Annotated in this window: 668 protein-coding genes and 8 tRNA genes (1 of these 676 cut by a window edge); 368 read left to right on the forward strand and 308 right to left on the reverse strand. The window is 38.9% G+C overall.

Annotation, left to right across the window (positions count from 1 at the left end; genetic code table 11):
* Together L1S31_RS02590 and trmB are read right to left on the reverse strand one after the other, a co-directional pair.
* On the reverse strand, positions 1 to 186 hold the start of the coding sequence (locus L1S31_RS02590; protein ID WP_236461684.1) for a lysine transporter LysE. Its footprint begins 366 nt before the window's first position; only the first 186 of its 552 coding nucleotides appear in the window; it begins with the start codon at positions 184 to 186; its stop codon lies beyond the left edge, outside the window.
* A gap of 75 nt (positions 187 to 261) precedes the next feature.
* Positions 262 to 936 (reverse strand): tRNA (guanosine(46)-N7)-methyltransferase TrmB, encoded by a 675-nt coding sequence (gene trmB, locus L1S31_RS02595; protein ID WP_236461687.1) that lies wholly within the window; start codon positions 934 to 936, stop codon positions 262 to 264.
* Between the two features lie 86 nt (positions 937 to 1022).
* Between trmB and L1S31_RS02600 the strand changes: the two genes are divergently transcribed.
* Positions 1023 to 2087, forward strand: a complete 1065-nt coding sequence (locus L1S31_RS02600) for a glycosyltransferase (protein WP_236461690.1) — start codon at positions 1023 to 1025, stop codon at positions 2085 to 2087.
* Here the strand turns inward: L1S31_RS02600 and L1S31_RS02605 are convergent.
* Both L1S31_RS02605 and L1S31_RS02610 read right to left on the reverse strand, forming a co-directional pair.
* On the reverse strand, positions 2061 to 3104 hold the full coding sequence (locus L1S31_RS02605; protein WP_236461714.1) for a sensor histidine kinase: 1044 nt from the start codon (positions 3102 to 3104) through the stop codon (positions 2061 to 2063). The two genes, L1S31_RS02600 and L1S31_RS02605, sit on opposite strands and share 27 nt — an antisense overlap.
* Positions 3105 to 3788 (reverse strand): response regulator transcription factor, encoded by a 684-nt coding sequence (locus tag L1S31_RS02610; RefSeq protein WP_236461717.1) that lies wholly within the window; start codon positions 3786 to 3788, stop codon positions 3105 to 3107.
* Positions 3789 to 3982: 194 nt separating this feature from the next.
* Here L1S31_RS02610 and L1S31_RS02615 point away from each other — a divergent pair, with 194 nt between their 5' ends.
* The 6 genes from L1S31_RS02615 (at position 3983) to L1S31_RS02640 (ending at position 12238) form a co-directional block, all read left to right on the forward strand.
* Positions 3983 to 6829 carry a TonB-dependent receptor gene (locus L1S31_RS02615; RefSeq protein WP_236461719.1) on the forward strand — a complete coding sequence of 949 codons (2847 nt, stop codon included), beginning with the start codon at positions 3983 to 3985 and terminating at the stop codon, positions 6827 to 6829.
* Positions 6830 to 7017: 188 nt separating this feature from the next.
* Positions 7018 to 8202, forward strand: coding sequence for a beta-helix domain-containing protein (locus tag L1S31_RS02620; RefSeq protein WP_236461722.1), 1185 nt, complete (start codon positions 7018 to 7020; stop codon positions 8200 to 8202).
* A 110-nt stretch (positions 8203 to 8312) separates the two neighbouring features.
* On the forward strand, positions 8313 to 8624 hold the full coding sequence (locus tag L1S31_RS02625; RefSeq protein WP_236461725.1) for a T9SS type A sorting domain-containing protein: 312 nt from the start codon (positions 8313 to 8315) through the stop codon (positions 8622 to 8624).
* Between the two features lie 104 nt (positions 8625 to 8728).
* Entirely contained in the window at positions 8729 to 10465 is a 1737-nt protein-coding gene (locus L1S31_RS02630) for a T9SS type A sorting domain-containing protein (RefSeq protein WP_236461729.1), read from the forward strand.
* Positions 10466 to 10552: 87 nt separating this feature from the next.
* Positions 10553 to 11533 (forward strand): LuxE/PaaK family acyltransferase, encoded by a 981-nt coding sequence (locus tag L1S31_RS02635; RefSeq protein WP_236461731.1) that lies wholly within the window; start codon positions 10553 to 10555, stop codon positions 11531 to 11533.
* A gap of 39 nt (positions 11534 to 11572) precedes the next feature.
* On the forward strand, positions 11573 to 12238 hold the full coding sequence (locus L1S31_RS02640; RefSeq protein WP_236461734.1) for a hypothetical protein: 666 nt from the start codon (positions 11573 to 11575) through the stop codon (positions 12236 to 12238).
* A gap of 29 nt (positions 12239 to 12267) precedes the next feature.
* On the opposite strand, the gene tyrS is transcribed toward L1S31_RS02640, so the two are convergent.
* Positions 12268 to 13569 (reverse strand): tyrosine--tRNA ligase, encoded by a 1302-nt coding sequence (gene tyrS / locus L1S31_RS02645; RefSeq protein WP_236461737.1) that lies wholly within the window; start codon positions 13567 to 13569, stop codon positions 12268 to 12270.
* A 203-nt stretch (positions 13570 to 13772) separates the two neighbouring features.
* Between tyrS and L1S31_RS02650 the strand changes: the two genes are divergently transcribed.
* Positions 13773 to 14768, forward strand: coding sequence for an NAD-dependent epimerase/dehydratase family protein (locus L1S31_RS02650; RefSeq protein ID WP_236461739.1), 996 nt, complete (start codon positions 13773 to 13775; stop codon positions 14766 to 14768).
* Here L1S31_RS02650 and L1S31_RS02655 read toward each other — a convergent pair whose 3' ends face one another.
* From L1S31_RS02655 to L1S31_RS02665, 3 genes are read right to left on the reverse strand one after another with little or no spacing between them, the layout of a single operon-like run.
* The gene (locus L1S31_RS02655; RefSeq protein ID WP_236461742.1) at positions 14769 to 15182 is read right to left on the reverse strand and encodes a DUF4296 domain-containing protein; all 414 of its coding nucleotides are present in this window, start codon (positions 15180 to 15182) and stop codon (positions 14769 to 14771) included.
* 11 nt (positions 15183 to 15193) lie between these two features.
* Positions 15194 to 16534, reverse strand: coding sequence for a dihydroorotase (locus L1S31_RS02660; RefSeq protein WP_236461744.1), 1341 nt, complete (start codon positions 16532 to 16534; stop codon positions 15194 to 15196).
* 8 nt (positions 16535 to 16542) lie between these two features.
* The gene (locus L1S31_RS02665) at positions 16543 to 17268 is read right to left on the reverse strand and encodes a polyprenol monophosphomannose synthase (RefSeq protein ID WP_236463495.1); all 726 of its coding nucleotides are present in this window, start codon (positions 17266 to 17268) and stop codon (positions 16543 to 16545) included.
* A 102-nt stretch (positions 17269 to 17370) separates the two neighbouring features.
* Between L1S31_RS02665 and L1S31_RS02670 the strand changes: the two genes are divergently transcribed.
* The 3 genes from L1S31_RS02670 (at position 17371) to L1S31_RS02680 (ending at position 20878) form a co-directional block, all read left to right on the forward strand.
* The gene (locus L1S31_RS02670; RefSeq protein WP_255702199.1) at positions 17371 to 18048 is read left to right on the forward strand and encodes a DUF4271 domain-containing protein; all 678 of its coding nucleotides are present in this window, start codon (positions 17371 to 17373) and stop codon (positions 18046 to 18048) included.
* 10 nt (positions 18049 to 18058) lie between these two features.
* Positions 18059 to 18808, forward strand: a complete 750-nt coding sequence (locus tag L1S31_RS02675; RefSeq protein ID WP_236463499.1) for a uroporphyrinogen-III synthase — start codon at positions 18059 to 18061, stop codon at positions 18806 to 18808.
* 96 nt (positions 18809 to 18904) lie between these two features.
* Positions 18905 to 20878: an O-antigen ligase family protein gene (locus L1S31_RS02680; RefSeq protein ID WP_236461748.1), complete on the forward strand. Its 1974-nt coding sequence runs from the start codon at positions 18905 to 18907 to the stop codon at positions 20876 to 20878.
* 65 nt (positions 20879 to 20943) lie between these two features.
* Here L1S31_RS02680 and pckA read toward each other — a convergent pair whose 3' ends face one another.
* Both pckA and L1S31_RS02690 read right to left on the reverse strand, forming a co-directional pair.
* Positions 20944 to 22569 carry a phosphoenolpyruvate carboxykinase (ATP) gene (gene pckA / locus L1S31_RS02685; RefSeq protein WP_236461752.1) on the reverse strand — a complete coding sequence of 542 codons (1626 nt, stop codon included), beginning with the start codon at positions 22567 to 22569 and terminating at the stop codon, positions 20944 to 20946.
* Positions 22570 to 22650: 81 nt separating this feature from the next.
* On the reverse strand, positions 22651 to 23037 hold the full coding sequence (locus tag L1S31_RS02690) for a DUF423 domain-containing protein (protein ID WP_236461755.1): 387 nt from the start codon (positions 23035 to 23037) through the stop codon (positions 22651 to 22653).
* A 133-nt stretch (positions 23038 to 23170) separates the two neighbouring features.
* On the opposite strand from L1S31_RS02690, the gene L1S31_RS02695 reads away from it, so the two are divergent.
* The 5 genes from L1S31_RS02695 to L1S31_RS02715 all read left to right on the forward strand — a co-directional run bounded on the left by L1S31_RS02695 (position 23171) and on the right by L1S31_RS02715 (position 26368).
* Entirely contained in the window at positions 23171 to 23929 is a 759-nt protein-coding gene (locus L1S31_RS02695; protein ID WP_236461757.1) for a DUF3108 domain-containing protein, read from the forward strand.
* A gap of 2 nt (positions 23930 to 23931) precedes the next feature.
* Positions 23932 to 24258 (forward strand): hypothetical protein, encoded by a 327-nt coding sequence (locus L1S31_RS02700; protein WP_236461760.1) that lies wholly within the window; start codon positions 23932 to 23934, stop codon positions 24256 to 24258.
* A gap of 12 nt (positions 24259 to 24270) precedes the next feature.
* Positions 24271 to 25644, forward strand: a complete 1374-nt coding sequence (locus L1S31_RS02705; RefSeq protein WP_236461763.1) for a saccharopine dehydrogenase family protein — start codon at positions 24271 to 24273, stop codon at positions 25642 to 25644.
* A 9-nt stretch (positions 25645 to 25653) separates the two neighbouring features.
* On the forward strand, positions 25654 to 25818 hold the full coding sequence (locus L1S31_RS02710) for a hypothetical protein (protein WP_236461766.1): 165 nt from the start codon (positions 25654 to 25656) through the stop codon (positions 25816 to 25818).
* A gap of 79 nt (positions 25819 to 25897) precedes the next feature.
* Positions 25898 to 26368, forward strand: coding sequence for an Lrp/AsnC family transcriptional regulator (locus L1S31_RS02715; RefSeq protein WP_236461769.1), 471 nt, complete (start codon positions 25898 to 25900; stop codon positions 26366 to 26368).
* Here the strand turns inward: L1S31_RS02715 and L1S31_RS02720 are convergent, their stop codons facing one another.
* The 3 genes from L1S31_RS02720 to leuS form a co-directional block, all read right to left on the reverse strand.
* Positions 26369 to 26947 (reverse strand): NUMOD4 domain-containing protein, encoded by a 579-nt coding sequence (locus L1S31_RS02720; RefSeq protein ID WP_236461773.1) that lies wholly within the window; start codon positions 26945 to 26947, stop codon positions 26369 to 26371.
* A gap of 291 nt (positions 26948 to 27238) precedes the next feature.
* Positions 27239 to 27424 carry a hypothetical protein gene (locus L1S31_RS02725; protein WP_236461775.1) on the reverse strand — a complete coding sequence of 62 codons (186 nt, stop codon included), beginning with the start codon at positions 27422 to 27424 and terminating at the stop codon, positions 27239 to 27241.
* An 87-nt stretch (positions 27425 to 27511) separates the two neighbouring features.
* Positions 27512 to 30352, reverse strand: coding sequence for a leucine--tRNA ligase (leuS, locus tag L1S31_RS02730; protein ID WP_236461778.1), 2841 nt, complete (start codon positions 30350 to 30352; stop codon positions 27512 to 27514).
* Positions 30353 to 30514: 162 nt separating this feature from the next.
* Here leuS and L1S31_RS02735 point away from each other — a divergent pair, with 162 nt between their 5' ends.
* The 7 genes from L1S31_RS02735 to L1S31_RS02765 all read left to right on the forward strand — a co-directional run bounded on the left by L1S31_RS02735 (position 30515) and on the right by L1S31_RS02765 (position 37222).
* Positions 30515 to 31390 (forward strand): cell division protein FtsX, encoded by an 876-nt coding sequence (locus L1S31_RS02735; RefSeq protein WP_236461782.1) that lies wholly within the window; start codon positions 30515 to 30517, stop codon positions 31388 to 31390.
* 17 nt (positions 31391 to 31407) lie between these two features.
* The gene (locus tag L1S31_RS02740; protein ID WP_236461786.1) at positions 31408 to 31653 is read left to right on the forward strand and encodes a DUF3098 domain-containing protein; all 246 of its coding nucleotides are present in this window, start codon (positions 31408 to 31410) and stop codon (positions 31651 to 31653) included.
* A complete protein-coding gene (locus L1S31_RS02745) occupies positions 31653 to 32450 on the forward strand; it encodes an undecaprenyl-diphosphate phosphatase (RefSeq protein ID WP_236461789.1) in 798 nt (265 codons plus the stop codon). The genes L1S31_RS02740 and L1S31_RS02745 overlap by 1 nt, the downstream gene beginning before the upstream one ends.
* Positions 32450 to 33175: a tRNA pseudouridine(55) synthase TruB gene (gene truB, locus L1S31_RS02750; RefSeq protein ID WP_236461792.1), complete on the forward strand. Its 726-nt coding sequence runs from the start codon at positions 32450 to 32452 to the stop codon at positions 33173 to 33175. The genes L1S31_RS02745 and truB overlap by 1 nt, the downstream gene beginning before the upstream one ends.
* Before the next feature lie 139 nt (positions 33176 to 33314).
* Positions 33315 to 34022 (forward strand): UMP kinase, encoded by a 708-nt coding sequence (gene pyrH / locus L1S31_RS02755; RefSeq protein WP_236461795.1) that lies wholly within the window; start codon positions 33315 to 33317, stop codon positions 34020 to 34022.
* Between the two features lie 11 nt (positions 34023 to 34033).
* Complete coding sequence (frr, locus tag L1S31_RS02760; RefSeq protein WP_236461798.1) at positions 34034 to 34594, forward strand: ribosome recycling factor; 561 nt, start codon at positions 34034 to 34036, stop codon at positions 34592 to 34594.
* 144 nt (positions 34595 to 34738) lie between these two features.
* Positions 34739 to 37222 (forward strand): DUF5686 family protein, encoded by a 2484-nt coding sequence (locus L1S31_RS02765; protein WP_236461801.1) that lies wholly within the window; start codon positions 34739 to 34741, stop codon positions 37220 to 37222.
* Here the strand turns inward: L1S31_RS02765 and L1S31_RS02770 are convergent, their stop codons facing one another.
* Both L1S31_RS02770 and L1S31_RS02775 read right to left on the reverse strand, forming a co-directional pair.
* On the reverse strand, positions 37223 to 40297 hold the full coding sequence (locus tag L1S31_RS02770) for a DUF7619 domain-containing protein (protein WP_236461803.1): 3075 nt from the start codon (positions 40295 to 40297) through the stop codon (positions 37223 to 37225). It abuts the gene before it with no gap.
* A gap of 76 nt (positions 40298 to 40373) precedes the next feature.
* Positions 40374 to 42644: a cation:proton antiporter gene (locus L1S31_RS02775; protein WP_236461805.1), complete on the reverse strand. Its 2271-nt coding sequence runs from the start codon at positions 42642 to 42644 to the stop codon at positions 40374 to 40376.
* A gap of 183 nt (positions 42645 to 42827) precedes the next feature.
* Here L1S31_RS02775 and L1S31_RS02780 point away from each other — a divergent pair, with 183 nt between their 5' ends.
* The 4 genes from L1S31_RS02780 (at position 42828) to L1S31_RS02795 (ending at position 48936) form a co-directional block, all read left to right on the forward strand.
* Positions 42828 to 45266 (forward strand): efflux RND transporter permease subunit, encoded by a 2439-nt coding sequence (locus L1S31_RS02780; protein WP_236461808.1) that lies wholly within the window; start codon positions 42828 to 42830, stop codon positions 45264 to 45266.
* 27 nt (positions 45267 to 45293) lie between these two features.
* Positions 45294 to 46727, forward strand: coding sequence for an asparagine--tRNA ligase (asnS, locus tag L1S31_RS02785; protein ID WP_236461810.1), 1434 nt, complete (start codon positions 45294 to 45296; stop codon positions 46725 to 46727).
* A gap of 124 nt (positions 46728 to 46851) precedes the next feature.
* Complete coding sequence (gene rpoN, locus L1S31_RS02790) at positions 46852 to 48318, forward strand: RNA polymerase factor sigma-54 (protein WP_236461813.1); 1467 nt, start codon at positions 46852 to 46854, stop codon at positions 48316 to 48318.
* Between the two features lie 12 nt (positions 48319 to 48330).
* On the forward strand, positions 48331 to 48936 hold the full coding sequence (locus tag L1S31_RS02795; protein WP_236461815.1) for a hypothetical protein: 606 nt from the start codon (positions 48331 to 48333) through the stop codon (positions 48934 to 48936).
* Here the strand turns inward: L1S31_RS02795 and L1S31_RS02800 are convergent.
* Positions 48931 to 49638 carry a porin family protein gene (locus L1S31_RS02800; RefSeq protein WP_236461818.1) on the reverse strand — a complete coding sequence of 236 codons (708 nt, stop codon included), beginning with the start codon at positions 49636 to 49638 and terminating at the stop codon, positions 48931 to 48933. The genes L1S31_RS02795 and L1S31_RS02800 overlap by 6 nt on opposite strands.
* Before the next feature lie 126 nt (positions 49639 to 49764).
* On the opposite strand from L1S31_RS02800, the gene L1S31_RS02805 reads away from it, so the two are divergent.
* Positions 49765 to 49851: transfer RNA gene (locus L1S31_RS02805), tRNA-Ser, on the forward strand.
* Between the two features lie 54 nt (positions 49852 to 49905).
* Here the strand turns inward: L1S31_RS02805 and L1S31_RS02810 are convergent.
* The 3 genes from L1S31_RS02810 to L1S31_RS02820 form a co-directional block, all read right to left on the reverse strand.
* Positions 49906 to 50934, reverse strand: a complete 1029-nt coding sequence (locus L1S31_RS02810; RefSeq protein ID WP_236461820.1) for an asparaginase — start codon at positions 50932 to 50934, stop codon at positions 49906 to 49908.
* Complete coding sequence (locus tag L1S31_RS02815; protein ID WP_236461824.1) at positions 50924 to 52060, reverse strand: 1-acyl-sn-glycerol-3-phosphate acyltransferase; 1137 nt, start codon at positions 52058 to 52060, stop codon at positions 50924 to 50926. Before L1S31_RS02815 ends, L1S31_RS02810 begins: the two co-directional genes overlap by 11 nt.
* A 63-nt stretch (positions 52061 to 52123) precedes the next feature.
* A complete protein-coding gene (locus L1S31_RS02820; protein WP_236461827.1) occupies positions 52124 to 52894 on the reverse strand; it encodes a TatD family hydrolase in 771 nt (256 codons plus the stop codon).
* Between the two features lie 84 nt (positions 52895 to 52978).
* On the opposite strand from L1S31_RS02820, the gene L1S31_RS02825 reads away from it, so the two are divergent.
* The 3 genes from L1S31_RS02825 (at position 52979) to L1S31_RS02835 (ending at position 56913) form a co-directional block, all read left to right on the forward strand.
* Positions 52979 to 53416: a retropepsin-like aspartic protease gene (locus L1S31_RS02825; protein ID WP_236461830.1), complete on the forward strand. Its 438-nt coding sequence runs from the start codon at positions 52979 to 52981 to the stop codon at positions 53414 to 53416.
* Between the two features lie 71 nt (positions 53417 to 53487).
* Positions 53488 to 55854 carry a T9SS type A sorting domain-containing protein gene (locus L1S31_RS02830; protein ID WP_236461832.1) on the forward strand — a complete coding sequence of 789 codons (2367 nt, stop codon included), beginning with the start codon at positions 53488 to 53490 and terminating at the stop codon, positions 55852 to 55854.
* Positions 55855 to 55980: 126 nt separating this feature from the next.
* A complete protein-coding gene (locus tag L1S31_RS02835) occupies positions 55981 to 56913 on the forward strand; it encodes a hypothetical protein (RefSeq protein ID WP_236461835.1) in 933 nt (310 codons plus the stop codon).
* Positions 56914 to 56926: 13 nt separating this feature from the next.
* Here L1S31_RS02835 and L1S31_RS02840 read toward each other — a convergent pair whose 3' ends face one another.
* Positions 56927 to 58174 carry a TCR/Tet family MFS transporter gene (locus L1S31_RS02840; protein ID WP_236461839.1) on the reverse strand — a complete coding sequence of 416 codons (1248 nt, stop codon included), beginning with the start codon at positions 58172 to 58174 and terminating at the stop codon, positions 56927 to 56929.
* Positions 58175 to 58362: 188 nt separating this feature from the next.
* On the opposite strand from L1S31_RS02840, the gene L1S31_RS02845 reads away from it, so the two are divergent.
* Positions 58363 to 58791 (forward strand): hypothetical protein, encoded by a 429-nt coding sequence (locus L1S31_RS02845; RefSeq protein WP_236461842.1) that lies wholly within the window; start codon positions 58363 to 58365, stop codon positions 58789 to 58791.
* 70 nt (positions 58792 to 58861) lie between these two features.
* Here the strand turns inward: L1S31_RS02845 and odhB are convergent, their stop codons facing one another.
* Together odhB and L1S31_RS02855 are read right to left on the reverse strand one after the other, a co-directional pair.
* Positions 58862 to 60091, reverse strand: coding sequence for a 2-oxoglutarate dehydrogenase complex dihydrolipoyllysine-residue succinyltransferase (gene odhB, locus L1S31_RS02850; RefSeq protein ID WP_236461845.1), 1230 nt, complete (start codon positions 60089 to 60091; stop codon positions 58862 to 58864).
* A gap of 100 nt (positions 60092 to 60191) precedes the next feature.
* Positions 60192 to 62963 (reverse strand): 2-oxoglutarate dehydrogenase E1 component, encoded by a 2772-nt coding sequence (locus tag L1S31_RS02855; protein WP_236463501.1) that lies wholly within the window; start codon positions 62961 to 62963, stop codon positions 60192 to 60194.
* 114 nt (positions 62964 to 63077) lie between these two features.
* On the opposite strand from L1S31_RS02855, the gene L1S31_RS02860 reads away from it, so the two are divergent.
* From L1S31_RS02860 to L1S31_RS02870, 3 genes are all read left to right on the forward strand, one after another.
* Positions 63078 to 63641, forward strand: a complete 564-nt coding sequence (locus L1S31_RS02860) for a hypothetical protein (protein ID WP_236461848.1) — start codon at positions 63078 to 63080, stop codon at positions 63639 to 63641.
* A 114-nt stretch (positions 63642 to 63755) separates the two neighbouring features.
* The gene (locus tag L1S31_RS02865; protein ID WP_236461851.1) at positions 63756 to 64883 is read left to right on the forward strand and encodes a helix-turn-helix domain-containing protein; all 1128 of its coding nucleotides are present in this window, start codon (positions 63756 to 63758) and stop codon (positions 64881 to 64883) included.
* A gap of 173 nt (positions 64884 to 65056) precedes the next feature.
* Positions 65057 to 67480 (forward strand): T9SS type A sorting domain-containing protein, encoded by a 2424-nt coding sequence (locus L1S31_RS02870; RefSeq protein ID WP_236461854.1) that lies wholly within the window; start codon positions 65057 to 65059, stop codon positions 67478 to 67480.
* 49 nt (positions 67481 to 67529) lie between these two features.
* Here L1S31_RS02870 and L1S31_RS02875 read toward each other — a convergent pair whose 3' ends face one another.
* Both L1S31_RS02875 and L1S31_RS02880 read right to left on the reverse strand, forming a co-directional pair.
* Complete coding sequence (locus L1S31_RS02875; RefSeq protein WP_236461857.1) at positions 67530 to 67886, reverse strand: hypothetical protein; 357 nt, start codon at positions 67884 to 67886, stop codon at positions 67530 to 67532.
* Entirely contained in the window at positions 67879 to 68853 is a 975-nt protein-coding gene (locus L1S31_RS02880; RefSeq protein WP_236461860.1) for a polyprenyl synthetase family protein, read from the reverse strand. Before L1S31_RS02880 ends, L1S31_RS02875 begins: the two co-directional genes overlap by 8 nt.
* Positions 68854 to 69026: 173 nt before the next feature.
* Between L1S31_RS02880 and L1S31_RS02885 the strand changes: the two genes are divergently transcribed.
* Genes L1S31_RS02885 through L1S31_RS02900 form a run of 4 tightly spaced genes read left to right on the forward strand, consistent with a single transcriptional unit; the run spans position 69027 to position 75604 of the window.
* Positions 69027 to 69623, forward strand: coding sequence for a TetR/AcrR family transcriptional regulator (locus tag L1S31_RS02885; RefSeq protein ID WP_236461863.1), 597 nt, complete (start codon positions 69027 to 69029; stop codon positions 69621 to 69623).
* A gap of 10 nt (positions 69624 to 69633) precedes the next feature.
* On the forward strand, positions 69634 to 70956 hold the full coding sequence (locus tag L1S31_RS02890; protein ID WP_236461866.1) for a TolC family protein: 1323 nt from the start codon (positions 69634 to 69636) through the stop codon (positions 70954 to 70956).
* 10 nt (positions 70957 to 70966) lie between these two features.
* The gene (locus tag L1S31_RS02895) at positions 70967 to 72106 is read left to right on the forward strand and encodes an efflux RND transporter periplasmic adaptor subunit (RefSeq protein ID WP_236461868.1); all 1140 of its coding nucleotides are present in this window, start codon (positions 70967 to 70969) and stop codon (positions 72104 to 72106) included.
* A 21-nt stretch (positions 72107 to 72127) separates the two neighbouring features.
* Complete coding sequence (locus L1S31_RS02900; RefSeq protein ID WP_236461871.1) at positions 72128 to 75604, forward strand: efflux RND transporter permease subunit; 3477 nt, start codon at positions 72128 to 72130, stop codon at positions 75602 to 75604.
* 51 nt (positions 75605 to 75655) lie between these two features.
* Here L1S31_RS02900 and L1S31_RS02905 read toward each other — a convergent pair whose 3' ends face one another.
* The 8 genes from L1S31_RS02905 to L1S31_RS02940 form a co-directional block, all read right to left on the reverse strand.
* Positions 75656 to 76411 (reverse strand): phosphatase PAP2 family protein, encoded by a 756-nt coding sequence (locus L1S31_RS02905; RefSeq protein WP_236461874.1) that lies wholly within the window; start codon positions 76409 to 76411, stop codon positions 75656 to 75658.
* Between the two features lie 95 nt (positions 76412 to 76506).
* The gene (locus L1S31_RS02910) at positions 76507 to 78471 is read right to left on the reverse strand and encodes an LTA synthase family protein (RefSeq protein ID WP_236461877.1); all 1965 of its coding nucleotides are present in this window, start codon (positions 78469 to 78471) and stop codon (positions 76507 to 76509) included.
* Positions 78472 to 78554: 83 nt separating this feature from the next.
* On the reverse strand, positions 78555 to 79301 hold the full coding sequence (locus L1S31_RS02915) for a COG4705 family protein (RefSeq protein ID WP_236461881.1): 747 nt from the start codon (positions 79299 to 79301) through the stop codon (positions 78555 to 78557).
* 52 nt (positions 79302 to 79353) lie between these two features.
* Entirely contained in the window at positions 79354 to 80622 is a 1269-nt protein-coding gene (locus L1S31_RS02920) for a sensor histidine kinase (RefSeq protein WP_236461884.1), read from the reverse strand.
* Positions 80615 to 81292: a response regulator transcription factor gene (locus L1S31_RS02925; RefSeq protein WP_236461886.1), complete on the reverse strand. Its 678-nt coding sequence runs from the start codon at positions 81290 to 81292 to the stop codon at positions 80615 to 80617. Before L1S31_RS02925 ends, L1S31_RS02920 begins: the two co-directional genes overlap by 8 nt.
* 80 nt (positions 81293 to 81372) lie before the next feature.
* Positions 81373 to 82260 carry a winged helix-turn-helix domain-containing protein gene (locus L1S31_RS02930; RefSeq protein WP_236461888.1) on the reverse strand — a complete coding sequence of 296 codons (888 nt, stop codon included), beginning with the start codon at positions 82258 to 82260 and terminating at the stop codon, positions 81373 to 81375.
* A gap of 123 nt (positions 82261 to 82383) precedes the next feature.
* Positions 82384 to 82728 (reverse strand): toxin-antitoxin system YwqK family antitoxin, encoded by a 345-nt coding sequence (locus tag L1S31_RS02935; protein WP_236461891.1) that lies wholly within the window; start codon positions 82726 to 82728, stop codon positions 82384 to 82386.
* 164 nt (positions 82729 to 82892) lie between these two features.
* Positions 82893 to 83888, reverse strand: coding sequence for a TlpA family protein disulfide reductase (locus L1S31_RS02940; protein WP_236461895.1), 996 nt, complete (start codon positions 83886 to 83888; stop codon positions 82893 to 82895).
* Positions 83889 to 84023: 135 nt separating this feature from the next.
* Between L1S31_RS02940 and aspS the strand changes: the two genes are divergently transcribed.
* The 17 genes from aspS (at position 84024) to L1S31_RS03025 (ending at position 100241) form a co-directional block, all read left to right on the forward strand.
* Positions 84024 to 85775: an aspartate--tRNA ligase gene (aspS, locus tag L1S31_RS02945; RefSeq protein WP_236461898.1), complete on the forward strand. Its 1752-nt coding sequence runs from the start codon at positions 84024 to 84026 to the stop codon at positions 85773 to 85775.
* A gap of 220 nt (positions 85776 to 85995) precedes the next feature.
* Complete coding sequence (locus L1S31_RS02950; protein ID WP_236461899.1) at positions 85996 to 86196, forward strand: cold-shock protein; 201 nt, start codon at positions 85996 to 85998, stop codon at positions 86194 to 86196.
* 202 nt (positions 86197 to 86398) lie between these two features.
* Positions 86399 to 86764: an NADH-quinone oxidoreductase subunit A gene (locus tag L1S31_RS02955; RefSeq protein ID WP_236461902.1), complete on the forward strand. Its 366-nt coding sequence runs from the start codon at positions 86399 to 86401 to the stop codon at positions 86762 to 86764.
* 13 nt (positions 86765 to 86777) lie between these two features.
* Positions 86778 to 87323, forward strand: coding sequence for an NADH-quinone oxidoreductase subunit B (locus L1S31_RS02960; RefSeq protein ID WP_236461905.1), 546 nt, complete (start codon positions 86778 to 86780; stop codon positions 87321 to 87323).
* 2 nt (positions 87324 to 87325) lie between these two features.
* On the forward strand, positions 87326 to 87853 hold the full coding sequence (locus L1S31_RS02965) for an NADH-quinone oxidoreductase subunit C (RefSeq protein WP_236461907.1): 528 nt from the start codon (positions 87326 to 87328) through the stop codon (positions 87851 to 87853).
* 2 nt (positions 87854 to 87855) lie between these two features.
* Positions 87856 to 89091 carry an NADH-quinone oxidoreductase subunit D gene (locus tag L1S31_RS02970; protein WP_236461910.1) on the forward strand — a complete coding sequence of 412 codons (1236 nt, stop codon included), beginning with the start codon at positions 87856 to 87858 and terminating at the stop codon, positions 89089 to 89091.
* A 5-nt stretch (positions 89092 to 89096) separates the two neighbouring features.
* On the forward strand, positions 89097 to 89627 hold the full coding sequence (locus L1S31_RS02975; RefSeq protein ID WP_236461913.1) for a complex I 24 kDa subunit family protein: 531 nt from the start codon (positions 89097 to 89099) through the stop codon (positions 89625 to 89627).
* Positions 89628 to 89631: 4 nt separating this feature from the next.
* Positions 89632 to 90999, forward strand: coding sequence for an NADH-quinone oxidoreductase subunit NuoF (gene nuoF, locus L1S31_RS02980; RefSeq protein WP_236461916.1), 1368 nt, complete (start codon positions 89632 to 89634; stop codon positions 90997 to 90999).
* 9 nt (positions 91000 to 91008) lie between these two features.
* Positions 91009 to 92064 carry an NADH-quinone oxidoreductase subunit G gene (locus L1S31_RS02985; protein WP_236461919.1) on the forward strand — a complete coding sequence of 352 codons (1056 nt, stop codon included), beginning with the start codon at positions 91009 to 91011 and terminating at the stop codon, positions 92062 to 92064.
* Positions 92057 to 93088, forward strand: a complete 1032-nt coding sequence (gene nuoH, locus L1S31_RS02990) for an NADH-quinone oxidoreductase subunit NuoH (RefSeq protein WP_236461922.1) — start codon at positions 92057 to 92059, stop codon at positions 93086 to 93088. Before L1S31_RS02985 ends, nuoH begins: the two co-directional genes overlap by 8 nt.
* Before the next feature lie 11 nt (positions 93089 to 93099).
* Positions 93100 to 93651, forward strand: coding sequence for a NuoI/complex I 23 kDa subunit family protein (locus tag L1S31_RS02995; protein WP_236461925.1), 552 nt, complete (start codon positions 93100 to 93102; stop codon positions 93649 to 93651).
* Positions 93651 to 94172 (forward strand): NADH-quinone oxidoreductase subunit J family protein, encoded by a 522-nt coding sequence (locus tag L1S31_RS03000; RefSeq protein ID WP_236461928.1) that lies wholly within the window; start codon positions 93651 to 93653, stop codon positions 94170 to 94172. Before L1S31_RS02995 ends, L1S31_RS03000 begins: the two co-directional genes overlap by 1 nt.
* On the forward strand, positions 94165 to 94485 hold the full coding sequence (gene nuoK, locus L1S31_RS03005; RefSeq protein ID WP_236461931.1) for an NADH-quinone oxidoreductase subunit NuoK: 321 nt from the start codon (positions 94165 to 94167) through the stop codon (positions 94483 to 94485). The genes L1S31_RS03000 and nuoK overlap by 8 nt, the downstream gene beginning before the upstream one ends.
* Before the next feature lie 6 nt (positions 94486 to 94491).
* Positions 94492 to 96375 carry an NADH-quinone oxidoreductase subunit L gene (gene nuoL / locus L1S31_RS03010; protein WP_236461935.1) on the forward strand — a complete coding sequence of 628 codons (1884 nt, stop codon included), beginning with the start codon at positions 94492 to 94494 and terminating at the stop codon, positions 96373 to 96375.
* A gap of 10 nt (positions 96376 to 96385) precedes the next feature.
* On the forward strand, positions 96386 to 97822 hold the full coding sequence (locus tag L1S31_RS03015; RefSeq protein ID WP_236461937.1) for a complex I subunit 4 family protein: 1437 nt from the start codon (positions 96386 to 96388) through the stop codon (positions 97820 to 97822).
* Between the two features lie 7 nt (positions 97823 to 97829).
* Positions 97830 to 99200 carry an NADH-quinone oxidoreductase subunit N gene (locus L1S31_RS03020; protein ID WP_236461941.1) on the forward strand — a complete coding sequence of 457 codons (1371 nt, stop codon included), beginning with the start codon at positions 97830 to 97832 and terminating at the stop codon, positions 99198 to 99200.
* 6 nt (positions 99201 to 99206) lie between these two features.
* Positions 99207 to 100241, forward strand: coding sequence for an aldo/keto reductase (locus tag L1S31_RS03025; protein WP_236461945.1), 1035 nt, complete (start codon positions 99207 to 99209; stop codon positions 100239 to 100241).
* A gap of 1 nt (position 100242) precedes the next feature.
* Here the strand turns inward: L1S31_RS03025 and L1S31_RS03030 are convergent, their stop codons facing one another.
* From L1S31_RS03030 to L1S31_RS03070, 9 genes are all read right to left on the reverse strand, one after another.
* Positions 100243 to 101610 (reverse strand): PQQ-dependent sugar dehydrogenase, encoded by a 1368-nt coding sequence (locus tag L1S31_RS03030; RefSeq protein ID WP_236461948.1) that lies wholly within the window; start codon positions 101608 to 101610, stop codon positions 100243 to 100245.
* 80 nt (positions 101611 to 101690) lie between these two features.
* A complete protein-coding gene (locus L1S31_RS03035) occupies positions 101691 to 102206 on the reverse strand; it encodes a hypothetical protein (RefSeq protein WP_236461949.1) in 516 nt (171 codons plus the stop codon).
* The gene (locus L1S31_RS03040; RefSeq protein WP_236461952.1) at positions 102206 to 104155 is read right to left on the reverse strand and encodes a transglycosylase domain-containing protein; all 1950 of its coding nucleotides are present in this window, start codon (positions 104153 to 104155) and stop codon (positions 102206 to 102208) included. The genes L1S31_RS03035 and L1S31_RS03040 overlap by 1 nt, the downstream gene beginning before the upstream one ends.
* A 1-nt stretch (position 104156) precedes the next feature.
* The gene (locus L1S31_RS03045; protein WP_236461954.1) at positions 104157 to 104615 is read right to left on the reverse strand and encodes a gliding motility lipoprotein GldH family protein; all 459 of its coding nucleotides are present in this window, start codon (positions 104613 to 104615) and stop codon (positions 104157 to 104159) included.
* Between the two features lie 112 nt (positions 104616 to 104727).
* Positions 104728 to 106089, reverse strand: a complete 1362-nt coding sequence (gene radA / locus L1S31_RS03050; protein WP_236461957.1) for a DNA repair protein RadA — start codon at positions 106087 to 106089, stop codon at positions 104728 to 104730.
* A complete protein-coding gene (locus tag L1S31_RS03055; protein WP_236461959.1) occupies positions 106089 to 107378 on the reverse strand; it encodes an alpha/beta hydrolase-fold protein in 1290 nt (429 codons plus the stop codon). The genes radA and L1S31_RS03055 overlap by 1 nt, the downstream gene beginning before the upstream one ends.
* Positions 107379 to 107473: 95 nt before the next feature.
* A complete protein-coding gene (locus tag L1S31_RS03060; protein ID WP_236461962.1) occupies positions 107474 to 108082 on the reverse strand; it encodes an FAD-dependent oxidoreductase in 609 nt (202 codons plus the stop codon).
* A gap of 4 nt (positions 108083 to 108086) precedes the next feature.
* Entirely contained in the window at positions 108087 to 108284 is a 198-nt protein-coding gene (locus L1S31_RS03065) for a hypothetical protein (RefSeq protein WP_236461965.1), read from the reverse strand.
* A 38-nt stretch (positions 108285 to 108322) separates the two neighbouring features.
* A complete protein-coding gene (locus L1S31_RS03070; RefSeq protein ID WP_236461967.1) occupies positions 108323 to 108898 on the reverse strand; it encodes a MarC family protein in 576 nt (191 codons plus the stop codon).
* A gap of 142 nt (positions 108899 to 109040) precedes the next feature.
* Between L1S31_RS03070 and L1S31_RS03075 the strand changes: the two genes are divergently transcribed.
* A complete protein-coding gene (locus L1S31_RS03075; RefSeq protein WP_236461969.1) occupies positions 109041 to 109613 on the forward strand; it encodes a DUF3109 family protein in 573 nt (190 codons plus the stop codon).
* 32 nt (positions 109614 to 109645) lie between these two features.
* Here the strand turns inward: L1S31_RS03075 and L1S31_RS03080 are convergent.
* Positions 109646 to 109719 (reverse strand) — tRNA-Ala (locus L1S31_RS03080).
* A gap of 157 nt (positions 109720 to 109876) precedes the next feature.
* On the opposite strand from L1S31_RS03080, the gene L1S31_RS03085 reads away from it, so the two are divergent.
* Together L1S31_RS03085 and L1S31_RS03090 are read left to right on the forward strand one after the other, a co-directional pair.
* On the forward strand, positions 109877 to 111754 hold the full coding sequence (locus L1S31_RS03085) for a T9SS type A sorting domain-containing protein (RefSeq protein ID WP_236461971.1): 1878 nt from the start codon (positions 109877 to 109879) through the stop codon (positions 111752 to 111754).
* A 27-nt stretch (positions 111755 to 111781) separates the two neighbouring features.
* A complete protein-coding gene (locus L1S31_RS03090) occupies positions 111782 to 112525 on the forward strand; it encodes a T9SS type A sorting domain-containing protein (protein ID WP_236461973.1) in 744 nt (247 codons plus the stop codon).
* 151 nt (positions 112526 to 112676) lie between these two features.
* On the opposite strand, the gene L1S31_RS03095 is transcribed toward L1S31_RS03090, so the two are convergent.
* Positions 112677 to 114371 (reverse strand): DUF6029 family protein, encoded by a 1695-nt coding sequence (locus tag L1S31_RS03095; protein ID WP_236461975.1) that lies wholly within the window; start codon positions 114369 to 114371, stop codon positions 112677 to 112679.
* A gap of 3 nt (positions 114372 to 114374) precedes the next feature.
* Positions 114375 to 114854 (reverse strand): TlpA family protein disulfide reductase, encoded by a 480-nt coding sequence (locus L1S31_RS03100; RefSeq protein ID WP_236461980.1) that lies wholly within the window; start codon positions 114852 to 114854, stop codon positions 114375 to 114377.
* Between the two features lie 94 nt (positions 114855 to 114948).
* On the opposite strand from L1S31_RS03100, the gene L1S31_RS03105 reads away from it, so the two are divergent.
* The 4 genes from L1S31_RS03105 (at position 114949) to L1S31_RS03120 (ending at position 117866) form a co-directional block, all read left to right on the forward strand.
* On the forward strand, positions 114949 to 115779 hold the full coding sequence (locus L1S31_RS03105; RefSeq protein ID WP_236461982.1) for an Omp28-related outer membrane protein: 831 nt from the start codon (positions 114949 to 114951) through the stop codon (positions 115777 to 115779).
* An 81-nt stretch (positions 115780 to 115860) separates the two neighbouring features.
* Entirely contained in the window at positions 115861 to 116622 is a 762-nt protein-coding gene (locus L1S31_RS03110) for an enoyl-CoA hydratase/isomerase family protein (RefSeq protein ID WP_236461985.1), read from the forward strand.
* Positions 116623 to 116648: 26 nt separating this feature from the next.
* The gene (gene queD / locus L1S31_RS03115; RefSeq protein WP_236461988.1) at positions 116649 to 117101 is read left to right on the forward strand and encodes a 6-carboxytetrahydropterin synthase QueD; all 453 of its coding nucleotides are present in this window, start codon (positions 116649 to 116651) and stop codon (positions 117099 to 117101) included.
* 12 nt (positions 117102 to 117113) lie between these two features.
* Positions 117114 to 117866, forward strand: coding sequence for a UDP-2,3-diacylglucosamine diphosphatase (locus L1S31_RS03120; RefSeq protein ID WP_236461991.1), 753 nt, complete (start codon positions 117114 to 117116; stop codon positions 117864 to 117866).
* Here the strand turns inward: L1S31_RS03120 and recJ are convergent, their stop codons facing one another.
* The gene (gene recJ, locus L1S31_RS03125) at positions 117867 to 119555 is read right to left on the reverse strand and encodes a single-stranded-DNA-specific exonuclease RecJ (RefSeq protein WP_236461994.1); all 1689 of its coding nucleotides are present in this window, start codon (positions 119553 to 119555) and stop codon (positions 117867 to 117869) included.
* Between the two features lie 114 nt (positions 119556 to 119669).
* Here recJ and ade point away from each other — a divergent pair, with 114 nt between their 5' ends.
* The gene (gene ade, locus L1S31_RS03130) at positions 119670 to 121292 is read left to right on the forward strand and encodes an adenine deaminase (protein WP_236461995.1); all 1623 of its coding nucleotides are present in this window, start codon (positions 119670 to 119672) and stop codon (positions 121290 to 121292) included.
* Positions 121293 to 121346: 54 nt separating this feature from the next.
* Here ade and rsmI read toward each other — a convergent pair whose 3' ends face one another.
* Positions 121347 to 122057 (reverse strand): 16S rRNA (cytidine(1402)-2'-O)-methyltransferase, encoded by a 711-nt coding sequence (gene rsmI / locus L1S31_RS03135; RefSeq protein WP_236461999.1) that lies wholly within the window; start codon positions 122055 to 122057, stop codon positions 121347 to 121349.
* The gene (locus L1S31_RS03140) at positions 122058 to 123050 is read right to left on the reverse strand and encodes a DUF8457 domain-containing protein (RefSeq protein ID WP_236462002.1); all 993 of its coding nucleotides are present in this window, start codon (positions 123048 to 123050) and stop codon (positions 122058 to 122060) included.
* Between the two features lie 101 nt (positions 123051 to 123151).
* Here L1S31_RS03140 and L1S31_RS03145 point away from each other — a divergent pair, with 101 nt between their 5' ends.
* From L1S31_RS03145 to L1S31_RS03170, 6 genes are all read left to right on the forward strand, one after another.
* On the forward strand, positions 123152 to 123790 hold the full coding sequence (locus L1S31_RS03145) for a thymidine kinase (protein ID WP_236462004.1): 639 nt from the start codon (positions 123152 to 123154) through the stop codon (positions 123788 to 123790).
* A gap of 23 nt (positions 123791 to 123813) precedes the next feature.
* The gene (locus L1S31_RS03150; RefSeq protein WP_236462006.1) at positions 123814 to 126258 is read left to right on the forward strand and encodes a bifunctional UDP-N-acetylmuramoyl-tripeptide:D-alanyl-D-alanine ligase/alanine racemase; all 2445 of its coding nucleotides are present in this window, start codon (positions 123814 to 123816) and stop codon (positions 126256 to 126258) included.
* Positions 126259 to 126337: 79 nt separating this feature from the next.
* The gene (gene mscL / locus L1S31_RS03155) at positions 126338 to 126739 is read left to right on the forward strand and encodes a large conductance mechanosensitive channel protein MscL (RefSeq protein WP_370637868.1); all 402 of its coding nucleotides are present in this window, start codon (positions 126338 to 126340) and stop codon (positions 126737 to 126739) included.
* A gap of 283 nt (positions 126740 to 127022) precedes the next feature.
* A complete protein-coding gene (locus L1S31_RS03160; RefSeq protein ID WP_236462013.1) occupies positions 127023 to 128012 on the forward strand; it encodes an aspartate-semialdehyde dehydrogenase in 990 nt (329 codons plus the stop codon).
* Positions 128013 to 128120: 108 nt separating this feature from the next.
* Positions 128121 to 128474: a hypothetical protein gene (locus tag L1S31_RS03165; protein WP_236462017.1), complete on the forward strand. Its 354-nt coding sequence runs from the start codon at positions 128121 to 128123 to the stop codon at positions 128472 to 128474.
* 59 nt (positions 128475 to 128533) lie between these two features.
* Complete coding sequence (locus L1S31_RS03170; protein WP_236462020.1) at positions 128534 to 130741, forward strand: TonB-dependent receptor; 2208 nt, start codon at positions 128534 to 128536, stop codon at positions 130739 to 130741.
* Positions 130742 to 130769: 28 nt separating this feature from the next.
* Here the strand turns inward: L1S31_RS03170 and L1S31_RS03175 are convergent, their stop codons facing one another.
* The 4 genes from L1S31_RS03175 to L1S31_RS03190 form a co-directional block, all read right to left on the reverse strand.
* Complete coding sequence (locus L1S31_RS03175) at positions 130770 to 131570, reverse strand: TIGR00266 family protein (protein WP_236462022.1); 801 nt, start codon at positions 131568 to 131570, stop codon at positions 130770 to 130772.
* 163 nt (positions 131571 to 131733) lie between these two features.
* Positions 131734 to 132648, reverse strand: a complete 915-nt coding sequence (locus tag L1S31_RS03180; protein WP_236462025.1) for a lipid A deacylase LpxR family protein — start codon at positions 132646 to 132648, stop codon at positions 131734 to 131736.
* A complete protein-coding gene (gene mtgA / locus L1S31_RS03185) occupies positions 132648 to 133331 on the reverse strand; it encodes a monofunctional biosynthetic peptidoglycan transglycosylase (protein WP_236462028.1) in 684 nt (227 codons plus the stop codon). The genes L1S31_RS03180 and mtgA overlap by 1 nt, the downstream gene beginning before the upstream one ends.
* Before the next feature lies 1 nt (position 133332).
* Positions 133333 to 134448: an NAD(P)/FAD-dependent oxidoreductase gene (locus L1S31_RS03190; RefSeq protein ID WP_236462030.1), complete on the reverse strand. Its 1116-nt coding sequence runs from the start codon at positions 134446 to 134448 to the stop codon at positions 133333 to 133335.
* Positions 134449 to 134637: 189 nt separating this feature from the next.
* On the opposite strand from L1S31_RS03190, the gene L1S31_RS03195 reads away from it, so the two are divergent.
* The 3 genes from L1S31_RS03195 to L1S31_RS03205 all read left to right on the forward strand — a co-directional run bounded on the left by L1S31_RS03195 (position 134638) and on the right by L1S31_RS03205 (position 140974).
* Positions 134638 to 138108, forward strand: coding sequence for a reprolysin-like metallopeptidase (locus L1S31_RS03195; RefSeq protein ID WP_236462033.1), 3471 nt, complete (start codon positions 134638 to 134640; stop codon positions 138106 to 138108).
* A 97-nt stretch (positions 138109 to 138205) separates the two neighbouring features.
* Positions 138206 to 140116 carry a S9 family peptidase gene (locus L1S31_RS03200; RefSeq protein ID WP_236462035.1) on the forward strand — a complete coding sequence of 637 codons (1911 nt, stop codon included), beginning with the start codon at positions 138206 to 138208 and terminating at the stop codon, positions 140114 to 140116.
* A gap of 183 nt (positions 140117 to 140299) precedes the next feature.
* Positions 140300 to 140974, forward strand: a complete 675-nt coding sequence (locus L1S31_RS03205; RefSeq protein WP_236462038.1) for a C1q-like domain-containing protein — start codon at positions 140300 to 140302, stop codon at positions 140972 to 140974.
* 54 nt (positions 140975 to 141028) lie between these two features.
* Here L1S31_RS03205 and L1S31_RS03210 read toward each other — a convergent pair whose 3' ends face one another.
* The 7 genes from L1S31_RS03210 to pdxA form a co-directional block, all read right to left on the reverse strand.
* Positions 141029 to 143563 (reverse strand): DUF7619 domain-containing protein, encoded by a 2535-nt coding sequence (locus L1S31_RS03210; RefSeq protein WP_236462042.1) that lies wholly within the window; start codon positions 143561 to 143563, stop codon positions 141029 to 141031.
* An 85-nt stretch (positions 143564 to 143648) separates the two neighbouring features.
* Positions 143649 to 144995 (reverse strand): acetyl-CoA carboxylase biotin carboxylase subunit, encoded by a 1347-nt coding sequence (gene accC, locus L1S31_RS03215; protein ID WP_236462044.1) that lies wholly within the window; start codon positions 144993 to 144995, stop codon positions 143649 to 143651.
* Positions 144996 to 145088: 93 nt separating this feature from the next.
* Complete coding sequence (gene accB, locus L1S31_RS03220) at positions 145089 to 145568, reverse strand: acetyl-CoA carboxylase biotin carboxyl carrier protein (protein ID WP_236462047.1); 480 nt, start codon at positions 145566 to 145568, stop codon at positions 145089 to 145091.
* Positions 145569 to 145589: 21 nt separating this feature from the next.
* A complete protein-coding gene (locus L1S31_RS03225) occupies positions 145590 to 146588 on the reverse strand; it encodes a beta-ketoacyl-ACP synthase III (RefSeq protein ID WP_236462051.1) in 999 nt (332 codons plus the stop codon).
* Between the two features lie 159 nt (positions 146589 to 146747).
* Positions 146748 to 146942 (reverse strand): 50S ribosomal protein L32, encoded by a 195-nt coding sequence (rpmF, locus tag L1S31_RS03230; RefSeq protein WP_121312109.1) that lies wholly within the window; start codon positions 146940 to 146942, stop codon positions 146748 to 146750.
* 9 nt (positions 146943 to 146951) lie between these two features.
* On the reverse strand, positions 146952 to 147491 hold the full coding sequence (locus L1S31_RS03235) for a YceD family protein (protein ID WP_236462053.1): 540 nt from the start codon (positions 147489 to 147491) through the stop codon (positions 146952 to 146954).
* Between the two features lie 84 nt (positions 147492 to 147575).
* Entirely contained in the window at positions 147576 to 148625 is a 1050-nt protein-coding gene (pdxA, locus tag L1S31_RS03240) for a 4-hydroxythreonine-4-phosphate dehydrogenase PdxA (protein WP_236463504.1), read from the reverse strand.
* Positions 148626 to 148682: 57 nt separating this feature from the next.
* On the opposite strand from pdxA, the gene L1S31_RS03245 reads away from it, so the two are divergent.
* Complete coding sequence (locus tag L1S31_RS03245; RefSeq protein ID WP_236462056.1) at positions 148683 to 149273, forward strand: riboflavin synthase; 591 nt, start codon at positions 148683 to 148685, stop codon at positions 149271 to 149273.
* Between the two features lie 34 nt (positions 149274 to 149307).
* On the opposite strand, the gene L1S31_RS14925 is transcribed toward L1S31_RS03245, so the two are convergent.
* From L1S31_RS14925 to mce, 3 genes are all read right to left on the reverse strand, one after another.
* On the reverse strand, positions 149308 to 149517 hold the full coding sequence (locus L1S31_RS14925; RefSeq protein WP_370637847.1) for an Fjoh_0651 family PID-CTERM protein: 210 nt from the start codon (positions 149515 to 149517) through the stop codon (positions 149308 to 149310).
* A gap of 203 nt (positions 149518 to 149720) precedes the next feature.
* Positions 149721 to 149794 (reverse strand) — tRNA-Ile (locus L1S31_RS03250).
* A 107-nt stretch (positions 149795 to 149901) separates the two neighbouring features.
* Positions 149902 to 150303: a methylmalonyl-CoA epimerase gene (gene mce, locus L1S31_RS03255; protein WP_236462060.1), complete on the reverse strand. Its 402-nt coding sequence runs from the start codon at positions 150301 to 150303 to the stop codon at positions 149902 to 149904.
* A 246-nt stretch (positions 150304 to 150549) separates the two neighbouring features.
* On the opposite strand from mce, the gene rbfA reads away from it, so the two are divergent.
* Positions 150550 to 150942 carry a 30S ribosome-binding factor RbfA gene (gene rbfA / locus L1S31_RS03260; RefSeq protein WP_236462065.1) on the forward strand — a complete coding sequence of 131 codons (393 nt, stop codon included), beginning with the start codon at positions 150550 to 150552 and terminating at the stop codon, positions 150940 to 150942.
* A 6-nt stretch (positions 150943 to 150948) separates the two neighbouring features.
* Entirely contained in the window at positions 150949 to 152148 is a 1200-nt protein-coding gene (locus L1S31_RS03265; protein ID WP_236462068.1) for an ABC transporter permease, read from the forward strand.
* On the opposite strand, the gene L1S31_RS03270 is transcribed toward L1S31_RS03265, so the two are convergent.
* The 5 genes from L1S31_RS03270 to L1S31_RS03290 form a co-directional block, all read right to left on the reverse strand.
* The gene (locus L1S31_RS03270; RefSeq protein ID WP_236462070.1) at positions 152145 to 152513 is read right to left on the reverse strand and encodes a lysozyme inhibitor LprI family protein; all 369 of its coding nucleotides are present in this window, start codon (positions 152511 to 152513) and stop codon (positions 152145 to 152147) included. The genes L1S31_RS03265 and L1S31_RS03270 overlap by 4 nt on opposite strands.
* 28 nt (positions 152514 to 152541) lie before the next feature.
* Positions 152542 to 153534: a tRNA dihydrouridine synthase DusB gene (gene dusB, locus L1S31_RS03275; protein WP_236462073.1), complete on the reverse strand. Its 993-nt coding sequence runs from the start codon at positions 153532 to 153534 to the stop codon at positions 152542 to 152544.
* A gap of 42 nt (positions 153535 to 153576) precedes the next feature.
* A complete protein-coding gene (locus L1S31_RS03280) occupies positions 153577 to 154344 on the reverse strand; it encodes a TIGR03915 family putative DNA repair protein (protein WP_236462075.1) in 768 nt (255 codons plus the stop codon).
* Positions 154322 to 155602, reverse strand: a complete 1281-nt coding sequence (locus tag L1S31_RS03285) for a putative DNA modification/repair radical SAM protein (RefSeq protein WP_236462078.1) — start codon at positions 155600 to 155602, stop codon at positions 154322 to 154324. The genes L1S31_RS03280 and L1S31_RS03285 overlap by 23 nt, the downstream gene beginning before the upstream one ends.
* 164 nt (positions 155603 to 155766) lie before the next feature.
* On the reverse strand, positions 155767 to 156624 hold the full coding sequence (locus L1S31_RS03290; protein ID WP_236462081.1) for an SDR family oxidoreductase: 858 nt from the start codon (positions 156622 to 156624) through the stop codon (positions 155767 to 155769).
* Positions 156625 to 156792: 168 nt separating this feature from the next.
* Between L1S31_RS03290 and L1S31_RS03295 the strand changes: the two genes are divergently transcribed.
* The 4 genes from L1S31_RS03295 (at position 156793) to thiL (ending at position 162330) form a co-directional block, all read left to right on the forward strand.
* Positions 156793 to 157845, forward strand: coding sequence for a YihY/virulence factor BrkB family protein (locus L1S31_RS03295; RefSeq protein WP_236462085.1), 1053 nt, complete (start codon positions 156793 to 156795; stop codon positions 157843 to 157845).
* A gap of 167 nt (positions 157846 to 158012) precedes the next feature.
* On the forward strand, positions 158013 to 159809 hold the full coding sequence (lepA, locus tag L1S31_RS03300; protein ID WP_236462088.1) for a translation elongation factor 4: 1797 nt from the start codon (positions 158013 to 158015) through the stop codon (positions 159807 to 159809).
* A gap of 82 nt (positions 159810 to 159891) precedes the next feature.
* Positions 159892 to 161247 carry a pentapeptide repeat-containing protein gene (locus L1S31_RS03305; protein WP_236462091.1) on the forward strand — a complete coding sequence of 452 codons (1356 nt, stop codon included), beginning with the start codon at positions 159892 to 159894 and terminating at the stop codon, positions 161245 to 161247.
* Between the two features lie 36 nt (positions 161248 to 161283).
* Positions 161284 to 162330 carry a thiamine-phosphate kinase gene (gene thiL, locus L1S31_RS03310; protein WP_236462094.1) on the forward strand — a complete coding sequence of 349 codons (1047 nt, stop codon included), beginning with the start codon at positions 161284 to 161286 and terminating at the stop codon, positions 162328 to 162330.
* A gap of 163 nt (positions 162331 to 162493) precedes the next feature.
* Here thiL and L1S31_RS03315 read toward each other — a convergent pair whose 3' ends face one another.
* From L1S31_RS03315 to L1S31_RS03365, 11 genes are all read right to left on the reverse strand, one after another.
* A complete protein-coding gene (locus L1S31_RS03315; RefSeq protein ID WP_236462097.1) occupies positions 162494 to 163159 on the reverse strand; it encodes a response regulator in 666 nt (221 codons plus the stop codon).
* A complete protein-coding gene (locus tag L1S31_RS03320; protein ID WP_236462100.1) occupies positions 163156 to 165195 on the reverse strand; it encodes a tetratricopeptide repeat-containing sensor histidine kinase in 2040 nt (679 codons plus the stop codon). Before L1S31_RS03320 ends, L1S31_RS03315 begins: the two co-directional genes overlap by 4 nt.
* 94 nt (positions 165196 to 165289) lie before the next feature.
* Complete coding sequence (locus L1S31_RS03325) at positions 165290 to 165559, reverse strand: hypothetical protein (protein ID WP_236462105.1); 270 nt, start codon at positions 165557 to 165559, stop codon at positions 165290 to 165292.
* 360 nt (positions 165560 to 165919) lie between these two features.
* Complete coding sequence (locus L1S31_RS03330; protein WP_236462108.1) at positions 165920 to 167953, reverse strand: ATP-binding protein; 2034 nt, start codon at positions 167951 to 167953, stop codon at positions 165920 to 165922.
* 111 nt (positions 167954 to 168064) lie between these two features.
* On the reverse strand, positions 168065 to 168430 hold the full coding sequence (locus tag L1S31_RS03335) for a hypothetical protein (protein WP_236462111.1): 366 nt from the start codon (positions 168428 to 168430) through the stop codon (positions 168065 to 168067).
* Between the two features lie 121 nt (positions 168431 to 168551).
* Positions 168552 to 168950, reverse strand: a complete 399-nt coding sequence (locus L1S31_RS03340) for a hypothetical protein (RefSeq protein ID WP_236462114.1) — start codon at positions 168948 to 168950, stop codon at positions 168552 to 168554.
* A gap of 11 nt (positions 168951 to 168961) precedes the next feature.
* Entirely contained in the window at positions 168962 to 169696 is a 735-nt protein-coding gene (locus tag L1S31_RS03345; protein WP_236462117.1) for a hypothetical protein, read from the reverse strand.
* Positions 169697 to 169752: 56 nt separating this feature from the next.
* Positions 169753 to 170295 (reverse strand): hypothetical protein, encoded by a 543-nt coding sequence (locus L1S31_RS03350; RefSeq protein WP_236462120.1) that lies wholly within the window; start codon positions 170293 to 170295, stop codon positions 169753 to 169755.
* A 338-nt stretch (positions 170296 to 170633) separates the two neighbouring features.
* Positions 170634 to 171290, reverse strand: a complete 657-nt coding sequence (locus L1S31_RS03355) for a response regulator (RefSeq protein ID WP_236462123.1) — start codon at positions 171288 to 171290, stop codon at positions 170634 to 170636.
* A gap of 34 nt (positions 171291 to 171324) precedes the next feature.
* A complete protein-coding gene (locus L1S31_RS03360; protein ID WP_236462126.1) occupies positions 171325 to 172233 on the reverse strand; it encodes a LytR/AlgR family response regulator transcription factor in 909 nt (302 codons plus the stop codon).
* Between the two features lie 443 nt (positions 172234 to 172676).
* Positions 172677 to 174218, reverse strand: coding sequence for a glycine--tRNA ligase (locus L1S31_RS03365; RefSeq protein ID WP_236462129.1), 1542 nt, complete (start codon positions 174216 to 174218; stop codon positions 172677 to 172679).
* An 85-nt stretch (positions 174219 to 174303) separates the two neighbouring features.
* Here L1S31_RS03365 and L1S31_RS03370 point away from each other — a divergent pair, with 85 nt between their 5' ends.
* The 3 genes from L1S31_RS03370 (at position 174304) to L1S31_RS03380 (ending at position 177062) form a co-directional block, all read left to right on the forward strand.
* Positions 174304 to 174987 (forward strand): ComF family protein, encoded by a 684-nt coding sequence (locus L1S31_RS03370; RefSeq protein ID WP_236462133.1) that lies wholly within the window; start codon positions 174304 to 174306, stop codon positions 174985 to 174987.
* 69 nt (positions 174988 to 175056) lie between these two features.
* Positions 175057 to 175377 (forward strand): hypothetical protein, encoded by a 321-nt coding sequence (locus tag L1S31_RS03375; RefSeq protein WP_236462136.1) that lies wholly within the window; start codon positions 175057 to 175059, stop codon positions 175375 to 175377.
* A gap of 86 nt (positions 175378 to 175463) precedes the next feature.
* Positions 175464 to 177062: an Ig-like domain-containing domain gene (locus L1S31_RS03380; RefSeq protein ID WP_236462139.1), complete on the forward strand. Its 1599-nt coding sequence runs from the start codon at positions 175464 to 175466 to the stop codon at positions 177060 to 177062.
* On the opposite strand, the gene L1S31_RS03385 is transcribed toward L1S31_RS03380, so the two are convergent.
* The 6 genes from L1S31_RS03385 to L1S31_RS03410 all read right to left on the reverse strand — a co-directional run bounded on the left by L1S31_RS03385 (position 177055) and on the right by L1S31_RS03410 (position 185311).
* Complete coding sequence (locus tag L1S31_RS03385) at positions 177055 to 177819, reverse strand: amidohydrolase (RefSeq protein WP_236462141.1); 765 nt, start codon at positions 177817 to 177819, stop codon at positions 177055 to 177057. The two genes, L1S31_RS03380 and L1S31_RS03385, sit on opposite strands and share 8 nt — an antisense overlap.
* A gap of 2 nt (positions 177820 to 177821) precedes the next feature.
* Positions 177822 to 180659, reverse strand: coding sequence for a GH92 family glycosyl hydrolase (locus L1S31_RS03390; RefSeq protein WP_236462144.1), 2838 nt, complete (start codon positions 180657 to 180659; stop codon positions 177822 to 177824).
* A 159-nt stretch (positions 180660 to 180818) separates the two neighbouring features.
* Positions 180819 to 181580 carry a succinate dehydrogenase/fumarate reductase iron-sulfur subunit gene (locus tag L1S31_RS03395; RefSeq protein ID WP_236462148.1) on the reverse strand — a complete coding sequence of 254 codons (762 nt, stop codon included), beginning with the start codon at positions 181578 to 181580 and terminating at the stop codon, positions 180819 to 180821.
* An 8-nt stretch (positions 181581 to 181588) separates the two neighbouring features.
* Complete coding sequence (locus L1S31_RS03400) at positions 181589 to 183598, reverse strand: fumarate reductase/succinate dehydrogenase flavoprotein subunit (protein WP_236462150.1); 2010 nt, start codon at positions 183596 to 183598, stop codon at positions 181589 to 181591.
* A gap of 6 nt (positions 183599 to 183604) precedes the next feature.
* The gene (locus L1S31_RS03405) at positions 183605 to 184270 is read right to left on the reverse strand and encodes a succinate dehydrogenase cytochrome b subunit (protein ID WP_236462153.1); all 666 of its coding nucleotides are present in this window, start codon (positions 184268 to 184270) and stop codon (positions 183605 to 183607) included.
* 159 nt (positions 184271 to 184429) lie between these two features.
* Positions 184430 to 185311, reverse strand: a complete 882-nt coding sequence (locus tag L1S31_RS03410; protein WP_236462156.1) for a hypothetical protein — start codon at positions 185309 to 185311, stop codon at positions 184430 to 184432.
* A 106-nt stretch (positions 185312 to 185417) separates the two neighbouring features.
* Between L1S31_RS03410 and L1S31_RS03415 the strand changes: the two genes are divergently transcribed.
* Both L1S31_RS03415 and L1S31_RS03420 read left to right on the forward strand, forming a co-directional pair.
* Positions 185418 to 185978: a Crp/Fnr family transcriptional regulator gene (locus tag L1S31_RS03415; RefSeq protein ID WP_236462158.1), complete on the forward strand. Its 561-nt coding sequence runs from the start codon at positions 185418 to 185420 to the stop codon at positions 185976 to 185978.
* Between the two features lie 171 nt (positions 185979 to 186149).
* Positions 186150 to 187442, forward strand: coding sequence for an aminopeptidase P family protein (locus L1S31_RS03420; protein ID WP_236462161.1), 1293 nt, complete (start codon positions 186150 to 186152; stop codon positions 187440 to 187442).
* 41 nt (positions 187443 to 187483) lie between these two features.
* Here the strand turns inward: L1S31_RS03420 and L1S31_RS03425 are convergent, their stop codons facing one another.
* Complete coding sequence (locus L1S31_RS03425) at positions 187484 to 187873, reverse strand: DUF1398 domain-containing protein (protein ID WP_236462164.1); 390 nt, start codon at positions 187871 to 187873, stop codon at positions 187484 to 187486.
* A gap of 99 nt (positions 187874 to 187972) precedes the next feature.
* Here L1S31_RS03425 and L1S31_RS03430 point away from each other — a divergent pair, with 99 nt between their 5' ends.
* Complete coding sequence (locus L1S31_RS03430; RefSeq protein WP_236462166.1) at positions 187973 to 188755, forward strand: alpha/beta fold hydrolase; 783 nt, start codon at positions 187973 to 187975, stop codon at positions 188753 to 188755.
* Here the strand turns inward: L1S31_RS03430 and L1S31_RS03435 are convergent.
* The 5 genes from L1S31_RS03435 to L1S31_RS03455 form a co-directional block, all read right to left on the reverse strand.
* Positions 188752 to 191526 carry a PD-(D/E)XK nuclease family protein gene (locus L1S31_RS03435; RefSeq protein WP_236462170.1) on the reverse strand — a complete coding sequence of 925 codons (2775 nt, stop codon included), beginning with the start codon at positions 191524 to 191526 and terminating at the stop codon, positions 188752 to 188754. The genes L1S31_RS03430 and L1S31_RS03435 overlap by 4 nt on opposite strands.
* Positions 191527 to 191590: 64 nt before the next feature.
* Positions 191591 to 192985, reverse strand: a complete 1395-nt coding sequence (locus L1S31_RS03440) for an OmpA family protein (RefSeq protein WP_236462172.1) — start codon at positions 192983 to 192985, stop codon at positions 191591 to 191593.
* A gap of 123 nt (positions 192986 to 193108) precedes the next feature.
* On the reverse strand, positions 193109 to 194308 hold the full coding sequence (gene kbl / locus L1S31_RS03445) for a glycine C-acetyltransferase (RefSeq protein WP_236462174.1): 1200 nt from the start codon (positions 194306 to 194308) through the stop codon (positions 193109 to 193111).
* A gap of 40 nt (positions 194309 to 194348) precedes the next feature.
* Positions 194349 to 197501 carry a UvrD-helicase domain-containing protein gene (locus tag L1S31_RS03450; protein ID WP_236462177.1) on the reverse strand — a complete coding sequence of 1051 codons (3153 nt, stop codon included), beginning with the start codon at positions 197499 to 197501 and terminating at the stop codon, positions 194349 to 194351.
* Between the two features lie 69 nt (positions 197502 to 197570).
* Positions 197571 to 198089 carry a GNAT family N-acetyltransferase gene (locus tag L1S31_RS03455; RefSeq protein WP_236462180.1) on the reverse strand — a complete coding sequence of 173 codons (519 nt, stop codon included), beginning with the start codon at positions 198087 to 198089 and terminating at the stop codon, positions 197571 to 197573.
* Positions 198090 to 198191: 102 nt separating this feature from the next.
* Between L1S31_RS03455 and L1S31_RS03460 the strand changes: the two genes are divergently transcribed.
* Entirely contained in the window at positions 198192 to 198797 is a 606-nt protein-coding gene (locus L1S31_RS03460; RefSeq protein WP_236462184.1) for a superoxide dismutase, read from the forward strand.
* Positions 198798 to 199225: 428 nt separating this feature from the next.
* Here the strand turns inward: L1S31_RS03460 and L1S31_RS03465 are convergent, their stop codons facing one another.
* The 4 genes from L1S31_RS03465 to purN form a co-directional block, all read right to left on the reverse strand.
* The gene (locus tag L1S31_RS03465; protein WP_236462187.1) at positions 199226 to 201124 is read right to left on the reverse strand and encodes an amidophosphoribosyltransferase; all 1899 of its coding nucleotides are present in this window, start codon (positions 201122 to 201124) and stop codon (positions 199226 to 199228) included.
* 67 nt (positions 201125 to 201191) lie between these two features.
* The gene (locus tag L1S31_RS03470) at positions 201192 to 202118 is read right to left on the reverse strand and encodes a PfkB family carbohydrate kinase (protein WP_236462189.1); all 927 of its coding nucleotides are present in this window, start codon (positions 202116 to 202118) and stop codon (positions 201192 to 201194) included.
* Positions 202119 to 202193: 75 nt separating this feature from the next.
* Complete coding sequence (gene rnhA, locus L1S31_RS03475; protein WP_236462192.1) at positions 202194 to 202673, reverse strand: ribonuclease HI; 480 nt, start codon at positions 202671 to 202673, stop codon at positions 202194 to 202196.
* Positions 202674 to 202677: 4 nt separating this feature from the next.
* Positions 202678 to 203244 carry a phosphoribosylglycinamide formyltransferase gene (gene purN, locus L1S31_RS03480; RefSeq protein ID WP_236462197.1) on the reverse strand — a complete coding sequence of 189 codons (567 nt, stop codon included), beginning with the start codon at positions 203242 to 203244 and terminating at the stop codon, positions 202678 to 202680.
* 174 nt (positions 203245 to 203418) lie between these two features.
* On the opposite strand from purN, the gene L1S31_RS03485 reads away from it, so the two are divergent.
* The 6 genes from L1S31_RS03485 (at position 203419) to L1S31_RS03510 (ending at position 208656) form a co-directional block, all read left to right on the forward strand.
* Positions 203419 to 203655 (forward strand): acyl carrier protein, encoded by a 237-nt coding sequence (locus tag L1S31_RS03485; RefSeq protein ID WP_007137004.1) that lies wholly within the window; start codon positions 203419 to 203421, stop codon positions 203653 to 203655.
* Between the two features lie 177 nt (positions 203656 to 203832).
* A complete protein-coding gene (gene fabF, locus L1S31_RS03490; protein ID WP_236462200.1) occupies positions 203833 to 205086 on the forward strand; it encodes a beta-ketoacyl-ACP synthase II in 1254 nt (417 codons plus the stop codon).
* Between the two features lie 6 nt (positions 205087 to 205092).
* On the forward strand, positions 205093 to 205833 hold the full coding sequence (gene rnc / locus L1S31_RS03495) for a ribonuclease III (RefSeq protein ID WP_236462203.1): 741 nt from the start codon (positions 205093 to 205095) through the stop codon (positions 205831 to 205833).
* Between the two features lie 112 nt (positions 205834 to 205945).
* Entirely contained in the window at positions 205946 to 206434 is a 489-nt protein-coding gene (locus L1S31_RS03500; protein WP_236462205.1) for an IPExxxVDY family protein, read from the forward strand.
* Positions 206435 to 206439: 5 nt separating this feature from the next.
* A complete protein-coding gene (gene pyk / locus L1S31_RS03505; protein WP_236462208.1) occupies positions 206440 to 207870 on the forward strand; it encodes a pyruvate kinase in 1431 nt (476 codons plus the stop codon).
* 33 nt (positions 207871 to 207903) lie between these two features.
* The gene (locus L1S31_RS03510) at positions 207904 to 208656 is read left to right on the forward strand and encodes a Bax inhibitor-1/YccA family protein (protein ID WP_236462211.1); all 753 of its coding nucleotides are present in this window, start codon (positions 207904 to 207906) and stop codon (positions 208654 to 208656) included.
* Positions 208657 to 208711: 55 nt separating this feature from the next.
* Here the strand turns inward: L1S31_RS03510 and dinB are convergent, their stop codons facing one another.
* On the reverse strand, positions 208712 to 209794 hold the full coding sequence (gene dinB / locus L1S31_RS03515; RefSeq protein ID WP_236462214.1) for a DNA polymerase IV: 1083 nt from the start codon (positions 209792 to 209794) through the stop codon (positions 208712 to 208714).
* 41 nt (positions 209795 to 209835) lie between these two features.
* Here dinB and L1S31_RS03520 point away from each other — a divergent pair, with 41 nt between their 5' ends.
* Positions 209836 to 210303 (forward strand): CYTH domain-containing protein, encoded by a 468-nt coding sequence (locus L1S31_RS03520; protein ID WP_236462217.1) that lies wholly within the window; start codon positions 209836 to 209838, stop codon positions 210301 to 210303.
* Here the strand turns inward: L1S31_RS03520 and L1S31_RS03525 are convergent, their stop codons facing one another.
* The 9 genes from L1S31_RS03525 to L1S31_RS03565 form a co-directional block, all read right to left on the reverse strand.
* Positions 210304 to 210852, reverse strand: a complete 549-nt coding sequence (locus L1S31_RS03525) for a septal ring lytic transglycosylase RlpA family protein (RefSeq protein ID WP_255702161.1) — start codon at positions 210850 to 210852, stop codon at positions 210304 to 210306. It lies immediately after the preceding gene.
* A 76-nt stretch (positions 210853 to 210928) separates the two neighbouring features.
* The gene (locus tag L1S31_RS03530; RefSeq protein WP_236462220.1) at positions 210929 to 211351 is read right to left on the reverse strand and encodes a hypothetical protein; all 423 of its coding nucleotides are present in this window, start codon (positions 211349 to 211351) and stop codon (positions 210929 to 210931) included.
* A 76-nt stretch (positions 211352 to 211427) separates the two neighbouring features.
* A complete protein-coding gene (gene pgi, locus L1S31_RS03535; RefSeq protein ID WP_236462221.1) occupies positions 211428 to 213071 on the reverse strand; it encodes a glucose-6-phosphate isomerase in 1644 nt (547 codons plus the stop codon).
* A gap of 125 nt (positions 213072 to 213196) precedes the next feature.
* Complete coding sequence (locus tag L1S31_RS03540) at positions 213197 to 214441, reverse strand: M23 family metallopeptidase (RefSeq protein ID WP_236462225.1); 1245 nt, start codon at positions 214439 to 214441, stop codon at positions 213197 to 213199.
* A 7-nt stretch (positions 214442 to 214448) separates the two neighbouring features.
* Positions 214449 to 215381 (reverse strand): tryptophan 2,3-dioxygenase family protein, encoded by a 933-nt coding sequence (locus tag L1S31_RS03545; protein ID WP_236462228.1) that lies wholly within the window; start codon positions 215379 to 215381, stop codon positions 214449 to 214451.
* 3 nt (positions 215382 to 215384) lie between these two features.
* Positions 215385 to 216158 (reverse strand): DUF3108 domain-containing protein, encoded by a 774-nt coding sequence (locus L1S31_RS03550; protein WP_236462231.1) that lies wholly within the window; start codon positions 216156 to 216158, stop codon positions 215385 to 215387.
* Between the two features lie 418 nt (positions 216159 to 216576).
* Complete coding sequence (locus tag L1S31_RS03555; protein WP_236462236.1) at positions 216577 to 218442, reverse strand: OmpA family protein; 1866 nt, start codon at positions 218440 to 218442, stop codon at positions 216577 to 216579.
* 22 nt (positions 218443 to 218464) lie between these two features.
* Entirely contained in the window at positions 218465 to 219385 is a 921-nt protein-coding gene (locus L1S31_RS03560) for a PorP/SprF family type IX secretion system membrane protein (RefSeq protein ID WP_236462238.1), read from the reverse strand.
* 38 nt (positions 219386 to 219423) lie between these two features.
* Positions 219424 to 227604 (reverse strand): fibronectin type III domain-containing protein, encoded by an 8181-nt coding sequence (locus tag L1S31_RS03565; protein WP_236462240.1) that lies wholly within the window; start codon positions 227602 to 227604, stop codon positions 219424 to 219426.
* 189 nt (positions 227605 to 227793) lie between these two features.
* On the opposite strand from L1S31_RS03565, the gene hflX reads away from it, so the two are divergent.
* Positions 227794 to 229020: a GTPase HflX gene (gene hflX, locus L1S31_RS03570; protein WP_236462243.1), complete on the forward strand. Its 1227-nt coding sequence runs from the start codon at positions 227794 to 227796 to the stop codon at positions 229018 to 229020.
* 6 nt (positions 229021 to 229026) lie between these two features.
* Here hflX and L1S31_RS03575 read toward each other — a convergent pair whose 3' ends face one another.
* Positions 229027 to 229809 (reverse strand): THC0290_0291 family protein, encoded by a 783-nt coding sequence (locus tag L1S31_RS03575; RefSeq protein WP_236462245.1) that lies wholly within the window; start codon positions 229807 to 229809, stop codon positions 229027 to 229029.
* A gap of 264 nt (positions 229810 to 230073) precedes the next feature.
* Here L1S31_RS03575 and gdhA point away from each other — a divergent pair, with 264 nt between their 5' ends.
* The 7 genes from gdhA to L1S31_RS03610 all read left to right on the forward strand — a co-directional run bounded on the left by gdhA (position 230074) and on the right by L1S31_RS03610 (position 239788).
* Positions 230074 to 231417: an NADP-specific glutamate dehydrogenase gene (gdhA, locus tag L1S31_RS03580; RefSeq protein WP_236462249.1), complete on the forward strand. Its 1344-nt coding sequence runs from the start codon at positions 230074 to 230076 to the stop codon at positions 231415 to 231417.
* Positions 231418 to 231537: 120 nt separating this feature from the next.
* Complete coding sequence (gene porZ / locus L1S31_RS03585; RefSeq protein ID WP_236462251.1) at positions 231538 to 233826, forward strand: type IX secretion system anionic LPS delivery protein PorZ; 2289 nt, start codon at positions 231538 to 231540, stop codon at positions 233824 to 233826.
* Positions 233827 to 233851: 25 nt separating this feature from the next.
* Positions 233852 to 234340, forward strand: a complete 489-nt coding sequence (locus tag L1S31_RS03590; protein WP_236462254.1) for a hypothetical protein — start codon at positions 233852 to 233854, stop codon at positions 234338 to 234340.
* Positions 234341 to 234346: 6 nt separating this feature from the next.
* Positions 234347 to 235060, forward strand: a complete 714-nt coding sequence (recO, locus tag L1S31_RS03595; protein WP_236462257.1) for a DNA repair protein RecO — start codon at positions 234347 to 234349, stop codon at positions 235058 to 235060.
* Between the two features lie 195 nt (positions 235061 to 235255).
* Entirely contained in the window at positions 235256 to 238657 is a 3402-nt protein-coding gene (ileS, locus tag L1S31_RS03600; RefSeq protein ID WP_236462259.1) for an isoleucine--tRNA ligase, read from the forward strand.
* 7 nt (positions 238658 to 238664) lie between these two features.
* Positions 238665 to 239045, forward strand: a complete 381-nt coding sequence (locus L1S31_RS03605; RefSeq protein ID WP_236462261.1) for a TraR/DksA family transcriptional regulator — start codon at positions 238665 to 238667, stop codon at positions 239043 to 239045.
* Positions 239046 to 239167: 122 nt separating this feature from the next.
* On the forward strand, positions 239168 to 239788 hold the full coding sequence (locus tag L1S31_RS03610; protein WP_236462265.1) for a lipoprotein signal peptidase: 621 nt from the start codon (positions 239168 to 239170) through the stop codon (positions 239786 to 239788).
* Here the strand turns inward: L1S31_RS03610 and L1S31_RS03615 are convergent.
* Positions 239766 to 240332, reverse strand: a complete 567-nt coding sequence (locus L1S31_RS03615) for a 5-formyltetrahydrofolate cyclo-ligase (protein WP_236462268.1) — start codon at positions 240330 to 240332, stop codon at positions 239766 to 239768. The genes L1S31_RS03610 and L1S31_RS03615 overlap by 23 nt on opposite strands.
* Positions 240333 to 240391: 59 nt before the next feature.
* Here L1S31_RS03615 and uvrC point away from each other — a divergent pair, with 59 nt between their 5' ends.
* The 5 genes from uvrC to hppD all read left to right on the forward strand — a co-directional run bounded on the left by uvrC (position 240392) and on the right by hppD (position 248609).
* Positions 240392 to 242191: an excinuclease ABC subunit UvrC gene (uvrC, locus tag L1S31_RS03620; RefSeq protein ID WP_236462272.1), complete on the forward strand. Its 1800-nt coding sequence runs from the start codon at positions 240392 to 240394 to the stop codon at positions 242189 to 242191.
* An 8-nt stretch (positions 242192 to 242199) separates the two neighbouring features.
* On the forward strand, positions 242200 to 244413 hold the full coding sequence (locus L1S31_RS03625; protein ID WP_236462275.1) for a patatin-like phospholipase family protein: 2214 nt from the start codon (positions 242200 to 242202) through the stop codon (positions 244411 to 244413).
* A gap of 82 nt (positions 244414 to 244495) precedes the next feature.
* Positions 244496 to 245974 (forward strand): amino acid permease, encoded by a 1479-nt coding sequence (locus L1S31_RS03630; RefSeq protein WP_236462280.1) that lies wholly within the window; start codon positions 244496 to 244498, stop codon positions 245972 to 245974.
* A 217-nt stretch (positions 245975 to 246191) separates the two neighbouring features.
* A complete protein-coding gene (locus L1S31_RS03635; protein WP_236462283.1) occupies positions 246192 to 247349 on the forward strand; it encodes a homogentisate 1,2-dioxygenase in 1158 nt (385 codons plus the stop codon).
* Between the two features lie 96 nt (positions 247350 to 247445).
* The gene (gene hppD / locus L1S31_RS03640; protein WP_236462286.1) at positions 247446 to 248609 is read left to right on the forward strand and encodes a 4-hydroxyphenylpyruvate dioxygenase; all 1164 of its coding nucleotides are present in this window, start codon (positions 247446 to 247448) and stop codon (positions 248607 to 248609) included.
* An 80-nt stretch (positions 248610 to 248689) separates the two neighbouring features.
* On the opposite strand, the gene L1S31_RS03645 is transcribed toward hppD, so the two are convergent.
* Genes L1S31_RS03645 through L1S31_RS03655 form a run of 3 tightly spaced genes read right to left on the reverse strand, consistent with a single transcriptional unit; the run spans position 248690 to position 253543 of the window.
* Positions 248690 to 250069, reverse strand: coding sequence for a DUF5689 domain-containing protein (locus L1S31_RS03645; RefSeq protein ID WP_236462289.1), 1380 nt, complete (start codon positions 250067 to 250069; stop codon positions 248690 to 248692).
* Between the two features lie 8 nt (positions 250070 to 250077).
* On the reverse strand, positions 250078 to 250710 hold the full coding sequence (locus L1S31_RS03650; protein ID WP_236462291.1) for a choice-of-anchor J domain-containing protein: 633 nt from the start codon (positions 250708 to 250710) through the stop codon (positions 250078 to 250080).
* Positions 250711 to 250720: 10 nt separating this feature from the next.
* Positions 250721 to 253543, reverse strand: a complete 2823-nt coding sequence (locus L1S31_RS03655; protein ID WP_236462294.1) for a carboxypeptidase-like regulatory domain-containing protein — start codon at positions 253541 to 253543, stop codon at positions 250721 to 250723.
* Positions 253544 to 253683: 140 nt separating this feature from the next.
* On the opposite strand from L1S31_RS03655, the gene L1S31_RS03660 reads away from it, so the two are divergent.
* The 4 genes from L1S31_RS03660 to L1S31_RS03675 all read left to right on the forward strand — a co-directional run bounded on the left by L1S31_RS03660 (position 253684) and on the right by L1S31_RS03675 (position 257578).
* Complete coding sequence (locus L1S31_RS03660) at positions 253684 to 254793, forward strand: endonuclease/exonuclease/phosphatase family protein (protein ID WP_236462298.1); 1110 nt, start codon at positions 253684 to 253686, stop codon at positions 254791 to 254793.
* A gap of 62 nt (positions 254794 to 254855) precedes the next feature.
* Entirely contained in the window at positions 254856 to 255392 is a 537-nt protein-coding gene (locus tag L1S31_RS03665; RefSeq protein ID WP_236462300.1) for a 3-hydroxyanthranilate 3,4-dioxygenase, read from the forward strand.
* Positions 255393 to 255545: 153 nt separating this feature from the next.
* Positions 255546 to 257099 carry an L-piperidine-6-carboxylate dehydrogenase gene (amaB, locus tag L1S31_RS03670; RefSeq protein ID WP_236462303.1) on the forward strand — a complete coding sequence of 518 codons (1554 nt, stop codon included), beginning with the start codon at positions 255546 to 255548 and terminating at the stop codon, positions 257097 to 257099.
* Positions 257100 to 257206: 107 nt separating this feature from the next.
* Positions 257207 to 257578 (forward strand): carboxypeptidase-like regulatory domain-containing protein, encoded by a 372-nt coding sequence (locus tag L1S31_RS03675; protein WP_236462306.1) that lies wholly within the window; start codon positions 257207 to 257209, stop codon positions 257576 to 257578.
* Positions 257579 to 257612: 34 nt separating this feature from the next.
* Here the strand turns inward: L1S31_RS03675 and L1S31_RS03680 are convergent, their stop codons facing one another.
* The 3 genes from L1S31_RS03680 to L1S31_RS03690 are packed head-to-tail and all read right to left on the reverse strand — an operon-like array spanning position 257613 to position 259460.
* Positions 257613 to 258194, reverse strand: a complete 582-nt coding sequence (locus L1S31_RS03680; RefSeq protein ID WP_236462308.1) for a PhnA domain-containing protein — start codon at positions 258192 to 258194, stop codon at positions 257613 to 257615.
* Between the two features lie 2 nt (positions 258195 to 258196).
* Positions 258197 to 258691, reverse strand: coding sequence for a DUF6646 family protein (locus L1S31_RS03685; protein ID WP_236462313.1), 495 nt, complete (start codon positions 258689 to 258691; stop codon positions 258197 to 258199).
* A gap of 31 nt (positions 258692 to 258722) precedes the next feature.
* Complete coding sequence (locus L1S31_RS03690) at positions 258723 to 259460, reverse strand: metallophosphoesterase (protein WP_236462316.1); 738 nt, start codon at positions 259458 to 259460, stop codon at positions 258723 to 258725.
* An 89-nt stretch (positions 259461 to 259549) separates the two neighbouring features.
* Here L1S31_RS03690 and L1S31_RS03695 point away from each other — a divergent pair, with 89 nt between their 5' ends.
* Positions 259550 to 260725, forward strand: a complete 1176-nt coding sequence (locus tag L1S31_RS03695; RefSeq protein WP_236462318.1) for a carboxypeptidase-like regulatory domain-containing protein — start codon at positions 259550 to 259552, stop codon at positions 260723 to 260725.
* Between the two features lie 2 nt (positions 260726 to 260727).
* Here L1S31_RS03695 and L1S31_RS03700 read toward each other — a convergent pair whose 3' ends face one another.
* Complete coding sequence (locus L1S31_RS03700; RefSeq protein ID WP_236462322.1) at positions 260728 to 261879, reverse strand: ATP-binding protein; 1152 nt, start codon at positions 261877 to 261879, stop codon at positions 260728 to 260730.
* A gap of 19 nt (positions 261880 to 261898) precedes the next feature.
* Positions 261899 to 262765, reverse strand: a complete 867-nt coding sequence (locus L1S31_RS03705; RefSeq protein ID WP_236462325.1) for an aldo/keto reductase — start codon at positions 262763 to 262765, stop codon at positions 261899 to 261901.
* A 242-nt stretch (positions 262766 to 263007) separates the two neighbouring features.
* Here L1S31_RS03705 and L1S31_RS03710 point away from each other — a divergent pair, with 242 nt between their 5' ends.
* From L1S31_RS03710 to L1S31_RS03760, 11 genes are all read left to right on the forward strand, one after another.
* Complete coding sequence (locus L1S31_RS03710) at positions 263008 to 264012, forward strand: AAA family ATPase (protein ID WP_236462328.1); 1005 nt, start codon at positions 263008 to 263010, stop codon at positions 264010 to 264012.
* Positions 264013 to 264036: 24 nt separating this feature from the next.
* Positions 264037 to 264903 (forward strand): DUF58 domain-containing protein, encoded by an 867-nt coding sequence (locus tag L1S31_RS03715; RefSeq protein ID WP_236462331.1) that lies wholly within the window; start codon positions 264037 to 264039, stop codon positions 264901 to 264903.
* Between the two features lie 5 nt (positions 264904 to 264908).
* Positions 264909 to 266552, forward strand: coding sequence for a BatD family protein (locus tag L1S31_RS03720; RefSeq protein ID WP_236462333.1), 1644 nt, complete (start codon positions 264909 to 264911; stop codon positions 266550 to 266552).
* A complete protein-coding gene (locus L1S31_RS03725) occupies positions 266549 to 267550 on the forward strand; it encodes a vWA domain-containing protein (RefSeq protein ID WP_236462335.1) in 1002 nt (333 codons plus the stop codon). Before L1S31_RS03720 ends, L1S31_RS03725 begins: the two co-directional genes overlap by 4 nt.
* A 6-nt stretch (positions 267551 to 267556) precedes the next feature.
* Complete coding sequence (locus tag L1S31_RS03730; RefSeq protein WP_236462338.1) at positions 267557 to 268594, forward strand: VWA domain-containing protein; 1038 nt, start codon at positions 267557 to 267559, stop codon at positions 268592 to 268594.
* Positions 268595 to 269350, forward strand: a complete 756-nt coding sequence (locus tag L1S31_RS03735) for a tetratricopeptide repeat protein (protein ID WP_236462342.1) — start codon at positions 268595 to 268597, stop codon at positions 269348 to 269350. It begins immediately after the preceding gene.
* 11 nt (positions 269351 to 269361) lie between these two features.
* Positions 269362 to 271125, forward strand: a complete 1764-nt coding sequence (locus tag L1S31_RS03740) for a BatD family protein (RefSeq protein WP_236462345.1) — start codon at positions 269362 to 269364, stop codon at positions 271123 to 271125.
* Complete coding sequence (locus tag L1S31_RS03745; RefSeq protein ID WP_370637849.1) at positions 271122 to 271871, forward strand: tetratricopeptide repeat protein; 750 nt, start codon at positions 271122 to 271124, stop codon at positions 271869 to 271871. Before L1S31_RS03740 ends, L1S31_RS03745 begins: the two co-directional genes overlap by 4 nt.
* A 91-nt stretch (positions 271872 to 271962) precedes the next feature.
* Positions 271963 to 272319, forward strand: a complete 357-nt coding sequence (locus L1S31_RS03750; protein WP_236462347.1) for a hypothetical protein — start codon at positions 271963 to 271965, stop codon at positions 272317 to 272319.
* A 55-nt stretch (positions 272320 to 272374) separates the two neighbouring features.
* A complete protein-coding gene (locus tag L1S31_RS03755; RefSeq protein ID WP_236462350.1) occupies positions 272375 to 273394 on the forward strand; it encodes a phenylalanine--tRNA ligase subunit alpha in 1020 nt (339 codons plus the stop codon).
* 88 nt (positions 273395 to 273482) lie between these two features.
* Positions 273483 to 273890 (forward strand): hypothetical protein, encoded by a 408-nt coding sequence (locus tag L1S31_RS03760; RefSeq protein WP_236462352.1) that lies wholly within the window; start codon positions 273483 to 273485, stop codon positions 273888 to 273890.
* A 1-nt stretch (position 273891) separates the two neighbouring features.
* Here L1S31_RS03760 and L1S31_RS03765 read toward each other — a convergent pair whose 3' ends face one another.
* The 8 genes from L1S31_RS03765 to L1S31_RS03800 all read right to left on the reverse strand — a co-directional run bounded on the left by L1S31_RS03765 (position 273892) and on the right by L1S31_RS03800 (position 279361).
* Positions 273892 to 274125, reverse strand: a complete 234-nt coding sequence (locus L1S31_RS03765; RefSeq protein WP_236462355.1) for a hypothetical protein — start codon at positions 274123 to 274125, stop codon at positions 273892 to 273894.
* A gap of 3 nt (positions 274126 to 274128) precedes the next feature.
* Positions 274129 to 275124 carry an NAD(P)H-dependent glycerol-3-phosphate dehydrogenase gene (locus L1S31_RS03770; protein ID WP_236462358.1) on the reverse strand — a complete coding sequence of 332 codons (996 nt, stop codon included), beginning with the start codon at positions 275122 to 275124 and terminating at the stop codon, positions 274129 to 274131.
* Positions 275125 to 275192: 68 nt separating this feature from the next.
* Positions 275193 to 275774 (reverse strand): nicotinate (nicotinamide) nucleotide adenylyltransferase, encoded by a 582-nt coding sequence (nadD, locus tag L1S31_RS03775; protein WP_236462361.1) that lies wholly within the window; start codon positions 275772 to 275774, stop codon positions 275193 to 275195.
* Positions 275771 to 276340: a guanylate kinase gene (gene gmk / locus L1S31_RS03780; RefSeq protein WP_236462366.1), complete on the reverse strand. Its 570-nt coding sequence runs from the start codon at positions 276338 to 276340 to the stop codon at positions 275771 to 275773. The genes nadD and gmk overlap by 4 nt, the downstream gene beginning before the upstream one ends.
* A gap of 2 nt (positions 276341 to 276342) precedes the next feature.
* The gene (locus L1S31_RS03785; protein WP_236462369.1) at positions 276343 to 277224 is read right to left on the reverse strand and encodes a hypothetical protein; all 882 of its coding nucleotides are present in this window, start codon (positions 277222 to 277224) and stop codon (positions 276343 to 276345) included.
* 1 nt (position 277225) lies between these two features.
* On the reverse strand, positions 277226 to 278086 hold the full coding sequence (locus L1S31_RS03790) for a YicC/YloC family endoribonuclease (protein WP_236462371.1): 861 nt from the start codon (positions 278084 to 278086) through the stop codon (positions 277226 to 277228).
* 34 nt (positions 278087 to 278120) lie between these two features.
* Complete coding sequence (locus tag L1S31_RS03795) at positions 278121 to 279011, reverse strand: DMT family transporter (protein ID WP_236462375.1); 891 nt, start codon at positions 279009 to 279011, stop codon at positions 278121 to 278123.
* Positions 279008 to 279361: an arsenate reductase family protein gene (locus L1S31_RS03800; RefSeq protein ID WP_236462378.1), complete on the reverse strand. Its 354-nt coding sequence runs from the start codon at positions 279359 to 279361 to the stop codon at positions 279008 to 279010. Before L1S31_RS03800 ends, L1S31_RS03795 begins: the two co-directional genes overlap by 4 nt.
* Before the next feature lie 77 nt (positions 279362 to 279438).
* On the opposite strand from L1S31_RS03800, the gene L1S31_RS03805 reads away from it, so the two are divergent.
* The 3 genes from L1S31_RS03805 (at position 279439) to L1S31_RS03815 (ending at position 281532) form a co-directional block, all read left to right on the forward strand.
* Positions 279439 to 279894: a DinB family protein gene (locus L1S31_RS03805; RefSeq protein WP_236462381.1), complete on the forward strand. Its 456-nt coding sequence runs from the start codon at positions 279439 to 279441 to the stop codon at positions 279892 to 279894.
* Positions 279895 to 279972: 78 nt separating this feature from the next.
* Entirely contained in the window at positions 279973 to 281115 is a 1143-nt protein-coding gene (locus L1S31_RS03810; RefSeq protein ID WP_236462384.1) for a cystathionine gamma-synthase, read from the forward strand.
* Between the two features lie 183 nt (positions 281116 to 281298).
* Complete coding sequence (locus tag L1S31_RS03815; protein ID WP_236462387.1) at positions 281299 to 281532, forward strand: hypothetical protein; 234 nt, start codon at positions 281299 to 281301, stop codon at positions 281530 to 281532.
* 73 nt (positions 281533 to 281605) lie between these two features.
* On the opposite strand, the gene L1S31_RS03820 is transcribed toward L1S31_RS03815, so the two are convergent.
* The 6 genes from L1S31_RS03820 to L1S31_RS03845 all read right to left on the reverse strand — a co-directional run bounded on the left by L1S31_RS03820 (position 281606) and on the right by L1S31_RS03845 (position 285582).
* A complete protein-coding gene (locus tag L1S31_RS03820) occupies positions 281606 to 282499 on the reverse strand; it encodes a DUF3078 domain-containing protein (RefSeq protein WP_236462391.1) in 894 nt (297 codons plus the stop codon).
* 66 nt (positions 282500 to 282565) lie between these two features.
* A complete protein-coding gene (locus tag L1S31_RS03825) occupies positions 282566 to 283075 on the reverse strand; it encodes a DUF2480 family protein (protein ID WP_236462394.1) in 510 nt (169 codons plus the stop codon).
* Between the two features lie 2 nt (positions 283076 to 283077).
* A complete protein-coding gene (locus L1S31_RS03830; protein WP_236462396.1) occupies positions 283078 to 283401 on the reverse strand; it encodes an SUF system Fe-S cluster assembly protein in 324 nt (107 codons plus the stop codon).
* A gap of 5 nt (positions 283402 to 283406) precedes the next feature.
* On the reverse strand, positions 283407 to 283826 hold the full coding sequence (locus L1S31_RS03835) for a SufE family protein (protein ID WP_236462399.1): 420 nt from the start codon (positions 283824 to 283826) through the stop codon (positions 283407 to 283409).
* Positions 283823 to 284260 (reverse strand): hypothetical protein, encoded by a 438-nt coding sequence (locus L1S31_RS03840; protein WP_236462403.1) that lies wholly within the window; start codon positions 284258 to 284260, stop codon positions 283823 to 283825. The genes L1S31_RS03835 and L1S31_RS03840 overlap by 4 nt, the downstream gene beginning before the upstream one ends.
* Positions 284261 to 284361: 101 nt before the next feature.
* Positions 284362 to 285582 carry an aminotransferase class V-fold PLP-dependent enzyme gene (locus L1S31_RS03845; protein ID WP_236462406.1) on the reverse strand — a complete coding sequence of 407 codons (1221 nt, stop codon included), beginning with the start codon at positions 285580 to 285582 and terminating at the stop codon, positions 284362 to 284364.
* A gap of 113 nt (positions 285583 to 285695) precedes the next feature.
* On the opposite strand from L1S31_RS03845, the gene L1S31_RS03850 reads away from it, so the two are divergent.
* Positions 285696 to 287051 (forward strand): serine hydrolase domain-containing protein, encoded by a 1356-nt coding sequence (locus tag L1S31_RS03850; RefSeq protein ID WP_236462408.1) that lies wholly within the window; start codon positions 285696 to 285698, stop codon positions 287049 to 287051.
* On the opposite strand, the gene L1S31_RS03855 is transcribed toward L1S31_RS03850, so the two are convergent.
* Together L1S31_RS03855 and L1S31_RS03860 are read right to left on the reverse strand one after the other, a co-directional pair.
* The gene (locus L1S31_RS03855; RefSeq protein WP_236462411.1) at positions 287048 to 288208 is read right to left on the reverse strand and encodes a hypothetical protein; all 1161 of its coding nucleotides are present in this window, start codon (positions 288206 to 288208) and stop codon (positions 287048 to 287050) included. The two genes, L1S31_RS03850 and L1S31_RS03855, sit on opposite strands and share 4 nt — an antisense overlap.
* Positions 288205 to 289179, reverse strand: coding sequence for a DUF2157 domain-containing protein (locus L1S31_RS03860; protein ID WP_236462414.1), 975 nt, complete (start codon positions 289177 to 289179; stop codon positions 288205 to 288207). The genes L1S31_RS03855 and L1S31_RS03860 overlap by 4 nt, the downstream gene beginning before the upstream one ends.
* A gap of 111 nt (positions 289180 to 289290) precedes the next feature.
* Here L1S31_RS03860 and L1S31_RS03865 point away from each other — a divergent pair, with 111 nt between their 5' ends.
* Positions 289291 to 289986, forward strand: a complete 696-nt coding sequence (locus L1S31_RS03865; RefSeq protein WP_236462417.1) for a hypothetical protein — start codon at positions 289291 to 289293, stop codon at positions 289984 to 289986.
* A 41-nt stretch (positions 289987 to 290027) separates the two neighbouring features.
* Here L1S31_RS03865 and L1S31_RS03870 read toward each other — a convergent pair whose 3' ends face one another.
* From L1S31_RS03870 to L1S31_RS03890, 5 genes are read right to left on the reverse strand one after another with little or no spacing between them, the layout of a single operon-like run.
* Positions 290028 to 290555, reverse strand: a complete 528-nt coding sequence (locus tag L1S31_RS03870) for a hypothetical protein (protein WP_236462421.1) — start codon at positions 290553 to 290555, stop codon at positions 290028 to 290030.
* 11 nt (positions 290556 to 290566) lie between these two features.
* Positions 290567 to 291883 (reverse strand): Fe-S cluster assembly protein SufD, encoded by a 1317-nt coding sequence (gene sufD, locus L1S31_RS03875; RefSeq protein ID WP_236462424.1) that lies wholly within the window; start codon positions 291881 to 291883, stop codon positions 290567 to 290569.
* Positions 291883 to 292632 carry a Fe-S cluster assembly ATPase SufC gene (sufC, locus tag L1S31_RS03880; protein ID WP_236462427.1) on the reverse strand — a complete coding sequence of 250 codons (750 nt, stop codon included), beginning with the start codon at positions 292630 to 292632 and terminating at the stop codon, positions 291883 to 291885. The genes sufD and sufC overlap by 1 nt, the downstream gene beginning before the upstream one ends.
* Before the next feature lie 29 nt (positions 292633 to 292661).
* Complete coding sequence (gene sufB / locus L1S31_RS03885) at positions 292662 to 294110, reverse strand: Fe-S cluster assembly protein SufB (protein WP_236462430.1); 1449 nt, start codon at positions 294108 to 294110, stop codon at positions 292662 to 292664.
* A gap of 15 nt (positions 294111 to 294125) precedes the next feature.
* Entirely contained in the window at positions 294126 to 294455 is a 330-nt protein-coding gene (locus tag L1S31_RS03890; protein ID WP_236462433.1) for a HesB/IscA family protein, read from the reverse strand.
* Positions 294456 to 294598: 143 nt separating this feature from the next.
* Between L1S31_RS03890 and L1S31_RS03895 the strand changes: the two genes are divergently transcribed.
* The 3 genes from L1S31_RS03895 to L1S31_RS03905 all read left to right on the forward strand — a co-directional run bounded on the left by L1S31_RS03895 (position 294599) and on the right by L1S31_RS03905 (position 299036).
* A complete protein-coding gene (locus L1S31_RS03895; protein ID WP_236462436.1) occupies positions 294599 to 295459 on the forward strand; it encodes an MBL fold metallo-hydrolase in 861 nt (286 codons plus the stop codon).
* Positions 295460 to 295525: 66 nt separating this feature from the next.
* Positions 295526 to 297100, forward strand: coding sequence for a S8 family peptidase (locus L1S31_RS03900; protein WP_236462439.1), 1575 nt, complete (start codon positions 295526 to 295528; stop codon positions 297098 to 297100).
* Positions 297101 to 297146: 46 nt separating this feature from the next.
* The gene (locus tag L1S31_RS03905; RefSeq protein ID WP_236462441.1) at positions 297147 to 299036 is read left to right on the forward strand and encodes a M1 family metallopeptidase; all 1890 of its coding nucleotides are present in this window, start codon (positions 297147 to 297149) and stop codon (positions 299034 to 299036) included.
* Positions 299037 to 299071: 35 nt separating this feature from the next.
* On the opposite strand, the gene L1S31_RS03910 is transcribed toward L1S31_RS03905, so the two are convergent.
* Positions 299072 to 299539 carry a hypothetical protein gene (locus L1S31_RS03910; RefSeq protein ID WP_236462444.1) on the reverse strand — a complete coding sequence of 156 codons (468 nt, stop codon included), beginning with the start codon at positions 299537 to 299539 and terminating at the stop codon, positions 299072 to 299074.
* 137 nt (positions 299540 to 299676) lie between these two features.
* On the opposite strand from L1S31_RS03910, the gene L1S31_RS03915 reads away from it, so the two are divergent.
* The 5 genes from L1S31_RS03915 (at position 299677) to L1S31_RS03935 (ending at position 303887) form a co-directional block, all read left to right on the forward strand.
* The gene (locus L1S31_RS03915; protein WP_236462447.1) at positions 299677 to 300087 is read left to right on the forward strand and encodes a hypothetical protein; all 411 of its coding nucleotides are present in this window, start codon (positions 299677 to 299679) and stop codon (positions 300085 to 300087) included.
* A 2-nt stretch (positions 300088 to 300089) separates the two neighbouring features.
* Positions 300090 to 300470, forward strand: coding sequence for a ribonuclease P protein component (rnpA, locus tag L1S31_RS03920; protein WP_236462449.1), 381 nt, complete (start codon positions 300090 to 300092; stop codon positions 300468 to 300470).
* A 70-nt stretch (positions 300471 to 300540) separates the two neighbouring features.
* Positions 300541 to 301452: a DUF4349 domain-containing protein gene (locus tag L1S31_RS03925; protein ID WP_236462452.1), complete on the forward strand. Its 912-nt coding sequence runs from the start codon at positions 300541 to 300543 to the stop codon at positions 301450 to 301452.
* Positions 301427 to 303073 carry a S41 family peptidase gene (locus L1S31_RS03930; RefSeq protein WP_236462455.1) on the forward strand — a complete coding sequence of 549 codons (1647 nt, stop codon included), beginning with the start codon at positions 301427 to 301429 and terminating at the stop codon, positions 303071 to 303073. The genes L1S31_RS03925 and L1S31_RS03930 overlap by 26 nt, the downstream gene beginning before the upstream one ends.
* 1 nt (position 303074) lies before the next feature.
* Positions 303075 to 303887 carry an OmpA family protein gene (locus tag L1S31_RS03935; protein ID WP_236462458.1) on the forward strand — a complete coding sequence of 271 codons (813 nt, stop codon included), beginning with the start codon at positions 303075 to 303077 and terminating at the stop codon, positions 303885 to 303887.
* Here the strand turns inward: L1S31_RS03935 and L1S31_RS03940 are convergent.
* From L1S31_RS03940 to L1S31_RS03955, 4 genes are all read right to left on the reverse strand, one after another.
* A complete protein-coding gene (locus L1S31_RS03940; protein WP_236462461.1) occupies positions 303884 to 304330 on the reverse strand; it encodes a GNAT family N-acetyltransferase in 447 nt (148 codons plus the stop codon). The genes L1S31_RS03935 and L1S31_RS03940 overlap by 4 nt on opposite strands.
* A gap of 2 nt (positions 304331 to 304332) precedes the next feature.
* Positions 304333 to 305304, reverse strand: a complete 972-nt coding sequence (locus L1S31_RS03945) for a DUF4837 family protein (protein WP_236462464.1) — start codon at positions 305302 to 305304, stop codon at positions 304333 to 304335.
* Positions 305305 to 305342: 38 nt separating this feature from the next.
* Positions 305343 to 307604, reverse strand: a complete 2262-nt coding sequence (locus L1S31_RS03950; RefSeq protein ID WP_236462467.1) for a LysM peptidoglycan-binding domain-containing protein — start codon at positions 307602 to 307604, stop codon at positions 305343 to 305345.
* A 110-nt stretch (positions 307605 to 307714) separates the two neighbouring features.
* Positions 307715 to 308902 carry a phosphoglycerate kinase gene (locus L1S31_RS03955; RefSeq protein ID WP_236462470.1) on the reverse strand — a complete coding sequence of 396 codons (1188 nt, stop codon included), beginning with the start codon at positions 308900 to 308902 and terminating at the stop codon, positions 307715 to 307717.
* Positions 308903 to 309125: 223 nt separating this feature from the next.
* On the opposite strand from L1S31_RS03955, the gene L1S31_RS03960 reads away from it, so the two are divergent.
* Together L1S31_RS03960 and L1S31_RS03965 are read left to right on the forward strand one after the other, a co-directional pair.
* Complete coding sequence (locus tag L1S31_RS03960; RefSeq protein ID WP_236462473.1) at positions 309126 to 310274, forward strand: DNA polymerase III subunit; 1149 nt, start codon at positions 309126 to 309128, stop codon at positions 310272 to 310274.
* Positions 310275 to 310279: 5 nt separating this feature from the next.
* Positions 310280 to 310666, forward strand: coding sequence for a DoxX family protein (locus tag L1S31_RS03965; protein WP_236462475.1), 387 nt, complete (start codon positions 310280 to 310282; stop codon positions 310664 to 310666).
* Positions 310667 to 310730: 64 nt separating this feature from the next.
* Here L1S31_RS03965 and L1S31_RS03970 read toward each other — a convergent pair whose 3' ends face one another.
* From L1S31_RS03970 to L1S31_RS03990, 5 genes are all read right to left on the reverse strand, one after another.
* The gene (locus L1S31_RS03970) at positions 310731 to 311297 is read right to left on the reverse strand and encodes an OmpH/Skp family outer membrane protein (RefSeq protein ID WP_236462478.1); all 567 of its coding nucleotides are present in this window, start codon (positions 311295 to 311297) and stop codon (positions 310731 to 310733) included.
* 238 nt (positions 311298 to 311535) lie between these two features.
* On the reverse strand, positions 311536 to 312381 hold the full coding sequence (locus L1S31_RS03975) for a class I SAM-dependent methyltransferase (RefSeq protein WP_236462481.1): 846 nt from the start codon (positions 312379 to 312381) through the stop codon (positions 311536 to 311538).
* A gap of 53 nt (positions 312382 to 312434) precedes the next feature.
* Positions 312435 to 314306 carry a tRNA uridine-5-carboxymethylaminomethyl(34) synthesis enzyme MnmG gene (mnmG, locus tag L1S31_RS03980; RefSeq protein ID WP_236462484.1) on the reverse strand — a complete coding sequence of 624 codons (1872 nt, stop codon included), beginning with the start codon at positions 314304 to 314306 and terminating at the stop codon, positions 312435 to 312437.
* A 1-nt stretch (position 314307) separates the two neighbouring features.
* Positions 314308 to 314730: an rRNA maturation RNase YbeY gene (gene ybeY / locus L1S31_RS03985; RefSeq protein ID WP_236462487.1), complete on the reverse strand. Its 423-nt coding sequence runs from the start codon at positions 314728 to 314730 to the stop codon at positions 314308 to 314310.
* Positions 314723 to 318106: a DUF4175 family protein gene (locus L1S31_RS03990; RefSeq protein ID WP_236462490.1), complete on the reverse strand. Its 3384-nt coding sequence runs from the start codon at positions 318104 to 318106 to the stop codon at positions 314723 to 314725. The genes ybeY and L1S31_RS03990 overlap by 8 nt, the downstream gene beginning before the upstream one ends.
* A gap of 135 nt (positions 318107 to 318241) precedes the next feature.
* Here L1S31_RS03990 and gltX point away from each other — a divergent pair, with 135 nt between their 5' ends.
* On the forward strand, positions 318242 to 319747 hold the full coding sequence (gene gltX / locus L1S31_RS03995; protein WP_236462493.1) for a glutamate--tRNA ligase: 1506 nt from the start codon (positions 318242 to 318244) through the stop codon (positions 319745 to 319747).
* Between the two features lie 30 nt (positions 319748 to 319777).
* Here the strand turns inward: gltX and L1S31_RS04000 are convergent, their stop codons facing one another.
* On the reverse strand, positions 319778 to 320374 hold the full coding sequence (locus L1S31_RS04000) for a hypothetical protein (RefSeq protein WP_236462496.1): 597 nt from the start codon (positions 320372 to 320374) through the stop codon (positions 319778 to 319780).
* Positions 320375 to 320385: 11 nt separating this feature from the next.
* Positions 320386 to 321030: a PorT family protein gene (locus L1S31_RS04005; RefSeq protein ID WP_236462499.1), complete on the reverse strand. Its 645-nt coding sequence runs from the start codon at positions 321028 to 321030 to the stop codon at positions 320386 to 320388.
* Between the two features lie 76 nt (positions 321031 to 321106).
* Between L1S31_RS04005 and L1S31_RS04010 the strand changes: the two genes are divergently transcribed.
* The gene (locus L1S31_RS04010; protein WP_236462502.1) at positions 321107 to 322102 is read left to right on the forward strand and encodes an SPFH domain-containing protein; all 996 of its coding nucleotides are present in this window, start codon (positions 321107 to 321109) and stop codon (positions 322100 to 322102) included.
* 28 nt (positions 322103 to 322130) lie between these two features.
* Here the strand turns inward: L1S31_RS04010 and L1S31_RS04015 are convergent, their stop codons facing one another.
* The 4 genes from L1S31_RS04015 to L1S31_RS04030 form a co-directional block, all read right to left on the reverse strand.
* Positions 322131 to 322385 carry a DUF6327 family protein gene (locus tag L1S31_RS04015; RefSeq protein WP_236462505.1) on the reverse strand — a complete coding sequence of 85 codons (255 nt, stop codon included), beginning with the start codon at positions 322383 to 322385 and terminating at the stop codon, positions 322131 to 322133.
* Between the two features lie 2 nt (positions 322386 to 322387).
* Positions 322388 to 322741 carry a phage holin family protein gene (locus tag L1S31_RS04020; RefSeq protein ID WP_236462507.1) on the reverse strand — a complete coding sequence of 118 codons (354 nt, stop codon included), beginning with the start codon at positions 322739 to 322741 and terminating at the stop codon, positions 322388 to 322390.
* Entirely contained in the window at positions 322741 to 323070 is a 330-nt protein-coding gene (locus L1S31_RS04025; protein ID WP_236462510.1) for a YtxH domain-containing protein, read from the reverse strand. The genes L1S31_RS04020 and L1S31_RS04025 overlap by 1 nt, the downstream gene beginning before the upstream one ends.
* A gap of 281 nt (positions 323071 to 323351) precedes the next feature.
* On the reverse strand, positions 323352 to 325037 hold the full coding sequence (locus L1S31_RS04030) for a glutamine--tRNA ligase/YqeY domain fusion protein (protein WP_236462513.1): 1686 nt from the start codon (positions 325035 to 325037) through the stop codon (positions 323352 to 323354).
* Positions 325038 to 325160: 123 nt separating this feature from the next.
* Here L1S31_RS04030 and folB point away from each other — a divergent pair, with 123 nt between their 5' ends.
* Positions 325161 to 325520 carry a dihydroneopterin aldolase gene (gene folB / locus L1S31_RS04035; protein ID WP_236462516.1) on the forward strand — a complete coding sequence of 120 codons (360 nt, stop codon included), beginning with the start codon at positions 325161 to 325163 and terminating at the stop codon, positions 325518 to 325520.
* A gap of 44 nt (positions 325521 to 325564) precedes the next feature.
* On the opposite strand, the gene L1S31_RS04040 is transcribed toward folB, so the two are convergent.
* The 4 genes from L1S31_RS04040 to rnr form a co-directional block, all read right to left on the reverse strand.
* Positions 325565 to 325635, reverse strand: a tRNA-Cys gene (locus tag L1S31_RS04040).
* An 83-nt stretch (positions 325636 to 325718) separates the two neighbouring features.
* The gene (locus L1S31_RS04045) at positions 325719 to 326414 is read right to left on the reverse strand and encodes a LysE family translocator (RefSeq protein WP_236462519.1); all 696 of its coding nucleotides are present in this window, start codon (positions 326412 to 326414) and stop codon (positions 325719 to 325721) included.
* A 56-nt stretch (positions 326415 to 326470) separates the two neighbouring features.
* Complete coding sequence (locus L1S31_RS04050) at positions 326471 to 327136, reverse strand: head GIN domain-containing protein (RefSeq protein WP_236462521.1); 666 nt, start codon at positions 327134 to 327136, stop codon at positions 326471 to 326473.
* Positions 327137 to 327161: 25 nt separating this feature from the next.
* Entirely contained in the window at positions 327162 to 329342 is a 2181-nt protein-coding gene (gene rnr, locus L1S31_RS04055; RefSeq protein ID WP_236462523.1) for a ribonuclease R, read from the reverse strand.
* Between the two features lie 752 nt (positions 329343 to 330094).
* On the opposite strand from rnr, the gene rpiB reads away from it, so the two are divergent.
* The 4 genes from rpiB (at position 330095) to L1S31_RS04075 (ending at position 334537) form a co-directional block, all read left to right on the forward strand.
* A complete protein-coding gene (gene rpiB / locus L1S31_RS04060; RefSeq protein WP_236462527.1) occupies positions 330095 to 330526 on the forward strand; it encodes a ribose 5-phosphate isomerase B in 432 nt (143 codons plus the stop codon).
* The gene (locus tag L1S31_RS04065) at positions 330527 to 331447 is read left to right on the forward strand and encodes a cation diffusion facilitator family transporter (RefSeq protein ID WP_236462530.1); all 921 of its coding nucleotides are present in this window, start codon (positions 330527 to 330529) and stop codon (positions 331445 to 331447) included.
* Complete coding sequence (locus L1S31_RS04070) at positions 331447 to 332265, forward strand: NAD(P)H-hydrate dehydratase (RefSeq protein ID WP_236462535.1); 819 nt, start codon at positions 331447 to 331449, stop codon at positions 332263 to 332265. The genes L1S31_RS04065 and L1S31_RS04070 overlap by 1 nt, the downstream gene beginning before the upstream one ends.
* A gap of 148 nt (positions 332266 to 332413) precedes the next feature.
* Complete coding sequence (locus L1S31_RS04075) at positions 332414 to 334537, forward strand: Tex family protein (RefSeq protein WP_236462537.1); 2124 nt, start codon at positions 332414 to 332416, stop codon at positions 334535 to 334537.
* Here L1S31_RS04075 and L1S31_RS04080 read toward each other — a convergent pair.
* From L1S31_RS04080 to tatA, 3 genes are all read right to left on the reverse strand, one after another.
* Positions 334534 to 335541, reverse strand: a complete 1008-nt coding sequence (locus L1S31_RS04080) for a hypothetical protein (protein ID WP_236462541.1) — start codon at positions 335539 to 335541, stop codon at positions 334534 to 334536. The two genes, L1S31_RS04075 and L1S31_RS04080, sit on opposite strands and share 4 nt — an antisense overlap.
* A gap of 115 nt (positions 335542 to 335656) precedes the next feature.
* Complete coding sequence (locus L1S31_RS04085) at positions 335657 to 337036, reverse strand: alpha/beta hydrolase family protein (protein WP_236462543.1); 1380 nt, start codon at positions 337034 to 337036, stop codon at positions 335657 to 335659.
* Positions 337037 to 337127: 91 nt separating this feature from the next.
* Entirely contained in the window at positions 337128 to 337316 is a 189-nt protein-coding gene (gene tatA / locus L1S31_RS04090) for a twin-arginine translocase TatA/TatE family subunit (protein ID WP_236462546.1), read from the reverse strand.
* Positions 337317 to 337486: 170 nt separating this feature from the next.
* Here tatA and L1S31_RS04095 point away from each other — a divergent pair, with 170 nt between their 5' ends.
* The 25 genes from L1S31_RS04095 to L1S31_RS04215 all read left to right on the forward strand — a co-directional run bounded on the left by L1S31_RS04095 (position 337487) and on the right by L1S31_RS04215 (position 364921).
* Complete coding sequence (locus L1S31_RS04095; protein WP_236462549.1) at positions 337487 to 338356, forward strand: M23 family metallopeptidase; 870 nt, start codon at positions 337487 to 337489, stop codon at positions 338354 to 338356.
* A gap of 1 nt (position 338357) precedes the next feature.
* On the forward strand, positions 338358 to 339845 hold the full coding sequence (locus tag L1S31_RS04100) for a GH3 auxin-responsive promoter family protein (RefSeq protein ID WP_236462552.1): 1488 nt from the start codon (positions 338358 to 338360) through the stop codon (positions 339843 to 339845).
* A gap of 2 nt (positions 339846 to 339847) precedes the next feature.
* A complete protein-coding gene (locus tag L1S31_RS04105) occupies positions 339848 to 340717 on the forward strand; it encodes a carboxypeptidase-like regulatory domain-containing protein (RefSeq protein ID WP_236462555.1) in 870 nt (289 codons plus the stop codon).
* A complete protein-coding gene (locus tag L1S31_RS04110; RefSeq protein ID WP_236462558.1) occupies positions 340718 to 341590 on the forward strand; it encodes a carboxypeptidase-like regulatory domain-containing protein in 873 nt (290 codons plus the stop codon).
* A 40-nt stretch (positions 341591 to 341630) separates the two neighbouring features.
* The gene (locus L1S31_RS04115; protein WP_236462560.1) at positions 341631 to 343325 is read left to right on the forward strand and encodes a DUF6909 family protein; all 1695 of its coding nucleotides are present in this window, start codon (positions 341631 to 341633) and stop codon (positions 343323 to 343325) included.
* 9 nt (positions 343326 to 343334) lie between these two features.
* The gene (locus L1S31_RS04120; protein WP_236462563.1) at positions 343335 to 344300 is read left to right on the forward strand and encodes a hypothetical protein; all 966 of its coding nucleotides are present in this window, start codon (positions 343335 to 343337) and stop codon (positions 344298 to 344300) included.
* A gap of 2 nt (positions 344301 to 344302) precedes the next feature.
* Positions 344303 to 345160: a glucose-1-phosphate thymidylyltransferase RfbA gene (rfbA, locus tag L1S31_RS04125; protein ID WP_236462566.1), complete on the forward strand. Its 858-nt coding sequence runs from the start codon at positions 344303 to 344305 to the stop codon at positions 345158 to 345160.
* Positions 345161 to 345163: 3 nt separating this feature from the next.
* Entirely contained in the window at positions 345164 to 345715 is a 552-nt protein-coding gene (rfbC, locus tag L1S31_RS04130; RefSeq protein WP_236462568.1) for a dTDP-4-dehydrorhamnose 3,5-epimerase, read from the forward strand.
* Positions 345709 to 346551, forward strand: coding sequence for a dTDP-4-dehydrorhamnose reductase (gene rfbD, locus L1S31_RS04135; protein ID WP_236462571.1), 843 nt, complete (start codon positions 345709 to 345711; stop codon positions 346549 to 346551). The genes rfbC and rfbD overlap by 7 nt, the downstream gene beginning before the upstream one ends.
* A complete protein-coding gene (locus L1S31_RS04140; RefSeq protein WP_236462573.1) occupies positions 346548 to 347609 on the forward strand; it encodes an NAD-dependent epimerase/dehydratase family protein in 1062 nt (353 codons plus the stop codon). Before rfbD ends, L1S31_RS04140 begins: the two co-directional genes overlap by 4 nt.
* Positions 347609 to 349519: an LTA synthase family protein gene (locus L1S31_RS04145; RefSeq protein ID WP_236462576.1), complete on the forward strand. Its 1911-nt coding sequence runs from the start codon at positions 347609 to 347611 to the stop codon at positions 349517 to 349519. Before L1S31_RS04140 ends, L1S31_RS04145 begins: the two co-directional genes overlap by 1 nt.
* On the forward strand, positions 349519 to 350580 hold the full coding sequence (locus L1S31_RS04150; protein ID WP_236462579.1) for an NAD-dependent epimerase/dehydratase family protein: 1062 nt from the start codon (positions 349519 to 349521) through the stop codon (positions 350578 to 350580). Before L1S31_RS04145 ends, L1S31_RS04150 begins: the two co-directional genes overlap by 1 nt.
* On the forward strand, positions 350580 to 351320 hold the full coding sequence (locus L1S31_RS04155) for a glycosyltransferase family 2 protein (RefSeq protein ID WP_236462583.1): 741 nt from the start codon (positions 350580 to 350582) through the stop codon (positions 351318 to 351320). Before L1S31_RS04150 ends, L1S31_RS04155 begins: the two co-directional genes overlap by 1 nt.
* Positions 351321 to 351360: 40 nt before the next feature.
* The gene (locus L1S31_RS04160; protein ID WP_236462585.1) at positions 351361 to 351903 is read left to right on the forward strand and encodes a hypothetical protein; all 543 of its coding nucleotides are present in this window, start codon (positions 351361 to 351363) and stop codon (positions 351901 to 351903) included.
* 146 nt (positions 351904 to 352049) lie between these two features.
* Complete coding sequence (locus tag L1S31_RS04165; protein ID WP_236462587.1) at positions 352050 to 353006, forward strand: glycosyltransferase family 2 protein; 957 nt, start codon at positions 352050 to 352052, stop codon at positions 353004 to 353006.
* Between the two features lies 1 nt (position 353007).
* Positions 353008 to 353775: a class I SAM-dependent methyltransferase gene (locus L1S31_RS04170; protein ID WP_236462592.1), complete on the forward strand. Its 768-nt coding sequence runs from the start codon at positions 353008 to 353010 to the stop codon at positions 353773 to 353775.
* 1 nt (position 353776) lies between these two features.
* Complete coding sequence (locus L1S31_RS04175; protein ID WP_236462595.1) at positions 353777 to 355630, forward strand: glycosyltransferase family 39 protein; 1854 nt, start codon at positions 353777 to 353779, stop codon at positions 355628 to 355630.
* Positions 355631 to 355644: 14 nt separating this feature from the next.
* Positions 355645 to 356427: a class I SAM-dependent methyltransferase gene (locus L1S31_RS04180; RefSeq protein ID WP_236462597.1), complete on the forward strand. Its 783-nt coding sequence runs from the start codon at positions 355645 to 355647 to the stop codon at positions 356425 to 356427.
* 41 nt (positions 356428 to 356468) lie between these two features.
* A complete protein-coding gene (locus L1S31_RS04185) occupies positions 356469 to 357734 on the forward strand; it encodes an oligosaccharide flippase family protein (RefSeq protein ID WP_255702162.1) in 1266 nt (421 codons plus the stop codon).
* Positions 357727 to 358989 (forward strand): hypothetical protein, encoded by a 1263-nt coding sequence (locus tag L1S31_RS04190; RefSeq protein ID WP_236462604.1) that lies wholly within the window; start codon positions 357727 to 357729, stop codon positions 358987 to 358989. The genes L1S31_RS04185 and L1S31_RS04190 overlap by 8 nt, the downstream gene beginning before the upstream one ends.
* Positions 358986 to 360074, forward strand: a complete 1089-nt coding sequence (locus L1S31_RS04195) for a glycosyltransferase family 4 protein (protein ID WP_236462607.1) — start codon at positions 358986 to 358988, stop codon at positions 360072 to 360074. The genes L1S31_RS04190 and L1S31_RS04195 overlap by 4 nt, the downstream gene beginning before the upstream one ends.
* Positions 360075 to 360147: 73 nt before the next feature.
* Positions 360148 to 361260 (forward strand): DUF1972 domain-containing protein, encoded by a 1113-nt coding sequence (locus L1S31_RS04200; protein WP_236462610.1) that lies wholly within the window; start codon positions 360148 to 360150, stop codon positions 361258 to 361260.
* Entirely contained in the window at positions 361196 to 362554 is a 1359-nt protein-coding gene (locus L1S31_RS04205; protein ID WP_236462613.1) for an O-antigen ligase family protein, read from the forward strand. Before L1S31_RS04200 ends, L1S31_RS04205 begins: the two co-directional genes overlap by 65 nt.
* Positions 362555 to 362563: 9 nt before the next feature.
* Positions 362564 to 363547, forward strand: coding sequence for a UDP-glucuronic acid decarboxylase family protein (locus tag L1S31_RS04210; RefSeq protein ID WP_236462616.1), 984 nt, complete (start codon positions 362564 to 362566; stop codon positions 363545 to 363547).
* A 6-nt stretch (positions 363548 to 363553) separates the two neighbouring features.
* A complete protein-coding gene (locus L1S31_RS04215) occupies positions 363554 to 364921 on the forward strand; it encodes an undecaprenyl-phosphate glucose phosphotransferase (protein WP_236462619.1) in 1368 nt (455 codons plus the stop codon).
* On the opposite strand, the gene L1S31_RS14930 is transcribed toward L1S31_RS04215, so the two are convergent.
* From L1S31_RS14930 to L1S31_RS04235, 4 genes are read right to left on the reverse strand one after another with little or no spacing between them, the layout of a single operon-like run.
* Positions 364918 to 366102 carry a glycosyltransferase family 4 protein gene (locus L1S31_RS14930; RefSeq protein ID WP_236462621.1) on the reverse strand — a complete coding sequence of 395 codons (1185 nt, stop codon included), beginning with the start codon at positions 366100 to 366102 and terminating at the stop codon, positions 364918 to 364920. The genes L1S31_RS04215 and L1S31_RS14930 overlap by 4 nt on opposite strands.
* Complete coding sequence (wecB, locus tag L1S31_RS04225; protein WP_236462623.1) at positions 366102 to 367190, reverse strand: non-hydrolyzing UDP-N-acetylglucosamine 2-epimerase; 1089 nt, start codon at positions 367188 to 367190, stop codon at positions 366102 to 366104. The genes L1S31_RS14930 and wecB overlap by 1 nt, the downstream gene beginning before the upstream one ends.
* A 3-nt stretch (positions 367191 to 367193) precedes the next feature.
* Positions 367194 to 368507: a phenylacetate--CoA ligase family protein gene (locus L1S31_RS04230; RefSeq protein WP_236462625.1), complete on the reverse strand. Its 1314-nt coding sequence runs from the start codon at positions 368505 to 368507 to the stop codon at positions 367194 to 367196.
* Between the two features lie 59 nt (positions 368508 to 368566).
* Positions 368567 to 369874 (reverse strand): T9SS type A sorting domain-containing protein, encoded by a 1308-nt coding sequence (locus tag L1S31_RS04235; RefSeq protein ID WP_236462627.1) that lies wholly within the window; start codon positions 369872 to 369874, stop codon positions 368567 to 368569.
* A 203-nt stretch (positions 369875 to 370077) separates the two neighbouring features.
* On the opposite strand from L1S31_RS04235, the gene purD reads away from it, so the two are divergent.
* The gene (purD, locus tag L1S31_RS04240) at positions 370078 to 371352 is read left to right on the forward strand and encodes a phosphoribosylamine--glycine ligase (protein ID WP_236462630.1); all 1275 of its coding nucleotides are present in this window, start codon (positions 370078 to 370080) and stop codon (positions 371350 to 371352) included.
* Here the strand turns inward: purD and L1S31_RS04245 are convergent.
* Positions 371344 to 371574 carry a DUF6341 family protein gene (locus tag L1S31_RS04245; protein ID WP_236462633.1) on the reverse strand — a complete coding sequence of 77 codons (231 nt, stop codon included), beginning with the start codon at positions 371572 to 371574 and terminating at the stop codon, positions 371344 to 371346. The genes purD and L1S31_RS04245 overlap by 9 nt on opposite strands.
* A gap of 46 nt (positions 371575 to 371620) precedes the next feature.
* Here L1S31_RS04245 and L1S31_RS04250 point away from each other — a divergent pair, with 46 nt between their 5' ends.
* Positions 371621 to 372550 carry a DUF6427 family protein gene (locus tag L1S31_RS04250; RefSeq protein WP_236462636.1) on the forward strand — a complete coding sequence of 310 codons (930 nt, stop codon included), beginning with the start codon at positions 371621 to 371623 and terminating at the stop codon, positions 372548 to 372550.
* Here L1S31_RS04250 and upp read toward each other — a convergent pair.
* Positions 372545 to 373198: a uracil phosphoribosyltransferase gene (gene upp, locus L1S31_RS04255; RefSeq protein WP_236462639.1), complete on the reverse strand. Its 654-nt coding sequence runs from the start codon at positions 373196 to 373198 to the stop codon at positions 372545 to 372547. The genes L1S31_RS04250 and upp overlap by 6 nt on opposite strands.
* 65 nt (positions 373199 to 373263) lie before the next feature.
* Here upp and L1S31_RS04260 point away from each other — a divergent pair, with 65 nt between their 5' ends.
* Both L1S31_RS04260 and L1S31_RS04265 read left to right on the forward strand, forming a co-directional pair.
* Entirely contained in the window at positions 373264 to 373869 is a 606-nt protein-coding gene (locus tag L1S31_RS04260) for a DUF4254 domain-containing protein (protein ID WP_236462642.1), read from the forward strand.
* 54 nt (positions 373870 to 373923) lie between these two features.
* A complete protein-coding gene (locus L1S31_RS04265; RefSeq protein ID WP_236463510.1) occupies positions 373924 to 374916 on the forward strand; it encodes a glycosyltransferase family 9 protein in 993 nt (330 codons plus the stop codon).
* On the opposite strand, the gene L1S31_RS04270 is transcribed toward L1S31_RS04265, so the two are convergent.
* Genes L1S31_RS04270 through L1S31_RS04280 form a run of 3 tightly spaced genes read right to left on the reverse strand, consistent with a single transcriptional unit; the run spans position 374905 to position 376973 of the window.
* A complete protein-coding gene (locus L1S31_RS04270; protein ID WP_236462644.1) occupies positions 374905 to 375429 on the reverse strand; it encodes a DinB family protein in 525 nt (174 codons plus the stop codon). The two genes, L1S31_RS04265 and L1S31_RS04270, sit on opposite strands and share 12 nt — an antisense overlap.
* Before the next feature lie 19 nt (positions 375430 to 375448).
* Positions 375449 to 375934, reverse strand: coding sequence for a hypothetical protein (locus L1S31_RS04275; RefSeq protein WP_236462647.1), 486 nt, complete (start codon positions 375932 to 375934; stop codon positions 375449 to 375451).
* Positions 375921 to 376973 carry a ferredoxin--NADP reductase gene (locus L1S31_RS04280; protein WP_236462651.1) on the reverse strand — a complete coding sequence of 351 codons (1053 nt, stop codon included), beginning with the start codon at positions 376971 to 376973 and terminating at the stop codon, positions 375921 to 375923. Before L1S31_RS04280 ends, L1S31_RS04275 begins: the two co-directional genes overlap by 14 nt.
* Positions 376974 to 377091: 118 nt before the next feature.
* On the opposite strand from L1S31_RS04280, the gene L1S31_RS04285 reads away from it, so the two are divergent.
* The 26 genes from L1S31_RS04285 (at position 377092) to L1S31_RS04410 (ending at position 402787) form a co-directional block, all read left to right on the forward strand.
* Positions 377092 to 378549, forward strand: a complete 1458-nt coding sequence (locus L1S31_RS04285) for a DUF5687 family protein (RefSeq protein ID WP_236462654.1) — start codon at positions 377092 to 377094, stop codon at positions 378547 to 378549.
* A 22-nt stretch (positions 378550 to 378571) separates the two neighbouring features.
* Positions 378572 to 379270 (forward strand): ABC transporter ATP-binding protein, encoded by a 699-nt coding sequence (locus L1S31_RS04290; RefSeq protein ID WP_236462657.1) that lies wholly within the window; start codon positions 378572 to 378574, stop codon positions 379268 to 379270.
* A gap of 151 nt (positions 379271 to 379421) precedes the next feature.
* Entirely contained in the window at positions 379422 to 382295 is a 2874-nt protein-coding gene (gene porW / locus L1S31_RS04295; protein WP_236462660.1) for a type IX secretion system periplasmic lipoprotein PorW/SprE, read from the forward strand.
* 3 nt (positions 382296 to 382298) lie between these two features.
* Complete coding sequence (locus L1S31_RS04300) at positions 382299 to 382703, forward strand: bactofilin family protein (protein ID WP_236462663.1); 405 nt, start codon at positions 382299 to 382301, stop codon at positions 382701 to 382703.
* A complete protein-coding gene (locus L1S31_RS04305) occupies positions 382672 to 382908 on the forward strand; it encodes an AtpZ/AtpI family protein (protein ID WP_236462665.1) in 237 nt (78 codons plus the stop codon). The genes L1S31_RS04300 and L1S31_RS04305 overlap by 32 nt, the downstream gene beginning before the upstream one ends.
* Positions 382905 to 383303 (forward strand): hypothetical protein, encoded by a 399-nt coding sequence (locus tag L1S31_RS04310; RefSeq protein WP_236462668.1) that lies wholly within the window; start codon positions 382905 to 382907, stop codon positions 383301 to 383303. The genes L1S31_RS04305 and L1S31_RS04310 overlap by 4 nt, the downstream gene beginning before the upstream one ends.
* A gap of 115 nt (positions 383304 to 383418) precedes the next feature.
* Positions 383419 to 384537, forward strand: a complete 1119-nt coding sequence (gene atpB, locus L1S31_RS04315; RefSeq protein WP_502539608.1) for a F0F1 ATP synthase subunit A — start codon at positions 383419 to 383421, stop codon at positions 384535 to 384537.
* Positions 384538 to 384598: 61 nt separating this feature from the next.
* Positions 384599 to 384796: an ATP synthase F0 subunit C gene (gene atpE / locus L1S31_RS04320; RefSeq protein ID WP_236462675.1), complete on the forward strand. Its 198-nt coding sequence runs from the start codon at positions 384599 to 384601 to the stop codon at positions 384794 to 384796.
* Positions 384797 to 384904: 108 nt separating this feature from the next.
* A complete protein-coding gene (locus tag L1S31_RS04325; protein WP_236462678.1) occupies positions 384905 to 385405 on the forward strand; it encodes a F0F1 ATP synthase subunit B in 501 nt (166 codons plus the stop codon).
* Positions 385405 to 385938 carry an ATP synthase F1 subunit delta gene (gene atpH / locus L1S31_RS04330; protein ID WP_236463512.1) on the forward strand — a complete coding sequence of 178 codons (534 nt, stop codon included), beginning with the start codon at positions 385405 to 385407 and terminating at the stop codon, positions 385936 to 385938. Before L1S31_RS04325 ends, atpH begins: the two co-directional genes overlap by 1 nt.
* Positions 385939 to 385949: 11 nt before the next feature.
* Positions 385950 to 386396 (forward strand): hypothetical protein, encoded by a 447-nt coding sequence (locus tag L1S31_RS04335; protein WP_236462681.1) that lies wholly within the window; start codon positions 385950 to 385952, stop codon positions 386394 to 386396.
* An 18-nt stretch (positions 386397 to 386414) separates the two neighbouring features.
* On the forward strand, positions 386415 to 387989 hold the full coding sequence (atpA, locus tag L1S31_RS04340) for a F0F1 ATP synthase subunit alpha (RefSeq protein ID WP_236462683.1): 1575 nt from the start codon (positions 386415 to 386417) through the stop codon (positions 387987 to 387989).
* 85 nt (positions 387990 to 388074) lie between these two features.
* Entirely contained in the window at positions 388075 to 388935 is an 861-nt protein-coding gene (gene atpG, locus L1S31_RS04345) for an ATP synthase F1 subunit gamma (protein ID WP_236462687.1), read from the forward strand.
* 176 nt (positions 388936 to 389111) lie between these two features.
* Positions 389112 to 389774, forward strand: a complete 663-nt coding sequence (locus L1S31_RS04350; protein WP_236462690.1) for a hypothetical protein — start codon at positions 389112 to 389114, stop codon at positions 389772 to 389774.
* Between the two features lies 1 nt (position 389775).
* On the forward strand, positions 389776 to 390900 hold the full coding sequence (locus tag L1S31_RS04355; protein ID WP_236462693.1) for an MATE family efflux transporter: 1125 nt from the start codon (positions 389776 to 389778) through the stop codon (positions 390898 to 390900).
* A gap of 28 nt (positions 390901 to 390928) precedes the next feature.
* Entirely contained in the window at positions 390929 to 392743 is a 1815-nt protein-coding gene (locus tag L1S31_RS04360) for an OmpA family protein (RefSeq protein WP_236462695.1), read from the forward strand.
* A gap of 104 nt (positions 392744 to 392847) precedes the next feature.
* The gene (locus tag L1S31_RS04365) at positions 392848 to 393561 is read left to right on the forward strand and encodes an ABC transporter permease (protein WP_236462697.1); all 714 of its coding nucleotides are present in this window, start codon (positions 392848 to 392850) and stop codon (positions 393559 to 393561) included.
* A 3-nt stretch (positions 393562 to 393564) separates the two neighbouring features.
* Positions 393565 to 394395: an ATP-binding cassette domain-containing protein gene (locus L1S31_RS04370; RefSeq protein WP_236462701.1), complete on the forward strand. Its 831-nt coding sequence runs from the start codon at positions 393565 to 393567 to the stop codon at positions 394393 to 394395.
* Between the two features lie 11 nt (positions 394396 to 394406).
* Positions 394407 to 395918 carry an AAA family ATPase gene (locus tag L1S31_RS04375; RefSeq protein ID WP_236462704.1) on the forward strand — a complete coding sequence of 504 codons (1512 nt, stop codon included), beginning with the start codon at positions 394407 to 394409 and terminating at the stop codon, positions 395916 to 395918.
* Between the two features lie 12 nt (positions 395919 to 395930).
* Positions 395931 to 396368: a GNAT family N-acetyltransferase gene (locus tag L1S31_RS04380; protein ID WP_236462706.1), complete on the forward strand. Its 438-nt coding sequence runs from the start codon at positions 395931 to 395933 to the stop codon at positions 396366 to 396368.
* 50 nt (positions 396369 to 396418) lie between these two features.
* Positions 396419 to 397897 (forward strand): lipopolysaccharide biosynthesis protein, encoded by a 1479-nt coding sequence (locus tag L1S31_RS04385; protein WP_236462709.1) that lies wholly within the window; start codon positions 396419 to 396421, stop codon positions 397895 to 397897.
* Between the two features lies 1 nt (position 397898).
* Entirely contained in the window at positions 397899 to 398333 is a 435-nt protein-coding gene (gene dut, locus L1S31_RS04390) for a dUTP diphosphatase (protein WP_236462712.1), read from the forward strand.
* Positions 398334 to 398347: 14 nt separating this feature from the next.
* A complete protein-coding gene (locus tag L1S31_RS04395) occupies positions 398348 to 399358 on the forward strand; it encodes a sugar phosphate nucleotidyltransferase (RefSeq protein ID WP_236462715.1) in 1011 nt (336 codons plus the stop codon).
* Between the two features lie 5 nt (positions 399359 to 399363).
* Entirely contained in the window at positions 399364 to 400719 is a 1356-nt protein-coding gene (locus tag L1S31_RS04400) for a tetratricopeptide repeat protein (protein WP_236462718.1), read from the forward strand.
* Positions 400719 to 401522 (forward strand): lipoprotein insertase outer membrane protein LolB1, encoded by an 804-nt coding sequence (gene lolB1 / locus L1S31_RS04405; RefSeq protein ID WP_236462721.1) that lies wholly within the window; start codon positions 400719 to 400721, stop codon positions 401520 to 401522. Before L1S31_RS04400 ends, lolB1 begins: the two co-directional genes overlap by 1 nt.
* A 5-nt stretch (positions 401523 to 401527) precedes the next feature.
* Positions 401528 to 402787 carry a murein hydrolase activator EnvC family protein gene (locus L1S31_RS04410; protein ID WP_236462724.1) on the forward strand — a complete coding sequence of 420 codons (1260 nt, stop codon included), beginning with the start codon at positions 401528 to 401530 and terminating at the stop codon, positions 402785 to 402787.
* A gap of 51 nt (positions 402788 to 402838) precedes the next feature.
* Here L1S31_RS04410 and L1S31_RS04415 read toward each other — a convergent pair whose 3' ends face one another.
* The 4 genes from L1S31_RS04415 to L1S31_RS04430 are packed head-to-tail and all read right to left on the reverse strand — an operon-like array spanning position 402839 to position 408488.
* Positions 402839 to 404995, reverse strand: coding sequence for a DUF3858 domain-containing protein (locus L1S31_RS04415; protein ID WP_236462727.1), 2157 nt, complete (start codon positions 404993 to 404995; stop codon positions 402839 to 402841).
* 12 nt (positions 404996 to 405007) lie between these two features.
* Positions 405008 to 406921 carry a transglutaminase-like domain-containing protein gene (locus L1S31_RS04420; protein WP_236462730.1) on the reverse strand — a complete coding sequence of 638 codons (1914 nt, stop codon included), beginning with the start codon at positions 406919 to 406921 and terminating at the stop codon, positions 405008 to 405010.
* Between the two features lie 51 nt (positions 406922 to 406972).
* A complete protein-coding gene (locus tag L1S31_RS04425; protein WP_236462732.1) occupies positions 406973 to 407482 on the reverse strand; it encodes an acyl-CoA thioesterase in 510 nt (169 codons plus the stop codon).
* A 58-nt stretch (positions 407483 to 407540) separates the two neighbouring features.
* The gene (locus L1S31_RS04430) at positions 407541 to 408488 is read right to left on the reverse strand and encodes an HU domain-containing protein (protein ID WP_236462735.1); all 948 of its coding nucleotides are present in this window, start codon (positions 408486 to 408488) and stop codon (positions 407541 to 407543) included.
* A 101-nt stretch (positions 408489 to 408589) separates the two neighbouring features.
* Here L1S31_RS04430 and dprA point away from each other — a divergent pair, with 101 nt between their 5' ends.
* Entirely contained in the window at positions 408590 to 409693 is a 1104-nt protein-coding gene (dprA, locus tag L1S31_RS04435; RefSeq protein WP_236462738.1) for a DNA-processing protein DprA, read from the forward strand.
* On the opposite strand, the gene trpS is transcribed toward dprA, so the two are convergent.
* Positions 409694 to 410671, reverse strand: a complete 978-nt coding sequence (gene trpS, locus L1S31_RS04440) for a tryptophan--tRNA ligase (protein WP_236462740.1) — start codon at positions 410669 to 410671, stop codon at positions 409694 to 409696. It abuts the gene before it with no gap.
* 72 nt (positions 410672 to 410743) lie between these two features.
* Between trpS and L1S31_RS04445 the strand changes: the two genes are divergently transcribed.
* Positions 410744 to 411484, forward strand: coding sequence for a lysophospholipid acyltransferase family protein (locus tag L1S31_RS04445; protein WP_236462745.1), 741 nt, complete (start codon positions 410744 to 410746; stop codon positions 411482 to 411484).
* An 87-nt stretch (positions 411485 to 411571) separates the two neighbouring features.
* On the opposite strand, the gene L1S31_RS04450 is transcribed toward L1S31_RS04445, so the two are convergent.
* From L1S31_RS04450 to recA, 4 genes are all read right to left on the reverse strand, one after another.
* On the reverse strand, positions 411572 to 413236 hold the full coding sequence (locus L1S31_RS04450) for an outer membrane beta-barrel protein (protein ID WP_236462749.1): 1665 nt from the start codon (positions 413234 to 413236) through the stop codon (positions 411572 to 411574).
* On the reverse strand, positions 413233 to 413784 hold the full coding sequence (locus tag L1S31_RS04455; RefSeq protein WP_236462753.1) for an RNA polymerase sigma factor: 552 nt from the start codon (positions 413782 to 413784) through the stop codon (positions 413233 to 413235). Before L1S31_RS04455 ends, L1S31_RS04450 begins: the two co-directional genes overlap by 4 nt.
* A gap of 17 nt (positions 413785 to 413801) precedes the next feature.
* Positions 413802 to 414215, reverse strand: a complete 414-nt coding sequence (locus L1S31_RS04460) for a hypothetical protein (RefSeq protein ID WP_236462756.1) — start codon at positions 414213 to 414215, stop codon at positions 413802 to 413804.
* A 92-nt stretch (positions 414216 to 414307) separates the two neighbouring features.
* The gene (gene recA / locus L1S31_RS04465) at positions 414308 to 415312 is read right to left on the reverse strand and encodes a recombinase RecA (protein ID WP_236462759.1); all 1005 of its coding nucleotides are present in this window, start codon (positions 415310 to 415312) and stop codon (positions 414308 to 414310) included.
* A gap of 246 nt (positions 415313 to 415558) precedes the next feature.
* Here recA and L1S31_RS04470 point away from each other — a divergent pair, with 246 nt between their 5' ends.
* Genes L1S31_RS04470 through L1S31_RS04480 form a run of 3 tightly spaced genes read left to right on the forward strand, consistent with a single transcriptional unit; the run spans position 415559 to position 417989 of the window.
* The gene (locus L1S31_RS04470) at positions 415559 to 416293 is read left to right on the forward strand and encodes a lysophospholipid acyltransferase family protein (protein ID WP_236462762.1); all 735 of its coding nucleotides are present in this window, start codon (positions 415559 to 415561) and stop codon (positions 416291 to 416293) included.
* Between the two features lie 10 nt (positions 416294 to 416303).
* Positions 416304 to 417293, forward strand: a complete 990-nt coding sequence (locus L1S31_RS04475; protein ID WP_236462765.1) for an acyl-ACP desaturase — start codon at positions 416304 to 416306, stop codon at positions 417291 to 417293.
* Positions 417294 to 417344: 51 nt separating this feature from the next.
* A complete protein-coding gene (locus L1S31_RS04480) occupies positions 417345 to 417989 on the forward strand; it encodes an HD domain-containing protein (RefSeq protein WP_236462767.1) in 645 nt (214 codons plus the stop codon).
* Positions 417990 to 418019: 30 nt separating this feature from the next.
* Here L1S31_RS04480 and L1S31_RS04485 read toward each other — a convergent pair whose 3' ends face one another.
* The 6 genes from L1S31_RS04485 to L1S31_RS04510 form a co-directional block, all read right to left on the reverse strand.
* Entirely contained in the window at positions 418020 to 420449 is a 2430-nt protein-coding gene (locus L1S31_RS04485) for a T9SS type A sorting domain-containing protein (RefSeq protein ID WP_236462771.1), read from the reverse strand.
* 136 nt (positions 420450 to 420585) lie between these two features.
* The gene (locus L1S31_RS04490) at positions 420586 to 421368 is read right to left on the reverse strand and encodes an enoyl-CoA hydratase/isomerase family protein (RefSeq protein ID WP_236462774.1); all 783 of its coding nucleotides are present in this window, start codon (positions 421366 to 421368) and stop codon (positions 420586 to 420588) included.
* 11 nt (positions 421369 to 421379) lie between these two features.
* A complete protein-coding gene (locus L1S31_RS04495; protein WP_370637856.1) occupies positions 421380 to 422849 on the reverse strand; it encodes a sensor histidine kinase in 1470 nt (489 codons plus the stop codon).
* A gap of 1 nt (position 422850) precedes the next feature.
* On the reverse strand, positions 422851 to 423396 hold the full coding sequence (locus L1S31_RS04500; RefSeq protein WP_236462776.1) for a CopD family protein: 546 nt from the start codon (positions 423394 to 423396) through the stop codon (positions 422851 to 422853).
* 10 nt (positions 423397 to 423406) lie between these two features.
* Complete coding sequence (hemH, locus tag L1S31_RS04505; RefSeq protein WP_236462779.1) at positions 423407 to 424420, reverse strand: ferrochelatase; 1014 nt, start codon at positions 424418 to 424420, stop codon at positions 423407 to 423409.
* 13 nt (positions 424421 to 424433) lie between these two features.
* On the reverse strand, positions 424434 to 425306 hold the full coding sequence (locus tag L1S31_RS04510) for an AraC family transcriptional regulator (protein ID WP_236462781.1): 873 nt from the start codon (positions 425304 to 425306) through the stop codon (positions 424434 to 424436).
* Positions 425307 to 425535: 229 nt separating this feature from the next.
* Here L1S31_RS04510 and hemA point away from each other — a divergent pair, with 229 nt between their 5' ends.
* From hemA to L1S31_RS04565, 11 genes are all read left to right on the forward strand, one after another.
* Positions 425536 to 426798 carry a glutamyl-tRNA reductase gene (gene hemA / locus L1S31_RS04515; protein ID WP_236462783.1) on the forward strand — a complete coding sequence of 421 codons (1263 nt, stop codon included), beginning with the start codon at positions 425536 to 425538 and terminating at the stop codon, positions 426796 to 426798.
* Between the two features lie 26 nt (positions 426799 to 426824).
* Positions 426825 to 427751, forward strand: coding sequence for a hydroxymethylbilane synthase (gene hemC / locus L1S31_RS04520; RefSeq protein ID WP_236462785.1), 927 nt, complete (start codon positions 426825 to 426827; stop codon positions 427749 to 427751).
* The gene (locus L1S31_RS04525; protein ID WP_236462788.1) at positions 427751 to 428419 is read left to right on the forward strand and encodes a uroporphyrinogen-III synthase; all 669 of its coding nucleotides are present in this window, start codon (positions 427751 to 427753) and stop codon (positions 428417 to 428419) included. The genes hemC and L1S31_RS04525 overlap by 1 nt, the downstream gene beginning before the upstream one ends.
* A gap of 2 nt (positions 428420 to 428421) precedes the next feature.
* Positions 428422 to 429447, forward strand: a complete 1026-nt coding sequence (gene hemE / locus L1S31_RS04530; RefSeq protein WP_236462791.1) for a uroporphyrinogen decarboxylase — start codon at positions 428422 to 428424, stop codon at positions 429445 to 429447.
* A complete protein-coding gene (locus tag L1S31_RS04535; protein ID WP_236462793.1) occupies positions 429447 to 429992 on the forward strand; it encodes a GNAT family N-acetyltransferase in 546 nt (181 codons plus the stop codon). The genes hemE and L1S31_RS04535 overlap by 1 nt, the downstream gene beginning before the upstream one ends.
* Positions 429982 to 430884, forward strand: coding sequence for an oxygen-dependent coproporphyrinogen oxidase (gene hemF, locus L1S31_RS04540; protein ID WP_236462795.1), 903 nt, complete (start codon positions 429982 to 429984; stop codon positions 430882 to 430884). The genes L1S31_RS04535 and hemF overlap by 11 nt, the downstream gene beginning before the upstream one ends.
* Before the next feature lie 11 nt (positions 430885 to 430895).
* Positions 430896 to 431891 carry a porphobilinogen synthase gene (gene hemB, locus L1S31_RS04545; RefSeq protein WP_236462798.1) on the forward strand — a complete coding sequence of 332 codons (996 nt, stop codon included), beginning with the start codon at positions 430896 to 430898 and terminating at the stop codon, positions 431889 to 431891.
* A gap of 4 nt (positions 431892 to 431895) precedes the next feature.
* Positions 431896 to 432309, forward strand: coding sequence for a c-type cytochrome (locus L1S31_RS04550; protein WP_236462801.1), 414 nt, complete (start codon positions 431896 to 431898; stop codon positions 432307 to 432309).
* Position 432310: 1 nt separating this feature from the next.
* A complete protein-coding gene (locus tag L1S31_RS04555) occupies positions 432311 to 432679 on the forward strand; it encodes a c-type cytochrome (RefSeq protein ID WP_236462805.1) in 369 nt (122 codons plus the stop codon).
* A gap of 19 nt (positions 432680 to 432698) precedes the next feature.
* Entirely contained in the window at positions 432699 to 433169 is a 471-nt protein-coding gene (locus L1S31_RS04560) for a methylated-DNA--[protein]-cysteine S-methyltransferase (RefSeq protein ID WP_236462807.1), read from the forward strand.
* Positions 433170 to 433236: 67 nt separating this feature from the next.
* A complete protein-coding gene (locus L1S31_RS04565) occupies positions 433237 to 433950 on the forward strand; it encodes a 3'-5' exonuclease (protein ID WP_236462809.1) in 714 nt (237 codons plus the stop codon).
* Positions 433951 to 433983: 33 nt separating this feature from the next.
* Here the strand turns inward: L1S31_RS04565 and L1S31_RS04570 are convergent, their stop codons facing one another.
* Positions 433984 to 436926, reverse strand: a complete 2943-nt coding sequence (locus L1S31_RS04570) for a S8 family serine peptidase (RefSeq protein WP_236462812.1) — start codon at positions 436924 to 436926, stop codon at positions 433984 to 433986.
* A gap of 194 nt (positions 436927 to 437120) precedes the next feature.
* Here L1S31_RS04570 and L1S31_RS04575 point away from each other — a divergent pair, with 194 nt between their 5' ends.
* From L1S31_RS04575 to L1S31_RS04590, 4 genes are all read left to right on the forward strand, one after another.
* Positions 437121 to 438560, forward strand: coding sequence for a spore maturation protein (locus L1S31_RS04575; protein ID WP_236462815.1), 1440 nt, complete (start codon positions 437121 to 437123; stop codon positions 438558 to 438560).
* Positions 438561 to 438577: 17 nt separating this feature from the next.
* The gene (locus tag L1S31_RS04580) at positions 438578 to 438964 is read left to right on the forward strand and encodes a hypothetical protein (protein WP_236462818.1); all 387 of its coding nucleotides are present in this window, start codon (positions 438578 to 438580) and stop codon (positions 438962 to 438964) included.
* Between the two features lie 5 nt (positions 438965 to 438969).
* Positions 438970 to 439689 carry a hypothetical protein gene (locus L1S31_RS04585; protein ID WP_236462821.1) on the forward strand — a complete coding sequence of 240 codons (720 nt, stop codon included), beginning with the start codon at positions 438970 to 438972 and terminating at the stop codon, positions 439687 to 439689.
* 251 nt (positions 439690 to 439940) lie between these two features.
* Positions 439941 to 441248 carry an AIPR family protein gene (locus L1S31_RS04590; RefSeq protein WP_236462824.1) on the forward strand — a complete coding sequence of 436 codons (1308 nt, stop codon included), beginning with the start codon at positions 439941 to 439943 and terminating at the stop codon, positions 441246 to 441248.
* Positions 441249 to 441280: 32 nt separating this feature from the next.
* Here the strand turns inward: L1S31_RS04590 and L1S31_RS04595 are convergent, their stop codons facing one another.
* From L1S31_RS04595 to L1S31_RS04620, 6 genes are all read right to left on the reverse strand, one after another.
* Positions 441281 to 441937: a 3-oxoacid CoA-transferase subunit B gene (locus L1S31_RS04595; RefSeq protein ID WP_236462827.1), complete on the reverse strand. Its 657-nt coding sequence runs from the start codon at positions 441935 to 441937 to the stop codon at positions 441281 to 441283.
* Between the two features lie 15 nt (positions 441938 to 441952).
* Positions 441953 to 442615, reverse strand: a complete 663-nt coding sequence (locus L1S31_RS04600) for a hypothetical protein (protein ID WP_236462830.1) — start codon at positions 442613 to 442615, stop codon at positions 441953 to 441955.
* A 2-nt stretch (positions 442616 to 442617) separates the two neighbouring features.
* Positions 442618 to 443319: a CoA transferase subunit A gene (locus L1S31_RS04605; RefSeq protein WP_236462832.1), complete on the reverse strand. Its 702-nt coding sequence runs from the start codon at positions 443317 to 443319 to the stop codon at positions 442618 to 442620.
* A 103-nt stretch (positions 443320 to 443422) separates the two neighbouring features.
* Entirely contained in the window at positions 443423 to 445735 is a 2313-nt protein-coding gene (locus L1S31_RS04610; RefSeq protein ID WP_236462835.1) for a penicillin-binding protein 1A, read from the reverse strand.
* A 3-nt stretch (positions 445736 to 445738) separates the two neighbouring features.
* Positions 445739 to 446224, reverse strand: a complete 486-nt coding sequence (locus L1S31_RS04615; protein WP_236462838.1) for a gliding motility lipoprotein GldH — start codon at positions 446222 to 446224, stop codon at positions 445739 to 445741.
* Positions 446208 to 447548: a PSP1 domain-containing protein gene (locus L1S31_RS04620; protein ID WP_236462842.1), complete on the reverse strand. Its 1341-nt coding sequence runs from the start codon at positions 447546 to 447548 to the stop codon at positions 446208 to 446210. The genes L1S31_RS04615 and L1S31_RS04620 overlap by 17 nt, the downstream gene beginning before the upstream one ends.
* Positions 447549 to 447716: 168 nt before the next feature.
* Between L1S31_RS04620 and L1S31_RS04625 the strand changes: the two genes are divergently transcribed.
* A complete protein-coding gene (locus L1S31_RS04625) occupies positions 447717 to 448133 on the forward strand; it encodes a lipocalin-like domain-containing protein (protein ID WP_236462844.1) in 417 nt (138 codons plus the stop codon).
* Positions 448134 to 448161: 28 nt separating this feature from the next.
* Here L1S31_RS04625 and trhO read toward each other — a convergent pair whose 3' ends face one another.
* The 4 genes from trhO to L1S31_RS04645 all read right to left on the reverse strand — a co-directional run bounded on the left by trhO (position 448162) and on the right by L1S31_RS04645 (position 452053).
* Complete coding sequence (trhO, locus tag L1S31_RS04630; RefSeq protein WP_236462846.1) at positions 448162 to 449517, reverse strand: oxygen-dependent tRNA uridine(34) hydroxylase TrhO; 1356 nt, start codon at positions 449515 to 449517, stop codon at positions 448162 to 448164.
* Positions 449518 to 449645: 128 nt separating this feature from the next.
* Entirely contained in the window at positions 449646 to 450056 is a 411-nt protein-coding gene (locus L1S31_RS04635; RefSeq protein WP_236462849.1) for a BrxA/BrxB family bacilliredoxin, read from the reverse strand.
* A gap of 113 nt (positions 450057 to 450169) precedes the next feature.
* On the reverse strand, positions 450170 to 451312 hold the full coding sequence (locus L1S31_RS04640) for a lycopene cyclase family protein (protein WP_236462853.1): 1143 nt from the start codon (positions 451310 to 451312) through the stop codon (positions 450170 to 450172).
* Entirely contained in the window at positions 451313 to 452053 is a 741-nt protein-coding gene (locus L1S31_RS04645; RefSeq protein ID WP_236462856.1) for a transporter, read from the reverse strand.
* 83 nt (positions 452054 to 452136) lie between these two features.
* Here L1S31_RS04645 and L1S31_RS04650 point away from each other — a divergent pair, with 83 nt between their 5' ends.
* The 3 genes from L1S31_RS04650 to L1S31_RS04660 are packed head-to-tail and all read left to right on the forward strand — an operon-like array spanning position 452137 to position 455059.
* A complete protein-coding gene (locus L1S31_RS04650) occupies positions 452137 to 454008 on the forward strand; it encodes an Nramp family divalent metal transporter (RefSeq protein ID WP_236462859.1) in 1872 nt (623 codons plus the stop codon).
* 3 nt (positions 454009 to 454011) lie between these two features.
* Complete coding sequence (locus L1S31_RS04655; RefSeq protein ID WP_236462862.1) at positions 454012 to 454659, forward strand: metal-dependent transcriptional regulator; 648 nt, start codon at positions 454012 to 454014, stop codon at positions 454657 to 454659.
* A gap of 13 nt (positions 454660 to 454672) precedes the next feature.
* Positions 454673 to 455059, forward strand: coding sequence for a hypothetical protein (locus tag L1S31_RS04660; RefSeq protein WP_236462865.1), 387 nt, complete (start codon positions 454673 to 454675; stop codon positions 455057 to 455059).
* On the opposite strand, the gene L1S31_RS14935 is transcribed toward L1S31_RS04660, so the two are convergent.
* From L1S31_RS14935 to L1S31_RS04680, 4 genes are all read right to left on the reverse strand, one after another.
* A complete protein-coding gene (locus L1S31_RS14935; RefSeq protein WP_370637857.1) occupies positions 455056 to 455259 on the reverse strand; it encodes a FeoB-associated Cys-rich membrane protein in 204 nt (67 codons plus the stop codon). The genes L1S31_RS04660 and L1S31_RS14935 overlap by 4 nt on opposite strands.
* Positions 455181 to 457283, reverse strand: coding sequence for a ferrous iron transport protein B (gene feoB, locus L1S31_RS04670; RefSeq protein ID WP_236462870.1), 2103 nt, complete (start codon positions 457281 to 457283; stop codon positions 455181 to 455183). Before feoB ends, L1S31_RS14935 begins: the two co-directional genes overlap by 79 nt.
* A 5-nt stretch (positions 457284 to 457288) precedes the next feature.
* A complete protein-coding gene (locus L1S31_RS04675) occupies positions 457289 to 457525 on the reverse strand; it encodes a FeoA family protein (RefSeq protein WP_236462872.1) in 237 nt (78 codons plus the stop codon).
* Between the two features lie 64 nt (positions 457526 to 457589).
* Positions 457590 to 458264, reverse strand: coding sequence for an SCO family protein (locus tag L1S31_RS04680; RefSeq protein WP_236462875.1), 675 nt, complete (start codon positions 458262 to 458264; stop codon positions 457590 to 457592).
* A 172-nt stretch (positions 458265 to 458436) separates the two neighbouring features.
* Here L1S31_RS04680 and L1S31_RS04685 point away from each other — a divergent pair, with 172 nt between their 5' ends.
* Entirely contained in the window at positions 458437 to 460548 is a 2112-nt protein-coding gene (locus tag L1S31_RS04685) for a M13 family metallopeptidase (protein WP_236462878.1), read from the forward strand.
* A 29-nt stretch (positions 460549 to 460577) separates the two neighbouring features.
* On the opposite strand, the gene L1S31_RS04690 is transcribed toward L1S31_RS04685, so the two are convergent.
* From L1S31_RS04690 to L1S31_RS04705, 4 genes are read right to left on the reverse strand one after another with little or no spacing between them, the layout of a single operon-like run.
* The gene (locus L1S31_RS04690; protein WP_236462881.1) at positions 460578 to 460823 is read right to left on the reverse strand and encodes a CBU_0592 family membrane protein; all 246 of its coding nucleotides are present in this window, start codon (positions 460821 to 460823) and stop codon (positions 460578 to 460580) included.
* Positions 460820 to 461623, reverse strand: a complete 804-nt coding sequence (locus L1S31_RS04695; protein ID WP_236462884.1) for an SDR family oxidoreductase — start codon at positions 461621 to 461623, stop codon at positions 460820 to 460822. The genes L1S31_RS04690 and L1S31_RS04695 overlap by 4 nt, the downstream gene beginning before the upstream one ends.
* On the reverse strand, positions 461620 to 464007 hold the full coding sequence (locus L1S31_RS04700) for a M20/M25/M40 family metallo-hydrolase (protein WP_236462887.1): 2388 nt from the start codon (positions 464005 to 464007) through the stop codon (positions 461620 to 461622). The genes L1S31_RS04695 and L1S31_RS04700 overlap by 4 nt, the downstream gene beginning before the upstream one ends.
* Positions 464008 to 464358, reverse strand: a complete 351-nt coding sequence (locus tag L1S31_RS04705; protein ID WP_236462889.1) for a hypothetical protein — start codon at positions 464356 to 464358, stop codon at positions 464008 to 464010.
* 297 nt (positions 464359 to 464655) lie between these two features.
* Between L1S31_RS04705 and L1S31_RS04710 the strand changes: the two genes are divergently transcribed.
* Together L1S31_RS04710 and L1S31_RS04715 are read left to right on the forward strand one after the other, a co-directional pair.
* Complete coding sequence (locus tag L1S31_RS04710) at positions 464656 to 464988, forward strand: single-stranded DNA-binding protein (protein ID WP_236462892.1); 333 nt, start codon at positions 464656 to 464658, stop codon at positions 464986 to 464988.
* A 193-nt stretch (positions 464989 to 465181) separates the two neighbouring features.
* The gene (locus tag L1S31_RS04715) at positions 465182 to 465571 is read left to right on the forward strand and encodes a hypothetical protein (RefSeq protein WP_236462895.1); all 390 of its coding nucleotides are present in this window, start codon (positions 465182 to 465184) and stop codon (positions 465569 to 465571) included.
* An 86-nt stretch (positions 465572 to 465657) separates the two neighbouring features.
* Here L1S31_RS04715 and L1S31_RS04720 read toward each other — a convergent pair whose 3' ends face one another.
* The 4 genes from L1S31_RS04720 to metG all read right to left on the reverse strand — a co-directional run bounded on the left by L1S31_RS04720 (position 465658) and on the right by metG (position 469859).
* The gene (locus tag L1S31_RS04720; protein ID WP_236462897.1) at positions 465658 to 466281 is read right to left on the reverse strand and encodes a CatA-like O-acetyltransferase; all 624 of its coding nucleotides are present in this window, start codon (positions 466279 to 466281) and stop codon (positions 465658 to 465660) included.
* 1 nt (position 466282) lies between these two features.
* Positions 466283 to 466972 carry an HAD family hydrolase gene (locus tag L1S31_RS04725; protein WP_236462900.1) on the reverse strand — a complete coding sequence of 230 codons (690 nt, stop codon included), beginning with the start codon at positions 466970 to 466972 and terminating at the stop codon, positions 466283 to 466285.
* A 228-nt stretch (positions 466973 to 467200) separates the two neighbouring features.
* Positions 467201 to 467722: a ferritin gene (locus L1S31_RS04735; RefSeq protein WP_236462904.1), complete on the reverse strand. Its 522-nt coding sequence runs from the start codon at positions 467720 to 467722 to the stop codon at positions 467201 to 467203.
* A gap of 64 nt (positions 467723 to 467786) precedes the next feature.
* Positions 467787 to 469859, reverse strand: a complete 2073-nt coding sequence (gene metG / locus L1S31_RS04740) for a methionine--tRNA ligase (protein WP_236462907.1) — start codon at positions 469857 to 469859, stop codon at positions 467787 to 467789.
* A 128-nt stretch (positions 469860 to 469987) separates the two neighbouring features.
* On the opposite strand from metG, the gene L1S31_RS04745 reads away from it, so the two are divergent.
* From L1S31_RS04745 to L1S31_RS04765, 5 genes are all read left to right on the forward strand, one after another.
* Positions 469988 to 470623: a hypothetical protein gene (locus tag L1S31_RS04745; RefSeq protein ID WP_236462911.1), complete on the forward strand. Its 636-nt coding sequence runs from the start codon at positions 469988 to 469990 to the stop codon at positions 470621 to 470623.
* A gap of 82 nt (positions 470624 to 470705) precedes the next feature.
* Entirely contained in the window at positions 470706 to 471602 is an 897-nt protein-coding gene (locus tag L1S31_RS04750; protein ID WP_236463516.1) for a S66 peptidase family protein, read from the forward strand.
* Entirely contained in the window at positions 471603 to 471962 is a 360-nt protein-coding gene (locus L1S31_RS04755) for a YraN family protein (RefSeq protein WP_236462915.1), read from the forward strand.
* Between the two features lie 95 nt (positions 471963 to 472057).
* On the forward strand, positions 472058 to 474235 hold the full coding sequence (locus L1S31_RS04760) for a M12 family metallo-peptidase (RefSeq protein ID WP_236462919.1): 2178 nt from the start codon (positions 472058 to 472060) through the stop codon (positions 474233 to 474235).
* Between the two features lie 208 nt (positions 474236 to 474443).
* Positions 474444 to 476462: a M48 family metallopeptidase gene (locus tag L1S31_RS04765; RefSeq protein WP_236462922.1), complete on the forward strand. Its 2019-nt coding sequence runs from the start codon at positions 474444 to 474446 to the stop codon at positions 476460 to 476462.
* 5 nt (positions 476463 to 476467) lie between these two features.
* Here L1S31_RS04765 and mfd read toward each other — a convergent pair whose 3' ends face one another.
* From mfd to L1S31_RS04780, 3 genes are all read right to left on the reverse strand, one after another.
* A complete protein-coding gene (gene mfd, locus L1S31_RS04770) occupies positions 476468 to 479854 on the reverse strand; it encodes a transcription-repair coupling factor (RefSeq protein ID WP_236462925.1) in 3387 nt (1128 codons plus the stop codon).
* Between the two features lie 3 nt (positions 479855 to 479857).
* On the reverse strand, positions 479858 to 480439 hold the full coding sequence (locus L1S31_RS04775) for a hypothetical protein (RefSeq protein ID WP_236462928.1): 582 nt from the start codon (positions 480437 to 480439) through the stop codon (positions 479858 to 479860).
* Positions 480440 to 480577: 138 nt separating this feature from the next.
* Positions 480578 to 482692 (reverse strand): M3 family metallopeptidase, encoded by a 2115-nt coding sequence (locus tag L1S31_RS04780; protein WP_236462931.1) that lies wholly within the window; start codon positions 482690 to 482692, stop codon positions 480578 to 480580.
* 104 nt (positions 482693 to 482796) lie between these two features.
* Here L1S31_RS04780 and L1S31_RS04785 point away from each other — a divergent pair, with 104 nt between their 5' ends.
* Both L1S31_RS04785 and L1S31_RS04790 read left to right on the forward strand, forming a co-directional pair.
* The gene (locus L1S31_RS04785) at positions 482797 to 483447 is read left to right on the forward strand and encodes a queuosine precursor transporter (RefSeq protein WP_236462934.1); all 651 of its coding nucleotides are present in this window, start codon (positions 482797 to 482799) and stop codon (positions 483445 to 483447) included.
* Positions 483437 to 483997, forward strand: coding sequence for a DNA-3-methyladenine glycosylase I (locus L1S31_RS04790; RefSeq protein WP_236462936.1), 561 nt, complete (start codon positions 483437 to 483439; stop codon positions 483995 to 483997). Before L1S31_RS04785 ends, L1S31_RS04790 begins: the two co-directional genes overlap by 11 nt.
* Here L1S31_RS04790 and aat read toward each other — a convergent pair.
* From aat to L1S31_RS04805, 3 genes are all read right to left on the reverse strand, one after another.
* Complete coding sequence (aat, locus tag L1S31_RS04795) at positions 483960 to 484637, reverse strand: leucyl/phenylalanyl-tRNA--protein transferase (RefSeq protein WP_236462940.1); 678 nt, start codon at positions 484635 to 484637, stop codon at positions 483960 to 483962. The genes L1S31_RS04790 and aat overlap by 38 nt on opposite strands.
* A 79-nt stretch (positions 484638 to 484716) precedes the next feature.
* Complete coding sequence (locus L1S31_RS04800) at positions 484717 to 485091, reverse strand: DUF3127 domain-containing protein (RefSeq protein WP_236462942.1); 375 nt, start codon at positions 485089 to 485091, stop codon at positions 484717 to 484719.
* A gap of 2 nt (positions 485092 to 485093) precedes the next feature.
* Positions 485094 to 485969 carry a flavin reductase family protein gene (locus L1S31_RS04805; protein WP_236462945.1) on the reverse strand — a complete coding sequence of 292 codons (876 nt, stop codon included), beginning with the start codon at positions 485967 to 485969 and terminating at the stop codon, positions 485094 to 485096.
* A gap of 84 nt (positions 485970 to 486053) precedes the next feature.
* Between L1S31_RS04805 and L1S31_RS04810 the strand changes: the two genes are divergently transcribed.
* Positions 486054 to 487202 carry a sensor histidine kinase gene (locus tag L1S31_RS04810; protein ID WP_236462948.1) on the forward strand — a complete coding sequence of 383 codons (1149 nt, stop codon included), beginning with the start codon at positions 486054 to 486056 and terminating at the stop codon, positions 487200 to 487202.
* A gap of 32 nt (positions 487203 to 487234) precedes the next feature.
* Here L1S31_RS04810 and L1S31_RS04815 read toward each other — a convergent pair whose 3' ends face one another.
* Together L1S31_RS04815 and greA are read right to left on the reverse strand one after the other, a co-directional pair.
* Positions 487235 to 487624 (reverse strand): HIT family protein, encoded by a 390-nt coding sequence (locus L1S31_RS04815; RefSeq protein WP_236462951.1) that lies wholly within the window; start codon positions 487622 to 487624, stop codon positions 487235 to 487237.
* Entirely contained in the window at positions 487624 to 488100 is a 477-nt protein-coding gene (gene greA, locus L1S31_RS04820) for a transcription elongation factor GreA (RefSeq protein ID WP_236462954.1), read from the reverse strand. Before greA ends, L1S31_RS04815 begins: the two co-directional genes overlap by 1 nt.
* Before the next feature lie 162 nt (positions 488101 to 488262).
* Between greA and L1S31_RS04825 the strand changes: the two genes are divergently transcribed.
* Positions 488263 to 488694: a hypothetical protein gene (locus L1S31_RS04825; protein WP_236462957.1), complete on the forward strand. Its 432-nt coding sequence runs from the start codon at positions 488263 to 488265 to the stop codon at positions 488692 to 488694.
* A gap of 33 nt (positions 488695 to 488727) precedes the next feature.
* Here the strand turns inward: L1S31_RS04825 and L1S31_RS04830 are convergent, their stop codons facing one another.
* The 5 genes from L1S31_RS04830 to L1S31_RS04850 all read right to left on the reverse strand — a co-directional run bounded on the left by L1S31_RS04830 (position 488728) and on the right by L1S31_RS04850 (position 494373).
* The gene (locus L1S31_RS04830; protein WP_236462960.1) at positions 488728 to 490881 is read right to left on the reverse strand and encodes a TonB-dependent receptor; all 2154 of its coding nucleotides are present in this window, start codon (positions 490879 to 490881) and stop codon (positions 488728 to 488730) included.
* A 208-nt stretch (positions 490882 to 491089) separates the two neighbouring features.
* On the reverse strand, positions 491090 to 491491 hold the full coding sequence (arfB, locus tag L1S31_RS04835) for an alternative ribosome rescue aminoacyl-tRNA hydrolase ArfB (protein ID WP_236462963.1): 402 nt from the start codon (positions 491489 to 491491) through the stop codon (positions 491090 to 491092).
* A complete protein-coding gene (locus L1S31_RS04840) occupies positions 491481 to 493082 on the reverse strand; it encodes a DUF4301 family protein (RefSeq protein WP_236462966.1) in 1602 nt (533 codons plus the stop codon). The genes arfB and L1S31_RS04840 overlap by 11 nt, the downstream gene beginning before the upstream one ends.
* A complete protein-coding gene (gene pnuC, locus L1S31_RS04845; RefSeq protein WP_236462969.1) occupies positions 493049 to 493666 on the reverse strand; it encodes a nicotinamide riboside transporter PnuC in 618 nt (205 codons plus the stop codon). The genes L1S31_RS04840 and pnuC overlap by 34 nt, the downstream gene beginning before the upstream one ends.
* Complete coding sequence (locus L1S31_RS04850) at positions 493666 to 494373, reverse strand: phosphoglycerol geranylgeranyltransferase (protein ID WP_236462973.1); 708 nt, start codon at positions 494371 to 494373, stop codon at positions 493666 to 493668. Before L1S31_RS04850 ends, pnuC begins: the two co-directional genes overlap by 1 nt.
* Before the next feature lie 96 nt (positions 494374 to 494469).
* On the opposite strand from L1S31_RS04850, the gene L1S31_RS04855 reads away from it, so the two are divergent.
* Together L1S31_RS04855 and L1S31_RS04860 are read left to right on the forward strand one after the other, a co-directional pair.
* A complete protein-coding gene (locus L1S31_RS04855; RefSeq protein ID WP_236462976.1) occupies positions 494470 to 495066 on the forward strand; it encodes a Crp/Fnr family transcriptional regulator in 597 nt (198 codons plus the stop codon).
* 77 nt (positions 495067 to 495143) lie between these two features.
* Complete coding sequence (locus tag L1S31_RS04860; RefSeq protein ID WP_236462979.1) at positions 495144 to 495431, forward strand: hypothetical protein; 288 nt, start codon at positions 495144 to 495146, stop codon at positions 495429 to 495431.
* A 2-nt stretch (positions 495432 to 495433) separates the two neighbouring features.
* Here the strand turns inward: L1S31_RS04860 and L1S31_RS04865 are convergent, their stop codons facing one another.
* Both L1S31_RS04865 and L1S31_RS04870 read right to left on the reverse strand, forming a co-directional pair.
* Positions 495434 to 495907, reverse strand: coding sequence for a hypothetical protein (locus L1S31_RS04865; protein WP_236462982.1), 474 nt, complete (start codon positions 495905 to 495907; stop codon positions 495434 to 495436).
* Positions 495908 to 496555 (reverse strand): 4'-phosphopantetheinyl transferase family protein, encoded by a 648-nt coding sequence (locus tag L1S31_RS04870; RefSeq protein WP_236462985.1) that lies wholly within the window; start codon positions 496553 to 496555, stop codon positions 495908 to 495910.
* Between the two features lie 128 nt (positions 496556 to 496683).
* Between L1S31_RS04870 and ahcY the strand changes: the two genes are divergently transcribed.
* From ahcY to L1S31_RS04900, 6 genes are all read left to right on the forward strand, one after another.
* Entirely contained in the window at positions 496684 to 498000 is a 1317-nt protein-coding gene (gene ahcY, locus L1S31_RS04875; RefSeq protein WP_236462988.1) for an adenosylhomocysteinase, read from the forward strand.
* A 141-nt stretch (positions 498001 to 498141) separates the two neighbouring features.
* Positions 498142 to 499050 (forward strand): pentapeptide repeat-containing protein, encoded by a 909-nt coding sequence (locus L1S31_RS04880; protein ID WP_236462993.1) that lies wholly within the window; start codon positions 498142 to 498144, stop codon positions 499048 to 499050.
* Complete coding sequence (locus tag L1S31_RS04885) at positions 499047 to 499931, forward strand: hypothetical protein (protein ID WP_236462995.1); 885 nt, start codon at positions 499047 to 499049, stop codon at positions 499929 to 499931. The genes L1S31_RS04880 and L1S31_RS04885 overlap by 4 nt, the downstream gene beginning before the upstream one ends.
* 442 nt (positions 499932 to 500373) lie before the next feature.
* Positions 500374 to 500952 carry a hypothetical protein gene (locus L1S31_RS04890; protein ID WP_236462999.1) on the forward strand — a complete coding sequence of 193 codons (579 nt, stop codon included), beginning with the start codon at positions 500374 to 500376 and terminating at the stop codon, positions 500950 to 500952.
* Positions 500953 to 501087: 135 nt separating this feature from the next.
* The gene (locus L1S31_RS04895) at positions 501088 to 501615 is read left to right on the forward strand and encodes a hypothetical protein (RefSeq protein ID WP_236463002.1); all 528 of its coding nucleotides are present in this window, start codon (positions 501088 to 501090) and stop codon (positions 501613 to 501615) included.
* An 11-nt stretch (positions 501616 to 501626) separates the two neighbouring features.
* On the forward strand, positions 501627 to 502187 hold the full coding sequence (locus tag L1S31_RS04900; RefSeq protein WP_236463005.1) for a GNAT family N-acetyltransferase: 561 nt from the start codon (positions 501627 to 501629) through the stop codon (positions 502185 to 502187).
* 8 nt (positions 502188 to 502195) lie between these two features.
* Here the strand turns inward: L1S31_RS04900 and L1S31_RS04905 are convergent, their stop codons facing one another.
* The 8 genes from L1S31_RS04905 to L1S31_RS04940 form a co-directional block, all read right to left on the reverse strand.
* A complete protein-coding gene (locus tag L1S31_RS04905) occupies positions 502196 to 504586 on the reverse strand; it encodes a T9SS type B sorting domain-containing protein (RefSeq protein WP_236463008.1) in 2391 nt (796 codons plus the stop codon).
* Positions 504587 to 504668: 82 nt separating this feature from the next.
* Positions 504669 to 504965, reverse strand: coding sequence for a thioredoxin family protein (locus L1S31_RS04910; protein WP_236463011.1), 297 nt, complete (start codon positions 504963 to 504965; stop codon positions 504669 to 504671).
* 75 nt (positions 504966 to 505040) lie between these two features.
* Positions 505041 to 506273, reverse strand: a complete 1233-nt coding sequence (locus L1S31_RS04915; RefSeq protein ID WP_236463014.1) for a metallophosphoesterase — start codon at positions 506271 to 506273, stop codon at positions 505041 to 505043.
* Positions 506274 to 506419: 146 nt separating this feature from the next.
* Positions 506420 to 506602: a hypothetical protein gene (locus tag L1S31_RS04920; protein ID WP_236463016.1), complete on the reverse strand. Its 183-nt coding sequence runs from the start codon at positions 506600 to 506602 to the stop codon at positions 506420 to 506422.
* A 212-nt stretch (positions 506603 to 506814) separates the two neighbouring features.
* On the reverse strand, positions 506815 to 507117 hold the full coding sequence (locus L1S31_RS04925; protein WP_236463018.1) for a hypothetical protein: 303 nt from the start codon (positions 507115 to 507117) through the stop codon (positions 506815 to 506817).
* A 6-nt stretch (positions 507118 to 507123) separates the two neighbouring features.
* Positions 507124 to 508449, reverse strand: coding sequence for a sensor histidine kinase (locus tag L1S31_RS04930; RefSeq protein WP_236463022.1), 1326 nt, complete (start codon positions 508447 to 508449; stop codon positions 507124 to 507126).
* Complete coding sequence (locus L1S31_RS04935) at positions 508450 to 509124, reverse strand: response regulator transcription factor (RefSeq protein ID WP_236463025.1); 675 nt, start codon at positions 509122 to 509124, stop codon at positions 508450 to 508452.
* 97 nt (positions 509125 to 509221) lie between these two features.
* Complete coding sequence (locus L1S31_RS04940) at positions 509222 to 509689, reverse strand: hypothetical protein (RefSeq protein WP_236463028.1); 468 nt, start codon at positions 509687 to 509689, stop codon at positions 509222 to 509224.
* Between the two features lie 160 nt (positions 509690 to 509849).
* On the opposite strand from L1S31_RS04940, the gene polA reads away from it, so the two are divergent.
* The 14 genes from polA to L1S31_RS05010 all read left to right on the forward strand — a co-directional run bounded on the left by polA (position 509850) and on the right by L1S31_RS05010 (position 527169).
* On the forward strand, positions 509850 to 512708 hold the full coding sequence (gene polA / locus L1S31_RS04945; RefSeq protein WP_236463030.1) for a DNA polymerase I: 2859 nt from the start codon (positions 509850 to 509852) through the stop codon (positions 512706 to 512708).
* 95 nt (positions 512709 to 512803) lie between these two features.
* Complete coding sequence (locus L1S31_RS04950; RefSeq protein ID WP_236463033.1) at positions 512804 to 513706, forward strand: nucleotidyltransferase domain-containing protein; 903 nt, start codon at positions 512804 to 512806, stop codon at positions 513704 to 513706.
* A complete protein-coding gene (locus L1S31_RS04955; RefSeq protein WP_236463035.1) occupies positions 513699 to 515162 on the forward strand; it encodes a B12-binding domain-containing radical SAM protein in 1464 nt (487 codons plus the stop codon). The genes L1S31_RS04950 and L1S31_RS04955 overlap by 8 nt, the downstream gene beginning before the upstream one ends.
* Positions 515152 to 515928 (forward strand): class I SAM-dependent methyltransferase, encoded by a 777-nt coding sequence (locus tag L1S31_RS04960; protein WP_236463038.1) that lies wholly within the window; start codon positions 515152 to 515154, stop codon positions 515926 to 515928. Before L1S31_RS04955 ends, L1S31_RS04960 begins: the two co-directional genes overlap by 11 nt.
* Positions 515925 to 517295 carry a B12-binding domain-containing radical SAM protein gene (locus L1S31_RS04965; RefSeq protein WP_236463041.1) on the forward strand — a complete coding sequence of 457 codons (1371 nt, stop codon included), beginning with the start codon at positions 515925 to 515927 and terminating at the stop codon, positions 517293 to 517295. Before L1S31_RS04960 ends, L1S31_RS04965 begins: the two co-directional genes overlap by 4 nt.
* Positions 517296 to 517298: 3 nt before the next feature.
* Complete coding sequence (locus tag L1S31_RS04970) at positions 517299 to 518810, forward strand: glycosyltransferase family protein (RefSeq protein WP_236463043.1); 1512 nt, start codon at positions 517299 to 517301, stop codon at positions 518808 to 518810.
* Between the two features lies 1 nt (position 518811).
* Positions 518812 to 519933 carry a hypothetical protein gene (locus tag L1S31_RS04975; protein WP_236463046.1) on the forward strand — a complete coding sequence of 374 codons (1122 nt, stop codon included), beginning with the start codon at positions 518812 to 518814 and terminating at the stop codon, positions 519931 to 519933.
* A complete protein-coding gene (locus L1S31_RS04980) occupies positions 519926 to 520672 on the forward strand; it encodes a glycosyltransferase family 2 protein (protein ID WP_236463049.1) in 747 nt (248 codons plus the stop codon). Before L1S31_RS04975 ends, L1S31_RS04980 begins: the two co-directional genes overlap by 8 nt.
* A 5-nt stretch (positions 520673 to 520677) precedes the next feature.
* The gene (locus L1S31_RS04985; protein WP_236463053.1) at positions 520678 to 522222 is read left to right on the forward strand and encodes a glycosyltransferase family 87 protein; all 1545 of its coding nucleotides are present in this window, start codon (positions 520678 to 520680) and stop codon (positions 522220 to 522222) included.
* Positions 522219 to 523385 (forward strand): lipopolysaccharide biosynthesis protein, encoded by a 1167-nt coding sequence (locus L1S31_RS04990; protein WP_236463055.1) that lies wholly within the window; start codon positions 522219 to 522221, stop codon positions 523383 to 523385. The genes L1S31_RS04985 and L1S31_RS04990 overlap by 4 nt, the downstream gene beginning before the upstream one ends.
* A 2-nt stretch (positions 523386 to 523387) precedes the next feature.
* Complete coding sequence (locus L1S31_RS04995) at positions 523388 to 524062, forward strand: class I SAM-dependent methyltransferase (protein ID WP_236463058.1); 675 nt, start codon at positions 523388 to 523390, stop codon at positions 524060 to 524062.
* Positions 524059 to 524967 carry a flavin reductase family protein gene (locus tag L1S31_RS05000; protein ID WP_236463061.1) on the forward strand — a complete coding sequence of 303 codons (909 nt, stop codon included), beginning with the start codon at positions 524059 to 524061 and terminating at the stop codon, positions 524965 to 524967. The genes L1S31_RS04995 and L1S31_RS05000 overlap by 4 nt, the downstream gene beginning before the upstream one ends.
* A 9-nt stretch (positions 524968 to 524976) precedes the next feature.
* Positions 524977 to 526497 (forward strand): B12-binding domain-containing radical SAM protein, encoded by a 1521-nt coding sequence (locus tag L1S31_RS05005; protein WP_236463064.1) that lies wholly within the window; start codon positions 524977 to 524979, stop codon positions 526495 to 526497.
* Positions 526498 to 527169 (forward strand): methyltransferase, encoded by a 672-nt coding sequence (locus L1S31_RS05010; protein WP_236463066.1) that lies wholly within the window; start codon positions 526498 to 526500, stop codon positions 527167 to 527169. It abuts the gene before it with no gap.
* On the opposite strand, the gene L1S31_RS05015 is transcribed toward L1S31_RS05010, so the two are convergent.
* On the reverse strand, positions 527141 to 529771 hold the full coding sequence (locus L1S31_RS05015) for a DUF5916 domain-containing protein (protein ID WP_236463068.1): 2631 nt from the start codon (positions 529769 to 529771) through the stop codon (positions 527141 to 527143). The two genes, L1S31_RS05010 and L1S31_RS05015, sit on opposite strands and share 29 nt — an antisense overlap.
* Before the next feature lie 66 nt (positions 529772 to 529837).
* Entirely contained in the window at positions 529838 to 530863 is a 1026-nt protein-coding gene (locus L1S31_RS05020) for a LacI family DNA-binding transcriptional regulator (RefSeq protein ID WP_236463072.1), read from the reverse strand.
* Between the two features lie 273 nt (positions 530864 to 531136).
* Between L1S31_RS05020 and rplM the strand changes: the two genes are divergently transcribed.
* The 4 genes from rplM (at position 531137) to tsf (ending at position 533928) form a co-directional block, all read left to right on the forward strand.
* Positions 531137 to 531592: a 50S ribosomal protein L13 gene (rplM, locus tag L1S31_RS05025; protein WP_236463075.1), complete on the forward strand. Its 456-nt coding sequence runs from the start codon at positions 531137 to 531139 to the stop codon at positions 531590 to 531592.
* Positions 531592 to 531978: a 30S ribosomal protein S9 gene (gene rpsI / locus L1S31_RS05030; protein ID WP_121311954.1), complete on the forward strand. Its 387-nt coding sequence runs from the start codon at positions 531592 to 531594 to the stop codon at positions 531976 to 531978. The genes rplM and rpsI overlap by 1 nt, the downstream gene beginning before the upstream one ends.
* Before the next feature lie 183 nt (positions 531979 to 532161).
* A complete protein-coding gene (gene rpsB, locus L1S31_RS05035; protein WP_236463077.1) occupies positions 532162 to 532980 on the forward strand; it encodes a 30S ribosomal protein S2 in 819 nt (272 codons plus the stop codon).
* 117 nt (positions 532981 to 533097) lie between these two features.
* On the forward strand, positions 533098 to 533928 hold the full coding sequence (tsf, locus tag L1S31_RS05040) for a translation elongation factor Ts (RefSeq protein WP_236463080.1): 831 nt from the start codon (positions 533098 to 533100) through the stop codon (positions 533926 to 533928).
* Positions 533929 to 533979: 51 nt separating this feature from the next.
* Here the strand turns inward: tsf and L1S31_RS05045 are convergent, their stop codons facing one another.
* Positions 533980 to 535524 (reverse strand): hypothetical protein, encoded by a 1545-nt coding sequence (locus L1S31_RS05045; RefSeq protein WP_236463083.1) that lies wholly within the window; start codon positions 535522 to 535524, stop codon positions 533980 to 533982.
* A 131-nt stretch (positions 535525 to 535655) separates the two neighbouring features.
* Between L1S31_RS05045 and L1S31_RS05050 the strand changes: the two genes are divergently transcribed.
* Positions 535656 to 536594 (forward strand): L-threonine 3-dehydrogenase, encoded by a 939-nt coding sequence (locus L1S31_RS05050; RefSeq protein ID WP_236463086.1) that lies wholly within the window; start codon positions 535656 to 535658, stop codon positions 536592 to 536594.
* A gap of 65 nt (positions 536595 to 536659) precedes the next feature.
* Here L1S31_RS05050 and L1S31_RS05055 read toward each other — a convergent pair whose 3' ends face one another.
* The 3 genes from L1S31_RS05055 to L1S31_RS05065 form a co-directional block, all read right to left on the reverse strand.
* Entirely contained in the window at positions 536660 to 537241 is a 582-nt protein-coding gene (locus L1S31_RS05055; protein WP_236463089.1) for a globin family protein, read from the reverse strand.
* A 25-nt stretch (positions 537242 to 537266) separates the two neighbouring features.
* Positions 537267 to 537695, reverse strand: a complete 429-nt coding sequence (locus L1S31_RS05060) for a hypothetical protein (RefSeq protein WP_236463093.1) — start codon at positions 537693 to 537695, stop codon at positions 537267 to 537269.
* Between the two features lie 454 nt (positions 537696 to 538149).
* Positions 538150 to 538650 carry a nuclear transport factor 2 family protein gene (locus tag L1S31_RS05065; protein ID WP_236463095.1) on the reverse strand — a complete coding sequence of 167 codons (501 nt, stop codon included), beginning with the start codon at positions 538648 to 538650 and terminating at the stop codon, positions 538150 to 538152.
* A 107-nt stretch (positions 538651 to 538757) separates the two neighbouring features.
* Between L1S31_RS05065 and L1S31_RS05070 the strand changes: the two genes are divergently transcribed.
* Positions 538758 to 540332 carry a L,D-transpeptidase family protein gene (locus L1S31_RS05070; RefSeq protein WP_236463098.1) on the forward strand — a complete coding sequence of 525 codons (1575 nt, stop codon included), beginning with the start codon at positions 538758 to 538760 and terminating at the stop codon, positions 540330 to 540332.
* Positions 540333 to 540335: 3 nt separating this feature from the next.
* On the opposite strand, the gene L1S31_RS05075 is transcribed toward L1S31_RS05070, so the two are convergent.
* The gene (locus L1S31_RS05075) at positions 540336 to 541259 is read right to left on the reverse strand and encodes a hypothetical protein (RefSeq protein WP_236463100.1); all 924 of its coding nucleotides are present in this window, start codon (positions 541257 to 541259) and stop codon (positions 540336 to 540338) included.
* Positions 541260 to 541408: 149 nt separating this feature from the next.
* On the opposite strand from L1S31_RS05075, the gene L1S31_RS05080 reads away from it, so the two are divergent.
* Positions 541409 to 541603: a hypothetical protein gene (locus tag L1S31_RS05080; RefSeq protein ID WP_236463103.1), complete on the forward strand. Its 195-nt coding sequence runs from the start codon at positions 541409 to 541411 to the stop codon at positions 541601 to 541603.
* Between the two features lie 60 nt (positions 541604 to 541663).
* Here L1S31_RS05080 and L1S31_RS05085 read toward each other — a convergent pair whose 3' ends face one another.
* Positions 541664 to 543682 carry a M13 family metallopeptidase gene (locus L1S31_RS05085; RefSeq protein ID WP_236463108.1) on the reverse strand — a complete coding sequence of 673 codons (2019 nt, stop codon included), beginning with the start codon at positions 543680 to 543682 and terminating at the stop codon, positions 541664 to 541666.
* Positions 543683 to 543901: 219 nt separating this feature from the next.
* Between L1S31_RS05085 and deoC the strand changes: the two genes are divergently transcribed.
* The 19 genes from deoC to L1S31_RS05180 all read left to right on the forward strand — a co-directional run bounded on the left by deoC (position 543902) and on the right by L1S31_RS05180 (position 562644).
* Entirely contained in the window at positions 543902 to 544804 is a 903-nt protein-coding gene (gene deoC, locus L1S31_RS05090; protein WP_236463111.1) for a deoxyribose-phosphate aldolase, read from the forward strand.
* Positions 544805 to 544809: 5 nt separating this feature from the next.
* Positions 544810 to 546276, forward strand: a complete 1467-nt coding sequence (locus tag L1S31_RS05095; RefSeq protein ID WP_236463114.1) for an aldehyde dehydrogenase family protein — start codon at positions 544810 to 544812, stop codon at positions 546274 to 546276.
* Positions 546277 to 546287: 11 nt separating this feature from the next.
* Positions 546288 to 547169 carry an aldehyde dehydrogenase family protein gene (locus L1S31_RS05100; RefSeq protein WP_236463117.1) on the forward strand — a complete coding sequence of 294 codons (882 nt, stop codon included), beginning with the start codon at positions 546288 to 546290 and terminating at the stop codon, positions 547167 to 547169.
* Between the two features lie 246 nt (positions 547170 to 547415).
* Positions 547416 to 548873, forward strand: coding sequence for a CoA-acylating methylmalonate-semialdehyde dehydrogenase (locus L1S31_RS05105; protein ID WP_236463119.1), 1458 nt, complete (start codon positions 547416 to 547418; stop codon positions 548871 to 548873).
* A gap of 92 nt (positions 548874 to 548965) precedes the next feature.
* On the forward strand, positions 548966 to 550318 hold the full coding sequence (locus L1S31_RS05110; protein WP_236463122.1) for an aminotransferase class III-fold pyridoxal phosphate-dependent enzyme: 1353 nt from the start codon (positions 548966 to 548968) through the stop codon (positions 550316 to 550318).
* A gap of 22 nt (positions 550319 to 550340) precedes the next feature.
* Positions 550341 to 551783 (forward strand): NCS1 family nucleobase:cation symporter-1, encoded by a 1443-nt coding sequence (locus L1S31_RS05115; RefSeq protein ID WP_236463125.1) that lies wholly within the window; start codon positions 550341 to 550343, stop codon positions 551781 to 551783.
* 82 nt (positions 551784 to 551865) lie between these two features.
* On the forward strand, positions 551866 to 553248 hold the full coding sequence (hydA, locus tag L1S31_RS05120) for a dihydropyrimidinase (RefSeq protein ID WP_236463127.1): 1383 nt from the start codon (positions 551866 to 551868) through the stop codon (positions 553246 to 553248).
* Between the two features lie 102 nt (positions 553249 to 553350).
* Positions 553351 to 554214: a nitrilase-related carbon-nitrogen hydrolase gene (locus L1S31_RS05125; protein ID WP_236463130.1), complete on the forward strand. Its 864-nt coding sequence runs from the start codon at positions 553351 to 553353 to the stop codon at positions 554212 to 554214.
* 9 nt (positions 554215 to 554223) lie between these two features.
* The gene (locus L1S31_RS05130; protein ID WP_236463132.1) at positions 554224 to 555636 is read left to right on the forward strand and encodes an NAD(P)-dependent oxidoreductase; all 1413 of its coding nucleotides are present in this window, start codon (positions 554224 to 554226) and stop codon (positions 555634 to 555636) included.
* A 4-nt stretch (positions 555637 to 555640) separates the two neighbouring features.
* Positions 555641 to 556909: an NAD-dependent dihydropyrimidine dehydrogenase subunit PreA gene (preA, locus tag L1S31_RS05135; RefSeq protein WP_236463134.1), complete on the forward strand. Its 1269-nt coding sequence runs from the start codon at positions 555641 to 555643 to the stop codon at positions 556907 to 556909.
* A gap of 91 nt (positions 556910 to 557000) precedes the next feature.
* Entirely contained in the window at positions 557001 to 558236 is a 1236-nt protein-coding gene (locus tag L1S31_RS05140) for a M20 family metallo-hydrolase (protein WP_236463137.1), read from the forward strand.
* 113 nt (positions 558237 to 558349) lie between these two features.
* The gene (locus L1S31_RS05145) at positions 558350 to 559309 is read left to right on the forward strand and encodes a 2-hydroxyacid dehydrogenase (RefSeq protein ID WP_236463142.1); all 960 of its coding nucleotides are present in this window, start codon (positions 558350 to 558352) and stop codon (positions 559307 to 559309) included.
* Positions 559296 to 559697, forward strand: a complete 402-nt coding sequence (locus tag L1S31_RS05150) for a hypothetical protein (protein ID WP_236463145.1) — start codon at positions 559296 to 559298, stop codon at positions 559695 to 559697. Before L1S31_RS05145 ends, L1S31_RS05150 begins: the two co-directional genes overlap by 14 nt.
* Positions 559690 to 560088: a VOC family protein gene (locus L1S31_RS05155; RefSeq protein ID WP_236463147.1), complete on the forward strand. Its 399-nt coding sequence runs from the start codon at positions 559690 to 559692 to the stop codon at positions 560086 to 560088. Before L1S31_RS05150 ends, L1S31_RS05155 begins: the two co-directional genes overlap by 8 nt.
* 52 nt (positions 560089 to 560140) lie before the next feature.
* The gene (locus L1S31_RS05160; RefSeq protein ID WP_236463150.1) at positions 560141 to 560479 is read left to right on the forward strand and encodes a TM2 domain-containing protein; all 339 of its coding nucleotides are present in this window, start codon (positions 560141 to 560143) and stop codon (positions 560477 to 560479) included.
* Between the two features lie 3 nt (positions 560480 to 560482).
* Positions 560483 to 560887 (forward strand): DUF2752 domain-containing protein, encoded by a 405-nt coding sequence (locus L1S31_RS05165; RefSeq protein ID WP_236463153.1) that lies wholly within the window; start codon positions 560483 to 560485, stop codon positions 560885 to 560887.
* Positions 560884 to 561315: a magnetosome magnetite crystal formation protein family gene (locus L1S31_RS05170; RefSeq protein WP_236463157.1), complete on the forward strand. Its 432-nt coding sequence runs from the start codon at positions 560884 to 560886 to the stop codon at positions 561313 to 561315. The genes L1S31_RS05165 and L1S31_RS05170 overlap by 4 nt, the downstream gene beginning before the upstream one ends.
* Entirely contained in the window at positions 561315 to 562115 is an 801-nt protein-coding gene (locus L1S31_RS05175; protein WP_236463160.1) for a M48 family metallopeptidase, read from the forward strand. Before L1S31_RS05170 ends, L1S31_RS05175 begins: the two co-directional genes overlap by 1 nt.
* Positions 562116 to 562257: 142 nt before the next feature.
* Positions 562258 to 562644, forward strand: a complete 387-nt coding sequence (locus L1S31_RS05180; protein ID WP_236463162.1) for a DUF805 domain-containing protein — start codon at positions 562258 to 562260, stop codon at positions 562642 to 562644.
* 35 nt (positions 562645 to 562679) lie between these two features.
* Here the strand turns inward: L1S31_RS05180 and L1S31_RS05185 are convergent, their stop codons facing one another.
* On the reverse strand, positions 562680 to 564494 hold the full coding sequence (locus L1S31_RS05185; RefSeq protein WP_236463164.1) for a GNAT family N-acyltransferase: 1815 nt from the start codon (positions 564492 to 564494) through the stop codon (positions 562680 to 562682).
* Between the two features lie 153 nt (positions 564495 to 564647).
* On the opposite strand from L1S31_RS05185, the gene L1S31_RS05190 reads away from it, so the two are divergent.
* The gene (locus L1S31_RS05190) at positions 564648 to 565409 is read left to right on the forward strand and encodes an exodeoxyribonuclease III (protein ID WP_236463167.1); all 762 of its coding nucleotides are present in this window, start codon (positions 564648 to 564650) and stop codon (positions 565407 to 565409) included.
* Positions 565410 to 565427: 18 nt separating this feature from the next.
* On the forward strand, positions 565428 to 566393 hold the full coding sequence (locus tag L1S31_RS05195; RefSeq protein ID WP_236463171.1) for an OmpA family protein: 966 nt from the start codon (positions 565428 to 565430) through the stop codon (positions 566391 to 566393).
* A 49-nt stretch (positions 566394 to 566442) separates the two neighbouring features.
* Here L1S31_RS05195 and L1S31_RS05200 read toward each other — a convergent pair whose 3' ends face one another.
* A complete protein-coding gene (locus tag L1S31_RS05200; RefSeq protein WP_236463174.1) occupies positions 566443 to 566649 on the reverse strand; it encodes a hypothetical protein in 207 nt (68 codons plus the stop codon).
* A 200-nt stretch (positions 566650 to 566849) separates the two neighbouring features.
* On the opposite strand from L1S31_RS05200, the gene L1S31_RS05205 reads away from it, so the two are divergent.
* Together L1S31_RS05205 and L1S31_RS05210 are read left to right on the forward strand one after the other, a co-directional pair.
* The gene (locus L1S31_RS05205; protein WP_236463177.1) at positions 566850 to 568115 is read left to right on the forward strand and encodes a Y-family DNA polymerase; all 1266 of its coding nucleotides are present in this window, start codon (positions 566850 to 566852) and stop codon (positions 568113 to 568115) included.
* Positions 568109 to 568540 carry a LexA family protein gene (locus tag L1S31_RS05210; RefSeq protein WP_236463179.1) on the forward strand — a complete coding sequence of 144 codons (432 nt, stop codon included), beginning with the start codon at positions 568109 to 568111 and terminating at the stop codon, positions 568538 to 568540. Before L1S31_RS05205 ends, L1S31_RS05210 begins: the two co-directional genes overlap by 7 nt.
* Positions 568541 to 568576: 36 nt before the next feature.
* On the opposite strand, the gene L1S31_RS05215 is transcribed toward L1S31_RS05210, so the two are convergent.
* The 13 genes from L1S31_RS05215 to L1S31_RS05275 form a co-directional block, all read right to left on the reverse strand.
* Positions 568577 to 569053 (reverse strand): hypothetical protein, encoded by a 477-nt coding sequence (locus tag L1S31_RS05215; RefSeq protein ID WP_236463181.1) that lies wholly within the window; start codon positions 569051 to 569053, stop codon positions 568577 to 568579.
* Positions 569054 to 569135: 82 nt separating this feature from the next.
* On the reverse strand, positions 569136 to 569492 hold the full coding sequence (locus L1S31_RS05220; protein ID WP_236463184.1) for an SRPBCC family protein: 357 nt from the start codon (positions 569490 to 569492) through the stop codon (positions 569136 to 569138).
* A gap of 107 nt (positions 569493 to 569599) precedes the next feature.
* Entirely contained in the window at positions 569600 to 571033 is a 1434-nt protein-coding gene (locus L1S31_RS05225; protein ID WP_255702203.1) for a TolC family protein, read from the reverse strand.
* 4 nt (positions 571034 to 571037) lie between these two features.
* Entirely contained in the window at positions 571038 to 574193 is a 3156-nt protein-coding gene (locus L1S31_RS05230; protein ID WP_236463186.1) for an efflux RND transporter permease subunit, read from the reverse strand.
* 16 nt (positions 574194 to 574209) lie between these two features.
* Positions 574210 to 575292 (reverse strand): efflux RND transporter periplasmic adaptor subunit, encoded by a 1083-nt coding sequence (locus L1S31_RS05235; protein ID WP_236463188.1) that lies wholly within the window; start codon positions 575290 to 575292, stop codon positions 574210 to 574212.
* Between the two features lie 86 nt (positions 575293 to 575378).
* Positions 575379 to 575768, reverse strand: coding sequence for a hypothetical protein (locus tag L1S31_RS05240; RefSeq protein WP_236463189.1), 390 nt, complete (start codon positions 575766 to 575768; stop codon positions 575379 to 575381).
* 182 nt (positions 575769 to 575950) lie between these two features.
* Entirely contained in the window at positions 575951 to 576508 is a 558-nt protein-coding gene (locus tag L1S31_RS05245; protein ID WP_236463191.1) for a YciE/YciF ferroxidase family protein, read from the reverse strand.
* A 22-nt stretch (positions 576509 to 576530) separates the two neighbouring features.
* A complete protein-coding gene (locus L1S31_RS05250) occupies positions 576531 to 576866 on the reverse strand; it encodes a hypothetical protein (RefSeq protein ID WP_236463194.1) in 336 nt (111 codons plus the stop codon).
* Positions 576867 to 577070: 204 nt separating this feature from the next.
* The gene (locus L1S31_RS05255) at positions 577071 to 578336 is read right to left on the reverse strand and encodes a sensor histidine kinase (protein WP_236463196.1); all 1266 of its coding nucleotides are present in this window, start codon (positions 578334 to 578336) and stop codon (positions 577071 to 577073) included.
* Positions 578333 to 578650 (reverse strand): circadian clock KaiB family protein, encoded by a 318-nt coding sequence (locus tag L1S31_RS05260; RefSeq protein WP_236463198.1) that lies wholly within the window; start codon positions 578648 to 578650, stop codon positions 578333 to 578335. Before L1S31_RS05260 ends, L1S31_RS05255 begins: the two co-directional genes overlap by 4 nt.
* A gap of 12 nt (positions 578651 to 578662) precedes the next feature.
* On the reverse strand, positions 578663 to 578950 hold the full coding sequence (locus L1S31_RS05265) for a circadian clock KaiB family protein (protein ID WP_236463200.1): 288 nt from the start codon (positions 578948 to 578950) through the stop codon (positions 578663 to 578665).
* Positions 578951 to 578961: 11 nt separating this feature from the next.
* Entirely contained in the window at positions 578962 to 580380 is a 1419-nt protein-coding gene (gene kaiC, locus L1S31_RS05270) for a circadian clock protein KaiC (RefSeq protein ID WP_236463201.1), read from the reverse strand.
* 115 nt (positions 580381 to 580495) lie between these two features.
* Positions 580496 to 581617: an AI-2E family transporter gene (locus L1S31_RS05275; protein WP_236463203.1), complete on the reverse strand. Its 1122-nt coding sequence runs from the start codon at positions 581615 to 581617 to the stop codon at positions 580496 to 580498.
* A 198-nt stretch (positions 581618 to 581815) separates the two neighbouring features.
* On the opposite strand from L1S31_RS05275, the gene L1S31_RS05280 reads away from it, so the two are divergent.
* Entirely contained in the window at positions 581816 to 582163 is a 348-nt protein-coding gene (locus L1S31_RS05280) for a hypothetical protein (protein WP_236463204.1), read from the forward strand.
* Between the two features lie 66 nt (positions 582164 to 582229).
* On the opposite strand, the gene L1S31_RS05285 is transcribed toward L1S31_RS05280, so the two are convergent.
* Positions 582230 to 583531, reverse strand: a complete 1302-nt coding sequence (locus L1S31_RS05285) for a DUF2268 domain-containing putative Zn-dependent protease (RefSeq protein WP_236463206.1) — start codon at positions 583529 to 583531, stop codon at positions 582230 to 582232.
* A 138-nt stretch (positions 583532 to 583669) separates the two neighbouring features.
* Positions 583670 to 585154 (reverse strand): amidohydrolase family protein, encoded by a 1485-nt coding sequence (locus L1S31_RS05290; protein ID WP_236463208.1) that lies wholly within the window; start codon positions 585152 to 585154, stop codon positions 583670 to 583672.
* Between the two features lie 256 nt (positions 585155 to 585410).
* On the opposite strand from L1S31_RS05290, the gene L1S31_RS05295 reads away from it, so the two are divergent.
* From L1S31_RS05295 to L1S31_RS05305, 3 genes are all read left to right on the forward strand, one after another.
* Complete coding sequence (locus tag L1S31_RS05295) at positions 585411 to 587072, forward strand: tetratricopeptide repeat protein (RefSeq protein WP_236463210.1); 1662 nt, start codon at positions 585411 to 585413, stop codon at positions 587070 to 587072.
* A 96-nt stretch (positions 587073 to 587168) separates the two neighbouring features.
* Positions 587169 to 588122, forward strand: a complete 954-nt coding sequence (locus L1S31_RS05300; RefSeq protein ID WP_236463215.1) for a T9SS type A sorting domain-containing protein — start codon at positions 587169 to 587171, stop codon at positions 588120 to 588122.
* Between the two features lie 158 nt (positions 588123 to 588280).
* Positions 588281 to 588490 (forward strand): hypothetical protein, encoded by a 210-nt coding sequence (locus L1S31_RS05305; protein WP_236463216.1) that lies wholly within the window; start codon positions 588281 to 588283, stop codon positions 588488 to 588490.
* 202 nt (positions 588491 to 588692) lie between these two features.
* On the opposite strand, the gene L1S31_RS05310 is transcribed toward L1S31_RS05305, so the two are convergent.
* Positions 588693 to 590723 carry a PAS domain-containing sensor histidine kinase gene (locus tag L1S31_RS05310; RefSeq protein WP_236463219.1) on the reverse strand — a complete coding sequence of 677 codons (2031 nt, stop codon included), beginning with the start codon at positions 590721 to 590723 and terminating at the stop codon, positions 588693 to 588695.
* 47 nt (positions 590724 to 590770) lie between these two features.
* Positions 590771 to 593950 (reverse strand): CheR family methyltransferase, encoded by a 3180-nt coding sequence (locus tag L1S31_RS05315; protein ID WP_236463221.1) that lies wholly within the window; start codon positions 593948 to 593950, stop codon positions 590771 to 590773.
* Positions 593951 to 594420: 470 nt separating this feature from the next.
* On the opposite strand from L1S31_RS05315, the gene L1S31_RS05320 reads away from it, so the two are divergent.
* Positions 594421 to 594630: a hypothetical protein gene (locus L1S31_RS05320; protein WP_236463223.1), complete on the forward strand. Its 210-nt coding sequence runs from the start codon at positions 594421 to 594423 to the stop codon at positions 594628 to 594630.
* Positions 594631 to 594710: 80 nt separating this feature from the next.
* Here the strand turns inward: L1S31_RS05320 and L1S31_RS05325 are convergent, their stop codons facing one another.
* Together L1S31_RS05325 and L1S31_RS05330 are read right to left on the reverse strand one after the other, a co-directional pair.
* On the reverse strand, positions 594711 to 595502 hold the full coding sequence (locus tag L1S31_RS05325) for an alpha/beta hydrolase (protein WP_236463225.1): 792 nt from the start codon (positions 595500 to 595502) through the stop codon (positions 594711 to 594713).
* Positions 595503 to 595538: 36 nt separating this feature from the next.
* The gene (locus L1S31_RS05330; protein WP_236463227.1) at positions 595539 to 595955 is read right to left on the reverse strand and encodes an OsmC family protein; all 417 of its coding nucleotides are present in this window, start codon (positions 595953 to 595955) and stop codon (positions 595539 to 595541) included.
* A 138-nt stretch (positions 595956 to 596093) separates the two neighbouring features.
* Between L1S31_RS05330 and L1S31_RS05335 the strand changes: the two genes are divergently transcribed.
* A complete protein-coding gene (locus L1S31_RS05335) occupies positions 596094 to 597062 on the forward strand; it encodes a hydrogen peroxide-inducible genes activator (protein ID WP_236463229.1) in 969 nt (322 codons plus the stop codon).
* Positions 597063 to 597117: 55 nt separating this feature from the next.
* On the opposite strand, the gene L1S31_RS05340 is transcribed toward L1S31_RS05335, so the two are convergent.
* A complete protein-coding gene (locus tag L1S31_RS05340) occupies positions 597118 to 598830 on the reverse strand; it encodes a T9SS type A sorting domain-containing protein (RefSeq protein WP_236463231.1) in 1713 nt (570 codons plus the stop codon).
* Positions 598831 to 599087: 257 nt separating this feature from the next.
* On the opposite strand from L1S31_RS05340, the gene L1S31_RS05345 reads away from it, so the two are divergent.
* Positions 599088 to 599159: transfer RNA gene (locus tag L1S31_RS05345), tRNA-Arg, on the forward strand.
* Positions 599160 to 599282: 123 nt separating this feature from the next.
* Here the strand turns inward: L1S31_RS05345 and L1S31_RS05350 are convergent.
* From L1S31_RS05350 to L1S31_RS05375, 6 genes are all read right to left on the reverse strand, one after another.
* A complete protein-coding gene (locus L1S31_RS05350; RefSeq protein WP_236463233.1) occupies positions 599283 to 600302 on the reverse strand; it encodes a T9SS type A sorting domain-containing protein in 1020 nt (339 codons plus the stop codon).
* Positions 600303 to 600306: 4 nt separating this feature from the next.
* Positions 600307 to 601548 carry a hypothetical protein gene (locus L1S31_RS05355; RefSeq protein ID WP_236463236.1) on the reverse strand — a complete coding sequence of 414 codons (1242 nt, stop codon included), beginning with the start codon at positions 601546 to 601548 and terminating at the stop codon, positions 600307 to 600309.
* 157 nt (positions 601549 to 601705) lie between these two features.
* A complete protein-coding gene (locus L1S31_RS05360) occupies positions 601706 to 602455 on the reverse strand; it encodes a LytR/AlgR family response regulator transcription factor (protein WP_236463238.1) in 750 nt (249 codons plus the stop codon).
* Between the two features lie 8 nt (positions 602456 to 602463).
* Positions 602464 to 604422, reverse strand: a complete 1959-nt coding sequence (locus tag L1S31_RS05365; protein ID WP_236463239.1) for a tetratricopeptide repeat-containing sensor histidine kinase — start codon at positions 604420 to 604422, stop codon at positions 602464 to 602466.
* 160 nt (positions 604423 to 604582) lie between these two features.
* Positions 604583 to 605002, reverse strand: a complete 420-nt coding sequence (locus L1S31_RS05370) for a hypothetical protein (protein ID WP_236463241.1) — start codon at positions 605000 to 605002, stop codon at positions 604583 to 604585.
* A gap of 127 nt (positions 605003 to 605129) precedes the next feature.
* Complete coding sequence (locus L1S31_RS05375; RefSeq protein WP_236463244.1) at positions 605130 to 605678, reverse strand: hypothetical protein; 549 nt, start codon at positions 605676 to 605678, stop codon at positions 605130 to 605132.
* Between the two features lie 303 nt (positions 605679 to 605981).
* Here L1S31_RS05375 and L1S31_RS05380 point away from each other — a divergent pair, with 303 nt between their 5' ends.
* The 6 genes from L1S31_RS05380 (at position 605982) to L1S31_RS05405 (ending at position 613771) form a co-directional block, all read left to right on the forward strand.
* Positions 605982 to 608246, forward strand: coding sequence for a hypothetical protein (locus tag L1S31_RS05380; RefSeq protein ID WP_236463246.1), 2265 nt, complete (start codon positions 605982 to 605984; stop codon positions 608244 to 608246).
* Positions 608239 to 609402 (forward strand): AAA family ATPase, encoded by a 1164-nt coding sequence (locus tag L1S31_RS05385; protein WP_236463248.1) that lies wholly within the window; start codon positions 608239 to 608241, stop codon positions 609400 to 609402. Before L1S31_RS05380 ends, L1S31_RS05385 begins: the two co-directional genes overlap by 8 nt.
* 34 nt (positions 609403 to 609436) lie before the next feature.
* On the forward strand, positions 609437 to 611521 hold the full coding sequence (locus L1S31_RS05390) for an AAA family ATPase (protein WP_236463250.1): 2085 nt from the start codon (positions 609437 to 609439) through the stop codon (positions 611519 to 611521).
* Positions 611518 to 612480 carry a hypothetical protein gene (locus L1S31_RS05395; protein ID WP_236463252.1) on the forward strand — a complete coding sequence of 321 codons (963 nt, stop codon included), beginning with the start codon at positions 611518 to 611520 and terminating at the stop codon, positions 612478 to 612480. Before L1S31_RS05390 ends, L1S31_RS05395 begins: the two co-directional genes overlap by 4 nt.
* A gap of 242 nt (positions 612481 to 612722) precedes the next feature.
* On the forward strand, positions 612723 to 613397 hold the full coding sequence (locus tag L1S31_RS05400) for a YceI family protein (protein WP_236463254.1): 675 nt from the start codon (positions 612723 to 612725) through the stop codon (positions 613395 to 613397).
* Between the two features lie 125 nt (positions 613398 to 613522).
* Positions 613523 to 613771 carry a hypothetical protein gene (locus L1S31_RS05405; RefSeq protein WP_236463255.1) on the forward strand — a complete coding sequence of 83 codons (249 nt, stop codon included), beginning with the start codon at positions 613523 to 613525 and terminating at the stop codon, positions 613769 to 613771.
* Between the two features lie 119 nt (positions 613772 to 613890).
* Here the strand turns inward: L1S31_RS05405 and L1S31_RS05410 are convergent, their stop codons facing one another.
* The 4 genes from L1S31_RS05410 to L1S31_RS05425 all read right to left on the reverse strand — a co-directional run bounded on the left by L1S31_RS05410 (position 613891) and on the right by L1S31_RS05425 (position 618271).
* Positions 613891 to 614526, reverse strand: coding sequence for a hypothetical protein (locus tag L1S31_RS05410; protein WP_236463257.1), 636 nt, complete (start codon positions 614524 to 614526; stop codon positions 613891 to 613893).
* Positions 614527 to 614724: 198 nt separating this feature from the next.
* Positions 614725 to 614798 (reverse strand) — tRNA-Asn (locus L1S31_RS05415).
* An 83-nt stretch (positions 614799 to 614881) separates the two neighbouring features.
* A complete protein-coding gene (gene rseP / locus L1S31_RS05420) occupies positions 614882 to 616228 on the reverse strand; it encodes an RIP metalloprotease RseP (protein WP_236463259.1) in 1347 nt (448 codons plus the stop codon).
* Positions 616229 to 616330: 102 nt separating this feature from the next.
* On the reverse strand, positions 616331 to 618271 hold the full coding sequence (locus L1S31_RS05425) for a M1 family metallopeptidase (RefSeq protein WP_236463261.1): 1941 nt from the start codon (positions 618269 to 618271) through the stop codon (positions 616331 to 616333).
* 316 nt (positions 618272 to 618587) lie between these two features.
* On the opposite strand from L1S31_RS05425, the gene serS reads away from it, so the two are divergent.
* The 6 genes from serS to mgtE all read left to right on the forward strand — a co-directional run bounded on the left by serS (position 618588) and on the right by mgtE (position 624620).
* Positions 618588 to 619859 (forward strand): serine--tRNA ligase, encoded by a 1272-nt coding sequence (serS, locus tag L1S31_RS05430; protein ID WP_236463263.1) that lies wholly within the window; start codon positions 618588 to 618590, stop codon positions 619857 to 619859.
* Between the two features lie 81 nt (positions 619860 to 619940).
* Positions 619941 to 621719, forward strand: coding sequence for a tetratricopeptide repeat protein (locus L1S31_RS05435; protein ID WP_236463265.1), 1779 nt, complete (start codon positions 619941 to 619943; stop codon positions 621717 to 621719).
* A gap of 47 nt (positions 621720 to 621766) precedes the next feature.
* Positions 621767 to 622078: a DUF4286 family protein gene (locus tag L1S31_RS05440; protein ID WP_236463267.1), complete on the forward strand. Its 312-nt coding sequence runs from the start codon at positions 621767 to 621769 to the stop codon at positions 622076 to 622078.
* A gap of 42 nt (positions 622079 to 622120) precedes the next feature.
* Positions 622121 to 622423 carry a GIY-YIG nuclease family protein gene (locus tag L1S31_RS05445; RefSeq protein WP_236463269.1) on the forward strand — a complete coding sequence of 101 codons (303 nt, stop codon included), beginning with the start codon at positions 622121 to 622123 and terminating at the stop codon, positions 622421 to 622423.
* A gap of 78 nt (positions 622424 to 622501) precedes the next feature.
* A complete protein-coding gene (gene rsmA, locus L1S31_RS05450; protein WP_236463272.1) occupies positions 622502 to 623281 on the forward strand; it encodes a 16S rRNA (adenine(1518)-N(6)/adenine(1519)-N(6))-dimethyltransferase RsmA in 780 nt (259 codons plus the stop codon).
* On the forward strand, positions 623271 to 624620 hold the full coding sequence (mgtE, locus tag L1S31_RS05455; RefSeq protein ID WP_236463274.1) for a magnesium transporter: 1350 nt from the start codon (positions 623271 to 623273) through the stop codon (positions 624618 to 624620). Before rsmA ends, mgtE begins: the two co-directional genes overlap by 11 nt.
* Positions 624621 to 624886: 266 nt before the next feature.
* On the opposite strand, the gene L1S31_RS05460 is transcribed toward mgtE, so the two are convergent.
* Positions 624887 to 624966 (reverse strand) — tRNA-Leu (locus L1S31_RS05460).
* Between the two features lie 246 nt (positions 624967 to 625212).
* Here L1S31_RS05460 and L1S31_RS05465 point away from each other — a divergent pair.
* The 3 genes from L1S31_RS05465 (at position 625213) to pth (ending at position 627606) form a co-directional block, all read left to right on the forward strand.
* Positions 625213 to 626154 (forward strand): ribose-phosphate pyrophosphokinase, encoded by a 942-nt coding sequence (locus tag L1S31_RS05465; RefSeq protein WP_236463276.1) that lies wholly within the window; start codon positions 625213 to 625215, stop codon positions 626152 to 626154.
* Between the two features lie 136 nt (positions 626155 to 626290).
* Positions 626291 to 626899 carry a 50S ribosomal protein L25/general stress protein Ctc gene (locus L1S31_RS05470; protein WP_236463278.1) on the forward strand — a complete coding sequence of 203 codons (609 nt, stop codon included), beginning with the start codon at positions 626291 to 626293 and terminating at the stop codon, positions 626897 to 626899.
* A 140-nt stretch (positions 626900 to 627039) separates the two neighbouring features.
* Positions 627040 to 627606 carry an aminoacyl-tRNA hydrolase gene (gene pth, locus L1S31_RS05475; protein WP_236463280.1) on the forward strand — a complete coding sequence of 189 codons (567 nt, stop codon included), beginning with the start codon at positions 627040 to 627042 and terminating at the stop codon, positions 627604 to 627606.
* Positions 627607 to 627655: 49 nt separating this feature from the next.
* On the opposite strand, the gene L1S31_RS05480 is transcribed toward pth, so the two are convergent.
* On the reverse strand, positions 627656 to 628906 hold the full coding sequence (locus L1S31_RS05480) for a zinc-dependent metalloprotease (RefSeq protein ID WP_236463282.1): 1251 nt from the start codon (positions 628904 to 628906) through the stop codon (positions 627656 to 627658).
* Between the two features lie 132 nt (positions 628907 to 629038).
* A complete protein-coding gene (locus tag L1S31_RS05485; protein ID WP_236463284.1) occupies positions 629039 to 631747 on the reverse strand; it encodes a zinc-dependent metalloprotease in 2709 nt (902 codons plus the stop codon).
* A gap of 373 nt (positions 631748 to 632120) precedes the next feature.
* Here L1S31_RS05485 and L1S31_RS05490 point away from each other — a divergent pair, with 373 nt between their 5' ends.
* The 5 genes from L1S31_RS05490 (at position 632121) to L1S31_RS05510 (ending at position 636220) form a co-directional block, all read left to right on the forward strand.
* Positions 632121 to 632468: a hypothetical protein gene (locus L1S31_RS05490; RefSeq protein WP_236463286.1), complete on the forward strand. Its 348-nt coding sequence runs from the start codon at positions 632121 to 632123 to the stop codon at positions 632466 to 632468.
* Positions 632469 to 632552: 84 nt separating this feature from the next.
* The gene (locus L1S31_RS05495; RefSeq protein WP_236463288.1) at positions 632553 to 633482 is read left to right on the forward strand and encodes a bifunctional riboflavin kinase/FAD synthetase; all 930 of its coding nucleotides are present in this window, start codon (positions 632553 to 632555) and stop codon (positions 633480 to 633482) included.
* 116 nt (positions 633483 to 633598) lie between these two features.
* Positions 633599 to 634039 carry a hypothetical protein gene (locus L1S31_RS05500; RefSeq protein WP_236463290.1) on the forward strand — a complete coding sequence of 147 codons (441 nt, stop codon included), beginning with the start codon at positions 633599 to 633601 and terminating at the stop codon, positions 634037 to 634039.
* Between the two features lie 132 nt (positions 634040 to 634171).
* Positions 634172 to 635257, forward strand: a complete 1086-nt coding sequence (gene bioB / locus L1S31_RS05505; RefSeq protein ID WP_236463292.1) for a biotin synthase BioB — start codon at positions 634172 to 634174, stop codon at positions 635255 to 635257.
* Positions 635258 to 635362: 105 nt separating this feature from the next.
* Positions 635363 to 636220 carry a cupin-like domain-containing protein gene (locus L1S31_RS05510; protein WP_236463294.1) on the forward strand — a complete coding sequence of 286 codons (858 nt, stop codon included), beginning with the start codon at positions 635363 to 635365 and terminating at the stop codon, positions 636218 to 636220.
* A 60-nt stretch (positions 636221 to 636280) separates the two neighbouring features.
* On the opposite strand, the gene L1S31_RS05515 is transcribed toward L1S31_RS05510, so the two are convergent.
* Positions 636281 to 641071, reverse strand: a complete 4791-nt coding sequence (locus L1S31_RS05515; RefSeq protein ID WP_236463296.1) for a RemA C-terminal-like gliding motility protein — start codon at positions 641069 to 641071, stop codon at positions 636281 to 636283.
* Positions 641072 to 641402: 331 nt separating this feature from the next.
* Between L1S31_RS05515 and L1S31_RS05520 the strand changes: the two genes are divergently transcribed.
* Positions 641403 to 641876, forward strand: a complete 474-nt coding sequence (locus L1S31_RS05520; protein ID WP_236463298.1) for a regulatory protein RecX — start codon at positions 641403 to 641405, stop codon at positions 641874 to 641876.
* Here L1S31_RS05520 and L1S31_RS05525 read toward each other — a convergent pair.
* From L1S31_RS05525 to L1S31_RS05545, 5 genes are read right to left on the reverse strand one after another with little or no spacing between them, the layout of a single operon-like run.
* Positions 641869 to 643020, reverse strand: a complete 1152-nt coding sequence (locus L1S31_RS05525) for a beta-ketoacyl-[acyl-carrier-protein] synthase family protein (RefSeq protein ID WP_236463300.1) — start codon at positions 643018 to 643020, stop codon at positions 641869 to 641871. The genes L1S31_RS05520 and L1S31_RS05525 overlap by 8 nt on opposite strands.
* Before the next feature lie 32 nt (positions 643021 to 643052).
* Complete coding sequence (gene bioA, locus L1S31_RS05530) at positions 643053 to 644324, reverse strand: adenosylmethionine--8-amino-7-oxononanoate transaminase (RefSeq protein ID WP_236463302.1); 1272 nt, start codon at positions 644322 to 644324, stop codon at positions 643053 to 643055.
* A gap of 5 nt (positions 644325 to 644329) precedes the next feature.
* On the reverse strand, positions 644330 to 644947 hold the full coding sequence (gene bioD, locus L1S31_RS05535; RefSeq protein ID WP_236463304.1) for a dethiobiotin synthase: 618 nt from the start codon (positions 644945 to 644947) through the stop codon (positions 644330 to 644332).
* 6 nt (positions 644948 to 644953) lie between these two features.
* Positions 644954 to 645211: a DUF2007 domain-containing protein gene (locus tag L1S31_RS05540; protein WP_236463305.1), complete on the reverse strand. Its 258-nt coding sequence runs from the start codon at positions 645209 to 645211 to the stop codon at positions 644954 to 644956.
* 2 nt (positions 645212 to 645213) lie between these two features.
* A complete protein-coding gene (locus L1S31_RS05545) occupies positions 645214 to 646356 on the reverse strand; it encodes an aminotransferase class I/II-fold pyridoxal phosphate-dependent enzyme (protein ID WP_236463308.1) in 1143 nt (380 codons plus the stop codon).
* 106 nt (positions 646357 to 646462) lie between these two features.
* Between L1S31_RS05545 and L1S31_RS05550 the strand changes: the two genes are divergently transcribed.
* Positions 646463 to 646633, forward strand: coding sequence for a GldL-related protein (locus L1S31_RS05550; RefSeq protein ID WP_236463310.1), 171 nt, complete (start codon positions 646463 to 646465; stop codon positions 646631 to 646633).
* Between the two features lie 73 nt (positions 646634 to 646706).
* Here the strand turns inward: L1S31_RS05550 and L1S31_RS05555 are convergent, their stop codons facing one another.
* The 7 genes from L1S31_RS05555 to L1S31_RS05585 form a co-directional block, all read right to left on the reverse strand.
* Positions 646707 to 646988 carry a FoF1 ATP synthase subunit delta/epsilon gene (locus L1S31_RS05555; protein ID WP_236463312.1) on the reverse strand — a complete coding sequence of 94 codons (282 nt, stop codon included), beginning with the start codon at positions 646986 to 646988 and terminating at the stop codon, positions 646707 to 646709.
* Positions 646989 to 647065: 77 nt separating this feature from the next.
* Positions 647066 to 648577 carry a F0F1 ATP synthase subunit beta gene (gene atpD, locus L1S31_RS05560; RefSeq protein WP_236463314.1) on the reverse strand — a complete coding sequence of 504 codons (1512 nt, stop codon included), beginning with the start codon at positions 648575 to 648577 and terminating at the stop codon, positions 647066 to 647068.
* 190 nt (positions 648578 to 648767) lie between these two features.
* Entirely contained in the window at positions 648768 to 650291 is a 1524-nt protein-coding gene (locus L1S31_RS05565; RefSeq protein ID WP_236463316.1) for an SGNH/GDSL hydrolase family protein, read from the reverse strand.
* A 30-nt stretch (positions 650292 to 650321) separates the two neighbouring features.
* The gene (locus tag L1S31_RS05570; RefSeq protein WP_236463318.1) at positions 650322 to 653156 is read right to left on the reverse strand and encodes a TonB-dependent receptor; all 2835 of its coding nucleotides are present in this window, start codon (positions 653154 to 653156) and stop codon (positions 650322 to 650324) included.
* 277 nt (positions 653157 to 653433) lie between these two features.
* The gene (gene glmS / locus L1S31_RS05575) at positions 653434 to 655284 is read right to left on the reverse strand and encodes a glutamine--fructose-6-phosphate transaminase (isomerizing) (protein WP_236463320.1); all 1851 of its coding nucleotides are present in this window, start codon (positions 655282 to 655284) and stop codon (positions 653434 to 653436) included.
* Positions 655285 to 655299: 15 nt separating this feature from the next.
* A complete protein-coding gene (bamH, locus tag L1S31_RS05580; RefSeq protein ID WP_236463322.1) occupies positions 655300 to 657141 on the reverse strand; it encodes a BamH family beta-barrel-assembly machinery protein in 1842 nt (613 codons plus the stop codon).
* A 20-nt stretch (positions 657142 to 657161) separates the two neighbouring features.
* A complete protein-coding gene (locus L1S31_RS05585; protein WP_236463324.1) occupies positions 657162 to 657968 on the reverse strand; it encodes a glycogen/starch synthase in 807 nt (268 codons plus the stop codon).
* A 106-nt stretch (positions 657969 to 658074) separates the two neighbouring features.
* Here L1S31_RS05585 and panC point away from each other — a divergent pair, with 106 nt between their 5' ends.
* Genes panC through L1S31_RS05600 form a run of 3 tightly spaced genes read left to right on the forward strand, consistent with a single transcriptional unit; the run spans position 658075 to position 660257 of the window.
* Complete coding sequence (gene panC / locus L1S31_RS05590; RefSeq protein WP_236463326.1) at positions 658075 to 658923, forward strand: pantoate--beta-alanine ligase; 849 nt, start codon at positions 658075 to 658077, stop codon at positions 658921 to 658923.
* A gap of 14 nt (positions 658924 to 658937) precedes the next feature.
* The gene (gene panD / locus L1S31_RS05595; protein ID WP_236463328.1) at positions 658938 to 659288 is read left to right on the forward strand and encodes an aspartate 1-decarboxylase; all 351 of its coding nucleotides are present in this window, start codon (positions 658938 to 658940) and stop codon (positions 659286 to 659288) included.
* 3 nt (positions 659289 to 659291) lie between these two features.
* Positions 659292 to 660257, forward strand: coding sequence for a lysylphosphatidylglycerol synthase transmembrane domain-containing protein (locus L1S31_RS05600; protein ID WP_236463330.1), 966 nt, complete (start codon positions 659292 to 659294; stop codon positions 660255 to 660257).
* Here the strand turns inward: L1S31_RS05600 and L1S31_RS05605 are convergent, their stop codons facing one another.
* The 3 genes from L1S31_RS05605 to L1S31_RS05615 are packed head-to-tail and all read right to left on the reverse strand — an operon-like array spanning position 660258 to position 662902.
* The gene (locus tag L1S31_RS05605; protein ID WP_236463332.1) at positions 660258 to 661826 is read right to left on the reverse strand and encodes a S41 family peptidase; all 1569 of its coding nucleotides are present in this window, start codon (positions 661824 to 661826) and stop codon (positions 660258 to 660260) included.
* Positions 661826 to 662254 carry a deoxycytidylate deaminase gene (locus L1S31_RS05610; protein ID WP_236463334.1) on the reverse strand — a complete coding sequence of 143 codons (429 nt, stop codon included), beginning with the start codon at positions 662252 to 662254 and terminating at the stop codon, positions 661826 to 661828. The genes L1S31_RS05605 and L1S31_RS05610 overlap by 1 nt, the downstream gene beginning before the upstream one ends.
* 54 nt (positions 662255 to 662308) lie before the next feature.
* The gene (locus tag L1S31_RS05615; protein WP_236463336.1) at positions 662309 to 662902 is read right to left on the reverse strand and encodes a HupE/UreJ family protein; all 594 of its coding nucleotides are present in this window, start codon (positions 662900 to 662902) and stop codon (positions 662309 to 662311) included.
* A gap of 149 nt (positions 662903 to 663051) precedes the next feature.
* Between L1S31_RS05615 and L1S31_RS05620 the strand changes: the two genes are divergently transcribed.
* Positions 663052 to 663483 carry a tellurite resistance TerB family protein gene (locus L1S31_RS05620; RefSeq protein WP_236463337.1) on the forward strand — a complete coding sequence of 144 codons (432 nt, stop codon included), beginning with the start codon at positions 663052 to 663054 and terminating at the stop codon, positions 663481 to 663483.
* 122 nt (positions 663484 to 663605) lie between these two features.
* Here L1S31_RS05620 and fbp read toward each other — a convergent pair whose 3' ends face one another.
* On the reverse strand, positions 663606 to 664613 hold the full coding sequence (fbp, locus tag L1S31_RS05625) for a class 1 fructose-bisphosphatase (RefSeq protein WP_236463339.1): 1008 nt from the start codon (positions 664611 to 664613) through the stop codon (positions 663606 to 663608).
* A 141-nt stretch (positions 664614 to 664754) separates the two neighbouring features.
* Between fbp and L1S31_RS05630 the strand changes: the two genes are divergently transcribed.
* From L1S31_RS05630 to L1S31_RS05680, 11 genes are all read left to right on the forward strand, one after another.
* Positions 664755 to 665228 carry a GNAT family N-acetyltransferase gene (locus tag L1S31_RS05630; protein ID WP_236463341.1) on the forward strand — a complete coding sequence of 158 codons (474 nt, stop codon included), beginning with the start codon at positions 664755 to 664757 and terminating at the stop codon, positions 665226 to 665228.
* Positions 665228 to 666481: an aspartate kinase gene (locus L1S31_RS05635; RefSeq protein WP_236463343.1), complete on the forward strand. Its 1254-nt coding sequence runs from the start codon at positions 665228 to 665230 to the stop codon at positions 666479 to 666481. The genes L1S31_RS05630 and L1S31_RS05635 overlap by 1 nt, the downstream gene beginning before the upstream one ends.
* A 42-nt stretch (positions 666482 to 666523) precedes the next feature.
* Entirely contained in the window at positions 666524 to 669919 is a 3396-nt protein-coding gene (locus tag L1S31_RS05640; RefSeq protein ID WP_236463345.1) for a DUF8818 domain-containing protein, read from the forward strand.
* 65 nt (positions 669920 to 669984) lie between these two features.
* Entirely contained in the window at positions 669985 to 670491 is a 507-nt protein-coding gene (locus L1S31_RS05645; RefSeq protein ID WP_236463347.1) for a hypothetical protein, read from the forward strand.
* Between the two features lie 351 nt (positions 670492 to 670842).
* The gene (locus L1S31_RS05650; protein WP_236463349.1) at positions 670843 to 671820 is read left to right on the forward strand and encodes a ribonucleotide-diphosphate reductase subunit beta; all 978 of its coding nucleotides are present in this window, start codon (positions 670843 to 670845) and stop codon (positions 671818 to 671820) included.
* A gap of 202 nt (positions 671821 to 672022) precedes the next feature.
* Positions 672023 to 674443: a ribonucleoside-diphosphate reductase subunit alpha gene (locus L1S31_RS05655; protein ID WP_236463352.1), complete on the forward strand. Its 2421-nt coding sequence runs from the start codon at positions 672023 to 672025 to the stop codon at positions 674441 to 674443.
* Between the two features lie 192 nt (positions 674444 to 674635).
* Positions 674636 to 674860, forward strand: a complete 225-nt coding sequence (locus tag L1S31_RS05660) for a hypothetical protein (RefSeq protein WP_236463354.1) — start codon at positions 674636 to 674638, stop codon at positions 674858 to 674860.
* Between the two features lie 5 nt (positions 674861 to 674865).
* Complete coding sequence (locus L1S31_RS05665) at positions 674866 to 675354, forward strand: RDD family protein (RefSeq protein WP_236463356.1); 489 nt, start codon at positions 674866 to 674868, stop codon at positions 675352 to 675354.
* Positions 675355 to 675357: 3 nt separating this feature from the next.
* Positions 675358 to 675807, forward strand: coding sequence for a GNAT family N-acetyltransferase (locus L1S31_RS05670; protein WP_236463358.1), 450 nt, complete (start codon positions 675358 to 675360; stop codon positions 675805 to 675807).
* 37 nt (positions 675808 to 675844) lie between these two features.
* Complete coding sequence (locus L1S31_RS05675; RefSeq protein ID WP_236463360.1) at positions 675845 to 676261, forward strand: hypothetical protein; 417 nt, start codon at positions 675845 to 675847, stop codon at positions 676259 to 676261.
* A gap of 41 nt (positions 676262 to 676302) precedes the next feature.
* Entirely contained in the window at positions 676303 to 677637 is a 1335-nt protein-coding gene (locus tag L1S31_RS05680; RefSeq protein WP_236463362.1) for a deoxyguanosinetriphosphate triphosphohydrolase, read from the forward strand.
* A 4-nt stretch (positions 677638 to 677641) separates the two neighbouring features.
* Here L1S31_RS05680 and L1S31_RS05685 read toward each other — a convergent pair whose 3' ends face one another.
* The gene (locus L1S31_RS05685; RefSeq protein ID WP_236463363.1) at positions 677642 to 677998 is read right to left on the reverse strand and encodes a hypothetical protein; all 357 of its coding nucleotides are present in this window, start codon (positions 677996 to 677998) and stop codon (positions 677642 to 677644) included.
* A 259-nt stretch (positions 677999 to 678257) separates the two neighbouring features.
* Entirely contained in the window at positions 678258 to 680060 is a 1803-nt protein-coding gene (locus tag L1S31_RS05690) for a 1-deoxy-D-xylulose-5-phosphate synthase (RefSeq protein ID WP_236463364.1), read from the reverse strand.
* Positions 680061 to 680137: 77 nt separating this feature from the next.
* Between L1S31_RS05690 and L1S31_RS05695 the strand changes: the two genes are divergently transcribed.
* Together L1S31_RS05695 and L1S31_RS05700 are read left to right on the forward strand one after the other, a co-directional pair.
* Complete coding sequence (locus tag L1S31_RS05695; protein WP_236463366.1) at positions 680138 to 680581, forward strand: nucleoside deaminase; 444 nt, start codon at positions 680138 to 680140, stop codon at positions 680579 to 680581.
* 47 nt (positions 680582 to 680628) lie between these two features.
* The gene (locus tag L1S31_RS05700; RefSeq protein WP_236463368.1) at positions 680629 to 681381 is read left to right on the forward strand and encodes an SIMPL domain-containing protein; all 753 of its coding nucleotides are present in this window, start codon (positions 680629 to 680631) and stop codon (positions 681379 to 681381) included.
* Positions 681382 to 681666: 285 nt separating this feature from the next.
* On the opposite strand, the gene L1S31_RS05705 is transcribed toward L1S31_RS05700, so the two are convergent.
* Positions 681667 to 683211 (reverse strand): Rne/Rng family ribonuclease, encoded by a 1545-nt coding sequence (locus tag L1S31_RS05705; protein ID WP_236463370.1) that lies wholly within the window; start codon positions 683209 to 683211, stop codon positions 681667 to 681669.
* Between the two features lie 327 nt (positions 683212 to 683538).
* Positions 683539 to 683832 (reverse strand): HU family DNA-binding protein, encoded by a 294-nt coding sequence (locus L1S31_RS05710; RefSeq protein ID WP_236463372.1) that lies wholly within the window; start codon positions 683830 to 683832, stop codon positions 683539 to 683541.
* A 134-nt stretch (positions 683833 to 683966) separates the two neighbouring features.
* On the opposite strand from L1S31_RS05710, the gene mutY reads away from it, so the two are divergent.
* From mutY to gldD, 4 genes are all read left to right on the forward strand, one after another.
* Positions 683967 to 685007, forward strand: a complete 1041-nt coding sequence (gene mutY / locus L1S31_RS05715; RefSeq protein WP_236463374.1) for an A/G-specific adenine glycosylase — start codon at positions 683967 to 683969, stop codon at positions 685005 to 685007.
* An 85-nt stretch (positions 685008 to 685092) separates the two neighbouring features.
* Positions 685093 to 685530, forward strand: a complete 438-nt coding sequence (locus L1S31_RS05720; protein ID WP_236463376.1) for a single-stranded DNA-binding protein — start codon at positions 685093 to 685095, stop codon at positions 685528 to 685530.
* Between the two features lie 25 nt (positions 685531 to 685555).
* Positions 685556 to 686851, forward strand: a complete 1296-nt coding sequence (locus L1S31_RS05725) for a gliding motility-associated protein GldE (RefSeq protein WP_236463378.1) — start codon at positions 685556 to 685558, stop codon at positions 686849 to 686851.
* Between the two features lie 7 nt (positions 686852 to 686858).
* On the forward strand, positions 686859 to 687422 hold the full coding sequence (gldD, locus tag L1S31_RS05730) for a gliding motility lipoprotein GldD (RefSeq protein ID WP_236463380.1): 564 nt from the start codon (positions 686859 to 686861) through the stop codon (positions 687420 to 687422).
* A 50-nt stretch (positions 687423 to 687472) separates the two neighbouring features.
* Here the strand turns inward: gldD and L1S31_RS05735 are convergent, their stop codons facing one another.
* On the reverse strand, positions 687473 to 687853 hold the full coding sequence (locus L1S31_RS05735; protein ID WP_236463382.1) for a heavy-metal-associated domain-containing protein: 381 nt from the start codon (positions 687851 to 687853) through the stop codon (positions 687473 to 687475).
* 108 nt (positions 687854 to 687961) lie between these two features.
* Here L1S31_RS05735 and L1S31_RS05740 point away from each other — a divergent pair, with 108 nt between their 5' ends.
* The gene (locus L1S31_RS05740; RefSeq protein ID WP_236463384.1) at positions 687962 to 688828 is read left to right on the forward strand and encodes a DMT family transporter; all 867 of its coding nucleotides are present in this window, start codon (positions 687962 to 687964) and stop codon (positions 688826 to 688828) included.
* Positions 688829 to 688878: 50 nt separating this feature from the next.
* On the opposite strand, the gene L1S31_RS05745 is transcribed toward L1S31_RS05740, so the two are convergent.
* Positions 688879 to 690885 carry an insulinase family protein gene (locus L1S31_RS05745; RefSeq protein WP_236463386.1) on the reverse strand — a complete coding sequence of 669 codons (2007 nt, stop codon included), beginning with the start codon at positions 690883 to 690885 and terminating at the stop codon, positions 688879 to 688881.
* Between the two features lie 62 nt (positions 690886 to 690947).
* Positions 690948 to 692300, reverse strand: coding sequence for a M16 family metallopeptidase (locus tag L1S31_RS05750; protein ID WP_236463388.1), 1353 nt, complete (start codon positions 692298 to 692300; stop codon positions 690948 to 690950).
* Positions 692301 to 692527: 227 nt separating this feature from the next.
* Here L1S31_RS05750 and rplU point away from each other — a divergent pair, with 227 nt between their 5' ends.
* Together rplU and rpmA are read left to right on the forward strand one after the other, a co-directional pair.
* Entirely contained in the window at positions 692528 to 692989 is a 462-nt protein-coding gene (gene rplU, locus L1S31_RS05755) for a 50S ribosomal protein L21 (protein ID WP_236463391.1), read from the forward strand.
* Positions 692990 to 693008: 19 nt separating this feature from the next.
* Positions 693009 to 693269, forward strand: coding sequence for a 50S ribosomal protein L27 (rpmA, locus tag L1S31_RS05760; protein WP_236463393.1), 261 nt, complete (start codon positions 693009 to 693011; stop codon positions 693267 to 693269).
* A gap of 146 nt (positions 693270 to 693415) precedes the next feature.
* Here rpmA and L1S31_RS05765 read toward each other — a convergent pair whose 3' ends face one another.
* Both L1S31_RS05765 and L1S31_RS05770 read right to left on the reverse strand, forming a co-directional pair.
* Positions 693416 to 694057, reverse strand: a complete 642-nt coding sequence (locus L1S31_RS05765; RefSeq protein ID WP_236463395.1) for a polysaccharide deacetylase family protein — start codon at positions 694055 to 694057, stop codon at positions 693416 to 693418.
* A 94-nt stretch (positions 694058 to 694151) separates the two neighbouring features.
* On the reverse strand, positions 694152 to 697430 hold the full coding sequence (locus L1S31_RS05770; RefSeq protein ID WP_236463397.1) for a glycosyltransferase family 117 protein: 3279 nt from the start codon (positions 697428 to 697430) through the stop codon (positions 694152 to 694154).
* Positions 697431 to 697655: 225 nt separating this feature from the next.
* On the opposite strand from L1S31_RS05770, the gene L1S31_RS05775 reads away from it, so the two are divergent.
* Positions 697656 to 697726 (forward strand) — tRNA-Gln (locus L1S31_RS05775).
* Between the two features lie 55 nt (positions 697727 to 697781).
* Here L1S31_RS05775 and L1S31_RS05780 read toward each other — a convergent pair.
* Positions 697782 to 698606 carry a universal stress protein gene (locus tag L1S31_RS05780; protein WP_236463399.1) on the reverse strand — a complete coding sequence of 275 codons (825 nt, stop codon included), beginning with the start codon at positions 698604 to 698606 and terminating at the stop codon, positions 697782 to 697784.
* A 164-nt stretch (positions 698607 to 698770) separates the two neighbouring features.
* Here L1S31_RS05780 and rimP point away from each other — a divergent pair, with 164 nt between their 5' ends.
* Genes rimP through infB form a run of 3 tightly spaced genes read left to right on the forward strand, consistent with a single transcriptional unit; the run spans position 698771 to position 703279 of the window.
* Positions 698771 to 699238 (forward strand): ribosome assembly cofactor RimP, encoded by a 468-nt coding sequence (gene rimP, locus L1S31_RS05785; RefSeq protein WP_236463401.1) that lies wholly within the window; start codon positions 698771 to 698773, stop codon positions 699236 to 699238.
* 8 nt (positions 699239 to 699246) lie between these two features.
* The gene (nusA, locus tag L1S31_RS05790; protein WP_236463403.1) at positions 699247 to 700488 is read left to right on the forward strand and encodes a transcription termination factor NusA; all 1242 of its coding nucleotides are present in this window, start codon (positions 699247 to 699249) and stop codon (positions 700486 to 700488) included.
* 43 nt (positions 700489 to 700531) lie between these two features.
* Positions 700532 to 703279, forward strand: a complete 2748-nt coding sequence (gene infB, locus L1S31_RS05795; protein ID WP_236463405.1) for a translation initiation factor IF-2 — start codon at positions 700532 to 700534, stop codon at positions 703277 to 703279.
* A gap of 191 nt (positions 703280 to 703470) precedes the next feature.
* Here infB and L1S31_RS05800 read toward each other — a convergent pair whose 3' ends face one another.
* The gene (locus L1S31_RS05800; protein WP_236463408.1) at positions 703471 to 703860 is read right to left on the reverse strand and encodes an SPOR domain-containing protein; all 390 of its coding nucleotides are present in this window, start codon (positions 703858 to 703860) and stop codon (positions 703471 to 703473) included.
* Positions 703861 to 704078: 218 nt separating this feature from the next.
* On the opposite strand from L1S31_RS05800, the gene L1S31_RS05805 reads away from it, so the two are divergent.
* From L1S31_RS05805 to queG, 11 genes are all read left to right on the forward strand, one after another.
* The gene (locus L1S31_RS05805; protein ID WP_236463410.1) at positions 704079 to 705428 is read left to right on the forward strand and encodes a c-type cytochrome; all 1350 of its coding nucleotides are present in this window, start codon (positions 704079 to 704081) and stop codon (positions 705426 to 705428) included.
* Positions 705429 to 705459: 31 nt separating this feature from the next.
* Positions 705460 to 708504: a TAT-variant-translocated molybdopterin oxidoreductase gene (locus tag L1S31_RS05810; protein WP_236463412.1), complete on the forward strand. Its 3045-nt coding sequence runs from the start codon at positions 705460 to 705462 to the stop codon at positions 708502 to 708504.
* Between the two features lie 31 nt (positions 708505 to 708535).
* On the forward strand, positions 708536 to 709945 hold the full coding sequence (nrfD, locus tag L1S31_RS05815; protein ID WP_236463414.1) for an NrfD/PsrC family molybdoenzyme membrane anchor subunit: 1410 nt from the start codon (positions 708536 to 708538) through the stop codon (positions 709943 to 709945).
* A gap of 8 nt (positions 709946 to 709953) precedes the next feature.
* The gene (locus tag L1S31_RS05820) at positions 709954 to 710490 is read left to right on the forward strand and encodes a DUF3341 domain-containing protein (protein ID WP_236463416.1); all 537 of its coding nucleotides are present in this window, start codon (positions 709954 to 709956) and stop codon (positions 710488 to 710490) included.
* A 7-nt stretch (positions 710491 to 710497) separates the two neighbouring features.
* Positions 710498 to 711058, forward strand: a complete 561-nt coding sequence (locus L1S31_RS05825) for a c-type cytochrome (RefSeq protein WP_236463418.1) — start codon at positions 710498 to 710500, stop codon at positions 711056 to 711058.
* A 27-nt stretch (positions 711059 to 711085) separates the two neighbouring features.
* The gene (locus L1S31_RS05830) at positions 711086 to 712609 is read left to right on the forward strand and encodes a quinol:cytochrome C oxidoreductase (RefSeq protein ID WP_236463420.1); all 1524 of its coding nucleotides are present in this window, start codon (positions 711086 to 711088) and stop codon (positions 712607 to 712609) included.
* Between the two features lie 19 nt (positions 712610 to 712628).
* Entirely contained in the window at positions 712629 to 713810 is a 1182-nt protein-coding gene (locus L1S31_RS05835; RefSeq protein WP_236463422.1) for a cytochrome c oxidase subunit II, read from the forward strand.
* Between the two features lie 27 nt (positions 713811 to 713837).
* Positions 713838 to 715637, forward strand: a complete 1800-nt coding sequence (locus L1S31_RS05840; protein ID WP_236463424.1) for a cytochrome c oxidase subunit I — start codon at positions 713838 to 713840, stop codon at positions 715635 to 715637.
* A 79-nt stretch (positions 715638 to 715716) separates the two neighbouring features.
* A complete protein-coding gene (ruvB, locus tag L1S31_RS05845) occupies positions 715717 to 716739 on the forward strand; it encodes a Holliday junction branch migration DNA helicase RuvB (RefSeq protein ID WP_236463426.1) in 1023 nt (340 codons plus the stop codon).
* A gap of 8 nt (positions 716740 to 716747) precedes the next feature.
* Positions 716748 to 718091, forward strand: coding sequence for a cytochrome P450 (locus L1S31_RS05850; protein WP_236463428.1), 1344 nt, complete (start codon positions 716748 to 716750; stop codon positions 718089 to 718091).
* Positions 718088 to 719017: a tRNA epoxyqueuosine(34) reductase QueG gene (queG, locus tag L1S31_RS05855; RefSeq protein WP_236463430.1), complete on the forward strand. Its 930-nt coding sequence runs from the start codon at positions 718088 to 718090 to the stop codon at positions 719015 to 719017. The genes L1S31_RS05850 and queG overlap by 4 nt, the downstream gene beginning before the upstream one ends.
* Before the next feature lie 79 nt (positions 719018 to 719096).
* Here the strand turns inward: queG and L1S31_RS05860 are convergent, their stop codons facing one another.
* The gene (locus L1S31_RS05860; RefSeq protein WP_236463432.1) at positions 719097 to 719891 is read right to left on the reverse strand and encodes a DUF2797 domain-containing protein; all 795 of its coding nucleotides are present in this window, start codon (positions 719889 to 719891) and stop codon (positions 719097 to 719099) included.
* 66 nt (positions 719892 to 719957) lie between these two features.
* Here L1S31_RS05860 and L1S31_RS05865 point away from each other — a divergent pair, with 66 nt between their 5' ends.
* The 4 genes from L1S31_RS05865 (at position 719958) to L1S31_RS05880 (ending at position 724967) form a co-directional block, all read left to right on the forward strand.
* Complete coding sequence (locus tag L1S31_RS05865) at positions 719958 to 721484, forward strand: GH3 auxin-responsive promoter family protein (protein ID WP_236463434.1); 1527 nt, start codon at positions 719958 to 719960, stop codon at positions 721482 to 721484.
* Positions 721485 to 721574: 90 nt separating this feature from the next.
* Positions 721575 to 721724: a hypothetical protein gene (locus L1S31_RS05870; protein ID WP_236463436.1), complete on the forward strand. Its 150-nt coding sequence runs from the start codon at positions 721575 to 721577 to the stop codon at positions 721722 to 721724.
* Positions 721721 to 722602, forward strand: a complete 882-nt coding sequence (locus L1S31_RS05875; protein WP_236463438.1) for a DMT family transporter — start codon at positions 721721 to 721723, stop codon at positions 722600 to 722602. The genes L1S31_RS05870 and L1S31_RS05875 overlap by 4 nt, the downstream gene beginning before the upstream one ends.
* Before the next feature lie 154 nt (positions 722603 to 722756).
* On the forward strand, positions 722757 to 724967 hold the full coding sequence (locus tag L1S31_RS05880) for a TonB-dependent receptor domain-containing protein (RefSeq protein WP_236463440.1): 2211 nt from the start codon (positions 722757 to 722759) through the stop codon (positions 724965 to 724967).
* 46 nt (positions 724968 to 725013) lie between these two features.
* On the opposite strand, the gene clpX is transcribed toward L1S31_RS05880, so the two are convergent.
* The 6 genes from clpX to L1S31_RS05910 form a co-directional block, all read right to left on the reverse strand.
* Complete coding sequence (clpX, locus tag L1S31_RS05885; RefSeq protein ID WP_236463442.1) at positions 725014 to 726252, reverse strand: ATP-dependent Clp protease ATP-binding subunit ClpX; 1239 nt, start codon at positions 726250 to 726252, stop codon at positions 725014 to 725016.
* Positions 726253 to 726340: 88 nt separating this feature from the next.
* Positions 726341 to 726997 carry an ATP-dependent Clp endopeptidase proteolytic subunit ClpP gene (clpP, locus tag L1S31_RS05890; RefSeq protein ID WP_236463444.1) on the reverse strand — a complete coding sequence of 219 codons (657 nt, stop codon included), beginning with the start codon at positions 726995 to 726997 and terminating at the stop codon, positions 726341 to 726343.
* Positions 726998 to 727147: 150 nt separating this feature from the next.
* Complete coding sequence (tig, locus tag L1S31_RS05895; RefSeq protein ID WP_236463446.1) at positions 727148 to 728476, reverse strand: trigger factor; 1329 nt, start codon at positions 728474 to 728476, stop codon at positions 727148 to 727150.
* An 81-nt stretch (positions 728477 to 728557) separates the two neighbouring features.
* On the reverse strand, positions 728558 to 728902 hold the full coding sequence (locus tag L1S31_RS05900) for a phage holin family protein (RefSeq protein ID WP_236463449.1): 345 nt from the start codon (positions 728900 to 728902) through the stop codon (positions 728558 to 728560).
* Positions 728903 to 728928: 26 nt separating this feature from the next.
* Positions 728929 to 729693 (reverse strand): alpha/beta fold hydrolase, encoded by a 765-nt coding sequence (locus L1S31_RS05905; RefSeq protein ID WP_236463520.1) that lies wholly within the window; start codon positions 729691 to 729693, stop codon positions 728929 to 728931.
* 2 nt (positions 729694 to 729695) lie between these two features.
* The gene (locus tag L1S31_RS05910; RefSeq protein ID WP_236463451.1) at positions 729696 to 730409 is read right to left on the reverse strand and encodes a pyridoxine 5'-phosphate synthase; all 714 of its coding nucleotides are present in this window, start codon (positions 730407 to 730409) and stop codon (positions 729696 to 729698) included.
* A 93-nt stretch (positions 730410 to 730502) separates the two neighbouring features.
* Between L1S31_RS05910 and L1S31_RS05915 the strand changes: the two genes are divergently transcribed.
* The 8 genes from L1S31_RS05915 (at position 730503) to murI (ending at position 738728) form a co-directional block, all read left to right on the forward strand.
* Positions 730503 to 731162, forward strand: a complete 660-nt coding sequence (locus L1S31_RS05915) for a CBS domain-containing protein (RefSeq protein ID WP_236463453.1) — start codon at positions 730503 to 730505, stop codon at positions 731160 to 731162.
* Positions 731163 to 731167: 5 nt separating this feature from the next.
* A complete protein-coding gene (locus L1S31_RS05920) occupies positions 731168 to 732046 on the forward strand; it encodes an NAD kinase (RefSeq protein ID WP_236463454.1) in 879 nt (292 codons plus the stop codon).
* A gap of 167 nt (positions 732047 to 732213) precedes the next feature.
* Positions 732214 to 732900, forward strand: coding sequence for a type IX secretion system protein PorG (gene porG, locus L1S31_RS05925; RefSeq protein WP_236463456.1), 687 nt, complete (start codon positions 732214 to 732216; stop codon positions 732898 to 732900).
* Positions 732901 to 732903: 3 nt separating this feature from the next.
* Complete coding sequence (uppS, locus tag L1S31_RS05930) at positions 732904 to 733644, forward strand: undecaprenyl pyrophosphate synthase (RefSeq protein WP_236463458.1); 741 nt, start codon at positions 732904 to 732906, stop codon at positions 733642 to 733644.
* On the forward strand, positions 733577 to 736327 hold the full coding sequence (locus L1S31_RS05935; RefSeq protein WP_236463460.1) for a BamA/OMP85 family outer membrane protein: 2751 nt from the start codon (positions 733577 to 733579) through the stop codon (positions 736325 to 736327). Before uppS ends, L1S31_RS05935 begins: the two co-directional genes overlap by 68 nt.
* 36 nt (positions 736328 to 736363) lie before the next feature.
* Positions 736364 to 737350, forward strand: a complete 987-nt coding sequence (locus L1S31_RS05940) for an OmpH/Skp family outer membrane protein (protein WP_236463463.1) — start codon at positions 736364 to 736366, stop codon at positions 737348 to 737350.
* 31 nt (positions 737351 to 737381) lie between these two features.
* Positions 737382 to 737882 (forward strand): OmpH/Skp family outer membrane protein, encoded by a 501-nt coding sequence (locus L1S31_RS05945; protein ID WP_236463465.1) that lies wholly within the window; start codon positions 737382 to 737384, stop codon positions 737880 to 737882.
* Between the two features lie 66 nt (positions 737883 to 737948).
* The gene (gene murI, locus L1S31_RS05950; RefSeq protein ID WP_236463467.1) at positions 737949 to 738728 is read left to right on the forward strand and encodes a glutamate racemase; all 780 of its coding nucleotides are present in this window, start codon (positions 737949 to 737951) and stop codon (positions 738726 to 738728) included.
* A 110-nt stretch (positions 738729 to 738838) separates the two neighbouring features.
* Here murI and L1S31_RS05955 read toward each other — a convergent pair whose 3' ends face one another.
* The 3 genes from L1S31_RS05955 to L1S31_RS05965 form a co-directional block, all read right to left on the reverse strand.
* Positions 738839 to 739354 (reverse strand): gamma carbonic anhydrase family protein, encoded by a 516-nt coding sequence (locus tag L1S31_RS05955; RefSeq protein ID WP_236463469.1) that lies wholly within the window; start codon positions 739352 to 739354, stop codon positions 738839 to 738841.
* A 45-nt stretch (positions 739355 to 739399) separates the two neighbouring features.
* Positions 739400 to 740398 carry a PorP/SprF family type IX secretion system membrane protein gene (locus L1S31_RS05960; RefSeq protein WP_236463471.1) on the reverse strand — a complete coding sequence of 333 codons (999 nt, stop codon included), beginning with the start codon at positions 740396 to 740398 and terminating at the stop codon, positions 739400 to 739402.
* Positions 740399 to 740404: 6 nt separating this feature from the next.
* A partial coding sequence (locus L1S31_RS05965) for a T9SS type B sorting domain-containing protein (protein ID WP_236463473.1) occupies positions 740405 to 740609 on the reverse strand: 205 nt, incomplete at its 5' end.

Below are 740609 nucleotides of genomic sequence, written 5' to 3' on the forward strand. Positions count from 1 at the left end.
ACTCAATAATGAAAAAACGAAAATCCCAATTTCCTGGAGCGTTGCCACTATTTCCTGATGGTTATTGATAAACCTCGCGAAAAGTACCGCAGTGAACGTTTGGAAAAAAATGATTATTGAGGCTCCAATGGCAAAACTCAACGCTTCATTTTTGCCTTCCTGTGTACTGATTTTTGCTGCCGTCATATTGATTAAACCCGGGGGAATAACCGCCAAAAAAGCAATGCAAAAACCCAGTACAAGAGGCAAAAAATAAGTCATCTATTTGATTTTAAAACGAATATACGTAATTGCTTTGTTGATTTCCAAATATTGATTTTCGTAGAATGTCTGAATTGCCGTTACTACTTCAGGAGCACCTTCATTTTTGTAAACATTGTGGTTGGCATACAATACTTCATGCCCTTCACCATGCAATAATCCAAGCGTATAACCATGCATGAATTCGCTGTCGGTTTTTAAATTAACAACACCGTCCGGTTTTAATATTTTTTTATACAACTGCAGGAATTCCGAATTGGTCATTCGGTGTTTGGTGCGTTTGTATTTGATTTGCGGGTCTGGAAAGGTGATCCAGATTTCGTCTACTTCGTTTTCGGCAAAAATGTAATTGATCAATTCGATTTGCGTTCGGACAAAAGCCACATTATGCATTCCGTTATCCACGGCTGTCTTGGCTCCACGCCAGAAACGTGCGCCTTTAATATCAATTCCAACAAAATTCTTTTCCGGATAACGTCCTGCCAGACCGACTGAATATTCGCCTTTTCCACAACCTAATTCTACTACAATTGGATTATCATTTTTAAAAAAGTCCTTATTCCATTTTCCTCTCAATGGAAATTCACCGCCTACAACTTCTTCCCTTGTTGGCTGGAAAACGTTTTCAAAACTTTCATTTTCCTTAAACCGCTTTAATTTATTCTTACTTCCCACAAACTTAATTTTTTGGTAAAATTAAGGAAATATAAACTATCCGAAATCTTTTTTACTTTGTAATGTTAAAGCCGTAATTTCACAACTTGGAAAAAGCTACAAGAAATATTTTGGTTGCTCCTTTAAATTGGGGTTTGGGTCATGCTACGCGTTGTGTGCCGATTATTCGTGAGCTGGAAAAAAACGGCTTTACGCCAATAATCGCTTCCGATGGCGTTGCACTGCAAATATTGCAGAAGGAATTTCCGCATTTGCAGGCGTTGAATCTGCCTTCCTACGAAATTGAATATGCCAAAAACGGCGCTGATTTTAAGTGGAAGCTCATCAAAAACAGCCCAAAGATGATTGATGCCATCTTTACCGAAAAGAAAGTAGTCAAAAAATGGATTAGGGAATACAACCTCCACGGAATCATTTCGGATAACCGCCTTGGTGTTTACAGCAAAAAAATCCCGAGCGTTTTCATTACCCATCAGCTGAATGTCCTTTCGGGAAAAACAACCTGGATTTCGAGCAAACTGCATCAGCATTTCATCAAAAAATTTAACGAATGCTGGATTCCCGACATTGAAAAGCAGCCCAACCTGACCGGGAAATTAGGCCATTTGAAAAAAAATAAGCTGAACCTGCAATACCTTGGGCCTTTGAGTCGATTGGAGAAAAAAGACCTTCCAATAAAATACGATTTGATGGTTATCCTTTCGGGGCCTGAACCTCAGCGCACCTATCTCGAACAAAACCTCAAAAAAGAGGTTCGTCAATTTGACGGAAAAGTAATTTTTATTAGAGGAGTTATTGAACCGGAACAAAAAAAGGAGCAGGAAGGGCATGTGACTTTTTACAATTTCATGACATCTGAAGAAATTGAAACCACCTTTAACGAAAGTGAAATTGTGCTTTGCCGTTCGGGTTATACAACGGTTATGGATTTGGCCAAACTGCAGAAGAAAGCGTTTTTCATTCCAACGCCGGGGCAATTTGAGCAGGAATATTTGGCAAAAAGATTCAAAAGGAATGGCTTTGCGCCTTATGCCAAACAGGATGATTTTAAGATTGAGGATTTGGTGGATATCAAGTTATACCAAGGCCTGCCGCAACTGAAAAAGGAAATTCACTGGAAACAATTACTGATCCTTTTCGAGGGTGAATGAGAATTCGGAACCTTTGCCAAATTCGCTGTCGATGTAGATTTTCTCGCCGTGTGCCTCGATGATGTGTTTCACGATTGAAAGACCAAGCCCGGAGCCACCTTCGCTTCGTGCCCCACTTTTATCAACCCTGAAAAAGCGCTCAAACAAACGCGGAATATTGTGTTTTTCGATTCCTTCACCATTATCCCTGATCCGGACAATGATTTTGTCATCAACCAAATCTTCGACCGTTACTTCGGTGGTGCCATTTTCCTTCCCGTATTTTATCGAATTCATGATTAGGTTGGAAAGCACCTGCTGGATTTTTTCCTGATCGGCAAACACATTTACCGGACGATTGTATTTTCGGTCAAACATCAGGATAATGTTCTTTTTATCGGCAGTCATTTCGAGCAAATCAAAAACACTCTGCACCAATTCAACAATATTGAATTTAGACAATTCCAGGTTTACATCGCCCATTTCGAGTTTGGAAATCATGTCCAAATCTTCGACAATGTAAATCAGTCGTTCGACTCCTTTTTCGGCGCGTTCGATATATTTTTTACGTACTTTTTTGTCGTCAATCGCACCATCGAGCAAGGTTGAAAGATAACCCTGAACCGTAAACAAAGGTGTTTTGAGTTCGTGCGAGACATTCCCCAGGAATTCCCGACGGTATTCCTCACGGACTTTCAGGGTTTCGATTTCGAGTTTTTTATCGGTTGCGAATTTCTGAACCTGTTTGGTCAGCGTCTCCATGTCGGTGGTAATCGGTTGGTTTCGGAAGGAAGTCGATTCCAAAAGCGACACATCATCGTAGATTTTTTTCACCCTTCTATAGATGAATCTTTCAACACGATATTGGATGACAAAAAAGGAAAATGTATAAAGTGAAATTGCAAAAAGAGCGACAATAATCAAAGAGAATTCATGAAAAAACCACAGCAGCAACCCAAGAAAACCAGTAGAAAAAAGTGTAATATAAAGCGATGATTTTATCGCAAACGTATAGGTTTTCTTGAATTTTATTTTCATTTACACTTCTAATTTATAGCCAACTCCTTTGATGGTTTTGAATAAATCATCGCCAATTTTTTCGCGGAGTTTTCGAATATGGACATCAATGGTCCTTCCGCCAACGATGACTTCATTACCCCAAACCTTATCCAAAATTTCTTCGCGTTTGAACACTTTTCCTGGCTTGGAAGCCAAAAGGTAAAAAAGCTCAAATTCCTTTCGTGGCAATACAATTTCTTTGGTATCCTTGATGATTTTATATTCCTCTCGGTTGATTTCGATGCCACCAACATTCAATGTTTCGGAAGCGTGTTCGTCACTTTTCAAACGACGCAGCAAAGCTTTTACCTTGCTTACCAATAATTTTGGCTTGATTGGTTTTGTAATATAATCATCAGCGCCAGCGTCAAATCCGGCTACTTGTGAATAATCTTCGCTTCTGGCAGTCAAAAAAGTGATGATGACATTGCTTAACTCAGGTAACTTGCGAATGTTTTCGCAGGCTTCCATGCCATCCATTTCAGGCATCATCACATCCATAATGATAAGTTGTGGCAACTCTTTTTTAGCCTTGGTTATGGCTTCTTTCCCATTGTTTGCGGTTACAATCTGGTAACCTTCCTGAGAAAGATTATATCCTACAATTTCGAGGATATCCTGTTCGTCATCTACCAATAAAATCTTGATGTCTTTTTTTTTCATAGTTGTGGACACAATTGTTTTTGTGGATGTAAATGTAAAGATAATACAAAATGATTTGATATAGGAAACCCGAGTTAACAGTAATTTAATCTGTTAACAATTTGGTAATGCTAAACGAACAAAATGGTAATAATGGAGTAACACGGCCTTTACATTGTGATAGTTTCTTTGCACCAAAATTAAACGCAACTGAAATGAAATTTAAATTAATTGTTACCTTCTTATTGATAACTGTTCTGGGTTTTTCCCAAAACAAAGGAACCATTACAGGAACTTTAACCGACAAAGACGTAAATAACGAACCGCTTCCTTTTGCAAATGTTGTAATAAAAGGAACTACTATCGGGGTAACGACAGACGAAACCGGAAAATATACCGTTAGTGTAGAGGCCGGAACTTATATCATCCAATTTAGCTTTTTAGGATACGAAACCATAGAAGAGAAAATAGAAGTAAAAGCTGGTGAAACAGTAAACCTTAACAAAGCTCTTGGCTCTGGAAGCTATCAATTAAAAGATGTTGTCATTCAGAATACCGTGAGCCGTGAAAAGGAAACTGCTTTGTTGATGGAACAGAAAAAAGCAGTTGAAATCAAACAGAGTATCGGTGCTCAGGAAATGTCGAGAAAAGGCGTTAGCGACGTGGAAGAAGGTTTGACCAAAATTACCGGTATTACCAAAGTAGGTTCAAGAGGATTATTCGTTCGTGGACTGGAAGACCGTTACAATAATTTATTGATTAATGATTTGGCTGCACCGACAAACAATCCGTATAAAAAAATCATCCCGTTGGATTTATTCCCAACAGACATTGTCGGTGTGATTGACGTTTACAAAACCTTTAACCCTAATATTTATGGTGATTTTGCTGGTGGAACATTCAACATCGCAACTTCAAAAGGTTCTAAAAGCGTTACCAAAATCAGTGTCGGAACAAGTTATACAACCGATAATAACATGAAGGATTTCCTGATTTCTAAAGATGCCGATGGCAGCAGAGGTTTCTTTGGATTAACAGGAGACGGAAGAGCTATTCCGGGATTGTTGGGCGGAAAACCTGCGAGTTATACCTTTACTCCGGAACAATCATTGGAGTCTTTCAAAAACGGATTTGATGTTTCAGAATCCAAAAGCCCATTGAACATGAGTTTTGGTTTGTTGCATAGCGAGAAATTCAAGCTGAAAAATGATGCTAATTTTTCGTATCTGCTTTCGCTGAATTTTGACAACAATTACAGCATCAGGAGTGGTGTAGAAAGAAACTTCAGCAACAACACAAGCGGATTTGTATACCGAAACGATTTCATCAATACTGAATACCGTTATAAAACCTCAACGTCAGCATTGGTTGGTTTGAATTATTCATCAGAGAGACTAAAACTAACCTGGAATAATTTTTATTTGAGAACTACAGAAAACTTAATTAAAGATCAATTTGGATACGCCGATTTGACAGCGAGCAATAACAAAACCCTAATCAGGACCAATCAATTGGACCAGTCTGATTATTTCAATACACAATTGCTGGGTGAATATGCCTTGAATAAAGATAAAACCCAGAACGTAAAAGTTGGCGGTTCTTTTGCGCAAACTTCCTATCAGCAACCAGACAGAAAATTCTTTTCAGGAACAAGGGATGGTGAAAATATCATTGCAACAATCGGTGGAAATAATTTCATCCGACAGTATTTAGACATTCAAAGTGATATCTATTTATCAGGAATGGCAGAATACAGCCTTAAGTTTGGCGGAGCTGACAAGAAAAACAAATTGGCTGTGGGTTACAACGGAAGTGCATCGTTGATGCAGTCGTCTTATCGTTTTATAACTCCGGTTATCCCTACCAACGGAAGCGTTCTTCCTCACAACATTACCTTTCCTTTAAACGCTTTGGATGCACAATTAAACCAATTTCTGGCTGACAATGCTTTCGTTTTCAGGGAAAGTTCGAATGCAACTTACAAGGCAAAACTAATGGAGCTGGCAAATTGTGGTTATGCTAATGTATTATTCAAATTTGCAGATAAATGGGAAGTAAACGGTGGGCTAAGAGCTGAAAATACGGAAAGGGAAACCAAATACAGACAGCAGGGTTCTTTTGATCAGGCGTTTACAAAAATCAACCGAAACAAATTATATGTTTTGCCATCGGTTAATGCAAAATATGAGGTAACTGAAAATGCGAATATCCGTTTTGCAGCGAGTCAAACCTATACACGACCGGTAATTATGGAAGCCTATCCTATTGAATACATCAACGCCGATGGAACCTCAACAAAGGGCAATCCGTTTTTGGTAAACAGTGATAATTACAATGTTGATTTGAAATATGAATTGTTTCCAACTTCAAAAGAGATGTTTGCCGTTGGTGTTTTTGGCAAATCAATTAAAACACCTATCGAAAGAACATTTATTGCTAATGCAGCTAATGCTACCATTACGACTTATCTAAATTCAGATAACGCTGCAATTTTTGGTGCCGAATTAGAATTTATCTTGGATTTTGCAAGGCTGAATAAAAATTTAAAGGATTTTTCATTGGGATTCAATACTTCACTGATGCACACACATGTGAACGTTCCTGAAAAAACTCCATTGCTTTACCCTGACGGAACAGTGGTACACAATTCTGACGGAACTGTAAGCTATCAGCAGTCTATTGAAACACACAAATCAAGGGAACTTCAGGGTGCTTCAAAATGGCTGATCAATTCCGATTTGAAATACCAGTTTGATTTTAGTGAAAAATGGAGCAATACTATCTCATTGGTTTATTCGGTATTTGGAAAAAGGATTTATGCTGTTGGAACTGGTGGAATGGACCACATCTATGAATTGCCTGTGAGCCAGTTGGATTTTGTATGGAGCAGTAAATTATCTGAGCATTTTGATTTGAAATTCACAGCCGATAATTTATTGAATCCTGACCGTAAATTTGAATTAGGAAAAGATGGAACTTCTCCTATTGCAGAAGATTCGAACTTAATCAGCAACTACAAAAAAGGTGTTGGCTTTTCGGTAAACCTGAGCTATACTTTTTAAAATAAGAATTTGTTTGTTTATGCAGAAGCTGTCTTGTTAAAGGCAGCTTTTGTGTTACATAAACATCACGCGCTTAACAATAAATTTACTTTTTGATAGACGAAGCGTAACGCTATTATAATATTTAGATAACCTCTTTTTTGACTGCCGGATTTATTTTTGTAACAGAAAATTAAACAACAAAACTCATGAAAAAATTAATCTTAAGCTTAGCAATTTTAGCTTCAACCTTCACTGCATGCACAAGCAATGATGACGATTCAAGTGCACAACCGGTTACAGGAGAAATCACTGGTACAATAACTGCCGATAAAACCTATCCTTTAGGAACATATACCTTGAAAGGAATTGTAAAAATAAACTCTGGGGTAACTGTCACTTTTGATGCAGGTTCAACAATTACAGCTGACAAAGTAACAGGTGATAATGCCTTAGTTGTTTTAAATGGCGGTAAACTTATCGTTAATGGTACTGCTGCACAGCCAGTTGTATTTACTGAAAAATCAGGAGTTCCTGGTTCTTGGGGAGGAATCATCATGTATGGAGATGCCCCTATAAAAGCTATTGGTGGTGTAACTACTTCCACTTCAGAAGATGGAAATGCTCTGCCATACGGAGGTACAAATCCAACTCATAATGGAGGTTCATTAAATTACGTTCGTGTTGAATACGCAGGAGCAAAATTAGCTGACGGTACTAAAGAAAACAACGGGTTTACATTCTATTCTTGTGGTAGCGGAACTACTTTGGACCACTTAGTATCTTATAAAGGTGCTGACGATGGTTACGAATTTTTCGGAGGAACTGTGAGCATGACAAATGCCATTTCTTATGGAAACTATGATGATGCTTTTGACTGGCAGGATGGATGGCAAGGACAAAACAACTCTAACTGGTACGGATACCAGGTAACTAAAGGGAACTTTGGAATGGAAATAGAGTGTTCAAACAACAATAATGATTTCTTCCCAAAAGTAACGAACGTTACTCTTAAAAGAGCTCCAGGTACAACACCAGAAATTGCAGGAGCAATTGAAATGGATGCATTCCAATTCAAAAAAGAAGGAAACGGAGATTTCAGCAACGTAGTAATTGATGGTTATGGAGATTATACTGAAGCTTCGGTAACTTACCAAGGTGCTGCTGTAAAAATCCAGGATGCAACAACAAATACCAATCAGGTAAATGGTTCTAAAATCAAATTGACTGACGTTAAAATCACAAACACCACTCAAACAATCCCTGTGGGCGCAACAGGTTCTATCATTGTTACTTTTCCTAGCGGAAAATTTACAACAAACAATGCTGCAACCGGAGCTTCAATAACAACAGGTGCATGGTCAACTGTAGGTGGAGTAAATCTGGTACAATAAGACCTTCAAGCATTCAAAATAAAGTATCCCGAAATTAATTTTTCGGGATATTTTTTTTTGGTACAGTATTTGAAATCTTTTTGTATATTTGTAACAACCAAATTGTTGTCATGGCTAAAAACTACTTTTATATTATTTTATTCTTTCTTGCTTTTTCTTTTACTGGTTTTGCCCAGGATGGAAAACCGCAAGGCGAGAGTTTAGGGTTTTATCCGAACCCTGTTAGCAATGGTAAAATCTACATTACTTCAAAAACAAGCTTAGACAAAGAAGTTTTAATATTTGATGTTCTTGGCAAAAAAGTATTACAGACTACCATTTCGTCAAGAGAGCTAAATATTGCTTCGATTCCTCCTGGAGTTTACATTATCAAAATTACAGAAGCGGACACTACTGCCACCAGAAAACTAATTGTCAGATAGTTGGACCTTCTGAAAATTAATCTTTAATTAATCATTTTTTTACATTCTTATTTTCTACAAAGGAAATTTGTGTTTATATTTGTAGGCTAATTAAATTTAAAAAAATGAAAAAAATTTACTCTTTACTATTACTGGTAGTTAGTTATGCGTCTTTCGGACAAACCGTCTACACAGAAAACATGGGAACTCCTACTGCAACAACCTCAATTGCAACTAACGTTTTCCAAAACACTGCACCTATCGTTTATTCAGGTACTGCTGACGTAAGAAACACTTTAGTTTCTTCAGGTTATACTGGTGCTTCGGCAGGCGGTAATGTATTTATAAATGCTGTAGATGAATATTTCCAAATTGACGGAATCAACACTTCAGCTTTTAACACCTCAGGTTTACAGCTTTCTTTTGGAGTTAACACTCCAACTGCAGTAACAAATGTGTTATTGGTAGATGTAAGTACAGATGCTACTAACTGGACTCCTTTAACCTATACGCCAAGTGCTACAGGATGGACATTGGCAACAATCACATCAGGGATTCCTCAATCAGCAACACTTTCAATTCGTTTCAAATCGACTTCAACAGCTCAATACAGAGTAGATGATGTAAAAGTTTTCAATTTAAATGCTTCTTGTACGTTAGTTCTTGGAACTCCAACTACTGTATGTAACGATGTTACTCAAGGAATTGACACTTACACAACATCAATAACTTACACAGGTGGAGGATCTGGAAGTTATACTATTACTCCAACAGCTGGTACAGTTGGTGGTGACAATCCAGCAACAGTTGCTGCAGGAACAATCCTTATCAACGGTGTTTCAGAAGGTACAAACATCACTGTAAACATTGTTAGCGGACCATGTTCTTACCAGGCAAACGTAACAGCTCCACAATGTAAACCAGTAAACCCACTACCTTACTATGAGCCTTTTGCATACGCTGAAGCTAGTTCATTAGGCAATAGCCAACAATGGACTAATAACAACACAGGTGACAACATCATCGTTGCTGGTGGAGCCTTACTTCCTGCTTACCCAGGTTTAACACCTAGCACAACTGGTTATGCAAATTATGGTGGAGACGGAATTGATTGCTCTACTGCATTTACTCCGCAATCTACTGGTACAGTATACTACTCATTCCTATTGAACGTAAATTCTATGGCAGGTGTAACTGATGTTAATGGTGGATATATTGCTACTTTCGGTTCAAATGCTACAACTCTTGGAGGAACATTATGGACAAAAAGAGTAGATGACGGTGTTTACAATCTTGGAATAGAAGTTAGAACTGCAACTGGTGCTAACACAACCTGGACAACAGATTCTTATGTAAATTTCCAGACTGTATTTGTTGTTGTAGGTTATACTTTCGGCGCATCAGCTTCTGACGATACTGTAAGCCTATGGGTAAACCCAACCATCAACGCTGCGCAACCAGCTGCTACTATTACAGATACTCATACTGGTACTGATTTGGCTACTATTTCAACTTTCTTATTAAGACAAGATAGTACCACTGAAACACCAAGCCTTAATGTTGACGAACTTAGAATCGGAACTACTTGGGCTCAGGTTACTGGTGGAACTTTAGGAACCAGCCAAAACACTATTGCTGGTTTAAAAATGTATCCAAACCCAGTTTCTAACGGAACTTTGTTTATCGAAACTACTGCTAATGCTGAAAGAACAGTAACTGTTTTTGACGTTTTAGGAAAACAGGTTTTGAATACAAAAACTTCTGACAATGCTGTAAATGTTAGCTCTTTGCACACTGGTGTTTATATCGTGAACATTACTGAAGAAGGAAAAACTGCTACAAGAAAATTGGTTATCAAATAATCATTTCTTTAACATATTTAAAAGCCCTGGCGAAAGTTAGGGCTTTTTTATTTTCATTACTTTTGCATCGTTCTGAATCATTATAACTTGATAAACCCAGAAGACATATTTACCATTTCCTCCGCCAAGCAGTTTGAAAAATTGGCTTTAAAGGTTTTTCGTTTCCAACACGAAAACAACCTGGTTTATCGTGGGTTTTGTGATTTCCTGAATACAGATGTACAAAAGGTAAAATCATTGGAACAAATTCCGTTTCTGCCGATTCAATTTTTCAAAAGCCATGAAGTAGTTTCCAATGCTGATGCAGTTCAGGAAACATTTACCAGTAGCGGCACAACCGGAATGATTACCAGCAGGCATTTGGTTACCGATGTTTCGCTCTACGAGCAAAGTTATCGGTCTGCCTTTTCTGAATTCTACGGAAACATCGAAGACTATGTTGTCTTGGCCCTGCTTCCATCCTATCTGGAACGCAGCGGTTCTTCGCTGATTTATATGGTTAAGGATTTGATTGACCTTTCCAACAATGATCAGAGTGGTTTTTACCTGAATAATTACGATGAGTTAATCGCCAAACTTGCCGAATTGGACAATGCAGGTCAAAATGTATTATTGATTGGAGTTACTTACGCTTTATTGGATTTGGTTGAGAAACAAAATTTCAATCTGAAAAATACCATCATTATGGAAACTGGCGGTATGAAAGGCAAGCGCAAGGAAATGATTCGCGAGGAACTTCATGAAATCCTGTGCAATGGTTTTGGCGTACAAAGTATCCATTCTGAGTACGGGATGACCGAACTTTTATCTCAGGCCTATTCTCTTGGTGAAGGAGTTTTCGAATGCCCTGCCTGGATGCAAATCCTAATCCGTGATACCGAAGATGCACTGACTTATGTAGATTCTGGTAAAACCGGCGGTGTGAATGTGATTGATTTAGCCAACATCAATTCGTGCTCGTTCATTGCCACGCAGGATTTGGGCAAAAAATATCCCAACAATTCCTTCGAAGTATTGGGACGTTTTGATAACTCTGATATTCGGGGTTGCAACCTCATGGTAATGTAATAAAGTGGTTTTTTCTGCGTTATTATCTAAATCGAAGCCATGAAACATTTATATATCCTTCTTTTTTCTATTAGTCTTTTTTCCCAGGAAAAGCCTTTGTCCTTTGAAATTGACAAGCTGACATCGATTGATTCTACAACTAAAAGATGTTTTACCCTCCAATACCACATTCAAAATGTGTCTGACAAAACAGTTTCATTTGTGTTAAACGGCAATAGCCTAATTCCAATTAACGCAGGTTCTCAAAGTGAAAAAATGTATTACAAGCTTTTCGAAAATGACAAGGCAATCGAAATGAGCAATATCATTGATAATGGCTTTATTCAAAAAATAATCGAATCTCAAGTATATGAAAACAAGTCTCGGGAAGAAGTAGAAAAATTAGAACATGATGAAGCTTTAAGGTATTTTGAAGCACAACGAAAAAAAAGCATTCTGGAAAATATTATCACCTTAAAACCCAATGAAACCAAAACATATGAGGCTTATTTTTCATGGAATAAGGAACGTTACCGAAGACAGGGCGATTTCGAATATTATATTAGCGAAACCAGTCCACATTTTTTGCAACTTGATTTCAACCTAATGCTTGAGGTTTTCGAAGAAAAATTGACTCCTGAAGAATACAAAAACATCAGATCAAGCCCCAATATCATCAAAGGCTGGTACACTTCCAACAAAGTGCCAATTGATTTTAGCGAATAAAAAAAAGGAACCAAATTGGTTCCTTTTTTTTATTTAACTCTTATCACAAAGTAATTTTTCTTTCCGCGTTGGAGTAACACAAACTGGTTGTTGATTAAATCTTTTGAAGCCAACTGGAATTCTTCGGTAACTTTTTCCTTATTCACCGAAATCGAATTCTCAGCCAAAGCCCTTCTTGCTTCGCCATTCGATTTTAGGAAACCTGATTTTTCGTTCAGCACATCAACAATATTGATTCCTGCATCAATGTCAGCTCTTGAAATTTCTGCCTGAGGCACACCATCAAAAACCTCCAAAAATATTGCTTCATCCAAGTTTTTCAAATCATCGGCAGTAGCATTTCCAAACAGGATATTCGAAGCCTGAATCGCTTTATCCAATTCGGCTTGACCGTGAACTAAAATCGTAACTTCTTCCGCTAATTTTCTTTGCAGAACCCTTAAATGGGCAGCTTCCTTATGTTCCGCAATCAAAGCGTCAATGACATCTTTATCCAAAAAAGTAAAAATCTTAATATATTTCTCCGAATCCTCATCTGAAGTATTCAGCCAAAACTGGTAAAATTTATAAACCGAAGTCTTGTCGGCATCCAACCAAATATTTCCGCCTTCTGACTTTCCAAACTTCGATCCGTCAGCTTTGGTAATTAATGGTGTAGTCAATGCAAAAGCCTTTGCTTCAGTATTCGGATTCATCCTTCTAACCAATTCGGTTCCTGTGGTAATGTTACCCCATTGATCCGAACCTCCCATTTGCAGCACACAGTTATAGGCTTTGTGCAAATGATAAAAATCGTAACCCTGAATCAATTGGTACGTAAACTCAGTGAATGACATTCCGTCACCAGCTTCTCCCGACAAACGTTTCTTAACCGAATCCTTTGCCATCATGTAATTAACCGTAATACGCTTACCCACATCACGCGCAAAATTGATAAAGGAGAAATCCTTCATCCAGTCATAATTATTCACCATAATCGGCGCATTGGCACCCGTTGCATTAAAATCCAAAAATCGCGACAATACACTTTTGATTCCGGCCACATTCTTTGCCAACTGTTCTTCGTTAAGCAGATTACGCTCGTCCGATTTCCCCGAAGGATCACCAATCATACCTGTAGCACCACCAACCAAAGCAATTGGTTTGTGCCCAAAATTCCTCAAATGAAGCAATAAAACAATCTGCACCATGCTCCCAATATGCAACGAATCCGCTGTCGGATCAAAACCTATATATGCTGTAGTGGCTTCCTTAAGCAGTTGTTCTTCGGTTCCGGGCATGCTGTCGTGGTACAATCCACGCCATTTTAATTCTTCTACTAGATTCTTCATGATGCAATAACTTTGGCGCAAATATAGCAATTCATAAGAGTTTTTTGAAGCAGAAGTTTCTATAACTTAGGAAAATCTCTCCCGCTTTCCGCGTTACAAGGTAACTCGCTCCAATCGGGGCTAGAAGTCATACTTAGCTTTGTCAGGATGTAGTTTGTTTTTTCTCAAATCTAATTATCCAAAAATCTAATTATATTTACGACATGATATTAGTCACAGGCGGAACGGGTTTGGTTGGGGCACATTTGCTGTTGCATTTAACAGAAAATGAAGCCAATGTCCGCGCTATTTACCGGGATTGTGGCGCCATCGAAAAAACCAAGGCTCTTTTCAACCTGTATCAAAAAGGGCGTTTATTTTCCAATATCGATTGGGTATTGGCCGACATCAATGATGTGCCTTCTTTGGAAATCGCTTTCGATGATGTAGATTATGTTTACCATTGTGCCGGATTGATTTCGTATGATCCAAACGACGAAAATCTCCTCCGAAAAGTAAACATCGAAGGCACAGCCAACATTGTCAATTTCTGCATCGATTACAAAATCAAAAAGCTCTGCCATGTAAGCTCTATTGCGGCATTGGGGAATCTTGCCCCGCATGAAACCATTATCACCGAAGAAACCGAATGGAATCCCGAAGCACCACACAGCGATTATGCCATTTCAAAACACGGTGCCGAAATGGAAGTCTGGCGTGGGCAACAGGAAGGTTTGAATGTAATCATTGTTAATCCGGGAGTAATTTTTGGCGCAGGTTTCTGGAATCAGGGAAGCGGTGAATTCTTTTCAAAAATCAAGAAGGGATTTCCTTTTTACACCAAGGGTTCGACCGCTTACATTGGCGTTACCGATGTAGTGAAAACCATGATTCAATTAATGCATAGTGATATTGCAGGCGAGCGCTTTGTTGTCATTTCCGAAAACCTTCCATTCAAAAAGGTAATCCTTGAAATTGCCGAAAAACTACATGCAAAAAAACCTGCGATGGAAGCCAAACCTTGGCTTTTAAACATTGCCTGGCGCTTGGACTGGCTGTTTTCAACACTATTCAGGACCAAAAGGAAACTTTCACGATATAGTGCCAATTCGCTAACTTCTTCTGATTTGATTTCGAATCAAAAAATAAAAAATGCCTTGGAATTTGAATTCCAAAGCATTGATGATGTGATTCAGGAAGTGGCCTATTTAGGCCGGTAATTATTGTACTTGCGGCGTATCCGAATTGATGGTTGTAGTTGTTGCAGCACTCGGAGGTAATTGCCCTTCGGCTGGATTCGTATTCCCATTTATTTTTTTGGTTTCCTTGGTAAGCCTTTCCTTCACCTTATCAAACATTTTTTTATAATCATCAATGTTTGAAGCGTAGTATTTGTTGCTTTTGACAAATTGAACGCTGTCTATCTTATACTTTTTATAAATATACTCATTGGCAACTTTACTGCTTATTCCACCATTGAGGTTTTGGTTTTTCACGGCTTCCAGCAATGAAATGTCGTATAAAATATCAATCATTTTATCTTTACCTATTAAGTTGTCGGGCTTTTCAACCGAATTGCTATTACAGCCCACAGCTGAAAAAATGCAACAAATTAAGATGATAACTCTTCTCATAATTCCTGTTTTTATCTGTCAAAAAGCAAACGTTTTCCAACACGGATATCCTTTACCTTAAAATTCTGGTAAACCAATTCTCCATTTACAAAGGTATGTGTAATTCTTGATTTAAAAGTGTACCCTTCAAAAGGCGACCAGCCACATTTGGCCAGTATGTTTTCTTTCTTGACATTCCAAGGCAGTGATGGATTTACAATTGCCAAATCGGCATAAAAACCTTCTTTTATAAAACCTCTTTTTTCAATCTTAAAAATCTTCGCCGGATTGTGGCACATCTTTTCAACAATCTTCTCTACCGAAATTTTTCCCTGATGATGCACTTCAAACAAAGCAACAACAGCATGCTGAACCAAAGGTCCACCTGAAGGTGCCTTTAAATAAGGCTGGCTTTTTTCCTCTAAAGTATGCGGTGCATGATCGGTTGCAATGACGTCAATCCGGTCGTCAAGTAAGGCTTCCCATAAAGCGGCACGGTCTTCCGCAGTTTTTACTGCAGGATTCCATTTGATGAAATTGCCTTTGGTTTTGTAATCTTCATTGGTAAACCAAAGATGGTGCACACAGACTTCAGCTGTGATTTGTTTTTCTTCCAACGGAATTTTGTTGGTAAACAATTCCATTTCCTTTGCCGTTGAAAGATGGAAAATATGCAAACGTGCTCCTGTTCTTTTGGCAAGTTCAACCGCTTTTGAAGAAGAAATATAACAGGCTTCCGCACTTCGTATCAAATGGTGCATCTCAACCGGAATATCTTCCCCAAACTGTAATTTAAATCGCTCTGTATTGGCTTTGATGGTAGCTTCATCTTCACAATGCACCGCAATCAGCATTTTGGTAGATGAAAAAATCTTCTCTATGGTTTCAGGATTATCAACCAACATATTACCGGTTGAAGAGCCTAAAAACAATTTTATTCCGGCTACGTTTTTCGGATTAGTCTTTAAGACTTCCTCTAAATTATCATTGGTTCCACCCATCATAAACGAATAATTCGCATAGGACTTTTCGGCGGCAATCTTGTATTTGTCTTCGAGAAGCTCTTGTGTTACCGCATTCGGAACTGTGTTCGGCTGCTCAATAAAGGAAGTGATTCCACCAGCTATAGCTGCTGCACTTTCTGAAGCGATGTCGCCTTTGTGCGTCAGTCCGGGTTCACGAAAATGCACCTGGTCATCGATTGCTCCCGGAATAAGATAACTTCCTTCGGCATCAATGATTTTACAACTGGATGATTTGGGGCTGATGCTTTCGGCCACTTCGACTATGAACTCATTTTCAATCAAAACATCGCCTTCGAAAATCGTCCCTTCGTTTACAATCCTGGCATTTTTAATTAAAACGGTATTCATTTTTGTGCTTATAATTGGTTTAAAAACTTTCTGAATCTTAAGGTAATCACTCCAAAAATGGCCTCTTTTATAATCGAGCCACTCATTTTGGATTGCCCTTTGGTTCGGTCAGTGAAGATGACCGGAACTTCCTGTATGTTGAAATTTTTGGCGAAAGCCCTGTATTTCATTTCAATCTGAAAGGCATAGCCTATGAATTTTATTCTGTCGAGATTTATCTTTTCCAATACTTCCCTGTTGTAACAAATGAAACCTGCTGTGGCATCCATGATTTTCATTCCGGTAATCATTCGCACATACACCGAGGCAAAATAGGAAAGCAATACCCGGCTCAAAGGCCAGTTCACAACATTTACACCGGTAACATAACGCGAGCCGATGGCTAAATCTGCTCCATTGAAATGGCAGGCTTCATATAATTTTTCCAAATCATTTGGATTGTGAGAGAAATCGGCATCCATTTCAAAAATGTACTGATAATCATGTTTGAGAGCCCATTTAAATCCGTGGACATAAGCCGTTCCCAATCCTGATTTTTTCTTTCTGACGGACAAAAAAAGTTTTCCGGGAAATTCAGCCTGTAATTCATGCACTTTGTTTGCCGTATGATCGGGAGAATTATCATCAACAATAAGAATATGAAAGGTTTTATGCAATGAAAACACCGCTCTGATGATGCTTTCAATATTTTCAATTTCGTTATAGGTTGGAATAATTACAATACCGTCATTCATAGTAAGTGTCGTCAAACTTCGTTGCAAAAATAAACTTTTTATCAGAGCAGTATCTTAATAATTCTATAATAATTTAACAATTAAAAATGTATTTTTGTCGTGATGATAATTGAAAATATTTTACAGCCACGGATTTTAGAACCTAAGGATTGGGCGACATATCTTTTTATTCTGTCTTTTGTCCTGATAGCGATTACGCGAACCGCTTTTGAAGGAAGGTTTAGCGAATTCCTTAGGATTTTGGTTTCTGACAAATACATCAAGGTATACAAAGACACCTCGCATTTGATGAGTGGTTTCACGATTCTTTTGTTTATCGTACAGATAATTTCGTTCTCCTTTTTCATCCAGTTGCTGCTTCATTATCTGGGTTATGTTTCCAAAACCGATTGGGTTGTTTTCCTCAGGATTTTTACCTTCTTCGGAGTATTTGTGCTTTCGAAATTTTTGATTGAGAAGATTGTTGCAGCCATTTTTAACATTGAAGAATTTACCGAGCAATTCAATTTGCAGAAAGTAAGCTATCGAACATTTATCGGAATGATACTGTTGCCGATAAACATCTACCTGTTTTATAACAATTCTCTATCAAATGTTTGGATTTATTGCATTATTGGTGTGATTTTAGCAATAAACGTGTTTTCTTATTTAATTTCTTTGAAGATTTATCAAAACTTACTCATCGGCAAGTTGTTTTATTTTATTTTGTATCTTTGCGCACTTGAAATAGCGCCCTATTATTTCATATATTATTTGATTACAAAAAATTTAGCAACGTAGAATGTCCAACTTGAAAGTGAAAACAATTTTGGTGTCACAGCCAGAACCAAAAGTAGAGAATTCACCTTATTTTGAATTACAGCAAAAGCATAAGGTAAAGATTGATTTCCGACCATTCATTCACGTCGAAGGCGTTAGTGCAAAAGATGTTAGGGCTCAGAAAATAGACCTCAATAACTTCACGGCAATTATTTTAACCAGTAGAAATTCGGTAGACCATTTCTTTAGGGTTGCGGAGGAAATGCGTTATAAAGTTCCTGAAGATTTGAAATATTTCTGCCAGTCAGAAGCGATTGCTTTTTATCTTCAGAAATATGTGGTTTACAGAAAACGTAAAATTTATGTGGGTCAGAAAGATTTCGTCGATTTGTCTCCATTGATTAAGAAATACAAAGAGGAAAAATTCCTTTTGCCAGCTTCTGACCAGTTGAATTTTGACGTTCCACAAACGCTGAACAACCTGAAAGTGGATTGGACACAGGCGACTTTTTACAAGACTGTAATGAGTGATTTGTCTGATTTGGCAGATGTTTATTATGATGTTTTGGCTTTCTTTAGCCCAACCGGAATTAAGTCATTGTTCAAAAATTTCCCTGATTTCCAACAAAACAATACCCGTATTGCAGTTTTTGGAAGTACTACCCAAAAAGAAGCTTTGGAGCACGGATTAAGAATTGACATTTTGGCACCAACACCTGAAACTCCCTCAATGACAATGGCGCTTGAACGCTACATTGCCGACGCCAACAAAGGAAAATAAATTTCAAAATATAGCATAGAAGTCCTGTTAAGTTAATTAGCAGGACTTTTTTTATTGCCAATAATGTTTATTTTTGATATGCTAAAACAAAATTCTATGGGCAATAAATCGATTGAAGGGATATATTTTGGATTTTTATTGTTGTTACCCTTAGTGTTTTGCACAACTACTGTCGATGCGGTTTTGATTCCAAGGCAGATTTTATTGTCTGTTTTTATTTTAATTGTAGTAACTGTCCTAATGTTGCGGAAGGTTGAATTGAGGTTCAATTTTAAATCTCCCCTTTTGTATGCTTTAGCAGGTTTTACATTCCTGAATTTCATTTCCTTTTTTTACACCGAAATTCCTGGTGAAACCCATGCCGCCTTTTCCAAATTGATTTTATTGATTTCTTTCTTTTTGGTCACTACCGTTTTGCTGTATAACAATGTGATTCGCACAAGCCAATTGGTAACAGCTATCATTGTTTTTAGTTTGATTACGCTTTCCCTTCCCATTTTTGAGATAATTGAAAAAACAATCAAAGGACAACATTTACTCAGGCAGATAGCCATCATCAAAGGGAGTTCAGCCAATAAAAATTTACTGTCTTCCATTTTATTCCTTAGCCTTCCCTTCTATTTTATGGGATTGCAACGTGGCACAATCTTGCGGTTTATGTCTTTGTTTGGAATCCTTTTAAGTTTGTTCGTATTGATAACCATCCGGACCAGAGTCGTTTTAATTGCAACTTTTATATTCCTGATCCTTCTGGTTTGCTACAAAATCAAGCAACGGTTTTCCATCAAAAAACGATACCTATTTGGTTCAGGAGTTGCAATATTTTTGCTGTTGCTATTATCGTATTCCTTTTATTTCAAGGATAAATTTGAGGGTCTGCAGTCAACCGATGTATCACAGCATTATGTTAGCCGCATACTCAATTCGAAAACCTTGGAAAGCCGTGTCGAATTTTGGAAAAACTCTATGCAGATGTCCAAAGAACATATTTTATTGGGAGTTGGGCTTGGGAATTGGCAGATTCAGTTTCCTAAATATGGCCTGAATAACTTTTCAGAATATGGCATCGTGAACGGCGAAGTAACGTTGCAACGACCGCATAACGATTTTATCTGGATACTTTGTGAGACCGGGATATTTGGTTTTTTGGCCTATTTATTCTTGTTTGGCATTATTTTTTACCAATTGGTTGCGTTGATAAAGAACGCTTCTGACTCAAAGGAAAAATGGAAGTATTATTACATTCTTTGTGGCCTGGTAGGTTATATCATCATTTCCTTTTTTGATTTTCCATACGAAAGGATAGAACACCAGGTCGTTTTATTGTCACTTTTTGCAATAGCAGCTTCGGCTTATTTCAAAAAGGAAACGGGAACAACCAGAAATTACAGCTCTTGGCTTTTTATCTTGTTGCTTCCGGTTTGTTATTCTTTCATAGTAACGTTTTACCGATTTAATGGCGAACAGCATGTTGTTAAAATGTATGCAGCCAAATTCAATAAAGACTGGGCTGAAGTAATCTATCAATCCAAAAAAGCCAATAGTTATTTATATCCTTTGGATAATGCCTCGATGCCGTTAAGCTGGTATGAGGGCATTGCGCATTTTAATGAAAATCGTCCCGAAGAAAGCCAGGAATGCTTTGAAAAAGCCTATCAGCTGACTCCTTACAATGTTCAGGTTATTTCAAATCTGGCAAGCACTTATCAATTAAATGGACGAATGGATGAAGCGGAAACCTTATTCAATAATGCCTTGAAAATCTCAAGCGGTTTTGATGAGGCCAAACTCAATCTTGCCGCATTGTATTATAACAAAAAAGAGTATGACAAAGCCTATTCTACCATTAATGAGGTTAAGGTTACTTCGCAAAACCCAAAATACCAAACCTATTTGGTGACCATCTTAAATCAAAAAATAAATGCTTACATCAAAGCGTCCACTGATAAAACTGTGGTAGACCGATTGGTTAAAAACGTTACCACAAAAGAAGTTTTACTGCAATTGTTCTTTGATGCCAAAAAGAATGATATGGATTTTGAAACGTATCTGGCGAAAGCCAAATTCTAAAATAAAAAAGTCCCGTCTTGTTTTGATCTAGACGGGACTTTTTTTTGGTTAGGTTAGCTTTAATCTTATAGCTGTGGACCGGCTTTTACCAAGCTCTGGCCTTCGCTATTATCTGTGTATTGTTCGAAATTCTTAATGAAACGCGACGCCAAATCTGCAGCTTTTGAATTCCAATCTGAAACATTTTCATAAGTGTCCCTTGGATCGAGGATTGCAGCATTCACGTCGTGTAAAGATGTTGGAACTTCTAAATTGAAAACAGGAACTGTTTTAGTAGCTGCATTTTCAATGGAACCGTCAAGGATTGCATCAATGATGGCGCGTGTATCCTTTATCGAGATACGTTTTCCTGTTCCGTTCCAACCGGTGTTTACCATATAAGCTGTAGCTTGGTTTTGTTCCATTTTTTTAACCAATTCTTCTCCGTATTTTGTTGGATGAAGCGTTAAAAATGCTTTTCCGAAACAAGCCGAGAACGTTGGCTCTGGTTGTGTAACACCTCTTTCTGTTCCGGCTAATTTAGCGGTAAATCCTGAAAGGAAATAGTATTTAGTCTGCTCTGGAGTCAATTTAGAAACCGGAGGCATTACTCCAAACGCATCAGCAGTAAGGAAGATAACTTTATTGGCATGGCCGGCCTTTGAAACTGGCTTAACAATATTATGAATGTGGTAAATCGGATAAGAAACCCTGGTGTTTTGGGTAACCGAAGTATCGTGGAAATCGATTTTGCCGTTGGCATCAACCGTTACGTTTTCCAATAACGCATCTCTTTTGATGGCGCCATAAATATCCGGTTCGTTTTCTTTACTTAAATCGATGGTTTTTGCATAACATCCTCCTTCGAAATTGAAGACACCATCATTATCCCAACCGTGCTCATCGTCTCCGATTAATTCACGTTTTGGGTCAGTAGACAAAGTTGTTTTTCCTGTTCCTGAAAGACCAAAAAATACAGCAACATCTCCATTCGCTCCTTTATTTGCCGAGCAGTGCATTGATGCAATTCCCTGTAATGGCAGGTAATAATTCATCATGGCAAACATTCCTTTTTTCATCTCACCACCATACCAGGTACCGCCAATGATTTGGATTTTCTCGGTCAGGTTGAATGCGATGTATACTTCAGAATTCAGTCCGTGTGCAGCATAATCCTTGAAAGAGGTTTTAGAACCATTCATTACAATGAAATCTGGCTCCCCAAAATTTTCCAATTCAGCTTCCGTTGGACGGATGAACATATTGGTTACGAAGTGTGCCTGCCAGGCTACTTCCATGATAAAACGAACTTTAAGCCTTGTATTTTCATTAGCGCCACAAAAAGCATCAACTACATAAAGTTTTTTTCCTGATAATTGATTTGTGGTAGTATCTTTTAAGGCATTCCACGTGTCTTGTGAAATAGGTTTGTTATCGTTTGCAGCTTTATCGGAAGTCCACCAAATTGTATTTTCGGTGATGCTGTCCTTAACGATATATTTGTCTTTTGGAGAGCGACCGGTAAAATCTCCAGTCATCACATTTACAGCTCCCAACTCGCTTAATTGTCCTTTTTCAAATCCGGTTAAATTCGGATTTAACTCATCATTGTATAATTGTTCGTAAGATGGATTGTGAATTATTTCCTGAACATCATTAATCCCATATTTTTCTAACGAAATCGATTTCGTAATTTGAGCGTAGTTCTGCATAGAAATTAGTTTGTGTTGCATTATAAATTAGACGCCAAAGGTAAAAATTAAATTTTAGAAACTATTTTTTTTATCAAAATATTATCTTTTCGATTTCCAAATATTCCAAAATAAAACGCTCCAGCCCGCTATTAACAAAGCTCCGCCAATTGGCGTTATAAATCCAATAAATTTAAAATCAATTCCGGATAAGGGTTTAGTAGTCAGAAGATAAATCGAACCTGAGAAGAAAAATACTCCAAAAACCACCAATTGAAAGATGGTTTTTTTGGCTTTTTCATCAACCATCGAATTCATTCCCAAAAACAACAGGAAAAGTGCATGGTACATTTGGTATTTTACTCCGGTTTCAAAAGCGCTCAGTTGTTCAACCGACAAATATCTTTTTAAGGCATGTGCACCAAAAGCGCCTAAAATAATTGCTGTCAATCCCAAAAAGGCAGCAACACTGGTTATTTTTCTTTCCATTTTTATGTTTGATACTAAAACACAAATTTATTCGTTATCTAATTACAAATAAAGAAATATCACGTTTCTTTTGTCCTGAAATTTCGGGAGTACCATTTTAAAAATTTTATATTTGCACCGTTAATTTACAATTATGAACAAGATTCTCTTTATCCTTTGTGCAGTTGCTGCCTGTTGCTCATTTACAGCGAACAGCCAAACCATAAAAGCCGGCGAAAAATTGGTTTACGCTGGTTCCTATAATATGAGTGGTTTGATGACCCAATTGGCACAGGTTACCATGTCTACTGAAAATATTAACACTTCCAAAAATACGTATCTGCATTTGAATTGCGAATTGTCTACTTACAGCAAATGGGACTCGTTTTTCAAAATCAGGGATATTTATGAGTCGTATGTAAATCCGTCAAATCTAAAACCGAGTTTGTATAAAAGAAGCATTGATGAAGGTGGTTATAAAAAGAGGGAAAAATACGTTTTCAAAGGAAATACCATAACCAGCACCGTCAAAAAAAGAAATTATCCAGAATCGGGGAAAACTTTTGCTATTGGTGGTTCGACTGTAGATGTAGTTTCGCTTTTATACAAAGTAAGGACTATGGATTTGGCCAAAATGAAAGAAGGCCAAACGCAAAACCTGATGATTGTTTTTGATGAAAAGCAAATTCCTGTGACGCTGAAATATATGGGAAAAGAAACGATAAATGCTGGGAATTTGGGCAAAAAGGAATGTTATAAATTATCGATTGGTGCAAAAACCGATGCCCTGAAAGGAAAAGATAAAAACCTGATTTGGCTGACTGCCGACAGCAAAAAAGTTCCGGCTTTGCTTAAATTCAGCATTCCTGTTGGAACCGGACAATTGGCTTTAACTTCTGCAAGCGGATTATAATCATGAGAAAACTATTTTTATTTTTAGCCTGTTTCTTTAGTGCCTTAGCCCTTGTCTTTGCATTGATGCCAATGGATACGATTGCTTTTTTACCAATTGGGCTGGCGTTTGTTTTTTGTCTGCTATTGCTTAAAAAATCAACTGGAAACCAAAAAAGGCTTCCTCAAATCTTGCTTTTCATCTGCGCACTTTCTTCGGTATTTGTATTGGGGAAAACACTTTTAATCAAAGACGAAGTCGAGAAAGACGCTCAATTTGAACAACAGAAAATTGAAACCAAACAGGAAGCCAAACAAGAACTGGAAAATTTAGAAAAGGACTTGGAATAAAAAACTACCCGAATGAGAAACATTTTAATCATTGGTGCCGGACGTTCCGCATCTTCATTGATACAATACTTATTAAATAAATCCACTCAGGAAAACCTGCACCTTACCATTGGCGATTTGTCATTGGAACTGGCACAACGCAAAACCAACAATCACCCAAACGCAACGGCAATTGCACTTGACATCAACAATGTTGAGCAACGCCAGGCAGAAATACAAAAAGCGGATATCGTCATTTCGATGCTTCCTGCACACATGCACATTGATGTTGCCAAAGACTGCGTAACCTTCAAAAAGAACATGGTTACGGCTTCCTATGTTTCCGATGCTATGCAGGCTTTGGATGAAGCCGTAAAAGCAAACGGTTTGGTTTTCATGAATGAAATTGGGCTTGACCCGGGAATTGACCACATGAGTGCGATGAAAGTAATCCATGAAATTGAAGACAAAGGCGGGAAGATGATTTTGTTCGAATCGTTTTGTGGCGGATTGGTTGCTCCAGAATCGGATAACAATCTTTGGAACTACAAATTTACATGGGCACCAAGAAATGTGGTTTTGGCAGGACAAGGTGGCGCTGCAAAATTCATACAGGAAGGCAAATATAAATACATTCCGTATCACAAATTGTTTAGAAGAACCGAGTTTTTATATGTAGAAGGTTATGGGAAATTTGAAGGCTATGCCAATCGTGATTCGTTGAAATATAGAAGTGTTTATGGTTTGGATGATGCGCTGACGGTTTATCGCGGAACCATTCGCCGTGTTGGTTTTTCAAAAGCCTGGAATATGTTCGTACAACTTGGAATGACCGATGACACTTACGTACTTGATGATTCTGAAAACTTAAGTTATAGGGATTTCATCAACCTGTTTTTACCCTATTCGCCAACAGATTCTGTGGAAATCAAAACACGACTGCAGCTTGGGATTGAGCAGGATGACATTATGTGGGACAAACTTTTGGAATTGGATTTGTTCAATCCGAATAAGAAAGTCGGGCTTAAGAATGCAACTCCTGCACAAATCCTGGAACGCATCCTAAACGATAAATGGTCATTACAGCCAGATGATAAGGATATGATTGTGATGTACCACAAATTGGGTTACGAAATCAATGGCGAACGCAAACAGATTGACTCCAAAATGGTCTGCATTGGCGATGACCAAACCTATACCGCAATGGCAAAAACCGTTGGGCTTCCTGTAGCAATGGCAGCCATTCAAATCCTAAACGGGAAAATTAAAACTCCGGGTGTACAATTACCGATTCGAAGAGAAGTTTACGAACCAATTTTAAAAGAACTTGAAGATTTTGGCGTGGTTTTCAACGAAACCGAAATGCCATATATAGGTTATAATCCTGATAAATTAATGGGAAATTAAACTTGGATTATGGAGAAATTCAAAAACCTAAAACCGCTTTATATTTATCTCATTGGAAGTGCTTTGGCATGCATCGGAAGCTTTTTTGACAAAACACCGGTAATCAGCTATTCCTTTCTGATCCTTGCTTTTTTCTTTATCATATTTGGGATAGTAAAATATTTAAGGGAGTAAGAACTTTCATTTAAACAAGAGCTTATTTTTTGTTACTATTTGAAAGCAAATCTCTATTTTTACTTTCAAATAGTTTGTCATGAAAATAAATCAACTACAAATAGAAATCGATGGTATTGACAAGGAAATCCTGCGTAACCTTATGGAAGATGCCCGAAAACCAATACTCCAAATTGCCAACAAAATTGGGATTTCGGGTGCTGCAATTCACCAACGATTGCGTAAACTAGAAGACGCTGGCGTTATTTCGGGCTCTAAATTCATTATTGACAATAAGGTTTTAGGCTATAAAACCATGGCTTTTATTGGGATTTACCTCGACAAGGCTTCAAGCAATTCGGATACTGTTCGGGAACTGAAAAAGATCCCTGAGGTTTTGGAATGCCATTATACCACGGGAAACTGGAGCATTTTAATCAAGATTATCTGTCGCGATAACGAACATTTGATGCAACTGCTCAACAAAAAAATACAGCCAATTGATGGGGTTTCGAGAACGGAAACCTTTATTTCGCTGGAACAACAAATTGAAAGACAAATTCAGTTGTAGTTATACCTTTATGTGAGCCCAGTTTTCGCCACGCTTGATTCGGTTGACCTGCATTTCACTGATTCCGAATTGTTTTGCCAATATTTTAATGCGTGTATTTTGATTGGGTTTGTTGAGCAGCTTTTTCAAACGCATGACATTGGTCGAAGTAAGTTTCCTGCCATCAGCTTTGATGTTGTGCTCTATCAGTTTTTGCTTTGACTTGATTACATGAGGGCTCTTTTTGTAGTGTTCGAGTTTTTCATCATAGGTTGCCCATTTCAAATTCTTAACCAAATCATTATCGCGGACATAATCCAAATGCAGCACAAACTGTTGTTCTTCAGACGTTTTTGGAATAAAAAACTCAGCAACAAGTTTATAAACGAATAAGGTCTTGTAGGCGCTTTTCCCGTTAGGTGACTTCCCGTAGCGGAATGTTTTATAGCCATCTGACATCGATCCTTTTAATAGATTTCCATCATTAAAATTCTCTGTGAAACTGATGAGCCTTCCTTTGTTGGAAACAGCGTATCTGAATTTCAACGGAAAATCTGTTTCGATTTCCCGAAATTCCTCGTTTGCATAAATTCTAAACATTATTGTGGTATTAGAATCTCAAAGCTACAAAAAAATCCGCTATTTGCCGTAACGGATCCTGTTTTTAACGATTGTCTGTGACGTCCTGGTATACCAAGTACCCTATTCAATGTTCATGGTCCCGAAGTGAAACGGCATTGCACCCAAGTTGAATGCCTTGTGCACCCAAGTGAAACCTTAAGGTCCCGAAGTAAAATGGCATTGCACCCAAGTGAATGCCTTAAGTCCCGAGGTGAAACCTTCAGGTCCCGAAGTGAGGACAGCGGGTCCCGTGTTGACCACGACGAGTCCCTATCTGCAAATGGTGATGAAAGCTATCAGTTCTGCGCCTTCATAATAGGTAAAGGAAACGCTTACTATTTCGTAACCGGCGTTGCCTTTTTCGTTAAGGAACTGTTCAACCTTTTGGTTTAGTTTTTCCTTCATGCTGCTGAAGCCAGCCTTTTCTGAAATGGTGTGGATTTCGTATTTCTTCATACTGTTGGTTTTTGTTCTTATACGGGAAAATAAGAAAAGGTTACAAAAAAATAGCGCGGATATTAAATCCGCGCTATCAAAAATTTGTTATTTCAATCCTACCAGGTTGATTACCCTTCCCGGAACGATGATTACCTTATTCGGGATTTTTCCGTCCAATTGTTTTAAGGTTCTTTCATCAGCCATAACGATTTCCTCGATTTGTTTCGGAGTTAAGTCTAATGGCAATTTGATGGTGAAACGCATTTTCCCGTCAAAGGATACCGGATATTCCTTTTCAGATTCTATCAAATATTTTTCTTCATAAACTGGGAATGCAACAGTTGAAATCGAGCCTTCATGACCTAATTGTGCCCAAAGTTCTTCGGCAATATGTGGCGCATAAGGCGAAATTACGATTGCCAATGGCTCCAATATTTTTCGGTGGTTGCATTTCATCGAAGCCAGTTCGTTGACACATATCATAAACTGTGACACCGATGTGTTGAACGAGAAATTCTCGATATCTTCAGTAACTTTCTTGATGGTTTTGTGTAACGACTTATACATTTCAGACGTTGGTTCGTCATTGGTTACAATTAGACCATTATCATCAAAATACAATCTCCATAGTTTTTTCAGGAATCCTGAAACTCCTGTAATCCCTGCCGTATTCCAAGGCTTTGCCTGTTCTAACGGTCCAAGGAACATTTCGTAAAGACGAAGTGTATCAGCGCCATAATCGTTACAGATGTCATCGGGATTGACGACATTGTATTTTGATTTCGACATTTTTTCGACTTCGCGGCCAACAATGTATTTGCCATTTTCCAGGATGAATTCGGCATTTGCATAATCAGAATATAATGGGTGCTTTTTGAAAGCTTCAATATCCAATTCGTTTGTAATGTCATTGATTACAGCCAAATCCACATGGATTGGGTGTACTTTTTCTCCGGCAATCAAGCCTTTTGAGAATAGTTTTTTAGAATCTTCAGAACGATACACAAATGCACTCATACCTAAAATCATTCCCTGATTGATGAGTTTTTTGAAAGGTTCTTCAGTTGGTGCAAAGCCTTTATCCTTTAAGAATTTGTTCCAGAAACGCGAATACAACAAGTGGCCGGTTGCGTGCTCGCTTCCGCCTATGTATAAATCTACGTTTTCCCAGTATTTCAATGCTTCCTTGCTGGCAAATTCGGCGTCGTTATGCGCGTCCATGTAACGCATCCAATACCACGAACTTCCTGCCCAGCCTGGCATCGTATTCAATTCCAATGGAAAAACTGTTTCGTTATCAATTAAATCGTTGTTCACGACTTTATTATTTATCGTATCCCAAGCCCAATCAACAGCGTTTCCTAATGGCGGTTGTCCGTCTTCGGTTGGCAGGTATTTTTCTACTTCAGGCAGGATGATTGGCAAATGTTTAGCGTCAATCATCTGTGGCAGATCGTTCACATAATACACCGGGAATGGCTCTCCCCAATATCTTTGACGCGAAAACACCGCATCACGCAAACGGTAGTTGGTTTTGCCTTTTCCGTGGTGGATGGATTCCAACTGCTCAATGATTTTCTTTGTTGCCGATTTGTAATCCAATCCGTTTAGGAAATCGGAATTGATGAACTCAAAGCCTGTTTTCTCTGCAAAAGCAGCTTCTGAAATATCCTTGTTGAAAATGTTCTTAATCGGAATATTGAAATGTTTCGCAAATGCGTAATCCCTTTCATCGCCTGCAGGAACTGCCATTACGGCTCCGGTTCCATAACCCGCCAAAACGTAATCGCCAATCCAAACCGGAATTGGTTCCTTGGTAAACGGATGTTCAGCATAAGCTCCGGTAAATACTCCCGAAATGGTTTTTACATCAGCCATTCTTTCGCGTTCCGAACGTTTCGCTGTCGCTTCAATATAGCTTTCAACTGCAGCTTTTTGTTCAGCCGTTGTGATTTGGGCTACCAATTCGTGTTCAGGTGCAAGGGTCATAAAGGTCACGCCAAAAATGGTATCAGGACGTGTGGTGAAAACTTCTATCGTATGTCTTTGGTCATTGTCTTCCGATTGCAGCACCTTAAAAATCACCGAAGCACCAACCGATTTTCCAATCCAGTTTCTTTGTGATTCTTTTATCGATTCGCTCCAGTCGATGGTTTCCAATCCCTGCAACAATCTTTCGGCATAAGCCGAAATACGCATCGACCATTGGGTCATTTTTTTACGGATAACCGGATGGCCTCCACGTTCGGAAACACCGTTTACAATTTCGTCGTTTGCCAAAACCGTTCCCAATGCCGGGCACCAGTTTACTTCGGTTTCCGCCAAATAGGTCAATCGGTATTGCAGCAATATTTTTTGTTTTTCATCGTCTGAAAAAGCGTGCCATTCTGAAGGAAAAAATACAGCAACATTGTCATCGCACACGGCATTTACTGTGGCGTTGCCACTTCTTTCGAAGATTTCAACCAAAGTCGAAATGTCTTCAGCCTTGTCCGTTTCCTTGTTGTACCACGAATTGAAAAGCTGAATGAAAATCCATTGGGTATGTTGGTAATAATCGGGATTTGAGGTACGCACTTCACGGCTCCAATCGAATGAAAAGCCAATTTTGTCCAATTGTTCGCGGTAACGCGCAATATTTTCGCGGGTTGTTTTCTCAGGATGCTGACCGGTTTGGATGGCATATTGCTCGGCAGGAAGCCCAAAAGAATCGTAGCCCTGCGGATGCAAAACATTGAAACCTTTGTGGCGTTTGAAACGCGCTACGATATCCGAAGCGATATAACCCAGAGGATGCCCTACGTGCAAACCCGCACCAGAAGGATACGGAAACATGTCGAGCACATAATATTTGGGTTTATCGGAATTATTGGATGCAGCAAAAGTTTGGTTTTGAGCCCAATATTTCTGCCATTTTTCTTCGATTTTTTCGTGGAAATATTTCATTCGTCAGTTACAAAGTTGCAAAGTTGCAGAGTCGCAAAGTTGCTCGTGTTTATAAAATTTAAGCGGCAAATTTACGTTTATTATAATAAAGTTAAAAGTTTGTACGTTATAAAGAAGAAAAACAATTTTCTTTATTATTTTTACCACATCAAAATACAGTTTATGTCGTCGTCATTTGAAAAGTTTCAGAAGCGCAGGGTTATTACCTCTTATTTTTCGGTAGTCCTGAGTATCTTTTTAGTGTTGTTTTTATTGGGAATGCTGGGGCTTTTCGTCATCAATTCCAAAAGATTATCAGACAATTTCAAGGAAGAGATTGCGATGACCGTTTTCTTTAAGACTGAAGCAACCGACTCGGTGATCAACGCTTTTAACGAAGAATTGAAGACCGCAAAATTTGCCAAATCCTTTGAATATGTTTCGAAAGAAAAGGCCGCTGAAAAACATACCAAGGTAATTGGCGAGGATTTTATGCAGTTTTTGGGCGTGAATCCGCTGCAGAATTCGTTTGACATCCACTTAAAGGCCGATTATGTTACGAATGCCGGAATTGCCAAAATTGAAAACCGTCTGCGTAAAAATGAAATGATTGCCGATGTGGTTTATGACAAGCAATTGGTGACTTTGGTCAATGACAACATCAAGAATATCAGTATGTGGATTTTGATTATCAGTGGTGTTTTCGCCTTTGTTTCGGTATTGCTGATTAATAGTTCGCTTCGGTTATCAATTTTTGCCAACCGATTCATCATCAAAACGATGCAGATGGTTGGTGCAACCAAATCCTTTATCCGTAAACCTTTTATCCAGCGCAGTGTTTTCCTGGGATTGATTGGTTCGGCCTTGGCGATTTTTGCGTTGATTGGCGTTTTGGTTTACCTACAGGCGACCTTCCCAAGTCTTGGGATTATGGAAGACAAATTGGCCATAACCATTGTACTTGCGGGTGTTTTGGTTTTAGGGATTGTGATTTCCTGGATCAGTACGTACATCGCAACACAGCGCTTTTTGAATTTAAGAACTGACGATTTATATTAAGATTATAAAAAGACAACATGAAAAACAACAATGAACAGAAACCCGATTTTCTTTTTGAAAAGGCTAACTACAAATTCCTTTTGATTGGGATTGGAGTGATTGTTTTAGGATTTATTTTGATGAGTGGCGGTGGAAGCAATGACCCAAAGGTTTTTAGTGAAGATGTTTTCAGTTTCAGGAGGATTCGTTTGGCTCCAACCGTAGTTTTGATTGGATTTGGAATTACGATTTATTCTATTTTCAAAAAAACCAAAACTAAATAATGGATTATTTTCAGGCTATCGTTTTAGCTATCATTGAAGGAATAACCGAATTTCTTCCTATCTCCTCAACAGGCCACATGATTATTGCATCGTCGTTTTTTGGGATTGCCCACGACGATTTTACCAAATTATTTACCGTAGTAATCCAGCTTGGCGCGATACTTTCGGTGGTGGTTTTATATTTCAGGAGATTTTTCCAGACGCTTGATTTTTACTTTAAGTTGTTCGTAGCCTTTCTTCCGGCTGTGGTTTTTGGTTTGCTTTTTAGCAAAAGAATCGATGCCTTATTGGAAAACCCGGTAACCGTTGCGGTTTCGTTGGTTTTGGGCGGAATTATTTTGCTTAAGGTTGATGATTGGTTCACACCAAAAGAGGAGGCGCAGACAACTGATGAAATAACCTATCCGACAGCCTTAAAAATTGGTTTGTTCCAATGCCTTGCGATGATTCCCGGAGTTTCCCGAAGTGGCGCCAGTATCATTGGTGGAATGTCACAAAAATTATCCCGTACCACAGCTGCCGAATTTTCATTTTTCCTTGCGGTTCCAACCATGCTTGGTGCGACCGTTAAGAAATGTTACGATTATTATAAAGACGGTTATGTATTATCAGACCAACAAATCAACTTACTGATTATCGGAAACGTAGTTGGCTTCATCGTTGCCATGCTTGCGATAAAATCCTTCATTGGTTACTTATCAAAACACGGTTTTAAAATGTTTGGCTATTACCGAATCATCGCTGGTTTGGCAATACTCATCATTCACTTCTTTGTTTTAAAATTAACTACCATCTAATGACTGCCGAAGACTTTTTAGACGGTCAAATCCTTTTGATTGACAAGCCTCTTAAATGGTCGTCATTCCAGGCAGTGAATAAGCTGAAGTACATCTTAAAAAGAAAATATGACCTTCCGAAAAAGTTTAAGATTGGCCATGCCGGAACATTAGATCCTTTAGCAACAGGTTTACTGATCATCTGTACCGGAAAATTTACCAAACGTATTACCGAAATCCAGGGACAAGCCAAGGAATACACCGGAACATTTACCATTGGTGCCACCACGCCTTCGTATGATTTGGAAACCGAAGTGGATGCGACTTTCCCAACAGGACATGTCACTCCCGAATTGATTCAGGAAACGGTAAAACAATTTTTGGGTGAAATAGATCAAAAACCACCGGTTTTTTCGGCCATCAAAAAAGATGGAAAACGCCTATATGAGCACGCGCGTGCCGGAGAAGAAGTAGAAATCGCCTCGCGGAAAACTACAATAAACGAATTTGAAATCAGCAGGATTGAATTGCCCGAAATAGATTTCCGGGTAACCTGCAGCAAAGGAACTTATATCCGTTCCCTCGCTTTCGATTTTGGCAAAGCCTTAAATTCAGGAGCTTACTTATCGGTTTTACGCCGGACAAAGATTGGGGATTATTCGGTTGAAAATGGGGTTACTCCCGAAAATTTCGAAAAATTGGTATCCGAACCCGAGCCTGAAAGGCGAACTGACGAAGTAAACTAAAATTATACTTTCTGTTTTTGAATTTATATTAAAAACAGAATATGTTTATATTTGCATCCATTAACAATACAACTAAATTACGTAATGACTCAAGCGAAGCGACAGCATTACCCAACTAAAAAACAATATTTAAAGAGTAATGAAGTACAAAAGAATTCTTCTAAAACTGAGCGGTGAAGCCTTGATGGGTGACAGACAATATGGAATTGACCCAAAACGCCTTGCCGAATATGCTGATGAAATCAAAGAAATCCACAGCAAAGGCGTAGAAATCGCCATTGTGATTGGAGGAGGAAATATTTTTAGGGGAATTGCAGGAGCCAGCAACGGAATGGACCGTGTTCAGGGAGATTATATGGGAATGCTTGCCACCGTTATCAACGGAATGGCTTTACAGGGAGCATTGGAAGACAAAGGAATGTTGACCCGTTTGCAGACTGCCTTGAAAATTGAAGCGATTGCTGAGCCTTACATCAAAAGAAGAGCGGTGCGCCACCTTGAAAAAGGAAGGATTGTTATCTTTGGTGCAGGAACTGGAAATCCCTATTTTACAACCGATACTGCTGCGGTTCTTCGTGGCGTTGAAGTGCATGCCGACGTGATTTTGAAAGGAACACGTGTTGACGGGATTTATGATTCCGATCCTGAGAAAAATGCCAATGCAGTGAAATTCAACAGCATCACTTTTGACGATGTCATCAAAAAAGGATTGAATGTTATGGATTCAACGGCGTTTACCTTAAGCCAGGAAAACGAATTGCCAATCGTGGTTTTTGACATGAATAAAAAAGGAAATTTATTGAAAATTTGTAACGGTGAAGAAATTGGAACCGTTGTTAAAATATAATTATTCTTAAGATGGAAGAAATAGAATTTATTTTAGACAGTACAAAAGAATCCATGGCTGGTTCGATTGCGCATTTGGAAAAAGAATTTTTAAATATCCGCGCAGGAAAGGCTTCACCACAAATGCTGGGAAGTGTTTTTGTTGATTATTATGGTTCGCAGACACCACTTTCACAGGTTTCGAATGTGAATGTTCCCGATGCTAGAACCATCACCATTCAGCCTTACGAAAAAAGCATGCTTCAGGCGATAGAGAAAGCAATCATGATTGCAAACCTTGGTTTTAATCCGATGAATAATGGCGACAACATCATTATCAGTGTGCCGCCTTTGACAGAAGAAAGAAGGCGTGACCTGGTAAAACAAGCCAAGTCGGAAGCGGAAGATGCCAAAATCAGTATCCGAAATGCGCGTAAGGATGCCAATACCGAAATCAAAAAACTGGAAAAAGACGGAACTTCAGAGGATTTATGCAAAAATGCCGAAGACGATATCCAAAAGTTAACCGATAGTTTCATCCGAAAAGTGGATGAGCATCTTACTACAAAAGAAGCCGAAATCATGAAGGTGTAACTTTTGTTAATTGAATATTAAAATCCGTTTCGAAGTTTCGGGACGGATTTTTTTATTCCTATTTTTGTTAAAATTTGTGTTATTTCAAGCTAAAGCTTGTGTACCTGAAGCCCACAGGGCTTCCTCCTCTTAATGTCAAATCTAATGAAGCGATTATTCCTATTGTTGTTCTTTTTCACGCTGTCGCTTCAGGCACAATTCCAAATCAATGGAATCATAAAAGACTCCAAAACCAAAAAACCGCTTCCGTTTGCAACCATCACTACAGAAAAGATCTTTTCAACGATTTCAGATGTAGACGGGAAATTCAATTTACGGCTGAGCATGCAGCCTGAAACGCTTACTGTTTCTTATGTTGGCTATGAATCAAAAACGGTTTTGTTTTCAGAATACGATTCTTACCTGACCGTTTTTCTAGTGTCCAAAACGGATGTGCTGAAAGAAGTTACGATTTCAAATGTAAATCCGGCAAACGCCGTTATTGCTAAAGTAATCCGGCAAAGGGAAAGCAACAATCCACAAAAAAAGCTGCGCACTTTTCAATTCAAATCCTATAATAAATTATTGGTCACCGCCAATCCCGACTCGATTACTGGCAAAATTGACACGGTTTTTGTCGATGCCGCCGCCAAGGACAAAATCGCCAAAATAGATTCTTCGGGTTATAAATTCAAGAAAATCATTGACAAACAGCATTTGTTCCTGACCGAAAAAGTGTCGCAGTTCCAGTTTGAAAAACCCATTTTAAAGGAAACAATCCTTGGAACAAAAATGGCTGGATTTAAAGAACCGATTTATGAGTTTTTGGGTTTTGGGCTGCAGTCCTTTTCGGTTTATGATGACAAATATGAGTTGTTTGAAACCAAATATAAAAGTCCGATTTCGGATAATGCACTCAAGGAATACCGCTTTAAGATTTTGGACACAACTTCCATAGACCGGCGCGAAGTGCTGGTGTTGTATTTCAAAAACCGGAACAAGAAAGGGTTGGAAGGATTACTTTATATCGATAAGGAAAATTATGCTGTTGCCAAAGCGATAATGCGCATACGCGGAGTTTTGGACATCACCGGAGTCCATGAATTCAGCTATCTTCCCGAAGAAAAAGTTTGGTTTCCCATTCGTAAAAACTTTAAAATCGTCAAAGGGAAAAGCAAGGAACCTACTAAGGTTTTGGGCGGAAGAATCGAATTTAGCGCTGAAAATGACGACAGTAATTCGAAAAAAACAGCCTCTGATTTTACATATCTATCCTCAGAAATGCAGGTTTTTGATTTGGCGGTCAATACGAACCTGAAAATCAAGAAATCTTCAGTTGCGATTGAAGTAAAAAACGATGCCAATAAGAAAGACGAAACCTTTTGGAACCAAAACCGGATTGACAGCCTTGACGCCCGAAGCGAACGGACCTATGTGGTTTTGGACAGTGTCATCAACAAAAAAAATATAGAAAACAAAATCAAATACGGTCGGAAAATCATCAATGGATATGTTCCTTTCGGGCCTTTTGATTTTGATTTGCGCTATCTTTTGAGTTATAATAATTTTGAAGGTTTCCGTGTCGGGCTTGGCGGGATTACGAATGATACTTTTTCAAAGAGATTGCGTTTGGAAGGCTACACCGCTTATGGACTGAAGGATGAAACGATAAAATACAATTTGGGGACAGCGGTTCGGATTGGGAATTTCTCAAATACCTGGGTTGGTGCTTCGTATACCGATGACGTCCGTGAGATTGCCAGTACTTCATTTGCAACGGATAAAAGGGTCTTTAAGCTGTATGACCCAAGGCCAATTAACATCAGTACTTTTTACAACCACAAAACATGGCGGACGTATATTGAAACCAAAATTATTCCGAAAACAGAAACCATCTGGCAGCTTTCACACAGTGAAATAGCGCCTTTGTTTAATTATATTTTCAATTACGACAATCATTTGTATAGTGATTTTACAATGTCTACCGCTATGGTATCGATACAATGGAATCCGTTTAGTGATTATATGCAGACGCCAAACGGTAAGATTGAATACGAAAAAAGATTTCCGAAATTCGCCCTGCAGTTTACCAAGTCGCTGCCTAATTTCTTTGCCAATGATTTTGATTTTGGGAAGATTGACACCCGTATCGAATATGAAAAAAAATATTTGAACGGCATGAAATCAGCGGTTTTGCTCCAGGCTGGTTATGCTTTTGGCGCTTTGCCGCTGACCCATTTGTACAATACTTCTCCCAACAACCTCACCAAAGACAACATCCTTCAGCGAATAACAATCGCCGGAAAAAACAGTTTTGAGACGATGTATTTCAATGAGTTTTTCTCGAGTGAATTTGTGATGCTGCAATTGAAACACGGTTTCAAAAGAATAGAAATCTTCAAAAAAGTAAAACCCTCGTTAATCTTGGTTTCCCGAATGGCATGGGGAAATTTACAGCATGCGGAACGCCATATCGGAATTGAATACAAAACCCTGAACGAAGGTTTCTTCGAATCGGGAATTGAATTAAATCAGATTTACAAAGGGTTTGGGCTAACCGGTTTTTATCGGTATGGTCCAAATCAATTGCCTAGGTTTGAAGATAACTTAGCCGTGAAACTGAGTTTTGTTTTCGATTTCGGGTTTTAATTATTGTTTGATTACTTTCTGGACTTTCATACCTCTTTCGGTATAAACCTTCACAAGATAAACTCCTTTAGATTTGCCTGAAAAATCGAGCGTTGTGTTAACAGCCTCCGCTGTTTTGCCCTGCAATAATCTTCCCTGGATGTCAAACAACTCCACTTTGGTTATGGTTTCTTTGGCTTCAATGTGCAATATACTGACTACCGGAACCGGCGTCAATGCTACGGAATTGGCATCGAATTCGCTTGCACCCAAAAGCGCTACGGTTGTCGAAGTCGTATTGGTTACAATTGGAAAATTGAAGTCAAAATAAATATCAGCGGTGTTCTCTATGGTATTTCCAAGCACCAGATTATTTTTGGTTTTTACCTTGAAAGCTACATAACCGTGGCTTCCGGGTTCATCGTCAATTTCGGCCGGAAGGTTGATGTGTTCAAATATGAATTCTACCTTATTCCCGCTAATCCTTGTAGTATGCGGATGTGAACTGCTGGTTAACTGCAGCGAATTGATGTCAAATTTTGCCGGATCAAGAATATCCTTAACGACAATATTTTCAGCAGCAGCCGTTCCCGAATTCTGGAAGCGGATGACATAGTTTAGGTAACCTCCAACCATAGCAGGCGTAATGTGGTTTCCTTCGAGGCAGATTTTATCATTAGGATCAAAAGAACCAAAAACTTCTGTGCTCGTACTAAAGGTGTTGTCTTCAGGGGTTTCATCATTTGCCGTAGGCGAAACTGCTGCCGTAAAATTCAGAATATCGTGAATATTCACCGCTGGTGATTCTGTAGGCGAATTGACATTCAGCACAAAAGTAATCCTTCGGGTTTCAAACGGATTCAGGTTGGTAAAATCCCAGCTTAGGTTGTTCAGTGACTGGCTGGTCATCACTGGGGTTGCGCTGACAAAATCCAAAACCGCATCATCAAACTGGAAATTGACGTTTCCGGAAAGAATCTGGTTGCCCTTGTTTTTATAAATGACTTCGATTGTGAAATCAAATCCAGGCCTTGGGAAGCCGTGTGGAATTATTAATACATCTAAGTCATTGTGAACACCCAAAGCCGTGAGGCAAAAGTTTTGCGCCTGGCTATTGTTGTTGTCATCGGCAAAATTGACTGTAGCACTCGTTGGTGAAATGCTAAAATAAGGATTTGGGAAATAAGGTGTAATTACAAAATTCCCTTGTTGGGTGAAAAAAGTATAATCTCCTGTAGTATTCGTGAATGCAGCTCCAGTCTCAACTCCATCATTGATAAACAACTTGACATCACGCATAGCGATATCTCCTGCTCCACAACCATTTCCGGTAAGATCGTAATTGATGTTTCCGGTAATTTCATTATGAAGCCCTGTTGGCTCAAAAGAGCAATATGAATTCACCTGAACATTGGAAGAAAGCGTAGTATTAAAATCGTCATCAAACGACTGCAGCCTGGAAACAATAAATTGTATTTCATCTTCATTAGCACAGATGTAGCGCAGTTGTGGGCAGTTGTTTACATAAAAGAAAAAATAATTGGTTCGTCCATTTTTTAAATTCAGGTGAACCAAATTCGGATTGTAACTTAAATCAAAATTGTTTAGATTAAAAGTCTGAGGTGTTGTGGTTGCTGCATGGCTTAAATCTATTTCTGTAAAAAGGTTGGAACTCCCTCTAAAACTCTGCAGGTTAGTCAGGTTTTGTAAATCGATTTCCGTCAGATGATTGGATCCACATTCCAATGTAGTTAGGTTTACCAAATTCGAAACATCCAAAGTGCCTAAATTATTGTTGCTACAAAACAGGTCTGTTAAATTATTCAGTGCCGAAACATCCAGTGTCCCTAAAGGATTATTTGTAACGTTTAACCTGGTCAGATTGGTCAAAGGAGTTAGATTGATACTGGAAATGTGGTTAACGCTAAAATCGAGGTATGTTAAAGCCGTAAGCGGAGTTACATCCAACACTGCAAGCTCATTCCCATTACAGCTCAACATGGTGAGTTGGGTCAGATTGGAAATATCCAGCGAAGGAATGTCATTATACCCACAATTTAAAACCGTAAGGTTGATTAAATGGTTAACCGATAATGAAGTCAGTAAATTGGAACCACAATTAAGTGAAGTCAAATGGGTTAATCCGGTCAAATCAAGGCTTGCAATTCCGCTGCCTGAACTATTATTCTGGTTTGAACAATCCAAAGTTTCAAGATTTGCCATGTGGACAACTGAAAGGCTGCTTAAAAAATTCCCCGAACAGTTAAGGTTTTTGATATTGTTGGAACCTGTCGTATTTAAGGTCGTGATGTAATCATTGGAACAATTTACATTCTGAAGGCTGGGTAAATTGGAAATGTCCAGGCTCATGATGCTATGGCACATATGACAGTCCAGAGAAACCAAATTGTTAAGCCCCGAAAGGTTAAGATTTGCTATATCATAATTAAACGAACAATCGAGCGTTTGCAAATTGGTTAACCCTGCTAATGTTAACGTAGTTAAATTATAACAGTTCGCGCAATTTAGTGAGGTCAGATTGGCCAACCCAATTAGGTTAATCCCGGTCAAACTATATGAATTCGCAACAGTAATCGCCAAAAGATTGGTGTTTGCAGTAAGATCCAAATTTACGAAGGAACTGTTTTCACAAATAAAATTCAGAAGCCCTGTATTGGTAGCAGTATTTATAGTTGTAAGATTGTGGCATGAAGAAGCAATCAGGTTTTGAAGATTGGTCAGCCCAGAAACATTCAAAGTCTGCAAATGCGAATTCATTGAGCAATCAAGCATCGTAAGATGAGTTAAGCCTGTTACATCCAAAGCTGTTAATGTAGGGGAAGATGAAATCGTCAGGCTTTGCAGGTTTGTAAAAGAATTAATTCCCGTTGCATCGGAATAATCCCCATATTGGATCACTATGCTTGTAACTGCAGTTGCTTCACTAACCTGGATTTCACCATCAAAATTGGTATCAATGGATGGGCTTACATACAACAATGCCGCTTTAAAGCCCGGATCAGGAAATGAAACTATTTGGGCTTTTGAAAATTGTGCAAAAAAAAGGAAACCACAAAGGAGTAAAGTTTTTTTCATATCGTTTGGTTTAGTTTGACAGACTTAACTCAAAGATAAAAAAATTTACCAATTTAAAAGACTGGAAATAAATATTTTACGGTTTTATAATCAACACCGAAGGAATGTCTGTCAACCAGGAAACTTCATCGTCAACTAGCTTTTTCCAGGTCTCCAAACTGAAGATTACCAAATCCTGCTGAACCAAAAATGGCTTGCTAAGTTGGTCTGGATGCAAGACCTCGATATTGTTCTGATAGTTTTGTTCCAATGCTGATAAAGCATTTTCGACAATGAAATTATTTTTGGTATGCTCGTTATTATCCAAAATAGTAATGTGCGAATCATTATTGAAAATCAGCTTTCGGGCATAATCAATCAGAAACACATCGCCAACACTAAAAATCCCAACAAATACCTTGTCTACATTATGCAGATCCTTATCAATTAAAACTCCAAGTGGCGTTTTGGTTTTGGAAATAATCAAACGCGTCCGATCATCAAAAGGGGAATTTTCGAACAAGCCTTCCTTGCCTTTGAATTTATCCAATAATCGGTCCGGGTTAATGATTCGGGTTGTAAAGCCCAGCACTTTCCCCAAAATGGTTCCTTCAAAAATAGATTTCCCCAATCCTACCAGTACCAAATCGTATTTTCCTTCCTGCGCGATGTCGGCAATATCGGTTTCCATATCATTGGTAGCCTTAAAAATGGTCGTGATTTTTTGATCCAGTTTTTTGGACTCCTTTGCTATGGGTTCAAAAGTCAGGTTTTCATATTCCTGTAGATTATAGGAATGCATCTCGTCGCTCACCGTTAAATGCATCGCAGTAATATTGGCCTTGTCTTTTTCCTTTTTGATTAAACTATTGGCAAGGCGAAGCAGTGATTTGCCTTTTTCATTGTTCCCAAACGATATCAGGATATTGAAATCGGAGCTCCTTTTAACCTCCGAAGGAATGATGGCGTCTTTGGTTTTAAAGATAAAATTGATAATGTCCAAGGCCGGACCTGTCATAAAAGTGGTAATCAATGCCATGATTACCATCATCGTAAATACTTTTGGTGAAAGCACTCCCAACTCATATCCAATGTTCAGCACGACCAGTTCCATCAATCCACGTGTGTTCATCAAGGCTCCAATGGTTAAACTATCACGCCAGTTCTGACCAACAAATCTCGCCGCCAAAGCGCTTCCGAAAAATTTCCCGGCAACGGCAACCAGAATGATATATCCGGTCACTTTCCACAAATAAGGCTCGTTGATTAAGCCAATTTCTGTTCTCAATCCGGTAAAAACAAAGAACAACGGCAGCAACAAAATCACCGAAACGTCTTCAACCTTTTCGATAAAAATATTCCTGAATTTTGTGATGTCCGGCATTATTGCCCCCATCATAAAAGCGCCAAACAAGGCGTGGATGCCAATAATTTCGGTAAGGTAAGAGGAAACTATCAGGGTCAGCATAAAGATGGCCACCACTGATTTTTTGATATTGTCTTTTTTGGCGTACAAATCCCCAACGCGCTTTAAAAAAGGCTTTACAACAAACATCATAGCCATGACATACAAAATCGCAAGCCCAATAACGTAAAGCGAACTCACAAAACTTCCTGCCTTAACGATGGCAATTACAACCGCCAGTATACACCAGGCCGTAATGTCATCGGCAGCAGCACAGGTAATTACGATGGTACCCAATTTGGTTTTATGGATTCCCCGCTCCTGAACAATTCGCGCCAAAACCGGAAATGCCGTTATGCTCATCGCAATTCCCATAAACAAACTAAAGGACAGGAATTCTATGCCTGCAGGAGCAAACTGATGATAGATATAATAAGATAATCCAATACCTAAGGCAAATGGAATTACAATACTCGCATGGCTGATAACTACGGCTTCATTGGCTTTATTTTTCAGGACTTTCAAGTCTAGTTCCATGCCAATCACAAACATAAAAAGGATTAATCCAATCTGGCTCAGCAATTGAAGATTTCCAAGAGAACCATCGGGAAAAAGAGCATCTTTCATATCGGGAAAATACAATCCGAAGAGTGAGGGGCCAAGAACAATTCCGGCAATGATTTCACCAATAACTGAAGGCTGTCCAATCTTCCTGAAAACCCAGCCAAAGATTCGGGCAACCAAAACAATTGTGATGATTTGGAAAAGCAATAAGGCTAACGGATGCTGTAAATTATGGAATAATGAGGAAAGAAACTGAACCCACTGACTGTCTGTTGAAGCTGGAGAAACTATTTTTCTGCCTACTTCCAGTAATTTCCCCTGTTCAACAATCCAATACATCAGCCAGGTAAAGCCTCCAATAATGAACAGATAGAATAAAGTGTTTTTAAAATTTCTCATCCGGTGTTGTGTTGTTCTGCTTACAAATATGGTAAAAAGCTGCCTATTTTTTTAATTTTTTTTGAAGGAATAACAATTATTTAAATTTCCAGGTTTAAACGGTTAAAAATTAAACAAATCTTTTGCAAAACACTTCCCATTTATGGCTGTTTTAATTACCTTTGCAACCGTTTTTAAAATAAAATGAAGAAGAAAATAACAGCCGGTTTTTGGGAATTTCTCGCAGGAATTATTCTAAGGAATAGAATAGTCATCAGCGTGGGGATTGTACTATTGACCGTATTCCTGGCAATGCAGTGGAAAAATGTAGGCATGACCTACAACGAAGCCAATTTATTGCCAAAACACCACAAAGCAAATAAGGATTACACCCAGTTCCTGAATGTCTTTGGCGAAGAAGGAAATTTAGTCGTAATCGGCATCAAGGATAAGGCATTTTTTACTCCAAAAGCCTACAAGGCTTGGAATGAAATGATGACCAATTTAAAATCGCACAAAGAGATTGAATTGGTAGTTTCGCTGAACGATTTAAAGAAACTGCAAAAAAACGATACGCTCGAAAAGTTTGAGCTGGTACCACTTCTTGATCAAAAAAAGACCACTGACCCAGCCTATTTGGCAGAAATCAGAAGGCAGCTTTTTAACGATCTGCCTTTTTATGAAGGTTTGCTTTTCAATAAAAAATCGGGAAGCATTCGCTCTGCGATTTACATCAACAAAAAGGTCGTTAACTCTCCGGTTCGGAAGGAATTCATCCTGAATGTCCTGGTTCCCGAAGTAGAAAAATTTGAAAAAACAACCGGAATCGACCTGAAAGTTTCGGGCATGCCTTATATCCGAACCATCAACACCGAGAACATGAAAGGTGAAATTGGGCTGTTTATTGGCGCTGCCTTATTCATCACCTCTTTGATTTTCTTCCTGTTTTTCCGTTCGCACCGCGCCACATTTATTTCAATCTGTATTTTGATTGTTGGTGTAATGTGGTCGTTTGGAACCCTTGGATTATTCCATTACAAAATCACGATTTTGACGGCAATCATTCCGCCGTTGATTATCGTTATCGGAATTACGAATTGCATTTTCCTCATCAATAAATACCAACAGGAAATCAAGATACACCGCAACCAGGCGAAGGCTTTACAGCGGGTAATTTCCAAAATCGGGGTTTCAACACTGATGACAAACGTGACTACGGCGATTGGTTTTGCAACCTTTATGATTACGGGTAATGATTTGTTGTACGAATTCGGATTAGTGACTTCAATCAATGTGATTTCTGTTTACCTGCTAACGTTGATGGTGGTCCCGATTGTGTACAGTTTTATGCCATTGCCAAAGGAAAAACACCTGAACCATTTGAGCAAAACCTACCTTTCGTCTATATTGGATTGGGTTGAAAGACATGTTAAATTCAAACGAAAACTGATTTACAGCATCTACGGATTGCTGCTTGTTTTCAGTGTTATTGGAGTTTCCCAAATGAAGGTTTCGGGAAGTTTGATTGGCGAAATGCCCAAAAGTGCTTCGTTTTTCAAGGATATTATTTTCTTCGAAAAGGAATTCAATGGTGTAATGCCTTTGGAAATCATGATTGACACCAAACGCAAGAAAGGTGTGATGAAATCGTCTACTTTACGGAAAATGGATGAACTGCAAAAGACAATTGACAGCATTCCCGAACTTTCAAAACCGGTTTCGATTGTCAACCTGGTAAAGTATTCGAAGCAGGCTTTCTATAATGGAAATCCGGAATATTATGAATTGCCAAGTTCGCAGGAACAGGCTTTTATACTTTCGTATGCCAAAAATGCAACCAAAGGTTCCAAGGACAATATCATGAAAAGCTATGTCGATTCAACGGGACGCTATGCCCGAATCACAACTTTCATGAAAGACATCGGAACCGAGGAAATGGCAAAAATTGAAAAGGATTTACATGCAAAAATTGACAAGATTTTCCCAAAAGACGGCTACGAAGTTACCTTAACCGGAAAGGCATTGGTGTTCCAAAAAGGAACCACTTACTTGGTTGGAAACCTTGTAGAATCACTGATATTCGCCATTTTATTAATCGCTTTACTGATGGCCTACATGTTCCGTTCGTGGAAAATGATTTTTGCTTCGGTAGTGACGAATATTTTACCGCTTTGCATCACATCTGGACTGATGGGCTATTTCGGAATTCCATTAAAACCATCAACGATTTTGGTATTCAGCATTGCCTTCGGGATTTCGGTTGACAATGCCATTCAGTTTATGGCAAAATACCGTCATGACTTAATCCAGAATGGCGGAAAAATTGAAAAAGCGGTTGTAAGTGCCTTGCGCGAAACCGGAGTCAGCACATTTTACACTTCTGTTGTTTTAATATTTGGTTTTGCTATTTTTACGTTATCAAGTTTTGGAGGAACAATAGCTTTGGGAGGATTGATTTCGGTAACACTGACCTTTGCAATGTTTGCCAATTTAGTAGTGCTTCCTGCTTTGGTTTTGACAACTGAAGGCTGGAGTGGTAAAAAGAAACTGACTAAAAAAGAACTTAAGGAAGAAGAGATTGGCATCAACATTTATCGTGACAACAATGACGAGGATGCAGATGACCATTCAGAAGAAGAATAATTTATATTTGTAAAAATTAATTTTATAATGAAACATACAAAAGTTAAAAGCTTACTAAGCAGCGGAACAACAATTTCAGAGGTAAATGCAAAAGGTTGGGTAAGGACTTTTAGGAATAATCAATTTATAGCGTTGAACGATGGTTCAACAATTAACAATATCCAGTGTGTGGTTGATTTTGAAAACACGCCTGAGGAAACTTTAAAAAGAATTACAACCGGAGCTGCAGTTTCGGTAACCGGAGCTTTGGTTGAAAGCCAGGGCGCTGGTCAGAAATACGAAATCCAGGTTTCTAAATTAGAGATTTTGGGTGATTCTGATGCCGAAAAATTTCCAATGCAGCCAAAGAAACACTCGTTGGAATTTCTACGTGAAAATGCGCATTTAAGAGTTAGGACAAATGCTTTCGGAGCGATTATGCGGGTGCGTTCGGTTTTGGCTCATGCGGTTCATACTTATTTCCAGGAAAAAGGGTTTGTATATGTAAACACACCTGTAATTACGGGTGCCGATGCTGAAGGTGCAGGAGAGATGTTCCAGGTAACTGCGTTGCCATTGGATAATCTTCCAAAAAATGAAGAAGGAAAAATCGATTATAAAAAAGATTTTTTTGGGAAATCTACCAACCTTACCGTTTCAGGCCAGCTGGAAGGAGAAACCTATGCTATGGCATTGGGGCAGATTTATACTTTCGGACCGACTTTCCGAGCTGAAAATTCAAACACTTCGCGTCACTTAGCCGAGTTCTGGATGATTGAGCCCGAAGTGGCTTTCAATGATTTGGATGACAATATGGATCTGGCCGAAGACTTTATCCAGTTTGTGATTAAATATGCAATGGACAAATGCCAGGATGATTTGAAGTTTTTGGAAGGCCGTTTATTGGACGAGGAAAAATCAAAACCACAGGCAGAACGAAGCGAAATGGCATTATTGGAAAAACTGAACTTCGTTTTGGAAAACAATTTCAAACGTGTTTCGTATACGGAAGCCATTGATATTTTAAGGGATTCCACTCCGAATAAAAAGAAGAAATTCCAATACATCATCAACGAATGGGGCGCTGACTTACAATCGGAGCACGAGCGTTTCCTTGTGGAAAAACATTTCAAATCGCCGGTGATTGTTTACGATTACCCAGCGAATATCAAATCGTTTTACATGCGTATGAATGAGGACAATAAAACCGTTGCCGCAATGGACATCCTTTTCCCTGGAATCGGAGAAATTGTTGGTGGTTCACAAAGGGAAGAGCGTTATGATGTTTTGGTTGAAAAAATGAGAACCATTGGTATTGACGAAGAGGAACTTTGGTGGTATTTGGATACCCGAAGATTCGGTTCTGCAGTACACTCAGGTTTCGGATTAGGATTTGAACGATTGGTATTATTTGTAACGGGAATGACTAACATCCGTGACGTAATTCCTTTCCCAAGAACTCCACAAAACGCAGAATTTTAATTTTGAGTTACAAAGTAGCAGAGTTACAAAGTTTGTAGCTGGAGAAGTCAAAATTTATTAAATTTAATCCATAAACAAGAGGAACTTTGCCACTTTGCGGCTTTGCCACTCTGAAACTTAAAAAATGTTAAAGCAGTTCCTAAATCTAAAATTATCACAAAAACTATCACCTCAGCAAATCCAGTTGATGAAGTTGATACAATTGCCTACGCAGGCTTTTGAGCAACGGTTGAAAGAGGAAATGGTAGAAAATCCGGCGTTGGAAAGTGGTAAGGAAGAGGAAGAACTGTATGAGAAGGATGAGTTTGACAACAATGACGAATATGATGATTATGAAGGAAGTGAAAACATTGAGGCAGACGAAATCAACATCGACGAATACTTAAGCAACGACGAAACTCCCGATTATAAGCTTCAGGCCAATAATTATAGCGAAGACGATGAAGAACGCACGATGCCGTTTGCAGCACCTACGAGTTTCCATCAGGATTTAATCAATCAGCTGAATACATTTCTCTTAACAGATGAAGAACGCGAAATTGCCGAATTCCTGGTTGGAAGCATTGATGATGACGGTTATTTACGAAGGGACGTTCAGGACATCGTTGACGATATGGCTTTCACACAAGGCATTTACACCGATGAAAAAACGGTCGAGAAAATGCTGCACATCATCCACGATTTAGATCCGGCCGGAGTTGGCGCACGAAACCTGCACGAATGCCTGTTGTTGCAGCTTCGTCATAAAACCCCAACAGAATCGGTTGATTTGGCTATCAATATCATCGAAAATGAATTTGATGCCTTTACCAAAAAGCATTACGAAAAATTGATGGTGACTTATGAAGTTTCAAAAGAACAGCTTAAGAAAGCCATTGAGGAAATAGAAAAACTAAACCCAAAACCCGGAGGTTCCTTTGACAGTACCAGCCGTGTTGTGGAGCAAATCGTTCCCGATTTTGCCATCCGGATTGTTGATGGTGAACTGGAGCTGACCTTAAACGGAAGAAATGCTCCAACATTGCATGTTTCCAAGGATTATCAGGAAATGCTGCAGACTTATAAAGTATCGCGTGATAAATCAAACCAGCAGAAAGATGCGGTTCAGTTTATCAAACAAAAACTGGATTCTGCCAAATGGTTTATCGATGCCATCCGACAAAGACAGGAAACATTGTACGTTACGATGAATGCCATCATGCATTTTCAGCGCGAATATTTCCTTGACGGAGAGGAAACCAAACTAAAGCCAATGATTTTGAAAGATGTTGCTGATATGGTTGGGCTCGATATTTCGACCGTTTCCCGTGTTGCCAACAGCAAATATGTAGAAACGCCTTATGGTACCAAACTTATCAAGGAGTTTTTCTCAGAATCAATGAAGAATGATCAGGGTGAAGATGTCTCTACTTTGGAAATCAAAAAAATCCTGAAAACCATTATTGAGGAAGAAGACAAAAGCAAACCATTACCGGATGATCAATTGGCCGAAATCCTAAAGGAAAAAGGTTATCCAATTGCACGAAGGACTATTGCAAAATACCGTGATTTGCTTGATATTCCTGTGGCAAGGATGCGCAAGAAGATCTAAAATAAAAATCAGTTGAAAAAAATCCTTCCTTTTTTTTCGTACTTATTCCATCCTATTTTCATTCCGTTATTAGGAACAATCTTTTACGTGCTGCTTGAAGACCATTATCTGACTTTGCCACAATATTTGATTCTTTTCCTGCAAATCATCATCATTACCATTTTATTGCCGGTTGCTTTTTTCTACCTGCTCCGAACTTTTGGAAAGATAGATACCATAATGCTTTCGGATATTTCACAGCGCAAAATCCCGTTGCTTTTACAGATAATGCTGTTTGCGGTTTTAATACAGAAAAGCATCACTTTTGAACGATTCCCAAGTTTGTATTTCTTCTTTCTTTCAGGGGTTTTCAGTACAATTTTCGCTTTCTTTTTGTTGTATTTTAAGACCAAGGCAAGCATCCACATGATTGGAATCAGTTCGCTTACAGTTTTTATCATTGGCCTGAGCATCCACAATCAAATCAACACGGTGAATCCCGTTGCGTTTTTTGTGATTATGAATGGCATTGTCGCCTCATCGCGCTTGGTGATGCAGGCACATTCTAATAAGGAATTGTTGATTGGTTTTTTGTGTGGAGCAATTCCACAGGCTGTGCTGCTCTATTTTTGGTTATAGGATGTAGAACATCAGTCCAAAGTTGGTCGTATTCATATCAATAGCCTGATTGTCGATTTTGGCAGAGGATTTCAACAACGGATTGAGTCCGTAATAGGCGTAAAAATTCCAGGTGTTCCAACCTGCTGCAATATAAATCCCGTAATGGAACTGATTTAAATCCTTGTTGTTGGATTGTTTGAAATCTCCAATCGAAGCTTCCGATTTGTATTGGTCGTAGAAAAGATAACTCAATTTCACTCCGGTATAAACCCTCCAGAATATATGGCTTTGAGGCGTTGAATCACGCCATCTGAACTCTATCGGCAAATCAATAAAATGAAGCGATAATTTATTTTTGGAAAAAGAAGTAGTTTCATCAAAAACCTCGTAGGTGTTGATTCCGCCACTTTCCCTAATGCTTAAATTCTGATTGTAAAGTGCCAGCGAATACCCCAATCCTGCAGCAAAGGCGACAGTTCGTTTTTTGTTAATGGGCATATCCCTTAAAAACCCAAAGCCAATTCCGGGTGAAAGTTTGTTTTGGGTAATTCCGTCCGGGCGTTTTTGAAGTGCGTTATAGGTAATGTTCAGGTAAAACTGGTCTTCGCGGTATAAGGAATCTACAGCATCAAAATCGATTTCATCCTTTACAACTTCTTTTTCCTGGGCAAAAATACCAAGTGAAGTAAAAAATAGTAAGATGAAAAGATTGAATCGCATAGAAGAAATATATCTTAAGCGAAAGTACATCATTTCGATTGAATAAACAAAATGAAAGAACCTACTAATAAATTATTGCGAGGGCTTTTTTTACTGAAAATATTTCCTGTTCTTTGCACCACAATTAGAGAGGTGTCCGAGTGGTTGAAGGAGCAAGCCTGGAAAGTTTGTATGTGGGTAACTGCATCGAGGGTTCGAATCCCTTTCTCTCTGCAAATAAAAAATGTGCTTTCTAAAGAAGCGCATTTTTATTTTATATCATTGAGATTAAAGCATTTCCCCTCGCAGCGAAGTTTCAAAAATAGTTTTGAAAACACTTGGTGCTACATTTTGCCCAAGTAGGTACATCAGTTTGGTTATTGCCGCCTCAGTTGTAATGTCTTTCCCCGAAATTACGCCAATTTTCTTAAGCTGCGAACTGGTTTCATATTGGCCCATATTGACACTTCCGCCAGAACACTGGGTTACATTGATAATGTGCAGGCCGCTTTTGATGGCTTTTTTAAGGATGTTTACAAACCAATCGTCTGTGGTTGCATTTCCGGAACCATAAGTTTCCAAAATAATCCCTTTTAGATTTGGAATGGAAATAATGGCTGATAAAACTGATTCATTGATTCCCGGGAACATTTTTACAATAACCACATTCCCGTCGAGATTTTTATGAACCTGGAGTTTTTTGGTCGACTGCTTTGGCAGGATCAGATTGGAATTGACATTAAGGTGAACGCCCGATTCCGCCAATTGAGGATAATTGGGCGAAGCAAAGGCGTTAAAATGTTCGGCATTTATTTTTGTGGTTCGGTTACCGCGGTACAATTTGTATTCAAAATACAGGCAGACTTCGTGGATGACCGGTTTCGTTTTTTGCTGCAAGGATGCGATTTGGATTGCGGTTATCAGGTTTTCCTTGGCGTCAGTCCTTAAGTCGCCAATTGGCAGTTGTGAACCAGTAAAGACGACAGGTTTGCTCAGGTTTTCGAGCATAAAGCTCAATGCAGAGGCTGAATACGACATCGTATCGGAACCGTGAAGCACTACAAATCCGTCAAAGTTGGCGTAATTATTTTCGATGATTTCTGCAATTTCAACCCATTTTTCCTGATTGATATTGGAAGAATCAATCGGCTTTTTAAAGGAAACCGTTTCGATATTACAGTCCAGATGCTTGAGCTCTGGGATCTTTTGCAATAATTTTTTAAAGTTGAAGGCTTTCAAAACACCCGTTTCAAAATCTTTAATCATACCAATGGTTCCACCAGTATAAATCAGAAGTATGTTGGGCTTATTCTGCATTCTGGTATTTTGATTTATTTACAACCGGATTGGCATACATCGCAAGGAAACTCTCGAACATCTGCGGATTGTTTTCGTCAATTTTCATTTCCAAACGGCGCTCAAACAATGACTTTTCATTTTCGGTATACAAATGGCTGTGCGCATCTGACTTATTCAATAAATCATAGGCTATATAATTCGTTGGCCACAATTTATAACTCTGTAAAATGGAATCGTCAATAACCTGTGCCAAAGCCTGTATCTGGTTCTTATTATTATCAAATTCCTGCGCTATTTTATCCAATTCGGAATCTAAAATATCGCCAACACTGATATGGATGCGCTTCTTCTGGCCGATGATTCCGCTTAAAAGCGTAATAAAATCCTCGTTTTTCTCCTTGATGTAAATTTCGTCATTGGCTTCTGCAATCAGTTGTGGCATTTTCAAAGCGTCGGTCGGATCGTATTCATACGAAATGGAAACCGGAACGATTTTTATCTTCTTGAAATAATCCATCAGATTGGCTTCATCTGAACCCATTGCCAGCATTTTCAAAACGCCCGAATGCGTTGCATCGTTACCGTCTTTGGTTCTTCCTTCGCGTTGTGCAATCCAAACCGAACGGTTTTCGCGCAACAATAACTGCGCTATGTATTCCGACATCAATTTGGAACTTTCCAACAATTCCCTTGGCGGCAAACCACGTTGCACTATGAAATTCCTGTTCAGTTTTGATAAGGTTTTCAGGAATGATTTCTTCACCAGATTATCTCCAATGGCCGAAGCCGTCATCACCAATCCGTGATCAAACAACGAAACATTCAGCAGGGAAGTATCGAGGATGATGTCGCGGTGATTCGAAATAAAAAGGTAGGAAGTATTGGGTTCCAATTTTTCAAAACCCGAAGTCGTCAGGCCTTCAGAGCTTTTTTCCAAAACCTTCTGAACCGATTTATAGATAAAATTGCATTGAAAATCGCGAATGGAATGTGTTCTTTTGAGTTGGTCTTTCCAAACTTCCTCATCTACATCGGGAAATGTAAAACCCATTAATGCCTTCATCATGGGATGATTGACAGAAGCCTGAATGGCTTCATTTACTTCAGCGTCATAAAAAGGACGGATTTTGTCAAATTTCTGCATCTTGGCTTACATTTTTGAAAGACAAAAGAACAAAAAAAAACTCACTTGTGTGCGATTAAAATATTAAATCCCAAAAATGGCTTTTGAATTTTCTGTCGTAATTCGGGCTATTTCCTCTATTGGTAATTGATAAATCTGCGATAGTTTTTCGGCTACCAATTTGGTGTAACCGCTTTCATTGCGTTTTCCGCGAAAAGGTACCGGAGCCAAATAGGGCGAATCGGTTTCGAGGACGATATTTTTCAAATCGATATCCTTTAAAAACTGGTCAATCTTTCCGTTTTTGAAAGTGACAACACCTCCTATTCCTAGTTTCATATTCAAGTCGATGGCTCTTTGGGCCTGATTGAAATCGCCCGCAAAGCAATGGAAAATCCCAAACAGGTCGTCCGACTTTTCACCGTCCAAAACCTCAAAAACTTCATCAAAAGCTTCGCGGCAATGGATGTTAATCGCCAGTTTGTATTTTTTTGCCAGCTGTATCTGATGTTTAAAAGCTTCCTGCTGGATTTTCAAGGTAGTTTTGTCCCAATATAGATCAACCCCAATTTCACCAATTGCGTAAAATTTCTTTTTAGCCAATTCGGATTCAACGTGAGCCAGTTCGTCTTTGTAGGTTTCAGGCTTTACATAACACGGATGCAAACCCATCATCAGGAAAATATTCTCGGGAAACTGCGTTTCCAAATCGTACATTTTTTGGGTATAACCCGAATCGATGGAAGGAACAAAAAAGCGTGAAACTCCGGCATCAATGGCGCGTTGAATCATTTCGGTCCTGTCCTGGTCAAACTCTTCGGAATAAAGATGGGTGTGCGTATCGGTTAAAATCATTTTTAATTGTGGCAAAGTTGCAGAGCCGTAAAGTTACAAGTTTGCTTACTATTTTTGGTTACATTTGGTCACATTTAAATTTTTATGAAACATCTTCAGGACTTACTTAAAAAAGAAAAATACAGGAAAATAAGTTTTAAGGTTTCCAAAACCCAACATTTATTGATTAAGGCAAGCATTAATGGAGTTTCAGGGAATTTTATTTTGGATACAGGTGCAAGCAACAGTTGTGTTGGATTTGAAGGCATTGAAAAATTTGGATTAAAAGCAGGACGATCTAAAACCAAGGCTTCAGGTGCCGGAGCGACCGGAATGTTTACACAATTGTCAAAAAACAATTCGCTGAAAATAGGACGCTGGAATTCAACAGGTTTTCATTTGATCATTTTTGACATGACCCATGTAAACCAGGCTTTGCTGCAACATAAAGCAAAAGCGGTCCACGGAATCATTGGCGCCGACATCCTTTTGGAAGGAAAGGCAATCATTGATTATTACAATCATTGTTTGTATTTACAATAACTGAAATATAATTTCGATTTAACAATTCCTACAAAGTTTTTTTATATATTTGATTGATAAAGTCTTATACTATGAAAAAAAATTACACTGACGCCCTTTTAATTTTTGTTTTTGGATTATTCCTTAGCTTTAATTGTAATGCCCAGCTTGTTGCAGGTTCAGATTTTGCATCGGTACAGCATTCCAACAATGTGCAAATTCCCATTCAGAATGTATTGGGCAACGATACTTTAGGTGGAATTCCAGTAACATTATCTCAGGTTACGGTGACGCAAATTTCAGCCACAACAAACCTTTCGTTACAGGCTAATGGCTCTGTAGTACTTGCTGCGGGAGCAACAACCGGTACTTATGGAATTTACTATAATTTATGCGAAATAGCCAACCCGACAAATTGCGTTGAAGGCTATGTTACCGTATATGTAACGCCAGCACCAATCGTACCAACTCCAGATACTGTGACCATATCCACTGGTTTGCTTTCACCTCAGATTATTTTAGAGAATGCTTTGGCAAACGATACTTTGGGAGGAATTCCGGTTAGCATCAGTGATGTAACAATCAATCAGGCTTCATCAACGGCATCGGCTTATTTCAGTATCAATACGACGACGGGCAATATAATGCAGATTAGTAATCCGCCGCCGGGAACGTACACGCTCAATTATTCTTACTGTGAAAACAGCAATCCTAACAATTGCACAACTACTTCGGCAACGATAACGGTTGTCAATTCGTTATCAACAGGAATTACAGCCACTTATCAGGATTTGAATGGTGATGGTGTTACGAATGTTGGAGATGTTATTAATTACACCTATTCCATTACAAACCATGCAGCAAGTGCGGTCACGAATATTTCGATTACCAGCGCGGATGTCAATATAAATGGAGGACCGCCAATTGCCTCGCTGAATTCGAATGCCACTAACAGTTCCACGTATACCGGCGTCCATCCAATAACGCAGCAGGACATCAACAATGGCTCTGTAGTTGTTGCAATTCAAACCAATGGAACATTGTCAGGTAATCCTATAAGTATTACCACTACCAATACAAGGAATTTAAATATTTCAAATGGAATAAAACTGAATGCATTCCTGGATTATAATTCAAATGGTACTCAGGAAACTGGTGAGCCAAATGTGAATTATGGTTCGTTCCAGTATCAATTGAATGACAATGGTACAACCCATGACATCACTTCATCTACCGGTACACATTATATGTATGAAACCAATCCGGCAAACAGCTATGATTTTGGCTATACGATAAGTCCTCAGTACGCAGCACAATATGTGCTTACACCGATGACTTACTCGAATGTGACCGTACCAAATGGTTCTGGGGTTTTAACCTATAATTTTGCATTGTCTGCAGCAAATCCATACAAGGATTTAGGAGTATACATTTATGCACCAGCATCTCCAAGGCCCGGATTTACTTATCAAAACGTTATTTATTATCAAAACTATGGCAATCAGACAATTGCTTCAGGAACGGTGACTTTTGTAAACGATGATAATGTGAGCATTTCAACTTATCCTGCAGGTTCAACACCTACAGCAAATGGATTCACTTATAACTTTACCAATTTATTGCCAGGTCAAAGCGGATCAATTACAGTGGGAATGCTTGTACCAGTAATTCCAACAGTTAGTTTAGGTGATTTGGTTACCAATACAGCTTCGGTTACCATCCCAACCAATGATGTTAACGTTAACAATAATACTGCTATTTATACTCGAGTTATTGTTGGTTCGTATGATCCAAATGACAAGGCTGAAAGCCATGGCCCACAAGTATTGCATTCTGCATTTACTGCAAATGATTTCTTAACGTATACCATTCGTTTTGAAAATACAGGAACTGCGGAAGCAATCAATGTTCGAGTGAATGACATATTGAATGCTAAATTGGATGAAACTACTGTTAGAATGGTAGCTTCAAGCCATCCTTATGTTTTGGACAGAGTTGGAAGCAACCTGACCTGGAGATTTGACGGAATCAATTTAGAGCCTTCCATTCCAAATAATTCAGTTATTGGCCATGGGTATATTGTTTTCCAGGTTAAACCAAAAGCAGGTTATGCTATCGGTGATGTAATTACGAATACCGCCAGCATTTTCTTTGATTTTAATCCGGCCATTGTTACCAATACCTGGTCGACAACATTCGTTCCTGTATTAGGAGTCAAAAATTTTGCCTTTAATAATTTTGTTTATTATCCAAACCCTGTGAATACTGTTTTGAATATTTCAAATGCTTCAACCATTGATCGTCTTGAAATCACTTCTGTATTGGGCCAAAGAATAAAATCAATGATGGTAAATGATTTGCATGCGGAATTGGATTTATCAGATTTACGCCGTGGTGTTTATTTTGTAAAAGTATCCAGCGAAGGACAGGAAAAAACTGTGAAAATCATTAAGGATTAATAAAAATAAAACTCAAAATAAAAAGCTGTGTTGCCATTGTAACACAGCTTTTTTAATTAGTATCCGACTCAGAAGCAACCAATTGTAAAACGCTACATCCTGATTAAAATCACAAATCCAAACATTATGAAAAAATCAGCCATCCTTTTATTTCTTTTCCCTTTTTTAATTGCTTCCTGCAGTGATACTGAAGAAAGCAAAAATGTGGTCCTAGGCAACACCATTTCAACAGAATTAAAAAATCTATTTAGCCAAAACACGGACAATCTAATTCAAAATTTCCAAATGAGTGCCGCAAATAATACGATAGTTTTTACATCCCCAAGAGGGGTTGTCTTAACCATAGACCGTTCGTGTTTGAGGAAAAATGGTGCAAACGTCACCGGCATCGTCGATTTTGAATACATTGAAATCTTTGATAGAGGAACCATGTTGGTTACCAACAAAACCACATTGGGATTATCTGGTTCGGAAAAACATTTGCTAAGTTCGGGCGGAGAGTTTTACATCAATGCGACACAAGGAGGCGTAGCCCTTACCCTAACCTGTGATGTGTTTATCAATGTCCCAACTTCAATTACCGGCGGAACTGACAATGATATGATGGGATTTTCAGGTGAAGAAGATAGTGAAGGGAATATTATTTGGGATACTTCTACCGCAACAGAATTTTGGGCTTCAAGTTTAAATCCTGGTGATGTTGAAACCTACAATACCTTTGTTGGGAAATTTGGCTGGTTCAATTGCGATAAATTTGTCACATCCCCAAATGGAAGCACCAAGATAACGGCATACGTTCCCCAAGAATATGGCAGCGGGAAGAGTTTGGTTTTTTTGGCAGCAAAAAATTTCCCAAACTCATTAGGCCAAACGTCGGGAACCTATCCAATAGGATTGGAATGTAGTTTGATTTTCGTCGCAGAGGATAATGGAAACATCAAATATGCCATCAAACAGAATATCGTGCTTACGGCAAATCATCAGGTTACTTTCGAGCCTTCTGATATGGCAACGGCAACTCCGGCACAAATGGTCCCGATAATTAACGCATTGCAATAAATTATTTAGAATCCTATTCCTTAAAGTCATCAACAGCATTGATGGCTTTTTTGTTTTTACGCAAAGTATAAAAAGCAATGATGGTACTGATCAACATTAGGAAACCTCCCAAAATAAAAGGTGCTCCTGGTAATTGAAAAGGTGCATCCTTATGGGTAAAAAAGTAAAAGGTGTTGGTCATCATGGGTGGGCCAATGATAGCCGATGCACTCATAAGGCTTGCCAAAGTTCCCTGAATTTCACCCTGCTCATTGGGTGGAATGTGACCCGATATTTCCGACTGCAAAGCTGGTCCGGCAATTCCTCCTAGACAATACGGAATTAAAAACACAAACAGCATCCAGCTTTGTGTTGCAAAGGCAAACAATAGCATTCCCGCAGTATATAATCCCAAACCAATATAAATGCTTTTGTGGTTTCCAAGCCTCGGACTTGTCCAGCGGATTAATCCTCCCTGCACCAATCCCACTAAAAGCCCAACTACCCCAAGTGAAATCCCTACCATTTTTTCATCCCAGTTAAAACGATACATCGTGAAAAAACTCCAATTGCTGTGAACCGCATGAGAGCCAACATACAAAAGGAAAATTGCTGTAATCAAACCAATCAGCGAAGGATATTTTTTTAATCTTGTAAGCGCTGTTATCGGATTGGCACGTTTCCATTCAAATTCCCTTCGGTTCTTTTTGGATAAGGATTCCGGAAGGATAAAATAGCCATAAAGGAAATTCAGCATGCACAAGATTGCGGCTGCATAAAAGGGAACCCTCGAGCCGAATTGCCCCAATAAACCACCTATAACGGGTCCAATGATAAAGCCAAGTCCAAAAGCTGCGCCCACCATTCCAAAGTTTTTCGCCCGGTTTTCGGGAGTACTTACATCAGCAATATAAGCTGAAGCCGTGGTGATACTGGCTCCGGTTAAACCTGCAATGATCCTTCCCAAAAACAACCAGGCAATCGTTGGCGAAAAAGCCAATAGAAGGTAATCCAATGCAAAAGCAAAAAGCGAAATCAGTATGATGGGACGCCTTCCATACTTATCACTCAGATTTCCTATCAACGGCGCACACAAAAACTGCGTTATTGCGTAGGCAAACGTAAGCCAGCCTCCATACTTTGCCGCTTCGCTGATATCGCCATGAATAAGTTCGGCGATAAGCTTCGGAATTACCGGAATTATGATTCCCCAACCTGTAATATCGATAAGCATTGTGATGAAGATAAATCCTATCGCTGCCTGTTTCTGGCTTTTTTTCATAGCTAAAAAATGAAATACAAATAAACGAAAAACAATCCTATAATTTTGAGGAAGTTAAGCCCAAAAAAATTAAGAAATCTTTAATAATTAAATTTTTACTTTTTTAATGTAAAAAACATTTGCATAATTGAAATAAACTGTTAGATTTGCCATTGTTAAACCTAAAAAACAAATAAAACCTAAACATTATGAAAAAAGTATTTTTATTCGCTTCGGCAATTGCATTGACACTTTCATTGAATTCATGTTCAAAAGACAGTGGTGGAGGAAGCTCAGCGAGCATGAAAGTAGACGGAACTAACAAAAGCTTTAAAACTATCGCTTATTCATTAGGTGGATCTACTTATGTACACGGATACATCGGTAACATTGAAACTCCTACTGAAACTATTGATTTTGATGTAGATCCAGGAACAGGAGACAAAGTAAGCAGTTTTACTTATGAGATTGATGGTGGTGATTTCTACACTCCAACAACTTTTACTTCAAACGTTACTACAAACTCTGCAAGTTCAGCTAAAGGATCTTTCAGTGGAACTCTAGAGCCATTTGGAGCTGGAGCTAACAAAGTGATCACTGATGGAAAATTCTCTTGCAGTGTTACAACTGGTGAATAATTAAATCATACGATACTAAAAAGCCGTTTAGAAATTCTAAACGGCTTTTTTATTTTTACAAAACAAAGGATTATAATTCCAATGCTTTTTTAGGATTGTTGTCCATTAAGATTCCAACTGGATTTTCAAGAGCTTCTTTTACTGCAACCAGGAATCCAACCGATTCACGTCCGTCGATGATCCTGTGGTCATAAGATAAGGCTACAAACATAACCGGCGCAACAACGATCTGGCCATTTTTTACAACAGCTCTTTCCACTACATTGTGCATTCCTAATATTCCCGATTGTGGCGGATTGATGATTGGTGTACTCAACATGCTTCCGAAAACACCACCATTTGAAATAGTGAATGTTCCTCCGGTCATTTCATCCACTGTAATCTGTCCGTCGCGTGCACGTAAGGCCAAACGTTTGATTTCGGCTTCCACACCACGGAACGATAAGGTTTCTGCGCTTCTCATTACCGGAACCATTAATCCTTTTGGTCCTGAAACGGCTACCGAAATATCACAGAAATTGTATGAAATTTTCTCCTGCCCGTCAATCATTGAGTTTACGTCAGGGTACAATTGCAATGCTCTTGTAACTGCTTTGGTGAAGAACGACATAAAGCCTAATCCCAATCCGTGTTTGGTTTTGAATTCTTCTTTGTATTGTTCACGCAAAGCGTAAATTTCGGTCATATCCACTTCGTTGAATGTAGTTAGCATCGCTGTTTCGTTTTTCGCAGCCACTAATCTTTCGGCAACCTTACGACGCAGCATTGACAATTTTGTCCTTTCTGAACCACGGTTTCCGCCAGTTGGCGTTCCCATTGAAGGCACAGCATTTACCGCATCTTCCTTGGTGATTCTTCCGCCTACACCGCTACCAACAACGTCTGAAGGCTGGATGTTTTTTTCGTCCAATATTTTTTTCGCTGCCGGAGATGGCGTTTGTGCAGCATAGGATGTTGCAGCAACCGGAGCAGCTTTAGGAGCTTCCTCTTTTTTTGGAGCTTCAGCCTTTGGAGCCTCAACTTTTACTTCTTCTTTGACCGGAGCTGAACCACTTGGTTTTACTGCGCTGGTGTCGATCAGGCATACAACCGCGCCAACAGCAACAGCATCACCTTCCTCGGCTTTAAGCGTAATAATTCCACTTGCTTCTGCCGGTAATTCCAACGTTGCCTTATCGGAATCAACCTCAGCGATTGCCTGGTCTTTTTCTACGTAATCTCCGTCTTTTACTAACCAGGTAGCAATTTCAACTTCTTTTATCGATTCGCCTGGTGAAGGCACTTTCATTTCTAAAATCATGATTTATAATTTTATTGTGTTGATTATATTTTGTTTAGCCCGGATTGCAGCGGCATCCTTTTGCGTAAGCAAAAGATACAGCGGAAAGCCGGAATAGCTCCTAACGGAACAAATTCTTGTCAAAAACCATTTTGATGGCATCTGCGTGGCGTCTTCGGTCACGTGTATGGCTTCCTGCTGCCGGCGCCGCGTAAGCTTTCAGCGATGCCAATCTCCATGGCACTAAATCGAAATTCATCAACATATAGCTGTAAGCTCCCATGTTTTTTGGCTCTTCCTGTGCCCAAACGAAATCGTCGGCATTTGGATAACTCTTGATAATCGCCTTCAATTGGTCAACCGGCAATGGGAACAACTGCTCGATACGTACCAAAGCTACGTCATTTCTCTTTAAATTTTCGCGTTCGGCCAGAATATCATAATAGAATTTTCCGGTTACGAATACCACGGTTTTTACTTTTTTCCTGTCTACCGAATTGTCGTCAATCGTTTCCTGGAATTGTCCTTTATACAATTCCTCGCGTGTTGAAACGCATTGTGGGTGACGCAATAAACTTTTTGGTGAAAATACTACCAAAGGCTTACGGAATTTGGTCTTCATCTGTCTTCTCAACAAGTGGAAGAAATTCGCCGGTGTTGTACAATCGGCAACATACATATTGTGGCGTGCACAAAGCTGTAAGTAGCGTTCCATACGTGCTGAAGAGTGCTCCGCACCTTGTCCTTCGTAACCGTGAGGTAGTAATAAAACGATTCCGTTTTGGTTGTTCCATTTGTCTTCACCGCACGAAATGTATTGGTCAATCATGATTTGGGCACCATTGGAGAAATCCCCAAACTGTGCTTCCCAAATCGTCAAAGCGTTTGGATTTGCCAACGCATAACCGTAGTCAAAACCTAGAACGCCATATTCTGAAAGGAAGGAATTGAAAATATTGAATTTCCCTTTTTTACCTTTTACGGTATCTAATAAAACAACTTCTTGTTCGCTGTCCTCCACTTTTACAACGGCATGACGGTGCGAGAATGTTCCTCTTTCAACGTCCTGTCCGGAGATACGGACATCGTAACCTTCGGTTAATAAGGAACCATAAGCCAGTGTTTCAGCAGTTCCCCAATCGATGACGTCGTTGTCGTACATGGTTTTCCTGTCGGTAACGATTTTGGATATCTTGCTGATGAATTTTTTATCCGACGGCAAAGTTGAAACCGAAACGATGATTTCGTCCAGTTTCTTTTTGTCGAATTTAGTATCGACTTTTTTCAGCATTTCGTCATCCGAAACCTGAACATAACCTTCCCATTCGTCCTGCATAAAAGGCTTGATAATCGTCAAATCCTTTTTGCGCGATTCCTGAAGATTCTCATCCAGCTTGGCTTTGTAGTCGTTTTCTATTTTGGTGATATAGGCCGCGTCTACAATTCCGTTAGTGATTAGTTTTTCAGCATAAATATCCCTTGGATTTTGATGCTTTGCAATGATTTTATATAAAACCGGCTGTGTAAAACGTGGTTCATCACCTTCGTTATGGCCGTATTTTCTGTATCCTAACAAATCGATGAACACATCACGTCCGAACTGCATCCTGAAATCCAACGCAAAAAGCATCGCGTGAACCACAGCTTCGGCATCATCAGAATTGACGTGAAGTACCGGCGACAAAGTCACTTTGGCAACATCAGTACAATACGTCGACGAACGCGCATCTAAATAATTTGTGGTAAATCCAACCTGATTGTTGATTACAATGTGGATAGTTCCACCTGTTTTATAACCGTCAAGCTGTGCCATTTGCACAATTTCGTAAACAATTCCCTGTCCTGCTACTGCAGCATCACCGTGAACGGCAATTGGCAGTACTTTTGAAAAGTCGTCTGGGAAATATTTATCCTGTTTGGCTCTGGTAATACCTTCTATCACGGCACCAACGGTTTCCAAGTGCGAAGGATTAGGTGCCAGATTCAGGTTGATTTTTTTTCCTGAGGTTGTTTTTCTTTCAGCAGTCAATCCCAAATGATACTTAACGTCTCCGTCGAAATATTCCTTGTCGTAATCCTTTCCGTCAAACTCTGAGAAAATATCCTGAGTGGCTTTCCCGAAAATGTTCGCAAGGATGTTCAACCTTCCTCGGTGTGCCATTCCCATTACGAATTGCTCTACGCCTTTTTCGGCCGCAGCATCAATTAATGCATCTAAGGCCGGGATAATGCTTTCTCCACCTTCCAATGAGAACCGTTTCTGTCCTACGTATTTTGTGTGCAAAAAGTTCTCAAAAGAAACTGCTTCGTTCAGTTTGCCTAAGATATGTTTCTTTTGGTCGTTGTCGAAGTTGGGAAGATTGTCGTTTACGTTTATTTTGTCCTGAATCCATTGAATTACCTGAGGATTTCTCATGTACATGTATTCGATACCAATATGCTGGCAATACACGTTTTTCAGGTGATCTAAGATTTGTTGCAATGTTTGTGGCTGATGGCCTAATACTTTGGCAGCATCAAAAACCGTATTCAAATCGGCTGATGTCAAACCGAAATTTTCAATGTCTAGCGTTGGCGAAGAAGTCCTTCTGGTACGAACAGGATTGGTCTCGGTAAAAAGATGTCCGCGTGTTCTGTAACCGTCAATCAGTTTCAAAACATTGAACTCTTTCTGGAGTTTGTCTGAAACCTGTCCGTTAGCCGGAACGTTGGCGGCATAATTTGCCAATTCCTGAACAGCATTTTCTTCATTATAGGTCGTCATTCCAAAGTCGAAACCTTGAAAAAAGGCTCTCCAACTTGGCTCTACGCTATCTGGATTTTGAAGGTATTGTTCGTATAAAAGGGCGAAAAATTCGGTATGTGCTGCGTTTAAAAAGGAAAACCTATCCATAAAAAATAATTGAATGTCCTGATTTGTGTAATAGTTTGGCAAAAGTACAATAATTGGTAGAAATTAATAATTATTTTAGATACTTTTATGCTTATTAAAACATAAAGAAAACAAATGATGAAATCCTCACTTTTAGATAGCAATTTCAAAACGGTTTTCCTGTTTCTCATTTTAGCTTTTCCGGCTTCATTCTATGCACAGGATGCGCCAAATGAAACTCCGTTGCCTAAGGCAAAAACCGGCGCTTTCTGGGAAAATGTAAGTTTTGGTGGCAGCCTGGGGTTATCCATCAGCAACGATTACACCGACATACTGGTGGCTCCGAGTGCGATTTATAATTTCAACGACTATTTTGCTTTTGGCGCCGGCCTGCAATACAGCAACCTGAAGCAAAAGGATTATTATTCCTCCAATGTCTATGGTGGAAGCTTAATCGGGATTTATAATCCGATTGAGGCAGTGCAGCTTTCGCTCGAAGTGGAAGAAGTGAATGTCAACAGCAAATACTTTGATTTTGGCAACGATTACAAAAAGAGTTTTTGGAACACCGGTTTGTTTATTGGCGCGGGTTACCGACAGGATAATGTTACTATTGGAGGAAGGGTCAATTTACTTTTTGACGAAGATAAAGATGTTTATGGCAGTGCCTTCATGCCTTTTGTGCGGGTGTATTTATAATCTGGGCGTGCCCTGCCATTGGCAGGTCGGGCTGTTCGCGGTACACGGTACCTGCTTCCATCCCTCACGCTAAAAAATATTTTTCATTTTCCAAAAATTCCTATATTTGGAAGAATGGAAACCACTCAGTATCATTTCAATATCGTTAATAGCATCATCCTTGGAGGAATCATTCAGGGCTTGATTTTTGGTTACATCGTATTTACTTCCAAAAAATACCGCGACACCGCGACATTTCTGCTCGCTACTTTGATTGTAGTATTTTCATTGAATAATCTCAATTACTACTTAGCATCGACCTGGTTAGTTAAGAGCCGATATTTATATGGCATCACCTGGACACCTGGACAACTTATTATGGCGCCACTACTTTATTTTTATGGATTGAAGATACTTTATCCTGAAAAGTCAATCCCGCGAAAGACTATAATTACTTTGGTAACTCCTTTTACACTTGGATTCATAGCAGTAAACACCTTAAAACTGACCCGAAATTACCTTGACCATAAAACCGAGTATTTACTTCTGGAAGGCATCATCGAATTTGTCAGCATCTTTCTGTGTACTTATCTTGTCACTAAACTTCTTTTAAAAACAATTAAAGCAGAACGAAATGAACAGGCCTTTGCTGTTTCAAAAGTATTTCCTAAACTGAGGTGGTTCCGCAATACCTTAATTGCCTTTTTAATCATTTGCCCTATTTGGTTCACTGTAATGGTTATGGTAACTTTTGAACTTGCGCCATATTGGCTTTGGAACATTATATGGATTGCACTTTCTGTAATGATTTATTGGATTGGCCATATCGGTATTTATAAATATGGCGTAACGGAAGAGCGTAAAAAAATCCGGAGCCATACGCTTGACCGCAGCAGTATAGTTGATGTTTCCGATAAAGGCAAAAGCGAACACCTTACACTATTTGAAGATTTGGTCATCAATAAAAAGTATTTCCTTGACCCCGAATTGACTTTGGACAAAATTGCCGACGAACTCAATCTGAGTAAAAGCCATCTTTCAAGATTAATCAATACAGAACTCAAAACCAGCTTTCCGGATTACATCAATCAGCTGCGGATTAAGGAAGCGCAGTATTATTTAAAACATCCTGATTTTTCAAACTATACTTTGGTTGCCATTGGCCTCGAAGCCGGATTTGCATCCAAAACAACCTTCAACAATACTTTCAAAAAAGTAACCGGAATGACGCCGTCGGAATATAAAAATTCCGAGCCGGTTTAATTTTCACACTACTATCTTTTCAAAGCTGAAATTCAGCTAATTTGTTCCAATATACTGCAAAGCGCAATATTCGGAACGTTTGTTTTTGTTGGCAAATCTACTTTTACACTGCCTTCAAAACTGCTTTGCCTGCTGAGCTATAACCGATTTGTAATTTAAAAAACGTTATACTCATGAAAAATTTATTACTCCTTATTTCCTGCCTCACTTTCTTTGCGGCAGAGGCACAAGTCAATGTTTTTACGGGTGCCATAGACACGAGCTGGAACAATCCTAACAATTGGTCTCTTGTAACACTACCCAGCCCTACTATGGATGTTCAGATTTCCAATGGCAAAACAGCCTTACTCAACGTTGATACGAGTATCAATTCCATTCACTTACAAGGTACCGCAGTCTTAATCATCCAGGCGAATATGACTATCGGCACTCTTCAGGAATCAAATTCCGCTCCGCTCTCGATTATCAGTTGGGGAGGCGGAAACATTAGCGGCGGAACCCTAAATATTCTTGGTTTATTGGATATCATACCTGGCGGAAAACAACTTACAGGCGGCGCTGACATAAACCTTACCGGAAGGATGACCCAGGATACAGATTGGGGTATTGACATTGTCGATGGAGATTTCACAGTACAGCCCGAAGGTGTGATTGAACTGATCAACAGCCAACGCAATATCACCGGCTCGGGTTCAGGAAGCCACAGGCTTACTAACTACGGACTGATTAAAAAATTGGGAGCCGGAACCTCTACGATTTCTGCACAGCTTCGGAATTTCGGTACTATTACGGTGCAATCAGGAAATATTAACCTGAGCAATGCTGAAATGGAACTTCATGGCGGAACTTACAACACCGCTTTGGGCACCAGCCTGATATTTGGTGCAACGGAAACACTTTCGGGAACGCTTTCGGGAGACAATCTAGGGGAAATTCATTGGTCGGGAACCATGAATGTACCTGTCACTGCCGAATTTAATTTTTCGGGGAATGGGCTTTTTAACTGGGGAAATGGGCATCTTACTGGGGGCGGAATTTTAATCAATTCGGGATTACTACAGATGACTGGTGCTTATTATGGAACCAAATACATTGAAGGTGGCACAACACTCACCAACAACTCGACCATCGTCATAAATACCGATTGGTCTCTTGACATTACAAATGGAACGCTAAACAACACAGCTAATGGCATTCTGGACTTTCAATTTCCGCATGAAGTGCTTGCAACAGGTACCGGAAGCCATATTCTTAACAATAACGGCCTAATCAAAAAAACGGGACTTGTTTCCAATATCTATATAAGGGCCCAACTTTATAATACCGGAACAATTTCTGCAGAATCGGGTTACATTCATTTTTCAAACCCATTGACCGTGTTTAATGGCGGCACCTACAACGCCTCTGCCGGCAACTATTTGTTTAACGACCAAACTGTTACTTGCTCGGGAACTTTGACTGGTGTCCTTGACGGGAATTTTAACTGGATCTCAGACATCAATGTTCCTGTTGCAGCTACCTTTAATTTCACCGGAAACGGTATAAATAATTGGGCAGCGGGAACCATAAAAGGCGGAGGAATCTTAACGAACGAGGGCATTTTCGAATTTTCTCCGGGTTGGGTCGGCAACCGTTTCATATCCGAATCGACAACTATTAACAATGTCAACACTATAAAAGTTACTTCCGATCAGACCGTTGTCATGAATGGAGGAACAATCACCAATCAGGCAGGTGCAACTTTCGACATTCAAAATCCCGGAGCTCTTTCCGCAGGAACCGGTACCAACATCATCAATAACTTTGGGCTTCTGAAAAAAAGCGCTTCTACTGGGACCTACTCAATCGGTGCAACTATCAACAATACCGGAATCATTCAGGCTGATGCAGGAACATTGCAATTAGGTTCGTTAAACAATACCACAAACGGAATCGTAAAGGGAACAGCCTACATCCAATTGCCAACAGCACCTAATTTCACTAGTGATGGAATCTTTGCTCCTGGGGGCGAACCGGGAACACTTACCATCATTGGCAATTATCAATCAACTGCCAACACAAGATTCAATGTTCAATTATATGGGCTTACGCAAGGAACACAATATGATACTATGCTAATCCAAGGTAATGCTGCTATGGCAGGAACAGTAGTTCCGGAACTTTATTTTGATCCGGCGATAGGCAGTTCTTTCCTTATTGCCAATACCTGGGGTACTATCACTTCATGCAACTTGGCAACTACAGCAACGGCTATTTACAACGGGCAGCAATATACATTTTCTGTAGGCTGTCAGGATGATAATAAAGTAATATTGACATTGACCCAAAAAACACTGGCCAATGAAGAATTTATTCCATTGGAAAGACAAATTGTTTTGGCTCCAAATCCGGCTAAAAATTTCATTTTAATTACAAATAACAGTAATGTATTATTAAACGAAGCCCTGATTTCAGATGCTTCAGGAAGGATTATCCAGCTTTTTAAACTGGATAACAATGACAACCAAATTGACCTTACAGGTTATTCAGCAGGAATATACTTTATGAAAGTTAATTCAGCTGAAGGCAGTGTTGTCAAACGTTTTATCGTGGAGTAATACGTTTTTTTTATTTTGGAAGAGCCTTGCTTACGCAGGGCTTTTTCTTTTAGTACCGATTTCGGAACCATACTTTCATCCATTCCCTTTTTAAAACCAGGAAAGCAATTTGCTCCGAAAGTTCGACCGTATCAGTGCCATCCAATTGTTTGACGGTATCCTCGGGAACGTCGATGATGTAAAGCAAATTCAATAATTCGGCATACTTATACTGAATCAGTCGATAGATTTTTTCATGTAACTGAACCTTTAGTTCATACGGACTGGTGCTTTGAGGGAAATCGATAGCTTCATTGGCAAAGTTGAAATCCTTATTGATTTGGTCAATCAATTTGGAATACAGGTTTTCGTTTTCGGCCTCCGAAAGCAATCCGTCAGTAGTTATGGGCGCAATAAAACTAGACATTTCTGCTCATTAGGTTTTTGGCAAAAGTTTTTAATGTTTCTTTTTTATCAGTGCCGATATTCATTTTTTCCAAAGTCTGTAATGCTTTCAAAGTATACTCTTCGATGGCTTTTTGCGTAGCTGCAGCAGCTCCGGTCTGATTAAAAACTTCTTTTACCGAATTGATTTTATCGGTATTGTCATTGGGCTGAATGGAGAACAAATGCAAAAGCTGCTCTTTTTCATTTGCCGATGCAAATTCCATTGCCTTGAGGTACAAATAGGTTTTCTTATTTTCAATTATATCGCCTCCAACTTGTTTCCCAAAGGTTTCAGGGTCACCAAAAGCATCCAGGTAATCATCCTGCAATTGGAATGCGATGCCTAAATTCAGTCCAAAATCATAAATCAAATTTGCATTTTCATCAGAAGTCTGGGCTACAATTGCTCCCATTTTCATTGCTGCGCCAACCAAAACTGCCGTTTTGCATTCAATCATTTTCAGGTATTCGGGAATGGTAACATCATCACGGGTTTCAAAATCAACATCGTATTGTTGGCCTTCACAGACTTCAAGGGCTGTTTTGCTGAACAGTTTTGCCAGTTCCCTAAAAGTCGCCGGCTCATATCCTTCAAAATACTGATACGCCAAAATCAGCATCGCATCACCCGAAAGGATTCCGGTATTGACATTCCATTTTTCATGAACGGTTTCATTTCCCCTTCGCAAAGGAGCATCATCCATGATGTCGTCATGGATTAGGGAAAAGTTATGAAATACCTCAACAGCTGTCGCTGCAGCCAACGCTTTTTCGCAATCGGCATCAAAAACCTCAGCAGCCATCAGCGTCAAAACCGGACGCAGTCTTTTGCCGCCGAGCGAAAGAATGTAACCAATGGGTTCGTACAAATTATTCGGCTCTTTTTTTAAGGCTAAGGATTTGAAATGAGTATTGACTTTGTCCTGATAATGCGAAATCGCGTGCATGAAAAATATTTTCTGCTAATTTAAGGTATTCTTCCCGCATTACAAAAACGGGTTTTTCAATGTTAAATTTTCGTTAATACTTTGGAAACTATTTTAGTGTTAAAAGTTTCCGTCTTAATTTTGCCTTAAATTTTTAGAAATCCTGTGAAGAGATTCTGACCAAATTCAGAAAAATGAAAGATAAAATCATCAAAAAAGCGACCGACATGTTCTTAAAACTTGGTTTTAAGAGCGTCACCATGGATGATATTGCGTGTGAGATGTGTATTTCCAAAAAAACCATTTACAAATATTTCAGCAATAAGGAAACGCTGATTGAAGAAGGAACTGAAGTCATCCATCAAAAAATACATGCGCTTATGGAAGAAGTGATTGCACAAAATCACAACGCCATTGCCGAAAATTTCCAAATGCGCGAAATGTTCAAACAAATGTTCCAATCCTTTGACCATTCTCCGGCTTATCAGCTCAAAAAGCATTATCCTGAGATTTATGATAAAATGATCTGCAACGAGATTGAAGACTGCAGCCAGATGTTCCGCCAGAATATCGAAAAAGGGATTGCTGAAGGTTTGTACCGCAAGGAAACCGATGTTGAAGCTGCCGTAAAATTTTATTACACGCTCATCTTTTCCATCAATGAAAATACGATGATGGAGAAAGATGCTTATGAACTCGAAGCCAAAGCCCTCGAATACCACACCAGAGCCATTGGAACTCCGGAAGGGATTTTAGAATTACAGAAACAACAACTCATTCACAATACTTAAACATCAATCCATGAAAAAGAACCTATTATTAATCGCTCTAATGCTTGTTGGTCTTTTGCAGGCGCAGGACAAAAAGGAAAGCTACTCTTTCAGCCTGCAGCAAGCTATTGACCACGCAATTCAGCACAATTATTCGTCAATCAATGCCCAAAGGGATATTGATAAGGCAAAACAGAAAAAATGGGAAACCACTGCAACGGGTTTACCACAAATAAGTGGTGTTGGAAGCTACAACAATAATTTCCAGATTCAGCAGAATCAGTTTACTGTTAATGGCGAAACCACAACCATTCAATTTGGAAGCTATAATTCTGCTGACGGCAGTTTAAGGTTAAACCAATTAATCTTTGACGGTTCCTATATTGTTGCACTACAGGCATCCAAAACCTATTTGAGGTATTACGAAAATGCCAAGCAAAAAACCAATACCGAAATCCGGGAAATGGTGATCAATGCCTACGGAAATGTCCTGCTTGCTGAAGAAAGCGTTGCAATCCTTGAAAAAAACAAAACAACTTTGTCAAAAACCCTTGGTGACACTCAGGAAACCTTTAAAAATGGTTTGATTGAAGAAGAAAATGTAGAGCAGCTTCAAATTACATTGGCTTCCGTAAACAGCAGCCTTAACAATGCAAAAAGATTAAAGGATGTTGCCCTCAAAATGCTAAAATTCGCATTGGGGATGGACATCAATGACGATTTGACACTGACTGATAAATTGGACAACCTGACCATGTCTAATTTGGATTTGGCTTTTAGCAAAGGAGATTTTGCCGTTACAAATAATATTAATTATCAGATTGCCCAAAACTTCAAGGAACAACGTTCGTTAGAATTGAAATTGGAAAAAAGCAAAGCATTGCCTTCCTTATCAGCTGGTTTAAACTATGGATACAATGCCTTCAACAATAAATTCAAACTTTTTTCACCAGATCAAAAATGGTATAATTATTCCGGTCTTGCTGTAAACCTAAATGTGCCGATTTTCAGCAGCTTTGGAAGGCACGCTAAAACACAACAGGCTAAAATTGCTTTGGAGCAAGCCAAAACACAGCTTACCCAAACCGAACAGCAATTGAAATTGGAATACGAAAAAGCCAAAAGCGAATATGAATTTGCTGTGGAAGAATATTCAACATCCAAAAGTAATTTAACCCTTGCGGAACGCATCGAAAGAAAGCAACAAATCAAGTTTACCGAAGGTTTGTCCTCGAGCTTTGATTTCAGTGAAGCACAAAGGCAATTGTATACCGCACAACAAAATTACCTGCAGTCGATGGTGAATGTCATCAACAAGAAAGCTGCTTTAGAAAAAATAATAAACAACAACTAATCTAACACAAATGAAGAAATTAATCATATTATCAGCACTATCACTAGTACTTTTTGCATGTTCCAAAGGAGGAAACACACAAAGTATCGACGATTTAATCAAGACAAAAAACGTTAAGGCGTTAAACGAAAAGAAAACCGAACTTCAGGCAGAAATTGCCAAAATTGAAGCCGGTTTGGCATCTTTGGATGTAAAAACAGAAGAAGCATTGGTTTCGGTTTTAACGGTAAAGGATACTGTTTTCAATCATTATCTTGACATTCAGGGAAATGTTGATACCAAAGAAAACATTTTAATCCAGCCTGAATTCAACGGAACTTTGACTTCATTGACGGTTAAAGCTGGTGACCGCGTTTCTAAAGGGCAAATCCTTGGAAGAGTAGACGATGCCGGAATGAGCCAGCAATTGGCAAGTGCGCAGAATCAATACAATTTGGCTAAAACCACATTCGAAAGGCAAAAAAATCTTTGGGATAAAAAGATTGGTTCTGAAATCCAGTATCTACAGGCGCAGACCCAAATGGTTTCTGCCCAAAAACAGGTTGCCCAAATCAATGCACAGTTATCAAAAACAGTTATCCGCGCTCCATTTACCGGAACAATCGACGAAGTCTTTGCAGAAAAAGGACAGGTTGTAGGGCCAAGTGCTACAGGCTTGATGCGTATCGTAAACCTTGGGAACATGTATGTTTCAACTTCCATTCCTGAAACCTATATCGGGAAATTGAAGGTTGGTGATCAGGTTGATGTTTTCCTGACTTCATTAGGGAAAACCTATAAAGGAAAAGTACGTCAGGTTGGAAATTTCATCAATCCAAACAACAGAACCTTCGGGATTGAGGTAAGCGTTCCCAACCCGGAAAACCTATTGCGCCCGAATCAGGTTGCGAAACTTAAAATCATTGATTATGTAAGTAAAGATGCTATTGTGGTTCCAACGAATGTAATTCAGGAAGATGGAAAAGGTGATAAATATGTTTACGTTGTTGAAGGAAGCAACGGAAAAACCGGAACTGCCAAGAAAGTTATTGTTACTGTTGGAAAATCATCGGATAACGTTACCGAAATCGTCAGCGGTTTATCGGCAAATGACATCATAGTTACAGAAGGTGTGAATACCATTTCTAACGGAATGAAATTGAATTTCTAATAAAAGTCTAAACCAATAAAGATGTCACATCAAAGTAAAGAATTCAGCATATCAAGTTGGGCCGTCGACAACCGCGTCACGGTATACATCCTGACTTTTTTAGTAGTAATCACAGGTTTGATTGCTTATACGACAATGCCAAGGGAAGATTTCCCTGAAATCATTGAAAACAAAATTTACATTTCATCCGTTTTCCCGGGAAACTCGGCTGAAGATGTGGAAAAATTAATCATAAAGCCCCTCGAGAAGGAAATCAAGAACATCAGTGGCGTTGAAAAGGTAACCTCGAGTTCGTTCCAGGATTACGGAATGATCATCGTTGAGTTTGCCGATAAAATTACGGTTGAAGAAGCCAAAATAAGGATTAAGGACAAGGTTGACATTGTAAAAGCTGACACCGATTGGCCAAACCTCGACAATGGAAGCAAGGTCGAACCCAACACCTTTGACCTTAACATTTCTGAGGAAGTTCCGATTTTGAACATCAACATGCAGGGGAATTATACCACGCAGCAGTTGAAGGATTATGGTAAAAAACTACAGGATGACATTGAGGAAATTCCTGAGGTTAAAAAAGTGGAAATCCTTGGAGTTGATGACAAGGAAGTAGAAATTGCCGTTGACATTTTCAAAATGACAGCAGCTCAGGTTTCCTTTGATGATATCCAAAATGCCGTACAGTCTGAGAACATGACGCTTTCGGGCGGAAACCTGACTTCCCAAGGTTCGAGGAATAACATTCGAATCGTTGGTGAAATCAAAGATCCAAAGGAACTTGAAAATGTAATTGTAAAACACAATGGTGGGGTTGTTTACTTAAAAGACATTGCCACCGTTGCCTTCAAGGAAAAGGAAAAAACAACCTATGCCCGTGAAAGAGGCGAAGAAGTGGTGATGCTTAACGTAAAGAAACGTTCGAGCCAAAACATGATTTCGGCAATTGAACAGGTAAAGGAAAAAATCAAGAAAGCACAGGAAGATTATCTGCCAAAAGACTTGAAATTAAAACTGACCAACGACCAGTCTTCGCGTGTTGAACACCAGGTTGACGAATTGTCAAACCACATCATTTTCGGTATCGTACTGGTAATGATTGTACTAATGTTTACGATGGGATTGCGTAATTCCTTATTTGTCGGAGCCGCAATTCCGCTATCAATGCTGATTGCGTTTACTATACTTTCGGCATTGGGCTTAACGCTGAATACAATGGTATTGTTCGGATTGGTAATGGGATTGGGAATGCTTGTTGACGACGGTATTGTGGTAGTCGATAACGTATTTGCCAATATGAAAAAGGGAATGCCTCGCGTCCAGGCATCCAAAATTGGTATTGGAGAAATTGCATGGCCGGTTATTTCCTCGACGGCAACCACGCTGATGGCATTTTTACCATTCGCGCTTTGGCCAGGAACCATGGGTAAATTCATGATTTATTTCCCAATGACGCTTTCGATTACGCTGAGTGCATCCTTATTTGTGGCAATGGTTATCAACGCTGCAATGACTGGAGGTTCTATGGATATTGAAGACAAAAACGTAACCAACAAATCAGCCAAGACTTACTCTATTGTTTTAGCAATAGTTGCAGTGATCTTTATATTGATTGGTAATCTTAATGATTCGAAACTGGCAAGGGCAATTGGGCATCTAGCTGTAATTTCCTTAGGATTGATGTGGCTTTACAAATGGAGGTTGTACCAATGGACTCAAGATTTCCAGCATAGTTTCTTTCCAAGGATGGAGAAAAAATACCAAAGCTTTTTGGCTAAAATCCTAACCGGAAGAAATGCGTGGTTTGCTTTGGCAACGATCATTGGAATGTTGTTCCTGTCCTTTATTTTGGTTGGTGTATTCCCACGAAAAGTATTGTTCTTCCCGGATAATATCCCGAATCAGGTAATTGCTTATGTCGAATATCCGCAGGGAACAGACATCGAGAAAACAAATAAGGCAACCTTATTTGTGGAAAACCAGGTCATCAACATCATGAAAAAATATGTTGATCCAAAAACAAATGAAAACTATTTGGCCGAAAGCATTGTTTCCCAGGTTGGTGTCGGTGCCGGAAATCCGAATGTGGATGCAGGTTCGCAATCCGAAACACCATTTAAAGGAAAAGTAACCATCAATTTCTCTGAGTTCAAATTCCGACGCGGCATCAATACTTCTGATATTTTAGAGGAAATCCGTAGCAAGGTTAAAGGAATTGCAGGTGCAAAAGTTACGGTTGAAAAAGATGCCAATGGTCCGCCAGCAGGTTATCCGATTAGTGTGCAGCTCACAGGTTCTGCCGGAACGGATTATGACGAAATGTTGAAGGAAGCTGATAAGATGATTGCGTTTATTGACAGTAAAAACATTCCGGGAATTGAGCGTTTGAGTGTCGATGTAAACAAGGAAAGCCCGGAACTTGAGGTAAAGGTTGACCGTGTAAATGCAGGAAGCGTTGGCGTTTCTACAGGACAATTAGGTTTCAACCTGCGTCGTTCGGTTTACGGACAGGAAATCTCGACATATAAGGAAGGCGATGACGATTACAACATCGTTGTCCGAATGCAGGAAGACCAGCGTAAAAATGAAAACACGCTTTTCAATCAGTCGATAACTTTTAGGAACCAAAGCAACGGACAGATTGTTCAGGTTCCGATTTCAGCGGTTTCACAAACTGAGAAAAAGGATACCTACAACCAGGTTAAGAGAAAAAATTACAAACGAATAATGACTGTTTATTCCAATGTACTAACTGGTTATAATGCTGATGAAATTACCAAGCAGATCGCAACAGAGTTAAACGGGTATGAGCTGCCTAAGGGCATTTCGTATTCATTCTCCGGTGTTCAGGAAGAACAGGGCAAAAACCAAAGCTTCCTTCTGTATGCCTTATTCCTTGCGATGGCAGGAATCACGATTATCATCGTACTACAGTTTAATTCGGTTTCAAAAACTATTGTGATTCTGTTCACGGTATTGCTGAGTTTCAGTGGTGTGTTCTATGGTTATGTCATTGCCAATATGGATTTTGTCATCCTGATGACGATGATGGGAATCATATCGTTGGCTGGAATTGTAGTGAAGAACGGAATTGTATTAATGGATTTCTTCGTGCTTCTTTTGGATAAAAAAGTTGCCGATAAAGGAGTGGAATCGCACAATGATTTGACCCTGGATGAAATCAAAGGCGTAATCATAGAAAGTGGAAAATCACGTTTAAGACCGGTTTTATTGACGGCATTGACAGCTGTTCTCGGATTGATTCCGTTGGCGGTTGGAATCAACTTCGATTTCTTCGGATTGGTAACCGATTTGAATCCGCACTTCTTCGTAGGTGGTGACAACGTTATCTTCTGGGGACCATTGGCATGGACCATCATTTTCGGATTGACTTATGCTACAGTATTAACGTTGGTAATGGTTCCGGTAATGTTCTTCTTGGTGAAACGAACCAAATATTGGTTACGTGACCGAAGAAACAGGAATGTAAATGCAGAAGCATAATTTCAAATAAATATTTTAGAAAAGCCCGATATAAAAGTATCGGGCTTTGTTTTAAAAAGTCCTTACAAACCCAATCCCCAATTGCTTTCCATTGTAAAAAGGAGCGATTGACGAAACGCTGTTTCCTTCTTTTGACCTGAATATCTTTTCCTGAATCCATGGATTGATCCAATAGGCCACTTTGGTGCTCAGGATTCCTATTCCGGCTCCAGCCGCAACATCGGTAAGCCAGTGTTTGTTATTGTAAATCCGGAAAAGCCCTGTTCCTGTTGCAACCAGATAACCTGAAATCCCATACCAAACGGAAACATCCTTATATTCCTGCCAAAGGAATTCAGCTCCGGCAAAGGCAGTTGCGGTATGGCCAGAAGGAAAGGAGTTATAATCCGTGCCATCTGGTCTTTTTTCCTTTATAGTCGATTTGAGCCCCATGACTGTTGCCGACATCAATAAATAGGAAGTCCCCATGATGATGGTTCGGTCCCTAAAATTGTGTTTGCCTTTGATACCAATGGCATTCAATCCGTAAACTGATGCAGCCGGAAGGTATTGTGAAAAATCATCAATGGTGAGTTTGTTGTCAATGTCTTCATTTACTTCTGACCTTATCTGTTGGTTAAAGGACAACAATTGATCATTACCAAGGCCAATGACTCCATAGCTGATTAAAGCTCCGGGTATAATCAGCTGTTTGAATTTGAATTTATGGGTGCTGTCTAAAGTATCTGTCTTTAGACTGTCTTTTTCTGTTTCCTGTGCGCAGGCAGTACTTACCACCGCAATTGCGATTAAAAATGTTCTTAGCATAACAAACTAATTTAAAGTTGGTGAATTTTAAACGTAGTGTTATGCCATACGATTTTTATTGGTGTTTATTAGGATTTGATTGTTTTCGTCAAAGACTATTTTAGCAATTTATTGGTAAATAAATAATCGGCGGTTTGGTACCATGAAATGGTTTCTTCAAGGAATGATTTCTCAATCGGAAGTGGTTTCAAACTATTATCTGATTTATTCCAGGTATAAAAAGCCTGTTTTTTCTGGTCGGACAAAATCATCGCTTTGTTTTTCTTCATCAATACCAATTTCCTGTAAGTTCCCAAAAGAGCGCGTTCCTCAAAACTATCGCTTAGTACATTCCTGCCAAAGAAATCACTTTGATAGGTCCAGTTTTGCGTTGCAAAAAACGTTGGGAAAACGTCAATTTGAGAGCATTGCTTTTTCACCTTGTGGTTGTATTCGGCCGGAAGGTTTACAACAAATGCCGGAATGTGGTAATTGGCAATGTCAACCTCATCCTTACCTGCGCTGCTCGCGCAATGGTCGGCGATGATGATGAAAATCGTGTTGTTGAACCAAGGTTTGCTTTTGGCTTTTTCAAACATATGTTTCAAAGCATAATCGGTATACTTTACGGCTCCTTCCCTGCTTGTTCCCGAAGGAATGTCAATCGCATTATCAGGATAAGTGTAAGGCCTGTGGTTGGACGTTGTCATCACAAAATTGAAGAACAGCTGATTTTTATTGTAATGTTCGTCCGCGACTTTCATCATTTTGTTAAAGATATCCTCATCGCAGATTCCCCAGGCATTCTCAAAAGTCACTTCATCATCAGTGATATTGTTTCGCGTGGTTTTAATATCATCGCTCAGCACACTTCCGCGCCCACGATCATAAATGGTAAAACCATTTCCACCAAAATAAGAATTCATATTATCAAAATAACCATCGCCACCGTAAAAGAAATTATTGGTATATCCCTTTTCCTTAAACACATTGGAAATCGTATAGAGATTATGGTTATCCGGGCGTTTTACAATACTTTGCCCTGGCGTTGGCGGAATTGACAAAGTCATGGCTTCCATTCCACGAACCGTTCTCGTTCCTGTGGCATAGAGGTTGTCAAAAAACATGCTTTTCTGGGCGAGGCTGTCGAGGAATGGCGTAATGTTTTCCTTGTTGCCAAATTCCTTCATGAAGCTTCCGCTAAGGCTTTCCACCAAAATGAACACTACATTCTTTTTTATAGGTTTTACTGTTGTAGAATCAGAAATCGTTCGGTGGATTGAGAATCCATCTCTTTGAAAACTGCTGTTTGATTCTTTCAATTTATTTCTAACAAGGGCAAATGCTTTTTCATTGTCTATAGAAGTATAAAACTCATCATACTTCATCTGGTTGTTCCTAAAAGCCGCGAAGAAGGAGTAAATCCCCGATTTCGATATTTCGGCATTGTACCTGTTTTTAGACCATTCTGCCTGATTGTTGGTAATAAAAGTGATAAAGAACAGGCAGCTGATAACTCCTATAATTAACAAAGTAATCTTTTGCCTGAAGGTTGCGGTTTGGGTAAATACATTTGTAAAGACATTTCGTTTGTAAAATATAAACAACACCAAAAACGTAATGGCTGAAACCCCAATGATCAATAAAGGCAATGGATACGACTGCTGAATGTTGGCTACAACTTCATGGGTGTAAATCAAATAATCTACCGCAATGAAATTAAAACGGGTTTTGAATTCGTCCCAAAAGGTAAGTTCAGCAAAAAAAGTGAATACCAAAATAAAGGTTCCGAGTGAAGTGAAAAACCATATCAGGATTCTGTCTGCCCAACTTCCTACCCAACGATTTGGAAAAACGAGATAATATAAAATGGATGGAAATAAGATAAAACTAACCGTTCCGATATCAAAAAACAACCCGGTTAAGAGCGTACCCAATACGGTAAAAATGTTCAGCGAAACCTCATCGCGCTGCCATATAAAAAAGATAATGCGAAGGATTTGGGAAACAATCAGGAACCATGCTGTGAATGAGCAGATAAGCGAAAATCTTCCTGTGCAGTTTATTTTTTGAAACTTCATTTTGTCTAATTAAAAGACAAAGGTGAAATCCAATTTAGAAGAAATTCTGAATTATGGATCGAGTGGCCATTTTTATGAAAAGTTTATGGATATTTTCTGGTAAGGGTTGGTCTATTGCTAAGAGTCGAAAAGGTTATTATTACCACTAAAATTACAAACAATATTAACGAAGAGCCAATGGTGCCAAAATTCAGTCCTCCTTTTTCATAGGGTTTGGTAAGTAAATCTCCAAAAGTAGCACCAAACGGTCTGGTTAAAACAAAGGCAGCCCAAAAAAGGACTATTCCTGAAATCCTTGTGAAATAATGCGCCACTATCACCAACATGAGCAGGCTTCCAATTAAGACTGCTCCACCTAAAAAACCTAATCCCGAACTGTCTGCCAGAAAATCTCCTAAAGCTGTACCCAACGTATTCGAAATTAATATGGCAATCCAATAAAACATTTCTCCTCTGAAGGAGCTAATGTTATCAATAGCAACGGATTTTTCTGTTTTTTTCCATATTAAAAACACGGACGCCAAAAGGATAATCAGGATTGAAGCACCTAGTGGGTATCCTAATCCCAAGGTCCTATCCAAAAAATCGGAGAGTGTTGTTCCTGCAGTACTTGTTGCAAGAATGACAAACCAATAAAGCAATGGGATGTATTTAATTGTATTCAACTGCATTATAAGAGTAATGACGAAGAAAGACAACAGGATAAGTGTACTCAATGCATAGCCAATATTCAATGTCATTGAGAATAAATCGCCTGCTGTTTCACCTAACGTTGTAGCACAAATCTTCATTATCCAAAAGGCAATTGTAATTTCCGGAAGCTTTTTCATCTTTTAACCTTAAAAGACAAAATTCAGAAAGGAATTAGTAGGAATTCTGAATTTAGAAACGCACTTCGAAAGTGTGGAGATTATCCTTAAAGAAGTAATCCAGTTTCCAGTTATTGTTGTCTGCAATCCTTTTGATTATTGACAATCCCAGGCCATTTCCTTTTGAAGACGGATTGACTTTGGAAAACCGCTCGAATAATTTATCGGCTTCCAATGATCTTGAATCACCAGTATTGGAGAAAGTAAGGGCATTTTTATCCAAAACAATTATAATGCTTCCATTATTGATATTGTGGTTAATCGCGTTCAGAAAAAGGTTGCGTACTAAAACTTCTGTCAGGAAAAGATTTGCATTCACAATAATATTGGGTTCCAAGCTGGTATTGATGCTGATGTTTTTTGCCATTGCCTGTTCCTGGAAAAAATCCATTTTCTGATTGATAACAGCATTCATCACAAGCTTTTCCGGAATATTGTATTGTTTGCTTTCTATTTTCGACAGCAATAACAAATTAGTGTTGAGTCGGTTTAAACGCGTGGTAGTGTCGTTTAGTTTATCCAATATTTCAAACTGTTCTTCAGTAACATCAGGCCTTTGCAGCAGTGTTTCCAATTTGCCTTTGAAAATTGCAATCGGCGTCTGAAGTTCATGAGCCGCATTTTCTATGAATTCCTTTTGGCTTTTATAGATGAGTGTATTTCTTTCTGCCAGTTTATTCAGTGCTGTATTCAGCCTGTTGAATTCCTCAATGTCATTGGGAGCCAATTTTGGATTGGAGTTTTTATCGATCTCAAAATGTTCAATCTGTTCGAGCGTTTGATAAAAAGGTTTCCAAAGCGTGATTGACAATCTTCTGGTAATGATAAAAAGCCCGGCCAACAGTATAACGATGATGACGGTAAAAATCCCGAGTGTGCTTTTTGCCAATTCATAATTATCTACCAGATTTGCCTTCACTAAAAAAACATACGGCTTATTGTTGATGGTTACCGGTGATTTCAGGATTCGGAAAGGTTCATTATCCTTATCCATGTGATTGTAAACACTTCTTTCATACATGGTGTCTTTTACAATGCCACTCTCATTCTTTTCAATTTGTACATCGCTGCCTAATTTATTGAAAACCGCTATTTCGTCTTCCTTTATTTCCGGAAGATAAAACCTCACAAATTCATCTTTTTGAACCGCTAAGGCTTCATCGGCTTCATGAAGGTAAAGCCACTGGCTGATAAAAAAGAATAACGGAACGCCCAACAACATTACCGCAAGGGAAAACATCATATAGTATCGCAGCGTTTTATTTAATAGTTTTTTAGTCATTCTCCCATTTGTAACCGATGCCATAAACCGATTTGATATAATCGGCACTGCCGGATTCCTTTAGTTTTTTCTTTAGGTTTTTGATGTGTGCGTATACAAAATCATGGTTGTCCAACATGTCGGCCATATCACCTGAAAGATGTTCCGCAATCGCGCTTTTGGACAACACCTTATTTTTATTGCCAATCAGGAATAACAACAAATCGATTTCCTTTTTGGTACAGTCAATTTTTTTGTCTTTTATTTTTACTGATTTGGCTAAGGTATCAATTTCTATTTCATTAAAGGTTATGATGTTGCTGCCATTGAAGTTTTTGCGCCTTACCAAAGACTGTATCCTAACCAACAGTTCCGAAAGGTGGAACGGTTTGGTCAGGTAATCATCGGCACCAAGATTGAATCCTTCGATTTTGGTTTCCAAAGCTTCCTTAGCAGAAATAATGATAACACCATCCGATTTATTTTGCTTTTTCAGCTCCTTCAGGATTGCAAATCCATCACCGTCGGGAAGCATTAGGTCCAATAGGATGCAGTCATAGTCGTATAGGGCAATCTTTTCCAAGGCTGTTTCACAATCATCAGCCATTTCACAAAGGATGTCGTTTGATTTGAGATAGCTTTTAATGCTTGAGGCTATTTCTATTTCGTCTTCAATTACCAAAATTTTCATACTGCAAATTAAGAAAACGATTCTGAATGCAAATTGAAATTCGGATTTTATTCTTGACGGTTTGCAGCGTGGAGATTTCCTTAAGCAGCAATTTCAAGCTTATAGCCTTTGCCACGGATAACAACAATTTTGATATTTGGATCACGTTCCAGTTTTTTTCTAAGTTTTGATATAAACATATCCAGGCTGCGTCCCACAATAACACCTTCATCTTCCCATATCTCTTTTTGCAGTCGGCTTCTTTCTATAGTTTGGTTGGGAGACGATGCGAAAATGAGTAATACTCGGGTTTCCGTTCCGGTAAGCTCTAAGGTTTTTTCATTGATGATGAGTTTTCGATTTTTGGCATCGAACAGTACCGAGCCCAAAGTGAACGTATTGGCATGCTGAATGTCGGGTAACGCTCTTTTCTGCTTAGCAGACCTCAAAAAAATAAATCCTACCAATGCTAAAAATGAAAGGCCTGTCAAAAAATAGCCACTACTTACTATAGTTCTAACCGTCGGTTTAAATTTGATGTTAATCAGGTAACAACCTTTGGGTTGCTTCCTTCCATTGCAGGTAATAATATTATCTTTCCTATCCTTTGATATCGCATATCCATAAACCATACTGGAATTCGCGCAGTTCATCACTTTGACAACATAATCATTTGTAAGCGGATCTTTGTCCAATAGACGCTTGGTAACATTTATCAGAGAGTCCGGTTCAAAAGAGAAATCATTCTCAAATGCAATCTGGTATTCGTTCCCACTAATCCTTTTTACCGGAAGGACTCTTGATGTACTGTCTCCTGATTGTAAAAGCAGTTCATGTCCGATCCTTCTGAGTAAAACTTCCCTTCTGGAGATATCAAAATCGTCACCATCATTTGTACTAAAAGCCACGCAGACCACAGCGACAAATACAAGCAGCATCAGCCCTAAGAGGTATTTGCGTTTTCCGAAAAGATTTCGACTATGCTGCATGGTGTCAAATGTTTATTTACAAAGTTTACATTTTTATTTGCAATCCTAATCCCTGAGCCTAAAAATTTAATCAAAAAAGGGAGCTCGTTTGAGCTCCCTTTTACATTATAAACAATTAACTTTTTAATTTTTTGCCAATGCGTCCTGTTTCCAGGATTTAACAGATTTCACTTTGCTTTTAGAGTAATCTACTTCGCTTAATGATTTATCACTCCAGAAAAACCATTTTCCGGTTTTTTCTCCGTTACTGTATTCGCCAATTGATTTTTTGTTTCCTTTTTCATCATAAGAAACCCAGCTTCCTTCTAATTTGCCATCCTTAAAATGACCTTGTTGCTGAATTTGTCCATTATCGTAATAGTAAGTAGCTTTTACTAGGTTACCTTCTTGTTCCAAAACTGGTTTTTGTGCCTGTGCAAAAGTTACCGCTGAGATTACTAATGCTCCTAAAATCATAATCTTTTTCATAGTTGTAGGTTTTAAGTATTCATATTTACATAACAAATGTATAGATTATTTTACATTAAAAAAACTTTTACTTAACAATTTGGTAACATTGAATGAAAACTTAACATTGGAAAATAGAAAAGCCCTGAAAAATCAGGGCTTTTTGAATATCAGCTTTTTAACTGTTATTTTAACAAACTGTCCAATTGTTGCTGTAATCTTGGTTCAGAAGGTCTTGCTGCATCAGCATCAACGATTTTTCCTGTTGGGTCAATCAATATGAATCTTGGAATGGAATTTATCTTATAAGCCTGTATAAAATCGGAAGTCCAGTTTTTATCTGCCATCAGTTGAATTCCCTCCAATTGTTTTTCCGAAACAAAACTTACCCATTTGTCATGGTTTTTCATTTCATCAATAGAAATGCTGACAAAAGCAATATTTTTTGCGTGATACTTATCTTCCACTAATTTTAACGAAGGAATCTCAGCACGACAAGGTCCGCACCAGGTTGCCCACACATCAATGTAAACATATTTCCCTCTCAAATCTTCTAATTTAGTTTTTCCGCCTTTATGGTTTTCGTAATCAAATGAAGCCGACATTGTGTTATTCAATGCTTTGTTAGCGCTCACCTGAGTGTAATATTGTTGGAGTCCAAACAAGTTTCTTTCAATATATGCCTGATGAAGCTGCACAAAATTAGGATCCAATCCGGCATTTTTCATTTTGTCAATGTCTGTAGTCCTTTTTTGAGCAATTACCTTATTGAAATTCACAGCGTCCAGATTGATCACTTTATCAAATTCAAATTTTTCTTCCGCCATGGTTTCTTCTGCCAGGTAATTATTTTCTTTGGCGCCTTTACCTGTAAACTTGATGGTTTCGTCAAATTTTGAGGCATCCATCGTCATTGACAAATCATAACCATTTTTCAAATACAACTGAGCATATTCTTCTCCGTCAAACAATTGGTACATCCCGTCCTTAACCGGGAATTGTGCCTGGAACATCCCTTTTGGATTGATTTTTATTTCCTGTACAATTTGGCCTGCATTATCCCTAATAAAGAGTGTATCACCATTCCTGTTGTCAATTTTTGCCTGGAAAGCCATATTTTCCTGGGCAAAACTTGTGGCAGAAAACAATGCTATAGTTAGTAGTGTAAATAAATTTTTCATAGGTATGTGTTTAAATTTAAACATCAAATATAGTAGTTTTTTCAAACGCATTGATAAAGGATTTGTTAAACTTGATGCCATCTTTACCTTAGTTTATTGATTTAGTTTTTTACTTTTGCACCAAATTTTTATTCTATGTACAGAAGTCATAATTGTGGCCAATTAAATGCCACACATATCAATAAAGAAGTAACGCTTGCCGGTTGGGTTCAGAAATCACGTGATAAAGGGTTTATGGTTTGGGTGGATTTGCGCGACCGTTACGGAATTACACAATTAATTTTTGACGAACAACGAACAGATAAATCTGTTTTTGAAAAGGCAAAATCACTCGGTAGGGAATTTGTAATCCAGGTGAAAGGAACTGTTATTGAGCGTGAATCGAAAAATGCCAATATGGCAACGGGCGATATTGAAATTCTGGTTTCAGAATTGATTGTCCTGAATTCAGCGATGCTTCCTCCCTTTACTATTGAAGATGATACTGATGGTGGTGAAGAAACCCGAATGAAATACCGATATCTTGACATTCGTAGAAATCCTGTGAAAAATGCTTTGCTTTTCCGTCACAAGGTAGCAATGGAAGTGCGTAAATATCTTTCTGATTTGGATTTTTGTGAAGTGGAAACGCCTTACTTAATCAAATCAACTCCTGAAGGTGCAAGGGATTTTGTCGTTCCAAGCCGAATGAACCAGGGGCAATTTTACGCTTTGCCACAATCGCCACAAACCTTTAAGCAATTATTGATGGTTGGCGGAATGGATAAGTATTTCCAGATTGTAAAATGTTTCCGTGATGAAGATTTACGTGCAGACCGACAACCTGAATTTACGCAAATCGATTGCGAGATGGCATTTGTGGAGCAGGAAGACATTTTAAATGTTTTTGAAGGATTGACACGTCATTTGCTAAAAGAGTTAAAAGGCATCGAAGTCGCAGAATTCCCAAGAATGACCTACGAACATGCAATGAAAACTTACGGAAACGACAAACCGGACATCCGTTTTGAAATGAAGTTTGGCGAGTTGAATTCGACAGCACAGCACAAGGATTTTGGTGTTTTCAATTCGGCTGAATTGGTAGTCGGAATTGCTGCTCCTGGTTGTGCATCCTATACAAGAAAAGAAATCGACGCTTTGATTGACTGGGTAAAACGCCCGCAAATTGGAGCTTCGGGAATGGTATATGTAAAATGCGAGGAAGACGGGACTTTCAAATCATCAGTAGATAAATTTTATGACCAAAGCGATTTGAAAAAGTGGGCTGAGGCAACAAACGCCAAAGCCGGAGATATGATTTTTGTACTTTCTGGACCAGCTGATAAAACACGCAGCCAACTTTCAGCACTCCGTATGGAATTGGCAACGCGTTTAGGATTGAGGAATCCTGAAGTATTTGCCCCGTTATGGGTTGTAGACTTCCCATTATTGGAATGGGATGAGGAAAGCGGCCGTTATCATGCGATGCACCATCCATTTACTTCTCCAAAACCTGAAGACATGAAATTGATTGAAACCGAACCAGGAAAAGTCCGTGCGAATGCCTATGATATGGTATTGAATGGAAATGAAATTGGTGGAGGTTCAATCAGGATCCATGACAAGGAATTGCAAAGCAGGATGTTCTCGCTTTTAGGGTTTTCTCCCGAACAGGCTGAAGAACAATTCGGTTTCCTTATGAATGCATTCCAATTTGGTGCTCCGCCTCACGGTGGACTGGCATTTGGGCTTGACCGTTTGGTGGCAATTCTTGGTGGACAGGAAACCATCCGGGATTTTATTGCTTTCCCTAAGAATAATTCGGGAAGAGACGTAATGATTGATGCCCCATCGCTAATTGATGATGCGCAATTGAAAGAATTATGTATTCGGCTTGATTTGAAGTAATTTATATCAAATTCACATAAATTTAAGAAGCAATTGGTTAATTACATAAAATCAGTTGCTTTTTTTGCGTCTAAATTTAAAATCCCGCAAGTATTTCTTTTTCAAGTTTTTAAAGCTAGAATTAAAATTTAACAATTTTTTAATTATTTATCGTTGAAATGCTTGTTATGTCGCCAAAAAATTTATCTTTGAGCATTATTAATTATTTTTTACAATTACAATGCGCACAGGAACAGTAAAATTTTTCAACGAGTCTAAAGGTTACGGTTTTATCACAGACGATGAAACTGGAAAAGACATTTTCGTACATGCAACTGGAATTAAAGCAGAAAGCTTGAACGAAGGTGACAAAGTATCTTACGAAGAAGAAGAAGGAAGAAAAGGTAAAGTAGCTGCTCAAGTAGTAACTATCGAAGACTAATATATATTAATTTTTGATGCCTAACGAAATCACGTCCCGAATAATCGGGACGTTTTTTTATGTTTTAAAACCCGCTATTTAAAATCAATTTAAATAGTCTTTTTTGAGCCTTAAATGCCAAACGTTTATCGCTTGATTTTTGCGAATTAAATAATGCGATGTATATTTGTGGCTATTTAAATTACTACTAATTTTAAGCGTTATGCAGTCCAATCAATTAGATTATTTACCAATTCTTATGCAAGCTGGTTTAGCTGTAGGATTTGTGGTTATGACCATCATTGGTTCGAATTTTTTAGGCCCGAAAAGACACTCCAGAAACAAGGATAAAAACTTTGAATGCGGAATAGAATCTGTTGGAAATGCAAGGATTCCATTCTCCGTAAAATATTTCCTGGTTGCCATTCTTTTCGTGCTGTTTGATGTCGAGGTAATTTTCCTTTATCCCTGGGCAATCAATTTCAAGGCTTTGGGCGTTGAAGGAATGATTAAAATGGTAATTTTTATGTTGTTGCTTTTAGTAGGCTTCTTCTACATTATCAAGAAGAAAGCTTTGGAGTGGGAATAAAAAACAAATTGCGATGAGTGATACTAAAACAAAAATGGTTGCTCCACCAGAAGGAGTTGTTGGTGAAGGCTTCTTCGCCACAAAATTGAATGATGTTGTCGGATTGGCGCGTGCCAATTCTCTTTGGCCCTTGCCTTTTGCAACTTCATGCTGCGGAATCGAATTCATGGCGACCATGGCTTCCCACTACGATTTAGCGCGTTTTGGTTCTGAGCGTGTGAGTTTTTCTCCACGTCAGGCAGACATGTTGATGGTAATGGGGACGATCTCCAAAAAAATGGCGCCTATCTTACGCCAGGTTTACGAACAGATGTCAGAACCTCGTTGGGTTATTTCTGTTGGTGCCTGTGCCTGTTCAGGTGGCGTTTTTGATACCTATTCCGTTTTGCAGGGAATTGACAAGGTAATTCCGGTTGACGTTTACGTTCCGGGTTGCCCACCAAGGCCAGAGCAAATTGTTGACGGTGTAATGCAGCTTCAGGAATTGGTAAAAAACGAATCAGTCCGCAGAAGGAATTCGCCTGAATATAAAGAATTATTAGCTTCCTATAACCTATAAAAATGGCTTTAGAAACAGCAAACATACAAGAAAGGCTCTCCCAGAAATTTGGTAGCAGCGTATTTGCTTTCGGGATGCAAAGAGACATCTTCACTTTCGAAGCAAGCCCGGAAAATCTTCACGAAGTGATTCAATTCCTAAAAGAAGACGAAGAGCTAAATTTCCATTTCCTTACCGATTTATGTGGCGTTCACTATCCAGAAAATGATGACGACCATCAGTTTGCGGTGGTATACCTCCTGCATAATTGGGTTGAAAATACCAGAGTCTGCGTAAAAACCTATCTGAATGCAAATCCTGAAGTGGATACGATTATCGATTTGTTTTTAAGCGCAAATTGGATGGAAAGGGAAACCTGGGATTTTTACGGAATTGTATTTAAGGGTCATCCACAGTTAAAACGAATCCTTAATATGGACGAAATGATTTCGTTCCCAATGAGAAAGGAATTCCCAATGGAAGACAGCGGAAGAACCGATAAGGACGATAGATTTTTTGGAAGAACAGTGTCAAATAAGTCAACATTATAAAAATGTCAGAACTATTATTACCACCAGAAGAGCGTTATGCTAAAATAATTGCGGAAAAAAGAAACGAAGACGGAAGCGAACTTTCTGTGCTGAATTTAGGCCCAACGCATCCTGCAACCCACGGAATTTTCCAGAACATCCTTTTAATGGATGGCGAAAGAATCCTGGAAGCAGAACCAACAGTAGGTTACATTCACCGTGCTTTTGAAAAAATTTCAGAAAACCGACCGTTTTACCAAATCAATGTTTTGACCGACCGTATGAACTATTGTTCTTCGCCAATCAACAATTTTGGATGGTGGATGACGGTTGAAAAATTGTTGAATATTGAAGTTCCAAAACGTGCCCAGTATTTGAGGGTCATCGTAATGGAATTAGCCCGAATTACCGATCACTTGATTTGTAATTCCATCCTTGGAGTTGATACCGGAGCTTATACCGGTTTCCTTTATGTATTCCAGTTCAGGGAAAAAGTATACGAGATTTACGAAGAAATTTGTGGTGCCCGTTTGACAACAAATATGGGAAGAATTGGTGGTTTCGAAAGAGACTGGACACCAAAAGCCTTCGAATTGCTGGAAAAATTCCTTGAAGAATTTCCTCCTTGCTGGCAGGAATTCGAAAATCTTTTTGAAAGAAACCGAATTTTTATCGACAGAACTGTAAACGTAGGTCCGATTTCAGCTGAAAAGGCAATGTCTTACGGATTTACAGGTCCAAACTTACGTGCAGCCGGAATCGATTATGACGTTCGTGTGGCGCAGCCATATTCTTCTTATGAAGACTTTGATTTCATCGTTCCTGTTGGAAAATCGGGAGATACTTACGATCGTTTCTGCGTTCGTAACGCCGAAGTTTGGGAAAGTTTGAGCATCATCCGCCAGGCTTTGGCCAAATTACCTGAAGGGCCAATCCACGCTGACGTTCCCGATTATTACCTGCCTCCAAAAGAAGATGTATACAACAATATGGAAAGCTTAATCTATCACTTCAAAATTGTGATGGGTGAAGTTCCTGTTCCTGTTGCCGAAATTTATCATTCAGTTGAAGGTGGAAACGGAGAATTAGGATTTTATTTAATTACCGACGGAAGCCGCACACCATACAGACTGCATTTCAGAAGGCCTTGCTTTATTTATTATCAGGCTTATCCTGAAATGATTAAAGGCGCAATGCTTTCGGATGCCATCGTAATATTATCAAGTTTAAATGTAATTGCAGGAGAATTAGACTCTTAATAATTATGGAAAGATCACACATTAAACAAGAAATAAACATCACTGATGCCTTGATGACTCGCATCAATGAATTAATCAGCCATTATCCCGCAGACAAAAAGAAATCGGCATTACTGCCTGTTTTACACGAGGTTCAGGATGCGCATGACAACTGGTTGAGCATTGAATTACAGAATAAGGTTGCAGAGATATTGGAAATACAGCCCATTGAAGTGTATGAAGTGGTAACATTTTACACTATGTACAATCAAAGGCCAATTGGAAAATACATGTTTGAATTTTGCCAAACTTCTGCCTGTTGTTTAAATGGCGTAGAAAATTTGATGGATTACACTTGTAGCAAATTGGGCGTAAAAGTTGGCGAGCCAACAGCCGACGGGCTTTTTGAAGTACGAGGCGTTGAATGCCTTGGCGCTTGTGGTTATGCGCCAATGATGCAGTTAGGTGATTTTTTCCAGGAACATCTGACCGAAGCAAAAATCGACCAGTTAATCACCGATTGCAAAGAAGGAAAAATCACTTTACACGATAAATAATATCATGGGAAGAAAAATATTATTAGACAAAATAAATGTTCCGGGCATCAAAACCTATGAAGTTTACCGCAAAGAAGGTGGTTATGCTTCGGTGGAAAAGGCCCTGAAAAAAATGACTCCTGATGAAGTGGTTGAAGAAGTAAAAACTTCGGGGCTTCGTGGTCGTGGTGGTGCGGGTTTCCCTGCCGGAATGAAGTGGAGTTTTATCGATAAAAAATCAGGAAAACCAAGACATTTGGTTTGCAATGCCGACGAATCGGAACCTGGAACCTTCAAGGACAGATTTCTGATGGAATACATTCCGCATCTTTTGATTGAAGGAATGATTACCTCAAGTTATGCATTGGGTGCCAACCTGTCCTACATCTACATCCGTGGAGAATACATGTGGGTTTACAAAATTTTGGAAAGAGCCATCGCCGAAGCAAAAGCTGCCGGTTGGTTGGGTAAAAATATATTGGGTTCAGGTTACGATTTGGAATTATACGTTCAGATTGGGGCCGGAGCTTACATCTGTGGAGAGGAAACCGCATTGATTGAAAGTTTGGAAGGAAAACGTGGAAACCCTAGGATTAAGCCACCATTTCCTGCTGTTTCGGGTCTTTGGGCAAATCCAACGGTTGTAAATAATGTGGAAACTATTGCTGCAGTGCCTTGGATTGTAAACAATTCTGGTGCTGATTATGCGGCAATTGGAATTGGGCGTTCAACAGGAACGAAATTGATTTCCGCATCAGGAAACATTAAAAATCAAGGAGTTTTCGAAATTGACCTGGGATTATCAGTATACGAATTCATGAATTCTGATGAATATTGTGGCGGAATGCAAACCGACCGACCATTAAAAGCATTGGTTCCCGGAGGAAGTTCGGTGCCAATCTTACCAGCGCATTTAATTTACAAAACTGCTGCAGGTGAAGACCGTTTAATGTCGTACGAAAGTTTATCAGATGGTGGATTCGCTACAGGTTCTATGCTAGGTTCAGGTGGGTTTATCGTTTATGATGACCGTGCCTGTATTGTTAGAAACACTTGGAATTTCTCAAGATTTTACCACCATGAAAGCTGTGGCCAATGTACGCCATGCCGTGAAGGAACCGGTTGGTTGGAAAAAGTATTGTGGAGGATTGAAAACGGACAGGGCCGCGAAGAAGACATCGAATTGTTATGGAGCATTCAGGCAAAAATTGAAGGAAATACCATTTGTCCTTTAGGTGATGCCGCTGCATGGCCGGTTGCTGCTGCAATCCGTCATTTCAAGGATGAGTTTGAATACCACATCCGTTTCCCGGAAAAAATAAAAGATAGAAATCACTTTGTTGCTGAGCCATTTGAAAAAGTAAAGCATTTAGTAGCAAAGCAAACAGTATAAGGACTAGATATGAAAGTAACTATAGACGGTCAGGAAATTGAAGTAGCTCCAGGAACGACAATCCTTCAGGCAGCTCGTATGATTGGTGGGGAATCTGTTCCGCCAGCCATGTGTTATTATTCTAAACTAAAAGGAACCGGTGGAAAATGCCGTTGTTGTTTGGTTGACGTTACCAAAGGTAGCGAAGCCGATCCAAGACCGATGCCAAAATTAATGGCGTCTTGTGTGACTGGCTGCCAAGACGGAATGGAAGTAGCGAGTAAATCTTCTGACAGGGTAAAAGATGCCCGAAATGCGGTAACCGAATTCCTTTTAATCAATCACCCATTGGATTGCCCGGTTTGTGACCAGGCCGGAGAATGTGATTTGCAGAATTTAAGCTTCGAACACGGAAAACTGCAACAGCGTTTTATCGAAGAAAAAAGGACTTTTGAACCTGAAAATATTGGTGACAAAATCCAATTGCATATGAACCGCTGCATTGTTTGCCAACGTTGCGTTGAAGTTGCTGACCAGTTGACCGATGGACGTGTTCACGGAGTATTGAATCGCGGGGATCATTCGCAGATTTCAACTTGTGTATCAGCTGCTATTGACAATGAATTTTCAGGAAACATGATTGACGTTTGCCCGGTTGGAGCCTTAACAGATAAAACGTTCCGATTCAAATCGAGAGTTTGGTTCAACAAGCCTTTTGATGCACACAGGGAATGTACTACTCCGGGTTGTTGTGGAAAAACCACGCTTTGGATGTTTGGAAACGAAATCCAGAGAGTTACAGCGCGTAAAGATCAGTACCATGAAGTCGAAGATTTCATCTGTAATACGTGTCGTTTTGACAAAAAAGATGTGAATGACTGGGTAATTGAAGGTCCGAGAAGATTTGAGAAGGACTCCGTTATCAATCAGAATAATTACACTAGAAAGTTAGAGAAAGTTGAAATCGCTACCGAAAAAGGAATCCTTATGGGAAGAGATATCGACCGTAAAAAAATCAGTATGACTGAGATTGACTACAACGAAAAAATAGATGGTAACCCAGTAAATTCAAACAAAAATGGATAGTGCCTTTATTATAGAAAAAAGCGTTTTCATTGTAATCATTTTTGCTATAACTATGGTTATGGCAATGTATTCTACCTGGGCTGAACGTAAGGTTGCTGCATTTTTGCAGGACCGTGTTGGCCCGAACCGTGCCGGTTGGGGTGGATTATTACAACCACTTGCCGATGGTATGAAATTATTTGCCAAAGAGGAATTTGAACCTGACACCAAGAATAAATTCCTATTCTTTGTTGGTCCGGCTGTGGCGATGAGCACCGCTTTGATGACCAGTGCCGTAATTCCATGGGGTGATCGTTTAGAGATTTTTGGACGCACCGTTATCCTTCAGGCGACAGATATTGATGTTTCGTTATTATACATTTTCGGAGTGGTTTCGGTAGGTGTTTACGGAATCATGATTGGTGGCTGGGCATCTAACAATAAATTCTCATTGATGGGAGCTGTTCGTGCAGCATCGCAGATGGTTTCTTATGAGGTTGCCATGGGATTATCAATCATCGCTTTGGTAATGATGACCGGGACTTTGAGCTTAAAAGAAGTTTCCTTGCAACAACAGGGAATGAACTGGAATGTGTTTTATCAACCGGTTGGATTCTTAATCTTTTTAATCTGTGCTTTTGCGGAAACCAACAGGACGCCTTTTGATTTGGCAGAATGTGAATCGGAGTTGATTGGTGGTTACCACACCGAATATTCATCCATGAAAATGGGATTCTATCTGTTTGCCGAATATGCAAACATGTTTATTTCCTCAACGATTTTAGCTGTTCTTTATTTTGGCGGATATAATTATCCTGGCATGCACTGGATGGTGGAGAATGTTGGTGTAAATGCAGCAAACATTATAGGAATCGGGGTTTTATTCATTAAAATATGCGCCTTCATATTCTTCTATATGTGGGTTCGTTGGACAATCCCTCGTTTTAGGTACGATCAATTGATGAATTTGGGATGGAAGATTTTAATCCCGCTTTCGATTATCAATATTATTATAACAGGAATTTGCATCCTGGCTTTTAAATAAGAAAAGAAATTATGTCAGCATCTATTCAGAGTATATCACTTTCCGGTAGAAAAAAACAGGTTTCCAACAAGGAAATGACGTTTTGGGAAAGATTATATCTAATAGCGATCATCAAAGGATTGGCTATTACCATCAAACACTTTTTTAGAAAAAAAGCAACCATTCATTATCCGGAACAAACCCGTGCTTTTAGTCCGGTTTGGCGTGGAAGGCATATGCTGAAACGCGATGAGCAAGGCCGTGAAAACTGTACCGCCTGTGGATTATGCGCTTTATCATGTCCGGCGGAAGCCATCACGATGAAAGCCGAAGAACGCAAACCAGGTGAAGAACATTTGTACCGCGAAGAAAAATATGCTTCGATTTATGAGATCAACATGCTGCGTTGCATTTTCTGTGGATTGTGTGAAGAAGCCTGTCCAAAAGACGCTATTTACCTCACTCTTTCCAAAGAATTGGTTCCTTCAATGTACGAAAGGGAAGATTTCATTTTTGGAAAAGATAAACTGGTTATGCCTTTGGAAATGGCAATGAAAAATGCTCAACTTAAAAACGCTAACTAATGTCACCTATATTAATTACATTCTACTTTTTATCGGCCATTACGTTGGCAACAGCGTTCCTGACTATTTATAGCAAAAACCCGATTCACAGTGCCATTTATCTGGTGCTTTGCTTCTTCTCAATAGCCGGACATTATTTACTGTTCAATGCGCAGTTTTTGGCAATTGTACACATTATCGTTTACTCTGGTGCTATCATGGTACTCTTCCTGTTTACCATCATGTTGATGAACCTCAACAAGGAAGATGAGGTCCACAAGCCACGTATTACAAGACTTGGAGCAATTACTGTATTTATTTTGATGAGTGTTGTTTTGGTTACGATTTTCATCAATTCCAAAACCATTATGGGTGATTATGATGTCTCTGGTGAAGATTTCCAGTCGATCAAAAAATTGGGTAACGTATTGCTGAACGAATATATGGTGCCGTTTGAATTTGCTTCCATCCTATTATTGGTTGCAATGATTGGTGTTGTTTTATTGTCTAAAAAAGAAAAAATAGGAAAGTCAAATGAATAATATTTTAAATCAAATAGGTATAGAAAATTACATTTTCCTTTCGGTACTGCTTTTTTGTATCGGAGTTTTTGGAGTATTGTACAGAAGAAATGCCATCATCGTATTCATGTCGATAGAAATCATGCTGAATGCTGTAAACCTATTGTTTGTTGCCTTTTCAACCTATCATCAGGATGCCGAAGGACAAGTATTTGTATTCTTCTCAATGGCTGTTGCCGCTGCCGAAGTTGCTGTAGGTTTGGCAATCCTGGTTTCGGTATTTAGGAATATTGGCTCGATTGATATCGCGAATTTAAAGAACTTAAAAGGATAATCTGGAATGGACACAAATTTAGCTTTACTATTACTCTTATCTCCATTTGTTGGATTTCTTTTCAATATTTTCTTCGGGAAAAAAGTGAGCAGGAATGTATCTGGTGCGATTGGAACGCTGACAGTTTTGGTTTCGTTCCTAATGAGCATCTGCTTTTTTGCACAACTGAACCAAAACGGGAAAGCTCTGGAAATCCATTTATTTGACTGGATTTCAGTTCACAATTTCAAACTCGATTTCGGATTGCTGTTAGACCAATTATCATTGCTTTGGTTGTTATTCGTTACCGGAATTGGTTCGTTAATCCATTTGTACTCCATCAGCTATATGCACGATGACGAGAATATGCATAAGTTTTTTGCATACCTGAACCTGTTCGTGTTCTTCATGATAACATTGGTAGTTGGAGACAATTTATTGGTAATGTTCATCGGTTGGGAAGGTGTTGGATTGTGTTCTTACCTACTTATCGGATTCTGGCATAAAAACCAGGATTACAACGATGCGGCGAAGAAGGCATTTATCATGAACCGTATTGGTGATTTGGGTTTCCTTATCGGAATTTTCCTTTTGGGCAGTCAATTCAATACCCTGAATTTCTCGGAATTAAAAGTGGCTCTTGGAGGTAACCTTTCTTTATATACCAATATTTGCCTTTGTTTTGCCGCTTTATGTTTGTTTATCGGAGCTTGTGGAAAATCGGCACAATTACCTTTATATACCTGGCTTCCTGATGCGATGGCTGGCCCGACTCCGGTTTCGGCATTGATCCACGCTGCGACGATGGTAACCGCGGGAATTTTTATGGTAACCCGAATGAATTTCCTATTCGATTTAACTCCGGAAGTACAAAACATCATAGCAATCGTTGGTGCTTTGACTGCCTTGGTTGCAGCTTCAATCGGTTTATTGCAGAACGACATCAAAAAAGTATTGGCGTATTCAACTGTTTCCCAATTGGGATTAATGTTCCTTGCTTTGGGATGTGGTGCTTACAATGTTGCGGTATTCCACGTAATCACACACGCTTTCTTTAAGGCCTGTCTGTTCCTGGGTTCAGGTTCTGTAATCCACGGATTGCACGGAGAACAGGATATGCGGAAAATGGGTGGTTTGCGCAAGGCGATGCCAATCACTTTTTGGACGATGATGATTTCAACTTTGGCTATCGCTGGTATTTTCCCTTTTGCAGGTTTCTGGTCAAAAGACGAAATATTGATGGTCGCTTTCGAGCACAACACCATTTTATATGTTGTGGCTTCCATTGCTTCGATTATGACCGCTTTCTATATGTTCCGCTTGATGTACCTGACGTTCTTCAACGATTTCAGGGGAACAGAAGAACAAAAACACCATTTGCACGAAAGTCCAAGCCTGATTACAATTCCATTGGTAATTTTGGCAATCCTGGCGCTTATCGGAGGTGCGATTAATTTGCCTGGAAGCAATTGGCTAAACCATTTCCTGGAACCGATTTTGGCAACAAAACATGAAGAACACGCATTAGGAACCCACGAATACATGTTGATGGGAATTGCTTTGGCTGGTGCTGTTTTCGGAATACTTTGGGCGTATTCAAAATACATCAAACAAGGTTTTGTGCCAAAGCAGGACTCAGAAATTACAGGTTTCTCCAAAACGATATACAATTTATATTACGTTGACGAATTCTATACGTTCCTAATTGTAAGGCCATTGAACAGCCTGTCTAATTTCTTTAGGACAACCTTGGAAACAGCTTTAGGAAAACTGGTTTTTGGTTTTGGAACTGTGGCAAACGGATTGGGAACACAAGGTAAAAAATTACAGACCGGAAGTATTGGTTTATACTTGTTTGCTTTCGTAATTGGGGTTCTCGCCATCTTAACTTATTTATTTATAGCTCAATAATTTTTACATAATGGATGTAACTACTATATTAATTTTACTTCTCGTTGGTGCGATTGCCACCTATTTTTCCGGAGATAAATTAGCTTCAAAAGTGGCGCTGGTTTTCAGTTTGGGTGCATTTGGCCTGTCGTTGAGCCTGCTTTCAACCTATTGCAATGGCGGAAATATCAGTTTTATTGCAAACTGGATTGACATTCCAAAAGTTGCACTGGCATTCAAAGCCGACGGACTTGCCATGGCAATGGTTTTATTGACCACAGCATTAACGCCATTGATTATCTTCTCCTCATTTGGAAATTCATTCAACAACAGTAAAAATTTCTATGCCTTAGTGATGTTCATGTCGTTTGCAATGACAGGAACTTTCCTTGCTGCTGATGGTTTATTGTACTATGTTTTCTGGGAATTAGCTTTGATTCCGATTTATTTCATCGCATTGATTTGGGGTAATGGTGATGCTGAAAAACGCAAAAAAGCGGTCTTGAAATTCTTCATTTACACACTTGGAGGTTCCTTATTCATGCTGATTGCCTTCGCATATTTATATTCAAAAGCAGACAGTTTCCTTTTAGAGGATTTATACAAATTAGATTTAACGGCTTCTGAGCAATGCTGGGTTTTCTTCGCATTCTTCTTAGCGTATGCCATTAAAATTCCGATTATTCCTTTCCATACGTGGCAGGCAAAAGTATACCAAAAAGCACCAACCGTGGGAACGATGCTTTTATCGGGAATCATGCTTAAAATGGGATTGTACAGCGTTATCCGTTGGCAGCTGCCAATCGCACCTGACGCAGCAAAAACCTATATGCCGGTCTTAATCGGATTGAGCATTGCCGGAGTTATTTATGGTTCCATCGTTGCATTGCGTCAAAAGGATTTGAAAAAATTATTGGCGTATTCATCGTTAGCGCACGTTGGTTTAATCGCTGCTGGTTGCTATACGTTAACCCTTGACGGATTAAGCGGTGCGGTTTTACAAATGATCGCTCACGGTTTTGTGATTGTTGGATTGTTCTTTGCTGCCGAAATTATTTTCAGAAGATATGAAACCCGCAAAATTGACGAAATGGGCGGAATCCGTACACAGACACCTAAGTTCACATCGATGTTCATGATTTTGGTTTTAGCATCTGTAGCATTGCCGGGAACATTCAACTTTGTTGGGGAGTTTACCGTTTTGTACAGTTTAAGCCAAGTGAATGTATGGTTTGCAATATTGGGTGGAACGACCATTATTTTAGGGGCTTATTATATGCTGAAAATGTTCCAGAACAGCATGCTGGGTGAAACCAATGCTAAAGTTTTTGCAGAAGTTACCAGCAACGAAGCAATTACATTCGTTGTCATCATAGCCTTTTTATTATTCTTCGGATTGTATCCAAAACCGATTGTGGATTTGATTACGCCGAGTTTAAATGAAATTTTATCAAACATTAATAGCTAGTCCAAAAATGAATACATTAATTGCCATATCAGGTTTAGGTGTTTTTTGCCTTATCGCTGAAATCTTTAATTTAAGAAAACTACTTGTTCCGGTTGCAGCATTGGGACTTTTAGCAATTCTTGGGCTTACCATTTCTGAGTTTGAAACACCAGCTTCCTTCTACAACAATATGATTGTTGTAAATAAATTTTCGGTAGCATTCTCAAGTTTGTTTATTATCCTTACCATATTTTTAGTCGCTTTGAGTGGCGACTTCTATAAAGACCATCCTACCAAGATTTCCGATTTCATTTCTATAAAGATTTTCCTTTTAGCCGGTTCAGTTGCTATGGTTTCGTTTGGGAACTTATCAATGTTTTTCTTAGGTATTGAAGTGCTTTCCATCTCGCTTTATATTTTGGCGGCAAGCCGAAGACTGGACATTAAAAGCAACGAAGCCGGAATGAAATATTTCCTTATGGGTTCATTTGCATCGGGTATAATCTTATTCGGAATTTGTTTGGTGTATGGCGCTACAGGCTATTTTGATATGGCTGAAATCCACGATTTATCACAAGGTTTGGGAATGCCGGTTTGGTTTCCTATCGGAGTTGCATTAATCGTTATTGGAATGTTATTCAAAATTGCTGCTGCTCCTTTCCATTTTTGGGCTCCGGATGTTTACGAAGGTTCTCCATCAATGACCACAGCAACCATGAGTACTTTGGCAAAAGTTGTTGCCATGGCTACTCTTTATAAGCTATTAAATGATTTAATGCCAACCTTATCTCCTAAAGTTGAAATATTGATTGTTATTATTTCTATCCTTTCAATGACTGTTGGAAATATAATGGCTTTGCGTCAAAAGAACGTAAAAAGAATGTTGGCTTTTTCGGGTATTTCACATGCCGGATTTATGGTTATGGCGTTGTTGAGTTTATCAACGGCAGCTACAACATTACTGTATTATACCGCGGCTTATGCTTTAGCAGGAATCGCTTCCTTTGCCGTGATTATTTTTATTACGAAAGACAAAGACAACGAAGACATCTCCAACTTTAATGGTCTTGGAAAAACCAATCCGTTATTGGCCGCAATCTTAACAGCTTCATTATTATCGATGGCCGGAATTCCTATTTTCTCTGGATTCTTTGCTAAGTTTATGCTATTTGCCAATACAATAAAAGCAGGTCATTTAATTGTGGTTATTGCCGCTGTAATCAACTCCATCATCAGTGTTGGTTATTATTTCAAATTGATTTTGGCGATGTATACTAAAGAAGCTACGAGTGAGAAACCAGCAGTTCCTTTTGTATATACTGCTGTAGCTGTTTTAGCAATTTTGCTAAATATTGTAATCGGAATATGGCCTTCATTAGTGACCAATTTGTTGAGCTAACCCAAAATGAATTACACCTTTTTACCGAATACTGATATCAAAGTCAGTAAAGTTTGCCTTGGAACCATGACTTTTGGGGAACAAAATTCCGAAAGTGATGCCCATTCCCAATTGGATTTTGCGGTCGAAAAAGGAGTGAATTTCATTGATACTGCCGAAATGTATCCGATTGCAGCTCGTGAAGCAACGCTTGGAGCAACCGAAAGATACATAGGAAGCTGGCTGAAAAAATCGGGGAAAAGAGATGATTTGGTTGTGGCGACAAAAATTGCCGGTCCAAACCGAGGCATGGGCTATATCAGAAACCCTCTTGATTTTTCAAAAAGGAATATTCACGAAGCGGTAAACCTGAGCTTAAAGAATCTTCAGACTGATTATATCGATTTGTACCAAATGCATTGGCCCGAACGTGTAATGAATATGTTTGGCCAGCGTGGAGTTTCCAAAATTGATACACAATGGAAGGAAAATTTCTTTGAAGTATTGAGCATTTACGATGGTTTGATAAAAGAAGGTAAAATCAAGCATATCGGGGTTTCCAATGAAAATCCGTATGGCGTAATGAAATTCATCAGCGAAAGCGAAAAACACAATCTTCCGCGAATTGTCACCATCCAAAATCCATTTTCATTATTAAACCGATTATATGAAATTGGATTATCCGAAATAGGTCTGCGTGAAAACGTTGGGCTATTGGCGTATTCTCCTTTGGCATTCAGCTTTTTGACCGGAAAACATTTGAACGGAATCCAACCCACATCGCGTTTGGGATTGTTTCCGCAGTTTACAAGATATTCTAACGAGAATTGCTTTAAAGCCACAAAATTGTACAAGGAATTAGCAGAATCCAACGGGATGACTTTGACCCAAATGGCTTTGGCATTCGTAAACCAACAGGATTTTGTAACCGCAACAATTGTCGGCGCTACAACAATGGAACAACTTCAGGAAAACATTGCGGCATTTGACACCATTTTGTCTCCTAAAGTTATTTCAGATATTAATAAAATCCAGGAATTGATTCCGAATCCTGCTCCTTAATTTATTCTACGACCAATTTAGACTGGTATTTATTTCCTGTCGAATCGGCAACAGCAATTAAGTACATTCCACTTGACAAAGACGCAATGTTTACCGATGGAGCATTACTTTCAAGCGCTTTGGTCAGCAATAATTTCCCAGTCAAATCATAAATAGTCACTTGAGAAAGTGTTACATCAGTAGTGCTTTTAAGAAAGATTTCGGTCTTCGCCGGATTTGGATAAAAACTCAACCCATTTCGGTTAAATTCATTCAAGCCAAGAGAAGAATCGTATATTTTGTAAATCGTACCGCTTATGGCAGCATACAACTCGCCATTCATATCTTCCCCAAAAGTGGTCAACGAACCCGCCGGATTTAAAGCCCAGGTAATGGTACTTGAAGTTCCTGTTATATAGGCAATTTCTGCACTACAATAATCGGCGAAGAAATATTTATTGGCAAAATTTGGATACAAAGAACCCGTGTAAAAATAACCTCCTGTAATAGAACATCTGCCGGAACCATGGCCATATTGGGTAACCGGCGGAACGGTTGAAGCATAAGGAGGACAGTTCCCGGAAGAAGTATCATAGGTAAGATTCCCTTCGTAACAACGCCATCCAAAATTCAACCCTGTATTGGGCAATGGGCTTGGAATTTTATTGATTTCCTCAGCCGCACTTTGTCCTACGTCCGCAATCCACAAATCTCCATTCAAACGATTAAAGGAAAATTTCCATGGATTACGTACACCTCTTGCCCAAATTTCATCATTCCCCGCAACACCAACATAAGGATTGGTAGGCGGGATTCCATAAGGTGATGCCGAGTCAACATCAATCCTTAGCATTTTACCTAAATTTTCATTTATGTTTTGAGCACGGTCTCCAGGATCTCCTCCGTCTCCTCCATCACCCATTCCAATGTATAAATAACCATCAGGGCCAAATTTTAAGGTTCCTCCATTATGGTTGGAAAAAGGCTGCGCGATGGTCAGTAAAATAGTTCCTGTAGTATTGGCAATATCCGGATTTGCAGAAACGCTATATCGGGCAATTACTGTTGCACCGTCACCCGAACGTGTATAGTTCACATAAAAATAACCGTTAGAAGCATAATTTGGATGGAAAGCCAAACCCAACAAACCTCTTTCGCTACCTGTAGAAATTAGCGAAGTCAACGTTATAAATGGCGTTGCATTTACGACTCCTGCGGTATTTACAATTTTAATTATTCCGCCTTGCTGCACTACAAAAAGACGGGAATCTCCAACTGGATGGGTTATTTCGACAGCAGAAGTAAATCCTGTAGCAAAGCTTGATAAAGCAACCGTTTGAGCATTTGCCACAAAGGCAAAAAACAACATGACAAGTAAGAATTTTTTCATAGCATTAATTTTTTTGGTTGTGTAAATTTAACAAATAAAATCGAAAACAATTAATTTATAGACAGTTAAAAGGAACTGATTCATAACTCCAGAGACGAAAGCAATTGTTCCACTTCTGTCTTTTGCGCTGCGTATTTTTGTTGCAATGCTCCGTCTTTTTCCATTCGGTTATAATATTCAAAAGCCTTTCCTGCAAAAAATTGTACCTGATGGTTTTTTACATCAGGAACCTGTGGATAGGTTTTGTGAAACAGCATTTCGTAATAAGCCTGCCATTCGCGTTCATTTTTATCAGGATACTGATTGAGTTCCACTTTTTGACCTACGTGAATCATCTCATGGGCAATCAGGTTGAGCATTAAACCCAATTCAAATTCGAAAGTATTTTCAGGAATCCTAATGATTTGAGGCTGCCCGAAAGTCCCTTCCGTCGTCATCAGCACATAATCGGGTTTTGCCTTTTCCCGCAGTTCAAATGCGCTGAAATTCGGATGCCTGATGCCATAAACCTCTATAAGGTAATTTGCTGCTGCTATCGTTTCGCCTAACTCATGAAAGGTTTCTATTTTCTGGATTATTTCTGCCGTTGGTTTCATTAGAATTCAAATTCCTCAATCGAATTGGTATTGGAATCTGAAATTGTCGGTTTTTGTTTCAGATAATATTTTGCCGGTCCTGAGATGTACAAAGGAAAATTCCCTATAGTGTCATTCGATGTGATCAGATTGCGTTTGAACATTAGGTTCACCAAAAACCTTTCGGTTTGTTTCGGTCCGGGTTTCAATCGGTTATTTGAATCAAATTTTGCCATAAAGCCTTTCGGATTCGGGATAATCTGCGCCAGGAACAAACACTGGTTGATGTTAAGATCCCAAGGCTTTTTCTGGAAATAAAACTGCGAGGCTTCTGCAATTCCGTAAATATTTGGACCCCATTCAATAATGTTGAAATACACCTCAAGCATACGTTGCTTCGAAGCGATTCGGTTGTTTTCCAAAACATATACCAACAGGATTTCCTCAAGCTTTCTCGAGAGTGTTTTTTCGCGGGTCAGGAAAACGTTTTTTACCAATTGCATGCTTATCGTACTGGCGCCTCGTGCAAACTTTTTGGTTCTGATATTTTTGGAAATCGATTCCTTAAATGCCGCATTGATAAATCCGCGATGCGTCATAAAAGACGGATCTTCACTAGTGAGGACACATTTTGTCAGGTAGGGAGACATGCTGGTTAAAGGCGTGTAATTCCAATTCCCTGAGCCCACATAAATTGGGCGCTGCAAAACTCCTTTGTCAATGGCACGATAGGTAAACGGACTATTGATTTTGTTCAGATCGGCCTCACCATATTTGGTGATTTTGATTCCTTCCGGTTTTAAACTACTGTCAAAAACCACATTATTCGGTTTGTGGTTATTGTATTTAAAGTTTAACGAATAGCTAAAACTTCCCTGTGCTTCCATACCTTCAAAATGACGGAATAACCCTGTTGGCAGCGAAGAAATGAAATCCTGTGCCTTCATTTTGGGGATATTTAGTTTTAATGCATAAATCTTGTCCTCATCATTGGTGTATGATACAAAAGGCTGGCATTTGATATTGTTGAGCTGTATTGTGGAAGTGCTGTCCAAAGCGATGAATCGTTTTCCAACAATCCAGCGGTAATCAAAACGCGCATTTTTGATGATGACATCCTTACTGGCTATTTTTGGATTGTTGATGAATAAATTATCGATAGAAGAATAGCCATCAATATGCAGCTCTCCATTATCCATTGCCAGATTCTCTAAGTTGAAATGAATGGATTTAAAGCCTGTTTTCAGGTTGAATTTTTTGTCAATGTAGGGAAGTTTAATGGTATCACCTTTGGTATTGGCAAAAGTCAAATCGGCTTTTCGGTCTCTTGGATCGGCAAAACCGTTGATGCTCCATTGTTGCGAAAATTTATCGGAAGTAACCTGAATCGTAGTCTTTAATTTCTTTTCGGCCAAAGCCAATTCATTAAAATCAAAAACAACCTTATTCCCATTGTCATTGATTTTTAGCGCAAATCCCTTAACCTGCATATCCGTTGGAACCAAATCCATTAATCGCGAAGAAACCCGGTTCAAAAGCTTGGCATAATTAACTTCGTCGGTGCTGGTGGTGTCTTTTTTGGATTTTAGGAAGGCTTCATAATTGCTGTGCTTGCCGTTTTTTACTAATTGGATAAATCCTTTATTGATTTCCAATTTTCCTAACTGAATGTCTCCAACCAAAAGTTTCCAAAAGCTTACGCTCGTTTTCAATTCGTCTATACGAACCAGTGTATCTGCCTTTTGGGGAACCAATGTGATTTGTTGGAATTCTACATTGGTCAGTCCGTGGAATGCCGCTTTTTGTATCGCCACATTGCATTGATAGTCTTTTTCAAGTTTCGCATCAACACGCTGGATTACGGTATTTAACAACGAGTTCCGGAAAGAAAAAAGCAATACCAATCCCAACAGCACAGCTGCGCCGCAGATTTTTAGGATGAGCATGCCTGTCTGTTTCCTTTTCTTCATTTTATTTCACGTTTTGAACTGCGAGCCCAACGCCAATGACGTTTGGAAGAAACGGTCCTTTAAAACTATGGGAAACCGTGATTTTATATTCCCCTTTTTGGAGTTTCGTCCTTTCCTTGATTTTATAAAATAAATCACAAACATCACCCGAACAATCTGCAAGTTGCTTTCCGGATTCGTCTTTGATTTTTAAATCAATGGCTATTTGCTCTGTTTTACCATCAGGGCTTTGTATGGTTACATTTAGGGGAATGCTTTCGAACTGATAGTCATAAACATGGCTAAATTCAAAAACGATGTTGTAGAATTGGGCTTCATTTTCAATGTCGAATTCGTATGTTTTTATGTCTGAAGACAACCAACGCTGTTCTTCAGGCAACTTATCAAACTGATGAAAATGATTTTCAGAACAAGAAAATAAAAGCGGGAAAATGATAAATAAAAGGAATTTTGTTTTCATAAATAGTCCGTTATTATTTACCTGGATCGCTTTCCTATTTTTATTGTCCTAACCAAATGTAAGGAGAGCGACAGGTTTTACATTTATATAATTTAAAGAATAATTTATAGGATTAGCCGAACAATTGTTCAACCACTTCTTCAATTTTGGAAACCAATACGACTTTTATTCCCGGAAATTTTGCTGAAATCTTGTTGTATTTGGATACAAAAATTGTGGAAAAACCCAATTTCTCTGCTTCCTGAATGCGCTGTTCCACACGGTTTACAGGCCGTATTTCCCCCGAAAGCCCTACTTCACCGGCAAAGCATACATCCTTTCCTACTGCGATATCTTCGTTGGAAGACAAAATCGAAGCTACAACTGCCAGGTCAATCGCCGGGTCATCTACGGAGATTCCGCCCGTAACATTCAGGAAAACGTCTTTTGTCCCAAGGCGGAAACCGGCTCGTTTTTCCAAAACAGCCAAAATCATATTCAGTCTTTTGGCGTTATAACCGGTAGTGCTTCGTTGTGGCGTTCCATAAACTGCGGTTGAAACCAACGCCTGGATTTCTATCATCAAAGGCCGCATTCCTTCCAATGTTGATGCAATTGCAGTTCCTGATAATTCTTCTTCGCGATGCGAAATCAATATTTCCGAAGGATTGGAAACTTCGCGTAAGCCTGAACCCTGCATTTCGTAAATACCCAATTCGGCTGTAGAGCCAAAACGGTTTTTAAGCGAACGCAAAATTCGGTAGACATGATTCCTATCGCCTTCAAATTGCAAAACGGTATCCACCATGTGCTCCAAAATTTTTGGTCCTGCGATGTTTCCGTCTTTGGTAATGTGCCCAATCAAAATGACCGGAATATTGGTTTCCTTGGCAAACTTTATCAACTCCGCAGTTGTTTCCCTAATCTGGGAAATGCTTCCGGCTGTTGATTCAATATAGTCCGTATGCAAGGTTTGGATTGAGTCGATAATGACAATATCGGGTTCGGTTTCTACAATATGACGAAAAATATTTTGGGTTTTGGTTTCGGTCAGAATATAGCAATTATCGCTGTTGGGATTAATGCGTTCTGCGCGCATCTTGATTTGCTTCTGGCTTTCCTCTCCCGAAACATATAAGGTTTTATAAGGAAGTTTCAAAGAAATCTGGAGCAACAAGGTGCTTTTTCCAATTCCTGGTTCGCCTCCTAAAAGTATTAGTGAACCCGGAACGATTCCGCCACCAAGTACGCGGTTCAATTCGCCATCGGTAGTATCCATACGTACTTCCTGGGTCGAATCGATTTCCTTTATTTTTAAGGGTTTGGAAACTCTTTTAGATTCTGTATTTGAAGGTTTCCAGCTTGTTTTTTCTTCTTTCTGAATAATTTCTTCGGCAATGGTATTCCATTCTTTGCAAGAATTGCATTGTCCCTGCCATCTGGCATATTGAGCACCGCAATTTTGACAAAAAAAAGTCGTTTTGAGTTTGGACATTATTCTTGTTTTTTCTCTTCTGTTGGGGTATCCGTTGCCGGAGTATCTGTTGGTGTGGTTTCAACCGGAGCATCTGTTGGCGTAGCTTCTTCTACGACAGGTTCCTCTTTTCCTGGTTTACCATTTTTCCCTTTTTTAGGCAATGATTTTTTCAATTCATCGGCTCTTTCAATCATCATATCTTTGGTCAAATCTCCAATTTCTTCACGTTGAAAAGCTGATAAATAGGATTTTACCGCTTTGGCATTATCGCCTTTTTTCTCCCACATTTGGCCTAGTTCATAATCAGCCAGCATTGATTTCGGATAGTTTTTTCGGGCTAATTGTGCCAGTTTATCGAATTCATCATAAGCCTTGTTCTTAAGGATTGCAGCTTCAATGGCTTTAAAATCATTCAAACGGATTGGGAGTTTTAAAGCAAACGCTTTTTCGATAACGTCGTATTTTTTAGTCAGGTAATCAACATATCCCGAAGTTAACGGAGCAATTTTTTCATTAAACTCTACCGTTGAAATAGGCTGATAGACTGAAAATATCTGATATAACGCACTCGGAATGGAATTCAGCACCAACGAATAATGCGAAGCTCCCTTGAAATCGTCAAATCTGTAATTGAGGGTTTCCTTCTTGATTTTATTGGCAGCGGCATCAAGGGCTATGATACGGTTACGCATTTTCTTAACATCTCCATCAGCCGAAGACTGATAATAAAAAAGAGGCTTTGTAATTGCCGAAAGCCTATCCGGAAGTTGTTCTTCCATTCCTGCAGGAAGTTCAGGGCTCATTGATATGTAGGCATCAAAAACCGGATTGTCTTTGTATAAATATAAATTCAGGAATCCTGCTGTGGTGTCCAATCCTGCTATCATTTTGAAAGGAGCTGTTCTAAAATTTTTCTGGATATACGGAATTAGTTCCATACCTAAAAACTCAAAAAACTGTTCTCCTTTTTCCGAAGGCAACCCTGTAGTTTCATCGACCATGCAATCGGTTTCGCGCTCATTATTTTTGTTTTGGCTTACGCCGACAATAATCACTTCGGGCAAATCATCCCAATAATAGCCATAACTCAAAGCGCCCTGAAAAGGATCAAAAAGGAAATCACCATCCAATAACAATAAGATAGGATACTTTTGGTTGGGATGCTTTTCGTATGATGGCGGCAATCCAATAACAATTTCCCGGTCTTCATTCAGCTTTTGGGAAGCAATGGTATCGATTACTTTTTGATTTTGTGAAAATATGGCGTTGGAACAAATAAATATTACAAACAGGAGCAGTTTCTTCATGACTATTGGATTGAGTTAAATAGCATTATTGCCAAAACGATCAGCAAGATAATAAAATTATCATTCCGTCGAAATGTAAAGCCTAAAAAAGGAAACTACTTTTTAATGGAGTCGTGGCTTTGGGAGGAAATTCCGTTATTCCATAAAGTCAGGATATCGGTTGCTACAGCTGCACCGCTTCCGGCCGCAATAGCCAATTGACTGCGCCAACCTGCAAGTGTTCCTGCCACATAAATGCCTTCGGAAACTTTGTGGTCTTCATTTTTGAGCTGGATGCGCTGTTTTTCAGCAATTGCCTTTTTATGTGGTTCGATATAGTGGTTCAGGCCTTCAATATCAAATGTATTCGAATAACCAATGGCAAGCACAATGGTTTTTGCGTGATAGGAATTTTTATTGGTGGTAACGGTGAAATTTGGAAATTCCCCTGAGACTTTCAAGACTTTTTCGCCTTCAATTTGGCTAACGTGCGGGTATAATTCCTGCAGCTGTTCGGTGCTTTCCGTCAGTAGCTCTGAACCGAGTTTTCCTGCCGGGACTCCGTAAGCATTATAAAAAATGGCTTCCTGAAGCGAAGATGTTTTTTGATGTGTGATGATGCCGATTTTTTTATCCTGGGCAAAAGCCTTTTTGTGGGCTGAGCCCAAAATCAAGGCACAAGACATTCCGGAAACGCCACCACCAATTATTAAAACATCAAACATCGATTTATTTTTTTAGTTTCTCCTCGATTTTTTTAGACATCCTAAAAATCACGAGAATGAAGATAGCGCAAAGAGATGCTGCAATTCCGATTAAGGCTGCCATGCTGTTGCCTTCAAAGGGTTTGTCAAAATCAAGCAAAGTAAAATTGAACACAACAAGTCCAAAAGCAAGAACAATCAATATAGTGGTGAAAATTTTCATCAAATAAATTTAGAGGACAAAAATACTAAAATTTGATGTTACGCAAATAGACCTTTAACATTAGCTGCAAATAATTTAACAGCGATTGCCAAAAGTACGACGCCAAAAACTTTCCGGATAATGCTTAAGCCATTTTCGCCCAGCATTTTTTCAATTTTTGCAGACGATTTTAAGACGAGATATACCAAAATAATATTCAAAAGTATCGCAACAATGATGTTTACCGATTGAAATTCGGCGCGAAGCGAAAGTAAGGTTGTCATGGTTCCGGCGCCGGCTACCAAAGGAAAAGCAATCGGAACAATGGATGCTGAAGTCGCTTTTTCATCTTTATATAAATGAATCCCGAGTATCATTTCGAGTGCTAAAAAGAATAACACAAACGAACCTGCAACCGCAAACGAATTAGCATCAATGCCAATTAATTTCAATATTTCCTCTCCCACAAAAAGGAAGGCAATCATAATCATTGCAGAAACCAGCGCCGCTTTCCCCGATTGGATTTCTCCAAATTTCGACCTCAGGCCAATAATCACAGGAATGCTTCCCACAATGTCAATCACGGCAAAAAGTACCATCGTTGCTGTTGCAATTTCCCTAAAATCAAAATTCATTTCTTAATTTTTTTTACAAAATTAGCTTTTTAATCGTTTGTAAACGCTTTTGATTTTACCTTTGCACTGAAAAGCAAAAGACAATTAATAATTCATTTTAAAAATACCTGAAGCCCACGGGGCTTCCTCCTCTTAATATCAAATGTTTCAATTAGGCAAAACCATCGTTTCTGAAGACATACTTGAAAAAGATTTTGTATGCAATCTTTCTGCTTGCCATGGCGCGTGCTGTGTAGATGGGGATGCAGGCGCACCTTTAACGGAAGCGGAAACCAAGATACTCGAGGAAATTTATCCAAAGGTAAAGCCATTCCTGCGCAAGGAAGGCATTGAAGCTATTGAAGCGCAGGGCGTTTGGGTTGTGGGAACCGATCAGGATTTGGAAACGCCTTTGATTGATAATAAGGATTGCGCGTATGTGATTTTTGATGGTAAAACGGCACTTTGCGGAATTGAGCAGGCTTACAATCAGGGAATCATTGACTGGAAAAAACCGGTTTCCTGCCATTTGTATCCGATACGTGTAAAGGATTTCAGCGAATTTGCTGCCGTAAATTATGATCGTTGGGATATTTGCAATCCGGCATGTTCGCTCGGAAAGGAGCTTGAAATTCCGGTATATAAATTTGTCAAGGAAGCTTTAATAAGAAGATTCGGAGAAGATTGGTATGCTGAATTGGAGAAAGTTGCTGAAGAATTAAAGTCTGGAAAATAAAAAAACCGAAGTAAATCACTTCGGTTTTTTTGTGGAGAAGATGGGACTCGAACCCACGACTTCTTGCCTGCCAGGCAAGCACTCTAACCAGCTGAGCTACATCCCCAAAATTTGGTAGGCAAATATATACTTTTTGTTGTGATTACAAAAAATATTAACTTCAAATAAATCATTCTAATGCAACCAATTAGAATTATTTTTTTGTATAATTGCAATTATTTTTTTTAATCCCAAAAATTTAACAACAAACTAACTTTTTATTCATGAAAAAAATTACGCTATTAATTACATTATTATTTACTTCATTTTTCGGTTTTTCACAAACCACTTACTACTCAGAAGATTTTAACGGAGGCGATTTAAACGGCTGGACAACAACCGACTTAAACAACGATGGCTTGGAATGGTCGGTACTTGACGCATCATCCATCAATGCTGCTTTTGGAGCTGGTTCATTACTTTCATTTTCGTATGACGATGCAACCAGTACAGCTGTAACTCCTGACAATCTTGTTACTTCACCAGCGATTAATTTGAGCGCGGTGACAGATCCAAATGTGTATTTGCTTTACGATCAGATCACCAGTACAGACTGGCCTGGAGAGCATTATGCTGTTTATGTTACTACTTCAAATGATCCAGCAACGATCATTGCTTCAACACCGGTTTATGAAACTACTGTTGGAAGTGGAACTTTAGCAAATAAATTTTTTAACCTTACTTCACATATTGGTGAAACAGTATATGTAAGTTTCAGGCATTTTAACTGCTATGATAAATATTATCTGGTACTTGACAATGTTAGATTGAAAAGTTTAGCTTCCAATGATGCACAATTTGTATCTGCAAAATTGAACAGATATGGATTGTTGAATTCTAACAACACTTTGACTTTTACAGTTAAAAATGCAGGAAGCAACGCGATAACAAACCTAACCCTTAACTGGAATGATGGTACAGACCACACAGTTACGGTTCCTAAAAACATTGCAGTTGGAGCAACTGGTACAGTAAACCACACAACTACTGTGTCGTACTCTTCTGTTGTAGAGAAAAACTTAGCTTTAAGCATTACTGCAGTAAATGGAAACACAGATCCAGTTCCTGCCAATAATACCGGAGCTGCAAAATTCAATACCGTTAGCCAGGCTTCACCTAAAAAAGTTTTCTTTGAAGAAGGAACAGGAACATGGTGTGGATGGTGCCCAAGAGGTGCTATTGCAATGGCATACATGGACACAACTTATCCAAACGAATTTATTGGTGTAGCGGTTCACAATCAGGATCCAATGATGTTGGCTGATTATGATGGTGGTGCTGATTTTTCAGGTTTCCCTGGAATGAACGTTGACCGTGTTGTAAAAGGTGCTGACGTAAGCCAGACTACAATGGTTAACAATTTGAATGCGAGAAAAACATTAACTGTACCAGTGGCTTTGAATGCTAGTGGGGCTGTAAATGGTTCTCAAATCACTATTAATGCTGATGCTACTTTCAGAACTGTTTTTGCAAATGCAGACTATAGACTAGGAGTGGTTATTTCAGAAGATGACGTTACCGGAACAAGCAATGGTTACAGACAGACCAATTATTATGCAGCTGGTGCCAATGGCGCTATGGGTGGTTATGAAACATTGCCAAACCCAGTTCCTGCAGCTCAGATGGTATACAACCATGTTGGAAGAGCTTTATTAGGTGGTTATACAGGACAGGATAGCTCAATTCCTTCAACGATTACTGATGGACAAACATCAAGCTATACTTTTAATTATACAGTTCCTGCAACGAGCAATATTGCTAACATGCATGCTGTAGTGTTATTAATCGATCAGTCTAATGGAGAAGTTGTTAATGCTAAATCGGTAGAATTAGCGACTCTTGCAGTAAGCCAAAACGAAGCTTATACATTTAATGTTTATCCAAACCCTGCAAGTGATTATATCAACATCAGCAACCTAAAAGGAGGCAGCTATACAATCACTATTTTTGATATGTTGGGTAGAGCAGTTCAGACTGATAAAAGAGAGGTTTCAGATAATGAAACATTCTCATTGCCTATCAAAGGAGTGTCTCAAGGAGAATATATCGTAAACATTGCTACAGGAAATACTTCTTACAGCAAACATTTATTGGTAAAATAATTTAATAATCTACAATATTTAAACATTATGAAAAAAATACTTGTTGTCATCGCTTGTTTTTATTCAGTTTTGTCATTTTCACAATTGACAATGAAAAAACTTGATGGAACTCCTATTTTGAATGGAGATGTCTTAACCTTTAACACCCTTGGAAATGCTGAGGAAGCTGCAAGTTCTGACCCTGCTTATCTGGGGCTGAAAATTTACAACAGCTCAGCGAGCAACATCAATGTAAAAATGAGGCTTATCAGCATGGTAAATGCTGATGGGAACAATCTTCAGTTTTGTATTGATCCAATTTGTGTTGGAACGCTTACGGTAGGTAATGCTTATCCTGCAAGTGGTAGTTCAATTATTCCGGCCAACGGACAAAACGGAAATTTCGATCACTTTATTAACGCTAATCCTGGTACAGGAAGCGGGAATGTGGAGTATGTTTTGAAATTTTATATGGTAAACTCTTTCGGTGCTGAAATTGGTAACTCAATTACTTTTACCTATAGATATGCTGTTTTAGGAGTTCAGACTAACGCACTTGCAAATGCAGGCATCAATGTTAAATCGACATTGGTAAAATCTCAACTTGAGTTTGATGCGAATGCAAATGGAACTGCTGAACTTTATGATGTAAACGGAAGAATGATTTCATCGCTAAATTACATCTCTGGATATAACTATCTTGATGTATCCAATTTAAATGCTGCTGTTTACATTGTGAATTTCACAACTGAGGAAGGCAAAAAGGCAGCCTTAAAAATTATCAAGAAGTAACTTCTCGATACATTTTTGAAACGTCAGTTCGAGTATACCAATTTATTGGGATGTATCGAGAACCGTTTCAAAAAATACTCGAAGTGACGAATTACATAAATAAAAAATCCCCATCAAATTGATGGGGATTTTTTATTTTATATAATGTCGATTAAAAACTGGTGTTCAGTGAAAGTGAAACTCCGGTACTTTCAGGAACATAACGGCAAACTCCGCCTACACAAACCAAACCTCCTCTTTGCCTTCCATAAGACAATGCGATACGTGTTGATTTATAACGATAAGAGTTACCAATGTTATAATAATGATGGCGTAATTTTTCATCGTCATTCCCATAATTGTACATATCGGAAACATAGACCGTATATTTTGTCCCAAAATTAAATTCAGCCAATAAAGCTGCCCAATTTTTCTTATCGCTATCAGCCCAAAGATGTTCTCCCTGCACGCGCATCGATTTACTTTCGCTGAATTTATAAGTAGTTTCTGCTCCTAATATGTTCGTGTTGACTTCACCATAGGTTTCTTCGATGTATTTTTTATTGTAATACTGATGGATGAAACTAAAGCCCGTTTGCCATTTCTCATTCCATTTTTTTGAAATTTCTATATTGGCATCCGAAAAATATTTTTTACCAAAACCTATGAAATCGGTGTGATAATCCTGAGGTGCGAAAATATAGAATTCACCTCCCAAACCATGGTATTCAGAATAATTTAGCGCAACCTTGGTACCATATTTTCCTCCTAAAGAACTTCCTTTTTTAAAGTTGTAGAACAAATCTATCTGACCACCAATTTCTCCGGCTTTAACCAAATTCACGTCATTAAGGATTACGTTGGGCTGTGCCTGGTATACATAAATATTTGCCAGGTTGTAATGATGCTGTTTGGTCAAACTCGGAACATAATTCATGATTAAATCATTGTACTGATTTCCTTTGGCAATCCTTTCTGAATAGAAACTCATATTTTCCAATCTCCTGAAAGTACCGTCAATCCCAAAACCTTTTTTGGAATATCCCAAATTCAGCAACAAGGCATTTCCCGGTTTTATCAGGTTGTTATCAATTTGATTCCTAACCTGAACAACCGCATCTTTCGATTTGTAATCAAATTCGGTTGAAAAATAGAAGGAATTGTGGGTAAAGTTCAGTCTTCCTGCAAAAGCATTCGTCAGATCATTGAACTTCGGATTAGCTACATCGGTTTCTTCATCCCTTCCTACATAAGTAAGCCCAATAGTCAATTCGTCTTTTTCAAACTTAAAGATATCAGACAGTGCCAACTCGGCATCAGTACCATAAATTTTTCCTTCCGAAACATCAAAACCGGTACGTTGTTGGCCATAAAGCGTTTTTAAGGTAAAATAACTGGTTGGCTTATAGATGAATCGAATTCCCCTCAGCGCATTATTGATTCCCAAAGCCCTGTCTTCCCAAGTCCGTAACAACAAACCGCTTCCAAACTGCTCGTAGTAATAACCGGCAGTAATGTCTATTTTCTCGTTTTGGAACTGGGCAAAATAAGTAGCAACATTAGCGTCTTTGTATTTTGGGTTGTAATTCAGCAGTGCTTCCTGTGCATACGCTTCTCCCTGTATTCCAAACGTCCAGTTCTTTATTTTGTAATTGACAAATAAGTAGTTGTTGGATCGAATTGGATGTTCGGGATGAACTACAGGATTATAAAACTCATCCAGTAATCCGGTGTCGTTTAGATACCATTGTGCATTGGATTCAAATCCGCCTGAAACAGTACCATTATCTTTTTCTTTTTTTTCTTGTTCCTGAGCAAAAGCTCCGGCAGAAAGGGTTAATAGTCCTAATAAGATAATTTTTCTCATCGTTTAAAGCGTCTTAAGTTTTTCAAACAATTCGCTTTCACTTCCCGGAACATAACCATTCTGGATATGTACGATAACGCCATTTTTTACTACGACGGTATACGGAATATTAACGATGCCCAAAGCTCTTTTCAGCTCCTGGTTGTTGTCCAATAAAATTTTGTATTCCCAGCCTTTTCCGTTTACCAATGGTTTGATACGTTTTTGTGTCCTCGAATCATCAGTTGCAACAGCAACGATTTCAATTGGAAGTGTTTTTTTCCAATCTTCCTGCATGTCGTTCATTTCATCAAGTTCGGCAATGCACGGCGTGCACCAGGTTGCCCAAAACGAAAAAATGTAGATTTTATCCTTTTCCATAAAATCTGTAGTGACGGATTTTTTTTGCCCGTCAATGTCTGACAATGAAACATTTGGCATCTTTTTTTGAGAAAAGGCAGAAATTCCTGTAAGGAAAATTAGTGCAATAAGTAGGTTCTTCATGTTTAGTTTAGTTTGTTTGTACAAATAAAGAAATAATAAGTTTAAGATTAAAATTTTTTCATTTATTTTGCTAATCCTTAAACACATAATTGTAATGAAAAGAATAAAAGTCCTCCTTTCTCTTTTAACCTTAATCGCTATTTACTCTTGCAGCGATACGAAAGTAATTGAAAATGTTCCCGAAGATACCGAAACAGCACCTCCTGTTTCAGGCTATTTCAAGAAGCGTGTCTTAATTGAAGATTATACCGGAACCTGGTGCGGAAACTGTACCCGTGTTGCCTACGCCATTGATCAGATGAATGCGCAATCCGACAAAGTGGTTACAATTGCAATCCACAATGGTAATGATCCTTATCATTTTGCAAACATCCAGCCTTTGAAAGATTTGATTATGCCTGGAGCCGACTTAGAATTACCACAATCCCGATTAAACAGGACTATCGTATGGACTTCTCCTGAACCATCCAATCTGGCACAGGCGAAAGCTTTGACGGGAAACAATGCCGGATTGGGACTTGCGATATCATCAAGCATTGTTAGCGGAACGGTAAACCTTGATGTAAGCATGAAATTTGCCCAAAATTATACTGGTTTAAAGTTGGTGGTTTACGCTCTTGAAAACCACTTAATCAAAAACCAGGTAAATTATACTTCGTATTATGGAAACGTCAATCCGGTTCCGAATTATGAGCACAATCACGTGCTTAGAAAAGAAATCACCGATTTGCTGGGCGATCCAATTACTGAAAGCACAACAGCGGGACAAACCATTACTAAATCCTTTACGTTCCCAATACCAGCTAATTTTACCAATCCGGAGAACATTAGTTTTGTAGCAATGATCGTCAATGCGGATAATCTGTCATTAAATGCGAGAGCTGCAGATAAAAACGAAAATCAAACATTTGAACAGAATCCGTAATCGGAAAATAAAAATTTCAAAGGTTGCCCGAAAGGCAGCCTTCTTTTTTTTCTGTAAATTTGTACTACCAATAAAAATATCATGACAACTTCAGAGCAAGGCAACATTGCCATAATCATTCAGGACAAAATTGCTACCATCACTTTCAGTCATCCTGCGAGCAATTCATTCCCGAGTGATTTATTGCAGAAATTAACCAAGGAATTGAATGCCATTTCTAAAAACCCTGAAGTAAATGTAGTGGTTCTGCAAAGTGAAGGAACGACTTTTTGTGCCGGAGCTTCCTTTGACGAATTACTTTCGATAAAGACTTTAGCCAGCGGTAAAAAATTCTTTTCTGGCTTTGCCGATGTAATCAATGCCATGCGTAAATGTTCTAAAATAATCATTGGAAGAGTCCAGGGAAAAGCTGTTGGCGGTGGTGTTGGCCTAATTTCGGCATGTGATATTGTTTTTGCTTATCAGGATGCTTCGGTAAAATTATCCGAAATTGCCATTGGTATTGGACCTTTTGTGATTGAACCAGCTGTTTCACGAAAAATTGGCAAAACCGCCATGGCCGAAATGACCTTGCAGCCAACAATATGGCAAACGGCAGATTGGGCTGTAGCCAAAGGATTGTATGCCGATCTTTTTGATAGCATGGCGGAGGTCAATAATGCTGTCAACCACGAAGCCGAAAGACTGGCATCCTACAATCCGGAAGCATTGGCAGCAATGAAAAAAGTATTTTGGGAAGGAACAGAAAACTGGGACAAACTACTCTATGAAAGAGCTGCAATTTCAGGAAAACTGGTGCTTTCCGATTTTACCAAAGAAGCGTTAAGCCAATTTAAAAAGTAATTACCTTTGCAATTAAATTCATAAGGATGAGTAACATCAGGATTACCAAACAATTTTCTTTCGAAACCGGACATGCTCTTTATGGCTATGACGGCAAATGCAAAAATGTACACGGGCACAGTTATAAACTTTCAGTGACGGTCATCGGGCAACCGATTTCAGATACTTCCAATGTGAAATTTGGGATGGTAATTGATTTTTCTGATTTGAAAAAAATTGTCAAAGAGGAAGTTGTAGACAAATTTGACCATGCTACGGTCTTCAATAAAAATACGCCGCATGTTGAACTGGCTGCGGAATTAAAAAGCCGTGGGCATCATGTGATTTTGGTCGATTATCAGCCGACAAGTGAAAACATGGTTACTGATTTTGCCCAAAAAATAAAAAACCGCCTGCCTTCGAACATAAAATTACATTCGCTGAAATTGCAGGAAACGGAAACCTCGTTTGCCGAATGGTATGCCTCAGATAACGAATAACCTCAACTTTTGATGACTATTTCTCCCAACAAAAAAATATATTTTGCTTCCGATCAACACTTTGGTGCCCCAACGCCCGAAGCCAGTTTTCCGCGTGAACAGAAATTTGTCGCCTGGCTTGACGAAGTAAAGAAAGATGCTGAATGCATTTTCCTTTTGGGCGATTTATTTGATTTTTGGTTTGAATACAAAACCGTTGTACCCAAAGGTTTCGTTAGGGTTTTGGGCAAATTGGCCGAAATCCGCGACAGCGGAATTCCAATTTATTTCTTTGTCGGAAACCACGATTTATGGATGAGCGATTATTTTGAAAAGGAATTGAACATCTCGGTTTATCACGACAATCAGGAATATGAATTCAACGGAAAAGCTTTCCTTATTGGCCACGGAGATGGAAAAGGTCCTGGAGACAAAGGGTACAAACGGATGAAAAAAGTGTTTACCAATCCGTTTTCCAAATGGCTTTATCGCTGGCTGCATCCGGATATTGGTGTAAGGCTGGCACAACATCTATCGGTAAAAAACAAACTGATTTCAGGTGATTCCGACGTGAAATTCCTTGGCGAGGAAAAGGAATGGCTGGTGCAATATTCGAAACGTAAACTCGAGACCAAACATTACGACTATCTTGTTTTTGGACATCGCCATCTGCCAATGATCATCAAAGTTGGGGAAAACTCTGAATATGTCAACCTTGGCGACTGGATTGGCTATTTTACCTATGGTGTTTTTGATGGGGAAAAATTTGAATTGAAGGAATATTAATTACCTCAAATCCTTTAAACGTAGCTGCACCGTTACATTTCCATTAAATTCATTTTCATCAATATGGTAAACAACATCAACCGGCTTTTGGTTTTTGATCTCGTTTAATTTATTTCCAAGTCCGAAACCAATAGCGCCAAATCCTTCACTATCGTTTTGTTTTACAAAAAGTTTTAAATGCTCTTCATCCGTACCTATTGCTTTGGCGTAACCCGTATCCTTTACATTTTTGGTCAAAAAAACCGGAGACATATTTTGTGGGCCAAAAGGCTCAAACTGGTTTAACAAACGCACTAATTTATCGTTGATATCGTTTAAATCAATTTCGGCGTCAATGGAAATCTCGGGAATCAGCAAATCGGGATGGATTGTTTTTTCGACTTCTTTTTGAAAAGCTTCCTTAAACGCCAAATAATTTTCTTCCTTCAGCGTCATTCCGGCTGCATACATATGGCCCCCAAATTGCTCCAAATATTCTGAAGAATTCTCAAGCGCGTTATAAATGTCAAAATCCTTTACAGAACGAGCCGAAGCTGCCAGTTTATCTCCGCTTTTGGTAAAAACTATCGTTGGGCGATAATAGGTTTCCGTCAGTCGAGAAGCCACAATACCAATAACACCTTTATGCCAGTTTTCGTTATAAACAACAGTAGCAAAGCCCTGTTGCTCATTATTTTTCTCAATTTGTTCAAGTGCTTCATGGGTTATTTGTTTATCTAAATCTTTTCGGTCTGCGTTGTGTTGTTCAATTTCGGCTGCAAAAATTTCGGCCTGATCCAAATCGAATTCGGTCAACAAAGCTACTGCTGCATTTCCGTGTTTGATTCTTCCGGCTGCATTGATTCGAGGTGCAATGATGAAAACAACGTCGGTTATGGTTAATGTTTTCTTTTTCAGATTTTGAATGAGTGCCTTGATTCCCGGACGCGGAAAAGTATTGATAACCTCTAATCCAAATTTGGCCAAAACCCTATTTTCTCCTGTTATCGGAACAATGTCTGCGCCAATTGCTGTGGCAACCAAATCGAGGTACGGAACCAAATCGTCAATCGTCTGGTCCCTGTTTTGTGCCAATGCCTGAACCAATTTGAAACCAACACCACAACCACACAATTCATCATAAGGATACGAGCAATCTTCACGTTTTGGGTCGAGGATTGCAACAGCTTGGGGCAGTTTATCGCCAGGTCTGTGATGGTCACAGATGATAAAATCAATGCCTTTATCTTTCGCGTAAGCGATATGGTCTATCGATTTGATGCCACAATCCAAGGCAATAATCAGTGTAAATCCGTTATCATCGGCAAAGTCGATTCCTTTATACGATATTCCGTAACCTTCATCATAACGATCGGGAATGTAAGTCGCCACATTTTCATAATAACTCCGAAGATAACCCGACATCAGCGAAACTGCCGTAGTTCCATCAACATCATAATCGCCAAAAACCAAAATATTTTCACCTTTTGAAATGGCTTTTTCAATCCGTGAAACAGCTTTATCCATGTCTTTCATCAAATAGGGATCATGCAAATCTTCCAACCCTGGACGGAAAAATTGCCGTGCCTGTTCAAACGTCTCAATGCCTCTTTGCACCAAAAGCGTAGCTATCAGCTCACTGACTTTGAGTCCGGCTGCTAAAGCTTTTACTTTTTCGTGGGAAGGTTTTGGTTTGAGTGTCCAGCGCATTTATTGAGTTATGAGTTAGGAATGATGTTCAACAAAAATACATGAAAGACTATGAATCGTAATGCAGTTTTTGTGTATTTATTATTTACATTTGAAATTCTAAATTTCATAAAAATGCAAATTCAAGGTCAGATTGTAGACATCCCCAACCGCAGGATATATTCGGGTGAAATTACTGTCGAAAATGGTAAAATCACTTCCATAACCGAAAAAGAACACAATGTTAAAACCTTTATTCTTCCAGGATTTGTTGATGCCCACATCCACATTGAAAGTTCGATGCTGGTGCCTTCTGAATTTGCAAAATTGGCAGTGCTTCACGGAACCGTCGGAACGATTTCCGATCCGCACGAAATTGCCAATGTGCTGGGAAAAGACGGTGTGCATTATATGATTGAAAACGGCAAAAAAGTCCCGTTGAAGTTTCATTTTGGTGCGCCTTCCTGCGTTCCTGCAACGTTTTTTGAAACAGCCGGAGCAGTGATTGATTCGGAGCAAATCAAGGAATTGATGGCTTCACCCGATATTTATTATTTGTCGGAAATGATGAATTATCCCGGAGTTTTATTTGATGATGCAGAAGTTTTGAAAAAGATTGCCTGGGCCAAACATTACAACAAACCCGTTGATGGCCATGCTCCTGGCTTGCGTGGCGAACCTGTAAAAAAATACATTGCTGCCGGAATCTCAACCGACCACGAATGTTTCACTTATGATGAAGCTGCCGAAAAATTATCATTGGGGATGAAAGTCCTTGTCCGTGAAGGAAGTGCGGCCAAAAATTTTGAAGCGCTGATTGATTTATTGCCGGATAATTACCAAAATATGATGTTCTGTTCCGATGACAAACACCCTGACGATTTGATTGTCGGGCATATCAACCTGCTTTGCCAAAGAGCTGTTGCCAAAGGTTTTGATGTTTTCAAAATCCTGCAGATGGCGTGTATTAATCCGGTGAAACATTACAATATGACTGTTGGATTATTGCAGGAAAATGATGCTGCCGATTTTATTGTAGTGGAAGATTTAACCAATTTCAAAGTGCTGCAAACGTATATCAACGGAGAACTTGTTGCCGATAACGGTCATTCATTTGTAAAACATGTTGACTTCGAAAAACCGAATAATTTCAATACATCTAAAAAGGAAATCAAAGATTTTGAAATTTCTGGCTCAGCCGATAAAATCCGGGTTATTGAGGCTTTGGAAGGCCAGTTGATTACCAACGAAATCCATCACAAAACAAAAATCCAAGACGGCAAAATGGTTTCAGACATTGAAAATGACATCCTGAAAATGGCGGTTGTGAATCGATATCAGGATGCTAAACCAGCAATTGCGTTTATTAAAAACTTTGGATTGAAAAAAGGCGCCATTGCCAGTTCTGTAGCGCATGACTGCCACAATATTGTTGTGGTTGGTACTTCTGACGAGGAAATTTGTAATGCCGTAAACATCATAATCGAAAATAATGGTGGCGTTTGTGCCGTAAATGGTAATAAAAGTAAATCGTTAGCCTTACCTGTAGCCGGAATCATGAGCGACAAAGATGGCTGGGAAACCGGAAAATTGTATCAGGAAATTGATGCGATGTCCAAACAATTAGGCAGCAACCTAAAAGCGCCGTTTATGACCCTTTCGTTTATGGCGTTGTTGGTTATCCCGGATTTGAAATTGTCTGACAAAGGTTTGTTTAGTGGAAATTCGTTTTCGTTTGTGGACTTGGAAGTAGAATAGAAACAAGACCACTTCGTTGAAAGATGCAAGACCGCTTCGCTGAAAGAAAAGAAACTATTCTTCTCTTGTTTCTTGCTTCTTGTTTCTTGTTTCTAAAATTTTCCCTGCAACCACTGCCACAATCTCACCTTTTGGAGGCTTTGCTTCGAAATGTTTCAAGACTTGTTCTGTAGTTCCGCGTATGGTTTCTTCGTGCAGTTTGGATAATTCGCGTGAAACAGAGACTTGTCTTTCGGCACCAAAATACTGTACAAATTCGGCCAAGGTTTTTAGGAGTTTGTGTGGCGAAACATAAAAAATCATGGTTCGGTTTTCATCGGCTAGAGCCAAATATCGGGTCTGCCTTCCTTTTTTTTCGGGCAGAAAACCTTCAAAAACAAATCGGTCATTAGGTAAACCGCTATTCACCAAAGCCGGCACAAATGCGGTGGCACCAGGTAAACAATCGACTTCAATATTATTTTCAACACAGGCACGTGTCAGTAAAAATCCAGGGTCGGAAATAGCCGGAGTTCCGGCGTCGGAAATCAGCGCAATGTTTTCGCCAGCCTGCATGCGCTTAATTAAATTCTCAACGGTTTTGTGTTCGTTGTGCATGTGATGGCTGTGCATGTGCGTTGCAATCTCAAAATGTTTCAGGAGTTTGCCGCTCGTCCGCGTGTCTTCGGCCAAAATCAAATCGACTTCCTTCAGGACTTTTATCGCCCTGAAAGTCATATCATCAAGATTGCCAATCGGCGTTGGGACTATGTAAAGTTTGGACATTTACTGGAATTTTTGCTCCACAATTGCCATGAACCGTTCCATGTAATCTTCTTCACCAACCCAATAGCCATAATCAGGAATGACCATTTCATTGATAAAGTTTTTGGCTTCTGCAAACGTATCAAAGGTGTTCAATTGCGAAATCACACGGTTAAAATCTTCATTGCTGTCGTTGAAAAGATGCTGTACAAAGCCAATCCGGTCGTTCAATCCTATAGCGATGGTTTTGGAGTGGGTATCATTTGTAGCTGCGGGTTTAGCTTCGCTTGTTTCGGCTTCCTTTTTAGGCTCTTCCTTTTCTTCAATTTTTTCTTCTTTATCCGAAGGGAATAATGAAACCTCATCAGGTTTTACGAAAACGGGATCGGCATACTTTCCAATGTGGTCTTCGAGTTTTTCCTCAGGCTGGGTTTCAAATGAAGTTTGCTTCGCCTGTTCGCTATCGCTCGAGTCAGCTGCAACAATTTCCTCTTCTTCTTCCTCATCATCCGCTTCCAATTCAAAGATGGGTTGGAAAGCTGGCTTATCTTCAACTACAGCTTCTTCCTTTTCTTCCAATTCTGGTTCCTCATCCAAAGCTTCTTCATTTTCTTCTTCAGGCTCTTCCGAAACCATGTCTTCTTCTGTCAATGCTGCTGCAACTTCCTCTTCAGCTTCGGGTTGTACCACTTCTTCAGGCGCTGCTTCTGGTTCTGTTTCTTTGGTTTCCTCTTCCTCAGGTTCTGCATCGGCTACAGCTTCAACAATATCTTCCTTAACTTCTGGTTGTGGTACAGCCGTAGCTTTGCCAAATTGCTCAAGTTTTTCTTCCAAAACTTCTTCCTCAACTTCCGATTTTACCGATTCAAAATTGTCCTGATAAAACTTTAAAACAGCAAGCGTCTCGTATAACTTTTGGGTTTCTTTATACAATTGGTCAACTTCCGACTTGTTCTTGAGTTTTAAAATTCGGTGCGCAATGCTTATTAACTCGGCTTCTAATCTTTTTTTCATAAGTTTGGAAATATTATGGAATAAGGTCGTCTTTTTTAATATTTTTGTTTCTGTTACAAAGTAATAAAAACTATTCATTTTTAGCGCAGGAAAAATACAAAATGTTTCTCGAAAATACAGTAAATCATAAAGAACAATTTGGATGGATTGAAGTCATCTGCGGTTCGATGTTTTCGGGTAAAACCGAAGAGCTCATCCGCAGGTTGAAAAGGGCTCAGTTTGCCAAACAGAAAGTGGAAATTTTCAAGCCTTCCATCGATACCCGTTACGACGAGGAGATGGTGGTTTCGCACAATAAAAACGAAATCCGTTCAACGCCGGTTCCTGCTGCAGCCAACATTAGGATTCTGGCTCAGGGTTGTGATGTTGTTGGCATTGACGAAGCACAGTTCTTTGATGACGAGATTGTGGCAGTCTGCAATGATTTGGCCAATTCAGGAATCCGGGTAATCGTAGCAGGACTGGACATGGATTTTAAAGGAAATCCGTTTGGGCCCATGCCCGCATTGATGGCAACAGCCGAATATGTAACCAAAGTGCACGCTGTTTGTACCCGAACCGGAAATTTAGCCCATTATAGCTTTAGGAAAAACGACAATGACAAGCTGGTCATGCTTGGCGAAACCGAAGAATACGAACCGCTGAGCCGCGCTGCCTATTTTAATGCGATGCGCCAAAACATGATTGTAAATGACCCTGAGCATTTGTCTAAAGAGAATGACCCGAGCGCAGCGAACTGACGCAGTAATAATCCCCAACCACATTGAAACTACAAATCAAAAATATTGTTCCCATTATCAAAGCCAAATGGTTTGGGAATGATGACACTACGATAATCGATTCCATTTCCATTGACAGCCGTTCGTTGCAAAACGATGCAAATACCTTGTTTTTTGCAATTTCCGGACCCAATCACGATGGCCATTTATATATTGAAGAACTTATCCGCAAAGGCGTTCTGCATTTTGTTGTCACTACAATTCCTGAAGGCTTGGCAGACAAAGCTAACTTTTTGTTTGTGGATAATACGCTCGACGCTTTCCAGAAATTTGCCGCATTTTACCGCAGCCAGTTTGAATTTCCCGTAATCGGGATTACCGGAAGCAACGGAAAAACCATCATCAAGGAATGGCTGAACTTTCTTTTGAGCCCCGATTTCAACATCATCCGAAGCCCAAAAAGTTACAACTCGCAGGTTGGTGTGCCACTCTCCATTTTAGGAATCAACGAAAAGCACAACCTTGGGATTTTTGAGGCCGGGATTTCGCAGACACATGAAATGGAAAAACTCCAGAAAATCATCCAGCCAACGATTGGGATTTTGTCCAATATCGGTTCGGCCCACGATGAAGGATTTTCGAGCGTTGCCGAAAAAATAAAGGAAAAACTAAAGCTTTTTATCAATGTCAATGTCCTGATTTTACAAAAGAACAAGACCATTAATGCTTTTATCAATCCAAAAATAAAAGTCTTCAGTTGGTGCTCCGATGATAAAAGTGCCGACGTTTACATCACCAAAAAAAATACAGACGAACTAACGGAATTGCATGTCACTTACCGCGAAGATACCTTTCCAATCCGGATTCCATTCCAGGACCAGGCTTCTGTGGAGAATGCAATCCACTGCATGATGGTAATGCTTTATTTTGGGTACAACCACGAAATCATCCAAACCAGGATGGCGCAATTGTATCCTGTGGAAATGCGTTTGAAATTGAAAAACGGAATTAACAACTGCACTATCATTGACGATAGTTACAGTTCCGATTTCCAGTCCTTGAAAATTGCACTCGATTTCCTTGAAAATCAAAAACACCAGAAAAAGAAAACGCTGATTTTGTCGGATATTTTCCAAAGCGGATTGAGCAATGACGAATTGTACTCGCAGGTTTCCCAATTGATTATTTCGAATAAGATTACGCGTGTCATTGGCATTGGTGAAACCATTTCACAATACAAAAACAAGTTCATTAACAGTATTACGTTTAAGGATGTTGCCGAATTTTCAAAAGCTTTTGACAATCTGAATTTTGAAAACGAAACCATATTAATCAAAGGCGCACGTGATTTCCATTTTGAGGAAATCGTGTCGATGCTCGAAGAGAAAACCCATGAAACGGTGCTCGAAATCAATCTCAACGCCATCAGCCACAACCTGAATTTCTTCAAATCAAAACTGAAACCTAAAACCAAAATGATGGTTATGGTCAAAGCTTTTGGCTATGGAAACGGCGGTTTTGAAATTGCCAAATTATTGGAACACCACAAGGTTGATTATCTTGGCGTGGCTTTCGCCGATGAAGGAATTTCTCTGAAAAATGCCGGAATCAAGGTTCCGATAATGGTCCTGAATCCCGAAACGACGAGCTTTTCTGCCATCATCCAGCATCATTTGGAGCCCGAAATTTATTCTGTCAAAGGATTAAAAGCCTTTTTAAAAATTGCCGACCAGAAAAAATTAAAACACTTTCCAATTCACATCAAAATCGACACCGGAATGCACCGTCTGGGATTTGAAGAAGAGAATTTGAGCGATTTAATCCAAATCCTCAAAGGAAACGAAACTGTTCAGATCAAAAGCATTTTGTCACACATGGCAACCAGCGACGATTTGAAACACGATGCATTTGCAAAAGAGCAGATTGCCTTATTCGAAAAATTGTCATCAAGGCTGATGAACGAACTCAACATCAAACCAATACGTCATATTTTAAATACATCAGGAATTACCAATTATGGTGAAGCGCAATACGAGATGGTACGTTTGGGCATTGGGTTATACGGAATTTCCAACGATTACGAAGAGCAAAAGGAACTTCAGATAGTAGGAACGCTGAAATCAGTTATCTCTCAAATCAGGACAATTGATGCCGGTGAAAGCGTAGGTTATGGCAGAAGGTTTATGGCAAGCCACACAACCAAAATTGCGACCATTCCAATTGGTTATGCCGATGGCATCAGCAGAAGTTGGGGAAACAGCCTTGGTTATGTAGTCATTAATGGCAAACCAGCCAAAATTGTAGGCAGCGTCTGTATGGACATGCTGATGGTTGATGTAACCGAAATCGACTGCAAGGAAGGCAATACCGTAATTATTTTTGGCGAAAATCCAACAGTCAATTTTATGGCTAAACAGCTGAATACCATTCCCTATGAAATCCTAACCAGCATTTCTCAAAGGGTTAAGAGAGTATTTTTTAGGGAATAATTTTAAATTTATTCAAAATGTGTTAAAATTTTGTATAATTTAGACTTAATTAACCAATAAAACCAACATAGTTATGGGAATGTTATCAGAGTTTAAAGAGTTTGCAATGAAGGGCAACCTGGTCGATATGGCTATTGCATTCGTAATGGGAGCAGCGTTTAGCAAAGTGGTTTCCGCTTTTGTTGAAAAAATGTTCGCTCCGGTAATCGGACTTTTAATGGGAGGCATTAACCTCGCCGACAAAAAGTATGTCATTACACCCGAAGTCAAGGACGCCGCAGGAGCCGTCACTACGCCTGAAGCTGCCATCGAATGGGGCTTGTTCTTAACAGCATGTATTGATTTCATTATCGTTGCCTTCGTAATGTTCATGATCATCAAAGCAATGAACAAAATGAAAAAACCAGAACCGGCTCCGGCTCCATCAGGACCAAGCCAGGAAGAATTACTGACTCAAATCCGTGATTTACTGAAAAAATAATACCGCTACATTATATATTCTTAACCAAACCGCTTCCTAACTGAGGCGGTTTTTCTTTTTATTTAGCAGCACACGTTTACCTTATTTTAACAAGTGCCGTCCCGCTGTCCGCGCTACATGGTAGCTTGCTCCCATCGGGGCTAAAATTCACGTTTTGCTTCCTTCCGATATAAAGAATTTATTTTGAATCAGGTTATCATTTAAAATTCAAAATTTAAAATTTAAAATATTTTTCTACATACTTTTGTACTTCCAAAATTATAAATCGATAAAAAATATAAATATGAAAGTTGCTGTTGTTGGTGCAACCGGAATGGTTGGCGAAGTAATGCTTAAAGTTTTAGCCGAAAGGAATTTTCCTGTAACAGAATTGATTCCTGTTGCTTCTGAAAGATCTGTGGGTAAGGAAATCGAATTCAAAGGAAAAAAATATAAAGTAGTTGACTTACAAACTGCAGTAGATATGAAAGCGGATATCGCCTTGTTTTCTGCAGGAGGACAAACCTCATTAGACTGGGCTCCTAAATTTGCTGAAGCTGGAACAACAGTTATCGATAATTCTTCAGCGTGGAGAATGGATCCAACAAAAAAATTGGTAGTTCCTGAAATCAATGCTTCCGAATTGACCAGAGAAGACAAAATTATCGCCAATCCAAACTGTTCGACTATTCAAATGGTTATGGTTTTAGCGCCATTGCACAAAAAATACAACATCAAACGCGTCATCGTTTCCACCTACCAATCCATTACAGGAACCGGCGTAAAAGCTGTCCAACAATTGGAAAATGAATATGCTGGCGTACAGGGTGAAATGGCATACAAATATCAAATTCATAGAAATGCCATTCCACAATGTGACGTTTTTGAAGACAACGGATACACCAAGGAAGAAATGAAATTGGTTCGCGAAACCCAAAAAATCATTGGCGACAAATCTATCGCTGTTACAGCAACAGCCATCAGGATTCCTGTTGTTGGTGGTCATAGTGAAGCGGTAAATGTTGAGTTTTCAAACGATTTTGATGTGAATGAGGTCCGCAACATTTTACACCACACAGACGGCGTAACCGTTCAGGACAATACCGATACCTATACTTATCCGATGCCTTTGTTTGCACAAGGAAAAGATGATGTTTTTGTTGGAAGGATCCGTCGCGACGAAAGCCAGCCAAACACCATAAACATGTGGATTGTTTCGGACAACTTAAGGAAAGGTGCTGCAACCAATACCATTCAGATTGCTGAGTATTTGGTAGCGAACAAATTAGTATAGATTCCCGCCTTCGCGGGAATGACAAATAAAGGAATCGTTTGGTTTTGCAAATCATAAAATTTGTTAAAATCAAACGGTTTTTCTTTTGCCAGGCTTACATTTGCATTGATGAAAAAAAGGTTTCTCATACTAAACTCCATCATGGGATTGGTCGTATTGTTCGCAATACTATTCCAATCATTTGACGCCATGAGCCACTTAGAGAAACAATTTTCAGAAAAGCACTGCAACCACAAATACAATCACAGCCAAACCGAAATCAATCATGCCCATGAAGGCTTTGACCATTGTTTCACTTGTGAATTCGCATTCAGCAGTTTTATTTCTCCCTCAAAAATAACCTTTACGGTTCCAAAAATTCAGGTTGTTACCAAATATTCGGCTTACTATTCCAAGGAAATAACCCAATCATTTAGGGGAAGCCTTTTTGCGCTGCGCGCTCCTCCAATTTTTATTGCATAAACGGAAATTCTAAACCGAATCGCTTCGGTAAATTATTCATTTATCAATAAAAATATTTTATGAAATCTATATACATGGCCTTATTTATAGGGTTTGCGTTTGTTGCCTCGGCACAAAACAAAATCGGTGGAACCATTTCCGACAAGGACAATAAGGCATTGTCCAATGTTATTGTTTCCGTTCCGGAAATCCATAAGGAAACCATTTCCGATACTGATGGAAATTATGTTTTAAACAATCTGCCAAACGGCTCATTTAAGATTGTTTATTCGTTAGTTGGTTATGCCACACAAATACTGACTGTAAATATTTCCGAAAAGGAAATTACACAAAACATCTCTTTGGAAGAAAACATCATCCACATGGATGAAGTGATTGTTTCAACGGCTTTCAACAAATTACAATCGCAAAACGTAATGAAAGTCGAGCACGAAAGTGTAAAATCACTACAGCAAAAAGGAACCGCAACACTCATTGAAGGCCTTGCAAAAATCCCTGGAGTTTCGCAGGTTTCAACAGGAACATCCATCGGAAAACCGGTCATTAGAGGGTTGAGTGGTAATCGTGTTTTGGTGTATTCGCAAGGCGTTCGTTTGGAAAACCAGCAGTTTGGTGAAGAACACGGCTTGGGTTTAAACGATGCCGGCGTTGAAAGCGTTGAAGTTATAAAAGGCCCTGCTTCGCTGCTTTACGGTTCAGATGCTTTAGGCGGTGTTTTGTATTTCAATCCTGAAAAATTTGCCAATCCAAAGGAGTTTAAAGCTGATTTTAGTGGGCGTGTATTTTCGAATACGCTTGGCAGCAACACTTCCCTGGGTTTGAAAACTTCAACAGAAAACTGGAAATTCTTAGCACGTGGAAGTTATAACACACATGCAGATTATACAATTCCGAATGGTGACAGGGTAACCAATACGCGTTACAACGAAACCGATTTTAAAACCGGAATTGGTTACAGCAATTCGAAGTTTTCAAGTGTGCTGCGGTATAATTTCAATAAGCTCGATTTGGGGATTCCCGAAGACGGAATTAGTGAACAATCGACAAGCCATTCCACTATTTATCCAAAGCAGGCAGTTGACAACCACATTTTGAGTTTGCATAATAATTTTTATTTCAGAAATTCAAAATTGGATGCAGATTTGGGTTATATCTTTAATGACCGAAGCGAATTTGAAGACAGCAATGTGGCTTCTTTGCACATGAAATTGCGGACGTTGAACTACGATTTGAAATATTATTTGCCCAAATTAGGAAAAGTAGAGACCATTGTTGGTGTTCAGGGAATGCATCAAACCAATACAAATTCGGGAGAAGAACTTTTAATTCCAGATGCGGAAACTACTGATTTTGGAATTTTCGGAACAGCTAACTATGAATTTGGAAAGAATGTTTTGCAGGCCGGACTTCGTTTTGACAATAGACAAGTGAGCAGTGAAGCCCACGGAATTCAAGGAAATGAAGGTTACTTCGCGCCAATCGACAAAAGTTTTGACAGTTTCAATGCGTCTTTGGGATACAAAACCAATCTGGCGGAAGATTTTACCTTGCGTTTGAATATTGCTTCGGGTTTCCGTGCTCCAAATTTGGCCGAACTGACCTCAAATGGTGTACACGAAGGCAGCAATCGGTACGAAATTGGGAATTCGTCACTTGACAACGAACAAAACCTGCAGACCGATTTGAACCTCGAATACAAAAGCTCACATTTTGAATTGTTTGCCAACGGATTTTACAACCACATCAACAATTACATTTTTATTTCGCCAAACGGAAACGTAATTGACGGAAACAATGTTTATGATTATGTTCAGGCGAATGCCAAATTATATGGCGGCGAAGCCGGAATCCATTTCCATCCGCATCCTTTGGATTGGCTGCATTTTACCAGCAGCTTTGAAACGGTTATTGGCAAAAAAGACAATGGCGACAACCTGCCTTTGATTCCGGCCAACAAATGGAACAACAATTTCCGTGGTGAGTTTAATGTCAAAAACTGGTGGCAAGAAGGATTTGCAACACTTAACATCGAAAGCACTTTTGCGCAGAATAACAATAGCGAGTTTGAAACCCGAACCAATGATTATACACTGATAAACTTAGGCTTGGGCGGAAAAATCAGTATCAGCAAAGCCACTTTCAATTTTAACCTCAACGCCAATAATGTGCTAGACAAAACCTATGTTTCGCATTTATCGCGTTTGAAATCGGATGGAATCCCGAATATCGGAAGGAACATCATTCTTGGAATTAATTTTATGATATAAAAAAAGCGGCTTAGGCCGCTTTTCTTTTTTAAAATCCGTTATCTCCATCTATCATTCTTCCCAATCCGCCGAGAAGGCTTCCTTCTTCACGGCCGCTTCCTCCGCTTCGTGGGGCAGCAGCAATGATTCGGTCTGCCAAACGGCTGAATGGAAGTGACTGGACATATACAGTTCCTGGTCCGCGAAGTGTTGCATAGAACAATCCTTCGCCTCCAAATATGGAATTCTTTATTCCTCCAATAAATTCAATGTCATAATCAACATCTTTGGTAAATCCGACAATGCAACCCGTATCAACTTTCAGGATTTCCCCTGAAGCCAATTCCTTTTTTGCCAATGTCCCGCCAGAATGGACGAAAGCCATGCCGTCACCTTCCAATTTTTGCATGATAAAACCTTCACCACCAAATAAGCCCCTTCCCAGTTTTTTGGAGAATTCGATTCCGACAGCCACACCTTTGGCCGCACAGAGAAATGAATCTTTTTGACAAATGAATTTGCCCCCGAACTGCGTCAAATCAATAGCCACAATTTTTCCCGGATAAGGTGAAGCGAAACAAACCTTGCTTTTTCCTGAATTTTGGTTGATGTATGCGGTCATGAAAAGGCTTTCTCCGGTCAAAACCCTTTTTCCGGCAGAAAGCAGTTTATCAAATAAACCCGATTGTTGCTGCGAACCATCGCCAAAAATGGTCTCCATTTTAATGCCGTTATCCATCATCATAAAGCTTCCGGCTTCGGCAACGACTATCTCCTGAGGATCCAGTTCGATTTCTACGTATTGCATTTCTTCACCATAAATATGGAAATCTATTTCATGTGCTTGCATTTTTGTTGTTTTTAAATTTAGTTATTAGTAAAGTTATTCCAAAAAAGTTACATAAAACCATATTCTAGCTTATTTCACTTTATTAGTAATAATATGTTAATATTTAAGTAATTACTTGAAATGTGCTTAAGCTTTGAAAAGCTTACTTGTGAAGCTTTTTTATTTAGAAAGCGTACGACCCAATTAACGATCCGTAATAATAACCCGTAGCCGAATTATTTTTGATTTCTTCGGTAATATAATTGAAGGCACACGAAAGATTGTAATGGCTGTATTTGAATTTCAATCCGGTTTCTCCTTTAAAACGCAACGGATTCAGGTTGAATGTTACCGGGCTATCATGGTTAAACAAACTTCCCTGTATGGTAGCGTCATAAAACTGTAGGTTCAGTTTTGGTAAGATATAAAAATAGAATTCCTTTTTTGCCGTTCCGAGTCCGTTATAAAAACTGGATTGCTGCATGGGCGTCACTGATTTTGACAAACTAATCCGGCAAAGAGTTCCAATGGCTGCTGACGAAAAAGCAGTTCCGGCTTCTGCCTGTCCATTAAAATGGAGATCCATTTTATCGGTTGCGAAAATAGGTTTGGAATAGTTCAAACCAACCTGAACAGCCACAAGATTATGGATTTGTTGTTCCCAACCAATGATATGCCCGAATCCAAAAGCATTGTGCATCCATCTTTGAAAATCTTCTGCTTTCGAATCTGGCCCGACTATTCCCAATCGGAATGACATTCCCAAAACACTATTCGACTGAAACATTTTACTGGTATTGTATTCTGCAAACAGATAGCCTGCGTAAGGCCTGTTGTGGTCCTCCGGAAAAGGGGATTTCATATTCCTTGGATTATAAATCTGCTGTCCGATTTTTAATCCATGGATTATTTTTTGTCCTGCGGTAGATTTTTTCGAAACATAATTGGCAAACACAAAAATTCCGTTGGTATAATAAAAATCATTGTAGGCCGAAGCAAAGGAATCATTATCCAATTGCAATCCCAATTCAAATTTTGAATTTTCCTGTGTCCAGCCAAGAACCGGAAGTAGAACAAATAAAAGGAAACTATATCGCATTAGTATTCAATCTTACCAAGATGCCTCATGATGCGTACAATTTTGTCTTTTCTATTATTGATATAGGAAGAAGAATTGGACGCTTTGAATTTCCTTGGATTGGGTAAAATAGCCGCAATTCCGGCAGCTTCCCTTGGGTTTAAATCGATTGCGGTTTTGGTGTACCAATGACGTGCTGCTTCCTGAGCGCCATAAACGCCATTGCCCATTTCAATGCTGTTCAGGTAGACTTCCATAATGCGTTCCTTACCCCAAATCAATTCAATCAAAACTGTGAAATAAGCCTCAAGCCCTTTACGGACGTAACTTCGTCCCTGCCAAAGAAAAACATTTTTGGCCGTTTGCTGCGAAATGGTACTTCCGCCTTTAAGTCTTTTTCCTTTGCTATTACTCTTGAAGGCTTTTTGCATCGCTTTAAAATCGAAGCCATTGTGTTTTAAAAAATTGCCGTCTTCGCTGGCAATTACTGCCTTTTGAAGATTTGGCGAGATTTTTTCCAACGGAACCCATTTGTGGCTGAAGGTTGCATCGCCTTTGTTATCAAGCTTGAATTCGATAATCCGGGTAACCATTAATGGCGTAAACGGAATCGGAACCCATTTGAATATAATTACAGATAAAATCGAAAGCCCGAAGAACCAAAGCATGGCTTTCCAAATCCAGCGAAAAATTTTTCTTATCATATTATTGAACTAAATCTGCTAATTCCTGACCTATCAAACTCCCGATTGCAACTCCCATTCCTCCCAAACGAACACCGCAGAAAACGTGTTCTGACAATTGCTCTACAATTGGTTTTTTGGTTGAACCCAATCCCATAATGCCACTCCAGCGATGCGCAATCGTAAAATCGGTGTTTGGTAAAATTACTTCTTTTAGCAATTGCTCCAAACGATTTTGTATTAATTCTGTCTGCCCAAGTTCTGTAGTTGTTTCGGTTTCAAATGCCAGGTTTCTTCCACCACCAAAAAGTATCCTGTTGTCAATGTTCCTAAAATAATAATAGCCTTTATCGAGATGAAACGTTCCTTTGATGTCTAAATTCGGAATAGGTTCTGTGATCAAAACCTGAGCTCTTGCTGGCTTCACCTGATTATGTGTAAGCTCGCCCGCAAAACCATTGGTTGCAAATAATAATTTTTTGGTAAAAAAACTAAAATCTGATAACACAACTTCTACGCCTTCATTTTTTTCCTGATATGCGGTAACTTCAATTTGGTTTAGGATTAAAATATCATTCGCTATTGCTTTTTGCAAAAGTGCGTTCATCATTTTCCCAGTATCAATCTGCGCTTCAAACGGATTAAAAACCACATAATCCTGTATTCCCTGAAAGGCAAAACGGTCTACTTCCTTGGCGAAAACATCATTCCTAAAAAGAGGTTTTAGCAAATCATTAATGAAGGGAAGTTTTTGCAGGCATTCATTATAAGTGCTTTCATCATTCTTCAGGAACAATTCATAACCGCCATAAGGCTTGAAATCTATGGTTTCATCACCAAGGTTTTTTCGCAAAAGTTGCAAACCGTTCCAGCGTTTTTGAATGAGCTGAACAACCTCTTCTTCGCTGTGGGATTTTAAATCATCTATTATTTCGGAAATACTTCCAAAGCAGGCAAATCCGGCATTTTTGGTACTTGCACCTTGTGGCAGCATTCCTTTTTCGAGTATCAGGATTTTGCTGTTAGGGAATTTTTCGCGCAGCACCAAGCCACAATGAAGAGCAACAATTCCGCTACCGACAATCGTGAAATCGACATTTGTAAACCAATTTTTGAGTTCCCAATAACTAAGGTTCATCTGTAAAATTTTTTCTAAAAATACTTTTTTATATAATGTAAAGGTAATCTTTTTAAAAAAATTGCTTTCATACGAATTCTTCCTATGTTTTATCAAATAGGTATGCATTTCGTCGATTTTTTAACAGTTTTAATCGACTTATTGAAAAAAAATCTCTTAATTGTCGCGTTAATTTTAACCACAAAAATTATGAAATGCAAACTACTTCTGGGTGCTTTATTAGCAGCAACATGTTTCTCTTATGCGCAAAATAAGGCTACGTTGTGGAATACCACTACCAAAAAAAGCAATATGGTTCCCCTTGAAGCCAAAATGAGGCTTCCTGAAAACCATCTTTTCGATTTGAATCTTGTAAATCTAAGATCGAGTTTGAGTGCTGCGCCTGTAAGAGGTGTTAACTCAAAACAATCGAGCACAATCTTATCAATCCCAAATGCTGATGGCGTATTGGAAAGATACAGCATTTATGAAAATTCAAGCATGGATCCAGCTTTAGCTGCAAGATATCCTGAGATTAAATCCTATATAGGAATTGGGATTGACAATCCGGCAGCGACTGCGCATTTCAGTGTTTCCCCATTAGGTTTCAAATCGATGGTGCTTGCTCCGGATAAATCGGCTGTTTTCATTGAGCCAATTTCTGCGGATTTGAGGACTTATACCGTTTATAGAAAAGCAGACAGAGCGCAATCACTTACACCATTTGAGTGTAGTGTTATCGATGAAGTTGCTCCACAGGTTAATGGTGCTGACGCAAGACCAAATGCGGATGACGCCACTTTGAGGACTTTCCGTCTGGCGATGTCCTGCACAGGAGAATACACTACTTATTTTGGTGGTACAAAGGCTTTGGCTTTAGCTGCAATCAATAACTCTATTACAAGATGTAATGGTGTTTTTGAGAAAGATTTTGGTGCGCGTTTGATTATCATTGCCAATACGGATGCTGTAATTTACACAAGTGCTTCTTCCGATCCTTATTCTAATGCTTCAAGCATGTCACAATGGAATTCACAATTACAATCTACCTTAACCTCTGTTATTGGTGAAGCCAATTATGACATCGGTCACTTATTTGGTGCTACCGGTGGTGGTGGAAATGCAGGTTGCATTGGATGTATTTGTACCAATGGTTCAAAAGGAAGTGGAATCACTTCTCCAGCTGATGGAATTCCGTCAGGAGATAATTTTGACATTGATTATGTAGCTCACGAAATTGGACACCAAATGGGAGCTAACCATACTTTTACACACAGTAACGAAGGAACGGGAGTTCAAATGGAACCTGGATCGGGATCAACTATCATGGGTTATGCCGGTATTACGTCTTTGGATATCCAGCCTCACTCTGATGCCTATTTCCATGCGGTTAGCATCCAACAGGTAACTAATAATATTAAGGCAAAAACCTGCTCTGTAAATATTGCTACAGGAAATTCAGTACCAACAGCTTCAGCTGGTTTGGATTACACCATTCCAAAAAGCACTCCATTTATGCTGACTGCAACTGCAACAGACGCTAATGGCGATGCGCTGACTTACAACTGGGAAGAAATGGACAATCAGTCAAATTCTGCTGCTCCTAGTGCTACAAAAACTTCTGGTGTAGATTTCAGATCTTATAATTCGACTACATCACCAACAAGATATTTCCCTAGAATGGCTTCACTTTTAACAGGTTCATTAACAACTGCAGGAAGTGAAATTACGGTTGAGGCATTACCTTCGGTTGCCAGAACCATGAATTTCAGGGTAACTGTTAGAGATAACAGAGCTGGAGGACCAGCAAACAATAGTGATGACATGGTGGTGACTGTTAATGCAGTTGCCGGTCCATTTAACGTTACAGCTCCGAATACTGCTGTTTCCTATGTAGGTGGAAGCACTCAGACCGTAACATGGAACGTTGCCGGAACTACTGCAAATGGTGTGAACTGTGCTAATGTTGACATTTTGATTTCGACAAATGCCGGAACTACATGGTCAACTTTATTGGCAGCAACACCAAACGATGGTTCACAAGCCGTGACTATTCCGAATACTGCTGGTACAACAAACCGAATCATGGTAAAAGGAACCAATCATATTTTCTTTGACATTTCCAATGCAAACTTTACAATTACAGCCGGTTCAACTGATACAGTTGCCCCAACTGCTCCAACATTGTCTGCATCAGGAACAACACAAACCTCAACCAATTTATCATGGTCAGGTGCTACTGATAACGTAGGTGTAACAGGTTATGATGTTTATAAAGATGGTGTTTTATTGGGTTCAACAGCTTCTACAACTTATGCTGTTTCCGGTTTGACAAATTCAACCACTTATGTTTTCACAGTAAAAGCTAAAGATGCCGCAGGAAATGTTTCTGTTGCCAGCAATGCATTAAGCGTAACGACTTTGGCTCCGGCTCCAGATACAACTGCTCCAACAGCTCCAACATTATCTGCTTCGGGCACAACTTTTACAAGTACAAATTTATCTTGGTCAGGTGCTACCGATAACGTAGCCGTTACCGGATACGATGTGTATAAAGATGGTGCTTTGATTGGATCAACTACAAGCGCTACTACATTTGCAGTAAGTGGCTTAGTGGCTTCAACAACTTATGCATTTAATGTTACGGCTAAAGACGCTGCTGGAAATATTTCCGCGAACAGCAATACCGTAAATGTTACCACTCCAACTCCTGATACAACGGCTCCAACTGCTCCGACATTATCAGCTTCGGGAACTACGTCTTCATCTACGAACCTGTCATGGTCTGGTGCTACTGATAACGTAGCGGTTACCGGATATGATGTTTATAGAAATGGTTCTTTATTGGGCTCAACAACTTCGGCGACAACTTATGCGGTGACTGGTTTGACAGCTTCAACAACCTATACTTTCAATGTTAAGGCTAAGGATGCCGCAGGAAATATTTCGGCAAACAGCAACACAGTAAGTGTAACAACGCTTGCCAATACTATTACTTATTGTACATCAACAAGTACTAATACTGCTGATGAAAGAATTGGAAGAGTAGCATTTGGAACAATCAACAATCCTTCTACTGGAACTGCCGGTTATGAAAACTTTACCGCGCTTTCAACAAACGTTGTAAGAGGATCAGCAAATACCATTACAATCACTCCTTTCTGGACAAGTACTGTTTGGACTGAAGGTTATGCCGTATTTATTGACTACAACCAGGATGGCGATTTCTCTGACGCTGGTGAAACTGCTTTTACAAAAGCAACTTCTAAAACAACTCCTGTAACGGGAACGATTACAATCCCTGCAACTGCAACTCTAGGTTCTACAAGGATGAGAGTTTCTATGTCATACAATGCTACACCTACTGCTTGTCAAACATTCACTTACGGACAAGTTGAAGATTACACGATAAACATTACTTCTTCTGCAAGAATTGATGAAGCTGCACCTGCAAGGATTTCATTTAATGTTTATCCAAACCCTGTAAAAGGCGATATTTTGAACATTTCAAATCTTGAATCTCCATCAACTTATAAAATTTTCAATATGATGGGGCAGGAATTAGGAAGTGGTAAAATTGAGAACGATGCCATTTATGTAGGTTCTTTAAAAACAGGAACATTCCTGATTGAGGTTTCTAATGGAACTTCAACAACAACAAAACGTTTTATTAAGGAATAATCCAATTATAAAAACTAAAAAGCCATACTGAAAAGTGTGGCTTTTTTTGTGAATTAATTTTGCTACTTTTAGGCATTCAAAAAAATTATCTGAATTTATGAAGAAAGTACTTTTTTTAATCGTTAGCACAATGGGCATCGCAGCATCGGCACAACAGGTTTTAACACCAGAAGGATTGTGGAAGTTAGGTAGGGTATCTGCCCTTGGGATTTCCAAAGATGGAAAAACAATCGTTTACAAGGTAGGAACACCTTCCATGGAAGAAAACAAATCCAACTCAAAGTTTTATACAATTCCTGTAAATGGTGGAAATCCAACTGAAGTTGAGGAAGCTCAGACTAAGGATTTGTTAAACGACAAAAACGTATCTCCGGACGGAAAATACCTCTTGTCAAATGAAGAAGTTAAAATTGAGAATGTTCTAGGCAAGGATTTTTATCCTGAATTGGACAAATCGGAAGCACAAATCTACGACGGATTGGATTACCGTCATTGGGACACCTGGAATAATGGAACCCATAACCATGTTCTTTATGGCATCAATAAGTTAAATAAAGCGCGTCCTATTGACATTATGAAAGGCGAGCCTTATGATTCACCTCAAAAACCTTTTGGCGGTGATGAAGATTATATCTGGTCGCCAGACAGCAAAAGCATCATTTATGTGTGCAAGAAAAAATCGGGGACAGCTTATGCAATGTCTACGAATACCGATTTATACGAATACAATCTTGAAACCAAAACAACAAAAAACCTAACTGAAAACAATCTGGGCTACGATACCAATCCTATTTTTTCTCCTGGAGGTTATTTGACCTGGCTTCAAATGAAGCGCGATGGTTATGAAGCTGACAAGAATGATATTATTGTCCGTTTTAGGGATGTTGATTACAATCTAACTATCAATTGGGATGGTTCGGTTGACAGTTATAAATGGAGCCCTGATGGAACAAAGGTGTATTTTATCGCTGCTGTTGATGGAACGACGCAATTATTTGAAGTTAATTTTCCTGGTGTAAAACGAATCGGAATTAGCGTTAAGCAAATTTCAAACGGTGATTTCGACGTTCATGACATTGTAGGTTTTAATGGCGATAATATTATCGTTAGCCGAACAGACATGAATCATGCTGCGGAACTTTATTCCTTTAGCTATAAAAAAAGAACTTTTACGCAGCTTACCAAAACCAATAACGAAGCTTATTCAAAATTAGCTTTGCCAAAATATGAAAGAAGGTATGTTACTACTACCGATGGCAAAAAAATGCTGGTTTGGGTAATCCTTCCTCCAAATTTTGATAAAACAAAAAAATATCCAACGTTGCTTTACTGCCAGGGCGGACCACAATCTCCGTTAACGCAGTTTTATTCTTTCCGTTGGAACTTCTCTTTAATGGCTTCCCAAGGTTATGTTGTGGTTGCTCCAAACAGAAGAGGAATGTATGGCCACGGAAGGGAATGGAACGAACAAATCTCTAAAGATTGGGGTGGACAGGTGATGAACGATTATCTGTCAGCTATTGATGATGTTGCTAAGGAAAGCTATGTTGACAAATCGCGCTTAGGATGTGTTGGCGCTAGTTATGGAGGTTATTCTGTTTTCTATTTAGCCGGAATCCACAATAACCGTTTCAAGTCATTTATTGCCCATGATGGTGTTTTCAACACCCAAAGCATGTTTGGCACAACTGAAGAAGTATTCTTTAACAACTGGGATTTTGGTGGAGCTTATTGGGAGAAAGACAATGTCGTGGCGCAAAAGGCATACAACCAATTCAATCCAATCAATTATGTTGACAAATGGAATACTCCTATCCTTATTGTACAGGGAGGAAAAGATTACCGTGTGCCAATCGGACAAGGCCAGGAAGCATTCCAGGCTGCACAATTAAGAGGGATAAAAAGCCGTTTCCTTTATCTGCCTGAAGAAAATCACTGGGTGTTGAAACCACAAAACGGAATGGTTTGGCAACGTGAGTTTTTTAAATGGTTGAAAGAGACCTTATAAAAATCTAAATTTCAAAATTAGAGCCTTGATTTCATCAAGGCTTTTTTATTGTTTTTTGAGAATGTAAAATGTTACTTTTATAAGAAATTTTCTTATTTTGAGAATAATTTTGTGTATTTTATCTATAATATTCGCATTTTGTCGATTATTTTAGTATGTTTGACTACCCTAAAAATCTCAAAAATGATGAAAAGTATACTATTTGCTTTCATCCTGTTATCCTTTACAGGAGTAGCACAAGTTGGTATAGGAACTTCAAACCCTACAGCAACTTTAGACGTCAATGGAGCTATGAGAGTTCGTTCAACAGCTACTAACAGCCGTGAAACTTCGGCAAAAGATTCTATATTGGTTTCTGACCGTGATGGGAACATTCAGCGGATTTCATCCAAAATGGTCATCGAAAGCCGTTTGAAAACCTTTATTAAAGGTGGTTTTAGCGCAAGTGCTGATCAATCCTTAACGGTTTCATCAGGAACGGTGAAAGTTCCTTTCAATTATGAAGATATGGATGAGAATAACGAATTTGATACCTCAACCAACACTTTTACAGCAAAAGCGGACGGGATTTATGCGATAAATGTTCAGATTAAATCCAATGCTTCGAGCGTTGCAACCAATTTTGGGGTTTCCATCCTAAAAAATGAAACCGTGATTGCAAGATGCGGTTATTCCAACATTGGTGTAACGATAGCTTTTGTCACTATCAATGTAACACCGCCAGTGAGAGTAGTACAGACTTTGGTTAAACTCAGTTTGGGCGATACCATCACATTCAACATTTACACCGATTTGATAAATGTTGGGCTGCTGAGTAATAAAACAGACTCCTTTTTCACAATCCAACAGGTGCGGTAAAAGGCAAAAAGCCTATTCTGGGGAATAGGCTTTTAATTTTTGATTCATCAGCATTTACTCTTTTATGAATTTTGTAGTGGCAGTTCCTTTATCACTTATGATTTTTATAAAATAGGTTCCAGGCTTCAATCCTGAAACATCTATGGTTTTTGTAGGGTTAGTAACTACCTGAACCAATTGCCCAAGATTATTATAAATACTGATTGAACTCATTTCCACATCTTGTTTTACAGTAATGGTAAGCCTGTTTTTTGTTGGGACTGGCGACAGGCTGAAAACATTATTGAAATCAAAATCACTATTGCCAAGCGTCGCAACGGTGGTTGTATAGGTATTGGTAGTGACAGGGAAATTATAATCGAAATAAATATTGGCTCCATTACTGAAAGTATCTCCTATTACAAGAGTAGGTTTTGTCTTGATTTTAAATGCGACAAAGCCATCATTGTGTACATCATCAAATGGCAAATTGATGTTCTCAAAGATAAATTCAACTTGGTTTGTGTTTAATATCCTGGTCACAAATTGATGGCTACCATTTAAAGGAACCAAAGTCGAAATATCAAACTTGTTGGTATCAACTATATCCTTCACAACAATATTCACGGCACTGGCTGTCCCCGTGTTTTCAAAACGAATGACATAATGTACATATTGTCCCACCATGCTTGATGAAACAATTGGCCCTTCCAGGCAGGTTTTATCATTAGGATCGTGTGAATTAATAACTATCTGATTTACCCGAACCGTATTGTCATTTGAGTTTTCATCTGTTGCAATAGCAATATTTGCAGTATAATGCAATACATCTCCAGCATTAACGGCAGGCGTTTCCATTGTTGTATTGATATTAAATTTAACAGTTATGGTACGTGTTTCGAATAATTGAAGGTTCGTAAAATCCCAAACCAGATTGTTTGCTGACTGACTACTTACAGTTTGGCTCGCCTCTACAAAATCTAAAACTGCATCATCAAAGTTCAAGCTGATCGTGCCCGACTGCATCAAGTTTCCTTTATTCTTGTATACAATCCTATATTCTGCATCAAAGCCAGGGCGCGCATCATTCGTTGGAATCATAGTGATTTCTACATCCGGATGCGAACCGATAGGGCTAACGCAGAAATTTTGAGTCAACGGGCTAGCCTGTGTTGGAAAATTTACATTGACCGTCGTAGGGGAAACCGAAAAATAGGATGGGTTTTCAATAATTGGGGTAACAGTATATGTCCCGGAAACAAGCGGAATTGAATATCCTCCGCTGGCATTTGTAATGATACTTCCCGATGTTGTCCCGTTAGTAATGTTGTATCTCAAATTAGGATAAATGTAATCCAAGGCATCACATCCGTTGTTGTTTTGGTCATATTTATTTGTCCCGTTCATTACATAATAAGTTCCGCCAGGAACAAAAGAGCAATACGAGTTTACATTGCAGGTATTGGTATAACCATACTCGGTAATCTTATTCATAATCGGAATGAAGGAATCTGCATTTTCATCTATACAGATATATTCAAGGGATGGATTATTCGAAAAATCGAAATCATCCTCATTAATGTAAATGGTATTTTTTAAAAGTAAATACTTCAACAAATTGTTATGGGAACAATTAAAGGAATAAAAAATACCATTACTAGCGGAACTAAATTCCGTAAGTTGATTATATGAAAAGTCTAACTCATCTAACGATGGATTTTGTGATATATCCAAATGACTCAATTGATTATGCGAACAGTCAAGCGCTCCCAGCATCGGCAGGCTGTTCAGGTTTAAACTTGTAAGTTGATTATTGAAACACGTAAACCTCTCCAGTCTTGGCAGGTTGCTGACTGCAAGTGTTTGAAGATTGTTATTCTCACAATTCAAAACCGTAAGGTCAGGCAACCCTGCAACAGCTAGGGTCGATAACTGGTTGTTTTGACATTGTATGTACCATAAGCCTGTAGAATTGCTAACGTTCAACGAAGTAAGTACATTATCTGACCCATACAAAAACCTCAGGTTGGAAAAGTTACCAGCGTCAATAGTTGCAATTTGATTATTTCTGAAATCCAAAAGGAAAAGATTGGTAAGATTGCTGATGTTTAAGCTTGTCAGCTGGTTCATGCCACATGATATTTTTGCTATACTTGGAGTATGGGATAAGTCCAATGAAGTTATTTGGTTTGCTATACATTGGAAATCGTTAAGATTAGGGTTTCCTGATAAGTCTATAGAAGTTAGCTGGTTACTATCGCAATACAATTGTGTAAGGTTAGGCAACATGGTAACGTTCAGGCTGGTCAACAGGTTTGCGCTGCAATTCAATTTCCTAAGATTGGTGAAATATTGAACATCACTAAAATCAGTAATCGACGCATTAACGATTTCAAGGCCATAAACTGCGAGGATTTCGCTAAGCTGGAATTGCCCATCAAAATTGGCATCAATCCTTATAGAGGCACCGCTTGCATTTCTTGCAACCCCATTGAAGGTTGACGATGACATTAAAACAGCTCTGAAATTTGCATTCTGTATCGTTACTATCTGGGCATTGCCAGCAAAGCCAATAAAAGCAACAAACAATAAAGCGTATAATTTTTTCATGGTATTAAATTTGAGCTCAAAGATATAAATAGTTATGTAAATACGGCATTAATAAAAAAGCCCCGCTTTTCAGCAGGGCTTTGTTTTATTCTGTACCTTTCATCTTAAAGGATTCCATAAACTTGGTAGTGTAATTCCCGGCTACATAATCCGGTTCATCCATTAACTGCCTGTGGAAAGGAATGGTTGTTTTGATTCCTTCAATATAAAACTCATCCAAAGCACGCTTCATTTTGTTAATCGCCTCTTCCCTTGTCTGAGCAGTCGTAATCAACTTTGCAATCATCGAATCATAGTTTGGCGGAATGGTATAACCTGCATAAACGTGGGTATCCAGGCGCACTCCGTGTCCACCTGGCGCATGCAATACTGTAATTTTTCCTGGTGAAGGACGGAAGTCATTATAAGGATCTTCAGCATTGATACGGCATTCGATTGAGTGTAATTGTGGCAAATAATTTTTACCGGAAATCGGCACACCTGCAGCAACTAAAATCTGCTCGCGGATCAAATCATAATCTATAACCTGTTCCGTAATTGGATGCTCCACCTGAATACGCGTATTCATCTCCATGAAGTAGAAATTCCTATGCTTATCCACAAGGAACTCAACAGTTCCGGCTCCTTCGTACTTAATGAACTCAGCAGCTTTTACAGCAGCTTCCCCCATTTTATTACGCAATTCGTCTGTCATGAATGGAGAAGGAGTTTCCTCTGTCAATTTTTGGTGACGACGTTGTACCGAACAATCTCTTTCAGACAAGTGGCAGGCTTTTCCATAAGAATCCCCTACAACCTGTATTTCAATATGACGTGGCTCTTCAATAAGTTTTTCCATGTACATACCGTCATTTCCAAAGGCTGCAGCCGATTCCTGACGTGCGCTTTCCCATGCTTTAAGAAGTTCATCTTCTTTCCAGACGGCGCGCATCCCTTTTCCACCACCACCAGCTGTTGCTTTCAACATTACCGGATAACCCATTTCTTTAGCTAGTTTTTGAGTCTGTTCGAATGATTCCAACAAACCGTCAGAACCCGGAACACAAGGAACGCCTGCAGCTTTCATTGTAGCTTTTGCAGAAGCTTTGTCTCCCATTCTGTCAATCATTTCAGGCGAGGCACCAATAAATTTGATACCATGCTCCTGGCAGATTTTGGAAAACTTGGCATTTTCAGAAAGGAAACCATATCCTGGGTGAATTGCATCTGCATTTGTAATTTCTGCAGCAGCAATGATATTGGACATTTTCAGATAAGATAAATTACTTGGCGGAGGACCAATGCAAACCGCTTCGTCTGCAAATTTTACGTGTAAACTTTCCGCATCTGCAGTAGAATAAACTGCTACAGTCTTGATGCCCATTTCACGGCAGGTTCTGATTACACGAAGTGCAATTTCTCCTCTATTGGCAATTAGTATTTTTTTAAACATCTTTAATAAATTTTGAATTTTAAATTTTGAATTTTGAATTGGTTATAACTGACGATTCACATCATTTATAATTTAATTTAAAATTTAAAATAGTTAAGATGGATCAACCAAGAATAATGGTTGGTCAAATTCAACTGGCGACATATCGTCAACCAAAATTTTAACGATTTTTCCAGATACTTCTGATTCAATTTCGTTAAATAATTTCATTGCTTCTACTACGCAAAGAACATCTCCTTTGCTGATTGAACCTCCAACCTCAACAAACGTAGGTTTGTCTGGTGCTGGTTTTCTGTAGAATGTTCCAATCATTGGTGATTTAATAGTGATGTATTTTGAATTGTCATCAGATGCAACTGGTGCAGCCGGTGCAGCTGGTGCAGCAGCTACAGGAGCCGGAGCAGCTGGCAATGCCTGTTGCATTGGTGCTTGTTGTACATAAGTAATATCAGGTGTGTTACCTTCAAGAGTAGTTCTGATGGTAATTTTTACATCACCTGTCTCTAACTTTACTTCTGCAACCCCAGAATTAGATACAAATTTGATTAGGTTTTGAATTTCTTTTAAATCCATGATTAGTCTATTTTAGTTAGTTTATTGTTTATTGTATGCCCATTTTAGGTAGATAGAACCCCAAGTGAATCCACCACCAAATGCTGCAAAAATTAAATTATCTCCTTTTTTTAGTTGGCCTTCAAAGTCGCTTAGCAATAAAGGTAATGTTGCCGAAGTAGTATTGCCATATCTATGAATGTTTACCAACACTTTTTCTTCGTCAAGACCCATCCTGCTTGCTGTGGCGTCGATGATTCTTTTATTTGCCTGATGTGCAATCAACCAGTTTACATCATCTTTTGTCAAATTATTGCGCTCCATGATTTTTTCGCTGACATCAGCCATTCCTGAAACTGCATATTTAAAAACCGTTTTTCCATCCTGGAAAACATAATGCTGGCCATTCTCAACGGTTTCTTTTGAAGGAGGAAGAATAGATCCACCGGCATCGATTTTCAGGTATTCCCTTCCGATTCCGTCACTTCTTAAATATTCATCCTGCAAACCAAGGCCTTCATGGTTAGGCTCGAACAATACAGCTCCGGCTCCATCTCCAAAGATGATGCACGTTGCCCTGTCCGTATAATCTATGATAGATGACATTTTATCGGCTCCAATCAAAAGCACTTTTTTGTATCTGCCTGACTGAATGTAAGCTGCCGCTGTTGACATCCCGTAAAGGAAACTCGAACACGCTGCCTGCAAATCGTATGCAAAAGCATTGACAGCACCAATTTGGCTGGCCACATAAACCCCTGTTGAAGCCACTGGCATATCAGGTGTTGTGGTTGCCATGATAATCATGTCAATTTCTTCCGGGTTAATATTTGCTTTGGAAATTAAATCCTGGGCGGCTTTGATTGCCATAAAAGAAGTGCCTTTCCCTTTTTCTTTCAATAGTCTTCTTTCCTTGATTCCGGTACGAGTGGTAATCCATTCGTCATTGGTGTCAACCATTGATTCCAGTACTTGATTTGAGAGTACAAATTCTGGAACGTAAGCTCCAACTGCGGTGATAGCGGCTGTTATTGTATTCATAAATAGGGTATTTTACTCCTCACTTTTTTCAGCGTGAAAAGTTGTGGAAATTACAAAAAAAAATTATACCTAAGGCTTTTTAGGACGCGATATTTATTAAAATTCTTAAAAACAAAAAACTCCCACAAAGTGAGAGTTAGTTTTTGTAAAAAACTTTAATTATGCTACAGCTACTGATTTATCAATAACCACTTGACCTCTGTAGTACATTTTACCTTCATGCCAGTAAGCTCTGTGGTATAAATGTGCTTCTCCAGTTACTGGGCAAGTTGCGATTTGAGCAACAGTTGCTTTATAATGAGTTCTTCTCTTATCTCTTCTTGTTTTCGAGATTTTTCTTTTAGGATGTGCCATTTTACTATATTATTTATCCGTTAATAGTTTTTTTAATTGGTCCCAACGTGGGTCCGTATCTTCTTCTTTTTTCTCTTCTTTTACTTCCTTAACCTGTAATTCCTTTAGCTTTTTCAATGCTTCTGTTTCCAAAGTCCCATCCTTTACTCCGGGATGGATTCTTTTTTGTGGAACCGACAACACAATCATTTCATAAATGTATTGTGATAAATCGATTTGATGTTCTCCATGTGGCAGAATCAGCAATTCGTCATTGTCATTGTTGAATTCTTCACCAAACTGCACCACCAATTTGATTTTTCCTTTAATTGGCAAATCAAACTGCTCGCCTGTCAAATCACACGGAACATTTACTGTTCCTTTGTGCTTAAAGCTGATTTCCAGCATTGTTGACTTTTTTTCAAGGACAACATCTACTGTGATATCGCAACTTTCGAATTCATCAAAACTAAATTCGTCAAAGAACTTTTTGTTTATTTTAAATTCAAACTGATGCTTTCCTAATTTTAATCCGACAAACGGAATTAAATATTCATTCGTACTTTTCATCTAAACAACAATTTGAGCCCTAATTCGGGAGTGCAAAGATATAAAATAATTACAATTCCAAAAGCCTTATAAACATTTTTTTGTTTATAACTGTTTTTCCTTTATTTTCAGTGGGTTTTTACTGATTTCCTGATAGGTGTTTCTCGAATTGTAAATGTCAATCGCTGTATAAACTGCTTCCTTAAACGAATTAAAATCGGCTACTCCTTTCCCAGCAATCTCAAATGCGGTTCCGTGATCGGGCGAAGTCCGTATTTTATTTAGCCCGGCTGTGTAATTTACGCCATTACCAAATGACAGCGTTTTAAATGGAATCAATCCCTGGTCGTGATACGTTGCCACGACAGCATCATATTTTTCATATTGTCCATTTCCAAAAAATCCATCAGCTGCAAAAGGCCCAAAAACAAGTGTCCCTTTTTCAAATAATTTTTTCAGGATGGGTTTTAGTATTTCGTCGTCTTCCTTTCCAATCACGCCATTATCTCCTGCATGTGGATTCAATGCCAAAACCGCAATCTTTGGTTTATTGATTCCAAAATCCTGAATCAGTGACTGTTTTATCGTTTCGACTTTTTGGGTAATGAGTTTTTCGTTTAGGTGTTTGGCCACTTCATTCACCGGAATATGGTCCGTCAACAATCCAACGCGAAGTTTATCCTGAACCATCAGCATCATTGCATTTCCATCCAACTCTTTATCCAGATAATCGGTATGCCCCGGAAATTTAAAATCTTCCGACTGTATGTTATACTTATTGATTGGAGCTGTAACCAAAACATCAATCTGATTTTCCTTAAGGGCATTTGTAGCTGCAACAAATGATTTGATGGCATATTTACCAATTTCCTCATCATTGGTCCCGAAATTTAAATCAACGCTTTCTTTCCAAATGTTAAGTACATTGATTTTGCCTATAACAATTTGATTGATTTGATCAATGCCGTGAAGATTAGTTTCCAAGCCCAATGTCTTTTTAATGAAAGACAGGACTTTTACGTTGGCAAAAATAACTGGTGTACAAAGTTCTAACATTCTGGAGTCGTCAAAAGTCTTTAAAATGACTTCGCTGCCAATTCCGTTCAAATCACCAATCGAAATTCCGACGATGATATTTTCTGCTTTTTTCATAATAAGAACACGTTATTTATTGCTAATTTTGAAGTGCAAATTTAGTAAAATAAAACCACAATGTTTACAGGAATAATTGAAACCCTTGGAATTATCAAAGATTTGAAAAAAGAAAATGATAATCTCCATATCACTGTTTCCTCAACCATAACCAACGAATTGAAAATTGATCAAAGTGTTGCCCACAACGGCGTTTGTCTTACCGTTGTTGCTATTAACAATGATACATTTACAGTTACAGCCATTAGGGAAACCATCGAAAAAACGAATCTGGGTGATTGGAAAGGGGGTGATTTAATCAATATTGAGCGCGCAATGAAACTGGGTGACCGGCTCGACGGGCATATTGTTCAGGGACATGTTGACCAAACCGGAACCTGCAAATCGATTGAGGAAGCCAATGGTAGCTGGTATTTTACTTTTGAATACGACAAGACCCTAAATAACATCACCATTGAAAAAGGATCGATTACCGTAAATGGAGTCAGCCTGACTGTAGTAAATTCGAAAATCAATGAATTCAGTGTTGCGATCATACCCTATACGTATCAAAACACTAATTTTAAAAACTTTAGGATTGGGACAAAAATAAACCTGGAATTTGATGTTGTGGGAAAATACGTCGCCAGATTGCATTCCTTAAATCTGTAAATGCTAAAAAAGACTATAACAAAAAAGCTTCAAATTAATTTGAAGCTTTCTTTATTTTATTCAGTTTATATAATCCGTAAGATATTGACAGTATCACTAATAGGAGAATCCCTCCGTCCAAAGGCAAGCCTGGTGGCGGTGGCGGAGTCGACGGTGGCGGTGGTCCTGGGTCAGCAAAAACGTTTGTTACTGACAAGAAAAACACAGCCAGAATAATAATAATTCTATTCGGGACAATTTTCATAGTGCGTAAAAGTATAAAAAAAATCTATTTACCAAAATAAATTTATATTGAATCCGTAAAGTTAATAGAAAAATAATGTTCCGCAAATGCTATTCAGTCATCTACTTAAAAAATCGATAACTTACATTTATTAACGTTGTATTCTACTTTTTGGTTTTTGTCAGAGACAAAAAAGACCTCAACAAAGAGGTCTTGAAATTATGTGGTCCCACTTGGGCTCGAACCAAGGACCACCTGATTATGAGTCAGGTGCTCTAACCAACTGAGCTATAGGACCGGTTATGCTTCACTGATTCCATATTTATTTTGGAGTTCAGCGAATAAAGCCTAGGCTTTATTTGCGGTTGCAATATTAGCACTATTTTTATTTACACACAAGTGTTACTAGCGTATTTCTTGACAAAGTTCAACCAAAACACCGTTTGTGCCTTTGGGGTGTAAGAATGCAACTAACTTATTATCAGCGCCTTTTTTTGGCGTTTCATTCAGTACAATAAATCCTTCTTTTTTCAAGCGCTCTATTTCTTCTATGATATTTTCGACATCAAAAGCGATGTGATGGATTCCTTCCCCTTTCTTTTCCAAAAATTTTGCAATCGGGCTGTCGGGATTGGTAGCTTCGAGAAGTTCAATTTTGTTGGGGCCATTCATAAAGAATGAGGTCTTGACTCCTTCGCTGGCGACTTCTTCTTCTTTGTAAGGTGGATTCCCAAATAATTTTTCGAAAAGCCTGTTGGAGGTTTCCAGGTTATTCACGGCTATTCCGATGTGTTCAATTTTTCTCATTTTTAAAAGTAGCAAAGTTACAAAGTAGCAAAGTTACAGAGTTAGTTTAAAATCTAAAGGCTGGGATAAGGTATTTTTTATTGACCTGAAAAAGAAAGTCGTGTCTTTTAGCCCCGATTGGAGCGAGCTACCATGTAGCGCGGAAAGCGGGAAGAGTTATCCTAAACAGAAGAATCCTGTGCTCCTAAAAACTTTGAAACTCTGCAACTCTGCCACTTTGTAACTTAAAAATCGTATTTTTGCGGCATGGAAACGAACAGACAGAAAAAAATTGGCAGTGTATTGCAAAAGGATTTAGTAGATATTTTGCAGGGTGAAGTGCGTAAAAATGGAATATCGAACCTCGTTATTTCGGTTTCTAAAGTAAGCGTAACCACTGATTTATCTATTGCTAAGGTTTACTTGAGCGTTTTCCCTCAGGATAAGGCAGCAGAATTATTGGAAGCGGTAAAAACCAACGCTCCTTTAATCAAGCACGATTTGTCGCAACGTGTAAAACTGCAATTGCGCAAAGTGCCTAACCTAGCTTTCTATATTGATGATTCGTTGGATTATATCGAAAAGATTGACAATGCCTTGTCAGGAAAAGAAAATCCTATTGAAAACCGTGACCTTCTGGAAAAACGCAAGAAATTTTAATTTCAATTGAGCTTCCCATTTTACATAGCCAAACGATATCTTTTTAGCAAAAGTAAAAACAATGCTATCAATATCATTACAGGCATTGCATCGATGGGAATTATTGTTGGGACACTGGCACTTTTTGTCGTCCTTTCGGTTTTTAGCGGCCTACGCGATTTTAGTTTATCCTTCTCCAATACGATTGACCCCGATTTAAAAGCAAATCCGATTCAGGGAAAAAGTTTTTTTATTTCTCCGGCTCAGGAAAAACAGATTTCTGCCATTGAAGGCATTGCTTCCTATAGCAAAGTTGTCGAAGAGCGTGTGCTGTTCTTTTTTGACGGCAAGGAACAGGTGACTTATTTAAAAGGTGTCGATGCCAATTATACCAAAATCAATGATGTTTCGCAAAATCTTTACAACGGAAAATGGCTCCGTTACAATACCGCTGAAGTAGTTGTTGGTTATGGGATTACACAAAAATTGTCGCTTGGCCTTTTTGATTTCAACAACGCCTTTGAAGTATACGTTCCCCGAAAAGGCAAAGCCCTGATTGAAAGCGAGGCAGAAGCTTTTAACAAAGCCGAGCTGATTCCGATTGGGATTTATGCCATTAGCGAAGATTTGGATTCCAAATATGTTTTCGCCGATTTACGATTGTCACAGGATTTACTGGAATACAAACCCAATCAGGTTTCCGCGGTTGAATTCAAGCTAAAGCCCAATGCTGATGAAGCAAAAATCACAGAAAAACTCAACGCTGTTTTCGATAATAAGATTGAAATAAAAAACCGTGCGCAGCTCAATGCTACGCTTTACAAAATGCTCAATACCGAAAATATTGCGGTCTACCTTATTTTTACCTTGGTCATTATCATTGCGCTTTTTAATTTGATTGGCGCATTAATCATGATGATACTCGACAAGAAAAGCAATCTGAAAACCCTTTATAACCTGGGTTCAGAAGTGAAGGATTTGAAGAAGATATTCCTGCTGCAGGGAAGCCTGCTCACCATTTTTGGAGGAATCGTTGGATTGATTTTAGGGATTTTCGTTGTGATTATCCAACAGCAATTCCGATTGATCATGATAACCGAATCTTTGCCTTATCCTGTAGTTTTCAGCATCCAGAATGTATTGATTGTAATGGGAACGATTATCGCACTCGGATTTATCTCGAGCTGGATTGCAAGCAGCCGTGTCACTAAGAAGTTGTTGGATTAAAGCCTTTTCAGCAATTCTTCAACCCGTTCAAAAATGAATTCGGCTTGTTTATCGGCAATAACCATTTTCTGGTCATCTCCTAGAAAGCCTTCATCCGCGTTGAGTTCTTTTTTTCGTACTTTTTTGAAATAGACATCTCTTTGTTTGATCCATTTGAGCTGTTCTTTCCTAAACTTTTCCCTGTCTTGCTTATTTAACCGGATACTGATTTTATTGTAAACAATATTCAGCAGGCTGTCAGCCTTATTAAAATATTCATACGAACATCCCAACATAAAATCGGCGTTGTCAAGGCATTTTTGATAATCCTGATGGATTTCGTTGATGCTGGCATGCGATTGTGCATTGCCAAAGGCAAAACTCAAAAGAGCAATAAATATTATATAGCTTTTTTTAAACAAACTGATAATTGGCGTACACCTGCTCGATTTCGTCCATAGCTTTGAATAAAGCTTCAGCGCTTTCGAGTGTGACTAATTTTAGGCGGTGTTCCTTAAAATTTGGAATTCCCTTAAAGTAATTGGTATAATGACGTCGCATTTCTACAATTCCGACACGTTCCCCTTTCCAGTCCATTGACCAGGTTAAGTGGTTTCGTGCAGCTTCAACTCTATCAGCTATCGTTGGCTGTGGCAAATGCTCTCCCGTTTTGAAGTAATGTTTGATTTCGTTAAAAATCCATGGATAACCAATCGCGGCACGTCCAATCATCATTCCGTCCAAACCGTATTTATTTTTGTATTCCAGGGCTTTTTCAGGAGAATCAATGTCGCCATTTCCAAAAATAGGCATGGTAATTCTTGCATTATTTTTAACTCTAGCGATATGCGACCAGTCGGAATGCCCTTTATACATTTGGGCTCTGGTCCTTGCATGGACCGTCAATGCCTGAACGCCAATATCCTGTAATCTTTCGGCAACTTCGTCAATATTAATAGAACTTTCGTCCCAACCCAATCTGGTTTTTACCGTTACCGGAAGATTGGTTCCTTTAATTACGGCTTTAGTCAAACGCACCATCAAATCAACATCTTTCAAAACTCCGGCACCGGCACCTTTGCAGACTACTTTTTTTACGGGACAGCCAAAATTGATATCCACCAAATCGGGCTGAACCGCATCAACAATTTTTGCTGACATTTCCATTGCCTCTTCATCACCACCAAAAATCTGGATTCCGACTGGTCTTTCGTAATCAAAAATGTCCAATTTCATACGGCTTTTTATCGCATCGCGAATCAATCCTTCAGAAGAAATGAATTCCGAATACATCAAATCAGCGCCGTGTAGTTTGCACAAACGACGGAATGGCGGATCGCTTACATCTTCCATGGGCGCAAGCAAAAGCGGGAAATCAGGTAATATGATGTTGCCGATTTTTGGCATAACTTTAATTTTAACCGCGCAAAATTACGTTTTTATTCCTATTTAAAAAGATTTCTTTTCGGTTAAGTATTTCCAATAGCGTTTTGGAACATGCTGAAGATGAAGCTTTTTGTTTTTTCGTTCCTTAATATTGGTATGGTCAAAATATTCCGCCCATAGTTTTTGATATTCGATTTCAATATCTGAAAAGACTTGATTTTTATTATCTCCAAGCGATTTGATATCCAAATCCATAGTAATGATTTCGATATTTTTCAAATCATAATACACGCCATACTTTCTGCGCAAATCATAAATCAGCCACTTTTGGTCCTGATACCGATTTTTGAAATGCCTTATGATTAAAGTAAGCACATCAAAATCGGGGTCGATTTTGGCAAAATAGATTCCATCTTTCAGCAATTCAAAACGGATGAATGCTTCCATTCTGTGCTTTTCGCGGCCTACGCTTTTTGTCAATTGTGTAATTTGTAAAACCGCATCATTGGAGAAATCCTTTAAAATGTTTTTTGCCGGATTTGCTATAGCATATTGTATTACATCAAAAAGAATGTCTTCAATTCCTTCATTTTCAGATAAAAAAGCATAAATCAAAACCCTGATTCCGTCAGCTTCCAATTGTCCTTTTAATTTTTTCAGTACACGATCCGCTTTTTCATCATCCGTAATGATTTCGATTGGTTCTGCAAACAGGTTTTGCTGAGCATCATTGCTCCTTATGATTTTAGGTTGCTGGTATTTAAATTCAAAAATCTCAAAAACAACCGTCAGAAAACCTTCAAAGGTACTATCGTAGGAAAGTAACGTCATTGAGTAATGAAGTTTGATTATCAAAAGGTTTTTCAAATTTGGATTTGATGTCCGTCAGGATGATTTGCTTCAGGTTTAGGGCATTCAGGAATTTCAGATGTGTATTATCGCCACTGACGGAAATGAAATACCGTGCCCTGTTTATGGCAACGCCAATTTTTTTCAAATGTTCTAAAGTCAGGTTCTGAAAACGCCTTGCATGCACAATTTTATGTGCCGATTTCACCCCGATTCCCGGAACACGCAGTATCATTTCCAAAGGAGCGTTTTGAATTATAACCGGAAATTGGGTAATATTCCGCAACGCCCAACCCATTTTTGGATCCACTTCCAAATCGAGGAACGGATTATTTTTTTCGAGGATTTCGTTTGCCTTAAATCCGTAAAAACGCATCAGCCAATCAGCCTGATACAGCCTGTTTTCACGAACTACCGGAACCTGGGCGCCAATTGCGGGCAATCTCGTGTCATTGGAAATCGGCACATAACCTGAATAATAAACCCGTTTCAGGTTGAAATTATTATAGAAATGATCTGCAACCTGTATAATCTGGTAATCATTTTCCTGTGTGGCACCAACAATGACCTGTGTACTTTGCCCGGCCGGAGCAAATTTGGGAACGTGTTTGTATTTTTTACTTTCTTCCTTGTACTGAATCAGTTCATTTTTGACAAATCCCATCGGTTTGATCATCTGTTGGTGATCTTTGTCGGGAGCAAGGAGTTTCAACCCGGATTCGGTTGGGATTTCAAGATTCATGCTTAAACGGTCGGCATATAATCCGGCTTCGCGCATCAATTCGTCAGAAGCTCCGGGAATACTTTTAAGATGAATGTATCCATTGAAATTATGTTCGAGGCGTAATTTTTTGGCCACCCGAACGAGACGCTCCATGGTATAATCGGCATTTTTGAAAATTCCGGAACTCAGGAACAAGCCTTCAATATAATTCCTGCGGTAAAAATTTATTGTTAAATCTACAACTTCGTCAACAGTAAACGCCGCACGTTTGATATCGTTGCTTTTTCTCGTGACGCAATACGCACAATCGTAAATGCAGAAATTGGTCAACAGGATTTTAAGCAGTGAAACGCATCTTCCGTCCTCAGTATAGGTGTGGCAAATTCCCGAAGCTGAGGAATCGCCCAATCCTTTATTCTTGTTTTTCCGATTACCTCCACTGGAAGAACAGGACACATCATATTTGGCTGCGTCCGCAAGAATTTCCAATTTTTCCTTGAGTTTTTCGTAATCCAATTTGGGGGAGATTTAGGGTATTCTGGTAAGCAAATTTAGTAGATATCTGCACCCTAATTTCAAAGATTTAGTTAATTAACGTTTGTTCAACGAAATGAGCAATGTTTACCATAAAAATAGTTTAAAACACTGATTTTAAATAAACATACGTTAAGCAGGTTTACCTAACCTCCAACAATTTCACCACCATTTATATGAATCATCTGCCCTGTAATATAAGAACTGTCCTCGCAAGCCAGGAAAACATAAGCTGGTCCAACTTCAGAAGGTTGGCCTGCTCTTTTCATTGGTGTTTTTTTTCCGAACTGGGCTACTTCTTTTTTGTCAAAACTTGCCGGAATTAATGGTGTCCAAATTGGTCCCGGCGCAACGCCGTTGACACGAATTCCTTTTTCTACTAATTGTTGGGCCATCGATTGGGTGAAGGATACAATTGCGCCTTTCGTACTAGCGTAATCAACAAGATGACCACTGCCACGATAGGCCGTAACAGATGCCGTATTAATTATTACATCTCCTTTTTTAAAGTTTTTTAAAGCTTCTTCTGTGGTGTAAAAAAAAGGGAAGATGTTAGTTTCAAATGTTTGGTGTAAATTTTCTTTTGTTATTTGTTTAATATCGTCTTCCGGATATTGAACCGCAGCATTATTCACCAGTATGTTCAGTTTCCCGAATTTTTTAATTGTTTTGGAAACAATGTCCCGCGAGAATTTCTCCTTTTTAACATCTCCAGAAATCACCAGGCATTCTGCTCCTGCTTCTTCAATAAGTTTTTGGGTAATCTGGGCATCCTCATCATTGCTATGGTAAACGATGGCAATATTGGCACCTTCCTTTGCAAAATGTACGGCAACGCTTCTACCGATTCCGCTATCACCACCAGTTATTAATGCTACTTTCCCTTTGAGTTTCCCACTTCCTTTATAGTTTTTACGGATATATTCGGGTTGAGGAAACATTTTGGTTTCCTTACCATGTTGCGCTGATTGATGCTGAGGCGGAAATGATTTTGGCTTTTCCATGACGAAATATATTTTGTTTACCACAAAATTCGCTTAACATCCTGATAATATGTTATATCTTTTCTTCGTTGTTTACCAAAATTTTAAGGCAATTATGCAACAAAAGTGAGAAATACTATAATTTATTTTAACAGCAATCAAATAGCTTTGTTGTAAATTGGAGTAGGTATGAAAACAGAAATCACCATGCATGCCGCCTTTAGGATTTTAAAAGATACTTTCAATGGTTTTCTAGAGGATCGCGCATTGAAATTCAGTGCGTCATTATCTTATTATACCGTATTTTCCCTTGCGCCACTTTTATTATTACTGATTTCCCTTGCCGGAGTTTTCTTTGGGCGTGAAGCCATTCAGGGAAAGATTTTTGGCGAAATCAACGGGATTATTGGCAATGATGCTGCAGCTCAAATTCAGGAAATTATCAGGAATATGGAGCTTTCCGGCGAGACCACTTTGGCATTGATTATTGGCTCAATTACATTGGTCATTGGTGCTACCAGCGTTTTTGGCGAAATCCAGGACTCTATTAACATCATTTGGAAGGTAAAAGCAAAACCAAAACGTGGCTGGCTGAAATTACTCCAGGACAGGCTGCTGTCTTCGTCTTTAATTGTTGGCCTTGGGTTTTTGTTAATCGTTTCATTGGTTATCAATGGAGCTTTAGTCGCCTTATCGGATTGGCTGAAAGGCTATTTCCCCGATGTTACGATAATTGCATTTCAAATTCTTAATATACTAATAGGATTTATAGTCATTACAACCCTTTTTGGTGTTATCTTTAAGGTACTGCCTGATGCAAAAATTGCCTGGAAGGATGTACGTGCCGGAGCTTTTTTCACTGCCTGCCTTTTTATGCTGGGTCGATATCTTATTGGGCTGTATATAAACTACAGTGGCACTGCTTCGGCTTATGGAGCGGCAGGTTCCTTGATTGTCATTTTGGTTTGGGTGTATTATACTGCTGCGATTTTATATTTCGGAGCCGAATTTACAAGAGTTTATGCCGAATATATGGGCGCCAAGATTGAACCTGCTGATTATGCCGTGTATGTGGAACAACAGGAAAAGGAAAAAGACGTGGCAGTGCTTCCGGATACAGCAAAACCCGATGCAGAAGTAATTGTGAAACCAGAACCTAAGCCTGTTCCAAAAACAGTCAAAAAGCCTGCAAAAACTACAGATACTCCCAAACCAAAAACAAAAAAAGCCGACGGCAAATAGCTTTATTCAGATTTGCTTCTTTGCTATCCTTTTTAAATCAAAACTTTGACCTATATTTGCCGATTAAACGATGACTGCGTTAAGGATTGGAGCAAGTACCGTGTACTGCGGAAAGCCTGACCGCGCCGAAGGCGGGGTAACGCCCAAAAAATCGATAGACAAAGAAGATGAAGCACATTAGGAATTTTTGCATTATTGCACATATTGACCACGGAAAAAGTACGTTGGCGGACCGACTTCTTGGCGCAACGCAAACCGTTACGGCACGTGAAGAAAAGGCTCAATTGCTTGACAATATGGACCTGGAGCGTGAACGTGGAATTACCATAAAAAGCCACGCCATCCAGATGGAGTACAAATACAAAGGCGAGGATTATATCCTCAACCTTATTGATACTCCGGGACACGTTGATTTCTCGTATGAGGTTTCGCGTTCGATTGCGGCCTGCGAAGGTGCCTTATTGATTGTTGATGCAGCCCAAAGCATCCAGGCACAAACGATTTCTAATTTATATTTGGCTTTAGAGAATGACCTTGAGATCATTCCGGTTTTGAATAAGGTCGATCTACCAAGTGCCAATCCTGAAGAGGTTAGCGACGATATCATTGATTTATTGGGTTGCAAACTTGAAGATATTATCCATGCTTCGGGTAAGACCGGTTTTGGTGTAGAAAATATTTTGGCAGCAATCATTGAAAAGATTCCGGCTCCAAAAGGAGTAAAAGACGAACCATTGCAGGCGTTGATTTTTGACTCTGTTTACAATCCGTTTCGTGGAATTGAAGTTATTTTCCGTATCAAAAACGGAGAAATCAGAAAAGGCCAGAAAATCAAATTCATGGCAACCGATAATGAATATTTTGCGGATGAAGTTGGGACGCTGAAATTAAACCAAGTGCCGAAAGATGTGATTTCTACAGGAGATGTGGGTTATTTGATTTCGGGAATTAAGGAAGCTAAGGAAGTAAAAGTGGGTGATACCATCACCGATGCGAAAACTCCAACCACGAATATGATTACGGGATTTGAGGATGTAAAACCGATGGTTTTTGCTGGAATTTATCCTGTTGACACTGAAGATTACGAAGATTTGCGTTCTTCGATGGAGAAATTGCAACTGAACGATGCTTCGTTGGTATTTACTCCGGAAAGTTCTGCAGCTTTAGGTTTTGGTTTCCGTTGCGGATTCCTTGGAATGCTGCATATGGAAATCATCCAGGAGCGATTGGAGCGTGAGTTCGATATGACCGTAATTACTACGGTTCCAAACGTTTCGTATTTGGCTTACACCAAAAAGGAGCCGGAAAAAGGACTGATTGTAAACAATCCATCCGATTTACCGGAACCATCAAAACTGGACCGCGTTGAAGAACCTTATATCAAGGCAACCATCATTACCAAAGCCGATTTCGTGGGTAACGTAATGAGTTTGTGTATTGAAAAACGTGGATTGATTACCAATCAGACGTATTTGACTACTGAAAGGGTTGAATTGAATTTTGATATGCCTTTGGCGGAAATTGTATTTGACTTTTATGACCGATTGAAAACCGTTTCCAAAGGATATGCTTCTTTTGATTATTCCCCAATTGGAATGCGGGCTTCCAAATTGGTAAAACTGGACGTTTTATTGAATGCACAGACTGTTGATGCGCTTTCGGCCTTGATTCATGAGGACAATGCGTATCATATTGGCAAAAAAATGACCGAGAAATTGCGTGAATTAATCCCAAGACAGCAGTTTGACATTCCGATTCAGGCGGCAATTGGTGCCAAAATCATTGCTCGTGAAACCATCAAGGCGTTGAGGAAAGACGTAACGGCAAAATGTTATGGTGGAGATATTTCGCGTAAGCGTAAACTTTTGGAAAAACAGAAAAAAGGTAAAAAACGTATGCGTCAGGTTGGGAACGTAGAGATTCCGCAGGAAGCTTTTATGGCGGTACTGAAACTGAACGACTAGTTTTAAAATAAATTATATAGAAAACCCAACAGCAAAAGTTGTTGGGTTTTTTGATTAAATTTGGATGAGTTAAATTATTGATATGGTTGATTTATCCGAAGAAATTAAAAATGGCAGGAGAAGGTTTGAAAATGAAATTTTTCATCCTATTTCTGAATTGAAAGGCATAGAGGACATCTTTCCATATATTTCAATATTAGAATTTATAAAGTGCGAATTCAATGGCTTTACGTTAGAAGAAGTTAGTAATCCTGATATGGAAATCCATTTTAATGAATGTCTTTTTAATGACGCATTTCGTTTTAAGGATATTTACTTAAACAATTTATTATTTCAGGACACTCAAAAGATAACTAGTGTTAACATCTCTGGAAAATTTACAAAGATCCAATTTAGTAAAAATGGCTACAGGGGATTAATTGGAGACATTCATCTTGACGTAGAAATAGTCAAGGAATTGAATTTTAGAAATTATCATCACGAAAAAGGGTCTTTTGTATTAACTGTAAACAACGGAAGCCCGGAAAAGAAAAAAGAATTTAGAACATTCTTCACCAATGCGCAATTTGGTGAACTTACCGTAATTGATTCAACCTTTGGTTATTTAACAGATTTTGAAAATATAATAATATATGACAGCTTAAACTTTATAGACTGCACTTTTGAAAAATTATCCTTTAACAACTCGAAAATCGTAGGAGCATTAAGTTTCAGGGATTGTATATTTAATAAACCCGCTTATTTTCAAAATATGATAAGTAAGGCGCTTACTGGGATTATAATTATGGACTCAAAATTTCATGACTCAGTAAATTTTAATTATTCAAGAATAAACACATTCACTCTTAAAGACAATGTTTTTTTACAACTAAGTTATTTTCAAGAAATAAAACTGAATGTTATCTGGATCCATCAAACCATTTTTGAAAAAGGCGCATTGTTTGATGACATTCGAATCAATAATATCGAAAACTGTAGTAGAAGTGCTATTAGAATTATAAAGCAGGAATTACAGAGAGCTGAAAATAGAATTGATTTTAACCGTTTCAAAAACTATGAAATGGCAACTTACTACAATGAATTGAATTGGAATAATCATTTTATCGACAAGTCGATTCTTTATATGACCAAAATATCTACCGATTTTGGGAATAGTTGGATAAGAGCATTAAATTTTACGCTTTTATCAGGATTTCTATTTTTCTCTTTATTGTTTATTACTGAAAACTACAATAATGCCTTTGATTTAAAAAACTGGACTCAATTTACCTCTGGCTTTTTCCGATTCTTTTTGGTGACCGATTTCTATAATCCATTGGAAACTGAAAGAGTATATCTGACAAACCCTTTAAGCTGGATTATTTTTATTTTTGGTAAAATTGTGATCGCCTTCGGTATCTACGAAATGATTCAGTCCTTCAGGAAATTCAAAGCGTAAAAACTTCGTACCTTTGCACCTCAAAACTAAAAGAAAATGCTAGAAGATAAATCTCCGCAACGAACCTCACTTTCCCAATTGGGTGAATTTGGCCTGATTGAACATTTGACCAGAAGATTTGAGGTAAAACAACCGTCAACATTAAAAAGCATTGGCGATGATGCAGCGGTTTTGGATTTTAAGGATAAAAAAGCCGTTGTTTCTACTGATTTGCTGATTGAAGGCGTTCACTTTGATTTGTCCTATATGCCTTTGCGTCATTTGGGTTACAAAGCTGTGGTCGTAAACGTCTCTGACATTTGCGCAATGAATGCCAAAGCTACCCAAATTACGGTTTCGGTGGCGGTTTCCAATCGTTTTCCGCTGGAAGCCCTTGAGGATTTATTTGACGGAATTGCCTTGGCGGCCAAATTCTATGATGTAGATGTGATTGGTGGTGATACTACTTCCTCTCAAAAAGGATTGATTATTTCCATTACCGCAATTGGTGAGGCTAATGCTGAAGATATTGTTTATAGAGACGGTGCCAACAATGGCGATTTGCTTGTGGTTAGTGGCGATTTGGGTTCGGCTTACATGGGATTACAGGTTTTGGAGCGTGAAAAACAAGTATTCCAGGTAAATCCAAACAATCAACCCGATTTGGATGCTTATACTTATTTGATAGAACGCCAGTTAAAACCGGAAGCACGCCATGATATCAAGGAATTATTGAGGAAACTCGAAGTAAAACCTACTTCGATGATTGATATTTCGGATGGTTTGTCTTCTGAAATTATCCATATCTGCAAACAGTCGAAAGTTGGCTGCAATCTATACGAAGAAAAAATTCCGGTTGATCCACAATTTATTAATGTTTGTGAGGAATTCAATATCGACAGTACGACTGTTGCCATTAATGGTGGAGAAGACTATGAATTGCTGTTTACGATTGCTTTGGAAGATTTTGACAAAATAAAAGCCAATCCAAACTTTACGGTAATTGGTCACCTGACCCAGGAAAGCGAAGGCATTCACCTGATTACAAGAGCCAATACCAAGATTCCTTTAAAAGCCCGAGGTTGGGATGCCATGGATGAATAAATAAAAAAGCGATACTTAAAAGTATCGCTTTTTTTCCCCTGAATTCTTAATAAATCAAACTGTAACACTAGTGTTATAGCCTTAATCTACTTAATAACCCTAAAATCTAAAGCTAATTTAGGGCATGTATTTTAAAGGACTGTTACGGTTTCCCGCATAATCGTTAAATGACACCTTTTGTTTTGGCTTCGTTGATCAAATCGACATCGGTTCCGCCTGTCACTTCAAGTATTTCACGGATATTCAGCTTGCGTTTTTCAATTGCGCTAAGCGATAACGGAATGTATTGTGGCAAATCTTTGGTCTTAACACCTTTCGATAAGTGAAACAGGATTTGCTTGTCAAAGGCATCCAATTCGATATTGTTGTATTGTGCCTGTCCTACCAGTTTGATAACGGTTTGGCTGTAATAGCTCTCTTCGTTTATGATTTTGTCGAATGCAAAAATCAGCTCATCAAAAGTCAAATCATTTTTGATTACTAATCCACTTGGATTGATGTTTTTGATGATGTTGTTGATTTTGAGTAATTCGGTATGCATCGTCAACAGGATGATTTTGCAGTCCGGCATTTCGGTTTTCATCAAAGCTGCCAGGTCTTCACCGGAATAAATTCCTTTTTCTGCGTATTCGGGCATACTGATATCAAAAAAAGCCACATTAAAAGGAGTTTTGGCCTCCATAATGCTTTCATAGCCGGTTTTGCAATTGTTGGCCTGCGTCACCACAAACTCATATCCCTGCTGGCTGTATTTATCTAACGCATTGCGATACGCCTGGATAATGAACGGGTGATCGTCTACTATTAAAATGTTGATTGGATTTGTCATGCTTCGATTGGTTGTTTAGTTTCTATTGGGACTGTGATTATAATTTTGGTTCCATGGTCTTTTTTAGAGCTGATGTCTATGATTCCCTGGCAATCATGAGTCCTTGAAATCATGTTCTGCATTCCGATTCCTTTGCTTTTCTTATTGACATCAAAGCCAATTCCGTTGTCCTGTATTTTTAGGTAGACATTTTCAGCATCTCCGCTAATGTCAACCTTAATTTCCTTAGCATTGGCGTACTTGTTGATATTTTGTAAACCTTCCTGCAGAATTCGATACAGGTTAATTTTTATGGCATTTCCTATCTTATCCCAGTCGATTTTGGTTTCAATATGGTATTCAACGTTTGCCTCGTGCAGGGATTTTTGTTCTTCCAGTAAATTGTGCACGATTGATACAAAGTTATTAATTAAAACCATTTTTTCCCTATTTAGGTCGTGTGAAATTTCACGGATATCCTGTTCGATGGTTTTGAGCTCGTTGAGCAGTTCCAATCTTTTCTGCATCGAATCGGCATCTGTGCTCGAGTTAAGGCTGTCTAAGTTTAACCTCAACCCAAACATTCTTCCTAAAACCCCGTCATGCAAATCCTGGGCAAGGCGTTTCTTTTCCTTGTTTCGGCTCTCGTCAATGATAGATTGCTGCGACATCATCAGGTTAAAGATTTCCTCATTGGCTTTCTGCTGGTTCTGCTTAAACAATAACTCCCGCGTTCGGGCTCGTTGCGCCCTTACTACGAATAATAAGGAGACGAGGATAATGGTGACGATGAAAACGTAAAGTAACCTGCGATTTCTGCCTTCTAGTACGTCTTTTTCCTGAATGATTTCGTCTGTTTCCAAACGAATTCGATTAAACCTATCTTTAGATTGTCGTTCTACTATTTGAAGACTGTCACTAATTCTGATATAGTCTGCAGAATATTTTGATGATTTTTTGATGTCAACTACTTGTGCCTGTTTTAATGCTAGTACAATATTGCCTGGGATTTTAGAGGCCTTAGCAACATTCAATGCATCTTGAGAATATTTTATAGATAAACTCACATCACCTTTCTTTTGATAATATTCCGAAATATGAATATAACTTCCAACAATTACAGTAGGGTCATTCAATTTTTTTCTTATTTCAAGCGCATCGAAAAATAATTTTGGCAGTCCTTCATAATTAGAGGACTCCAAACGTGAATAGGCTAAATTATCAATTAAAAGAGAATACAAATCAGGATCATCTTTAAGAATGGATTTATCTTTTAACCCTTGTTCAAAATTAACAATCGCTTCACCATATTTTTTTTGTTTAATATATAAATAACCTAGATTGTTGTAGCAGACTGCTTCTTGATGATTTTCATCCTGTAAATTAAACTGGCGAACAGTTTCTAGAGCTTTTGTATGATAAAAAACAGCTTTGTCATATTCTTTAAGTTCATTGTAAACTAAACCGAGTTGATTTAATGTGCCATATAAGTTTCTCTTGTTATCTGAATCTTTATAAATTGAATATGCTCTGGAAAGTGATAACTCAGCACCAAGAAAGTCTGTTACCAAATATTGTACTACTCCCTTATTTAAACAAATATTTGCTAAAGTTAATTGGTCCTTTTGATAGAGCTTTTCTGCCTTTGAAAAATATATGAATGCACTATCAAGTACTTGTTCATTTTTATAAAAGAAAGCTCTACATCTGTAGGCTTTTCCCAAATTCACCGAGTCAGAAGATGACAATGAATATTTAAGTAGTACTTTGGAAGATTTATCAAACCCTTCTTCAATATTAAAATTATAATATTGGAATGCGATATCACTCAGCAAATTTCGTGTTTGCTGAGTATTGTTATTATTAGACGCAAGTTTAAATGCGTTGCCTAAAAATTTAACTCTTTGTTCGTCACTATATTTTTCCTGGTTTGAGAGTTTTAGGAAATATTCGCCTCTATCTGAAATATTTTTATTTTCAGAAACATCTTGAGGTTTCTTTTTTGTACAGGCGCAAAAGAATGTCAGAAGAATTAAAGTAGCGTATCTTATTTTCAAGTCCAGTTAATTATTTAACAAATGTAACAAACTAACACAAAAAAAAAGCCACTAAATAAAATTAGTGGCTTACATTATATTGAATGTATTTTACTTATATAGTTCCTCCGGTACTTTTCCCGCCGATTTCTAAACTACCTCCAGTGTTTAATCCTCCATCAGTACTTTTTCCACCGATTTCATAACCACCTCCAGTATTTAATCCTCCATCAGTACTTTTCCCACCGATTTCTAAACCATTACCTGTTCCTCCACCTGTACCTAAGTCACCTGGAGTACTTTTTCCTCCGATTTCTGGAGTTGTAAATGACGTGACAATTAACATTAATGCCAATAACCCGAATGTTGTTGCTAATTTTTTCATAATTTGAGACTTTTATATTTTTGTTTTGCTTTCGTTTTTTTGTGTGTGCCTTTTCAATTTGATTTGAGGCTGTTGCACTTTCACGATGTAAAAATATATCGGTTATCTGTATCGGGTGATATGAAAAAGGGCGTTTATGGTGAAATGATGTCGTTTGATAGTGGATGATACCCAAATCCGAGTGGATGATTTTTGGGTTTTTTGCAATTTTAACGTAAAACCTTGATTTTATTGACTTTATTAAAAGTCCAATTTATGAGATAAACGGGAAATCTGGGTGAATGAACAAATGAAATTAGTGGATTAGGTAAAAATTCTAAACCTTTTTATGAAGTTTTGAAGTGAGTAATCAATATGTAATTATGCAAGCGGAACAGCAATATTAAGAGATGTACTTTTGCCTTTTATTGAGCGGATACTAAACTTTCCTTTGAGAGAATCGACTCTTAACTCTATATTTTTTAATCCAATTCCCGGCATTGTTTTTTCGGCTTCAAATCCTTTCCCGTCATCGCTTACTGATAGACATATATTTTCACCGTCCAGGATAAAACTAATCATGGCATTATTTGCTTGTGCAAACTTGTTAATATTATGACTGGCTTCCTGAATGATCCTGAATAGATTCATTTTGATATTTCCAGAAATGATTTCCCATTGTATAGATTCATCCATTTCGAGCATATATTGAGTAATGAATGTATTGTTTTGCGTAGATACAAAATCATTTAGCAGAGCTATAAAACTGTTATTTTCATTAAAAGTTTCTAATGTCAAATCGTGCGATATGTTTCTTATTTCCTGCTCTATTTTATAAATCCCGTTAATATGGTTTAAGCATTCTTCAATTGTCTTGTTATCTCTTCTATGATTTAGTACATCTAAATTCAGCCTAGTGCTGGCTAATCTGTTCATTACTCCATCATGCAATTCCAAAGCTATTCTTTTTTTCTCATCATGCCTTGCCTGTTCCTCTTTGCTTTTTTGTAAAAGCATTAAGTCATATATTTCCTCATTAGTTTTCTGCTGCACTTGTAAGAGCCTTAACTCTTTCTCTTTTGAACGTTGTGTGGAAATTACAAGTAGTAATATCACAATTACTATTATAAATCCAGAGATTCCTCCTATAATCCATTTCTGCTTAATGGCGGCTTCTTTCTCATTTATTATTACATCTGTCTCGTATTCAATTTGGGCAAATTTATTTCTAAATTGACGTTCAGCTAATTGCATACTGTCGCTTATTCGGATATATGCTTCGGCATTTTTTGAAGCATTTTTTTTATCAACTTCTATAAGCTGTTTCAAACTACCTAATATATCTATTGGGTTTTTGTAACTTTTTGAAATTAAAAGTGCTTTTTTTGCTGCTTTTATAGCATTTACTGTATCCATTACTTTAAGATAGTAGATAGACAGATTTTTTTGATTGTAGTCTTGACCTCCTAAATCATCATTATCATTATAATAATTATCAATCTCATAAAAAATCTCAGGCATTCCATCTATATTATTTTTTTCCATTTTAATCCGGGTTAAAACAGCTGTCATGAAGTAGTAACTTTCCGGATTAGTAGATTTTGTTTGCGGATTGTCTAATATTTTTTTTACATAGTCTTCTGCTTTATCATAATCCTTGAGATCAAAATATGCACTAGCGATTCCTGAATATGATGTAATAATATTTCTTATTTTGTTATCAGCGTATTTTAAAGCCTTTTTATCATATAAAATTGAATTTTCATAATCTAGTAATGCGGAAAAATTACCAGCGATTGTGGAATAATTTCTATAAAGATCTTGATTTAAATTCTTATATGAAGTTTTTAATTTTTTTCTCACTTCTTCGATGTAATGAAGATTTTCAAATAATGTTTTATTACTTCCAAGAAAATCACTAGAATAATACTGAACTTGAGCTATATCTTTATTTAAAGCTATTATTCGTTTGGGGAAATTTAATTTTAACAATATCTTTTTTGCTTTATAGAAGCATTCTATTGCCTTATCGTTTTGAGAAGTATACATAAAGTGTAGTCCTTTCAATTTATTTGCATCAGCAATACTTAATTGATCATTTGATTCGAAAGCCAATAAGGATAGTTCATCTGAATTTTGCTTGAGTTTATCAAAACATGTCAAATTAGAATTGTTAATGCCAACAAAATATAAATGCCATCTTGTTAAGCTATCATTTTTAGTTAAATCTAGGTATGAATAAGCAATGTCATTATATTTTTTTCTTTTTTCGAAATCTAAATTGCCGTTCTTTGCTAAATCCAAATACTTTTGAATAGAGTCATTCGCAGCCTGCTCCTTCTTATCTTCAATCTTGGAAGTACAACCCGCTAAAAGCAAAAAAAATAGTCCGGAATAAAATAAAACTTTAATCATAAATAGCAATATATATAAATAAATTGGGCTCCGACAAGTAGTCGAAACCCAATTTCCCACAATTAAATGAATTTATGCATTCATTTTCCTTTCTGCCTTGCAATTTCGTTATCAAATTACCGCCGCAAGCAAAACTTGCTTAAGCTTCTTGGCAATTATCGTTGCAGATTCGCTTTCGCAATTAACTGTCATTATTTGAGATAATAGGACTGTATTTACTCCAATGCCTATTTCAAGTTTAAGCTCTATTGCAATTTTACAGTTGTCTTTTTTATTCTCCAAACCAGAGAAGTCAAATTCTTTAACAATCTCTTCAATTTCTTTATCTAAATCTTCAAGAGACTTAAACTTGTATTCTATTACTTCATTATTAAACCTGGTAACAATCGATCCTGATTTAAATTCACACTTCTCTTGTGAATGACCTATAAATACAAACAGAATGATTGCAATTGAATTAAATATTCCTTTTTTCATTCCTATAATTTTAATCAACCTTTACATTAATTAAAATCACTGTTATTTGATATTGTAAAAGTATATCGATGATTTTACTTTTTGATACACTAAAAGTGTACATTTTTATAAATTTTTAAACTCATTCTTCCTTAACAGTGATTACAACATCTTCTTCAAACTTGTATTCGCCTTTTTTATAAATTTCTTTATTTGGCAACACAATTTCGTAAGTATAAATGCCTTTTGGCAGTACAAAGAGGCATTCTTTTCCGTCTTTTGGGATGACGAGTTCTTTTTTAATATCGTCTCCGTCCTTATTTTCTCCCATAATCCTAAAAGTAATTTTTTCATTGAGTTTGTTTTTGACACAAACACTTTCAATTACCTTGCTTTTTGGTTTTGAATCCGATTTAGCAACCTTAAGTATTGACAGGCCGCTTAGAAGTAATTCTCCTCCTTTAATAGCTGTTTCAAGATTCGATTGGGGAAACAAATACCATGGGAAAAATATGTAAATGATAAAAATGATTTTTTTCATTTGATTTTATTTCAATTCTGCTCTATTTTAAATCCTTGTTTTAATAATTCTTCCTTGATTCCCTTGAAATGATCTTCGCCATATATTATTGCAATTTTTTTCCTCTTTTCTTTCAAGATTGTATTAACGACATTTCTATTTCTAAAATCAATTATTAGCTCTCTCCTTTGGCTTTTTTCAATAGCTTTTTCTTTGCAATTTGGTATTTCATAAAAGCTTTTTTCAAAATCACAAGGTTGCAGTATTATCTCTCCATATTTGTTCTCATAATAATTGACCATATCCCTATAAGTGACATCCACATTTTCACTATTAAGTGAATCTAGTCCCAGCATAAAATATTTCGGTTGATTCATCAACTCTTTTTTTAATCTAACCTTCCCATTATATATTGAATCAAAATAATGTTTGTATCCTGAATTATCTTTTGAAAAAGGAATGCCAGTTATTCTAATAGCCTTCCTAATTGTAATAGTATCTGTCCTCTTTACACTCACTTCTTCTGTATAAAAAAAATATCCTTCTTTTTTTAGTGAATCAATATTAGTTTTTACATCTTCATAAAAAAGTTTAGTCCCTAAATGATGCATAGGTATAAAAACCACCTCTTTTTCATTGCTTGACAATTTTGACAATTTTATTGAATCATCAAAAGCTCCAACAAGTTTGAAAGCTAGATTAGCTTTAAAATTAAGACAGCTTGTCAAACAAATAGTTAGTAAAATATAAAAGAGAGTTTTTTTCATATGCTGAGATTAATGGTGCATACATAATGCATGCACCATGTTATTTAATTTCTACTTTAAAAGCGAATATTTGACAATAGGTCTCTTACCACTTGAACCATTCCATCAACTATTATTTGCCCTCCTCCATCACCAAAAATCTCTTTAATCCAGCAGGCTAACTGATACCATCTGCATTTGGCAGAAACAGTCTCTGAATAAGGATTAAAATCACCCGTTGTGCCTCCAAACAATTCAGTTCCATCTGTTTGAACGCCTTTTTTGGATAGTGAATCTATATATAATGCTGCAACCGCCATTTCTTTACCGTTATAGTTCTTCAATATATCATCATTGGAAGTTTTTTTAGAAAGTAGTTCATAAGATGCCTCTAATAAATCGTTGCCTTCAGTTGGAATCTTTGAATACCAATTACCGGTAACTCTTTTTTTAAAGTCTTCAACATTTTTCGATTTCTCAAATGCCGGTTTTAATGAGCTTGTAAAATCAGCCATTCCTTGGGCTAATATCAATCTTAGTTCTTCTTGTGTTACTTTTTGCGCATTCCCGTTAAACGCAAATAAAATCGTGGCAATTATGCCGAATAGTAAATTTTTCATAATTTTGAATAATAATTAATTTATTGCAGTCCAGCTTTGTGTCCTCGAAAACATATAAAGTTGGGCTGCTTTTTTTTTGGTTGGTTTAGTCAAGTCCACCGTTTAATAACAAACCTCTAAAATAAACGTTGGTTTCTTCTGATTCCCTACAAAAAAGAAAGATTTCTGTATCGTGTCACAATGTGGTGGCAGGCCACTTTTACTCCCATTAAAATCAAGTTAGATTAGTAAATATTTGATTTTGATAGGATAAAATTAGCTTACAGTTTTAACATTTCAGTACACTTAAAATGTACATTTTCAAAATGTTGTGTCATTAAGTTGATTACGATTTTATGTTAGAGCAAGCCTTGCCTTCTGGCTTCCCTAAGAATATCTTCATCAGTGCCTTTGTCAATGCCGAAAATTTGCTTAATAATTGCTTTTCTCTTATCTATTGCACTTTTTGAAAGATGAAGTAAATCAGGAAGGCTTTTGGTTTTCACGCCCTGAGATAGCAGTAAAAGAATTTGGCGGTTGTAGTTGTCCATTACTTTATTCTTTTCCTCCCAGGATTTCTGATGTTTAATGACGGTTTGGCTATAAAAAGTCTCTCCTCTTACTATAGAATCAAAGGCAGCTGTTAATTCTGGTGATTGAAAATCACTTTTAACTAATAATCCTTGTGGTTTGTAGTCATTCAATAATTTGAAAAGAACTATGGATTCTGAATGTGATGTCAGGACAATTATTTTGGATTCTGGGTGATATTTTCTAACAATCGGAATTAAATCTTCTCCCGAATTAAGGTTTTTTTCAGGAAATGGAGGCAAAGTCAAATCCAGGAATACTATCTCAAACATTTGCCTGGCATTGATAATGGCATTATATGCCGCTTCACAACTGTAAGCGGCAACAGTGTTCAATTTATATCCATGAGGATTGAAAGACAAGATAGACTTATACCCTTCAATTATCGGTGGATGATCGTCAACCATTAAAACCTGTATTTCCACACGTAAGAATTTTATGCTAAAATACGGTTTTTTTCTATATCTCCAAATAATTCCCTGCAGCAATCCTGCTGATAATCAAATCGACATTCTCTTTATAAGACTTGGAGAACGGTAGTTTGGTGGTGGAGTTTTTGATATAGCAGACCGTGTTTCCGGTATGGATACGCGAAACCTGGTTTACGTTGATGATATAACTGTTGTGGATGCGCAGGAACTGCGTAGGAGGCAGTACGGTTTCAAAATGCTTGAGCGTTTTAAAGGCGGTAATCATCTCGCCATTGTTCAGGTGGATGTCGGTAGAATTGTTATCGGCCTCAAAATACAGCACGTCTGCCGAATCAATATAACGGTAATCCCCATACGATTTTACGCAAATCACCAACGACTGGTCGGGCTGCTGCACTACCGTTGGTTTTTCCACCGGCATTGGCATTGGCGTTACCTTTACCTCGATGTCGTTTACGTCTACTTCTATTTCCTCTTCTTCCAGTACTGCGGCTTCGGTTTCGTCGAGCACTTCATAAGTGGCAACCGGATTCTTGACTTCCATGTGTGGCAAATCCGACTGGATGGCACGGTCAAATTTTAGGATTGCCTTCCTGAAATCGTTGATGTTTAACGGTTTTAGCAGATAATCCACCACTTCATACTGCAGGGCATCATACGCCAACTCTTTTTTGCTGGTGGTAACAATGATTTTCGGAACTACCTTAAGGTAACGGTACAATTCGTTGATGAGCGCCAGCGAAAGGTTGCTTTTTTTGTCTGCAGGATCTATTTCGAGAAAAACCAGATGAGGCTGGTGTTCGAGGATTAGGTTTACGCCATCGTCATAATTATTCGCCGATGCCAGGAACGACAAATTGCGAAAACGCTCGGCAATAGCCTGGGTTTTCGTGACATCTTCCTGATTGTCATCAATAATAATAAACGTATGGCTCATTAATGTTTCTCCGTTGGTTTAGGGAAAACATCAGTGGCAGTTTTAGCGGTAGTTTGGGGAAACTAATTTTACCTGGCTAAGATTATACTTATATTCCGAACACGAAAATTTAATCGTTCAACCGTCTGGATTTTCGTTATAACGAAAGTATCGATTTGGGTTACAAAATTGTTAAATTGTTAATATTAATCGTTAAATAGTTAATATTTTGATGCTTAAGCGGAAGAATGCTTACAAACGAAATTTACACCTCTTTTCTCAAATCCTTCTGAAGGAGCACTGCGTAAGGCTTTAGCAGGATATGCAGTCCCGCTTTCCGCGCTACACGGTAGCCAGCTCCAATCGGGGCTAGAATTCACGCTTTGCTTTATCAGGACAAATAAAAAACCCAAACAAAAGTTTGGGTTTGAGTTCCCGCCTTCGCGGGAATGACAGTATTGTAATTACATCTTCATCAGCCAGTTCCTCACCGAAACTTCTTCGTTGATGATGTTTCTTAAATCGGCTATCTTAACCCTATCCTGCGCCATTGAATCACGGTGGCGGATGGTTACAGTTTGGTCTTCCAGGGTTTGGTGGTCAACGGTAATGCAGAATGGTGTTCCCAAGGCGTCCTGTCTTCTGTAACGACGTCCTACAGCATCCTTTTCATCATACGCTACGTTGAAGTCCCATTTCAAATCCTCGATGATTTTCTGGGCAACCTCCGGCAGTCCGTCTTTCTTTACCAATGGCAGTACCGCAGCCTTTGTAGGTGCCAATACCGAAGGTAAACTCAAGACTGTACGTGTCGAACCATCTTCCAAAGTTTCTTCCTTTAAAGAGGTCGCAAATACCGCAAGGAACATCCGGTCCAAACCAACCGAAGTTTCCACTACATAAGGAACGTAGTTAGAATTGGTTTCGTTGTCAAAGTATTGCAGTTTTTTACCCGAATATTGTTCGTGTGCCTTCAAATCGAAATCGGTCCTCGAGTGGATTCCTTCCAGTTCTTTAAACCCAAATGGGAAATTGAACTCGATATCGGCAGCAGCATTGGCATAATGAGCCAGTTTTTCGTGGTCGTGGAAACGGTAGTTCTGTTTTCCTAATCCAAGGGACAAATGCCAGTTCAAACGCGTGGTTTTCCAGTATTCGTACCATTTCATCTCTTCTCCCGGTTTTACGAAAAACTGCATCTCCATCTGCTCAAACTCCCGCATACGGAAAATAAACTGACGTGCTACGATTTCGTTACGGAATGCTTTACCGGTTTGGGCAATTCCAAACGGTACTTTCATCCTTCCTGATTTCTGCACATTACAAAAATTTACAAAAATTCCCTGAGCCGTTTCCGGACGAAGGTATAAATCCATTGCGTTTTCGGCAGAAGCTCCGAGTTTGGTTCCAAACATCAGGTTGAACTGCTTTACGTCGGTCCAGTTTCTCGAACCCGTTTCAGGATCGGCGATTTCCAGTTCCTCAATCAGGTTTTTTACGTCTTCCAAATCTCCGTTCCCCAAAGAACGCCCCATTCTTTCAAGGATTTCCCTTTCTTTCGAAAGGTATTCCATTACTCTTGGATTGGTGGTTTTGTATTGCTCTTCATCAAAAGCATCTCCAAAACGCTCGCGTGCCTTTTCGATTTCCTTTTTGGCTTTCAGGTTCAGTTTTTCGGCATAATCCTCAATCAAAACGTCAGCCCTGTATCTTTTTTTGGAATCCTTATTGTCAATCAATGGGTCGTTAAACGCATCAACGTGGCCCGAAGCCTTCCAGGTTGTTGGGTGCATCAAAATTGCGGCATCAAGACCTACAATGTTTTCATGCATCTGAACCATGGCTTTCCACCAATATTCCCTAATGTTCTTTTTTAATTCTACTCCGTTTTGCGCATAATCATAGACTGCGCTCAAACCGTCGTAAATTTCGCTTGACGGAAATATGAATCCGTACTCCTTTGCATGCGAAACTACGTTCTTAAATAAATCTTCTTGTTTTGCCATAATGCTGCAAAAATATAAAACAGATGGAAAAAGTACAGATAAAGTATACTTTTTTATTCCCTTTATCTCTGAAATTTACATTTATATGATTCAAAATCTCTTAAATCTATTTTTTCCAAAGTCCTGTGCCGGTTGCGAATCCTTTTTATTGAGTGACGAAAAGGTGATTTGTACCCAATGCAGGCATGAAATTCCGCTGACGAATCACCACAACATTGAGGATAATGAAATCTTCCAGAAATTGTACGGTAGGATTCCGATTGAGTTTGGTGCTGCCTTGTTTTATTTCCACAAAAAAGGAATTGTCCAGGAAATGATCCACAAGCTGAAATACAAAGGCCAGGAGGAAATCGGCAGAACGATTGGCGATTGGTACAGCGAAGTCTTAAAGGATTCGAAACAACTAAAAAATATCGATTATATCATTCCGGTTCCGCTTCATCAAAAAAGACTTCGCGAACGCGGCTACAATCAGGTGGAAGGTTTTGGAAAAGCTTTGTCGGCAAATCTTGAAATTCCGTATGACGATACGCTTCTACACCGGAAACTGTATACAAAGACGCAAACCAAAAAAGACCTTTTGGGCAGGGCTGATGTGATTTTAACCGTATTTGACGTCGATTTTTCAGAGAAACATCACGGCAGGCATTTCCTGCTTATTGACGATGTGATGACTACGGGTTCTACACTTGAAGCCTGCAGCCGTGCACTTTTAAAAATCCCGAATATCAAAATCAGCATCGTCTGCATGGCAATGGCTCACAGTTAATTTTACAGATAACACACTAAAAAACAAATTATTACGTTATAATTAAAGTCTAACCTTAAATTAAAAGCCATGAGAAAACTGTTCCTTATTTTATCCATTGCATTTTTATTCCAAAGTTGTTTTACCTACAGGGCCTATAACGCACCAGCATCCAACATGGAAGTTGGAAGGACTTATAAAATAGAGCGGAACAACAAATCCGAAAATCTAAAAATCAAAGCCATTGACGAAAATAATGTGACCATAATGTCTGTAGGACGACAGGAAACTTTTCCCCTTTCTGAAATAACTAAAATCCATTCACGAAGGATGTCTGTTCTCAAAACAGCCGCCTTACCTGTTATCGTAATTGGCAGTTTGGTTGGATTGGCTGTTGTAGCCTGGCAATAAACTTAAATCGATTTGTTAAGTTTCGGCTAAAAGATTTCATTCACACTAAATATAATTGTTATTTTGTGCTTTGAAATAACAGCGGTATGCCAAAATCTATTTTCAAGTTTATCTGTTTACTTTTTGTAGTCGTTATGGCAGGATGTGCCAAACGGGGCAGCATTACCGGTGGAACCAAGGATACCATTGCTCCTGTTTTGAAAGCGAGTTTCCCAAAAAACATGTCGACCAATTTTAATTCGAAGGAAATCAGGTTGGTTTTTGACGAATATGTGAAACTGAAAAACATCAACAAACAGCTGATTATTTCCCCACCGATGAAGCATCAGCCCGACATTTTACCTTATAATGCCAGTAAAGTAATTACCATCAAACTAAAGGACACGCTCCAGCCTAACACTACCTATAGTTTTAATTTTGGACAAAGCATTGAAGATAATAATGAAGGTAATCCGTATTCACAATTCAAATATGTATTTTCAACAGGAGCCTACATTGATTCGCTGAAACTGAATGTGAAAATCAAGGATGCATTGGAGAAAAAAACAGACAATTTTGTTTCGGTAATGCTTTACGAAATCGATGAAAAATTCAACGACTCGACAATTTATAAGGAATCGCCAAGATATATTACGAATACGCTGGACAGCCTGAAAGCTGTGACCCTTGAAAACATCAAAGCGGGAAAATATCTTTTGGTTGCCTTAAAAGACAATGGAAACAATAAATTCAATCCGAATGTCGATAAAATAGGTTTCCAGAAAGAATACATTACCATTCCGAATGATACCGTTTTTGAAGTCGAATTGTTCAAGGAAAAACTTCCCTTTAAAGCGATAAGGCCAACATTATCAACAGGAAGCAAATTATTGATGGGTTACGGAGGCAATCCGAAAGATGTAAAGGTTACGCTTAAGAATGGTAACGAGATCATCCCAAATGTGATTACCAAATTCCAAAAGAAGGACTCGCTCAACATCTGGTTCAAACCGATAAAGGCCGATTCGATCCGCGTAAGCGTTCAAAAAGATAAATACCTTTCGGAATATACGGTAAAACTAAAGAAGCAGAAATTGGACTCCCTCAGCTTCAATCCCGATTTCACTTCGGTTCTTCCGCTTAGGGAACGCTATGCATTAGGCACTTCGGTTCCTTTGACAAAATTTGACAAATCAAAAATCAGCATTAGGAATAAAGATTCTGTTGCCGTAGATTTTACTGCTGAATATGTCGAATTTGAACAAAAACTCTTTTTGGATTTTAAAAAGGAAGAATTGGAAAAATATAAAATACAGTTATTGCCTGGTGCACTGACTGATTTTTATGATCGGGAAAATGATACGCTGGTATATAAGGTTACTACCAAAAACACCGCTGCTTATGGAAATTTGAGGGTTGTTTTGGAGAATGTAAAGCGTTATCCGGTAATTGTAGAACTGACCGATAAGGATGGAAAAGTGAAGGCAACTGCCTATGCTGAAGATAATCCAACCATTGATTTTTTAGCGATTGAACCCGAGAAATATATCCTGCGTATAATCTATGATGATAATAAGAACCGGGTTTGGGATACCGGTAGTTTTATGGAAAAGCGGCAATCGGAAGAAGTCATCTATTTCCCGAAAGAACTGGACGTGCGCGCCAACTGGGATGTCGAGCAGCCCTTTAATGTTGGTGCTAATTAATTTTAAAATTATCCCTGTCGTCTAAAAAAGCCAATCTGCTTCGGGTTTCCAAAAGTTTTGCCTTATCCAATTCGACTATAAAAACAGCGTCTGCTTCCTGCGGTTCCAAAAGATAATTTCCAAGGAAATCAACTACCTGTGAATGCCCAACATATTCGTGGTTATTGTCATCTGTACCAATCCTGTTTACGCCAACTGCATAACACATATTTTCTACAGCTCGTGCTTTTAACAAAATGTCCCAGGCATTGGTGCGTAGTTTCGGCCAATTGGCAACATACAACAACACATCATAATCTTCAACGTTTCTGGAAAAAACAGGAAAGCGCAGATCATAACAAACCAATGGGCAGATTTTGTATCCTTTGTACTCGACAATCAACTTTTCCTTTCCCTCTGAATAGAATTTATCTTCCCCAGCCAAGGTAAACAAATGCCTCTTATCATACGATTTTACTTCACCTGTTGGGTAAACAAACACCAAGCGGTTGTAGTAATTTCCTTTTTCCTCGATGACCAAACTTCCGGTTATCGCGCAATTTTTGGCTTTCGCCAAATGTTGGAGCCACGACACGGTTTCACCTTCCATAGTTTCTGCCACAGTTTGTGGATTCATTGTAAATCCGGACGAAAACATCTCGGGAAGCACAATCAAATCGACATCTTCCATAAAGCCACATATTTTCTGTGCCAGATGGCTTCTGTTTTCCAAAGGGTTTTCCCAGATAAGCGATGTTTGTATTAATGCTATTTTCATGACTATTTGATTGTTATTTCATCAATAAAGATAAAGGCATCTCCACCTGCGCCCTGATGCCATTCGGGTAATTTGCCAAAATTATAGGCCTTGACTTTTACATATCTTACCTGTTTCGGATTAGGAAATCTTTTTCCGAATGCCTCGATAACATTCTTTTCTTCCTTTGGATTTACATCTTCATTAAACAAAACTCCGGATAGTACAAAGTTTACATTATCATCTGAAAAATAATATTCCACTTTGGCCGGCATCAATATCCAGGAACGGGAATCCTGCAGGAAAGTTGTTGAAATGGTATTGACGGTAGTGGGTTGCTGCAAATCGATAACCGCTTCAAAATCCTGTCCCTGGTAACCCTGCCAGTCGCCTTTGCGCCAGTTTTCGGTTCCGTTTATTCCATCCAACAAACCGTCAGGACCACCAGCATGATATTGTGGATTGTAAGTTGATTTGATATCGATAGTGTAATTATTTGGTTTCTTAAAGTAATGTGCAGAAACAATAGCGCTTTCGGCAGTTCCATTTTTGGATTTTGCCATAATCTCCAAAGTCTCATTAACCATTAGAGGAGTTGTGTACAAAAGCCAGTCTTTATCCTTGATGGGGTCATTTTTGTCCTTAATCCAATAATAGATTTTGTCAGCCGGATTTTGAGAGACCAACTCTACTTTCATTTTATCCTTAAAGGCTTTGCTTTCAGCCTGAAATAACGGTACGGGAATTATTTTTGGATAGTTTAGGAATTGCTCATCAGCCTCATAAACATCAGTGTGTCCAATACCCGACATCGACCCTTTGTAATGGCTATTGAATAGGGTCGACGATTTTCCATTTTCCAGATTCAATGCTATTTTTGTGAAAAAGGGATCTGCAGTATTCGGCATTTCATGATCTTTTCCAGGAGTAACCTCATACATTCCCAGGGAACTAAGAATATACCAGGCACTCATCTGCCCACAGTCTTCATTTCCTATCAAACCATCGGGTGTGTTTTTATAGAAGTTCTCCAAAATGAAGTGAATTTTTGCATCTGTTTTATCCCGTCTGTCGACATAATTATACAAATAAGCCATGTGATGGCTTGGCTCATTCCCTTGTGCATATTGCCCTATTAGTCCCGTAACATCTACCTGTTCGCGGCCTGTTGTTTTACTTTCGCTGTTGAACATTTCGTCGAGTTTGGCCTCAAATTTTTGCTTACCTCCATAAGCTTCAATCATTCCCTCAATATCCTGAGGCACAAAGAAAGTGTAGTGCCATGCGTTTCCTTCGGTGAAATTGTTATTGACTTCACGAGGGTCAAAAGGCTTGTCCCAGCCACCGTTTTTCTTTGGACGCATAAAACCCGTGTTCCAATCAAAGACGTTTTTCCAGCTTTGGGAGCGCTTCATGAAATAATCGTAATCCTGTTTCTTATTCAAAATCATTGCCATTTGGGCAATGCACCAATCATCATAGGCGTACTCCACAGTTTTGGAAACGCTTTCATGCTCGTCATCCATTGAAATGAAACCTTGCCTTTTATAGGCTTCCAAACCCAAATGGTCGAGCATCGCCGAATGTTTTGCGGCTTCAAAAGCTTTTTCATAATCAAATCCTTTGATGCCTTTTGCCATGGCATCCGCCATTACGGATACCGAATGATAGCCAATCATGCAATCGGTTTCATTGGACGCCAGTTCCCAAACGGGAAGCCTTCCGCCTTGTTCGTATTGTTTTAGGAAGGTGTTGATGAAATCGGCTGTGCGTTTCTTCTCAATTAAGGTGTATAAAGGATGCGCGGCACGAAAGGTATCCCAAAGCGAAAAAACCGAGTAATAATCAAAGCCTTCAGCCTTGTGGATTTGGTTGTCACGCCCACGGTATTTTCCGTCGATATCCTGCGCGATATTTGGCTGAACCATGGTGTGGTATAACGCCGTGTAAAAAACCGCCTGTTTGTCCTTATCCGTTTCAGTGATTTCAATTTTGGAAAGTTGTTTGTCCCAAAGCTGTTCTGCTTCTTTTTTAACTCTTTCGAAATTCCAGTCCTTGATTTCAGACATATTCAGTTTGGCTCCTTCATAACCTGTTGGCGAAAGCGAGACTTTTACCAGGATTTTTTCTCCCTTTTTGACTTGTCTGGAAAAACTCATAGCCAATTGGGTTCTGTTTATTACAAGCGTATCACTATTTTCTTTAGGAATAGTAAATCCATTGTATCTTTGATTGTCAATTTGCATTGGGAGATTGAATTCTATCCGGGCATACACATACTGGTCTTTTGCCCAGGCTTCGCTTCTACGTAAAACTTCAATGGTTTTGCTATTAATCCATCTAACCTCACCTTCGAGTAATTTATCCCTGTGATTTAAATCGAGGATGATGTTGCCCTGACCGGTTTTGTTGAAGGTATATTCATGGAATCCAACTCTTGTGGAAGAAGTCAGTCTAACATCGATATTATCCTTAGCGAGCTTTACCGAATAAAATCCGGCACCAGCCTTTTCATTAGAATGGGAAAATGTAGAGCAGTACTCCTTGGGATTTAAATTCGATTTTCCCATAGTCGGCATCAGCATAATGTCGCCAAAATCACTACATCCCGTTCCGTTTAAGTGCGTATGTGAAAAACCATAAATAATAGTATCAGAATAATGATAACCCGAACAACCGTCCCAGCTTCCGTCGATTCTGGTGTCGGGAGACAGCTGTACCATTCCAAAAGGCACTGTTGCTCCCGGATAGGTGTGCCCGTGACCTCCCGTTCCAATCATTGGGTTGACGTATTGATGGTAATTTTGGCTAAAAAGGGTTGTAGTGAAAAGTAAAACTGAGATGGAAAGTAATCTGTTCATTGTGTTTGTTGTTGTTGCCCAAATATACAATTTTTTGCAGATTCTGCGTGAGCGATTGCAGCAAGTACCATGTACTGCGGAAAGCGCGACCCGAAGGGGCAAGCCATAAAAAAAAACGCACCCAAATTGGATGCGCTTTTCTATTATTTAGTATGGATATTACTTCATGCTTGCCGCTAAATATTCGCGGTTCATTCGGGCGATGTTTTCCAATGAAATCCCTTTTGGGCATTCCACTTCGCAGGCACCGGTATTGGTACAGTTTCCGAATCCTTCCTCGTCCATTTGGCGCACCATGTTCAATACACGTTGTGTAGCTTCCACACGGCCTTGTGGCAATAAGGCGTATTGTGAAACCTTAGCTCCCACAAACAGCATCGCCGAACCGTTTTTGCAAGTTGCCACACAGGCACCGCAACCGATGCAGGCTGCAGCTTCAAATGAGCGGTCAGCGTCATGTTTTGGGATTGGCGTTGCATTGGCATCAATCGTTCTTCCGGATGTATTTACAGAAACGAAACCACCGGCTTGCTGGATTCTGTCGAAAGAACTTCTGTCAACCACCAAATCCTTGATTACCGGAAATGCCTTGCTTCTCCATGGCTCTACATAAATGGTATCGCCATCCTTAAACGAACGCATGTGCAATTGGCAGGTTGTGATTCCGGTGTCTGGCCCGTGTGCGCGGCCATTAATGTACAATGAACACATTCCGCAGATTCCTTCACGGCAATCGTGATCGAATGCGATTGGTTCTTTTCTTTCGTTTACTAATTGTTCGTTCAATTGGTCTAACATTTCCAAAAACGAACTTGCAGTAGAAACATTATCCAATTTGTAAGTTTCCATGCTACCTTTGGTTTTAGCGTTTTTCTGGCGCCAAACCTTAAGGTTTATATTGATATTTTTTGCTACAGACATAACTTTAATTATTTGTAATTTCTAGCTGCAATTTTGATAAACTCGTATTTCAATTCTTCTTTGTGAAGTTCTTCCTGGCTGATGTCATAGCCTTTGTATTCCCACGCACCAACAAACTTGAAGTTTTCGTCATCACGAAGTGTTTCTCCTTCTGAATCCTGATATTCCTCACGGAAGTGACCACCGCAGGATTCGTTACGCTGCAAGGCATCCATTGCCATTAGCTGGCCCAATTCGATAAAGTCGGCAACACGCATTACTTTTTCCAATTCGGGATTTAATTCGTCAGCACTTCCCGGAACGTAAACGTCTTTGTAGAATTCCTCTTTTAAGGCTGCAATTTCTTTTATTGCTTCAGCTAATCCCTGAGCATTTCTTCCCATACCAACTTTGTTCCACATAATGTGTCCCAGTTTTTTATGGAAATGATCTACCGATTTGTTTCCATTATTCGTTAAGAAGGCATTAATCGCATCTTTCACTCTTTTTTCCGCTTCGTCAAATTCAGGAGAATTCGTTGGGATTTTCCCGGTACGGATATCTCCTGCCAAATAATCTGAAACGGTGTAAGGCAATACGAAATAACCGTCAGCCAATCCCTGCATCAAAGCAGAAGCTCCAAGCCTGTTTGCTCCGTGATCAGAGAAATTCGCTTCTCCGGCAACGAAACAACCTGGGATTGTTGACTGCAAATTATAATCAACCCAAACGCCACCCATGGTGTAGTGCACCGCAGGATAAATTTTCATTGGGGTTTCGTATGGATTCTCATCGGTGATTTTTTGGTACATGGTAAACAGGTTACCGTATTTTTCCTCAAGCCATTCCTTACCTAATTTGGTAATTTCCTCTGGGGTTGGATTGTGGTTTCCTTTGGCGTAAGCGGTTTGCTTTCCTTTGTTTTGGATTTCGGTAGAGAAATCAAGATAAACACCTTCGTTGGTATCATTGGCCTCAATTCCGAAACCTTCGTCGCAACGCTCTTTGGCTGCTCTTGAAGCAACGTCACGAGGAACCAGGTTTCCGAACGCAGGATATCTTCTTTCCAAGTAGTAATCCCTATCTTCTTCGGCAATTTGTGTTGGTTTTAATTTACCTGCACGGATTGCTTCTGCATCCTCTTTTTTCTTTGGTACCCAAATACGACCCGAGTTACGCAACGATTCCGACATCAAAGTCAGTTTTGACTGATTTGTTCCGTGAACCGGAATACAGGTTGGGTGGATTTGAACATAACAAGGATTTGCAAATAATGCACCTTGTTTGTGGATTTTCCAGCCGGCTGTTACGTTACTTCCCATAGCATTTGTAGAAAGGAAATAAACATTTCCATATCCTCCTGAAGCTATAATAACAGCGTGCGCAGAATGTCTTTCAATTTCTCCGGTAACCAGGTTTCTTGCAATGATTCCACGGGCTTTGCCATCAACTTTTACCAAATCCAGCATTTCGTGACGGTTGAACTGCTGAACGCGTCCTAATCCGATCTGTCTTGATAAAGCTGAATAGGCTCCAAGCAACAACTGCTGTCCTGTTTGACCTGCGGCATAGAATGTTCTCTGAACCTGTGTTCCTCCAAAAGAACGGTTGTCCAACATTCCGCCATAATCACGGGCAAAAGGAACACCTTGTGCTACGCATTGGTCGATGATGTTAGCCGAAACTTCAGCCAAACGGTGAACGTTTGCTTCACGAGCTCGGTAATCACCACCTTTGATCGTATCATAAAATAAACGGAACGTACTGTCACCGTCGTTTTGGTAATTTTTAGCTGCGTTGATTCCGCCCTGAGCTGCAATAGAGTGTGCTCTTCTTGGTGAATCCTGGAAGCAGAATGCTTTTACATTGTAACCCATTTCCCCCAAAGAAGCTGCAGCAGAAGCCCCGGCCAAACCGGTTCCTACAACGATAACATCAATCTTTGGCCTGTTGTTTGGCGCAACTAATCGTAAATGATCTTTATAATCTGTCCATTTGTCCGAAATTGGACCTTCAGGTATTTTTGAATCTAGTGTCATTTGAAATTATTGATTAAAATGATGGAACAAAGCAATAACGATGAATCCGAATGGGACAACTATTGCAAATGCATATCCTAGTTTGTGTAATCCTCTTGAAAATTTATTATTGAATCCAACCGACTGCATAGACGAGTTGAAACCGTGCCATAAGTGCAATGCCAACAACACAAAAGACAAACAATACAATCCCGTTCTCACCGGGCTGTGGAATTTATGAACCAGTTCCGGGAAATATCTTGTTTCGTCAATAGGCATGCCTTGAATAAACTTGTAATTGATTTCAGGAAACCAGAAGTCGTAAAAGTGCAATCCTAAAAATGCCAAAACCACCAAACCAGAAATAATCATATTCCTTGATGCCCAGCTTGAATTTGCTGAACCATTGTTTTTAGCATAAGCAATTGGTCGTGCTGCCCTGTTTTGAAGTTCCAAAACAAATCCCATTACAAAGTGGAATACGACACCGATTGCCAAAATTGGCTGAAGCACATATTGAACCAACGGATTATATCCCATAAAATGAGAGCATTCGTTAAATACGTCAGCACTGAATATCGATGTTAGGTTAATGGAAACGTGGAGTAATAAAAAGGAAACTAAGAAAAGTCCGGAAAGTGCCATTGCTACTTTCTTTGCAATGGACGAACTCAAAATAGAGGATTTTGCCATAATTGTGTAGAATTTTAAAAAAACAACACAAAAATACAGCTATTTGCCATTAACTACAACCTTTTCGCTGTAATTTATAATGAATTTAAAGTGAATTTTATAATTGCTGATTATCAGTGGTTAATCAACGAATTCCTGTGCAAAAAAAGCTTGGAAAAATTACTTAACGTAAGTCGGAATCAAACCGCGCAATCCCATATCCACTACATTCTCACCGGCACTTGGTTCAAATTTTCCGTCGGCATTGACTTCATGCCATTCGAAACTGTTGTTGATCGATAAAGATAAGGTTACAACTACATCGTTGGTTTCGGTTCCGTCAATTACCAAATTGCTGGCGAATCTTCCGGTTACCACACAGGAACCTGAAGGAATTGGCGATGTAGCGGCAATTGGATTTGGAACAGTCGTGGCTCCGGCTGGTGCCTGCCCCGAAGTTGAGTAAGGATTATCATTTAAGGCAAAAGCCCAATATCCCTGTGCTCTGTTCCCGTTTACCGGAAAGATGGCATTTCCAATGTTGAACGTATTGATATAGGTATTGTATCCCACAAAACTGGCTAAGGTTCCGGCATAATCAACTCCCGCACTTCGAACGTTGATCTGATAATTTTGATACGACAGGGAAACACGCATCCATTCATAACTTCCTGCAGCAACCTGGCTCAAAGGGATTTCGAGGAATGTCTCATCCTGAGCCACAATTGTCGACTGGGCAAAATCAATGGCATTGCCTCCACCAACCGTAGTTTCAGGTGCATGGTAGAGAATGACACCTTGTCCAAGCTGGGTATTGGCATTTGGCGCCAATTCGATATAATGTGAGGAAATCGAGTTGAAAATAGGTGACTGCGCAGCATTTCCGGCTGCAACTGTTGATGGTTGTCCTAAATTATTCAATCGTGCCTGATTTGGGTCAAACTTGAATTTGATGATCAGTTTTGGTTCTGAAACCACCTCATCATCTGAATCCGTGCAGGAAACGAAAGTAAGCGTTAACAGTGCAATTACAAATGGTATGATTAAATATATCTTTTTCATTTTTATGCTATTGGTTGGTATTATTCGGGCGAATTTAATCGATTTCCAGTATAGATAACGTCAAAAATCTATTTTTATTACATTTGAAGTTCAAATCCAACACAGAATGTTTTTCCAATTCATCAAAAATGCCACTGCCAATGATCCTGAAAAAGAGCGTTCCGAAATCATGGAATCCTTTCGGTCTTTGAAACTAAAAAAGAACAGCTATTTGGTAAAGGAAGGTGAAAGCTGCAGTTATTTCTGCTTTGTGGAAAGCGGCATATTGCAGCATTCCATTGAAGTTCTGGACGAGGAAAAAACAACTTATCTCGCACTTCGGAACTCCTTTACTTCTTCATTATATAGTTTTCTGAACCAAACCAAATCGCGCAAAAACATCAAAGCTATTGTCGATTGTGAGCTTTGGGTAGTTGATTTGAAAACCTTTAAAAACCTCATCGAAAACAATCCAGCATTTCATAAGTTTTATTACAACCTTATTGAAAAGCAAATCTGCCTGATTGACGATTACCGCATTGATTTACTGACGTTGACCCCTGAAGAGCGCTATAAAAAACTACTGGTCACCGAACCCAAATTATTACAGGAAGTTCCGCTGCATTACCTCGCTTCTTTCCTCGGGATTTCAACACGGCACATGTCAAGGATTCGTAAGAATGTTTAAATAACGATTGCCGTCACTTCGAGTGTTTTTGCCTGAGCAAAAATGTATCGAGAAGCCAACTGCAAACAATGGCTCTCGATAGATTTCGAATAGAATGCAAAAAATAACGCCATATGGCTGTAATTTCTTTTTGACTATTGCGTAATTTTGGATTTCTAAAATTATCAACATATGAAATATCATCAAATAGACCGCAATTTGTTCATTAAAAACAGGGCTAAATTCACAGCGCAAATGAAACCCAACAGCGTTGCTGTGTTCAACTCCAATGACATTTATCCGGTTTCGGCAGACAGTACTTTACCGTTTGCACAGCATCGCGATATTTTTTATTTATCAGGCGTTGACCAGGAAGAAAGTATTTTGTTGCTGTTCCCTGATGCGCCTTATGAGCATTTGAAACAGATTTTATTCCTAAAGGAAACCAACGAGCACATTGCCGTTTGGGAAGGTGAAAAACTAACCAAGGACAGGGCTTTTGAAGTGTCCGGAATCAAGTCGGTGATTTGGCTGCAGGATTTCCATAAAACATTGAAGGAAGTCATGGCTTACGCCGAAACGATGTATATCAACACCAACGAGCATTACCGCGCATCGATTGAAACCGAAACCCGTGAAGCGCGTTTTGTAAAATGGTGGAAGGAAAATTATCCCGCACATAAAGTCGAAAAATCGAATCCTATTTTGCAAAGGCTGCGTTCGGTTAAGGAAAGCGAAGAATTGGATTTGATCCAGGAAGCCTGTAATATTACCGAAAAAGGGTATAGAAGAGTGCTGCAGTTTGTAAAACCAAACGTAACCGAATATGAAATCGAAGCCGAATTTGCGCACGAATTCCTCCGAAACCGTTCCAAAGGTTTTGCCTATACACCAATTATCGCCTCAGGGAACAATGCGAATGTTTTGCATTACATAGAAAACAATCAACAATGTAAAGCCGGCGATTTGGTTTTGCTTGATGTTGGTGCCGAATATGCCAATTACTCGAGCGACATGACGCGTATGGTTCCGGTTTCAGGACGTTTTACCGAAAGGCAGAAACAGGTGTACAACGCTGTGCTTAACGTAAAGAATGAGGCGACAAAGATGTTGACAGTGGGTAATTTGTGGAAACAATACCATGTAGAAGTGGGTAAAATCATGACCTCGGAATTACTTGGCCTGGGATTGATTGACAAAGCCGATGTACAAAACGAAAACCCGGATTGGCCAGCTTATAAAAAATACTTTATGCACGGAACGTCCCACCATATGGGATTGGATACGCACGACTACGGCTTGTTGCACGAACCAATGCAGGCGAATATGGTCTTTACTGTTGAACCAGGAATTTACATTCCGGCTGAAGGTTTCGGAATCCGAATTGAGGATGATGTAGTAATCCAGCCAAAAGGCGAACCGTTCAATTTGATGAGAAACATTCCAATTGAAGCGGACGAGATTGAATCGATAATGAATTCGTAATAGAACAAGAAAGACGGCTCACGATTGTGAGCCGTTTTTATTTAAATGGGAATAGTTTCAACCAAAACTTCATTACCTGCTTTGTCATAATAGCTACAGGTTTTTTTATCCATAACGACTATCCATTTTTCAATTCCAGATTTGGCACAATCCTTCCTAAACATTGGAAAATCTGTTTGGCCTTGTTGGTGCGCTTTCAAATCGGATTTGAATTGCTCCGGATTGCAATCGACAGCGATGCTTAATATTTCATGGTTTCCTTCAGACGAAATACTAAAATTATTTTCGCCCTGGTAATCTGTGTGGCTGTCAAACACAAACGTTTCGTAAGCTGTAATGCCAAGTTCAATCAAATCCCTCATATATTGCGGGAAATCGGCGCCACTTTTTACTTTGGAATGCGCTTCTTTTATTTGTTGGATGGTGAACATAGTATTCTTTTCCTCAAATATAAGAATTCTATGTTCGATTTGTCATTCCGACATAATAGAACCCTTGTTTCTTGCTTCTGAAAACCTTATTTTTGAACCATGAAGCAGCTCGCCTATAAAAACACCAAAATCTCTTATACCGATGAAGGTAAGGGCACGGCTGTGATTTTATTGCACGGTTTCCTCGAAAACAAAACCATGTGGGATAAATACGTTGTCACATTGGCCAAAACCAACCGCGTTATTACCATCGATTTACTGGGCCATGGCGAAACCGAATGCCTGGGTTATGTGCATGTGATGGAAGACCAGGCTGATATGGTTTATGCGGTCTTGATTTACCTTAGGTTGCGCAAAGTGGTGCTTGTTGGGCATTCGATGGGTGGTTATGTGGCTTTGGCTTTCGCCGAATTGTATCCCGATCATGTCAAAGGGATTTTCCTTTTGAACTCTACAGCGCGTGCCGACAGCGAGGAGCGAAAAACCAATCGCGACCGCGCGATTGTCTGCGTCAAACAGGATTATACCAACTTTGTCCGGATGTCAATCGCGAATCTTTTTAGCGAAGACAATCGTGAAATTCTTGCAAAGGAAATTGAGAAAACCAAAAAAGAAGCCTTAAAAACGCCACTTCAGGGAATTGTTGCTGCATTGGAAGGCATGAAAATAAGGAAAGACCGCGAAGTATTGCTGCATTTTGCGCCTTATCCGATTCAAATGGTTTTGGGTAAAAAAGATCCCGTTTTGAATTACGACGAAACCATCGACCAGATTGAAGGCACAGAAGTGGAACTTACCACATTCCCTGACGGCCACATGTCGCATATCGAAAATGAAAAGGAACTGAAAAAACTACTTTCAGATTTCCTAAAGAAAGTCTAAGTGACTTTTTCCTCAAAAGGAATGTTCACATCCAATATTTCCTGTAATAGAATGACTAACTGTTCGAGGTAATTTTCCATAATTTCGGGTGAAATTATTGTCTCTGGCTCTTTTTCGGGTTTAAACTGAAAGGGTAAAAATCCTGATTTCAGATTCTTGAACGATATGATTCCGGCTTCTATTTCCTGACCGTTTGCGAGGTTTTCGTACATAAAGGCATACGCCAAAACCTGGATGATTTTCTCGTTCTTGATGTCTTCGGTCAGACCATTCCATTCCTTCAACGTTACGTTGCGCTGTTCGACTTTTCCGGTCTTGTAATCGACTATCCTGATTTTGCTTTTTTCGCCTTTCCTAGCCCTGAATTCTATTCGGTCAACCTTTCCGCCAATTTTAACCGGGAAAGGCAAATCTGGATGATTTAAAGTATGGAATAATTCGGCTTCCAAATCGATAATCTGTATTTCGTCTCCATTTTCCAGTGATTCCAATTCGAGTTTCAGGAAGTTGAGCACATTGCGTTTAGCGACTTCAAAGGCCAGCAGGTTTTTCCCTTTTTGGATTTCACCTTCCTTATAAACCAGCTTGAACTGACTCAGGACTTCAGCATCGATTTTGGCAAAACTGCGTTTGATATCTTCAGTTGTCAGAAGCCTTCCTATAAAGGGTTTGTATAATTCTTCCAAAGCACCATGAATGATGGTTCCCAAAGTATTGACTGCAATGTTTTCCTCAACCTCATCGGTTTCTGAAATGCGCAAAACCCGTTGGAAATAAAACTGTATCGGGTTGCGGATGTAAGTTGTTAATGATGAAGGCGAAAAGCCTTTTTCCGCAATTTCACGTAAGCGCTCCAGGATGCTTTCCGTTTTTGGGATTACAATGGGTTGATGTGCAATATTGGGCACATCCGGATTGTAATATTGAAACGTCAGGTTGTGATTGGGCTGTTTTTCGACTTCAAGCTGGGTAATGAAACGGCTTTTTTCACCTGCATCAAAACCTTCACTATCGGAATTATAAATAAGGTAAATATCCTTGGCTCGCTGTAGCAAATGATAGAAATGATAGGTATAAATAGCATCCTTTTCCTTGAAGGTTGGCAAACCGTATTCCTTTTTTACATCATAAGGAATAAAGGAATTCGTTGATTTTCCAGCCGGGAATTTGCCTTCATTCACCGAAGTAATGATTACCGTTTCAAAATCGAGCACACGGCTTTCCAATACTCCCATAAGCTGTAATCCGTTCAAGGGTTCTCCTTCAAACGAAACTTCGGCTACATCAATCACCTGTTTGTAAATTGCCTGCAAGGTTTTGATATCGTCAATTTGCGGATGTTCGGAAAAATAGGAAATCATTTTATTGATGACCTTGAATATTGAGTAAACAAACGCATTGGTAATTTTTTCCTCTTCGTTTTCATAGCTTAGGTTTGCTTTTATCCTGAGCAGGATTTGCGAGATATTTTCCAAAACGGCAACCGAACCTAGATCCCATTTTTGGAACAAAAGTTTGAAGAGCTCATTGCTTTCAGGATGCAGTTCTTCGAGCTTTTTATGGGGAATGAAGGTGAAATTGTTTTTGTTGATGCGGTTGACCAATTCATTGGCAAATACAAAAGGCTCTATTAAAGGATGCGTCAGTATGTCGAGCACATCCTTGTAATACATTACATAGCTTGAGGCATTTCGCGTAAGTGCATTGTTGTGCAGTTTGAATAACTTGGCGATAAGCAATTGTGCGGGGTTATTTTTGCTCGAAAAACCCATAGTGATATTCAGCGCGTCGACGCTGTCGGGTAACGAATGTAAAACCGGCAAGAGCAAATTTTCCTCACCTAAAACCAAGGCAACATTCTGAAGATTGGAGTTGTTTTCCTCTGTGTGTTTTTTGATGATGCTTCCGGCTATTTTAGCCTGTCCAATCGATTTGGATGTCGCAATAACCTGAATGTTCTTTTCCTTCTTAAAATCGTTTACAATCCACTCATACGGATGCGATTTGTAATAAATCCATTCCGATTTGAATCGACGCTGGAAAAGCCCGGCATCATGAAAAGAATCGTAAAGCAGTGTTTCGTCAATGTCCCAATAGATTTTGGCATTTTCCAAAGCCAGCAAGTGCTGGATTATTTTCTCTTCTGCCTGGTTTAATGCATTGAATCCTGCAAAAATAAACTGCCTGTTATCGTTGTTTTCTGAAAAATGGTCTAGGTTCTCAACTGCTTCCCGGTAAATCAATCCCTGATAACCTACTCCTTTGTTGCGTAAATATTGATATAGCGAGTGATAATAATCGGGGAGTTTTTTCCAAAACAGCAGGTGTTTTTCAATGAGTTCTGTCCGTTTGTCAATGTCAACCGACCAATGCTCTATTTCCTTTATGTTTTCGAGATATTTTAAGATGGCATTCGGATCTAATAGATAGCGGTCGATTTCATTAAAATCCTGCAGTAATGTTTTCGCCCAATTGGCAAAGTTTTCAAAAGATTCGGGTTTCTCATTGGTTAGAGAAAGATAGACTTCATAAAACTCGAATAACAGCTCTACACTGTCAATCGAGCGTATCCCTGCAACATCCTGGACAAATTCTTCTATGCTTATGATTTCGGGCGCAATGACATTGTTGGATATCAATTTCCTCAATTCATCAAGCAAAAAGACTTTGGCTCTTTTATTGGGTAAGACTATGGTAAGGCCTGATAAATTATCAGAATGTGATTTTAGTATTTCCTGGGCTAAAAGATGGAGGAATGTTGGTTTTGACATTCCATAAAAATAAAAAAACGCCCCGAATATCGGAGCGTTTTTCCTGAATTTATTTTAGAGAAAATTATTTTACTAATTTCACTTCAACTCTTCTGTTGTTAGCTTTACCAGCTTTAGTTTTGTTAGTATCGATTGGTTTAGACTCACCGAAACCTTGTGAAGATAATCTGTTAGAAGCAATACCACTTTCGATTAAGTAGTTTTTAACTGCTGCAGCTCTTTCTTCAGATAATTTTTGGTTGTGTGCGTCTGTTCCATCGCTGTCAGTGTGTCCTTCTAACGAGAAGTTAGAATTTGGATACTCTTTCAAGATAGCAACCATTGCCTGCAATACTGGGTAAGTTTGTTGTTTGAATGATGCTTTGTTTGTATCGAATAAGATCGTTTTAGCATAGTCATTCAATCTTTTGATAACTTCGTCAGATACTTCTGGACAACCATTGTTAGCAACAGTACCAGCTACGTCTGGACATTTGTCATCTTTATCTAAAACTTTATCTCCATCTCTATCTGGCCAAGGACAACCTGCGTTTTCTTTTGGACCGGCAACATCTGGACATTTGTCTGATTTGTCAGTAACACCGTCACCGTCAGCATCAGGACAACCGTTTAATGATTTCAAACCAGCAACTTCTGGACAAGCATCGTCTTTATCAGCGATTCCGTCACCGTCAGTATCAGGACAACCTTGGAATTCAGCTGGACCAGCAACTTCTGGACAAGCGTCATCTTTATCAGCAATTCCGTCAGCATCAGTATCAGGACAACCGTTGAATTGTTTTAAACCAGCCTGCTCTGGGCAAGCATCATCTTTATCATAGATTCCATCACCGTCTGTATCTTTTCCTCCAAATTTGAAAGTAAGACCAGCGAAGTGCTGCATGTGAGATGGCATATCTTCACGTAAATCTTCGAAAGATTGTTTGTAAGTAGAACGTACAGATAAACCAACCATTTCAGTAAACCAGTAAGTTAATCCCAAACCTCCGTTTAATGTACCTGCGTGCATGTCATCACCAATCCAAGTGTAACCTCCACCGATATGGATAGAAGGATCGATTGTTTTAGATTTGATTAGGTTCATCAAGCTATAGTTGATAACCGCATCAGCTGCATAGTAGTTAAGGTCTCCCGGATTAGTTACAGTATATGGTCCTTCACCAATTCTTGGCTGTACAAATCTGTCGATTTTGTTAATAGATCCAGTAATTCCAAAAGAGAAATTACTACCAACGTATTTAGATACGTTTAAATAAGATACTGAAGGCAAAATGTTCCAGTTGTCTTTAGCATTAAAGAACTGAGAAAATTGATCCTCCAATTTAGATGCAGCGCTAACTCTAGTGTCTACTGCATTAACCCCAAACGAAATCGCCCAAGGGTTGTTAGTGTCTTGAGCTTGTGAGCTGAATCCAGCTAACATTACCAAAGCAACGAATAATTTGTTAAGATGTTTCATACTTTATTTGATTAGATTATAATAATTATAACGAGACAAAAGTAACACGTAATATTCTAATAACAAAATCAAAATGTTAAAATGTGTGAATTATATAAGGATTCAACACTAATTGTGAAAAAATCAGTGTTTTTTTTCAATATTTAACTGATTTCTAACTTCAACGAATGCATTAATCGCCTGATCCAAATGCTTTTGTGTATGAGCCGCCGATAGCTGGACCCTTATGCGTGCCTTGTCTTTTGGCACAACCGGATAAAAGAATCCGATAACATAGATACCTTTTTTAAGGAGTTCGTCGGCCATAATTTGGGAAAGCTTAGCATCATAAAGCATAACGGGTACAATTGCAGAATCTCCGTCAATAAAATCAATTCCGGCTTTGCGTAATCCTTCTTTAAAATAGTTGGTGTTCCATTCGACCTTGTCACGAAGCGTAGTATCTTTTTCCAGAAGTTCAAAAACCTTTATTGAAGCTCCAACAATAGCTGGTGCCAATGAATTTGAAAACAAATAAGGGCGTGAGCGCTGGCGCAGGATTTCAATAACTTCTTTCTTTGCTGTAGTATAACCGCCCATCGCACCTCCAAGTGCCTTGCCTAAAGTCCCTGTGATAATGTCAACTCTTCCCATTACACCTTTGGCTTCAAGTGTTCCTTTTCCGGTTGCACCAATGAATCCTGCTGCGTGGCATTCATCAACCATTACCAAAGCATCGTATTTATCAGCAAGGTCGCAGATTTTGTCTAATGGCGCCACTAATCCATCCATCGAGAAAACTCCATCGGTAACGATAAGTTTAAAACGATGTCCGGTTTCGACCGCTTTTTTCAATTGGTTTTCCAAATCTTCCATATTGGAATTCTCATAGCGGTAACGCGCTGCCTTGCACAAACGCACACCATCAATAATCGAGGCATGGTTTAAGCTGTCTGAAATGATACAATCCTCTTCGCCTAATAACGGTTCGAAAACACCGCCATTGGCGTCAAAAGCTGCAGCATATAAAATAGTATCCTCTGTACCGTAGAAATCGGCTATCTTTTTTTCAAGGGTTTTATGGATGTCCTGGGTTCCGCAGATGAAACGTACAGACGACATTCCGAAACCATGCGAGTCCAAAGCATCTTTGGCTGCCTGAACCACTTCGGGATGCGATGATAATCCGAGGTAATTATTGGCACAAAAGTTTAAAACAGTTTCGCCATTTACTATAATTTCAGCTCCTTGTGGTGAAGTGATGACGCGTTCCTTTTTGAAAAGCCCATTTTGTTCTATGGCATTCAGTTCATTTTGTAAGTGTTGTTGAATTTTTCCGTACATGTTGTGTTTATGAATTTTAGTTTGTGTTTGTTTTTAAAGATTACAAATTTACCACTTCCAAAGTTTCCCCAATATAAACCAGCGCTTTTTTAGTCACTTTAAAACCCATTTTTTCAATGGCGTTCTGATAGTTTTCCAATTGATGGGTATACTTCGTTTGATGTGATCCGGTTTTATAATCCAATAAATAAATTTCGTTATTGCCCGTCAGAACCATTCTATCTGGCTTAACAATGCTTCCTTCTTTTTGGATGATGTTTTTTTCATTTAGGATTTTATGCTGCTTTGAAAAAAACAATTCCAAATCCTGATGCATTACAATTTGCAGAATCGTTTTAAGGACTTCCTCTCTTTGTCCGGAAACTATCAATCCGTTTTCAATGGCTTTGGTCAATGCCAAATCGATATCGTCCTTTGTTTTGATGAAGGAGAGAATTTCGTGGATGATGTTTCCGTATTCAATCGCCTTTTGCTGCTTCGTATTCCACATCAAACTTTCGCGTTGGGCTATTTTGATGTTTTTCGGGTTTAAGGTGGCCTGAAGTTGCGGAACTGTTTTGGTTGCTTCCCCAGCCTCCTCAGCTTGTGATAATCTTTGGGCTGAGCCAAATGAATATTCGAATTTTTCTTCGCTGAATATTTCTTTTGACTCTAAATATTTGATGAAAAATGTCGCCATGTTTTTAGGATATTCCCCGGTTGTTTTTGCCTTTGACTGCATTGCAGAAATAACATGCAATTGCTCTTCGGCACGTGTCAAAGCGACGTACAAAACATTGATATCATCCAATAACTCTTCCTGCTTTTTTTGATGGAATGTCAACGCAGCTTCTTCACCATAACTGGACACGGCGTTGCTTTTGTCAACCAAAACCTTTGGCAAACCAAACTCTTCCTCAACGGCGTTGAGCCATATTTTCTCCTTTGGCCCTTTACTATAATCTTCATCTGCAAAAGGAAAAATCACCACCGGAAATTCCAAGCCTTTTGACTTATGAATGGTCATAATCCTGACCGCGTCATTGCCTTCGGGCGAAGGAATGCTGAGTTTTTCTGAATTGTTATCCCAATAATACAGGAAATCCGAGATTCCGGCCTGTTTTTTTAAATCGTGCTCCAAAACCAAATCCAAAAAGAACTGCACATAGGCATTCCTTTTTTGAATTGGGATGATTTTCGAAATTATGATTTCTGTTGCTTCATACAGCGACTTCTTTCGGATGTTGGCAAACGAAAAATCAATATTGAAGCCGGTTAACCATTGCTGAAATTCATTTTCATTGCTTAGCTGCATTCCTTCTGCTATAAAATCGTGAATTTGATGTTTTTCCTGATTCAATGCTAAGTAGTAAAGGAAATTTGCTTTTGCCAATAAGTCGTTATTATTGTTCAGGTAACGCAACACCCAAAGTAAACTCTGCACTTCGGAAGACGCGCCCAGCAACAAACTTTCGGTTGACAATATTGGAATCCCATTTTCGGTCAGATAATTTGCAATTTGCGTTCCGTGGGCTTTCTTTCGCGTCAGAACGACAATGTCCCTATTCTGAAAACCTTTTGATTTTGTGTTTAAAATTGTTTTTAAAGTTGCGTCTAAATACAATTCGTCTTTTGCCAGGTTTTCTTCTTCACCAAAGTCTGCTTTCTCCGTTTTCGGGACAAACGAAATATTGACATAACCGCCTTTTTTGTCATTTCGCTCCTGATGGCTTCGGTTTTTATACAAATCCCAATAATCTTCGTTTGCGAATTCATCCGCAATCAGATTAAAGAAACTGTTGTTAAAATCAATTACCTGCGAATAGCTGCGCCAGTTGGTTTTCAGTGAAAACAACTTTTTGTCGGGATTGTTAAATGGGTTTTTATCTTTGCTGAGCTCAATAAACTGCTCAGCTTTCCCACCACGCCAACGGTAAATGGATTGCTTTGGATCACCAACAATCATGAGTGTTCCATTTTCATTTTCAACCATCGCCGAAGTGGCATTGTCAATCAGCGGAATGAGATTGTGCCATTGCATTTCAGAAGTATCCTGAAACTCATCTATGAAAAAATGCCGGTATTTTTCGCCCAAACGCTCATAAATAAAAGGCGCTGGTTGATTTTGGATTTGTTCGTAAATAAGTTTGTTAAACTCCGAAATCGAGAGGATTCCCTGTTCCTGCTGGATTTTGTTCAATTCGTTGCTCACAGTATTCAGCAATGAAAGTGGTGTAATGTTTTTGAGAAAAGCTTCGTAAAAGTTTTTGGTTTCAAATTTTTTATAAATCGATGCCAGGATTTCGAGTAATTGTGGAATTATTGCTTCTATGATCTCCTTGTCAACAGCGTTTTTATTGATTGCAATATCCTCAAATTCGTAATAGCATTTATTTTTCGTATTAAACCTTTTTTCCCGGATGCTCTGCAGGTGATTTGGGAATGTTTGACGTGAAAACGAATTCAAATCAATGCCTTTATTCTCAATCAAAGTCAATGCCTCAGTTGCCATTGCCACAGTTTCTGCTTCGAATTGCTCACAAAGTTCCGTCAGCTTGTTTTTGATTACAATGAAATCCTCGATTTTTTTGTTTTGGAAATGCGTGATTTCTTCTCGGTTGTTTTCGTTTAAAATCAGCTTGCCGGTTTCCATGATGTCGCGCGAAACGTCCCAGGATTTATCATCATCTGTTTTCTCCATTGTAAAATCGACGAGCAGCTTAGTCAATTCTGCATCATTTCCTGCTTCGGCGATAATGGCATCAACGGCTTCAGTCAAAATACTTTCGGTGTCCAACGAAACTTCAAAAGTTATCGGCAGATTCAAATCGTGTGCAAAAGCCCGAATCACTTTGTGTGTAAACTTATCAATGGTTGAAATGTCAAAAGCGGCATAATTGTGAATCAGGTTCTTGATGATGCTCTTGGCTTTTTCAGTAATCGCGTTAAGGCTCAAGCCTGTTTCAACCTGAATGTCCTGCATCAGTTTCAACGCTTTATCCGAAGGATTTTCTTTGGCAAATTCAGAAAGGCTTTCCACGACACGGCTTTTCATTTCGTGCACCGCTTTATTGGTAAACGTAATGGCAAGTATGTTGCGATAGGCATCTGGTTTTTTGGAAAGGAGAATAATTTTAAGATATTCCTTTACCAAAGTATAGGTCTTTCCTGAACCTGCAGAGGCATCGTATATCGAGAAAGCTGTTTTTTGCATGATTCGCTTTGGATTAATTTAGTAAACACAATATGCTGTAAGGCTTAATATTTGTGCGTTTTACGGTAATCATTTGTCAATTACATATACAAAATTGAGTTTGCTTGGTTCCCCATAATATTCCACTTCAAATTCATCAACCTTTTGTGCTCCTATTTTTTCGATTGCCTTTTGTGAACGGATATTAAAGGCTCCAATATGGAAGTAGACCTTATCCACAAACTGAAAGGCATAGTCGAGCAACAATTTTTTCAGGGATTTGTTATATCCAGTGCCCCAAAATTTGGTTCCGATAAAAGTATATCCTATCAAAACAGAGTTGTCTGCTTCGTTATAATCGTAATAACGGCTGCAGCCCACAGTTTCATTGGTTTTGGCATCAACAACCAGAAAAGCTCCTTTAGATTCAATGGCTCCATTAAAATAGTTCGTAAAATCCTCTAACTTATATCTATTCGGATTCGGATGCTGTTCCCAGACTCTGGGATTGGATGCTACTTCGAACAATCTGTCAAAATCACTTTCCTCAAGCGGAATCAGTTTTATTAAATCATCCTGAAGATACGACGGCTGTAAATCGAATGCCATTATGCTTTGATATTAAATATTTATTAAGGTTTTTCCTTTTACGAAGTTAAATGATTAAATTTGAATTCAATTATTTTTAATAACTTTTAAACACCATATATTATGCCTTTTGAATTACCACCATTACCTTATGCATACGATGCATTAGAGCCACATATTGATGCCAGAACAATGGAAATCCACCATTCAAAACATCACAATGCTTATACTACAAATCTGAACGCTGCAATCGCAGGAACTGATTTGGAAGGCTTATCAATAGAAAACATTTTGATTAATCTTGACATGAAAAATGCAGCCGTTAGAAACAACGGTGGCGGTTATTATAACCACAATCTTTTTTGGAGGGTGATGTCTCCGACAGGTGGAGGAAAACCTAGTGGCGATTTAGCTGAGGCTATTGATGCTGCTTTTGGAAGCTTTGATGAGTTTAAGGCACGTTTCTCAAAAGCCGGAGCAACACAGTTTGGTTCAGGATGGGCATGGCTTTGTGTAAAAGATGGAAAGCTAGATGTTTGCGGAACACCAAACCAGGACAATCCATTAATGCCTGGCGTTGGCTGTGGCGGGACACCAATCCTTGGAATGGATGTTTGGGAACATGCTTATTATTTAAATTATCAAAACCGTCGTCCCGATTATATTGAAGCTTTCTTTAATGTAATCAACTGGACAGAAGTAGCACGACTTTATGCTATAGAAAAATAACAAAAAATATCTTTTTAAGATTAAAGACCGATTGTGAGAACAGTCGGTTTTTTATTTGGGATAAGTATAAAAAATAAACAGGCGGAATCTCTTCCACCTGTTTGCCCCAAATCTACCATAAACTTAACCTACTAAATACTATGGTAGGACAAAACTATTGATAAGTTGTTAAAAAACAAGGTTTTTTGTTAAAATTATATTGGGATGATAGGCAAATGCGAGTGAAATAACCTATTTGTTTATGATTTTCAGACATTTATAAAATAAAAAAGGTGAAAATTTCTTTTCACCCTTTTTGCCCCAAATCTACCATAAACTTAACCTACTAATGCTATGGTTCAACAAATATATAGGGTATAGAACGCTAACAGCAAATAATTTAGACGAACTACAGCATTAATCGTTGAACGACAAAAAATGTTAAAATTTTAGTAAGCGCGTGCATTTTTACCCTCGTAGAAATTCATAAATGCCTTGTTCGCAACACGATTTCCACCTGGTGTTGGATAGTCACCTGTAAAGTACCAATCGCCTAGATTTTTTGGACACGCAGTGTGCAAATCATTAACGGTCTGGAAAATTATTTTTACTTCTGCATTAATGTCTTCAGAAGTTAATAGTTGGGCTATTTTGTCTGAGATTTCCTTATCTGTAAAGGGTTTGTAAATTTCGGTGACATAATTCACAACATCATTATCCTTATAATTAGCCTGTGCTTTGCATTTGGCATAAACCTCATCCACAATGTGGTATAAATTTCGTTCCTTCAATAATTCTAAAGTTGCCTGAAAAGCTACCAATCCTTCAAGCCTTGCCATATCAATCCCATAACAATCCGGAAAACGGATTTGTGGTGCTGAAGAAACGATAACAATGCGTTTTGGATGAAGCCTGTCCATCATTTTGATGATCGACATTTTTAAGGTTGTTCCGCGTACGATACTATCATCAATGATTACCAGGTTATCCGTGGTTTTTATGACTCCGTACGTTACGTCGTATACATGGGCAACAAGGTCATCCCTGCTACTATCTTCGGTAATGAACGTCCTTAATTTGGCATCTTTTATCGCTATTTTCTCTGTCCTGATTTTTACAGATAGGATTTCTTCGAGTTTTTCCTTAGTTAAGGTTTTCCTATTGTCAAGAATGAATTGATTTTTCCTTTGATTCAGAAAATCATTTGCTGCTTCGACCATTCCATAGAAAGATGTTTCAGCAGTATTTGGAATATAAGAGAAAACAGTATTGTCAGTATCATTGTCTATGGATTCCAAAACCGCAGGAAGAATCAATTTGCCCAATTCTTTTCGTTCCTGGTAAATTTCTGCATCGCTTCCTCGCGAAAAATAAATCCTTTCAAATGAACATGCTTTCTTTTCTGTTGGAACAATGATTTCCTCTTCAGTAATTGTTCCGTTTTTCTTGATGATTAAGGCATTTCCCGGTTTTAATTCCTGTACTTTTTCAAATGGCACATTGAAAACCGTTTGAATAACCGGCCGTTCCGAAGCCACAACCGCAATTTCGTCATCCTGGTAAAAAAACGCCGGACGTATTCCTGCAGGATCACGCAGTACAAATGCATCTCCGTGACCTAAAAGCCCGGCCATCGCAAAACCGCCATCCCAGCCTTTGGAAGCACGTTTCAATATTTTTGGGATATCAAGCTTTTCGGCAATAACCGGAGAAGCTTCCCTTTTGGACAAACCATTATTTTTGCATTCCTGATATAAGTCGGTAACCGCATCGTCTAGAAAATGTCCAATCTTTTCCATTACGGTAACGGTATCAGTCATTTCTTTTGGATGCTGCCCCAACTCGACCAAACTATTAAAAAGTTCCTTAACATTGGTCATATTGAAGTTTCCAGCCAAAATCAGGTTTCGGTGCATCCAGTTGTTCTGGCGTAAAAATGGATGAACGCTTTCGATGCTGTTTTTCCCATAGGTTCCGTAACGGACGTGGCCCAAAAACAATTCCCCGATGTAAGGAATGTTTTCCTTCTGCAGGGCAACATTGTCCTGATATTCCGGATGTAAAGTCAGTTCTTCGTTAATTCGCTCATTAATCTGCCCAAAAATATCCTGAATCGCTTGTGCTTTATTGGAACGAACACGGCTGATGTATCTTTCGCCCGGATCAACGTCCATTTTAATTGAGGCAAATCCGGCGCCATCCTGTCCTCGGTTGTGTTGCTTTTCCATCAACAGGTACATTTTCTGTATTCCGTAAAAAGCCGAACCGTATTTCTCCTTATAGAATTCCAACGGTTTTTTTAATCTTAAAAGTGCAATTCCACATTCGTGTTTTATCGCGTCGCTCATTGTAGTTGTTGTGTTGTAATTAGTGTTGTATAAAAATAAAAATGCCCCGAAATTTCGAGGCATAAATTTATGATAATTCTATTTCAAAATGTGTTAACGATTTGAATTGTTTCAAGCGTTTGTTCACCTCTTCCTTGTTTAGTTCCAACATTCTTTCGGTTCCAAATTTCTCAACGCAGAATGAAGCGAGATTAGAACCCTGAATGATAGCGGTTTTCATTGTATTGAATGAAACATCTCCCTGTTGCGTGATGAATCCTGCAAATCCTCCTGCGAAAGTATCTCCGGCTCCAGTCGGATCGAAAACATCTGCCAAAGGCAATGCAGGAGCGAAAAAGATTTCGTGGTCGTGGAAAATCAGCGCACCGTGCTCTCCTTTTTTAATCACTACATATTTTGGACCCATTGTGTGGATTTTAGCTGCAGCCTTCACCAAAGAATATTCTCCAGACAATTGACGCGCTTCCTCGTCATTGATCGTAATTACATCTACACGTTTGATAACATCCAATAATTCCGGCAAGGCACAATCCATCCAAAAGTTCATCGTATCCAAAACAACCAGTTTTGGTTTTTTCGCCATTTGATTCAAAACTCCTGTTTGCACAATTGGGTGTAAGTTTCCTAACATTACCACATCAGCATCCTTGAAATTTTCAGGGACAATCGGATTGAAATCAGCTAAAACATTAAGCTCAGTAGCCAAAGTGTCTCTCGAATTCATATCGTTGTGGTAACGACCACTCCAGAAGAAGGTCTTTCCACCTTTAACAATTTCTAATCCCGAAATATCAATGTTTCTTGAAGTCAATAAATCTAAATATTCCTGTGGAAAATCATCACCAACCACTGAAACAATAGCTGATTGTAAGTTAAAATGCGAAGCCGAAAGTCCGATGAAGGTTCCTGCTCCACCTAAGATTTTATCTGTTTTTCCAAAAGGGGTTTCGATAGCGTCAAAAGCAACCGTTCCTACTATTAAAAGTTTGTTCATTATCTGTGTTTCAAATTAAAGGCGCAAAGATAAGTCTAAAGTTTGATAGTTGCAAAGGTTATTCGGAAGCAAATTTTAAAGCAGTTTCTGCTCTTCCTTTTCATAAAAAACATCCACAGATAAATTGGGTAAAGCCGATGCCATTACTGCCAATTCATCACAACGCTCGTTTTGAGGATGATTGTTGTGGCCCTTTATCCATTTGAAATCAACCTGGTGCTGACGGTAAATCTTTAGGAAACGCATCCACAAATCGGGATTTTTTTTGTCTTTGAAGCCTTTTTTCTCCCAACCGAAAACCCATTTTTTCTCAACCGCATCGACAACATATTTAGAATCGGAAACGACTAAAACTTTTGAACCGGGATTTTTTATTTTTTCCAAACCAACAATTACGGCAAGCAATTCCATCCGGTTATTGGTCGTATGCCGGAATCCTTCATAGAATTCCTTTTTGTAATTGGTTCCAACCAATTCCATCACAACACCATAACCTCCGTTTCCGGGATTCCCTTTGGCTGCGCCGTCTGTGTATATGTGGATTTGATGGCTCAATTTTTTAGTGGGTTTTGATTATTTTTTCTATTATTTCCGGAAAATGTTTGTGTTCAAGCTCATGGACCTTTGCAACAATTTCTTCTGGAGTTCTGCAGTTGCTGATGGCTACTTTTTGCTGAAAAATGAATTCCCCTTCATCATAATGCTCATTGACATAATGAATGGTAATTCCGGTTTCTTTTTCCTTATTGTCCAAAACCGCCTGATGCACTTTTATGCCATACATTCCTTTTCCTCCATATTTTGGAAGCAAAGCCGGATGGATATTGATTATCTTATTCGGATAAGCTGCTACAATCTGCTCGGGCATCTTCCATAAAAATCCCGCTAATACAATCAAATCGGGTTCAAGCTCTTTTATTTTATCCAAAACGAAACTTCCGGAAAGTTCTTCCCTGCTGAAGACCAATGTTGGAACATTATTGCTTTTTGCTACCTCTAAAACTTTGGCATGCGGATTGTTAGTGAAGACGCCGACTACGATAATATCATGGTGATTTTTGAAGTATCGAATAATATTTTCCACATTGGAACCAGTGCCCGAAGCAAAAAGCAAAATCTTTTTCATTTCGAAATAAAATTACAGCACAAAAAAAAGAATAAATACCCGAATTAAAACCATGATTATGTAAGAATCTCAAATAAATTTTTTAATTTCGTGGTCACATTTACTAACAAAAAGGTTGTTTTAAAATAAAGTTTTTTATTTTTGCCAACAAATTAAAATTAAAAATTAGAAATTATGTCAGACATTGCATCAAGAGTAAAAGCGATTATTGTAGACAAATTAGGCGTTGATGAAAACGAAGTTGTAACAGAAGCAAGCTTCACAAATGATTTAGGCGCTGATTCATTAGACACTGTTGAGTTGATTATGGAATTCGAAAAAGAATTTGATATTCAGATTCCAGACGACCAAGCGGAAAACATTGCTACTGTAGGTCAAGCTATTTCTTACATCGAAGAAGCAAAAAAATAATAATTACTAATCCGTGAGACTTGAACTAGTTTCACGGATTTTTTATTATTTTTACTAAAAAGTAAAAATTGATTGAAATTCAATCTAAAAATATTGAAATACCCTTGTCTCTTTAATGATTATATTTGAAGAAAACATGGGTATTATTTGTTTAAATACAATCGAAAAAAATAAATTATGGCGTTAAAACGAGTTGTAGTAACAGGTTTGGGTGCAATAACACCAATTGGAAATAACATTGAACAGTACTGGAACGCTTTAGTTAATGGCGTTAGCGGTGCAGCTCCAATTACCTATTACGATACCGAAAAGCATAAGACAAAATTTGCCTGCGAAGTCAAAAACTTCAATATTGAAGATTATATGGACCGTAAAGAGGCAAGAAGAATGGATAAATTTGCGCAATACGCTGTGGCGTGCAGCCAGGAAGCTATTGCTGATGCCGGAATTACAGATACCAATGTTAACAAGCAAAGAGTTGGTGTAATCTGGGGCGCTGGAATTGGCGGATTGGAAACTTTCCAGGAAGAAGTAATCAGTTATGCACAAGGTGACGGAACTCCACGTTTCAATCCTTTCTTTATCCCAAAAATGATTGCCGATATCGCTCCAGCCCACATTTCGATGAGAAATGGTTTCATGGGTCCAAATTATACTACCGTTTCTGCATGTGCGTCTTCTGCCAATGCGATGATTGATGCCTTCAACTATATCCGTTTAGGAATGTGTGATGTTATCATTTCTGGTGGTTCTGAAGCTGCAGTAACCATTGCAGGAATGGGAGGGTTTAATTCAATGCAGGCATTGTCAACAAGGAATGAAAGCCCGGAAACGGCTTCCAGGCCTTTTGACGCAACACGTGACGGATTTGTGCTTGGTGAAGGAGCCGGTGCTTTGGTTTTGGAAGAATACGAACATGCAAAAGCACGTGGTGCCAAAATATACTGTGAAATCGGCGGTGGTGGAATGTCATCGGATGCCTATCACTTAACAGCTCCACATCCTGAAGGAATTGGTGTAATTGCCGTAATGGAAAATACCTTGCGCGATGCAGGCATGAAGCCTACCGATGTTGATCACATCAATACCCACGGAACCTCAACACCTCTTGGAGATGTTGCCGAATTAAAAGCCATCAGTGCTGTTTTTGGAGATCATGCCAAAACCATCAATATCAATTCAACCAAATCGATGACAGGCCATTTATTGGGTGCTGCCGGTGCGATTGAAGCGATTGCATCTATTTTGGCTATGAAACATGGAATTGTACCACCAACAATCAATCATACTGTTGTTGATGAAAATATTGACCCAAGTTTAAACTTAACGTTGAACAAAGCCCAGAAAAGGGATATCAATGTTGCGATGAGTAATACTTTTGGGTTTGGAGGGCACAATGCGTGTGTTTTATTCAAAAAAGTACAAGATTAAATATAAATGAAAATCTTAAAAAATATATTTAAAAATTCCCGTTCAACTCAGGACGGGAATTTTTTTGGTGAAATCCAAAATATAATTGGCTTCAAGCCTCAAAATATTTTTTATTACGAAAAAGCATTTACACACCGCTCAACAAACAAATTTGATTCCAAAGGAAACCCAATGAATTATGAGCGCTTGGAATTTCTAGGCGATGCCATGTTAAGTGCCGTCATTGCTGCCCATTTATACAATGAAGTTCCAACTGGCGATGAAGGTTACCTTACTAAAATGCGCTCCAAAATTGTAAGCCGTGAGCATTTAAACGAATTGGGCCGGGATTTGGATTTAATCCGGTTTGTGGATAGCAAAGTGCCTACACAGCATTTTGGTGAAAATATCCATGGGAATATTTTTGAAGCCTTGGTTGGGGCAATTTTCCTGGATAAAGGTTATGAATTTTGTGAAAAATTCATCCGCAAAAGTGTCATCATTCCGTATGTTGACATTGCCAAACTCGAAGGTAAGGTTATCAGTTACAAAAGTTTGCTGATTGAGTGGTGCCAGAAAGAAAAAAAATCTTTCAATTATGATGTTTTTGACGATAACGGAATTGACGGGCAAAAGTATTTTGGCGTAAAACTCAGCATCGACGGAAAAGTAATAGCCAAAGCCAGGGCAACATCCAAAAAGAAAGCCGAAGAGAAAGCTTCTCAGCGCGCTTTTTTTGCCCTTCAGGAAAAAATTAACAATAAATAATACAAATTCCCAGAAACTACAACGTTTTCGTTTATAAAATAACGTTAAGCTAAACCCTAGTTTGTAAAAGTCTGTAACAGATAAACTATATTTACCACTAATTTTGCAATATATGGCGGTTCACAAATTGCATATCGATGAGTTTGATGAAATAGATTATCAATTAATTGCGATACATACTTCTTTGGAGGATTATCGATTAGCCTATTATATCAATCAAAACTTACCGATTACGCTCAAAAAGAGCGACTGCAATATCCAAATTAGCAATAAGGATGGTGAAACCCAGTTTACAAGGTTTGTTTTTGAAGATGAAAAAGCAGGGATTTCATGGGATTTAATCCAAAACAAAAATGATATCCAGCTTGCGCCTCAAAGGGTAAATCAAGGATTGTTTGCTGAAAGCAACAGCAAATTTTCGACTAAGGTTTATTTGGTTCCCGAATTCAAAAAAGTGGACTATTTCCTCAAAATTGACAATGCCTGCGAAAGCATCGATGTTTTAAAAATAGCAAACCAGATTAAAAAAATAGAGCGCATCAGTACCGTGTATTCGGTTGATGTAGAAAATATAAAGTCAAAGAATAATTTAATTTTTTAAATATAATGCCAACAAGAAAAAAGACTAAAATTGTAGCGACGCTTGGTCCTGCATGTAGTTCGAGAGAAGTAATACTGAAAATGATTGATGCAGGAGTGAATGTATTTCGAATCAATTTTTCCCATGCCGATTATGCCGATGTAAAGGAAAGAATAGACATTATCAGAAGTTTGAATGATGAATTTGGATACAATACCGCAATATTAGCCGATTTACAAGGTCCAAAACTTCGAGTTGGTGTCATGAAGGAAGATGTAGTAGTAAATCCTGGCGACATTATTACTTTTCAAACCGCAGAAGACGTTCCCGGAACAAAGGAACGCGTTTACATGAATTACAAAGAGTTTCCAAGTGATGTAAATCCCGGAGAAAAGATTCTTTTGGATGATGGAAAGTTAATGTTTGAAGCATTGGAAACCAACGGAACAACAGAAGTTGTCTGTAAGGTAATACAAGGCGGACCTTTAAAATCAAAAAAGGGGGTAAACCTTCCAAACACAAAGGTTTCGCTTCCTGCTTTGACCAAAAAGGACATTAAGGATGCCTTGTTCGCTATCGAACAACAAGTGGACTGGATTGCGCTTTCATTCGTTAGGACTCCAAAAGACTTAGAGGAACTTCAGGATTTAATTGCCAAAAATTCCGATTATAAAATTCCGATTGTTGCCAAAATAGAAAAACCCGAAGCTGTTGAGAACATTGATAAAATCGTAGCTTTCTGTGACGGTTTGATGGTGGCCCGTGGAGATTTGGGTGTCGAAATTCCGGCGCATGAAGTTCCGTTGATCCAGAAAAAATTAATCAACAGGGCGAAAACCGCAAGGATTCCGGTGATTGTGGCAACACAAATGATGGAAACGATGATTACGAGTTTAACCCCAACACGTGCTGAAGTGAATGACGTTGCCAATTCGGTAATGGACGGTGCTGATGCGGTAATGCTTTCGGGAGAAACTTCGGTTGGAAATTATCCTGTTGAAGTGATTGAAAAGATGACGCAGATTATTGAGGCTGTTGAGGATTCTCCGTTAATCCTTGTCCCACAAAATCCGCCTCACGTTAGAACCAAACGTTTCATTACCAAATCCATTTGTTACCACGCGGCGATTATGGCCAACGAAATAAAGGCAAAAGCGATTTCTACTTTGACCAATAGTGGTTATACAGCCTTCCAGATTTCGGCCTGGAGACCACAAGCCCATGTTTTGGTATATACTTCCAACAAAAGAATCCTGACGCAATTGAGTTTGCTTTGGGGTGTAAATGCCTTCTTTTATGACAAATTCGTAAGCACCGATGATACTGTTGGCGACGTTAACGAAATCGCCAAAGAAAAAGGCTACGTGAAGAAAGGTGATATGCTTATCAACCTGGCTGCGATGCCTGTTGCCGATAAGGGAATGGTAAATACTTTACGTGTATCTGAAATCGAATAAATTTTTTATTACTTTAGACAAAAAAATAATATTATGAACTCAAACAATCCATTTTTTAAAACAAAATCGTTTAAGAAAAATGATGAAGTTACCCACGATGCTGTCGTAATTGACCGCAACGAAGCTATGACGGTTTCAGGAACGATGAATAAAAGTTTCCTGATGCTAATCCTTTTAATTGCCAGTGCTGCTGTTACCTGGACAATGACTTATAATGGCCAGAATCCTATGGTGTTTACCTTTGGTGGTGCTATTGTTGGTTTTATTTTGGTTTTGATTGCTACATTCAAACCACAGCTTTCGGGCTATCTGGCTCCGGGTTATGCTATTTTTGAAGGCCTTTTCATTGGCGGCATTTCAGCAATTTTCGAAGTGATGTATCCTGGAATTGTGATACAGGCTGTGAGCTGTACTTTCGTGACTTTTATAGTTTGTTTTGCACTTTATAAATACGAAATCGTAAAAGTAACCGAGAAATTTAGAGCGGTGGTTCTTGCCGCAACATTGGCAATTGCAACATATTATTTAGTTTCCTGGTTATTGACCTTGTTTACAAGCTTCCAACCGGTTCATTACGGAAATTCCATGATGAGCATCGGAATCAGTGTTTTTGTAATCGTGATTGCTGCTTTGAATTTGTTTTTGGATTTTGACCAAATCGAAAAAGGCGTTCAGGCAAAAATGCCAAAATACATGGAATGGTATGGCGCAATGGGATTGATGATTACATTAGTTTGGTTGTACATCGAATTCTTGAGATTACTATCAAAACTCAGCAAAAAATAATTTCCCACAATTAATAATAAGAAAGCTGTCTCGTTTGGGACGGCTTTTTTTATGCTTAAAATTCAAACTTCAGTTGAACAACAACCGTTTTCTTGATTTCGGTATTTAAGTTATTTAATGAGATTCCTAATAGCCGCACCGATTCTTTCATCCGTTCCTGAAAAAGGAGCTCTTTTGCAGTCTCTAAAAGTAATCCTTTATCAGCGATGAAGTAAGGCAGTGTTTTGCTTCGTGTTTGTGTTGTAAAATCGCTGTATTTGATTTTGAGTGTGACGGTTTTTCCCGAAATGTTATGCTTCTTTAATCGGTTTTCCAGTTCAGAGGCGATGCGCTCGAGTTTTTCAATCATAAAGATTTCCGAAGTCAGGTTTTCATTGAATGTATGTTCGGCTGCAACCGACTTTGTGGTTCTATTCGGTTTGACCTGGCTGTTATGGATTCCGCGCACGATGTTATAATAATACAGACCGCTTTTGCTAAAATGTTCTTCGAGAAATTCTGCCGATTTCGATTTTAAATCCTTTCCTGTAAAAATCCCGAGATGATACATTCTGTCCGCCGTTACTTTGCCCACGCCATAAAATTTCCTGATGTCCAGGTTTTCTAAAAATTCCTCCACTTCCTCAGGATTAACCGTTTTCTGCCCATTGGGTTTGTTATAATCGCTGGCAACTTTGGCAACAAATTTATTGACTGAAATCCCGGCCGAAGCGGTCAAACCCAGTTCATCAAAAATCTTTTTGCGGATTTCCCGTGCAATCAGAGTGGCACTTGGATTTCCTTTTTTGTTTTGGGTAACGTCGAGATAGGCTTCATCCAAAGACAATGGCTCAACCAAATCGGTATACTCATGAAAAATGGCGCGGATTTTTTTTGAAATTTCCTTGTAGCGTTCAAATCGTGGCCTGACAAAAATCAAATGGGGACAATTCCGTTTTGCCTGTACACCGCTCATTGCTGAACGCACTCCAAATTTCCGCGCTTCATAACTTGCTGCCGAAACCACGCCACGGGTTTCGCTTCCGCCGACCGCCAATGCTTTCCCGCGCAGTTCAGGATTGTCCAATTGCTCTACAGAAGCATAGAAAGCATCCATATCAATATGGATAATTTTTCTGTATGGAATTGGTTCAGTCATCTCACAAATTTATAATATCTTTAGCTACTTATTCATCACAAATGGTAGAAATAGAACGCAAATTTTTAATCCTTTCGGATGATTTCATACACGAAGCCTTTTCGAAAAAAAGAATCGTACAGGCTTATCTAAGCTCAAATCCTGAAAGAGCCGTTCGTATCAGGATAAAGGAAGACAAGGCTTATCTGACCATCAAAGGACAGGGAAATGCAGGCGGGACTACACGGCTGGAATGGGAAACCGAAATTCCGGTTGCCGATGCAGAAAAATTATTGGGTATTTGTGAGGAAGGTGTTATTGATAAAATCCGATACGAAGTAAAAGTGGGACAACACATTTATGAAGTCGACATTTTTAGCGGTGACAATGAAGGTTTGGTAATGGCTGAAATCGAATTGCAGTCGGAAGATGAAATGTTTGAAAAACCAAGCTGGCTTGGTCCTGAAGTAACCAATGACGAGCGCTACTACAATGCTTTCCTGAGTAAAAAACCCTTTAAAAATTGGTGATTATTTCTTCGGTTCAATTATTTCCAAGGTAACTAAAACCATTCCTGAATTCTTATTGGAAGCAATGTCCATAAATGCTCTTCGGCTTAAATCAATTTCACGGACTTTTGAGAAAGGTCCACGGTCTGTAATTTCAACGATTACGAATTTTCCATTGGCTTCATTGGTAACCTTTACAAAAGTCCCGAATGGAAGTTTTTTGTGTGCCGCAGTATAGCCGTTGTTGTCAAACCGTTTGCCGCTGGCTGTCCGCCTTCCGTTGAATTTGTTGTGATAGTAAGAAGCGTGGGCGTTTTTCTTAAGGAATTTGAAATTGAACTCAGCTATATTCAGGGTATCTATTTCCAAACCGGTTTTTAGTTTGGCTACCGTAGTTTTAGGAGTGTCTACTTTTACGATGACTGCAGCTTTTTCCTTATCCTTGGTTTCAGAAATTTTGGCTGACTTGTCTTTGTTTTTGTCCTTTTGTTGAGGCTTTTTATCAAGCAGGCTGCTTCCAAAAACAGAAGTCGTTAAAGCCAAAAGGAGTATAAATATCTTGTTATTCATGTATGCTGTTTTAAGATGAAGGCAACCTAACAAAAAATGTGCCCTGATAAAAAAAGCCCTTTTCAGGACTTCTGTTTTAGAACCACAGATTCCAAGGAATCCTGCTCAGGATAAGGACTAAACCTAAACCATAAAAAATGGCAATGGATTTAAATTTTGCTTCACTTGTCGCTGCTCTTTTATGTTTTGACCAGCCAATGGTTATTAAGGTAATTGCGATAAGGTTAATCAAAGGATGCTCAAGCGAAGTTAATCTCAAAGCCGAATCACTCATGTTTCCAAGAGCTGCTTTTCCTAGCGGAGAAACAAAATACAGTATGAGTCCAACGACCAATTGTATGTGCGTTGCTATTAATCCAAACAAGGCAATCTTTCTGTCTTTGGGTGTGAATTCTTTTTTGGAAGACATTCCGGCAATTGAATTTATAACCGCAACCACTAATAACAACAATGCTAAATAGGCCCAGCCCGAATGGAATTTTTGGATAAAAGTGTACATAAATTTGGTTTTTAGAATAACAAATATAACGAAAAAGGCATAAAAAAACGGCAACTTAAAGTGCCGTTTTTGATAATTATTTGTTTTTCAGAAAGTGTTTCAGCAAAAATTCTGTTGAGGAATCGTGTTTGTTTACTGAGCCTGAATTTATTTCATCCAAAATGGAATTGGCCAGTTGCTTTCCTAACTCAACACCCCATTGATCATAACTGTAAATATTCCAGATGATTCCCTGGACAAATATTTTGTGTTCATACAAAGCGATTAAAGAGCCTAAAGTTTTTGGCGTTAGTTTCTCTATCAAAAAGGTATTTGTTGGCTTATTGCCCTTAAAAACCTTAAATGGCAATAGGAAATCCGCTTTTGCTCCATTTATGTTTTGCTTTTCGAATTCTGCCTTTACCTGTGCTGCTGTTTTTCCGTTTAACAATGCTTCGGTCTGTGCAAAAAAGTTGGACATCAGTTTGTCATGATGATTCTGATTTCCGTACAATGGCTTTACGAATCCGATAAAATCGGTTGGGATTAATTTGGTTCCCTGATGGATCAATTGGAAAAATGCGTGCTGTGAATTGGTTCCGGGTTCACCCCAAATGATGGTTCCGGTTTGATAATTCACGACATTCCCATCACGCCCAACACTTTTGCCATTGCTTTCCATAATTCCCTGTTGAAGGTATGGTGCCAGTTTCTGCAAATATTGTGTATACGGAATCAGGGCTTCGCTTTCGGCACCAAAAAAGTTATTGTACCAAATGCTTAACAAAGCCAAAGTGACCGGAATGTTTTTATCAAAATCGGCGGTCTTGAAATGTTCATCCATTTCGTTGGCGCCTTTCAGCAAATCATCAAAATTATCAAAACCAACCGCTAAGCTTATAGACAAACCTACGGCACTCCAAAGCGAAAATCTTCCGCCAACCCAATCCCACATTGGAAAAATATTATCGGGATTGATTCCGAATTCGGTTACTTTCTGAATATTGGTTGAAACCGCGACGAAATGTTGCGCGACATCTTCCTGCTTTGCCGATTTCAAAAACCAGGCACGGATTGTTTCTGCATTCGAAAGCGTTTCCTGTGTGGTAAAGGTTTTGGAAGCAACAACAAAAAGTGTAGTTTCGGGATTCAGGTTTTTGATGATTTCATTGACATGGTCACCATCTACATTGGAAACAAAATGAACATTAAGGTGATTTTTATAAAACTGCAAAGCCTCAACAACCATTGCCGGGCCAAGGTCTGAACCTCCAATCCCAATATTTACGACATCCGTAAAAGCTTTTCCAGTGAATCCTTTTCTTGAACCTGAAATGATTTCGTTGCAAAACGATTTGATCTTGTTCTTTACTTCAAAAACTTCGGGAATGACATTTTTTCCATCAACCAAAACACTTGCATTTTGAGGTGAACGCAAAGCGGTATGAAGCACTGCTCTGTTTTCTGTCTGATTGATATTATCTCCTGAAAAATAACTTTCAATTGCAGACTTTAAGTTTACTTCTTTTGCTAAATCCTGAAGCAAATCCATTGTTTCCCGATTGATGATATTTTTGGAATAATCAACGAGGAAATCATTCCACTGAATGCTGAATTTTTCAGCTCGGGTAGTATCATTGGCAAACATTTCCTGCATAGAGGCATTTTGCATCTGGGCATAATGTCCCTTTAGTTTTTTCCAGGCAGTGGTGCTTGTTGGATTTATATTTGGTAAAGCCATTTCTTAATTTTTTACTTCGTACAATTCGGCTTGTCAGCCTCGGGTGAATGACAAATTTACAAATATGATTGGTATAAAAATCAGCAATATTTTACGCTAACGTTGTAGTTGGGAAAAAAATGCAATTATTTTTTTGCGCTGGCTGCTGCAACACTATCCAACTCTCTTTTAAGCGGTGTCATATAGGCCATGTATTTCTGCCTGTACTTGGAATCCATCGGTGTAGATGTTGGCAGTTTCAGCTTAAGGGCGTCAACCTGCACGCCATTTTTCCAGAAACGATAGCAAACGTGTGGGCCTGTTGCCAAACCTGTGCTTCCTACTTTTCCGATTACCTGTCCCTGTGTTACCCTTTGCCCGCGTTTGACCAAAATTTTTGACATGTGTAAATATTGGGTCGAATAGGTTTTATCGTGTTTTACCTTGACAAAATTTCCATTTCCTGTGGTAAATCCTGCCTGTTCTACAACTCCGGCCGCAGTGGACATAATAGGTGTTCCTGTTGGCGCTGCATAATCGGTTCCTTTATGTGCTTTCCAGATTAGCTGAACTGGGTGGAACCTGTTTTTGGCAAAGCGCGAAGTGATATTGACAAATTTCAACGGTGCTTTCAGGAAGAAGTTCTTTAATGTTTTTCCTTCTTCATCGTAATACTGCTGCTTTTTGGTATTCTCGTCGGGAGCAAAAGGGAAGGCATAAATATTCTTGCCTTTGTATTCAAAAAAGCAGGCTTTCAAACTATCAACTCCATCATACACTGTGTCATTGATATACCTTTCGGTGAATTTGAGTCCAAATTTATCCCCTTTTTTCAATTTGAAGAAGTCGATCGACCAGGCGTATATTTTGGCAATTTTGGGAGCCAATGAAGGATCTACATTCAGGTTTTGAAGTGTTTCAGATAATGAGCCATTCAAAGCTCCGGCAATGGTGCGGGTCTTAAAGGTTAGTGGCCTTGCTTTTTTATGTGCGGTAATGGAATCCCTGAAATCGACCACATAATAATTCAGTCGGTCTGGCTGATAGATAAAAACCTGGATCTTATTGGTTCTGTCCTTGCTGCGAAGGATTGTAAACGGCTTTCCTCTTCTGATGCTTCTCACATCGAAGGAATCCTTTACTTTGGTAACAACTTCGTGAACCTGGATTCCGTTTAAGTTTTGATGTTCAAGGATGCTTCCAAAAGTGTCTCCCGATTGTATGGTATCGTTTACGACGTTAAAATCATGCATGTTGAATCCAAACTCGACAAGTTTTGGTTTCGCTTTTGGGATGATGATTTCTTCCTCTTCCTTGGTTTTATTACAAGAGATTGTGAACGAAGCGAGAAGGGTGATTATGATTATTTTTTGAAAGATTTTTGACATCATGTTTATCTTAATATCCTTCTCCCCAATTTTTTAATTCTTCTTCACTCCAAAGTTCCGGGAAGAATATTCTTCGTTGGTATTTTGGATGCATGTATTTTTTCCAGTCACTTCCGCCAGTTGCTTCACCTGAACCTTTTTCGCTATCAATGTATTTCCGTGCTGCGTTTAAGTGGCCCATAACCCAAGTTACGTTCACGGTGTGGTCATAATGACGCATCGCTTTTACAAGTTCTTCATTTTTCTGATCGGCTTCAGGTAGTTGTTTAAATTTTTGCCAGATATTAATGGTATTGTATTCTTCCATATAGCGAAGAAACTCTTCACGATATTTTTTTTCGAACGCTAAAATTAAATATGACTTTTCTCCTGTACTATGGTCTTTCCCTGCTGCCTGCCAATAAAGATGTTCGAAAGCATGCGAATAAGGCGTATTCCTGTCGATTGTTTCCCTAAAGCGGTAATCTATCAGATTAATCAAATCTGTTGAAGAGAATTCAATTAAACGGTATTGAGCACTTTGAAACCCACTTGCAGGAGTCAGTGTATTCCTGAATTTCATGTATTGATCCACTTCCATGCCATCGCCCATGATGTCAAACGATGTAGTAAGCATATCAAAATAGCGGCTGATTCTTCTTAGTTTCTCTGTAAAAAAATCTGTTTTGGGTTTATCGGTATGGCATAATTGATTTATTTCCCAAAGTATCATTTTGAATAACAATTCATTTACCTGATGATACATAATGAAAACCATCTCATCAGGAAGGACTGTTCTTTGTGTCTGCAAATTCAGCAATGCATCGGTTTGAATATAATCCCAATAAGTGATTGGTTTTGACCAAAGCAATCCTTCAAGATGTGTTTCGGTTTTTTGATTGATTGCATCAAACTTTTGTTCTAATGCTTCTAGTAGTGTGTCTGAATTTGTTTTAGTAGTCATTAATTATTTCATTTTAACCATAAATGGATTTTTCAATCCTTTGAAACCGTCTAAATCTGCTTTTATAGAACCAACAGCTAAACTTGCTTTTATCCTTAACGGGATTTTATTATCATCATCAGATATCCAGACAGTTAAACTCTCTTCTTCCTTGAAGACTCTTCCCGATTGGACAATCGGCCTAAAAATCATGGTTGGCGCGGTTCCAAATTTAGTTTTTAAATTTTCCCTTCCTATGAATTTTAACTTAAACTTAAATACTTCATCGTCAAAAAACATGTCAACTACTATTGACTCACCAACTTTTAATTTATCAATATTAGGGTGATTTCTCAAAAAGTAAAATGTTGAAACAATGTCCTGAACGTTTTCAGTTACTGAAAAAGATTTTTCAGTTTTGTTCTTATAATCTTTAATCAAAACCTTATTGTTGTCCTGATTAAAAAAACCTTCCTGGTTTTTGGTATAACCTCCTTCATCAATTTTCCTGACGAACTGATAAGGTTTGTTAGTGACTTTGTCAAAGTAGCTTTCGTAATTGTCATCTACCTTGAAAAAGAAACGTGACATTCCGACAGTATACCCTTTTCCAATGGCGTGATAGACCTTTTTACCATCCCTAACGGCATCTTTTATTTCAAGAGTTGCGTAACCTGCGTTTACAAATCCGTAATGTATCCTAAACTTAAACCATTCGCCCGAATCATAGGCATCTGGCTTTTGTGTATCGAAACTTACAGTTATAAAAACTAATAATAATAACAAATATTTTTTCATGTGGTGCACTTGTTTTTATACTGTGTTTGCAATATCTGTTCCAAATGTACCAAAACAAAAAAACCCAATCAAATTAATGACTGAGTTTTTATGCTATTAACCAACCAAAAAACTATAAATTATGAAAATTTATCCAAAAATATGAGGAAACCACTCCCCGTTTTTTTGATAATGCAAAGATACTCTAAACAAATGCATAATTACAAACGTTTTTTCAACTTTAACAGTTAATTAATAAAAAAAGGGTTGTTTAAGAATGAATTTTTAAATTATATTTAATAAAAATGGCGATTTATTAAATATATGACTGATTTATAGTGTATTTGTGTTTTATAAATCTGGCTTTAAATGATATGGCCTTTAAAAACAAAAAGCCGGACCTATAGTAGTCCGGCTTTTTCATTTATAAATAAATTTATTATTTCACGATCAGGAACTCTGAACGACGGTTCTGTGCGTGCTGTTCTTCTGTACAGTTTTCACCGCAATCAACTTTTGGTTCCAACTCACCCATTCCTTTTGCAGAAATCCTGTTTGCAGCAATTCCTCTGGAAATTACATACTGACGGGTTGATTTAGCCCTTCTGTCAGATAACAATTCGTTATACTTATTTGATCCTCTGTTATCGGTATGTGATTTAGCCAAAATAACCATATTTGGGTTTGACTTCATTACCTGAATCAACTTATCCAATTCAAAGGCACCATCCTGAGTAATGTTGCTCTTATCAAATTCGAAATAAATTGGATTCAACACAATTTCGTTTTCAGTGATAATAGTTTCGATTGGTTGTAATGCTGCATCAATTTTGGCATTTGGTCCTTTGCTTTTGGTAACAGCAAAAGTATTTCCAACAAAGCCATCTTTAGAAGCCTGAACTACGTATGGCTTGTCACACTCAACTCGGTATTTCACTTCGCCTTTTGCATTTGACATTTCCGTTGCGATAACATTTTTCTGGTCATCTAATATAGAAACGCTTGCATTGGACAAAATTTCACCTGTCTTAGCGTTGGTAACAAGTACTAAAACATCTACACCACAAATTGGGCTTACTGCAAAAATATCATCGTTACCATTTCTGTTACTTGACATAAATCCGGCACCTTTAACACCATTAAATGTAAATGCGAAATCATCTTTCTCGGTATTTACAGGTTTGCCTAAATTGGTAGCATCACCTTCGGTCAAATCAATTTTAAAGATGTCCATACCTCCCAAACCTTGTTTTCCGCTTGACGCGAAATACAATGTCTTGTTATCATCAGCAATAAACGGAAAGCTTTCATGCCCTTCGGTATTCACTTTGTTTCCAAGATTTTGTGGTTCTCCGTAAGTTCCGTCTTCATTGACAGCCACTTTCCAGATATCAACTCCACCAAGGCTTCCTGGTCTATCCGAAGAGAAATAAAGTGTTTTTCCATCGCGGCTCAAACTTGGGTTGCTCGTTGAGAATTCTTTGCTGTTGAAAGGCAGTATTTCTATATTCCCCCAGGAATCACCATTTTTTGTGGCTTTGTAAATACTGTTTCTTCCTAATTTCAACTTGTTCTTTTTGTCTTTCTCAAATTTATTTTCCCTGAAACTATCGCTGGTAAAGTAAACTGTATTACCATCAGCGCTCATTGTTAATGGACCGTCATGATATTGTGAGTTTAATGTACCTACTGTTGTAGCATTAGTTACGGTTCCGTCAGCGTTGTAATCTGCACGGTAAATATCAAGAAAAGGCTCTTCCAATGCACCATAATTTTTACGGGCTCCATTTCTGGCGCTGGTAAAATAAACGGCATTGTCATATAGAACTGCACCGAAATCCGATTTATCACTACTTACATCCGAAGGATTGATATTAAAGAGCTTAGTCTTATCCATCAATTTTGGGACATAATTAGGGTTTTTCATAAATGCAACGGCACGAGAATCAGAAGGCGCTGCTGCAGCAAATTTTCGCATCTGTGCATTTGACTCTTCATACTTTCCGTTTGCCTTTAACATTTGCGCATAGCGGTAATAGGTCTCTGCATCCTGCTGTGTTTCTGTTGCTTTAGCATACCATTTTGCAGCTTCAGCCGTATTAAACATATTAAAATAAGTATCTGCCAGTTGTTTGTATACATACCCGTCAGCTTTCCCTTTTTCAACAAGATTCAAATATTCTTTAGCTGCATCAACATACTCATATCGATTGTATAATTTATCCGCTGCAGCTGTGTCTTTATTTTGCGCCGAGATTGTAAAACTAATGGCTACAAAACTTAATGTTATATATAGATTTTTCATTTTTAGGATTGCTTTTATTAGGTTAGAAATATCTAGGCGATTGTGATACTTTTTTCGGGAAATTTAAATCGAATAACAACATTACCTCGTGAGAAGCTGGTGCTACTACCTTTAAATCTGAAACAACGTGATCATAAGCATATCCAATTGTCAAATTTGGAGTGATGGCAAAATTTACCATCGCTCCAAATGAATCTTCCAATCTGTAAGTTGCTCCTAATTCTAACTTGTCATACATTTTGAAGTTAGCAGAAAGATCAAATGATGTTGGTGCATCTACCGATGATTTTACCATCGCAGAAGGTTTGAATTTTAAATTTGGATTTAAATCAAACACATAACCTCCAGTTAAGAAATAATGTATTACATCTGTACCATATTCCCTACCGTTAAAATCCAGATATTTAGATTTTAACATGTTCGGAACAGAGAAAGCCAAATAATAGTGATCTGTATAATAAAAGACCCCGGAACCTATGTTCAGGAACGTAGTATTTGGATTTGATGCATAGAATGGATCAAGCGTTGATGGCTGTGGCAGTGTTGGATAGATTGTTTCAAAATCAATCTTGTGCATTGTTGCCCCAGCTTTTAAACCAAAAGCCAGCCTGTGCTCTCCGCCTAAATTTAAGGTGTATGAGAAATCTCCATAGATGTTGGTTTCTTCTACAGGTCCAATCTTATCTGAAACTACAGAAAGACCTAAACCTACGTTTCTACCTACTGGACTGTGCAGGAAGAAAGTTCCTGTTGTTGGTGCTCCGTCCAGCCCAACCCATTGTGCTCTGTATAATAATCCTCCCGACATACTCTCTTTCGAACCAGCGTAAGCCGGATTCATTACACTCATATTGTACATGTATTGCGTGTAATGCGGATCTTGCTGTGCTCTTAACTCGTTAATCGCTAAAGCCAATATCGCAATGAAATATATTTTCTTCATTTTGTTTTGTTTTATTTTGAATGCAAATTATTAAGTTGTTATTGTGCTCTATTGATGTAAACCCATCCTGTCAAATCTCCTCCGGTGTTTCTTTCTATTACATAGAAATAGGTACCGTCAGGAAGTTCATCACCATCATCAGATTTTCCATCCCATTCATTGACATAATTACCTCTTGAATAGACTTTCATTCCCATTCTGTTGAAGATAGTCAAATGTTTAACATCAAAACCTGTTAAATTGAAGGTGTCGTTGAAATTATCATTATTCGCAGAAATACCTCTTTGAATCTGACAAGCTATTGAGAGTACTTCAAACGGAGCAGAGGTTACCTGACAACCATTGTAAGTTACAACAACCGTATAAGTGCCAATTACAGGAACATCTAAACTTTGCTGATCACCATTAAGTACCGGCCCTTGTGCATTGTACCATTGGTAAGTAGCAGTTGCCGGATCAAATGAACCATTTACCGGAGTCGCATTCAAAACGTATACGTTTTGACATCCCCCACTAAGTTCCACCAAAATTGGCGATGAAATAGCGATTGACGCGTTACCTACATTACCATTTTGACAGGCTGCATTGTTGGCAGCTACTGTATACGTGATTTGGTAGGTAGTACCCGCTGTAGTTTGATCCAAATCAACTTCACCTGTTATAGGATCCACTAATGGTGTTGGTCCAAAGACTCCACCTGTTGTAAATCCAGCACCTAAAACCGGCATCGGGTTAACAGTCTCACCAGGACAAACCGGAGAGGTATAACTGAAGCCTACTGTTGGCGTAGTCGCAGGATCAATAACAATCTGGATGGCAGGAGACGTTGTCAATGCCTGGCATGTTGCTAAATTCTGTGGTACACTATAAGTGATTGAATAAGTTCCTGGTGTAGTAGAAGTTCCTAAAGTAATTACTCCGGTAGACGCATTGATTGCAATTCCAGTTGATGGATTAGCAGTAAATGTTCCACCTGTGGTAAATGCAGGATCCAATATCGGCGCAACCGTTGCCTGTGCTATTGAACAAACTGGTGTTGGATATGAGAATGTTACATTAGCATTAGTAACCGGATCAATAACAACCTGGATTGCACTAGAAGTTGTCGCTGCTCTACAAGTAGCTACATCTTGTGCCAATGTATAAGTTACATTATAAGTTCCTGCTGTTGCAGTAGCTCCTAAAGTCAATACTCCCGTTGCAGGGTCAATTGCAACTCCTGTTGTTGGATTGATTGTAAACGTACCTCCTGCAACAAAACCAGCATCCAATGTTGGTGCTAATGTTGCCTGGGCAATCTGACAAACCGGGGAAGTATAACTAAATGTCACATTTGCTGGTGTTGCTGGTGATATTACAATTGTAAATGTTCTGGAACCTGCAGCCTGACAAGTTAATGGGTCAAATGGTATACTATAAGTAATATCATAAGTTCCATCAGTTGTATTAACCAAAGTTATTTCACCCGTAGTTGGGTTAATGTCAATGTTTGCGGCAGGGTTCGATGTAAATGTTCCACCAGCTGTAAATCCAGCTCCAAGGATTGGCAGAGGATTAGTGGTTGAAATTTGACAAACCGGTGTTGCATATGTAAAATCAACCACTGGTGTAATTGCACCAACAGCATCGATTTCCACATCTACAGGCTCAGATTCACAACCAGTAAGTACATCTCTAACAACTAATGGATGCGTACCAGGAGTAACTCCGGTAAATGTTGTACTTGATTGGAAAGGACCATTGTCAATACTATACTGATAGTTAGACACCGTCATTGCATAAGTTCCAATATTACTATAATCCTCTGGATCTAATGAAGTCCAGTCTGCAGGATTCCAAGTAGTGCTTGGAAGCGTTGCTGTATTTAACCTTCTATAAGTATAACCTGCCTGACCTGCTGGTGTAAATGTAGAACCATCTGTTGGTCCCCATTGATCCACCAGTACATCTGATGCTGTAGTCAGCCTGATATTATCATTATTATTTACTCCTGCACATGATGCAAAAGTTTGATTAGGGGTAACACCAGCAATGTTTGCGTTGTTACTAACCTTAATTACGTTAGTAGCATTGTTTGGTATTGTTCCTGCCAATACAAGGTCACATTGTAAATTCTCAGCTGTTGGAGGTGCGCCCCAAGTATAGAATTTCAATTTATAATTCGCCAGATTGACCGGTGCTCCTGTTGCGTTATACAACTCAACATAAGTTAATGAGCCTGTATCTGCATCTGTAACCTCAGAGATAAATAAGTTTAACGGTGTTGCGCCTCCTGGTGAAGTTGGCGAAGTAACCGTAATCGATCCCGTTGGAGATGTACAAGAAGACTGTGTAACGGTAAACGTTGGTGTAGGAACACTGTTTATGGTTACAGTAATCGGTTTTTCAGAAATACAGCCGTTAGTTCCCTGCGCATAAATAAATAATGACTGGGTAGCGGTAATTGGAATTGTTGCATCAATTGGCCCAACGCCTCCTGCACTTGTAAAGTAACCTCCCTCAGTTAGAGTAGGTAAAGTAAAGGTATCACATGCTGTTACCGAAGTTTGCGTAATAACTGGTGAAGCTAATATTTCAACTTGTGTATCTGTTGTGAAAGCTGGACATCCTCCAGTTGCAGGAATAGTATAAGTTACCGTATAAACGCCCGGTTCACTTGCTACAGGTATGATTTCACCAGAGATAGCATTAAGTACTAAGCCTGTTGTAGAAGAATAGGTTCCACCTGGTGTACCGGTACGTGTAGGTGCCTGAGCTGTAATTATACTTTTACAATATGGCGCTCCTGGATAAGTAATTGTCGCAGCAGCTGGTGCAGTAATAATTACCGTTCTGGTTGTTGTAATAAATGGAATTGTATTACATGTTCCACCAATTGTTGTTGCAGAAGTACTGGTCACTATATAATTCCCTGGTGTACTAGTAGCCAAATGGATTGTTCCTGTTACAGGATCAATATCCAATCCCGGTGTAGAAGTATATACTCCGGCTGATGCTCCAGGTGATAAAACCGGTGTTGTATCAGGTTGGTTTTGGCAATAGTATGTTTGAGGATAATTAAATGTATTTATTGGGAAACAAGCTGTTGTACCTCCATTAGTATTGGTTTGGGTGAAGGTAACTGTTCCCGGCTGATTCGAGAAGTTGGTAATCATGATTACGTAAACTTCACACAATTGGGCATTAGGTATACACATAATCTCTTCAGGTGCTGCAGAATAACTACAAGCATGCAGCGTTCCCGGACATCCTGTTGTTGGAGTAGGAATTGGAACGGTTTGCCCTAGTGGGTTTGCCGGAACTCCCGTACAAGCTGTGTTCAAATCTGTAAATGGTCCCCAAGCCACATAATCGACGTCTCTTGGAGTACCGCCTGTATCCACTTGAGTGATTAAGTAACTCAATGGTCCGGCCTGATTCACCTGTAAAAAGAAGAATGCTGGGTTAGGAGATGTAAATAAACATCCTATTTGTCCTAAACTAGGTACGTTCGTTGAGTTAGCATAAGTAACGGTCTGACCGGTACAGAATGCTGGCGCCTCCGTACATGGAAGTGTTCCGATACACAAATCAAAGTTTGTGAATTGAGGAAGTGTTGAATTAGAGAATACTCTAATATAGTAGGTTGTTCCTGCAACTAAGTTGGCTCCTGAGTTACAGCCAACTTCGGTTAAACCTGAACAAGTTCCCTGATAAACAGCATAACTCAAAGCGGCATTCGCCGGAGTAACGTTGTTAAATGAAATTACATGCGTTACCGTTGTTGCGGTAAAGGTAAACCAAACGTCATCGTTAGCTGCTCCTGCGCCACCACAAGTAGTTGCAGGTGAAGAGGCTGTAGCTCCCGCTAAAGTTCCATGAGTCGTTTGGACACAGTTAAGGTTTTGGTTAACGATGGCAAATATTGCATTAGCACATTCGTCGTTTGTAGGCAAAGTAGCAAAATTCAATGCAGACCATGTACTCGATCCATTTGTACCATCACACATAGCTCTTACATAGAATACATATGCTGTACCTGGTGCCAAGCCATTCTGAACAATAGGTGGTGCACCCGGAGCTGATACCGGAATACCTGAGCCTGTAGGAATTGGTGAACCTGCCGGCAATATTAAATATTCCCAGTTTGTTGCAAAAGAGCCATCAGGATTTGCAAGCTGTGTCCATCCTAAAGTAGCTGAAGTCTGGCTTACGAAAGTAGCATTCAATAAAACTGGTCTTGCACAAGTTGGTGCAGGAGCACACGTTATGTCTGCAGTCCAACCTCCTTGTTGTACAGAAGGGTCACTTCTGAAAACAAATGTCAAACATCCGTCAGGACTGGTTGAAGTGAATGGGCCAGGAAGTTCTGTTCCCCAGAATCCACCCGCTAAACCTCCAGGAACAGCTCCTGCTGGATTCGTACTTGCGATTTGAGTTGCAGGGTTAACTGTATTTCCGTCGTAAACATATAGCGCATCAAAGTTAACCTCTGTCTGGTAAGTAGTAAATGTTACCGTAACGATTTCGCCAGGTGAACCTGGACAAATAATAGTCGTAATGTTTGAACTGGCAGCATAGTTTCCTGTTGGGCCTCCAGCATCTACAAATACTCCTCCACATTCTGGTGGAGCAACCAAAGTTGTAAAGGTTATAGGAGTACAAGTCCATGCGCTGGTAGATGTACCACAGTTAGCTCTGATATAAACATCATAACATGTTGAAGGAGTTAATCCTGTTAATGTATATGGTGGTGCCGCTGTTGGAGGATTTGAAATACTTGTAAATCCTGTTGCGCCAGGAAGTGGCGCTGGCGAACCACATGGTAGTGGTAAAATCTGCCAAGCTGTAGCCACACTCGTGTCTGCGTTGGCAGGTTGAGTCCAGTTTAATACTGCAGAGTTATGAGTAACGTTAGTAGCTGGTGCAACAGCTGGTACAGCACATGATGCTGGTGGCCCACAAGTAATGTTGGCTACCCATCCTGCATTCTGTACTGATCCGTCACTTCTGAAAACAAAAGTCAAACAGCCATCAGCCGATGCCGATATAAAGGAACATGGGATTGTAGTTCCCCAATATCCTCCTGCCAAACCTCCAGGAACACTTCCTGCAGGATTGTTACTCGGAATTAAATTTCCAGGAACCACTGCGTTCCCGTTATAAACGTATAAAGCATCAAAATTTGCTTCTGTATTAAACGATGTAAAAGTTACAGTTACTATCTCTCCAGGAGTTGTTGGACAAATAGTCGTCGTAATGTTTGAGTTGGCTGCATAAGCTGCAGTTGTTCCTCCAGCATCAACAAAGTTACCCCCACACACTGGCGGTGCAGCTGGTGTTGTTACTGTTACTGGCGTACATGGCCATGCACTAACACTGGTTCCGCAATTAGCTCTTACATAAATGTCATAACAAGTTGCCGGACTTAAATTAGGTAGCGTAAATGGTGGTGCAGTAGTAACGTCAACAAATCCTGTTGCTCCAGGAAGTGGAGCTGGTGAACCACAAGGTAATGCCAATACCTGCCAAGCTGAAGCTGTAGTTGTATCAGGGTTTACCGGTTGTGTCCAGGTTAACGTAATTGAGTTGAATGTATTTGCAGTCGATGATATTGCAGTTGGTACTCTACATGGAGGTGGTGGTCCACAAGTTACGTTGGCTAACCAACCTGGGTTTTGAACCGATCCATCACTTCTGAAAACAAAAGTCAAACATCCATTCGCATCTGACGAAGTAAATGGACAAGGAATCGCAGTTCCCCAATATCCACCTGCCAAACCTCCAGGAACACTTCCCGCAGGGTTGTTACTTGGAATTATGTTTCCAGGAACAACAGCGTTTCCATTGTAAACATACAAAGCATCAAAGTTAGCTTCTGTATTGAATGCTGTGAAAGTTACTGTCACCACATCTCCAGGAGTTGTTGGACAAATAACCGTTGTAATATTCGAGTTCGGTGCATAAGCTGCAGTTGTTCCACCAGCATCAACAAAGTTACCTCCACATTCTGGTGGCGCAGCTAAAGTTGTTGTTGTAATTGGGCCTATTATCACACTACCGCCACTACCACATACAGCTCTAACATATATGTCATAACAAGTAAGAGGTGATAATCCGGTTAATACATAGTTACTCGGATTTCCAGTAACAGTTACATCGTTTACTTGTGGTGTAGATCCAGCTGTTGGAGCTGGTTGTCCACAAGGTTGATAGAAAATATCAAAAACATTTGATGTAGAACCATCCGGATTTGCCGGTTGTATCCAGGTAAGTGTTGCAGAATTGTGAAGTGTTGCAGGATTTGTTAAAACTGTTGGCGCAGCACAAGTTGCTTTTGGCGCACACGTTACATTGGCTAACCAACCTGCTGCATTTCCTGTTGCGTTAGATGTAAATACAGCGTACAAACATCCTGAAGCAGCAGAAGAAGTAAATGATGGTGGCAATGTTGTACCTGATAAGGTTGCCAACAAAGTAGCAGAAGCGTTATCACCATCATAGATTTGTAATGTATCACCAGCCGCAATGTTGAATGCAGTAAACGTAAGCGTTACGGCATCTGTTGGAGAACCAGGACATATTAAAATAGGTTGGGTTACATTGTTAGGATAGTTACCTCCTGTACCTCCTGTATCTACATAGTTTCCTCCACAAACTGGTGGGGCTACCAAAGTACATACTGTTGTAGGGATAACACTCCATCCACTGTTGGCTGCACAAACCGCTCTTACATATATATCATAACATGTAGCCGGTGTCAAACCAGTAAGTGTAAACGATGGCCCTGCTGCTGCAGTTACATCATTGAATGTTGGCACTGAACCTGCATTTGGTGCAGGCGATCCTTGTGGTAAGGCAATAACATCAAAAACCGTTGCCACAGATGAATCAGGATTCGTTGGCTGTGTCCAGGTTATTGTTGTTCCTGTCGTTGTAGTTCCAGATGCTATAACAGCATGAGGGATTCTACAGGCAGGAGCCGGGTTACAAATAATATTAGCTGCGTATCCGGCAGCTGTAGTCGTACCATTTGATTGGAACACAAAAGTCAGCTGTCCTTGAGGTGCTGTAGAAGTATAAGTACCCGGTAAAGTTGTACCTGATAGCGTTGCCAATACCGGAGATGAAGTATCCGGTCCGTTATATATTGTTAGGATATCACTACCAGCCTGGGTATTGAACGCAGTAAAGGTAACCGATACCACATTTCCAGTTGTAGGGGGAACTGTAAGAGAAATGTTTTCGTTGTTACTATAGTTACCTGCTACTCCTCCTGAATCTACAAGATTTCCACCACAGACTGGTGGTGCTATCTGTGTAGTAAACGGCGCCGAGACGACAGATGCCGGACTCGAAAATCCACTTGAACAGACACCTGTAACAGTATAAGTATAGGTCGTATTTGAAGCTAATCCTGTAATAGGATAATTTGCCGCTGGTGCTGGAAAATTAAATGTCAATGGAGTTCCTCCTGCTGTAGGAGTTACAACTACTTGGAAAGAAGTAGCATTTCCAGGATTTGTCCATGTTAAATTTGCAGTTGATGTGGTGATTGCACCTGTAGCTCCAGGAACCGGAGCAGTACATTGTGTATTAACACTTACGTCGTCAATCAACCAACGCTCACCGTTAAGTGAACCGTCAGTGTTAGGGTATATCTTAACAAAGGCGATATAGATAGATTGCCCATTTAAGAAAGATGGAAGCGGAACCGTTTTTTCAGTCCAGACATTAAAGTCCGTTACCGGCAAAATTAAATTCAGCTCCGACCATTGTTGCAGGTCAGTGTAAGAGTTAGGGTCAGCCTGAGTAGCGACTGCAGGAGCCCACATCACTTTGAAGGTGGTTCCCTGGTTTCCACTTGCGAACAATCGGGTCCAGAAGTGCAGTTCATTCGAACCGGTTAAAGGAACGTCCACTTGTGACGTTGCCAGCCAGTCTTCAGTTGTGGTATTTATACCCGTGTTTTCCCTGTTGATGGAGGCACACTCTGTGTTGTTGTGGCCTAATCCAGCCGCAAAGGCATTGATTCCCCAGGTTTGTGTAGATACAACCGTAGCTGGTGTATTCCTTTCGAAAATGGCCCAAGCCCCGGTTGGTAATCCCCACAATTGTGGCAATGCGCCTGTCGGACTAGGCACTCCTCCATCAAAATTTTCTGTTTGGCCATACAATTGAGAATAACCCTTAACAGAACCCAGAAGAAGAAGTAATAGTAGTAATGTAATTTTTTTCATAAAATGAAAATTTTGAGTTGTTGGATAAAAGTTTTTAGAATTTTGAAGTCCAAATTTAGTAAAAATTATGAAATAATTAAGGATATTAATTTTTTAACAGAAGAAATGACGTTTTTCTCAACAATTCTTCTAGTATCTAAACGTTTTTTTAACTTTCAAATGAGTATTTTTGCCTAAGAATTTTATCAAATGTTAGAAAAAGAAATAATAAATTTTGAACGGACTGTAATTGTTGGGATCGTTACGCAAAATCAGAGTGAGGAAAAATTAACTGAATACCTTGATGAATTGGAATTCCTGACTTTTACCGCCGGAGGCGAAGTAATTAAAAGGTTTTCGCAAAAACTGGAACGTCCCAACCCTAAAACTTTTCTTGGAACCGGTAAAATGGATGAGATTAGTTCGTATATCAAAGAAAAAAATATTTCTACAGTCATATTTGATGATGAGTTGTCTCCTTCACAACAAAAAAATATTTCCAAATTGTTAGATTGCAAAGTCCTGGACAGAACCAATCTGATTCTGGATATTTTTGCACAAAGGGCCGAAACTTCCTACGCAAGGACACAGGTCGAATTGGCTCAATGCCAATATTTATTACCAAGGCTTTCAGGAATGTGGACGCACCTTGAGCGTCAAAAAGGAGGAATCGGGCTGCGTGGCCCGGGTGAAACAGAGATTGAAACCGACAGAAGGATTGTCCGCGACCGCATTGCTTTGCTAAAAGACAAAATAAAAACCATCGACAAGCAGATGTCGGTTCAAAGGGGTAATCGTGGCGCTATGGTTCGCGTTGCCTTGGTTGGTTATACCAATGTTGGAAAATCAACTTTGATGAATGTCATCAGTAAAAGCGAAGTATTTGTAGAAAATAAATTATTTGCAACACTCGACACTACCGTTCGGAAAGTGGTCATCAAAAATCTGCCTTTCTTATTGTCCGACACCGTTGGATTCATACGAAAGCTGCCAACCCAATTGATTGAATCGTTCAAAAGTACGCTTGACGAAGTTCGTGAAGCCGACTTATTATTGCATGTGGTAGATATCTCTCATCCCGATTTTGAAGAACATATTGCTTCGGTAAATCAGATTTTAAAAGACATCAAGAGCGATGATAAACCAACGATAATGGTTTTCAATAAAATTGATACTTATAAAAATGAGGTAATTGAGGAAGATGACCTGATGACTGAAAGAACTACCAAACACTATACTTTAGAAGAATGGAAATCAACCTGGATGAGTAATGTGGGCGAGAAAAATGCGTTATTCATTTCGGCAACCAATAAGGAAAACTTTGAAGAGTTCCGTGAAAAGGTATATGAAGCCGTAAGGAAGATTCACATCACACGATTCCCATACAACAAGTTTTTGTATCCCGATTATAAGGATGCTGTTGAAAAAGAAAATTAACGGGTATTAATTTAGGTAGTAGATATATCCAACATTAAACCAAACGTTCCAGTCGTTGGCTTTGTTCTCAGGATATTTTGTTGGGTCAGGATTCAAACCGTCAACCCAGTTCGAGAAATAATACTGCATTCTCAAATCTGCCATTAAGTCGCCTACATCATTAAGCCTGTATCGGCATCCCAAACTTGTAACGATTGACCAAACGGTTCCGCCTTGGTCTCTCCATCCATCAAGGTATTTGATAGGAGTTGTAGCCTGGGTTCCTATTGGACCCAATGTTGACCAAGCTTTCGGACTGTAAAAACTGAATTGTCCTCCCAAACTGATGAATGGTGCCAATGCGCCTTTAGTAGCGGTAAAATCCCTTATGCTCAATGGAAAAAACTCTAACTGCATCCCAATATTGGTTACAGCCGTGCTTCCTCTCATCGCACGCAATTGGTTGGCCATCTCTCCGGTTCTGCTCGGATCAACCCATTTCCCAAAATGCTGCAATTCGGTTTTGTTATAAGATAACTCACTTCTTAATTTAAAGTGGTCATTAAAATAAGTTTCAGGAGTATAACAGTTACACTCAGCTCGGTATGAAAAGTTCAAATAATGGATGATTCCAATCCCATATCCGGTGTTACCCATGTTTGTTGAGAAATCATGGCGCTCACCATAATCCGATTGGAAAGCAACCGGTCCAAGGATTGCCCCTATTTCATGGGAAAAGCCAAACTGAGCATTCACGCTATTTGACAGGGCAAATAACACTAACAGGGATAGGATAAATTTCTTGGACATTTGCATACTAATTAGTTCAAATCTCGACAAATATATAAAAACATCAATCAGTTATAAAATAAATTAAAAAATTGTTCGTTTATATACGGAAAAAATAATATTCGGTTTTGCTTCCGGCTGCTTTGTAAGTTTATTCAAGTTTTCTTAGCATAAACACAAAAAGGGCAATAATTAAAAAAAATATATTCGCCTATTTTTGAATAAAATGTATATTTGTCCGATTTTACGAAATCGATTTCTTAAAAATAGTAAATAGATAATTTTATGTCACAAAGTATCAATGCATTTATGGACATGGTTGCACAAAGAAATGGTCATGAGCCAGAATTTATGCAAGCAGTTATGGAAGTTGCTGAAACAGTAATTCCATTTATCGAACAAAATAAAAAATACCAAAACAAAATGCTTTTGGAAAGAATGGTTGAGCCGGAAAGAGTAATCATGTTCCGTGTAACCTGGATTGACGATGCCGGTAATACTCAGGTAAACCGCGGATACAGAATCCAGATGAACTCTGCTATCGGACCATATAAAGGAGGAATCCGTTTCCATCCATCAGTAAACTTAAGCATCCTGAAATTTTTGGCTTTTGAGCAAACTTTCAAAAACAGCTTGACTACATTGCCAATGGGTGGTGGAAAAGGTGGTTCTGATTTTGACCCTAAAGGAAAATCAGATATCGAAATCATGAAATTCTGCCAGGCATTCATGACTGAATTATCTAAACATATTGGTGCTGATACTGACGTTCCTGCGGGAGATATTGGTGTTGGAGGAAGAGAAGTTGGATACATGTTCGGACAATATAAAAGATTAAGAAACGAATTTACAGGAGTTTTAACCGGAAAAGGAATCACTTTCGGTGGTTCATTAATCCGTCCTGAAGCTACAGGTTATGGCGATGTTTACTTCGCTCAAAGCATGTTGGCAACAAAAGGGCAAAGCTTTGAAGGAAAAACTGTAGTGGTTTCGGGTTCTGGAAACGTAGCACAATATGCCTGCGAAAAAGCAACGCAATTAGGCGGAAAAGTAGTTACCCTTTCTGATTCATCAGGATATATCTACGATGCTGACGGAATTGATGCTGAGAAATTGGCTCACGTAATGGAAATTAAAAACGTAAACTATAGCAGGATTTCTGATTATATCAAAAAATATCCATCTGCAAAATTCGTAGCAGGAAAACGTCCTTGGGAAGTGAAATGTGACGTGGCTTTGCCATGTGCTACCCAAAACGAATTAAACGGTGACGAAGCAAAAGCGCTTATAGCTAACGGATGTATGTGTGTTGCCGAAGGTGCTAACATGCCTTCTACTCCTGAAGCTGTTTCAGAATTCCTAAAAGCAAAAATCCTTTTCGCTCCAGGAAAAGCTTCAAATGCTGGTGGTGTTGCAACTTCCGGTCTTGAAATGTCACAAAACTCATTGCGTTTGAGCTGGACTTCTGAAGAAGTTGACCAACGTTTGAAAAATATTATGGCGAACATCCACGAAGCATGTGTGAAATATGGTACTGATGCAAGCGGATATACCGATTACGTAAAAGGAGCAAACATTGCAGGTTTCGTAAAAGTTGCCGATGCAATGCTGGCGCAAGGAATCGTATAATAAAATAAAACCAACCTAAACCCTTAAAATGCCATCATTTCTGATGGCATTTTTTGTTTGCCATACAACAAATTGCCAGTTTTTGCGTTTATACTATATTTGTATACTAATTGCTATCCGATGAAAAAGTCCTTTTTATGGCTGTTGCTTTTACTTTTCCAAATTGGTTTTTCCCAACAAAACCAAAATTGGAAAGGATATTTCTCCTATAACCAAATCAAGGACGTATCTGAATCAAGCACCAAACTATTTGCAGCGGCGGAAAATGCCTTATTTACCAAAAACCTGGCAACCAACGAACTCAAAACCATCAATACCATTGACGGGCTTTCGGGGCAGACCATCTCTGCAATGTACCACAGCGAAACATTCAACAAAACAGTCCTGGGTTATCAAAACGGATTGATGATTGTCATCAATGATGCCGACGGAACAATGCTGAATGTAGTCGATATTATCAATAAAAATATTCCGGCCAATATCAAAAAAATAAACCATTTCATGGAATATGATGGCATTCTTTATGTTTCCTGCGATTTCGGAATTGTGCAGTACAAACTGGCAACTTTGGAATTTGGGGACACTTACTTTATCGGTCCAAGCGGACAGGAAACAAGGGTATACCAAACCACTGTTTTCAATAACGAAATTTATGCTGTTACCCAATATTACGGAATCAGAAAGGCAAGTGTAACCAATCCAAACCTGATTGATTACGCACAATGGCAGGTTTTTAATGCAGGTTATTGGACTGGATTGGTAACTTTCAACAACCAGCTGATTGCGATGAGTACCGATAATAATGTCTACAAATTTACCGGAACAACATACCAGCAGATTGGAAGCCTTGGTCAGCCAGCTCTGGATTTTAGGGCTTATGGAAATTATTTGATTGCAACGTGCTCCAACAAAGTTATTATTTTTAATACAGGACTAAGTCCGGTTGTAACGATACAGAATTCTCAGGTTACAACACATCCGGTAACGTTTACCTGTGGTACCGTAATCGGTTCAAATATTTATATCGGAACCAATGAAAACGGAATCCTAACCTCTACAATCAGCAATCCAATAGCTTTTGATTTTATCATGCCGAGTGGGCCTCAAATGAACAATATGTTTTCAATAAGCAGTTCGGCATCCAATTTATGGGCGGTTTATGGTGGTTATGACATTACCTACAATCCTTACACTTATCTTGGCTTTAGCCTTACCCAGTTTGGGATAAGCAAATACAACGAAACCAACGGCTGGCTCAACATTCCTTATAGTGAGGTTTTAGGTGCAAAATCGTTAGTTAGGATTGCCATTGACCCCAATGATGAAAAAAATGTTTACATAGGTTCGTACCACAACGGTTTGCTTAGCGTAATCGATGACCATCCAACAACGCTTTATGATAATACCAACAGCACACTGGAAATCAGTGTCGGAAGCGAAATCTGGGTAAACAGTACCACATTCGACAAAAATGGGAATTTATGGATGACCGATAGCCGGACAGAAAAAGCGTTAAATGTTTTAAAACCAGGCGGTACATGGCAAAGCTATGATTTACACACAATTTTAGATAATTATGCCAACAATGATTTTTGCAAAATCGCCATTGATAACAGCGGTACCAAATGGATAGCAACCTATAAAAATGGTGTTGTTGCCTTTAACGAAAACTCGAGTGTTGGCCTAAAAAAAATAACGCAGGGCGAAGATGCCGGAAATCTTCCTTCTATCGATGTCCGTGCCATTGCTGTTGATAACAGGAACCAGGTTTGGATTGGAACCAATCGCGGCCTTAGGGTATTGTCCAGCACCGGAGCTTATAATTCTCCCGAACAAATGAAGGCCAACGCCATCATATTTGACGAAAACGGACTTGCCAGAGAACTTTTGCAGGATCAATATATTAGTGATATCGCTGTGAACGGTTCGAACCAAAAATGGATCAGTACCGTTGATTCCGGTGTGTTCCTTTTTTCTCCAAACGGTCAGGAAACCATTTATCATTTTACTATCGACAATTCGCCTTTGCCAAGCAACGTAATCAATGACATTGAGATTAATGCCATTACGGGCGAAGTCTTCTTCGCAACCGACAAAGGACTGGTTTCCTTTAAAGGAACTTCTACAAGGCCAGCCGATAATTTAGATGCCGTTTATGTTTATCCTAATCCGGTTCGTCCAAATTTTGACGGAACCGTAAAAGTAGCCGGCCTTGTTTCAAAAGCCAATGTTAAAATCACCGATATCGAAGGCAACCTGGTTTACGAAACCACGTCTGAAGGCGGAACAATAGAATGGGATACTACAGCATTCGGGAAATACAAGGTAGCTTCGGGTGTTTACATGATTTTTATCGCTGCAGAAGATACTGCTGAAACCGCGGTTAAAAAAGTAATGATTGTCCGCTAAAATGATAAGAAAGCTATCCTTCATAATGTTACTCTTCTGTTTTTTGGGATATTCCCAGGAAAAAGAGCCTACTCACAACAGCCATTTTGGTTTTGCATTTTCACCTGGTGTAATCCAACAAAGAAATACATTTCTTGAGGCAAATCTTTTTATGGGATGCATTACCACTGAGCCACATCCCAAAACACCAATAATTGGGGTTTCAGGATTTCGAATTGGTCTGGAATCTGATTTGCACAGGACGATAGCGCCCAAAATAGGATATGAATATGCCATATTGGGATTGGACTTAAAATTGACTGCAGCCAATTATTTTCAGGACAAGAATTCTGAGTTCAGGATTATCCCCGAAATAGGGCTATCCATTGGTGGCTGGGCAAGCCTCACTTATGGCTACGGAATTCCACTCAACGATGGGAATTTAACCGACATCGGTTACCACAGGGTTGGTTTGTCATTCAATCTTAATAAGAGCTTACATAAAGCTGTCTTTAGCAGCATTGAATCAAAGTAATCGGTTATGCAGGTCAAAACCAAAGCCATCGTCATTTCATCGTTAAAATATCAGGAAAAAAGCCTGATAGTGAAATGCCTCACGCAATCCGATGGTTTGAAAAGTTATTTTGTACCCAATGCCTTTTCGGCAAAAAAATCAAACCAGAAAATAGCTTACTTCCAGCCTTTATCGATGTTGGAAATCGAAGCCAACCACAAGAATAAAGGAACACTGGAGCATTTTAAGGAAATCAAATTGGCTCACGCCTACCAGACCATTTCTACCGATATTGTCAAAAGCACCATCGTCATTTTCCTTTCTGAAATCATTCATCACAGCATCCACGAAGAGGAAAAAAACGAAAACCTGTTTGACTTCCTCGAATCGGCGCTGCTTTGGCTCGATGCACACGATGAAATGGCAAATTTCCATTTGATTTTACTGCTTGAGATGACCAAATTCCTTGGGTTTTATCCCGACACTTCTGAAATTGATTTGAAGTTTTTTGATACTAAAGAGGGTGTTTTTTCAACTTTTCAGGGAATGGATTGCCTTTCCGAACACGAAACCTTCCTGTTCAAAAAACTGCTTGCCTTAAAATTCGACTCAGACCAAAAAGTGTTTGCCGGAATCGAACGCCAAATCCTGCTTAAAATCCTATTGCAGTATTATACCACCCATCTTGATGGTTTCAAAAAACCAAAATCCCTCGAGGTTTTAAAGGAGGTTTTTGCATAAATCAGAACTATATAGAACTAAAAAGGATTAGGCTTTTCATAGCTCCTACATAGATGCTCCATAGATACTCCATAGATAAAGCATAGATAGTGTATGGATAGTGTATTAAAACGCTAATGCAAAAACTTACCGCTCATAACTCATAACTCATAACTATTTATTACTTTCGCAGACTGATTTAAGAAAACGACAAAAATGAGTACTAAGTTTACTGAATACAAAGGACTTGACCTGCCTACCGTAGCCTCGGAAGTTCTTGCATTTTGGAAAGAAAATAATGTCTTTGAGCAAAGCGTAACTTCACGGGAGGGAGCTACGCCATACGTGTTTTTTGAAGGTCCGCCATCTGCAAATGGTTTGCCAGGAATCCACCACGTAATGGCTCGTGCGATTAAGGATATTTTTTGTCGTTATAAAACCCAGAAAGGTTTCCAGGTTAAACGTAAAGCGGGCTGGGATACCCACGGTCTTCCTGTTGAATTAGGAACCGAAAAAGAATTAGGAATCACCAAAGAAGATATCGGGAAAACCATCTCCATCGAAGAATACAACGAAGCTTGTAAACGTACGGTTATGCGTTATACCGACGTGTGGAATGACCTTACCGAAAAAATGGGGTATTGGGTAGATATGGAAGATCCATACGTAACCTACAAATCCAAATACATGGAGTCGGTTTGGTGGTTGTTGAAACAGATTTACAACAAGGATTTACTATACAAAGGCTACACCATTCAGCCGTATTCACCAAAAGCCGGAACCGGATTATCTTCTCACGAAGTTAATCAGCCAGGTTCTTACCGTGATGTAACGGATACAACAGTTGTGGCGCAATTCAAAACCAAATCAGAGACCTTACCGAGCTTTTTACAGGGATTTGGAACCGTTCACATTTTAGCCTGGACGACCACGCCATGGACGTTGCCAAGTAATACAGCATTGACCGTTGGTCCAAAAATCGATTATGTTTTGGTGAAGACTTTCAACCAATATACTTTCGAGCCGGTAAATGTTGTTTTGGCTAAAAATCTGGTCGGAAAGCAATTCGGAAAAGGATTTGCGGCAAGCGAAAGCGATGACGATTTCATTAATTATAAAGCCGGAGACAAAACCATTCCATTCAAGGTTTTAACCGAATTCAAAGGAAAGGATTTAATCGGAATCCGATACGAACAATTGATGCCGTTGGCATTGCCTTATCAAACTCCTGAAAATGCTTTCAGGGTGATTTCTGGAGATTTCGTTACGACTGAAGACGGAACCGGAGTGGTCCATACTGCGCCGACTTTTGGTGCCGATGATGCCAAGGTTGCCAAAGAAGCAAAACCCGAAGTTCCACCAATGTTGGTTTTAGACGAAATCGGAAATCCCGTTCCACTAGTTGATTTACAGGGAAGATTCATCCAAGGTTTGGGTGATTTGTCTGGAAAATATGTGAAAAACGAATATTATGATGCCGGGACCGCTCCTGAAAAGTCAGTCGATGTCGAAATCGCTATTCGTTTAAAAGAAGAAAACAAAGCCTTTAAGGTTGAGAAATACGTCCACAGTTATCCACACAGCTGGAGAACGGATGAACCATTGTTATATTACCCATTGGATTCCTGGTTTATCAAGGTTACTGATGTAAAAGATAGAATGTTCGACCTGAACGAAACCATCAACTGGAAACCAAAAGCAACCGGTGAAGGCCGTTTCGGAAACTGGTTGAAAAATGCCAACGACTGGAACCTGTCGCGTTCAAGATATTGGGGAATTCCTTTGCCAATCTGGAGAACCGAAGACAAACAGGAAGAAATCTGTATTGGTTCGGTAGAAGAACTGTACGATGAAATCGAAAAAGCAATTGCGGCCGGAGTAGAAACATCCAACCCGTTCAAAGGTTTTGAAATCGGGAATATGGCTGAATCCAATTATGATTTGGTTGATTTGCATAAAAATGTAGTTGACAATATTACCTTGGTTTCTCCTTCTGGAAAACCAATGAAACGAGAAACCGATTTGATTGACGTTTGGTTCGATTCGGGTGCCATGCCTTATGCACAATGGCATTATCCGTTTGAAAATAAGGACAAAATCGACGAGAACAAAGACTTTCCAGCTGATTTTATTGCCGAAGGCGTTGACCAGACGCGTGGTTGGTTTTATACTTTACACGCAATCGGGACTTTGGTTTTTGATACTATTGCTTACAAAAATGTGGTTTCAAATGGTTTGGTTCTGGACAAAAACGGACAAAAAATGTCCAAACGTCTAGGAAATGCTGTTGATCCATTTACCACTTTGGCTGAATATGGTCCTGATGCTACGCGTTGGTACATGATTGCCAATGCAAATCCGTGGGACAATTTGAAATTTGATATCGAAGGTGTTGCCGAAGTCCGCCGTAAGTTTTTCGGGACTTTATACAATACCTATTCGTTTTTTGCGTTATATGCTAACATCGACGGATTTAAATATGCCGAAGCGGAAATTCCATTAAACGAAAGACCTGAAATCGATCGTTGGATTTTATCCGAACTGCATACATTGATAAAAACGGTTGATGAAGCTTACGCTGATTACGAACCAACAAAAGCAGCAAGAGCCATTTCTGATTTCGTTCAGGAAAACCTGAGTAACTGGTATGTTCGTTTGTGCAGGAGAAGATTCTGGAAGGGCGAATACGGCACCGATAAAATTGCGGCTTACCAAACATTGTATACCTGTTTGATCAACGTTGCTAAACTATCTGCACCAATTGCCCCGTTCTTTATGGACAAATTGTATAGTGATTTGGTTAACACCACTAATTCTGAGGAATTTACAAGTGTGCACTTAGCAAAATTCCCGGTTTCGGTTGAAAACTTTGTTGATAAATCACTCGAAAGCAAAATGATGAAAGCGCAAACGGTTTCGTCACTGGTTTTATCACTTCGAAAGAAGGAAATGATCAAGGTACGCCAGCCTTTGCAAAAGGTTATCATTCCTGCCTTTGACGATAATTTCAAGGCTGAAATCAATGCGGTTTCCGACCTGATAAAAGCCGAAGTAAACGTTAAGGAAATCGAACTTCTGGATGATGCTTCAGGCGTATTGGTAAAACAGATTAAGCCAAATTTCAAGGCACTTGGACCTCGTTTCGGCAAGGATATGGGTTTGATTGCCAAAGAGATACAGAATTTTTCTGCAGAACAAATAAACGAATTGGACCGCAATGGCGAGCTGTCGCTTGTTATTTCAGGAAATAGTATAATTTTAACATCCGAGGACGTTGAAATTTCTTCACAGGATATTCCGGGTTGGTTGGTTGCCAATGCTAATGGCATAACCGTTGCGTTAGACATTACGCTGACCGAAGAATTGAAAAACGAGGGAATTGCAAGGGAATTGGTTAACCGAATCCAGAACATTAGAAAAGACAGTGGATTTGAAGTAACCGATAAAATTAAAGTCCGGTTACAACAAAATGAGGAGCTTGAAAAAGCGGTAAAAACAAATGTAACATATATCAAATCAGAGACACTAACTGAAACGTTGGATTTTGCAGCCGATTTGGATAATGCTACAGAAATAGAATTTGACAATATAAAAACCAAAATATTAATCTCAAAATAGAACAAAGATGGTAGAAGAAAAAATGAGATACTCAGATGCTGATTTAGCAGAGTTCAAGGAAATTATCTTAGTAAAAATGGAAAAGGCTAAAGCCGACCTGGAATTGATAAAAAGCGCTTACATGAACGACTTAAACAATGGTACAGATGATACATCGCCAACGTTTAAGGCATTTGAAGAAGGAAGCGAAACCATGTCTAAGGAAGCAAATTCGCAGCTGGCAATCCGTCAGGAGAAGTTCATCCGCGATTTGAAAAATGCACTTTTCCGTGTTGAAAATAAAACATACGGCGTTTGTAAAGTAACCGGAAAGTTGATCAGCAAGGAGCGATTAAAAATAGTTCCTCACGCTACAATGAGTATTGAAGCTAAAAATTTACAACGATAACAACTTTACTATTAATTAAGTAACGCTCCAAAATGGAGCGTTATTTTTTAGAAAATTAATACTATTTTTGCGCCACCGTAAGCTGAAAACCCGAACGGTACGAAGTAATTAAAATCCAAAAAATGTCATTAAGGAATTCTGTTTTAATCATCGCAATTGTCCTGCTGGTTGATCAATTTGTCAAAATCTATATCAAAATGAATTTTATCCTCGGTGAGGAAATTCATGTTTTTGATTGGTTTAGGATTTATTTCATTGAAAACGACGGAATGGCATGGGGAACAAAAATTCCCGGAGCTTATGGCAAAGCAATACTAACCGGCTTTAGGATTTTAGCCGTTTTTGGGATTGGCTATTGGCTTTATGATGCAAGTACCAAACACAGTTCCAGTTACCTTATGGTTGCCATTGCGCTGATATTTGCAGGCGCTGTTGGCAACATCCTCGATTCTGTTTTTTATGGCGTGCTATTCAGCGACAGCCATCATCAATTAGCCGAAATCTTTACAGACAAACCATATCAGTCCTGGTTTCATGGTGAAGTGGTCGATATGCTCTATTTCCCTATTTGTGAAGGAACATTCCCAAAATGGCTTCCGGTTTATGGAGGACAGCAATTCAAATTCTTTAACGCCATTTTCAACATTGCCGATATGGCAATATCAATTGGTGTTGGTATCCTGATTGTGTTCAACAAAAAAGCGTTTGCTAAGAAAACGTCTATCGGAACTCATAGTTCGTAGTTGGGGTAACACAGTAATCCAAACGGATATCGGTTGCAAAAACGCCGTCAATGGCTTCCTCTGCTTCGAAGAAAGACAAACCAACCTTAACGACTTCATCATTGCATTTGGACAGGAAAATATCGTAAAAGCCTTTTCCGTAACCCACTCTGTGTCCTTTTTTATCAAAAGCCAGAAGCGGTACAAAAACCACATCAATTTTAGCATTTGGAACTTCAATGCCGTCAACCGGTTCGTAAATGTTGTGTTGGTTTTTTTGAAATTTTGTATTGTCGGTCAGCAAATAATGGGTCATGCCCAACGTATCAAAATTGGTTTTCGATACCACAATTTCCTTGTCCTTTCCTGCCAATACCTGAAGGATGAATTCGGTTTCCACTTCCTTCTGCTCTTCAATAGTCAGGAACAAATGGAAATAGGTTTTCTCCCAAATATCCAACTGCAGGATCCTGTTGGCTATGGCCAAACTTTTATCTTCGATTTCTTCAGGCGATAATTCCAGACGCATTGCTTTGTATTTTGCCCTGAGTTCTTTTTTGTTCATGATTCAAAAATACTTTAATTTTTATAACTTTGAGGTCAATCCGTATCCTTAAATCTTAAATGGAAACTCCTTCTCTCGAACTTCAGATACAATCGCTGCCAGACAATCCCGGCGTTTATCAGTATTACGATAAGGAAGGTAAGATACTGTATGTCGGCAAAGCCAAAAACCTCAAAAAAAGGGTTTCCTCCTATTTCAACAAACTCCATGACAATGCCAAAACCAATGTGCTGGTTAGGAAGATTGTCACGATTAAACACATCGTGGTTTCATCAGAACAGGACGCACTTTTGTTGGAAAACAACCTTATCAAAAAACACCAGCCTCGCTATAATGTGTTATTGCGCGATGATAAAACCTATCCTTGGATCTGCATCAAAAAAGAACCTTTCTCAAGGATTTTTCCAACACGGAGGATGATAAAGGACGGTTCAGAATATTTTGGCCCTTACACTACTTTCAAGACCGTGCATACGATTATGGATTTGATTAAGGAATTATATCCGCTTCGAACCTGCAACTATGATTTGAGCGAAGCCAATATCAAAGCCCATAAATTCAAGGTTTGTTTGGAATATCATATCGGGAATTGCAAAGGTCCGTGTGAAGGATTGGAAACATTGGAAAATTATCAAAAACAGGTAGATGCAATCCGTCAAATCCTAAAAGGGAATTTCAAGGACAGCTTGCGCGATTTCAAAAAGCAGATGAATGATTATGCGAAGGAAATGAAGTTTGAGGCTGCCCAAAAAATAAAAGAGAAAATTGAAGTTTTAGAAAATTACCAGTCGTATTCTACGGTTTTGAATCCGAAGATTTCAAATATAGACGTGTTTTCAATTGTGTCCGATGAAGCTATGGCTTATGTCAACTTTCTGCAGATTTCGCATGGCGCCATTATCCGCTCATTTACCCTGGAACTCAAAAAGAAACTCGACGAAACCGATGAAGAACTTCTGGAACTTGCCGTTGTTGAACTCCGCGAACGTTTTCATCTGACTTCAAAGGAAATCATCCTTCCTTTTGCCTTGGATTTTGGCCCGAGTATAAAAGTTACTGTTCCCCAATTGGGAGACAAAAAACAAATCCTGGAACTTTCGCAACGCAATGCAAAATATCAAAGGCTAGAGCAGTTAAAGCAAATCCAAATTGTAGATCCGGAACGTCACACGAACCGAATTATGGCACAGATGCAAAAGGATTTACGCCTTTCGGTTGAGCCAAGGCATATCGAATGTTTCGATAACTCGAATATCCAGGGAACCAATCCGGTTTCGGCCTGCGTGGTTTTTAAGGATGGAAAGCCGAGCAAAAAAGATTACCGCCATTTTAATATCAAAACTGTTGAAGGACCAAATGATTTTGCCTCAATGGAGGAAGTCGTTTACAGGCGCTACAAACGCCTTTTGGATGAAAACCAGCCATTGCCCCAACTAATTATTATTGATGGCGGAAAAGGACAATTATCTTCGGCTTTGAAAAGCATTGATGAATTAGGCTTACGCGGAAAAATTGCCATTATCGGAATTGCCAAACGACTGGAAGAATTGTTTTATCCCGGTGATTCAGTGCCATTGTATTTGGACAAAAAATCGGAAACATTAAAAGTCATACAGCAGTTGCGAAACGAAGCACACCGTTTCGGAATTACCCATCATCGCGACAAGCGCAGCAAATCGGCATTGAATTCGACCATAGAATTAATACCGGGAATTGGTGAAAAGACGATGCTGACGTTGCTAAAACATTTTAAAAGTGTTAAAAGATTGAAATTAGCCACCGAAAAAGAAATTTCTGAGGTTGTCGGAGTATCAAAAGCCAAAAAAATTTCCGAATTTTACAACATAAGCAAACCCTAACCCTTTCTATGAAAAAAACAATGCTCGTTCTGATTGGTCTCTTTTTCCTTCAGGCTATTGTTGCACAAGAAACCCAAAAGAAAGAAAGACCAAAAATTGGTTTGGTTCTTAGTGGTGGTGGTGCGAAAGGATTTGCACACATTGGAGTCTTAAAAGTCTTGGAACAGGCCGGAGTAAAAATTGATTACATTGCCGGAACCAGCATGGGAGCAGTTGTGGGCGGTTTGTATGCTTCGGGTTATAGCGCCACACAAATTGATTCCATTTTTTACAATACCGATTTTGACGAACTGCTGCAGGATTACATTCCGCGTTCTTCCAAAAGTTTTTACGAAAAGCGGAACGACCAGATGTATGCCATTACGCTGCCGTTCAACAAGTTCAAATTCGGGATTCCGATTGCCTATTCCAAAGGGATGTATAATTACAGCCTGTTGTCAAAACTGACGCACAAAGTGCGCTTTGTGGATGATTTCAATAAACTCCCAATTCCTTTTGTATGCATAGCCACCGATATTGAAAAAGGCGAAGAGGTAATTTTGAACAAAGGTTACCTGGCGCAGGCAATGCTGGCAAGTTCGGCTTTTCCTTCGTTGTTTTCCCCGGTTGAAATTGATGGAAAATTATTGATTGACGGTGGTGTTGTAAACAATTATCCCGTCGAGGAAATCCGGAAAATGGGTGCCGATATTGTAATTGGTGTTGATGTGCAGGATGATTTAAAAGACCGCAATTCCCTCAAGGATGCAACCCGGATTTTGGTTCAGATTACCAATCTGGATATGATCAAATCGATGAAGGAAAAACAGAAACTTACCGATATCTACATCAAACCTAATGTTTCTGATTATGGTGTGATTTCATTTGATGCCGGAAGGGAAATTGTCAAAAAAGGCGAAGAATCTTCATTTGTAGTATATGAGCAGATCAAAAAACTGGCAGACACGACCGGGAACTACAAAATCAATAATTTAAAAGTTACTTCGGATTCGTTAAGGATAAAAAACATCTCGATAAACAAATTAGACAATTATACCAGGGCTTATGTTTTAGGTAAACTCAATTTCAAAAACGGAAAAACCATCTGCTACAAAGACCTGCAGACAGGAATCAACAACATCAACGCCACGCAAAACTTCAGCAGGATCAGTTACACCATTGAAGGTAAGGAAGGTGAAGACGAACTGAAATTATCCCTTACGGAAAATCCAACCACAACCTTTTTGAAATTTGGGCTTCATTATGATGGCTTGTACAAAAGCGCCGTTTTGGCCAACATTACCCAGAAAAAATCCCTCTTTAAAAACGACGTGCTTTCCTTTGACCTTGGGCTTGGCGATAACATTCGCTACAATCTGGATTATTATATCGATAACGGTTTTTACTGGAGCTTTGGGCTGAAGTCACGCTACAATACCTTCAACAAAAATGTCACTACCGATTTTAGGGACGGTGCATTATTACAGCAGTTAGGGCTCAACAGCATCAATATTGATTTTCAGGATTTGACCAATCAGGCGTATATGCAGACGGTTTTCATACAGAAATTCCTAATTGGAGCCGGACTGGAACACAAATTCCTAAAAATAAAATCCGAGAACCTAATCGGGACAAATCCAACATTTGAGAACAGCAGCTACCTGAGTGTTTTTGGGTATGCCACTTACGATTCCTTTGACAACAGGCTCTTTCCTAAAAGAGGCTGGATGTTTAATGGCGACATACAGTCGTATCTACATTCCTCTGATTATACCAGGGAATTCAGCCGTTATTCGATTGCCAAAGGACAGATTGGAATTGCACGGACCATTTATAAAAAACTGACCCTCAAAGTGGAGTCGGAAGGCGGATTTACCATTGGTAAGGACAGTGTACACTTTTTTGATTTTGTTTTGGGAGGTTCCGGATTCAATACCATCAACAACTTCAAGCATTTTTATGGCTATGATTTTTTAAGCATTGCTGCCGATAGCTATATCAAGTCGTGTTTTACCCTGGATTATGAGATTTACAAAAAAAACCACATCAATTTTGCGGCAAATTATGCCAACGCCGAAGACGGTTTGTTTGAAAACGGGAATTGGCTTTCCAAACCAACTTATAATGGCTACGCAATTGGATATGCCTTGGAGTCGATACTTGGACCTGTTGAAATAAAATATTCCTGGTCTCCTGAGTTGCGAAAGGGTTATGCTTATTTTAGCGTTGGATTCTCATTTTAATCCAAACGGATTTACTTTTTATCAGTATTAAAATAAAAAACTATATTTGAAGCTAATAAACTATTAACTAAAAAACCACTATATGTCTATTTGGAAAAGAAAACCCATGGCGCTTTTGCTTGAAGAAGCGTCAGAATCTGAAAAAGGATTAAAACGAACCTTGACTGCCTGGTCATTGGTTGCCTTAGGAATTGGAGCAATCATTGGTGCCGGGCTTTTTGTTAGGACCGCTACGGCAGCAGCTCAGAATGCCGGGCCATCAGTTACAATCGGATTCATTGTAGCCGCTATTGGTTGTGCTTTAGCAGGATTGTGTTATGCCGAATTGTCTTCTTCCATTCCAATTTCCGGAAGTGCCTATACCTACACTTATGCAACCATGGGTGAATTATTGGCGTGGATCATTGGTTGGGATTTGATTTTGGAATATGCTGTTGGAGCCGCGACTGTAGGGATTGCGTGGAGTGAATACCTCAATAACCTGCTGGTCAATGTGCTCCATGTGAGCCCAATTCCGTATGAATGGTCACATTCCCCTTTCCAGAGTTCAGCAGATGGCGTTAGTGGAATAATGAATATCCCTGCTTTTGTTATTGTAGGATTGATTAGTCTGCTTTTAATTAAAGGGACGCAGGAATCTGCATTTGTAAACGGAATTATCGTAATTACAAAGGTTTCCATTGTAGTTTTGATTATTGTTTTCGGATGGCATTTTATAGACTCAGCAAATCATACACCTTATATTCCGCCTACTTCAACTTATGTAGATGAAGCCGGCGTGGGTCATAACTTTGGAGGAATCATGGGTATACTTGGCGCTGCGGGAACCGTTTTCTTCGCCTTCATCGGATTTGATGCGGTAAGTACCGCTGCCCAGGAAACCATAAATCCTAAGCGTAATATGCCTATCGGAATCTTAGGTTCATTGGCAGTCTGCACCATTTTATATATTCTTTTTGCGCACGTTTTGACCGGTCTTGAAGATGTAGAGTTTTTCAGAAACGGTGGAAAAGAAGCTTCGGTTTCTAATGCCATTATCTCAGCAATGCCAGGTTATAACTGGTTAGCCCAGTTTGTAACTGTAGCTATCCTATTCGGATTCACGTCGGTTATTCTTGTTATGTTATTGGGACAATCAAGGGTTTTCTATTCCATGGGGAAAGACGGTTTATTGCCAAGAGCATTTAGCGACATCCATCCAAAATTCAAAACTCCTTATAAAGCCAACTTAGTGATATTGGTAATTGTTGGTCTTTTTGCAGCATTCATTCCGGGTGACATTGTGGGTGACATGACGAGTATCGGAACATTGTTTGCGTTTATTTTAGTTTGTATTTCGGTTATTGTTTTGAGAAAAACACATCCTGAGATGAAACGCGAATTTAAAACACCGTTTGTGCCATTTGTGCCAATCCTTGGTATTATTGTATGCCTTGCGATGATTTATGGTTTAGGTTGGACCAACTGGTTGAGGCTTATTGGCTGGTTGGCTATTGGTTTTATTGTATACTTTGGATACAGTAGGAAAAATAGCCGCCTTAATAACGGCGATAAAGAATAACAGCAAATAGAATAGCAAAGGCATCGAGTTTTCGGTGCCTTTTGCTTTTATAAATATTTCACAATTAAGAAGCCCTAAATTTAAATTTTTCCGATATTTGTTAGATGAAAAAATGGGATAATCTATTGGCACATTTAAAATTCCTGATTAAAAGAAATCCGGAATGATTTACGGCACCCAATCGTAAATGAATGTCTAATATTTAAATATTTAAGTAATGCCACTATATCATAAACTTGGCGATTTTCCACAAAAAAGACACACGCAGTTTGAAAAACCAAATGGCGGTTTGTATTACGAACAGCTTTTTGGAACTGAAGGATTCCACGGGCATTCTTCGCTGTTGTACCATGTCCACAGGCCAACACAGGTCAAGGAAATTGCAAAATCCTATTCGGTTGAGCCAAAAATTGCCATAGGCAAAAACATCAAATCATTGCTTTTGAAAGGTTTTGAATTAAAGCCCGAAGATGATTTTTTAGATAGCCGAAAAGCAATGCTTGTCAACCGTGATTGTATCATCGGGCTTGCTGCTCCAAGAAAATCTTTGACCAGCTATTTCTACAAAAATGCCGACGCCGATGAAATGCTTTTCATCCACAAAGGAAAGGGAAAACTCCGCACCATGATGGGAAATATCCCTTTTGAATACGGAGATTACCTGATCATTCCACGCGGAATGATTTACCAAATCGAATTTGAAAGCTCGGACAACCGTTTGTTCTATGTAGAGTCTTATACGCCTTTTTATACACCAAAACGATACAAAAATTCATCGGGCCAACATTTGGAACACGCGCCATTTTGCGAGCGTGATTTTAAATTGCCAAATGAACTGGAAACCTATGACGAAAAAGGTGATTTCACCATCAAAATCAAAAAGGAAGGCATGATGCACGAAGTGGTTTATGCTACGCATCCTTTTGATGTTGTAGGCTGGGATGGTTATAATTTCCCATACGGTTTCAGCATCCATAATTTTGAACCGATTACAGGTCGTGTGCATCAACCGCCACCAGTGCATCAAACATTTGAGACTGCGACTTTCGTCGTTTGCTCGTTTGTCCCAAGATTGTACGATTACCATCCAAAAGCGATTCCTGCACCATACAACCACAGTAACATTGACAGCGATGAAGTGTTGTATTATGTTGATGGTGATTTCATGTCGAGAAATAATATTGAGGTTGGGCATATCACGCTGCATCCAAAAGGGATTCCACACGGTCCAGCGCCAGGTGCAATGGAGCGCAGTATTGGCCACAAAGACACTCAGGAATTGGCCGTTATGGTCGATACCTTCCGTCCGTTGATGGTAACAGAAGAAGCGATGGGATTGGACGACGGGCAGTATTACAAATCGTGGGTAGAATAATTAGGAGCTAATCCGGCTGTCCGCGCTACATGGTAGCTTGCTCCCATCCGGGCTAAAAAACAACATTAAACTCAACTTTATCTAAAAATCAGCATTATGTCAAAAGAAATAAAATCCGTTGAATACGGACTTGAAAAAATATTCGAAGGCGCACAGGATTTCCTGCCGCTTTTGGGAACAGATTACGTAGAATTTTATGTGGGGAACGCCAAACAGGCAGCCCACTTTTACAAAACAGCTTTCGGGTTTCAATCGTATGCCTATTCAGGTCTAGAAACCGGAAACAGGGAAAGCGCTTCTTATGTGTTGAAGCAGGACAAAATCCGTTTGGTTTTAACTACAGCGTTGAACAGTAATTCCCCTATTGGTGAACACGTAAAAAAACACGGAGATGGTGTTAAGGTTATTGCGCTTTGGGTAGAAGATGCCCGTTCGGCATTTGAAGAAACCACCAAGCGTGGTGCAAAACCTTATTTTGAACCCGTTGTTGAAAAAGATGAAAATGGTGAGGTTGTACGTGCGGGAATCTATGGTGCGTATGGGGAAACCGTATTCATTTTTGTGGAACGTAAAAATTATAAAGGAGCCTTCCTGCCAGGATACAAGGAATGGAAATCGGATTACAATCCGGAACCGGTTGGATTGAAATTTATAGACCATATGGTTGGAAATACTGGCTGGAACAGAATGAATGAAGCGGTAAAATGGTTTGAGGATGTGATGGGATTTGTGAATTTCCTTTCGTTTGACGACAAACAGATTACCACAGAGTATTCTGCTTTGATGTCTAAAGTTATGTCTAACGGAAACGGAAGAATCAAATTCCCAATCAATGAGCCTGCAAACGGTAAAAAACGTTCCCAGATTGAAGAATATTTAGATTTTTATGAGGATGAAGGAGTACAACACATTGCTGTAGCTACCGATGATATCCTAAAAACGGTAGCCGATATGCGTTCGCGTGGGATTGAGTTCCTGAGCACGCCTCCACAAGCGTATTACGACGCGATTCCGGAACGATTAAAGGATCATATGGACAAGTTTAAGGAAGACATCAATGAGCTTCAGAAACTGGGTATTATGATTGATGCTGATGAGGAAGGTTATTTACTGCAAATCTTCACCAAGCCTATTGAAGACCGACCAACCTTATTCTTTGAGGTAATCCAGAGAATGGGTGCCAGAGGATTTGGTGCAGGTAACTTTAAAGCGTTGTTCGAATCTATCGAAAGAGAGCAGATGCTGAGAGGAACATTGTAAGACTTTTTCAAGGCTTTTAAGCATAAAAAAAGAGTCCCGAAATTTCGGGACTCTTTTTTATTTAAACTGTATTTAAAATACTAGTTGATAACAATATCGTCAATCTGAACTGTTGTTGTAATTGTTTCTGATCCGATGTATTCAAAAACAAAATACCCATTGCCTGTTAAAGTTCCAGGAATAGTAAAAGTTCCAGGTGAAGTAAAGCTGTTCTCTGAAGCTCCAACTGCAGGATAAGTAATATTGAAGCTTGATGTAATATCTACCAAATTACTCAAGTTAATCGGTGAACCTAATGTATAATTAGCAGCTGTTATGTAATAAACCTTTAACGCTTCTGCACCCGAATTAAACCTGATTTCCTTTTTAAATGTAAATGTATTAGCAGCGGTAAAATCAACCGGTACAAGGAATAATGTTTTTGCAGGAACTCCTGGATTACCGGAACCGTTGAAAGAAGTCATCTCGATATATTTATTCCCACTGAAGGTTTTAAGCTGCCATAATCTGCTGCCGATTACCGGATCGTTCACATATTTAGGGAAATTGGTTTGGTTGGTTGTCAGATACGAAGTAAATGGCTCGTTCAATGATCCGCCAAATACCATTGCAGTTCCACCTACAGCCGGAGTTGAGTCAAAACGCGAAGCGTTTAACATAATATCATGCTCATAGCGAACCAGGAATTGGAAAGTAGACTGGTACTTTGTCAAAACACCTCTGATGGTTCCACTTTCTGAAGGAACAATTTTACCCGTGAAAGGCGCAAAGCTGCTGAAACGGATAATCTGTTCTGCACCACCCGTTGATGAAGCCAATAAATGGTTTGTAGCACCACCACCAGAATCAACATCGTAGTACGTTCTTCCAACAGATGAATCTGAAAATTCAACTCCAGTCAAATCAATTAAGGTATTCTGATTAACGTCTGCATAAGCTTGCGATAAAGTCATTGACCTAACCAATTTGCTTTCAGGTTCAATAGTAGCTGAAGGGAATAAATGGTCTTTCCAATCGAATTCAGAGATTCTTCCGATGGAACCTTCAAACAAAGCGCCTATCATCAAAGAACCATATACTTTAGCCGAATATAAACCATTCAATCTGATGTAAACTTTTCTTCCAGGCGTGAATCCTTTTCCGAATAATGTTGTTGCATTAACAGGAACGCTGAATCCAATTGGCGCAGAACCATCAGTTGGGATGGTCTGGAAAGAAATCGATTTATAGAAAGTACCTTGTGAATCACTTGAAGTTACATATCCAACAATGATATCCTCTGTAGAAGTCAAAACCGGAGTAGTTCCGTGAGGAACATCGGCAACCTCTTTATTAGGAGTCAACTCATAAGTCGTCAAAGTATCTTCAGGAACCTGGTAATTGTCGTCAGATGCACAACCTGAGAAAAGCCCAATTGCCAGTGTTAGTAATAATGCTGATTTAAAAATTAATTTTTTCATATTTTATTTTATGATTTATTTTTTGCAAAAAATCTAATATTGTCCAATTCGTAAGTCCCGTCAATTGGTGAATTTGTTACTCCTGCTCCTTTGTATTTGAATGCAAAGTGAAGCGTTCCATCATAACCTGACAAGTCGATAATTCCTGAACTGAAGAAGTCGAAATTGGTTGCTGAATTCAATGGTGGCTGTTTGAAAGTTACAGGTTCCCAGTGAGCAGCCAAAACGTCTGTTCCGTTGAAGTCTGTAGACACCAATAACTGAAGTGAGTTTGCAGCTGAACCAACATAAGCCTGAGCCACATCGAAAGCTAAAATCTCATTAGTATACAGGTCCATGTTGATTGCCGGTGAAATCAACCATGCAATATTTGATGGGTCACCAGAATTGTAAGGGTTCATTTCAACATATTTGTCATCATAATAAATTCCCTCTGCCCATTTTACGTCTCCAGCTTCTGCGAAGTTGGTCCATCCTTCAAGGACAAGTTCATCACCATCATGTGTGTTGCCCAAAAAGTCGGCATACACAATTGCTTTGGATGCATCCGGAAGTTGGATGTCATCTTCAGGAGAACATCCTGTAAATGCTAATGAAACCAATAGTCCCATTACCAAAAATTTGATTGTTGTTGTTTTCATAGCTATTTTTTTAAAAATTAACATAAAGATTCACGAAATATGTTCTACCATATCCATAGAAATATTTAGGAGCAAAAGCCGGAGTTCCACTTGAAACGTCCTGATTCACTTCTCTAAAGTTTGCATTTCTTGTTTGCTCAAAACCACCTGTTTTATAATCTACGTCAAAAACATTGTTGATAGTAGCAAATAACCCAAAGGTAGTGTTTTTTATTTTCCAAGACTTTCCTCCAGTTAGGTTAACTAGGTAAAAATCATCAAATTTCTCTTGTTTCAATAGTTCCTCAGCTCTTTCAGGAGTAGCTTCAGGGAAGCCTAATCCTTCGCTGTCAAGCGGGTTTCTGAAGAAATTCTGAGTTCTCAACAAGGCTGATACGTCCATGTAATTATCTGCAAGATAATTCGCATTTGCACCAATCCACCAGAATTTTGGGTCTCTATATTCGATACCGAATGAAGCTGCTGTTTGTGGCCCTCCTGAAAGTCTGTAACCTTTAAGTGAAGCCGGTCCAAAATCAGTAATAGGATTTGTATTGGTATAAGATGCTAAATCATCATTGTTAAGCGAAACGTTTGGATTGTTTTTATAAGTGTACTCTCCGTATGCTCCGTTAAGGGTTAACTTGATTGTCGAGGTCAATTGGTATTCCATACCTAGCTCCAATCCGATATTTTGTTTTTCAATTCCGGTTACCGTTTCAGCTACGAAAGCATCACCACCGTCACCAGTACCACCATCTTCAAAAATTCCTTCTCCGAAGTAGAATGAAGTTTCAGTTGCATTTTTGATGTTCGACCAGAAAGCGGTTAACCTTGATTTGAATTTTGGAGCTTTAATAATATAACTCACGTCAGCACTGGTTACGTTTTCTGATTTAAGATCGGCAACAACGTTGTCATTGATACGTGCATTTGGGAAAAGGTTTCTTAAAGTTGGCGCTTTAGTCATGTAAGCACTGTTCACCGCAAAGAATTGTTTTCCTGAAATTTTGTAAGTCAGACCACCTTTGAAACCGAAGTTTTCGTAGATGTATTTTTCGCTTTTCCCTAATGAGTTTGTTGGATACAAACCATTTTTATACAATCCTTCTCTTTGATACTGCGTTCTTGTAAATGATTCAGCCAAATAGAAATCGATTTTTTTGTACGTGAATTTAAACTGTGTGAATGCGTCAAAAGTATTTGCCAATAAGTTGTAATTGTATGCAAAGTTTTGATTTTCATCATTAATGTGCCTTTGTGGGTTGTTCAAATCTGATTCCGCCTCTGAACCAGCCTGGAACGTATCAACATCAAGGAAATAGTCAGCTCCTAATAAATCTAACATATTCGCAAAGTTGTGTGATGTTAACCTTCTGAAAGTCGCACCGGCATTCATATTGATGTTGTCAGCCAATTGTGAGTTTAAGTTGGTGTTGGCTGTCCAGATTTTATCGTCTGTCCTGTCTTCATATAAGATGTATGCAGCACCAAGACCTTCACGGTTTCTTGCTTTATTGGCTTCATACATGGCATCCCAGTTTAACTGTTTGTTTGCCAAAAAGATTCCTCTCTGGTCAATACCTGCCTGTACATAATCCGGGTCGTCTCCCCAGAAATCAGTATAATCATCAGGGTTATATGTAGAGGTATAGAAGCTTGGTAAGTTTCTGTAGTACGTTGGATCTGGATTATCAGCACCCTGGTAATCAATACGGCTGTTTCCAATTTTACCAAACTGGTAAGCAACACTTGTATTTAAGTTTGTTTTGTCTGTAATTTTCCAGTAATGCGTCAACATTAAGATTGGCTCATTAACGTCTTTATCTCTCGAATTACGTTTTTTACCACCGTCCCAACCCCAATAAGAGTTGTATAATTCACCTGCTAAACGTCTAACCTCATCCGTATTTGGAGAACTTTTTCCACGGCTGTTTTCTGAATAAATCGATGTAAATCCTAACGAGTGGTGTCTGTTGAATCTTTTTTCAACGCTGGCAAATAATGCTTTTGCATCATAATCAGTTCCTTCGTAGAAACCTTCTTTTGCCCAACGTGCTGAAGCCGAAACTACGAAAGCCCAACCATTGGTTCCCATACCTGAAGCATGAGTAGCCATGGTTCTCCAGCTGTAGTTTGTATTAGTTCCTGAGAATGATAATCTCGAACCTTTTCTGTAAATAGAAGCTCTTGTATTGATTTCCTGTGTTCCAAGGATTCCACCAAAAGTATAATCTGATGGTGCCAATCCTGATGTGAATTCCTGATTTCTTGTAGCATCATTTAATCCACCCCAGTTAGACCATTGTGGTCTTCCGTCATAAATCTTATTCATAATAACACCATTAATCATGGTAGTTCCATACTCGTTATCCAGACCTCTTACTCTAAATCGGGCCTGACCCCAATTGAATGCTGCCGCTTGTTGAAAACCATCTCTTGATGCCTGCAATAATCCTGATGTTGTTTCAGAACCACTGTTATCATCACCCAAATCATTTTCTGTAATGGTAATCAAACTCAATTGCTGCTCAGATGTGATGTCTTCTTCAAGGACAACAACCCCTAAGTCTAACAATTTCCCTTCTACAACATCAACTGACAATAACTGATCTTTGTAGCCGGCACTTTTGATTTGAACCAATTGACCTCCTTTTGGAGCATCCTTAAAGGTAAAAACACCCATTGCATCTGTTAAAGCCGTTAAGCTTGTGTTTTGAATAGAAGCAACAACGTTTTGTAATGGCTTTTGCGTCTTAGAATCTACAACTTTTCCGGTAACACCAGTTGCAGTTTGTGCAAAACTAAAAAGCACTTGCATTACGAATAATGTACTAATAACAAGTTTTTTCATAAATAAAATAAAGTTAATTTTTTCTCTAACTGTAAGCTTAATAAAAACTTAACAGCCGACAAATGTACATCTTTTAATAATATATACTACTTTTGGCTCGAAGTTTGTAAAAAACTTGACATTAAATTAATATACTTATTATGAGAATTAGAAAATTAATAGCTGTTTTCTTTGTTTTATTCGCAATTTCTAAAGCAAATGCCCAGTCAAAATCATACATTGTGCATACTGTTGCGTTTTATAATTTCGAAAACTTATTCGATACTATTAACGAGGCAAACAATGACGAAGAGTGGCTTCCTAACGGAACACAGAACTGGACTTCAGAAAAATACCACCAAAAATTACACAATTTAGCGCGTGTTTTATCTGAAATAGGAACCACAGAAAATCCAAATAACAGCCCGGTACTTATTGGTGGTGCCGAAATCGAAAACCGTATCGTTTTGGAAGACCTGGTCAAAGAACCTGCATTGATAAATAAGGATTATGGCATTGTTCATTTTGATTCTCCTGATAAAAGGGGAATTGACGTAGCCTTGTTATATCAAAAGAAACACTTCAAACCAACAAGCTACAAAAACATTCCGTTATTAATTTATAAAAGCCAGCAAAACAATAACGTAAAGGAGAAAAATGACAAAGACGATGCTTCCGATGACAAATCAGAAGTTGATAAAAATTTAGACCGAGTGTACACAAGGGATATTTTATTGGTTACCGGTTTCCTTGATGGCGAAGAGATCAACGTTATGGTAAACCACTGGCCATCGCGTTCTGGTGGTGAGAAAAAAAGTTCTCCATTCCGTGAAGCTGCCGGAAGATTGAACCGCAAAATAATGGACTCTATCTACAAAATCAACCCAAATGCCAAGATCATTACCATGGGAGATTTGAATGACGGAAGTTATAACAAAAGCGTAAAAGAAGGCGTAGGCGCAATGCGTAAAAGAGAAGATGTAAAACAATTTGGGGTTTACAACCCGTTTGAGGAAATGTTCTACAAAGGAAATGCAACGCTTTTCTATCGTGATGCCGGAGATATTTTCGACCAGATCATGGTTTCTGAAACATTAATCCAAAAAGACCGTTCTACTTTCCGTTACTGGAAGGCTGGGATTTACAACAAACCTTATATGATTACAACTGTTGGTCAGTACAAGGGTTATCCGCTTCGACACGGCATGAACGAGATAGGATACAGCGACCACTTCCCCGTCTATATTTATCTGTATAAAGAATCGAAATAATATTTTAAAGTCCCTAATGTTAGGGACTTTTTTATTTTATAACTTTACTGAAATTTACCACTATGGCAATTGCAAAACCTTTCAACATCAATAAATGGCTCGACGAAAACCGTCATTTGTTAAAACCACCTGTTGGCAATAAAAGCCTTTATGTCGATTCTGAAGATTACATCGTCATGGTTGTTGCCGGTCCCAATGCCCGAAAAGACTACCATTATAACGAAACCGAAGAATTGTTCTATCAGCTCGAAGGCGAAATCACAGTTTATGTTCAGGATGATGGTGAAAGGAAAGCCATGAAACTTTCCCCTGGAGACATGTACCTGCACCCGGCAAAAACACCACATTCTCCTAATCGTTCTGAAGGCTCAATTGGTTTGGTAATTGAAAGGAAACGTGTTGGTTCTGATGCGAAAGACGGCCTGCTTTGGTTTTGTGACAATTGCAACAACAAACTTTACGAAGTCTATTTCCCACTCACCGACATTGAAACTGATTTCCTGCATCATTTCAAACATTTCTACAATTCGAAAGAACTACGTACGTGTAAAAAGTGTGGAACAGTTATGGAATCCGACCCAAGATTTACTGCAAAATAATCAGGAGCTCTTTCCAGCTGTCCACTATATCTTTTTATGATTTTCAAATCATAAAAAGGATGCCGTTCCCATCTGGGCTAGGTATCAATTTATTCAAAATAAAGATTTACTTTTGCAGTCATAAATTTTAATTCAAACAAATACAATAATACAATGTCAACAATTGCTCAACAATTCGGAATGACCGAAGCCTTAGAAATACTTGGCGTAAAAGCTATAAACGAAGGAACCTCAACAGGTAACCAATGGTTTTCAAATGGAGAAACTTTCGAATCCCATTCTCCTGTAGATGGCCAACTAATTGCAAAAGTAAAAGCATCCACAGCTGCTGATTACGAAAAAGTAATGCTGTCAGCAACAGAAGCTTTCAAAACGTTCCGTACAATGCCTGCGCCAAAGCGTGGTGAAATCGTGCGCCAGTTTGGTGAAAAACTTAGACAGTACAAAGAGCCTCTTGGAAAATTGGTTTCTTATGAAATGGGGAAATCATTACAGGAAGGTTATGGTGAAGTTCAGGAAATGATTGACATCTGTGATTTTGCAGTTGGTCTATCGCGTCAGTTGCACGGATTAACCATGCACTCTGAGCGTCCCGGACACAGAATGTACGAACAATACCATCCGCTTGGGGTTGTCGGAATCATTTCGGCATTCAACTTCCCGGTAGCGGTTTGGGCTTGGAACACGGCCTTAGCTTGGATTTGTGGTGACGTTTGCGTTTGGAAACCTTCTGAAAAAACACCTTTATGCGGAATCGCTTGCCAAAACATCATCGCCGAAGTATTGAAGGAAAACAATCTTCCTGAAGGAATTTCATGTTTAATCAACGGTGATTATAAAGTGGGTGAATTAATGACACACGACAAACGTATTCCTTTGGTTTCGGCTACAGGTTCAACACGTATGGGTAAAATTGTTGCCCAGGCTTGTGCAGCCCGTTTAGGAAACTCTTTATTGGAATTAGGCGGGAACAACGCAATCATCGTAACTCCTGATGCCGATATCAAAATGACGGTTATCGGAGCAGTATTTGGAGCTGTTGGGACTGCCGGTCAACGTTGTACTTCGACGCGAAGGTTAATCATCCACGAAAGTATTTATGATAAAGTCCGCGATGCTATTGTTGGCGCTTATGGTCAATTAAGAATCGGAAATCCATTAGACCAAAACAACCACGTTGGCCCGCTTATCGATACGCACGCAGTGGAATTATACAACAAAGCATTGACACAGGTTGTTGCTGAAGGCGGAAAAATCCTTGTTGAAGGTGGCGTTTTATCTGGTGAAGGTTACGAAAGTGGCTGCTATGTAAAACCTGCAATTGCTGAAGCCCAAAACTCATTCGGAATTGTACAGCACGAAACTTTTGCTCCGGTTTTATACTTATTGAAATATAGTGGTGATGTTACCAATGCAATCGATTTGCAAAACGGAGTGGCACAGGGATTATCATCTGCAATCATGACAAACAACCTTCGTGAAGCTGAGGCATTTTTATCTGTAGCTGGTTCTGACTGTGGAATCGCAAACGTAAACATCGGAACTTCAGGAGCTGAAATTGGTGGTGCTTTTGGTGGTGAAAAGGAAACTGGCGGCGGACGTGAATCGGGTTCTGATGCCTGGAAAGTTTATATGAGAAGACAAACCAATACCATCAATTACACGACAAGCCTGCCATTGGCACAAGGAATCAAGTTTGATTTGTAATTCGATATCATTCATAAAAAAAATTAAAACCGGCTAAAATTTAGTCGGTTTTTTTACGCAACTTTATCAGCAGATTCATATCTATTTAAAAACAAAAAATAAAAGCTATGAAGAAACTATTTTTATTGGCATTTTGCCTTCCGCTATTTATAAGTTGTGAAAGCAGCGATGATGACCAAATTGTTTGTACACAGGAATTTGTATACGGATTAAATGTAGTCGTTCTTGATGCTGCAACCGGGCAGCCTCTTATAGAAGATGTTGAAGTTAAAGCTACCGATGGTTCTTATCATGAAATTTTACACACCAATTTCGGAATGGAATATACCTTTCTTGGAGCCGGAGAAAGAATAGGAAATTATACAGTAACCGTCACCAAAGAGGGTTATCAAACCTACACTTCGTCGCCCATTGCTGTTCCCGCAAATGTCTGCCATGTAGTTCCGCAATCCCTGACCGTAAATTTAGTTTCAAATTAATTATAAAAAAAGCCCCGATAATTCGGGGCTTTTTTTATTTCGTTTTCTTAACGTATTGCGTCAATATGACAATATGCTGTCCTTCAACCCTGCCTTCAATCTGTTCGGCATTGTCCCAGACCAATTTGATATTGTGGACTGCAGCACCGCGCTTTGCTGTAAAATTGGCTCCTTTGACATCCAAATCCTTGATCAAAACGACAGAATCGCCATCTTTGAGGATATTTCCGTTGCTGTCTTTATGGATTATTTTACCGTCTTCATCTTCTCCTTCTCCAGTTGCACCAGCCCAAACCAAGGTTTCTTCATCTAAATACATCATGTCGAGCAAATCCTGAGGCCAGCCTTCCGCGCGCAACCTGTTAAGCATGCGCCAGGCAACAACCTGAACCGGTTTGTTTTCATTCCACATGCTGTCAGCAAGGCATCTCCAGTGATTTGGATCAGTGGTAGTGGTATTTTCTATTTGGCTTTTGCAGATGGAACATACCAGTACCGAGTTGTCTAACGATATGGCTTCCTCTTTGGTTAAATGAATTTTAAGGTCTTCGGTCGAACCACACATTTCACATTTGGAACCGCTTCTTTCATTTAACTTTTGATCTATAACACTCATGATTATAGATTAAAGGATGCGCCTATCTGAAATACGAATTGGTTATTGTATTCGTCAAATCCTTCAACATTGGAATCGTATTTTGCCAATGGGATTCCGGCTTCAGTATACAATCCAAAACCTTCGGTAAAGAAATACCTAAAGCCCAAATGTGCTCCAAAATTCCTTGTTCCTAAATTTAGTCCAGGATAAACATCCATCGATTTATCCAATCCGATCACGCTGCCTAAATTGGCATTAAAACGAACTTTTGCATCGGCTCTGTCTGCAAAATCAGGTTTAACACCATTTGGTTTTTCAACCGAAAGTAAATACGATGCTACAAAACCATAAGACATGTTCTCTCCAATCCCGAAATCGGCAGAAACGTTAATCCCGGTTCCGTGGTCCTGAATGTTCATACCAACCTGAGCTTTGATATCGCCTTTTCCTTTGTATGCCTGTGCATTTGCAAAACTTACCATAACAATGGCAATTACTGTAACTAGTTTTCTCATTTTGTTTAGATTTTTTACAAACATAATTAAATTAATTCCTTCCTTTCTCATCAAAATACAATTCGTTCAAAGGTTCGCTCTGCCAAAACTCTTTGGTATCAACATCGATAATCGTTAACGGGCCTTTGAAAGCTGCTCCGGTATCAATATTCCAAATGCATGCTTTTTGTACCGGAGTAGTTTGATTTATTTTGGTTACCGGTGTGTGCCCAATATATATTTCGTTGTACAAAGTCAGCCGCCTTGGATAAGAAACATTGTCTTTTGGGATTGAGGTATCCAATGCCAAGGCAGTTTCCCAAAGCGAGCGGTCCCAATAAAACATTTTTGGAAAATATTCGTGCCAGATTCCGTTCATATTGGTGAATCCGGCATGGATGAACAAGCGATTTTTTTCATCGAGATAATAATCCTTAAGGTTTTTTAGGAACAAAACATGTTCCTGCCTTCTTTCCCTTGAAACGTTCATATATGCCTTGACCGTGGCTTCACCACCATGTTTGTACCACATTTCTTCCTCTATTTCGGCTTTATTCCCGGTAAACCAATCCAATAACAATTCGTCGTGGTTTCCGCGAATGAAAACGCAGGCATTGGTTTTTTCCAATTCCATTAAAAAGTCTATTACTTGTGGTGATTCACTCCAGCCATCGACATAATCCCCCAAAAAAATCAAGGTGTCGTCATTGGTCACAGCTGCGCGTTCCAAAACCTGGCGCAATGCCCTTAATCCTCCATGGATATCACCAATCGCTAGTATTCGTTTCATCGAAAAAATTATAATTGTAAAAATAACAGAAATCTACTTACGTTTTTATTTATTTTTGGAATCAACAACACAAACACTTATTCGACACCATGAAAAAAATCAGCCTGCTCCTTTTAATCCTCATTTATAATTTTTCCTTTTCACAATCCAAGACCATCAGCGGAATCATTAAGGATATTACTTCCTTACAGCCTGTGGAAAGCGTTTCCATTGGAATAAGCAATTCCAATTTGGGGACTATTTCCAATGAAGATGGGAAATTCCGCATCACACTTCCGGCAAATAGCAATAAAATTGAGTTTAGCCATTTATTGTATAATTTCGAAACGTATGCAGTCAAACAAAATGACACCGAAGTTGAAATCTTCCTAACGCCAAAATCCTTTAAACTCGATGAGGTAGTCATTAACCATAAGCCTGGAAAAGAACTGTTGACTGCTGCAATAGATGCATCAAAGAACAAACTGGAAAAATCAATTGTACTGAATACCTATTACCGCGAATTTGTGAATGTTGATAATAAATACACCTCATTTTCAGATGGGCTTGTCGATTTTTATGTCAAAAGGAAAAGCGGTGCTTCCGACGTGGAAGTTAAGCAAAGCCGGGTTTTTGATTTAAAGGATGAAAATGCTTCCGAAAGGGAACAAGCCATACAGATGGTCAACTTAAATGACATCCGTGATGCGGTTACCAATGCGTACAATTTTAAAGGTTTGTCCAAAATATTAAAAGACGACAGCTATAATTATGGCGTCGAAACCAAAACTGAGGAAAATGGCAATGGAATTGAAGTTGTCACTTTTCAACCCAAAGACGGCATTGAGGAAGAACAGCTTTATGAAGGAAGTGTAACGTATGATGCCAAAACCAAATTGATATTAGATATTGATATGCGCTTTTCTCCTGCCTATAAAAAGTTCAATACCGTTCATAATTTATTAATTGCAAAAGCCAAGTTTAATGATTTTGTAAGGAAATCGAAATTCAAACTCGATGGCGATAAGTATGTAATGGTTTACAACCAGATTAAGATTAATATCTATATCAAATTTGGCAAAATGATCAACAATACTTTCGAAAGCACTTACGATATGACGGTTTTAGATTATAAGGAAGGTGAATTTGAATTATTCAAAAGCAGGAAATACAGGGAAAGAAGCCTATTTGATAACGGCAATAAATACACCGAAGAATTCTGGAAAAAATACAATGTCGTGCTATTGAGTGACGCCGAAGAAAAAATAATCAACAGCCTGAAATAATTTTATTTGGCCTCGGAATCGTATTTCATTTTTCTTAAAATGCGCATCGCTTCCTTAAAACTCAGGTAAACCGTCGCATTCCTTTGGGCCTTTAATAATGGTTTGGCGTCAATGAGTTTTTGTTTGGCATCGCCAATGCCATTCAGGTAACAAATCATCAATGTAGACGAAAGATTCTCCAAATCCATTTCTTCACGCTCAGAAAGTGTTACTCCTTTTTGGAGTTTGTTGAGCAGCGCCACATTCGAATTATAAATATGATGCAGCATTTTTTTGTTGAATGCCGGAGGTTCAAACAACATCTGGTTTTCTATTTTGTAGTAACCATTGTCAAAAAAAGTAATCTTTTGCTGTTCTAATGGATAATAACTTGTCTTATCGTTTAGTCCCAACGGAACATGCTCTACAATGGTAAAACTTTCATCATCAAACTGAATGGAAACCACATCTAGAGCCGAATAAAACAGTTTAACCTGTTCATTGATCAATTCAATGTCAACCCTTGAAAGATAGGTTGTCTCCCTTACCCTTTTGGGATTTCCAGCCCAGCAGATGACAAACAATTCCTTGAAAACCTTGTATTGCGAAATCATCTCGCCATGGCGTTCCACCATAAAATCCATGACGCCGTCAAGGGTATGCGCAATACTGTTGCGCGAACTGTTTTCAATGCTGATAACGGTTTCAATATTGGTTTTTGAATACGGGATTTTATCTTCGGTAGGCATTGAATTGCTTCCAACCCTAACAAAAACAGTATTCGCCAAAATCGTATGGATGTTTTTCTTAAAACAGGAGGTCTTGTGTTTGGGCTTGATAGTTACCAAACCAACAACCCTGTCTTTGGGCAGATTCGGAAACGGAACATTCTCATATTGGATTTTGGGCGGATTTTCCAAATAGGCATTCACCAGGTTCTGGATTCGGCTGTCGTCAAAAAAGTCATCTCCTACGATTTCGTTATCCATGTCTTCAACACCCACAACGATATAGGAATTGTTCGAAGGATTGGAATTTGACAAGGCACAAATGTGTTTTAAAAACTTTGCTTTTCCTTCTTTGGTGTGCAGGTTCAATTGGCGTTTTTTATCATAAAAACTGCTCTCATCATTGTGAGCTAATAGGTTTTTAATCAAAAGGCGCTTGTTGATCATTGGGCTAAATTACAATCTTTTACGGAACTTTATTCCCCATGCTTTCGGTCCAAATGGCAAACCAGTCTAATTGGTCCAGTTCCAATGCAACCGCTTTCATCAAAGCCTGTATCCGGGCAACATTTACGGTTCCGGCAACGGGAATTACTTTCGCCGGATGTTTTAAAATCCATGCTAAAAGAATGGAATCTGAACCCAAATGGTATTTGTCCATCAATTGCACCAGGAGTTTTTTCAGCCTTCGGGTCTGCTCGGAATCTTCCCTAAACACCGTTCCTAGCGGATTCCATGACATTGGTGTAATGTTGTGCATCTGCATATAATCAAGGCTTCCGTCAAGCATGGCTTCATGATGCGTAGCCGAAAATTGGATTTGATTGTAATTGATTTCTGTTTTCTGGCGCAATAATTCGGTTTGCGATGTCGTAAAATTGGAAACGCCAAAGTCAATGATTTTGCCTTCCTGTTTCAGTTGGGCAACTGCTTCCGCAATTTCATCGGCAACCATTAACGGACTTGGACGATGCAATAGCAGTACGTCAAGATAATCGGTCTGGAGGTTTTTTAATGAATTTTCAACCGACCAAATGATGTAGTCTTTTGAATAATCATAATGTTTGATTTTATTATCCCGTCCGTTCACATGCTGGATGCCGCATTTTGAAATCAGCTGGATTTTCTTCCTGTCAATGCTGCTTTGTCCAAAGGCTTTCCCAAAATCGGCTTCAGTCGTATAATTTCCATAGATGTCGGCGTGGTCAAAACTGGTGATTTGGTTTTCGATGCAGATGTGCATCAGGTGTTCCATTTCGGCAGTTGACAGGTTTTTATCCCAAATTCCCCAGTTCATGGTTCCGGCTACAATTGGTGATAGTTTTGTCTTCATTTTAAATTCATTTAGTTATTTGAAATTTGCTTTTGAATTTCGGAAATTTTATTATTTTGCCATCGGAAAAATCCAAAATCGGATGAGGTCTTAAAATTATAAAAAGAAAATCATAAATCATCCTTAAAATGGGGATGTTTTCTAAAGTTTTAACGCATCCTTAACATCTCGTAAGGGATTAAATTTCCACTTTTGAAATGTTAAAATTATAACCGACACATATTAGAATAAATAGAGTAACTATGGAAGAAACTGGTACTGCTTTAGACATTAGAGCGATTAATGAAAAAATTGAAAAAGAAAGTGCTTTTATTGACTTGTTGACCATGGAAATGAACAAGGTCATTGTAGGTCAGAAACACATGGTGGAACGATTGTTAATCGGACTTTTAGGTCAAGGGCATATTTTGCTGGAAGGAGTTCCTGGTTTGGCAAAAACCTTAGCCATAAATACTTTATCCCAAGCGGTTCACGGAAGTTTCAGCCGCATCCAGTTCACACCCGATTTATTGCCTGCAGACGTTGTCGGAACGATGATTTACAACATCAAGGCCAATGAATTCTCTATCAAAAAAGGTCCAATTTTCGCCAATTTCGTTTTGGCTGACGAGATCAATCGTGCTCCTGCCAAAGTGCAGTCGGCTTTGCTGGAAGCAATGCAGGAAAAGCAGGTTACTATCGGCGACACTACTTTTAAACTTGAAAAGCCATTTTTGGTTTTGGCTACCCAAAACCCAATTGAACAGGAAGGAACCTATCCATTGCCTGAAGCACAGGTGGATCGTTTTATGCTTAAAACCGTAATTGATTATCCAAAAGTTGACGAAGAGCGTTTGGTTATCCGCCAAAACCTAAAAGGCGCATACGAAAAAGTAAATGCCGTTGTGACTACCAAACAAATCCTTGCTGCTCAGGAAGCCGTTCGTGAGGTTTATATGGACGAGAAAATTGAAAAATATATCCTGGATATTGTATTCGCCACGCGTTATCCTGAAAAATACAAACTCGAAAGTTTAAAACCGCTTATCGGTTTTGGAGCCTCACCTCGTGGAAGCATCAACTTGGCCACTGCGGCCAAATGTTATGCATTCATCAAACGCCGTGGTTATGTAATTCCGGAAGATGTCCGTGCAGTAGTGCATGATGTATTGCGTCACAGGATTGGCGTTACTTATGAAGCCGAAGCTGAAAACATCACTTCTGTTGACATCATCAACAAAATCGTAAACGAAATCGAAGTTCCATAGTAGAAACTCACAACTGGTTGCGAAATGGAAACTAAAGACTTGCTCAAAAAAGTTCGTAAAATCGAAATTAAAACCCGAAGATTGAGTGATCATATCTTTTCGGGTGAATACCATACGTCGTTTAAAGGCCGTGGTATGACCTTTTCGGAAGTACGTCAATACCAATATGGCGATGATATCCGCGCCATTGATTGGAACGTGACGGCGCGTTATAACGAACCTTACGTTAAGGTTTTTGAGGAAGAACGCGAATTGACCATGATGCTTATGGTCGACATTTCGGGTTCGGAAAGTTTTGGTACCAAAAACCAGCTGAAAAGCGAAATCGTAACTGAAATTGCTGCCACCATGGCATTTTCGGCAACACAAAACAACGATAAGATTGGCTTGATTTTATTTTCAGACCAAATCGAATTATACATTCCGCCTAAAAAAGGAAAATCACACGTCTTGAGAATCATCCGTGAGCTCATCGAATTCAAACCTAAGAGCAAAAACACCGATTTGTCGCAAGCCTTGAAATTTTTATCGGGAACACAGAAAAAGAAAGCGATTGTATTCGTGATTTCTGATTTTATGGTTGATGATGACTATGAGAAAACCTTGAAAATTGCAGGGAAAAAGCACGACATCACTGGTGTCCGTGTTTACGATATCCGTGAGGAAAAGATGCCGAACATCGGAATGGTGGAAATGGAAGACGCTGAAACCGGCGAAATTATGGTGGTCAATACCGGTTCCAAAAGAACGCGTTTGAGCTATGAGGCTCAGTACAGGGAAAAAGTGGCTTACTTCAAGGATATTTTTTCAAAATGCGGCTCAGGAACTGTAAATACTAGAGTTGACGAAAGTTACGTGACAAAATTATTGGGTTATTTCAAATCCAGATAAGACAAATGAAATTCAAATCATACATATTATTTTTGCTGCTGTCGACTTCGCTTTTTGCCCAAAAGGTGACGACTTCAGTCAATACCACCAAAAACAAAATCGGCGCCGAATTCAAGCTTACGCTAAAAACGGATGTTGACACACTTTCAAAGGTAAAATTCCCCGAAGCCAAGACTTTTGGTGCGTTGGAAGTAATCCAATCCTATAAGGTTGACACCGTTAAAAACGGTGCGCGTTACCAATTGATAAAAAATTACGGCCTAACACAATTCGACAGCGGGAAATATATTATTCCAAAGATTCCGGTGGTCATCAATGGTAAAACAACTTTTTCAGACAGCATCAAGGTTGAGGTCAACGATGTAAAAGTTGATACGTTGAAACAAAAAATGTACGACATCAAAGGCATTACCGAGGTTGAAAGTCCGTTGGGAAGCTGGTGGATTTATCTTTTAATCTTGTTGGCCATTGCCGTTGCCGGTTTCTTTATTTACAAATTCATCAAAAAGAAGCAAAGCGAACCAAAAGTTGAGGAAGTCGTTTTCAAAACACCTATCGAAAAAGCAACAACCTTACTGCAACAACTAGAACGCAGGGAACTTTGGCAAAAGGGTGAAATCAAATATTATTATTCGGAATTGACGGATATTGCCCGTAATTACATTGAGGAGGAAATCCATGTTCCTGCGATGGAAAGTACCACTGCTGAGCTTATCGAAGGATTGCGTAAAGCAGCCAAACAACAAAAATTAAAACTTTCGAATGAAACCGTTGAAAACCTTGAAAAAGTTTTGAAGCAGGCCGATTTGGTAAAATTTGCCAAAGTAAAACCGCTGGATTTCGAAATTGAGGAAGATAAAAAACGTATATCAAATTCGATTGTAACCATCCACAAATCGATTCCTGAAGTTGTTGAAGTAGATGACGAATTGACAAAATGGAACGAACAGCTGAAGGAAACCGCACGTCTGCAAAAATTAAAAAAACAAAAACGTGTCCGCATTATTTCAACCATCGGAATTGTATTGGGAATGTTGATGCTCTTTGTTTTAGGCCTGATTTATTTCAAAGGATTTGATTATGTAAAGGATAATATCATTGGCCATCCAACCAAAGATTTAGCTGAAGGAAAATGGGTTTACAGCGAATACGGAAGTCCCGGAGTAAGGATTGAAACCCCTAAAGTCCTCAAAAGGGTTGACGCGTCGAAGATGATCCCAAAAGAAATGCAGAAGCTTATCAAGAGCATGAGCATGTTCGGCTACGGAAGCATGATTGATGATTTTTATCTGACCATTGCGACTACAACATTTGCACATCCAATAGAATCTGGTGCAGACGAAGCTTTGGATAAGGCAATTGAAGGTTCGTTAAAAACGATAGAAGCGCGTGGAGCACAAAATATTGTGGTTAAATCGGAAGAGTTTGAAACCCAAAAAGGGATTTCGGGCAAGAAAGCCTACGGAACGCTTACGGCGGTTGACCAGGCTTCACACAAAACACAAAAACTGTATTACGAAATGCTTGTGTTCGCACAGCAGGGCGGTTTACAGCAAATTGTAATTATGCACCGCGAAGGAGATGAATACGGAAGGCAAATTTCAGAAAGGGTTCTGAACTCAGTTGAATTACAAACAGCACAAGAATGAAAGAAGTAAGTTTTTTAAATCCTGAATTTTTCTGGTTGTTTTTACTACTTCCGGCTGCTGTTGTATGGTACATCTGGAAAAGGAAACAGCAATCAGCAACGCTGAAGATAAGTTCGGTAAAAGGCTTTAAAGCGCAAAAATCATTGCTTGCCAAACTAAAACCTTTGTTGTTTGCATTGCGCTTACTGGCTTTAAGTTCCTTGATTATTGCAATGGCGCGGCCGCGAAAAGTAGATATCAGCAGCCAGACAAAATCTACCAAAGGAATTGATATTGTAATGGCGATTGACGTCTCGGGAAGTATGCTTGCCAAAGATTTAAAGCCAAACCGTATGGAGGCTCTGAAAAAAGTGGCAGAAAATTTTGTGGAAGGAAGGCCAAATGACCGAATCGGGATTGTAGTTTATGCTGCCGAAGCATATACAAAAACTCCCGTAACGAGTGACAAGGCAGTGGTTCAGGAAGCCATCAACAGCATCCAATACAACAATGTGCTGCAGGATGGAACCGGAATTGGAATGGGACTGACGACTGCAGTGAATCGTCTGAAAGACAGCAAGGCAAAAAGCAAGGTGATTATCCTGCTGACTGATGGTGTCAACAACGCTGGATTCATTGAGCCCGAAACCGCTTCACAGATTGCGCGCGAATACGGAATAAAGGTATATACGATTGGAATTGGAACCAACGGAAATGCGATGTTCCCTTATGCTTATGCTCCAAATGGTGGATTTTTATTTAAGATGATGCCGGTGGAAATTGATGTGAGCCTGCTTAAAACCATTGCCCGGAATACCGGTGGAAAATATTTCCGTGCGAGCAGCAACAGCAAATTGGAAGCGATTTATAAAGAGATAAATAAATTGGAAACCACCGAAATCCAGGAACTCAAGTTCTATGATTATGATGAAAAATACAGGCCTTTTGTTTGGATTGCCGGTATTTTGGTGTTGATTGAATTTGGATTGCGAAACACAATTTACAGAAGTTTTATTTAAAGGATTATGTACGAGTTAGAAGAAAAATGGTATCTGTATTTCCTGATTGTCATTCCGGTAATGGCAATGCTTTTCCTGTACATTCAATTCTGGAAAAGGAAAAAACAACGCGAGTTTGGCGATTTGGATTTAATCAAAAAACTAAGCCCTGAAAAATCCGCTTTTAAGCCTGCCTTGAAATTAGTCATTGTTTTATTGGGCTTAGCCTGTCTTATCATTGGTTTGGTTAACCCAAAAATCGGAACTAAAATGGAAACCGTCAAACGCGAAGGAATTGATATTATTTTTGCAGTTGATGTTTCCAAAAGTATGTTAGCCGAAGACGTTGCGCCAAGCCGTTTGGAGAAAAGTAAGCAACTGGTATCGCAAATCATCAACAATCTTGGGAACGACCGAATTGGGATTATTGCCTATTCCGGAAGCGCTTTCCCTGTTTTGCCCATTACCACCGATTACAGTGTTGCCAAAATGTTCCTGCAGACGATGAATCCGGGGATGATTTCGTCACAGGGAACATCCATCGACCAGGCAATTAACCTGGCCATGACTTTTGTAGATAAAAAAGATAAAACCAACAAGCTCCTGGTTATCATTACTGATGGTGAAGACCATTCCAATAGTGCTCAGGATGCCGCAGAAGAAGCCAAAAAAATCGGATTGAAAATCATGACCATTGGCGTTGGAACCGAAAAAGGAGGAACAATTCCATTGAAGCGAAATGGCGTTGTGGAGAGTTTTCAGCGCGACAAGGATGGTGAAGTCGTAATTACCAAGCGAAATGCCGAAGTCCTGAAAACCATTGCCAAAGCTTCCGGCGGAGGTTATGTTGATGGCAATTCGACCAAAGAGGTGTTATCCTATCTAAAAAATGCACTGGACAACATCCAGAAAACAGAATTTGAAAGCACGCAGATGGCCGACTTTAAATCGCAGTTCCAATGGTTCCTGGGATTTGGTTTTTCCCTGTTGCTTTTGGATGTTTTCCTTTTGGAGAAAAAGACCAAATGGGTGAAAAAAATGAACTTATTTAACGAAAAGGAATAAATGAAAAAGTTACTTTTATATGGTTTTTTACTGCTTTCCCTGGCAATTCAGGCTCAGGAAAAGGATAAGGATTTGCCTAAAGGGAACGATTCCTTTACCGAGAAAAAATATGCCGAAGCCGAAGCTGAGTACAGGGTTTCGGAATCGGGAAATCCTAAAAAATCGATTGCTTCCTACAATTTAGGGAATGCTGTCTATAAGCAGAATCAGGCTGATGAAGCCAAATATCATTATGCAAAAGCAATAACAAATGCCAAAACGAGTGAAGAAAAGCACAAGGCTTTCCACAACATTGGCAACACGCTTATGAAAGCTAAGGATTATACCGCTGCTGTTGAAGCTTATAAAAACGCTTTACGTAACAATCCGGCCGATGAAGAGACTCGTTATAATTATGCCTTAGCAAAAAAAATGCTGAAAGACAATCCGCCAAAGAAAGATGGAAAAGATAAGGACAAGGATAAAAACAAGGACAAGAAAGACGATAAGAAAGATAAAAACCAGGATAAGGACAAGGATAAAAAGAACGACGGAAAAGACAAAGACAAGGATAAGAAGGAAGGCGACAACGATAAAGACCAGAAGGACAATAAAACACAAAATGACGGCCAGCCAAAACCTCAGCCTGGAGGAATTTCAAAACAACGGGTAGAGAATTTACTGGATGCCGTTAACAACGAAGAGAAAAAGGTCCAGAATAAGGTAAAAAAACAAAAAGTAGAAGTTAATCCGAAAAAAGCTGAAAAGGATTGGTAAACAATTTGAAAATGAAAAGGATACTGATTTTATTATTTTTAATCACGAATTCGCTTTTTGCCCAGGTTCAGTTTGAGGCAAAGGTGAGCAAGAACTCTTTGGGAGTCAATGAGCGGCTTCGGGTTGATTTTACGATGAATGCTGATGGCGATAATTTTGTTGCTCCCAACTTTGAGGCCTGTGGTTTCAGGGTTGTTGGCGGACCAAGCCAGTCGGTTAGCCAATCGTGGGTCAATGGAAGAAGCTCGTTCAACAAATCATACATTTACATTTTACTGCCTACACAAAAAGGAAGTTTGACCTTAAGGCAGGCATCGATTGAAATCAACGGCCAGATTTATAAAACATCGCCCATCAGGATTAACGTTACCAATGCCGTTGAAATGCCAAAAGATCCAAATGAGGCTCCGGCAATAAATGCCGACGACAACATTTACCTGGTTGCCGATATTTCGAAAGCCAATCCGTACCTCAACGAACCCATCACTGTTGTTTACAAACTGTATTTCAGCTACAACATCGGAATCTCAAATTGGCGTGAGCTGAACAAACCAAAATACAATGATTTCTGGAGCCAGAACATCGATATCAAACAACTCAAAGCCGAAGACGGTACTTTCAAAGGCGAGCGTTATCGTTATGTTGTGCTGAGGAAAACGGTGCTTTATCCTCAGAAATCGGGCAAACTGGAGATCGAGCCTCTTTCATTGGACATTGACTGCCAGGTTCCAACCAACAGAAGGAATTTTTGGGGCCAAACCCTAATGACCGAAGACAGCAAACGTGTTTCGGCAGGAAGCAAAGTCATCAATGTGCGTGCCTTACCTGAAAAAGGAAAACCCGAAGATTTCTCAGGAGCTGTGGGCCGATTTGACTTCAAGGTAAAACCATCCAAAACGCTGTTGAAAAACGGAGAATCTTTTGACATTGACGTTAGCGTTGTCGGAACCGGAAACCTAAAGTTGTTTACGCTGCCTAAACCTGTAATGCCTTCCGCATTGGAAATGTATGATCCGGTGCACGACGAAAATGTATCGACGCCACTAACCGGAATGACCGGAAGGATTTCGGATAAATACACCATAATTCCACAATATAAAGGGAATTACCAAATCAAGCCATTGCATTTCACGTATTTCGATTTGGGTTCTTCAAGCTATAAAACCATCTCATCCCAACCGATAACGGTTACTGTTTTGGATGGCCCAAGTGTGGCGAGTAGCGGAAAAACCAACCCGAATGATGTGGCAAAAACCAAACTTGAAGTTGCCAAATCTTTTGCCTATATCAAGCAAAAAACATCCTTACAACCGATGCAGAAAGATGATTTCTTAGGTTCAGGTTTGTTTTATTCGTTGGTATTTTTACCATTTTTAGCCATTCCGTTTTTGATTATTGGCAAACGCAGGAAAGAAGCAGCTGACAATGATATTGCAGGAAACAGGATCAGAAGGTCGAATGCTTTGGCAAAAAAATATTTGGGCGAAGCCAAAAAACATCTGGGCGACAAAGAGCCTTTCTATATTGCCCTTGAAAAAGCGATGCACAATTTCCTGAAAGCCAAACTCCATATTGAAACTTCGGAAATGAGCAAGGAAAAGATAACCGAGTTACTGCTTTCGCGAAAAGCAAATGAAACTACGGTTTCAGAGTTTATCCATTTGACGGAAAACTGCGAATTGGCACGTTATGCCTATGCTTCCGAATCGGCCATCCAACAGGATTATGACAAGGCTGTGGAAATTATTTCTGAACTTGAAAAACAATTGAAATGATGAAGAAGCTATTGATTTTATTGTTATTCGTTTCTCAGGTTTTTTGGGCACAATCTGCTTTTGAACAGGGAAACAAGTTCTACGAAAAGGAAAACTATGAAGCTGCGATTTCGAGTTATGAAAGTGTCGTAAGTTCGGGGAAACAATCTGCGGAATTGTATTTCAACCTTGGAAATTCCTATTACAAACTGCACAAAGTAGCACCGGCGATTTACAATTACGAAAAAGCTTTATTGCTGAGCCCAAATGATTCCGAAATCAAAACCAATTTGGAGTTTGCCCGCAAAATGGCAATTGATGACATCAAAGTCATCCCAAAAGTTGGCTTCAACAAACTGCTTTCTGACTTTACATCAAAGTATTACTATGATACCTGGGCTTGGATTGCCGTAAGCTTTGCATTTTTGTTTTTACTGTTTTTTGTGGGTTATTATTTTTCGCAGCGAACTGCCTTCAAGCGAATTTACTTTATTGGAATGTTTGTTTTGCTGGTTGGGATTTTCTTAAGTGCTGCCTCAGGTTTTTATGAAAAAGGCCGTAATGAAAATGAAAGGCCGGCCATTGTTTTTGCTGAAAACGCTCCGCTGAAAAGCGAGCCAAAAGCAACAGGACAGGAAGCGACTGTTCTCCACGAAGGAACAAAAGTCTACATCCTGGAAAGCATTGCCAACTGGAAAAAAGTGGAACTTACCGACGAAACTACAGGCTGGATTGAAGACAGCGCGATTAAGGAAATCAAGAATTAGCATTTAGCTGTCAGCTTTTAGCTCTTAGCTTTGTTATCTTTGCATGATTTTGAACTCATAATTCAAAACTCATAACTCATAACTCTCAAAAATGTCAAGAGACGAACAATTAAAAAACCGCTGGGACAATGTCGTGCAAATCCTTTCCAATCAGTTTGCTGATGGAGATGAATTGGACCTGGACGCAATCATATATTTAATCGGAGTACAGGAATTGGGAAAGCTGCATCAAACCTTCAAAAAGGATGAAAAGCTGAACCTGATGCATATTGCCATTTGCCGTTTGCTGGAGCCTTATGGTTTCTACGAATTTGATTTTGTGGATAAGGACGGCTGGCCGCATTACAAAGTGAAGGAAGAATTACCTGCATTAAAAGCCGGTGAACAATCGGTTTTGATGAAGGAAGCGATTGTAAATTATTTTCTCGAAAAAGAGGTAATTCAGTAATTGCGCTTTACTAATCACCAAAAAAACCTAAATTTGCATCTTTACAAAATGAGCGATGATAGACAAGATTAAAGAACATATCGAAGAAGCTAAAGCTTTCAACACCAAAAACAAGGAAGCCCTTGAAAATTTCCGTATTAAATATTTGGGAAGCAAAGGCTTGTTGAAAGAGCTTTTCACCGAATTCAAGAATATTCCTAACGACCAGAAAAAGGATTTTGGCCAGGTAATCAATACGCTGAAAACGGTTGCTGAGGAAAAAGTAAAAGCTATCCAGGAAGAATTGGAAAGCAAGGAAGAGGTAAAAGGTTTCTATGGCGATTTATCACGTCCTGCGGAACCTGCAGTCATTGGTTCGCGTCATCCAATCTCAATCGTAAAAAACCAAATCATCGATATTTTTTCAACCATTGGATTCAACGTTTCTGAAGGTCCGGAAATTGAAGACGATTGGCATAATTTTACCGCGTTGAACTTACCGGAATACCATCCGGCGCGTGATATGCAGGATACTTTTTTCATCCAGACCAATCCTGATGTTTTGTTACGAACGCATACTTCATCGGTTCAGGTGCGTTATATGGAAAACAACAAACCGCCAATCCGTACGATTTCACCGGGAAGGGTTTTCAGGAATGAGGCCGTTTCTTCGCGTTCGCATTGCATTTTCCACCAGGTTGAAGGTTTGTATATTGACAAGGATGTTTCGTTTGCCGATTTGAAGCAGACGCTTTTATATTTCACCAAAGAGATGTTTGGCAAATCAAAAATCCGTTTGAGGCCAAGTTATTTCCCGTTTACGGAACCAAGTGCTGAGGTTGATATTTATTGGGGTTTGAAAACCGAAACCGATTACCGTATCACTAAAGGAACAGGTTGGCTGGAAATCATGGGTTGTGGAATGGTAGATCCAAATGTTTTGAAAAACTGTGGTATCAACCCTGAAGAATATAACGGATTTGCATTTGGAATGGGAATTGAGCGTATTGCGATGTTGTTGTACCAAATTGGCGATATCCGAATGTTCTATGAAAACGATGTGCGTTTCTTAGAGCAGTTTAAGTCGAGCATATAACTAAAACCCTAGCCCCGATTGTAACGGTATCCTTTTGCGAAGCAAAAGATATAGTGAAAAGCGGGAACAAGCTCCTAAAAATTTACAATTGAAAAAAGACATCGAAATACCAAAAGTTGAAAACGTTTTCCTTGCTGCCGTTCAGGAATGGAGTGACGATTTTATGGAAAAGGTTTGGTATGTGTATCTGGTTAACGATTCTGACTTCGATTTAGACTCGGTAATGGTCGTTTCGCAGGCTTTTGGCACTCTTGATGGGGAAATGAAAAAAACGTCGCTTTTACGCCACGCATTCATGCAGGTTCCTTCGGTTTCTGTGGTTAAAATAGAGATGGTCGAAACCAGTGTGCTCCGGCTTAATAACGAATTTATGGTGACGTACTTTATCGGGAATACGTTGTATGATAAGAAATTCATCTTCAAGGCACAATCCATCACTCCGGATTATGTGGAAGAAGTTCCTATTTTGTTTGTGGATGGCGTAATTGTGAGATAAGCTATTTCTGCTTGTTGTATTCCTGGTTTTTATTGTGTTCCCTCCAATTGGAATAACCTATCAGGAAAATACCGACTGTCATAAAAATAACAAATTTTGTCAAAAACTTTACACTTATGAAGGCTTCGAGGAATGTTGCCGAAGTTCCATACCAGTCAAATAAAGTCATTATAATAGGCATGATAATGCCGAAAGGCACACCTGTCTTAATTTGATATTTCCATCTTTCGTTCATAGGTTAATCTAGTTTTTCTGTTAGTTTCTTAAATACTTTCTTGGCTTCCTTTCCTTCGTATAAAATCTCGTAAACAGCATCAATGATTGGGGTTTTGGCCTTATAATCCTGATTGAGCTTATAGGCACTTTTCACTGCATAATAGCCTTCGGCAACCATTGACATTTCCATCATTGCCGATTTGACGGTATAGCCTTTTCCAATCATATTCCCAAACATACGGTTTCTTGAAAAGACCGAATAACCTGTCACCAGCAAATCGCCAAGGTAAGCCGAGTTATTGATGTTGCGTTTCATTTTGTGTACTTTGCGTATGAACTTTTTCATCTCGCGGATGGCATTGCTCATAATCACCGACTGGAAGTTGTCGCCGTAACCCAAACCGTGTGCAATTCCGGCTGCAATGGCATAAATGTTCTTGAGCATTGCGGCATATTCAGTCCCGATGATGTCATCTGAAATTTTGGTTTTGATGTAATTCCCTGAAAGCACTTTGGCTACCACTTTGGCCTTATCTGCATCACCGCAGGCAATCGTCAGATAGGAAAGCCTTTCCAATGCTACTTCTTCGGCGTGGCATGGACCGGTAATTACACCAATATTATCAAACGGAATATCGTATTCCTTGTTGAAATGCTCGCCAACAATCAGCGAGGTTTCAGGAACAATTCCCTTAATTGCTGAGAAAATGACCTTGTCTTTTAAGCTTACTGTCAACTTTGCCAATTCGGCACTAAGGAAAGCTGATGGAATTGCAAAAATGATATAATCCGCATATTCAACCGCTTCGTTGATGTTTGACGTCAGCCTTAATTTGGTGATGTCAAATTCAACCGAGCTTAAATAGTTGGGATTATGCTTTTGGGTTTTTATATGGTCAATTGCCGATTCATTTCGCATGTACCAGGCAATTTCGTCAAGGTTGACACAAAGCATTTTTGCAATGGCTGTTGCCCAGCTTCCACCGCCAATCACGGCAAATTTTGGAGATTTATTCATGAAGGTAAACATTTTAACTCATTCAAAAATACTGATTTTAAAATGATATTTGTTCTATTATTTTTAATCTATTTTCTATAAAACGCACTACTGTCAATATACTCCCAAACTTTTTGAGGCAGCATTGGTGCTACATTTTTTTTGTTCTTGATGCTTTCGCGGATAAAGGTCGATGAAAGCTCGATAACCGGTGCACCCACACGATGGATTTTGGCGTGGTTCACAAACTGTTCATCCATTTCACCGGCGTTTAACCTTGGGTACACATAAATATCGTGGTTTTGTAAAATCACTTCGTAGTTTTTCCATTTATGGAGCGAATTCAGGTTGTCTTCGCCCATGATTAAGGCAAACTCATGCTTTGGATATTTTTCTTCCAAATGCGCTAATGTATTCACGGTATAATTGGGTTGTGGCAGTTTAAACTCGATGTCTGAAGGTTTGATTTTGGTAAAATCCTCAGTGGCGACAGTTACCATGTGTAAGCGCTGGTAATCATCGAGCAGCGTGCTTTTCTGTTTGTGTGGATTGTGAGGCGTAACCACCAGCCAGATTTGGTCCAAATCGGAATGCTCTGCCATATGGTTGGCAATGATCATATGTCCAATGTGGATTGGGTTGAATGTTCCGAAATAGAGGCCTATTTTCATTTCTTTACAAATTCCTTTACTAACTCGTAAGCTTCGGCTTTGGCGATATCCAAATCATAGTTCTTGATGATGGTATCAAACTGTGGTGCTGTTGCCAGTTCGACGTGGGCTTTGGCGATACGCATGTTTATTTTGTCATCGGTTTCGGTTGAACGTTCTTTCAAACGGCGTTTCAATTCGTCAACGCTTGGCGGTTTTACAAATACCGCTAAAGTTTCCTGAGGGAATTTATGCTTGATACGCAATCCGCCGGAAACATCAATATCAAAAATCACGTTTTTGCCTTTGGCCCAAATGCGTTCCACTTCGCTTTTCAATGTTCCGTAGAAATTATCGCGGTATACTTCTTCCCATTCGATAAAATCATCAGCCTTGATGTGTTTTTTAAACTCTTCAATCGACATAAAGTAATAATCCTTTCCGTGCACTTCTTCGCCGCGTAATTCACGTGTTGCTGCCGAAATCGAAAACTCGAGGTTCAATTCGGGTTGTGCCAATAAATGCCTGACTATGGTTGTTTTTCCTGAGCCTGATGGTGCTGAGAATACTAATAATTTTCCGTTCATTGTTATTTTTCTTTAATAAAAGCGATTGATTTGGTATCGACAGTAAGATTTCTGTTGACTTCTTTTTCTCCACTCGAATCGGTTATTTTAAACTTCAATACGTTTTTGTCATTGGATTCAATTTCTTCCGAGTAAATATTCCCACGGCAGAATTCAACTTCCTCTTCTTCCTTATAGTTCAGGCTGTTTGTCGAATCAAAGCTTAGGATGATGTATCCAAAATCCTCCGCTGCGCCACACATTCCCTGCACATTTGGATTGCCTCCTTCTTCATATTTCAGAAGGATTTTTGTTTCTGTTTTAGTTTTTATGCAATTGATAACTTCCAGATGGGAATAGTTAATGGAATAATCGTCTAAGTTGATATAGGTTTTATTGTCTAATTTCAAAAAGCCATAACTATTCTCAAAAGACAGATCCTGGATATTTGACATTTTGAGCTTTAATTCCCTTTTTTTGTTGGTCCATTTATTATTGCTTTCCTCATTCGAAATGGTGAATTTCTCATCGAAATCCTGTAGTTCCCTCATGTATTCAATCTTACCCCAGACAAAGTCACCCGGAATATCAAAGTCGGCAATCTTCTTTTCCAATGATTTATCCTTCAGCGAATACAACGTCAGTCCGTTTGAAAAATCATAAATGCCAACTATGGGAATATGTGTTTTTACATTGTCGTACTGGTACCAGCCTTTGACCGAATAAACACTTACATGGTCGCCTGAGGAAGCGGCATATTTCAAATACATGGTGATGGCATATCTGTCATCAATCATTCCGTATAAAAGCTTATCCTTGACCTGATAGCGCTCAATGTTGATTTTGCATTGCTGGGAATACATAGTAATTGAAATCAACAGTAAGAATGCTATACTTTTTGCCATTTTACAAAACGTTCAAAACCTGTTCCTTGATTTTCTCCAGTTCGTCCTTCATCATCACCACCAGTTTCTGCATTTCGGTGTGGTTGGATTTAGAACCCATCGTATTGATTTCACGTCCCATTTCCTGGGTAATAAAGCCCAACTTCCTTCCGTTGGCTTCTGTTCCTGCCAAAGTTTCAATGAAATAATTCAAATGGTTTTCCAAACGCACTTTCTCTTCGGTGATGTCGTATTTTTCTAGGTAAAAAATCAATTCCTGTTCGAAACGGGTTTCGTCTACATTTTCCTTTAGTTCGTCAAGCGCTGTCCGTAAACGTGTTTTCACAGTTTCCACTCTTTCGGTATCATACGAAACCGCATTGTTCATCAACGTCATGATATTGGCAATGCGGTGCAGGAATTCCTTTTCCAATGCAACGCCTTCGTCTTTTCTGAACTGTGCAATATTTTCCATGGCTTCATCCACTACAGTCTGGATTTGCTTCCATTCATTCTCGTCAATTTCGTCGCGCTCTGTCTTCAAGGCATCAGGCATTCTTACGGCCATTTTCATCAATTCGGTTTCATCCGCATTTGGTATTACCGCTTTCATCTGGTTGATATAACCCCGCACAATCGGCACATTGATTTTTGACGATGTTTCTTCGCCTGTAACTTCCACATAAAGTGAAAAATCAATTTTGCCACGCTCGAGTCTTTGCGAAAGCTGGTTGCGCAAACCCAATTCCATTTCACGGAAAACAGAAGGCATTCGGGTATTTAAATCTAAACCTTTAGAGTTTAGCGATTTGATTTCTACGGTAATTTTTTTGGTTGGTAATTGCAGGCTCGCTTTCCCAAAACCAGTCATTGATTGTATCATGGTGTATTTTAATAGACTTCAAATATAAGGAAAATTACGAGTTGGTTTTTACTTTTTGTGTTACCAAATAAACTCCAAGAAATATCAAAACAGCCGAAATTATTTTGACCAATGTCAGCTCGTCCTTTCCTAAACCAATGGCAAAAATAGTGGCAAAAAGTGGCTGCAGGTAAATAAAAACCGCAACCGTTGTGGGCTTTAATTCGCGCATCGAAACCAGATTGAACAAATAGGTCAGAAACGTTGTAAAGACTACAACAAACACAATTTCCCAAAGAATGTGTGTTGGTATTGTTTGCCATTGGATTTCCTGGCATTCCTTAAAACCAAAAGGCAAAACCATCAGCAAACCAAAAGTATAAATCCATTTGACGAATGTAAATGCGTTATATTTATCCATCAGTTTTTTGACAATAATCAGATAAAAGGCATACGAAACCGCGTTGATGAAAACCAACAGATTTCCCAGCGAGGCATTCGTCGCGTTGCCGATTGATTTTCCGTATAAAATTAAAAATCCCGTTCCGAGAAGCCCAATCAAAATCCCAATAATCTTTCGTACTTTCATTTTTTCCCTAATAAGTATTGCCGACAGTATCATTACAATAATTGGCGTAGTAACCATGATTACGGCTGCAGAAATTGGAGAAGTATAGTTCAATCCTTTGAAAAAAGTCAGCATGTTCAGTGCTACTCCAAAAAATGCTGCTGCAATTATCCGTGGAAAGTCATTCAATTGTATTTTTTCTTTGGGGCCAAAAAAAGAAACTGCCCAAAACAGGATTGTGGCGCCAATCACGCGTACCAAAATAAATCCATATGGTTTGACATACACAGGCATTACGTCCTTGGCAATTGTAAACGAAACCCCGTAAATTATAGATACCATCATGGCGGCAATTAATGCCCAGGTTCGCTTGCTCATTTGGAAAGGTAGTCGATTGCCTGTTGCACCACTTTTGGGCTGTTGCCCACAAATATCTTATCATCAGCGATGATTACAGGACGGGAAAGAAATGTGTAATGCTCCAAAATATAGCGCTTGAAATCAGCTTCGGAAAGTTGCTCGTCTTTCAAACCCATTTCCTTGTAAAGTGTGGCTCTTTTGCTAAAAAGTGCTTCATAGCTTCCTGCCATTTTTTGCATTTCCTCGACTTGCTTTACCGTCATTGGTTCGGTTTTGATATCCTGCAATTGAAAGGTGTCCAGCTTTGGCAAAGATTTTAAAATCCGTTGACAGGTACTGCAGGTTTTGAGGTGGTAAATTTTTCGCATTACGGTATAAATTTTATCTAACAAAAATACGTCGGAATACATTTCCAAATTAGTAATTTTAGCAAAAAATTTAAACGATGGATTCAACTTTTGACATTAATCAGACGAGCCGTAATGTGATTTCGAAATTTCTTGAAAACTACACTTTGGAACAGCTTAACAAAGTCCCTGAAGGCTTCAGCAACAACTTAATCTGGAACATTGCCCATATTATTGTGGTACAACAAATGTTGGTTTACAACCTTTCCGGACTGCCAATGTTGGTTTCAGATGAAATGGTTGCCCAATACAAACGCGGCACCAAACCGGAACATGACGTAACCCAGGAAGAACTCGAAGAAATCAAGATACTGTTATTTTCGACTTTGAAACAGGCAAAAAAAGATTTTGCAAACGACATTTTTAAGAATTATTCCGAATTCACGACCATGTCGGGTTTCACGATTAAAAGTGCCAAATCGGCAATGGAATTCAACAATTACCACGAAGCCGTTCACACAGGAATCATGATGCAGATTAGAAAGTTTATATAACGTTAAACCAGTTTCTGCTTCCAAAAAAATAAAATACATTTGCCACGATTACAACAACTATTCAATTAAAAAACAACTATGAAATTCAATACCAAAGTCATACACGGTGGACAACACCATGAAGAAGTAACCGGAGCCGTAATGCCTCCTGTATTTCAAACCTCAACTTATGCACAGACTTCTCCCGGAAAACCTGTTGGAGATTATGAATATTCAAGAGCTGCAAATCCAACGCGACAGGCTTTGGAAGATGCTTTGGCTTCGATAGAAAATGGAGCACGTGGATTGGCATTTTCATCAGGATTGGCAGCAACTGATTGCTTGTTGCGCTTATTTAAAGCTGGTGATGAAGTGATTGCCATGGACGATTTGTATGGCGGAACTTATAGATTATTCACACGTTTGTACAAAGACAGCGGCATCAAATTCCACTTTGTGGATATGAATGATATGGCGAAATTCCAGTCATTGATCAATGAAAATACCAAATTGGTTTGGGTTGAAACCCCGACGAATCCTTTGATGAAATTGGCAGACATTCAGGAAATTTCCAAAATCACTAAAGCCAAAAACATCCTTTTTGCTGTTGACAATACTTTTGCAACACCTTATCTTCAAAAACCTTTGGATTTGGGTGCAGACATCGTGATGCATTCGGCGACAAAATATTTGGGTGGACATTCTGATGTTATTGCCGGAGCTTTGATTATAAAGGACAAAGCGTTGGGTGATGAGTTACACTTTAAGCAATTTGCGACCGGAGCGACCTTAGGGCCAATGGACAGTTTCCTGGTTTTAAGAGGTATTAAAACCCTGCATTTAAGAATACAAAGACATTGTGAAAATGGGGAGAAGATTGCCAACTTTTTGGCAAATCATCCCGACGTTGATAAAGTTTATTTCCCTGGATTGCCTGATCATCCTTTCCATGAAATTGCCAAAAAGCAAATGAGTGGTTTTGGCGGAATGGTTTCCTTCACTTTCAAATCGGGCAAAAAGGAAGACGCGGTTTCATTTTTGGAAAAACTGAAAGTGTTTACTTTGGCGGAATCGCTTGGAGGCGTTGAGAGTTTGGCGAATCATCCGGCTTTGATGACCCATGCTTCGATTCCGGAAGACAAGAGAAAGGAAATCGGAATTACAGACGACTTGGTTCGATTGAGCACTGGAGTTGAAGACATTGACGACTTATTGGCTGATATTGAACAGGCCTTTAGATAAAAAATAGATCAAATTACACTAAAAACCAGAAGGATAATCTTCTGGTTTTTTTATTGAACAAAGTAGGAAAAATATATTAGTAATTATTAAATAAATGCATTTCATCGATTATTATTGCTATTTTAACGATTATTTGAATTTATTTGAATAGGTTTATCCTGTATAATTAAAAATTCGACCCCAATGAAAACAATTACTACAATTACCCCAAAAAATGCCCTTAAACTATTCCTGTTTTTGCTGATACTTTTTAGTGCAAAAGCTTTTTCTTTTTCCAGACTGCCAAACAAGGCAAGTTCAACTGGCTGCGAATCAAGGATTGGTTGTGCAGACAAAATGAAAAAAGCTCCTTCGAAGACTTATGCCATGGCATCTAAAAGCACTGCCATGCAATCCAAGAAACGATTTAAAAAATAATCAAGGCAAGTCTCAATAAAAAGAGCCGATTCATTGAGTTGAATCGGCTCTTTTTATTATGCGTTTATTCGTATTAGAAACCGTAATTAATACCAATTCCTATGACTTCTCTTGTTTGGAATCCTCTGAAAGCATTGTCGTCGTAAATCGTTTGGAACGATAAGTTGGTTGACATGAATTTGTTGACTTTCATTACAATGTTGAGCGTATAATCAATATCAACGTTTTGGGCATCTTCCAAATAGTTTGTGTATAAGTTCAGGATGTTTTCTGCGCTTACATTTTCCATCATGTTGAATTTGTAATAACCATTCAGTGCAGCTCCAAATTCGTAACGCGTACTTTCACCCTGTTCAACACCAAAAGCCGGCGCCAAATCGGTAAAATGTTTGTGTACCATAATCAGCTTGGAAGTTGCAGGCGCTATGTTTACTTTCAGGTTATCATCTTTTTTGTAAAGCATACCGATTCCGAATTGGAAGTAAGCCGGAGACATGAAATGTGAAATCTTAATCGTGTTGTCAGCAGGATCAAAGCCCGAATCAAACTGTGTCTTAAAGTTAAAAAACGCAGAATAGTACCATTCTCCCGATGCTTTTTTCCCTAAAAGCGAATTGAGTTCTACGCGGTCATCTGTCTTTTGAAGTTCCTGCCCCTGAAGTTTTGTCAAGCCGTAGTTGGCGAAGAATTTGTTATCCCAGGTCCAGGTATCGCTTTTATAATTCAAATCGTATTTAAGGCCTGCGTTTCCAGAAATGCTATTTTGTCCACCAGCAAGCCAGTTGTTGAAATTCGCCTGGTTGAGTAAAACGGTAAACAGTCCTTTTTTCTCCCATCCCATTGGTTTTTCTTCCTTGATTTTGGCAACCGCTTCTTCGGTTTTCTTAAGTAATTCTTTTTCATTTACCTGAGCAAAACCAGTTGCAACAGCAAAAGCCAAAGCAATGCTAAGTATAATTTTTTTCATTTGTTAGATTTTAAAAATTTGCGTGCAAAGGTAAGAATACATTCGGCTAAACCAAATGGAATCAGGCTATTTCGCTTTCTTGAACAAAGGAACCGCGGAACAGGCCTCACCATACATAATGCTTTTGGCAACGGGCTGGAGTTTTTGGATTGCCATGATATAGGCACTTTCAGGAACCGGTTTTTTCGAACAGCCTTTTAGGATGACTGGTTTGTCCTGGTATTGTGAAAAATCTAAGGTTGGAATGATTTCCTGGTACAAGGCAGTTTCCAGGTCGGCAAGGTTTCCCATAACCACTTTTTTGGCAAACGGTGCTAAATAGACCGTGACCAAAATTGTTGCCCATGCCGGAATGATGGCATCTGTCGAACAGTTGATTGCGACAAAATGTTTTTCATATTGCTTCCAATCATGATTTTTCAAGGCTTCACGAAAGTCTTTTTCCTTCAAAAGAAAACCTTCCATAAGCCATTGTGAAATGTCAAGCTGCGTTCGGATTCCGTTTGGATAATAATCTTCCAAATCGAAAACTTCAAGCGCAGAATTGGCTACTTTATTTATGATTTCGTCCTGCATGATTAAAGCATTCCCAGTTCTAATTTTGCTTCTTCACTCATCAAATCCTTGCTCCATGGCGGATCAAAAGTAATTTCTACTTCACATGATTTGACCGTTTCTATTTTTTGGATTTTCTCTTCAACCTCTCGTGGCAGGGTTTCCGCTACAGGACAGTTTGGTGAAGTTAGAGTCATCAAAACTTTCACTTCATTATCTTCATTAATCATTACGTCGTAAATCAACCCAAGTTCATAAATGTCAACTGGGATTTCAGGATCGTAAATGCCTTTTAGGGTTTTCACGACGTTTTCGCCTAAATTGATATCGTCTTTAAATTCTTCCATAGTTTTTAATTTTTTGCGTCGAATGCCAAAGCATACATTTTAAGTTTTTTAATCATTGAAACCAATCCATTGGCTCGTGTTGGCGATAAATGTTCCTTCAATCCGATGTCATCAATAAACTGCGTATCGGCTTCCAAAATATCGGAAGCTTTTTGATTGGAAAAAGCCCGAATCAGGATGGCAATGATGCCTTTGGTTAGGATGGCGTCGCTATCAGCGGTAAAAACAATCCTGTCGCCAATTTGTTCGCCATGAACCCAAACTTTCGACTGGCAGCCTTTGATGATATTGTCCTCTGTTTTATATTGTTCTTCAATCAATGGCAATGCCCGTCCTAAATCGATGATGTATTCATAGCGCTGCATCCAATCGTCAAACATTGAAAATTCGTCAACGATTTCGTCCTGTATCTCTTTTATGCTCATTCTTTTTCCTTTGCTAATGAAACTATTTTTTTGACAAAGTTTTCTATTGCTGTTGGCGGAACTCCATGGTCAAAGGCAACCGTTTCATAATTCTTATCCTGGTAACGTATCTTCAGGTTAGCAATTGCTGCGCCGTCATGAAAACGTTTTTGGGTTGGGTCTTTTAGGTTTGGGATTTCCTCAAGGTTTAGTTTGCTGAATTCTGTTACCAATTCCTTCCAGTCGGCATCAGAAATGGCAACAACTTCCGAAGGATTATCTGTTCCTCTTCCTTGTGAAATGGTCGCTTTTTGATTGACCACAATAATCTTCAAATGAAAACCTCTTGTATCGGCCGTGTATTGTACCACCGAATTGGCAATATCATTCTGCGCCTGGTTGGAGCATCCTTTGCTCATCATCAATGTCAATAAAATTAAACTTAGTGTTTTCATATTCTGTTTTTTAGCCCCGATTACCTCACCTAGTGTTTATTTTTTATAGGTGTTCGGTGAATGCTTCGCATTTGCAACGTGTGGAAAGCGGGAAATAGCTACTAACCCAACATCATTTGTGCCTTTTTCAAAGCTTCGATCATCATATCGATTTCTTCCCTGGTGTTATAAAACGCAAAACTTGCCCTTATAGTACCTGGAATTTTATAAAAATCCATAATTGGTTGTGCGCAATGATGCCCTGTTCGTACTGCGATTCCCAGTTTGTCGATAATGGTACCAACGTCGTACGGATGGATTCCTTTGAGGTTAAACGAAATCACCGAGGCCTTTTTGTTCAAATCCTTCGGCCCATAAATTTCGATGTTCCCGAGTTCCAATAACCTTTTGGTTCCATACTCCAATAATTCTTTTTCGTAAGCGGCAATGTTCTCAAACCCAACTTCATTCATATAATCTATTGCAGTCCCGAAGGCAATTCCGCCGCAAATGTTGGGTGTTCCGGCTTCAAATTTATGCGGTAAATCGGCATAGGTTGTTTTTTCAAAAGTCACTGTAGCAATCATTTCGCCTCCGCCTTTGTATGGTGGCAGTTTTCGCAGCCATTCTTCTTTTCCGTATAAGATTCCGACGCCTGTTGGGCCACACATTTTGTGCGCCGAAGTTACATAAAAATCGGCGTTCAGTTGCTGAACATCGGGTTTGATATGAGGACATGCCTGTGCACCATCAATCAAGACTGCGGCTCCAACTTCATGTGCTTTTTCAATGATGAATTCAATTGGATTAATCGTTCCCAAAGCATTTGATACATGGTTGCAAAACACCAATTTCGTTTTATTGGAAAGCAATTTTTGGTATTCATCCATCAGTAATTCGCCTTCGTAACTCATTGGGATGACCAACAATTTAGCGCCAGTATGTTCGCACAACATCTGCCACGGCACAATATTGCTGTGGTGTTCCAATGCCGAAACGATGATTTCGTCGTCTTTTTTTAGGATGGAGGCAAAGCCATTGGCAACCAGATTAATGCTTTCGGTTGTTCCCGAAGTAAAAATGATTTCGTAATTGTGTTGGGCATTAAAATGCTTCTGGATTTTGATTCGCGCCTGTTCGTAAGCATCTGTCGCTATTTGGCTCAGGGAGTGTACGCCGCGATGAATGTTGGCGTTATATCGTGAATAGTAATCTACAATCGTATCAATAACGACCTGAGGCTTTTGTGACGTCGCACCGTTATCGAAATACACGAGCGGTTTTCCGTTTACCTGTTGCTTAAGAATTGGGAAATCAGCCCTGATTTTCTGTATGTCTAGCATTTGTTTATTTAGAAAAAATCTAAATACAAAAGTAATAAAATTGGAACTGTTAATTTACCAAACTCTTGTTAATAATTTTTACATTTACTCAACCTCATTTTCATTGTATCGTTATGAAAAAATTCCTCAAAATCTTTGCTGTTTTATTGCTGATTGCCCTTATTTATCTGCGAATTGCCATTTATCCGCAACTCGATTTAATTTCTGGCTTTTCGGCCAAAAGTGTTGCGTCTGCTCATTTTATTGATGGAAGGAATTTACAAACCATCCAACAGGGAGACAATGACATCCCGAAAGTGGATTGGGCAACGAATAAAATCCATGGCAAACAGGCATTCGTTACCTCAACGGTTTATGGGTTGAAAGAGCGCAAAGCGATTTATCGTCCGGGTTTGGGTGCGACCTTAATCAATGATGATTTTGATGCGGCAAAACCTTATTTGGTTCCGCATAGAAATCTTCCAACCAATACGGAATCACTTCCTTTTCCTCGTGGTGATGGTGGCGGGATGGACACCATTTTCAAAAACATTGATTATGCCAAATTGAATTCATCTGTTGCCAATGCCTTTGATAAGAAAGGGCAGAAAAAGAAGCGGACACGTTCTGTAATTGTCATTTATAAAGATAAAATCATAGCTGAGAAATATGCAGATGGTTTTAGCCAGGATTCTAAACTTTTGGGTTGGTCAATGACTAAAAGTTTGACCGCAACTTACTTTGGGATTCTTCAGAAACAGGGGAAAATCGATATTATGAAACCTGCACCTATAAAAGAATGGGCAAATGATGAGCGCAAGAACATTACCATCAACGATTTGCTACACATGAATTCGGGCTTGGAGTGGGAAGAGGATTATGGTAAAATTTCCGATGTGACCAAAATGTTGTTCCAGGCTGAAGACATGAGCAAGTCACAAATGGAAAAACCTGCTAAATACAAACCGAATACGCATTGGTATTATTCATCAGGGACAACTAATTTGCTTAGCGGGATTTTGCGCAGGCAATTCAAAACGCATCAGGAATACCTTGATTTCTGGTACAACAGCCTTTTTGATAAAATTGGGATGCGCTCCGCTTTGATTGAAACCGATATGGCCGGTAATTTTGTAGGTTCTTCCTATGGCTGGGCAACCACGCGTGATTGGTCGAAGTTTGGATTGCTTTATCTTCATAAAGGAAATTGGTTTGGCGAACCCATTTTTGATGAAAGCTGGGCAAAATATGCAGTTACACCAACCAATACTTCGAATGGAAGGTATGGTGCCCAGTTTTGGCTTAATTCCAGCGGTTATTTTCCCGATGTTCCAAAAGATATGTTTTACTGTAATGGTTACCAGGGCCAAATGGTGGCAATAGTTCCATCACACGATTTAGTGATTGTTCGAATGGGTTTGACCGAAGAACCCGAGTTTGATTTCAATGGGTTTTTAAGCGGTATTATTTCCAGCATCAGGAAAAACTAGAAACTTTCTCCAGCTCCGCCACCGCTGAATCCACCACCGCCAAAAGGCATTTTGCTTTCCGGTTCCATAGATTTCAGATCTACCTGCGAGTTTACAATCAATGCTTCAATATTAGGAAGAATATCTGCACTTGTACCTCTTGCTGGTTTAAATGTCAGTCCGGTTTCCTTATCCCTTAATTTCCTGATGGCCAAATAAGCTCCGCCAAAAAGCAATATACCGCCTAAAAGTAGTGCGCCTTCTATTGGCAGTATATGATAATAAAAACGTATGGTATAAATCGAAAAACCAAAAGTCAGGAATCCGATAATCAGCATTAGTCGGTCTTTGCTGTAAAGCGAATAAACAATGTAAAATATTGGTATCAAAAAAGTGAATCCATAAAACAGAAACGCAAACGGAATGTCCTGTCCTTTGCCGATGGTTAAGTGTAACAAAGACTCCGAAAGTTCACGAACGACCATGTAATTCATTGAAAAATAGCCCAAGACCAGGCTAAATCCCTGAAGCAAAAGGAGCGGATTTGCATAATATTCGTGTTTTTTGGAAGTACTGACTTTTACATACACGAAATAAAGAATCAAAGCCAATACGAATAAAACAAACGGAAGGAAAACAGAACCGATTATCTTCAATTCTAATACCGCATAACAAATTGCGCCGGTTAATCCAATTAAACTTACCAATATTGAAAGCGTATGGACATACCTTATGCAAGCCGCCAATCCGACAAAAGCAAGGGCAATAAAGGCAGCCAACGGACTTTCGGTGGCAACTCCTATCAAGCCACAAAAAAATCCCTGGAAACCCAAAATGAAAGCATCGTCGAGTCCGTATCCAAACTGATTTTGTTGTTTGGTCAATATTTCGCTTCCAACAACGCTAAATGCCGTATAAATAAAAAGCATCAGCCAAAAATGATTTTCGGCCAAATTGAGTGTAATCAATGATATTACTCCGGTTAGGGACGACAACAACAGGCAGCCTAAAATAAAGAAACCAATCCTAATCAAAATATTGTGATGGCTCTTTAAAACAGGCAACTGCTTTTTAATTTCTGTCAATTGGTCTTTCGGTACAAAGCCCTGATCGTTCAGCCGTTTTGTTTCTTCGAGCAAAAACGTATTTTCCAAAAGTTGCTTATCATAAACTATCATGCTTTTTCCCGGTTAAAGTTTTTAATCAGTTTTATGAATCCGAATATGGAGCCAATGAAATACATTGGAGTCAGGATTATTAAAAGCCCACTAATATCGTAAAGATCTAAGGAAGCTACAATTTTAAAAATCAGTATATTAAACCCAATGTATCCATAAAGCAGTGTGAACACAAATAGGAAGGCAGAGTGTATCTCGTAGCTTGTTTTGTAGAAATAGTAGGTTGAGGCTGCCAATAAAATGGTGAAAATTGGCCAATAAATGTCAAGCATTCCCGCAATGCAGCAGATACCTATCAAATGCTGGGCAAAGGTTAGGAACACCAATTGAAAATGCTTTTTCAACGCAATTTTATTCGAATATTCTGTCCACAAAATCAACAAAATCCCTAAAACCAAACCGTAATACGTTAGGGTTGGATTGCTGTAAATTTCGTTTTCCAATAAGGTTTTGGGCGTAACCGTTATTCCTATAAAAGTTGCCAAACCTGTAATTGCTATGGATAAGGCACTTTTATTATCAAAATAATAAGCACAAAAGAATGCAATCAGGCTACAGGCCAAACTTGACAATCCGAAGCCAAATACCTTATACTGAACCTGCAAATACCCAATAAAAATACAGCTCAAAATCGTACACAACAAGACGATATAATCGTAAACCGGACTTTCAAATAAAACCTCATCCTTATCGAAACCTTTGGCTTTTTTAAAGCAAAAATAAAATCCAACACCCGTAAGTGCAAAAAGGAAAGCCAATATGGCAATGTGCCCAATGCTGTCAATATTTTCATAAATGATGATCCCAACTCCTGAAGTAAAAAGCAAAACGGCGAGGTAAAGCAAAAAACGAAGTTCATTATGGAGTGAAAAAATCCCCAAAGCTTCGTATTGCCTTATCGATTGCATCTGCGGATCGGTTATCAGTTCCTGTTGGAGCAGTTTTTCGGTAAATTCATTAGATTTTGCCATAATAATGAATAAGTTAGCAATCCAAATATACTCAAATATTTAACTCAAAACCGGAAAGCGGATTTTGAAACAAAAAGTATATATTTGAAACCAATATTAAAAAATCCAAATATGAAAAAAACTTTTAAAACCCTTAGCCTGTTATTTGTTGCTGCAATTTCTTTGACTTCGTGCAGCAGCGATAGTTCATCAGGGGAATCAAATGGAACCACAACCGGAAATTATTTTCCAATGGCAGTAAACAATAAATGGCAGTATACCAATGATGTTGATGCAACCGAAATTAACCTGATAGGAACTCAGCAATTTGGCTCAAATACCTATTATGAAATGACGGATACGGATGCTGATCCTTCTGTAAATGGGCAGGTTTACATGAATAAAAGAGGTGCTTCCTATTATCAGAAATTATCCGTTTCTACACAAACTCAGGGTTCGCTTTTTATTACGATAGACTCGTTTGAAATGAAGATGTTCCAGGATGATCTTCAGGTTGGAGAAAACTGGAATGGTACAGCGAGGCCAAAAGTTACGTATACCGGCTCAACTTCAGGACATACTGTAGCAAACGTAAATTATGAGGGACAAGTTACAGCAAGGGATGTAAGTGTTACATTAGGCGGCATCACTTATAACAATGTTATAAAATCAACCCTGATTGTTACTGAAACTGTAAATGGACAAACCGTAACTATCTCAGGTCAAAATTGGTTTGCAAAAGATATTGGGCTTATTTATGAAACTACCACAATGAGCACAGATAACATAACCAAAACAAGATATTTAACAAGTTACGATCTGCATTAATAAAAACAAAAAGGCTGTCACATGACAGCCTTTTTTATGCTTTATAAAAAAGTATAAGTATATCCAAAATTCAACGTCTTGGCAGCTAATCCATCATCAGGAAAGTTGAAACCGTGATTATTGGCCTCTATAAAGAATGTTTGCATATTGTTCCTGTCGGTGATATTGGCAAAGCCTATAGTATATTTTCTCAAATAACCGTGCAGGTTTTCAGGACCCATTTGAAAGCTTCTTCCGTAACCAAATGCAAGAATGACTTTGTTGGTATCGTCCCCGAGCATTACTCTGCTATTGATATAAACCGGAAGTATGCCGGTATCATGTTTAAAGTTTCCCTCTATCCCTGAGTTCAGCCCTAATGACAAACTGTTGTCTTCATTATGTATTCCCAATCCACCTCTAAAACTAAGTCCTCCAACGGTGACTACTTTGGTATCTCCATCTGCATCTTTAACAAAAAAGGACGTAATGCCACCGATTTCTCCTTCGTAAAAGAAATATTTTTTAAAGAATTGTGCATGGCCCATTTGGAAACCAAATAATACAAAAATGGGTAGCAGTTTCTTCAAAATGTAATGGCTTATAAATCGAAACCTAGATTCACGCCCAGTTTCATCGCGATGATTTTGGTAATCCTTTGTTTCAATTCCGGGATTTTGATGCTCTCGATAACTTCGTTTGAAAACGCGTACATCAATAATGCCTTGGCTTCCTTCTTCGGAATTCCGCGTTGCTGCATATAGAACATTGCGTTTTCATCAAGCTGGCCGATTGTACAACCGTGCGAACATTTTACGTCATCGGCAAAGATTTCCAATTGAGGTTTTGCATTGATGGTAGCTTTGTCGCTTAGCAAAATGTTATTGTTTTGCTGGAATGCATCCGTTTTCTGCGCCTCTTTTTCCACAAAAATCTTTCCATTGAAAACTCCCGTTGAACTGTCGCCCAAAATGGTTTTATAGTTCTGATGGCTTTCGCAGTTAGGCGTTGCGTGATTTACCAAAGTATAATGATCCACGTGTTGCTTATCGCCAATGATGGTAATTCCTTTTAATGTCGAATCAATTCTTTCGCCAAAATGATAGAAATTCAGGTTGTTTCGGGTAATGTTTCCACCAAATGAAAACGTATGCACCGAAACGTTGCTTTCCTGTTTTTGCGAAATATAAGTATTGTCAATCAGGTTCGCTGACTGCAGGTCGTTCTGGATTTTATAGTAATCGACAATGGCTCTTTTTTGGGCAAAAATCTCAGTAACGGAGTTCGTCAACACCGGATTTTCATTCAGCGATTGATGCCTTTCGATAATCTGAACATGCGCATTTTCACCAACAATAACGAGATTTCTTGGCTGAACCATCAAAGCGTTTTCAACTCCAGTCGAGAAGTAAATGATTTCGATTGGCTTTTCAACTACTTTGCTTTTTGGGATGTTGATATACGCTCCTTCATTTGCGAAAGCGGTATTCAAGGTCGTCAAAGTTTCATCCTTACTTGCGATTTTGTTGAAATATTCGTCTATGATCATTTTGTATTTTGGCTTGTTCAATGCCGATGACATTAAGCAGACATCTACTCCGTCGTGCGTCGTTGCCGATAAAAATGAGGAGAATTTACCATCTACAAAAATGACTTTGTGGGTATCGATTTCGTGCAGGAAATATTTCTTAACTTCCGCAAATTCGATGGCATTTTCGTGTTTTGGGAATACTGAATAATCATTTTTCAGGATGGCATTCAGCGATGTATACTTCCATGCTTCCTCTTTTTTGGTTGGGAAGCCTTTGTTTTCAAAGTTTTTTATAGCCGAAGTACGCACATCATGAAGTTCGGAGTGAACATCAATCTGCTCCTCAAAAGCCATAAAAGACGAGATTAATTTTTCTTTCAATTCCATTAGACCATTTCAGCTTTAATCCAGTCGTATCCTTTTTCCTCTAATTCGTAAGCCAGTTCCTTTGTCCCCGATTTTACGATTTTCCCGTCCATAAGAACGTGAACAAAATCCGGAACAATATAATCCAAAAGCCTTTGGTAGTGAGTGATTACAACCACAGCATTGTCCTGGCTTTTTAGTTTGTTTACACCATTGGCAACAATTCTCAACGCATCAATATCCAAACCTGAATCGGTTTCGTCAAGGATGGCCAGTTTTGGCTCCAACATTGCCATTTGGAAAATTTCGTTACGTTTTTTCTCACCACCTGAAAAACCTTCGTTTAACGAACGAGACAAAAATTTACGGTCGATTTCCAATAATTCCGATTTCTCACGGATTAACTTCAGCATTTCATTTGCCGGCATTTCTTCCTTTCCATTAGCTTTTCTACTTTCGTTGATAGCCGTTTTCATGAAATTCGTCACCGAAACTCCAGGAATTTCCACCGGATATTGAAACGAAAGGAACACGCCTTTGTGCGCTCTTTCTTCCGGAGCCAATTCCGAAATATCTTCTCCTTCCAAAAGGATTTCGCCTTCTGAAACTTCGTAATTTTCATTTCCTGCAATAATCGATGCCAACGTACTTTTCCCGGCACCGTTTGGACCCATGATGGCGTGGACTTCACCTGCATTTACCTTAAGGTTGATTCCCTTTAAGATTCCTTTATCCTCAACACTTGCGTGTAAATTGTTTATTTCTAACATTTTTAAAATGTGTTTTATTCTGATTATGATTAACCTACTGAACCTTCTAATGAGATTTCCAATAATTTTTGTGCTTCCACGGCAAACTCCATCGGAAGTTTGTTCAATACATCCTTGCTGAAACCATTTACGATAAGCGCGATGGCTTTCTCAGTTGGAATTCCACGCTGGTTGCAGTAGAAAACCTGATCTTCACCAATTTTTGAAGTCGTTGCTTCGTGTTCGATTATCGCTGTTGAATTTTTGCTTTCGATATACGGAAACGTGTGTGCTCCGCAGTTATTCCCCATCAATAACGAGTCGCATTGCGAAAAGTTACGTGCGTTTTCGGCTCTGGTGCCAATTTGCACCAAACCTCTATAACTGTTTTGTGATTTCCCGGCTGAGATTCCTTTGGAAATGATAGTCGATTTGGTGTTTTTACCCAAATGCACCATTTTGGTTCCGGTATCTGCCTGTTGGAAATTATTAGTCACGGCAATCGAATAAAATTCGCCTACCGAATTATCGCCTTTCAAAATGCATGATGGATATTTCCAGGTTACAGCTGAACCGGTTTCAACCTGAGTCCATGAGATTTTTGCGCCTTTCTCGCACAATCCTCTTTTGGTTACGAAATTGAAAACTCCGCCTTTTCCTTCCTTGTTTCCGGGATACCAGTTTTGAACGGTTGAATATTTGATTTCGGCACCATCCAAAGCGATTAATTCTACTACTGCTGCGTGCAATTGGTTTTCGTCACGGCTTGGCGCGGTGCAACCTTCCAGATACGAAACATAACTTCCTTCATCGGCAATCAAAAGCGTTCTTTCGAATTGACCGGTTCCGGCCTGATTGATTCGGAAATAGGTTGAAAGTTCCATTGGGCAATGCACGCCTTTTGGAATATAACAGAACGAACCGTCAGAGAAAACCGCCGAGTTCAAAGCTGCGTAGAAGTTATCCTTTTGCGGAACTACGGTTCCCAAATATTGTTTTACCAATTCGGGATGTTCCTTGATCGCTTCCGAAATGGAGCAGAAGATAATCCCTTTTTCGTTTAGTGTTTTCTTGAAAGTTGTCGCCACAGAAACCGAATCGACTACAATATCCATCGCGATATTGTTCATTTTTTTCTGTTCGTCCAATGAAATTCCGAGTTTTTTGTACATCGCCAAAAGTTCAGGATCTACATCGTCCAACGTTTTATTTGGATCAACATCTTTCGGGGCTGAATAATAGGAAATCGCCTGAAAATCGGGTTTTTCATAATTCACGTTTGCCCAGGTTGGCTCCACCATTTCCTGCCATGCACGAAACGATTCAATACGCCAATCGGTCATCCATTGTGGTTCTTCCTTTTTCTTTGAAATCGCACGAACAATGTCTTCGTTTAACCCAACAGGAAACGTCTCCGAATCAAGTTCGGTATAAAACCCGTATTCATACTCTTTGCTTTCGAGTTCAACTTTTAAATCGTCCTCAGTATACTTTGCCATTTGTTTGTTGGGTTTTTATAGTGAAAACGATTCGCCGCAACCGCAGGTTCTGGATGCGTTCGGATTGTTGAATACAAATCCTTTTCCGTTCAATCCGCCTGAGAATTCCAAAATGGTTCCTGCCAAATACAGGAATGATTTCTTCTCAACGGCTATCTTTACATTGTTATCTTCAAAAACTTTGTCGTTCTCTCCAAGTTCTTTGTCAAATTTCAGTTCATACGACAAACCTGAGCAGCCACCGCTTTTTACGCCCACACGGACATAATCTTTGGCTGCGTCAAAACCGTCTTCCTGCATCATCGAAACGATTTTTCTACTTGCGTCATCAGATACTTTAATCATTGTATTATTTTGATTTTGTCTAAATTAACCGCAAAGTTACTACAATTATCCTTTTTTTCAAGAATCTCTAACATTTTTATAACGAATGTAGGAATAGAGGAAAATGATTTTTAATTCTATAAATTTGTAAAAACAATTCAAAAATGAAAATTTACCCAATTGAAGCCGGAAATTTTAAGCTCGATGGTGGCGCTATGTTTGGCGTTGTGCCCAAAACCATCTGGACAAAAACCAATCCTGCAGACGACAATAACCTCATTGATATTGCAGCGAGATGCATGCTGATTGAAGACGGAAACCGACTGATTTTGATTGATACCGGAATGGGAAATAAGCAATCGGAGAAGTTTTTTGGGTATTATTCGCTTTGGGGAGATCATTCATTGGATAAATCTTTAGCAAAATACGGCTTTCATCGTGATGATGTAACTGATGTTTTTATGACGCATCTTCATTTTGACCATTGTGGCGGAAGCGTGAATTGGAACGATAGTAAAACAGGTTATGAAGTTGCCTTCAAGAATGCCAAATTTTGGTCGAATGACAATCATTGGGAATGGGCTACCAAACCCAATGCCCGTGAAAAAGCTTCCTTTCTTTCAGAAAATATTTTACCGATGCGGGAAAGCGGACAGCTGAATTTCATCAAAAGGCCGGAAGGTGATTTTGGTGTTTCTGAAGAATTAGGATTTGGGATTTTTTACGTTGATGGGCATACCGAAAAAATGATGATTCCGCATATTCAATACCAGGATAAAACGATAGTGTTCGCTGCCGATTTGATTCCGACTGCAGGACATCTGCCTTTGCCTTATGTTATGGGTTATGACACAAGGCCGCTTCTGACTTTGCCCGAAAAATCCAAATTCCTACATGCTGCGGTTGAAAACAATTACTATTTATGGCTGGAACACGATGCACACAACCAAATCATAACTGTGGAAAATACCGAAAAAGGCATTCGGCTTAAGGAAGTTTTCAGTTGCAATGATATCTTAACATAGTGTTAATCATTTTAACAACTGTAACAAAACATTCTAATTTTACACCAATTCATTAAAATTAAAAAAATGAAATTCATAAAAATCTTTGTGCTGTCGATGTTTACATTGACAATGGTTGCCCAGACAGCCGACAAATCGTTTGCAAAAAAAGCTCCTCTTACTGATTCGGAGCTGAAACGTTGGAGTCATCTCGACCTAGAGAAAGATTCTATCCCGGGAATGAGTGTTGATAAGGCTTACGCCGAATTGTTGAAAAACAAGAAAGGAACAAAAGTAATTGTTGCTGTGGTTGATTCGGGTGTTGATATCAATCAGGAAGATTTGAAACCTTTCATCTGGACCAATGCAAAGGAAATCCCGAACAACGGAAAAGATGATGACAAAAATGGTTTTGTTGATGACGTTCACGGTTGGAATTTCTTAGGAAATTCAAACAATGAAAACCTTGAAATGACTCGTCTTTTGAAAAAACCGGATGATGGTACGGAAACTTATAAACAAGCTTTGGCTGATTATACTGTAAAACTTGCCGATGCCAATGAATTAAAAGAAAATGTAGATATTTTGCTGAAAGCAGATAAAGCGGTTCGCGATGAACTTAAAAAAGATAATTACACGCTTTCAGAAATAAAAGATATGCCTTCGGTAAAATTCGATTTATACGATGCCAAACGAATCATGTTGTCTTATGCAACCCAAAAAGGGGATTCCTTCCACGAGGATTTACAGGCATATAAAGATTATGTTTATGACCAATTGGATTATAACCTGAATAAAGATTTCAACCCAAGAAAATTGGTTGGGGACAATCCAGAAGATATCAACGATAAGAAATACGGAAACAATGTAGTTTATTCAAAAGACCGCAAGGATTCGTTACACGGGACACACGTTGCCGGAATCATTGCGCAAGGAAGAAACAACGGGATTGGTGGTGATGGTGTTGCAGACAATGTAGTAATTATGCCGGTTCGCGCAGTGCCAAATGGTGATGAATACGATAAAGACATCGCTTTAGCTATTCGTTATGCTGTTGATAATGGTGCTAAAGTAATCAATGGAAGTTTTGGAAAAGATTTTTCACCGCATGCACAATGGGTTTATGATGCCATTAAATATGCCGCAAGCAAGGATGTTTTAATTGTACATGCTGCAGGTAATGATGCCAAAAACATTGACACAGAACCAAATTTCCCAACAGACGATGTTGACGGAAAGGAAATTGCCGATAACGTATTGACCGTTGGAGCCTTAAACTATCAGTATGGTGAAAAAGTAATCGCTACTTTTTCTAATTACGGAAAAAGAAATGTGGATGTGTATGCTCCGGGTGTAAAAATCTACGCAACCATTCCGGGCAATAAATACAAATACCTTCAGGGAACTTCAATGGCATCGCCAAATGCTGCCGGTGTTGCAGCCTTGATCCGTGAGTACTATCCAAACCTGAAAGCGGCGCAGGTGAAACAAATCCTGATGAAATCGGGAACACCTTTAGACCTTGAGGTTTTAGTTGATGAAAAACGAATTAAGATTCCTTTCTCAGAAGCCAGCATTTCCGGAAAAATTGTCAACGCTTACAATGCGCTGAAAATGGCAGAGGAAATGTCAAACTCGCTGAAAAGCAATCCAAAATTATAAACCTGAAAGGAAGCCTAAAAACTTCCTTTTTTATTTTTACTCCCGTATGAACAACAAACTTTTATTTGGTTTTATTTTATTGAATGTCACGGCTGCGTTTTCACAATCCAATTCCTATTGGCAGCAAAAAGCAGATTACAAAATGGACGTTTCCATGGATGTGGAAACCTATCAATACAAAGGAAAACAAAAGCTGGTTTACACCAATAATTCTAACGATACGCTTCGTCGTGTGTATTATCATTTATACAACAATGCCTTTCAACCCGGAAGCGAAATGGATGTCCGTGCGCAAACGATTGCCGATCCTGATGCCCGATTTACTTCCAAAGGAAAGAATGCTGAAGGAAAAGAAACACGCGAGTTTAGGATTGCCAACCTTAAACCTAATGAAATTGGATACCTGAAAATTTCAAACTTCAAACAAGATGGTGTTGCCGCCAATACAAAAGAAGTCTCAACAATCCTTGAAGTCGATTTGGCAAAACCAATCCTTCCTGGACAATCAACAACCTTTACCTTAGATTTTGACGGTCAGGTTCCGTTACAGATTCGCCGTTCGGGAAGGAATAACAAAGAAGGTGTTGAGCTTTCGATGGCGCAATGGTATCCAAAAATTGCCGAATTTGATTTTGAAGGCTGGCATGCCGACCCTTATATTGCCCGTGAATTCCATGGTGTTTGGGGGAATTTTGATGTCAACATTACCATCGATAAGAATTACATCCTTGGTGGAAGCGGTGTTTTAAAAAACAATAACGAAATTGGTTATGGTTATCAGGACGAAGGCGTTAAGATAAAAAGGGATTCGAAAATCAAAACCCTGACCTGGCATTTCGTAGCCCAGAATGTTCACGATTTTACCTGGGCTGCCGATAAAAATTACATCCATGATTCGATGAAGGTTCCTTATGGAGCCACAATCCACTTCCTATATAAAAACAACCCCAAAATTATCGACAACTGGAAAAAACTACAACCTAAAACGGTTCGGTTGATGCAGCTTTACAACAATCTGGTTGGTAAATATCCTTATGACCAATACTCTGTAATTCAGGGAGGCGATGGTGGAATGGAATATGCCATGTGTACACTAATTTTAGGAGAAGGGACTTTGGATGGAATGGTCAATGGTACCATCGCGCACGAAATGGCACATTCCTGGTTTCAGCATATCCTGGCTTCAAACGAATCCAAGCATCCGTGGATGGACGAAGGATTTTCAACCTATATTGAGTACATTGCCGTAAATGAAACTGCCGATAAAAAAGTAGACAATCCATTTGAATCACTCTATTCAACTTACTACAAATTGGTTGAATCCGGAAAGGAACAGCCTTTGTCAACGCATGGAGACCGATTTGACTTTAACCGAAGTTATTCCATTGCTTCCTATTACAAAGGAGCGCTTTTCCTGTCACAGCTGGAATACATTATTGGGAAAGAAAATACCCGAAAAACACTAAGACGTTTTTTCGATGAATTCAAGTTCAAACACCCTACGCCAAATGACATTAAACGTACAGCTGAACGCGTTTCGGGAGCAAATTTGGATTGGTATTTGACCGATTGGACCGAAACACTGAACACCATTGACTACGGAATCAAAAATGTGGAAAGCGCAACAGACGGAGTGCAAAGAACCGGGGTTACTTTGGAACGAATTGGAAGAACGCCAATGCCAATAGACGTTTACGTTGAATATACCGACGGAACTAAAGAGAGTTTTTATATTCCATTGCGGATGATGAGTTTTGAAAAAGAAAACCCAACACCTGAAATCAAACGAACTGTTTTAGCAGATTGGGCTTGGGCACAGCCAACCTATTTCTTTGAAATCCCGAAAGCAAAATCGGCAATCAAAAAAATAACGATTGACCCAAGCGGTTTGATGGCCGATGTAAAAAGAAGCAATAACGTCTTTGAAATAAAGTAAATAAAAAAGCGAACTTTTAAGGTTCACTTTTTTTATTATTTCTTTATGTATTCTGGGTTATCGGGATAATAGGTGATGTCGATTTTCCCATTGGTAATTTGAATGTTTTCTCCGTCGCTATTGGTAAAAATCCCTTCAAACGTTCCTTTCATTCTTTTATCTGAATTGATTGTGAGATGCATTTCTATCGGATGATCGAAATTATAATTGTAACCTTTTCCGGCTATAAAAGCACCTCCGTTTGTAGATTGCCCATCATATTCTCCACCTCGGATTACCCTAAGGGCAAAGCTTTCCGGAGTTCCGTCTTTTGGCTGTGCGGAGATGTCAAGCCTTGTAATGGGAACCTCCCAATTGTTGTCTACTGTTTTTGTGACTCTAATGTCCTCATAGATTTTGTATACCCCATCGGCTTTAAAAGACACTCTTCTTACGGCAGTCCCATCGTCGGATGAACAACTTAAAAACAATAATGCGGCAAAAGCAATCAAAATCTTTTTCATGGTTAAGAATTTAAGTTCAGACAAATAAACAACTTTTCCTTCAAATTATTTAAGCAAATATTTATCCTGTCCAACATTCGGCAACTGATTATTTCGAATAGAATTTGTAGATTTACCGCGATAAATAATTTCACAAAATGAAAGCACTTCAACTTCTTATCGTTTGCCTTTTTCTGAGTTTTGGAAGCATCGCTTCTGCACAACCCATTCGTTTTAAAACGAGCAGCGTAAGTTTTACCGACAAAAAAGACAATGGCGATTGGAACGAATGGTCTGAATTTGTTGCTGCCAATGTTTTAATCAGTGTTGATGCCAAAAAGGATTTGATCACGGTCAATTCTGCGGAAGTGCAATCCTTTAAGATAAAGGCGTATGGTGAAATTACAGACACTGATGAAATAAACGTTGTTCCTTTTGAATGCATGGACAACAAGTTTTCGAAGTGCACGATTTTAATCATTACCAAGAAAAAAGAAAATAACCGTATGCAGTTTTACATCAATTACAACGAAGTAAAATTTGTTTACAACATCTACAATGTCAAGTAATAATGGATTTTTCCTATTCGGCAGATGAAAAACTAAAGAGCAAAAAAATTATCGATTTGTTATTTTCCGAAGGCAAATCGGTGAGCAAATACCCGTTGCGTTTGGTTTACGTTGCCCATGATTTCGAAGAAAATGTCCCAATGAAAATAGGCGTTTCTGTATCCAAAAAACATTTTAAGAATGCTGTCGACCGGAACTATTTCAAGCGTGTACTCCGTGAATGTTATCGGTTGAACAAACATTTACTTATCGAAAACCTTGACTCCAAATATTGCTGCATGTTTTTTTATCAAACCAAGGAAAAGCTGTCTTATCAGGAAATAAACGAAAAGACAATACAGCTTTTTGAAAAGTTTGCCAAAACCCTTCACGAGGTGAAATAGCCGCAGTAAAAATTCTCATACACAATAAATTAGTCCTTTTTTGCGTTCTAATGGTCTAACCCTTATTATTATGAAAACGACTGTTTTAATTTATTCCGCGATTATTTTTTTGTGTTTGTCCTGCAAACAGGCTGATGAGGCTACTACACAGGACATGATGGTTTACGCAGCAAAAGCCGACGAAGGTTATGCCGAAGCTGTTGATACTGCTGCAGTTGCAGCCGATGGTGCTTATGACAGCGATACTAAGGTGGAAGCTGCAAGCCTAAAGATGGCTCCAAAAGAAAAGGAGGAACCTATAGAAACCAAAATCATCAAATCGGGTAATTTAACTTTCCAAACCGATGATTTAGACGAAACCTTTAATCAGATTCAAAGCGCCGTTAAAAAATACAAGGCCCAGATAAAAAATGATTCCCAAATGAATAACGATTATAGGTTATCAAGGAGCATCAATATCAGGGTTCCCAATCAGTATTTTGACGCGTTGATTGCCGAGATTTCAAAAGGCGTAAAGTATTTTGACGTAAAAGACATTTCTTCACAGGATGTTACTGAAGAGTATATAGATGTTGAGTCGCGCATCAAAACAAAAAAGGTTTTGGAGCAACGTTATTTGGAATTATTGAAAAAAGCCAATAAGGTTTCAGAAATGCTCGAAATCGAAGGGCAGCTTTCCGAGATACGGGAAGAAATTGAAGCTAAGGAAGGACGATTGAGATACCTTCAGAACAAGGTATCCATGAGCACTTTGGACATAACTTTTTACAAACCTATAGCACAAGGTCAAAAAGCAACGGTTTCCTATGGTGGAAGAATTGGCAATGCCATTGTATCGGGCTTTAACGGAATTTCAAATTTCTTTATTGACTTGTTAGGAAATTGGCCAGTTATTGTTACATTAGTTGTCTTAATCCTACTAATCAGAAAACGGTTTAAACGAAAAAATAAAAAAGATGTTATCGAAAATCAAGAGCCTTAAAAAAAGATATATTATCCCGGCAATTCTAAGTATTTTTCTCTTTGTTGGTGTAAGTTTTAAAGATGATTATTTCGAAATTTCGAAACAGATCGAAATCTTTACAACGCTTTTCAAAACCATCAATCAAAACTATGTTGATGAAACCAATCCTGCGGAATTGATGGACAAAGCCATCAAAAGCATGTTGGCAGATTTGGATCCTTATACCAATTATTTCAACGAACAGGATGTTATCAAATTCAAGATAAACAATACCGGCGAATACACCGGAATTGGCGCCATGATTACCCGTAAGGAAGACAAGCTCATCATCAAGGAACCTTACAAAGGTTTTCCTGCCGACAAAGCCGGCTTAAAAGCAGGAGATGAAATCATCCAGATTGGCGATGTGCTTTTGGCAGATTTCAAGGACGATGCCTCACAATTGACCAAAGGTGCCAAAGGAACCAAAATCGATATCAAATATTTGCGCCAGGGCAAACCAATGAGCACCCAATTAATCCTTGATGAAGTGGGTATCAAAGCAGTTCCGTTTTACGGAATGGCTGATGATAAAACCGGTTATATCGTTTTATCGCAATTCAACGCCAAAGCTTCCTCTGAAACAAAAGAAGCATTGGAAAGCCTTAAGGATAAAGGCGCAAAGCAGATTATTTTGGACTTGCGTGGAAATCCGGGTGGACTATTGCACGAAGCGGTAAATGTCTGCAATCTTTTTGTGCCAAAAGGTGAACTTATAGTTACTACGAAATCCAAAAATTCCAAATACAACAACACCAATAAAACAACCAAAGATCCTGTGGATACTGAAATTCCGCTAGCCGTAATTGTAGATGGAAAAAGTGCTTCGGCTTCGGAAATTGTTTCAGGTGCATTGCAGGATTTAGACAGGGCTGTGATTATAGGAAGCAGGAGTTTTGGAAAAGGACTGGTGCAACGTCCGATAGACATGACTTATGGAACTCAGGTGAAAGTAACCATTTCAAAATATTACACGCCTTCCGGAAGATGCATCCAGGCGTTGAATTATGCGCACAAAGACAAAAATGGAAAAGCCATTAGGACTGAAGAGAAAAATTATAATGCCTTTAAAACCCAAAAAGGGAGAACCGTTTACGACGGTGGCGGGATTTTGCCGGATGTAGTTTTGGAAAATACTAAAACCAGCGCCATTGCGGAAGCATTGCAGAAAAATGATGCGATTTTCAATTATGCGACCAACTATTATTATAAAAATCCAACGCTTGGTGATAAAATCCCAACCATTACCGATGCAGATATTGCCGATTTTAAAGCATTCATAAAGAGAGAAAAAATATCTTTGGACACTGAAACCGAAGTGGCGCTGAAAAACACTTTGGAAAAAGCCAAAAAGGAAAATGTTGATGAAGCTATTTCTGCGGAGTATCAGCAATTATTCGCTGCTTTGGAAAAAAGTGAGGAAACCTTGATTGACAAAAACCAAAAGGAAATTAAAAACCTGCTTTTGGATGAAATCATCAAAAGATATCAGTACAAAGAAGGATTATATCAATATTACATTAAAAGCAACTTCGAAATCAAAAAGTCAATCGAAGTATTAAATGACAAAACCCAGTATAATAAGATTTTGAAAATATAATATGAAGTTCTTAAAATATTTGCCCCTATTGTTCTTCGGATTTATCCAGGCACAAGAAGAAATCGTTCATTCCATTTACTTCGAATTTGACAAGTTTGCGTTGAATGAAAAAGAAGTGAACGCCGCGATTGATTTTATCAAACAAACCGATTCCACAAGAATAGAATCCATACAGATTTTTGGTTACACCGATGATGTTGGAAAAGATGCCTATAATTTCAAACTTTCGACCAAAAGGGCTACAGCCATACAGGACAGGTTTATTGAAAGTGGAATCAAAAGTAAAATCATTGTCACTATTGAAGGAAAGGGAAGAATCCTGATTGACGATGACATCGTGGAAAATCTTCCGGAAAAACGCTCCAAAAACCGCCGTGTGGATGTGGTGGTCAATTTGAAGCCTTTGCCCAAAATTGAGCTTCCCGGTTTCTATACCAGCATTCAAAAAAACCACATTGTAGGCGACCATATTTATCTTGAAGGCGTATTGTTTGAAAGAGGCAGCAGCAAATTGGATTTTAAGGTTAAAACCATTTTGGATAAGGTCGCTAAGTTACTTCAGAAGTATAAAAACCTGAAATTCGAGGTTCAGGGACATGTTTGCTGTACGCCGCCATACCAGAAAGAAGCCATCGATATGGATACCAAAAAGCGCCAATTGTCTACCAATCGCGCACAGTCTGTTTACAAATACCTGCTGTTTAAGAAAGTTTCGAAAGACCGTATGAGTTTCAAAGGTTATGGAAATACAGTTCCGTTGGGCAAAGGAACGCAATACGACCGAAGAGTGGAACTGGTAATTACCAGTATTTAACTTCTTTTCATTTCAATATGCGGAATGTCGTCTTCTAAATAGGTTTCGCTGGTTTGGACAAAACCATGGCTTTCGTAGAATTTCTTCAGGTACAATTGGGCCGAAATCGTGATTTTGGTTTCGCCAAATTCATTCTTTACCGCATCAATCGCTTCCTTCATTAGGATGTGCCCAATTTTTTTATCGCGATACGTTTCCTTCACGACAACCCTTCCAATCGAAGCTTCTTCAAAATAATCTTTGGGTTTGAACAAGCGGGAATAGGCAACGACTTTCCCATCATCTTCACCGATAAGATGCAATGCTTTTCCATCTTTGCCGTCAATGTCCTGATAAACGCAATTTTGCTCGACTACAAAGACTTCTGAACGCAATTGGAGCAAATCATATAGTTCGGCCACAGATAGTGCCTCAAATCGCTTTATTTTCCATTTTAGGCCCATAGCTATTTTTTTATTTGAATTGATTTGATGATGGATTCTAATTCGAACATTAAATCACGTTTTTCTTTTGATGGTGCATAACAAAATCCTTCCAAAACCAAAATCCTTCTGTGTGCTTTGTCAAATATCACATAATTGATAAATGGCCCCGACATGAAATCGTTCTTCATCTGCCACGTTCCTCTGGTTTCATAAGCTTTGTTTCCGGCCAAGGTTGTTTTGGAGAAGTAAGGCGAATAGGCTTCATCCGATACCATCTCAGTTCCGTAATCCGAACCATGGATGTAGGCTCTTCCTATTGAATCCCTCGTTATCACAACATCGGTTACTGCATATTTTGGCCTGATGCTCTTCCACGGAATCTGGTAAATGATTAAGCTGGTATTCCCGCTGATGATTTCGCTTTTGAGCCAGATGAAATTCTTTCTTCGCATTACATATTCGTATTTGGAAGGAATCAGCAAATCGATGTTGAATTTCTTTTGGATTTTTTTGGTATCTAGCAGCGAATCCTTAAAGATTTTCTGGTTGTGGACAATCTCAATGTCGCGCATTTTCTTAATAATCTCAGGAGCGTTTTTCTCGAGGAGATCAATTATTTCGAAAGAGGTTTTCCCCGAAATATGAAAAGCATTTTGAGGCGAGGCAAATTCATTCTTCTTGAATTCAAACTTATTCTCGTTTTCCTTTTTAACGATAATGATGTTGCGGCTGTCGGTCGAAAAACCTTCGAAAAGTTTTACCGGATACTGATTGATGGAAAATAAGGGTTCTTCCTGTGGCAAACCCAAGACTGGTGAAGCAAATTTGTTTCGGATGCTATCTCCAACCTCGCCATTCCATAGCTGATCGTCAATGATTACCGAAATGGTATTTATGGCTGCGGAAGATTCTTCCGGAAGCTTGTCTTCCTTGAACGAGCAGGAACTCGCAAGAAACGAGACAAAAAGCCATAAAAAAAGGGTTTTATTCATAACTGAAATAAAACCCAAATTTATAGAAGATTTTCGGATTAACCGTTAATTTTTAATTTCATGCCGGCTTTTAAACTTTCGTTTTTGATTCCGTTCCATTTTTTCAAATCGGAAATGGAAACACCCGGATATTTTTTAGCGATGCTGAATAAGGAATCGCCTTTCTTAACGTAATACAGTTTAACCTGGTCCCTGTTGTTGATGGCTAAGTTTTCCTTGTCTTTCTTAGAAGCGGTTTTGTTGTCAGAAGTAATGATGTACTTTTTACCAACAATTAATTTCGCTCCCAATTGGATGTTATTGTCTTCAAGATTGTTCCAATCCTTGATGTCAGAAACCGCAACATCGTATTTACGGGCAATGCCTCCAAGGTTTTCTCCTTTTTCAACAACGTGTTCTGTGATTTTTACTTCAGCTTTATTCGCGGTTTCCTTAGCAGATTCCTCATTAGCTGCCAACGTTAATTTCAATCCCTGATCCACATTCAAATCATCAAGATTATTCCATTTTTTTAGGTCTTCTAAACTAATGTTAAATTTTTTGGCAATGCTGAACAGGTTATCCCCTTTTTCAACTACATAAAAATCGCTTGGGTTTTCATCCTCATTTGAAGCTACAGCATTTTCAACATTTTGAGCTCCTTTCACTTCTTTTCTAACCGTAGTTACCACTCTCTCGTTTCTGATGATTTTCAAACTTTTTCCAGGAACGATATTGCTTCCTTTCAGTTTGTTCCATTTTTTAACTTCAGCTACAGTAACTCCGTATTTATCTGAGATTTCACCAAGGTTGTCACCTCTTTTCACTTTGTGGTATTTTACAACGTCTTTGTAGGATACCACTTTTTCCTCTTTGTAAACTTTAGCAGAATTCGAAGCGATAAGTGTTGGTTCTTTTACCGAAACCGTATCTGGTTTGGTGATTTTTTTGCTGTTTGAAGCTACAGCTTCCATGGTGTAGATTTTCAATTTTCTTCCCAATGGTGCTTTATTGCCTCTAAGATGGTTCCACTTTTTAAGTTCGCTCATCGTTATTCCATATCGGTCTGAAATTTCGCTTAAACTATCGCCTTTTCTAACCTTATGATATTTAACTCTCGAAACTGTTGCATCGTCATCCGAATCATTATTGCTTCTTGATGCCAACATGCTTTCGTATGGTCTTTCTCTTTTATTTGCTTCGTATTTTACGAAAGCATAAATCTTATCTTCATTTGAAGTGAATACCGCCACTTTGTTAACCGGTAATCTCAAATAATGGTTTTCTCCAGTGATATAAGGAACTTCCTCTCTTTTGTAGGATGGATTCAAAAATTGTAATTCTGCAACAGGAACATCCAACAAATCAGAAATTTGTTTGAACGTCATTGCATTTTTAATCATTACAGTATCGGTTGCAAAATGATTGGCAATTGCTTTGTCTGGTTTGATTCCGTGTTCTTTATGGTATTCGAAAATATACATTGTCGCTAAGAAAGCCGGCAGATATCCCTGAGTTTCTTTTGGAAGGTATTTTCTAATATTCCAGTAATTTTGTTTCCCACCTGAACGCCTGATTGCTTTTGCTACGTTTCCAGGTCCTGAATTATATGACGCCAACACCAAATCCCAATCACCAAAAATATTATACATGTTTTGCATGTATTGGGTTGCAGCCTTACTCGATTTTAATGGGTCGTTTCGGTCATCAACATACGAATTGATGTTTAGTTCATATTGTTTTCCGGTTTGGTACATGAACTGCCACAGACCTGTTGCTCCAACTCTTGAAACCGCTCTTGGGTTCAATGCTGATTCTACAACTGCCAAATACTTAATTTCTAATGGAATGTTTTGAGCGGCTAAAGATTCTTCAAACAAAGGGAAATAGAATTGAGATACTCCCATTAATCTTTCGAATGCGCGCTTTCTGTTTTTCAGGAAAGATTTGATAACGTTTTCAAGACCCACGTTATATTCAATGTTGAATGGCGATTTCTCGTCCATTTTCTTCAGTCTTTCCTTCAAAAGTTCTGTTGGAAGTTCGTAGTCTACTTTTTGATCCACATCGATATTTTTGATATCGGTTGTCAAATCATTGTACAAATCCAAACTTACCATTTCTTTCATCCACAAGCTGTCTATGCACGAAGCGATGTTGTCGTGTACGAAAGTTGCTTTGATGGAATCAAGGACTTCCCTTCTGGTTAATGGTTCTTTTTTAACCGCGACTGTGGCCACTAACGAATCTTGTTGTTCCTGGGCAAAAATTGCCGTGGAAGCTAAGACTAGTGCCAATGAGGTGATTTTTTTTATCGTCATAACTTTATTTTTGTAAAGTGTTATATTTCAAATTTCTAGGTTATTAATTGTAACCAATTAATAACGCAGGATAATCTTTTTTATTGTGCAGCGTAAAAACTTTAACTTTTTTAATCTAAAATCGCTGCGATTCCAGGTAATGTTCTTCCTTCCAGCATTTCCAACATAGCGCCACCTCCAGTGGATACATAACTCATTTTATCTTCAAGTCCGAACTGTTTTACAGCTGCAACCGAATCTCCTCCGCCAACAAGTGAAAAAGCTCCATTCTTTGTTGATGCTGCAATATCATTCCCCAATTCAATGGTTCCTTTTGCAAACTTTTCCATTTCAAAAACTCCTAACGGACCATTCCAAAGGATTGTTTTGGATTCCATGATTACCTTTCTGAAATTCTCCAATGATTTTGGACCGGCATCCAAGCCTTGCCAACCTTCAGGAATTTCATTAACATCAACTACCTGTGTTTTGGCGTCATTCGAAAAAGCATCTGCTGCCACAACATCAACCGGAATATGTATCTGAACGTTTTTTTCTTTTGCTAATCTTAAAATCTCCAAAGCCAAATCCTGTTTATCATCTTCACAGATTGAATTCCCAATCTTTCCGCCTAAGGCTTTTACAAAAGTGAATGTCATTCCACCACCAATAATCATGTGATCCACTTTGTCTAAAATATTCTCAATAACTGTAATCTTTGAAGAAACTTTCGAACCTCCAAGAACTGCCGTTACTGGCTTTACCGAGTTATTCAAAACCCTGTTTAAACTTTCTATTTCCTTTGCCAAAAGCAATCCGAAACATTTATCGTTTGGAAAGAATTTTGCAATTATCGTTGTCGATGCATGCGCTCTATGAGCTGTTCCAAAGGCATCGTTAACATAAATGTCTCCAAGTGATGCTAATTCCTTTGCAAAAGTTTCATCTCCTGCTTCTTCCTCGGCATAAAAACGAAGGTTTTCCAGCAATAAAACTTCGCCTGGTTTTAAATTCGCGGCTGCATTTTGGGCAACTTCACCTCTGCAATCTGAAGCAAATTGAACTTTTACGCCCAAGACTTCAGACACTTTTTCCACTATGTGTTTGAGCGAATATTTTTCTTCTTTCCCCTTTGGCCTTCCTAAATGCGACATCAGTATTACACTGCCTCCATCGGCTAGAATCTTATCTATAGTTGGCTTTGCGGCTTCAATCCTGTTGGCATCGGTAACGTTGAAATCCTCGTCTAAAGGCACATTGAAATCAACTCTAATTATTGCTTTTTTGTCTTTGAAATTGAAATCCTGAAGCGTTTTCATTTAGTAATTTAAAGGGTTTGAATCCTTGCAAATATAGTAAAAATAACTTTCATCGATTGATTTTAACCTTTTATCGATGTTTCTTAAGGGAAAATTAAGCCATAAAAACTTTGCTGTCAAACAAATAGAAAATAATTCTCAACGACTTTATGAACAATTTTACTGATTGAATATCTGCGTAAATCCGTTATTATTAGCTAAATATTTCTTCTATATTTGCCTTATGCAGTTTTCAGATATACTTGGTCAGGATTACATTAAGAATCATTTAGTTAAGAGCGCGTTGTCAGGGAGGATTCCGCATGCGCAATTATTCGTTGGCCCAGAAGGTTGTGGCACTTTGGCGATGGCGATTGCCTATGCCCAGTTTGTTTTATGTTCCAATTCGGGAAATGAAAACAATGGCGGCAATGATGCCTGCAACTTGAAATTCCAGTCGCTTTCACATCCTGATCTGCATTTTGTATACCCAAATGTTACCAATGAAGATGTAAAGACCAAACCAAAAAGTGCTGATTTTATAACAGATTGGCGTGATTTTGTTTTGGCAAGCCCGTATGGAAGCTTGTTTGATTGGTACAAACATTTAGGCGTTCAAAACAAGCAGGGTGAAATTCGGGTGGAAGATGCCCAGGATATTCTTAAATCATTGGCATTGAAATCTTATGAAGGTGGTTATAAAATTATGATTGTGTGGATGGCCGATAAAATGAATATTTCGGCTTCAAACAAACTTTTGAAACTGCTGGAAGAACCACCGGAAAAAACACTTTTCCTGTTGATTTCTGAAAACGAAGAGGACATAATCCAAACCATCCGTTCGCGTTGCCAGGTTTTGCATTTTGGTGCTTTACCAGAAGCTGTTATTACAAAAGCCTTAAAGGAAAAATACTTTTTGGATGATGCTTCTGCCAGTAAAGTGGCACATCAGGCACAGGGAAATTACAATAAGGCAGAGCATATCGTTAAAAACGACGCTGAAGATTTGCCTTTTGAAAAGTGGTTTGTGGATTGGGTCCGTGCTGCCTTTAGAGCAAAAGGAAATGCTTCGGCAATCCAGGATTTGATTTTGTGGAGCGAAGAAATTGCAGGGTTGGGACGCGAAGGCCAAAAACAGTTCCTGAATTATTGCATAGTGATGTTCAGACAGGCTTTATTACATAATTATGAAACCAAAAATTTGGTTTATGTAGAGCCGAAAGTGGAGAACTTTAGTTTCGATAAATTTGCTCCTTTTGTGAATGGAAACAATATAAATGCTATTTTTAATGAACTTTCTAATGCGATTTACCATATTGAGCGCAATGGAAATGCGAAAATCATACTAACCGATTTATCCATAAAACTGACCCGATTAATTCATAAAAACTAACCATTATGACTAATACCGCTTCAATTCTTGTTTTGATTTTTTTAGCCGTGACTTTTATCCAATCAGCTTACGACAAAGTATTTGCCTGGAAGGATAATGTGGATTGGTTAAAAGGGCATTTTGCCAATACTTCGTTGTTGAAAAATAACGTCCCTCTTGCGCTTGGAATTATTTTACTTTTAGAACTTGTCACGGGCGTACTTACGCTTGTGGGTTGCGCACAGATTTTGATTAATGGAGACCGCGCTTTTGGGTTTTATGGGGCAGTGTTTTCCTGTATTACTTTGATTTTGTTGCTTTTAGGACAAAGATTGGCCAAAGATTATGACGGGGCAAGAACTATTGCCATTTATTTTGTTCCTGCTGTTTTGGCTGTATTTTGGCTGAGTTAAACTGAGCTATTCCCATAAAAAAAGCCGTCCAAAATGGACGGCTTTTTTGCTTTTATAAAGAGAATTATTTTTTTTCCTCTGTAGTCTCTTCTTTTTTACCGGTTGATTTGTACTTATCATTCACTATTTTAATTACTTCCTTAGTGATATCATAACTATCCTTTGCATATAAAACAGTTGCAGTCTCTCCTGTTCCATAGATGTAATCGTATCCTTTTTCTTTTCCGAAATCCTTGATTATTTTTCTGTAGGTTTTCACCAAGGTATCCATCTCAACACCGCTTTCCTGTTGCAATTGCTGTAACATTGCCTGTTGCGCATAACTGAGTTCCTGCTCTCTTTTTTGTAGTTCAGATCCTTTTTGTTGTGCCCAAGCCTGGCCATTTTTTTGAGCATTATCCCTAAAACTGGAGGCTTCTGCCTTAAATCGTGCCACTTCTGCTTCAAGCTGGTTGCCCATCACTTTAGATTTATCTTTATATTTCGCTTCTATATCTTTAGCTTCTGTTGATTCTTCCATCAATTTTGAAGTATCAATATAAGCTGTTTTAAATTCTTTAGTTTCTGTTGCTGATTTATTGCAGGAAATAAGTGCAATTGCGAATGCAAAAAGGATGATTGTTTTTTTCATTACTATTTAATAAAATTAATTTTGGTTTTCAAAAGTATAAAAATAAAATTCAATAATCTAAAGTTGAGTTTTTATGGTTTTATTAATCATAAAGATTAACTATTGTAAAATGAATAGCTATACTCGTTATTTATTGTTTTTGACTTCAAATAAAGCGTTTTAAAAGGAGTTTGAATTTTCAACACCTTGCAACATGCGCGTATCGCTTTTCGCTAAATAATGCTTTTTAAATTGATTTTTACTGGTTTTTTATGAGATAAATGTGCGAAGAATACTCTTTTGTCTGCTTTCCGCTCTTGTTTGATTTTAATCCGACAAAAAATGCCTTTACGAAATTCATTTTACCTGTTTTATATTTTTCGGATAATAAGCTCACATAAAAACTGTCAAATTTCATCGGAAGTACTTCAGCCAATTTCATATCTTTTTCTGAAAATAATTTCTGGATTGTAGTTTTTGAAAAGTGCCAAATATGTCTTGGTACATCATAGGCTGCCCAGAATCTTCCATAATAATTGGCGTCAAAAGATTTAAAATTTGGTACCGCAATAAAAATGGTTCCCGTTGGTTTCAATAATCTTTTCAATTCTGAAATATATTCATCCAGATTGGGAACATGTTCCAATACATGCCACATAGTTATTACGTCAAAAGAATGGTCTTCCAAATCAGAAAGATTGTCAGCAAAATTCACTCCTTTATTAATTGCGATTGATTTTGCTTTAGAACTTGGTTCAATTCCGGTTGTCTGCCACCCATCATTATTTGCGGCTACCAAAAAATCTCCCGTTCCAGCTCCAATGTCCAAAAGTTTTCCTTTTGTTGAATTTGCGTTAATCAGTTTGACTTTATTCTTAAGTGCAATATTTTTGATAAAATGATACATTCTTTCAAAAAGGGATCGCTTTCCATCAGTGTGGGAAATATAATCATCGCTTTCGTAATAGCTTGGCAATTTCTCTAAACTGGGTTTTGGAAATGTAATCAGCAAATCATATTCCGGGTTGTGGTGTAATTCGAAAATTTCTTTTGAAACAGAATAATCTCTGACTTTTTGAAAAAAAATATTGTTTTGAAAACTCATATAAACTCTTTATTGATAAGGCTTGGCGAACTTAGTTTCACGTGGAACGCAAATTATCTACCCATGTAAATTAGTAAAACTGAAATGTCTGCAGGAGAAACTCCACTGATTCTTGAAGCTTGCGAAATGGTTACAGGACGAATGCTGCTCAGCTTTTGCTTTGCTTCAATTGACATGGATTTGATTTTGTAGTAATCAAAATTCTCCGGGATTTTAATGTCTTCCAATCGTATTAGTTTTTCAGCATTATTCCTTTCCTTTTCAATATAACCTGAGTACTTAACCTGGATTTCTGCCTGTTCAATTATTTCTTTATCCAAATCATTATCTTGGATGTATTGTTGGACTTTTTCAAATTTCAAGAAATCCTCAAGATCAATTTGAGGTCTTGAGAACACTTTAAACATTTTATCCGATTGGGTCATTGGCGCACTTTCCTTTTCAACCAAAATAGGATTGGCTTCTTCTTGGGTAACACTGGTCTCCTTAAAGAAGTTTACCATTTTTTCACTTTCGTTGAACTTATGCTCCATTCTGCGCATTCTTTTTTCAGAAGCCAAACCAATTTCGAATGATTTTGGTGTCAGCCTGATGTCGGCATTATCCTGTCTCAAAAGCGTTCTGTATTCTGCGCGTGACGTAAACATTCGATAAGGTTCTTCTGTTCCTTTGGTAATCAAATCATCTATGAGTACTCCTATATAGGCTTCGTCACGGCGAAGTATGATTGGTTCCTGTTCTTTAACTTTCAATGCCGCATTGATTCCTGCCATCATTCCTTGTGATGCTGCTTCTTCATAGCCTGTGGTCCCGTTTATTTGTCCGGCAAAATACAAGCCTTCTACTAACTTCGTTTCAAGCGTATGTTTTAATTGTGTTGGCGGGAAATAATCATATTCGATTGCGTATCCTGGTCGGAAAAACTTAACTTTTTCAAATCCTTCTACAGAACGTAATGCTTTAAATTGAATGTCTTCAGGTAATGAAGTGGAAAAACCATTAACATAAACCTCAACCGTATTCCATCCTTCCGGTTCGACAAATAACTGATGTCTTTCCTTATCGGCAAAACGATTAATCTTATCCTCGATAGACGGACAATATCTTGGGCCAATGCTTTTAATTCTCCCATTGAACATTGGTGAACGATCAAAACCTTCACGAAGGATATTGTGCACTTCATTGGAAGTGTAGGTCATGTGGCAAAGCAATTGATGTGTCAGCGGTTTGGTTTCATCCGAATAAGAAAATTTATCCGGAACTAAATCCCCGGGTTCTTCCCTCATTTTCGAATAATCCAACGATCGCCCATCTACTCGTGGAGGCGTTCCTGTTTTCATTCTTCCGGCTTCAAAGCCTACTTTCACCAAATCATCTGTGATTCCGAAAGCAGCTCCTTCTCCGGCTCTTCCTCCACCAAATTGTTTGTCGCCAATATGGATTAACCCGTTTAGGAAAGTTCCATTAGTCAGCACTACCGTTTTGGCTTTTATTTCAATCCCTAAAGAAGTTACAATACCTTCAATCTTATTATTCTTTATCAAAAGACCTTTGACCATTTCCTGATAGAAATCAAGATTGGGGGTTCTTTCTAAATGCAACCTCCATTCTTCCGCAAAACGCATCCGGTCTGACTGCACTCTTGGAGACCACATTGCCGGTCCTTTTGATTTGTTCAACATCTTAAACTGCACGGCGGTTTTATCTGAAACAATTCCGGAATATCCTCCAAGCGCATCTATCTCACGAACAATTTGCCCTTTGGCTATTCCGCCCATCGCAGGATTACATGACATTTGTGCAATGTTTTGCAGGCTCATTGTAACCAACAATGTGCTACAGCCCAAATTGGCCGATGCCGCTGCGGCTTCACAACCTGCATGCCCTGCTCCCACTACAATAATATCGTACTTTTCTAAAAACATTTTAATTGTGTTTCACGTGGAACATCTTCATTTTTTCTTCTTCCTTTAGACGCATAAGTTTTTCGTCTTCTTCAGTTTTGTCTTTATATCCACAATAATGCAATACTCCATGAGCCATCACTCTTTTTAATTCTTCTTCAAAAGCAACTTCAAAATCAGAAGCGTTTTCACGAACCCTTTCAATAGATATGAAAATATCTCCGTGTAGTTCGTTTCCTATAGAATAATCAAAGCTGATGATGTCTGTTAACGTGTCGTGGTCTAAATATTGCTGGTTTATTTCCAATAAATATTCATCATCACAGAAGATATAGTTTATCTCTCCTTCGTTCTTTATTTCAGAGCTAATGACTTTGGAAATCCAGTCTGAATATAAGGTTTCGTTTTCTAGCTTGAAATCTAACTCGTAATTAAAACTAATCATTGGTTTTGAAATATTCTTGAACCTTTTGGTTAAAATTGGAGCGCAAAGGTAAGCTTTGTCTATTTAAAATTTCAATACTATTCAAATAATCTTGAAGTCGGGTTGGTAATGCAGTTGCCTGATTGTTAAATTCTTTCTTGTTCGTTTCAGATTGACGCTTCTTATCTTCGCCTTGTTGCTGAATGGCTTTATCTAGTTTCAACAACTCATATTTAACATTCAAAATCTTTTGAAGCGTTTCATTATTAAAGCCTTTATTTAATAATTGCTTCTCGATTTGTTTCATTTGTTCTAAGGCATTCTGTCCGTTGCCGCCAACACCTTGCTTTTTTAATTCCTTTTCCAAAGCTTCACGCAATTGCTGCTGCTCTTTGTAAATCTCCATAATCTCTTTTGCGTCTCCTTCGCCATCCTGACCCTGCTCACCACCTTGTTGGTTTCCTTGTCCTTTTCCACCTTCACCTTTTCCATTGCCTTTACCATTGCCTTTACCATTGCCTCCTTTTTGCCCTTCCTGGCCTTGTCCTGGTTTTTCCCCTTGATTTCCTTCCTGGCCTTCTCCTGGTTTTTCTCCTTTTTTCATGCCTTTCTTCATTTTTTCACCCAAACCATCCTGTTTCTTAATGATATCCGGTAATTGCATTCCTCCTTGTCCTTGTCCAGGTTTTGGTTTTCCTGCGCCTGAGCCGGACATCTGCATCTGCATGCTGTTCAGCATGTCGCTTAACATATCAGCCAATTTGTTGGATGAAGAAACAGCATACTGTTGATGCGTATTCCCTTTTGGAACGTTGGCTTCCGCCAATGTTTCAATGGCTTTGTCCACATTATACTGGACATTCCCTATTTCCTTCGTAACCTCTTCTGCAATTTTTGGGTTCCGCAACGACATTGCAAATAAGCTGTCATCAACATGCTTGAATTGCTGCCTCAAGTCTTGTTGGATCTTTAAATTCTTGTTATAGGATGGTGCTCCACGTTTAAGATTCTTAAATTGCTTCATAACATCTTCCTGGGAAAATGAATAGGCTAAAAGATTATCCAAAATCTGGCGCAGCATGGCAACATCTTCTTCCATTTGTTCCATTTCCCCTGAGGCCATTTGCTCCTGCATCTGCTGGCTCATTTGTTTCATTTTTTTGGAAGCGCTTTTCTGCTTTGGCTTTGCCTTATCTTTTTGCTGCTTCTGCAATTGGTCTTTGGCATCCTTCAAATCTTCATCAATGCTTTTCTCCTTTTCTTCCGTTTTAGGCAAATCCATAGGAGCTTTCAACTCCTTGTTGTCTTTCTGCAAATCTTTTAATTCTTCCTGAAGCTTGTCAAATTCCTTATTGATTTCGTCCTGTTTTTCAGCATTGTTTTCGTCTGTTTTCTCGGAGAGTTTGTCTTGTTTTTCTGCAAGCTTATCCATTTTATCAGCAATTTGCTGCGCTTTTTTCTCAACGTAATAGCGTTTGGTAAGTTCTACCAATTGCTCCAGGCTTTTGGTTTGATTTTTACTTGCCTGCTGGAATTTCTCCATTTTTTCAAACAACTCTTCCTTGCTGATTTTATCATTCAGTTTTTGAAGTTCATCAAGCAGTTTTTTGTTCTTCTCTAATTCTTCTTTGGTTTTCTCCAATCGTTCCTGAAGCATTTCCTTTTTCTCGTCTTTCTTCTCCGATTTAAATTGCTCCAGATTATCCTTCATCTTCTCTGAAAACTCTTTCATCATTTCATCCTGTTGCTTTTGGCGTTGGATAAAATCGTTTACTTTTTGCTGTTCCTTGTATTCAAGATTGTCTTTTTCCTTACCCATTTTTTGCAGCTTATCCATTTCAGATAATTGCTTGTCCTGTGCTTTTAAAGATTTTGCCAATGAGTTGATATTCTCATTTTGCTGCTTCATTTGTTCGTCCTGCTTCTCCTCTTCAGTGGCAATCCTGTTACTGAAAACAGATGATTTTGTGCTCTTATGATTATGAATGGCATCGTTATCAAAAATCTCAAAATAATATTCATACGAAACGCCTTCTTCAACCGGAAGATTACTTGGGAACGAAAACACAAACTGATCGTAAACATCTTTCTTAACGTTTATAGCTGCCTTTTTAGCTAGGTTTGGCGTGTCTTTGGGATAATAAACAACCTGCAGCCTTGAAAGTCCGTAATCATCCGAAACCTGGCCTAAAACAAAATTCTTGTTTACTTTTAAACTATCCGGAGCATTGTTGACATTGATTGTTGGATATTGATCCTTTATTACAGAAATCTGATAGTTCAGCTTTTCGTAATTCTGGACCTTATTATTGGATGTCAGTATCTGATAATCTACATTTTGAAGAATGCTCTTGGTCAGTGAAAAGATATTTTCATTTTTAGCAAAAGTATAGCGGGCATTCTCATTAACCCAATCCACTTTTTGCGTTGCCAGAGTGTTCATTTTCCATGTAACCTGTGTTCCTTCGGGAATGATTGCATTTCCTGTTCCTTTGATGACTTCGGATTTTTTATTGAGGTAATTTGGAAAGTTCAAAACCATTTCAAAGTTAGCAATCGATGGAACGGTAACCACTTTCAACTCATAATCGTGAGAAGAAACATCGTTGGCTTCAATATGGAAATCAATATCTTCTGAAGGTTTCGGAATAACAAATTCAAATTCGCCAGCCTTGTTGCTTTCCATAAAATAACTTTCGTCACCAATAAAAATCATGGCATTTTCGGGAACAACCTTACCAACAGTCCTTACCTTCAAAAGGAAATCCTTATTTTGTTCGGTTTGCAGATTGTCATTCAGGACTTCAAACTCAAATGGTGCCGGAGGCAGAAACTGCTGTTTGAAATTCACAACCCTGTTCAGGCTCTGAGAAATCACACCACTATTTCCCGAGATGTAAAAAAAGGCAAAAAACAAAATTGGAATCAACGCCAAAGGCAGGTATTTTCTGTTGCCACCAAAATTGACAGCATTACCAAACGGAATCGGTTGCAGTGTATTTGCTTTTTGTTCTATTGATGCAGCCAACAATTCCGATTTGTTCCTGTCATAAGAAAGTTGCAAAAAGTTGGTCAGCTTATCCTGTATTTCACTGAAATGGTTTCCAATGATAACCGAAGCCTCATTGTAATCAATTCCTTTTTGAAGTTTAAATAATTTAAATAATGGAAAACAGATGAATCTGAAAAAAAGGAAAAGTTCTACCAGAACAAACGTATAGAACAAGACTGTCCTCGCTGTTGGCTTCAGCCAAAGGAAGTATTCCACAAACAAAGTGAACAGGAAATACAACAAACCGATTCCGACGAAGAAAATGGTTCCGCGTAGTAATTCGTTGGTGTAAAACTTCCTGATAAAGTCTTCGAGCTTTTGGTATATGATTCTTGAATTGTCCAATTTTAGTAAATCTCTTTTTATAACCGATAAATGTACAATTTTTACCGTATATCAAAGCGTTAAAAATTTGCCAAAGAAAATTCATGGTTTTTCGTGGCTAATTAAGTTTTATCTTTGCACCAAAATTTCAGAAAAATGTCAAGACCTGTTAGAGTCCGTTTTGCTCCAAGTCCGACCGGACCTTTACACATTGGAGGTGTTAGAACGGCGTTATTCAATTATTTGTTTGCCAAAAAAAATAACGGTGTTTTCTATCTAAGAATCGAAGATACCGACCAAAATCGTTTTGTTCCCGGAGCAGAAGAATACATCTTTGAAGCTTTGGATTGGTTGGGAATTGCGCCAAGTGAAACTGTTGGAAAGAATGAAAAATTTGGTCCTTACCGTCAATCGGAAAGAAAGGAATTGTACAAACAATATGCAGACCAGCTGATTGATTCAGGCTGGGCTTATTATGCATTTGATACTGCCGAAGCTTTGGATGCTCAGAGAAAGCAACACGAAGAACAAGGAAAAACATTTATCTACAATTGGCATAACCGTGAAAAATTGGATACCTCTTTGTTGCTTTCTAAAGAAGAAACTGAGAAAAGGATTGCTTCAGGCGAAGCGTATGTCGTTCGTTTTAAAACTCCGGTTAATGAAACTTTGCATCTGCATGACATTATTCGTGGCGATATCAATTTTGAAACGAATCTTTTAGACGATAAGGTTTTGTTCAAAAGCGACGGAATGCCGACCTATCATTTGGCAAATATTGTAGACGACCATTTGATGGAAACCTCACATGTAATCCGTGGCGAGGAATGGCTGCCATCAATGCCGTTACACAGTTTATTATATAAAGCTTTCGGTTGGGAAGCACCTGAATTTGCCCATTTGCCCTTAATCTTAAAGCCAATCGGAAACGGAAAATTGTCTAAACGCGATGGTGATAAATTAGGATTTCCGGTGTTTCCATTGGAGTGGAAAAGCGCAGAAGGAATTTCGTCCGGTTACAGGGAAAACGGATTTTTACCTGAGGCTGTGATTAACTTTTTGGCATTATTGGGATGGAATGATGGTACGGACCAGGAATTATTTTCATTGGAAGAATTGGTTCAGAAGTTTGATTTAAACCGGGTTCACAAAGCCGGAGCTAAATTCGATCCGGATAAAAACAAATGGTTCAATCATCAATATCTGCAAAAGCAGGATGATGAAAGCCTGGCAAAAAGCTATGCTCCTATTTTGTATGCAAAAGGAATTGAGGTTGATTATACCACTCTGGTGAAGATTGTTTCGCTAATCAAAGAGCGCGCAAATTTCGTTTCTGAGTTTTGGGAACTGAGCAGATTCTTTTTTGAAGCGCCAACATCTTATGATGAAAAAGCAGTCAAAAACTGGAAAGAAGATACTTCAAGACTGATGCAGGAATTGGTTTCGGTATTGGAAAACATCACCGATTTTACTTCAGCACACATAGAAATTGTTGTGAAAGACTGGATGACCCAAAACGAAATCGGAATGGGCAAAGTAATGCAGCCTTTCCGTTTGAGCCTGGTTGGTGAAATGAAAGGACCGCATCTATTTGACATCGTCGAACTTATTGGAAAGGAAGAAACCATCAAACGAATCCATAAAGCAATAGATACCTTATAAAACAAAAAGCCCCGAATCATCGGGGCTTTTTCAATTATATTTTTTATATGAATGTTCCTTTAAATATTGGATTAATCCGTTTGAATACCCGTCATCTTTAGATTTGCAATATTCCAAAAAACCCATTTCCTCTTCAAGGTTTGAAAAATATTTTTTAATTACACCCACAATTTCGTTTTGCTTTTCAATATCTTTTTTTGATTTTCCCCAAGCGCACCCTTTGCTTTCAATTATTAAATCATCATTATCGATGATGGTAAAGTAACCCGCTCCTCCGACATAGTCAATCGCCAATAATCTGTATTCATTCGTTTCAATCAAAACAAACATTCCTATTGGCTTTTCCTTTTTCGTTTTCCCCTTTTGTTTGAATTCAAATGTTTTGAATAACTTATTGCCTATGGTAACATAATCAAGGTCTTTATATTTTATGTATTTTGCCCATGAGCTTCCCTCGTTCCAGTAGGTTATACAATTATCTTCGGGATCATTCCTGACATCATTTTGTTTAGGGATAATTTTTGAACCATCTTTTAAAAAAATAGCCTTTGCAGCATCGATATCAAACTTTTGGGGATAGACATTTATAGATAATAAAGCAACAACTAATAAAACTAAGCTTTTCATTTTTTGGAATCCTATAAATTAAAAATCACCTGAGCATTGATTGTTCCTAAGTTTCCTTTGAATTCGTCACCATTATTCAATGGTTTTAAATCCTCGTCTTTGTTAAGCTTATTCAGGAAATTGGTAAATCCGTATTCGTAAAAAAGAACGCCACGTATTGTTTTGTTTCCAAAGGAACCTCCCAAATAAAAAGCTCCGCCAACTGGCGAGACATTCACAATGTCATCAGCTTTGAGTAATGTTCCTTTAATTGTTTTGGCTTCGTCTGAAGTCGAAAGCTGTAATTTTCCGTTGATTTGTAAAACCGGTCCAAAGTCAAGCGAAACATGATCTTCAACCACATTATAACTGAATAATATCCTCACTTTTACACCTTGGATATTGTATTTGATTTTATCGTTAAAGGTATCATCCAAAGAGAAATTATTGGAGAAAAACTGCATGCCGTAAATCATGCTCCAGTTGTTATAGTAATTCCCTCTTACCGAAAGTCCTCCTGCAAATCCAAGCTCTGGATTGGCATCAAAATTACTTGTAAATAAAGTGGTTTGTGAAATTCCTCCCGATATCCCAATCCTGTTTCCGTCTCGATAACCGTATTGCGCAAATCCAAATGTTGAAATCATCAGCAAAAGGATTGTCATTTTCTTATTCATAAAATAGTAACTTATAATTTGTAACAAACATACATTTTTTTCGTACAACAACTTTACTAACTTAAAATATTTAAAAATGAATCCAATCTTTTTAGTGTTATTGTTCATTGGCCTTATTATCCTGTTTTCATCGTTTTTTACCGTAAAGCAGCAGACTGCAGTTGTGATTGAACGATTCGGTAAATTTTTAAGCATCCGAAATTCAGGTTTGCAGCTTAAGCTTCCTATCATTGACCGAATTGCTGGTCGTGTAAACCTTAGGATTCAGCAATTGGACGTTATCATTGAAACACAAACCAAAGACAATGTGTTTATCAAAATGAAGGTTTCTGTTCAGTTTAAGGTAATCCAGGAACACGTTTACGAAGCATTTTACAAATTGGAATATCCTCATGACCAAATTACAGCCTACGTTTTTGACGTAGTGCGTGCCGAAGTTCCAAAATTGATTCTGGATGATGTTTTTGTTAGAAAAGATGATATCGCGATTGCGGTAAAACGTGAATTGAACGAAGCAATGATGGCTTATGGTTATGACATTATCAATACTTTGGTTACCGATATCGACCCAGACATACAGGTGAAAAATGCTATGAACCGTATCAATGCTGCAGAAAGGGAAAAAACCGCTGCGATGTTTGAATCGGATGCACAAAGGATCAGGATTGTTGCCAAAGCCAAAGCGGAAGCAGAAAGTAAAAAATTACAAGGACAGGGTATTGCCGATCAACGTAGGGAAATTGCAAAAGGTTTGGTTGAAAGCGTTGATGTTTTGAACAAAGTCGGAATCAATTCACAGGAAGCTTCTGCACTTATTGTAATCACACAACATTATGATACGCTTCAGGCGATTGGAGCTGACACCAATTCCAACCTGATTTTGTTGCCAAATTCGCCGCAGGCTGCGAGTGATATGTTGAACAATATGGTAACTAGTTTTACAGCTTCGAGCATTATGGGCGAACAAATGAAACATCAGCCAAAAAGAGTTAAAAAGACTGGAAATCATTCTTCGTTAGATTATAACCCTTCGGACACATCCAATCCTGATGAGCCAAAACCAACAAAATAATCTTAATAGATAGAAATAAAAAAGAGGCTTAATCGCCTCTTTTTCTATTTATGTACCAATTGACGGCATAGGGAACTGCAATCTTTAAAATGGTTCCCAGCATTCCTGAGGTTGCCTTTTGATAAATGTCGCCAACGAATGAAACGGTTTTTGACGGCATGAAAGTTTCCTTTGTTTTATCAATTGTGAGCAATATTTTTTGATAATGGATTTCCCTTTCTACTTTGAGTATCTTTAAATCGTGATCGATTTCGGCATACGATGAATATTTTTTGGTCTCCATAATTAGTCTTCGTTAAAAAATATTTCCGAGAATTTCTCTAGAATTGGCCCTTCCACAATTTTATCCTTTATCATGAATAGAAGCATCGCCAACACAAAATAAACTCCGGCTACGATTAAGAATCCAACAACATAACTATTCATCAACTGGCCAATTGCCAAAGCTGCGGCAACCGACATGAAAAGCAGGACAATCATCATGCAAATGGCAATAAGGATAAATTTTAGGATTAAAGTAGTTGATTTCATCGCAACTTTAAAGCCCCAAAGTTTATAATACGCAATACTGCTTTCTACATAAGCTTTGGCGTTTTCCTGAATGTCTTCAACGTTGTCTTTTAAATCTTCTAAAGCCATTATTTCTGAAGTTTGGCATTTTGTTTTTTAAGTTCGGCTAATTTCTCTTCCAAAAAAGTAATGGCTTCTTCAGCTTTATAACTTGAGCTCGACAGGAAGTCATCAACCTTTTCCTTTAGATTGTCTTTCGTATCTGAAAACTTCTGTTTGGTTTCATCGTCAAGATTATCCCATTTTGATTTTGCCTGATCTTTTAAATCGTCCAAACCTTCCTTCATTTTTTTTCTTGTTTCCGAACCTTTATCAGGAGCAAACAAAACTCCAACTGCAGCTCCAATTGCAGCTCCTGCTAAAAGAGCTAAAAGTCCATTTCCGTTATTATTTGACATAGCTTAATTTTTTAATTTGAGTGAATTTACAAAAATTACTCGAGATGCCGTGTTAAAAAGTGGTTAAACAGTCAAAACTTATTTTAAGGCGAAATAATGTAAGTTCGCTCCATCATTGGTGTTTTGGGTTGCCGAAATTCTGAAATTGCGATAAAAACAATTTATGAAAGCCAGTTTTAATTGAGATAAATTATAATTTTTTAAATAATAATAAATTTTATTAATAATAAAAAAAGCCCACTATTAAGTGGACTTTTAATTTATAAAATCTATTTTGAAAATTATTCCTTGTTTTCAACTTTTGCCCAAGTGTCCCTCAAGCCGACAGTTTTGTTAAAAATCAATTTTCCGGCTGAAGAATCCTTATCAACACAATAATATCCCAAACGCTGAAATTGAAACTGGTCTAAATTTTTGGCTGTTGCCAAACTTGGTTCCAAATATCCTGTAATCACTTCCAACGAATTTGGATTGATGTATTCCTTAAAATCTACATCCTTATCTCCATCCGGGTTTTCGTGTGTAAACAAGCGATCGTAAATACGGACTTCTGCTTCAATGGCATGCTTGATTGAAACCCAGTGAATCGTTCCTTTTACTTTTCTTTGGCTCGCTTCTGAACCACTTCCGCTGCGGGAATCTTCATCATAAGTACAATGGATTTCGGTAATATTTCCATCAGAATCTTTGATAACACTCTCACCTTTAATGATATAAGCATTTTTCAAACGGACTTCTGTTCCTAATGTCAAACGGAAAAATTTCTTGTTTGCTTCTTCCTGGAAATCTTCTCTTTCAATATACAACTCCTTTGAAAAGGGAACTTTCCTAAAGCCCAAACTTTCATCTTCCTGACTGTTTTCGGCATCTAAAATTTCTTCTTTCCCTTCAGGATAATTGGTAATAACCAACTTCACCGGATTTAAAACTGCCATTACACGAGGTGTCGTTTTATTCAATTCTTCGCGAACGCAAAACTCCAAAAGCGAAACATCAATCAGGTTGGTACGCTTAGCAATTCCAATAGTATTGGCAAAATTTCGGATTGCCATTGGCGGATAACCTCGTCTTCTCATTCCTGAAATGGTGCTCATCCTTGGATCATCCCACGAGCTAACATGCCCTTCTTCAACCAACTGCAGCAGTTTTCTTTTAGAAACAACCGTATGTGAAAGGTTTCTTCTTGCGAATTCCCTTTGTTTTGGGCGTACTTTTTTGATATCGTAAACCTGGTCTAAAAACCAATCATATAATTCACGGTGAGGTAAAAACTCAAGTGTACAAAACGAGTGTGAAATCTGTTCCAGATAATCGCTCTCGCCATGAGCCCAGTCATACATTGGATAAATGCACCAATCGTTTCCGGTTCTGTGGTGATGTGCGTGTAATATCCTATACATAATCGGATCACGCATCAGCATGTTGTTGTGCTTCATGTCAATTTTGGCACGAAGAATATGAGTTCCGTTTGGAAATTCGCCGTTTTTCATTCGGGCAAATAAGTCTAAATTCTCTTCGACAGATCGGTTTCTGTAAGGAGAATCAGTTCCTGGAGTCGTTGGTGTTCCTTTTTGTTTTGCCATATCTTCAGAAGACTGGCTGTCAACATATGCCTTTCCGGCTTTGATAAATTCAACCGCCCAATCGTACAATTGCTGGAAATAGTCGGAAGCATAGCATTCGTTAGCCCATTGGTAACCAAGCCATTCAATATCTTTTTTGATTGCATCTACATATTCCTGCTCTTCCTTAGCCGGATTCGTATCATCAAAACGCAGGTTTACCGGTGACTGATAATCTAATCCTAATCCAAAGTTTAAACAAATCGCACTGGCATGCCCAACGTGTAAATAACCGTTTGGCTCAGGCGGAAAACGAAAACGAAGTTTGTTGTTTGACAAACCATTTTTCAAATCTTCTTCAATTATTTGTTCAATGAAATTGAGCGACTTCTCTTCTGTTGACATTCTTTTTGTAATTTTGACAAAGATAAATAAATGTTTGGTTATTCGTTTATTTGGTTATTTTATAAAACTTTAATCATCCAAACTCGAATCAACAAATTACCAGATTACCAAATCAATTAAAAAATGGGTACAATAAAACTTCAAAACATCAGAACTTTTTCTTTTCACGGCTGCCTTGAAGAAGAAGCCCGAATTGGTTCGGATTACCGTGTGGATTTGGAAATCAAAACAGATTTGAGAAAATCTTCTGTTTCAGATGAGCTTAAGGATACTGTAGATTATGTACTTTTAAACAAGATCGTGACCGAAGAAATGGCAATCCGTTCCAAATTATTGGAGCACGTTGCCCATCGAATCATCTCAAGGGTTTTTAGTGAAATCCCTGCCGTTTCCAGAATCCTATTGGCAGTTTCAAAACTTAATCCGCCAATTGGTGGTGACGTGGAAGCCGTTACAATCGAGATGGAAGAATATAGAAGTTAAATATCTGAAATAAAAAAAACCTCCAAGTTTCCCTGAAGGTTTTGAGGCATCTTCCGGATTCGAACCGGAGTATACGGTTTTGCAGACCGGTGCCTAGCCGCTCGGCCAAGATGCCGTTAATGCTGGCAAATATAGACTTTTTTTTGAAAGTTCCAAAGTTTAAAGGTTGTACTGCAAAAAAACTTTTTCTTTTACACTTTATTTCTCGTGCTCCAGCTTTTCAAAAGCCTTATCGACTATTTTATGTTCATTTGGAAACCAAGCCTGTGACAATAAAACCACTCCACAAACAATCAAAACCACACTAATAAATTTCTTGATTAAAAGAATGTTTTTTTGATTAAGTTGGTTTCGTAGTTGCTTGGCTAAAAGAATTTTAAAAATGTCTGTAACAAAATAAGTGATGATCAATGTCGTGAAGAATGTCAACATCCTTGATGTTTTCAATTCGAGTTGTGGGCCAATAGTGATAAGGATTGCCAACCAAAATCCAAGTACGCCAATATTGATAAAGTTCAGGAAAAAACCTTTAACGAATAACGAAAAGTAGTTGGTTTTAGCCAATTCTTTGGGATCAATTTCATCAATGTTGATTTTCTTTTCCTGCTTTCTGTTATTCACAAAGGAAATAATGCCATAAGTCAGCATCACCAAACCACCAAAAATGAACAAAGCCGGATCATCCTTGATGCTTTGTATGAGTCGGTAACTACTAAAAAAAGCAATCGTAATAAAAACAATGTCGGCCAAAACCACACCTAAATCAAACATTACAGCAGCGCGGAATCCTTTTATAACACTGGTTTCCAGTAATACAAAAAAAACCGGGCCAATCATAAAACTCAGAAAGAATCCAAGCGGAATGGCGGATAAGATATCTTTAAGTAAAATCATTGTTAAAATTTTGACAGTGCAAGTTAGAATTTAAAATTCACAATGTAAAGCAAAATCTACTTCGCTTCATGAATGTTTCCGCCGGCCACAACCTTTGAGTTTATTTTTTTAGGTTTGCCATGGATGTTGATATTCCCTCCAGCTCTAACTTTAGCATCAACCAAATCTGTAGCAAAGATTTCGGCATTTCCACCGGCATTACACGAAATGTTTGTTTGTTGGGTTTTAAGGTTTTCAGCATTATAAATTCCACCCGAATTTACCAAAACATCCTGTACTTTAGCCGTTCCTGAGACATCAACATTGGAACCATTCGCTGACCTTACATTCAATTTATCTACATTAAGGATTAATTTTACCGCAGAACCTTCTTTGGCAATGATATCAAATGAAGTCCCTGAAATTTTATCTCCACATGCTATTCGCGAACCTTCATTCGCTTCGACGGCATCAATGTCCTTATAGTAAACAGTCACCGAAATATTATCGCCATCGAGCATTCTTGTTATGGGCATCCTGATTTTTAGTTCGCCGTTTTTGTTCACCAATTCAACTTTATCAGCATTGCTTCCATCAATCTGGACTATGTTTTCGTTACCCGGAACCAACATCACATCAATCTGGTCAAAAGAAGTTACTTTATTGAAATCTCCTGGCTTTTTTTCAATTTGTCCAAATGTGATTGAACTAACTAACAATAAACTAAAAACTATTTTTTTCATGTTATAAATTTTTAATAAATACTAATTACTCATTTCTTCTTATAAAATGGAAATCCAATTGTTTCTTAACCAAATCGGCATTTTTTACTTTGACAAAAACTTCGTCGCCAAGTTGCAAAATACTATTGGTAGCCTGTCCTACCAAAGCATACTGCCTTTCATCAAAGGTATAATAATCTTCTTTTATTTCACGGATTCGAACCATTCCTTCGCATTTGTTTTCAACGATTTCAACATAAATCCCCCATTCGGTAACTCCTGAAATAACGCCAAGGAATTCCTGGTCTTTGTGGTCCTGCATGTATTTTACCTGCATGTATTTTACAGAATCCCTTTCTGCCTGCGCTGCTAATCCTTCCATATCACTGGAATGCGCACATTTTTCTTCATAAACATCAGCATCAACCGATTTTCCTCCATCCAGATAATACTGCAATAATCGGTGTGCCATCACATCAGGGTAACGACGGATTGGTGAAGTAAAATGGCTGTAATAATCGAAAGCCAAACCATAATGCCCAATATTTTCAGTAGAATATTTAGCCTTACTCATGCTTCGGATGGTCAAGGTATCAACAAGATTCTGTTCTTTTTTTCCCTGCACATCATTCAATAGATTGTTCAATGATTTGGAAATATCCTGTTTGGATTTCATATTAATCGAATAACCAAATTTAGATATCACCGTCTGAAGATTTATTAGTTTGTCTTCATTAGGTTCATCATGAATACGATAAACGAAAGTCTTCTTTTGTTTGCCAATGAATTCGGCTACTTTCCTATTCGCCAGAAGCATGAATTCCTCTATCATATGATTGGCATCTTTAGAGATTTTAAAGAATACACCAATAGGTTCTGCTTCGGCATTCAGATTGAATTTAACTTCAACCTTATCAAACGAAATCGCGCCTGCAGCCATTCTTTTTCTTCTTAGTATTTTGGCAAGTTCATCCTGTTTTAAAGTTGCTGCTACAATTTCGGCAGGAACTTTATAGTCTTTCCCAGTCAACGAAATTTCAGCCGGAATGATATCAGACTTCGTCTCAATAATATGCTGCGCTTCTTCATAGGCAAAACGCTGGTCAGAATAAATAATCGTTCTTCCAAACCACTGATTCACAACTTCCGCTTTTGGCGTCAGTTCGAATATAGCGGAGAAAGTATATTTTTCTTCATGTGGACGAAGCGAGCAGGCAAAGTTGGACAACACTTCGGGAAGCATCGGTACAACTCTATCAACTAAATAAACAGAAGTGGCACGTTTGTATGCTTCATCGTCAAGTATAGTTCCTTCCTGCAAATAATGCGAAACGTCAGCAATGTGAACGCCAATTTCGTAGTTTCCATTTTCTAAAACCTGGAACGACAAGGCATCATCAAAATCCTTTGCATCTTTTGGATCAATAGTAAACGTCAAAACTTTTCGCATATCCCGACGTTTTTCAATTTCCTTTTCGGTTATGGATGTATCCAATTTATTGGCGTAAGCCTCAACTTCTATTGGGAAATCATAAGGGAGTCCATATTCAGCTAAAATCGCATGGATTTCGGTATTGTGTTCTCCTGGTTTTCCAAGGACTTTAATCACAGAGCCAAACGGTGAATCAGCTTTAGCCGGCCAATCTTCAAGTTTAACCAAAACTACATCTCCGTGTTCGGCATCAGCCAATTTATTTTTTGGGATAAAAATATCGGTATACATTTTGGCATTTGCCGTAGTTACAAATCCGAAATTCTTCTGGATATCAACAACACCAACGAATTCGGTTTTGTTCCTTTCAATGATTTCGATGACTTCAGCTTCTGGTTTTCTAGAACTTCTTCGGTTGTAAACATAGGCTTTGACCGTATCTCCATCTAAAGCGTGATTCAAATTTATAAACGGGATAAAGACGTCGTTTTCCAATTCATCACAAACAAAATACCCGGCTTTTCTTGAAGTCATGTCGACAACTCCTTCGTAGTATTGCTGGCTGGATGCTTTGACTAAATACTTGCCTGGTTCCGATTCAATAATCAGTTTTTGCGCTGCCAGTATTTTTAAATCCTTGATTATTTCGTTCCTGCTTTTAGTGTCATCGAGTTCTAAAATAGCAGCTATCTGTTTGTAGTTAAAAGGTTTATTAGCGTTTTTAGATAGTATCTTAAATATTTTTTCGGAAAACGTCTTTTCTTTTTTTCCGAATTTTTTTGGTTTCTTACTCATTTTCATTTTCTAATTAAGTTTGAAAATTACGAAATAGTTACAAGGTATCGGGTATAAGTTTCAAGTTTTAATAGAAATCTAACATTTGTTATTTTTAAATAAATCTTGAAATATCAAAAAAGATAGTTTTCAACACTTACTAAAAACAACAAAAAGAAAAGATTTTTAAATTTAAATTTTTGATGGTTATTATAGGGTGTTGATTTGTACAATAACTTTATTTTTAAAAATTAGATTTTGTGGTTTTCGTTTTTTATACAGAATTATCAACATGCATTTAAGAAATTAAAGTATTCATTTTTAGCCTTTTTTAAGATTTAGTTAACAGTTGTTCACAACTCCGAAACGATAATTTTTGTAGATAAGTTTGGTTGTTGAAATCGGTTAAAAAAGAGTATTTTTTTATTGATAACTTTTCCAAAAATTACCCTAACTAAATTTGTTTTTTTCATACTCGTTTTTGATTACATTTTTAAATCTTATCTGCAATAAAAACTTCTGAAATTCTATCCGAAGTTGTTAACAATTGATGTTAATTTAAGGTTAACTGAAAATCAACGAATTGCGAAATTCAATTAACAATACAAAATTTTAACATTTAAATTATAGATAACACAATTATTTTCAATCACTTATAAAAATTTGTCAAAACACTAAAAACGGTAACATTTAAAAATCAAACACTTACAATAAAGTAAAAATCCAAGCAATAGTTTCCGTAAATTTGCGGTACTAATTACACACACAACACTATGAAAATATCTATTGGAAATGATCACGCAGGACCAGATTATAAGAAAGCAATTCTGGAATTTTTAAACCAAAAAGGACACCAGGTTTTGAACCACGGAACCGATACTTTTGACAGTGTTGATTATCCCGATTTTGGACATCCGGTTGCGATTGATGTTGAAAGCGGCAAAGCCGATTTTGGAGTAGTGATTTGTGGCTCCGGAAACGGAATCAACATGACGGTGAATAAACACCAGGGAATCCGTTCAGCATTGTGCTGGACCAAAGAAATAGCAGCGCTGGCACGTCAACACAATGATGCCAATATCATAAGCATTCCGGCTCGTTTTACCTCAATTCAGCAGGCTGTTGAGATGGTCGATACTTTTTTGAATACTTCATTTGAAGGAGGACGACATGCCAACAGGGTTAATAAAATTGCATGCCAGTAAATGGGGAACGGTCACCAACATAACCACGTTCATATTCATAAGCATGAAGTAAAAGGAAGGAATCTGGCCTTTTCCATTTTGCTCAACCTTGTCATTACGATTGCCCAAATCGTGGGCGGATTGATATCGGGAAGCTTGGCGCTGATTTCAGATGCGCTTCACAATTTCTCTGATGTTTTGTCTTTGGTTTTTAGTTATGGTGCCCACAAATTGTCAAGAAGGAAGGCGTCGATAAGCAACACATTTGGTTACAAGCGCGCCGAATTGATAGCCGCTTTCATCAACGCAATTACCTTGGTTATTGTCGCCTTATACCTTATTTATGAAGCTGCTTCGCGTTTATTTCATCCAGAACCTATTGAGTCGACTTTGGTTATTTGGCTGGCATTACTGGGAATTGTCGTGAACGGAAGTTCTGTTTTATTGCTTAAAAAGGATTCGCAGCACAACCTGAATATGAAATCGGCTTACCTGCATTTACTTACCGATATGATGGCTTCAGTAGCGGTTTTGATTGGCGGGATTTTGATGAAATTGTATGGATGGTTTTGGGTAGACAGCGTCATGACTTTGCTGATAGCAGTTTACCTAATTTATGTAAGCTATGATTTGATAAAATCGGCAACCAAAATGCTGATGCTCTTTACTCCCGATTTTATCGATATCAAAGCAATTGTCCGCGAAGTCCATAAAATCAAAGGTGTGAACAAACTGCATCATATCCACGTTTGGCACCTAAACGAAGAGGAGCTGCATCTGGAAGCGCACCTCGATTGCTCGGAAGACATTAAAATGAGTGAGTTCAATGTGCTGCTTGAAAAAATAGAATTGGTTTTATTCAAAAAATTCAACATCAACCATACGAACATCCAGCCCGAATTCAAAAAAGAAGATCCAAAAGACTTTATCGTTCAGGACTAATGACCAAACTCGATATCCATAGCATCCAAAAACTCCTTAAAAAACGATTACCCGAATCGCACAAGGGAAATCACGGACATGCCTTGATTATTGCCGGAAGCAGGTCCAAAATGGGCGCAGCCATCATCGCCACAAAAGCCTGTTTGAGAGCCGGCGCTGGTTTGGTTACCGTTAATATTCCAAGGAAGGAACGACTTACCGTTTTTACTGCAATTCCTGAAGCAATGATTGAATTCCGAGAAGAGGAAAAGAATTGGGATACCTATAATTCGTTTGCGATTGGCCCTGGAATTGGCATCGATAAATCATCTGAAAACCTTTTGAAGTTATTGATAACCAATGTCAATTCGCCCATCATTTTCGATGCTGATGCGTTGAATATTTTGGCCAAAAACCAAGGGCACTTTTTGCTGTTACCGCAAAAATCCATCATCACGCCACATCCAAAAGAGTTCGACAGGTTGTTTGGAAACCATGATTCCGATTCAGAAAGAAGAAAAACGGCCCTGTCAAAAGCCAACGAACTAAAACTGATTATCGTACTCAAAGGCCATAGAACATTCATCACCGACGGCGAAAAAAGTTTCGAAAACACCACAGGCAATCCGGGTTTGGCAAAAGGCGGTTCCGGCGATGCATTAACCGGAATAATAACGGCTTTTTTGGCACAGGATTACGAACCTTTAAACGCTGCGAAATTAGGCGTATTCCTCCACGGATTAGCCGCCGACCTTACTTTAGAAACCCAAAGCACAGAAAGCATGTTGATTACCGATGTCATCGAAAATCTCGGAAAGGCATTCAAAAAAATCCAATAATTTTAGGAGCAGAAGATTGCTATTCTCTCTACTTATGCTCCCGCCATCCGCGCTACACGGTAGCTTGCTCCTGTCGGGGCTAAAGGCACGAATGTCTTTCAATCGACGCTCTTTTTTAGTATTATTGCACTACATTATTCCAATAAAAATGACTAGCATACAATTCATTCAAAGCCAGGTAAACACGGCGCCAAAAAATATAGAAGCAACCGTAAAATTGCTTTCAGAAGATTGCACCATTCCCTTTATTTCAAGATACAGAAAAGACCAAACCGGAAACCTGGATGAAGTCGTAATCGAACAGATTGCCAAACTTTCCAAGCAATACGATGAAATTGTAAAACGAAAGGAATCCATCCTGAAATCAATTGAGGAACAAGGTCAGCTGACGCCGGAATTGAGTAAAAAAATCAAGGAAAGTTTCGATTTACAGGAACTTGAAGATTTGTACCTGCCTTATAAAAAGAAGAAAAAAACCCGCGCCGATGTGGCTCGGGAAAATGGTTTGGAGCCTTTGGCCAAAATCATATTCGCACAAGGCAAAGACGACATCGATTTCATTTCGACGCAATACATCAACGACAAAGTTAAAAATGAAGACGAAGCATTGCAGGGCGCACGCGATATCATAGCCGAATGGATTAATGAAAATATCTACATCCGGAAAAACCTGCGGCGCATGTTTCAACGCAAAGCGATAGTCGAAACTAAAGTCGTGAAGAAAAAGGAAAATGAAGATGACGCACAAAAATTCAAGCAATATTTCGATTGGGCTGAACCCATTTCAAAAGCACCCTCACACCGTTTATTGGCAATGTTGCGCGCCGAAGCTGAAGGTTTCGTAAAATTGAACATCGATTTTGAGAAAGAAGAAGCACTTGACTTTATCGAAAACGAAATCATAAAAGCCAATAACGACACCACCGAACATATTGAACTGGCAATTACCGACAGTTATAAAAGATTATTGGAACCGGCAATTTCAAACGAAACCCTGCAGGATGCCAAAGCCAAAGCCGACATCAAGGCGATTGATGTTTTTGCCGGAAATCTGGGGCAGCTTTTATTGGCACCGCCTTTGGGAGAAAAACGCATTTTGGCAATCGATCCCGGATTCCGTTCGGGTTGTAAGGTAGTTTGTTTGGACGAAAAAGGGGATTTGTTGTATAACGAAACCATTTATCCGCACCAGCCACAAAATGAAAGTGCGATGGCGATGAAAAAAATACGCTCTATGGTAAATGCCTATAACATTGAGGCAATTTCTATCGGAAACGGAACCGCAAGCCGTGAAACCGAATTCTTTATCAAGAAAATTGCGTTCGATAAGCCTGTTCAGGTTTTTGTGGTATCAGAAGCCGGAGCTTCGGTGTATTCGGCGAGTAAAATTGCGCGTGACGAATTCCCAAATTTCGATGTTACCGTTCGTGGCTCGGTTTCTATAGGAAGGCGTTTGGCTGATCCTTTGGCCGAATTGGTAAAAATCGACCCAAAATCAATTGGCGTCGGTCAGTACCAGCACGACGTCGACCAAACCAAACTAAAGGAAGAGCTCGATACCGTTGTAGTTCGTTGCGTGAATTCTGTTGGTATCAATATCAATACGGCAAGTAAATCATTGCTGAGTTACGTTTCCGGAATTGGAGAAAAAATGGCCGAAAACATCATTGCCTATCGTTCTGAAAATGGAGCTTTTGAAGACCGCAGGCAATTGAAAAAAGTGCCGCGTTTGGGAGACAAAGCCTACCAACAGGCTGCGGCTTTCGTCAGGATTCACAACGGGAAAAACCCTTTGGATAATTCGGCGGTGCATCCGGAAGCCTATCCAATTGTTGAAAAAATGGCAAAGGATTTGGGCTTAAAAACCAATGATCTGATAGCCAATAAGGAAAAGATATCGCAAATAAAATTAGAGAATTACATCACGACTGAAGTCGGAATCCTTGGTTTGAAAGACATTGTAAAAGAACTAGAAAAACCTGGGCTTGACCCAAGAAAGGCTGCCAAGGTTTTTGAATTTGACCCTTCGGTGACAACGATTAAAAATGTCCGTTCGGGAATGATTTTACCTGGAATAGTAAATAATATTACGGCTTTCGGCTGCTTTGTCGATATCGGAATAAAAGAAAGCGGTTTGGTGCATATTTCGCAGCTAAAAGCCGGTTTTGTTTCTGATGTGAATGAAGTGGTAAAACTCCATCAGCATGTTCAGGTAAAAGTTGTTGAGGTTGATGAAGAACGCAAACGCATCCAGCTGACCATGATTCTTTAATTGGTTACAACAAATAGCGATTTAAATCTTTCGTCATCTGCATTCTGAATGCTTACAGCATCATCGATTAATAGTTTTTGGTTGAATGTGTAAATGTTGGATTGATAATGAGCTTCTTCAGTAATTGCGTAAATTGAATTATCTACAACCTTAAACGTTGTCATACGATAGTAACTCAGATTTGGTGATGCATTAGCCGGAATGGTATAAAAAAGAACCCCATTTTTATAGATGCTTATGTCATCAGAACAATAAACATTGCCATTGTCAAAATCCATTCGGTTAATGATGGATACGGTCTGAAAATAGGTTTCTGCGTTGGCGGAAATATTTTTATAGTATCCGGGAAATCCGTTGCCACTTCCAAATACATAAATATCGGAGTTCACAGCATTACAGCCCCATAAAGTAAGCGCATTGGCTTCGGGGAAAAACACATCGTTTTTAAAATAACCCGCTGTCCAAACGCCGGCAATCTCCTTAAAGCAATTCATATAAACATCACCATTGACTACCTTAATCCCAAGATGGAAAAAGGTATAATCCAAAGCGGTAGTTGTAACCACAGTCTTAACACCGTTTTTCCAATAAACCAAATCATAATCACTCGGGTTGGCTACATTTTGTGTAACTCCGGCGATATACACATCATTTCCAACAATGTCCATGCTGCAGATACGCTCCACAATATCGGTGTCTGTTGAAAATGCATCAGTTAGATTAGTCAAAACAGCATTCTTCCAGTAAAGGTGTTTGTTGCCTCCATAACCCAGAATGTGGATATTGTTATTGGCAACAATGATGGTATCTGCACTCGAATCGAAAGCACCATTGTCTGAAAGCATGGTAAGTTGGTTGTTTTTCCAATAGCATGCATGGTCATTTTTTGAGCCGGAAATATAAACATCTGCACTTGAATTGTTGGTCACGACACTATCTGATGAACATGAAAAAAGCGTAATTAGGGAGCATAAAAGGGTGATTTTCAAAAACATGTTTTTCATAGCAATTTTTTTTGGCGTTTTTAGTATAGTATTGAAAATCAGAAAAGGTTGCGTAAAAAACAAAAATCCCAAACTCATTTAGAATTTAGGATTTCTTTTTTTATTGTTAAGTATTCTAATTTTTCAGTATCCAGGAACTCATTTTGTCCAATACCTGAGGAGCAATGGTTTGTTCCAGTTGTCCGTATTCTTCAACAGTTCCGGTTTTTGCTTCCTGGAAAAGATGGTTCAGGTTGGGGAATTCAACGATTTCAAATTTTTTGTTTTTGGCTTTCTCCAATGAAGCTTTGATCCCTGCAAGGTTTTCTTTTGAAATTACCTGCAAATCCTTGGTTCCATTGATTGCAAGAACCGGGATTTTAAGCTTGCTTAAATATACATCCGGATTGATTTTGAGGAAATATTCAAACCATGGAATTATCACTTTTTGGGTTTCGGCATCAGCGATTTTATCAATTTCATCGGCTGGAGGCTGCTGTTCTTTTGGCAGGTTTTGCATCTCTGCGATGAAAAGCTTTTTGACTTCGCCTTTCAAATCATTCCCTTTATAGTTTTTGATTAAATCATACATTTTCCTATTGGTTTCCTGAGCCGATTTTAATTCCTCATCGCTGGCTCCCGAAGCTTTTGCAATGGCATTGGTCTGCAGCATCAGTAGTTCATCTGTTGGTACTCCGGCTCCGGCCATCGTAATGATAAACTTGACTTTTGGGTTTTGGGAAGCCACCATCGGAGCAATGATTCCGCCTTCGCTATGACCGATAAGCCCAATTTTTTTATATCCTTTTTGTGCCAAAAACTCTACTGCAGCATTAATGTCTCCAGCAAAATTTTGCGTCGTCACTGTAGCACTTATCCCATTGGAACCTCCAGTTCCCCTGTCGTCAATACGCAAAACACCAATCCCTTTTTTGGCAAAATCATCAGCGATGACCCAAAACGGTTTATGCCCAAAAAGTTCAGAATTCCGGTTTTGCTGCCCCGAACCCGAAATCAAAATAACTATTGGAACCTGTTGTTTGACATTTGGCATGGTTAAGGTTCCCGCTAAAGTATTTTTATCAATCGGATTGGTAAAAGTCACATCCTCAATTATATAATTAAATGGTGGTTGTGGCGTTTGAGGCCTTTTCAAAACAGCTGCAGTTCCTTTGTTCTTTGAAAGCGTTAACGGAAACGAAGCTCCGCCCTGAAGGAACGAACCGGTTATGGTTTCGTTTTCAAACTTTCCTTTAAAAGTGATTCCGAAGTTTGAAGCATCGATTATTAATTGGTTGTCAATAAATGACGTTTTGGTTGTAGGCATGTCTTTGGCACCCTGACTTGGGCTGTCCATAGTGGTGACCAGGTCGGTTCCACTTTGCATGATGTTAAAGATCAACGGAAGCTTGGTTCCGGAAACAGCCAGTTCGCCAGCCCAGGAACCAACAATCTGTTGGCTGTAAAGATTGGAAAAACATAGAAAGCCGATGATGGCAACGAAGGTGGTTTTCATATTATTTTGTTTGGATTTAGATTGATTGTAAACATAAAAAAATCCCAAACTCAATAATGGCGCTTGGGATTTTTTTAATTGCTGAGGTAAACTATTTTTTAGCTTCTTCTTCTTCTTTTTTGGATGCAGCATTAGCTTCGTCTTCTCCTTTTGCTGCTTTTTTGAATTCATTAACTCCTGAACCTAATCCTTTCATTAATTCCGGAATTTTTTTACCACCAAAAAGTAATAAAACAACAACTAGAATAACTAATATTTCAGGCATTCCTAATCTTCCCATGATATATAATTTTATGCTTTCGCAGATTTTATTTTAAAAAACTCGGACAAAGGTAAAAAGAAAATAACATTCTTTTGAATTTCACCTTAATAAATATAAGTTAAACATCGTTAGCACTCAAAAGACAAACCCAAGTAATTTTCTATATTTGTAACACATTCGAAAAAACCATGTCTGAAAAACGACTCAAACGAAAAAAAATCAAGAAAAAACTCTTCACAAAAAACCGTTTGGTTATTTTGAACGAAGACACTTTTGAAGAAATATTTTCACTTCGGTTGACGCTTATGAATGTCTTTGTAGTAGCGACGATTGGTGCGTTACTGATTATTTTTATCACAACCTATATCATTGCCTTTACACCTTTGCGCGAATTCATTCCGGGCTATGCTTCGACAAAATTAAAAAAAGATGCCACTGAACTGGCACTGAAATCCGATTCGTTGTCGCATGCCTTAAAGAAAAATGAAGCCTACATACAATCCATCAAAAAAGTGCTGACCGGTGATTTGGAATATGCCAAGTTTAACAAGGATTCTATTATGGCTTCAGCAACGGAAGCCGTTTCAGACGAAGAATTGCAACCTTCAAAAGCCGATTTGAAACTTAGGGAAGAGGTCGAACGGGAAGACAAATACAATCTTTTTGAGAAAGCGAAACCCAAAGTAAGCACCTTTTTGTTTCCGCCTGTGAAAGGAATGATTACCGAGAAATTCAATCCGGTAAACAAGCATTACGCTGTTGATATCGCTTTGGCGAAAGACACTCCAATCAAATCAACCTCGAGCGGGAAAGTCATTTTTGCCGATTGGACACCAAATACCGGGAATGTGGTTATCATAAGGCATAACAACGGATTTATTTCGGTTTACAAACACGCGGCTTCTGTGACGGTTTCCCAAGGCGACGCCGTTAAAACTGGCGAAGTGATTGCTTTGGCAGGTTCAACCGGTCAGGAATCTACAGGTGTTCACTTGCATTTTGAATTATGGAAAGATGGTTATCCAATCGATCCAAGTATTTTTATTGAATTCGAATAATATGTCTGTAAAATCAATAGCGGCGAAAATTTTTGCCAAGGTCATTCACAGTAAAACCCAGAAATGGGCTCAGAATCCTGTCGAAACACAGCAGAGAGTTTTTCGGAATCTTTTGGCTTCAGCCAATAAAACCCAGTTTGGAAAAGACCATAATTTTGCCACAATCAAATCCTATGAAGATTTTGCAAACCAAGTTCCAATAAGGGATTACGAAGCATTACGGTCTTACGTGGACCGCGTTGTAAAAGGTGAAGAAGACATACTTTGGAAAGGGAAACCGATTTATTTTGCAAAGACTTCGGGAACGACTTCGGGCGCGAAATACATTCCGCTTACGAAAGAATCAATGCCGTATCATATAGAAGCAGCACGGAACGCGATTTTGAGCTACATACACGAAACCGGAAAAACAACTTTTGTCGACGGCAAGATGATTTTCCTTCAGGGAAGTCCGATTTTGGAAGAGAAAAACGGAATTAAATTGGGTCGTCTTTCCGGAATCGTGGCGCATTTTGTCCCGAAATATTTGCAGAAAAACCGAATGCCAAGTTGGGCAACCAATTGCATTGAAGACTGGGAAACTAAAGTCGATGCCATCGTTGAAGAGACCTTTAACGAAAACATGAGTGTCATTTCGGGAATTCCGAGTTGGGTTCAGATGTATTTTGAAAAGCTCGAGCAAAAAGGAGGGAAAGCTGTAGGCGACATTTTCAAAAATTTCAATTTGTTCATTTATGGCGGTGTGAATTACGAGCCCTATCGCGCCAAATTTGAAAACCTTATCGGAAGGAAAGTTGATTCTATTGAGTTGTTTCCCGCTTCGGAGGGATTTTTTGCCTATCAGGATTCGCAGAAAGAAAAGGGAATGCTGTTGCTTTTGAACTCGGGCATTTTCTATGAATTTATAAAATCAGAAGAATTTTTTACCGAAAATCCAAGACGCTATACGATTGGCGAAGTCGAATTGAATGTCAATTATGTCCTCATCATTTCCACAAACGCAGGGCTTTGGGCTTACAATATTGGCGACACGATTCAGTTCACCAGTTTGAAACCGTATCGCGTAATTGTTTCAGGAAGGATCAAGCATTACATTTCGGCATTTGGAGAGCATGTCATTGGAAAGGAAGTCGAGCATGCTTTGCAGGAAGCGATGGAGAATACGAATATCCGTGTAAATGAATTTACTGTTGCGCCACAAATCAACCCGAATAGCGGACTGCCTTATCACGAATGGTTTATAGAGTTTGAAAACGAACCGGAAAACCATGAAGAATTTGCCCTGAAAATTGACCACGCCATGCGGAAACAAAATGTCTATTATGACGATTTGATTGTGGGGAAGGTATTGAAAACTCTGGTCGTTTCTAAGGTTCAGAAAAATGGGTTCCAGGATTATATGAAATCGATAGGCAAATTGGGTGGCCAAAATAAAATCCCAAGATTGAGCAACGACAGGAAAATTGCCGATTTACTACAAATATTATAAAAATGAAAAGACTTTTTTGGATTGTTTTTTTAATCGGTTGTTCGGTCAATGCACAAATCAAAGGAATTGTCGTTGACGAATCCAACAAGCCTGTTTCGTATGTCAACATTTGGGTTGAGAACGAAAACAACAGTACCACTTCGGAAGAAAACGGCGAGTTTACAATTCATTGTCTGCCAAATAAAAACCTGATTTTTTCGGCCTTAGGCTATGAAAAGAAAACCGTAAAGGCTTCAGAAGCTAGTAAGGTAGTTCTAAAAATCAACGCTTTTGAGTTGAACGAAATTGTCATCGCAAAGCGATTCGGAACCAAAGAAATTGAAATTGGGAAAGTCAAGGTTGAAAGTTACCAGGCATTTGAAAACGGACCGCGCATCGATGCCAAATTTTTCCCGTATCAGGCCAAATACAAAAAAACGAAATACCTAAAGCAGGTTGCCATAATTACCGACAGCCAGCTGGAAAGCACCAGCTTTAAAATCCATTTTTACAGTGTAAATCCCGATGGTTCGCCAGGCGAAGAATTGCTGCAGAAAGACTATCTGGTTTCGGTAAAAAAAGGGGTGAAGAAATCCTGGTTCAATGTAACCGATTTCAACCTGAAAATGCCCAAGACGGGAATCTTCCTAGGTTTTGAAAAACTTATCATTGAAAGAAACAAACTGGAAAAGGAAGTTGTAGATACCAATACCAAGACAACAACAATCCAAAAAACCTATTTCCCTTATGTGTTGTACAATTATGTCGAAAGGGAATTTATCTACACCTTTTCGAAAGGGAAATGGAACAGGCAGACCAAAGCTGACCTGAATAATCCTTCGGACAAAATGATGGTGTATGAGCCTGCAATCAATTTAATCTTATCCAATTAAATGAAGCCTTTAATCTGCATTTTGCTAATCGCCTTTTCAGCTTCAGCCCAAATCTCCGGAACCATTGTCAATGAAAAAGGAAATGCGATTCCGTATGTCAATATTTGGATTGAAAACGAGAACATCGGAACCACTTCTGATGAAAACGGAATTTTTAAAATCAATGCGGAAGTTGGGAAAACAGCCATCTTTTCTTCGGTGGGATTTGAAATCAAAAAAACTGCGCTGACAGCTAATGAAAAAGTAATTTTAAAGGAAGCTGTTTATAAATTAGATGAAGTCGTCATTTCAAAAAGAAAACAAGACAGGCAGATTGAAATTGGCGATGCGCACAAAATCCATCATACAATGCTTTCGGGTGACAAACCATGGATTTACGGAAAATTATTTGAATACGATTCGGCATATGCAGCCACGCCTTATTTAAATAAAATCATATTCTATACTGATAGCGAAAAGAAAGATGCAAAGCTGAAGATAAGGTTGTTTGAATTCAATGGTATCGAGCCGGCAGATGATATGCTTCAGGAAGACTTGGTTGTAACGGTAAAAAAGGGAATGAGGAAAAATGAAATAGATGTATCAAAATACAATCTGAAGTTCCCCGAGAAAGGAATTGTAATTGGTTTGGAATGGATGGTGATTGAAGAAAACAAATACAATTTCGAGTATAAGGATAAAACAAAAGGTTTGGTGAAAACAGCATATTATGCACCCTCTTTGGTTATCAATTATTCTGATTCCGAAAACTCTTTAATGTATTCAAAAGGCAGATGGACCAGAAGCAGGCTCATTTTAAAAATCACTAAAGAAAAGAACCCTTGGGACAATAAAGTCATGACGCCAGCAATTAACCTTATTCTAACCAACTAAAGGACAAAAACCCTATATTTGCGGGTTAGAAAATAAAAAGATGAAAGAAATCAAAAACATTTCGCGCTCAAGAGCGCAAGAATCGTCCGCAGCTATCGAACGATTGTACATTACCATGAGACATTTATTCAACAGAGGTTTTTACAAACCAATGGGTGTTTCAGGAGAAACTTTGAGAGAAGCATTACTCTCTCTCAGACCAGAAATTTACGGAAGTATTGCAGAGGAAAAAGTAGAACTAAGCGGTTTGCTTTATGTAATAGAAAGGCTTCCGGTAGGCATTGAAGAGTGCCGTTTTATCAATTTAACTTCAGACGAAGGGTATTCAAAATCACATTTCCAGGCAATTGTTCCACCAAAAAGAAGAAGGAACTGCTACCGAATCGATGACGAACAGATGAATGTGGAAATCACACGCGGACGTTCAGACATCTATGATATTTTGACGCATTTGACCTTTATTTTTATCGAATCGCATAAAATTAAGGACAGGGTTCTGCTTGATGAATTGGAAGTGGAATTAACCCGCGATTGGGAAAAACTGGAAGAAGCCGTCCTGCAGAATAAAAAAATGACGCAAAAGGAAAAGGAAATAGCGATTTCGCATGCTGCCAACGTTTTGGGCCGGAGCTTTTCTGAAGTTTTGGAAATCTATGACGATTTTGGAACCAAGGAAAAACCAGACCGCTTCCTGCACGTTATTTATTGGTTAGGGAAACTGGCAATCGATGAGGTTATCAATAACAACAAAAGAACCATTACGTTCAGCCCGATTTTGAGGGAACGTTTGGGGCATCATATCCACGGAGAGATTTGGGCAACCAACATCAAGGAAACGCTTAAGGCGAATGACCTTCTGGAACGACCAATCCACATCATCAGCGCCAACATGCACAGTGTGATGAATTCCATTTTTGCAACGAATGTCTTAAAAACCAAATTCAAGGACAAGTCGGATTTCTTTATTTATGAGGAATTGAGCAAGTCTGGCGCAAAGGATGTAAGGAACAAAGTTGAGGAAGTCGCATTGAAACAGGGAATGATTTCGCTTCCGGATGTATTTTCGGGAACCAACATTGATGTTCAGCTTTTTGATACTGCCAAAATCGACTGGGCAAAATCAAGCTTCCCAAAAGCAGTAATTGGCAAAGATGCACCAGTCCTTATTGTAATGGATTATGCTTTTGGTGAACAGGCTTTTGAAACGATAGACGAACTTTTGAAACCTTACAAAGAAGGAAAAACCAAGACTTTCCTGAATGTCGAATCCGTTTCGATTATGGGTAAGGCCGGAATTTTGGAAGGCGGAAAAGGCGACATTATGATTCCGACAGCGCACATCAACGAAGGAACAGCAGATAATTATCCATTTGAAAACGAACTTACTTCCGCTATGTTTGAAGGAAACGGAATCCCGGTTTTTGAAGGACCGATGGTGACGGTTTTGGGAACATCGCTCCAGAATAAGGATTTATTGAAATTCTTCCACGAATCAACCTGGGAAGTAATTGGGCTTGAAATGGAAGGAGCTTATTATCAGAAAGCCATCCAGTCGGCATCCAAAATCAGGAAGAGCATTCCGCAGAATGTCAAAGTAAGATATGCTTACTATGCTTCGGATAATCCTTTAGAAACCGGAAGCACACTAGCTTCAGGAGGTTTGGGGACAACTGGAGTGAAGCCAACCTATTTGATTACGATAAAAATATTAGAACAAATTTTTAACATAAAATAATTATTTTTTATGAGTGCAAAATCTCAAAATAATGACAATCAGGAAATAGATTTGTCTCAGATTTCCAAGAGAATCGGCAATTTTTTCGAAAACATTTCGACCCGCATCTTCAAAATGATTTTATTCTTTAAAAGGAATATCATCTGGGTTGGAATCCTTTTTATAATTGGTGCCGGTGCAGGATATTACCTGGACAAAATAGGCAAGGTATACGACCATCAGATCATTGTAAGTCCAAATTTTGGCTCGGTCGATTATATGAATGCCAAAATTGAATTGATTAACTCGAAAGTCGAAGACGGAGATACGCTTTTCCTAAAAAACATTATCGGGATTAAAGACCCAACAAGGTTCAGAGGCATAACGGTTGCGCCGATAACAGATGTTTACAAATTCATTGAAAACAAGCCTCAGAATTTTGAGCTGATCAAATTGATGGCGGAAGATGGTGATGTAAAAAAGATTGCAAATGAAAACATGACGAGCAAAAATTACCCATACCATTTGATTTCGTTTTCAACGGTTGATAAAACTACAGATGCCAATACGGTTAGGCCAATCCTGAATTACCTGAATAATTCGGATTACTATAAAAAAATCCAAAAAGAATATGTAGCCAACATCAGAATCAAAATGGCTGAAAATGATTCAATCATTTCCCAAATTGACGGACTGTTGAATTCATTCAACGGAACGACAGGCGACAAAATGGTATACTATAGTGAGAAATCACAGCTGAGCGATGTCATCAAAACCAAAGACCAATTGGTTTACGAGCAAGGAATACACCGAATTGAACTGGTGAATTTTGACAAAATCGTAAAGGAAAGCAGTTCAACGTTAAACGTTAGGAATACCAAAGCGATTAACGGTAAAAAGAAAATTATACTGCCACTATTGCTGATACTTTTATTTGTAATAATTGGGTCTGTGAAATCCTTTTACAAAAGGCAAATGGCAAAAATGAATAGTTAATTATGAAAGGAATTATTTTAGCTGGTGGATCGGGAACAAGATTGCACCCATTGACTTTAGCGGTGAGCAAACAGTTGATGCCCATTTATGACAAACCAATGATTTATTACCCATTATCAACCTTGATGTGGTCGGGAATCAACGAAATATTAATCATATCAACACCGCACGATTTGCCCTTATTCAGGCAATTGCTGGGCGATGGAAAAAGCTTGGGCTGCCGATTTGAATATGCGGTCCAGGAACACCCAAATGGCCTTGCGGAAGCATTTATCATTGGAAAGGAATTCATAGGTGACGATAAGGTTGCCCTGGTTCTTGGAGACAATATTTTCTACGGAACAGGTTTGTCCGATTTATTGTTGGCCAATAACGATCCAGACGGCGGAATCATTTATGCGTATCACGTTCATGATCCGGAAAGATATGGTGTGGTTGATTTTGACAAAGACGGGAAAGTACTTTCAATAGAAGAGAAACCAGAGAAACCAAAATCTAATTTTGCCGTTCCTGGGATTTATTTTTACGATAACGATGTGGTTGAAATCGCGGCCAATATCAAACCAAGCCACAGAGGCGAAATCGAAATCACCGATGTTAACAAGGAATATTTGCGAAGAGGAAAACTCAAGGTAAGCATTCTCGACAGGGGAACAGCCTGGTTGGATACGGGAACATTCCAATCATTGATGCAGGCCGGACAATTCGTTCAGGTTATCGAAGAACGCCAGGGATTAAAAATTGGAGCCATCGAAGAAGCAGCCTACAGAATGGGTTACATCGATGCAAAACAATTAGAAAAATTAGCCCAGCCCTTATTAAAAAGCGGTTATGGTACACACTTACTTAGTTTGATTTAAGACATGAATTTTATTGCAACCAAACTTGATGGATGTTTTGTAATTGAACCAAAAATCATTGTTGATGAGCGCGGTTATTTCATGGAAAGTTTTAATGAAAAGACTTTTCAAAATGGAGTAGGCCATCCGGTTCATTTCGTTCAGGATAACCAATCGTATTCCTCAAAAGGGGTTTTGCGCGGCTTACACTACCAAACCGGAGAACATGCGCAGGCTAAATTAGTCCGTGTACTACACGGAGAAGTTTTGGATGTTGCGGTTGACATCAGGCCCAATTCACCTACATTCGGGCAATATGAAGCCGTAGTTTTGTCGGCCGAAAACCAAAAACAGTTTTTTGTTCCAAGAGGATTTGCACACGGATTTTTAGTGTTGAGCGAAACGGCTACGTTTTTTTACAAATGCGACAATTTTTACAATAAGGAATCAGAAGGCGGAATCATTTACAATGATAAAACCATCAACATCAACTGGGATTTTCCAATTGAAGAATTAATAATTTCCGCGAAGGATCAAGTTCAACCTACATTAGAAAACGCCAAAAAAGCATGGTAGTTTTAGTAACCGGAGCCAATGGACAATTAGGTCAGAGCCTGCAATTCATTGCGCCAAATTATCCTGAGCTTCATTTTGTTTTTTGTGCTTCAGCTGATTTGGATATAACCAATGCCGCTGATTGTGAAGCAATGTTTTCTAAAATCAACCCCGGTTTTTGTATTAACGCTGCAGCCTACACCGCCGTTGACAAAGCCGAAAGCGAGACTGAAAAAGCACATTTAATCAATGTAATTGGTGCCCAAAATTTAGCTGAGGTTTGTAAAAAACATAATACAGTTTTACTACATATTTCCACTGATTTCGTTTTTGATGGAGAAAAAAACATAGCTTATAAAGAGAATGATGCCCCAAATCCAACAGGCATTTACGGGCAGACCAAATTGGCTGGCGAAAAAGCAATCCAGGAAGTTTTTGAAAACTATTACATCATCAGGACTTCCTGGGTGTATTCACAGTTTGGCAACAATTTTATGAAAACCATGTTACGCCTGGCTTCGGAAAGAGACTCGATTTCGGTGGTAAACGACCAAATCGGGACACCAACCAATGCAGTAGATTTAGCCGATGCTCTCGCTAAAATCATTACGAGCAATAAAAAAGCGTTTGGCGTATACAACTTCAGTAATGAAGGACAGTGCAGCTGGTATGATTTTGCTAAAAAAATATTTGAAGTCAATAACATTAACATCGATTTAAAATCAATTCCAACAAGCAGTTTTCCGACACCGGCAAAAAGGCCTGAATTCAGCGTTTTGGATAAAACCAAAATCAAGACTACTTTTGGTTTGGAAATCAAGGATTGGCAGGACAGCTTAAAAACAATCAAAATATGAAAATAGTAGTTACCGGAGGCGCGGGATTTGTTGGCTCAACACTTTGCTTACAGCTCAAGGCAAAGTATCCATCTTATGAAATTGTCGCCTTTGATAATTTAAAAAGAAGAGGTTCTGAGTTGAACCTAGCCGATTTTCAAAAGCAGGGCATTCCCTTTTTCCATGGGGATATCAGGAACAACGAAGATTTATCGGCATTAGGGAATTTTGACGTTTTGGTTGAAGCCTCGGCAGAACCATCGGTTACTGCTGGTTTGGATTCCGATCCGACTTATGTCATCAATAATAATCTATACGGTTCCATCAACTGCTTTAATGCATGTTTAAAGAACAAGGCCAAACTTATATTCCTTTCGACAAGCAGGGTTTATCCAATCAATTGGATTGAGGATGCCCATTTTACCGAAGAAGCAACGCGTTTTGCATTTGATGCCAATCAAAGCACCAAAGGAATTTCACCAAAAGGGATTTCAGAGGAATTATCATTGGAAGGTGCACGTTCCTTTTATGGGACTACTAAATTGGCTTCGGAACTTTTCATTCAGGAGTACGCTGCATTTTATGGCTTGAAAGCTGCCATAACACGTTTCGGTGTTATTGCAGGACCAAGGCAGATGGGAAAAACCGATCAGGGTGTTGTAACGCTTTGGATGGCGAAACATTTTTGGAATCAGTCCCTGAAATATATTGGTTATGGCGGAACCGGAAAACAGGTCCGCGACATCCTGCACGTAGATGATTTGGTGGAACTGATTGATTTGCAAATCCATCAGATAGAAAAATTTGAAGGCAGGATTTATAATGCCGGCGGCGGTTTGACAAACAGCGCTTCGTTATTGGAAATGACAAAAATCTGTGAAAAGATAACAGGAAATTCCATTGCAATCGCTTCTGAAAAAGAAACCCGGACAGCCGATCTTAGGATTTTCATTACGGATAATACAAGAATTGAAAATGAGACTGGCTGGAAACCAAAAAAATCGGTAGAGACAATCTTTCAGGACATTTACAACTGGATAAAAGCCAACGAAAAACAATTGGAAACCATATTGAAATAATGATGAAACAATCTTTTAAAGACACCTATTTTACAAAAATCAATATTCTTGGTTTTTTGCTTGCTCTTGTTGCTGCATATCTTTTGTTTCCACCTTATTTTGATATGAGCCTCAACCCAATCCAATACAACAATGAAATATGGATTACTCTCGATCCTTCATGGGTTACGACACTTAATTATGTTAAGATCAAAGGCATGCAATGGGGAACCGATTTTGCATTTACCTTGGGGCCACTTTCCTATTTGACGACAAGGGTTGGCTGGGGACAGAACAGCATCAGCTTTTTGATTTTTGACCTGTTTTGTGCGTTAAATATATTTTTGGTTTTTTTCATTTCATTTGTAAGAAGCAGGAATAAGTTCTTTACTGCTTTTTTAATCATCCTTTTGGTCGTGTTGCTGCCAACCCCTTTTTGGTCAACTTATGCCTTTGTTTTAATGTCATTCCTGTTGTTTTGGATTCGATACAGTTTGGATAAGAATTTAACCTTAATCTACATTTTTCAGGCAATTTTGGTTGTGTTGCTTTTTTTCATCAAATTCAATACAGGATTGATATCATTTGTGTTTTTTGCCGCCGCAATACTGTATAAGATAATCTTCAAAAAAGACAAGCTTGTTTACCTGTTGGGCTATTTCATTTTACCAATAATCGGAATCTATATCCTTTCGGGAATATTAAACGTAAACCTGCCAGAGTACATAAAATCTGCCTTAGAGATTGTAAGCGGATACAACGAAGTAATGTATTCCCTTAGAGAATTTTGCGACAAACACCTTTTTGCATTAATCATTATCCTAATTTCTGCGGGTGTTTTGGTCTATAAAACGATTAAAGATGACAGGAAGGACATCTACAAAAACGGAATTATTTTCTTCCTTTTTTCGGTTTCCATGTATGTCCTTTTCAAACAATCATTCGTTAGGGCAGATGAGTCACACATGAAGGAGTTTTATTATTGCGCCATGTTGATTGTGTTTTGTATTTATGACTTTCATTTGGAACAAAAAAATAAATACTTTATAGGTTTGATAAGCATTGCCGGATTCATTTCGATTTATTTCATAAAGAAATTGGATGTGTATGCTTTAGATTTTAAAGTCAAAATGTCTAAGGAAGCTTATTTTAACGGATACACTTCTTTTACACCAACATCAGGATATCATTTGTATCCAAACAATAATCAAATGCCACCAAGGATTTTAAACAGAATTGGAAACAGCAGCATTGATTCCTACCCTTGGAACACACAAATATTATTGGAAAACAGACTGAATTTTACTCCAAGGCCTGTTTTTCAATCCTACACAGCATATACAGAAGCACTGGAAGACAAAAACGTTGCTTTTTACAATTCATCAAAGGCACCACAATTTGTCTTATATGATTTTTGCGCCATCGATGATAGGTATCCCTTATTTGATGAACCGAAATTGAATTTAATCCTTAGCAAAAATTACAGTTGCGTGGACACGCTTTCTGTGGGTGGAAGACCATCGTTATTACTGGAGAAAAAAGCCAACAGCAATAAGGTGAAATTAGTTAAAATCAATGAATATGCTATCTATATGGATTCCCCGTTGATTCCTAAAGAAGGCATTTATTACAAGGTCGTTATGTACCGCAACCTGTTGGGCGATTTCATGTCGGTGATTGATCATGGCCCGGACATTTCCCTGTCTGTAGTGGATAAGGTCGGAAACACAAGAAAATATAGAACTTCAAATAAATTACTGGAAACAGGAATTTTTTCTACACAACATATTACAAATGTCAATGATTTCAAGTCTTTGGGCATGGGAGAAATTAAAGAAGAAAGCCAAATAAGGGCCTATTGTTTTGAGCCAAAAAGTAAACTCTACTTCAAAGACAAAATCAGGATAATAGAATATAAAATAACAGAATAATGAATATATGCATCATCACAGGCTCATCCGGATTGATAGGAAGTGAATCAGTAGCCTTTTTTGCCGATAAATTTGATAAGATCATTGGGATTGACAATAATATGCGCCAGGTTTTTTTTGGTGCCAATGCCTCAACAGAATGGAACACCCAAAAACTGGTTAAGGAAGTTCCAAATTTTGAGCATCACGCCATTGACATCCGAAATGTAGATGAACTGGAAAAGCTGTTTTCGAAATACAAAAGCGACATAAAACTGATTGTTCATACAGCAGCCCAGCCCAGCCACGATTGGGCAGCACGCGAACCATTGACTGATTTCACCGTAAATGCCAATGGAACTTTAAACATGCTTGAAATGACACGTTTGCATTGTTCTGAAGCAACGTTTATTTTTACTTCTACCAATAAGGTTTATGGTGATACGCCAAACTATTTGCCTCTAGTGGAACTTGAAAAGCGTTGGGAAATAGACGAATCACACCCGTATTTCAAGGAAGGCATTGACGAAAATATGAGCATCGACCAAACCAAACATTCGCTTTTTGGTGCTTCAAAAGTCGCAGCCGATGTTTTGGTTCAGGAGTATGGAAAGTATTTCGGGATGAATACCGGTGTTTTCCGAGGCGGATGCTTAACAGGTCCAAATCATTCGGGAACGCAGTTACACGGATTTTTGTCGTATCTGATGAAATGTGCCATCACGGGAGATAAATACACCGTTTTTGGATATCAGGGCAAACAGGTTCGCGACAACATCCACAGTTGGGATTTGGTAAATATGTTTTGGCATTTTTACAGAAACCCAAGACAGGGTGAAGTGTACAACGCCGGTGGCGGAAGGCACTCCAATTGTTCAATGGCGGAAGCGATAGAAATGTGCGAAGCCATTACAGGCAAACCAATGAATTATGAATACTCAGAAACCAACCGGATTGGTGACCACATTTGGTGGATTAGCGATGTATCCAAATTCAAGGCACATTATCCGGACTGGCACTGGAAATACAACATCAATGATATCTTAACCCAGATATACGCAGCAACAATCAACAAACAATAATGAAATTAAGCATTGTAATTCCTGCCTATAACGAAGAAGAATCAATTACCGAAACAATTGATCAGATTGAAGAAGCGTTTTCAAAAGTCAGCATCGATCACGAAATCTATGTTGTAAACGACAATTCGAAAGACAACACCTTACAGGTTTTGGAGCAATTGGCACAAAAATATCCAGCCTTACAATACGGAACGAATCCTGGGCCAAATGGTTTTGGATATGCCGTGCGTTACGGTTTGGAGCGATTTTCCGGCGATTGTGTTGCGGTGATGATGGCCGATTTGTCGGATTCACCATATGACTTAATCCGCTATTACACCACAATGATTGAGGGTAATTATGATTGTGTTTTTGGCAGCCGTTTTATCAAAGGAGGAAAAGTAATCGATTATCCTTGGGTAAAAAAGGTCATCAACCGTATTGCCAATTTTATCATTAGATTGGTTATGCGAATCAAATACAACGATACCACAAACGCATTCAAATTATACAAAAGGGAAGTTATAAACGGAGTGAAACCAATACTTTCGCCTCACTTTAACCTGACAATCGAACTCCCGTTGAAAGCAATCATTCGGGGTTATTCATATACTGTGGTTCCAAATTCATGGACGAATAGAAAATATGGAGTTTCCAAACTAAAAATCAAGGAAATGGGAAGCCGTTATTTCTTTATTTTAGTTTATTGTTTTGTCGAGAAGTATTTTTCGAGAGGAGATTTTAAAAGAAAAGACCAATAGTTTAAAAAAAAATTTAATTTTGCAAAAAAAACATAATAAAATGAAGACAAGAATTATATTATCAGTACTGTTAGCCACAATATTTTTTACAGGCTGTAAAGATGAAAAATCAGTAGATTCACTAGAGGTTGTTAAAACTGAAGAAGCAGCCAAAATTTTCCAGGTTACCCTTGATGTAACTGTAAAAAAGGATGATAACTTTGCCCTTTTCTACACAGAAGACGGTACAATCAACTTTACAGGTGATCCAATCTGGATTGGTGTAAAAGGAAGTGATGCTCCTCAAAAAGTAGTTTTCAATTTACCTGAAAATGTAATCCCAACAATGTTGCGTATCGATTTTGGTATCAGCAAAGACCAGGATGTCATGACAATCAATAACTATAAAATGACGTATGCCGGGAAATCATTCGAAACTCCGGGAGCAACATTCTTTAAATATTTTAGGCCAAACGAACAATGTACTCAGGTAGACAGGGAAAAAGGATTGGTTATACCGGTTAAAAACCAGGCAAAATATTTTGGGCCGTCATTCTATCCTGAAATAACATTAGGAGAAGAAATTGCCAAATTGGTAAAATAAAAAAAACCTAAGCTATACTTAAAGAAGCTATTTGTTAATTTTAACAGATAGCTTTTTTTAATATATGGGCGAAACGGCTTATTATTAAACAAATTTTATAGTTTTGCACTACATGTTTCCAAACCAAACCAAAAACAAGATTTAAATTGAAGTTAATCGATATTTCTATAGTTGTTCCACTCTATAATGAAGAAGCCGTTTTTGATCTTCTGATTCAAAGATTAACTCAGGTTATAGACGCCACAGATTTCTCCTGTGAAGTGGTTTTGGTAAATGACGGAAGCATTGATAACACGGCCATCCTCATCGAAAACATCTGCAAAAAAGACACCCGTTTTACCGGAGTGCTTTTGTCCAGGAATTATGGGCATCAATTAGCGGTTAGTGCAGGAATGGCAAATTCCAGAGGAAAAAAAGGGGTAATGATTATTGATGGCGACTTACAGGATCCGCCCGAATTAATCACTGAATTTTATTCCCTTTTGATGCAGGGCAATGATGTTATTTATGCCATTAGGAAAAACAGGAAGGAAGGATTCTTTAAAAAACTGGCTTACAAAGCCTACTACAGGCTGCAAAAGAAAATCTCAAATTTTAATATTCCAATAGATAGTGGGGACTTCTCGATGCTGAGCAGAAGAGTTGTCGACACCATGATAAATATGCCCGAGCAAAGCCGCTATTTAAGGGGTATGCGTGCCTGGGTTGGATTTAAGCAAATTGGTTTCGAGTACGACAGGCACGAACGGCATGCGGGTGAAACAAAATACAGCTGGACAAAACTTTTCGAATTGGCGTTTAATGGAATATTCAACTTTAGTGATTTCCCGGTTAAGATAATTACCAGATTGGGTTTCTTTACCATCGTATTCTCACTTTGTTATTTTTTATACAACATCTACAGGAAAATATTTTACAATGATGTGCCTCAGGGATTCACAGCCACAATTTTGGCAATAATCCTTTTTAGCGGCGTACAACTGATTTCCCTGGGTTTAATCGGGGAATATGTTTTGAGGATTTACAATCAGGTTAGGAACAGGCCGCTGTTTGTTATTGATAAAATTATAATTGAAGCTGAAGAAACTTCAGAAAAAAACTAACATGCAGCAGGATTACTACAAGGAATACTATGATTTGGAGAGACAGCATTGGTGGTTTGTTGCAAGGGAAAAAATCATATCAAATTATATAAAGAAATTAATTTCAGATAAGGTTTTAACCAATGATAAAATCAACATTTTAAACATTGGCTGCGGACCAGGCAGAAGTTCGCAATACCTATCAAATTTTGGCACTGTAACCTCGTTGGAATATGATAAGGAATGCTGCGAATTTGCCTCTAAACTAACAGGTTTGGAAATCATCAATGGTTCGATTACAGAATTGCCATTTGCCGACAAATCGTATGATTTGGTTTGCGCTTTTGATGTCATTGAACATGTTGAAAATGATCAATTGGCTGTTTCGGAAATGAAAAGGGTTTCAAAAGACGGCGGAGTTTTGCTCATCACAGTACCTGCTTTTATGAGTTTGTGGAGCCACCACGATGTTATCAACCATCACTTCAGAAGATATAAAACCAAGGAAATAGAAAAGCTGTTCAACGCCCGGAATGATGGGAATAAAATCTTTACTTCCTATTTTAATTTCATTTTATTTCTTCCAATTTATGCGGTTAGGCATCTCAGCAATTTGTTGATTTCTGATAAAAAAAGGCCAGGTTCGGGAAGTGACTTCGAAACATTCAAACCGGGCTTTATGAACAACGTTTTAAATAAGCTTATGGCTTCTGAAAGCAAATTGATTAACCAAAATTTCAAGCTGCCTTTTGGGGTTTCAATAATTTATTCATGGAAAAAAAAGCATTGATATGAAAATCATTAACTGGATTAAGGAAAATTACATTGTATCAGGGATTCTGGTTGTTGCGGCAATATTAAGATTCTACCATTTGGATTACCAAAGCGTTTGGCTCGACGAGATTCATACTATAAATGAAGCCAATCCAAATAAATCCTTTTCAGAGGTGTATCAGGCACTAATGGTTTCAGAACCACATCCGCCATTGTACTTTTTCATCGTCCACATTTTATTCCAAATTTTCGGTTACACGACTTTTGTAATCCGGTTTTTGGCAGCAATTATCGGAATCGCCGGCGTTTTCTCAATCTATCTTTTAGGCAGGGAAATTTTCAATAAGAAGGTGGGAATGTATGCAATGGGTTTGCTTACCATCAACTATTTTCATTTGTATTACTCTCAGGATGCCCGAATGTATCCGTTGTTGTTTTTGATGACAACGCTTTCATTCCTGTACCTGATAAAATTCATAAAACAGCCATCCTACAAGTCGGCAATACTTTATGGCCTCTTTTCCACCTTGATGATTTATTGCCATTTCTTTGCACTTTTTGCCTTGTTTTCGCAATACCTCATTTTGCTGTATTTCCTCATTAAGCCTTTTGGAACGGAACGTAAGAGCTTTTTCCTTTACTGTTTGACTTCGGGTCTTATGACCTTGGTTTTGTATTTACCAACTTATAAATTATTTGTAAAGACATCTGAAATCACTTCAATTTGGATTCAGATGCCAACTCTCGATGTCTACACCCAGTTTTTTAAGGATTTCTTCGGACAATCAGAAATGGTATTGTTCTTCATAGTGGCTTTGGTATTGTTGTTTTTCATTCAATTGTTTAAAACAGAAAATTCAGAAAATCTTGCAATCAATCCTAAAGAGGACAAATTGATATTCAGCTTTTTTGTTTTATTTATATGGATATTGGTTACGCTTTTGCTTCCGCTGATCAGAACCTATACAACCCTGCCTATGTTGATAAACAGATACTTCATCAACATTCTTCCGGCGGTGATTATCATTGTAGCAATTGGGCTTTCATACATCAGGAATGAGATTGTACGTTATGGCATATTATCCATAATTGTATTGTTTTCACTGACCGATATTATTGTAGTAAAACACTATTACAAATCTCCAAACAAAACACAGTTTAGGGAAGTTACGCAGTTTATTTTAGACAATAACACGGCCAAAGATCCTGTAGTTACAAGCTTGAGCTGGTATTTCCCGTATTTTCTGGATAACGGAAAAGTGCATACTACAATAGTTGACGGAACTTTGGATAACTATGTCAATGAAATGGTTCAGGATTCTACCAAAAGAAAATCATTTTGGTATGTCGACGCTCATGGCCGCCCATTTAAGATAAATGAAAACACGCAAAAATACCTTGACGAAAACTTTAGTGTTGAGAACAATATCGATTTGTATGATACCTGGACCAAACACTATGTCAAAAATTCAAGTACGTTAATGACTGTTGACATTTCAAAATACAATCCATTAAAGGAGAAAAATGGTGACCTTGTCAATTTTACGGTGGATAATTTTGAAACAAATGAAGAAACCGTAAAGGCATCAGGTTGGGCATATCTCGACGGGATTGATGCTACTAATTCGAAAATGGAAATTGTTTTGATTTCGAATGGACAGGCATTCAGAATGCAGAACCAAAGGGTGAAAAGGGATGATGTCAACACTTATTTCAAAAGTTCAAAAGATATCAGCAATTCAGGATATGAAGCTAAAGGATTTGTCAATAAATTTGCTGCCGGAAAATATCAGTTAGGAATACTCGTTTCTAACCCAAATGAAAAGAAAGAAGGTTTGATCTTAACGGATAAATTCTTCGAAAAGAAATAAATATAGCGATAGAAATGAAGTGTAAAATTTGCCAAAACGAAACCAAAAAGATTTTTAATGCAAAGGTTTTATATAAGTATGATGTTGATTATTTTCAATGTCAGACCTGTAGTTTTGGCCAAACGGAAAGCCCTTATTGGATAGAGGAGGCTTACATCAGCTCGATGAACCTTTCCGACACTGGCGTTATGTTTCGTTGTGAGCGCATGTCGAAAATCACCACTTCATTATTGTTCCTGTTTTTTAAAACCAAAGGGAAATTCCTGGATTATGCCGGAGGTTTTGGGGTTTTTACCCGACAGATGCGCGACATAGGATTTGATTACTATTGGCAGGATCCATACACCAAAAACGAAATAGCACGTGGTTTTGACGGAAGCCTGGACGATCGTTATGATGTGGTTACCACATTTGAAAGCTTTGAACACTTTGTCGATCCGATTGCCGAAATCGAAAAAATCGTAAAGCTTACCGATACCATCGTCCTTACTACTGATGTGATGCCAAAACCAGCGCCGGCACATGCCGATTGGTGGTATTATGCTTCAGAACACGGACAGCATGTTTCCTTTTATTCGATAGATTCCTTTAAGGAAATCGCTAAAAAATTCGGGATGAACTATTACAATGCAATGAATGTGCACATCCTTACGAAGAAAAAATTCGGAATCCTGGGCTCGCTTTTCTTCAAATCCGGATTTGCAAAACACCTGCTTTACCTGGGTTATTATTTCTTCAATCCTTTTATAAAATCCAAATCAGTGGATGACATGAACAGCTTTTATATTAAAAAGTAATACCTTGCATCTTTTATTTTATAAATGTGAATTAAAATGCGATGAGTATTTTTAATAGAAAAAAAATAACAGACTTTTTAATTTATGGTTTCGGACAAGTGATAAACTTGGCTAGCCCTTTATTCGTGATGCCTTTCATCATATTTAAATGCGGCGAGGATGGTTTGGGAAGAGTTGGTGTTGGTTTTTCATTTGCCCTTATTTTAAACGGAATCATTGACTATGGTTCTTATATCAACGGTGTCAAGGAAATTTCAATCAACAGGGAAAACAAACAGGTTTTAGAGAATCGGTTTAAGGCCATTTACTTTTCAAAACTCCTTCTGGTACTGTTGGTTTTCGCATTTATTACACTAATTATCTTTACCGTCCCTTTTTTTGCCAAGGACAAAGCCTTGTTTTTCCTGAGCTTAACAATTGTCATAGGGCAGTTTATTAATCCGCAATGGTTTTTTCAGGGAGTTGAAAATTTTAAATGGATTTCGACCGTAAATGTCATTTCCAAAACCATCTACATTGCGATGGTGATTCTTTTCATCAACCAAAAGGCAGATTATATTTATGCCAACCTGTTTTTTGGAATCGGAGCTATAATTGGGAACAGCATAGGGTTAATCTGGCTGATGAATAAATATTCCTTTTCATTAACCGGATTTTCATTCGACGATGCTACGAAAATCATAAAAGAGGAATTCAGCTTTAGCGTATCGCAGTTTTTCCTGTCGATGTACCAGTTTTTCCCAATCATTATGATTAGTTATGTTGGAGGCGATTTTATGGCAGGACAGTTTAGAATCATTGATCAGATTGTTACCATTTTCAAGACCTACCTGAATATGTTCTTCTATTTTGTGTATGCCAATATTTGTTACGAACTTAATCTCAGCGTTAAAAAAGGAATCCGGGTTTGGAAGGAATACAACGGCTTCAATTTCATATTGCTGTTCTCGATAATGTCGGTGTTTTTTATTTTTTCAGAATATATTTTGGGTTATTTCAAAATAGCGAAAGAAAGCATTCCACAGGTTGCCATGTATTTCAGGATTGGATTGCTGGTTCCGCTATTGGTTTCCATTTCACAGCCATTGCGCCAGCTGATGTTCGCATTCAATGAAAACCGGATTTATATCAGGATCACTATTATCGCAACGGTGTTAAACTTTATCCTTTTGTATGTTTTGACCAAAAACTGGGGATTGAAAGGCGCTTTCCTTTCGATAATCGTTATAGAATTTATTATCATAATTTTGTATTCTAAAATATTAAAAAGGCATCTTTCGCTAAAAACAGTAGGAATAAATGAGTAGCATCAAAATATCAAAGGATTTTCTGTATCAGGTACTTTTTGCGATTTGCATCTTCGTGACGTATCTGAACATTTACGAATTGACTTTTTTAGTTTGGATTGGTGTGATTCTGTTCACGATAAAAAGGCAATATTCCCTAACAATTTTTCAGTACATCTTTCCGTATACAGCCATTTTGATTGTGGCATTCCTTTCGTGGTTTTATTATGACAACAGCATTTACGAAGTGATACGCGACATCACCTACCTGTTGAAGCCCATTCTCGGTTTGCTTGTTGGATATCAGCTTTGCAGGCATGCCAATATGAAGGTCATCCAAACCATCATTTATGTCGGATTCATCATCGCGGTAATCCACTTAGGAACAATTGCTTTCAATGTTGTAGTCCATAAGGTTTTAAACATCCACGAATTGCGAAAGTATGCGGGCTATTTCAGTGATTTTGAAGTGTATGCGTTAATCTTAGTGATTTTCCATGAGAAATTCAATGTAGAGCTTTCGAGGCAGCGATTTTGGATATTGCTCCTTACGATAGCTTTTTCAAGTTTTCTGTATTTATCAAGGGCAAACTTCATTCAGGCTGTGGTTTTTTACATGGCTCTGAAAGGATATTTTGTTATGAACAAACGCGCACTCATCATCCTGATTACCTTTTTCTCAACCGTTATAATTGGCTATACGATTATTTACAATATGAGCCTAACGCGTAATGGTAGAGGTTTGGAAGCGTTGCTCTACAAAATTAAAAACGCACCAATCGAAGCATTTAAGTCGAAGGTTGACAAAGACGACTGGAAAGATTTCAATGATAATTACCGCGCCTACGAAAACATGCTGACCATCAGGGTTATGAAAAGTGAAGGTTTTTGGGGAATGGTAAGAGGGAAAGGTTTGGGTTCCGATGTCAAACTCGGGCAAAAATTGTATACCAATGACGGAACGGTCCTGACCAGGATATCCATTCTACACAATGCATTCATGACGGTATTCCTAAAATCGGGATTAATAGGAGTCTTTTTTATGCTGTATTTCCTAAGGCTGCTTTTAACGAAACGGAAAACCAATGATGAATACATCAGGAATTTAGGCATTCTGATATTTGCTACCGGGATTTACCTGTTTTTTGACAATTGGGTTTTATTGGGATTGTATTTAAAGACCGAAAGCAAATCGGTTATCATCGGTTTTATACTTTGTTATATTGAATACAACATCAAACAGCAAAAAACCTCACAATTAGAGCCACAGACATGAAAGCGATAAGGATATTTGTGGACTGCCATGTTTTTGACGGGAATTTCCAGGGAACGACAACCTATCTCAAAGGCCTTTATTCAGAATTGATTAAGGACAAAAAATTCCATTTTGTCTTAGGCGCAGCAAAGATTGATTTTTTAGAGACCATTTTCGGAACGCATGACAATGTAAGTTATGTCCAGTATAAATCGGGCAACAAGTTTTACCGTTTGTTGTTTGATCTTCCGACAATCATAAAAGAACACCATATTGACTATGCGCATTTCCAGTATGTGGTTCCACCTTTTAAAAACTGCAAATACATAGTGACGATACACGACGTATTGTTTTTGGATTTTCCGCAATATTTTCCATTAGCCTACAGGATTAAAAACAAATTATTGTTCAAAAGCAGTGCTACAAAATCGGAGGTTGTTTTGACGGTTTCGGATTATTCGAAACAACAAATCCAAAAACATTTCAATGTTCAGAAAGTAACGGTTACGCCCAATGCGGTTGACCCAATTTATTTTGAGCCTTATGATAAGGATGAGGTTAAGGAGTTGGTAAAAGAAAAATTCAAAACAACCGATTACTTCCTTTTTGTCAGCCGTTGGGAACCAAGGAAAAACCATGACCGATTGCTAAAGGCATTTGTTGAAAACCAACATTATAAAAAAAACAACCTGGTTTTTGTAGGGAATAAAGCCCTTGAAAATAAAGTTTACAACGATTATTATGAGGCGTTGCCAGCCGATATAAAAGCAAAAGTTTTCAGTTTCAACAAAGTTGATTATGATGATTTGGTGCTTTTGGTCCGTGGTGCCGATTTATCCATTTATCCTTCGATTGCCGAAGGTTTCGGAATTCCGCCATTAGAATCCTTGGCGGCAAATGTCCCAACAATCTGTTCCAATACGACAGCCATGTCTGACTTTGATTTTTTTGGTGACTGTCTTTTCAACCCGTTGGATTTAAATGATTTGAAAAATAAAATAGAAATTGGTCTTCACGATACTAAAACTCCACAAAAAAGAAGCGAAATGGCAGCCAAATTTACCTGGCAGTCTGCAGCAGCGCAGTTCAAAAAAGCGGTGTTGTAAATTTCAAAAAATTCAAATCTATTTGTTATGTTTGCACTGAAAGAGAAAAAATTGCAAACCGTAATAAAAATTCATGAAAATAGCCATATTAGGAACCCGTGGTGTACCCAATTATTACGGAGGATTTGAGCAGTTTGCTGAATTTTTTTCGGTGTACCTGGTAGAAAAAGGGCACGAGGTTTACTGCTACAATTCACACGACCATCCGCATCAGGAAAAGACTTTTCACGGCGTACACATCATCCATCAATATGATCCAGAATACAAACTCGGGACATTCGGCCAGTTTATTTATGATTATAACTGTATCATGGATTCCCGAAAACGCGATTTTGATATCATATTACAATTAGGCTATACGAGCAATTCGGTGTGGCATTTCCTGCTTCCTAAGAAATCAATCATCATTACCAATATGGACGGATTGGAGTGGAAACGTACCAAGTATTCCAAACCGGTGCAGCAATTCCTGAAATACGCGGAACGCCTGGCGGCAAATAGCAGTGATTTTTTGGTTTCCGATTCTTTGGGGATTCAAAAATTCCTAAAGTCAAAATACAGCAAGGACTCCACTTATATAGCTTATGGCGCTTATCCTTTTTCAAATCACAACGAAGCGGTTTTGGAAGAGTATGGTGTGGAAAAAGGGAACTACAATATGATCATGGCTCGGTTTGAACCGGAAAACAATTTGGACATGGTTCTGGAAGGTGTTGCGATGAACGAAGACAAAACTCCCATTTTGGTTGTTGGGAAACACCAGACAAAATATGGCGAATACCTAAAAAACAAGTTCAAGGACCATTCACACATCCGTTTTATGGGCGGGATTTATAACCTGGAAAATCTGAACAACCTGCGTTATTTTTCAAAACTCTATTTCCATGGGCATTCTGTTGGGGGAACAAACCCTTCCTTGCTCGAAGCGATGGCTTCCAAAGCGTTTGTCATAGCCCATAATAACGATTTCAATAAAGGGATTTTAAAGGAGAACAGTTATTATTTTTCGAATCCTGAGGAAGTGAAAAATATTCTGAATACAATCAAAAAAAATGATAACTTGCAATTAGTTCAAAACAATTTTGACGCCATTGTAAATGAATTTAATTGGGAAAAAATAAATGGTGAATATTTACAACTCTTCGAAGAATGTTATTCAAAATCTGGTAAAAGAAAACAAAAATAGCAGTTCTTTTATCCCAATTCTTTTAGTACTTTCTACCATTCCGTTGCCTTTTGCCTTAAACAATGCCGCTTTAGGAATTTTTTTACTCACGGCTTTCATCACTTTCAAAAAAGGAAATTTCAGGATTCAGAAAGAGTTGATTTTTCCGGTGCTGCTTTATGTTTTGATGGTCTTTTCCTATTTCTGGTCTATCGAACCAAAGGAATCACTGGCTGCATTGTCAAAGGAAATCCCGTTACTATTGATTCCACTGGGTTTTTTTATTTTTAAGGAGAATACTTCAGAGCAAAAAAAGAGAATAATCACCTATTACAGTTACATCATCGTTGCCTTTGTGCTGTATTACTGTATCAGAGCGGCAATCCGCTATTGTATTTACCAGGATTCCAGGATGTTTTTTTATCATGGTGAAAATGATAAGGATTACGGACTTGTTCCAAAATTATTGAATGCAATCCACATGTCGGTTTTTGTTGCTGTGGCTTTTTTCCATTTTTTTACCAAGGAAGTAAAATCAAAGGCGGACACGTTTTTTTCAATCCTTCTTTTCGGATTCATATTGTTGCTGTCCTCCAAAAACATCATCCTTATAGTATTGTTATTGTCGTTAATCCATATTTTCTTTTTTTCAAAAGCGGCACACAATTTAAGATTACGGAATCTTATCGTCTTTGTACTGCTGATTGTAATCGTTTTTTCAATAGGAAGGATAAGAGATAGGTTTAGGGTGGAATTCCAAACCAATACCGACAAAAGCCTCAGCGCCGATGTAATTGAAGGAGTTCCGGCAAGCGTGCATTATGTAAGCATCAAGGAAGCCTGGACCAATCCAACGTTTACGCCGAATGATTATTTTAACGGAACAGCCTTTAGGGTTTACCAAACCAGGATTTCCCTCGAATTAATCAGGGAAGAAAATGTATTCTTTACTGGGTTTGGACTCAATGCTTCATACCCTAAAATCAAGGAAAAAGCAACGCAGTACAACCTGTATATGGGAGTTGAAAATGACCCTGACAGCGGTTATCAATCCAAGAATTTCCACAACCAATACGTCCAGAATTTTGCCGAATTAGGGGTGTTTGGTTTTATATTATTGTTAATCATGTTGCTTGTGAACGTTAAAAATTCACTTAAAACGAAAGATTTTGTGCATTTTGCTTTCGCATTTCTAATGATAAGTTTATTTTTGACAGAATCATTTTTATGGAGACAGAGAGGAGTTGTGTTTTTTACCATGATGTATTGTCTCTTTAATTCCGGAATTGTGCCGAACAATTCCAAACCAGAATAAAAAAATTATATGAAAAGAATATTAATTACTGGCGCGGCTGGGTTTTTGGGCTCGCATCTTTGTGACCGTTTTATTGCAGAAGGATATTATGTAATTGGGATGGATAACTTGATAACGGGCGATTTAAAAAACATAGAGCATCTATTTAAGGATAAAAACTTCGAATTCTATCACCACGATGTAACCAAGTTTGTCCATGTGCCGGGAAATTTAGATTATATTCTTCATTTTGCATCACCAGCAAGCCCGATAGATTACCTTAAAATTCCGATTCAAACCTTGAAAGTTGGTTCGCTTGGAACACACAACCTTCTGGGGTTGGCAAGGGTAAAAAAAGCCAGGATTCTTATTGCCTCTACTTCTGAAATATATGGCGATCCTTTGGTTCATCCACAAACAGAAGATTACTACGGGAATGTAAATACCATAGGACCAAGAGGCGTTTATGACGAAGCCAAACGGTTCCAGGAATCAATCACTATGGCATACCACACTTTCCACGGCGTAGAAACCAGGATTGTTAGGATATTCAATACGTATGGACCAAGAATGCGGCTCAATGACGGACGTGTAATTCCGGCTTTCATAGGCCAGGCATTGCGTGGAGAAGACCTGACTATTTTTGGTGACGGAAGCCAAACCCGATCTTTTTGTTATGTAACCGATCAGGTGGAAGGTATTTTCAGGCTATTGCATTCTGATTATGCATTGCCGGTAAACATTGGTAATCCAAACGAAATTACGATTAAGGACTTTGCAGACGAAATCATCAAATTGACCGGAACCAGCCAAAAAGTGGTTTATCATCCGCTGCCAATCAATGATCCAATGCAGCGTCAGCCCGATACGACCCGCGCTAAAGAAATTTTAGGCTGGGAAGCCAAAGTCTCAAGGGAAGAAGGAATGAAATTAACCTATGAATATTTTAAATCACTTTCATCGGAAGAACTTTTAAAAGAAGAGCATAAAGACTTTAAAGGATACATCCATTAATAGCTTATGGTTGCACAACAAACAGGGAGATATTCAAAATATATTAGACCGATAAATGTTCTTTTCGATCTAGTTGTTATCACTTCATTAAGCACCTATTTCTTCAGGGAATTAGGGCTTAATCAGTTTTATTATCTTACCTATCAAACCTTCACCTGGATTTTGATTGCAATACTGGTGAAGTATTATGAGGTGTACCGATTCACCACTCCTGTTGAAATCATAACCAAATTAGTCAAGCAGTTTAGCGTATTTTTATTGGTGGTCATTGCTTTTTTCCCCTTTGCGAAAACCGTAATCTTTAGCGGAAAGGCCATTGCCATTTTCATGACCATTAGCTTTTGCATTATCGTAACGTTCAAATATTTTTGGTTTTTTTATCTAAAGAAATACCGAATTGTAACGGGAAGTAACTTTAGGAATGCCGTCATTATTGGTTACACTGCTGAAGCAATCCGGCTTAAGGAAGTATTCGAAACCCGTAAGGATTATGGTTACCGATTTTTGGGATTCTTTTCAGACAAAAAGCAAAATCCTGAAGTAAAGGGAAGGATTGATGATTTGACCTCTTTTGTCATTGAAAATAAGGTAGACGAAATTTATTGCTCACTAAATGAAATTTCGAATGAGAAGCTAAAGGAACTGGTTGAATTTGCTGATGACAACAAAAAAGCAATCAAATTCATCCCCGATACCAAAGAGATTTTCTCAAAAAACCTAAAAATTGATTACTACGAACTATTCCCGGTTCTTTCCCTTCAAAAAACACAACTTCACAATCCGTTCATCAAAGGAGTAAAACGCATTTTTGATATAACCTTTTCATTAATGGTGATTATATTCCTGCTCTCATGGCTCATTCCATTACTGGCATTATTGATAAAATTAGAGTCAAAAGGACCGGTATTTTTCAAGCAGGGAAGACCCGGATTGGATGAAGAAGAATTTTTCTGCTATAAATTCCGTTCGATGCAGGTAAACGGATTTACCGAAAAGGAAGCCTCAAAAAATGACCCAAGGGTTACCCGAATGGGAAGATTCATGCGTAAAACCAGTATGGATGAATTACCGCAATTCTTTAATGTTTTGCTTGGTGATATGTCGGTTGTTGGGCCAAGGCCACACCTATGGTCGCAAAATAAGGCTTATGCCAGTAAAATTAAGAAATACATGGTCCGTCATTATGTGAAACCGGGAATTACAGGTTTGGCTCAGGTAAAAGGTTTCCGAGGTGAAATTGAAACCGAAGAAGACATGATCAACCGGATTAAGCTCGATGTATTTTATATTGAGAACTGGTCGTTGATCCTCGATATTAAAATCATTTTCCAAACCGTATTCAATATCTTCAAAGGAGAAGATAAAGCGTATTAAAAAACGCCCTTTTCAATCAGAAGCCTGATTTGCTTATCTAAATTGAATTCACTCTGAGATTCATTAAAAATCTGTTGCTTCATATCCTTCAATTCGGATTTGCTCAATTTTGAAATCAGTTTCAGTTCCCGATTCAAATCTTCGTAGTTTCCAACCGCTGCGACCCAACCTAAATTATGGTCGTTGACGATGGTTTCGCCTTCCCCGCCACCAAAATAGATTATCGGAAAACCAAGCGAACCATATTCGAAAATTTTGGATGGAACCGAACCATAAATCCTTGTTTTTAAAGGAACAATCGCGATATCTAAAGATTGTATCCTTTGATGCAGTTCTTTTCGGTCCACCATTCCGTGAAAGAAGATTTTGTTTTCATTTTGAGACGAAATCAAAGCTTCTATTTGACTTTTTTCGGCACCATCGCCAAAGATGTGGAGCTCGAGATTTAACCCTTTTAAATCGATTTTTTGGCACAATTCGAATACACCCTGTGCAATTCCCAAAAGCCCTGCGTAAAATATTTTTACGGGTTGGTTTTCTTCAATTGAGAGTTCAGGGTTGGCAATTTTGTGATCCGGAAAATTACGGTACAAAAAACAATCTTTTTGTGGAAAAATGGTATGTACGTGTTCGATGATTTCATTAGACTGCCCCAAAATCAAAGTTGCTTTTTTATAAATAAACCTTTCGAGGAACAAGGAGAATTTATGCGAAAGCGAATCTTTTTTCAGTGCTTTTAATTCGATTGCAGCCATTGGCCACAAATCGGAAATGTTGAGGATGATTTTTTTGTTTTTCAGCGAAAGCACCAAAACTGAAATAAAGGAAAGCAGTAATGGTGGCGATTGTACAATGACTTTCTTTGGTGTTTTTTTGAATAACAAATAGAAAAACAAACTCAATGAAAAGGACAAAACGGAAATAATGCGTACTAAAAGATTCTTGCTGACACTTGGATAAATCCAAAGACGCTTAACATTAATATTGTCCCGATTTTCAGTAACCGAAAACTTGCCTTTGTATTCGGGAAACAATTCGCCTTTTGGATAATTCCCCAACGGACAAATCACAGAAACCGAATAATTGTTTTGATGTAATTTTAAAGCCAACTGCTCAATCCTGTTGGCAGCAGCGCCTTTTTCAGGCGGATAATAATTGGATATTATTAGAATTTCTTCCACTATTTTTTTGAAAGCAGAATATCAATTATCCGCTCAGAGGCTTTCCCATCCCAAAGCTCAGGAATGCCGGCTTTTCTTGGGCCATTAACTAAAAATTCCCCAAAGATTTTCTCAAGGTTTTCAATAGAAGTCCCAACCAAAGTATTGGTTCCAATGGTTTGCGTTTCGGGCCTTTCGGTGTTGTTTCGCATCGTAAAACATGGAATCCCTAAAACGGTAGTCTCTTCCGATATGCCACCAGAATCGGTAATCACGGCAAAACTGTTTTTAATCAGGTACATAAAATTCAGGTATCCTTGTGGTTCTACAAATAGTATGTTTTTCAGCTCTAGGTTGGTTTCGCCCAAAATAGCTTTCGTCCTCGGATGTATTGGGAAAATGATTTTTTTGTCGCCCACCATTTTGTCAATTCCTTCCAAAAGATTAATCAAGGATTTTTCCTCATCAACATTCGCCGGACGATGCAGTGTCAGGATAATGTAATTTCCGGTTTCGAGTTTGAATTCATTCCAAAACGAAGGAGCAGCAATCCTGTTCAAATTTTGATATAAAGTATCAATCATTACATTCCCGACAAAGTGGACTGTTGACGGCTCAGCACCATATTTTAATAGGTTTTCACCAGCCCAGGTTGAGGTTGTAAAGAAATAATCGGTGATGCTGTCGGTAACAATCCGGTTGATTTCTTCGGGCATGGTCATGTCTCCCGAACGGATTCCGGCTTCAACGTGGGTAACTTTTATGTTTAGTTTTTTGGCAACAACTGCACATGCCATAGTCGAATTGACATCGCCAACAACCAAAACCAAGTCACATGGATTCTGCAATAATTCCTGTTCAAAGGCAATCATGATAGCCGCAGTCTGCACCGATTGTGAGCCACTTTTAACTTCCAGATTGGCATTGGGATGCGGAATATTCAATTCTTCAAAAAAAGTATCACTTAGATTTTTATCGTAATGCTGACCGGTGTGAACCAAACGATAGGAAATATTGGCACCATCCTTTTGCTTTTTTTCAATCGCTTTGATGATGGGTGCTATTTTGATGAAATTGGGTCTTGCGCCGGCAACAATTGTAATTTTCATGTTCTATTTTACTAAAGAAACAAACTGTTTCAGTTTTCCGCTTTTACTTCGTTCTAATTTTTCCTTTCGGGTGAATGAAAAAGTCAAACCGTTTTCCAAATAGGTTGTAATGGCTTTTTCAATGTTTTGGATTTGAATTTCGGTCAATTCCAATCCGCTGACATATTCGATGTCAAAAGTATCAATTTTGGTTTGTTTTATTACAAATTCTTTCACATTTCCGTCGTCTTCGATAATGCTTTTTGTGACATAATAGAATGTAAGGCCGGGCGATTTTTTCCCGCTTGGCAAAATGGCAATATCATTGGTACGACCGATTAATTTTTTTAGGATTGGTTTTTTGAAGGTACTCTTTTCGTCTAAAATCCCGACATCGCCAATATCATATCGAATGAAAGGATGTGCTTTGTTGTATAAGGAAGTTATCACGACACGTCCTTCTTTCCCATTGGGTAAAACAGTATTGTTCTCATCCAAAATTTCAACAAATAAGGTTTCGGAATTTACCTGCCATTCTCCAGCAAGGTTTTGAAAAGCAATCAAATCCAATTCGGAAGCACCATATTCATTCACAACCGGAACGCCAAATTGTTTTTCGAGCAGTATCTTGTCATCTTTAAAAAGCATCTCAGAAGTAACGATACAGCATTTCAAGGTTGGACAAACAGTTTTAAGGACAATGTTCTTTTTCTGTAAAAATTTGGCAAACAAAACAATTGAGGAAGTGTATCCATTGATGTATTCGAATTTTTTCTGTTGGAATTTCAGCAGTACTTTTTCCAAAACAGCATCCGACAAATCGAATATTGTAAAGCGGTAACGGCTGCTCAAAAAATCCTTGATGCGTTCTTTTGCGTTTCCGATAAAGTCCAAAGGGATTCCGTAAAAACGCGCCTGAAGCGAAGAATTAAAATCAATTCCAAACCAACCAAAGTGATTGATAATATTAGCCCAGGTTAAAGCGTGGCAAAATTTATCTTTGGCAAAAATAAAGGGATCACCACTAGAACCTGAGGTTTTGTTTACATATACATTTTTCGGCGAAAATCTTTCGGAAAGCCTTTCGGCCAGAGGTTTTTGAAATTCCTTTTTGGTCATTACAGGAAGTTCTGCCCAAGAATCATAGGTTGTGCTTCCAACAAAATCCTGATAGGATTTATTGTGTTTTAAATGGTATTCAACAATTTCATTTCTCTTCTGGGTTATGAAATTTTCAAAATCACTTTCAGGCAGTGAAATGATTTTATCTAATTCGGCATTGGCTTCCTTCATTGGAAAACCATTTAACCGAAGCGATAAATTGAACAGGTTGAACATAGGAATATAAAAAAAGGGCTAACAAATGTCAGCCCTTAAAAATACTATTTTATTTGTAATTAGTTTTTAAGAATTTTAATTACTTCTTTTTTGCTGTCTGAACTTACTTCGAAGAAATAAGCACCTGTAGAAAGAGTAGAAATATCTACAGTGTTTTCCATTCCGCTTAAAGTTCTTGTCATAACTACTTTACCAGATAAATCAGTTACTGATAATTTAGCAGCATCAACTTCTGGAGTTGAAACAGTTACTGTTGAAGAAGCTGGGTTAGGGAATACTCTAAATTTAGCAGCATTAGCAGTTGAAACACCTAACTGACCTGTTAATTTAAAGATACCACCAGTTACTTCGTCTGTACTAAATCCAGCAGACCAACCTGTAGTCATGTTTAAGAATGCATTTGCACCTCTTTGGTCACCTGACTCAACATCTGTCCAAGTAGTTCCGTTGTCAACACTCACAGAAGTTCCAACAGGAGCAGCTTGAGAAGTAGCAACAATTACGTTAGTTCCAGGTACGTAAGAAAGGATACGACGTGTTCCTGTGAAAGGAGCTGCAGCAGACCAAGTCTGTGCACCGTTTGTAGTTGTATAATAAGTGTAAGTTGTTCCTACAGTTTTAAGTAGGTATCCATTGCTTGCAGAACTAAAATCTACTGAACCACTTTGAGCAGCACTACCAAAATCTGTTAATGGAGCTTGGTAAGCATTCCAGGTAACACCTCTATCTGTAGTTCTGTATAAACGTCCTTTGTTAGTAGTAAACCAGAATGAATCACCGTTTGCAGCATAACCACCATTGTATCCGTATTCTCCACTTAATGGATTTGGTAAAGTAGCAGCAGCAATACGAGTCCAGGTATTTCCACCATCAGTAGTTCTGTAAATTTCAAATTCACCGTTTTCAGGATCTCCCATTGTTAAACCAACGTTACCGTCAAAGAAGTGAACACAGTTAAACCAAGACTCACCAGCAGTAGTATAACCTGCAAAGTTTTGTTGCTCCCAAGTAACTCCAGCATCGCTGGTTTTGAATACACCACCTAAACCGTCATTTTCATCAAATGCACCAACCCAGGCTGTATCCCCACTTACAGGAGAAATATTCGTAATTCTCAAATCTGGGTTACCAGCATCGATTAATCCTGGAGTCCATGAAGAACCTCCGTCTGTCGTTCTTGTAAATTCCTGAACGTTAGCACCTCCACCAGAACCATCATAAGCAACGGCCCAAACAGTATTAGCATCAACAATTCTAATTTCACTTAATCCTCTAAATTGATCTGTAAATCCAGTGGCTTGTGCAGTCCACTGCGCGTTCATTGAAAGTGAGGCAATTAGAGATAAAAAAAGTAATGATTTTTTCATAGTTTTTCGTTTTTATTTATTTTATAGAGCACTAAATTAGTAAAAAATAAGTAATAAAAAAAAAAACTGTATTTTTTTGTCAAAAATTAACAACTATAAGGCTTTGATTATGTTTTCATTCGAGGATATTAATCGAATTAATTATTTCAAACTAAAAATAAACAGCTTATTTTTGCCACACTGTAACACAACACAACAACACAATGACAATTCTATTACTTGGCTCTGGCGGCAGAGAACATGCTTTGGCATTTAAACTACTTCAAAGCCCAAAATGCAACACCCTTTTTGTTGCTCCCGGAAATGCCGGAACAGCAGCAATAGCTTCAAACATTCAGATTAATCCAACAGATTTCCAGGCAATTAAGGATTTTGTAATCCAACAAAAAGTCGAGATGGTAGTCGTTGGACCTGAAGATCCATTGGTACTGGGAATCTATGATTTTTTCAAGCACGATTCCGAATTAAGCCATATTCCCGTTATTGGGCCATCAAAAATTGGGGCGCAATTGGAAGGAAGCAAAGAATTTGCAAAGGAATTTTTAATAAAACACAAAATACCAACTGCGGCTTATGACAGTTTTACTGCCGAAACCGTAGAAAAAGGATGTGCTTTTTTGGAAACACTGCAACCTCCTTATGTTTTAAAGGCAGACGGTTTAGCTGCTGGAAAAGGAGTGTTGATTTTGCAGGATTTAGATGAAGCAAAAGAAGAGTTGCGCAATATGCTGGTTCATGCCAAATTTGGCAATGCAAGTGCTAAAGTTGTGATTGAGGAATTCCTTGACGGAATTGAGCTGAGCTGTTTCGTTTTAACGGATGGTAAAAATTATAAAGTATTGCCAAACGCCAAGGATTACAAAAGGATTGGCGATGGTGACACTGGTTTGAATACTGGAGGAATGGGAGCGGTTTCGCCAGTTCCTTTCGCTGATAATATCCTGTTGGAAAAAATAGAGACCCGTATTGTAAAACCAACAGTTGAAGGTTTGCAGAAAGATGGAATTGAGTACAAGGGATTTGTCTTTATCGGATTGATAATTGTCAAAGGCGAACCAATGGTAATCGAGTATAATGTGCGTATGGGCGATCCGGAAACGGAAGTCGTAATGCCAAGGATACAGACAGATTTAGTTGAATTATTCCAGGCTGTTGCCCATCAGGAACTCGATAAAATCGATTTAGAAGTTGATCCAAGAAGTGCTACTACCGTTATGTTGGTTTCTGGCGGTTATCCTGAGGATTACGGAAAAGGATTTGAAATTTCAGGACTGGAAAATATCGAAGGGTCGTTGCTTTTCCACGCAGGGACAAAATTGGAAAACGGAAAAGTTGTAACCAATGGAGGGAGGGTTCTGGCCATGACTTCTTTTGGGGATGATTTCCGGCAGGCCATAAAAAAATCTTACCAAAATATAGACAGGCTACATTTCGATAAGATGTATTTTAGAAAAGATATTGGGCGCGACTTACTTTAAGAATGAGTGCGCTGTAGTATCTTGGTTTTCTTCGTTATTGTCCTGATGCTTTTTCAATTCCTTGCACCAGTAAATGGTATAGTAAAAACAAATACCTATTGAAATCCAGGTAAGGATGTTAGCCAACCACCAATTGGTTAATTCTAAAGAACGTAACCAATCCCATGGCTTGAATAAAAAATCAACAAATAAGGTTTGAATGCCTTCCCAAAATGCTCTCATTGTATAAAATGTTATATTTACAAGCACAAATGTATAAAATATACTTATGATAACAAGTGTTTTTAAAAAATCTACAATAGTAAATTACATTTTGATTGTAGTTTTAGTATTGGTTTTCTTTTTTTTATTTCAGGCAAGTGATTTACCAACAGCTAATTCGCCCAAAGGATTAACCAAAACGGCAACGCTTCTTTTGTTATTATTAGCCTCATTTTTCCTGGTAAATTTTACGGTCAAAAAAAACAACCTGACCAAAAACAGCAGCTATACCATTTTGTTTTTCCTGCTCTTCCTGCTCATTTTTCCTGGAGTTTTGAGCAGCTCAAGTTTGTTGTTTGCTAATTTTTTCCTGCTTTTGGCAACGCGAAGACTGATTTCGCTGCAAACATTAAAGTCCCCAAAAGAAAAGATTTTTGATGCCTCGATGTGGATTTTCATTGCAAGTTTGTTCCATTTTTGGTGCATCCTTTTTGTCCTGTTGGTTTACATTTCAATATTTTTCCACGTTTCAAGGGATTACAGGAATTGGCTTTTACCTTTTGTGGCTTTTTTTGCTACCGCAATTATTTTTATGGTTTCCGCTTTGGCATTTGACCAAACTTGGATCACTCATATTATCAATCAAACCCAAACGAATTTTGAGCTCGATTATTTTACCAATAATTATCAAAATATAGCACTCTCATTTTTTGTGGTCGTTGCGTTGTATTTTCTGCTTTCGATGATTTTTTCGTTGACAAATAAACCATTGATCCTTCAGGCTTCCTACAAGAAAATGATATTCGGGTTTTTGATTGGCGTAACCATTTTCCTGATTTCACCCGAGAAAAATAACACCACATTAATCTTTACATTCATGCCATTGTCGGTCATGTGTACCACAAACATCGAGTATTCCCAAAGCCAGATGTACCAGGAAATAGTGCTGTTATTGCTAATTATCGGATGTTTCCTTTGTTACTTTTCGCAACTATAATTTGCTTCCATAAGCCAAATCTCCGGCATCGCCAAGACCCGGAATGATGTAGTTTTTCTCATTGAGTTTTTCGTCAATGGCAGCTATCCAAAGGTGGCAGTTATTAGGAAGATTATTCTTTAGGTATTCAATGCCTTCGGGTGCTGCAATAACTACAGCAATATGGATTTCCTTTGGCTTTTCCTCCTGTAGTAATTTTTGAAAAACCGCAACCATCGAATGCCCTGTGGCAAGCATCGGGTCAATCATAATCAGGTTTTTGTTTTCAAAAGAAGGCGCGGCCTGGTATTCCACTTTGATTTCAAAATCATCATCGTTTTTATAATGATGCCGATACGCCGAAACAAAGCCATTTTCAGCATTGTCGAAAATATTCATAAAGCCGGTATGCAAAGCCAATCCGGCACGAAGAATCGAGCACAGGACAACATTGTCCGCTATTGTGGTTGTTTTTTTTATAGCAAGAGGTGTCTGGACTTCAATGTCTTTATATTCTAAAGTTTTACTCAATTCATACGCCATGATTTCACCAATCCTTTCGATGTTTTTCCGGAAACGCATGCTGTCTTTCTGAATGTTGACATCGCGGATTTGTGCCAAAAAATGATTGAGGATGCTGCTCTTTTCCGAAATATTGTGAATGTGCATGAATGTGGGAATTTGTATGTTTAGGTAAAAGTATAAAAACTATCTTTGCAAAAAAATATAAAGTTATGTTTTCAAAATTTGCCTATTCCATATTTGAACAAAGTATCAAGGATTATCATGTTCATGACAACGTAGACCAACCAATCAGCAATCCGTATCCAAAGGAGAAGATTGAACATTTGTTGTATTTTAAGAATTGGATTGACACGGTTCAGTGGCATTTTGAAGACATCATCCGTGATCCAAACATCGATCCGGTTGAAGCCTTGGTTTTAAAAAGGAGGATTGATGCTTCGAATCAGGAGCGTACCGATATGGTGGAATACATTGACAGCTATTTTCTTCAGAAATACCATAATGTAAAGGTAAAGGACAACGCTAAAATCAACTCGGAAAGCCCGGCTTGGACCATTGACCGATTATCGATTCTGGCACTTAAGATTTACCACATGAGCGAAGAGGCAAACCGCACTGAAGCTTCGCAGGACCACCGAGATAAATGCCAGGCAAAACTAAATGTATTGCTCGAACAAAGAACCGATTTGTCTACTGCCATCGATGATTTGCTGACCGATATTGAAAATGGGGACAAATTCATGAAAGTGTACAAACAGATGAAAATGTACAACGACGATGATTTGAATCCGGTGTTGTACCAAAACAAAAAATAAGGCAAACTTTTGTCGAGTAAAATAAAACATATAGCTGTCATCCGAATGTCTGCCATGGGCGATGTTGCGATGACAGTTCCTGTTATTAGAACTTTGGTTGAACAAAATCCGGAGGTGAAAATCACGGTAGTTTCAAGACCGTTTTTCAAACCTTTTTTTGATGGAATTCCGAATGTAGATTTTTTTGCAGTTGATCTAAAGGAAAGGCACAAAGGCTTTTTCGGATTAATGAAATTATATTCCGATTTAAAGAAGCAGAAGATTGATGCTGTTGCCGATCTTCACAATGTATTGCGTTCCCAAATCATTAGGACCTTATTCGCTTTAAGCGGAAAAAAAGTGGCTTTTACGGATAAGGGAAGAGCCGATAAAAAAGCGTTGACCCGCGCCGAAAACAAAATCTTCAAACCCGTCAAAACAATGGTGGAACGCCATGTTGAAACGTTTAAGAAATTAGGTTTCAATATCGACATTTCTAATCCGAAGTTTCCTCAACAAGCAACTTTGAATTTAGAAATTTTAAAAATTACCGGCGAAAAAGCAAACCAAAAATGGATTGGAATTGCGCCCTTTGCACAATATGAAAGCAAGGTGTATCCTCAGGATTTGATGCAGGAAACCATACATAAATTAGCTTCAGACTCCAATAATAGAATTTTCCTTTTTGGTGGTGGAAACAAGGAAATCCAAATTCTTGATTCGTTTGCCAACGGAAAAGAAAATGTCATTAATGTTGCCGGAAAACTAAAACTGCCACAGGAATTGGATTTGATTTCGAATCTTGATGTGATGCTTTCGATGGATTCCGGGAATGCCCATATCGCTGCTATGCTTGGGACAAAAGTGATTACACTTTGGGGAGCAACACATCCTTTTGCCGGATTTGCACCTTTCAATCAGCCAATTGAAAACTGCCTGGTTTCGGACAGGGAAAAGTTTCCACAGCTGCCAACATCAGTTTATGGAAATAAAAAAGTCGAAGGCTATGAAGATGCGATGCGGACAATTTCACCTGAAAAAATCGTAGAGAAAATACTAGCGATCTAAAATTGGCAGGAATTCACGCCACGGACCAACTTCCTCCTTATACTGCTTTGCCATAACCCTTGAAATTTGGGCAATATGGCCCAAGTCATGAGCAACCCAACAGGCTAATAAATTTTCTAAGGTTACTGCTCCAAAAGTAGGATGGATTCCTGTTTTCGTTAAATCTTCTGAGGTTATGTTTTTTGATTTTAAGGCAATCAGGTTGGTATTCCGCAAATCGGTAAACTCATTCAACAAATCCGAAATGGTTTTTCCTTTGCTCTCTTCAAACTGTGCAAACCGGTCAAACGGCGGAAAGGTTTTATCCGCTTTATCAGAAAGGATGATTTCCGTTCGGGCAATCCAATCGGTTTTTTCGCCATGAATCAAATGGCCAAGAACATCAAAGGGACTCCAGGTTTCTTCGCCCTCATTATTCTGAATCCATTCGTTGCTCAATCCGTTTAGAAGTGTTTCCAAAACGGTTGGTGTACGCTCAAGGATTTCTATTGATTTGCTTAGATTAAAATTCATAAGGTGAAATTAAATTGCTTTACGGAGTAGGATTGTCTGGAGGCGTTATGCCATCGATATTCCAAAAATCTTCAATTTTTTTGCAGGTTTTCATTTCCGAACCTTTCTCCCTGAAAAGCCTGAGGATTGTTTTGATGTTTGACGACGGAAGCGAATAATTTGCTTCATAGAATTTCACATCATCAGATTCCACTATGAATGTTCCGCCTCCGGGATGTATTTCAAACTGTGGGAGGCTTTTTTCAAACTTCAGTTTTTCAATCGATTTTTTGAGCCTATCATTTTGTTGTTTTGACAAAGCGGCATAATAATATATGGTTGTATCCGGAAACCGGTTCTCATAAAAAATGGTGTCGTTAAAGGTGCTTTTTGCAGAACAGATTACACCATCCTCATCTGAAGAGACAATGAATTGTTCCCTTTTTCCATTACATCCAACTACCAATAGTACGGATATAAAGAGCAGCATCCATGCGGAAACCCTACTATTTTTAAACATCATCATAATCCACATAAATCTCCGCGGATGTTGGATATGCCTGACAGGTTAAGATCAAGCCTTCGGCGATTTCGCCATCAGTTAAAATGGAGTTCTTCTTCATTTCGGCAGTTCCATTGGTAACTCTCGCCAGGCAAGAGCTGCAAATTCCGCCTTGGCAGGAATAAGGCGCATCCAGGCCTTGTTTCAAAGCGGCTTCAAGCAGCGTTTGTTTTTGAGACATTTCAAAAGTAGCCTCTTCGTCATCAACCATTACGGTAATTTTGGTATGGCCTGTATGCGAAGCCGCAGCAGGATTATCGACAACGGCAGTGGAGAATAATTCAAACTTGATGTTTTTCTCGGCAACATGATGTTCCTTCAACACATTCGAAACCGTATTAATCATTTCTTCAGGACCACATAAATAGAATTTGTCAAATTCCTTTTCCTTGTGTTTGTTGTTTAAGACAAAATTCACGGCCGATTTTTCTATTCTTCCAAAAAGTGCTTCTTCGGTTTTGGCCTGGCTGAAAACAAAATGCACAAAAAAACGCCCTACATATTTCAATTGCAAATCATGCAGTTCATTGTGGAAAATGGTTTCCTGTGGTGTTTTGTTTCCGTAAACCAAAACAAAAGTACTTTTTGGCTCGCTTTCCAAAACCGATTTCAGGATAGACATTACCGGTGTAATTCCACTTCCTGCAACAAATGCCGCATAGTTTTTTAATCGTTCCGCACTTGGCTCAAAGGTAAATTTACCTTCAGGCTGGCCTACTTCAAGAATATCACCCACTTTTAAATTCGAATTCGCAAACTTGGAGAAATGCCCATCTTTCACCGACTTGATTGCTATGCGCAGTTCACCGCTGTTTGGCGAGGAACAAATCGAATACGCACGGCGGATTTCCTCACCGTCTAAAGTTAATTTCAGGTTGACATATTGACCGGCAGTAAATTGATAAGCAGCTTTTAATTCGGCAGGAATATTAAAGGAAACAGAAATCGCATTGGGAGTTTCATGTTTTACATCCTTTATCTGTAATTTATAAAATGAGTGCATGAAGATTAATTTTTTACAAAGGTAAGAAATAGCAACGATTAGAAAAGTAAAGAAACTTTGAAAGTGTGTAACAAATTTTTACATTTAGGAACTAATTTCGAAACCTAAACATTAACCTATGTTCAAACACTTCATTACACTTGAATGGAAGGCTTTTTTCCGTTCAGCATCTTTTGCGTCGAATTTGGTTTTGAAAATTATAATGGCCTTGGCGGCCTTGTATTTCATCGCTATTTTTTCAGCATTGGGTTTTTTTGGTTTTAAAATCCTTGAAGAACAAGGTTTAGAACCATTGGCAACCGTAAACAAATACCTAATTTATTATTTGGTTGGCGATTTGGTAATCCGCTATTTTTTCCAAAAAATGCCGGTAACGAATATTAAGCCATTGTTGAGTTTACCGATAACAAGGAAGGTCATTGTCCATTTTTCTTTAGGGAAAACGGCGATTTCATTTTTCAATGTGATGCATGCCTTTTTCTTTGTCCCTTTTACGATTGCCTTGTTCACGCATGGCTACGGATATCACGCGGTTTTGTGGAGTTTGGCAATGATGGCAATGATTTTCGCCAATAATTTCATCAACGTTTTAATCAATAACAAGAACATTGTTTTTTATCCACTGTTGGCTTTGGTAGTGATTTTTGCATCGACACAATATTATCATGTTTTTGATATAACGAATTACACCCAGCCTTTTTTCCAGGCGATGTATGCTACAAATTATATGTTTTTGATTCCGATAGTTTTGGTTGCGGTAACCTATTATTTTTCTTTTGATTATTTTAAAAAGAACCTAAGCCTTGATACTGGTTTGGCAAAGAAAAGCGAAGAAGCGAAAACCGAAAATTTCACGTGGCTGAACCAATTTGGGACTTTGGGGACTTTCCTTAAAAACGACATCAAACTAATCAAAAGGAACAAACGTTCGCGAACTACGGTAATCATGAGTTTCCTGTTTCTTTTTTATGGCTTTTTGTTTTTCAATAACCCTCATCAACCGGCGGTAATGGGGATTTTTGCCGGTATTTTTGTTTCAGGCGGATTTTTATTCACCTTCGGGCAATTTGTACCAAGCTGGGATAGCGCTTATTACCAACTGATGATGAGCCAGAATATCCAATACAGGCAATATTTAAGTTCGAAATGGTGGCTGGTTGTGATTGCAACAATCATCTCTACCATTTTGGCTTCGTTCTATCTTTACTTCGGAATACATACTTATATGCTTATTGTAGTTGGGGCAATTTATAACATTGGGGTCAACTCGCATCTGGTTTTGTTCGGAGGCGCATTTGTCAAAACACCAATTGATTTAGCCATGGCAAACAGGGCGTTTGGCGACAAACAGGCTTTTAATGTAAAAACGATGCTATTGGTTTTGCCAAAATTATTGCTTCCGGTTTTGCTTTTCGGACTTGGATCTTCCATCATGAATCAGAATCTCGGGCTTGTCTTTGTTGCCTTGGCGGGAGTTTTAGGTTTTGCCTTCAGGAACATGGTTTTTTCTAAAATTGAAAAAATCTACAAATCCGAAAAATATGCAACGATTGCAGCATACAAACAAAAAAATTAAAATTTAAACAACATCAATAACCATGATACAAGTACATAATTTAACAAAAAGATACAGCCTGGAAAGAACCGTTTTAAACATCCCATTCCTTGAGATTCCGAAAGGACAGAGTTTTGGTTTGGTTGGGAATAATGGCGCAGGAAAAACCACTTTTTTCAGTTTGCTTTTAGATTTAATCCAGCCAAGTTCGGGGCAAATTAATAGCGGGCTGATTCAGGTTGATAAAAGCGAAGCCTGGAAACCATTTACAGCAGCATTTTTGGATGAGAGCTTTTTGATTGGCTATTTAACTGCCGAAGAATATTTCTATTTTATTGGCGATTTACGCGGGCAGAACAAAGCAGATGTTGATGCAGTGCTTAAAAAACACGAAGAATTTTTCAATGGCGAAATCCTGAACAGCAAAAAATACCTTAGGGACTTGTCTAAAGGGAATATGAAAAAAGTAGGCATCATTGCCACCTTAATCGGAAACCCGGAAGTGATTGTGCTTGATGAGCCCTTTGCCAATCTGGATCCGACAACGGTAAACCGATTGAAAATAATCATTAAGGAATTGGCCGATGATCCAAATGTTACGATTTTGGTTTCGAGCCATGATTTGGTTCACACCGTTGAGGTTTGCAACAGGATAGTCGCGCTTCATTTGGGAGAAGTGGTAAAAGACATTCAAACATCTCCGGAAACCTTAAAGGAACTGGAAGCCTTTTTTGCAGTTTAAGAAACAGCTTTTTATAAAATAGCGGTTGGGATTTATCAGTAATGGTAAAAACTTACCGCTTATTTTTTTGCCATATCAAAAAGAAACGTATTTTTACCAGTTAGTTATACTATTTATGACATTTTTACGTTATAACACAAAACGTTTTGCTTTGAAAACCAATACATTTATTAAATATACCTTCTTTTCGGGATTGTTGATTTTTTTGATAGCCTGTTCTACCAAGAGAAATTCCTGGCTTTCCAGAAACTCACACGCACTTAGTACCAAGGACAACATTTTATACAATGGAGGAATTGCCCTGGACAAAGGTGTTGAAGAGGTAAAGCTTCAAAATAAGGACAACTTTTGGGAAATCCTTCCGGTGGAAAGAATGCAGATTTCAGAGCAAAGCATGGTGCCTGGGCAAACCAGGAATGCCAATTTTGAAAAAGCAGAAACTAAGGCAACCAAAGCCATCCAGAAGCACTCTATGAATATTGGAGGTTCTGAGAAAAACCCACAAATGGACGAAGCCTACCTGATGCTTGGACAGGCAAGGTATTACGATCAAAGATTTGTTCCTGCTTTGGATGCGTTCAATTATGTATTGAGCAAATCCCCAAATAGTGATAAGATTTACATCGTAAAAATATGGAGGGAAAAAACCAATATGCGTCTTGATAATGACGCATTAGCGATTAAGAATCTTCGAAAACTCCTAAAGGAAATAAAGTTCAAAGACCAGATTTTTGCAGATGCCAATGCAACTTTAGCACAGGCATTTATTAATCTGGGAGAAAAGGACAGTGCTGTAGCTAAAATTAAAATAGCTAAGGAGTTTACCAAATCAAACGAAGAAGTATCGCGATACAATTATATTCTAGGCCAGCTTTATGAAGAGTTAGGCTACAAAGACAGCGCTTATGCCACCTACCAAACCGTGATTGACATGCACAGAAAGGCTGCGAAGTCTTATGTAATCCATGCACACGCAAGACAGGCTGCACAGTTTGACTATGAAAAAGGAGATACGGTTGCATTCCTTAAAAAGTATGATGATTTATTAAAGGATAGGGAAAACCGTCCGTTTTTGGATGTAATCCATCATCAGTTGGCAATTTTCCGTGAAAAGACCAATAACCGGGAATTGGCAAAAAAACAATACAATCTTTCGTTAAAAAAGAAAACCCAGGATACGTATCTTACAGCATCCAATTACAGGAATCTGGCGGATATCTACTTTATTGAATCCAAATTCATTACTGCAGGGAAATACTATGATAGTACTTTGGTGAACCTAAAACCAAGAACCCGTGAGTACAATTTGATAAAAAAGAAAAGGGAAAACCTCGAAGAGGTAATCAAGTTTGAAGGAATTGCACAAGGCAATGACAGCATCATCTCGTTATACCATATGTCAGCTTCTGATAGGACTGCCTATTTTGAGAAGTACATTGCCAAACTGAAAAAAGAAGATGAGGCCAGGAAAAAATTAGCCGAGAAGATGGCCCAAATCAAGGAAAACCAGGAAAGAAACAGCGGCAATTTAAACTCTAAAGATGAAGCCATTGACAACAGCCCTAAAAAGGAAAAAGCTGTTGCGTCAAAATCAGGCGATGCAGCATCTGCACCTTCAACGACATCCGCACCTAAAGGGATGTCAGGAGCAACCGGAAGTACGTTCTATTTTTACAATCCAAATACCGTTGCTTACGGCAAGGTGGAATTTACCAAAAACTGGGGCAAAAGAACCTTACAGGACAATTGGCGCATTTCATCGCTAACGGAAAATAACACAACGGCAGGTAGCGACCCTAATGCCACAAATCCTGATGATGAAAAAAATGCTAAAGATGCCAATGCCATTGAAGAGAAATACACGCCGGATTTTTACATCAAACAAATCCCAACTTCACAGGCAGTCATCGATAGTCTGAGCAAGGAAAGAAACTTTGCCAATTATCAACTGGGGATCATCTACAAAGAAAAATTCAAGGAATATCAGCTTGCGGCAACCCGATTGGAAAAACTATTGGGAGACAGCCCAGAAGAGAGACTGGTATTGCCGGCAATGTATAATTTGTATAAGATTTATGAAATTTTGAATAAGGAAAGAGCGGAAGCCATAAAATCAAGCATCGTTTCGCAGTATCCAAATTCGCGTTATGCGCAAATCTTATTGAATCCTTCAAGCGTAGCCGAAGAGTCGAGCGATTCTCCAAATTCGGTTTATGAAAAACTCTACAAGCAAAACAGCGAAGGCGATTACAAGGCTGCATTGGCAGGTACGGAAAGCGCAATAAACAGGTTTAACGGAGATGAAATTGTTCCGAAACTCGAATTATTAAAAGCGCAGATAACCGGAAAATTAAATGGACTGAATGAGTTTAGGGCAGCACTCAATTATGTGTCGCTGAATTACCCGAATAGCGAAGAAGGCAAAAAAGCCGAAAAACTGCTTACAGTCGATTTGCCAAAACTGGAAGCTTTGCAATTGTCAAAAGCACCATCAAAAAACTGGAAAGTGCTTTATGCTACCAAGGATTTTGAAAATGCTCCAACAAAAGCACTTCGTGAGAAAATCAAAAAATTCATTACAGACAAGGACTTGAAAAAGCTCTCTGTTTCGTTAGACATTTATACTATGAATGATAATTTTGTGGTAATCCACGGAATGAGTTCAGAAGATCTGGCAAAAGGCGTTGCTTCGGTTTTAAAGGAATTCAAAGAGTATAAAGTGACGGAAACACCAATCATCATTTCGGCAGAAAACTATACCATTGTTCAAATCAAAAAGAACATCGACGAATATTTAGCGGGTAACCTTCCGGATACTGCACCACAGCCAAATTGGGACGGAACGTTTGAAAGAGCGCCTGTTCCACAGCCAAAACCTGTTCAACAACAGCAACCGGTACAACAGCAGCAGCCTCAAGACCAGCAGAACAATAACAATACTAAAGGAAATGAACCTCCTGGAGAGCAAGATTTTTCACCACCACCAGCTCCGCAGCAAGGAGGAAAATCAGGGAAAAAAGGATAGAAAATGTTTGAGAAAAGTCCAAAATCATACACAGATCTTTTAGGTAAAACCAACAGGATTGTTGAGGGAACTACCATTAATGGCGATATCAATTCGCCGGCAGATTTTCGTTTGGACGGGCATTTGATTGGGAATTTCCAGTCAAAAGGAAAAATTGTAATTGGTCCTGCAGGAAGCGTTAAAGGTGACATTACCTGTAAAAATGCCGACATCGAAGGCAAGTTTGAAGGTAAAATCCAGGTTCAGGAAATCCTGAATGTCAAATCCAAAGCGCATATAATTGGCGAGGTTGTCTGCGGAAAATTATCGGTTGAACCCGGAGCCGAGTTTAGCGCATCATGCATAATGAAACCCCATGTAAAAAGCATGATTAGCGATGGAAAGTCCTCAGAAGAAAAAACAGCGTAACAAATGGTTGGCACTTATTAATATTCCTATCCAAATGGGAATCATTGTCTTTTTGTCTGCCAAATTAGGCCAATGGCTCGACTACAAGTTTATAAACAAACACAACATTTATGTAAAAATCCTGACGATTGTCGGCGTCATTATAGCATTCTATAATATTGCCAGGCAATTAAAGGAAATCAACAAATCGGAAGAAGAAAAATGAATCTCAAAAAAAACAACCCGTTCCTATTTTTAATTATTGCAGCCGCCGTTGGCCTCATTGCACATAAAGTTATATCCCATTTTATAATTCCCTCAGAATTTGAAGCCGATTTTATTTATTCAACCCCATTGCTTTATGGGATTTTTGGAGGGCTTTCATTGGTAATTATTTATTTATTAGCAAAAGTAAAGGAAACGCTTCCCAACTCGGTTGGCTATGCTTTTTTGGCACTTACAACTGTAAAAATGGTTATGGCTTATGCACTTTTGCGACCAATCATTGCTGTGCACCTTCCAAAAACACCTTTCGAAAAGATGAATCTGTTTGCGGTTTTTATTTACTTTTTGGCAATAGAAACCATCTTAACTATCAGAATTTTAAACAATAAGCAATAATTTGGTTTAGAATCGATAATTCCGTCAAAAAAAATAAAACTTATACTTTTTAATATTAATTAAAAGTGTACTTTTGCACCAAATTTCAGAAATAAAATTTAGACAAGTCATAGTTATGGTGTTTTCAAAAAAATCATTCCTTTATAGTTTAGTAGCCTTAATTGCTTTTTTACCTTCGGTACTAATGGCAAATTCACCAGAGCCAACTCCAGCACACGGAGAAGCCGTTGCTCAGGAAAATCAGGATCCAAAGGCCGAAATTAAAGAACAAATAGAAGAAGTAAAGAACCACCACGTTTTAGACGCCCACAGTTTTCATTTTTTTGGTGACAAGGAAACTGGGAAAGAGTACGGATTTCCATTGCCAATCATTCTTTGGGATAATGGTCTTCATGTATTCTCCTCTTCAAAATTTGACGAAGGAAAAGTTGCTGAAGACGGCGGGAACTACTACGTTTTACACCACGAAAGAATCTACAAAACAGATGCAACCGGAGCTTTAACAGAGCACGAAGGCCATCCAACAAATGCTAAGCCATTAGACTTTTCAATCACTAAAGGAGTATTATCGATGTTGGTAATTGCGCTTTTAATGTTCTTATTGTTTAGAAGTTTAGGAAACTCCTATTCTAAAAATGGCGGAGTTGCTGCTGGTGCAGGAAGATTCTTTGAGCCAATCGTATTGTTTGTTCGTGACGAAATTGCAATTCCAAATATTGGTGAGAAACATTATAAAAGATACATGAGCCATTTGTTGACGGTATTCTTCTTCATCTGGTTTTTAAATGTTGTAGGTATGATGCCTTTCGGAGTAAACGTTACCGGTAATATTGCCGTGACTTTCGGATTGGCCATTGTAACGTTTATCATCACTACTTTAACAGCTAAGAAAGATTACTGGATGCACATGTTATGGATGCCTGGCGTTCCGCTTCCAATGAAAATCATTTTAGCGCCAATTGAACTTATCGGAGCCATCATCAAGCCATTCTCATTAATGATCCGTTTGTACGCGAATATGTTTGCGGGCCACTTGGTAATCATGAGTTTGATTGGGATGATGTTTGTTTTCAAAAGCTGGATCGGAAGTCCATTAACATTTGCGCTTTCATTCATCATTTCATTGATTGAAATTTTGGTAACGCTTTTACAGGCGTATATCTTTACAATGTTGACCGCATTATACTTTGGTGCCGCTGTTGAAGAGCATCATCATGAAGAAGGCCATCATTAAAATGCAATAGGCTTTTTGTCTAGTGCCACAAATTGAATGTTTAATTAAATATATATACATTATGGAAGGAAATCTTCACCTAGTAGGAGCAGGATTAGTAGTTATTGGAGTAGGAATTGGTATCGGTAGAATCGGTGGTTCTGCACTTGATGCAATTGCTCGTCAACCAGAAGCTACAGCAAAAATTCAAACAGTGATGCTTATTGCAGCGGCACTTATTGAAGGTATTGGATTCGCGGCTTTATTCGCAGTATCTTAATCCAAAAAAAACTTAAGCCAAAAGCTGCAACGGTTGGTTGCAGCCTTGGTTTATCTTAAAGAATTAAAACTTACAATATACATTACATAATAGATACAGATTTAAATTATGGAAAAGTTAATAAATGATTTCTCGTTCGGATTGTTCTTCTGGCAAACATTAATTTTCTTGTTATTGATTTTCTTGTTGAGAAAATTCGCTTGGAAACCAATTCTTACTGCAGTTAATGAAAGAGAAGAAGGTATTAAAAATGCGTTGCTTTCTGCTGAAAATGCAAAGAAGGAAATGCAGAGCCTAAATTCACACAATGAAAAATTATTGGCTGAAGCCAGAGTTGAAAGAGATGCTATCCTGAAAGAAGCAAGAGAAATTAAAGACAAAATTATTTCTGAAGCTAAAGACGATGCACAAGTTCAGGCTGGGAAATTGATTGAGCAGGCAAAAGCGGCAATCAACAGCGAAAAAAATGCTGCAATGACCGAATTGAAAAACCAGGTTTCTAACCTTTCAATCGAAATTGCGGAAAAAGTATTAAGAGAAGAATTATCTAACAAGGAATCTCAAACCAAATTGGTTGAGAAAATGTTGGGTGACGTTAAATTAAATTAATCGTTATGTCAAGAGCTGCGATTAGATACGCGAAAGCAATTTTGGAAACTGCGGTTTCAAGCGGAAAAGCTAACCAGGTTAATGATGATATGAAATCAGTCATTGCTGCGGTTAACTCGAGCGCTGATTTGAAAGAATTTTTGTCAAGCCCAATTATTGCTTCAGAAGTGAAGATGAAAGCATTGACTGAAGTTTTTGGTTCAGTTCAGTCTGAAACCAAATCGCTTTTCAGATTGCTACAGGAAAATAAAAGATTTGGAATATTAGAAGCAATAGCTGCACAATACAATGCCCAGTTTGATGAAATGAACGGTGTTGAGGTTGCAAAAGTGACTACTGCTTTTCCTATCACAGCCGATTTGGAAGCTAAGATTTTGGCAAAAGCGGCATCGATTTCAACAAAAAAAATAACCATTCAAAACACAATTGATCCTTCAATTATTGGTGGATTTATTTTGAGGATAGGTGACAAACAATACAATGCTTCTGTATCCAACAGACTGCAGGAATTGAAAAGGGAGTTTAGCAACTAAAAAAACCAAGGATGAAAAAAGTACTAGTAGTTTTGTTTTTGAGCATTTCTTTTTTAGGATTCTCCCAAAAGGTGAAATTAAAAAAGGAAAAAGTTATCATTGACGATGTTGAGACTTACAATTATGAGGAAGAAGGAAGAAGCATCACTTTTTCTACCTTGAAATCAGAGGAATTCATTACGGTTTTAAGCACAACTTACGAAGAAAAGAATCCTGCTCATTACAATCAAAACAATCCACAGGCTTACAGATACCCTGCGTTTATCAATAAAGAGGTAAACACGGTTAAGTTCCTGAAAAGCGGAAAAGAATTGTTTACCGACATGAGGGATAAAGAAATTATCAAAGCTGTTTTTAAAGCAAATCTTGTAGATGAAAACGGAAACATTGATGAAGAGAAATTGAATATTTTCATCAATAAATACAATAACGAGAATTTAAAATTAAAAATAAACTAATCTTTTAGATTATATATTATGGCAGAAATTAATCCAGCTGAAATTTCAGCAATCTTAAAGAAACAATTATCTGGTTTTGAATCAGGTGCAACATTAGAGGAAGTAGGAACAGTACTTCAGGTAGGTGACGGTATTGCTCGTGTATACGGGTTATCAAATGCTCAATACGGTGAGTTGGTACAATTCGAAAACGGATTGGAAGCTATCGTTTTGAACTTAGAGGAAGACAATGTTGGAGTTGTACTTTTAGGACCATCTACAGGAATTAAAGAAGGTTCAACAGTAAAAAGAACACAACGTATTGCGTCGCTTAAAGTTGGTGAAAAAATCGTAGGTCGTGTAGTAAACACACTTGGAGAGCCAATCGATGGTAAAGGTGCAATCGGTGGGGAATTATACGAAATGCCATTGGAAAGAAAAGCTCCTGGAGTTATCTTCCGTCAGCCGGTAACCGAGCCGTTACAAACAGGTATCAAGTCTATTGACGCGATGATTCCGGTAGGAAGAGGGCAGAGAGAGCTTGTAATTGGTGACCGTCAAACTGGAAAAACTACAGTTTGTATCGATACCATCCTTAATCAAAAAGAATTCTACGATGCTGGACAACCAGTATTCTGTATCTATGTTGCTATCGGGCAAAAAGCTTCGACAGTAGCAGGAATAGCTAAAACATTAGAGGAAAAAGGAGCAATGGCTTACACTGTTATCGTTGCTGCTAATGCTTCTGACCCGGCTCCAATGCAGGTTTACGCGCCAATGGCCGGAGCTGCAATCGGAGAATATTTCCGTGATTCAGGCCGTCCTGCTTTGATCATCTATGATGATTTATCAAAACAAGCGGTTGCTTACCGTGAGGTGTCACTTTTGTTAAGAAGACCACCAGGACGTGAGGCTTACCCTGGAGACGTATTCTACCTACACTCTCGTTTATTGGAAAGAGCTTGTAAAGTTATCAATGATAACGGAATCGCAAAAGACATGAATGATTTACCCGAATCCTTAAAAGGAATCGTAAAAGGTGGTGGTTCATTAACAGCTTTACCAATCATCGAAACACAAGCAGGTGACGTATCTGCGTATATCCCAACCAACGTAATTTCGATTACTGACGGACAGATTTTCCTTGATGGTGATTTGTTTAACTCAGGAGTTCGTCCTGCGATTAACGTAGGTATTTCGGTATCTCGTGTTGGAGGTAACGCTCAGATTAAATCGATGAAAAAAGTAGCAGGTACATTGAAACTTGACCAGGCACAATTCCGTGAATTGGAAGCGTTTGCCAAATTTGGTTCTGACCTTGATGCTGTTACCTTAAACGTAATCGAAAAAGGAAAAAGAAACGTTGAGATCTTGAAACAGGCAGTTAACGATCCTTACACTGTTGAAGACCAGGTTGCGATCATCTACGCAGGTTCTAAAAACTTGTTGAGAAACGTTCCTGTAAACAAAGTAAAAGAGTTCGAAAGAAGTTTCATTGATTACTTAAACAATAAGCACAGAGATACTTTAGATGCTTTAAAAGCGGGTAAATTGGACGACAATATTACCGACGTTTTAGAAAAAGTAGCTAAAGAACTTTCAGCTCAATACTAATAAAAATTATTTTAAATTTTGAATTATAAATTTTAAATGGGTTCCATAATTTATAATTCAGAATTTATAATTTAAAATAATATAAATGGCAAACTTAAAGGAAATACGTAATCGAATTAGTTCAGTTTCATCTACGATGCAAATTACATCGGCGATGAAAATGGTTTCTGCTGCAAAGCTGAAAAAAGCTCAAGATGCTATTACAGCGATGCGACCGTATGCCGAAAAACTAACCGAACTTCTACAAAATGTAAGCGCTACTTTAGATGGTGATGCTGGTGGAGAGTTCACTGCGCAACGTGAAATAAACAAGGTTTTAATTGTTGTCATTACTTCTAATAGAGGTTTGGCCGGAGCATTTAACTCCAACGTTATCAAACAAGCGGCATCGCTTGCAGAGAATTACGCAGGAAAACAAGTTGACTTTTTGGCTATTGGTAAAAAAGGAAACGACTTTTTCAGAAAATCAGGAAATGTTATTGATAACAGAAGCGAAGTATTTGACCAACTTACTTTTGAAAATGTTGCCGATATCGCACAAATCCTAACAGATAAATTCACCTCTGGTGAGTATGACAAAATCGAATTGGTGTACAACCAATTTAAAAATGCCGCAACACAAATCGTTCAGGTAGAACAGTTTTTACCGTTAGCACCAATTGAGTCAGATGTACCAGCTTCAACAGGAGATTATATTTTTGAACCATCAAAAGAGGAAATTGTTTTGACATTGATTCCAAAATCTTTGAAAACTCAATTATACAAAGCAATCAGGGATTCATTTGCATCTGAACACGGAGCGCGTATGACCGCAATGCACAAAGCAACGGATAACGCAACCGAGTTGAGGAACCAATTGAAACTGACGTACAACAAAGCTCGTCAGGCTGCAATTACAAATGAAATTCTTGAAATCGTTGGTGGTGCAGAAGCACTAAAAGGATAATTCTTAATTCAGGATATTTTTTAAAAAAGAGTCAACTAAGGTTGGCTCTTTTTTCTTTTGTAAAATATCGGTTTTAAAACTTTCTTAATAGGGAATATTTTATATTTTTATAAACTAATAGTAACTTTTTACTAATTAGTACGTACAATCGTATGTAGCAAAAAACCAAAACCAACATGAGTTCAGAAAGCTTTAACTGGAAAAGTCTTTTTATCAATGAAGATGCCAACCAAACTAAAAAAGAAGAAGCAAAATCCGCTTCAATTCCACAAACAAATAAATTCCCTGACGCAGTAGCAACGCCAAACGCCTCAAACAATCTTTCAAATCCTTTTTTAGAGGAAATCTTAGAGGTTTACCAAAAAGGTTTCGAAGGATTAAATGCTGAAGGATTCGATTTCTTTGAAATGTATAAATCGGTAAATGCAGTTGGAGTTACCAATCCACAAAGTTATCAAATGGCATTTACGATGGGTAAAACAATCAATTCCAATTTGAGCAAAGAGTTTCTTTTAGATAAATCCAAATATTATTTATCCGAAATCGAAAAGGTTTACGAAAAATACAACATCACCGGGAATTCAAAAAAATCAGATTTAAATCATAAAATTACCCAGGAAAAGAAAGACCTTTCTAAAAACATAGAAGATCTTGGTGCCCAAATTGCCCAACTTCAAAAAGACCTTGAATCTAAAAAGTTAGAGTTAGACAGGATTGACACTAATAATGCTCAGGAATTTTCCGAACTGCAGCTTAAAATTGAGGCTAACAATTTGGCCAAACAAAGAATTCAGGACTCGATCAATTTAGTGATAACAGGAATCAACCAATACTTGTAAGATGGACAACAGATACGAACAAGAAAAAAGCACCCTATTAGAATTACCTATACTCAAACATTTCGACGAATCCAAAGGAGAAATTGCCTTAAGCGGAAACGCTCTTAAAAAAGGCGAAAAAGGCCTGTTCTGGGCACTAACTCTTGCCTTATTGGGCGTTGGAGGTTATTTAATCTGGACGTACATTATCCCACCATTATTTACCATGTTGGGACAAGTCATAGCCTTATCGGCAACAGCCATTTTCCTGATATTCCTGGTAATGATGTTCCCGGTAATTATGAAAGGACTTCGTTTCGCAACAAAAAACCTTCACAAAGCTTTGATTCAAAGCAATCCTTTTAATGAGTTGGATGAGCAAAAGCAAAAAATGATGAAGAACCGCGATGTCTTCAAAAATACCAAAGCTAAACTTAAAGGCCTTAAAAATGAAATGGAAATCGAAGCTTCCAAATCGGAAAAAGAAGCCAAAGGATTCCAGGAAGAGGTTTTGAGTTTGCAACGCCAATCTGAAAAGCTGAAATCAGCCATGGATGAAATGGTGAAACAAAACGGAGTTGGAGCAAAAGACACAGACGAATATGTTGCACTTCAAAGTGAATTGGCAAGAAAGCTTAGCGACTCTCAACGTATTTCAAATCAGTACGAACAAAGCAAAAGTTTTATCCAAAAGTATGGCGTAAGAGCAAATGTTTTGGGGAAAATGGACAGAAAACTGACACTTGCCGGAACAGCAATCGACATCAAAATTGCCGATTTTGATACAACAATTACGATGTTACGCAAGGAATATGAGTTTGCCAAAAACGCTAAAGCAGCAACAGAAAGTGCCAAAAGTGCGATGATGTTTACCAAAGATTGGGAATTGGAATATGCCTTGGAAGTCGTTACTTCAACGATAGCACAAGACATTGCCAAAACATCTGAAAACCTTATCGACATCGATGCCTTGACTTCGAAATATTCGGTAGATAATGACGAATTGTACTCTCGCCTGGATTCGTTGGCAGACGAAATCAAAACCGGTGAAAACACGATTCCGGATTCAACAAAATATACCAGTCCAAATTATAAAATGAGTAAAGAGGACAAACAAAACGCTGGTGGTTTCGGCGATATATTCTAACTAAATTAAAAACTAATCTTTAAATAAAATGGGAAAAATTTTAAGAACAACCAAACTGACAACTTTATCAGAATTACTTATTGTAATTGTTGGAATTGGAGCAATTTTAGGTGGTATTTATCTGGTATCTCCTGGATTAAGGACAGCCGTTTCCAAACAGCTTACAGGAATTGATCTTAATACAACCGACGTAAATAACGTAACCAATGCGGCTAAAATCGAATTGCCTTCTAAAGAACTTTCAACTGAAGTTTCATCTAAACCATTAGTAAGGATTGCAGGATATGCCTGGAACGGGCAATCAGGTATGATTGTGGCGAATGGTGGGCCAAAAACTACAAAAGGTTCCTTAATGGAAAAAAATGGCGTAAACCTGGAACTAATCCGTCAGGACTGGTTAACGGAATTACGCAACATGCAAATGAAATTTATCGAAGAATTTGATGGAGGAACCGCTTTCCCAACTTCAGATAAAAGTGCATTCGCCATCATGATTATGGGTGACGGAGCTCCATTTTATATCAGTTCGGCACAAAAAGCACTAGATGAAAAATACGGTAAGGACAAATACCATTTACAGGTTATGGGTGTTGTCGGAATGAGTTATGGTGAGGATAAATTAATCGGGCCACCAAGCTGGAAATCAAATCCAAAAAGTATGAAAGGTGCCGTAATCTCTACAGTTTTAGGAGACGGTGACTGGGTAACTACGGTGAACTATTGTTTCGCAAACGGTTTGAAGGTAAATCCAGATCCAACAACGTATGATGCTGATGCTGTAAATATCTATCCTTCAGAAAATGACGATTACATGAAATCGGCTGAAGAGTTGATTAAATCACAAACAACTGGCTGGACAGTTTCCTTAAAAGAAGTATCCAACGGAAAATTGACCGGAAAATCGGTAAGCAAAAAAATCGACGGCTGTGCTACATGGACACCGGGAGACAAATTGGTTTTCGACAAACTTTCAGGTTTTGTGGATATCGTTTCTACAAGGGAATTCAACAACCAGATGCCAACTGCCGTTATCGGTGTGAAGGAATGGGCTGAAAAAAATCCACAGATTGTAACCAACATCCTAAAATCTGCATTCACGGCTTCAAATCAAATGAAGAATTATGAGGATTGGAAAGTACGTGCGTCAGAAGCTGTTGCTGAAACTTTCAAAATTGAAACTCCAAAATATTGGTATGATATGTTCAAAGGACAACAAGGCACCAAAAATGGCCTGACTTACAACATGGGTGGATCAAAAGTATTGAACTATGCTGATGGTATGCAGTACTTCGGAATGAGCGATGGCGTGAACCGTTACAAATCGGTTTACAACCAGGTTGGGACTTATTTAACAGAATTGAATCCATTCGGTTTCAATGAAAATGTTGGAAGAGTGGTTCCTTACGAAGAAGCGGTAAACCTCTTCTTTATGAAAAACATCAACGACATCGAATCTACAGCTGCTGATAAAGCCGATTATACAGCTCAGTCAACAGAAGTAATGGCTTCGGGAGAATGGAAAATCAATTTCGCTTCCGGTAGTGCTTCAATCCAAAACAATTCAAATAAGGATTTGGAGAAAATCTACAACCTATTGGTACAGGCTGAAAACTCTAAGTTGACGATTGTTGGGCATACCGATAATGTTGGAGGCGATGCGGCAAACGTACCGTTATCAAGAAACAGGGCACAAGCGGTTGTGGACTATTTAAAACAAAAAGGAATTCCGGAAAACCGTTTCCAAATGGTTGACGGAAAAGGAGCAGCTGAACCAGTTGCAGACAATTCCACAGAAGCCGGAAAAGCCAAAAACAGAAGAGTTGTAATTACATTCCTGAAATAATTTAAAAAGCAAAAAGCTGTCAGCAATGGCAGCTTTTTATCTCTTATATGATAAAACTTTTAACCCCATTCGAAAAAATAGCCAAGCCGCAAAAAACAATCATCATGGCTGTTTGGATTGCATTGGTATTTTTGATTTGGTTCATCGGAACTTCAGGTCAAAAACACCTTTTTCCTTCACCTTCACAAGTGTTGGAAGGTTTCCAAGGATTATACGCTGAAGGTTTGGTAGTGCACATTTTCAACTCGTTGTGTTTGTGTTTTCTGTCGATTTTTTTAGCGATGGTAATCGCCTTACTTTTTGCGTATTCATGGCCAATTCCGCTATTGAAACCGCTTTCCGAATTTGTAACGAAATTTAGGTTTCTTCCTTTTACAGGTTTGTCATTCTACATCACTTTGATTATCCACGATGCCCGAAATATGCAGATTTGGATTATGGTTATTTTCCTGACGACATTCCTGACGACTTCTTTAATTGGAGTAATAAAAGACATTCCCGAAGAGGAATTCGACCACGCCAAAACCCTAAAATGCAGCCGTTGGGAAGTCCTTTGGCAGGTAGTCATTTTGGGAAGGATCGATTATGTTATTGATGCCATTCGTCAAAATTTAGCCATCACCTGGATGATGCTGGTAACCGTAGAATCCATCGTAGTAGCTTCAGGAGGATTAGGATTCCTAATCAAAAACTCCGATAAATTCATGAACCACGGAAGAATCATTGCTTTGCAAATCATCATTCTTCTAATTGGATTGTTTTTAGACTGGAGCATCAACTTTTTGAGAAAGGCAATTTTTAGATATTCAACAATATAAGCCATGGAATTTTCATTTAAAGAAACATTATTATACGTTGAAAACCTAAGCGTAGCTTATGATGGCAACGTGATTATAAAAGACATCAGCCTTACCGAAAAAGATGTCGTAAGAAGCGGCGTTAATGCAACAGGGCAGGTCATTGCAATCGTTGGTCGTTCAGGCCGCGGGAAATCAACTTTTTTCAGGGCATTGACCGGATTGGTTCCGTTGCACACCGGAAAGATTTTAATCAAGGATTTTGAAAGCAATGATCCGGCTGCAGCCAAAGAAGCCAAGGAAGGCGACATCGGTTTGGTAAATCAGAAATACACGCTTTTCAGGCATAAAACCGTACTTCAGACGTTGAAGTATGCTTTACGCAAAAGCACGCTTTCTGAAACGGATAAAGACAAAAAAATCAAGGAATACATCCACAAATGGGGATTGGAAAATTGCGCCGATAAATACCCAAATGAACTTTCAGGAGGTCAACGCCAAAGAACGGCTATCATTGAGCAATTGTTTTCTTCGGATAAATTCATAGTCCTTGACGAGCCATTTTCAGGCCTTGATGTCGGGAATATCGAAGAAGTAAAACAGTCCTTCGATTTGCTGTGTACGCTATCGGAATACAATACGGTGATTTTTTCTACTCACGATATCGAACTGGCTTTACGCCTGGCGCAATCGGTTTATGTAATTGGTTACCCAACGATAAATGGCGATAAGAAAGATTACGGAACCATAATAGCCAAATACGACTTAAGGGAAATGGGCTTGGCGTGGAAAGATTATTGCGAAAAGCACGATAAACTATACGATGAAATTGTCCATCAGATGATGAATTCTTAAATCGCTGACACTTGAAAAAAAACAATCCGATATCATTTTTGGAAGATTCTTTTTTGATGATAAAAGAATATTTGGAAGGAGAAATCAATCCAAAGAAAGCTTTTTTTGATGTAAAATTCATTGAGCAGTTGAAGCAGGAAACCGTTTCGCTTCTTTCGCTTTGCGAAATGTTGAATGCAGATGAAAAGACGTTAAAAGCATTGAATTCATTAGTAAATCACAGTGCGTCTAAAGAAGTTCAATACAAAGCCGAGCATTTTTTCCTATCGGATTTAATTACAGTTTACAACCAACAATTACAAAGCGAAGACGAAAAATCCCGTTTTGTTTTGGCGTATTATTATGATGTGCTGCGCAATCATAAGTTTGCTGATGTTAAAGCCATTCAGACCTTGAATAATTTAGTGGCTAATTCCGACTTCAAGACAAATCTGGATAACATCAGAAAAAATAATGCTTTGTATTCAGTAGACAATAAAGCCAATCAGAGCTTTTTGATTACAGCTTTATCGCAGACTAAAAGCGACAAACTCCAGCAAACATTAAATGCCATAAACAGCTTTGCCAAACTTGCGTTTAATTTGAGTTTTGAAAAGGAAACACTCGACAAAATTGTAGCCGAATCCAAAAAAGTCGAAACAAACAGCGCCATTGATGAATTCCTCGAAGGCGATTCGTTGGAAAAAGTACTTGCAGAACTCAACCAATTGGTTGGTTTGGAAAAAGTAAAAACCGATGTCAAAGAACTTATCAATCTTCTCGAAATCCAAAAAAAGCGACAATCCGAAGGATTGAAAAACATAGAAATAACATTGCACACCGTATTTCTTGGCCCTCCGGGAACGGGAAAAACTTCGGTTGCCAGATTACTTGCGAGGATTTATAAGCATTTGGGATTCTTATCCAAAGGCCAGCTTTATGAAACCGATCGCGAAGGAATGATTGCCGGTTTCGTTGGGCAGACTGCTACAAAAGTTGATAAAGTCGTTCAGGAAAGCCTTGGCGGTGTCCTTTTTATCGACGAGGCGTATGCGCTGAGCCAAAATATTATGGGCAACGATTACGGTTCGGAAGCAGTAAATACGTTGCTCAAAAGAATGGAAGACCACCGCGAAGACTTATCTGTCGTGGTTGCAGGTTATACTGAACCAATGAAAATCTTTGTGGAATCCAATCCTGGATTGCGTTCGCGTTTTAACCGGTTTTTCTATTTTGACCATTTCACGGCTGAACAGTTGTATCAAATCTTTGAAGGATTTTGCAAAAATGCCGATTTTATCATTAATGAAGATGCTAAGGAAAAGCTTTCCGATACCTTCGATTTATTGGTAGACAAAAAAGATGACAGTTTTGGAAATGCCCGTGTGGTTAGGAACCTGTTTGAAAAATGTGTCCAAAATCAAGCAAACCGAATCATCAAATTACCAAAAATCTCAAAGAAAACCCTGAAGACCTTTACCGAAGAAGACATCCCGGAACCAAAGGATACTCAGGAACAGGTTTCGTTTTCGATAGATAAATAATAAAACACACCAATGGAAATCCAGGAACTCACCTCATTGGAAGAAATGCTGCCTCATTTTGATTTGATGCAGCTGATGTACAAAAAGATGGATTTGGCAATGTATAAATCCTTTTTGGAAACCATGATTCCAAATAATTATTCCCAAATAGCTGTTTTTGAAAACGACCAATGCATTGGCCTTACCGGAATTTGGTTTGGAACCAAACTCTGGTGCGGAAAATTCATAGAAATCGATAATTTCATTGTCCATCCCGACCATCGCTCCAAAGGAATTGGCAACAAGATTTGCGACTTTGTTGAAGCCAAAGCAAAGGCTTTAGGTTGTACCAATATTGTCCTTGATGCCTACACCACAAACTTTCCGGCGCACCGTTTTTATTACAATCAGGGTTTTGGCCCAAAAGGTTTTCATTTCGTTAAAATTTTAGACGAAAACGGCTTAACATAAACCAAAGAATTGGTTACTTTTGCTACAATTCCAAAGCAATATTCAACACCTTGAGTTTATATAAAAATCTCTTTAAACAAACACTTATCTACGGACTGGCAACGGTTTTCCCAAGGATAATCAGCTTTATCCTGAATCCGCTGTTTGTTATGTACCTGCCCGATAAAAGCAAAATGGGAGAGGTTTCGATTATTTTCTCTTATTTGGTTTTCTTCAACGTGGTATTGTCTTACGGAATGGAAACAGCTTTTTTCCGATTTTATAATGCCGAAGAAAACAAAAAGAACGTCATTTCAACTTCCACGATTTCTTTGTTTTGGTCTTCTATAGGCTTTCTGATTTTAGGGTTGTTATTCCGAAACACTTTGGCAGGTTGGTCCGGTATTAGCGTAGAATATATTACCTACACTATTTGGATTTTAACGCTTGATGCATTGGCGATTATTCCGTTTTCAAAGCTGCGTGCCGAGAAAAAGCCGATGCGGTATGCCGCTATCAAAATGGCGAATGTTTCGATAAACCTGTTTTTGAATGTTTTCTTTTTGGCATTTCTGCCGAATCTGGTTGCGCACAATCCGGATGGATTTTTTAACACCATTTATTTCGAAAACTTCCAGATTGGATACATTTTCATTTCGAATTTGATTGCAAGCATGATAACACTGCTTGTACTGATTCCGAATTACACTGGTATTTCCTGGAAATTCGATAAGGTACTTTGGAAAAAAATGATGACTTATGGCCTGCCGATTCTGTTTGCCGGAATTGCCTTTGCTATCAACGAGCATTTTGATAAAATCCTTTTGGACTGGATGCATGTTCCTTTGTCCGACATTGGAGCCTATTCGGCCTGTTATAAAATAGGAATGTTCATGGTGTTGTTCCGTACGGCTTACACTTTGGGAATTGAACCGTTTTTTTTCAGCCATGCGGCAAATGAAAATGCGCAACAAACCTATGCGACAATCACTAAATATTTTGTGATTTTTGGCTCGTTTATCTGTTTGTTTATCATCGTTTTTATCGATTTACTGAAACAGCCATTGGTGCCACGAAAGGAATATTGGGATGCTATAAAAGTGGTTCCCTTGATTGTATTGGCTAATTTCTTCCTGGGGATTTACACCAACCTTTCGGTTTGGTACAAACTTACTGACCGAACCAAAGTTGGAGCATACATTTCAATTGTCGGAGCATTGGTAACACTGATTTTAAATTACTTGTTGATTCCGTTAAAAGGCCCTTTTGGAGGTTATTATGGTTCGGCCATTGCAACGATTGCTGCCTATGGAAGCATGATGATTATCTCCTATAAATTGGGGCAGAAACACTATCCGATTCCGTATGACTTCAATAGGATTTTCAGTTATCTGGGACTGACGATTGTCTTCTCGGCTGTATCGTTTTACATTCCAATCCTTAGAGAAAGTTATCTTGTAAAATTCGGTTTGTTAGCCTTATTTTTATACTTCATTTATTATAGTGAAAAGGAAACATTACTTCGAATCATAAAAAGAAAAGCAAAATAAAATGACCATAAAAATCATCAATAAATCACAGCACGATTTACCTAATTACGAAACCATTGCCTCAGCAGGAATGGATTTAAGGGCAAATTTGTCGGAACCAATAGAACTAAAACCACTGGAAAGAGCCATTGTAAAAACCGGTCTTTTCATTGAGCTTCCAATAGGTTACGAAGCCCAGGTTCGTCCAAGAAGTGGCTTGGCAGCTAAAAAGGGAATAACGGTTTTAAACTCTCCGGGAACAGTTGACGCCGATTATAGAGGAGAAATTGGAGTGATTTTAGTAAATTTATCCAATGAAAATTTTGTCGTGGAAAACGGCGAAAGGATTGCCCAATTAATCATTGCCAGGCACGAACGCGCCGAATGGATTTCAGTTGAGACACTTTCTGAAACATCCCGTGGCGAAGGCGGATTTGGAAGCACAGGAGTAAAATAATTAATAGAAAGAAAATGAAAATAATAGTTCCAATGGCAGGTCGTGGTTCACGTCTTCGCCCACATACATTAACCATCCCAAAACCATTAATTCCAATCGCAGGGAAACCAATCGTTCATCGTTTGGTGGAAGATATTGCCGGAGTTTTAAATCAGGAAATTGAAGAAGTGGCGTTTATCATCCACGAAAGTTTTGGTAAAAAAGTAGAAGAAGACCTGATTGCCATTGCCCATAAACTAGGAGCAAAAGGAACTATTTATTATCAAAACGAAGCATTGGGAACCGGTCATGCCATTATGTGTGCCAAAGATTCCCTGAGCGGTCCAGCGGTTATTGCTTACGCCGATACGTTGATTCGAGCCGATTTCGATTTGGATAAAACAGCAGACAGCGTTATCTGGGTAAAACAGGTTGACAAACCCGAAGCTTTTGGGGTAATTAATCTGAATGCAGACAACGAAATTGTTGAATTGGTGGAAAAACCAAAGGAGTTTGTTTCTGATTTGGCAGTAATCGGAATATACTATTTTAAGGATATTTCCGTTTTAAAGAATGAGCTGCAGGCTGTTTTGGATAATAACATCATCCACGGTGGCGAATATCAAATCAATGACGGCATTAAACAAATGATGGCTAAAGGCATGAAATTTGTACCGGGCAAGGTCGATGAATGGATGGATTGTGGTAACAAAGACGTAACAGTTGAGACCAATTCAAGGATGTTAGGATTCCTTCATAATGATGGCGAACATTTGATTGATTACGGAGTAAAACAGGAAAACTCGACTATAATCCCACCATGTTATATTGGGGAAGATGTAGTTTTGATCAATGCTATTGTCGGCCCAAATGTATCACTTGGAAGAGGAACCCATATCATCGATTCAACCATTAAAAACAGTTTGGTTCAAACGCATGCCCATATTAAAAATGCGAGTTTAGACAATGCGATGATTGGAAATCACGTAAATTACGATGGTAATTTCACAAGCATCAGCATCGGGGATTACTCGGTTTTAGAATAAAAAGAATGAAAAAATTAGGAATTTATAGTCTGTTGTTTTTTGGAATGTTATGCATTCCAAACAATGTCGTGGCTCAAAAAGAGCCCGAGAATGATGTGGTTACGATAGACGATGGATTCCAGGATTTGTTCTACGAAGCGATACAACAACGAAGCATCGAAAACTACGACAAGGCTATTGTGGCTTTGGAAAAAGGCATCACTATTGAACCCGACAACCCTGTAATTTATTTTGAGTTGGGGAAAAATTACCTGGCCCAAAAAAAATATAAGGAAGCTTTCGAAAACTTTGAAAAGGTATCAAAAATGCAGCCCAACAATCGCTGGGCTTGGGTTGGAATGTATGACGTTTGTTATGAAACCCACGATTACAATGCGGCCATTCCGATAGTTGAAAAACTTGTGACTTTCAAGGAAGATTACAAAGAAGACCTGACCTCGCTGTATATGAATACGCAGCAGTTTGACAAAGCACTGACGCTGATTAATGAGCTCAATGAAAAATTTGGGAAATCGGATAAACGCGAATTGTACAAAGCTGACATTTTAAGGGATTCTAAATACCAGTCTTCAGAAAAGTTCAACTTGCTCGATCAGATTAAGAAGTTCCCAAAAGAGGAATCCAACTACATTGCGCTGATTTATATGTATTCCCAAAGCAATCAGGAAGAAAAAGCTTTGGAAATCGCACAGAAACTGGAAAAGGAAATCCCAACTTCCGATTGGGCACAGGTGAGTTTGTTTAAATTCCATTTGAATAACAATGATGGAGATAATGCCGTGAAGGCAATGAACATTGTGTTTCCAAGCAAAAAAATCGATTCGAAAATCAAACACAGGATGCTGAATGAATTCCTGATTTTTACCCGAAATAATCCAAAATATGAACCCGATTTAGACAAAGCGATTTCGTATTTTGATAATGATAAGGAAGTTAAGGTAGCCAAGGAAATAGGTAAGTTTTATTACTCAAAATCCAATTGGGCACAAGCCATCAAATATTTTGAGATGCATTTGAAAAATAACGAAGACGATGTGGAAACGCAGTTATTATTGATGCAGGCTTATACCGAAAACCAGCAGTTTGATGTTTTAGCCAAAAAAGCAGATAACCTGACGCAGCTTTTTCCAACACAGCCACAGTTTTACTATTATGCAGGTTTGGCGACCAATCAGCTTAAAAACTTTAAAAAAGCAGCCACTATTTTAGAATCAGGACTCGACTTTGTTGTGGATGATGAAGCTTTGGAAATCAATTTCAATATTCAATTAGGCGAAGCTTACAACGGTTTGGGAGACAACAATAAGAAAGAAAAATATTTTACAAAAGCCAACGAATTAATCAAAAAGCAAAAGAAATAATGAAAAAGGGATTGCACGTTCTAACGATTGTTTTTTTGGTTTGCGTAACACTGTCCTCGTGTAAACCGAAGCAATTTGTCAACACAAAGACGCCGACAAATGCTGTAAACACAGACAGCGTGCTGACTTCTGAAAAAATCATCCAAAAACATTACGATAATAAAATTGGTTTTTCGACGTTATATATTAGAGCAAGCGCCAAGTACAAACATGAAGATGATTCGCAAAGCGTGACGGCCGAAATCAAAATCAAAAAAGATGAGAAGATCCTGGTAAGCATACGCGTTCTTGGAATAACCATGGCAAAAGCGTTGATTACACCAAAACAGGTTCAGTATTACGAGAAAATAAACGGCTCTTATTTTGAAGGTGATTATCAGGCCTTGAGCCAATGGCTGGGAACCGATTTGGATTTCTATAAAATCCAGAACATGCTGATTGGGCAGCCCATTGATGATTTGACAAAAGGGAAATATTCGTTTACCGAAACCGATAAATTCTATAAATTAAATACAACCGAAGGCAGTACCCAAAAAGCATTTTCGTTTGAAGCGGAACATTTTCTACTAAAAAAGCAGGAAATCAGCCAACCGGAAAAAGAACGTAATTTTGAAGCGAATTATCCCAATTTCCAAGAGTTTGCATCGGCAATACTACCGGCAAGCTTGACGATTAATGCGTTTCAAAAGAACGGAAAGACAACCATTATAATAGATTACAATTCAATCACTTTCAACGAAGACCTGAGTTTTCCCTACGATGTTCCCGAAGGATATGACCGAATTTTTATAAAACAGAACTAACCCATATGCCAAAATTTCTTTTAACCGTATTAGTATTCTTTTGCTTCACGCTAAAAATGTGGAGCCAGCCACCAACACAAGAACAATTGGAAGAGCGCAAAGCCCGGATTCAGATGGAAATCCAGGAAAAGGAGCAATTGCTGAAATCCGTAAAAAGCAAGGAAAAAACTGTCGTTGGCCAATTGCTAATTCAAAGGGAAAAAATTGGGCTAAAGGAAAAACTAATCAAAACCACCGAAAAGCAAACCAAACTACTCAACAACGACATTTACATCAATCAGGTTAAAATCAATCAGCTTAACAAAGACTTGGACCAACTCAGGAAAGATTACGCAGCGATGATATTAAAGTCGTATAAAAGCCGTTCTGAACAAAGCCGTGCGATGTTTTTACTGTCTTCTGAAAACTTCCTTCAGGCGTATAAACGTGCGCAGTACATGAAGCAATATGCGAGTTACCGAAAAATGCAGGGTCAGGAAATCGAAGGGAAAACCAAACAACTTATGGGCTATACCAATCAAATTGTGGTTCAGAAAAAAGAAAAGGAAAAGCTCATTGTAGAAAACGAAAAAGAAAAGGAACAGTTGGAGAAAGAGAAGGAAGAGCAGGAGAAATTAGCCAGCCAAATCCAGAAGGAGAAAGGCAAAATCGTTGCTGAAATCAAGAAGAAGCAGTCAGAAACCAAAAAGATCGATGGTCAAATCAAGAAACTGGTTCGTGATGCGATTGCTGCTGCCAACAGAAGAACTGCAGCTGCCAACGCCAAATCCAATCCTAAAATAACAACAGCTGAGAAGGCCAGGATTACATCCTCGGATAAGATTATTTTGACACCGGAAGGGAAATTGGTTTCCGATAATTTTAAGGCAAATAAAGGAAGGTTGCCTTGGCCTGTGGAAAAAGGAGCCATTTCACTTGGATATGGTGACCAGCCACACCCGGTTTTCAAATCGTTGATTGTACACAACAGTGGAATTGAAATCTCGACAGAAAGCGGAGCGATTGCCAGAGCCGTATTTTCTGGTGAAGTAGCCCAGGTTCAGCAAATAACGCCGCTTAAAAAAGCCGTTTTGATTAAGCACGGAGACTTTTTCACTATATACCAAAACCTGAGTTCCGTAAATGTACAGGTTGGCGATAAGGTTTCGGCAAAAGAAACCTTAGGCAAAATCAGGACTGATGCTGATGGTCAGACCGTCCTCAAATTCCTGGTATCGCAAAACTCGGTTTATTTCAATCCGACGACTTGGTTGTCCGGAAGATAAAATAAAAAAAGCCCCGATTCAGTCGGGGCTTTTTTTATGCTGTGGATTGGTTTAGTTTTTCTTCAATAAGACCTTTTCCTGCGTAAATTGGTAAGCTGCATCCAAAAATGCAATCATCTTATTCCAATTGGCGTTTGGCTCATAGTAATTTTTATAATACTTATTGGTATTAATGATCAGTTGATTTCCTTTCACTTCAGCTTTAGAAGTAAATCCACCTGTTTCGTTTTCCACCTTTTTATTGAATTTTTCCAAGCCCGAAACCGAATATCCGGCTGGAATCTCCAGAATAATTTCATTGTCAAAAGAACGTGGATAAACCATATAAATGTTGTTTTTCCTGTCTTTTTCCTTTTGGTCGATTTCAATTTGGGCCGTCAGCATTTTGCCAATTTCAATCAAATATTTATCGCCTGCCTTTTTGATCAGATTGTCTTTTACATTAAAATTCTCTTCAATCTCCAAAGCCGATTTTTTGCCATAACGACCGCTGTTCTTGATTTCCAGTTTGTAATCTTCAACAGCGAATTCGAATTCCTCTTCAGCAGATTTTTCAAAAGCTTCCTTCTGTTTGTCCTTCATTTTGTTAATCAAGGCATTTAACTCATTGGTATACTGTTCTTTTTTCTTTTTGTTTTTTACATATTCCAAAAGCTGGGTTGTGCCATATTTTTTATAATCCTCATAAACAAAATCATAGAAATTGAACTTTTCCTTTTGCTCATTTTCCTTTAAATGACCCAAATAAGAAGACTCTCTTTTTACCTTAAATCCTGTAAAATCATCCAGTTTTAAAGTGGTTTTGGTTTTATAATTGTTTTCCTGGTAAGTACTTGACGGAAGCACAACCGTAGACGCATCAGTCACTCGTTTTCCTTTGGAAACTTCCAAAACATAGGCTTTGGAATTCTCTACAGAATAATCAATCTGATCTGCGCTCGTGTACGGTGAAAAATACTCAAGGTAAACCGGATTTTTAGTATTTACCCTAATCAGTTTGGTAACATTTCCCTGAATCAATAAATCATCGATGGAACCATTGTATCGAGGCGTTGCCACAATGATATCATAATCAATTTCATTCTTTTTAAGGAAATACATAAAGTAGTTGATAAAGGATTCCTCACGACTGAAGAATATCGGGTTACCACCATAATATTCAAAAGGGTAAAAAATCTTAGCGTCATTTACCACAAAAGCCTCAATGTAGCGCGTGTAATATTCGTGTCGGCAGAAATAGTAAACCTCACGTACTTTCTCTTCTTCACTGGCAAAAGATTTGCCTTTCAGGAAGTCCTTGATTGGGCCTAAATCACCATCTGGAACGAACTTCTTGTTGTAATAATCATAGATGTCTTCTTTGGCAACCGTTTTCTTGATTTCCTTTTCGCTTTCAGACAAAAAGCCATCAGCCAGTTTTTCAAATTTCCCTGAACGGGCAAAAATCACCTGGAACTTATAGCATGGCATTTCTGCGTAAGGGTAAAACCAACGCGGGAATTCATTCTTTTCAATATTCTTTTCGGTCAGTTCGTAGCTTCTTTCGCCACTGCTTTTGGTTGGGATTTGTTTTAAAGCCGGAGCACCATTATACGTATTGAAATTTACAAAGAAATCATTTTCAGTTTCCAATGTAATCTTCAAATCCATAGTTGGATAAACATCGCCCAAAGGAGTTTCAACCGCAGCAAAAGTGTAATCATAAACCGATTTGAAAGGCTCAACACTGTAAAAATAATAGTCGATAATATCACCAACTTCCAGGTTTGGAATCGCCAGCTTTTGCTCGCCATTTACTTCCTTCGCTTCCTTTTCGGTGTCGATTTCAATTTCCTTTCCATCAGGTTTAACCACTTTTACCCCAACGAAATTGGTTCCTCTGCGCCAAACAGTTCCATATGCTTTGTTCGAATAGAATTTGTTTTTATAGGAAAACTGCGAAAACTCGGTTACGGCAGCCTGATCCAAAAGCTTAACCCTTTTTCGGATTGCTGAAGTGTAGGTAACGCTGGCACCAAACTTATGATAGTTATAATGCTCCCTTTTATGGATGAAGACTGCAGATTCGTTTTTCCATTTATCGGGAATGGAATTGGCTTTTTTGAATTCATCTTTTGGACCCCAAAAAAAGTCCCGTATTTCTTTTTTATCTTGAGCTATTATCGACGAAGTTACGAATAGCAAAAGCAATAACAATTTGGCTTTCATTTGATTTTGGTTTTATTTTGATAAGGTAATCTGTTGGTTATAATTTTCAATTAGTTTTTTGTTGAAATCGTTCCACTTCCCAATTTCACCCGCTTTGATGCAGGCGTTTTTGAACAGGAATGTTTTTTTATAGACAATTTCTTTTCCGGTGTTTTCGAAACTGATGTTTACGTCGAAATTATTTTCCTTGATGACCAGGTTCGAAGGTATTTTGGTCACCTTGTAACCATCAGGGATTTTTAAGGTTATTTCGGAATTGAAATAGGTTTTATAATCCATCTCATAATCTACTTTACGGTCTTTTAATTCGAAGCCTTTATATTCATTCATAAAATCCAAATCAACATAAATCTCATTGTCAAAAGAAGAAACCTTATTTGAAATCGCAATGCCATAATCAAGCGTCAAAACCGAATCACGGTTTTTGAAATCGCTTGTCTTCAAATCGTTTACAACAATGTCCTTTTTCTGCCTTGTTAAAAAACCATCAAGGCGTTCTTTCTTTTTATTGGATTCAAAACTATTGTAAATGTTCAGGAACTGGGTTTTGCTCTCGCCTAAAAAGCTTTTGTTGCACGTACCAATCATCTTTTCTCCGTCAAGGCTTAATGCGGCTTTGAAAACCTCTTTATTGGCATCGGCATTTCCGCCTGGTACTTTTTCAATGATACAGTTTTCTCCGTCTTCAATCATGACTTCCTTGTTTTGGATGCGCTCTGCATAATCGCCCAAAGAATTGAATTTTTCAGTTCCGTCAAGGTAGATTTTTTTGCCTTTGTAAATCAATGTACAAATCATGTGGTTGTCCACTGCCAAAGATGGGGTTTTGTAATCGTAGGCAATGTGTTTGGTTCCAATCCAGGTAAGACGCGCGTCAAAACCGGCTAATTTCAGCATTTGCTTAATCAAATTGGCCATTCCTTTACAATCGCCATATCTTTTTTCGAAAACGTGGTTGGATTCGTCGGGTTTAAATCCGGCAATGCCATCTTCAAAAGCGATGTAACGGATGTTGTCCTGAACCCAATAGTAAATGTTCTTGATTTTTTCGTCATCGGTTTTGGCATTTGCCGTAAGCTCCGTAACCTTTGCTTTCATTACATTCGGATCGTCTTTCATCATCAATACCAGTGAACGATACCATTTGTACAAATCCTTATAATCCCTGAACAATGGAGTTTTTACATTGTCTTTGGTAAAAGATTTCGCCAGGATTAGGATGTGTGGATAAATGTAGCTTCTTCCCGGAGTTTCTTCCTCCTTGTAAACCGCAGGAACATCATCAAATGTATAGGTGATGTGCGTGATGTCTTTTTCCTGAGAGGATGTTTTGGTGATTTTGTAACCGTCAAAATTCAATTCCTTTAATTCAACTTCAAGCCAGTTTGGAATGTCAAATGAGATTTTTTTCTTTAGGATTGGATATTCATCATTAAAGTACAAAGCCGTAAAATACTTTACGTCATCATACTTTTTCTGCATTTCGTATTTATAATTGTAGCCCTGGACAGGAAAATCAACTGTGATGTATTTTACCTTTGCATCGTTGTAGAACAAATCCTTATCCTTATAATATTCGTCCGTTACCTGAAATTGTGCAGTCTTGTCATTGCGGTATTTCATAGAGAAAGTTTCAATGCTCGATTCGCTGTCGTAAAATTCGGCTTTGTGGATATCTGAGCGGTAATTGATGTTCATCAAATTCTCCTTAGAATTGTGATTTACAATTACTTTTCCGTCTTTTTTGTTTAAATCAAAGGAAATATAATCACTGCTTTCGAGGATGGCAATGTCATCTTTAGCATAAATTTCGCGTAATTTTTTTGCCTTCGTAATGTCTTCCGGAGTTGGATCAATGCCCTTTTGCGCCATAGCAGCATTCACAAAAAAGCAAACAGAAACCAACAAAAATTTAATGGTTTTCATTTTACAGAATTTTTGGAAATATACTGCTTTTTTTAAATAAAAAAAGGGGTACTATAAAAACAACGCTTTTAATTCGGTTGCGTCGTGCGGTTTCATTTTTCCGGCAAGGACCAAACTCAGTTGTTTTCTGCGCAAAGCTGCGTCAAACCTCAATTTTTCTTCTTCAGTCTGAGGCTCAATTTGTGGCACCGGAACAGGATTTCCAGTTTCATCAACCGCAACAAAAGTATAGATGGCTTCGTTTGCCTTCGTTTTATTCCCTGATTCACGGTCTTCAATCCAAACATCAAGGAAGATTTCCATAGAGGATGTAAACGCACGGGACACTTTCGCTTCAACAGTTACAACGCTTCCCAAAGGAATCGCACGATTGAAAGCAACGTGGTTTACCGAAGCAGTAACCGTAATCCTTCGGGAATGCCTTCGTGCTGCAATGCTCGCTGCCCTGTCCATTCGTGCCAGCAATTCGCCGCCAAAAAGATTATTCAATGGATTGGTTTCACTTGGCAAAACCAAATCGGTTAAAATGGTATGTGATTCTGAAGGAAATTTTGGGCTCATACTTTTTTTTGCAAAGGTAATGAGCCTAAACAAAAAATCCCGTTTTCACGGGATAATTTTATTGTTCCTGTATCAAAAGCCAGGCATCTTTGTTATCTAACTTATGAATGTCTTTCATAGCCTGCTGTGCATCGGTATAACTTGGATAACTTCCATACAACACCGGGAATAATCCGTGTTTGTTTGGCGCAAGCCTTATAGCTTTAAATCCTAATTTGAGTAATCTCTGATAATGTTCTTCTGCATTGCTTTCAATCCTAAAAACACCGGCAACTACATGGTACGGCATTTTTTCAGCAGGAACGGTTAAGGTCACAGACGGCAATGGATTTGAAATATAAAATGTTGCTTCCTGAATCTTTTGGTTTACTTTTTTCTGAACGTTGGTTTGTACCAAAAGTGTTTCTTCGGCAATTTTCTTTTCGTAGAATTTGTACCCTACAGTTCCGGCAATACCGGCTGAAAGCAGGAATACCGCAGCATATTTCAGGAATGAATAATTTCTTTTCTTTTCAGGAGTGAAGATTATCGGAGCCTGTTCTTCGAGTTGTTCTACTTCCTCTTTGTAGGTTTCACGTAAGACTTCACGCTTTACAGCCGGAGAAATAAAGGAACTCAGTCCAAAAGATTCCTTCAGGTAATTGATTTGGTCCACCGGAACAAAAACAATGTTCTTTTCCGAATTCAATGAAAAATCACCGATATTCTTGATAGAGAAATTCCCAAATTCCTGAATCTTGGTTTTCCAATGCGACACCTCATTCTGGATTGCATTTACTGCAACTTCATAAGAGATTTTTTCGGCTTCCGCCAAATGATTAGCCAATAAACCATCATTGTTTTTGATGAATGGATTAAAGGAAACCATCTTTTTAGGAGGATAAAATGAATGCGAGCTTTCGTCCAATTGTGCCGACTGGAATTCCGTCAGGAACGCACCAAATCCTGGTACGGTAACACATTGATAACGATATAATAATTGGGAAATGTATTGCTCAATCTTCATGTGAACAAATTTAGAGAAACAATAGTAGTATCAAAAAATTATTCACAATTTTTATTAACAATCCCAAGAAAAAATTCTTATTTTCGTAGTAAATTACTTATATGGACTCAACTGAACTTTTGAACGTTTTAGCCTTATTGAAAGTGGAGGGCGTTGGAGATGTTGTGGCTAAAAAACTGATAAACCACTGCGGTTCAGCTTCGAATGTTTTGAATTCGAAAGCGAGTCAGTTGAAGTCAATCGACGGTATTGGTGATTTTTTGATTAAAAACCTGAAGGATAAAACCATTTTCGAAAAGGCAGCACAGGAATTAAAATACATTGAAAGTGAAAAAATCAAGCTGCTTTTTTATCAGGACGTAAATTACCCTGATCGATTAAAACACTGTATTGATGGACCGGTTTTGCTTTTTGCATCGGGCAATTTAAATCTGGATAACAGGAAAATAATCAGCATTGTCGGCACACGCCAAATTACTTCTCACGGAATGGATTTCTGCAGGCAGTTGATAGCCGATTTGGCAATTTTCAATCCAATAATCGTCAGCGGATTTGCTTATGGTGTTGACATTGTTGCGCATCAGGCCGCAATGGAAAATAACCTGCAAACCATTGGAGTTTTGGCGCATGGTCTGAATCAGATTTATCCCAAAACACACAAGAAATACGTTGCCAAAATGGAACAGAATGGAGGATTCCTAACTGAATTTTGGAGCAGTTCCAACCCCGAAAAGGAAAATTTTGTCAAACGAAACCGCATAGTTGCCGGAATGAGCGAAGCCACAATTGTAATTGAAAGTGCCGAAAAAGGAGGCTCATTAATCACGGCAATGATTGCCAATGATTACAACCGCGATGTGTTTGCAGTGCCGGGAAGAACCACGGATAGATTTAGCTCAGGCTGTAATAATCTAATCAAAACGCAACGCGCCAACCTGATGACTTCGGCGGCAGATTTGATTTATATTTTGAATTGGGAATTGGAAGCAAAAGAAACGCGTCCCATTCAAAAACAATTATTTGTAAGTTTGGATAATGACGAGCAAAAAGTCTACAACTATCTTCAAAAACAGGGAAAGCAATTACTCGACATCATAGCATTGGAATGCGATTTCCCGATTTTCAGGATTTCAACCTTGCTTTTAAATATGGAACTCAAAGGTGTTGTAAGGCCATTGCCCGGAAAACTGTTTGAAGCGGTTTAATTATTCAAATCCCAATTTAACCCTGACTTTCTGTAAAACATCATCAGCTACTTTTCCGGCTTTTGCAGCACCTTGTTTTAGCAAAACATCCACTTCCGCAAGATTGCTCATATAGTAATTGTATTTTTCACGTTCGGTTTTGAAGTTCGTGATAATCAATTCAAACAATTCCTGTTTGGCATGACCGTAACCAAAATCACGATTTACATTTTCATATTTCGTTCTCATTTGGGCAATCTGTTCTGCGTTTGCCAATAATTTATACAGCCCAAATATTTTACACGTATCCGGATTTTTTGGTTCTTCCAATGGCGTGCTGTCGGTTTCAATCGTCATGATTTGTTTGCGCAAAGCTTTATCATCGAGGAAAATGTTGATGATATTTCCACGGGATTTACTCATTTTCTGGCCATCAGTTCCGGGAATATACATGGTGTCTTCCTGAACTTTAGCTTCAGGAATGACAAAGGTTTCCCCCATTTGGTGATTGAATCGCGAAGCCACATCGCGTGTAATTTCGATATGCTGCAACTGGTCTTTTCCAACCGGGACAAAATTGGCATCATACAATAAGATGTCCGCAGCCATTAACATTGGGTACGAAAACAAACCGGCATTTACATCGTCCAATCGATCAGCCTTATCCTTAAAGGAATGTGCCAAAGTCAAACGCTGAAAAGGGAAGAAGCAACTCAAATACCAGGACAATTCCGCTGTCTGGGGAACGTCGCTCTGACGGTAAAAAATCACTTTGTTGATATCCAAACCACAAGCAAGCCAAACAGAGGCTGTACTGTATGTGTTTTGACGAAGCTCATCTCCATTTTTAATCTGCGTTACCGAATGCAAATCGGCAATGAACAAAAACGATTCGTTGGCTGGATTCTTCGATAGTTCAATAGCAGGCAGAATGGCGCCCAATAAATTCCCTAAATGTGGTGTTCCGGTACTTTGGATTCCGGTTAATATTTTTGACATCTTCAGTTTTTTTCTAGTCGCAAAGTTAAACCTTTGTATCAAAAATTGCATACGTTTCCTTACTTTTGACAGATGAGAGCACTGAAAATTGTTTTTTGGACACTTTATCGCATTTGGTTCTACATACTAATGGCGATTCCGATAATCGTCATGTTCCCATTTCTTTTTATTTCAATACTTTCGGAAAGATGGTATCCTTATTTCTTTGTCATGGCAAGGATTTGGGCCAAATTCATTTTGCTTGGAATGGGATTTTTCCCAAAAGTGGAAACCGAGCAGGAAATCGTCGAAGGCAAAAGTTATATGTTTGTCTCCAATCACACTTCAATGACCGATATCATGCTGATGCTTTCGGTAGTTAAGAATCCCTTTGTTTTTGTGGGCAAAAAGGAATTGGCTAACATTCCGCTCTTTGGATTTTTTTACAAACGAACCTGTATTCTGGTCGACAGGAAAAGCTCTAAAAGCAGAATGGCGGTTTTTGAAAGAGCACAGAAACGTTTGAATCAAGGGTTGAGTATCTGCATTTTCCCCGAAGGCGGAGTTCCCGATGACGAATCTGTATTGCTGGATGAGTTTAAGGATGGAGCTTTTCGCTTGGCAATTGACCATCACATTCCAATTGTTCCGTTGACTTTTGCCGATAACAAAAAACGATTTTCCTATACCTTCTTTAGTGGAAGCCCGGGTGAAATGAGAGTGAAAATCCATCATTTTTTTGATACCAAAGATGCTACTACTGAATACAAAAAGACTTTAAAGGCATCTGTCCGTGAAGTCATCCTAAAACAACTTGAGGCATTCCATAAATAAAAAAGAGTCCCTAACCTTGGAACTCTTTTTCAGCTATTACTCGGAAGCAATAACATCACCTTAACTAATTTTAAACATAGTAACAAACTAAAATTTATAACTGATACCGCTGTAAATCCCAAAAAGGTAGGGTTTGAAATGTCCGGCGTTTTCGTTAAATGTATTCAGTTGATATTTTACAGTAGGTTCAACATTGAACTCAAAAGATTTCATAAAGCTGTATTTTATTCCAAGTCCCAAATTGGTACTGAAATGGACGTCATTTAAATTATTGGCTTCCCCAAGCACGGTAGAACGATCTTCGCCGACAATTGTAATTTTATTGTCCTGAAGGAAAAGCGTACTGAATCCACCAATGATTTTTAGGCCAAATTTTTTGTCCAACAAGTTATAGGTCATTTCAACCGGCATTTCCAGATAACCCATTTCCTGTTTAAGGTAACCACTGTTTTTGTGTACAAATGAATTTTCAAAAGGGAGTAAAGTGGTTTCTGAAAAACTTGGAGTCGCTGCAGTACTACTTTCCACATGGATCATTTTGCTGCTGGCTATTGGGCTGACATTTTGCAGTGTTTTTGCCTGTAGCCCGGTAAAAAACAGGATGTCATTAGTGTCATAACTCATGTTTACCTTATTCAATCCGGTCCTGATGGAGAATTTTTTATTCACGGCATAACTTACGCCAAGTCCAAAGCCCACATCGGTTTTATACGATTTGGAATTCCTGGAAAGTGTTGAATCGATTGGCGAACCACTTTCGATCGAACCTAAAAAAACAGGAGCAACGTTTGAGGTCAATTGCCACCTGCTTTTTTTAGACTCTTTCTTCTTGCTTTCTTTTTCATTTAGCAATTCTTCCAATTCATTTTTAGCGACACTTTTATTGGAAGCTGTGTCGTTTGCTTTCTTGTCGGTTTCTTTTGTTGCGACTTTTGAATTATTATTTCCTTTTAAATCATCAAGATTGATGGTTTTTTTATCCTCAGAAATTGGAGTCTCCTTGTTGTTTTTGTCTTTTGAATCGTTTTGTACCAGTTCTTTTTCAGCATTGGGCTGTTTATTGTTTTGCTGATTTTGATTGGATTCTTTCGATTTGGTTTTTGGATTTTGGGCAAGCTGATCCTGTGATTTTTCAAAAGCTGTTTCGGTAATTGAAGCTTTGTTTTTCTCAGGATTGGAGCTATTTTTCAAAGAACGGCGATGCGATGCTTTTCTTTCTGCCACAGTAGATTTTGAGGAATAAACCGATTTTTGAGTTCCCTTTTTTTCTTCCGAAGTGTTGCTGCCTTTGACTTTATTGGAAGTTTCAACAACCGCATTATTCGAAACGGAATTATTTGTTTTATTGAGGTCTTCAACTTTTTCCTGATTGGATTTACCAGCATCATTTTGATTTACAATTGGACTTTGGTTTTCCGGTTTGCTGTTCGGTTCATTCGGAATTTCATTGTCTTTCATATGTTTTGAATGGACATCCTTAATATTGGTTTTGTCTTTTGGATTGGAATTATTTTCGTTTACAATAGGATTGTCTGTTTTGACACCACCATCATATATGGATTTCGAGATTAAAAAACCAAGTAAAAACACGGCAGCAACACCAGATAATTTCCACCAAAATGGAATTACCCTTCTTTTCTTTTTGTCGTCGAGCTTTGCTTCAATATTTACCCAGGCTTCTTCGGAAGGATTAACTTCGAAGTCCTTGAATTTCTCCTGAAACAGTCGATCTATGTTTTTTCTTTCACTCATTTTGCAGAAGGAAATTTTTTGTTTTCCTCGTTTTTATGCTGTTCTATTTTTTCCTTTAAAATCATTCGTGCCCGAGATAAATTTGACTTTGATGTTCCAATGTTAATCGAAAGCATGTCAGCAATATCGGCATGCGAATAACCATCATTAACATAAAGATTGAACACCAACCTGTATCGGTCTGGTAATTCCTGGATAATCTTTAACAAATAGTCCAGCGATATGTTGTCATCATCAATTTCAACTTCATGATCTTCGGCAACGTCTTCATTTACCAAACTCAGGAATGTCTGCGTCCGGTATTGTTGCAAAACATGGTTAATCATTACCCGCTTAAGCCAGCCATCAAAAGAACCTTTAAAGGAATACTGCTCAATTTTATTAAAAATCAGAAGAAAACCATCCTGGAAATTATCCTGTGCCTCGGTATGATTGCGCGAATATTTTAAGCAGACAGCAAACAGTTTTGACGAGTATAATCGGTATAACTGTTCTTGCGCTTTTCTATCATTGTTTTTGCAATCATTTATGAGTTGATTTAAATCCAATTTTCAAAAATTGACTATTATTTTTTGTTCGTTACAGGCACTTCATATTCTAAGAATACATCCACATTATTTTCATCTTTCCCTTGATAAAACTTAAATTTATAAGAGCCATTGCTTGTTACATAGAAATTAAAAGTATATTCTGCCTCATCATTTGGAGTTTCTATACAATTATTTCTTTCCTCAACAGCGGTTTCAACAGCTATCGTTCGCTCATTCAAATACTTTTCATAATAAAGCTGGTTAAAATAATGACAGGAAGTTGCCAGTTTAAAATGAACAGTAATCGGATAGGTTTGGCCTAATGTAAATTCTGTTGGAATTTCAACACTTTCAATTTTTGTCAATTCAAATGTATAATGCGGATTATCGTCTGGTGTGCAAGCACCTAGTAAGAAAACTAAGGCTAAAAGTGAGAATACTTTCTTCATAATTATATTCGATTTGTTCCTAAAGATGTTCGTTTGTAAAAATGGTTGCGTTAAGATAATAAAAAAATCACGCTCTGGGCGTGATTTAGTTTTTAAGCTTCGTTCTCTTTAATCTGTTCTTTTATTTTTTGTTCCAATTCGTCAGCTAATTCCGGATTGTCTTTTATAAGCACTTTGACAGCGTCTCTTCCCTGGCCTAGTTTTGTATCGCCATAGCTAAACCAAGAGCCGGCTTTTTTAATGATTTCAAATTCAACCGCTAAATCGAGGATTTCTCCAGTTTTGGAAACTCCTTCGCCATACATGATGTCAAATTCGGCAGTCTTGAAAGGTGGCGCTACTTTGTTCTTAACCACTTTTACTTTAGTTCGGTTCCCAATTACATTTTCGCCTTCCTTGATTTGTGAGGAACGACGGATATCCAAACGAACTGAAGCATAGAATTTCAAAGCATTTCCGCCGGTTGTTGTTTCAGGATTACCAAACATAACTCCAATTTTTTCCCTCAACTGATTGATAAAGAAAACGGTACAATTGGTTTTGCTGATGGTTCCAGTTAGTTTTCTCAAGGCTTGTGACATCAAACGGGCATGCAATCCCATTTTGGAATCACCCATTTCGCCTTCAATTTCACTTTTTGGCGTTAATGCAGCAACAGAGTCAATTACTACAATGTCAATTGCACCGGAACGGATTAGGTTTTCGGCAATTTCCAATGCCTGCTCACCATTATCAGGTTGTGAAATGATTAAATTTTCAATATCAACGCCTAACTTTTCGGCATAATTTCTGTCAAAAGCATGCTCAGCATCAATAAAGGCAGCAATTCCACCTGCTTTTTGGGCTTCTGCAATGGCATGAAGCGTCAATGTTGTTTTACCCGAAGATTCAGGTCCGTATATTTCAATAACCCTTCCTTTTGGATAACCATTTACGCCCAAAGCTAAATCCAAACCAAGCGAGCCTGAAGGTATCACTTCTACTTCTTCGACTGCTTTGTCTCCCATTTTCATTACGGTTCCTTTGCCGTAAGCTTTGTCTAATTTATCTAGTGTTAGTTGTAATGCTTTTAATTTCGCTTCTTTTTCTGAACTCATTTTTTATAAATTTTGTGGCATAAAAATAATGCTTTTTTTGATGTCATAGGATACAAACCAGAGGAGTTTTGAACAAATTATTTTGACGGTTCCAATATTGATTATAATCACTTTAAAGGTACGTGGATTTGACCTCAAACAGGTGTATAAAAACTGTATATTTTATAAAAAAATAAACTGTTTTTAACCTTGTTTTATATTGCGTCCCCCTATTTTTCCTTATTTTTGTCCTCTATTTTGTATGCAATGGAAAAGCTTATTTCGTATCCAATTTCAGTAGTCTATTATCTTTGTTTTGGATTGTGCCTGGTTATTTTTCATCCTGTTCAATGGATATGCCTGAACGTTTTTGGCTATCAGGCTCATAAAAAAAGTGTCGATTACCTGAATTTTTGCCTGACTTTATGTACCCGTATTCTAGGGACAACCTATACTGTACAGAATAGGGATACGATTCCGAAAGATGCTCCAATAATATTTGTTGCCAATCATCAAAGCTTATATGATATCATAGGAATTATTTGGTACTTGAGGAGGTTTCACGCCAAATTTGTCAGCAAAAAGGAACTGGGGAAAGGCATTCCAAGTGTTTCGTACAACCTTAGGCATGGCGGCTCAATCCTTATCGATCGGAAAGACCCAAAGCAGGCAATTCCCGTAATAAAGCAATTGTCTGAATATATTGAAAAACACAAACGCTCGGCAGTTATTTTTCCTGAAGGAACAAGAAGCAAGGACGGAAAGCCAAAAGAATTTGCCCAAAGCGGACTAAAAATCCTCTGTAAATATGCGCCTTCGGCATATGTTGTGCCAATTACCATCAATAATTCGTGGAAAATGGTTAAATTTGGAGCTTTTCCAATGGGTTTAGGAAATAATTTGCAATTTATAATTCACGAAGCGATTGCTGTAAAAGATTATCCTTTTGAAGAGTTAATGGAGAAAACAGAAAAGTCAGTAACCCAGTCTATTAAAATATAATTTCGATACAATGTCAATAAAGAATATCCGTCTGGAGGTAATGCAGTCCCTGGAAAGTAAGATTGAAGGTTATATGCAGGAATACCTTATTCCTGTTGAAACTATTTGGCAGCCATCCGACTTTTTGCCTGATTCCGAAAACGAAAACTTTTTTGAAGAAGTGAAGGAATTAAGAGAGATAGCCAAAGATTTACCCTACGATTTTTGGGTAACGTTGGTTGGTGATATGATTACTGAAGAAGCTTTACCAACCTATGAGTCCTGGTTGATGGATGTTGATGGTGTTGGCCAGGTAGAAAATAATGCCTGGAGTAAATGGGTTCGTCAATGGACAGGCGAGGAAAACCGCCATGGAGATTTGTTGAACAAATACCTGTACTTATCAGGCCGCGTAAATATGCGCGAAATCGAAATGACCACACAGCATTTAATTTCTGATGGATTTGATATTGGTACCGGCCGTGATCCTTATAAGAACTTTGTTTATACCAGCTTTCAGGAATTGGCAACTTATATTTCACACAACAGGGTTTCACAAATAGCCAAACAATATGGCGACAAAAAATTAGCAAAAATATGTAAGATGATTGCTGGTGATGAAATGCGTCACCACCATGCTTATAGCGAATTTGTATCCCAAATTTTTAAAGTTGACCCAAGTGAAATGCTTTTGGCCTTCAACTTTATGATGAAACAAAAAATTGTAATGCCAGCCCAATTCCTTAGGGAATCGGGAGAAAAAATAGGAGAGGCTTTCCTAAACTTCTCAGATTCTGCGCAGCGAATAGGAGTTTACACCGCTTCAGATTATGTTGACATCATGCAGAAATTAATCGAAAAATGGGAAATTGAAAAGCTTACCGGTTTAACAGATGAAGCTGAAAAGGCAAGAGAATACCTGATGAAACTTCCGGCAAGGATGGCAAAAGTTTCCGAGCGATTGGTAATTCCTACTGAATCAACAATTTTCAAATGGGTCGAACCGGCACTGGCAAGATAAAATCTACAAAATCAAATCCTTTTCATTAAGGATTTTTTTATTCCAAATCAGATGAATTTAATAGATAAAACCATCCTTTTTGTAAAGGAAAAATTAGAAAACGCCGAAGGTGGCCATGACTGGTTCCACATAGAACGCGTTTATAAAAATGCATTATTGATTGCAAAAGGCGAAGATTGTGATTTGACTATTGTCCAGCTTGGCGCATTGCTCCACGACATTGCCGATAGTAAATTCCATGACGGAGATGAAAGCGTTGGTCCAAAAACAGCCCGAGCTTTTTTGGAAAGTGAAAATGTTTCTGAAGAAATTATCCAGCATGTCATCAATATCATAGAAAACATTTCATTCAAAGGCGGGAATTTTGAAAAGAAATTCAACTCCAAAGAACTTGAAATCGTTCAGGATGCCGATAGATTGGATGCCCTTGGAGCAATTGGGATTGCGCGGTGTTTCAATTATGGCGGATTTAAGAACAGGGCTTTGTACAATCCTGAAATTTTGCCAAAGCTGAATATGGATAAGGAGGAATACAAAAAATCGGAATCGCCAACGCTGAATCATTTTTACGAAAAACTACTGCTGCTAAAAGACAAGATGAATACTGCGACAGGCAAAAAAATAGCCGAAGAGCGCCATAAGTACATGGAAGATTTCCTTTCGCAGTTTTATGCTGAATGGGAAGGCAGAAAATAAAAAAGGAGAACTGAATGTTCTCCTTATTTGTTAATCCTTAATAAATTTCTTGATGAATTGACCTGCTGCAGTTTCTACTTTTAGGATATACATTCCATTAGGAAGACTGCTGACATCAATTGTATTTTCTGAGGTTAGTTCCGAGATAATTTTTTTGCCCAATAAATCAAAGACCGAGCAAGACTTAATTTCGGAAAAGGCATCCATGTCAAAGTATAGATTATCCTTAACCGGATTTGGGTAAAGCCTGAGTTCCATTTGTGCAGTGTCATCAAGCCCTAATGAATTTCCATTCAAGCGTATAATCCCCTTTGCAACCGAACCATTATAGTTTGAAAAGGCACCGGCAACAATAATTTTTCCATCCGACTGGATTGCCAAAGAATTAACGGCCGAATTAAAACCTGAACCAATGATGAATGATGAATCGGCAGAACCATCGGAGTTTAAACGAATGATACGGTTTGAAGGAGTACCGTTATAAGAAGAAAAATTGATTCCTCCGACCAAAACTTTTCCATCTTGCTGGACTGCAATTGTCCAGGCAAATCGATTAAAACTTGTACCGGTATTAAAGGAAGTGTCAAGTGTTCCATCGCTGTTCAAACGAACCAAGTGCTTTACGGTAGTCCCATTATACGAGAAAAAGAAACCTCCTACCATTATTTTGCCATTAGGCAATAGCGCTATAGAATAAACCTGGCCGCCATCTTCAAAAGCCGTTCCACTGTTAAATGAATTGTCAATGCTTCCATCGGCATTCAATCGAATGATACCATTTGCAGTGGTGTTGTTATAGGAAGTAAAGTCTCCACCTACCAGGATTTTCCCATCGGATTGAAGCACAATGTTAGATATGCTTTGATCAAACTCGGCCACTGAAATGAAGGTAGGATCTGGGCTTCCGTCGGCATTAAATCTAACAACGTCACTAAAAGCACCATTTGTAACCCAGTCACAAGCGATTATTTTACCGTTGGGTTGAATAACCATGCTGATAACATCCTCCAAATTATTGCTGTTTGCATTGCTGAATGTATTGTCAAAAGAGCCATCGGTATTGAGTCGCACAAGATTTTTAACGTTATGCCCATTATAATTTGAAAACAACCCGCTAACCACCAATTTTCCATCAGCTTGTTGGACAATGACGTCAATGTGGGTGAAAGCACCTGAGCCCAAATTAAATCCGCTGCCAATGTTAAAAGAGCTATCGGTTGAGCCATCTGAGTTGAGGCGGATAAGGCGATTTAATCTTGAATTATTATAATGATTGCCATTGAAGCCGACTACAATTTTTCCATCAGATTGTATGCATAATGCCTTCGCACTGCTATTGGCAACTACAATGCCGGTGAGAAAACCTGAGTCTGAACTACCATTGGAATTCAAACGAACAATGCTGTCGGCAGCAGTTGTGTCATAATAAGTAAAGCTGCCTCCAATAAGTATTTTATTGTCAGATTGAACGGCTAGAGCGCTTACAGTTTGGTTAAGGCCAATTCCGGTTGTAAAAGAATTGTCTATCGTTCCGTCAGAATTTAAACGAGTAATATTGTTGGCGGATGTTCCGTTATAGGTAGAAAATTGTCCTCCAATCAGAATTTTTCCATCTGGCTGAATCATAGAGTATGTTAGGCTTCCATAATCTGTTTGTCCTATTAAAAAAGAATTGTCTATTAAACCATCTGCTTCTAATCGGATAACATTTTTAAAACCACTGATGCCACTACCTGAAAAATACTTACCGCTGGTTATTATTTTTCCATCAGACTGCCTTGATAAAGAGCTTATTTCTCCAGTTACTAATTGATTGTTATAAGTGCCGTCAATAGTTCCATTTATATTAAGCCTGTAGAGGCATGGTTGATTTGTCCCGCTAAGCGAATTTCCTGCAACCATTATTTTACCATCAGGCTGAACCAGTAAAGTATTAACAGAATCTAAATAAGCACCCGAATTAAAACTGGAATCCGTTGATCCATCAGTGTTTAGACGAACTACCTGATCACCGTCAATTCCACCAGCTATTATTTTGCCATCAGCCTGTAAGGCAAGGCACGTTGGACCTAAAACAGAAGTAAAGGAAGGGTCGGCCGAACCATCGGCGTTCAAACGTACCAGTAAAGAACTAGTGAGCGTTCTTCCTACGACAACAATTTTCCCGTCAGGTTGAAGCACAAACGTGGAAATATCCACAAATGTAGTTCCCAGATTGAAAGTATTGTCTAAACTGCCATCGGCATTCAATCGGATAATATTATTGACAGCAATGCCATGAAAAAAATCAATATCTCCTCCTAAAAGTATTTTTCCATCAGGTTGTGTGACAATTTTAGAGATTGATGCGGAAGTTGCAAACCAACCTTCAGTATTAAAGGAAGCATCTATTTCACCTGGGATTTGTGCAGAAACGGATAAATTAAAAAGAAATAAGGCAATGAGTAATAGTTTTTTCATGTTTTGGATGTTACAATTTCACTGGAAAAAGCTTGTTGCTTCCAAATGTAACAAAACAAGGCATTAAATTTTAACAACTTTTATAAAATTCAAAATTTATTTCCCTGAAAACACCAAACACCGCTTGAATTAGGAGCTATTTTCCGGTAAACTCCGCTTTTCTTTTTTCCAAAAATGCAGTGGTCCCTTCCTTGAAATCTTCGGTGCCAAAGCATTTTCCAAAATTCCTGATTTCGGTTTCAAAGCCATTGATTCCGTCTTTGTAATTAGCATTGATGGCTTTTATCGCTCTTCCAATTGCAAAAGGCGAATTCCTCATGATTTTTGTTGCAATGTTTTTTGTAAAGTCCAAAAGCTCAGCCTGTGGCACCACATGGTTCACCAATCCGGCACGGAAAGCTTCTTCGGCAGAAATCATTCCTGCGGTCATGATCATTTCCATCGCACGGCCTTTCCCTATTAATTGTGGTAACCGCTGTGTTCCTCCATAACCCGGAATTACGCCAAGCGAAACTTCCGGCAGACCCATTTTGGCATTATCAGACGCAATCCTGAAATGACAGGACATTGCCAGTTCCAAACCGCCGCCAAGTGCAAAACCATTCACAGCTGCAATAACCGGTTTTCTTAAGCTTTCGACAAAGTCAAAAAGCAATTCCTGTCCCTGAGCCGCCAAATGTGCGCCTTCCTGAATCGAAAAATTCGCAAATTCCGAAATGTCTGCTCCGGCAACAAAAGCCTTTTCGCCTTCTCCGGTAACAATAATCACCCGAATTTCTTCATTGGCTTCAAGCGCTTCAAAAGCATCGTGTAATTCCTGGATTGTTGCTTTGTTCAAAGCATTTAATTTTGAAGGACGATTAATCGTAATTTGCCCGATTCCGTTTTCTGTAGTTACTAGTATGTTTTCGAAGTTCATGGTAAGCAGTTTTATTTAACAATGGGAAGCGAAACAATGAATGTAGATCCTTTTCCGACTTCTGTTTCAAAAGTAATGGTTCCTTTGTAATTTTCTATGATATTTTTGATAATTCCTAAACCTAAGCCCATACCACTGGTCTTTGTGGTGAATTTTGGTTCAAAGACATGCTCCCTGTTTTCAGGGTCAATTCCGATTCCGTTGTCCTCAACAGAAATGATTACATTGTCTTCTTTTTCATTAACCGATACCAAAATGCGTTTGTCCAATTGCTCATCCGGAATGGATTGAATGGCATTTTTAACCAAATTGGTAATAATCCTAATCAACTGAGTTCGGTCGATTTTCGAAATTACATATTCCTTATTGCTTTCAAAAAGAATGAAATCCTCGTTGAAAATATCCAAAGCCAATTCGACAACCTGAACCACATTGAGCGTTTCATTTTGCTGCGCAGGCATCGAAGCAAAGTTGGAAAACGCCGAAGCCACAGCACTCATCGTATCAATCTGCTGGATTAAAGTTTTGGAATAATCGTTTAGCTTTTGTTTTAATTCGGGATCATTGGCATCAAATTTCCGCTGGAAACTCTGCACCGTCAATCGCATTGGCGTCAACGGATTCTTGATTTCGTGTGCAACCTGTTTCGCCATTTCGCGCCAAGCCTGTTCCCGTTCGCTCTGAGCCAGCATTGTCGCACTGTCTTCAAGTTTGTCCACCATTTGATTATAGGCATTAATCAACGAATTAATTTCTTTGCTGTTGGCTTCAATAACGATTTTCTCGTTTTTTTGGTTCAGGCTCGTTTCGTAAATTTTATCGGAAATCGTTTTTAGCGATTTTGTGATGTAACTCGCCAGGAAGTATGCCAAAGCAAACGCAACGATCAACATGAAGGAATAAACCTGACTCAATCTCAAAAGGAACTGGCGTAGTTCGGTTTCATAAAAACCGTCGTCTTCCACATAAGGGATATTCAGGATTCCCAAGGGCTTAAATTTGTCATCCTTGATTTGGCTATAGGAAGAGCGGTTCTTGACGCCGTTTACATTTTTGATGTCAACATATCTTTTTTCTACAGACGACTGGACCAGTTTCAAGACATAATTCGGAATTGGCGGCGCCACTTTGTCTACAGAAAAGGAAGCTTTGGAAGATTTCAGCAATTTCCCGTTCAATCCATAAATATTGATTTCGAGGTTATGGATGTCGGCCAATTCGTGTATTTTGTCCTTAAAAATAAGGGGAAGGTTTTTTTCCGTCAACGGATAAGTAGTATTTGCAAGGACATAATTAATATGTTCCTTTATAGCAAATTCCTTTCGGTCCAATCTTTCCTGATGGTATTCCTTGGCTTCATTCTTAAATTGGATGACAGAAATCGAAGCCATCAAAATGGAAGCAATCAATATCAATATAATCATCGATAGAAAAATCCTAATACGAAGCGACAGCATTGACATTTTGAATCCTTTGAGCATTTTATGACTTGTTTTTTTCGCGAATGCGTTTGTAAAATCTAAATCCGAGCATTATTAAAATGGAAAATAAAACAATTCCGATTACGCCGTAAATCCAATTGAAGGCATTTTTTAGGATGACTAAAAAAACCACGGCAAACAGAATAATCGTTGCGCCTTCATTCCACAAGCGCATAAAATTCGAAGAGTATTTTACAACGTCGTTTTGTAGTTCCTTATATATCAGATGGCATTTTATCTGATAGGCAATCAGTAAAACCACAAATCCCAATTTGACATGCATCCACGGCATTTGCAGCCAGGAAGGCATTAATATCAATAACCAAATGGCAAAGGCAACTGCCAAAACCGCACTTGGCCAGGTGATAATATACCACAAACGGTAGGTCATTATTTTGTATTGCTTTTGCAAAATTTCCTTTTCGGGAGAAGGCTTGTCGTTGGCTTCAATTTGGTATACAAACAACCTCACTATGTAAAACAAACCCGCAAACCATGTGATTACAAAGATGAGGTGGAGCGATTTTATGTAGTTGTAGTATTCCATTTAAAATTTATTAGCGTTCAAAATCCTTAATCCAATTGGCTACAACGCCACACCATTCGTCTTCGTCGTTCATGCATGGAATGGTTAAAAATTCTTCGCCACCATGTTCGATAAACTCTTCTTTGGCACGCATTGCAATTTCTTCCAAGGTCTCCAAACAATCGGTTACGAAAGCCGGAGTTACCACAGCAATTTTCTTGATTCCCTGTTTTGGATAATCATTGATAACGATGTCAGTATAAGGCTCGAGCCATTTATCACCAGCCAATCGCGATTGGAAGGTTACCTGGTATTTATCTTTTGGAATTCCTAATTTTTCTACAACCTGACGTGTAGTTTCATAACAATGATGGCGATAACAAAACTCATGCGCCGGCGATGGCGTAACACAACAGCTACCATCTATTTTGCAATGCGATTTGGTTACATCGGTTTTCCGGATATGTCGTTCCGGAATTCCGTGGTACGAAAAAACCAGCTTATCATAATCATAATTCCCTAAATGCTTTTTCATCGAGTTGGATAAAGCTTCAATGTAATCAGGTTTGTTATAAAAAGCAGGTACTTTTGTGATTTTCATTTCCGGAAAATGCTTCTTTTGCAATTCATCGGTCAAAGCCCAAATTGTAGTTGTAGAAGCCATGGCATATTGTGGATACAAAGCCAAAAGCATCACATCAGTAACGCCTTTATCTTTCAATTCCTGCAAGCCTTTTTGTATAGTCATCGTTCCGTAACGCATTGCCAAAGCAACAGGAACATCAACAAGTTTTTCGACTTTCTTCTGGAATCGTTTCGAAAGAACAATCAACGGAGAACCTTCGTCGGTCCAAACTTTAGCATAGGCTTCAGCCGAATTTTCAGGGCGTTTTCTCAGGATGATGCCGCGAACCAATAAGGCACGCAATAAATACGGAACGTCAATCACATATTTATCCATCAAAAATTCATCTAAATACGGCTTTACATCTTTTGGCGTTGGACTTTCGGGCGAACCCAGATTTACTAATAATACTCCTTTCATTGGGCAGTTTTTGTTATGTGTTTTGATTTAACGACATTAAATATTTCTTCGGTGTTGTGGCAAATTTCTTTTTGAAGGCGGCAATAAAATGGCTTCCGGTGCTGTAACCTATTTTGAGTCCGACTTCATTTACATTATACGAACCGCTATCTAAAAGTTGGCGCGCATAATCCATTTTATAATCGAACAGATAACCATAAACCGTATCGCCATAAATCTGCTTGAAACCCATTTTGAGTTTCTTCAGGCTTAGGCCAACCCTGTCGGCAAGTTCTTCCAAACCTGGAGGTTCAGCCATATTCGCAATGATGATTTCTTTGGCCTTGCGGATTTTCAACACATTTTCCTCATCAACCAAAAACGGACATTGCTCGGCGTTTGGATCTTCGGAACGATTGAAATACAAACTCAAAAGTTCGTATCCTTTTCCTTTGTAATACAAGTTTTTTATTTGTGGATTTAAATTGTAATGGAATAATTGACTCAAAACAATAGCCATCGACGGACTGATGTCACCTTCCTTATAATACTTACGGTCTTTATTTTCTTCACTTAGGAACGGAATGTGATTCGCATCATTTGAAAATAATCCGTGGAACTTCTGAATCGAAATAATTACTGAAATCACCCAGGTATTTGGTGCTAATTCCAAATCCAAAGGCAATTCCTTTTGTGGATTGTAAAACAAAAGAGACTTCTCATCCTTCAATTCCAACGCATAAGTTCCTTCATTGAAAACAAATTTTGCTTTCCCTTTGATGCCAAAGTGAAACTGAATAAGTCCTTGTGTAATAGGGCGTTTTACGTGGAAATTTTCATTTCCGTCGTTTTGAAACCGAATTAAAATAAAATCATTTTCAATTTTTATCTCTTCTTGAGAACCCATAGCGATGTTTTTTCGTAGATGATTTAGAAGCCAGGCAGATTTCTTATTTAGAATTAATCTACATAAGCATTTTCTGAACGCTTGATTTCATTGCAAATTTAATAGAATTTACGTTGTTATAATCATTTTGGTTTAAAAAATCCCTAAGCGATACAAAAAGTCCCTACAGCGTTATTTTTATAAAGTAGTTAATAATAGTTTTGTCTAACTTTTTAAGGAAAGTGTAAATATGGAAAATTTTAATATGTCGAAACATACTTCTTTTTATGCATTAGGGTTGAGTTACAAAAAGGCAGATGCAACTGTAAGAGGAAAATTCAGTTTGGATACCGCTGCAAAAGCAACCATTTTAATCCAGGCAGAAGCAGAAGGAATCGAATCCTTAATCGTTACTTCAACCTGCAATAGGACAGAGATTTATGGTTTTGCAAACCATCCATATCAGTTAATCAAATTACTTTGCGAAAACAGCCAGGGAACGGTAGAAGAGTTCCAGGAAGTGGCTTATATCTATAAAAACCAGGATGCGGTGAACCATATGTTCCGAGTTGGAACTGGTTTAGACAGTCAGATTTTGGGAGACTTCGAAATCATCAGCCAATTAAAAATCGCTTTCAATGAAAGCAAAATGAACGGAATGGTAAATTCCTTCATGGAAAGATTGATCAATTCGGTTATCCAGGCGAGCAAAAAAATCAAAACCGAAACAGAGATTTCTACAGGCGCGACTTCGGTTTCGTTTGCTTCGGTTCAGTACATTATCAGAAATGTAAAAGACATTACCAATAAAAATATCCTGCTTTTCGGAACGGGAAAAATTGGAAGGAACACTTGCGAAAATTTGGTTAAACATACTAAACACGACCACATCACCTTAATCAACAGAACCAAGGATAAAGCTGAAAAACTGGCTCAAAAATTAGACGTAATTGTTAAGGATTATGCCGATTTGCAGTTGGAATTACAGAAAGCGGATATCGTTGTGGTTGCAACAGGAGCACAAAATCCAACGATTGACAAAGCAATATTGAACCTGAAAAAACCATTGTTGATTTTGGATTTGTCGATTCCGAAAAATGTCCATGAAAATGTGATTGATGTTGATGGTGTTACTTTAATCCATTTGGATCATCTTTCTCAGATTACTGATGAAACATTGGAAAACCGCAAATTGCATATTCCGGCAGCCGAAGCTATCATTGAAGAAATCACAGCCGAGTTTATGGAATGGACTAAAAACAGGAAATTTGCTCCAACAATTCAGGCTTTAAAGGAAAAATTAAACTCAATCAAAGAAGGCGAATTGAATGTTCAACGTAAAAAATTATCCAACTTTGACGAAGAACAGGCTGAATTAATCAGCAATAGGATCATCCAAAAAATCACCAATCATTTTGTAAACCACCTTAAAGATGGTGACTCAATTGACGAAGGCATTGAATGGATTGAAAAAGTATTCCAATTAGAACAAGAAAAATCATTCTTTCAATAATCCGTTATTGAAAATAAACCAATAAAGTGGCACAAAAAACCATACGCATAGGAACCCGCGACAGCGAATTGGCACTTTGGCAGGCACACACGGTTCAGAAACAACTTCAGGATTTGGGGTATAAAACCGAAATCGTTGCCGTGAAATCAGATGGCGATATCATCCTTGACAAACCACTTTACGAACTCGGAATCACCGGGATTTTTACCAAGACTCTAGACATTGCCATGATTAATGGAAAGGTGGACATTGCTGTGCATTCTATGAAAGATGTACCAACAGCTTTGCCCAAAGGCATTGTACAGGCTGCTGTTTTAGAACGTGCCAATGTGTTGGATATTTTAGTTTATGAAGGCAACATTGACGCACTTGAAGGCGAAGCTACAATTGCTACAGGAAGCCTTCGCCGTCAGGCACAATGGTGGAACCGATATCCCAATCATACCGTTGTTGATTTGCGTGGAAACGTGAATACCAGAATGCAGAAGCTTAAGGATAATGATTGGCACGGAGCTGTTTTTGCTGCTGCAGGTTTGGAAAGAATCAATTTAAAACCAAAGAACTATATCGATTTGGATTGGATGATTCCGGCACCAGCGCAAGGCGCAATGGTTATTGTCGCTATGGAAAATGACGATTTTACCATTGATGCCGTTTCTCAGTTAAACGATATTGAAACAGAAATCTGTACACATATCGAACGTCAGTTTTTGAGAACGCTTGAAGGTGGATGTACTGCGCCAATTGGGGCTTTGGCTAAATATAATGAAGAAGAGGACACTATAGAATTTCAGGGAGTCTTGTTATCAATAGACGGAAAACAAAAACTCGAAATCGATAAAAAAGTGGACATTTCGGAGTGGAAAAAATTAGGATTCAATTCGGCTCAGGAAATTTTAAATAATGGTGGTGCTGAACTGATGAAAAAAATCAAGAACGAATTAAAGAAGTGATGCAAAACCCAATTCGCATACTATCAACAAAGAAGCTTTCAGAAAAACAAAAGCAGTTATTGTTGAATGCGGATTTTTCGGTGTTTGATGCCAATTTTATCAGCATCCAAAGCAAGGATTTTAAAATCGATTCAATAAATGACTGCCTGATTTTTACCAGTCAAAATGCAGTTGAAAGTGTTCTTCAAAATAGGAAAATTAGGGAAATCAAAATCAGAAAATGCTTTTGCGTTGGCGAAAAAACCAAGGCATTATTAGAGCAAAATGGTTTCGAAATCATTGAATATTCTGATTATGCCGCCGAATTGGCTTCGATTATTTTCAATAAATATCCCAAAATCAGTTTTACCTTTTTTTGTGGGAATATCAGAAGAGACGTTTTGCCCGATGCTTTGAGGCTGGGAAATATCAAGCTGGATGAAATTGAGGTTTACACAACCAATCCGGCAACACATAAAATAGATTTTACGCCGGACGGAATACTTTTTTTCAGCCCATCAGCAGTTGGGAGTTTTCTGCAGGAAAATAAAATTGAAGATGAAATTTGCTTCTGCATTGGCAACACAACTGCCGAAGCTTTAAAATATGCAACACCAAATATAATTATTGCCAATCAACCGAATGTTGAAAGCACAATAATGAAATGTATAGAATATTATAGACAATAAAAATGATTAAAAACGACCTTTTTTTACGAGCCTTAAATAACGAAACCGTAGAACGTCCGCCAGTTTGGATGATGCGACAGGCAGGAAGATATCTGCCTGAATTCAGGGCTTTGCGCGATAAATATGATTTCTTCACAAGATGCGAAACTCCCGAATTGGCAGCAGAAATTACTGTTCAGCCAATAAGAATTGTTAAGCCAGATGCAGCAATTTTGTTTTCGGATATCCTGGTTGTGCCACGAGCCATGGGAATCCACGTCGAGCTAAAGGACAATTTGGGGCCAATTATTCCGAACCCGATTCGCTCGATGGAAGATGTCAATAAAACCTTTGTGCCTGATGTTCACGAAACTCTAGGCTATGTTTTTGATGCGATTAAACTAACCAAGGAAATGTTGAACGATGAGGTTCCGCTGATTGGTTTTGCAGGTTCACCATGGACGATTTTCTGTTATGCTGTGGAAGGGAAAGGTTCGAAAAGTTTTGACACTGCAAAAGGATTCTGCTTTTCAAATCCGGTTGCGGCACACACTTTATTACAAAAAATCACCGATACGACTATTCTATATTTAAAGGAAAAAGTGAAAGCGGGCTGTAACGCTGTGCAGATTTTTGATTCTTGGGGCGGTATGCTGTCCCCAAAAGATTATCAGGAATTTTCATGGAAATACATCAATCAGATTGTAGATGCATTAGCCGAAGATACCAAAGTAATCGTATTCGGAAAAGGATGTTGGTTTGCGTTGAACGATATGGCAAAATCTAAAGCATCTGCTCTTGGAGTTGACTGGACCTGTTCAGCAAGAAATGCGAGGTATTTATCAGGAGGAAGAATCACGTTGCAAGGAAATTTTGACCCGTCAAGATTATTATCGCCAATTCCAACCATCAAAAAAATGGTGCACGAAATGATAGATGAATTTGGTAAAGACAATTATATCGTAAACCTTGGCCACGGCATTTTGCCAAACATTCCCGTTGATCACGCCAAGGCATTTGTTGAAGCTGTCAAAGAATACAAATCGTAATGAAATTTGAAAATTGGAAAATAGAATCAATCGCTAACATTCTTCCCGAAGAGTTTTTTAACCTTATCGGGAAGAACAAAAGCCATATTGAAAAAACCTTTCCGGTTACAGTTTCAAATTGTTTGGACTTGGAAAAAACAAACAAGTTCATTGCAGACAATATCCAAAAAGAAACCAACAATGATGGTTATTATTTCTATATCAGGAATACGGAAACCCATATTTTGATTGGCTATATCTGCATTAAAAATATCAAGCAAGATATCCGTAAATGTGAATTGGCCTATTTTATCGATGCCGATTTTGAAGGACGCGGCATCATCTCAAAAGTAGTTTCACAAACTATCGAATTCTGTTTTACCCAATTGCAGATGAATAAAGTTTTCCTCTGTACCTCAAAAATCAACAAAGGAAGCCAACGTATTGCCCTAAAACATGGCTTTACTGAAGAGGGAATTTTGCGTGAGGAATTCAAGAACCACGAAGGAGTTTTAGAAGATGTCGTTTATTTCGGCTTACTGAAATCAGAGTACAATGAAAGATAAATTCTATCAATACATATTAAAACTACAGGACCAAATCACAACCGGGCTTGAAGCAGTTGATGGTGTCGCCAAATTCCGTGAAGACATCTGGCAGCGGCCAGAAGGCGGCGGCGGAAGGACACGCGTTATTGAAAATGGGAAGGTTATTGAAAAAGGTGGCGTAAACATTTCTGCAGTCCATGGAAAACTTCCTGAAACGATGCAGAAAATGTTCAACGTAGGAGAAGCCGATTTTTTTGCGTGCGGACTGAGTTTGGTCATTCATCCTAAAAACCCAATGGTGCCTACGGTTCATGCCAACTGGCGTTATTTTGAAATGTATGATGATAATGGAAACGTAATCAACTCATGGTTTGGAGGAGGTCAGGATTTGACACCTTATTATCTGTTTGAGGAAGATGCCAAACATTTCCATCAAAGCTGTAAAACCGCCTGTGACAAGCACAATCCCGAGTTTTATCCGAAATATAAAAAACAATGCGACGGCTATTTCTGGAATGCGCACCGAAACGAAGCACGTGGAATAGGCGGATTGTTTTTTGATTATTGCAAACAAACCGACACGATGCAAATGGAAGATTGGTATAACTTTGTAACCGAAGTCGGCAACAGTTTCCTCGAAGCCTACGTTCCGATTGTTGAAAGAAGAAAGGATTTAGGGTATACCGAAGCACAAAGAAACTGGCAGGAAATCCGTCGTGGCCGTTATGTTGAGTTCAATCTGGTGCACGACAAAGGAACGCTTTTCGGATTAAAAACCAACGGTCGGATTGAGTCGATTTTGATGAGTCTTCCACCGCATGTGCAGTGGGTTTACGATCATCATCCTGAGCCAAATTCGGCAGAGGAAAAATTAATTAAGATATTAATGAACCCAATTGATTGGGTATAAAATATAAAACTATGTTTCCATTACAAAGAGGCAGAAGATTAAGAGTAAATGAGAGCATTCGTTCCCTGGTTCGCGAAACAACATTGAGTCCGAGTGACTTTATGTTTCCAATGTTTATTGCTGAAGGCGAAAATTACAAATCTGAAATTCCATCAATGCCGGGGATTTTCCGCCGGTCGTTGGATTTGACGGTTGAAGAGGTAAAAGAGATTTATGCTTTGGGAATCCGCGCAGTGAATATTTATGTAAAGGTTGATGAAAGCTTAAAGGACAACACTGGTAAAGAAGCCTGGAATCCAAATGGATTGATGCAGAATGCCATCAAAGCCATTAAAAAAGCCTGCCCTGAAATGATTGTAATGCCCGATGTTGCACTCGACCCGTATTCGATTTATGGGCATGACGGAATCATTGAAAACGGCGACATTGCCAACGATGCAACCAACGATGCTTTGGTAAAAATGGCTGTTTCACATGCTCAGGCTGGAGCCGATTTTGTCGCACCAAGCGATATGATGGACGGACGTGTTTTGCGCCTACGCCAAGGTTTGGATGCTGCAGGATTTTCGAATGTGGGAATCATGAGTTATTCGGCAAAATATGCTTCGGCCTTTTACGGACCATTCCGTGATGCTTTGGATAGTGCGCCACGTGAAGCCGATGTTGAAGTTCCGAAAGACAAAAAAACCTACCAAATGGATTACGCCAACCGCATCGAGGCCGTTAAGGAAGCCTTGATGGATGTTGAGGAAGGCGCAGATATGGTAATGGTAAAACCGGGAATCGCATATCTTGATATTGTTCGCGAAGTCAAAAATGCGGTGAATGTTCCGGTAACGGTTTTCCACGTTTCGGGGGAATATGCGATGATTAAGGCCGCTTCAGAAAGAGGTTGGCTCGACCATGACAAAATCATGATGGAACAATTGATGTGCATCAAGCGTGCAGGCGCGAGTTTGATTTCGACTTATTTCGCCAAGGAAGCGGCGGTTCTTTTGAATAAGTAAAACAATGAAACTGATTTTCAAATTTGTTTTGGTTTTTATAGTCACCACTACTTTGGTGTCGGCTTATATTTTGTCTAAAAATAAGGAGCAGAAAAACCTCGAACCCAAACCAGTTTATCAACCTTTTTGTGGCACAAGCATAGGAATGGATCAAAGTGCAGATGCACAAAAAGGAAAGCAAATATTCAATGCCAATTGTGCAGCCTGCCACAAACTTGATGCAGTTGGAACTGGACCGGTATTGAGAGATATAAGCAGAAAATACCATAAACAACATTTAAACCTTTATGATTATCTTCACGGGAAAAGGAAAAAGCTTGTATTAAAGGCTTCGGGGAAATTTAGAGGATGTCTTTGCCCTGTTTTTCCTAATCTTACAAAAGAAGATGTCGCTTCGTTGGAAGCTTATACGAAATAAAATGAAAAAATTACTTTGGGCATTAGTGCCCTTAACTTTAATTTGCTGCCAAAACAAGGAAAACAAAACTGAAGCTCCAGCAGACGAAACTTCAGTAAAAACGTCTGGAAAGGAATTGTTTGAAGGCGAAGGAAATTGTATTGCCTGCCACAAACCAGATCAAAAAATCATTGGGCCAAGCCTTGAGGAAATAGCCAAAATCTACAAAGCCAAAAACGCCAGCATCGTTGCATTTCTACAGGAACAAAGCGAACCAATTGTCGATCCGAGCCAGTACGACATCATGAAAACCAATTTCGCTATTACCAAAAGCATGAGCGATGAAGAATTGAAAGCACTCGAAGATTATATTTATAGCTTTTCAAAATAATATTTGATAACTTTATCAGATGGAAACTGCCTTCATCCAATCGCCGCTTGGAATCACCAAAATTGTTGGTGATGAGCATGGTATTTCAGTAATATCGGTGCTTAGCGAAGGAGAGATTTCTACTAAAATCCCCAAGAATCTTAAAGAATGTGTTTCCCAACTTCGGGAATATTTTGACGGACAGCGTCAGGATTTCGATTTTAAAATGAACCCGCAGGGAACCGATTTTCAACAAAAGGTTTGGCAGGAATTGCTAAAAATCCCTTTTGGAAAAACCATGTCTTATCTCGATTTGTCTAAAAAGCTGGGCGATGTAAAAGCTATTCGTGCTGTGGCTTCAGCCAATGGAAGAAATCCACTTTGGATTGTCGTTCCCTGTCATCGCGTTATTGGAACTGATGGCTCCTTAACCGGTTACGCCGGAGGCTTATGGCGAAAGAAATGGCTGTTGGAACATGAAAGCCCATTCAGGCAGCAATCACTTTTTTAATAATTTTCTTTCATATTTCGATTTAATCCATTAATTTTAAGTCGGTAATTTCTTAAATTTTTACAAGATGATTGAAAAGATAAACCTCAATAACATTCTCTTTTTCGATATTGAAACAGTTCCTGAAACCGAAAACTTCAGCGAGCTTGACAATGAAATGAGAGAACTTTGGGAACAAAAGACCCAATACCAAAGACGCGAAGAATTTACGCCCGAAGACTTTTATGATCGCGCAGGAATCTGGGCAGAATTCGGAAAAATAGTCTGTATTTCTGTGGGCTATTTTGTCAACAAAAGTGACATCCGCAATTTTAGGGTAACTTCCTTTTTTGGTGATGAAAAGAAGATTTTAAAGGATTTTTCCAATCTGCTTGACACTCATTTTAATCAGGCACAACACGTGTTGTGTGGGCATAATGCTAAGGAGTTCGACATTCCCTTTATCGCAAGGCGAATGATTATCAATCAGATTGCCATTCCGGGCAAACTCAATTTATTTGGCAAAAAACCATGGGAAATCCCTCATTTGGATACGTTGGAATTGTGGAAGTTTGGAGATTACAAACATTTCACTTCCTTAAAATTATTGACCAAAATACTGGGAATTCCATCTCCGAAAGGGGATATTGACGGAAGCCAGGTTGCGCATGTTTACTATGTAGAGAAAGACATTGACAGGATCATTACCTATTGTGAAAAGGACGTCATTGCGGTAGCGCAAATTTTCCTGAGGCTCAGACGTGAGGATTTATTGATTGATGACGAAATTATACATGTATAAAAAAAGCCCCGTTTTGCGGGGCTTTTTTATTTTTTAGTTTCTTCGTAAAATAATCTTTTTGGTAACCGATGCCTGTTCGTTTTCGATATTGACCAAATAAATTCCGTCCTGAAGGTTGTCTATTCCAAAAGAGGTATGAACCTGGTTGGTTTCCTTGGAAAGGATTTGCCTTCCCTGTAAATCGAATAGTTTTATGGTTGCAGTTTCAGCCAATCCCGGAATGGAAACATTTACGATTCCTTTGGTTGGATTTGGATAAACACTACTGTTCAAAAACGGATTAGTAACTACAGACAACGCATTCTCAACGCTACACAAGTTAATGCTGAAGCTATTGATAGTACCACCATCTTCGTTATTGTGGTCAAAGACCCTAAGCGTCCATTCTCCGTCAGCTGGTAAGGTATTTAACGAACTTAATGGATCAACAGGCATAACCGTTCCTGATACTGCCGGATTCCCGGCACAACCTAGAGCAGAACCATCATCATCCATGATACAGTTTATGTTCTGAAAGTCTCCGCAAGGAATATCCAATAAAGTAATGATTGGACTTCCAATGGCAGCCGGTCCTTGAAGCGTAACGGTTATGTCACCAATCCAGGTATGAGTAATATCCATGCTCACATTTAAATCCCCGATAGTATATCCGCCTGTAACGGTAACAGGAACAGTCGCTTCAGAATTTGGGACATCTGCAATAACATTGTTGGAAAAATCATCTGCAACAAAGTCATGGTTACAGGTTAAAGTACCAGTAGCAAAGGAATAAGTGCTTGCATTTGCAGCAGTTCCATTTCCACAAGAATTAGAAGGGATTACCCTCCAATAGTATCTTGTAGCCTCATTTAATCCATCTAGGCTATATTCATTATCTGTTACAATATCATTTTGCACAAAGCTTGAAAAATCTGGGAATGTAGAAACCTGAACATTATAGGTTTGTGCATTGGGATGTATAGCCCAGGTCAAATTAGCCGAAGTGGATAATCCGGACTGGCCATTTGTTGGACTCTGCAATGCAATAGGTTGGAAAGTAGCATTGAATATTCTCAAAGATTTATATCGGGTTTCAGTATCAGTAGCACTGGTACCTTTAATTCCAACAAAATATTCATTTGGAGCCACATTATTCAGGCCTGAAATTGTCATCGTAACCGTTCCGTTGGCACTTAAAGAAGCTGGAGCAAATGAAGCCGAAGCTCCGGAAGGTAAATCTACAGCTGAGAATGTCGTTGTTCCGCTGCCGGATTGTGTATAGTTAAAAGTGTACACCGCATTTTGATTGGCACAAACAGTCAGGTTATCTGAAGTTGAATTAAGGGCAAAAGGCGATGATAAACCGGTGATTACCAAAGAATATTTTTGGCTTCCGGTAACCAATGTCCCCTTATGGGTTACAGTAATAGTGTATAATCCTGCAGTTGGAGCATCAATTTTTACCTGTTCAACATTATCAACTGAATTGTCTCCGGTCCTTGTAGCATCAGCACTTGGGTCATTCCCTAATTTCCAAGGGAAATAGGTAGTTGTATTTTTTGTAATCCTAATATCTAAATCGTTCACCAAAGCCGGAGTAGGGTCATTTGCAGGAAGGTTGCCAACATTTGCTTCTCCTGGAACATCGGTCCAGGTAATTGATGCGATAAGCGGAGTAGTTCCACTTGCGTTTACGTTCATTGTCAAAGCTTGGTGGTTGTTCAGGTTTTCTTCAGAAACCCATGTACTCAAACCATTGTTCGTAAGTGTTTCAACTGCTTTTTTTGCATTCAATATTCCCCATCCAAAAGAAGGATCAGGTCCGGGATTACCTCCGTCATCTGCGGTGTGGCAAACCAAACCTTTTAAGGTTGCTGAACGCATAAAGCTGTTGGTCAGATTTTTATAATGTTGTTGTATTAAAACCAAAGTACCGGCAACATTAGGTGAAGCCATCGATGTTCCCGAAGATGCACCGGTTGCAGTATTACTGGTGTTGCTCGTTGAAGTCAGATTTTCCCCGTTTCCGGTAATATCCGGTTTTACCCTATGATCATCAGTAGGTCCTTGGCTGCTGAATCCGCTTATGTCTACATTGGCAGCGTTTATTGTACCATCAGCGGCAGGATTCACGTCTTCACAACTCGCAACAACCAAATTGTTTTTAGCGGTTTTATTGGACACAAGCTTGTCAAATCCAAATGCCATTGGCTCTGGATTATCTTCGGTCTGGCCATCATTTCCGGCAGACATTACAGCAAGGAAATAAGGTGCGTTATACGCAATATCATCCCAAACAACAGCGTCAGGAGAATAGGAGCCGATAAACCACGAAGGAATCGTTACACCATTGCTTGTAATTGGAACACCATAAGAATGATTGGAAATCAACATTCCGTCAACTGCTTCAGAAATTGCTTCAGCATCATCATCATCCCAGTTGAAAGTTCGGGCATTTGCCTGCCAGGCCATTCCTTTTACAGCTGCAGGTGAACCAGCGGCAACCAAGGTTCCGGCAACGTGTGTTGAGTGAAAAACGGTTGTAGTACCTCCGTCATCAACTACGGTAACCCTTCCGCCAAAGGCAGTATGCGAAGCTCTTACATTTCCACCATCCCATTCCCTAACGGTCATTCCCTGCCCATTGAGGTTCAGGCCTAGCGAACCACCAGTATTTAAATGATTTGTCCTTGTTGTTTTTGCGGCATTTACGTTATCGGTTGCATAGTAAATTGGCAGCCCTTCAGGGGAAAGTTTCATTAATTCCGAAATGCTTCCGTCTTCTTTTTCAGTGTAGATTGGCCAGTTTTTAGCTCTCGCAACGGCAATGGCTTTCTTTTTCTCGGCACGGGCTTTTTCTCTGTAAAAAACCTCTTTTTCTTTTAGCAGTTTAATATTGTAATTGGCAGTAATTTTTTGGATATCCTTTTTGGATTGCCCAAAAATGGAACAGCATACAAAAAGAATGGAAAACAACAATAAGTATTTCTTTTTCATAATTTTATAGAAATGGGTTGTGGTTAATAAAAGTTAGCAAATATATATAAACGCTAAAAAAATTATCAATTTTATTGCCAAATAATCATTAAAATTCACTTAATGTTTACTACTTCACAGCGGCTGTAGATAAAAATCGGATTTAATTGTTTAATTGAAAATCGATAAATGTTATATTTACCAAAAAACAACCCATGGTTTTAAGTAGATTTTGGCTGGCTATTTTTGTTTCTTCAATCGCATTTGTAATCTTCAGTTTATTTGCAGGAAACAGCTATACTATTGACAATGTCCTGAACGGAAAGAAGGATGATCCTGTTTTGATTTCAGAGAAATATTTGGAACAATTGCCAAAATTTGTAATGGACAGCATCCAAAAAGCGCCCGACCAAACCATGGTCATCAATAGGGATACCTTGAACGCGGATACGACCTATGTTTATAAAGCTAAGACTGTTAAAATTTATTCTGGTGTCCAAAAATCCGATGGATTGCTGCCAACATGTAAAAACACTTTAATTGATTTAATTCTCCCATTAATTGCTTATTTAGCATTTTTCTGCGGATTGATGCAACTCTTAATTATTTCCGGAGCCACAGAAAAATTGGCTAAAGTTCTGAGTCCGGTTTTCGTAAAAGTGTTTCCGAGTATTCCAAAAGACCATCCATCAATATCCTATATGACCTTAAACTTTGCTGCCAATTTCCTTGGATTGGATTCGGCAGCTACACCATTTGGATTAAAAGCCATGGAAAGTTTACAGGAAATAAATCCGGAAAAAGACAAGGCCAGTGATGCACAAATTATGTTTATGTGCCTGCATGCTTCGGGACTTACCTTGATAGCAACTTCTATTATTGGCTACAGAGCGGCTGCCAATGCAGTTAACCCTGCCGATGTAATGCTGCCGTGTATTATAACCTCTTTTATCGGTACAATTGCTGCGTTCCTTATTGTTGGAATCAAGCAGAAAATTAATTTCAAAAGCGCTTCCTTAGTTGTGGTACTGATGGGATTAATTGCGGCCATAGTTGGTTTGTTGATGTATGTGAACCACTTGGATTTAATTGGCAAAAATTATTTTACATCCAATCTTTCGGCTTTGATATTAGTGGGAATTATTGCTTTTACCTTGATATTTTCCTTTGTTAAAGAAAAGAAATTTGTTGAGGCCAAAACTACTGTTTTTGAAGCTTTTGTTTCAGGAGCCAATGACGGAATTAAAACGGGAGTTACTATTTTTCCTTATGTGTTGGGAATGTTGGTTGCCATTTCCTTATTTAGGAATAGCGGTTTATTCGAAATTATCAGTAATTGGATATCGTTTGGATTTTCTAATATGGGAGTAAGCAAGGAAATTACCGATGCTTTACCAGTTGCCATGCTTCGTCCTTTTAGCTCGGCAGGATCAAGAGGGTTTCTGATTGATTCGATGAATACATTTGGAGCCGATTCCTTAACGGGAAGATTAAGCAGTATTTTTCAATGTAGTGCCGAAAGCACTTTTTATGTAATTGCCGTTTATTTTGGTTCAGTAAATATTAAAAACACCCGTTATGCTTTAGGAACGATGCTTATTGTAGATTTAATTTGTGTGATTACAGCAATCTTTGTGGCGAGTTGGTTTTTTTAAAATAAACAGCATTCAATATGGACTTCAGTGAATCTTTTTCGGAATTCTATGACCAGGTAAAATCGAGCCTGGCGTATGGTACTTTTGCCAAATTAACTTTGGCAAAGACTATTGGCAATACCGATTTGATGAATATCTATGTCCGGCCAATTGTTGATGAAGGTATTTTGAAGATGGAACTTAAATACAAATTCCAGCGCGACGAACAAATGGAAATCCACACAATTGACAAAGCCAAAGAAATTTTGCTTACTTACATCAACAATCCGTTCCTGTCGGCAATATTATTCACAACCGAATTTGATTTGACGTATAAGCTCAATAAAAAAAGAGCCATCAGCATAATCGAAAGCCCAAATACCTTTATGAATCCTTCCGATGTTTTGTTGGATTATCTTAAGTAATAGCCATGAAAAGGATAGCTTCACTCTTAGTGCTTTTGGCAATCATAAGCTGTAAAAAGGAAAATCAGTTGAACAATAGCGTTATTGCCAAAACCGATACAGTAGCTATTGAAAAGAAGTCAATTGCACCAGACACCATTTTTTTTACTTATGATGATAAAACGAAATGGAATGATTTTGCGGTGGTGTATCTATTGGATAAAAAGTATTCAGAAGACAGTATTTGTACTGCAACATTTAAAATAGATTTTAAGGGTTACAACAGGCAGGCAAATTTTTCAAAAACACTCAAAATTAAAGGAGTAGATGAAGGCGCTGAATGGTCGGGCGAACTTGAATTGGATTCTGTAGCTTCTCCTTTAAAAAGAATTGATTTTGGATATCCGGCATGTGGTTATACTCACAATCACTACCTGTTTTATATAGACGGGAATAACTCAAATCTTATTCATGAATGGTTTTCCTCATGGGATAGTGGTTGGGGTTATTGGTCGGGAGTAGTATCCGGAGAACCGCAAGACTTCTATTTTAGGACAGAATCATTATCACCAGTTGAAGAAAGCAGCACTGCTGAAGGTGATTACGAATACGCATCAAACGAATTTACCGATTCCATCCATTTCAAACTGGAAAACAATAAATGGAAGAAAATCTTTCTAACCCAAAAAGACAAAGTCTACAGGAGCCGAAAAGTAAAATTTGAAGAATTCTATAAACAGGATTAAATTACCATTTAAAAAGTTTTATCTTGATTGTTTTATAGTAAAGCAAAAACTTGTTTATTAAGTTTTTTGTAAGTATATTTGCAACGCTATTGGATAATAGCACCTGTCTGGAAGATAGGTTTCATCTGGAGAGATGAGAGGTATTATGATTGAAAAGTCATTAGGTAAGAACGAGCTTATTAGCTTTTCTTCATAATATTTTATTCTATTAAAGACTTGTCGTTCAAGTAAATAATTTAATAATTTATATTATGAAAACAAAAAATTTAATTTTGAAACTAGACTCAGCTTTGAGTCAACAAACTTCTAAAGAAGGAGTGCGAATTAATCGACTTAATTCAAGTATTTCACCTTCCAATTTCATTAAACTCTTAAAATTAGCAGATAATAAAGTAAATCCTAGGACTGCCAAAATTAATCCTATTACTAAAAGTATTCACGAGACTTTAGAAACTTCACCAGAATTATTTTGGTATAAATCAAAAGGAATTTTGCTTTCTACAGAAAGTTGTAAGCTTCTTGATCGAAATAGAATTGAGATTTCTCTTAATGATGATGACCATGAAGGGATTATGGATGGCGGACATAATACATTTGCTATAGCAATTTATCTGATTGAAAAGCTATTCTCATACAAAATTAAAACATGGGATGACTGTAAAGCATATTGGGCTGAACATTATGATGATATAGTGGCCGAATACGATAGTCAAAAAGAGAACTACGAAAATTTTTCTATTCCAATAGAAATTATATATCCAAATGGAGAACTGGGGTCTGAGGATGATTTTCATAATCATATTGCGGAAATTTGTGCTGCCCGCAATAATAATGTTCAACTTACTGCTGCTGCTCGAGGAAACAAAGAGGGCTATTATGAGTATTTAAAAGAGAAGTTGGATCCAAATTTCAAAGTCATCTGGAAGAATGGAGAACAAGGGATAATCAAAGCCGAAGATGTAATTGCAATGGCGACCTTACCTTTAATTTATTTAAAAGAAGGGAATTTACTGCCATCAGATACTAAAACGATAAATAGAATTAGTTTATATTCCGGCAAAGGAAAATGTGTAGAATTTTTTAATAGTGTTTTGGATCATAGTAATATTAGTAATCAAATTGACGGTAAACATATATTATCGGATTCTTATGTCCAATCAGCACTAGGAATGACTGAGGACATAATGAGATTTTTCGATAGACTGTATATAAAATTTCCAGAATTATATAACACCTTCTCGCCTGGGTTTGGAAGAATAAGTTCAGTCGAAAAACATGATAGTGAAAGGCTAACTCTATTTAAAACTTTAAAATCGAAAACGGTTTTTCCTCCTGGATTTATTTATCCTTTACTTTGTGGTTTGACAAGCCTTATGGAAATAAATGCTGATCAAAAAAAGCTTGAGTGGAAGAAAAAGCCCTCCGCTATTGATCTAACTAAACTAAATTTAAATCAGTATGTTGATTTAATAAAAGTTGTAAATTATGATGCTCAAAAGGTAGGAAAATCAGAATTATTCTATCGCGAAAGTCAACGAATATTTGAAAATGTGATCTAATAAAACGGCCCGGAATTCCGGGCCTTTATTATTTAATTGATAACCATTTCCGGGATTTCACCTTCGATAATCAAATCGGCTTCGGTTGAAGCAACGATGTGTTCTACGGTAACACCCGGAGCGCGTTCCAATAGTTTGAAACCTTTTGGCGTAATTTCCAAAACAGCCAATTCGGTTACGACTTTTTTCACACAGCCAACACCTGTTAGTGGCAAAGTACAGCGTTTTAATATTTTGCTTTCACCTGCTTTGTTGACGTGCATCATCGCAACGATAATATTTTCGGCAGAAGCCACCAAATCCATTGCGCCGCCCATTCCCTTAACCATTTTTCCCGGAATTTTCCAATTGGCAATATCTCCGTTTTCGGCAACTTCCATGGCACCAAGAATGGTCAGGTCTACTTTTTGGCTGCGGATCATTCCGAAGCTGAAGGCAGAATCAAAGAAACTTGCTCCTGGCAAAGTCGTGATGGTTTGTTTCCCGGCGTTGATGACATCAGCATCTTCTTCGCCTTCAAAAGGAAAAGGACCCATTCCAAGAACGCCATTTTCACTTTGAAATTCTACCGAAATATCGGTACGGACATAATTGGCCACCAAAGTCGGAATTCCGATTCCAAGATTTACAAAATATTTGTCTTTTACTTCCTTAGCAATTCGTTTTGCGATTTCTTCTTTACCTAACATATCTGGAGGTTTATTTTATTGACTTATAAGTTTGTCTATTATTTCACGCACTTTCATAGTGCTGTATTCTTTGTCTTCACAGTTCATTTCGGGCTGTTGGTTGGCACTCAAAAAAGTATTGAAATCCTTGCATTTGCGGAAGAAATCAAATTCGTTCTTAGAAAAATCGTAAATGACCCCTTTGAACTGATTGACATTTGATGCCATGGCACCACCTACAGCGCCACCACTGCCATAACCGAGGCCTTTTGCCAATCCACTGCCGAACATTCCTTCCATATAGAAAAAGTTACCATCTTTTATCACTCGGTGATACAGATTGGGATTACTTCCGGTTTCATCACGGTCGCCTTTTTTGGCATGTTTGGACATTTCGCGCTGCTTGAAATATAGATTTCCCTGAAACGAAATGGCAAAAATATCCGTAACCTTTGAAGTGTCTTTTACACGGTAAAAGAAAACCTGGTCAACAACATCCTCTTTCTGCAATACTTTGTTGCCAAAGAGACTGCGGCGTTCGATGGTAACCAAAGGGCGTATTTTATTGCTGACGAAATCTTCATAAGAATAGTAAAATCCTTCTTTGTAATCCTTGACAAAATGTTTTTGCGCATATCCTGCTGAGGCAGAAAAAAATGCCAATGCACAAATTGCAGGTAAATAAAGTCGGCGTATCATAATTACGATTTTTTTCTTACCGTTCGCTGTTCAATCCTTTTTTCAAACTTTTCCCCTTTGAAGATACGCTGTACCATGATTCCGGGAATATGGATTTGATTTGGATCTAATGAACCAACAGGCAATAATTCTTCAACTTCGGCGATGGTGATTTTTGCAGCACCAGCCATGCAGGCGTTAAAGTTGCGTGCCGTTCCTTTGAAAATAAGGTTTCCGGCTTCGTCGCCTTTCCAGGCTTTTACGATGGAAAAATCGGCTTTGTATGCCAATTCCATCACGTGCATTTTTCCATTGAATTCGCGTGATTCCTTTCCTTCAGCTACTTCGGTTCCGTAACCTGCAGGAGTGAAGAAAGCTGGAATTCCGGCTTGTGCTGCACGGCATTTTTCAGCCAGGGTTCCTTGTGGGGTAAGCTCTACGTCCAATTCACCCGAAAGCATCTGGCGCTCAAACTCGGCATTTTCGCCAACATAGGAAGAAATCATTTTTTTGATCTGTCTTTTTTGAAGCAATAAGCCCAGTCCAAAATCATCGACACCAGCATTATTGGAAATGCAGGTTAGTCCTGTGGTTTCTTTTTTTACCAATTCGGCTATGCTGTTTTCGGGAATGCCACAAAGGCCAAAACCGCCAAGCATGATGGTCATATTGTCTTCAATGCCCTGTAGTGCTTCGGTAACGGAATTTACTTTTTTGTTAATCATGGTTAGTGTGTGTTCAATATTTTTTGCTCGATTTTACGCAGGCACTAGCCCGGATTGGAGCTAGCTACCATGTAGCGCGGAAAGCCGGATTAGCTTCTAATTTTTATAATCCAAATTCTTCAGTGTTTTGTTCTTCTTCCGGAGGAAGCGCAGTGGAATCGACCTCTACTTTCCTTGGTGTCCAGCAATCCACTTTTATCGAAAGGTTATCAGGTCTTTCAAACTTGTCTTTTGAGACTAACAGGTCTTTATCCTCGTAACATTTTTTCATCATATAACCCCAAATAGGCAGAGCAGCAGTTGCGCCCTGGCCGTAAGTGATTCCCTTGAAACGAGCAGAACGGTCTTCGCAGCCAACCCAAACACCGGTAACCAGGTTAGGCACCATTCCGATAAACCAACCATCGGATTGATTTTGGGAAGTTCCCGTTTTACCGGCGATTTCATTCGTAAACATATAAGGATAACCGGTCCAGCGATTGTCACCGCTTCCGCCGCCCTGCGTCCTCAAACGAACACCCGAACCTTCTTCGGTTACACCTTCCAGAAGTTTGATAACCGCGTACGCAATATCCTTATTAAGAACGTCATGCGTTTCAGGAACCGGTTCGTAAAGAACGACACCGTTTTTATCTTCAATCCTGCTGATGAATTGCGGTTTGATATAAACACCCTGATTGGCAAATGTGCTGTAGGCCGCAACCATATCTTCAACGGTAATTTCAACAGCGCCAAGTGCGATTGATGGTTGGGTAGGAATTTCTGATTTTACGCCCAATTTTTTGGTTAAGGCAACAACCGCTTCGGGACCAACCTTGTCCATTAGTTTTGCCGAAACCGTGTTGATGGAATTTGCCAATGCTTTTTTAAGCGTCACCATTCCGCGGTATTTGTTGTCTGAATTTTTAGGAGTCCAGTCTGCAGTTACGTGGTGCCTTCCAACAGGGATTGTAAATGGCGAATCGATAATCGAATCACAAGGTGACATTCCCAACTGTTCAATGGCTGTTGCGTAAACAAAGGGTTTGAAGGTAGAACCAACCTGTCGTGCACCTTGGCCAACGTGATCGTATTGGAAATATTTATAATCGATTCCGCCAACCCAAGCCTTGATGTGCCCCGTTTGTGGTTCCATAGACATGACACCGGTTTGGAGGAAATGTTTGTAATAACGAATGGAATCAATTGGCGTCATCAGTGTATCGATTTCACCGTTCCATGAAAAGACCTTCATTTTGGTTTTGATATCAAACGAAGCAATGATTTCGTCTTCTGTTTTGTCCAAATCCTTCATTACACGCCAACGCTCTGAGGAACGCATGGCCTTATCCATAATCCTTTTGGTTTCTTCCGGAGTGATTTTCAGAAAAGGCGCATTTTTGTTGTCCTTCTGCTCTTCAAAAAATTGTTTCTGAAGGTTTTTCATGTGAGCCTGAACGGCTTCTTCGGCGTGTTCCTGGATTTTGGAATCGATGGTCGTGTAGATTTTTAATCCGTCGCTGTATATATCCCAATCGCTGCCGTCGGGTTTTTTATTTTCCTTTGCCCAGTTTTTCATGTATTCGCGAAGGAATTCCCTGAAATAGGTTGCGGTTCCTTCTTTATGGCTTTCCGGATGGAAATGTAAAACGATAGGCTGGGCTGCGAGTTTGTTTTTGGTAGCCTCATCCAAAATACCGTTTCGCACCATCTGACCCAAAACCGTGTTTCTTCTTAAACGTACTTTTTCTGCACGGCGCAACGGATTGTAAAGCGATGGGTTTTTCAACATTCCGACGAACATCGCACCCTCATCAACTGTTAAATCCCTTGGTTCTTTACCAAAATAAACTTTGGAAGCCGAACGGATTCCTACTGCCGTGTTCACAAAATCGGCCTTGTTGAGGTACATGGCAATGATTTCGTTTTTAGTATACTGGCGTTCCAGTTTCACTGCGATAATCCATTCCTTTACTTTCTGGATCACACGGAACAGCTTAAAACTTGATCCTTCACCATGGAATAATAATTTTGCTAATTGCTGGGTTAAGGTACTCGCACCGCCATTGGCTCCTAATTTTAAAGCCGCACCAAAGGTTCTTCGGGCATCGATTCCGGAGTGTTCGTAAAAACGTTCATCTTCGGTTGCAACAAGGGCTTTTACTAAATGTGGTGGTAAATCTTCATATTTGATTGGCGTCCTGTTTTCGTTGTAAAATTTCCCAATTGTTACACCGTCAGAAGATATGATTTCGGTAGCCAGATTGGATTCAGGATTTTCCAAATCTTCAAATGAAGGCATGCTTCCAAAAAATCCCCATGAAGCCAAAAGGAAAAACAAGGCCATGACACCCATTCCATAAAAGAATAATTTCCAAAATTTCTTTTTGTAGTAGTTGATGTCTTTGACGGTAGCTGTGTTATTTTTTTGTGCCATAATTTATTCTGTAGATTCTATTCTAAAACCAACATCGGAAATGCCGGGAAGCAAAGTAACACCTTCAATTTTTCCTGTTTGTCTGGTCGCATGCCTGATGTGGATTTTATATATTCCTTTTTGGGTAAATTTTTCTTTGTCTTTATAAAAAAGCTTATTTTCCTTGATGTCCGAAAAGCCGTCTCCAAGAAGCGTGCCGTCGGGATTGGTCATTTGGTACTCCAAAGTATCCACTTTTATCCTGTGATTTGGCTGTTCCAACGAAACAATCAGGAACAGGTTGTTGAATGGATAATCGTCATTATCCCTCACATTCACATATAAATTATAGAACTTTTTTGAATCGAGCTGTGGCAAATCAAAAGTCACGATACTGTCTTTATGCCAGGCATTTCCAACGGATTTATATTGGTCAAAAACTCTTTTCTTATCACAAGAAACAAGCAAAAGCAACACTAAAATAAAAAGGATGCTATTCTTTATTTTCATTCTTTTTTATGATTATGGGTTTTTTGTTTTGTGGGTTTTGTTTCTTATTCTGGCCTTGGTTCTGATTTTGTTTTTGACCTTTATCCTGAGCCTGGTTTGGCTGCCTGTTCGGCTTGGCCTCAGGTTTATTTTGCCCTTGATTTAACTTTGGGCCATTGGTCTTTGCTTCTGAAGGGTTCTGGCTCGAAACCTTGTTTTTATTTTTATTTTTGTTTCGGTTTTTGCTCTTTTTGGGTTGGTCAAAACGCGTCAGGCTCTCTTGTCCCATAGCATTATTAAAGTCTTTTTCCGGTTCGGCAACGGTTTCGATTGCAAAGTCTTCCAACGAACTTACTTTTTTATTCTGTTTGTTTTCGGCAATGATTTCCTTTACCTGTTCAATGTTCAGCACATGCCAATTTGCAAAGTTTTCGGTATACGCAAACCACATCAGGCCTTTAAAAATATCCTGCTTTTGGCAGACAGCATCGCCTTTTTCGGTTTTTAATTTGGTTTCAAAATCAGGGAAACCTTTAAGCGCATCCATGTAAGTATCCAACTCATAGTTCAAACAGCATTTTAGTTTACCGCATTGCCCTGCCAGTTTTTGTGGATTCAATGACAACTGCTGATAACGTGCTGCAGAAGTATTTACACTCCTGAAATCGGTTAACCAGGTGGAACAGCACAATTCCCTTCCGCAAGAGCCAATTCCGCCCAAACGTGATGCTTCCTGACGTAAACCAACCTGTTTCATCTCAATTCTCGTGCTGAATACACGCGAATAATCCTTGATTAGCAGCCTGAAATCGACACGGTCGTTTGCGGTATAATAAAAAGTAACTTTGGAGCCATCACCTTGGAATTCTACATCCGAAATTTTCATTTCGAGTTTGTGGACAATAGCCAATTCACGTGCTTTTACCTGCATTGCAGCTTCCTTATCACGGGCTTCACTCCAAATATCAATGTCTTTTTGGGATGCTTTTCGGTATATTTTAGCAATTTCGGCGCTCTCCTGTTTTACACCTTTTTTCTTCATTTGGATTTTAACCAACTCACCGGTCAAAGTAACAATGCCAACGTCATGTCCGGGTGAAGCTTCAGTAGCCACAATGTCTCCGATGCTTAAGGTTAGCTTTTCGGTATTGCGGAAAAAATCCTTTCTTCCATTCTTGAAACGGACCTCGACACAGTCAAAAGGGGTCTCTCCGTTGGGCAGGCTCATGTTCGCCAGCCAATCAAAAACAGTTAATTTGTTGCAGCTATCGGTGCCACAGGTTCCATTATTTTTACAACCTTTTGGCGCACTACCATCTGAGGTTGAACAACTTTGACAAGCCATAATTATATATCGAGTGTTGCAAAAAGCAACTTATAATTCATAAAACGTTAAAAGTGTAAAGATAGTATTTTTTGAAGGTTTAAAAATTCTTTTCGCAGATTTTGCTTCTATTTGTTTTAGCGGCCAAAAAAGTACTATTTTAGCTTCAACCTAAAAATAATCCTTAATATGAAAAAAATCAAATTTATCGCTATGGCACTGGTCGCGGGAATGATTTTCTCGTGTTCATCTTCTGATGGTGCAGATACCTCTGGGGAATTGAACGGGAAATGGTACAATAAGGAAACTATTGTATTCGGGCAGACCTATCCTTATGATGATCACGAATCTTGCGGGAAAGACTATTTGCAATTCAACCCAGATGGAACAGGAGCTTTTGTGGATATTTACCAATGTGATCCTTACTCTGATCCTTTTACTTATACCAGATCAGGAGATAATGTTACAGTTCTTTTTGGAGGGGAAGACGCAGAAACTGCCAAAATCATTGAGCTCTCATCAACGACTTTAAAAGTTAAGGTTATTTATGATTATGATGAAGACGGAGATAATGATACCGTAATTGAAGTTTACACCAGAACATAAAAAAAGCCGACTTTTTAGTCGGCTTTTTTTATTGAATAATCTTGAACAGTTTATCAGACAAACGAATTCGGAAAGGCAAGGGCATAGTGACTTTATCACCAGCTTTTGCCACCGAATTTTCACTTCCGTTGACCAACATTTTTTCGATAATAATTTCCTCGTTCCCTGTTGTTGGTCCTGAAATCAAAATTTTATCTCCAACTGCAATTTCCTGGTTCTCGATAATGAAAAGCCCAATTTGCGGTTTAGCGTAATAATGCTCTGCTTTTCCAATCAAGGTTTTCTTGATTTTTATTTTCTGGCGGATGTCTTTCTTTTCTGCAACAGCTAAAGGTTTGTCTGAAAGTTCTCCTGAATGCTTGAACAACAGTTTTTCCGATTTTCCTTTCCTAAAAATCATGTTGCCGTTTTTCACGCCACGACGCAATTTTACCTGATCTGCCAACGACATATGGATGATTTCCTGACATTCAGTTGAGCAACAATTTTCCATTGCAGATTTACATTCATCGCATTGAATGAATAATAAATGACAGCCTTCATTTTCACAGTTCGTGTGATTATCGCAAGGTTTTCCGCATTGATGGCATTGCGAAACGATATCATCAGTAATTCTTTCACCAAGGCGATGATCGAAAACGAAATTTTTCCCAATGAATTTGCTTTCCAAACCTTCTTCCTGGATTTGTTTGGCATAATTGATAATTCCGCCTTCCAATTGGTAGACATTCTTAAACCCCTGATGCTTAAAATAAGCCGAAGCCTTTTCACAACGGATTCCGCCAGTGCAATACATCACAAGGTTCTTATCTTCTTCGTGGCCTTTCAACTGGTGGTGAATAATAGGTAAACTTTCACGGAATGTCTCTACATCAGGCGTAATGGCGCCTTTAAAATGGCCGATTTCGCTTTCATAATGATTCCTGAAATCGACTACAATCGTATTTGGATCGTCCAAAATCTGATTGAATTCCTTTGCTTTTAGGTGCACGCCAATATTGGTCACATCAAAGGTTTCGTCGTTCAAACCATCGGCAACAATCTTGTCACGGACTTTTACTGTCAACTTCAAAAACGAATGATCATCATGTTCAACCGCTACATTCAGACGAATGTCTTTCATAAAGTCATAGGCTTCCAAAGTTTCGCGGAACGCTTCAAAATTTTCGGCAGGAACACTCATCTGGGCATTGATTCCTTCTTTGGCGACATAAGTACGGCCAAGCGCATCAAGCTTATTCCATTCGATAAAAAGATTGTCGCGAAATTGTTGCGGGTTTTCAATTTTGGCATACGCATAAAAAGACAAAGTAAGCCTTTGTTTGCCGGCTTGATCAATAAGCTCGGCTCTTTCTTCTGCGCTTAAGGTGTTATACAGTTGCATGCTATAAACGTTTAAGTGAGAAATATTTGTGGGTTCTAAATGGAAGAATCCGCGGCAAATTTACATTATTTTTAAAAATAAAAAAACCACGAGGTGAATCGTGGTTTGTATTTGTGTCTGATTACAGCTTAACAGAATTCCGCGTAAGCATCTTTCAGGTTTTCGGCAATCAATTCAGCCGGACGGCCTTCAATGTGGTGACGTTCCAACATGTGAACCAATTCACCATCTTTGAATAAGGCCATGCTTGGCGATGATGGAGGAAAAGGAAACATTTCCTCTCTGGCTGCATCAACAGCTTCTTTGTCGACACCAGCAAAAACCGTTACCAAATGGTCTGGTTTTTTTGCTCCGTCTAAACTCATTTTTGCTCCAGGACGAGCATTTCTTGCAGCACATCCACAAACCGAATTTACAACCACAAGTGTTGTTCCTTCAGCCTTAATGGCATTTTTTACGTCTGTTGCATTATATAATTCCTGAAAACCAGCGTCTGAAAGTTCAGCTCTCATTGGTTTTACCATTTCTTCTGGATACATATTTTTTTAATTTTAGATTGTAGATATACGATATTAGATTTAAAAATCTCCTGCAAAGATAATGAGAATTCCTTTTTTTAATTTTAAAGAAATCATAAAGATTTTCAATAGCCTTATAGTCTGAAAATCCTGCCAAACAATGCGCGGATGAAAAGTCCTTTTGGACATTTCCAGATTACTTTTAAATCTTCCGGAAACGAAGTTTGCTCGTCGAGGAATCTGAAGATTAGTGTTGGGTATCCTTTTTTGAAAAGTGCTGAAAAAACCTGATGGCCCAAATCATTCCTTCGGCTTAAAACATCCAAAAACAACAAATCATAAAACCAGAATTTGTCTTTTTTATGGAATTTCCTAAAGTCGGTTTCAGTTTTCAGAAATTGCACTAATGCTTTTGATTTCCTGACTGTATTTTTAAAAGTATAACCTGTACTCGCTTTGGTCCAACCTCCGGCAGAGCCAATGTTGATAATGTTTTTGGTGTTGTGTTTCCAAAATGGATAGGACGTCATTGGAATGTTGCCCTGTTCTTTTTCGATAATTTCGTAATCAGAAATTCCGAGTTTTTGAATGTAGTTTTGGATTTCGGTTTCGTATTCTTCTTTAGACAATAAATTTTTTGAGAACAAAGTATATTCAATCAGTGCTTCGGTTTCGGAAGTTGGCAAAACATACATGAAACGTGTATTGCCTTTCTGTTCGACAGAAAAATCCATGAACGTAGCGCAATCCGGATTGAAAACAGCTTCGTTGCTTTTGATAAACCAACCGATAAAATGCTGCTGCAAAAGCGGATATTTGGTTTGGGCTTTTACCAATTCAGCATTAAAAATAGAATTAAAAATCTTGTTGCAGGTAAAACTTTCCGTATCAGTTTTTACCACACAATGATTACCCAACTCCTGGAAATCCAGTACTTTTTGATTGGAAAAATGAATGTTGGAATATTTGGAGATTGTTTCAGAAACCAACTTATAGAAATCCAAACCCTTAATCATTTTATATTGATAGGGATTGAGATTTAATTCTCTTTGAAAGTTTTTATCGGCAAAAAGGGCAGAATTCCATTTCTTGGAGATTATTTCATCAAACAAATTATTTTCATCCCAAAAACACCAGGTTCTGTCATTGTTTTTTTTGGAATCCGAATCAATTAAAAGTATCGTTTTATCTTCAAATTTACCGGAAACGGCCATTTCATAAACCGTCATCAAAGCGGATAAACCCGAGCCTGTAAAAATGTAATGGTAGTGTTTCATTTATATCCGGAAGGAACAACCGAGCGCCAAATAATAGTCGGGTGCATTTTCGGTGATACCAACTCCTGAAGACAAATCTACCATAAAATTGTTGTTTATCAAATAGGTAAAGCCAGCGTCAGCATTGTGGTTTGCTTTATCCTTTTCAGGAGCAAAACCAAAAATCTCGGCATAACAACCCAGTTTTTTGTTGATGGAATAACCAGTTGTCAGTGTATAGACAAAAATGGTTTCGGGTGTCACTCCGTCCCATTCGCAGCCTAAATTGTAACCCAAAGAAAATTTATCTGAAAGCGTGTGCTGCATCGTAAACCTAAATTCCGGAGCCACAAAATCATTTTTATATCTTGACGAAGCAGCGTTTGGCAAAGCAATATGCCCAATGAAAGAAGTCTTGGGAATTATGCCTTTTTCTTCGCAAAGCCCCACTTTAAAGCCAATCAAAATTGGAGTAAAGCCATCACTTTTTTCATCAAAATTTTTCTCGGAAACATATTCGGTAATCAAACGCAATTCAAAATTCTCATTCACACCATATTTCCATAGTACAGAAGGCAGGCTATTGGAAGTGCTATTTTCCTCATTTTTTTGATAAGTAAAACCGGTCTCAACCTGGAACATTCCTTTTGGGACAATGGCTGGCGTTTCGGTTTGGTCTGGACGGTCTGCCTGGATAGGATCGTTTTGGGCAAATAATGAAGAAGTTGCTAAGGCAGAAAATAAGAGGAGTGTCTTTTTCATGTTTATAAAATTATTTTTAGACAAATCTAAAAATATATTTACTGTAATCAAATTTATTTTATATTTGTGCAAAAGTTTATAAAATGGCTAAATCATTAGAGGAAGTAAATCAGTCGGTTGCAACCGAAAATAAGAAAACAGGTTTTAGAAAAATTTTGGCATTCCTTGGCCCGGCGTATTTAATCAGTGTGGGTTATATGGATCCTGGAAACTGGGCAACCGATATTGCCGGAGGAAGCCAGTTTGGATATGCCCTGCTTTGGGTGTTGCTGATGAGCAACATTATGGCGCTGCTTTTGCAAAGCCTCAGTGCGCGTCTGGGAATTGTTACACAGCGTGATTTGGCGCAGGCTTCACGCGAAACCTATTCTCCCTTTGTCAATTACATACTTTATTTCCTGGCAGAAATTGCCATAGCTGCCTGTGATTTGGCGGAGGTTCTCGGTATGGCGATTGGGCTTAACCTGCTCTTTGATATTTCCCTGATTCAAGGGGTTTTGATAACGGTTTTAGATACTTTCATATTGCTGTTTTTGATTAATAAAGGAATCCGGAAAATGGAAGCCTTCATTATAGCATTAGTAATGATCATTGGAGTTTCATTCATCATAGAAATGATCTTTGCCCAACCTGAAGTTGGCAAAATCATGACCGGATTGATTCCTTCCTTACCAAATGAAAATGCTTTGTACATCGCCATCGGAATTATAGGAGCGACGGTGATGCCCCATAATTTGTACCTGCATTCCTCTTTGGTGCAAACCCGAAAGTTCGACCGAAGCAAAGCTGGAATCAGGCAGGCCTTGAAGTATAATTTTATCGATTCGACCATAGCATTGAATCTCGCATTCTTTGTAAATGCGGCTATTTTGATTTTGGGCGCAGCGGTATTTTATCAAAACGGAATGTTTGATGTTGCAGAAATCCAGGACGCGCATCGGTTTTTGGAACCTTTATTGGGAACCAAATGGGCACCAATATTATTTGCTGTAGCCTTGATTGCAGCTGGGCAAAGCTCAACAATTACAGGAACTTTAGCCGGACAGATTGTGATGGAAGGCTATCTTAATTTAAGGATACAACCCTGGGTAAGGCGAATCATTACGCGTTTGATTGCCATTGTTCCGGCAGTAATCGTAATCTTGGTTTATGGTGAAAGTGTAACCGGGAAAATGCTGATTTTGAGCCAGGTGATTCTGAGCCTGCAATTGGGATTTGCCATTATTCCGCTAATCCATTTTGTCAGCGATAAATCGAAAATGAAAGGATTCGAAATCAGTACCACAACGCAAATTGCCTCTTGGATTATAGCGGTAATCATTGTTTCGCTGAATGCAAAATTGGTTTTTAATGAAATCCAGGGTTGGCTTGAAACTTCTGAAAACCCAATTGTTTTGTGGTGTACTGTAGTTCCGATTGCCATTGGATTCCTGTTTTTGCTCATCTACATTATCTTCAAACCTTTTGTAAGCGAAGCAAAGGAGATCATCGAAAATCATTTGCCACACAACACGGTTATTAAACTTCATACTGAGAAAAATTATTCCAAAAAGAGCATTGCTGTTTCGGTTGATTTTTCAGGAGCAGATGAAAAGGCATTGAACCATGCATTTGACATAGGTGGAAAGGATGCAAATTACACTTTGATACATGTTGTAGAAACCGTTGGCGCCATGATCTATGGAAGCACTACCAGCGATCACGAGACTTCGGTTGATGAACAGCTATTGTTGGACTACAAAAAGCTTTTGGAAGAAAAAGGATTCCATATTGAAGTTAAGTTGGGATTTGGAAAACCCGGAAAAATCATTCCAAAAATTATCAACGAAGGCCGTTTCGATTTGCTGATCATGGGAACGCATGGCCATACCGGCTTCAAAGATTTGATTTTTGGAACCACGGTAGATAATGTTCGTCACAAAATAAACATACCTTTGTTTATTGTAAAAAATTAAGGAATGACTTTTTCGGAAGAAAACTATTTAAAGACCATTTACCATATCACATCATCGTCGGGAACCGAGGTGAGCACGAATGCCATTGCTGAAAAAATGGAAACCAAGGCTTCATCCGTTACCGATATGCTGAAGAAATTGGCGGATAAGGAATTAATTGTTTATCAAAAATATAAAGGTGTTATATTGACAGATAAAGGAAGCCATTTGGCCAAAATGATTGTGAGGAAGCATCGTTTGTGGGAAGTTTTTTTGGTAGATAAATTGCACTTTCCCTGGGATGAGGTTCATGATATAGCCGAACAATTGGAACATATCAAATCGGAAAAACTGATTAATAAATTAGACGATTTCCTGGGAAATCCAACCGAAGACCCACACGGAGATCCGATTCCGGATTCAAGCGGGCTTATCAAAAAATCCAATAAGTTATTGCTTTCGGAAGTGGAGCTGAATAAGGAATATCGTTGCATTGGAGTTAAGGATTCCTCTTCTGACTTTTTAAAATATTTAGACAAGCAGAAGATTTCTTTGGGTTCGACTTTTGTAGTGAAGGAAAGGGAAAATTTTGACGATACTTTACTGGTTGAAGTCAATTCGAGAAAAGTTACCATCTCCAATAAAATAGCCAATAACCTATTTGTTCACTAAATAACGAATTGTCATGAAGAATCTTTTTGCCATCATAGCCCTAATTTTCAGTCTTTCAGCTTTTTCGCAAAGCGAAGTTAAGATTACGCCAAAAAAATGCATGCCTAAAAAAGGATACCACTTAAGATTGGAAAAGGTTTTCGACGATTCACGTTGTCCCGAAGGTGTGAGCTGTGTTTGGGCTGGCGAGGTTTCGGCAATAATCAGGGTATATAAGGACAGGAAGTTTATGGAATCAAAAACACTGAAATTCAATCCAAAAAACACGGCTGAAAACATTAATTGGTTTTCGAATTATTATTCAAAAAAGATAAAATCAGTAGCCGTTTTTCCGTACCCAAAGAATGGAGTGACCGTTAAAGCCAAAAAGAAATTCATCGGAATAACATTTGAAAATTAATGACAGCCACAATCGTCATCGCCACAATTTTTCTTTGATTTCCTTTTCCAAAAAAACTTTCGGATTATAAAAGCCAAAGCTGCAGCCACGGTGAGATAAACCAAAATTTCCTGTGTTCCCATCATTTCAAGAATTGATACGCAATCAGCGCAGTTATATAGGCAAATCCACTCATGAAAATTAATTGTACCATAGGCCATTTCCAGGAATTGGTTTCCTTTTTCGTCACAGCAAGCGTGCTCGCACATTGCATCGCGAAAGCATAGAATAACAGTAAGGAAACGCCCGTCGCAAAGTTGAATATCTTGCTTCCGTCCGGATGGACATCTGCCTGCATTTTACTTTTTATGGTGCTGTCGTCATCATTGTTTTCTACGCTGTAAATTGTGGCCAATGTTCCAACAAAGACTTCACGAGCTGCGAAAGAGGTAACTACGGCAATCCCAATTTTCCAGTCATAACCCAAAGGCTTTATCACGGGTTCGATGGATTTTCCAATGATTCCAATAAAGGAATTTTCCAATTTATACGTCCCAACTTCGCTTTCCAATTGTTTTTGATCCAGCGTTATGCCTTTGTTTTTTGCATTCTCAGCAACTATTTTTTCGGCATTGCCAAACGATGCATTCGGACTATGCGAACCCAAAAACCACAGGATTATTGATATGGCCAAAATGATTTTTCCGGCGCCAAAGACAAATGATTTTGTTTTTTCAATTACGTTAATCGCAACATTTTTGAACAACGGTAATTTATAGTTTGGCATCTCAACAACAAAATACGATTTGGCTTTAAACTTCAGGATTTTGTTGAGGATGAAAGCTGAAAAAATAGCCATTCCAAAACCTAAAAGATACAAAATCATCAATGTTGCGCCTTGCAGGCTAAAGATTCCCAAAATCCTTTTTTCGGGAATTATTAAAGCAATCAAAATGGCGTAAACCGGCAAACGCGCCGAACAGGTTATAAAAGGTGTGACCAAAATTGTAATCAGCCGTTCTTTCCAGTTTTCAATGTTTCGCGCACTCATGATTGCCGGAATGGCACAGGCAGTTCCCGAAATTAAAGGGACAACGCTTTTTCCTGAAAGTCCGTAACGGCGCATGATTTTATCCATCAGGAAAACAACACGGCTCATGTAACCACTTTCCTCGAGTACCGAAATAAAGAGGAAAAGAAACGCAATCTGCGGTATGAAAATCACGATTCCGCCAATTCCGGGAATGATTCCGTCAGTAATTAGATTGGTAAATTCTCCAGCCGGAAGCTTGTTTTTTGCGTAAGAAGCCAAATCGGCAAAACTAGCATCGATAAAATCCATAGGATAACTCGACCAGTCAAAAATCGATTGGAAAATCAACAGCAGTATAGCAAAGAAAATCAGGTAGCCAAATATTTTATGGGTCAGGATTTTGTCCAGTTTCGAACGCAAATCCGTTGCATTTTCCTTGTCAATGGTCAATCCAACTTTCAAAGTGTCGTTGATGAATTGATACCGTTTGATGGTTTCCTTTTGCTGTAGGCGCTTTAATTCGGAATGCGATTTTGTAAATTGATTTGGAATTTCGTTACGCTCCAGATTGAGGAAATTTACATCCTGCGTAATCACCAGCCAAAGTTTGTACAACAACTGATCGGGAAAGGCATGGCGTAATTTGTCAAAATAGTCCACATCAATGCTCGAGGCATTTAAACAAGGCTCCGTCGACAATGATTTGTAATCCACAATCTGATTTTTCAAATCCTCAATTCCAATTCCTTGTCGTGTGCTGACCAAAACAATCTTTGTTTTCAATTGTTCTTCAAGATGGGTAATGTTCAGCGAAATGCCTTTAGGTTTCATTCGGTCGCTCATGTTGATGACCAGAATCGTTGGGATTTCCAAATCCTTAATCTGTGTAAAAAGCAGTAAATTCCGTTTCAGGTTTTCTACATCTGTAATTACAACAGCAACATCAGGATAGAGTTTGTCGTTCTTATTCAGTAGCAATTCGATGACCACATTTTCATCAATCGAGCTTGCGTTAAGGCTGTAAGTTCCCGGTAAATCAAGAATATTGGCTTTGACATGGTTCGGTAGTTTACAGAAGCCAAGTTTTTTCTCTACCGTAATCCCGGGATAATTCCCAACCTGCTGGTTCAATCCGGTCAATTGGTTGAACACCGAAGTTTTTCCGGTATTTGGGTTTCCAATAAGCGCTACAGTAATGTTTTGAATGCTCATTTTGACTATTTCTCGTGGATTTCAACTTCAATCTCACGAGCTGTTTCCTTTCGAATAGCCAAATGAGAACCATTGTTTACATTCAAATATATGGGATCGCCAAGCGGTGCAATTTGTATCACTTCCAAATCATTATCGGGCAAACATCCCATTTCTAAAAGCTTTAGCGGGATTTTGTCCAAATCAACATTGGTGATTGTTGCCTTGTCTCCAATACGTAATAAATCAACGGTGGTTTTCAATACTTATTTAGATTGAATTAAGATTGTAAAAGTAGTTATTTTAGAATGATAAATGCCAGTTTAACTACTTTTTATCATTTTCACAAAGCCAGTTGATGTCTTCAATAAGACGCTGGATTTCGGCTGGTTTGGTGCCATCATAAAAGCCACGGACACGTTTTTCGGCATCGACCAAAACGAAATTTTCGGTGTGCACCATATCATACAATTCACTTGGTTTGCCCAATTTGACTGCGAGGTATGACTTTCGAGCCATACTGTAGATGTCTTTTTTATCACCGGTAACCAAATTCCATTTGGAGTCTACAACACCTTTTTCCAAAGCATATTTTTTCAAAACCGGAACGCTGTCGATTTCGGGAGTTACCGTATGCGATAAAATCATCACTTTCGGATTATGAAGAAACGCTTTTTGAATATCAACCATATTCGTGGTCATAATCGGACAAATTGATTGACAGGTTGTAAAAAAGAAATCGGCAACATAAATTTTCCCTTCGTAATCTTTTTGGGTAATTGTTTTTCCGTTTTGATTGACAAATGAGAAGTCGGCAATCTTATGTTCGCGTGCAATATATTGAACGGTTGAATCCACCAATTCGGGATTGACATCAGCAGGATTATAGACAGGAAGCGTTTTTTCGGGTTTTAACACATTGTAAAACAACGAAATGGTTATGATGGAAAAAACCAGAAAAGTACCAATGAAAATCCTGTATTTTTTTATGAACTCAAGCATTTATTTTTTTTATTTCATACAATTCGACCTACGGTCTCGAGTGGCAAAAATACAAAAGCAAAACGTTGTTTGTAACATTATCAAAACAATTAAGACATATAATTTTGTTAAAAAAACATTTCTATTCTTAGAAACAATAAATTTGCAATCAACTAAAAATAAGCAACTAATTATGAAGGTTACTACAGTATCAAAAGCATTATTGACGGCTTGTATTTTTACAGGCGCAGTTCAGGTAAATGCTCAGCAAAAAGCACATCCGGACAAATCGGGAAGTGCATCCGTTCAGGTAAATGCGGAGCCAAAAACACAACCAGGGATCAATACTTCCCTGATGGACAAATCGGTAAGCCCAAAAGACAATTTCTTTCAATTTGTAAATGGGACATGGTTAAAAAACACTGCAATTCCTGCAGATAAAACCCGTTGGGGAAGTTTTGATGAATTACGTCAAAACACAGACAAGGATGCTTTGGCTATCTTAAAGGAAGCTGCCAACAACCCAAAATATTCTTCAAGCACAGATCAGGGCAAGGCAATAAGCATGTACAAAGCAGCTATGGATACGGTTGCAAGAAACAAGCAGGGAATCAATCCAATCAAACCTTATCTGGCAAAAATCGATGCGGTTAAAAACATCAAGGATTTGCAGAAATTGATGATGGAACAGGAAGCTAAAGGCGGTGGAGCAGGTTTCTTCGGATTCGGAATTGGAGCTGATGATAAAAACAGCAAGAAAAATTCGGTGACTCTTGGAGCCGGAGGTTTAGGATTGCCAGACAAGGATTACTACATTTCTGATGATAAGGATTCTAAGGAAAAACGCGAAAAATATCAAGCGCACATAGCACGTATGTTGTCATACATTGGTGAAAAACCAGAGCAGGCAAAAGCAGATGCTGAAAAAATCCTCGCTTTTGAAACTGCAATGTCAAGACCAAGATTGGACCGTGTTGAAAGAAGAGATCCAAAAAAACAATACAATCCAACGTCGATTGCCGATTTGCAAAAAATGATGCCTATCGTTGACTGGAAAGGATATTTGAATGGAATTGGTATCACAAAAATTGATACTGTTATCGTTTCCCAACCAAGATATATGGCTGCTTTGCAGACTCTTTTAGCAGAAAACAAAGTCGAAGACTGGAAAGCATACATGCGTTGGAACCTACTAAGAGGTGCAGCAGGACAATTGTCAACAGACATTGAAACGGCTAACTGGGAATTCTACGGAAAAGCATTGACTGGTGCCTTGAAACAAAGACCACGTCACGAAAAAGCACTTCAGGTTGTTAACGGAACAACCGGAGAGGCATTGGGTAAATTGTATGTAGAAAAAATGTTCCCGGCAGAAGCTAAAGACAAAGCATACCGAATGATTAGAAACGTGATGCGTGCGTATGAACTTAGGATTAATAACCTAACCTGGATGTCACCGGAAACTAAGGCTAAGGCAATTGAAAAATTGAACAGCCTTACGATTAAAATAGGTTATCCTGACAAATGGAAAGACTATTCTGCCTTAGAGGTAAAAGGTCCGGAAGAAGGTGGAAGCTATTTTACAAATTTGAAAAATGTTTCAGAATGGAACTGGAAAAAGGATTTGGAAAAGCTAAACAAACCAGTTGACAAAACAGAATGGGGAATGTCGCCACAAACCGTGAATGCCTACTACAATCCTTCGTACAACGAGATTGTTTTCCCGGCTGCAATCCTACAACCACCTTTCTATGATTACAGAGCTGATGAGGCGGTTAATTATGGTGGAATCGGAGCAGTTATCGGACACGAAATCTCACACGGATTTGACGATCAGGGCGCGACTTACGATGCAGAAGGAAACCTAAAAGATTGGTGGACTGCTGATGATTTGAAAAAATTCACAGATTTAGGTTCAGCTTTGGCTGATCAATATTCTGCGTTGGAGCCATTGCCTGGAACCCATGTTGATGGAAAATTCACTTTGGGCGAAAACATTGGAGACTTAGGCGGAATCAATGCTGCTTATGACGGTTTGCAATTGTATCTGAAAGAAAATAAAAACCCTGGACTAATTGATGGTTACACGCCAGAACAAAGATTATTCATTTCATGGGCAACCATCTGGAGAAGTAAAATGCGTGATGAAGCCTTGAAAAACCAAGTGAAAACAGATCCGCACTCGCCGGGAATGTACAGAGGTTATGTGCCTTTGTTAAACTTAGACACTTTCTACAGCGCGTTTGATATCAAACCGGGAGACGGAATGTATATTGAGCCAAGCAAACGAGTTAGAATTTGGTAATCCATTTATAATAAATAAAAAACCTCAAGTTAATCTTGAGGTTTTTTTATGCCTTTCAATAAGCCAACGATACTGATTACGGCCCAGGTTCCTTCGAGGATTACAAACGGCCAAAACCGAATCAGATACGATGAAAAACAGGCAATCGCTCCACCCAAAATATTCAGGATATAAAACAATAATCCGTCTTTTTTGATTAATGAAAATATGTTCAGGAAATACGCAATCAGGATTAGGCTGACGCCAATGGTTCCAATGATATCAGTTGTACTCATAAGTTAGGATATTGAAATTTATAATTTAAGGTTTTTTCGAGAAGGCTGCAGTCGATGATTTTGCCAAACGAAGTCGTTTCCTCTGCAAATCCAGGCAAAGGTAATCCTAATTCAATTGCCTTTTGGATGTAATACTCTTTTCTTGTCGGATGAAACGGCGCCACAGCATTAAACGTTTCGCTCCTGCAATCGAGCTCAATTATTTTTTCTATGATCCCGATACAGTCTGCCTGATGGATTAGATTAACTGGCGCTTTTGGATTTTCTATGTTTTGTTTTCCTGCTAAAAAATGAATCGGATGACGATTTTCGCCTATCAATCCACCAAAACGGATTACCATTGTTTTAAAATCCGAATTGCTTTGCAGAAGCCGTTCAGCTTCCAATAATTGCTTTCCGCTTTCGGTATCAGGCTGAGGTTTTGTTGCTTCTGTAATATCAGAATTGTCATCTCCGTAAACAGAAGTTGAGCTTATAAAAACAACTTTCCTTATAGTTGATTTTTCGATAAACGGAATCAGATTCTGAATCTTTTTTACAAAGTTTTCGCTGGAAACGTTTTTTAATTTTGGTGGAATATCAATAATTAATATTTCTGAATTTTTTAGGAACGAATCCATTCCGCCTGTGATTCTGGATTCGGAAACTTCAATCTGGAAAGCTTCAATTCCGACATCCTTTAAAACGGCGATTTTGTCAGCAGAAGTTGTTGAACCTTTAACTGAAAATCCTTTTCCAATTAATGATTTTGCTAAAGGCAATCCGAGCCAGCCACAACCTAAAATGGAGATTTGCTTCATCTTTTTAAGCTGTCAACTGCAACGCTTAACGTGTCCCTTGACACAAAGCGCCTGTGTAATTCGGGATTTTCCAAAGGGAGCTTTGGTGAAGGCTTGATTTTTTGTTTGATGATCACTGCATCGTTCAGTACGAAAGGCGTTGGAATCATTCCCGATTTTCTGGGGCTCACTTTTACCAAAGGATTCGATAATAAATCAAAGGAAGCTTCCACCAAATCCAAATCGAGTTTTTGCTTATCACTGATTGAAAATTCCAGTTCTAACGGAAGGTTGTCTACCACATAATAGGTCAATAATTTACCGGAAGTTTTCGAAGCGATGTTGCTTTCAAAATCAACCGATTTCACTCCGTTTGCCTTGAAATTATTGATTTGAATATTGTTGTTGGAAAAAATATCGTAACGGTTTACTTTTCGGTTTGGCGTGATTCTTATTTTGTATAAACGTTGATTCCCTTTGAGCGTATCGCGCAAAAATTCAATCGTTGGTTTGACAATGGCAGCCATTGGTGCATCAGCCATGAAAGTATATTGCGAACCGTATTTGCTGTATAATTTGTTCGAATTCAACGAGGAACCATCCTTTGGTTTTTCGCCCAAATAACTTTTGGTCCATTCATCAAGATTGGTATCGTAGGTTGCCCAATTGGTTTTGTTCGAATCAGCATTTAAAATGTAGACCAAACTGTTTGGTTTTGCTTTTCGTGCTGAATAATCCGAAGCCTGGTGTGCTTTTACAAAAAATCCAATCCCGATTACAATAAACACGATTGCCCAAATTCCTTTTTTGGTAAAGGAACCAAAGATTGGAAGCAATAATGTGAATGCCAAAACTGTCAAAACAGAACTTCCAACCAGGATTTTCAATCCCAAACCAATTGGGAACATCTGAATGAAAGGCACTAAAATAATAAGCGTTGGAATCGCCAAAAGACAATTTAGAATCCAACCCGATCTTTGTGTAAGGACATAAAAGCCCAGCATAAATGTGCTGAAAATCACAGGGATTATTAAAAATGCAGCGCCCTGAAGTTTGAAGGCAATTCCAAGATTAATCAGCAGCCAAATGAATAGTGGCGCTATCATTTGACCCATTTCCGGATTTCGTTTACCATCGTTATGGTAAAACAAAAAGCAGACTGCCAGCGTTAAACTCACAAATGCATAAATATAATCATGCCCATTATAAGTGAAGCCCTGTAGTATGTCATTGTATTGTGGATAAACACTTTTCAAAACCGTCCAGCCAACATAAGTGATTAATCCCCCTACAACCAGTGAACCCAAAAGCGGTACAAAGCCTTTGATGATTTCGTCCAAACGCATCGCGCGTTTCCCCAATCCAACAAAAACAAAAATGAAAAACAAGCCAAAAGCCACAATCAGCATCGGAAGGATCCATGCAAAAGGATAACTCACAAAACTAAACGGCACATTAAAATAAATATCGTCATCGGCCGAATTCAAATCGGTTAAATCCGCATTTGAAAAATACTTTAACAATGGAAACAGATAACTCCCCTGATGAGCCAGGGTTTTTGGATCCAGGTTTTGGTAGGTATCCTGAGCCGTATGGTAGTTGAAATGACTGTCGATAAAGGCAAAATTGAATCCCTGGATTTTTCCCTGTTCCCTGAAAACAGTCAAATCGGTATCGTTCGGAAGCATTTTGTAAATGCTGTACATCAGCGAATTGGAAACCGGATAATCAGCATTTCCGGCTTTGAAGGCATCGACCATTTTGGAGTTTCCATCATTGGTCTCCATCAGCATATAACTTGGACCCGAACTTCCACGCGCTTCAAAATTCAACACCAAACCAACATCTTTTGCCATTTTGTGCTCCGTTACAAAAAGTGCAGCACCATTCAGGCCCAATTCTTCGGCATCGGTAAACAGGATGATGATATCGTTTTTATGTGGGGTTTTGGTGTGGAGGAAAGCACGAATGGTTTCGAGTATGGTAGCAACTCCGGAAGCATCATCGCTGGCGCCTTTTGACGAGGAATGTGGCGCAGAATCGTAATGCGAAAGCAATAATAAAGCTTTGGAATTTTTGGAGCCTTTTATCTTGGTAATGATATTTTTGGATTTGACCAAAGTTCCTTTTTCGGTCATGGTGAAACCTTCCTGGAGCGAAGTTTCCAAGCCCAATCCCTCTAATTCCTTTTGGATGTAATTGGCAACAACTTCGTGGTTTTTGGAGCCCACATAATGAGGTTGTTTCGAAATTTCCTTCACCGTTTCCAGAGCCCTTTTAGTCGAAAACTCAGAAAGCGGCGCTTCGGTTTCGTCATAACTTTGGGGCATCATAAAGTAGAAAACGCCAAATAATAATGCAACGAGCACCAGTAGGGAATAAATGGGAGTATAGTTTTTTCTCATTTAAATGTCCTTTTTAACTAACATGTAAAAATCGTTATCCAGAACCATGTATCCTTGATCGTAAATAAAGTAATAGGTATTGCCAGATTTGGTATGCAAAATTGTCGTCATAAAATCAAAGTCAAAACCCCTGTCGCGCAGTTTGGATTTTGTGGTTTTCGATTTCCCCTCAACATTAATCTCAGACAAAATACGGTAATTTTTGCGTAACTTGTTATTTATGTTCCGCATATAATTGGTACTGTCTTTATTTATTTTATTGTTGTAAGCGTTGCGGCATCCATCACCACAGAATTTTTTGTCTTCACGGCCTACAATCCTTTCCCCACATTCCAAACAAACTTTATCCATAATTCTCTTTTTTAGGAGCGAATCGTTCGGGCATTTTTGGTTTCCATTTTCCCGCTGTCCGCTATACTGCGTGCCGCTACCATCGGGGCTATGTGGGATGCGCCTTTTGTGTTTGTCAGCCTTTTCTCAATCAAATATAGTAAAAATATTTCCGTTTACAAATGGTAGCAAACAATTACAACCGAAAGTAAATGCTTAGTTACCGAATAAATTTTGCAAACCGTCACAATTTTGCATCGTTGATTTGAACAAACCCTTTCAACAGCAATAAAAAATAACATTTAAATTTTAAACGCCATGAATGCAATGAGAAACAAAGTACAGTTAATCGGCCACGTAGGACAGGAACCAGAAATCAAAACCTTTGACGGAGGCAGGAAGGCAGCGAACATTACTATCGCTACCAATGATTATTACACCAATGACAAAGGTGAAAAAGTAGAACAAACCGAATGGCATCGTGTAACAGCCTGGGGCAAACTCGCAGAAATCATCGAAAAGTATGTTGACAAAGGAAAGGAAATTGCTGTCGAAGGAAAACTTACTCATAGAAGTTACGACGACAAAGACGGCAACAAACGTTACATCACAGAAGTGGTTGCGAATGATATTTTGCTATTGGGAAAATAAGTAATTCTAAATCAGGCATAAAGCGGTAAAAATTCAAATTTTATCGCTTTTATGCTTATGGATATTGTAAAGATTTAACGTAAAAAGCGCAAAGTTGTCAACACGCAAACGTTTTCGATGACGATTTGAAAATAAATGGTTGATGTTTATTCAACTATTTAGTTACTTTTAAAATGTCAAAAGAAAACAAACCATGAACAAATTAAAATTAGCATTGATTTTAATTGCAGCTACTTGTGCTGTAAATTCTGGTTTGGCACAAGTTGGAATCAACACTACAACACCTTTAAGCACACTCGATATCAACGGGAATCTGACCATTAAGGAAATCGGGATTGTAAATGCAAATGTTGCCGGCTCAGCAACCTTTAATGGCGGTCCGTCAGGAAGTGCAACCCAAATCAATGACGGGGTTTATATTTCACTGACACCTACAGCAGGCAGTGACGAATTCATTTTGCCAAATGCGGTGAACGTTCCGGGAAGGATTTATGTATTGCGGAATATTTCGAATTCAGTGAATGCAAAAATATACACTTTCGGCGGAGCCTTTTATGCAAAAGATTCCAATACGGCTACATGAGCTCCTTTGACAATGCCTTTTAATGCGGTACTGAAAACGGTAATTGTTATCAGCGACGGGATAAATTGGACCTATATTTTTTAATACTAGCCGTTCATCAATTCCTGAAAGCGTTCGATAAAAACGCCAACATCATAACCGTCGATCAAAGCGTGATGCACATGAACTGCCATATTCATAGTTTTGATTCCGTTTTCATCCATCATTTTCCCAAAGGAAATTTTGGGGCAGCTGTCAGGAAAAGTAAAGCTTCGCGCGTGTGAGTAGGATGTAAAATTTACCCAAGGCAAGGCAGAAAAATGAATCAGATTAATTTCAAAATCCCGCGTAATCAATCCGGTTGTTTCCTGTATTCGTGCAATTTCCTTTTTTGTTATATCGGAAAACTCACTAAGGTTTTCAGCATATTCAATTAGCGAAAAACCGAAAGTTTTATCGTCACGAAGGATAGTTGCCGAGGCATCAATCCTGTCAAAAATATACACATGACCATCTATAATCCGATATCTGAAACATTCAATATCATTAACAGCAACAAGCGTTTTATGTAGGTAATAGGTAAAGAACGAAACACCCAATTCTTTTGATTTTGAATAAGCCTTGGTGCAATCAACGGGAACAATAAGCCCAAAAAATGGCTCTTCCATTTGATTGAAATGCTTAAAATGCTCTTTACGGTTCCAATTGTTAAGGTCTAGTTTCTGCTTCACGTTATTTCAATAAAATTTCAAGGACATCCGAAATTTTTTCCATCGTATAAAAATTTGGATGTTCCACAGTATGATTTATTTTTTCGTGCTCCCAGGTCGTGTGAAACGGAATATGCACAGCATAACCACCAATACCCAAAACAGGCAGCACATCTGATTTAAGAGAGTTTCCAATCATGAAAAATTCATTGGGTTCAATTTCCAGACGGTTCAACAGTTTTTGATAATTGATTTCCTGCTTGTCAGACATCACTTCAATATGGTGGAAATAATGACCTAAACCAGAACGGTGCAATTTGCTTTGCTGGTCTTTCAAATCGCCTTTGGTTGCTACTATCAGTTTGTATTTTCCTTTTAAGGCTTCGAGGGTTTCCTCAACACCGTCCAGGATTTCGATAGGTTTTTGAAGAAGTTCTTTCCCGTATTCAATGATTTTCTCGACGATTTCTATAGAAATGGTATTGTTGGATATTTTCATTGCGGCTTCAATCATTGAAAGGATATAACCCTTGATTCCATAACCATACAAATCGAGGTTGGCAATTTCAGTTTTGAATAATTCCTGGGACAGTGTGTGATGAGAAAGGTAATTACTCATCAGCGCACAGAATTTTTCTTCTGTTTCCTGAAAATAAGGTTCGTTTACAAATAAGGTATCGTCGGCGTCGAATGCAATGACTTTTAGATTCATAGGATTTAATTTTGGCAAAAAAACTCCATCATTAGATGGAGTCTTTATATTTTTTCAGCAAGTCAAACATCGGGCAGCGTTTGCAGCGTTTGCTTTCTTTCTTTTTATATTTTTCACAACAGGACGATTTACACTTATCCGCCATTTTGTGGATTTTAAGAAGTGCTTTTTCCTGTTTCTTTTTGGTTTTATGTTTTTCTTTATTACTCAAAACGAGTGGAATTCGGATTAATTAGTATTGCTGATTCCGATAGAACTTTTAACGGTAATTTGTTGAATATCCCTATCAAATAAATACAATCCGCCTTTGTCATCTCCAATCAGGTTAATTTTATCTAAGATGGTTTTTGCCTGGGCTTCTTCTTCAATCTGCTCGGCAACATACCATTGTAAAAAGTTGTGGGTTGCATAATCTTTCTCTTCAAACGTCACATGAACCAATTTATTAATAGAATCTGAAACGAATAACTCATGATTATACAATTCCTCGAACATTTCCTTCATGGTTCCAAAAGTAGTTTTTGGAGCCTTCAAATCCGTAACAAGGGCATGTCCGCCACGTTCGTTGACATACTTTACCAATTTAAGCATGTGCATGCGCTCTTCGTCAGACTGCTTGTACATAAACTGGGCAACGCCTTCCAATCCTTGGTTTTCTGCCCAACAAGCCATCGATAAATAAACCTGAGAAGACTCGGCCTCAATTCGGATTTGCTTGTTCAGTACGGATTCAATATTTTTTGACAACATAATTTTTAATTTTTCATAAAGTTAGAAAATAAATCGCTTTAACATTCTAAGATTAGGTTGTTTTTTAACTAATCAAAGCGCCATTATCAACGCCATCAGCATCCGGATTTACAAAAACCAATTTACCTTCGGCATTATTGGTCATCAAAATCATGCCTTCGCTTTCCACGCCACGCAAAGCCCTTGGTGCCAGATTGAGTAAAACGGTAACGCGTTTTCCAATTACTTCTTCAGGAGAAAAATGTTCGGCAATTCCCGAAACAATAGTCCTCACATCCAAACCAGTATCAACCTTCAAAACTAGAAGTTTATTGGCTTTTGGCATTTTTTCGGCTTCAACAATAGTCCCTACACGCAAATCCAATTTGGCAAAATCCTCAAAAGTAGCGGTAGCTTTTTGTGGTTCTGTTACTTTATCTCCCATCGCATTTGATGTTTTGGTAGCTTCTAATTTGTCAATTTGTTTTTGGATTTCAGCATCTTCAATTTTGGCAAAAAGTAATTCTGCTACACCAATTTTTGTTCCCGGAGAAAGAATCTGTTCAGCGGTTGCCACTTCGTTCCAATCGTTTACTTCTGGCGGACTTGGATGGATGTCGAGCATTTTCCTAAGTTTAGCTGATGTAAAGGGTAAAAACGGTTCAGACAAAACAGCCAAGGCTGTAGCAATTTGTAGTGCAACGAACATTTGCGTTTTTACACGCTCCGGATTTTCCTTAACTAATTTCCAAGGTTCTTCATCAGCAAGATATTTGTTCCCTAAACGGGCAAGATTCATCAACTCGTTCAAAGCTTCCCTAAAACGGTAACGTTCCAACGAGCTCGAAATCACCGCCGGATAGGCACGCATTTCGGCTAATGTCTGAACATCGATATCTGTAAATTCATTCGATTGCGGAACAACTCCTTCATAATATTTATCGGTTAAGACCACTACACGGTTAATGAAGTTTCCAAAAACGGCAACCAACTCATTGTTATTTCTAGCCTGAAAATCCTTCCAGGTAAAATCATTGTCTTTGGTTTCAGGGGCATTTGCTGTAAGAGCGTAACGCAGCACATCCTGTTTTTCAGGGAAATCCTGTAAATATTCATGCAGCCAGACTGCCCAGTTTTTTGAGGTAGAAAGTTTATTCCCTTCCAAATTCAAAAACTCATTTGCCGGAACATTGTCAGGCAGGATAAAAGTCCCTTCCGCTTTTAACATCGCCGGGAAAATAATGCAGTGGAAAACAATATTGTCTTTCCCAATAAAATGAACCAATTTGGTGTCGTCTTTTTTCCAGTAGTCTTCCCAATTTTTTCCTTCGCGTGCTGCCCATTCTTTGGTAGCAGAAATATAGCCAATGGGTGCATCAAACCAAACGTAAAGTTTTTTCCCTTCAGCGCCTTCAACCGGAACGTCAATTCCCCAATCTAAATCACGGGTTACTGCTCTTGGTTCCAGGCCTGCATCAATCCACGATTTTACCTGTCCGTATACATTCGGTTTCCAGTCGTTTTTATGACCAACCAAAATCCAATCCGTTAAAAAATCAGAATAACGATTCAATGGCAAAAACCAGTGTTTTGTTTTTTTCAAAATCGGAGTTTCCCCGGTAATTGTAGATTTTGGATTGATTAAATCTGTCGCATTCAAAGTCGAACCACAACGTTCGCATTGATCGCCATAAGCTTCCGGATTATCACATTTCGGACAGGTTCCGGTAACAAATCGGTCTGCAAGGAATTGATCAGCCTTGGCATCATACAATTGTTCGGTTACCTCTTCGATGAAATCATTATTGTCGTATAACTTTTTGAAAAATTCCTGAGCCGTATCATGGTGGATTTTGGAAGATGTTCTTGAATAATTATCAAAAGAAATCCCAAAATCAATAAAGGACTGGCGAATGATTCCATCGTATTTGTCAATAACCTGTTGCGGTGTTATTCCTTCTTTTTTGGCTTTCATTGAAATCGCAACACCATGCTCGTCGCTTCCGCAGATGAAGGCAACGTCTTTTCCCTGTAATCTTAAATAACGGGCATAAATATCGGATGGCACATAAACGCCTGCTAAATGGCCAATATGGATTGGTCCGTTAGTATAAGGCAAAGCGGCTGTGATGGTATATCTTTTTGGATCTTTTAGCATAATCTCATAAATAGAGTGCAAAAATAAGTTTTTTGCAACGAAATCATAACTTTTGTATCCATTAGTTTAGTAAGAAGATTACGCTTCAGGCATTATCATTATTTTAAATTAATCTATACGTTTAAGCCATGCAGAACCAATTCGAAAAAACGCTGTTTATTTTATTGTTATTAGTATTTAATTACTCAAATGCACAGGATTCATTAAAATCTGTCAAGCCCAATCCGATAGTCTTTTTTGAAGGCTATGCAGGTTTTGGAGGAGGTGCCACAAGCGGAGTCGTTTATGGTGCCACTTTAAATTACCAAGTCTTGGAAAATGACTTATTTACTTTCAGGCTTGGAGGCTTCTCCGGATTTGAGAACAAAGTATTTTCAATGGATCCACCAGTTCCGGTTCCGGTATTCAATAAAGCCCAGCATATTATGGATTATGGGTTGCTTTATGGGAAAAGATGGGCAAAAAATGGCCATTCATTGAGTATTTCAGCAGGAATATCACATGTGCATTGGAATCATTGGAGGAATGAGGAAAACAATTATTACACAGTCAAAGACAATTCACTTGGGTTTCCTTTTGAACTGAATTTCAAATGGTTTAAAAAAGAGAAAAGGAGATTAATGGCTTATGGCTTTATACCTCTTACTTCAAGGCAGGTCAGCTTTGGTGGAAGTTTTGGCTTCAAACTGGTGGGAAATATTTCAAAAACCAATTACTTTGGAATTGCAATTAGTTCCGGTTTTGGTTGGCATAAGAAATATTAACTATTTTTGATGAATGAATTCAAAAATTCTTTTTGCACTTAGTTTTGTATCTTGCTTTTCATTCATTTATTCCCAAAAGAAAATGATTACACCTCCTTATTTACAAAAAGGCGACACGATTGCCATAGTTTCTACAGCACGGAAAAATATTGAAGACAACCTGAAACCAACGATTGATTTGCTTGAAGGTTGGGGTTTGAAAGTTAAACTCGGCAAAACCATCGGGCTCGATTATTATCAATTGGCAGGAACGGATGACCAACGTGCTGCCGATTTCCAGGAGCAGATGGACAATCCGAATATCAAGGCAATTTGGTGTGTCCGCGGAGGATATGGAACCGTAAAGATGATTGACAAATTGGATTTTACCAAATTCAGGCAAAACCCAAAGTGGATTGTCGGTTTTAGCGATGTAACGGTTTTGCACAGTCAATTGAACCGAATGGGCATTGAATCCATACACGGAACAATGCCGGTTGCCATTCCACGAGCGACGGATGAAGCCAAGAATTCGCTGTGTGCTGCTTTGTTTGGCGACAAATTGCAATACACCTTAGATTGCGATGCGTTGAATCATAATGGCAAAGCCAAAGGCGAATTGGTTGGCGGCAACCTTTCTATTTTATACAGTTTGCTGGGCTCAGAATCAGCAGTTGACTGTTCGGATAAAATATTGTTCATTGAAGATTTGGATGAATATTTATACCACATAGACCGAATGATGATGAACCTGAAACGCAATGGATGCCTGTCGGGTTTAAAAGGAATCATTGTTGGTGCGATGACCGAAATGAAGGACAATGACATTCCATGGGGAAGAAATGCATTGGAAATAATCGAAGATGTTACCAAAGGCCTGAACATTCCAATCATTTATAATTTTCCTGCCGGGCATATCCGCGACAATCGTGCTATGATTTTTGGAAGACAGGTTTCGATGGAAGTGAATGCAAAGGAAAGCAAAGTGATTTTTGAATAAATGGCAGAGCACAACGAACTTGGGAAATTAGGAGAAGAGCTCGCGGAGGGTTTTTTGAAACAAAACGGTTATACTATATTGGAAACCAATTGGACCTTTCAAAAAGCGGAAATTGATATTATAGCCCAAAAGGATAATACCATTGCGGCAGTTGAGGTAAAAACCCGTTCGTCAATTGATTTTGGACTGCCACAGGATTTTGTAAAGAATGCCAAAGTAAAGCTGTTGGTTAAGGCAATGGATGAATACATTACTTCCAATGATTTGGATGCTGAGGTTCGATTTGATATCATTGCCATCAGCAGGGAAGATAAAAAATTTAAAATTGAGCATATCGAAGATGCATTTTATCACTTTTAAATTACATATTTTTGAAACTTTTTATAAACTTTTACGACTATTATATAATATCTAATATGCTTGATTTCAATAACTTTGTCAAAAATAAATTCACTATGAAAAAATGTTTACTATTAACTGCGCTATTTTGTCTTACCAATTTATTGGCACAAAATAAGGTTGGAGAAAAAGTGTTGGAATTGCAAAGGCTGCGAGCCAATTTCAAACCAATTTCTGTTTTAGTTCCAACTCAGGATACCACCGACAATGATGTAGATAAAGTTGTCGACGGCGCAACATTAGCCACTATAAACCTTGACAAAGTCAACGAAATTGTTTCCAATAAATACAGCACTATCGAATTACAGATTCCGTATCAAAACCGAATCATTTCAGTGCTTCTTTATCAGGTTAACCCATTTGTAGAAGGGTTCCATGTTGATACCAATAAAAAACAAAACATCGCTTACGAAAAAGGGGTTTACTACAGGGGAATCATCAAAGGGGAAACCAAATCTGTTTCTGCTTTCAACTTTTTTAACGGAGAATTCAACGGTATCATTTCCGATTCGGAGCTTGGTAACGTTGTCGTAGGTAAGCTGGTAAAACTTAACAATCAAACAGATTATATTGTTTACTCTGATGCCAAGATGAAAGTCTTAAATGATTTCGACTGCCATGTAAAGGATGACAATATCCCGGTTAGAACCAACGGAACCTTAAACAGGGACATCAACAGTGCCAAATGTGTATCCATGTATTTTGAAGTGGACTACAATATATTCGAAGCGAATGGGAGCAGCGAAGCAGCAACTATCGACTGGATGACATCGGTATTCAATAATGTGCAGACACTTTACAATAACGATGGAATTACGGTAGGTTTAAAATCAATTTTTATCTGGACTGATTTTGATCCTTATGAAGGAATTGGAGATTCGTCTGGCGATTACCTGAATGCATTCCCTGAAATTACTCCGGTTTTTGATGGTGATGTGGGACAATTAGTTGGCATAGACCCAGGTGGGCTTGGAGGCGTAGCAGTTGATATTAATGGTTTGTGTACCGAAAATAATTACAGTTATTCCGATGTAAATTTTAATTTCAGTAGTGTCCCAACCTATTCCTGGACAGTACAGGTAATAACCCACGAGTTTGGCCACCTTTTAGGTTCAAGGCATACCCACGCCTGTGTTTGGAATGGTAACAATACTTCGATAGACGGTTGCGGAACCCAGGCTGGATACTCTGAAGGAACATGTCCTTTGGGGCCAATTCCCTCAGCAGCCGAAAAAGGAACCATTATGAGTTATTGCCATTTAGTTTCTGGAGTTGGAATCAGTTTAAGTAATGGTTTCGGGCCACAACCTGCCTTGGCAATTTTAACAGCAGTTAATGGAAGTGGATGCCTAAGCTCTGATTGTACGACAAGCTGCCCAAATACAGTTACCGAGATTACCACAAGCAATATCACACCAACAGAGGTCACAATAGGCTGGACTGATGTTGGCTCCGCAACTTCATGGCAGGTTGCAGTTACTCCGTTTGCATCATCGACCATCGTTTGGAATACGGCAACAACAAATTCGTATACTGTGTCTGGGCTAAATCCAAACACGTATTACAAAATAAGGGTGAGGCCACTATGTGCTGGTTTTGACCCGGCATCAAGAACAAAAATATTTGCGACTACAACGGCAAATTGGTGTTCCAGCGTATCTTTTACAGATACTGGAGGCACAACTGGAAACTACACCAACATGGAATCGTGGGTAAGGACCATGACACCATATAACATTGGATTAAAGTTGAGGGTAACTTTCCTAAGTTTTAATTTGGAATCGAATTATGACTACTTACAGGTTATTAATGGGCCTACGGAATTTCATCCGCCACTTTCAACAGGTTTAGGCCTAACAGGAGTGACAAATCCAGGACAATTCAATTCAACAGCGGCAGATGGTTCGTTGACGTTTAAATTCACATCAGACCAAGGCGTTGTTGCTTCAGGATGGAATGCAACTATAACCTGCACAGGAACATTGGGTGTTGAAAACACCGACTTCTTAGACTATAGTTATTATCCAAACCCAACAACCGGAAGAGTGACTATCACTTCTAAAGATGCAATAACAGAAGTTACGGTTTACAATGTTCAGGGACAATTATTATATACTCAGAAGTTAAACGAGCTGACGACCAATGTAGATATTTCACAGTTTGCAACAGGAACCTATTTCTTTAAACTGAAAATAAATGACCGCGAAGCTAATTTCAAAGTTGTGAAAATGTAATTTTAAAACAGACCAATAAAAAAGCCCCATAATTAGGGGCTTTTTTATTGCATAAGATTCCTGATGAATGCTTTTTCCCGATGCCATAATACAATTGTTAATTTTTTATTTAGATTAGCAAAAATATTATGACTTTATGGACCAAACTTTTACTATACCAGCGCCAATAAATTTGCCTGAAAATTTAACGAAACTATCCAATTCCTATATGATAAAAGCCAGCTTGGCAGTACTGGCAATAATTACCTTCTTTGCACTTTATGTATTGTTGATCATAGGGCTAGGTTATTTGGTTCTATGGGCATTTACCTATGATATGCTCGAGATAAACAAATTGACGATTTTGGCAAAAATTGGAGCTATCGCAGGATCTATAATGTTGTTTGTGTTTACACTTAAATTCATATTTAAACTAAAAAACCATAAACCTTCCAACCGCATTAAACTTCATAAAGAAGACTATCCGCAATTATTTGAATTTGTTTACCAAATCTGCAAAGAGACCGGAGCGCCAAAACCAAAATCCATTTATGTTGATCCCGATGTGAATGCCTATGTTTCCTATACCAATATATGGCTTAGCCTATTCTTCCCAACAGGAAAAGACCTTACGATTGGCCTTGGTTTGGTCAGCTCGCTTAACATGAGCGAATTCAAAGCAGTAATGGCTCATGAGTTTGGTCATTTTGCCCAGAAGAGCATGAAAATCGGAAGTTATATCCACAGCGCAAATACTATTATTTATGATATGATTTTCAACCGTGACAGCTGGGACGAATTACTGGACAAATGGAGAGGCTCGGATATCAGGCTGTCTGCTGCAGCATGGATAATTACACCATTGATATGGCTCATTAGGAAAGCACTGGAGTTATTTTATATGTTCCTGAATTATATGCACTCAGCCCTTTCAAGGGAAATGGAATTCAATGCCGATAAAGTAGCCGTGAAAACAACAGGAAGCCTGGCAATCGTTTCGGCTTTATGGAAATTGGACTTTGGTTCCAACTATTGGAATACCATTGTAAATAATGCTTTCCATGCTACCAAGAAAAAGGTTTACACCAAAAATCTATATTCCCATAACCTCAATTTCATTGAAAAGGAAAGACCTGTAGTCGAGCAAAAATTCAATGAATTGCCACAGGAGGAATCCGGAGCCAAACAGTTTTTTTCGAGCTCCAACACTTCTAAGGTGAATATGTATGCCAGTCATCCGCCAAACGACCACAGGGAAAAAAATGCCAAAACTCCTTTTGTGGATTGTGAATTTGACAAACGCTCGCCATGGCTGATTTTTAATAAGGCAGAACAACTTCAGGAAGAAATGACCGCATTGATATATGAAAATTATTTGGGCAAAACACCAAATGAATATGTATCCTTCACCGACTTCGAAAAATTTATCGAATCGGAATCGAGGAATGAAGCGTTGACCAATGAATTTGAGAACACCTTTGAACTTCGTTTTATTAATATTCCGGATTTGGAAGACTTTAAAAAACTCGATGGTTTTGAAGGTGATTTTTCGGTAAGGATCAAAGAAATAAAAGAACAGCTCAAAGAACTAATGATTCCGGTAAGAGCGGTTGCAGATAAAATGCTTAAAGTACAGCAGATTGCCTCAAAGGAAATTAAGGATAAAACCATCGAGCATAACGGTGTTGTTTACAATCAAAAAGAATTACAGGAGTGTTATAATATACTTTATAACGAAAGGGAAACATTGTTTTCGGAGAAATTCAAAGGCTGGGACGAGCTGTTTCTGCAATCGTATTACAGGCTTGCCAAAACCAAGGGTAAGGCAGCGCAATTGTTGGATCTTTATGCCCAACAAAAAAATATCATTGGAATCTATCAGGGACTTATGGTAGGCAAAGGTAAAATCATGAATGGCATTGGTAATCTTCAGGCCAATAAAGATGTTACGCAGGCAATGATTGACAGATTGGCCAATGAAATTATGGAATATATTGATGAAATCAATGATACGATTGCCAATCTGGATTCTTCGGTTTTTGTGGCTTTGCCCAATATTGAAACCTTGGAAGAATTAAAGGACTCCATCATAGAAGGCGGAAAAGTTGAAAAGGAATCGGGCCAGATTTTTGAAAATGGCGGATTGAATAAGATGGTCAATGCTATAGAAAATGCAATTATAAGCTGCAACAGGGTGGAAAATAAAAATATAGATCAAATATTATCGTTTCATAAAAGCCTTGTATAAAGCACTTATTTCATCATCTCCATATATTCCAAAGCCTTGTTAATGGACTTAACATTTTCAAAAGTGATGAGTAAGCGCAAACCGTTTTTGGTTTCCTTCTCTTTCATTTTGCAGATGTTCCCGTTTTGCTGTACAAATTGGAGCATCTGCCTGAATTGTTTCGAATTGTAATAATCCGATTGCTGGTCGCCCACAAAATAACCAATCAGTTTGCCCTGCTTCATGATGATTTTTTCAATCCCCATTTGGGTTGCAATCCATTTGATGCGGATGCTGTTCAGCAGCGCTTTGGCTTCTTTTGGCAATGGCCCAAAACGGTCAATCAGTTTGGTTTCGTAAGCCAATAAACCTGCTTCGTCCTTAATGTTGCTCAATTCGTTGTACAGGTTCAGACGCTCTGTGATGTTGTTGATGTATTCATCAGGGAACAGCAATTCAAAATCGGTATCAATCTGCAGTTCTTTTACATATTCTTTGGTGTCAACATCATTTTCCGATTCGTAAAGTTCCTTGAATTCGTTTTCCTTTAACTCTTCAATGGCTTCGTTCATAATCTTCTGATAGGTTTCAAAACCGATTTCGTTAATGAAGCCACTTTGTTCTCCGCCCAATAAATCTCCGGCACCACGAATTTCCAAATCCTTCATCGCAATGTTGAAACCACTTCCCAATTCGCTGAATTGTTCCAACGCCTGAATACGTTTTCGGGCATCGTCAGTCATCACCGAATAAGGTGGGCAAATGAAATAACAAAATGCTTTCTTATTACTTCGACCAACTCTTCCACGCATCTGATGCAAATCGGACAGCCCAAAATTATTGGCATTGTTGATGAAAATCGTATTGGCATTCGGTACATCCAAACCGCTTTCAATGATTGTTGTAGCAACCAAAACATCAAACTCGCCATTCATAAACCCAAGCATCAGTTCTTCGAGTTTGTTGCCTTCCATTTGGCCATGACCAATTCCAACCCGTGCATCGGGAACCAAACGCTGAATCATTCCGGCAATTTCCTTTATGTTTTCGATTCGATTATTGATGAAAAATACCTGCCCGTTTCGTTGGATTTCATACGAAATAGCGTCACGGATCAGTTCTTCACTAAAACCAACAACCTGAGATTCTATTGGGTAACGATTTGGTGGAGGTGTTGTAATTACAGATAAATCCCTTGCTGCCATCAATGAAAACTGCAAAGTCCTTGGAATAGGCGTTGCGGTCAAAGTCAGGGTATCAACATTGGCAGCAATCGTTTTGAGTTTGTCTTTTACGTTTACGCCAAACTTTTGTTCTTCATCTACAATCAGTAAGCCTAAATCCTTAAACTTGACATTTTTGTTGACCAATTGGTGTGTCCCAATTACAATATCGAGTTTTCCGGACGCCAAATCTTCTATCGTTTGTGCTTTTTGTTTGGCAGATCGGAAACGGTTGAGGTAACCGATATTGACCGGCATGTCTTTTAATCTTTCTGAAAATGTTCGATAATGTTGGTAAGCCAAAATCGTAGTTGGAACCAAAATCGCCACCTGTTTGCTATTGTCGACAGCTTTAAAAGCCGCACGAATCGCCACTTCGGTTTTACCAAATCCTACATCGCCGCAAACCAAACGGTCCATAGGGCGGTCTTTTTCCATGTCGGCTTTAACGTCCTGTGTCGCGGTCATTTGGTCCGGAGTGTCTTCATAAATGAACGAACTTTCCAATTCCTTCTGTAGGTAACTATCCGGTGCGCAGGCAAAACCTTTCTCCAATCGGCGCTTTGCATAAAGCTGGATCAGGTTAAACGCAATGTGTTTGACACGCGCTTTTGTTTTTTGTTTTAAGGTTTTCCAGGCATTGGAACCTAGCTTGTAAATCTTGGGTGGTGTCCCGTCTTTTCCGGTATATTTTGAGATTTTATGCAGCGAATGAATGCTTACATACACGATGTCGTTATCGGCATAAGCCAATTTGATTGCTTCCTGCGTTTTGCCTTCCACCTGTATTTTCTGAAGTCCGCCAAACTTACCGATGCCGTGATCGATGTGCGTCACATAATCGCCAACAGATAGTGAATTCAGTTCTTTTAGTGTAAGCGTCTGTTTTTTGGAATAGCCATTTTTGATGTTGAATTTGTGGTAACGCTCAAAAATCTGATGGTCGGTGTAACAGGCAATTTGGTTTTCCTCGTCGATGAAACCCTGATACAATGAAGAAACAATCGTATGGTATTGTTTGCGGACATTCTCATGATTCTCTTCATCGATACTTTCAAAAATATCATGGAAACGATTCGCCTGCGCTTCATTCGAACAGAACAGGTAATTGGTGTAACCATTAAAATGATTGTCGCTCAGATTGTTCAGCAACAGGTCAAACTGCTTGTTGAACGAAGGTTGAGGCTGTATGTGGAATTCGAAAGATTTGGTCGTTTTGAAAAACGGCTTGTTGGATAATTCAATGAGGGAAAAATCCAAAGCCTTGTGTAAAAACGCTTCCTGATTCAGGAATAAATGTTTGGGTTCGGCGTGTTTTACGTCTTTCGAAAGCTTGTCAAAAGTTTCGATGGCTTTGTCAAAAAGCTTGTTCAATTGAGAAGTCAGGAATTCGGTGTTCTCAATGCATAAAACGGTTTTTTCGCTGATATATTCTAGAAAACTTTCACGGTTTTCTTTGATGAATTTATTCTCCAGATTGGGAATAATAGTAATCTTGTTGTGCTTTTCAACCGAAAGCTGGGTTTCAACGTCAAAGGTTCGGATGCTGTCTACTTCGTTACCAAAAAATTCAATCCGGTACGGATTGTCATTAGAAAACGAAAACACATCCAAAATTCCACCACGAACCGAAAACTCTCCGGGTTCAGTTATAAAATCTACGCGCTTGAATTCGTATTCAAATAAGACTTCGTTGATAAAGTCAATGGACACGGTTTCGCCAACGGAAACTTTGAGTGTATTTTTTTCGAGTTCCTTTCGGGTAACGACTTTTTCAAAAAGAGCTTCAGGATAGGTGACAATTACAGCAGGTTTTTTGCGCGAATTGATTCGGTTCAACACTTCGGAACGCAATAATACATTGGCGTTGTCCGTTTCCTCAATTTGATACGGGCGACGATACGAACTAGGATAAAACAGCACGTCATTAGCACCAATCATCTGTTCCAAATCGTTCAAATAATAAGCTGCTTCTTCCTTTTCGTTGAAGATTAACAGGAATGGTTTTTCGCTTTGCTTGAAAATAGCCTGGAATACGAACGAGAACGACGAGCCCAAAAGCCCTTTTAACTGTAGTTTTGTTAAAGGATCTTGATTCGCCAGTTCGCTACCGCTTGTGCCAAGTTCGTTTGCAATTTGTCTGACTTTCGTCGAATGGAGATAACTATTGTATAAGGAAGCTAAACTCACAATTTATTTAACGTTTTTTGGTTCGTTCGGAATTGCCCTTGCCGTGTCCAACATTCGAATCATATCGGCTTCACCTTCTTCCATTTTGATTTCGCCCCTTCGTTTGATTTCTTCAAGCTGTGCATTCATCGAAGCCAATTCGGTGTTGATTTCCTGCGCCAACTGCACAATCTTTTTATCGGGAATCTGACCTAGATGGATATAAAGGTTTATCGCGTTGACTTTGGTTGTGATGACTGCAATGCGGCTTTTGACCTCAGGCAGGTTATATTTTACCGGAATGTTATTGTTTAGTTCAAGAGCTCTTTTGGAAAGTGTTTTGGCTTTTTGCTGAAACGCACTTATCGAGCTTTTTGGTTTTTGGCCCAGTTCATTTAAAAATACGCGCCACTCTGCCCAGTACTTAGTCAATTCGCGTGATGCTTCATTGGAAGGAGTCGAATTAAAATTCCAGCCATTATTGATGTTGTTGAATATAGCCTCTCTTTTTTGTGCTTCTTTTTGTTGCTGCTCTTCACGGACTTTTGGATCTTCCTGGCAGGATGAAAGAAAAACCAATAATAATGCTGAAAAAAGTAATTTCATAAAAATGAATTAAAACACAAAGGTACAAAGGTAAAAGGAAAGTTTGGTAGGATGGAGTTAAAGGGATTATAATTTTTAAGTTGGGTCAAAACAAAAAATGCTTCCGGTTGGGGAAGCATTTTTATAAAGTTTATTTGATTATTTTTTTTTGGTAACGGCAAAGCCTCTTGCTCTCATCAAAGCATCAGTAGATACTTCACGGCCACGGAATTTTTTATAGGCAATCGCAGGATCAACAGTATTTCCAATGCTGAATACATTTTCATACAAACGTTTTGCAACTTCTTTGTTGTACATGCCGGTTTTGGTTTCAGTAAATGCTTCTGTGGCATCAGCACTGATGGCGTCAGCCCATAAATAGCCATAATAACCTGCAGCATAAGCATCGTCAGAGAAGATATGCCCAAACTGCGGAATCCTGTGACGCATCACAATTTCCTTTGGCATGTTTAAATCCTCCAATGTTTGCGCCTCAAATTTTTTCGGATTAATATCAGGATCTGACAATAAATGCAGTTTCATGTCAACCAAAGCACTGGCAATAGTTTCTACAGTTGAAAATGCTTCGTTAAACGTTGCTGCCCTATTGTTTCTTTCTACCAAAGACATTGGCATTGGTTTCCCGGTTTTGTAATGTAAAGCGAATTTGTTCAATACTTCAGGCGTTGCCAGCCAGCGTTCCAAAATCTGTGAAGGGAATTCTACATAATCCCTTGGCGTATTGGTTCCTGATAAACTTGGATAAGTAACATTGGAATTTAAACCGTGTAAGGCATGCCCGAATTCATGGAATAAAGTACTGGCATCATCCCATGAAATCAGGATTGGCTCTCCTTCATTTCCTTTGATGAAGTTACAGTTATTGGATACAAGTGTAATGACATCACCATCAACCCTGCTTTGTTCTCTGGTTGCATTCATCCACGCACCGGAACGTTTTCCCTTACGTGCATAAGGATCGAAATACCACACACCAACAACCTTGTTAGTGGTTTTGTTAAACACTTCCCATGTTCTTACATCAGGATGGAAAACAGGAACGTTGGTAACCTGCCTGAATCCTAAGTTGAAAATTTCACCCGCAACCCAGAACATTCCTTCGCGCAGTTTTTCCAATTGAAGGTAAGGCTTTAAATCATTTTGATCTAAATCGTATTTTGCTTTTCTGACTTTTTCAGAGTAGTAACGATAGTCCCATGCTGCAATTTGGAATTTTCCACCTTCAGCGTCAACCAGTTTCTGCATCTCGGCAACATCTGCTTTTACCTTATCAATTGCAGGAGTCCAAACAGACATCATCAAGTCTAATGTTTTTTCAGGTTTTTGAGCCATAGTGTTTGACAAACTCCAATCAGCAAAGGTTTTGAACCCTAGCAATTGTGCCTTCTCTGAGCGCAGTTTTAAAATCTTAACTAAGGTTTCATTATTATTGTTGGCATTGTCATTGTCTCCACGGCTGGTAAAGATTTGAAATGCTTTTTCCCTTAAATCCCTGCGGTTTGAGAACGTCAGGAAAGGTTCAATAGACGAACGCGTATTGGCAATGCATCCCATGATTTTGAGGTTTCTCTCTTTGGCATCTGCGATAGCGGCATTTTTCAATTCTTCAGGTAATCCATCAAAATCGGCTGGTGCTTTTAATTCTAAATAGTAATTGGTTTCGTCAGCCAACTGATTTTGGCTGAACTTGGTAAATAGCCCGGCCAATTCCTCGTTGATTTTTGCAATTCGGTCTTTGCTCGCTGCATCTGCATTGGCGCCTTCGCGTACGAAGTTTGAATAATAAAGCCATACCAAACGCTGTTGTTCCGGAGTTAATTTTTCTTTTTGAGACGAATTATAAATCTGTGAAATTCTCTCAAACAGCTTGGCGTTTTGATAGTATTTGTTGTTTAGTTCAGAAAACTTAGGCGTCATTTCAGTTTCGATAGGTTCAAACTCCGGACTGTTCATGTTGGAGCTATAGATGCCAAAAACGGCATAAACCTGGTTCAGCCTTTTACCCGCTTTTTCCAACGCTACAATAGTATTGTCAAAAGTTGCAGGCTCCGGATTGTTGGCAATCTGTTCAACCTGTCCCAGTTTTTCCTTTATGGCAAATTCAATGGCCTGTCTTAAATCTTTTAGTTTGTAGTCCTTAAATGCAGGAACGCCGCCATAAGGTCCGGTCCAGTCTTTTAAGAACGGATTAGAATTTTGGGCATTTGCAACAATTGGGGCAATCATAATCAAGCTTAAAATTATTTTTTTCATTGGTTAATTTATTTGATTTATCAAAAGTAGTGAAAAATCAATTCATTGCAGACATTTGAAAATCATTACAGATAATTCTATAAATTTGAGAAAAAAGAAAAGCTATGTTTCAATCCAGAAAAGGCATTGTTTATGTTATTCTTGCCGGAATATTTATCACCAATGCCGTCTTGGCCGAACTCATTGGCGGAAAGTTAATTGATGTTGGGCCAGCCGTCATGAGCATCGGAATCCTGCCGTGGCCAATCGTTTTCGTAACCACCGATTTAATCAACGAATATTTTGGCGAAAAAGGAGTCCGCAAACTTTCTATTATTACAGCCTGCCTGATTGCCTACACCTTTATAGTCTTGTTTTTTGCCATGAAAATTCCGTCTACAGGTATCAGTACAGTTTCAACAGAACAGTTCAATGCGGTATTTGGGCAGAGCCAGTTAATCATCGTCGGAAGCATCACGGCCTTTTTGGTTTCGCAGCTGATTGATGTGAGCATTTTCCATTTTTTCAAAAGAAGGACAGGCGAGCGGAAAATATGGCTCAGGAGTACGGGCTCAACAGTAATTTCACAACTATTCGATAGTTTTATCGTTCTCGGAATTGCATTTTGGATTCCCGGCATTATGGACACGAAAACTTTTTTCCTTTCGGCAATGACGGGTTATTCGGTAAAGTTGGCTATTGCTGTTTTGATGACGCCAATGATTTATTTGGGACATAATTTAATTGATAAATATATTGCTAAAGATGAAAAATAAAGTACGCTGTTCCTGGTGTGAGAAAGATGATTTGTACCGCGATTACCACGATAACGAATGGGGAAATCCTGTTTATGATGATGACAAACTCTTTGAGTTTTTGGTTTTGGAAACCTTTCAGGCAGGCTTGAGTTGGTATACGATTTTGAAAAAAAGGGATAATTTCCGCAAGGCTTTTGACAACTTCGATTATAAGAAAGTTGCCAAATATGGCGATAAAGAAGTCGAAGAATTGATGCAGGATGCCGGAATTATCCGCAATGGGCTGAAGATAAAAGGAACGATAGCCAATGCAATTGCCTTTATGGAAGTACAGAAAGAGTTTGGTAGTTTTTCCAAATACATTTGGGGATTTACCGGTGGAAAACCCATTGACAATAATGTCAAAAAAATGAGCGATGTCAAGGCAACGACGCCACTTTCAGACGAAATCAGCAAAGATTTAAAAAAACGGGGTTTTAAATTTGTGGGTTCAACGGTAGTTTATGCGCACATGCAGGCAACGGGAATGGTCAACGACCATGTTGCTGAATGCTGGAAGAAAAATTAATTTCCTCCGATTTCAGGACTTTCATAAACGTTTCCCTTGAAATTTCTATGGCGCCCAATTTTTCCAAATGGTCGTTGTGTACCTGGCAGTCGAGCAATTTGTAATTGTGTTCCTTTAGGTATTTGATTAAAGTCACAAACGCAATTTTACTCGCATTAGGAACTTTTGAAAACATGCTTTCACCACAGAAAATATGGCCCAAATCGATGCCGTACAATCCGCCAACGAGTTCGTCATTCTGCCATACTTCAACCGATTTGGCAATTCCCATTTCGTGAAGTTTGGTATACGATGCTACAAAATCATCCGAAAGCCAGGTTCCGTTTTGTCCAGGCCTTTCAATTTGTTGGCAGCCCAAGATCACTTCCCTGAAATTTTGATTAAAAGTAACGCTGAATTTATTTTGGTTCAACAGGTTCCGCATGCTTTTGGAAACTTTGTAGATGGAAGGAACAACCACCATTCTTTCGGGCGGTGACCACCACAAGATGGGATCGTCTTCATCAAACCAGGGAAAAATCCCGTTGCGATAAGCCAACAGCAATCTGTCAATAGACAAATCGCCGCCAATGGCGAGAACGCCTTCGAAAGAGGCTTCGTCAACAGGCGGGAAATATAATTCTTTGGATAAAAAATACATTGGTATTTAATTTAAAAAGCCAGAAATTAGAACATGACTTCTAACTTCTGACCTCTTTAAACTATTTGCTTTTCTAAAATTAGAATGGCAAATCGTCGTGCTCTTCTTCATTGAAATTTGTAGCCGGAGCAAAAGTTTCTGCTGGAGGCATTGGAGCCATTGATGCAGCAGGAGCTTCTGCCTGGAGTTTTTCAACTCTCCAGCCTTGAATGTCGTTAAAATATTTGGTTTCACCTTGTGGGTTTACCCATTCTCTTCCTCTCAAATTGATAGAAACTTTTACAGCATCGCCAACATTGTAATTGTTTAGCAAATCACATTTGTCCTGTACAAAGTTGATGCTGATAAACTGTGGATATTGCTCTTCTGTAGCGACAACCAATTCTCTTTTTTTAAAACTGGCACTAACTTGCTGCTCAGGATTAATCACTTTAATTTTTCCGGTAACTTCCATAATCATTGTTTTGCTAAAAGCACTTTCCACGCTGAAAGTGCATCATTATTATTCAAATATTCTTTTGCTTTTTGGTGGATTTTCATTTCATCATCCGAACTCAAAACACCTTTTACAGCAAAATTTTGTTGTACAAATATAGTAATTTCTTCTTGGGTTGGCAATGCTTCTATATTACCTAATTTTCCAAAATCATTGCCATCGAAAACACTGCTTTTTTTGATGAAATCGGGAATGGCATCTACTCCAATTCCGAGTGTTGTCAAGGGCTTTTCGACTTCAAACAAACCTTGATTGGAACGGGAATACCAATTTCCGCCAAGACGGGAAACCAAATCAATCTTGTGCTGGTCAATCATATTTTTGTCATCAAGCACTTTTTCACTTACGTGGATTTTAACCACTTCACAAATAATCAGGTTTCCTGCTCCACCTTGATCTCCCAAGGCAATGATTTCGTTCACCCTGCATTCAAACTGAACCGGGCTTTCGGCAACGCGATAGGGTTTTACCATATCGGAAGGCTGCATCGTCAATCCCGATTTTACAAATTCGTTGACACCATCGGCATATTCCGTACTGGATAAGGATGCTTGCTGGACAATGTCGTAATTCACCACATTAATCACAACTTCCTTTGTGGCTTCGCAATTTTCGAGCGTGTGCTTAGTAGTATTGTTGCGAACACGACGTGCCGGTGAAAACACCAAAATTGGCGGATTGGAACTGAACACATTGAAGAAACTGAACGGCGACAAATTGGGTTTACCATTGTTATCCATCGTACTCGCAAAGGCAATGGGCCTTGGTGCCACAGCGGTTTGCAGATAAGCCTGAAGTTGCAAAGGCGAAAGCGTATGTGGTTCGAAACTGAGCATGTTTTTTGTTTTTTACAAATGTAATTTTTATCATCAAAAAAGAGGTAATATTTTTTTCATTACTTTTAAACCAAAATACTCTTCATGCAGTTTTCCGAGAAAAGAAACTTAACCCGTTGGATTATTATCATGGCATCCTTTGTCATTGTGATCCTGATACTATGGAATACCTATTCTTTTTTTCAAATCTTTAAGAATGAAGAGCGTGTCAAAATGCAGAATTGGGCTTTGGCCCAAAAGAAGATTAATAGTGCCGATCTGGATGCCAATGTTGATATGGAACTCCCATTTCAAATCATCCAGGAACCTAACATTCCTATAATTGTTACCGAAAAGGATTCGATTATCAATACCAGCAATATAGACGACGATATTTTAAAAGACAAAAAGAAATTAAAGGCGTTTTTGCAGAAATTGAAAAATCAGAACGATCCCATATTGATGCAGATTTCAGAAGGACAAAAGCATTATTTGTATTATGGTGATTCCTCATTATTGACCAAACTGAAATATTATCCGATTGCATTGGTGTTGATTATTTTCCTTTTCGGAGCCGTAGTTTATAATTTTTACCGAAGCACCAAAATGGCAACACAGAATAAGCTTTGGGCGGGAATGGCAAAGGAAACGGCGCATCAAATTGGTACGCCTTTGTCGTCTTTGATTGGCTGGCTCGAAATCATGAAAGCGGATAATGTGGATGAAACGACCATAAAGGAAATCGAAAAAGACATCAATCGGCTACAAACGATAACCGATCGATTTTCAAAAATTGGGTCGGAACCCGATTTGGAACCGATGAACATCATTACGGAAACTGAACAATCCTTTGAATATTTAAGATCAAGATTTTCAAAACAGGTCGAATTCTCTTTCAAAGCTCCCAAAAGGCCCATCATGGTTTCACTAAATCCCGCATTGCACAGCTGGACTGTAGAGAACCTGGTTAAAAATGCCATTGATGCGATGAAGGGTAAAGGAAAGCTTTCGGTATCGATTGTAAACGACCATAATTTTGTCAAAATCCTTGTTACGGATACTGGAGGTGGAATTCCGAAGAAACAGTTCAAGCGCGTTTTCGAACCGGGTTTCACAACCAAAAAAAGAGGTTGGGGATTGGGATTGTCGTTGACCAAAAGGATTGTAGAAGAATACCACAAAGGGAAAATAAAGGTTGCACATTCCGAAATGGGGAAAGGAACCACCATGCAGGTTTCATTCAAAAAGAAATAAAAAAATCCTCTCGTTTTGAGAGGATTTTTATTTTATAAGTTATTCTGGATTGCCTTAGTCAGTGTTTCAAATTCTTCTTTTGACAAGGATACTTTTCTTTGAAAACGCATATCATCCATATCGTGCAGCGGAATCAGGTGCACATGAACATGTGGCACTTCCAGTCCTACAACGGCAACGCCGATGCGTTTGCATTCTATTGTTTTTTCAACGGCTTTGGCAACTTTTCTCGAGAACTTCATTAATTCAAGATAAAGGGCTTCGTCCATATCGAAAATCTTGTTGATTTCCTGTTTTGGAATGCAGAGCGTGTGTCCTTCCGCATTCGGATTTACATCCAATATGGCAATGAAATTGTCATCCTCGGCCACAATGTAACCCGGAATTTCACGATTGATTATTTTGGTGAAAATGCTGCTCATTAGTCTCTTGAAATCTCCAGAACCTCAAAATTCAACTTACCGTTTGGCACGGTAATTTCCGCAACCTGTCCAACAGATTTTCCAAGCAGGCCTTTTCCAATCGGAGAAGTAACAGAAATTTTACCGGTTTTTAAATCGGCTTCGCTTTCGGCAACAAGTGTGTAATTCATTTCCATTCCGTTTTGCTGGTTCTTGATTTTTACTTTTGATAAAACCAAAACCTTAGACAAATCAAGATGTGATTCGTCAATCAATCTGGCGTTGGAATGTACTTCTTCCAGTTTGGCAATCCTCATTTCAAGCATTCCCTGTGCTTCCTTAGCGGCGTCATATTCTGCGTTTTCAGATAAGTCACCTTTATCTCTGGCTTCTGCAATTGCCTGCGAAGCTTTTGGTCTTTCTATACTTTTAAGTTGATCTAATTCTTCTCTTAATTTCTTTAATCCTTCTGCTGTGTAATAAGATACTGTACTCATGTTATGCTAATTTATATAAATAGAAAAAATCCCATCGGGACGGGATTTCTTTTTGCAAAGATACTATTTTTAATATTATTTCAAATTTGTTTGCGTTTTGTAACGCATGTCAAAGTTAATTAATTTAAATTTGTTTCGCTATGTATTTCTAATAATTTTACTATGAAGAAGATTTTAGTTCTTTTGGCATTCATGCCTTTTATCTTTGGATGTGATACCGGAACTCTTAATTACAACAATCCCAATATTCCCAATTACCCGGTTAATTTGTTAATCAATATGGGTTTGCCACAATACAGTAACCTGCAATTCCCGGGTTATAATATCAAAGATTACTCACAAGGAGCAAGGGGAATTGTGATTTTCAATACCGGAAGTGGCTATAATGCTTTTGATCTGGCATGCCCAAACCAGGCGTTTAATATATGTACTACTCCTTTGAGCATAGCTTCGCCAAGTTCAATTGAAGCAAAATGTAATTGTGATAGCTCTGAGAATCCCTATAGTTTATATACTGGGCAAAACGGACTGCAATATCCACTAAAGCCTTACCGCGTGCAAGTGAACGGAAACAATCTTATCATAACCAATTAATAAAAAATCCTCTCAAACTGAGAGGATTTTATTTTAAAACTTCAATGTTATTCCGGTGAGGATATTAATGCCCGCCTGGGGATAATAGTATGGGTAAACATCGTACATATAACCGTTGGAAACATATTGTTTGTCAAAGACATTATTAACCAAAGTGGTTACAGTTATGGTTTTGAAAACGGATTTAGGTCTAAATTCATACGAGACATTCAAATCGTTTACAAAGTAGTCCTGAAGCTTGGCTGATGGCAATTCGATGTTGTTCATGTATTGTTCTCCTACGAATTTGGACAGCCAGGAAAATTGGAAATTTTCAGAAATCCTGTAGATAAAAATATTTCCTGCCACAATGGACGGCGAATAGGCGATATCTTTTGTCCCGACATTTTCACCCAAAACATTCAAATCCACATTTTTGTTTTGGCTCAAAGTAAAATTCGGGCGAATGATAAACTGTTTGGACAAGGCAAAAGTGGCATCAACCTCCAAACCCAAACGATAGCTTTTTTCGCTGTTGGAACGTATTGGATTCCCAACATCATCAAGATTTCCGGTTAAAATCAATTGGTCTTTGTAAGCCATATAATAAATGTTGGTGTTCACCTTTATTTTTTCAGATACGTAACGCCAGCCCAATTCAAAGTCATCCAATTTTTCAGAAGTAGCATTTCCACCTTCATAATCGGTTCGGTTTGGTTCGCGGTTGGCTTTGGCATAAGAGAAATACAAGGTGTTCTTATCATTGAAACTATAATTCAAACCCGCTTTTGGATTGAAGAAATTGAAAGTGTCATCAACAGTGTCCGCTTGGACGCCATCTGCCCTGTAACCCACAATCCTTACTTGCAAATCGCCATAAAGGCTCAGTTTTTTAGTAAGCTGATAATTGGCTTTTACAAAAAAGTTGTTGTCCGTTTTGGTTGCATTATCATCATAATAATGGTCGCCCAATTCAGAAGTAGAAGCATATCGTGCCCAAATCACTTTTCCAAAATGTTTGCCCTCATACTTGTTCCAGCCGCCACCGGCAACCAAATCCAGTTTGTCTTTTTTGTAATTGACAGAATAGGTTGTTCCGTAAAAATCATTGTCGAGCCATTTTTGGCGAACCAAATCAGTGGTGTTGATGGTCGTTCCGTCAATGACAATCGGCGTCAGGTTATAATCGGCAAAATCGGCATCTTCCTTGTAATTTTCATAAAAGCCTTTCCCCGGAGTATAATGCAGCGCAATGTTCGAACTCCAGTTTTCGGAAATCCTTTCATTCCAATGCAATTGAAAATGATCCTGCTGGTAATTATCGACTTCATTATCATAAAAACGCGTGTTGCCAAATTCATCAGTATAAATTCCGGCCGAATTAAAAGTTCGGTTATCACGCATCGTTTCGCCATCCGTTCCGTTCCAGGATTGATAGGTGATTTCCTTTCCGCCAAAAACCAAGGCTTTGATCAAAGTCGTTTTGCCCACATAAGTTCCCTGTAGGAAATACGATTTCAAATCAGATGAAGCCCTATCGATATAACCGTGCGAATCAATATTGGAAAGCCTTCCGGCTAATTCAAAGTGGTCGTTCAGCAAACCCGAACTGAATTTTACCGTATGTTTTCGGGTATTGAAACTTCCGAAGGAATTTGAGATTTCGCCATTGCTTTCCTTGCTGAAACTATCCGTAAGCAAATTCAAGCTGGCGCCAAAAGCTCCGGCACCATTGGTAGAAGTCCCAACGCCACGCTGCAATTGCAGGCTTTCTACAGAAGAAGCAAAATCGGGCATATTGACCCAATAGGTTCCGCTACTTTCGGCATCGTTGTACGGAATTCCGTTAATCGTAATGTTGACACGGGTTGCATCGCTTCCGCGGACACGGATTCCAGTATAACCGACGCCATTTCCTGCATCGGAAGTAGTAACTACCGATGGCATGTAATTCATCAGGATGGGAATGTCCTGTCCGAGATTGCGGTTTTTGATCTCCTTTTTGTCCAGGTTGCTGAACGAAACCGGAGTTTTTGAAGTCACACGGACCGCAGAGACCAAAACTTCATCGAGTTGGTTGACTTTGGTGGTGTCTTGTACTTTCTCCTGTGAGAAAGAGAAAAAAGAAGAAAGAAGAAAGAGAAAAGAAAAAACAGTCTTGCTTCTTGCTTCTTGCTTCTTGCTTCTGAAAGTGAATAAATTTTCCATTCGTAAAAAATTACGAATAAAAAGAGGTAATTATTCTTGGTTAAAATTAAATGATACTCCTGACGTGTGACTAACGTGCACTTTAGTTCTTCGTCAAATCCCTTAGCAGCATTACCCGCCCAGGTTCATTGGGTATAATCTCAGCTCGTTATTTAGAGCACCCCTTTTGAGACGGGACAAAGGTAAATTTAAATTTTGAATTTTAAATTTAAAGTTTAGGTTTCTTTCTGTTTTCCTTAATTTCTGAAACAGAAGACTTGTCTTTCAGCCGTTTCTCAATAACAGATTTTGGGACCTTGGTTGCTTTTCGTTTTTTGGGAACTTTCAATCCTTTTTCGATTAACTCCAAAAAGCGTTTGGTGACAATTGCCTTGTTCTTAAGCTGGCTTCGGTCTTCGTCGCAGTTTAAGATCAACAGGTTTTCGGAAGTTAATTTAGCGGCAAGTTTGGCTTCAATCAATCTTTTTTCTTCATCGGTCAAAGCCTGCGAAGCATTCAAATCGAAAGTCAATACCACTTTAGAAGAAACCTTATTTACATTCTGTCCACCTGCACCAGAGCTTCTAACTGCCTTAAAGTTTAATTCAGTTATGATTTTTTCAGTTTCCATATTGGGGCTGATGCGCGGGTTTTAGTAAATCGTTTACGGTTTTCACAGGATTGAAGGTAATCAACGGAACTTCCACAAAAACAGTAATCCATTTTGCCATCGCACCATTCCAGAGTCCTGGTAATTCATAGCCTTTCAACTCCTGTCCGTTTCGGTTTTTGGACACTATAAAGCCCGTACTGGTATCAATGAACTGGGTTAAGTCAAACTTTTCGCCATATTGGTTTTTGGTGGCACAAACCAAATCCACCGGATTAAAATGAGTTGCCTTGGCCAATATTTCAGCTTGTTCCGCATTATTGGTTTCCACTTGGGAACTTTCCACAATCTGTAGCGAAACATTGCCTTTATAGCTTCGTACCCAAAACGGTCCTCCGCCTGGTTCCCCTTCATTTTTCACCATTCCGCAAACACGGATTGGACGGTTTAATTTGTTGATGATGAACTCGAGCTTGTTTTCCAGAGTGTATTTTTCGAAATCCTCAATAATGTCAATATTGAGTTTTTGGGCCATGAAATAAATAATTTCAGGAATGCGGCTTTCCTTAATTTCGTCATTCTCGACTGCTTTCAGGATGTTGAAAATCTGTTGCTGCAAATCGAGTAAAACTCCCGCCAAACCTTTTTTATACAAGGTAATTTCCTTGATGTGGTTCTGGATTACGTTGTCGATGTTTTTAATGAAAATGACATCGGCATCGAGATTGTTTAAATTGTTAATCAACGCACCATGTCCGCCGGGACGGAAAACCAATCGGCCATTTTCGGCGCGGAAAGGCTCGTTATTCGGCGCAACCGCAATCGTATCGGTGCTTTTATGCTGATGCGAATAACTGACATGCACTTTGGTTTTGGACTTAGCCTCCACCTTTTGCTTTACCTTGTCAATGATGTTTTCGAATAGGTTTTCGTGATGGTCTGAAACCGTAAAATGCAAATGAGAAACCGAATTGGAGCTCGCATAAAACGCACATTCGTTCAGATGTTCCTCAACCGGAGTTGCGATTTCGGACTCATATTTATGGAAATCCAGAACCCCTTTCGGCTTGTTGGCAAAATCAAAAGAGTCTTGTGAGAGCATTGCCTTGATGAACAAATGGCTCTTCTCATGGCTTTCGAGAGTGTAGTAATCTTTGTGAAGTTCCTTTAGCTTGGATTTTACTGTTTCATAAAAAGGGAACTTTTCAATTCCTGCCAAAAATATCGGAAGGTTTTTATCTTTCTTTCTATTGATGTAAGCGTTTATCGTTTCGTTTTCAGGATCAAAATCGTTCAGGAATTCGTTCAGGAATTTAAACATCCTGCTTGCTGCACCCGAAGCGGGAACAAACTTTTTGAGCTTGAGTTCATCCTTTTTTGAATCAAAGGAATCGGCGTAGTTTTGGAATTCTTCATTCGACAGCTTTACAATTCCATCGTCAATGGTTGCCGGTTTTTCAAGGGTGATTTTTGGAATACCCAATTTGAACAACAAAAGTTCACCTTCAATTTTATCAAGCGAAATACCCAAAGCCTCGATTTGTTCAAAATCTGCTTCGGTAAAATGGTATTTTTTTATTAAATTATCTTTTGTTGTAAAGTTCTCTTCCATTCTAAATAGCCAAAAATGGCAATAATTGTAAAAATTAAATATTGGATGCTCGTAAACGAATATCCTTTAACAAAATACATTGGGATTGAAATAAGGTCACCAATAATCCATAGTATCCAGTTCTCGATTTTCCTTCGCGCCATCAGCCACATTCCTACAAAGAAGATTCCCGTAACCAAAGTATCGACGTAAGATGTCCAGTGGGTAAATTTACCAAAAAATGTATAAACCGCGACCACAAAGCCGACCGTTAACACAAAAATGACCAAAGACCACTTCTTTTCTGACAAAGTCATCATCGAAATCGGAAACTCCACCACATCGCCTTTTTTGCGTGTCCAGTGGTACCACCCATAAATGCTCATCACAACATAGTAAAAATTAATCATCATATCGCCCAGCAACGACCATTTCCAGAGCAGGTAAACATATATCGCCGTGTTGATGATGCCGGTTGGGAATACCCAAACGTTATCCTTCTTGGCATACCAAACACTCAACAATCCGAAGAGGATTGCGGTCACTTCCAAAACAATTTCGTAGGTGGGATAGTCTTTATATTGGTTAAATAGGAATTCGAACATCAGTCAAAAAAGTTTATATCATTTTCAAACGCCGTTCCGATGACAACCAAATCCGCTCCGGCTTTATAGGCATCCTCGATTTGTTTCTTTGAACGGATTCCGCCGCCAACAAGCAAAGGAACCGATATCCTTTCGGAAACATTTTGAATCACTTCCAACGGAACTGCATTCTGCGCACCGCTTCCGGCTTCGAGGTAAATCAGCTTGTTGCCAATGAATTCACCTGCCTTAGCGGTTTGTGATATATAATTGATGTTGTCTTTGGATAAAGGTTTGGTTTGGCTCACACGTTCCACAGCAGTTTCATTACCGCTTTCAATCAACAGATATCCTGTGGAAATAATTTCCAGTTTAGTGTTTTCCAAAATAGGAACCGCATTGATTTGATGTTCAATTAAAAAGTCAGGATTCCTTCCTGATAGTAATTGAAGGAATAAAATACCATCAGCTTCAGCGGATATCTGCGAAGGGTTTCCGGGAAAGAGTAGGATTGGCAGATTGGTTTTTTCCTTTAAACGGATAATGATTTCATCCAGGTGATTGCCTTCAAACGAGCTACCGCCGACAAAAATATAGGTAGCCGGTGATTGCCTAATTTTTCCGGCCAAAACCGAAATAGTTTCCAATACTACTTTATCGGGATCGATTAAAATGGCCAGGAGTTTTTCGCCTTGCTTTTTAGCTTTTACAATTTGGTCGTACAACATTGGCGTTGTGTTTCGTTAAGGTTTGTAAATGTAACCCTTTTTTAAAATCCTTAAAATTATAATGTTAGATTTGTATGACTTTTAGATCCATAATTGATGATTTCAGAAGCACTGTTAGAACAATATCAGGCAGGTACGAAAAAGTACATAAAAGGAGCTGTCATTTTTGATGAGGGCAAACTGCCTGTCGATTATTATCAGATTATTTCGGGCGATGTAAAAATGTGCAATTTTAATGATGACGGACACGAATTTATCCAAGGTATTTTTCATCCGGGCGATAGTTTTGGAGAACCTCCTTTGTTTTTGGAACGAGTTTATCCGGCAAAAGCCATAGCACTAACTGATTGTGAACTCTTTGTGCTTCCGAAAGCCAGATTTATGGAGATGATAAAAACCAATGCCGAAGTATCCATGGAAATTATCGAACACCTGGCAAAGCGGCTACACTTCAAATCGGTGATGGCTGCCGAAATATCGTCTCAGGAGCCCGAACACCGATTGCTGAAACTTATCGATTACAATGTAAAATACTTTAAACCCAAAAAAGAAAAAGAAGGTTTCCGTATCAACTTAACGCGTCAGCAAATGGCTGATTTAACCGGGCTTCGCGTTGAAACTGTAATCAGGGCCATTAAATCATTGGAAAAGAAAAACCAAATCAAAATCATCGATCGAAAAGTTTTTAGATAAATTCTTCCTTTATGATTTGAATCATAAATTCCAAGGGGATTGTGGGCGTAATTTTGGTGTATTAAAAACCAAATATCATGACACTTTATCAAAAAACCCTCGAAGATTTCCAACAAAGTTATGTTGGTTACGCCGCATTAGTTATTATCGGTCAAAGCTGTTTAGGTGCGGCAGCAGCGATGTATATCCTGGAAAACGGAACTTCATTTATACAAATGATACAATTAGGATTAATCGTAATTACCTGTATGTTTGTCAATGTTGGGATTTTGGCCCAACTCAGTACGAAAACAGTTTTTAATATGACAATCTTCAGTGTATTGCTTAGCGTGCTTATGATTGCTTTGAATGTTATGGTTATTTAAGCTCAGCAGCCACAAATTCCGTATAAATCTTTCTTTATTTCAGATTCGTTATTGTGTTTTAATGTCATGGAGCCTTCAAAAATCCCCGCTTCATCGCCATCATCACCGGTTTGCCTAAAATCAACAGACAATTCATATTCGTTATTTTTGAATTTTTCTAAAAACTGCGTTCCTGTTGTATCTACAGTCTTTTCAGCCAGCTCAAGCCTGATGAATTTGCCTTTTACTTTTATAAAACAGAGGTTCTCCAGGTTATCGGCATAAATGTATTGCTCCTTTTTAAAATCTTTTTTATTGGCAGCGAAGTAACAACCTGCACCTTCAATTTCCTCAGGGAAATCGTTAAATGGCTCTAAAGAAATGCCTGTACTTGCTTTAGATGCGGCTACTTTTAGCACTGCAGCTTTGGTTTCCGCCTTTTGATTGCAACCAATCAAAGACAGCATAAGGACTGATAAAAGTATTTTCTTCCCCATCTATTTCCTTTCAAAAGTGCATACATACACATAGTTTTCAATAAACCCAAAAACCACGTCAAAGTATTCTATCGTATCATTAAACCGCAGCTCGACCGTACATTTTTTATCCTCCAGGTTAAAATCATCTTCAAAGATATGGTCCTTAAAGCTGATTCCGATGACGTTTTTAATCTTAAATACCGCTTCCTTGATTCCCCAAACGACCGTTGCTTTCTTGAGTTCGTCTTCCTTGTTGAGGTTTGCCAGATGCGAAACATCCATATAACGCGGTGCTAATATCAGGGTTTTATCCTTAAGGATTTCCATGTCAAAACCTACTTTCTGCTCACTCAATACAATCGCGGAATAGTCATTGGAATGTGAAATAGAAATCTCGATATCCTTAATGCTGCAACCTTGTGGCTTGATGTGCGGTTTCCCAAATTCATCGTAGTACAAATCAAAATCGGTGTAGTCGTTATGTTGCAGCAGCATCCTCACTGCCAAAAAACCTTTCTGATGGCCTTCGGCCTTCATGCCTCCAAGCCTTGCCAATGAACTGTCCTTGAGCTTCACGCTTTTAAAAAGCGTATCCACATCTTCGGTAATTTTCCAAAGATAGAGTTTCGTGTTGGGCGATAATGCTATGGCTTTATAGAATGGCATTTAGTATTTTGCTGTTTTTCAAAAGATTATAAGATTAAACAATTGATAATTTTTAAAATAAATTATTAAAATCAAAACCTATGTTGTAATTTTGCGCCAGAATTTAAAAAAACAAATATACATAATAGATGAGTACACAAACATTACCGTTCGTAGCTTACAAAGTTAAAGATATTAATCTTGCGGCTTGGGGAAGAAAAGAAATTGAATTGGCAGAAGCTGAAATGCCAGGTTTAATGGCACTTCGTGCTGAATATGGTGCAAGCCAACCTTTAAAAGGAGCTCGTATTGCAGGTTGTCTTCACATGACAATTCAAACTGCGGTTCTTATTGAAACATTAATTGCTCTTGGAGCTGAGGTTACCTGGTCATCTTGTAACATTTTCTCAACTCAGGATCAGGCTGCTGCTGCGATTGCTGCTGCAGGAATCCAGGTTTATGCTTGGAAAGGTTTGGATGAAGAATCATTCGACTGGTGTATTGAGCAGACTTTATTCTTTGGTGAAGACAGAAAACCATTGAACATGATCCTTGATGATGGTGGAGATTTGACTAACATGGTATTCGACCGTTACCCGGAATTGATTCCTGGAATTAAAGGATTGTCTGAAGAAACTACAACTGGAGTTCACAGATTATACGAAAGAATGAAAAACGGTACGTTATTCATGCCGGCTATCAACGTAAATGACTCGGTTACTAAATCGAAATTCGATAACAAATACGGATGTAAGGAAAGTGCAGTTGATGCTATCAGAAGAGCTACAGACGTAATGTTGGCTGGAAAAAGAGTAGTAGTTTGTGGATATGGTGACGTTGGTAAAGGAACTGCAGCTTCTTTCAGAGGTGCCGGTTCTATCGTAACGGTTACTGAAATCGATCCAATCTGTGCTTTACAGGCTGCGATGGACGGTTTTGAAGTGAAAAGATTAAACACTGTGGTTGGTAATGCTGATATCATCATCACTACAACCGGTAACAAGGATATCGTAATGGGAAGCCACTTCGAACAGATGAAAGACAAAACTATCGTTTGTAACATTGGCCACTTCGATAACGAAATTGACATGGCTTGGTTGAACACGAACCACGGTGCGTCTAAAATTGAAATCAAACCACAGGTTGACAAATACACTATCGCCGGGAAAGACATCCTTATCCTTGCTGAAGGCCGTTTGGTAAACTTAGGTTGTGCTACAGGCCACCCAAGTTTTGTAATGAGTAACTCATTCACGAACCAGACTTTGGCTCAATTGGAGTTATGGACTAACAGTGCAGCTTACAAAAACGAAGTTTATATGTTGCCTAAGCATTTAGATGAAAAAGTAGCAGCGTTACACTTAGCTAAACTTGGAGTTGAATTGGAAACATTAAATGAAGAGCAGGCTGCTTACATTGGTGTTGACGTTCAGGGGCCATTTAAGCCTGAGTATTACAGATACTAATTGTCATTCCCGCGAAGGCGGGAATCCAAATAAATAAGTAACCCTCACAGCAATGTGAGGGTTTTTTGTTTCCAATGATTCATAGTTTTTTTGTACATTGCTTTTGAAAATAAATATATCTGAACTGCTAAATAATAAAGAATGCTTAATAATTTTTTTAGACTAAATGGTACTCCAACAGATATTCTCAGAAAATCTGATTTGATAAACACCATTACTGCTAATCAAGAAATAAAGAATATTATTTATCGACCAGAAATATTAAAGCCCAAAAAAGGTCATCCAAGAATTAAAATAAATGGAAAAAAATTTAACAATGTGAGTTTTTCCAAAACCGTCTTGAAAAACATAGATTTTACTTTGTGCCAATTTGAAGATTGTTTGTTTGTGGGTACCAAATTTGAAAACTGTAAATTCAGGCAATGTATTTTTAATAATGTAAATACACATGAAATAGCATTTAAGCAAACTTATATTAATCCAAAAAGTTTTATTAATAATTTTGTAAAATCAGATATAAGAAAGGCAAATATAGCTGTTCATTTATTTCAAGAATTATTGAATAATTCAAGAGATGAGGAACAATCTGATTTTGCAAGAATTTCTAATTTTCATTTTAAAACATGGCAAGGAAGATTATCCAGAAGTAAATATTATCATTCTCAACCTTATCCAATAACTTTTGTGGAATTTAACAAAGAATTTGTTCCAAACTACATCAATCGCATTTTTTTTGGATATGGTCTTCGTCTAAGGAATTTTATTTACACGTTTGCTTTCTTTTTTACAGTTTGTTATATAACAAATTGGATTCACTGGAAAGATTATGGTTTACATGAAAAAGATTTTCCTATTAGATCATTTTATCCAAAAGTTTTTGATTACAAAGCAAATATATATTACACAGCCGATGTAATGACACAATTAGTGGATTCACAATTTCAACCAAGTTCAGATTATGGAATGACAATGCTGACGATTCAAGGAATAACCGGATTTGTTTTATTTAGTTTTCTAATAACAGTTTTAATTAATCGATTTGTAAAATGAAAAATTATAGTGTAGCAATATATGGTTCTTCTATGAGGGAAAACTTCGATAAGTATAGCGATAGAGATATTCTTATTGTTGCGAATTTTTATGATGAGTTAAAGAGCTTAAAGATAGAATACGAAAATCAAGGATTTTCTGTTTCAACATATACATATTCAAAATTGCAATTCATGTCTGAAAATGGCAGTTTATTTATAGATCATTTAGTAAAAGAATCTAAAATATTAATAGACTTTAATGGCAAATTGAATTTGATTTTAAATAATCATAAATCTCAAAAGCCAGATTTGAAACAATTTCAAGACAATAAAAAATATTTTGAAATATTAAAATTTGTTCCAAACTCCAGTAAAGGTTTTGGATGGTTTTGTGATTGTCTATACGTAGGGATTAGAAATTATTTGATTTTAAAGAGTGCAGAAAAAGGAGATTTTAATTTTTCATATTTAACACTTCTAGATGAATTAAAAAGCGAAAACTTAATTGCTTTACATGAGATAGATACGCTTCGAGAGTTGAGAGTTATTAAAAGAAATTATAGAGATAAAATCAATGATGAATTACCATCAGAAAAATACATTTTTAAGATAATAAAAATTGTAAATAAACTGGGATTGCTCAAAAACACAGAAATACTAGATAATGTTGAGTTTAAAAGATATGTGGAAACTTCAATAAAGAACGAAGAATTTAATCATTATCAAAAACTACGCTTAGTAGAAATGTATTACTTCTTGAATGGTAAAGAGAATAAGGAAATAGAACGTATCATTTGTAATCCACAATTTTATGCCTCATTCTTCAAAAAGGAAAAGTATGTTACTAATATTATACAAAAGATAGCAAAAAACAAAAATTGCAAAACAATTTTAGTCTAATTTCAACAAAACCCCCATAGCGCGGATTTGTAATCCGTGCCCAAAAACCACCAACCCCAACAACCACCTGCCCTAAACCCCATTTTGTAACTACACCTGCTACCCAGATATTGCAGATTTATAATCCGCGCTTCTCTTTACACCCCAAAAAACCAACTTCCCACCATTTTCAGGCTCTCCCAGCCCTCGAAAGAGCTTCGGACTCTCTCTTTCGGTCTTCGGACTCACTCGGATTAGCTTCTGATTCCCTCGTTAGGTTGTATGACCTTCTCACGTAAGCTTCTGAAAGGCTCATTTGGTAGTCGGATGATGGCTGTTTTGCTTCTGAAAATCTCTAAATGTCATCGTAAAGCATCAACTATGTTTCTGTCTAATATTGTAACAATTCCTTAACACCTTTGGCACAATAATTTCTGTACATTCGAAATTCAAAACCAAACCTATGAAATCCCTTTTACCTTTCTCATTCCTCATCTGTTTCGGAAGCAGCTTCGCACAGGATGTCTGCATGAAACCCGAACTCTTTGACCAATCCACCAACGCATTAATGCTAAAGAAAGGCAAAAGCCAATTAGACCACAACACCCTAAAACCTGATGCGCTCCAAATTACGGTACTTCCAAACGATTACGTAACATTCCCCGAACCCTGGTACAAAATGCGCTGCAATATGGATAAGGGATTCAAATTATTCATCACCAATGCTACCACAGCGCCCGTGGAATTCTGGGGTAGGGACAGCCAAAAATGGGCGCCGATACGCGAAGTCTATTACAACAACAGATGGATTCCGTTAGTTTATGAACGACGTATTATAGAATGTGGCAACGAAAGCCACTACAAAATTACCCTGGAACCCGACAGCGAAATAGCTTTTGTTGTACCCTGCCTCGAGGGAAGCTATTTAACCAAATACCGCTTTACCATCACCAGCCCGATAACCAAACAACCCATTTACTCCAATGAGTTTGACGGCTATTTTGATGCGCGGATGCTCGATATTTTGAAAAGTGAATATTAAAGACTCTGTCATTCCCGCGAAGGCGGGAATCCATAAAAAAAGCAAGCTGTAAAAAATAGATTCCCGCCTTCGCGGGAATGACAAAAACAGTTTTTTTGTATCTTGCTCTGATAAACGCAAAACCTGATTATTCTTATGAAAAAAATACTATTCTTCCTTACCGCTGTAATAGCTTTAAGCTGCAGCAACAGCGACAGCGGAGTGACAGAACTGACCAACTTAAGATTAGTTACAGGTGTTACCTTCAGGCAGTCCTTTGATGATGCTCCCTTAAGGCTTGGGAACCCCAATACCTTTGTAAACGATAAGTTTGTGATGTACCCCAATCCGGGGAACCCCGACCTTTACATTACCTCTCCCCAAACCATCACCGATGTATGGTTGGTAAAGGGCAAAGCCGAGAGAATCTATCAGCAGGTGGAGTTGACGGGTGCTTTCAACAGCAATACCTTCACCGAAGCAACCATCGACAACAATGCCGCTTCCGAAATTTCAGGAAACTCCTCAAATGATGTCAGCATAGACATCAGCAATTTACCAATGGGATACTATAAGGTGTTTGTGAAAATAGGCGGAGCCATTTATTGGGATAACCTTTATAAATATGATGATGCGCATAGCAACGAAGAACACATAGCTTCTGTAATCAGTTTTTGGCAATAAAAAGCAACCGCATGGAACTGGAAACACTCGAAACCGAAAGACTGTTTTTAAAAAAACTTACTCCTGAAACATTTACTTATATTTTCGAAAACCTTCCCAAAGCGGAAATCAAAAAACTATTGGGCTTAACCACCGATGCCGAATTCGATAAGGAAAAACAAAAATCAGAGGGTGGTTATGTTACTTATGACCGGACTATCGTTGCATTTTTATTGGTATCCAAAGAAACCAACGAAACCATAGGAAGATGCGGCTTCCACAATTGGTACAAAGACCACCGCAGGGCAGAACTCGGTTATACGATGCTGAAGGAGGAAGAAAAAAGGAAAGGCTATATGGGAGAAGCCGTAAAAGCAATTATTGCTTACGGTTTTAATACCATGAACCTAAATAGGATTGAAGCCTGCATTGGTCCCGAAAACCTCGCTTCACAGGCTTTGGTCAAAAGGAATGGGTTTACGCTGGAAGGTCATTTAAGGCAGCATTTCGTTCGGGATGAAATTGCTGGAGATTCGCTGATTTTTTCGTTATTGAAGGAAGACCCGAGCCGAAGGCGAACTGAGCGTAGCTAGTACAAACCTTAGCGCTTTAACGCAAAATGCCCTCTTTCGGTCCTGCCGTCGCTAAATTTTATCAGGTACCAATAATCATCAGCAGGCAATGACTTGCCGTTGAAGTTTCCGTCCCATCCACCACCGCCAACGCTAATTTGCTTAAGGAGTTTCCCGAAACGGTCAAATATCTGTACGATTGTATCCGGATGTGTAGTGGCACAACGCACATTCCAGTCGTCTCCATAACCGTCACCATTCGGAGTAAAATAAATAGGAATCCCAATGATTTCAAATGATTGTGAAATGACCCCACATCCATTACTGTCGCTAACATACGCCGTATGGATGCCACAGGAAACATTATTGAATTGATTACTTGCCTGGAAAGGGCCATCAGGTTCGTCAATGCTGTAACCATAATTAGGCATAGCAGGTTCAATCGTAACCGAATTATTATCAATAGCAGTTCCTTTGCTGATAACCTCTGTAATAACCGGCAGGTCTGAAGGCGATACGGTTATCGTTCGGGTGTTGATACAACCTTTGGCATCGATGATGTCAACAGTATAGGTTCCGGTTTGGCTTACGCTGATGGAATAAGTAGTATCAGGCAACTGCACAGTATTAAAATACCATACAAAATCATAAGGCTGTGAGTCGAGTTGACCAGCATCAATAGTGGTTTGAAATCCGGGCTGATTGATACAGATAAAGGCGTCATCCTGAGGCTCTATTACAGGAAGCCTGTTGACCTGCAACGGGATTTCACTAATACCTGAACAACCATTCGTTCCATCATCAATACGGACAAAGACGCTTGAATTATAAGGTGTGGTATTGGCATACATAAGGCTCGTAAGCGGATTGTTCTCCAACAAGGCATCATTTACAGTGATGTAATAAGCCGCAGTTTGTCCTGATGCTAAAACCACATTCGCCTGGCTGAGGTCAAATGTTGCAAGGCCATTACGCTGGATGTCGCAGGTTTCAAGTCCCGCCACAGTTTGCCCTGCAGTAACATTCACGTTTAGGGTTAGAGGATACGTTGTGCTGCAACCATTTCCATAGCTCAGCCTTGCGATGATGTTTTGCGGATTGCTGATATTGGTATAATTCGCCGCCAGCGGATTATTGGCCGCAAGGCTCGCATTGTCCAGGAAATATGCTACGGTGACGCCAGTGCTTCCATTCGTAAAAAAGGCATCGGCTTGTGTAAGGTTGAATAAGGTAATCCCATCCTGGTTCAATCCATAATCACATTGAACCAAACTTGCAGCCGTGACCACAGGGAATGTCTTTACGATTAAATCAACTGGCGCTATCAGGAAACAGCTTCCAATGGTGATTTTTACATAAACCGTCTGAAGGTTTGGAGTGGTATTGTAAAAGGATTGCGGCAAAGGGCTGGTGTTGCTATTGGCATCGGACTGCGACAGGTAATAATTGATTGTGGTACCAGCAGGAGCACCAGGATAAATCAAAGCCGTTACATTCTGCATGTTGAAAGTAGCCTGTCCATTGTTTAGGCTTCCATCGGTAGCGTCATCGCAAATTGAAAATTCCGTTGCTTCCAAATGGATTTCATCAGAAACGGTGATTTCGAAGGAGGAATTATTAAAACATTCGGTTATCGTATTTTCTATCCTTGCATAAATCGTCTGCGGATTCGAAGTGTTTACAAAGGCATTTGGAGTCAGGATTTCATTTACTCCCAATAAGGCATCACTTTCAGTAGTGTAATAGGTAACGGCAACGTTGATTTGGCTTCCAATGATCAGCGGTGTATTTTGTGTCAGGTCGAACGCTGTCGATTGATCGGGAACACCGTCGAGATCACATTCGGTTAAATCGATTGAGGTAACGCCTGCTGGCAAATCAAACTGTGGTGATTGGTTGAAGGTAGCTGTTCCGGTCCATATTACCGAAAAATTACTATCACCAAAAGCACGGTCCACAACCAGCATATAGGTTTCTCCTGCCACTACATCTACATCGGAGACAAAACTATTTCCGTCTGCGCCCGGACCTTCACTGGTATCGGTTTCTGCATTGTTGGTTCCGGTTACATTAAATGTCAAACCTGCCGAAGCCGGATTTGTCGTAGAACAACGAACGATAAATCGGTCGTCACAAGTATTATAAGAGTAAAGATAAAAATCGAAATCCTCATTGATGTCATTATTTTGAGGGACAATGGTAAATTCCAACGTTCCCGATGTAGCAATGTTCAGCTTCATCCAGATGCTGTTGAATTCCTGGCTGCCACAACTACTAACTTCCTGTTGTGCACCTGGGCCATTAACAGCAATATTGTTGAAATTGGTATCGCCACAAACCACTATGGCGTCGACACAATCATTCTGAGCGCTAAGTTTAGCGGTCAATAGTAAAAGAATGAAAAAGAATGCGTGTTTCATAATGACGATTGGGATGTCAAATTTACGGCAATAAAAACAAAAAGCGACCTATTGGGCCGCTTTTCTTATCTTATAAAAGTAATTACAATTGTTCCTGAACAAGATTAATGATAGTGTTAGCGTCCAATTCACCGGATTGCCTCCACACCATTTGTCCTTCTTTATAAATCATCAGCGTTGGCAATCCTTTGATGCGAAGCGCATCCGCCAACTCCTGATTTTTATCTACATCAATCTTGATGACTTTTGCCCTGTCGCCCAGTGCAGCAGCCACATCCCTGATTACAGGATGCATAGAAACAGAAGATTCGTTCCACTCTGTATAAAAATCAATTAATACGGGAACTTGTGCATTGATTAATTCTCCAAATTTTGACATAAAACCAAAATGTTTTTACCTACTTTTTACAGTTTGATAGTTATATTAATTCACAAATGTAGCATTTTAAACCAATTATGCTACAATATTGCCTTTTTTTAGTTCAAAAACAGTTATTTCGGGCATAATACCCACTCTTCCCGGATAGGCATGGAAACCAAAACCACGGTTAACATAGACATATCTTCCAAATTCGTTATACAATCCGGCCCATTGTTTGTACATGTATTGCGCCAGGCTCCATTTGAAATATCCCGGAATTTCTATCCCAAACTGCATTCCGTGGGTATGCCCCGAAAGTGTCAGCTGTACATTCTTTGGATGGCGTTTTACAATATATTCCCAGTGGCTCGGATCGTGGCTCATCAGTATCTTGAAATCCTGAGGCGCTACATTTTCAGAGGCTTTGTCGATGTCGCCATATTCCCCAAAATGCTTGCCCCAGTTTTCTACGCCAATAATGGCAATTTCATCATCGCCTCTTTTGATTTTGATGTTTTCATTCAGCAATAATTTAAAATCGATCTGACGGTGTAAGTCCTTTATTGCTTCAAAATTCGCAGCTTTTGCAGCTTCCGATTTCCAGTCGAGATAGGCACCATAATCATGGTTGCCCAAAATGGAATATTTACCATATTCATATTGCTTCAAACCGTTGAAGGTTTCAATCCACGGATGCATTTCATCAGCTTTGGCATTTACGATATCACCGGTAAACAATAATAAATCCGATTCCTGTTCGTTAATCAAATCAATCGCATATTGTATTTTTTCAGGATTGTCAAAGCTTCCGCTGTGAATGTCCGAAATCTGCGTAAGCTTAAAGCCTTCGAAAGCATCGGGTAAATCGGGAAAGAACAAAGTTTGTTTTATTACCTTGAAATTATATTTCCCAACCGTCATTCCGTAAATCAACGAAAGAAACGGAACAGCCGCCAGTCCAAGTGCAACCTGGCTGACAAACTTTCGTCTTGCCGGAAGAAAACTATCCGAATTGTGCCCCATGAAATGCGTTACCGTTCCCATCATAAGCCTCAAAACATCTTCCATCAGCATTACAAAGGTCAGCACCAGTTTTGGCAGTAAAACCAAAAGCAATAGTCCCAAAGTAATCAAAGTCATTTTGGTCTGGCCAACAGCGCGGTCAAATTTCATGAATTCGTAAGCGATGAATAAAATCGCTGCCACCGAAATAATAATGTAGGCAATCAAAACCCACTTGGATTTTGTTAAGGTTTTTATGGCTTGAAAGGCATAGAGTTCTACTATTCCTATGATAATGAAGAGGATGAGGAAGCGAAAAGCCATTTTAAAATTTTTAACAAATTAACAAAGAAAATAATTCTCTTTATCATTATTAAAGATTATTTAACGTTTCTGGAACGATTGGTTTAAAATGAAAAAAGCCGGCAGTTTCCTGCCGACTCACATTCTAAATAATTAAATGCGCTTAATTATTTTTTTGCATTTGTAGCTGCTGCATCAGCTTTCACTGCTGCTTTCTCAGCTTTTTTAGCCGCTTTTTTAGCGTGTTTCACTTCTTTTTTCACTTCTGCTTTTGCTGCTGGAGCAGTTTGAGCGTTTACCATTGCAGTTGTTCCTAAAGCTAATAAAGCTAACATCAATACTTTTCTCATGATTTCTATTTTTTTAGATTAATAATAACGTTGTTGTTATTTTACAGGACAAATGTATTTCAGCCAAATGAAGACAAGATGAAGATTTAGGCAGTTCTGAAATTTTAACAGTTTTTTGGCTTATCAGGAGCAGATGTCCTACTTTTTTAGGATGTATCTTCCCGCTTTCCGCGCTACATGGTAGCTTGCTGCAATCGGGGCTAACGACACGTCTAATCTATAATATTGAATGTAATCAAAACAGCAGTTACGAATAGAGAGAAGAGTCCAATAAAGAATAAGATATCCGCAAACTTCTCATATTTCAATCCCAATTCCGTTTTGCTCCGCATCGACATAAAGGATAAAATGCAGCTGAACATAAACGAGAAAATGGCAAAAGCCGTAAACTCGTCTATCAGTGATGCCGCTTTCATCTGAAGGATGTTTCGCGAAGTGAGTACGATAAAACACAAACCCAGCAGGTTGGCAGAAGTGTTTAAAATGTGATGCGAATTGGAATTCCTGTCTTTCATGTTCTACTATTTAATGTCAAGCGGAAACAGCACCGTGAAGGTTGTTCCGGCATCTATTTTTGAAATTACCTTTATGTCAATATGATGGAACTTGGCAATGCTGTCCACAATCGCCAATCCCAAGCCTTGTCCGTCCTGTTCAATATTAATCCGTGTAAAACGCTCAAATATTTTAGATTGCTGCGTTTCGGTCATTCCAATTCCGGTGTCGGAAATGCTGAGTATAAAACGCTCTGGCGAAAGATTTGTGCTTAAGGTTATCGTTCCTTTTTCCACATTGTATTTGATGGCATTCAAAATTAAATTGTGAAGCATAATCCGAATCAGCGTCTGGTTTCCGGTAAATGTAAAATCACCCACTTCATTAATGATGCTGATTTGCTTCTCTTCAATTCGGTCTTCAAAGTCTTCCAGGATTTCGGAAACAATTCCGGAAATCGAAATCTGCTCATTGTTCACAAACTGATTATTGTCAATCTTGGAAACCAGTAACAAATTATTGATGACTTTTTTTAGCAAATCCAACGTACGCAAAGAACTCACAATCTTGTCAATGCCTTCATCGTTGATGGATTCGTTCTGAAGCAGGTTTTCAAAACGGTTTTTCAAAAGTGAAATCGGCGTCAGTAGTTCGTGCGAAACATTGCCAATAAACTGTTTTTCCTTTTGGAACAAATCGTTGATCCGGAACATCATCTGGTTCAAAACCGAATCGAGTTCGTGGAAATCGGCAGAATGGGTTTTTATGGCTGTATAATCAAAACCATTCGGCTCATTTACATGCCTTATTTTCCGGTTGATGATTTTGTAAAAGGGCTTCAGTAGGTATTCAATAAAGAACGTATCAGCCAAAAACGTAATCAATACGATGATAAAAAGCAGCGTCGTGGTAAAAAACCGAATCGTAAAGGTCAGGTCATTGATTTCGCCCAGGCTGTTGCCAATTTCGAGCACGTAATCGTTTCCGGCATACGTAAAATTGTAATAAAGGACACGGTAATCGTTTTCCTCTTCCTCAATAATCCTGCGTTCATTGACAAAAACATCCTTATATTTTGGAGCAGGTTTTTGGGCGCGGTACAATTGAAGGAATTCGCTGTGAAGGGTAGAAAAGCTGGCATAGGTTTCGGTAGAATCCTTACGCGTAATGAAATCGCTGATTTCAACATTGTCCAGATGGGCAAAAAACTTCTGTTTCTTTTCGAGTATGCTTTTATCGATGTGTGTATACACCACTTTTTGTATCAGCATCGGCAGCGAAAACCAAAGGATGACAATGATTAACAATCGCGTCAGCAAATTAAAAACCGCTAATTGGTGCTTGATTTTCATCTATATATTTATTCGATAGCCTACATTCCTAACGGTTTCAAACCAATCCAGTTTGGAAAAGGCAGCCAATTTTTTCCTAAGGTTCCGAACATGGACATCAATAAAATTCGAATCGGAATTGATTTCCAAAACATCGCCCCAAACATGTTCCGTTAACTGCAAACGCGTGATAACCCTGTTTTTATTTAAGCTCAGGTATTGAAAAATGTCAAACTCCTTTTTGGTCAGCGCAATCGGCGTGTCCTCAAAACTCACTTTATAATCCTGAAGCTGTATTTTGAAACCGTGAATGTTCAATTCGTTGGCTGTAAATCCGTGAATCCTTCTGATGACGGCAAACAATCGAGCGCCAAGTTCGGTAAGCGCAAAAGGTTTGGTCAGGTAATCATCGGCGCCCAATTCCAAACCGTTGATTTTGTCATCGAGTTCGCCGCGTGCTGTAATCACAATAACGGCAATTTTCGATTTGGATTTCCGAACGGCTTTCAGTACATCAAAACCGCTTCCATCGGGCAAACCCAAATCCAAAAGCATCGCATCATAATCGTTTACGGCAATTTCCTCCAAAGCATCGTCACAAGTAGTCACAGCCTTGCACAAATAACCATTCTTGGAAAGGTAATCGGCCAATTCAGCCGCCAATTCCCGGTAATCTTCAACAATTAAAACATTCATAAGACTCGATATAAATCAAAAGTACTAAAAAAGCCGGCAAATCCCTTCACCGGCTCTAACAACCTACAATCTCAAAAACTAAACCTAAACTTAACCTTTAATCCTTTTCAACCATTTCTAAAAAATCTCCCTCTTTGTTAAAAATGGCGTCCACCCATTTTTCATTGATTGTAATTCCAATTTCGTAGGTAATCTTGTTGCTGTTGGTCATCAGCCTCGCAGCTTTTTTAATAGTATTCTTTGGGTAATTCCTTGCCATATAAGTGCTTATCTTTTTTGGGATTTCGCTCTCCTTAATCTGCACTTCCAAAACCTTAAAAACACCAAGCGCATTATAAACCGCAGTCATGTTGGTGTTGCTCACCGTAAAATCGGCTTCGTAACTCAGCTTGTCAGCATCATCTCCGTCAAATTCCTTTCTCCAAAACGGTTTTACCTTTGGAAAATCTTTTTCAAATGCCTTGGTTACCTGTAATGTGGGCTCAACATCTTTCCCGTTTTCAGCAGCCTGTGCCTGAAGTAAAAAAGAGCATAAAACGGAAAATGCTAAAACTAACTTCTTCATGATTTAATTATTTTTTTAATTCATTTACACGACAAAGCTATGGCTGTTAAATGAAGATTAAATGAAGAAAACCGCGTTTAAAAAAGTTTAACTTTACTTTAGGATTTTGCCAAAAGATAGGCGAAGAATCCCTATTTTTACAATCTTATAAAATAGATTTATGTCACAAAAACGCCTTTTCCTTCTGGATGCCTATGCCCTTATTTTTCGCGGGTATTATGCCTTTATAAAAAATCCACGTATCAATTCGAAAGGAATGGATACTTCGGCCATTATAGGTTTCATGAATTCCTTGATGGATGTTATCAAACGTGAAAAACCAGACCATCTTGCAGTAGCTTTTGACAAAGGCGGAAGTCAGGTACGTACCGAAATGTACCAGGAATATAAGGCACATCGTGACGAAACTCCCGAAGCTATTAAAATCGCAGTTCCCTATATCCAGCAATTGCTGAATGCAATGCATATTCCCATCATTGAATTGGCCGGATGCGAAGCCGATGATTTGATTGGAACCATTGCAAAACAGGCCGAAAAGGAAAACTTCCAGGTGTTTATGGTTACTCCGGATAAGGATTTTGCCCAATTGGTTTCGGAAAACATTTTTATGTACAAACCGGCACGTTTGGGGAATGATATTGAAATCTGGGGTGTGCCCGAAGTGTTGTCGCGTTTTGAAATCGAGCACCCATCACAGGTAATCGATTTTCTTGGAATGATGGGGGATGCTGCCGATAATATTCCGGGATTGCCTGGCGTTGGTGAAGTAACTGCCAAAAAACTGTTGAAGGAATTTGGGTCGATGGAAAACCTTTTGGCAAATACCGATAAGCTCAAAGGAGCTATGAAAGAGAAAATCGAAGCCAATAAGGAACTTGGAATCCTCTCCAAAAAACTGGCAGCAATCATTTGCGACTGCGACGTGAAATTCAACGCCGATGATTACGAATTGACCAAACCTGATGTAGAAAAAACGGATGCCTTGTTCATGGAGTTGGAATTCCGTCAATTAAAGGCGCAGTTTGATAAGTTTTTTGGAACCGGAAAAGAATACGATGAAATTGAAACTAATAACAATGATAATGACCCTTTAAACGATAGTCCAAAGCCAGCAAAAAGACCCTTAAAAAACCAGGAACAGTTTGATTTATTTGGTTTCTCAGATGATGATGGTGATGGTGTGCCAACTCCAAATTCCTATTATGCCACTTTAGAAAACACCGAACATTTATATCAAATCGTTCAGGGCGAATTGGGAACCAAACTCTTCCTGCAAAACCTGATGAATCAAACCTCGGTGTGCTTTGATACCGAAACAACCGGAATCGACGCTTTGAATGCCGAATTGGTTGGAATGTCTTTTTCATGGGAAAAAGGAAAGGCATTTTATGTTCCGGTTCCTGAAAATCACGAAGAAGCACAGGCTTTGGCAGACAAATTCAAACCGTTTTTCGAGAATGAAAACATAGAAAAGATAGGGCAGAACGTTAAGTATGATTTGAAAGTATTGTCGAAATACGGAATCCAGATCAAAGGCAAACTATTCGATACGATGATTGCGCATTACCTGATTAATCCAGACATGCGCCACAATATGGACGTTTTGAGCGAAACCTATTTGAAATATTCGCCAAAATCTATAGAAACCTTAATTGGCAAAAAAGGAAAAGGGCAGTTATCCATGCGCGACGTTGCCTTGGAAGACATCAAGGAATATGCTGCCGAAGACGCTGATGTGACTTTGCAGTTGAAGGAAATTTTCAGCCCGATTTTAGATAAGGCAGAAACCAAAAAATTGTTTGAGGAAATCGAAATCCCGCTGATTCCGGTTTTGGCAGCCATGGAAATGGAAGGCATCAACCTTGACGAGGATTTCCTGAAGAAAATGTCGGTGGACATGCAAAAGGATATTTTAGAATTTGAGCAGAAAATTTATGAAACCGCTGGAGAAAAGTTCAATCTGGCGTCACCAAAACAATTGGGTGACATCTTATTTGATAAATTAAAAATTGGCGGAGCCAAACAAAAGAAAACCAAAACAGGTCAATATGCAACCGGTGAAGAAGTCCTGTCTTACCTCGCAAATGATAATCCAATTGTAAAGGATATTTTGGAATGGCGCCAAATGGTGAAATTGCAGAGCACTTATATTGATGCACTTCCGAACCAGGTTGATAAAAAAACACAAAGAGTCCATACCGACTATATGCAGACCGTTGCAGCAACAGGTCGTTTGAGTTCGAATAATCCAAACCTGCAAAACATTCCGATTCGTACCGAACGCGGACGACTGATCAGGAAGGCATTTATTGCGCGCGACGAAAATTACACGCTGCTTTCTGCTGATTACTCGCAGATTGAGCTTCGGATTATCGCGGCTTTATCGGGCGAAGAAAACATGATTAAGGCATTCCAGAATAATGAAGACATTCACAGGAGTACGGCTGCAAAAGTATTCAATGTGGCTTTGGAAGAAGTGACGAAAGAACAGCGTAGCAATGCGAAAACGGTTAATTTCGGGATTATTTATGGTGTTTCGGCTTTTGGACTGAGTAATCAAACATCCTTATCGCGAAGTGAAAGTGCTGCCTTGATTGATGCGTATTACAAAACCTATCCAAAATTAAAATCCTATATGTCGGAGCAGGTAGATTTTGCGCGTCAAAATGGTTATGTCCAGACGGTTTTGGGAAGGCGTCGTTATTTAAAGGATATCAATTCGGCGAATGCCGTGGTTCGAAGTGCAGCAGAACGAAATGCTGTGAATGCGCCAATCCAGGGTTCGGCTGCGGACATTATCAAGATTGCGATGATCAACATCCATAAAAAACTGGTTTCCGAAAACTGGCAATCAAAAATGCTGCTTCAGGTACATGACGAACTTGTTTTTGACGTGCACAATTCTGAATTAGAGAAAATCCAACCTATGATTAAATACGAAATGGAGAATGCCTTTAAAATGGCTGTGCCATTGGAAGTAGAAGTAGGATTGGGCAAAGACTGGCTTGAAGCGCATTAAGGACTTTAGGTAAACAAAGGGTAAACATCGTTATTTAGGGTAGGGTTCATCCAAAATTAAGTGTTACTTTTAAAACACCAAAAACGCTATGAACCTTGGAAACACTTAAAACCATTCTCTACTTTTCTATCTTCAGGTATCCACTGAAAATTGATGAAATCCACAGTTATACTAATTATAGTAATCAGGAGGAAACATCAAATGAATTGGAACATCTGGTAAACCAAAAGATACTTACCAAAGTTGATGAGTATTATGTCTATGGCAGCGATTTAGATTCGGTGATCAAACGCCTGAGAGGAAATATGTATGCCAAAAGAGCTATGAAAATTGCCCATAAAAAAGCCAAGTTCATTGCAAAATTCCCTTATGTTGAAGCTGTCGGGATTTCGGGATCACTTTCAAAAGGCTATTATGATAATGAAAGCGACATTGATTTCTTTGTCATAACAAAACCGAATAAACTTTGGATTTGCAGGACACTTTTAATGTTATACAAAAAAATATTCCTGCTCAATTCCCGAAAATATTTCTGCGTCAACTATTTCATTTCTTCAGCACAAATGGAAATTGAAGAGCAAAACCGATTTACCGCAACCGAATTGAAAACCTTGATTCCGTTGCAGGGAAAGGAAACCTTTAAGCAGTTTTACCAAAGCAACAATTGGATAAATAACTATTTTTCAAAATTTGAGCCTCAGCTTAATACAATTTTCGACACCCAGAAATCCTCTTTTTCAAGAACGATTGAAATGGTTTGCGATACCAAAATCGGAACCGTAACCGATGCCATTTTCAAGGCAATTACCCTAAAAAAATGGAAATCGAAATTTCATTACATGAATGAGGATGATTTTAAAATTGCACTCAAAACCACTAAGAACATATCTAAGCATCATCCATCAAACTTTCAAAAAAAAGTTATCTTATCTTTGAATACAAAACTTGAAGAAGTTCAGTCAAAGTATAATGTAGTTTTACAGAGAGAAAATGTCTAATATTCTTTTTTCGCATTCCTATTATTACAAACTCGACCCAAAACAATGGAAAAATAAAAATCCTTTTCCGCCTTTGGGGACTTTGTATGCGGCATCCTTATTGCGGAAAAATGGGTTTGACGTTGCTCTTTTTGATACGAATTTGTTGGATTCCCCAAAATCCATCCAAGCGGTTTTACATAAAACCAAACCCGCTTATCTTGTAATTTACGATGACGGATTCAACTACCTAACCAAAATGTGCCTCACCAATATGCGTGAAGCCTGTTTTGAGATGATTCACTACGGCAAAAACCACAATTGCACCGTCATTGTCTGTAGCTCAGATTCCACGGACCATTACACCGAATATATTGAAAAAGGCGCCGATTTTATCCTTCAGGGTGAAGGCGAAATCACGCTTTTGGAACTTTTGCAAAGACTGGAAACTGCTCAAAACATTGATGATCTGAACGGAATTGTTTTTAGGAAAAATAATGCGGTCCAGGTCAATAAGAAAAGGGAAGTGCAACACACTCTGGATGATTTTCCAATGCCTGCCTGGGATTTGGTCAACATTGAAAGTTACCGCCACATCTGGAAACAGAGTGGGCAGGAATTTACGCTCAACATTGCTACGACGCGCGGTTGTCCGTATAAATGCAATTGGTGCGCAAAACCTATTTACGGAAATCGATACAATGCCCATTCACCCGAATACATAGTCAACGAAATAGCATTCCTAAAGGAAAATTTCGGAGTGAAACGCTTTTGGATGTGCGATGATATTTTTGGCTTAAAGCCCAATTGGGTTCAGGAATTCAATGCCAGATTAAAAGAGCAAAATTTAAGAATAAGCTATTATATCCAAAGCCGCGTCGACTTGTTATTGAAGGAAGATACGATAGACTGCCTTGCCGAATCAGGTTTGGAGGAAGTTTGGGTTGGAGCCGAAAGCGCTTCGCAAAAAATCCTCGATGCGATGGATAAAGGCACAACCGTTGAACAGATTTACCAGGCAACGAAAATTTTGAAAGACAAAAAAATCAGGGTTGCCTTCTTCCTGCAATTTGGTTACCTGACCGAAAATCAGGAAGACATTGTTAAAACCCTGGAAATGGTTAAGGAATTAATGCCTGATAATATTGGGATTTCGGTTTCATATCCTTTGCCTGGAACCAAGTTTTATGACAAGGTCAAAGACGATTTGAAGCTCAAATCCAATTGGACCGATTCAGACGATTTTGACATGATGTTTCACGGAACCTATAACACCAATTACTATCGAAAACTACAGCGTTTTGTCCATAAGGAATTCAGGAAACGACAAGGTTTTCAAAACCTGAAGCAGCTATTTTCAAGTCCGTCAAGTGTTTCGGTACCCGATTTAAAATCCATCTTAAAATTGGGTTATTACATTCCGAGTACTTACCTCGATGCTTTTTTACTCAAAAAACTAGAGCAACATGGAAGCTAGTTTTGACAAGGCAGCACTCAATTATGATGAAACATTTACCCATTCTGAAATTGGTAAAATGCAGCGAAATCAGGTCTATAAACAGCTTTCAAAACAGTTGGATTCTGTAAAAAACATATTCGAAATCAATTGCGGAACCGGACAAGATGCCCTTTGGCTGGCAAAGCAAAATTTCAATGTCATTGCCACAGATGTTTCCCCAAAAATGATTGAGGTAGCAAAAGGCAAAGCAGCTTCGGGCAATCCCAATTTTGTAACCACAGACATAAAAAACATCGCTACAGCTTTTGACGGGCAAAAGTTTGATTTGGTTTTTTCCAATTTTGGTGGGTTGAACTGCCTTTCGAAACACGAAATTGAAAAGTTCATTTGGGATGTCCAAAACCTCTTGGCTGAAAATGGGAAACTGGTTTTGGTAATCATGCCAAAGAATACACTTTGGGAGCAGTTTTATTTTTTGGCGAAAGCCCAATTTTCATCAATTTTCAGAAGGAAAAAAGAACTTGTTTTTGCAGATGTTGACGGAGAAAAAGTGCCAACATACTACTACAACCCAAAAGATATTGTAAATTTAGCGGTAAATGATTTTACGCTGGTTGACCAAAAACCGATTGGTTTTTTTGTGCCACCATCGTATTTGGAATCATTTTTTAAGGATAAAAAAGGATTGCTGCGGTTTTTAAATTCACTCGAAAGTGGAATTTCAAATTGCTCCTTCCTTTCAAAACACGCCGATCATTACATCATAACTTTGCAGAAACGATGAGCATTCTTTTTACACATGCCTATTATTTATCGGATGATCCAAAGGAACAGAAGATAATGAAACCCTATCCACCATTGGGATTGCTGTATGTGTCTGCCTATCTGAAAAGTAAAAATATTGCGAATGATGTTTTTGACACTACCTTTTCCTCACAACAAGCCCAACTCGGATTCATAGAAAAAAAACAGCCGAAAGTTATCTGCATTTACACGAATCTGATGACCAAGGTTGAGGTCATCAAACTGATAAAAAACCTCAAAACGACTAAGTTCAACTTCCCCAAAATTGTACTTGGTGGACCGGACGTCACCTACAACGTTGAAAATTATTTAAACTCCGGAGCCGATTTTTTGGTCATTGGGGAAGGCGAGGAAACCACATTTGAATTATATAATGCCCTAATGAATGAAGGAAATTTTCATGATGTAAATGGAATAGCTTTTCTGGAAAATAATACAATCATTCAAACTCCGGCACGGACAAAATTCAAGGAACTCGACGAATTGCCTTTGCCAAATCGCGAAGCCATCAATATGCAGAATTACCTCGATACCTGGAAAAATAATCATGGCGAAAGTTCGATGACAATTTCCACACAACGTGGTTGCCCTTATACCTGCAAATGGTGCAGTACCGCGGTTTATGGGCAAAGTTATAGAAGAAGGCCTGCACATTTGGTTGCAGCCGAAATGAAAATGCTCAAGGAGCAATACAATCCCGATGCAATTTGGTTTGTGGATGATGTCTTTACGATTAGCCACAAATGGCTGACAGCCTTTCACGAAGAAGTGGTCAGGCAAAATGCCCAAATCCGTTTTGAATGCATTACCCGCGCTGAACGGCTTAACGAAGAGATTTTGCGCTTGCTGAAAGAAGCGGGCTGTTTCCGGATTTGGATTGGCGCTGAAAGTGGTTCGCAGCAAATCATCGATGCGATGGATAGGCGTGTGGATGTCAATCACGTCAAGAAGATAATCCAGGATACCAATGCGATGGGGATTGAAACCGGAACGTTCATCATGCTGGGTTATCCGGGAGAAACCGAAAAAAACATTGACGAAACCATTCAGTATTTAAAAGAAGCCAAACCAACGCATTACACGATTACTGTGGCATATCCGATAAAAGGAACCTCGCTTTACAACGAAATAGAAGATAAGATTACCGAGCTTCCGGATTGGGAAAATTCCACCGATAGGGAAATCGATTTTAAACGAACCTATTCCCGGAAATATTACAATTATGCGGTTTCCAAAGTGGTAAACGAAGTCGAATTTGACCGCGAAACCTCAAAGACAAGCCTGAAAGCGTTGAAATTGAAAACCAAATCCTTGTTGGCAACGGGACTAATGAAATTAAACAAATAGCATTTGGCAAAAGACACAAAATACCTGATTTTATTGAGCTTACTCTATTTTGCAGTAAGCTTTGTCGGTATTTTGCATCATGAATTATGGCTTGATGAAGCGCAACATTGGTTGTTGGCACGTGACAGTAATTCGGTTTCCCAATTGATACAAAACACAAGGCTGGAAGGACATCCGTTATTGTGGAACCTGATGTTGTATGGCGTCACGCGATTTACTTACGACCCATTTTGGATGCAGTTTTTACACATTCTGATTTCAAGTACAGCTATTGTTGTTTTTCTTAGAAAAGCACCTTTTGACTGGCTTTTTAAAGCCCTTTTCATCTTTGGGTATTTTATGGTTTTTGAATACAACCTGATAAGCCGTAATTATAGTTTGGGCATCCTTTTCCTTTTTTTGGCCTGCTCGTTGTTTGAGAAAAGGGAACAGCGATTTTCGTTGTTTTGCCTGTTTCTGGCTTTGGCAGCCAATACGCATTTGCTTTTCAGTGTGCCGGCATTTGCCTTGTTTTTGACGTTAATTGTCGAGCAAATTCAGAACAAAAATTTCTTTCAAACCAAATTCTTCGTTGGGTATTCGGTTTTTGCTTTGGGTTTGATTTTGATTTATTTCCAAATTCACTCCACGCATTCCGATTGGCTTTTGGAGCCCATTAGCCGATTATCGTTTCCCGAAAAGGCAATAGCGGGTTTCATTTCCTTCTTTAAAGGAGTCGTAGTCATTCCTAATTTTAGGACGCTACACTTTTGGAACCTCAATCTCATTGTAGATTCCTATAAACCCATTGCTGCCATTTTGGGATTGCTGATGTATGCACTTCCGTTGGTTTTGTTTTTCAAAAACAGGAAGACCTTGTTTTTTGTTTATACCGCTTTAATCGGGGCGCAGATTTTCTTTTTTATCACACAAAGGACTTCAACGCGTTTCCAGGGAATGACTTTTTTACTGATTATCATCGGGCTTTGGATAGAGCATTATTACAATCCTGAAGATTCCAAACTAAAAAAAATCCTGAGTTCGTTTCGATTGGCGTCGTTGCAAAAACCTATTGTTTACTCCATTTTGCTCCTTCATTTTGGAGTGGGGATTTATGCGTATTCGATGGATTTCAACTATCCGTTTGCGTCGGCTAAGGAAACCGTAGATTATTTAAAAAGCAATAAGCTTGATAGCCGGCAAATCGTTTCAGTTAGCTGTGAGGGAACGCCAATAAGTGCGTATCTTCAGAAGAAAGTCTATTTTTTGTGTACTGATAGCTATCAAAGTTTTTGCCGTTGGGATTCGGTTTGTGGCCAAATTGACGATAAGGAAGTCATCGCGATGCTTGACGGACATTTGCTAAAGGAAAAGCATTTTGTGTTTGTTTCCTATTACGGACTGACCAATAAATTGGTCAATGATTGGGTAAATATCAGTGCCAAAACCAAGGTGCGTTATCTGGACCGATTTGACGTAAGCATTGGCGGAACCCTAAATTATTATGTGTTCGAAGTTTCTAAAAGAGAAGAATAAAATGAAAAAATTACTGCTCTGTTTTTGTTTGCTTTTTTTCATTTCGTGTGAACGGGATTCCTATTCCGATTTAATCGAAACGGAGGTCAAGATTAACCTGAAATGGAATAAGGCTTACGCCGATGACACCATCGACAAATCATTAATTGGTTTAAAATGGGCGTTGTCTTATGTTGGCGCGGTTTTACCAAGTTCCAATGCCGGTTTTTCCAACACCGATTCGACCATAACAATCGATATCAAAAAACTGGGATTTACCGAAAACGCACAACAGAAATTGTTGCAATTGATAGGAAAAATAAAATCCACACCCGAATACCAAACCAACAATGCAGTCGATTTGGGAAGATTTGTGACCTTGCTCATTGGCGCTTCAGAGCATTATTATGAAATTGTTGGAACACCAAAAACACTTACCGAAGTCATCAATCAATACACTTTGCTGCCACAAAAAGGGTATGTAGATAATTCGGGAGTTTCCTTGGAAAACCGAATCATTCGCTTTTCGGAACAAAACGGCTTCAACCAGGTGTTCCTTTCGGAAGAAGTTGATCCGGTTTCAGGCGAAATTTATGAATATGAAACCATCGAATTATTGCCGAACGGCCAGTTGCGTTTTGGCATTTTCGATTTGGAAGGCAATAGGAAAACCAATGCCGATGCTGCACATTCGAACGCCGGAAAACCAGCCAAATGCATGTGGTGCCATGAGTCCAATATCCAGCCTTTGTTTTATGCCAATGACGACCATGTTGGTTTTCTGACTTATGAAGATTTCAGGGATACGCTTTTGGGTTATCGCGAAAGCAACCGAAACCAGAAATTAGCCCTGACCGACGGCGTCGATTTTGCACAAACACAACAACACACTTTGACAGAACTGTTGTATATTTCGTTTATGGAACCATCGGCAGAACGATTGAGCCTCGAATGGAATTTACCTTTGGCACAAGTCCAGGATTTGCTTTCGGGACTGCCGACGCATATTTATGATGAATTCCCTTTTTTGGGAACATTATACGACAGGAATGATATTGAAAGCTTAGCACCATTTCAGGGATTGCCCGTTTCGAGCCACGTTAGGGAAGCATCAACAATTGAAGTCAACCATCTAAATGATTAATAACAAAAAAATAATCGTCGTCCTTCCGGCTTACAATGCGGATAAAACACTTCAAAAAACCTTTGAGGAAATTCCTTTTGATATTGTTGACGAAGTGATTTTGACCGATGATTTCAGCAATGACGAAACCGTTTCCGTTGCCCAAAAAATCGGAATCAAACACATCATTTCGCACGATTCCAACAAAGGTTATGGCGCCAACCAGAAGTCCTGTTATCAAAAAGCCATTGAACTCAATGCCGATATTATTGTGATGCTGCATCCCGATTATCAATACACGCCAAAGCTGATTCCGGCTATGTGTTCCCTGGTTGCCACAGATTTGTACGAAGTGGTTTTGGGCTCCCGTATTTTAGGGAAAGGCGCCTTAAAAGGTGGAATGCCTTTTTATAAATATGTTTCGAATCGGATTTTGACATTCGTCCAAAATGTTTTAATGAACCAAAAACTTTCCGAATACCACACAGGTTACCGCTGCTTTGATGTAAAATTTTTGAAGAAAATCGATTTTAAAAACAATTCTGATGATTTTGTTTTTGACAATGAAATCCTCGCGCAGTGTTGTTACCTGAATGCCAAAATTGGCGAGATATCCTGTCCGGCAAATTATTTTGAAGAAGCAAGCTCGATTAATTTCAGCAGAAGTATTACTTACGGTTTGGGCGTTTTGCGGGTTTCCTTTTCTTATTTTTTACAGAAAACAAAAATGGCTTCGTTTGCCCTTTTTAGGAATTTATGAAAAATATGATTCTTAAATATTATCCTTTTCTTCCGTTGCTGCTGCTCTGTGGTTTTTATGGATACCAAGCAATTGATTTTCCCATTCACGATTTTACCAATTATTATTTTGGCGGAAAGCTTTTGTCAGAGGGTACTTTTAATACGCAGGTTTATTTTCCATACCAGTTCAACAAAGCCATTTCCGGTTTGGGTTACCAAAACATTTTTGCCAATTATGCGCCCAACACGCCATTTTTAGCCTTGTTTTTCCTGCCTTTTTCATTGCTTTCGATTGTAGTGTCGAAGCTGGTTTTCAACTGCATTTCGATAGGGTTATTCGCAACCAGCATTTACCGATTGTTTTCGTTTTACCGAATCAATCCGAAGCTTGCCTTGTTGATTCCCATCTTATTTTTGGTCCCAATCAAAAATAACCTGCTTTTTGGACAGGTCTATTTTTTATTGTTTTTCCTGCTGGCCGAAGGCTGGCTCGCGTATGAAAAGGAAAATTGCAAAGCCATGGCTTTCTTTTGGAGCCTTGCTATTTTATTGAAGGTTTTCCCGCTGTTGTTGCTAGTGTTCCTATTATTCAAAAAACAGGGGAAAGCACTGTTGTATATTTTTGGTTTTTGCTTTTCGCTGTTGGGAATTTCCATTTTCTTCACCGGAATAGACTGTTGGAAATTTTACCTCGCTGAAGTTTTGCCAAAGGCTTCCGACGGAGAGATTGCTACTGCTTTTGAACCGAATTACCAATCGGTTTTCATGTTCCTGAAACAACTTTTGGTTTTTGACCTAATCGAAAATCCGAAAGCTTTTTTTAATTATCCCGTTTTGTTTTCAGCCTTGATGCTGGCTTTCAAGATTGGGATTTTAACGCTGGGTTTTTTTGTGTCAAAATGGAGGTATAATGTATTTTTTGCCTTTTCATTCTGGGTTTTGGCAATGATCCTGCTTTCGCCTTACGGAAGCACTTACACTTTTATTTTGTTGCTGTTCCCGTTTTTGGTTTTAATGAAAAGCGACATTTCGAACATCAAAAAGCTGACTTTTTGCGCCTTATTATTTTTAATCAGCAATGTTCCGCTGTCGCTTTTTATCAGCAATGATTTTCCATTTTCGTATTTAAGGCTATTTCTATTGCTGCTGTTTTTTGTTTTGTTTGTTATGGAACTCGAGCAAAAAATCAACTGGAAGTTAATTGTTGCTGCAACGCTTTTACCAATGATTTTGGTCCTGATTTTTAAAAAGGAGGAAAAGGTAACATCACATATTATGCTTCCTGATGCACCAATATTGATTTACAACTATAAAATAGCAAACGATAATTTAGTAGCCGAATGCAAAGACGGAAATAGAAGGAATGGAGAGGTAATGCCTTTTGACTGCAATGAAGTTAAGCTTCTCAGCCTAAAGAACAATCAGGTTTTTTATAAAAACAGGCAGCTTACCTTTGACAACAGCAATAAGCTCAAACCAATGCTGATTGACCACAAAGCCATTCTTTACCTTTCGGATTACGGACGCGGAATTGGATTTTACACCATCAGGATAATTCGACTGAAATGAATCTAAAGAAAACATTTGAAAGGGTAAAACTTGTTTTGGTGAATATCCTGAAACAAGTGCTGAGTCAAATCCTGACTTTGGCGCTTTCGGTCTTTGTATTCAAGTTGTATTCGAAGGAACTGTGGGGAACTTTTGCAGCCTATTTCATCTACATCAACATCATCAACATCGTAACGAGCTGGGGAAACAAGGATTACCTGATTCGGGAATTCAGTAAAACCCCAAACCAAATCGTCGATAACTTTTACCTGGTTTTCAATTCTAGGTTAGTCCTTTTATTGATTGGCGTCATTGCGGTTTTTTTCGTTTTCCCGATAAGCTGTTTTTGGTATTTTTCGTTATGGATCGTTTCGCTCTATATTTCGCAGTCGCTAATGGTTTTCTGGATTTACAAACGCGATTACATCCAATCAATCCTTATCGAAATTGTCTCGTTTGCACTACTTCTTTTGGCATTATACCTTGACAAAATTACTACCGAAAAGCTCGTCGAATACTATGCATATTACAATTTGATACGAACAATTCTTTATACCATCATGTATTTACCTGAGCTGAAAAGAATACATTTCAAGGTTGACAAAAAATACCTTATTGCTGCAGTTTCCTTCTTCCTGCTGAATATGGTTGGGTTTCTGCAATCGCGGGCAGATTTTGTAATCATAACCGTTTTTGAATCGGCTGAAAATATTGCGGTTTATCAAATCATCACAGCGTTTTTTATCTTAATCCACGCTTTCGGGACATTTCTGATTTTTCCGTATATGAAGAATATTTACCGTTTGCAGAAAAGTTCAGTCAATGTTTTCCAACGCTTTGTTTCCTTTGTTTCGCCATTGATTGTCTGCTTCAGCCTGGCAGTTTTGTTTTTGATTACAAAATATGTTTATGGTTTTGATTTGGATTTTGATTATTACCTGTTGGGATTCCTGATAACTTTCCCGCCTTATTTATATACCGTTAAGATCCTGATTTTATACAAGGAAAACAAGCAGGATTTTGTTTTGAAGACCGGGATAATTGCCATTGTAATCAACAGTGCGGTTTCGGTTCTTTTGCTTTACTTTGGTTACGGATTGAAAGGAGCTTTAATAGGTTCGGCCGTTGCGCAGTTTTTTACCGCTTATCAATATCTTACCCATTTTTCAAAAAAACCTGATTGAGAATGAAGCAAAACCAGGAACATACCAACCAGAAAAACATCAGCTATTATGACAAGATAGCTGCGGCATACGACACCATTCTTAAGCATGAAGTCAAGAATGACCTAGTGCGCAAAAAAGTGGCGCAGCAATTCATTTCACAGGTAAAGGAAGGTTTGGTTTTGGATTTTGGTGGCGGAACAGGAGAAGATTTAAAATGGCTTTCAGCGAATAATTATTCGGTAATTTTCTGTGAACCATCATCTGGGATGAGAGGAATTGCTATGGAAAAATTCCCTAATTCAGGCATTACTTTCTTAAAAGAGGAACAAACTGATTTTACTAAATGGAATCAAACGCTTCCTTTTCAGCAGAAAGTGAGTGGGGTAATTGCCAATTTTGCTGTTTTAAATTGTATTGTCGACATTGAGCTGCTCTTTGAAAATATGGCTTTAGTAATGGCTCCAAAAGCAGATTTGTTTTTTCTGGTTTTGGATTACGGGCTGAAAAAAAGAATCCAAATGCTGTTTGAAGCCAAACCAATGAAATTAAAGATTGAATATCAGGGCGAAGACCAACAGGTATATCTTCATTCGGTGACCGCAATCCGTAAGGCATCGAAAGCGAATTTTGAATTCATCTGTTGTGAACGACTCAGGGAACACGGATTTTCATTAATCCATTTAAAGCGAAAATGAGAAAGCTACTCAACATGATTTTATTTGGGCAATCCTTTTTTAAGGAGTTTCCTGCCGTTGCTTTAGATGCAAATTCAATGACGGATAAAGTGCTATTTGAAATCAACGGAAAGCAGTTTGACGTTTCCCAAACGCAATGGCTTTTGTCATTGGAACCTATGGTTTTCGGAATCTGGTCTGACAATGATTTGGGTATCGATAAAGAATCGAATTGCCAATTGCATTTCCATTCGAAAGAAAATATAAGAGTTGCTGTTTTGGAATTAAAATTCACCGATTCCATATCCGAAAAGGAAGGAATGCTGTTTTTGTTTGAAGTACAGCATAGCGAAGTGTTTTATTGCAGCTCTTTCAAAATGAGGCTGATTTATAACCTGTATTACAAAAGGCCTGGACAATCGTTTAGCCAGTTTAACAAATTGGCTGCGGCATTTAGTTATCCAAGAAAGGTGAGGCTGATTTCTTTTAAAAAGGAAGGTTATTTCAACATTTTTCCAATGGATTTGGCTGGAAGTGTTCCCGAAACAGACTGGTTTGTGTTTGGATTGCGGCATTCGAACAAGACTTTGGAACGCATAATTGAGGAAGGAAAAATTGCAGCGTCTGAATTTCCGGCTTCGCTGAAAGAAGAGATTTATGCATTGTCAAAGCATCATTCCGGGAATCCGCCAGAGTTGGATTCATTGCCATTTGACCTAAAACCGACCCAAGAATTTGAATTCCCAATCCCTGAAGCGGCAATAAAATATCATGAAATAGAAATTAAAAAAACACTAAATTTAGGAAGCCATATGTTGTTGTGGGGAAAGGCAATAAATACGGTTACGGTAAATGAGGAAAAGCCCAATTTATATCACATCCACTTTCTAAATTATCTCAATAATCCGGAATATAGCCTGGTTTAATCAAATAATATGTCAAACAAAATCATCATATTCAATCCCAAAAGCGCCAATGGCAAGCATAGAATCCCAAATTCCATCCTGCAGGTTGGAGCTTCCATTCATGGGAAATACGAATACGTTTTTGTCGATGGGAATCTCGAGAAAAATCCGTGGCAGACTATTGAGAACTATTTAAAAACAGGTGGATTTAAATATTTCGGTTCAACCGTGATGCCTGGGCCTCAATTGCGTCAGGCGATTCCGTTTACCAAAAAAATAAAGGAACTTTTTCCGGAAACGACAACAATTTGGGGAGGTTATTTTGCGGCCAATCAATACAAGGTTTCGTTAGAATCGGGTGTTGTGGATTATGTGATTAACGGACCTGGTGATGTCGCTTTTCCGGCTTTAATCGATGCATTGGAAAACCATAAAAAGGAAGAAATATTCTTTATCAAAAACCTGATTTATAAAAACGAAAAAGGCGAAATCACCAAAACTGCTGTCGAAGCTTTATTGGACCAGGATACGTTGCCCAAGTTTCCTTATGATTACCTGAATTCCTTTTATCCGGTCAAAAATTATTTGGCCAAAACCTTTATGGGCAATAAAACGCTGTCCTATCATTCGAGCATGGGCTGTCCGTTTTCGTGTTCGTTTTGCGCCGTAGTCCCAATTTACAATGCCAAATGGAAAGGCATGTCGGCCGCGCGAATCTATGAAGATGTCAAATATTTTAAGGAAAAACACAACATTGACGCGGTTGAATTCCACGATAATAATTTCTTTACAGCCAAAAAAAGGGTTTTGGAATTTTCCGAATTGATCATGAACGACAACATCAGTTATTGGGGTGAAGGCCGAATTGATACCATCAATATGTACAGCGATGAGGATTTAAAACTAATGCGGAAAGCGGGTTGCAAAATGATTTTCCTTGGTGCCGAAACCGGTAATGATGCCGTGCTGAAGCAAATGAACAAAGGCGGAACGCAAAGTGGGCAGATGATTAAGGATTTTGTGCTGCGGATGAAAAACGCCGATATTATTCCCGAACTTTCCTTTGTATTGGGAATGCCGGCGAAAACTGAAAAAGAGGTGTATGACCAGATTTTGTGGGACATTAATTTCATCAAGGAAATCAAGCAGATCAATCCGAATGCCGAGATTATCATTTACCTTTTTAGCCCGGTTCCAACCGAAGGTTCCGAATTGTACCAACAGATTCTGGATGCCGGATTTTCATTTCCGCAGCATTTGGAAGACTGGATTTCACCAAGCTGGGAGAATTTCGATTTGCGAAAAAACCCATTGACACCTTGGTTGAAACCATATATGATTGACACGATTAAAAATTTTGAAACGGTTCTGAATGGGTATTATCCAACGGTTTCCGATTTTAGGATTCGCGGATTCAAAAAAATCATTCTGCAGTCGGTTTCGAGTTTGAGGTATAAAACCGGAATTTATAATTATCCTTATGAGATTAAGGCTTTGCATAAATTGTGGAAGTACCGTCAGCCTGAGATTGAAGGTTTTTATTCTGAGTAGATGAGATTGTTTTTAAAGAAAATATCACACCCTTTTCTCAAGTTTGGTTTGCAGTTTTACTACTCTAAACCTAGGGATTATTGCTATCAGGATATTTCTGTCAAAATCCATCCAGATGTTTTCCCACCCCAAATGACCTTTAGCACCAAAATCCTTTTGGATTTTATCAATGAAATGAATCTGGAAAACAAAACAGTTTTGGAATTGGGTTGTGGCAGTGGAATCATCTCACTTCTCGCAGCAAAGAAAAAGGCATTCGCAATCGCTTCTGATATCAATAAGACGGCTTTAAATTATCTGGAAAATAATGCTTTAAAAAATAAGCTGCAGGTTCAGGTTGTGTATTCGGATTTGTTTGATGAAATCGGGAATCAGGAATTGGATTATATCATTATCAATCCACCGTATTATCCGAAAAAGCCCAAAAATATAAAAGAGCAGGCGTGGTTTTGTGGCGAAAACTTCGAGTATTTTGACAAGCTTTTTTCACAACTTCCAAAATATTTATCAAACGAAACCCAATGCTACATGATATTGTCGCAGGATTGCGATTTGGAAAAAATAAAAACCATCGCACGTAAAAATGAAATGGCTTTTGAACTTGTTTTAGAGAAAAAGGATTTGGTTGAAACCAATTATATTTTTAAAGTAAGAAACGATACGTGGCCTTAATCAAAAAGATATTTTCGGGTTTTCTTCCTAATATCTGCGAATCAAGGCTGTTGAATAAATCGTCTTTTGGATTTCCGAAACCAGTCGTTCCCTGAGACCAAACCAGGAATATTTCAGAACCCGGAATGTATTCCCAACGCAGAACCAAATTGGAGCGAAACTGCACATAGGCAAAATCGGGATTTTCAATAGTATAATCTGTTGCGCCGTTTGCATCTTCATCGACCAAATAAGTGTTGCTTGCTGTATCAAAGGAAATCTGGTTGGCATCAAAAACTTCAATCCGGTTCCTGAAATAACTCGCAGTCGGATTTACAACCTTGTTAAAGTCCTTATACCTTCCCCTCGAAATGAACGGTTCACCGTAGTATTGAATCGTTAGGTTTGGATTGATATTATAATCGAGCCTCACCGAAGCGCCAAGCGTCCTTTGGTCGATATCGGCCATGATATACCTTGGTGTACTTCCAAAATTGGTTTGGGTTACGTATTGTGTTTTACTTTTGTTGATTGAATAATTTGGATATACCGAAAAGGTTAGCGCATTTATAGGCTGCAATGTAAATCCGGTGTTGAATTCGGCATACGAGAACGAATTGTTTTTTCCTTGAGAATACACTCCTCCAATTTCACCCCGCAATTTTTTCCTGGAATCGGTGCCAAAATTAAAGGAATTGAATAATTCCTCAGAATATCGGAACCTTGGTCCGCCCTGAAGTACGGTATTGGTATAAATGCGTGGTTTGTAAACAAGCTGGTAATTCAAATACCAATTGTTTTTGGTATTGGCATCAGAGCTTAGGGTAAACTGCGTCCTATTGTGGTTTCCATCAAAATCGTAAGTGGTCATTTGCTCGAAGCGGGAATTTATCCTTCTAAAAACACCGATTGGCTTTAAGGTTTGATACGTCAGGATTCCGATTTGTTTGATGTCGTCAGCCTGTCTTAAAAAACCAACGTCATTGAGTTCCAATTCGGGCGAACGCCAGGAAAAAAATCCGTAATAACGCCAATGCCCTACACTTGATTTCCCAATTTCAAAACGACCTCCGGTTCCGGTTAGGGAAGTTCTGTTTTCATCAACATTTACATGCCCGGCATCAACCCTTTGGAACAAATGCGTGAGTGAGCGTTGGGTTTCGGTGATGGCTTCCTTGCTTCCGGTTACGTGGCTCCCAACAATGTGCCCTGTTAGGTAGTATTTCCTGTTCTTCCAGTTGTGGTTAAAATCAATTCCGGCAGTATAGGCCGATTTCCTTAAATAATTAAGCTCGCCATCCTGCAGGTTCCTATTTGTGGAAGTGAAAATTCCACCGATGAAACTATTGCGGTTGTTGAAATCCTTTTGCGCCCTTGCCACAAAATAATTGGTCATGGGTTCGACAATTTCCTCACGTTGGGTTACGTTGTCACTGACTTTTGCAAATTCCTTATCGGTCAAACTTTCCAAAATTCCCAATGACCAGCCGTTTTTTGTTTTTCCACTAAATTTGGCCGCGCCAAGGATTGTCGTATTGTCCGGGATGTCAACATATTCTCCGGCTGTGGTATTCGGATAGCCCTGCGGATTTCTTCCAATCCTTCTGGAATAAAAAAGATTGTCCTGGCCGTCGGCAAATTGGTAGTTAAAAATATTTTTATTCTCAACAAAGAAAGGCCTTCTTTCCTGAAAGAATATTTGGAATCCGTCTAATGCAATGGCAGCAGGATCGGCTTCCACCTGTCCAAAATCAGGATTGATGGTTAGGTCTAAAGTCAGGTCGTTGGTAATCCCAATTTTGGCATCAAGACCACCATTTAGTTTGGTATCCTTTCCGTCCCTAAATGGATTTCCTTCTTCTTTTGGATACGTTTTAAGTTGTGTAACCACAAAAGGCTGGATTTCTAATTGTTTTTGAGGTTGTATATTGATGAGTCCGCGTAATTCTCCAAATTCACTTACCCAACCCGGAGCGTCAAGCGGGACACGCTGCCAGACAGAACGTTCTTCGGCCCTGAAAAACCTTCTTTGAACCTGTAATCCCCAGATTTGTTCCTTGTCATTTCCAAACTTTAGCTGGCTCAGTGGAATTTTTACTTCGGCAGTCCAGCCTTCCTCGTCAATAGCCGTTTTCAGCACCCATATTGGGTTCCAGCTTCCGTCCCAGTTATTGCCATTAAAAGAAATGAACTCATCACCTTTTACTCCCGAAACCGATGAGGTAAAAGAAAATCCGGTGCGTTTATCGTGGTAACTATCGATGTTGACTTCAATCCAATCCCCCTCAAAACCATCGCGGCGCGACATCCGTTTTACAATCTTTTTTGGGTCTTTGTCATAACATCGGAACGCAAAATAAAGGTAGTTTTTGTCGTAAACTATCTTGAATTTGGTTTGCTCCGTTGGTGGAGTATTTTCATCGGGTTCGCGTTCTATAAAATCGGTTGCCCATTCGACAGTATCCCAACAACTATCGTCGAGTTTTCCATCTACTTCAGGAGCTTTGAGTCCGTCTATGGGTTTTGTGGTATAAACCCTTTTCTCTATCAGAGGCTTATCCTGAGCCTGAACAGCTGCAAAAGGCAATAAAAGCAGAATGAATAGTTTGGTTGATGGCTTCATGGTTGTGATGATTGATATTAAATAGTCACCACATTCAACGAATTGTTACATGATATGTCAAATATTTTAATGTAACTTTTTGGTTGAATCACGCTGACGCAATTCCGTTTTAATGGTAGTTGTTGTAAAAGTGAATGTTTCTTCCTCGCTTTCCAATTTATCAATTAGTAATTTGGCGGCAACTTCACCAATTTCAGGGCCGTGTTGGCTGACCGTTGACATGCTTGGTGTCATTCGGCGCGACCAAAGACCATCGGCAAAACCAATCAATTGTAAATCCTGTGGGATTTTGTATCCGTTCTGGATTCCGAGTTTCATGGCCGTTACAGAAGCGTGTTCGTCAAGGGCAAAAACACCATCGGGTTTGTTCTTTTTGAAAAAACCGCCAATTTTCGAGTTGAATTCGTCGCTGTCATTGGTTAGGATTACTAAGTTTTCATCCAATTTCAATCCTTTATTTTCGAGTGCTTTGTAAAATCCTTGTGCGCGTAGTTTGCCAACACTCAAATTATCGATAGCTGAAAGCAGTGCAATTTTTTTGCAGCCACTTTTAAGAAGGTGTTCCGTTGCGTTTACCGCCGATTCAAAATCATCAACAATAACCTTATCACAATTTACTTCGTCGGCAATGCGGTCAAACATAACAATTGGAGTGCCTTCATTGATGATGTTGGTGAAATGGTCAAATTTTTGAAGCTTTTGGGATTCCTCTGCAATCGAAAGGATGAAACCGTCGATCGTTCCGTTGCTCAGCATTTCGAGTGCATTGATTTCCTTTTCTGAAGATTCGTTGGAAATGCAGGTAATTACTTTATAGCCTTTTTCGTCAGCTACTTTTTCGATGCCGCTAAAAACTTTGGCAAAAAAGGAATTCAGGATGTTCGGAATGATAACGCCAATGGTCTTTGTTTTCCTGTTTTTTAAGCTTAGCCCAATAACATTGGGTTTGTAGTTTTTCAATTTGGCATATTCCTGAACACGTTGCTTGGTTGGTTCGCTGATTTCCGGGCTTCCATTGAGTGCTTTGGAAACTGTAGAGACAGAAACACCTAACTCTTTTGCAATTTGTTTTAATGTGGCTTTCGATTTCATTTATTAACAGCTTAAGATGTAAAAATAGTAAAATTTATACTCTAACGTCCCGAAGAAAATTTAAAGTTGCAGAAATTTTGTTAATAACTATGACGGTTTTGACGCAAAAAACACAAAGATTCCTACGTGCTAATGCCGTTCATTTAAAGGATTTTAGCTGAAAATTAAAACTTTATGAAAATATTTAAAAAAGGGGACTTGCATTATTGATAAATAATTGTACTTTTGCACTCCCTTTATTGGGAATGGAATGTTTAATTAAAATAAATTATTGTGAACAATTTAAGCTACAAGACAGTTTCAGTAAGCAAAGCCAATGCAGATAAGCAATGGATTGTTGTAGATGCTGAAGGTCATAACTTAGGTAGATTTGCTTCAAAAGTTGCGATGCTTTTAAGAGGTAAATACAAGCCAAGTTATACACCGCACGTTGATTGTGGAGATAACGTAATCGTTATCAACGCAGAAAAAATCAACCTAACTGGTAACAAGTTGGATGACAAAACGTACATCAGACACACAGGTTACCCAGGAGGACAAAGAAGCTTGACTGCTAAAGTAATGCAACAAAAAAACCCTGCATTATTAGTGGAAAAAGCTGTAAAAGGAATGTTACCTAAAAACAAATTAGGTGCAGAATTATTCCGCAATTTAAATGTAAATGTTGGTTCTGAGCACAAACATGAGGCTCAAAAACCAAAAACCGTAAATCTTAACGACTTAAAGTAATGGGAGTTATTCACAAAATCGGTAGAAGAAAATGTGCAGTTGCACGTGTTTATGTTTCAGAAGGAACAGGAAAAATTACCGTTAACAAAAGAGAATTCAACAACTACTTCCCAACAGCTACTTTACAGTACAAAGTATTACAGCCAATGTCTATGACAAACAACGCTGACAACTTTGACGTAAAAGTAAATGTATACGGTGGTGGTTCAACTGGCCAGGCAGAAGCTGTGAGAATGGCAATTGCAAGAGCTATGTGTGAAGTGGAAGCTGAAAACAGAAGCATCCTAAAACCAGAAGGATTACTAACAAGAGATCCAAGAATGGTTGAGCGTAAAAAATTCGGTCAGAAAAAAGCGAGAAAGAGATTCCAATTCTCGAAACGTTAATATTCGGTATTTACCAGAATATATTTTCAGATTATTTTTTACTATTAAATTAGAAATTAAAAACAAGTTGTCGATATTCCTTTTAAGGGAATAGTTTAGCATCCAAATGCAGTCCAAAGTCTTAATGATTTAAGCGAAAAAGGTGACGCATTGCTAATTCAACAGAACGTAAACTATTACACAATGGCAAACAAAATTGAAGTTAAAGACTTATTAGAAGCAGGTGTTCACTTCGGACACATGACTCGTAAATGGGATCCAAACATGGCTCCTTACATTTATATGGAGCGTAATGGTATTCACATCATTAACCTATATAAAACAGCTGCTAAGATTGAAGAAGCTAACGAAGCTTTGAAAAAAATCGCAGCATCAGGTAGAAAAATACTTTTCGTAGCTACCAAAAAACAAGCAAAAGACATCGTTGCTGACAAAGCAATCGCCTGTAACATGCCATACATCACTGAAAGATGGCCAGGTGGAATGCTGACAAACTTCGTTACTATCCGTAAAGCTGTTAAAAAAATGGCTACTATTGATAAAATGAAGAAAGACGGAACTTTTATGACTTTGTCTAAAAAAGAAAGATTACAAGTTGATCGTCTTCGTGCAAAATTAGAGAAGAACTTAGGTTCTATCGCTGATATGTCAAGATTACCTGCTGCATTATTCGTAGTAGATATCAAAGCTGAACACATCGCAATAAAAGAAGCACAAAAATTAAACATTCCAGTTTTCGCAATGGTTGATACTAACTCTGATCCACGTGAAGTAGATTACGTTATCCCAGCCAATGATGATGCTTCAAAATCAATTGATAAAATTTTATCTTTAGTTACTGACGCAGTAAAAGACGGATTAGCAAACAGAACTTCTGATGCTGCTCCTGAAGTTGATGCTGAGGATACTGTAGAAGAAGTTGCTGCTGTTGAAGCTGCTCCGGCTGTTGAAGCTGAAGCTGCTCCTGAAGTAGAAGCTACTGAGACTAAAACTGAAGAGTAAAACAAAATAATTACGAATTATGAATTAAGAATTACGGATTATTTTCTCTCGTAATTTCAAATTTGTAATTCGTAATTTACTTTTAAACGATTTTTAAAATTTAAAAAACAAAATATTATGTCAACAATCACAATTACTGCTGCAGACGTAAATAAGCTAAGAACTATTACCGGTGCAGGAATGATGGACTGTAAAAAAGCTTTAGTAGAAGCTGAAGGAGATTTTGATTTAGCAATTGAAAACCTTAGAAAAAAAGGTCAAAAAGTTGCTGCAAACCGTTCTGACAGAGAATCTACTGAAGGAGCTGCAATCGCGGCTGTTAATGCTGATAAAACATCTGGTGTTGTTATCACATTAAACTGCGAAACTGACTTCGTTGGAAAAAATGAAGGTTTCGTAAAATTGGCTACAGATTTCGCTAACCAAGCGTTAAACTTTGATACTAAAGAAGCATTTTTAGCTTCTGATTTCAACGGAATCACTGTTGCTGAAAAACTAATCGAGCAAACTGGAGTTATTGGAGAAAAAATCGAAATCGGTTCTTTCGAAAGATTGTCTGGAGCTTTCGTTGGTTCTTACATCCACGCTGGAAACAAAATCGCTACTTTAGTGGCTTTGTCTGCTAACGTTGCTGGTGCTGAAGAAGCTGCAAGAAACGTTGCAATGCAGGCTGCTGCAATGAACCCAATCGCATTGGATGAGGCTGGAGTTGATGCAGATACTATTGCTAAAGAAATCGAAATTGCTAAAGATTTATTACGTCAGGAAGGAAAACCGGAAGCAATGATTGAAAATATTGCAAAAGGTAAACTAGGTCGTTTCTTTAAAGATAACACTTTGGTAAACCAAGATTATATCAAAGATAGCTCAATGAGCGTTACTGCTTACGTTAGAACTGTTGATGCAGGTTTAACTGTAACAGGTTTCAAAAGAGTTGCTTTAGGATAATCCATCCACAACAAATAAAAAAGCCCAAATCGAAAGATTTGGGCTTTTTGTTTATACCAATATCTTCTTCAAGCCTTCCTGTATGCTTCTCCACAACAGGTTGTAAAATGATTTCTCCCTAATACGCATTACGCTGACGTGAGCAGATTTCAGTTTGTCATTGGTGTCTTTTTTGACAAAAATCTTTGCGATAAAAGTCGCCAGTTTGTTTTTCTTTTTACGGTCGTCTTTTTTGTAAATGGTAAACTTCAGGTCATCATATTCAACCTTAAATTCACCAGCACTTCCATTGTCATTCCCGTTAAAATTAAACCGCACTTCATCAATCGTTCCTTTGGTAGTTACATTTATATAAGGTTTGGAAAACGGAATAATGTTTTCGGCGTTAAAGTTTGTAAGCCTTCCATTAATGTTAAATCCGTCTTTTTTGTCCATTACATTGAGTTTCCAATTGACATCCAATGGGCAGTCGTTCATAAACCTACAGTTGATTTTTATCTTTAAATCGGGCAGCTTTGTTTTCTTGAATCCGCTGTTGATGGATGTTGCAGTAAGGTTGAATGGATTGAAAATCAATTTGGCCGGACCAGCTTCCAAAGATTTTTCCTCTTCATATTCCAAAATCGAGTTCCTGACTTTGAGCGTATCTATTCTCAAATCGAACTTCAGATCACGAAGCATTGTGTTATAAAACCTTCTTTTGGATTTATCGTCAACAGGTTCCAACGAGCGATAGATATTAGCAGCAGCATGTTCCAGATTGATGACACCACAATACACAAAAAGATCGTCTTTATTAAAACCCCAATCGAGATTGGATATGTTTATCGAGTCACAACTCAACGTATAAAGGTCTTTTTCCTTAGGGATTTTTGATACAAATTCGCGTCGGGAATATTGCGGAGTCATTTTGAAACCGTCAATGCGCAAATCCGTTTTTGTGGTTTGGATCTTTTTCGTTTGATAATGATAAAATTCGTTTGGATGGTAATAAAGGCTGTCGCATCTAAATTTATAATCGCTGTATTCGAACGGAATTTTATCTTTTAATATGTTGTCATTGATTATAATCCCATCCACATTCAAATTGATATTGTGTACGCTTAATACAGCCATGCTGTCTTTTACGCGTATCATTTTAAAGTCGCCATGGTTCACAAAAACATCTGAAACCGTGATCATCTTTTCAAAGGGTTCGACAACCGATTTTCGGATATCGGGTTCTTTTTTCCTAACGTAGAGTACCGCCTTTGGAGTTTCAACCGTGATGCTTTTGGCCTTAAGCTTGTCGCTAAACAGAAAGCGGAGCACTTTAAAGTTTTTGATTTCCACTTTATCGACCTTACTATATATACCTTCTTTATTAATAGTATCTTTCAAAGCAGCCTTCGGTATCAAAACAATATCATTGATTTTGATATTGCTGTGCAGTAGTGAAATTTCAAGGTTTTTATAAGTGATGTAATAGGCGGAATCTTTCGAGTTGATGATCTTTGGCAATTGCGATTTGACCCAAATATTAGCCGCGATGTTAACCACAACAATCAATATTATGAGAGAACCCAATCCAATAAGGATTTTCCAATACCATTTCATAATAATTCTCTTAGGGTTAGATGTTTATAAATGTAAGCATTAAATAAAGTAGAGGCTTATATGATTTTGTGATTTGTTTACAGAAGTAAGCTTTCTAAAAAACTTTATCTTTGTGCAAACAACAGACTATAATGACTACAAAAATTTTAATCATCGGTGCCTGCGGACAAATAGGAACCGAACTCACCCAAAAACTAAGGAGCATTTACGGCAATGAAAATGTTATTGCTTCCGATATCAGAAAACTGAACAATGACATCGTTAACAATGGTATTTTTGAAGTGGTAAACGCTTTGGATTACAATCAGATTGAGCATTTGATTGAGCATTATCAAATTACCGACGTGTACCTTATGGCAGCTTTGCTTTCGGCAACAGCAGAAAAAAATCCGGCTTTTGCGTGGGATTTGAATATGAATTCGCTGTTTCACGTTCTGAATCTGGCGAAAGCCAAAAAAATAAAAAAGATATTCTGGCCTTCGAGCATTGCGGTTTTCGGGCCAACAACACCAAGGCACAATACACCGCAATATACCATCATGGAACCTACAACCGTTTATGGAATCAGCAAACAGACTGGCGAAAGATGGTGTGAATATTACCATAACATTTATGGCGTTGATGTTCGAAGCATCCGTTATCCGGGACTTATCAGCTGGTCAACCGAACCTGGTGGTGGCACAACCGATTATGCTGTAGATATTTACCACAAGGCATTGAAGGAAGGAAAATACGAATGTTTCCTTTCGGAAAATACAGCTTTGCCGATGATGTATATGGACGATGCAATCCGGGCCACTGTAGAAATCATGCAGGCTCCGAGTGAAGCCATTAAAATCCGCTCTTCGTATAATTTATCAGGCGTGAGTTTTACACCTGCTGAAATTGCTGAAGAAATCAAGAAGCGCATCCCAGGATTTACGATTACTTATAAACCCGATTTCCGACAGAAAATAGCGGATAGCTGGCCTGCATCGATTGATGATAGCTGTGCTAGGGAAGACTGGAACTGGAAACACAAATTTGATTTGGATTCGATGACCGATGAAATGTTGGAAAACCTAAAATAAACTAAAATAAAAACGCTGCCCAATTTCTTGTGGCAGCGTTTTTTCCTCTAAAACAAAACATAATTTTATTGTACGATCGGATCTCTTAATGATTCCAGTACGGCAACGATATCTGTATAAAGTTGGGTGTCGGCGGCAACGCCATTTGCAACGGCTGCCTGTCCAACATAACCTTCAAATTTAGTAAAGTCGGCATTGGTTGATACCACTCCCATCCTTGGATTTACAGCAGGGTTGTGCGCAGAAACCATATCCCTTCCGGAATAGGTATTCACCGCATTGGTTCCGCCGGTATTGAATGAAAAGAAATCGGTTAGATTATCTACAAGTATTGCCAGATTGGTAGTGTTTCCTGCTCCAACTTCTGTTAAAAGTGGTGCGAAATGCGCGCCTAAGTTGCCTGAAGCACTCGACTGCACATCTGCAACGATAAGTCCAACAGTTGAATTTATTACTTTACGATAGCTCAAACGCCCTTGTTCAATCATCTGTCCCGGGTTATCAGGATCCGAAACCATTGTTGTTCCTCCCAATCTCGCGTAGATTGAAGCTGGTGGAGCCGGATCATTGTCATCGCTGCTACACGATGTAAATGTCAATGCCCCAAATACTAATGCACAGAGTGCAAATTTTGAATACTTAGTCATAGTTTTTATATTTAAGATTAATAGATTAATTGAAAACTCCCTGAACGAACTTGGTAAACTTATAGCTGGCACCATCTCTGTTCATAACAGGACAAACCTGTTTATTGGCAAAGGCAGCAGGCAGAATAAAACGTTGTGCGTTGTAATGCCCGGTAGCCATGAGTTCATCATATACTTTTTTGGAATCGGCAATTCGGTTATCGTGAAAATAAACGACTACGTTCCTTTTGACAATGATGTCGCTTTTTACTCCGGGAATGCCGTGCAGTTTCTGGGTAATGTCAACGGCTGCAATAGAATCAAAAGGCTTGTCAAAATCAATTCGGCTTACTTGTATTGTAGCGCTTTCTACTGGCCTTGCAGTAGCAATGTGGTAAACTAATATGGCAAACATCAAAAGGAAAAACCCTAAGATGCTTAGCAATGCTATTTTTACTTTTTTATTAATTTTCATGATGTTATGTTTTTTGGTCTGAATTCATCTACGCAAACAAAAAAAGCTTGGTTTTTTAATTGCCTTATTTTTTTACTGTTTATTCTCCTTCTAAATAACATCGAAAACAAAAAGCGCTGTTCTTGACACGAAACAGCGCTTTCTTTCTAAACAAAACCAAACACCCGAAGTCCGTAGGACGAACTGTGCGGAGCAAAACATCAAGTAATTTTAGGGCTCTTACTTGGTTTTAGGAATGCCTAAGCATATTTGTTTTACAGAGGAGCAAACAGGTTACACCGGAGCAGTGAAGGCTAAGTAAAATACCAGGAACACTAACGCGATCATAGCTATAAAAGCAGTAGTTCCAAATAGGAAATTAATTTTTTTGTTGATGTTCATGAGTCGTAGAATTTGGGTTTCTGAGACTCATTTACGGGGAAAAAAACAATACGGTTTTCAAGAAACAAAAAAATTATTTTTTATTTCTTAATTCACCCATCAGTTGTTCTTCGATAGGAGCTTTTATTTTTACGACTGCATCTGAAGTGTCATTTGGGATTGTCATCGAAAGTACATAATGTTTTATTTTCCATTTACCTTTCTGTAAAACCAAAACTCCTGAACCACGGCAGATTTTCATTTGAGTGCTGAGCAGTTCGTCAAACCAGGCTAAGGTTTTATCATCGTTAAAATAAACATGTCTTTCTATAGCTGTAAAACTCCAGGCTTTTCCTTTGTCAAAATAAGGTTTTGCATACGCCTGAAAAGCGGTTTTGGTCCAATTTTCGGTAGCATCAGTTCCAATGAAAATGGCGTCATCGGTCATTGCGTCAAAATAATTATTGAAATTGGCTTCAGCCGCAGCTTTGTGCCAGGCGTCAAGTGTTGCATTAACTTGGGATTTAACCTCGTTTTGTGCAATTGCCGCATTGGCAAAAAATGTGATTCCTATAAAAAGAATGATGTTTTTCATAACCGTTGGATTGAGCGTTTGGAGTAACATTGTAACAGTAAGTAAATATACTTATTTAATGTAGTATTACTTTTTGTATTTTTATAAAAGAAATTAATGATAGCTGTATGAAAAAAGCAAAGGGTTATGGTTTTTTAATTGTACTTTTTGTGTTGGTCATTTCCCTGACCAGCTGGTTTTGCGATAAGAAAAAGGAAACTGCGATGGTAAAAAAAAGGCCGTCGAACAGCTTTGTTGTTTCTTTTGACAGCAGCCTTGTCAGCACTTTTTATGCAAAATATCCAAAATTGATTCTTTACAAAAAACAAGTCAACGAGCTTTATGAGAAAAACAGTTTCGATTTTATCTGGTACGATAAAAAGGGGAGGAAGGAAACGGCAGATGTAATCTACAACAAAATCAATAATCTATCACAGGAAGGTGTTCAGGCTAAACTGCCTTATAAGGAAACCGTAGACAGCCTGCTCCAAAAAGCGACAACCAAACCCGATGTGGACACCGAATTATTCCTTTCCAATTATTATTTCTTCTATGTCAATAAAACACTACAGGGAATTGACAGCACCAAGATGAAGGAACTCGAATGGTATCTGCCCAGAAAAAAACAAACCTATATTGGCTATTTAGATTCGCTGTTGATAGATCCAAAATTAATGGAGAACAGCGAACAGCACATCAGCCAGTATTACAAATTAAAAACGGTACTTCAAAAATATAGGGACATTGAGCAAAAAGGAGGTTGGGATTCGATTAAGGTGCCAATAGATTTTAAGCAAATCAAACCTGGCGACAGTTCTGAAGTGGTTGCAAAAATAAGAACCCGATTATTCCTTACCGGAGACATAGCCGAAGATTCCGGAAGGCAGCTTTACGGCTTTGCACTGCAACAGGCGGTTTTAAAATTCAAAAAACGCACCGGCTATACTTTGGACAAAACAATCCTGCCGAAACACATTGACGAAATGAACGTACCAATCAGCCAACGCATCAAAACCATTATTGTGAATATGGAGCGTTGCCGTTGGATTTCTCCCGAACTAACTAAGGCTAAGGAATATATTGTCGTCAACATTCCTTCGTATCGACTGAATTATTACAAGGAAGGAAAAGTCGCATTGACCTCCAATGTTGTGGTTGGAACTACAATGAATAAGACGGTTATTTTTAGTGGCCAGATGAGTTTTATCGTGTTTAGCCCTTATTGGAACGTCACACCACACATCATCAAAACCGAAATCCTGCCCGAAATGGAAAAGGACAGGAATTATTTGGCAAAACACAATATGGAATGGAATGGCGGAGCAGTAAGGCAGAAACCCGGGAAAAATAACTCATTGGGATTGGTGAAGTTCCTGTTTCCAAATACCAATAACATTTATCTGCACGATACGCCTGCAAAGAGTTTGTTTACTTCCGAAAAAAGAGCCTTCAGCCATGGATGCATCCGTGTGGAAAAACCCAGGGAATTGGCCGAAATGATCCTAAAGGATGATCCGCTCTGGACACCCGAAAAAATAGACAAAGCGATGCACAAGGGAAAGGAAAACTGGTATACCCTCAAAAACAAAATCCCGGTTTACATTGGCTATTTTACTTCGTTTGTTGATGAAGAAGGCAACATCCATTTTTATAAGGATATTTATGAAAAGGATGAGCAGCTCGCAGCAATGCTGGTCGAATAATAGCTATTTCTTCTGGATTGCCTTTTGTAAATCCTTCAAATCACTTGCCTTAAAATTGCCGGTTGAACTATTGGCAGAATAAACAATTTCACCCGATTGTGATTGGGTCACCGTAACCGATTTCGATGAATTGGTTTTAATCAACAGCAGATAATAAAACGGAGTGGGACTATCGGAAATTTTATCATTGAGTTCTTCTGTTGAAAGGAAGCTGCAGTTTAAACCCGAGCCTTCAACAATTTCCTTGGTGTCCTGCTTTCTGCTTTCGTCATCAGAATTTTTGGAAAATTTGGTCAAAACATAATCCGGAATGTAAAGCGTACCGATTTTGCCCAATTCATTTTTATTCAGGAATTCGGTTTTGGCCTGTCGTTCTTCCGACTTGTTCAATAAGTATACAACTTGTTGAATATAATTCCCTAAAATAGCTGCACTCCAGTTTTTAAGATGTCCGGCTGCATCATAATCTATTTTATAAAGCGTACTCGGATTATTCTGCAAATAGAAATCGGGGAATAAATTGACAGACGCTACCACAATTTTTTCATCCTGATTAAAGTGTTTCCTTTTTTTAGGGTCGTAAACGAATTTGCCGTTGGTAGTCCAAAATTCCAAATTAAAATCGGTTTCACTTGTTGCAGAAGCATTTGTACTTGTCATGTTGGCACCAATGGTTACAAAGCTGTTGTTGGGCGCAATGTTTTTCTCAACATCAGTGTATTTGATGCATTCTACTTTTGACAGTGTCCAATTTTTTTTGATAGCATCAATGTATGCTATGGCTTTTGGCGACGCAGGATCTTTCATGGCAAAGAAAGTTGTTCCCAATTTTATCTTAGCCATTTCAGCAGTATTGCTGATGGCAATTTGGCTACTGGTTTTTATTGAGAAAAATGAAACTGCTATAAAGAATAATTTTAATTTCATTTCTAAAGTCTTGATTACCTATCAAACTTATGCAAAAATTCCTAAATCTATCCTAATCTTATAACTTTTTCTGACAACTGTGTAACGCGTTTGATGGTAATATTTAGCAACTTCGTACAACAAATTTTGTATAACTTAAACTTAAGATTATGAACTTAAAAAGAATGTTTGGTGCCATTTTAACTTTATTAGGAATTGGCGGATTGATTTATGCTGCAGTGATCTTCGCTTCAACTTCTGGAGCCGACAGAGACATAAGAGGGTTAATCATTTATGGTGTTTTAGGAATCGTATTTTTTATATCAGGGATTGGATTGGTAAAAAATACGAAAGATGAAGCATAACTACCTATAAAATAAAAGCCCAACATTGCTGTCGGGCTTTTGATTTCTATTTTTAAAGGCTTACCAAATCTTAACCCGCTTTTCAGGAGCAAGATAAAGAGAGTCTGTAGGTTTTACATTAAACGCTTCGTAGAATTCCGGTACGTTGCGTACAACACCGTTAATCCTGAATTTTGCTGGTGAATGTGGGTCACGCGCAATCTGGCTGCGAAGTGCTTCCTCACGTGTTTTTTCACCCCATACTTGTCCCCATCCCAGGAATACACGCTGCATTCCGGTGAATCCATCCATAACAGGAGCTTCTTTCCCGCCAAGGCTTTCTTTATATGCTTTGATTGCAATGCTCAATCCACCTAAATCACCAATGTTTTCACCAAGCGTATATGCTCCGTTTACACTTAAATCAGGAAATGCCTTGAAACCATTGTATTGCGCCACTAAAGCACCTGTTTTAGCTTTGAATGCGGTCAAATCAGCATCTGTCCACCAATTTTTCATTACACCGTCTCCATCAAAAGTACTTCCCTGATCGTCAAATCCGTGGCCAATTTCGTGACCAATAACAGCTCCAATGGCGCCATAATTTACCGCGTCATCTGCTTTCAAATCAAAGAATGGCGGTTGCAGAATTGCAGCAGGGAAAACAATCTCATTAAGTGAAGGATTGTAGTATGCATTCACTGTTTGTGGCGTCATGCCCCATTCGGTTCGGTCTACAGGTTTTCCTAATTTATCAAGGTTTCTTTTGTATTCAAATTCGGTTGAACGTTGTGAATTTCCATACAAATCAGCTTTGTCGATTTTTAAAGAAGAGTAGTCTCTCCATTTGTCAGGATAACCAATTTTAATCATGAATTTATCCACTTTCTTAAGCGCTTCTTTTTTCGTAGCAGCACTCATCCAGTCCAGTTTTTTGATGCTTTCCGCATAAGCCTTTAATAGGTTTTTTACCATCGTTACCATACGCTCTTTGGCTTCAGGCGAGAAATGTTTTTCAACATAAACTTTCCCAACAACTTCACCCAAACCACCATTCACGGTATTCACGGCACGTTTCCAGTCTTCCTCCTGTTTTTCTGTACCACTTAAGGTTTTGCTGTAAAATTCAAAATTCTGATTGTCTAATTCTGTGGTCAGTAATGAAGCTGATCTGTTAATCAATCCCCATTTCAAATAGGTTTTCCAGGTATCAATCGGAGTGCTTTTAATAATGTTGTTCAGATTTTTGATGTACTCCACCTGTGTTACTACAATGCTCTTTTCTTTTTCAACACCAGCTTTAGTCATCATAGCAGTCCAATTGAAATCGGGCATCAAGGTTTTTAAATCGGCAATAGCATATTTATTATAGAGTTTTACCATATCGCGTGTATCCTCTTTTTTCATGTGCTGATTGGCCAAAGTAGTTTCCAACGTCATGATTTTGGCAGCATTTTCGGCCGGATTTTCTACTCCGCCCATCTGTAGCATCTTTTCTACATGCGCAACATATTTTTTACGGATGTCAGACATTTTTGCATCTGTTGAAGTATAATATTCCCGTTCAGGAAGACCAAGTCCGCCCTGCCATGTTATAAGGATGTTTTTTGTTGGATCTTTAAAGTCGGTATAAACTGAAATGGCAAAAGGAATGCTTATGCCTGTCCTGTTTGCTGTTCCAAAAAAGCTGGCCAAATCGTTGTAATCCTTAATCGCATCAATGGCTTTCATTTCATTCTGGATTGGAGTAATTCCCTTAGCATTCCTGCCTTTCCTGTCCATGAACGAAGCGTAGAAATCACCAATTTTTTGTTCGTCTGAACCATCAGAAGCATTTGATTTTGCTGCTTCTTCAATAATCGCTTTGACGTCTTTTTGTGATTGATCATACAACAAATCAAAAGCGCCATAAGAAGCTTTATCTGCTGGAATTTTCATGGTTTTCAGCCACGTTCCGTTTACATAATTGGCAAAGTTATCGCCAGGCTTTACTTTGGTATCCATATTTTTCTTATTGATACCCGAAGTAAGTTCTTCTTTCTTAGCGCAGGAAGCCATAAGGACGACTGCCGCTAGAATAGAGATTTTAATGTTTTTCATTATTAGTTTCGGTTTGATTAATCTGCCAAATGTAATAAATTATAAATAGCCGATGTCGGTTAAAATGAATTGTTAGACTGTACAAAAAGGAAGTTTGTTACACCAAATGGGAATAATAATTTAGGACAAAGGATTTTTGTCTTTAAGATATTTATATATTTGTTTGTTGGTCTGGATTTAAAAATCAATAAAAGACCAGCGATTTTTAACAGAAATTAAATGAAACATACTGATTTTTTAAATTCCCCTCGCATAGACCAGGTTGGGATTGAGGACAGGATTGCCAGGATAACAGCCCGAAGCATAAAAAAAGAATCCAAAATGCAAGGCCTGCTGATGGCTTTGAACATGATTGATTTAACTACTTTGGAAGGTGCTGATACCGATGAAAAGGTAAAACAGCTTTGCTTCAAGGCACATCATCTACACGATGAAATACCAGGACTGCCAACCACTGCGGCAGTTTGTGTATACCCAAATTTTGTCAAACTTGCAGTTAACGAATTAAAAGGAACCGGTGTAAAAGTAGCTTCAGTTGCCACAGCTTTTCCAAGCGGACAGTCTAGTGCTGAAATCAAATTACTGGACACAAAAATAGCAGTCGATGGTGGAGCCGATGAGGTTGATATGGTTATCAGCCGAGGAAAATTCCACAGCGGGGATTACAATTTTGTTTTCGATGAGATTGCGATGATAAAAGAAGCCTGCGGTAAAAATGTACGTTTGAAGGTTATTCTTGAAACAGGAGAAATCGGCACGCTTGATAAAGTGCGCCAGGCAAGCGACATTGCAATGTATGCAGGTGCAGATTTTATCAAAACATCAACCGGAAAGATAAAGCCAGCGGCAACTTTACCTGTAACTTTGGTAATGCTCGAAGCCATCCGTGACTATTATTACAAAACCGGAATCATGATTGGGATGAAACCTGCAGGAGGAATTTCAACATCCAAACTGGCGCTTCAATATTTAATGATGGTAAAGGAAACCCTTGGTGGGAAATGGCTCAACAATGAGTATTTCCGTTTCGGAGCAAGTAGTTTGGCCAATGACGTATTGCTGCAGATTGCCAAACAACAATCAGGCATTTACCAATCGAATGATTATTTTTCTAAAGTTTAATTAGAATGAAAAAAACACATACAATAGATTTTAGTTCTGACTGGAAATTAGCTCCGGCACCAGAAAGCACGGCCCATTTTAAACTAAAGGACACTTACGATTTGTTTATCAATGGAAAGTTTGTTGCGCCTAAATCAGGAAAATATTTTGACACCATCAATCCGGCAACGGAAAAAGTTTTGGCAAAAGTTGCTGAAGCCAATGAAGCCGATATTGATTCGGCTGTGAAAGCAGCCCGAAAAGCCTACGATACCGTTTGGTCCAAATTATCAGGAAAGGAAAGAGGAAAATACATTTACAGAATCGCCAGAATCATACAGGAAAGAGCTCGTGAATTTGCGGTAGTTGAAACCTTAAACGGAGGAAAAGCAATCCGTGAATCCCGTGATGTAGATGTTCCGTTAGCTGCAGCGCATTTCTTTTATTATGCAGGCTGGGCAGACAAATTGGAATACGCTTTCCCAAACAGAAAACCAAAAGCATTAGGAGTTGCAGGGCAAATCATCCCGTGGAATTTTCCATTGTTGATGGCGGCCTGGAAAATCGCTCCGGCTTTGGCTGCAGGAAATACTGTAGTTATAAAATCTTCTGAAACCACTCCACTGACGGCTTATCTTTTGGCCGAAGTAATCCAGGAAGCTGGTTTGCCTGCTGGTGTTGTAAACATCGTTTCAGGAGCAGGGCAAACAGGTTCTTATATAGTTAATCATCCCGATGTTGATAAAATTGCCTTCACAGGTTCGACAGCCGTTGGGAAAATCATCATGAAAGCCATTGCTGGAACTCCAAAGAAATCTACAATGGAATTGGGTGGAAAAGCAGCCAACATCATTTTTGAAGATGCAGCATTAGACCAGGCTGTGGAAGGAATCGTAAACGGTATCTTCTTTAACCAGGGTCACGTTTGCTGTGCGGGTTCACGTTTATATGTTCAGGAATCGGTGTTTGATACTGTAGTTCAGAAATTGAAAGATAGAATGAATTCGCTAAACGTTGGAGATCCATTAGATAAGAATACAGACATCGGCGCCATCAACTCCAAAAAACAATTGGATACGATTGCAAAATATATCGAAATCGGTAAAAACGAAGGAGCGGAAATGTACCAACCATCATGCGATTTACCATCAAAAGGATTCTGGTGCAGGCCAACCATTTTCACCAAAGTGAGCCAATCGAACCGAATCGCTCAGGAAGAAATCTTCGGGCCGGTTTTGGCAATCCAAACATTCAGAACGGTTGATGAAGTCATCGAAAAAGCCAACAATACACCTTACGGATTATCAGCTGGTGTATGGACCGACAAAGGCTCCAAAATCTTTAACATGACTTCGCAGATGCGTGCCGGAGTGGTTTGGGCAAATACCTTCAACAAGTTCGATCCTGCTTCACCATTTGGCGGTTATAAGGAAAGCGGTTTTGGCCGCGAAGGTGGCGTTCACGGATTGGAAGCTTATTTAAAATTTGAATAAAAAGTATCATCATGTCAAGAATAGAAGTTTTGAAAACCTATAAAATATTTATTGGAGGAAGTTTTCCAAGAACCGAATCGGGACGTTATTATCCTCTTATTGTGAATAAGAAAACGGTTGCCAACATGTGCCTGTCTTCTGTAAAGGATTTTAGGAACGCGGTTGTAGCAGCACGCGGTGCACAAGGTGGCTGGTCACATAAAACGGCTTACAACCGTTGCCAAATCTTATACAGAATCGCGGAAGTTCTCGAAGGAAGAAAAGCACAGTTTGTATCCGAATTGGAACTTCAGGGAATCTCTAAAGCTAAAGCCGAAAAAGAAGTCGATTTAAGCATTGACCGCCTGATTTATTACGCGGGTTGGTGCGATAAATACACACAATTATACAGTACGGTAAATCCGGTTTCGGGAAGTTTCTTCAACTTTTCGGTTCCAGAACCAACCGGAGTTGTAGCAGTTTATGCTCCTCAACAAAGTGGCTTGCTCGGATTGGTGACACAGGTTGCTTCGATCATCGCAGGCGGAAACACTTGCATTGTTCTAGCCTCAGAGCAATTGGCATTATGTGCTGTGACTTTTGCAGAAGTATTGGCAACCTCAGATGTTTCTGGTGGTGTGGTCAATATCCTTACGGGAAAACAAACCGAATTGCTTACACAGTTTGCTGCGCATAAGGATGTAAATGCCATTTTATATTGTGGCAAAGACTCCGAAATGATTGCGAAAATCCAGGATTTAGCGATTGAGAATTTAAAGCGTGTAATCATTCGTGAAGACAGCGATTATTTTGATGACAAGCACGAATCGCCTTATTTAATTTTTGATTTCCAGGAAACCAAAACAACATGGCATCCGATTGAGATTATTGCTGGTGCCGGAGCAGGCTACTAGAATAAAACACTTAAATATAATCAGAAAACCCGTGAAGCAATTCACGGGTTTTTTTATGCCTTCAATCAAAATTAAAAATGTGAAGTTTCTATTTATTTAACAAGGATATTATGAATTTATAAAATTGTAGTTATTAAAAATGAAAATAAATAAGAAGGTTTTGTAAAAAAATCAATAAAATATTTTTTTTATCGCAACTATTTAACCAAATTCGATGTTGCGAATTTTTTAAACCAACTTAAAATAATGAAATACCCAGCAATTCAGAATTATATCGGAGGCAGATTTGTCAATGCTTCCACCACAAAAACAATGGACGTGATTTCGCCTTTAGACGGCAACTACCTATCAACTGTTCCAATGTCCAACTCCAAAGATTTAGATGATGCAGTAAAAGCGGCTCAGGCAGCTTTCCCGGCTTGGAGTAAAACACCTATTAAGGAAAGGGTTCAGGTATTTTTCAGATACAAAACCCTATTGGAAAAAAACCTCAAGGAATTGGCTGAATTGTGCAGTGAGGAAAACGGAAAAACCTATGGTGAATCTGTTGCTGAAATTGAAAAATGTATTGAGCTAACCGAATTTGCAACTTCATTGCCACAATTAATCACTGGAGAATTATTGGAAGTAAGCAAAGGTGTGGAATGCAGAACAGAACACGTACCACTTGGAGTTGTAGCTTCAATCGTACCGTTTAACTTTCCATCAATGGTTCCCAACTGGACGATTCCAAATGCAATTGCCTTAGGGAACTGCATGATCATAAAACCTTCCGAAAAAGTGCCTTTGAGCTGCGGGAGATTAGCGGAATTATTAAAGGAAGCTGGACTTCCGGACGGAGTTTTCAATGTAGTTCACGGCGATGTGGATATTGTAAACGCCATCTGTGACCATCCAAATATTGAAGCGGTATCCTTTGTAGGTTCTACCAAAGTGGCGAAAATTGTGTACCAACGCGCAACTTCAAATTACAAAAGATGCCTGTCTCTTGGCGGCGCCAAAAATCACTTAATGGTTTTACCCGATGCAATTCCTGAAATGACAGCGCAAAACGTTGCTGCATCGATGTCGGGCTGTGCGGGTCAGCGTTGTATGGCGGCTTCGGCTATGGTTGGTGTTGGCGATGTGGATCACATTATTTCCAAAATCTGCGACGAAGCCCGCAAAATTGTTCCGGGACAAAATCTGGGCGCAGTCATCAATAAGGAATCCCAACAAAGAATCGAAAGTTATATTTCACAAGCCGAAAAAGACGGCGCCAAAATATTGGTTGACGGAAGAAACACCAAAGTATCGGGGAAAGAAAACGGAACTTATGTTGGGCCAACCGTAATCGACTTTGTAACTCCCGAAATGAGTGTGGCCAAAGAAGAAATTTTTGGTCCGGTAATCTCTATTATCAGGACAAAAACTGTTGACGAAGCGTTGGCTATCGAAAATAAAAATCCATACGGAAATGCAGCCAGCGTATTTACACAAAACGGTGGAATGGCACGTTACATTATCGACAAGGCAAGTGCCGGAATGATTGGTGTAAACGTTGGCGTTCCTGTTCCGAGAGAACCTTTCAGCTTTGGAGGCTGGAACGAAAGTAAATTCGGTGTTGGCGACATCACCGGAAAAAGTTCGATTGAGTTTTGGACCAAATTGAAAAAAAGTACCGTAAAATGGAATGCCGAAGCAGGCGTAAACTGGATGAGCTAACAAGAAATTATTATAAATTATAAATTTTGAATTTTAAATTAAAAAAGAAATCATTTAAAATTTAGAATTCAAAATTCAAAATAAAAAAAAGAATGATTACGAAAGAACAAAGCATGACGAAAGAGCAAATCATCAGCGATAGCAAAGAATACAGCTTATTTTCATGGTCAGCTCAGGCTGCCGTGAACCCAATTGCAATTGAAAGAGCCGAAGGCGTTTATTTATATGATTACGATGGCAACAGGATTATTGATTTTTCTTCTGGTTTGATGTCGGTAAACATTGGTCACGGTGACCAGCGTGTGACTGATGCGGTTGTGGAGCAAATGAACAAAGTAAGTTTCGTAACGCCATCATGCACTACAGAAGTAAGAGCAAGATTGTCCAAAAAACTGGCCGAAATCTGTCCGGGCGATTTGAACAAAGCGTTTTATACGTTGTGCGGAACTTCGTCAATTGATAATGCTATCAAACTGGCAAGATTATACACAGGAAGGCACAAAATCATTGGAAGATATCGTGCGTTTCACGGTGGTTCCATCGGTGGAATGTCGGTTGGTGGTGACCCAAGAAAGCTGGCAAACGATTCCCAGCAAATGCCAAACGCAATCCATATTGATGATCCATACTATTTCTTTGGGATGAAAAATTTAGACGAAGCGACAAAGCTTAGTTTGAGTTTGGAGTATGTGGAAAGAGTTATTCATTTGGAAGGCAAAACCAATATTGCGGCCTTTATTTTTGAAGGAGAAAGCGGTTCTTCGGGTTGTCTTCATTATCCAAAAGGATATTTAAAAGGCGTAAAAGCGCTTTGTGAAAAATACGGAATCCTATTCATCGCCGATGAGGTAATGAGTGGTTTTGGCCGTACCGGAAAATGGTTCGGTTTCGAAAACCACGACATCGTTCCCGATATGGTTTGTATGGCAAAAGGCTTGACTTCTTCTTATCTGCCTTTAGGCTGTTTGATGGTTTCTGATAAAATTGCAGAGAAATTCCAGAACACACCTATGATGATTGGCCTGACTTACAACGGTCATCCCGTTGCACTGGCTGCGGCTTTGGCTGTAATCAACATTTACGAAAGTGACAAGCTGATTGAGAATACCCGCGAAATGGCGAAATACCTTGAATCAAGAATTGAGCAAATGCGAAGCCAGCATCCAAGCATGGGAGCATTCAGGAATACTGGGCTTTTAGGTTGCCTGGATGTTCTGAAAAATAAAGAGACCGGCGAATTGATGGCGCCTTATAACGGAGCCGGAGATGATATGGCTGTCAGCAATCAGATTGCGGCTAAGATTCGTCAACTGGGAATGTACACCTTTGTGCGTTGGGGTTATATTTTTATCGCTCCACCATTAACAGTAACCAAAGAACAAATCGACGAAGGTTTGGCAATCATTAGCGAAGCCTTAAAGATTTCCGATGCAGCTTTAGTATAATCACCAACTTTTAAAAAAACCAATGAATACAGATTCGGCTTTGTATAGCGAAGACCTGGCTCCAATTTCGGCTAAAAACCGAACCTGGACGACTTGGAATTATGCAGCTTTATGGATAAGCATGAGCTTGTGCATTCCAACGTATATGCTGTCGAGTTCGTTGATAGAAGGAGGAATGAATTGGTGGCAGGCAATCTTAACAATATTTCTAGGAAACACAGTCGTTTTGATTCCGATGATTCTAAACGGTCACGCCGGAGCCAAATACGGTATTCCTTTTCCGGTCTTTGCAAGGGCAAGTTTTGGAACAGCTGGAGCCAATATTCCCGCTTTGCTTCGGGCAATTGTAGCCTGTGGCTGGTTCGGGATCCAAACCTGGATTGGTGGTTTTGCGATATTTCAGATGGCGCGTTTATGGATTCCATCAATAGAAACTTTACCACAAATTTTCCCCGATTCCTGGGGATTGCAAACCGGACCGGCAATCTGCTTTTTGCTGTTTTGGCTGTTGAATATGTATGTGGTCTATCTTGGAGTGGACAGCATCCGAAAACTGTTGGTTTTCAAAGCGATTTTTTTACCGGTTGCAGCATTGGCCCTTTTGTTTTGGGCATTAAGCGCAGCCAATGGTTTAGGCCCAATTTTGGACACACCGTCAAAATTTACAAATTCCGCCGATTTCTTCACGTTTTTCTTTCCGGCCTTAACCGGAATGGTCGGCTTTTGGGCAACCTTATCCTTAAACATTCCCGATTTTACACGATACGCAACATCGCAAAAAGCACAAATAAAAGGTCAGATCTATGGACTTCCAACATCAATGACAATGTTCGCATTCGTTGGAGTTGTTGTAACATCGGCAACGACCATTGTATTCGGGACTATGATTTGGGATCCTGTGGTTTTAGCAGGCAAATTCGATAGTAAATTGTTGGTAAGCATCGCCATGATTGCGGTAGCCATTTCAACTTTGGCAACAAACATTGCGGCCAACATTGTAAGCCCGGCGAATGATTTTGCCAATCTTTCACCAAGTAAAATCGATTTTAGAAAAGGCGGTTACATTACCGGAATAATCGGAATACTCATTTTTCCATGGAAACTGATTGCCGATCCTACAGGTTATATTTTCACGTGGCTGGTTGGTTATTCAAGTTTGCTCGGACCTGTTGGCGGGATTATGATTGTCGATTATTATTTTATCAGAAGACAGAATTTGCATGTGGACGAATTGTATAAAACCGATGGGATTTACTCGTTTATAAAAGGCTTTAATTTTTGCGCCATTACTGCATTATTAATTGGTATCGTGCCGAACGTTCCCGGTTTTTTTACCACAATAAAAGTATTTCCGGCGCAGCTGTTTCCAGCGTGGATTCTAGGATTATATAACTATGCGTGGTTTGTTGGCTTCGCATTGAGCGGATTTGTTTATTGGTTATTAATGAGAAAATATCAAGATTAAATTATTTTAAATTTTAAATGTTGAATTTTAAATGGATATCCATAATTCAAAATTTAGAATTCAAAATTCAAAATAGAAGAAAATGAGTGTTTTAATTAAAAATGGAAGAATTATTACAGCTGCCGATGATTATGTAGCTGATATTTATATAGAAGGCGAGTCGATTGCACAAATTGGCAAAAACTTAGATGTCAATGCCGATACGGTTATTGATGCCTCAGGAAAATTGGTAATGCCAGGCGGAATCGACCCACACGTGCATTTAGACATGCCTTTTATGGGAACCTATTCGAGCGACAATTATGAAACCGGAACACGCGCCGCACTATTTGGTGGGACCACAACCGTAATCGATTTTATCCTACAAACGCAGGGCAAAAGCCTGCAGTCTGCTTTAAATGAATGGAAAGGCAGAAGTGATAACAACGCCGTTGGCGACTATAGTTTCCATATGGCGGTAACCGATTTTAATGAAGAAACCAAAAAGGAAATCCAACATTTTATAGAGAACGAAGGCATCACTTCCTTCAAAACATTTATGGCTTATAAAGGAGCCTTAATGATTGACGACCGTCAAATGATTGGCCTTCAGGAAGAAGTCAAAAAACACGGCGGATTAATTAATGTGCACGCTACCAATGGCGACATGATTGATTATCTGATTGCCAAACACAAAGCAGAAGGAAAACTTTCTCCATTATATCATTATCTGTCACAACCAGAAGTTACCGAAGCAGAAGCGAGCGAACGTTTTGTGGATATGATCAATTACACTGGCTGTCCGGGTTATATTGTCCACCTAACTTGTGAAGGCGCTTTGAATGCAGTGCGAAATGCCACCAGAAGAAACCAAAATGTATTTGTAGAAACCTGTATCCAATATTTGTTGTTGGATGCAAGTTTGTATGAGCAGAATTTTGAGGGAGCCAAATGGGTAATGTCGCCACCACTTCGTGAGAAGAAAGATCAGGAAACGCTTTGGGCAGGACTGAATCAGGGAATGGTACAGGTTGTTGCAACCGATCATTGCCCCTTTATGTGGGAACAAAAACTGATGGGGAAAGATGACTTCTCCAAAATCCCAAACGGACATCCGGCAATCGAAAACCGTATGGAATTGCTTTTCAGCGAAGGCGTAAACAAAGGAAGAATCACATTAAATAAATATGTAGAAGTGGCTTCAACCAACGCAGCCAAAATCTTTGGTATGTTCCCTAAAAAAGGAACCATTGCCGTAGGAAGTGATGCTGATATTATCCTGATTGATGCGAATGAAAAACATACGATTTCAGCAAAAACCCATCACATGAATGTAGATTACAGTGGTTATGAGGGCTGGGAATTGACAGGAAAAATAAAAACCGTTTTGCTTCGCGGACAAGTAGTAATCGACAATAACGAATGCAAAGCCCAAAAAGGCTACGGCAAATTTGTAAAGCGAAATAAAGTTCAAGGAAAAATCTAAAAACTATTTTGAATTCTAAATTCTAAATTTTGAATGAACGCACCCTTTATAGCTTTCACAAATAATTTAAAATTTAAAATTCAAAATTCAAAATTATAAGGAATGAGGATAGTAAAATCAGGTTTAATCCAATTGAGTTTGGCCAAAACCGAAGGCGAAGGAACGATTCCCGAAATCATGGAAGCGATGTTGCAAAAACACATTCCGTATATCGAAGAGGCAGGAAAACAAGGTGTTCAGATTTTGTGTTTCCAGGAAATCTTCAACACACCCTATTTCTGTCCGGGACAGGATTCCGCTTGGTATGCTTCGGCAGAAAGCGTTCCTGGTCCAACTACCGAAAGAATGCAGGAATATGCGAAGAAGTACAATATGGTAATCATTGTTCCGGTATATGAAAAAGACCAGGCTGGAGTTTTGTACAACACCGCCGCAGTCATTGATGCTGATGGAAGTTATTTGGGCAAATACCGCAAAAACCATATTCCACAGACTGGTGGTTTCTGGGAGAAATATTTCTTCAAACCAGGCAATTTAGGCTATCCTGTTTTCCAAACGAAGTACGCGAAAGTCGGGGTATACATTTGCTATGACAGGCATTTCCCAGACGGCGCAAGATGCCTCGGATTGAATGGTGCCGAAATCGTTTACAATCCATCAGCAACCACTGTTGGGCAATCCCAATATTTATGGAAACTCGAACAGCCGGCTCATGCCGTGGCCAATGGTTATTTCATGGGCTGCATCAACCGTGTCGGAATTGAAAAACCATGGAATCTGGGAAGATTTTACGGAACGTCTTATTTCGTGAATCCTTTGGGCGAAATCTTTGCCTGCGCTTCCGAAGACAAAGACGAACTTTTGGTAGCCGAATTCGACTTGGATCTGATTGAACAAATCCGTGGCAAATGGCAGTTCTACCGTGACCGCAGACCTGAAACCTATGGAGAAATCACGGCACCGTAAATTTTATAAATGACTATTAAAAAACCAACCAAGAATATGAGTATTAAAAATAACCGATTAACCACAGCCGAATATCAGGAAAACTTTGCTGATATCCATCCGCCATTTGAAACATCGGATGCAGCTTTGGTAGAAGCCAACCGTTGTTTGTTCTGCTATGATCCACCTTGTATGAAATCGTGCCCAACATCCATCAACGTACCGAAATTCATCAAACAGATTGCTACAGAAAACCTAAAAGGCTCGGCACATACCATTTTTTCATCCAACATCATGGGTGCAGGATGCAGCAAGGTTTGTCCTGTAGAAAAACTATGCGAAGGCGCATGCGTATACAATCTGATGCACGAAGAACCAATCAATATCGCCCGTTTGCAACGCTATTCAACCGAAAAGGCAATGGACAACAACTGGCAGTTATTTGACAGGAAACCTTCTAAAGGGAAACGTGTCGCTATTGTTGGTGCCGGTCCGGCCGGATTGAGCTGCGCCCATACTTTGAGCCGTGAAGGTATCGATGTAACGATTTATGAAAAGGAAGCCAAAGGCGGTGGATTGATGACCTACGGAATTGCAGCGTACAAAGTTACGCCCGAATTCTGCGAAGATGAGGTAAATTACATTACTTCCATTGGCGGAATTGAAATCAAATACAATCACGAGCTCGGAAAGGATATCACGATTGAACAACTCCAAAAAGATTACGATGCAGTCTATCTGGCGTTTGGTGTCGGAATGGCACGTCAGCTTGATATTCCGGGCGAACATTTATTTGGCGTGACCGATGCCATCAAATTCATTTACGATTTACGCGATAACGACCACTCGACAATTGCCGTTGGAGATAAGGTTGCTGTAATAGGGATGGGAATGACCGCTATTGATGCGGCAACTCAGGCGAAAAGATTAGGCGCTTCCGAAGTGCATTTGGTTTACAGAAGGACTCAGGCCGAAATGCCTTGTACCGAAAAGGAACTCAATATTGCCAAATTGGACGGTTGCAATATCATATGGCTGGCCGCTCCAAAAGAAATCATCGGCAATGGTGGAAATGTGACCCAATTGGTTTGCGATGTAATGAAACTCGGCGAACCTGACGGAAGTGGAAGAAGAAGTCCAATAGCATCAGGGGAAACATTTACATTGGATGTAGATATGGTTATCAAAGCTGCCGGTCAAATGCCATTTTCGGATTTGGTCAATGAAGAAAGCCTTGAAAATAACAACGGCAAAGTTGCGGTTCAGGGCAAATCAAAAACCAGCTTAAACAATGTTTTTGCCGGAGGCGATTGTGTCAACGGAGGACGCGAAGTTGTGGATGCAGTACAGGCAGGAAAAGATGGCGCAGCTGCAATTTTGAAACAGATTGTCTCACCGGATTACATTATCGAATCCGAATTAAAACCAACCTTTAACAATTAAGATTATGGCAGATATATCAACAGATTTTTTAGGCATAAAATCTCCAAATCCATTTTGGCTGGCCAGCGCGCCGCCAACAGATAAAAAAATAAACGTAGTCCGTGCCTTTGAAGCAGGCTGGGGTGGCGTCGTATGGAAAACATTAGGTTCTCAGGTGAAGAATGTTTCCTCGCGTTATTCCTCTGTTAACTACGGTGGAAAACGCATGATGGGTTTCAACAATATTGAATTGATCAGCGACCGTCCATTGGAAATCAACTTACGCGAAATTACCGAAGTCGTAAAAATGTTCCCAGACAGGGCAATGATTGTTTCGCTTATGGCAGACAACGACAGAAAATCGTGGCACGAACTCATCATGAAAGCTGAAGATGCCGGAGCCATGGGCTTCGAACTGAACTTTGGATGCCCTCACGGAATGACTGAAAGAGGAATGGGTGCAGCTGTTGGACAAGATCCTGAAATTGCCAAAATGGTAGTCGAATGGGTAATGGAAAAAGCCACTATTCCTGTAATCACTAAGCTTACTCCAAATGTGCATTCGGTGGTTCCCACAGGAAGAGGCGCCGTTGAGGCAGGGACAAATGCGTTGAGTTTAATCAACACGATTCAGAGTGTGACCGGTGTCGATTTGGATACTTTGGTTCCGAATCCGTATGTTGCGGGAAAAAGCGTTTTTGGCGGCTATTGCGGTCCGGCCGTAAAACCAATCGCCTTAAAAATGCTGACTACAATCGCTCAGGATCCGGTAACCAACAGAGTTCCAATTTCAGGAATAGGCGGAGTTAGTACTTGGAAAGATGCGGTTGAATTTATGCTTTTGGGCGCAACTTCCGTTCAGGTTTGTACCGCAGCGATGAATCACGGTTTCCGAATTGTAGAGGACATGTGCGAAGGATTAAACAACTGGATGGACGAAAAAGGCTATCAGAAAACAACCGATTTCATCGGGAAATCTGTTGAAAAAATCACGCATTGGGAAGATTTGGATATCAATTACCATCATATCGCCAACATCGATCAAAGCAAATGCATCCACTGCGGACTGTGTTACATCGCCTGCGAAGACACTTCACACCAGGCAATCAATGTCGACAGAGGCCAGCCTTACAACAATTATACGGTAAAAGATGAAGAGTGTGTGGGTTGTAATTTATGCAAACTCGTTTGCCCGGTTGAAGACTGTATCACTATGGAAGAACACCGCGTCGCTCCCGAATATGTAAACTGGAAAGACTGGCAGAGAGAAGGCCGTCCGTTGAATGATCATTAAATAATTATTTTGAATTTTGAATTATAAATTTTGAATTGGTACTGCTCCAATCATCTTTCATTCAAAATTCAAAATTTAAAATTCAAAATAAATGAAAATTAATTCTTCTCGATTACAACAGTATTTCGAAGCGATGTCTGAAATCGGAAAAATTGGCGAAACCGGAACTTGTCGTCCAGCACATACTGCCTTGGAAAAACAGGGTTTTGAAATCGCAGGCAGTTGGATGAAAGAAGCAGGAATGTCGGTCCGAATTGACAATTTCGGAAACCTAATAGGAAGATTGGAAGGCAAAAATCCAGACTTACCTGTTTTGATGATGGGCTCTCACCTCGATTCCCAACCTTATGGCGGCCGTTTTGACGGCGTAGCCGGAGTGTTGTGCGCGATAGAAGTTGTTCGAACGCTTCATGAAAACGGAGTTGTTCCTGAAAGACCCATTGAAGTAATTTCATTTGCCGATGAAGAAGGCTGGCGTTTCAACAAAGGCTTGTTTGGTTCCCGCGGAATCTTGGGCAAACTCGAAGAAGGCGAACTGCAAAGAAAAGATCAGGACGGAATCACACGCGAACAGGCATTAAAGGACTTTGGTTGCGACATTACCAAATTCAAGGAATCAGAATACAAACCCGGAAGCATTTTTTGTTTCCTGGAATTACACATTGAACAAGGGCCGGTTTTGGATTTGGCACACAAACCAATCGGAGTGGTTTCGGGAATTTCAGGGCCATTGTGGTGGACCGTCAAACTCAAAGGAATGGCAGGTCATGCAGGATCAGTTCCAATGCCAATTCGGAAAGACGCTATGGTTGGAGCTGCCGAAATCATCATCGCCTTAAACGAAATTGCAACCCAGGTTCCCGGAAATCCAACGGTTGGAACTGTTGGAACCTTGAAAGTTTTCCCAGCCTCAAGAAATATAATCGCAGAAGAAGTTGAAATGACGGTCGATTTACGCGATATCGATTTGGACAGAAGGAATCGTTATGAAAAACAGCTTCGCGACAAAATAGAATCCATTACCAAAAAACACAACCTCACGTATTCTATTTCTGAAGATACCAAAAGCGATCCGCGGTATTGCGCCGACTGGATTAAGGAAATCATTCACGGTGAATGCGATAAGTTGAATTTAAATGCGCCCGAATTAATGAGCGGGCCATTCCATGATGCTTTAGCATTGTCGTATGTCTGCGATTACGGAATGATATTTGTGCGCTGCAAAGACGGTATCAGCCACAATCCGCTGGAATATTCATCTTATGAAGATTTAGCGCTTGGAGCCAATGTTTTATTGGGAACAGTCACACAAGTTTTAAAAAAATAAACCAACTATACGCCATACAAAATCAAACAAAACGGGCCATCCTGCTTAAAAACGGGATGGCTTTTTTTATTCTGTTTCAATAAATGTTATCTTTACTTTTTCAACACAAAACTATGTCCAACAAAGACGTTAAAATACTTCACATTGACAGCAATCATCCACTATTGTGGAAGCAATTGGAAGAGGCAGGTTTTCAAAATGAAGCCGATTTTGATTCAAACAGAGCTGAAATTGAAGCCAAAATCCACAACTACCACGGTATTGTCATCCGCAGCAGATTCAAGATTGACAAGGAATTTATCGATAAAGCCACAAACCTCAAATTCATTGCCCGCGTTGGTGCCGGTTTGGAAAGCATCGATTGTGAGTATGCAGCATCCAAAAATATCCATCTGATTGCGGCTCCTGAAGGAAACCGTAATGCTGTTGGCGAACATGCATTGGGAATGCTTTTATCCTTAATGAACAAACTGAACCGCGCGGATAAATTAGTCCGTGAAGGGCATTGGATTCGCGAAGGCAATCGAGGCTATGAACTCGAAGGCAGGACCGTCGGATTGATTGGCTATGGCAATATGGGAAAATCATTTGCCAAAAAATTACGAGGATTTGATGTCGAAGTTTTGTGTTACGATATCCTTTCTAATGTTGGCGACGAAAATGCAAGACAGGTTTCGTTACCCGAATTACAGGCAAAAGCCGATGTATTGAGCCTGCATATTCCGTGGACAAACTTGACGGATAAGATGATAAACGACAATTTCATCAATGCCTTTGCCAAACCGTTTTGGCTGATTAATACCTCACGCGGAAAAAATGTCGTGACTGATGATTTGGTTCAGGCATTGCAATCGGGAAAAATCCTTGGCGCAGGACTGGACGTTTTGGAATACGAGAAATTATCTTTCGAGAATTTGTTTTTGGATACCGAAAAGCCAAAGGCTTTTGAATATTTATTAGAGGCAGAAAATGTTTTATTAACGCCACACATCGCCGGCTGGACCTTTGAAAGCCATCAAAAACTGGCGCAGGTCATTGTGGACAAAATCGTGAAATTATATGAACAAGGTTAGCTATTATTTAGTTGTGTTTGTCGGCGCATTGACATTCCTGCAATTTATTCCTCACGCTTTCATGGGTTTTCCTGCTGTTTTGGATCACATCCAAAAAGGGGAAATCAGCGGAGAAGCGGTTCAGGGAATGCAGATGATTTGGATTTATTCCTCGATTATGATGCTGCTTTCCAGCATTTGGATGTTCTTTCTGGCAAAGCCAATTTTAGAGGGAAAGCATGTAGCGCGCGTACAGGTTTTGTATATAAGTATCGGGCTGATTGCCTTCGGATTGGGCTGTAGTTACATTGCACAGCAGTTTCTAAACCACATGATTTTCTTTACCATTGAAGGCGTTTTATTATTACTGGCAGTAACGCTATTTTACAAAAAAGAGAAAAATGAGTAGTCAAGATTTAAAAAGAGTCACAGGTTTAGGTGGATTTTTCTTCAAGTGCGAAAACCCAAATGCTATCAAGGAATGGTATAAAAACCACCTTGGAATTCCGGTAGACCAATATGGCTGGACCTTTTGGTGGAAGGACAAGGAAGGGAATGACTGCTCTACGCAATGGTCGCCATTTGATGCCAACACCAATTATTTTTCGCCAAGCGAAAAGCCATTCATGATGAATTACAGGGTGCACGATTTGGAAGCTTTGCTAAAAGCCTTAACCGAAGAAGGTGTAACGATTGTAGGCGATATAGAGACCTATGACTATGGTAAGTTTGGCTGGATTTTAGACCTAGAGGGAAATAAAATTGAACTTTGGGAACCCAATGATAGTGCTTTCTTATAATTTTTTATATTTTAGTCGAATAAATAAAAACCAATAAAAAAACCAAAATATTATGGACGCACAAAAAGTTGACATGTTTATGATGATGAATGCAAAGTATTTCGAAAGCCATCATTTAAATGCCATTAGGGAAAAACTATTGACCCTTGACGAATCAAAATGGGGATTAGTGCAAACAATGCAATTCAAAGATCCAACTACTTCTATAATTGTATCATTGCTTGGAGGCCAATTAGGAATCGATCGTTTTATGATTGGTGATACCGGAATGGGAATAGGTAAACTGTTAACTTGTGGAGGTTTGGGAATTTGGGCAATCATTGACTGGTTCCTGATCATGGGTGCAACCCGTGAGAAAAACATGGAAACGTTCCAAAATACATTTTATTAATAGATGACCCGGAATAAGTTATATTCCTTATTGCTTATAGCTTGTTTCGCCGGATTCATTTATCTTTTTTACCATATTCAAACCGTAACGGCAGACAATTTCAGAGCCTGTATCATCAAGAGTGTGACGGGATATCCTTGTCCGTCTTGTGGCACCACGCGCGCTGTTTCATTGCTTTTGCATGGGAAAATTATCGATTCTATAGTTCTGAACCCGTTTGGAATAATAGTTGCTATGATGATGGCTGTCTTCCCGATTTGGGTAGTAATAGATATCGTTCTTAAAAAAGATACCTTTTTCAGGGCTTATGAAAAAGCAGAAGCTACTATAAGGAAACCTTGGCTTGCCACGATTTTAATAGCATTGGTACTTCTCAATTGGATTTGGAATATATACAAACATTTATGATACAGGAAAAAACTTTTGCCTACAAACCAGGCGAACACGAACGCGAAAAGGCATCCAACAGTTATTTGATGTCTTTGGTAGCACTCATTGCCGGATTGCCATTGCCCATCATCAATTTGCTGGCAACTTTCTTTTTTTACTTAGCCAATCGAAAAGGTACTTATTTCGTTCGTTGGCATTGCACCCAGGCCTTATTTTCTCAATTGGCATTGTTGGGGATTAACAGTGCAAGCTTCTGGTGGACGATGTCCATAATCTTTACCGATGAAAAAGTGAGTAATCAGTACTTCGCTTATATCTTCACGGTAATTTTATTCAATCTGTTGGAAATTTTTTCTACTGTTTATGCAGCCACACAAGTCCGTAAAGGAAAACACATTCAGTTTTTGTTCTTTGGAAATCTTACTAATCTAATCTGTAGAAAATAATGACAAAGAAAATCTTATTACAGGCAGCAATCATCATTGCATCATTTTTCCTGGTATGGTTTGGATTTTCCCAAATTGATTTCATGAAGCTTTTCAGTGTAAAGGAGCGAAGTGAAAAAATTGAGCACAAGCTGGGTGATATGATTTGGAATCAAATTGAAGATACTGAAGATATTGTCACCAATGATACCATCGTAAAATCATTGGATAAATTATTGAAACCAATCTGTGAAGCCAACGACATCGACCGTGATTCGCTAAAGGTCCACATCATTAAAAAAGACGAAATCAATGCTTTTGCCTTACCCAATAATCATTTAGTGGTTTACACCGGATTGATTGAAGACTGCAAAAGACAGGAAGCGTTACAGGGCGTTTTAGGCCACGAAATAGCGCACATTGAGAAAAACCATGTGATGAAAAAACTCTCTAAGGAAATCGGCTATTCGGTACTAATATCTGCAGCTGGCGGAACAAAAGGAAGCCAGATTGCAAAGGAAATCCTGAAAACCCTGAGTTCCTCTGCCTATGACAGGAAACTCGAAAAGGAAGCCGACATCACCAGTGTGAAATATATGCTCGAAGCCGACATCGACCCAAGGCCAATGGCAGATTTTATGTATCAAATGGCACAGGACAGCAACATCGACAAAAACATGTATTGGATTGCAGACCATCCCGAATCGGAAGAACGCGCCAAATATATTTTGGATTACCTTAAAGGCAAAAAATTAAAAAGTAAAGCCACACTTTCCGAAAAAGACTGGAAAGCTTTTCAGGAACAGGTTAAGGAAGAATAATAAAAATGCAACTCATTGAGTTGCATTTTTTTATAGAAGTAAAATCGAATTTAATAATAAAAATCTTTTATATTTGGAATAACTAACCAAACGGAGGAACCGAAAATCCATAACAGAGTAGGCCAACTTAAACTAATAAAATATGATCAACTGGTACAAAAAAGTAGTATTTGAAAATTATGCCAACTTCAACGGACGTGCAAGACGCTCAGAATATTGGTACTTTTTTCTAATGTATTTCATTATCCTAATCGTCGCTACAATGGCAGATGGTGGTTTAGGATTGAATTTTGCTCCTATGCCTTATGGATACATCTATACAGCGGTAGGTTTAATTCACTTCATCCCTTCATTGGCAGCAGCAGTAAGACGTCTGCACGATGTGGGCAAAAGCGGATGGTTCATCCTTATTGCATTAATTCCTATCGTCGGTGCAATTTGGCTTTTGGTTCTTCTCTTTACAGAAGGAAACCGTGGCGAAAACAAATACGGCCCGGATCCAAAAGCAATTGGAGAATTGGCATCTTAATAAAAAACAAAAAGCCCCGATTAATCGGGGCTTTTTTATTTGTAGTTTTTCTTTTCTCTTCGTTCCAATTCCGCAAGGAATTCTTCCATTACCGGTTTTACGGTGCTTTCGGGTAAATCGGCAATCCGGATGTACATCAATCCATCAACGGCATTGTTAAACATTGGGTCAACATTAAATGCCACTACACGCGCATTCTGCTTGATGTACTTTTTGATTAAGACTGGCAAACGCAGTGTTCCCGGCTCTACCTCGTCAATGATTTTATCAAATTTATTCAAATCGGCTTCGGTTTCACTGAATACAAAATCTTTGTCGGCATCTTTCAGTTTTACCTTGAATTCCTTTTTCGGATGGATGTACTGCGCCACATAAGGATCATAATAATGCGACTTCATAAATTCAATCATCAGCGATTTTGAGAATTCGGTAAACTGGTTGCTGATGCTTACACCTCCAATCAGGAATTTATGTTCCGGATAACGCAGCGTCGTATGTACAATTCCTTTCCAAAGCAGGAACAACGGCATTGGTTTTTGCTGGTATTCATTGACAATGAAAGCTCTTCCCATTTCGATGGATTGCTCCATCATCCCGTATAATTCGGGCTCAAACCGGAATAAATCCTGAAGATAAAAACCTTCGATGCCATATTTCGGGAAAATCTCTGAACCCAATCCCATTCGATAAGCACCGGCAATCTGCTGGGTTTCATCATCCCACAAAAACATATGGTGGTAATACGAATCACAACGGTCCAAATCAATCGACTCATTGGTGCCTTCTCCAACCGATCTAAAGGTAATTTCCCTCAAACGTCCTATTTCGTGAAGGATGTTTGGGATTTTGTCCGCCGGAACCAGGAAAACCATATAATTTTTGCTTTGCAGCAAACGGCAGTCACTGTCCCGTAAAGCTGCGATTTCTTCCAGAATCTTATCCTGATTGGCAGGAAGGACAATCTGTTTCGGACTTTTCGGAGTCTTTAAATCGAGGTTCAGGTTACGTGGGTCAAAAATATTGTTTTCCTTGTTGAAGGAATTCGCGAGCATATAGGTTTTCCTTCTCAGGAATTCCGAATATTCCTCAATGCTTTTATGTTCGTTTTGTTCCGCTACCGAAATCGGTTTTCCGATACGAACCTTAATCACGCGGTCTTTCTGCGTCAGCAATTCCGATGGAAGTTTAGCGGTTCTTAGTGTTGGATTTATTTTGGATAACAAATAGAAAAAACGGCTGTTTTTGGCATGGAAATAAATCGGGACAACAGGAACCTGAGCCTTGCGGATTACCTTTATGGCACCTTCTTCCCAATCCTTATCAACGATGATCTGGCCATCTTTATAAGTCGAAACTTCACCTGCAGGAAACATTCCCAAAGGTTTTCCATCGCTCAAATGACGAAGGGTTTCCTTGATTCCAATCACACTCGATTTGGCGTCCTTGTGGGTTTCAAAAGGATTTACCGGCATGATGTATTGTTTCATCGGTTCAATGCGGTGCAGCAGGAAATTGGCAATAATCTTGAAATCGGGTTCTTTTTCAAGCATTAGTTTCAACAGAAGGATTCCATCAATTCCGCCCAAAGGATGATTCGAAATTGTAATATATGCTCCTTCTTTTGGCAGGCGTTTAAAATCTTCTTCAGGGATTTCAAATTTGATTTGGAACTCATCCAGAATGGCATTCAGGAATTCAATTTCACTTAAATGTTTATTCCGATCGTAGATTTTGTTTAGGGTTGAAATTTTTAAAGCCTTCATTAACAGCCAGCCACAAAAAGTTCCGAAAACTCCATACTTGTCAGCTTTGATTGCTTTGGCAACTTCTTTGGCAGTAACTAAACCCATTTATAATTTATTTTTTTCGAGCGAGAAACAAAGATAACAATTCTGCTGAAATAGGATTAACAAAATGTTGAAATCCCTGTGGGCAACTTAAATTTTATTGTTGCTTTTTGGATTTCAAATGTGTTACATTTGGAAAAACTCTTAATAAGACTCATGAGGATTATTTCTTATAATGTTAATGGAATCCGGGCAGCCATTGCCAAAGGATTTTTAGACTGGATACAACAAGCGAATCCTGATGTTATCTGCCTTCAGGAAATAAAAGCTACCGAAGACCAGATCCCAACCGCCGAAATTACAGCAGCAGGTTATCCGTATCAATATTATTTTTCGGCACAAAAAAAAGGCTATAGCGGCGTGGCAATTTTATCCAAGACAAAACCCAACAATGTAGTCAGGGGAACCGAAATTACCCATATGGATTTTGAAGGCAGGAACCTTCGCGCCGATTTTGATACTATATCCGTGATGAGCCTGTACCTTCCTTCGGGAACAAATTTGGATCGCCTCGACCACAAGTTCAAGTATATGGATGATTTCCAGAATTATATTAATTCTTTAAAGCAAACGATTCCAAACCTGATTATCTGTGGGGATTACAACATCTGCCACGAGGAAATTGACATCCACGACCCAGTCCGAAACAAAACCGTTTCCGGGTTTTTACCCGAAGAGCGTGCCTGGCTGGACAAGTTCATGAAGTCGGGATTCATTGACAGCTTCCGTCATTTCAACAAAGAGCCACACAATTACAGTTGGTGGAGTTACCGCGCCGGAGCAAGAGGCAATAATAAAGGCTGGCGTATTGATTACAACCTGGTAAGTGAAAACCTAAAGGACAGAATGAGCCGCGCAGTAATTTTGCCCGAGGCGAAACATTCGGATCACTGCCCAATTTTAGTAGAAATTGATTAAAGATTAAAGAACATAAAAATGATAAAAAGAATAGTTTTTTGCCTAACGCTGATAAGTTTGATGACATCGTGTGTATCCAAGAAAATCTATAACGATTTGGAAAACAAATACACCGATTTAAAGAAAGAAAACCGATTGATTGCCGATGAAAACGATGAGCTTCACAAGGCGAATGCCGAATTTGATTCGGTAAACCGTTCACTTCAGGCTGAATTGGAAGCACTCAAGGCAGAGAAAGCAAAACTTCAGGCTGATTGTACCGCAACAAGCAACAATCTTAAGGCGTTACAGGATTCGTATGCGGCTTTAGAGAAAAACAGCAACGATGCCCTGGAAACCAATATGTCTAAAAACCGCGAATTATTGGCACAACTTGATGCCAAGGAAAAAGCATTGGCGGCAGAACAGGATCGTTTGAACAAACTCAACAGCGAATTGGCTTCAAATACCAAACGACTAAACGAATTGGAGAGCATGATTGCGGCGAAAGACGCAGCAATGAAAAAACTAAAAGATACCCTGTCAAAAGCGCTGAATGCCTTTGAAGGAAAAGGGCTTACAGTCCAGATGAAAAACGGGAAAGTCTATGTTTCGATGGAAAATAAACTGCTGTTCCAAACCGGAAGCTGGGCTGTAGGTTCCGAAGGACGAAGAGCAGTAGTGGAAGTCGGGAAAGTATTGGCACAAAACCCAGACATTACCGTATTGATAGAAGGCCACACCGACAACGACAAAATCCTGGGCAATATTGGCGGAGGAATTGAAAACAACTGGGATCTTTCAACAAAAAGAGCGACAGCTATCGTAAACATCCTTGCTGAAAATGGCGGCATCAGAAAACAAAACCTTACTGCTGCAGGCCGTGGCGAATTTGCTCCAATTATGAGTAATGATACTGCTGAAGGCAAAGCTAAAAACCGTAGGATTGAAGTGATCCTGACTCCAAAACTGGATGAGATTTCTAAAATGCTGAATGAGTTTTAATCCATTCAATAATGAAAATAATAACCCGTCGAAGTATTTGGCGGGTTTTTTATTGATGCTTATTAAGCAATGCTTCCAAAGCCATATTAAGCTCCTGGTTCTTTGCGGCTTCCTCGTAGAGTAGCTCCACTATTTCGGCCGGGATTTGGCTGAGATTTACTGCTTTCCCTCTTTTTATTTCGGTTATCAGGCTGGCTAAGATAAACTGCTGCATGTTTTTCCGCCTGTTTGCCGATAGTTTAGATTGGTCATCCATAAGTAAACTTATTGCGGGATTTTCCCTAATTAGTTTGATACTGTAGGTTGATCGTACTGCGTGGGGCGATGCAGTGAACTACGAATATAGGGTTTTTTGGTTTGAAATTAGAAAAAGATTTCATTTTTTATTTATCAACACCGTTCCAAAATTAACTTTTGTACTTACCGAAAAAGCTCTTGTTTTTGTAAATTTACCCCATGTATGCTTTAGTCGATTGTAACAATTTTTATGCTTCGTGCGAACGTGTTTTCCAGCCAAAACTGGCAGGGAAACCAATTGTTATTTTATCCAATAACGATGGTTGCATTATTTCCCGAAGCGATGAGGCCAAACTTTTAGGCATTCCAATGGGTGCTCCCGAATTTAAAGTCCGAAAGGAACTCAAAGAAAAAGGAATTCATGTTTTTTCGTCCAATTATCCTTTATATGGCGACCTGAGCAACCGCGTGATGAAGATCCTTGAAGGGTTTACCCCGCATGTTGAACAGTATAGCATCGATGAGGCATTTATGAATTTTGATGGAATAGATACCGACTTCAATGCGTATGGGATTCAGATTAAATCCCGAATCCAGAAATGGCTCAGCATTCCGGTTTGCGTAGGATTTGCCGAGACTAAGGCATTGTCTAAAGTTGCCAATAAGATAGCTCGGAAATTCCCGGAACAGACTAAAGGCGTCCATGTTATCGATACGGAAGAAAAAAGGATTAAAGCGCTCAAATGGACCAAAATTGAAGACGTCTGGGGAATTGGTTTCCGCCTGAAGAAGAAAATGAAAGCCAAAGGAATCAATTTCGCGTATGATTTCACTTTGCCACAAAACGAAAATTACATCAAGATGGTAATGGGTGTAACCGGTTTGCGGTTGATAAAGGAACTTCAGGGAGAATCTGTTTTAACACTTGACAATCCTGATGCAGATAAAAAAAGCATTGCTATTACCCGAATGTTCAAATACAAGCTTACAGACTTTGACGAAATCAAGGAGCGTGTTTCTACTTTTGCTTCGGTCTGCGCCGAAAAATTGCGAAAGCAAAATTCCTGCTGCCATGGTGTTATTGTACTTTTGATAAAAACGGATAATGGTGAAAATAAAAGAACCAGGCTTTATTTCAACGAAATGGAAACCTTGGCTTTCGCCAGCAATTCGACATTGACCATCAGCAGTGCCGCTGTCAGGCTTCTGAAAAAACTTTACGAAAAAGGAGAACGTTATTCCAAAGCCGGTGTTATCGTAACCGGAATCATTCCCGAAAACCAAAAGCAGTTCCATTTGTTTGAAGATGAAAATCCAAAGCATCAGAAACTGATGGAGGTTATGGATGCCTACCACAAAAAAGTGGGAGAGCGCAAAATACGCCTCGGGAATCAGGATTTACAGCATACCTGGAAAATGAGACAGGATCATTTGTCCAAAAAATATACTACCGATTTCAATGAAATTTTGGAAATAAAATGCTAAAAAAGAACCTCACTTTCTTTACTCCAGATCCGGAAAACAGCCGGGAACTTACTTTTGTCCCCAACGGGATTAAGGCTGGATTCCCTTCGCCAGCTCTTGATTTTGAAGATGATAAGATAAGCCTCGATAAGTTTTTGGTAAAAAATCACTTGGCCACTTTTTACGCAAAAGCCAGCGGGAATTCAATGACAGGTGCCGGTATCGATAACGGTGATATTATGGTTATTGACCGAAGCCTGGAACCTACAGAAAATAAAATTGCGGTATGCCTGATTGATGGCGAATTTACAGTCAAACGCCTTAAGGTACAAAAGGACGGATTGTATTTAATACCCGAAAATAAGGATTTTGAACCCATAAAAGTTGAAGAATCCAATCAGTTTATAGTTTGGGGCATTGTGACGTATGTTATAAAAGCAGTTTAAAAGAAAAGCCAGTCAACGACTGGCTTTTCTTTTGCATTAAAGATGTTTCTGAATGATTTCCTGCCATTGTTGTGCCAGTTTCAATTCTTCCTGAGCGTAAACCGGGACAATATAATCCCTGTCAGCATCATGAAAAAGCACGGTGTTGTCCTGGGCTGTTCCATTCTTTGAAGTGAAAAACAATTCCACTTTTTTCAGCATATTCGATTTTCCCTGCGGACTTGATGTTGCCACTTTACAGCTTTCGCTTTGCTTTAAATCCTGAAAACTTACAAAAGGTTCTTTGAGATTAAAATCAATAAAAAGCAATCCTTTCTTTTTGATATCCATTCCCAAAGCCTTGCGGCTGTGGGTTGCAATAAGCTGAAATTGATATTGATTATCCTGACTGTGTTGGGCAAAAAGGGTCTTGATTTGGTTTTTGTCTAATTTATGCGCTCTTAATACAAGATAGAGCGGAAGGGCCACGATTGCTATCAATACGAGGCCAATAATGATTATTGGAGTATCCATGGAAATGTATTTAATAAAGTTAATATCGCTATCTGAAAAGACGCGACGGAATCAATTTTTTAGAATCTAAAAAACGGAAACTTTACCAAAAATAATGGAAGGGGAACAAGAGCTTAGAAACACTTTCACAGCGATCTACATCCTGCAGGATAAGACTTGTTGGCCCGCTTGGCTTTAATGTTAATGAAGTTTTTTCATTAAAAAGCAATGCGGTGTAACCAAGACTTATTGGTTTAACAGTATGCTCAGTAGTTACATTGACATGAACAAGCTGTGGCTGCAGCATGTTTTTGTGGAAGGATTGTCCAGCATTATTTATCGTTACAGTTCCTTCATCCTGAAATCCATTGGCTATAAAAGACTTTGCTGATACCGAACTGCTTATAAGCAATACCAGTGTCAACAATTTACCAAACATCATGAATTTCTTTATGGACATGCCGCAAAAATACTCCTTATTTATTTTGAGCAGTGATAAAGTAAAGTTAAACCTAAAAAGAAAAGAGGCCCGAAGACCTCTTTCCAACCTAAAAACAACCTCATCATTTAATTCCATCCGCCGCCTAATGCCCTGTAAACATTAGTCACCGCATTGAATTGTTCCTTTTTAGCTTCAATCAATTCCAATTTTGATTCCAACGCATCACGTTGCGTCATCAACACCTCAAAATAGTCAGCGCGGGATGATTTGAATAATTCATTGGATGCGTCAATGGCTGTGGTCAGCGACTGCACTTCCTTGTTCTTCAAATCATAGAACTGCTCCAGGTTTTTAATATTCGAGAGTTCATTTGATACTTCGACATACCCATTCAAAATGGTTTTCTGATAGTTGTACAACGCTTTTATTTGTTCGGCTTTCGCTTTGTTGAACTCTGCTTTTATAGCGTTTCTGTTAATCAGTGGAGCAGTTAAATCCCCAACCAAATTATAAACCAGAGACTCTGGCGAGGTAAACAAATACGAAGTTTTGAACGCATTAAATCCAACACCGCCATTAATTGTAAACGATGGATAAAACTCGGCCTGTGCGGCTTTTACATCACATTTGGTGGCAAACAGTTCCAATTCGGCTTGTTTAATGTCAGGTCGATTCGTCAATAATTGCGAAGGGATTCCGGCCTGTATCTGTTGTGGTATTTCTGTAACAAATGCGGTCTTGTCCCTTTCAATCGGTTGTGGAAAACGACCTAACAGGAAATTGATTTTATTCTCTGTTTCCTTGATTTGCTGCTGGATTTGAAATTCGCGGCTTTGCGAATTCAATACCTCTGCCTCGAATTTTTTCACGCCCAATTCGTTAGCTCTTCCTGCATCTTTCTGTGCTTTTACAATATCAAAGGCATTTTTCTGCAAAGTGATGGTTTGCTGTATAATGTCGAGTTGATTGTCATACGAAAGCAATTCATAATAGGAATTGGCAATCTCAGCAACGAGATTGGTTACCACAAAATTCTTCCCTTCAACAGTTGCCAGGTATCTTGTTAAGGCAGCTTTTTTGGCATTGCGGAGTTTTTTCCAAATGTCAACTTCCCAAACGGCATGCAGGCCAAGAGCATAGTCCTGAAGCACTTCAGGGACTTCCTTTCCCGGCGTCATTTCCGTTGAAGCATCACCGGCCCCGGCACTGGTGTAACGTCCCACTTTTTCAACTCCGGCTGAAGCTCCGGCGGAAATCATTGGCAGCAACATTCCTTTTTTAACCCTTATGTCATTGCGGGCAATCTCAATTTCCTGCAATGTCATTTCCAGTTCCTGATTGTTTTTTAACGCGATGTCAATCAGGTCTTGCAGGTTTTTATCGGGGAAAAAGCTTTTCCATTTTATCGTTGCTGAATTTACAGTATCTTTTGATGACACATAGGCATCAGGCATTGATGTGGGTTCTGGTTTCTCTACCGGTGCCAGCATCTTACAGCTTGTAAATGCAACACAAATCAGAAGTATCGCAAATATTCTATAATTTTTATATCGATTCATCATCTTAAATTTCTTCACTTAATGGATTTTCATCTTCTTTTTTAACGAATTTTGTCTTTTCGGAAATAGTACCGAAAAAGTAATACAATCCCGGAATCAGCAATACCCCGAATATCGTTCCGATAAGCATTCCGCCTGCAGATGCAGAACCGATGGTTCGGTTTCCTATGGCTCCAGGACCAGTTGCAAAAACCAACGGAATCAATCCGGCGATAAAAGCAAATGAAGTCATCAGGATAGGACGGAATCTTACAGCAGCACCTTCAATGGCAGCATCCAATACTGATTCTCCAGTAGAATGGCGCTGCGCGGCAAATTCAACAATCAACACAGCGTTCTTGCCCAGCAATCCGATAAGCATTACCATCGCAACCTGTGCGTAAATATTGTTTTCCAAACCAAATAATTTGATAAACAAAAAAGCTCCAAATATTCCGACCGCCAACGATAGGATTACTACAAACGGCAGGATGAAACTTTCATATTGTGCAGCTAAAATGAGGTACACGAATCCAAGACAAATCAGGAAAATGTACATGGCTTCATTACCACGGCCTACTTCATCTTTGGAGATTCCTGCCCAGTCAATTCCATATCCTCTTGGAAGTGTTTTAGCAGCCACTTCATTGATGGCATTAATGGCCTCACCACTACTATAACCAGGTGCCGCCTGTCCGCTTACTTCGGCAGAATTGTACATGTTGTGGCGTGTGATTTCCGACAAACCGTACACTTTATCCATTCGCATGAAGGCTGAAAACGGGACCATTTCGTCGCGGTTATTTTTTACATACAATTTCAGGATATCTTCAGGAAGTGCACGGTATTCAGGAGCAGCCTGAACCATCACCTTATATTGGCGTCCGTATTTGATAAAACTGATTTCATAATTACTTCCAACAAGTGTTGACAGCGTGTTTGTTGCGTTTTCAATTGTAACTCCTTTTTGCTGTGCCAAATCGTTATCAATATCCAACATATACTGAGGGAAACTGGCACTGTAGAAGGTGAACACCGAGGACAATTCCTTATGCTTGTTCAATTCCTTTACAAAATCGTTGGCAACGCCTTCCATCTTTTTATAATCACCAGAACCCGCTTTATCCATCAAACGAAGTTCGAATCCGCCTGCTGCACCATAGCCCGGAACGGCTGGAGGTTGGAAGAATTCGATGGTAGCTCCAGAAATATCCTTTGACTTTTTCTCTAATTCATCAATAACTTCCTGGCACGAATGTTTGCGGTCTAACCAGCCTTTCAGGTTAATCAAACAGGTACCCGAGTTGGAACCCGTTCCCTCGGTAAGGATTTCATAACCTGCCAGAGAGGAAACCGATTTTACATCTGGGATAGTCTCGGCAATTTTCTGAAGCCTTTCGGCAATCTGATTGGTTCTTTCCAATGTAGAACCTGGCGGTGTCTGGATTACCGCATAAAACATTCCCTGGTCTTCATTTGGGATAAACCCGGAGGGCACACTCATATTCAGGAAATAAGTCCCAACACAGAAACCGATGAGCATCCCGAAAGTAACCGTTCTTCGGTTTACAATTTTAGTTAGCAGGGTTCTATATTTATCTGAAACGCCTCCAAACCATTTATTGAAACCATTCACGATTCGGTTAACCGGAGTATTCCTTTTGGGCTGACCGTGGGTGTTTTTCAACATCATGGCACAAAGTGCAGGAGTCAATGTCAATGCAATCAAACCGGAAAGTACAATCGAAGTCGCCATGGTAATTGAGAACTGACGGTAGAAAATCCCAACCGGACCACTCATGAAAGCAACCGGAATAAACACCGCAGCCATTACGAAGGTAATTGCGATAATCGCTCCACTTACTTCGGTCATTGCTTCGCGTGTTGCTTTTCGGGCGTTGAGGTGCTTGGTTTCCATCTTGGCATGGACGGCTTCGATAACAACAATTGCATTATCTACCACAATACCAATTGCCAGTACTAAGGCAAACAAGGTGATGAGGTTCAGTGTAATTCCGAAATACTGCATGAAGAAAAAGGTTCCTATCAGCGATACCGGAACAGCTATAGCCGGAATCAATGTTGAACGCCAGTCACCAAGGAATAGGAATACTACCAATCCTACCAATATAAAAGCTTCAATCAGTGTGTGGATTACTTTTTCGATGGAGGCATCAAGGAATTTCGATACATCATAACTGATTTCATAATCCATTCCTTTTGGGAACGATGTCTTTTTGATTTCAGCCAACTTCGCTTTTACGTCTTTGATAACCTGGCTGGCATTGCTTCCATAAGACTGTTTCAATACGATAGCAGCCGATGGTTTTCCGTTAAGGTTGGAATAAATATCATACATCGAGCTTCCGAATTCGATATTCGCTACATCTTTCAGTCGCAGCATTTCACCGTCAGGATTGGCTTTGATGATGATGTTTTCATATTGTTCCTTTGTGGTAAAACGCCCCGAGTATTTCAATACATATTCAAAAGACTGCGAACGTTTACCCGAACTTTCCCCTGTTTTTCCCGGAGAAGCTTCCAAACTCTGTTGTGCCAAGGCTTCCATGACTTCATCGGCTGAAACCTTGTAAGCCAGCATTCGGTCTGGTTTCAGCCAGATGCGCATCGCGTATTCACGATTCCCAAGGATATCGGCAAAACCAACACCATCAACCCTTTTTAACTCCGACAACAAATTGATATCGGCAAAGTTGAACAGGAATTTCTGGTCGGTATTTTTATCGGTGCTGTACAGGTTGATGTACATCAACATATTTGATTCTTCCCGGCTGATCTTAACTCCTTCACGAACCACTAATGGAGGTAATTTGTTCACTACCGAAGCTACACGGTTCTGCACATTCAACGAAGCCTGATTAGGATCGGTTCCAAGGTTGAAAATGATTTGTATGGTTCCTTCACCATCATTTCCGGCATCCGATTCCATATATTTCATCCCGGGTACACCATTCAATGCTCTTTCCAATGGAAGGATTGCCGATTTGATCATCAGCTCGTTATTGGCTCCGGGATATTCCACCGTTACATTCACCTTTGGAGGCGAGATGGATGGGAATTGTGTTACAGGCAGCTGGATTAGTGCCAGCGCACCAAGGAATACGATGATGAGCGATATTACTATTGATAATACCGGTCGTTGTATAAATCTGTTAAACATGGCGTTGTGGTTAAGGTTACTCGGCTTTTAGTTTCAGGTTCCTGATTACATCCAGCGGGTTTTGGTACACGCTGCTAATCTTGTCATCATCCTTGGCTTTCTGTACACCATCAAGCAATATTTTGTCATCGGCAGAGAGGCCGCTTTTTACCACGTACAAATCGGGAAGTTCACCGGTTATGGCAATCTCCCTTGATTTTAGTTTGTTGTTGGCATCCACCACAAAGACATAGACTTTGTCCTGGATTTCATAGGTCGCTTTTTGCGGAATCACGATTGCCTTTTTTACAGGGACAGTCATTTCAACCTTTCCGGTTTCTCCGTTTTTAAGCAGTTTGTCCGGATTTGGGAAACTGGCACGGAAAGCTATGTTCCCGGTTTCGTTGTCAAATTCCCCTTCAATTACTTCAACTTTGCCTTTGTATTTCAAGGGTTCGTTGTTGGCAAGCAGCAAAGTGACATTGTTGTCGCCACGGTCTTTTACATCGTTTTGGTAAGCGATGTATTCGGGTTCGGAAACATTAAAGTAGGCAAACATCTTACTGTTGTCCGAAAGGTTGGTCAACAGTTCTCCTTCATCGATAAGGCTTCCTAATTTCTTTGGAAGGCGGTCAATTGTTCCGGCAAAAGGTGCACGGATTTCGGTAAAGGATAAGTGCAATTTTGCCAATGAAACTTCGGCATTAGCCTGGTCTAATTTGGCCTGGGCAACTGCCTGTTCGCTTTTGGAAACAATGTTTTTATCGGCAAGGGATTTGGCATTTTTCAATTCGATACCAGCAGCTTTGGCTTCGGCTTCGGCTTTCAGTAATTCAGCCTGGTACATTCCCGGCATGATGCGGAATAATAGCTGTCCCTGATTTACATATTGGCCTTCATCCACATAAATATTCTGCAGATAGCCTTTTTCCTGGGCACGGATTTCGATGTTGCGCACCGATTTGATTTGTGAAACGTATTCTTTGGTAAACGCAGTATCAATAACTGCGGGATTGGTTACGGTAAATTTACCGGTTTCTTCTTTTTGTTCTTCTTGTTTGGCACAACTGCTTAGGTTTAACAGTGCACCTATGCTTACTAGCATGATGAGCTTGTTCATGTGTTTTTAGATATATAATTTTTAATGCGTTTTTGGATTGCTGTATTTTTCAGCAGCCAGTCAATCAACGGATAAAAAAATTATAATCAAATGCGGAGGACGCGAAGTGAAATGTAACTATGTCGCGGAAGTCGCGAGAAGTTAACGAAAGTATAGTGGGTATTGCAAAACTGTTTTGCAACAAAGTGTTCTGAAATTGGCTCATCCTTGAGATAAGCTGTAGCTAACGGCAGGGATTTCTCTTTTACAGAGCTGGTATAATTATCTTCGCAATCACAATCATCGTAATCATCAATGTCGAGAAGAACGTCCTTGTGATAGCCCGAATTACTGTCACTAAGTGCATCAGCAATAACGGTTTCTTTTTGAAAAGCGCTTTTGCCAACTGCATCATGAGGGAAAGCCACGGCATGTGCCGGCAAATTGTTGGATAGCAACAAGCTCAGTAGGATGATATATTGGATTGCTCTTTTCATAATCTGGAGCAAATTTATATTTGATTGGAAAAATAACGCCAGTTCTTTAACGGGTCTTTAACAATTTTGATGCAATTTTAAGCGAATCTTTAGGGAAGCATGGAGTGAAAACGATTTCGTATAATTAGAAAAACCTGCATCATTGATGCAGGTTCCTCTAAACAAACAGAATTAACTTTATGCTATTGGGCATCAAAATTAATGCTATTGTAAGCAGCGTCTGTTAAAGCAACATCAGCCTCTTTTTCTTCATTAAGGGTTTTTGCGAGTAGTTCTGCCGCCTGGCTTTCGCCTAATGTTTTCGCAAACGCAGCCAGTGTGCCGTACGTCGCTATTTCATAATGCTCTACTTTCTGAGCTGCAGCAATGATTCCTGCATCGCGTACTGCTCCCGGTTCGGTTTCTTCAAGGATGCCTTCGCCTTCTTTAAGCAGGCCTTCCATGGCATCGCATTTTTTGGCAGCAGCTTTTTCACCGATGCAGGCAAATACGTCTTCCAATCGGGTTACATGTTCTTTAGTGACCTCAAGGTGATCGTTGATCGTAGCGATAAGATTAGGAGTAGTAGCATTTTTAGCCATTTTAGGCAATGCTTTCACTAGTGCTTTTTCTGCCCAGTAGATGTCTTTAAGTCCGTCTACGAACAAGTCTCTCAACCCTTCGGCGGCAGTTTGTTTTGGTTTTACTTTTCCTGTAGCGGTGGTAGCTTTAGCTGCCGGCTTTTTTGTTTTAGTTTCCATTAGATTTTGTGGTTAGTTAAGATTAAAGTCCTGGAGTCCTGATTTCCTCTTCGTTATCATTTTCGTTTCTGCGGTCTGCATCAGAGTCCGGGCTTAGGCTTGCCTCGTCGTCTTGTCCCATGTCATCGCTGTCCCAGTTCCTGGTTCCGGCATTTTTACGGTCTGCAGAGAAATTATCCGAATGAGCAGTACGGCTTGGATCGCTGTCTGTTTCCGGAGTGCGTCGTGATTGTGATGCGTCAGAAGATCTGTCTGCAGAAGCATTCCTTGCTTCATTGTCTCTTGATTGAGAGCTTAAATTTTGTTCCTGTGGGTTACGGCCGTCCTGGCTGTTGTTCCCTTTTGTGTTGTTTTCCATGATTTTATTTTTTATAAATTAATAGGACTCCAAAGTTATCGTAGCAATACACTTATTTCTTTATAGGCTTGAAAGCCAATGCTTATATAATTTCCACTAGTGCATTTCATCGATAAATATCCTGATAATGGCGGTTCCCAAATGCTCCAAAATGCAAAAAACCCGCTTGTAAAGCAGGCTGTTCTTTAAGTTTTGAATGATTCGTTAAGAGGGAATATAAATGTCAAATCGGGTGCCTTTTCCCAGTTCGCTATGAACCGTAATGACTCCTTTGTGGTTTTCGACAATTCGTTTTACAATGGATAATCCGATTCCGGTACCTTCAAATTCGTCTTTGCTGTGCAGGCGTTGAAATACCTGAAAAATTTTGTCGCTGTATTTTTGATCAAAACCAATCCCATTGTCGGTTACCGAAATGTGGCAGCCTTTTTTGCCGTCCAGGAAAGAGCAATTTTTGACTTCGTCTGTTTTTATCGTAATGCGTGGTGGTACACCTGGTTTTGCAAACTTTAGGGAATTGCCCACAAGGTTGTGCATCATCTGCCTGAACTGGAACGGGATGATTTCGGCAGTGCAGAGTTTTTCCGAAATAATACTCGCATTAGTCGCGATGATTTCTTCTTTAAGGTCTTCCCGGACTTCATCAATGATGATGTCGAGGTCAACAGTCTCAAATTTCTGATGCGCTGCATTGGCGTTGCTTCGCGAGTAGGCAAGCAGGTCGTCGATAAGTGTCTGCATCCTGTTGGCTGCTGACTGCATCCTGGTGAAAATATCCCTGGCTTTGGAAGAAAGGTTTATGGCTTCCTTCTCGTTAAGATAGGTAACGAATGTCTGTATTTTACGCAACGGTTCCTGAAGGTCATGACTTGATATGTAGGCAAAGGACTCCAGCTCCTTGTTCATCTTTTCGAGCTCCTTGTTTTTGGCTTCCAACTGCTCTGCCTTTTCCTTAATCTGGACTTCAAATATTTTACGCTCAGTCTGGTCGGTCACGACCATCCCTACAGTATGTTGGCTGGGATGTAGTGCCGTAAGCGAAATGTAAACCGGAATGCCCCTTTCGGGTGATACCAGGCAAATCTCGCCCTTTACCTGTCCGGTAAGGCCCTTCTCAAAAAGCTCGTTGAACAATTCGAGCGAATCAGCTTCGATAAATGCGGCGATGGGCTTGCCAATCACCTGGCTGTATTGCAGTCCCAGGAGTTCATGGAAATAGTTATTGGTATACACTATGAGTCCGTCATCGGATAAGGTTACGGCTCCTTCATTAAAGTTTTCTACCAATAAACGATACCCAAAATCCCCGCTTTCAATCGTAAAGATTTCGGGTTTGTCATCCCTTTTGACCGCAAAGGCATCTACCTCACCGGCCTTAATGGCATCGATGAGCTGTTCCGCCTCTTCAAGCTGGAAAGCCAGCCTTTCGTTTTCGGCTAAAAGTTCGTCTATGGTAATCTGCTTTTTCATTTTGTCTTATCAATGTCAATCCCCAGTGCCATCATCACTTTGTCGCAATCCTTTAAGGTGCCTATCAGTATCTTTTTAGGCAACGGATAATGCTTAATCAGCGAAGGGCTGAAAATGACGCTGTGTTCCGTTGCCAGTTCGGGTTGCTTGTAAATGTCAATGATTTCCAAATCATAGGCATCCTTGAGGTGTTCGGCACATATTCTGTTTATATTGCGAATGGCTTCCAATGACTTAGGAGACATACCCGAAACATACAACTGTAGCGATAGCTTTTCTTTGTTAATAGTGCCGGGGTTTGTTTCCTTTTTCATAGTTTCTCCTTATTACGCGAGCGTGCGGATGTTTAAGCCTACCAATACTTTTTCCTCATTGGACAAATCACCTATTATCTTTCGGATAGGTTCCGGTAATTTACGTACCAATGTTGGAATGGCAAATATCTGATCGCCTTCAGCAAGCTGAGGCGTCTTTAGCAGGTCAATCACTTCAATCGAATATTGACCTGGCAGATGCTCTTCGCAATAACGGGTTATATTTTTAAGGGCAAGAATTGATTTGGGCGTCTGCCCTGCAATATAAAGCCTCAATTCCCATCGTTCCTGCTTTGTCATGAGTTGTTTTGTTAGTTTCCTTCGGAGAATTCAATTCCCCTGGTGGTAATATTAAAATTCTGTTCACTATTTGCGTGGCCCATACCACGCGATTTTACAATGTATAGTTTTCGATCCCTTGTACCTTGTTTTTGATCATTGGTCAGCCTAATCCAGGTATCGGCCAACGATGAAACTGCATCTACCGTAGCATCGGTGAATTGCGAATCACCGTTGTGTGTAAGTGAGGTAAAAGTCGAATTGATTTCCCTCATTTTCAAGGTATCCATCAAACGAACCAGCATGGCACGCACCTCAAAAGCATTACCTATCGTTACCAGGCTACTAATAGGATCGACTATAACCGTTTTTGGCTTAATCTCTGCCAACAGCTTATTCATCACCAGCAGGTGCATTTCGAGGCCTTGTAACGAAGGCCTTGAAGCATGTATATGGAGTAGTTTTGATTTAATTAAAGGGCGCAGGTCGATTCCGATAGATTCCATATTACGTACCAGTTGTTCCGGTGATTCCTCAAACGAAAAATATAAAGTCTTCTCTTTACGGGCGCAGCTGCCCTTTGCAAAGTAAGAGGCAATTATTGTTTTAGCAGTTCCTGCCGTTCCCGTAATTAAGGTGCTGCCTCCACGGTAAATCCCTTTGCCCGAAAATAGATTGTCGAGTGCCGGAAGCCCTGTAGAAATGAATTCGGTAGGCGATTTATAATCGAGTTGGAGCGAGGTAATTGGGATGACTGAAATTCCTTCCTCATCAATAAGGAATGGGTATTCGTTGGTGCCATGCGTGCTTCCACGGTATTTTACAATGCGCAGCCTACGCGTGGCTATCTGGTCAATTACACGGAAGTCAAGCAGTATCACGCAATCGGAAACGTACTCCTCCAATCCCTGCCTTGTTAAGGTGCTTTCGCCGCGTTCTCCTGTTATTACGGCTGTTACGCCTTTTTCCTTCAGCCATCCAAACAATCTTCGGATTTCGGAACGCACCATTGCAAGGTTGTCAATGCCCGAGAAAATCGATTCGATGGTATCGAGCACCACGCGCTTCGCGCCAATGGAATCTATCGCATGGTTGAGTCGGATGAACAAACCTTCAAGGTCGTATTCACCGGTTTCCTCGATTTCGGAACGCTCAATACGTACAAAATCGACGCGGAGCTTGTTTTCCTTTTTTAGTTTTTCAAGGTCAAAGCCAAGAGAAGCCACATTTTGGCTAAGGTCTGCCGCAGTTTCCTCAAAGCTCATGAATACTCCGGGTTCGTCGTATTCGGTAATCCCTTTTACCAGGAATTGCGCTGCCATCAGTGTTTTACCACAGCCGGCGCTACCACAAACCAATACAGGGCGTCCTTTTGGAAACCCTCCTTGGGTAATTTCATCGAGGCCATTGATGCCCGTAGGCGTTTTAGGGAAGGATGTCAATTTCTTCATAATTCGATTGGTTAGATCTTAATGGAAAAGTGAAGTTAGGTATTAATGCCCGAATAAAAAAGGGTACCAATAAATCTTATAAATATTTACAAATATTTTGAAACTCTGGCACTTATCATTTTCGGACTATTTTTTCAATAGGTGAGGTTCTCTTTCGTTTGCGCCAACTGAAGGATTTGGGTAGGTCATCACCCAGGAAATAGCCCCATGCCTGGAGCGAATCAACACGGTCAAAAATGACCTTTGCCATTGCCATCATAGGTATAGCCAGGAACATCCCGGCAACGCCGGCAATCGTCCCGGCAACGATGATTCCAACGATGGTGGCAAGCGAATTGATTTCCACCTTGGAGCTTACGACCATTGGCACCAGGAAGTTGTTGTCAATGAACTGGACTACCAAATTCACCACAATAATCCCAATGATGATGGAAAGGTCGCTCGAACCCGTCAACGATGCAATGATGCTCAATACACAGGCCGTCATGATTCCAACATACGGGATGAGGTTCAGCAGTCCTGTGATGACTCCCAACAGTATGGCGTATTTAACTCCGATAATCCAGAAACCTATAGTAGTCAGCGAGGATACTATGAGCAGTTCGAGCATCAGCCCGAGGATATAACTCTGCACCGAAACCTTAATGGTGGCGATGACATCCTTAAGCCGCTCGTGGTGTTTTTCAGCAAACAATTTGGATAAAAAGGAAGCAAAATGCGTTCGGTATAATAGTATCAGGAACATATAAATAGGTACAATCAGCATGCTCAGCAATGCATTGGTAAATGACATCAGCGTAGCGCCGACCAGTTTCTTGCCACCGCCTAAAGGACCATTGGTAGTTTCCTTGACAAATTTGTCCTGCTCTGCCTTGCTGACATTAAAAGTTTCGGTTATATAGGTTTGTAAGTGCTGGTAATGCAGCGATACATTTTCCTTTATCTTTTCCCAATCATCCGCCATGTGGGCAATTTGGGTCGAAATGAAATAAAAAACCCCGCCAATCAGCAATGAAAAAAGCAATACAGAAACAAGGCATGCCAAGGCATTTGGGAATCGTAATCTTTCCTGCAGGAATGAAGCCACCGGGCGAAGCAGTATCGCAAACAGCATCGCAATCAGCAACGGGCAGATGATGTCCTGCCCAACGTTGAGCAGGTAGCCTAAGGCAAGGATGATGATCAGGGCGTAGGCAAACTTAGCCTCAAAGGCAAGGCGAGGTAGTGCTGTTGGCATGATAGCGTTTGTTTTAGATTTTAGGGGTTAAAACTAAAGAAACACAATTTACAATGCCTTACACAATTTAAAGGGAGTGTTACAAGATTTGGTGACAGATAATAAATTTTATAACAAATTCCGAAAACCCTATAACACACCATGCTAGTCTTTTATGAAACTTTGTAGTAGTTAATTATTAATCTAAAAACACTAGCCATGACGGACATTATTAAAACCATCGAAAACTTCCTGGGCTTCGGGGATACTGAAGAAAAGGAAACACCAAAAGAACCAAAACCAGCTGTAAAAAAAGCGCCGGCGAAAGCTAAGGCTGCTCCTAAAAAAACAGCTACGGCTTCGAAAACAGCCAAAACAACAACTGCAAAGGCAGCCACCGTAAAATCAGCGACAGCGCCGAAAGCTGCCACAACTGCTAAAAAAGCAACGCCCAAAACTGCAGCCAAAAAAGCAACAGCAACTAAAACAGCAACCGCTACTGCTAAGCCAAAAACTGCTGTTAAAGCAAAAAGTACAGCTACCGCAAAAGCAACTGCAAAAAAATAATGGTTACATCCATTTCGGGAAGGCCCCGCACTTCGGTGTGGGGTTTTTTTATTCGGGCTGTTGGATTTATTCTGTTGTTTTGAATTCTATCAGATAAGGTTTGAGCCTTACTCCGTTTTCCTTTCGGAAATTGTTGGAAATCAATATTTGATAATGCTGATTGGGCTGTAAGTCGGCCTCAAAAGTCCAGGACTTACCATCCTCGCTAAAATACCTAAAGGGTTTGATTTTAGGGCAGTAATCCTGCCCAAGAGGTCCAAAATCCAAGCCTGTATTGTGTTTGAGTAAAGGTTCCGAAAAATGGACGGTGATTTTTGTCAGCCCCGGTTTAACATTCTGGTTCCCATTTTCAAATGGCGCCAACATTGTTACCGCGGGTCTTTGACGCTCGTAATCACTATAAAGTTCTTCCAGTGATTTTGGGAATAGGTTGGTCAAATCTACAATGCGTTCCACCTGTTTCTCATCGGTATAATCCAATTCAATAAGTTCCTTGATTGCTTTCGTTTTGTCTTTGGAAAGATTGTAATAACGTTCACAAATTTCATAACCAATATAATAACCCAAATCCCTTACTTTGAATTTGTTGGTATTTTCTCCCCATATCCAATTGTTGTTGTTGCTCATGAGGAACAGGTCGGAAACAAATTGGTCCACTACAATTTGCCGATTGGCTTTTCCAAACTCAATGGCAGGAGCATTCGATTTTTCTCCGCTTGCCTTACACGAAACAAATTCGGCAACCCCTTCATACAGGCACATCGAAAGCAGGTTTTGAACCAATTCCTTTTGTTGGGTATGGATGTATTCATGGGTACACAAAAGGGGAAGTTCCTTTATTGGATTCTGGGTTTTGTAGAAAGGCTGCCTCCAGGCTGGCAGCTCGTCAATTATAGTAGTTTTGTCTGCCAATGACAATTCACTCCCAATCAAAACCTTTTTTTCCTGAGCCGTTCCGCCGGCCCGGAAAGCACCTACAGAAAAATAAATGGGCACCGGCTTTAAGTCGGGATAAGCTTTTTGAAGCTTTTGGATATTGGCAGCTATTTCTGGGTAAAGGTTTTTTACCTGCAGCATGTTCGGCCGAATCGAATTCCAAAATTTTGGATGTTGGGTTATCCGATCCATAAATTCGATTTCGGAATAATGGCGGACTTCAATCATTCCTTTCAATCCGGGTGTTGCTTTGTCAAGGTAAAGGTCTCTTAAAAAGGCATACTGACTTACGCTATCTTTTGCCGCAATGATTTTGTCGTACGCGTTCCAAAAATTGTCGATGTCCGTGGATACAAAAACCTGTTTGCTTCCCTGCGCAAATGAAAGGGACGTCAAACTTAAAAGAAGTGCAAAACAAATTACTTTTTTCATATCATGAGTGCTGTAAAGCCAAGTTAAATAAAAATGGAATAGGAATTAAAAAGCCTGTATATTTTTTAAAACCCGATACGAAAGTATCGGGCTTTTCAATGCACATAAATTCATTGTGGGAAATCAGGTGCGTGGTATTTAAAAGTTTCGACGGAGGTATTTTTCTGCGTTGCCATAGAAAAATGCGTCTTTGTAAGGTGCCAGTTCGGGTTGGTCAAATAGTTCAATATATCTTTTGAGGTACACCCTGTTTTTCCCTTCCTGGAAGAGCATGTGCCAGTCGCTTCCGTACATGATCCGTTCTGCGAATTTCGGACTCACCTCAAAAAGCTTTTTGAGCCTTTTGGTAAATAGTTTTTTTGCATCATCGTCCATATTCCCATAATCATCAATAATCTCGTCAAGATAGGAGGCATCGCAATACACATTGTCGTATTTCACACAAAGCTTGTACACCATGGCAGCATAAGAATTATTCCAGTTTGCCATCTGGGCTGCCTTTTCATTTTTTATGTTGGCTGCCAAAATTAAATCGGGGTCGGTGATATCGGTACTTGGGTCATTCTTGGCAAACCAGCCATGGCCACCACCGGCATGTCCAAGGCATAGAATCAGGTTGGGATATTTCGCTAAAGCCTCTTCCCAGAAAACAGGATTGGAATTATATCCTGACAACGGCCATGCCTCAAAACCCTGATTGTTGCAATGGGTAAATACCGGAATGTTATGGGTTTGGCAATGCGCAAAAAGGGCTTTTATCCGATCTGCATAAGGACCGCCGGATGCCTTATAGCCTAGAGGTGGATAAAATTTCACCCCTTTGAATCCGTTTGCCCTGGCATTTTCGATAATCTCAAGCCAGTTTTTCCGTGCCGGATTAAAGGCAACAAAACCAATCAGTTTGGGGAAGTCATCGTTCAGCTTTTTCATATTCTGCACCTGCTGGGTTGCAAAATTAAAGCGCGAACGGTACAATAAATCTTCGTCTTCGGTATCAGGGTCTTCGTTTAGGAAACGATCCACATCCATCATCAGGTGGAGGTAGGCAACCACGCCCGGTTCGTCTTTTTGTTCAATGTATTTATAGATGTCTTTTTCGCTGTTGGTCATAAAGAGGAACCATTTTCCATAATTGACAGCAGCGTTTATAATGCGTATCACCTTGTTAATCATACGTTGCAGCAAACCAGCCCGATGCCGTTTTAACGCCTCATCGTCTTCATAATCAACTATCATAAAAAAGTCTCCGCTCCTGAGCTCCTGTTTTTCATACTCGTCGATTGCCACACTCAGATCGCCCGACTTTAAATCGCCCACCACGGCAAACTGGGTAATGGCGTTGGCAATTTCATCATCAGACAGGTCTGCAATTTCATCCATGCCGTAGTCAATAGGTTCCCAGTCGTCAATGTATACCGTCACGGAAGTGTTGTCTTCATCATCCTTATACTTCAGGATGCCCTGTATTCCGGCTAATGGGTACGACTCCTTGGTATGCCTCAACAGTAATGATTCGACTCCTTTGGCAATGAAATGCGGAATCTTATGTCGTTTCAAAATCCCCGCAACGGGCAGGTATTTCAGGTTGAACATGTGGCTGTGGATGTCGACGATTTTCTGCATGATTTCCAGATTTTAAGTGAGGGTTAAAACACAGGGGCAGTTGTATTTAGCCTTATAAAAATAATAAAAAAATCTTACAAAAGGAACTATGGCTGATTTTAAAATTGCTTAAGCCTAATTTAGTTTTGCTTGAACTCCGATAGTGCGGATTTATAATCCATGCCCACGAATGCAAATTAAAACCACGGAATAGAATTCCCCACTATTGTACTCACGATTTATAGCTATATTTGAACCTCTAATCATAGCGTCAAAAATGTTTGCCAACTATCATTTACGAAAGGTTCTGCTTATTATTATTCTGTTGTTTGGGCTTAATGCTACTGCGCAGCCCGTTAAAAAGGAAGACTGTGACAACCTAATCAAATCGGGGGTTGAGGCGCTTAACAAAAACCAGCATACCCATTCCTTAGAGCTATTGATGAAGGCACGTAACCTTGCCAAAAACAACGACTGGGATACTCAGGAGTTTTTGGCACTTAATAATATTGGCGCCAATTATTACAAGCTTTTGGAATATGGCGAAGCACTCAATTATTACCTCGAGGCCTACACCCTTGCCATCAAAAAACTCACACCCAAGGATGAAATGACAGTGTTGAACAATATCGCCATCCTGTATTGCGAGGAAAAGAAATACAGCCAGGCAAGCGATTATTTTAAACGCGCTTATGCCATTGCCAAGGAGAATAACGAACCGGTAAAAGTGGGTTTGTATGCCATGAATTTAGGCAACCTTGCAGCCGATATGGGTAATCCCCAACTGGCGCAAAGCTATTTTAAGGAAGCATTGCAGATCCTGCCCAAGGACTCCGACTTTATGCCTCTTGTCAAAATCGGGCTTGCCAATGGGAGTTTGCAGCAGGGGAAAACAAAAGAGGCGCGGGAAGCGGCACTCAATTTACTGACGACCACCAAAGACCTGGATTTTTACCATATCGACATCGACCTGCTGACCATTATTGCCAAGTCCTATCTTGCCGAAAATGAACTGCAGAAGGCAACTACTTATGTCAATACCATCCTGGCGAAGAAACCCAATCTGGAAGTCAGGATTGAATTGTTCCAACTGCTTACCGAAATCAACAGCAAGGGGAAGCATTATGATTTGGCACTCCAATACAAGGACTCATTGTTTGATGCTACACTTAAGCTCAACGAAATCAAGAACAGCAAACTGTATGAAAACAGCAAGATCAAATTTGAGCTTCAGAATTACAAAAACCAGTCGATGCTCAATGAGGCGAAACTCCTCAACGAACGAAAGGCATTTTATGCCATACTGCTGTTTATCGTGTTGGGGGTTTTACTCGCCACCTGGACACTGTGGAACCTTTCGCAAAAGCACAAACAAAAGAAACTGATAGCCGAACGCAACGAGCAGATCCTGGCATTGGAACTGGAAAAAGAGAAAAATGAATCCTTGCTGCTTGAAAAGCAGTTCAATGAAAACAAGGCCATTTCGTTGTTGGAACAGGAGAAGTTAAAGAATGAAGTCGAGTTAAAAAACAGGAAGTTATCGGCGAAGGCTTTGTACCTTTCAGGAAAGAACCAGATGATTGAAGAAATATTGTCGGAGCTGTCTACGCTGCAGCAGGTTTCGAAAGACAGCAAACTCGACGCCCACATACAGTCGCTCAAGGACCAACTGAAGAAAGACAACGAATGGGATAATTTCATTACCCATTTTGAGGAAATGAATCAGGGTTTCCTTGATGCCCTGAAATCAAAACACACGACCTTAACCATAAATGACATTCGATATATCTCCTATATCTACATGAATTTAAGCACCAAGGAAATTGCGTCGATGCTCAACATCACGCAGGAGTCGTGCCGAAAAAGAAAGGAAAGGGTACTTTCCAAAATGGGATTGCCTAAGGATGTAAACCTTTACGACTACTTAACCTCGCTGTAATAGTCCTGCTTTGTCACAGCAGTTGTCACGTTTTGTCACGCTTCAAAATCGGCTTCAAAAGGGATTATGGTTTAATTTTGATAAAAAATCTAAACTATGACGACAAAAAACTACTCAATCAAATTAATTGCGGTGATGGCATTCCTTATCACTGCCTTCACTTCAAATGCCCAATGCAGTTTTGACCCAACCATTACCGGAAACAGATTGGTGTGCCACGACACCGATGTGGTAACATTGAGCACACAAACCTATGATTCCTATCAATGGTACCGCAGGGAATGGTATTGGGATACACCGAATAACCCTAATCCATGGGTTGCTGTTTCGGGAGCTACCAATCAAACCTTTACTACCAACGGCGCATCAGATTTCTTATTTGAATTTAAGGTTGCCGTTACTTTATCAGGCTGTACAGAAGATAGCCCGTTGGAATTAATCGATGGCTTTGCTTATGGGCTTCCCTATATGATTTCTACATTTGAAGACGGAACGTATGAGCAAATCGACTTTGCCGAATTTAATATATGCGAAGGAGCCACCGTTCGATTGGAAAATGGTTTTACTGTTTATGGAGAACACACCTGGTTTAAATGTGTGCCTTCTACTATTCCGGCAGAGCCAACAGATCCGTGTATCATAAATGGAGCTCACGGACTCACTTACAATGCAACTTCAGACGGTACCTATGGTTTTTATGCCTGTACGACCTATTGCCCTGATCTTTGTGAGTTTTTGGGCGACTTCAACTTTATCAAACTGAACTTTGGAAACTTCTCTTTTTGCGCTTTAGGAACTGAGGATCCGCAGAACCAACTTAATGTAAGTGTGTATCCAAATCCAACCGCACAATTCCTTAATATCGGAAGGCTTCCGGGTACGAATAAAGGCGATTTCACCATTGCCGACATGAATGGGAAAACCGTAAAACAACTCCACAACTTTAGCACCGAAACTCCAATCGACGTAAGTGATTTGGCTTCAGGTACCTATTTATTGGTATTAAAATCCGAAGGGAAAACGTTCAGGAATAAGTTCATCAAGAAATAAAAACAGCACAACTACTCAAAGCCCAATACGAAAGTGTTGGGCTTTTTTCATAAAATTTTATAACACCCAACCCAAAATAATGTAACAATCCATTTCTGAAATCGCAATAATTTGGCTTTTGAAAAACAAACACACCATCAAACCAAAAAAATAATATCATGGATTCAAATTACATTATCGACCGCCTTAAATCTACGCTTTACAAACAACCAACTGTAGCCGTGCTGCAAACAAGACTGAACAACCTGGATGCAGAAAGCAAAGACCGGTTAATCGCCAGCTTAAAGAAACAGATTTACATCGAAAGGAATATGGATATCAAGGAGCACCTTAGCGAATTGATATACCGACTGCCAATTGCATCTTAAAATATAACAACAACACAGAACTAAAACAACAATGAACGAACAACTACACTACCACGATGAACATAACGAGTTTGTAGAAGACTTGTTTGACCAGGAAGGTGCTTTTGGCGAAGCCGACTGCGCCGGACTTTAAATTACGAATGCTATGAAAAAGAAGAAGCCAGGGACGGGAGTGCCTGGCTTTTTTGTTATTAGTTGCATTCTATAATTCTGGGATATAAATGGTGAATACCGCTCCTTCGTTTTCGGTGGCTTCTGCCGTAATGATGCCTTTATGGTTGTCTACAATTTTCTTTACAATTGCCAGACCGATGCCGGTGCCCGAATATTCCACTTTGCCATGCAAACGTTGGAACACCTCAAAAATCTTCTCCTTGTATTGCATGCTGAAACCGATGCCGTTATCGGAAACACTGATCTGATTGTACGTTAAATCGGGGTCGGCTCCCAAACTTATGATAGTTTTGCCCGATATGGAGCTTCCGTTTATTTCAATATAGGGTGCGGTACCATTTTTTTTGAATTTTAGGGCATTTCCAAGCAGGTTGTTTAAAAGCTGCCTGAACTGAAAGGGAATTACCCTGGCCTCACACAAAATATGAATGTCTACTGTGGCATGGGTATCCAAAATCAATTCGCTGTAATCTTCCCTTACTTCTTCCGCCAGTTCCTGAAGGTCCTTTAGGACAAATACCTTATCCGTTAAATTGGTCCGTGAATACTCTAAAAGGTCAATTATCAGCGACTGCATCCTTTTTGCCGCTATATTAATTCGGTCGAAATAGGCTTTGGCTGTAGGGCTAAAATTCATTTCTTCGGTATCCATCATCCTGCTGATGAACGTTTGTATCTTCCGCAAAGGTTCCTGCAGGTCATGGCTTGAAACATACACAAAGGATTGTAATTCGATATTTATCTTTACCAAATTTATATTGTTTATTTCCAATTCGGCAGTACGTTCGATTACCTGTTTTTCCAATTCATCGGTAAATGTTTTTTGACTTTGTATGTCGGTACTGGTGCCCACCCACATTTGTATGTTTCCCAGTAGGTCCTTCTGGGCAATGGCATGGCTAAGCTGCCATCTGTGCTCCCCGTCATGTTTGAGCAATCGGTGCTCAAATATAAAATCGGAACCCGTTGCCATGGCGGTTTTCCATTTTTCCTTATACTCCTCCCTTTCGTTTTGATGTACAAACTGCAGCCAGTCTCCAATTTCAATCGAAAGTGTTGTTTTGCCCGTATAGGTAAAGACCGAAAGGTTATAATAATCGAGGGTACCTACGGCATTTGCGGTCCAGATAAGCTGCGGCATCGAATCGGCCAGTAACCTGAATTTCGATTCATTCTTCATCAAGATTTCCCTACGGTTGACTTCTTCTGTAATTTCTATCAGGGTTCCCACTATTTTGAGGGGTTCATTATTGGCGTCGAAGAATATTTTTCCGTGTGACCTTACCCAACCCGTTTCGCCATTTTGCTTGTTGATGCGGGCCTCATATTTATAAGTCCCTGTCCGCATGGCATGTTCAAAGGCTTTTTCTACAATGTTGACCAGGTCGTCCTGATTGAGCTGTTCCAAGATTTCCTGATAGCTGAGCCTGGTGTTCCTTTGATGCCCAAAAATAGAGGCCAGGCTTTCCGAATGGATCATGCTGTGTGTTTGTAGGTCGAGGTCCCAAGTGGCCATCTGGGCAATTTCCGTTGCCAGCCTTGTCCGTTCTTCAGCCTCTTCCATTTTCTTCCGGGTTTCCACCTTATCCGTTACGTCATTCATAGTAACCAAAACACCTTCAAGTTTCCCCAATTCATCATTTACCGGGCTGTAACTGGAGGTCCAGTAGGTATTCTCTTTTTTTCCTTTCCTAAGGATGGGAAACCATTGGTCTTCATACCATGATGGTTCTCCGTTGGATTTTAGCTTTTCTATAATTGGTAAAATGATGAGCCAGACATCCGATAGTAATGTGGCGCCCGATTTTCCCAGAATCTCGGCATGCTTTTCCTCAATGCCTAAGCTCAGGTGACAGGCATCGTTATAAAAGCAGGTCAATTCATCTCCCCAAAACAGGAACATCGGAAATTTGGAATTAAGCATAATGCCTAATGTAGAACGCAAACCCAATGGCCATATGTCGATAATGCCAACGGGAGTGCCACTCCAATCATTCGAACTGATGATTTCGCCCATGCCACCACTTTTTGAAAGTGTACCTTGCTTTATACTAAACATATTTTTGTACTAATGGATTAATGTAAAAATGCGGAATGTTATGCTGTTTATTTATCCATGCATTTGCTGCCCAAATCAATGGTGAACTTGGTGCCTTTGTTGAGCTCGCTTTTCACCCGTATGCTTCCTCCGGCGGCATTTATTATTTTTTTGGCCAGGTACAGGCCAATGCCGCTGCCTTCGATATCCTGATTAAGCCTTCCGTACATATCAAATATCTTGTCAAGACCTTTGTCTGATATGCCCTTTCCGTTGTCTTCAATAGTAAGGTGGCAGGAAGAGCCTTTGCTGAATGTTGTAATGGTAATTGACGGTGAATCATTATTGCGGAATTTTATGCCATTTGAAATCATATTATAGAGGATGCTCCTTAGGTTCTTTTTTGAAAACTGGATTTCCTGTATGTCAAAGTTTCGAATGATTTTTGTGCCCGAAGCCGCGATTTTGTCCTTCAGGCTCCACTCAATATTGTCAATGATTTCATTTAGGCTTACGGGTTCTATGGTTACCATATCACTTTCTACCTCCGCAATGGTTGCAATATCAGTAATAAGTGAGCGAAATGTTTTAATCGAATTGTCAATGATAACCAGGTATTCCTTAAGGTTTTCATTGGTAGATAGTACTTCCTCATTCATCAATGCAATACTGGCTTCAATATTCCCCAAAGGGGCAAGGAGGTCGTGTGAGGCGGCATGTATAAAGTGGTCAAGGTCTTCGTTGATGCGCAAAAGGCTTTGATTTTTTGTTTTTAATTCTGCCTGCACTTCTTTCAGTTCTGTAATGTCGTTGAATGTGATAATGGCACCGTCATTCCGATGGCTTGCCTGCAGGTAGGGCATTATCATGACCTGGTACCATTTGCCGTTTTCGGCTTCAATTTCCTTACTGATTACACCCCCTTTTTTGAGTACCAATTGCGTATCCGCTATTATTGTTTCGAATTTAATATTGGTCGAAATATGGTTTATCGGCCTTCCGATATCCGTTTCAAGCAGGTTGATGTGCTTGACAGCCCCAGGCGAAAATTTCATCAGCCTGAGTTCGTTATCTATAAAAAGCTGGCCGTTGATATTACTCCTGAAATAATTGTTGAGATCGTCGTTCGTTTCGAGTAGCTCTTTATTCTTTAGCTGATAATCGGTATTTATGGTATGCAGTTCTTCGTTAACGGATTGCATTTCTTCATTGGTACTCTGCATTTCCTCATTGGCAGAAATCAATTCCTCATTAAAGGACTGCATATTTTCATTGGAAGCGTCCAATTTGTCATATGCCGCAATCAACTCCGTTTTTACCTTTTTCAATTCCTCCTCCAATGTTTCGGTATACCTGCCGTGGTATTCCTTTTCATCAAAGATGGGGTATCCTTCCTGGTCTGAACGCAGCGATTGGTTATCATTAAAAACGGCAATAAATCCTTTATGTCCTCCATCAAGCAGCAACGGAGTTACAGAAAGGTTAACCTCCATCACAGCATCATTTTGTTTCACCAGTATGCCTTTTACATGGGCAGCCGTATCAGTCTTTAAAACTTCCTTACTCAGTGCATTGTAGGCTACGGCGAGTGGTTTGGGCAGAAGTTCAATCAAATTTGTATTAAAGTTTTGCTGAAGTAGGTATTTGGAAGTATTCCCATACGATTTTAAAACCGTATTTTCCTGATCAACACATATGGCAAGATAGTCGATTGCAGTAGCCAGGACATTGTTCACGTTGTCTGTCAGTGAATTGTTCATGTATTTCACAGCGTCTTCACGGCTAATGGAGCTATTGCGGCGTACATCCAGCATTTCGGGCAGGGCAAAGGTTTCGAAAGTAGCGCTGCGTTTATTTTTAAGGCTTTTATAAATGCGCCATTTTTTATGAACCACTTCCAGGTTGTCAAGAATGGTCAAAGGGTTTTCGCTTGATCCCAAGAATAAATAACCATTGGTCTTGAGTCCAAAAAGCAGCATGGCATATACTTTCTTCTGTAGGGGTGGAGCCATATATATCAGTACGTTGCGACAGCTGATTAAATGCATGTTGCAGTAAGGAGGGTTTTTCACCAGATCGTGTTGGGCAAATATGAGCATCTTCCGAATTTCGGGTTTGATGGTATAATCGTTCCCGTTTTTGTCAAAATACTTTTTTAAACGTGCATCGCTGATGTTTTGAACCCTGTCTGAGGAATAGATCCCTTTTCCTGCCGAGATTAAGGCAGCTGCGTCAATATCGGTAGCAAAAATCTTAACGATCCTGTCCTTAAACTTTCCGGTAAGCTGTTCCTTCAACACAATGGCTAATGAATACGCTTCCTCTCCGGTGGCGCATCCTGCCACCCAAATTTTAATTTCGTCGCTGGGCGCAAGGTTTTCCAAAATCTGCGGGATAACCGTTTTTTTAATCTCTTCGTAAGACTCTATATCCCTGAAAAATGAAGTCACACTTATCAAAAAGTCCTTAGCTAATGCCTGTACTTCGTCGGGAGAGTTCTTTAGGATTTCCAGGTATTTTTTGAGGTCATAAATGTTTAAGGCAACCGATCTTCTTTTTGTCCTGCGAAGGATGGTTGTCATTTTGTAATCGGAAAAGTCGAAAGGCAGTTTTTCCTTGAGGTAGGCAATAATCAGCGACATTCCTTTTTCTTCGTCCCGGTTATCCTCTTCTATGGTTTGGTTGTGATTGATATAGGATTCGATAGCGAGCGGCATAAATTCAGGCTCGAGGATAAAATCAACCATATCTGTGGCAATGGCATGTGCAGGCATACTGCTGAATTGGGTGGTTTCGGGATTCCTGGCAATGATCATTCCTCCTGCTTCCTTTATAGCCTTAATTCCTTCACTTCCGTCAGAACCCAGGCCTGAAAGTATAATACCGATAGCCTTTTTACCATTGTATGCTGCAAGCGAATTAAAGAAAGTATTAATTGTCAGATGCGGTACCTGCATTTTACTTTTATCGGTTAGGAACAATTTATTGTCCTTGATAACCATGTACTTATTGTTCGGGATAAGGTATACTACATTGGTACACAGAGCCATGCCCTGTTCGGCTTCTTTAATCGCAAGCTTGCTGTGTTTTGCCAATACTTCGGCCATCCTGCTTTTGAAAACACTGGAAAGATGCTGTACGATGACGTATGCCGCACCATCAAGAGGAGTGTGTTCAAAAAAGGTATTAATCTCTTCTAAACCACCTGCCGATGCTCCAATGGCAATAATATAATTTGGCTCTTCCATAACGGTATTATCTATTTTAAATCATTTATCTAAGAACATGGCGGCATTTTCGCTGCAGTTCAAACGCGTGTGTGTAGTTATTCCTATACTATTAAGGTAAAGGCACTACCATTTCTTTTGTCGGGATGATTAGTCGGGACGGATTAATTCAGTACTGAATACAACAGCTAGTATGATTTTGCGTGCTTTGGAATCGCAATAAACTCCTTTTGACTAATGGATATGAAAAGATGTTGAAATCCTTTGTAAGTTACGGCTTTTAAACACCAACTCAACATTATTCAGCGATTATATAGATGACCGGAGTGTTTTTAGAGAAAAAATGGACAGCATTTTTATTCAAAGTCCGAGTGCTACCGTTGCTGAATCCTATAAACCATGGTAAAAATGATATAACATAAAGGGATTGTTTCGACCTAATTTAGCCAATGATTTTAACAGGTCAGATAACACTAAAACATAAACATGCTATGGATTCAAATTACATTATCAACAGGCTTAAGTCAACTCCTTATAAATACCACATTGTCGCTTTGTTGCAAACAAGGTTAAACAACATTGATGAAAAAACAAAGGAGGAAATACTCATCAGTTTAAAGAAACAACTTTATATAGAAAGCAATCTGGATATACAGCACCAGCTTACGGAACTGGTTTACCAACCGCAGATGGCATCTTAGAATAGTAAGCAAAATGAATAATAAAGAAAAAGCCTGTCATTTGACAGGCTTATATTTCGAATCCAAGAAAGAAAACGATATTATTTTTTAGCGTTTGCGGCAGCAATAATCACCTCCGCTACAGCTTTAGGCTGCGAGATGAATACAACGTGGCTTCCTTTTATTTCAGTAACTTTTGAGTTCGAACGTTTGTACATCGTACGTTGTATGATTGGGTTGAGGCTTTTGTCCTCTGTAGCTACTACGGCATAGCTTGGTTTGGTTTTCCATGCGGCGTTGGTAATTGGCGTTACAAATCCTTTGGCGTAAAACGCACCTTGTGAGGCATACATAAAGTCGGCGTCGGCTTTAGGAATGTCGGCACAAAAACCAGCGTGGTATTTAGCCTGGTCGTAATAAACAATTCCTTTTGCATCAGGGGCCAAGACTCCATTTTCTGGAGCTGGGGGCGCATTTTGCAATAACTGAAGAACTGATTCACCATTGTCTGGTTGGAGTGCAGCTACATAAACCAATGCGGCTACATTTGGATGGTTTCCGGCTTCAGTAATTACGGCACCGCCCCAGGAATGACCTACCAAAACTGTTGGTCCGTCCTGATTGTCCAATGCTGCTTTGGTAGCTGCCACATCGTCTTCAAGAGAAGATAAAGGGTTTTGAACGATGGTTACTTTGTAACCTTTTTTGCTTAGGATGTCATAAATCCCTCTCCAACCCGAACCGTCTGCGAAAGCTCCGTGTACCAATACTACATTTTTTACGCCTGCAGGAATTGTTTGTGCAGTAGCGTTGGTTGAAAATAGGAAACCGAAAATTAGTGCTGCGGACATTAATACGTTTTTTAATTGTCCTTTTAATGATGTTGTTTTCATTTTTTTAATTTTTTAAAGATTAGTGGTTGTTGTTGATTATAATAATGTTGTTGATAAGGTAATTTCTGCATTGAATAGTTTGGATACCGGACAGACTTGTTTGGCTTTTTGTGCTGTTTCGATGAATTGTTGTTCTGTAATTCCAGGAACTTTTCCGGTTAGTTCCAATTGGATGGTGGTGATGGTTCCATCTTCAAAGATTACCCTTGCTTCGGTGTTTAAATCTTCCGGAGTAAATCCTGCTTCCGATAATAGGAAGCTCAACTGCATGGTAAAACAGCCTGAGTGTGCTGCTGCGATTAGTTCTTCAGGATTGGTTCCAACGCCTTCTGCAAAACGGGTTTTGAAGGATAACTGCGCGTTGTCTAAAGTGGTGCTTTGTGTACTGATGGTTCCGTTTCCTTCCATTCCTGTACCTTTCCAATTTGCTTTTGCTTTTCTTGTAAATTTCATGATCTTAAGTTTTAAATGATTATTAATGTTTTTTGTTTTTTTTAAATCGTTCTTCCGATTTGATGGGACAAATTTATGTCGGGTATTTTCATAAATCAAATTGATAATTTTTTACCTTTATAAAATAAATTTATAATCATGACCTTGCAGCAATTAAAATACATAGTCGCTTTGGACGAAGAACGCCATTTTGCAAGGGCAGCCGAAGTATGCATGGTAACGCAACCCGGATTGACCATTCAGCTAAAAAATCTTGAAGAAGAAATCGGGATTAAAATTTTTGATAGGAATAAAGTTCCTTTAACACCCACTTTACTCGGAACAGAAATCATCAATCGCGCCAAAAAGATATTGCGCGAAGCCGATGAGATCCGCGATTTTGTAATCAATGAAAAGAATACACTGGAAGGCGAAGTCAAGGTGGGGGTCATCAGTACCCTGTCGCCTTATTTGATTCCGTTGTTTATCAAGGCGATGAAAGAGTCCACGCCCAAAATGCAGTTTACCATTCAGGAGGCCTATACCGGGCACCTTATCCAGGGCTTGGAAACCGGAGCCATAGATGTAGCCATTATGGCCACTCCAACAGGAAGCCCCAACCTGATTGAACATCCGGTTTTTAAGGAACCATTCCTTGCTTACCTAAATGAAGGCCATCCGATGTCGAAGGATTTGTTTTATGAGATGCAGCCCGGAGACAAAGCGGAACTACTGCTGCTGCAACATGAATATTGCTACAATGCGCAGCTGCTGGATATCTGCGGAATCAAGAACGAAGGGAAGATTAAGGAGCAGTTTAAATATGACATCACTTCAATCGAAACACTCAAGAATTTGGTGCGTGCCGAATTGGGATTTGCCATCCTTCCCGAATTATCGATAATCAATGAAGCCGATAAGGGATTGTTCAAGCAGTTCCGCGAACCCAAACCGGTTAGGGAAATCAGCCTGGTGGTTTCGGATACTTTTTCAAAGAAGCTGCTGCTGGAAAAAATGAATGAAGCCATTTGGAACTGCCTGCCCGAATCGCTGCAGCAGAATTTTGCCTATAAAAAAATACGGTGGAATGATTCGCCTTATTTCATTAAGGCAATCAGTAAGTTGTAAAATAAGAAAGCCCAATACTCAGTATCGGGCTTTCTTAATGGTAAGGAATCAGTCCTTATTGTTTGATAACCTTTACGGTTCTAATTTCATTTACCTTAACGAAATAGGTTCCTAGTTGTAAGCCTGAAACATCAATACTACCTTCATTAGCCGAAAGTGATTTTGTGATTACTTCCTGGCCTAATACGTTATAAACAGCTACTTTATTGATTGCCTCATCAGAAGCAATGTTCAAAATGTCCTTTACAGGATTAGGATAAACGCTAAGCGTATTTTCTGCTGTACTATCAGCCAATCCTAAAGGCGCTAAACTGGCACTCTGCACGCTCGACAAAGAAGTTGAAGTTGATGAAGTCGTATTCCCTCCAAAAATATACAGGCTGCCATTCCATACTTCAGAAGTATGGTGCCTTCTTCCAATCATGTTGGTCTGCGTTAAAGTTGTAAACGAATTATTGGCTGGGTTAAAAACACCTGTAAAGGTTTGGTTGCTGTAATCTCCGGTGATATAGATTTTATCGGTAGCATCGTCCTTTGCAATTCCGTAAGCCGATAGCGACTGTGGTAAAACCGTAGCCGAAGTAGTCCAGCTATTGGTCGCAAAATTATACACATAAATACTATTGGAAATATGGGTTTTGTAGACCCTAACATTGTCTATCTGATAGGTCGTCGTCTTCACCGAAGGGGAATAACCTCCAACGTATTTAAATGCAATACGGAATTCAGTTAGGTTTCCCGTAAGTGCAACATCTCCCGAATTGGTAAAATAGCTGGCAATGCCCGTAGTACTTCCGCTCGCAATGGTAGCATTCAGTAAGGTTTTAGTCGATGTGGCAATATTGCCTGTCCAGCCCGTAACCAGGTAAGCCTGTAAGGTAGCGCCGTTATTATAGGCATCTTTGGTATCAAAATTTAGGAAAACCGGATCGGTACCTGAAGCGGATATGGCGTTTGAAACCAACCAGCTCACATTCGATGGCTGCTGATTGGCAACTACTGCATCATAGGCAGTGATTTCAGCATATTTATTGGAGTTGAAGGTGTTCCCCTTGTATAATTTTGTTCCTGCTTCTGCAACGTTGGACCAATCGGTCAAAACCACATTTGATCCTGCTGTTAGTGTTTCGAATGTTTGGGTTGTCGCATTGGCTTCGTTGTAACCGCCAAAGACATATAATTTGGAATTATCGCCATTTCCATAAACCACTTCCCCTTTGGCTTCAGCCGCAAAAGGCATATCGGAAACGTGGTCCCAAGTACTCCATGGATTTACAAAAAACAGGATATTCGAATATACGGCATTGAATCGGTCAACACATCCACCAAAACTAAGCAGTCGGTCGCCCCAAACGGCACTTCCGCCGCCCGAAGTTGGATAAGGATTCAGCGCAGTACTCACGGTAACAGCACCATTAGCCAAATTGACTATCTCTACCTTATTGTTAAGACCCGAACTGGTGCTGCCATTATAGATATACATCGAGCCAGCCAGGACTTCAGCATTTCCGAATCTTTTTGCGATAATTGGAATTGAGGTGGTAATAGTGGACCAGCTGTTGGATGCAAAAGTATATTTTTCAAGCTCACTGGTATTGGCTCCCGAAGTAGTGAAACCATTTACAATATAGGCAAAGTCATCGTCTTTGCCACAGGCCGCAGCGCCTCTTGGTGTTAAGGTGTTTGCCTTATTTACAAAGTTGATTTGTGAAAAAGCGATGTTGGTAATACTGGCAAATGCCAGCAAAAGGGTAATTTTTCTGTTCATATTGGTTTGTTTAATTTCTGACGGTTGCAAACATAATCTTATAATTTTAGCTGAGAAGTTTTTTTCAAGGTATTTTATAAATAGTCGATAAAAGGTTGAGAAACTGAGGTAAACGTTATTTTAAAACATACTGTTAAGAATTACTTATTAAGGCATATATCCGACAACTTAAAATATTATATTTGCAGTCGTTTTACGGTCGCGTAGTTCAACATTTGATATTAAGAGGAGAATGTCCACTGGACATTCGGTATTTCGGCCCCGTAGTTCAACGGATAGAATGGGAGTTTCCTAAACTTTTGATCCAAGTTCGATTCTTGGCGGGGCTACTTTAAAAACCAGTCATACGACTGGTTTTTGTTTGTAATCCAAGTTTGTGAATCGCAGTTTTAAGAAAAAACGCCCGACACTTTCACATCAGGCATTTTTACCAAATTAACAACAACTACTAATTATCTTTTAATCATTTTTTTGTTGAAGGATAGCCCCTCAGGGGTGGTAACCTTTAGGATATAGGTTCCGGTCGCCAAACCTTCAATGTTGACTTCATTGTTATTTACCGAAGCTGCCATCTGCCTTCCATTCAGGTCAATTACAATGATGCTTTCGATGTCCTTGTTGAAACGGATTACTGAGGTTGCCGGGTTCGGAATGAAATAATAGTTTTCTGCAATGGTATGTGGGTCTACACTCAATACGTTTTCATTAAAGATCACATTGGTAAAAACCGGACCCCAAACGCCCTGGTTGTCTTTGACGCGGATGTTGAACTTATGAAGGCCCAGCGGGTTTACCAGGTACACATTACTTTGTAAAATGCCTTCAATGACACCGTCAAAACTTCCATCGGCTGCAGCTATCGGGGTTCCGCTTCCTTCTCCCGGATCGGTATCCCAGAAAAACTCAGCCTGGGTAAGGGTAGCATAATTCGAAGTTGCCGAATTCCCGGTATGGACTATGTTCTTAAACACCGGTCCCCAATTCCCGGTATTGTCCTTTATCCTGATGCTAAAAGTATGCAATCCCGGCGTTGCCGGAATTGAAGCAGTATTCTGCATCACATTTTCCAGTACCGCATCAAAAGTATTATCTGCTGCAGCTACCGCGGTTGCACTTCCCTCTCCCGGATCGGTATCCCAAAAATACTCTGCCTGGGTAAGGGTAGCATAGGCCGTAGTGGTCGAATTCCCTGTGTTGACTACATTTTTAAATACGGGTCCCCAAACGCCCACATTGTCTTTCAGCCTGATGTTGAAAGTATGCAGTCCGGCTGTCCCAGGAACAGCAGCGGTGTTCTGCATAACGCTTTCAAGTACGTTATCAAAGTTACCGTCAGCGGCAGTTAGCGCTGTTGCGTTACCTTCTCCCGGGTCGGTATCCCAGAAATATTCTCCCTGGGTTATTTTATTCAGCTGGGCTTGGGACGCCATGCCCCAAATTCCCAATATAAAACAATATATAAAGTTCTTCATCGTATTATTTCGAGATTCCGGTTGCTTCAACCGGCATTGCTGTAGTACCGTTGTAAATTCGTCTTGGGGTATTTAGGTAAGTAACTCTTGGCCTGTTACCGGCATTTGGCGGGTAAAAGTTCACCCATGAATTAGAGCCTCCGAAGATGCCAATATCATTTCTTGACAAATCGATGTCTGCATATTCGTCATCATTAATCCCTGTATTCACGATGCCTCCTGTTGAAATATTGTTGTTAAAGTCAAAGTCATAAGTCCCATTGCTGATATTGTCAGCCTGCGTATCCACTCCGTAAAATACCATATTTTTAGTAGAGAAATTGTTTACAGCCACCACGGTTGGAGTTGGGTTAAAAGCGGTAAGGGCGTAATCCTGCCCACCGTTTACACTAAGGTTGACAAGGATGTTATTGGCTACATACAATACGCATGATTCTGTTGCTTCGCAATACAGCGCTGCGTACCTGTTGGTTTGGGTTACACCACTGGTTTCATTATAAATCCTGTTGTTCAGCACGTTATTGGTGCTTCCCACTTTCATATGGGCGATATCAAATCCGTATAGGACAAGATTAGAGTTACCGCTTGCTGCCACTGAAGTTGTATAAGCTACATCATTGTTTGTAAAAGCGAATGCATAATCTGTTGAATCGTAGATGCATCCGGATGGCATTTCATTTCCAATAATACTGATATCAGTAGTGGCAAGAGGTGCAGCATCTTCGTAGATCCTCAAATGCTCTACAAAAGACCCGGTTACCTTGCCGTGTACGATACGCGCGATACCGCTGCATCTGCTGGAAAAGATGTTGGCAGTAACCCTTTGGGTGTTGTCTAAAGTTAGGCCACCGTCAACCGTACAATTAATGATGTTTACGGTTGCCCTTCCTCCTGCCAATGTTGTAGTGGAAGTTACGATATCACTTTGGAAAGCATACATATTGTTGATGGTAACCACTCTTCCAACTGCCGGGACAATGGAAATGGCACCCTTTACATAATATTTGGCGAAGTTGTTTTCTGACAGGAACGTCAGCGATTTGTTAATGGTAACGGTTTCCAGGTAAGGAGCATTCCCAATTTTAGGTTTAATGATGATGCGGTCACCATCAACTGCAGCTGTAATCGCTGCACTGATTGTTGGGTAGGCACCGCCGGCACCTAAGTCCCTTACATATAAATCGGTTGCTGAGGCCATTGAGGTAAACATACCTGCAATTGCAATAAAAAGTAATTGTTTTTTCATTTTTTCGTTTAGTTAAATTATTATCGATTAACTGATTATGGTTAACGCATGCAATAATAAACCAAAGAAAAATGAAATTTATGCCAAATGAACCAACGTCGTTTTATGGCCTATTAACGTTTTAGGTGGAAGGATTTCCGTTTAAGCGAATGGCGCCTTAAAGTTTTTCAAGTGCCACCAGGAATTCTTCCTTTTTGCGGACGGAAAGCGGGATGACGGTTTTGTTTTTCATTACTACCGTATTGCCTCCATCGGATTTGACAAAATGGTCGAGGTACGCCATATTGATTAAATGCGATTTGTGCGTGCGGAAGAAATTATAAGGCCCCAACAAGGCTTCATATTCCTTGAGGTTGGTGGAAACCACAAGCTTCGGGGCATTGATGAAATGGAATGTCGTATAGTTTTTATCCGACTCGCAGTGGATGATGTCCTGGATGTTTACCGAATAAATACGGTCGGTGGTTTTGAGCACGAGCTTCTGGAGTTCCTTCGGGCGTTCCAGGTTGGCAAATAAATGGTTCAGTTTTAAGTCAAAGATTTCCCTCGATAACGAGTCTTCCGCTTTCTTAACGGCTTCCTTTAATTGGTTGCTGTCCAGCGGTTTCAACAGGTAATCTATAGCGGAGAAACGAAAAGCCCTAATCGCGAAATCTTCATAACCTGTTATAAAGATTACCTTAAATAAAATGGGATTCAGTTTCTGCAGCAAATCAAACCCGGTACCGTCGGGCATTTCAACATCAAGGAATACCAGGTCGGGCGAGAGCTGTTTAATCAGGCTGATGCCCGAGCTTACCGAGTCTGCCTCTCCTACAATCGCAATTTCCGGGCAAACCGATTTGATTAAGTTGATATTCTCCTTTCGGATGCTTTCAATATCGTCAACGACAACCGCTCGTAACATATAAGGTTTTAGTTTTCGTAAATATAAGGGATTTCAAAATTAACTTGGGCTCCTATAACAGTTCCGTTGGCATCTTTAACATTTGTGGTATGGATGGTAAAATCCGATTTTTTGGTATAATGCGACAATCGTTCCCGCGTAATCCTCATCGCCAGCGACTTATGGCTGCTGTTGTTCCCATTGACGTCAAAGCCTTTGCCATTATCCGATACTTCAAAGAAAAGCTGGCTTCCCACCCTATAAAAACGAATGCTTACCAACCCGTTTTCGGTGCTGTCTGCCAGGCCGTGCTTTATGGCGTTTTCTATGAAAGGCTGCGTCAGCATTGGCGGTAGATATACCGACTCCGCATCAATCCGGTCCTCTACAGTTATGGTGTATTCAAATTTGTTGTTGTACAAAAGCTGTTGGATGGACAGGTAGTTTTCAATCATTTCGATTTCCTCATCGAGTGCGATATAATTTTCATTCGAATTTTCAAGGATCTGCCGGGTTAATTTAGAAAACCGGTCGAGGTAATTCACGGCAGCGGCATCCTGCTTATTATTGATCAGGCTTCTGATATTTTGTATCGAATTGAAGATAAAATGCGGGTTCATTTGGGAAATCAGCAGCCGTTGGCGCATTTGGTTCTTTTCAAGCACATTGATTGCCTGCCGCTGTTTGTTGTTACGGTAATAGAAGAGTCCACCTAAAACCACTAACAGCAAGGCTCCCGACAACCCGATAAGCCAATTGTTCTTCGCGGCGTTTTTCTGCTGGGTTTCCAGCTTATAATTCAATTCCTTTTTCTCAAAATCGTACTTGAGCTGCTGTTGTGCCAGGATATTTTTGGATTTACCCGTCTTTATGGAATCCAGCAATTGATAGCGCAGCTCATACATCCTGCTGGCTTTTGCCATGTGTTTCGAATTGAAATACACATAGTACAGCAGCCAATACGCCTGTTCCTGTATCTTGAGGTCCTTTGCTTTTTTGCCAATGACCAATGCCTTATTCATATAAGATTCCGTTTTGGCGTAATCCTTCCGCTCCCAGTACAACCTGCCTAAAGCGAGATAGGACTGTGCGGCAGTCCGGTCGTTTGTAGCAAGGGCAAGGCCCTCTTTCAATAACGCTTCGGCTTCATCGAGTTGGTGCAACGACATTTTGGCAAGGCCGAGTTTGGCAAGCACCAGGCTTATATGGGTGTTGTCACCCACTTTTTTCGCCAGAGCCAATGCTTTTTCGGCATATTCCACAGCCGGAGGAAATTGTTTTAAACTAAAGTAGCAGCTCGAAATGGAGGTATAGGCCACACTCTTCAGGTAATCATTCTGGGCGTCTACATAAGTCTTGCTGGAACTGAGGTAGTCCACAGATTCCTTATAATATTTCAGGGCGGTCTTCACGTCGGCCATCGTAAAATAGATATTGCCCAGGATGGAGGTCGCGTAGGCAATCTCTCCGGTATATTCCGTCTTGTTTTTTTCAAAATATTTCAATGCGGTAAAGACACAGGAAATGGCCTTTTCATTTTCATTGACCACCGAATAGAAGGAACCTTTGACGATAAGCTGGTAGTTGGCATCGTCATAGGCTTTTATCGATTTGTAAAGCGCGATGCTTTTATCAAGGGCCGCCAGTCCTTTTACACTTTCCCTTTTGTGGCCATAATCAATCGCCTTGACATTATAGTACGTCGCCAGCCAGGTCGTATAGGTTTCGTGCAGGATTTTATTGTTTTTTTTCTTCAGGTTTTTTTGGGCCAGGGCACCAATCAGGTTGTTCAGGTAATAGAATTTGGGATTGTTTTCGGTGTATTTATTATCCATCAACGAACCTATGGCGGTCAGCTTCACCGTGTCGTGGACTTTCGGGTTCCGCAATATCACCTTCAGGGAGTCGATGTTCCTGTCCTGTGCCTGCGAAGCGGAAAAAAATAAGAGGAATAGGAGTAAGGCGTTTATCCTTTTGATTTTGGACATGCTGTGGCTTTGATTCGGGTTGTAAAATTTGGAGCTAAAAGTAATGAATTAAAAAATAACATTTTGGCATGGCATCAAAGTTCGCGTACGTGATTACCGGAAGCTTCCAAAATAAAAAAGCCGCCCAAACGGACGGCTTTCTTCAAAGGGAAGCTTTTAATTAGGCGGATGCCAATTCGACTCTCCTCGCATTCACCGCAACGATAAAGGTATCTACCTCTTCAATCTGGCGGTCCAGCAGGCTTACATCAATTTCCTGTTCCAGCACCGCTACTACACCATAACTTTGTAAACGGTGTTCCAATACCAGCTGTTTGTACTCGAGCTGTTTTTTCTGGAAGATGTGCGTATCCTTTAGAGGACCATCAGGCAGCGAGGCAATGGTGTTTGCTTCTCCTGCAATTTCCGCAGCAACTCCTACCAGGGCTGCCTCAATCTCCGTCGAAGTTTCGGTGTACTTCGTGGTTAATTTGTCTTCTGAATACCTTTTGTGGTTCAGGTCTGCTCTTCTTTGTTGAGCGCGGCTCAATAACACATCGCATTCTACGGTTTGTGTTACATTTTGTAATGAATACATCATAATAAAAAATTTTTAAAGTTATTACTGACATGCAAAAGCCAAACGGCATGCCAAAACTTCTCAATTTGTGATTATTTAGCAAATATTTAACATAAATGATGCGAATACAGCAATTGTAGGAAAGGCATTAAGCCCTTAATTCTTCTAGGGTTCTGACTGTTTTTTGCAGTGCCGAGGCGAGGAGCAGTTTTTCCAATTCCAAGACTTCTTTTTTTAAGCGGAGCGCCGTAAGGTCGGCGAGCCCGGATTTCGACAGTGTGTGCGAAGCCTGTCTACCGATTACTTCCAATAATTCGTTATCCAGCTGCTCCTTTAGCGTGGGATGGGCGAGCAGGTAGTCGACAACACCCACTGCATCGAGGTTGGTTTGGTAACGGACTTCGAGCGACTCGAGCTTTTTACCTACCACATACAGTTGGTCTTCGTTCGCCCGAAGCTGCCGCTCCAGCCGTGCCTTCGCGGCTTCCTGCTGTACGATCACAAGCCGGCGTACCGCAGCACCCTTGTCCTCAAATTTTACAAAGCCCAGCATCTCGGATAACAGGAGTTTGGCTTTGAGTGGAAGGTTGCGCTGGCCACACATATACATGGACAATTGCGTAGGATGCACCCGCAGCAATAAGGCTAATTGGTTTTTGGTCATTCCCAGTAACGAAGCGATAGTAGTGTTCTTCATGTGCAAAATTTTAACATTTCTGTGCTAAAATTCATCCTCGCAAAAAGTTTGCCACACTTTTTGTGCTAAATTTTATTTTTGGAATGATTTTGACACGGAAATGTTAAAATTTTGAATGAGAAAATTTCTAATATTTAAAAAAATCGCAGAATGTTAACATGTTAAGATTATTTTTCTACATTCGTAATGTACTATAGATAAATACCACAAAGTTTATTGAAATTTTAATGTTTATTAACGGATTTAGAAATCCGATTGATAACAAAAACACTTTTATTTTTTCCATCAGTTTAAAAATTAATAATGGTTAAAATCTATATAGATTGGAATGTAATGTCTCAAATGAAAAATGGTAATCATAAAGATTTACACCAAATTTTAGTTAATGAGAAATTTTTCATACCCTATTCAACTTCTCATATAGGAGATATCTTTTCTAGTTATAAAGAAACTGAAGAACAAAATAACTATATAAATTCTGATTTAGATTTCATTAGTACATTGACACGTAATTCGTGCCTTTTTAATGATGGGAAAGATATCTTAATGGATTTTTCATCCCCTCATGAACTTTTCCAACAGAGAGTAGAACAAAGAGATTTATTTCAAGATATTAGCATACAAGGATTATCTAAGATTTTTGATAATAATGAAGCCACAAAAGGTTTAGGAAAAACATTCATTAATCAATTAAAATCAATCTCACTTAACCCCCTTATCAATGCACTCAACAATCCGGAAAGCGAAAAACAAATGGATTTATTATTTCCTGGGTTAGCAGAAAACCCAACTTATGAGGGATTGTTTAATAGTTTTGGACAAATGATAAAAGGCTTAAATGAAGAAGAAAAGTATAATGATTTGCGGAAGTTGCTTCAATCTGGTGTTGGTATCAATAGAGATAAAATATTCAATAGTAGTGACCCATACAAAATCATAGAAAATGCACATGAGAAACTAAGTATTGACATAAAACAGCATATTGATAATACTAAAAATGGACCAGAATGGTTTAATGAAATTGCAAATGAATATATTCAACTTGATATGCACGGATATCAGGAAGATAATGTAAATGCTAAAAAAGGTAGAAAAGAAACTTTTAAAAATACAACAGAAGACGCGTTTCATACTGCTTTTGCATCCACCTGTCATTTTTATGTTATAAATGATAATAAAGCATACAATAAATCCATCCAGTTGTTTAAAAAATTAGGAATTAAAACATCCATATTCAAACCTGACGAATTCTTAAATTATTATAATAACCACTTAAAAATTGATGAAGCTATATCTCAAATAGCATTTCCAAAATACTTAATTGAAAATGGTCAGTTTTTAGAGGATATTGTTAGCGGGCAAACTATTAAAACCTATCCATTCCGGCATTTTCTATTTAACTTCTTTAATATACTTACCGTAATTGTTTATCAAGATACTACCGAAAAGAATATTTTATTATTACGCCAATATACTCCAACCAACAATATGATTTTTGTAATGGAGATTCAAAGATTGGTTGAAAATTTAAACAGTCTTTTAGGTGAAGACATCGAAAAAATTGGACCTGTAACAAAAGAAGAATTTGAAGAAGAACCATGGATAGGACGTAATTGGACATTTGGAGAGGAAAATTACCGACTCGAAAAAAACTATGGAGAGTTCCATTTATTAATCGATACAGAATTAAAAAACAAAAATTCAACGAACATGATATTTAATATTTATTACATCAATTTTCCAAAAGTTTATGAAATCAAAATGATGCTTAGCAACGTAATTTCATTAAGTCGTGAGATGCAGAAAGAAAATATAAAAGGGAAAGAGACCGAGATTAGAGGACAGATGGGTGCCAAATTTCTAAACTTTTTAAGCGGCGAAATTGGAGGTAATATAAAAAATAGTGGTTCAGATTCTCAAAAGGTTTTAGAAACATTTGAAATTAAGACAACGAAATCAATTATTTTAAATGAAATCATTGAAAAGAGCAATACACTTGTAAACTTTAATAATGTGGAAGAAGGTCAATTAATAAAAATTGACAATGTAAGTTTATCACTGACAAATGAAGCAGAACTTAGAACTGTAAAATTAATTGGAAGCGGCGCCGTTAAGGATATGACAATTCCTGGTGCAAACGGATTAGATGTAAATAATGCTTTCAATGCTATGCTAAAAGATTATGCATATAAAATGAAAGGGCAGATTAAAAATAGTGGTGACGAAATAATTATAAAGATACCTTTATCATTCGAAAGCGAATTTGAGAGTTCTTACAGCGTGGATGATTTATTCATTGGGAGAGTTACCATCATTGGACTCTACAAAGGGAAGATTCAAATGAATTCCCTTAAGAATTCATTTGAATTTTTTAATAAATTAGGTAAATCCAAAATAACACCAAAAAGTTCCGAAGCCACTTTTAATGATGTAACTGATAGTCAACATGACGAAAGTTCTGAGGATAATTCTACGGTAATTTTCGGAAATGGTGCTGATGGAACAAAAGAATATTATTATATCGACTTACTCGCAATTGTGCAAAATGTAAATATCCCAAATGAATAAAATGGACAGTGTAATATATACATACGACAGATCACAATTTTACCGATATCTTGATGTTTTAAAAGTAGAAGGCAAAAAAATATTAAGTATTAGTAAATTTATGCAAAATACTGAAGACGATCTATTTAATTTTGACACAGACGAAGTTATTATTGATATATCAGCAGCAATCACTTATAATGATGTATTACATTTTGAACATTTGTTTTATAAATTTTCTGAGGACACCATATTTATAATTGACAATAAGCAACTGGAAAAATTATCATACGGACTAAGAAATTGTTTTGATAAGGAAAAAAATATCAATGAAATTCTTAAGGAAGATATTGAAATTAAAAAATCCGACACCGTAGTCAAAAAGAAAAGGAAGTTAATTATCGATTTAAATACAGAAGAGATAGAAAGTTTCATCGGTAATTTCAACAACAAGCTTTATGGACATGAAAAGTTTAAAGAAGATTTTGCAAGTAAGATAAGAGAGTTTATGATTTTTAATAAACTTGGTGAACATAAGATATTATCTCTATTCTTAATGGGCGATTCCGGAGTCGGCAAGACAGAAGTTGCACGCGTCATTCATAAATGTCTAAACAGCCAGAACAAGCTGGCTAAAATTAACTTTGGCAACTATAGTAGTCAGGATGCTTTAAATTCTTTAATAGGAAGTCCGCGTGGTTATATTGGGAGTGATGGTGGCGAACTGTTTAACAGGGTAGATGATTCGGATATTGGACTAATATTAATTGATGAATTTGAAAAGTCTAACAATGCCGTTTTTAATTATTTTCTAGATGTTCTTGAAAATGGAAAGTTAGTTAATTCTCTAGCCGAAGAAATTGATGTCAATGGTTTTATTATAGTATTTACATCAAACATATCAAAAGATGATTTTCCCAGAAGAATCTCCCCTGAATTACGTTCAAGATTTAATTACAAAGGAATTTTCAATGAACTAAAAAAGGAAGATAAATTAAAATTTGCTCATTTTAGGATTAATGACATTATCGGCAAATACGAGAAAGCCTACGACATAAAATTATCCGCAAATTTACATAACGATTTGATTAGAATAATTAATGTAAATAGCTTTAAAAACATGAGAGATCTTAATGCTGAAATAAATAATAACTTTGTTAAGTTCATCACTCAATAAATAATCAGTAATTAACTATTTAATTCAAAATAGTATGCGGCTATCAGCAATATATATAGAAGACCACTTCTTATTCGAAAAACCAGAAACAATAAATTTAGGAGGCAGATATTATTATGATATAAGTGCTGGTGGTAATAGATTAACTGTAAGACGAGAACTAAATAATTTATTCATCGATAATTTTTTTAACGATACTGCTGCTTTATCTAAATTAACACTTATTTCTGCTGTAGTAGGGCAAAACGGAGCAGGTAAAAGTTCGATTTTAGATTGTATCAGAAGTGGTTTTGTAGAATATAGGCAAGCATTTCCACATTCTCGTTTAGCATTAATTGGTGAAAATGATTCTGATTCTATTCCATTTATAATGTTCTCAACTTTTTCAGATAATATTTATTTGTTGAATGAAGAAGAATTAGTAGAAAAAATAAAGTCCTCATCAGGAAAGGTTAATGCCGAAGATTTTTCACAAAAGATGGAGGAAAAAGACATAGTCTCATCAATATATTATTCACCTCATTTTGATTATACATATAATGAAAATTTTGACGGTGTTGACGCCAATGATATTTCTTTTGACGCAATTTTAGAAAAAGATTTGGAAGATTTAGAAAATAAGGAATCCAGTACACAAAATCAAAGATTTTCAGCATCCCAGGAACTAAGATTCAAAAATTCTATAAGGCAACTTCAATTTCAAACTTCAGAGCTTGTTCAGCAAAAAAATATTTTTGCTGAAATATTTAATTTACCTACACATGGGTTTCCAAAAATTGTCTTTCGTGGCCATGATGTACCTGAATTAAAGAACCTTAGTTTTCATGACACTCCTTATCAATTTAGACAACTTTTTACTATCCTGAGAGAAAAGGCTGGCAACGAAAGACTGGCTAATAGAAAAGATACTAGCAAATTAACTCCAAAAGAGCGGAAATATATTCAATTATCGAATGAACGAGCAGATTTAAAAAATGAAATAATTAATGATTTGTTATCTGTTGTCGTTCGTCAAATGGAGAAAAAAAATACCTTTTTAGAAGAAGGTAAGCTAGACGATAAATTTAAAGAAAGAGTAGCTGAGCTTTCTTTTATAGACACATTTAAACTTTTTATAAAAGAACACAAAATAGTTTACCATGGCCAAGAACGAAAACCATTGCCTGAAAAAATAACTTTGGATTTATTAGATCTCGTTTTTTCTCAAATTGATAAATTGCCACATGACGAGCAATACACTATGGGGTATGTAGATAACAAAATAGATTTTTACCATAAAGCGATTTATCCAGAACCTGATATCGCGGTTAAAATATTGAATTTACATCGTAGGTTTATTATAGCACTTGAACAGTATTATTTTTTTGGTGTAAGAAGAGATGGAACACGTTATCTCGATGATAGAGATAAAATTGATGGTTTTATCAATTATGAACCAATTGAGAAAAAACTCAGTTCAGGAGAAAATTCATTATTGAATTTCTTTTCCAGATTATACGTGCATCTTAAAGAGAATTTTATAGATAATCCATTTTCGTCAAAAACAGAAAAACATTTTATCCTTCTTTTAGACGAAGCAGACTTATCCTTCCATCCTACTTGGAAAAAACTTTACGTCACGTCACTTATAAAAACAATTCCTTATTTTTTTGAATTAATTGAGGAATCGCCGTCTGTACAAATCATTTTCACAACACATGATCCTTTGGCTCTGTCAGACATTCCAAATCACAATATTGTTTTCTTAAAGAAAGACGAAGATGAAGTGTTTGCTAAAGTATTAGATTATATAGATATTGCTCGACCTAAATCTTTTGGTGCGAATGTAAATGACTTGTTGTCTCATTCTTTCTTCGTTAAAAAGGGTTTGGTTGGTGAGTTTGCAAAGAATAAAATCAATCGAACTATTAACTGGCTAAACATGCAATTAGATAATAAATTTGATAAAAATATTAAATATTCTGAAATTGAAAATGACGCTTCTTTTCACAAAAAAGTGATAGCAATGATAGACGAACCTATTGTGAAGGAAAAGTTGCAGAGGATGTATGTCGAAGCCATAGTTGATGAGGATGAAATTAGAGAAGAAATTATAAGACTTCAAAACAAACTGAAATGATATCAATTCAAACCGAACGCACCAAAAGTGCAGCGAAAAAGCATTTCAAAGGATTAAAAGATCAAATAACTTCTCGTCTTATTAAGCGAAAGAATTCTGCCGATGTATGTCTATCTGCGGTAGACTACTTAATTTTTGAGGAACTCATTAACATGAATTTGGAAAGGATATTAATTGGAGATATTAGTTCCGCGTTAACGTGTTGGGATACTCTGAATATTTTCGTTACTGATACAGGTAATTTGATAAAAGATGTGGAATATGTCTTTGATTATTCATGGTTTCGCGGGTATAAAAAAACTCTTTATAATGGATTTGATTTAGCTTACTATCTCTCTATTGATGTATGTCCATATTGCAATCGCAATTACACAACTTCTCATAGAATCAATTCAAAAAATAAAAATGTGTTTCCAGAATTTGACCATTTCTATCCAAAAACTGATTTCCCATTACTGGCATTATCCTTTTATAATTTGATTCCAAGTTGTAATATCTGTAATACTCATTTCAAAGGCTCAATTAATCCCGACGATAATAATTTATTAAATCCTTATACTGACATCAACATTGCGAAACACTACAAGTTTACCTTTACTCCAAATGATTACGACAGTTTGTTAGGTAAAGGGGATAATTTTTCTTTAGATATGAATACATTAATAAATTCTCCAACAGCTCAGTTGAAAGAAAAAATTGATTCATCGTTCGCTTTCTTCGGCATTAAAGAAACTTATGAATTAAATCACAAAGGTTTAATCAAGGATTTATTGAATAAACGAATCGCTAACAGCGACGGATATATTCAATCCTTAGCAGCATATGGTATCAGTTTCAATGAAGCGTATCGAATACTTTTTGAAACATACTTTGAAGATGAGAAGCTATACAAAAGACCATTTAGTAAACTTAAAAAAGATCTTTTTAATGAAGTAAAAAGCTCAAGATTTAAACCTTAGTTGTAAGTCAGATTGTTTATACTATCAGTTTACTTCAATTTACCACCGCTACCGCGCGAATCCTTTTGCGTGGTAATCAATCAAAAAACCCAACGCCCTCGCATCACCCTCCATTATCAAAAATTAATTTTTCTACGCTTACTACAGCCTAAACAAGCGTATCAATATCCCAATAACTTTCGTAACTTTATAATTCCTGAAAATCAGGGAACATTGAACTAAACTAAAAACAACTCAAAAACATGAAAAAAGTACATGCATTCACAGCCGTGGCCCTTGCCTTATTCTTAACGGCCTGTGGCGGAAAAAATGAAAAAACAACAACAGGCGAGGAACAGCAGGTTGCCGAAAAACAAGGCGAAATCTACGCGGTGAACCTCGAAACCTCTAAGGTGGACTGGAAAGCCTTCCACAAAGGTGGCTTTGCACCGCGCTGGGGAACTTTGGCGATTAAATCGGGGGAAGTGTCCTTAGCAGCAGGCGAACTGGCCGCCGGCGATTTCGTAATCGACATGCAGTCGTTAAAGGTCGACCCGAAATCGGTGACAGAAAAGGATAAAAAGTATACAGAGCTTGAGGAGCATCTTAAAGGCAAGGACTTTTTTGACGTAACGGCAAATCCAACAGCCGATTTTAAAATCACCGGTGTCACTAATTTAACAGGCAATGCCACAGATGCCATTCCCGGTGCCAATAAAACCATTAGCGGGAACCTTACGCTAAAAGGAAAGGCGGTGAATGTCACCTTCCCGGCAAAAGTCGACGTGACCGATAACGGGGTCAGCATCCAGGCCAAATTTACCGTGAACCGTGCGGACTGGGATATTAAATTCGGGACTTCGGAAGCCGACCCGGCCGAATGGATGATCAGCAAGGATATCGAAATTGGGGTGGATGTAAAGGCGGAGAAAAAATAAACTGGTTTCCTTTAAAAATTACAAAGCGCGGACTCATAATCCGCGCTTTTTTGCATAATTTATTCTGTTAATTGTATAACACGGCTGCGTTGTGCGGGCTGTACCTTAGTACAAATTATAAACTAATGGAAAAGCAGGAAAACGAAAGAGAAGCGGATAAAGGGAAGCTTCCCACCGATGCCCTTTTAATGGAAAAGTTTGGCAGGTCGGAATCCTCCGAGGAAATTAAGGATACCGCCGCTAAAATAGTCGACGCTGACCCCGAAGCGGACCAGGACAAACAGGACGATGCGGCAAGCCAGTTCCACAAGGAAAAAAGGGAAGACGCGCAGGAGCAGGCAGCAAATGATGCCCAATTTGAACAGCCTAAATAAAACGGGGTGTGATTGGCACGAACTAAAGTTGGTTCTCATTCCCGCGGAGGGTTTGAGCATAAAAAAAGAGTAACATGGAAATGTTACTCTTTTTTTATAGTCGCGTGTGCCTGGAACAATTAAAAATCGATATCAACTACGCCGCCAAGCAAGTCTTGAGCGCTAGTCTGGCCTGGGTTCGCCAATTCTCCGTGAAATGTCCCCACTATTGAAGAGCTGGTATTGATGGTTATATTGTTACCCCACTCGTTTCCGAAGACGGCGGGAATCAATGGCGTATAGGTCTGGCTGAAAAGACGAAGTTGGAAATTGTTGATTTTGTTGGCGCCCGTTTGGCCTACTTCAACGTCAAAATTAATTTCATAGGATGTTGTATCGCTCCTTTCTCCGTGAACGTGACGTGTTGTACCTGTAGTAGTAACCGTAATCCTGTCAAATTCGAGTGGAGCCGAACCTAAATGCATAGACAATGTTCCGGTTGTTGTTGGCACAGTGCAATTCAAACCATCAACCAAATCCTGCAAATCGCCGTTAGGGTCTCCACAAGAAGCGATTTGATCCTGTAAGGCATCTTTGTAAGCCGCACATAACTGAGCATAGTTTTCGTTTGTAGCATTGGCAAAAGCCTGTGCTGCTGTTGCAGTTGCTGCAGTTGCGTCCTCACAGTTGTTTGGTGAATCGTCTGAACTTGAAGAACACGAAAATGACAGGATAGCCAAAAGCATGATGCTTGTAATCAATTGTAATTTTTTCATTTTTAATTTGTTTTTAGAAATTAGTATTTAATGTTCCGTTTGGTTAAATATGAATTTTTATCTGGCTAAAGCCAGATATACCAGACTGTCACTGGCAGTCCTTTTTTTAATTTCACACGAGCGAAGCGACTGCCGAAGGAAATCTCTTGCCCAAACAACTTTAATTAAAAAAAGCCAGTCGGTGACTGGCTTTTTATGCTCCCCCTCTTGGGCTCGAACCAAGGACCCTCTGATTAACAGTCAGATGCTCTAACCAACTGAGCTAAGGAGGAAGATCTTATGTCTTTTAAGCGGTTGCAAATATAATGCGAATTTTATTTTTTGCAAACAATTTTCAAATAAATTTCAAAAAATATTATTTGTGGAAAATTGCCTTATAAATATCGTTCCCGTTTGCGAATAACAATAATGAAATAAGTAGTACAAAGCCAACCATTTGGGCTCTTTCAAGGAACTTATCGCTAGGTTTCCTGCCGCTGATGATTTCGTAGAGTAAAAACATTACATGCCCACCATCCAATGCCGGAATTGGCAGTAAATTCATTACACCCAGCATAATCGACAGCAAAGCGGTGATGCTCCAAAACGCTTCCCAGCTCCAGGTGTTCGGGAAAATATTGAAGATGGCTGCAAAACCACCTACACCCTTATAAGCTCCGGTACTAGGAGTGAAAATCGCTTTTAATTGCTTTCCATAGCTGCTTAATTGTGCAAATCCTTTATCAATCCCAACCGGAATGGACTCAAAGAAACCAAACTCTTCATTGCTGATTTTATACAGTCCCAATTTTTCCAAATCGCTGTAAGGAAGCCTGAATGCGTAAGCAATGCCTAACTTAGCGCTGTCATTAACCTTTACATTTGCAGCAATTTCCTTTCCGTCTCTTTTGATGATTACCGGAACTGTTTTGCCTTTTAGGCTGTCTACCGAATTGATTACTTCATCGGCAAAATGAACAGGTTTTCCGTTAAAGCTTGTGATAACGTCCCTTGTTTTCAATACCGATTTGTTATGTGAATCTGCAGGAACATCGGCAACTACAAAAGGCACACGCAGTTCAACCAAAGAAGCTTTTTTGCCTTTCATCAACTGGTCGATGAAGTTTACCGGGAAATGGACTGTTTGTTCCTTTCCATCGCGTTCCACAACAATTTCCTTGGATAAAAGCAGTTTTTCATTCGATTCATAAAAACGCTCCACTTTTTCACCATCGATGGAAATTAATTTGTCTCCGGTTTTAAGTCCGGCTTTTTCAACCACAGGGTTGGTAATCCAGATACCATTTTTTACTTCGCTGTTGGCAATGTATTGTTCACCATAGAAAAAGGTCATTCCGATATAAATAAGGAATGCCAGGATAAAATTCACAGTTACCCCACCCAACATGATGATCAGCCTTTGCCAGGCCGGCTTCGAGCGGAATTCCCAAGGTTGCGGCTCCTGAGCCAGTTGCTCGGTATCCATGCTTTCGTCAATCATTCCCGAAATTTTCACATAACCACCCAAAGGCAGCCAGCCGATTCCGTATTCGGTTTCACCGATTTTCTTTTTCAACAGTGAATATTTGATGTCAAAAAACAAATAGAATTTTTCTACGCGTGTCTTAAATAATTTGGCAGGAATAAAATGCCCTAATTCGTGAAGTATGATAAGTATTGATAAACTCAGTAAAAACTGGGATAATTTGATTGCAATTTCCATTTCTTATAATAAAGATTTCTTTTAAACGCACAAAAGTAAGGTTTCCACCTTACTCTTGCATTTATTTTTGATAAATTTAAGACCTGCCTGCCGGCAGGCAGGTTATTTTTTTATGAATTTTTTATGAAAAGTACCATCAGCAGTTTGAATGTCAACATAATGAACTCCGGTTGCCAGGCTGCTTACTGAAAACTCAGGATTGGAATTTTCCATCACTTTCTGGCCCAGATTATTGAAAACAATTACTTTTTCCAAACTAGTTGTGCTTGGCATCTGTATGTGTACAACATCCGAACTTGGGTTTGGATACAATGAAATGGCTTTTTCCAATTCGAAATTCTGGTTTCCTAAGACAGCCGTTGAACCATTCGAGATGATATGCCTTTGAGGGTCAAATTCCACGCCTGTAATCGGGAATGGAACCGCGGTGATGATTTCCTCATTATTGAAGGTGTTATTCAAAACCAAATCCGCCTGTTGCCCGCCAGCGCCAAAAACCCTAACCGGAACCGGCATTTCAAAATACGTTACCGAAGGATCGGACTGTTCCTGGTTTATGGTAAACTTTGCCTGCCCGGCACCCCAGTTTTGAGCGGTGATATTATAGGTTGGATAGCCCTGATTGTACACCCAGTCATTAAAGAACTCCGTCAAACTTTGTCCGTATACCGCTTCCAGGTGCGCCTGTAAATTTGGCGTCACTGCATATTTATAAGCCAGGTTAGGGTCGGCGAGATAGTTTTTGATTCCCTGGAAGAAAGCCGCATCACCCAATTTGAAACGCAGCATTTCCAATACCATTCCTCCTTTATCATATGTAAGCCTGCTGCTGAAAATACGGTTCACATTCAATGCCTGGTCATCGGTTAAATAGAGATTTCCTGCAGGCTGTGAAGTAATGTTGTCAATCATGCTCTGTTTTTCAGCAATAAAAGCATCCACACCATCAAAATTTTCAATGACCAAAGTGGCAAGATACGTTGCAAAACCTTCGTTCAGCCAAATGTCCTTCCAGCTTCCGCAGGTTACCTTGTCGCCAAACCATTGATGCCCCATTTCGTGGGCAATCAGTTGTCGGTCGAAATTTACCATGAAGGAAACGGTGGTGTGCTCCATTCCGCCACCCCAGCTAAACTGTGCGTGGCCGTATTTTTCATTGTGGAACGGATAGAGTTCAAACAGGTTTTCATATAATTCCAAAATAGCCGGAGTCTCAGCCAATTGAGGTTGTACAAATGCGAAATCTTCAGGGTAAATGTAATTGATGATTGGGTATTCGTTTGGTGCTGTTCCACCCATTTGATTGTAAACCGTATAATTCGACACTGCAATCGCAATCAGGTAAGCCGGAATAGGATATCCGTGGTGGAAATGCGTTGTTTTATTGGCTCCCGAAATTACCGGAGCTGTGGTTTCCACACCGTTTGCAACCGCAATGTATTGTGATGGTGCCGTAATGAACACATCGATGCTGTCTACCTTATCATTCAAATCCTGTTTGCACGGCCACCAGTCCCTTGCGCCAAAAGGCTCTGAAAGTGTCCAGATAATAGGGCTTCCGTTATGGGATGTCTGTACAAAAGAATCAAATCCATTTGCCGGTGGTACTCCTGAATAACTGATTTCAAGTGTTGCCGAAGTTCCTGCAGTTTGTGTCGTTGGTAGGGTGATGATCAATTGATTGTTGGTATCTTCTACCCATGTCAGGTTTGTTGCACCTTTTTTAACCGAACTCACCGTAAGTGGATTGGCAAAATCAAAGGTAATTGTATTCATATTTGCCAAAGCGGTATACGTGGTCGTGATTTTTCCGGTGACAAATTTCACCGTAGGATTTACAGTAAATTCTAATTTGTGATAGGTAACATCGTAATTAAGTGTATTCGGATTTACGTCAACATCCATAAGCTGTTGGGCCGATTTCATTTCAGCTTCAGCAATGGAGTTGGTCCTGCTTTTATAGTTGCACTCCGCCTTAGGTCCCGTTTGGGAAAAAGCAGAAAATAATGTAAAACAAAGTGGTATTAAGTAAGCTTTTTTCATAGCAATTGATAAATTTTTGCGAATATAATGATTATCAGCATGTACTGATGTTAAATTTTTCTTTCTGTTAGCTTAAAACAGTTACTTTCCCAAAAACCCTAAGACACTAAGTTTTTGATTTGGTATGCTTTGTCATTGCTACGCCAGTCGCTGATGCTCGTGTCCCGCGTAGGCGGGAATCTATTACCCATGATCTGGATTCCCGCCTCCGCGGGAATGACAAAAGGAACGACAACACAATAGCAGTAACTTTTTAAGCAACAACAACGTTTTCCCAAACATTTCATTAAATTTGCGTCCTTATAAAGAAAATGTCATGTTACAGATAAGTTACATTAGAGAAAACAAAGAGAAAGTGATTGCGGCTTTAGCCAAAAGAAACATGGATGTGAAAACACTCGTGGAAGAGGCAATCCAATTGGACGAAAACAGAAGAAGCACTCAGGTAGAGCTTGATAATACTTTGGCGGAATCCAACAAACTTTCCAAAGACATTGGCGAACTGATGAAAAATGGCGAAAAAGCCAAAGCCGAAATATTAAAACTAAAAACAGTTCAGTTAAAGGAAACGAGCAGGGAACTTTCTGAAAAATCAGATGCATTAGCCAACGAGCTTTTACAGAAAATGTATTTGTTGCCAAACACTCCGGCAGATATTGTTCCGGTTGGAAAAACTCCCGAAGAAAACCTAAACGTTTTTGAAGAAGGGACTATTCCGGTTTTGCACGAAGGAGCACAGCCACACTGGGAACTGGTAAAGAAATATGACATCATCGATTTCGAATTGGGTGTAAAAATTACCGGTGCAGGTTTTCCAGTTTATAAAGGAAAAGGCGCCAAATTACAGCGTGCACTTATTTCGTACTTTTTGGATAAAAATACTGATGCAGGGTATCAGGAATTCCAGGTGCCTCATTTGGTAAACGAAGCTTCGGCTTATGGAACAGGGCAATTGCCGGATAAGGATGGGCAGATGTACCACGATGCTACTGATGATTTATACTTGATTCCAACTGCGGAAGTTCCGGTAACCAATATTTTCCGTGATGTAATTTTACAGGAAAGCGAACTGCCAATCTTATGCACAGGATACACACCATGTTTCCGTCGTGAGGCTGGTTCGTATGGCGCACACGTTCGCGGTTTGAACCGTCTGCACCAATTTGACAAAGTAGAAATCGTTCGCATCGAGCATCCTGATAAATCATATGAAGCTTTAGATGGAATGGTGGAACACGTAAAGGAAATCATGCGTGAATTGAAACTGCCTTTCCGCGTATTGCGTCTTTGTGGCGGTGACATGGGATTTGCTTCGGCCTTGACCTATGATTTTGAAGTATTTTCAACGGCTCAGGATAAATGGCTGGAGATTTCTTCGGTATCTAATTTTGAAACGTTCCAGGCAAACCGCCTGAAGCTGCGTTTCAAAGGGAAAGAAGGAAAGACACAGCTGGCACATACCTTAAACGGAAGCTCATTGGCATTACCAAGGGTTATGGCCGGAATCATCGAAAATTACCAAACTCCGGAAGGGATTGTAATCCCTGAAGTATTGCGCAAATACACTGGGTTTGACATCATAAACTAAAAAAGTTAATCTTTCGTAAACAATGCACTAATCGGACACAAAAAGTGTTACTTTAGTGCATCGTTTTTTTTAAATAAATCCATGCAGAAAATTCTCTTCATAGCGTTATTGTTCAGTTGCTTTTTGGGCCGTGCCCAAAATGAGCAATTGGCGAATAATTATTTCGACCGTGGGGAATTTGAAAAGGCTTTGGTAAGCTATGAGGAACTGCTGAAATCCCAGGAAAACAATTACAATTATTTCCAGAAAGTAGTAGAGTGTTACCAGCAATTACAGCAGTTTGAAAAGGCTCAGAAAATAATCGAAGCGCGATTGGACCGATACAAACAGGCCAATCTTTTGATTGAATTGGGGTATAACTACCAGCTGCAGAAAAATCAGGAGAAAGCCAATAAATATTACAACCAGGCAATAGACCGGATTAAGAAAAATGCCCAGGAAGTTTACAGTGTTGCCTATGTCTTTGAACGCAAATCGTTGATTGATTTTGCGCTTTTGGCTTACAAAACTGCGATTGAGAAAGAGCCAAAGATGAGTTTCAATTTCCAAATGGCGGTGCTTTATGGCCAACAGGGAAATACCAACATGATGATTGACATTTTCCTTGATGAAGCGTATCAAAATCAGCAGAACCTTCCGCTGATCCAAAACCAGATTTCCCGATTCATGACTGAGGAAGTTGATGCGTCCTTTAACGATACACTCAAAAAGGCCTTATTGGTCCGTGCCCAAAAGACACAGGATGTTTTTTGGAATGATTTTTTGAGCTGGCTTTTTATCCAGCAGAAGGAATATGGAAAGGCATTCATTCAGCAAAAAGCCATCTACAAACGAAATCCCGAATCGTTTACCAATATCGTAAGCTTAGGCCAAATGGCAATTGAGGATAACGATCAGGATTCGGCCAAGGAAATCCTGGCTTTTGTTTTGGAGAATACCAAGGATTTGGAACTGCTTATCGAAGCGCATTCCTATCTGCTGGAAATGAAAATCAACCATGCGACCGAAAAGGATTATGCAGCCATCACCGCAGAACTGGATAATTTGATTAAGGAATTTGGCGTAAGCCCATACACCTTATCCCTTCTGAAATTGCAGGCGGAGTTCAATGCGTTCCATTTGAACAATCCCGAAAAAGCCAAAACAATCCTGAAAAGCGCGATGGAAATGCCGATTAACCGATTCCAATTGGCTGAAGCCAAAATGGAACTGGCAGACATTCTTTTGTATGAAGAAAAATTCAATCAGGCGCTACTTTATTATTCACAGGTAAATGAGGATATGAGTGGTGATGTGATTGGCCAGGAAGCCAGTTTGAAAACAGCTAAAACGAGTTATTTCAAAACCGATTTCGAATGGGCATCACATCAGCTGAAAGTATTGAAATCGGCTTCATCACAGCTAATCGCCAACGATGCATTGGATTTGTTTTTGCTGATAAGCGACAATACGGTTGAAGATTCATTACAGGTCGCTTTGAAGAAATTCGCGCGTGCCGATTTTCTTTTGTATCAAAACAAAAAGAAGGAAGCCTTAGCCGGATTCCAACTGATTTTAAAGGAACACAAAGGCGAAGACATCGAACCGGTGACGCTATTGCGCATTGGGAAGATTTATGAAAAAATGGGTGATTTTACCAATGCCTTAGCCAACTACGATGCGATAATCACCAAGCATAAGGAAAGCATTTACATTGACGAAGCGCTGTATTATTCGGCAGAAATCTATAACGAAAACCTGAAAGATCCCGAAAAGGCAAAGCCGCTTTATGAGGAAATGATTTTCAAGCATGAAGACAGCATTTTCTATGTGGATTCGCGGAACAAATATCGAAAATTAAGAGGAGATACTAATCTGTAAGCAGGATTTTCAACTCATAATTCATAACTCATAACTCATAATTTTACATGATACTTTATAACGTAACCATCAACATACACGAAAGCGTTCACGACCAATGGATGCAATGGATGCAGGAAAAACATATTAAGGATGTTTTGGCAACAGGGAAATTTTCTTCTGCCCGAATGGTAAAGGTTTTGGTTGATGAGGAAATGGGAGGGACAACCTATTCGATTCAGTATACAACCGACTGCAGGGAAACACTGCAACGTTATTATGACGAAGATGCGCCAAGATTAAGGGAAGAAGGACACCGTTTGTTTGGAGACAAAATGCTGGCGTTCCGAACCGAATTGGAGTTGATTTCGGAACACTAATTTTTGTCATTCCCGCGTAGGCGGGAATCCATATTAGCAGTCATGTTTAAAACCATTCATCAATATTACGTTTATATTTTAGCCAGTAAAAAGAATGGAACTGTATACATTGGAATGACAAATGATTTGGAAGCAAGAGTTCTCCAGCATAAGCAAAAAATAGATGATGGCTTTACTTCAAAATATGACGTAAATCTATTAGTTTATTTTGAAAATTTCCAATACGTAAACGATGCAATTAAAAGAGAAAAGCAGCTCAAAAAATGGAATCGTCAGTGGAAAATAAATCTGATTGAAGAAGAAAATAAGGATTGGAATGACCTTTCGGAAGATTGGTTTAAGTAATAGTTTTTATTCCCGCCAATGCGGGAATCCACAGCATAACAATATAGATTCCCGCCTTCGCGGAAATGACAAAAGGATATGAACGACGTAAAAGCCAAAAAACACCTCGGGCAACACTTCCTGACGGATGAATCGATTGCCCAAAACATAGCCGATACCTTGAGTTATAAGGGCTACGGCATCACTTTGGAAATTGGTCCCGGAATGGGAGTTTTGACCAAATACGTTTTGGAAAAACAAACCACGACCTATGTTATCGAAATCGATACCGAATCGGTTCAGTATCTGGACACGCATTATCCAAAACTGCACGGAAAAATCATTTCAAAAGATTTTTTGAAATACAATATCAACGAAGTTTTTGAAGGCAAACCCTTTGCCATCATTGGGAACTTCCCTTATAATATTTCATCGCAGATTGTTTTTAAATGTTTGGAACTGCGTCATCAGGTTCCTGAATTTTCAGGGATGTTCCAAAAGGAAGTAGCCGAACGCATCTGCGAAAAGAAAGGGAGCAAAACCTACGGAATACTGTCAGTACTGGTTCAGGCTTTTTATGAGGCCGAATATTTGTTTACCGTTCCGCCCAACGTTTTCAATCCGCCGCCAAAAGTAAATTCGGGCGTTTTGAGATTAACGAGAAAAGAAAACTTCACGTTGCCGTGCAATGAGAAATTGTTTTTTTCAGTAGTAAAGACAGGTTTTCAGCAACGCCGCAAGACGTTAAGAAATAGTTTAAAATCATTCAACCTTTCGGATAATTTAAAAGAAGATACTATCTTTGACCTCAGACCAGAGCAACTCTCGGTAGAACAATTCATTGAACTTACCCAAAAAATAGAGGCCAATGCAGTTTAATATCAGCAAAGAATTCTTAACGCAAATCGAGGAACTCATTCATCAAAAGAACGACCAGGAACTGGCTGTTTTGCTGAATGACCTCCACCATGCCGATATTGCTGAGATTTTTGAAGAGCTGAATATTGCTGAGGCAACTTATATTTTTAAAATCCTCGACAGCGAAATTACCGCCGAAATCCTTCCGGAATTAGAGGAAGACGTTCGTGAAAAAATCCTTCATGGACTTTCTGCAAAGGAGATTGCAGAAGAATTGGACGAATTGGATACTGATGACGCTGCCGATATCATTGCAGAGTTATCCCAATCCAAAAAAGAGGAAGTAATCAATGAGCTGGAAGACGTAGAGCACGCCAAGGACATTGTCGATTTGTTGCGCTATAGTGAAACCACAGCCGGAGGTTTGATGGGGAAAGAGATGGTAAAAGTCAACGAAAACTGGAACGTGCTGACCTGTGTAAAGGAAATGCGAAGCCAGGCGGAACATGTTACCAGAGTACATTCCATTTACGTGGTTGACGATGAAAACCGATTAAAAGGAAGATTGTCGCTCAAGGATTTGTTGACGACCTCTACCAAAACGCCCATTAGTGAGGTCTACATCAAAAAGGTAGATTACGTAAAAGTCGATACCCCAAATACAGAAGTTGCCCGAATCATGCAGAAGTATGACCTCGAGGCGATTCCGGTAGTTGATGAAATGGGAAGATTGGTTGGCCGTGTTACCATCGATGACATCGTAGACGTAATCAAGGAAGAAGCCGACAAGGATTACCAAATGGCGGCAGGTATCACCCAGGACGTAGAAGCGGGTGACAGCGTTTTTGAAATGATCAAGGCGCGTCTGCCTTGGCTTTTGATAGGAATGGCAATCGAATTGGTTGCCTCATTAGTACTCAAGGAAAACGAAACTACAGCTCAAACCTATTCAACACTAATCATATTTGTACCACTACTTTCAGCAACGGCAGGAAACATTGGTGTTCAGGCATCGGCAATTGTGGTTCAGGGATTGGCCAACGGTTCGCTAAAGGAATTTAGCAATACCTATTTAAAGAAAGAACTTGCAGTTGCATTGCTTTCGGGGACTATTATTTCCAGTTTCCTATTTTTATATCATTCCCTTATGTACGGGCAGGAATTGGTTGGACTTGCCATTTCCATCTCCATGGTAGTGGTGATTCTTTTTGCGGCACTATTAGGAACAGTAGTTCCGTTAGTGCTTTATAAAAACAAAGTCGATCCGGCAATTGCTACAGGGCCATTCATCACTACAACAAACGACGTTTTCGGAATCATGATTTATTTCTGGATTGCGCGTATGATCCTTGGGTTTTAATTTTTTAGGAGCAGCACATCTCCTGCTTTATTTCACTAATCTTCCCGCTGTCCATTATATCTTTTTCTTTTGCAAAGAAAAAGGATGCCATTTCCATCGGGGCTATTGAGCACGTTTTGTCTTTCTTTCTGAAAAATGGATTCCCCCGCCTTCGCGGGAATGACAAAGTAGACTAAGGATAATTGCTAAATATGACTGTCATTCCCGCGAAGGCGGGAATCCATAATCTTAAACAAAAAAAGCTCCTCTTTTCAGAGGAGCTTTTGTACCCAGAGCGGGACTTGAACCCGCACGGTTGCCCACAGGTGTTTGAGACCAGCGCGTCTACCAATTCCGCCATCTGGGCAGTAGACAGAAACCAACAACAGTTGATTTATCGCGAAAAATAAGCATCAAATGTGTTGCTTATCTTTAAACACGGTGCAAATGTAAAAAATAAAATATCATATTCTAAAAAAAATACTGTAAAATATGCTTTCAGAGTTGGATTTAATTTCTAAATTTGCACCTCGGTAAAACGAAGCACAACTAACTAACTACATTCGAGGCACTTCCAAAAGAAATGCCGAGGATAAAAAACAACAAAATTATAATGTCGCAACAAGAACCAGAAGCAAAGATATTTGCGTGTTCGCAAAGCGTCTATCTTGCTGAACAAATAGCCAACAACTATGGTGTTCCGCTGGGTAAAGTAACGTTCTCTAAATTTAGTGATGGTGAATTTCAACCTTCTTTTGAGGAATCAATAAGAGGATTGCGTGTTTTTATTGTCTGCTCTACATTTCCGAGCGCTGACAATTTAATGGAACTTTTGTTAATGATTGATGCTGCAAAAAGAGCATCAGCCCGACACATTACTCCCGTAATCCCGTATTTTGGTTATGCAAGACAGGACAGGAAAGACAAGCCAAGGGTTCCGATTGGAGCAAAACTGATAGCAAAACTATTGGAAACAGCAGGAGCTACACGAATCATGACGATGGATTTACACGCCGATCAGATTCAGGGATTCTTTGAGAAACCGGTAGACCACTTGTTTGCATCGACTATCTTTTTGCCGTATGTTAAAAGTCTGCAGTTAGACAATTTAACAATAGCTTCCCCGGATATGGGAGGTTCAAAAAGAGCTTATGCGTATTCCAAGTTTTTGGAATCGGATGTGGTAATTTGTTACAAGCAAAGAAAAGCTGCCAACGTAATCGACACGATGGAATTGATTGGTGAAGTGAAAGGAAGAAACGTGATTTTGGTTGATGACATGATTGATACCGGAGGAACATTGGCAAAAGCGGCAGATTTGATGATGGAAAAAGGAGCTTTGAGCGTAAGGGCAATTTGTACCCACGCGATTCTTTCGGGAGAAGCTTATGAAAAAATAGAAAATTCCAAATTATTGGAATTGATTGTTACCGATTCTATTCCGTTAAAGAAAGAATCGAAAAAGATAAAAGTGGTGAGTTGTGCGCCTCTTTTTGCAGAAGTAATGAACATGGTTCAGCACAACAATTCCATCAGTGGCAAGTTTTTGATGTAACTGAGGAATGCGTTAAGGATTGGAGCAAGTACCATGTACTGCGGAAAGCCTGACCCGAAGGGACAAGAGGCAACGCCGACTGCCCGAAGGGAAACGCCCAAATAAGTATTTTTATTATTAACTATATATTTTTACAATGAAATCGATTACGATTAAAGGACAAGAAAGAGAAAGCGTAGGAAAGAAAGCTACTAAAGCCCTACGTGATGCTGGAATGGTCCCTTGCGTTATTTACGGAGGAACTACACCAGTGCATTTTGCAGCAGAAGAAAAAGCATTCAAAAGCTTGGTTTACACTCCAAACGCACACACGGTTGTAGTGGATTTGAATGGAAAAACTTCTAATGTTATTCTTCAGGACATTCAGTTTCACCCGGTGTCAGACAGAATCAACCACATCGACTTCTTTCAATTGAATGAAGCTAAGGAAATCATCATGGAAGTTCCGGTTAAAGTAACAGGAACATCTCCAGGGGTACTTTTAGGAGGTGATTTACGTTTGAACCAAAGAAGGCTGAAAGTGAAAGCTTTACCAAAAAACCTTCCTGACTATGTTGAAGCGAACATTTCGGAATTGCAAATGGGTAACAAATTGTATGTTACTAAATTGCCAACTCCAAACTTTAAATTAATGCACCCAGACAACACTGTTGTTGCTCAAGTTAAGATTTCTCGTGCTGCTATGAAAGCTGCTCAGGAAGCTGCAAAAGCAGAAAAAAGTGCAAAAGGAGGAAAGAAAAAATAATCAATTTATTTTTGCAATACAGAAAGCATCAGTTCACGCTGGTGCTTTTTTTATGAAATCAATTAGTGTACTTTTGTCAAATGAATTGGATTTCGAATTTATTTAGGACAAAAACAATCTCTGAAAATTCAGAAGAAGATATGAAGAAATATTTAATTGTAGGCCTTGGAAACATTGGTGCCGAATATGTAAATACACGCCATAACATTGGCTTTAAAGTGGTGGATTATATTGCTGAGAATGCCAACGTATCCTTTGAAACAGCCAAATTGGGAGCCATTGCGGAATACAGCATAAAAGGGCGAAAATTGATTTTGCTAAAGCCAAATACCTATATGAATCTAAGTGGTAAAGCGGTTCAATACTGGATGCAGAAAGAAAACATTGCAAAGGAAAATGTGCTGGTGATTACTGATGATTTGAACCTGCCTTTCGGAACTATCCGAATCAAGGCAAAAGGTAGTGATGGAGGGCACAATGGCTTGAAGAATATCCAACTGATTTTGAACACTACAGAATATCCAAGGTTCCGGTTTGGAATCAGTGATGAATTCAAAAAAGGGCAGCAGGTTGATTATGTGCTTGGTGAATGGAATGATGAGGAAAGGGCAAAGCTTACCGAGCGCTATAAAGTCGCAAAAGAAATAGTGGAATCTTTTGCTCTGGCCGGTTTAAACGAAACGATGAACAGCTTTAACGGAAAATAAAAAAGCCTCCAATTCTGGAGGCTTTTTTTATTATCAGAAATAACCAAAATTACTCAATGATTAATTTTTTGGTTACGATGCCATTATCGCTTTTCACATTTACAAAGTAAACACCGCTTGCAGGTTTGTCTAAATTGATAACCTGTAGAAGGTTTGAAGCCTGGTCAAAGTTGTTTTCAAAAATTGTTTTTCCTGTGATGTCAAATACTTCAACAGAAAAATTGCTGGTTAGCTCTTTAAATTCAATAGTAAAACTTCCTTTACTTGGATTTGGATACAAGCTGAACTGAGTTTGTAAAAATTCCTCATTTGCCAAAACGTTCGTTTTGAACTGGCTTGCGATTGTGTTGTACCAAGCCAACATCCTTGCAGCCTGACCAGAAGTAAACATATACATACACGCATCGTTTACATAATCCATATAGTTCATCGTTAACGAATAATCAGAACAGCCTGAAGTTTCTCCTGCTGCCGGGCAGTCATAAGATTCAGTATCGGTTGCAGGCGTATCACATACACCATCTCCGTCTGGGTTTTGCTCGTTATAAACGGCACAATTCGCTTCTCCGCAACCGGCAAAAGTATGGTCCAAATTAAAGAAGTGACCCAATTCGTGCGTCAATGTCCTTCCTAAATTATAAGGAGCACCTGGAACGTAACCGGTACAACCAGCTCCTGAACCGAATGCATCCCTTGCAATTACTACGCAGTCTCCAATATTTGGCCTACCACCAAGAGGTGAATATCCAAGGATTCCACTACCTGCATTTCTGCAAACCAAATTCAGGTATCCATTCCATGTAGTATCATTATCGTTTGATCCCAGGAAATCAGTTCCAAAGGTTACAGCCAAATCTCCATTCACCAAACCAGTTCCGGCTGGATGGTTTTGTGTCGCTAAGACAAACTGTACCTGTAAGTTTCCGGTATTGGTTCCAGGATAAAATGATGCATCATCAGCCCAATTTGAAATATCGGCATTGGTTCCGTTATAATCTGCGTTAAGGATGTTGATTTGCGATTGTGCCAAGGTTCTAAAACAAGCTTTTATTGTAGATGTTGTAGAAACGTTAGGGAAGTGTACTGCTACAGGAATCCTGATTACAATATTCGGGCTTGCCGTAGTTGTGTTGGAATTCTTTTGTAATTCAGTTTTGAACTTACTTTGTTGTTGAAGATATGACGCTCTCAAAGCAGGGTCATTCATGATTCTTTGCATAACTTCATGCATTCCACAAGTTCTGTGTTGTGAAAAACCCAATTGGAAAACAAGAAGTGCGAAAAGTAACTTTAATTTCATTTTTTGTTGGTATTAAATTTAAACAGGGGGCAAATTTAATTAAATGTTTCACATATAATAACTTTTCGAAAAAAAAAGAGGTGAACACACTAAATGTTCACCTCTTCTAACTATTTAGTAGTCAAATAGCTATTATTCGATAACAATTCGTTTTACTAATTTTTGGTTTCCATCAGTTACTGAAACCAAATAAACACCAGCCTGAGCATTATTCAACTGAATGTTTTCGTTGAAAGTAGCCTGGTTTGAATATTTGTTTTCAAAGATTGTTCTTCCGCTGATGTCATACACATTCACTGTGATTTCATTTGCAGTCGTATTTTCGAACTGAATGTTGAAGTTACCTTTATTTGGATTTGGATAGATAGCCAAATTCGCTAATTGATTCTGACCTACTGATAATTGAGCTGTTACCGCACAAACTTCAACAGACCAGTTACCGATAGAACCGGTATCTCCATTGTAGTTGTCGTTAGCAAGGAGCGTCCAGGTACCATTCATGTTTTTACCATTGAAAGCAGACAAAGCCTGATTAGGTTTGAATGTACCTGTTAAATTTGCAGCACAAACAATTGCAGTTGGAGCAGCATCATTAAACAATACGTTGAATCCTGTTGAAGTCGCATTACAGTTTCTGTTGAAAAGTGCTGTTTGTGTTCCATCAGGATGCGCCAATGCAACCACTAAATCCCAGTAGTAAGAGTGTGTACCTGCAACAGTAACATTCACATCTGAAATAGTTCCTGAAACTGGTATGTTTAAACTTTTTGCAACTGTAGCTCCAGGAAGGTTAGCTCCTACACCATCTGGAATTGGAAGAGCTGTATTGTTAGAGTAAGTTGTACAGCTGGTAGCAAACGTATATCCTAAACCAATATTTTTAGAAACAGCATAGAAAACATTTCCAACAGCTTCAATTAAAATCCTACAAGAAGGTGAAGTTACTGCAGGAAGTGTTATCGTTTCTGTACCGTCATTAGCAGTACTTGCAGCCAATACAGTTGGGAAAGTAGCTCCTCCGTCAGTTGACAAAAGGATATTTACATTCGCAGTATTGATTCCATTTGCAGTTGTTCCTGCCACGTTCCATGTAATAGTCTGGTTGGTTCCAGGTGTCCATGAAGTATTGTCAGTTGCAGGATTTGTAATTGCAAAAGCTGCTCCGGTATTAACCACTGTTACTGTAGTTGCTGATGTAGAAGTTTGTCCTCCACCAAGTACATTATCCCTTACGGTAAATGTAAAAGCCAAAGTTCTTGCTACTGAAGATGTAGTTTCCCAGGTTGGAGTTAGGTTACCCATTAACACATCAGAAAACTGAGGAAAATATCTCACTGGAGAAAGACTAGGAAGACGAGACCTAAAGTTAGGCCCATCTGTTTTAGTTGGAGAAGGAATACTTGCTGACGGGTTATTTACCGTAGCATCATCATTTTCTTCCCAGCAGTATGTTAATACTTCACCGGCAGTTCCAACTCCAGCTCCTGTAAGTTTAAATGCAGTACTAATCGGAATGCTGAAAGCTGCACCTGCTACAGTAGAAGTCGGTTTTGGGTTTGTAACCGCTAAACTTGTACTAACAGGACAGGTTTTAGTATTCATATTAGACTGAATCTGAGTGATGCTTTTGAAAGTAAAATAATCATCAGAGTGTGCCTGCATATCAGTACCATTTCCTCCAATTCCGGCATATGCCATGATAGTTGATCCTGAACCTGGCTCAACGTTGGTTGTATTGTCTTCAGTACCTGAAAGTCCGCCATAAGCGAAAGTATGCGTTGCACCCATTTGGTGTCCCATTTCGTGGGCTACGTAATCGATGTCAAAAGAATCTCCTTCAGGGATATTGTCAGCCGGTGATGTGATACCACTACCTTTTGTAGCGTCAACACATACACAGCCAATACATCCTGCACTACCACCACCACCAGAAGCACCAAATAAATGACCAATGTCATAATTTGCCGCACCCATGTAAGTAGTATTATTTAAAGTGGCCTGTAATTGTGAATTCCATGCTGCAGGAGCACCACTTCCGGTTTCTGTTGAATAAGGATCTGTTGAAGGATTAGTGAAAATTACGTTAGCATTGTTAGCAACAATCAATAATTTAATTGCCAAATCTCTTTCAAAAACACCATTGCATCTTGTCATGGTTACGTTCATTGCAGTTAAGGCATCATTAACGGTACCACCGTGATATATGGTATATTCAGCAGTACAAGACAGAGCAAGCCTCATCGTTTTGTAAACCTGGTTGCTTGCCTGCATTACGTTAGTAACCTTATTTGATAAATTTTGGTTGGTTGTAAATTCTTCAGTGCTACAAGCAAATGGCAATTGACCTTTGTATCTTGTTGCCGAATCAAAAACAATGTAAACCGAACGGTCCTTAGTGTAAGGCTCGATAAACTCTGTTCCTGTATTCGCTCTGAAAATCATAGTTTCGATTCCTTTAGGATCAAAACTAAAATTTAGGACTGCAGAAGGATCTGTAATCCCTTTTCCGACGTAAGCTTTAATTTCAGGAAATTGTGCCTGTAAAGCAGGCTCAAAGTTGGAAGATTCCCAAACTAAGAATTTTTCCAATTGACCATTTATGTTTGGCAATTGAATTTCAACTCCTGCCTGGCCTGAAGCTTTCTGAGGAACATTTGCAAGGCTTAGCTTAAACTGATTTGCATCGAACTGCAATAATTTTTGATTTGCAGAATAAGCAGTTTGTCTTATTCTTTCAGAGCTTACAGCTTTGTTATTTTCCCAAAGTTTCCAAGAGGCTTTTTGAGAAAACGATAAACTAACAGAAAAGATAAAAACAACTAAAAGTAAATTTTTTTTCATGGTAATGTTGATTTAATAAAAGTAGGTAAAGATAGTTATGTTTAAAGAAACTGCAAATTTATATTTAGAATTATTATAGATTAGTGGTTTAATTTTAACACATTGATGGTGTTTTAACACTATTGACCAACTGGTTTTAGGATGTTGGGAGTTAAAAAACAAAAAGTGGCACGGTCTTTTCGTATCTTTGTTCCTAACTTTATACAACGAAATCATGCGGTATTTTGCTCTAATAATCCTCTCTTTTCTCTTGTTAAATTTTTCTTCCTGCAAATCCCAAAAGTCAGGCGAAGAGAAAACCCTGTTGAAAATTGACTCAACAAAGGCTGTAGCAAAAAAAATATATTTATTCAAAAACAAAAAACTTGAGGTTTTGGAAACAAACGGTTCGTTATCCTATAAGATGGAAACCAATCCAAAAACCAGCGTTTTGCTTTTTGTTTATGAAAAAGACATGGATAAGGTTGCCTACGATGGCGGCTACAAAGAAGAAGTTGTCTTTGAAATTCCCAATGATGTTGCGGAGCAAAACTATACAGATTCAGAGTTGCAAAATACCAAAATGCTCTTTGGAAGGTATTGTTTCTGCAGAGGGAAAAATGGCCTGTTTAAAATTGAGAAGGGCAAACTGCACCTAGCTTCAACAAAGAAAGGGCCTCACTTTGAACTTCAATTCAAAATTGATGAAGTGCCACAGGTTACAACCGAAATCAACTATTAAATTTTTTCTATTTTAAAAGAGTAAAAGTTATCGTTTTTAATTGCTAAAAACATATTTTTGTGGTGTCATATTTTTACTAAATCCTTGAAAATATTCCATTCCATAAATTCATTTTCTACTAATCAGCAAACTGTTGTCACGATTGGCACTTTTGATGGCGTTCATCTTGGCCACCAAAAAATATTGGAACAGGTTACCCAAAATGCGCAGCAACTACATTGCGAAAGCCTGGTACTTACTTTCTTTCCACATCCAAGGATGGTGCTTCAGGAAGATACCGAAATGAAACAGCTCAACACACTCAATGAGAAATTCGATTTGTTGGATAATTTAGGAATCGATAATCTTGTTGTTCATCCTTTTGACAAGGAGTTTTCAAGGTTGACAGCCGAAGAATTTGTCAAACAGGTTTTGGTCGATATCTTCAAGGTGAAAAAAATTATCATTGGTTATGACCATCGCTTCGGGCGCAACCGGACTGCCAACATTGACGACCTGATCACTTTTGGCGAGACTTTCGGTTTTGAAGTAGAACAAATTTCCGCTGAGGAAATCAATGAAGTTTCGATTAGTTCTACCAAAATCAGGAATGCACTTTTAGAAGGGAATGTGGAATTGGCATGTGATTATTTAGGCTATCCTTATTCACTAACCGGAATTGTTTCCAAAGGAAAACAACTTGGAAGGACCATAGGTTACCCAACGGCAAACATTAAAATAGCCGAAAGCTACAAACTCATTCCGGCAAACGGAGTGTATGTTGCCAAAAGCGTTGTTGACGGAACAACGGTTTATGGCATGATGAACATTGGGACAAGGCCAACAGTTGATGGAACTACACAAACCATCGAAATTAATTTCTTCGATTTCAAAGCGGATTTGTACGATAAGGTGATTACAGTTTCACTAATGAAGCGTATGCGCGATGAGCAGAAATTCGAATCAATTGATGCACTGAAAGCGCAATTAGGTCAGGATAAAATAAACGCCCAGGATTATATTGACAAATTATAATAATCAAAACATATCCTGTTTTGATTAGTCATTTTCTTCCTTTTTTGTTAAATGATTTAACTGTCAAAGATATTTTTCTTAATTTTATAGTGTTGTCTAACTAAAAAACTACCACTATGAAACTGCCAAAAGAACTTATTAATGGAATTATAATATTTGCCGGAATCGCACTTTACTTCTTGGTCATTGATTTTTTAAACCTGTCGGACATACTCTGGCTAAGAGTCTTTAATGTACTTTTTGTATGGTATGGCGTTACCCGAACCCTCAGCTCAAATATGGCGGAAGGAAAAAGGGATTATGCATACAATTTATTTTCAGCAGGAGCGACAGCATTGTTAGGGGTTATTTTTGCCATCATAGGTTTGGTTTCCTACATCCATTTAAGAGGTGGAGATACTTATATCAAAAATTTTTCAGAAGACTTATTATTTGGCGGTGAGCCAACAGCCAATCAATACTGCATCGGGATTTTGTTCGAAGGTGTAGCTTCTGCCTTAATCGTTGTTTTTGTATCCGTTCAGTATTGGAGAAGGAAAATGGCTCCACAAGATTAATAATTTTTTGATTCTATCATAGATTGTAAAAAGCCTCAATTTTATGGGGCTTTTTTATTTGTTCATAATGACTCACAAAATTGTAACTTACATACAATTTAATTACTTTTGGTGCAATATAAAATAGCACCTATGAGTATTACAAAACACAATTGGACTAAAGAAGAAATCATCGCTATATACAATAAACCTTTAATGGATTTGCTTTACGAAGCTGCTACAATCCATAGGCAGCAACACGATCCAAATGTTGTACAGGTTTCCACTTTACTATCAATAAAAACCGGAGGTTGCCCTGAAGATTGTGGCTACTGCCCACAGGCTGCACGTTATCATACCGATATTACAGGTAATGACCTGATGACTGTAAGCCAGGTAAAAGCACAGGCGTTGAGGGCCAAATCAAATGGTTCTTCAAGGGTCTGCATGGGTGCTGCATGGCGCAATGTAAAGGACGGTGAGGAATTTGACCAGGTTTTGGAAATGGTAAGGACCATCAACAAACTGGATATGGAAGTTTGCTGTACCTTGGGAATGCTAACCGAAAACCAGGCGCAACGTTTGGCCGAAGCAGGATTATATGCCTACAACCACAATTTAGATACTTCAGAAGAATATTATAAGGATGTAATTTCAACACGAAGTTTTGATGACCGTTTGGAAACCATCGAAAACGTGCGTAAAACCAATGTAACAGTTTGCAGTGGAGGAATTATCGGAATGGGAGAAAGCATTGAAGACAGAGCAGGAATGTTGGTTGCACTTTCAACCTTAAATCCACAACCGGAATCTGTGCCGATTAACGCATTGGTGGCTGTAGAAGGTACACCATTGGCTGATGAAAAACCAGTTGAAATCTGGGAAATGATACGAATGGTAGCAACAACAAGAATCGTAATGCCTGAAACACAGGTACGCCTTTCGGCAGGTAGAACGGAAATGTCAAGAGAGGGACAGGCAATGTGTTTCTTCGCTGGAGCGAATTCCATTTTTGCCGGAGACAAATTATTGACTACTCCAAATCCCGATGTAAATGAAGACATGAAAATGTTCGAAACGCTTGGATTGGTGGCTCAAAAACCATTCATTAAAGTAATGCAGCCTAAGACTGTAGAAGCGGAAGACTCACAATTCCAGTCATTAGGTGAAAAACCAAAATGGACGCGTCCCGGACATACCATCGAAAGAAACCTGGAAGCATCAGGAAAAGCTAAATAATATTTTAACTTATTATGTAAATTTATTTCGAAAACCTTTTTTTAAATTTGCTTTATATCGAAAGATGTAAAGCATTTTTTTTGTAATTCACTTTATTCAACATCTATGGCGTTAACACTGTCAGAAATTGAACGCGTAAAAACAATTAGCAAAGAAGATTTCTATAACCATTATGTTAGGAAACAAAAACCCCTAATCATCGAGCAGCTTACCAGTGATTGGCCTGCCTTTGAAAAATGGAACCTCAATTACATTAAGGAAATTGCGGGTGATAAAGTAGTTCCGCTTTATGACGATAGGCCGGTTTCACACAAGGATGGCTTTAACGAAGCACACGCCAAAATGAAAATGGCGGATTATATCGATTTGCTTCAGTCGAAGCCAACCAACTATCGGATATTCCTGTACAACCTAATGAAGGAAGTACCAGTTTTAAACAATGATTTCAAATGGCCTGATATCGGGTTGCGTTTGGTGAAGCAATTACCGATGTTGTTTTTTGGAGGTGAAGGAGCCAGGGTTTTTATGCATTACGATATTGATTATTCCAATATTCTTCATTTCCATTTTCATGGGAAAAAGAAATGCATGCTGTTTGCACCAGACCAAAGTCCCTATTTATACAAGGTACCCCATTCCTTAATTTCCCGTGAAGACATAGATTTTGACAATCCCGATTATGAAAAATGGCCGGCTTTAAAAAAAGCCAAGGGCTTGGTAGCGGAATTAAATCATGGTGAAATGCTTTACATGCCTGAAGGCTATTGGCATTATATGAAATATGTTACTCCGGGATTTTCGATGAGCCTGAGGGCTTTCCCGAGAACGATAACCAATCTGTCAAAAGCGGCATACAATGTTTTTATCATGCGTCATTTTGATACCATGATGCGAAAATGGAAAGGGCAGCAGTGGATTGACTATAAAAATCAAAAGGCAATTATCAATACCAAAAGTGACTAATAAAAAAAGGTCCTGTTAATTCTAACGGGACCTTTTTTTATTTTATGTTTTCCAAAGAAATTAAAGGATGATTTTCCTTGTGATGGTATTGCCATTTTCCAATTTGATCTTAACAATCAAGGCTTGCTGCCTTGCTGTAATGCCAGAGGTTGTAAAATCTTTGCTTGCTATCGATTTCGCGTCCAATAATTGTCTTCCCAAAATGTCATAAACGGTCACTTCCTGAATGACTTCAACAGAAGATTTGATAGTCATTACTCCATGATTTGAAGCTAAGACAACTGAACTGTCACCGGTCTCTAAATCAGGGTTGCCCAAAGAACTCCTGTTGTATCTTAGTTGAAAGCGATCATTAATGATACCTTCATTCGCATTGAAGCTATACGGGTTTTGCCTTAAATCGTATATGATGTTTAATTGCTTATCTTCAAGGAAGATACTTTGTGTATCCTCTGCAAATATACCATCAACGGCGCCAATCGCTATTTTATAATCTCCAGTCTGCATTACACGGATTCCAATCGGAACAACATCACTGCTGTCAAAAGGCGATGGCCTTCCTTGTATGGTCAGCGTTTCGTTATTGGCAATGGTATAAATGTTGAAATCGTTTGCCATGTTTTTCGAAGCATCATAAAGTCGGTCTAAACCAGCAGTTGCTTCAGGAGCATACCCCAATAAAGTTCTTGTAGGAACATTGTTGGTATCAACTAAGTCAAGCCAAATTCTATGAACACCTTGTTCTCCTGTCTGTGAAGTTTTGTAAAACTGACTATTGGAATAGGTTTTATCACGAAGGCTGTTTTTAAAATTAACAGTTCCGTTTCCTGTTGCGCCATCATTCATCATCACAAAGAATCCCTGGCCACCGGCAATGTAGCCGTTAAATACAGATGGACCGCTCGATCCTCCCAAGGCATTGTAGGTAATATAATCACTATTGGTATAGTTATATAAATAAGAACCATAGAACGGATTTCCGGTTACTGTAGGAGTAGTGTTGTGTGTCCACAAATAAACATATCCCTGAATGCCGGTGTTATAGGATAGGAAATCAACCGCCTTGATTGACGAAGGATATGGATTTCCAACTAAATTCCAGTTATCATCATAGTTTGTAACAGTTACCCCATTTCCGGGTCCAACCGTACTCGCTGTAGTATTGTTTCCTCGGCTAATGGTCACCGGAATAACACCATTATTTGCAACTCCTGTGAAAACAGCGGGAATGTTGGTTGCAGCCATCGAATAGATGTTCGAACCTCTCATTATGATGCCATTACCTGCAGTCATTGTACTTCCTGGTGATAACTGCCAGTTTCCTGAACTTACAGGGCTGTTGACATTGGTTGCCAATGGATTCCATTTGTAAATAAATCCAGGCGTTGGGCTCGAATAAATATTGTTTATGACTTGTCCTGCAACAGGTGAAGACCAATACACATAGTCAGAGCCTCTTATAGAAGACGCTGTTCTTTGGTAATTGATGCTTCCTGTATTTGTCGCTGTATCGTTTATCTGAACCAAACTTCCGTTATTGGCAATAGTCAGGGTTCCGTCATTTTTAACATCACTTTGGATCTCAAAATAATAACCACTGTCTACAATAACATTCCGCCCTGATTTTATCTGGCATTCGCATGCCTGCACACTTCCGTGATCTACTGCCGCAGTCGTAGTGTAGTCGCCATCAAAAATTGCCTTGGTGCTTGATGTTGGAAATCCTGCAGTCCAGTTTGTTCCATTCCAGGTAGAAGATTGTGCCGTCTGCCCTTCTATTTTAATATCGTCAATCGCCCATAACTCGTCATCCCTGTCAACATTAAGCGTAATCCTAATCCAAAGTGTTGACGATTGCGGAAGGTTTTTTACATTATAAGTAGCGATACCGTTCGCCAATTCGGCATTTCCATTTCGGGTATCCAAAGTTACTCCGGTATTATTTCCTGTATAATAAGCATTGAATACTCCATTCGCCGCAAGGTTCCATCTCGAATTGGTGTAACCTCTCAAAACCGATTCTACAGACCAGTTAACCCCACCATCAATACTCGTTTCTATTTGTACTAAATCATTGACATCCAAACCTTGTGTTGATCCAGTAACTCTGTAAGCACCAACTTTCATAGAGAAATTAATGTTGTTGTACTGACTTACATCAACTTGGTTTAGTAATATAACGGCACTTCTTGTAGTGGATGTTCCTATGCCTTTGAATTGAAAAGACCTACTTCCATTGGAAGCTGCGACTAATCCCGAACCATTATTATAGGAACCTCCAACGTTTGTGGTCACAGTTCCGTCGGTAGTATACGAATAAGTCCAGGTAGGCGTAGCAGGAGCTGCTTCAAAATCCTGTTGATATATAGTTTGGACGCTGTTGTTACTACAAGGAATATAAACAATTCCCTCACCCGAAATGGCAAAAGTAAAGGTTCCGTTAATTGAGTCAGGAGTTGTCCTTCCAGAATCAGTATAAACATTAAAAGTTACGGTCGCATTTTTAACACCTGCCGATGTTGGAGTAAAGCTTATTGTAAACGATGTCGTATTGGCATTACTCAGGGCACCGTTGGTTGGTAAGCCAACAACAGTAAACATGGAGGCGTCAAGCCCTGATATTACCGGAGTAGTAGAAAGATACCTTGTTGATCCCGATAAATTGGTAACAACAAAAGTATTTTGTTTAATACCGCTTGTTACAGCTACCAGCCCAAAGTTGGTCAGGTTGGTTGTCGTCGTTGTCGACGAGCCCGATGGAATATCATAACCGTTTCCGCTTACATAAATATTATTGGAACCTTGACACGTTCCGCTGATGTTAAAGTTATAAACTGCTTCGTCTGTGTCATTATTGTAGATGGTAACAGTTGCATTTTTAGCACCTCCAGATGTTGGTGTAAACGTAATATCAAATGTTGTGGTTCCGCCACCTGCAATGGAGTTGGATGGAATTGCTGTCACACTAAACTGTGCGGCATGTGCACCGGTAATTGTTATATAAGGAGAAGCACCACTTAGTGCAAGGGAAGTGGTTCCTAAATTTTCTATCGTAAATGTCCTGACTGAGAAGTTTCCTTGTATAGTAACCGGAAATGCCGTATGGTTGGTTCCCGATGGATAAATACTGTTATCCGGAATACTCTGTCCATTTCCTTTTACATTAATTTCAACAAGAGGTGTTACTGTTCCTGTTCCCTGTATTAAAAAATCATAAGTCGCTTCATTGGAATCATTGCTGTTAATGGTCAAGGTTGTATTCCTTGTACCCGCAGCACCAGGCGTAAAAGTAACTACAACGTCATAAAACGCTCCGCCTGCTATGGTAAGGGGGAAAGTTATTGCAGGAAAAGTAAAATCTCCTGAATTCCCGCCATTCATAAACAAATTTGTTATAACTAAATTCGCATTACCTAGATTTTCTATCCTGAATGTTTTGGTTGGACTTGGCGACCCAACAACAAATGTTCCGAACAAAGTGTTGTCTAGTCCACTTGGCGTAGTATCACCATCAACTATGCTTGGGTTTGAACCTACAATTCCTTTTACGTTTATTTCAGGAGCTGGCGAAGTGCTGCAGGTAAGCGTTGGGATGGTAGCCGCAGTCCTATAATTTATCGTAGCTGGAACCGGTCCTGCTGTGGCATTCCATGGAATCAAGGCAAAAGTATAGCTTGAACCCCCATTGAGGCCACTGATAGTTGCAGAAGTGGCAATAGTTGAGGCAATGTAGCTTCCAACAGTTGAGTCTCCGATTACTGCTGCAGCGCCATAAATTGTCCCGTCAGTTGGTATTCCTGTTGGAGTAGCGCCCTGACGATAGATGATTAAATAACCAGAGGCTGAAATTGTACTAGCCGCCGCAAAATTTACGGTAATTGAAGTAGCAGTAGACGCTCCACAAGTCGTAAATGAAGCATGCGAAGCGGGTTCGTTGGCTAGTGTATAAAAATCAAAACTTTCCGGATTGGTAGTGTTGAAACAAACGTTTGTGCCACTTCCATTGTATGCATAAGGTGTGGCCGTATATTGCGTTCCCGGAGTAAGGCCTGAAATCCCGGTAACAGAAGTACCGGTATTTTTATATACAACACGGTTATTTACATCAATTTGCCCGGCACTAGCCCAGGCAGTATTAGCTGTATAATTGGTCCCTGATGAAGGAGCTGTAATTCCGGTACTGGTTTGACGAAGCGATACCAATGTCCCTGCTGCTGTTGCACCAGCCGTCCATGATAAATCGACACCTGTTGTTGTTGCATTGCTCGAACTAATTGCCGATGCCTGTGAGGTTGGTGTACTACAAGGTGCTGTAGTAACAACAGTTCCGTTAAAGGTGAAGTCATCGATACTAAAGGTTGTTGTTGACAAAGGCATTCCATAAACATAAATCCTAAAGGTAATAGCAGATGTTACATTTTGATAAGCAGCTGCAGATAAAGAAATAGTTGTTCCTGCCGCAGTAGGAGTTCCAATATTGGATGCATATCCATCAACACTTGAACGGAAAGCAAAATTTGGAGAACCGGATGACAATGTAGATGTATAAACAAAACTTACAAAGTTTATTTCATAGCCACCATTTGGAGTTAATGTAAATTCATAATAGTCTGTTAAGTCTATGGCTCCAGTACTCCACCCATTCGAATTATAACGATTATTGGCATTAGATCCAGGAATACCTGAGCCTCTTCCAATACCTGATACAGTTATATTTGCATTAAAGGTTTGGCCGGTAGTATAAGGATTTGCCGTGTTAGGATTTGTTCCAGTAATTGGATTTGTAAAAATAGATTGCCCCCATGATAAGGTACTAATCAAAAGCGCAACAAAAAGTATTTTAATTTTCATTATAAAAAATGAATTATGTTATCGTATTCGTTTTCACAGTAATAGCCCCTCAATTTTTGGCGCACAAAAAAAGGTCAAGACATGACTGGTAGAAAACGGGACAACAAAACTACATCTAAATTACTAAATAACAACGGTTTTAGCTTAAGAAATTATTAATAAAATGTGTCTTTAATGCGTCATTTTGTTGATAAAAAAACCGGATAACGTTTTTATCAGCCTTTTTAGGTGCTTTGAGGCTTTTTACTAGTTTATTTTTCATCGGTTTAATCTTAAAAAAAGTTAAGATTAATTGCAATTCCCTAATTTTGTTCCTGAATACTTTTTAAAAATGAAGGAAAAACTGGCCATAAATGAAGCGAAGCTCAAATTAGAATATTACTGTTCTTATCAGGAGCGTTGTCATCAGGAAGTGGTGCAGAAAAGCTATGATTTAGGGATGAATTCTAATGAAATCGATGAAATTGTAGTTCATTTGCTGCAGAATAATTTCCTTAATGAAGAACGTTTTGCCCGAAGTTTTGCCCGCGGAAAACATCGCGTTAAAAGTTGGGGGAAAATCAGGATTATCAATGAACTCAAACAGCGTCAGATTTCGGCACCGAACATCAAACTTGCCTTAACCGAAATTTCGGAAGAGGAATATCAGGATACTTTAAACAATTTGGCAGAAAGGCATTGGAACAGCCTTACAGAGCGTAAAGGCCAAAAAAAGAATAAAAAATTCTGTGATTATTTATTGCGAAGAGGTTGGGAAAGTAATCTGGTTTATGAAAAATTGAAGGAATTTGAAAAGCTTACCTAGAAAGCAGGATACTCACCGCATTCCCTCCAAAACCAACGGCATTTATCAATACATTTTTAATGTTTTTCCGTGGATTTTGTTCCGTTACAAAAGGTACTCCGATGAACTGTTGCTGTTGCATCATCAAGATCGCCATCTCAAGGCTCAGCATTCCCGAAGCGCCAAAGGTGTGGCCTACTTTCCATTTATTGGTCGTCAGCATTGGAAGTTTTTCGCCGAAAACTTTTTCTATCGCTTTGTATTCTGATTTGTCGCCTTTAATGGTTCCCGGAGCATGCATGACAATAGCATCAACGTCATCCGGATTTATGTTTTGCAATGCCATTTTCATCGATTTTTGAAAACATTCGGCTTCATCGGTAATGGAAATGCTGTGCTGTAAATCGTCAGTAGCATAACCAAATCCGGTAACGTAAGCTAAAGCATTTTCCTTTTTGCCAAGCTCCAAACAAGCCATCGCTGCACCTTCTCCCAAAACCATGGTGTTTTTAGTTTTATCCAAATCCAAAGCCCTGCAGGGATATTCATCATTTGACTTAGAATAAATCTTCAAAGCCTGCATTTGTGCAATCGTAAATGGTGTCAATGGAGCTTCGCTTCCTCCAACCAAAAATTTATCAGCCATTCCGGCCTGAAGCCAGGCAATTCCGTTTAGCAATGCATGAAGTGCGGTAGAACAGGTGATGGAGTGAGACAATTCTGGACCTTGTGATTTTAAATCATGGGCAACCCAAGTGGAAATATTCCCTAATGTTGTAGTGGGCGAAGCCAATGTTGGCGTTTTTCCGGTTTCCAGGAATTCCTGGTGATGCTTTTCAAAAAGATCAGTGGCGCCACGCGAAGAACCGATATTGACTGCAAATTTTGAGTCGTTCCAACCTGCATTCTTCACAGCTTCTCTCGAAGCGATAATCGCGTAAATCACCGAATTGTCCAATGATTTATACTTGGCTTCCGAATTCCGTAAGGCTTGAACTTCCTTTGCCAAATTTTCAGGTAACGATGCCACAAGGGAATTACCGTTGCCAATTTTTTTCTCAGCAATTAATGTTTCCGGATTCAAATATTGATTCCAAACTTCAGCTGAAGTTTTTCCTAAAGCAGAAAAAGAAGCAATCGAAGTTATGGCAACAGGAGTTTTCAAGGCAGTTTGATTATGCAGTTTAAAGTGCAAAACTACACTATTTCGAGCGCTTTTTCGACAGTCGCATATACTTTTTCCAATTGGGAATTGCTAATGACGTAAGGTGGAAGGATATAAACAATATTGCCAACAGGCCTCAGTATTACGCCATTATCAATAAAGAAATTATAAAGTTTGTTCCGCATCGAACCATAATAACTTTCCTCGCTTTGGGTTTTGATTTCCAGCGCAAAAATAACTCCCAAAACACGCGTGGTTTTTACTTTTGGATGCGATTTTATTTTGGCTTCAAAGCCTAAATGCGATTTGTTTATCGCAGAAATATTGCCCTGCATTTCAGCAGTCTGCAACAACTTGATACTTGCCAAAGCTGCAGCACAAGCCGTTGGATTTGCAGTAAAGGTATGTCCGTGAAACAACGCCTTGTTGGTGTCATCATCATAAAAACCATCAAAGATTTCCTGAGTGAAAGTCGTGATTGCCATTGGGATTGTTCCTCCAGTCAGGGCTTTCGACAAACACATCATGTCGGGTTTGTTGCCGAGGTAATCTGTGGCAAAGGTTTTTCCTGTTTTGCCAAAACCCGTCATCACTTCATCGGCAATCGTGAACACGTTATTTTGGTTGCAGATTGTAATCATTGTTTCCAAAACTTCCGGACGGTACATTACCATTCCTGCTGCACCTTGTACCAATGGCTCAAAAATAAAAGCCGCATATTCATTGGTTACAACCAAATCATGCAAAGCCTGTAAACTTCGCTCTTCATTTCCCTGAGTCGGAACCGGAATGCGGACCACTTCGAGCAAAGAACCTTTAAAAGCTTCGGTAAAAAACGATATTCCGCTCGAAGCCATGGCACCAAAAGTATCCCCGTGAAACGCATCTTCAAAAGCAATGATTTTGGTCTTTTTGATTCCTTTGTTGTAATTGTACTGCAATGCGCACTTCAACGCAACTTCAACGGCAGTCGAACCATTATCGGAATAGAAAAGTTTTTTTTGGTTTTTGGGTAAAATTTCCATCAGCTTTTCTGCCAGCAAAACCGCTTTATCATGGGTAAAACCCCCAAATAAAACATGCTCCAAAGTAGTGAGTTGGTTGTAAATGGCATCAGCAATAATTTTGTTCGAATGGCCATAAGGATTGACCCACCACGAAGCAATCGCGTCAATATATTCCTTACCATTTTCATCCCAAAGCAAAGCGCCTTCTCCTTTAACAATAGCCGGAAAATCAGTAGCGGTTTTGTGTTGGGTATATGGATGCCAGTTGTATAATTTATCTCTTTCGGAAAAGTTCATTTGGGTTATAATTTTAAAAGATTGTCACGGAATTTCTCTGCGTAATAGCCAATGACGTTTGCATCAAAATAAGGTTCGTTATCAATTCTGCCGATGAATTTTACTCCCGATTTTTCCAGGATGATTTCTTCAGTTGCCTTGTTTTCGTCTCCTGAAAAAATAATTCCAGCTACTTTAATTTTACGGTTTTGCAAAGCTTCGATAGTAAGCAAGGTGTGGTTGATGCTTCCCAGGTAATGGCGCGAAACCATAATGACTTTATGGTCTTTTTTGATTAAATCAACAACATATTCCTTATCGTTCAATGGCACCAAAACACCGCCTGCACCTTCAATGACCAAATGATTTTGAATTTTGGTTTCCACAATTTGTTTCAGATCGATACGCACGCCATCTTTGGCTGCAGCCAAATGTGGACTTGCCGGCGTATTGAGTTTATAGCTGTTTTCGTGAAATTGCGACTTTTCGTTGGAAACCAAAGTCCTGACTTTATGGCTGTCGGAATTATCCAAATCGCCAGCCTGGATTGGTTTCCAATAATCGGCTTCCAAGGCTTCAACAACAATGGCTGAGGCTATGGTTTTGCCCACATCTGTCCCGATTCCTGTTATAAATATTTTCATTAAATTTTATTCATTGGGTTCATCCTCATCATCAACAGGATATAAATTTACATCGTTCAGGATTTCATTCGCTTTGTCAAAATCTTCTGTTTTTACGAATAGCTTTATGCCTCCAAAAGCATTGCTGTATAAAGGATTGGTATCAATTTGGTTGATGTCGCGCATAAATACTTCAATCCCGTAACTTTCCAGTTTGCCTTGGTAAATAAGCGCTTCGCTTGAGTATTGAAACCGACGTAATAATGTAAATCTTTCTTCTTCCATAATTAAAACACAAAAGTAGCTAACAATTCCAACACAACGGTGATTTCATTTTCCGAATTATAACTGTGAAGGCAAAAACGCAGCCGTTCCTGATTTTCGGGAACTGTTGGGGATAAAATAGGCCGGACATCAAAACCTTTTTGTTGTAATTGTGTTGCAACATCCCTCACTTTTTCATTTCCAGGAATGATGGCGCATTGAATCGCGGATTTACTATAGACAAACATTGGTTTTAAACCCAGGCGCATTTTTTCCTGATTAAAAAAAACGATATTGGATTTTAAATCCTTTAAAGCTTTTTCCTCTTCAGCAAGATTTTTATAAGATTCTAAAATTGTCGCAACACTATGTGGTGAAAGTCCGGTTGTATAAACAAAACTTCGGGCAAAATTTACCAGGAAACTTTTCAAATCTTCGCTACCTAAAATAGCAGCGCCATGGCAGCCAAGTCCTTTTCCAAAAGTGATGATCCGCGCAAAAACCTTATCCTGTAAACCAAGGCTTTGGATTAATCCTTCGCCTTTTTCCCCAAAAACACCCAAGGCATGCGCTTCATCAACAACCAAATGCGTGCTGTGTTTTTCGGAAAGTGAGGCCAGTTCTTCAAAATTCGGGCAATCGCCATCCATTGAAAAAACACTTTCGGTGGCAATGTATATTTCATTATTTTCTGATGAGAATTTTTGAATCAGTTTTTCTAAATCCTCCAAATCATTATGGCTAAATTTATAAGCCTTAGCATTGCTCATCTGAATTCCGTCACGGATAGAAGCATGGCATAACTCGTCATACAAAATCACATCATTCCGTTGAGGCACCGAGCTGAAAAAACCAACATTGGCATCATAACCCGAATTGAAAATCAGCGCAGCTGCTGTTTGATGGAAACCCGCAATAAACTCTTCGGTTTGCTGATACAACTTGTGGTTTCCTGAAAGCAGGCGTGAACCGGTCGCACCGTTTGCCTTTAGATTTTTATCTAATAGGAGTTGATGGGTTTGATGAAATATTGTTTCGCTTTTAGCAAAACCGATATAATCATTGGAAGCAAAATCGATTAGGCCGTTTGTTGGCGTGAGCTTTCGCAAGGCGTTTTCCTGTTCGCGTTGGTGGAGTTTGAGTTGTAATGATTTTGGCAATTCCATGATACAAATATAAGCAACGATTTATTATTAGAAATTTAAGTTGCTAATTGCTTATGGATAATTCATCTATATTTGTAATGAATAAAAACCAACTACGGAATAAACCATGAAAAAACAACTTACCTTATTAGTTATAGGAATGATTATCGTAATCATCGGGACACTTTTGAAAATTTACCACATTGAATTTTCAGAATATGTATTGATCGCCGGACTCGCAATAGAAGCCATAGTGCTGGCATCGATTGTGATAAAATCGCTTAAAAAAATCAAATAAAAAGCCCAACCTAAGTTGAGCTTTTTATTTTTATTTTACTGCGTACCGTCCGCTACGCTCGGGTCGGATTGTCTTAGTCGGCTAAAACAATTACCTTATTGTCTTTCATTTCAATAGTTCCTGAATTGATTTCCAAAAGGTAGTTTTGATCGTTTACCTTGGTAAATTTTTCGGCAACTTCCTTTTCGAATTTAAAACTTGATGCTTCAATTTTGATGACACCGTGTTTTAAGATAGAAACTATAGGTGCGTGGTTGTTCAGTATTTGGAATGAACCCGTTACACCTGGTAAAGAAACCGAAGTAACTTCGCCTTTGAATAATGTAGCTTCTGGTGATACTATTTCTAAAATCATTTTTTTAATTATTTTAAATTCTAAATTCTAAATCTTAAATTAATTCATAATTCAAAATTCAAAATTCAAAATAGAATTTACGCTTCAGCTAACATTTTTTGTCCTGCTTCGATAGCATCTTCGATGGTTCCTTTAAGGTTGAAGGCTGCTTCCGGCAAGTGGTCTAATTCACCGTCAATGATCATGTTGAATCCTTTGATAGTTTCCTTGATGTCAACCAATACTCCAGGAATACCTGTAAATTGCTCCGCTACGTGGAATGGTTGAGATAAGAAACGTTGAACTCTACGTGCTCTTGATACCGATAATTTATCTTCTTCCGATAACTCTTCCATACCAAGGATCGCGATGATATCCTGTAATTGTTTGTATTTCTGAAGGATCTCTTTTACTCTTTGAGCACAGTTGTAGTGGTCGTCACCTAAGATTTGAGCTGTAAGGATTCTAGATGTAGAATCTAAAGGATCCACAGCAGGGTAGATACCAAGCTCCGCAATTTTACGGGACAATACTGTTGTTGCATCCAAGTGGGCAAATGTTGTTGCCGGAGCCGGATCCGTTAAGTCATCCGCAGGAACGTAAACCGCCTGTACAGAAGTAATAGATCCTTTGTTTGTAGAAGTAATACGCTCTTGCATCGCACCCATCTCAGTTGCCAATGTTGGTTGGTAACCTACCGCAGATGGCATACGACCTAAAAGAGCCGATACCTCAGAACCTGCCTGTGTAAAACGGAAGATGTTGTCAACGAAGAAAAGTACGTCCTTACCTTGGTCTGAACCAGCACCATCACGGAAGTACTCAGCGATAGATAATCCTGAAAGGGCAACACGTGCTCTTGCTCCAGGTGGCTCATTCATTTGTCCGAAAACGAAAGTAGCTTTAGACTCTCTCATTCCTGGTTTATCCACTTTAGATAAATCCCATCCTCCATTTTCCATAGAGTGCATGAAATCTTCTCCATATTTTATAATTCCTGACTCCAACATCTCACGAAGCAAATCGTTTCCTTCACGGGTTCTTTCACCAACTCCTGCGAATACAGAAAGTCCACCGTGACCTTTAGCGATGTTGTTAATCAATTCCTGGATCAATACTGTTTTACCAACACCGGCACCACCGAACAATCCAATTTTACCTCCTTTTGCATAAGGCTCAATCAAATCGATTACTTTAATTCCTGTAAAAAGAACCTCAGTAGAAGTTGATAAATCTTCGAATTTTGGTGCTTGTTTGTGGATTGGCATCCCGTTAGCACCGTCTTTTGGCAAATCTCCTAAACCATCGATAGCATCTCCAATTACATTGAACAAACGTCCGTAGATATCTGCTCCGATTGGCATTTGGATTGGAGCTCCTGTAGCAGTTACAGTGGTTCCTCTGCTTAATCCGTCAGTTGCTTCCATAGAGATAGTACGAACTGTATTTTCTCCGATGTGAGATTGAACTTCAAGAATTAATTTAGTACCATTTGCGTTAACGATTTCTAATGAATCATAAATTTTTGGTAATTCAACATCTTTAGTATCAAATACTACGTCTACTACTGGACCGATGATTTGCGAAACTTTTCCTATTGCTTGTGACATTCTTTATGTATTTATTAAATAGCTATTTAGGTTTGGATAAAAGACCTCTTTTTTCCGAGTGCAAAGATAATTTTTATAAATCGAAAAATCAATAATTATTTTATAAAAAAGAGAAGATTTTTTGAAGTGCCCTAAAAACAAAAAACCATCCTAATTATTTAGGATGGTTTTGGTATCTGAAATATGTTTTTTATAATCCGGAAGGATATAATATTTGGTATTGACCTAAATTTACTCCTTTGAAGTTGGAACCATATTTGGTATTAATTGCTTCTAAAAATTTATTTGCAATCATCGCATATCCTCTTGGGCTTGGGTGTATACCGTCAAGTGAGAAGGTATTACCTGTTACATAAGTTGCTGTCATGGTATAACCGCTCATTACAACTCCGGTTGGGCCTGTTAATTGATTCATGATATCTTTAGCGTTAACAAAGGCTAAATTCAAACTGGCATCTGCAGCAACACCTTCAATAACGGCATTGTAACTGTCCGTTGCAGCTTGTATTTCGGTTACTTCTGTAGGAATCAGAATATAACGATCCGGTAAAGGGAAAGTAACTCCCAACTGGCTCAATAGTGGGGTTGGAGAAGCTACACCGTCAAGTGCTACTGATGGAACCTGCCCAATTCTTGAAGAAGCGCTCAAACAAATCAAATCGGTTGGAACGGTCTGTCTTGCTCTTCCGAAAATCTGTCCTAAAGCAGTTGCTGTGGGAACATCAAGTCCGCTACCAATCAATACAGCGGTAAGTGAAGTAGAGACATCTGTTAAGGTTTCATCTACCATTATCATTGGATTGTTGCCTGAAGTTGAAAGCAGGTTGATTCTGCTTCCTTGTCCAAGGAATGCTAATGCATTATGTAACGGGCCGTAAAGTTGAGCGTTCAAAGCATTTACCTGATTTACCCCGCCAACAGTCAAATTCGCCTGAGTCAATTGGTTGTATTGTATTACATGGAAATAAGGTAATGTAGTCACATAAGGTAGGTTGGCAATAACTCCTTTTCGTCCTCCGGCTGTCAATTGAGAAATCAACATTCCATAAGATTGTTGGAATACATTCGCAGGGGTCAACGGATTCAAAGCAGTATCTCCTCCGGCTGTAGCATAACCCAATTCATCGTTCCCGCCAATCCACAAAGAGAAGAAAGTAGGAGATTGTGCTAAGGCATCACCAATAACCGTCGCTGATGAAGAAGAAGCAAATCTTCCAAAATAAGGATTTGCGGCTGCATATCCATCAAATAACAGATGGTAACTTTTTGCTCCTGGAATACCATAATTGTTAAAAGAACCTGATAAATGTGCACTAATGTCAGTGCCGGAAATACCCGAGATAGGAGCAGGTGTACTTGTAGCCGGATTAAAGACCAATCTTGTGCTAAAACCAGGAACCTGTGCTCCACCTGATGAGAATCCACCAATGTTATCAATCATAAACGGAGTTGCAAAATCACCACCTCCAACTAATGCAAATTGGGTTGCAAGGATGTTAGGGTAAGCATTTTCCTGACCTGTTTTGAACAAGGCACCATCGCTGTAACCTGCCGCGAAAGAATCTCCCAAGGCAACATATTTGGAAAAGTCTGCAGAACCGGCGGTCAATGGTGAACCGTCTATAGAATTTGGATCGGTCACGGCATCATCACTGCTGTCACATGCTACAAAGGTTAACGAAACCAATAATAGCCATTTGAAATTTTTTATCATAACTTTAAAATTATATAGTGTTATCGATTATTATGGATTAATTGTTATAGAAGCAAACCATTGTTGTCCAATAGCACCAGCTCCGATTACCTGGATATAGTCTTCTCCGAATAAATTATTCGCCCCAACCTTTAAAACAGATTTTAAAGCCGGAATTGCATAATTGATCTGTGCATCGAACACTACGTTCTCAGGCACCATTCCATCTGCAAATGAGGATTGCCATAAGTATTCGGTGTTCCATCTGATATTGGTATTGAAACCAAAGTTTTTAAACAATTTTGGGTTACCCAAAGATCCTTTGATTCGGTGTTTAGGAGTATTGAAACTTGGAATGAAACTTGGGTCATCTGCCTGGTCAAAAGTGAACTCAGCATAGTTGTAATTTACGCTTGCTTCAAAGTCCTTGTATACTTTTTTAGACAATCCGATACCGAATCCTAATGAAGTAACTTCTGCTTTTGAATTGGAATAGATTTGATAAACCCTTCTGTCGCCATTTTGAAGCGCCTGAACCGGTGCATAAGTAGCAAAGTTGTTTGGGTCTAAGGTATTTACATCTCCGTAGTAAGGAGCAATAACCCTTGATTGATTCAGGAAGTCATTATAAATATTATAGTAAGCCGAAATATCTACAGCCAGGTCGTTTTTAATAACCGAACGGTATCCTATGTCAAATGCCTGAACTCTTTCCGGTTTAACCAAATCCACATCTGCAACTTCAAGAAGCGCAACTGCTGTAGGTATTGGTTGGCCTGCCGCAACAGCGCTTGAAAATGCCTGAACTGAAGTTAATGTAAATGAGTTGTTATACGCATTTTCTCCATTTAAGGTAGCAGTTGGCCCAACACCAGGAATTGTTTGTCCTTGTGTACTTACCGGGAATGTTTCTACATATCTTGTTAAGTTGTCTGGCGCAGAACCAATCAAAGCGAATGGCCCTAAATTCAAACCAATGTACTGATCCTGAGTTGTTGGATTTCTAAATCCGGTTTGGTAGGATGCCCTGAAGTTGTGCTCTTTGTTAGCTCCAGCGGAATATACGAAAGAGATTCTTGGAGAGATAAATCCATCAAAATTTTCAGATTTGTCATAACGTGCCGAACCCGTAAATTTCAGACGGTCTTCCTTCATCAATTTAGCCTGAACCTGAGCATAAGCTCCGTACTCATCATATCTGATTGGCCCGTCATAATCGGTGAAAATGGTTCCTCCCGAATTCATTTCATATTGCCTGAAAGATCCACCCAATTGAATTTCAGCAACCTTGATAAGGTCTCTGAAGTTATAGTTTGCTTCTGCATGGTAAAGTTTGGACTGGTCTTTAAATTTTGAACCTGTTACTAAGTCCGGGTCAGCTGTAACTGATGCCAAAGCGCTTTCGAATTCAGGTGTTCCAGGTAAAAACCTTCCGCTATCAGCTGTTTGTCTTGCCAAAGCGTGTGCCTGTTCTGGTGTTGCTCCTCCTAATGTAGACTGGATGTAAGCACCGGCGTATTGCCCAAACCAAGTCTGGTCATCCTTCCACGCTCTATTAACATTCCAAGCTGCAAAACGCATATCATAAGAATCTCCGGCATTTTCATCAGTCATATAACCTCTTAGGAAATAGTTTTTTCCTTTGAACTCAATTTTGGTTTGGTTCATAAAGAAGTTTTTCAACGAATATCTGTTGGCTCCTTGATAAATAGTATTTCCTAAACCAACTTTGTGTTGGAAAATAATTTCATTATCATCAGCCCAAGGCTTGAAGTGCAATGAGAAATCGGCTTTTACACTCTTAACCGTATTGTCATTCAGATCCTGTTCAAAGTAACCTGTTCTCGCTACATTGTAATTAGGTAACAAATTCACAGCTGAAGCCGGGATCAATCCTAAGTTTGCCAACGATTGCCCCACACTTTTAATGTTTGTAGAAACTTCATCTCCATAAACGTTCAATCCGTCATAATTTGGATTAACGCCTGTGCCTGTTAAGTCCGGAGTCAAATCTCTGGTGTCCGCGGCAATCCATTCGGTTGCTTTTAAGAAAGTGAAGTTGGCCTTAGCTGCAAAGTGTTTGTCAAAAGCGTGAGCTGCTCTTATTCCGAAATCCCAATAGTCATTGGTTCCGGCAACTTCCTGAGTTGTTTGTCCGTATTTAAAGTAAAAACTCAACCCTTGATTCGTAAATGGGCTTTTACTGTTCATAAACATAATTCCGTTAAAGGCATTCGCACCGTACAATGCAGAAGAAGCTCCGGGAAGAAGCTCCACATTGGCTACATCCAATTCAGAAATCCCGATCAGATTCCCTAATACAAAGTTCAACGCAGGAGAAGAGTTATCCATACCATCAACCAATTGTAAAAAACGGGTATTCGCTACAGTAGCAAAACCTCTGGTGTTGATTGATTTGAAAGATAAACTACTGGTATTGAAATGAACTTCCTTTAAATTTTCTAAACCATCGTAATAAGTAGCAGCTGTTGTTCCTTTGATTTCCTTTAGGCTCATTCTTTCAATGGTCACTGGAGACTCGAGTACCCTTTCCGGAGTTCTCGAAGCTGATACTACGATTTCATCGAGTTTTGTTTCTTCATCGGTTAGTATTGCTGTGACTTTTTGGTTGTTGGATGTCACACTAACTTTTTTGGTCCCATAACCTATACTTGAAATCTCGAGGTCAAATGGAGGTGTTTTTGAGGTTGATAAAGTAAAATTTCCATCGCTGTCGGTTACAGTTCCTGAACTTTCGCCGGCAACTTTGACATTTGCACCTGGAATTGGTTCATTCTTACTGTCTTTTACCGAACCCGAAATTGAAGTTTGCGAATAAGTTATGCCGCAAAAAAACAATGAAACGATAAATAAATAAATCTTCATTTGGTTTAAATTTTGTTGGTTTATGACGCCAAAGTACAAATATTTCTTTTATATTATTAAAAAAACGCGCCTATTTTTATTAATAATTGATTTTTTAGAATCGTTCAAAAACGGACAATTTTTAACCTTTTTTAGGTTTTTATTAACGATTTGGCATTATTGCTAAAAAAAATACTATGCGCACATACAAAATGCAACATTTAATAAATAAATCATAAAAATTGGGACAAAAAAAAAGCAGGACATTGTCCTGCTTTTGAATGTATATTTTTAAAAATTATTCTACTGTAACCGATTTTGCCAAATTCCTTGGTTGGTCCACATTACACTTCCTCATTACCGCAATGTGGTAAGACAATAGCTGTAAAGGAATTGTAGTAATCAATGGAGATAAGGCATCTGAAGTTTCAGGGATTTCAATAATGTGGTCTGCAAGGCCTCTTACCTGTGTGTCACCTTTGGTAACCACGGCAATTATTTTCCCGCTTCTTGACTTAATTTCCTGAATGTTGCTCACCACCTTGTCGTAATGTCCTTGTTTTGGAGCAATGACAATTACCGGCATTTGTTCGTCGATTAAGGCAATTGGACCGTGTTTCATTTCCGCTGCAGGATAACCTTCAGCGTGGATATATGAAATTTCTTTGAGCTTCAAAGCACCTTCAAGTGCAACCGGAAAATTGTATCCTCTTCCAAGATATAGGCAGTTGGTCGCGTCCTTAAATTTCGCTGCTATTTCTTTGGCAGTATCATTGGTAGAAGTAAGTGCTTCCGCAACTTTTTCCGGAATAACCTCAAGTTCCTGTAAATACCTATGGAAATCTGAATTCGATAAGGTTCCTTTGGCTTTAGCTAAACGTAAAGCAATCATTGTCAACACCGTGATTTGTGTTGTAAATGCTTTGGTCGATGCAACTCCAATTTCCGGACCGGCATGTGTGTAAGCTCCGGCATTGGTTTCCCTTGAAATCGAAGAACCAACAACATTACAAACTCCGAAAACAAAAGCGCCTTTTTCCTTAGCCAGCTTAATAGCCGCCAAAGTATCAGCGGTTTCACCAGATTGCGAAATGGCGATAACAACATCATTTTTGTTGATGATTGGGTTTCTGTATCTAAATTCAGAAGCATATTCCACTTCAACATTGATTCGGGCGAATTCCTCAATTACATATTCAGCAACCAATCCGGCGTGCCATGAAGTTCCACAAGCCACTATAATGATTCTTTCAGCATGCAAAAACTTTTCAATGTTGTCTTCGATACCAGCCATTTGAATGATTCCCTGATTGGCTAAAAGCCTTCCTCTGTAGGTGTCTTTGATAACATTCGGCTGCTCGTAAATTTCCTTTAACATGAAATGGTCGTAACCTCCTTTTTCAATCTGCTCCAAATTCATCTGAAGTTCCTGAATGTATGGATCAACCAATGAGTCATCCTTGATTTTCCTGATTTTTAAAGGTTTGTGCAAACGAACAATCGCCATTTCCTCATCTTCCAAATAAATGGCATTGGAAGTATATTCGATAAAAGGAGAAGCATCGGAAGCAACAAAAAATTCATCTTCGCCTACGCCTATAGCAATTGGGCTTCCCAATCTTGCGACAATGATCTCATCCGGATTTTCTTTGTCAAAAACACAGATGGCATAAGCTCCGACAACCTGGTTTAACGCAATCTGAACTGCTTTTCCAAGTTTGATGTTTTCCTTCTTTTTTACGTCTTCAATTAGGTTTACCAAAACTTCGGTGTCGGTATCCGATTTGAAAATGTAACCTCTTTTCAGTAATTCTTTTTTAAGCGGTTCATAATTCTCAATGATTCCGTTATGGATGATTGAGATATTCCCCGAATTTGAAACGTGTGGATGTGAATTGATATCATTTGGGACACCATGGGTAGCCCAACGTGTGTGCCCCATTCCGATTGTTGCTTTGGAAGTTGCAATTGTTTTTGACTTTTCTTCAAGATCAGAAACTTTCCCTTTGGTTTTTGCAATCTTAAGGTCGCTGCCATCATACAACATGATTCCGGCACTGTCATAACCTCTATACTCTAATCTTTTTAACCCTTTAATTACTATTGGATAAGCTTCCCTAAATCCGATATAGCCAACAATTCCACACATAATATTACGTATTAATTAAGGTTTTGTATAATAAATTTCAAGTTTTAATCTTCTCTTCCATGCCTCACCAGGAGCTTGCGGAATATTAGTTCCGTATAGGATTGTTCCAAGCTGGTTCAGCACCGACATCGTAGGAGCATATTTAGAATTGCTGTTTGGGGTTCTTAATTTTGCCAAAGCAGGACTGTTGATGTTCTCAGTTACAGACAATCCTAAACGGACATTGGTGGAATCATTTCTAATCAGATTCCTAACATAATTGGTAATCTTGACTTTGTATTTGAATCCTTTGTCACTTATTTCACTTGTGTTGTCATCCCTGATCTGTTTTACCAAAAGGCCACGTTCATTTAAAAGGAATCCTCCAAAGGTTGGCTTGTTGAATTTTGGATATGCTCCGTTTGTAGCATTATCAAGGGTATAATCAATGATTGGCTTCTTGTTGGTTAAGTCATAAAGATAAATACGGTTTGGCTCAACAACTTTTTTGTAGTCAGGACTAGCCGCATCGGTACTTTTCATAGCCGTTCGGTCGATATAAAAAGTAAGGTTGGCTTCGTTGATCAGCCAGCCATTTAGTTTAATCCTGTCAATCTCATCAGAAATATGGTTTGGAATGTTGTTTTCAAGATATTTAACATTCGTGCTGCTGATCGGAAGGTTTTCATTAAAGTTTGGATTCTCTGTATATCCGATAAGGTCAGTAGTGCCAAATAAATCGATGATTGCCATTGAACCTTCACCACCTTTTAAGTAAACTTTGGAAGCTTCCTGAGAGCTGTTTGCCGCAACCAGGTAATTGGCATCTTCGTTGGAATGTTGTAATAAACTAACGCAGTTTCCATTCATATTCAATGCAAATGATTTGTGAGGTCTTTCAACTTTACGTTCATTAACATTTGGAGTGTTTACATTGTCAGGGGTAATTTTGTCTTCCTGGTAGTAAATGGTAATGGTGCCTCCTTTGAAATTAAGCATTGCCATATTGCCATCTCCACCTGTTTGTGTCGTTTTGAAATAAATCCCTCTTAGGTAATTCTTGAAAATAGCCTGTGTTTGCAGGTTGCTGCCACCGTTTAAAATTTTTTGATCAAAAAAATCGGTTCTCAAATGCAGACGCATTGATGGCTCAAATCGCGTATAAATAGGATCGTTGGTAGTGTCAAAGTCTTCGTAAGTTGTCAGTTTGTGCTCTCTCTTATCAAAGAAGAACTCCGTGTTTTCACGTGTGTCAGGAGAAGTATTTAATTTAATGTCTTTATTGGCATCAATGGTTGCATCTTCATCAGTATAAAATGCCTGAGATTCTCCCAGTCCTAAATTAGGGTCCAAATCCCTTAAAAAGTAGCGCGACACATAAACGCCCAAATCAAATTTTGAACTCACCGCCGTTGGAGTTGCGATGTCGTATGGTTTTTCCCCATAAATGGAATCCAGTTTGTAAAGTTTACCGTCTTTAACGTTGGTATCCGGGTCATCTTTTACAAACTTCTTAAAATACGGAATGTTAAGAACAACACTGTCTATTGTAGGAAGGTGTTCGTACTCTGTATCATCGGTATTGTTAAAGGTTGGGTCAGCAGTCGAAAGTTCCAGTTGCGTCACATAATTTGCATGCACATCGCCAAAAGCGGGGTTGTGATAAAAACCAAGCGGGCTTATAGGTAAATTGTAAGAAGCGATTGGGCCAACTTTTTGGTTAAAGATTTTCACGGTTGACATCGAGTCAAGTTCAAATCCAAAGTGGTCTTCACCAACTATGTCAGTTCCTAATTCATTAAAATCTTTATCGCAGGAAGCGAAAAGAAGCGCAATCAATCCAAGTAAAATCGGTTGTAAAAAGGTTTTTTTATACATAAAACGTAAAATTGTAATTTTTAAGAAAGCATACTTTTATAAAAGTTTGTGTATGCTTCGGTAAATTTTTCTTTCGTGGCGAAAGGTAAAAAAGGTTTTCCTGAAGATTCTATAAATTTTGTTAAACTTGAAGACACATTTTCAGACGCAATTACAACTGCGTCAGAGTGCTTTACCGCTGCCTTAATAAGGTTTTCATAGTTCGGGGTTTCCAATTCCTCAACTGCTTCGTGCGGGATGTTGTCAAACTCCACTTTTTTAATCATTTCATTATCCAGATTGCCATCAAATGACTGCCCGTATACCGAAGTAACAATCTTCGTTTCCGAAAACAGGGCTTCATCCTTATAATAATGCTTCATATAAATAGGCAGTAAACTTGCCATCCATCCATGAACGTGAATGATATCGGGAACCCAGTTTAATTTCTTAACCGTTTCCACAACGCCTTTTGCAAAGAATATGGCTCTTTCATCATTGTCCGGATATAAAACTCCATCTTCATCACTAAAAGTGGCTTTTCTTTTGAAATATTCATCATTGTCTATGAAATAAACCTGTATTCTTTCCTTCGGGATAGAAGCAACTTTAATAATCAAAGGCATATCCAGGTCGTTTACGACCAAATTCATTCCCGACAATCGGATAACTTCATGCAATTGATGCCTTCTTTCATTGATATTTCCATATCTCGGCATGAAAATCCTAATCTGTCCTCCCTGATCATTAATCATTTTGGGAACATCATAAGACATCAAAGAAACCTCATTTTCAGCCAGATAAGGCACCACTTCAGATGATACATACAATATCCTCTTATCTTCCATAATCTAATCTACTTTATTTATTGGCAATAAAAAACAGGCAAAAGTACAAAAATTTATGCAGTTATTTATGAAAATGGTAAGTTTGCAACTCATTTATTGTAAGCCGATGCTTCTTTTTAACACACAACGCGAATTAGTTTCTCACCTAAATTCCATTTCCAACGAAAAAACGTCTATTGGTTTTGTTCCGACAATGGGAGCACTTCACCAGGGACATCTTTCGCTGCTTGAGGAATCTTTGAAGCATAACAGCATCAACGTCATCAGTATTTTTGTCAATCCAACGCAGTTCAATAATGCAGAAGATTTGGCTAAATATCCCAAAACATTAGATGCGGATATTGAAAAAATCAAAAGCGTTTCCGATGCCATAATTGTTTTTGCGCCAAGTGTGGATGATATTTATGAAGGCAAAACCATTTCGCAGCATTTTGATTATGACGGGCTGGAAAACCAGATGGAAGGCAAATTCCGCCCAGGACATTTTGACGGAGTGGGAACCATAGTAAAAAGGCTTTTCGAAATCGTAAAACCCAACAACGCCTATTTTGGCGAAAAGGATTTCCAGCAATTGCAGATTGTAAAGAAATTGGTTTCCAAATATAAAATTCCGGTGAATGTTGTAGGCTGCCCAATTTACAGGGAAACCAACGGGCTGGCAATGAGTTCGCGCAACGAAAGGCTAACTCAGGAAGAAAGGAAAAAAGCAGCCATCATTTACAAAACCATTTCACAGGCGAAGAAATTATTTGCGCTAAAATCGGCAAAAGAAGTCACCGATTTTGTGGTCAGGGAATTTAAAAAACAATCCGATTTCGAGCTCGAATATTTCCAGATTGCAGACGAAGCAACATTGCTGCCCTGCACCAGAAAAACCAAAGGGAAAAAATATCGCGCATTCATTGCCGTTTTTGTTAACAAAATCAGATTGATTGATACTATTTCATTAAATTAATTTACTTTTGCGCCATGCAAATCGAAGTAGTAAAATCTAAAATTCACAGGGTAAAAGTTACCGGCGCCGACTTAAATTATGTGGGCAGCATCACTATTGACGAAACCTTAATGGAAGCCTCAAATCTGATTGAAGGGGAAAAGGTTTCTATCGTAAATGTAAACAACGGCGAGCGTTTTGATACTTATGTCATCAAAGGCATCAGAAACTCAGGCGATATTACCCTAAATGGCCCGGCTGCCCGAAGAGTCCACAAAGGAGATATCATCATTATCATGTCGTATGCATTAATGGATTTTGAGGAAGCAAAAACCTTTAAGCCATGGTTGGTTTTTCCAAACGAAACAAATAACTCACTGACCTAAATCTTGAAACAGCAAATTGGCAAATGGTTGACAATCCTCATTCCTCTTTTTATAGGAATCGGGATTATATACTATCAATTTACCACTTTGACTGCTGAGGAAATCGGCAAAATAAAAATTAGTTTCGAAAAGGCAAATTATTGGTACATCCTGCTATCGCTACTCATTGCATTGGTAGGTTACTGGTCAAGAGCCTACCGTTGGAAATTTGCGCTGAACCATTTGGGTTACCAAACCAAATTCTCCACTAATTTCCTGACTGTATGTGTTTCCTATCTGGTCAATCTGACTGTTCCGCGTTCAGGTGAAATTTCACGAGCTGCTTTACTGAAAAAATATGAAGACGTGCCATTTGACAAGGCATTCGGAACCATAGTTGCCGAAAGGATTGTCGATTTGCTGATCTTCTTTTTGTTTGTATTTATTGGTTTTGTTTTGCAGTTTGACAAAATTTACCAATTCCTTTTAACCGAAAACGTATCCCTTGAATATTTGATTTGTGCGGCACTCATTGGTTTAGTGCTTTTTGTGGTTTTTGTATTGATTTGGATTTATGCCGAATGGGCAATCATCTTAAAACTAAAACAAAAATTTTCCGGACTGATAGAAGGCATTACCACAGTTTATAAAATGAAGGACAAATGGAAGTATATTTTCCATTCGTTTTTTATATGGTTTTCCTATCTCGCGATGTTCTATGTTGCTATTTTTGCCTTGCCGGAAACTGCCGGAATCAGCTTTGATATAGTAATCATGGGCTTTATTTTTGGAAGCCTGGCTGTTGGTTTTTCCAACGGTGGATTGGGAGCTTATCCGTTTTCTATTGCGTTGATTTTTTCGCTTTACGGAATCACCAAGGATGTTGGAACCGCTTTTGGATGGCTGGTTTGGACCTCGCAAACCGTTTTGGCAATCCTATTGGGATTGTTATCCTATTTATTGCTTCCCATCTTAAACCGAAGCAAATAGTTACTTCAATACTGCTTTCAGCATCGCATCATCTTTAAGAATGACTCTGTAGTATTGGCTTTCGCCAAATAATTGACGCGCAAATTCAGCTGTGATGTATTTCTTAACCAAAGGCTTATTGTTCTCCAGTTTCATTTCCAGTCCCGATTCTTTCAGGTAACTTTCAAATTTTGGGATATAGCTGTTGTCTTTTTGCATTTTGATTAAAAAGTCCGGCAATTTCATTCCTTTAAATGATTCGCGCCCTTTGTCCAGTTGTTCAAAAACAAAATGTCCCACAAGTCCCGAGTTTAGGATATATGCCAAGCCTTCTTCACCTTTTTTAACTTCCAGAGGCACAAAAATATCGGGAACAATGCCACCACCGCCATAAACAATCCTGCCTTTTTTGGTTTTGAATTTTAGCGAATCGGCAATTTTTATCTTGTCTTTGGCATACAGTTCACCACTTTCAAAACGGCTTTCAAAATCATGGCTGTATTCTTCGGCTTCTCCTTTAACATAAGGTTTTTGGATGGAACGGCCGCTTGGGGTATAGTATCTTGAAATAGTCAAACGCACCGCCGAACCATCATCAAAATCCATTTCCCGCTGTACCAATCCTTTGCCAAAAGAACGACGCCCAACTATGGTTCCCCTGTCATTATCCTGAATGGAACCTGCAAGGATTTCACTGGCCGAAGCCGAGTTTTCATCAATCAGGACATATATTTTTCCGGTTTCAAAGATTCCTTCTTCTGTAGCATACGTTTTATCAACGGTACCTTTTCGGTTTTTGGTAAAAACGACAAGTTCTTTGTCTTTTAGGAATTCATCGGCAATTTCAACAGCTTTTTCAAGATAACCGCCGCCATTGTCACGAACATCTATAATCAAAGTCGTCATTCCCAATTTCTTCAACTGTCGTAAACCCACCATGAATTCGTCGTACGTATTCTCGGCAAAACGGTTGATTTTAATGTATCCCGAAGTTTTATTCAGCATCAGGTACGTATCGACACTCTTAATCGGAACGACTTCGCGGGTCACATTTACGGTCAGTTTCTTATTGAGGCTTTTCCTGAAAATCGTCAGTTTGACATTTGAACCTTCTTCGCCTTTTAATTTGCCATACAAACTATCGGTTGGCAGTTTACGTCCAAAAAGTTTGGATTTACCGGCATACAATATTCGGTCACCTGAAAGGATTCCGGCTTTTTCGGCAGGACCGTTTTCCAAAGGTTTTACAACCGTAACCGTGTCGTTGTACATATAGAAATTTACGCCGATACCCACAAAATCACCTTTCATGATTTCGGCTTCAGAGGATTGCTCGCTTGGTGGAAGATAAATGGAATGCGGGTCAAGATTGGCCAAAATGCTGTTCACCGTCATGTCTACAATAGAATCCGAATCTACATCATCAACATATTCGTCATTGATGAAATCGATAAGCCTTTCAATTTTGACTTTCCGTGCATTTTGTTTGGACAAGGTCCGCTTCGGGAAATTAATCATGCCACCAATGACAATGCCCATGGCAACACAGGCACATAACAATATTGGCAGATATTTTTCCTTTGATTTCATTATCCTAAATCTTCAATCTGTATGACAGCAACTCCGGCTTTCTCTAAAAAATCGAGACCGGTATTGTCGTGATAACCATTTTGGTAAACAACCCTTTTTATTCCCGATTGATGGATGAGTTTGCTGCATTCCTTGCAGGGCGAAAGTGTAATGTATAAGGTAGCATTTTCGCAGGTTTGCGTAGAGCGCGCCACTTTTGAAATCGCATTGGCTTCGGCGTGCAGTACGTACCATTTTGTCAATCCTTCCTCATCCTCGCAGCAATTTTCAAAACCCGACGGCGTTCCGTTATAGCCGTCAGAAATAATCATTCGGTCGCGTACAACAATGGCTCCAACCTGTTTGCGTTTGCAATAGGAAAGTTTGCTCCATTCGGCAGCAATCCTAAGGTAGGCGATGTCGTATTTGAGTTGTTTAGTGTCTTTCATTTATTCTGGGAATAGCGACAGCAAATATACCGAAACCTTTGGCTTATACTAAAATTATCTGAACCAAATTTTATCCTGTATAATCATCGGAACCACAACGCCAACGACTAAGGCAGAAACAATTAGAATCCAGTCGCGTTTAGAGAATTTGAGCAGCGTTTGTACCACATAAGCCAACAATAATGCTAAGATAACCACAGCAGTCTGTGAAACGAAGAAGCCAAGCGACGATTCAAAAAGAGGAAGTAGTTTGTCAGTTGGTTTGCCCGAAACATGAGCGTTGAAATAATTTGAAAACCCCAATCCGTGAATAATCCCGAATAAGGAAGTGACGATTGCGATAAAAGTGATACTGTCTTTTTTGCCCGATTTCCCGGCAGTGATAATGTTGAATAAGGAAACAATAAGAATGATTATCGGAATGATAAAAGCAACTATACTGGTTTTTATCGTGATTACATTAAAAACAGCGAGCATCAGGGCAAGGGTATGACCGGCTGTAAATAGGGAAACAAGAATCAGGATTCTTTTCCAAGCCTTAAATTCGTAAGGAACAGTCAATGCCAAAAGGAATAAAATATCAATATAGGCATGAATATTCCACAAATGTTTTAACCCAATTGTGAAGTATATCCAGAAATCTGACATAGCATTAGTTTAGTTTTGGTATGTAAACTTACAATTTATTTTGTTTAGCCTAATTAAATTAATACTAAAATCGACTAAAAACATTTTCGATTTCCGTTTCCAAAAAAGGTTTATTTCAATTATATTTGCAGCATAAAAACAATAATAGTATGTCATTTTCAGATTTATTTGATAGCGAATTTAAAAGCAGAAATAAAAGTCATTTTTCAGCAATTGTGCGTGTTGCCATTGCCGATGGTGATTTGAGCAAAGAGGAAAAGGAATTCCTTGATAAACTTGCAGCACGTTTAGAAATATCAGCAGCAGAATATGAAGAAATTCTTGAAAACCCTTCAAAATATCCAATCAATCCTCCGTATTTACACACGCAGCGTTTAGAGCGTTTGTATGATTTGTCAAGAATGGTTTACGTTGACCACGTTCTTGGGCCAAAACAAAGAGAAGTGCTTGTAAAATTTGCATTGGCACTTGGATTTACACCAGGAAATGTTGGTTTCATTGTTGATAAGGCAATGTCGCTATTGTTGCTGCACGTTGATTTGGATACGTTCACTTACGAAATGACCCATATGAATAAGTAATAGTTTCAAAGTTACAAAGTAGCAGAGTTACAAAGTAAAAAAAGCCGGTATAAATTGATATCGGCTTTTTATTTAAAATTTAAAAAACTTTGCGACTTTGCGACTCTGCTACTTTGCTACTTCTATTTATATTTTGCCATAAATTCTTCGGCTTTTGAAACCATGTTGTAGCTTCCGCAGAAGAAAGGCACTCTTTGATGCAGTTCTGTTGGCTGTATTTCCATAATCCTTCCAAAACCATCCGAAGCTTTTCCTCCGGCTTGTTCCGCGATAAATGCCATTGGGTTGCATTCATAAAGCAAACGCAGCTTTCCTTTTGGCGCTTTGGAACTTGTTGGATAAATATAGATTCCGCCTTTAATCATATTTCGGTGAATGTCGGAAACCAAACTTCCGATATAACGCGAAGTATAAGGTCGGTCGCCTTCTTCAAGCTGGCAGTATTTGATATAATCTTTCACGCCTTGTGGGAAATGCACATAATTCCCTTCGTTGATGGAATAAATGTTACCGTCTTTAGCAAACTGCATGTTGGGATGCGACAGATAAAACGTCCCAATCGCAGGATTCAGTGTAAAACCATTCACGCCATGACCGGTTGTGTAAACCAACATGGTCGAAGTTCCATAAATCACATAACCTGCAGCAACCTGTGCTGTTCCGGGCTGAAGGAAATCATCCATAGTTACCGGAGTTCCAACTGGCGTAATCCTTCTGAAAACCGAAAAAATAGTTCCCACCGAAACATTCACATCAATGTTTGATGAACCATCCAAAGGATCCATCAATACCACATATTTGTTGTTATGTCCTTCGTCCAATCCCTGAACTGTGATAAAATGATCGTTCTCCTCAGAGGCAATTCCACATACAATTTCACGGTTAATTAGTGTTTGGATAAAAATCTCATTGGCATAAACATCCAGTTTTTGCTGGTCTTCGCCTTGGATATTCTGTTCGCCTGCAGCTCCGGTAATGTCAACCAAACCGGCTTTGTTTACTTTGTAGTTTACGACTTTTGCCGCAAGCCTGATAGAGTTAATGATTTTGGATAATTCTCCCGATGAGTATTGATGAGCCTTTTGGTTCTCAATGATAAATTCCCCTAAGGTCCTATTGCGTTCTTCCATTACGAAATCGTTGTAGTTGTTTGTGCAAATATCGATAAATTTGGTAAAGAAAAAATCTATTTCGCGAAGAAATTAATAATTGTATTTTTGTACACCCGAGACCTTTAAGTCGAACTGTTACGAAGTAAAAATTTTACCCAGATGAAGATCCGAAAAGGAGAAAAAAAAGACATGAAAGCGGTTCTGGATTTGATTCAGGAATTGGCCACTTTCGAAAAAGAACCCGATGCTGTTGTGGTAACTGTAGCCGATTTGGAGCGTGACGGTTTTGGCAATTATCCCTTATTTCATACATTCGTTGCTGAAGTTAATGACAGAATTGTCGGCATTGCATTGTACTATTACCGCTATTCAACCTGGAAAGGCAAAACCATCCATCTTGAAGATTTAATCGTGAAGGAGGAAATGCGCGGCTCGGGATTGGGATTTGCCCTGTATTCCAAAATTATCGAACAGGGAAAAATAGACAATGTACGCCGCATCGAGTGGAATGTTTTAGATTGGAATACACCTGCAATTGATTTTTACATCAAGTCAGGAGCAAGAATATTGGACGATTGGCGCGTGGCGCAAATGGACGAAAACGGAATAAATGAATTTTTAAGCAAGCAATAATGAGAATTTTCAAATTTGGTGGTGCATCGGTAAAGGATGCTGAGGGTATAAAAAATGTATTCAGCGTATTGGAAAAAGTGGGTCACGAAGACACGCTTTTGGTAATTTCCGCAATGGGAAAAACCACAAACGCACTCGAATTGGTAATCAAGAATTATTTTGAAAAATCAAATGAGCTCCATGCATCTATGCAGGAAGTGCGCAAATACCACAATCAGATTTTGATGGATTTATTCGATGACGAAGAGCACGATGTTTTTTATGCGGTGAACAGCCATTTTGCCGATTTGGAATACTTTATCCGAAGCAATAAATCACCGAATTATAATTTCGTTTATGACCAGGTTGTGAGTTTTGGGGAAATTGTTTCAACCACGATTGTCAGCCATTATTTCAATCATGCAGGTTTGAAAAACAACTGGATTGACGTCCGCAATTTTATCAAAACCAACAATAATTACCGCGATGCCGATGTTGATTGGGAGAAAACCCAACAGTTCATTTCGAAAGGCGTAAAGAAAAAAGCACTCAATATCACTCAGGGGTTTTTGGGTTCGGATGAAAATAATTTCACGACAACTTTAGGCCGTGAAGGTTCGGATTATACCGCAGCCATTTTTGCCTATTGCCTCAATGCTGAAAGTGTAACCATCTGGAAAGATGTACCGGGAGTTTTGAATGCCGATCCAAGATACTTTGAAAATGCCGTCCTGTTGAATCAGATTTCGTACCGCGAAGCCATAGAGCTGGCATTTTACGGTGCTTCGGTAATTCACCCAAAAACATTGCAGCCTTTGCAGAAAAAGGAAATTCCATTATTTGTAAAATCATTTGTGAATCCGCTTTTGCCGGGAACAAGCGTTTCGAAAGGACAGGATTTGGAGCCAAAAACCCCGTGTTTCATTGTAAAAAAAGACCAATTACTGCTTTCGCTTTCGTCCATCGATTTCTCGTTCATCATGGAAGAAAACATCAGCGAAATATTTGCCTTGCTCCACCAATACAAAATCAAAACCAGCCTAATCCAGAATTCAGCGATTAGTTTTTCGGTATGCCTGGAAGATAAGTTTGGGAATTTCAATGAGGTGAAAAACATACTTTCCAAAAAATTCAAAATTTCCTATAACGAAAATGTATCGCTTTACACGATCAGGCATTTTGATGAAAAAGCAGCCAAAATAGTCGAAAAGGACAAAACGGTTTTGGTTAAACAAATCTCAAGGGAAACGATGCAGCTTGTGACGAAAGAGTAACGCAGGTATACTCAAAACCGCTTTTTTACGTTTATAATATGTATGCTGAAAAAACTCTTTTTATTGTTGGTGCTTTTTGGATTTTCCCGACTTTCGGCTCAGGAAATCAAATCGCTGTACCAGAATAAAAAAGTAGCCGTTTCTACAGACACCATCGAAATTGAAAAGGTAAGCATCAGCCCAAGTTTCTTCAAATTACAAACTCCGGAAGGAAAGGAAATCGACACCAGTTTTTACAAAATCGATTTTAAAAAAGGAAAACTGGTTTTCAAAAATGGCTTTGCATCGCAGGATAGTTTGACGGTACGCTATTTTAAATATCCCGAGCAGTTAACCAAAACCTACAGCATTTATGACCAGGAAAGGGTAGTTGCCAATGATGGGAACTTGTATAAAGTCAATCGTTCGGTCAAAAAGTTTGTGCCTTTTGACGGTTTGAACACTTCGGGAAGCATTACGCGTGGCGTGACTATTGGAAACAATCAAAATGCTTCGGTAAGTTCCAATCTCGATTTACAGATTACAGGAAAAATTTCAGATAAGGTTTCGCTTCGTGCTTCGATTCAGGATTCCAACATTCCGCTTCAGGACAATGGTTATTCCCAAAAACTGGATGAATTTGACCAGATTTTTATCGAATTGTTTACCGATAGATGGAATATTAGAGCCGGAGATTTATTCCTCGAAAACCGGCAGTCACGCTTTCTGAACTTCAATAAAAAAGTACAGGGACTTTCAACGCATTTCACTTTTGGAGGCGAGGAAAACAAAACCGATATTTTTGCTTCGGCGGCTTTGGTCCGTGGGCAATATGCCAAAAGTTCGTTTGTGGGGCAGGAAGGAAATCAAGGGCCGTATAAATTAAGAGGCAATAACGGCGAATTGTATGTGCTGGTCATTTCGGGTTCAGAACGGGTTTATGTGAATGGAATCCTGCGAAAACGTGGCGAAAACAACGATTATGTCATCGATTATAATGCCGGAGAAATTACGTTTACATCTCTGTTTCCCATAACTTCCGAAATGCGTATTGTCATCGAATACCAATATTCTGATAGAAGTTATACCCGGTTTGTGACTTATGCCGGAGCCAATCATGAAGCCAAAACCTGGAGTCTGGGCGGTTATCTCTATTCTGAAAATGATGTCAAAAATCAGCCTTTGCAGCAAAATCTAACAACAGAGCAAGCGGCAATTTTGAGCAATGCCGGTGACAATGTCAATCTGATGAATGCGCCGTCAGCCTATGTGGATTCGTATTCAGAGAATAAGATTTTGTACAAAAAAATTGCCGTAACCGGAGGTGAAGCTTTTGAATATTCCAACAATCCAGATGATGAATTATACAATGTCAAGTTTACTTTGGTGGGCAATAATGCGGGGAATTACATCCTTACCAATTCTTCAGCGATTGGAAAGATTTATCAATATGTTGAACCTATTTCCGGAGTCAAACAGGGAAATTATGAACCCATCGTTCGCTTGATTGCGCCGACAAAAATCCAAATTGCAACGGTCTTGGGGAAATACAATCCCGGAGAAAAAACGCTGGTTGATTTTGAGGTTGGCGTCAGCAATAACGATTTGAATTTGTTTTCTGCGTTAGATGATGAAAACAATAAAGGCGTTGCCGGAAAACTAAATTTCAGGCAAAGGCTGTTTACCAAAAAATGGCAGGTTGATGCTTTTGGGAATTATCAATATGTGCAGAAAAATTTCAAAACCATTGAGCGTTTGTTCAATATTGAGTTCAACCGCGATTGGAACCTGACTTCATTTGAAGGCAATCAAAGTTTGATTATCAATGGATTGGATTTCATTTTGCCCGAAAAAGGAAAGCTGACGTATCAGTTTGAAAAACTGGATTTCTCCAAAAGTTTTTCGGGAAGCCGCCATATTGTTAATGGATTGTTCAATCTTAAACATTGGAACATCCTGCAAAACAGCAGTTACCTGAAAAGTGACGGGAATTATGCCAATTCAACATTTGTCCGAAACCAAACGGCTGTTCGTTATAACTTCAAAAAGAACTGGATTGGAAGCACTTTGCGATTGGAAAACAACAAGGAAAGATTGGTGGCAACCCAACAATTATCGGCTTTGAGCCAAAAGTTTACAGAATATGGAGCATTTGTTGGACGAGGTGACAGTACGAAGGTTTTTGTTGAACTGGGTTATCTGCAGCGTGTGAACGACAGTTTGCAAAACGGTTTTTTACAAAGGGTAAACACTTCGCAATCGTATTATCTGAAATCAAAATTACTCCAAACCAAGAAAAGCGATTTGTCTTTGTTTGTCAATTACAGGAACCTAAAATATGTTGATGAAACACGGCAGAATGAGCCTTCGCTAAACTCTCGATTGTTGTACAACGACCAGTATTTTGACCAGTTTATGGCTGTAACAACTGCGTACGAAACCACATCGGGAACGATAGCGCAGCAGGAATTCACGTATCTTGAAGTGGAAGCAGGGCAGGGAGTTTACACCTGGATTGATTACAATGGCAACGGGACTCAGGAATTGCAGGAGTTTGAAGTCGCACCATTTCCCGATCAGGCAAAGTATGTTAGGGTATTTCTTCCGAATCAAATATTTTTAAAAACACATCAGAATAAATTTTCGATAGCGCTGACCCTAAATCCGAGTCAGTGGCAAAACAAAACAGGTTTCAAAAAATTACTGTCCCATTTTTACAGTCAGAATTCTTTTTTGATTGAAAGAAAGGTTAGGCGGAATGGCGATAATTTTGACTTGAATCCGTTTTCCACTTCCGATGAAAATATGTTGGGATTGAATACGAGTTTCAGGACCAGTTTGTTTTATAATCGAGGGAAACAGAAGCATTCCGTAACAGGGACTTTTATTGCAAACCAATTGAAAGCCCTGCTTTCTGTCGGTTCACAGGAAAGCCTAAACAGAACGCTTCAGCTACAGTACATTCATTTGTTAAAAAAGACGTGGCTTTTCACTTTGGGAACCGAATTGTCAAAATCAGACCTGCTTTCTGAAAACTACAGCAGCAAGAATTTTGAGGTAAGGAGTTATCAGTTGAACCCAAAGATTTCCTATCTGTTCAATAAAAATGCAAGCTGGGACATTTTTTATGAGTACCAGGACAAGACTAACTTAATTGGAGAATCTGAAAAATTGGCCCAAAACCGATTTGGAACTTCATTTTCCTATGCAAGCGAAAAGAAATTTACAATGAATGGGGAGTTTTCATTGTACAATAATAATTTTAGTGGAGATTCGCAGTCGCCTGTTGCCTTTACGATGCTTGAAGGATTACAGCCCGGGAAAAACATGACCTGGAGATTACTGCTTCAAAAAAACCTGACCCAGTTTCTGGATATCAATGTAAACTACCAGGGAAGAAAAACAGAAACCAGTCAAACCATCCACACGGGCAATGTTCAGCTTAGGGCATATTTTTAGGCATATCATTTTTTTGTGTTAAAAAAATCATTAATTTTAAGTTCAACCAAATAAATAGTAAAGTCATGAAGAAAATCATTTTATTGTGTATGGTATTTGTCTTCTCAAATACATTCTTTGCCCAAACCGCAACAGAGAAAAAAACTAAGGCAAAAACCGAAAAGAAGGCCAAGGAAACCAAAGCCAAGGCAGCTAAAACTGAAAAGAAAGCCAAAGAAGTCAAAAAAGAGGCAACCAAACTTAAAAAAGATGGAACTCCGGACAAGCGTTACAAAGATGCTCCAAAGTCAGACGTTAAGCTAAAAAAAGACGGAACAGTTGACAAACGCTACAAAGAGTCTAAAACCACTACCACTAAGACGACTAAAGCTAAAACCAAAAAACTGAGCCCGGCAGAAGAAAAAGAAGACATGAAGGAAACGACAGCTTCAAAATCTGCGGAGAAAAAAGTTAAGGATAAAGCAACCGGAAGCTACAAAGGCAAAAGAGTATATACCGGACCAAGAGGCGGTAAATATTACATCAATAAAAATGGAAATAAAACCTATATCGACAGAGACGGAGAAGAGTAAATCCTTATAGTTTCCCAAACTTATTCAATCGCAGTTTTCCAACTTGGGGAACTGCGATTTTTTTATCGCAATAAATGCGATTTTCAGAAGGCGAAAAATGTTAAAATTTTTGTGAAAGGGAATTCTTATTTGTCTCTGTTTTAGGGCTTTTTGAAGAATTTTATTTTTATAAAACATTGAAAATCAAATTATTGCATAATTTGCAAAATCCATTCAAAACCGTCCAATTTGTTAAAAACTAGAGGCTATTGTGAATAAGTTTGGCTTTCATTTTCGGTTTCGTTTGATAATCTTTGTAACATACAGAAACCGATAAAAATCACCTCAAATAATAAAAAAATACAGTATCCAATGGCTAGCATAGAACCAATTTTACAAGAGAATAAAAATCGTTTCGTGATTTTTCCGATTAAGCATCATGACATTTGGGATTGGTACAAGAAAATGGAAGCTAGTTTTTGGACTGCCGAAGAAATCGACCTGCACCAGGATTTGTCTGATTGGAACAACAAGCTGAATGACGATGAGAAATATTTCATCAAACATATTTTGGCATTTTTCGCAGCTTCTGACGGAATTGTAAATGAGAACCTGGCGGAGAATTTTGTCAATGAAGTACAATATCCTGAAGCTAAATTCTTCTATGGTTTCCAAATCATGATGGAGAACATCCATAGTGAAACCTATTCGCTTTTGATTGATACCTATGTAAAGGACGAAGCCGAAAAAGCACAATTATTCAATGCATTGGAAGTGTTTCCGGCGATTAAAAAGAAAGCGGACTGGGCTTTGAAATGGATTGGTTCCGATTCGTTTGCGGAAAGGCTGATTGCCTTTGCAGCAGTTGAAGGAATCTTTTTCTCGGGAGCATTCTGCTCGATTTACTGGTTGAAAAAACGTGGATTGATGCCGGGATTGACCTTCTCAAACGAATTGATTTCGCGTGATGAAGGCGTTCACTGTGATTTTGCGGTGCATCTGCACAACCACCATTTGGTAAACAAAGTTCCGAAAGCAAGGATTGCAGAAATCATTACAGACGCTTTAGACATCGAGCGTGAGTTTGTTACCGAGTCACTTCCGGTGAGTTTGATTGGGATGAACGCAAAGCTGATGCAGCAATATTTGGAATTCGTTGCCGACAGGTTATTGGTGGAATTGGGTTGTAAAAAAGTATACAATTCGACCAATCCATTTGATTTTATGGACATGATTTCGCTTCAGGGGAAAACCAACTTCTTCGAAAAGCGTGTTGCCGAATACCAAAAAGCCGGAGTAATGAACACCGATTCTGAATCTGGAAAAATCAGTTTCGACGCTGATTTTTAAAAATATTTCCTTTTCAAGCAGGGCTAATTAGCCCAGATTGGAGTGGCATCCTTTTAAACCTGAAAGGTTTAAAAGATATAACGGAAAGCTGGAAACAGCTCCTAACAAAAAAGAAACTGGACTTTTTAAATCAGTAAAAAAAACCTAAACAAATAACCAGAAAGCAGCGAAGGGATTTTCTGTTTTCAAAAACGACAAGCTTATGTATGTAGTAAAAAGAGACGGTCACAAAGAGCCGGTAATGTTCGACAAAATCACGGACAGGATTAAAAAATTATGTTACGGATTAAACGATTTGGTGGATGCTGTAAAAGTGACCATGAGGGTAATCGAAGGATTGTATGACGGGGTAACTACATCAGAACTTGACAACTTAGCTGCAGAAACAGCGGCTTCGATGACGGTAACACATCCAGATTATGCACAGTTGGCAGCACGTATTGCTATTTCCAACCTGCATAAAAACACCAATAAATCGTTCTCGGAAACCATGAAGGAAATGTACTTTTATGTAAATCCAAGAACGAATCAAAAAGCACCATTATTGTCTGACGAAGTGCATGAAGCGATTCAGGCAAACGCTGAATTCTTGAATTCACATATCATATACAACCGTGATTTCAACTACGATTACTTCGGCTTCAAAACCTTAGAGCGTTCGTATTTGTTGAAAATCAACGGAAAAATTGTGGAACGTCCACAGCACATGTTGATGCGTGTTGCGGTTGGAATACACTTAAACGACATGGAATCGGTAATCGAAACTTACGAATTGATGTCGAAAAAATTCTTTACGCATGCAACGCCAACGTTGTTCAATGCAGGAACACCAAAACCGCAAATGTCATCCTGTTTCCTTTTGACGATGAAAGACGACAGCATTGACGGAATTTACGATACACTAAAACAAACCGCAAAAATCTCGCAATCGGCAGGTGGAATTGGATTGTCAATCCACAACGTTCGTGCAACAGGTTCTTACATTCGTGGTACAAATGGAACATCCAACGGAATTGTTCCGATGTTGAGGGTTTTCAATGACACGGCTCGTTATGTTGATCAAGGTGGAGGAAAGCGTAAAGGAAGTTTTGCTATTTATTTGGAAACCTGGCATGCTGATATTTTCGAATTCCTTGATTTGAAAAAGAACACCGGAAAAGAGGAAATGCGTGCAAGAGATTTATTCTTTGCGATGTGGACTTCGGATTTATTCATGAAACGCGTTCAGGAAGATTCGCATTGGACTTTAATGTGCCCAAATGAGTGTCCGGGATTATGTGATGTTTACGGAGAGGAATTCGAAACATTGTACACTTCTTACGAAGAACAAGGAAAAGGAAGAAAAACGGTTAAGGCACGTGAGCTTTGGGAGAAAATCCTCGAATCACAAATCGAAACCGGAACGCCATACATGCTGTACAAAGACGCAGCCAACAGAAAATCAAACCAGAAGAATCTGGGGACCATCCGTTCGTCAAACCTTTGTACCGAAATTATGGAATACACCGCTGCAGACGAAATTGCAGTATGTAACCTGGCTTCGATTTCGTTGCCAATGTTTGTGGAAAATGGAGAATTCAACCACCAATTGCTTTATAACGTTACCAAACGTGTAACGCGCAACCTGAATAAGGTAATCGACCGAAATTATTATCCGGTTCCTGAAGCGGAAAACTCAAATCTGCGTCACCGTCCTGTTGGATTGGGAGTACAAGGTTTGGCCGATGCTTTCATCTTGTTGAGAATGCCTTTCACCAGCGATGAGGCTAAAAAACTGAACCAGGAGATTTTCGAAACGATGTATTTCGCCGCTGTGACCGCTTCTATGGAAGAGGCTAAAGTTGACGGACCATATTCTTCTTTCAAAGGTTCACCAATTTCGAATGGAGAATTCCAACACAACCTTTGGAACATCAAGGACGAGGAACTTTCAGGACGTTGGGATTGGAAAGCTTTGAGAAAAGATGTAATGAAACACGGAGTTCGTAACTCCTTATTGATGGCGCCAATGCCAACAGCTTCTACATCGCAGATTTTAGGAAACAACGAAGCATTCGAACCATACACATCCAATATTTACACCCGTCGTGTATTGTCAGGAGAATTCATCGTAGTGAACAAACACTTGTTGGAAGACCTTGTAAAACGTGGACTTTGGAATGAAGAATTGAAACAGCAGATCATGCGTAACAATGGTTCGGTTCAGGATTTGGACATTCCGCAGGACTTGAAGGAATTGTACAAAACCGTTTGGGAAATGTCTATGAAAGACATCATCGACATGTCAAGACACAGAGGTTATTTCATTGACCAGTCGCAGTCATTGAACCTGTTCATGCAGGACGCCAACTACGCAAAGCTTACGTCAATGCACTTTTACGCATGGCAGAGCGGCCTGAAAACCGGAATGTACTATTTGAGAACCAAAGCAGCAGTTGACGCTATTAAGTTCACATTGAACAACGAGAAAAAAGCAGAACCAACAACACAGGTTCCGGAACCGGTTGGAGTTGAGGTTGTTGCCCCAACAGAAAACGGTGAAATGACCGCCGAAGATTTTGCAGCAATGGTAGAACGCGCGCGTAACGCAGGACCAGATGACTGTGAAATGTGTGGTTCATAAATACGGACAAAAACTCGATTAATAATAGAAAGAAAGCAGCTGTTCGCCTCGACGAATGGCTGTTTTTGATTAATTTTAGAAGCTAAATCCCGCTGTCCACTGTATCTTTTTCAGGATTGATATGTCTTCGCTAACGCTCAGGCCAATCCTAAAAAAGGATGCCGTTCCCATCGGGGCTAAATAAACAAAATCATGACAAAAGAAAAAAAAGGGGTTTATACAGGCATCATCGAAAAGGATAAGGACGGGAATTATTTCTGTGGCGAATACCTTTTGGATTATAAATATACCGAAGCCAGTTTCAAAATTGGTGATGAAATCAACATCAAAACGGTGATCGCAAATCCGAGTGATAAAAGCTATAACCAATACCCAAAGAAATCGCGTAATTTCTTTTTGGCAAACCAAAAGGAATAAGTGCAATGGAAGAAAACAACCGAAAGCAGTTCAAGGTCACAGACGATGTCATGGCCAAACTGGAGCAACGATTCCTCAATTGGTTTCTGGACAGCGTCATGCTGGTTCTTCTGTTTTTATTATTGATTACAATTGTCACCGCCGTTGCCTATTCATACGGCAAAAAGGAATTGCCGGCTTACCTGATGATCAATCCAATAGGGCAGTTTACGTTCATAACTATTATCCGCTTGATTTATTATATTGCTATGGAAACCTGGCTTGGACGCAGCGTTGGAAAATTTGTTTCCCAAACGATAGTGGTAAATGAAAACGGGGAAAGGGTAGGCCATGAAGTCATTTTGATTCGGACCTTATGCCGTTTGATTCCGTTTTATGAGTTTTCGTTTTTCGGGATTCCAACACGGGGATGGCACGACAGCATTTCCAAAACCTATGTAGTCGACAAGAAAAGGCTCGAAGAAAAGAAAGCACAATTTTACGCGATAAAATAAATTATGACCATCAAAAGAACTACTTCGGATAATGAGGATTTTGGCAGGCTGGTTGCGCCATTGGATGCTTATTTGGCTTTTCTTGATGGAGATGACCATGAATTTTATGCGCAGTTCAACAAAACCAATCTGCTAAAAAACGCCTTGATTTGTTATGCCGATGATAAAGCTGTCGGAATTGGGGCTTACAAGGAATACGATACCCAAACTGTAGAAATGAAACGGATGTACACCATCCCGGAATATCGTGGAAAAGGAATCGCCAAAGCCATTTTAAACGAATTGGAAGCCTGGGCAAAAGAAGAAGGATATACCACTGCAATTCTCGAAACCGGACACAAGCAAGTTGACGCGATTGGATTGTATCAGAAATTAGGATACCAGATTACCGGGAATTTTGGCCAGTATATTGGCATTGAGAATAGTGTTTGTATGCGGAAGGATTTGAAATAAAGAGTATATTCGTAAAGCTAATACAAAAAGCAATCAATTGCAGAAAGAGGAATTAGATAACATCATTAAAGCACTCGAAGATAGGAATTCTAACAGCGAACCTGGTTTAGGATTTTACTACTTAGGCAATGATCGGGACGAAACTTACGCTAAGGGAAATCGGGCAGGACTTGAATTATTTGCTGTTGAACTTTTAAAGGCATCTTCCCGAATTGACCAAATGGAAAGCGGTGAAATAGAAACCCTTTTTGTGAATGTAAATAAAGACTGGATTGAAAACCATATTCCACTTTGTTATATTGAACCTGTTGTAAATTTTGAACGTGTTGAAGTTGATGAGCATACTACAGATTGGAAAGATACAGTCTTAAAATATGGCTGCTTTGCGATTATACTGTTAGCATTGTTTGCTTTTATTATCGGTATGGGTACAATTATAGGATGGTTTAAATAATAACAGGAATTTGTCACAATCAAAAATAAAAAAATCAAAGTATGACCTGGGAACAACTTTTATCACTAAAACGCCAAGGCGACACCAGCAAACGTTTACGCATCGAACAGGACGACACGCGTCTGGGTTTTGAAGTCGATTATGACCGAATTATATTTTCTGCTGCGTTTAGAAGCCTGCAGGATAAAACACAGGTGATCCCTTTATCCAAAACCGATTTTGTGCACACACGTCTGACGCATAGTTTAGAGGTTTCGGTTGTGGGTCGTTCGATAGGAAGATTGGTCGGAAAAAAAATCATCGAAAAATATCCGCATTTAAAGGAAGTCCATGGTTATCATATGAACGATTTTGGAGCGATAGTAGCCGCTGCAGCTTTGGCTCATGATATCGGAAATCCACCTTTTGGGCATTCAGGTGAAAAAGCGATTGGCGAATATTTTTCCATCGGGAAAGGACAGCAATACAAAGACCAGCTGACCGAAAAACAATGGCAGGATTTAATTGATTTTGAAGGCAACGCCAATGGGTTTTCAGTACTAACCAGTTCGCGTCCGGGAATTGAAGGAAGCCTGCGTTTGTCGTATGCAACTTTAGGAGCGTTTACAAAATATCCAAAGGAAAGTTTACCAAAAAAACCAACCAAAAATATCTCAGATAAAAAATACGGTTTCTTTCAATCCGATAAGGAATTCTTTAAGGAAGTTGCCGAAGAACTCGGAATGATTCCGAATAAAACCGGAAACGACATTGGGTACCACCGTCATCCATTGGCTTTTTTGGTTGAAGCTGCAGATGACATCTGTTACACGATTATCGATTTTGAGGACGGAATCAATTTGGGCCTTGTTTCCGAAGATTTTGCTTTGGAATATTTAATCAAATTGGTGAAGGATACCATCGATACCGGTAAATACCAAACCTTAACAACCAAGGAAGACCGAATCAGTTACCTTCGTGCGCTGGCCATTGGTAATCTGATTAATGATGCCGTAAAGGTTTTTATTGAAAATGAAGAAGCGATTTTGAAGGGGGAATTCCATTTTGCCCTGACCGATAAAAGCAGGTACAAAGCCCAAATGGACGATATCATCAAGCTGAGTGTAAAGAACATTTACCAAAGCCGTGAAGTGATTGAAAAGGAACTTTCGGGTTACCAGATTATCAATAATCTTTTGGACAAATTCATTACGGCATACAATAATAACCACGAAGGTAAAGCTACGAATTACGATAAATTATTATTGAAAATCCTTCCCGAAAAACACCATCTGGAAAAGGAAAGTCTTTACGAACGCCTGCTTCATATCTGTCATTTCATTTCGATGCTTACGGATGGAAATGCGTTGTTGTTTAATCAGATTGTAACGGCGTAGAAGCCTAGCTTTTCTTATTCACTTCCAGTAAAACTTCATTTCGGATTTTCAACACCTTGTTTTCTTCCTGGAGCTGAGCGATTAATGCATCTTTTTCCGCAAGGATCTTATCGGTGTTGGGTTGGTTTTTGGTGAAATGCGCCGGCAGTTTATCGGCCATATCGCTAAAAAAATTATGCTGCGTGGCATGGCAGATTTCAGCAAGGACTGCGGTCTGCAGCGTAGCTTTCTGGCGATATTGTTTTACAGAAAGCGGAATCCTTCCAATCAGTTTTCCCAATTCAGGATTTGAAATGTGTTTCTCTGTTAGCCATCTATTGAGCATCCCGCCCGTATGGATGTTGTTTAGACCTATTCTCATGACACTTAGTTATAAGTTACTCATCTGTAATGGCTAAAACCATACCAGAAGTATAAAAAACGTTGGTATAAGTATCATTTAAGTCAGTAAAGGCACCGTTGAGCTTGGTAGAAGTATCTTTGAGGGTAGTATAAGTAAATTTGAAGGCAGTATAAATATAAATGCATTTAGTAGAAGTATTTTTCGAGGTAATAAAAGTAAAGAAGAGGATAGTAAACGTATCGTCGAGGGTATAAAAAGTATCTTCTGAGGCTGGGATTTAATCTTCTTCCTCGTCTTCTTCCTCAAGCAAACCTGAGAATAACGAGCGCAAACCATCCACATCGATGTTGCAGAATTGCTGTAGTTCATCAACGGTTCCGTGCTCAATGAAATAATCGGGAACGCCACAGAGGAAGATTTCATTCACATAATCATTCTTGGCAGAAAACTCAAGCACCGCACTACCAAAACCACCCGTAGTCACACCATCTTCGACGGTAATGATGGTCGAGAATTTGTCGCAGATTTTGTGCAGTTTCTTTTCGTCCAAAGGCTTGATGAAGCCAAAATGATAATGTGCAAAATGGTCTTCAGGATCTTCAATATCAATTAGCGCCTGGATAACATTGTCGGCAATGGTTCCGGTAGAAAGAATCGCAACCTTTTTACCTTTCTTAAGTTTTTTGGATTTCCCAATTTCAAGCGTTTGAAAATCGGAAGGCAGTTTCCAATCCGAATTTTTTCCACGACCGCGGGGATAACGGATGGCGATAGGATGTTTCAGTCCTAATGAGGCTGTATATAATATGTTTTGTAAATCAATTTCGTCTTTTGGCGCATGGATAATCATATTCGGAATGCAGCGCAGGTAGGCAATGTCGAAAACGCCGTGATGCGTTGCTCCGTCTTCACCAACCAATCCGGCTCTGTCGAGGCAGAAAATTACTGGCAGGTTTTGCAATGCAACATCATGGATTACCTGATCGTAGGCACGCTGTAAAAAAGTCGAATAAATATTGCAGAAAACCACCATTCCCTGGGTGGCCATTCCGGCTGAAAGTGTTACCGCATGCTGTTCGGCAATTCCAACGTCAAATGCTCTTTTTGGGAAAGCATCCATCATGAATTTCATCGAACTTCCGCTGGGCATGGCTGGAGTGATTCCAATAATTTTCGGATTGTTCTTAGCCAATTCTACCAAAGTCAGTCCAAAAACATCCTGGAATTTTGGAGGCAGGTTTTCGGTCGATGATTTTATGATTTCTCCGGTTGCGGCATCAAATTTTCCTGGCGCATGGTATTTCACTTGGTCTTCTTCGGCCTGCTGCAAACCTTTGCCTTTTGTAGTTACGATATGCAAAAACTTGGGTCCTTTTACTTTCTTAAGCCGTTCTAATTCTGCAATCAAAACATTGATGTCATGGCCGTCAATCGGACCAGAATAATCAATATTCAACGATTTGATTATATTGTTCTGCTTAGGATTTTTTCCGTCTTTGACTGCAGTCAGGTAATTTTTTAAAGCACCAACACTTGGATCAATCCCAATGGCGTTATCGTTGAGGATTATCAACAAATCAGCATCGGTAACTCCGGCATGATTTAAACCTTCAAATGCCATTCCGCTTGCTATTGAAGCATCGCCGACGACGGCAATATGATGTTTGTTTTCTCCTTTCAGTTGCGAAGCAATTGCCATTCCCAAAGCAGCTGAAATCGCCGTTGAGGAATGCCCAACGCCAAAAGTATCATAAACACTTTCGCTACGACGGGGAAAACCTGAAACTCCTCCAAGCTGTCGGTTGGTATTGAATTTCTTCCTGCGTTCGGTAAGGATTTTGTGTCCATACGCCTGATGGCCTACGTCCCAAACCAATAAATCATTTGGGGTATCAAAAACATAATGCAGTGCAATGGTTAATTCAACCACGCCAAGCGATGCGCCAAGATGGCCTTCCTTTACCGAAACAATATCAATGATAAAATCACGCAGTTCCTTTGCCAATTCAGGCAATTGCGAAATGTCTAATTTGCGTAGATCTTTGGGGTTGTTGATATGGGATAGAAGCGTGCTTTTCATGGTATTAAAAAGCAAATTTACGTTTTTAAAATGATTCTTACTATCGCTCAATAGCACTAAAATAGTATTTTTGTTTTATGGAAAATCCTTTCACCGACGAGTATTTTATGAAGAAGGCTTTGCAGGAAGCTGAAGTTGCTTTTGATAAAGGCGAAATTCCTGTTGGAGCTGTGATTGTAATTGATAATAAAATCATTGCACGGACGCACAATCTTAGTGAAATGCTGAACGATGTTACCGCTCATGCCGAGATGCAGGCCATTACTTCGGCGGCGAATTTCATTGGCGGAAAATACCTCAAAGGCTGTACGCTTTATGTGACGCTCGAGCCTTGCCAGATGTGCGCCGGAGCTTTGTATTGGAGCCAGATTTCGAAAATTGTTTTTGGTGCTTCAGACGGGCAGCGCGGTTTTGAGGCCTTGGGCACAACCATACATCCGAAGACACAGGTTGTAAAAGGTGTTTTAGCTCAGGAAGCATCCAATTTGATGATTCGCTTTTTTGCCGAAAGGAGAAAATAGGTATAATAATATCCTGTTTTTTGCGTTATATAATAAACTGAAAACCAATGAATAAAATTAGCTCTTCAATAATTATCGGTGTTGCGGTAATTATTACTGCATGGATTTTAGGAAGTTCATTTAAAAATCGGAATGCAAACCTCGATTCCATTTCTGTTATTGGGCTTGGAACAAAGGATTTTGTTTCCGATGAGATTTTGTGGTCGGGAAGTTTTACAACCACGAGTTTTGACATTAAGGAAGCCTATAATAAGATTGTTTCCGATCAGAAAATTGTTTCGAATTTCTTTTTAAGCAAAGGTTTTAAAACCAGTGAATTTAGTTTTGGCGCAGTCAATTTCCAGAAAAAATTCAGGGAAGTGCGAAGCGAAGGTACCGACAACCAAACGCATTACGAACAGGTTTTTGACGGTTTCCAGGCGACACAGACGATTTCCTTTTCGGCCAAAAAGAATCCTGATTTGATGAACCGGATTGAGGAAGTATCGAGCAAAACATCCGAATTAATCAATTCAGGAGTTGAATTGTCTTCGAACAGCATTCAGTATACCTTTTCAGATTTGCCAAGCTTAAAACAGAGCCTGATTGAGAAAGCGACTAAAGACGCCAATGAACGCGCGACCAAAATCGTAAAAACCGCAGACGGAGATTTGGGCAAACTGAAACGAGCGAGCATGGGAGTTTTCCAGATTACAGGCCAAGGCTCTACAGAAGAAGACAGCTACGGTGGAATCAACGATACCTACAGCAAGAATAAGACTGCAAGGATTACAGTGAGGCTGGAATATGAGTTAGAATAGGTTAAAGGTCTCAGGTATTTTGAAGTTGCGTTAGCGATTGAAGCAAGTACCTTGTGCTGCGAAAAGCGCGACCCGAAGGGTAACGCCCATATAAAATAAACATAAAAAAACCGCCAATCTTGCGAGAGGCGGTTTCTTGTTTATTCCTTGATTTCCTTTCCTTCGTTGTCATTTGAAATTAAAAGGAGGACTGCCAGTGGCAGTCAGGTATACAAGCTTTAGCTTGTTTTTAACTTGATATTAGACATAAAAAAACCGCCAATCTTGCGAGAGGCGGTCTTTTCTTTATTCCTTGATTTCCTTTCCTTCGTTGTCGAAGAATCGGTACTCTAAATACGTGTAAGCGTCACGAGGTATGATTTTCACCCACTTTTTATGTTCAAAAAACCATTTTGAACGTAATGATGGAAAACCTTTTTTAAGGTATGCTGCCACAAAAGGGTGAACGTTTAGTTTCACGCCGTTATGGTCTTTGGCAATCTTTTCAAGCGAAAAATTAATCTTATCAATAATCTGGATTGGCGCATCGATGTCGCTGGTCAGGTTATTTGGATTTTCTTCCCTTGTTTCAATATTTACTTCTGGCCTTACGCGCTGTCTGGTGATTTGGACTAATCCAAATTTACTCGGCGGTAAGATTTTGTGTTTGGCTTTATCGTCGCTCATTTCATCCCTAAGGAAGTTGAACAACACCTGGCGATTGTCTGGATCTTTCATGTCGATAAAATCGACTACGATGATTCCTCCCATATCCCGAAGGCGTAACTGCCTTGCAATTTCTGCAGCGGCAATCATATTTACTTCCAAAGCTGTATCTTCCTGGTTGTTGGCTTTGTTCGAACGGTTTCCGCTGTTTACGTCGATGACGTGCAGAGCTTCGGTATGTTCTATGATTAAATAGGCTCCTTTACTCATAGATACGGTTCGGCCAAAGGAAGTTTTTATTTGGCGCTCGATATGGTATTTTTCAAACAATGGCGTGTCTTTCGACTGATAAAGTTTAACAATTTTTTGTTTCTCCGGAGCTATTTCGGCTAAATAGTCCTTTGTTTCATGGTACAACTCTTCATCATCCGTTTGGATACTGGTGAAAGTATCGTTGAATACATCCCTGAGTATGGAAGAAGCTTTGTTAAGCTCTCCTAAAACCTTGGATGGATGATGTGCAGTTGGTAATTTTTTACTCATTGCAGTCCATCTATTCATTAAGTTCTGCAAATCTTTTTCTAATTCGGCTATGCTTTTGCCTTCTGCTACTGTTCTCACAATAACACCGAAACCTCTTTGTTTGATAGATTGTACGAGTTTTTTAAGTCGGTCTTTTTCTTCTTTGGATTCTATTTTTTGCGAAACAGAAACACGATCGGAAAAAGGCACTAAAACTAAAAATCGTCCGGCGAATGAAAGCTCACAGCTTATTCGTGGACCTTTTGTAGAAATAGGTTCCTTAACAACTTGTACTAATATTGACTGGTTGGCGTTGAGTATATCTGCAACGGCTCCGTCTTTGTCAATTTCCTTTTCAAACTGGAAGTTTTTTAGGGAGAAATCTTTTAGTTTACCTGCGCTTACAAGTTTTATGAATTTCAAATAAGAAGCAAAATTGGGGCCTAAATCGTGGTAATGCAAAAAGGCGTCCTTTTCGTAGCCTACATTTACAAAAGCAGCATTTAAGCCGGCAACCGGTTTCCTGATTTTGGCAATAAAAATATCGCCAACCTGGAAGTTGCTTGTTTCTTCTTGTTTGTGTAATTCAATTAGTTTTCCATCTTTTAATAAGGCAAAATCTACAGCGTTTTCATCAGATCTAATAATTAGTTCTTTATTCACTTTGTAAATTTTTATCTGTATTTGTCGTTTATAGTTTATGGTTTTTCGTTTATAGTTAGGAACCATAAACCATTAACCCTAAACCAAAAACCTTTTGGTACAGATGGATTAAACATTTTAAACAGGTATTGTTTTTACCCGGTGGAATTTTTCAATTCCAATTTCAATGAACGTTTTCTAAAAAAAGAAAAGTAGTTTAAAACTACTTTTTCTTTTTGTGTCGGTTAGCTCTCGCACGTTTTTTTCTTTTGTGCGTCGCTACCTTATGTCTTTTTCTTTTTTTACCACTTGGCATACGTTGGTGATTTTGTGATTAATAAATAAGTTTTATACTGCTACTTCAGTATTAGTTTTTATTGCTTCTACAAATACTTTTGCAGGTTTGAATGCAGGGATATTGTGTGCAGGAATCTTGATAGTTGTGTTTTTTGAAATATTTCTACCAGTTTTTTCAGCTCTTGTTTTGATGATAAAACTACCAAAACCTCTTAAGTAAACATTGTCTCCAGTTTCCAGAGACATTTTTACTTCTTCCATGAACGCTTCAACTACTGCTTGAACATCTCCTTTTTCAAGTCCTTTTTTCTCTGAAATCTTTGCTACGATATCTGCTTTCGTCATTTTCTTTCGTATTTAATATTATTATGTAATTTTTTTGAGGTTGCAAATATACAAATTAAAAAAACAATATTTCAAGCATAATCTATTAAAATTTAATCACATAAAGATTTATTTTTGTAAACCACAATTTAGCTATGAATTTCTCTAAATCACTTATCCAATGGTATTTACAAAACAAACGTGATTTGCCATGGAGAAATACTACGAATCCTTACCATATTTGGCTCTCCGAAATCATGCTTCAGCAGACGCGGGTTGCGCAGGGGATGCCTTACTTTTTGAAATTTACCGAAGCATTTCCTACCGTTTTTGACCTGGCAAATGCCGATGAAGAACAGGTTTTGAAACTCTGGCAGGGATTGGGTTATTATTCCAGGGCAAGAAACCTTCATGCAACTGCAAAACAGGTCGCTTTTGAATTGAATGGGGAATTCCCAAAAAGCTATTCCGAATTATTAAAGTTAAAAGGAATAGGGGAATACACAGCGGCCGCAATTGCATCCTTTTCCTATAATGAGCATGTTCCTGTTGTTGATGGAAATGTTTTCAGGGTATTGTCGCGCTATTTTGATGTGGAAACCGATATTGCTTCTTCGGGAGCCAAAAAGGAATTTGCACAGTTGGCAGCAGCTTTGATTCTGAAAAACCAGGCGAATATTTTCAATCAGGCAATAATGGAGTTTGGCGCTTTGCAATGCGTACCCAAAAATCCCGATTGCAGTGTTTGTATCTTTAATGATAGCTGCCTGGCTTTGCAAAAGAAAAAAGTCAACCAGCTTCCTGTGAAATCCAAAAAACTGAAAGTGACCAATAGGTATTTCAATTACCTGGTTTTTTCAGATGAAAACAATAACACTATTATAAGTAAACGAACCCAAAAGGGAATCTGGCATAATTTATATGAGTTTCCACTGCTTGAAACGATTTCACCCGAAGCCGAAGAAACCATTTTTGCATTAATCCAAAACCAGGGCTTTGTTGAAAATGAAATCCGCGAGATACAATTGTACAATCAGATTCCAATTCGCCATAAACTTTCGCATCAACACCTGCACATACAATTTTGGAAAATACGGCTGAAAGGAACGCTTGAAAATGGAATCGATTGGGAATCAGCTTCAAAATTTCCGTATCCGATTGTAATTTTCAATTTTATTGAGAAAGTTTGGGCTTAGTTTTTAAAAAATTTATTAAATTTGAGGGACACGAGGCATTTTGCCGAACTGTATGGAGCACAGCTCAATAAATAACACTTTACAAATGAATGGTACTTTAAATAAGGTCATGTTAATCGGTCATCTTGGTGACGATGTAAAGATGCACTATTTTGAAGGAGGGAATTGTATAGGAAGGTTTCCGTTAGCCACGAACGAAGTTTATATCAACAAGCAAACCAACGAAAAAATCACTTCTACCGAATGGCATAATCTTGTAGTGCGGAACAAGGCTGCAGAAATTTGCGAAAAATATTTGACCAAAGGAGATAAAATATTTGTGGAAGGAAGGATAAAATCACGCCAATGGCAGGCCGAAGATGGCTCTACAAAATATACCACAGAAATTCAAGTTACCGAGTTTACGTTTTTGACAACCAAAAAAGAAGTGGATGGTTTAAAAACATCACAGAATTTAGAAACAAAAAACACTAATTTTGAACCGTCAAATCCTGTACCTCCTGAAAACGATTTACCGTTTTGATATTGTTTAATTAATCTTTACGCTTTTGGACCCGGAGCCCAGTTTAACTTTTCTTGCAAACATTGACACTAACTTACTTTTTGGAAGCATAGGCATTGTTTTTCTTTTGTTTTGCTCTGCCATGGTTTCTGCAGCCGAAGTAGCACTTTTTTCACTTACGCAAAACGACCTTACGATTTTAGCCGAGGAAGATGCCTCTAAAGCGAACCTGATTTCAAAATTATTGCAGCGTCCCAAAAAATTGCTGGCGACCATATTGGTGGCAAACAATTTTAGCCATATTGGCGTTGTGATTATCTTTTCGTTTACCGGGAATTCCATTTTTGAATCCATAGAATCACCGCTATTGAAATTCATTGTTGAAGTTTTACTAGTGACGTTTTTGATTCTTTTGTTTGGTGAGGTTTTGCCCAAAATTTACGCCAGCCGAAACAACATACAGTTCTCCAAGTTTGTGGCCAATCCGATGTCGTTTTTAGACAAACTGCTTTCGCCGATTAGCCTGCCTATGCGTGCCGTGAGCATTTTTCTGCATGAAAAGCTAGGGAAACAAAAGGCCAATATATCAGTGGACCAATTATCACAGGCTTTGGAACTGACCTCGACCGAAGACACCACTACTGAAGAACAGAAAATATTGGAAGGGATTGTTTCTTTTGGAAATACCGATACAAAGCAGGTTATGAGCCCGAGAATTGATATTTTTGCATTGGAAATCGAAGAAAGCTTTGCTGAGATTTATGCCAAAATAGTAGACAAAGGCTATTCCAGGATTCCGGTTTATCGCGAAAGCATTGACCATATTGAAGGCATACTCTTTGTGAAAGACCTGATTCCGCATATCAACAAGAAGGATTTTGACTGGAACAAATTAATCCGCGAACCTTTTTTCGTTCCTGAGAATAAAAAGCTCGATGACCTGCTCAAGGAATTCCAAAGCAAAAAAAGCCATCTTGCCATTGTGGTTGATGAATATGGAGGAACTTCGGGTTTGGTTTCTTTGGAAGATGTCATTGAAGAAATCGTTGGCGATATTTCGGATGAGTTTGATGATGAGAATTTGAACTTCTCGCAGATTGATGACAAAAATTTCCTTTTTGAAGGCAAAATCAACCTGAAGGATTTTTACCGGATTGTAGATGTAGACGAACAAAACTTTGAAGACAATAAGGGAGAAGCTGAAACTTTGGCGGGATTCATATTGGAAATCCTTGGGAATTTCCCGAAAAAGGGACAAAAAATCCACTTCTCCAATGTGCGTTTCACGATTGAAGTAGTCGACAAAAAAAGAATAAAACAATTAAAAGTAACCCTTGAATAAATTAAAAATGCTTAAAAAAATGATTGGCCTTTTCGCCGGATTGCTGCTTATGGTTTTTGCCGTTAGCTGTAAGGACGAAGTGCTTCCAAAACCTGCAAGCCAATTGCGATTGGATTATCCTGTTGCCAAATATGCCCATTTCAGCAACCACTGTCCGTTTGAATTTGACATGAATGAAGATGCAATCATCAAGGAAGATAAGAACTGCGGTTTTTCGATTCATTACCCAAAGATGAAAGCCACAATTTACCTGACCTATAAAGAAGTGAACAACAATATCAATGTTTTGCTTCGCGATGCCCAAAAGCTAACGTATGAGCATGTCATTAAAGCCGACGACATTTTGGAACAGCCTTATATCAATCCGGAAACAAAAGTCTACGGAATGTTTTACCGCGTTGACGGAAATGCAGCAACCAATGGGCAATTTTACGCCACAGACAGCATCAAGCATTTTGTAACAGGTTCGGTTTATTTTTATGCCAAACCTCGTTTTGATTCGATTATGCCAGCCGCGAGTTATGTCAAAAACGACATGCAGCGATTGCTGGAAACCATTAAATGGAAATAAAAAAGGAACTCAATTGAGTTCCTTTTTTAGTATCGTTTGCTAGATTAAATTTAAACTTTCCCTTTAGTTTTCATTCCTGAAACTTTGTAGGTTTCGCCGTCGCCTGTAGTTTCTACAGCTTTGGTCAATTTTTCCGGAGTTAAAACTGTAGCGTCAAATTCAACAGTTGCTTCTTTTTTATCAAAATCGACAGTTGCTTTTTGAACACCTTCAAGGTTTGACAATTTTGTTTCAATTGTTTTGGCGCAGCCCATTGCACAGGTCATGCCATCAATTTTGAAACTTGCTGTTTCCGGTTTTACAGCCGCAACAGCTTTTTTCTCAACTTTTGCTTCTTCATTTGCAGCAGCAGGTTTATTCGACGCATCTTTGCAGCCAATCATTAAGGTTGACGCGATTCCAAAAGTTAAAAGCGATTTGGTGAAATTCATATTTTTTAGAATTTATTTATTCATGGACAAAATTAGTAAAAAATAAAAGCGGTTATTCTTAAAATAATTACAAAATTTGATACATCAAAAAACAATAGTTACCTACACATGAAATCACAACAGCTAAAATGGATTATCCTTGTTGCACTTGCACTGATTTGGGGAAGCTCCTTTATATTAATCAAACGAGGATTGGATGGTTTGAATCCCTATCAATTGGGTTCGCTCCGGATTATCTTTTGCGCTGTATTTTTATTGATAGTTGGTTTTAAAAGCCTTTCTTCGATTGCGCAGCATCAGTGGAAATACATTGCATTGACTTCGTTGTTTGGGACATTCATTCCGGCCTATCTTTTTGCCATAGCCGAAACGAAAGTAAGCAGTTCCATTTGTTCGATCCTAAATTCTCTGACGCCATTGAATACTTTGATTTTGGGTGCTATTGCCTTCGGGTTGAATTTTAGAAGGAACCAGATTTTCGGGATCATCATTGGATTGATCGGAACGGCGGTTTTGATTTTTAATGGAAATGAACAGGGAGTTTCCGAGGATTACTCGTACTCGGTTTTTGTGCTGATAGCGACTGTTTGTTATGCGACGAATGTCAATCTGATAAAAAGATACCTTTCCGATGTGAAGCCGCTGAGCATTACAACCGGAAACTTTTTAGTGATGCTGGTTCCGGCAATTGTGATTTTATGCTGCACCGATTTTACCGGAAAAATGCATTTGGCAGCAACACAGCACGCGATGTTTTATGTAATGATTTTGGGAATTGTTGGGACAGGAGTTGCGAATGTAATATTCTACAAACTGATTCAGATTTCGTCGCCAATCTTTGCCTCATCGGTTACTTATCTGATACCAATAGTAGCCTGTTTGTGGGGAATATTGGATAATGAAATGCTGACGCCTTTGCAGTTTTTGGGAGCATTCATCATTTTAATCGGAGTTTACCTTGCCAACAAGAAATAAAAAAAGTCCCGAGAAATCGGGACTTTTAATTTATGATAATTTCAATTTAATTATTGAAAGTCTGCCTCAGTTACATCTTCGTTGATTTTTACATCACTCATTTTGATGTCCAGTTCAAATCCAACATTCATGATGGTGTTGAAAGGAACTTTCACTCCTTTAACAGCTCTGTAGTCGTTAAAGGTTGTAACTCGTGTTGCTTTTTGACCACCTTTGTCATCCGTAGAAGCTTCAGCAGTTTTCAAACCAGATTTTACGTCAAAATAATAAGTAGTGTCACCATCAACAACAGCATAAGCATCGGAACCATTCATTGGCTCAATTGCAGCAACTGTAACGCCTTTTTTGGTAGCCAACAAGGTTTCGTTGAATAAGACTGCGTTTTCCTTCATTTTTGCAAGATCTTCACCTTCCAAAACTTTTTTCTGTCCTTGCTGCATCATGTATCCGGTTGTACCATTGTAAACCTGTTTCATAATTGATCCCATTCCAGCCATTGAAAGTTCAACAGCCATTCTTCCTTTGTTATCCATTTTTGAAGTGTATGACAAAGGCATTGGTGCTTGTGGAATTGTAGTTGAACCAACATACGATATCGACTTAACTCCTTTAAGTGCTTTATCTCCACCAATTGCGGCAACATAAGAATCAATTACAGTTTTTACGGTAACTCCGGCAGGAACTGGTTTTTTCATTGCCGGTTTTTCTGTTGGATTTCCGAATTTGTCAAAATAGAACATTGGAATCTTTAATGACTCTAATCCAGAGATTACTTCAGAACCTTTTCCGACAACCAAAATCCTTGCATTGTCAGAGAGGAAATATTTATTGGCAACTCTCATTACATCTTCCGGCGTAACCGCTTTGATGTTTCTGATGTAGTTTTCATAGAAATCAGCTGGTAAACCTTCAGTTTCAATATTTAAGGCATAACGAGCCACAGTAGCCGGTTTTTCAACCTGCATCACGAACTTTCCAATGTATCCTTCTTTTACATTATTTAAAACTTCGTCAGTTACTTTTTCAGTTCGGATTCTTTTTAATTCCTTTAAAGCTTCAACAACAGCACTATCTGTTACTGAATTTCTAACCTGTGTATTTGCTCTGAATTCGCTGTAGATATTTTTGTCAAAACCGATAGAAGAACGCGCACCGTAAGTCCAACCGTGAGCTTCCCTTAAATTCATGTTCAGGTAACTGTTGAAATCACCTCCATAAACCTGGTTCGCAAGGATTACAGGGAAATAATCAGGGTCACTCATTTTTAAGTTAACCGTATTTAAGATTGTAATTTCCGACTGAACCGCGTTTGGCATGTCCACAAAATTGATTTGGGAGTACTGAACGTTTGTTGGGTTTGAATACGTTAAACTTGGAGCTGTAGCTTTGGCCCATGAACCAAATAGCTTTTCAACTGTTTTTTTAACGTCTTTGGTCTTAACGTCACCAACTACTACTAAATAAGCATGTTGAGGAACGAAATATGTTCTGTAGTTTGACTGAACATCAGCAAGAGTTACATTATTGATAGTCTCTTCTGATAAGTATTCCCCATAAGGATGGTTTTTACCATAAGCCAAAACTTTTTCAACTCTTCCGGCAACAGCAGGAACACTTTTTTCCTGAGTTTTAAGGCCTTCGATAAGTTTGTCTTTTTCTTTGTCAAATTCATCTTGGGTAAAGTTTGGCATCAAAGCACCTTCGGCCATTAATTCCATGATTCTTTTGGCATGTTTTGACAATCCGCTTGCAGATGCGCCAGAAGAAAAGAAGTTGATGTTTGCACCCAGGAAATCGATTTCTTCGTTGAAAGGATCTTTTGGAGTTTTTGTAGAACCGTTTCCGATTAGGCTGCTGGTCAAATCGTCAACACCTTTTTTATTGCCTTCAGCATATGGAGTGTTGTCAATAGTTAAGCTATACGAAACCCTTGGAAGTTTGTGGTTCTCAACTACCAAAACCTTTAATCCGTTTGGCAACGAAAAAGTTTCAGGTTTTTTAATGTTTAATTTTGGAGCAGGGCCAGGTTTTGGCTGCGTTCTGTCTTGTGCTTGCATGATAAAAGTTAAAAACAAGCTTGATAATACTATAATTGATTTTTTCATTTTCTTACGGTTTATTATTTGTTTTCAGCTTTGTTCTCTGATTTGTTTTCAGCTTTGTCTTTTGCAGGTACATAATCCAAAATCAAACGTTGGTTTGGATTCAGGTACTTTTTAGCCGCAGCTCTCATCTCTTCACGGGTAACTGAACGTAAGATATCGATATCGGTATTGATTAGGTTAACATCACCATACAATAAGTAATAGGTTGCTAAATTTTCGGCAACACCTTCAATGCTTGCATTGTTATCTACATAATTGCTTTCGTTGATGTTTTGTAATTTTTGGAAATCCTTTTCTGAAATCAAGTCCGTTTGCAGTTTCACGATTTCCTCGTCAATTTCCTTGATTAGGTCATTTGATGTGAATTCGCCTTGTGGCATTCCGTAAAGGATATATTGACCGTAATCTTCCTGAGCATAGTTGAAAGCTCCGATCTGCAACGCCATTTTCTTGTCGTCAACAATCTTTTTGTATAATTTAGAACTTTTTCCATTACTCAAATAAGTAGAAATCATATCCATAACCCTTGCGTCACGTGTTTTCATCGAAGGGATTCTGTAAGCCGCAACCACCATTGGTTTTTGGATGTTTGGATCCTCGAAAGTTGCGTGGATTGTTTCTGTAATTGGCGCCTCAGTGAATGTTTGCTTCTTGATTTCAACACCTCTTGGGATTGGTGCGAAATAATCCTGGATCCATTGTTTAGTCTGTGCAATGTCAATCTGACCTGCAACCACTAAAACCGCATTGTTTGGAGAGTAGAATTTTTTATTGAAATCTTGGAACTCTTTTAAGGTAGCAGCATCTAAATGTTCCATTGAACCGATGGTTGCCCAACGGTAAGGGTGCACTTTAAACATATTCTTCTTTACTTCGGCAATTAACTGCCCGTATGGCTGATTGTCAACACGAAGCCTTTTCTCTTCCTTCACCACTTCATTTTGCGTATCAACGCCAATTTGGTTAATCACAGGGTGCATCAGTCTTTCTGATTCCATCCACAATCCTAATTGGGTATTATTGGAAGGGAAAACCTCAAAATAATACGTTCGGTCGTCTGAAGTGTTGGCGTTGTTTGTACCTCCGTTTGAAGTTACAATCTTGAACCATTCACCACGTTTGATATTTTCTGTTCCTTCAAACAATAAATGTTCAAAAAAGTGGGCAAATCCGGTTCTTTCCGGATTTTCATCTTTGGAACCTACGTGATACATAACCGAGGTGATTACAACTGGCGCAGATTGGTCATTGTGTAAAATTACATGTAGTCCATTTGGCAAATCGTACTCCTCAAAAGCGACCTTTTGGGCAATAGCTGTTCCTCCAAGCATAAGCATTGAACTTAAAGCGATTAATGAATTTTTCATAAAAAATTTAAATTTTTTTCAGTTGATTTTGTGGTTAGAAGCCTAACCTTAAATTTTGTTACACCAAAAGTAATTTATTTTCTCTAAAATCAAGAAAAATCTAAAGTTTTCTGTAGCTGCATCTAACACATTGATTAAGAACTTTAAACTTTTTTTGCGTTAGTGTTGCGTGAATGAGAAATAGTCGTATATTTGCGCACTTAAAAAATTAACTAAACATTATTGTTATGTACGCAATCGTAGAGATAGCAGGGCAACAATTCAAAGTAAGCAAAGACTTAAAGGTTTATGTTCACCGTTTGGCTAATGAAGAAGGTTCAAAAGTTTCTTTTGACAAAGTTCTTTTATTAGACGACAGTGGTAACATTACTTTAGGCGCCCCAGCTATAGAAGGTGCTTCAGTAGAAGCTAAAGTGTTATCACACTTAAAAGGAGACAAAGTAATCGTTTTCAAAAAGAAAAGAAGAAAAGGTTACAAAAAAAGAAACGGACACAGACAATATCTTACACAAATCGTGATTGAAGGTATTTCTGCAACTGGAGGAAAAAAAGCCGCTAAAGCTGAAAAAGCTGTAGCAGAACCAAAAGCAGAGAAAGTGGAAAAAGCAGCAGCTGAGCCAAAGGCACCAAAAGCGCCTAAAGCAAAAAAAGCTGAAGCAACAGAAACTGCAACTGAAGAAAACAACTAATATTTAAAACTTATACGTCATGGCTCACAAGAAAGGTGTCGGTAGTTCTAAGAATGGTAGAGAATCAGAATCGAAACGTTTAGGCGTTAAGATTTTTGGTGGTCAAGCTGCAATTGCTGGAAATATCATCGTTAGACAAAGAGGTTCTAAACACAATCCAGGAGATAACGTTTACATGGGTAAAGATCATACCTTACATGCAAAAGTTGATGGAATTGTAAAGTTTCAGAAAAAAGGAGAAAACAAATCATTTGTTTCTATCCTTCCTTTCGAAGCATAAGAATTACTCTTACTATATACAAAACCCGTTCAGAAATGGACGGGTTTTTTGTTTTTTGGCAGCAGACGTTTTTATCTTTTCCCACTCATGTTCCCGCTTTCCGCGCTACACGGTAGCTAGCTGCAATCGGGGCTGTTGGCGCGTTTTTATCCCAATACGATACTTGCACAGATATAACCCTTATTTTTCAGGAACTCCAAAGTCCTGGGCAAAGCATATTTCAGGTTGTGTTCTGCCTTTACACTGTCGTGGAAAACAATGATGCTTCCCGATTGGACATTTTTCAAAACATTCTCAAGGCATTGTTCATTGGAGGTTTGTGCATCAAAATCATACGAAATAACGTCCCACATGATGATCTTATAACCTAGACGTCGTAGCTTTTTGGATTGTGCAGGCCTTATTTTCCCATAAGGAGGACGGAATAATTTTTCAGATCCTAATTTGCGATTGGTTAACAGCGACTGGCAGTCCAGGGCATTTTTGATGTAGTTATCATTTGGGGTATTCCAGCCTTTAAGATGATCGAAAGTATGATTGCCAATGGCGTGGCCAGCTTCTACTATCTTTTTTAAAATTTCGGGATGTTTTTCGATATTGTTGCCAATGCAGAAGAAAGTAGCCTTGGCATCAAATTTCTGCAACTGTTCCAAGGTCCATTCCGTGACTTCGGGTGTTGGGCCATCGTCAAAAGAGAGGAATACTTTATTGCCATGGTTCGGAATGTCCCAAACATAATTTGGAAAAACCCACTTGACAAAACGATTTGTTTTCACCCAGAAACCCATAGGCTAAATATAAAAAAAATGTGCCAAATGATTTCTCACCCGAGCGTAGCGAACAGGCGAAGCAGTTGGCACATTTTATTGTTTTAAATTAAGTCTATTCCAATTCTCTTCCGAAACGGGAGAATCTATTGACCAATGCATTGAATGCTGGTTTGTTTTTGTTGTAAAACGCAACATCGCCACGATCTTTCATTACCATCAAAAGACTACGGTAACGCTCAATATCCGTAATAATATCCGATGCAATCCCGTTTTGGATTGACGGCTGGATTCCCGAGTAATAGGTGAGGTTCTGCTTGTATTTTGTCATCAGCCTTTCCAACAATTGTCGCGCCTTGGCTTTTTCGCCAACTTCATAATAACCGCCGGCAAAAGGTTCAACCATAGTGTAATAACCATAATAATCCATAGGCATTTGGGTCAATGCCATATCGATGATTTTTTTGGCTTTGTCCTTTTTGCCTTCATTGATTAACTGCTCCATCAGCCTTGCCATATTGGTTCGGTACGATATGCTGTTTTTACGGGTTTCAGGATCATGGTAAATGGTTGTAAGTTCACCATTGCCCCAAGTCCATTTCTGAACCAAATCATACATTTTGTCACTGTCAATATCGCCCATGTCATAAGGGTTTTCTTCGTCAAGCGGAGTTTTGATTGGGACTAATTTATAAACCAATCCATCCAATTGAAGGTAATCCTTCATCCAAAGGTAGTCGTCATCGCCAAAACTTCCTCCGGTGAAATATACAGGGCGTTTCCAGTCGTTGTTAGCCAAAACATCCAAAGCCATCAGACGATTTTTGTAAAGCGCACTTCCTTTGATATCCAAATCGATATAAGGAACGATGGAGTCAAAATATTTCGGATTCACAACCTTGTTTTTAATGATGTTGTTTTTGTCAATCGGAATCCTGATTTTGTTTGTCGGATAAAAATGGATGGTTTGCCCGTTCGACATTTCGACTGTTGATTTTGGATTTTTGATAAAATCGATAAAATCCTTAATATTCCAACGCGCATCCGTTTTTGGGATGTGGGCAACGTAATCGAGTTTGTCTCCAACATATTCGCTGTGTTTGAATGAAATTGGCAAACCGTCAGCTTTATAGGTTTTGAATTTCATTTGGTCAATATACCAATCGGTCATGAACAATTGCGTATTTACGATTTTGATATCGGTCCTAACGCCTTCTATTTCCTGGGCATACCAAAGCGGGAATGTGTCGTTGTCGCCAATCGTATAGAGAATCGCATTCTGGTCACAGGACTCGAGGTAATTCTTAGCCATTGCAATTGCGGTATATTTTTTGGCACGGCTATGGTCGTCCCAGTTTTGGGAAGCCATGAGGATTGGCGCAGCCAAAAGACAGGCACCAATTACAACAGGTCCAATCAGTTTTGATTTTACTTTTTCGGATATCATTTCATAAATGGCATACACACCAAAACCTAACCAAATCGCATAGACGTAGAACGAACCAACCAAAGCATAATCTCGTTCACGCGGTTCAAAAGGCCTTTCGTTTAGGAATATCTTTAACGCAATGCTGTTGAACAGGAATAAGGCCAAAAGCACGTAGAAACTCTTCAAGTCTTTTTGCGCGTGGTACATTAATCCGATTAAGCCAATGAATAATGGCAGGAAGTAATACAGATTTCGTCCCTTATTATTTTTTACATCATCCGGAAGGTTTTCCTGGGTTCCTTTGCCCAGATGGATTTCGTCAATGAAATTGATCCCACTTAACCAATTCCCGTCAAGATTGTCGTATTTCCCCTGAATGTCATTCTGCCTTCCGACAAAATTCCATAGCAGGTAACGGCCATACATGTAGCCAAATTGGTATTCGACCATAAAACTCAAGTTGTCCCAGGTTGATGGTTTTTCTATCGTCAAATAATCGCTGTATTTTTTTAGGAAGGAAACATAGTCTTCGTTGTCAATTTTCTTTTGGGCATAAGCTGTTTTGAATTCGCCAATGGTCTTGCTCATTTCTTCCTTCAACTGTCCAACAGCCATTGCAACCTGTTCTTCACTCAGGCTGTCAATGTTAACTCCGTATTGTGCCAAATCATCTTCGTAAGGATAATTCTGGTTGAGTTCTATTTTTGGAACACCGGTAAACTGCATATAGTTGTCGATATGGTCTGTGCTCCAAAGTCTTGGTAGAAAGGCTTTCTGGGCATTGTCACTGTTTTGTTCGGCGTTTTTGTAATTGTTTACGATAACATATTTGCCTGTTTTATAATCTCTTTCGTAGTTGGGTTTTTTATCCAAATAAGGTTCGTCTTTGTCCAATCCGGCAAAAGTGTCGGTATATTGAGGGCCATAAAATAATGGGTTTACACCATACTGTTCCCGATTGTAGTAAGCCAAAACCTCGGCAGCATCTGAAGGTTTGTTTTCATTAATTACCACATTGGCATTGGCACGGATTGGCAGCATCATCCAAACGGAAAAGCCAAGTAGGACAAAAAGGATGCATAACAAGCCTGTGTTGTAAAACGGATGTCCTTTTTCGCGGGTATATTTCAATCCGAAGTAGAACAAGGCCGCAATCAATAAAAATGCGAATATGGTTCCCGAATTGAATGGCAGTCCAATGCTGTTCACCATAAAGATTTCCATTTTCCCGAAAAACGCCAAGGTGTACGGCAATAGGAATAGGAAAATGAACAATAGGATCGCAACAATTATAATGTTGGCAATAATGAAATTCTTAATGGTAATCGTTTTCCAGTTTTTGAAATAATATAAAAACCCGATAGAAGGAATGGTCAGCAATGCCATGAAATGGACTCCAAATGAAAGCCCGACCATCAATGAGATTAATATCAGCCAACGATTTCCTTTGGGTGTATGCATGTCTTCTTCCCAACGCAGCCCAAGCCAAAACATTATGGCTATGAATAAAGAAGCCATGGCATATACTTCGGCTTCAACGGCACTTGACCAGAAACTGTCTGAAAAGGTAAAGGCCAGTGAACCTACAAACGAACTTCCGAGAATGACAATTGCTTTGTTTTTATCTATTTCGGTGTATTGGGAAACTATTTTCCGTAGCAAGATCGATGACGACCAAAACATAAACAGTATCGTAAAGGCACTTGAAAAAACCGACACCATATTTACCATCAATGCAACGGTTTCCTTACTTGTGGCAAACATGGCAAAGAAAGCACCAAGGATTTGGAATAATGGTGCTCCGGGCGGATGGCCTACTTCCAGTTTGGCAGCAGTTGAGATATATTCCCCACAATCCCAGAAACTCATCGTTGGTTCAACGGTTAGGCAATAAGTGATCAGGGCAATTGCAAATGTTGTCCATCCAAGGATGGTGTTCCATTTATTGAAGTTAAAATTCATCATATAGATATGAAATGAAGGTTTTTATTTTACTGTTACAAAGAAACTATTTTTTTTAACGCAATTAAACGTGCATTAACAAATTTTTCTCAAATAGGATAAAGGTTTAATTCCAAGTTTATTGCAGGCTCTGTTAAGTTAATTTCAGCAGCAGTTTTTAATTTTTTCTAATTATTTACTTGTGTAAAATAAAATTTGTTTTAAATTTGCACTCGCGTTAAGCAAAGCTGGTCTATGGTGTAATGGTAACACAGCTGTTTTTGGTGCAGCCTTTCTAGGTTCGAGTCCTAGTAGACCAACAAAAAATCCTCTCAATTTGAGAGGATTTTTTGTTTTTATGCAATTTGCAATCAATTATATCTTGAAGGTTACAACCGGTCTTTTAGAGTGGTTTACCAAATCTTCGCTGATGCTTCCGTTGAAAAAATGCGCTATCCCTTTTCTTCCGTGGGTACTTACACCAATCAAATCAGCGTTGATATGATTTGCGAAGTTTAATATCCCGTTTTCAACATTCACATCGTTGTAAATGTTTATAGTGTAGTTGTTGATGTTAAAATTAGCAACAAACTTTTTCATGATTTCTTCCGCTATGTGCGTTGGTTTGAAGCTGCTTGGCGTGTTGATCATTGCCAATTCCAGTTCTGCTCCAAACTTGTTTGCAAAATCAACAACCTTGGCGAAAGGTTTTTTGATTTCTTCCGAAAAGTCAGCTGCAAATACAAATTTATTCACATTGAATTCTCCGGCATCTTTTTTAATGATTAACACAGGAACTTCCGAATTCCGGACTACTTTTTCTGCATTGGAACCAATAAACATTTCCTTGAATCCACTAGCACCATGCGAACCCATTACAATCAAATCAATATTATTTTTTTCGCTCACTTTCAATATCCCGTCAAAGGCCAATTCAAACTGAATAATTTCAGAAACCTTTAAGCCTTCCAAATTACTATCATCCATCAAATTCTCCAATTTGTTAATTGCCGAATTCTTAAAAAGCATTATTTCAGGTAAATCATGACCACTTCCTATGGCGTCACCAGCTTGGTGAGGCAGTTCCAACATATGTAGTAAAATGATTTCGCCACCATTCTTTCTGGCGATTTGTGAAGCAACTTTAAGGGCGTAATAGGCATGGTCTGAAAAGTCTGTAGGTACTAAGATTTTTTTCATGATATAAGTAAATTTTGGATAGTATATTAATACAATAAAGGTATTATTTTTTTTTGATATGATAACAATTTTTGGTTTATAAAAAAATAACTATATTTGCACCGTTATTTACTATTGAAAACTAAATAATGAGGGAAGCACTGCTTCCCTCTTTTTATACAAATATGACATTTAAAGATAAAGTTTCGAATTTATTGGAGGAGGTATTAAGCGAAAAACCTTCCTTGTTTCTGGTGGATTTAACGATAACAGAAACATTTAAAGTCATGGTAACGTTAGATGGTGATAATGGTGTAAATTTGCAGGACTGCATTGATGTAAGCCGTGCAATTGAAAACAACTTAGACCGCGAAGAACAGGATTATTCGTTAGAGGTAGCTTCGGCAGGAGTTTCAACACCTTTGAAGATGGTTAGGCAATATCGAAAAAATATTGGAAGAACCCTTAAGGTAAAAACCGCTACTGAAACTATTGAAGCGAAATTGGAAGCCGTAACCGATGAAAACATTACACTTTCGTGGACGGCAAGAGAACCAAAGAAAATTGGAAAAGGAAAAGAAACGGTAGAACACAAACGCGAGATTCCTTATTCAGAGATAAAAGAAGCAATTGTTACAATAATATTTAATTAAAATTAGGCATGGAGAATATTGCATTAATCGAATCATTTTCAGAGTTTAAAGATGATAAACTTATTGATCGAGTAACGCTTATGGCGATTTTGGAAGATGTATTTAGAAACGCATTGAAAAAGAAATACGGTTCTGATGATAACTTTGACATCATTATCAACCCTGATAAAGGTGATATGGAAATTTGGAGAAATCGTGTGGTGGTAGCTGATGGTGAAGTAGAAGATGAAAACCAGGAAATTGCATTGTCTGAAGCTCAAAAAATCGAGCCTGACTTTGAGGTTGGGGAAGATGTTTCGGAAGAGGTAAAATTGATCGATTTAGGAAGAAGGGCTATTTTGGCTTTGCGCCAAAATTTGATTTCAAAAATCCACGAACACGACAATACCAATCTTTACAAACAATTCAAGGATTTGATTGGCGAAATTTATACTGCCGAAGTACACCACGTACGTCCAAGAGTTGTAATCTTAATCGATGACGAAGGAAACGAAATCGTATTGCCAAAGGAAAAACAGATTCCGTCTGACTTTTTCCGTAAAGGTGACAACGTTCGCGGAATCATCGAAAGTGTTGAATTGAAAGGGAACAAACCACAAATCATCATGTCGAGAACGGCAGATAAATTTTTGGAAAAATTATTTGAACAGGAAATCCCAGAGGTTTTTGATGGTTTGATCATGATTAAAAACGTAGTGAGAATCCCAGGTGAAAAAGCAAAAGTAGCCGTAGATTCTTATGATGACAGAATTGACCCTGTGGGTGCCTGCGTAGGTATGAAAGGCTCTAGGATCCACGGAATCGTTCGTGAGCTTGGAAACGAAAACATCGACGTAATCAACTACACCACCAATCTGCAATTATACATCACAAGAGCATTAAGCCCTGCAAAAGTTTCTTCTGTTAAAATTGACGAAGAGAAAAAAAGAGCTGAAGTGTTCCTGAAATTGGAAGAGGTTTCTAAAGCAATCGGTCGTGGAGGACACAACATTAAATTGGCCGGGCTTTTAACTGGTTATGAATTGGACGTAATCCGTGAAGGAATTGCTGAAGAGGAAGATGATGTTGAATTAACAGAGTTCTCAGACGAAATCGATGGTTGGGTAATCGACGAATTTGCAAAAATCGGATTGGATACCGCAAGAAGCATCCTGAACCAGGATGTTGCCGATTTAGTGAGAAGAACCGACCTTGAAGAAGAAACCATTTTAGAAGTAATCAGAATATTGAAAGAAGAGTTTCAAGACTAATCTTCAACAACAACGCAACTATAGTTAACATTAATTAGATTTTATGTCTGAAGGAAATATTAGAATTAATAAAGTTTTAAGGGAATTAAATATTTCTTTGGAAAGAGCTGTGGATTATCTTAAGGATAAGGGCATTGCTATTGAAGCAAGTCCAAACACAAAAATTTCCGATGATGTATATGCTATTCTTTGCGGACAGTTTGCCGGAGATAAAGGGAATAAGGAAGCTTCGAAAGGAATCAGCGAAGAAATACGAAAAGAAAAAGAAGCGCTTCGAATTGAAAGGGAAAAGGAAATCGAAGACAAACGCAAGTTGGACGAAGAACGTCAGCAACAGCAGGAACTGATTAAGGCTAAAGCAACGATTACAGCACCAAAACAAGTTGGGAAGATTGACCTTGAACCAAAAGCTCCTGCGGCTCCAGAAGTTCAGGAAGCAAAACCGGTTGTTGAGAAAAAAGAAACCAGCGTTAAAAAAGAGGAAACTGCTCCAAAAGAAAAGGAACCTAAAGTTGCTGCAGAGCAGCCTACAGAAGAAGCTGCAATCGACGAAACACATACTACACAATACCAGGCACTTACCGGACCTGTATTGACTGGGCAAAAAATCGACTTAACGCAGTTCAACAAGCCGAAGAAGAAAAAAGAGGAGTTTAAAAAGGATGCCAATAAGCCTGCAACTCCTGCAACCGGACAGAATGCGGCAGCAAATGCCAACAACGCCAACAAGAATAAAAGGAAAAGGATTGCGCCTAAACCAGGTGAAGCTGGAAAACCGGTAGTTGGTGGCGGAGGCGGAGGCAATGCTTTCGGTCCAAACAAAGGCGGAGCCAAAGGTGGTTTCCAAAAAGGGAATCGTCCTGCAATTGTTCAAAAGGTTGAGCCTACCGAAGAAGAAGTTAAAAATCAAATCAAGGAAACTTTAGAGCGTTTACAAGGTAAAGGAAACAAATCTAAAGCGGCTAAATACAGAAGAGACAAGCGTGATACCCACCGTCAGAGAAGTGAGGAAGAAATGCAGGCTCTTGAAGAAGGAAGCAAAGTTTTAAAAGTTACCGAATTTGTTACCGTTGGTGAAATTGCAACGATGATGGATGTGCCGATTACCAAAGTAATTGGAACCTGTATGACTCTTGGAATCATGGTTACCATGAACCAGCGTCTGGATGCAGAGACATTATCGATTGTGGCTGACGAATTTGGTTACGAAGTAGAATTCATCACAACTGATATTGAAGATGCTATTGAAGTTGTTGAAGATAGAGAAGAAGATTTAGTAACACGTGCGCCAATCGTTACCGTAATGGGTCACGTTGACCACGGTAAAACATCTTTGCTGGATTACATCCGTAAGGAAAATGTAATCGCCGGGGAATCGGGAGGAATTACGCAGCACATCGGTGCTTATGCAGTGACTCTTGATAACGGACAGAAAATCACTTTCCTGGACACACCAGGTCACGAAGCGTTTACTGCGATGCGTGCCCGTGGAGCCCAGGTTACCGATATCGCAATCATCGTGGTTGCGGCAGATGATGACATCATGCCACAAACAAAGGAAGCCATCAGCCACGCTCAGGCGGCGAATGTTCCGATGATATTTGCCATCAATAAAATTGATAAACAAGGTGCTAATCCTGAAAAAATCAAGGAAAAATTGGCAGCCATGAATTTATTGGTGGAAGATTGGGGTGGAAAATACCAATCCCATGATATTTCGGCCAAAAAAGGAACAGGTGTTAAGGAATTGCTTGAAAAAGTGTTGCTTGAGGCTGAAATCCTTGACTTAAAGGCCAATCCAAACAAGCCTGCAGTGGGAACGGTTGTGGAAGCACAATTGGACAAAGGAAGAGGATATGTATCGACAATTTTGGTACAATCGGGAACCTTGAAAATTGGGGATTATGTTTTGGCTGGAAAAAACCATGGTAAGGTAAAGGCAATGCACGATGAAAGAGGGCATAATGTTACTTCAGCCGGTCCGTCAACGCCAATTTCGATTTTGGGATTGGATGGTGCGTCAACTGCTGGTGACAAATTCAATGTCTTTGAAGATGAAAGGGAAGCCAAACAAATTGCAACAAAACGTATCCAATTATTGCGTGAGCAATCAGTTAGGACACAGCGTCATATTACACTTGCCGAAATTGGGCGTCGTATCGCTTTAGGCCAGTTCAAGGAATTGAACATCATCCTAAAAGGAGACGTGGACGGTTCTGTGGAAGCGCTTTCGAGTGAGTTCTCAAAATTGTCTACCGAAGAAATCCAAATCAACATCATCCATAAAGGAGTTGGAGCAATCACAGAAACCGACGTAATGTTGGCTTCGGCATCGGATGCGATTATTATTGGATTTAACGTTCGTCCTGCCGGAAATGCCCGTCAATTGGCACAGAAAGAGGAAATCGATATCAGAAACTATTCGATTATCTACGATGCTATCAACGACCTGAAAGATGCGATGGAAGGAATGCTTTCTCCAGAAATGAAGGAAGAAATTACCGGAACTGCTGAAATCCGTGAGATATTCAAAGTATCGAAAGTGGGAACTATCGCAGGATGTATGGTAACCGACGGTAAAATCTTTAGGAATTCGAACATTAGGATTATCCGTGATGGTGTGGTTATTTTCACTGGTGAATTGGCAACATTGAAACGTTTCAAGGACGATGTGAAGGAAGTATCGAAAGGATATGACTGTGGTATGCAGATCAAGAATTACAACGATATTGAACAATTGGATATCATCGAAGCTTTCCAGGAAGTGGAAGTGAAGAAAAAGATGAAATAATATCAATTAAAAAAGCCTCGAGAAATCGAGGCTTTTTTATGTGAAAGCTTAACGATAAAATCTTTTCTGTCTTTCCAGTGAAGAACAACAATTTATTGCTTTATATTCAGATTGCCGTCTTTACTGGAAAGACAATTTCTTCTTGAAATAATATCAATTAAAAAAGCCTCGAGAAATCGAGGCTTTTTTAATTATTTATTCGGTTTGATTAAAAACGCATTCGGATATTTTTTCTTGAGGTCGTTGAGGTTTTTTTCGGCTTCAATACGCGTTTTGAAATTCCCAACCCAAACTTTGTAAAGCGGCGTACTGAAAACAATAGTCGCGTCCATATTCTTGTTTTCCCTTTTGAATTCCGCCAGAGTTTTTTTGGAATTTTCGGTATCCCCATTAAAAATCTGGATCTTATAGCGGTCGGTTATCGTAATCGAACTGTTGATCTTTCTTTTTTCGTTTAAAAGCTGTTCAAATTTCGGATCCTGGCTTACGGTTGTTTTTCCAGTTTGAGCAAGACTTTTTTGCGATAAAAAAGCCAGAAAACAAATGGCTGAAAATGATTTTATTTTAGAGAAATAAGGCATAATTATTTGATTTTTATACAAATGTAAAACATAAAAAATTAAACGAAAGCGGAAACATTATTTAGAATTAATATAAATTGGTATTTAAGATATATTTAAGGTTTTGAGAATAGTCCATAAATCGTATTTTTGTGCAAGTTTTTAACAAAGAGTCGATTTTTCACTGGATTCCGTTCAGAAAAAATCATGCCAATAGTAGTAGATAATCACTATATTATATGAAAAAAGTGGGTAACCATAATTCGATTTCAAGGAAAATACTTTTCTGTTTAGCATTGATGCTAACATTCTCCTTCACTTCATTTTCACAAGCAACACCACCAGCAGCGGCAACTACAACGGCAGCTGCGCCAGCAACAGCAGCTCCGGCTGCAGCCACAGGAGGTGATGCGGTAGCAGGAAAAGCATTGTTTAATTCCAATTGTGCAGCGTGTCATAAGCTGGATGCAAAATCAACGGGTCCGGCACTGAGAGGTGTAAAGGAAAAGCATGATATGGCATGGATTTACAACTGGGTACACAACAGTACCGCTGTGATTAAATCCGGAGACGCTAAGGCGGTGGCCTTATTTGCAGAATACAAGTCTACAATGACTGCGTTCCCACAATTGTCAACTACAGATATCGATAACATTATCGCATACACGTCTGAGCCAAAACCTGAGGTTGCTAAAACCGGTACCGGAAGCGCATTGCCTCCAGGTGCAGAAGGATCAAATGCAGGCGGAATCTCAAACAACTTTATTCTAGGAGCGCTTGCTTTGGTAATGTTGATGTTGGTGATCATGTTGTTCTTTGTAAACAATGTGTTGACTAAGGTTGCCAGACAAAACGGTATCGAGGTTGAGGCAAAAGAAGCAAGAACTCCAATCTGGAAAGCATTTGCACAAAACCAATTCTTGGTATTGGTTACTTCAATATTCTTATTATTGGCAAGTGGTTATTTCGTTTACAGCTGGATGATGCAGGTAGGTATCGATCAGGATTACCAACCAATCCAACCAATCCACTATTCACACAGAATCCACGCAGGCAGCAACGGAATTGATTGTAAATACTGCCACTCTGCGGCGAGAGTTAGTAAAAATGCAGGAATTCCTTCTTTGAATGTTTGTATGAACTGCCACAAAAATATTTCTGAGGTTTCTGATACAACAGCTACACCAGAACATTCAAAAGCATTCTACGATGCACAAATCCAAAAATTATACGATGCAGTAGGTTGGGATAAGGCTGCTCAAAAATATACAGGGAAAACCAGTCCTGTGAAATGGGTTAGAATCCACAACCTTCCAGACTTTGCCTATTTCAATCACTCACAACACGTAACTGTTGCGGGAATTGAATGTCAAAAATGCCACGGTCCGGTTGAGACTTACGAAATCCAGAAACAATTTGCTCCTTTAACAATGGGATGGTGTGTTAAATGCCACCGTGAAACCGATGTTAAAATGGAAGGGAACAAATACTATGACAAAATCCACGCAGAACTTTCTAAGAGATATGGTGTAGACAAATTGACTGCTGCACAAATGGGAGGTTTGGAATGCGGTAAATGTCACTACTAAAAAATTATTAAGAAGCTAATATTTATATACGATGTCATCGAACAAAAAATACTGGAAAAGTGTTGAGGAGCTAAACGAAAATAGCTCTATTGTTGAGACGCTTAGAAATAATGAGTTTGTAGAGGAAATTCCAACAACGGATTTCTTATCAGACAAAGAATCATTATCATCTTCATCAACAACTCGTCGTGATTTCTTGAAATACGTTGGATTTAGTACGGCAGCTGCAACTTTAGCAGCTTGTGAAGGACCGGTACACAAATCAATCCCTTACGTTTTACAACCGGAACAAGTCATTCCTGGTGTTGCAGATTATTATGCAACGTCTATGTTTGATGGTTTTGATTTTGCCAATTTATTGGTAAAAACACGTGAAGGACGTCCAATCAAAATTGAAAATAATACTATTGCAGGCGCTAAGTTTGCTGCCAATGCAAGAGTCCATGCTTCGGTATTGTCATTATATGACAGCATGCGTTTGAAAATAACGAAAATTGCTGGAAAAAATGCAAGCTGGCAGGAAGCTGATTTAAAAATAAAAGCAGGTTTGGCTGAGGCTAAAGCTAAAGGAGGACAGGTTGTTTTATTGACCAACACTTTGGCAAGTCCGTCAACTGAAAAATTAATCGCTGAATTTATCGCTAAAAACCCAACAGCAAAACACGTTATTTATGACGCTGTTTCTGAGTCGGCAGCCTTAGATGCTTTTGAAGCAGCTTATGGTGAAAGAGCTTTGGTTGATTACGATTTCTCAAAAGCAAATGTTATTGTTTCTGTTGGAGCTGATTTCTTAGGAGACTGGCAGGGTGGAAGCTATGATTCAGGTTATGCTAAAGGAAGAATTCCTCAGGCAGGAAAAATGTCAAAACACTTCCAGTTTGAAGCAAATATGACTTTGTCTGGTGCTGCCGCTGATAAGCGTGTGCCGATGACCGTTGCAAATCAGAAAAAAGCATTAGTTGGTATCTATAATGTAATTGTTGGCGGTGCTGCTGATGCAGGAGATGCTGAAGTTACCAAAGCGGCTAAACAATTAGCTGCTGCAGGAAGCAAAGGGGTTTTGGTTTCTGGTATCCAGGATAAAAACGCACAATTGCTGGTTTTGGCAATCAACCAAAAATTAGCCAGTGAGGCATTTTCAACTTCAGGAACCCGTCAAATCAGAAAAGGTTCTAACGAAAAAGTAGCCCAATTAATTGCTGATATGAATGCAGGAAGCGTTCATACCTTAATTATGAGTGGTGTAAATCCGGTTTATACTTTGGCAGATTCTAAAGGATTTGTAAACGGATTGAAAAAAGTAAAAGTATCAGCTGCTTTCTCTTTAAGAGAAGACGAAACAGCTTCTATCACAAATATCGCTATTCCGGCACCTCATTATTTAGAGTCTTGGAACGATTTGATGTTGACCAAAGGAACTTATTCCTTGACGCAGCCAACAATCCGTCCGTTATTCAGCTCTAAACAATTCCAGGAAGGATTATTATCATTCAACGGAAACAGCGCAGATTACTATGATTATTTAAAAGCAAACGCTGCTAACTATACAAACGGTGCTTCATGGAACCAAACCGTTCATGATGGAGTTGCTGTTGGAGCTTCAAGTGGAGCTGCGGGTGGTTCAGCAAATTTTGCTGCCGCTGCTGCTGCATTAGCTGCATCTGCACCTGCAAAAGGCTTTGAATTGGTGTTGTACACCAAAACAGGTTTAGGTGATGGACAGCAGGCAAACAACCCATGGTTACAGGAGTTCCCTGATCCAATCACAAGAGTTTCGTGGGATAACTATGTAACTGTTTCGCAGGCTGATGCTAAATCATTAGGATTGGAAAATGAAATTGTTGCTAACGGAGGTCTTGACGGAAGTTATGCAACACTTACTGTAAACGGAGTGAAACTGGATGTTCCGGTTATCGTTCAACCGGGTCAGGCTAAAGGAACTTTAGGAATGGCTTTGGGTTATGGTAAAAAAGCAAGTTTAAAAGAAGAAATGCAGGTAGGAGTTAATGCCTACGCTTTCTACGCAGGATTTAATAATGTACAATCCGCTTCTATTGCAAAAGCAAGTGGAAACCACGAATTTGCATGCGTTCAGGGACAAAAAACCTTGATGGGAAGAGGTGATATCATTAAAGAAACTACTCTTGAGATTTTCAATACTAAAGAAGCTGGAGAATGGAATGAAGTTCCTATGGTTTCTTTAGACCACAAAGAAGTAGAAGCAACTAAAGTTGATTTGTGGGAATCATTTGACCGTTCGGTTGGACATCATTTCAACCTTTCAATCGATTTGAATGCCTGTACAGGTTGTGGTGCATGTGTTATTGCCTGCCACGCTGAAAATAACGTTCCTGTTGTTGGAAAAGCAGAGGTAAGAAGAAGCCGTGATATGCACTGGTTGCGTATCGACAGATATTATTCTTCTGAAGCTACTTTTGCTGAAGACAATGAGAAAAAAGAAGGATTCGAAGGACTGTTTGGTAAAAAAGGTTCATTAGGCGGATTTGGTGATATGGAAAATGCTGCGGACAATCCACAGGTATCTTTCCAACCGGTAATGTGTCAGCACTGTAATCACGCTCCATGTGAAACAGTTTGTCCTGTTGCTGCAACTTCTCACGGTCGTCAGGGGCAAAACCACATGGCTTATAACAGATGTGTTGGTACCCGTTATTGTGCAAACAACTGTCCGTACAAAGTGCGTCGTTTCAACTGGTTCCTATATAACGGTAATGATGAATTTGATTTCCACATGAATGATGATTTAGGCCGTATGGTAATCAACCCAGATGTCAACGTTCGTTCCCGTGGAGTTATGGAAAAATGTTCAATGTGTATCCAAATGACACAATTGACTATCCTGACTGCAAAACGTGAAGGAAGAGAAGTTGCAAATGATGAATTCCACACTGCATGTTCTGCTGCATGTTCAAGCGGAGCAATGAAGTTTGGTGATGTAAACAATAAAGAAAGTGAAGTTGCAAAACTTGCTGAAGATAAAAGAATGTACCACTTGTTGGAAAGTGTAGGTACAAAACCAAATGTGTTCTATCACGTTAAAGTAAGAAATACGTAGTATTAAATAATTAATTAAGAAATAAAGGATTATGTCGTCTCATTACGAAGCACCCATTAGAAAACCTTTAGTTATCGGTGATAAATCTTATCACGATGTAACTGTAGATGTAGCCGCTCCGGTTGAAGGAAGAGCCAATAAACAGTGGTGGACTGTATTTTCTATCGCATTAATAGCTTTCCTTTGGGGAATTGGATGTATTGTGTACACCATCTCTACCGGTATCGGATCATGGGGATTAAATAAAACAGTAGGTTGGGCTTGGGATATCACCAACTTCGTTTGGTGGGTAGGTATCGGGCACGCCGGAACACTTATCTCTGCGGTGTTATTATTATTCCGTCAAAGATGGAGAATGGCCATTAACCGTTCTGCGGAAGCGATGACCATCTTCTCGGTAATCCAGGCAGGTTTATTCCCAATCATCCACATGGGTCGTCCATGGTTAGCGTACTGGGTTGTTCCAATTCCGAATCAGTTTGGTTCGCTTTGGGTTAACTTCAACTCGCCACTTCTTTGGGACGTATTTGCAATCTCAACATACCTTTCGGTATCATTGGTATTCTGGTGGACTGGATTATTGCCTGACTTTGCAATGCTTAGAGATAGAGCGGTAACTCCATTTACAAAAAGAATCTATTCTATCCTATCTTTTGGATGGAGCGGAAGAGCAAAAGACTGGCAGCGTTTTGAAGAGGTATCTTTGGTACTTGCAGGTTTGGCAACTCCACTTGTACTTTCTGTACACACAATTGTATCCTTTGACTTCGCCACTTCGGTAATCCCAGGTTGGCATACAACAATCTTCCCTCCATACTTCGTTGCTGGAGCGGTATTCTCAGGATTCGCAATGGTAAATACACTTTTGATCATTATGAGAAAAGTGTCTAATCTTGAAGCTTACATTACTATCCAGCATATCGAATTGATGAACATCATTATCATGATTACAGGTTCTATCGTTGGTGTGGCTTATATCACCGAGTTATTCGTAGCGTGGTATTCCGGAGTAGAATTTGAGCAATATGCTTTCTTGAACAGAGCAACAGGACCTTACTGGTGGGCTTACTGGTCGATGATGACTTGTAACGTATTCTCGCCTCAGTTCATGTGGTTCAAGAAATTAAGAACTAGTATTATGTTCTCTTTCATCATTTCGATTGTAGTAAACATCGGTATGTGGTTTGAGCGTTTTGTAATCATCGTGACTTCATTGCACAGGGATTACCTTCCATCTTCTTGGACGATGTTCCAGCCAACATTCATTGACATCGGAATCTTTATCGGTACGATTGGTTTCTTCTTTGTGTTATTCCTTTTATATGCCAGAACATTCCCAGTGATTGCTCAGGCAGAGGTTAAAACAATCTTGAAATCATCAGGAGAAAACTTTAAAAGAGAAAGAGAAGCAAAAGGTCATAATCATTCAGATAAACACTAAGAATTACAATGAGTAGTACTAAAGTCATACACGCACTATATAATGATGATGATATCCTAATGGATGCAGTTCATAAGACTAGAGCTGCGCATCATCACATTGAAGAAGTTTTTACACCTTTCCCGGTTCACGGATTGGACAAGGCAATGGGGCTTCCACCAACAAGATTGGCAATCTGCGCTTTCATCTATGGATGTTACGGATTGTGTTTTGCTACCTGGATGATGTGGAACATCATGATTAATCCGGATGGAGGATGGCCACAGGATATTGGAGGAAAACCAAGTTTTAGTTACCTTCAGAACATGCCGGCTTTTATTCCGGTAATGTTTGAGATGACCGTTTTCCACGCAGCTCACTTAATGGTAATCACTTTTTACATGAGAAGTAGGTTATGGCCATTCAAAAAAGCGGAGAATCCTGATGTAAGAACTACAGATGACCATTTCCTAATGGAAGTTTCTGTAAACGGCAATGAAGATGAATTGGTAAAATTCTTCCAAGGAACAGGAGCAGTAGAAGTTAAAGTAATTGATAAGCATTAATATAGATATGAAAAGTTTATTTAAAACAGCAGCTGTATTAAGTATTGTGATTTCATTATCATCTTGTAAAAATGATTTGAAACCAAACTACCAGTATATGCCGAATATGTATGAATCAGCAGGTTATGAAACCAACGCTGAGTCGGATGCTTTCAATTCACCTACAGGCCTACATGGCAAAGTAGGTCAGCTTCCTCCGGTTGGTTCTATCAAAAGAGGTTTTGTTCCTTATGAAATCCCAAATACAACAGAAGGATATAATTTTTCTAAGTCAGTGACAACATCGCCTCTTGACGGTACTGAAATCGACATGAAAAAAGCAGGTGAATTATTTGATATTTATTGTGCTATCTGCCACGGAACAGCTGGTGATGGTAAAGGTAAATTGGTAAAACAGGAAAAATTCCTGGGAGTACCAAGCTATAAGGACAGACAAGTTTCAATCGGAAGCATTTTCCATGTTGAAACGTACGGACTAAATTCAATGGGTTCTTACGCAAATCAATTGAGTCAAAAAGAACGTTGGATGATTGCAGCTTATGTTCTTGAACTTAAAAGCAAATTATAATTGTAGAACAAACAGATTGTTATAGATATGTATACATTTTCAAGTAAATTAAAAACCTTTTCTTTTGTCCTAATGCTGGTAGGTATTCTTGGTATTGGATATGGTTTTTTAACTGCACCAAAGACTATTCAAGATGTTGAGAAGATTCTGAAGGAAGAAGAAGCTCATCACGAAGGTGGACATGAAGCGGCAGCGGCACATCATGAAGCAACAGCTGAATCACACGAAGCGGCTGAAACCCATGAGGCGGCAGCTGAAACAACTGTAGATTCTACTACTGTTAAACATGAAGAAGCTGTAGCAGCAACAACCCATGATACTATTGCTAAAGATTCGGCTGCAGTTGCAGCAGTTCCGGCAGCAGAGGCTCACACTGAAAAAGCGGAAGCACATGCTGAAAAAGCAGATGCTCATGAAGCTCATGATACTAAAGAACACGCTGAGCATGTGCTACACCAATTGCAAAATAAACCATGGGCAGCTTTATATGTTGCCTGTATATTCTTAATGCTGATTTCGTTAGGAGCCTTAGCATTCTATGCAATCCAACAGGCAGCACAGGCTGGTTGGTCACCTATATTGTTTAGGGTTATGCAGGGAGTAGCATCTTACCTGTTACCAGGATCTATCATTTTCTTTTTACTTTTATTGGCCTGCGGATTCCACATGAATCATTTATTCTCATGGATGGCTGAAGGAATAACAGTTAAAGGACACGAAAATTACGATGCCATCATTGCAGGAAAATCAGGGTACTTAAACTTCCCATTCTGGATTATCAGAGCAATTTTATTCCTTACGGTTTGGAACCTGTACAGACACTATTCAAGAAAGAACTGTTTGGCACAAGACGAATCAAATGACAACACTTACTACAAAAAGAACTTCAAGATGTCTGCGGCATTCCTGGTATTCTTTATCGTATCAGAATCAATCATGTCTTGGGACTGGATTATGTCGGTTGACGCACACTGGTTCAGTACACTTTTCGGATGGTACGTATTTGCAAGTTTCATTGTAAGTGCTGTAACCGTTATCCAAATGGTGACCTTATATTTAAAATCTAAAGGATATTTAGAAAATGTCAATACAAGCCACATCCACGATTTATCAAAATTCATGTTTGGTTTCAGTGTATTCTGGACGTACTTATGGTTTTCACAATTTATGTTGATTTGGTATGCAAACATTCCGGAAGAGGTAACTTATTTCGTGACCAGGATCAATGTATATACCGTTACTTTCTGGGGTGCGTTTGTAATGAACTTTATCTTCCCAATCTTACTGTTAATCAATACCGATTTCAAACGTATTACCTGGATTATAGTAATGGCAGGAAGTATTATCCTAATCGGGCACTATGTTGATTTCTTCAACATGATTATGCCAGGAACAGTTGGTGACAGATGGTTTATTGGAATACCGGAAATTTCATCATTATTATTCTTCATTGGATTATTCATTTTTGTGGTATTCACGACTTTGACAAAAGTTCCGTTGGTTCCAAAAAGAAATCCTTTTATTGAAGAAAGCAAACATTTTCATTATTAATATTTAAAGTAAATTACAAATGACAACTCTTTTGGTACTTATAGTTGTAGTTTTATTGGCAGTTGCCCTGTGGCAGTTAACTAAGATATTCGACTTAACTCAAGTTGGTAAAAACGTTAACAATACACAAGTTGCAAATGATAATGATAATAACATTAACGGTTACTTGATGTTTGCCTTTCTTTGCTTCATTTACCTGACAACAATCTGGTGTCTTGTATATTATGGCCACTTCCCTTTGATTGGAGATTCAGCATCGGCACACGGTCCGGAAATCGATAACCTTATGGTGATTTCTATGGTTCTTATATTCGTAGTACAAACCATTACTCAAGCCTTGTTGCATTATTTTGCTTTCAAATACAGAGGAAGAGAAGGACAGACAGCACTTTATTTTTCTGATAGTAATCGATTGGAATTCATATGGAGTATCATCCCGGCTATCGTTTTGGCTGTGTTAATCCTTTACGGGCTTTATGCATGGACCAACATTATGTTTGTTGATGAAAAGGAACATAAGGATGCTATTGTTATCGAATTATACGCGCAACAATTTAAATGGGAAGCTAGATATTCTGGTGCAGATGATGTACTAGGAAAAGCAAACGTAAGATATATTGAAGGAGTAAACAATTTAGGGGTTGATTTATCAGACCCAAATGCTCAGGATGATTTCACTTCAAGTGAACTGCATATCCCAAAAGGAACAAGAATCATTTTCAAAATGCGTTCACAGGACGTATTGCACTCAGCTTACATGCCTCACTTTAGAGCGCAGATGAACTGTGTACCGGGAATGGTAACCAACTTCTCATTCATTCCAACACTTACAACTGCTGAGATGAGAGAGAAACCTGCAATGGTTGAAAAAGTGGCAAATATCAATGATATCAGAGCTAAGAAAAGCCAGGCTTTAATCGCTAAAGGTGAGCCAGCTCTTGAGCCATACACATTTGACTATTTATTGTTATGTAACAAAATTTGTGGTGCCTCACATTACAACATGCAAATGAAAGTTGTGGTGGATACACCTGAAGAATATGCAGCATGGTTAAAAGAAAATGCTCCTAAAACAATTGTTCAGGCTGTTAAGAACGCAGCAGCTGAAGCAAAAGCAGCAGAAACACCAGCACAAATGAAAGACACAAGTTCTACGAAAAGCAAAGACACGACAGTAGTTGCTCAAGCAGAAGTGAAATAATTATAAAAAATTTAAAGTTTACCTAATATGTCAGCAGAAGCTCACAATCACGACCACGGTCACGACGAACACGAACACCACCATAAAGACACGTTCATTACTAAATACATTTTTAGTATTGACCACAAAATGATTGCCAAACAGTATCTACTTACTGGTATCGTTATGGGTGTTATTGGTGTTGGAATGTCGATGCTTTTCAGAATGCAAATTGCATGGCCGGAAGAATCTTTTAAATTATTCAGCTTTTTCCTTGGAGAAAGAATGGCTCCGGGTGGAGTTATGACTAATGAAACGTATTTGTCTTTAGTAACGATACACGGAACCATCATGGTATTCTTTGTATTGACAGCCGCTTTGAGTGGTACCTTTAGTAACTTATTGATTCCACTTCAAATTGGAGCACGGGATATGGCATCCGGACTATTGAACATGATTTCGTATTGGTTGTTCTTTGTTTCAAGTGTGATTATGGTTTGCTCTTTATTCGTAGAGTCTGGGCCAGCATCTGCGGGATGGACCATTTACCCACCGTTGAGCGCCTTGCCACAAGCTATCGGAGGTTCCGGAACAGGTATGACATTATGGTTGGTTTCTATGGCTGTCTTCATTGCAGCATCGTTATTAGGTTCGTTGAACTATATCGTAACGGTAATCAACTTAAGAACTAAAGGGATGTCTATGACAAGATTACCACTTACAATCTGGGCATTCTTTATTACAGCTATCATCGGGGTTATCTCGTTCCCCGTATTACTTTCTGCAGCGTTGATGTTAATCATGGATAGAAGTTTCGGAACTTCATTCTTCCTGTCTGACATCTACATTGCTGGTGAAGTTTTACATTATCAAGGTGGATCACCAGTATTGTTCGAGCACTTATTCTGGTTCTTAGGACACCCTGAAGTATACATCGTATTATTACCTGCATTGGGTATCACATCGGAAATTATCGCAACCAACTCACGTAAACCAATCTTTGGTTACAGAGCGATGATCATGTCGATAATTGCAATTGCATTTTTATCAACCATCGTTTGGGGTCACCACATGTTTATCTCGGGAATGAATCCATTCCTAGGTTCGGTGTTTACCTTTACAACCTTATTGATTGCGATTCCATCTGCGGTAAAAGCATTTAACTACATTACAACATTATGGAAAGGTAACCTGCAGTTAAACCCTGCAATGTTATTCTCTATCGGATTGGTTTCAACATTCATCACTGGTGGATTAACCGGAATCATCCTTGGAGACAGTACTTTGGATATTAACGTTCACGATACGTATTTCGTTGTAGCTCACTTCCACCTGGTAATGGGTATCTCAGCACTTTACGGAATGTTTGCAGGTATTTACCACTGGTATCCAAAAATGTTCGGAAGAATGTTGAACAAAAACTTAGGCTATATCCACTTCTGGGTAACGGCTACTTGTGCTTACGGAGTTTTCTTCCCAATGCACTTCATCGGAATGGCAGGATTACCAAGAAGGTATTATACCAATACAAACTTCCCATTGTTTGATGATTTACAAAACGTAAACGTAATCATCACTACGTTTGCCTTAGTTGGAGGAGCGTTCCAGTTGGTATTCCTATACAACTTCTTCAGCAGCATTTTCTACGGAAAACGTACAGTTCAGAATCCATGGAGATCAAATACATTAGAATGGACTGCACCAATCGAGCACATGCACGGAAACTGGCCAGGAGAAATTCCTCATGTTTACAGATGGCCATACGATTATAGCAAACCTGGACATGACGAAGATTTTGTTCCTCAAACAGTCCCAATGAAACCTGGTGAAGAACAATTGCACCACTAATCATTAAATAAAATATAACAAATGCCTTTCTTGCGGAAGGCATTTTTATTTGCGTGCAACTTTGTTATATATTTGTAATATGAACGAAAACCTGAATCCCACCAATTCCAATTTTAATCCTGAAGAACTCGACCTTGAAAAAAAGTTAAGGCCATTATCCTTTGACGATTTTACGGGTCAGGAACAAGTGCTCGAAAACCTAAAGGTCTTTGTCGAAGCAGCCAATCTAAGGACGGAAGCTTTAGACCATACACTGTTCCATGGACCGCCAGGATTAGGAAAAACGACTTTGGCTAATATATTGGCGAATGAATTAGGCGTTGGTATCAAAATCACTTCAGGACCGGTTTTAGACAAGCCAGGTGATTTGGCAGGATTGCTGACCAACCTCGAAGAAAGGGATGTTTTATTCATTGACGAGATTCACCGTTTAAGCCCTGTTGTTGAAGAGTATTTATATTCAGCAATGGAAGACTTCAAGATAGACATTATGATTGAATCTGGGCCAAATGCGCGAACAGTGCAAATCAACCTGAATCCGTTTACCCTTGTTGGCGCTACCACCCGTTCCGGATTGTTGACGGCACCAATGCGTGCCCGTTTCGGAATTCAAAGCAGGTTGCAATACTATAACACCGAACTTTTAACTACAATTGTCCAAAGAAGTTCCAGCATTTTAAAAATGCCAATCACTATGGAAGCCGCGATTGAAATTGCAGGAAGAAGCAGGGGAACTCCACGTATTGCCAATGCCCTTCTACGACGTGTGCGTGACTTCGCCCAAATAAAAGGAAACGGAAAGATTGACATCGAAATTGCTCGTTTTTCCCTGAAAGCATTGCATGTCGATGCTCACGGTTTGGACGAAATGGATAACAAAATCCTAAGCACTATAATCGATAAATTCAAAGGTGGACCTGTGGGTTTATCAACTTTGGCTACAGCCGTTTCGGAAAGCGGAGAAACCATTGAAGAGGTTTACGAGCCATTCCTAATACAGGAAGGATTTATCGTCAGGACTCCAAGGGGAAGGGAAGTTACCGAGAAAGCATACAAACATTTAGGAAAAATCAATACCAACATTCAGGGCGGACTTTTTTAATCAGTATCATGTCAGAAAATAAGAAATACAATTATCCAAAACAACTTTCGATATTTAGGTTCTTATTAAATGCAGAGAGCATCCGCAAAAATCCGATTCCGTTTCACAAAAGATATTTTGATCAGTTTGGTGATAGCTTTTCATTAAAGATTGGCAAAACCAAACATGTGATTTTGTCCCGAGACAATGAAGTTGCAGAATACATACTTCAAAAACACCACAAAAACTTTCAAAAATCCGAGCTTCAGACCAAGTTCATATCCAAATACCTCGGTCATGGATTGTTGACAGTCAATGGCGATTTTTGGTTAAAGCAACGCCGTTTGATCCAACCTGCATTCCACAAGCAAAAAATGAATCAGCTGGTTCAGAACATGCAGCAAACCATCATTTCCGAATTAAAGGATTTGCCCGAAGAAAAAGAAGTAGCCTCCTTTCCAATCATGAATCAGCTTGCCTTTAATGTGGTTGCAAAATCGCTGTTCCACATCTCAATAGAGGAAGAAATGAGCCGGCTCAAAATCATCATACATGAGGTGCAGAACTTTCTCATCAAGGAAATCCGTCTGCCTTATAAGGCCTTTTGGTTTAAGCTAAGTGGTCAGGTAAAAAAGCACCAAAAATTAGCTTTGGAAACCGATGTGATTATTGGGAAAATTATCGAGGAACGCAAAAATTCTGAAGAGCAGCACAATGATTTGCTCGACATGCTTTTGGAAACACGTTACGAAGACACAGGCGAAGCCATGTCGACGCAACAGTTGATAGACGAAATCAAAATCCTGTTCATTGCCGGACATGAAACCACAGCAAACGCGCTGACATTTATTTTGCATCTATTGGGAAACCACCCGGAAATTCAACAAAAAGTCTTTGATGAAATAATCCAGATTGAATCGGAAACCGATGATGTTGTTGAACAGCTTCAAAAAATGAATTACATCAATGCCGTGATCAATGAATCTATGCGGTTGTATCCTCCGGCATGGATTACCGACAGGGAAAATATTGATGATGATGAACTTTTGGGCTACAAAATCAAAGGCAAAACGCTTATCGGAGTTTCTTTTTATGAGCTGCACCGCAATCCAAAATATTGGGACAAGCCTGAAGAATTTAACCCGGAACGCTTTCTTGGTGAACAAAAAAAGGAATCCTACAAGTATTTCTATCCTTTTGGTGCTGGTCCACGAATGTGCATCGGGCTTGGTTTTGCGATGTATGAAATGAGCCTGGCTTTGTCGCATATTATAAAAAAATACCATGTCAAATCCCAGCATAAGGAAATGCAGATTAATCCGTTGATAACCTTAAAACCTGTTGGCGCAACCGTAATTTTCTCCAAAAGATGACAATTGATTCCCAAAAAAGGGAGTATTCCCAACTAATAAAAACCGAAGCAAAACGCCTTGGGTTTTTGTCGTGCGGCATTTCGAAAGCTGGATTTTTGGAAGAAGAAGCACCGCGATTGGAAAATTGGTTAAACCAAAACCGTCATGGCGAAATGAAATACATGGAAAATCATTTTGACAAACGTTTGGATCCAACCTTGCTGGTTGATGATGCCAAAAGTGTGATTTCGCTGTTGCTGAATTATTATCCTTCAGAAACACAGAATACAGAGAGTTATAAGATTTCGAAATACGCTTACGGCCAGGATTATCATTTTGTCATCAAGGAAAAACTAAAAGAACTTTTACACACGATTCAAACTGAAATTGGAGATGTTTCCGGTCGTGCCTTTGTTGATTCTGCACCCGTTTTAGATAAAGCCTGGGCAGCCAAAAGCGGTTTGGGCTGGATTGGCAAAAACAGTAATCTGTTGACGCAGCAGGTTGGCTCTTTTTACTTTATTGCTGAATTAGTAGTCGATTTGGAATTGGAATATGACCATGCAACTACCGATCATTGCGGAACCTGTACGGCCTGTATTGATGCCTGCCCGACTGAAGCCATTGTGGCTCCTTATGTTGTGGATGGGAGCAAATGCATTTCCTATTTTACCATCGAATTAAAGGATAATATTCCGATGGAAATGAAGGGAAAAATGGACGACTGGATGTTTGGCTGCGACGTATGCCAGGATGTCTGCCCATGGAACCGTTTTTCAAAAGCACATCGTGAACCGCTTTTTAATCCGAATGCTGAAATTCTTTCGTTTACCAAAAAAGACTGGGAAGAAATCACCGAAGATACTTTTAGGAAAGTCTTTAAAAACTCGGCTGTGAAAAGAACAAAATTAGAGGGTTTGAAAAGAAATATTGAGTTTCTAAAATAGCCCCGATTGAAGCTGGCTACCATGTAGCGCGGAAAGCGGGAAGACAGTTGTAAAGAAAGAAGGTTTTCTGCTCCTGAAATTAAATATCAATCTTCACCACATAACCTTCAAACGTACGCACGTTAAACACCGTTCCGTCTTCAAAGATTAGGTATTGTCCTTTGATTCCCGTTAATTTTCCGGTGAAATTTGGCGTTTTATCCAAATTGAGTGAATTCACCTTAGTCGGATATTGCAAAACAGGGTAAACCAATTCGTGGATGTCTTCCTTTTCGGGGTAAAAATACTCATGGACTTCAGCAGGCAATAAATCCTTTATCTGTCTTTTTTCCTGGATGATGTCTAAAGTCGAAATTTCGTTTTTGAGCATTTTCTGCCAGTTGGTTTTATCGGTAAAGTGGTTTTTCAGTGCCACCTCGGTGATACCGGCCAGATAGCGGTTTGGGACTTCAACAATACAGATGGCATGCGTGGCGCCTTGGTCAATCCAACGTGTTGGTACCTGGGTTCCTCGGGTTACACCAACCTTAACTTCACTGGATGATGCCAGGTATACAATGTGGGGTTGCAACTGGACTTTCTTTTCGTATTCCAAATCGCGGTCCTCAATGTCAAGATGTGCTGTGCTCAATTCGGGCCTCATAATCCAATCGCCTGCAGCAGCAGAGCTCATAAAACAATCATAGCAAAATCCCTGGCGGAAAATCTTTTTCTTCTTACCGCAATTCAAACATTGGTAACCGACAAAACTGATTTCCATTGGCTTGCCCAACAACTGATTCAAACTCAGGAAACTATTCTCAAAAACCAGGTAATACTGAATTGGGTTAGAGAATTCTGTTTGCATCTTTGTTAATACACCTTCGTATGTCATCGCTTATTTTTGAGTTTATTTGCTATATTTGGTAAAGTTATACATCGCAAACCATAAATCCAAAACATGCCGATACCATTAATAAATTCTATTGCTTCCTGGGTTTTAAAACAGCGCATTCATCAGATTGAATTGTTCCTGAAATACCCGCATGAGGTTCAGGAAGAGCTGATGATGAACCTTATCAGGTCTTCGGAAGAAACGGTGGTTGGGCAGAAATATGATTTTGCAGGTATTAAATCCTATCAGACTTTTTCAGAAAGGGTTCCGGTTTCCACTTATGAGGATTTGGAACCAATGATTGAACTTACGCGAAAAGGCGCTCAGAATGTTTTTTGGAATACACCGATAAAATGGTTTGCCAAATCGAGCGGAACCACCAATGCCAAAAGCAAATTTATTCCGGTAAGCAACGAAGCACTTGAAAACTGCCATTACAAAGGAAGCAAGGATTTGTTGTGCATGTATTTAAACAATAATGAAAACTCTGAAATGTTTTTGGGGAAAAGCCTTCGGCTTGGCGGAAGTTCGCAGATTTATGAAAATAACAATACCTATTTTGGGGATTTGTCTGCGATATTGATTGAGAACATGCCTATTTGGGCCGAATTCAGCAGTACACCAAGCAGCAAAATTTCATTGATGAGCGAATGGGAAACCAAACTGACCCACATCATCAACGAGACCAAAAACGAAAATGTAACCAGCTTTGCCGGAGTTCCATCCTGGATGTTGGTCTTGCTTAATAGGATAATGACAGAAACCGGAAAGGAAAGCATTACGGAATTATGGCCAAATCTCGAAGTGTATTTTCATGGCGGCGTAAGTTTTGAACCTTACCGAGAACAATACAAGAAGATATTGCCGCAGAATAATTTCAAATATTATGAAATCTACAATGCTTCTGAAGGGTTTTTTGCAATCCAGGATTTGAATTATTCCAATGATTTACTGCTGATGCTCGATTACGGAATCTTTTATGAGTTCATTCCGATGGATACCTTTGGAACCGAAAACCAAAAAGTGATCCGTCTTGCAGATGTGGAGCTGTTCAGGAATTATGCGGTTGTCATTACAACAAATGCAGGATTGTGGCGCTATATGATTGGCGATACGGTTCGGTTTACATCTTTATCACCTTATAGAATCCGCGTTTCAGGAAGGACCAAACATTACATCAATGTGTTTGGGGAAGAATTAATGGTGGAAAACACCGACATGGCGTTGTCCAAGACCTGTTCAGTTTTAGACTGCGAAGTAAAGGATTATACGGTTGCGCCGGTTTTCATGAAAGGGAAAGAAAAGGGCTCACACGAATGGATGATTGAATTTAAGAAACATCCTCAGGACATTCAACTATTTCAAAAACTACTAGATGAGAATCTACAATCCCTCAATTCCGATTATGAAGCCAAACGTTACAACAACATGACGCTGAATCCTTTGGCTGTCAATGTGGCAAGGGAAAATCTATTTTATGACTGGCTGAAGGAAAACAATAAATTGGGTGGGCAGCATAAGATACCAAGGCTTTCCAACGAAAGGGATTACCTGGAACAATTAAAGAATATGCAGATTGATGTTGCCCAATAGGTTTCTGTAAAAACCTGACAAAGAAATATTTGGCATATCATTTGGAAACCAGACGCGTTTAATAACGTATATGTTTCCAAAAAAATAAAAATGAAGAAAATAATTTATGTAGCATTATTGTCGGTTTTCGTAATTTCCTGCGCATCGCATCCCGGAAGGGTTTGTGGCGGGCCAGGAGGAGGTCGTGTGGTAGAACACCCGCCAACGCAAAAGACAATTCAAAACAATCCTGTTGTTTGAAAACAAAACTGTATCTCGCGTTATTTTGTGTCGCGTTCTTTTGGGGAACAACTTTCTTAGCCATACGTGTTGGCGTTGAATCGATTCCCCCATTTATCTTAGCTGGTATCCGAAACCTGATTTCGGGTACCATTATTTTTTGTTATTTATTCTCCCAAAAGAAGTTAGAAAAGGTCAGCCCGAAACAGTTTTTCCGTGCCTTTGTATTGTCGATATTGATGATTGTTTTGGCAAATGGCCTGACAACTTATTCTGAAAAGTTTATAACAAGTGGTTTGGCATCGTTGATTTCCACACTTTCGCCATTCTGTGTTTTGGTTTTGAACCTGATTATGGGTTATGAAAAACTATCGGTTAAAACCGTTTTGGGAATTGTATTGGGAATGTTTGGCATCTTCCTCATCTATCAGAGCAGCCTTTCCGATTTGTTGATTCCCGAATACAGACAGGGAATTTGTGCGCTGTTGTTGGCAATTTTAGCCTGGGCAGTGGGAACCATCATTATGAAAAGAGGAAGCGAAAATGCTTTGTCTATGCTGATGAATGTTTGTGTTCAGATGCTGATTGCCGGAGTGGTTTTGTGTATGACGCAGTTTTATCTAACTCCCGATATCCAAATAGAAACCTGGACAACCCGAAGCATTTCCGCCATGATTTACCTGGCCTTATTTGGCTCTGTTGTAGGTTATGTTGCGTTTAGCTATCTGATTTCACAATTGCCGGCAACGAAGGTTACGGTTTTGTCTTATGTGAATGTAGTGGTGGCTTTATTCCTTGGCTGGTTAATCTTAGACGAAATAATTACAAGCCGCATTGTCATTGCAACTATACTGATTATTAGTGGTGTAGTCATTGTTAATTATAAAAAAGCAAAATAATTTTGATTGTTTTGTAACAAATGATTTCTGATGTAGTCTTATGGGCAATCATCACTCGAGGCGCAGCCGAATTGTTCGGAGCGCAGCGGAGAAAATCATCAATCATCTGAGGCCGTAGATTATTTCGAAAGCACCAGAATAACATCAATCAAAAATGAAATCACTAAGCATTACCCTGTGCTTACTTGTGACGGCCATGACCTTTGCACAAGAAGCACCTCAGGAGCAATCCAATCCGACTGTTCAGGATACAGTCAAAAAAACCAAGACAAACGAATTAAAGGAAGTTACTGTTTATGGCAACAAAAAACAGTACCTCAAAGTTGAATCTGACAAGACTACGGTTAATGTTAGGGACAATGCCATGCTCAACAGCGGAAGCAGCCTTGAAGCCGTTAAGAAACTTCCGGGAGTAATTACTTCGCCCACAGGAAGCATTACGTTGAACAGCAAAGGAGTTTCCATTTATATAGATGGCGCACCAAGCACGTTAAGCGGAACCGATTTGCAGAATTATTTGGCCACACTTCCGGCAAATGCAATCGAAAAAATAGAATTAATCTATAATCCCGGAGCAGCTTATGATGCCAGTTCGAGTGGCTCTATCATTAACATCGTTACCAGTACCAAAAGAAAGAAAGGTATCAATGCGAGCTTTAACATCAATTACAATTTCAACAAATACCAAAAGCCAAGTCCGCAGATCCTTCTCAATGGAAAGACAAAGGATTTGAGTTGGCAGACGATGATTGGCTACAATTATATTGATAACGAAAATAAGAACAAAAGCGACCAGATATTTACTTCCTTCAATCCGCAGGAACATCTTATCCAAAAAAACCTATCGGTTATAACCAATCGAAACTTTTACTGGAGGACAGGAACCAATTACAAACTCAGCGAAAAGTCAAATCTGTTATTTAATTATAATGTGAATTTGGCGAATGACCGTGTTGACCGTAACTCAAGCACATTGGGAACCGGAATTGATTATACCAATAAAAGCATGGTCCACGCTAAAAGCAACAACCATGAGTTGAGTTTGCAGTATAAAACCAAGTTGGATACCATCGGAAAAACTTTGGACATTACAGCCTTCAGCAATTTCTATGATAAAAATCCAATAACGACTTCAAGTGGTTTTGATAATGGTACGCCAACATCCTATAATGGGAAAGTGGATTTTAAACTGGCTAATTATTATTTGAAATACGATTTTTCAATTCCGTTTAACAAATTGGATTTGACCCTGAATACCGGAGGAAAGTTCAACACCATTAAAGTTGACGATATTGGGACTTACAATTTGAGTGCGACTGAATCGATAACCGATTTTGATTATACGGAAGACAATCTTGCCTTTTACGTAGAGGCGAAGAAGAAAATCAAGAAATTTAATTTTGCAGCCGGAATCCGTTTTGAGAATTACAAGGTGGATCGAACAGCGGTTCAGGATGGTGACGTCACGAAGGTGAATTTCAAGAATACCAACTTTTTCCCGAATGTGAGTGCGTTGTATCAGTTTAATGACAACGTCAAATTATCGGCTTCGTATTCCAAAAAAATCCAGCAGGCCGATTACAACACATTGGATCCAAATTACTTTGCCAATTTTGACCAATACAATACCTCAAACGGAAATCCATTATTAGACCCAACCTATTTTGACAATTTTGAGTTAAAGCTGAATGCCTATGAGTTTGTGACTTTAGGAGCGAATTATACGATTGCCAAGGATAAAAACCTTTTCATTTTTGAAGCCAATCCGGGAGAATTGGTGAGTAATTCCACGTTCCATCAGTTTGACAAATTCAAGACGCTGAGTTTCTATGCCTCGTTTCCAATTCCGATAGATTATTTTTTCAAAGGCAAAGCCGAATTTGAAAAAAGGATGAACAACATGGACAAGATGAATTATATTTTCATCAATATAAATTATATCAAAACAACAACAGAAGGTTACGACTTTTCGTTTAAAAATAAACCAGTCATGAACTATGCAGCTGAAGCGCAGTTTATCCTGCCATGGGAAATTAAAAATAATATATCGTATACTATTTTGCAAAAAGGAACATGGGAAATTTACAACATCACCAAACCGATCCAGGAGTTTGATATCTCTTTTTCCAGAGAGTTTATGAACAAAAACCTGAAAGTGGGTGTACATTGTTTTGATGTGTTCAACTCGAATGAGGTTAATGCTTTGGTTTCGTCAACAAACCTGGAGACCCAATATTACCAAAAACAGGATTCAAGAAACTTCAGGCTTTCCCTGGTTTATAACTTTGGAAACCTTAGCCTGAAAAAAGAAAATACTGAAATCGAAACTGAAAAAGTAAAAAGCAGTGGCGGTTTTGGTAGATAATTTGATTTGAGTGTTAAATGAAAAATCCCTCGAAAGAGGGATTTTTTTATGAAGCTATTTCTAGTCGTTTTAATAAATTCTTGCTCAGTGCATGTTGCGTGTATTCTAAATCTACGTGCAGTTCCTTTTCATCTGAACCCGGTAAATCATACATCGCATCGGTTAGGATTGCTTCGCAAAGCGATCGCAAACCTCTTGCTCCAAGCTTGTATTCCAAAGCTTTTTCCACAATGTAATCGAGTGCATCGTTGGAAATTGTGAACTTCACATCATCCATCGCGAACAGCTTTTCGTATTGCTTGATTAAGGCATTTTTTGGCTCGGTCAAAATCGCGCGAAGCGTTTCCTTATCCAAAGGATCCATGTGTGTTAACACCGGAAGACGCCCAATGATTTCGGGAATCAATCCAAAATCCTTAATATCTTTCGGGATGATGTATTGCAGCAGATTGTTTTTGTCGATTCCTTCTGCATTTCTCGATGTGGAATAACCAATTGCCTGACGGTTGAGCCTTTTGGAGATGATTCTTTCAACGCCATCAAAAGCACCACCGGCAATGAACAGGATGTCTTTGGTATTCACTTCGATGAATTTCTGATCGGGATGTTTTCTTCCACCTTTTGGCGGGACATTTACTACCGTTCCTTCCAATAATTTCAAAAGTGCCTGTTGTACTCCTTCGCCCGAAACATCACGTGTTATCGATGGATTGTCGCTTTTGCGTGCAATCTTATCAATTTCGTCTATGAATACGATTCCGCGTTCAGCTTTGGCAACATCATAATCTGCAGCCTGTAATAATCGGGTTAGGATGCTTTCCACATCTTCACCAACATAACCGGCTTCGGTCAACACTGTAGCATCGACAATTGCCAGCGGAACCTCGAGCATTTTTGCAATGGTTTTGGCTACCAATGTTTTCCCGGTTCCGGTTTGCCCCACCATAATGATGTTTGATTTTTCAATCTCAACATCTTCTTCGTGTTGCAGCTGCATCAATCTTTTATAGTGGTTGTATACTGCCACCGACATTACTTTTTTGGTTTGTTCCTGGCCAATAACGTACTGATCCAAAAACTCCCTGATTTCTCTTGGCTTTTTCAAAATCAAATCTGCATTTGATTTCAAAATTGCTGTTCCGCCCGATCTCAATTCTTCCATTACTATTCCGTGTGCCTGCTCGATGCATCTGTCGCAGACATGCGCATTTACACCGGCGATCAACAGATTAGTTTCTGGTTTTTTCCGTCCACAAAAGGAACATTCTAAAACTTGTTTTGCCATATTTTTGGGGTTGCAAAGTAGCAAAGAGGCAAAGTCGCTAAGTCCGTTTACTTTGGAACTTTGAAACTCTGTAACTTTGGAACTTTATTTATCTTCTTAAAACTTCATCAATCATTCCGTATTCCTTCGCTTCGTCGGCAATCATCCAGTAATCACGTTCTGAATCCTTGTGTACTTTTTCAAACGTTTGTCCTGAATGTTTTGAAATGATTTGGTACAATTCGTCTTTCAGTTTCAACATTTCCTTCAGGTTGATTTCCATATCGGTTGCAACACCTTGTGCTCCTCCTGAAGGCTGGTGGATCATTACCCTTGAATGTGGTAAAGCGGAACGTTTTCCTGGCGCACCGGCACAAAGTAAAACAGCGCCCATTGAAGCTGCCATTCCGGTACAGATGGTTGCTACGTCAGGTCGGATGTACTGCATGGTGTCATAAATCCCCAATCCTGCATACACGCTTCCACCTGGAGAATTGATGTAGATTTGGATGTCTTTGGAAGCATCAACGCTTTCCAAAAACAGTAATTGTGCCTGGATGATGTTGGCCATGTAATCGTCAACTCCAGTCCCCATGAAGATGATCCTGTCCATCATCAAACGTGAGAATACGTCAAGTTGGGAAACATTAAGCTGTCTTTCTTCAATGATATAAGGCGTCATGCTACCTACGATTTTATCGTAATATAAACTGTTTACGCCATGTTTTTTGGTAGCAAATTTTTTGAATTCTTTTCCGTAGTCCATTTTATAAGTTATGAATTATGAGTTAAAAGTTATGAGTTTTGTTTTAGTCAAAGTCCATGCCTTCTTTTTAGGTATGACAAGATGACAAAAAAATAAAAAAGCGCCAAAGCCATTACCGACTCAGACGCTCAAATATAGTAATTTTTCTAATTAAATCTCACCGTACATCGCTTTGATGAAATCGTCATAAGAAACCTCTTTTGTTTTTGCTTTTACCTTGTCTTTGAATAAGTTAAGCATTTTTTCGCTCATAACCTGCTCAGACAAACGTTTTACTTCGTCCTGGTTTGACATTACACGAGCCACAATTCCCTGAACATCTTCGTCTGTAGGATTCATTTGCCCGAATTGTGCCATTTGTCTTTTAATCACTTCAGACGTATAGTTTTTCAACTCATCAAAAGTCAGTTGCAAACCGTTTTCTGACATTACCTTACCTTCAATTAACTGGTAACGCAATCCGTTTTCAGACTTGTTGTATTCTGTTTCTGCTTCTTCAGCGCTCATTGGGTTTTCACCTGCATTTTGGATCCATTTTTTTAGGAAGGCAGCTGGCAGATCAAACTTAGTGCTTGCAATCAAAAATTCAGTAACATCGTTTAGGAATTTCTGATCCGATTGTTGCGAAAATTGCTTTTCAGCATCTTCCTTGATTTTAGCTTTCAATTCGGCAACCGAAGTAATTACTTTTGGCCCGAATAATTTATCAAATAATTCCTGGTCTAAGTTTGCCGGTTCGTGACCAACCACTTCATCAATTGTGAAAGTAACCTCGATATCCAAACCGTGAACATCATCGTGGGAAACAGCAAGAAAATCCATTAATTTGTGATCATCATCAAACAAACCTTTGGTTTTTAAAGTTACGACATCGCCAACTTTTTTACCGATAAAGGATTTTGCAGTCTTTTTGTCTTTGAAAACGTCTAATGACAAAGTAGTCCTGTTGTTGATTCCGTTTTCTGCATTGGCAAAAATACCCGAAACATCATCTCCTTCTTCAACAGTGTCCTTTGCGATTAGTTTTCCGTATTGTTTTTGGATACGTGCAACCTGGTCGTTCAGCATTTTGTCATCGGCAACGATTTTGTATTGTACCAAATCATTTTTTGCCCCTAAGTCAACGCTGAATTCCGGAGCCAGTCCTAATTCGAATTCAAATTTATAATCATCATTATCCCAATTGAAATCTTCCGTGATTTTTGGAAGCGGATTTCCAAGGATATCTAATTTTTCTTCAACCAAATAGTTATTCAAATTGTCCTGTAGCAATTTGTTTACTTCATCCAGCAATACTGCTTTTCCGTATTGTTTTTGGATAAGGCTCATTGGAACTGCGCCTTTTCTGAAGCCAGGAATACTAGCATTTTTTCTATAATCAGCTAATACTTTTTCAACTTTTTCTGCATAATCATTTTTTGCTACTTCTACAGTAACAACTGCATTTAATGCATCTACGTTATTTCTTGTAATATTCATTTTTATATATACTAAAATTGGGTTGCAAAATTATAACATTTCTGCAACCCAACCAAGTTTATTTTGTTGATTTTAACGCTCTTATTTCGTGTCGCCTGTGATTTGGTAAACCAATGATTGCGAAAGTGATAAAACGATGCTAAAGAGCATGGCGGTCCAAAACGAACTGATTCGGAAGCCGTCGATAAAATAGTCGCAAAGCTGAATCATTATCGTATTGATTACCAAAAGGAATAGTCCCAGCGTGATAACGGTTACAGGTAAAGTAAAGAGCACCAGAATTGGTTTTACAAAAAAGTTGAGCAAGCCCAAAACGATAGCTACGGTAAGTGCTGTGGTAAATTCGTCTACGATAACGCCTTTCATGATTTTGGCTAAGCCCAGAACTAAAAGTGCGGTGATTAATATTCTAAAAAGTAGTTTCATAAAGTTAGTTTTTAATTTTAAAAATTTTAGCTTGTCAAAAACCTTGCCGTTTCCTCAAAAAATCCTTTCGGGTTTTCGGCATGAAGCCAATGGCCAACATTCGGAATTGTAGCAAATTCAACATTTGGGAAGTGTTTTTTGATTTCAGGAAAATCGGAATCCAAAACGTATTTCGAATTTCCGCCACGGATGAAAAGCGTTGGTTTGTCAAAATGATTGGCTTCAGGCAATGCTTCGCCAATTCCTTCAATCTTCGCATTGAAAACAGGGAGATTGAATCTAAAATCCAATTGGCCTGGTTCCTTCCAATATAAATTTTTCATCAGGAACTGGCGTGTGCCAAAATCGGGAATGAACGGATATAAGATTTCTTCTACCTGAGCTCTGTCGGGTTTTGTTGAAAAATCGACAGTATTCAATCCGGCTAAAATGTCCTGATGATGTGGCGCATAATATTTTGGGCCAATATCGGCAACGATTAATTTCTCAACCATTTCGGGATAAGTCGTCGCAAAAAGCATCGCTACTTTTCCGCCCATGGAATGCCCGATTATTGAAACATTGGCCAAATTATAATGTTGGCAATATTCCAAAATATCGTTTGACATTGCCGTATAACTGAATTCATCCGAATGGAAACTCTTTCCGTGATTCCTCAAATCAACCATGTGCACCTGAAAGCCTTCAGCGGCATAAAGCGAACCAAATGATTTCCAATTATCAGACATTCCGATAAAACCGTGAATGATTAAAAGAGGTGTGCCTTCGCCTTCGATTCTGGAGTGTAACAGCATTATTTCAGTTTTTGAAGATATTGACTGACTACGTTTTCCAATCCAAGATACAAAGCTTCGGAAATCAAGGCATGGCCAATCGAAACTTCCAATAATCCCGGAATGTTTTCCTTGAAGAATTGGATGTTATCCAAACTCAAATCATGACCGGCATTAATTCCGATTCCCAATTCGTTGCATAAAACTGCTGCTTTTGTATAAGGTTCGATGGCGTTTTGATTTCCCAAGCCATATTGATGCGCAAAGGCTTCGGTATACAATTCGATGCGGTCTGTTCCTGTTTTTTTGGCGCCTTCAATCATTCCCAAAACCGGATCAACGAAAATTGAAGTACGGATTCCGTTGCGTTTGAATTCGGCAATGACTTCGGTTAAATAGGATTCGTTTTTCACAGTATCCCAGCCAGCAGAAGAGGTAATCGCGCCAATGGCATCGGGAACCAAAGTCACCTGTTCGGGTTTGCATTCCAAAACCAAATCGATAAAATTGTGCTGCGGATTGCCTTCGATGTTGAACTCGGTGTAAACAACCGGACGCAAATCGCGCGCATCCTGATAACGGATGTGCCTTTCGTCTGGTCTTGGGTGAATAGTGATTCCCTGTGCGCCAAATTGTTGGATGTCTTTGGCAACCTGCAATAAATCAGGGACATTGCCTCCGCGGGCATTTCGCAATGTCGCTATTTTGTTGATGTTTACGCTTAATTTTGTCATCTGATAAAAATATGATTACAAAAATACAAAGTAAAACTACGCCGTCATATCGCAAATTTTGATTATTTTGCAGTCGCTAAAAGAAAAGAATATATGAGGCAACTTTCAGAGTACATTAATAACGATTTCAAACCTTTTTCGAGTACGGATTCTGTGACGGACGTTCAGGAATTCTTTGTAGATATTAATTATTCCCATTTTCCGGTTATGGATAATGACATATATATAGGTAGCATTTCGGCTGTTGATGTAGAAACATTTGAAGCACAAAAACCCATTACCGATTATCGTTATACGCTTGAAGGTTTTTTTGTCAGAACGACGATGATTTGGTTGGATATTTTAGAGGTTTTTGCCCGAAACAATGCCAATGTTGTTCCGATTTTGGATGAAAACAATAAATACATAGGCTATTACGAAATCACTGATATTATAAAATTTTTGAATGAAACGCCATTCCTCAAGGAAACAGGTGGAATCATAGTGGTTGAAAAACCGGTTGCTGACTATTCAATGAGCCAGATTACGCAAATCGTGGAAAGCAACAATGGAAAGCTTCTGGGCGTTTTTGTTTCTCAGGCTGATGCTGAAAAAGTGCAGATAACCATCAAAACCACGTTGGGCAGCATGAATGAAATCATTCAGTCATTCCGTCGTTACAACTACGAAATCATCTCGGAACATCAGGAAGATGATTATTTGAATACCTTAAAGGAACGTTCGGAATATTTGGATAAATACCTTAATATCTAACGAGTATGAAAGTTGCCATCTTCGGACAATATTATCAAAACGACACCAGGCCAATCATCAAGGATATTTTTGTTTTTTTCAACAGGAATAATGTTGAATTGGTCATTGAGGAAAAGTTCCTGAAAATATTGTACGAACAGGAAATCGTTGGGCGTGAATACAAAACCTTTTCATCGCACACCGATTTAGACAGCAGCTTTGACATTCTCATCAGTATTGGTGGTGACGGAACCATTTTGAGGGCAGCAACCTATGTACGCGACTCGGGAATCCCAATGCTTGGGGTAAATGCAGGGCGTCTCGGTTTTCTGGCTAAAGTGCAGAAAGAAAACATCGAAGCATTTCTTAGGGTTGTGCTGGAAAAAAAATATACCATTTCTGAAAGGGCATTGCTAAGCATGCAATGTTCGCCAGATGCCGGAATCGAGATAGATTTTGCGATGAACGAAGTTTCGGTAAACCGCAAGGACACCACTTCGATGATTACGATTGACACCTATCTGAACGGAGAATATTTAAACTCGTATTGGGCTGATGGCCTTATTATTTCGACACCAACAGGTTCCACCGGATATTCATTGAGTTGTGGCGGGCCAATATTGACGCCCGAAGTAAAAGGGTTTGTAATTACACCTATTGCACCGCATAATCTTACAGCAAGACCACTCGTAATTCCTGATGATACCGAAATCAGGCTCAAGGTTTCGGGAAGGGAAGAGCAATATTTGGTTTCTTTGGATTCGAGGATCAGTTCCATCAATAATAATTCGGAGTTGGTAATCAAGAAAACACCATTCAAAATCAGGATGGTTGAAATTCCCGAAGAAACTTTCCTTAAAACGCTCCGCAACAAGCTGCTTTGGGGCGAAGACAAAAGAAATTAGCAACTTTTTAACTTTCGTTTTATACTACAATTCTAAAAATTACGTTTAGAATATAAACTGTTGCAACATTAATAATTCTCAGCACTTTGTTTTATTTAACAGAAATCCTAAAATCATGTTAATTAAGTACTGAGAATTATTATATTTGCACGCTATTTTCAATTTTAATGAAAAAGATTTTAGTATTATTTTTTTGTCTGATTTTCCAAAATGTTCTGACTGCACAAATTCATGAAATTGGTGTATTCTTAGGAGGAAGCAATTTCATTGGCGATGTGGGTAAAACCAATTATGTTGACCCAAATGAAATAGCCTTTGGAATATTGTACAAATGGAACAAAAGCCCAAGGCATTCCTATAGGTTTGCCTATAATCAGTCGACCATTTCGGGAAATGATTTAGATTCAGAAGTGCCGGCAAGAGTTCAGAGAGGCTATAGTTTTAAAAATGAGATAAAGGAATTTTCGGCTGGGCTTGAATTCAATTTTTTTGATTTCAACCTGCATGAATCATTGAAAAGAAAGGTAACGCCTTATGTATATTCGGGTTTGGCGTATTTCATTTATGACGAATTATATGTTTTAAACGGAGATACAAAGAAGGATTACAGGGCTGGCAGTTTTGCAATTCCGATGACAGTTGGGATAAAAGGAAATATCCTTGAGAATTTCATTCTCGGAATAGAAGTTGGGGCTAGATACACTTTCACCGACAATCTGGATGGAAGCCTGCCCAAGAATGATAATTTGGAACCATTGAAATTTGGTAATATAAACAGCAAGGATTGGTATGTATTTACAGGGTTTACACTAACGTATACCTTTGGTGAAAAACCATGTTATTGTGCAGATTAAAAAATGAGTTTACTGGAAAACATAAATAAAGACAATCTACCAAAACATCTTGCCATCATTATGGATGGGAATGGTCGTTGGGCTAAAAAGCAAGGGCTTTTAAGAGCGCTGGGCCATGAAAAAGGGACAAAATCAGTAAGAGTTACCGTTGAAACCTGCGCCAGGTTGGGAATTGAAAACCTGACACTATATGCTTTTTCTACAGAAAACTGGAACAGGCCTAAACTGGAAGTCGATACCTTGATGAGCCTGTTGGTAAATTCATTGAAAAATGAATTAAAAACCCTCGAAAAAAATGATATCCGTTTAAACTGCATTGGCAATATCGATATGCTTCCGGCGAAAGCCAAAAATGAGCTTTTATCGGTTATCGAAAAAACAAAAAACAACAGCAGAATGACCCTGACACTGGCGCTGAGCTATGGCTCCAGGGAGGAATTGTTAAATGTTGTTAAAATAATAAGTGAGAAAGTTAAAAATAATATAATTTCTATAGACACTATTGATGAATCAATTATAAATGAGCATCTTTACACGCGAAATTTACCCGATGTAGATTTAGTAATCAGAACCAGCGGTGAACACCGAATTAGTAACTTTTTGTTGTGGCAGATTGCCTATGCAGAATTTTATTTTACCGATGTTTTATGGCCAGATTTTAAAGAAGAAGATTTATATGCAGCCATTATTAGTTATCAAAAAAGAGAACGCAGATTCGGAAAGACAAGTGAACAAATTAAATAAAATTTCAGTGCAGATTAAAACCCTAAAAGTATTTCTATTAATCCTATTATTTGGAAGTGCTTTTCAATTACATGCCCAAGACAGGATTCCCTATAATGAAGGTCGAAAATACATTTTAGCAGATGTTAAGGTAAATGGCAAACTTAGTTACAATGAACAAACGGTTGTGACATTTACAGGGTTGGAGAAAGGCCAGCAAATCACTGTTCCCGGAGAAGAAACCAGCAATGCCATTAAGAAACTCGGAAAACTGGGCCTTTTTAGCGATATTGATTTTTTTGTAAATAAAATAGAAGGCGACAGCATCTGGCTGGATTTAAACATTGTAGAGCTTCCAAAACTGAGCGAGGCAAAAATACAGGGTGTTAAAAAATCAAAGGTGGAAGACCTTATTAAGGACAACGGACTTACAAAAGGAAAAATCGTTAACGAAAACCTGATTACTACGACTAAAAACTACATTGAAAACAAATACAAAAAAGACGGTTACTACAATACCAAGGTTTTTATAAAAACCATTCCTGATACAACCGAAGGCAATCAGGTGAAAATGCTTGTGAACATTGACCGTGGAGATAAACTTAAGATTTCGAAAATCAATTTCGAAGGCAATGAAAAATTCTCTGATGCCAAACTGCGTGGCGCGATGAAAAACACCAAGCAGATCAATCCAATCCGTATCTTCAAGGCTTCAAAATTCATTAAAGATAAATACAAGGAAGATTTAACCTCTATAGTTGATAAATACAAGGAAAAAGGATATCGGGATGCAAGGATCATTAGTGATTCGGTGTTTTTGAATGCCAAAAAATCCAAACTTGCCATTAATATTAAGGTAGAGGAAGGAAGAAAATACTACTTCGGAGACATTAAATTCCTTGGAAACTCTGTTTACTCAGACCAATTGCTGGGAAGAATCCTAGGTATCAAAAAAGGAGATACCTATAACGGAGTATTATTGGAAAAAAGAATCGCTGACAAATCAAAACCTGATGGCGAAGACATTACCAATTTATACCAGAACAATGGTTACCTGTTTTCAAATGTGAATGCGGTTGAGACCAGAACGGCCAATGATACCATCGATTTTGAAATCAGGATTACCGAAGGGCCAATAGCCTATTTCAATAACATTACGGTTGTTGGAAACGATAAAACCAATGACAGGGTAATTTACAGGGAGTTAAGAACGCAACCTGGACAAAAATACAGCAAGGAAGATTTAGTGAGAACCATTCGTGAGATTGGACAGTTAGGCTTCTTTGATCCGGAAGCAATTGACCCAAAATTCAAAAATGTTGATCCAGCTGCAGGAACTGTAGATATTGAATACAATGTTGTAGAAAAAGGTTCCAGCCAGATTGAACTTCAGGGAGGTTATGGTGGCGGTGGATTCATCGGTACACTGGGATTGTCGTTTAACAATTTCTCGGCGCGAAACATGTTCAAGAAAGAAGCCTATAAACCACTTCCAATGGGTGACGGGCAAAAGGTAGCTTTGCGTTTGCAGGCGAGTTCGTTTTTCCAAACGTATAGCTTGTCATTCTCTGAGCCTTGGCTTGGAGGGAAAAAACCAATTAACTTCTCAAGTTCATTGTCACACAGTAAGCAGTTTTTATATTCAGGAGGTTCCAATAATGTTGACCGAAGCAAAAGCTTTAACATCACGTCATTGTCTATGGGAATTGCAAAAAGGCTGACCGTTCCGGATGATTATTTTGTGTTTTCAAGCTCGGTGAGTTTCCAATATTATGATTTGAATAACTACAATACAGGACTATTTACCTTTGGAGATGGTTCTTCAAGGAACTTAGCCTATACGCTTGGATTGAGCAGGAATAACAAAGGGGTAAACCCAATTTATCCTACTTCGGGTTCTGAATTCAGCATTACGGCAAAATTCACATTGCCATATTCCTTATTCAACGGTATTGATTATGCGGATTTGGAAAATCAAAAAGAGTACAAACTGCAGCATAAGGAAGGAGACGGCTTGACAATTATTCCAACATCATCAGGACAGGAAGCAGCCATTGACGATTATTTAAAGGAAACAGGTGAAAATACAGGGATTTATCAAACTGTTGGAAGTGATTACACCCAGGCATCAGCCGATAAAGGCAAGGTTGACCAGAAGAAATTCAACTGGCTGGAATATTACAAACTTAAGTTTAAGGCAGATTGGTATACCAAGCTTGCCGGAACCCAGTCGAAAGCATTAGTATTAAGGGCACTAGGGGAATTTGGATATTTAGGAGCTTACAACAGCGGAAGAGGTTTGGTTCCTTTTGAAAGATTCTTTGTTGGTGGTGATGGTCTGGCGAACTTTTCATTGGACGGAAGAGAGGTTGTTCAGTTAAGAGGTTATCCAAATCAATCGCTTTCATCGCAGGACGGAGATACCGTTTACAACAAATTCTCGTTGGAATTAAGATATCCACTGACATTAAAGGCAGCAGCATCGATTTATGTGCTGACTTTCCTTGAGGCAGGATCATCTTTCAAAGACTTTAAAGAATACAATCCATTTGTACTGCAACGTTCTGCCGGATTTGGATTGAGGGTATTTATGCCAGCCTTCGGATTATTGGGAATTGACTTCGCACATGGTTTCGATGCTGTTCCTAATTACTCAAAACCTAATGGTTGGGAAACACATTTTATAATTGGTCAACAATTTTAATTATATTTGGTACAATATTTCTAAATCATATATCGAATGAAAAAATATTTTGCAATAACAATTTTAGTTTTATCCTCGGTTTTTCAGGCCAACGCACAGTCACGTGGTATAAAGATAGGTTACATTGACATGGAATATATTCTGCAAAATGTTCCGGATTATAGTGAGGCAAAAAGCCAATTAGAGCAAAAAGCACAGAAGTGGAAGCAGGATATTGAAGCCAAAAAAGTTGATATTGCCAAGCTTAAGGATGCGTTAAAAACAGAAAGAGCGTTATTGACAAAAGAATTGATCGATGAGCGTGAAGAAGAAATTAAGTTCCAGGAAACCGAATTGTTGGATTTCCAGCAAAAAAGATTTGGCCCTGACGGCGACTTGATGACTCAAAAAGCGGTCTTGGTCAAACCAATCCAGGATCAGGTTTTTACAGCAGTTCAGGATATTGCCGAAGCAAAGAAATACGATTATGTATTTGACAAATCTTCTGATTTGACGATGCTTTTCGCAGCAAAAAGATACGACATTAGTGATCAGGTTATCAGAGTGATTACCAGAGCTGAGAAGAGAGAACAAATGACTAAAAAACAGGTTAAGGAACAGGAAGCCAAAGAAGCATTGGAAGATGCTGTGAGTGATAATCCAAATCTTGAAGCCCGTAAAAAAGCATTGGAAGAAAAAAAGAAAGCCAGGGAAGACTTGGTTGCACAACGAAAAGCAGAAGCAGAACGAAAGAAAGCAGAGAAAGAGGCAAAACGCCAGGAACTGATAGATGCTAAAAACGGAAAAAAAGCTGGCACGGTTCCTGCTAAGGAAAAAACCGCTGATGAAACCGCAGCTCCAACAGGAGAAAACAAAGCTTCTGATTCGACTGCAGTAGCGGATCCAAAAGCAGAAAAAGCAGCAGCAAGAGCCAAACTTTTAGAAGAAAGAAAAAAAGCTTTGGAAGAGAAAAAACAAAAAGCATTGGAAGCTAGGGAAGCAGCCAAAAAAGCAAAAGAAGAAAAGAAACAAAAAACCGAATAATAAAAACAATAATTAATTAATACTTTTTAAAATGAAACGATTGAAATCATTATTACTAGCTACAGTGTTATGCCTGGGAACAAGCTATACTATGAATGCGCAAGCTAAAACAGCACATGTAGATGTAAATGAAATAATTACAAAAATGCCGGCAATGATTGATGCTCAGAAACAATTGGAAAAATTGAGCGGAACTTATGACGCAGAGTATAAAACAATGGCTGAGGAATATCAGGCAAAAATCAAAAAATACGACCAGGAAGCTTCTACAGTAACAGATGCAGTTAACCAAACACGTCAGACTGAAGTTCAGGATTTAGTAAAACGTATTACAGATTACAGAGATAATGCTCAAAAGGAATTACAAAAGAAAGAAGCGGATATGGTAAAACCATTGATGGATAAAATCAAAGCTTCAATCTCTAAAGTTGGTAAAGCAAAAGGTTACCAATATGTACTTAACGTAGCTGATTTACTTTTAGCAGATGGTCCGGACATTACTGCTGACGTTAAAAAAGATTTAGGATTTTAATAGAATTTCTTAATACTATCTAAAACTGCTCAACTATTTGAGCAGTTTTTTTTTACTTTTGTTTTCATGAACAATACAAAACCTATAGGGCTTTTTGACTCGGGAATCGGAGGGACATCCATTTGGCGGGAAATCCACGATTTGCTCCCAAATGAAGATACCATCTATCTCGCAGACAGTAGGAATGCACCTTACGGACAAAAATCAAAAGACGAAATTATTGAACTGAGCATCAAGAATACAGAATACCTTCTGAATCAAAATGCCAAAATCATCGTCGTTGCCTGCAACACTGCGACCACAAATGCCATAAAGGAATTAAGGGCAAAATACGACGTTCCTTTTATCGGTATTGAACCGGCAATCAAACCAGCCGCAATCCACTCAGAAAAGCACGTAATCGGGATTCTCGCCACCGAAGGAACACTCAATAGTGAGTTGTTTCATGAAACCGCCGGGAAATTCCAGGATACCAAAATAATTGAACAGATTGGACATCGTTTGGTTCCGCTTATCGAACAGGGCGAGATGAACTCCAAAGAAATGGACCTCTTGCTGCATCAATACCTCCAGCCAATGATTGACGCTAATATCGATTATCTCGTATTGGGCTGCAGCCATTACCCTTACCTGATTCCGCAAATTCAAAAAATCCTCCCAAAGGAAATCAAAATCATAGATTCGGGCGAAGCTGTGGCAAGACAGACCAAAAGCATACTGTCGGAAAAAAATGCATTGAATTTAGGGAAGGATAAAGGAGAAGCGGTTTTTTATACCAATTCCAACCCAAAGGTGCTTACAGAAATCCTCGGGCATCAATACCCGGTAATTGTTAAGGATTTTTAATTTTAGGAGCTGACGATTCTGCGTCTTAGGATAATTGTTCCCGCTTTCCGCTACAATCTCTTCGAGGATTTTCACTACAATCGGGGCTAAATTAGAACTTTGGATTTTCTTTACAAGTCTTTAAACCAACCTGAATACATCACGTAATTATTTGAAATACGCTCAATTTCCCCGGCAAAATCAGATTGGTCGATATCTTTTACCTTTTTGGCAGGAACACCTGCGTAAATCGTCCCAGATTCAATTACGGTGTTTTGGGTAACAACAGCTCCGGCAGCTACAATCGAATTGCTTTCCACAATACAATTATCCATCACAATAGCACCCATTCCAATTAGTACATTGTCGTGTATTTTGCACCCATGAACAATGGCATTGTGCCCAATCGAAACATTATTGCCAATCTCCGTTGGATGTTTTTGATACGTGCAGTGAATTATTGCACCATCCTGTATGTTCACCTTATTTCCAATTTTAATATAATGAACATCACCGCGAATGACAGCATTAAACCACACACTGCATGATTCTCCCAATACCACATCTCCAACAATAGTAGCGTTTTCCGCAACAAAGCAGTCTGTTGGAATTTGTGGACTTTTACCGTTAACAGCTTTTATAACCATGGCTAAAAAAATTGTCCCGATAAAATCGGGACAGTTATATTTTTATTAATTAATCGCAGGACAATTACAGTGATATTTCTCTGGTTTGCAGAATAAATTAAGCCCTAAAGTAAGTTGGTGGAAACCACCGGCATCAAACTTAACATCTCCCATCAAATGCGAATAAGTATATGAGAATACAAATTGTTTATAATTAACCCCGATGATTGGAGTTACATATTGTAGTTTTTGACTCGCTACTCCATTTCCTTGCACATATTCAGCACCATCAAGGCTTCTTCTATACGATAAACCTCCCCATAGTTTTCCCCAATCCAAATCCTTGTAGGCTTTTAGGTTTAAATCAACAGTTTTTTCCTGAGTAAGTGTAACCAATTGGAACATAAAAGAGGGTTCCCATTGAACGACTTCCGAATCTCCAAAAGTATATCCTGCATTTAAAATGAATCTTCTCAAATTTACAGGCTCACTATCGGTATAAAGTTTTCTGTCACTCGCCAATGCATTTTTAACAGTTGCATGTACATAGAAATCCAAAAAGTTATACGATGCTCCAATATCAACATTGAAATAAGTCGATTTTTGGATTGAACCAAATATTACAGGATCAAAACCAGGATTGTTTTCAAAAAAACTTGTTTCATCAAGGTTACTTTGAATGAATCCGGCACTCATACCAAATGAAAGCTGGTTTAAATCTACATTATCACGTGAAAACATGATGTGGTGTGCATAGGTTAATTTCATTCCTGTTTGTGAATGATATCCGTTCTTATCGTTAAAAACAATGATACCTCCACCTGATCTTTCTCCCAACGATCCATTGAAACTTAAGGTTTGCAATGCTGGAGCGTCTTTTTGGCCTAACCATTGTTGTCTGGCAGTTAATCTGAGCTTTGCGCAATTTGCTGCTCCCGCCATTGAAGGGTGTAACAGATAATAGTTATCTGATAAATAATCGGAATAAACGGGTAATCCTTCTTGTGATTTTGCAAATTGTGCTACTATTAGTAGTGCTAATAAATAAATCTTCTTAAAATTCATTTTAATTTATCTTTTTAATGAGAAATGGGCTTTAAATTGTTTTGGTGCTGCTGTGGTTGGTTCAATGAAGTCAACCGTAAACCAGTAATCATCCGCTGGAAGGAGGTGTCCGTTAAATGTTCCATCCCATCCAAGTCCGTTGGCACTGATTTGTTTCATTAATTTTCCATAGCGGTCAAATATATAAATTTTGGCGTTAAGTTGAGCACTT

It is taken from the genome of Flavobacterium wongokense (assembly GCF_021608265.1).
GTDB classification, from domain to species: Bacteria; Bacteroidota; Bacteroidia; order Flavobacteriales; family Flavobacteriaceae; genus Flavobacterium; species Flavobacterium wongokense.

Bases quoted from the DNA above. Each gene is read 5' to 3' on its own strand.
- L1S31_RS04615 (WP_236462838.1), bottom strand. From the start codon at position 446,224: ATGAAAATAAAGAATAGCATCCTTTTTATTTTAGTGTTGCTTTTGCTT.
- L1S31_RS04270 (WP_236462644.1), bottom strand. From the start codon at position 375,429: ATGAATTTTAATCTAAGCAAATCAATAGAAATCCTTGAGCGTACACCA.
- L1S31_RS05400 (WP_236463254.1), top strand. From the start codon at position 612,723: ATGAAAAAAGTACATGCATTCACAGCCGTGGCCCTTGCCTTATTCTTA.
- L1S31_RS05280 (WP_236463204.1), top strand. From the start codon at position 581,816: ATGACGGACATTATTAAAACCATCGAAAACTTCCTGGGCTTCGGGGAT.
- L1S31_RS02720 (WP_236461773.1), bottom strand. From the start codon at position 26,947: ATGTTTAGAATTTATGCAAACGAGGAATTTCGGGAAATCGAAACAGAT.
- L1S31_RS04145 (WP_236462576.1), top strand. From the start codon at position 347,609: ATGATGAAACAATCTTTTAAAGACACCTATTTTACAAAAATCAATATT.
- rnpA (WP_236462449.1), top strand. From the start codon at position 300,090: ATGGATTTTTCCTATTCGGCAGATGAAAAACTAAAGAGCAAAAAAATT.
- L1S31_RS05935 (WP_236463460.1), top strand. From the start codon at position 733,577: ATGCAGCCATTATTAGTTATCAAAAAAGAGAACGCAGATTCGGAAAGA.
- L1S31_RS03565 (WP_236462240.1), bottom strand. From the start codon at position 227,604: ATGAAAAAAATTACATTACTACTATTACTTCTTCTTCTGGGTTCTGTT.
- L1S31_RS05240 (WP_236463189.1), bottom strand. From the start codon at position 575,768: ATGAAAAGAGCAATCCAATATATCATCCTACTGAGCTTGTTGCTATCC.
- L1S31_RS05870 (WP_236463436.1), top strand. From the start codon at position 721,575: ATGAAGAAAATAATTTATGTAGCATTATTGTCGGTTTTCGTAATTTCC.
- L1S31_RS05260 (WP_236463198.1), bottom strand. From the start codon at position 578,650: ATGAAAAAGGAAACAAACCCCGGCACTATTAACAAAGAAAAGCTATCG.
- L1S31_RS03465 (WP_236462187.1), bottom strand. From the start codon at position 201,124: ATGAGCGACGCGATAAAACACGAATGTGGAATTGCACTTTTAAGATTA.
- L1S31_RS05740 (WP_236463384.1), top strand. From the start codon at position 687,962: ATGAAATCACAACAGCTAAAATGGATTATCCTTGTTGCACTTGCACTG.
- mutY (WP_236463374.1), top strand. From the start codon at position 683,967: ATGAATTTCTCTAAATCACTTATCCAATGGTATTTACAAAACAAACGT.
- L1S31_RS02765 (WP_236461801.1), top strand. From the start codon at position 34,739: ATGAAGCGATTATTCCTATTGTTGTTCTTTTTCACGCTGTCGCTTCAG.
- L1S31_RS05710 (WP_236463372.1), bottom strand. From the start codon at position 683,832: ATGACGAAAGCAGATATCGTAGCAAAGATTTCAGAGAAAAAAGGACTT.
- L1S31_RS05255 (WP_236463196.1), bottom strand. From the start codon at position 578,336: ATGAAAAAGCAGATTACCATAGACGAACTTTTAGCCGAAAACGAAAGG.
- L1S31_RS03790 (WP_236462371.1), bottom strand. From the start codon at position 278,086: ATGATACAATCAATGACTGGTTTTGGGAAAGCGAGCCTGCAATTACCA.
- L1S31_RS04185 (WP_255702162.1), top strand. From the start codon at position 356,469: ATGAGTATTTTTAATAGAAAAAAAATAACAGACTTTTTAATTTATGGT.
- L1S31_RS03925 (WP_236462452.1), top strand. From the start codon at position 300,541: ATGAAAACGACTGTTTTAATTTATTCCGCGATTATTTTTTTGTGTTTG.
- L1S31_RS03085 (WP_236461971.1), top strand. From the start codon at position 109,877: ATGAAAAAAATTACGCTATTAATTACATTATTATTTACTTCATTTTTC.
- L1S31_RS05945 (WP_236463465.1), top strand. From the start codon at position 737,382: ATGAAACGATTGAAATCATTATTACTAGCTACAGTGTTATGCCTGGGA.
- L1S31_RS03560 (WP_236462238.1), bottom strand. From the start codon at position 219,385: ATGAAGAAAATATATTTCATTGCGATATTGGCTTTAGCGATTAACGAG.
- L1S31_RS03770 (WP_236462358.1), bottom strand. From the start codon at position 275,124: ATGAATAAATCTCCAAAATTTGCCGTGATTGGCGGTGGAAGCTGGGCA.
- L1S31_RS03700 (WP_236462322.1), bottom strand. From the start codon at position 261,879: ATGATCAACAAGCGCCTTTTGATTAAAAACCTATTAGCTCACAATGAT.
- L1S31_RS03095 (WP_236461975.1), bottom strand. From the start codon at position 114,371: ATGAGAAAAATTATCTTATTAGGACTATTAACCCTTTCTGCCGGAGCT.
- L1S31_RS05095 (WP_236463114.1), top strand. From the start codon at position 544,810: ATGAAAAAAACACATACAATAGATTTTAGTTCTGACTGGAAATTAGCT.
- L1S31_RS04755 (WP_236462915.1), top strand. From the start codon at position 471,603: ATGGCAGAGCACAACGAACTTGGGAAATTAGGAGAAGAGCTCGCGGAG.
- L1S31_RS05355 (WP_236463236.1), bottom strand. From the start codon at position 601,548: ATGAAAAAACAATTACTTTTTATTGCAATTGCAGGTATGTTTACCTCA.
- L1S31_RS03635 (WP_236462283.1), top strand. From the start codon at position 246,192: ATGCCACTATATCATAAACTTGGCGATTTTCCACAAAAAAGACACACG.
- L1S31_RS03340 (WP_236462114.1), bottom strand. From the start codon at position 168,950: ATGAAAAAAATCATTTTTATCATTTACATATTTTTCCCATGGTATTTG.
- L1S31_RS03905 (WP_236462441.1), top strand. From the start codon at position 297,147: ATGAACAACAAACTTTTATTTGGTTTTATTTTATTGAATGTCACGGCT.
- L1S31_RS04735 (WP_236462904.1), bottom strand. From the start codon at position 467,722: ATGTTGTCAAAAAATATTGAATCCGTACTGAACAAGCAAATCCGAATT.
- L1S31_RS04115 (WP_236462560.1), top strand. From the start codon at position 341,631: ATGAAAGAAATCAAAAACATTTCGCGCTCAAGAGCGCAAGAATCGTCC.
- L1S31_RS02640 (WP_236461734.1), top strand. From the start codon at position 11,573: ATGAAACATTTATATATCCTTCTTTTTTCTATTAGTCTTTTTTCCCAG.
- L1S31_RS04070 (WP_236462535.1), top strand. From the start codon at position 331,447: ATGACCAAACTCGATATCCATAGCATCCAAAAACTCCTTAAAAAACGA.
- L1S31_RS05085 (WP_236463108.1), bottom strand. From the start codon at position 543,682: ATGAAAAACATTAAAATCTCTATTCTAGCGGCAGTCGTCCTTATGGCT.
- L1S31_RS03705 (WP_236462325.1), bottom strand. From the start codon at position 262,765: ATGAAGACAAAACTATCACCAATTGTAGCCGGAACCATGAACTGGGGA.
- hemB (WP_236462798.1), top strand. From the start codon at position 430,896: ATGTTTCCATTACAAAGAGGCAGAAGATTAAGAGTAAATGAGAGCATT.
- L1S31_RS02855 (WP_236463501.1), bottom strand. From the start codon at position 62,963: ATGGATAGGTTTTCCTTTTTAAACGCAGCACATACCGAATTTTTCGCC.
- L1S31_RS05235 (WP_236463188.1), bottom strand. From the start codon at position 575,292: ATGAACAAGCTCATCATGCTAGTAAGCATAGGTGCACTGTTAAACCTA.
- L1S31_RS04380 (WP_236462706.1), top strand. From the start codon at position 395,931: ATGGAAATCCAGGAACTCACCTCATTGGAAGAAATGCTGCCTCATTTT.
- L1S31_RS05380 (WP_236463246.1), top strand. From the start codon at position 605,982: ATGGTTAAAATCTATATAGATTGGAATGTAATGTCTCAAATGAAAAAT.
- L1S31_RS04370 (WP_236462701.1), top strand. From the start codon at position 393,565: ATGGAATTTTCATTTAAAGAAACATTATTATACGTTGAAAACCTAAGC.
- L1S31_RS05000 (WP_236463061.1), top strand. From the start codon at position 524,059: ATGAGAAAGCTACTCAACATGATTTTATTTGGGCAATCCTTTTTTAAG.
- L1S31_RS05690 (WP_236463364.1), bottom strand. From the start codon at position 680,060: ATGAAAAGCACGCTTCTATCCCATATCAACAACCCCAAAGATCTACGC.
- ileS (WP_236462259.1), top strand. From the start codon at position 235,256: ATGAGTACTAAGTTTACTGAATACAAAGGACTTGACCTGCCTACCGTA.
- L1S31_RS02935 (WP_236461891.1), bottom strand. From the start codon at position 82,728: ATGAAAAAGATTATGATTTTAGGAGCATTAGTAATCTCAGCGGTAACT.
- kbl (WP_236462174.1), bottom strand. From the start codon at position 194,308: ATGTACGGAAAAATTCAACAACACTTACAAAATGAACTGAATGCCATA.
- queG (WP_236463430.1), top strand. From the start codon at position 718,088: ATGACAATTGATTCCCAAAAAAGGGAGTATTCCCAACTAATAAAAACC.
- L1S31_RS05395 (WP_236463252.1), top strand. From the start codon at position 611,518: ATGATATCAATTCAAACCGAACGCACCAAAAGTGCAGCGAAAAAGCAT.
- L1S31_RS04580 (WP_236462818.1), top strand. From the start codon at position 438,578: ATGGACTTCAGTGAATCTTTTTCGGAATTCTATGACCAGGTAAAATCG.
- L1S31_RS04700 (WP_236462887.1), bottom strand. From the start codon at position 464,007: ATGAGAAAAAACTATACTCCCATTTATTCCCTACTGGTGCTCGTTGCA.
- bioA (WP_236463302.1), bottom strand. From the start codon at position 644,324: ATGAACTTTTCCGAAAGAGATAAATTATACAACTGGCATCCATATACC.
- L1S31_RS03800 (WP_236462378.1), bottom strand. From the start codon at position 279,361: ATGCGAAAAATTTACCACCTCAAAACCTGCAGTACCTGTCAACGGATT.
- pgi (WP_236462221.1), bottom strand. From the start codon at position 213,071: ATGGCTTTACCAAATATAAATCCAACAAGCACCACTGCCTGGAAAAAA.
- L1S31_RS02905 (WP_236461874.1), bottom strand. From the start codon at position 76,411: ATGCTAAGAACATTTTTAATCGCAATTGCGGTGGTAAGTACTGCCTGC.
- L1S31_RS05955 (WP_236463469.1), bottom strand. From the start codon at position 739,354: ATGGTTATAAAAGCTGTTAACGGTAAAAGTCCACAAATTCCAACAGAC.
- nuoF (WP_236461916.1), top strand. From the start codon at position 89,632: ATGGGAAGAAAAATATTATTAGACAAAATAAATGTTCCGGGCATCAAA.
- bioD (WP_236463304.1), bottom strand. From the start codon at position 644,947: ATGAAAATATTTATAACAGGAATCGGGACAGATGTGGGCAAAACCATA.
- L1S31_RS14935 (WP_370637857.1), bottom strand. From the start codon at position 455,259: ATGGCCTATGGTACAATTAATTTTCATGAGTGGATTTGCCTATATAAC.
- L1S31_RS05485 (WP_236463284.1), bottom strand. From the start codon at position 631,747: ATGAAAAAAAATTTACTTTTAGTTGTTTTTATCTTTTCTGTTAGTTTA.
- L1S31_RS03370 (WP_236462133.1), top strand. From the start codon at position 174,304: ATGATTCAAAATCTCTTAAATCTATTTTTTCCAAAGTCCTGTGCCGGT.
- L1S31_RS04805 (WP_236462945.1), bottom strand. From the start codon at position 485,969: ATGCTCAGTTTCGAACCACATACGCTTTCGCCTTTGCAACTTCAGGCT.
- L1S31_RS05110 (WP_236463122.1), top strand. From the start codon at position 548,966: ATGATTACGAAAGAACAAAGCATGACGAAAGAGCAAATCATCAGCGAT.
- mce (WP_236462060.1), bottom strand. From the start codon at position 150,303: ATGAGAAAAATTGAACACATCGGAATAGCCGTGAATAACCTGGAAACC.
- L1S31_RS04850 (WP_236462973.1), bottom strand. From the start codon at position 494,373: ATGTTGTACGACCAAATTGTAAAAGCTAAAAAGCAAGGCGAAAAACTC.
- lepA (WP_236462088.1), top strand. From the start codon at position 158,013: ATGAAGCACATTAGGAATTTTTGCATTATTGCACATATTGACCACGGA.
- L1S31_RS03350 (WP_236462120.1), bottom strand. From the start codon at position 170,295: ATGAAAAATTTACTATTCGGCATAATTGCCACGATTTTATTTGCGTTT.
- rpsI (WP_121311954.1), top strand. From the start codon at position 531,592: ATGGGAGTTATTCACAAAATCGGTAGAAGAAAATGTGCAGTTGCACGT.
- L1S31_RS02610 (WP_236461717.1), bottom strand. From the start codon at position 3,788: ATGAAAAAAAAAGACATCAAGATTTTATTGGTAGATGACGAACAGGAT.
- upp (WP_236462639.1), bottom strand. From the start codon at position 373,198: ATGCACATTCACAATATTTCGGAAAAGAGCAGCATCCTCAATCATTTT.
- L1S31_RS05695 (WP_236463366.1), top strand. From the start codon at position 680,138: ATGGAAAATCCTTTCACCGACGAGTATTTTATGAAGAAGGCTTTGCAG.
- L1S31_RS05545 (WP_236463308.1), bottom strand. From the start codon at position 646,356: ATGGAATTGCCAAAATCATTACAACTCAAACTCCACCAACGCGAACAG.
- rsmI (WP_236461999.1), bottom strand. From the start codon at position 122,057: ATGTCCAAACTTTACATAGTCCCAACGCCGATTGGCAATCTTGATGAT.
- L1S31_RS02725 (WP_236461775.1), bottom strand. From the start codon at position 27,424: ATGAAGAAATACGAAATCCACACCATTTCAGAAAAGGCTGGCTTCAGC.
- L1S31_RS04895 (WP_236463002.1), top strand. From the start codon at position 501,088: ATGAAAAAAATACTATTCTTCCTTACCGCTGTAATAGCTTTAAGCTGC.
- L1S31_RS03290 (WP_236462081.1), bottom strand. From the start codon at position 156,624: ATGGAAAAGCCAAAATCATTTCCGCCTCAGCATCAATCAGCGCAACAT.
- L1S31_RS03555 (WP_236462236.1), bottom strand. From the start codon at position 218,442: ATGAAAAATCTATATATAACATTAAGTTTTGTAGCCATTAGTTTTACA.
- L1S31_RS04825 (WP_236462957.1), top strand. From the start codon at position 488,263: ATGAAGAAGATTTTAGTTCTTTTGGCATTCATGCCTTTTATCTTTGGA.
- L1S31_RS03690 (WP_236462316.1), bottom strand. From the start codon at position 259,460: ATGAAACGAATACTAGCGATTGGTGATATCCATGGAGGATTAAGGGCA.
- murI (WP_236463467.1), top strand. From the start codon at position 737,949: ATGAACAATACAAAACCTATAGGGCTTTTTGACTCGGGAATCGGAGGG.
- L1S31_RS04290 (WP_236462657.1), top strand. From the start codon at position 378,572: ATGATACAAGTACATAATTTAACAAAAAGATACAGCCTGGAAAGAACC.
- rimP (WP_236463401.1), top strand. From the start codon at position 698,771: ATGACATTTAAAGATAAAGTTTCGAATTTATTGGAGGAGGTATTAAGC.
- hemA (WP_236462783.1), top strand. From the start codon at position 425,536: ATGGAAAATTTTAATATGTCGAAACATACTTCTTTTTATGCATTAGGG.
- L1S31_RS04355 (WP_236462693.1), top strand. From the start codon at position 389,776: ATGGACAACAGATACGAACAAGAAAAAAGCACCCTATTAGAATTACCT.
- L1S31_RS05290 (WP_236463208.1), bottom strand. From the start codon at position 585,154: ATGCAGAAAATCGTCGACATCCACAGCCACATGTTCAACCTGAAATAC.
- L1S31_RS04485 (WP_236462771.1), bottom strand. From the start codon at position 420,449: ATGAAAAAACTATTACTCATTGCCTTATTTCTTTTTAATTTATCCGTT.
- L1S31_RS05275 (WP_236463203.1), bottom strand. From the start codon at position 581,617: ATGCCAACAGCACTACCTCGCCTTGCCTTTGAGGCTAAGTTTGCCTAC.
- L1S31_RS04275 (WP_236462647.1), bottom strand. From the start codon at position 375,934: ATGATGATGTTTAAAAATAGTAGGGTTTCCGCATGGATGCTGCTCTTT.
- L1S31_RS03840 (WP_236462403.1), bottom strand. From the start codon at position 284,260: ATGAAAACACTAAGTTTAATTTTATTGACATTGATGATGAGCAAAGGA.
- L1S31_RS05860 (WP_236463432.1), bottom strand. From the start codon at position 719,891: ATGACATACGAAGGTGTATTAACAAAGATGCAAACAGAATTCTCTAAC.
- L1S31_RS02770 (WP_236461803.1), bottom strand. From the start codon at position 40,297: ATGAAAAAAACTTTACTCCTTTGTGGTTTCCTTTTTTTTGCACAATTT.
- L1S31_RS03170 (WP_236462020.1), top strand. From the start codon at position 128,534: ATGAAATCTATATACATGGCCTTATTTATAGGGTTTGCGTTTGTTGCC.
- L1S31_RS02715 (WP_236461769.1), top strand. From the start codon at position 25,898: ATGAAAATAAATCAACTACAAATAGAAATCGATGGTATTGACAAGGAA.
- L1S31_RS04155 (WP_236462583.1), top strand. From the start codon at position 350,580: ATGAAATTAAGCATTGTAATTCCTGCCTATAACGAAGAAGAATCAATT.
- L1S31_RS04640 (WP_236462853.1), bottom strand. From the start codon at position 451,312: ATGAAACACTACCATTACATTTTTACAGGCTCGGGTTTATCCGCTTTG.
- L1S31_RS04350 (WP_236462690.1), top strand. From the start codon at position 389,112: ATGAGTTCAGAAAGCTTTAACTGGAAAAGTCTTTTTATCAATGAAGAT.
- L1S31_RS03845 (WP_236462406.1), bottom strand. From the start codon at position 285,582: ATGCTAGACATACAGAAAATCAGGGCTGATTTCCCAATTCTTAAGCAA.
- L1S31_RS03660 (WP_236462298.1), top strand. From the start codon at position 253,684: ATGAGAATTAGAAAATTAATAGCTGTTTTCTTTGTTTTATTCGCAATT.
- L1S31_RS05910 (WP_236463451.1), bottom strand. From the start codon at position 730,409: ATGACAAAATTAAGCGTAAACATCAACAAAATAGCGACATTGCGAAAT.
- L1S31_RS03450 (WP_236462177.1), bottom strand. From the start codon at position 197,501: ATGCAAAAAACAGCTTTCTCGATATACGATGCCTCTGCAGGTTCAGGA.
- L1S31_RS05050 (WP_236463086.1), top strand. From the start codon at position 535,656: ATGACTACAAAAATTTTAATCATCGGTGCCTGCGGACAAATAGGAACC.
- L1S31_RS04525 (WP_236462788.1), top strand. From the start codon at position 427,751: ATGCAAAACCCAATTCGCATACTATCAACAAAGAAGCTTTCAGAAAAA.
- L1S31_RS05670 (WP_236463358.1), top strand. From the start codon at position 675,358: ATGACCATCAAAAGAACTACTTCGGATAATGAGGATTTTGGCAGGCTG.
- rfbD (WP_236462571.1), top strand. From the start codon at position 345,709: ATGGTAGTTTTAGTAACCGGAGCCAATGGACAATTAGGTCAGAGCCTG.
- L1S31_RS04790 (WP_236462936.1), top strand. From the start codon at position 483,437: ATGAAAAATAAAGTACGCTGTTCCTGGTGTGAGAAAGATGATTTGTAC.
- L1S31_RS03015 (WP_236461937.1), top strand. From the start codon at position 96,386: ATGGATGTAACTACTATATTAATTTTACTTCTCGTTGGTGCGATTGCC.
- L1S31_RS03645 (WP_236462289.1), bottom strand. From the start codon at position 250,069: ATGAAAAAATTAATTTTTAAATCAGCATTATTACTAACACTGGCAATT.
- L1S31_RS05565 (WP_236463316.1), bottom strand. From the start codon at position 650,291: ATGATAAAAAATTTCAAATGGCTATTATTGGTTTCGTTAACCTTTGTA.
- L1S31_RS04800 (WP_236462942.1), bottom strand. From the start codon at position 485,091: ATGGAAGTTACCGGAAAAATTAAAGTGATTAATCCTGAGCAGCAAGTT.
- tyrS (WP_236461737.1), bottom strand. From the start codon at position 13,569: ATGAAGAATCTAGTAGAAGAATTAAAATGGCGTGGATTGTACCACGAC.
- mnmG (WP_236462484.1), bottom strand. From the start codon at position 314,306: ATGTTTTTAGAAAAGTACGATATTATTGTAGTGGGAGCAGGGCATGCA.
- L1S31_RS04980 (WP_236463049.1), top strand. From the start codon at position 519,926: ATGATTAATAACAAAAAAATAATCGTCGTCCTTCCGGCTTACAATGCG.
- L1S31_RS03245 (WP_236462056.1), top strand. From the start codon at position 148,683: ATGTTTACAGGAATAATTGAAACCCTTGGAATTATCAAAGATTTGAAA.
- L1S31_RS05020 (WP_236463072.1), bottom strand. From the start codon at position 530,863: ATGAAATCGAAAGCCACATTAAAACAAATTGCAAAAGAGTTAGGTGTT.
- L1S31_RS05365 (WP_236463239.1), bottom strand. From the start codon at position 604,422: ATGTCCAAAATCAAAAGGATAAACGCCTTACTCCTATTCCTCTTATTT.
- L1S31_RS05465 (WP_236463276.1), top strand. From the start codon at position 625,213: ATGTCGCAACAAGAACCAGAAGCAAAGATATTTGCGTGTTCGCAAAGC.
- tatA (WP_236462546.1), bottom strand. From the start codon at position 337,316: ATGGGAAGATTAGGAATGCCTGAAATATTAGTTATTCTAGTTGTTGTT.
- L1S31_RS04780 (WP_236462931.1), bottom strand. From the start codon at position 482,692: ATGAAAAAAATAATTTTAAGCTTGATTATGATTGCCCCAATTGTTGCA.
- L1S31_RS04915 (WP_236463014.1), bottom strand. From the start codon at position 506,273: ATGGCTTTTCGCTTCCTCATCCTCTTCATTATCATAGGAATAGTAGAA.
- L1S31_RS05070 (WP_236463098.1), top strand. From the start codon at position 538,758: ATGAAAAAAGCAAAGGGTTATGGTTTTTTAATTGTACTTTTTGTGTTG.
- L1S31_RS03625 (WP_236462275.1), top strand. From the start codon at position 242,200: ATGAAAAAAACAATGCTCGTTCTGATTGGTCTCTTTTTCCTTCAGGCT.
- L1S31_RS03175 (WP_236462022.1), bottom strand. From the start codon at position 131,570: ATGCAAGCACATGAAATAGATTTCCATATTTATGGTGAAGAAATGCAA.
- amaB (WP_236462303.1), top strand. From the start codon at position 255,546: ATGTCAACAATTGCTCAACAATTCGGAATGACCGAAGCCTTAGAAATA.
- odhB (WP_236461845.1), bottom strand. From the start codon at position 60,091: ATGATTTTAGAAATGAAAGTGCCTTCACCAGGCGAATCGATAAAAGAA.
- purD (WP_236462630.1), top strand. From the start codon at position 370,078: ATGACAATTCTATTACTTGGCTCTGGCGGCAGAGAACATGCTTTGGCA.
- bamH (WP_236463322.1), bottom strand. From the start codon at position 657,141: ATGTATAAAAAAACCTTTTTACAACCGATTTTACTTGGATTGATTGCG.
- L1S31_RS05630 (WP_236463341.1), top strand. From the start codon at position 664,755: ATGAAGATCCGAAAAGGAGAAAAAAAAGACATGAAAGCGGTTCTGGAT.
- L1S31_RS03935 (WP_236462458.1), top strand. From the start codon at position 303,075: ATGAAGTTCTTAAAATATTTGCCCCTATTGTTCTTCGGATTTATCCAG.
- L1S31_RS03385 (WP_236462141.1), bottom strand. From the start codon at position 177,819: ATGAAAATAGCATTAATACAAACATCGCTTATCTGGGAAAACCCTTTG.
- L1S31_RS04210 (WP_236462616.1), top strand. From the start codon at position 362,564: ATGAAAAGAATATTAATTACTGGCGCGGCTGGGTTTTTGGGCTCGCAT.
- L1S31_RS03180 (WP_236462025.1), bottom strand. From the start codon at position 132,648: ATGCGATATAGTTTCCTTTTATTTGTTCTACTTCCGGTTCTTGGCTGG.
- L1S31_RS04450 (WP_236462749.1), bottom strand. From the start codon at position 413,236: ATGAGTGAAAGAAAAAACATAGATCGACTGTTTCAGGAGAAATTCAAG.
- L1S31_RS03895 (WP_236462436.1), top strand. From the start codon at position 294,599: ATGAAAATTTACCCAATTGAAGCCGGAAATTTTAAGCTCGATGGTGGC.
- L1S31_RS03415 (WP_236462158.1), top strand. From the start codon at position 185,418: ATGTTTTTCCAATTCATCAAAAATGCCACTGCCAATGATCCTGAAAAA.
- L1S31_RS04570 (WP_236462812.1), bottom strand. From the start codon at position 436,926: ATGAAAAAGAAATACTTATTGTTGTTTTCCATTCTTTTTGTATGCTGT.
- L1S31_RS04245 (WP_236462633.1), bottom strand. From the start codon at position 371,574: ATGAGAGCATTTTGGGAAGGCATTCAAACCTTATTTGTTGATTTTTTA.
- L1S31_RS03525 (WP_255702161.1), bottom strand. From the start codon at position 210,852: ATGAATAACAAGATATTTATACTCCTTTTGGCTTTAACGACTTCTGTT.
- L1S31_RS04395 (WP_236462715.1), top strand. From the start codon at position 398,348: ATGAAAATAATAGTTCCAATGGCAGGTCGTGGTTCACGTCTTCGCCCA.
- fabF (WP_236462200.1), top strand. From the start codon at position 203,833: ATGGCGTTAAAACGAGTTGTAGTAACAGGTTTGGGTGCAATAACACCA.
- pckA (WP_236461752.1), bottom strand. From the start codon at position 22,569: ATGCAGAACTACGCTCAAATTACGAAATCGATTTCGTTAGAAAAATAT.
- L1S31_RS04645 (WP_236462856.1), bottom strand. From the start codon at position 452,053: ATGAAAAAGACACTCCTCTTATTTTCTGCCTTAGCAACTTCTTCATTA.
- L1S31_RS03510 (WP_236462211.1), top strand. From the start codon at position 207,904: ATGAACTCAAACAATCCATTTTTTAAAACAAAATCGTTTAAGAAAAAT.
- L1S31_RS02830 (WP_236461832.1), top strand. From the start codon at position 53,488: ATGAAAAAAAATTACACTGACGCCCTTTTAATTTTTGTTTTTGGATTA.
- L1S31_RS03750 (WP_236462347.1), top strand. From the start codon at position 271,963: ATGTCAAGAGACGAACAATTAAAAAACCGCTGGGACAATGTCGTGCAA.
- L1S31_RS05680 (WP_236463362.1), top strand. From the start codon at position 676,303: ATGACCTGGGAACAACTTTTATCACTAAAACGCCAAGGCGACACCAGC.
- L1S31_RS02700 (WP_236461760.1), top strand. From the start codon at position 23,932: ATGAGAAAACTATTTTTATTTTTAGCCTGTTTCTTTAGTGCCTTAGCC.
- rpiB (WP_236462527.1), top strand. From the start codon at position 330,095: ATGAAAATATCTATTGGAAATGATCACGCAGGACCAGATTATAAGAAA.
- pth (WP_236463280.1), top strand. From the start codon at position 627,040: ATGAAGAAATATTTAATTGTAGGCCTTGGAAACATTGGTGCCGAATAT.
- L1S31_RS02920 (WP_236461884.1), bottom strand. From the start codon at position 80,622: ATGACTAAAAAACTATTAAATAAAACGCTGCGATACTATATGATGTTT.
- L1S31_RS04490 (WP_236462774.1), bottom strand. From the start codon at position 421,368: ATGAACTTCGAAAACATACTAGTAACTACAGAAAACGGAATCGGGCAA.
- L1S31_RS03305 (WP_236462091.1), top strand. From the start codon at position 159,892: ATGGTTGATTTATCCGAAGAAATTAAAAATGGCAGGAGAAGGTTTGAA.
- L1S31_RS04015 (WP_236462505.1), bottom strand. From the start codon at position 322,385: ATGGAGACCAAAAAATATTCATCGTATGCCGAAATCGATCACGATTTA.
- L1S31_RS04815 (WP_236462951.1), bottom strand. From the start codon at position 487,624: ATGAGCAGCATTTTCACCAAAATAATCAATCGTGAAATTCCGGGTTAC.
- L1S31_RS02670 (WP_255702199.1), top strand. From the start codon at position 17,371: ATGATAATTGAAAATATTTTACAGCCACGGATTTTAGAACCTAAGGAT.
- L1S31_RS04190 (WP_236462604.1), top strand. From the start codon at position 357,727: ATGAGTAGCATCAAAATATCAAAGGATTTTCTGTATCAGGTACTTTTT.
- L1S31_RS04420 (WP_236462730.1), bottom strand. From the start codon at position 406,921: ATGAAAACCATTAAATTTTTGTTGGTTTCTGTTTGCTTTTTTGTGAAT.
- L1S31_RS04535 (WP_236462793.1), top strand. From the start codon at position 429,447: ATGAAATTTGAAAATTGGAAAATAGAATCAATCGCTAACATTCTTCCC.
- L1S31_RS05285 (WP_236463206.1), bottom strand. From the start codon at position 583,531: ATGAAAAAAGTAATTTGTTTTGCACTTCTTTTAAGTTTGACGTCCCTT.
- L1S31_RS04120 (WP_236462563.1), top strand. From the start codon at position 343,335: ATGAGTGCAAAATCTCAAAATAATGACAATCAGGAAATAGATTTGTCT.
- L1S31_RS03825 (WP_236462394.1), bottom strand. From the start codon at position 283,075: ATGCAGGACGAAATCATAAATAAAGTAGCCAATTCTGCGCTTGAAGTT.
- L1S31_RS03960 (WP_236462473.1), top strand. From the start codon at position 309,126: ATGCAGTTTTCAGATATACTTGGTCAGGATTACATTAAGAATCATTTA.
- serS (WP_236463263.1), top strand. From the start codon at position 618,588: ATGTTACAGATAAGTTACATTAGAGAAAACAAAGAGAAAGTGATTGCG.
- L1S31_RS03950 (WP_236462467.1), bottom strand. From the start codon at position 307,604: ATGACGATAAAAAAAATCACCTCATTGGCACTAGTCTTAGCTTCCACG.
- L1S31_RS03915 (WP_236462447.1), top strand. From the start codon at position 299,677: ATGAAAGCACTTCAACTTCTTATCGTTTGCCTTTTTCTGAGTTTTGGA.
- L1S31_RS14925 (WP_370637847.1), bottom strand. From the start codon at position 149,517: ATGAAAATTGTCCCGAATAGAATTATTATTATTCTGGCTGTGTTTTTC.
- gltX (WP_236462493.1), top strand. From the start codon at position 318,242: ATGTCAAGACCTGTTAGAGTCCGTTTTGCTCCAAGTCCGACCGGACCT.
- L1S31_RS05390 (WP_236463250.1), top strand. From the start codon at position 609,437: ATGCGGCTATCAGCAATATATATAGAAGACCACTTCTTATTCGAAAAA.
- L1S31_RS04500 (WP_236462776.1), bottom strand. From the start codon at position 423,396: ATGGAATACTACAACTACATAAAATCGCTCCACCTCATCTTTGTAATC.
- L1S31_RS05405 (WP_236463255.1), top strand. From the start codon at position 613,523: ATGGAAAAGCAGGAAAACGAAAGAGAAGCGGATAAAGGGAAGCTTCCC.
- L1S31_RS04985 (WP_236463053.1), top strand. From the start codon at position 520,678: ATGATTCTTAAATATTATCCTTTTCTTCCGTTGCTGCTGCTCTGTGGT.
- L1S31_RS04625 (WP_236462844.1), top strand. From the start codon at position 447,717: ATGAAAAAAATCAAATTTATCGCTATGGCACTGGTCGCGGGAATGATT.
- L1S31_RS03940 (WP_236462461.1), bottom strand. From the start codon at position 304,330: ATGGGCCTAAAATGGAAAATAAAGCGATTTGAGGCACTATCTGTGGCC.
- L1S31_RS05200 (WP_236463174.1), bottom strand. From the start codon at position 566,649: ATGGATGACCAATCTAAACTATCGGCAAACAGGCGGAAAAACATGCAG.
- clpX (WP_236463442.1), bottom strand. From the start codon at position 726,252: ATGGCAAAACAAGTTTTAGAATGTTCCTTTTGTGGACGGAAAAAACCA.
- L1S31_RS04085 (WP_236462543.1), bottom strand. From the start codon at position 337,036: ATGAAAACCACCTTCGTTGCCATCATCGGCTTTCTATGTTTTTCCAAT.
- L1S31_RS03365 (WP_236462129.1), bottom strand. From the start codon at position 174,218: ATGGCAAAACAAGAAGATTTATTTAAGAACGTAGTTTCGCATGCAAAG.
- deoC (WP_236463111.1), top strand. From the start codon at position 543,902: ATGAAACATACTGATTTTTTAAATTCCCCTCGCATAGACCAGGTTGGG.
- L1S31_RS03195 (WP_236462033.1), top strand. From the start codon at position 134,638: ATGAAATGCAAACTACTTCTGGGTGCTTTATTAGCAGCAACATGTTTC.
- L1S31_RS04710 (WP_236462892.1), top strand. From the start codon at position 464,656: ATGAATGCAATGAGAAACAAAGTACAGTTAATCGGCCACGTAGGACAG.
- L1S31_RS05915 (WP_236463453.1), top strand. From the start codon at position 730,503: ATGAGGCAACTTTCAGAGTACATTAATAACGATTTCAAACCTTTTTCG.
- L1S31_RS05735 (WP_236463382.1), bottom strand. From the start codon at position 687,853: ATGAATTTCACCAAATCGCTTTTAACTTTTGGAATCGCGTCAACCTTA.
- L1S31_RS04760 (WP_236462919.1), top strand. From the start codon at position 472,058: ATGAAAAAATGTTTACTATTAACTGCGCTATTTTGTCTTACCAATTTA.
- L1S31_RS05770 (WP_236463397.1), bottom strand. From the start codon at position 697,430: ATGATGAATTTTAACTTCAATAAATGGAACACCATCCTTGGATGGACA.
- sufD (WP_236462424.1), bottom strand. From the start codon at position 291,883: ATGGAATTGAAAGAAAAATTAATCTCGTCTTTTATGGCTTTTGAGGAG.
- L1S31_RS04050 (WP_236462521.1), bottom strand. From the start codon at position 327,136: ATGAAAAAAATAGTTTTTAGTTTATTGTTAGTTAGTTCAATCACATTT.
- L1S31_RS05305 (WP_236463216.1), top strand. From the start codon at position 588,281: ATGGATTCAAATTACATTATCGACCGCCTTAAATCTACGCTTTACAAA.
- L1S31_RS05810 (WP_236463412.1), top strand. From the start codon at position 705,460: ATGTCATCGAACAAAAAATACTGGAAAAGTGTTGAGGAGCTAAACGAA.
- L1S31_RS05185 (WP_236463164.1), bottom strand. From the start codon at position 564,494: ATGGGTTTAGTTACTGCCAAAGAAGTTGCCAAAGCAATCAAAGCTGAC.
- L1S31_RS03335 (WP_236462111.1), bottom strand. From the start codon at position 168,430: ATGAAAAAAGGAATATTTAATTCAATTGCAATCATTCTGTTTGTATTT.
- L1S31_RS05155 (WP_236463147.1), top strand. From the start codon at position 559,690: ATGAGTAGTCAAGATTTAAAAAGAGTCACAGGTTTAGGTGGATTTTTC.
- L1S31_RS03200 (WP_236462035.1), top strand. From the start codon at position 138,206: ATGAAGAAAGTACTTTTTTTAATCGTTAGCACAATGGGCATCGCAGCA.
- L1S31_RS04765 (WP_236462922.1), top strand. From the start codon at position 474,444: ATGATAAAAGCCAGCTTGGCAGTACTGGCAATAATTACCTTCTTTGCA.
- L1S31_RS04305 (WP_236462665.1), top strand. From the start codon at position 382,672: ATGGAAAGTCCTCAGAAGAAAAAACAGCGTAACAAATGGTTGGCACTT.
- L1S31_RS03545 (WP_236462228.1), bottom strand. From the start codon at position 215,381: ATGACTACTAAAACAAATTCAGACACACTACTAGAAGCATTAGAACAA.
- L1S31_RS05880 (WP_236463440.1), top strand. From the start codon at position 722,757: ATGAAATCACTAAGCATTACCCTGTGCTTACTTGTGACGGCCATGACC.
- preA (WP_236463134.1), top strand. From the start codon at position 555,641: ATGGCAGATATATCAACAGATTTTTTAGGCATAAAATCTCCAAATCCA.
- L1S31_RS05335 (WP_236463229.1), top strand. From the start codon at position 596,094: ATGACCTTGCAGCAATTAAAATACATAGTCGCTTTGGACGAAGAACGC.
- L1S31_RS03485 (WP_007137004.1), top strand. From the start codon at position 203,419: ATGTCAGACATTGCATCAAGAGTAAAAGCGATTATTGTAGACAAATTA.
- L1S31_RS02950 (WP_236461899.1), top strand. From the start codon at position 85,996: ATGCGCACAGGAACAGTAAAATTTTTCAACGAGTCTAAAGGTTACGGT.
- L1S31_RS04685 (WP_236462878.1), top strand. From the start codon at position 458,437: ATGAAGGTTACTACAGTATCAAAAGCATTATTGACGGCTTGTATTTTT.
- L1S31_RS04365 (WP_236462697.1), top strand. From the start codon at position 392,848: ATGGCTGTTTGGATTGCATTGGTATTTTTGATTTGGTTCATCGGAACT.
- L1S31_RS05520 (WP_236463298.1), top strand. From the start codon at position 641,403: ATGAAGGAAAAACTGGCCATAAATGAAGCGAAGCTCAAATTAGAATAT.
- hemH (WP_236462779.1), bottom strand. From the start codon at position 424,420: ATGAAAGGAGTATTATTAGTAAATCTGGGTTCGCCCGAAAGTCCAACG.
- L1S31_RS04310 (WP_236462668.1), top strand. From the start codon at position 382,905: ATGAATCTCAAAAAAAACAACCCGTTCCTATTTTTAATTATTGCAGCC.
- L1S31_RS03280 (WP_236462075.1), bottom strand. From the start codon at position 154,344: ATGACGTTACTTTCCTACGATAGTACCTTTGAAGGTTTTCTGACGGTT.
- glmS (WP_236463320.1), bottom strand. From the start codon at position 655,284: ATGTGTGGAATTGTTGGCTATATCGGATTTAGGGAAGCTTATCCAATA.
- panC (WP_236463326.1), top strand. From the start codon at position 658,075: ATGCTTCTTTTTAACACACAACGCGAATTAGTTTCTCACCTAAATTCC.
- L1S31_RS03725 (WP_236462335.1), top strand. From the start codon at position 266,549: ATGAAAGAAGTAAGTTTTTTAAATCCTGAATTTTTCTGGTTGTTTTTA.
- L1S31_RS03810 (WP_236462384.1), top strand. From the start codon at position 279,973: ATGAAATTCAATACCAAAGTCATACACGGTGGACAACACCATGAAGAA.
- L1S31_RS04550 (WP_236462801.1), top strand. From the start codon at position 431,896: ATGAAACTGATTTTCAAATTTGTTTTGGTTTTTATAGTCACCACTACT.
- trhO (WP_236462846.1), bottom strand. From the start codon at position 449,517: ATGCAACTGTATAACACCTTAAGCGCAGAAGAAAGAGCCGAGCTTATT.
- porZ (WP_236462251.1), top strand. From the start codon at position 231,538: ATGAAAAAGTCCTTTTTATGGCTGTTGCTTTTACTTTTCCAAATTGGT.
- tig (WP_236463446.1), bottom strand. From the start codon at position 728,476: ATGAATATTACAAGAAATAACGTAGATGCATTAAATGCAGTTGTTACT.
- L1S31_RS03325 (WP_236462105.1), bottom strand. From the start codon at position 165,559: ATGAAAAAATTAGCAACAACATTCGGGTTATTGGCATTAATGTTAATT.
- L1S31_RS05105 (WP_236463119.1), top strand. From the start codon at position 547,416: ATGAAATACCCAGCAATTCAGAATTATATCGGAGGCAGATTTGTCAAT.
- L1S31_RS05685 (WP_236463363.1), bottom strand. From the start codon at position 677,998: ATGAGAATAGGTCTAAACAACATCCATACGGGCGGGATGCTCAATAGA.
- L1S31_RS04010 (WP_236462502.1), top strand. From the start codon at position 321,107: ATGAATCCAATCTTTTTAGTGTTATTGTTCATTGGCCTTATTATCCTG.
- L1S31_RS04775 (WP_236462928.1), bottom strand. From the start codon at position 480,439: ATGAAATTACTTTTTTCAGCATTATTATTGGTTTTTCTTTCATCCTGC.
- L1S31_RS05445 (WP_236463269.1), top strand. From the start codon at position 622,121: ATGTTTAAAACCATTCATCAATATTACGTTTATATTTTAGCCAGTAAA.
- L1S31_RS03160 (WP_236462013.1), top strand. From the start codon at position 127,023: ATGAAAGTTGCTGTTGTTGGTGCAACCGGAATGGTTGGCGAAGTAATG.
- L1S31_RS05130 (WP_236463132.1), top strand. From the start codon at position 554,224: ATGACTATTAAAAAACCAACCAAGAATATGAGTATTAAAAATAACCGA.
- L1S31_RS04560 (WP_236462807.1), top strand. From the start codon at position 432,699: ATGGAAACTGCCTTCATCCAATCGCCGCTTGGAATCACCAAAATTGTT.
- L1S31_RS03030 (WP_236461948.1), bottom strand. From the start codon at position 101,610: ATGAAAAAATTCTTACTTGTCATGTTGTTTTTTGCCTTTGTGGCAAAT.
- sufC (WP_236462427.1), bottom strand. From the start codon at position 292,632: ATGTTAGAAATAAACAATTTACACGCAAGTGTTGAGGATAAAGGAATC.
- L1S31_RS05160 (WP_236463150.1), top strand. From the start codon at position 560,141: ATGGACGCACAAAAAGTTGACATGTTTATGATGATGAATGCAAAGTAT.
- L1S31_RS05220 (WP_236463184.1), bottom strand. From the start codon at position 569,492: ATGTCCATAAAGAAATTCATGATGTTTGGTAAATTGTTGACACTGGTA.
- L1S31_RS03650 (WP_236462291.1), bottom strand. From the start codon at position 250,710: ATGAAAACAACAACAATCAAATTTTTGGTAATGGGACTATTGGTTTCA.
- L1S31_RS04075 (WP_236462537.1), top strand. From the start codon at position 332,414: ATGACTAGCATACAATTCATTCAAAGCCAGGTAAACACGGCGCCAAAA.
- L1S31_RS03830 (WP_236462396.1), bottom strand. From the start codon at position 283,401: ATGGAAGAATTTAAAGACGATATCAATTTAGGCGAAAACGTCGTGAAA.
- L1S31_RS05820 (WP_236463416.1), top strand. From the start codon at position 709,954: ATGAGTAGTACTAAAGTCATACACGCACTATATAATGATGATGATATC.
- L1S31_RS04425 (WP_236462732.1), bottom strand. From the start codon at position 407,482: ATGAGCCCAAAATTTCCTTCAGAATCACATACCATTTTAACCGATTTG.
- uppS (WP_236463458.1), top strand. From the start codon at position 732,904: ATGAGTTTACTGGAAAACATAAATAAAGACAATCTACCAAAACATCTT.
- radA (WP_236461957.1), bottom strand. From the start codon at position 106,089: ATGTCCAAACTCAAAACGACTTTTTTTTGTCAAAATTGCGGTGCTCAA.
- L1S31_RS03520 (WP_236462217.1), top strand. From the start codon at position 209,836: ATGGTAGAAATAGAACGCAAATTTTTAATCCTTTCGGATGATTTCATA.
- L1S31_RS05765 (WP_236463395.1), bottom strand. From the start codon at position 694,057: ATGGGTTTCTGGGTGAAAACAAATCGTTTTGTCAAGTGGGTTTTTCCA.
- frr (WP_236461798.1), top strand. From the start codon at position 34,034: ATGGAAGAAATAGAATTTATTTTAGACAGTACAAAAGAATCCATGGCT.
- L1S31_RS05850 (WP_236463428.1), top strand. From the start codon at position 716,748: ATGTCAGAAAATAAGAAATACAATTATCCAAAACAACTTTCGATATTT.
- L1S31_RS04235 (WP_236462627.1), bottom strand. From the start codon at position 369,874: ATGAAAAAATCATTACTTTTTTTATCTCTAATTGCCTCACTTTCAATG.
- dut (WP_236462712.1), top strand. From the start codon at position 397,899: ATGACCATAAAAATCATCAATAAATCACAGCACGATTTACCTAATTAC.
- L1S31_RS05440 (WP_236463267.1), top strand. From the start codon at position 621,767: ATGATACTTTATAACGTAACCATCAACATACACGAAAGCGTTCACGAC.
- L1S31_RS02890 (WP_236461866.1), top strand. From the start codon at position 69,634: ATGAAAAAGAACCTATTATTAATCGCTCTAATGCTTGTTGGTCTTTTG.
- ahcY (WP_236462988.1), top strand. From the start codon at position 496,684: ATGAGTACACAAACATTACCGTTCGTAGCTTACAAAGTTAAAGATATT.
- L1S31_RS04745 (WP_236462911.1), top strand. From the start codon at position 469,988: ATGCAGAACCAATTCGAAAAAACGCTGTTTATTTTATTGTTATTAGTA.
- L1S31_RS04605 (WP_236462832.1), bottom strand. From the start codon at position 443,319: ATGATTAACAAAAAAGTAAATTCCGTTACCGAAGCACTACAGGGCATT.
- L1S31_RS03865 (WP_236462417.1), top strand. From the start codon at position 289,291: ATGAAAAAAACTTTTAAAACCCTTAGCCTGTTATTTGTTGCTGCAATT.
- trpS (WP_236462740.1), bottom strand. From the start codon at position 410,671: ATGTCAAAAATATTAACCGGAATCCAAAGTACCGGAACACCACATTTA.
- L1S31_RS05515 (WP_236463296.1), bottom strand. From the start codon at position 641,071: ATGAAAATTAAAATACTTTTTGTTGCGCTTTTGATTAGTACCTTATCA.
- L1S31_RS04925 (WP_236463018.1), bottom strand. From the start codon at position 507,117: ATGAAAGACAGGAATTCCAATTCGCATCACATTTTAAACACTTCTGCC.
- L1S31_RS04325 (WP_236462678.1), top strand. From the start codon at position 384,905: ATGGAAAAGTTAATAAATGATTTCTCGTTCGGATTGTTCTTCTGGCAA.
- L1S31_RS02690 (WP_236461755.1), bottom strand. From the start codon at position 23,037: ATGGAAAGAAAAATAACCAGTGTTGCTGCCTTTTTGGGATTGACAGCA.
- L1S31_RS02630 (WP_236461729.1), top strand. From the start codon at position 8,729: ATGAAAAAAATTTACTCTTTACTATTACTGGTAGTTAGTTATGCGTCT.
- L1S31_RS04650 (WP_236462859.1), top strand. From the start codon at position 452,137: ATGGCTAAATCATTAGAGGAAGTAAATCAGTCGGTTGCAACCGAAAAT.
- L1S31_RS03090 (WP_236461973.1), top strand. From the start codon at position 111,782: ATGAAAAAAATACTTGTTGTCATCGCTTGTTTTTATTCAGTTTTGTCA.
- asnS (WP_236461810.1), top strand. From the start codon at position 45,294: ATGAAACATACAAAAGTTAAAAGCTTACTAAGCAGCGGAACAACAATT.
- L1S31_RS03235 (WP_236462053.1), bottom strand. From the start codon at position 147,491: ATGAAAAGTACGAATGAATATTTAATTCCGTTTGTCGGATTAAAATTA.
- L1S31_RS02680 (WP_236461748.1), top strand. From the start codon at position 18,905: ATGGGCAATAAATCGATTGAAGGGATATATTTTGGATTTTTATTGTTG.
- L1S31_RS03110 (WP_236461985.1), top strand. From the start codon at position 115,861: ATGACAACTTCAGAGCAAGGCAACATTGCCATAATCATTCAGGACAAA.
- nuoK (WP_236461931.1), top strand. From the start codon at position 94,165: ATGAATAATATTTTAAATCAAATAGGTATAGAAAATTACATTTTCCTT.
- uvrC (WP_236462272.1), top strand. From the start codon at position 240,392: ATGGAAACTCCTTCTCTCGAACTTCAGATACAATCGCTGCCAGACAAT.
- hppD (WP_236462286.1), top strand. From the start codon at position 247,446: ATGTCAAAAGAAATAAAATCCGTTGAATACGGACTTGAAAAAATATTC.
- L1S31_RS05780 (WP_236463399.1), bottom strand. From the start codon at position 698,606: ATGAAAAAAATCTTAGTACCTACAGACTTTTCAGACCATGCCTATTAC.
- L1S31_RS02955 (WP_236461902.1), top strand. From the start codon at position 86,399: ATGCAGTCCAATCAATTAGATTATTTACCAATTCTTATGCAAGCTGGT.
- L1S31_RS04110 (WP_236462558.1), top strand. From the start codon at position 340,718: ATGAAGCCTTTAATCTGCATTTTGCTAATCGCCTTTTCAGCTTCAGCC.
- L1S31_RS05655 (WP_236463352.1), top strand. From the start codon at position 672,023: ATGTATGTAGTAAAAAGAGACGGTCACAAAGAGCCGGTAATGTTCGAC.
- hydA (WP_236463127.1), top strand. From the start codon at position 551,866: ATGAGTGTTTTAATTAAAAATGGAAGAATTATTACAGCTGCCGATGAT.
- feoB (WP_236462870.1), bottom strand. From the start codon at position 457,283: ATGAGCATTCAAAACATTACTGTAGCGCTTATTGGAAACCCAAATACC.
- L1S31_RS04260 (WP_236462642.1), top strand. From the start codon at position 373,264: ATGTTTTCAAAATTTGCCTATTCCATATTTGAACAAAGTATCAAGGAT.
- L1S31_RS05425 (WP_236463261.1), bottom strand. From the start codon at position 618,271: ATGAAAAAAGCTTACTTAATACCACTTTGTTTTACATTATTTTCTGCT.
- recO (WP_236462257.1), top strand. From the start codon at position 234,347: ATGCAGGTCAAAACCAAAGCCATCGTCATTTCATCGTTAAAATATCAG.
- L1S31_RS02745 (WP_236461789.1), top strand. From the start codon at position 31,653: ATGGATTATTTTCAGGCTATCGTTTTAGCTATCATTGAAGGAATAACC.
- L1S31_RS02915 (WP_236461881.1), bottom strand. From the start codon at position 79,301: ATGAAAAAGCTTCCGGAAATTACAATTGCCTTTTGGATAATGAAGATT.
- L1S31_RS02650 (WP_236461739.1), top strand. From the start codon at position 13,773: ATGATATTAGTCACAGGCGGAACGGGTTTGGTTGGGGCACATTTGCTG.
- L1S31_RS02975 (WP_236461913.1), top strand. From the start codon at position 89,097: ATGGAAAGATCACACATTAAACAAGAAATAAACATCACTGATGCCTTG.
- recA (WP_236462759.1), bottom strand. From the start codon at position 415,312: ATGAGTTCAGAAAAAGAAGCGAAATTAAAAGCATTACAACTAACACTA.
- L1S31_RS02885 (WP_236461863.1), top strand. From the start codon at position 69,027: ATGAAAGATAAAATCATCAAAAAAGCGACCGACATGTTCTTAAAACTT.
- L1S31_RS03785 (WP_236462369.1), bottom strand. From the start codon at position 277,224: ATGGCAAAAAGTATAGCATTCTTACTGTTGATTTCAATTACTATGTAT.
- L1S31_RS04430 (WP_236462735.1), bottom strand. From the start codon at position 408,488: ATGAAGATTGAGCAATACATTTCCCAATTATTATATCGTTATCAATGT.
- L1S31_RS05300 (WP_236463215.1), top strand. From the start codon at position 587,169: ATGACGACAAAAAACTACTCAATCAAATTAATTGCGGTGATGGCATTC.
- L1S31_RS02870 (WP_236461854.1), top strand. From the start codon at position 65,057: ATGAAAAATTTATTACTCCTTATTTCCTGCCTCACTTTCTTTGCGGCA.
- L1S31_RS05375 (WP_236463244.1), bottom strand. From the start codon at position 605,678: ATGAAGAACACTACTATCGCTTCGTTACTGGGAATGACCAAAAACCAA.
- L1S31_RS05215 (WP_236463181.1), bottom strand. From the start codon at position 569,053: ATGGATACTCCAATAATCATTATTGGCCTCGTATTGATAGCAATCGTG.
- rsmA (WP_236463272.1), top strand. From the start codon at position 622,502: ATGAACGACGTAAAAGCCAAAAAACACCTCGGGCAACACTTCCTGACG.
- L1S31_RS02615 (WP_236461719.1), top strand. From the start codon at position 3,983: ATGAAATTTAAATTAATTGTTACCTTCTTATTGATAACTGTTCTGGGT.
- L1S31_RS05435 (WP_236463265.1), top strand. From the start codon at position 619,941: ATGCAGAAAATTCTCTTCATAGCGTTATTGTTCAGTTGCTTTTTGGGC.
- L1S31_RS05080 (WP_236463103.1), top strand. From the start codon at position 541,409: ATGAACTTAAAAAGAATGTTTGGTGCCATTTTAACTTTATTAGGAATT.
- L1S31_RS04990 (WP_236463055.1), top strand. From the start codon at position 522,219: ATGAATCTAAAGAAAACATTTGAAAGGGTAAAACTTGTTTTGGTGAAT.
- L1S31_RS05570 (WP_236463318.1), bottom strand. From the start codon at position 653,156: ATGAAGATTTATTTATTTATCGTTTCATTGTTTTTTTGCGGCATAACT.
- L1S31_RS03675 (WP_236462306.1), top strand. From the start codon at position 257,207: ATGAAGAAACTATTTTTATTGGCATTTTGCCTTCCGCTATTTATAAGT.
- L1S31_RS04690 (WP_236462881.1), bottom strand. From the start codon at position 460,823: ATGAGTACAACTGATATCATTGGAACCATTGGCGTCAGCCTAATCCTG.
- L1S31_RS03605 (WP_236462261.1), top strand. From the start codon at position 238,665: ATGGTAGAAGAAAAAATGAGATACTCAGATGCTGATTTAGCAGAGTTC.
- L1S31_RS02735 (WP_236461782.1), top strand. From the start codon at position 30,515: ATGTCGTCGTCATTTGAAAAGTTTCAGAAGCGCAGGGTTATTACCTCT.
- L1S31_RS03470 (WP_236462189.1), bottom strand. From the start codon at position 202,118: ATGAACAAACTTTTAATAGTAGGAACGGTTGCTTTTGACGCTATCGAA.
- L1S31_RS03390 (WP_236462144.1), bottom strand. From the start codon at position 180,659: ATGAACAGATTACTTTCCATCTCAGTTTTACTTTTCACTACAACCCTT.
- L1S31_RS04410 (WP_236462724.1), top strand. From the start codon at position 401,528: ATGCCAAAATTTCTTTTAACCGTATTAGTATTCTTTTGCTTCACGCTA.
- L1S31_RS04600 (WP_236462830.1), bottom strand. From the start codon at position 442,615: ATGATACGCCGACTTTATTTACCTGCAATTTGTGCATTGGCATTTTTT.
- hemF (WP_236462795.1), top strand. From the start codon at position 429,982: ATGAAAGATAAATTCTATCAATACATATTAAAACTACAGGACCAAATC.
- L1S31_RS04475 (WP_236462765.1), top strand. From the start codon at position 416,304: ATGTCAATAAAGAATATCCGTCTGGAGGTAATGCAGTCCCTGGAAAGT.
- L1S31_RS03400 (WP_236462150.1), bottom strand. From the start codon at position 183,598: ATGACACTAGATTCAAAAATACCTGAAGGTCCAATTTCGGACAAATGG.
- L1S31_RS05750 (WP_236463388.1), bottom strand. From the start codon at position 692,300: ATGAAAAATTCATTAATCGCTTTAAGTTCAATGCTTATGCTTGGAGGA.
- L1S31_RS04975 (WP_236463046.1), top strand. From the start codon at position 518,812: ATGAAAAAATTACTGCTCTGTTTTTGTTTGCTTTTTTTCATTTCGTGT.
- ruvB (WP_236463426.1), top strand. From the start codon at position 715,717: ATGAACGAAAACCTGAATCCCACCAATTCCAATTTTAATCCTGAAGAA.
- L1S31_RS05720 (WP_236463376.1), top strand. From the start codon at position 685,093: ATGAATGGTACTTTAAATAAGGTCATGTTAATCGGTCATCTTGGTGAC.
- clpP (WP_236463444.1), bottom strand. From the start codon at position 726,997: ATGGACTACGGAAAAGAATTCAAAAAATTTGCTACCAAAAAACATGGC.
- truB (WP_236461792.1), top strand. From the start codon at position 32,450: ATGACTGCCGAAGACTTTTTAGACGGTCAAATCCTTTTGATTGACAAG.
- L1S31_RS05045 (WP_236463083.1), bottom strand. From the start codon at position 535,524: ATGAAATGGTATTGGAAAATCCTTATTGGATTGGGTTCTCTCATAATA.
- L1S31_RS05805 (WP_236463410.1), top strand. From the start codon at position 704,079: ATGAAAAAAGTGGGTAACCATAATTCGATTTCAAGGAAAATACTTTTC.
- L1S31_RS05635 (WP_236463343.1), top strand. From the start codon at position 665,228: ATGAGAATTTTCAAATTTGGTGGTGCATCGGTAAAGGATGCTGAGGGT.
- L1S31_RS03295 (WP_236462085.1), top strand. From the start codon at position 156,793: ATGAAAACAGAAATCACCATGCATGCCGCCTTTAGGATTTTAAAAGAT.
- L1S31_RS03715 (WP_236462331.1), top strand. From the start codon at position 264,037: ATGGAAACTAAAGACTTGCTCAAAAAAGTTCGTAAAATCGAAATTAAA.
- rnc (WP_236462203.1), top strand. From the start codon at position 205,093: ATGAAAATCTTAAAAAATATATTTAAAAATTCCCGTTCAACTCAGGAC.
- L1S31_RS05470 (WP_236463278.1), top strand. From the start codon at position 626,291: ATGAAATCGATTACGATTAAAGGACAAGAAAGAGAAAGCGTAGGAAAG.
- L1S31_RS05100 (WP_236463117.1), top strand. From the start codon at position 546,288: ATGTCAAGAATAGAAGTTTTGAAAACCTATAAAATATTTATTGGAGGA.
- L1S31_RS05660 (WP_236463354.1), top strand. From the start codon at position 674,636: ATGACAAAAGAAAAAAAAGGGGTTTATACAGGCATCATCGAAAAGGAT.
- L1S31_RS03420 (WP_236462161.1), top strand. From the start codon at position 186,150: ATGAAATATCATCAAATAGACCGCAATTTGTTCATTAAAAACAGGGCT.
- L1S31_RS04785 (WP_236462934.1), top strand. From the start codon at position 482,797: ATGTTTCAATCCAGAAAAGGCATTGTTTATGTTATTCTTGCCGGAATA.
- L1S31_RS04935 (WP_236463025.1), bottom strand. From the start codon at position 509,124: ATGAATGTTTTAATTGTTGAAGATTACCGGGAATTGGCGGCTGAATTG.
- nusA (WP_236463403.1), top strand. From the start codon at position 699,247: ATGGAGAATATTGCATTAATCGAATCATTTTCAGAGTTTAAAGATGAT.
- L1S31_RS05550 (WP_236463310.1), top strand. From the start codon at position 646,463: ATGAAAAAACAACTTACCTTATTAGTTATAGGAATGATTATCGTAATC.
- atpD (WP_236463314.1), bottom strand. From the start codon at position 648,577: ATGTCACAAGCAATAGGAAAAGTTTCGCAAATCATCGGTCCAGTAGTA.
- atpA (WP_236462683.1), top strand. From the start codon at position 386,415: ATGGCAGAAATTAATCCAGCTGAAATTTCAGCAATCTTAAAGAAACAA.
- greA (WP_236462954.1), bottom strand. From the start codon at position 488,100: ATGAGTACAGTATCTTATTACACAGCAGAAGGATTAAAGAAATTAAGA.
- rplU (WP_236463391.1), top strand. From the start codon at position 692,528: ATGTACGCAATCGTAGAGATAGCAGGGCAACAATTCAAAGTAAGCAAA.
- L1S31_RS03375 (WP_236462136.1), top strand. From the start codon at position 175,057: ATGAGAAAACTGTTCCTTATTTTATCCATTGCATTTTTATTCCAAAGT.
- L1S31_RS02710 (WP_236461766.1), top strand. From the start codon at position 25,654: ATGGAGAAATTCAAAAACCTAAAACCGCTTTATATTTATCTCATTGGA.
- L1S31_RS04460 (WP_236462756.1), bottom strand. From the start codon at position 414,215: ATGAAGAAAGTATTCTCACTTTTAGCCTTAGTTTTCTTACTAGGTGCT.
- L1S31_RS04335 (WP_236462681.1), top strand. From the start codon at position 385,950: ATGAAAAAAGTACTAGTAGTTTTGTTTTTGAGCATTTCTTTTTTAGGA.
- L1S31_RS03910 (WP_236462444.1), bottom strand. From the start codon at position 299,539: ATGAAAAAGATTTTGATTGCTTTTGCCGCATTATTGTTTTTAAGTTGT.
- L1S31_RS02865 (WP_236461851.1), top strand. From the start codon at position 63,756: ATGGAAACCACTCAGTATCATTTCAATATCGTTAATAGCATCATCCTT.
- L1S31_RS04695 (WP_236462884.1), bottom strand. From the start codon at position 461,623: ATGAAGCAAATCTCCATTTTAGGTTGTGGCTGGCTCGGATTGCCTTTA.
- hemE (WP_236462791.1), top strand. From the start codon at position 428,422: ATGATTAAAAACGACCTTTTTTTACGAGCCTTAAATAACGAAACCGTA.
- L1S31_RS04510 (WP_236462781.1), bottom strand. From the start codon at position 425,306: ATGGGTTCTCAAGAAGAGATAAAAATTGAAAATGATTTTATTTTAATT.
- L1S31_RS05410 (WP_236463257.1), bottom strand. From the start codon at position 614,526: ATGAAAAAATTACAATTGATTACAAGCATCATGCTTTTGGCTATCCTG.
- L1S31_RS03655 (WP_236462294.1), bottom strand. From the start codon at position 253,543: ATGAAAAAACTTGTTATTAGTACATTATTCGTAATGCAAGTGCTTTTT.
- L1S31_RS05055 (WP_236463089.1), bottom strand. From the start codon at position 537,241: ATGACTAAGTATTCAAAATTTGCACTCTGTGCATTAGTATTTGGGGCA.
- L1S31_RS04105 (WP_236462555.1), top strand. From the start codon at position 339,848: ATGAAAAGACTTTTTTGGATTGTTTTTTTAATCGGTTGTTCGGTCAAT.
- L1S31_RS04960 (WP_236463038.1), top strand. From the start codon at position 515,152: ATGGAAGCTAGTTTTGACAAGGCAGCACTCAATTATGATGAAACATTT.
- L1S31_RS05010 (WP_236463066.1), top strand. From the start codon at position 526,498: ATGAGATTGTTTTTAAAGAAAATATCACACCCTTTTCTCAAGTTTGGT.
- L1S31_RS04995 (WP_236463058.1), top strand. From the start codon at position 523,388: ATGAAGCAAAACCAGGAACATACCAACCAGAAAAACATCAGCTATTAT.
- L1S31_RS04940 (WP_236463028.1), bottom strand. From the start codon at position 509,689: ATGAAGAAGTTAGTTTTAGCATTTTCCGTTTTATGCTCTTTTTTACTT.
- mgtE (WP_236463274.1), top strand. From the start codon at position 623,271: ATGCAGTTTAATATCAGCAAAGAATTCTTAACGCAAATCGAGGAACTC.
- L1S31_RS03855 (WP_236462411.1), bottom strand. From the start codon at position 288,208: ATGATAGTTTATGATAAGCAACTTTTGGAAAATACGTTTTTGCTCGAA.
- mscL (WP_370637868.1), top strand. From the start codon at position 126,338: ATGTTATCAGAGTTTAAAGAGTTTGCAATGAAGGGCAACCTGGTCGAT.
- L1S31_RS05370 (WP_236463241.1), bottom strand. From the start codon at position 605,002: ATGATGTATTCATTACAAAATGTAACACAAACCGTAGAATGCGATGTG.
- L1S31_RS03680 (WP_236462308.1), bottom strand. From the start codon at position 258,194: ATGAGTGTTATAGATCAAAAGTTAAATGAAAGAAGCGGTTCCAAATGT.
- L1S31_RS04890 (WP_236462999.1), top strand. From the start codon at position 500,374: ATGAAATCCCTTTTACCTTTCTCATTCCTCATCTGTTTCGGAAGCAGC.
- ybeY (WP_236462487.1), bottom strand. From the start codon at position 314,730: ATGATTAGTTTTAATTACGAGTTAGATTTCAAGCTAGAAAACGAAACC.
- L1S31_RS05265 (WP_236463200.1), bottom strand. From the start codon at position 578,950: ATGACAAAGCAGGAACGATGGGAATTGAGGCTTTATATTGCAGGGCAG.
- L1S31_RS04620 (WP_236462842.1), bottom strand. From the start codon at position 447,548: ATGGCTTGTCAAAGTTGTTCAACCTCAGATGGTAGTGCGCCAAAAGGT.
- L1S31_RS04865 (WP_236462982.1), bottom strand. From the start codon at position 495,907: ATGGGGAAGAAAATACTTTTATCAGTCCTTATGCTGTCTTTGATTGGT.
- rpmF (WP_121312109.1), bottom strand. From the start codon at position 146,942: ATGGCACATCCTAAAAGAAAAATCTCGAAAACAAGAAGAGATAAGAGA.
- L1S31_RS05510 (WP_236463294.1), top strand. From the start codon at position 635,363: ATGGCGTTAACACTGTCAGAAATTGAACGCGTAAAAACAATTAGCAAA.
- L1S31_RS05140 (WP_236463137.1), top strand. From the start codon at position 557,001: ATGAAAATTAATTCTTCTCGATTACAACAGTATTTCGAAGCGATGTCT.
- L1S31_RS02655 (WP_236461742.1), bottom strand. From the start codon at position 15,182: ATGAGAAGAGTTATCATCTTAATTTGTTGCATTTTTTCAGCTGTGGGC.
- dusB (WP_236462073.1), bottom strand. From the start codon at position 153,534: ATGCCAAAAATCGGCAACATCATATTACCTGATTTCCCGCTTTTGCTT.
- L1S31_RS03735 (WP_236462342.1), top strand. From the start codon at position 268,595: ATGAAAAAGTTACTTTTATATGGTTTTTTACTGCTTTCCCTGGCAATT.
- L1S31_RS03820 (WP_236462391.1), bottom strand. From the start codon at position 282,499: ATGAAAAAAATTATACTTAGCATTGCTTTGGCTTTTGCTGTTGCAACT.
- L1S31_RS02625 (WP_236461725.1), top strand. From the start codon at position 8,313: ATGGCTAAAAACTACTTTTATATTATTTTATTCTTTCTTGCTTTTTCT.
- L1S31_RS03065 (WP_236461965.1), bottom strand. From the start codon at position 108,284: ATGAAAATTTTCACCACTATATTGATTGTTCTTGCTTTTGGACTTGTT.
- L1S31_RS04360 (WP_236462695.1), top strand. From the start codon at position 390,929: ATGGGAAAAATTTTAAGAACAACCAAACTGACAACTTTATCAGAATTA.
- L1S31_RS02985 (WP_236461919.1), top strand. From the start codon at position 91,009: ATGAAAGTAACTATAGACGGTCAGGAAATTGAAGTAGCTCCAGGAACG.
- L1S31_RS03425 (WP_236462164.1), bottom strand. From the start codon at position 187,873: ATGTTCACCATCCAACAAATAAAAGAAGCGCATTCCAAAGTAAAAAGT.
- L1S31_RS03360 (WP_236462126.1), bottom strand. From the start codon at position 172,233: ATGAGCCATACGTTTATTATTATTGATGACAATCAGGAAGATGTCACG.
- L1S31_RS04280 (WP_236462651.1), bottom strand. From the start codon at position 376,973: ATGCACTCATTTTATAAATTACAGATAAAGGATGTAAAACATGAAACT.
- L1S31_RS03540 (WP_236462225.1), bottom strand. From the start codon at position 214,441: ATGATGTCAAAAATCTTTCAAAAAATAATCATAATCACCCTTCTCGCT.
- L1S31_RS03630 (WP_236462280.1), top strand. From the start codon at position 244,496: ATGTCTATTTGGAAAAGAAAACCCATGGCGCTTTTGCTTGAAGAAGCG.
- L1S31_RS05555 (WP_236463312.1), bottom strand. From the start codon at position 646,988: ATGATTTTAGAAATAGTATCACCAGAAGCTACATTATTCAAAGGCGAA.
- L1S31_RS03970 (WP_236462478.1), bottom strand. From the start codon at position 311,297: ATGAAAAAAACAATCATCCTTTTTGCATTCGCAATTGCACTTATTTCC.
- infB (WP_236463405.1), top strand. From the start codon at position 700,532: ATGTCTGAAGGAAATATTAGAATTAATAAAGTTTTAAGGGAATTAAAT.
- L1S31_RS05150 (WP_236463145.1), top strand. From the start codon at position 559,296: ATGAACAAGGTTAGCTATTATTTAGTTGTGTTTGTCGGCGCATTGACA.
- L1S31_RS05585 (WP_236463324.1), bottom strand. From the start codon at position 657,968: ATGGAAGATAAGAGGATATTGTATGTATCATCTGAAGTGGTGCCTTAT.
- L1S31_RS04140 (WP_236462573.1), top strand. From the start codon at position 346,548: ATGAAAATAGTAGTTACCGGAGGCGCGGGATTTGTTGGCTCAACACTT.
- L1S31_RS05195 (WP_236463171.1), top strand. From the start codon at position 565,428: ATGATAAAAAGAATAGTTTTTTGCCTAACGCTGATAAGTTTGATGACA.
- L1S31_RS03205 (WP_236462038.1), top strand. From the start codon at position 140,300: ATGATGAAAAGTATACTATTTGCTTTCATCCTGTTATCCTTTACAGGA.
- fbp (WP_236463339.1), bottom strand. From the start codon at position 664,613: ATGGAAGAACGCAATAGGACCTTAGGGGAATTTATCATTGAGAACCAA.
- L1S31_RS04495 (WP_370637856.1), bottom strand. From the start codon at position 422,849: ATGCTCAAAGGATTCAAAATGTCAATGCTGTCGCTTCGTATTAGGATT.
- L1S31_RS04195 (WP_236462607.1), top strand. From the start codon at position 358,986: ATGAAAGCGATAAGGATATTTGTGGACTGCCATGTTTTTGACGGGAAT.
- L1S31_RS03965 (WP_236462475.1), top strand. From the start codon at position 310,280: ATGACTAATACCGCTTCAATTCTTGTTTTGATTTTTTTAGCCGTGACT.
- L1S31_RS02845 (WP_236461842.1), top strand. From the start codon at position 58,363: ATGAAAAAAGTATTTTTATTCGCTTCGGCAATTGCATTGACACTTTCA.
- L1S31_RS04180 (WP_236462597.1), top strand. From the start codon at position 355,645: ATGAAGTGTAAAATTTGCCAAAACGAAACCAAAAAGATTTTTAATGCA.
- L1S31_RS04045 (WP_236462519.1), bottom strand. From the start codon at position 326,414: ATGATTTTACTTAAAGATATCTTATCCGCCATTCCGCTTGGATTCTTT.
- L1S31_RS04000 (WP_236462496.1), bottom strand. From the start codon at position 320,374: ATGAAAAGCTTAGTTTTATTAGTTGTTGCTTTATTATCTATAAATGTC.
- L1S31_RS02705 (WP_236461763.1), top strand. From the start codon at position 24,271: ATGAGAAACATTTTAATCATTGGTGCCGGACGTTCCGCATCTTCATTG.
- L1S31_RS04880 (WP_236462993.1), top strand. From the start codon at position 498,142: ATGCTTAATAATTTTTTTAGACTAAATGGTACTCCAACAGATATTCTC.
- L1S31_RS02880 (WP_236461860.1), bottom strand. From the start codon at position 68,853: ATGCACGCGATTTCGCATTATCAGGACAAAGTCAATACTCATTTCAAA.
- L1S31_RS02900 (WP_236461871.1), top strand. From the start codon at position 72,128: ATGTCACATCAAAGTAAAGAATTCAGCATATCAAGTTGGGCCGTCGAC.
- L1S31_RS03035 (WP_236461949.1), bottom strand. From the start codon at position 102,206: ATGAAACCAACGGCAGAAATAATCCAGAAAATAGAAACCTTTCATGAG.
- L1S31_RS05540 (WP_236463305.1), bottom strand. From the start codon at position 645,211: ATGGAAGAAGAAAGATTTACATTATTACGTCGGTTTCAATACTCAAGC.
- L1S31_RS04480 (WP_236462767.1), top strand. From the start codon at position 417,345: ATGAATTTAATAGATAAAACCATCCTTTTTGTAAAGGAAAAATTAGAA.
- L1S31_RS05245 (WP_236463191.1), bottom strand. From the start codon at position 576,508: ATGGAAACTAAAACAAAAAAGCCGGCAGCTAAAGCTACCACCGCTACA.
- porG (WP_236463456.1), top strand. From the start codon at position 732,214: ATGAAAAAGATTTTAGTATTATTTTTTTGTCTGATTTTCCAAAATGTT.
- L1S31_RS03815 (WP_236462387.1), top strand. From the start codon at position 281,299: ATGAAAACAATTACTACAATTACCCCAAAAAATGCCCTTAAACTATTC.
- L1S31_RS02740 (WP_236461786.1), top strand. From the start codon at position 31,408: ATGAAAAACAACAATGAACAGAAACCCGATTTTCTTTTTGAAAAGGCT.
- L1S31_RS03730 (WP_236462338.1), top strand. From the start codon at position 267,557: ATGTACGAGTTAGAAGAAAAATGGTATCTGTATTTCCTGATTGTCATT.
- L1S31_RS04635 (WP_236462849.1), bottom strand. From the start codon at position 450,056: ATGTATCCAGAAGAAATGGTAAAACCAATGAGAGCTGAACTTTCAGAC.
- L1S31_RS05180 (WP_236463162.1), top strand. From the start codon at position 562,258: ATGATCAACTGGTACAAAAAAGTAGTATTTGAAAATTATGCCAACTTC.
- L1S31_RS04715 (WP_236462895.1), top strand. From the start codon at position 465,182: ATGAACAAATTAAAATTAGCATTGATTTTAATTGCAGCTACTTGTGCT.
- L1S31_RS04020 (WP_236462507.1), bottom strand. From the start codon at position 322,741: ATGGCTTTAGAAGATTTAAAAGACAACGTTGAAGACATTCAGGAAAAC.
- L1S31_RS04930 (WP_236463022.1), bottom strand. From the start codon at position 508,449: ATGAAAATCAAGCACCAATTAGCGGTTTTTAATTTGCTGACGCGATTG.
- L1S31_RS05835 (WP_236463422.1), top strand. From the start codon at position 712,629: ATGACAACTCTTTTGGTACTTATAGTTGTAGTTTTATTGGCAGTTGCC.
- L1S31_RS03345 (WP_236462117.1), bottom strand. From the start codon at position 169,696: ATGAAAAAAACTCTCTTTTATATTTTACTAACTATTTGTTTGACAAGC.
- kaiC (WP_236463201.1), bottom strand. From the start codon at position 580,380: ATGAAGAAATTGACATCCTTCCCTAAAACGCCTACGGGCATCAATGGC.
- L1S31_RS03440 (WP_236462172.1), bottom strand. From the start codon at position 192,985: ATGAAACATCTTAACAAATTATTCGTTGCTTTGGTAATGTTAGCTGGA.
- L1S31_RS03380 (WP_236462139.1), top strand. From the start codon at position 175,464: ATGCCAAAATCTATTTTCAAGTTTATCTGTTTACTTTTTGTAGTCGTT.
- L1S31_RS04655 (WP_236462862.1), top strand. From the start codon at position 454,012: ATGACTTTTTCGGAAGAAAACTATTTAAAGACCATTTACCATATCACA.
- L1S31_RS04100 (WP_236462552.1), top strand. From the start codon at position 338,358: ATGTCTGTAAAATCAATAGCGGCGAAAATTTTTGCCAAGGTCATTCAC.
- L1S31_RS05145 (WP_236463142.1), top strand. From the start codon at position 558,350: ATGTCCAACAAAGACGTTAAAATACTTCACATTGACAGCAATCATCCA.
- L1S31_RS05115 (WP_236463125.1), top strand. From the start codon at position 550,341: ATGAATACAGATTCGGCTTTGTATAGCGAAGACCTGGCTCCAATTTCG.
- gldD (WP_236463380.1), top strand. From the start codon at position 686,859: ATGCTTAAAAAAATGATTGGCCTTTTCGCCGGATTGCTGCTTATGGTT.
- L1S31_RS04005 (WP_236462499.1), bottom strand. From the start codon at position 321,030: ATGAATAAGAAAATGACAATCCTTTTGCTGATGATTTCAACATTTGGA.
- gmk (WP_236462366.1), bottom strand. From the start codon at position 276,340: ATGAACGGAAAATTATTAGTATTCTCAGCACCATCAGGCTCAGGAAAA.
- L1S31_RS03070 (WP_236461967.1), bottom strand. From the start codon at position 108,898: ATGAATTTTGATTTTAGGGAAATTGCAACAGCAACGATGGTACTTTTT.
- L1S31_RS03460 (WP_236462184.1), top strand. From the start codon at position 198,192: ATGCCTTTTGAATTACCACCATTACCTTATGCATACGATGCATTAGAG.
- L1S31_RS04555 (WP_236462805.1), top strand. From the start codon at position 432,311: ATGAAAAAATTACTTTGGGCATTAGTGCCCTTAACTTTAATTTGCTGC.
- L1S31_RS03040 (WP_236461952.1), bottom strand. From the start codon at position 104,155: ATGAAGAAAAGGAAACAGACAGGCATGCTCATCCTAAAAATCTGCGGC.
- L1S31_RS04265 (WP_236463510.1), top strand. From the start codon at position 373,924: ATGGGCGATGTTGCGATGACAGTTCCTGTTATTAGAACTTTGGTTGAA.
- L1S31_RS05620 (WP_236463337.1), top strand. From the start codon at position 663,052: ATGTCATTTTCAGATTTATTTGATAGCGAATTTAAAAGCAGAAATAAA.
- L1S31_RS03740 (WP_236462345.1), top strand. From the start codon at position 269,362: ATGAAAAGGATACTGATTTTATTATTTTTAATCACGAATTCGCTTTTT.
- L1S31_RS03805 (WP_236462381.1), top strand. From the start codon at position 279,439: ATGGATTCAACTTTTGACATTAATCAGACGAGCCGTAATGTGATTTCG.
- mtgA (WP_236462028.1), bottom strand. From the start codon at position 133,331: ATGATAAGAAAAATTTTTCGCTGGATTTGGAAAGCCATGCTTTGGTTC.
- pnuC (WP_236462969.1), bottom strand. From the start codon at position 493,666: ATGTTCGAATTCCTATTTAACCAATATAAAGACTATCCCACCTACGAA.
- L1S31_RS02660 (WP_236461744.1), bottom strand. From the start codon at position 16,534: ATGAATACCGTTTTAATTAAAAATGCCAGGATTGTAAACGAAGGGACG.
- L1S31_RS05315 (WP_236463221.1), bottom strand. From the start codon at position 593,950: ATGGAAGAGCCAAATTATATTATTGCCATTGGAGCATCGGCAGGTGGT.
- L1S31_RS03140 (WP_236462002.1), bottom strand. From the start codon at position 123,050: ATGAAAAAAAGATTAGAAGCCGAGTTAATAAGCATTGCGCACCGAATT.
- L1S31_RS04575 (WP_236462815.1), top strand. From the start codon at position 437,121: ATGGTTTTAAGTAGATTTTGGCTGGCTATTTTTGTTTCTTCAATCGCA.
- gdhA (WP_236462249.1), top strand. From the start codon at position 230,074: ATGTCACAAAGTATCAATGCATTTATGGACATGGTTGCACAAAGAAAT.
- polA (WP_236463030.1), top strand. From the start codon at position 509,850: ATGTCACAAAAACGCCTTTTCCTTCTGGATGCCTATGCCCTTATTTTT.
- L1S31_RS03210 (WP_236462042.1), bottom strand. From the start codon at position 143,563: ATGAAAAAATTATACGCTTTATTGTTTGTTGCTTTTATTGGCTTTGCT.
- arfB (WP_236462963.1), bottom strand. From the start codon at position 491,491: ATGGAAACTGAAAAAATCATAACTGAATTAAACTTTAAGGCAGTTAGA.
- lolB1 (WP_236462721.1), top strand. From the start codon at position 400,719: ATGAAAAAGGGATTGCACGTTCTAACGATTGTTTTTTTGGTTTGCGTA.
- L1S31_RS03900 (WP_236462439.1), top strand. From the start codon at position 295,526: ATGAAATTCATAAAAATCTTTGTGCTGTCGATGTTTACATTGACAATG.
- L1S31_RS02940 (WP_236461895.1), bottom strand. From the start codon at position 83,888: ATGAAAAATTTATTTACACTACTAACTATAGCATTGTTTTCTGCCACA.
- L1S31_RS02605 (WP_236461714.1), bottom strand. From the start codon at position 3,104: ATGAAAATAAAATTCAAGAAAACCTATACGTTTGCGATAAAATCATCG.
- L1S31_RS02815 (WP_236461824.1), bottom strand. From the start codon at position 52,060: ATGCAGAAATTTGACAAAATCCGTCCTTTTTATGACGCTGAAGTAAAT.
- L1S31_RS04170 (WP_236462592.1), top strand. From the start codon at position 353,008: ATGCAGCAGGATTACTACAAGGAATACTATGATTTGGAGAGACAGCAT.
- L1S31_RS04250 (WP_236462636.1), top strand. From the start codon at position 371,621: ATGATAACAAGTGTTTTTAAAAAATCTACAATAGTAAATTACATTTTG.
- metG (WP_236462907.1), bottom strand. From the start codon at position 469,859: ATGCTAAAAGATCCAAAAAGATATACCATCACAGCCGCTTTGCCTTAT.
- accB (WP_236462047.1), bottom strand. From the start codon at position 145,568: ATGGATTTAAAAGAAATTCAAAACCTAATCAAATTTGTATCTAATTCT.
- L1S31_RS04680 (WP_236462875.1), bottom strand. From the start codon at position 458,264: ATGCTTGAGTTCATAAAAAAATACAGGATTTTCATTGGTACTTTTCTG.
- L1S31_RS05205 (WP_236463177.1), top strand. From the start codon at position 566,850: ATGTATGCTTTAGTCGATTGTAACAATTTTTATGCTTCGTGCGAACGT.
- L1S31_RS03055 (WP_236461959.1), bottom strand. From the start codon at position 107,378: ATGAAGAAACTGCTCCTGTTTGTAATATTTATTTGTTCCAACGCCATA.
- L1S31_RS05920 (WP_236463454.1), top strand. From the start codon at position 731,168: ATGAAAGTTGCCATCTTCGGACAATATTATCAAAACGACACCAGGCCA.
- L1S31_RS05650 (WP_236463349.1), top strand. From the start codon at position 670,843: ATGGCTAGCATAGAACCAATTTTACAAGAGAATAAAAATCGTTTCGTG.
- nuoH (WP_236461922.1), top strand. From the start codon at position 92,057: ATGGATAGTGCCTTTATTATAGAAAAAAGCGTTTTCATTGTAATCATT.
- L1S31_RS03025 (WP_236461945.1), top strand. From the start codon at position 99,207: ATGAATTACACCTTTTTACCGAATACTGATATCAAAGTCAGTAAAGTT.
- L1S31_RS04595 (WP_236462827.1), bottom strand. From the start codon at position 441,937: ATGTTAGGTAAAGAAGAAATCGCAAAACGAATTGCTAAGGAAGTAAAA.
- L1S31_RS05170 (WP_236463157.1), top strand. From the start codon at position 560,884: ATGATACAGGAAAAAACTTTTGCCTACAAACCAGGCGAACACGAACGC.
- dprA (WP_236462738.1), top strand. From the start codon at position 408,590: ATGGACTCAACTGAACTTTTGAACGTTTTAGCCTTATTGAAAGTGGAG.
- L1S31_RS02775 (WP_236461805.1), bottom strand. From the start codon at position 42,644: ATGAGAAATTTTAAAAACACTTTATTCTATCTGTTCATTATTGGAGGC.
- L1S31_RS04400 (WP_236462718.1), top strand. From the start codon at position 399,364: ATGAAAAAATTAGGAATTTATAGTCTGTTGTTTTTTGGAATGTTATGC.
- L1S31_RS03665 (WP_236462300.1), top strand. From the start codon at position 254,856: ATGGCAATTGCAAAACCTTTCAACATCAATAAATGGCTCGACGAAAAC.
- L1S31_RS04920 (WP_236463016.1), bottom strand. From the start codon at position 506,602: ATGAGAAAAGTATTGATGTTAGCTTTATTAGCTTTAGGAACAACTGCA.
- L1S31_RS04300 (WP_236462663.1), top strand. From the start codon at position 382,299: ATGTTTGAGAAAAGTCCAAAATCATACACAGATCTTTTAGGTAAAACC.
- L1S31_RS02835 (WP_236461835.1), top strand. From the start codon at position 55,981: ATGAAAAAATCAGCCATCCTTTTATTTCTTTTCCCTTTTTTAATTGCT.
- L1S31_RS04900 (WP_236463005.1), top strand. From the start codon at position 501,627: ATGGAACTGGAAACACTCGAAACCGAAAGACTGTTTTTAAAAAAACTT.
- L1S31_RS03315 (WP_236462097.1), bottom strand. From the start codon at position 163,159: ATGACAAATCCAATCAACATTTTAATAGTAGACGATCACCCGTTCATT.
- L1S31_RS04285 (WP_236462654.1), top strand. From the start codon at position 377,092: ATGTTCAAACACTTCATTACACTTGAATGGAAGGCTTTTTTCCGTTCA.
- nrfD (WP_236463414.1), top strand. From the start codon at position 708,536: ATGTCGTCTCATTACGAAGCACCCATTAGAAAACCTTTAGTTATCGGT.
- L1S31_RS05645 (WP_236463347.1), top strand. From the start codon at position 669,985: ATGAAGAAAATCATTTTATTGTGTATGGTATTTGTCTTCTCAAATACA.
- L1S31_RS05700 (WP_236463368.1), top strand. From the start codon at position 680,629: ATGAATAAAATTAGCTCTTCAATAATTATCGGTGTTGCGGTAATTATT.
- L1S31_RS03410 (WP_236462156.1), bottom strand. From the start codon at position 185,311: ATGAAAAAGATATATTTAATCATACCATTTGTAATTGCACTGTTAACG.
- L1S31_RS04585 (WP_236462821.1), top strand. From the start codon at position 438,970: ATGAAAAGGATAGCTTCACTCTTAGTGCTTTTGGCAATCATAAGCTGT.
- wecB (WP_236462623.1), bottom strand. From the start codon at position 367,190: ATGAAAATTACAATTGTTGCCGGCGCAAGACCCAATTTCATCAAAATA.
- L1S31_RS03500 (WP_236462205.1), top strand. From the start codon at position 205,946: ATGGCGGTTCACAAATTGCATATCGATGAGTTTGATGAAATAGATTAT.
- L1S31_RS05015 (WP_236463068.1), bottom strand. From the start codon at position 529,771: ATGAAGCCATCAACCAAACTATTCATTCTGCTTTTATTGCCTTTTGCA.
- L1S31_RS03120 (WP_236461991.1), top strand. From the start codon at position 117,114: ATGACTATTTCTCCCAACAAAAAAATATATTTTGCTTCCGATCAACAC.
- L1S31_RS03890 (WP_236462433.1), bottom strand. From the start codon at position 294,455: ATGATTAAAGTATCTGATGACGCAAGTAGAAAAATCGTTTCGATGATG.
- aat (WP_236462940.1), bottom strand. From the start codon at position 484,637: ATGTATTTTTTATCCAAAGAATTATATTTCCCGCCTGTTGACGAAGCC.
- L1S31_RS03455 (WP_236462180.1), bottom strand. From the start codon at position 198,089: ATGGCATTCGATTTACAGCCGTCGTATCTTCAGGATGATTTAATAAAA.
- purN (WP_236462197.1), bottom strand. From the start codon at position 203,244: ATGAAAAAGATTTTGCTTTTTGCTTCGGGCACTGGTTCCAATGTGGAA.
- L1S31_RS05960 (WP_236463471.1), bottom strand. From the start codon at position 740,398: ATGAATTTTAAGAAGATTTATTTATTAGCACTACTAATAGTAGCACAA.
- rpmA (WP_236463393.1), top strand. From the start codon at position 693,009: ATGGCTCACAAGAAAGGTGTCGGTAGTTCTAAGAATGGTAGAGAATCA.
- leuS (WP_236461778.1), bottom strand. From the start codon at position 30,352: ATGAAATATTTCCACGAAAAAATCGAAGAAAAATGGCAGAAATATTGG.
- L1S31_RS04660 (WP_236462865.1), top strand. From the start codon at position 454,673: ATGAAGAATCTTTTTGCCATCATAGCCCTAATTTTCAGTCTTTCAGCT.
- L1S31_RS03000 (WP_236461928.1), top strand. From the start codon at position 93,651: ATGTCACCTATATTAATTACATTCTACTTTTTATCGGCCATTACGTTG.
- L1S31_RS05065 (WP_236463095.1), bottom strand. From the start codon at position 538,650: ATGAAAAACATCATTCTTTTTATAGGAATCACATTTTTTGCCAATGCG.
- rbfA (WP_236462065.1), top strand. From the start codon at position 150,550: ATGGAAACGAACAGACAGAAAAAAATTGGCAGTGTATTGCAAAAGGAT.
- L1S31_RS04855 (WP_236462976.1), top strand. From the start codon at position 494,470: ATGATTTCAGAAGCACTGTTAGAACAATATCAGGCAGGTACGAAAAAG.
- L1S31_RS04840 (WP_236462966.1), bottom strand. From the start codon at position 493,082: ATGGAAGAGAACTTTACAACAAAAGATAATTTAATAAAAAAATACCAT.
- L1S31_RS02860 (WP_236461848.1), top strand. From the start codon at position 63,078: ATGATGAAATCCTCACTTTTAGATAGCAATTTCAAAACGGTTTTCCTG.
- L1S31_RS03020 (WP_236461941.1), top strand. From the start codon at position 97,830: ATGAATACATTAATTGCCATATCAGGTTTAGGTGTTTTTTGCCTTATC.
- pyk (WP_236462208.1), top strand. From the start codon at position 206,440: ATGCCAACAAGAAAAAAGACTAAAATTGTAGCGACGCTTGGTCCTGCA.
- L1S31_RS04860 (WP_236462979.1), top strand. From the start codon at position 495,144: ATGACACTTTATCAAAAAACCCTCGAAGATTTCCAACAAAGTTATGTT.
- L1S31_RS04160 (WP_236462585.1), top strand. From the start codon at position 351,361: ATGAAGACAAGAATTATATTATCAGTACTGTTAGCCACAATATTTTTT.
- atpB (WP_502539608.1), top strand. From the start codon at position 383,419: ATGGTGTTTTCAAAAAAATCATTCCTTTATAGTTTAGTAGCCTTAATT.
- L1S31_RS03430 (WP_236462166.1), top strand. From the start codon at position 187,973: ATGAAGCAGCTCGCCTATAAAAACACCAAAATCTCTTATACCGATGAA.
- L1S31_RS04470 (WP_236462762.1), top strand. From the start codon at position 415,559: ATGGAAAAGCTTATTTCGTATCCAATTTCAGTAGTCTATTATCTTTGT.
- L1S31_RS05745 (WP_236463386.1), bottom strand. From the start codon at position 690,885: ATGCAAGCACAAGACAGAACGCAGCCAAAACCTGGCCCTGCTCCAAAA.
- L1S31_RS04445 (WP_236462745.1), top strand. From the start codon at position 410,744: ATGAGAGCACTGAAAATTGTTTTTTGGACACTTTATCGCATTTGGTTC.
- L1S31_RS04810 (WP_236462948.1), top strand. From the start codon at position 486,054: ATGCAGTTTTCCGAGAAAAGAAACTTAACCCGTTGGATTATTATCATG.
- L1S31_RS03835 (WP_236462399.1), bottom strand. From the start codon at position 283,826: ATGAGCATAAAAGAGATACAGGACGAAATCGTTGACGAATTTTCAATG.
- nadD (WP_236462361.1), bottom strand. From the start codon at position 275,774: ATGAAAATAGGCCTCTATTTCGGAACATTCAACCCAATCCACATTGGA.
- L1S31_RS05075 (WP_236463100.1), bottom strand. From the start codon at position 541,259: ATGAAATTAAAATTATTCTTTATAGCAGTTTCATTTTTCTCAATAAAA.
- L1S31_RS05060 (WP_236463093.1), bottom strand. From the start codon at position 537,695: ATGAAAATTAATAAAAAAGTAAAAATAGCATTGCTAAGCATCTTAGGG.
- panD (WP_236463328.1), top strand. From the start codon at position 658,938: ATGCAAATCGAAGTAGTAAAATCTAAAATTCACAGGGTAAAAGTTACC.
- L1S31_RS02800 (WP_236461818.1), bottom strand. From the start codon at position 49,638: ATGCGATTCAATCTTTTCATCTTACTATTTTTTACTTCACTTGGTATT.
- L1S31_RS05940 (WP_236463463.1), top strand. From the start codon at position 736,364: ATGAAAAAATATTTTGCAATAACAATTTTAGTTTTATCCTCGGTTTTT.
- L1S31_RS05825 (WP_236463418.1), top strand. From the start codon at position 710,498: ATGAAAAGTTTATTTAAAACAGCAGCTGTATTAAGTATTGTGATTTCA.
- L1S31_RS03745 (WP_370637849.1), top strand. From the start codon at position 271,122: ATGATGAAGAAGCTATTGATTTTATTGTTATTCGTTTCTCAGGTTTTT.
- sufB (WP_236462430.1), bottom strand. From the start codon at position 294,110: ATGGCAAAGTATACTGAGGACGATTTAAAAGTTGAACTCGAAAGCAAA.
- rfbC (WP_236462568.1), top strand. From the start codon at position 345,164: ATGAATTTTATTGCAACCAAACTTGATGGATGTTTTGTAATTGAACCA.
- L1S31_RS03435 (WP_236462170.1), bottom strand. From the start codon at position 191,526: ATGTCAAAACCAACATTCCTCCATCTTTTAGCCCAGGAAATACTAAAA.
- rpoN (WP_236461813.1), top strand. From the start codon at position 46,852: ATGTTAAAGCAGTTCCTAAATCTAAAATTATCACAAAAACTATCACCT.
- L1S31_RS05320 (WP_236463223.1), top strand. From the start codon at position 594,421: ATGGATTCAAATTACATTATCAACAGGCTTAAGTCAACTCCTTATAAA.
- L1S31_RS02820 (WP_236461827.1), bottom strand. From the start codon at position 52,894: ATGATTTTAACCGATACGCACACCCATCTTTATTCCGAAGAGTTTGAC.
- L1S31_RS04590 (WP_236462824.1), top strand. From the start codon at position 439,941: ATGAAAACAAAAAATTTAATTTTGAAACTAGACTCAGCTTTGAGTCAA.
- L1S31_RS05665 (WP_236463356.1), top strand. From the start codon at position 674,866: ATGGAAGAAAACAACCGAAAGCAGTTCAAGGTCACAGACGATGTCATG.
- pyrH (WP_236461795.1), top strand. From the start codon at position 33,315: ATGAAGTACAAAAGAATTCTTCTAAAACTGAGCGGTGAAGCCTTGATG.
- L1S31_RS02620 (WP_236461722.1), top strand. From the start codon at position 7,018: ATGAAAAAATTAATCTTAAGCTTAGCAATTTTAGCTTCAACCTTCACT.
- L1S31_RS02840 (WP_236461839.1), bottom strand. From the start codon at position 58,174: ATGAAAAAAAGCCAGAAACAGGCAGCGATAGGATTTATCTTCATCACA.
- L1S31_RS03405 (WP_236462153.1), bottom strand. From the start codon at position 184,270: ATGGCAAAATCCTCTATTTTGAGTTCGTCCATTGCAAAGAAAGTAGCA.
- L1S31_RS04705 (WP_236462889.1), bottom strand. From the start codon at position 464,358: ATGGATAAAGTTTGTTTGGAATGTGGGGAAAGGATTGTAGGCCGTGAA.
- L1S31_RS05500 (WP_236463290.1), top strand. From the start codon at position 633,599: ATGAAACTGCCAAAAGAACTTATTAATGGAATTATAATATTTGCCGGA.
- L1S31_RS04215 (WP_236462619.1), top strand. From the start codon at position 363,554: ATGGTTGCACAACAAACAGGGAGATATTCAAAATATATTAGACCGATA.
- L1S31_RS02910 (WP_236461877.1), bottom strand. From the start codon at position 78,471: ATGAAGTTTCAAAAAATAAACTGCACAGGAAGATTTTCGCTTATCTGC.
- L1S31_RS04030 (WP_236462513.1), bottom strand. From the start codon at position 325,037: ATGTCAACAGAAGAGAAGTCGCTCAATTTCATTGAACAAATAATTGAA.
- L1S31_RS03795 (WP_236462375.1), bottom strand. From the start codon at position 279,011: ATGAGCAAGCGAACCTGGGCATTAATTGCCGCCATGATGGTATCTATA.
- L1S31_RS04955 (WP_236463035.1), top strand. From the start codon at position 513,699: ATGTCTAATATTCTTTTTTCGCATTCCTATTATTACAAACTCGACCCA.
- L1S31_RS02695 (WP_236461757.1), top strand. From the start codon at position 23,171: ATGAACAAGATTCTCTTTATCCTTTGTGCAGTTGCTGCCTGTTGCTCA.
- rfbA (WP_236462566.1), top strand. From the start codon at position 344,303: ATGAAAGGAATTATTTTAGCTGGTGGATCGGGAACAAGATTGCACCCA.
- L1S31_RS05190 (WP_236463167.1), top strand. From the start codon at position 564,648: ATGAGGATTATTTCTTATAATGTTAATGGAATCCGGGCAGCCATTGCC.
- ade (WP_236461995.1), top strand. From the start codon at position 119,670: ATGCAAATTCAAGGTCAGATTGTAGACATCCCCAACCGCAGGATATAT.
- L1S31_RS04065 (WP_236462530.1), top strand. From the start codon at position 330,527: ATGGGGAACGGTCACCAACATAACCACGTTCATATTCATAAGCATGAA.
- atpG (WP_236462687.1), top strand. From the start codon at position 388,075: ATGGCAAACTTAAAGGAAATACGTAATCGAATTAGTTCAGTTTCATCT.
- L1S31_RS03330 (WP_236462108.1), bottom strand. From the start codon at position 167,953: ATGATTAAAGTTTTATTTTATTCCGGACTATTTTTTTTGCTTTTAGCG.
- thiL (WP_236462094.1), top strand. From the start codon at position 161,284: ATGCTAGAAGATAAATCTCCGCAACGAACCTCACTTTCCCAATTGGGT.
- hflX (WP_236462243.1), top strand. From the start codon at position 227,794: ATGTTAGAAAAAGAAATAATAAATTTTGAACGGACTGTAATTGTTGGG.
- L1S31_RS03100 (WP_236461980.1), bottom strand. From the start codon at position 114,854: ATGAAGAACCTACTTATTGCACTAATTTTCCTTACAGGAATTTCTGCC.
- L1S31_RS02930 (WP_236461888.1), bottom strand. From the start codon at position 82,260: ATGCAGCATAGTCGAAATCTTTTCGGAAAACGCAAATACCTCTTAGGG.
- L1S31_RS04885 (WP_236462995.1), top strand. From the start codon at position 499,047: ATGAAAAATTATAGTGTAGCAATATATGGTTCTTCTATGAGGGAAAAC.
- L1S31_RS02995 (WP_236461925.1), top strand. From the start codon at position 93,100: ATGTCAGCATCTATTCAGAGTATATCACTTTCCGGTAGAAAAAAACAG.
- rpsB (WP_236463077.1), top strand. From the start codon at position 532,162: ATGGCAAACAAAATTGAAGTTAAAGACTTATTAGAAGCAGGTGTTCAC.
- L1S31_RS05350 (WP_236463233.1), bottom strand. From the start codon at position 600,302: ATGAAGAACTTTATATATTGTTTTATATTGGGAATTTGGGGCATGGCG.
- L1S31_RS05360 (WP_236463238.1), bottom strand. From the start codon at position 602,455: ATGTTACGAGCGGTTGTCGTTGACGATATTGAAAGCATCCGAAAGGAG.
- L1S31_RS05830 (WP_236463420.1), top strand. From the start codon at position 711,086: ATGTATACATTTTCAAGTAAATTAAAAACCTTTTCTTTTGTCCTAATG.
- L1S31_RS03045 (WP_236461954.1), bottom strand. From the start codon at position 104,615: ATGAAAACAAAATTCCTTTTATTTATCATTTTCCCGCTTTTATTTTCT.
- L1S31_RS04230 (WP_236462625.1), bottom strand. From the start codon at position 368,507: ATGTTCAACCTGTTCAATTTATCGCTTCGGTTAAATGGTTTTCCAATG.
- L1S31_RS04610 (WP_236462835.1), bottom strand. From the start codon at position 445,735: ATGGCACAAAAAAATAACACAGCTACCGTCAAAGACATCAACTACTAC.
- folB (WP_236462516.1), top strand. From the start codon at position 325,161: ATGGGTACAATAAAACTTCAAAACATCAGAACTTTTTCTTTTCACGGC.
- L1S31_RS05165 (WP_236463153.1), top strand. From the start codon at position 560,483: ATGACCCGGAATAAGTTATATTCCTTATTGCTTATAGCTTGTTTCGCC.
- L1S31_RS03060 (WP_236461962.1), bottom strand. From the start codon at position 108,082: ATGTTTGATGTTTTAATAATTGGTGGTGGCGTTTCCGGAATGTCTTGT.
- L1S31_RS05250 (WP_236463194.1), bottom strand. From the start codon at position 576,866: ATGGAAAACAACACAAAAGGGAACAACAGCCAGGACGGCCGTAACCCA.
- L1S31_RS05310 (WP_236463219.1), bottom strand. From the start codon at position 590,723: ATGTTTAGTATAAAGCAAGGTACACTTTCAAAAAGTGGTGGCATGGGC.
- L1S31_RS05340 (WP_236463231.1), bottom strand. From the start codon at position 598,830: ATGAACAGAAAAATTACCCTTTTGCTGGCATTTGCCAGTATTACCAAC.
- L1S31_RS03075 (WP_236461969.1), top strand. From the start codon at position 109,041: ATGTTTCAATTAGGCAAAACCATCGTTTCTGAAGACATACTTGAAAAA.
- L1S31_RS05900 (WP_236463449.1), bottom strand. From the start codon at position 728,902: ATGAAACTACTTTTTAGAATATTAATCACCGCACTTTTAGTTCTGGGC.
- L1S31_RS03395 (WP_236462148.1), bottom strand. From the start codon at position 181,580: ATGTCTGTAGCAAAAAATATCAATATAAACCTTAAGGTTTGGCGCCAG.
- L1S31_RS04095 (WP_236462549.1), top strand. From the start codon at position 337,487: ATGTCTGAAAAACGACTCAAACGAAAAAAAATCAAGAAAAAACTCTTC.
- L1S31_RS03720 (WP_236462333.1), top strand. From the start codon at position 264,909: ATGAAATTCAAATCATACATATTATTTTTGCTGCTGTCGACTTCGCTT.
- L1S31_RS04750 (WP_236463516.1), top strand. From the start codon at position 470,706: ATGATTACACCTCCTTATTTACAAAAAGGCGACACGATTGCCATAGTT.
- L1S31_RS03695 (WP_236462318.1), top strand. From the start codon at position 259,550: ATGAAAAAAATCAGCCTGCTCCTTTTAATCCTCATTTATAATTTTTCC.
- L1S31_RS05800 (WP_236463408.1), bottom strand. From the start codon at position 703,860: ATGCCTTATTTCTCTAAAATAAAATCATTTTCAGCCATTTGTTTTCTG.
- L1S31_RS04080 (WP_236462541.1), bottom strand. From the start codon at position 335,541: ATGAAAAACATGTTTTTGAAAATCACCCTTTTATGCTCCCTAATTACG.
- L1S31_RS05325 (WP_236463225.1), bottom strand. From the start codon at position 595,502: ATGAAAACAACATCATTAAAAGGACAATTAAAAAACGTATTAATGTCC.
- L1S31_RS04910 (WP_236463011.1), bottom strand. From the start codon at position 504,965: ATGTCAAAATTTGGAGAATTAATCAATGCACAAGTTCCCGTATTAATT.
- L1S31_RS05840 (WP_236463424.1), top strand. From the start codon at position 713,838: ATGTCAGCAGAAGCTCACAATCACGACCACGGTCACGACGAACACGAA.
- L1S31_RS04830 (WP_236462960.1), bottom strand. From the start codon at position 490,881: ATGGAAAATTTATTCACTTTCAGAAGCAAGAAGCAAGAAGCAAGAAGC.
- L1S31_RS05125 (WP_236463130.1), top strand. From the start codon at position 553,351: ATGAGGATAGTAAAATCAGGTTTAATCCAATTGAGTTTGGCCAAAACC.
- L1S31_RS03105 (WP_236461982.1), top strand. From the start codon at position 114,949: ATGAAAAGAATAAAAGTCCTCCTTTCTCTTTTAACCTTAATCGCTATT.
- L1S31_RS04150 (WP_236462579.1), top strand. From the start codon at position 349,519: ATGAATATATGCATCATCACAGGCTCATCCGGATTGATAGGAAGTGAA.
- recJ (WP_236461994.1), bottom strand. From the start codon at position 119,555: ATGCGCTGGACACTCAAACCAAAACCTTCCCACGAAAAAGTAAAAGCT.
- L1S31_RS05175 (WP_236463160.1), top strand. From the start codon at position 561,315: ATGACAAAGAAAATCTTATTACAGGCAGCAATCATCATTGCATCATTT.
- L1S31_RS03945 (WP_236462464.1), bottom strand. From the start codon at position 305,304: ATGAATAAAACCCTTTTTTTATGGCTTTTTGTCTCGTTTCTTGCGAGT.
- L1S31_RS05865 (WP_236463434.1), top strand. From the start codon at position 719,958: ATGCCGATACCATTAATAAATTCTATTGCTTCCTGGGTTTTAAAACAG.
- L1S31_RS05605 (WP_236463332.1), bottom strand. From the start codon at position 661,826: ATGAAATCAAAGGAAAAATATCTGCCAATATTGTTATGTGCCTGTGTT.
- L1S31_RS04175 (WP_236462595.1), top strand. From the start codon at position 353,777: ATGAAAATCATTAACTGGATTAAGGAAAATTACATTGTATCAGGGATT.
- atpE (WP_236462675.1), top strand. From the start codon at position 384,599: ATGGAAGGAAATCTTCACCTAGTAGGAGCAGGATTAGTAGTTATTGGA.
- L1S31_RS05230 (WP_236463186.1), bottom strand. From the start codon at position 574,193: ATGTTTAACAGATTTATACAACGACCGGTATTATCAATAGTAATATCG.
- queD (WP_236461988.1), top strand. From the start codon at position 116,649: ATGAGTAACATCAGGATTACCAAACAATTTTCTTTCGAAACCGGACAT.
- L1S31_RS05610 (WP_236463334.1), bottom strand. From the start codon at position 662,254: ATGAAAGACACTAAACAACTCAAATACGACATCGCCTACCTTAGGATT.
- L1S31_RS03145 (WP_236462004.1), top strand. From the start codon at position 123,152: ATGTTTCTCGAAAATACAGTAAATCATAAAGAACAATTTGGATGGATT.
- L1S31_RS02965 (WP_236461907.1), top strand. From the start codon at position 87,326: ATGGCTTTAGAAACAGCAAACATACAAGAAAGGCTCTCCCAGAAATTT.
- L1S31_RS03615 (WP_236462268.1), bottom strand. From the start codon at position 240,332: ATGAACAAAAAAGAACTCAGGGCAAAATACAAAGCAATGCGTCTGGAA.
- L1S31_RS03190 (WP_236462030.1), bottom strand. From the start codon at position 134,448: ATGAACCTTAGTTATTGGGAACTCAAAAATTGGTTTACAAATGTCGAT.
- L1S31_RS05480 (WP_236463282.1), bottom strand. From the start codon at position 628,906: ATGAAATTAAAGTTACTTTTCGCACTTCTTGTTTTCCAATTGGGTTTT.
- L1S31_RS02825 (WP_236461830.1), top strand. From the start codon at position 52,979: ATGAAACATCTTCAGGACTTACTTAAAAAAGAAAAATACAGGAAAATA.
- rnr (WP_236462523.1), bottom strand. From the start codon at position 329,342: ATGAGTAAGAAACCAAAAAAATTCGGAAAAAAAGAAAAGACGTTTTCC.
- L1S31_RS03930 (WP_236462455.1), top strand. From the start codon at position 301,427: ATGTTATCGAAAATCAAGAGCCTTAAAAAAAGATATATTATCCCGGCA.
- L1S31_RS03755 (WP_236462350.1), top strand. From the start codon at position 272,375: ATGATAGACAAGATTAAAGAACATATCGAAGAAGCTAAAGCTTTCAAC.
- L1S31_RS05615 (WP_236463336.1), bottom strand. From the start codon at position 662,902: ATGTCAGATTTCTGGATATACTTCACAATTGGGTTAAAACATTTGTGG.
- L1S31_RS03165 (WP_236462017.1), top strand. From the start codon at position 128,121: ATGAAAAAAAGGTTTCTCATACTAAACTCCATCATGGGATTGGTCGTA.
- L1S31_RS03975 (WP_236462481.1), bottom strand. From the start codon at position 312,381: ATGAGTTTTCAAAACAATATTTTTTTTCAAAAAGTCAGAGATTATTCT.
- L1S31_RS02960 (WP_236461905.1), top strand. From the start codon at position 86,778: ATGAGTGATACTAAAACAAAAATGGTTGCTCCACCAGAAGGAGTTGTT.
- L1S31_RS03955 (WP_236462470.1), bottom strand. From the start codon at position 308,902: ATGAAAACGCTTCAGGATTTCAATTTCAAAGACAAAAAAGCAATAATT.
- L1S31_RS05330 (WP_236463227.1), bottom strand. From the start codon at position 595,955: ATGAAATTTACAAGAAAAGCAAAAGCAAATTGGAAAGGTACAGGAATG.
- L1S31_RS02970 (WP_236461910.1), top strand. From the start codon at position 87,856: ATGTCAGAACTATTATTACCACCAGAAGAGCGTTATGCTAAAATAATT.
- L1S31_RS03710 (WP_236462328.1), top strand. From the start codon at position 263,008: ATGGAAGAAACTGGTACTGCTTTAGACATTAGAGCGATTAATGAAAAA.
- L1S31_RS03765 (WP_236462355.1), bottom strand. From the start codon at position 274,125: ATGAACGAAAGATGGAAATATCAAATTAAGACAGGTGTGCCTTTCGGC.
- aspS (WP_236461898.1), top strand. From the start codon at position 84,024: ATGTACAGAAGTCATAATTGTGGCCAATTAAATGCCACACATATCAAT.
- L1S31_RS02810 (WP_236461820.1), bottom strand. From the start codon at position 50,934: ATGCAGAATAAGCCCAACATACTTCTGATTTATACTGGTGGAACCATT.
- L1S31_RS04205 (WP_236462613.1), top strand. From the start codon at position 361,196: ATGGTGAATATTTACAACTCTTCGAAGAATGTTATTCAAAATCTGGTA.
- L1S31_RS05385 (WP_236463248.1), top strand. From the start codon at position 608,239: ATGAATAAAATGGACAGTGTAATATATACATACGACAGATCACAATTT.
- L1S31_RS02925 (WP_236461886.1), bottom strand. From the start codon at position 81,292: ATGAAAATTTTGGTAATTGAAGACGAAATAGAAATAGCCTCAAGCATT.
- L1S31_RS03550 (WP_236462231.1), bottom strand. From the start codon at position 216,158: ATGAAAAAATATTTGTTATTATTATTAGTTTTTATAACTGTAAGTTTC.
- accC (WP_236462044.1), bottom strand. From the start codon at position 144,995: ATGTTTAAAAAAATACTAATTGCCAATAGAGGAGAAATTGCACTTCGT.
- L1S31_RS05640 (WP_236463345.1), top strand. From the start codon at position 666,524: ATGCTGAAAAAACTCTTTTTATTGTTGGTGCTTTTTGGATTTTCCCGA.
- L1S31_RS02875 (WP_236461857.1), bottom strand. From the start codon at position 67,886: ATGTCTAGTTTTATTGCGCCCATAACTACTGACGGATTGCTTTCGGAG.
- tsf (WP_236463080.1), top strand. From the start codon at position 533,098: ATGTCAACAATCACAATTACTGCTGCAGACGTAAATAAGCTAAGAACT.
- L1S31_RS03610 (WP_236462265.1), top strand. From the start codon at position 239,168: ATGTCATTAAGGAATTCTGTTTTAATCATCGCAATTGTCCTGCTGGTT.
- L1S31_RS03685 (WP_236462313.1), bottom strand. From the start codon at position 258,691: ATGAGAAAACTAGTTACAGTAATTGCCATTGTTATGGTAAGTTTTGCA.
- L1S31_RS04965 (WP_236463041.1), top strand. From the start codon at position 515,925: ATGAGCATTCTTTTTACACATGCCTATTATTTATCGGATGATCCAAAG.
- L1S31_RS04415 (WP_236462727.1), bottom strand. From the start codon at position 404,995: ATGAAAGCCAAATTGTTATTGCTTTTGCTATTCGTAACTTCGTCGATA.
- L1S31_RS03590 (WP_236462254.1), top strand. From the start codon at position 233,852: ATGTTACTCTTCTGTTTTTTGGGATATTCCCAGGAAAAAGAGCCTACT.
- L1S31_RS04725 (WP_236462900.1), bottom strand. From the start codon at position 466,972: ATGAATCTAAAAGTCATTGCATTCGACGCCGACGATACCTTATTTGTA.
- L1S31_RS04905 (WP_236463008.1), bottom strand. From the start codon at position 504,586: ATGAAACACGCATTCTTTTTCATTCTTTTACTATTGACCGCTAAACTT.
- L1S31_RS05005 (WP_236463064.1), top strand. From the start codon at position 524,977: ATGTCAAACAAAATCATCATATTCAATCCCAAAAGCGCCAATGGCAAG.
- L1S31_RS03225 (WP_236462051.1), bottom strand. From the start codon at position 146,588: ATGAATACAATAACAGCCGCTATCACCGCAGTTGGAGCTTACGTTCCA.
- L1S31_RS02665 (WP_236463495.1), bottom strand. From the start codon at position 17,268: ATGAATGACGGTATTGTAATTATTCCAACCTATAACGAAATTGAAAAT.
- bioB (WP_236463292.1), top strand. From the start codon at position 634,172: ATGAGTATTACAAAACACAATTGGACTAAAGAAGAAATCATCGCTATA.
- L1S31_RS02895 (WP_236461868.1), top strand. From the start codon at position 70,967: ATGAAGAAATTAATCATATTATCAGCACTATCACTAGTACTTTTTGCA.
- L1S31_RS05210 (WP_236463179.1), top strand. From the start codon at position 568,109: ATGCTAAAAAAGAACCTCACTTTCTTTACTCCAGATCCGGAAAACAGC.
- L1S31_RS04200 (WP_236462610.1), top strand. From the start codon at position 360,148: ATGAAAATAGCCATATTAGGAACCCGTGGTGTACCCAATTATTACGGA.
- nuoL (WP_236461935.1), top strand. From the start codon at position 94,492: ATGGACACAAATTTAGCTTTACTATTACTCTTATCTCCATTTGTTGGA.
- L1S31_RS05295 (WP_236463210.1), top strand. From the start codon at position 585,411: ATGTTTGCCAACTATCATTTACGAAAGGTTCTGCTTATTATTATTCTG.
- L1S31_RS03530 (WP_236462220.1), bottom strand. From the start codon at position 211,351: ATGTACACTTTTATCCAAAAATTCCATTCGGGCTGGGCCTATTTAGCA.
- L1S31_RS03850 (WP_236462408.1), top strand. From the start codon at position 285,696: ATGAAAAAATTCCTCAAAATCTTTGCTGTTTTATTGCTGATTGCCCTT.
- L1S31_RS02780 (WP_236461808.1), top strand. From the start codon at position 42,828: ATGAAGAAGAAAATAACAGCCGGTTTTTGGGAATTTCTCGCAGGAATT.
- L1S31_RS05225 (WP_255702203.1), bottom strand. From the start codon at position 571,033: ATGAATCGATATAAAAATTATAGAATATTTGCGATACTTCTGATTTGT.
- dinB (WP_236462214.1), bottom strand. From the start codon at position 209,794: ATGACTGAACCAATTCCATACAGAAAAATTATCCATATTGATATGGAT.
- L1S31_RS04870 (WP_236462985.1), bottom strand. From the start codon at position 496,555: ATGCCATTCTATAAAGCCATAGCATTATCGCCCAACACGAAACTCTAT.
- rseP (WP_236463259.1), bottom strand. From the start codon at position 616,228: ATGGAAATTGCAATCAAATTATCCCAGTTTTTACTGAGTTTATCAATA.
- L1S31_RS04565 (WP_236462809.1), top strand. From the start codon at position 433,237: ATGATTGAAAAGATAAACCTCAATAACATTCTCTTTTTCGATATTGAA.
- L1S31_RS04025 (WP_236462510.1), bottom strand. From the start codon at position 323,070: ATGTCAAATAATAACGGAAATGGACTTTTAGCTCTTTTAGCAGGAGCT.
- L1S31_RS03575 (WP_236462245.1), bottom strand. From the start codon at position 229,809: ATGTCCAAGAAATTTATCCTATCCCTGTTAGTGTTATTTGCCCTGTCA.
- L1S31_RS03860 (WP_236462414.1), bottom strand. From the start codon at position 289,179: ATGGCAAAATCTAATGAATTTACCGAAAAACTGCTCCAACAGGAACTG.